The sequence below is a fragment of the Paenibacillus sp. FSL R5-0636 genome (assembly GCF_037974255.1).
Lineage (GTDB): Bacteria > Bacillota > Bacilli > Paenibacillales > Paenibacillaceae > Paenibacillus_AQ > Paenibacillus_AQ odorifer.
This window is the reverse complement of the sequence record NZ_CP150232.1, coordinates 980,413-1,903,158: the sequence shown is the minus strand read 5'-3', so window position 1 is coordinate 1,903,158 and position 922,746 is coordinate 980,413. Positions and strand designations below refer to the sequence as shown.

789 protein-coding genes, 6 tRNA genes, 8 pseudogenes, 5 riboswitches and 4 other annotated features (2 of these 812 cut by a window edge) are annotated in these 922,746 nt (G+C 44.8%); of the genes and pseudogenes, 211 read left to right on the top strand and 592 right to left on the bottom strand.

Translation table 11 applies throughout. The annotated features are described in order from the left end of the window. The 6 genes from thrS to metA all read right to left on the bottom strand — a co-directional run. Positions 1 to 149, bottom strand: the beginning of a protein-coding gene (gene thrS / locus MKX34_RS08255) for a threonine--tRNA ligase (RefSeq protein WP_036684469.1). Its footprint begins 1,792 nt before the window's first position; 149 of the gene's 1,941 nt are visible here — the first part of the coding sequence; the start codon lies at positions 147 to 149; the stop codon falls past the left edge of the window. Between the two features lie 506 nt (positions 150 to 655). Continuing rightward, on the bottom strand, positions 656 to 826 hold the full coding sequence (locus MKX34_RS08250) for a toxin-antitoxin system HicB family antitoxin (protein WP_036684471.1): 171 nt from the start codon (positions 824 to 826) through the stop codon (positions 656 to 658). An 11-nt stretch (positions 827 to 837) separates the two neighbouring features. After that, entirely contained in the window at positions 838 to 1,680 is an 843-nt protein-coding gene (locus MKX34_RS08245) for an SPFH domain-containing protein (RefSeq protein WP_036684473.1), read from the bottom strand. A 402-nt stretch (positions 1,681 to 2,082) separates the two neighbouring features. After that, complete coding sequence (gene mqnC / locus MKX34_RS08240; protein ID WP_036684474.1) at positions 2,083 to 3,219, bottom strand: cyclic dehypoxanthinyl futalosine synthase; 1,137 nt, start codon at positions 3,217 to 3,219, stop codon at positions 2,083 to 2,085. A 628-nt stretch (positions 3,220 to 3,847) separates the two neighbouring features. Continuing rightward, positions 3,848 to 5,020 (bottom strand): PLP-dependent transferase, encoded by a 1,173-nt coding sequence (locus tag MKX34_RS08235; RefSeq protein ID WP_076101579.1) that lies wholly within the window; start codon positions 5,018 to 5,020, stop codon positions 3,848 to 3,850. A gap of 36 nt (positions 5,021 to 5,056) precedes the next feature. After that, positions 5,057 to 5,977 (bottom strand): homoserine O-succinyltransferase, encoded by a 921-nt coding sequence (metA, locus tag MKX34_RS08230; protein ID WP_036684477.1) that lies wholly within the window; start codon positions 5,975 to 5,977, stop codon positions 5,057 to 5,059. A 115-nt stretch (positions 5,978 to 6,092) separates the two neighbouring features. After that, a riboswitch (SAM riboswitch) is annotated at positions 6,093 to 6,222 on the bottom strand. Between the two features lie 396 nt (positions 6,223 to 6,618). On the opposite strand from metA, the gene corA reads away from it, so the two are divergent. Then, positions 6,619 to 7,554: a magnesium/cobalt transporter CorA gene (corA, locus tag MKX34_RS08225; protein WP_076297588.1), complete on the top strand. Its 936-nt coding sequence runs from the start codon at positions 6,619 to 6,621 to the stop codon at positions 7,552 to 7,554. 86 nt (positions 7,555 to 7,640) lie between these two features. On the opposite strand, the gene MKX34_RS08220 is transcribed toward corA, so the two are convergent. The 30 genes from MKX34_RS08220 to MKX34_RS08075 form a co-directional block, all read right to left on the bottom strand. Continuing rightward, positions 7,641 to 8,657, bottom strand: coding sequence for an HRDC domain-containing protein (locus tag MKX34_RS08220; protein WP_076297589.1), 1,017 nt, complete (start codon positions 8,655 to 8,657; stop codon positions 7,641 to 7,643). 210 nt (positions 8,658 to 8,867) lie between these two features. Further along, positions 8,868 to 9,749 carry an ROK family protein gene (locus MKX34_RS08215; protein WP_051491338.1) on the bottom strand — a complete coding sequence of 294 codons (882 nt, stop codon included), beginning with the start codon at positions 9,747 to 9,749 and terminating at the stop codon, positions 8,868 to 8,870. A gap of 169 nt (positions 9,750 to 9,918) precedes the next feature. Beyond that, positions 9,919 to 12,645: a hypothetical protein gene (locus MKX34_RS08210; RefSeq protein WP_076297590.1), complete on the bottom strand. Its 2,727-nt coding sequence runs from the start codon at positions 12,643 to 12,645 to the stop codon at positions 9,919 to 9,921. A 13-nt stretch (positions 12,646 to 12,658) separates the two neighbouring features. Next, positions 12,659 to 13,522 (bottom strand): copper amine oxidase N-terminal domain-containing protein, encoded by an 864-nt coding sequence (locus MKX34_RS08205; RefSeq protein ID WP_076101575.1) that lies wholly within the window; start codon positions 13,520 to 13,522, stop codon positions 12,659 to 12,661. Positions 13,523 to 13,564: 42 nt separating this feature from the next. Then, the gene (locus tag MKX34_RS08200) at positions 13,565 to 15,481 is read right to left on the bottom strand and encodes an Mbeg1-like protein (protein WP_076297591.1); all 1,917 of its coding nucleotides are present in this window, start codon (positions 15,479 to 15,481) and stop codon (positions 13,565 to 13,567) included. Continuing rightward, a complete protein-coding gene (locus MKX34_RS08195) occupies positions 15,481 to 16,311 on the bottom strand; it encodes a hypothetical protein (RefSeq protein ID WP_076103994.1) in 831 nt (276 codons plus the stop codon). Before MKX34_RS08195 ends, MKX34_RS08200 begins: the two co-directional genes overlap by 1 nt. Before the next feature lie 40 nt (positions 16,312 to 16,351). Beyond that, positions 16,352 to 17,491, bottom strand: a complete 1,140-nt coding sequence (locus MKX34_RS08190; RefSeq protein ID WP_076297592.1) for an Mbeg1-like protein — start codon at positions 17,489 to 17,491, stop codon at positions 16,352 to 16,354. A gap of 95 nt (positions 17,492 to 17,586) precedes the next feature. Further along, a complete protein-coding gene (locus tag MKX34_RS08185) occupies positions 17,587 to 17,886 on the bottom strand; it encodes a WXG100 family type VII secretion target (RefSeq protein WP_036684485.1) in 300 nt (99 codons plus the stop codon). A gap of 46 nt (positions 17,887 to 17,932) precedes the next feature. Next, positions 17,933 to 18,280 carry a WXG100 family type VII secretion target gene (locus tag MKX34_RS08180; RefSeq protein ID WP_162164277.1) on the bottom strand — a complete coding sequence of 116 codons (348 nt, stop codon included), beginning with the start codon at positions 18,278 to 18,280 and terminating at the stop codon, positions 17,933 to 17,935. A gap of 16 nt (positions 18,281 to 18,296) precedes the next feature. After that, positions 18,297 to 22,181 (bottom strand): type VII secretion protein EssC, encoded by a 3,885-nt coding sequence (essC, locus tag MKX34_RS08175; protein ID WP_076297593.1) that lies wholly within the window; start codon positions 22,179 to 22,181, stop codon positions 18,297 to 18,299. Positions 22,182 to 22,186: 5 nt separating this feature from the next. After that, complete coding sequence (locus MKX34_RS08170; protein WP_036684488.1) at positions 22,187 to 23,014, bottom strand: DUF5050 domain-containing protein; 828 nt, start codon at positions 23,012 to 23,014, stop codon at positions 22,187 to 22,189. Positions 23,015 to 23,028: 14 nt separating this feature from the next. After that, complete coding sequence (locus MKX34_RS08165; protein ID WP_036684490.1) at positions 23,029 to 23,277, bottom strand: EsaB/YukD family protein; 249 nt, start codon at positions 23,275 to 23,277, stop codon at positions 23,029 to 23,031. Beyond that, positions 23,277 to 23,774 (bottom strand): hypothetical protein, encoded by a 498-nt coding sequence (locus tag MKX34_RS08160; RefSeq protein ID WP_036684491.1) that lies wholly within the window; start codon positions 23,772 to 23,774, stop codon positions 23,277 to 23,279. Before MKX34_RS08160 ends, MKX34_RS08165 begins: the two co-directional genes overlap by 1 nt. 14 nt (positions 23,775 to 23,788) lie before the next feature. After that, positions 23,789 to 24,271: a hypothetical protein gene (locus MKX34_RS08155; protein WP_036684493.1), complete on the bottom strand. Its 483-nt coding sequence runs from the start codon at positions 24,269 to 24,271 to the stop codon at positions 23,789 to 23,791. Between the two features lie 17 nt (positions 24,272 to 24,288). Then, positions 24,289 to 24,483 carry a hypothetical protein gene (locus MKX34_RS08150; RefSeq protein ID WP_036684494.1) on the bottom strand — a complete coding sequence of 65 codons (195 nt, stop codon included), beginning with the start codon at positions 24,481 to 24,483 and terminating at the stop codon, positions 24,289 to 24,291. A gap of 29 nt (positions 24,484 to 24,512) precedes the next feature. Further along, positions 24,513 to 25,394, bottom strand: a complete 882-nt coding sequence (locus MKX34_RS08145) for a hypothetical protein (RefSeq protein ID WP_036684496.1) — start codon at positions 25,392 to 25,394, stop codon at positions 24,513 to 24,515. Continuing rightward, positions 25,391 to 26,374, bottom strand: coding sequence for a hypothetical protein (locus MKX34_RS08140; protein WP_036684498.1), 984 nt, complete (start codon positions 26,372 to 26,374; stop codon positions 25,391 to 25,393). Before MKX34_RS08140 ends, MKX34_RS08145 begins: the two co-directional genes overlap by 4 nt. After that, positions 26,352 to 27,824: an ATPase, T2SS/T4P/T4SS family gene (locus MKX34_RS08135; RefSeq protein WP_036684499.1), complete on the bottom strand. Its 1,473-nt coding sequence runs from the start codon at positions 27,822 to 27,824 to the stop codon at positions 26,352 to 26,354. Before MKX34_RS08135 ends, MKX34_RS08140 begins: the two co-directional genes overlap by 23 nt. Before the next feature lie 13 nt (positions 27,825 to 27,837). After that, entirely contained in the window at positions 27,838 to 28,665 is an 828-nt protein-coding gene (locus MKX34_RS08130) for a hypothetical protein (protein WP_076271933.1), read from the bottom strand. Continuing rightward, positions 28,644 to 29,525 carry a hypothetical protein gene (locus MKX34_RS08125; RefSeq protein ID WP_036684504.1) on the bottom strand — a complete coding sequence of 294 codons (882 nt, stop codon included), beginning with the start codon at positions 29,523 to 29,525 and terminating at the stop codon, positions 28,644 to 28,646. The genes MKX34_RS08130 and MKX34_RS08125 overlap by 22 nt, the downstream gene beginning before the upstream one ends. After that, on the bottom strand, positions 29,525 to 30,889 hold the full coding sequence (locus tag MKX34_RS08120) for an AAA family ATPase (protein WP_076297594.1): 1,365 nt from the start codon (positions 30,887 to 30,889) through the stop codon (positions 29,525 to 29,527). The genes MKX34_RS08125 and MKX34_RS08120 overlap by 1 nt, the downstream gene beginning before the upstream one ends. Before the next feature lie 222 nt (positions 30,890 to 31,111). Beyond that, on the bottom strand, positions 31,112 to 32,023 hold the full coding sequence (locus tag MKX34_RS08115) for a 5'-3' exonuclease H3TH domain-containing protein (protein ID WP_076297616.1): 912 nt from the start codon (positions 32,021 to 32,023) through the stop codon (positions 31,112 to 31,114). Positions 32,024 to 32,071: 48 nt separating this feature from the next. Next, positions 32,072 to 32,437 (bottom strand): arsenate reductase family protein, encoded by a 366-nt coding sequence (locus MKX34_RS08110; RefSeq protein WP_076297595.1) that lies wholly within the window; start codon positions 32,435 to 32,437, stop codon positions 32,072 to 32,074. A 193-nt stretch (positions 32,438 to 32,630) separates the two neighbouring features. Beyond that, the gene (locus MKX34_RS08105; RefSeq protein ID WP_076297596.1) at positions 32,631 to 33,617 is read right to left on the bottom strand and encodes an RluA family pseudouridine synthase; all 987 of its coding nucleotides are present in this window, start codon (positions 33,615 to 33,617) and stop codon (positions 32,631 to 32,633) included. A 1-nt stretch (position 33,618) separates the two neighbouring features. Beyond that, positions 33,619 to 34,185: a cob(I)yrinic acid a,c-diamide adenosyltransferase gene (locus MKX34_RS08100; protein WP_036684514.1), complete on the bottom strand. Its 567-nt coding sequence runs from the start codon at positions 34,183 to 34,185 to the stop codon at positions 33,619 to 33,621. Positions 34,186 to 34,355: 170 nt separating this feature from the next. After that, positions 34,356 to 34,544: an aspartyl-phosphate phosphatase Spo0E family protein gene (locus tag MKX34_RS08095; protein WP_232061510.1), complete on the bottom strand. Its 189-nt coding sequence runs from the start codon at positions 34,542 to 34,544 to the stop codon at positions 34,356 to 34,358. 250 nt (positions 34,545 to 34,794) lie between these two features. Next, complete coding sequence (locus tag MKX34_RS08090; RefSeq protein WP_076297597.1) at positions 34,795 to 36,015, bottom strand: aminotransferase class I/II-fold pyridoxal phosphate-dependent enzyme; 1,221 nt, start codon at positions 36,013 to 36,015, stop codon at positions 34,795 to 34,797. A 13-nt stretch (positions 36,016 to 36,028) separates the two neighbouring features. Next, complete coding sequence (locus tag MKX34_RS08085; RefSeq protein ID WP_036683529.1) at positions 36,029 to 36,529, bottom strand: Lrp/AsnC family transcriptional regulator; 501 nt, start codon at positions 36,527 to 36,529, stop codon at positions 36,029 to 36,031. Between the two features lie 259 nt (positions 36,530 to 36,788). Beyond that, on the bottom strand, positions 36,789 to 37,172 hold the full coding sequence (locus tag MKX34_RS08080; protein WP_036683532.1) for a spore coat protein: 384 nt from the start codon (positions 37,170 to 37,172) through the stop codon (positions 36,789 to 36,791). A gap of 30 nt (positions 37,173 to 37,202) precedes the next feature. Then, positions 37,203 to 37,436, bottom strand: coding sequence for a spore coat protein (locus tag MKX34_RS08075; protein WP_036683535.1), 234 nt, complete (start codon positions 37,434 to 37,436; stop codon positions 37,203 to 37,205). Positions 37,437 to 37,611: 175 nt separating this feature from the next. Here MKX34_RS08075 and MKX34_RS08070 point away from each other — a divergent pair, with 175 nt between their 5' ends. Then, positions 37,612 to 38,862 carry an FAD-dependent oxidoreductase gene (locus MKX34_RS08070; RefSeq protein WP_076297598.1) on the top strand — a complete coding sequence of 417 codons (1,251 nt, stop codon included), beginning with the start codon at positions 37,612 to 37,614 and terminating at the stop codon, positions 38,860 to 38,862. Positions 38,863 to 39,291: 429 nt separating this feature from the next. On the opposite strand, the gene MKX34_RS08065 is transcribed toward MKX34_RS08070, so the two are convergent. The 3 genes from MKX34_RS08065 to MKX34_RS08055 form a co-directional block, all read right to left on the bottom strand. Next, a complete protein-coding gene (locus MKX34_RS08065; RefSeq protein ID WP_051491295.1) occupies positions 39,292 to 39,837 on the bottom strand; it encodes a hypothetical protein in 546 nt (181 codons plus the stop codon). Positions 39,838 to 40,048: 211 nt separating this feature from the next. Beyond that, the gene (locus tag MKX34_RS08060) at positions 40,049 to 40,468 is read right to left on the bottom strand and encodes a DUF350 domain-containing protein (RefSeq protein ID WP_036683543.1); all 420 of its coding nucleotides are present in this window, start codon (positions 40,466 to 40,468) and stop codon (positions 40,049 to 40,051) included. A 31-nt stretch (positions 40,469 to 40,499) separates the two neighbouring features. Then, positions 40,500 to 42,866, bottom strand: a complete 2,367-nt coding sequence (locus MKX34_RS08055) for an endonuclease MutS2 (RefSeq protein ID WP_076297599.1) — start codon at positions 42,864 to 42,866, stop codon at positions 40,500 to 40,502. 152 nt (positions 42,867 to 43,018) lie between these two features. Between MKX34_RS08055 and MKX34_RS08050 the strand changes: the two genes are divergently transcribed. Further along, on the top strand, positions 43,019 to 43,366 hold the full coding sequence (locus MKX34_RS08050) for a phage holin family protein (RefSeq protein WP_036683548.1): 348 nt from the start codon (positions 43,019 to 43,021) through the stop codon (positions 43,364 to 43,366). 71 nt (positions 43,367 to 43,437) lie between these two features. On the opposite strand, the gene MKX34_RS08045 is transcribed toward MKX34_RS08050, so the two are convergent. Continuing rightward, positions 43,438 to 44,505 (bottom strand): GGDEF domain-containing protein, encoded by a 1,068-nt coding sequence (locus tag MKX34_RS08045; protein ID WP_076297600.1) that lies wholly within the window; start codon positions 44,503 to 44,505, stop codon positions 43,438 to 43,440. Between the two features lie 315 nt (positions 44,506 to 44,820). Between MKX34_RS08045 and MKX34_RS08040 the strand changes: the two genes are divergently transcribed. After that, positions 44,821 to 45,174 carry a cupredoxin domain-containing protein gene (locus MKX34_RS08040; RefSeq protein WP_235219496.1) on the top strand — a complete coding sequence of 118 codons (354 nt, stop codon included), beginning with the start codon at positions 44,821 to 44,823 and terminating at the stop codon, positions 45,172 to 45,174. A gap of 138 nt (positions 45,175 to 45,312) precedes the next feature. Here the strand turns inward: MKX34_RS08040 and MKX34_RS08035 are convergent, their stop codons facing one another. From MKX34_RS08035 to pheS, 3 genes are all read right to left on the bottom strand, one after another. After that, positions 45,313 to 47,397, bottom strand: coding sequence for a hypothetical protein (locus MKX34_RS08035; protein ID WP_326047078.1), 2,085 nt, complete (start codon positions 47,395 to 47,397; stop codon positions 45,313 to 45,315). A gap of 205 nt (positions 47,398 to 47,602) precedes the next feature. Continuing rightward, a complete protein-coding gene (gene pheT / locus MKX34_RS08030; protein WP_076297601.1) occupies positions 47,603 to 50,047 on the bottom strand; it encodes a phenylalanine--tRNA ligase subunit beta in 2,445 nt (814 codons plus the stop codon). 182 nt (positions 50,048 to 50,229) lie between these two features. Continuing rightward, complete coding sequence (gene pheS / locus MKX34_RS08025) at positions 50,230 to 51,264, bottom strand: phenylalanine--tRNA ligase subunit alpha (protein WP_038569531.1); 1,035 nt, start codon at positions 51,262 to 51,264, stop codon at positions 50,230 to 50,232. A gap of 60 nt (positions 51,265 to 51,324) precedes the next feature. Continuing rightward, positions 51,325 to 51,610: a binding site (T-box leader), on the bottom strand. Between the two features lie 582 nt (positions 51,611 to 52,192). On the opposite strand from pheS, the gene MKX34_RS08020 reads away from it, so the two are divergent. Continuing rightward, entirely contained in the window at positions 52,193 to 53,812 is a 1,620-nt protein-coding gene (locus tag MKX34_RS08020) for a sensor domain-containing diguanylate cyclase (protein WP_081384069.1), read from the top strand. A 62-nt stretch (positions 53,813 to 53,874) separates the two neighbouring features. Here MKX34_RS08020 and pulA read toward each other — a convergent pair whose 3' ends face one another. The 7 genes from pulA to MKX34_RS07985 all read right to left on the bottom strand — a co-directional run bounded on the left by pulA (position 53,875) and on the right by MKX34_RS07985 (position 64,455). Continuing rightward, the gene (pulA, locus tag MKX34_RS08015; protein WP_076297603.1) at positions 53,875 to 56,262 is read right to left on the bottom strand and encodes a type I pullulanase; all 2,388 of its coding nucleotides are present in this window, start codon (positions 56,260 to 56,262) and stop codon (positions 53,875 to 53,877) included. Between the two features lie 379 nt (positions 56,263 to 56,641). Beyond that, entirely contained in the window at positions 56,642 to 58,354 is a 1,713-nt protein-coding gene (ptsP, locus tag MKX34_RS08010; RefSeq protein ID WP_076297604.1) for a phosphoenolpyruvate--protein phosphotransferase, read from the bottom strand. Next, positions 58,347 to 58,622 carry an HPr family phosphocarrier protein gene (locus MKX34_RS08005; protein ID WP_036683569.1) on the bottom strand — a complete coding sequence of 92 codons (276 nt, stop codon included), beginning with the start codon at positions 58,620 to 58,622 and terminating at the stop codon, positions 58,347 to 58,349. The genes ptsP and MKX34_RS08005 overlap by 8 nt, the downstream gene beginning before the upstream one ends. 98 nt (positions 58,623 to 58,720) lie before the next feature. Beyond that, complete coding sequence (gene ptsG / locus MKX34_RS08000; protein WP_076297605.1) at positions 58,721 to 60,790, bottom strand: glucose-specific PTS transporter subunit IIBC; 2,070 nt, start codon at positions 60,788 to 60,790, stop codon at positions 58,721 to 58,723. 265 nt (positions 60,791 to 61,055) lie between these two features. Further along, positions 61,056 to 61,934 carry a PRD domain-containing protein gene (locus MKX34_RS07995; protein WP_036683575.1) on the bottom strand — a complete coding sequence of 293 codons (879 nt, stop codon included), beginning with the start codon at positions 61,932 to 61,934 and terminating at the stop codon, positions 61,056 to 61,058. A gap of 401 nt (positions 61,935 to 62,335) precedes the next feature. Next, positions 62,336 to 63,919 carry a flotillin family protein gene (locus tag MKX34_RS07990; protein WP_081383764.1) on the bottom strand — a complete coding sequence of 528 codons (1,584 nt, stop codon included), beginning with the start codon at positions 63,917 to 63,919 and terminating at the stop codon, positions 62,336 to 62,338. Next, entirely contained in the window at positions 63,919 to 64,455 is a 537-nt protein-coding gene (locus MKX34_RS07985; RefSeq protein ID WP_036683577.1) for a hypothetical protein, read from the bottom strand. The genes MKX34_RS07990 and MKX34_RS07985 overlap by 1 nt, the downstream gene beginning before the upstream one ends. Before the next feature lie 1,234 nt (positions 64,456 to 65,689). Between MKX34_RS07985 and MKX34_RS07980 the strand changes: the two genes are divergently transcribed. After that, the gene (locus MKX34_RS07980) at positions 65,690 to 65,947 is read left to right on the top strand and encodes a hypothetical protein (protein WP_143763794.1); all 258 of its coding nucleotides are present in this window, start codon (positions 65,690 to 65,692) and stop codon (positions 65,945 to 65,947) included. 139 nt (positions 65,948 to 66,086) lie between these two features. On the opposite strand, the gene MKX34_RS07975 is transcribed toward MKX34_RS07980, so the two are convergent. From MKX34_RS07975 to MKX34_RS07960, 4 genes are all read right to left on the bottom strand, one after another. Next, a complete protein-coding gene (locus MKX34_RS07975; protein ID WP_036680996.1) occupies positions 66,087 to 67,250 on the bottom strand; it encodes an iron-containing alcohol dehydrogenase in 1,164 nt (387 codons plus the stop codon). Between the two features lie 163 nt (positions 67,251 to 67,413). After that, positions 67,414 to 68,994, bottom strand: coding sequence for a UDP-glucose--hexose-1-phosphate uridylyltransferase (locus tag MKX34_RS07970; RefSeq protein ID WP_076272351.1), 1,581 nt, complete (start codon positions 68,992 to 68,994; stop codon positions 67,414 to 67,416). A 54-nt stretch (positions 68,995 to 69,048) separates the two neighbouring features. Further along, positions 69,049 to 70,035 (bottom strand): UDP-glucose 4-epimerase GalE, encoded by a 987-nt coding sequence (gene galE, locus MKX34_RS07965; RefSeq protein ID WP_036680993.1) that lies wholly within the window; start codon positions 70,033 to 70,035, stop codon positions 69,049 to 69,051. Between the two features lie 4 nt (positions 70,036 to 70,039). Beyond that, positions 70,040 to 71,215, bottom strand: a complete 1,176-nt coding sequence (locus MKX34_RS07960) for a galactokinase (RefSeq protein ID WP_076297607.1) — start codon at positions 71,213 to 71,215, stop codon at positions 70,040 to 70,042. Positions 71,216 to 71,433: 218 nt separating this feature from the next. Here MKX34_RS07960 and MKX34_RS07955 point away from each other — a divergent pair, with 218 nt between their 5' ends. Next, positions 71,434 to 72,300 carry an AraC family transcriptional regulator gene (locus MKX34_RS07955; protein ID WP_036680991.1) on the top strand — a complete coding sequence of 289 codons (867 nt, stop codon included), beginning with the start codon at positions 71,434 to 71,436 and terminating at the stop codon, positions 72,298 to 72,300. A gap of 86 nt (positions 72,301 to 72,386) precedes the next feature. On the opposite strand, the gene mgrA is transcribed toward MKX34_RS07955, so the two are convergent. The 4 genes from mgrA to MKX34_RS07935 all read right to left on the bottom strand — a co-directional run bounded on the left by mgrA (position 72,387) and on the right by MKX34_RS07935 (position 75,810). Next, on the bottom strand, positions 72,387 to 73,385 hold the full coding sequence (mgrA, locus tag MKX34_RS07950) for an L-glyceraldehyde 3-phosphate reductase (protein ID WP_036680989.1): 999 nt from the start codon (positions 73,383 to 73,385) through the stop codon (positions 72,387 to 72,389). A 107-nt stretch (positions 73,386 to 73,492) separates the two neighbouring features. After that, entirely contained in the window at positions 73,493 to 74,233 is a 741-nt protein-coding gene (locus MKX34_RS07945) for an NAD-dependent protein deacylase (protein WP_076104932.1), read from the bottom strand. Positions 74,234 to 74,267: 34 nt separating this feature from the next. Beyond that, positions 74,268 to 75,032: an HAD-IA family hydrolase gene (locus tag MKX34_RS07940; RefSeq protein WP_036680986.1), complete on the bottom strand. Its 765-nt coding sequence runs from the start codon at positions 75,030 to 75,032 to the stop codon at positions 74,268 to 74,270. 34 nt (positions 75,033 to 75,066) lie between these two features. Further along, positions 75,067 to 75,810: an alpha/beta hydrolase gene (locus MKX34_RS07935; RefSeq protein WP_076272353.1), complete on the bottom strand. Its 744-nt coding sequence runs from the start codon at positions 75,808 to 75,810 to the stop codon at positions 75,067 to 75,069. Between the two features lie 193 nt (positions 75,811 to 76,003). Here MKX34_RS07935 and MKX34_RS07930 point away from each other — a divergent pair, with 193 nt between their 5' ends. After that, positions 76,004 to 77,044 (top strand): fucose 4-O-acetylase, encoded by a 1,041-nt coding sequence (locus MKX34_RS07930; RefSeq protein WP_036680982.1) that lies wholly within the window; start codon positions 76,004 to 76,006, stop codon positions 77,042 to 77,044. A gap of 89 nt (positions 77,045 to 77,133) precedes the next feature. Here the strand turns inward: MKX34_RS07930 and MKX34_RS07925 are convergent, their stop codons facing one another. The 8 genes from MKX34_RS07925 to MKX34_RS07890 all read right to left on the bottom strand — a co-directional run bounded on the left by MKX34_RS07925 (position 77,134) and on the right by MKX34_RS07890 (position 88,318). Further along, a complete protein-coding gene (locus tag MKX34_RS07925) occupies positions 77,134 to 78,081 on the bottom strand; it encodes an ArsR family transcriptional regulator (RefSeq protein WP_036680981.1) in 948 nt (315 codons plus the stop codon). Between the two features lie 145 nt (positions 78,082 to 78,226). Then, positions 78,227 to 79,621, bottom strand: coding sequence for a family 43 glycosylhydrolase (locus MKX34_RS07920; RefSeq protein WP_076104929.1), 1,395 nt, complete (start codon positions 79,619 to 79,621; stop codon positions 78,227 to 78,229). A gap of 42 nt (positions 79,622 to 79,663) precedes the next feature. Next, the gene (locus tag MKX34_RS07915) at positions 79,664 to 81,412 is read right to left on the bottom strand and encodes a sugar-binding domain-containing protein (protein WP_076104928.1); all 1,749 of its coding nucleotides are present in this window, start codon (positions 81,410 to 81,412) and stop codon (positions 79,664 to 79,666) included. 27 nt (positions 81,413 to 81,439) lie between these two features. After that, on the bottom strand, positions 81,440 to 83,221 hold the full coding sequence (locus tag MKX34_RS07910) for a glycoside hydrolase family 2 (protein ID WP_076104927.1): 1,782 nt from the start codon (positions 83,219 to 83,221) through the stop codon (positions 81,440 to 81,442). Positions 83,222 to 83,279: 58 nt separating this feature from the next. Further along, positions 83,280 to 84,215, bottom strand: coding sequence for a carbohydrate ABC transporter permease (locus MKX34_RS07905; RefSeq protein WP_036680976.1), 936 nt, complete (start codon positions 84,213 to 84,215; stop codon positions 83,280 to 83,282). A gap of 15 nt (positions 84,216 to 84,230) precedes the next feature. Then, a complete protein-coding gene (locus MKX34_RS07900; RefSeq protein WP_038569527.1) occupies positions 84,231 to 85,202 on the bottom strand; it encodes an ABC transporter permease subunit in 972 nt (323 codons plus the stop codon). A gap of 11 nt (positions 85,203 to 85,213) precedes the next feature. Beyond that, positions 85,214 to 86,959, bottom strand: coding sequence for an extracellular solute-binding protein (locus MKX34_RS07895; RefSeq protein WP_036680971.1), 1,746 nt, complete (start codon positions 86,957 to 86,959; stop codon positions 85,214 to 85,216). Between the two features lie 405 nt (positions 86,960 to 87,364). Next, on the bottom strand, positions 87,365 to 88,318 hold the full coding sequence (locus tag MKX34_RS07890) for a glycoside hydrolase family 43 protein (protein ID WP_036680969.1): 954 nt from the start codon (positions 88,316 to 88,318) through the stop codon (positions 87,365 to 87,367). 494 nt (positions 88,319 to 88,812) lie between these two features. Between MKX34_RS07890 and ilvD the strand changes: the two genes are divergently transcribed. Next, complete coding sequence (gene ilvD / locus MKX34_RS07885) at positions 88,813 to 90,498, top strand: dihydroxy-acid dehydratase (RefSeq protein WP_036680967.1); 1,686 nt, start codon at positions 88,813 to 88,815, stop codon at positions 90,496 to 90,498. A gap of 177 nt (positions 90,499 to 90,675) precedes the next feature. Here ilvD and MKX34_RS07880 read toward each other — a convergent pair whose 3' ends face one another. Next, a complete protein-coding gene (locus MKX34_RS07880) occupies positions 90,676 to 92,076 on the bottom strand; it encodes a polysaccharide deacetylase family protein (protein ID WP_038569525.1) in 1,401 nt (466 codons plus the stop codon). A gap of 209 nt (positions 92,077 to 92,285) precedes the next feature. On the opposite strand from MKX34_RS07880, the gene MKX34_RS07875 reads away from it, so the two are divergent. Continuing rightward, complete coding sequence (locus MKX34_RS07875) at positions 92,286 to 93,494, top strand: AI-2E family transporter (RefSeq protein WP_081384070.1); 1,209 nt, start codon at positions 92,286 to 92,288, stop codon at positions 93,492 to 93,494. On the opposite strand, the gene MKX34_RS07870 is transcribed toward MKX34_RS07875, so the two are convergent. From MKX34_RS07870 to MKX34_RS07835, 8 genes and pseudogenes are all read right to left on the bottom strand, one after another. Continuing rightward, the gene (locus tag MKX34_RS07870; RefSeq protein ID WP_036680960.1) at positions 93,439 to 95,256 is read right to left on the bottom strand and encodes a penicillin-binding protein 2; all 1,818 of its coding nucleotides are present in this window, start codon (positions 95,254 to 95,256) and stop codon (positions 93,439 to 93,441) included. The genes MKX34_RS07875 and MKX34_RS07870 overlap by 56 nt on opposite strands. A 164-nt stretch (positions 95,257 to 95,420) precedes the next feature. After that, on the bottom strand, positions 95,421 to 97,493 hold the full coding sequence (locus MKX34_RS07865) for a methyl-accepting chemotaxis protein (RefSeq protein WP_081384071.1): 2,073 nt from the start codon (positions 97,491 to 97,493) through the stop codon (positions 95,421 to 95,423). A gap of 47 nt (positions 97,494 to 97,540) precedes the next feature. Then, positions 97,541 to 98,503 (bottom strand): alpha/beta fold hydrolase, encoded by a 963-nt coding sequence (locus MKX34_RS07860; RefSeq protein WP_143759047.1) that lies wholly within the window; start codon positions 98,501 to 98,503, stop codon positions 97,541 to 97,543. 1,530 nt (positions 98,504 to 100,033) lie between these two features. Continuing rightward, positions 100,034 to 101,066: pseudogene (locus MKX34_RS07855) on the bottom strand (glycoside hydrolase family 130 protein). A 76-nt stretch (positions 101,067 to 101,142) separates the two neighbouring features. Then, a complete protein-coding gene (locus tag MKX34_RS07850) occupies positions 101,143 to 101,976 on the bottom strand; it encodes a carbohydrate ABC transporter permease (RefSeq protein WP_036675551.1) in 834 nt (277 codons plus the stop codon). 3 nt (positions 101,977 to 101,979) lie between these two features. Further along, positions 101,980 to 102,861, bottom strand: a complete 882-nt coding sequence (locus MKX34_RS07845; protein ID WP_036675555.1) for a sugar ABC transporter permease — start codon at positions 102,859 to 102,861, stop codon at positions 101,980 to 101,982. Between the two features lie 128 nt (positions 102,862 to 102,989). Next, positions 102,990 to 104,357, bottom strand: coding sequence for an extracellular solute-binding protein (locus tag MKX34_RS07840; protein WP_076104924.1), 1,368 nt, complete (start codon positions 104,355 to 104,357; stop codon positions 102,990 to 102,992). Between the two features lie 319 nt (positions 104,358 to 104,676). Then, complete coding sequence (locus tag MKX34_RS07835) at positions 104,677 to 105,456, bottom strand: response regulator (RefSeq protein ID WP_076104923.1); 780 nt, start codon at positions 105,454 to 105,456, stop codon at positions 104,677 to 104,679. Positions 105,457 to 105,752: 296 nt separating this feature from the next. On the opposite strand from MKX34_RS07835, the gene MKX34_RS07830 reads away from it, so the two are divergent. The 4 genes from MKX34_RS07830 to MKX34_RS07815 all read left to right on the top strand — a co-directional run bounded on the left by MKX34_RS07830 (position 105,753) and on the right by MKX34_RS07815 (position 110,496). Then, positions 105,753 to 106,703: a 1,4-beta-xylanase gene (locus tag MKX34_RS07830; protein ID WP_036675563.1), complete on the top strand. Its 951-nt coding sequence runs from the start codon at positions 105,753 to 105,755 to the stop codon at positions 106,701 to 106,703. A 21-nt stretch (positions 106,704 to 106,724) separates the two neighbouring features. After that, entirely contained in the window at positions 106,725 to 107,939 is a 1,215-nt protein-coding gene (locus MKX34_RS07825) for an AGE family epimerase/isomerase (protein ID WP_076104922.1), read from the top strand. After that, on the top strand, positions 107,939 to 109,111 hold the full coding sequence (locus MKX34_RS07820) for a glycosidase (protein ID WP_076104921.1): 1,173 nt from the start codon (positions 107,939 to 107,941) through the stop codon (positions 109,109 to 109,111). Before MKX34_RS07825 ends, MKX34_RS07820 begins: the two co-directional genes overlap by 1 nt. Positions 109,112 to 109,593: 482 nt before the next feature. Further along, positions 109,594 to 110,496 (top strand): manganese catalase family protein, encoded by a 903-nt coding sequence (locus tag MKX34_RS07815; RefSeq protein ID WP_036675571.1) that lies wholly within the window; start codon positions 109,594 to 109,596, stop codon positions 110,494 to 110,496. Between the two features lie 62 nt (positions 110,497 to 110,558). Here the strand turns inward: MKX34_RS07815 and MKX34_RS07810 are convergent, their stop codons facing one another. The 13 genes from MKX34_RS07810 to alaS all read right to left on the bottom strand — a co-directional run bounded on the left by MKX34_RS07810 (position 110,559) and on the right by alaS (position 126,066). Further along, positions 110,559 to 111,119, bottom strand: coding sequence for a GNAT family protein (locus MKX34_RS07810; RefSeq protein WP_036675574.1), 561 nt, complete (start codon positions 111,117 to 111,119; stop codon positions 110,559 to 110,561). A gap of 40 nt (positions 111,120 to 111,159) precedes the next feature. Further along, positions 111,160 to 112,224, bottom strand: coding sequence for a LacI family DNA-binding transcriptional regulator (locus tag MKX34_RS07805; protein WP_076104920.1), 1,065 nt, complete (start codon positions 112,222 to 112,224; stop codon positions 111,160 to 111,162). A 45-nt stretch (positions 112,225 to 112,269) separates the two neighbouring features. After that, positions 112,270 to 113,580 (bottom strand): ABC transporter substrate-binding protein, encoded by a 1,311-nt coding sequence (locus tag MKX34_RS07800; RefSeq protein WP_081384072.1) that lies wholly within the window; start codon positions 113,578 to 113,580, stop codon positions 112,270 to 112,272. Between the two features lie 22 nt (positions 113,581 to 113,602). Continuing rightward, a complete protein-coding gene (locus tag MKX34_RS07795; protein ID WP_036675579.1) occupies positions 113,603 to 115,483 on the bottom strand; it encodes a sensor histidine kinase in 1,881 nt (626 codons plus the stop codon). Positions 115,484 to 115,652: 169 nt separating this feature from the next. Then, on the bottom strand, positions 115,653 to 117,839 hold the full coding sequence (locus tag MKX34_RS07790; protein WP_235219364.1) for a methyl-accepting chemotaxis protein: 2,187 nt from the start codon (positions 117,837 to 117,839) through the stop codon (positions 115,653 to 115,655). A gap of 319 nt (positions 117,840 to 118,158) precedes the next feature. Continuing rightward, positions 118,159 to 119,490, bottom strand: coding sequence for a U32 family peptidase (locus tag MKX34_RS07785; protein ID WP_036675585.1), 1,332 nt, complete (start codon positions 119,488 to 119,490; stop codon positions 118,159 to 118,161). Between the two features lie 99 nt (positions 119,491 to 119,589). Next, positions 119,590 to 120,522 carry a peptidase U32 family protein gene (locus MKX34_RS07780; RefSeq protein WP_076104919.1) on the bottom strand — a complete coding sequence of 311 codons (933 nt, stop codon included), beginning with the start codon at positions 120,520 to 120,522 and terminating at the stop codon, positions 119,590 to 119,592. Positions 120,523 to 120,578: 56 nt separating this feature from the next. Continuing rightward, positions 120,579 to 121,628 carry an endolytic transglycosylase MltG gene (gene mltG, locus MKX34_RS07775; RefSeq protein WP_235219365.1) on the bottom strand — a complete coding sequence of 350 codons (1,050 nt, stop codon included), beginning with the start codon at positions 121,626 to 121,628 and terminating at the stop codon, positions 120,579 to 120,581. 174 nt (positions 121,629 to 121,802) lie between these two features. Continuing rightward, complete coding sequence (locus MKX34_RS07770; protein ID WP_076104918.1) at positions 121,803 to 122,111, bottom strand: DUF1292 domain-containing protein; 309 nt, start codon at positions 122,109 to 122,111, stop codon at positions 121,803 to 121,805. After that, the gene (locus tag MKX34_RS07765) at positions 122,104 to 122,412 is read right to left on the bottom strand and encodes a DUF1292 domain-containing protein (RefSeq protein WP_038569507.1); all 309 of its coding nucleotides are present in this window, start codon (positions 122,410 to 122,412) and stop codon (positions 122,104 to 122,106) included. The genes MKX34_RS07770 and MKX34_RS07765 overlap by 8 nt, the downstream gene beginning before the upstream one ends. A 13-nt stretch (positions 122,413 to 122,425) precedes the next feature. Then, on the bottom strand, positions 122,426 to 122,845 hold the full coding sequence (gene ruvX, locus MKX34_RS07760; protein ID WP_036675598.1) for a Holliday junction resolvase RuvX: 420 nt from the start codon (positions 122,843 to 122,845) through the stop codon (positions 122,426 to 122,428). Beyond that, entirely contained in the window at positions 122,842 to 123,117 is a 276-nt protein-coding gene (locus tag MKX34_RS07755) for an IreB family regulatory phosphoprotein (protein WP_036675601.1), read from the bottom strand. Before MKX34_RS07755 ends, ruvX begins: the two co-directional genes overlap by 4 nt. A 315-nt stretch (positions 123,118 to 123,432) precedes the next feature. Next, positions 123,433 to 126,066 (bottom strand): alanine--tRNA ligase, encoded by a 2,634-nt coding sequence (alaS, locus tag MKX34_RS07750; protein ID WP_076104917.1) that lies wholly within the window; start codon positions 126,064 to 126,066, stop codon positions 123,433 to 123,435. Positions 126,067 to 126,587: 521 nt separating this feature from the next. Here alaS and MKX34_RS07745 point away from each other — a divergent pair. Continuing rightward, on the top strand, positions 126,588 to 127,451 hold the full coding sequence (locus tag MKX34_RS07745) for a type II CAAX endopeptidase family protein (RefSeq protein WP_076104916.1): 864 nt from the start codon (positions 126,588 to 126,590) through the stop codon (positions 127,449 to 127,451). An 81-nt stretch (positions 127,452 to 127,532) separates the two neighbouring features. Here the strand turns inward: MKX34_RS07745 and MKX34_RS07740 are convergent, their stop codons facing one another. The 5 genes from MKX34_RS07740 to MKX34_RS07720 all read right to left on the bottom strand — a co-directional run bounded on the left by MKX34_RS07740 (position 127,533) and on the right by MKX34_RS07720 (position 132,467). Then, entirely contained in the window at positions 127,533 to 128,450 is a 918-nt protein-coding gene (locus MKX34_RS07740; RefSeq protein WP_036675614.1) for a DUF5692 family protein, read from the bottom strand. Between the two features lie 295 nt (positions 128,451 to 128,745). Beyond that, a complete protein-coding gene (locus tag MKX34_RS07735) occupies positions 128,746 to 130,008 on the bottom strand; it encodes an FAD-dependent oxidoreductase (RefSeq protein WP_081384073.1) in 1,263 nt (420 codons plus the stop codon). Positions 130,009 to 130,011: 3 nt separating this feature from the next. Further along, entirely contained in the window at positions 130,012 to 131,049 is a 1,038-nt protein-coding gene (locus MKX34_RS07730) for a helix-turn-helix domain-containing protein (RefSeq protein ID WP_076104914.1), read from the bottom strand. A gap of 80 nt (positions 131,050 to 131,129) precedes the next feature. Beyond that, a complete protein-coding gene (locus tag MKX34_RS07725; protein WP_305953734.1) occupies positions 131,130 to 131,861 on the bottom strand; it encodes a metallophosphoesterase family protein in 732 nt (243 codons plus the stop codon). 84 nt (positions 131,862 to 131,945) lie between these two features. After that, entirely contained in the window at positions 131,946 to 132,467 is a 522-nt protein-coding gene (locus tag MKX34_RS07720) for a MarR family transcriptional regulator (protein WP_076104912.1), read from the bottom strand. A gap of 253 nt (positions 132,468 to 132,720) precedes the next feature. On the opposite strand from MKX34_RS07720, the gene MKX34_RS07715 reads away from it, so the two are divergent. Further along, positions 132,721 to 134,316, top strand: a complete 1,596-nt coding sequence (locus MKX34_RS07715; RefSeq protein ID WP_063829770.1) for an MDR family MFS transporter — start codon at positions 132,721 to 132,723, stop codon at positions 134,314 to 134,316. 73 nt (positions 134,317 to 134,389) lie between these two features. On the opposite strand, the gene MKX34_RS07710 is transcribed toward MKX34_RS07715, so the two are convergent. Beyond that, positions 134,390 to 134,857 carry a MarR family transcriptional regulator gene (locus tag MKX34_RS07710; RefSeq protein ID WP_036675630.1) on the bottom strand — a complete coding sequence of 156 codons (468 nt, stop codon included), beginning with the start codon at positions 134,855 to 134,857 and terminating at the stop codon, positions 134,390 to 134,392. Between the two features lie 141 nt (positions 134,858 to 134,998). On the opposite strand from MKX34_RS07710, the gene MKX34_RS07705 reads away from it, so the two are divergent. Continuing rightward, the gene (locus MKX34_RS07705; RefSeq protein WP_076104938.1) at positions 134,999 to 136,501 is read left to right on the top strand and encodes an amidase; all 1,503 of its coding nucleotides are present in this window, start codon (positions 134,999 to 135,001) and stop codon (positions 136,499 to 136,501) included. 37 nt (positions 136,502 to 136,538) lie between these two features. Here MKX34_RS07705 and MKX34_RS07700 read toward each other — a convergent pair whose 3' ends face one another. Further along, positions 136,539 to 137,132 (bottom strand): TetR/AcrR family transcriptional regulator, encoded by a 594-nt coding sequence (locus MKX34_RS07700; RefSeq protein WP_036675633.1) that lies wholly within the window; start codon positions 137,130 to 137,132, stop codon positions 136,539 to 136,541. A gap of 165 nt (positions 137,133 to 137,297) precedes the next feature. Between MKX34_RS07700 and MKX34_RS07695 the strand changes: the two genes are divergently transcribed. Then, positions 137,298 to 138,185: an ABC transporter ATP-binding protein gene (locus MKX34_RS07695; RefSeq protein WP_036675634.1), complete on the top strand. Its 888-nt coding sequence runs from the start codon at positions 137,298 to 137,300 to the stop codon at positions 138,183 to 138,185. Beyond that, positions 138,182 to 138,994: an ABC transporter permease subunit gene (locus MKX34_RS07690; RefSeq protein ID WP_036675636.1), complete on the top strand. Its 813-nt coding sequence runs from the start codon at positions 138,182 to 138,184 to the stop codon at positions 138,992 to 138,994. Before MKX34_RS07695 ends, MKX34_RS07690 begins: the two co-directional genes overlap by 4 nt. A 334-nt stretch (positions 138,995 to 139,328) precedes the next feature. Here the strand turns inward: MKX34_RS07690 and MKX34_RS07685 are convergent, their stop codons facing one another. The 4 genes from MKX34_RS07685 to MKX34_RS07670 form a co-directional block, all read right to left on the bottom strand. Then, the gene (locus MKX34_RS07685; protein WP_038569499.1) at positions 139,329 to 140,288 is read right to left on the bottom strand and encodes a family 43 glycosylhydrolase; all 960 of its coding nucleotides are present in this window, start codon (positions 140,286 to 140,288) and stop codon (positions 139,329 to 139,331) included. A 104-nt stretch (positions 140,289 to 140,392) separates the two neighbouring features. After that, positions 140,393 to 141,289 (bottom strand): carbohydrate ABC transporter permease, encoded by an 897-nt coding sequence (locus MKX34_RS07680; protein WP_036675639.1) that lies wholly within the window; start codon positions 141,287 to 141,289, stop codon positions 140,393 to 140,395. A gap of 54 nt (positions 141,290 to 141,343) precedes the next feature. Then, positions 141,344 to 142,222, bottom strand: a complete 879-nt coding sequence (locus tag MKX34_RS07675; RefSeq protein ID WP_036675641.1) for a sugar ABC transporter permease — start codon at positions 142,220 to 142,222, stop codon at positions 141,344 to 141,346. Between the two features lie 79 nt (positions 142,223 to 142,301). Further along, on the bottom strand, positions 142,302 to 143,546 hold the full coding sequence (locus tag MKX34_RS07670; protein WP_076101554.1) for an extracellular solute-binding protein: 1,245 nt from the start codon (positions 143,544 to 143,546) through the stop codon (positions 142,302 to 142,304). Between the two features lie 276 nt (positions 143,547 to 143,822). Here MKX34_RS07670 and MKX34_RS07665 point away from each other — a divergent pair, with 276 nt between their 5' ends. From MKX34_RS07665 to MKX34_RS07655, 3 genes are all read left to right on the top strand, one after another. Next, positions 143,823 to 144,728 (top strand): ArsR family transcriptional regulator, encoded by a 906-nt coding sequence (locus tag MKX34_RS07665; protein ID WP_036675644.1) that lies wholly within the window; start codon positions 143,823 to 143,825, stop codon positions 144,726 to 144,728. 482 nt (positions 144,729 to 145,210) lie between these two features. Further along, a complete protein-coding gene (locus MKX34_RS07660) occupies positions 145,211 to 150,046 on the top strand; it encodes a LamG-like jellyroll fold domain-containing protein (protein ID WP_076297608.1) in 4,836 nt (1,611 codons plus the stop codon). Positions 150,047 to 150,240: 194 nt separating this feature from the next. After that, complete coding sequence (locus MKX34_RS07655; protein ID WP_076100540.1) at positions 150,241 to 151,155, top strand: ArsR family transcriptional regulator; 915 nt, start codon at positions 150,241 to 150,243, stop codon at positions 151,153 to 151,155. A 49-nt stretch (positions 151,156 to 151,204) separates the two neighbouring features. Here the strand turns inward: MKX34_RS07655 and MKX34_RS07650 are convergent, their stop codons facing one another. The 12 genes from MKX34_RS07650 to MKX34_RS07595 form a co-directional block, all read right to left on the bottom strand. Further along, on the bottom strand, positions 151,205 to 151,486 hold the full coding sequence (locus MKX34_RS07650; protein WP_076297609.1) for a DUF6171 family protein: 282 nt from the start codon (positions 151,484 to 151,486) through the stop codon (positions 151,205 to 151,207). A gap of 12 nt (positions 151,487 to 151,498) precedes the next feature. Next, positions 151,499 to 152,995, bottom strand: a complete 1,497-nt coding sequence (locus MKX34_RS07645; RefSeq protein WP_076297610.1) for an alpha-N-arabinofuranosidase — start codon at positions 152,993 to 152,995, stop codon at positions 151,499 to 151,501. A gap of 108 nt (positions 152,996 to 153,103) precedes the next feature. Then, positions 153,104 to 153,799 (bottom strand): DUF421 domain-containing protein, encoded by a 696-nt coding sequence (locus MKX34_RS07640; protein ID WP_339205399.1) that lies wholly within the window; start codon positions 153,797 to 153,799, stop codon positions 153,104 to 153,106. A 150-nt stretch (positions 153,800 to 153,949) separates the two neighbouring features. Beyond that, complete coding sequence (locus tag MKX34_RS07635; protein WP_076147058.1) at positions 153,950 to 155,782, bottom strand: beta-galactosidase family protein; 1,833 nt, start codon at positions 155,780 to 155,782, stop codon at positions 153,950 to 153,952. Between the two features lie 25 nt (positions 155,783 to 155,807). Next, complete coding sequence (locus MKX34_RS07630) at positions 155,808 to 157,082, bottom strand: alpha-L-fucosidase (protein WP_256717688.1); 1,275 nt, start codon at positions 157,080 to 157,082, stop codon at positions 155,808 to 155,810. A gap of 115 nt (positions 157,083 to 157,197) precedes the next feature. Continuing rightward, positions 157,198 to 158,595: an extracellular solute-binding protein gene (locus tag MKX34_RS07625; protein WP_076100552.1), complete on the bottom strand. Its 1,398-nt coding sequence runs from the start codon at positions 158,593 to 158,595 to the stop codon at positions 157,198 to 157,200. A gap of 141 nt (positions 158,596 to 158,736) precedes the next feature. Then, positions 158,737 to 159,573, bottom strand: a complete 837-nt coding sequence (locus MKX34_RS07620; RefSeq protein WP_036675652.1) for a carbohydrate ABC transporter permease — start codon at positions 159,571 to 159,573, stop codon at positions 158,737 to 158,739. A gap of 15 nt (positions 159,574 to 159,588) precedes the next feature. Further along, positions 159,589 to 160,518, bottom strand: a complete 930-nt coding sequence (locus MKX34_RS07615; protein ID WP_051490863.1) for a sugar ABC transporter permease — start codon at positions 160,516 to 160,518, stop codon at positions 159,589 to 159,591. Between the two features lie 169 nt (positions 160,519 to 160,687). Further along, positions 160,688 to 162,271 (bottom strand): response regulator, encoded by a 1,584-nt coding sequence (locus tag MKX34_RS07610; RefSeq protein WP_036675653.1) that lies wholly within the window; start codon positions 162,269 to 162,271, stop codon positions 160,688 to 160,690. Continuing rightward, positions 162,271 to 163,992, bottom strand: a complete 1,722-nt coding sequence (locus tag MKX34_RS07605; protein WP_076141357.1) for a histidine kinase — start codon at positions 163,990 to 163,992, stop codon at positions 162,271 to 162,273. The genes MKX34_RS07610 and MKX34_RS07605 overlap by 1 nt, the downstream gene beginning before the upstream one ends. Before the next feature lie 67 nt (positions 163,993 to 164,059). Beyond that, the gene (locus MKX34_RS07600; protein WP_339204724.1) at positions 164,060 to 166,243 is read right to left on the bottom strand and encodes an alginate lyase family protein; all 2,184 of its coding nucleotides are present in this window, start codon (positions 166,241 to 166,243) and stop codon (positions 164,060 to 164,062) included. Further along, positions 166,212 to 167,333 (bottom strand): glycoside hydrolase family 88 protein, encoded by a 1,122-nt coding sequence (locus MKX34_RS07595; protein ID WP_076297613.1) that lies wholly within the window; start codon positions 167,331 to 167,333, stop codon positions 166,212 to 166,214. The genes MKX34_RS07600 and MKX34_RS07595 overlap by 32 nt, the downstream gene beginning before the upstream one ends. A 259-nt stretch (positions 167,334 to 167,592) precedes the next feature. On the opposite strand from MKX34_RS07595, the gene MKX34_RS07590 reads away from it, so the two are divergent. Further along, positions 167,593 to 168,855 carry a TraB/GumN family protein gene (locus MKX34_RS07590; protein ID WP_076104902.1) on the top strand — a complete coding sequence of 421 codons (1,263 nt, stop codon included), beginning with the start codon at positions 167,593 to 167,595 and terminating at the stop codon, positions 168,853 to 168,855. A gap of 189 nt (positions 168,856 to 169,044) precedes the next feature. Here MKX34_RS07590 and MKX34_RS07585 read toward each other — a convergent pair whose 3' ends face one another. Further along, complete coding sequence (locus MKX34_RS07585; protein ID WP_076297614.1) at positions 169,045 to 170,334, bottom strand: Gfo/Idh/MocA family oxidoreductase; 1,290 nt, start codon at positions 170,332 to 170,334, stop codon at positions 169,045 to 169,047. Between the two features lie 147 nt (positions 170,335 to 170,481). Here MKX34_RS07585 and MKX34_RS07580 point away from each other — a divergent pair, with 147 nt between their 5' ends. Next, positions 170,482 to 171,309 carry a helix-turn-helix domain-containing protein gene (locus tag MKX34_RS07580; RefSeq protein ID WP_076297615.1) on the top strand — a complete coding sequence of 276 codons (828 nt, stop codon included), beginning with the start codon at positions 170,482 to 170,484 and terminating at the stop codon, positions 171,307 to 171,309. A 536-nt stretch (positions 171,310 to 171,845) separates the two neighbouring features. On the opposite strand, the gene MKX34_RS07575 is transcribed toward MKX34_RS07580, so the two are convergent. The 9 genes from MKX34_RS07575 to MKX34_RS07535 are packed head-to-tail and all read right to left on the bottom strand — an operon-like array spanning position 171,846 to position 185,571. Further along, positions 171,846 to 174,065 carry a glycoside hydrolase family 88 protein gene (locus tag MKX34_RS07575; RefSeq protein WP_179089352.1) on the bottom strand — a complete coding sequence of 740 codons (2,220 nt, stop codon included), beginning with the start codon at positions 174,063 to 174,065 and terminating at the stop codon, positions 171,846 to 171,848. Between the two features lie 15 nt (positions 174,066 to 174,080). Further along, entirely contained in the window at positions 174,081 to 175,352 is a 1,272-nt protein-coding gene (locus MKX34_RS07570) for an FG-GAP repeat protein (RefSeq protein WP_076297827.1), read from the bottom strand. 27 nt (positions 175,353 to 175,379) lie between these two features. Then, positions 175,380 to 176,189, bottom strand: a complete 810-nt coding sequence (locus MKX34_RS07565; RefSeq protein ID WP_076297826.1) for a polysaccharide deacetylase family protein — start codon at positions 176,187 to 176,189, stop codon at positions 175,380 to 175,382. Positions 176,190 to 176,210: 21 nt separating this feature from the next. Further along, positions 176,211 to 176,918: a DUF1961 family protein gene (locus MKX34_RS07560; protein WP_244886440.1), complete on the bottom strand. Its 708-nt coding sequence runs from the start codon at positions 176,916 to 176,918 to the stop codon at positions 176,211 to 176,213. A 27-nt stretch (positions 176,919 to 176,945) separates the two neighbouring features. Next, positions 176,946 to 179,573, bottom strand: coding sequence for a hypothetical protein (locus MKX34_RS07555; protein WP_076297840.1), 2,628 nt, complete (start codon positions 179,571 to 179,573; stop codon positions 176,946 to 176,948). Between the two features lie 37 nt (positions 179,574 to 179,610). Continuing rightward, a complete protein-coding gene (locus MKX34_RS07550; RefSeq protein ID WP_081384108.1) occupies positions 179,611 to 182,025 on the bottom strand; it encodes a helix-turn-helix domain-containing protein in 2,415 nt (804 codons plus the stop codon). 51 nt (positions 182,026 to 182,076) lie between these two features. Continuing rightward, positions 182,077 to 183,663 (bottom strand): extracellular solute-binding protein, encoded by a 1,587-nt coding sequence (locus MKX34_RS07545; RefSeq protein WP_036675669.1) that lies wholly within the window; start codon positions 183,661 to 183,663, stop codon positions 182,077 to 182,079. A 34-nt stretch (positions 183,664 to 183,697) separates the two neighbouring features. Next, positions 183,698 to 184,582, bottom strand: a complete 885-nt coding sequence (locus MKX34_RS07540) for a carbohydrate ABC transporter permease (protein ID WP_036675671.1) — start codon at positions 184,580 to 184,582, stop codon at positions 183,698 to 183,700. 17 nt (positions 184,583 to 184,599) lie between these two features. Beyond that, a complete protein-coding gene (locus MKX34_RS07535; protein ID WP_076297825.1) occupies positions 184,600 to 185,571 on the bottom strand; it encodes a sugar ABC transporter permease in 972 nt (323 codons plus the stop codon). A gap of 264 nt (positions 185,572 to 185,835) precedes the next feature. Here MKX34_RS07535 and MKX34_RS07530 point away from each other — a divergent pair, with 264 nt between their 5' ends. After that, positions 185,836 to 187,827, top strand: a complete 1,992-nt coding sequence (locus MKX34_RS07530) for a beta-galactosidase (RefSeq protein ID WP_076297824.1) — start codon at positions 185,836 to 185,838, stop codon at positions 187,825 to 187,827. Positions 187,828 to 187,902: 75 nt separating this feature from the next. Here MKX34_RS07530 and fucU read toward each other — a convergent pair whose 3' ends face one another. Genes fucU through MKX34_RS07510 form a run of 4 tightly spaced genes read right to left on the bottom strand, consistent with a single transcriptional unit; the run spans position 187,903 to position 192,255 of the window. Continuing rightward, the gene (gene fucU / locus MKX34_RS07525; protein ID WP_036675675.1) at positions 187,903 to 188,331 is read right to left on the bottom strand and encodes an L-fucose mutarotase; all 429 of its coding nucleotides are present in this window, start codon (positions 188,329 to 188,331) and stop codon (positions 187,903 to 187,905) included. An 11-nt stretch (positions 188,332 to 188,342) separates the two neighbouring features. Then, positions 188,343 to 188,993 (bottom strand): class II aldolase/adducin family protein, encoded by a 651-nt coding sequence (locus MKX34_RS07520; RefSeq protein WP_038569477.1) that lies wholly within the window; start codon positions 188,991 to 188,993, stop codon positions 188,343 to 188,345. Positions 188,994 to 189,013: 20 nt separating this feature from the next. Then, positions 189,014 to 190,459 carry a rhamnulokinase family protein gene (locus MKX34_RS07515; RefSeq protein WP_038569476.1) on the bottom strand — a complete coding sequence of 482 codons (1,446 nt, stop codon included), beginning with the start codon at positions 190,457 to 190,459 and terminating at the stop codon, positions 189,014 to 189,016. A gap of 29 nt (positions 190,460 to 190,488) precedes the next feature. Next, on the bottom strand, positions 190,489 to 192,255 hold the full coding sequence (locus MKX34_RS07510) for an L-fucose isomerase (protein ID WP_143763810.1): 1,767 nt from the start codon (positions 192,253 to 192,255) through the stop codon (positions 190,489 to 190,491). A 241-nt stretch (positions 192,256 to 192,496) separates the two neighbouring features. Here MKX34_RS07510 and MKX34_RS07505 point away from each other — a divergent pair, with 241 nt between their 5' ends. After that, on the top strand, positions 192,497 to 193,267 hold the full coding sequence (locus MKX34_RS07505) for a DeoR/GlpR family DNA-binding transcription regulator (RefSeq protein WP_036675683.1): 771 nt from the start codon (positions 192,497 to 192,499) through the stop codon (positions 193,265 to 193,267). Between the two features lie 41 nt (positions 193,268 to 193,308). Here the strand turns inward: MKX34_RS07505 and MKX34_RS07500 are convergent, their stop codons facing one another. Beyond that, positions 193,309 to 194,016, bottom strand: coding sequence for an SGNH/GDSL hydrolase family protein (locus MKX34_RS07500; protein ID WP_076138308.1), 708 nt, complete (start codon positions 194,014 to 194,016; stop codon positions 193,309 to 193,311). Between the two features lie 66 nt (positions 194,017 to 194,082). On the opposite strand from MKX34_RS07500, the gene MKX34_RS07495 reads away from it, so the two are divergent. Next, positions 194,083 to 195,057 (top strand): aldo/keto reductase family protein, encoded by a 975-nt coding sequence (locus MKX34_RS07495; protein ID WP_076100623.1) that lies wholly within the window; start codon positions 194,083 to 194,085, stop codon positions 195,055 to 195,057. 82 nt (positions 195,058 to 195,139) lie between these two features. Here MKX34_RS07495 and MKX34_RS07490 read toward each other — a convergent pair whose 3' ends face one another. Beyond that, a complete protein-coding gene (locus tag MKX34_RS07490) occupies positions 195,140 to 197,815 on the bottom strand; it encodes a YhgE/Pip domain-containing protein (protein ID WP_076297823.1) in 2,676 nt (891 codons plus the stop codon). 260 nt (positions 197,816 to 198,075) lie between these two features. Between MKX34_RS07490 and MKX34_RS07485 the strand changes: the two genes are divergently transcribed. After that, a complete protein-coding gene (locus MKX34_RS07485) occupies positions 198,076 to 198,579 on the top strand; it encodes a hypothetical protein (protein ID WP_339204715.1) in 504 nt (167 codons plus the stop codon). Positions 198,580 to 198,659: 80 nt separating this feature from the next. Here MKX34_RS07485 and MKX34_RS07480 read toward each other — a convergent pair whose 3' ends face one another. Genes MKX34_RS07480 through MKX34_RS07460 form a run of 5 tightly spaced genes read right to left on the bottom strand, consistent with a single transcriptional unit; the run spans position 198,660 to position 204,066 of the window. After that, complete coding sequence (locus MKX34_RS07480) at positions 198,660 to 199,625, bottom strand: family 43 glycosylhydrolase (protein WP_036675689.1); 966 nt, start codon at positions 199,623 to 199,625, stop codon at positions 198,660 to 198,662. A 12-nt stretch (positions 199,626 to 199,637) separates the two neighbouring features. Next, positions 199,638 to 200,915 (bottom strand): glycoside hydrolase family 27 protein, encoded by a 1,278-nt coding sequence (locus tag MKX34_RS07475; RefSeq protein ID WP_076297837.1) that lies wholly within the window; start codon positions 200,913 to 200,915, stop codon positions 199,638 to 199,640. A gap of 31 nt (positions 200,916 to 200,946) precedes the next feature. After that, positions 200,947 to 201,219, bottom strand: coding sequence for a DUF6171 family protein (locus tag MKX34_RS07470; RefSeq protein WP_076106144.1), 273 nt, complete (start codon positions 201,217 to 201,219; stop codon positions 200,947 to 200,949). 4 nt (positions 201,220 to 201,223) lie between these two features. Beyond that, positions 201,224 to 202,699, bottom strand: a complete 1,476-nt coding sequence (locus MKX34_RS07465; protein WP_076297821.1) for an alpha-N-arabinofuranosidase — start codon at positions 202,697 to 202,699, stop codon at positions 201,224 to 201,226. Beyond that, positions 202,696 to 204,066, bottom strand: a complete 1,371-nt coding sequence (locus MKX34_RS07460) for an arabinan endo-1,5-alpha-L-arabinosidase (RefSeq protein ID WP_076106139.1) — start codon at positions 204,064 to 204,066, stop codon at positions 202,696 to 202,698. The genes MKX34_RS07465 and MKX34_RS07460 overlap by 4 nt, the downstream gene beginning before the upstream one ends. 376 nt (positions 204,067 to 204,442) lie before the next feature. On the opposite strand from MKX34_RS07460, the gene MKX34_RS07455 reads away from it, so the two are divergent. Together MKX34_RS07455 and MKX34_RS07450 are read left to right on the top strand one after the other, a co-directional pair. Further along, positions 204,443 to 205,399, top strand: coding sequence for a winged helix-turn-helix transcriptional regulator (locus MKX34_RS07455; RefSeq protein WP_036675692.1), 957 nt, complete (start codon positions 204,443 to 204,445; stop codon positions 205,397 to 205,399). A 133-nt stretch (positions 205,400 to 205,532) separates the two neighbouring features. After that, a complete protein-coding gene (locus MKX34_RS07450) occupies positions 205,533 to 205,691 on the top strand; it encodes a hypothetical protein (protein WP_036675694.1) in 159 nt (52 codons plus the stop codon). Between the two features lie 737 nt (positions 205,692 to 206,428). On the opposite strand, the gene MKX34_RS07445 is transcribed toward MKX34_RS07450, so the two are convergent. The 16 genes from MKX34_RS07445 to MKX34_RS07370 all read right to left on the bottom strand — a co-directional run bounded on the left by MKX34_RS07445 (position 206,429) and on the right by MKX34_RS07370 (position 219,499). After that, positions 206,429 to 207,199 (bottom strand): class I SAM-dependent methyltransferase, encoded by a 771-nt coding sequence (locus MKX34_RS07445; RefSeq protein ID WP_038569469.1) that lies wholly within the window; start codon positions 207,197 to 207,199, stop codon positions 206,429 to 206,431. A 56-nt stretch (positions 207,200 to 207,255) separates the two neighbouring features. Beyond that, positions 207,256 to 208,179 (bottom strand): S1-like domain-containing RNA-binding protein, encoded by a 924-nt coding sequence (locus tag MKX34_RS07440; RefSeq protein WP_036675697.1) that lies wholly within the window; start codon positions 208,177 to 208,179, stop codon positions 207,256 to 207,258. Next, entirely contained in the window at positions 208,176 to 208,523 is a 348-nt protein-coding gene (gene rsfS / locus MKX34_RS07435; protein WP_036675699.1) for a ribosome silencing factor, read from the bottom strand. The genes MKX34_RS07440 and rsfS overlap by 4 nt, the downstream gene beginning before the upstream one ends. Further along, positions 208,520 to 209,098 carry a bis(5'-nucleosyl)-tetraphosphatase (symmetrical) YqeK gene (gene yqeK / locus MKX34_RS07430; RefSeq protein ID WP_036675700.1) on the bottom strand — a complete coding sequence of 193 codons (579 nt, stop codon included), beginning with the start codon at positions 209,096 to 209,098 and terminating at the stop codon, positions 208,520 to 208,522. The genes rsfS and yqeK overlap by 4 nt, the downstream gene beginning before the upstream one ends. After that, positions 209,070 to 209,672, bottom strand: a complete 603-nt coding sequence (locus MKX34_RS07425) for a nicotinate-nucleotide adenylyltransferase (RefSeq protein WP_076297820.1) — start codon at positions 209,670 to 209,672, stop codon at positions 209,070 to 209,072. Before MKX34_RS07425 ends, yqeK begins: the two co-directional genes overlap by 29 nt. 36 nt (positions 209,673 to 209,708) lie before the next feature. After that, complete coding sequence (yhbY, locus tag MKX34_RS07420; protein WP_036675703.1) at positions 209,709 to 210,002, bottom strand: ribosome assembly RNA-binding protein YhbY; 294 nt, start codon at positions 210,000 to 210,002, stop codon at positions 209,709 to 209,711. Positions 210,003 to 210,069: 67 nt separating this feature from the next. Beyond that, the gene (aroE, locus tag MKX34_RS07415; protein ID WP_076297819.1) at positions 210,070 to 210,942 is read right to left on the bottom strand and encodes a shikimate dehydrogenase; all 873 of its coding nucleotides are present in this window, start codon (positions 210,940 to 210,942) and stop codon (positions 210,070 to 210,072) included. A gap of 17 nt (positions 210,943 to 210,959) precedes the next feature. Beyond that, positions 210,960 to 212,087 carry a ribosome biogenesis GTPase YqeH gene (yqeH, locus tag MKX34_RS07410; RefSeq protein WP_076104718.1) on the bottom strand — a complete coding sequence of 376 codons (1,128 nt, stop codon included), beginning with the start codon at positions 212,085 to 212,087 and terminating at the stop codon, positions 210,960 to 210,962. 2 nt (positions 212,088 to 212,089) lie between these two features. Then, the gene (locus MKX34_RS07405; protein WP_076104762.1) at positions 212,090 to 212,611 is read right to left on the bottom strand and encodes a YqeG family HAD IIIA-type phosphatase; all 522 of its coding nucleotides are present in this window, start codon (positions 212,609 to 212,611) and stop codon (positions 212,090 to 212,092) included. A gap of 87 nt (positions 212,612 to 212,698) precedes the next feature. After that, complete coding sequence (locus MKX34_RS07400) at positions 212,699 to 214,939, bottom strand: transglutaminase domain-containing protein (RefSeq protein WP_076297818.1); 2,241 nt, start codon at positions 214,937 to 214,939, stop codon at positions 212,699 to 212,701. Position 214,940: 1 nt separating this feature from the next. Continuing rightward, the gene (locus tag MKX34_RS07395; protein ID WP_076104720.1) at positions 214,941 to 216,185 is read right to left on the bottom strand and encodes a DUF58 domain-containing protein; all 1,245 of its coding nucleotides are present in this window, start codon (positions 216,183 to 216,185) and stop codon (positions 214,941 to 214,943) included. Between the two features lies 1 nt (position 216,186). Then, positions 216,187 to 217,143: a MoxR family ATPase gene (locus MKX34_RS07390; protein ID WP_038569465.1), complete on the bottom strand. Its 957-nt coding sequence runs from the start codon at positions 217,141 to 217,143 to the stop codon at positions 216,187 to 216,189. Between the two features lie 155 nt (positions 217,144 to 217,298). After that, positions 217,299 to 217,649, bottom strand: a complete 351-nt coding sequence (gene spoVAE / locus MKX34_RS07385) for a stage V sporulation protein AE (RefSeq protein WP_036675923.1) — start codon at positions 217,647 to 217,649, stop codon at positions 217,299 to 217,301. A gap of 2 nt (positions 217,650 to 217,651) precedes the next feature. Then, positions 217,652 to 218,683, bottom strand: coding sequence for a stage V sporulation protein AD (spoVAD, locus tag MKX34_RS07380; RefSeq protein WP_038569463.1), 1,032 nt, complete (start codon positions 218,681 to 218,683; stop codon positions 217,652 to 217,654). Continuing rightward, complete coding sequence (gene spoVAC, locus MKX34_RS07375; protein WP_036675716.1) at positions 218,680 to 219,183, bottom strand: stage V sporulation protein AC; 504 nt, start codon at positions 219,181 to 219,183, stop codon at positions 218,680 to 218,682. Before spoVAC ends, spoVAD begins: the two co-directional genes overlap by 4 nt. A gap of 139 nt (positions 219,184 to 219,322) precedes the next feature. Continuing rightward, a complete protein-coding gene (locus MKX34_RS07370) occupies positions 219,323 to 219,499 on the bottom strand; it encodes a hypothetical protein (RefSeq protein ID WP_155288103.1) in 177 nt (58 codons plus the stop codon). Between the two features lie 247 nt (positions 219,500 to 219,746). On the opposite strand from MKX34_RS07370, the gene MKX34_RS07365 reads away from it, so the two are divergent. Further along, positions 219,747 to 220,820, top strand: a complete 1,074-nt coding sequence (locus MKX34_RS07365) for a M42 family metallopeptidase (protein ID WP_076104721.1) — start codon at positions 219,747 to 219,749, stop codon at positions 220,818 to 220,820. Between the two features lie 499 nt (positions 220,821 to 221,319). Here MKX34_RS07365 and MKX34_RS07360 read toward each other — a convergent pair whose 3' ends face one another. The 3 genes from MKX34_RS07360 to MKX34_RS07350 all read right to left on the bottom strand — a co-directional run bounded on the left by MKX34_RS07360 (position 221,320) and on the right by MKX34_RS07350 (position 223,032). After that, complete coding sequence (locus tag MKX34_RS07360; RefSeq protein WP_076104722.1) at positions 221,320 to 222,219, bottom strand: aldo/keto reductase; 900 nt, start codon at positions 222,217 to 222,219, stop codon at positions 221,320 to 221,322. A gap of 135 nt (positions 222,220 to 222,354) precedes the next feature. Further along, positions 222,355 to 222,669: a multidrug efflux SMR transporter gene (locus MKX34_RS07355; RefSeq protein ID WP_036675721.1), complete on the bottom strand. Its 315-nt coding sequence runs from the start codon at positions 222,667 to 222,669 to the stop codon at positions 222,355 to 222,357. Continuing rightward, complete coding sequence (locus MKX34_RS07350) at positions 222,670 to 223,032, bottom strand: multidrug efflux SMR transporter (RefSeq protein ID WP_036675723.1); 363 nt, start codon at positions 223,030 to 223,032, stop codon at positions 222,670 to 222,672. Between the two features lie 84 nt (positions 223,033 to 223,116). After that, positions 223,117 to 223,224, bottom strand: a riboswitch (guanidine-I (ykkC/yxkD leader). 148 nt (positions 223,225 to 223,372) lie between these two features. On the opposite strand from MKX34_RS07350, the gene MKX34_RS07345 reads away from it, so the two are divergent. Continuing rightward, a complete protein-coding gene (locus MKX34_RS07345) occupies positions 223,373 to 224,311 on the top strand; it encodes an MBL fold metallo-hydrolase (protein WP_076098853.1) in 939 nt (312 codons plus the stop codon). A 28-nt stretch (positions 224,312 to 224,339) separates the two neighbouring features. Next, on the top strand, positions 224,340 to 224,675 hold the full coding sequence (locus tag MKX34_RS07340; protein WP_076104723.1) for a hypothetical protein: 336 nt from the start codon (positions 224,340 to 224,342) through the stop codon (positions 224,673 to 224,675). A gap of 50 nt (positions 224,676 to 224,725) precedes the next feature. Here the strand turns inward: MKX34_RS07340 and MKX34_RS07335 are convergent, their stop codons facing one another. Together MKX34_RS07335 and MKX34_RS07330 are read right to left on the bottom strand one after the other, a co-directional pair. After that, positions 224,726 to 225,142 (bottom strand): HIT family protein, encoded by a 417-nt coding sequence (locus MKX34_RS07335; protein WP_076297817.1) that lies wholly within the window; start codon positions 225,140 to 225,142, stop codon positions 224,726 to 224,728. A gap of 46 nt (positions 225,143 to 225,188) precedes the next feature. Then, the gene (locus MKX34_RS07330) at positions 225,189 to 228,020 is read right to left on the bottom strand and encodes a glycoside hydrolase family 3 protein (protein ID WP_076297816.1); all 2,832 of its coding nucleotides are present in this window, start codon (positions 228,018 to 228,020) and stop codon (positions 225,189 to 225,191) included. 182 nt (positions 228,021 to 228,202) lie between these two features. Between MKX34_RS07330 and MKX34_RS07325 the strand changes: the two genes are divergently transcribed. Continuing rightward, positions 228,203 to 228,904, top strand: a complete 702-nt coding sequence (locus tag MKX34_RS07325; RefSeq protein ID WP_339204701.1) for a hypothetical protein — start codon at positions 228,203 to 228,205, stop codon at positions 228,902 to 228,904. A gap of 18 nt (positions 228,905 to 228,922) precedes the next feature. Here MKX34_RS07325 and MKX34_RS07320 read toward each other — a convergent pair whose 3' ends face one another. The 3 genes from MKX34_RS07320 to MKX34_RS07310 form a co-directional block, all read right to left on the bottom strand. Further along, positions 228,923 to 229,600, bottom strand: coding sequence for a winged helix-turn-helix domain-containing protein (locus tag MKX34_RS07320; RefSeq protein ID WP_036675732.1), 678 nt, complete (start codon positions 229,598 to 229,600; stop codon positions 228,923 to 228,925). 1,007 nt (positions 229,601 to 230,607) lie between these two features. Next, complete coding sequence (locus MKX34_RS07315) at positions 230,608 to 231,027, bottom strand: rhodanese-like domain-containing protein (RefSeq protein ID WP_076098864.1); 420 nt, start codon at positions 231,025 to 231,027, stop codon at positions 230,608 to 230,610. Positions 231,028 to 231,031: 4 nt separating this feature from the next. After that, on the bottom strand, positions 231,032 to 231,352 hold the full coding sequence (locus MKX34_RS07310; RefSeq protein ID WP_076141194.1) for a rhodanese-like domain-containing protein: 321 nt from the start codon (positions 231,350 to 231,352) through the stop codon (positions 231,032 to 231,034). 101 nt (positions 231,353 to 231,453) lie between these two features. Here MKX34_RS07310 and MKX34_RS07305 point away from each other — a divergent pair, with 101 nt between their 5' ends. The 6 genes from MKX34_RS07305 to MKX34_RS07280 all read left to right on the top strand — a co-directional run bounded on the left by MKX34_RS07305 (position 231,454) and on the right by MKX34_RS07280 (position 237,981). Beyond that, positions 231,454 to 231,738, top strand: a complete 285-nt coding sequence (locus tag MKX34_RS07305; protein WP_036675735.1) for a metalloregulator ArsR/SmtB family transcription factor — start codon at positions 231,454 to 231,456, stop codon at positions 231,736 to 231,738. Between the two features lie 6 nt (positions 231,739 to 231,744). Continuing rightward, positions 231,745 to 234,348 carry an FAD-dependent oxidoreductase gene (locus MKX34_RS07300; RefSeq protein ID WP_076297814.1) on the top strand — a complete coding sequence of 868 codons (2,604 nt, stop codon included), beginning with the start codon at positions 231,745 to 231,747 and terminating at the stop codon, positions 234,346 to 234,348. A gap of 209 nt (positions 234,349 to 234,557) precedes the next feature. Then, positions 234,558 to 235,250 carry a response regulator transcription factor gene (locus MKX34_RS07295; protein WP_038569427.1) on the top strand — a complete coding sequence of 231 codons (693 nt, stop codon included), beginning with the start codon at positions 234,558 to 234,560 and terminating at the stop codon, positions 235,248 to 235,250. 82 nt (positions 235,251 to 235,332) lie between these two features. After that, positions 235,333 to 236,256: an ABC transporter ATP-binding protein gene (locus tag MKX34_RS07290; protein ID WP_036675740.1), complete on the top strand. Its 924-nt coding sequence runs from the start codon at positions 235,333 to 235,335 to the stop codon at positions 236,254 to 236,256. Next, positions 236,249 to 237,010 (top strand): ABC transporter permease, encoded by a 762-nt coding sequence (locus MKX34_RS07285; RefSeq protein ID WP_038569425.1) that lies wholly within the window; start codon positions 236,249 to 236,251, stop codon positions 237,008 to 237,010. The genes MKX34_RS07290 and MKX34_RS07285 overlap by 8 nt, the downstream gene beginning before the upstream one ends. 20 nt (positions 237,011 to 237,030) lie before the next feature. Further along, entirely contained in the window at positions 237,031 to 237,981 is a 951-nt protein-coding gene (locus MKX34_RS07280) for a HAMP domain-containing sensor histidine kinase (protein ID WP_256717713.1), read from the top strand. On the opposite strand, the gene MKX34_RS07275 is transcribed toward MKX34_RS07280, so the two are convergent. The 4 genes from MKX34_RS07275 to MKX34_RS07260 form a co-directional block, all read right to left on the bottom strand. Then, positions 237,962 to 238,762: a histidinol-phosphatase HisJ family protein gene (locus MKX34_RS07275; protein WP_036675745.1), complete on the bottom strand. Its 801-nt coding sequence runs from the start codon at positions 238,760 to 238,762 to the stop codon at positions 237,962 to 237,964. The genes MKX34_RS07280 and MKX34_RS07275 overlap by 20 nt on opposite strands. 38 nt (positions 238,763 to 238,800) lie before the next feature. Further along, complete coding sequence (locus tag MKX34_RS07270; protein WP_036675746.1) at positions 238,801 to 239,655, bottom strand: carbohydrate ABC transporter permease; 855 nt, start codon at positions 239,653 to 239,655, stop codon at positions 238,801 to 238,803. Positions 239,656 to 239,669: 14 nt separating this feature from the next. After that, the gene (locus MKX34_RS07265; protein ID WP_036675748.1) at positions 239,670 to 240,572 is read right to left on the bottom strand and encodes a sugar ABC transporter permease; all 903 of its coding nucleotides are present in this window, start codon (positions 240,570 to 240,572) and stop codon (positions 239,670 to 239,672) included. Positions 240,573 to 240,636: 64 nt separating this feature from the next. Continuing rightward, positions 240,637 to 242,016, bottom strand: a complete 1,380-nt coding sequence (locus MKX34_RS07260; protein ID WP_076098872.1) for a sugar ABC transporter substrate-binding protein — start codon at positions 242,014 to 242,016, stop codon at positions 240,637 to 240,639. 271 nt (positions 242,017 to 242,287) lie between these two features. Between MKX34_RS07260 and MKX34_RS07255 the strand changes: the two genes are divergently transcribed. Then, the gene (locus MKX34_RS07255; RefSeq protein WP_036675751.1) at positions 242,288 to 243,136 is read left to right on the top strand and encodes an AraC family transcriptional regulator; all 849 of its coding nucleotides are present in this window, start codon (positions 242,288 to 242,290) and stop codon (positions 243,134 to 243,136) included. Between the two features lie 123 nt (positions 243,137 to 243,259). Here the strand turns inward: MKX34_RS07255 and MKX34_RS07250 are convergent, their stop codons facing one another. Then, the gene (locus tag MKX34_RS07250) at positions 243,260 to 243,718 is read right to left on the bottom strand and encodes an Lrp/AsnC family transcriptional regulator (protein WP_036675753.1); all 459 of its coding nucleotides are present in this window, start codon (positions 243,716 to 243,718) and stop codon (positions 243,260 to 243,262) included. Between the two features lie 178 nt (positions 243,719 to 243,896). Here MKX34_RS07250 and MKX34_RS07245 point away from each other — a divergent pair, with 178 nt between their 5' ends. Both MKX34_RS07245 and MKX34_RS07240 read left to right on the top strand, forming a co-directional pair. Further along, positions 243,897 to 245,066: a serine hydrolase domain-containing protein gene (locus MKX34_RS07245; protein ID WP_143763811.1), complete on the top strand. Its 1,170-nt coding sequence runs from the start codon at positions 243,897 to 243,899 to the stop codon at positions 245,064 to 245,066. 118 nt (positions 245,067 to 245,184) lie between these two features. Then, positions 245,185 to 246,393 (top strand): MFS transporter, encoded by a 1,209-nt coding sequence (locus tag MKX34_RS07240; protein ID WP_076297813.1) that lies wholly within the window; start codon positions 245,185 to 245,187, stop codon positions 246,391 to 246,393. Between the two features lie 182 nt (positions 246,394 to 246,575). On the opposite strand, the gene MKX34_RS07235 is transcribed toward MKX34_RS07240, so the two are convergent. The 4 genes from MKX34_RS07235 to MKX34_RS07220 form a co-directional block, all read right to left on the bottom strand. Beyond that, positions 246,576 to 247,736 (bottom strand): serine hydrolase domain-containing protein, encoded by a 1,161-nt coding sequence (locus tag MKX34_RS07235; RefSeq protein WP_051490870.1) that lies wholly within the window; start codon positions 247,734 to 247,736, stop codon positions 246,576 to 246,578. Between the two features lie 150 nt (positions 247,737 to 247,886). Next, positions 247,887 to 248,720, bottom strand: coding sequence for a metallophosphoesterase (locus MKX34_RS07230; protein ID WP_076297812.1), 834 nt, complete (start codon positions 248,718 to 248,720; stop codon positions 247,887 to 247,889). Between the two features lie 304 nt (positions 248,721 to 249,024). Next, positions 249,025 to 249,723, bottom strand: a complete 699-nt coding sequence (locus tag MKX34_RS07225) for an SDR family oxidoreductase (RefSeq protein ID WP_076297811.1) — start codon at positions 249,721 to 249,723, stop codon at positions 249,025 to 249,027. Beyond that, positions 249,723 to 250,193 (bottom strand): VOC family protein, encoded by a 471-nt coding sequence (locus MKX34_RS07220; protein WP_076144491.1) that lies wholly within the window; start codon positions 250,191 to 250,193, stop codon positions 249,723 to 249,725. The genes MKX34_RS07225 and MKX34_RS07220 overlap by 1 nt, the downstream gene beginning before the upstream one ends. A 263-nt stretch (positions 250,194 to 250,456) precedes the next feature. Between MKX34_RS07220 and MKX34_RS07215 the strand changes: the two genes are divergently transcribed. From MKX34_RS07215 to MKX34_RS07205, 3 genes are read left to right on the top strand one after another with little or no spacing between them, the layout of a single operon-like run. Then, positions 250,457 to 251,338 (top strand): sugar ABC transporter permease, encoded by an 882-nt coding sequence (locus MKX34_RS07215; protein WP_036675760.1) that lies wholly within the window; start codon positions 250,457 to 250,459, stop codon positions 251,336 to 251,338. After that, a complete protein-coding gene (locus tag MKX34_RS07210) occupies positions 251,338 to 252,177 on the top strand; it encodes a carbohydrate ABC transporter permease (RefSeq protein ID WP_076297810.1) in 840 nt (279 codons plus the stop codon). The genes MKX34_RS07215 and MKX34_RS07210 overlap by 1 nt, the downstream gene beginning before the upstream one ends. A gap of 38 nt (positions 252,178 to 252,215) precedes the next feature. Continuing rightward, a complete protein-coding gene (locus tag MKX34_RS07205; RefSeq protein WP_076297809.1) occupies positions 252,216 to 253,481 on the top strand; it encodes an ABC transporter substrate-binding protein in 1,266 nt (421 codons plus the stop codon). A gap of 98 nt (positions 253,482 to 253,579) precedes the next feature. Here the strand turns inward: MKX34_RS07205 and MKX34_RS07200 are convergent, their stop codons facing one another. Further along, on the bottom strand, positions 253,580 to 254,161 hold the full coding sequence (locus tag MKX34_RS07200) for a TetR/AcrR family transcriptional regulator (RefSeq protein WP_036675766.1): 582 nt from the start codon (positions 254,159 to 254,161) through the stop codon (positions 253,580 to 253,582). A 294-nt stretch (positions 254,162 to 254,455) separates the two neighbouring features. On the opposite strand from MKX34_RS07200, the gene MKX34_RS07195 reads away from it, so the two are divergent. Then, positions 254,456 to 255,898: a DHA2 family efflux MFS transporter permease subunit gene (locus MKX34_RS07195; protein ID WP_256717717.1), complete on the top strand. Its 1,443-nt coding sequence runs from the start codon at positions 254,456 to 254,458 to the stop codon at positions 255,896 to 255,898. Between the two features lie 130 nt (positions 255,899 to 256,028). On the opposite strand, the gene MKX34_RS07190 is transcribed toward MKX34_RS07195, so the two are convergent. The 6 genes from MKX34_RS07190 to MKX34_RS07165 all read right to left on the bottom strand — a co-directional run bounded on the left by MKX34_RS07190 (position 256,029) and on the right by MKX34_RS07165 (position 266,042). Next, positions 256,029 to 257,015, bottom strand: coding sequence for a stalk domain-containing protein (locus MKX34_RS07190; RefSeq protein ID WP_339204681.1), 987 nt, complete (start codon positions 257,013 to 257,015; stop codon positions 256,029 to 256,031). Between the two features lie 286 nt (positions 257,016 to 257,301). Next, positions 257,302 to 258,174 carry a hypothetical protein gene (locus MKX34_RS07185; protein WP_038569409.1) on the bottom strand — a complete coding sequence of 291 codons (873 nt, stop codon included), beginning with the start codon at positions 258,172 to 258,174 and terminating at the stop codon, positions 257,302 to 257,304. Positions 258,175 to 258,255: 81 nt separating this feature from the next. Then, positions 258,256 to 259,389 (bottom strand): DUF4367 domain-containing protein, encoded by a 1,134-nt coding sequence (locus MKX34_RS07180; protein WP_076297807.1) that lies wholly within the window; start codon positions 259,387 to 259,389, stop codon positions 258,256 to 258,258. Next, entirely contained in the window at positions 259,371 to 259,988 is a 618-nt protein-coding gene (locus MKX34_RS07175; protein ID WP_081384106.1) for an RNA polymerase sigma factor, read from the bottom strand. The genes MKX34_RS07180 and MKX34_RS07175 overlap by 19 nt, the downstream gene beginning before the upstream one ends. Before the next feature lie 183 nt (positions 259,989 to 260,171). After that, entirely contained in the window at positions 260,172 to 264,749 is a 4,578-nt protein-coding gene (locus MKX34_RS07170; protein WP_076297805.1) for an endo-1,4-beta-xylanase, read from the bottom strand. A 405-nt stretch (positions 264,750 to 265,154) separates the two neighbouring features. Further along, positions 265,155 to 266,042: a LysR family transcriptional regulator gene (locus MKX34_RS07165; protein WP_038569403.1), complete on the bottom strand. Its 888-nt coding sequence runs from the start codon at positions 266,040 to 266,042 to the stop codon at positions 265,155 to 265,157. A gap of 111 nt (positions 266,043 to 266,153) precedes the next feature. On the opposite strand from MKX34_RS07165, the gene MKX34_RS07160 reads away from it, so the two are divergent. Then, positions 266,154 to 267,560, top strand: a complete 1,407-nt coding sequence (locus MKX34_RS07160) for an MFS transporter (RefSeq protein WP_076098885.1) — start codon at positions 266,154 to 266,156, stop codon at positions 267,558 to 267,560. Between the two features lie 344 nt (positions 267,561 to 267,904). Continuing rightward, positions 267,905 to 270,577: a cation-translocating P-type ATPase gene (locus MKX34_RS07155; RefSeq protein WP_076104740.1), complete on the top strand. Its 2,673-nt coding sequence runs from the start codon at positions 267,905 to 267,907 to the stop codon at positions 270,575 to 270,577. A 102-nt stretch (positions 270,578 to 270,679) separates the two neighbouring features. Here the strand turns inward: MKX34_RS07155 and MKX34_RS07150 are convergent, their stop codons facing one another. From MKX34_RS07150 to MKX34_RS07115, 8 genes are all read right to left on the bottom strand, one after another. Then, entirely contained in the window at positions 270,680 to 270,889 is a 210-nt protein-coding gene (locus MKX34_RS07150; RefSeq protein ID WP_036675786.1) for a helix-turn-helix transcriptional regulator, read from the bottom strand. A 1-nt stretch (position 270,890) separates the two neighbouring features. After that, positions 270,891 to 271,217, bottom strand: coding sequence for a DUF6442 family protein (locus tag MKX34_RS07145; RefSeq protein ID WP_036675787.1), 327 nt, complete (start codon positions 271,215 to 271,217; stop codon positions 270,891 to 270,893). A 129-nt stretch (positions 271,218 to 271,346) separates the two neighbouring features. Further along, positions 271,347 to 272,435 carry a nucleotidyltransferase domain-containing protein gene (locus MKX34_RS07140; protein ID WP_256717711.1) on the bottom strand — a complete coding sequence of 363 codons (1,089 nt, stop codon included), beginning with the start codon at positions 272,433 to 272,435 and terminating at the stop codon, positions 271,347 to 271,349. Between the two features lie 167 nt (positions 272,436 to 272,602). After that, positions 272,603 to 273,475, bottom strand: coding sequence for a YitT family protein (locus MKX34_RS07135; protein WP_036675789.1), 873 nt, complete (start codon positions 273,473 to 273,475; stop codon positions 272,603 to 272,605). A gap of 28 nt (positions 273,476 to 273,503) precedes the next feature. After that, positions 273,504 to 274,808, bottom strand: coding sequence for an ectonucleotide pyrophosphatase/phosphodiesterase (locus MKX34_RS07130; RefSeq protein ID WP_076104741.1), 1,305 nt, complete (start codon positions 274,806 to 274,808; stop codon positions 273,504 to 273,506). After that, positions 274,805 to 276,064, bottom strand: a complete 1,260-nt coding sequence (locus MKX34_RS07125; RefSeq protein WP_076297804.1) for an MFS transporter — start codon at positions 276,062 to 276,064, stop codon at positions 274,805 to 274,807. The genes MKX34_RS07130 and MKX34_RS07125 overlap by 4 nt, the downstream gene beginning before the upstream one ends. Positions 276,065 to 276,212: 148 nt before the next feature. Beyond that, a complete protein-coding gene (locus MKX34_RS07120) occupies positions 276,213 to 276,659 on the bottom strand; it encodes a V4R domain-containing protein (protein ID WP_076104743.1) in 447 nt (148 codons plus the stop codon). A 182-nt stretch (positions 276,660 to 276,841) separates the two neighbouring features. Beyond that, entirely contained in the window at positions 276,842 to 278,023 is a 1,182-nt protein-coding gene (locus MKX34_RS07115) for an ATP-binding protein (RefSeq protein ID WP_038569398.1), read from the bottom strand. 284 nt (positions 278,024 to 278,307) lie between these two features. Between MKX34_RS07115 and MKX34_RS07110 the strand changes: the two genes are divergently transcribed. Then, entirely contained in the window at positions 278,308 to 280,239 is a 1,932-nt protein-coding gene (locus MKX34_RS07110) for an ATP-dependent DNA helicase (RefSeq protein WP_256717710.1), read from the top strand. Positions 280,240 to 280,305: 66 nt separating this feature from the next. Here the strand turns inward: MKX34_RS07110 and MKX34_RS07105 are convergent, their stop codons facing one another. From MKX34_RS07105 to MKX34_RS07020, 18 genes are all read right to left on the bottom strand, one after another. Next, entirely contained in the window at positions 280,306 to 281,076 is a 771-nt protein-coding gene (locus MKX34_RS07105) for an ABC transporter permease (RefSeq protein ID WP_038569396.1), read from the bottom strand. Continuing rightward, complete coding sequence (locus MKX34_RS07100; RefSeq protein WP_036675796.1) at positions 281,077 to 281,835, bottom strand: ATP-binding cassette domain-containing protein; 759 nt, start codon at positions 281,833 to 281,835, stop codon at positions 281,077 to 281,079. Between the two features lie 76 nt (positions 281,836 to 281,911). Next, the gene (locus tag MKX34_RS07095; protein WP_038569394.1) at positions 281,912 to 282,778 is read right to left on the bottom strand and encodes a pentapeptide repeat-containing protein; all 867 of its coding nucleotides are present in this window, start codon (positions 282,776 to 282,778) and stop codon (positions 281,912 to 281,914) included. Positions 282,779 to 282,792: 14 nt separating this feature from the next. After that, the gene (locus MKX34_RS07090) at positions 282,793 to 283,122 is read right to left on the bottom strand and encodes a PadR family transcriptional regulator (RefSeq protein ID WP_076297802.1); all 330 of its coding nucleotides are present in this window, start codon (positions 283,120 to 283,122) and stop codon (positions 282,793 to 282,795) included. A 166-nt stretch (positions 283,123 to 283,288) separates the two neighbouring features. Then, positions 283,289 to 284,572, bottom strand: a complete 1,284-nt coding sequence (locus tag MKX34_RS07085) for a DUF1963 domain-containing protein (protein WP_076297801.1) — start codon at positions 284,570 to 284,572, stop codon at positions 283,289 to 283,291. Between the two features lie 265 nt (positions 284,573 to 284,837). Next, positions 284,838 to 286,568, bottom strand: a complete 1,731-nt coding sequence (locus MKX34_RS07080; RefSeq protein WP_076297800.1) for a family 10 glycosylhydrolase — start codon at positions 286,566 to 286,568, stop codon at positions 284,838 to 284,840. 38 nt (positions 286,569 to 286,606) lie between these two features. Next, positions 286,607 to 288,253 (bottom strand): extracellular solute-binding protein, encoded by a 1,647-nt coding sequence (locus MKX34_RS07075; protein ID WP_076297799.1) that lies wholly within the window; start codon positions 288,251 to 288,253, stop codon positions 286,607 to 286,609. A 33-nt stretch (positions 288,254 to 288,286) separates the two neighbouring features. Further along, positions 288,287 to 289,177, bottom strand: coding sequence for a carbohydrate ABC transporter permease (locus MKX34_RS07070; protein ID WP_076098900.1), 891 nt, complete (start codon positions 289,175 to 289,177; stop codon positions 288,287 to 288,289). A gap of 59 nt (positions 289,178 to 289,236) precedes the next feature. Beyond that, a complete protein-coding gene (locus MKX34_RS07065) occupies positions 289,237 to 290,163 on the bottom strand; it encodes an ABC transporter permease subunit (protein WP_036675807.1) in 927 nt (308 codons plus the stop codon). A 24-nt stretch (positions 290,164 to 290,187) separates the two neighbouring features. Next, complete coding sequence (locus MKX34_RS07060; RefSeq protein ID WP_038569389.1) at positions 290,188 to 291,486, bottom strand: 6-phospho-beta-glucosidase; 1,299 nt, start codon at positions 291,484 to 291,486, stop codon at positions 290,188 to 290,190. A gap of 43 nt (positions 291,487 to 291,529) precedes the next feature. Next, positions 291,530 to 292,510: a BadF/BadG/BcrA/BcrD ATPase family protein gene (locus tag MKX34_RS07055; protein WP_076104750.1), complete on the bottom strand. Its 981-nt coding sequence runs from the start codon at positions 292,508 to 292,510 to the stop codon at positions 291,530 to 291,532. A 21-nt stretch (positions 292,511 to 292,531) separates the two neighbouring features. Beyond that, positions 292,532 to 293,521 carry a LacI family DNA-binding transcriptional regulator gene (locus tag MKX34_RS07050; protein WP_244886434.1) on the bottom strand — a complete coding sequence of 330 codons (990 nt, stop codon included), beginning with the start codon at positions 293,519 to 293,521 and terminating at the stop codon, positions 292,532 to 292,534. A gap of 310 nt (positions 293,522 to 293,831) precedes the next feature. Further along, positions 293,832 to 297,635, bottom strand: a complete 3,804-nt coding sequence (locus tag MKX34_RS07045; protein WP_076297798.1) for a GH32 C-terminal domain-containing protein — start codon at positions 297,633 to 297,635, stop codon at positions 293,832 to 293,834. Between the two features lie 86 nt (positions 297,636 to 297,721). After that, on the bottom strand, positions 297,722 to 298,615 hold the full coding sequence (locus tag MKX34_RS07040; protein WP_076141173.1) for an ROK family protein: 894 nt from the start codon (positions 298,613 to 298,615) through the stop codon (positions 297,722 to 297,724). 21 nt (positions 298,616 to 298,636) lie between these two features. Next, positions 298,637 to 300,118, bottom strand: coding sequence for a glycoside hydrolase family 32 protein (locus MKX34_RS07035; protein WP_076297797.1), 1,482 nt, complete (start codon positions 300,116 to 300,118; stop codon positions 298,637 to 298,639). A gap of 57 nt (positions 300,119 to 300,175) precedes the next feature. Beyond that, a complete protein-coding gene (locus MKX34_RS07030; protein WP_051490876.1) occupies positions 300,176 to 301,789 on the bottom strand; it encodes an ABC transporter substrate-binding protein in 1,614 nt (537 codons plus the stop codon). A gap of 61 nt (positions 301,790 to 301,850) precedes the next feature. After that, entirely contained in the window at positions 301,851 to 302,732 is an 882-nt protein-coding gene (locus MKX34_RS07025) for a carbohydrate ABC transporter permease (RefSeq protein WP_036675818.1), read from the bottom strand. 17 nt (positions 302,733 to 302,749) lie between these two features. Further along, entirely contained in the window at positions 302,750 to 303,670 is a 921-nt protein-coding gene (locus MKX34_RS07020; protein ID WP_076297833.1) for an ABC transporter permease subunit, read from the bottom strand. Positions 303,671 to 304,135: 465 nt separating this feature from the next. On the opposite strand from MKX34_RS07020, the gene MKX34_RS07015 reads away from it, so the two are divergent. Beyond that, entirely contained in the window at positions 304,136 to 305,173 is a 1,038-nt protein-coding gene (locus tag MKX34_RS07015; RefSeq protein WP_076098905.1) for a LacI family DNA-binding transcriptional regulator, read from the top strand. A gap of 104 nt (positions 305,174 to 305,277) precedes the next feature. Here the strand turns inward: MKX34_RS07015 and MKX34_RS07010 are convergent, their stop codons facing one another. The 6 genes from MKX34_RS07010 to MKX34_RS06985 form a co-directional block, all read right to left on the bottom strand. Then, complete coding sequence (locus MKX34_RS07010; RefSeq protein ID WP_179089351.1) at positions 305,278 to 306,084, bottom strand: ATP-binding protein; 807 nt, start codon at positions 306,082 to 306,084, stop codon at positions 305,278 to 305,280. Positions 306,085 to 306,406: 322 nt separating this feature from the next. Then, positions 306,407 to 307,804, bottom strand: a complete 1,398-nt coding sequence (locus tag MKX34_RS07005) for an MATE family efflux transporter (protein ID WP_076297795.1) — start codon at positions 307,802 to 307,804, stop codon at positions 306,407 to 306,409. 280 nt (positions 307,805 to 308,084) lie between these two features. Continuing rightward, entirely contained in the window at positions 308,085 to 308,954 is an 870-nt protein-coding gene (locus MKX34_RS07000) for a carbohydrate ABC transporter permease (protein ID WP_036675824.1), read from the bottom strand. Next, a complete protein-coding gene (locus tag MKX34_RS06995; protein WP_038569373.1) occupies positions 308,951 to 309,874 on the bottom strand; it encodes a sugar ABC transporter permease in 924 nt (307 codons plus the stop codon). Before MKX34_RS06995 ends, MKX34_RS07000 begins: the two co-directional genes overlap by 4 nt. Before the next feature lie 78 nt (positions 309,875 to 309,952). Continuing rightward, positions 309,953 to 311,353, bottom strand: a complete 1,401-nt coding sequence (locus tag MKX34_RS06990) for a sugar ABC transporter substrate-binding protein (protein ID WP_076098906.1) — start codon at positions 311,351 to 311,353, stop codon at positions 309,953 to 309,955. Between the two features lie 567 nt (positions 311,354 to 311,920). Further along, positions 311,921 to 312,970, bottom strand: a complete 1,050-nt coding sequence (locus tag MKX34_RS06985; RefSeq protein ID WP_036675829.1) for an NAD(P)-dependent alcohol dehydrogenase — start codon at positions 312,968 to 312,970, stop codon at positions 311,921 to 311,923. A 120-nt stretch (positions 312,971 to 313,090) separates the two neighbouring features. Between MKX34_RS06985 and MKX34_RS06980 the strand changes: the two genes are divergently transcribed. Then, positions 313,091 to 313,507 carry a MerR family transcriptional regulator gene (locus MKX34_RS06980; protein ID WP_036675831.1) on the top strand — a complete coding sequence of 139 codons (417 nt, stop codon included), beginning with the start codon at positions 313,091 to 313,093 and terminating at the stop codon, positions 313,505 to 313,507. A 55-nt stretch (positions 313,508 to 313,562) separates the two neighbouring features. On the opposite strand, the gene MKX34_RS06975 is transcribed toward MKX34_RS06980, so the two are convergent. The 8 genes and pseudogenes from MKX34_RS06975 to MKX34_RS06940 form a co-directional block, all read right to left on the bottom strand. Further along, positions 313,563 to 314,201 (bottom strand): membrane protein, encoded by a 639-nt coding sequence (locus MKX34_RS06975; RefSeq protein WP_036675832.1) that lies wholly within the window; start codon positions 314,199 to 314,201, stop codon positions 313,563 to 313,565. Positions 314,202 to 314,358: 157 nt separating this feature from the next. Beyond that, a pseudogene (locus MKX34_RS06970) lies at positions 314,359 to 314,619 on the bottom strand (sigma factor); the annotation flags it as partial. A gap of 171 nt (positions 314,620 to 314,790) precedes the next feature. Beyond that, positions 314,791 to 316,218, bottom strand: coding sequence for a Sapep family Mn(2+)-dependent dipeptidase (locus MKX34_RS06965; RefSeq protein ID WP_076297794.1), 1,428 nt, complete (start codon positions 316,216 to 316,218; stop codon positions 314,791 to 314,793). 21 nt (positions 316,219 to 316,239) lie between these two features. Next, on the bottom strand, positions 316,240 to 317,235 hold the full coding sequence (locus MKX34_RS06960) for an aldo/keto reductase (protein ID WP_076178995.1): 996 nt from the start codon (positions 317,233 to 317,235) through the stop codon (positions 316,240 to 316,242). Between the two features lie 20 nt (positions 317,236 to 317,255). Continuing rightward, complete coding sequence (locus tag MKX34_RS06955) at positions 317,256 to 317,633, bottom strand: tautomerase family protein (protein ID WP_076297793.1); 378 nt, start codon at positions 317,631 to 317,633, stop codon at positions 317,256 to 317,258. Between the two features lie 83 nt (positions 317,634 to 317,716). Continuing rightward, on the bottom strand, positions 317,717 to 318,571 hold the full coding sequence (locus MKX34_RS06950; RefSeq protein WP_036675837.1) for a MetQ/NlpA family ABC transporter substrate-binding protein: 855 nt from the start codon (positions 318,569 to 318,571) through the stop codon (positions 317,717 to 317,719). 24 nt (positions 318,572 to 318,595) lie between these two features. Further along, positions 318,596 to 319,258, bottom strand: coding sequence for a methionine ABC transporter permease (locus MKX34_RS06945; protein ID WP_036675839.1), 663 nt, complete (start codon positions 319,256 to 319,258; stop codon positions 318,596 to 318,598). Beyond that, a complete protein-coding gene (locus MKX34_RS06940; RefSeq protein WP_076104756.1) occupies positions 319,258 to 320,256 on the bottom strand; it encodes an ATP-binding cassette domain-containing protein in 999 nt (332 codons plus the stop codon). Before MKX34_RS06940 ends, MKX34_RS06945 begins: the two co-directional genes overlap by 1 nt. 200 nt (positions 320,257 to 320,456) lie before the next feature. Between MKX34_RS06940 and MKX34_RS06935 the strand changes: the two genes are divergently transcribed. Beyond that, entirely contained in the window at positions 320,457 to 321,506 is a 1,050-nt protein-coding gene (locus tag MKX34_RS06935; RefSeq protein WP_036675840.1) for a LacI family DNA-binding transcriptional regulator, read from the top strand. Positions 321,507 to 321,975: 469 nt separating this feature from the next. Here the strand turns inward: MKX34_RS06935 and MKX34_RS06930 are convergent. The 7 genes and pseudogenes from MKX34_RS06930 to MKX34_RS06900 form a co-directional block, all read right to left on the bottom strand. Continuing rightward, a pseudogene (locus MKX34_RS06930) lies at positions 321,976 to 322,131 on the bottom strand (sigma factor-like helix-turn-helix DNA-binding protein); the annotation flags it as partial. A 101-nt stretch (positions 322,132 to 322,232) separates the two neighbouring features. Beyond that, complete coding sequence (locus MKX34_RS06925) at positions 322,233 to 323,051, bottom strand: DUF5071 domain-containing protein (protein WP_081384105.1); 819 nt, start codon at positions 323,049 to 323,051, stop codon at positions 322,233 to 322,235. Positions 323,052 to 323,152: 101 nt separating this feature from the next. After that, positions 323,153 to 323,332 carry a hypothetical protein gene (locus MKX34_RS06920; RefSeq protein WP_326058296.1) on the bottom strand — a complete coding sequence of 60 codons (180 nt, stop codon included), beginning with the start codon at positions 323,330 to 323,332 and terminating at the stop codon, positions 323,153 to 323,155. A gap of 667 nt (positions 323,333 to 323,999) precedes the next feature. Then, positions 324,000 to 324,539: a hypothetical protein gene (locus MKX34_RS06915; RefSeq protein ID WP_339204655.1), complete on the bottom strand. Its 540-nt coding sequence runs from the start codon at positions 324,537 to 324,539 to the stop codon at positions 324,000 to 324,002. Beyond that, positions 324,529 to 324,936, bottom strand: a complete 408-nt coding sequence (locus MKX34_RS06910; RefSeq protein ID WP_076297792.1) for a toxin C-terminal domain-containing protein — start codon at positions 324,934 to 324,936, stop codon at positions 324,529 to 324,531. Before MKX34_RS06910 ends, MKX34_RS06915 begins: the two co-directional genes overlap by 11 nt. A gap of 339 nt (positions 324,937 to 325,275) precedes the next feature. Further along, positions 325,276 to 325,428, bottom strand: a complete 153-nt coding sequence (locus MKX34_RS06905) for a hypothetical protein (RefSeq protein WP_179087385.1) — start codon at positions 325,426 to 325,428, stop codon at positions 325,276 to 325,278. Positions 325,429 to 325,632: 204 nt separating this feature from the next. Further along, positions 325,633 to 325,821, bottom strand: a pseudogene (locus MKX34_RS06900) (sigma factor); the annotation flags it as partial. Positions 325,822 to 326,130: 309 nt separating this feature from the next. On the opposite strand from MKX34_RS06900, the gene MKX34_RS06895 reads away from it, so the two are divergent. Continuing rightward, on the top strand, positions 326,131 to 327,096 hold the full coding sequence (locus MKX34_RS06895; protein ID WP_076098918.1) for a nitronate monooxygenase: 966 nt from the start codon (positions 326,131 to 326,133) through the stop codon (positions 327,094 to 327,096). Between the two features lie 393 nt (positions 327,097 to 327,489). Here the strand turns inward: MKX34_RS06895 and sigK (MKX34_RS06890) are convergent. After that, positions 327,490 to 328,002, bottom strand: a pseudogene (sigK, locus tag MKX34_RS06890) (RNA polymerase sporulation sigma factor SigK); the annotation flags it as partial. Positions 328,003 to 328,911: 909 nt separating this feature from the next. On the opposite strand from sigK (MKX34_RS06890), the gene MKX34_RS06885 reads away from it, so the two are divergent. After that, positions 328,912 to 332,070 (top strand): amidase family protein, encoded by a 3,159-nt coding sequence (locus MKX34_RS06885; protein ID WP_081384104.1) that lies wholly within the window; start codon positions 328,912 to 328,914, stop codon positions 332,068 to 332,070. A 219-nt stretch (positions 332,071 to 332,289) separates the two neighbouring features. Here MKX34_RS06885 and sigK (MKX34_RS06880) read toward each other — a convergent pair whose 3' ends face one another. The 5 genes from sigK (MKX34_RS06880) to MKX34_RS06860 form a co-directional block, all read right to left on the bottom strand. Further along, positions 332,290 to 332,991, bottom strand: a complete 702-nt coding sequence (gene sigK / locus MKX34_RS06880; protein WP_036675850.1) for an RNA polymerase sporulation sigma factor SigK — start codon at positions 332,989 to 332,991, stop codon at positions 332,290 to 332,292. A 206-nt stretch (positions 332,992 to 333,197) separates the two neighbouring features. Beyond that, positions 333,198 to 335,057, bottom strand: coding sequence for a DUF2264 domain-containing protein (locus MKX34_RS06875; protein ID WP_076297791.1), 1,860 nt, complete (start codon positions 335,055 to 335,057; stop codon positions 333,198 to 333,200). Positions 335,058 to 335,067: 10 nt separating this feature from the next. Further along, the gene (locus MKX34_RS06870; RefSeq protein WP_076297790.1) at positions 335,068 to 336,204 is read right to left on the bottom strand and encodes a glycoside hydrolase family 88 protein; all 1,137 of its coding nucleotides are present in this window, start codon (positions 336,202 to 336,204) and stop codon (positions 335,068 to 335,070) included. Between the two features lie 72 nt (positions 336,205 to 336,276). Then, the gene (locus MKX34_RS06865) at positions 336,277 to 338,088 is read right to left on the bottom strand and encodes a heparinase II/III family protein (RefSeq protein ID WP_076297789.1); all 1,812 of its coding nucleotides are present in this window, start codon (positions 338,086 to 338,088) and stop codon (positions 336,277 to 336,279) included. Positions 338,089 to 338,161: 73 nt separating this feature from the next. Then, positions 338,162 to 339,304 carry a DUF2264 domain-containing protein gene (locus tag MKX34_RS06860; protein ID WP_076224213.1) on the bottom strand — a complete coding sequence of 381 codons (1,143 nt, stop codon included), beginning with the start codon at positions 339,302 to 339,304 and terminating at the stop codon, positions 338,162 to 338,164. A gap of 180 nt (positions 339,305 to 339,484) precedes the next feature. Here MKX34_RS06860 and MKX34_RS06855 point away from each other — a divergent pair, with 180 nt between their 5' ends. Further along, the gene (locus tag MKX34_RS06855) at positions 339,485 to 340,327 is read left to right on the top strand and encodes an AraC family transcriptional regulator (RefSeq protein WP_076107207.1); all 843 of its coding nucleotides are present in this window, start codon (positions 339,485 to 339,487) and stop codon (positions 340,325 to 340,327) included. Positions 340,328 to 340,487: 160 nt separating this feature from the next. Here MKX34_RS06855 and MKX34_RS06850 read toward each other — a convergent pair whose 3' ends face one another. The 4 genes from MKX34_RS06850 to MKX34_RS06835 all read right to left on the bottom strand — a co-directional run bounded on the left by MKX34_RS06850 (position 340,488) and on the right by MKX34_RS06835 (position 350,553). Next, on the bottom strand, positions 340,488 to 347,168 hold the full coding sequence (locus tag MKX34_RS06850) for an S-layer homology domain-containing protein (RefSeq protein WP_143763808.1): 6,681 nt from the start codon (positions 347,166 to 347,168) through the stop codon (positions 340,488 to 340,490). 149 nt (positions 347,169 to 347,317) lie between these two features. After that, positions 347,318 to 348,157: a carbohydrate ABC transporter permease gene (locus tag MKX34_RS06845; RefSeq protein ID WP_080742424.1), complete on the bottom strand. Its 840-nt coding sequence runs from the start codon at positions 348,155 to 348,157 to the stop codon at positions 347,318 to 347,320. A 15-nt stretch (positions 348,158 to 348,172) separates the two neighbouring features. Continuing rightward, entirely contained in the window at positions 348,173 to 349,111 is a 939-nt protein-coding gene (locus MKX34_RS06840) for a sugar ABC transporter permease (RefSeq protein ID WP_036675858.1), read from the bottom strand. Positions 349,112 to 349,209: 98 nt separating this feature from the next. Next, complete coding sequence (locus MKX34_RS06835) at positions 349,210 to 350,553, bottom strand: sugar ABC transporter substrate-binding protein (RefSeq protein WP_038569278.1); 1,344 nt, start codon at positions 350,551 to 350,553, stop codon at positions 349,210 to 349,212. Positions 350,554 to 350,876: 323 nt separating this feature from the next. On the opposite strand from MKX34_RS06835, the gene MKX34_RS06830 reads away from it, so the two are divergent. The 5 genes from MKX34_RS06830 (at position 350,877) to nrdF (ending at position 358,118) form a co-directional block, all read left to right on the top strand. Beyond that, positions 350,877 to 352,604, top strand: a complete 1,728-nt coding sequence (locus tag MKX34_RS06830) for a sensor histidine kinase (RefSeq protein WP_339204646.1) — start codon at positions 350,877 to 350,879, stop codon at positions 352,602 to 352,604. Positions 352,605 to 352,634: 30 nt separating this feature from the next. Further along, a complete protein-coding gene (locus MKX34_RS06825) occupies positions 352,635 to 354,284 on the top strand; it encodes a helix-turn-helix domain-containing protein (RefSeq protein WP_076297788.1) in 1,650 nt (549 codons plus the stop codon). A gap of 404 nt (positions 354,285 to 354,688) precedes the next feature. Continuing rightward, positions 354,689 to 355,048, top strand: a complete 360-nt coding sequence (gene nrdI, locus MKX34_RS06820; RefSeq protein ID WP_036675861.1) for a class Ib ribonucleoside-diphosphate reductase assembly flavoprotein NrdI — start codon at positions 354,689 to 354,691, stop codon at positions 355,046 to 355,048. Continuing rightward, positions 355,035 to 357,119, top strand: coding sequence for a class 1b ribonucleoside-diphosphate reductase subunit alpha (nrdE, locus tag MKX34_RS06815; RefSeq protein ID WP_036675863.1), 2,085 nt, complete (start codon positions 355,035 to 355,037; stop codon positions 357,117 to 357,119). The genes nrdI and nrdE overlap by 14 nt, the downstream gene beginning before the upstream one ends. A gap of 39 nt (positions 357,120 to 357,158) precedes the next feature. Then, positions 357,159 to 358,118: a class 1b ribonucleoside-diphosphate reductase subunit beta gene (nrdF, locus tag MKX34_RS06810; RefSeq protein WP_076099522.1), complete on the top strand. Its 960-nt coding sequence runs from the start codon at positions 357,159 to 357,161 to the stop codon at positions 358,116 to 358,118. A 64-nt stretch (positions 358,119 to 358,182) separates the two neighbouring features. Here the strand turns inward: nrdF and MKX34_RS06805 are convergent, their stop codons facing one another. The 16 genes from MKX34_RS06805 to MKX34_RS06730 all read right to left on the bottom strand — a co-directional run bounded on the left by MKX34_RS06805 (position 358,183) and on the right by MKX34_RS06730 (position 377,610). Continuing rightward, on the bottom strand, positions 358,183 to 358,542 hold the full coding sequence (locus MKX34_RS06805) for a hypothetical protein (RefSeq protein WP_036675871.1): 360 nt from the start codon (positions 358,540 to 358,542) through the stop codon (positions 358,183 to 358,185). Positions 358,543 to 359,041: 499 nt separating this feature from the next. After that, positions 359,042 to 359,815, bottom strand: a complete 774-nt coding sequence (locus MKX34_RS06800; RefSeq protein ID WP_036675873.1) for an SDR family NAD(P)-dependent oxidoreductase — start codon at positions 359,813 to 359,815, stop codon at positions 359,042 to 359,044. A gap of 289 nt (positions 359,816 to 360,104) precedes the next feature. After that, complete coding sequence (locus MKX34_RS06795) at positions 360,105 to 361,355, bottom strand: HAMP domain-containing sensor histidine kinase (protein WP_339204643.1); 1,251 nt, start codon at positions 361,353 to 361,355, stop codon at positions 360,105 to 360,107. 113 nt (positions 361,356 to 361,468) lie between these two features. Then, a complete protein-coding gene (locus MKX34_RS06790) occupies positions 361,469 to 362,128 on the bottom strand; it encodes a response regulator transcription factor (protein ID WP_076297830.1) in 660 nt (219 codons plus the stop codon). 15 nt (positions 362,129 to 362,143) lie between these two features. After that, positions 362,144 to 362,902 (bottom strand): lantibiotic immunity ABC transporter MutG family permease subunit, encoded by a 759-nt coding sequence (locus tag MKX34_RS06785; protein ID WP_256717716.1) that lies wholly within the window; start codon positions 362,900 to 362,902, stop codon positions 362,144 to 362,146. A 5-nt stretch (positions 362,903 to 362,907) separates the two neighbouring features. Further along, positions 362,908 to 363,654: a lantibiotic immunity ABC transporter MutE/EpiE family permease subunit gene (locus tag MKX34_RS06780; protein ID WP_036675878.1), complete on the bottom strand. Its 747-nt coding sequence runs from the start codon at positions 363,652 to 363,654 to the stop codon at positions 362,908 to 362,910. Beyond that, positions 363,651 to 364,361, bottom strand: coding sequence for a lantibiotic protection ABC transporter ATP-binding protein (locus MKX34_RS06775; protein WP_076297786.1), 711 nt, complete (start codon positions 364,359 to 364,361; stop codon positions 363,651 to 363,653). Before MKX34_RS06775 ends, MKX34_RS06780 begins: the two co-directional genes overlap by 4 nt. A gap of 187 nt (positions 364,362 to 364,548) precedes the next feature. Beyond that, on the bottom strand, positions 364,549 to 367,620 hold the full coding sequence (locus tag MKX34_RS06770; protein WP_076297785.1) for a glycoside hydrolase family 2 TIM barrel-domain containing protein: 3,072 nt from the start codon (positions 367,618 to 367,620) through the stop codon (positions 364,549 to 364,551). Between the two features lie 37 nt (positions 367,621 to 367,657). Then, positions 367,658 to 368,479 carry a carbohydrate ABC transporter permease gene (locus tag MKX34_RS06765; RefSeq protein ID WP_076141119.1) on the bottom strand — a complete coding sequence of 274 codons (822 nt, stop codon included), beginning with the start codon at positions 368,477 to 368,479 and terminating at the stop codon, positions 367,658 to 367,660. Next, positions 368,479 to 369,291 carry a sugar ABC transporter permease gene (locus MKX34_RS06760; RefSeq protein ID WP_256717715.1) on the bottom strand — a complete coding sequence of 271 codons (813 nt, stop codon included), beginning with the start codon at positions 369,289 to 369,291 and terminating at the stop codon, positions 368,479 to 368,481. Before MKX34_RS06760 ends, MKX34_RS06765 begins: the two co-directional genes overlap by 1 nt. Positions 369,292 to 369,519: 228 nt before the next feature. Beyond that, positions 369,520 to 370,821 (bottom strand): extracellular solute-binding protein, encoded by a 1,302-nt coding sequence (locus MKX34_RS06755; protein WP_036675885.1) that lies wholly within the window; start codon positions 370,819 to 370,821, stop codon positions 369,520 to 369,522. A gap of 184 nt (positions 370,822 to 371,005) precedes the next feature. Then, positions 371,006 to 372,796 carry a sensor histidine kinase gene (locus MKX34_RS06750; RefSeq protein ID WP_076297784.1) on the bottom strand — a complete coding sequence of 597 codons (1,791 nt, stop codon included), beginning with the start codon at positions 372,794 to 372,796 and terminating at the stop codon, positions 371,006 to 371,008. Further along, entirely contained in the window at positions 372,793 to 374,352 is a 1,560-nt protein-coding gene (locus MKX34_RS06745; RefSeq protein WP_076297828.1) for a response regulator, read from the bottom strand. Before MKX34_RS06745 ends, MKX34_RS06750 begins: the two co-directional genes overlap by 4 nt. Before the next feature lie 286 nt (positions 374,353 to 374,638). Beyond that, positions 374,639 to 374,869 carry a hypothetical protein gene (locus MKX34_RS06740; RefSeq protein WP_036675888.1) on the bottom strand — a complete coding sequence of 77 codons (231 nt, stop codon included), beginning with the start codon at positions 374,867 to 374,869 and terminating at the stop codon, positions 374,639 to 374,641. A 6-nt stretch (positions 374,870 to 374,875) separates the two neighbouring features. Then, a complete protein-coding gene (locus MKX34_RS06735; protein WP_036675890.1) occupies positions 374,876 to 376,099 on the bottom strand; it encodes a Ger(x)C family spore germination protein in 1,224 nt (407 codons plus the stop codon). Beyond that, complete coding sequence (locus MKX34_RS06730) at positions 376,096 to 377,610, bottom strand: spore germination protein (RefSeq protein WP_076273978.1); 1,515 nt, start codon at positions 377,608 to 377,610, stop codon at positions 376,096 to 376,098. The genes MKX34_RS06735 and MKX34_RS06730 overlap by 4 nt, the downstream gene beginning before the upstream one ends. 145 nt (positions 377,611 to 377,755) lie before the next feature. Between MKX34_RS06730 and MKX34_RS06725 the strand changes: the two genes are divergently transcribed. Beyond that, the gene (locus MKX34_RS06725; protein ID WP_076297783.1) at positions 377,756 to 378,859 is read left to right on the top strand and encodes an endospore germination permease; all 1,104 of its coding nucleotides are present in this window, start codon (positions 377,756 to 377,758) and stop codon (positions 378,857 to 378,859) included. 556 nt (positions 378,860 to 379,415) lie between these two features. On the opposite strand, the gene MKX34_RS06720 is transcribed toward MKX34_RS06725, so the two are convergent. Next, a complete protein-coding gene (locus MKX34_RS06720) occupies positions 379,416 to 379,829 on the bottom strand; it encodes a zinc ribbon domain-containing protein (protein WP_076273979.1) in 414 nt (137 codons plus the stop codon). Positions 379,830 to 380,115: 286 nt separating this feature from the next. Here MKX34_RS06720 and MKX34_RS06715 point away from each other — a divergent pair, with 286 nt between their 5' ends. Beyond that, entirely contained in the window at positions 380,116 to 380,334 is a 219-nt protein-coding gene (locus tag MKX34_RS06715; RefSeq protein ID WP_038569266.1) for a PspC domain-containing protein, read from the top strand. Positions 380,335 to 380,393: 59 nt separating this feature from the next. Then, a complete protein-coding gene (locus MKX34_RS06710) occupies positions 380,394 to 381,086 on the top strand; it encodes a PspA/IM30 family protein (RefSeq protein WP_076099515.1) in 693 nt (230 codons plus the stop codon). A 28-nt stretch (positions 381,087 to 381,114) separates the two neighbouring features. Here the strand turns inward: MKX34_RS06710 and MKX34_RS06705 are convergent, their stop codons facing one another. The 4 genes and pseudogenes from MKX34_RS06705 to MKX34_RS06690 form a co-directional block, all read right to left on the bottom strand. Continuing rightward, positions 381,115 to 381,825 (bottom strand): DNA alkylation repair protein, encoded by a 711-nt coding sequence (locus MKX34_RS06705; RefSeq protein ID WP_036679998.1) that lies wholly within the window; start codon positions 381,823 to 381,825, stop codon positions 381,115 to 381,117. Between the two features lie 22 nt (positions 381,826 to 381,847). Beyond that, positions 381,848 to 382,465: a DNA-3-methyladenine glycosylase gene (locus MKX34_RS06700; protein ID WP_076224224.1), complete on the bottom strand. Its 618-nt coding sequence runs from the start codon at positions 382,463 to 382,465 to the stop codon at positions 381,848 to 381,850. A 183-nt stretch (positions 382,466 to 382,648) separates the two neighbouring features. Beyond that, a complete protein-coding gene (locus tag MKX34_RS06695; RefSeq protein ID WP_254924562.1) occupies positions 382,649 to 383,320 on the bottom strand; it encodes a VWA domain-containing protein in 672 nt (223 codons plus the stop codon). 111 nt (positions 383,321 to 383,431) lie between these two features. After that, positions 383,432 to 383,947: pseudogene (locus tag MKX34_RS06690) on the bottom strand (TerD family protein); the annotation flags it as partial. Positions 383,948 to 384,058: 111 nt separating this feature from the next. Between MKX34_RS06690 and MKX34_RS06685 the strand changes: the two are divergent. After that, entirely contained in the window at positions 384,059 to 384,715 is a 657-nt protein-coding gene (locus MKX34_RS06685; RefSeq protein ID WP_036680002.1) for a 3'-5' exonuclease, read from the top strand. A gap of 69 nt (positions 384,716 to 384,784) precedes the next feature. On the opposite strand, the gene MKX34_RS06680 is transcribed toward MKX34_RS06685, so the two are convergent. Together MKX34_RS06680 and MKX34_RS06675 are read right to left on the bottom strand one after the other, a co-directional pair. Beyond that, on the bottom strand, positions 384,785 to 385,741 hold the full coding sequence (locus MKX34_RS06680) for an HD domain-containing protein (RefSeq protein WP_076297781.1): 957 nt from the start codon (positions 385,739 to 385,741) through the stop codon (positions 384,785 to 384,787). A 197-nt stretch (positions 385,742 to 385,938) separates the two neighbouring features. Continuing rightward, complete coding sequence (locus tag MKX34_RS06675; RefSeq protein WP_076297780.1) at positions 385,939 to 388,236, bottom strand: FMN-binding protein; 2,298 nt, start codon at positions 388,234 to 388,236, stop codon at positions 385,939 to 385,941. Positions 388,237 to 388,689: 453 nt separating this feature from the next. On the opposite strand from MKX34_RS06675, the gene hemH reads away from it, so the two are divergent. After that, positions 388,690 to 389,703, top strand: coding sequence for a ferrochelatase (gene hemH / locus MKX34_RS06670; protein WP_179088415.1), 1,014 nt, complete (start codon positions 388,690 to 388,692; stop codon positions 389,701 to 389,703). A 91-nt stretch (positions 389,704 to 389,794) separates the two neighbouring features. On the opposite strand, the gene MKX34_RS06665 is transcribed toward hemH, so the two are convergent. The 24 genes from MKX34_RS06665 to MKX34_RS06550 form a co-directional block, all read right to left on the bottom strand. Then, positions 389,795 to 390,247: an IDEAL domain-containing protein gene (locus MKX34_RS06665; RefSeq protein WP_036680123.1), complete on the bottom strand. Its 453-nt coding sequence runs from the start codon at positions 390,245 to 390,247 to the stop codon at positions 389,795 to 389,797. Positions 390,248 to 390,605: 358 nt separating this feature from the next. Beyond that, positions 390,606 to 392,423 (bottom strand): adenine deaminase C-terminal domain-containing protein, encoded by a 1,818-nt coding sequence (locus tag MKX34_RS06660; protein ID WP_038574201.1) that lies wholly within the window; start codon positions 392,421 to 392,423, stop codon positions 390,606 to 390,608. 234 nt (positions 392,424 to 392,657) lie between these two features. After that, on the bottom strand, positions 392,658 to 393,890 hold the full coding sequence (locus tag MKX34_RS06655) for an alanine--glyoxylate aminotransferase family protein (RefSeq protein ID WP_076297778.1): 1,233 nt from the start codon (positions 393,888 to 393,890) through the stop codon (positions 392,658 to 392,660). A gap of 34 nt (positions 393,891 to 393,924) precedes the next feature. Further along, on the bottom strand, positions 393,925 to 395,181 hold the full coding sequence (locus MKX34_RS06650; protein WP_076297777.1) for a Zn-dependent hydrolase: 1,257 nt from the start codon (positions 395,179 to 395,181) through the stop codon (positions 393,925 to 393,927). Continuing rightward, positions 395,178 to 396,572 (bottom strand): allantoinase, encoded by a 1,395-nt coding sequence (locus MKX34_RS06645; protein WP_076297776.1) that lies wholly within the window; start codon positions 396,570 to 396,572, stop codon positions 395,178 to 395,180. Before MKX34_RS06645 ends, MKX34_RS06650 begins: the two co-directional genes overlap by 4 nt. A gap of 33 nt (positions 396,573 to 396,605) precedes the next feature. Continuing rightward, positions 396,606 to 397,010, bottom strand: coding sequence for a hydroxyisourate hydrolase (gene uraH, locus MKX34_RS06640; protein WP_038569253.1), 405 nt, complete (start codon positions 397,008 to 397,010; stop codon positions 396,606 to 396,608). Beyond that, complete coding sequence (gene pucL / locus MKX34_RS06635; RefSeq protein WP_076297775.1) at positions 397,010 to 397,960, bottom strand: factor-independent urate hydroxylase; 951 nt, start codon at positions 397,958 to 397,960, stop codon at positions 397,010 to 397,012. Before pucL ends, uraH begins: the two co-directional genes overlap by 1 nt. 63 nt (positions 397,961 to 398,023) lie before the next feature. Continuing rightward, positions 398,024 to 398,536, bottom strand: coding sequence for a 2-oxo-4-hydroxy-4-carboxy-5-ureidoimidazoline decarboxylase (uraD, locus tag MKX34_RS06630; RefSeq protein WP_076099506.1), 513 nt, complete (start codon positions 398,534 to 398,536; stop codon positions 398,024 to 398,026). A gap of 4 nt (positions 398,537 to 398,540) precedes the next feature. Continuing rightward, positions 398,541 to 399,077, bottom strand: a complete 537-nt coding sequence (locus MKX34_RS06625; protein ID WP_081382493.1) for a (2Fe-2S)-binding protein — start codon at positions 399,075 to 399,077, stop codon at positions 398,541 to 398,543. Beyond that, positions 399,064 to 401,358: a xanthine dehydrogenase subunit D gene (gene pucD, locus MKX34_RS06620; protein WP_076297774.1), complete on the bottom strand. Its 2,295-nt coding sequence runs from the start codon at positions 401,356 to 401,358 to the stop codon at positions 399,064 to 399,066. Before pucD ends, MKX34_RS06625 begins: the two co-directional genes overlap by 14 nt. Next, positions 401,345 to 402,292, bottom strand: a complete 948-nt coding sequence (locus MKX34_RS06615) for an FAD binding domain-containing protein (protein ID WP_076297773.1) — start codon at positions 402,290 to 402,292, stop codon at positions 401,345 to 401,347. Before MKX34_RS06615 ends, pucD begins: the two co-directional genes overlap by 14 nt. A gap of 57 nt (positions 402,293 to 402,349) precedes the next feature. Then, complete coding sequence (locus MKX34_RS06610) at positions 402,350 to 403,279, bottom strand: ABC transporter permease (RefSeq protein ID WP_076144442.1); 930 nt, start codon at positions 403,277 to 403,279, stop codon at positions 402,350 to 402,352. Between the two features lie 3 nt (positions 403,280 to 403,282). Then, positions 403,283 to 404,425, bottom strand: a complete 1,143-nt coding sequence (locus MKX34_RS06605; protein ID WP_076297772.1) for an ABC transporter permease — start codon at positions 404,423 to 404,425, stop codon at positions 403,283 to 403,285. After that, on the bottom strand, positions 404,422 to 405,954 hold the full coding sequence (locus MKX34_RS06600) for an ABC transporter ATP-binding protein (protein ID WP_076297771.1): 1,533 nt from the start codon (positions 405,952 to 405,954) through the stop codon (positions 404,422 to 404,424). Before MKX34_RS06600 ends, MKX34_RS06605 begins: the two co-directional genes overlap by 4 nt. A gap of 109 nt (positions 405,955 to 406,063) precedes the next feature. Next, entirely contained in the window at positions 406,064 to 407,224 is a 1,161-nt protein-coding gene (locus MKX34_RS06595; RefSeq protein WP_036680038.1) for a BMP family ABC transporter substrate-binding protein, read from the bottom strand. 254 nt (positions 407,225 to 407,478) lie between these two features. Further along, a complete protein-coding gene (locus MKX34_RS06590; protein ID WP_063829796.1) occupies positions 407,479 to 408,057 on the bottom strand; it encodes an NTP transferase domain-containing protein in 579 nt (192 codons plus the stop codon). Further along, entirely contained in the window at positions 407,993 to 409,117 is a 1,125-nt protein-coding gene (locus tag MKX34_RS06585; RefSeq protein ID WP_076275380.1) for an XdhC family protein, read from the bottom strand. Before MKX34_RS06585 ends, MKX34_RS06590 begins: the two co-directional genes overlap by 65 nt. A 67-nt stretch (positions 409,118 to 409,184) precedes the next feature. After that, entirely contained in the window at positions 409,185 to 410,759 is a 1,575-nt protein-coding gene (locus tag MKX34_RS06580; protein WP_076297770.1) for a PucR family transcriptional regulator, read from the bottom strand. Positions 410,760 to 411,124: 365 nt separating this feature from the next. Then, complete coding sequence (locus MKX34_RS06575; RefSeq protein WP_339204623.1) at positions 411,125 to 411,478, bottom strand: hypothetical protein; 354 nt, start codon at positions 411,476 to 411,478, stop codon at positions 411,125 to 411,127. Between the two features lie 401 nt (positions 411,479 to 411,879). Then, the gene (locus MKX34_RS06570; protein WP_339204621.1) at positions 411,880 to 412,092 is read right to left on the bottom strand and encodes a hypothetical protein; all 213 of its coding nucleotides are present in this window, start codon (positions 412,090 to 412,092) and stop codon (positions 411,880 to 411,882) included. A 701-nt stretch (positions 412,093 to 412,793) separates the two neighbouring features. Next, positions 412,794 to 414,230, bottom strand: a complete 1,437-nt coding sequence (locus tag MKX34_RS06565) for an amidase family protein (protein ID WP_256717708.1) — start codon at positions 414,228 to 414,230, stop codon at positions 412,794 to 412,796. Between the two features lie 318 nt (positions 414,231 to 414,548). Then, positions 414,549 to 416,126, bottom strand: a complete 1,578-nt coding sequence (gene ggt, locus MKX34_RS06560; protein WP_076297769.1) for a gamma-glutamyltransferase — start codon at positions 416,124 to 416,126, stop codon at positions 414,549 to 414,551. 26 nt (positions 416,127 to 416,152) lie between these two features. After that, positions 416,153 to 416,314 carry a hypothetical protein gene (locus MKX34_RS06555; RefSeq protein WP_179089349.1) on the bottom strand — a complete coding sequence of 54 codons (162 nt, stop codon included), beginning with the start codon at positions 416,312 to 416,314 and terminating at the stop codon, positions 416,153 to 416,155. Between the two features lie 456 nt (positions 416,315 to 416,770). Continuing rightward, positions 416,771 to 417,148, bottom strand: coding sequence for a PH domain-containing protein (locus MKX34_RS06550; RefSeq protein ID WP_036680049.1), 378 nt, complete (start codon positions 417,146 to 417,148; stop codon positions 416,771 to 416,773). A gap of 178 nt (positions 417,149 to 417,326) precedes the next feature. Here MKX34_RS06550 and MKX34_RS06545 point away from each other — a divergent pair, with 178 nt between their 5' ends. The 3 genes from MKX34_RS06545 (at position 417,327) to MKX34_RS06535 (ending at position 420,068) form a co-directional block, all read left to right on the top strand. Beyond that, positions 417,327 to 417,494: a hypothetical protein gene (locus tag MKX34_RS06545; RefSeq protein WP_162636617.1), complete on the top strand. Its 168-nt coding sequence runs from the start codon at positions 417,327 to 417,329 to the stop codon at positions 417,492 to 417,494. Positions 417,495 to 417,614: 120 nt separating this feature from the next. After that, positions 417,615 to 419,576: an ABC-F family ATP-binding cassette domain-containing protein gene (locus tag MKX34_RS06540; RefSeq protein WP_076297768.1), complete on the top strand. Its 1,962-nt coding sequence runs from the start codon at positions 417,615 to 417,617 to the stop codon at positions 419,574 to 419,576. 24 nt (positions 419,577 to 419,600) lie between these two features. Further along, complete coding sequence (locus MKX34_RS06535) at positions 419,601 to 420,068, top strand: ASCH domain-containing protein (protein ID WP_076297767.1); 468 nt, start codon at positions 419,601 to 419,603, stop codon at positions 420,066 to 420,068. A gap of 101 nt (positions 420,069 to 420,169) precedes the next feature. On the opposite strand, the gene MKX34_RS06530 is transcribed toward MKX34_RS06535, so the two are convergent. From MKX34_RS06530 to MKX34_RS06515, 4 genes are all read right to left on the bottom strand, one after another. Beyond that, on the bottom strand, positions 420,170 to 420,322 hold the full coding sequence (locus tag MKX34_RS06530) for a hypothetical protein (protein WP_155288093.1): 153 nt from the start codon (positions 420,320 to 420,322) through the stop codon (positions 420,170 to 420,172). Between the two features lie 202 nt (positions 420,323 to 420,524). Beyond that, positions 420,525 to 421,142 carry an NUDIX hydrolase gene (locus tag MKX34_RS06525; protein WP_076136226.1) on the bottom strand — a complete coding sequence of 206 codons (618 nt, stop codon included), beginning with the start codon at positions 421,140 to 421,142 and terminating at the stop codon, positions 420,525 to 420,527. A 32-nt stretch (positions 421,143 to 421,174) separates the two neighbouring features. Continuing rightward, on the bottom strand, positions 421,175 to 422,128 hold the full coding sequence (locus MKX34_RS06520) for an RNA methyltransferase (RefSeq protein ID WP_076297766.1): 954 nt from the start codon (positions 422,126 to 422,128) through the stop codon (positions 421,175 to 421,177). 42 nt (positions 422,129 to 422,170) lie between these two features. After that, positions 422,171 to 422,566 (bottom strand): helix-turn-helix domain-containing protein, encoded by a 396-nt coding sequence (locus tag MKX34_RS06515; RefSeq protein WP_256717707.1) that lies wholly within the window; start codon positions 422,564 to 422,566, stop codon positions 422,171 to 422,173. A 115-nt stretch (positions 422,567 to 422,681) separates the two neighbouring features. Between MKX34_RS06515 and MKX34_RS06510 the strand changes: the two genes are divergently transcribed. Together MKX34_RS06510 and MKX34_RS06505 are read left to right on the top strand one after the other, a co-directional pair. Beyond that, on the top strand, positions 422,682 to 423,365 hold the full coding sequence (locus tag MKX34_RS06510) for an SDR family NAD(P)-dependent oxidoreductase (RefSeq protein WP_076297765.1): 684 nt from the start codon (positions 422,682 to 422,684) through the stop codon (positions 423,363 to 423,365). Between the two features lie 158 nt (positions 423,366 to 423,523). Next, positions 423,524 to 424,879, top strand: a complete 1,356-nt coding sequence (locus tag MKX34_RS06505; RefSeq protein WP_076136221.1) for a dipeptidase — start codon at positions 423,524 to 423,526, stop codon at positions 424,877 to 424,879. A gap of 297 nt (positions 424,880 to 425,176) precedes the next feature. Here MKX34_RS06505 and MKX34_RS06500 read toward each other — a convergent pair whose 3' ends face one another. From MKX34_RS06500 to MKX34_RS06485, 4 genes are all read right to left on the bottom strand, one after another. Beyond that, on the bottom strand, positions 425,177 to 426,067 hold the full coding sequence (locus MKX34_RS06500; RefSeq protein WP_076136219.1) for a cation diffusion facilitator family transporter: 891 nt from the start codon (positions 426,065 to 426,067) through the stop codon (positions 425,177 to 425,179). 147 nt (positions 426,068 to 426,214) lie between these two features. Then, a tRNA-Gly gene (locus MKX34_RS06495) sits at positions 426,215 to 426,288 on the bottom strand. Between the two features lie 64 nt (positions 426,289 to 426,352). Then, positions 426,353 to 428,479 (bottom strand): EAL domain-containing protein, encoded by a 2,127-nt coding sequence (locus MKX34_RS06490; RefSeq protein ID WP_076206263.1) that lies wholly within the window; start codon positions 428,477 to 428,479, stop codon positions 426,353 to 426,355. A 244-nt stretch (positions 428,480 to 428,723) separates the two neighbouring features. Next, positions 428,724 to 429,683: an aldolase catalytic domain-containing protein gene (locus tag MKX34_RS06485; protein ID WP_170914180.1), complete on the bottom strand. Its 960-nt coding sequence runs from the start codon at positions 429,681 to 429,683 to the stop codon at positions 428,724 to 428,726. Positions 429,684 to 429,921: 238 nt separating this feature from the next. Here MKX34_RS06485 and MKX34_RS06480 point away from each other — a divergent pair, with 238 nt between their 5' ends. The 4 genes from MKX34_RS06480 to MKX34_RS06465 all read left to right on the top strand — a co-directional run bounded on the left by MKX34_RS06480 (position 429,922) and on the right by MKX34_RS06465 (position 432,647). Next, positions 429,922 to 430,164 (top strand): FeoA family protein, encoded by a 243-nt coding sequence (locus tag MKX34_RS06480; RefSeq protein ID WP_036680093.1) that lies wholly within the window; start codon positions 429,922 to 429,924, stop codon positions 430,162 to 430,164. Then, on the top strand, positions 430,161 to 432,173 hold the full coding sequence (gene feoB, locus MKX34_RS06475) for a ferrous iron transport protein B (protein ID WP_076297764.1): 2,013 nt from the start codon (positions 430,161 to 430,163) through the stop codon (positions 432,171 to 432,173). The genes MKX34_RS06480 and feoB overlap by 4 nt, the downstream gene beginning before the upstream one ends. A gap of 44 nt (positions 432,174 to 432,217) precedes the next feature. Then, positions 432,218 to 432,397: a FeoB-associated Cys-rich membrane protein gene (locus MKX34_RS06470; RefSeq protein ID WP_076297763.1), complete on the top strand. Its 180-nt coding sequence runs from the start codon at positions 432,218 to 432,220 to the stop codon at positions 432,395 to 432,397. 103 nt (positions 432,398 to 432,500) lie between these two features. Next, positions 432,501 to 432,647: a hypothetical protein gene (locus tag MKX34_RS06465; protein WP_176462669.1), complete on the top strand. Its 147-nt coding sequence runs from the start codon at positions 432,501 to 432,503 to the stop codon at positions 432,645 to 432,647. Positions 432,648 to 432,745: 98 nt separating this feature from the next. Here the strand turns inward: MKX34_RS06465 and MKX34_RS06460 are convergent, their stop codons facing one another. The 5 genes from MKX34_RS06460 to leuB all read right to left on the bottom strand — a co-directional run bounded on the left by MKX34_RS06460 (position 432,746) and on the right by leuB (position 438,279). Further along, positions 432,746 to 434,251, bottom strand: coding sequence for a leucyl aminopeptidase (locus MKX34_RS06460; RefSeq protein ID WP_094903480.1), 1,506 nt, complete (start codon positions 434,249 to 434,251; stop codon positions 432,746 to 432,748). 106 nt (positions 434,252 to 434,357) lie between these two features. Then, positions 434,358 to 435,461 (bottom strand): ATP-binding protein, encoded by a 1,104-nt coding sequence (locus MKX34_RS06455; RefSeq protein ID WP_076297761.1) that lies wholly within the window; start codon positions 435,459 to 435,461, stop codon positions 434,358 to 434,360. Positions 435,462 to 435,852: 391 nt separating this feature from the next. Next, positions 435,853 to 436,260 (bottom strand): hypothetical protein, encoded by a 408-nt coding sequence (locus MKX34_RS06450; protein ID WP_036680100.1) that lies wholly within the window; start codon positions 436,258 to 436,260, stop codon positions 435,853 to 435,855. Positions 436,261 to 436,485: 225 nt separating this feature from the next. Continuing rightward, positions 436,486 to 437,025, bottom strand: a complete 540-nt coding sequence (locus MKX34_RS06445; RefSeq protein WP_036680102.1) for a peroxiredoxin — start codon at positions 437,023 to 437,025, stop codon at positions 436,486 to 436,488. A 171-nt stretch (positions 437,026 to 437,196) separates the two neighbouring features. Further along, entirely contained in the window at positions 437,197 to 438,279 is a 1,083-nt protein-coding gene (gene leuB, locus MKX34_RS06440) for a 3-isopropylmalate dehydrogenase (RefSeq protein WP_036680106.1), read from the bottom strand. A gap of 226 nt (positions 438,280 to 438,505) precedes the next feature. Between leuB and MKX34_RS06435 the strand changes: the two genes are divergently transcribed. Further along, positions 438,506 to 439,486 carry an aldo/keto reductase gene (locus MKX34_RS06435; RefSeq protein WP_076274977.1) on the top strand — a complete coding sequence of 327 codons (981 nt, stop codon included), beginning with the start codon at positions 438,506 to 438,508 and terminating at the stop codon, positions 439,484 to 439,486. 75 nt (positions 439,487 to 439,561) lie between these two features. On the opposite strand, the gene MKX34_RS06430 is transcribed toward MKX34_RS06435, so the two are convergent. The 4 genes from MKX34_RS06430 to MKX34_RS06415 form a co-directional block, all read right to left on the bottom strand. Then, a complete protein-coding gene (locus tag MKX34_RS06430) occupies positions 439,562 to 440,653 on the bottom strand; it encodes a DUF5668 domain-containing protein (protein WP_038569223.1) in 1,092 nt (363 codons plus the stop codon). A 17-nt stretch (positions 440,654 to 440,670) separates the two neighbouring features. After that, positions 440,671 to 441,168, bottom strand: coding sequence for a hypothetical protein (locus MKX34_RS06425; protein WP_036680114.1), 498 nt, complete (start codon positions 441,166 to 441,168; stop codon positions 440,671 to 440,673). 75 nt (positions 441,169 to 441,243) lie between these two features. Next, positions 441,244 to 441,696, bottom strand: a complete 453-nt coding sequence (locus tag MKX34_RS06420; RefSeq protein ID WP_038569222.1) for a zf-HC2 domain-containing protein — start codon at positions 441,694 to 441,696, stop codon at positions 441,244 to 441,246. Continuing rightward, positions 441,693 to 442,259 carry an RNA polymerase sigma factor gene (locus MKX34_RS06415; protein WP_076297760.1) on the bottom strand — a complete coding sequence of 189 codons (567 nt, stop codon included), beginning with the start codon at positions 442,257 to 442,259 and terminating at the stop codon, positions 441,693 to 441,695. Before MKX34_RS06415 ends, MKX34_RS06420 begins: the two co-directional genes overlap by 4 nt. A gap of 118 nt (positions 442,260 to 442,377) precedes the next feature. On the opposite strand from MKX34_RS06415, the gene MKX34_RS06410 reads away from it, so the two are divergent. After that, positions 442,378 to 445,482 carry an ATP-binding protein gene (locus tag MKX34_RS06410; protein WP_076297759.1) on the top strand — a complete coding sequence of 1,035 codons (3,105 nt, stop codon included), beginning with the start codon at positions 442,378 to 442,380 and terminating at the stop codon, positions 445,480 to 445,482. A gap of 84 nt (positions 445,483 to 445,566) precedes the next feature. Further along, positions 445,567 to 446,712, top strand: coding sequence for a response regulator (locus MKX34_RS06405; protein WP_051491105.1), 1,146 nt, complete (start codon positions 445,567 to 445,569; stop codon positions 446,710 to 446,712). A 67-nt stretch (positions 446,713 to 446,779) separates the two neighbouring features. Here the strand turns inward: MKX34_RS06405 and MKX34_RS06400 are convergent, their stop codons facing one another. The 5 genes from MKX34_RS06400 to ilvB all read right to left on the bottom strand — a co-directional run bounded on the left by MKX34_RS06400 (position 446,780) and on the right by ilvB (position 456,066). After that, positions 446,780 to 450,736 (bottom strand): collagen binding domain-containing protein, encoded by a 3,957-nt coding sequence (locus tag MKX34_RS06400; RefSeq protein ID WP_339204611.1) that lies wholly within the window; start codon positions 450,734 to 450,736, stop codon positions 446,780 to 446,782. 288 nt (positions 450,737 to 451,024) lie between these two features. Beyond that, positions 451,025 to 452,566 (bottom strand): 2-isopropylmalate synthase, encoded by a 1,542-nt coding sequence (locus MKX34_RS06395; RefSeq protein WP_036679482.1) that lies wholly within the window; start codon positions 452,564 to 452,566, stop codon positions 451,025 to 451,027. 102 nt (positions 452,567 to 452,668) lie between these two features. Continuing rightward, positions 452,669 to 453,661, bottom strand: coding sequence for a ketol-acid reductoisomerase (gene ilvC / locus MKX34_RS06390; protein ID WP_036679485.1), 993 nt, complete (start codon positions 453,659 to 453,661; stop codon positions 452,669 to 452,671). 177 nt (positions 453,662 to 453,838) lie between these two features. Beyond that, on the bottom strand, positions 453,839 to 454,327 hold the full coding sequence (ilvN, locus tag MKX34_RS06385) for an acetolactate synthase small subunit (protein WP_170914191.1): 489 nt from the start codon (positions 454,325 to 454,327) through the stop codon (positions 453,839 to 453,841). Further along, a complete protein-coding gene (gene ilvB, locus MKX34_RS06380; RefSeq protein WP_036679490.1) occupies positions 454,324 to 456,066 on the bottom strand; it encodes a biosynthetic-type acetolactate synthase large subunit in 1,743 nt (580 codons plus the stop codon). Before ilvB ends, ilvN begins: the two co-directional genes overlap by 4 nt. Before the next feature lie 591 nt (positions 456,067 to 456,657). Here ilvB and MKX34_RS06375 point away from each other — a divergent pair. Next, positions 456,658 to 457,104, top strand: coding sequence for a GNAT family N-acetyltransferase (locus MKX34_RS06375; protein WP_036679492.1), 447 nt, complete (start codon positions 456,658 to 456,660; stop codon positions 457,102 to 457,104). Positions 457,105 to 457,126: 22 nt separating this feature from the next. Here MKX34_RS06375 and MKX34_RS06370 read toward each other — a convergent pair whose 3' ends face one another. From MKX34_RS06370 to MKX34_RS06350, 5 genes are all read right to left on the bottom strand, one after another. Beyond that, complete coding sequence (locus MKX34_RS06370) at positions 457,127 to 457,456, bottom strand: hypothetical protein (protein WP_036679494.1); 330 nt, start codon at positions 457,454 to 457,456, stop codon at positions 457,127 to 457,129. A 184-nt stretch (positions 457,457 to 457,640) separates the two neighbouring features. Beyond that, the gene (locus MKX34_RS06365) at positions 457,641 to 458,597 is read right to left on the bottom strand and encodes an ABC transporter permease (protein ID WP_036679496.1); all 957 of its coding nucleotides are present in this window, start codon (positions 458,595 to 458,597) and stop codon (positions 457,641 to 457,643) included. Continuing rightward, the gene (locus MKX34_RS06360; protein ID WP_036679498.1) at positions 458,598 to 459,671 is read right to left on the bottom strand and encodes an ABC transporter permease; all 1,074 of its coding nucleotides are present in this window, start codon (positions 459,669 to 459,671) and stop codon (positions 458,598 to 458,600) included. Further along, positions 459,664 to 461,202, bottom strand: a complete 1,539-nt coding sequence (locus tag MKX34_RS06355; RefSeq protein ID WP_036679500.1) for an ABC transporter ATP-binding protein — start codon at positions 461,200 to 461,202, stop codon at positions 459,664 to 459,666. The genes MKX34_RS06360 and MKX34_RS06355 overlap by 8 nt, the downstream gene beginning before the upstream one ends. 179 nt (positions 461,203 to 461,381) lie before the next feature. Then, positions 461,382 to 462,431: a BMP family ABC transporter substrate-binding protein gene (locus MKX34_RS06350; protein WP_036679503.1), complete on the bottom strand. Its 1,050-nt coding sequence runs from the start codon at positions 462,429 to 462,431 to the stop codon at positions 461,382 to 461,384. Positions 462,432 to 462,740: 309 nt separating this feature from the next. Between MKX34_RS06350 and MKX34_RS06345 the strand changes: the two genes are divergently transcribed. Beyond that, positions 462,741 to 463,283 carry an acyl-CoA thioesterase gene (locus MKX34_RS06345; RefSeq protein ID WP_051491073.1) on the top strand — a complete coding sequence of 181 codons (543 nt, stop codon included), beginning with the start codon at positions 462,741 to 462,743 and terminating at the stop codon, positions 463,281 to 463,283. Positions 463,284 to 463,412: 129 nt separating this feature from the next. Here MKX34_RS06345 and rplT read toward each other — a convergent pair whose 3' ends face one another. From rplT to MKX34_RS06325, 4 genes are all read right to left on the bottom strand, one after another. Beyond that, entirely contained in the window at positions 463,413 to 463,772 is a 360-nt protein-coding gene (rplT, locus tag MKX34_RS06340; protein WP_036679505.1) for a 50S ribosomal protein L20, read from the bottom strand. Positions 463,773 to 463,803: 31 nt separating this feature from the next. After that, positions 463,804 to 464,004, bottom strand: a complete 201-nt coding sequence (gene rpmI, locus MKX34_RS06335) for a 50S ribosomal protein L35 (protein ID WP_036679507.1) — start codon at positions 464,002 to 464,004, stop codon at positions 463,804 to 463,806. A 60-nt stretch (positions 464,005 to 464,064) separates the two neighbouring features. Then, positions 464,065 to 464,562 (bottom strand): translation initiation factor IF-3, encoded by a 498-nt coding sequence (gene infC, locus MKX34_RS06330; RefSeq protein ID WP_036679510.1) that lies wholly within the window; start codon positions 464,560 to 464,562, stop codon positions 464,065 to 464,067. 57 nt (positions 464,563 to 464,619) lie between these two features. Beyond that, positions 464,620 to 464,764 (bottom strand) — a sequence feature (ribosomal protein L20 leader region). 78 nt (positions 464,765 to 464,842) lie between these two features. After that, on the bottom strand, positions 464,843 to 466,081 hold the full coding sequence (locus tag MKX34_RS06325; RefSeq protein ID WP_036679513.1) for a glycosyltransferase family 2 protein: 1,239 nt from the start codon (positions 466,079 to 466,081) through the stop codon (positions 464,843 to 464,845). Between the two features lie 405 nt (positions 466,082 to 466,486). Here MKX34_RS06325 and MKX34_RS06320 point away from each other — a divergent pair, with 405 nt between their 5' ends. Both MKX34_RS06320 and MKX34_RS06315 read left to right on the top strand, forming a co-directional pair. Next, positions 466,487 to 467,014 (top strand): phosphatase PAP2 family protein, encoded by a 528-nt coding sequence (locus tag MKX34_RS06320; protein WP_036679516.1) that lies wholly within the window; start codon positions 466,487 to 466,489, stop codon positions 467,012 to 467,014. 51 nt (positions 467,015 to 467,065) lie between these two features. Next, positions 467,066 to 468,181 carry a UDP-N-acetylglucosamine--LPS N-acetylglucosamine transferase gene (locus MKX34_RS06315; protein WP_036679519.1) on the top strand — a complete coding sequence of 372 codons (1,116 nt, stop codon included), beginning with the start codon at positions 467,066 to 467,068 and terminating at the stop codon, positions 468,179 to 468,181. 86 nt (positions 468,182 to 468,267) lie between these two features. Here the strand turns inward: MKX34_RS06315 and trmB are convergent, their stop codons facing one another. Both trmB and MKX34_RS06305 read right to left on the bottom strand, forming a co-directional pair. Next, on the bottom strand, positions 468,268 to 468,984 hold the full coding sequence (gene trmB / locus MKX34_RS06310; RefSeq protein ID WP_076297757.1) for a tRNA (guanosine(46)-N7)-methyltransferase TrmB: 717 nt from the start codon (positions 468,982 to 468,984) through the stop codon (positions 468,268 to 468,270). Between the two features lie 196 nt (positions 468,985 to 469,180). After that, positions 469,181 to 469,360: a hypothetical protein gene (locus MKX34_RS06305; RefSeq protein WP_036679526.1), complete on the bottom strand. Its 180-nt coding sequence runs from the start codon at positions 469,358 to 469,360 to the stop codon at positions 469,181 to 469,183. 324 nt (positions 469,361 to 469,684) lie between these two features. On the opposite strand from MKX34_RS06305, the gene MKX34_RS06300 reads away from it, so the two are divergent. The 4 genes from MKX34_RS06300 to MKX34_RS06285 are packed head-to-tail and all read left to right on the top strand — an operon-like array spanning position 469,685 to position 473,238. Further along, positions 469,685 to 470,641 carry a TIGR01212 family radical SAM protein gene (locus tag MKX34_RS06300; protein ID WP_076107276.1) on the top strand — a complete coding sequence of 319 codons (957 nt, stop codon included), beginning with the start codon at positions 469,685 to 469,687 and terminating at the stop codon, positions 470,639 to 470,641. Beyond that, positions 470,641 to 471,243: a class I SAM-dependent methyltransferase gene (locus tag MKX34_RS06295; RefSeq protein WP_036679532.1), complete on the top strand. Its 603-nt coding sequence runs from the start codon at positions 470,641 to 470,643 to the stop codon at positions 471,241 to 471,243. The genes MKX34_RS06300 and MKX34_RS06295 overlap by 1 nt, the downstream gene beginning before the upstream one ends. Before the next feature lie 48 nt (positions 471,244 to 471,291). Next, positions 471,292 to 472,260 carry a type I phosphomannose isomerase catalytic subunit gene (locus MKX34_RS06290; protein ID WP_076297756.1) on the top strand — a complete coding sequence of 323 codons (969 nt, stop codon included), beginning with the start codon at positions 471,292 to 471,294 and terminating at the stop codon, positions 472,258 to 472,260. A gap of 27 nt (positions 472,261 to 472,287) precedes the next feature. Next, positions 472,288 to 473,238: an alpha/beta hydrolase gene (locus tag MKX34_RS06285; RefSeq protein WP_038569205.1), complete on the top strand. Its 951-nt coding sequence runs from the start codon at positions 472,288 to 472,290 to the stop codon at positions 473,236 to 473,238. Between the two features lie 1,230 nt (positions 473,239 to 474,468). Here MKX34_RS06285 and MKX34_RS06280 read toward each other — a convergent pair. Together MKX34_RS06280 and recQ are read right to left on the bottom strand one after the other, a co-directional pair. After that, complete coding sequence (locus MKX34_RS06280) at positions 474,469 to 476,376, bottom strand: B12-binding domain-containing radical SAM protein (protein ID WP_076104802.1); 1,908 nt, start codon at positions 476,374 to 476,376, stop codon at positions 474,469 to 474,471. A gap of 15 nt (positions 476,377 to 476,391) precedes the next feature. Then, positions 476,392 to 478,227 (bottom strand): DNA helicase RecQ, encoded by a 1,836-nt coding sequence (gene recQ / locus MKX34_RS06275; RefSeq protein WP_036681455.1) that lies wholly within the window; start codon positions 478,225 to 478,227, stop codon positions 476,392 to 476,394. Between the two features lie 169 nt (positions 478,228 to 478,396). On the opposite strand from recQ, the gene MKX34_RS06270 reads away from it, so the two are divergent. The 9 genes from MKX34_RS06270 (at position 478,397) to MKX34_RS06230 (ending at position 487,055) form a co-directional block, all read left to right on the top strand. Next, positions 478,397 to 480,055 carry a spore germination protein gene (locus tag MKX34_RS06270; RefSeq protein ID WP_076179827.1) on the top strand — a complete coding sequence of 553 codons (1,659 nt, stop codon included), beginning with the start codon at positions 478,397 to 478,399 and terminating at the stop codon, positions 480,053 to 480,055. Further along, the gene (locus tag MKX34_RS06265) at positions 480,003 to 481,106 is read left to right on the top strand and encodes an endospore germination permease (protein WP_036681452.1); all 1,104 of its coding nucleotides are present in this window, start codon (positions 480,003 to 480,005) and stop codon (positions 481,104 to 481,106) included. The genes MKX34_RS06270 and MKX34_RS06265 overlap by 53 nt, the downstream gene beginning before the upstream one ends. Continuing rightward, a complete protein-coding gene (locus tag MKX34_RS06260; protein WP_076297149.1) occupies positions 481,099 to 482,322 on the top strand; it encodes a Ger(x)C family spore germination protein in 1,224 nt (407 codons plus the stop codon). Before MKX34_RS06265 ends, MKX34_RS06260 begins: the two co-directional genes overlap by 8 nt. 18 nt (positions 482,323 to 482,340) lie before the next feature. Further along, on the top strand, positions 482,341 to 482,529 hold the full coding sequence (locus MKX34_RS06255) for a CLC_0170 family protein (protein WP_038569199.1): 189 nt from the start codon (positions 482,341 to 482,343) through the stop codon (positions 482,527 to 482,529). Between the two features lie 100 nt (positions 482,530 to 482,629). Continuing rightward, positions 482,630 to 483,610 carry an RluA family pseudouridine synthase gene (locus tag MKX34_RS06250; protein WP_076099010.1) on the top strand — a complete coding sequence of 327 codons (981 nt, stop codon included), beginning with the start codon at positions 482,630 to 482,632 and terminating at the stop codon, positions 483,608 to 483,610. A gap of 153 nt (positions 483,611 to 483,763) precedes the next feature. Then, on the top strand, positions 483,764 to 484,285 hold the full coding sequence (locus MKX34_RS06245; RefSeq protein WP_036681441.1) for a hypothetical protein: 522 nt from the start codon (positions 483,764 to 483,766) through the stop codon (positions 484,283 to 484,285). A gap of 47 nt (positions 484,286 to 484,332) precedes the next feature. Continuing rightward, a complete protein-coding gene (locus MKX34_RS06240) occupies positions 484,333 to 484,728 on the top strand; it encodes a hypothetical protein (protein ID WP_076099011.1) in 396 nt (131 codons plus the stop codon). 19 nt (positions 484,729 to 484,747) lie between these two features. After that, positions 484,748 to 485,317 (top strand): TetR/AcrR family transcriptional regulator, encoded by a 570-nt coding sequence (locus MKX34_RS06235; protein ID WP_036681438.1) that lies wholly within the window; start codon positions 484,748 to 484,750, stop codon positions 485,315 to 485,317. Between the two features lie 157 nt (positions 485,318 to 485,474). Beyond that, positions 485,475 to 487,055, top strand: coding sequence for an oleate hydratase (locus tag MKX34_RS06230; protein WP_076128088.1), 1,581 nt, complete (start codon positions 485,475 to 485,477; stop codon positions 487,053 to 487,055). 138 nt (positions 487,056 to 487,193) lie between these two features. On the opposite strand, the gene MKX34_RS06225 is transcribed toward MKX34_RS06230, so the two are convergent. Then, entirely contained in the window at positions 487,194 to 487,916 is a 723-nt protein-coding gene (locus MKX34_RS06225; RefSeq protein ID WP_036681863.1) for a DsbA family oxidoreductase, read from the bottom strand. A gap of 235 nt (positions 487,917 to 488,151) precedes the next feature. Between MKX34_RS06225 and MKX34_RS06220 the strand changes: the two genes are divergently transcribed. Together MKX34_RS06220 and MKX34_RS06215 are read left to right on the top strand one after the other, a co-directional pair. Continuing rightward, a complete protein-coding gene (locus tag MKX34_RS06220; protein WP_076297148.1) occupies positions 488,152 to 489,084 on the top strand; it encodes a glycosyltransferase family 2 protein in 933 nt (310 codons plus the stop codon). A 173-nt stretch (positions 489,085 to 489,257) separates the two neighbouring features. Continuing rightward, positions 489,258 to 490,364 (top strand): FAD:protein FMN transferase, encoded by a 1,107-nt coding sequence (locus MKX34_RS06215; RefSeq protein WP_036681858.1) that lies wholly within the window; start codon positions 489,258 to 489,260, stop codon positions 490,362 to 490,364. A gap of 321 nt (positions 490,365 to 490,685) precedes the next feature. On the opposite strand, the gene MKX34_RS06210 is transcribed toward MKX34_RS06215, so the two are convergent. The 10 genes from MKX34_RS06210 to MKX34_RS06165 all read right to left on the bottom strand — a co-directional run bounded on the left by MKX34_RS06210 (position 490,686) and on the right by MKX34_RS06165 (position 498,829). Continuing rightward, positions 490,686 to 491,408: an HAD family hydrolase gene (locus tag MKX34_RS06210; RefSeq protein WP_076297147.1), complete on the bottom strand. Its 723-nt coding sequence runs from the start codon at positions 491,406 to 491,408 to the stop codon at positions 490,686 to 490,688. 33 nt (positions 491,409 to 491,441) lie between these two features. Further along, positions 491,442 to 491,903 (bottom strand): GNAT family N-acetyltransferase, encoded by a 462-nt coding sequence (locus tag MKX34_RS06205; RefSeq protein WP_076297146.1) that lies wholly within the window; start codon positions 491,901 to 491,903, stop codon positions 491,442 to 491,444. Positions 491,904 to 492,005: 102 nt separating this feature from the next. Further along, entirely contained in the window at positions 492,006 to 492,512 is a 507-nt protein-coding gene (locus tag MKX34_RS06200; RefSeq protein WP_036681852.1) for a metallophosphoesterase, read from the bottom strand. Between the two features lie 202 nt (positions 492,513 to 492,714). Then, the gene (locus MKX34_RS06195) at positions 492,715 to 493,908 is read right to left on the bottom strand and encodes an anti-sigma factor (RefSeq protein ID WP_076297145.1); all 1,194 of its coding nucleotides are present in this window, start codon (positions 493,906 to 493,908) and stop codon (positions 492,715 to 492,717) included. After that, positions 493,901 to 494,404, bottom strand: coding sequence for a sigma-70 family RNA polymerase sigma factor (locus MKX34_RS06190; protein WP_038569189.1), 504 nt, complete (start codon positions 494,402 to 494,404; stop codon positions 493,901 to 493,903). The genes MKX34_RS06195 and MKX34_RS06190 overlap by 8 nt, the downstream gene beginning before the upstream one ends. A 166-nt stretch (positions 494,405 to 494,570) precedes the next feature. Continuing rightward, positions 494,571 to 495,575, bottom strand: a complete 1,005-nt coding sequence (locus MKX34_RS06185; protein ID WP_303396593.1) for a siderophore ABC transporter substrate-binding protein — start codon at positions 495,573 to 495,575, stop codon at positions 494,571 to 494,573. Between the two features lie 121 nt (positions 495,576 to 495,696). Next, on the bottom strand, positions 495,697 to 496,452 hold the full coding sequence (locus MKX34_RS06180) for an ABC transporter ATP-binding protein (protein ID WP_036681845.1): 756 nt from the start codon (positions 496,450 to 496,452) through the stop codon (positions 495,697 to 495,699). After that, positions 496,446 to 497,390, bottom strand: coding sequence for an iron chelate uptake ABC transporter family permease subunit (locus MKX34_RS06175; RefSeq protein ID WP_036681842.1), 945 nt, complete (start codon positions 497,388 to 497,390; stop codon positions 496,446 to 496,448). Before MKX34_RS06175 ends, MKX34_RS06180 begins: the two co-directional genes overlap by 7 nt. Before the next feature lie 2 nt (positions 497,391 to 497,392). Next, the gene (locus tag MKX34_RS06170; protein WP_036681839.1) at positions 497,393 to 498,340 is read right to left on the bottom strand and encodes an ABC transporter permease; all 948 of its coding nucleotides are present in this window, start codon (positions 498,338 to 498,340) and stop codon (positions 497,393 to 497,395) included. A 228-nt stretch (positions 498,341 to 498,568) separates the two neighbouring features. Beyond that, positions 498,569 to 498,829: a YqkE family protein gene (locus MKX34_RS06165; protein ID WP_076297144.1), complete on the bottom strand. Its 261-nt coding sequence runs from the start codon at positions 498,827 to 498,829 to the stop codon at positions 498,569 to 498,571. A 91-nt stretch (positions 498,830 to 498,920) separates the two neighbouring features. Here MKX34_RS06165 and MKX34_RS06160 point away from each other — a divergent pair, with 91 nt between their 5' ends. Further along, positions 498,921 to 499,265 carry a helix-turn-helix domain-containing protein gene (locus tag MKX34_RS06160; RefSeq protein ID WP_076297143.1) on the top strand — a complete coding sequence of 115 codons (345 nt, stop codon included), beginning with the start codon at positions 498,921 to 498,923 and terminating at the stop codon, positions 499,263 to 499,265. A gap of 17 nt (positions 499,266 to 499,282) precedes the next feature. Here the strand turns inward: MKX34_RS06160 and MKX34_RS06155 are convergent, their stop codons facing one another. Both MKX34_RS06155 and MKX34_RS06150 read right to left on the bottom strand, forming a co-directional pair. Then, positions 499,283 to 499,786 (bottom strand): GNAT family N-acetyltransferase, encoded by a 504-nt coding sequence (locus tag MKX34_RS06155; RefSeq protein ID WP_076297142.1) that lies wholly within the window; start codon positions 499,784 to 499,786, stop codon positions 499,283 to 499,285. Positions 499,787 to 499,811: 25 nt separating this feature from the next. Continuing rightward, complete coding sequence (locus MKX34_RS06150; protein WP_076297141.1) at positions 499,812 to 500,654, bottom strand: SDR family oxidoreductase; 843 nt, start codon at positions 500,652 to 500,654, stop codon at positions 499,812 to 499,814. Positions 500,655 to 500,879: 225 nt separating this feature from the next. On the opposite strand from MKX34_RS06150, the gene MKX34_RS06145 reads away from it, so the two are divergent. Beyond that, positions 500,880 to 501,974, top strand: a complete 1,095-nt coding sequence (locus MKX34_RS06145; protein WP_036681827.1) for a Xaa-Pro peptidase family protein — start codon at positions 500,880 to 500,882, stop codon at positions 501,972 to 501,974. Between the two features lie 84 nt (positions 501,975 to 502,058). Here MKX34_RS06145 and MKX34_RS06140 read toward each other — a convergent pair whose 3' ends face one another. From MKX34_RS06140 to MKX34_RS06095, 10 genes are all read right to left on the bottom strand, one after another. Further along, positions 502,059 to 503,024 carry a nitronate monooxygenase family protein gene (locus MKX34_RS06140; protein WP_076297150.1) on the bottom strand — a complete coding sequence of 322 codons (966 nt, stop codon included), beginning with the start codon at positions 503,022 to 503,024 and terminating at the stop codon, positions 502,059 to 502,061. Positions 503,025 to 503,030: 6 nt separating this feature from the next. After that, on the bottom strand, positions 503,031 to 503,834 hold the full coding sequence (locus MKX34_RS06135) for an energy-coupling factor transporter transmembrane component T (protein WP_076099020.1): 804 nt from the start codon (positions 503,832 to 503,834) through the stop codon (positions 503,031 to 503,033). After that, on the bottom strand, positions 503,827 to 504,684 hold the full coding sequence (locus MKX34_RS06130) for an ATP-binding cassette domain-containing protein (RefSeq protein ID WP_076099021.1): 858 nt from the start codon (positions 504,682 to 504,684) through the stop codon (positions 503,827 to 503,829). The genes MKX34_RS06135 and MKX34_RS06130 overlap by 8 nt, the downstream gene beginning before the upstream one ends. Further along, positions 504,669 to 505,469 (bottom strand): energy-coupling factor transporter ATPase, encoded by an 801-nt coding sequence (locus MKX34_RS06125; protein WP_036681818.1) that lies wholly within the window; start codon positions 505,467 to 505,469, stop codon positions 504,669 to 504,671. The genes MKX34_RS06130 and MKX34_RS06125 overlap by 16 nt, the downstream gene beginning before the upstream one ends. Beyond that, a complete protein-coding gene (locus MKX34_RS06120; RefSeq protein WP_081384006.1) occupies positions 505,470 to 506,291 on the bottom strand; it encodes an SDR family NAD(P)-dependent oxidoreductase in 822 nt (273 codons plus the stop codon). It lies immediately after the preceding gene. Positions 506,292 to 506,293: 2 nt separating this feature from the next. Then, positions 506,294 to 506,635 carry a MaoC family dehydratase gene (locus tag MKX34_RS06115; RefSeq protein ID WP_076297139.1) on the bottom strand — a complete coding sequence of 114 codons (342 nt, stop codon included), beginning with the start codon at positions 506,633 to 506,635 and terminating at the stop codon, positions 506,294 to 506,296. After that, positions 506,610 to 507,011: a MaoC family dehydratase N-terminal domain-containing protein gene (locus MKX34_RS06110; RefSeq protein WP_076297138.1), complete on the bottom strand. Its 402-nt coding sequence runs from the start codon at positions 507,009 to 507,011 to the stop codon at positions 506,610 to 506,612. The genes MKX34_RS06115 and MKX34_RS06110 overlap by 26 nt, the downstream gene beginning before the upstream one ends. Then, on the bottom strand, positions 507,008 to 508,159 hold the full coding sequence (locus MKX34_RS06105; RefSeq protein WP_076297137.1) for a thiolase family protein: 1,152 nt from the start codon (positions 508,157 to 508,159) through the stop codon (positions 507,008 to 507,010). The genes MKX34_RS06110 and MKX34_RS06105 overlap by 4 nt, the downstream gene beginning before the upstream one ends. Continuing rightward, the gene (locus MKX34_RS06100; RefSeq protein WP_076297136.1) at positions 508,156 to 509,637 is read right to left on the bottom strand and encodes an AMP-binding protein; all 1,482 of its coding nucleotides are present in this window, start codon (positions 509,635 to 509,637) and stop codon (positions 508,156 to 508,158) included. Before MKX34_RS06100 ends, MKX34_RS06105 begins: the two co-directional genes overlap by 4 nt. A 277-nt stretch (positions 509,638 to 509,914) precedes the next feature. Continuing rightward, the gene (locus MKX34_RS06095) at positions 509,915 to 510,628 is read right to left on the bottom strand and encodes a queuosine precursor transporter (protein ID WP_076272031.1); all 714 of its coding nucleotides are present in this window, start codon (positions 510,626 to 510,628) and stop codon (positions 509,915 to 509,917) included. Positions 510,629 to 510,638: 10 nt separating this feature from the next. After that, positions 510,639 to 510,684: riboswitch (PreQ1 riboswitch) on the bottom strand. Between the two features lie 367 nt (positions 510,685 to 511,051). On the opposite strand from MKX34_RS06095, the gene MKX34_RS06090 reads away from it, so the two are divergent. Then, on the top strand, positions 511,052 to 512,740 hold the full coding sequence (locus MKX34_RS06090) for a methyl-accepting chemotaxis protein (protein WP_076099024.1): 1,689 nt from the start codon (positions 511,052 to 511,054) through the stop codon (positions 512,738 to 512,740). A gap of 890 nt (positions 512,741 to 513,630) precedes the next feature. Here MKX34_RS06090 and MKX34_RS06085 read toward each other — a convergent pair. From MKX34_RS06085 to MKX34_RS06050, 8 genes are all read right to left on the bottom strand, one after another. Beyond that, on the bottom strand, positions 513,631 to 513,957 hold the full coding sequence (locus MKX34_RS06085) for a YnfA family protein (RefSeq protein ID WP_036681801.1): 327 nt from the start codon (positions 513,955 to 513,957) through the stop codon (positions 513,631 to 513,633). A 294-nt stretch (positions 513,958 to 514,251) separates the two neighbouring features. Beyond that, positions 514,252 to 515,067, bottom strand: coding sequence for an adenosylcobinamide-GDP ribazoletransferase (gene cobS / locus MKX34_RS06080; protein WP_076128130.1), 816 nt, complete (start codon positions 515,065 to 515,067; stop codon positions 514,252 to 514,254). Further along, entirely contained in the window at positions 515,064 to 515,612 is a 549-nt protein-coding gene (gene cobU / locus MKX34_RS06075) for a bifunctional adenosylcobinamide kinase/adenosylcobinamide-phosphate guanylyltransferase (RefSeq protein ID WP_076137512.1), read from the bottom strand. Before cobU ends, cobS begins: the two co-directional genes overlap by 4 nt. Next, on the bottom strand, positions 515,609 to 516,670 hold the full coding sequence (cobT, locus tag MKX34_RS06070) for a nicotinate-nucleotide--dimethylbenzimidazole phosphoribosyltransferase (protein ID WP_076296860.1): 1,062 nt from the start codon (positions 516,668 to 516,670) through the stop codon (positions 515,609 to 515,611). The genes cobU and cobT overlap by 4 nt, the downstream gene beginning before the upstream one ends. A 95-nt stretch (positions 516,671 to 516,765) precedes the next feature. Further along, positions 516,766 to 517,929, bottom strand: coding sequence for an aminotransferase class I/II-fold pyridoxal phosphate-dependent enzyme (locus MKX34_RS06065; RefSeq protein ID WP_036681793.1), 1,164 nt, complete (start codon positions 517,927 to 517,929; stop codon positions 516,766 to 516,768). Continuing rightward, positions 517,922 to 518,854 carry a D-alanine--D-alanine ligase gene (locus tag MKX34_RS06060; RefSeq protein WP_036681791.1) on the bottom strand — a complete coding sequence of 311 codons (933 nt, stop codon included), beginning with the start codon at positions 518,852 to 518,854 and terminating at the stop codon, positions 517,922 to 517,924. The genes MKX34_RS06065 and MKX34_RS06060 overlap by 8 nt, the downstream gene beginning before the upstream one ends. A gap of 13 nt (positions 518,855 to 518,867) precedes the next feature. Then, a complete protein-coding gene (locus MKX34_RS06055; protein WP_076104824.1) occupies positions 518,868 to 520,319 on the bottom strand; it encodes a PLP-dependent aminotransferase family protein in 1,452 nt (483 codons plus the stop codon). 124 nt (positions 520,320 to 520,443) lie between these two features. Continuing rightward, a complete protein-coding gene (locus MKX34_RS06050; protein WP_036681786.1) occupies positions 520,444 to 520,980 on the bottom strand; it encodes an ATP-binding protein in 537 nt (178 codons plus the stop codon). Between the two features lie 142 nt (positions 520,981 to 521,122). Here MKX34_RS06050 and catA point away from each other — a divergent pair, with 142 nt between their 5' ends. Further along, entirely contained in the window at positions 521,123 to 521,782 is a 660-nt protein-coding gene (gene catA, locus MKX34_RS06045) for a type A chloramphenicol O-acetyltransferase (RefSeq protein WP_038569162.1), read from the top strand. A gap of 98 nt (positions 521,783 to 521,880) precedes the next feature. Here catA and MKX34_RS06040 read toward each other — a convergent pair whose 3' ends face one another. The 5 genes from MKX34_RS06040 to MKX34_RS06020 are packed head-to-tail and all read right to left on the bottom strand — an operon-like array spanning position 521,881 to position 525,529. Further along, positions 521,881 to 522,561: a histidine phosphatase family protein gene (locus tag MKX34_RS06040; RefSeq protein WP_076104825.1), complete on the bottom strand. Its 681-nt coding sequence runs from the start codon at positions 522,559 to 522,561 to the stop codon at positions 521,881 to 521,883. A gap of 8 nt (positions 522,562 to 522,569) precedes the next feature. Next, the gene (gene cbiB, locus MKX34_RS06035; RefSeq protein WP_076104826.1) at positions 522,570 to 523,529 is read right to left on the bottom strand and encodes an adenosylcobinamide-phosphate synthase CbiB; all 960 of its coding nucleotides are present in this window, start codon (positions 523,527 to 523,529) and stop codon (positions 522,570 to 522,572) included. A 49-nt stretch (positions 523,530 to 523,578) separates the two neighbouring features. Then, positions 523,579 to 524,316, bottom strand: a complete 738-nt coding sequence (locus tag MKX34_RS06030; protein ID WP_076104827.1) for an adenosylcobinamide amidohydrolase — start codon at positions 524,314 to 524,316, stop codon at positions 523,579 to 523,581. Beyond that, the gene (locus tag MKX34_RS06025; protein WP_170914296.1) at positions 524,291 to 524,437 is read right to left on the bottom strand and encodes a hypothetical protein; all 147 of its coding nucleotides are present in this window, start codon (positions 524,435 to 524,437) and stop codon (positions 524,291 to 524,293) included. Before MKX34_RS06025 ends, MKX34_RS06030 begins: the two co-directional genes overlap by 26 nt. A 3-nt stretch (positions 524,438 to 524,440) precedes the next feature. Further along, positions 524,441 to 525,529 (bottom strand): threonine-phosphate decarboxylase, encoded by a 1,089-nt coding sequence (locus MKX34_RS06020; RefSeq protein WP_076104828.1) that lies wholly within the window; start codon positions 525,527 to 525,529, stop codon positions 524,441 to 524,443. A 227-nt stretch (positions 525,530 to 525,756) separates the two neighbouring features. On the opposite strand from MKX34_RS06020, the gene MKX34_RS06015 reads away from it, so the two are divergent. Next, entirely contained in the window at positions 525,757 to 526,758 is a 1,002-nt protein-coding gene (locus MKX34_RS06015; RefSeq protein ID WP_076104829.1) for a lipoate--protein ligase, read from the top strand. Between the two features lie 90 nt (positions 526,759 to 526,848). On the opposite strand, the gene MKX34_RS06010 is transcribed toward MKX34_RS06015, so the two are convergent. The 6 genes from MKX34_RS06010 to MKX34_RS05985 form a co-directional block, all read right to left on the bottom strand. Then, entirely contained in the window at positions 526,849 to 527,676 is an 828-nt protein-coding gene (locus MKX34_RS06010; protein ID WP_036681776.1) for a carbohydrate ABC transporter permease, read from the bottom strand. A 30-nt stretch (positions 527,677 to 527,706) separates the two neighbouring features. Next, positions 527,707 to 528,582, bottom strand: coding sequence for a sugar ABC transporter permease (locus MKX34_RS06005; protein WP_038569153.1), 876 nt, complete (start codon positions 528,580 to 528,582; stop codon positions 527,707 to 527,709). 107 nt (positions 528,583 to 528,689) lie between these two features. Beyond that, positions 528,690 to 530,021, bottom strand: coding sequence for an extracellular solute-binding protein (locus tag MKX34_RS06000; protein WP_076104830.1), 1,332 nt, complete (start codon positions 530,019 to 530,021; stop codon positions 528,690 to 528,692). Between the two features lie 189 nt (positions 530,022 to 530,210). Next, positions 530,211 to 531,410 (bottom strand): response regulator, encoded by a 1,200-nt coding sequence (locus MKX34_RS05995; RefSeq protein ID WP_076104831.1) that lies wholly within the window; start codon positions 531,408 to 531,410, stop codon positions 530,211 to 530,213. Next, positions 531,403 to 533,214 (bottom strand): sensor histidine kinase, encoded by a 1,812-nt coding sequence (locus tag MKX34_RS05990; RefSeq protein WP_076104832.1) that lies wholly within the window; start codon positions 533,212 to 533,214, stop codon positions 531,403 to 531,405. The genes MKX34_RS05995 and MKX34_RS05990 overlap by 8 nt, the downstream gene beginning before the upstream one ends. A gap of 59 nt (positions 533,215 to 533,273) precedes the next feature. Beyond that, entirely contained in the window at positions 533,274 to 533,987 is a 714-nt protein-coding gene (locus MKX34_RS05985; protein ID WP_038569151.1) for a metal-dependent hydrolase, read from the bottom strand. 228 nt (positions 533,988 to 534,215) lie between these two features. On the opposite strand from MKX34_RS05985, the gene MKX34_RS05980 reads away from it, so the two are divergent. Together MKX34_RS05980 and MKX34_RS05975 are read left to right on the top strand one after the other, a co-directional pair. Next, on the top strand, positions 534,216 to 535,163 hold the full coding sequence (locus tag MKX34_RS05980) for a DMT family transporter (protein ID WP_076104833.1): 948 nt from the start codon (positions 534,216 to 534,218) through the stop codon (positions 535,161 to 535,163). Positions 535,164 to 535,175: 12 nt separating this feature from the next. Continuing rightward, positions 535,176 to 535,979, top strand: coding sequence for a Cof-type HAD-IIB family hydrolase (locus MKX34_RS05975; protein ID WP_036681768.1), 804 nt, complete (start codon positions 535,176 to 535,178; stop codon positions 535,977 to 535,979). Between the two features lie 71 nt (positions 535,980 to 536,050). Here MKX34_RS05975 and MKX34_RS05970 read toward each other — a convergent pair whose 3' ends face one another. The 7 genes from MKX34_RS05970 to cysT form a co-directional block, all read right to left on the bottom strand. After that, positions 536,051 to 537,796, bottom strand: a complete 1,746-nt coding sequence (locus MKX34_RS05970; protein ID WP_141240331.1) for an ABC transporter ATP-binding protein — start codon at positions 537,794 to 537,796, stop codon at positions 536,051 to 536,053. Positions 537,797 to 537,852: 56 nt separating this feature from the next. After that, positions 537,853 to 538,434 carry a GNAT family N-acetyltransferase gene (locus tag MKX34_RS05965; RefSeq protein WP_076104835.1) on the bottom strand — a complete coding sequence of 194 codons (582 nt, stop codon included), beginning with the start codon at positions 538,432 to 538,434 and terminating at the stop codon, positions 537,853 to 537,855. Positions 538,435 to 538,750: 316 nt separating this feature from the next. Continuing rightward, positions 538,751 to 539,536 (bottom strand): MBL fold metallo-hydrolase, encoded by a 786-nt coding sequence (locus tag MKX34_RS05960; RefSeq protein ID WP_076104836.1) that lies wholly within the window; start codon positions 539,534 to 539,536, stop codon positions 538,751 to 538,753. Between the two features lie 139 nt (positions 539,537 to 539,675). Continuing rightward, the gene (locus MKX34_RS05955) at positions 539,676 to 540,743 is read right to left on the bottom strand and encodes a sulfate ABC transporter substrate-binding protein (protein WP_076104837.1); all 1,068 of its coding nucleotides are present in this window, start codon (positions 540,741 to 540,743) and stop codon (positions 539,676 to 539,678) included. Between the two features lie 317 nt (positions 540,744 to 541,060). Continuing rightward, positions 541,061 to 542,125, bottom strand: coding sequence for a sulfate ABC transporter ATP-binding protein (gene cysA, locus MKX34_RS05950; protein WP_076104838.1), 1,065 nt, complete (start codon positions 542,123 to 542,125; stop codon positions 541,061 to 541,063). A 1-nt stretch (position 542,126) separates the two neighbouring features. Beyond that, positions 542,127 to 542,924, bottom strand: coding sequence for a sulfate ABC transporter permease subunit (locus MKX34_RS05945; protein ID WP_076296859.1), 798 nt, complete (start codon positions 542,922 to 542,924; stop codon positions 542,127 to 542,129). Further along, positions 542,921 to 543,736: a sulfate ABC transporter permease subunit CysT gene (gene cysT, locus MKX34_RS05940; protein ID WP_076224698.1), complete on the bottom strand. Its 816-nt coding sequence runs from the start codon at positions 543,734 to 543,736 to the stop codon at positions 542,921 to 542,923. Before cysT ends, MKX34_RS05945 begins: the two co-directional genes overlap by 4 nt. Before the next feature lie 208 nt (positions 543,737 to 543,944). Here cysT and MKX34_RS05935 point away from each other — a divergent pair, with 208 nt between their 5' ends. Then, a complete protein-coding gene (locus MKX34_RS05935; protein WP_076099035.1) occupies positions 543,945 to 544,346 on the top strand; it encodes a secondary thiamine-phosphate synthase enzyme YjbQ in 402 nt (133 codons plus the stop codon). Between the two features lie 146 nt (positions 544,347 to 544,492). Here the strand turns inward: MKX34_RS05935 and MKX34_RS05930 are convergent, their stop codons facing one another. From MKX34_RS05930 to MKX34_RS05920, 3 genes are all read right to left on the bottom strand, one after another. After that, positions 544,493 to 545,074 carry a TetR/AcrR family transcriptional regulator gene (locus MKX34_RS05930; RefSeq protein WP_036681739.1) on the bottom strand — a complete coding sequence of 194 codons (582 nt, stop codon included), beginning with the start codon at positions 545,072 to 545,074 and terminating at the stop codon, positions 544,493 to 544,495. A gap of 3 nt (positions 545,075 to 545,077) precedes the next feature. Continuing rightward, positions 545,078 to 545,710: a YigZ family protein gene (locus MKX34_RS05925; protein WP_076104841.1), complete on the bottom strand. Its 633-nt coding sequence runs from the start codon at positions 545,708 to 545,710 to the stop codon at positions 545,078 to 545,080. Positions 545,711 to 545,856: 146 nt separating this feature from the next. Then, positions 545,857 to 547,212, bottom strand: a complete 1,356-nt coding sequence (locus MKX34_RS05920) for a glucose-6-phosphate isomerase (RefSeq protein ID WP_036681734.1) — start codon at positions 547,210 to 547,212, stop codon at positions 545,857 to 545,859. A gap of 235 nt (positions 547,213 to 547,447) precedes the next feature. On the opposite strand from MKX34_RS05920, the gene MKX34_RS05915 reads away from it, so the two are divergent. Then, positions 547,448 to 548,350: an NAD(P)-dependent oxidoreductase gene (locus tag MKX34_RS05915; RefSeq protein ID WP_076099037.1), complete on the top strand. Its 903-nt coding sequence runs from the start codon at positions 547,448 to 547,450 to the stop codon at positions 548,348 to 548,350. Between the two features lie 489 nt (positions 548,351 to 548,839). Beyond that, positions 548,840 to 549,028, top strand: a complete 189-nt coding sequence (locus MKX34_RS05910; RefSeq protein WP_339204583.1) for a hypothetical protein — start codon at positions 548,840 to 548,842, stop codon at positions 549,026 to 549,028. A gap of 41 nt (positions 549,029 to 549,069) precedes the next feature. Here the strand turns inward: MKX34_RS05910 and MKX34_RS05905 are convergent, their stop codons facing one another. Then, a complete protein-coding gene (locus MKX34_RS05905) occupies positions 549,070 to 549,387 on the bottom strand; it encodes a pyrimidine/purine nucleoside phosphorylase (protein ID WP_036681729.1) in 318 nt (105 codons plus the stop codon). Between the two features lie 33 nt (positions 549,388 to 549,420). Then, complete coding sequence (gene tkt / locus MKX34_RS05900) at positions 549,421 to 551,463, bottom strand: transketolase (RefSeq protein WP_036681727.1); 2,043 nt, start codon at positions 551,461 to 551,463, stop codon at positions 549,421 to 549,423. 303 nt (positions 551,464 to 551,766) lie between these two features. Here tkt and MKX34_RS05895 point away from each other — a divergent pair, with 303 nt between their 5' ends. Then, on the top strand, positions 551,767 to 552,399 hold the full coding sequence (locus tag MKX34_RS05895) for a hypothetical protein (RefSeq protein WP_036681725.1): 633 nt from the start codon (positions 551,767 to 551,769) through the stop codon (positions 552,397 to 552,399). Between the two features lie 88 nt (positions 552,400 to 552,487). On the opposite strand, the gene MKX34_RS05890 is transcribed toward MKX34_RS05895, so the two are convergent. The 14 genes from MKX34_RS05890 to MKX34_RS05825 all read right to left on the bottom strand — a co-directional run bounded on the left by MKX34_RS05890 (position 552,488) and on the right by MKX34_RS05825 (position 568,038). Continuing rightward, positions 552,488 to 556,282 (bottom strand): hypothetical protein, encoded by a 3,795-nt coding sequence (locus MKX34_RS05890; protein WP_076296858.1) that lies wholly within the window; start codon positions 556,280 to 556,282, stop codon positions 552,488 to 552,490. Positions 556,283 to 556,294: 12 nt separating this feature from the next. Further along, positions 556,295 to 558,553: a PKD domain-containing protein gene (locus tag MKX34_RS05885; RefSeq protein ID WP_076296857.1), complete on the bottom strand. Its 2,259-nt coding sequence runs from the start codon at positions 558,551 to 558,553 to the stop codon at positions 556,295 to 556,297. Between the two features lie 6 nt (positions 558,554 to 558,559). After that, entirely contained in the window at positions 558,560 to 559,210 is a 651-nt protein-coding gene (locus MKX34_RS05880; protein ID WP_076296856.1) for a hypothetical protein, read from the bottom strand. Between the two features lie 36 nt (positions 559,211 to 559,246). Then, positions 559,247 to 559,744, bottom strand: coding sequence for a hypothetical protein (locus tag MKX34_RS05875; protein WP_076272051.1), 498 nt, complete (start codon positions 559,742 to 559,744; stop codon positions 559,247 to 559,249). Between the two features lie 20 nt (positions 559,745 to 559,764). Then, complete coding sequence (locus MKX34_RS05870; protein WP_036681716.1) at positions 559,765 to 560,145, bottom strand: hypothetical protein; 381 nt, start codon at positions 560,143 to 560,145, stop codon at positions 559,765 to 559,767. Between the two features lie 15 nt (positions 560,146 to 560,160). Next, positions 560,161 to 560,304, bottom strand: a complete 144-nt coding sequence (locus MKX34_RS05865) for a hypothetical protein (RefSeq protein ID WP_155288092.1) — start codon at positions 560,302 to 560,304, stop codon at positions 560,161 to 560,163. Between the two features lie 5 nt (positions 560,305 to 560,309). Further along, positions 560,310 to 560,519, bottom strand: coding sequence for a hypothetical protein (locus MKX34_RS05860; protein ID WP_036681712.1), 210 nt, complete (start codon positions 560,517 to 560,519; stop codon positions 560,310 to 560,312). Positions 560,520 to 560,576: 57 nt separating this feature from the next. Then, a complete protein-coding gene (locus tag MKX34_RS05855) occupies positions 560,577 to 561,446 on the bottom strand; it encodes a hypothetical protein (protein ID WP_076296855.1) in 870 nt (289 codons plus the stop codon). An 11-nt stretch (positions 561,447 to 561,457) separates the two neighbouring features. Beyond that, positions 561,458 to 562,507 (bottom strand): hypothetical protein, encoded by a 1,050-nt coding sequence (locus MKX34_RS05850; RefSeq protein ID WP_076272053.1) that lies wholly within the window; start codon positions 562,505 to 562,507, stop codon positions 561,458 to 561,460. A 12-nt stretch (positions 562,508 to 562,519) separates the two neighbouring features. Continuing rightward, positions 562,520 to 563,863 (bottom strand): ATPase, T2SS/T4P/T4SS family, encoded by a 1,344-nt coding sequence (locus MKX34_RS05845; RefSeq protein ID WP_169744740.1) that lies wholly within the window; start codon positions 563,861 to 563,863, stop codon positions 562,520 to 562,522. A gap of 98 nt (positions 563,864 to 563,961) precedes the next feature. Beyond that, positions 563,962 to 565,026, bottom strand: coding sequence for a hypothetical protein (locus MKX34_RS05840; protein ID WP_038569124.1), 1,065 nt, complete (start codon positions 565,024 to 565,026; stop codon positions 563,962 to 563,964). A gap of 12 nt (positions 565,027 to 565,038) precedes the next feature. Then, positions 565,039 to 565,788 (bottom strand): SAF domain-containing protein, encoded by a 750-nt coding sequence (locus MKX34_RS05835; RefSeq protein WP_076296854.1) that lies wholly within the window; start codon positions 565,786 to 565,788, stop codon positions 565,039 to 565,041. A 175-nt stretch (positions 565,789 to 565,963) separates the two neighbouring features. Further along, positions 565,964 to 566,863 (bottom strand): formyltetrahydrofolate deformylase, encoded by a 900-nt coding sequence (gene purU / locus MKX34_RS05830; RefSeq protein ID WP_036681703.1) that lies wholly within the window; start codon positions 566,861 to 566,863, stop codon positions 565,964 to 565,966. A gap of 65 nt (positions 566,864 to 566,928) precedes the next feature. Next, entirely contained in the window at positions 566,929 to 568,038 is a 1,110-nt protein-coding gene (locus MKX34_RS05825) for a deoxyribonuclease IV (protein WP_038569120.1), read from the bottom strand. Positions 568,039 to 568,210: 172 nt separating this feature from the next. On the opposite strand from MKX34_RS05825, the gene MKX34_RS05820 reads away from it, so the two are divergent. Together MKX34_RS05820 and MKX34_RS05815 are read left to right on the top strand one after the other, a co-directional pair. After that, on the top strand, positions 568,211 to 568,672 hold the full coding sequence (locus tag MKX34_RS05820) for a DUF2621 domain-containing protein (protein ID WP_036681700.1): 462 nt from the start codon (positions 568,211 to 568,213) through the stop codon (positions 568,670 to 568,672). 48 nt (positions 568,673 to 568,720) lie between these two features. Next, positions 568,721 to 569,623, top strand: a complete 903-nt coding sequence (locus MKX34_RS05815; protein WP_305953659.1) for a TIGR01777 family oxidoreductase — start codon at positions 568,721 to 568,723, stop codon at positions 569,621 to 569,623. Positions 569,624 to 569,650: 27 nt separating this feature from the next. On the opposite strand, the gene MKX34_RS05810 is transcribed toward MKX34_RS05815, so the two are convergent. The 15 genes from MKX34_RS05810 to MKX34_RS05740 all read right to left on the bottom strand — a co-directional run bounded on the left by MKX34_RS05810 (position 569,651) and on the right by MKX34_RS05740 (position 583,062). Then, complete coding sequence (locus tag MKX34_RS05810) at positions 569,651 to 571,228, bottom strand: DUF6382 domain-containing protein (RefSeq protein WP_076296852.1); 1,578 nt, start codon at positions 571,226 to 571,228, stop codon at positions 569,651 to 569,653. A gap of 18 nt (positions 571,229 to 571,246) precedes the next feature. Beyond that, on the bottom strand, positions 571,247 to 571,756 hold the full coding sequence (locus tag MKX34_RS05805; protein ID WP_076099045.1) for an A24 family peptidase: 510 nt from the start codon (positions 571,754 to 571,756) through the stop codon (positions 571,247 to 571,249). A 25-nt stretch (positions 571,757 to 571,781) separates the two neighbouring features. Further along, a complete protein-coding gene (locus tag MKX34_RS05800; RefSeq protein ID WP_076296851.1) occupies positions 571,782 to 572,762 on the bottom strand; it encodes a TadE/TadG family type IV pilus assembly protein in 981 nt (326 codons plus the stop codon). 18 nt (positions 572,763 to 572,780) lie between these two features. Further along, complete coding sequence (locus MKX34_RS05795) at positions 572,781 to 575,009, bottom strand: hypothetical protein (protein WP_076296850.1); 2,229 nt, start codon at positions 575,007 to 575,009, stop codon at positions 572,781 to 572,783. Between the two features lie 27 nt (positions 575,010 to 575,036). After that, positions 575,037 to 575,708 carry a TadE family protein gene (locus tag MKX34_RS05790; protein WP_256717629.1) on the bottom strand — a complete coding sequence of 224 codons (672 nt, stop codon included), beginning with the start codon at positions 575,706 to 575,708 and terminating at the stop codon, positions 575,037 to 575,039. Next, the gene (locus MKX34_RS05785) at positions 575,705 to 575,893 is read right to left on the bottom strand and encodes a Flp1 family type IVb pilin (protein WP_036681690.1); all 189 of its coding nucleotides are present in this window, start codon (positions 575,891 to 575,893) and stop codon (positions 575,705 to 575,707) included. The genes MKX34_RS05790 and MKX34_RS05785 overlap by 4 nt, the downstream gene beginning before the upstream one ends. A gap of 13 nt (positions 575,894 to 575,906) precedes the next feature. After that, on the bottom strand, positions 575,907 to 576,779 hold the full coding sequence (locus tag MKX34_RS05780; protein ID WP_076296848.1) for a type II secretion system F family protein: 873 nt from the start codon (positions 576,777 to 576,779) through the stop codon (positions 575,907 to 575,909). Between the two features lie 13 nt (positions 576,780 to 576,792). After that, positions 576,793 to 577,596, bottom strand: a complete 804-nt coding sequence (locus tag MKX34_RS05775) for a type II secretion system F family protein (protein ID WP_076296847.1) — start codon at positions 577,594 to 577,596, stop codon at positions 576,793 to 576,795. Positions 577,597 to 577,625: 29 nt separating this feature from the next. Then, the gene (locus MKX34_RS05770; RefSeq protein ID WP_076104851.1) at positions 577,626 to 578,858 is read right to left on the bottom strand and encodes a CpaF family protein; all 1,233 of its coding nucleotides are present in this window, start codon (positions 578,856 to 578,858) and stop codon (positions 577,626 to 577,628) included. Next, entirely contained in the window at positions 578,851 to 580,014 is a 1,164-nt protein-coding gene (locus tag MKX34_RS05765; protein ID WP_051491201.1) for a hypothetical protein, read from the bottom strand. Before MKX34_RS05765 ends, MKX34_RS05770 begins: the two co-directional genes overlap by 8 nt. A 185-nt stretch (positions 580,015 to 580,199) precedes the next feature. After that, entirely contained in the window at positions 580,200 to 580,634 is a 435-nt protein-coding gene (locus MKX34_RS05760; protein ID WP_076296846.1) for a DUF6526 family protein, read from the bottom strand. 31 nt (positions 580,635 to 580,665) lie between these two features. Then, on the bottom strand, positions 580,666 to 581,577 hold the full coding sequence (locus tag MKX34_RS05755) for a copper amine oxidase N-terminal domain-containing protein (RefSeq protein ID WP_076224657.1): 912 nt from the start codon (positions 581,575 to 581,577) through the stop codon (positions 580,666 to 580,668). Between the two features lie 79 nt (positions 581,578 to 581,656). Beyond that, the gene (locus tag MKX34_RS05750) at positions 581,657 to 582,076 is read right to left on the bottom strand and encodes a thiol-disulfide oxidoreductase DCC family protein (protein ID WP_076185832.1); all 420 of its coding nucleotides are present in this window, start codon (positions 582,074 to 582,076) and stop codon (positions 581,657 to 581,659) included. Between the two features lie 94 nt (positions 582,077 to 582,170). Continuing rightward, complete coding sequence (locus MKX34_RS05745) at positions 582,171 to 582,449, bottom strand: hypothetical protein (RefSeq protein WP_036681678.1); 279 nt, start codon at positions 582,447 to 582,449, stop codon at positions 582,171 to 582,173. A gap of 190 nt (positions 582,450 to 582,639) precedes the next feature. Further along, on the bottom strand, positions 582,640 to 583,062 hold the full coding sequence (locus MKX34_RS05740) for an organic hydroperoxide resistance protein (RefSeq protein WP_036681676.1): 423 nt from the start codon (positions 583,060 to 583,062) through the stop codon (positions 582,640 to 582,642). Positions 583,063 to 583,242: 180 nt separating this feature from the next. Here MKX34_RS05740 and MKX34_RS05735 point away from each other — a divergent pair, with 180 nt between their 5' ends. Both MKX34_RS05735 and MKX34_RS05730 read left to right on the top strand, forming a co-directional pair. After that, positions 583,243 to 583,722: a glutathione peroxidase gene (locus MKX34_RS05735; protein WP_076296845.1), complete on the top strand. Its 480-nt coding sequence runs from the start codon at positions 583,243 to 583,245 to the stop codon at positions 583,720 to 583,722. A gap of 170 nt (positions 583,723 to 583,892) precedes the next feature. After that, on the top strand, positions 583,893 to 584,402 hold the full coding sequence (locus MKX34_RS05730) for a GyrI-like domain-containing protein (protein WP_076296844.1): 510 nt from the start codon (positions 583,893 to 583,895) through the stop codon (positions 584,400 to 584,402). 68 nt (positions 584,403 to 584,470) lie between these two features. On the opposite strand, the gene MKX34_RS05725 is transcribed toward MKX34_RS05730, so the two are convergent. After that, positions 584,471 to 584,553: transfer RNA gene (locus MKX34_RS05725), tRNA-Leu, on the bottom strand. 88 nt (positions 584,554 to 584,641) lie between these two features. After that, positions 584,642 to 585,007: a helix-turn-helix domain-containing protein gene (locus tag MKX34_RS05720; RefSeq protein ID WP_076137610.1), complete on the bottom strand. Its 366-nt coding sequence runs from the start codon at positions 585,005 to 585,007 to the stop codon at positions 584,642 to 584,644. Positions 585,008 to 585,234: 227 nt separating this feature from the next. On the opposite strand from MKX34_RS05720, the gene MKX34_RS05715 reads away from it, so the two are divergent. After that, positions 585,235 to 585,858: a hypothetical protein gene (locus MKX34_RS05715; RefSeq protein ID WP_051491199.1), complete on the top strand. Its 624-nt coding sequence runs from the start codon at positions 585,235 to 585,237 to the stop codon at positions 585,856 to 585,858. Between the two features lie 87 nt (positions 585,859 to 585,945). On the opposite strand, the gene MKX34_RS05710 is transcribed toward MKX34_RS05715, so the two are convergent. The 14 genes from MKX34_RS05710 to MKX34_RS05645 form a co-directional block, all read right to left on the bottom strand. Further along, positions 585,946 to 586,028 (bottom strand) — tRNA-Leu (locus tag MKX34_RS05710). A gap of 6 nt (positions 586,029 to 586,034) precedes the next feature. Further along, positions 586,035 to 586,106: transfer RNA gene (locus MKX34_RS05705), tRNA-Glu, on the bottom strand. Positions 586,107 to 586,244: 138 nt separating this feature from the next. Then, positions 586,245 to 587,435 carry an ABC transporter substrate-binding protein gene (locus MKX34_RS05700; protein WP_076272107.1) on the bottom strand — a complete coding sequence of 397 codons (1,191 nt, stop codon included), beginning with the start codon at positions 587,433 to 587,435 and terminating at the stop codon, positions 586,245 to 586,247. Between the two features lie 71 nt (positions 587,436 to 587,506). Next, positions 587,507 to 588,208, bottom strand: coding sequence for an ABC transporter ATP-binding protein (locus MKX34_RS05695; protein WP_076296843.1), 702 nt, complete (start codon positions 588,206 to 588,208; stop codon positions 587,507 to 587,509). 6 nt (positions 588,209 to 588,214) lie between these two features. Beyond that, entirely contained in the window at positions 588,215 to 588,997 is a 783-nt protein-coding gene (locus MKX34_RS05690; protein WP_036681664.1) for an ABC transporter ATP-binding protein, read from the bottom strand. Further along, the gene (locus MKX34_RS05685; protein ID WP_076137616.1) at positions 588,966 to 589,934 is read right to left on the bottom strand and encodes a branched-chain amino acid ABC transporter permease; all 969 of its coding nucleotides are present in this window, start codon (positions 589,932 to 589,934) and stop codon (positions 588,966 to 588,968) included. Before MKX34_RS05685 ends, MKX34_RS05690 begins: the two co-directional genes overlap by 32 nt. Before the next feature lie 11 nt (positions 589,935 to 589,945). Further along, complete coding sequence (locus MKX34_RS05680; RefSeq protein ID WP_036681658.1) at positions 589,946 to 590,851, bottom strand: branched-chain amino acid ABC transporter permease; 906 nt, start codon at positions 590,849 to 590,851, stop codon at positions 589,946 to 589,948. A gap of 470 nt (positions 590,852 to 591,321) precedes the next feature. Further along, positions 591,322 to 591,783: a DinB family protein gene (locus tag MKX34_RS05675; protein WP_076137618.1), complete on the bottom strand. Its 462-nt coding sequence runs from the start codon at positions 591,781 to 591,783 to the stop codon at positions 591,322 to 591,324. 34 nt (positions 591,784 to 591,817) lie between these two features. Next, complete coding sequence (locus tag MKX34_RS05670) at positions 591,818 to 592,363, bottom strand: O-acetyl-ADP-ribose deacetylase (RefSeq protein WP_076296842.1); 546 nt, start codon at positions 592,361 to 592,363, stop codon at positions 591,818 to 591,820. 243 nt (positions 592,364 to 592,606) lie between these two features. Continuing rightward, on the bottom strand, positions 592,607 to 593,212 hold the full coding sequence (locus MKX34_RS05665; protein WP_076206489.1) for a class I SAM-dependent methyltransferase: 606 nt from the start codon (positions 593,210 to 593,212) through the stop codon (positions 592,607 to 592,609). A 102-nt stretch (positions 593,213 to 593,314) separates the two neighbouring features. Next, positions 593,315 to 593,761 carry an oxidoreductase gene (locus MKX34_RS05660; RefSeq protein ID WP_076296841.1) on the bottom strand — a complete coding sequence of 149 codons (447 nt, stop codon included), beginning with the start codon at positions 593,759 to 593,761 and terminating at the stop codon, positions 593,315 to 593,317. A 174-nt stretch (positions 593,762 to 593,935) separates the two neighbouring features. Next, positions 593,936 to 594,024 (bottom strand) — tRNA-Ser (locus MKX34_RS05655). A 7-nt stretch (positions 594,025 to 594,031) separates the two neighbouring features. Then, positions 594,032 to 594,107, bottom strand: a tRNA-Asn gene (locus tag MKX34_RS05650). A 141-nt stretch (positions 594,108 to 594,248) separates the two neighbouring features. Continuing rightward, complete coding sequence (locus tag MKX34_RS05645) at positions 594,249 to 595,001, bottom strand: MBL fold metallo-hydrolase (protein WP_076273575.1); 753 nt, start codon at positions 594,999 to 595,001, stop codon at positions 594,249 to 594,251. Positions 595,002 to 595,130: 129 nt separating this feature from the next. Here MKX34_RS05645 and MKX34_RS05640 point away from each other — a divergent pair, with 129 nt between their 5' ends. Then, the gene (locus MKX34_RS05640; RefSeq protein WP_076296837.1) at positions 595,131 to 595,559 is read left to right on the top strand and encodes an Lrp/AsnC family transcriptional regulator; all 429 of its coding nucleotides are present in this window, start codon (positions 595,131 to 595,133) and stop codon (positions 595,557 to 595,559) included. A 422-nt stretch (positions 595,560 to 595,981) separates the two neighbouring features. On the opposite strand, the gene MKX34_RS05635 is transcribed toward MKX34_RS05640, so the two are convergent. Beyond that, entirely contained in the window at positions 595,982 to 602,845 is a 6,864-nt protein-coding gene (locus MKX34_RS05635; protein WP_076296836.1) for an S-layer homology domain-containing protein, read from the bottom strand. 204 nt (positions 602,846 to 603,049) lie between these two features. Here MKX34_RS05635 and MKX34_RS05630 point away from each other — a divergent pair, with 204 nt between their 5' ends. Next, the gene (locus MKX34_RS05630) at positions 603,050 to 603,688 is read left to right on the top strand and encodes a pentapeptide repeat-containing protein (protein ID WP_036686811.1); all 639 of its coding nucleotides are present in this window, start codon (positions 603,050 to 603,052) and stop codon (positions 603,686 to 603,688) included. Here the strand turns inward: MKX34_RS05630 and MKX34_RS05625 are convergent. Continuing rightward, on the bottom strand, positions 603,678 to 604,139 hold the full coding sequence (locus MKX34_RS05625) for a SprT family protein (protein WP_081383940.1): 462 nt from the start codon (positions 604,137 to 604,139) through the stop codon (positions 603,678 to 603,680). The genes MKX34_RS05630 and MKX34_RS05625 overlap by 11 nt on opposite strands. Before the next feature lie 120 nt (positions 604,140 to 604,259). On the opposite strand from MKX34_RS05625, the gene MKX34_RS05620 reads away from it, so the two are divergent. From MKX34_RS05620 to MKX34_RS05610, 3 genes are all read left to right on the top strand, one after another. Then, a complete protein-coding gene (locus MKX34_RS05620; RefSeq protein ID WP_036686808.1) occupies positions 604,260 to 604,622 on the top strand; it encodes a hypothetical protein in 363 nt (120 codons plus the stop codon). A gap of 64 nt (positions 604,623 to 604,686) precedes the next feature. Further along, positions 604,687 to 604,818, top strand: a complete 132-nt coding sequence (gene cmpA, locus MKX34_RS05615; RefSeq protein WP_094903512.1) for a cortex morphogenetic protein CmpA — start codon at positions 604,687 to 604,689, stop codon at positions 604,816 to 604,818. A 96-nt stretch (positions 604,819 to 604,914) separates the two neighbouring features. Beyond that, positions 604,915 to 605,400: a hypothetical protein gene (locus tag MKX34_RS05610; RefSeq protein WP_076104663.1), complete on the top strand. Its 486-nt coding sequence runs from the start codon at positions 604,915 to 604,917 to the stop codon at positions 605,398 to 605,400. Positions 605,401 to 605,426: 26 nt separating this feature from the next. Here MKX34_RS05610 and MKX34_RS05605 read toward each other — a convergent pair whose 3' ends face one another. The 7 genes from MKX34_RS05605 to MKX34_RS05575 form a co-directional block, all read right to left on the bottom strand. Further along, the gene (locus MKX34_RS05605; protein ID WP_036686806.1) at positions 605,427 to 605,621 is read right to left on the bottom strand and encodes a hypothetical protein; all 195 of its coding nucleotides are present in this window, start codon (positions 605,619 to 605,621) and stop codon (positions 605,427 to 605,429) included. Between the two features lie 121 nt (positions 605,622 to 605,742). Next, a complete protein-coding gene (locus tag MKX34_RS05600) occupies positions 605,743 to 606,633 on the bottom strand; it encodes a carbohydrate ABC transporter permease (RefSeq protein WP_036686804.1) in 891 nt (296 codons plus the stop codon). Positions 606,634 to 606,646: 13 nt separating this feature from the next. Continuing rightward, positions 606,647 to 607,528 carry a sugar ABC transporter permease gene (locus tag MKX34_RS05595; RefSeq protein ID WP_036686803.1) on the bottom strand — a complete coding sequence of 294 codons (882 nt, stop codon included), beginning with the start codon at positions 607,526 to 607,528 and terminating at the stop codon, positions 606,647 to 606,649. Positions 607,529 to 607,629: 101 nt separating this feature from the next. Then, the gene (locus tag MKX34_RS05590) at positions 607,630 to 608,952 is read right to left on the bottom strand and encodes an extracellular solute-binding protein (protein WP_076100035.1); all 1,323 of its coding nucleotides are present in this window, start codon (positions 608,950 to 608,952) and stop codon (positions 607,630 to 607,632) included. A 111-nt stretch (positions 608,953 to 609,063) separates the two neighbouring features. Next, positions 609,064 to 609,852: a response regulator gene (locus MKX34_RS05585; RefSeq protein WP_036686801.1), complete on the bottom strand. Its 789-nt coding sequence runs from the start codon at positions 609,850 to 609,852 to the stop codon at positions 609,064 to 609,066. Then, entirely contained in the window at positions 609,849 to 611,609 is a 1,761-nt protein-coding gene (locus MKX34_RS05580) for a sensor histidine kinase (protein ID WP_038569068.1), read from the bottom strand. The genes MKX34_RS05585 and MKX34_RS05580 overlap by 4 nt, the downstream gene beginning before the upstream one ends. Positions 611,610 to 611,908: 299 nt before the next feature. After that, positions 611,909 to 612,403, bottom strand: coding sequence for a DinB family protein (locus MKX34_RS05575; protein WP_036686798.1), 495 nt, complete (start codon positions 612,401 to 612,403; stop codon positions 611,909 to 611,911). Positions 612,404 to 612,623: 220 nt separating this feature from the next. Here MKX34_RS05575 and MKX34_RS05570 point away from each other — a divergent pair, with 220 nt between their 5' ends. After that, positions 612,624 to 613,187 carry a CGNR zinc finger domain-containing protein gene (locus tag MKX34_RS05570; RefSeq protein ID WP_038569066.1) on the top strand — a complete coding sequence of 188 codons (564 nt, stop codon included), beginning with the start codon at positions 612,624 to 612,626 and terminating at the stop codon, positions 613,185 to 613,187. Between the two features lie 141 nt (positions 613,188 to 613,328). Here the strand turns inward: MKX34_RS05570 and MKX34_RS05565 are convergent, their stop codons facing one another. From MKX34_RS05565 to MKX34_RS05555, 3 genes are all read right to left on the bottom strand, one after another. Beyond that, complete coding sequence (locus MKX34_RS05565) at positions 613,329 to 613,808, bottom strand: hypothetical protein (protein WP_076296835.1); 480 nt, start codon at positions 613,806 to 613,808, stop codon at positions 613,329 to 613,331. Between the two features lie 308 nt (positions 613,809 to 614,116). Beyond that, positions 614,117 to 614,641: a GNAT family N-acetyltransferase gene (locus MKX34_RS05560; protein WP_076296834.1), complete on the bottom strand. Its 525-nt coding sequence runs from the start codon at positions 614,639 to 614,641 to the stop codon at positions 614,117 to 614,119. A gap of 332 nt (positions 614,642 to 614,973) precedes the next feature. Continuing rightward, positions 614,974 to 616,953 (bottom strand): TetM/TetW/TetO/TetS family tetracycline resistance ribosomal protection protein, encoded by a 1,980-nt coding sequence (locus tag MKX34_RS05555; protein ID WP_038569059.1) that lies wholly within the window; start codon positions 616,951 to 616,953, stop codon positions 614,974 to 614,976. Between the two features lie 175 nt (positions 616,954 to 617,128). On the opposite strand from MKX34_RS05555, the gene MKX34_RS05550 reads away from it, so the two are divergent. The 5 genes from MKX34_RS05550 (at position 617,129) to MKX34_RS05530 (ending at position 622,584) form a co-directional block, all read left to right on the top strand. Then, positions 617,129 to 617,920, top strand: coding sequence for an SDR family NAD(P)-dependent oxidoreductase (locus MKX34_RS05550; RefSeq protein WP_036686790.1), 792 nt, complete (start codon positions 617,129 to 617,131; stop codon positions 617,918 to 617,920). A gap of 85 nt (positions 617,921 to 618,005) precedes the next feature. Further along, positions 618,006 to 618,980: an S-layer homology domain-containing protein gene (locus MKX34_RS05545; RefSeq protein ID WP_051491481.1), complete on the top strand. Its 975-nt coding sequence runs from the start codon at positions 618,006 to 618,008 to the stop codon at positions 618,978 to 618,980. Between the two features lie 675 nt (positions 618,981 to 619,655). Further along, positions 619,656 to 619,970 carry a thioredoxin gene (trxA, locus tag MKX34_RS05540; protein ID WP_038569055.1) on the top strand — a complete coding sequence of 105 codons (315 nt, stop codon included), beginning with the start codon at positions 619,656 to 619,658 and terminating at the stop codon, positions 619,968 to 619,970. After that, complete coding sequence (locus MKX34_RS05535) at positions 619,939 to 621,387, top strand: MDR family MFS transporter (RefSeq protein ID WP_081383937.1); 1,449 nt, start codon at positions 619,939 to 619,941, stop codon at positions 621,385 to 621,387. Before trxA ends, MKX34_RS05535 begins: the two co-directional genes overlap by 32 nt. A gap of 969 nt (positions 621,388 to 622,356) precedes the next feature. After that, a complete protein-coding gene (locus tag MKX34_RS05530) occupies positions 622,357 to 622,584 on the top strand; it encodes a hypothetical protein (protein WP_305953657.1) in 228 nt (75 codons plus the stop codon). A 249-nt stretch (positions 622,585 to 622,833) separates the two neighbouring features. Here the strand turns inward: MKX34_RS05530 and MKX34_RS05525 are convergent, their stop codons facing one another. Then, positions 622,834 to 623,610, bottom strand: a complete 777-nt coding sequence (locus MKX34_RS05525) for a hypothetical protein (RefSeq protein ID WP_076296833.1) — start codon at positions 623,608 to 623,610, stop codon at positions 622,834 to 622,836. Positions 623,611 to 623,779: 169 nt separating this feature from the next. Here MKX34_RS05525 and MKX34_RS05520 point away from each other — a divergent pair, with 169 nt between their 5' ends. Beyond that, on the top strand, positions 623,780 to 624,835 hold the full coding sequence (locus MKX34_RS05520; RefSeq protein WP_051491480.1) for a GIY-YIG nuclease family protein: 1,056 nt from the start codon (positions 623,780 to 623,782) through the stop codon (positions 624,833 to 624,835). A 45-nt stretch (positions 624,836 to 624,880) separates the two neighbouring features. Here MKX34_RS05520 and MKX34_RS05515 read toward each other — a convergent pair whose 3' ends face one another. From MKX34_RS05515 to MKX34_RS05450, 14 genes are all read right to left on the bottom strand, one after another. Next, the gene (locus tag MKX34_RS05515) at positions 624,881 to 625,219 is read right to left on the bottom strand and encodes a hypothetical protein (RefSeq protein ID WP_076104672.1); all 339 of its coding nucleotides are present in this window, start codon (positions 625,217 to 625,219) and stop codon (positions 624,881 to 624,883) included. A 185-nt stretch (positions 625,220 to 625,404) separates the two neighbouring features. Continuing rightward, complete coding sequence (locus tag MKX34_RS05510; protein ID WP_076100050.1) at positions 625,405 to 627,633, bottom strand: Tex family protein; 2,229 nt, start codon at positions 627,631 to 627,633, stop codon at positions 625,405 to 625,407. 173 nt (positions 627,634 to 627,806) lie between these two features. After that, complete coding sequence (locus tag MKX34_RS05505; protein WP_076100052.1) at positions 627,807 to 629,006, bottom strand: MFS transporter; 1,200 nt, start codon at positions 629,004 to 629,006, stop codon at positions 627,807 to 627,809. Between the two features lie 172 nt (positions 629,007 to 629,178). Beyond that, on the bottom strand, positions 629,179 to 629,736 hold the full coding sequence (locus tag MKX34_RS05500; RefSeq protein WP_051491479.1) for a TetR/AcrR family transcriptional regulator: 558 nt from the start codon (positions 629,734 to 629,736) through the stop codon (positions 629,179 to 629,181). 207 nt (positions 629,737 to 629,943) lie between these two features. Next, positions 629,944 to 630,294, bottom strand: coding sequence for a type II toxin-antitoxin system PemK/MazF family toxin (locus MKX34_RS05495; RefSeq protein WP_036686777.1), 351 nt, complete (start codon positions 630,292 to 630,294; stop codon positions 629,944 to 629,946). Positions 630,295 to 630,297: 3 nt separating this feature from the next. Then, on the bottom strand, positions 630,298 to 630,579 hold the full coding sequence (locus tag MKX34_RS05490; RefSeq protein WP_025698676.1) for a CopG family ribbon-helix-helix protein: 282 nt from the start codon (positions 630,577 to 630,579) through the stop codon (positions 630,298 to 630,300). A gap of 215 nt (positions 630,580 to 630,794) precedes the next feature. Next, positions 630,795 to 631,976 (bottom strand): alanine racemase, encoded by a 1,182-nt coding sequence (alr, locus tag MKX34_RS05485; RefSeq protein WP_036686775.1) that lies wholly within the window; start codon positions 631,974 to 631,976, stop codon positions 630,795 to 630,797. A 188-nt stretch (positions 631,977 to 632,164) separates the two neighbouring features. Further along, positions 632,165 to 633,250, bottom strand: a complete 1,086-nt coding sequence (locus MKX34_RS05480; RefSeq protein WP_036686774.1) for an outer membrane lipoprotein carrier protein LolA — start codon at positions 633,248 to 633,250, stop codon at positions 632,165 to 632,167. Between the two features lie 205 nt (positions 633,251 to 633,455). Further along, entirely contained in the window at positions 633,456 to 633,629 is a 174-nt protein-coding gene (locus MKX34_RS05475; protein ID WP_094903681.1) for an aspartyl-phosphate phosphatase Spo0E family protein, read from the bottom strand. Between the two features lie 145 nt (positions 633,630 to 633,774). Then, the gene (locus MKX34_RS05470; RefSeq protein ID WP_076296832.1) at positions 633,775 to 635,160 is read right to left on the bottom strand and encodes a helix-turn-helix transcriptional regulator; all 1,386 of its coding nucleotides are present in this window, start codon (positions 635,158 to 635,160) and stop codon (positions 633,775 to 633,777) included. Positions 635,161 to 635,416: 256 nt separating this feature from the next. Then, positions 635,417 to 636,175 carry a DUF3600 domain-containing protein gene (locus MKX34_RS05465; protein ID WP_076104674.1) on the bottom strand — a complete coding sequence of 253 codons (759 nt, stop codon included), beginning with the start codon at positions 636,173 to 636,175 and terminating at the stop codon, positions 635,417 to 635,419. Beyond that, the gene (locus MKX34_RS05460; RefSeq protein ID WP_036686766.1) at positions 636,162 to 636,749 is read right to left on the bottom strand and encodes a sigma-70 family RNA polymerase sigma factor; all 588 of its coding nucleotides are present in this window, start codon (positions 636,747 to 636,749) and stop codon (positions 636,162 to 636,164) included. The genes MKX34_RS05465 and MKX34_RS05460 overlap by 14 nt, the downstream gene beginning before the upstream one ends. A 766-nt stretch (positions 636,750 to 637,515) precedes the next feature. Next, positions 637,516 to 638,478, bottom strand: a complete 963-nt coding sequence (locus MKX34_RS05455) for a DUF4367 domain-containing protein (RefSeq protein ID WP_076296831.1) — start codon at positions 638,476 to 638,478, stop codon at positions 637,516 to 637,518. Next, positions 638,475 to 639,041 (bottom strand): sigma-70 family RNA polymerase sigma factor, encoded by a 567-nt coding sequence (locus MKX34_RS05450; protein WP_076296830.1) that lies wholly within the window; start codon positions 639,039 to 639,041, stop codon positions 638,475 to 638,477. Before MKX34_RS05450 ends, MKX34_RS05455 begins: the two co-directional genes overlap by 4 nt. Positions 639,042 to 639,259: 218 nt before the next feature. Between MKX34_RS05450 and MKX34_RS05445 the strand changes: the two genes are divergently transcribed. The 5 genes from MKX34_RS05445 to MKX34_RS05425 all read left to right on the top strand — a co-directional run bounded on the left by MKX34_RS05445 (position 639,260) and on the right by MKX34_RS05425 (position 642,837). Then, positions 639,260 to 639,679 (top strand): MarR family transcriptional regulator, encoded by a 420-nt coding sequence (locus MKX34_RS05445; protein WP_076296829.1) that lies wholly within the window; start codon positions 639,260 to 639,262, stop codon positions 639,677 to 639,679. Positions 639,680 to 639,849: 170 nt separating this feature from the next. Then, positions 639,850 to 640,497, top strand: coding sequence for a hypothetical protein (locus tag MKX34_RS05440; protein ID WP_036686760.1), 648 nt, complete (start codon positions 639,850 to 639,852; stop codon positions 640,495 to 640,497). A gap of 12 nt (positions 640,498 to 640,509) precedes the next feature. Continuing rightward, entirely contained in the window at positions 640,510 to 640,821 is a 312-nt protein-coding gene (locus MKX34_RS05435; RefSeq protein ID WP_036686758.1) for a hypothetical protein, read from the top strand. 103 nt (positions 640,822 to 640,924) lie between these two features. Continuing rightward, on the top strand, positions 640,925 to 642,058 hold the full coding sequence (locus MKX34_RS05430) for a copper amine oxidase N-terminal domain-containing protein (RefSeq protein WP_051491477.1): 1,134 nt from the start codon (positions 640,925 to 640,927) through the stop codon (positions 642,056 to 642,058). Beyond that, the gene (locus MKX34_RS05425) at positions 642,055 to 642,837 is read left to right on the top strand and encodes a TatD family hydrolase (RefSeq protein WP_076296828.1); all 783 of its coding nucleotides are present in this window, start codon (positions 642,055 to 642,057) and stop codon (positions 642,835 to 642,837) included. Before MKX34_RS05430 ends, MKX34_RS05425 begins: the two co-directional genes overlap by 4 nt. 841 nt (positions 642,838 to 643,678) lie before the next feature. Here the strand turns inward: MKX34_RS05425 and MKX34_RS05420 are convergent. From MKX34_RS05420 to MKX34_RS05405, 4 genes are all read right to left on the bottom strand, one after another. Next, positions 643,679 to 644,245, bottom strand: coding sequence for a histidine phosphatase family protein (locus MKX34_RS05420; protein ID WP_076296839.1), 567 nt, complete (start codon positions 644,243 to 644,245; stop codon positions 643,679 to 643,681). Between the two features lie 901 nt (positions 644,246 to 645,146). Further along, positions 645,147 to 646,448: an MFS transporter gene (locus MKX34_RS05415; protein ID WP_036680431.1), complete on the bottom strand. Its 1,302-nt coding sequence runs from the start codon at positions 646,446 to 646,448 to the stop codon at positions 645,147 to 645,149. Between the two features lie 74 nt (positions 646,449 to 646,522). Then, positions 646,523 to 647,674, bottom strand: coding sequence for a winged helix-turn-helix domain-containing protein (locus tag MKX34_RS05410; protein ID WP_081383934.1), 1,152 nt, complete (start codon positions 647,672 to 647,674; stop codon positions 646,523 to 646,525). Positions 647,675 to 647,822: 148 nt separating this feature from the next. Then, on the bottom strand, positions 647,823 to 648,503 hold the full coding sequence (locus MKX34_RS05405) for a YjgB family protein (RefSeq protein ID WP_076296826.1): 681 nt from the start codon (positions 648,501 to 648,503) through the stop codon (positions 647,823 to 647,825). Positions 648,504 to 648,849: 346 nt separating this feature from the next. Between MKX34_RS05405 and MKX34_RS05400 the strand changes: the two genes are divergently transcribed. The 3 genes from MKX34_RS05400 to MKX34_RS05390 are packed head-to-tail and all read left to right on the top strand — an operon-like array spanning position 648,850 to position 652,173. After that, positions 648,850 to 649,554 carry a sigma-70 family RNA polymerase sigma factor gene (locus tag MKX34_RS05400; protein WP_305953530.1) on the top strand — a complete coding sequence of 235 codons (705 nt, stop codon included), beginning with the start codon at positions 648,850 to 648,852 and terminating at the stop codon, positions 649,552 to 649,554. Continuing rightward, positions 649,551 to 649,889 (top strand): hypothetical protein, encoded by a 339-nt coding sequence (locus tag MKX34_RS05395; protein ID WP_076274213.1) that lies wholly within the window; start codon positions 649,551 to 649,553, stop codon positions 649,887 to 649,889. The genes MKX34_RS05400 and MKX34_RS05395 overlap by 4 nt, the downstream gene beginning before the upstream one ends. Next, the gene (locus tag MKX34_RS05390; protein WP_076296825.1) at positions 649,879 to 652,173 is read left to right on the top strand and encodes a carboxypeptidase-like regulatory domain-containing protein; all 2,295 of its coding nucleotides are present in this window, start codon (positions 649,879 to 649,881) and stop codon (positions 652,171 to 652,173) included. Before MKX34_RS05395 ends, MKX34_RS05390 begins: the two co-directional genes overlap by 11 nt. Positions 652,174 to 652,250: 77 nt before the next feature. Here MKX34_RS05390 and MKX34_RS05385 read toward each other — a convergent pair whose 3' ends face one another. From MKX34_RS05385 to MKX34_RS05330, 12 genes are all read right to left on the bottom strand, one after another. Beyond that, entirely contained in the window at positions 652,251 to 653,060 is an 810-nt protein-coding gene (locus MKX34_RS05385) for an SDR family oxidoreductase (protein WP_036680420.1), read from the bottom strand. 46 nt (positions 653,061 to 653,106) lie between these two features. Beyond that, on the bottom strand, positions 653,107 to 653,541 hold the full coding sequence (locus MKX34_RS05380; protein WP_036680418.1) for a MarR family transcriptional regulator: 435 nt from the start codon (positions 653,539 to 653,541) through the stop codon (positions 653,107 to 653,109). 117 nt (positions 653,542 to 653,658) lie between these two features. Further along, positions 653,659 to 654,198 carry an RDD family protein gene (locus MKX34_RS05375; protein ID WP_038569014.1) on the bottom strand — a complete coding sequence of 180 codons (540 nt, stop codon included), beginning with the start codon at positions 654,196 to 654,198 and terminating at the stop codon, positions 653,659 to 653,661. Positions 654,199 to 654,233: 35 nt separating this feature from the next. Continuing rightward, complete coding sequence (locus tag MKX34_RS05370; protein WP_036680415.1) at positions 654,234 to 654,761, bottom strand: hypothetical protein; 528 nt, start codon at positions 654,759 to 654,761, stop codon at positions 654,234 to 654,236. 4 nt (positions 654,762 to 654,765) lie between these two features. Continuing rightward, positions 654,766 to 655,065 carry a hypothetical protein gene (locus tag MKX34_RS05365; protein WP_143759033.1) on the bottom strand — a complete coding sequence of 100 codons (300 nt, stop codon included), beginning with the start codon at positions 655,063 to 655,065 and terminating at the stop codon, positions 654,766 to 654,768. A 146-nt stretch (positions 655,066 to 655,211) separates the two neighbouring features. Then, positions 655,212 to 657,062 carry an ABC-F family ATP-binding cassette domain-containing protein gene (locus tag MKX34_RS05360; protein WP_076296824.1) on the bottom strand — a complete coding sequence of 617 codons (1,851 nt, stop codon included), beginning with the start codon at positions 657,060 to 657,062 and terminating at the stop codon, positions 655,212 to 655,214. A gap of 379 nt (positions 657,063 to 657,441) precedes the next feature. Further along, positions 657,442 to 658,353 carry a L,D-transpeptidase family protein gene (locus tag MKX34_RS05355; protein WP_052096810.1) on the bottom strand — a complete coding sequence of 304 codons (912 nt, stop codon included), beginning with the start codon at positions 658,351 to 658,353 and terminating at the stop codon, positions 657,442 to 657,444. Between the two features lie 558 nt (positions 658,354 to 658,911). Continuing rightward, entirely contained in the window at positions 658,912 to 659,067 is a 156-nt protein-coding gene (locus MKX34_RS05350; protein WP_179089298.1) for a hypothetical protein, read from the bottom strand. A 646-nt stretch (positions 659,068 to 659,713) separates the two neighbouring features. Further along, positions 659,714 to 660,682, bottom strand: coding sequence for a sugar phosphate isomerase/epimerase (locus MKX34_RS05345; RefSeq protein ID WP_036680409.1), 969 nt, complete (start codon positions 660,680 to 660,682; stop codon positions 659,714 to 659,716). Next, a complete protein-coding gene (locus MKX34_RS05340; protein WP_038569006.1) occupies positions 660,683 to 661,414 on the bottom strand; it encodes a ThuA domain-containing protein in 732 nt (243 codons plus the stop codon). 51 nt (positions 661,415 to 661,465) lie between these two features. Beyond that, positions 661,466 to 662,542 (bottom strand): Gfo/Idh/MocA family oxidoreductase, encoded by a 1,077-nt coding sequence (locus MKX34_RS05335; RefSeq protein WP_038569004.1) that lies wholly within the window; start codon positions 662,540 to 662,542, stop codon positions 661,466 to 661,468. 6 nt (positions 662,543 to 662,548) lie between these two features. Further along, positions 662,549 to 663,502, bottom strand: coding sequence for an AraC family transcriptional regulator (locus MKX34_RS05330; RefSeq protein ID WP_052096809.1), 954 nt, complete (start codon positions 663,500 to 663,502; stop codon positions 662,549 to 662,551). A gap of 346 nt (positions 663,503 to 663,848) precedes the next feature. Here MKX34_RS05330 and MKX34_RS05325 point away from each other — a divergent pair, with 346 nt between their 5' ends. The 5 genes from MKX34_RS05325 (at position 663,849) to MKX34_RS05305 (ending at position 669,760) form a co-directional block, all read left to right on the top strand. Continuing rightward, positions 663,849 to 664,853 (top strand): substrate-binding domain-containing protein, encoded by a 1,005-nt coding sequence (locus MKX34_RS05325; protein WP_076296823.1) that lies wholly within the window; start codon positions 663,849 to 663,851, stop codon positions 664,851 to 664,853. 156 nt (positions 664,854 to 665,009) lie between these two features. Beyond that, entirely contained in the window at positions 665,010 to 666,275 is a 1,266-nt protein-coding gene (locus tag MKX34_RS05320) for an extracellular solute-binding protein (RefSeq protein ID WP_081383933.1), read from the top strand. 77 nt (positions 666,276 to 666,352) lie between these two features. Beyond that, complete coding sequence (locus MKX34_RS05315; protein WP_038568998.1) at positions 666,353 to 667,219, top strand: sugar ABC transporter permease; 867 nt, start codon at positions 666,353 to 666,355, stop codon at positions 667,217 to 667,219. Then, positions 667,219 to 668,037, top strand: coding sequence for a carbohydrate ABC transporter permease (locus MKX34_RS05310; RefSeq protein WP_038574152.1), 819 nt, complete (start codon positions 667,219 to 667,221; stop codon positions 668,035 to 668,037). The genes MKX34_RS05315 and MKX34_RS05310 overlap by 1 nt, the downstream gene beginning before the upstream one ends. Positions 668,038 to 668,071: 34 nt before the next feature. Beyond that, positions 668,072 to 669,760 (top strand): alpha-glucosidase, encoded by a 1,689-nt coding sequence (locus MKX34_RS05305; RefSeq protein WP_076296821.1) that lies wholly within the window; start codon positions 668,072 to 668,074, stop codon positions 669,758 to 669,760. Between the two features lie 47 nt (positions 669,761 to 669,807). Here the strand turns inward: MKX34_RS05305 and MKX34_RS05300 are convergent, their stop codons facing one another. Together MKX34_RS05300 and MKX34_RS05295 are read right to left on the bottom strand one after the other, a co-directional pair. Beyond that, positions 669,808 to 670,338, bottom strand: a complete 531-nt coding sequence (locus tag MKX34_RS05300; protein ID WP_076104689.1) for an NUDIX domain-containing protein — start codon at positions 670,336 to 670,338, stop codon at positions 669,808 to 669,810. Positions 670,339 to 670,374: 36 nt separating this feature from the next. Then, on the bottom strand, positions 670,375 to 671,850 hold the full coding sequence (locus tag MKX34_RS05295; RefSeq protein WP_076296820.1) for an amidase family protein: 1,476 nt from the start codon (positions 671,848 to 671,850) through the stop codon (positions 670,375 to 670,377). Positions 671,851 to 672,020: 170 nt separating this feature from the next. On the opposite strand from MKX34_RS05295, the gene MKX34_RS05290 reads away from it, so the two are divergent. The 7 genes from MKX34_RS05290 (at position 672,021) to MKX34_RS05260 (ending at position 679,268) form a co-directional block, all read left to right on the top strand. Beyond that, the gene (locus MKX34_RS05290) at positions 672,021 to 672,866 is read left to right on the top strand and encodes an STM4015 family protein (protein WP_076296819.1); all 846 of its coding nucleotides are present in this window, start codon (positions 672,021 to 672,023) and stop codon (positions 672,864 to 672,866) included. Beyond that, on the top strand, positions 672,826 to 674,163 hold the full coding sequence (locus tag MKX34_RS05285; protein WP_339204547.1) for an STM4014 family protein: 1,338 nt from the start codon (positions 672,826 to 672,828) through the stop codon (positions 674,161 to 674,163). The genes MKX34_RS05290 and MKX34_RS05285 overlap by 41 nt, the downstream gene beginning before the upstream one ends. Continuing rightward, positions 674,163 to 674,945, top strand: coding sequence for an STM4013/SEN3800 family hydrolase (locus MKX34_RS05280; protein WP_076129567.1), 783 nt, complete (start codon positions 674,163 to 674,165; stop codon positions 674,943 to 674,945). The genes MKX34_RS05285 and MKX34_RS05280 overlap by 1 nt, the downstream gene beginning before the upstream one ends. A gap of 32 nt (positions 674,946 to 674,977) precedes the next feature. Next, positions 674,978 to 676,327, top strand: a complete 1,350-nt coding sequence (locus MKX34_RS05275; protein WP_076296818.1) for an STM4012 family radical SAM protein — start codon at positions 674,978 to 674,980, stop codon at positions 676,325 to 676,327. Beyond that, positions 676,324 to 677,190 carry an STM4011 family radical SAM protein gene (locus MKX34_RS05270; RefSeq protein ID WP_076296817.1) on the top strand — a complete coding sequence of 289 codons (867 nt, stop codon included), beginning with the start codon at positions 676,324 to 676,326 and terminating at the stop codon, positions 677,188 to 677,190. Before MKX34_RS05275 ends, MKX34_RS05270 begins: the two co-directional genes overlap by 4 nt. Positions 677,191 to 677,293: 103 nt before the next feature. Further along, positions 677,294 to 678,031, top strand: coding sequence for a glycerophosphodiester phosphodiesterase (locus MKX34_RS05265; protein ID WP_076296816.1), 738 nt, complete (start codon positions 677,294 to 677,296; stop codon positions 678,029 to 678,031). 4 nt (positions 678,032 to 678,035) lie between these two features. Continuing rightward, complete coding sequence (locus MKX34_RS05260; protein ID WP_036680370.1) at positions 678,036 to 679,268, top strand: SLC45 family MFS transporter; 1,233 nt, start codon at positions 678,036 to 678,038, stop codon at positions 679,266 to 679,268. Positions 679,269 to 679,333: 65 nt separating this feature from the next. On the opposite strand, the gene MKX34_RS05255 is transcribed toward MKX34_RS05260, so the two are convergent. Together MKX34_RS05255 and MKX34_RS05250 are read right to left on the bottom strand one after the other, a co-directional pair. Continuing rightward, positions 679,334 to 680,152: a GGDEF domain-containing protein gene (locus MKX34_RS05255; RefSeq protein ID WP_081383651.1), complete on the bottom strand. Its 819-nt coding sequence runs from the start codon at positions 680,150 to 680,152 to the stop codon at positions 679,334 to 679,336. Between the two features lie 77 nt (positions 680,153 to 680,229). After that, complete coding sequence (locus MKX34_RS05250; protein WP_076296815.1) at positions 680,230 to 680,817, bottom strand: histidine phosphatase family protein; 588 nt, start codon at positions 680,815 to 680,817, stop codon at positions 680,230 to 680,232. Between the two features lie 257 nt (positions 680,818 to 681,074). Between MKX34_RS05250 and MKX34_RS05245 the strand changes: the two genes are divergently transcribed. After that, on the top strand, positions 681,075 to 682,229 hold the full coding sequence (locus MKX34_RS05245) for a phosphodiester glycosidase family protein (RefSeq protein WP_076296838.1): 1,155 nt from the start codon (positions 681,075 to 681,077) through the stop codon (positions 682,227 to 682,229). A gap of 252 nt (positions 682,230 to 682,481) precedes the next feature. Here the strand turns inward: MKX34_RS05245 and MKX34_RS05240 are convergent, their stop codons facing one another. Continuing rightward, on the bottom strand, positions 682,482 to 683,387 hold the full coding sequence (locus tag MKX34_RS05240) for a GNAT family N-acetyltransferase (RefSeq protein ID WP_076296814.1): 906 nt from the start codon (positions 683,385 to 683,387) through the stop codon (positions 682,482 to 682,484). Positions 683,388 to 684,810: 1,423 nt separating this feature from the next. On the opposite strand from MKX34_RS05240, the gene MKX34_RS05235 reads away from it, so the two are divergent. The 11 genes and pseudogenes from MKX34_RS05235 to MKX34_RS05185 all read left to right on the top strand — a co-directional run bounded on the left by MKX34_RS05235 (position 684,811) and on the right by MKX34_RS05185 (position 694,160). Further along, positions 684,811 to 685,053 (top strand): hypothetical protein, encoded by a 243-nt coding sequence (locus MKX34_RS05235; RefSeq protein ID WP_143759034.1) that lies wholly within the window; start codon positions 684,811 to 684,813, stop codon positions 685,051 to 685,053. 222 nt (positions 685,054 to 685,275) lie between these two features. Then, positions 685,276 to 685,974, top strand: coding sequence for a response regulator transcription factor (locus MKX34_RS05230; RefSeq protein ID WP_036679829.1), 699 nt, complete (start codon positions 685,276 to 685,278; stop codon positions 685,972 to 685,974). Between the two features lie 50 nt (positions 685,975 to 686,024). Beyond that, a complete protein-coding gene (locus tag MKX34_RS05225) occupies positions 686,025 to 686,540 on the top strand; it encodes a hypothetical protein (protein WP_339204542.1) in 516 nt (171 codons plus the stop codon). Next, on the top strand, positions 686,450 to 686,968 hold the full coding sequence (locus tag MKX34_RS05220) for an ATP-binding protein (protein WP_339204540.1): 519 nt from the start codon (positions 686,450 to 686,452) through the stop codon (positions 686,966 to 686,968). Before MKX34_RS05225 ends, MKX34_RS05220 begins: the two co-directional genes overlap by 91 nt. A gap of 239 nt (positions 686,969 to 687,207) precedes the next feature. Beyond that, positions 687,208 to 687,979: pseudogene (locus MKX34_RS05215) on the top strand (ABC transporter ATP-binding protein). Then, entirely contained in the window at positions 687,954 to 689,753 is a 1,800-nt protein-coding gene (locus MKX34_RS05210; RefSeq protein ID WP_339204538.1) for an ABC transporter permease, read from the top strand. Before MKX34_RS05215 ends, MKX34_RS05210 begins: the two are co-directional and overlap by 26 nt. Positions 689,754 to 690,043: 290 nt before the next feature. Next, positions 690,044 to 691,000 carry a YafY family protein gene (locus MKX34_RS05205; protein WP_339204536.1) on the top strand — a complete coding sequence of 319 codons (957 nt, stop codon included), beginning with the start codon at positions 690,044 to 690,046 and terminating at the stop codon, positions 690,998 to 691,000. Positions 691,001 to 691,105: 105 nt separating this feature from the next. Then, a complete protein-coding gene (locus tag MKX34_RS05200) occupies positions 691,106 to 691,564 on the top strand; it encodes an SRPBCC domain-containing protein (protein WP_339204533.1) in 459 nt (152 codons plus the stop codon). Between the two features lie 226 nt (positions 691,565 to 691,790). Then, on the top strand, positions 691,791 to 692,045 hold the full coding sequence (locus tag MKX34_RS05195; protein ID WP_036679839.1) for a FeoA family protein: 255 nt from the start codon (positions 691,791 to 691,793) through the stop codon (positions 692,043 to 692,045). Then, positions 692,042 to 692,773 carry a FeoB small GTPase domain-containing protein gene (locus MKX34_RS05190; RefSeq protein ID WP_038568974.1) on the top strand — a complete coding sequence of 244 codons (732 nt, stop codon included), beginning with the start codon at positions 692,042 to 692,044 and terminating at the stop codon, positions 692,771 to 692,773. The genes MKX34_RS05195 and MKX34_RS05190 overlap by 4 nt, the downstream gene beginning before the upstream one ends. Further along, positions 692,751 to 694,160, top strand: a complete 1,410-nt coding sequence (locus MKX34_RS05185) for a nucleoside recognition domain-containing protein (protein ID WP_076296172.1) — start codon at positions 692,751 to 692,753, stop codon at positions 694,158 to 694,160. The genes MKX34_RS05190 and MKX34_RS05185 overlap by 23 nt, the downstream gene beginning before the upstream one ends. Positions 694,161 to 694,746: 586 nt before the next feature. On the opposite strand, the gene MKX34_RS05180 is transcribed toward MKX34_RS05185, so the two are convergent. The 3 genes from MKX34_RS05180 to MKX34_RS05170 all read right to left on the bottom strand — a co-directional run bounded on the left by MKX34_RS05180 (position 694,747) and on the right by MKX34_RS05170 (position 697,386). Continuing rightward, entirely contained in the window at positions 694,747 to 694,902 is a 156-nt protein-coding gene (locus tag MKX34_RS05180) for a hypothetical protein (protein ID WP_339204530.1), read from the bottom strand. 141 nt (positions 694,903 to 695,043) lie between these two features. Continuing rightward, entirely contained in the window at positions 695,044 to 695,754 is a 711-nt protein-coding gene (locus MKX34_RS05175; protein WP_076145526.1) for a hypothetical protein, read from the bottom strand. A gap of 222 nt (positions 695,755 to 695,976) precedes the next feature. Beyond that, positions 695,977 to 697,386: a PLP-dependent aminotransferase family protein gene (locus MKX34_RS05170; RefSeq protein ID WP_076130628.1), complete on the bottom strand. Its 1,410-nt coding sequence runs from the start codon at positions 697,384 to 697,386 to the stop codon at positions 695,977 to 695,979. Between the two features lie 168 nt (positions 697,387 to 697,554). Here MKX34_RS05170 and MKX34_RS05165 point away from each other — a divergent pair, with 168 nt between their 5' ends. From MKX34_RS05165 to glpX, 4 genes are all read left to right on the top strand, one after another. Beyond that, complete coding sequence (locus MKX34_RS05165; RefSeq protein ID WP_076130627.1) at positions 697,555 to 698,487, top strand: EamA family transporter; 933 nt, start codon at positions 697,555 to 697,557, stop codon at positions 698,485 to 698,487. 154 nt (positions 698,488 to 698,641) lie between these two features. After that, complete coding sequence (locus MKX34_RS05160; protein ID WP_081383827.1) at positions 698,642 to 699,286, top strand: helix-turn-helix transcriptional regulator; 645 nt, start codon at positions 698,642 to 698,644, stop codon at positions 699,284 to 699,286. Positions 699,287 to 699,304: 18 nt separating this feature from the next. Further along, entirely contained in the window at positions 699,305 to 700,105 is an 801-nt protein-coding gene (locus MKX34_RS05155; protein ID WP_081383794.1) for a pyruvate, water dikinase regulatory protein, read from the top strand. Between the two features lie 44 nt (positions 700,106 to 700,149). Next, positions 700,150 to 701,145, top strand: coding sequence for a class II fructose-bisphosphatase (gene glpX / locus MKX34_RS05150; RefSeq protein WP_076104704.1), 996 nt, complete (start codon positions 700,150 to 700,152; stop codon positions 701,143 to 701,145). 87 nt (positions 701,146 to 701,232) lie between these two features. On the opposite strand, the gene MKX34_RS05145 is transcribed toward glpX, so the two are convergent. Then, positions 701,233 to 701,784 carry a general stress protein gene (locus tag MKX34_RS05145; RefSeq protein ID WP_076100480.1) on the bottom strand — a complete coding sequence of 184 codons (552 nt, stop codon included), beginning with the start codon at positions 701,782 to 701,784 and terminating at the stop codon, positions 701,233 to 701,235. Positions 701,785 to 701,985: 201 nt separating this feature from the next. Between MKX34_RS05145 and MKX34_RS05140 the strand changes: the two genes are divergently transcribed. Beyond that, positions 701,986 to 702,834 carry an AraC family transcriptional regulator gene (locus tag MKX34_RS05140; RefSeq protein ID WP_036676452.1) on the top strand — a complete coding sequence of 283 codons (849 nt, stop codon included), beginning with the start codon at positions 701,986 to 701,988 and terminating at the stop codon, positions 702,832 to 702,834. Between the two features lie 91 nt (positions 702,835 to 702,925). Continuing rightward, positions 702,926 to 703,918, top strand: coding sequence for an aldo/keto reductase (locus MKX34_RS05135; RefSeq protein WP_076296171.1), 993 nt, complete (start codon positions 702,926 to 702,928; stop codon positions 703,916 to 703,918). Positions 703,919 to 704,018: 100 nt separating this feature from the next. On the opposite strand, the gene MKX34_RS05130 is transcribed toward MKX34_RS05135, so the two are convergent. The 5 genes from MKX34_RS05130 to MKX34_RS05110 form a co-directional block, all read right to left on the bottom strand. After that, positions 704,019 to 704,750 (bottom strand): ZIP family metal transporter, encoded by a 732-nt coding sequence (locus MKX34_RS05130; protein ID WP_036676473.1) that lies wholly within the window; start codon positions 704,748 to 704,750, stop codon positions 704,019 to 704,021. A 181-nt stretch (positions 704,751 to 704,931) separates the two neighbouring features. Then, positions 704,932 to 705,735, bottom strand: coding sequence for a phosphonate ABC transporter, permease protein PhnE (phnE, locus tag MKX34_RS05125; protein WP_036676480.1), 804 nt, complete (start codon positions 705,733 to 705,735; stop codon positions 704,932 to 704,934). After that, positions 705,732 to 706,523, bottom strand: a complete 792-nt coding sequence (phnE, locus tag MKX34_RS05120; protein ID WP_036676482.1) for a phosphonate ABC transporter, permease protein PhnE — start codon at positions 706,521 to 706,523, stop codon at positions 705,732 to 705,734. Before phnE (MKX34_RS05120) ends, phnE (MKX34_RS05125) begins: the two co-directional genes overlap by 4 nt. Position 706,524: 1 nt before the next feature. Continuing rightward, positions 706,525 to 707,307 (bottom strand): phosphonate ABC transporter ATP-binding protein, encoded by a 783-nt coding sequence (gene phnC, locus MKX34_RS05115; protein WP_076274194.1) that lies wholly within the window; start codon positions 707,305 to 707,307, stop codon positions 706,525 to 706,527. A 129-nt stretch (positions 707,308 to 707,436) separates the two neighbouring features. Next, complete coding sequence (locus tag MKX34_RS05110; RefSeq protein ID WP_038568963.1) at positions 707,437 to 708,414, bottom strand: phosphate/phosphite/phosphonate ABC transporter substrate-binding protein; 978 nt, start codon at positions 708,412 to 708,414, stop codon at positions 707,437 to 707,439. A 177-nt stretch (positions 708,415 to 708,591) separates the two neighbouring features. On the opposite strand from MKX34_RS05110, the gene MKX34_RS05105 reads away from it, so the two are divergent. Beyond that, a complete protein-coding gene (locus tag MKX34_RS05105) occupies positions 708,592 to 710,169 on the top strand; it encodes a bifunctional metallophosphatase/5'-nucleotidase (RefSeq protein ID WP_076296170.1) in 1,578 nt (525 codons plus the stop codon). Here the strand turns inward: MKX34_RS05105 and MKX34_RS05100 are convergent. The 3 genes from MKX34_RS05100 to MKX34_RS05090 form a co-directional block, all read right to left on the bottom strand. Continuing rightward, positions 710,166 to 711,935, bottom strand: a complete 1,770-nt coding sequence (locus MKX34_RS05100) for a M3 family oligoendopeptidase (RefSeq protein WP_076296169.1) — start codon at positions 711,933 to 711,935, stop codon at positions 710,166 to 710,168. The genes MKX34_RS05105 and MKX34_RS05100 overlap by 4 nt on opposite strands. Before the next feature lie 224 nt (positions 711,936 to 712,159). Further along, the gene (locus tag MKX34_RS05095; protein ID WP_038568957.1) at positions 712,160 to 713,371 is read right to left on the bottom strand and encodes an MFS transporter; all 1,212 of its coding nucleotides are present in this window, start codon (positions 713,369 to 713,371) and stop codon (positions 712,160 to 712,162) included. A gap of 11 nt (positions 713,372 to 713,382) precedes the next feature. Continuing rightward, entirely contained in the window at positions 713,383 to 713,835 is a 453-nt protein-coding gene (locus MKX34_RS05090) for a MarR family transcriptional regulator (RefSeq protein WP_036676493.1), read from the bottom strand. 280 nt (positions 713,836 to 714,115) lie between these two features. On the opposite strand from MKX34_RS05090, the gene MKX34_RS05085 reads away from it, so the two are divergent. Continuing rightward, positions 714,116 to 714,655: an NADPH-dependent FMN reductase gene (locus tag MKX34_RS05085; RefSeq protein ID WP_036676495.1), complete on the top strand. Its 540-nt coding sequence runs from the start codon at positions 714,116 to 714,118 to the stop codon at positions 714,653 to 714,655. A gap of 188 nt (positions 714,656 to 714,843) precedes the next feature. Next, positions 714,844 to 715,752 carry a DMT family transporter gene (locus MKX34_RS05080; protein WP_076296168.1) on the top strand — a complete coding sequence of 303 codons (909 nt, stop codon included), beginning with the start codon at positions 714,844 to 714,846 and terminating at the stop codon, positions 715,750 to 715,752. A 67-nt stretch (positions 715,753 to 715,819) separates the two neighbouring features. Here the strand turns inward: MKX34_RS05080 and MKX34_RS05075 are convergent, their stop codons facing one another. The 4 genes from MKX34_RS05075 to MKX34_RS05060 all read right to left on the bottom strand — a co-directional run bounded on the left by MKX34_RS05075 (position 715,820) and on the right by MKX34_RS05060 (position 721,653). Next, positions 715,820 to 716,425 carry a flavin reductase family protein gene (locus MKX34_RS05075; RefSeq protein ID WP_076100460.1) on the bottom strand — a complete coding sequence of 202 codons (606 nt, stop codon included), beginning with the start codon at positions 716,423 to 716,425 and terminating at the stop codon, positions 715,820 to 715,822. Between the two features lie 17 nt (positions 716,426 to 716,442). After that, complete coding sequence (locus MKX34_RS05070; protein WP_076100459.1) at positions 716,443 to 717,420, bottom strand: ring-cleaving dioxygenase; 978 nt, start codon at positions 717,418 to 717,420, stop codon at positions 716,443 to 716,445. 299 nt (positions 717,421 to 717,719) lie between these two features. Further along, positions 717,720 to 718,928 (bottom strand): MFS transporter, encoded by a 1,209-nt coding sequence (locus MKX34_RS05065; RefSeq protein WP_076273489.1) that lies wholly within the window; start codon positions 718,926 to 718,928, stop codon positions 717,720 to 717,722. A 142-nt stretch (positions 718,929 to 719,070) separates the two neighbouring features. After that, positions 719,071 to 721,653 (bottom strand): S-layer homology domain-containing protein, encoded by a 2,583-nt coding sequence (locus MKX34_RS05060; protein ID WP_076296167.1) that lies wholly within the window; start codon positions 721,651 to 721,653, stop codon positions 719,071 to 719,073. A 264-nt stretch (positions 721,654 to 721,917) separates the two neighbouring features. Here MKX34_RS05060 and MKX34_RS05055 point away from each other — a divergent pair, with 264 nt between their 5' ends. Next, positions 721,918 to 722,895, top strand: a complete 978-nt coding sequence (locus MKX34_RS05055; RefSeq protein ID WP_036676503.1) for a tRNA-dihydrouridine synthase — start codon at positions 721,918 to 721,920, stop codon at positions 722,893 to 722,895. 137 nt (positions 722,896 to 723,032) lie between these two features. Here the strand turns inward: MKX34_RS05055 and groL are convergent, their stop codons facing one another. From groL to MKX34_RS05020, 7 genes are all read right to left on the bottom strand, one after another. Continuing rightward, entirely contained in the window at positions 723,033 to 724,664 is a 1,632-nt protein-coding gene (gene groL, locus MKX34_RS05050) for a chaperonin GroEL (protein WP_076296166.1), read from the bottom strand. A 78-nt stretch (positions 724,665 to 724,742) separates the two neighbouring features. Continuing rightward, a complete protein-coding gene (gene groES, locus MKX34_RS05045) occupies positions 724,743 to 725,024 on the bottom strand; it encodes a co-chaperone GroES (protein WP_036676506.1) in 282 nt (93 codons plus the stop codon). 512 nt (positions 725,025 to 725,536) lie between these two features. After that, entirely contained in the window at positions 725,537 to 726,304 is a 768-nt protein-coding gene (gene tatC / locus MKX34_RS05040; RefSeq protein WP_036676508.1) for a twin-arginine translocase subunit TatC, read from the bottom strand. 143 nt (positions 726,305 to 726,447) lie between these two features. Next, positions 726,448 to 726,690 carry a twin-arginine translocase TatA/TatE family subunit gene (locus MKX34_RS05035; protein WP_036676510.1) on the bottom strand — a complete coding sequence of 81 codons (243 nt, stop codon included), beginning with the start codon at positions 726,688 to 726,690 and terminating at the stop codon, positions 726,448 to 726,450. A 139-nt stretch (positions 726,691 to 726,829) separates the two neighbouring features. Next, positions 726,830 to 727,315: a MogA/MoaB family molybdenum cofactor biosynthesis protein gene (locus MKX34_RS05030; protein ID WP_036676512.1), complete on the bottom strand. Its 486-nt coding sequence runs from the start codon at positions 727,313 to 727,315 to the stop codon at positions 726,830 to 726,832. Positions 727,316 to 727,400: 85 nt separating this feature from the next. Then, positions 727,401 to 727,871 (bottom strand): cyclic pyranopterin monophosphate synthase MoaC, encoded by a 471-nt coding sequence (moaC, locus tag MKX34_RS05025; protein ID WP_036676513.1) that lies wholly within the window; start codon positions 727,869 to 727,871, stop codon positions 727,401 to 727,403. Between the two features lie 3 nt (positions 727,872 to 727,874). After that, on the bottom strand, positions 727,875 to 728,510 hold the full coding sequence (locus tag MKX34_RS05020; RefSeq protein ID WP_076296165.1) for a 5-formyltetrahydrofolate cyclo-ligase: 636 nt from the start codon (positions 728,508 to 728,510) through the stop codon (positions 727,875 to 727,877). 244 nt (positions 728,511 to 728,754) lie between these two features. On the opposite strand from MKX34_RS05020, the gene MKX34_RS05015 reads away from it, so the two are divergent. After that, complete coding sequence (locus MKX34_RS05015; RefSeq protein ID WP_036676516.1) at positions 728,755 to 730,695, top strand: ABC-F family ATP-binding cassette domain-containing protein; 1,941 nt, start codon at positions 728,755 to 728,757, stop codon at positions 730,693 to 730,695. A gap of 406 nt (positions 730,696 to 731,101) precedes the next feature. On the opposite strand, the gene MKX34_RS05010 is transcribed toward MKX34_RS05015, so the two are convergent. From MKX34_RS05010 to MKX34_RS04975, 8 genes and pseudogenes are all read right to left on the bottom strand, one after another. Next, positions 731,102 to 732,637, bottom strand: coding sequence for a 2-isopropylmalate synthase (locus MKX34_RS05010; RefSeq protein WP_036676518.1), 1,536 nt, complete (start codon positions 732,635 to 732,637; stop codon positions 731,102 to 731,104). 235 nt (positions 732,638 to 732,872) lie between these two features. Then, positions 732,873 to 733,153 (bottom strand) — a binding site (T-box leader). A gap of 52 nt (positions 733,154 to 733,205) precedes the next feature. Beyond that, positions 733,206 to 733,500, bottom strand: a binding site (T-box leader). A gap of 42 nt (positions 733,501 to 733,542) precedes the next feature. Then, positions 733,543 to 734,592 (bottom strand): tRNA (adenosine(37)-N6)-threonylcarbamoyltransferase complex transferase subunit TsaD, encoded by a 1,050-nt coding sequence (gene tsaD / locus MKX34_RS05005; protein WP_076296163.1) that lies wholly within the window; start codon positions 734,590 to 734,592, stop codon positions 733,543 to 733,545. Continuing rightward, positions 734,589 to 735,113, bottom strand: a complete 525-nt coding sequence (gene rimI, locus MKX34_RS05000) for a ribosomal protein S18-alanine N-acetyltransferase (RefSeq protein WP_036676521.1) — start codon at positions 735,111 to 735,113, stop codon at positions 734,589 to 734,591. The genes tsaD and rimI overlap by 4 nt, the downstream gene beginning before the upstream one ends. Then, positions 735,110 to 735,940 (bottom strand): tRNA (adenosine(37)-N6)-threonylcarbamoyltransferase complex dimerization subunit type 1 TsaB, encoded by an 831-nt coding sequence (gene tsaB / locus MKX34_RS04995; RefSeq protein WP_076296162.1) that lies wholly within the window; start codon positions 735,938 to 735,940, stop codon positions 735,110 to 735,112. Before tsaB ends, rimI begins: the two co-directional genes overlap by 4 nt. Before the next feature lie 5 nt (positions 735,941 to 735,945). After that, positions 735,946 to 736,407, bottom strand: coding sequence for a tRNA (adenosine(37)-N6)-threonylcarbamoyltransferase complex ATPase subunit type 1 TsaE (gene tsaE, locus MKX34_RS04990; protein ID WP_235219385.1), 462 nt, complete (start codon positions 736,405 to 736,407; stop codon positions 735,946 to 735,948). Between the two features lie 175 nt (positions 736,408 to 736,582). Beyond that, a pseudogene (locus tag MKX34_RS04985) lies at positions 736,583 to 736,729 on the bottom strand (multidrug resistance efflux transporter family protein); the annotation flags it as partial. A 115-nt stretch (positions 736,730 to 736,844) separates the two neighbouring features. Further along, the gene (locus MKX34_RS04980) at positions 736,845 to 737,030 is read right to left on the bottom strand and encodes an H-type small acid-soluble spore protein (RefSeq protein ID WP_036676525.1); all 186 of its coding nucleotides are present in this window, start codon (positions 737,028 to 737,030) and stop codon (positions 736,845 to 736,847) included. A gap of 31 nt (positions 737,031 to 737,061) precedes the next feature. Further along, the gene (locus tag MKX34_RS04975; RefSeq protein WP_162636663.1) at positions 737,062 to 737,232 is read right to left on the bottom strand and encodes a hypothetical protein; all 171 of its coding nucleotides are present in this window, start codon (positions 737,230 to 737,232) and stop codon (positions 737,062 to 737,064) included. A 139-nt stretch (positions 737,233 to 737,371) separates the two neighbouring features. Between MKX34_RS04975 and MKX34_RS04970 the strand changes: the two genes are divergently transcribed. Continuing rightward, complete coding sequence (locus tag MKX34_RS04970) at positions 737,372 to 738,343, top strand: Ku protein (protein ID WP_038568938.1); 972 nt, start codon at positions 737,372 to 737,374, stop codon at positions 738,341 to 738,343. A 12-nt stretch (positions 738,344 to 738,355) separates the two neighbouring features. Next, the gene (locus MKX34_RS04965) at positions 738,356 to 739,303 is read left to right on the top strand and encodes an RNA ligase family protein (RefSeq protein WP_076296161.1); all 948 of its coding nucleotides are present in this window, start codon (positions 738,356 to 738,358) and stop codon (positions 739,301 to 739,303) included. Between the two features lie 45 nt (positions 739,304 to 739,348). Here the strand turns inward: MKX34_RS04965 and MKX34_RS04960 are convergent, their stop codons facing one another. The 4 genes from MKX34_RS04960 to MKX34_RS04945 form a co-directional block, all read right to left on the bottom strand. Beyond that, complete coding sequence (locus MKX34_RS04960; RefSeq protein WP_036676530.1) at positions 739,349 to 740,155, bottom strand: hypothetical protein; 807 nt, start codon at positions 740,153 to 740,155, stop codon at positions 739,349 to 739,351. Positions 740,156 to 740,181: 26 nt separating this feature from the next. Further along, complete coding sequence (locus MKX34_RS04955) at positions 740,182 to 740,997, bottom strand: hypothetical protein (RefSeq protein ID WP_076296160.1); 816 nt, start codon at positions 740,995 to 740,997, stop codon at positions 740,182 to 740,184. A 697-nt stretch (positions 740,998 to 741,694) separates the two neighbouring features. Then, entirely contained in the window at positions 741,695 to 742,879 is a 1,185-nt protein-coding gene (locus MKX34_RS04950; protein ID WP_076296159.1) for a hypothetical protein, read from the bottom strand. After that, positions 742,843 to 743,445, bottom strand: coding sequence for a sigma-70 family RNA polymerase sigma factor (locus MKX34_RS04945; protein WP_256717594.1), 603 nt, complete (start codon positions 743,443 to 743,445; stop codon positions 742,843 to 742,845). Before MKX34_RS04945 ends, MKX34_RS04950 begins: the two co-directional genes overlap by 37 nt. Positions 743,446 to 743,568: 123 nt before the next feature. Here MKX34_RS04945 and ligD point away from each other — a divergent pair, with 123 nt between their 5' ends. Further along, complete coding sequence (gene ligD / locus MKX34_RS04940; RefSeq protein WP_076137202.1) at positions 743,569 to 744,453, top strand: non-homologous end-joining DNA ligase; 885 nt, start codon at positions 743,569 to 743,571, stop codon at positions 744,451 to 744,453. 203 nt (positions 744,454 to 744,656) lie between these two features. On the opposite strand, the gene MKX34_RS04935 is transcribed toward ligD, so the two are convergent. After that, positions 744,657 to 745,496 (bottom strand): YitT family protein, encoded by an 840-nt coding sequence (locus MKX34_RS04935; protein ID WP_235219386.1) that lies wholly within the window; start codon positions 745,494 to 745,496, stop codon positions 744,657 to 744,659. A 240-nt stretch (positions 745,497 to 745,736) separates the two neighbouring features. After that, a complete protein-coding gene (cls, locus tag MKX34_RS04930; protein WP_076104236.1) occupies positions 745,737 to 747,167 on the bottom strand; it encodes a cardiolipin synthase in 1,431 nt (476 codons plus the stop codon). Between the two features lie 152 nt (positions 747,168 to 747,319). On the opposite strand from cls, the gene MKX34_RS04925 reads away from it, so the two are divergent. Both MKX34_RS04925 and MKX34_RS04920 read left to right on the top strand, forming a co-directional pair. Continuing rightward, positions 747,320 to 748,609, top strand: a complete 1,290-nt coding sequence (locus MKX34_RS04925; RefSeq protein WP_081383824.1) for a peptidoglycan DD-metalloendopeptidase family protein — start codon at positions 747,320 to 747,322, stop codon at positions 748,607 to 748,609. A gap of 38 nt (positions 748,610 to 748,647) precedes the next feature. Then, positions 748,648 to 749,097, top strand: coding sequence for a polymer-forming cytoskeletal protein (locus tag MKX34_RS04920; protein WP_038568928.1), 450 nt, complete (start codon positions 748,648 to 748,650; stop codon positions 749,095 to 749,097). Between the two features lie 8 nt (positions 749,098 to 749,105). Here the strand turns inward: MKX34_RS04920 and MKX34_RS04915 are convergent, their stop codons facing one another. From MKX34_RS04915 to MKX34_RS04895, 5 genes are all read right to left on the bottom strand, one after another. Continuing rightward, positions 749,106 to 749,894, bottom strand: coding sequence for an ABC transporter permease (locus MKX34_RS04915; protein ID WP_038568926.1), 789 nt, complete (start codon positions 749,892 to 749,894; stop codon positions 749,106 to 749,108). After that, complete coding sequence (locus tag MKX34_RS04910) at positions 749,887 to 750,813, bottom strand: ABC transporter ATP-binding protein (protein WP_235219382.1); 927 nt, start codon at positions 750,811 to 750,813, stop codon at positions 749,887 to 749,889. Before MKX34_RS04910 ends, MKX34_RS04915 begins: the two co-directional genes overlap by 8 nt. A 170-nt stretch (positions 750,814 to 750,983) precedes the next feature. Then, a complete protein-coding gene (gene gltB, locus MKX34_RS04905) occupies positions 750,984 to 755,579 on the bottom strand; it encodes a glutamate synthase large subunit (protein ID WP_076274050.1) in 4,596 nt (1,531 codons plus the stop codon). 376 nt (positions 755,580 to 755,955) lie between these two features. Further along, a complete protein-coding gene (locus MKX34_RS04900) occupies positions 755,956 to 758,310 on the bottom strand; it encodes a YhgE/Pip domain-containing protein (protein WP_038568922.1) in 2,355 nt (784 codons plus the stop codon). Between the two features lie 213 nt (positions 758,311 to 758,523). Further along, complete coding sequence (locus MKX34_RS04895; RefSeq protein WP_036676550.1) at positions 758,524 to 759,099, bottom strand: TetR/AcrR family transcriptional regulator; 576 nt, start codon at positions 759,097 to 759,099, stop codon at positions 758,524 to 758,526. Positions 759,100 to 759,365: 266 nt separating this feature from the next. Between MKX34_RS04895 and MKX34_RS04890 the strand changes: the two genes are divergently transcribed. Beyond that, the gene (locus MKX34_RS04890; protein WP_038568920.1) at positions 759,366 to 760,553 is read left to right on the top strand and encodes a UDP-N-acetylglucosamine--LPS N-acetylglucosamine transferase; all 1,188 of its coding nucleotides are present in this window, start codon (positions 759,366 to 759,368) and stop codon (positions 760,551 to 760,553) included. Between the two features lie 69 nt (positions 760,554 to 760,622). Here the strand turns inward: MKX34_RS04890 and MKX34_RS04885 are convergent, their stop codons facing one another. The 3 genes from MKX34_RS04885 to thpR all read right to left on the bottom strand — a co-directional run bounded on the left by MKX34_RS04885 (position 760,623) and on the right by thpR (position 762,986). Further along, the gene (locus MKX34_RS04885; RefSeq protein ID WP_076296157.1) at positions 760,623 to 761,306 is read right to left on the bottom strand and encodes a metal-dependent hydrolase; all 684 of its coding nucleotides are present in this window, start codon (positions 761,304 to 761,306) and stop codon (positions 760,623 to 760,625) included. Between the two features lie 73 nt (positions 761,307 to 761,379). Further along, positions 761,380 to 762,306, bottom strand: coding sequence for a cell wall hydrolase (locus MKX34_RS04880; protein WP_076141781.1), 927 nt, complete (start codon positions 762,304 to 762,306; stop codon positions 761,380 to 761,382). A gap of 77 nt (positions 762,307 to 762,383) precedes the next feature. Then, positions 762,384 to 762,986 (bottom strand): RNA 2',3'-cyclic phosphodiesterase, encoded by a 603-nt coding sequence (gene thpR, locus MKX34_RS04875; protein ID WP_076274049.1) that lies wholly within the window; start codon positions 762,984 to 762,986, stop codon positions 762,384 to 762,386. Between the two features lie 89 nt (positions 762,987 to 763,075). Here thpR and MKX34_RS04870 point away from each other — a divergent pair, with 89 nt between their 5' ends. Both MKX34_RS04870 and MKX34_RS04865 read left to right on the top strand, forming a co-directional pair. Then, on the top strand, positions 763,076 to 764,032 hold the full coding sequence (locus MKX34_RS04870; protein WP_076274048.1) for a D-2-hydroxyacid dehydrogenase: 957 nt from the start codon (positions 763,076 to 763,078) through the stop codon (positions 764,030 to 764,032). Positions 764,033 to 764,110: 78 nt separating this feature from the next. Next, positions 764,111 to 764,626, top strand: coding sequence for a GrpB family protein (locus MKX34_RS04865; RefSeq protein ID WP_076274047.1), 516 nt, complete (start codon positions 764,111 to 764,113; stop codon positions 764,624 to 764,626). 75 nt (positions 764,627 to 764,701) lie between these two features. Here the strand turns inward: MKX34_RS04865 and dgt are convergent, their stop codons facing one another. Beyond that, positions 764,702 to 766,111, bottom strand: a complete 1,410-nt coding sequence (gene dgt, locus MKX34_RS04860; protein ID WP_036676565.1) for a dGTP triphosphohydrolase — start codon at positions 766,109 to 766,111, stop codon at positions 764,702 to 764,704. A 277-nt stretch (positions 766,112 to 766,388) separates the two neighbouring features. On the opposite strand from dgt, the gene MKX34_RS04855 reads away from it, so the two are divergent. Both MKX34_RS04855 and MKX34_RS04850 read left to right on the top strand, forming a co-directional pair. Then, positions 766,389 to 767,141: a polysaccharide deacetylase family protein gene (locus MKX34_RS04855; protein ID WP_339204511.1), complete on the top strand. Its 753-nt coding sequence runs from the start codon at positions 766,389 to 766,391 to the stop codon at positions 767,139 to 767,141. 66 nt (positions 767,142 to 767,207) lie between these two features. Next, positions 767,208 to 768,203 (top strand): helix-turn-helix transcriptional regulator, encoded by a 996-nt coding sequence (locus tag MKX34_RS04850; RefSeq protein WP_076296156.1) that lies wholly within the window; start codon positions 767,208 to 767,210, stop codon positions 768,201 to 768,203. Positions 768,204 to 768,581: 378 nt separating this feature from the next. Here MKX34_RS04850 and modB read toward each other — a convergent pair whose 3' ends face one another. The 5 genes from modB to MKX34_RS04825 form a co-directional block, all read right to left on the bottom strand. Beyond that, positions 768,582 to 769,238, bottom strand: coding sequence for a molybdate ABC transporter permease subunit (modB, locus tag MKX34_RS04845; RefSeq protein ID WP_172628881.1), 657 nt, complete (start codon positions 769,236 to 769,238; stop codon positions 768,582 to 768,584). Between the two features lie 40 nt (positions 769,239 to 769,278). Continuing rightward, positions 769,279 to 770,073: a molybdate ABC transporter substrate-binding protein gene (gene modA / locus MKX34_RS04840; RefSeq protein WP_256717593.1), complete on the bottom strand. Its 795-nt coding sequence runs from the start codon at positions 770,071 to 770,073 to the stop codon at positions 769,279 to 769,281. 548 nt (positions 770,074 to 770,621) lie between these two features. Beyond that, positions 770,622 to 771,587 (bottom strand): WYL domain-containing protein, encoded by a 966-nt coding sequence (locus MKX34_RS04835; protein ID WP_036676573.1) that lies wholly within the window; start codon positions 771,585 to 771,587, stop codon positions 770,622 to 770,624. Between the two features lie 199 nt (positions 771,588 to 771,786). Then, positions 771,787 to 772,473, bottom strand: a complete 687-nt coding sequence (locus MKX34_RS04830) for a hypothetical protein (protein WP_036676574.1) — start codon at positions 772,471 to 772,473, stop codon at positions 771,787 to 771,789. Positions 772,474 to 772,663: 190 nt separating this feature from the next. After that, positions 772,664 to 773,350 carry a M50 family metallopeptidase gene (locus tag MKX34_RS04825; RefSeq protein ID WP_076296154.1) on the bottom strand — a complete coding sequence of 229 codons (687 nt, stop codon included), beginning with the start codon at positions 773,348 to 773,350 and terminating at the stop codon, positions 772,664 to 772,666. A 225-nt stretch (positions 773,351 to 773,575) separates the two neighbouring features. Between MKX34_RS04825 and MKX34_RS04820 the strand changes: the two genes are divergently transcribed. After that, the gene (locus MKX34_RS04820; RefSeq protein ID WP_076104226.1) at positions 773,576 to 774,043 is read left to right on the top strand and encodes a hypothetical protein; all 468 of its coding nucleotides are present in this window, start codon (positions 773,576 to 773,578) and stop codon (positions 774,041 to 774,043) included. 49 nt (positions 774,044 to 774,092) lie between these two features. Further along, complete coding sequence (locus MKX34_RS04815; protein ID WP_076179877.1) at positions 774,093 to 774,797, top strand: AIM24 family protein; 705 nt, start codon at positions 774,093 to 774,095, stop codon at positions 774,795 to 774,797. A gap of 94 nt (positions 774,798 to 774,891) precedes the next feature. On the opposite strand, the gene MKX34_RS04810 is transcribed toward MKX34_RS04815, so the two are convergent. Together MKX34_RS04810 and MKX34_RS04805 are read right to left on the bottom strand one after the other, a co-directional pair. Then, complete coding sequence (locus MKX34_RS04810) at positions 774,892 to 775,347, bottom strand: Dps family protein (protein WP_036676579.1); 456 nt, start codon at positions 775,345 to 775,347, stop codon at positions 774,892 to 774,894. A 187-nt stretch (positions 775,348 to 775,534) separates the two neighbouring features. Next, positions 775,535 to 777,013 carry a potassium/proton antiporter gene (locus MKX34_RS04805; protein ID WP_036676580.1) on the bottom strand — a complete coding sequence of 493 codons (1,479 nt, stop codon included), beginning with the start codon at positions 777,011 to 777,013 and terminating at the stop codon, positions 775,535 to 775,537. A gap of 194 nt (positions 777,014 to 777,207) precedes the next feature. Here MKX34_RS04805 and MKX34_RS04800 point away from each other — a divergent pair, with 194 nt between their 5' ends. Then, a complete protein-coding gene (locus MKX34_RS04800) occupies positions 777,208 to 778,272 on the top strand; it encodes a GNAT family N-acetyltransferase (RefSeq protein ID WP_076104224.1) in 1,065 nt (354 codons plus the stop codon). 87 nt (positions 778,273 to 778,359) lie between these two features. Here the strand turns inward: MKX34_RS04800 and MKX34_RS04795 are convergent, their stop codons facing one another. The 21 genes from MKX34_RS04795 to MKX34_RS04695 form a co-directional block, all read right to left on the bottom strand. Beyond that, positions 778,360 to 781,065 carry a discoidin domain-containing protein gene (locus MKX34_RS04795; RefSeq protein ID WP_081383823.1) on the bottom strand — a complete coding sequence of 902 codons (2,706 nt, stop codon included), beginning with the start codon at positions 781,063 to 781,065 and terminating at the stop codon, positions 778,360 to 778,362. 51 nt (positions 781,066 to 781,116) lie between these two features. Next, entirely contained in the window at positions 781,117 to 782,637 is a 1,521-nt protein-coding gene (locus MKX34_RS04790; RefSeq protein ID WP_036676584.1) for a glycosyl hydrolase, read from the bottom strand. A gap of 153 nt (positions 782,638 to 782,790) precedes the next feature. Next, on the bottom strand, positions 782,791 to 784,341 hold the full coding sequence (locus MKX34_RS04785; RefSeq protein ID WP_081382474.1) for a glycosyl hydrolase: 1,551 nt from the start codon (positions 784,339 to 784,341) through the stop codon (positions 782,791 to 782,793). Between the two features lie 12 nt (positions 784,342 to 784,353). Then, a riboswitch (cyclic di-GMP riboswitch) is annotated at positions 784,354 to 784,433 on the bottom strand. Between the two features lie 136 nt (positions 784,434 to 784,569). Further along, positions 784,570 to 785,943, bottom strand: a complete 1,374-nt coding sequence (locus tag MKX34_RS04780) for a sugar phosphate nucleotidyltransferase (RefSeq protein ID WP_036676586.1) — start codon at positions 785,941 to 785,943, stop codon at positions 784,570 to 784,572. Between the two features lie 697 nt (positions 785,944 to 786,640). After that, on the bottom strand, positions 786,641 to 787,981 hold the full coding sequence (locus MKX34_RS04775) for a UDP-glucose/GDP-mannose dehydrogenase family protein (protein ID WP_076296153.1): 1,341 nt from the start codon (positions 787,979 to 787,981) through the stop codon (positions 786,641 to 786,643). 4 nt (positions 787,982 to 787,985) lie between these two features. Next, positions 787,986 to 789,086, bottom strand: a complete 1,101-nt coding sequence (locus tag MKX34_RS04770; RefSeq protein WP_036676592.1) for a glycosyltransferase — start codon at positions 789,084 to 789,086, stop codon at positions 787,986 to 787,988. Between the two features lie 61 nt (positions 789,087 to 789,147). After that, positions 789,148 to 790,287: a glycosyltransferase family 4 protein gene (locus tag MKX34_RS04765; RefSeq protein ID WP_076296152.1), complete on the bottom strand. Its 1,140-nt coding sequence runs from the start codon at positions 790,285 to 790,287 to the stop codon at positions 789,148 to 789,150. Continuing rightward, positions 790,287 to 791,474 (bottom strand): glycosyltransferase family 4 protein, encoded by a 1,188-nt coding sequence (locus MKX34_RS04760; protein ID WP_036676596.1) that lies wholly within the window; start codon positions 791,472 to 791,474, stop codon positions 790,287 to 790,289. The genes MKX34_RS04765 and MKX34_RS04760 overlap by 1 nt, the downstream gene beginning before the upstream one ends. Further along, positions 791,461 to 792,318, bottom strand: coding sequence for a glycosyltransferase family 2 protein (locus tag MKX34_RS04755; protein WP_038568901.1), 858 nt, complete (start codon positions 792,316 to 792,318; stop codon positions 791,461 to 791,463). Before MKX34_RS04755 ends, MKX34_RS04760 begins: the two co-directional genes overlap by 14 nt. A gap of 26 nt (positions 792,319 to 792,344) precedes the next feature. Further along, complete coding sequence (locus MKX34_RS04750) at positions 792,345 to 793,730, bottom strand: oligosaccharide flippase family protein (RefSeq protein WP_036676601.1); 1,386 nt, start codon at positions 793,728 to 793,730, stop codon at positions 792,345 to 792,347. Beyond that, positions 793,696 to 795,174, bottom strand: coding sequence for an O-antigen ligase family protein (locus MKX34_RS04745; protein WP_036676604.1), 1,479 nt, complete (start codon positions 795,172 to 795,174; stop codon positions 793,696 to 793,698). The genes MKX34_RS04750 and MKX34_RS04745 overlap by 35 nt, the downstream gene beginning before the upstream one ends. Continuing rightward, the gene (locus MKX34_RS04740) at positions 795,171 to 795,944 is read right to left on the bottom strand and encodes a WecB/TagA/CpsF family glycosyltransferase (RefSeq protein WP_036676606.1); all 774 of its coding nucleotides are present in this window, start codon (positions 795,942 to 795,944) and stop codon (positions 795,171 to 795,173) included. The genes MKX34_RS04745 and MKX34_RS04740 overlap by 4 nt, the downstream gene beginning before the upstream one ends. After that, a complete protein-coding gene (locus tag MKX34_RS04735) occupies positions 795,941 to 797,287 on the bottom strand; it encodes an O-antigen ligase family protein (RefSeq protein ID WP_036676609.1) in 1,347 nt (448 codons plus the stop codon). Before MKX34_RS04735 ends, MKX34_RS04740 begins: the two co-directional genes overlap by 4 nt. Before the next feature lie 9 nt (positions 797,288 to 797,296). Further along, positions 797,297 to 798,232 (bottom strand): glycosyltransferase, encoded by a 936-nt coding sequence (locus MKX34_RS04730; protein ID WP_036676610.1) that lies wholly within the window; start codon positions 798,230 to 798,232, stop codon positions 797,297 to 797,299. A 25-nt stretch (positions 798,233 to 798,257) separates the two neighbouring features. Beyond that, on the bottom strand, positions 798,258 to 798,950 hold the full coding sequence (locus MKX34_RS04725; protein WP_036676612.1) for a sugar transferase: 693 nt from the start codon (positions 798,948 to 798,950) through the stop codon (positions 798,258 to 798,260). 30 nt (positions 798,951 to 798,980) lie between these two features. Further along, the gene (gene galU, locus MKX34_RS04720) at positions 798,981 to 799,871 is read right to left on the bottom strand and encodes a UTP--glucose-1-phosphate uridylyltransferase GalU (protein WP_036676615.1); all 891 of its coding nucleotides are present in this window, start codon (positions 799,869 to 799,871) and stop codon (positions 798,981 to 798,983) included. 83 nt (positions 799,872 to 799,954) lie between these two features. After that, positions 799,955 to 800,596: a CpsD/CapB family tyrosine-protein kinase gene (locus tag MKX34_RS04715; protein WP_036676617.1), complete on the bottom strand. Its 642-nt coding sequence runs from the start codon at positions 800,594 to 800,596 to the stop codon at positions 799,955 to 799,957. Further along, complete coding sequence (locus MKX34_RS04710; protein WP_076179881.1) at positions 800,580 to 801,317, bottom strand: Wzz/FepE/Etk N-terminal domain-containing protein; 738 nt, start codon at positions 801,315 to 801,317, stop codon at positions 800,580 to 800,582. Before MKX34_RS04710 ends, MKX34_RS04715 begins: the two co-directional genes overlap by 17 nt. 265 nt (positions 801,318 to 801,582) lie before the next feature. Then, a complete protein-coding gene (locus MKX34_RS04705; protein WP_036676623.1) occupies positions 801,583 to 802,218 on the bottom strand; it encodes a response regulator transcription factor in 636 nt (211 codons plus the stop codon). Positions 802,219 to 802,241: 23 nt separating this feature from the next. Next, positions 802,242 to 803,888, bottom strand: coding sequence for an ATP-binding protein (locus MKX34_RS04700; RefSeq protein WP_036676625.1), 1,647 nt, complete (start codon positions 803,886 to 803,888; stop codon positions 802,242 to 802,244). 317 nt (positions 803,889 to 804,205) lie between these two features. Further along, positions 804,206 to 805,060, bottom strand: coding sequence for a helix-turn-helix domain-containing protein (locus MKX34_RS04695; protein ID WP_038568894.1), 855 nt, complete (start codon positions 805,058 to 805,060; stop codon positions 804,206 to 804,208). 84 nt (positions 805,061 to 805,144) lie between these two features. On the opposite strand from MKX34_RS04695, the gene MKX34_RS04690 reads away from it, so the two are divergent. Then, positions 805,145 to 807,076, top strand: coding sequence for a glycoside hydrolase family 20 zincin-like fold domain-containing protein (locus tag MKX34_RS04690; protein ID WP_036676630.1), 1,932 nt, complete (start codon positions 805,145 to 805,147; stop codon positions 807,074 to 807,076). A gap of 53 nt (positions 807,077 to 807,129) precedes the next feature. On the opposite strand, the gene MKX34_RS04685 is transcribed toward MKX34_RS04690, so the two are convergent. Next, entirely contained in the window at positions 807,130 to 807,423 is a 294-nt protein-coding gene (locus tag MKX34_RS04685) for a hypothetical protein (RefSeq protein ID WP_036676631.1), read from the bottom strand. 101 nt (positions 807,424 to 807,524) lie between these two features. Here MKX34_RS04685 and MKX34_RS04680 point away from each other — a divergent pair, with 101 nt between their 5' ends. Together MKX34_RS04680 and MKX34_RS04675 are read left to right on the top strand one after the other, a co-directional pair. Then, positions 807,525 to 808,460 (top strand): hypothetical protein, encoded by a 936-nt coding sequence (locus MKX34_RS04680; protein ID WP_036676632.1) that lies wholly within the window; start codon positions 807,525 to 807,527, stop codon positions 808,458 to 808,460. 94 nt (positions 808,461 to 808,554) lie between these two features. Continuing rightward, positions 808,555 to 808,794 (top strand): NHLP leader peptide family RiPP precursor, encoded by a 240-nt coding sequence (locus MKX34_RS04675; RefSeq protein ID WP_170914256.1) that lies wholly within the window; start codon positions 808,555 to 808,557, stop codon positions 808,792 to 808,794. A 10-nt stretch (positions 808,795 to 808,804) separates the two neighbouring features. On the opposite strand, the gene MKX34_RS04670 is transcribed toward MKX34_RS04675, so the two are convergent. Both MKX34_RS04670 and MKX34_RS04665 read right to left on the bottom strand, forming a co-directional pair. Then, on the bottom strand, positions 808,805 to 810,721 hold the full coding sequence (locus tag MKX34_RS04670; RefSeq protein ID WP_244886494.1) for a sensor histidine kinase: 1,917 nt from the start codon (positions 810,719 to 810,721) through the stop codon (positions 808,805 to 808,807). Between the two features lie 113 nt (positions 810,722 to 810,834). Continuing rightward, positions 810,835 to 812,733 carry a sensor histidine kinase gene (locus MKX34_RS04665; protein WP_036676638.1) on the bottom strand — a complete coding sequence of 633 codons (1,899 nt, stop codon included), beginning with the start codon at positions 812,731 to 812,733 and terminating at the stop codon, positions 810,835 to 810,837. Between the two features lie 257 nt (positions 812,734 to 812,990). Between MKX34_RS04665 and MKX34_RS04660 the strand changes: the two genes are divergently transcribed. Further along, entirely contained in the window at positions 812,991 to 813,395 is a 405-nt protein-coding gene (locus MKX34_RS04660) for a hypothetical protein (RefSeq protein WP_051490926.1), read from the top strand. 86 nt (positions 813,396 to 813,481) lie between these two features. Here the strand turns inward: MKX34_RS04660 and MKX34_RS04655 are convergent, their stop codons facing one another. After that, entirely contained in the window at positions 813,482 to 814,708 is a 1,227-nt protein-coding gene (locus MKX34_RS04655) for an MFS transporter (protein ID WP_036680852.1), read from the bottom strand. 210 nt (positions 814,709 to 814,918) lie between these two features. On the opposite strand from MKX34_RS04655, the gene MKX34_RS04650 reads away from it, so the two are divergent. After that, complete coding sequence (locus tag MKX34_RS04650; RefSeq protein ID WP_051491160.1) at positions 814,919 to 815,578, top strand: peptidylprolyl isomerase; 660 nt, start codon at positions 814,919 to 814,921, stop codon at positions 815,576 to 815,578. 134 nt (positions 815,579 to 815,712) lie between these two features. On the opposite strand, the gene MKX34_RS04645 is transcribed toward MKX34_RS04650, so the two are convergent. From MKX34_RS04645 to MKX34_RS04635, 3 genes are all read right to left on the bottom strand, one after another. Beyond that, positions 815,713 to 816,819: a Glu/Leu/Phe/Val dehydrogenase gene (locus MKX34_RS04645; protein WP_076129277.1), complete on the bottom strand. Its 1,107-nt coding sequence runs from the start codon at positions 816,817 to 816,819 to the stop codon at positions 815,713 to 815,715. Positions 816,820 to 817,021: 202 nt separating this feature from the next. Then, positions 817,022 to 817,954, bottom strand: a complete 933-nt coding sequence (locus tag MKX34_RS04640; protein ID WP_036680844.1) for a manganese-dependent inorganic pyrophosphatase — start codon at positions 817,952 to 817,954, stop codon at positions 817,022 to 817,024. A 99-nt stretch (positions 817,955 to 818,053) separates the two neighbouring features. Beyond that, the gene (locus MKX34_RS04635) at positions 818,054 to 818,860 is read right to left on the bottom strand and encodes an AAC(3) family N-acetyltransferase (RefSeq protein WP_052096796.1); all 807 of its coding nucleotides are present in this window, start codon (positions 818,858 to 818,860) and stop codon (positions 818,054 to 818,056) included. A 168-nt stretch (positions 818,861 to 819,028) separates the two neighbouring features. Here MKX34_RS04635 and MKX34_RS04630 point away from each other — a divergent pair, with 168 nt between their 5' ends. After that, positions 819,029 to 820,006: a ring-cleaving dioxygenase gene (locus MKX34_RS04630; protein WP_076296151.1), complete on the top strand. Its 978-nt coding sequence runs from the start codon at positions 819,029 to 819,031 to the stop codon at positions 820,004 to 820,006. A gap of 60 nt (positions 820,007 to 820,066) precedes the next feature. On the opposite strand, the gene MKX34_RS04625 is transcribed toward MKX34_RS04630, so the two are convergent. Next, positions 820,067 to 820,768 carry a YjjG family noncanonical pyrimidine nucleotidase gene (locus MKX34_RS04625; protein WP_036680840.1) on the bottom strand — a complete coding sequence of 234 codons (702 nt, stop codon included), beginning with the start codon at positions 820,766 to 820,768 and terminating at the stop codon, positions 820,067 to 820,069. Between the two features lie 169 nt (positions 820,769 to 820,937). On the opposite strand from MKX34_RS04625, the gene MKX34_RS04620 reads away from it, so the two are divergent. Continuing rightward, positions 820,938 to 821,873 (top strand): MraY family glycosyltransferase, encoded by a 936-nt coding sequence (locus MKX34_RS04620; protein ID WP_076296150.1) that lies wholly within the window; start codon positions 820,938 to 820,940, stop codon positions 821,871 to 821,873. Positions 821,874 to 822,328: 455 nt separating this feature from the next. On the opposite strand, the gene MKX34_RS04615 is transcribed toward MKX34_RS04620, so the two are convergent. The 9 genes from MKX34_RS04615 to qoxA form a co-directional block, all read right to left on the bottom strand. After that, entirely contained in the window at positions 822,329 to 822,850 is a 522-nt protein-coding gene (locus MKX34_RS04615) for a mismatch-specific DNA-glycosylase (protein WP_036680837.1), read from the bottom strand. 39 nt (positions 822,851 to 822,889) lie between these two features. Continuing rightward, positions 822,890 to 823,444 carry an RNA 2'-phosphotransferase gene (locus tag MKX34_RS04610; protein WP_038568875.1) on the bottom strand — a complete coding sequence of 185 codons (555 nt, stop codon included), beginning with the start codon at positions 823,442 to 823,444 and terminating at the stop codon, positions 822,890 to 822,892. A 347-nt stretch (positions 823,445 to 823,791) separates the two neighbouring features. Then, positions 823,792 to 825,834, bottom strand: coding sequence for a hypothetical protein (locus MKX34_RS04605; RefSeq protein ID WP_143763709.1), 2,043 nt, complete (start codon positions 825,832 to 825,834; stop codon positions 823,792 to 823,794). Then, on the bottom strand, positions 825,788 to 826,690 hold the full coding sequence (locus tag MKX34_RS04600) for an ABC transporter ATP-binding protein (RefSeq protein ID WP_076296148.1): 903 nt from the start codon (positions 826,688 to 826,690) through the stop codon (positions 825,788 to 825,790). The genes MKX34_RS04605 and MKX34_RS04600 overlap by 47 nt, the downstream gene beginning before the upstream one ends. Beyond that, a complete protein-coding gene (locus tag MKX34_RS04595; protein ID WP_076296147.1) occupies positions 826,683 to 827,072 on the bottom strand; it encodes a GntR family transcriptional regulator in 390 nt (129 codons plus the stop codon). Before MKX34_RS04595 ends, MKX34_RS04600 begins: the two co-directional genes overlap by 8 nt. A 965-nt stretch (positions 827,073 to 828,037) precedes the next feature. Further along, positions 828,038 to 828,328: a cytochrome aa3 quinol oxidase subunit IV gene (qoxD, locus tag MKX34_RS04590; RefSeq protein ID WP_036680878.1), complete on the bottom strand. Its 291-nt coding sequence runs from the start codon at positions 828,326 to 828,328 to the stop codon at positions 828,038 to 828,040. Between the two features lie 4 nt (positions 828,329 to 828,332). Then, entirely contained in the window at positions 828,333 to 828,929 is a 597-nt protein-coding gene (gene qoxC / locus MKX34_RS04585) for a cytochrome aa3 quinol oxidase subunit III (RefSeq protein ID WP_036680826.1), read from the bottom strand. Beyond that, entirely contained in the window at positions 828,926 to 830,869 is a 1,944-nt protein-coding gene (gene qoxB, locus MKX34_RS04580) for a cytochrome aa3 quinol oxidase subunit I (RefSeq protein ID WP_036680823.1), read from the bottom strand. The genes qoxC and qoxB overlap by 4 nt, the downstream gene beginning before the upstream one ends. Before the next feature lie 38 nt (positions 830,870 to 830,907). Further along, entirely contained in the window at positions 830,908 to 831,927 is a 1,020-nt protein-coding gene (qoxA, locus tag MKX34_RS04575; protein WP_036680822.1) for a cytochrome aa3 quinol oxidase subunit II, read from the bottom strand. Positions 831,928 to 832,413: 486 nt separating this feature from the next. On the opposite strand from qoxA, the gene MKX34_RS04570 reads away from it, so the two are divergent. Continuing rightward, complete coding sequence (locus MKX34_RS04570) at positions 832,414 to 833,550, top strand: polysaccharide deacetylase (RefSeq protein WP_076104213.1); 1,137 nt, start codon at positions 832,414 to 832,416, stop codon at positions 833,548 to 833,550. A 981-nt stretch (positions 833,551 to 834,531) separates the two neighbouring features. Here MKX34_RS04570 and MKX34_RS04565 read toward each other — a convergent pair. The 9 genes from MKX34_RS04565 to MKX34_RS04525 form a co-directional block, all read right to left on the bottom strand. Further along, entirely contained in the window at positions 834,532 to 836,238 is a 1,707-nt protein-coding gene (locus tag MKX34_RS04565) for a methyl-accepting chemotaxis protein (protein ID WP_076296146.1), read from the bottom strand. 200 nt (positions 836,239 to 836,438) lie between these two features. Continuing rightward, positions 836,439 to 839,003 carry a DUF4430 domain-containing protein gene (locus MKX34_RS04560; protein WP_076296145.1) on the bottom strand — a complete coding sequence of 855 codons (2,565 nt, stop codon included), beginning with the start codon at positions 839,001 to 839,003 and terminating at the stop codon, positions 836,439 to 836,441. 169 nt (positions 839,004 to 839,172) lie between these two features. After that, a riboswitch (cobalamin riboswitch) is annotated at positions 839,173 to 839,376 on the bottom strand. A gap of 127 nt (positions 839,377 to 839,503) precedes the next feature. Further along, positions 839,504 to 842,500 carry a hypothetical protein gene (locus tag MKX34_RS04555; RefSeq protein ID WP_076296144.1) on the bottom strand — a complete coding sequence of 999 codons (2,997 nt, stop codon included), beginning with the start codon at positions 842,498 to 842,500 and terminating at the stop codon, positions 839,504 to 839,506. After that, the gene (locus tag MKX34_RS04550; protein WP_038568871.1) at positions 842,497 to 843,759 is read right to left on the bottom strand and encodes a hypothetical protein; all 1,263 of its coding nucleotides are present in this window, start codon (positions 843,757 to 843,759) and stop codon (positions 842,497 to 842,499) included. The genes MKX34_RS04555 and MKX34_RS04550 overlap by 4 nt, the downstream gene beginning before the upstream one ends. Positions 843,760 to 843,841: 82 nt before the next feature. Next, entirely contained in the window at positions 843,842 to 844,483 is a 642-nt protein-coding gene (locus tag MKX34_RS04545; RefSeq protein WP_076224970.1) for a beta-mannanase, read from the bottom strand. A 24-nt stretch (positions 844,484 to 844,507) separates the two neighbouring features. After that, entirely contained in the window at positions 844,508 to 845,782 is a 1,275-nt protein-coding gene (locus MKX34_RS04540; protein WP_036680812.1) for a VWA domain-containing protein, read from the bottom strand. Between the two features lie 287 nt (positions 845,783 to 846,069). Further along, complete coding sequence (locus MKX34_RS04535) at positions 846,070 to 848,472, bottom strand: transcription initiation factor TFIID (RefSeq protein ID WP_081383822.1); 2,403 nt, start codon at positions 848,470 to 848,472, stop codon at positions 846,070 to 846,072. 4 nt (positions 848,473 to 848,476) lie between these two features. Then, positions 848,477 to 851,866: a tubulin-like doman-containing protein gene (locus tag MKX34_RS04530; RefSeq protein WP_076104209.1), complete on the bottom strand. Its 3,390-nt coding sequence runs from the start codon at positions 851,864 to 851,866 to the stop codon at positions 848,477 to 848,479. Between the two features lie 88 nt (positions 851,867 to 851,954). Beyond that, complete coding sequence (locus MKX34_RS04525; RefSeq protein ID WP_076296143.1) at positions 851,955 to 853,772, bottom strand: vWA domain-containing protein; 1,818 nt, start codon at positions 853,770 to 853,772, stop codon at positions 851,955 to 851,957. 205 nt (positions 853,773 to 853,977) lie between these two features. Between MKX34_RS04525 and MKX34_RS04520 the strand changes: the two genes are divergently transcribed. From MKX34_RS04520 to MKX34_RS04510, 3 genes are all read left to right on the top strand, one after another. After that, positions 853,978 to 854,130, top strand: coding sequence for a hypothetical protein (locus MKX34_RS04520; protein ID WP_155986556.1), 153 nt, complete (start codon positions 853,978 to 853,980; stop codon positions 854,128 to 854,130). Next, on the top strand, positions 854,123 to 855,049 hold the full coding sequence (locus MKX34_RS04515; RefSeq protein ID WP_076296142.1) for a hypothetical protein: 927 nt from the start codon (positions 854,123 to 854,125) through the stop codon (positions 855,047 to 855,049). Before MKX34_RS04520 ends, MKX34_RS04515 begins: the two co-directional genes overlap by 8 nt. 150 nt (positions 855,050 to 855,199) lie before the next feature. Then, positions 855,200 to 856,972, top strand: a complete 1,773-nt coding sequence (locus MKX34_RS04510) for a hypothetical protein (RefSeq protein WP_076296141.1) — start codon at positions 855,200 to 855,202, stop codon at positions 856,970 to 856,972. Positions 856,973 to 857,490: 518 nt separating this feature from the next. On the opposite strand, the gene MKX34_RS04505 is transcribed toward MKX34_RS04510, so the two are convergent. Beyond that, entirely contained in the window at positions 857,491 to 858,069 is a 579-nt protein-coding gene (locus MKX34_RS04505) for a pyridoxamine 5'-phosphate oxidase family protein (RefSeq protein WP_038568865.1), read from the bottom strand. A gap of 1,290 nt (positions 858,070 to 859,359) precedes the next feature. Next, positions 859,360 to 860,010 carry an effector binding domain-containing protein gene (locus MKX34_RS04500; RefSeq protein WP_076296139.1) on the bottom strand — a complete coding sequence of 217 codons (651 nt, stop codon included), beginning with the start codon at positions 860,008 to 860,010 and terminating at the stop codon, positions 859,360 to 859,362. A 152-nt stretch (positions 860,011 to 860,162) separates the two neighbouring features. On the opposite strand from MKX34_RS04500, the gene wrbA reads away from it, so the two are divergent. Beyond that, positions 860,163 to 860,798 carry an NAD(P)H:quinone oxidoreductase type IV gene (gene wrbA, locus MKX34_RS04495; protein ID WP_076296138.1) on the top strand — a complete coding sequence of 212 codons (636 nt, stop codon included), beginning with the start codon at positions 860,163 to 860,165 and terminating at the stop codon, positions 860,796 to 860,798. 80 nt (positions 860,799 to 860,878) lie between these two features. Here wrbA and MKX34_RS04490 read toward each other — a convergent pair whose 3' ends face one another. The 5 genes from MKX34_RS04490 to MKX34_RS04470 form a co-directional block, all read right to left on the bottom strand. Then, positions 860,879 to 861,871, bottom strand: coding sequence for a Gfo/Idh/MocA family oxidoreductase (locus MKX34_RS04490; protein WP_076296175.1), 993 nt, complete (start codon positions 861,869 to 861,871; stop codon positions 860,879 to 860,881). 50 nt (positions 861,872 to 861,921) lie between these two features. Then, positions 861,922 to 862,272, bottom strand: a complete 351-nt coding sequence (locus MKX34_RS04485; RefSeq protein ID WP_143763708.1) for a DUF1648 domain-containing protein — start codon at positions 862,270 to 862,272, stop codon at positions 861,922 to 861,924. Between the two features lie 37 nt (positions 862,273 to 862,309). After that, positions 862,310 to 862,636, bottom strand: coding sequence for a nucleoside triphosphate pyrophosphohydrolase (locus MKX34_RS04480; RefSeq protein ID WP_076274911.1), 327 nt, complete (start codon positions 862,634 to 862,636; stop codon positions 862,310 to 862,312). 40 nt (positions 862,637 to 862,676) lie between these two features. Continuing rightward, positions 862,677 to 863,072, bottom strand: a complete 396-nt coding sequence (locus tag MKX34_RS04475; protein WP_036680800.1) for a (deoxy)nucleoside triphosphate pyrophosphohydrolase — start codon at positions 863,070 to 863,072, stop codon at positions 862,677 to 862,679. A 167-nt stretch (positions 863,073 to 863,239) separates the two neighbouring features. Next, positions 863,240 to 863,953 (bottom strand): YceI family protein, encoded by a 714-nt coding sequence (locus tag MKX34_RS04470; protein WP_076296137.1) that lies wholly within the window; start codon positions 863,951 to 863,953, stop codon positions 863,240 to 863,242. 147 nt (positions 863,954 to 864,100) lie between these two features. On the opposite strand from MKX34_RS04470, the gene MKX34_RS04465 reads away from it, so the two are divergent. From MKX34_RS04465 to MKX34_RS04455, 3 genes are all read left to right on the top strand, one after another. Then, positions 864,101 to 864,784 (top strand): response regulator transcription factor, encoded by a 684-nt coding sequence (locus MKX34_RS04465; protein ID WP_232061150.1) that lies wholly within the window; start codon positions 864,101 to 864,103, stop codon positions 864,782 to 864,784. Then, positions 864,772 to 866,187, top strand: a complete 1,416-nt coding sequence (locus tag MKX34_RS04460) for a HAMP domain-containing sensor histidine kinase (protein WP_076105403.1) — start codon at positions 864,772 to 864,774, stop codon at positions 866,185 to 866,187. The genes MKX34_RS04465 and MKX34_RS04460 overlap by 13 nt, the downstream gene beginning before the upstream one ends. 70 nt (positions 866,188 to 866,257) lie before the next feature. Beyond that, positions 866,258 to 866,752 (top strand): hypothetical protein, encoded by a 495-nt coding sequence (locus tag MKX34_RS04455; RefSeq protein WP_038568853.1) that lies wholly within the window; start codon positions 866,258 to 866,260, stop codon positions 866,750 to 866,752. Between the two features lie 96 nt (positions 866,753 to 866,848). Here MKX34_RS04455 and MKX34_RS04450 read toward each other — a convergent pair whose 3' ends face one another. After that, positions 866,849 to 867,976, bottom strand: a complete 1,128-nt coding sequence (locus MKX34_RS04450; protein ID WP_076296136.1) for a copper amine oxidase N-terminal domain-containing protein — start codon at positions 867,974 to 867,976, stop codon at positions 866,849 to 866,851. Between the two features lie 170 nt (positions 867,977 to 868,146). Between MKX34_RS04450 and MKX34_RS04445 the strand changes: the two genes are divergently transcribed. Beyond that, positions 868,147 to 869,604, top strand: a complete 1,458-nt coding sequence (locus MKX34_RS04445; RefSeq protein WP_076296135.1) for an amidase family protein — start codon at positions 868,147 to 868,149, stop codon at positions 869,602 to 869,604. A 6-nt stretch (positions 869,605 to 869,610) separates the two neighbouring features. Here the strand turns inward: MKX34_RS04445 and MKX34_RS04440 are convergent, their stop codons facing one another. Next, complete coding sequence (locus MKX34_RS04440) at positions 869,611 to 869,934, bottom strand: YciI family protein (RefSeq protein ID WP_081383819.1); 324 nt, start codon at positions 869,932 to 869,934, stop codon at positions 869,611 to 869,613. 102 nt (positions 869,935 to 870,036) lie between these two features. Then, positions 870,037 to 870,594, bottom strand: coding sequence for a DUF1273 domain-containing protein (locus MKX34_RS04435; protein ID WP_038568847.1), 558 nt, complete (start codon positions 870,592 to 870,594; stop codon positions 870,037 to 870,039). A gap of 199 nt (positions 870,595 to 870,793) precedes the next feature. Between MKX34_RS04435 and MKX34_RS04430 the strand changes: the two genes are divergently transcribed. Then, positions 870,794 to 871,477 (top strand): hypothetical protein, encoded by a 684-nt coding sequence (locus tag MKX34_RS04430; RefSeq protein WP_076296134.1) that lies wholly within the window; start codon positions 870,794 to 870,796, stop codon positions 871,475 to 871,477. A gap of 100 nt (positions 871,478 to 871,577) precedes the next feature. Here MKX34_RS04430 and MKX34_RS04425 read toward each other — a convergent pair whose 3' ends face one another. Then, positions 871,578 to 873,608: a beta-galactosidase gene (locus MKX34_RS04425; protein WP_076274025.1), complete on the bottom strand. Its 2,031-nt coding sequence runs from the start codon at positions 873,606 to 873,608 to the stop codon at positions 871,578 to 871,580. Positions 873,609 to 873,727: 119 nt separating this feature from the next. Here MKX34_RS04425 and MKX34_RS04420 point away from each other — a divergent pair, with 119 nt between their 5' ends. Beyond that, on the top strand, positions 873,728 to 874,561 hold the full coding sequence (locus MKX34_RS04420) for an AraC family transcriptional regulator (protein ID WP_235219448.1): 834 nt from the start codon (positions 873,728 to 873,730) through the stop codon (positions 874,559 to 874,561). 897 nt (positions 874,562 to 875,458) lie between these two features. Here MKX34_RS04420 and MKX34_RS04415 read toward each other — a convergent pair. From MKX34_RS04415 to MKX34_RS04400, 4 genes are all read right to left on the bottom strand, one after another. Continuing rightward, positions 875,459 to 877,450 (bottom strand): beta-galactosidase, encoded by a 1,992-nt coding sequence (locus MKX34_RS04415; RefSeq protein WP_076296133.1) that lies wholly within the window; start codon positions 877,448 to 877,450, stop codon positions 875,459 to 875,461. A 138-nt stretch (positions 877,451 to 877,588) separates the two neighbouring features. Further along, positions 877,589 to 878,890 (bottom strand): extracellular solute-binding protein, encoded by a 1,302-nt coding sequence (locus MKX34_RS04410; protein WP_094902687.1) that lies wholly within the window; start codon positions 878,888 to 878,890, stop codon positions 877,589 to 877,591. A gap of 61 nt (positions 878,891 to 878,951) precedes the next feature. After that, on the bottom strand, positions 878,952 to 879,785 hold the full coding sequence (locus tag MKX34_RS04405; protein WP_036680774.1) for a carbohydrate ABC transporter permease: 834 nt from the start codon (positions 879,783 to 879,785) through the stop codon (positions 878,952 to 878,954). Beyond that, on the bottom strand, positions 879,785 to 880,666 hold the full coding sequence (locus tag MKX34_RS04400) for a sugar ABC transporter permease (protein WP_036680772.1): 882 nt from the start codon (positions 880,664 to 880,666) through the stop codon (positions 879,785 to 879,787). Before MKX34_RS04400 ends, MKX34_RS04405 begins: the two co-directional genes overlap by 1 nt. Positions 880,667 to 880,802: 136 nt before the next feature. Between MKX34_RS04400 and MKX34_RS04395 the strand changes: the two genes are divergently transcribed. Then, a complete protein-coding gene (locus tag MKX34_RS04395; protein WP_038568837.1) occupies positions 880,803 to 882,623 on the top strand; it encodes a sensor histidine kinase in 1,821 nt (606 codons plus the stop codon). Continuing rightward, positions 882,620 to 884,281: a helix-turn-helix domain-containing protein gene (locus MKX34_RS04390; RefSeq protein WP_038568835.1), complete on the top strand. Its 1,662-nt coding sequence runs from the start codon at positions 882,620 to 882,622 to the stop codon at positions 884,279 to 884,281. The genes MKX34_RS04395 and MKX34_RS04390 overlap by 4 nt, the downstream gene beginning before the upstream one ends. On the opposite strand, the gene MKX34_RS04385 is transcribed toward MKX34_RS04390, so the two are convergent. After that, entirely contained in the window at positions 884,282 to 885,451 is a 1,170-nt protein-coding gene (locus tag MKX34_RS04385; protein WP_038568833.1) for a GDSL-type esterase/lipase family protein, read from the bottom strand. It lies immediately after the preceding gene. Positions 885,452 to 885,575: 124 nt separating this feature from the next. Further along, positions 885,576 to 887,897, bottom strand: coding sequence for an alpha-xylosidase (gene yicI, locus MKX34_RS04380; protein WP_076296132.1), 2,322 nt, complete (start codon positions 887,895 to 887,897; stop codon positions 885,576 to 885,578). Positions 887,898 to 888,024: 127 nt separating this feature from the next. On the opposite strand from yicI, the gene MKX34_RS04375 reads away from it, so the two are divergent. The 3 genes from MKX34_RS04375 to MKX34_RS04365 all read left to right on the top strand — a co-directional run bounded on the left by MKX34_RS04375 (position 888,025) and on the right by MKX34_RS04365 (position 890,919). Continuing rightward, the gene (locus MKX34_RS04375; protein ID WP_036680763.1) at positions 888,025 to 888,915 is read left to right on the top strand and encodes an AraC family transcriptional regulator; all 891 of its coding nucleotides are present in this window, start codon (positions 888,025 to 888,027) and stop codon (positions 888,913 to 888,915) included. A gap of 73 nt (positions 888,916 to 888,988) precedes the next feature. Then, entirely contained in the window at positions 888,989 to 889,876 is an 888-nt protein-coding gene (locus tag MKX34_RS04370; protein WP_076296131.1) for a helix-turn-helix transcriptional regulator, read from the top strand. A gap of 233 nt (positions 889,877 to 890,109) precedes the next feature. Beyond that, positions 890,110 to 890,919 carry a hypothetical protein gene (locus tag MKX34_RS04365; protein ID WP_076296130.1) on the top strand — a complete coding sequence of 270 codons (810 nt, stop codon included), beginning with the start codon at positions 890,110 to 890,112 and terminating at the stop codon, positions 890,917 to 890,919. A 98-nt stretch (positions 890,920 to 891,017) separates the two neighbouring features. Here the strand turns inward: MKX34_RS04365 and MKX34_RS04360 are convergent, their stop codons facing one another. From MKX34_RS04360 to MKX34_RS04335, 6 genes are all read right to left on the bottom strand, one after another. Continuing rightward, positions 891,018 to 893,087 (bottom strand): class I SAM-dependent methyltransferase, encoded by a 2,070-nt coding sequence (locus tag MKX34_RS04360; protein WP_076296129.1) that lies wholly within the window; start codon positions 893,085 to 893,087, stop codon positions 891,018 to 891,020. A gap of 129 nt (positions 893,088 to 893,216) precedes the next feature. Next, positions 893,217 to 894,092 carry a radical SAM/SPASM domain-containing protein gene (locus MKX34_RS04355; protein WP_036680750.1) on the bottom strand — a complete coding sequence of 292 codons (876 nt, stop codon included), beginning with the start codon at positions 894,090 to 894,092 and terminating at the stop codon, positions 893,217 to 893,219. 22 nt (positions 894,093 to 894,114) lie between these two features. Then, positions 894,115 to 895,101 carry a Gfo/Idh/MocA family oxidoreductase gene (locus tag MKX34_RS04350; RefSeq protein WP_036680747.1) on the bottom strand — a complete coding sequence of 329 codons (987 nt, stop codon included), beginning with the start codon at positions 895,099 to 895,101 and terminating at the stop codon, positions 894,115 to 894,117. Between the two features lie 251 nt (positions 895,102 to 895,352). Next, positions 895,353 to 896,126 carry a glucose 1-dehydrogenase gene (locus tag MKX34_RS04345; RefSeq protein ID WP_076296128.1) on the bottom strand — a complete coding sequence of 258 codons (774 nt, stop codon included), beginning with the start codon at positions 896,124 to 896,126 and terminating at the stop codon, positions 895,353 to 895,355. Positions 896,127 to 896,203: 77 nt separating this feature from the next. Continuing rightward, complete coding sequence (locus tag MKX34_RS04340) at positions 896,204 to 897,016, bottom strand: acetoacetate decarboxylase family protein (protein ID WP_081383818.1); 813 nt, start codon at positions 897,014 to 897,016, stop codon at positions 896,204 to 896,206. A gap of 29 nt (positions 897,017 to 897,045) precedes the next feature. Next, positions 897,046 to 898,986, bottom strand: a complete 1,941-nt coding sequence (locus MKX34_RS04335) for an NAD(P)/FAD-dependent oxidoreductase (RefSeq protein WP_076296127.1) — start codon at positions 898,984 to 898,986, stop codon at positions 897,046 to 897,048. Between the two features lie 121 nt (positions 898,987 to 899,107). On the opposite strand from MKX34_RS04335, the gene MKX34_RS04330 reads away from it, so the two are divergent. Continuing rightward, positions 899,108 to 900,382, top strand: coding sequence for a helix-turn-helix domain-containing protein (locus tag MKX34_RS04330; RefSeq protein WP_036680738.1), 1,275 nt, complete (start codon positions 899,108 to 899,110; stop codon positions 900,380 to 900,382). Positions 900,383 to 900,469: 87 nt separating this feature from the next. Here the strand turns inward: MKX34_RS04330 and thrC are convergent, their stop codons facing one another. The 6 genes from thrC to MKX34_RS04300 form a co-directional block, all read right to left on the bottom strand. After that, a complete protein-coding gene (thrC, locus tag MKX34_RS04325; RefSeq protein WP_076296126.1) occupies positions 900,470 to 901,861 on the bottom strand; it encodes a threonine synthase in 1,392 nt (463 codons plus the stop codon). A gap of 248 nt (positions 901,862 to 902,109) precedes the next feature. Continuing rightward, positions 902,110 to 902,613 carry a CYTH domain-containing protein gene (locus tag MKX34_RS04320; RefSeq protein WP_036680734.1) on the bottom strand — a complete coding sequence of 168 codons (504 nt, stop codon included), beginning with the start codon at positions 902,611 to 902,613 and terminating at the stop codon, positions 902,110 to 902,112. A gap of 780 nt (positions 902,614 to 903,393) precedes the next feature. Continuing rightward, positions 903,394 to 904,359, bottom strand: coding sequence for an alpha/beta hydrolase (locus tag MKX34_RS04315; RefSeq protein WP_038574125.1), 966 nt, complete (start codon positions 904,357 to 904,359; stop codon positions 903,394 to 903,396). A 215-nt stretch (positions 904,360 to 904,574) separates the two neighbouring features. Continuing rightward, entirely contained in the window at positions 904,575 to 904,712 is a 138-nt protein-coding gene (locus tag MKX34_RS04310) for a hypothetical protein (RefSeq protein ID WP_339204475.1), read from the bottom strand. A gap of 137 nt (positions 904,713 to 904,849) precedes the next feature. Then, positions 904,850 to 907,003 (bottom strand): alpha-galactosidase, encoded by a 2,154-nt coding sequence (locus MKX34_RS04305; protein ID WP_076296125.1) that lies wholly within the window; start codon positions 907,001 to 907,003, stop codon positions 904,850 to 904,852. 25 nt (positions 907,004 to 907,028) lie between these two features. Next, positions 907,029 to 909,581: a glycoside hydrolase family 2 protein gene (locus MKX34_RS04300; protein ID WP_076296124.1), complete on the bottom strand. Its 2,553-nt coding sequence runs from the start codon at positions 909,579 to 909,581 to the stop codon at positions 907,029 to 907,031. A 311-nt stretch (positions 909,582 to 909,892) separates the two neighbouring features. On the opposite strand from MKX34_RS04300, the gene MKX34_RS04295 reads away from it, so the two are divergent. From MKX34_RS04295 to MKX34_RS04270, 6 genes are all read left to right on the top strand, one after another. After that, the gene (locus MKX34_RS04295) at positions 909,893 to 911,239 is read left to right on the top strand and encodes an extracellular solute-binding protein (RefSeq protein ID WP_076296123.1); all 1,347 of its coding nucleotides are present in this window, start codon (positions 909,893 to 909,895) and stop codon (positions 911,237 to 911,239) included. Positions 911,240 to 911,346: 107 nt separating this feature from the next. Continuing rightward, a complete protein-coding gene (locus MKX34_RS04290; protein ID WP_036686923.1) occupies positions 911,347 to 912,240 on the top strand; it encodes a sugar ABC transporter permease in 894 nt (297 codons plus the stop codon). Between the two features lie 2 nt (positions 912,241 to 912,242). Continuing rightward, on the top strand, positions 912,243 to 913,076 hold the full coding sequence (locus MKX34_RS04285) for a carbohydrate ABC transporter permease (RefSeq protein WP_051491485.1): 834 nt from the start codon (positions 912,243 to 912,245) through the stop codon (positions 913,074 to 913,076). Between the two features lie 31 nt (positions 913,077 to 913,107). Beyond that, complete coding sequence (locus tag MKX34_RS04280; RefSeq protein ID WP_076214905.1) at positions 913,108 to 914,940, top strand: sensor histidine kinase; 1,833 nt, start codon at positions 913,108 to 913,110, stop codon at positions 914,938 to 914,940. A 17-nt stretch (positions 914,941 to 914,957) separates the two neighbouring features. Then, positions 914,958 to 916,457: a response regulator gene (locus MKX34_RS04275; protein WP_076296122.1), complete on the top strand. Its 1,500-nt coding sequence runs from the start codon at positions 914,958 to 914,960 to the stop codon at positions 916,455 to 916,457. Next, complete coding sequence (locus MKX34_RS04270) at positions 916,429 to 917,208, top strand: fused MFS/spermidine synthase (protein ID WP_076296121.1); 780 nt, start codon at positions 916,429 to 916,431, stop codon at positions 917,206 to 917,208. The genes MKX34_RS04275 and MKX34_RS04270 overlap by 29 nt, the downstream gene beginning before the upstream one ends. A gap of 87 nt (positions 917,209 to 917,295) precedes the next feature. On the opposite strand, the gene MKX34_RS04265 is transcribed toward MKX34_RS04270, so the two are convergent. The 5 genes from MKX34_RS04265 to MKX34_RS04245 all read right to left on the bottom strand — a co-directional run. After that, positions 917,296 to 918,183, bottom strand: coding sequence for a sugar phosphate isomerase/epimerase family protein (locus MKX34_RS04265; RefSeq protein ID WP_076194375.1), 888 nt, complete (start codon positions 918,181 to 918,183; stop codon positions 917,296 to 917,298). A gap of 36 nt (positions 918,184 to 918,219) precedes the next feature. After that, entirely contained in the window at positions 918,220 to 919,242 is a 1,023-nt protein-coding gene (locus MKX34_RS04260) for a LacI family DNA-binding transcriptional regulator (protein WP_036686912.1), read from the bottom strand. A 68-nt stretch (positions 919,243 to 919,310) separates the two neighbouring features. Continuing rightward, on the bottom strand, positions 919,311 to 920,888 hold the full coding sequence (locus MKX34_RS04255; protein WP_076105428.1) for a DUF3502 domain-containing protein: 1,578 nt from the start codon (positions 920,886 to 920,888) through the stop codon (positions 919,311 to 919,313). A gap of 80 nt (positions 920,889 to 920,968) precedes the next feature. Continuing rightward, positions 920,969 to 921,865, bottom strand: coding sequence for a carbohydrate ABC transporter permease (locus MKX34_RS04250; protein WP_036686906.1), 897 nt, complete (start codon positions 921,863 to 921,865; stop codon positions 920,969 to 920,971). 28 nt (positions 921,866 to 921,893) lie between these two features. Further along, positions 921,894 to 922,746, bottom strand: partial view of an ABC transporter permease subunit gene (locus tag MKX34_RS04245; protein WP_305953532.1) — the 3' portion only. 92 nt of this gene lie beyond the right edge of the window; only the last 853 of its 945 coding nucleotides appear in the window; its start codon lies off the right edge, out of view; its stop codon occupies positions 921,894 to 921,896.

Sequence of the window (922,746 nt, the reverse complement as noted above, 5' to 3'; positions counted from 1 at the left end):
GTAGATAAATCTACAACGATACCGTTCATTTTCCCCGCTGCTGCATTTTTGCGCAGGCCACTGCTAATAGAAGCTGCTACATCATCAATACTGCTACCCTCTGCGTATTCACGGACAGAACCGTCCGGAAGCTTAATACTTACTGACATTGCTAATTCCTCCTTCATATAATTAAGCCTAACGGCCCTTTAACCTTTGCGGAACAATAATATCCACGCACACAAAAAAACGCCCGTCCCGCAAAGGGACGAGCGATTACACCCGTGGTTCCACCCAAATTCGATTCTCTCTAGCCTCCCTTGAAACCTCAAGCGGAGTGAAGATAGAATCCTTCGTAAGCATGGAGTAACGACCATGAACCGGCAGTTCTTACTATCCCATTGCAGGGAGTTCAAAACGGCAGCTACAAAGGGGTAAATCGAAAGCAGGATGCCGGAGGAAATTTCAGCCTAAGTTTCCTCTCTCTGAACGGTCCAGAACAATCAACTCATATCTTCGTCAATGCTGTTAACGTGAATTATGGAGTAATTATAAATCTGTCCTCTCTGACAGTCAAGTCAGAAAAGGGTCCAAAATGATAGAAACTCAGGCAGAAGACACACATAAGGACTGTTCTGGCAGCCAATACATGGATGCCGAAACAGTCCTTTTGTGGTTATTCCTCTCGCCGTTTTTTTTCAGGTAAGCGGCCTGCACGTTTCAAAGACTCACGCAACAAGTATTCGATATGTCCGTTTACGCTGCGAAATTCCTCTCCCGCCCATCGTTCCAGCGCCTCATGCAGATCCGGATCGATCCGCAGTGGAAAGCTTTTCTTGGCCGCCATGATGCACCGCCTTAGTACAACGAGCCGGCGTTAATGACCGGACTCGCTCCGCGCTCCGAAACGATCGCAACCATCAGATTATTGATCATCGCCGCTTTGCGTTCCTCATCAAGCTCAACTACGCCGCTTTCTTTAAGCTGTTTAATCGCCATATCGACCATGCCTACGGCGCCTTCAACAATGATTTGACGAGCGGACAGAATTGCAGATGCTTGCTGACGTTGCAACATTGTACTGGCAATTTCTGTGGAATAAGCCAAGTGTGTAAGCCGCGCTTCAATGACCTCTACACCAGATATCGACAAACGTTCTTGCAGCTCGGTTGCCAATTCTTTAGCAATCTCATCTGCATTAGCCCGCAGGGACATGCCCGATTCATTGAAGTTATCATACGGGTATTTACTGGCTACATGACGCAGCGCTGTTTCACTTTGGATTTCCACAAACGCCATATATTTATCTACATCAAAAAGCGCTTTTGCAGAGTTAATTACCTTAAATACGATAACTGCAGCAATTTCAATCGGATTACCTTCCACATCATTAACCTTCAGCTTGACACTGTTAAAGTTACGCACGCGGAGGGAAACCGTCTTGCGCAAACTGAACGGAATGACTGCAAACAAGCCACTTGTCACGATAGTCCCTACATATTGCCCGAAAAAGGTAACTACGACTGATTTATTGGGCTGCACAACCGTAACACTTGTACATAATACCCCAGCTACAACGAACAGAATGACTGGCACTGCGACATACTCTTGAACTGCACCATAAATTCCCCCAGCTAAACAAACTGCAATTAAGGCGAGAACCCAAAATCCACTGACAGGACGAAGCGTTTTCTCTTTCATAAAAGCACCCCCAATAGATATTCTTTTGATATGATTATGATATCACTTTTGGATAATAATGTGAATAGGTAAAAAGAAATTAAAAATGCTTTTCTGTTCATATTTCATATACTGCAGCTCTATCGGACCCCACAGTCGCTATTGCGCTAAAAATCAGCCTATATGAGGCTCTTTTCAAGGATACCGTCGCTGGGGTCGAACACCTGCTCAAAAGACGCTGAATTTACGAATAAGGTCCACTGGGTCCATACGCCTAACGGATGATATAACAAGCGAAGATTCAGATGTGTTCTGCAATGAGGCTTGCTAATGATCGTAATCCTAACCTTACAAAAAAACGCTTGATGCTCATTAGTCCACTGAAGGATTAACAAGCATCAAGCGTTGATTAATTAATATATATTAGTTCTGCATTACAAAATCATTATCAATCTTCGCATTAGGATCATCGAACACCCGCAGAATATCATAACGTGTATTCCGCTGCGCTGGAACTTTGCCTGCTTCGCGAATCAGCTGAGTAATCGACTCGATGTTTACCTTGTAAGTCGCACCCGCCGAAGATACTACGTTCTCTTCAATCATTGTGCTGCCGAAATCGTTGCAGCCATATTGCAAGGAGAGCTTGCCGACCTCTGGTCCCATAGTGACCCATGAAGATTGGAAGTTCTTAATATTATCCAGCACAAGGCGACTGATCGCCACCGTCTTCAGATACTCCTCAGGCGTTTGTCTGTCCAGCTTCAGGTTGGTATTGTCCGGCTGGAATGTCCATGAGATAAAGGCCAAGAAACCTTCAGAATCATATTTGTTGGCAATACACTCATCCTGAGCCTCACGCACACGTAGTAAGTGCAAAGCACGTTCCTCCATACTTTCCCCAAGCCCAATCACCATTGTCGCTGTGGTATTCATACCCACTTTATGTGCCGTCTGCATTACATCCATCCACTCGCGCCACGAGCCTTTTAGTCGGCTGATTTTGCGGCGTGTACGGTCATCAAGAATTTCTGCGCCTCCGCCTGGCAATGAATCCAGACCCGCAGCATGAATTTCACGAACCACTTGTTCCAGTGGTAATCCTGATACTTCTTTCATCTTCATAATCTCCGCAGGAGAGAAGGAGTGCATTGTAATCTCAGGGAACCGTTGCTTAATTCCGCGCAGTATATCTGTATAGTAGCTAAATGGAAGGTTAGGATTAGTTCCACCTTGCATAAGAATTTCTGTACCATTAACAGCAATTGTTTCAGCAATTTTTTGATAAATCGCCTCATCTGGCAGCACATAGCCTTCATCCGAGCCTGGTCTGCGGTAAAAAGCGCAAAAACGGCAGTACACATCACATACATTCGTATAGTTAATATTACGGCCAATTACAAAAGTGGCTAACGGGTCCGGGTGCCAGCGTTCCATAATAGTGTTTGCAGCAGCACCCATTTTCTCAATTTCGTTGCTCTCGAATAGTCGGATGGTATCTTCCAATTGGAGACGGTCGCCCCGCAGGGCTTTATCCAAAATAAGATCTATCGCACTCATCGTTCGCATCCTCCTTTTAAACCCTTAGGGATATGGTAGATTCACAAAATCACAAGAAAAAATAACGTTGTCGTCCTTTAGAGATAACAACCGTTTCTCGTAGTAACATAAGGATAAAGTATAGTATGTAACTTATACCTTATATTTTAATAAATGAACAGTTCATTTCCTCATCGTATCACAATCTGAACAGCTTGAAAAACTTTTTACTTTCTCAGCAAGATACCATCCAGCAGAAAGAGTCCTTACATTGCTGCCTGCACCCGTTGAATCAAAATTCCCTGAGGCTGTCGGACACAGATGACGTTATTTGCAAGTTTTTAGCCTTTAGAGCATAGTTATGGACTCCAGTGATGCTATTCCATGAAAAGAGCCTCATGAAAGCTGTTTTTTAGCGCTATAGCTGCTGTGGAGGCCGTTAACATTCCAAATGTGTAATAATGCTGTATCTAAGGTCAGCTGTGTCCAATAGCAAAAAGTCCAAAAAGAAGAGCTATCCCAGCAGCCAATTCCCGGCTTATGAGACAGCTCTATTTCATCCTCAGTCTAACACCAGCTCTAAATCAACGGTGAGTTAGATCCTCGATATTTTCCAGCAATTCGGTGCCGATCTGGGTTGCCGTTACTTTTACTTCGTTTCGATTTCCGCCCGCGCAGCCTCCAAAGCATGACCCAGATCAGCAATTAGATCCTCCGCATGTTCAATGCCCACCGAGAAGCGCAGCAACCGATCATCTACACCCACCGCATTCCGAATTTCCACAGGAATGTCCGCATGCGTCTGTACTGCAGGATAGGTCATTAACGATTCAACCCCGCCGAGGCTCTCCGCGAAGGCTATAAGCCGAATATGACGAAGCAGAGGTTCTACGTATCTGGCATCTTTTAATTTGAAAGAAAAAATTCCGGTATTGCCCGAGGACTGGCGATTCTGAATTTCATATCCCGGATGATCCGGCAGGCCTGGATGGAACACTTCCGCAATCGCCGGGTGCTCTTGTAGATAGCGGGCAATTGCTAGTGCATTACTCTCGTGCCGTTCCATACGCAGAGCCAGTGTCTTCATGCCTCTCATCAGCTGATAACTGTCTGTTGGCCCAAGCACAGCGCCAATAGAGTTATGTAGAATCGCTATTTCAGCGGATAATTCAGCCCCTTTAGATACAATAAGACCAGCAAGTACATCATTGTGTCCGCCCAAATATTTGGTAGCACTATGGACTACAATATCCGCACCTAATTCCAGAGGACGCTGGAAAAATGGAGTCAGCAGTGTATTGTCTACAATTGTGAGCAGCCCATGATGACGAGCCCAAGTAGCAACCGCTGCAATATCCGTAACCATCATCAAAGGATTCGTTGGCGTTTCAATAAATATCGCCTTTGTATTTGGAAGACGGGAAGCCCCAAGCGCATCCAAATCATTCGTATCTACATAGGAAGCAGTGATTCCAAACTTGGACATAATTCGTTCCAACAAACGATAGGTCCCGCCGTAAAGATCCAGCGAAACGATCAAGTGATCGCCTTGCCCAAACAGGGTAAATATGGTTTGAATAGCCGCCATCCCAGAGCTACAGGCAAAACCTGCATCACCAGACTCCAATTCCGCAGCCGCATTCTCCAGTACGGAACGGGTCGGACTTTTGGTACGGCTATAATCGAAACCTGTGCTCTGCCCAAGCTTCGGGTGACGGAATGCCGTAGCATTATAGATAGGAAAATTAATGGCTCCGGTAGCCGGATCTTCTTGTGAACCTATTTGTGCCAGTCTGCTTTCAATCCTAAGTTTGTCGTCCATGATAAATGCCTCCTAAATTATAATGTAGCGCTGATCTTAATAAACAATCGGGTCGATATCGTAAGGTGTCTCTTGATATACATAGTAATTGAGCCAATTAGAGAATAATAAGTTGGCATGTGCACGCCACACTGCAGGAGGTGTCCGTTCTGGATCATCTTTAGGGAAATAGTGTTTCGGCAAGGCCATCTCCATGCCCCTCTCCAAATCACGATCATATTCCCATTTCAGGGATAGAGGATCGTACTCGGAATGTCCGGTCACAAATATTTGTTTGCCGTCGGTCGTAGCTACTAGATACATACCAGCTTCTTCGGATTCTGCCAGAATCTGCAGATCTGGATTGCTCTCAATATCTTCGCGGGAGACATCGGTATGACGGGAATGCGGTACATGGAATACCTCGTCAAAACCGCGCAGCAATTTAATGTTATTTTGATTAATCGTATGGGAGAATACACCAAAACATTTTTCAGGCAATGCCACTTTACGAACACCAAAATGATGATACAACCCTGCCTGTGCCGCCCAACAGATATGCATGGTCGAGGTCACATTATCCTTGCTCCATTCAAAAATCTCTTTTAGCTCTTCCCAATAGGATACTTCCTCAAACTCCATTTGCTCTACGGGTGCTCCTGTAACAATAAGGCCATCCAAACGGCGGTGGCTGATCTCGTCAAAAGTTTTGTAAAAGCTTCTCAAATGCTCAGCAGAAGTATTCTTAGAAGTATGTGAGCGTGGATGCAGCAAGGTAACATCAACTTGCAGCGGTGAATTTCCTATTAAACGCAGCAATTGAGTCTCCGTCGTTTCTTTAGTCGGCATGAGATTCAGAATAGCAATCCTTAGTGGACGGATATCCTGATGGAAAGCCAAACTTTCATCCATCACAAAAATATTTTCTCCGGATAGTACTTCTTTTGCTGGTAAACTGTCGGGAATTTTAATTGGCATTGTCTTTCCACTCCTTAACTGTATTTAGGTTATGTTGTCACATCGCGGCTTTCTGAACAATAAAAAGACCTTTCTCGGAAAACGAGAAAGGTCATATCTACAGTCATATGCGCCTCTCTCATCTGCCAGAAACTTTTGGACGGGGTTTAGTCGTCAGCAAAGTTCCGCAAGAATTAGCACCGTGCGTTCACACGCCGGTTGCCGGGTTTCATAGGGCTAGTCCCTCCACCTGCTCTTGATAAGATTTAGCTGTATTCAATTAAATTTCTTTAAAATTTACTTTAAATCATGAACCTCCTTTTCGTCAAGTCCATACAATGCTGAAGTAGCCTTAAAGTAACAATAAATTTGCTTGAAAGAGGCATACTCCGTTGTTATACTAGACAAGTATTTCATACCTGAACGAAAAGAAGAGGTGAGAAGAAGAATGGAAGGCGACCCGAGCTCGCAATTAAGTGTACAAAATGAGCAACCACACAGGATAATCATCAGCTTGCCGGCGGCGGGAGCAGTTCTTCTTCATGCCCTCGAATCGTCATTCGGCCTCTTGTATTGATTGTAACGCCGGCCAAGCTGATTTTTTCTCTGTGCTTAATTAGCAGTCCCTGGTGAAGACCCGGGGATAGAAGGAGTGGAATCAGATGAAAATCCGGCTGGTGAATGCAGGGGTTTTTACACCTATTGATGAAATTGATGAAACATTGACACCCCCAACAGAAGGGTTCTATTGGATTGATGCAGATGTGGAGGATTTGGAGCTGCTTCAGCCCCTGTTCAACCTGCATGATCTCGCTGTTGAGGATTGCCTTAGTGAAGAGGATCAACGTCCAAAGATCGAAATATACGAAAGTCATTACTTTATTGTTGTAAACAGCATCCGCTTTGATGATGAGGAAATTTTCCTGCGGGCACTCAATATATTCTTGGGCAGACATTATATTATTACTGTAACGAAACAAAAGATCCACGAGCTGCGCATCCTGAAGCCCATGTTATGGGAACAAGAGGTTAGCGAACCTGACCAATTCCTTTACCTGCTTATTGACCTTGTCGTAGATAATTATTTCTCCGTAGGTGACCGAATTGAAGCCCGGATTGAGAAGCTTGAAGAGGATATTCTAATGCATACCAAGAAATCTCATCTGAGTGAGATTATCGGTCTTCGAAGTGAAATCTTATGGTTAAAGAAGATGCTGGGACCACAGAAAGAGGTTATCAATACCCTGAACAAAAAAGACCTCCGTCTGATTGATGATCAGCTGCAGAAGTATTTTAGCGACATTTATGAAAATGCAGTTAAAATATCCGAAACCTTTGAGACGTACCGCGATCTCATGGGCAACTTACGTGAGGCCTACCAATCCAGTATCGCCAACCGCGCCAATGAAATTATGAGAGTATTTACCGCGATTACAACGATATTCATGCCTTTGACCGTAATCACCGGAATCTATGGGATGAACTTTGATCATATGCCTGAATTGCATACGAAATACGGTTATTTTGCCGTGATAAGTCTAATGTTGACGTTAGGCTGTGGGATGCTGTATGTATTCCGCAAGAAAGAATGGCTATGAAAATAAACGGACGAATAGGTAAGACGAAGGCCCTTTAACCCTATGGTGTAAGGAAGCCTTCGTCTTTTTGATATGAGAAAAAGCTACTAGAAACTGGTCGCCATGTCCACTTTAGGAGCTTGCTCCCGCCGGAAACGAATGCGCATCAGCCGTAGACGTTCATAATAGCTATCCAGCCCTTCTGCTGCTGAAAAATCCTCCCCATACACCTTATGCAGCACTGGCTTTAGAAAAAGATCTCCTACCTCTACATAGGCATTCCATATCGCCTCCTGCTCATTCTGCGGCACATTTTTCAGTTCTACCTCGATCAGTTTCTCCACGCAATAACCTTCTCTTTCCAGCTCCTCTACCGCTTCAATCAGTTCGCGACGGTTCACTCCACTGTTCACCTTAAGCTGTTCTAACCCTAACCCATTCTCGATCCCTTGCAGCAGAATTCGCCGTAATCGCAGTCTTTCTAGCTGTTTCTTATATTTGACCTCTTTCTGTTTATAGAGCCAGGATACAAAAGAGTCCTCCTCAATTTCTTGGTGTACCCAATTCAAAGGAAAGGAATGTTCCCTTGCAGCCGTAGAGGTTATAGCCAACCAATCCGTACCATATTGGGCTACCTTTCCTTCCCCTACACCAGGGATCTGCAGCAGCTCCTCTGGTGTATGCGGCAAGAAAGTGCTTATCAAACGTAACAAACGATTGCTGGCAAGAATGTAAGGGGCTTTCCGTTCACTAGAAGCTCGGCTGCGGCGCCAAGCACATAACTCCTCATAAATAGCTTCGTTCCCATTATATTCACTGTAATATTGCAGCCTTAGCTGCTCCTGATTGCGCCCAGTAAGGCCGTCTTCTTCATGAAATACGCCATCAATCAACGGCCGATAGCCATCCCCCATCTTCACCGCCAGCTCATGCCTGTAAACACAGAGCATTTCATTCCAAGAACCACCCGCATACCACAAATGCTCCTGCGTCTCCTCACCGTCTGAAAAATCACGCCAGCCCAGGCTCCACACTCCTTCTTCCTCTCCAATCCATAGCTGAGCGAACACCTCTTGATCCACCCCAGATATTCTGGATAAGCGATTCATAAATACAATTTGCATATTCATCCCTGCCTTTCTAGTCTTCAGCAAGCACTATACCTACCGGGTCTGAACTACTCTTCGCTGGTGTGAATCCCACACTGTCAGACTCGGAAAACGCAAAAAAGCACCCCTCTCACGATAAACGTGAAAGAGGTGCTCCCTCATTAAATGCTATACTGTTAGATCCTACAATACCATATATTTCCTAACAGTCAATATCTTTTTATACTAGTTTCTTGCCAAAGCTAAGGTTGCCAGTCCAATCGCACCTGCAAGTCCTGCATTATCTCCAAGCTGCGGTGGCACAACGTAATTATCAATATCGGTATTGAGCGCTGGATGCTGAACATAACCTTTAAGCAGCTCCTGCAGCTTGGTACGGATTAGCGGGAACAAGTGGCTTTGCTTCATGACCCCACCGCCCATTACGATTTTTTCGGGAGACAGAATCAGCACGTAATTCATAAGTGCATGTGCAAGATAATGAGCTTCCATATCCCAAGCTGGATGGTCAACAGGCAGCTCGCCTGCTGGTTGTCCCCAGCGTTTGCCAATCCCCGGACCTGCGGCTAACCCTTCAAGGCAATCGCCATGATAAGGGCAGTAGCCCTCAAACGTGTCCTCTGGATGTCTGCGAACTAGAATATGTCCCATCTCAGGATGAGACAATCCATGCACCATCTGACCTCCAACAACTGCTCCCGCTCCAATACCTGTCCCAACCGTAATATAAAGGCAGCTGTCCAGACCTTTAGCCGCTCCCCATTTACTTTCCGCAAGCGCTGCACCATTCACATCCGTATCAAAACCGATCGGCACGTTAAATTGCTCAGCCATTGTACCTACCAGATTATATTGTCCCCAGTGAGGTTTTGGTGTCGTTGTTATGTAACCATAAGTAGGGCTGTCCAGCACGGGATCAATCGGTCCAAACGATCCAATACCAAAAGCTTCTACATTCTTCCCATTAAAATAGTCGATTACGAGTCCCATCGTTTCTTCCGGTGTTGTTGTCGGAAAGCTAACTCGGTCCAGAATGGTACCGTCCTCATAACCAATCCCGCATACAAACTTCGTTCCGCCTGCTTCAATCGCTCCCAATAACTTCATAGCAACTATCTCCCTTCTCCAATAAGCAATAATCCGCCATCCAGTGTGAAAATAAAAAAACAATATAAAATAAAACAATCAACAGCCCTTATTATACGTTGGATGAAGCGCTATCACAATAATAAAACTCCCTTCATGCAATTTTGCATGAAGGGAGTTTTATTATTGTTTAATTATTTAAGTCATCAAACATAGAGCCTTTTACCGTAACCTCAATTTGATCCAGCGGCTTAATGCCGACAAGCTTGCCCAGTGATTTGTATGCGTTGGTACTCTTGGAGAGCTCCACATCTGCCAACCAAGCCTTAACATAGTACTTCCCATCTGGCATTTCAGCTGTAGTATAGACAGGAATATGGTCCTTATTAATCGTAATCGTCACCGTAGACTTTTCCGTGATCTTGTACATATTCTGATTCAAGCCCACATATTCACGGTATTTGAAATTGTCGAAGCTTCCCAGTGTACTAGACTGTGAGTAACCCTCTAATATATTCTTCCAGAATTCATGGGTGCCATTATCACTTTCTCTTTCTTGTGAATATGGGATCTCTTCCACATCTTTAGTAAAGCTGTTCTCCACCGTCAACAATTTCGCATCATTCACTCCGGTGTTATCCTCTACGGATAAAGCTGCTGGCTTTCTTGCAAAGTTATTCCCGTTTTTGCTCAGTGGTTCATTCCGCAGATTGACCGCAACTTTATCATTATTGATATACATAAGATCAGTTTCATATCGGAAAGAATTCGTAAGTTCCTCAACAAGATCCTTATGGTCCTTCGTGTCTTTATCCGTATCTTTAAACGTAACTGTCTCCAGTGTAAAGGTATACGTTCCAACAGGATTAAAATAATATCCGGATTTAATCGGATAATCATACCCTTGAAGTTGCTTATCCGTCGCAAACACGGCGGTATCATAATTAGATTTGTCGTTAAGCATTTTTTTAGCGGTAGCTCTGGCTTTCTTATAAGCTTGAGCCATGCTATTCTCTACCTTCCAACCGATGTCTCCGCTTGCCTGTTGTGTGAAGATTCGTTCGAATTGCCCCTTTACTTTCGTCCAATCCTGTAAGTTCTTATTCTCATCTTCATGAGCCATCCAGCGGATTACATTATAATTGTAAGGCTCACTTGTCCAGAGGAGCTTTCGAATCAAAGAATCCGCTTTATTCTTGTCTATTGAATTCTTGTACAGCTTAGGTGCTATTTGTTTGGCCCCGTTATAAATATAGGTCCGAATGGTTTTGACATCCTCACCTGGTGTAAACGGAGCTGAAGTGCTGCCGCTCTCCGTATACGTTTGACAAGATTCAACATCTTTACCTTGCCCGTTCTTAGTTGTGCTGCACACCTGATAATTACGAGTGAAATTTCTGCTCACAGTACCCTGGAAACTGATATTACCTGACTTTTGATTAGGTGTATACGGAGCCGGATTAATGTACCACTTACCGTTAACAGGATCATCACCAAAATCAGGACGCTGTAGACTAGCTATGATGTCAGGTTGCCTAACTATAGTACTGGCGGCATCGTTAACCAGCGGATTATTCTCCACACGGAAATAACGATAGATAGTATCCGAATTATTGATTACTTCCAAAGCGCCTGTAGCATTCCCACTCCAAGTAAAATCAGAATATTGCGGTTGTAGAACAGCCTTTATAGCAGCACCATCGGCTAACCCGAATTTCACTTTTTTCGATAACACATTATAATCCAGATCGAAGGAGCCTTTAGTTGTTGGCATCGAGTTGACCTTCTTAATCCATCCGTAAATCTCATTATTTCCGTAAAAGACTTCATTAGGTGACTTCAACCTGTTCAGATTAAACTGGATGTATACGTCCTCATCAGGCATTGTAAATGTCGCGAAAAGAATATTGTCAGCCGTATTAGCCGCAAGCATAATTTCACCTGCTAACGTTGACGCATGACCATGGTATCTTACAGGGATTTCCTTTCCGTTACTCGTGATCTTCCAAGCGTAATCTGTTGTTTTCTGCGTGGCGAAGCTGGATCTGAGTCTGATTCCAACGGTTACCTCTTGTCCAGCTACCGCGCCGGTTGGCAAAGTTTCGAAATGAGGGGATAAATCATTTACCTGCAAAATAAACGGTGCGATAGGAATGCCTAAGTAAGTAATATTTCCGTTGGAACCTTGGATGTAAATCCTGCCTGATCCCCAAGACAGATAGGTAGGCGGTTGCAAGACGTGAACATAATCTATCCATCGCCCTCCCTTAGACGGTGTAGTATTCTGAGTGTATACAACCCTGTCTTTATACTCCTTGTCTTGATTGTTATAGATGAACCGTTCATATTTCTTACCGGCATAGCTCAGGTTTAGTCCAGTAAGAATCGCCTGCTCAAAAGTCCCGCCGGAATTTGCTAGATACTCAATATCCCGACCTACAAATGCATCAAAATCATTTTTTCTAATTTTGTAGCTTGATTTTACGCCAGAGTCCTTCCAAGGTTCCTTAATCATATTAAAATTCTGAATTTGAATCCCGCTCCATCCAGCATACCATGGAGCTCCCTCAGTTGAGACCGAGTCCCCATCAATCGAATACCCGGAAAAAGCAAACATATTGCTATGCTCCAGCCATTCATGATTTCCACCATAAACAATCTCAAAATTACTATTGTTAGATTTTATCTGGTTTTGCAACAAATCCTCTCTTAACTTTCCTTTATTAGTCTCCATTGTGTAATAATTAGATTTTTTATAGAGCTCCGCCATATCTTTATTGATCTTCTCGATAACAGCTGTCGCTGTTTTTGGAAGATTGTTAGATGTATCATTCACTGACTCTTCAGAGAAAACTGAAGAAGCTATAGATTGGAATAAGAATATTGTCACTATACTAAGCCATATCGATTTTTTCATACCTTCACCTCTCCTACTTCGGCCATACTGCGATTCCTATATCCCCCATACCAGGAGAGTCTACATCAATTTTATAATCTTTGCTTTGGAAGACTTTATAATCTAGCTCATCCATTCTTTTTGTTTTTGTTCTAACATACTTCATAATCGAATCTACGACATCGCCCTCAATGTTTTGTCTAAGAATATTCTCCGCTTCCTTCGCTTCCAGTGCAGGGTCAGAGCCTATATTAGTAAATGTAATTGTGATTTGAAAAAGATACTGACCTGCTTTCCGATCATCATTGTTGTATACTGTCAGCTGTGAATCGGTAATATAAGTCGACTCTAGATTGGCCCCCAATTGAGTATACGGGATTTCAAACCCATGAATCGTTACCGTCTTCGCTCCATTCGTTGATTCTCCCGTAGCAGGCTTATCAGAGGTAGCTATTTCACCTGAAGGAGTAGTGATGTAGACCGTCTTCACAGCATCATCCCATTTCACGTTTACACCGAGTCCTTCATATACAAATCGAAGTGGGACAAAGGTTCTTGACTGTTTGAACAATGCTGCCGTGTCCATTTGTTTTGTTTTTCCATTGAGCTCATAACTCTTTTTCCCGATATAGACACCCATTGTTTTGCCTTCAAGCGAGATTGTTGCCTTTTTGGCCTTACTGTCCCATAACACCTTAGCTCCAAGCGCTTCACTTATAAAACGCACGGGTAGCTGTACTCTTTGCTGCGCATCGATAAAAGGCTGGGCGTCTGGAAAAATAACTTTTTCTCCATTTACTACTACCCTCAATGGAAGACTTGCTGCAAAACCTGAAAATGCAGAAGTCATCAGGGATACCATTAGTAATAAAAGTAGAGAACTGATTAATTTTTTCATATAATTACTCCTCTCAATTTATCTTTCTATTTCCTGATATAATTAGTTAAGATGTATTGAGGTAGTACTTGCACGGGCAGCTGCAACAATTTTGGATTCAATCTCTCGATATTTTGTAACTGTGTATCTTAAACCTGCAGTTTTTCCGTTAATCGCTGTTGTTACACGATTTTTCTGTGTCCGGACTTCATTGCTTAAACGTTGAACTTCTCTTAATTGAGCTTGAACATAAGATTCACTGTAAGTCCTGCCCACGTTAGAACTGACTCCTGAAGCTATAGATAATATCCTCTCGACGGCTTCAGCAATGCTCTCTTCCTTACGCACCAGACTTTTCTGCAGACTCTCCAGTTTATCCATATTCGCCAAAATCTTGGCTCCTTGAATGACACTAGCAGATGCAACTGCAATCTTCGTTATGGTTTTCGTTACGGTCGATTTGACTTTGCTGATCGCTGAATCTTTAATCGTGCGTACGCCAGCGATAAATTCTTCCTTAGTTTTCTTAATTTTAGATTTTACACTTTGGAATATATCCCCCATTTTCTTCATTGCTTTGTCTTTTACACTAATCCAATATTCCTTCTGAGCTTCAATATACTGAATGGCATTCTCTACAAAACGATTAAAGCCCTCTTTTAATTTCGTCATAAAATCAGAGACTGCGTGCTTTACCTTTTGTGAAAACTCCTCAATTTTATCACCGATCAAATTAGTCACTCGGACAGCTTCTGTCACCATATTCGTTACAAATTCAACACTTTGATTATAAAAGGAGACCACTCTCTCCTTGATATCCTCCACCTTTTGCTCAATCCAGGGAATCACACTGTCAATTACAAAACCAATCACATAAAGCGCAACCAGAGCTTTTATAGTGACAACGAGCGCAGCTAACGCTGCAGTAATCGCCGCAGTAACAACTGCAACGGGCCCAACAGTCACCATTAAAAGCCCAACTACGGCTATTCCCGCAAACGCTAATGGCCGCAGATCTACTTCCCCATCCAATACTTTAAAAATCCCTTCAACCAATGCTTCCTTTAGTGGCCCCGGCACAATTTCTAAACCAACTGTAATATTATGCACAAGGTTAGGAACCAAAGCCCGAGTCTGTGACTCTGAACGTTGAAAGGACTCATTGTTCCCGTCGATCTTCAGTGAGAATAAGGAATGATGTGGCAGCACGGTATTCCTTTCAGATTCAGTGTCAATGTAAATACCTGCTGATGGATTTTGAAATAAGGCCGGAACGATGTCATTTTTATTTCTGAACTCTTTAATTTTGTCATTCTCATTCAATTCATCTATAGTGGCCCTGTGTTTATCAAGCAAGGTTCCATTAAATCCCGGTGCATTAAACGTTGATGCGGAAGTTAGTTGATTCCGTAAATTCTCAGGTAATATAAAAGAGGAATATAGGGCTAGATTACCTCCTAGCGAGTGCCCAGTCAGAAACAATTCATAACCCGCATCTATTTTGAAATTATCCATATATTCTTTAGCTTCCGCCTGTTGTAAAGATTCAAGGGCATATGCAGTTGTTCCGTTGTTTTTCCAGTCATTATGGTAAAGCGGGTTATCCATTGGTTCACTACCCCGGAACGCCGCTACCTTTGCCCCGTTCTTGGTATCTACTGTAAATGCAACAAAACCTGATTCCTCTTTTTTATTATGAGAGACGATATTGGAGATTTCCCAATTCTGATAATCAGATATATTCATCTGCTCTATGAGATCATTCCACTGCTTGTATTCTTTGACTCCGTTAAGATCGTCAGGAAAGCGTTCTTTTAATTGTTGCTGACCTGCGGGAGAAGCGTAGAAGTTGAGAACTTCGCCGAGAGTGATTTTTTTATATAATGCATATGTTTTTTCCAAATCCTTAATGTTGAGTATATCTAAATAAACAAGTTGTGAGATCTGCTTTAACTCTACCTCTGTAAGCGTATCGTCCATTACAATCCCCCTCTTTGTTCCATTCTTTTTATTCTGTCCTCTTTCCATATATCAAAGAATTCTCTAATCTTGTCTTGAGATTCTACAATCTTTCCATCAACTCCTAATTTGAATCCAGCCATTGTAACTATATTAATAATTCCTGTTTTTTTAGTTTCGTCACTAAAATATATGTCAACACTTTCCTCTGCCTTTTTGACCTCTTCTAATCGACCATAGGCCTCTGGAGTGAGGTATCCTATCCCTATCAGACTACTCACATATTTATTTTCTGCTAGTATTTTTGCAAAATCCATATATTTTCTCATTTCTGCCTCTTGGTCCATATCTCCATTACCATCAACATAGTTATCACTATTTAAATAGACTGAAATCACCAGCGTATTCGTTGGATATAACTTCAGAAATTGCTCGTAGGAAATCTTTGTATCGTTATGCTTGGGGTAAACCAACCCCGTTTCGTTGGCAACGATAATTTTACTGTCAGGCCAAATGCTAGCAGCGATTGCTTGAATCATTGGTTCGTCTTTTTTTGCTACCACCTGGTTTAAATAGTTGTCATACACCTTTTCCAAATCCTTCGTGATTTCCACCCGTACATTAATCGTGTCATCCTTCTTAGGATGCACAGTCGCCTTCAAAGTATTGTTGTTCATCGTTCCCCAACCGCCGCCTATGCCATCAAGGATGAATTCCTCGCCATACTTTTCCTGCAAGGAGCTCAAAATTTTCTTTTCACTTTTCTCCTCTCTAGAGCCACATCCCATAAAGCTGAACATTGATAATATCAACATCAGAGTCAACACCTTCCTTGTATAAATCTTTTTCATGCTGGCTTCACTCCTTTTTGATCGCGATTCCAGTTAGTAATCAGAACTCAAAATCCAGCTTCAATTCTGGAAATTTGAGCATTTGATTCATGGTTGTTTCAACCACTTTATCGAGATGTAATGTCATTTGGTTCGTTAGTTTCTCCATACGTTCCATGAGGGCATTTGTCAGTTTATTCAACCATTCCTCTACATGGTCCATCAGCTTATCCCCTACCGGACTGCAAATCAGCAAGATGGATAAGACAGCTTGCGTGATTTCATTAAGCTCTTCTGCTATTCCCGCTGCCTCTAGCATGGCTGCTTCAGATAGTTGTTCAAATTTCGCACGGATGTCATCGAATAAGAAGGATTCCTGAATATTATTCATTTCGGTTCTCCACTCGCTGAACTTCGCATCCAACATTCGTTCATATTTGTGGGCAATTTCAATCAGTGCACCTCGCACTTTTCCTACATCTAACTGATCTATTAAGGTAAATATCACGTAACCCAAATGATCCGATGCAGATTCTGTTAGTCCGACGGTATCCCCAAATCCACTCATAACAGCATCAAAAACAGGCGTATGCTCTTCCGTTAGGATATTAATCTTGGATAGCAAAGCATAGGCATTCCCTTTTTCACCTATAATCACATTCCCCTCAGAGTCAAAGGTATAGCGCTGCCAAAGCGAATCAGGAATTAGAAATTCCGTTTCTTCTATACCCGATTTAGCAAATACAATCTCTTCGTTGTGTTTGCCTAACGCGGATACAAGACTGTTATAAGCCACAATATTTTTAACCTGAAGCTTCCCCCTTTGCTCCGCAGTCAGAATGTTTACTATACCTGGTGCGTCGAATACCACACCACCAATCCCCTCATTAACCGCTGCTGCATAAAGAGCTAAGGCACCGCCCATGGAATAACCAGTAACCTGGCAATCCTTCTCCCCTTTGTTTTTTAATAAAAATCTTGATGCTTCCTCCGGCATGCTGCTCTGACCGCTTAACAGAGACTGCAGATCCGCAAGCCAATCTTTTCCTTTATATGTAAAGATAATTAATCTATCATCATGCTCATCTCTATAGGCATAGGCTGCTGCACCAGCAAAAGTCAGACTATCCGTCAGTTCGAGACCGTCTGCTGCTTCTACAACTGATGCCAGTGTTATGTATTGTTGTTCGGTCAGCTTCACTTACAGATCCCCCCAAATAAATTCACTTCATACTTACTTAAAATCATACTAACAAGGCAGATAGCTCAAAATCTGCCTTGTTATGTATGCCAGCATTATTTTCCACGCAGTTTACTTGCCATTTCTTGCTCGGCTTGTTGCTTGATGTTAGCAATTTGCGTTAGGTTCTTACTGATGTTCTCTACACAGAGAACCATTTCCTTAAAACTAGGCATAAGTCCATCGAATTGTTGTATAAAAGCAGTTTGTGATTCTCCTTGCCACCAACCGCTAACAGCATGAATTTCAGATTGCAATTGTTTGATAAGAGTATCTGCATTGTTTGCTTTGGTTTTAATAGACTTAGCTACACCTAGTGCCTGATCCGGATTAAATGTAAGATTGTTTCCCGCCACATTATTCACCTCCTTTCAAAGCATTTCTATCTCAACACCCCTGTCATTACTTCTGGCTTTGCTTTTGCTTTTCTAATTGCTTTTGTTTCAGTGCCTCTTGCGCCGCCTTCTCTGCTAGTCTTCGCTTTTCTTCTCTTTCCTGTTCAGCACGGATCACTTCTGAAGCCACTCTTTGGACCCCACTTTCGAGCCTATCCAGCATTGTAAGCAGGGTCTTCATTTCGCTATCCAGCTCGTTGTATTCACTTTGAAATGCTTTAGAAGCCGTACCGGTCCAATAGCTGGCCGATTGTGTATAATCACTTTGCAGTTTTTTTGAAGTACTGTTCACTTCATTGATTAGACTATGGATTTGTGAAGCGTTTCCCCTGATTTCTGATGGACTAACTGACACTAGCTGCACCTCCATCCTAAACTCCTACTCCCGCATTAACTCGATTCTCCTTACTCCATACGGCACATCTTAATCCGGTATATTTATTCTTTACAATGAGATAGCCATCACCTTGCTCCCCATCTTTCTCCTGGATTCCGTAAGGTAAGGACACATTGTAAAGATTTTGTTCTTTCATTCTACCTAGCAGGATCCCGGTCTGTTCTTCTCGGATAGTCTTGCCCAAGGAATCCCAATTAGAGGTAAGATCATTTGTGTTATCTGCCGCTAGAACAGCTACCTTCATGCCGCGTTCTTGCTTCACAATTCGTTCAATCAGCTCATGCAGCATATACTTGTCTCCGCTCGTAAATTCACTTAGACGATCAATAACGAAGATTATCTGCTTCCACTGTTTCATCAGAGCGCCAACGTCACCACCGGACATTCTGCATGAGAGAAGCTCACTGCGTCTAGTTTCCAATTGTTCTTTGATCCCATCAATGAAATTGTCCAAATCATCCACGTTCGATAAATCCGTTACGTAAGACTGTTGTATCAGTTCATAAATGCCCATAGCAGATGAATCCAGCGCATATACCTCTAGATCCTCCTTTTCGCTCAGCAGCTTCATCCACGATACAAGTAAAGTGCTCTTTCCTGACATAGCCTCTCCAGCTATCATCAGCACTGGTGTTGCAACAAGGTCTATAAACACAGGCTGTAAATCATTGTTGCCCAAGCCTATTGCCAGTTGCTCTGTATTATTATTGAGCTGCCGCAGATCAATCGTAGAAGGCATCACCGGAATTGGTGCGGCTCCAGTTAGATTCAAAGCCTCCATTCTCTTCAAGATGAGCTCGGTAGCGGTATGTTGATATTCAGGAAGCGAAGTCTGAAATTCCAAAGGCGGCTTGCCTCTTACCAATCCTCTGCCTGCAACCTTAGCGGGTTCCAAGCCTTCCGTTCGTCCTACAATACCATCATATTCACTCTTCTCAGTCATCTGGAAGCTGATCGCCATTTTGAAGTTAACCGAAAATTTATATCTGACCAAAGCACTATTGGTTGCTGTAGCGACCATATAAATACCGTATTTAAAACCTTCACGAGCCAGCAGCACCATTTGAGCGTCAAAATCTTCGTAGGTCTCCGATAAAGCAAAGTAGTTGTCGACTATGACTATAAATGCGGGCAGTTTTCGTCCACTTCTACGGTAATCATTGAACCCTTCACTTCCATTATTTTGAAACAGCGTTCTTCGATCCTCCATAACCCTGAACATAAAGCGCATAAATTGGTCAATTTTATCTTCTTGCTCCAGTGTCATTACCCCACCGACATGAGGGAGTTTCTCCATAGCTTTGAGTGAGCTTCCGCCAAAATCCATAATATAGATATTGACGTCATCCGGCGGATACATTAGAGCCAGCGATAAACATAACGTTTTGAGGAACACGGTTTTACCTGTACCCGGCGTTCCATAGACAAACAGATTCCCCTCAGATGCAAAATCTATCTCCAGCGCTTCCTGTCTCTGTCCTCTTGGATCATCCATGATCCCCACTGGCACACTGAGCAGTTTCTGCTGCTGCGGCCATCTACCATCTGCTAAGCTATTCGGCAGCAATAAATCGAGGTAGACTACTTCAGGCAGTGGCGGTAGCCAAGGCCCTTTCATTGGAGAAATCCCATATTGCTTGGCAGTTTCTGTAATGTATTCAACCATGGCATGCAGTTGGGAAGCAGACTCATTTTGGGAGAATTTCTCTTCCTCAAGCGGAAAGATCTGCTCGCTTCTACCATTCAGAGCTACCTTATAGATTCGTTTGGTCTTGTTCTCCTGTTTCTGCAGTTCGCCTTTCGGATCATAATCAGCACCAGAATACGCAGATTGGAACAACTCAAAGATCTCATCATTTCCGACCTGTATATACGCCCTTCCCGGTTCCTTAATCATGGCCGCATCAGGACGTTTAATAACATCCCGACTGTCAGCCTCATCCTGCACTTTAAGACATATTTTAAATTTCGAGTTACTCCATATCTGGTCATCCACTACGCCGGCAGGCTTCTGGGTGGCAAGGATCAAATGGACGCCAAGGCTTCGACCTACCCGGGCCGTACTTACAAGCTCTTTCATGAAATCCGGTTGATCCTGCTTAAGCTCCGCGAACTCATCCGCAATCATAATCAGATGGGGAATGGCTGGCATGTCACCTTTTACATTTTTGCTATAAAATAATTTCTGGTATTTATCAATATTGTTCACGCCATATTCCGAGAAGACACGTTGCCGCCGCATGAGCTCACTTTTGATAGATAGCAGTGCTCTCGTCGTTTGATTCCCATCCAAATTCGTAATGGTACCGACCAGATGAGGCATTCCCTTGAATACATCTGCCATGCCGCCCCCTTTATAATCAATAAGGACAAAAGCAATATCATGCGGATGGTAATGAATGGCTTGGGATACGATGATACTTTGTAATAATTCACTTTTGCCAGAACCTGTTGTCCCGGCTACAAGACCATGGGGCCCGAACCCCGTCTCATGCATATCTAAATATAAAGCTTCTCCACCAGCCCTCACCCCTATAGGTACACTCATGCCCATATAGGTTTTGTTGCGGGTCCAGTTCAACATTACATTTACTTCAGATACCTTTTCGTTCTGTAGCATTTCCATCAGTGTGATGGAGGATGGAAGTGAGAAATTAGCACTTGAATTTTTGATTCGTAGCGGTGCGAGCTTTCTGGCGACTAGATCTAAATCTTTTATATCTGCCTGATCCGGAGTAAATACGATCTTCTCCCCGGTTAATCGATTGGCCATTTCACCGCTTTTTCCGTTTAAATGAATAACCGTTTTACAGTTCATGGGCAAATAAGCGGAATTCTTGGCGATAAAAAGGGTTGATACTCCAAGCTTTACACTGCCGTTGTACAAATATTTACTGATTAGCTCATTCTCAAGCAAGGAAGCGTCCTCTACAATAAAGAGATAATGGGGCAATACACCACCGCTCAAAGACCTCATCTCCCGCTCCTTCAAAGAGCCATAAATCTCGGACAAGGTCTGATGGGCAATGACTTTACCACATAAAAGAAATCTGATATTAAAACCGTCATCCCATAGGTGGGGTACAAATTTCAGCCAATCCCATTTCTCCAATTCATCCTCTGCGGCAAGAACAATAACCCTGACATCGTCATAACCATGATGAGTCACAAGCTGTAGCAGCATCAGCTTTATTAGCACAGCTGTTTTATCGCTTTCACCGGCAATCCCGCATATTTCGGTAGTCAACAGATTAACCGTTATAGGAACGTTCGGGACCTTCTCAAATTCCATGGCCAATCTCTGCGGCTCCATCAGCAGCGGGTCCGTTTCAAGGATGATCGCCTGTTTGGTGTATTTGATGTGCAGTTCCAGGGGTACACTTCCCACCCCGATCCGCAGAGCCAGAAAATCATTATGTGAAGGCGTTTTTTCCCATAGCTTGTTATCCCTGCGCGAGATTCGTTGCACACATTCCGCAGGATCCGGGCTCATTTCATTCATGGCTTTCACCTGTTGTTCGCGAGCTATCGACAATTCGCTGCGGACATCGGTTATAAATTGAAGATATTTTTCTTCCCGTTCCTTCTTCTTTAGCTTATATTTCCGAATCTGAGAAGTTGCTCCTGTCAATGAGCCAATCAGTGTCATTACTGTGGTCGCAACTGAGATCAGTAAATAGATGGACTGTGAAGTCATTGCGATTAATACGGTAATAATCAACATTACGATAGGTGGAAGCAATATTCCGAACCAAGAGATCTCTGGTTTCTCGTTAATCATAGGTGGATTAGGAACATCAATTTCTCCCCGGGGCATATCCGGTAGAAAACGGGGCTGACGACTGAATTCATAGCTCATTAGATCTACCTTCCTATAAAGGTTATTGTCTCCGCCTCTCCACCAAATAGAGAGATTCGATGCCATTCACGACCACTGCAAAAATAAAGATCATTGTCCAGAACATGTAAATAGTCCGCGCTTTCCCCAGATATTCGAATACTCCCTCCATGCAATGGATCTACGCGATATATACTGTTGTCATTTAATCGGTTAGCACAATAAATATATTTGTCATCCGTGCTTATACTAAGGGCAACTATATTGTCTACCATAGTTACCGTATGACGCTCCACATCAAGTAGCGTCAAGCGATGTCCATTCTCGGCATCTGAAAAACACAGCTTATTTCCTATCCGAATCAGTAAACTTGTAACCAATTCACTAATCTTTTCACTTGCCTCACCGGATTCTGTGCTCCTCTTAATCCCATTTGGTGTAGCATAGTAGATTTGTCCTTCGTACAAGAGAAAACTCTCCACATGCTCATCAATCAGCCTCATATCACGTTTACCACTAGTAGAACAGCGATATAATCGATGGTCCTCCTCGTGAATATAGTAGATCCAATCTTCATGTCGCTGAAGCTGATAACAAGGTTTGTCTAACAATACTTCTGAATGTTGCTTTACAATATCAAGCTTACAGAGCACATTTCCCTTTAACTGATCACTGTAATAAAGGAAATTGCCAGCCTCATTCATGAACCAGAACAAACCCTCATAATGAATAGGCACAGCTTGATCATTCGCTCTGTCCAAAGAATAGGTTCCTGAATAGTTTTTAATATCCGTAATAAAAAGAGATTCATCAGCCTTTAGGATTAATCCGCCACTTTGCAGGTTGCCATTCATTTCATTGCCCCTTCTCAGATAAGTGTGAGCAGTGCGCCTTGGGCTACACCTTCTTGATCCAAGGTTTTACTATTACTTAATATTCTGCCTAATGGCTCAGCCTGAAGCTTAGCCCCGCTTCTCTCCTTTAAGCTCAAGGACTCCGTTAACATGTCTAACAGTTCTTCTATAGTCACAAACACCGGGACTTTTAGGTCCATTCTTAGACCTGTATCCGTTTGAAAAGTAACCATGATATAGTCCATTCTGATTATTCCTTTCATCAATTCTTAACGGAGAGAATATATTTCCTCTCGCTAATTAACTGATAATCTACTTCTTTGTCTGCTTCTTCAGCGAGCTTTAAGTATCTGGTTTTAAATTTGTATGTTGCCTGTGCTTTCACATTAACTTCTGATACCCATTGGCTGGTTTGGGTGTTCTCTATGTTAGAAAAATCTAAATTTACCGTAAAATCATTGTATCTATCATCATTGGAGGTAAATGTAAGCACGTTGCCATTATCGGTCTGTTCCGATACATTTAGAGCACTTTCGAACGCATCTGAAAAGTATTCTTTGAACCTCTCCTCGTTAATCACCGCATCCAGTCCACGTAGCAGTTCATACTCTAAACTCCGATCCTTGGCTGCCCGGCAAGCATTAGAGATCGCAGTGCTCAGCACTACCTTCTCTCTAAATACAATGCCCATCTCCACCAAAGGCTCCACAACAATTGACACTAGAATAATCAACAATACTCCTACTGCAATATTTTTCACACAAAGTCATCCTATCAATCTATATAGTAGTCCAGATCCTTATAATGTTTCAGGCCTGTCGTTGACATGGAGAAGTGGACCGGAATTTCACGCTCCAGCTTCTTTCCCCATAAAGTGATAGAGAAAGGATATACAGCTTTAATCTCAACCGTAAGCGGTTCGCCTCTTTGCCGATAAGGTTTATTCCATTCGTTCCCTTCATCGTAATATGAGGTTTCATCATCATTTCCAATCGCATTATCATGATCTGCATTAGTGACCGTAATGACAATATCATCGGCTTTATCTCGGTAAATAGGGCGCTCCTGTAATCTCTCCATAACATCCTCATAATACGATTCCTTCAAGTAGTTATCACCAGCTACAATCTGCGAAACACTATACGTCTCTGTGACCAGCGTTAAATACCATGGGAAAAAGAAAGCCAAATTTACAAACAGCAAAATCGTAACCGAGGTCAGAATGGTAAGTAATACTGCCTTTGCTATCCCTTGCATTGTGTTTTCACCCCAAATTAGCTAACCATCTTTCCAATCAAATCATCGAATAAGAATTCCCAAACATCATCAACCCATCCTGTCAGTACTCCACCCTTTAGATAGGTCACTACCACTCCAATTAAAATAATAACGCCAACCGTGATGGCAATTTGCTTGATCCCTACTTCTCCTTTTTCCTCCACTAGCAATTCCTTAAGATCTGTCTTCATTCGTTTATCCCCCTATAAATAAATTTGGCTTATTGAAACATCTTCATTGAACTCAGAATGGTAAACAAATAGTACATAACGATATAAATAGCCAACACTATAATAAGTAGAAACTGGATCCTTGCGCTGCTGCGCTGCCTACTCTCCAGCTCTTCTTCCAAAGCCCTGATTCTGAAGCCATCTAATTCATTCTTGAGATATGCCATCTGAGACACATTATCGTATCCTTTAAGCCTCGTCTCCATAATGTCGCAGAACTTGATCACGTAATGCATCGGAATCCGTTTCTTCAGCTGCTTAAAAGCGAATTCTTCTCCGTAATCAATATTGTCCAGCATCACACCGAGCTCCTCGGCTATATCAGGATTTGCACTAGGAATGTAGTCCTTAAGCACATCTGAGAAATGAATGTTAACCGACTTTATATACTGGTAATAGACCATACTATAAAAGGCTGGGAAATCCAGGGATATATTTTTGTTCTTCTTATCGATAATCTTCTCCAACTCGACCACCGGATAGAGCCAGCCCAGCATGATGAAGATGGCAGAGATACAGCCAAGCAGGATGTTCACCTTCCATAGCAACAACATAATCACAATAGCACTTAGCGTGTACATGAATTGCTCGGTCCGTATTTCCTCTGGAGTCTTTTGTAGATCAAGTCGGTCAATGATTTTCTTGAATCTTAATCTTTCAGCACTTCCCAATAACCCTTTAACATATTTCATTGCAATTCTTCGTTTATATTGGTTGAACTTCTCTTTTAGCGCCGCATTTTTACGCTGCTTGATATATTGACGTGCACGTTTTTTCTGTTTTCTGCTCACAGGCTTGAAGAAGGGGTATAACAATATCTTGATCAAATAAAGGATGGAGAGCATGGCTATCAGCTTAACTAGGAATATCATTTGCGCTCACCACCCATGCCGACGTTCCCTTGGAGTACCTGACTGCGTGCAAAGCTTAAACAAATGACACTAATCAATATCGTGTTGATCAATTTCCCAACATTGCTTTCAAGCATAAATTCTCTAAAATCCTTTACAGTTAATGCGTACAAGAAAAAAAGCACAATGATTCCGGTTTTAAACATAAAATCTCGATTCATCTTTCTAAAAATCCGTTCCTTTTTAGAGTTAATCTCGCGCAGCACGGCATTTTCATCTACAATATCGAGGAAAATGTCTGCCATACCTTTTCTTTCGTTATATTCGAAGACCACTGCTTTTTTTGTGAAATTATCAAATTTGGGACCAAGCTGTCTATTTAATAGCGTAATAGCTTGCTTAAAGGAATAGCCGTTGTTGTCGCAATTATCTATAAATTGCTGAAAATATGGCCTAAGATTAGGACTGATATATTCATCGCTCTCCATCACCTTTTTAATGGCTACTAGTACACCTTCACGGGCTAACGGACAAATCACATCTTCGGCATCCATTATATTTTCAAGCCGTTCTGCTTGGATGGCTCTAGACTGCATCACGAAAAAAGTAAACAATCCTACAAAAATTGAAATCGTAATCACAAGCGAAAGCGTAACGCTTTTCATAAGCAGAACCACTAGCAGAGCTATAATCGCAAAGCAAATGCACAGCATTGAGGTAAAGCTCTCCAGCGTAAACGGCATATTAAAGTCTAAAATCAAACCCTCTACCATTCGATTGTATTTCGCATAAATATTTTCCTTCTGCCTGACGATTCGCTCCTTCTTGATCCGGTCAACATAACGCTTCGTGTTATACTTGCCTAGGTACTCTGCGAGGGTATCCATAACGTCGAGAACATATCTTACAGAACCCTGAAAAAACTTGACCTCAAAGATGGCGTTAAATAGTACAAATGCAGCCATACCAAGAAGTAGACTAATGATTAAAGTTGTATTCATCGAATTCGTACACCTCTGTTTCGCCCTCCAACGGATCCTTGGTAAAGAACTCAAACCTGCTTTTCTTAATTCCGGCCTTGAGCATTAGCTGCTGTACATTCTCCGAGATCTTTCCTACACGTAAATGTCTGCCAACAATTTTGATCATCTTCTTGCCTTCAATCATCTCTTCAATCACATCATCACAATCAAATCTATAGATTTGATTAATCAGTGGATTCAAGCCATCTGAGCCCAAAATCTCTGAAATTGAAGTCACTTTACGAGTACCATCTGCCAGTTTCTCTTGAAAGATTACAAATTTCACAGCACTGCAGATATTTCGTAGAGCAAGTTCCGCTGGCTCATTAGAGGCCATTAGATAGGCCGTTAGAAATCTGAAGATCGCTTCCTTATCCCCCTCTGCATGAAGTGTGGAAAAGAAATAGTGTCCCGTCTGTGCTGCTCGAAGCGCTGTGGCGAATTCACCGGGTGTTCGAAGCTCCCCTGGTCCAATCCAGTGAGGTGATTGTCTCATCGCATTAATAAGCAAATTTTCCATAGTCGCTGGGCTTGAGTCATCATCATCAGGGACCGACTCGTATTGCAACACATCATTCAGCACTCTACCGTGTTCGCTGTTATCTTCTCTTTGAATCAATCTCATCTCTGAAGGATTTTCAATGGTAATGATCCTTGATAGAGGATTGATCTCCTTCACAAGAATTTCATTTAGCGTAGTCTTTCCGCTTCCTGTCGGTCCCACTGTAATCCAGGATAAGTCTGATTTCGGGATCAAAGACAATAATTTATACATGTTTGAGGAGAAGGATTTATTCTCAATGAGCATTTTCGGAACAATACTCTTCTTGCTGAACTTTCGGATCACAAACGCCGGTTGGTCATACGGTGAGATCTCAGCATGAGTGGCATTCACACGATACCCCTCAATCGTTCTGGCATTTACCATGGGTATCTTTGGAATCAGCCGAACCTTGGAGATACCTATAAGCTTGGCGATAATCCGTTCCATATGATCACGATCTGTAAAATTTTGATCCCACTGCAGGCTTCTTCCGCCGCTTTCCACAAAGATTTGATCAGGCCCGTTGGCTCTGATTTCATCTATACTAGGGTCCTCCATAGCCTTGGTAATGGGACCATAGTGAGTGATTTCATTGGTGAGTGCGTTTTTCAACTCTGCTAGATCATAAAATCCCTCGACAGAAGGTTTCTGCGCGTCTACAAATTCATTTATGTATGCCTTAGTCATTTCGCGTTTTCGAGCAGGGTCGTTTTCTCGCCTATAGGCATGTGTCGTTATTTTCGTAATATATTTTTGGCATAACTCCAAAGCCTCATCAAAGCTTATGGTCGTATATTTACTAGCCAGATCCTCCATGTTCTCCTTCGGCCCTACCTGATGCAGTACTTTTTGCTGCATATCGCTAATTTTCGCACGTGTCAGCAAGTCGCTCTCCCCTTTACTGATCCGCCAACCGATCGGCCAGCTTTTGAATCTCTTTTTTAAAATATTTATTAATTAGGGGGTTATCTTTTATGTACAGCCTGCCCTCATGTGCACGAACTACGGCATCCTTCACAAGTGGCAGTACAGAAACTATGTTAAAACCCATGTCCTTCATAACCTTATAATCAAATTCAATATGCTGAATATTCATCATCACCACACTGGTGAACTTAGCCGTACTTATCCCCACCGATTTAGCATAATCCAGCAGCTTCACCATATTTATTGTAGCTTCCATCCTCTCTGTTGCCGTAAAGAATCCTATGTGACAATACTTCATGGCACCCAGACAAAATTCCAATGGAGGGTTGTTGGGAATGTCGATCAGCACGATATCAAACATCTGCTTAAGTGTAGTAATTACACGCTCTAAATTTCCAAACTCAAAATCAAAATACTCCTCCATTAGATCCTGTGGACTAGCTGATAACAGGAACAGCTTCTCGTATTTGGTCCGCTGCAATTCATCTCGGAAATCTACCTTGTCGCTTTTTAAGACCTTAATTAATCCTTGCCCCTTCTTATGTGCAGAGACATCTAGAAATTGATATAAGTTCGGATAAAACACCTTAAGGTCAACCACACAAGTATTTAGACCCTTTTGAGATAATAAATATCCTAAGTTGCTTATGAGCATGGCATTATCTACACCATCACAAGCAGGTATAAAACCTACTACACTATAAATCAGATTATTCTCTTGAAGTTCGGCACCGACGAGATCCTTAGATGATATTTTCTGAAAAATGCTGTCGATTCCTAATCCTCTTTTCCGATCCACGATTCCACCTCTTTCTCCAAAGTGGGCAGTTGGTCAATGATGACATCACTACTTTTTCTGCTCAGTATGGTAATCAGAAATGAATTTCCATTAAGTCCTTTGTATTTGGCATAATTGTTAATTTGTGCACTCGTCCCCTCGAGGAGTAATGCTTTAGGTTGAATGTTCTTTAAGAAATCTTTACTCTTCATAACATTTTGTTTCTTATCCTCATCCAGTTTCTGCACCTCTTTATATACTTCGTAGATGGAATGACTACTTGCGTTGAGCATATCCTTCACAACAATGCTTTCAAACAATACTTCAGTTTTTTTGATCGTATTCGTGGACTCGGAATAAATAGCGTTTGGATTGCCACCCGGGGCATCCTTCTCCTCTACCTCATAGGACACACGGATACGAACACGGTCTCCTGGCATTAGAATATCTCCACCAACCTCCAGAAAATTATAAGGAAGCGTCAAGACCTCATTTTCCTCATTCACTTGATACAGCCATTCATTTTTTTGCGGTTTTTCATCCAGCAACTGATCTTTGTAGAGCACGCTGTTTTCTCGAAGATAATATGCGGACAGTTTATCCTTCACCGAATCTATATCTTCAGACAACACCATGTCCTCCGTGTATTCTTTTTTGATAATATTGTATTTCTCAATCATAGGCTCCGTAATGACTACGTAAGCCGGAATACCATCACTCTGCTTGACCCGCAACACCTCTACCACATCGCTGGCATCTTTGCTGGCTTTCGTAATGAACATATAAGAAACCACGATGATCAATAGACTAAAGAGCAATGCTGCAACCCGCTTGAACATTTGCTTATTGGGTGTCGCGTTTTTAAGCCCACTTAAATCCATTAACTACTCCCCTCCAGTAATCTAAGAAGTATATTTCCATATGCCCGCTCATGGTCTTTGTTTGAATATACAAGCGGCACATCGGTTTCAATCTGAGTATCAAAGTCCGTGTCATAAGAGATATGACCTGCCACTTTCATTCCGTATGTAAAGCTTTCTAAAAGACCGGATGTAGCAACTGCACTTACCTTGTCTGGTACGAAAATTTCACCTTGAAATCTGGAACGGTCATTATATTTGGTGACAATTACTTTTGATTTAGCATTCAAATAGGCCGTATTTTCCTTATTCAGTGTCTCTTCCACATTCCTCAGAGTGCTTAAAACAGCATATAGATTATTGGGAATACAGAGGCCAAAGCTGTCGATATGGATTAATGCTTCTCGAAATCTGTCTAATAAGTTCAGTGGTAGATCCAATAGGATCAAATTAAATTTGTTTCGGAGTAAGGACAACAGACCGACAAGTTTAGAGCTGGTGTAAAATTGCTGGATTAACTTGGAATCGGAAAAGCTGTAACCCAGTCCAGCCAGCCATAGGTTTTCTTTCAAATGAAAAGCCGTAGTCAAATAATCCTGAGGTCTTGCTAACGTTCGGATGAGAGATGCATTTATATCTTCATCCCGCTTGGTTCGTTCATGAAAGCTGCTAAAATACATATTCGTACTTCGATATTCGATATCCATATCCACGATTATTACATTTAGCCCCCGTTTACTCGCTTCACTTGCAACATTGATAGTTGTGCTGGTAATTCCGCATCCACTATGCCCGGTTATCGCTACAATACGACTAATCCCTCGGCTAATCTTATCAAGCTCCCTAGTAAGGGTATCCGTAGCCTGTAATTCAGTTGGGGCTTTCGGTTTCGGTTTAAAGCGATCCAGAAACGACCCTTTTCTGTCTGTACTCTTTTGGTGATTACTCTTATCGTCGTGAGGTCTGGAATGTTGTTTCAATTGAGGTTTGGTATCGGATAAATGCTCAAGAGCTTCCTGAAATAGTACTGGTGTAATGCGTATGTATTCGTAATTCTTAATTTGGAGATTCGGATATCTATAGCTGAGATTCTCCCATTCTGTATCTTTCCTTATGTACCTGGTGAGGATTAAAATCTTTACATTTGACTTTTGATTAGCTACGAGCCAATTGATTAGGTTATTTAGATCACTCCTGTTCTGTTCCATCCTCAGAGATAATGCATCATCTGTTATTAATATGCTATCTATAGAAGGATTGATGTTTTGCAAAAACTCCAAAACACCTCCAAGGACTAATTCAGACTCGTTCACTACGTCCATGGTCCGACTGCAATAATTACCTACTATCTTCTGGAACTTGTGCGTGACCAAAAGTATCTTCATCTCATCATCACCTACTATGGAAAATAATCCCTATCTATTTCCTTTGAAATTTCATTAAACCAATATCCATGATTAGAAACCTTAATTTGTAATTCAGTCAAAAAAAGACATATATTGATAAATTTCCACATGAATTCGACAACAAAAAAAGCAGGTCAAGGATAGTAACCTTGACCTGCCATTATGTTTATTCACATTTTCATCAGAAGAGAACCTCTCTCCTTAACCCAGATCACCTAACTCAATCTGTACAATTCCCCGTTCGTCCTGCACCTCAGCGATCAAATGCATCAGGCTGCCGAATTCCAGTTCTTGAAATTTACGCGCGGCTGTTTCCCGCTGTAATTGCCATAAAGCTTCTGCCAGCTCACAGACCACAGGCACATCACAACGGATTTCAGCCAGCTCCCTTGATAGATGCAGCATATCTAGGTCGGCTTCAATTTTGGACCGTACACCTTTAGGGAGCAAGTGAAGATTCTCAATTACACCTTCAACTGTACCGTACTCTGTTAACAGCTTCAGCGCGGTTTTCTCACCAACCCCTTTTACACCAGGGTAATTATCACTTGCATCGCCCATAAAGCCCTTCAGGTCAATAACCTGTCTAGGGGTTAGACCTTTATCCTCAAGCAATTCTGCAAGGTCATAAACTTTATAGTTGGAGCGTCCTTTTTTCATAATGACGACTTTAACATTCTCATCAATAAGCTGCAGCATATCATGGTCACCCGTCAGAATGTAAACCTCAGAATTATCGCTGTAACAGGATGCCAGCGTACCTATGCAATCATCTGCTTCATAGCCGGCAAGACCAATGTTTGGCACACCTAGCTCAGCCACCACTTCTTTTACTAGGTCAAACTGCGGAATTAATTCCAGCGGAGCTTCGATCCGGTTGGATTTGTATCCATCATATTTCTCGGTGCGGAACGTTCCTTTGCCCATATCCCAGCAGCATACGACGTGAGAAGGCTCAAACGTACTTACTGCATCAAAAAAATACTGCAAAAATCCATATACCGCATTCGTTGGCAATCCATCTTTTGTCTTGCGAATATATCCTCCATAAGAGGTCGCATAAAAGGCCCGGAACAGCAGAGCCATTCCATCTACAAGCATTACCCGGCCCATTGTTTCTGTTCTCACTTATAAACCTCTCCCTTGATCGTTGTATTGATATTAAACATTAGTCCAAGTATCGGCATATTGGTCTTCTTTGAATCCCACCGTAACTTTAACTCCATCGGTGACAATCGGACGTTTGATCAGCATCCCGTGGCTTGAGAGCAGCTCTAACTTCTCCTGTTCCGAAAGCTGGGGCAGCTTGTCCTTCAGACCTAATGATTTATATACTTCACCGCTTGTATTAAAAAACTTCTTCAGCTCAAGGTCGCTGTTCGCGAGCAGCTCACGCAGCTCGTCCACCGTAGGTGGCTGCTCTGCGATGTGCTGAAGCTCCAGCTCATGACCTTGTCCCTGCAACCATTTCACTGCGCTGCGGCAGGTGCTGCATTTGGGATATTGATATACTTTTAATTTGCTCATGATGTGCTCCTTTAATAATCGGCTAATAATACCGTAACCACAGGGAATGTTTGGACTTCCGGCCGCTGTTGTCTACAGATTTCTTCAATTTTACCGTTAAACACGGTTGAAATCCTCAGACAAAGGCGGTCGCTATCGCTCCTACAGTTCCAAACTTCCCCTTCGCCACTCTATCGCCTGAATCATAATTTTATCACAAATTCGCTGTCAGACCTTGCTCCAATATTTTCTCCAAGACTGCCATGTCAGGTGGCAACGGGGCTTCGAATATCATTTCTTGCAGAAGCACCGGGTGCTTGAACGTCAGACGCACTGCGTGCAGTGCCTGACGCGGTATGGAAGCATCGAGTGCTGCAACGGACTCCAACTGCTCGCTTTGCGTTGAAGTAAATTCTGGTAGATTGTACAGCTCATGACGATACATGCTGTCTCCAATCAGTGGACAGCCGATAGAGGTCATATGGACCCGAATCTGATGCGTACGTCCACTCTCCAGCTTTAGTTCAACTCTGGAGCCGGCCGAATACACCTGCTTAACCTCATAGCGGGTTAGGGAAGGATATCCATCCGGTGTCACGATACGCCGATGTGGCTCCTCAGGATCACGGTCGATAGGGCCGTCGATAATACCGGATAGCTCCGCAGGAACCCCATGAACAAATGCAGCGTAACGCTTATCCACAGTACCAGCGATCATCTGCTCGGAAATATGCTGATGGCTGTATGGATTTTTGGCGATCACTAACACACCGGAGGTTTCCTGATCCAGGCGGTGAACAGGCCGGAAACGGAAGCGTTCATTCTTCTGCGCCCAATAATAAACCACGCCATTGGCAAGCGTGTCAGTGTAATGTCCATGTGTTGGATGAACTATAATTCCCGCTGCCTTGTTAACCACTAGCAGATGTTCATCTTCAAATAGAATCTCGAATGGAATCGGCTGCGGTAAAATATCATCCGAAGTCTCCGTTTCCATGCGGATCTGCACGGTATCTCCTGCCTTAACATGCACACTAATGTATACACGTTCACCGTTTAATGTAATGCCTTGTTCCGTCTGCTTCAGCCGGGAGAGTAGCTTGCGTGAGACATCCATCCGTTTGTGCAGGATTGTCTTCAGCAGGAAGTCATCCTCTTCTGGCGGTATGATATAAGTAATGGGTGAATAATAGCTTGTCATATTAGTCTCGAAACACCTTTTTACTACGGATGTATTCTACATCAGTAATCCCTGACCGTGTATTAGCCGTTCTAGCCAACGCGAAAAAATAATCCGACAATCGATTGAGATAAATCACCGCTTCTGGGTTTATGTCCGCATTTCGCCCTAAGGTAACTGCCCGGCGTTCCGCACGACGGCAAACCGTGCGGCATACATGTAGAACCGAAGCCAGCTGACTACCTCCTGGCAGGATAAATTTCTCTAGTGGTGGATTCTCCTCTTGTAGAGAATCTATCCAGCCTTCCAGCCGCTGAGCCATCTCACTTGTCACCATATATTGACCACCGTCAGCAAGTTTAACAAATGCTAAATCCGTGCCGCAATCAAACAGCTCATGCTGTATTTCGAGCAATTGCTCGCGGACATCGTCGAAATTATCACTTTCCATCAGGCTTCGTGCTTGCCCTACAAAACAATTCAACTCATCGATCGTTCCGTAGGCCTCGACGCGGACATCATCCTTGCCGACCCGGCCGCCAATCACTGAAGTCTGACCTGCATCACCCGTACGTGTATAAATCGCCATGGTTTAAGCCTCCTATCCATTCTTGAAATCACATACTGATAGTTTAAGCTTTCTGCTATAAGGAAGGCAATAAAGATAGCAAATTAAGAGTATACACAATAACACCGTCATTAGTAAGAGTGAACAACAAAAAGAGGACCCTAGGGTCCTCTCAAGAGCATTCAGCAGCACTATTTTCCAGCCGGACGCCCCTTCATGTACTCATTTATTTTGAGGTCCAATAAACTGCTAATTTCAATCACATTATCCGAAGTGAATGATTTTTCCTGCAGGAAAAGCTGCTCCATCTTGCTGCGGAGTATTCTAATTTCATCTTCCAGAGAGAGTATGCGAGCAGAAGCATCACCCTTGGGGGGTATTTTCCCATTTCCAGAGAAACATTTCCCACCATAGGAAGGTAAGTAATAATCGGCGCTAAGCACAATCATCCCTCCCAAAAGTATTATTGAGCGCGTGCTGCAAAATAGCATAAAAGTTAAATAAAGCAACTTCAAAGCAACGCTTAGTTCCAGAGTAAATGGATCCTTGTAAGTTCTATTATAGGGGCTAATTACTCTCAAAGTAAAATAATACCATAGGATTGTATGATCGGCTATAGTTCAATTTTCACTAATCCGTTCTCTCACGTGTAAGCTTTGTGACAAAAGCACCAATGCGTTCTACTGCTTCGTTCAGTTGGGATACTGATGTGGCGTAGGAACAGCGCAAGTAACCTTCTCCACCTAATCCAAAGACACTTCCAGGCACAGCTGCAACCTTGTATTCAAGCAAAAGCCGCTGAGCAAATTGATCAGAAGTCAGCCCTGTCTTGCGCACGCTTGGGAAAGCGTAGAAGGCGCCCTGCGGCTCATGGCACTCCAGCCCCGCATCGCGTAGGCCTTTGACGACCAACCTCCGCCGTTGATTATAGGAATCTACCATCCGGTCCTTCTCTTCCATACCATTGGTCAGCGCTTCAAGTGCAGCCACCTGTCCCATAGAAGGAGCACACATCACAGTGTACTGGTGAATCTTAAGCATTGCAGCGATAAGATCCGGGTGACCACAAGCATAACCCATCCGCCATCCGGTCATTGCAAAAGCTTTGGAGAAGCCGCTAACCAGAATCGTACGGTCTATCATGCCTGGTAAAGAGGCAAAGCTGACGTGATTAATGCCATAAGACAACTCTGCATAAATCTCATCTGAAATCACTATAAGATCATGTTTCTCTACTACCTTAGCAATCGGCTCCCAATCTTCTCGGGTCATTACACTTCCCGTAGGGTTACTTGGGTAACACAAAATCAGAACCTTGGAGCGCGGAGTGATTTTGGCTTCCAGGCTTTCCGCAGTAAGTTTAAAGTTATTCTCACCAACCGTTTCAATACCTACAGGTATCCCTCCACCAATCGCGGTAATCGGCGAGTAAGAGATATAACAAGGCTCCGGAATCAGAATTTCATCCCCCGGTGAAATCAGCGCACGTAGCGCCAAGTCGATGGCCTCACTTCCGCCAACGGTTGCAATAATTTGATTGGCAGGATCATATTCCACAGCAAAACGGCTGTGTAAGTAATTTGCGATCCCTTCCCGCAGTTCAGGCATCCCTGCATTGGATGTATACCCTGTAAACCCTCTTTCCAGCGAATAGACACAAGCCTCTCTGACATGCCAGGGGGTCTTAAAATCAGGCTCTCCGACTCCCAGAGAGATGATATCCTTGCTACCTGCAGCCAGATCAAAAAACTTGCGGATACCCGAAGGTTGAATTTGCTGTACCAACGGGGCCAAATAAGAATCCATTGATTTGCTGTCTTCTCCAGTTAGCTGCGATTTATTCGTGATCATATGATTACTTCCTTTATGGAGAGATCATCAGACGGTTGTCTTCTTCATGCTCTTCGAAGATGATCCCGTCCTGTTTGTATTTTTTAAGGGTAAAATTCGTTTTGGTTGAAAGTACTGAATCGATTGGAGACAGCTTCTCAGATACGAAATTGGCCACTTCACGTAAATTCCGGCCTTCCACTTCCACCAGAAGATCATAAGCACCAGACATCAGATAAACTGATTTGACCTGTGGATACAGGTAGATTCGCTCGGCAATTCCTTCAAAACCACGCCCTCGTTCAGGCGTAATCTGCACCTCAATCAGTGCGGTTACCTTCTCATCGTCCACTTTATCCCAGTTTACAACGGCAGCATATTTTACAATGACATGATCTTTCTCCAACTGCTCAATCGCAGTCTTCACATCTTCTTCCTCCGCGCCAAGCAGCGTTGCCAAGAGTGCAGTAGATCTTCTCGCGTCTTCCTTAAGCAGTTCCAGCACTTTCCTCTTAAGCTCGTTCATTTCCTTCATGCCTTCCCTCCGGATAGTTCGCTAATGACGGTACGCTATTAATGCGTCGCCCCGCGAAAAGAGTTTAATACTAATATGACATGAAATGTGCATCTCTGCAAACAAAATAACCCTATAGGAGCTCCCATGAAAGGCTGAGTTTATATAGAGCATACTCAAAAATATAGAAAAAACGCCCGTTCTACCGGATTTAACCAGTAAAAACGGGCGTTAGCTCCACACACATGAAGCGATTTGCTTCATTCGCCAACCATCATGGTTACATTAAATGAGAAGGCTGATGTTGTCCGTTAGCCGGAATATGAGCATTCTGAGCGGATGCGCCAAATTGCCCTGTTTTTTGTTGAACGAATTGCCCTGTTTGCTGTTGCATTTGCTGTGCGGTTTGAAGCTGCTTGTCCACATCTTGGCGCAATGCTTTTGCAGGTGCAGGATACATATTCAATTGAGACATATGCGTGTATAAATCACCTTGGAGTTGCAGTGTGTCCATGGTCATAGTATTAAAAACCCTACGAACCGCTGGACATGCTGATTCTGTAGCAGCTGTAGCATATTCGCGTACGGTCCGCTTCAAATCACACAAAATGGTGTTTAGTAAATCCTCATCCGGCATAAATGCTCCAGTATTTTGCGCGTTCATTAAATAACCTCCTTAGAATTAATATTGCAATTATTGTGGGCTTGTTGGCGCGTATTGTTGATGTTGTTGGATTAACTGAGTGAGCTCAGTCATGTGCTTGGTGTGATTTTGCATATGCTGCATACAAATTTGACGAACCTGTTGATTCTGTGTTGTCGCAGCCGTTGCTGCACATTGCTTAAGAAGCAAGTCCTCATTGGAGATGGAGTCAGCGATATATTCCAATTCTTTACCACTTAGCGCTTGCATTTGCGTTGATTGCATTTGTTGTAGTCCCTCCTTGTAGTTGATTCAAACAGGCATTAGTATGCCGCTTAAGCGCGCTATTTATTTGCCGAAAAGCACTAGAGAGTTATGACAGAAATAAGAACACGCTGCGAATGAGTCGATAAATTGCCGCCAATACTAATCACGGCACGAATGAAGGAGCGAACAATTCATGAATTTAAATAGTGGAAACACACCTTGGTCTAGCACTTTACAGAACCCTCCGACTTACCCCACTCTAGAAGGTACTATTCATTGTGATTGTCTGGTTGTAGGCGCGGGAATGGGTGGAGCAATGGCTTCCTATCGTTTGTCCTTAAGTGGAGCGGATGCTGTTCTGATTGAAAAAAAACGGGTCGGTAGCGGCAGCTCGCATGCTAACACAGGGCTCCTGCAAATTTCCAACGATAAATCTTTAACCTCATGTATGAACACTTTTGGGCAAAAGAACGGTTTGCTCTTTTATCAGTTATGCCAAGCTGGGGTTAGGAACATTCTGGACCTGCCGGACAAGCTCGATATCGATCCACAGATCATTCCACGCAGCAGTCTTTTATATGCCAGCACATCAGAGGATGTGCCTGCATTGCGGGAAGAATATGAGAATCTCGCAGCTAACGGTTTCGATTCTGAATTCTGGGAAGAGGAAAAGATTGCAGCTCTATACTCTTTTTCAAAACCAGCAGGACTTTATTCACGTGGGGATGCCGAAGCGAATCCTTATCGAACGGTGCACAGCTTAATCGCCAAGGCAGCGTCGAATGGTGTACGCGTCTTTGAACAGAGCGAAGCGAAACATTATGAGTTTACTAAGGATGGCGTGATTTGCCACACAGAAAATGGCCGGATTATTGCCAAGGATGTTATTTTTGCAATGGGTTATGAAACACAAGAGTTCAAAAAAGACCGGGGCGCTGAGCTGATCAACACGTATGCAGTGATGACCAAACCTTTAAAGGATCTTCCAAAATGGCATGAGCGTAGCCTGCTGTGGGAGACAGCCCGCCCTTATTTATATTTTCGGACAACTCCTGAAGGCAGGATTATTGCGGGAGGCAAGGATGAGCAGCTGACAGACCCTGAACGTCGTGAGGTCCGGGTAATCTCTCAAGGTCAAAAATTACTTGAGGAGCTTGAGGCCTTATTTCCAGAAATCAAAGGCATTGAGCTGGAGTACTCCTGGGGTGCTGTGTTCGGTTCTACTCGTGATGGACTTCCATATATCGGCCCCCATCCAAAATTCCCTCACTGTTATTTCATCGAGGGCTACGGAGGCAATGGGACTGTGTACAGTATGATCGCTGCGGAGTTGTTAACGGATACGATTGCCGGCAAACATCGGCCTGAGTTAGATTTATTCTCACTCACCCGGTCAGCCAAACCCTCTCCTTCTAAGAATTTGGACGTGATGAAACAAAGCTGATTAACATAGAAAATAAAAAAGGGACTCTCCCACGTAGCCTCTCACGGCTTTTGGGACAATCCTGCTTTTAATTTTGCCTGCTTTAATCGTAAATCCATCATTCCATGGAGCTTGCGGACTCAATTGACGTTATTTACATGTTTTTAGCCTTTAAAACAAGGTTTCGGACTCCAGTGATACTATCCTTGGAAAGAGGCCCATATTTAGGCGTTTTTCAGACCAATAGCTGCACTGGAGTCCGATAGCATTCCAAATATCGAATAATGTGGCGCTTAAGGTCGGCTGTGTCCGTTTGCGGGTTACTATGCGCATCCGTCAGTGATTACATATACGCACGATTTCGACAACGGTCAAGTAAGGTCCAAAAAAAGGAGCACGCCCCAGCAGCTATAAGCTTATGGGACAGCCCCTTTTTTTATATGCTTAACCTTACGCCTGAGCGTTGCTCAAATTGCGTACGAGCTGAATACGATCTTCCTGTGCCAGACTGTGCTGAACATGGAAGCATGAAGGACACACGTAAACATTGAGTGAGAATGGAGCGGTTAATACCGATTTACCTAATGTTGCTGGAGCAGACGGCTCAAAGCTGCTCACAGGCTGCTTACCCGCAAGGATCGTAAGCTCATGGCATTGAGTACATTCCGGAGCCTCCTCCTGAATGGCTAGAATAGCTGAAACACTCTCTTCGTACTTGTTCAAATCATAATCATCGCCGAATTGATTAAGCGTATTATAAATTGGAACTACGCTGTCTTTATCAGGCTCTCCCCAAAGATCATCGTCATTAACAACCTCTTGTTTGGGTTCTTCTACGACTTCCTCTACTTCTTCTTCTTCGATGCCGTCAATCCCAACAGTGACCGTGCGGTATCCGCTAAGCTCATTGTTACAGTGAGGACAATTCTCCTCAGGTCCAAATTCCTCATCCCATACAATTTCAGTATGACACCAAGGGCATACAGTTGTTTCCATCTTTTTAATCTCCTTCATACTTTCACTTTTAAATTTAATTCATCATTAAATAAATAATACCGGCTGCTATAAAAGCAATCGCTGACAGAAACAGAACTCGGGTGAGAATCTTCATGATTTCCTCCTAAGATACCCCACAAAGAGTGGGACTGCTCATTTCAAAGCTTGTCCAGATCATAATCCTTTGCAGGGTGTCCTTATAAGGACGGATTTAAAAAATAGCCGCACCAATTACATAAGACAACGATACCGAGATCAGCATGGCAATAAGTCCAACAGCACGGTTATCCGCAGCGATCTCCTCGTCAATAGAGAATACAGGGGTCAGAAATTCAAATAAAAAATAGGCAAGCAGCAGCAGCAAAAAACCGACGACGGACCACTTCATGGTCTCATAAATTGAAACACCAGCTTCAATGCTGAAACGCAGTACGTTGCAAATCCCGAAGATTTTACCACCTGTGGCCATTGCCACTGCCAGGTTTCCCTTACGTATTTCTTCCCAGCAATTATATTTCGTTACCATTTCAAAAAAAGACAGAAATACAACTAGCCCAAGAATCGCCACTGCGAAGTAGCCAAGCAAGGCACCTAGCGGATGACCCAGCAAAAGATCAATATCTTCTTGCACGCTTTCCCCTTCTTTCTGCCGGGAAATCCCGCTATTGCAGCTCAGCCACAGTTACGCCCGCGCCGCCTTCGTTATAATTCCCGAGCCGATAACTCTTCACATGCTTGTGCTTACGCAAATATTCCTGAATTCCTGTGCGCAGCACACCCGTTCCTTTACCATGAATGATGGCGATTTGGCCCAGATTACCTAAAAAGGCTTCATCGATAAAACGATCTGTCTCCATGATAGCTTCCTCCAGGTTAGTGCCGCGCAAATCCAGTTCACTGCGAATGTTCTCATCACGGGAACGTTTGACGGTTGTCGCATGGCGAAGGGCCGTTGGCGCAGCTGTTGCCTTCGAGGAGAGCAATTCCAAATCATCCAGCCTTACCTTCATCTTCATAATGCCAAACTGCACCAGCGCCTCTTTAGTACCGCTTAGCTCCACCACAAAGCCCTTTTGGTTCAAGCTGTCGACTCTCACTTCATCTCCAGGACCAATTGTCCGTGGGGCCTTGGCAGTCTTGCGGGTAGCAGCCTTCTTGCGCGGTGATGGCTCAGCTTCATCCAGACGTCGCCGCGCTTCAATCAGCTTATGCTCTTTAACTGAAGCTCCTTCTTCCATAGCCAAGCGGCGCAAATCACTGATAATTTCCTCAGCTTCCTTACGCGCTTTGTCCAGGATCGCGCTGGCGTCCTTCTCTGCCTTCTCGAGGCGTTTCTCGCGCTGGCTTTCCAGCTTCTCAAGCTCTTGCTGTTGTCTGCTGCGCAGCTCCTCCACTTCACGGCGGATGCCCTCTGCACGTTCATGCTCCTGTTCCGCTCCCAGCCGATTCTCTTCGAGAGAAGCAATCATATGCTCCACGCGCAGATCTTCTTCCTTCACTTCACCGCGGGCATGCTCCAGAATCGCATGAGGCAGGCCTAGACGCTCAGCAATCGCAAAGGCGTTGCTTCGTCCCGGTACGCCGATCAACAAGCGATAGGTTGGGCTAAGGGTCTGGACATCAAATTCCATACTGGCATTGATGACTCCCTTACGCTCATAAGCGTAAGCTTTCAATTCGCTATAATGTGTTGTTGCGACCATCCGGCATTCGATCCGGTGAATATGCTCCAGAATGGCAATTGCCAGCGCAGAGCCTTCTGCCGGGTCGGTTCCAGCACCCACTTCATCAAGCAGAATAAGGCTCTTAGGAGTCATTCTACGCAGAATGGAGATAATATTAGTCATATGACTAGAGAAGGTACTCAGACTTTGCTCAATGCTCTGTTCATCGCCAATATCAGCATAAATGGCATCAAATACACACATCTGGCTGCCTTCCTCTGCTGGAATAAACAAGCCGGACATCGACATTAAGCTTAACAAGCCGATGGTTTTGAGGGTAACGGTCTTACCACCGGTATTCGGTCCGGTTACGATAATTGAGCTGTATTGATTGCCCAGCTCCACGTCCAAAGGAACCACATGCTCCGCTGGAATAAGCGGATGCCGCCCTTTGCGCAGCTTAAGATAACCGCGGTCATTCATGCGCGGCTGAGTAGCCTTCATATCACGAGCAAGACGCGCCTTGGAGAAGATGAAGTCCAGTTCTCCCAGAATATCAATATCGTAGGTCATTTCTTCCGCAATGTCGGCTACAAGTGCCGTCAGCCTGTGTAAAATGATCTCAATTTCCCGTTCCTCGCGCAGCCGTGTTTCACGAAGTTTATTATTCATCGCCACAATAGACTCTGGCTCGATAAATAAAGTCGCTCCTGATCCAGACTGATCATGTACGATACCGCCGAAATGGGCACGGTACTCCGCTTTTACAGGAATAACAAACCGATCACCACGAATGGTTACCAGCTGATCCTGCAGCATTTTCGCTACTGAAGACGAACGAATCATCGAATCCAGCTTCTCACGAATTCTGGTCTCTCCTCCGCGCAATTCACGGCGAATGTTAGCCAGCTCAGAACTAGCTGTATCAAGTACATCAGCATTCTCGTCTATACATAAGCGGATGGCATCTTCCACATGTTTTTGCTCCGATAAAACGTCGCTCAGTGAGAACAGGAGCTCAATCTTTTCTTCCTCATGCATAGCTGCCAGGAAACGTTTGACTCTGCGTGCGCCGCCAATGGTATTTCCAACGGCCAGCAGCTCAGTTGTTCCCAGCATTCCGCCTATAGACGCACGTTTTAGTGCAGCTCGAATATCGCTTACCCCGCCGAACGAAGGAATACCCTTCAGGCGATCCACATTAGCCGCTTCATCCGTGGCTTGAAGCAGCTTCTTCACGCCTTCGAAATCGCCGGAGGGTCTTAGCTGCTCAGCAGCCAATCTCCCCATGGGGGTTTGCGTATATTGCATTAATTTATTTAAAATCTTGCGATATTCAAGCGTATGCAAAATTTTGTCGTCCAATTACAGTCACAGCTCCCTTCATAGATGTTTCCATTATACAGAATTCAGGTCAATTTCGCTATTTGGGTCTTATTATTAAGCATAGAATCACGTAATAAGGTCACAATAAGAACTGCACATATCCTTAGCATGGGCCAAAGGAGGTTAGTACAGTGAATTTCTTAAGTCATGTTGGTCGTTTTGTGGTCGCAGCGCTTGTTCTGATGGTTGTTGGCTGGATTGTTCCACAGTTCACGGTTGGTGGGTTCTGGAGCGCTCTAATCCTTGCACTGGTGATTGCGCTACTCGGCTGGGTAGTCGAAGGAATCTTCGGCAAAAAAGCAACGCCTTTCGGTCGCGGTATCGTCGGCTTTATTGTCAGTGCGGTAGTTATCTGGGTCGCTCAATTCGTAGTCAGCGGAGTCAGCGTATCCATTCTGGGTGCCATTTTAGCAGCTCTGGTCATTGGGATTATCGACTTGTTCCTGCCGGTATCCACTCCATTTGAGGCCGCTAAGTAACAAAAGCTCTTCACTACACAGAACCCCTTATTCCCGGTTCTTCTCCGGCAATAAGGGGTTCTGTGTTGTTTTTATGCAAAAGACACAATCTCCTCTTTATGACTTTCAGCACAGTTGACCACTCTGTTCTTGCCTTGCTTTTTAGCGGTATAAAGCGCCTTGTCTGTTTTACGGAAGAGAAGCTCTTTCCCATCCCCAAGCTGATAATCACAAATTCCAATGCTAACGGTGATCGGCTTGTTCCCAGCCTGCAAATGTTCAATTTGAGCAATATTTTTCCGTAATTTTTCTACTGCTTCATAGGACTCCGAGAAACTTTTATCTGTAAAAATCACAGCGAACTCTTCCCCGCCATACCTAGCCGCAAAATCATTTAATTCAATCATACCGCCTACCTTGTCCGCTATCACCTTAAGCACAAGGTCTCCAACCCTGTGTCCGTAGGTATCATTCACTTGCTTGAAGTTATCAATATCGAAAAGAGCCAGCTGCAGTTGAAGGTTGTTGCTTTCACATTGCTCCAATAATGAATCCAAATATTCATGAAAGGTTTTATGATTATAGAGTCCAGTAAGTGCGTCAATCTTCAGCAGCTTATCCGAAATAGCCCTCTCCACCATTAGATCTTGGCCCGCCTTCGTTAATCTCTCTAAATTTATACGCGCTTCACGAGCACGAATAATTACTGCAATAGCCATCAGCACAAATACCAAAAATACACACTCTACCATCAAGAATTCAAGCAGCGGTTTATGTAGGAATGGCCGTTCCAACCCAAAATATACCCCAGCATAAAACACAATACTAAATAACCCCATTATGTACAGGAGCTTACGATCAAAATAAATAAGAGCAACCATAATCGGCATCATAAGTGTCATCTGAGCACCGTCAACAAAAGGCTCTAATACAAAATACATAAGGTAGGACACTAAAAAACCACAGCTAACCACCCCATATTTAGGGGACTGTTTACTATAACGCAGCCACAGCTCCGCAGTAATCATAAGGACCACAATTAGTAAATTACAGGCTATAAATAAATGCCACAGGTTCGTGTCCATTGTTGTTTTTATTTGGAGTCGGTCAATATTCGACAAAAACAGCAACCGTGAGATTAATAAAAGAATGACTACCATCCAATAGCCTTTTAAGATTCTACGGTGCCAAACCTCCGTACTTAGCGCATCGTTAATACTTGTAATATGTATCCCCTACTTTTAGACGTTAATGTAATAGCTTTCATTATAATAAATTTTAGTTATATTTTCATCATTTTTTTGCAATTTACGACAAAGTTTGAACAGTCTGCCTGTTCACAGATTTTTCACATTTAATCAAAGCGCTTTCTTAAATTTTAAGTTATGATGTCTACATAATTGTCACATTTTCACTATGCTTGGACTTCTTGGGAGGGGATTTAGATCATTAAAAAATTTGCAATTCTACTTTCAATGGTGTTCGTTATAGCACTTACAGCCTGTGGGAACAGCAATGATAGTGCTGCTGGCAATGCTAACACATCGGAGCCGGAGATCGAGGCAGAAACAGAACTCATAATTACAGCTACGAATTACAGCTTTGATCAGGAAGAATATCATCTAAAAAAGGGTGTGCCCGTCAAAATCATTTTTAAAAATGATGACGGCAATCACGGTATCCTTATTCCTGAGTTCGAGCTGCAGCTTAATGAAAAAAAATCCTCAAAGGTGATCGTACCAGAGGAAGCTGGAACTTTCGAAATGACCTGTTCCATTATGTGTGGCTCCGGACATAGCGGAATGAGAGCTACTATCATCGTGGAATAGATTACACATAAACAGCCGATTATTAGGGATTCTCCCTGATATCGGCTGTTTTTTTAATCTGAGCTCATTAATAAAGAGTGCTGACCCGAAATAGATCTCTCTACTCATCAGGTCAGCCCTCTTACTTGCATCCGGCATTCAACTGTCCTGCTCGATCAGTTGAATCCATTCATTATATTCATTTTGCAGCTTGGCATATTCCTCTTTAAGGTTACGATGCTCGTCCGTAAGCTTGTCAAGCTCTTCCTGACGCATTTCAAACTGGACCTGCAACAAACGAAGCTGTCCTTGAACCATTTCATAGCTTTCACCAACTTCACCTAACTGCTGAAGCACCTCGCTACGTTCACGATCAATAGCTTCCTGCTTCATCTCAGCCTCGCCGGCTTCCTGCTGCCAAATGTCGATCTCCTCGCGCAGCTTCGCTTCGAGATCCGTCCACTGCAGCTGCCGATCGGATAGCTCCTCGTACTTGTGCTTCCAAGAAGCTCCGTACGCCTCTGCTTCCTTCAGCACTTCCTGTTGCTCAGCAACAGTAGCAGCGGCTTCACGACTAGCTTCAGACAGCTCTTCTAAGCGTCGTGTTGCCTCTTCGCCTTCTTCCTGCAGCAGTTGATATCTTTCCTGCAGGCGTTCTCCTTCTTGCAGTACATCATCGTATTGAGCAATCAATTCCTCATAACGCACACGAAGCGCAGACAGCTCCTTCTGAACCTGCACACCTTGCTCCCGAAGTGCCGCTGTTTCGCGTTCTGCATCTGTACGAAGCCGAACCTCCTGATCCAGCTGCTGTACTAATCCATCGGCTTGCCCACGTAGCGTGTCGATCTCTTTCTGAAGCAACACGGATTTCTCCTCAGACTCCAGCAGATTCATTTCCAGTTCACCAATATCTTCCATACGTTTATCCGAAAGCTCCTGCCAGTTAGCCGCCTCTGCTGCTGATCCCGCAAGTTCTTCCTGAACACGGTGCAGATTCTCACTCGTCTCCTGTAGAGACGCTCTTAGCTCTGTCGCTTCATTCTGTGACTGTTGATAACGCTGGCGTAACTCTTCCAGCTCCTCATTCAACAGTGTGCCCAGCTCAGTAGCCGTGCGCAGCTCTTCACTGAGCTGTTCTTCACGTTTAACAATCGCTTCATATTGTCCAAGCAGCGTCTGTCTTGCATCTCGCTCACTCTTAAGACTGGCTTCAGCCGCCCGTAATCTGGACTGAAGTTGCCCGGTCCCACCACGAAGCTCCGCCAGCTGTTTCTCCAGCTCTTGAATGCTTTGCTTATGTCTATGCTCTTGAGTGCCTTGTGACTGCCGCAGTTCCTTATTCTTGGTTTGCTCCCGCTGCAGTGCTTCACGTTCTTCCGCCAGCTCTTTGCCCAACTTCGCTTTGGTACTCTCAAGCTCTTTACCTAAGGTCAACTTGGTATCCTCAAGCTCCTTACCCAGCGTCAATCTGGTATCTTCGAGTTCTTTACCTAATGTAGACTTGGTAACCTCAAGCTCTTCCTCCAGTGTTGACTTGGTCTCGGTCAGCTCAAGCTGCAGAGCAGACAGCGTGTCTGTCTTCTCCTTGGTCAGCGTCTCTCGGATGTTCTCCAGCTCTTGCAGATGAGCAGCCTTCTGCTCCTCCAGCTGCTGCAAGCGGATGGCTTCCGCCTTCGCCAGTTCCTGCCGCTGTTGTTCACGACTAGCTGCCCGCTCTTCTTCGTAGCTTGTCCGCAGTTCTTGCAGCTCTATCTCGCGCTCAAGCAATTCTTCTTCCAGCTTCTTGCGTGCAACTTCCACAGCTTGCACTGCCTCCTGAAGCTGCTCCGCATGTACCTTGCGTTCATTCTCCTGAATCTCCAAATGCCGCTTACGTTCTTCCTCAGCAGCAGCAATCAGTCGCCCAGCCTCTTCTTTGGCCGCAGCTTCAAGTCGCTCAATTTCTTCTTGCCGCTCCCGCTGTACCTCCAGCAGGCGAGATACTTCCAATCGCAGTTCACTGCGTTCACCTGTCATCATGTTTAGTTCATTTTTGAAGTCCTGAACCTGAATAGCCTGCTCCGCCATATGTACAGCTGCAAGCACCGCTATACGCGGTGTGTCCAGTCTGGTGTGAGATTTAGAAATCGTGCGCATATGTTCATCAACATAACGGGCCACTTGTTTCATATATTCAGTACTGCTTCCGACGAGTTTATAGGAAGTTCCGTATATCTCCACGGCGACACGTGTCCGGTCCATAGCCACAGTTGTGCCCTCCTTTGTATGTGTGCGGATTCTAAGCTAGTTTCACTTCTTCTATTGTAGCTTTTTTGGTAAGCATTTGGCAAAATCCCTAATATTCAATAGATTATGGCTGATATTCTCCGCTTTGCACTCTACCTAGAAAAAACCGCAGCGAATCTCAGTTTCTAAATGGATTCGCTGCGGCTTTACACAATTCCTGCTACTTTCTTAATTCTGCACCAAAAGTTTGTTGAAGAGATGCTAATACCCTCTCATGCACCTCTCCTACTTCTTCATCAGTCAGTGTATGTTCACTATGACGATACAGCAGTGAGATCGCGATGCTCTTCTTTCCACTCTCCAGCTTACCGCCAGTGTACACGTCAAATACCTGTACGGACTGGAGCAAAGTACCTCCGTTATCACGGATGGAAGCCAGCAGATCGCCCGCTGGTACAGCGGAATCCACGACCACAGCAATATCCCGTTCCATTCCCGGGAAACGCGGAAGCTCATTATATTGCAAACGGCTTTGCGCACTTTCATATAACGGCTGCAATAAAATTTCTGCCGCATAAGTATCCACCAGATCCAGCTGTCTTTGCAGATCCGGATGAATCTGCCCCATCGTTCCGATCTTCACACGGCCCTCGTTCCCGAGTAAATATACCGATGCGGAACGCCCAGGATGAAATCCTTCTGGACTGTCTCCCACATAGACGATTTTATCAGTCAGCCCTAAATGAGCAAATACCGTTTCCAGCGCACCCTTCAAATCAAAGAAGTCCACAGGCTGTGCCGAAACATTCCATTGCTTCACTGTTAAGCTTCCGCTAAGCAACAGCCCCAGCACTGGCAGTTCGCGTGGTTGGCGAGTCAGCTGTTCTTCATCCGTGAAGAAGACGTTGCCGATTTCAAACAATGCCAAGTCGCTTTGACGACGATTGGTATTGTAGCTGGCAATATCCAATAGTTGCGGAAGAAGGCTGGTACGCAGTACGCTGCGTTCTTCACTCATCGGCATAGCCAGCTTCACCGCTACTGCTCCTTCTGATAACGCAGGGAACATTGTGCTTTGTTGCGGCTGGATGAAGGAGTAACCCATCACCTCTTGGTAACCGCCATGTGACAATAAGCGGCGCAGTTCACGACGGAGCGCTTGCTTGTGAGTTAGTGCTCCTGGCGTTGTAATTCCTTCAATTAGAGTCGTTGGAATATTGTCATATCCGTACAGGCGGGCAATTTCTTCAATAAGATCAACATCATAGCTGATATCGCCACGTCTGGTTGGGACTTGAACTTCAATCAGCCCTTGTGCGGTATCTCCGCATTTGAAGTGTAGACGGCCAAACAATGTCTTCACTTCCAGCAAGGACAAATCCGTTCCCAGATAACGATTCAGTTTCTCTAAGGACAAGGTGAGAACCTTCTCTTGAACAGCGTCAGTTCCTGCTTGCACGATGCCTTCATGGACCGATCCGCCAGCATAACGTGCAATCAGCACTGCTGCACGGTTCAATGCAGGAATAACTGCACTTGGATCCACTTCCTTCTCGAAACGAAGGGAGGCTTCAGAGCGAAGTCCCAATTGACGCGAGGTTTTACGAATCGTACCACCATCAAACTTAGCAGATTCCAGAACAAGGTTTACCGTCTCAGCAGTAACCTCTGTATCCCGTCCACCCATTACTCCGGCCAGACCTACAGCTTTAACTCCATCAGCGATAACGAGCATTTGCGGCTCTAGCTTACGCTCTTGACCGTCAAGTGTAACCAAAACTTCACCTTCATGGGCAAGACGAACGCCGAGTTCTCCACCTTGCACTTTATCTGCATCAAAAGCATGCAGCGGCTGTCCATATTCCAGCATCACGTAATTGGTAATGTCCACGATATTATTAATTGGACGAACCCCAGCAGCCATCAGACGATTCTGAATCCACAGCGGTGATGGTGCAGGTTTAACACCTGCAATATAACGAACTGCATAATGGCTGCAGTATTCTTCATCTTCAATCTTGACGGAAATGGAATCCGCAGCAGGACCACTGATCTCAATAATTTCGCTTTTTGGATCAGGCAATTTAACTTCACGCCCAAGAATCGCACTTACTTCATAAGCAGCACCAATCATACTGAGGCAATCCGAACGGTTCGGAGTCAGATCGAATTCCAGAATCTCGTCATCTAAGCCGAGGACCTTGGAAATATCCTGACCAATCTCTGTCCCTTCAGGCAGCACAAGAATACCTTCTTGTTGCTCTTTTGGAAGCAATTTATCATTCAGTCCCAATTCTTTGGCCGAGCAGATCATCCCTTGCGATAGGACGCCGCGCAGCTTGGCTTTTTTGATATCCAGTCCTGGCAGCTTAGCACCGACCAGTGCTACAGGTACAGTTTGACCTGCAGCTACATTTTTTGCGCCGCAGACGATTTGTAGATCCTCATCTTGGCCCGCATCCACGATACATACGTTCAGCTTGTCGGCATCAGGATGTTTTTCCTTTGATTTCACATAGCCGGTTACGATGCCGGAAATGCCTTTATTGCGGCGCTCTACGCCGTCAATCTCAATGCCGGCAGCGGTAATCTTCTCCGCTAGCTGTTCGGCGGTTACTCCTTCAATCGATGTATAATCAGCCAACCATCCGGTTGATACTTTCATATCCGCTCACTTCCTTTATGTTTCAGATGTATTTATTTCACTGTCGTTCGTGCTGCTTCCTGTGGGAGAACGGATGAAGTGCACTCAATTTCAGCTACACACTATTAAGGACGGTCCTTACAAGGAAATCAGATGCTCCAAAACCCATTCTCCAGCCACTAACAGCCAGCGCACCACAATAACTAAACGCCCTTGAACTGCTTCACAAAACTCATATCATTACTATAGAAATGACGGATGTCATCGATGCCGTATTTAAGCATTGCAATCCGCTCTACACCCATTCCGAAGGCGAAGCCGCTGTATTCAGCAGGATCATAGCCACCCATTTTCAGTACATTCGGGTGTACCATACCTGCGCCAAGGATTTCTAACCATCCACTTTGCTTGCATAGTCTGCAGCCATCGCCACCACATTTGAAGCAGCTTACGTCTACTTCAACACTTGGCTCCGTGAATGGGAAAAAGCTCGGACGAAGACGAATGCCTGTATTCGGTCCAAACATCTCCTGCACAAATTGTTGCAGGGTGCCCTTCAGATCACTCATTCGAATGTTACTTCCAATGACCAAACCTTCGATTTGGTGGAACTGGAAGGAATGCGTTGCATCATCATCATCACGGCGGAATACTTTACCCGGACAGATGATTTTAACAGGAGCTTCACCGTTCATAGCCTGCATAGTACGAATCTGTACTGGCGAGGTTTGAGTGCGCATTAGCAGGTCATCTGTTAAATAGAAAGAATCCTGCATATCACGTGCCGGGTGATTCTTAGGCAGATTTAGAGCTTCAAAGTTATAATAATCGGTCTCCACTTCCGGACCTTCAGCTACACGGTAGCCCATGCCGATAAAAATATCCTCAATCTCCTGTACGACTCTGCTAAGCGGGTGAATGCCCCCTTGCTGTAAACGGCGACCCGGTAAGGTTACGTCTACTTTTTCAGCCTGCAAACGTTGCTGGGTTTCCTGCTCTTGAAAAGCCTCCTGCTTCGCGCCGATAATCTCCTCAATAGCACTGCGAACCTGATTCGCCACTTGCCCGATTACCGGACGCTCCTCAGCACTAAGTCCTCCCATACCGCGCAGAACCTCTGTAAGCTCACCTTTTTTACCGAGATACTTCACTCTTAAATCATTTAGTACCTGCGGATCCATAACCTCCTGCAGCTTAGCCAGCGCTTCAACCTTCAATGCTTCCAACTTCTCTTTCATGGCCGTGTACAGCCCCCTTCAATCATTGTCTAGTTCAACAAAAAAAGGCCTTTCCTCCCGGTAAGGGACGAAAAGACCGTGGTACCACCCTTGTTAGACAAGCTGATCTGTTCCCCTTAAGAGCTTCATTCCCTCTTTTGGCTGGACAGATACCTATCTCACTTTATACAGAAATAACGGTCTGTGACCGGTATCCCCTACCCTTCCCTATTAGACAGCTTAAGGAATTCAGGGAACTGCTCCGGAGTGAACTTCGACAGCTCTGCTTCTTAGAAACGCTCTCAATCCGCGGCGTCTCCTCCCTGTAAGTCAGGCACTGTGTACTCTTCTCCATCACTGCATTTCACAATTCATGCTAATTGTCAGGTATCTCTTTACTACAAGAGATATGTCTCTTTATTATATGCAAAATCTGTCGTTTTGACAAGCTGGATTGGCATCGGGGCGGGCAGGCGTGATTTTTGGAATGATGCCTGCGAACAAAGCCGCACGACTTCACCCCATTCACGCACTGCGTAACGAATAATGAATGATTAGCTTTCCTGTAGTCATTATGACTAAGGGCAGTTTTTTTCAGCAGCTGTAAGCCGTATCATTTATGATCGAGTGGGGTAATAGGATCCATCGGTTTGAATATAGATAATTCAATAGGCCCATATATTAAACTTTAAATTTTGTCTTTTGGATTATTATGAGTAAAGATTGCTCTATAAGCAGCACGTCCTATATACTTGATATACTAGAAACTACCATTTACTCACACGTACATTTTCCTATGTTTTTCCACTATGTATACAATACCTCTTTTATTCCAAAAGCACCTTCAAACATCAGTGACTGATTTAAATTACGCCTGACCATAGATTGACTTCTGCAGGTTCTACTTAAGCAGCAATAGATTTACTTAATCATCTTATACAGGGAGAAGATGACTGTGGCAGGGTTCTTCGAATTCAAGGTAACACGCAAACTATTCTATGTCTTCGCTGCAATCTCCGTCCTTCTGGTCGGGATCAGCGTGTCCTCGCTACTCTATTTAAATCACACTATTAATAGATTGTCAGATTCTCTTTATGATGATATATATCAGAACTCTAAGCTCATACTGAGCGCCGATCGTGATCTGCATCAAGCTGCTGTAGCCTTGCAAATCGCAATGGATCCAAACCTAACAGCCGCAGAAGGTGAACAGTTCACTACGGAGTTTATAGATAATAATCTTCAAGCGCAGGAACGAATAAGTCTAGCAAGAGCAAATATCAACGCTATAAAAAAACCTTACAGTGATATGAAACAAAGTGGAATTATCCTTTCCGAATTAAAAAACGAGCTGCGCTCCTTCGAAACTACCATTGTCATGTGGAAAAATTCAGGGCATACGCTAATAACGGAACGGACGAAGAGTAGCTGGAATCCGGATTCATATTCTGCGCTCACCCTAAACTCGCAATTCAATGAAGCTAGAGCATATCTCGATCAAGCAGAGGACTTGATTGGCAACTACGCCTTGCAAGTAACGGACGGTTTTAAGGATAAAAAAAGCGCTTTGTTCTCCCTGTATTCGCTCCTCTTACTTGTGTTTCTCCTGGTCATTATTTACCTTGGACGCAAAATCATCTGGCTCCAGAATGAAATGCTGGAAGAACAAACACTTTATCAGCTAATCGGTGAAACCATGTCTGATTTCATTATTTTGACGGATCCTAACGGGTTGATTCTATACGCTTCCCCCTCACACTCCAGTATTCTAGGCTATGTGCCTAAAAAAGGAGATCCGTTATCCAACTACATACGTGAACCGGAGATTGCCTGGGCTAAATTAAAGAGCGTGGTTCAGGGAACCCCGCGCATTTCAGAACTGCGCATGCGCGGAGCAGAAGGCCAATGGGTATGGCTTGAAACTAAGGTGTCACCTGTTCTCGGCAGCCGTAAATTCCCAGCACAATTCATGCTGTTATCTCGAGAAATTACCCAGCGAAAACAATACGAAGAACGACTACATAAGCTAGCCTTCTATGATCATTTAACAGCGATTCCCAACAGGGCTCATTTCAAAATGTATATGGAGAACCTTATCACACAACCCGAAGAACGGAAGCAAAAAATTGCACTGGCCCTGCTGGATTGTGACAGATTCAAGCAGCTAAATGATACCTTAGGCCATCTGGCTGGAGACGAATTTCTTCAGCTGCTCTCCCGTGAACTTCAGCATACAGTCAAAGGAATAGGTCAGGCCTTCCGGATCGGCGGAGATGAATTCGCAGTTGTACTGCATCGATTCACTTCTCCAGAGATGCTTGATGAAACGCTGCAGCGGTTACTTAAACTGTTCAATAAGTCTTGGTCTGTTGATAACGGGTCCAGCTTCCACACCTCCGCGAGTATCGGAGTAGCTTTATTTCCTGAACATGGAAGCAGTATCAATGAACTGCTGCGTGCCGCCGATTTGGCGATGTACCGCTCCAAAGACCATGGTGGCAATAAAGCCAATCTTTACTATGAGCTTGTGGACGAAGAGTTTGCTGACCAGACCATTGTAAAACCATAAAACCAAATAAAAAGCTGTCTCAGGATACAATCAACCCTGAAACAGCTTTTTTTGTATTGCCACTAACTGCTTAACCGAAGATGATCCTCTGAAATTCCATCAATCTCCTGATCACGATCCCGAACTAAGACCTTGGTTAACTCTCCATTCGTAGAACAATCAATGAAGCGGTCTCCGTCTCCATCTTTTTCTTCCCAATCATTAAGCCGCAAAATATATCCGATGGATTGGGTATCTGGCAGCACTTCGATGCGGGCTACTGCACGCCCGTTCTCCATATATCGGAAATCGCATTGTCCATCCTGGATTCCTGTATCCCAAACCCAAAGATTCCAGCCTTGGTAATTCTGATCAGGGCGTTCATAGTGTATTTCGATGATTTTAGAGCGTGGGGCTGGCTCACCACATTCATCATAAAGGACCATCATCGACAACCCTTCCACTTCTACCTCATTGCCTTCGATTCTGCGGATGGCTTCTATCCCGGCACGGGTATGGTCTACTACTATACTCCACCCGTTAGAAATCTCAGGAAGAGCCACCGTCATTCGATCATTATTAGCATTGAAGATAACGGTTATATTGTTCCAAAGATCGCCTCCTGCATGGCCTCTAAGAAGATACGATACTATTCCGCCATCACATCGCAGAAATTCCAACGAACGTTCAATTTCCTGGCGGCCATGCAGACGAAATGCCGGATGTGTGCGCCGCAGCTCGATCAGGCCTTTATAATATTGAAATACGGGCTTAAATACGCTTTTCATATTCCAGCGGATCGAGTTGATCGCGTCACCGCTGCGGTAGCTGTTATGATCCCCAAATTTACTGCGCAGGAGCTCATCTCCAGCATGCAGGAAAGGTATCCCTTGCGATGTCAGAATAATTCCGTTAGCAAGCAAGGAACGACGTACAGTTTCATTACCGAGAATGTTCTCCGGATCTACATTCACGTATGGATTGGCAAGGGCCACTGCATCTTCCAGATCCTCGTTATCCATGTTGGCGATTACCGGAAAATCAGCTTTCTGGCTCCCCCCTTGAACGATAAGCAACTTATCCCATAAATTCAAATTATCATGGGCAGTTACATAGTTCACAGATTCCACAGGCGAGTCCGTAAACTCATGAATTGCTCCTTTAATTCCGGCTGCAATAGCACCTTCTTTGCCGTATTCGCCTGTCACGAACCCTCTTCCGAAGCCATCACTATCCCCTTTGATCGCTGAACGAAAGTTATCGTTGAAGACAGCATAACCCTTGCCCCGTTGTACACCTTTTAGCGTTTTAGTGGCCAGCGGAGAATCTCCACCCGTCCAAGGTTCACCGTAAAGCAACAGATTCGGATTCACTTCTAGACGGAGCTCTTCCGTAATCTCCCGCATGGTAACACTGTCCATCAGACCCATCAGATCAAACCGGAAACCATCGATATGATATTCCGCAGCCCAATAAGATAGGGAGTCTTTAATAAATTTTCGGACCATCGGACGTTCTGTAGCCAGCTCATTGCCAACCCCGGAGCCATTCGACAAACGTCCCATAAAATCGCGGCGATAGAAATAATCTGGTACAAGCGGCTCAAAAGGTCCATTCTCCACAGCATAAGTGTGGTTGTAAACGACATCCATAATTACCGCGATCCCGCGGCTGTGCAAGGCCTGCACCATCTCTTTAAATTCACGGATCCGCAAGCCAGGATTGGCAGGATCGGTGCTGTAAGATCCTTCAGGTACATTATAATGCTGGGGATCATACCCCCAATTGTAGTCCACATTAGCTATGGAGGAACCCCGATTAACCACCTTCAGCTCATCCACGGTCTGAAAATCAAATACCGGCATCAGATGAACATGGGTAATCCCTAATTCAGCCAGATGATCAATCCCCACTGTATTTCCTGCCGGATCCTTTAATCCAAATTCGGTAAATGCTTTGAATTTACCCTTATAATACATACCAGAGCTCTCATGTGAGGAAAAGTCACGAACATGCAGTTCATAAATCACTGCGTCGGCAGGATGCTGTAACGGAGGCGCTACATCCTGATCCCAATGTTCTGGATTCGTATCCTGCAAATTAACGATTGCCGATCTTAAACCATTAGCTGATACGGCTGTTGCATAAGGATCTACTGCTTCTGTCACATTACCATCTGCAAAAACAGCACGGTACATATAATATTTCCCTTTTAGATCACCTGATAACTTGGTCTGCCAGACTCCGCCATTACTACGCTGCATATATACAATCCGACCACTGTCCACAGCGCTCTTATGTGACTCACTATTCAGTTGATAACCACCTGTTTCGTACAGGACAAGGGACACAGCAAGAGCCGTAGGTGCCCAGACTTTAAAGACACTGTACTCCGTTGAATACGTCAAGCCTAAGTCCTTACCCTCATAGACTTCCATCATCAATTCTGCATTTATATAATTTTTACTCATGAATTAACACCATCCTATGGCTCCCCACCTAACCTGTAGGGTTGCTTATAAGTCCATATATTACCAATTTATTACATATTAATACTTGCACAGCGCTGCAAGTCGGCAAATGGAGTATAAACTTTCTATGGATCCTTACTATTATATGTACGACATATTTATAGGTTTGGGTTCCTTATCGACTTTATGCTCATTACTAATACTATCGGTATAGACATCTGCGCAATAAAGAAAATAAACAGTGAACAGTAAATGAGGTCGAATTAAAGTAAATTATAGATTAAAAAACATAAAAAAGCCGACCTCCAGCCATCGGAAGTCGGCAATAGTAGTTGGAAAACAGTAGAACGCTAAAACGGATTAATGCATGCGTAAAAAGTTACTTAGCGATACTTTGAACAAGTGCAGCTACTTCTTCAGCCGTGCCAAGCTGCAAAGCTTTTGCAGCCAAATCCTTCATGTCGGCAGCCGACAATTTGGAAATTTGACTGCGCGCTGGCAGAATGGAAGTTGCACTCATGCTGAATTCGTCAAGACCAAGACCCAGTAGCAGCGGAATAGCTGTTGCGTCACCAGCCATTTCACCACACATCCCTGTCCATTTACCTTCTGCATGGGCTGCATCAATTACATTTTTGACCAAACGCAGGATGGCTGGATTGTAAGGCTGATACAGGTAAGATACCTGTTCATTCATACGGTCAGCAGCCATTGTATATTGAATAAGATCATTCGTACCGATACTGAAGAAATCAACTTCCTTAGCAAACTGGTCAGCCAGTACAGCAGTTGATGGAATCTCAACCATTATGCCGAGCTGAATGTTGTCTGATACTTCCTTACCTTCTTCCCGAAGCTTAGCTTTCTCTTCGAGCAAAAGATCACGCGCAGCACGGAATTCACCAAGCGTAGCTATCATAGGGAACATAATGCGAAGATCCCCGTGAACACTTGCTCTTAGTAATGCGCGTAGTTGAGTACGGAAAATATCCTGACGATCCAAGCACAGACGGATCGCACGGAAACCAAGGAAAGGATTCATTTCCTTCGGAAGGTCCAGATAAGGCAGCTCTTTATCGCCACCGATATCCAGGGTACGTACGACTACCGGCTTACCCTTCATGTTCTCAAGTACAGTACGGTAGGCGTTATATTGGATTTCCTCAGAAGGCAGCTTATCGCGACCCATGTAAAGGAACTCAGTGCGGTACAGACCTACACCTTCGCCACCATTCTCGATTACACCATTCACATCATTTGGTGTACCAATATTGGCAGCTAGCTCAACATGTTTACCGTCTGCTGATATTGTTGGTTCGTCGCGAAGTTTCTTCCATTCTGCGATTTGCAAGTCGTAAGCTTCCTGCTTGCGAGTGTACTCTGCCACTTCAGCTTCGCTAGGGTTGATCAGAACGTCTCCATTCAGACCATCGACAATCACCAAATCGCCAGAATTCACTTCGGACAGAACCGTTTTAGTTCCAACAACCGCTGGAATTTCCAAAGAACGTGCCATAATCGCAGAGTGGGAAGTCCGTCCACCAATATTCGTTGTGAAGCCTTTAACGAACTTACGATTAAGCTGTGCTGTATCCGATGGTGTTAGATCTTGAGCAATCACGATTACTTCTTCACTGATTTCTGCAGGACTTACATAATGAATGCCCAGCAGGTGGTTCAGCAAGCGCTTGGTAACATCACGCATGTCAGCTGCACGTTCCTGCAGATAGGCACTCTTCATATTTTCGAACATTTCAATAAATTGCGTAGCCACTTCGTTTAGCGCATAGTCCGCGTTAACCGATTCCTCACGGATTTTATCAATTACAGGATTGATCAGCTCTGGGTCATCAAGAATAAGCAGATGTGATTCGAAAATCTCAGCCTTTTTCTCCCCCAGCTCTGCCAAAGTACGCTCTTTAATCGTTTGCAGCTCCACTCTTGATTTGGCGAGTGCATCATTCAACTTAGCGACTTCTGCTTCAGTATCACTGATACTTGTCTTCGTAATCGTATAATCCGGATGTTTCAGGATAAAAGCACGGGCTACTGCAATCCCTGCTGAAGCCGCGATTCCTGAAATCTTATTCATGGATTTCCCCTAGCCCTTCTTTAATCATTACTTCTTGAAGAGCGTTCAAAGCTTCTGCTTCTTCGCTTCCTTCAGTAATCAAAGACAAAGTATCTCCAGCTTCAAGACCCAATGACAATACGCCAAGAATGGATTTCAAAGTTACTTTTTTACCTTTAGCTTCTGCAAATGCTTCTGTACCTTTGAATTTTGTTGCTGTATTTACCAAGGCAGTTGCTGGACGTGCGTGAATTCCATCTTCATCGACAATTCTGAATGTTTTTTGCATAATATTATCCAACTCGCTTTCTGTTATTAGAGTATTTTAAATTTATAGTGAAAGCTTCGCTTCCTTGTATGAACAAGGAAGCATCGGCCCTTGCACTTTTACTGAATCGTAATGATGTCTTGGTCTCCTATAGAAACCTTACCCGGCTTCTTCAATGTTACAGAAGAGCCTTCTGGTAAATTCGAGAAAATAACAGGTGAGATTACAGAAGGTGCATGTGCTTTTACATACTCTAAATCCACTTCCATAATCGGTTGCCCAGCCGCTACAAGATCGCCTTCTTCAACTAATACCGTGAAGCCTTGACCTTTAAGCTTAACCGTATTAACCCCAATATGAACGAGCACTTCCTTGCCTCCGTCAGACATAATACCGATGGCATGTTTGCTCGGGAACACGTTAAATACCTTACCGTAAACCGGTGAAGCAATCTTCCCATCTTCGGATAGGAACGCGAAGCCATCGCCCGTCATTTTTTGGGAGAATACTGGATCTGGCACCTCTGTGATATCCAACAATTCACCGTTTACTGGAGATACGATATCTTCCTTGATAATCGCTTCACCAGCTTCACCTGCCTGTTGTTCTTCTTCTGGCTCTGGAGTAACCACTACTGGAGCTGCTGAAGCCGCAGGTGTCTTTCCGTTAATCACATCTTGAATCTGCGATTTAATCGTGTCTGAACGTGTGCCAAAAATCGCTTGAACGTTATTACCCACTTCCAGCACACCTGATGCACCAAGTTTCTTAAGACGGTTCTTGTCTACGCCTGCCTTATCTTTAACTTCAACACGAAGGCGGGTAATACAAGCGTCTAGATGAGTGATGTTTTCTTTACCACCTAGAGCGGACAAAATGTTCCGCGGTAGATCATCACCGGCTCTGGAGACAGACTCCGTATTCACTTCTTCTTCTTCATTCGTATCTTCTTCACGACCCGGTGTCATAAGATTGAATTTCCGAATTACAAACCGGAAGCCGAAGTAATAAATTAAGGCAAGGGCCAGACCTACCGGAATGACCAGCCACCAAGCTGTACGGTTCGGGATAATACCGAATAGCACAAAATCTATAAAGCCACCCGAGAATGTCATTCCGATTTTAACATCCAGAATATGCATAGTCATAAAGGACAGACCTGCAATCACAGCATGTACAGCGAACAGCAATGGAGCCACGAATAGGAACGAGAATTCGAGCGGCTCAGTAATCCCTGTCAAGAACGATGTCAATGCCGCGGAAATCATCAAACTTCCGACGATCTTTTTATTCTGAGGTTTAGCTTCATGATAGATAGCCAAAGCCGCTGCTGGAAGACCAAACATCATGAATGGATATTTACCCGTAGTAAATGTCCCTGCTGTGAAGTCTACTCCATCGCGAAGCTGCTGCATGAAGATCCGTTGGTCACCACGTACCAATTCTCCTGCTTTATCAACGTAGGTACCAAATTCATACCAGAATGGAGAGTAGAAAATGTGATGCAGTCCAAAAGGAATGAGCGAACGTTCGATCGTTCCGAAGATAAACGCTGCAAGCGTTTTGTTCGTATCAATCATACTTTGTGACACATAGTTCAGACCATGTTGAATAGGTGGCCATACTATTGTCAGTAACAAGCCCAAGATTAGAGCTGTTACCGCCGTCATAATCGGTACGAAACGTTTACCTGCGAAGAAACCTAGGTAAGAAGGAAGCTCGATTTTGAAGAATCGCTTGTACATGGCCGAAGCCAATATACCGACGAGTATACCTCCAAACACCCCTGTTTGCAGTGTTGGAATCCCTAATACGCTGGCATACGAGAAGTCGCCTTGGCTTAGAACGTAATCATTAACACCAATAACTGTACCCATCGTAATGTTCATTACGAGGAAACCGATAATGGCAGCTAGACCCGCAACACCTTCACCCCCGGCTAAACCTATCGCAACCCCCACCGCGAAGAGTAAGGCTAGATTATCAAATACAATTTGTCCTGAATTCATCAATACGTTGGCAACAGCCTGAACAACATGGTTCTCCAGTGCTGGAACATATTGCAGGAAGTCTGGGTTTACCAGCATGTTTCCTATTCCAAGAAGCAAACCTGCCGCAGGCAGAATAGCTACTGGAAGCATCAGAGCTTTACCAACTCTTTGTAAAACACCAAACAACTTTTTAAACATTTAGGTTACTCCTTTCATTAATTTCACTAAAACAGATGCCAAAAAAGGCATGAGCAACACAGTATAGAAGTTGTAATCTAACGCTATCGTTAGATTGCCCCAAGAAGGGGGTTAACAACCAAAATACTGTAATTCACTCATGCCTGATCGAATCAGTTACACGCTCGATATTCTGTTTTGTTGATGACAGTGAACATTGTAGCATCGTTTTTTTTAAGTAGCAAGCGTTTTTTTTGAAACCATGATTTGTTACAACTTTTGCACTTTAAGGAGCTTCACCATTCTTGTCCATATCTTGTTCGTCCACTTTTTTCTGGGCAATACGCTGCAGGTGAATCGTCAAATAACTTACCTCAGCTTGATACACGGGAATTCGCACACGCTGTTCGATAATTTTTGTTAATTTCCAAGCCAACGAATACATCTCAGGATACTCCCGTTTCATGAGTCCATCCAGGGTTGAGGTCTCTTGTACCGCCTCTCCACGGCGTAATCTTTCTAGAACAAATCGCAGATGGGTTACCAGTCTTGAGTAATCAAGTGAATCCCGTGGGATTCGATAGTCCAGATAATTCTCGACTAACCCAACCAGCTCTCCAATCAAGAGAGAATGTTGTCTAACCTCGGAAATTTGCCTATTACTAAGTGCGCTGACAATATGAAGAGCCACAAAACCTATCTCATCCACCGGCAATTCCACGCCCATAGCCTCATTGATCCGTCCAATCGCATATTCTGCCATCTTATATTCCTCAGGATAAATCTCCTTAGTTTCATACAAAAATGGATTATGAATTGGGATATCTTGTTCAAAACGACGGATAGCAAAAGAAATATGGTCGGTAAGTGCAATGTGAATATGCTCATTAAGCGGCTGACGGTTACAATGCATAATATGTAATACTATTTCTTGAACGACCTCAATCAACTTCTCATCCACTTGGGGAAGAAGCTGTTTATATTGTTCCTGCTCCTCCTGGCTACGAAGAATAAACATCTTCTCCACGGAGGATAGATTAATCTGATCACGCAGCTTGCGGTTAAACCCTATCCCTTTACCGATAACTACAACCTCAGAATATTGAGGATGCTGGGCAATGATAACGTTGTTATTTAACACCTTCGCCACTGTTATGCTACTCATTTTTGACACCTCTTTTATTTCTAAACACCTAACTTCCAGCAGCATTCGCAATAAGAAATCGTACGATAAATACAAGCTTTGCTACCATCATAACACCAAGAATTGCATATTAGAAGAACACTCTGTGTCCTTACTAAGCTAGTAGATCAGAGTGAACAGCCTTAAAGGCTTTTATTTTACCTGAAAAAATCTTTAAACACCAGTGAAAGCGACGATGTCCATTTATACAATAATTCCCATGGTATTTCGATAAGCTATAAGCCTTCACCAAAAATCACCTGTATACGCACGAGCTGTTTATCATGTTGTCTGTTTTAGATCAACACATAAAGATTAAGGTATGACCAGCAGCTTTGCCAGTCATACCTTAAGTAAATTAAATCAATATAATTTGCATTAAACTATTTTTCCTTTTGTTCAGGCAGAGAAGTTAAAGTCTCGCTGGCTGCACTGGATGTTACTGATGGCTGAATATAAGTTGCAGGGGCAACTGCTGCGGTTGGTGTAACTGATGCTCCTTTGCTTCCGGAAGCTTTAGTGGTCAGCCCCTTGATCAGTGCCTCTACATCAATCCCTGAGACGCTCTTCAGCATCTCTGGAGCGGTGGACATTAGCTGAGTCACATAATTGCTGACCCGGGCTGCACCTTCCCCATTACCGGTATCTACAACGGTAAGTTTATCAATAGATGCCAGCGGCTTCGCAATTTGGCCAGCCAAATCAGGCAGCATTTTGACGATGATGTCGAGCACCGCTGCTTCGCCGAATTTCTGGAAAGCTTCCGCCAGTTTCTCTTTGGCTTCTGCTTCCGCTAGACCGCGCAACCGGATAACCTCAGCATCCGCTGTACCTTTAGCCAGCTCTGCATCCGCCATCGCTTGACCTTCAAGACGCTTCTGCTCAGATGTCGCTTTTGCTTGCGTTTCAATACTATATTGCAAGGCATCTGCCTCACGCATTCTCTTCGCCTTATCGGCTTCCGCCGCTTGCTCTACTGCATAACGATCCGCTTCTGCTTTTTTCTTCACTTCAGCATCATACTGCTTCTCGCGAACTTGAATTTCTTTGGCTTGCAAATCGATTTCACGTTCCTTACGTACCAGCTCAACCTTCATCTGTTCTTCAACAACGGTCTGCTTTGCACGTGCCTCTTGAATATGATAAGCCTGGTCGGCTTCCGCTTTCGCTGTATCCTGATCCCGTTTAAACGCAGCCACCTTAAGCTGGTTTTCCTTAGAGGCTTCGGCAATATTCGTATCCCGCAGCAGCTCAGCTTTTTGCCCTTGCTCTTCTGCGTTTGCCTTTTGAATTCTCGCATCCCGCACTGCTTCTGCTTCAGCGATCTCTGCATCCCGCTTCACAGCAGCTATCCGCGGTTTACCCAGTGCCTCTAGATATCCATGTTTGTCTCGCACATCCTTGATGGTAAAGGAAACAATTTGCAGACCCATTTTCTTAAGATCACGTGCCGCCACGCCTTGAACCTCTTGCGCAAAGCGGTCACGGTTACGATATACTTCCTCAACGGTCATCGAACCGAGAATGGCCCGCAGATGACCTTCAAGAACTTCTTGTGCTTCGCTCTTCAGTGCTTCAATCGGTTTGCCCATAAATTGCTCAGCAGCTGTCGCCACATCTTCCGTTGAGCTACCCACTTTAATGATCGCTACGCCGTCGGCAATAACCGGAACCCCTTGTTCGGTGTATACTTCCGGGGTCGTCACATCGAGTTTATGAGAAAGAAGCGACATAAATTCAGCCTTCTGAAAGACTGGGAGTATAAAGGCCCCGCCCCCGCGTACAATCTTTATTTTACGACCAGAACCATCGTCTGAAATATGATTTTTCCCTAAGAACGACCCCGTTACGATCATCCCTTCATCGGGTCCAACCGTTTTGTAACGTGCCCAGAATGCGATACCTAGCACAAACAAAACAGCAACGACAACAGCAGGGACTAACAAATACTCAGGAATACCGAACATTAAAGATCCACTCCTCTTCTCTTTTCGAATTCTGACACCAATGCAACGCCTTCTCTAACCTCCACTACAACAACTTTAATCCCTGCCGGAAGCAGCTCATGATCAAAGCTTGCTGCCGTATGCAGGCTATTGCCGGCGCCAAACTTTACCATAATCTCACCATAACCAGTGGCGGGAACAGGAATTGTGATTTCCCCGATCTTACCAGGCAGATCACTCATTGAGAAACCATTGGACATTTCGCTTTTTTCCATGGGCTTAACCACCCCTAGATACATAAGTACTCCCAAAAAAGCGGCGGCTAACAAAGACAAAGCAATGATCGCCCCAGCTTCCAGAGCGCTGTACCGGGTTAGAAGAATGCCCGCTCCGCCGAACACGGTTATTCCTCCTGCCAGCACGGTGGGATTCAGAAAATCTACAGATACGAAATCAAAGGCCCCATGCAAGGCATCTCCGATCACATCGCCCACCAGGACGCTGACTATGGCAAATATGACGCCTAGCGCCAAGCAGCCTAAATACAGCGTTTGCATTTTTGTTTCCTCCTGTCTTCAATCAGGACTGTCATATTACATTAAACGTACAAAGTAGGTCCTTGGTTTCACAATCTTTGGATATTCACCCAAATAAGTTCCATTCAGAGGATAAGCATGCGCACATTGACACTGTTTTATTACATACGATGGGGTTGTCCCAAAGCCGTCCAATAGTTGCTGAGGCGCTGATTTTTGTTGGAAAGTTACTTAATCTAAACAGCAAAATTTGTAGTGTCTCTGGTGTCCGAAAACTTGCTCAAAAGGCTGAAAATTCGCATATAACATCAGCTGGGTCCTAAGGTAGGCCGTATATTGGAAGAGGAATCAGTCGTGAGGGGATCTTACAAACCCTAGTTTGTTAGGTAACACTCTCGCGCGTATGAAGAGGCTATGCTGCTTACGCGCCTCGGCCCATCGGACTCAACAGACCCTATTCGCCGATTTTTCCGACATTTGTTATGCTATCGGACCGCATAGTCTCTATTGGCATGAAAAACAACAAATATAAGACCATTTCGAAGCAATAGTGTCTCTGGTGTCCGAAAACTTGCTCAAAACGCTGGAAATTCGCAGATAACGTCAGCTGGGTCCGTAGGGTAGGCGTGTATTGGTAGAGGAATCAGTTGTGTGGGGATCATACAAACCCTAGTTGGTTAGGTAATACTCTCACGCGTATGAAGAGGCTATGCTGCTTACGCGCCTCGGCCCATCGGACTCAACAGACCCTATTCGCCGATTTATCCGACATTTGGTATGCTATCGGACCGCATAGTCTCTATTGGCATTGAAACCAGCAAATATGAGGTCATTTCGAAGTAATAGTGTCTCTGGTGTCCGAAAGCTTGCTCAAAAGGCTGAAAATTCGCATATAACGTCAGCTGGGTCCGTAGGGTAGGCGTGCATTGGAAGAGGAATCCGTCGTGTGGGGATCTTACAAATACTAGTTTGTTGGTAACACTCTCGCGCGTACGAAGAGGCTATGCTGCTTACGCTCCTCGGCCCATCGGACTCAACAGACCCTATTCGACGATTTATCCGACATTTGGTATGCTATCGGACCGCATAGCCCCTATTCGCATGAAAACCAGCAAATATAAGGCCATTTCGAAGCAATAGTGTCTCTGGTGTCCGAAAACTTGCTCAAAAGGCTGAAAATTCGCAAATAACGTCAGCTGGGTCCGTAAGACTCCCGAGGACGGTCGACGGATTAGATTACGGGTGCGAACAGTGATTGATGAGGTGCGATCAGCGGCAATGGGTATCAGTCAGCGGCAGCGGAGGCGCGGTCAGCGGCAGCGGAGGCGCGGTCAGCGGCAGCGGAGGCGCGGTCAGCGGCAGTGAGGTTCGGTCAGCGGCAGCGGAGATTCGGTCAGCGGCAGCGGAGGCGCGGCCAGCGACAGCGGAGGTACGGTCAGCGGCAGCGGAGTTTACGGTCAGAAGCATAGGAGGTGCAGTCGGCGGTAGCGGAACTTGGGACGTGGGCGAGTGAAGTTGTGCAAGAGGAGCAAGTCACACTAGACCATAAACACAAAAAAGCGGATCCTCCATTAACGGAGGATCCGCTTCTTTGACATTCTATTGCGGCTTCTTGAATAAAGACAAATGGTCTCTTTCCGTAGAAGAGTTACTTACAAAGCCATTTTATAAATTTCAACTACATCTTCACGCTCAAGCTTGCGGAAATTACCAAACGCTCCGAAACGAACAGCCTTGTCAGCCATACTGCCGATCTCGCTGTCATCAATATCATAATCACCAAGTGTCTTCGGCGCACCGATGGAATCCCAGAAATTACGCAGAGCCTCGATACCCTCCAACCCGATTTCTTCATCAGTCTTGCCAGCAGGATCAACTCCGAACACATTTACCGCAAGCTTGCGGAAACGTGCAGGGTTTGTGCTGAGGTTATATTTCATCCATTGCGGGAACAGAATCGCCAAACCTCCGCCATGCGGAATATCGTATACAGCCGATACTGCATGCTCGATATTATGAGTCGCCCAATCTCCGGCAAAACCCATGCTGACCATTCCGTTAAGCGCCATCGTACCGCAGTACATGATGGTCTCACGCAGCTCGTAGTTATTCAGATCTTCGATAAGCTTCGGCGCGGTTTCAATTACAGTGCGCAGCAAAGTTTCACAGAAACCGTCTTGTACCGGTGTATTGCCGTCTGTATGGAAATAGTGCTCCAGAACATGTGACATGATATCCACCATGCCATAAACGGTCTGATCACGTGGCAGAGAAAAAGTGTTCTCTGGATCAAGAATCGAAAATGCCGGGTAGGCATGGACACTGCCCCAGCCCATTTTTTCCTTAGTAACCTCGTTTGTGATTACGGAGCCGTTATTCATTTCAGATCCCGTAGCAGCCATTGTCAGCACTGTGCCCAGTGGAAGCGCGTCTTGGGCCGCTGCTTTACGCTCTACAAAGTCCCACATATCACCATCATATTTCGCTCCAACAGCAACAGCTTTTGCGCAGTCCAATACGCTTCCGCCCCCTACTGCGAGAACAAGGTCAATATTATGCTCCCGGCACAGCTCTACGCCTTTATGTACTGTGGAAAGACGTGGATTGGGTTCTACTCCAGAGAGTTCAGTCACTGTAGCGCCTATTGAACTCAGCTCAGCAACTACTTTATCGTACAAACCGCTACGCTTGATACTGCCGCCACCGTACATCAAAAGCACATTTTTACCGTACTTAGGAACCTCCGTCTTCAAGGCTTCAAGGGTACCCTGTCCAAAAATCAGCTTGGTAGGATTATAAAATTCAAATTTACGCATATGTGTAAACCTCCAGTAGTTAATTCATAATGTCTTACTCCTTCGTATTATAAACCTCTGGTTACCCGCATTCAAATTAGGTGGCTGGATTTCGTCATTCCGAATAAAAAAAGATGCCCCAAGCCCATAGGCTTGAGGACATCCTTAAATCTAAATTCACTTACTACAAAGCACCGAAGCTAGTTACAAAACGGCGGAAAGCCGCTTGACCTTCTGGAGTCCGTTTGTAAACGCCAGCGTGTTCAAGAATATGCGTAAACTTGATGCCAACTTCGTTCTGCACAATCTTGAGCGCTTCCTCGTGTTGCAGTGCAGTTCCGAATCGCTCCACCAGCTCCTGAATCCAAGCCGCATGCTGCGCAAGAGAATGACTAGGGTCATTCTTCACCGCTTCTAACAGCGCTTGATCTCCTGCAAGAATACCTGCGATGGAATCAAGTTCTTCCTTCAAACGGCCCGGCAGAATCGCCAGTCCCATAACTTCAATCAAGCCGATGTTTTCTTTTTTGATATGATGCATTTCCCGGTGCGGATGAAAAATCCCTTCAGGATATTGCTCATTAGTCCGGTTATTCCGCAGCACAAGATCCATCTCGAAGCTGCCGTCCTCGGCCCGGCGGACGATAGGAGTAACGGTATTATGAGGTTGTACTTCACCGTCAACCTCACTAAAGGCTAGCACTTCCGCCTCTGGATCGCTGTAGGCTTTCCAAGCTTCATAAAGCGCATTTCCGCATTCCAGTAGAACCGCAGGATCTTCACCATTTAAGCGCAATACGGACATCGGCCATTTTACGATATTAATGCTGACACCCGGATAAGAAGCATGTGTAAATGTATCTTCCTTAGGCGCTTTTTGAATCGGGAACGTGTGGCGTCCGCCCTGAAAATGGTCATGCGTCAGAATAGAGCCGCCAACAATCGGCAAGTCTGCATTTGAGCCAATAAAATAATGCGGAAATGATTCCACGAAGCTAAGCAGCCGCTTCAAGGTATCCTTGGTAAGCTTCATTGGCACATGATCATGATGGAATACAATGCAGTGCTCATTGTAATAAACATATGGCGAGTATTGGAAGAACCATTTTTCATTATTCAGGTTAAGCGGAATGATACGCAGGTTCTGGCGCGGCGGATGATTGATCCGTCCGGCATAACCTACATTCTCACGGCACAGCAGACATTTCGGATAGACTGGCGGCGGGAGCAGCCGAGCCATCGCAATTTCCTTCGGATTTTTCTCAGGCTTGGACAAATTGATCGTCATTTCAATGTCTCCGTACGGCGAATCCTGCAGCCAGTAGACATTCTTGGAGATCCGATCCATCCGAATATAGTTCGAATCAATGCTCAATTTATAAAAACGGTCTGTAGCCGCGGAGATGCCTTTTTCAGCAGTCAGACTATAGAATTCAGCATTTACATCCGAAGGACGGGCCATGAGAAGTCCCATAATCTTGGCGTCCAGCAAGTCACGGTAAGTGTCACTATTCTCTGGGATCAATCCGATTTCAAAACCATAATCAATCAGTGCATCGAGTGGAGCCTGCGGCCCTTCCAATGCACTTTGATCGATGTCACCTACAAGCGGCTCACTGAAACCAAACTGTTCGAGCAGCACATTACGGCTATAATCTTCATCGGATGGAGCTATAAGCTGCTGGCGCAGTGCGAACAGAACAAGCTGCTCAATCGCATGTAATGCTATCTGGCCAGCAGGCATAATCTTATTCTCGTTGTGCATTTTAATTCTCCTTAAGTAGGGTCTCAAGTTCAAGATAAGCTAACCTAAAGTCCCTTATTCTCCGTATCCTTGCGGATTGGCAGAGTGCCAGTTCCATGCACTTTGAATGATATCTTCCAAATCTGCATGCTGCGGGTTCCATCCAAGGACGCTACGCGCTTTGTCGGAGGAAGCTACCAGCACAGCAGGATCGCCGGCACGGCGTTCTTGAATGACTACAGGAATTTCAAGTCCAGTAACCTTCTTCGCCGTTTCAATCACCTGTTTTACCGAGAATCCAAGTCCATTGCCCAGGTTGAAAATATTGCTGCTGCTTCCGCTGCGCAGGTAAGTTACCGCACGGACATGGGCGTCAGCCAGATCGCTGACATGGATGTAGTCGCGCACACAAGTACCGTCTTCTGTAGGATAGTCATCTCCGAAAACAGCGATACTGTCACGTTGCTTCAAAGCCGTTTGCAATACCAGCGGCACCAAATGACTTTCTGGACGATGGTCTTCACCGATTTTGCCACTGGCATGTGCGCCAGCTGCATTGAAGTAACGCAATGCTACATATTTGATGCCCAGTACTTTATCAAACCAAGCCATCATCCGTTCCATGGTCAGCTTAGTTTCTCCATACACATTGGCCGGTTCAGTGCGGTCTGTTTCTTCAATCGGCACCTTTTCCGGTTCGCCGTAGGTTGCAGCTGTGGACGAGAATACGATCTTGTTTACGCCAGCTTTTTGCATAGCTTCCAAAAGACACTGTGTACCATATACATTGTTGTCGTAATATTTTACAGGGTCCTTCATGCTTTCTCCGACCAGCGAGCTTGCGGCAAAATGGATAACCGCTTCAATCTCATTTTCAGCGAACAGCTTACCCAGCAGTTCTTTATCACGCAGATCACCTTCGTACAGCTTGCCACCCAGCAACGCCTCACGATGCCCTGTTAGCAGATTGTCGATGACCACCACTTCTTCGCCACGATCCAGCAGCTCCGCTACAGTATGAGACCCAATATACCCTGCTCCACCTGTTACTAAAATCGCCATCTGATTACACTCCCTTCAATTCTTGGACACCATTACCGATGCCGCAAACGTAGAACTCGCCAACCAAACCAGATCTTGTGGTATAGGCTTCACCAACTTCACGAATAAAACGTTCTATATCATCTTCATGTACCAAAGATACTGTACAACCTCCGAAACCCGCGCCAGTCATACGGGAACCGAGTGTACCTGGGATACGTCCAGCTTCTTCAACCATAATATCAAGCTCTGCACAGCTAACTTCATACAAATCGCGCAAGGACGCATGCGAATCATTCATGAACTGTCCAAACTGCTTCAGATCATTGTTTTTTAATACCTCAACGGAATCCAGCACGCGTTGATTCTCTTCCACGACATGGCGAGCGCGGCGTCTTACAATTTCGTCTGTGATTTTATCTTGATGTGCTTCGAACTGTTCACGATTGAGCTGTGCCAGATAAGCTAGCGAAGGCACTTCTTTTTGCAAAATAGCCAATGCCTCATCACACTGCTGACGACGTTCATTGTACTTGGAATCTACAAGCCCTCTGCGTTTGTTCGTGTTGCCGATAACCAATTTGTATGAACCTGTGATGAATGGTACCAAATTGTACTCAAGTGTGTCGCACATCAGCAGGATTGCATGATCGCGTTTGCCGTTAGCAACTGCGAACTGATCCATAATTCCGGAGTTTACACCTACGTACTGATTCTCCGCACGCTGGGACAAAAGTGCAATCTCAACAGTGTCTGTATCGCCGCCTTCGAGAGTCAGGAACGCATAAGCAGTAACGACTTCAAGAGATGCCGAGGAGGACAAGCCTGCTCCATTCGGAATATCGCCATGGAACAGCAGATCGTACCCTTTGGATACCGGGGTGCTTTTCTTATCCAGCTCAACCATTACCCCAATCGGATAGTCAATCCATTCACCAGTTTTGGACTTGCCAATTTCGCTATAATCAATAGAAGCTTCGTAAGGAAAATTAGTCGATGCAAAATTCACTTTGCTGTCACTACGTGGACGCACAATCAGCGTTGTACCGAATTCCAAAGCTGCGGGAAGTACATACCCCCCGTTATAATCCAAGTGCTCCCCGATGAGATTGACACGACCTGGTGCATAAAACACCTTAGCCTCTTCCCCGCTCACCCCATATTTTTCAATAAATTTGTTATTAAGTTCCTGTATGCTCATTAATGCCACTCCATCCTTTCGCTGCTTCAGCCAGTGGGAATTAGTAAAGCGTTCTTTATGTACTCATTATAATAGATTCATTCATCCTCTGATAATGCAATCATGTGTGTAATGTATGGATAAATGTGACTTCCCATAATATAATAATTACATATATTACTGTTACTCTCTAAACTATAAGCCATTAAATGACATTAACACAAGAAAGGCTATCCCAAATGGAGCATACTTATTCCGTAGGATCCAATCCAGTGTATTACGATAAACAGAACCTTCATGTACTGTTTGCCGGCCAGAGTCAGACCCTGCCCATGCATCAAGCTGGACCTAAGATCTATGATTATTATTTGCTGCATTTCATAGAATCTGGCTCGGGCGTTTTCCGTACAGAACATCATAAATATGAGTTGGGTAAAGGAGACTGCTTCTTGATCCATCCGGGACAATTAGTCAGTTACGTCTCTGATAAAGATCAGCCCTGGTGCTATCGCTGGGCAGCATTTACTGGCAGCGAAGCTGACGATCTGGTGCTGCAGACGGGGTTCACACCACAACAACCCGTGGTGACCACAACAGGTGAAAGCCTCATTCCAGGTGCCCTGTCCAGCATCATGCAAGCCTTCAACGCCAACAAAGAAAGTGCCCATCTTACTTCGCTTGGGTATCTCTATCTCATTGTCGGCGAGGCAGCTGATTTGCTCTCTTCCTTCTCCCGTCTTCCCGGAACAGAATCACAGGTTAAGCGTACTGTGAAGCAAATGATCCACTATATGGCTTCTCAATATGCGCACCCGGTCTCTATTGAACAAATGTGTGATACGCTGGGTTATAATCGAGCCTACCTGTCCCGTGTATTTAAGCAAGAGACCGGATTATCTCCGGTGACCTACTTGCTGAAGCTGCGTATTGAAAAGTCCAGACAGCTGCTGCGTGAACGACCGGAGCTGTCCGTGGAACAGGTAGCAGCATCCGTGGGGCTCACCGATGCTTTATACTTCTCTCGCCAATTCAAACGGTTTTGTGCCCAGTCACCGACGGCTTACCGGATGACTACAACGAGACAAGCAGAGAAACCTGAACGTTAGTTTGACCTTTAATTTATAAATCCACCTTACAACAACAGCCCGTCTTCCTTAACTTAAGGAACCGGGCTGTTAATGTGTTCAATACGCTATAGTTCTGTCTTTAGAATCGTTTCAATCCGCTCTAACTCCTCTGGACTGAAATCAGGCTTAGCTAAAGCAGCTATATTCTCTTCAATCTGATCCACTCTGCTTGCTCCAATTAGGGCAGAAGTAACCTTGCCCCCCCGGAGTGTCCAAGCCAGTGCAAACTGAGCCAGACTCTGTCCTCGCGAAACTGCAAGCTGATTAAGTGCGCGAATCCTCCGCTGCACCTCCGGTGTAATCCGGCTCTCATTCAAGGCGGCAGACGGCTTGGCAGCCCTTGATCCCTCTGGAATACCATTCAAGTATTTGTTGGTTAACAAACCTTCAGCCAGGGGTGTAAAAGCGATGCTTCCTACACCACTTTGTTCCAGTACATCCTGTAAGCCGCCCTCAATCCAACGATCGAGCATAGAATAACTAGGCTGATGGATTAAGAGCGGTGTGCCCAGGCTTTTTAGAATGCTGAGGGCTTCAGCCGTCTGCTCCGCATTATAGTTGGATAGTCCTATATATAAAGCTTTGCCAGAACGTACCGCATAATCCAGCGCCTGCATGGTTTCTTCAAGCGGTGTTTCCGGGTCTGGACGATGAGAGTAATAAATATCAACATAATCTAGGCCTAGCCGTTTCAGGCTCTGATCCAGACTAGCCAGCATATATTTACGCGAACCCCATTCACCATAAGGGCCGGGCCACATGTTATACCCTGCTTTTGTAGAGATCACTATTTCATCACGATAAGGAAACATATCATTGGCAAGAACTTTACCGAACAGCTCTTCTGCTGAACCAGCTGGTGGACCATAGTTATTGGCCAGATCAAAATGGGTAATTCCAAGATCAAAAGCACGAGTGATCATTTCTCTGCCGTTCTCGTAATTATCGATCCCACCAAAATTCTGCCATAATCCTAATGAGATTGCTGGGAGCTTGAGACCTGAGTTCCCGCAACGATTATAACGCATGTTGTCATACCGTTTATCGTCTGCTACATATACCATTGCTTATCCCTGCCTCTCATTACACGCTGTTGTGAGCCTACCTTATCTTTAAACTTCTGAGCGTAATAATAATCTGGCAAGAGAAACCAAAGGACAGCTTTTTCCATCTAGCTTAATAGATCCTTGACACTGCCCATTACTTTTCCAATTCGATCTGTAATCAGCAGATCCGCCCGGTCATCATAAGGTGTGGGATCTCCGTTTAGCAGCACCGTACGTTTGCCACGGAAATAAGTCACCAAACTGGCCGCAGGCTGAACCGTTAGCGAGGTTCCACCAATAATAAGCATATCTGCAGAGGCAATCGCTGCGACAGAGCCCATAAGCACGGAATGATCCAATTCTTCTTCATATAAAACCACATCCGGCTTGATAATTCCGCCACATTCCGGGCAGCGAGGAACGATCTCAGTCATTTCCAGCAGTTGATCCAGCCCGTAATACCGTGAGCAGTCCATACAATAGTTGCGATGGATCGAACCATGCAGCTCAAGTACACTACGGCTACCCGCCTGCTGGTGCAGGCCGTCAATATTTTGCGTAATCACCGCCTTCAGCTTCCCCTGCTGTTCCAATTCCGCTAGTAGCTGGTGCGCACCATTCGGACGGGCCTCTGGATGAATCATTTTACTGCGGTAAAAATCAAAAAAAATGTCCGGTGAGGACATGAAAAAAGTGCGGCTCAGCATCACTTCAGGTGGATAAGGTGAATTGTGCTGAGTTTGATATAATCCAGCTGCGGAGCGGAAATCGGGAATTCCACTCTCTGTCGACGTACCCGCCCCTCCGAAAAAAACGATGTTGTCACTTTCTTTGATCCAAGAAGCAAGTGTCTGCAATTGATCCATGCTAAGTAGCACATCCTTTCCTTTTATTAGCTGATCAGTAAGTGATCCGAAGCTCATTAAAACCGGAAATGATTACATCTGCGTCTATAAGGTGCTCCCCATCACCACTGGCGGAAATCCCAATTGCGAGGCGAAGCCCTGCACCTTTACCTAATTGCATATCGGCATTACTGTCCCCAATAATAATCGTCTCTTCAGGCGAAAGCCCTAGCTCCCGGCAGGCCAATTCAGCCATTTCAGGAGCGGGTTTTCCGTTTTTTACCCTGTCCCTAGTAACTACCGAATCAAAATAGCCTGCCACATTAAGCCATTCCAAATGCTCACCGGTGGTCTTTGCCCCGTCGGAGGTAACCACGCCAAGCTTAAGGGATGCCGCAGAGCATTGCTCCAAAAAAGAATGAAGTCCCGCTAAAGGCTGTGCCATACGGCGTCGGCGTAATTCATACATCGCGTTTTTAGTTATGCTTTTCACACGGGTCAGCGCTTCATTCCAAGGAACTCCTGCTGCATATAGCTGCCACGCGAGTACACCGTAACTTTCTTCCTCTGTAGCCATAGTAAGCGGCCCCGCCGGGTCGTACCCTATTAACTTCCCTTGCGGATCATGTTGCGTACCCAGCACCTTGCTGCGCTCTACAATAAATCCCGCTCCCATGATCGCTAGTTGATCTTCCAGTCCGCGCAGCACAAGCTCCGCCCAATTCCCCCAGGTGGCTAATAGATCGAGTAATGTCCCGTCTTTATCAAACAATATTCCAGAGCAGGGAACGCATTCATCGTTAATGTGTAATACTGGCATGAATTGTTTCCTCCCTCTGTTGAATGACCCGTAACTACCTCAAATTTCCCAGCCAATCCAACAGGGCACTTACTGTGCGACCCTGCTGCTCTTGCTCGGATATTGTGGCTTCGCCGTCCCCCTTCTGAGGCCCGTAGCTGCCAAATTGCGCATGATTCCCACCTACAATTGAACTATAAACTGTATTATCTGGCAGATAGGAGCGCCCTTTGTTGTAGCTGTCTCTGTCAATCACTTGATCCTCAGTACCCACAACCGATAACACTGACAAAGTAGTCTCTCGTAGACTGCCCTTTTCATCTGGATAAGAGGCTAAGAAAAATACACCTTCCAGCTGGTCCGTATGCTCAATTGCGTAACGTGAGGCCATGACACCCCCAAGTGAATGTCCACCCAGCACAAAAGATTGCTTCGGATGTACACGAATAATCTCTTCTGCGGCATCCCCCTTCGTTACGGCTAAATTAAACGGCATTTTGGCGATGTAGAAGGGATGCCCTGCAGCAGCGACGCTCTTCGCAAGAGGGGAGTAAGCTTCCGGTTTAACCAAAGCCCCAGGATAAAATATAATCGAGGCGCCTTTAGTAATGGAAGGTTCGAACGAAATCCAATTATCATTCTGTTCGACGGTAACTCCACCACTTGAAATCAGTGCGGTTTCGGCTTCTTGAGCCGGTGCATATGGCGTTAAATACTTCCATATCAGCAACCCAGCTACAACTAAAATAATCAATACAAAAATAGCGACGCGACGCTTAGTTATTCTTCTCTTCAACATGTTCCACTCCCAGATGTTAATGCATATAAAAATTATAGTGGAATCCCTCTATTCTAACAACCTTCAACACATCGCCACATTTCGCACACATGATAACGCTTTCTATTGTGACTTAATTCACAATTAAATCAAAGAAAATCTAGTATTTTAAAATTAAATTAATTTGCATACAGCATAATTTGGAGGCTAAATCATGGTAGGGGAAAACTCGCTGGAAACGCGCGGAGAAACCTTTTTTCTCAACCTGCGTTTTATGCTTATTATCACTGTTTTTGCCGGTAATGCAATTGAACCTCTGATTAACAAAATGAGCGGAATACACGGATTATATATGTGGATTTTCAGCTTTCACATGCCGCTGTTCGTACTGGTGACCGGCTATTTCGCCAGAAAAAGCCTTGCCGGAACTACCGGCCGCAAAATGCTGCTGCAAATTGGATTGCAATACCTCATTTTTCAAAGCTTATATTCCGCACTCGACGTTTCCCTCTTTCATGTAAGCAACATCCAGCATTCCATTTTCGCACCCTATCTGCTCCTATGGTTTCTGGCCAGTCATGCCTGCTGGCGCCTCCTGATGCTCGGAATGAGCAGATGGTCAATAACCGCTAAGCTCCTCTTCGCTGTAACAGCGGGGGTGGCTGTGGGATATCTCCAGCTGGACGGTGTATGGTTTAGCATCAGCCGTACCTTTGTATATTTGCCTTTCTTCATTATCGGCTATCATTTCTCCTTCGAAACCTTCGTCAAGCTCTATCAGAAATATATCAAAATCTTTGCAGCAGCAGCCTCCGTTCTACTCCTTGCCATCATGGCTACATGGGGAGCAGGATTTCCCTTTGGCTGGTTATATGGCAACATGACCTATATGCAGCTTGATGCCAATGTATGGTATGCAGGCGTATACCGCCTGGGACTGTACGGACTACAAATTGTCGCTTCACTCGCTTTCCTCGGTCTTGTACCTTACGGAGCGAGCCGCATGACCGACTGGGGACGCCGCACGTTGTATGTCTTCCTGCTTCATGGTTTTATCGTTCGTCTGGCTGCCGTTTCTGGGATTTACACCTATATTGGCAATGCTGCTGGGGCAGTAGTCCTGCTGCTCACCGCCGTATTATTCACCGTATTGCTGGCTCAGCCGTCAGTTAAACGGCTCTTTCACCCGCTGGTTGAGCCGTCCGTTGACTGGATGATCACCCTTCAGCGTGCCGCCCTACGCCGCACACTCTGATTTTACATCCAGAACAAACAAAGCAAGGCGGTTCCCTGGATACGAAGATTCGTTTCCGAGGAACCGCCTTGCTTTGTTCATCTCCTAAGCTAAAGTTCTACTTCATCCTGGTCCATGGTATATTTCACCTTCATCATAATATGTTGTTCATAATCGCCAAACTGACGCCCGAACAGGTTAAGTCCGCCTTGATGAACTGCATCAGGGTTGATTCCAATGCGCAGCCGCAATTTGGGGCTCCGGTTAATCAGAAGATCATTTAAGGAAACATTCGACACCTTCTCCATATCAAGTGTCGTCTTTTCATGGTCAACACGCCAGGTCTTGAGAAACCCGTATTGTGTGGATCCATCCCACCACCAGTTCGGATTCAGCTTGCCCCGCCGGTCACCGAAATCACCGGGACTGGTCCACATGCCGATCTCCGATCCATTCACCCACACGGAAATGTTCGAAGGCCAGTTCTGGTCATAATTCGGAGCTTCCGAACAGATCTCCATGGATAATTCCAGCGATTCAATTTGTGCTCCGGAGGGGATATCCATAGGCAGCAAATATTCCAGGAATCCTTTGCGGAGCCAGATCAGCTGAGCGTTGACATGTTTAGGGTGATAAAAGCTCGACGGTTCATCTTCTTTGATAATAAGACCCTCGCTATTAGCCATTCCGCAAGTAGGAGATACCTCACAGTCGCTATAATGACCGATCGGCATCTCTACTTCATAGACATGAGTTAATCCCTTTGGCATCGGCTCTTTTAAATTCAAGGCAATATGAAGATCATCATAATTCCGGCTGCAAACTTTCATCGCCCCGCGTGAAGCCGGAAGCAATTCTGTATGAATTAACTCTGCTGCTTCTAATACTTTAATATTGCTTGCTACCGTCGACACTGGAAGCTTCAGCCTCTCAGCGATTTCAATAATATTTAAGTTTTTGGAGTTTAAGAGCCGAAGTATATCAACCCTAGAACGGGTTGATAAAGCATGCGTTACTGTGACTAATTTTTCCGGGTCGTTTAAGCTAAGTTCCAGCACAAATCAGCTCTCCTTGTATCCTAATAATTATCCTAATCTTACTTCTTAATGAGATGAAAAACAATTACAACTACAGGCCCTTTCACCTAGAAATGACCTCCGGAAAACCGGAAGCCATCTCGTAGGTCTCTTAGGTTTGTTCGATTCACAATGGCTTAATATCAATGAAATCAATTTCTCCGTAACCTTCGCCTTTGGTAAAACGAAGCTTGTTTATGCCTGCCTTCAGTTGAATCCGGGCTGTGGACAGCCCCCAATTCTCCCACCCTTTATTGGTGATATAGAATGGTCCGGAAGGTCCTGCATTGACACTAAGCTGAAAATTCGACCAATTCCCGCCAGCCGTTCCATTCGCCGTTCGAGCCAAAAGAATATACTCGCCTGCGGCTGCCGCATCAACCGAAAATTCTACGTAACTGTCCGGCGTATCAATATGACCCGCCTTAAGCCCACCCGAGCCCTTGGGACTCGAAGAGGCATAGGCATCGCCGCCAAATGTCCCTTTTTCCGCTTCGTAGCGGGTATGCATGTTTTCACCTGAAGGCAAAGTTATAGGAAGATTAGGGTCAACGGGAATGCCCAGATTAGGTGTATGATCAGCATTCCAGCTGAATTTCTGCATCCGTACCTCGCGGTTCCAGCCAGCGTTGTTGTATTTGGCGACATGGTACATGATCCAATCCTCTTGGCCGTCAGGAGACTTAGTAAACGAATGGTGTCCAGGTCCGTAAAGTCCATTGCCTGAGGAAAAGATAGGCTGATTGCGTTTATTCCATGATGCCGGATTCAACAGATCACTGGAGATGTCTGCGGTGATCAGTCCCAGACAATAATCATTAGTCCAGCTTCCACTTGCCGAGTAGACCAAACTAATGACTTCTCCATTTATAATCACCTGCGGTCCTTCATTCACATTTGGGGAATGATTCGTTTCCCAGCTATACGTTGGTCTTGAAATTTCTACGCGTTCGGAATCAATGGTCCAGGGATTACTCATATGCGCGATATAGAGATTCTGCCGCACATTAACATTCCCCTCCCAGCCGGACCAGATAAAATACAGCTCGCCGTTCACTTGCAGCACAGTACCGTCTATAGCCCACTTATTGCTTGAATCTGTGATCTGGCCTTTGTACTGCCAAGTTCCCTGCATCGGGTCTGCCGCTGTGTTCTCCATTACATACATGCGGTGGTTTACGTTATCTCCGTCGTCCATCGCATAGTAGATATACCAAGCTCCGTTTATATAATGTAGCTCAGGCGCCCAGATGCCGCTACCGCCCGTGTTGATAACTTTAGTAGGCGCTGCATCAATAGTGGTCAACTGGGCTGACTTCCAGAGAGTAACATTGCCACCTGTTGTTTTGGTGAAATAATAGAAGCCATCTGTATGTTTATACACCCATGGGTCCGCCCCGTCCTGCATAACCACGTTGTAAAAGTCATTATGATCAGAGACTGCAAGGGTCACCTTCCCCATTGGAAGAATAAGAAGAACACTTAAGGCGACCAGACATTTTTGCCGGAAATTCACTTTCATAATCTATCACATTCCTTTCGAATGAATAGTTACGTAGCGCCTCTAATCTTCAATTGCAGCCTTCCGTGCATTGATGCGGCGGATACGGTCAGGATCGAACTTCGGCTGTCTGTCATAAGTATACAGTCCATTAACTTCCTGCTCCACATCGTACAGCTGGGTATAGCAGAATCCAAACATCAGCGGATGATCTAATAGAACATTCGTCAACCCCTCGTAGCGTTCGATAAACATTTGCTCTGAGGTCGGTCTGTCCCCATACCCCCATGATTTTTCATCTTTCTGCTGTGGGTTCCACCAAATTCCGCCATATTCGCTGATGAAGTAAGGTTGACCTTCATACGTTTGGCGATCCGGGAAGGTATTGAATACTTCGCCGCCATGCTTCATCGGTTCATATCTGTCCCGGAACGTCTGCGGATTCTGGTCATAGTCATGAAGATCGAAGATATCTGTAGCCACATGGAAGTTACCGCTTGTATCAATTACGGGACGTGTTGGATCCATACGTTTTGTTACGTCGTAAACAATCTGTAGCACGGCGTTATGCTGCTTCACACCGTCCCGATCCCAGGTCTCATTAAAAGGGCACCAGCCGATCAGCGCGGGATGATTGAAATCACGCTGCATACCTTCGAGCCATTCCGGCAGGAAGTGAGACAGGCTATCCGCTCCAGTAATATTCAGCCCCCAATTGGCATGTTCTCCCCAGACAAGATAACCTAATTGGTCAGCCCAATAAAGATAACGCGGCTCAAAGATCTTCTCGTGAAGTCTCGCGCCATTGAAGCCAAGCCCCATTGAGATTTCGATGTCTCTGCGCAGATCTTCATCAGTAGGAGCGGTATAGATTCCCTCCGGATAAAAACCTTGATCCAGTACTAACCGCTGAAATAAGGATTTCCCATTGATCCGGAATGCCATCCCATCCAGTCGTACCGTGCGGAGTCCAAAATAAGAATGGACCACATCACTCTCCCGTCCCTGACAATGCAAGGATAACTTCAGGTCATACAATCTGGCGTTTCCAACTTCCCATAAGTGAATCTCTGACAGTGGAATCGTAAGTTTTATAGAGGGCCCGGAAACAATCACACTGCTGTCCCCGACGGGTTTGCCGCCATAAAGAGCAGTAGCGCTAAGCGTGTCCCCCGCAACGTTCCCTTGTACCTTCATTTCGAGGTGCACACAGCCATTGTCGGGATCAGCGACAACTTTCAGATTAGACAGATAGGTCTCAGGCACTTGCTCAAGCCATACCGTCTGCCAGATTCCTGTAGTGCGTGTATAGTCGCAGCCGTGCGAATGGAACTGTTCACTCTGCTTGCCCCGCGGCTGTCGCCCCGATCGAACGTCGTCTTCAGCATATACAGTAATCACATTACCGCCCGCTAAAAGATTAGAAGTAATATCAAAGCTAAACGGAGTATATCCTCCGCGATGCGTACCTACGGATACGCCGTTCACCCAGACCTCCGCCATATAATCAACGGCGCCAAAATGAAGGATAACTCTGCCATTTGTCCAGTTCTCCGGCACGGTAAACTCCCTTTTATACCATACAGCAGCCATAAAATCTTTGTATTCTACGCCGGACAGCCTGCTTTCCGGACAGAAGGGCACAGTAATTGTCCCTGAGAAATTATGTTCGTTAACAGGGTATCCGCGTTCCTTCCCACTTTTGCCATGATCAATTTCGAATTGCCACTGGCCGTTCAGATTGATCCACTCTGGTCGAACAAAGTCAGGGCGGGGATATTCAGGACGCGGAAGCGTTGCTTGTTGTGTCATGGTGTAACTCCTTTTAATAAATGTTATTTATTTGATATGCATCATGATGTTGCGGATCGCTTCAAGCGGAGCTTTGGGCTGTCTATCATAGGTGAGCAGTCCGTTGATTTCCTGCTCGACATCCGTCAGCTGGGTATAGCAATAACCTTGGATCACCGGGGAAGTGAACATCGGGTCAACCACAGCCTTGAGCTTCATCAGGAAATCCTCTTCGTTCTCTGCCCCAGAATAACCCCAGCCCTCCCACTCACTTTTCTTGAAGGCAATTCCACCAAACTCGGATACGAGAATCGGCTGGCCTTGATACGAAGCTCCACCGACAAATATTTTGCGGTTGGCCGGCATCGCATTTACAGAAGATTCAGCCGTGGCGTATCTATCCTCCAGCACTTCCTGATGGCTCTCATAGTCATGAATAGTCACCAAATCTGTAGTCATATGCTCCCACCCATCGTTATACACAACAGGTCTCATCTCATCCAAGGATTTCGTTAAATGATACATTGCCAATCCGTGCTGCTGCTGGCGTGTATCAATCTGGACATTGGGAACCCCCCAACTCTCATTAAGCGGAACCCAGGTCACGATACAAGGATGGTTATAGTCGCGCTCGATGATCTCCTGCCATTCCTTCGTGAAGCGGCGGACATACTCCTCGGAATATTCGTAAGCATTGGCTGCCTCACTCCATACCAGCAGGCCGAGCTTATCACACCAATACAGGAACCGGGGATCTTCTGTCTTCTGATGTTTCCTCACCCCGTTAAAGCCCATTTCCTTCGTCAGCTGGGCATCACGTTTCAGCTCTTCGTCTGTAGGTGCGGTTAGTATCCCGTCAGGGAAGTACCCCTGATCCAGCACCAGTCTCTGGAAATATGGGCGGTTATTCAAGCATAGCTTGCCATTTTCAATCGACACCTTGCGCATGCCGAAATAACTCGCCGCTTCATCAATTACTTCCTCATTCCGAAGCAATTGGAATTGAATATCATACAAATTCGGATGCTCAGGGCTCCATAAACGTCCAAGACCATGATCCGCAAAATCCCCCAAGCCGATAGCCCGCAGCTGCTCTGCATTCTTGAGCATATATTGATCCTCTGCGATCACTTCACCGTCATACGATACCGTTATGCGCAGCTTGAGCGGATCAGCAGACTTAAATCCTTGCAGAAAGGTCCGAAGCCGGATTTCATTGCGGTCAATATCTGGTGTCATCATAGTTTTACTCAGATGCACTGCAGACAGCGGTTCAAGCCAGACACTCTGCCAGATTCCGGTTGTGCGGGTATAAAAGATGGCAGCAGACTGTTCCAGCCAATATTGCTTGCCCCGCGGCAAGGTGACATCGCGGCTGAAATCCTCTGCGCGCAGTATAATGGTATTATTTCCTTTGATCAGCGAAGGAGTGATATCGGCCTGAAATGGCGTATGTCCGCCTTCATGCACGGCCACCAGCTGACCATTCACCCAGACTTTTGCCAAATAATCAACGGCGCCGAAATGGAGGACAATCCGCTTCCCGTTCCAACCCTCAGGAACTTCGAAAGTTCTTCTATACCACACAACATCATGAAATGAAGGATCTTCAATTCCGCTCAGCTTGCTCTGAAACGCAAAGGGCACTTGAATAACCCGTGAAAATAAACCCTTTGCGTCCGCCCGATACCATTGTTCTTCCTCACCGACATCTTCATCATCAAACGTAAAATCCCATTCTCCATTTAGGCTAAGCCAATCCTTACGGGCAAATTGGGGTCTTGGATATTCTGGACGTGGAACGGATGTGCTGCTTGCTTCTGTCAACATGGTGTACTTCACTCCTATTAAATAATTTCTATATAAGATGAACTTGTTTTTTTGCCCGCTATCCTTTAATCGAACCTACGTAAACACCTTTAACAAAATATTTTTGCAAGAAAGGATATACCATTAATATAGGAAGCGTAGAAACGACAATCGCGCAATACTTAACCAGCTCGCGGAATGCCGTCTGGCTCTGGGCGCTATCGATGACTACCCCGCCTGCACTGCCGATCGAGGTTGCGGTTGCATCATTAGCTACTAATATTTCTTTCATTAATAGCTGCAGCGGGAACAGCTGTCTGTCCTTCAACAACACCATCGCATTAAACCATGAGTTCCAGTTCCCCACTAAATAGTATAAAAAGATTACGGCCAGCGTAGCTTTGGACAGCGGTAGAATCACATTCGTTAAAATATGGGCCTGACTTGCCCCGTCAATAGTAGCCGCCTCTTCCAATTCCTGCGGAATGGCTTGAAAGCTAGTTCGTAAAATAATAATGTTCCATGTGCTTAAAGCACTTGGCAAAATCATGGCCCACAAATTATTGTACAAACCAATATCCTTCATTAATAAGAACCAAGGAATCAACCCGCCACCAAAGAACATGGTGATTGTAATCAGGATCATGATGAAGTTTTTAAAATACAAACCTCGTCTGGACAATACATAAGCTCCCAGAATGGTCATGATCATGTTGACTAATGTGCCTAACCCTACATATATAATCGTGTTTTTATAGCCGTTGATCAGACTGTTATCTTTAAACACCAGCTTATAGCCATCCAAAGTGAACCCCAGCGGTTTCAGCAAAATCCCTTTATGAGCAATCAACATGCCGGGGTCGCTGACGGAAGCAAACAGGATATGCAGGATCGGATAAAAACACACCAAGGTTAATGCGGTCAGCAGAGTATAAAGCGTGCCGTCAAACACTCTGTCGCCGATGGATTTATGTTTTCGTCTTTTTTTCGTTTTACGCTGCAAATTATCTTTCATAGCTGTCCCTCTTTCTTACCATAAGCTGACCTCGGACCTGCGTTTGGCTATTGTATTTGTCATCCAGAGCAGCCCGAAGTTAACGATTGAGCTGACCAAGCCCACAGCCGTAGAATAACTAAGACTGGCTTCTCTTAAACCGCGACGATAAACATAAGAGGCAATAACATCCGCCGTATCATAGATCAGAGGATTGTACAGCAGGATAATCTTCTCGTACCCGGATGACATCAACCCGCCGATGGCAAAAATAAACAGAATGATGATAACTGGGCTGATCTGCGGCAGCGTAATATGCCACATTTTTTTAATCCGTCCCACTCCGTCAATTTCAGCAGCTTCATATAATGAAGTATCGATGGAACTCATCGCCGCAAGGTAGATGATGCTATCCCAGCCGATGCTCTGCCAAATGCCGGAGAAGGTATAAATCGGCCGGAAGAACGAAGAGTAGCCGAGCAGTGAAGAGTACTCTTTTCCGGTAATAAATTGCAGGATTTGCGTGATAATCCCTTCATCTGCGGCAAAGATATGAATGATCCCGCATACCACCACCAGGGAAATAAAGTGCGGCATATAGGTGATCGTTTGGACCACTTTTTTAAACTTAACCCCACGGATTTCGTTCAGCATCAAGGACAGAATAATCGGGGCTGTAAATCCAAAGGCAATCCCCCAAACATTGAGGAGAAGGGTGTTTTTAACGACCCGCCAGAAATAAGGCCCTTGGAAAAAATCAATAAAGTGCTTAAACCCTACCCACTCGCTCTGGCCAAACCCCAGCAGGGGTTTAAAATCCTTGAAGGCGATCATAACCCCCCACATCGGCCCGTAGCAGAAAATCAGGAACCATGCTACAACAGGGACGGCCAACAGATAGACAAACCAGTTCTTTTTCAAATCCTTCTTAATCACTAGCTTGGTATTTTTAGGTTTGGCGTCCTGAGGAGTGGGCTTTATCGCTCTGTTTTTTCGTAACATTTCCATAAAACAACCACCTATCGTTTGTTATATCGATCTAAGGCTGCCTGATGGATACTCAAAAACTCTTCCAGTCCCATGCTCTGAGCTTCTTTCAAAAATTTATCATAGGCATCTACCGGCAGGTCTCCCATTATGATTTTTGCAAAATACTCTCCGCGCAGTGTCGACAGCTGGTTTCCAAGCTCGGCTTCCCGCGAAGCTTCATCCTTGGTAAAGGAAATAGGTGGCATAGCCATACTGGTGTCCATATTTTCTGTCCAATTCTTGCGAATGTCTCCCGAATAACTTCCTTTGGCAGCGATCAGCGGGTTGGAATGATGCTCATCCCGGATATCCGGCCAGTTGTGCATCCGGTATTTCCATAAGGTTGTCGATACGGGCTGACCTTCAGGGTCTTTAAAGATATAACTGTTCTCTGGATAATAAGGCATTCCCGTGTCATCAATCAGGTGGACCGTGCCGTATTCACCAAAGTTAATCAATTCCCAGCCCTTTTTACTGTAATTAAAATCAAGCCAAGCCATTGCCGCTTCTACATTTTTGCTTTGCGTTGTGATCGCAGCTTCGATCCCCGCTCTTTTGAAATTTTTGTACGTGGTTGCGGACTTATCTCCTTTGTTTAGAACCGGGTTCAGTGCCCCCACAAAGTCGATACCGCTTTGCTCTTTCCAATAACTCCACATCGTATCCGGAGAGTCCATCATCATCGCGGTATCTCCCGAAATGGCACTCGCCATTCTCTGGTTAAAGTCTGCCGTTGCCCAGTCCGGGTTCAGTAATCCTTCTTTGTTCCATTGCTGCATGGTGGTCAAATATTCCTTAGCTTTCGGCTGTGCTGGCCCCCAGGCCACTTTGCCATTCTCATCAAGGAACGTCCAATCCCATACTCCATATGCGCCATTTATGATGCCGGTAAAAATCTGGCCGTAAGTAGAGCCGTAATTAAGTGGTGCTTTGTATCCGACTTCCTTTGCTTTTGTCAGGAAGGTATGCCATTCATCAATCGTATTTGGAACTTCAAGCCCTGTTTTATCCAGCGCCTCTTGCTTAATCAACGTTCCAAACCAAGTCCACTCTGAATATGGGGCGATGCCATAAAAGCCAAGCAGCTTGCCGTCATCCGTGACCGTGGTTTTTCTTCTTGATTCATCCGAATTGCGCCACTTCGTATAGTTCGGAGCATTTTTCTCCATCAGATCTGTCAGATCGATATAAGCGCCGTCATTTACGCCCGCTTCAAAACCTCCCGGATAACGTCCCGGCTCAATGATAATGTCAGGCAGTTCACCGGAGGAGATCATCAGCGTGAAGGCATCCGCTTCCTGGCCGATTGGCGGCGTGATGAAGTTTACTTTGATTCCCGTTAATTGCTCCACCTGCTTCTGGACAGCATGATTGTTCATATCCGGAATATTGGAATTCGCAGGCATCCATACATCCAGAACCACATCACCTTTAACAGGATAAGCTGAGTAATCATTTGGAATGACTTCATCGAAAACGTCGCCGAGGTATGTATCATTCAAGGAATGATTAACTTCGTCGATTTGCTCTTGCGTTGGGGCTGTATTGCCGCGTATGTCTGCGCTGATATCTGTAAACTCAACCGGGTCTTTGGCTGTGCTCTCGTTCTCTTTGTTGTTGGAGCCACCGTTATCAGCCCCATTGTTTGCACTGTTGCCACTACATGCTGTTACAGTCGAAATGATCAGTATTAACACAAATAAAAGACTAAAAAAACGCTTTGCATTGTTCTTCATACTTAACCTCCCACTATAAAATATTTGCCACAACGCCTTAAGCAAATCCAAAGCTTGGAACCACGCTCCTTTTTGCCCTGTAGATAACTCCCCTTGATTAATACAGTTTTTCTGTATCTCAGATCGAATTATAAGCATCCAAAATCCATATGTCAACGCTTTCATACAATAATTTTGTAATCTTACGAACTTTTCTCAAACAAATATATGGCTACACCAACTACAAACCTATTAAAAAAACGTACTAAACACCCTGTATTTTGGCGAAAAAACCCTTATAACACAGGCGTTTTTCGTCAATTATTATCGACAGCGAATAAAAATATCTGCATTACATGAAAAGGCCATTCATTACAGTTTTTCTGTAATAAATGGCCTTTTCAATCTTGTTTTTCTGTTTTATTCTTATTCTCCCGACGGTACGGTCTGAGCAAGCGTATCCCTACAAGGAACCCCAAAATCCGGTGTCCCATCCACCTTCCACCCAAATTTCTGGATACGGGTTGCTCGCAAAGACACATCCGCTCCAGCGGAAGGAAGCGCATGATAGACTATCCAATCTTCCTTGCCATCAGGAGATCGTGTGAAGCTATTGTGCCCCGTGGCAAAAATCCCGTTCTCTACACTTTTGCAAAATACAGGCGACATTGATTTTTCCCATGACAGCGGTTGCAAAGGATCTGCCGCTTCGCTCATGGTGAGCATCCCTAGTGCATAATCCTCAGACCAAGTCGTACTTGCCGAATAAACCATGAAAATACGATTGTTGCGCCGCAAAATTACCGGACCTTCGTTAATCGCCATGCCACCTTGCTTCTCCCATGACAGAGTTGGAGCGGTAAGCAGGTGATGTTCCCCTTCCAAGGTCCAAGGATTACTCATTCGCATAATGTAAATAGCCGACCCATAATCAGGGAAATGACCATATCCCGCATACAGAAAGTACAGCTGATCCCGCAATGACATTACTGTTCCATCCAACCCTGGGACAGGTGTCTGCAAAGCACCTCTCCATACCCACTGCCCTTCCAGCGGGTTTGCCTCTTCATTCTCCAGCACGCAAATCCGTCGTGAATCGTCGCCTCCTCCGTCATTCGCAGTGTAGTAAATGTACCATTTGTTGTCCAAATGATGAATTTCCGGCGCCCACAGATTGTAACTGTAGCTGCCCCCCGGTTCGGGAGACCAGATCACTTTCTTGTCGCCCTCCGCAAGGCCGGTCAAGGTTCTAGATCTCGTCAGCTCCAGACATTTAGCTTTTGTGGCCATAAAGTAATAATATCCATCGGTATGTTTGAATACCCATGGGTCTCCTGAGCTTGCTACAATTGGATTTAAATAAGTTGTACGCTGTGACATTCCCTTTCCCTCCTTAGCTTTTCATCCCCGTAAAAACGATCCACCGCGGCGATAATAATACACAAATCCCGATTTTCCAGCACCTCCCATAAAATAATAACTCCCATCATACTCAGCTCTCCTAAAGTTGTCTAGAGTGGTAAATAGATACATCCGAACCCTGATCCATTTTCCAAATAAAGCACTTTCCTTTCGAAAATGAGCTTTTCCTCCACTTCCCACGCTTTGCGTCAATCGACAAACTTCACATTGTCCGGTAGAAAAAACGTGCTCTTTGTGATAGACTCACTAATAACAATGACTTCTCCGTTCATTTTAGGCGGTAACTGTTTATACCAAAACAGCGGCTTTTTTTATAGAAACGGCATCGCTTTTCTTATTGAGGAAGCAGGTCCCCGTTCTTTCTATAAACCGTATATACGCAGGTCTTTGGAGTTCATTGCGTTAATGCGACACTATATTTGATTGAAATTCATTTAGGGGGGAATGTCATTATGGCAGCCAAGAAAATGCGTTCAGACATGATTAAAAAAGGCTTTGACCGTGCTCCACACCGTAGTCTCCTGAGAGCAGCCGGAGTAAAAGAAGAAGATTTCGGAAAGCCGTTTATTGCGGTCTGCAATTCCTATATTGATATTGTTCCAGGGCATGTGCATTTGCAAGAGTTCGGTAAAATCGTTAAGGAAGCGATTCGCGAAGCTGGTGGCGTTCCTTTTGAATTCAATACGATCGGCGTAGATGACGGAATTGCTATGGGACATATCGGCATGCGTTATTCACTGCCAAGCCGCGAGATCATCGCTGACGCCTTGGAAACCGTAGTTTCCGCGCATTGGTTCGATGGCATGGTCTGCATCCCTAACTGTGATAAAATTACACCGGGCATGATGATGGGCGCACTGCGTGTTAACATCCCAACCATGTTCGTAAGCGGCGGCCCAATGAAAGCCGGCGTAGATAGTAAAGGTAACAAGCTCTCTCTGACCTCGGTATTTGAAGGCGTTGGTGCTCACCAAGTCGGCAAAATCAACGATGCAGAGTTGCTTGAATTAGAACAATTCGGTTGTCCAACCTGTGGATCTTGTTCCGGAATGTTCACTGCCAACTCCATGAACTGCCTTGCAGAAGCACTTGGACTGGCATTGCCAGGTAACGGTACAATTTTGGCTGTTGCTGATGAGCGTAGAGAATTTGTTCGCAGATCCGCAACACAACTGATGGAATTGATTAAGCTGGATCTTAAACCAAGAGATATCGTAACTAAAGAATCACTTGATAACGCATTTGCACTGGATATGGCAATGGGTGGTTCTACTAACACAGTGCTGCACACCCTTGCATTAGCTCAAGAAGCAGGTATCGATTATCCGCTTGAACGCATTAACGAAGTTGCAAACCGTGTTCCATATCTGGCTAAGCTGGCTCCAGCTTCTGATATCTTTATCGAAGATGTGGACCGTGCGGGCGGCGTTAGTGCTGTATTGAATGAACTGCTGAAGAAACCAGGTGCTCTGTTCGGGGAATGTATGACCGTTACCGGCAAAACATTAGCCGAGAACGTAATCGGACACGAGATCCAAGATACTTCCGTAATTCATACTATCGACAACCCTTACTCCGAAAGAGGCGGTCTGGCCGTACTTTACGGAAACCTGGCTCCTGAGGGTTCTATCATCAAGGTTGGTGCAGTTGATGCTTCAGTAGGCGGATATCATAAAGGTCCTGCGATCTGCTTTGATTCCCAAGAAGCTGCACTGGAAGGTATCGCCAACGGTAAAGTTAAAGAAGGCCATGTAGTCGTTATCCGCTATGAAGGTCCTAAGGGCGGACCTGGAATGCCGGAAATGCTGGCGCCTACTTCACAAATCGTGGGTATGGGGCTGGGTGCTAAGGTCGGTCTGATTACAGACGGTCGTTTCTCGGGGGCTTCCCGCGGAATCAGTATCGGTCATATCTCTCCAGAAGCAGCTGAAGGCGGTCCGATCGCTTTTGTTGAGGATGGAGATATCATTGAACTGGATCTCAACAACCGGAAGATTGAATTGCTGGTTGAAGAAGAAGTATTAGCAGTTCGTCGTACAGGTTGGAAAGAATTCGAACCTAAAGTTAAAACTGGTTACCTGGCTCGTTACTCCAAAATGGTTACCAACGCAAGTAACGGCGCTGTGCTGAAGATCTAATCCCTTTAGCAGAAAAGAATATTAAAACAAGCAAGAGCAGTCCCACCTTAGTATTTTACTGGCGGGCTGCTCTTTTTTTAAATTATCCCAACAAAAAAATGTTCCACAACCCATCGCTGGATTGTAGAACATCTCTTTACACGTCCACTGTATAATATTTATCAATAAGATCATGAATCAATTTGTTACTGTCGCACCTGGCATTTCTACTTCCGCAACCGAATCATTAAGTGACAACGATTCTTCCTGTTGCGATTTGCGTTTTTTTGCAGTTTTCGGATGATGAGGCAGCTGTTGATTCATCTTTTTGAGCAGCTCTGAGACAGGCATCAGGATAAGCTTCGGCACAAGGACCTCGCTCCGTTCTTTAAGCCTTGCCCCACCTGCTGGATGAATCACACTTAACAGGATCCTTAAGTAAAATTTGGAGGAACGTGCGAATAAGCCATCCGGCAAATCACGTACGGTAAAGCCGAATTTCTCCGGTCCCCGGTTAATCATGCTGACTCCGTAAAGCGCTTTGGCTTCTGCAAGATCCACATCTTTGGCAATGATCTCAGCAAGAATGGGCAGATCCTTTTCCATTCTGCGGATCATTCGAATCGCAAGTTGAGCGGAAGAACGTGAATGAATTCCTAATTCGAACAACTGTTTATTATCGATGTGCAGCTCAATGACTTTGTCACCTTTACGGAGCAGTGCTCCACCCTCGAGTTCAACCGGTTCGCCCTGATATTTCCGCATCCGATAATGCAGGAAAGGATCTGACGGAGTAATCGTTTGGAGATGAAAAAGAGCTTGAAATACCTGTTCCCAAGCTAACCAAAGTCCTACAAGCACCCGTTTACCAAAAGATAAGCGCCGGATAGGTGACGTCTCAGCCATCTTAATCATTTCGTCAATCCGAATGCTGCGGAGTCCCCGTTTACGGGCTTCCTCCAGTGTCTGCTCAAGAGCCACAAGCATATTCCCTGGAGCATCCGCATCTGCACCCAGCGTTGTGCCGCTATCATGCAACAACATCACTTCCCCGGGATTTAGACGGGCCAGCATCTTCTCAGTAAGTTTTTCGGCGCCGAGCTTCTCACGCCAATCGCCAAACATTGCCGACCAAAGCACAATTTCAACTTGGCGTCGTTTGGAAATATCAAATAAATTGACAATGCCCCAAGGTGGACGGTAATACGTACTGCGTTCGCCAATAATATTATAAATAATATCATTCGTACGTTGAATCTGCCGGCGGACGGTTGCTGGCCGCATGAGCCAGTTCGTCTTGTGAACATAATTATGAATCCCGATGAGATGTCCCTCATCATGGATACGCTGAATAAGATCAGGATAACGTTCAGCATTAGAGCCTACTACAAAAAAGGTCGCTTTTGCATCATACCTCTTCAGTAATTCCAGCAGTAATGGTGTAAATCGAGGATCAGGTCCATCATCGAAGGTCAGAGCGAATTCATTTCGCCCAGTTCCTTTACGAAAGACACGGTAACCAAAAATCCGGCTGATCATACCAGGGATAAAAGCATAAAATGATGAGATGTAAAATAACCAGAGCAGCAAAGTCTGCATATTAATTCCCCGCTTTTCCAGAGTTGACTTTGGCTCGCCTAATGTCTGCAAGCAGAACCTGTGAAACGGCCAAGTGAAGTAGAATAAAAAAAACGTTACCCCCTATTTTAACACATGTATCAAAGAAATAGACGCTTTTAAAGTAAAATCATGTACAATGTAATCAACCTGGCATATCCACTTATAAAAAAAGGGAGTTGTTTATATCTATGCTGCCGTTATACAAAAAATATTGGCGCACATTTTTTGACATCGGATTAATTGTCCTCACGGTTTATTTAATTATGTTCTCCTTTAGTAAACTGTACCAGTTAGCTGCACCTGTATTCCTGTCTTTTTTTGTATTTTTGCTTATCGAACCCTTGGCCCGCTTCTTGAACCGCCGTGGTCTTGGTAAACCTTTTGCCTCCGCCATCTCAGTATTGCTCTTTCTGATTGTGCTGTTAGGTACATTATTTGGTGCCGGTCTACTGATTACGATCCAGGCCCTTCACTTCCAAGAGAACCTCCCTAAATATACATACGTGGTGCAGCAGCATTTTGTGGAGACCACGACCTACCTGCAGCAAAAAATAGATAACTTGCCACCCGATATTACGAACAAGGTCAACGGCTACTTTAAAGATGCCACGGATGTCCTAACAGGATGGCTGATTACTTTTCTAAAATATATGGCCGGTATTCTTGGCTCCTTCTCCACCTTCATGGCCAATTTCGGGATAGCCATCATTTTGGCATTTTTCCTTAGCATGGAGATCAAAGATTGGCGTAAAATCGCGCATGACAAAATGCCAAAAACTTTTAAGAACGCCTTTGCCTTTTTACAAGGCAATGTTTTTAAAGCCATCGGGTCCTATTTAAAAGCACAACTTATTCTGATCAGCATTACTTTTGTCATAGTTCTGGTCGGCTTATTTATTCTGCGAACCGGCAACGAAATCACAATGGCGTTAGTTTGCGCTGTATTTGATGTTTTGCCGCTTCTTGGCGTGACGACAATTTTAGTCCCTTGGATCATCTATTTGTTCATCGTGGGCAATACTTCACTGGCTATTGGATTAATTATCCTCCTTGCCATTGTACTAATTGTTAGGCAATTGCTTGAGCCGAAGATTACCGGGAATTCGATTGGCGTATCCTCAGCTTTCCTTATGCTGTCGTTCGTCATTCTGTCCACGTCTGCTTTCGGTATGGCTGGTCTGATCCTTTCGCCGATTCTGCTTATTCTGATAAAAGAACTGATTCAACAAGGGTATCTTCAGAGCTGGATCTATCTTCCGCAAGAGGAATTTATCGTTTCGCCCCCTTTGCTGCTAACGGTCCAGCTTCCAATCATACCAGTTCTGCGCCACCACCTGAACCTCAAGCTCCAGAGGGAACCGATGATAATAAATCCAATACCTGACCGAACAGCTTAACGGCTAGATGAGAGCTGTCCGGAGCAACGTTCTCAACTGCTACCGACACAGCATATCTGGGATGATCCACCGGCCCATAGCCGATAAACCATTGATTGTTACGCGGCACACCCTTAACAAGGGTTTGTGCCGTACCTGATTTCCCGGCAACCGGCCATTTCGTACTCTGCAGACTTGTGCCGGTTCCATCCGTAACAACTTTACGCATCCAGGACAGCAGCTGGCGGGCTGTAGATTCTGAGATCCTCCCTGCAGTTGAAGGGGAAAGATGACCCGGCAGATCCTCTAGCTTTTGACCATTTGCAAAGGTCACACGCTGGAGAATTCTTGGCGCTCTCACTTCCCCTCCATGCAGTAACGTCACTACCAGGTTGGCTGCCTGAAGTGGTGTCACTTGCACATCTCGCTGCCCAATGGCCGTCTGCACTCTGGCGCCTGGATCATCCGGCAGCAAAGAAGTGAAGATCGTCCCCTTCTGCTCACCGGATAGTGGCTTAAGAACTGGAAAACCAAGCGTATTCTCCGCTTGCCAGCTAATATCTCTTCCGAGCCCCAGCGCGAGTGCTGTCGCTTGAAGCTGCGCCCCACTTAAGCGCTCTGCCAGCGCAGCAAATACTGTATTACAGGACACGGCGAACCCTTGCGCCAGCGTGAGGGCGCCGTGTCCTTTTCCTTTTAGACAAGATAATCCATATTTCTCATATTGCCCTGAACAATAGAAGAGCTCATCCGCTGAGGTGACCCCGGCTTCTAGTGCCGCTGCTGCTGTGACGATTTTGAAGATTGATCCAGGTACAGCAGCCTGCAGCGCCCGGTTATTCCACTCTCCCCCTTCAGGGGATATCTTCTCTGGGTCGTAAAAAGGTAAAGATACCATGGCTTCAATATCTCCCGTTCCGGTGTCTAACACCACCACGGCTCCTTCCTCCATTCCAGCTTTGACAGCTAACTCCTCTATTTGTTCCTGAAGCTTTTTATCAATCGTTGTATATAAAGACAGCGGATAATACGGATTGCCCGGGGCTCGTACTTGAATGGGACTGCCCGGGACACGTTGCCCGTGCGCATCAACCTGAGCGTATGCCTCAGTATGCCCGACGCCTCGAAGCAACGGCTCCAGGGTCTTTTCTAACCCGTCCGTTCCTGTCATCGGAATTCTCAGCCCCGATGGCGATGCCTTCCCATCAGTGTTTGGGACCGCTTCCGATAAATATCCAAGCCACTGCCGTCCAGTTGAATTTCCATCATATCTGCGAGCAAAGGGAAGCACGCCTACTCCGTCGATCCCCAGCGCACTCACTTCTTTTGCTTGTGCGGATGTAAGTGCGAGCGGTCCCTTTCCCACTGAGGATGGCCAAAGCAGAGGTTCTTTAAGGGAAGAGCGCTTGTTTAGCAATTGCTCATAACTCACTCCAAGGATAGCTGCCAATCGGTGCATGGACTCAGCTTCTTCGTATACAACCTTCGTCACGGTATTCCTAGCCTTCGCCTCTTGAGGAAAAAAAGCAGCCGTCCAAATGGTTTCCCCGGCAAGGGGTTCACTCTTTCGGTCATACAGGCGCCCCCGCCCAGTATCCAATACAGTCTCCCGTTCGCTTTGAATTTCCGCCATCTTTGCAAGTGTATATTTCGTTCCAGGGACCGTCTGTTCCTTCATAAACAGTTGAATCCACGCCAGCCTAAGGACCAACACGGCTACCACTGAACATAAAATAATCAGTCCGCCGAGTATGCGTCTGTGGACATTATTGTGCAATCCCATTCCTCCTGACTGACGTTCATAGCCTTTATTATGTCCCACCCGCTGGATTATTTACACTCATGCTTAGTTAGCTATTTTATAACCTTTTGAATAGCACAAAGACCAGTCCCAAATAATTGGAGACTGGTCTTTGTATTGAAAATAATTACTGAGGTTATGCAAGGTTACAAATTAAACTTGGACAGTTTTTCTTGCAACTGCCGGGACGCATGCTCAAGCTGCTCAGACAGCTCCACTAAATGATCACTCACACTTTGTTGCTCCCCGCTAAGCGAAGCCACTTCTTGCGAAGCTGCTGATGATTCCTCTGCAATGGAGCTGATATTGCCCATGGAATTTGACAGCACCTTTTGGGATTGGCTCAAGCTATCCATCGATAAAGCAACAGATTCCAAACGTGTAATAAAATGACGCATCTGATCCTGTACAGATACGAAGATATCGCTAGTGCTCTCCACTGAAGTCACCTGCTGATTAAAAAGAGGGGCTACTTCCGAGAGAACACCTACGGTCTCGTTCATATCCTTCATAATGGTGTCTGTTATATTAGCCACCACAGCAATGGAATCTTTGGACTGATCTGCAAGCTGGCGTATTTCATCGGCCACTACCATAAATCCCCGGCCGGACTCCCCTGCCCTTGCCGCTTCTATCGTTGCATTTAGAGACAAAATATTCGTCTGCTGTGTAATATTCTGCATAACATCAAGCACCTTCATCACTGATGATGTGGTGTCTTGCAGCTCATTCACTTTCAACACGAGCTTATTCGTCATATCGCCCGTCTTATTGGTTTTGCCAAGCAGCTCTTTTAACTCATTAAAACCTTCTTCACTAAGCACGCCGATACTATGTGCGGTATGATCCATCTCATGCGTAGCTGAGTTCACTTTGTTCATTTGCACCGAAATTTGCCCCGTAAGCTCGTTGCCCTGGTCCGCCTCCAAAGCCAGGCTGCCTGAACCTCCGGCAATTTCTTCTGTTGCAGCGGCAATCTCTTTGGCGGCCATCGCTGTCTTACGCGATACCCCACTAAGTTCATTGGCCGTTTCCATTACCTTTCGAGCCGTTTCATTAGTATGGATAACCAGTTCTGTGATCCGTTCCATCATCCTATTAAAGGAACCCGATAACTGACCTATTTCATCTCGTGAGGTAATCTCCGTGCGTACTCCAAGATTCCCATCTGCCCCCTTAGACATTAAATCTTTAAGCCGGGTCAAGGGCTTGGATACCATTCTGTACATCCAGTAACCAATTAGAATGGCGACAATAGCAGCCACCGCAACAATAATATATGTAGTTTTTAGAATACGAAGTGCGTCTTTCGTAAGATTCTCAGCCGGAACAACACCAAGCAATCTCCAGCTGGAGCTTTCCATCGTCCCATACACAGCTAGTATGGATTTCCCTTTCTCATCCTTCGTTGGCAATGACCCCGCCTCATGCTCCAAACCATGAAGAAGGGTCCCTCCCAGACTGAGATAAGTATCTGTTCCTACTTGCTGGGACGATGCGATCAATTCATCCTTATCCGTCAGCAATTGCATGTAAGAGCTGGGTCCGAGATCAACTTTACGAAGCTGATTTTCTAATTCACTAATTCTAATATCACAGATAATTATGTATCCCGGGCTTTGTGTATCCCCAGCTATCGATTGTGCCAAATGAAACATACCCGAAGTATTTCCGGCTTGCCCCTGTTCTGTTCGGGGAATCCACAATGTTTGCGGTTGCTCCTCAAGCTGCTTGAACCATGAGGACTCTCTGAATCCCTTGATAAAAGTGCTGTCTTTTGATCCCGCTGACGAAGTGGGGACTTCCTGATTCATCGGGATGAGGTATACAGCTTCTACCCCCTTTGATGCGGTCAGCCAGGCATTCAGCTCGGCGCTAATCTGGTTAGACTGCAAATTACGTTCCTCATTACTTGTAGTGGAATTATTCCCTTGTTTGAGTGCATCCTGAATCTCATTGTTGTAAAGAATTCTTCCTAGGCCGTCCTCATAACGCAATAATTCAACATCAAACTTCTCTGCAGCTTGGACGACTGTCTGTTGATTGGCTGACAGCGCGTTATTCTCGATCGTTTGCTCAGCTACGGAATAGGAAATGTAGCCAAGTGAGAGAACGAGCACCATTGTTGAGATGAAGAAGATGAGAAAAAGCCGCACCCCAATCGATTTGGCAGGGTGCAGCTGGAAATGCGCCTTTTCTTTTTTTGCTTGCGACTTCATCAATTGTTCACCACCGTTGTCTTCAGTTATGCCTGCTGGCTTATCTCTTACAAGGTCATGAACAATTCCAACGCCCGATCGGCAAGATATGGTAAATACTCATGACCGTACTCATAATAAACCATAAGCTCTTTGGACGCTAGTATTTTATTGTATGCGGCAAATTGAGTTGAAGGTGGACAAATCGTATCGGATAACCCGGTAACCCACAGTACTTTAGCCTGAATTCTTTCCGCAAGATTCTGAATATCGATATAGCCAAGCCTATTAAAAATCTCATCCTCACGCAAATGATGGGGATCAAAAAACCGGAAATAATAGTTGATCTCCTCATAAGCTGAGGTGGTAATATCCAGTTCCCAAGCACGTTTATAATCTGAAAGGAAGGGATACACAGGCAAGGCTATTTTTAAGCGAGGCTCTAATGCTGCACAAGCGACAGTAAGTGCTCCACCTTGAGATAGTCCAAAGGCACCTACACGCTCAGGATCAACTTCATCCATAGACATCAGAACTCGGGCAGTCTGTGCCGTATCCAAAAACACATTGCGATAATAAAGGTTATCTGGATTAGGATCATCAATCCCTCGAATGATATGTCCACGTATCGTGGTGCCCTTTACGGTAAGATTATCTTCGGAGAGGCCGCCCTGTCCGCGACAATCCATCGCCAGGACGCTAATCCCGTGGGCAGCATAAGCCACCTTCTCCATCCAATCCCCGCTGTCACAGGAGTACCCATGGAACATCACTACACCGGGGCCTCTTTTATGTACGTTTTTCTTCGGTCTTACATATTTGCAATGGATTCTTGCACCGCCAACACCGGTAAAATACAAATGAAAACATTCCGCAAGTTCACTGACAAACTCCGCCGGCTCCAGCTCATAATCCAGCGGCTGTGCATCCAGGTCACGTAATGCCCGCTTCCAAAACTGCTCGAAATCACCCGGCTTTGGACTACTTCCGTTATATTCCCTTAACTGTGACAAATTCATGTCGCTTCCCAAAATAATGATCCTCCTTAAGTTATGTAACGATATTGTTCACTTGCTGTTCGTAACCGCGAAGCATCATTGGAGTTACTATGCTAGATAGAAACGGAAAACCCAATATGGGTTTTCCGTTGATGTATTGATATCTACGAGGGGGTAGTTGCGATGGAATAGTGGGACGGGATAGTGGGATGGGTTAGTTGCGTTTTCTGCGACTGAATAGTTTAATTGCAGCTCCGAGGCTGGATAGTTGCACTTTGTGCAGCTATATTTCAGCTGAATATGTGTGTTTTCCTCTTAGTTGCACTTTGTACAACTAAAAAACAGTAAAAGGAGCTTTTGGAGGTTACTTGGCTGATATAGTTGCACGAAGTGCAATTATATCGCCTAGTAACCAAAGAAATGTTAGTTTAAGTGCACAGAGTGCAACTATTTACGTCGAAGTCCTAGAGTAACTAAGCAACAGAGTAGCAGAATCACCAACAGATCCACATTCACCACTCACTCGCTGCTTGCCTATTACCTTCACAACTAATCATATTCTACGTGCCTATAACCTTCTTTTTACCTCTACAACCCCTCACATTCCACTTATCCGCTATCTTCTTATTACTTCTACAACTAATCATATTCCACGTACCAACTACCTTCTTATTACCTCTACAACTACTCACATTCCACTTATCCGCTATCTTCTTATTACCTCCACAACTAATCACACTCCACGTACCTACTACCTTCTTATTACCTCTACAACCACTCACATTCCACTTATCCGCTATCTTCCTCTTACCTCCACAACACCCACATTTCCACCTTGGCTATTAACTTCTTTATAATCGGCACAGTAACAGCTTCTGGCTGGATAGTTGCACTTTGTGCAGCTATTACAGCTGAATATGTGTGTTTTCTCTCTTAGTTGCACTTTGTACAGCTAAAAAACGGCAAAAGGAGCTTTTGGAGGTTACTTGGCTGATATAGTTGCACGAAGTGCAATTATATCGCCTAGTAACCAAAGAAATGTTAGTTTAAGTGCACAAAGTGCAACTATTTACGTCAGAGCCATAGAGTTGCACTTTGTGCAGCTATTACAGCGGAATATGTCTTTTTCCCCTTTTAGTTGCACTTTGTACAACTAAAAAACATTAAAAGGAGCTTTTGAAGGTTACTTGGCTGATACAGTTGCACAAAGTGCAACTATATCACCTAGTAACCAAAGAAATGTTAGTTTAAGTGCACAGAGTGCAACTATTTACGTTAGAGCCATTGAGTAGCAAAGCCATGGAGTAACCAAGCCACAGAGTAACTAAGCAACAGACTGACAAAGCCGCCAACAGAGACGAATTCCCCCTCACCTGCTACTTATCTATTACAAGCAATATTGAGTTGTTCTGTTGCACATTCTGCAACAGAACGGAGGCCGCACATGGCAACCTCCGCACTGAGCACACTTAACAACACCAATCCCAACACTTCTTTCGAACTCTACGCTACGCAATTCTCCGGACAAGCAAGCTCTCTGCAAATATAGGTTATTAAGTCCAACTAGATTTTGCCTAAACCTGCATCATCGCCAACCTCTTCATGAGTTTCGATGACATAGTTGACGATTTCATTAACCGTTGTATAAGCAACGCCTACATAAGTATCAGCAGCGCCATAATAAATGGCGATACGGCCGGTTTCTGCATCATGCAGTGTGGCACATGGGAACAGGACGTTATTCACAAAACCTCTTTCCTCATACCATTCTTCTGGCGTTAATACAAAGTTTTTCGAGCGATATTTTACTTTTGAGGGCTCATTGATATCCAAAATAACCGCCCCCATGCTATACACAAGACCGTTGCAGGTTCCAGTTACGCCATGGTAGAACATCAACCAGCCTTCAGTAGTTTCAATCGGCGCTGGTCCGCCACCAATTTTGACACTTTGCCACCAGCCTTGACCACCCTTGGTCATTACATGGCGGTGTTTTCCCCAATATACGAAGTCAGGGCTCTCACTAAGGAACACATCACCAAATGGCGTATGGCCACTGTCACTTGGACGGGACAACATCACGAAGTTATTGTTGATTTTTCTAGGGAACAGTACGCCGTTCCGGTTGAATGGCAGGAATGGGTTTTCCAAGCTGATAAATGTTTTTGAAATCTTGTGTTTTAGCTACACCAATAGCTGCGCCGTAGAAATCTGTACACCAGATAATATAAAATGTATCTTCAACCTTCACCAGACGTGGATCGTAAGCATAACGCGGCTGATAAGGATTACCTTCTTCATCTATAAATCGGATCGGCTCATCATCGATTTTCCAATCCAAACCATCCACACTATGTCCCATACGCAGATGCGGACGAGTCGTGTTATCTTCTACACGAAATACACCAATAAAACTGCCTTCATACGCAGCAACCGCACTATTGAAAATACGGGCTACACCTTTTGCAGGATTTCTTTTGATAACCGGGTTATCATTATGTCTCCAAATCGGATTCTCGTAGCCAGCAGGCTTTTCTTGCCAAGGCATGTTCGGGATGTTAATTGCACTTGCTCCAACCAATTTTACTTCACTCATTAGTTTTCCCTCCAAATGTATGCAACTTTTCAGTATGCTATTTTATCTAGTACTGTTATTAAATTTACTGTTGAGCTCACTTTACAGAACCTTGCGAAAAACCATTGTAGATATATTTTTGCAAGGCGGTAAACACAACCAATGTAGGTATAATTGCGATCATAATCGCCGCACATATTACTTCCCACTGCGATCCATATGGACCTTTAAACTTAAAGAGTGCTGTGGAGATCGTTTGCAGATCTGTTTTCGGCATATAAAGGAAAGGGGTGTAAAAATCGTTATAAATATTAACACCCTTCACGATCACTACAGTTACAATCGCCGGCTTCAACAATGGCAAAATAATTCTCCAATAAATCGTCCAATACGAAGCTCCGTCCAGCATCGCGGATTCATCCAGTGACTCGGAGATCGAATCCAAAAACTGCATGAAGATATAAACAGCGATAATATCCGTGCCCAAGTACATAACGATTGGCGCCCATCTGGTATTAAATAATCCCAAGTGATTGATGATTTGGAAAGTAGCCACTTGTGTAGTTACGCCTGGAATCAGGGTAGCAATCAGGAACATACTAATTAGGATCTTACTGCCTTTAAATTTGAAGCGCGATAAAATATAAGCCATCATCGAACCCGTCAACGTGGCACCCGCAATAGAAATCACAACGATAATGACAGTATTTTTAAAACCGAGCAGCATTTTCCCGTCTACAAAAGCCTTTGTGTAGTTGGAGAAATTCAACCAATTCTCTGGCAGCGTTAACGGTCCGGTAGAAGCATATTCCGTTCCGGTCTTTAATGAAGCGAAAAACACGACCACGATAGGTATCAAAGCTACAAGTGCTCCCAAAATCAAGGTGAGATATTTGAATATACTAGCAGTGGTATATTTTACAGAATGCATAGTTTATTTCTCCTCCTTGATCAGAACGCGCTGCAAAATAGTAACTATGATAACAATACCCAGCAATACCACGGCCATCGCCGATGCCAAACCAACCTTGCTGTATTTGAAAGCTACATCGACCGTCTGAATAACGAATGTACTACTTCCGTTTGATCCGCCTGTCATGACGTATGGAATTTCGAATACCCCAATGGCGCCACTAACCGCAAGAATCAAGTTCAATTGCAGAATACGTTTAATGCTTGGCAAAATAATATGCATAAACTGATGCCATCTGTTTGCACCGTCAATTTCAGCGGCCTCATAGATATCCTTACCGATAGAAGAAATAGCTCCAAGGAAAATCAGGAAGTTCATTCCCATGTATCTCCACAGTGATGCACCTGCGAGCGAGAAGTTAATCAAATTAGGATTCAGTAGCCACTTCTGCTGCAGACTGCCAAGCCCAATCAGATTAAGAATCGTATCTAGCGTTCCATCTGGTTTGAAGAAGAAGAGAAAGATAAAACCGATCGCTACACCGTTTAGCAAGGTCGGGAAGAACAAAATCCCTTTAAACAAGTTTTTCATGCGAACACTAAAGCTTAAGATGGTTGCAAAATACAAAGCAAGTGCCATCTGAATAAAAGTGGTAAAGAAATAATACAAGCTGACCTTAAACACAGAAAAATACTCAGGTTTTGTAAAAATGGTCTTGTAGTTTTCTAAACCGACATATTCCATATTTTTGCTCAATCCATTCCAACTGGTGAAGCTGTACCGAAACATACTGATGACTGGATAATAAGCGAATGTGAGCAGCAATAATATCGGCACTAATGAGAATAAGATGATGATAGCGATTCTTTGATTTTTATAGCTCAAATTTGAAAACTTAAACACCCGATACACCTCCAGAAAAAGCATCCTTAATTATTTAAGACTCGTTTAAATGTGAAGGGGGAAATGCTTGTTAGCATATCCCCTCCCACATTCACTACCGCCTATAGCATCTAAGAAGCTTATAGTTGTTACTGTGCTGTGACTTTAGCGCGAGCGGCTTTCCACTTGTCGTTCAGGTCTTTCATGATGTCATCATAGGATTCTTTTCTGTTGCCAATCGCTGCTTCAATAATCCGTTTCTTGAAGTCTGGCTGCCAAGCACCGATCTCAGCTTGTTTGTCGATTTCATCAGACCAGCCTTCTTCACCAGCTTTAGCAGGAGCAAGAGTATCAAAGGTTACATCTGTACCTTCATATTGTTTCAGGATTTCCGGAAGCTCTGCACCGATAGCCGGGCTCATACCGCCGCCTTCAGTTGTAGGGTAATTAGATTCGTTGATGAACCAATCCACCCAAGCTCTAGCAGCTTCTTTGTTCTTACTGTGAATGCTGACACCCAGATTGTAGTCACCAGCAAGCGGCACAAGGATTTTATCCGCATTGGTTGGGAAAGGCATAAATCCAACATCGTCTGGATTTGTAGCCAGGCCTTTGATTTGGCCAATCGCCCAAGATCCAAGCACCATAGTCCCAATTTTTCCGTTGGCTAGATCAGCTTTGGAAGATTCCCAGTCTGTTGTAGTTGGATCTTCTTCAATCAAACCTTTTTGTGCTGCATCGTACAGAATTTTGTACAATTCATAGTGTGGTTGACCCGCTACATAGTTGTCGTCGCTAGCCACTTGAGCAATGTTCACATAATCACGGTCACCAGCTACTGTAGCCAGATCCGCTTCCCATTGTGTCAGTGTCCAGCCTGCTGCGTAATTTGTGTAAAGAGGAACAGCTTGTGTTTTGTCTTTAATAGTCTGCAGAGCAGTCAAGAATTGTTCAGGGGTTTTGGGAACCTCTGTAATTCCGGCATCTTTGAAGACTTGTTTGTTATAGATAATGCCATTAAAGTTGATGGTCATCGGAATACCATAGGCAACTCCGTCAACTGCACGTTCTTCCAGCCCTGTGTATTGTTTGCTCATTTCTTCAAGCTTGCCAAGGGGTTCGAAGAAATCAGGAATATCTTTTACAGCTATGCTAGTAGGTAACAAAAGAACGTCGCCATAATCACTAGTGCTCATACGAATTTTAATTTGGTCTTCGTAAGTAGCGAGCGCTTCAAAGTTCACCTTTACATCAGGATATTTCTCATTGAATTTAGCCGCATACTCTTTGAATACGGTATCAACAATATCTGTTCTTTGCGTTATGACTGTGATATCCCCTTTGATATCCTTGGCTGTTGTACCATCGGCTGGAGCAGTTGCCTCTGCTGAAGAACCATTGTTTCCTGTGTTTTTAGCAGCTTCATTGTTAGTGTTGTTGTTTGAGGAACAACCGCTAAACAATCCCGCCACAAGTGTTAGTGCCATCAAGCCCATCATTGTTTTGCCTTTTTTCATGCTGTTACGACCCCTCTCTTCAATTCAACTCTAGTTTTAGGTAAATAACAAATATAATAACTTTTATCATCACTCATAACTTGAAAGAGTAGTCATTAATACCGGATTATCTGAATTACTCTTGAAAACAAGTGATGATATCGCTTACAAACCCATTATAAATCTATTTTCGACGCAAAACGATGGTTTCAATTGCTTTTTCTGGTCTTATATTTGTTATTTTTGTTTTACTTATAATAATTCTGTTATCTAATTTATAAAAATATCTACAAAAAAAGAGAGCTTTTCGCCCTCCTAATAAATAGCTTCCTATATATGCCTAAAACTCTCGTTCAATTTTCGGGAATTTACAGCCGCTTTTATAATCCTTAGGTGTCATACCACACATTTTCTTAAACAATTTATTAAAATATACCGGATCGCTATAACCCACCTTCTCGGCAATTTCATAATTCTTCAGGTCAGGATGCTCCATTAGCAGTTCCTTAGCTTTAGAAATTCTAATCCGAATCAGATAGTCTGTGATCGTCTGCTCCGTCTTTAATTTGAACAAACGGCTAAGATAACTCGCATTCATGCCCACCATCTCCGCTAGGCGTTCTAGCTCGAAGTTCTGATCATACTCTCTCTCCAGAATGCTTTTTGTCTGCTCAACTACATAATGTTCCCCACCATCCGCAGCTTGTGAGAAAATCTCCTCATGCTCCGTCACGTTCTTTTTCTTTACATCCTCTACTCTCTTAAGCAGCTCATATAGCTGAGTCTTATCAATCGGTTTAAGCAAATAATCCATCACCCCATGGCGGATCGCTCGACGGGCATATTCAAATTCACTAAAACCGCTAAGGACAGCAATAGGTATATCCTCCATATGGTCTCTAACCTGTTCAATCAGCTTAAAACCATCCATTCTAGGCATTTTGATATCTGTAATAAGCAGATCTATATCCTCTCGGGATAACTTTTCTAAATGTTCCCAGGCTTCCAACCCGTTTCCGTAAGATCCAATTACATGTACGTCTATTTCCATTCTGGATGTGATTTTTTCGAGCCCCCTGCGAATGACTTCCTCGTCGTCCGCAATCATAACATTTATCATTTAAGTAATTCCCTCCAGTTGTATCCGCCAGTTATTATGATTGCGCTATCATCACGAATAGTATCTCCCCATGCATTACGTCAATGTACGATTGCGCCCTTTTATAGTCTTATATTTACTATAACTAAAGTTATTCAAATTTCCCAGCTCCAACTACAAATTGTCCTTGAAATCATCTACGAAAAAGTATATAACTAAATTAAGTTGTTATTATAAACTAACAAAACAATAATAACTATCTAACAAAATTAAGTTTGCTAATTTATCTATTTCCATTTGTAAAGTGAGGATCCTCGATGATGTTAAACAACGAATATATTGCAGGCGTAACCTGGGGTTTCTCAGGTAGACGTGGTTCATGGACAACAAAAGAAGCTGAGTGTTCGCTGGAATTAATGTCCTCTGTCACCGGAGCGAACTGGACGGCCATTGCGCTCAGTGCGCTTCAAGCTACCGCTCATTCTACGGAAATTCCCTACTGGGAGGCTCCAACCGTTAGCGACGAAGAAGTGAAATGGGCTATCAGCAAAGCGAAGTCACTGCAGCTAAAAGTATGTCTGAAGCCGATTGTTAATTGTGCTGACGGAACTTGGCGTGCCCATATTAACTTTTTCGATAAGGATGTCCCTTGCGAGCCTAAATGGTCTGAGTGGTTCAGCTCTTATACTAAATTTATTCTGCACTATGCCGCTATCGCTGAGGAAACAGGCTGTGAAATGTTCTGTATTGGCTGTGAGCTTGTACAGACGGATAGACGCGAAGCCGAATGGCGTTCGCTTATTGCCGAGGTGCGGAAGGTCTACTCAGGTATTCTTACTTATAATTGCGATAAGTATCAGGAGGATAACGTAACCTGGTGGGATGCGCTCGATGTGATTTCTTCAAGTGGGTATTATCCAGCTAGTGATTGGGAGGCTCAGCTCGACCGGATTGAGCAAGTGGTGAGCTCACAGAATAAGCCGTTCTTTTTCATGGAAGCGGGTTGCCCAAGCCGGAGCGGGAGCGCTGCGATTCCCAATGATTGGACCTTAAAGGGCGAACCAAGTCAAGAAGAACAAAGTAAATTCTATCAGGCTATGTTTCAAGGCTGTGAGCACAGAGATTGGGTTCAGGGCTTTATGCTCTGGGATTGGCCTACTCATCTTTATCCAATTGAAGAAGCAGCACAGAATGATGATTACTGTATGTACGGTAAGCAAGCCGCTGGGATCATCAACAAATATTTCACCTCAAAAATCACCAAATAATGTGAGGAGTGACTGATTACAATGATTAATTCACCAGAATTATGGTTGACCCAACTTGAGGATGAGCTGCAGGATAATATTCTTAGTTTTTGGATGAAACAGACGAAGGACGAAGTAAACGGCGGTTTTGTAGGTGAAATCGACAATCAGCTGAACATTACTCCTAACGCAGAGAAAAGCCTTGTGCTTAATGCCCGGATCCTTTGGTCCTTTGCGAGCGCTTACCGGATCTACGGTAAACCGGAATATCTGGCGATGGCAGAACGTGCTTATACCTATCTGATGGAACACTTCATTGATAAAGAGTATGGCGGATTATACTGGATGGTGGATGCTGAGGGCAGACCTTCTCAAGAGAAAAAGCAGATCTATGGCCAATCCTTTGCTATCTACTCACTGGCTGAATTCTACCATGCGACCGGACGTCCAGAAGTCTTAGAGGATGCGATTCAATTATTCCAGCTAGTTGAGAAATACGGCTATGATTCTATTTATAAAGGTTATGTCGAAGCTTTATCACGGGAATGGCAAATCACTGATAACCTCAGTCTCAGCAGCAAGGATATGAATGAAAAAAAATCTATGAATACCCATCTGCATGTTCTGGAAGCGTATACCGGTCTCTATCGAGTATGGAAGTCGGAGGAGCTAAAGAGCACGCTAACCGAGCTAATCGAAACGATGCTGGATCATATCATTGATCAGAAAGGCCAGCATTTTCATCTTTTCTTAGATGAGGCATGGAATGTGAAATCAGATATTATCTCCTACGGACATGACATCGAAGGAAGCTGGCTGCTGGTGGAAGCTGCTGAAACCCTTGGAGAAGAGCTGCTGCTGCAGCGTGTGCGAACAGTCGCTGTCTCCATGGCAGAAGCCGTTCTTGCGGAAGGTATAGATAGCGATGGTGGGATATGGAATGAAGCTGACCCAAGCGGGCTCCTGAGCAAAGATAAAGATTGGTGGCCGCAAGCTGAGGCGGTTGTTGGATTCTATAATGCTTATCAGCTGACTGGTGACAGCAAATTTAATGAGGCTGCCCAAGCCTCCTGGACTTTTATCGATAAATACATGGTGGATCACAAGCTCGGTGAATGGTACTGGGGCGTGGACGAGAACCTTCAGCCCCTGCCTCACGGATCAAAGGTTAGCGCCTGGAAATGTCCTTATCATAACAGCAGAGCCTGCTTCGAAATGATCGCACGACTGAAATCAACTATAAAGGAGACTGTCTAATGTCATCATTATTCCAAGAACGCAAACAACAATTAACAGAACGTTATGAAGCCCTGATCGCCCGCAAGAACGAAAAGCTTCCTTATGGAAACGGCATTTATGACCGTTATGCTCATCCACTGCTAACTGCTGAGCATGCGCCCTTAATCTGGCGTTATGATTTTAACCCAGACACCAACCCTTATTTTGCCGAAAGAATTGGCGTCAACGGCGTCTTCAACCCGGGTGCTATAGCACTGAACGGCAAATTCTATCTTGTTGCTCGCGTTGAAGGCAATGACCGCAAATCTTTTTTCGCTGTAGCAGAAAGCGACAATGGCGTAGACGGCTTCCGCTTCTGGGATCATCCAGTTGTGCTGCCTGAGACAGAAGTTCCTGATATCAACGTCTACGACATGCGCCTCGTAAGCCATGAAGATGGCTGGATCTACGGCCTCTTCTGTACAGAACGCAAAGATCCAGAAGCTCCACATGGTGACCTTTCTAGCGCAGTAGCACAGTGTGGTATTGTTCGCACCAAAGATCTGAAAACCTGGGAACGTCTGGCGGATCTCAAAACAGGCTCTGCTCAGCAGCGTAATGTCGTGCTCCACCCTGAATTTGTAGATGGAAAATACGCTTTCTACACTCGCCCACAAGATGGCTTTATCGATGCAGGTTCCGGTGGCGGTATTGGCTGGGGACTCTCGGATACAATTGAAGATGCCGTAATTACTAGTGAGACCATCATGGATGAACGCCACTACCATACCATCAAGGAAGTTAAAAACGGCCAAGGTCCGGCTCCAATCAAAACTGCAAAAGGCTGGCTGCATATTGCTCATGGTGTACGCAACACAGCTGCTGGACTCCGATACGTACTATATGCTTTCTTGTCTGATCTGGATGAGCCAAACAAAGTCACTCATTCACCTGGCGGTCATTTCATCGCACCAGATGGTGAAGAACGTGTCGGCGATGTCTCCAATGTCGTGTTCTGTAATGGCGTGATTGCACGTGATAAAGGTGAAATCTATATTTACTACGCTTCCTCCGACACTCGTATCCACGTGGCTACAACTACCGTTGACCAAATGTTAGATTATGTGCTGAACACTCCAGAGGATCCACTTCGCTCTTATGCTTGTGTACAGCAACGTATTGCTCTTATTGACCGTAATTTAGCATTGTAAACAAGGTTTCATAAACCCTAGAAATCAACAGAGCAGCGATTCTCCTATTATTGGAGGATCGCTGCTCTGCGTTTTAATCATTCACTGTTTGCTTCAAGCGAATATCAATCATCTAAAGTATCTTAAGGACTCAGATGACGCTATTCACATATATTTAGCCTTTAAAGTATGTTTTCGGACTCCAACGACGCTATTCCCTGAAAAGAGGTCCATTTGGGGCGTTTTCTAGGACGATAGTTGCTCTGGAGTCCGTTAGTATTGCAAATATCGGATAATACTGCATATAGGGTCAGCTGTATCCGTTAGCGGGTTACTATGCGTATTTGATTGCGTATTTGATAGTATTTGCAGTTTGCCTTTTCGACACAAAAAGCCATTTACATGACGCACATCCATACTTTTCAACCCATTCATGAGTAATTCCTATAGATTAAGCTCAAAATAGCTCAGTAACCCCTAACCTCAAGGAGGCTGAGATATTAATGTTCAAACGTATGGATGAAATCATGATCGAGATTCCTGAAGTTGAGAAGCCCGATCCCAATGCTGCTGCCGCTGTTCAGGAATTGCTTGGCGGAAAGTTCGGAGAAATGTCGACCCTTAACAATTACCTCTTTCAATCCTTTAATTTCCGTTCAAAAGACAAACTGAAGCCCTTTTATGATTTGGTGATGAGCATAACAGCGGAAGAGCTTGGCCACGTCGAGCTGGTTTCGCATGCCATCAACAAATGTCTTCGAGGGTCAACAAGTTATAAAGAGCCCGATTCCACCCCTCTAGGGTCCGCAAAAGATGCGCGTCTATCCTATCACTTTCTGGCTGGTGCACAAGGGGCTATGCCTTTTGATTCAACGGGGAACCCGTGGACCGGAGCAAACGTATTTAATAGCGGCAACCTAGTGGAAGATCTGCTACATAACTTCTTCCTCGAATGCGGAGCCAGAACACATAAAATGAAGGTCTACGAAATGACAGACCATCCAGCTGCACGCGCTGTAGTCGGATTCCTTTTAGTCCGTGGTGGTGTCCACGTGGTCGCTTATGCCAAAGCAATCGAAGTGGCAACAGGTGTTAATGTAACTAAGCTCGTGCCGATTCCTTCGTTAAATAATAAATCATTCAGTGAAGCAAAAAAATATGAAGAAAAAGGCGTGCACACCAAGCTATACACCTGGAGTGAAAGTGACTTCGGCGCCATCGATCAGATTTGGAAGGGAACCCACCCGGAGGATAATCTTCCGCTTGAAGTCATTCAGGGAGCCCCTAAAGGTTTTCCGATCCCCGTTGCTCCGGCAGTCGAAGAGGAATTCGCTCCAGGAATCTCCCCCGAAGACTTTAAAGAAATTGCCAAACGCCTCAAAATGGCTGGAAATATTACAGACTAATATTCATAGTGAATCTGGTGAGGAAGTTACTTACAATCTTCCTTACCATAGATTCACTTTTTTTAATTGTACAAACTGCGGAACTCCTCCTCAAGCATGGACATCAGAATCATGTTATGAAACTCTCCGTCTACATAAAGAGCATCCCGCTCCACACCATCGCGTTGAAAACCAAGCTTCTCATAGACATGAACGGCTCTGGGGTTAAAAGTATATACGCCGAGATGGATGCGGTGCAGCTTCAAAGTTTCAAAGCCATATCGTAGCATTTGAGTCATAGCTTCAGTACCGTAACCCTTACCCCGATGTTCATGTCCACAAATGCCGATTCGGATATTTGCACTACGATTGTCCGGATCTATTTCATTTAGTACCACTTCTCCAATGAGCTCACCCGTGTCCTTTACTATAATCATAAGATCTACACGATCCTCGGCTGGAACACTAATCTTACGAATCCAAGCTGCTGTTTGCTCACGGGAGAAATCTCCTTGTGATCCTGTTAATTGCCCCATCTCAACATCAAGCAAAAAATTATAATAAGCCTCCAAATCGGATACTTGTACACCTCGTAGTTGAATCTGTTCGCCTTCAATCCTTGGCATGACAACTGGTTCTGTCATAGCTAAACTCCCCCTTACTCAAGCAAATCACAACATAGTTCTAGTCTCGCGGCTTATCCACAGAATCACGATGAACAATGTCCGCTGCGATAAGAATTTTCTCAAGCGGCGCAGAAGGATTATGAATACGGCTCAGAAGTTTCTCCACTGCGGCTCGGCCCATCGCTTCTTTAGGAACATGAACAGTTGTAAGCGGTGGAACTCCTCTTAAGGCATCCTCAATATTATCAAAGCCTGTAACTGAGATATCCTCCGGAATACTAAACCCTTCTTCCTTAAGAATGTCACTGACCGAAAGGGCTGTGGAGTCGTTAGCGCAGACCAAGGCTGTCGGGAGTGTTTTGGCTTTTTTACGCTTATTCACCCAGCTTTTAAAATCCTCCTGAAATAAGTCTTCCTCCACCCCTTCCAGAAAAAGATTCGCATCATCTTCCAAAGGCAGTCTTATTCCGCTCTCCTCCAGCGCACTCCGGAAGCCAATCCACCGGTCGCGGAAACTGCGTGAGAATCCAATATTGCCGATAAAATGCATTTGGGTATGGCCTGTTCCCATCAAATGATTCGTAAGTCGAGCCATGGAATCCACATTATTCGCAAACACGGTATCACTTGGAATTAGCGGATCTTCATGGTCAATCAACACCATCGGCAGACCAATACGATGCACCTCAAGCAGTAAGGAAGTAGAGATTTGTCCCACACCTACTAAGCCAAGGATTCCATTTGGATTCAAAATATTGACGAAATTATCCGCACGATTCTCAGAGATAATGACCATCCCAAGCCCTTCCTGATCCAGCGCAATAGCAATACCATCCACAATTTTGCCCCAATACAAGGAATCCTGCGTCTGAGAACGAATATTCGGCATTAACACCAGCACGGATTGCTTATTCCGATCACCGCCACCTACCGGAGGGGTGCGTTTTATGCCTTGGACAAAAGCATTTTTTTGCGTAAAATAACCCAGCTGCGATGCCGCTTGAATCACTCGTTCTCTTGTCGTCTCATTAACGCCGCCTTTACCCGAAAGTGACTTGGAAACAACGAATTTGGATACGCCGAGATGATCAGCGATTTTTTGCATAGTGACCTTTTTAGCCATATATAACCCTCCAGAGAATGTCATCAAATTTATGTAGTACTAACTTTAAGGCTGAGAAGTTTCTGATGTTCCTGCCCGCGCTTCCTTCCATTTTGCATTCAATTCGTCAAAAGCCTTTTGTAAATCAGGCGCAGCCAGTAACTCCTGAATGTAATCCCCGGACCAAAAGGACAGCTTGGCTCTATTCGCCAGATCGATGAACGCATCACTTTGTACGGTAGCATCAAGTAGCTTAGGCTTATAAGATAAAAACTCACGGTACTGCGACATAGAGGAATTCAAGCTTCCATCAGCCGGAAGGAATCCCCAGTCATCCCGATAGGAAGTCTCCTTTACAAAAAAATTCAACCACGCCATAGCAAGCTCTTTGTTCTTGGTGTATTTACTAACCCCCATGAACCAATCTGGATTGATCGGTGCATAATGAGTGCTGCCATTATCATAAGGAAACGGGAAGAATCCTATATCATCCGGGTCAGCCCCCACATCAAGGACTTGTCCAATCGTCCAATTCCCCAGTAAATACATTCCTGCTTGACCTTTAGCTAGCCTAGTCTTTGATATCTCCCAATTGTTCGAGAATAGTTCATCTTCTACGTAGCCTTTACCAATTAAGGTTCGAGCAATGGAAATTGATTTCCCCCACTCATTATCAAGCTGCCATGGGCTATCCTCATTTACCATATTATTTAGATACTCTGGATTGCCTGTCATATAGTTAACCAGACTGTTCCCCCATTCACGTAAAGGCCAGACGGCCCCATAATTCATATATAGGGGGATAATACCCGCTTGTTTTAATTTCGCACTCGCTTCGTAGAATTCATCCAGTGTCTTCGGAACAGTAGTTATCCCTGCTTTTTCGAATGCCCTTTTATTATAGACAATCCCAACCGTAGTAGTCCCAGTGGACAGCCCATAACGTTTCCCGTTATACGTAGCAAAAGAAGTGAAACGCTCACTAGCAGCGGTTTCTTCATCCAGCGGTTCGAAAAAATAATCCAGCTCCTTTGCCGGAAGATTCACCGGAAGCAGCAGTACATCACCGGCATCTTTCGTGGACAGCCGTACCAGAATATCCGTTGCATAATTGGACAAACCTTCAAATTCCACATTGGCTTCGGGGTATCTCTGTTTAAACTGGTCCGCGTATCCTTGAAAAGTTCCGTTCTCAATCAGATCTATTCGATTGGTCATCATGACTATGGTGCCGGACAAGTCAGACATCACCTCGTCTCCAACTGGAGGCGGAGTGGATTGCGCCTGCTTATTGTTATTGGCACAGCTACTACTCAATAACACCAAGAGAAGTAACAGTATGGTTCGCATAGTCCATTCTAATTTCAACCCCTTCAACGGACAGCCCCCTCTTATTTCGTTACTCAGGTAAGCCAATCATTTCCGGCTCCAGTAATGGCAGCGACAAAATAACATCGGTCCCTCGTCCAAGCTCACTATATACCTGGATCCCAAATGCCGCTCCATAATGAAGACGCACTCGCTGCTGTACATTTTTCATGCCTATGCCCCCGTTAATGCTTTTCTTAGGAGGACTTTCGTTCTGCAGCCCATCATTCAATTTCTCCAAAGTCTTCTCATCCATTCCGATACCGTCGTCTTTGATATGAAACAACAGCATTTGCTCTGTAATCTCACAGTGGATGCTTAAATGCATTTGCGGCTTATTATCATCTAAGCCATGATAAGCAGCATTCTCAATGATGGGCTGGAAGACCAGCTTGATAATAGAGTAATTATCTAACGCCTTCGGCACATCAATATCCAGCAAAAACCGGTTAGGATAACGATAGTTAAGCAGCTCAACATAATTACGCACATATCCAAGCTCTTGCTTCAATGTCGTATTACCGCTCAGATCACTTGTACTATACCGTAGCAGTTTGCCCAGAATAGAGATCATATCCGCAGCTTCGACATCATCATTCAGCTCAGCGGTCATTCGGATCGACTCCAGTGTGTTATAGATAAAATGAGGATTGATTTGACTCTGCAGCGCATGAAGCTCTGCTTCCTTTTTCTGTTCTTCTATGCGGTAGATATCCTGAATTAGCTGCCTGATTCGGGCTAACATACGATTGAATTGATGCCCCAGCAGACCAATTTCGTCACGCCGTTTAACTCTGAACATCACATCCAGATCGCCGCCCTGAACTTTTTTCATCAATTGAATCATTTGAGTCAGCGATTTAGTAAGGGCAACGGAAAGAATAATCGAAATAATTAACGCCAGTACAATGATACTTAATGTAGCAGCAAGTGTTGTATTACGGGTCACCTTCACATCACGCATCAGTACATCAACAGGTATAGAGATAATTACCTTCCAATTGGTTTTGGCAGAACCAGAGTATATATTTAAGCGCTCTTTTCCGTTGACTGTATCATAGAAGCTTCCAGATATTCCCCCAACTCTTTTGAACAAGTCTGAATCAGAAATATCTGTGGCCAGCAGCTTCTTGTCGCTGTCGTAGATGACCATTCCCTTCTCATCCACAATCAACGACTTCCCATGGGTGACTTTATCCAGCTCCGTAACTTGATTCTCCAAATTGCTGATATTCGCTTCAACCGCAATCAGCCCGATTGGATTTAACAAGCCATCCACGATTTTGCGAACAACGGTAAAAGCATATCGGGTGCTCTGCAGATTACTTGTATACGCCTGAGTACCGAACAATAATGCTTCTCCGCTGGAATCCTTAGTCTGCTGGCTCCAGTATTTATAGCTTTGCTCGAGATCGAGCCGTACGCCACCATCCTTCGCAGAATAATAACCATTTCCGTAAGCGTCAAAAATATAAACCGAGTTCGCGCCTCGCTTAATATTGTTAATAAACGAAATGTTGCCCTCTATCCCCCGTTGAATGGACAACAGTAGATCAAAATCACCGGGTGATAAAGTAGCACTCCCAGTTGCGCCTCCCATAATCTTTTTCTGCTCATGGTAGCGGTTTGAACGTATTAAATTAAGTTTGATATCATTCACATAGGCGGGCATAGATGAAATACGCTTCATATCTTCGATATAATCGTCTACTCCATCCATCATTTGATCGATTAACTTCTCAGAATAAGCAATAGTGTTCCCCTGAATAGATTCTGAGTAGCTCTTGAAGGTAAATACACTGATGAAGGATAACGGGAGGGTAATGATAATTAAAAAGACGAGGAGCAGCTTGCGTTCCATGCTCATGTCCCCGATAACGGACCACCAGCCAGAGATGCGTCTACCTTTCATTTGGTCCTTCTCCTTAATACTTTTTACCTAACTTGTTATTAAATTATAACAAATACCTAACAAAGTTATTATACGGTGTAGTTCTTCATTACACAACAACAAACCGCCTCTTCATGTTGAAGAAGCGGTTTTGTTAGGTAAACAATTTAGAGATTAGTGATGAATCCACTCATTTTATAGTGAATAATGACAGCTTGTCCTTCAATTGACCTGAAGCACTTTCCAGCTTGCCAGATAATGAAACGAGTTGATCACTTACATTTTGCTGTTCATTACTGAGTGAAGCTACTTCTTCGGAAGTTGCTGAAGACTGTTCTGCTACGGCGCTAACATTCCCCATAGCCTCTGACAACACACCTTGTGAATGATTCAGACTGCTAATCGCTGTTGTTACCGATTCTAAGCTTGTTATGAATTCATCCATCTGTCCTTTTACGGACAAGAAGATATCACTTGTACTCTTCACAGAGCTTACTTGTTCTTTAAACAGTGGTGCTACTTCGGATAATACAGCTTCCGTTTCGTTCATTTCCGCCATGATCTTATCCGTAATTCCAGCAACAAGGGCAATAGATTGCTTCGATTGGTCAGCAAGCTGCCGCACTTCACCCGCAACTACCATAAAGCCCTTACCAGCTTCTCCTGCACGAGCGGCTTCTATTGTCGCATTTAATGATAAAATATTCGTCTGCTGCGTGATACTCTTCATCACATCCAACACCTTAATTACGGAGAATACGGTCTCCTTCAGGTGGTTGACACGTTCGACAAGCGCACTTGTTTTTTCTCCAGTGCGGCTGGTCTGATCCAGCAGGTCCGTTAATTGCTTAGCACCTTGAGCACTAGCTTCACCAACCCCACGTGCTGCTTCATCCATCTCAGTGTTGGCATAAATCACAGTCTGCATTTGCGTAGCTATCACATCTGTAAGCTCATTACCACGTTCAGCTTCGAGCGCCAGGCTGCCTGCCCCACCGGCAATTTCTTCCGTAGCGGCTGCGATTTCCTTCGCAGAAATAGCTGTCTTACGTGAGGCTTCACCAAGCTCACCAGCGGTCTCCAGCACATCCCGAGCGGTTTCTGTCGTTTGCGATACAAGCTCAGTAATACGCTCCATCATCACGTTAAAGGAAGCTGACAGCTGGCCAATTTCATCCTTAGATACATATTCTGTACGTACACTAAGATCACCACCTGCACCTTGTACCATAAGATCCTTCAAGCGAGCTAGAGGACGAGCAATCATACGCACCATCCAAATCCCGATTACTATGGCTAGAAGAGCCGCGCCAGCAGCCGCAATAAAAGTAGTCAACAGAATCGGACGTGCTTCTTTCACTAGCTCATCTGTTGGGACTACCCCTGCCAACTTCCAATCCGCCCGGATCATTGGATTAAAGACAGCAAGGATTTCTTCCCCGTTTGTATCTTTTTCATCCAAACTCTTGTTATCTTTTTTACTTGCCTGAATAAAAGCAAACTCTGAAGGTTTACCATCGTCTTTTGAATCCGAAGAAGCTACTACGGTTCCATCAGGAGTGACAAGTTGAATTCGAGAGCCATCTCCCAGTTGGACACTTGCGAATGATTCCTCCAGCAATGTATTCTTCAACACAAGGATGACTATGTATCCTGTACCTGAGCCCAGGGTTTTGAGAGATCTTGCCATAGCAATATTTTTGTCTCCATCACCTTGAACAGCTGTAGAGAACCATATGTTCTTGGCCGCATCACCATCACCTTTAGAATAGTAGGATTCATAAGATGCAGTGTTGTCGACAATCTTCTTATACCATTCTTGTTCTCTAATGTTATCTAACTTAATGCCGCCACTGCCACTTGTAACAATGTCTTGATCAGGTGACTCCGGGATCAAAGAAACACTAAGAATATTAGAATCCGTTGTAATCTGACTGGACAACTTTTTACTTACTGCGCTTGTAGCTTCAAATTTCTCATAGGAAGATTGTGCAGTCACTAAAGACTTCAAATCTTCTTGCATCTGCGCATCAAAATAAAGCTGTAAAGCCAAGTTCTCGTACTGCTTCAAAGTAATATCTAACTTCTCTGAGGTCTGAATAATAGTCTGACGGTAGGCTTCCGATACGTTGTTCTTAATTGTCTTCTTGGCTTTTGAATAAGATAGCAGTCCAAGTGCCATTACCACAATTACAATTGCACACAAAAATATCAGGAATATCTTCACGCCAACAGATTCCATAGGATTAACTCTTTTGATCTGTCCCCGTAAATCTATTCCATTCTTCAAATTAAACTTAGGTGTCTTGCCTGCCCCTTCAATCTTGCTTGTTTCCTTGTTTCCTGTAATCGCCGATTTCTTATTCTTTTTATTCATGCTAAACCTTCTCTCATTATGCTTTTCACTAATACTATCTTGATCAGGATCCCCCATCTTGATCACCTACCCGCTAATATTAGAATACGCATGAAAGCGTTAACCAATATATATATCGGCGTATTAGGTCTTTTTCCTTAGCTTTACGAGACTTTTTTTACAACTTTTAACCTATGTATGTTTAATCATAATAAATAGCTTGTTGGACCTCCTCCCTTGGATATATTTGTTAATCCCTGATATATATAACTTATTGTTCGCTTTGTCAAAAAGAAAAACAGGGAGGCTCTTGGATGACCAAAAGCTTCCCTGTTTTTTATTAAAACTTCTTCTTACGCATCATATCAAAGTATGCAACTGGTTGATCTACCTTCATGCGAATAGGTTGCAGTGGATGACGGGCGGCATCAAGCGAATTGCCTTTCTCATCCCATATTTCGCCAACCGTTTGCTTGAAGAACGTATCGTTAGGTCCAAAGAATTCTACTTCCTGACCTGGCTTAAAGTGATTGCGCTGTTGAACTAGTGCCGTACCACTTTCAGCATCGTATTCAATTACAAGTCCGGCAAAATCATACGGAGCTGCTTTTTCTTCAGGCTCATAGATATGATCTTCATGATCCGGAGTATCATAGAAGAATCCTGTGTTTAGCGGACGGTTAGCCGCTTTGTTAAGCTCATCCAGCCATTCCTGCTTCAATTCATACCCTTCCGGATCTGCCATATAAGCATCAATGGCTTTACGATATGCATTTACGACAGTAGCCACATAGTGGATTGACTTCATTCGCCCTTCGATCTTGAAGCTGTCGATGCCCACTTCAATCAGTTCAGGTATACTTTCCAGCATACACAGATCCTTAGAGCCCATGGAGAAGGGATTATCTCCTTGCTGATGCAGTGGAATCTGAGTTACACCTGGAAGCAGAGGAGCTGGAGATTTCGCTTCAGCCTGCTCTTCCTCAGACACCCAAGTCCCTTCCGGACGTGCATCCTCAAACAAATCATATTTCCAGCGGCAAGACTGGCAACAGCCCCCGCGATTGGAATCACGGTCGGTGAAATGGTTGGACAATACACAACGACCCGAATATGAGGAGCACATGGCACCATGGATGAAGCTTTCGATTTCAATGTCGACATGTTTTTTAATCTCAGCAATCTCTTCCAGGCTTGTCTCACGGCCCAAAACAACACGCGGAAGCCCCTCTTCTTTCCAGAAGGACACCGCTTGCCAGTTCAATGTAGACTGCTGTGTACTCAAATGCACTTCAAGTCCAGGCACTAACCGGCGTGCTGTATCTACAATGATTGGATCAGCTACGATAATAGCAGCAATGCCAGCTTCATATAAGTTACGCAGGTATTCTTCAATTCCCGCGACATCTTCATTGTGAGCATAAATGTTTGTTGCAACAAATACCTTAGCGCCATATTTCTTGGCGAATTCAACACCTTCGCGCATTTCCTCGAAGCTGAAATTATCTGCGCCGGAACGCAAGCCGTATTGTTGTCCTCCGATATAAACAGCATCCGCACCATAGTGTACTGCGAACTTCAATTTTTCCAAATTACCAGCCGGAGCGAGGAGCTCCGGTTTGTCCAGACGGTAACGTTTGCCCTTATATTGCGGCTTTGTCATGGTTCCCATTCCTGTTCTCCCCTCCATCGCCCCACAAAGCTAAGTCACATGCTATAAATGCTGTCCTAATCTTCGTGGGGACCTATAACCTCTTTATTTTTGTCAAACTTAATATACTTGCTCTTTATAGAAAAATCCGAAGCTTAACTCCCGTTCAGGGTCCTGCACCGTTCTGATTACATCCATCCATTCCTCATCGAAGGCATAACCTTCCGGATCAGCCGCATAAAGATCTATAGCTTTACGATATGTCTTCACAACCGTCACATTATACGCTATCGATTTCAAGAGTCCCTCAATCTTAAGGCTGTGTATACCTGCAGCCATCAGAATATGCAGATCCTCCAAAATACAAATATCATCCGAGCTCATAATATGAGTGCCGTTCTCGTCTTCATAAATCGGGAATTTCTGGTCATCTCGTTCTTCCTCAATCAGAAATAGTCCGCGTTCCTTCCCGAGACTTCCTCCATCACTAGGACGGCCTTGATGTGACATATAGCTTTCAACAAGCTTCCGCTTGGAATGGTATATATTGGTCATTCCATGAACCTGCACCTGTGCCTCAATCTCCAAAAGCGGAACCATTTCCGTCATTTCATCCATATTCAGCTCACGGGCCAGCACGACACGAGAAGCCCCCTTGCGTCCCCAATAATTCGCGGTCGCATAGTTGGTGGAAGTCATTTCCGCATTCCAGTGCAGCTTCATTGCTGGCGCTTCTTTCTTCACTGTGGTTAACACAGCTGGATCCCCGAATTCAACACCATCAATGCCAAGCTCACCTAAAGCCTTCACATAGGCAGGAAGCTCATCCAGCAGACGGTTAGACATCAGCCCACCCAAGCTTGCATACACTTTGCAGCCTCGCGAATGTGCCATTTCTACGACAGTCGCTGTATCCTCCAGTGAGAAATGTCCAGCAAGCCGCATTCCAAAACGGTCATCCCCAATGAGCAGCGCATCTGCTCCGGCATCCAGCAGAGCAGCAGCTTCCTCCAAGGACGCTGCCGTCACCAGCAATTCCGGTTTGTTAGTCATGTTGTACCTCCTACTTGTACAGTTATTTCAACCGCACCACTCTTCATTTTAATAGTTTACTTCGATTCTTGCTTGCTTTTTTCGATATTGGCTAAATGTTCCTTGTAGGTCTTAGCAAACAAATGGCCCTGTGTACCATCTTTTTTGGTCACATAGAAATAATATTCAGAAGCTTCTGGTTCGAGTGCCGCCTGAATGGACTCCAGCCCCGGATTACTAATAGGTCCCGGAGGAAGTCCAATATTCTTATACGTATTATATGGATTATCAACTTCTAAATCTTTATACAAAAGTCTTTCCTTCTGCTTATTGAGTAAATATTGAACGGTAGCGTCAATCTCCAGCTTCTGTTCTTTCTTTAGGCGGTTATAAATAACCCCAGCCACAAGCGGACGTTCACTATCCACCACAACTTCCCGCTCTACCAGCGAGGCTACGGTTAACAGTTCATGCAGAGACAATCCACGCGTTTCTAGCTTTTGCTGCCAGTCGGGAATCGTATCCAGCTTCTTCTGGAACTGATCCAAAAGTGCTTCTACAACTTCCTGGGGCGTGCTATCCTTGGCCAGTTCATAGGTTTCGGGAAATAAATATCCTTCAAGACGGTGGCGAAGATTCTTATCCTGCGGGATACCCAGAATATCAATCCCCTTCAAACCTGCACCAGTATCCATAATTTCAAGAAAAGTAGCCGCATCCTGATTCCAAGCTTCAGCGAGCTTCTTAGCGATCTGCTCAGCAGTATATCCTTCGGGGATGGTAAAGACCACAGTTTCTTCCTTAACTACATCACCTGCATTTAATCTCGCAATGAGTTCATCATAGCTGTCACCCGGCTTAGCGATATAAGTACCTGCTTTGAAGCTAGAACCTTCTTTAGTCCATTTCAAATATCCCTTAAAAAAAAGACTCTTACGGATAATGCCATTCTGCTCAAGCAGATCAGCAATCTCCGCACTTCCCATGCCCTTCTCTATCGTAAATGTTACAGCAGGACCTGCAGGCTCTACCGGCTGCATCCCGTTCCAAATGTACCATGCTCCCCCACCTCCTGCTGCTGCCAGCAAAAGAATAATGATTAACACAGTACGGATTGCGGATTTCAAGTCTGGTTCCTCACTTTCCGACTATAAAGTATAAAAGTGTATTGCCTAAAATTCAATATATATTTCCTTAAATTGATGTTTATACAGGATATTGCTCGCATTTCAAGCAAAAAGAGCGCGGAATTCTCCGCCCTCTTCCGTGCCCATCATAAATGTAACGTACATGTTTAAGATTTATTCAGCGCCATCTGCTGGAAAAGTCATCTCATCGTATAGCTCAGAGATGTCTTCCCACTCTTCATCGTCCATAATGCTCTCCAATTCCGGAAGTCCGTCAGAAGAGACAACGATACGCAGGATTTCATACTCCACGTCTTTGCCAGAGCCTTTCAGCACCGCATATCCGCGATCACCGACTTCAAATTCGGCGATAATATCGTAAATGGAAGATTTGCCTTGCTCATCTTCCAGTTCTACAGTTTCTCCGTATGCTTCTTTAAGCCGTGAAGTCCACACCGCTTGATCAGCGGATATCTCAGTCATTCTCCGATCCTCCGTCCAACTCGTCGACCAGTGTGTTGAAAGTCTCTTCGACAATCGCCCACTCCTCATCATTATCGATCATGAACAATTGAAGATCGTCGCCTTCTTCCACATAACGGAACGCGTATACCTCATCGGTTTCCTCGTCCTCGGAGTCTAGCGGAACCACCATCATATACTTAGCGTCCGAGCCATCAACCTCAAACTTCATAATGACCTCGAATTCCTCTTCATTACCTTCCTCATCGGGAATATAGATAATTTCCGGTTCTTCCTCTTGGCCAATCTGTTCGTTTGTCATATCCTCGCACCCCTCACCTTTTACTGTTAGCATCCAAAAAATTTTGCAAAATCAGGGCTGCAGCCATTTTATCCACAATCCCCTTGCGTTTCTTCCGGCTGACGTCCCCTTCAATCAGCACCCGCTCTGCGGATACCGTCGTCAGACGCTCATCCCAAAGGTGTACGGGCATTTCTAACTCTTCCCGTAGCTTATCAGCGAACTCAATACAGATTTCGCCCCGGGGTCCTACTGAGCCGTTCATATTCTTCGGCAGACCAACTACAATCTCTCCAATTTCGTGCTCTGCAACAAGTTCACGAATGCGTTCGAACTCATTACCCGTACCTCGGCGCTCAATCGTTTCAAGAGCTTGTGCCGTCCAGCCAAAAACATCGCTTGTGGCTACACCGATTCTACGGTCGCCGTAATCTAAACCTAACTTTTTCTTCATTTCGGATTGTCCACCCTGTGATTGACGAGATAGAATCTAACCAGCTCTTCAATCAGCTCATCACGTTCTTTTCTCCGGACCAAACTTCTCGCATTGTTATGGCGCGGAATGTAAGCCGGATCTCCGGAAAGAAGATACCCTACGATCTGATTGATCGGATGATACTCTTTCTCCACCAGTGCATCGTATACTGCTAGCAATATTTCCTGGGGAGAAGCTTCCTTTTCGTCGCCCTTCACATTGAATTTGACCGTTTTGTCCATGGAGTCCATTTGTGACACCTTCCTTCTGCAAAATCGCCTTTTGGGACGGCTTCGCAAAGTTGCTACTGTGCAGCTCGCTTGCTTCCTTTATCATAACATATTCATGCCCCAACGAGGAAATCCTGCCCGTTATTAACGCTTTTTTTGGCATTTTCTCTACAAAAATTATGATATTTTTGGCTTTTAAGCTATTGTCAAGCACAATTCTTCATGAATAATCTAACATCCTGCTAATAAAGAGTAGCGGTACTGATATCAAACTCTCAGTACCGCTATGTTTTCTCGTAATACGTTTAGTTAGAGAAATGGTTTCGTAATTTTAACTTAGGCTAAGGAAGCTACCAATTCTTCAGCCTTTGCCAATGCTTCGTTTAGCTTAGAAGCATCTTTACCGCCGGCTTGCGCCATATCTGGACGCCCGCCACCGCCGCCGCCGCAAACCGCTGCGATTTCTTTAACGAGTTTACCAGCGTGGAAACCTTTCTTCACAAGGTCTTGCGGTACAGATACTACAAAGTTCACCTTATCATCCATCGCCGCACCTAATACAAGCACTGCATCCGGAAGCTTGGATTTCAATTCATCCGCTGTAGAACGCAAAGCATCCATATTACCTGCTTGAACAGCAACAGCCAGGAGCTGCGTACCTGCACCAACTGTCTTCACACTGCTTGTAAGTTCAGCAGCAAAAGTAGCGCTCAGCTTGGATTGCAGAGATTCATTCTCACGTGAAAGCTCACGCACCTGGTTATGCAGCGCTTCGATCCGTTTCGGAACGTCATTCAGAGAAGACTTGAGAAGGCCTGCTGATTGTTTGAGCAAATCTAGCTGGCTTTCAGTGAACTGGTAAGCGTAACGTCCGGTAACTGCCTCGATGCGGCGCACTCCGGATCCAATGCCACTTTCGCTAAGCAGCTTGAAAATTCCGATTTGCGACGTGTTGGATACATGACAACCACCGCAAAGCTCAAGACTGTAATCGCCCACTTGAACGACACGGACGATATTACCGTATTTTTCACCAAAGAGCGCCATTGCTCCCATTGCTTTAGCTTCATCAATCGGCTTGTTCTCAATCACTACATCTAGACCGCGCCAGATTTGTGCATTTACGCGATGTTCGATATCGCTCAGTTCTTCTGGAGTAATCGCTCCAAAATGGGAGAAGTCAAACCGCAAACGAGCACCTTCCACTAAAGATCCCGCTTGATTAACATGCCCGCCAAGAACTTCTTTAAGCGCTTTGTGCAATAAATGGGTAGCTGTGTGGTTCTTCACGATATCTTCACGCTCTGCACGATCCACTTCCGCGCGAACGGATTCGCCCACTTTCAATTCTCCCGCTTCCACAGTTACCAAATGTACGTGTTGGCCGTGCGGCGCTTTAAAGAGTCCTTTTACCTTAGCCGTAACTGAACTCCCAGTAAGCACACCGGTGTCACTTACTTGTCCGCCGCTCTCAGCATAGAACGGTGTTGCTTCAAGAATAACTTGGCATTCTGCGCCTTCGCCGGCGACATCTACCAATTCATCACCCACAACAATAGCCAGGATTTTCGACTCTGTTACCGAGTCATTATATCCAACAAATTCACTTTTAACCGTCAGGTCTGCTAGTGCGCCTCCCTGAATCTTCATGCTGCCGCCATCATGACGTGCAGCTCTTGCACGGTCACGTTGCTCCTGCATAGCCGCATCAAAACCTTCACGGTCTACAGTTAATCCTTGCTCCGCTGCGAAATCTTCGGTCAAGTCAAATGGGAATCCATAAGTATCATATAACTTAAATGCATCGGCTCCAGCAATATTGCTGAGACCCTCTGCTTTTGCTTTAGCACTGATCTCACCCAAAATAGCCAATCCGTCAGACAATGTTTCGTGGAAACGTTCTTCTTCAGTACGAATAATCTTTGCGATATATTCGCGGTTGTCCACAACGGATGGATAGTAGACACCCATAATTTCGCCAACGGTTTCAGTCAGCTCATACAGGAATGGACGATCCAGACCCAAGGTCTTTCCGTACCGAACAGCACGGCGAAGCAAACGGCGGATAATATAACCGCGTCCTTCATTAGAAGGAAGTACTCCATCCCCTACTGCAAAAGTAACGGTACGCACATGGTCAGCGATTACTTTAAGCGCGATATCCTGCTCAACGTTATCTTTATAAGTTACACCCGCGAGTTGTGCTGTCTTTTGAATAATAGGTTGGAACAAATCAGTGTCGAAGTTGGAATCTACATCCTGTAGAATGGATGCAAAACGCTCCAAACCAGCACCTGTATCAATGTTTTTATTCGGAAGCGGCGTATAGCTGCCATCCTTGTTATGGTTGAATTGTGAGAACACCAGGTTCCATACTTCTAACCAGCGTTCATTTTCTCCACCTGGATACATTTCCGGATCGCTCATATCACTGCCGTAAGCTTCACCGCGGTCATAAAAGATTTCCGAGCAAGGACCGCACGGGCCTTCGCCAATATCCCAGAAATTATCGTCGCCTAGCTTAATGATGCGTTCAGCAGGCAGGCCAACCTTTTCATTCCACAGCTTAAATGCCTCTTCATCCTCTGCGTACACCGTTACAGAAATACGTTCCGGGTCAAAGCCGATCCACTCTTTGCCGGTTAGGAACTCCCAAGCCCATGTGATAGCTTCTTCTTTGAAATAATCGCCGATGGAGAAGTTACCCAGCATCTCGAAAAATGTATGGTGACGGCGTGTCTTACCCACATTCTCGATATCATTGGTACGAATACATTTTTGTGAGTTAGTCAGGCGCGGATTTTCTGGAACCTCCCGGCCATCGAAGTATACTTTCAAAGGTGCCATACCCGCATTGATCCACAGAAGCGAAGGATCGTTGTGAGGAACGAGGGACGCACTTGGTTCAATCTTGTGACCTTTACTTTCAAAAAACTTAAGCCATTTGGAACGAATTTCACTTGCTTTCATAATTTACAGCTCCCGTCTCATCTTTTTACTTCGGCATTTACACCGGAAATTACAAAATACCTAAAAAATAAAAACAAAAAAACGCCCCTGAATAATTCAGGGACGATTAATATCGCGGTACCACCCTGGTTATCGCCTTGACCCCACTAATGGGACAATTGCAGACGATCGCCTTGTCGCGGCTGATAACGGGCGCCCCCGGTGAGCATTGATCTCACACTCCGAAATTAGCTTTCCACCGGCCTGTCTTCAAGGTTCTCACAGCCATTACGAAACGTTTCGTAAAGGAACCTTTTCTCTGATCAAGCCATCCTCCGGTGTACTTCATTTTCATCAACGATTTGTCCGATTTGCATTTTAACATTTCAAGTATAGCCAGTGCCCTTGCTTCTGTCAATCTGGGGATGGGCGAATGTGAAGAATAACACATGATTTTTGTAACAGTAAACTTGGCCTCAAAAAGGATATAGTGAAATCTAAGGTTAATTTGGAATATTTTGTATTCAGGAGGACTGCCGTTGATGCTTCACTCCAAGGAGTTCAATCCATCATCGATTTTTGAAGCAAAGCCTACACACTACCTTTTTATAGCGAGCCTGATTTTTATTCATATTATCTTTACTCTTGCGGTTAATCTTATCCTTTTTGAGCATGGATATTTAAGTTTTATCGCCAAAAACACAAACCACTGGATCAATGAAACGTTAGCCGCCAATCTAGTTGGGCTTCTCTTAGAAGTAATTATTTTTTTGATTCTGATAGCTAAAGTTTCGCCCCGGGATTTTGGGTTAAAAATAGAAAAATTACGAGCCGGACTGCTGGGTACCTTTCTGTTTTGGCTCGCTATAAATATAGTAGATTTGTGTATGGTACACCTGAATCACTCAGAGCTAACACTTAACAATGCTATCTTCAGCCATTCAAATTTAGTTTTCGGTGAAATTCTAGGTCAAATCTTCGGAAATGCTTTATTGGAAGAAATCTTATTTCGCGGCTTCCTGCTCGTTCAAATCTATTTATGCTTAAAAAAAATCAACAACAAGACTACACGGATGATCTCGGCAATGCTGATTTCACAATCGATCTTTGCTGCCATACATATCCCAAACCGGATTTACTCAGGATTAGTTGGAATGGAGTTTGTTTATGATTTTATCATGCTTCTAATTCTAGGAGTTATATTCGCTCTACTCTATATCTTAACCAAAAATCTATTTTTCGTGATCGGCGTTCACTCATTAATGAATATTCAGATAGTGTTTTGGAATAGCAATTTCACGTATACGGCAACTTTATTATGTGTGTTATTACTGACCTGTCTTTTGCTTTGTATAAAAAGGAAAGAGTTTCGCGCGCAGCAACATCAGGCGGAGATGGAGCTCTGATAATTAGAACTTTAATTACTCACAAAAAGAAGTTCCACCCTTTAAGCTGGAGGAACCTCTTTCATTATTATATTATTTCTATTAATTCGCACCCTCTGCAATAGCCTTATAAGCAGCTAAATCCGTATAAACTTCCTCTTTAAGCGGATTGCGTTTATGCTTGATAATTTTATAGAAATGATAACCAAACACTGCAATATTAGCAGCTAAAGATAATGCACTTACTACCCACAGAGCGGTTTCACTATGAGAGGATTGTACAGAGAACTTTGACTCGCCAACAAACGCCGGGAATGACATCGTAAACATCATCCAAATCGCCAAAGTCTGTGCACGATGCTGCAGCCATGCCCCTTTTTTGAAGAAGAACGCCGGGATGGTACAAGAAATCAACAATGCTGCACCTGCATAGAAGGAATGGTCAGAAACTGCATTATATACATAGGCAAAGTTCCAAATGTCATAAGCAATGATCCAGAACCAAAGCTGGTCAGGCCACAACATATCTTTACTCTTATCTTTACTGATCACAATTCCCATCCAACCAGAAATCGTAATAATGTTCAGAATACCTGCGATCCCGTTCATAATGTTCCAAGGACCACCTACCATCATTACGCCATCCACCATACCTTGCAAGCTGTACACTTGGAAATCACGAATAACTGCTTCAAGAATGTTAACTGCAAGGATAATAGCCGGGAACATTAATATATATTTATTTTTGTCCCATCCTTTAACATAACGGATAGCCATAAACCCTATACATCCTGCCAAAGCAGAATATACTTTTACCCAGTGAAACCATGTTCCGGTACTAGAGCCTTCGCCTGCCGTATTCGGCCAGACCGCTATGGTAAGAACAATAGGGACAACTATAAACAGAATGATTGAGAACCACTTGCTCTTCCGTGCGATTTCATTTACAAACATTAATCCTGCTAGTACTACTAACCACATTAGCGCAGAGTACCAGGGAATCGATTCGAATAAAAACATGTTTTACTCCTCCTTGTAGTTTGGTGTATATAATCTGTGTCTCAGGTCCAATATAGTACATCCCTCTTTGAACGATCAAATCGCTTAAAACGTTGATTTATCAGTGTTTTTTTAGTTTCATTTCAAGTTGAGTTTACACAACCATAGCACTAGGATTCGCCAAAGTTTCTACCTTTCTTCTGAGCAATCTATTAGAATGCATGTCTACAGAACTATATACTGCAAACCTAACTTGAATGTAAAAAAAACCTTGTCGACAAATTTCTTTGTGGACAAGGTTCCTCTTTACTATTATTTAAAAGAATCGTTCAACCAAGTGTTTCGCATATACAATACAATTCTCAAGTGTAGGGAAGTTCATGATTTCTCCAGCTAAATAGATATTGTTGTTCCCCTGCATCTGATCAACCCGTTCATAAAACCCCTCATGTAGCGCATTAGAATCCACATGAGGGAAATGCTTCCAACGCTTCATCATATACAGTCGAATGCTCTCTCCGCCCAGCTCGCGAAGTTTATTTTCTACCGTCTCTCGCATTTCCAGATCAGTCATAGCTTCATTCTCTGCTACATAAACCGTAACTAGATCCGTAGTTCCCATATCTGCCCACCGATAGTACCATGCCATCATATGCCCTTTACGTTCAGGGTACATATTCCGGGGGATATAGCCAGAAAGCTCCGGCAGCCCTTTCACTCTGTAGGCATATACCCTAAACCATTCATACGTTATACTCGCTAATAAGGTTTTGTCCTCACTGGACAGGCTAACTGTATCGCCCATTTGCTCTAAAGCTGCTGTATAAATGACCTTGTCAAAATAAAAGATGTCCTGACTCGTCTCTACTCGAACCTGTCCATCTTGTTCTTGCTCCATAAAAAGCACTTCACAAGTCAGGCGGAGATCGTTCACTTGGTCGGCCATTCGTCTTATCAGTTCAGTAACACCCTTAGGCCAGGTTATCATATGAGTAATTTCAATAAACGACAACAGATTATCATAGCTTAGAAATTTCAACACATATGCAGCGGGCACATTATGGATACTACCAAATCCAAAAGTATTAAAATAATGCATGTAGACCTGTTCAAGGACAGACAGCTTATTCTCTGCACACCACTGTGAAAATGGCTGACATAAATCTGGTGGTAAGTGAAGAAATCCCGGTTCTTGGAGAGACTCATAGCGTTTTAGAATATCCGGCAGTCGTTTGAATTCTTGTGTAAACGCCTCTATCTGCTCCATGGGAATCTGTGAAGTTTTTCTCCCATTATTATCAAAAAATCCACGTTCTAACAAGGGTCCCCTATCCATAAGATCAAAATCTCTCATTAAATCCATCGTATGTTTATAGGTAGGCAGGCCGATTAGCGTCCCCATTTCATAACTTTTTCCTTTGTACTCAATAGAATGACACTTTCCTCCTACTCTGTCCGACTTCTCCATGAGGGTAATGTGGGTATATCCTTTTTTCGCTAATTCGTAAGCAGCTGTAACCCCAGAAATCCCTGCACCGATGATCCCAATTCGGTCTTTATTCTTCGTGTTTGTCATCATCCGTTATCTCCTTGTAAATAACCATAATGGCAAAGTTTCTCGTTGTCCCGTATAGGCAAGTGCGACATCCGATGGTATTTTACCTTGATTAGGCCCATCTGTAATTTGCCTGCTGAAGTTGTAGGTTCTCAAGTATTCATGTAAGCGCTTTTCTAAAATTTCAAAAGAATCTATCGTATCATCTACCCAAGCCTGCTGGTAGAATTCTTTGGTCAACACCGCCGCAAATTGCTGCAAGGGCTGAAATATCTCTGTTTGGTCTACCGTTATAGCTACTTGATTAATATTGTTCTTATGTAAAAATTCACTATATTTATGTTTTCCTCTGTCCCAGTTCGTAATGAATTCACGGCTTTTGTTCGTAACCAGATTATCGATATGAAAATCTAATGTCTTCATCAATGGGAGAACTTTCAGATGCATAAAATCTATAAAATGAATGGTAGACTTACGATTGTATAGCTTAACTAGACCTAGTCTGGAGTAGGCATCATAAATTACATATTGATATACCTTTCCGACCCTCGGGAAAACTCCCAAATAGCTGATACTCTGCTGACACATATACCCGGGATGAGCATTTATCGGATTCTTCATCTTATAATCTAGTGTTCTCCGTTTCTCTTTAAATCCTTTAGTGAGAGTGGATTGTGCGCCATCCCTCTTCTTTGCTTTGATTTGATTGGCGTAAGCTTCACGCTCTATTCGTTTATTTAGTCCGTTTCGACGTAGTACATTATAAATACCCGATTCCCCTATTTGCATACCTTCATCTTGCAGTTCATAAAAGATGCGTCTAGGCCCATCCTCAGGAAATCTGGCGACGTACTGCAAAATCAATCTTTCCGTTTTCTTATCTACTTTATTAGGCATTACCGGCTTTTTTTTCTTCTCCCCAAGTCCATCCATTCCATGTTGTTGATAAGCTTTAGACCACTTATAATAGATCGTCCGGGAAATGCCAAACTCCTTACAGGTTTCGCTCACATTCTTGCTGATGGCCCCTTGCATGAGGATATGATATTTGCTGTTTGCATTCACCTATTTGCACCCCTCCTATCTTTATTTTATACATAGTTAACGTTTAATTCATTACTATTCTAAAAAAAATGGGAGAACGCTCAAAGCGTCTCACCATTCCGAACAAAATGCGTTATGTATTTCCCTGCGGAAATCTCCAAGCAATTTAGTCGTTGGCCATATGCGCAGCCACCATCTATGCCAATTTTATCTCCAAGTGGACTAAACCAAATTTCTTCTGAATCATGCAGATCCATCGTCGAAGTATGACCGAAAACAACCGTTTTGTTAGTGCTAACTACCGGATTCTTATAAAAGGGTTCTCTAATCCAGATAAAATCATAAGGGTCCTGGTGCTTCCAATCCTCTATTAATGGATTAATGCCCGCATGAACAAAAATATGTTCTTCCGTCTCATGATAAAGCGGCAATGTGCTTAGAAAGTCTATATGATGTCTATAGTCCCGCCTAATTTTTTCTTTTAGCTGCATATAATCCTTCCAGCCAAAATCCTCCTGCAAACCTTCGGAGCCCGCCTCACAATAACTCATCAGCGTATGAAATCCGCCATTAGTAAGCCAATGGGTATCCAATTTATCATCTTCGCCGGTGAGCGCATCGCAAGCCATTTTATCGTGATTTCCTTTGAGAACTATAGCTCCACATTCTTGCTGCAGAGTCATCACTTGCTCCACAATTCCTTTACTGTCCAGCCCTCTATCCACATAATCTCCCATCAAGATAAGCTTATCCTCCGCTGGGCGATAATTCACTTTTGATAACAGTGCATTGAATTCTACATAACTTCCGTGAATGTCACTAATTGCTAATATTCTGATGATAATCGCTCCTTGCTCTAAGATGCAAAAAAAGATGTTCCCGCGGGTGTGCAGGAATATCTTTTGATGTTGGGCTTTTTATACTGATTCTATAACTAATGACTCTTCATCCGACTGTGGAAAAAAATGACGGCTTCTGACCTCATGCACCGCTTCTTGAAAACGATCGCACAAAAAGATCAGCTGGTCGATCTCTTCCTTACCGACCTTTTGCGTGATTTCACTCAAAATACCGGAATAGGATGCCATCTGCCTGCTATAAATCTGCTCTCCAAGCTCACTCAGACAGATATATACGACCCGACGATCTGTATCGGATGTTGTACGTACTACGTAACCTTTTTCCTCCAAAGTATTTGCCATTTGCGTGGCAGTAGGTCTACTTATCTGGAGCAGGTCACTTAATTTAGAAATCATAACTCCCCGGTGCTGTTTGTCGCCTTCAGTGGCTTTCTTTTGCTTCATTACAGTGTGAATGACGTACATCATAACAAACTCTCTATACGATACTACATCAATCGAGTAGGGGCGAGCAGTCAGACGCTTTATATTTTCAAGGGCTATGATAAGCTTCTGCTCTTGATTGTCATGGGTATCCATAGGGCACCTCCAATATACCTCAATCTAATTAGATTACTTACCTATTCCAAAAAAATCAAGTCAAATTGGAATTCTCTTTAAATTAAAATTTAATAATTAACCTGTTGTGCTAATTGATGAATTTGTGTATTATACATAAATGATAGTTTGGCTACCTAATTATTACGACATGAATTCCCAAACTACAATATATAGAAGTTAAAGGAGAGGAACTGCTCTGGAGCATCTCACTCAGAAAAAGAAAGTTACAATTATGATTGCTTTAATGGCGGCTATGTTTTTCGCAGCAATCAACCAGACGATTGTGGGTACAGCAATGCCCCGAATTATTGCGATGCTTGGAGGCATTGAACATTATACCTGGGTAATTACCATCTATATGCTCACCTCAACCATTGCTACCGTACTTGTCGGTAAGTTATCCGATATTTACGGAAGAAAGCCCTTCCTGTTATCAGGGATTGTCATTTTTATTATAGGTGCTTTCCTATCCGGATTGTCGACCAACATTTTTCAAATGATCACTTATCGCGGGATACAAGGTCTAGGCGGCGGGATTCTAATGTCGGCTACCGTAACCGCTGTAGGTGATTTGTTCGCTCCAAGAGAGAGAGCCAAGTGGACTGGAATTATGATGGCGATATTTGGTTTCTCCAGCGTAATTGGTCCTACCCTTGGCGGATTCATGGTAGATCACATGGCTTGGAAATGGATCTTCTGGATCTTCTTACCTTTCGGTATCGTGGCCTTCTTTATGATTTTGAAAATGTTCCCTAAAACAACGCGTTCTACATCTGAGTCCATTGACTATTTAGGCTCCATTTTCCTTTCCCTGACCATCGTTGCGCTCTTGCTCGGCTTTTCATGGGCAGGAACAAAATATGACTGGGGTTCTCCGGAGATTCTCGGCTTGTTTGGTGCTTCCATTCTGGGTCTGATTATCCTGATTCTGATTGAGCGTAAAGCTAAGAGCCCCGTATTGCCATTATCCTTATTTAAAAACTCCATCGTATCCATCTCAATGATTGTCGGTTTCCTGATGAATGCCGGTATGATGGGCGCAATGATCTACCTGCCCTTCTTTGTGCAAGGGGTAGAGGGCGTCTCCCCAACTAAATCTGGTTTTATCAATATGCCAATGTCACTTACTATGATTGTACTAAGTACTTTAGTGGGAAGATGGATCTCCAAAACAGGAAAATATAAACGTTATGCTCTAATGGGGATGCCATTCATGGTTGTAGCCATGATATTAATGGCCTTTATGAGTAACATTGCTACGGCTGTAGTCAGCATGATTATCTTCGGGGTTGGGTTAGGACTATCGATGCCCGTATTTACACTAACCGTACAAAATGCTGTTGCTCCTTCAATGCTAGGTGTTGCTACTGCTACAAATACTTTATTCCGTAATTTAGGTGGAACCATAGGTATTGCCATCATGGGTACCATTATGAACTCCTCATTAACGAAAAAATTAGAGGCAGCGGTATCTTCAGGCAAAGGTCCGGATTTATCCAAACTCGATCCTGAATCCGCTAAACAGCTTTCTGCCTTTATGAATCCTCAAATGTTGCTAGATCAACCTAAACTAAAGGAATTGCATGCAACATTGCCAGAGCAAATCCAGCCGCTCTTCAATCAATTGATTGAGATGCTGCGGAACGCACTGAGCGATTCCCTGACAGTTGTGTTCTTAAGTGGTACGGCGCTGTTAGTTATCGCAGCACTGCTCGTTCTGTTCCTTAAAGAGATTCCATTACGTAGTGGAGAGAAAAAAATGGAGGCACACGCAGAGGATAAAACCGGGAGTAAAAAACTCGAAAAATCTGTGCCTGCTGCACATTAATCACAAATAACCTTACATTAGAGATGTCCGTAAACAGCTTAGGCTGTGCGGCATCTCTTTTTGATAAGAAGGGCTAGGATTCGTTTGATTGATCATTCAATTCTTCGAAGTAAACGTAAACTCCGTTTAACAGCTCCATTAACGTATCCGTCTGTTCTTTGCCCATGTAATCAATCATACCTTTAAAGGTATTCCGGGATTTCGTTACGGCCATCTCAGCCAGATGCTCCCCTTTTTCCGTAAGCGTGATCTCACTAACTCGGCGATCCTGTGCATCGGAAGTACGCACCACATATCCTTGTGCAATCAGACTATTGAGCATTTGGGTAACCGTAGGAGAGGTGACTTTCAAAAACTTGCTAATCTCCGAAACCGTCTGTCCCTTCTTCCCTTCCCGTTCTTTACCAAGCTTTAAAGAAACCAACATCCGGACCTCACTTGGCTTCAAGCCCCAAATCGTAGTTTTACGCCAGTTCATTCTAGCAAATTGTTGGAAAGCCTCCATTAATCCATCCACATTCTGATATTTCTCTTCGTTCATCAGTACACCCCATAAAATCATTTAACACTAAGTATAGCCTAATATGACTTAAAAAAGAATTGATAGATGTCAGATTACCCATTTTCAAAAAATAACTAATGGGATGTATAATATAATAATCATCCTAAATTGAAAGTGGGTATTAATTTGACCTTTTCTTACTCTACCTATGACGCTCTAGGACTTGCTTCACTTGTCAAAGCACGTGAAATTTCACCTCGTGAGCTGGTCGAAGCCGCCTTTGCTCGGTTAGATGAGGTCAATCCAGTCATAAATGCGGTGGTGCGCACCCGCCGGGAAGCTGCTCTTAGAGAAGCCGACGAGATGCCTGTTCAGGATAACACTCGGCCGTTTGCTGGCGTTCCGTTTCTATTAAAGGATATTTCCCAATCTATCGCTGGCGAGCCCATCACTTGTGGGGCTATGCTGATGAAGAACAATGTCGCGCGGTGGGATTCAAATTATGTTGCACGGATTAGGAAAGCCGGCTTCATTCCACTTGGCCATACGAACACACCAGAGTTCGGCTTAAAAAACATTACAGAGAATGTCCTCCATGGACCTGCTCGTAATCCTTGGAATCTCGAATATTCTCCTGGAGGTTCGAGTGGCGGAGCCGCGGCAGCTGTTGCTTCTGGTATCGTTCCAGTAGCAGGAGCCAGTGATGGTGGTGGGTCCATCCGTATTCCCGCCTCATTCACAGGCTTATTCGGACTTAAACCCACGCGCGGGCGCACACCAGTAGGACCCGGAGTCGGCCGTCAATGGCAAGGGGCTTCTATTGATTTTGCCTTAACCCGGTCCGTTCGCGATAGCGCTGCTATGTTAGATCTGCTGCAGGTTGTGCAGCCAGAAGCCGCCTTCCAGACTCCGTTATATCCGGGCGTATATCTGGATGATCTGTTTAAGCCTACGCAACGTAAACTACGAATTGGATTTACGACTGCTTCCCCAGTAGGTACGCCTGTCTCTGAAGAGGCCGTAAATGCTGTTCTCAAAACCGTGAAATGGCTCGAAGCTGAAGGACATGCGGTTGAAGAAACAGAAAGTCCTGTGAATGGCACAAGACTGATGGAGAACTACTATACGATGAATGCCGGAGAGGTAGCAGCCATGTTCGTCTCCCTGGAGAGAAATATGGGACGTTCCATAACTGCTGACGATGTCGATATCATTACGTGGGTTCTTGGTGAGACCGGAAAAAATGTTTCAGCGGCCGAATTCGTACATAGTCTGGATGAATGGGACGTTGCAGCCGCCCAAATGGCGGAACTGTTTAATCATTACGACTTATATATAACACCTACGAATGCAAACTCCGCTCCCAAAATTGGTGAATTAACGCATAAACCTGCAGAGATAGCAAAGCTGCTGCACGTAAACGAATTGCCAAAAGAAGAACAGAGCCGCTTAATTTACGAGATGTTTGAGCCAAGCCTAACCTATACACCGTTCACCCAGCTCGCAAATCTGACAGGCCAGCCAGCAATGAGTGTGCCCGTCCATAAGTCAGCAACTGGCCTGCCGCTAGGCGTTCAAGTCATGGCGAACAAAGGCCGTGAAGATTTGCTGCTTCAGCTTGCTGCCCAGCTTGAACAATCCGCTCTTTGGGTCGGCATGAATGGGAATCCGCTGTTGACCTGATCAATTAAGGGTGATGTTCACGTAGCTCAAGCTCCCCTTACTCTTTCCCGCAAATGCCATAGAAGAAAATATGGATGGCTTCCTCGATGAAGGCATCCATATCTTCCTGTTTGCTAGCTTCGTCTAGAAGTTCACCCGCATTACGCATATACATCCCCATTAGTGAAAGTATCCCTTTGGTGGATACTTTATTTGAGATTTCTCCCCGGGCTTTCCCATCCTCAACCATCTTCACCAGCACCGGCAAAATGTCATTCGCATATCGTTCCTCAATATAACGGAACATTTCTTGATCCTCAACCATAAGCTCCTTCACAGTCGCGGGAGATAAACCGCTGTAAGTTTGCCTTTCCATGGTTAGAATGTAACCAATAATCTCCTTTAGAGAATGCTCTTGATAAATGTAATCTTCAAACTCCTGAATTTCCTTCTGAACAAAGTCCTTAAAAGACTCACTAAGCAGCGCTTCCTTACTGCCAAAATAATTATAAATCGTCACCTGAGAGACTCCTGCTTCTTTCGCAATATCTGCGATCCGTAGACGTTTGGGTTCCCAGCTCTTGAGCATCTCCATAGTAGTTTTCATAATTTTGAATTTAATCTGTGCTGCTCTCTTCTCAAATCCATTCATAGCTTCCACCCTAACTTCGTTATTAAGTATGCGTATTTAAATTTAATGAAATATTCCATTTCAATTATTTCATAATTATATTGACTTCATTAACCACTAGGAATAATATAACATATGAAATATTCAATTCATATTAGTTCATTATTTTGCGGCGGGGGTGGCGGCATGCTGGTTGTAGAAGGCTTAACTAAACGATTTTCGAATGGCAAAGGAATCGAAGATGTAACATTTACCGTAAACAAAGGCGAGGTTTTTGGATTTCTGGGTCCTAACGGCGCGGGTAAATCGACAACTATACGGCATATCATGGGTTTTATGAAACCAGATCAAGGGCATGCGAGTATCCATGGGCTTGATGTATGGAAGGCACAAGGGACAGTCCAGAAGCATATTGGCTACTTACCCGGTGAAATTAACTTTTTTGATGGGATGACGGGCCTTTCTTTCCTTAAATTCATGTCAGCCATGCAGGGAATCAAAAATACTACCAAACGCGAGCAGCTGATTGAACGCTTGCAATTTGATGCCACAACTCCGATCCGAAAAATGTCAAAGGGAATGAAGCAAAAGGTCGGAATCGTCGCTGCTTTTATGCACAGTCCTGAAGTTATTATTCTGGATGAACCTACCTCGGGTCTCGACCCGCTCATGCAAAAGGTATTTATTGATCTGGTACTGGAGGAAAAATCAGCCGGAACTACCTTTCTCATGTCCTCACACAGCTTTCAGGAAATTGAACGCACCTGTGACCGCGCCGCAATTATTAAAGACGGACGGATTATCACCGTAAAAAATATTCATGAACTACAATCGATGCAACGGAAGCTGTTTGAGGTCATTTTTGCGAATAGTGAAGATGCAGTGGATTTTGCCGCCTCCGGCCTACAAGTGGAAGCTCATGAGGGAAATAGGGTCCGCATAGCTGTGCAAGGCAATTATGATCGATTCATCCGGGAAACTGGAAAATACAATATCCGCAGCATCGACGTATTCACGCAGAATCTAGAGGACATCTTCATGGACTATTATGACCGTGAGGGGGCAGTGCAATGAATCTTCCGCTCTATAAGGAAATGATGCGAGTGAACCTGAAAGGAATATTGAATTACGCCTTTGGTTCTGCCTTCTATATTCTGTTTATGATCTGGCTTTATCCAGGGATTGCGGGGAGTACACAAGCAATTGATGACCTTATTAAGGCGATGCCAGAGGGTGTGGGTAAAGCCTTTGGGTTAAATAGCGGATTTACCAGTGCTGAAGCTTTTATCTCCGGAGAATATTATGGACTTATACTAGTTCTGATTCTTTCCATAGTTTGTGTGCAAATGTCAACGCAGCTTATGGCTCGACTCGTGGATCGCGGTTCCATGGCTTATCTGCTCATAGCCCCAACTACACGGAGAAAAGTCGCCACCACGCAGGCACTTGTACTCACTACAGCATTGCTCTTAATTATGGGTGTAACCACCCTCGCCGGATTATTAGGTAAAGCATGGTTTCTTGGCAGTGAATATGACTTTAACAGCGGTCGCTTCGCTCAGCTGAATACCGTGGCCTTTTTATTATTTTTTGCGGTAGGCGGCCTTACCTTTCTCGTGTCCTCTGTATGTAATGACGAGAAAAAAGCCCTCGGAATTTCCGGCGCCATCGCCTTCGGATTTTTCACTCTGGATCTACTCGGTAAAATAAGCGACAAACTGGAAGGGCTGCGTTTCCTAACCTTATTCTCCTTTTATCAACCCGGGGAAATCGTTCAGGGCAACGTGGAGATTATTCAGGTCTCCAGTTGGCTGCTGTTGATCGGAGTGCTCACCTTTTCCTTGGGAGTAGAGCTGTTCAGAAGACGGGATCTTCCATTATAAGAGTACCTCACTTGATCAACTCGCTTTTACGCGTTCCCGAAGCAACTATCGGACACAGTTGACCTTAAATGCAACTTTATCACAAATTTGCGTACCTAACGGACCCTAAAGTCGTTATTGGCTTGAAGATCAGCAAAAATGAACCTTTTCTAAAGGAATAGCTGCACTGGGGTCCGCAACCTTGCTCAAATGACTAAAAAATTGCAAATAGCGTCAGCTGAGTCCTTAAGCCTCAGGAGGGTTACAACTATGACTCTTATAAAAAACAACAGAGCAGTGTTTCTCCACCTCTGGGAGAATCATTGCTCTGTTGTTTTATGCGACAAATCCCTTTTTATTTCGTATCCGGTCTAGGTACACCAAAGTTTGGCGTTCCATCTTCATTCCACTGGATTACTTGCACACGTGCGTGACGATTCGGATCGTAAAGCGGATCTCCGACAATTTCCTTATAGCTTCTAGCATGGAAAACAAGGATATCCTGTGTGCCATCCTCAGAGACAGTGAAGCTATTATGTCCCGGACCATATTGGCCGTTTTCCTCAGAAGTCGTAAACACAGGTTCAGGTGTCTTGACCCATGATTTTGGATCCATTAAATCACTATTCTCATCAGCAGTCAATAATCCCATACAATAGTTGTGATCTGTTGCACTAGCTGAGAATGTCATGAAAATACGTCCATTACGCTTAAGGATTGCCGCGCCTTCGTTCACTAAAAATCCGATTTTTTCCCAATCGTATTCAGGAGTAGTGATGCACACCTGCTCACCTTTTAGTGTCCAAGGGTTCTCCATTTCGGAAATATAAATATTTGAATTGCCAGGGATAGCAGGATCTTTTTGTGCCCAAACGTAATATCTAACTCCTTTATGCTCAAAAGTTGTTGCATCCAAGGCAAAAGATTCCCATTTTGTTTTTATTTGACCCTTTTCCACCCATTCACCTTCTAAAGGATTTGCGGATGGGTTTTCTAACGCAAACATGCGATGATCAAATAAACCGTCTTTCGTATCAGAGGTATGTGCAGCTGCATAATATACGTACCATTTTCCATCAATATAATGAATCTCTGGCGCCCAAATATTAGCACTCATCAAACCCGTTTCATGCTTAACCCAAATGGTCTTTCCTTCAGCCTCAGCCAATCCTTGAATGGATTCAGAACGGCGAAGCTCAATTCTATCGAACTCTGGAACTGAAGCTATGAAATAGTAGTAACCATCAGTATGTTTATAGATCCAAGGATCTGCTCGTTGCTCAACTAGTGGATTTTTTACATTAAATTCTCTCACAATGACAACTCCTATATTTATCTCTTTTTTTATATTTGTAGGTCACCAAAACACACCCTTCCTTATAAGAAGTCAAGGTGTATTTAAGTTTAAGTTCATTCGATCTAACCTTTGATACCCGAATTCAGGTTGATGGATTGAACGAAGTATTTTTGTGCAAAAACGAATAGCAGCAATGTTGGAATAATCGCCATGATTGCCGAGCCCATTAATTGTCCGATCATACGATAGTTTCCGTAGATGTCTTGCAATAAGAGCAAACCAGCGGTAATTGGCATTTTGTCTACGTCTGTGTACACGATAACCGGCCAGAGGAAGTCATTCCAAGATCCAGTAAAGGAGAACAATCCGCAAACAATTAGTATTGGTTTAACTAACGGCAATATAATTTGCGCGAAAATTCTAAAGTCACTTGCACCATCAACTTTAGCCGATTCATCTAATTCTTTTGGGATACCGTTCATAAACTGTCTGACCAAGAAGATATTACCCATACCCGCAAGACCAGGGATAATCATAGCCCAGGAAGTGTTCACCCAACCAAAGGAGTCAATGATTTTATACGAAGGAATCAAGTTAACAACACCCGGGAAGAAGGAGATCCCCAGCAAAGTAAAGAACAATGTGTCTCTTCCTTTAAACTTAATACGGGTGTAACCAAAACCTGTAATCGAAATAACAATAACAACCAGAATGGTGTGAGATGTAGCAATAAACAATGAGTTACCTAACCAACGTAGAATTGGAGCTGTAGAAGTATTGTTTAGGATCGTAACGTAGTTCTCAAAGACCCACTCTTTAGGAAATAGTCTAAAGCCCGAGGATACTACTTCCGTTTGTGATCTAAATGAGGTGGAAATCCCGAATATAACAGGAATGATCCAAATCACACATAGGATACCTAGAAATATATAGGATATATATTTTGAAATACTTACACTGGAGGAGCCTTTTATTTTGCCTGTTGTATTTACAACTGGATTTACTGCCTGGTTTGACATTTTAGTACACCTACCTTTTCCATTTCCTTGTTAGTCAATTAGTTTCTGCGAACCCTATGAAGCATTTCGGTTCATTACATAATATTGCAGTGCTGAGATCACCAAAATAACTAATCCCAGTAAAACTGCCATAGCTGATGCCATCCCGGCGATGGATTCACCGTTACCGAAAGCTAATTGACGAATATACATCATTAGAACGTGTGTACTTTGTCGAGGTCCACCATCGGTCATCATTAACGGTTGGCCGAATACATTAAAGGCACCCGCAGTTGTCATAACAAAGGTATAAATTAATGGAAAACGAATAGATGGCAAGGTAATACTGGTGAATCTTTTAATTGAACCCGCACCATCGAGCTCCGCTGATTCATATAACTCTTGAGCCACGCCACTTAAGGAAGCACGATAGATAATCATGTTGCCCCCAATACCACCCCATAAAGTAATTACAATGATAATAATCCACGCATAGGGTTGATTTGCAGGCCAAGCAATTTGTGATCCAAACAGATTACCAGTGATCCCTAGTTGCTTATTAAAGATCAACAGCCAAATCAGTGCTGCCGCAGAAATTGAAATCAAGCCAGGAATATAAAGAATAGATTGAATTAAGCTCTTCATTTTAACTTTTTTATGCTCCAACGCCACCGCGACCATTAATGGAATAATAATCAGCAACGGAACAGACAGAGCAACGAAAATCAATGTGTTTTTTAGGCCTCTGAAAAATTGAGTATGAAAGGTTGATCCGCCGTCAAAAAGAATAGCTTTATAGTTATCAAAGCCTACCCATACCGGATCACTCATTAAATTCCATTTTGTAAATGAAGCATAAATCCCATAAATCGTTGGCAATAAAATGAAGACAGCAAACAAAATGACATGCGGACCTACAAAGAAAGCAGGTGCCCAATTGATTTTCTTTTTCATAGGAATTCATTTCTCCTTTTGCACAAAGTAATGCACCATAACATGGCACATTACTTCGTACAATCTATTCTATTTTGCTTTATTTTGCTGCACTGCTGCTTTCCGCAATTTTATCTTCAACAAATTTTTGCATCGTTGCCAAAGTCTCATCAATATCAACGTTGCCACGCACGATATCCGCACAGTAAGTATCTACAGCTTCCGCAATGTATGGGTAGTATTCATATGTGTAAATGTAAAGGGATTCGATTTCTTTTTCATCAGATGTAAAGAAGGATTGCATAAAGTCTTTGTACTCAGGGCTTTGGTTAACTACGTTACTTGCTACGTTTTGTCCAGCTTTTGCCCATTCCATCGAATTCGTACGAACATATTCCAAGAAGTTAGCAATACCTACTTCTTTTTCGTCTGTTCTCTTATCATTTTTCAACATAGCGAACAAGTGAGAAGAAGATCTGTTGGTGAATTTGTCAGGAGTAGGAGAATAAACATTGGTCACGCCAAAGTTCAAACCTTCAACCCCAGCATGTGCTGTAGAACTCCAAGTTCCGTCTGTCGAGAAAAGTACATTTTGAGATTGGAACATCAAGTAACCGTCTTCACCAAATGGAGTCATAAGGCCAGCATCGGCGATTTTCTTAACATTTTCAAACGCTTGTTTAAAGACAGGGGTGTTAACAGCCGGTTTTCCATCAACTTGGATATCGCCGCCCAAATCTTGAATTTGAGCCAAGATAACCCAGCCCAGCAAAGCATCATTAACTACGTAATCGCCTTCATCCAATTTACCTTGTAAGGAAAGCATTTCATCAATAGTAACAACGTTATCATCCAAGAAAGATTCAGCATTATACTTTTTCAGCAAATCTTTATTGTAATACATTACGTTACTATGAATATCAAGAGGAACTGTGTATTGAGTTCCATCGATATTACCAGTGTTCCAAGCTTGTGGTAAGTAATTTTCAGCTTTCAGTTCAGGTTGTGCTGGCAATACGGTATCTTGCATGGATTCCAGTACACCTTGTTTAACAAATCCAGGAACACGGTCAGCATGGATAATTGCTAAATCAGGAACACCTTTGCTAGATGCCAAAACTGTAGAAATCTTTGTGTACATATCAGCCGTAATAACATGTTTTACTTTAATTTCGGGATTCGTTGCATTGTAGTTTTTAACAATTTGATCCATATAAGCACCGTCATCACCGGTCAGCGGTGTCCAGAACGTAATCGTCTTACTATCATCTTTACCACCGCATCCTGCCAAAACTGTCGATAATGTTAGAACCGTTGCTAATAAAACTCCAAATTTCTTTTTCATTACTCTCTCCCCCTGCAGCTGTAATGTTAAGATAACCATTCATGTTCACTTTCTTTGAAAACGATTAACTTGAGATTAGTATACATTCATTGTGAAAGCGTAGTCAATAACATTTAAATAAACTTAACAGAATTTTTTTTCGTTTAATTAACCTTTTGATTCATCTCTCGGAGATGAAAGCGATATTATATTTACTTCGGTTACCTTTCATGTTACTTTATATATAGATTAATAAACTTTACAGTATATGAAATAACTTTGAAAGAAGTGGGTAAAATGCAGTTGGAAATCGACAAATCCTCTCTTGTTGTTTACGAAGCTTTAGCGAGTGAAGTACGCATCAAAATTATTCAGTTGCTCTCCAAAAATAAGATGAACATCAAAGATTTGGCAGAAGAACTTAAAATAAGCAGTCCTATCGTTACCAAACACATTAAAAAACTAGAAGATGCAGGGCTCATAAAAACGGAAAAGGTGCCTGGTAAATCAGGAATGCAAAAAATTTCAATTCTTAGGGTGGATCATATTGAGATTAACTTCCCGAAGAAAATCTTTCACTCTTTTGCCTCCTACGAGACATCAGTGCCGATTGGTCATTATACCGATTATGATCTGAAACCTACTTGCGGACTTGCTACGGATAAGGAGTTTATCGGCAGAGTAGACGAACCTAAGTATTTCATGGATTCTAAAAGAGTGGACGCAGAGATTCTCTGGTTCACTCAAGGTTATGTGCAATATAATATCGCTAATTTCCTAAAAAAAGAGGAAACCCTACAGCAATTTGAGATTAGCTTAGAGCTTTCTTCCGAATTCCCCTTTGCTAATGACGTATGGCCTTCAGACATCACCTTTTCTTTGAATGGCTTGGAATTAGGGACTTGGACGAGCCCCGGGGATTTCGCTGATGCTAGAGGTAAATTCACACCGGAATGGTGGCCACACAATATCAATCAATACGGATTGCTAAAAACGATTAGAATTACAAACCACAATGGAACTTACATTGACGGTGACCCGCTGTCTCAGGTTTCGATTGAGGATTTAGATACGACTTGTGACCGTTGGACCTTTCGGATCGAAGTGAAGGAAGATGCAAAGCATGTAGGAGGAGCAACGATTTTCGGGAAAAAATTCGGAAACCATGATCAAGATATCATTTTCAAATTGTACTATCTGTAAATTTTTCTTTTATGTTCTAAGCAAAACTGGTTCTTTTTGCGGGGGTGAACAACTAATTAGCTATTCTTCCTTAGCTCCCCCCCACCCGTTATGCCCTACCCCCTCTCTTTATCCATGCTGATATATCCCGCCTAGTCATCCATTCACCAAATTTCACTCTTATCCACTTCAGCATTAATCACCAGTAGTTAAATCATTTTCCTCTATTTTGAATTTATAATTTATAAAAATATAAAAAGATTCACGGATTTATAAATTTCTATTTGACTATTTGCTGATATCATGCTTAAAATGAGAGCATTATAAAACGTTTTCCTTGTTATGGTTTAGTAATACATAAATTAAAACCATTTTCATATACGAAAGCGTTTTTTTAGTAGCTATTTATGTAAGCGTTTTACATTTTTTTCAGTAAAAAAGGGAGGAATTGGAAAAATACGCGTGTACAAGCTCTACATCACTAGAATCGGAGGATCATACATTTGAGAAAAACTACTGGTAAACTAACCGCTTCCCTGCTTGCACTCACTCTATTAGTGCCTGCTCCATTAATTTCTGCAGCTTCTGCAAGCGATTCCAAATCAGTCGCATTATCCACTCAGCAACAAATCGCCGATTATTCCGGCCACTGGGCACAGAAGGATTTTCAATCTTGGGTAGATAAGGGCTTGATTCTGGGTTACGGAAACGGAATATATAAGCCAAATCAAGAAATCAACCGTGCAGAGTGGGTTACTCTGGTTAATCGGGTCTTTAATTTGCAGGAAAAAGCCGAAATTGGCTTCACGGATGTTTCCACGACAGGTGCTTACTACAGCGATATCCAAAAAGCAACCGCTGCAGGATATGTGACAGGATACAGCGATGGCACCTTCCGACCCGCACAGCAAGTAAGTCGTCAAGAAGCTGCAGTAATGTTATACAGACTGTTCCAACTCAACTCATCTGTTGGCACTTCTGCACCAAAAGATGCTGCTGATTTGCCAGAATGGAGCCAAGAAGCAGTATTGTCTTTACTTGGTGAAGGTTATCTGCAAGGCTACACTGACGGCAGCTTTAAAGGAACTCAGGCTGTAACAAGAGCGGAAGCACTGCGCATGATTGAGAAGCTGGGCGGAGAAATCACACCTAAGAGCGGAAGCTATTCGGGGATTAACACTCGGAATATGGTTATCAGCAGCCCAGGCGTAGAGTTGAAAAACTCCACAATCTCAGGGAATCTCTACCTTACCGAAGGTATTGCTGAGGGCGATATCACACTGAATAATGTCACTGTTAAGGGAAAAGTATTCGTTGCCGGTGGCGGTGAGAACAGTGTCGTACTAAGCGACTCCAATGCTGCTGAAATGGTAGTAGATAAGCATAACGGCAAGCTGCGCGTCGTTACTAGAGGCACAAGTGCTGTACCAAACGTACGCGTACATTCCGGTGCAATACTAGAGGAAGATGCATTAACGGGGGCAGGTTTCAGCCGGGTTATTGTTGAGAATACGCTGCCTAAGGATTCCATCCTCAAGCTGAAAGGAAGCTTTGATTCCGTTGAGCTTCAAGCGTTGGGAGAGCCTACACTACATCTGACAGCAGGCAGTATTGCTGAAGTTACACTGAAGCAAAAAGCCAAGCTGCGTGTAGAGGCAGGTACGGAAATCAAGAATCTAATCCTTGGTTTCAACGATATCCTAACCATCCAAGGCACGGGTAAGGTTATCTTTGATAGCAAGTACAGTCAGCTAATCCATTTTGAAACACCAACTCCAACGGCTACGGCAACCACTGGTACTGGTGGATCTAACGGCGGTTCTGTTGCTACATCAGCTCCGGAAGTTACAGCTACTCCGGCTCCAACTGCTACACCAGATCCAACGGCTACACCAAATCCAACAGCTACACCAAATCCAACAGCTACACCAAATCCAACAGCTACACCAAATCCGACGGCTACGCCTAGTCCGACGGCTACACCTAGTCCGGGAGCAACTGCACCAGCACTCACCAATGTCTCGGTACATGATCCATCGGTGGTTGTGGATAATGGAACTTATTATGTATTTGGCTCCCATATCGATGCGGCCAAATCAGATGATCTGATGAACTGGACACAGTTCACTAATGGTTATACAACACCGGGCAACGTGATTTTTGGTGATCTGTCCAAGAATCTGGCAGAATCCTTTAAATGGGCTGGCGAGAACGATTCGGACAGTAAAGGCGGATTCTCCATCTGGGCACCGGACGTATTCTGGAATAACGATTATAAGAACGCTGATGGAACAACTGGCGCTTATATGATGTATTACAGCGCTTCTTCTACTTATATCCGTTCGGCGATTGGCTACGCCACTTCGCAAAATATCGAAGGGCCTTATACTTGTGGAAATACCGTAATTTATTCCGGTTTCACCAAGGAAGAGGCTTATGACAGTGACAGTAAAGTAAATAAGAAATGGGACAATACAAATATCAAGGACCTTATCGGCAATGGAACGCTGGAAGGTGTCAATCCAGATTGGTTTAATGCAGGTGGTTTGTACCAAAACAAAACCTATACAAATGCAATTGACCCAACTATTTTCTACGACAAAGACAACAAGCTTTGGATGACTTATGGTTCATGGTCAGGTGGTATATTCATTCTGGAGATTGATCCAGCTACCGGAGAACCTAAATATCCAGGCAAAGATGGAAAGACCGCTGATGGACGTCTTATCGACCGCTATTTCGGAACCCATATTTCTGGCGGAATGACCAAATCGGGTGAAGGTCCGTATATCGTTTACGACAAGGATACTGGTTACTACTTCTTGTATGTAACTTACGGTGGACTTGACTCCAAAGGCGGTTACAGCATGCGGCAGTTCCGTTCAACAAATCCGGACGGCCCTTATACGGATGCAGCAGGACAGAATGCTGTTCTAACTACCGATGGTGACAACACACCATATGGTAATAAGCTATTAGGAAACTTCATGTTTACAAATCAAAATGCAGACCCGAATTTCCAAACGTATGGTTATGTGTCCTCAGGACATAACTCGGTACAATATGATGATGAAACGGGTAAAATATTTAACTTCTTCCACACTCGTTTCCCACTCCGTGGTGAAACACATGAACTTCGTGTGCATCAAATGTTCACTAACGAAGATGGCTGGCCAGTAACTGCCGTACATCGTTACACGGGTGAAACTATTGGGGCTGTAGCACGGGATAATGTTGTCGGCTCTTATCAGTTCGTTAACCACGGCAAAGATGTTTCAGGCATCATCAAACCCACAGTAGATATCGAGCTGAAAAGTGACGGAACGATCGCTGGATCGTTAACCGGAACTTGGGAATTGAAGGATGAGTACTTCGCTCATTTGCTTATTAACGAAACGGAAAATGGAAACACCGTACAACATCTCTACAAAGGTGTATTTGTGAAGCAATGGGATTCCTCACGCCAACAGCATGTTATGACGTTCACCGCAATGTCAGATCAAGGAATCACTATCTGGGGCAGCCAGATGGAATCGATGAGCGTTGAGCAGATTTTGAACAATATTGCTGCAGGCTTGAGTATTGGTGACACAAGAAAAATATACGATGACATCACCCTCCCTACGGAAGGCTTGCGCGGAGCAGAAATTTCATGGTCCTCTTCCAATGAGGCTGTAATTGGTAACAATGGTAAGGTTACTCGTCCTGAACTTGGACTTGGAAACGCTACAGTTGAACTGACTGCTACAATTAAGCTGGGCGAAGTCGCAGTAACTAAAACCTTCACCGCCGTTGTTATGGAAAAAAAGAGCACGCAACTGGAAGACGGCTTAGTAGCTGCCTTTGACTTTGATGGCGACCTTGCAGAAAATGGTGATCGTACAGCTGACGGCATAGTCACCGGAAATCTGATCAACAACACTGAGGATGGAGACATCACTTTTGAGGCTGGTAAAGACGGTCAGGCAGCCAAGTTTGATGGCAAATCCGGTGTTCGTCTACCTGACGGATTAATTCAAAGTAGCGCATACTCAGTAGGGATGTGGCTGAATCCATCCGAATTAAAAGCTTTTACTCCTGTATTCTTCGGTGCTAAAACCGAAACGAACTGGTTCAGTCTCCTGCCTTATGGAAACGGTGGAGCAACCACTAGACTCTGGTTCGGTAGCGATACTTGGCTGGATGCTGATACAGGCTTACAAATTCCAGTTAACCAGTGGACGCATGTAGCCTTCACTTACAATGCTGGAACAGTCAATATGTATGTAAATGGTGTATTGAAATCCTCCGGAAAAGGATTCACAGATATTTTTGATACAGAAGACGGCGTATTTGCTCTTGGTGTGAACTATTGGGATGCACCCTACAAAGGTTTGGTTGATAAATTCCGCGTGTATGATAGAGCATTGTCTGCGGAAGCTGTAGGCTGGCTTGTAAACGGTGAGCCTGATACGAACATCAAAGTAAGTAATATTTCATTCAGTGAAGCTGTTAAATCAGTAGCTGTAGGAAATACTTTCACCCCTCAAGTAAGTGTGCTTCCGACCAATGCCGGAAATAAGGCGCTAACTTGGAGCTCTAGCGATTCCAGCGTAGTGGCTGTTGACGCAGCGAGCGGAATAGTAACAGCACTAACTGTCGGTGGCCAAGCTGTAATTACTGCAACAGCGACTGATGGAAGCGAAGTTTCAGCCAGCTACACAGTAAATGTAACTGATGGAAAAGTAGCTCATTATGCTTTTGATGGCGACCTAGATGACTCCTTCCAATTGAACGGAAAAGGCGAAGTTACAGGAGCAAAAGTAGATAGCCCAACAGTAGGTAATATCACATACGGTAACGGTGTCCTCGGTCAAGCTGCAATATTCAACGGTACCTCCGGTATCCGTTTGCCTGATGGATTAATTGACAGCAATACCTACACCGTATCTATGTGGCTAAACCCTGAACAACTTACAGATGCAACAACTACTTTCTTCGGCGCTGCCACTAAAAATAGCTGGATTAGCTTCGTTCCTCAGAACGGTGGCGGTAAAACGTTGTTATGGTCCGGAGAAGCTTGGTATGATGCTATTTCTGCCATGAAGATTCCAGTAAATACATGGACACATGTTGCGTTTACGGTCAGCAATGGAACCGTAAAAGTTTACCTCAACGGAGTAGAGCAGTTCTCTGGTGAGGGCTTCCCGAATGTCTTTAAGAATAAGAATGGCGTTTTCGCTCTAGGCGTCAACTATTGGGATGCACCATTTCAGGGTATGATTGATGAACTGAAGATTTACAGCAGAGCGCTCAAATCAGATGAAGTACAGGCAGAGTATAGCTCGAACGTAGATTAAGCAAGACTTGATTTGAAAAGAGAGAGCGGAGCCACAGGCTCCGTTCTTTTTTTAAAGTCCCATATTGTAAAAAAAGCATTTAACTAATATAATCATTAACTATACGTCCGAGATAAACGTCGATTTTTATATTATTATTAATAAATTTCTTAATCATCGGCGATTAGCCCATAAATTTTAATTGGAGGCCATTTATGAAACTTGACCTGTCGGAAGAATCCCTTCCCGTCTATGAAGCTTTAGCCAGCTCAGTACGCCTACACATGTTGCGTTTGCTTGCCGAAAATCCTATGAATGTTAAGGAATTGGCCGCAGCAGTAAATTTGAGCAGCGCCATTATGACTATGCATGTGCGTAAGCTGGAAGCTGCCGGCCTGATCCAGACGCATATGGCACCTGGTCGAAGTGGTCTGCAAAAGATCTGCACTCTAGCTGCTGAAGGAGCAGAAATCACCTTTCCAGGCAGACAAATCAATGAGCGCAAAAGTTATCGTAAGGAAATTCCGGTTGGACATTATTCCGACTTCCTGATCGAGCCAACCTGTGGTCTTGCAACTACTGAGAAAGTGATCGGCAGTTTTGATGATCCCCGATATTTCTGGGATCTTGAGCGTATGAATGCGGGGATTCTTTGGTTCGGCAAAGGATTTATTGAATATAAAATCCCTAATTTCCTACTCTCCAGCCAGCATCCTGAGGAATTGATTATAACCATGGAAATTGCTTCCGAAGCACCTTCCATTAATAATAATTGGCCTTCGGATATCACATTCACTCTGAACGGAGTGAAGCTTGGATTCTGGACAAGTCCCGGTGACTACGGGGATAGCCGTGGTAAATATACACCAGCCTGGTGGCCAGCACTCACGAACCAATACGGCTTGCTCAAGCAGCTGCGCATTACAGCAAAAGGTACATTTATGGATGGTTTGAAGCTTTCAGAAGTTACCCTTGATCAAGTGAACATCCGTGACAAACAGTGGTCTTTCAAACTTTCCGTAGATGAAGATGCCGAGCATATTGGCGGGATCACTCTTTTTGGCAAAGGTTTTGGAAATTATAATGAAGATCTAATCGTTGAGTTGTTCTATACGGATAACCAAGAATAAAGCCGCATTCACCTCCCATTGGAGAGTCGAATGCGGCTCTTATTTTAGCTTAATTCTTTTCGATAAAGGGGCCCCACAAGCCCCCCCCGGGCAATGGACAACTACGTTCCTTAAGCTTGGCTACTACGGGGATGACACAACCACAAGCGACGCAAGTTACCCCTTCGTGCAGCTTAGGGCAAGTCCCACAAAGGGCAACCCGTTCAGCATAAACCTCATCTGGAACACAAAACTCTGGCTTAAACATGGAAGAAGACAAGATACGATTAATCTGCGTTGGCGTAACTTTATAATCCTCTCTGCATCCCTTGCATGTTGATGTTGTTGACATGGTAACACCACCTTAAGCCTTCGGCGTAATCTCCAGCACAGTTACTGACATTGGAGGCAGTTCAACATTAAGAAGATCGCCCTCCAGAGTAAAGGCAGTGAAGGCTTGCGGCACTACTGCCTCCGGTTGGCTGAAGGTATTGTGAGCATCAATTTTGTCACCGGCAAGTGTTGTGCCTGTCACTTCAACCTTCTTCCCGGAAAGACCACGAAGCTCGAGTGGTACAGTAGCAGAAGCTGCATGGTTCAAGTTGCAAAGGCTGACATGAATGATTCCAGAAGCAGTTACGGAAGCCGAAGCAGATACTTCAGGAATCTCACGGCCTTCAAAGCTGTAAGTGCCACTTTCCAGTGCCAAATCCAGCAACTCCGCATCCTGATGGACTTTAAACATATTGAACACATGATACGTAGGAGTCAGCACAATCTTTTCCCCTTCGGTCAATATAACTGCCTGAAGTACGTTAATCGTCTGCGCAATATTTGCCATCCGTACCCGGTCACTATGTTTATGGAAAATATTCAAGGTCACGCCTGCCACAAGAGCATCCCGAATTGAATTTTGTTGATACAGGAATCCTGGATTCGTTCCCGGCTCTACATCATACCAAGTTCCCCACTCATCTACGATAAGACCTACTCTTTTATCCGGATCATATTTATCCATAATAACGCCATGTCTGGTGATCAGCTCATCCATGCGAAGGGCTTTCTCTAATGTACTAAACCATTCACTCGTTTCAAAGCCTGTAGCTGCACCTTTATTCTCCCATGCTGGACCAGGAATTGTATAATAATGCAGAGTAATCGAGTCCATAAAGCGTGTTGCCTCACGCATCAGAACCTCCATCCAGTGATAATCATCCACGTTAGGACCACAAGCAATCCGGTGAATACGATTGTCCCCGTAATTACGTACATACGTCTGATATTGGCGATAAAGATCTGCATAATATTCTGGACGCATATTCCCGCCGCAGCCCCAGTTCTCATTCCCCACGCCAAAATAAGTCACAGCCCAAGGCTCTTGATGGCCATTCTGCTGGCGAAGCTCGGACATTGGAGATACGCCTCCAAAGGTTAAATACTCCACCCATTCGGACATCTCTTGAACGGTACCACTGCCCACATTACCGTTAATGTAAGGCTCACATTCCAGCATCTCACATAATTCCATGAATTCATGTGTACCAAAATGGTTGTTCTCAACCGTTCCGCCCCAGTGAGTGTTGATCATACGTTTACGACCTTCACGGGCTCCGATACCATCTTTCCAGTGATATTCATCCGCGAAACAGCCGCCTGGCCAGCGAAGTACAGGAATTTTAATTTCCTTAAGCGCTTTCACGACATCATTACGAATGCCGTTGGTGTTAGGAATAGTTGAATCTTCTCCAACCCAAATCCCTTCATAAATACAACGGCCTAGATGCTCAGAAAAATGTCCGTAAATATTTCTGTTAATCGTCCCTTTGCGAATGTCAGTATTAAGGATCGCACGTTCTGCCATGGTTAAATACCGCCTCTCAACGTTTATATTTTTATTAACTAATTAATAATTATATAAACATTATAAGATGCTGCTTAGGTATCCGTCAATCTCCAATATGAACAAAAGCTATTCTTTATCAATAGGTTTCTTTATCCCGTCTTCATAATAGTCAAAAATGAGCTGCTGCTGCGTTCCTCTTACCCCGTAAAACACATCAGAAATTTGTTTTCCCTTACGTCTTAACTCGTTCTCCAGCCACTCGTGGGTCAGGCTATTATCCTTAAGATTATCTGCAAGCACTATTCCATCCATAATCAATTCAACGGGAAAGCTCTGAGGAACGGACAACAGCTTTAGATCTTTTCGGGTAACATATTGGTACTCTTGTTTCTTTAATACAGACACCATTCCGTTATCTTCCAGCACAGCGTATTCTACTACCTCTAGATTAAAGATTTCCTTTTCTCTCAATGCCTGATCCAAAGAGTCCAACGAATACCTTACCTTTTTCATATTTTGCTCAAGAATTTTCCCATCCTCAATAAGTACAGTGGGTGAACCTGAAATCCAGCTTCTCATTTTACGACTTTTTAAAGCGATGACAGATAGTATAAAAGATGTAACGGTAACGACTATAAGCGCCAGGATCATGTAGGAAGAATGCAGCTGTTTATTAAACGCCAGGTTCGCGGCTATTGAGCCCAATATAATACCCGTCACGAAATCGTGGAAGGTCAAGTTAGATAACGTTTGTTTTCCCAATATTTTGGCGATCAGCAAAAGTATGATCATAGCAACAAACGCCCTAAGCACAATGTCCATATACACCTGCATCTCTAATGCTCCCTTCCTATTCAATCCTCCATTATTCACATACCAAGGTGAAATGAAACGTACCCCGGAGATTTTTATAGACGTCAAAAAGGCTCTGGAAGGGTTCTAACGAACCGCCCCAAAGCCCTAGCTGCGAATCTACAAGTTATCATCCTGCACAAAATTCAACACGGCGTCATCGACGGCCGAAGTTCTTCCCAGATCAGGAAGGTTCACAAGCTCAATCTCGCAAGTCTCCGCACGGCCATGCAGCTCCAAAAGAACAAGTTCATTGCGCCCCTTGCGCAGCAATGGGCCCGGGATATATAGGGCGCGTTGCGGCCCTGCGTTCCAGTAGCGGCCCAGATTAAAACCATTGATCCAGGCGACCCCTTTATTCCATCCATCGAATCGTAGAAAGGTATCGCCAATCTCCTCCGCCTCGAAGCTCCCCCGGTAGAATCCGGGCAGACCCGAAAGGGTCGCAGTTTGCTGCTTCTCCACCGGGTGCTTCTTGTACGCTAGTGAATCCAGCTGTTCCTGTTCCAACGGCAAAGTACGAATCGTCCAGTTATATTGCAGCTGGTTATCAATCCGAACCCCGTCCAGAATCCCTTTCGGATCGCGAATGAGCGGCCCGTAATTGATTCGTCCCATGTTCTCGACGAGGATATCCAGCTGCGCTCCCCCAGCGGGGATGGAAAGTTCCAGTGGCAGCGGATTCCAGCGCTCAATCACCCCAAGCACCTGTCCATCCAGGAAGACCTGCGCCCGATCGCGCACGCCCTCGATGTAGAGTTTCTGTCTAGAGCGCGGCCCTTTCACATAAGTGCTGTACAATATAAAACCATAGGATTGTCCGAGCTTCTCCATCGGCTGTACACACACGCTGTTCACCGTCTCTGATAACTTCTCCAGATTGGAAGCCGTGAATAGTTCCGCTCTTTCCGTCAAAGCGACTTTCCCGTAAGAAATCTTCGGAATCGGCTCAGGGAGTGGACAAGTCGGGGCAAATCCATGGTTGCTGAGTACCGACCGGACAGCTTCAAATTTCGCCGTCGTATCTCCCCATTCCGTGAGCGGGGCATCATAGTCATAGCTTGTAGTCGTTGGCTCGTAGGTGACGATATGATTCGCACCATTATAGAAACCAAAATTGGTTCCACCATGGAACATGTACATATTAAATGAGGAGCCCTGTGTCAGAATCTCATCCAGAACACCTGCTACATCCCCGGCATCGCGTACATGATGATCCTCCATCCAGTGATCAAACCAGCCGTTCCAGTATTCCATCACCATAAGCGGCTCTTCAGAGCGGTATTCCCGATATTTGCGGAAGGATTCCTCTGTACTGGAGCCGAAATTGACTGTCGCATGCACATCCTCCAGTGTTCCGCCGAGCAACATCTCATCGGTTGGCCCGTCGGAAGTAAATAGCAGCACATCGATCCCTCTGCTGACCAGTCCATCACGCATATAGCCCAGGTAGCCACTGTCATTACCATAGCTGCCATATTCATTTTCTACCTGAACGGCCAGAATTGGTCCGCCGTGTGTGGAGAGCAGCGGAACCAGCAGAGGAATTAGCTCATCGTAATAACGGTCTACCTTGCTTAAATAAAGAGGGTCACAGCAGCGAAGCTGGAGTTCCCCGTAAGCTAGCAACCAGCCCGGCAGGCCTCCGAACTCCCACTCCGCACAGATGAATGGACTCGGTCTGACAATAACATGAAGCCCAAGTTCACCAGCCAGTTCGATAAAAGATACCACATCGGCCATGCCATCAAATACGAACTCCCCTTCTTTAGGTTCATGTATATTCCAGGCGATGTAGGTCTCCACGGTATTGAATCCGCAGGCTTTCAATTTCAGCAGCCGGTCTTTCCAATATTCAGGCACAACCCGAAAATAATGAATGGCTCCTGATACGATACGATAAGGCTGTCCGTCCAGCAAATAGTGTCCGTCGTTCCAGGTGAGCAGGCTCATTATCGACAACCTCCTTTATTAATATTTATTCTAACGATTCCCCGCAGTGGTAGACGGCAAGCCGTCTGATCTTGGGGCTTGCAGCAGCTTCTGACACCCGTAAGCGGATTTTCTCTGCGACAACCGGAGGGAAGGCGTCGATTTTCTTATGGCCAATCGAACTGCCACGCTTCAACTCCAGCCACGCCCCGTTGCTGTACGCTTCCAGCATATATCCTTCTACTCTTTCGCCGTAAGCGATATCCTCCATAATCTCGGCATGATCAATCACAGTAGCTGCTGGCAATTCCAGTTCAACAATATCTCCAGTACCTGCTGTTACCGCCAGAACCTTGTCAAATCTGCGTCTTATCTCCTTGCCGAATTCCAGCAGCCGCTGCACATCAGCCTCCGGAAACAGCCCGCGGTTGTCAGGGGCTACATTGAGCAGCAAAGTTGCCCCATGTCCAACCGAACGATAATAAATATCCATTAGCTGCTCCAGAGACAGCAGCAGATGCTCCTCCTCAGGATGCCAGAACCAGCGGTCTTTACGGATGGGCACATCGCATTCCGCAGGCACCCAGCTCGGCGTTCCGGGGAGCCAGTTCAATGAAGCTTCACTGAACATGCTACCCCGCGCAGAATTTGCAGTGTTCCAGCATGGATAAGGAGCAACGCCATCCTCATTGCCAACCCAGCGGATCGTTGGTGCCCCCATATTAAACACCATGGCGCCTGGCTGGTGGCGCTTGATCAGATCCATAATCCGCTGCCAATCGTAATTGCGGCCCTCCGACCCTGCGCCGTCGAACCAAATTTCCGTAAGCGGACCATAGCCCGTAAGCAACTCTTGTAATTGCAGGGCATAGAAATCATCGTACGCTTGCGGATCTGCATAACAGGGCTCATGTCTGTCCCACGGAGACAAATAAATGCCGAAGCCAACTCCAAGTTCACGGCAAGCCTCCGCGCATTCCTTGACGACATCGCCGCGCCCTTCTTTCCATGGGCTAGAAGCCACAGAATAAGTACTTGTCGCAGTCGGCCACAAGCAGAAGCCATCATGATGTTTAGCTGTCAGTATAAAATAACGGAATCCAGCTTCTTTGGCTGTACTAACCCATTGGTGGGCATCCAAATGAAGCGGATTGAAGACCGCAGGTGAATCATTGCCTTCTCCCCACTCCTGATCGCAAAACGTATTGATGCCAAAATGGCAAAACATCCCCAGCTCCAGGTCCTGCCACTCCAGCTGTTCCCTAGAAGGCAGCGCCAGTTGCTCTTCCGGCTTGTTCTGTGAAAATCTGCTTTCCATCATTTCTACATTCTCCCATATGTTTGTGTAGGCCCAATATATAAATAAGGCTTTGGAAAGCCAGTTGATGACCTTCCAAAGCCCCGTCCACAACTTGTGATACTTGCTTATTCCCTATTTATTTGATAACACCTTTTTCGTTGATGATTTTTGTCGCTTCATCAACCATCCATTGCTGCACCTTATCAATCGATTCATTTCCAAGCATAAATCTGCTGAAGCCGTCATCGATTATTTTGGTCAATTCGGATGTTGCCGTCGTCATCACCTGCGCACCATCAAGGAACTGAATTGCACTATCAAAGAGTGTATATTTGAGTGAATCCATATCATACATATCCTCTTTGCCAGCTACCAGTTTGGTCAGCAAGGCTTCATTATCCGCTTTTTTATAACCGGAGAATTCCAGTCTGTTATCACTAACAGCCGTTGACATAAATCTCATCAGTTGGAAAGACGCCTCTTTGTTCTTCGAAGTAGCGCCCATCGCCAGCATATTGCCACTGGTGAAGTATTTGCCCTCGTATTCTTTTGGTTCCGATCCTGCCGGAGGCACCGGTACCGGAGCAAAAGCTGTCTTGAAATCATGCGGATACTGCTCAGTATTGCCCGGATCAGCAATCGTCCAGTTACCAGCCAGAATCATAGCGGCTTCTTCATTAAAGAATTCCGTGCGGTAATTGAGCTTAGCCGCTAAAGCGTCTGCATAAGTTTTCGCAGATTTATCAGCAGACTCCATATCTTTGCGCAGCTGGAAGAAGTATTTATAGGTTGGATCCGCGAAAATGGTCGTCCCGTCATCATACACGAATGGATCTTTCATCATCGTTTGGGCCGGAGCGTTCATATACAACTCCCAGGTGTGGAAGTATGTGCCGTAACGTTTGTCTACGCCTTCACCTTTGGTCAGTTTTTTAGCATAATCGCGGTAGTCATCCCATGTCCAGCCAAAAGTAGGTACAGGCAGCCCAGCTTCATCCAGTGCATCTTTGTTCAGCATTACATAGTTGCTGCTCTTGGTATATTGCATCCCATAATAGTTGTTGTCTACCTTAGCATTCACATAATATTCATCCTCAGGAACGAGGTTATCCTTCTCATAGAATTCATTCAGCGGGGCAAGTGCTCCCCGGGTCGCCCGTTCAAGTACGCCTCCAAGGCTTGGTACCTGAACAACGTCAATCGCTTCGCCGGATGAAATCAGGAAGTCGAGTTTCTTCAGCATCTCCACAGAATCACCGGGAACGAGTGTCACATGCTCTACCTTGATATTTGGGTTCTGATCCATAAATTCCTGCAGCATGGCATCCGTGCCTGCTGATTGGGCTTCATTGTCCCAGTTGTAATATTTGATGGCGACTTGCTTGTCCACCTTGGTGTTCCCGGCATTCGTACTGGCTTCAGCACCGCCATTCTTCTCTGAATTTCCGGAATTTCCACAGGCGCTTAACGTTAAGGAAACCGCCAGCATGGAGCCTAGTACAACGGATAATCTTTTTTTGCCCTTTGTTTTCATTTTACTTCCCCCCGCACTGAAATTTAAGTATAGTGCCTTGTTCATTTCTTATTATAGGCACCCGCTGTACAAGCCAAGTGCACAATTTTGCTGTAGTAGGATCACATTTTTGACTTTTACCCTCTTTTGCATACCCGCAAGTCAGCCCTTTACGCCCCCCAAGGAGATTCCGTTAATGACTTGCTTTTGCAGGGCAATGAATACGATGACCAATGGGATGATCGCCGAAACGGCTGCCGTCATCATAATCGCATAGTTGTTCGAATAATCGTCCCGGAACAGTGTCATACCGAGTGGGATAGTGTACAGATTCTTGTTTAGCAAGAAGATCAGCGGATTCTGGTAGTCATTCCAGGTCCAGATAAATTTGATGATCGCCACGGTAGCGAGCACCGGCTTGCAGAGCGGAACAATGATAGACCAGAATATCCGCAAATGGCCTGCACCATCAATTCGTGCCGCTTCAATATATTCGTCGCTGATACCAATCATAAATTGCCGCAGCAAGAACGTGAAGTAGATGGAGAACATACTCATTAATACGATAGCAGCATGAGTATCATAGAGGCCGAACCAACGAATCAGCAGAAAACGCGGAATCAGCGTGGCCTGGTCAGGAATAATCATGAACGACAGCAGCGCCAGAAAGACCATATTCCGTCCTTTAAACTTGATTTTGGTCAAGGCGTACGCCGACATAGATGAAATGATCAGTGTGATGCAGGTTGTAATAATCGCAACTTTAAAGGAGTTTAAATAGAAATGGGAGAAAGGTACCCGTCCCATCCAAACCATCTTGAAATTATACGCTACATTGATCTTCTCGGGAATCCATTGGATCGGGAAGCGCATTACATCTTTTTCATACTTGAAGGCTGCGGAAATCATCCAGATCAGCGGAATAAGAAACACAATGGACAAAGCCCCCATGATGCAGGTAGTGATCACTCTGGACATATTTTTTCTAATCAGTTGCATGTTAATCTCCCCCCTTTATTCTTCATTTCTCATTTTCCAAGTGGCTGCGGTAATCAAGCCGATAACAGCGAATAGCAGCCAGGAAATTGCAGAAGCGTAGCCCATGTTGTAGTATTTGAACCCTTCCTCATAGATCCTGAACACAAGCACGGTAGAAGAATTATTCGGACCGCCTTCGGTCAAAAAGGCGATGATGTCGAACACCTTAAACGAGCCAATCAGCATGGTAATAAGCAGGAAAAATGTAGTCGGACGCAGCATCGGAACTGTGATGGCAAAGAATTTTTTCAGCGCGCTGGCGCCATCTATTTCGGCGGCTTCGTAGATTTCATCGGAAATATTCGTCAAGCCAGCCATATAGATAATAATGGTGTAGCCAAGACTCGCCCAAGAACTGATAATAGCAATGGATAACAGTGAGGTCTTTGGATCAACTAGCCATTTCGGAGGGCTGGAAATTCCAAACTCCATCAGCAACTGATTGATCGGTCCAAGAGACGGATGGAACAATGCACTCCATACGGCAGCTATCGCAATAATCGAAGAAATATAAGGAATAAAGAAAGCCACTTTAAAATAATTTTTGAGGAACACACTGTTTTGAATCAATGCCGCGAGCACCAGCGCAATCGCAATCGGTATCGGCACGGTCATAATCATATAAAAAGCATTGTTCTTCAAAGCTTGAATGATACTCGGATCATGGAACATTTTGATATAGTTATCCAATCCGATGAACTCGATTCCTTTGACTCCCGACAATAGATCCCATTTCGAGAAGCTCAAATAAAGTGAGAATCCAAGCGCAAATACATTAAGAAAAAGCATCCCGACAATTTCCGGTGCCAAAAACAGCCACCCGGTTAAAGCCTCTTTCCGTTGCGGAGTCCAGAATTTCCGCTTCTCTTGCAGAATTTTTGGCACAGGTTGTTTTGCAGCCTCCACGTTGTATCACCTCGACAATTTGATTTGTCATTATAGTAATACATCCGCCTTCCGCAAGAAGGAGTGATTATGACCCGGAATGTGCAAGATTTTGACCTTTGTCCGCCGACAACAAAAAACCGCCCTAGAGGGGCGGCGGGTCTGTTCATATCGTTAACAATTGTGCTTCTCAGCGTACCGAATGTTTGGATTTATATTCGCTTGGCGTAGTTCCTACATATTTTTTGAACACTTTTGAAAAATAGGTTCTGTCCGAATATCCCAGGCCGACGGCCAGCGACTCCAGGTTCTGGCTGGAGATTTTCAGCATTTTGGTAGCGACCTTCATCTTGTGCTGATGTACATAGTCCGTAAAGGTCAGGCCAGTCATGCGCTTGAAATAACGCGAAAAATAGCTTGGATCCAGAAACAGATAACGTGCCATATCAATTGAGGTGATATTATCGCCAAGATGCTGGTCGATATACTGCTGGATAAGCTGCAGCTTGGGCTCCTGCGGAGAAGCTCCTGTCACCTGCTGTTTGCTGCCTGTAATCTGTACAAGCTTTCTTTCCACCAGTTCCATCGTATCTTCAAGTGTGCGGGTCTGCACGAGATAGACGAACAGATCCTCATCGAACATCAGGCTCGTAAACATTAACTCGATGCCGCGGAGCATAAAGGATAAATCCCGGGCGAAATCGCCAGGATGAATAGACATAACTTTTGCAGTCCTAGCGATTTCCTGTAGAGTGCCACGGATGGCTTCAAGGTCTTTTTTAATCACGGCCCGTTCCATCTGCGGGATATAGCTGTCCAGAAATCCTTGGGGTGCAGGCTGGAAACGTGGAGAAGCGATTTGCAGAGTATCCAGAACCGTGTAATCCGCACTTGCATAGAACTCGCATTTGTCCTGAACAATCTGCCGATGGATCTGGCCAATCGCCTGTAGCTCCATTTTCTCTGTGACGGCAATAATGCCCGGTTGAATCTTTAAGAGATGGGAGCATTCGGAACACAGCCGCTGTAAATAATCGTGAAAATGAAGACTGGCATTCTGCGCGAGATTCACACGGTAATTATATAGAATCACAATATTCTTTTGCTCCAAGAAAGGCGTAATCCCTTCACATGTTTCGGACAGTTCCAAGGCTATATTGTAAATAGCATATAAAATAAGTGGATACTCACTCTGCTTGTATCGCTTGTCGAAACTGGAAAAATGAATACTAACCGTGCCCAGCATAAACCACGGATACGTCCAGGATATGCCGATTTGCGCCGCATAAGCCAGTGTGGTTTCGGGCGGAGCACCGCCAATCACCCTTTGCAGCAGGTTCTGCCGGAAGAGCTGGCTGTTGTAGCCTGTCTCCCCATGGCTGATCAACCCGATCTTCGACTTAAGCAAGTGTACGGACTTGGCAAGGCTTTTCTCCAGTTGCTCTTCTGTAAGCTGGTCCTTGATTAAATAATCATCTACTTTCAGCTTTACCGCCTGCTGAGCATAATGGAAATCCTCATGACAGGTCAGGAAAATAATTCTGACCTCCGGCTTCATGCGGGTGAAACAATCGGCTAGCTCAATCCCGTTCTTTTGCGGCAAACCAATATCCGTGATCACAATGTCAGGCTGCACTTCCTCAAACATTAATAAAGCCTTGGCACTGGAATAGGTGCTGCCGACAATCTGCAAGCTATGTGCCTCCCAGTCAATCATCTGCTGAAGCACTTTGAGCATAGGAACATCATCGTCTATGAGCATCACTTTATACATCAATATCCCTCTCTCTCTGACAGATTAACCTGATGATTGCCTTGCGGCAAATACAGAGAAACGGACACCCCACCCTGCGGCAGATTATGCAGCGACAAGCGGGTATCCTGCCCATAGGTCAGCCGCAGCCTTTGAACTACGTTCATTAACCCGACTCTTTGATAAGCTTCATCCTGTTCATTGTCCTTATACAGTAACCTGCGGTTCAGGCCCGCCAGAACTTCAGCCCCTGCACCGCAGCCATTATCTTCAACTTCAATCATGATCCCATCAGGGACCGTTCGAGAGCGAACGACAATACGCGGTGCCGGGTGGTCAACCAATCCGTGGACGATTGCATTTTCTACAAGGGGCTGCAAAATCAGCTTAGGGACGATGAGCTTCTCTGTATCCTTTTCCAGATCGACCTCCAGTTCAAGAGGGATTTCATTACGGATCTTCATAATATCGATATAATGGCCAAGCAGTTTGCATTCTTCCCGCAAGGTGGCCGGTTCATTGACCTTCAAATAGGCCCGGAGCAGACTCATTAATGAATCGATGATCCCGCTATGCAGCTTATCTTTGGCCAAAATAAGGCTACATTTAATCGAATTCAACGTGTTGATCAAAAAGTGGGGGCGAATCTGCATAAACAGCGCCTCCAGCTCCATCACCCTCTTCTGTTCCTGCTCCAGCTCGATGTCGTGAATCAGACCTTGCAGCTGGTCCAGCATAGTATTCAACGTCTGCCCCAGCTCAGCGATTTCATCCTTGCCCTTGACCTCCAGCCTGACATCAAGATTCCCCATCCCGAACTGGCGCACAACGCGCTGCAGCTTCATGATCGGACTATGCAATCTTTTGGCAATCAGCATGGAGGTAGCCGAAAAGACAATAAATAAGAGGAGTACCAAGCCAATGCCACTATAAAACGTCCGCGAGATCTGGCCCGACCATTCTTTCTCCGAAGCTTCATAGATCAGCTGCCAATTAGATTTGTCGATAGCTCTGGCCGTACGAACGCTTCCTCTTGCTTCCTTGCCTTCTGGAGCCAATTCTGAGTTCCCAGCGATCAAGCCTCCTCCAGAATCAAATAACGCAACCTTGCCAAATTCGACGGGTCCGAGCAATTTATTGAAATAGGATTCAGGAATTGAGATAAGCAGCACGGACACCTGCCGTTTCTCCCGGCTGTCATAGATAACTCTGGCAATATAATAGCTGCTGCTTTTACCAGAACCGCTGTCAGCCATCCCAAGCCATTGCAAGGTCTCCGGTTCGTGAATATTGACACGGCTCATCAGCTTGTCCAGGTTGGCATTGATCACGGATAAATTCTCAGTCCCAGAGGAGATCACAAAGTGTTTCCGGTTGACCAAATACATGCGGATATTATTATTCAACGGCTTAGAGTTGATGAGCGAAAACACATCTTGAATTTGCGTAAAATGTACGTAATCCTGATAGCTATTCAGCCGCTCTGTATCCGCAAAAGACTTCAGATTAGCGCGGAAATTGGTATCGTTTACAATAAAATGGGAAGCGAACGTCACATCATCAATAGTTTTGTTTAATTCGTCAATCATAACGTTCAGGAAGTTATCGTTGCTGAGCTGCAGCTTCTCTACCATCGTATCCCGGATGAGCACGAAGGAAATGATCGATACTGCAATCAGAGGGATAAAAATCAGCAAAAGAAATGAAACCTGGATACGTCTATAGTAAGTGAATTTGAACATGTTTTCTCCGCGCCTCTCTCATGCTCTTTTCTTTTATTCTATCAGCCCGTTGTCCAGTATTCATACATTATCTGATTACCGTGACCTTCTTTTGACCGTCTGCAGAAACAATAAGCACTACTTCTCCAAAAATTTGTACGCCTTCCACTACATAGGAATCTAAATGACTGGATGGAATCTCGTGGCTGATCACGATAATATGCTCCTCATTCCTTTCGGGGAGGATGATGCGGCAGGCCTCCGCGTGTGCAGCAGCCACCGGTTCACCTGTATGGCGGTAAATCGGCACCTGTTCGACCAGCGGACAGAACAACTCACCCGAAGACTGCGGGTACAGCACCTGCATGATCGAGACCGTCCCTTTCCCCTTTCGGGAGTACACAGCATACTGATTGGGTTCCAGCAGATTATATTCGCGGGAGATTACCCCAGCAGCAACCCTGCCCTGAAGACCCTCAACATGAACAGGAAGGATACAAAGATTGGCTTCCCGCTCATTTTTTGTACGGCATATTAGCGTTCCATCTTCCATCTGAACCGCTCCGGGTGCAAAATGAAAATGCTGAGAAAATGTATGCTCCTGCCGGGAACTGAAGCTGTCCACCAGAAACCAGTAAAAAGGCTTAATAAATAGGATCCGCCTTAACGGGTAGACCGGATCATCCCAATGACGGTAGCCGTCATGGCTGCCCTCTACATAATCAAAGTCCGGATGGCTGATCCATTGGCAGCCCGTTGGCTTCGCAATCTGAGAGAAGGACCATGTATCCGTGACTTCGGTAAATCCAATTCCGTCGACAGTGGTCGTATTATGGGCAGCGCTTTCTTTTAACGCTTTTCTAAGTGGTGTATGATCACTATAGTTGTATCTGCCAAGATCGGTAAGCAAATCCCGCCCATAAGCATACAGATCGAAATGTAGCAGATCCGCGTGCCCATGTCCACCCCCAAGCGGTCCGCAGTGAAAATATAGGTACAAATCCTGCTCGTCCCAGCCCGTTCGCATCACATAATGGCCTGAATGTGCATAGGAGCGTGACAAGTTTGGCGGTAGCTCCGCAGTCAGCCGCTCGTAGCCCTCAACTCCATTTATCCCAAACAACCAGGCATTGTCATAATCCATTTGATCGTATCCGCCAAAGCGGAGTACAGCATCCTGAAATAACCAGCCCGCATAAGTCAAAAGCGAACGGATATCGCTGTCATCACTATCGCCAAGCATCGGCTGCCGGTGATTCGGCTTGGCCCAATATAATGAAGCGGCAGCCATTTGCTGAACCTTTTGCTGAAACTCATCCTGAAGCTCCACTCCATTCAATCGGGCTAAACGGATGCAGTCGAGAAAACATACCAAAACCTCATGGTGATAGGTGGGCGATTGCTCCCAGTGGATGCCGTCCGCCATAATCTGAATTCGAGCTGTCTCTCCCAGTCTCTCCTTACTGAGCTGTCGCCAGTTATTGGCGCTAGTGAACTCAGGGAAGTAGAGCACAGTTTGGAACAAACCACAAGTCTCCAGCACCCCCCAGTTGCTGATCTTCTTCCAGCCCGTAAACGATAAAGCTAAATATTGGCCGTGTTCATGCAGAGATATCATCACTTTGGCCAGCAGCGCCGGTGTGAGCAGTGGACTATCCTGTATATAGGACAACGCTTTGATCCAGTTAGCACAGCGAAGGCCCGTTTCAATTGTGCGCCATGTCAGCGTATCATTCGTAGGCTTGTCTGGAACGGGGTTACGGTCTATCCAATCTTCAAGCTGGCAGCAAACTGCTCTCGCATAATCCTCTTTACCTGTTATCGTATACGCTTGTCCTAATGCCACCCAGTAGCGGTGGCGATTCAGCATATAAGCCCATTCTACATCCTTGTCTGGAACATGACGCCAGTCAATTTCTTCCTCAAAGGTAACCGGAATGCGGCTGCGCTCCATATCCCAGGGAAAACGAAAGAGAAACGTCTGCTCCACAACTTCATCCGCTGTCTTCATTACAGCTTCCAGCTCGTCTGCACAATAGCGCTGCACATAGTCAATAAGCTGCTGCTTCCGGTTATCCTCTATCCGCCAGCCCGGCGTGCTCCGGCGGGTCAAATACCGATGCAATTCAGTCAGCGCATCGTCCTGCCGCGCTTGGCTAAGTGCATTCTTCACCAGAGCTAAAGCGGGCAACTCAAGGTCGAGCAGCGCAAAGACGGCATAGGGGGAGATTTGTCGGCCATCAGCGTTCATACCAGTACCCCTTGTTGCCATTTTGCAGCCGCATCAATGCTTCGAGATAGAAATAATCTCCCCAGATCATGAAGTCATCTGGAGACAGATCGCCGCGCACATGGTAAGAACCATGCTTCAGCAGCCCCTCCGCCTCTTCACCGAACGTGGAATAGTTCTGTACAAGCGAAGTCATAGACTGCACTAATCCCTGCTGAAAATAAGCCCGTTCGGGATCCTCCCCATCCATTAGCTCCAGCAGTTCCTGTAGTCCAGCTGCTACTATTGCTGAGGCCGAGCTATCCCGGTAAGTATCCGGAGACACCGGAGCATTAAAATCCCAGTAAGCGACATGATCCTGTGGCAAATGCTCCAGAAAATAGCGGCCCATCCGCTTGGACGTTTCCAAAAACAACGGATCTTTGGTATAGCGGTATGATAACGCAAAACCGTAAACGCCCCAAGCCTGCCCGCGCGTCCAGGTCGATCCGTTAGTAAAACCCTGGTGTGTAGCGCCGCCAATCGGCTCTCCGGTCTTCGGGTCGAAGAAAAACGTATGGTAAGAGCTGTCATCTCCCCGTACCAGATACCGTCTCGTTTTCTCCGCCTGCATGACCGCGACCTCCCGGTATACGGAATCACCGGTCTGTTGTTCGGCCCAATACAAAAGGGGAAGATTTAACAGACAATCAATAATGATGCGCCCGCCTTCCTGAGCATCCCCCTCCGGTCCCCATGCCTGAATATAACCGCCAGCTGTACGCCAGCGCTTCAGCAGCAGGTCTGCCGCCTGCAATGTCAGTTGACGCGCTGATTCGTCTTTATCTATAATCCACTGGGCTTTAGAGGATAACGAATACAGGAAGCCAATGTCGTGATGATCAAGCACGGTCTTTGCCGCGAAACGGCGGCGGAAATCTTCTACGGTATGGGATGCCGCAATACGGAAGCTGTCATCCCGCGTATATTCATAACACAACCACAACATGCCGCTCCAAAATCCGTTAGTCCAGTCGTCGTTGTTATTGAGCTGATAAGTTCCATTCCTGCTGACATGAGGGAAACTGCCCCCGAACCGGTCTATGTTCTTACGTACCTTCTCTATCGCATCTTCAATCGCACTGCTCCACATAAGTTCCTTGCTCCCTTCAGGCTCTTCGTTTCTTACGTTTCATGATAAGGAGAGTGAACAGGATCTAATAGGGGCGATTTTTGCTTTGATGTGCATTATTTTGACTTTTGAATGACGTGAAGTACTGTAAGTTTACTTTCCAATCATAGGCATCAAATCAATATAGTAACAAAAGGTATAACTGTTTATGGGAAAATACGTTAAAATCAGAGAGTGACTTACATCTTTCATTCTTTTTTAGAAACGGAGTGTCCTATTAATGAAAAAGCTAGGTGCATTATTTTTATCCATTTTCATGGTTATGTCTGTCTTTACCACTGCGCATGCTGCTGAAAAGCCTGTCGGTGTATGGATTGATGGAACCGAAATAAAGTTAGGCGATTCTAACCCTGTTGTAGAAAAAGGAACGACCCTAGTTCCTATGCGTCCTCTGCTAGAGAAGCTTAATGTAAATATTAATTGGAATAAAAAAACCCAAACCGTAACAGGGACCAAAAATGGACTGGCCCTCTCACTGACCATTGGCAGCACAACTGCAACGGTAAATGGGGAGAAGAAAAAACTAGAGGTGGCTCCTAAGACCATCAACAATGTCACCTATGTTCCTGTCCGCTTTATAGGAGAAACGATCGGCTATAAAGTGGAGTGGAGTCCAGCGCTGCGCACCATCACTTTTGTGGCCAATACTCAAGCTGCAGGAAGCACCGGATTCTTATGGAAAGTGGAGAACAAAGGCAACACCGTTTATCTGCTTGGTTCTATCCATGTGGCTAACGACAAAATGTACCCGCTGCGTCCGGAGATTGAAGCTGCTTTTGAAGCCTCGCAATATTTAGGTGTCGAAGTAGATATCTCTAAGATTGATCAAGCTGAGATCCAAAAGTTTATTTTGGAAAAAGGCTCCTATACAGATGGAACCAAGCTCAAGGATCATGTATCCGCAGATACCTATAACAAAGTGACTCAACTGCTAAAAGCAAATGGTCTGGCGGAAAATGCATTCGATTCCTTCAAACCGTGGGTCGTTACCCAAGGTGTCTCAAGTCTACAGATGCAAGTTACAAGTTATACGGCGGATACCGGCATTGATTTATATTTTTTACAAAAAGCAGGCAAGCTGAACAAACCTATTATTGAGCTGGAAAACACACAATTGCAGCTGAATATGTTCGACCAGTTCTCAGATGGATTGCAAGAAAAGCTTCTTGTCGACACACTCGGCAGCCTCAATCAAACGGACAATACTTCCGCAGCAGCTTCACTGGATGCACTATCCCAAATGTGGATGCAAGGTGATGAGCAGTCGCTCGTAGCGATGACAAAAGCGGTCGCGCAAGAGCCAGAGTATTATAAGGGCCTGGTTTCGGATCGTAACGTCAACATGGTGAAGCATGTAAAAGAATATTTGAATAGTGATAAAAAAGCGACTTACCTTGTCGTCGTTGGCGCGCTGCATATGCTCGGTGACGATGGTATCGTGACCCAATTGCAAAAAGATGGCTTTAACGTCGTCAAACAATAATTGCTTTAGCTAAAATAAACAAGGCTGTCTCTTAGTCATCGTAGATGACTAAGAGATAGCCTTGTATTTTACTTTTTTTAGCTTAATTTAAAAGTAGAAGTTGACTTAACGTGCGGACAGCGCGGAGGGCCCTCCTGGATTCTGGAGAAACGCACCCTCCGAACCCATAGCCGCTTGTTCATAAACGGGCTACTTCAATTTTATTAACTGATCTACCTTAACTGGAAGTCCAGTAGCTATTGAACGATTTGCCGCAATCCCGGTCATAATAGACAACGCCCCGTCCACATGGGAAGCCGCACGATTAAAGCGATCCTCTAGCGGACATTCAAAAATATCACGCAGCATCACAGGATCTCCGCCCCCGTGCCCCCCAACTCCTTCTTCAATCTCCACTTCATAAGGTGCTGCGAAATGAGGGAAGACCGTGATCCGCTTGTCTTTTAACGCCCCTTCATCTTCCTTGTTTCCTCCGGCATTTACATAAGACTGTTCGACGACCTTTACTTCCATCCGCCCCTTCGTTCCATTAAATACTACAATGAAGCCCTCCCAAGGCAAATAAGCATTAAGTGAATAATTCATAATCGTCTTATTTTTGTATTTGACCATAACCGCCATCGTATCCTCAATGCTGATATTATCACCGAACACACTTTGATCACGCAGGTAACCATCCTCATGCTCCGTATCCAGATACATCTGCTTTAACTGCTCGTTGTCTTTAAGATGCAGGGCAAACGGATCATTTTCTGCCGCGCTACTTCCATGAGCACGCTGATAAAACTCAGTCACCCCGCGCTTCTCCGCGTTTTCTCTGCCATAAAATCTTAGATCGCCCATCGCATAAATCGTATCCGGGCGCGAACCCAGCCAGAAATTCATCAAATCGAAATGATGTGTGGATTTATGAACCAAGAGACCTCCGCTGTTCCGTTTATCACGGTGCCATCTGCGGAAGTAATCCGCCCCATGCTGCGTATTCAGCAGCCACTCGAAGTTGACGGAAAGCACTTCTCCAATCGCGCCGTCCATAATGAGTTCACGGATTTTGGTGTTGTGTGGTGCATAGCGGTAATTGAAGGTCACACGCAGCTTTTTCCCAGTCCGCTCAATCGCTTCAAGAATTTCCTGACATTTCTCTTCATCCACTGTCATCGGTTTCTCCGAAATAACATCGCAGCCAAGCTCCATCGCCCGGATAATGTAACGATGATGCGTGCGGTCAATACTCGTGACAATTACCGTGTCAGGTTGGGTTTCCTCAATCATACGGTCAAACTCATGAGCTTTATAGGTAGGAACCGCTTGATATTTATATTTTTCCTCCAGCAAACGGTTCGCATAATCCATTCTTGCTCCATTCACATCACAAAAGGCTACAATTTCAGAGGTTTCACGATAATTCGTAGTGATTTCACCATAAAAAAACTCCGCTCGGCCGCCGGTTCCTACGAAAGCATATTTCTTGTTGGACATCAGGATCACTCCATCACTTATTGATTTAAAAGCGTTTTCTTCTTATAGTGTATAGTATAAAATACATCTGAATCTAAGCGATTCTTAGCAGAAACAATAAAAACTTTGCATATATTATCTACATTATCTGAAAGGAGCAGATTTAGCATGGAACAGGAGCCTCAGCCTCCTTTTATGATTGAGCAAATAAAAAGAGCCGGTCCATTCAGCATGGATTCCGACCATTATCACGATACTTACGAAATTTATTATTTACTCGCCGGGGAACGCAGTTATTACATTAACAATCTGATCTACACCTTGCGTAAAGGTGATCTGATTTTTATTAACAAGAACGAGCTCCATCGTACCACCTCTAAAGGCTCTGCAAGCCATGAACGGATCTTAATTAACTTTGAGGAAAGCTTTCTGCAAAAGACATTGGCGCACTTCGAGCTGCATTTTCCATTTATGGCTACACAAAGCTTGCTTTTGCGGCCCGGAGTACATGAACAGGGGGCCATTGAATATCTTCTTTTCAGCATGCTAAAAGAACAAACAGAACCACGGACACAGCAAATCTCCTATCTTCAGACGCTGCTCATCCAATTATTTATTGAAATGAACAGAATACAGGAAATAAGCCGTGAGCCCATTGCCCCTGAGAGCAGTGAGAAGCAGCTAAAAGTCTACGAAATTATCGATTTTTTACAAGTACATTATGCTGAAAAGCTTACATTAGAGCGGCTATCTGAGACTTTTTTCATCAGCAGCACCTATCTCTGCCGTGTGTTCAAGCAAACGACTGGCTTCACTATCGTAGAATATCTAAACTACATTCGGATCAAGGAAGCCCAACGTCTCTTGCAGAGCACCAACGCTAAAGTTACGAACATCGCCGAGGATACCGGCTTTGACAGCATCGCCCACTTCGGGCGTGTGTTTAAGCAAATCGTTAAATGTTCGCCTTTGCAATATCGCAAGCAAAACCGCTGATCCACAGCTAGAAATCACAACCGATTCTCTATGTAGCCGCTCCGTCGCCCGGAAGTATACATGTGAAATGTTGTCGGCATATGGGGGCATCAGGGGCATCAGGAGCATCGGGGGCATCTGAGCAACAACAATACCCCGTCACTAGATTACCTTTTCGCGCGAACAAAGTTCATGAGGCTATCGGACCCAGTGGACCTTATTCGCAGCATAATCGCTATTTTGGGATTTTATCGGACCTCATAGTCGCTATTTGCATAAAAAGCTACCTATATTAATCGTTTTCGAAGCAATAATGTCACTGGAGTCCGAACCCCTGCCGAATAAGCAATAAATCTGCAAATAACGTCATCTGGGTCCGCATAACTTTGTCTCGCAGGAGTAATCGGCGGTTTCGGGGGGGCCGGGGGGTTTCGGGGTTTCGGGGGTTTAGGTAGCACTGTAACGCATAACAAGAGCAGCGATCCCCACTAATGGAGTATCGCTGCTCCGCTGTCATTTTGTGATTAATACGGTCGTCTCATTCCTCATCATGCCATTCATTTTGCTTCGTTATGTGATTTCATTTCCAAATCTCGTACAAGCCTGTGAACCTCAATTCCGGCCAGCAGCACGATGCCAATCCCATGTGTATCGTTTAATTGCCAGGTCAATTCATCTTTATAATACAGTTTGTTAAACGAATAACCCGAACCGCGGCAGACACCGTAAACATTGCCTTGTTTGTCAATACAATGACGGGTTAAGCCGCTCCAGCCGTGGAGTGCAGAGGTTACGTATGACTCCGGTTCCAGCAGCCAACCGCAACGGACGCCTCTAGCAAAAGCATAAATAAACATAGAGGTACAAGAAGCCTCCGCGTAAGACTCAGGATCCGTCAACACTTGATGCCATAAGCCATGCTCATCTTGCAGCTTAAGATAGCCTTTACTAAGCTCACGGAAATAATCAAGTAAATCAGCCCGCAACGGATGTTGCTCAGGCATAACTTCAAGTAGCTCAGTCAGCGAGAAAATCACCCAACCATTACCTCTGCCCCAAGGCACGCCATTGGGTTTATTAAACTTATAATCATATACATGATGCATAATGCCAAGCTCCGGCTGGAACAGCCGCTCCTTGTAATGTAAAAACTGCGCCGCCGCATCATCAAGATAAGCCGCATTTCCGGTCAATTTATAATATTTGCTTAGAAAAGGCGTGCTCATATACAGATCATCACACCACATCGTCTGCTGCATGAAATCAACTGTGCCACTGGTCCGATACAGAGCTCCGTCAGGCAGCCTGCTCTGCACTTTAGTAATGTAATTGGCAATTTCAGCAGCAGCTTCCGGTGCGCCCTCTAGTGGACGAAGCTTATTTGCTTCCAGCATCGTTGCCCCGAAGGATCCGCAGTCGTCCAGCGAATCCATCAGCGCCAGCTGATGATTGATGCCCGGAGCGCCATAACGTTCAAGGTCCCATAAGGCATATTCGTGCAGCCCTGTACATTGCTCAATATGGTGTTGTGCATATTCGGCATAATGGGGGGCCTTAAGCTCTACTCCTGTTCTCAGCAATCCGTACAGGGTTACGCCTAGAGGGTAATTCCAGCGCCCAAACATAACACTCTCCAAATAAGGCCTAACCCAGCTATTCGGTTGGTCCACCCGCCAAAAGGTTACTTCATCCGCTTCCCCAAATAAAGTATCCATAGAGGTCAGTTCTAAGACTTTCGGCGCTGTCCCCGAGGTGAATAGTCCAAGGTACAGCCAAGGATCAGTTAATCCTTCAACTGAATAAGGTTGCACGAGACTACTCTGAACACCACCAGACCGTACGTCCAGTTCAAATCCCCAATTCCCCTCTCCGCAGACGGACTCCACGACGAGATCATGTAGTCCATAACCAAGCTCCAGTTGGATATCCAGCGTGCCGTTCACGTTCTGGTGCTCAGCTACAAGTTTCCCATTCACATAGATAGAGATTTCAGCCATTCCACGATAGCTACCTTGCAGGCGTATGTCATCTTTCTGTAGGCTCTTAACTTCCAGCTTACACCAAGCAAACGCCTTGGCTCCTAGTAATTCCCCAAATATACGTGAACAGTTGCCAGTTGCCTGTTCCTGTGGCGACCATTGCGGCGTCGGAAACCAAGCGCAGCGAGCTGTCATCTGCTCTTCAGTGAAATCAGCTTCCAGCCAAGCTGCCCAAGACGTCTGTTGGGGTCCACTATAAATCCAACCTTCACAACCGCTTAACTGCGCCGTTGGAGTAAGAAAGTGTACCGGTGCACCTTTGACGCTGCCCGTTCCAAAAACCCCTCCGCAACCTGTACCTGTTGCTACATACTCCAGCACAAGATGGTTCCAGCCTTTATCCATGCCCGCCCGAAAAAACGTCCTCCGGTCCGGAAACACATCATCATTTAGATTGGAGCTAAACACCAGCCGTCCATTTATGTAAACCTTAACTGGACTGTAGCAACTAACTGAGAAAGGGGCTTCTACCTCATTGTCGCTCCACAGCTTTCCCCACACATATACGAATTGTCCTGCCTCTAGCTCCGGCAGTCGTTCTTCCAGATTCATATCATAACGGCAGTCGCGGAGCCGTTTGAAACCACTCTGCGAATGTACCCGGTAAACCGGAGGCTGCGGGGGATAGGCACCGATAAAACGGCTGGCCACAGCGGCCAGTACATTTTCGATTTCGCCCCCATTAGATTTGGCAATACAATCAGGATCAGGAAAGTATTCTGGAATATAAGTACTCACTAAACGTATCCTCCTTCACACAGTTATTTCTCCACCCGGATACAGCGTCGAGCTGTACAATCTTTTAGGCTGAGGTAACGATTTCTCAGAGGCACATGTACTAATATCTATCCACTCGCTTGAATATACCGATGCTGACTCATCATTATAAATTACAACCTGTTCCCTGCCACATCCCAGAAGATCGCCATGAACGGCATAACCTTCCTCCTTGAATTCAGCTACAACCCGCATATGTCCATCGTACAAAGCAGGATATACCCCGCCTCCCCGGCGGTACGCGAGAATATAATCCGGAGAACCCACTTGCCAGTTGCTAACGGCTTCAACGATAGTCAGCCAACCATCGGTTGTGCGCTCTTCTTTCCACAGTTCCTTGCCATTACAGTCTAAAAGGAACAACGCATCCTTACCTTTTAGCCCTTTGCCGTCATCTTCGCGGATCATTCGGTCCAGCCCGGCAACCTGAAGACCAGGCAGTTCGGGCCGGAATCGGCCTAACGCCAGATGCTGTGACTCTATAGAACCGTCATAACGCCAAAGCTCTTGCCCGTCCCGGTCATACATCACCGTTACGCTTCCGCCGACAACCAGTTCAGGATAACCATCTCCATTCACATCGCCAACCCAAATACAGTCCGCGTGGTCATCCAGATCGTGGCAGCTCCATAATAAATTACCTTTAGAATCAAGCAGATCATAACCTGCCATCACTTGATCCTGTCCATTTCCATGAAGATCGTGAACCCACGGATAATGTCCTACATTGCCTGTATGCGTCCATAATAAATTGAAATCCTTATCCAAGGCCCACAGTTGATGATAACGGTCCTTCAGAATGATGTCGGAAGCATGTTCTTGCCCTGTTAGATTGGCAATGATAATACAATCATGTGCATGTTCAGCAGGTAAGTCGTATATGGACTTAACCGTTCCTGTTGAACCTTCAAAAATATGAAAACGTCCATCCATTACACATAATACTTCCAGCGACCCATCACCATCTATATCATAAACTTGCGCTGGATAGTCCGAGCCTTGGCTGCCAGCGTCAGGATCGGGTGTGCCCACCTGCCACAGCAGCTTGCCATCCATATCAAAAGCAGTCAGACATTGCACCTGATGGGGAATATAACGAACATCCTGGCGATTATCCGGCTGGACCAGCAGCATTTCTGCACGTCCATCCCCATTCAGATCGCCAATAAGCATTTTACAGCGTGGACCAGCAGCGGAAATATCTACTTTTGCCAGCTGATAGACTGATTGTGTGTCCTTCGTTCTCATTAGAATCCTCCTGTCTTCTCTCTTCGATTAAATCTCAGGGAAACGGACGGTTTGTCCGCCTGCTACTTCTATAATCACACCGTCGATTTCCAGCCAGACAGATACCGCTCCCGGATTATATACAAAATCCCGAGCAGCGGAGAAAATAAGGACTTCACAAGCCTTCATATAATGAACGAGTTCAATATTTGTCGCGTACCAGATTTCCTCTAGTCCTCCCACTGCTTCACAGAAGCTTTCCATCAGCTCCCAGTTATTATCGTTATCAAATTCATAACTATGGCCCCACACATACATCAGATATAAATACTGCCGTTTATGCAGCTTCACGAACTGCTCCGCATGCTCCAGCAAATGATCATTATGATGGCAAGTCCCCCGCCATTCCAGCCAATCCTCCGGCAGCCCAAAGCCGCCGCCAGTGGTCTGCACCACACGGGCATATTCCATGCCTAGATGAGGCAAAAGCTTCTTTATCTCCTTGTTAAAGGAACCGTTAGGATAAGACATTCCCCGTATCGGCACCTGGAGCAGCGTCTCAAAATACTTTCGATCCTCCATAATCTCATGGATGATTTGCTCCTGCGGACAACGGGCCAGCGTCGGATGGTGTTGCGTATGGACAGATACTTCATGTCCCTGGTACAGCTCAGTTATTTCATCTGCCGTAATACGATCACCTTCACCCAGCAGGCCAGAATTGAGATGAAATGTTCCTCTAATCCCATGGCGGTTAAATAGTCCAACCAATCTTTCGTCAGCCCGTCTGCCGTCATCATAGCTCATTGTAAGCGCCTTATGTCTGCCCTCAGGGTAACAATAATAAATAATAGACATCAATCTGAAGCCTCCTTCGCATTACTGTCCAAAAACCGTCAGATTCGAGTATTCAGCAATCAGGGGTGCCATCTGTCGGAACCCAATTTTCCCGCCTGTCAGTAGCGGCCCATAGGTTTCACCATCATCTATCCATGTAAAAATCGGCAGTTCATTGATTGCAAAAGACAGCATAGGGCCACGTTTCACCACTAACATCCGGTAGGGCTCAGTCATGTCGCTGACGTCCGGAAGCGGATCGGCTGCCTGCGCAACCAGATGAAAACCATAGCTTTTGCGCAAATTACAGGTGTGAAATTCACGTTCTTCCACCCAACGCCTGCGAAAATACGAGATATGATACGTGTCTATCTGCCCGTGATGGTATTGATCATATTCACCCGTACGGCGAGCAAGCGTGGAATCAAATAAATCCTTCCCACCCTCTCCTTTGGCCGCTATAAACAAAATCGCCAACCCCGGCTCACACAATGGGCGGAAATTCCACGATACGGCGAGGTCTGCCGGGAACTCCTCTGGACACCAGAGAACGACATTTGCTTGTTGTCCGGCCTCGGCATGGATAGTGCTCTCTAATCTCATTCGTTGCAAAGGGAAGGAAACCGTTCCCTCTCCCTCCATCTGGAATCCAGCGATATCACTAGTTGAAGCGAGGGGATTATGGTAGATTGGTTTCCATGCTTCAGGGATCAAACCACCTATACCCGTGTCCTGCATCGGCCTAGCCATAAATCATTCCTCCCCACAATGAAGCCTTCAATTCGCGAGTTCCGGTATAGCACTACCGATTAATTCCAAGGCAATGATCGTATTTAAAGACCACTGCGAGGCTTCATTTGTATTCATCCAATCGATCTCATTTAACTCAGTCATATAAGTGACCCGATCAGCTTCCTCCTGTAGATTCACACAACCAAATGGATTCTCCAGCAAAATCGTCCAACACCGCTCTGCCGTCGCCGGATCCTTGCGGTAATATGCTCCATATGCAGCAATGGCTACGCTGAGTACAGGATGCTCAAAACGGAGTTTTCCTGAAATCAACCCTCCTGTAAATGCGTCCTTCTCTTCTTGTGGCAAATTATAAAATACGCCGAACTCAGCCAGCATATCTTCCCAGTCCGGGTCCTCCAGCATTGCCGCCAGCTCGAACCACACCTGTGGACCTCCCATGCTAATCGCTAGATGACGCCCCCAGTTATCGTCGCCCATTCCCGACAATAGGCCAGTTGCCGGATCATACCCATATGTGGGACCAGATAATAGCCGTAAATTTGCCCTTTTGATGCAATCCATGCCTGTTATAATCTTGTCACGATAAGCGGTATCCTCGAACCGCTCCCAGCGGGTCATCCAATTAGAGCTAAAGGCTGCCCAGTCCGGACCCACCCTAACATGAGTCGGGAATTCATCCTTCGGAAAATACGCCCGCATCGGGTCCAGAGTAACTGTTGAATAATCAGCATCCTTTACACTGTCCATAATATCGCCGACCCGCTCGTCTCCGGTCAGATAATAATAGTAGCGATGCAGACCCGCCATGGCGATACGAGCCTCTTTGCAGCCGCAGCCCCAGTGGATGACATTATGCCGCGAGCCTAGTCCGGCGTATTCGCCAAAATGATATACATCTACCTCACTCGTATGCCTGGTCATAGCTTCGGCCATTCGGAACACATCCGCTCTCCCGGACCGGAGAAACGTTACCCACAACCACATATTTGGCACCAGCTCAGAATTCTGCCAGGCACAGCCACCGAGATCATAGTTCCATACATGTCTGACCAGATCGTAGCTGTGCATGAAATCTCCGTAGTCCCAAAAACCGTACCATTTGCGCTGCTCGATCTCCTCCTTGTAAAAGGAGATGATCCCGTCCAGCCGCTCTTCCAGATACACCTTGGCTGGCGTGCTCCGATCAGGCAAACTCCAGAAACCAAAAGCACCCGCTTCATGATAATAAGTTGGTTCGCAAACCAGCAATGAAGGTTCTTCAGCTTCTGCCTGCATCCGCTGCAACAATTCAGGCCCGGGAGTCTGCGCCGTACACCAGAATGTTAGCTCGCTAGTATTAGCGATACCAAATGGAGTGGCCCGTAATTCTTCTGCACCTTCATACGAGGATTCCACATGTGTTTTTGTATCATAATGCCGCAAGTCCATAGCTGCCGCATCAGGTGACCAGAACCAGACAGTAAGAGCTGCTGCATCTGTGGCAGTGGAACCAATCTCCATTCCTGCCGGATGCTTACGCCAGAAATTCTTCATCCCGACGGCTAGCCCTCCACCCTCTGCTCCAACATAACCAAGCCCACCTGCCCGGCGGCCTTCTGCTGCCTTGATCCAAGCGCACCCATCCTCTGTCCGCTTCCAGATCCCATAATGCTCGGAAGAATCTTGGACCAGCCGAAAGCTGCCCCAAGTCGCGGAGTCATCCAATAAACTAAGGAAATAGGCATCCTCTTCTGGATCAAATTTCACAGCACATCCTGCTACCTGATCGACGAATAAATCACGGTACTTACCTTTGGTTCGCCGTGTATGCAACGTCTTAGGAGACTCGCTAAACAAGCCGCTATCTCCGGCAAAACGAACATGGCGGTTGTAAAGCGGTCCATGCAGCGGCACTGTGAATTCTATTCCTAATCCTTTAATAAAATCCTGCTGTGGATTACCGTCATAATGAAACGTATGAACTAATCGAATAGACTCCAGCCCAGCATAAAAATATAAACGTAACGTATAGGGAAGCCACTCACGAGCATTGTGTGAAGCTTGGTGAAGTCCCTCTAGCTTCACCACTGCGCGAACAGGTCCGTCCTGTTCAAGGATGGCACTTAACGTTCGTCCTGTGAATCGCTCCTCACGTATGCTCAGGGTGCCAGCACCCTCATCTCTCTGTTCACGTATACATACAAGCTCTCCATTACTGCATACTTCGGTTCCTTCCGTGTCCGCCGGATTTCTGCGCACAATACTGCGGATAAGACCCTTCCCCTGCTTGTTAACCGTGCAAATAATAACACCTGTATCTATAATGAAAGCTTCCTCTGTTTCCTGCACAGTTAGTCGCTCAGTCATTTCCGTAGCTGGAGCCGCTTGATTTATTGTCATTGTCGCTAAGGAATCCTGCTGAATATCCGAATTTTTGTTTACTGCCGAGTGCGTGGACCATTTGATGCTCCCGTCAGGCCAAAAAGCTGCCGGCCAGCTTTGCAGCGGCACAAGCTTTTCGTTCTTCGGCATACTTAAGCAGAGATTCTTTAACGATTCCCTGTCGAGCGCTCCTTTTTTCCAAGGAACCCCCCAGGTAACACCCACATCAATAGCGGGCTTTTTTAGCCAATGCAGGCTAATCGGCAGAGCCGTAGGCACAACAACCATCTCCTTTATACGTTCTTCGCCGCACGTCCACTTACTTTTAAAGAGCTTCATTATTATGGCTTAGCTCTCTATAGCGGCTTGGGGTTATTCCCTCTTGTTTCTTAAAAATCCGGTTAAAATAGCTATGCTGATAACCCACCTGTTCAGCTACATCGTTAATTCGCAGCGAGGTATCACGCAGCAGCTCCTTGGCTTTATCAAGCCGTAATTCGGTCAGATAATCGATGAAATTTTTCCCGGTGACCCGTTTGAATGATTTACTCAGTAAAAATGGGCTGATCCCTGTATAATCCGCACATCCATCCAGCGAAATATTATCCATATAATGCTCATTGATATACATCATGGCATGCTCAATCGTCCGTTTGATTCCGGCATCCGAACGCTCACTCAGCTCCGTCAGATACGGTGCGACTACTTTTTCCTGAAACCAGGCAAGGATAAGCTTCGGCTCATGAATTTGCGACAGTGCCGCGTACAGATTAGCCCCTTTGAACAGTTGGTTTGGATGAATGCCTGAGACCATAATGGCGTGCTGAATACTGCCTAACAAATGAAGCATGCCCTGCTGCACATCAATCACTTTTGCCCCATTGGCACACAGTGCCTCCAGAAATTCCTCCAACAGCCGGTAAGCCTCTTCCGCTTCTCCTGTGCGCAGGGCCTGAATCATTCCGCGCTCCAAAGTGAACGAATATTGCGGTTCAGGCGTACTTTGCCCCTCACGATCCAGTAGCTCCATATTAATAATCTGGTTCTCACCACCAAACTGGCGATAACTAGCGGCTTGCTTCGCAGCCTCGAACGCTAGCGGAATACCGGATATCCTTCCAACCGGTGCACTAAACGCCACTGTTACCCTCATTTTTAACATGCGATTAATCGTTCCTGTCAGTTCTTCGCTAAAGGCTTGCACCGCTTCCAGCGATGGATTCGCAACGGGTTCGATAAGAAGTAATCCTGCCGTGAGATCATGGAAATTGATAATATCAGCCTGCTTAAAGTGCTCGGCAGACAATTCTCCGATAATATTGACGGCGGCGAATGATACAAGACTTTCATCACCGTTGCGGAACTTCCCCTCCTGGCTGGAGATGCCTGTAAGCTGAATATAAAGAATAATATAATGACAATCCTCTACTTCCCACTTAAAACGCCGCATCCGGCTTTGCAGATCCTGCTCAGAATAAGAATATAAATACCCCTGAAACAGCTGATGCAGGAAGCTTTCCTTCACATGTGGAAGCTGCTCGGAAAGAGTGTACTTCAGGGCATGGCTCTCCCCGTGCAAGTTCTGCCAATGCCGTTCAATCAGAATGAACTCATCCTCCCTACTCGCAGCCGCCGCTTGGTCAGGCAACAAAGTCTGTAGCAAACGTCCTATCGGTGAATAGATTTTACGGGAAGCAAACCAAGACAGAATCGCCGCCAGCAGCAAAGCACTAAAGCTAACTAAAAATATCAGTCTTGAAATGAAGACGACAGGTGAAGTTATGCTGGTTATCGGTGAAGCGGACACATAGAGCCAATCTGCGGAGAGTCGGGAAAACTCACCATAAGTCACTGCATATGTAGCCTTACCCCAGTCGAAGAGAAAAGAGGACTCAAGACTTGACTCTTGGTTCGCGCCCCGTTTCACAATCTCATTATGCAATGCGGTAAGTAAGGGAGAATCCTCGGCACTGTCTCCACCAGATACGTACAAATCCCCCGTCGTCTGCAGCAAAAATGTCTCGCCGCTATTATAAGGTGTCATAGTTCGTAGCATCGCAGCTACTTTCTCCGTATCCATGCGGAGCAAAAGAGCCCCGAAGGGCTTCAAGCTTCCGCCCGGAATATGATGGACAAGCGTTAATTCTTTGACATTTGGTTTATTGGGATCGAATGCCCACTGCGTCCAATAGGTGCTTTGTTCAGTATCAATCAATTTGTCATATTGACCCGATACCGCGCTGGAGTCAATCGTGCCATATTCGGGATTAAATAGTAATGGATGATCTCCTGATAGATAGAGTTCAACGTTACTCGTCATCGTGTTCGAGCCCTGCATCACTACGAGTGTCTTCGTAATATCCCAAGCCCGCTCATGATCCTGAATAAAATCAAGGCCATTCAAGCTGTAATCAAACTTGGGATCAAAGGCCCAATGTGCCAGCATCAGCTCCAGATTGGACAGTTGATCATCAATATTAGCCGCCCGCTGTTCAATCTGCCTGTTATGCATCTGCAGCAGCTCGCTCTCCAGGCGTCCCCCTGCCATCCAGTAGACAAGCGCACCAATAATAAACCCCGGAATGGATGACACCACCAGCATAATGATCAGATTTTTACGATAATATCGGCCCTTACAGCCTGACCAGCCTTTTGTATAACGCTTCCATTTCGCCACATTTCTCATCACTATGCTCTCACCAGCCGAATCAGATAAATTTGAAGTGCAATCGAACCACATTCGTTTTGCTCCTCAGATCCTTTCCAGCCGGATAAAAGCACTAGGAAGGATCTAGCGGTCAGCCTTAGCGTATAACTCGTTCATTTCCTTAACTAAATCATCTCCACCTGTTTTTCTCCATACATCAAATGCTGATTTCAATTCAGCTTCATCAATTTGTCCTACAATATATTTTATGCGTGCATCATTAATTACATTGTCGAGTTGAGCACCCTTTTGGGAATATACTGTGGAAATAAAGGCCTCTGCCGGATTAACCACGATCGAAGCTTCATTTGCTTTCTGAACTTCGATTTGTTTAAGCCGCAGCGGTGTCTGAGCTACAGTCTTGGATTTGTCCTCAGGTATAAAGGCCAGAATTTGGTTTAACCCTTCCACTTCTGACTCCAGAAGGACAGTGTCTTTGGAGCGTTCAATAAAACCATCCACCATAGTGTAGTGAGTACCTTCCAAACCAAAACCTAACATCGTTTGTAATTCCGGATTATTGATTTGATCTAGAAAAGCCAGTACCCGTTTCAATTCTTCTTCGCTCTTCACAGATGATTTTGGAATAGCCAGCATGCCCGAGAAACCAGAGGTCGGCAATGTGTGTAGCTTGCCATCCGTACCTGTTACGCCCCCGCTTACATCTACATAATGTTTATCCGGTTCGTCTTTGCCTTCTTTTTCTAGCGCAGCGTGAATTTTATCATCCACCCGGGCGCCTGTATCGACCACATCGACGATTACTCCTGCCTTATTGTTCACGATCGGATCTGTCCATTTGGCACTGTCCATCACAGCGAAGTCAGAGTTGATCAATTTCTCATCATACAGCTTCTTCATGAACTTAAGCGCTTCCAAATATTCTGGATATTCATGCTCAGGCACCAGCTTGCCATCTTGTACGCCCCATTTATTCGGTGTTCCAAACCATAACTTAATGGTATCAAAACCGCTGGCCCACTGGCCGCTCCATTTGACCAGCACCATGCCATAAGTATCCTCTTTACCATTGCCGTCTGGATCTTTTTCCTTGAACGCTTTCAGCATATTGTAGAAATCATCTACCGTCTGCGGTGTTTGCAGCCCCACCTTCTCCAGCCAATCCTTGCGGAAAACCATACCGTTACGGCCGAGTACACGCCCCCGATAGATTCCGTAATTCTTCCCATCAATAGCCGAGTTTTTCAGAATAACCGGGTTCGCTTGGCTCAAATTCGGATAATCCTTAAGATAAGGCCCTACTTCCCAGAATGCGCCCGATTTGGCAGCGTTCACAAAACTAGAAGCCTTAACATCCCCCACGTAGATAATAGTCGGCAGCTTCCCAGAAGCTAGCGTAATATTAAATTTATCTGCATAAGATGCGTTCGGGACCCACTCAAAGTGGATTTTTGTGTGGGTCTGCTTCTCCAGTTCAGCAGCAACCGGACTGCCATCCTTCGGATAATTTGTTTTGAATATCGGCAGCATGAGGGTCAGATCCAGCGGGGACTCGCTTTTCTCTTCTCCAGTATTACTACTCCCCTCACTTTTGCTGTTAGAACCTGCAGATTCATTACCTGAGCAACCTGCAACAACAGTGGTAACCATCATAGCCACAAGTAAAAGTAACAACCAGCGCTTCTTTTTTACCGAACGATTAGCTTCCATTATTATACCTCCAAATTGGAATAAGTTAAGTTTGCTATCCTTTAACAGAACCCAGCATCACCCCTTTAGCGAAATGTTTTTGCAGAAATGGGTACACACATAAAATTGGTAGAGTACCTACTACAATAACCGCCATTTTAATCGACTGCTCCGGTGGCTGTACAAAGCTCGGATCCATAGAACTCATATCACCAGCCGCAGATTGGGACAACATTACGATCTGTCGCAGCATCACCTGCAAAGGCCATTTTGTCGGATCCGTAATATAGAGCAGTGCCGAGAAGAAATTGTTCCAATGTCCCACAGCATAGAACAACGTAAATGTAGCGAGAACCGGTTTGGATAAAGGAAGGACAATCTTCCACAACAAGCCCAGCTCAGAACAACCATCAATACGCGCCGCTTCTTCCATTTCTATAGGCAGCTCCTGAAAAAAGTTTTTGACAATAATCAGGTTAAAGGCGCTAATTGCTCCCGGTAAAATAAGAGAATTGAGCGTATCCAGCAGATGCAGTTCCCGAATGACGAGATAGGTTGGAATCATTCCTCCACCGAACAGCATCGTAAAAATAACAAGGTTGAGTACCAAATTACGGCCCATCAGATATCGTTTTGCCATCGGATAAGCCATTGTTACCGTGAAGAATAAATTAACGACAGTTCCGATTACCGTAACATAAATAGAAACCCCTATACTGCGCATAATCGTATCTGTTGAAAAGATAAATCGGTAGGCGTCAAATGAAATCGTGGTCGGGATCAGGAATACGGCACGTTTAGTAATTTCCGCATCTGTAGCGAAGGAGCCCGAAACCACAAAGAGGAAAGGGAGAATCGCTACGATTCCGATAATCCCTAAAAATATATAATTGAATACATCAAATGCAGTTCCACCCGTACTCTTGTATTGTTTGGCCACAGCAAGCTACTCCCTTCTCAATAAAGTCCGGATTCACCAAATTTTTTGGCGATCCAATTCGTCCCGAGCACAAGCGTCACACCGATTATTGATTTGAATAATCCAACAGCTGTACTGTAGCTAAAAGCTCCCTGGGTGATTCCCAGTGCGTATACATAGGTATCGAACACCTCACCTACTTCACGATTAAGAGCATTCATCATTAAATAAATTTGTTCAAAACCGTTATCCAAAATCGTTCCCATCCGAAGAATAAGTAAAATAACGATTGTACTGCGAATAGCAGGCAACGTAATATGCCAAATCTGCCGCCACCTGTTCGCACCGTCTACTACCGCAGCCTCATATTGCTCCACATCTACACCGGCCAGCGCTGCCAGGAATATAATTGTCCCCCAACCGCACTCCTTCCAGATCGTCTGGAGAATAATCAATGGACGGAACCAGTCGAGATTAGCTAGAAAGTCTATTTTCCTGCCTGTAAACGTATACAAAAACTCATTTACAGTCCCGCCTTCCGTAGTTAGAAATACATAGCTCATACTGGCCACAATGACCATGGATATAAAGTGCGGAACATAAATCATCGTTTGTATCGTCTTTTTATAGAAGGAAAGCCGTATTTCGTTTAGAAGTAGTGCCAGAATAATCGGCGCCGGAAAAAAGAAAATCAAATTATAAAAAGATAACAATAACGTATTGCGCAGCAGCATAAAGAAATCGGGATTCTGGAAAAAAACACGAAAATGCTCAAAACCTACCCATTCACTTTTCTGAAAACCAAGAAACGGCTGGTAATTCTTAAAAGCCAACAGCACGCCCCACATCGGAACATATTTGAAAACAAGAAAATAAAGGACTCCAGGGAGCAGCAGAATATATAACCATTTATCACGTTTAAAACGTTTCCATCTTCTTACCCGGATATTTCGATAGGTCTGCGGTTTTAGCTGTTGTTCTGCAGTTCCCGGAACTGTTACGTGCTTCATCCTGTTCACCTCCATTTGTCATGTACATCTCGCGATTACTGTAGCCATGGATTACTGCAATCACCCTTACTGCGACTCCTATTATGCTGCTAGTGATTTTTTCCAGCAATCGGACTTTTTTGAACGCTCTATATAAGCTAAAAATCCCATTTTATCTAAAAAGTCCAAACCGCGCAAAAGTTTACTATTGCCCGCAAGACCCTAACAACCTATGATTCCAAGTGATGATTTCCAGCAAATGTTTGCCTTAAAGGGGGAGCTGAATTGAAGAACAAGTTATACTATGGTGCTGCTTGGTATCCCGAGCTATGGAGTGAAGAGGTGCTTGAGCAGGACATCCTTCTAATGAAAGAAACGGGGATTAATATCGTACGAATCGGAGAATTCATTTGGTCTGCCTTGGAGCCAGAAGAAGATAAGATTGATATCCGTCCCGTCGTGAAATATATCGAAAGGTTACATAGAAACGGAATTGACACAGTAATGTGTACGCCGACACCTACACCCCCCATTTGGCTTACCCATGGACATCCTGAGCGCTGTTATGTGGATGAGAGCGGAACGGTAATGGGACATGGAGCACGGCAGCATATCTGTACGAACAATCCGTATTTTCGTGAGCGGGCTGCCATCATTACGGAGCATATTGCCAAGGAGACCGGAGCACTTCCGGGGTTAACCGCCTGGCAGCTCGATAACGAATTCAAAGCGCATGTGGCGGAGTGCATGTGTGAGACCTGTAAAGGCTTATGGCATATCTGGTTGCAGCAGCGCTACAGCTCCATTGAAAAGTTGAATGAGGCATGGGGAACAGCCGTCTGGAGCCAAACTTATCAACGTTTTGATCAGGTGCCACAGCCAGGACCCGCACCTTTCCTCCACAATTCATCTCTGCGGACGATGTACCGCTTATTTTCAATGGAAAAAATCGCTGAATTCGCCGATGAGCAGGCTGATATTATCCGCCGCCACTCCTCTGCACCAATTACCCACAACAGCAGTGTCGCTTTTCATCTAGATAATGAGCGGCTATTTCAGAATCTCGACTTTGCCGCCTACGACACTTATGCCTCACAGGAAAATATGCATGCTTATCTGCTTAACTGTGATCTATGGCGAAATTTCAAGCCGGGAAAAGATTTCTGGATAATGGAGACAGGACCCTCGTTTGCCGCATCTCTAGTAAGTTTTGGTGTGCCACATCCGAACGGATATCTGAAGGCAGAAGCGGTTGCCGCCTATGCGCTGGGTGCAGGTGCATTTTGCTATTGGCTCTGGCGCCAGCATACTTCCGGAAGTGAACAAACACATAGCTCGATCCTTAGTGCCTGGGGAGAACCCGCTCTAGGGTACGATAATGTGCTGGAGGCCAATCAAGCACGGCAAGAAATTGAACAAATTATGCTCTCCACCCGGCCCCTTCGGGCAGATGTTGCGATTACCTATTCGGACAGAACCAAAGCTTATCTCGCAACTGAACCTCATCGGAAGCTAAATTATCGTAGTCTGCTGGGCGATTTCTACAAAAGAATTCTACATATGGGTATTCACCGGGATCTGCTGCCCGAAGGCGGTGACTTAACCGGATACAAGCTGTTATTCACTCCATTCGTACATTATTTGTCCCCCGAGTATGTGGAAAGTGCGCTGGCCTTCACAGCAGCTGGCGGGATTTGGATTGTCGGTCCTCTTACCGGAGGACGAACGAAGGAGCATACCCTTCATACGAATGCCGGACTTGGGGAATTGGAGCGATTAGCAGGAGTCAGAACTAAGTTTATCTATCCGCTGGAATCAACAGGCACGATTGGACACGCTTTTGGGGTATCTGCTCCCTTGTCCATGTGGAGTTCTGTTTTTGAACCCGTTTCAGAGTCCGCTTCCAGTCTCGGAATGATTACGGAGGGGGTGACACCGGGTTTGTCCTTCCTGACGGAGCAGCCTTACGGACAAGGTACTATTGTTATGCTGGGTTCAATGCCTGCCGGTGAAGAAGGTGACCTAATGTTATGTAAACTTATTGATCATTATGCAGAACGTACTGGTGTTACCGTACGCAGTGATGTCACTAAGGGAACCCTTGTCTGCCCTAGAAGCAATGACCAAGGTACCGAAGTGTGGACCATTGTAAATATGGATGGACACGGGGGAAGTCTCACACTCCCGCGGGATGGACATGATGTTCTCTCAGGCAAATCCGTGGCCTGCGGCCCCCTCTCCCTTGGTGCATATGAGTACAGAGTAATCCGGTTATAAATACTTATCCTTACAGCATAAAAAGCCGCTAACTCCTTGGTCACCCAAGCGGTTAACGGCTTCATTTCCGTTATTTTAACTTTTAATAACGCCTTTTTTAAGAATAACATTCCCATACAATGCTTCTTCACCAGTAACTATAACCGCATAACTTTGCTTAGAACGGTTATAGAAATCAAAACGTTCCTCATGTTTAATCGTCGCTTCAGCATCATGTTTGGCAATGATAGTCTCGTATGTGGACCAGATGACCGGTACAGTTGGATCTCCAGCCACCACTGCCATAAAAGCCACCTGTTGCTCTGCATAATGATCCAGAGGTAACAACTCTAAGATGGCATCCAGCAGGTCAGGAATACCGATGCCATCATATCTCAGTACCCTCGGATTCAACGAATGTCCGGGATAATTCGCATCAGCCAATACAAGCTCATCCCCATGACCCATTTCCATCAGAATGCGCACCAGCTCCGGAGAGAGCAGCTTAGGAATTCCTTTTAACATAAGGCACCTCTTTACTTCCCATAAAATGATCGCAACGCTACCAGCTCATCAATCCGATGCTGCGGCAATTCTCTCTCCCCGCCAATCATCCGGGTAATGAAGGTGAGCTTGGCGGTATACTCAAGCCGCTCCATGTTCAGATATGCTTCCATAACATCTTCTCCCCAAGTAAGGGCTCCGTGATTCTCGAGCAGGACCGCAGTTTTTTTGCCCAGGAAAGGCATCAGTGAATCTGGAATTTCTTCCGTCGATGGTGTTCCATATTCCGCCAATGGAATATCTCCGATCATGATCACCGACTCTGGCATCATCATCTTGTCGAGCGCCTCACCTTTTATGGCAAATGCAGTAGCATACGGGGGATGTGCATGGACCACACCCTTCATCTCTGGCAGCTCATTATAAATTCTTAGATGCATTTTCGCTTCCGTTGAGGGTCTGTAGCCTTCAGCTGCTTCAAGGACTTCACCTTGCAAATTCACTTTCACAAGCATATGAGGCTCTAAATATCCCTTACTCACCGCTCTGGGGGTAGTCAGAATTACATTCTCTGATAAGCGAGCAGAAATATTCCCATCATTAGCCGCGATAAAATCTTTATTAAACAGGTTTCTCCCGATATCACAAATCTGCAAACGTAATTTTTGTTCCAATGTATCCATAGGGTTTCTCTCCTCGTATCCTATTTTTCACAAACCTTCACCAAAGAAGGCTGATATGTCTTAAAGGCAAAAGATCTTTCCACTACCTGCTTGCCCTCGGAGATTTCCAATTCCCCTAGGGCAGCCAGTTGAATAATTATATTGCCAATTGCACTAGCTTCCACAGGCCCTGCTACAACTTTTCTCCCCGTAATATTAGCGGTAAGCTGACAGAGCAGTTCATTCTGAATCCCACCACCGACCATATGAATGATATTGATTTTTTTGCCGGTGATCTCTTCCATTTCGTTAATCGTATGGCGATAGGACTCTGCTAAGCTCTCAAGTATGACGCGAATAATCTCAGCTTTCGTGTAGGGGGCTTGCTGGCCTGTTCGTTCGCAATATTCTCTAATCCGTTGGGTCATCACACCGGGTGTACTAAACAGTTCATCATTCGGATCAATAATTGCTGGGGCATGATTTATGGTTTCAGCTAGCTCAACCATTTGGCCTTGGCTGACGTATTTTCCCGCTTCTGCCCAATTCCTTTGCAGCTCCTGCAAAATCCATAGTCCCGTTATATTTTTGAGCAAACGATTAGATTGGCCGTAACACTGCTCATTTGTGAATCCGTATTCATAGCTTTTCTCTGTAATGACAGCTTCAGGCGTCTCCATGCCCACTATCGACCATGTTCCACAGCTTATAAATGCTGCATTATCCTTAAGAGAATACGGAATGGAAGCTACTGCTGAAGCCGTATCATGAGAAGCACCCGCAATTACCTCCATTGGACCAACGCTAAGCTCCTCTTGAATTACCGGAAGGATAGGACCAATGACCGTCCCCGATTGAACCTGTTGTGGCACTAGGCTAACCGGGATACTAAGCCTGCTAAATACTTCAGTAGAGACTTCACCAGATACAGCGTCCATTAAGCCACTTGTACTCCAAATCGTGCTTTCTGCTGCCGCGATACCAGAGAACAAATAGTGGAACAGGTCTGGCATCATTAAAATAGTATCTGCGACCTCTAGCAGAGAATCATTATCCTGAAAATCAGCAAACAGCTGATAAACCGTATTAATCAAGCTCGGTTGAATACCAGTAACGCTAAATTGCTCCCTTGGCGGAAGCAGTACTTCCAACCCTTGACGATGACTTCCCATTCTCTTATCCCTATAATGATGGGGGGAATAGAGCAACATCCCTCTTTTATCAATAAAACCGTAATCGACTCCCCACGTATCCACGCTTAGAGACCTCAATTTTCCACGCGCCCTATAAGCTCTCTGGATTCCTTTTTTCATTTCGTGAAAGAGCTTCAAAACATCCCAATACAAATGCCCGCCAATATACACCGGGGTATTAGCAAACCGATGAATTTCTTCCATGCGAAGGGTGTTACCGTCATACAATCCCAACATCACTCTTCCGGAGCTGGCGCCAAGATCCATAGCCAGAAGCTTAATCGTATCACCCATTTCACGCACACCTGCTTCACAAGAAGATTTTAATATAGCGGTCCGAAATTCTGACAGGCTCTGTAATCTGCTCCTTCCAGATTCTCCGTCCCAAATAACGACCACACCCGTGGTCTGAAAATACGTGATTCCTCAACGTTATGCATACTTACTGGAATACGCAAAATCGACGCCAGCGTAATCAGATCCGCCCCGATATGGTCATAACTGATCGCCCCATGATTCGCGCCCCAATTATTCATGACATCATATACCGATTGGAATGAACCACTGTTAGTTAGCTTAGGAGCGAACCAGGTCGTCGGCCAGGTCGGATCTGTTCTTTGATCCAAAATATGATGAACCTCTTCAGGCAGCTCTACAGTGTAACCTTCAACAAGCTGAAGAACAGGTCCAAGCCCCTTCACCAGGTTCAAGCGAGCCATAGTAACCGGCATTCCGCCTTTGGTTAAATAATCGGTAGAGAAGCCGCCTCCACGGAAATATTCTTGAGAAGCTGGCCGGAATTGTGTATTGCTTAGACAAGCCTCAGCCTCTTCGTCTGAAATCTCCCAAAACGGTTTGATTGCAGGCTTACCCTCTATCCTCTGCTCACCTGTGCCATCAAGCGCTGCCGAACCAGAGTTGATCAGATGCAGTATTCCGTGAGCTGCTTCTCCCTCCAATTGATGACCCGTCACTCGCTTAACGGCATCGGGACTCCAGAAGGTTCGGACATCAGCAAAGATTTGTGCTGTATTCGTAAGCAAATAATTGAACAACATCGTTACCCCATTCAGGCTGTCATTCTCTGTCGCTACGAGATAAGGTGTCCGTTTGCCGTTCCAGTCAAAAGAAGAATTCAGCATCGTCTCCATGAAATCGCCGTTAGGGAAATGGTCCGTCCATTGTCTCTGGCCTTGGAAACCGCCAACAATTGCATTGTGGCCGTTAGCTTCCTCCTCAAAACCAAGCTCAGCGAGAACCGGATTGCCGATCATCAGGTCGCGGGCGATCAATGTCATTTTCACACAAGTCTCCCACTGCTTCTCTTTCTCTTCTGCACTGATTTGCAGATGCTGCGGATTATTATCAGCGCCAACTTGGCAGTTTTCTTTAGTCCAGGCAAGCGCCCGCTTAAATTCCTCTTTATCATAAATCTCTTCTTCAAAGCGCCGGACATATTCAGACATATCTATATATTCATTGCGCATGCCCAGATACTCTTGGAAAAATTGTTCATTCACAATGGAACCCGCAATCCCCATCGAAACAGAACCCATAGATAAATATGATTTCCCCTTCATTTGAGCAACTGCTAAGCCTGCTCTAGCAAACTGTAGCAATTTAGACTGCACATCCGCTGGAATCTCTTCACTGCTAGACTCTTGAACATCTTCACCATAGATACCAAACGCAGGAATTCCCTTTTGAGCATACGCAGAGAGAACAGCAGCTAGATACACAGCACCCGGCCGTTCCGTTCCGTTAAATCCCCACACGGCATGCGGAATGGATGAATCCATATCCATTGTCTCTGAGCCATAACACCAGCAAGGCGTCACGGTGATCGACACCCCTACGTTAGCCCCGGAGAATTTCTGAGCCGCCGCAGCAGCTTCTTTAACACCACCGATCGTAGAATCGGCGATGATGCACTCTACAGGACTCCCATTTGGATACCTTAAATTCGCTTCAATAAACTTAGCCACCCGCTGAGCCATGCCCATCGTTTGCTCTTCCAGTGATTCACGAACGCCTCTTCTTCTGCCATCAATGGTTGGGCGGATACCAATTTTCGGATAGTTTTCTATCAATGCCGTTCCTCCTCAAGATCATCTTAGAGTCATCGTTAATAGATCTATTTCTCCTTCATCATAAAATCTGCAAGCGCTTTAGTCAACACAAAACAACATATTACCTAAACAAAAGTGTGGTTTTATGTGATATAATTATTATATATTGTGGTTTTATGTGAATGTGTAATTATTTTTAGATTTAAACAACAATGTAGTACACTAGAAAGCAGACGATTTATATATAAAGGTGAGTGAACGAATGAAAGCATTTGAACGACGGGATCTAATTATTAAAGAGCTTTACAGACAGAAGAAGGTCCATGTCGCAGAGCTAGCACAAAAATTCAACGTCTCGGAAGAGACCATTCGGCGGGATCTAGATAAACTGGACAAAGAAGGTCTTGCCAAAAAAAATTATGGTGGAGCCATTCTCAACGCCCATACCAATGAAGATCCTTCCTATACCAGCAGGCATCAGGTCAATATTGAAGCGAAGCGAATCATAGCCGATAATGTACTGCAATTAATCAATGATGGAGACAGCTTGGTGACGGATACGAGCTCAACGGTGTTTGAAGCCTTGCGTAGAATTATTGAGGAGAAAAACAATCTGACAATTATTACAAACTCTCTGGTGGTATTATCTGAATTTCAACACTCCGGTCAAAAGCTGATTTCCACAGGTGGAATTTTAGGCCCCGAGACCAGCTCCTTTGTTGGAAATACCGCTTCACAGACAATTCGAAAATATAATGTGGATGTAGCCATATTCAGCTGTAAAGCATTGTCCATGACAGGCGGGCTAAGTGATTCAAATGAAGAAGAAAGCGAACTGAAGGTGCTTATGCAGCAGCAGGCGAATAAAGTGGTTCTGCTCGTAGATCACTCCAAATTTGACCGGACTGCGTTCATTAAGTTGTTCAGCTTTGATAGAGTGGATTATATCGTTACAGATCAGAAGCCTTCTGAGGAATGGATCGATTTCTTAAATAATTACCATGTATCTCTTATCTATGCGCCCGCTGAGTGATCAGTAGGTGCATAGATAAAGAGAGATAATAACTTTATAACTTAGTTGTTTAAAAGACCACTTTCCAAGACGACCTTCAGCCATTCCCCAGCAATCAGATCATGCCCGGCAGTCGTCGGATGAACGCCATCCCACAGCCAGTAGGCTGCTTCTGCTCTCTCCGCAGCTGCATTGAAAGCATCCTGTAAAGGTACATAGACCGTATCAAATTGCTCAGAAAGTTGTTTAACCACTCCCTGATAATGTCTAATCTTCGCTTCCCATTCTGCCCACTGTTCAGCTGGAGCTCCGGTATTTAAAATAAAAGGCTCACATAAAACCAGCTTCGTATGTGGCAGAACTTCACGTGTTTCTTCAAGTACGTGACGGTAAGCGCGTTCAAAACGGTCCGTAACTCCACTTGGTTCCCCTTTCATCATTCTCCAAATATCGTTTACCCCAATCAATATACTAATGATGTCAGGCTGCAAGCTAATTGCATCTTCATTCCAGCGTGCATATAAATCGGAGATTCGATCTCCACTCACTCCGCGGTTATAGAATACCAGATTTTCTTCTGCCCGCTCATTCCCTAGCTTGCCTCCGATGATATACGCATAGCTATGTCCAAGAATATGATTCGGGTCTTCATCACGACCTCGATTCCCATCCGTAATGGAGTCACCCTGAAATAAGATCACTTTTGATTTTTTAGTAGCTGGATTAGTCATTGAATCTTTCATCTCCTTGATTACTAGTATATTAATCATTCAACTTGAATGTCTCCTATAATACAAGTAAAGTTATCATATAGAATACAAGGAGGAAAGAGAAAAATGAAATATAGAAGACTAGGCAATTCAGGGCTCAAAATCAGTGAGATCGGACTAGGCAGTTGGCTTACATATGGAACCGCAGCAGAGCAAAAGGCAGCCGATGCTTGTATAAGCAAAGCTTTTGAATGCGGTATCAATTTCTTTGATACAGCTAATGCATATAACCGTGGCGAAGGCGAAAAAGCGATGGGTGCTGCTCTACGTTCCTATGAAAGATCATCTTATGTGCTAAGTACAAAGGTCTTTTTCCCCATGGGAGACGATGTTAATAACCGTGGCTTGTCCCGCAAGCATATTATGGAGCAATGTGAGGCCAGCCTCCGCCGCTTAGGCACTGATTATATTGATGTATATTATTGTCATCGCTTCGATACAGAGACCCCTGTAGAGGAGACTCTACGCGCACTGGATGATCTCACAGTTCAAGGCAAGATTCTCTACTCCGCTGTTAGCGAATGGAGCGCAGCCCAAATCTCTAATGCTGCTGGTATCAGCCGCAGACTGAATCTGCGTCCACTGATCTCCAATCAACCCATCTATAATATGTTCGAACGTTATATTGAAGACGAGGTCCTTGAAGTATCCCAGCGTGAGGGGCTGGGCCAAGTGGTCTTCTCTCCACTGGCGCAAGGAATTCTGACTGGCAAATATAAACCGGGGCAACAACCTCCAGCAGGAACCCGTGCTGCGGATAATTCAGTTAATGGTGTAATCTCCAGCTACCTCCGTGATGATGTGTTGTCTGTGGTTGGACAGCTGGATGAACTCGCTCACAGTTTAGACCTGAAGCTTTCGCAATTGGCATTGGCTTGGATCCTGCGCCAGCCTGGTGTAAGTTCAGCATTAATTGGTGCCAGTAAGCCAGAACAAGTTGCAGAAAACGCCAAAGCTGTAGATGCGGTACTCTCCGCTGATACTTTACAGCAGATCGAGGAGATTCTTAAGCCAGTAGCTGATTTTGCTCCTGCAAGATAACCTATTGCACACTTGCCATATAGTACACAAAAGAGGATGTGCCAAAAGCCATCACCATGGCTTAGGCACATCCTCTTTTTCTTTAAGAAATCAATTTAGACTCTTCGGCTTGTTCAGAAGCCTTATGGATAAAAGGCTCCAGTGGTTTCTTGAGGAGTAATGCCAGCAAGAGTGCCAGCACACCGAAGATAATCAGATAGATCACATCACGAATCGCCACTTCTGGCAGAATTCCCCCAACCGCCTCCCGCATCAGACTAATTGCATAGGTAAACGGCATATACGGATTTAATATTTGAAAAAAACGCCCTGTCGTACTAATCGGAAATGTACCGCCGGAGCTAGAGAATTGAAGCACCATGAACACGATCGCTATTCCTTTTCCCAGGTTGCCAAATACAGCGACAAGCGTAAATACAATGGTTACGAACACGATGCTGATTAAGACTCCAAAAAGTACAAACCACACCTTATTCACCACATAACAGTGCAGAATAAAAATGTTGCCAAGGACAGCCACCAGCCCCTGAAGAATTCCCACCGTAAGGAAGGTCAGCAGGCGGCCAAAATACAATTGATATCTTTTGTACGTTAGCCCACCCGTATCCACACCTGTGCGGAGAAGGGAGACAAGCAGTGTGCCTCCGACCCATAAGGAAAGTACCACATAAAAAGGAGTCATTGCCGAGCCATAATTCGGAATGGGATATAACTTATTCTCTTTTAACACTACCGGATTGGCCAAAAAATCACTTTTGCTCTTAATATCTCCTCCGAGCAGTTGTGCAATCTCCCCCAGATCAATCTCCTCTTTAATTTGGCGGATCGTGGAAGCGGCTTTTCGAATCGAGTCTTCCAGTACTGGAAGATCATTTCTCACCAAATCTGCGGCAAGCGCCACTCCTTTATCCGCACGGGGGAGTCCTGTACGAATCAACTCCGAGACCTGATGAACCCGCTCTTCTACAGTAGGCAGATCCTGACGCACGAAGTTCGCAGCTTGCTGTATCTTTTCCCCTGCAGTAGGCAAGCTACTCTCCAATAGCGGAAGTGTATCTCGGATGAAGGCACCAAAGCCCTGGGTCTGATCGGCAACCCCACTGGCTGCTGTGTGGACCGCTTCGCGTATAGCTGGCAAATCCTGCTGCAGACTAGCTAAGCTTGTCTGCCCAAACTCAATCGCCGACACTGTCTCTTCCAGCAGGGTACCCAGCGCGGGTAAGCGATCTGGCACCTGCTGCAATGCGGTGGCTGTGACATCTGCCGCCGAAGTTATTTGCTCCAGTGTATTTTTTATGGCAGGGATTGTCGACGAATCATACCCTGAGATAAGCTTCGCAATCGCCAGCTTCCCAAGACCAGACTTTAGGAACAATTGGTTAATTGCACTGGAATCAGCGTTATCCTTATTCTGAACGTCAGCCGCCATAGCATTTACCAAGGACTTCTGACTGTTCAAAACACTGTCTACACCTTTCAATGCTGCAAGATCAGCAATAGACACTGTTTCAGGTGAAAATGTGTTCAATGCATTTAACATAGAAAGTGTGTGTTCAATCACGCTGCTTCCTGCAGCCAACTGTGCTGAGAGTACCTCCAGCTGCTCACGTACAGCTTGCGGCTCGTTATCCTCTCCCTTTAACTGTTCAGCAAGCTTGACCACTGAGTTCTCCGTTTGCTGTAGGAGATTAAGATTCTGTTTGATAGCTGCTGGAACAGCTTCAAATGCAGCACTGCTCTTCTCCAAAAATTGTTGAAGCTCCAGAACAAAATCATTTCCGGCAGTGGCAATCTTTTCTGCCTCAGGCAGCGCTGTTAAGGCAGCATTAACGATCTTATGCGCTTCCGTAAGACCTTGCGAGGCCTGAGCCATGATCTGTTCAACTTCACCATAATGGTTATCAAGTTGAACGATTAGCTGTGCCGCTTCTTCAATCTTGGGCAGCTTGTCCTGTAGCCCTCCTAAATGATCTAAGGCACTCGCGATTTGCGGCCAATGCTCAGCAATTTTCTCTAAAGCCTCACCCGCTTTTTCCACCTCTGGCAGCTTATTCTCCAATGTGGAAATACGCTCTGCTGAAGCATGAATCTGCGGCCAATTTTCCTGAATTTTCAATACACGTTTACCTGCGGTTTCAATTTCTGGCAGGCTCGCCTCTAATTTAAACAATCCTTTTTCTACCTTGCGTATAATGGGCAATTCAGATTGAAATTCCTTATCGATTTGACTTAAAACAGTAAATACCGTCTCACTAATCGTTTCCGTGAAATTCTCACTGATCTGTGTGGTGATTGAAGTGGCGCCCTTATCCGTGATTTTAGGAGCAATCGCATTTATTTTCTCATTGACGGTATATTCGATCTCTGGTTTCACAATCGTTCCTTCAAGAATTCCAGTCATTCGTTTGGAGAAATTAGCAGGGATAACAATACTGGCATAGTAGTCTCCGCGTTTGACACCATTATGTGCAGTCTCTGCATCTACAAAGGTCCAGCCCAGGTTTTTATTGCTCCGAAGACTTTCCATGACCTCATTCCCGATATTAAAATCCTTCTCCTGCACCTTAGTACCTTCATCTAAGCTGGTAACAGCAATTTTAATGCCAGAAGTATTGCTATAAGGATCCCATACTGACGCAACGTTCACCCAATCATACACGGAGGGCAATACCACCAAAGCGGCAACCAGCAATACGGCCACAGGAACTCTGAATAAGTTACGCCAATCGTTCCTATAAATCCGTAGTATTCCGCCCATTCGCTGCTCCCCCTAATCTGCATGTTTTGATATTTTAATATGCCCGAGGAGATAAGCTTTTACTATTCATTTTAGGGAACTCGTGACTTCTCATTGCTTTTTAAAAAAACTTTTAAAAAAATGCAACAAAAACTGCTCATTTCACGTAAAGAGTAATATATAACCCGTTTAAGAAAAAACGGAGCGGGTAATAAGTTTTATACAACGTCTTACATATCTCAAGGGGGAGATTAATAATGTTTAAGAAAAAGTCAGCGTATGTGTTACCGGTTGTTGTTCTGTTGTTTCTTTCCCTCATTACTTCTGCAAGTACCGTTGGAACACGGGTAGATGCGCAAGATAGTGACAAGACCCAGCATCAAACAGTTTACTTTCATACTATTGAATCCGACCATGGCAAGATCTCCGGTACGACCGATGAAATAAACTGGTATCAGGGTGCTGATGCCGATCGAATCTTTGCTGAAAGAGATCCAGAAGCTGCAGCAGAAATCGGCGGAGCTCCAGACAGTTATTATATTGTAAATGATGTTGATACTCTAACAACTTATCCGATAGCGGATAACGCCACAGTGACGATGCAAATTTTTGATCACACTGGCAACATGGAAGACTTGGATATCAACTGGAATGAGTCCATCACCTTACAGCAATTTATGGATCAATTTAATAATACGGATGTCATCGACTTGAGCCAGTTCCCGTATCACATCACCATTCAGGACGGCGTAATTACTTCGATCGTTCAACAATATATACCTTAAGGTGCAACATAAGAAAGAGGGTTACTCAGCAGCCATCTACATGGCTTATGAGTAACCCTCTTTTTTATATACTCAACGAATTATTGTTTAGCAGCATCCTTAACGGGAACCCCAAAATTCGGCGTACCATCTTCATTCCAATGGAAGACTTGAGCACGAGTATGACGGTTCGGATCATACAGCGGATCGCCAGTAATTTCTTTATAATTGCGGCAGTGGTAGATGAGTACATCTTCCCCATTTTCATTTACAGTAAAACTGTTATGACCTGGACCATATTGTCCATTCTCTTCGTGGGTCTGGAATACCGGTTCCGGCAGTTTGGTCCATGAAGCGGCGTCCAGCAGATCGCTGTCTTCATCCGCAACCAAAAGTCCCATGCAGTAATTGAAATCCGTAGCGCTAGCCGAGAAGCTGATAAAGATACGGCCGTTACGTTTAAGCACTGCAGCTCCTTCGTTTACCTTGTACCCAATAATTTCCCAGTCATATTCAGGAGTAGCAATCATCGTCTGAGGACCCGTTAGCGTCCATGGATTACTCATTTCAGAAATATACAGATTAGAATTCCCCTCAATATTCAGGTCCTTCTGTGCCCATACATAATACAATTTTCCTTTGTGCTGGAAGGTGGTTGCATCCAAAGCGAAGGATTCCCAAGCGGTTTTCACCTGGCCTTTTTCTACCCATGTTCCTTCTAAAGGATTGGCAGATTCATTCTCAAGAGCAAACATACGGTGATCAAATAATCCATCCTTCGTCTCCGTAGTACGCGCCGCTGCGAAATAAATGTACCATTTCCCGTCAATATAATGGAGCTCTGGTGCCCAAATGTTTGCACTAAGCGGACCCGTCTCATATTTACGCCAAGCTACAGCCGGTTCTGCAGCAGCCAATCCCTCGATTGTTGTTGCTCTCCGCACTTCGATCCGGTCGTATTCTGGGACAGAAGCAATAAAGTAGTAATAACCATCTGTATGTTTATATACCCATGGATCAGCACGCTGCTCCACCAATGGATTTTTATATTCTACACTCGTATTCATAATCTCTCTCCTCTATTTAAACTTTAACAATACAGAACCATGCTGTGGAAGAGTTTGAGAAATACCTTCGTTAACTACTTCCAAATCGCGGCTCTGCCATAGATCACGTATAGTACTAGGAATTGAAACATTAAGCTGCTCGAATGATACCTGAAGCGTTAATGTTTCATCGCTAAGATTAAACAAAGCTACATAATGGTTACCTTGTTCATCCTCAGATGTCCAGATCGCATGCTCCTCATTTAGCGCTACCTGTCTGCCGCCTTTACCATAACGATGCAGATGAAGCACTTCCTTATTGGTCAATAAAGATAATGTCCAATCATCATTGTCCCGAAGTTCTCCTCCAAACATTAACGGGGAGCGGAAAATACTCCACAGTGTCATCATGGTGACCTGCTCGTCATGAGTAAACCGCGTGAACCGGTCTCCCCCGCCATCTACAGAACGAATGCCCAGATGACCTAACGGCAGCATGTCACAATCCGGCCAATGGCCCGGCTGAACATAAGGAGCCCATTTCTCACAGCGCTCAAACATCCCGCGCAGCAGATGCCAATGATCCCAGTAATCATCGGTCATTCTCCAAAGGTTAGCGTGTCCGGCTAAGTGTTCAGCCTCTTCCACTGGAGCAGGTCCAGGCGAAAGACTGAGCACCATCTCGCGACCACTGCGGTCAATAGCCTTACGGATCATAGCAACTTCTTCTTTGTGGTATCCATAAATGCGAGAAGCGGCAATATCATCCACTTTCACATAATCCACACCCCAACTGGCATACAACTGGAACAGCGAGTCATAATACGCCTGACTGCCTTGTTTTGAAGCATCTACTCCATACATGTCCGTATTCCATGGACAAATAGAATTTGGGTGAGCCACATCGCGTGCGGTTTGCTCAGATCCTAGAATAGCACTGGCCGCATGAGCAGCCTGACGCGGGATTCCGCGCATAATGTGTATGCCGAATTTCAAACCCAATCCATGTACATATTCAGCGAGTGGCGCAAACCCTTTGCCTCCCGCTGCGGAAGGAAACCGGTTCTCAGCAGGTTGAAGTCTGGAGTACTCATCCATAACCAGCGGTACAAAGTTGCGATACTGCGAAGAATTCGCTCCAGGCTCATACCACTGAATATCCACAACTACATATTCCCAACCAAAGTCCTTCAAATGGGTAGCCATATATTCTGCGTTGCCTCTTACTTCTTCTTCATTTACACTGGCTCCGTAACAGTCCCAACTATTCCAGCCCATCGGGGGCGTAGCAGCTAACAAATTTTGTTTGATGATTTTCACGTCCTTTTCAAAAACTTAGTATTCACTCCCAGCGAGGTGCCGAGGGATAAGGGCAAGTAGAGTCCTGTAGTCTTGTTCTCACCTCTACGAGGCAGCCACAATAACGGCAAGTGCTACCAAATTGCAGGCCAGAGCAATCTCGGCAATGTTCAATACGCTGCAAATATTGCTCCTCCGGCGCTAAGGGTCTTTCTCTAGTGGCTATTTCTATTAAACGCTCCAGTTTTTCTGGGCTTATTCTCATGTTCTCATCACAGCTTTTGCAGCGACGGTTTTTTTCTTGATTCTCTGACATGATATTATTCCAGAGTCAAGACTACTACAGAAGCAGGTGGAAGCTCGCAGCTCAGCTTTTCACCCGATAAAGATGCACCCTCAAAAGCTACTGGAGTAACTGTATCCGGTGCCTCAAACGTATTGTGCGCACCCAGCACGGAATGCGTTAAGATCTGACCTGTCACTTTGCTAAAGGTAACCTCTTCAATACCAATACTTAGCGATGCGCTGTCATTATGGCTCAAGTTACAGAGAGAAACATATACTTTGCCATTCGTATCGCGAGAAGCAGAAACGCTAATCTGTGGAATTGTTAGCTCCCCAAACGTATAATCAGGGCTCTCAACAGTTACTTCAAGCAGTTCATTATCCTGATGCTCTTTGTACATTTCAAATACATGATAGGTAGGTGTTAGAATCATCTTGTCGCCCTCCGTCAGGATAAGAGCCTGCAGTACATTGACCACTTGAGCCAAATTCGCCATTTGCACACGACTGCTATGCTTTTGGAAAATATTCAGCGTTACCCCTGCTACCAATGCATCTCTGAGTGTATTCTGCTGATACAGGAAACCCGGATTCGTACCAGGTTCATTTAAGAACCAGGTTCCCCACTCATCTATAATCATTCCAACCCGCTTATCCGGATCATATTTATCCATTACCGCTGAATGTTTGGTAATCAGTTCATCCATATGCAAGGTTTTTTGCATAGTCTCAAACCATTCGGCTTCGTCAAAACCTAAAGCGTAACGTTTCTCTTCCCAGCTTCCAGGAATCGTATACGAATGAAGACTGAGACCATCCATAAACCGTCCAGCTTCGCGCATTAGCACTTCTGTCCAATTATAATCATCAACGTTGGCGCCACCAGCGATTCTATAGATCTGATTTTCACCATAATTACGCACATATGTCTGGTAACGTCTGTACAAATCTGCATAATATTCTGGACGCATATTGCCGCCACAGCCCCAGTTCTCATTACCTACACCAAAATACTTCAACTTCCACGGCTCTTCACGCCCATTTTCACGACGCCAGTCCGCCATCGGTGATTCGCCTTCAAAGGTCATATATTCAACCCACTCTGACATCTCCTGAACAGTGCCACTGCCAACATTCCCGCAGATATATGGTTCACAATCCAGCAACTCACATAATTCAAAAAATTCATGCGTCCCAAAATGATTATTCTCGACGACACCGCCCCAGTGCGTATTCACCATCCGCTTACGGGTTTCTTTTGGACCGACGCCATCCTTCCAATGATACTCATCGGCAAAACAGCCCCCCGGCCAACGAAGGACAGGAATATTAACTTTTTTGAGTGCTGCTAGGATGTCGTTGCGAAAGCCCTTGGTGTTCGGAATCGGCGAATCTTCCCCCACATAGATCCCATCATAGATACATCTGCCCAAATGCTCGGCAAAATGACCATATAGATACTTGCTAATCATATTAATTCCTTTACCTGCATGTAGCTTGATAGTAGTCATCTATTCTCTTCTCCATTCTTTTGCTTACCCCAGATGGAAATTCCATTTTCATTTAATCCAGTAAATACAAGGGTCTGAGTTTCTTTCTCCCAATCCCATGACGGAAGCAATTGCACCTTCTCTATCCGGCCTTTACCCTCGACAACATCATTCCATACCAAGGTCAGAACTCTGCGTCCATCAAAAGACCAGCTTCCCTTTCCATTCGCACCTTCCAGCTTAAAGTCAGAGGATAGACTTATGAGGGCAGACTGAATCTGGCCATCCACTGAGGGGTCCATTACAATCCATTCCCACTGTCCTGCGATTAGCTGTTCTGGAATATCCTGTTCCACTTCACCCGCATACCGTTCTGGAGATACAACAGGCCAACCATACTCTGTCCACAGAATTCGACGAACCTGTAAATAGGACCAATGTTTATCGATTTCACCACGTGCATGATGAACTATATAATAGCTGCCATCCTCATGAAGAACTGAGTTATGGCCGGGAGCAATCCAACCTGGATCTTGTCCAAAGCGATAGCCACCCAGTATTTTATTGCCGACCTCATATCGGGGTTGATGCGCACTATCAGTCATATCTCGTCCGTTATAATCCACATATGGGCCGGTAATAGTATCTGCACGAGCGACACGAACGTTATAATCCTCAAACAGGGAGTCATAGGAGACGAACAAATAGTATTTTTTGAATTGCTCGTTATACACTATGTACGGTCCTTCAACTGCTCCATCTTTAATGGTGTTATCCCGTTTAGCGATCAGCGTACCAAAACCTTCTTGCTTCGGTTTGCCCGTTTCCGCATTCAGCTCAATGATATGAATTCCACCAAAAAAAGAACCATACACCATCCACATCCGTCCATCTGCATCCGTAAGCACATTTGCATCAATCGCATTCAGTGAATCTTCAGCACGCGTCTGAATCACCACACCTTCATCGGTCCAAGGTCCCTCAATAGAAGATGAAGTTTGAAGTCCGATTAGCGATTGTCTACTTCCAAAAGATGAGGCCGAGTAATACATTCGATACTGATCACCGTATTTCACCACATCGGGTGCCCATAAATTAGTAGCCCCTGCCCATTCCTTCGCAACTCGGGGAATTCCCGGCAGCGCATAATGAACCCATTCCCAATGGATAAGATCCTGTGATTTTCGAACCATTACGCCTGGACGTAATTCTCCTCCGACTCTTATGTCGGTAGAAAAAACATAGTAACCCTCATCTGTTTTAATAATGCCTGGATCATGTGTGTTGTGAAGCGTCCATAAAGACTCAATATCAATCACTGATAGATCATACATTGGCATGTTCCCTGGGGAACTTGGAAAGACAAGATCTGTTGTTTTTTTTACCATTAAATTATCACCTCAGAAATAGCAACAGATTGAGCAGCAATAAATATTAAATTTAAAATGAAAAAATATGTATTCGCTTACAATATAAAATAACATATATAAAAAGCCTTGTAAATATATTTCTATAAACCTTTTCATATTTATATGAAATTAAACTCGAAAAAAATGAATTATGGCGAAATAATCGTCTTTTTCTTTAGTTTAATCCTTTGTTTGTTTAAATTTTACTAAATTAAAAGAAAATCATGCCAAAAATCCCTCTTATATTTGACCATTCTACAAAATAAGGAAGTATACTTTATTTATATGCCTTATTAGTTTATAATTTTATAAAATAGTATAATTTATGACGTAATCGGAAGAAGGTATTGATAAAATGATCTATATTAAAGATTTAATGAGTGGATTAGAAATTTTCAAGGCACTAAGCTCAGAAATCAGAATCCTCATTTTAGAGCTCCTTGCCACCAATCAAGCCTTGAACCTGAATGAAATTGCCAAAAAACTGAACCTCAGCAACGGCGCCATTACCATGCATATTAAAAAGTTAGAAGAAAGCGGTCTCATTGAGATAAACACATCAGTGGGCAAACACGGTATTCAAAAGGTCTGCTATTTAAATAAGGACAAGCTTATTGTTGACCTTCGCAGCAAGGATGTTGATAATCTTTACGAAGTAGAAATTCAAGTAGGTCATTACAGCAACTATCAGGCTGTTCCAACTTGTGGACTGGCTACCAAAGATAGCATCATCGGGGATTTCGACGAGCCGCGTTATTTTGCAGATCCGCAGCGAATTGAATCCGAAATTATTTGGATGGCTGAAGGGTTCCTCGAATATAGAATTCCAAACTACCTTAAAGCCAACCAAACGTTCCGCGAAATTCAGTTCTCGATGGAGATCGGCTCTGAAGCTCCTGGGTCTAACGATAACTATCCGTCCGACCTTTATTTCTATTTAAATGGAATTGAAATCGGATTCTGGACTAGCCCTGGCGATTTCGGAGATACCCGGGGAACGTTTAACCCCGATTGGTGGCCTCCGCACCTAAACCAATACGGCATGCTGAAGCTGATCCGTATCAATAATGAAGGCAGCTTCATTGATGGCTGTCGGATTTCTGATGTGACCCTTGATGATATCCAATTGGATTACAAAAGTGAACTCACATTCCGTATCGCAGTAACCGACAAGCCTACAAACAAACGTGGACTCACGATTTACGGAAAACATTTCGGCAATTATAGCCAGGACCTACTGGCACGTGTGTTGTATGATGTACATGAAGTTGGAGAGGGCCTCCCTCGTAACGCTGTTATAATAGCAGAGTAACCAACCCTGATTTAAATAAAAAGACCCTAAATTCAGCTAACGCTGATTTAGGGTCTTTTTGAGCTTCGTATATTTTTTCGATATTGAACCATAATAACTTTGTCTCCCAAACCACCGAGAAGGAGTGTTTCGAATGCGTGAAGGTCTAATTCCCGCTGTTCTTGGAACCGTCGTAACCGCTTCTAGCGCCGCTTTTCTTGGAAGCAAGTATAAGATGGCAGCAACAGGCGTACTTGGATTTGGTCTGGCTCATGTCGTATTGGGTGCCATTGATCTGTTTGAGCATCGGTAAGGATTGGAAGATGCCGGGTGGTATGAACACTGCCCGGTTTATTTTGTATTTATTATGTTGGCGCAATTACAAGCTGCTCCAACGAATGAAGTCATAAAAACAGCGATTCTCCTGATATCGGAGAATCGCTGTTTATGTTTGGGTCGCTGGCTGGTTACTCCAACCTTGTCCCCATCATCTCACATGTATCTCACGTGGCTCACGGACCCAAATGACGTTATTTGCATATTTTTAGCCCTTGGAGCATGTTTTCGGACTCCAGTGACGCTATCCCTTGGAAAATGACCAATATTGGACGTTTTTCAAGCCAATAGCTGCAATGGAGTCCGATAGCACCCAAAATATTAGCAAATGCTGCGTATAAGGTCCGCTGGGTCCGATAGCTAGTACTAATACGGATATCTGATGGTAGTTGTGCATGTATGTGTGTTGGATAGTGAAAACCTACACGCATCCGTAAAGGGCGATGCATGAGCATTCGAGAGCGAGAACCTACACGCTTCCGCAAAGCGGCAGTATATGAGCTTTCGAGAGCGAGAACCCACACGCTCACGCCAGCGGTAATGCATGAGCATTCGATAGCGGAAACACACTTGTTTCCGGCAGCGTCAACCTAGGTGCTTCCAACAGCAGTATTCCACTCGCTTCCGCCAGCAATCAGCTAAGGTCAAAAAAGGGGCTGTCCCAGCAGCTATTTTCATAGCTTATGGGACAGCCCCTCTTAGCATTTTGAATATTTATTTTATAGCTACATAAAATAATCGTTCAGCATCATCTTCTGCCTCTACCCACTCGAAATCGGCATAGATCTTCACATCACTAAACCCAGCCTTAAGCAGCTCTTCCTTCATCCAGTTAGGATCGTAGGCACGCTGAATATGGGTCTCTTCGAATCGGCGATAGCGATCGCTGTGTCCGTCTTCACGGGCAAAAATGGACAGATGATGTTCAATTTCGCGGCGTGGAACATCCATCTCACAAGTCCAAATATAAGACACAGATGGCTCGTCCAGAATAAAGGGCTGTTCTTCTTCATAACGAATTAGTGTGTTTGGATGATGCACATCGAACAGAAAGGTTCCGCCTTGCTTTAACCCTGCATAGGTACTGGCAAAAACAGCGCTGATGTCATCCTCTTCCAACACATAATTCAGACAATCACAAAAGGAAATCACAGAATCCACCAGCTCCGGAAGCTCCCATTCCTTCATGTTTTGTCTAATCCAACGAACACTGCCTTCACGCAAAAAGCGCCGTCCCTGGGGATGCTCCTCCATTTTGCGCTGTGCCACTGAGAGCATGTCAGAAGATAAATCGATTCCGGTCATATGATATCCTGAACCCGCCAAAGGAATTGTAATACTCCCTGTACCACAGCCAAGCTCGGCTACAGTTAACGGCTTGCCGTATTTACTCCATGCGGCTTCAGCAAAGGATATCCAATCTGGATACGGCATATCTGCCATAAGCTCATCGTATACATAAGCAAATTTCCCATAGGAAGACACAATTACACCGCTTTCTATAACAACATTTTATAAATTACGTCTATTGAATCGTAAGCTTAATCCGTCGTTTCTTCTTGCCCTTCGGTTGTTCCTTCTTCATTATCCTTAGCAACAAGATAAGTCCAATTCTCTTTTTGAGTAATATGGCCTTCCTTCATCAGCTTCCCAAGTGCACGCTTGAAGGCGGATTTACTGATTCCGAACCGTTGTTTGATAATATCTGGCGGCGTAGCATCCGAATAAGGCATCGCTCCACCTGGACGAGCATTTAAGAACTCCAAAAGTGCGGCAGAATCTACATCCATCCCCACTTCTTTACGGAGACCCATAGAAAGGTTAACACGTCCATCCTCACGGATATGAGAGACACGTGCTTCAAACTGCTCACCAAGACGCAGCAGACGGCTCCGCTCAGATGAATGGACCATACCGATAATCCCAAAGCCTAGAACACCCGCATCCACAAGTACAAAAGTACCCATTTGCAGCGGCTTATACACTCGGGCTGTTACAGTCTGTCCCATCCAAGATTCAGGTGCAGGCAGAGCTAGTGGAGCAAGCTCCTGTTCTCCGGCCAGCTTGGCACGCAGACGCCCCTGTTTATCATGCTCCATGATCGCAAACACATAGTCTCCAACCTGCGGACGCAGCTCTGGAAGTTCTGGAAGCTCACGAATAGGCAGCAGCAGCTGGCGTCCAAGGCCCATTTCCAAAAAGCAGCCCAGACGCGGATGAATATCAGCCACTTCTAATAACGCCATCTCGCCCAGCGTCAGAAATGGTTTTTTCATCGTTGCCGCAAGACGGTCCTCGGTATCAAAGAAAATGAAAACTTCAACTTTATCACCGGCTTTTACCTTCTCTGTCAGCTCCGTATAATGCAGCATAACATCTTGGTCTCCAGCATTTAAAAAGAATCCGTATGGGGAAACTTCCCGCTCTACATGAAGTGTAACCGTAGTTCCTGCAATCAGGCTCATACAGTCTCCACAACCTTGGCATCGGACCACAGACGCTCGATATTGTAATATTCACGCTCATCGCGGTGGAATATATGAACGATAACATCGCCAAGATCCATCAGCACCCAGCGTGCTGAATCCATGCCTTCAATCCCTTTGATGACTCCGCCTGCTTCATGAACTACTTTACGGACTTCGGTAGCGATCGCCTGTACCTGAATATCCGAGTTACCGTGACATACGATAAAGTAATCACTGATTGGTGAAACATTACGTAGATCTAGTGCCACGACGTTCATTGCTTTTTTATCTTCAACAGCCTTAAGGGCCAGTTCTAACAGCTTGCTTGGTTGTACACTCATATTTTATCCTCCAATATTCTAACTAAATCATTACGCGCCAGTACCGTTAAGGGGAAAATCACCCGGCGTTTCTCCAGTAACAAACTAATCGTAGAATCGAACCCAGCGACTAATCCTTCTTCCAAACTTACTTGTGCCTTCTCGCGTATCTTATCAACCCCGGGAAAATCACGCCCAGGCTCGATGTAGTCAGCTAGGCAGACGATTTTTTCAAGTAAACTCATGTCTTCACGGCCTGAGGTATGGAAACGAATCGCATTGATAATATCAGGATCCGTAATCCCATAGTCTTTCTCAGCTACAAAGGCGCCTACTTCCGAATGCCACATCTGCTTGTCATACACCAGAAGATCCAAATTCAATTGATTTTGTTCAATGATCTCCTTCATTCGCTCAACCGGCCAATACTTGGCCACATCATGCAGAATCGCTGCTGTCTCTGCACGTTCAGGGTCAGCACCATATTGCTTCGCCAGTTGAATAGATGTCTCCATCACGCCGAGTGTATGCTTCCAGCGCTTATCAGGCATCTGTGTGGAGACCGCCTCAATCAGCGCTTCGCGGCCGTATGCCATACAATCCACTCCTTTGAACATAATCGAACACTGCCTCTGGAACCATATAACGAATAGATTTACCTGCTGCCGCCCGTTCTCTTAACATCGTTGACGAAATATCAACCAGTGGCATATCTGCAAGCAATACCTTTTTTGCTATAAAGTCTGGCAATGCATCTAGATCAAGAGGTGTTCCCGGACGACCCACACCAATAAATGTAAGCTGCTGCACCAGTTCTTCAATCTCGTTCCATTTCGGCAAATACTGGACCATATCCGCTCCAATGATGAAATAAAGATCGAAATGCGGATACTCCTCTTGCAGACGTCTTATGGTCTCATAGGTATAGGAGACGCCACCTCTGACAACTTCCCAATCTAATGTGCAAAAAGCTTCGTGATTCTTCACCGCTTCCTGCACCATTGCTAGCCGGTCTTCTCCAGATACACCTGCCTCATGTTTATGAGGCGGGATATGTGAAGGCATAAACCATACCTCTTGCAGACCATAAGTATCTCTTGCGGCTTCCGCTGCCATCATATGACCGATATGAAGAGGATCAAAGGTACCTCCCATAATTCCAACTTTCAAGAGGACGACCTCCTCGGTAAGGTATACTTACAGCTATTAACGCGGCAGCTCAATGGTTTTATTATCACGTGATTCTTTGTATAGAACGACAGTCTTACCGATCACTTGCACAAGCTCAGAACCCGATTGTTCAGCCAGAGCAGCACCGATTTCCTTGGGATTCTCAATATTATTGCTCAGTATACTAATCTTCATAAGCTCGCGCTTCTCAATAGCTTCTTCAATATGGCGTACGAGGTGATCGTTTACTCCACCTTTGCCCACTTGAAAAATAGGATCGAGATGGTGCGCCAATGAACGAAGATACCGTGTTTGTTTACCAGTTAACATAAATGAATAACTCCTTAATTAACATATATTATTACCTATTATTACCCTAACTTAATGAATCCATTTCTTACTCATTTCCACCCAAACAATCCAGAATGGTCTGCCGCATGATTTCCGTAGGAGCAGGCTGCCCTGTCCAATACTCCAGAGCATAAGCTCCCTGATAGACAAACATACCAAGACCTCCATGAATCATGCAGCCCCGTTCGAGTCCTTCCAACAATAGCCGCGTGCGCAGCGGATTATAAATCAGATCGCTTACGACCATTCCTTCACGAAGCAGTCCAGGATCTATCGGTGTCTCATCCATATGAGGATACATACCTACGGAGGTAGTATTGATCAGCACGTCTACACCACTTAGCATTTCTGCTACTTCGTTCATGCTAATCCCGATGACATTCCCTTTGCTCCGGCACTGTGTCGCCAAGTCCTCTGCCTTCTCAGCGCTGCGATTAGCAATAATGATTGAAGAAGGTTTCTCTTGAAGTAGTGCGGCAACAATTCCTCTTGCTGCTCCACCGGCCCCGATAACCATAATCTTCGCACCAGACAAATCAGAAATAGCTTCCGCTTTGAGCGAACGCACATAACCGATTCCATCCGTATTATATCCGGTGAGCACTCCGTTATCATTAACAATCGTATTGACTGCACCAACGGCTACTGCACTCTCATCTAATACATCCAAATACTCCATCACCGCAACCTTATGCGGAATCGTCACATTCACTCCACGGAAACCAAGCGTACGGATCGCTTGCACCGCATCGCCCAGCTTCTCCGGGTGGATATGAAGCGGTACATAAGCACCCGGAATTCCCAGCGCTCGCAGCGCTGCTTCATGCATAATTGGAGATTTGGATTGTATAATAGGATCTCCCATTACACCGAGTAGAATATTACCGCTATTGTAGCCTTCGACTGCTGTTGTAGACAATAGATTATCCTCCCTCGTTAAATCATCGAAGGGCGGGTAAGCACCTTCACCCCACGCGGAACGTGAATGGCCACAACTGCACCTTCAGTTCCATTAACCTTAATCCAGCCCAGACCCGAAATGTACAGATCGGTTCGGCTGCCCCGATTAATCCGGAACTCATGCCGCTGCCAAGGTGGCAGCTTGTCCATCCGGTCACTTCCCGGTGGAGACAGCATTTCACCGCGATGATCCTGATAGAGGGAATCTGCGCGTTCCAGCTTCGTGCGATGGATTTTTAAAGTACCACTAATAAAGCAAGTGAAGGATTGATGCGGGCCTTGTACGAAATCAAAACGTCCCAATCCACCGAAGAAAAGAGTCTGTCCTTCGTTCAACTGATAGACTGTTGGCTTCAAAGGATTGGCAGGCATAACTGCATCCAGATCCTGACGCTCTACTAATTCACTATAACGCCAAGGATACACAATCCCTGGAGTATCTATAATGTAGTGGCCATCATCCAATGGAATTTTGACCGTATCGAGTGTTGTGCCAGGGTAACGTGAAGTCGTTAACTCCTGCTCCAAATCGCTATAGTCCGAAATCAGACGATTAATAAGTGTGGATTTGCCCACATTGGTAGCACCCACGACATATACGTCACGTTGGCCGCGCAACTCCGTTACGGCTTCCAGCAAACGGTCAAAACCTTGATTGCGTTTCGCACTGCAAAGTACGATTTCAGCCGTCCGCAAGCCTTCCTCTTTACAGCGCTGCTGCATCCAGTTACGCAACTTGTTCCAGTTTGTAACTTTCGGCAGCAAGTCACATTTATTCACTGCAAGAATAACAGGGTTATTGCCAACAAAGCGCTGCAGGCCGGAAATCAGACTGCCTTCAAAATCGAAGATATCGACAATATGAATAACAAGCGCATTCTTCTCTCCTACTCCACTCAGCAGGCGAAGAAATTCATCCTGATTCACCGAAACAGATGAAGCCTCATTATAATTTTTAATCCGGAAACAGCGTTGGCAAATCACCGGGTCCCGTTCAAGTGCAACCTCCGGAAGGTATCCTGGTTGATCCTTATGCTCCGTCTGAAGCTTGATGCCGCAACCGCTGCACTTCTCAGGACGCTGTGTTTCGCTTTGTTCGTTCATTACTATTTTTCCTCCTCGTGCCACAATCCTTTTTTGCGAAGCCGTGTCAGAGCAACCCGCTCTACCCGGCGATTAAACCTTGTGCCGAACCCCTCATCCTTGACGGAGATTGGCAGTACCAAAACAGTATACAGGCCAAGGCGATTGCCGCCGTATACATCTGTAAGCATTTGATCTCCCACCACAATCGTTTGTTCAGGTGGCAGCTCCATCTGCTTCATCGCTTTGAGAAAAGGAGCATTACTCGGTTTACGAGCCTGGTGCACAAATTCAATATTAAGCGGTGTTGCAAAGCGTGACACCCGTTCCATGTTATTGTTAGATACGATGATGAGCTTAAAGCCCAGTTCCTTCACATTTTCGAACCATAACAACAGCTCCGGAGTAGCCACAGGCGCTTTGGCACCGACCAGTGTGTTATCCAGATCCGTGATGATTCCGCGATATCCCTGTCTATACAGCTCGTCCAGAGCAATATCGAATACCGTATTCACCCGGAGTTTGGGAACTAACATTTCAAACAATACGTTCACCTCGATTTCATACAAAAAACTATAACATACTCCTTGCGCATCGCAAATAAATCTGTATCTATGCTTTCACGCAAAGTGTTATTTCTTGGATCTCATTTTTCTCCGCACCCACAAAGCTTCAGTATACACGCTCTGCCAGTCTTTGTCTTCAATAACCTCAGGGCTATATTTCGCCTTTTCGAACATTGCTAGTAGTGAGGATAGATGATCAGCCACTGCCGGACGTTCTCCACTCCAGCGATCTACGGCTTCACGCAAAGTTTCGTGCTCTTCTTTTAGCATTCCCTTGCGGTGCAAATACCTTACCCAACGCTCAGTTTCCGCCACTACTTTCTGATCTGGCGTTAAAGGCCGGCCATTGCGCAGCTGCTGCATGAAGAAGCGAAGCTTAAAGCGTCTATGCCAAACTATAAAAATCGTCCAGGACAGCAACACCGCTACAGCTGCCACAACAACCCAAAGACCTACATGAAACCCTTGATCTTCTTGTGCGTTATTCACAGGCGCTGGTGTAGGTTCTGCCTGTTCTTCTTGATCTTCTGACTCGACCTCAGGGGTTTGCTCATTCTGAGTTAAAAGCGGAATATTAAATCCAGGTGTAGCTTCAACTGGAATCCAACCATAATCACCAAAGTAAACCTCAGCCCAAGAGTGGGAATCCGCATTGGTAATTGTATAATTATTATTCACTGTGCCTGATTGCTGTTGTGCCGGATTCATTGGGATTTCTGGCTGTTCCCCAGGTGCGTACCCCTTAACCCATCGTGCAGGGATGTTCAGAGAGCGCGCCATAGTAACCAGTGCCGTAGAATAATAATCACAGTAACCTTCCTTTAACTCAAACAAAAACCCTTCTACAAAATCGTTGCTTGTGACACGTGATATATCTGGATTATTGGTATATGGAAAGGTTTGTTGTAAGTATTGTTGCAAAAGCGCTGTTTTTTCATACGGCGTTTTTCCTTCAGCCGTGATTTCCTCAGCCAGCTCCCTGACTCTTTTAGGAAAATCGTTAGGCAGTTGAAGAAACATTTTCTCCAAATCGTTCCCTTTATATAGCTCCTCATACGTCTTTGTTGTCAATTCTTGAACAGGAATTACAGGAACCTCAGACGTCACCTCAAAGGTAGACGGATAAGCGAGTTTCTTCCCATCCACATCCCAGATCAGCTCGCTGTCCCGGCTTCTCCAGGAGAGTCCATTTCCAGCTTTTTCCCCATTTAAAGAATCCACCGAAGATACTGAATAAGTGCCAAACAGCACAGGAAATTCATTATTATTAAGCACGGTTACTGTTTGTTTCAGTGTTCGTGTATTCACTTTAGAACCCACACTGCTCTCTAAAGATTCACCTACATCCACCGCTTCTAGAGGTCCCCGATTTAACCGATCTCTATCGACCCAGCCTCTTCCGGAATATAATCTGCGCGTTTCTCCCCGCATATAAATACGCAAATCAGAAACCACTGTCATCACCGGTGTATAATCGAAGGTAAAGCCGCCGCCTAGTTGATCATCATTCAGACTGTAACCTGACGAAGTATTGTTAGTAGGGGAGACAGAACCCATCTCAGATTTCGTGGTCCCAACTGTGCCCTTCCCAGAAGACTTCCCAATCCCATTCCATTCTTGCCAAGCGGTATAAGGATCGGTTAGGGTAGGCCTTACCCCAGGCATATTCACTCCAATTAGGATGACCAAAGAGAAGACGATGGCAATATTAATGACAATTTTCGTGGGATATTTCAGCAGATGCACCCAACCACGCGGATAATGTAGCTGGAAGCTTCTCAGATGATGGCTGACCAGCCAGCCCATCCCCGCAAATACCGTCCAGGCTACTTCCTGCCACAAAACGATAGATGTAAAGGAATCCAAGGCTTCAAAAGCCACTATGTTCATTCCTATAAACCATAAAATACGTCTTTTTGAGGATGCCCACCAAGACGACAACAGCAGCAGGGCTGAGGCCCCGAGAGCAAACCAGATATAGGGCACCATATGAACTGCAATATCCTGCAGTCTGTCCGGGAGGGTTGTTGCCCAAGGATCAGCGACGTATATACCATAATTGATAAGTATACGATAAACGATATAAATAATAGCTGCCGCTTCAATAAAGAGCCTTATCTGAACTTTTACAGGAATTATGATTTCAATCACGGTGATCGTTATTAATGCAGCCCACACAACAGCAGTTGTCTGTCTTAACCAGATAGGCTCCGTATAAGAGACCCACTGGTGGGCTATAATCAAAAGCCACAATAGACCTAAAGAACGGTGCCAGGAGAATTTCATCTGATTCCACCAGTTTCTCATATCAGACTTCCCCTCCTAATACTATGGGAAGCTCTTGCAGTGAGCTAATGCTGTAGCCTGTAATCCCCCGTGATCTTAGAACGTCTGTCCAATCTGTGCTGCTATTCGTTTCTGATAAATTCCCTATATGAATGTGCGACGGAGTCATCCCTCTGCTGTCAGCCCAACGTAGTGCATCCAGTACAGGCTGCCCACGTTGAGGACTAATTAGCACGAAGTATGAGCCTTTAGGGAACATACGGTAACCTTTTTCCAAACGGGAAATGAGTGGACCGTGCCCTTCGGCGTTAAGATCGATCAAATATTGAATCATTTTCTGACGCTCAGCAGCACCTTCAACAGGTGCAAATACCTTCGTGGTTTTATCCAAGCAGCAAAGACCGATCCCAATTCGCTCTCGAATGCCGAATCCAAGTAGTGAGGCTGCGACGGAGACTGCGAGTTCAAATTGATTCGAATTCATATAAGCAGAAGCAGAGCCGTCCAGAACTAGAATGGTTTTGGGAATCGACTCATGCTCGAACTCTTTGGACTTCCACGAGCCTGTCTTTGCCGTTGCATTCCAATGAATACGTGTTAAGCGGTCGCCATATACATAATCACGTACACCGTTAATTTGGGTAGTCTCACGACGGGATTGAACTACAGAGGTCTGTGGTCCAGAAAGACGGGATTTTCTTTCATATAACTGCCAGCGCGGAACATAGATTGCACGAGGCAACACCTGAAACTGTCCTTCAGCCAAAAAAGTACCTTTATGCTCGACAAGGCCGAAAATATCTTGGCTGATGATATCCGTATCTGAAAATGTATAAGTGCCCCGTTCCAGAACTGGTGTCTGAAACCGCAGTTCCCCAAGTCCTCTGAGGCTGGGAATCAGACTTTCCTCAAATACCCATGATTCGCCATTATGCCGTTTCAGAACTTCCCTTACAACTACATAAGGTAAAGGCAAAATCCCCGGGATTGTGACCTTCAGACCTACACGAAGATACCCACCGGCAGAGAGCAAATCTCCCTTATCCTGTTCGGCATAAAAACTGCGAACACCCTTAGCCCGCCGAACGCCTCCCAAACCTCCAGCAATCAGATATGCAATAAGTACAGAGACCATAATAAACAACATAAATGCAGTTTTACCGCCCTGAAATAGTACATATAAGAGAGTAATACTCCAAATTACAAGGATGCTGGCGAATTTAGTAGGCTGAATGCGAGCTGCCACCGTAGACAAATAACGTCTCATATTATTGCCTCATCGTAACAGGCACATGAATGCTCTGCAGAAGCTTTTGAAGCAGTGAATCTACGCTAACATTATCTAGGCGCGACTCTGGACGCAGCAATATACGATGACCCAAGGCAAATGGAGTAAGCACCTTTACGTCATCTGGAAGCACATAATCTCTTCCCTGTAAGAAAGCATAAGCTTTACAAGCCAGCATAAACGATAACGAAGCTCGTGGACTTGCACCGAGCAATACAAGCGGATGCTCTCTTGTCTGGCGCACAATATCTAACAAATAATTCAGTACAGGATCACTCATATAAATCTCACGAATCTCCTCCTGAATACTAGCGATCTGCTCCATACTAGTGACGGCTGTAAGCCTGTCCACTGGTTGACCTTCTTGGTGGCTCAGCAATAGATTTTTTTCGGTTGCTGCATCAGGATAACCAAGACTAATTCTTAGCATAAACCGATCCAACTGAGCTTCCGGCAACGTGTAGGTTCCCTCAAAATCTATCGGATTCTGGGTGGCGCACAACATAAATGGATGCGGCAGCGGATAGGTCTCCCCATCTACGGTTACATTTCGTTCCTCCATCACTTCCAGAAGGGCGGATTGTGTCTTTGTGGTGGCTCGGTTAATTTCATCGGCCAGCAGGATATTCGTCATCACTGGACCTGGGCGGAAATGAAACATCTCGTCCCTCGGATGATACACAGATACACCGGTAATATCACTCGGAAGAATATCAGGATTACATTGTATCCGGCGATACTCTCCGGACATTGATCTGGAAAGTGCGCGAATAAGCTGGGTCTTTCCTGTTCCCGGTACATCCTCGATCAGAACATGACCACCGGCAAGCAGCGCTGTTAGCAGCAATTGTATTTCAAATGATTTTCCAAGTATGCAGGATTCTAGATTATTACGGACAGCATTCATGATGTGCATTGATTCTTGACGAACGGGCATATATGATCCTCCTAGGTCAGAATAAGCAGTAATATTTATATTTTACATGATTAGGGGACCCAAAGTACATTGTTGAAGCTTACGAAGTGTAAACAAACCAAAAACCCGCAGGACACAATGTCCCGCAGGTTCTAATCTAAAGCGCTAGAATCCCATTATCCTTTAGGCCGGACAACCAATGCAGCCAGGAAAGAGAACACAATCGCTGACGAAATCCCTGCGCTCGTGATATCAAAAATCCCTGTAACTACACCGATCCAGCCATCCCGTTCCAGCTCTGTCAATGCCCCATGGACCAAAGAGTTACCGAAGCTTGTGATTGGAATGGTTGCGCCTGCACCCGCAAATTTCACAAGTGGATCGTAGATGCCAAAAGCATCAGCAATCGCTCCGGCTACAACTAATGTACTCATCGTATGTGCAGGTGTCAGCTTCAATACATCAAACATCAGCTGGCCTATAACGCAAATGGCTCCTCCGATCAGAAAAGCCCATAAGTAAATCATCATTAAACTTCACCTCCACTTTCTATAGCAACAGCATGAGCCACACACGGAATGCTCTCTCCCTGCTGGTATGACAATGGGGATAATAAGGCTCCAGTTGCCACAATCAGCACCCGTTTAAGCTCACCTTTTTTAATACGCTTGAGTATATGACCATAAGTCACTACCGCGGAACATCCGCAACCACTTCCTCCGGCGATCACATACTTCTGTTTCTCCAAATCGTAGATAAGCAAACCGCAATCATCAAAGGTTGTTTGCTCCATTGGAATCCCTTCTTTAGCTAATAAGGTTTTCGCAATGGGCAAGCCTACAGATGCAAGATCGCCTGTTACAATTAAGTCATAATGCCCGGGGGATAGTCCGGTATCCCGAAAATGCGCAGTGATCGTATCCGCCGCCGCCGGTGCCATCGCTGTTCCCATATTAAAAGGATCTGTCAAACCGAGATCCATTATTCGTCCAAGGGTAGCCGAGACCACTACCGGATTGTTGCCAGTCCCATCATTCTGACCTACTACAGCACAGCCCGAGCCTGTGACCGTATATTGCGCTGTTGGCGGCTTCTGTGAACCGTATTCGGTAGGATAACGGAATTGCTTTTCCACCGTACAGTTATGGCTAGATGTTCCCGCGAGCACGTATTTGCTCCCTCCGGAATCAACGATCATAGAGGCAATCGCCAGGCTCTCCATGGAAGTGGAGCAAGCACCAAAGACTCCAAGATAAGGCACACCTAATTTTCTTGCCGCGAAGGAGCTGCTGATAATCTGGTTCATCAAATCTCCGCCAACAAAAAACTCCAGCTTCTCCTTATCGAGGTTTGCATTAATCAGTGCCAGTAGGGAAGCTTTTTCGAAAAGAGCCCGCTCGGCCTTTTCCCATGTTTTTTCTCCCATTTCCAGGGAGTCAAATATAAAATCAAAATCTGACGTTAATGGACCCTCTCCCTCTTCAGGCCCCACTACAGCGGAAGAGCCTAAAATAACGGGACGGCTCGTGAACTCCCAAGTCTGACTGCCAAGCTGTTTCATGTATGTGCACCTCCACCTACGCCTAAAAAGAGATAGACGATACCAATTATGAAAGCAGCGACAGCACCAAATACGATGACTGAACCCGCCAGCTTGAACATATTGCCACCCACACCGAGCACAAGTCCTTCCGCACGGTGTTCCAGAGCTGCTGAACACATACTGTTCGCAAAACCAGTAACCGGAACCGCAGTTCCTGCACCGGCCCATTGGGCCATTTTGTCATAAACGCCAAAGCTGGTCAGAATTACAGAGAGTAGAATCATCGTCGCTACAGTTGGACTTGCGGCTTCTTTGGAGGTCATATCGAATATGGCCATATAAGCCTCCTGAATCCCTTGTCCAATTACACAGATTAGGCCGCCAGCAAGAAATGCTCGCACACAGTTTTTGAATACGGGCCTAGCGGGTACAAAGGGCTTGGACAATTTCTCGTAATCTTGCGGGGTCAGGGTATCAAGCTTCAGCTTGACACCCGATTTTTTCGTTTTCGCCGGCATTGAGAGCACCTCCTGAAAGTTAGGCGAAGGGGGCTGACAAGCATCATAGTAGTACTCACTTTGAGCCCCTCAAGTTGTTTCTTCGCTTAGAAGTTTTCCTTATTGTTTGCCATACCCCGCTTCGTTATGTCCCTCCAATTCAGGAAAAATACAGTAACACAACTATCAGCAGCAGGAACAGCACAAGAATAAGCACCGCTTCCTTTTCCAGAGAGTTGTGGCGCCAGTAACGTCTGCGCGCTCCGCTAACCTTTAGGTTTCTTTTGGAGTATCCTCCCTGCACCCTTCTTTTGGGTACACTACCTGCTACCCTCATTTCCTTCGCATCCTTTCTAAAGCTCCTGCCACCAGAGCCCCTATTGCATTGTATTCGCGGAGCGTTCACCGGGTGTTCATTTGTCTCTTTAGCATGGACAAGTGAGCTCACAATGTTCATACTAAGTGGCAGGAAGAAATAACGTTGTCGTCCATTTTGGATGGCAACCGTTTCTCGTAGAACTATAAGGATGATGTATAACGCAAAGCTTATACGTCCTTATATTTTAATAAAGGAGTGATTTCAAATGAATCAAGAAACATTGGATCTATTCAAAACACTTACCGAATTCCCTGCAGCCCCGGGCTTTGAGCACGAACTCCGCGCTTACGTCAAGGATGCTATGACACCTTATACCGAAGAGTTCGTGCAGGATCGTCTCGGAAGTCTGTTCGGCGTATTGCGCGGTGAGGAAAACGGGCCAAAAATTATGGTCGCTGGACATTTTGACGAAGTGGGCTTTATGGTCACCGGAATTACTAACACCGGGATGATTCGTTTTCAACCGCTAGGCGGCTGGCTTGCTTCTGCTGTTGCTTCCCAGCGTCTCCAAATCATTACACCAAAAGGCACATTGACTGGTGTTGTTGGCAGCACCCCTATCCATCTACTAAGCGCTGAAGAACGCGGCAAGACGGGCGAAATCAGCAAAATGTATATTGATATCGGTGCAGACAGCCGTGAAGAGGCAGAAAGCTTTGGCGTCAGACCAGGTCAACAAGTACTGCCAATCTGTCCGTTCACCCCGCTTGCCAACCCTAAAAAAATCATGGCTAAAGCGTGGGATAACCGTTACGGCGTAGGTCTCGCCATTGAGCTGGTTAAATCATTACACGGCAAAAAGCTGCCTAATACTGTTTATGCTGGAGCTACCGTACAAGAGGAAGTCGGACTTCGTGGAGCACGTACAGCCGCTAATCTTCTGTCCCCAGACATCTTCTTTGGCTTGGATGCGAGCGCTGCTGCTGATATGACCGGTGATAGCCAAGCCTTTGGCCATTTGGGTAAAGGCGCTCTCCTGCGCATTTTTGATCCAACGATGGTTACACATCGCGGCCTGATCGAATATGTACAAGACACAGCGGATACTCACAAGATCAAATACCAGTATTTTGTCTCCCAAGGTGGAACAGATGCAGGTCAGGTTCATGTAAGTGGAATCGGCGTTCCTTCCGCAGTCATCGGAATATGCTCCCGCTACATTCATACCGCTTCATCAGTTATTCATAGCGATGACTACGAAGCTGCTAAAGAGCTGCTAGTTAAACTGGTAGAAGGCCTCGACCGCACTACACTGCAAACGATTATTGAGAACAGCTAGGTTCTTATTTTTAAAAGAGCAGCAATCCTTTTTGAAGGATTGCTGCTCTTTTTTTGGGGTCGTGGCTTACGGACCTGTGTCACTTGCGCCCCTGTGGTGTTTACAAACCCCGATATTACTTCTAAAAAACAATTGTGCTTATGCTTATGAACCCCATTGCCCGCTGATCCCGCTATAGGTACTACGACGGACCCATGATGCTTACGAACCCACGTTGTTTATTGTTTATGTCCCCCATGTTGCTTGCTAACGAACCCATGTTGTTTACTATTTACGCCCCCAATGTTGCTTCCGAACCCAGTGACACTATTCCATAGAAATGGGCTCATAATTGGTGTCATTCATGCTAATAGCGACTATGGTGTCCGATACTCCTCCAAAAGTGGCATATTTCTGCGTTTAAGATCATCTGTGTCCTATAGATACTCCACTATCCCCCGTCCCATATAAAAAAAGCCCGCCTCACGGCGAGCTCTTTGACCATTCTCAGACAGCTATATCAACTCATATCCAGTGGCACTTTCCACGAAGGTATCGGGAAAGCCTCATCCAGCTTCCATCTTTCTTCTTCACTCAGCGTAATTAAACCTGCAGCAGCATTCTCAATTACATGCTCACGTGAAGAAGCTTTCGGAATCGTAATAATGTCCTCCTCGCGGATCGTCCAAGCTAACATTATTTGCAGTGGTGTTGCGTTATGAACACGGGCAATTTCCTGAACCGCCTCACTCTCAATAACCCCTTTGCGGAGCGCGCCTGCTTGTGCAAGCGGAGAGTACGCCATTACGGGCATGCGGTGACTTTTCTGCCATGGCAGCAATTCAGCTTCAATGCCTCTCGACCCTAAATGATACAGCACCTGATTCATAGCACAGTGAGTTCCCCCAGCTATACTAAGCAGCTCTTTCATATCGTCAACATCAAGGTTCGATACACCCCATCTTGCTATTTTACCTTGAGAGACCAGTTTCTCCATGCCTTCCACAGTCACTTCAAGCGGAATATCTCCCCGCCAGTGCAGTAAATAGAGATCCAGATGATCCGTATTCAGTCGTTGCAAGCTTTCTTCACAGCTACGAATAAGATTCTCGTTGCCGGCATTATGTGGGTATACTTTGGACACCAGGAAAACGTCATCCCGAATTCCTTTAATAGCGTCACCTACTAAAAGCTCTGAGTTTCCTTCCCCATACATCTCAGCCGTATCTATCAAATCCATGCCTAGTTCCACGCCTAATCTAAGAGCAGCAATTTCTTCCTCTCTACGGGAAACATCATCACCCATATTCCAAGTTCCCTGTCCTATTCTAGGCAGAGAGGTACCATCTGGAAGAAGCATGCGGTTAGCTCGGTTCACTTTCACAATTTCAGCCAAATGCTCGATTGAATCCTTAGTCATTGTAAAAATCTCCTTACCGATAAATTGTATACTTACTTTATACGACCTTTATGACCCTTTCGAAACATCTGAATCGTGTCTAATTTATAACTTTTCTTTCCTTTAGGAGAGAAAAAGCAACAAATTGATTGCTAACTACGCTATCAACTTCAGCCCCACTGCGGCTCCCAGTATCATAAAAATACAGATAACCCGCCGCCAATCTTTGGCCTCTCCATATAAAAGCATCCCCAAAATCGCCCCACCAGATGCACCGATCCCCGTCCATACCGCATAAGCTGTACCCATAGGCAAACTTTTCATTGCAAATGATAGAAAAAGAAAACTCCCCCCAAAACCAAGGAAGAGCAGCAAAAACGACTGCAGATTCCGGTGTTTATTCAACCTGTTGATCATAGCCACTCCGAACATTTCAAACAATCCAGCAACAACCAAAAATGCCCATGCCATTTAAGACTCCCCCTTTATTTCAGTTTCTTTGATATCTTTGGTTTCGTTAGTTACCATTTTCAGACCTATTACTCCTGCCAGCAAAATAACCACCAGTACCAGCTTCATTAGCTTGAAGGGTTCACCGAATAAAACCATGTCCGCAATGACTGTACCTGCTGTCCCCAGCCCAACAAATACAGAATATACGGTACCCACCGGTAATTTACTGCTTGCTGAAATAATGACATAGAAACTTATTATTATGGCTACAACTGTGATCAGCCACTCCCACACGCTTGAAGCATGCTTTAGACCTATGACCCACATGACTTCGAAAATCGCAGCGCCAACTACCTTCAGCCACTCTGAATTCTTTTTCATTTCAAGCCCTCCTTCAATTCACCATATCTTATGATTGCCCACGGACAAACAAATAAGCCCGGAAGGTCATCGCCAAATGGCGATACCTCCCGGGCTTTTATCCCTCCGTGTAGACACAAACTTAATGTTCGTGCGTTTTCCCTCGGACCAGACCAGCTGTGCACTCGCTGCGGAACCCTAGAAAACAAATAAATGATTAAGTTACATCGTATGGTAGCAAATCGGGCGTATAAAAGCAACCTTTTCTATTCCGAGAGTAATTAAATCATAGTATAAACTTCCATAAAATTATAAAATAGATATAAATTTCATTCGATTATCTAGGAAAAGAGGTTAATTTATGTTTCATTCCAGACATTTTAACTGCGTCCCTCTAGTGGAAGGCATTTATTGCCTTGAAGCGAAGGAGCAAGGCGGAGCCATGAGCAATGCCGGTTTGATAGATATGGGTGATTACACATTAATCTTTGATACATTCAACACTCCACAAGCTGGCAAAGATCTTAGGGATGCCGCTCTGTATTATTTTAATAAACCTATCAAATACGTCATCAACAGCCATTGGCATGGAGACCACGTTAGAGGGAACCAATTCTTCTCGGAAGAAGTAATCATATCCTCCAGTAGAACTAGAGAGCTCATGATAAAAACTCAACCCGACTGGCTAGCCCGAATGAAGAAACTGCTTCCTAATCTTGATGAGGATCTTAATAAGCTTAATACCTCTCTCGAGCTCGAACTGAACGATTCCAAACAACGAGAGCACCTTTCGCAAATAGGTTATTTACAAGAAATCAAAGAGTCTATACTAACGCTTGAAGTAACGCTTCCCCAACTAACTTATGACCGCAAAATGACCATACATGGCTCGGCTAGATCCGTTGAGCTCTTATCGGTGGGTGCTGCCCATACGGAATGCGATTCTATTCTATTTTCTCCTTCCGATTCTTTAGCTTTTGTTGGAGATATTGTCGCTGTTGATAATCATCCATTATTAGTAGACGGTAATCCCTTATCCTGGTTGGAGGCACTTACTTATGTCGAGCGCTTAGATGTGAACATAATTGTTCCCGGTCACGGGCCCGTTACTCAAAAACATTATCTACAGCAAATAAAACGGTATATAAATGATATAATCCATATTAGCGAATCATTGATACACGAAGACATGAATGTGAATGTGAACCATATAGAAATTCCTGAGCCTTATCTGGGCTGGAATTATGGGAGTATTTTTTACAGAAATCTTGAGTTTTTGACGAAAGCAGCTAATAACTAATTTTTGGAGTTGAAGGGAGAGGTTCGTTATGGTTTTTGGGATACTATTTGTAGGTGTCGCTGTATTTATTATTATACAAGCCGTTATACGGAATGGCTCGAGCTCGAACAGAAGTACCTTTGATAGAAATAGGCAAAATGATGCCGCCAACATGTCTTTTATGGCTGCCAGTCATCCGGATCTGCTGGATCCAAACCACTCTAACCACTCTAATCATTCGAACCACCATAATCACCACGGAGATCACTCACATCACCATTCTGGACCTGACAGCGGGGGGCATAGCTGGGGTGGAGACGGCGGACATAGTGGCGGTGGAGACTTCGGTGGTGGTGGAGATGCTGGCGGGGGCGGTTGTGATTAGATGAAAAGAAACGAAAAGGACATCCCTGATCTTTCAGGAATGTCCTTTTTTTAATACTCATTTATGATACTGAGAATTTCAGCTTGAGTTTGGCTTAATAACTTTTCGGCACTGTGCGGATGGATTGGTTCGCTCCAAGCGAAGCCATCTCCTTCGTATCTAGGAATAAGATGCATATGATAGTGAGTCAGGTCGTTAAACTTCCCACCATTTTGGCAAATGCTGATGCCATCAGGTGCAAACAAAACCTTCAGGACAACTGATAGCTTCTTTGAAGCGTCCATAATCGCATACGATGTTTCTGAATCGATATCTTCGAGATCCCAATAATGCTTTTTAGGGAGAATTATGAGATGTCCTTCGTTAAATGGAGCAATGTCGAGCACACAAGTTACAATTTCATTCTCGTATACTACGTTTACGTTAGGCTCAATCCCGTTAGCGATCCGACATCCCAAACAATCCATACAGGCACCTCTCCATCCAAAGAAATTAAGAGCGCTCTAGCTTATCTTATTGATTAAATTGAAAACGGCTAAGCAGTACCTCACCATTAAAGATGAGATAAACATCGGTAGTTCCAGATTCCACGGATACTTCACCAGTAAGTGTGTTCCACTGCTGCAACACGCCACCCGATGGTACAGTCACAGATCCAACCATTGTCCCTGCTGAGCTGCCCGTTCTAATCTCGAGGGTGCCACCTTTTGCAGAGGATACCAAGGCTTCAAAAGCTCCTGCCCCTTGCTCGAACAATACATCTTTAAAAGCGATCCAAGCGCCATCTTTTACCGGATGTATGGAAGCACCGCCTGCTTTGCACTCGTCCAGATATACGCCTTCGTAGTCATCGTAATTCTCTGCTTTGGTATTGATATACAGATTACGCGACGGAATAACGTCCCCTTGAACCGATAGTTGAGCGGATAATTGGATATCAGCAGATGAACGGCCGATCAGAACCATGTACTCTCCATTTTCCACGCAATATTGCTCACGGGTAACATCCCAGAATGCCAGCTCGGCAACCGGCAACGTAAACTCTATGGTTTGCGATTGACCTGCGGTTAGGTTTACTTTTTCAAAACCCTTCAACTGTTTAATCGGACGTTTCACCCGGGAATTCAGAGCTTGCACATATAGCTGCACCACTTCGTCCCCATCAACAACGCCTGTATTCTCTACTTGAACGGAAATTTTAAACGTGTCATCCGCTTGCAGCTCCTTAGCACTTAGGCTTAGGTTGCTGTAGGAAACTTGGGCATAACTTAAGCCGTGTCCAAACGCATACAGTGGCTCTCCGTCAAAGTACATATATGTTCTTTTGCCTTTGATAATATCATAATCCATCAGCTCAGGCAGCTGTTCTACAGAACGGAACCAAGTCATGTTCAGCTTGCCGGAAGGACTGTAATCGCCGAAAAGAACTTCTGCCACCGCATTGCCCAGCTCTTGTCCACTGTGGGAGGTATACAATACAGCCGGGATGTTCTCGTCAATCCAAGTGGAAGTTATCGGGTAACTGCCGACAATGACTACAACTGTATTCGGATTCGCTTCATAGACAGCTTTGACCAGTCGCTCTTGCTCCTCTGGAAGCACAATATCCGGTCTGTCGATTTCTTCTTTTCCGTTAAGGAGTGGATGGTTGCCCACAAAAACCACAGCGATTTCCGCAGCCTTGGCAGCTTCTACTGCAGCCTCTATGCCGTTAGTTACAATGTTCTTTTTAAAAAGACGTGCTTCCGCATTAGCATCCTGATCTGCCACTTGCAGCGTTCCATTTTCCGGATTCACCGAGATCATTTTATCATTCCAGGTCCGCAAAGATACCGTATCTTCGCTTTCCGGAACGATGTTAATCGATTCTTTTACAAACCAGCCGTAAATTTCATCAGCAGATGCTGTGAGAGTCTCTGCTTCGCTTAAAGTTACATACTGACCGCGACTTGTCGCCTTCAGAGTATTGCTAGTCCAGCCCCAAGCTGTATGTTGGAACAATTCTCCGTGCTCTGCTATGTCATGTTGTACAGCCAGTCTTCCGTCCTCACCTGTGATTCCGATAGCTTGGCCGTTTGCAGCTGAAGTAAGAATGATCTGATCTGCGCCACTCTCAAAAGTAATGTGTTTACCAGGCAGCTTTTTGCTAACACCCTGCAAAGGAGTCACTCCATAAGGTAATGTGCCAGAATACCAATCTCTAAAGGCTTCATCACCAAGCGGACCAATAATCGCCAATTTGCTCAGACTGCTTTTGTTCAATGGCAATGTGCCTTGTTCATTCTTCAACAATACTATAGATTGTTTCGCAGCTTCCAAGGAGAGTGCGGTATGTTTTTTGCTAAGAATAACGGAATCGTCGATTGCATCGTATGGGTTCCCCTCAGCCGGATCGAACTCTCCCAGACGGAAACGAACTCTGAAAGTGTTGGCAAGCGCACGATCCAAATCTTCCTCTGCTAAGAGGCCTTGGTCTAGCGCTTCGTGAAGAACCTTGATTGTCTCTGCGGTTTCTTCTGTTACGCTGTCAATTCCATTTTTGATAGATTCAGCCATCGATTGTGCAAAAGATTCATAATACTTGTGGTCCTTCACGATCCCAAAAAGATCGCCGGCATCGCTTACAATAAAGCCATCCATTTCCCATTCGCCTTTAACCACATCCATTACTGCCGGATGAAGAATAACAGGCACGCCATTCACCGAGTTATAAGCGGTCATCATGGACTGTGCGCCACCTTCTTGAAAAGCAGGCTTAAACGCTTCCAGATAATACTCCCGCATATTTCTCGGATCGATGCTCGCGGAGCAGTTCCCGCGTTCAATCTCATTATTGTTGCCGAGGAAATGCTTCAGCGTTGCTACCGCTTTCAAATAGACCGGGTGATCACCTTGGATTCCCTGCACTAGTGATGTGCTGAGTCGGCCGGTCAACTCTGGATCTTCACCGTAAGCTTCCTCAGTTCTTCCCCAACGTGGATCACGTTCCATATCCACCGTTGGCGCCCATAACGTCAGACCGTTCACCGTTGGATTCTTTTTATAAAAGGCTCTAGCTTCATCTCCGATGGCCGAACCAATTTCCTTCAGCAGCTCTGGATTCCAAGTACAAGCCAGTCCGCTTGGCTGAGGAAAAGAAGTCGCTTTTCCAAGCCAAGAAATCCCGTGCGCCGCTTCCGTACCATGCTTGTAGGCCCCAACACCCAAACGCTCTATGGCAGCTTGATACTGAGGCATCAGGCTTACTTTTTCATCAAGTGTTAGTCTGGAGATCAGATCCTGCACTCGCTCATTTAAAGGTAAATCAATCTGTTGAAATGGATATTTAGCTATATCTGTTCCCATCAAAATCGCTCCTTCGTCTCTTGTTGATAGCGGTTTCATTCATTCCCGAGGACAATCCTTCAAAAAAACTCCTATACGTCCTATCCATCTAATCATAGAAGATTCCCCTCCTCCGCAACACCTTAACAATCTAAATAGAAATCAGGTCATAATTAGAGATTTAGGGAGGATGATGTGAGTGCATGGGTTTGCTCGTTATCCGCTCCATCTCCACAATCTACGGGATTTATACCGTACATTTGCCCAATTCCCGCGGCACGCCTCCAATCTACGGGATTTATACCGTTCATTTGCCCTATTCTCGCTCCACGCCTCCAATCTACGGGATTTATACCGTTTATTTGCTCACTTCTCGCTCCACGCCCACAATCTACGGGATTTATACCGTTCATTTGCCCAATTCCCGCTGCACGCCCACAATCTACGGGATTTATACCGTTCATTTGCCCACTTCTCGCTGTACGCCCACAATCTACGGGATTTATACCGTTTATTTGCTCACTTCTCGCTCCACGCCCACAATCTACGGGATTTATACCGTTCATTTGCCCAATTCCCGCTGTACGCCCACAATCTACGGGATTTATACCGTTTATTTGATCACTTCTCGCTCCACGCCCACAATCTACGGGATTTATACCGTTCATTTGCCCAATTCCCGCTGCACGCCCACAATCTACGGGATTTATACCGTTCATTTGCCCACTTCTCGCTGTACGCCCACAATCTACGGGATTTATACCGTTTATTTGCTCACTTCTCGCTCCACGCCCACAATCTACGGGATTTATACCGTTCATTTGCCCAATTCCCGCTGTACGCCCACAATCTACGGGATTTATACCGTTTATTTGATCACTTCTCGCTCCACGCCCACAATCTAAGGGATTTATACCGTTTATTCACCACAGCTGAATATCGTTAAGTGAATGTACATATTCATAGCGACAAACCCTCCCACTCACCTGGGAAACTATCGGCTTAAACTTACCTTTCTCACAAAGTGACCTCATACATTTCCTAACTGTACGCAGATCAATACCAAGCTCCCTCACCAAATCAACAGGCCGAATGTCCCCGTTCGAACGCACCGCAATTTGCAAAATATCACGCTCCAGTCGACTAAACGCCTCCTTCTCTTCTGTCCTCAAAGCGAGGTACGGCATCAGCAATGATCTCAACAAAAAAATAGTATTCTCAGGATTGGCTTCCAGATCATCATATGGTATCGCCACTACCCGATAACCCGCGATTTGTAGATAAGTCTCTCGATTCAATTCCTGCCGATAACGCGTCCGATCTGTGTTTTGCACATGTGGGCCGTAACCTTTTACCTCAAAAGCAAACTTAACCTGCCCAGGCTTCCACGCAAAATCAACAAAATAAGGCCATCCCCGCCAATCCAACACTTCATATTCAGGATGGAGATCATCAAAATGACCCATCATCGGCCACCAAACCTTCTCCGCAAACATTCGCTCACCATGCCCATGTCCCCGCTCCAATCTCCCCCGTCTTTCTCCCGTTCTTCGACTAATATGATCTTCCACCCACTTACGATGTTCTTCCGTAAATCCCATAACGTTCCCCTCCTCCTTGGCATAAAAAAATCCCGCACCCAATTATGGATGCGGGACGTGCTTCGTCCTATTACTCAAAAGTATAGTATTCGCCTTCTTATGCTGTCAATGACACTCTACATTCAACGTTAGCATCGAGCTAAATATACTTGCCTATTAAAAAATCACATTGGTTAGAGTATGTTGCATTAAAGTAATTTCAGCTACAGTTAGATCACTACAGTGAGTTCAGCTAGAATTGGATCACTACAGTGAGTTCAGCTAAATTTAGCTACAGTTAGATCACTACAGTTCAGTTAGTATTAGCTCAGCAAGAACAATCTCGGTTAAGTAAACTACTTTTGAGTTAGACGACTAGACTTAGCTCAATATAGTATGTTTTGTATAGTAGGTTCAGTTAAAGTAATCTCGGTTTGACTAAGTTCCCCTAGAATAATATTATTCGACCTACCTTTTTGAAATTGTCTAAAATCGTCTCCCATTCTCCACTATTCACTGGCTATCGACCTGTGATTTTTCTATTTAATTGTATTTCATGCAACTATTTAACCCTTATCCCCCTAAAAGTCCATTTAGTTGTACTTTCTACAACTAAAAAAGGAGATATTAGGTAGTTAAGCGTAAATGATCAAATTTAGATGTACAAAGTGCAGTTAATTGTTACTTTTCCTAAAACTACTGAAGTTTAGCTGCACAAAATGCAATTAAAACTGAGTTCGAGTGAGGCTGGCTGGATTGCGTCTTAGTTACATCACTTAGCGCCCTAGCTACAACATCGACTTGGCTACATTGATTTAGCGACCTAGCCACAACATCACAACTTAGCACCATTAATATAGCGGCTCAACTAGAGTGACATATTGCTCCTCTTCACTGCTCTCCCTCACCTAGCAAATGTGCATGCCGAGCGCCTCGCCCATAGGCATCATAAGAGATCATTCCATCGACACCCTGACTTCGACACCCTAGCTTCAATCCGAGACGGGAAATCAATGATCATAAATCCATTATCCTTCACAACAACCTTTCACAGAAATGTCGGAGAGCGTTCTTTTGTTCCCTAACAAATCACCGTTTACCGCATATAACTTACGAAATCCCTGCTTATAAAGAATTCGCGCAGCTTTATTTCTATTGTAGTAGCTTCCTGCAAGAATTAAGACCGAATCGCCTGGAGATAGACAGTGCTGCCAGACATAAGGTAACCGCCCAAGCGATATATTTATCGAACCACGGATACTGTCCTTCTGGTAATCAACGGCATCCCTGACATCGAGCATTTTCATAGCCAGTGATTGATCTGCTAATTCGCGAACCTCACGGACTTCTATATAAGAAAGTGAACGAACAGGCCATGCATAACGTAAAAACCTCAAAATACTAAAGACAATTAAGATACTCAGTAGGATCCGTACCATCATGCTCATGCCATTACTCCCGTACCAAAAAATCATCCGTCCAAGCGCCTAATCCACCCGTCATGTTCACAACGTTATACCCCTTTTCACTCAGCAGCTCACAAGCCAGTCCACTACGGCCACCACTTAAGCACATCACAATTATCTCTCCATGAGGATCCAGTTCATCTATGCGCATCAATAGCTGTCCAAGCGGAATATGCTTAGCACCCATTACATGTCCCTCCACCCATTCGGCTGGTTCGCGTATATCCAACATGGTAGGAGTCTCGCCATTCTTCAAGCGTTCCGCAACTTGCTGTGGGGTAATTTCCTTTGAAATTTTAAAAGACATCGAGCATCTCTCCTTCACCTTTATAAAAATAACTTGATTTCCATATCACTATATCATAATATTACGATATAAGGATATTGTAAAGCGAGGTGTTCGTTACCATGGACAAAAATTTTAAAGCTTATAACCAAACCGCCGAAACCTTAAAGGCTATAGCTCATCCCGTGCGCTTATGCATCATCAAAGGACTTCTGGAAAAGGGCAGCTGCAACGTGAGCTTCATGCAGGACTGTCTCGACCTTCCCCAATCTACGGTGTCCCAGCATTTACAGAAGCTTAGATCACTAGGCATCGTTGAAACCGAACGTAATGGGCTGGAAATTAACTATTCTGTTAAAGACGAAAAAATCAAACATCTGATTCAGTTATTTTTAGGGGAGGAATAAGTCATCATGAGTAAAAAAGTATTGATTGTTGGTGGAGTTGCAGGAGGCGCATCAGCAGCAGCCCGACTTCGGAGATTAGATGAAGATGTGCATATTGTAATGTTTGAGCGTGATCCGTACATTTCTTTTGCCAATTGCGGACTTCCTTATTATATCGGGGGTTCCATTCAGGACCGCTCCAAGCTGCTAGTGCAGACACCGGAGGCGATGCATAAACGTTTTAACATCGATGTTCGAATTCAAAGTGAAGTAGTGTCTATCGACCCCGTGAACAAAAAAGTGCGAGTAGAAAGTATAGAAAAAGGCTCCTATGAAGAGAGTTATGATGCGCTTATTTTATCGCCAGGTGCTAAACCGATTCGTCCGAATTTGCCTGGTATCGAGAGTTCCAAAATACACATGTTGCGTAACATTCCCGACACTGACAAAGTCAAAGCTAAAGTCGCTGCGGAAGGCACACGTTCGGCCGTGGTGATCGGTGGTGGATTTATCGGTGTGGAAATGGCTGAGAACCTTAGAGAAGCTGGTCTGGAAGTTTCCTTAATTGAAGCAGGACCACAAATATTAGCTCCATTCGATACTGAAATGTCTTCTATTTTGGCAAAAGAACTTGACGAGCATGGTGTTAATCTTATTTTTTCCGATATGGTCCAAGGGTTTGCTGAGGTGGGAGAACAAATACAGGTGCAATTAGCAAGTGGCACTGTACTGCAAAGTGATATGGTTCTGCTGGCTATCGGCGTTTCTCCGGATACCTCTTTCCTGAAGGACAGTGGCTTAGAATTCGGTCCCCGTGGCCATATTGTAGTCAATGAGCGGATGGAGACAAATCTGGATCAAGTGTACGCTGTAGGTGACGCGGTTGAGGTGGTTGATTTCGTAAACGGAACAAAAACTGCCATTCCACTAGCTGGTCCTGCCAATAAGCAAGGGCGCATTGCTGCGGACAACGTCAGTGGTCTCGGCACAACTTACAAAGGATCACAAGGGACTTCTATTATTAAGGTTTTTGGAGTCACAGGTGCTTCTACTGGAAATAACGAAAAAACACTACAACGTTTGGGTCTGCCGTATCACGTGATTTATATACATCCAAGCTCACACGCAACCTATTATCCGGGGGCAACTCCGATATCTATGAAGCTGATTTTTGATCCAAAAGGTACGGTGCTAGGAGCACAAGCTGTGGGTTACAGCGGTGTAGATAAACGTATCGACGATATCGCTACAGTTATTCGTTTTAGAGGTACGGTCACTGATTTGACGGAGTTGGAGCTATCTTATGCCCCTCCTTATTCTTCCGCAAAAGATCCGGTGAACATGGCCGGCTTTGCCGCTGAAAATATTTTGCAAGGTTTGACTACGGTATTCGTCCCTAAGGATTTAGAGGGTCGTGACAAAAACAACACCATTTTAGTTGACGTACGTTCGGAAATCGAACATGCCAACGGTCATATTGAAGGGTCCATTAATATCCCTGTGGATGATCTGCGTGGTCGGCTAAACGAGCTTGACCCTAGTAAAGAAATTTGGGTGTATTGCCAAGTTGGACTCAGAGGCTACACCGCTTCCCGGATTTTGCAGCAAAAAGGTTACCGTGTGAAAAATCTGACTGGGGGGTATAAAACCTATCAGATGAGCCAATTTACGCCTAAAAAAAAAGATAACTTGACGCCAAACGTTGATACAGCCGTAGCCAGTAAAGAAATCGCAGCAACGGGAGCAATGACGGAGCCTGGGACTGGGACTGGGACAGAGACTGGGACTGGCACAGTTACACCAACCGTCAATGCTACAGCTTTCACAGCTAACTCCAGCACAATAGGTGCCCCTTCATCCAAAATAGAAACGGAACTAGCACCTGATTCCGTGCTTGATGCCTGCGGACTGTGCTGCCCAGGGCCGCTGATCCAAGTTAAAATGAGTATGGACCCGCTCTTGGACGGCCAAGTCCTGAAGGTAACTGCTTCCGATCCCGGATTTTATGAGGATATCAAGGCTTGGGCTCGTATGTCCAACCATACGCTTTTGCAGCTAACAAAGCTGCCTACTGGTATGATCGAAGCTTATCTGCGCAAAGGAGTTATCGAGGCTTCAGCATCAGCACCAACCGGAGCAGGCGAACAAGTAATTCAAACTAGCAACGCAAGCACAATGGTTGTTTTTAGCGGGGATTTGGATAAAGCGATCGCTTCCTTCATCATTGCCAACGGAGCAGCATCCAGCGGCAAAAAAGTCACGATGTTCTTTACCTTCTGGGGCCTCAATATTATCCGCAAGGATGAGAAGGTGCATGTGAACAAGAACTTCATCGGTAAAATGTTCGGTGCCATGATGCCACGCGGCAGCCGGAAGCTGACGCTTTCAAATATGAACATGATGGGCATGGGTTCGAAGATGATCCGCTCTCTAATGAAGAGCAAAAATATCTCTTCCTTGGAAGAATTGATTCAGATGGCTATCGACCAAGGTGTGGAAATCGTCGCCTGCCAAATGTCCATGGATCTTATGGGCATCACTCGTGAAGAACTGATTGACGGTGTCGGAATCGGCGGCGTTGGTTATTACCTCGGCCAAGCCGATCAGTCGGGTCATAATCTATTTATCTAAATACCTTAACATAGCAAAGAGACTCCTCTATTTAAATAGAAGAGTCTCTTTTTTATATAAAAATGAACTCACGAGAATCGGTGATATAGATTTGAATAACCAAAATGCAGAAATTGGCTGGATCTGGATACAGAATCTAAAACCTGCTATCCTATTTAATAGGCATTCATCCGAATAACGACCTATTTTAGGTGGAAAAAGGAGATTAAATGAATAACCCGATACATATTCTTGTTGCTGAGGACGACAGCGACATCAACCGATTGCTGTGCAACATTATTAAGAAAAGCGGCTACATTCCCCAACCCGCTTACTCGGGAACGGAGGCACTTCTCTATCTGGAGCAACGTCAATGGAGCATGCTGCTACTGGATCTGATGCTGCCTGGCATGTCGGGAGAGGAACTACTTGAGAGGATTGCCGGGCGGGACGATATGTCGGTAATTATCATTTCCGCCAAGGGTGAGCCCCAGACCAAGGTGTCTGCCCTACGGGCGGGGGCGGATGATTTCATTACAAAACCCTTCGATGTTGAAGAAGTCTCTGCACGGATCGATTCTCATCTACGTTTGTATTCGCGGATTGCGCAATCGGCTTTGCCTAACGTGCTCCAGCATCAGGGCCTTGTACTTCATCGAGATGCGATGTCGGTTACGGCAAATGGTGCGGAACTGACGCTCACAGCTCTAGAGTTTGAGATTCTCTCGTTACTTTTGTCGGCCCCAAAAAAGGTGTTTACGAAAGCGAATTTGTATGAAAGAGTCTGGCACGAGCCATATTTTGGGGACGACAATACGGTCAATGTCCACATGAGCAATTTGCGCAGCAAGCTAACCAAGGCCGCACCAGGAAGCGAATTTATCGAGACGGTATGGGGCATAGGTTATCGGCTCAAGCCTTAAGACATTCTTAAGATTTGGCTTTAGCTCTTCTTATGTTTTCAATTCTATACTTGGTCTATCACGAAAAGGAGGCCAAGACGAGATGTACGAGTATGTATTAAAAACAAATCAACTATCCAAAAAATTCAAGGGCCATACGGCGCTGGACAAAGTCAATTTGTCAATCCGTAAAGGCTCTATTTATGGTTTTATTGGGCAAAACGGAGCTGGAAAATCAACATTAATCCGGATTGTGACCGGACTTGCTTTTCCGACTCAGGGGACGATCGAGCTGTTCGGAGCCAGTGAAGAGCAGGCCTTGATCCAGGCTCGTAAGCGAATCGGCTCGATTATCGAGAGCCCCGCTTTGTTCCCCCATATGACTGCAAGCGAAAATTTAGAAGCAAACCGGATTCTACGCGGTATTCCCGGCAAAGATTGCGTTCCTAGAATGCTAGAACAAGTTGGACTGCAGGGCGCCGGCAAGAAGAAAGCCAAAAATTTCTCACTTGGAATGAAGCAGCGGTTAGGTCTTGCCATCGCCTTGCTGGGAGATCCAGAATTTCTGATTCTGGACGAGCCGACCAATGGGTTGGATCCGATGGGTGTCGTCGAAATGCGCGAACTGCTCAAGCGACTAAACCGTGAGCTTGGCATTACGATAATGATCTCAAGTCATATTCTAAGTGAGCTGCATTTAATGGCAAGTCATTATGGCATTATTCATCGCGGTCAGTTGCTTGAACAACTCACTGCGGAGGAATTAAACGAGAAATGTCAGCAGTATTTGTTTATCAAAGTGGATGATCCCGGCAAGGCAACAGCCGTCATTCAGAACGAGCTGGGTACGGCCGATTTCGAAGTGATGCAGGATGGAACCATCAAGTTGTATAGCCGCATTGAGCAGCCAGGCAAAGTATCAACAGCGTTATTCTCTGCCGGCCTCGAGATCGAGAAGTTTATGCCTATGGGTGAAGACTTGGAAAGTTATTTTACGAAGCGAATTGGGGGGAATCCAAATGTATAATCTGATCAGAGTTGAGTTTTTCAAGCTCCGTAAGAATAGATCATTTTGGACTTTTCTATTGGCACTTTCCGTCCTCTCACTTGCTTACCCATTGCTATATTATTTTGATCATCGGTCCAATGGGGAACCTCAGATCACCGGTGCTGAATTTCTGACTACCTTTATTTCAAGCAATGCCTACATTATTAAATTCGGCGTAGCCATTCTGGCTGGATTCTTTATCTCTAACGAATATTCCACAGGGGTCATGAAGACGATCGCATCTTCGGGCAACACCAGAGGCCGGCTGTTCGCGGCAAAACTAATCGTATTCGCAGTTGGGGCCATGGCGATTTCGCTCGTCTTTCCTATTGTCAGCACAGTCGAAGTCACGCTGCTTTCGGGCTTCGGTCATCTGCCGGAAGGAAGCACTACACTTTTTATACCGCGAGCCCTCGGGCTAACCCTGTTGTACACAGCTGGTTACGCAGCCATCGGGGCGCTGTTCACCGTAATCCTAACCGACAGCGGCAAAACTATCGGCTTCTCAATGATTTTCTTCCTTATGATTGATACGGTTTTGGCTAGTATAGGTTCAAAGATCTCTTTCTTTAGTAATTTGTATGATTATTCCATCTTCAAACTGGTGAGCGATATCGGTAAGCCCAGTATCGACAGTGGAGATTGGCCAGCGCTTTTACTTGTACCGTTGTTGACAATAGCCGTTTCCGGGGTACTCGGTATTCTCGTATTCCACCGAAAAGAAATCAAATAACAAATAGGAGGTGCAGGAGAGTGTTGCTTATTCTGACAATCATATTGTTTGCGGCAGGAGCTCTCCTGCTTTTCCGTTTGTTGATGCTAAGGCGAGAGCTAGGGCGGATAACAGGGCAGTTGCATACCTACAATGAGCGAGCAACCGGTAAAAAAATTGATGTGGCTCTATTCGACCAGAAGCTTGAGGCGCTTGCGGGACAAATCAATCGTCAATCTGATTTAATCGTCGAAGCGGATGCCCAGCGAAAACGTGTCGAACAAGAATTCCGTCAGGCTGTTGCGAATATTTCACATGATATCCGTACACCCCTCACCTCCATCTTCGGTTATATTCAACTGTTGGAGGATGAGTCTATTACCCCTGATGAAAAGCTTGAATATGTTGCCATCGTTAAAAATCGGACGAAACGGCTGCAGGCGCTGCTGAATGATTTTTTTGAGCTTTCCTTGATCGAATCGCTAGATTATCCTCTACATACCGAAAAGCTTGGGATGACGGCCCTGCTCTCGGAAATTCTGGTCGGATTTTACGATTCCTTCAACGAACGCAATATTACACCGGATATACGGCTACCTGAGGAAAATGTACCCGTATACGCCGATGAATCCGCTGTGCGGAGAGTTGTCGAGAATTTACTTGTCAATACGGTCAAACACGCGACCGGGTATGTGGAAATCCGTTTCGAACGACGGCAGGAAACAGCTGATTTAACGATAGTAAACGATGCGAAGGAACTAGCCGGAAGCGACGTTAACCTCTTATTTGACCGATTCTATACCGCAGACCGTACCCGATCTTCTCAAGCCTCCGGGCTGGGTCTCTCCATCGCCAAAAGTCTGATGAATAAAATGGGTGGCACGCTGACAGCCGAACTGGAGGATGATCAGCTGATAATGACCTGCCGTTGGAAACTAGGTGATGCCGGCATTAGCTTGGCTACAATTCATTTTATATTTGGTCTAGACTAACCATTGTTCTAACCCGTTTATGGAATGTAGCCCATTCCCGATAGCCAATGGCCTGCAGGTTTTTCCGGACTTCTTCGAACTGATCTCCCACCCGTTCGGGTTCATGTGCATCTGATCCAATCGTGACCTTCACACCATGAAACAGAGCTCTTTCTAGAAAAGCCGTATCTGGGACACAGTTATCGTCAGAAGTATTAATTTCGAGAACTACGTCACTTGCTGCAACGGTTTGCAGGGTGAAATCCAGCGCTTCTGTCCACAAGCCGGAATAACCGGGAAAATACCGCTTTAAAGCATCCACATGGCCTAGTATGTCGTATAAGCCACTTTTAGCCGATTGAGAGACATAATCATAATACAGATTTTTGGTCGCAAGTTTCCCCGCCTGATCCAATCCGTCCCAGTATTCTCCATCGTAAATGCTGATTCCGCCGAAATTATGAATCGAACCAATCACATAATCAAAGGGATAACTGGCGATGACACTACGATATATATCCAGGGAATCAGGCAAAAAGTCCGCTTCAATCCCCAGCATTACATCAATCTGTCCCGCAAATTCTTTTTTTAAAGCTAGAACCTCATCCACGTATGCAGGAAATTCACTCTTCGCCATAGCTCCTCCGGGCCAGGGCAGGTCTTCCTCCAGCGCAAATGCAGGAGTATGATCTGAGATTCCAATAACCTGTAATCCCTTTTCAATGGCTGCAATTACATAATCTCTTACTGTTCCTGTTGCGTGCCCGCAACGATTATGATGTGTATGATAATCAAACTTCATAAGTTCCCTCCAGGTAATAAACTTTTTTATGATTCGCGTTAACCTTTCGATCCAGAAATAACAATTCCTTGAATAAATACTTTTTGAGCAAAAAAGAACAATAACAGCAACGGAAAGACGGTTACCACAGATGCTGCCATCAACAGATTCCATGGTGTTTGTCCATATGCGGCTGTGAAATTTGCTAATCCTAGTGAAAGAGGATATTGACTGCTTTCACTTAAATAAATAAGTGGACCAAATAAATCATTCCAACGGGACATGATTTCTAGAACAGCCGATGTAGCGAGTGCCGGTGCCGACAAGGGCAGGAGAATTCTCCAATACATGACCAGATGTCCTCCACCATCTATCTTAACTGCCTCATCCATTTCCCTAGAGATCCCAAGATAGAATTGGCGTAGCAAAAAGATAACAAATGCACTGCCTGTAAATGCCGGAACGATAAGCGGCAAATAAGAATTTGTCCAATGAATTTGATTAAATAACAAATATTGAGGAATCAAAGTCACTTGTGACGGGATCATCATTGTGCTGAGTACAAGCACAAACAGAAGCATATTTCCACGGGCACGCAGACGAGCGAACGCAAACGCAGCCATAGAGGAGGCAAGCACAGTCCCAAATACTGAGATACATGTGTAGCCTACCGAATTCAATAAATATCGCCCCATTGGAGCATCTATGAAAATTTGCTTATAATTACTCCATTGAATAGAGGATGGCAGCCATATCATCGGGACTTTATGAATGTCGCCCATGGTTTTTAGCGAGGTGACCAACATCCAGAATAACGGGAATGCGAAAAGAATAACGCCGCCATAAAGGATTAGATATAACAGTATCTTCTGAATGGGCTTCAGCTTGCCGTGTAAAAAACTTCGCTGTCTCATGATGTGAATCCCTCCTATCTTTTAGAGTCATATTCATAGTGGACAAACCGCTTCGAACTCCACATGAATACAAGAGTCAGTGTAAAAAGGATGATAAATAGAATCCAGGCCTGAGCAGAGGCATAACCCATCCGAAATTGTTTAAAGGCTGTATCAAACAAGTAGTATACATAGAAATATGAACTCCAGTCCGGTCCGCCTTTCGTAATGACGTAGGATTCAGTAAATACTTGCAGGGAAGCGATCATTGCAATAATCGTATTGAACAAAACCACCGGCGAAATGAGCGGAAGTGTAATTTTGTAGAACTTTTTCCACACACCTGCTCCTTCGATTGACGCCGCTTCATATAGATCACTCGGAAGAGATTGCAAGGAAGCTAGGAATATCACCATGGTTGAACCTGACGCCGTTAACTGCATCAGAACCATAGATGGGACGACCGTCCCCGGGCTCGTGAACCAGCCTGGACCTTCCACACCAAACCAGTCATAGAGTAAGGAATTGACTACCCCGAAGGTCGGGTTAAGCAGCCAAGACCACAGGAAAGACACAGCCACCCCGGAAATAACACTTGGCGCATAATACAGCGTACGAAGTAATGACTGTCCTCGAACCTTCTGATTCAGCAGCAGGGCAATCACCAACGAAGATACAATGGTAAAGGGTACGGACAATAAGGAATAATAGATGGTGACAGATAACGATTTGTAGAACAGCCTATCCTGAAATAACAGCCTGAAATTATCAAACCCTATAAATTCAGGAGACGAAATTACATTGTATTCGGAGAAACTTAACATTAGCGACACGATGATCGGTCCGCCAGTAAACAATATGAAACCGATAAACCACGGCATAATAAACATCCAGAAGGCGCGTTCCTCCCGCTTACTCTCAGTTGCCATTCGCTTCATGAATCATCCTCCTTACGCGGCCGGCTAGTCTGCGATTAGCGGCCGCTTATCCTTCCAGTTCTAATTAATCCAGTTTGAGTGAACGGAGGTTCTGATCCACTTCCTTCAGTCCATCTTTCAAATCTTTACTTCCATTCCATACAGAAGACATGGTCTGGTTCATGGTTTCTAGAATCGTATTGAACTTTACGATCAGATGATTTTCAGCTTCACGTCCATACTTAATAGCACCCTCATGGACTTGTTTGAATTCCGCTTTATCCATCCCAATCTGCGAGGATATTTTTTCGTACCACAGTTCAAACAAGCTGCTGTCCGCTGGCGTTCTACCGACATCATTCATATAGCGATAGGCGCCCCCATCGGTTTTGGGATCGGCCAGATATCTGACAAATTCCCAGGCTTCATCCGGATGTTTACTTGAGTTTGAGATGCTCCATGGGTCCACAAAAAGTGTCACTTTGCGGCCATCATGGTAGGGAACAGCTGCGACACCCCAGCGAAAGTCCGCTTTTTCATAAGAACCCAATCCCCAACCTCCATTAATGTACATGGCAACTTTCCCCGTCATGAACACATCTCCAAGCTGAGCCGCGGCAGACACAGTCTGTTGGTCCGGTGCAACCTTATGCTTGTTAATTAAATCGAGGTTAAATTGTAACGCTTCAATATTTTTGTCATTAAGTAGATCCGGCTCCCCCATAACCCCTGAGGTATACGCTTCTGGCTTAAAAAAATCACCGCCAAATGACCAAGCCATAGCATTCGGACTAAGGCCGCTTGCAAATCCGAATACCTGCTTGCGCACATTACCTACATCATGAGAAAGCTTTTGAGCAATTTCTAACATTTTATCGTAGTTCCATGAAGTGTCATCCCAGTCCGTTGTTGGATAAGGAATACCCTGCTGATCGAATAAATCCTTATTGTAAAACAGATACGTCGCATTGCTGACAAGCGGAATTCCGAAAAATTTATCATCAATTTTATATACATCCAGCAAATCCTTATCCATCGTATCCAGCTCTGGAGCCCCTTTTTCAATGTAAGGCGTTAAGTCCTTCAGGGCACCCATCTTCATATAAGTAGCAAAGCCGCTGTCCGCCTGGTTCGGATTCCACACATCAGGAGCGTTGCCGCTTGAGATCATAGTGGTCAATTTCTGATCGAACTGATCATACGGAATATTCTCAAGATGAACTTTAATATTAGGATGAGTGGCTTCGAACGAAGCAATCGTCTCGTCTTGCCAAGCTTTTTTATCCGGATCTGCAGCCATCACCCAATTAATCTCTACTGTCTCTCCCTTATTACTCTGCACACCTGAAGGGTCGATAGTAGATTCCTTATCACCAGATCCGGCACATGCCGACAATGACATTCCGAGAACTGCAACGGGTAGAAATGTAGAAAGAAGGTTCTTTTTTAAGAATTGAGATTTCATTTTTATGTCCCACCTTTTTTCATTTTTCGTTTAAAATCGTTCAAAGTGTCTCTAATTTCAGCATAAGTTTACATATAGATTACACAATTCGATAATTTAGATAACATTCTAATTTTCTCTTCACCCCCCTCTTTGCTAAACCATTCGGAACAACTTCATCATAGCGTCTAAAAATATGATTTTCAGCACATATATTCACTAAATATATTGTTTTTCTGCATATATTCTTGTTAATATAGTTGACATACAACTGAATTGGGAGGGATAGCAAATGGAAACCAATTTTTATGAAGTACAAAAATTCGACATCAGTCGAGAGAAAAAAAGTCAATCCAGCATGCCTACACGACATTACCATAACGGTTATGAGGTTTTTTACATGGTTTCGGGGGATATTTGCTATTTCATAGAGGATAAGGCTTATCAGGTTGTCGGGGGTTCTCTATTGCTGATTGACATCAATAAAATTCATAAGCTTGTCAATTCGAGTGGGGAGACCTTTGAACGAATAACACTTGTATTTAAACGCGAGTTCCTCGAAGATCTGTTTCCGAACAATAAGACGCTTGATTTGCTGTCCACTTTTACACGAGATTGTCATCTGCTGCGATTTAATGGTTCTGAACAAAACTTTATCGAGAAATTATTCAATAAAATGGTCTCTGAATTTACTAAGCAACCTCCCGGCTATGAATTCTATCTAAAAACACTAATGTTTGAGCTGCTTATTTATATTTATCGCCACCAGGAAGCGATGCCTCCTGCAATCACTGAAGAAATCAGTGTAGTGAACAAAAAAATATTTGAAATTGTTGACTATCTCAATCGTTATTACGACCAACGTCATTCCATACGCGATATTGCCAACAGATTCTATATCAGTCCTTCCTACTTCTGCAAAACTTTTCGTGATAGTACAGGCTTCACCTTTACAGAATATTTGAATAATGTGCGGATAAAGGAAGCTCGTGCCTTGTTAATTAATACTGCCTTTAAAGTAGCCAAGATAGCTGAAAATGTTGGATTTGATAATATGACTCACTTTGGTCGGGTATTTAAGGAAATCACCGGGCTTTCTCCATTAAAATACCGCCAGACTTATAAGATAGAGAGTCCATGATGTATCTACGAAAAAGGAGCAGCTGCAATCATTTTTATTACAATATCCACACCAAAAAGACTCCTCTATTTATATAGAAGAGTCTTTTTTTGTTGCGACAGGCTAACGGATTATGTTTAAAATCTAACTCAGTAAGTTTAGGCTTGCTTCTTCAAGCGATGGTATAAGAAATTTATGATCGATTGGCGATGACATCACGATTAGAATGGTGTAGGTACCGTATTTATCACATTGATTTCCGAACTCCTCGAGGGCTCGTGTAGAGTCGGTTACTACTTTCAATAAGTAGTTGTGTTCCCCACTTATACGGTAACATTCGACGACATCAGGACTTGAGCGGCAGAAATCAAGGAATGCATTACAATCCCTAGAATGAAATAACATGTAGGCAGCAGCATGTTTCCCAATCTTTTCAGGAGAAATTATGGTGCGATATTCGCTGATGATGCCTTTTTCCTCCATACGCCTAACTCTCTCCGTAACCGCAGGTTGCGATAAACCGACACATTTCCCCAGCTCTGTCATAGAAATTCTTGCTTGATTTTGAAGATGGAAAAGAATTTGCTTATCAACATGGTCCATCAAAATCGCCTCCTTTAAATTTAAGGTGTTCTATATTAACTAGCTTGTAATTAACCGTTATAAGGCTAATTTAACTTAGTTGCCTTATGTAATCAAGATAACTCGTTATATATAATAACCCTACAATAGTAAAGTGTTCCTGGCTTTAACTATTCCGAAGGGATGAAGACAGTTGAGTATATTGGATTCAAACAAAATAAATACAGAATGTTTATCAGGTCGCATCGATAGAGTAATCGATCGAACCCTCGCTGACAAGCGTTTGGTCGGTGCTGTCATTAAAGTGATGATAGATGGGGAACTGGTTTATAGCCGTGCTGCCGGTTTTGCCGACCGCGAGATAGGCCGACTTATACGAGAAGATGCCTTATTCCGGCTAGCTTCAGTTACTAAACCTATCGTTTCAACGGCAGCCCTAGTATTAGTTGCGCAAGGTCGTCTACAGCTGGACGACCGCGTTGATCGTTGGCTTCCAGAGTTTCAGCCGCGTTTGCAGAATGGCGAGTTCGCGACCTTGACGATTCGTCATTTGATGACGCACACCGCAGGCCTGTCTTACCGATTTTTTCAAGAAGAGAAGGGTTCCTATCAGTCAGCAGGGGTATCAGATGGTATGGATCAGCCCGGCATCACGTTGGAAGAGAACCTGCGTCGTCTTGCCTCTGTCCCCCTCCTTTATACGCCAGGTACCGAGTGGAAATATTCCATCGCGACAGATGTGCTGGGAGCAGTAATTGCAAAGGTCACAGAAACACCGCTCAGTGAAGCTGTACATTCACTCGTGACAAAGCCGCTTGGCATGAGCGACACGGGTTTTATTGCAGTTGACCGAGAACGGCTGGCCACTTCCTATGCCAATGATACTCCAGAGCCACGGCCCTTACTTGAGCCCGACAGTATTGCCTTTGTGGAGGGAACGGCTGGGTTCCTGCTTGCCCCTAGCCGAGCATTTGACACTACTGCCTATCCTTCTGGAGGATCTGGCATGGTCGGCAGCGCCGGAGACTTTTTGCAACTGCTGGAAACATTACGTAAGGGCGGAGCGCCGCTGCTACCGGAGTCACTGGTTCACGATATGACGACCAACCAGATCGGTGATCTGCCAATGGCCTTCTGGCCAGGACGAGGCTTTGGCCTAGGCATTACGGTACTAAAGGATCCTGTCGCCGCAGACACTCCGGAATCCCCGGGTACTTGGCGCATGGGTGGCACTTATGGTCATTCGTGGTTCGTCGATCCGAAGCAACGCCTCAGTGTCGTGGCTTTCACTAATACTGCACTGGAAGGCATGTCGGGTCAGTTTACTGTTGACCTTTGTGATGCCATTTATGACAGACGTAATAAATAGAGCAAGAACACAAGGTGCCTGGGTCCGGAATGAACCGGCCTAGGCGCTCTGTCTAGTAGACCTATTCGTCGTGTGTATCATTGAGTTTGCTAAAATTATATAAGAGAGGGGCTTCTCTATGAGCCAAAACACATCTTCTGCCACACAAAGTGCCTCCAGCACTCCCTCTTCTGAACGTCTGCCATGGGCTGGATTACTCGCCCTAGCTATGACGGGGTTTATCTGTATTCTTACCGAAACGATTCCGGCCGGCTTGTTGCTCCAAATAGGTGACGGGCTTGGAGTCTCCGAGGCCCTTGCAGGTCAACTTGTCACTTTGTACGCCCTGGGTTCACTGTTGGCGGCGATCCCCTTAACTACCGTGACGCGTGGATGGCGGCGGCGACCACTGCTACTAATGTGCATCCTTGGTTTTCTCATATTCAACACCGTCACCACTTTTTCTTCCAATTATATACTTACGCTGACAGCTCGGTTCTTCGCAGGCGTATCCGCTGGAGTCTTATGGGGGATGATAGCAGGTTACGCCCGGCGCATGGTGCCGGAGTCACTCAAGGGACGAGCAATGGCGGTAGCCATGGTTGGCACGCCTCTCGCTCTGGCACTCGGTGTCCCTGCGGGAACACTTCTTGGCACCCTTGTAGGCTGGCGCTCTATCTTCGGGATCATGTCGCTATTGGCTCTGATGCTAATCGCTTGGGTGTTTTGGAAGCTACCGGACTATCCAGGAGAGGCCCCTGATAAGCGACTCCCTCTCTACAAGGTTTTTGTTATTCCGGGGGTACGGCCGGTACTGTTTGTTGTTCTTGCATGGGTACTGGCACACAACATCTTGTATACCTACATTGCCCCCTATCTTACTCAGGCCGGGCTAACCCAGCGCGTTGACTTGGTACTGCTTATTTTCGGCATTACAGCGCTTGTTGGCATCTGGGTCATCGGTATTTTGATCGACCGCAAGCTGCGTCCATTGGTTCTGATCAGCCTCGCTGCTTTCGCCTTGTCATCCATTGTACTAGGCATTATTAGCAGCCAGCCCGTAGTGATCTATTTAGTGGTTGGTGTATGGGGGTTGACGTTTGGAGGAGCGGCTACTTTGCTACAGACAGCCGTTGCCGAAACCGCTGGCGAAAGTGCAGATGTGGCCCAATCGATGTTGGTGACGGCATGGAACCTAGCTATTGGCGGTGGCGGCGTGATGGGCGGGATTCTTATTGAAACACTTGGTGTCCGCTCCTTCCCGTGGGTAATGTTTATACTATTGATTCTTGCGCTGCTAGTAGCGTGGCGTGCTAAAGATTACGGATTTCCTTCAAGGAAGCGTTAAGCACACACATAAGAAATCCTGCCACAATCATCGAGTTTACAGATAACAGTAGCTGAACAAGAGATTTTTTAAAAAATAAGCCAGTGGTGCATATTAGATAGGACTAATATATGCCACTGGCTTTCTTATATTAGATTTTATAAAATCAACCCTTGATAAATTCTTGCAGATCCTTGGCCGAATTACAGATCTGTGATCGCTGCCAGAACGGTATTATTGAAATAATCAACATACATATTTTTAAATGGCTTCTGGTGATCCAGCTCTACGGATAAATGAACCGTCACCGTCTGATAAATCGGATCCACACAGAGGAATGGACCTGCCGCCCCCCAGTGTGAATAGGCATCAGGAGAGAGCAGATCTCCGCCGTCACGCTTCGTGCCATTAATCGCCCATCCGTATCCCCAGTACGCTTCAGGAAAAACTTCATCTCTATATTGTGAGGATACGCCCGGAATTTGATTGCGGGTCATTTCTTTTACTGTTACCGGACTAAGGAATCGTACTCCGTTATAAATTCCACCGTTAAGGAACATCTGGCCAAAAACAGCCAAATCCATAGCCGTTGAGTAAGCGCCGCCCCCCGCAGATACAGAATTCAAATTGTATTCGCTGTCTACCCATTCCGCGCATGCTGCCTCAGGAGCACGTCTAACTACTCTGTTCCGCACTTCCATTGGCACACGATAATATGTATTTTCCATTCCCAGCGGTTTAAAAATGGTTTCCTTTACGAATACATCATAAGCTTGTCCACTAACACGCCGTATGATTTCACCCAACAGCTCATAACCATATCCACAGTAAGACATCACAGTACCTGGCTCATGGCTAAGTGGTGCATCATAACCGCCATATAAGTAACTATGCAGTTCTGGATCTTGATTAGGTTCGTGTGGAGGATATTCCTCTTGCGCCTGTTTGGCAATTCCATTAGAACGAATCACATCAACCTCAATTCCAGAGGTATGTGTCAACAAATGGTGTACGCATACCTTTGTTTTGTTTTCCCCTGTAAATTCGGGGATGTAATCAGAAACCGGCCTATTTAGACCCACTTTCCCTTGTTCCACTAACATCATAATAGCGGTTGCAGTAAATAGTTTTGTTATGGAACAGAGTGGAAATATAGCATCCGCGGTTAATTCCGCTGCGTCTGCTTCAGGGCCTGTTTTTCCATTCGCTTGATGGACCAGCAGCGTCCCCTTTCTCGCAGCAACAATAACTTGCGCAGGTGTGATATTGTCTTCAACCATTTGCGCGGCGGCTGTACGAATGCGCTCCACACCAAAGGCCGAGACACCCGCCTGTTCTAAAGAATTAAATACTAACCCTCTCATCGGTAGCCCTCCAATATAATTCATTTAATACATATATAAACTATTATACAAATATATTAAATAATCCTGCTAGCTTACTATTATCCTGTGCCTGAATTGTTGCTAAAGCTGACCCCGGCTTCTCCCGAAAATCAGCTTAGCTTTGTTTTACTAATTGACCGCTACCTTAAAAGCATCCACATTAAATGTTGTCCCGTTGATGGATAATGTGGCATTGTAATAACCCCGATCGCCACTTGTTTTGCATTTATATTCCCCGGAACATCCGCATACAAAAAATTTAGTTTTGTTGTAACCGGGATATATATTACTAAGTTTTCGGTAAAACAGATGTCCATGATGCGTAAAAATAGCTAGCACCTTATCTCTCACTTTTGTAGGAATGGATGAAAAAAACTTATTCGTCTCCGATGCGCTTAATACATGGGTTGGGTCCACCGTAATCCCGCTCACTTTGAGGGGCCAATGAAAATCTATAATATAATAAAAACTATCATCTAAATTTTTCAACAAATTTATACTACCTGGAGTGAACCGTCCAAGCGCACAATTAAGCCATACATACTTGACCTTCCCCTGAGTACCCGGGAAATTCATTTGCCCTTCATCAGCACCTAAATATTGTCTGAATAAGGACTGTGTACTTGCCTCCCAATTTCCTATAGATGCTTTATAAGGAATACTCCCGAGCGTGCTTATTACCGTATCCTTGAAGTCCTTGTAGTAAGCATTCGCATTATTTCCATGATTAGCTCCCGCTTGCGTATTATCTCCTCCAAAAATAACAAATCTCTTATTCCCGCTATTCACAGCTTTAGGCAAAAGATTCCTAAAAATGCTTGCGCTGTTTCCATACCCCACATGACTATCACCAATAACCGCAAAGTTAATGATTTGTGCTTTTGCCTTAAGAATTAAACTACGTTTAGGCTGCAGTCTGGAGGCAGGTCTTCTTCTCCTACTAGGTTTCACCTGTCTTTTCATCTTAGATTCACCTCTTTTAAAATGGATGAAGGATCATAGTAGTATTTATATTCGCTTTACCTTAGGGACTCTTGGACCAATGGATTCATCTAGGAGATTAGTTCCTCTTATACTTTGTGGTCATTTATGCGGCTTGTCCCAAACGGGAGATTATAATTAGTCCCATAGAAATGAATAATATAATACCATTCATAGACTTATTTATTGATTAAGAAATAAATAAGCATATAGAAAAATCAAAAAGAGGTAACTCAGAAGCCACGAATGGCTATTGAGTTACCTCTTTTAGTTAGAACACTCTTACTTAAATCTTCATGTCCTTACCCGTATAATCTACAAACATGAAATGACCTTCCGGTGTTGTCCGCTTCTCGATCAAGTCCATGATGCCCTCAGCACTTTGGGTCGGATTCGTTGGCGCCTCTGCCCCGCCCATCTCCGTATGCATCCAGCCAGGATGTACGCCGAGTACTTGTACCCCGCGTTCTTTTAAATACACATGCAGCTGCTGTGAGAACATATTAAGTGCCGTTTTGGAGATGGAATATGGATAGTCTCCCGAATAAGCATTAGTAATGCTACCTGCTTCCGACGATATATTGATAATCGAAAGTTTAGGTTCAGTGAGCAGCGGCAAGAAATGCTTAACCACCCGCATCGGTCCGTAAAGATTAATATCCATCGTGGTAAGCATATCTTGGAAATCCAGATCTTCAATCTGTGTGTCCCTGGCGGTCAGCACCGCCGCATTATTAATAATGGCACCAAGCGTCCGGCCTTGTCCTTGCAGATTCGCAGCAAGCGCCGCGATTCCTTCTTCATCCGTCACGTCCAGCGCGGCCACAGTCAGCTTCTCGCCATAGGTCGCAGCAAGCTGGGATAGTGCTGTTTGTTCCTGATCAGGACGGCGAACCCCGGCAATGACTCCATGCCCCCGCTTCAATGCCTCAGCCGCCAGCTCATAACCCAATCCACGTCCGGCACCAGTAATTAGTATATTCACTATAAATCCTCTCCTTTATCCTTATCGTTCTCCAGCAGTTCCACAATCATCTTTAACTCCTTGAACGTGTCCAGATAAGCATAACGCCCCCCGGTATACTCACCCTTTTGCTGGAGTGGGAACCCTTTGCCTTCGAGCAGCGTAATCTTCTCCTTCATTCCTTCAACCACAAAAGCAATATGATGAGGTCCCTCACCATGCTCATTCAAATAATCACGCCACGTACTGGGCTGCTGATCTGGCTCAATCAGCTCAAGCTGCAGGGAGCCCATATCAAAAAAAGCCAGCTTAGCCCGCGCCACCGTCGCCTCGCCATTATACCGAGTCTGCGCCTTATCTTCTGTATCTGTAACGATAATTTCCGGCTTCTCCATTCCAAAAAATTCCGCATAAGCCGTGCTTACCTTTTCAACATCATTCACCAAAATTCCAATCTGCGTAACAAAATGATTCCCAAGCCATCCTGACATGTACTCTACCTCCCATTTGTCTGACAAGTCCACCATACCGATTCTTTGAAAAGGCTGTCAAGCCTGAAAATAAATCGCTCCGGGCCAGTGAAAATTATCCAGAGAAAGTCCAGCCGACTTCGGCGCTATCATAGGCATTTATACCTCTCCAGATGCCGCAACTGGTTAAGAATATTTGGTGCGTGATGTTACTTTTTGTTTCGGTTAATGACCAATTCGGTTATAGAATGAAAAGTTTAAATTAACAAAAGGGGTGAGGAACGATGGACCATAGAAAAAGATCACGCCTGATGCAGCAGTTTATTTTTGTCGGGCCAACTTCCTTGTTTTTCTTTATTATTGTGCTGATTCCTTTCTTTTTGGGACTCTATTATTCATTTACCAGCTGGAACGGAATCTCGCGGCATGTCGAGTGGACCGGACTGCGGAACTATCTACATATTTTCACCAAGGATCCTTCCTTTCTTAATTCATTCTGGTTCACGGCGAAGTTCACTTTCTTCGGTCTAGTGCTGACCAATCTGCTTGGCTTCGCACTCGCTTATGTGCTGACGCGTAAACTGTTCACACGTAATGTCCTGAGAACGGTATTTTTTGTACCGCATGTCATTGGCGGACTTTTGCTCGGGTTTATTTGGCAGTTTATTTTTGTCAGAGGATTCTCCTCTATTGGGCAGGCCACCGGCTGGTCCTTCTTTAATCTTCCATGGTTAGGCACCGGAGGGACAGCATTCTGGGCGATTGTTATCGTATTTGTCTGGCAAAATGCGGGATATCTGATGGTGATCTACATCTCTGCTATCAACAATGTTCCCCAAAGCCTAATTGAAGCGTCCAAAGTGGATGGAGCCGGACGTTTTCAGGCCTTGCGCCATGTCACTCTTCCACTGGTCATGCCCGCTGTAACTGTTTGTCTATTTCTATCTATCTCCTGGTCCTTTAAGCTGTTTGACCTCAACCTGTCGCTGACCAAGGGTGGACCCTTTAAAGCTACCGAATCTGTAGCCTTGAATATTTACAATGAAGCCTATACCATCAGTCGGTTCGGAATGGGCTCGGCCAAAGCGATGGTTTTCTTCGTCATCGTGGCTTTGATTTCCCTATTACAGGTTAGAGCAACCAAGAAAAGAGAGGTGGAGCTGTAATGGAGACTACCGCCAAGAAATTTAATGTTCCCCTGCTTCTCATCGAAGTGATTGTAATCCTGCTGGGACTTCTATTTTTAGTGCCATTTTACTTTTTGCTGGCTAACTCAGTGAAAAGCTATAGTGAAATACTATCAGACTCTGCTGCGCTGCCTTCAGCACTCCAGTGGAGCAACTACGCGGAAGCTTGGAAAGCTACCAATTTCCCTCGCGCTTTCCTGAACTCTTTTATCATCACGGTGATTAGTAATATTCTGCTAGCATTCCTTTGCTCCATGTGCGCTTACAAAATGGTCCGCAACAACAGCTTGTATAACCGTGTGCTCTATATTGCATTAGTAGCCGCCATGGTTATCCCATTTCAATCAATTATGATCCCGCTAGTGCAGGTCGTCAGCAGCTTGGGCGTTATGGATTCAACCGCCGGTTTGATTTTAGCGTATCTTGGGTTTGGCGCCCCGATGACTGTTTTTCTATTCCACGGCTTCGTCAAATCGGTACCTCTCGATATCGAGGAAGCTTCAAGAGTAGATGGAAGCAGTCCTTATGGTACCTTTTTCCGGATTGTTCTTCCGCTTATGCAACCGATTATCGTCACCGTCATCATACTGAACACCCTGTGGATCTGGAACGATTACTTGATGCCATCGCTTATTCTGCAGGATCCGGTGCTCCGCACCATTCCCATCGCCACTTATAGCTTTTTCGGACAATATACGAAGCAGTGGGATTTGGCGCTTCCAGGACTTGTGCTCGGGATTACGCCGGTGGTCATCTTTTTCCTAGTAATGCAAAAATATATTATTGAAGGCATTGCCCAAGGCTCCGTAAAGGGCTAACGATACATGTTGCTTTCAGCCAGAGAGGATGAATGAATATGAGAACAAAACGTGGAATTCTCCTCGCATGCTCCCTGCTGCTGGCTGCTCTGACAGCCGGTTGCGGACGAAGCAGCGACAATGCAGACGGAGTAAAAACCGTGCATATCTACCAATTCAAGGTTGAAATATCCGAAGCGCTGGCTTCGCTCAAGACCGAATTCGAGAAAGAACATCCCGATATTAAGCTTGAGGTGCAAAGCGTGGGAGGCGGGACCGATTATGGCGCCTCGCTGCGTGCCAAATTCTCTTCCGGAGATGAGCCGGATATCTTCACCATCGGCGGCAACAATGAACGTGATATGTGGCTGGAATATCTGGAGGACCTGAGCGGCGAAGCTTGGGCCAAGGATATAAAGCCACTCGCAGCAGAACAAATGACCATCGATGGCAAACTCTATGGGATGCCGATGAATCTGGAAGGATACGGCTTCATCTATAATAAGGATCTATTTAAGAAAGCCGGAATCACCGAGAAGCCATTAACGCTAACCGCTCTGCGCGAAGCCTCCGAGAAGTTAAAAGCGGCAGGCATCACACCTTTTGCGAATGGTTACCAAGAATGGTTCGTGCTTGGCAATCATAATGTAAACGTACCTTTCGCCCAGCAGCCTGATCCGGAGGCATTCATCGCCGGACTTACAAACGGTTCCAAAACCTTCGCCGGAGACCCTATTTTCTCCAAGTGGATCGATCTACTTGACCTTACTGTAGAGTACGGCAATAAGAACCCGCTCTCGACCGACTATAATACTCAAGTCACTATGCTAGCGAGCGGCGAAGCTGCGATGATGCAGCAGGGTAACTGGACACAAGGACAGATCGACGGCATCGATCCCAATCTTAATCTGGGCCTCCTGCCCATGCCCATTGACGACACTCCCGAAGACAACGACAAGCTTTATGTAGGCGTACCCAGCAATTGGGTTATCAATAAAAACTCTCCCGTTAAGGAGGAGGCCAAGGTCTTCCTGAATTGGCTCGTCACCTCCGAGACCGGAAAAAAATATATCACCAAGGAATTCCAATTCATCCCTGCGCTCGACAACATTAAGGGAACCGAAGAAGATCTTGGAGCACTAGGTGCTGAGGTGCTGGCCTATACCGATAAAGATCAAGCGCTGACCTGGAACTGGACCCGTCTGCCGAACGGGATGCCACAGGAATTATCCAGCAGCATTCAAGGGTATCTCGGCGGCAAGCTGACCAAAGAAGGGATGTTGAAGGAATTCCAAATCAACTGGGATAATCTCAGTGTGCAGTGATTTACCTACTCTAAATACGACAAACAGCCGCGCAACGATGCGTGGCTGTTTGTTCGTGTTCATTCAATTCCTCTCCGTTCATTAGTCGGAACCCGTTGCTAGTTCGCACGCAGCATACTAATTTGTCTGGCAAGATACACAGGCGTATAGGGCATGTCATCTCGGAGCCAAGAAATAACCGTGCCGATTAGAGCTGCTGAACCGTACCAAACGGCAATGTCCTTCTGTATCGGCGTCTTTGAATGATCAGCAGTCCCCTCCTTTTTCTCCTGGTGCGCAGAAATGATTTCCGCCATCAAATTAAACAGGCGATCTGTAAAAATCGGGCTTCGTTTGGATGTGAGTATGACCTTGTAGAATTTTGCATTTTCCGCAATATGCTTAAGCAGACTTTCTAATATCCTCAAATTCTCTTCATCAACCGACTGGTGATGGTTGTCATCGTTGTTCACCACTTGTAGAATGTCCTCCACCATCTCATCCGCCATCTTTTCCAGCATATCCGGGAGATCCCGATAGTGCAGATAAAAAGTAACCCGATTGATTTTAGCCCGCTCTGCAATACGATTTACTGATATTTTCTCAATATCCATTTCCTCAAGCAATTCAATCACAGCATCTCTAAGCAATTGACGTGTTCGAAGTACCCGGGGATCTGTACGTTGCGTTGTGTTATTCATCTTGTACTCTCCAATCTTTTACTTTCATATTGTAAGCTACATATTTTAGATAATTGTTGTTTTTTAAAAAGAAAAAACTACATTTTTAGAACGAATGTAAACTACTTTACATTTTTTCGCAAATTGTTGCTTGATTACATGAAAATTTCATTTATAATCTAATTCATGCATTGTAAACTATACAACACACTGTAAATTTAGTCCATGATCGACGAGTTGAAAGGATGGAGTGGAGTGAGTACAAAGACAGAAGTAACAAGCAGTTCCGTGAAAAAGGGCCCCATCTTATTCATTATGATTTTGGGCGCCTTTCTTGCGACACTGAATCAAACGGTAATGAGCGTTGCCGTTCCGGAGTTAATGCATGATTTTAATATCTCGGCGGCTACAGCTCAGTGGCTGACAACGGGGTATATGCTGGTTAATGGTGTTCTAATTCCAATTACAGCTTATCTAATGCAACGATTTACGACGCGAGAGCTTTTTCAAGCTTCTATGTTTATATTTTTGGCTGGAACGATCGTATCGGCCCTCGCGACAAACTTCCCTGTTCTGTTGACCGGGCGTATGATTCAGGCAGCTGGTGCCGGGATTATCATGCCACTGCTCACGAATGTCATCTTGACCCTGTTCCCTCCTGAAAAGAGAGGGGCTGCCATGGGGATGGTAGGGCTAGCCATTATTTTCGCGCCTGCGATTGGACCTACTCTGGCTGGATATATTTTGGAACATTATTCTTGGGAGACTATGTTTTATGGCATGATTCCTTTGACCGTCATTGTAATCATATGCGGATTTATTTATTTAAAAAATGTATCAGAACGCATCTTTCCCAAGTTGGACATTGTTAGCGTAACTCTTTCTACCATTGGTTTTGGAACCTTGCTGTATGGCTTCAGCCGCGCTGCCAGTGCAGGCTGGTCGAGCGCAGAAGTGTTATTGTCTTTAACAGCAGGTGTGCTTTCCCTTGGCTTATTTACTTGGAGACAGCTGGCTTCCCAAAATCCACTGCTTGATCTCCGGGCCTTTAAATACAATATGTTTTCCTTAACGACTGTCATCAGTATCGCAGTTACAATCGTGATGTATGCGGATATGATGCTGCTGCCTCTGTACCTGCAGAATGCCCGCGGTTTTACAGCGATGGAGTCCGGTTTGCTGCTGCTTCCCGGTGCACTCGTAATGGGATTGTTGATGCCGGTAACCGGAAAGCTGTTCGACCGGTTCGGAGCGAAATGGCTCGCCATCATCGGATTGTTAATTACAATTGCAACGACTCTAAGCTTTGTGAACTTAACCGACTCAACCAGCTACATGTATCTGGTATACATGTCAACAGGCCGCCGGATCGGGATGGCTCTCCTTCTCATGCCTATACAAACCTTGGGTCTAAATCAACTACCCGCCAAGCTTAGTGCGCATGGTACAGCGATTTCAAATACCATTCGACAAGTAGCTGGCGCCGTCGGGACTTCCCTGCTCGTCACCGTAATGACGAGCCGTACTACAACGCATATGAAGGATATGCTGGCCTCTGGCAGCACACAGAACGGAACACAGGAACATATGATTATGGAAGCATCCATTCAAGGGATCAATGATTCCTATCTAGTGATTGTGGGAATTGGCATCCTCGGTCTGCTGCTATCTTTCTTTATTAAACGTGTTGGGCAAGCGCCTGATCCTGAGCAAGAACCCAAAGTGAAGCTAAAAAAAGTCATTGCCAAAGAAGCTTGATATATAGAAGTTATCAGCACTGTTTAAGAATCATAAAAAAGAGATCAACGATGAATGACATCGTTGATCTCTTTTTAGTTTGATCTTTATTACAACAATTAGCGACCAAACCATCTGCTAACTTGCATAACTATTTCAGTTTAAAATAGATGGACCTTTTGTCGGACTCAAGCTTGCTATCGTTTCTATAAAGAACAAGGTTGTTCTCCTTGCCTTTGATCATTGGCAGAATAACTTTACCCGAAGCTTCAAAAGAACCCGGTTTACTTGGGGTGACTTCAGGAAAATCAGCTAACAACTTTTCGATATTTTCTCCGAGAGATCCCTCAAAATAATCACTAGAGCCACCAATATAGTATTGTCCACTGGATGTTTCTACCCCCCAAATGGTAGGTGTAAAACTTGAAAGGAACTTCCGCCCTTGGTCCTGACTACCTTTTACAAGAGTGGCGTTCTTCACCTTAAGCGTTACATCAAGCAGGACATAATCTACAGCTACATCGGGATCAGTGACATGTTCCTCAAACCCAAGAGCATGTAATTGTCCGAGAGTAGTCGACGTAACCTTATTGATAGTGAAAGTATATTGAACAGATGTTGAATCACCTTTAGGGCTATAATTGTTATCAAGGTCCGTATAAGTAAAAGAAGTACCTAACTTCACTGCATCTGCAAACGAAACGCCGCTGTTACTGGAAGTCGTAGCGGAAGATGAGGCAGCAGGCTTTGGTGTTGCCTGCGGTGTGGACTCGGTTGCAGGCGGAGTAGATACGGTTGCTGGCTTCGCAGTAGCTTGTGCAACGGTATTGTCCTTATCCGGGACAACGGATGTAGATGTTCCGCCGTTCGCCGATGTGATCACAACAGCTTGACGACTGTTATCCCATTTCACGGTTGCCCCCAGTGCTTCAGATACAGCCTTGGCGGATACATAGCTATGTCCCTCATAGATAATTGGGTACATTGTTCCTTCACTACTTGACAGGTTCACTTTCTGATTATCCACTTCAATGCTGATGGCCGCATTCTGATATGCAGAAATCTTCTTCAATGTCGTGTCTGCGTAAGCGACTGCACCCACAGCCAACAGCATTGAGCTAACTGTAATAATTGACATGACTTTTTTACTTGTTACCTTTAGCATCTTACACTCTTCTTTCATGTTTATGTATATGAATCTCGAAAATTATATCACTTTATATCGAATATTGTAAATATTGGAATGATAGGATATTCGTTCTTTATTTGTGAATACTTAAAAAAGACACATTTCCATTGCCAACGCCACATTTCGCTTTTAATCTCCTAAATAGCGTGAATACTATAGATCTTTATACTCAAACCAAAAAGCAGCCCTGGGGGCTGCCTTAATCAAATTAATTAGTAAGTGTCTTAGAATCATTCTACGCCGAAGCTTCAATGATCTGTCCTGCCAAAGCAATCAAATCCTCCTTGGTCAGGTGTCCACCGGTTTCCCGAATAATATAATTGACACGGGTCTTTGGATTCATCCATGCAACTGACTTGTACTCCATCTTATCAATAGGTGTGTATACCACCTCTTGGCCACTCACTTTTAGCTTCTGCGACTGTGCATTTGCTGGTTCGGATTCAACAGTCGTATCCTTAGGTCCTGCAGGTTCGGCAGCGATGGCAAGAACTCCTCTTTTACCATTTTTCTCTGTGGTCATATTATAGATGATGTTGATAGCTGTACGCTTCTCCTGCAATTTCTTTACATATATTTTCTTATCGGACGCCTTACCCTCGGCGATCACTTGATAGTATATCTTATCCTGTTCTTTTTTCGTCATATATGGAGAAACAATTGCCCTGAAAAAATTGTAGCCTTCCGGAGGCTCTTGCAATTGCAGTGGCATGGAGGTATTGCCGGCAGCATACTTTTCCACATATTCATTATACGTATTAAACGAAAGGGAATAATATGCACCCGCAGTGGGTGATCCCTTAGCATAGGCTTGATATTCCTTGTCATTAATATACACATATCTGATTTCTCCAGGTTTAAGCTCTTCACTTAATGCTTTCTGCTGCAGATCTTTGAGATTCTTGAATTTTTTTTGTTCCTGATCTGTTTTCGCTTTGGCAGCTTCATCGATGCCCTGAGCTATATATTTGACTTCCGCCTTAATGGCGGTTTCTTCCACAGACTGAGCAACAGACTTCTCGGCGTAAGCTTCTCCTTTGAAGCCATAACCTAAACCGAACATTAGGGTCATACTGGTCATGGCAATGAGTGTTTTTCTATTATTCATTAAAATACCTCACCTTCCTGTATATGTAGTACTCTTACATAACACTTACGTTACCGGATTTGTGACATCAAATTTCTATACTTATTTCATCATGTCGGCAGCAATTCGGATAACCTCCTCTTTGGTTAAAGAAGAAGACTCCGGTGCAGCAGTCATATCGTATACTACATTTTGTTCTGGATCCGTCCAGACAAGTCTGTATCTATACCCCAACTTTATTTCATTGTTTGTAGTTTCCGTATAGATCAGTTGGGTTCCGTTAACAAGAATATTCTGTACGATTGTGGTGTTCGTCCTTAGTAAGCTTTCCACCGTTCCGGACTTTGCCTTGATGTGTTTGGCATTAATTCTTACCATACTCTCCCCTTTTTTGTATCTCATCGACGAATAGTCATAATTAATACTGGCCGTAGCTTCTTTTTTCCACATAACCCGGTAACCGCCTTCCAGCTTTATACCATCAGTAAGGGCAAGCAGTTCCTTCTCGTTGACCTCAAAATCAGGTTGTATCCATGCTTGATCAAAAACATACCCTTCTGGCAGATACTCCGGACGTGGCAAATATGGCACCTTATACTCTTCTGCTTTGGCTAAATAACTGGAATAATCATTAAATAGCATCGCAGGAATAACTCTGCCAAGCTGAGGACGTTCATCTCCAGCACCTTCCTTTTTTAACACGTAAGAAGCGCCCTCTCCCGGTAGTAATAATTTCTCTACAACTCTATATGCCTCTAAATTTTTTTCACTCAGCAGCTCTTCTTCTTTGGTCGCCACTCTCTGAGGAATTTTTACCTTTGAAGGAACTAACGGATTCTTAGATACTTCAATCGTCCCCCCTTCCTTCGTTGCAAGAAGCGGCTCGTATGGCAGCACCTCATATTGAAATTTGGCAGCTTGCCAGGGACTCTCCTTAAACAAGGAATAGCTGCCTCCTACCAAGACAACCAGGATCAGCACCGCTGCCCATCTCCTTACAGGCCTGCTCCACATGCGCTTACGGTATCGTTTGGCATAGGTTTCTGGCTCCACTCTATGCATAATATCTGGGATGTCCCCCTCCTGCTGGTGAGGTACAGGCTTAACAGCAAGGCGACCATTACCTAGCCCGATGGCTTGCATTACAGAATCATGAACATCAACCAGCGGAAGTTTGGCAGAATTATCCCCCTCCTTCAGAAACAACTCTTCGGAAGTCAATTCGTCCTTGCGCATAGTTGTTTCTCCTTTCTTTCAATGACTTCTCTGAGCTTGCACCTTGTCCGCTCGTACCGTTTCCTAACTGTGACCGTACTTTTACCCAGAATTTCACTAATTTCTGCAAATGATTTATCTTCAAAAATGCGCAAAATCAACAGATTGCGTTCCTCCACGCTAAGCTTTTCCAGGGCAGAGGCCACGGATTCACTGAACAACTGATTTTCTACCATTTGTTCAGCGCTTTTAGTGGTTACATCCTGTCTGAGTAACTTTCGCAGCTGATTTTGAAATTTCTTCCGGCGCAGTTGATTCAGGCAATGATTATAGGAAACCCTGTAGAGCCATGAGTTAAAACTCACCTGAGACTCAAAATGGCCGATGTTCTGATAAGCCTTAATAAATATGTCCTGAACCGCATCCTCGGCTTCTTCCTTATTGTTCAACAAGCGAAAGCAGTAGAGGTATATCCGTTGTTGGTAGAGTCTGATAATATCTGAAAAAAGGTAGACTTCCCCCGCTTGTATCCGCTTTATCTTTTCTTCAATAGAGTCCACGACTGTCTCCTTTCTACTATCAGTACAGTTATAACACTTGAGCGGTCTGTTTCGTGACATTTTTTTCCGTTTTAGCTCCGATTTAACGGAACATACACAAAAAAATCGCTGCTCCTCTCCGCAGGGAGGTGAGCAGCGATGCTTAAAACAGAAGAACGCAAGGGATGGTTATACACGTATTTCCGCTCTTCAGATTAAAAATGAACATGAGCTAATTCAGAGTTTTTTTCTCTGCTGCCGGGACTACAGCTTCCAGATACGGTACAGGATGACTGCCGCTTCAGCACGGGTAAGCGTATCGTTCGGCGCAATTCTATTATTCTTTCCGTTTACGACTCCGGATTTGATCAACAATGATGCGCTGTCTTTTGCGTAGCTGGATATACTTGCTTCATCTAGATAAGCAGCTACAGTACCGCTCGCCTTAACTTGCTTGCCGGCTGCCGCCAGCGCGCGTGCTGTCAGCACCATCATATCTTGTCTGGAGATATTGCTATTGGGTCTGAACGTATCATCTTTAAAACCTGTAGCAATTCCCAGTTCCTTCGCGATGACCAGTTCATCATAATAATAGTCCGTCTTTTGGACATCGTTGAACATTATTGCACTTTTGCCCGTTCCCTTCAGTTCAAGCGCTCTTACGAGGAGAGCAATGAAATCCGCTCGTTTGATTGAATCTGCAGGTGAAAAGTTGTTCACCGACGTTCCTTTGATGATATCGCGAGCCGCCATAACGCCTATAGCTTGTTTAGCCCATGACAGATTCTGCAGATCTCCGAAGTCTTTCTTTACGAAGGTTACTGCATAAGTGCTGAAGTGGGTTGTTTGAAAGACAACCGTTTGGGTTGCAGCATCATATCGACCGTTCGGAACCGGCATTACGTTGCCTTTGCCATCGATGTACCAAACGACGATAAGCTCTGGATGGTTAAGCTCCTCCGCTGTCGGCACGTAAGGAATGGCTATCGTTACAGGTGCGTTAGGGTTATTCCAAGGAATAACTTTGTCACCTGCTACTAAGCTTAGACCGATAATTGGATGGTTGCCAATCATATTGCGGGTAGCTGCTTCCAAGCTGTCCTTGGTGACTTTATTTATTCGTATGGATACTTGTTCAGCACTGTCTGTTACATTGGACAACATATTGCTTGGAATTTGAATTGTGGTTTTTTCCGTCTTAAGCAATAGTTCATAGTTTTCTTTCCCCATTAGACTTTGGGTCGGTAATTGTATATCATACCCTTTCGTGTCCGTTTGCTTTGGCACTTCAATGATAATTTGTTTCTTGCCGTTTGCCGCTACACTAGCCAGTTCAAGCGCTTTTTTCATGTTGTCGCTGGAGATCGTACCTATGACATACCCATTATCGGACTTTACCTCCAGTTTAATCGTAACAATACCATCTTTGTTTGTAATGGCTCCAGGTTGTGGAGTTGATACAACATTACCGGTGCTGCTACCCGTTGGTGCATTTGTTGGCGCTGGCGTCGCTGTTTGAACAGGTGTCGGGGTTGCCGATGGTTCCGTTGGGTTTGTTGGATCCGTTGGATCTGTTGGGTCAGTTGGGTCTGTTGGATCGGTTGGGCTCGTTGGTGTCGGTGTCGGTGCTGTTGTCGGCGTTGGGGTTGGTTCCGGACCGGCAGATTTCCCCTTTAAAGTAAGCACACCATAAACGGATGTGTCCATATACCCAGTTCCACTCGTATCGTTCCAAGCCGCGACACTTTGACGTGAGCCCTCTTTAGCATCGTTGATCTGTACATCGAAACCAAGCTTTTTATCGTTGTCCGGAGTGATCCCTTGAAGTGGAATCTTCACTTCAACCGTATAGTTTGTTCCGGAAATCTGGGTTGCCGATTCGAAGCCGGCTGCGATACTTGAAGGATTAAATGAAGTCTCGTTGTCAAAATTGACTCTGTACTGGCCATCATCATCTTGATAAAACGTCGTTTTCCCATTATTTTGGTCCACGAAGATTTCGACCGAATCCTGTTCATGTGCATTCACGCTGCTCTTATCAAGCTGCGTATCACTCACCTGGACTAGGACATATAAATATTGATCATCCCAGAGTGCTTTTGCTACTCCGCTCGCTCCTTGCCAAGCGGTTTGATACCGATTGACCGGAATCTCAGCGGTCTGGCTCCAGATCTCGTCAACTGTTCCGTCTATAACAGGTGCAGCGAATTTGGCAGTAGATTGATTGGCTTCTACTGATTCAGGCTCATGCTCTTCAATGAAGGTATCAGGATCGATAACGCCATAGTAAGCCGGCTTAGCTTGCAGATTTTTATCGAATAACAACGGATTGGATGAAGCTCTCCAGCTTGTATTATCATCCATTCCCCAGAAGGTAACACGTTTGATAGAATCAGCGTGATCCCTGAAGATATTTAACAACTGTGCATACAGATAACCCTGCGCATTAGCAAGCTTTTCAGAAAGCTGATAGTTGCTTCCGGCCTGAATGTCCAGCTCAGTTATGCTTACTTCGACACCCAAGGAAATGAACTTTTCCAAGGATAGCTTCACATTCTCTGGGTTCGTATTGATGCTGTAGTGCCCCTGCATGCCAACCCCGTCGATAAGCAATTTGCCAGGGTGAGTCAGCGCGTACCTTTCATTGATTTCTTTGACCATACTGTAGATGGCCTGCGCTTTATTCTGATTGTCTTCGTTATAATCGTTGTAATAGAGCTTAATATCCCAATCTGGATGCGTGTCCAGCACTTCTCTTGCCGCCAGGAAGGCTTGCTCTACGTAATCTGCTCCAATAGCACTTTTCCATGGGGCGGAACGCAGCGCAGTTTTCCAATCTGTTGGGTTGGATGGGTTATCGCTCATCGCCTCATTTACAACATCCCAGGAGATCACCTTGTCACCAAAATGCTCCATAACGGTTTGGATATGGGTCTGCAAATTCATAAGAGCTTCATCCCGTCCCAAGGGGATCGTGTTGTTAGCTGCGTCTGTTGTTGTATTCAGCCATGCAGGCGATTGTTGATGCCATACCAACACATGTCCATGCATCTGCATGCCCTCAGCCAGTACTTTATCTACAATTGTATCTGCCGCGGTAAACGTGAAGTTGCCCTTCGTAGGCTGCAACGCGTCCGGCTTCATGGCATTACCTGCCGTAGCAACATTGTGATGCATTTTCAGAAGCTCAAGTCTGACACCTTCCAGATCCTCAGCGGTTATCGCATTTCCGATCAGAAAATCACTCTGGTAAGCATCCTTAATCGGCACAAGATCTTTTTCGATATCAACCGGGCCAGAGCCTACCTTTTCAAAATTAATATCATCGATATAAAATGAGGCCGCGCTATTACTGGAGCTTTCCACATAAATGGTCAAATACTCACTGCTTACATTGTTATAACGGTAAGTTCCCTCGAACTGAATCCAGCCATCGCTTGCGCTGATGGTTTTAGGTGCGAGCTGCACATAATTGGCGCTGCTTCCATCGCCAACCTGCGTGGACAGCTGAAGCTGCGAGCTTGCTGGCTGGATCAGCTTGACCCATAACGAAATTTTATATTCGTAGCCTTTGTCCACAAACTTCTCCACACGTAATGTCGGCCCATGCCATGTACTGGTTCTGCCCTCAACCTTCAAAGCGTATGAACCACCATCTGTATGATTCGCTTCATTAGTAACCGTAAGCGTTTCAGTACCTGCTCTGCCTTCAAAACCACCTGCCGTTTGATCCTCAAAAGTAACAGTGGTAAAAGGTAAAGCTGGGTCTCTAGGTGTTTCTGGTGTTGGAGTTGGCTCTACTGTAGCCACCTTTTCTGTGACCAATACATCCCCAATGTAGAACGGAACCGTTTTCCCTTCATCGTTGGATTGAACACGCAGTGTTGTATCTTTGTCCGTATCCACGGTAAATTCTTTCGTCAAGGTGACCGCTTGGCCTGCTTCATAACTCACATTTGCCAAAAGAGCGTAGCTGCCTATCGCTTGAAGATAAGCTTGGGCACCGCTAGGTACAGTCACATCAGCGTCTACATACACGGATGCAGTTACCGTGTAGGTTTTGCCGTTTTCTAGGCCCATATCCCTGAATTTAAAATCAACCGCGTCCCAGTTATTCGCTCGGTTGCTTACATATAAAGCTGCCCCGTCAGCATTGCCCGCAAAAACTTTTCCGGTGACAGGGGTTAGGTTAGCGCTACCTGATTGTGAGGCTAAACCTTTGCCACTCGCAAAAGTTTCGTGATAGATTTCTTTATCCGTTTCCGTCACCGCTTTTTTTGCTGTAATGAGGAGCTCCCCAATGTAGAACGGAACCGTTTTCCCGTCATCGTTGGATTGAACACGCAGCGTTGTATCTTTGTCCGTATCCACGGTAAATTCTTTCGTCAAGGTGACCGCTTGGCCTGCTTCATAATTCACATTTGCCAAAAGAGCGTAGCTGCCTATCGCTTGAAGATAAGCTTGGGCACCGCTAGGTACAATCACATCAGCGTCTACATACACGGATGCAGTTACCGTGTAGGTTTTGCCGTTTTCTAGGCCCATATCGCTGAATTTAAAATCAGCCGCGTCCCAGTTATTCGCTCGGTTGCTTACATATAAAGCTGCCCCGTCAGCATTGCCCGCAAAAACTTTATCGGTCACAGGTGTAAGGCTAGCACTGCCTGCTTGAGCTGCAATACCCTTGCCACTCGCAAAAGTTTCGTGATATACCGTTACCGTATCTGATGATACTGTCGTATCCTGCGCCGCAGCTTCAGTAACCGGAGCGATCCAGCTTGTCGGAATAAGCAAGGCAGCTGCGAGTAAAATCGAGATTACTTGTTTAAGCATTCTACTCATTTAATGCATTCCTCCTCTAGTGATTTTCATACAAATCAGTTAATGACCTACCTTATTAGCACCAGCCCTATATTCCCACGCTAATTTCTTTACCTGCTAAATCCTCAATTTCAACAGTGGCACAATCATTCCGAAGAGCAGTAGAACATCATCACAAATGAATCTTTTTACTTACAGACCCCCTCCTTTTATGTAAACGCTTTCATGTGTACTCACACTATTTTACAGCCTCGCTGCTACGCACTACTACGCTAATATTAAAGGTGTTACCCCCCATAATTATAGGAAAACGTATGTATGATTAAAGATTCTACGTATTTAACCCAAAAGAAAACCCCACTTACGGACCGTTGAACGTAACGGAAGGTAACGGGGACTTGGTTTGTTATTTGTTCTGCGGCGTAATTAAATTGTCTGTTTGGATAACGCTCCAAAATATTCTACAACTACCTCCCGAAATTCCAAAGCAGCCTGAGAAATGTACCGGCTCCTGTGCCACAATAGAGCTATCTCCCTTTCCAATTCGTGATTCTCTACTTGGAGGTATTGGATATCTTCCCGTGAATTCCGTGCCGTGCTTGGTATGAAAGCTAAGCCAATTTCAGCTTCCACAAGAGTGCTAAGCCTTGCAGGTTCATCCCCCTCATACACATATTTAGGCACAAATCCTACCGATTTGCATACAGAGTCTATTAAATCGCGAGTACCATAACCACTCTTTACACCAACAAACCATTCATCCCTTAGCTCTGTCAAAGATACGCTGCTTCGATTAGCCAGCCGATGCCCCTTTGGAACAGCCACAAGAATCGGATCGATAAAGACGATTTGACATTCGATGTCATCCCCTTTTATTGGAGGTGAGGATAAGCAATAATCAACCTCTCCTCTATTAAGAAGTGTAACCATTTCCTGCGTGGTCAACATTTGCACATGGTATTGAATATCAGGCCGCTTTTTCCGAAACTCTCGCAGGATATTGGGTAATGTGCTTGCGGTCGTCACCGCTAATTCGAGTGTGCCATGTTCAGGACTGGATAAATCGCTAAGCTCCTGTTTTCCCTGCTCCAATTCAAATAATGCCCTTTCAGCTCGGCGAAGGAACCGGCTTCCGGACTCATTCAGTCGCAGCTTTCTTCCTACCCGATCGAATAAAGGTACCCCCAGATCCTCCTCCAAACGCTGAATCGTTTTGCTTAGTGAAGATTGAGTAACGTGTAGATTTCGTGCAGCTTCAGTCATATGTTCCAACCGAGCTACCGCGAGAAAATATTGCAGTTGCAGAAGTTCCATTTCGCACCTCCATTCATTCCCTCAAGTCAATGAGATCATAACATAAAATGCGTTGGAATGAATAATCGATTTCAAGTACGATGACATTAATAAGCTTTAGGGGGATTTAAAATGAGTGTTCGCAACAGGTGGTTAATGATTTCAGTAGGTCTGGGGATTTTATTGAACCCTTTAAATTCTTCGATGGTGTCTGTGGCTATTCCAAGGCTGCAAAATGTATTCCAGCTTGACTATACAGGTGTTTCCTGGATTATTTTTTCTTTTTACATTGCAAGCAGCATCGCTCAACCTGTCATGGGAAAGGCCAGCGATTTATTCGGCCGGAGGAAAATATTTCTTACCGGGCTTGTCGTATCCTTCATTGCAGGTTTATTAGCTCCTCTCTCCCCAAACTTTGGCTGTCTCATCGTGTTCCGTATTGTGCAAGCCATTGGAACTAGCATGATGGTTGCCGTTGGAATGGCCATTGTGCGGATTCATATTACGGAGAAACAAGCGACCGCACTGTCTGTTTTATCCATCTTCCTATCCGGCGCGGCAGCAATTGGACCCTTTATTGGCGGGGTTATTATTCACTGGTGGGACTGGCCAGCTATCTTTTTCGTCAATATTCCATTCGTGGTGGCGAGCTTTCTATTATCTTGGAGGCATATCCCCAAGGACGAACCGTCAACAACCATTACCCGGGGAATGTCCCTGCGCAAATGGTTTGATTTGATTGATGCGTCAGGAATCCTGCTCTTCACTGTGGGGCTGGTTGGCGTGCTCCTTGGATTGCTTTCAGCAAAATCATCCGGACATATCTCATTAATACATGTCATTACCTTGCTAACAGGACTCATTCTGCTGGGGGCATTCGTCCGGCATGAGCTAAAAGCGGCGTCACCCTTTATTCCTTTACGTACATTCGCCAAATATCCGGCAATGACTTGGGTTAATGTTGAATTCATGCTCGTTAATGTACTTTTTTACTCACTCTTTTTCGGGATTCCATCCTACTTGCAAATGGTACGTCATGTCAGTGAATTCCAAACTGGGATTCTCATGCTAACGCTGGGATTATGCTCGCTGGTTACTGCTCCAATAGCAGGACGCTGGATCGATAGATCAGGACCCCGGCCAGCATTGCTGGTGTCCGGGGTCCTGATGACATTGGGATCAGTGTGGCTTGTGACCTTAAATCAGACTTCACCGGTGATCAGTGTATGTGTGGCTTTAGCTGCATTTGGTATTAGCAACGGATTGAACAATGTCGGCCTGCAAGCAGCCTTGTTCCAAAGTTCTCCAAAAGAAATCATCGGTGTTGCCTCCGGATTATTTAATACATCGAGATACCTGGGAACCATTCTCTCTTCATTGTTAATAGGTATCATAATGGGAGGTAAGTTTAGCTTCGCGGGATTTCAAGTCCTTGGGGTTATCCTCACGGTAATTGCATTGTCTTTGGTATTCATGAGTCGGAGGCACCGTGAGTCAGGGCAATTGCATGAGCCGGCTAATTCGGGCGCTAACAAATAGGAAAGTATAGACAAATAAGACCTGTCATCAGACAGGTCTTGTTTTGTTCTTTTAATGCGTAGCCTCAACCCTTTATGAGTTTTATTTAACTCTTCAAGGTGGGGATAAACTCGATTCATAAATAGGATAATAAATAAAGCGCCCATAGTAAACTTGTGCTCGGTGAGCCAAAAACATAATGAAGAAACCAGATTTACATATATTTTTCCGTCCAATTTCAAGCTCAAAAGACACATTTATAATGTAAAAACAGTTTATGCAGCTCGATATTTTGAAACTTGTCCCGGCTTGAACCGTAATTTTTAAGAACAAAGACACAGCACAGCAGAGAGGAGCTATCATTAGTGGAATATTACCGCAACAATGTAGCCGACAGTTTACAGGATGTTCAGAGTTCAGCTAACGGGCTTACTTCGGCAGAAGTCGACAATCGTCTAAAAGATTATGGTTTTAACGAATTAAAAGGAAAGAAAAAAGATCCTGTTTGGAAGCTTTTTCTTGAAAACTTCAAAGACCCTATGGTAGTCGTACTGCTTATAGCCGCCATTGTCCAGATTGTTATGGGACAAGTTATGGAGTCGCTTATTATTTTCCTCGTGTTGATTCTCAATGCAGTTATAAGTGTCATCCAGACCCGTAAAGCGGAGAGTTCACTGGACGCCTTGCAGCAGATGTCAGCACCCGAGGCCAAAGTGCTGCGTGATGGAGAATTAAAAACCGTCCCGGCAAGGGAACTTGTACGCGGTGATATCGTCTGGCTGGAAGCCGGCGATTTCGTACCCGCCGATGGCCGGATTATAGAATCGGAAAGCTTAAAAATAAATGAGGGTATGCTAACCGGAGAATCCGAAGCTGTGGAAAAGCATACAAATATCATCGCGAAAGAATCTCCGCTTGGAGACCGGCGTAATATGGCGTTCAGCGGTTCACTAGTTGTATATGGCCGCGGAACGCTAGTAGTAACGGGAACTGCACTCACTACCGAAATCGGAAAAATTGCTGAACTCATTGAAAGCGCCGAAGCCAAGCAAACGCCGCTGCAGCGCAAGCTCGAAACATTCAGCAAGCAGCTGGGGGTAGCAATTATACTCCTGTCCATTGTAATCTTTGCCATCCAGGCCGGACGTGTTTGGTTATCGAATGAGACTGTGGATACAACAGAAGCTATCCTGAATGCGTTAATGTTTGCAGTCGCTGTGGCGGTTGCTGCGATTCCCGAAGCTCTTTCCTCAATAGTAACTATTGTCCTATCCGTAGGTACTAATAAGATGGCTAAGCAACATGCGATTATTCGTAAGCTACCCGCTGTCGAAGCCCTTGGGTCAACCAGTGTCATCTGTACAGATAAAACCGGTACCCTCACCCAGAATAAAATGACTGTTGTAGATTACTTTCTTCCAGAAGGTGACCGTGATCAATTCAATCAAGCGCCTGAAGAATGGTCTGAAGAAGCCCGGCGGCTCCTGCATATTGCCGTGCTCTGCAACGACTCTAACATTAATGAGGATGGTAAAGAGCTGGGTGATCCTACAGAGGTAGCACTTATTGCCTTCAGCAACAGCAAGAATAAAGATTATAAGGAAATACGCGATAATTTCCCTCGCGAAGCCGAACTACCTTTTGACTCGGATCGCAAGCTGATGACGACCTTGCATACTTTTAACGGACAAAAAGCAATGATTACTAAAGGTGGACCCGATGTGCTCTTTGGTCTATGCTCGCATGTACTGTTAAGTGGAAAAGAAGTGCCGATGACACCAGAAGTTCTTGAACGCTTCTTCGAAGCCAATGAGGAGTTCTCCAGCAGAGCACTCCGTGTACTTGCCTATGCCTACAAAACCGTACCAAATACAGTTACTGAAGTCGGATTGGAGGATGAACAAAATCTAGTGCTCGTAGGTTTGACAGCTATGATTGATCCACCTCGGGAAGCTGTCTACGGCGCGATCGCAGAATCTCAGAAGGCTGGAATCCGAACCATCATGATTACCGGTGATCATAAGACAACCGCACAAGCGATCGGCCGCGATATCGGTCTGATGACTGAGAATGAAATTGCCGTAACCGGCCAAGAACTCGATGCCATGTCCGACGAGGAACTTGATCACAAACTCGAGCAGATTGGTGTGTACGCCCGTGTCTCTCCGGAGAACAAGATCAGGATTGTCCGCGCGTGGCAGCGGAAAGGCAAAATAACAGCCATGACCGGTGATGGTGTAAATGACGCACCTGCTTTGAAGCAAGCAGATATCGGAGTTGCCATGGGCAGTGGAACCGATGTTGCCAAAGATGCGGCTGCCATGATTTTGACCGATGATAATTTTGTATCCATTGTCAATGCTGTATCTGTGGGCAGAACGGTATTTGACAATATCAAAAAAGCGATCGCCTATTTGTTTTCCGGTAACCTGGGTGCAATTATCGCCATCCTCTTTGCCCTTATTTTCAACTGGATTAATCCTTTCACAGCGATTCAGCTTCTATTCATCAATCTGGCGAATGATTCTCTGCCCGCCATAGCTCTTGGGATGGAAAAACCTGAACCTAATGTGATGAACAGAAAACCAAGAGAGCTCAAAGAAGGAATATTCGCAGGAGGAATGATGCAGGCCATTGTCACTCGTGGTCTACTCATAGGTATAGCTGTTATCATATCCCTGTATATCGGACTTCAGGATTCGCCTGATATGGGCGTAGCTATGGCATTCACAACCCTGATCTTGTCTCGTACATTGCAGACCTTTGCCGCCCGTTCGAACAGTCAAACTGCTATTGAAGCTGGCCTTTTCAGCAACAAATACGTCATCGGAGCCGTTCTGGTCTGCTTTGCCTTTTACGGCATTGCGGTTCTGCCAGGAGTTAGAGAAATCTTCTCGATTCCGGCTTCATTTGGAATGTCAGAGTGGCTGATTGCAGCAGGCTTAGCCCTCGGCTCCCTCATCCTAATGGAATTAACGAAGGTTGTTCGAAGAGCTTTTACACCCAAATCTGTTGAACAGAACCCTGTAAATTCCTGAGTAAGCTATAATCGACTGAAAAAAAAAACAGCGATCTCCAATGATGGAGTATCGCTGTTTTTCTGACATCTAGAGTTAAACCCAGAAAAGCTTCTGTTGATTTTAATCAAAATAAAATAATTCTTCGAATTTTTTATCCAACGCAATACATAAAATCAAAGCTAATTTTGCAGTAGGGTTAAACTGTCCGGTTTCAATCGAGCTTATAGTATTTCTTGAGACACCCACCATTTCTGCCAATTGTGCTTGCGATAATTTTTGTTCCGTTCTTGCTTCGCGCAGTTTATTTTTTAAAACCAAAGGTTCACTCATACTAATCACTCATCCCATAAAAGTAAATAAACAAAAACGAAACACTTATAATTAATCCTAAAATGAAATTGAGTAAATGCATCTTTTTCTTAGTTACAGAATACATCCCAAGACCTTCACAGCTCAAATATCCAAAAAACATGGCTATCAAGGCTTTTAATGCAAGATTTGTTTCCTGACTATGATTATATAAACTGAAGACACTCAGAATGCAAAATACAATCAACATTCCAATGAATCCGCTTTTTCTGCCTTTAGCAAATACAAATTCTTTTCCTTCGTCTCCTTTTTCATTTCTGCTTTTTTCTAATATTTCTTCCTTTTTCATAAAAATTTCTCCTTTCAAATTGAAAAGATGATGACAAGTTTTCTTGTCATCATTATTATAATACGCCAAGTTTTCTTGTCAAATAAAAAATAGCCCACTTCAATCCAAAGATTGGTAGTGGGCTATTTTCTATACCTTCATATATTCGTTATATAATTGCTCGAAAGTATTGTATCGTTCGACTTTCCTGCCTACCTTGTTGTATTCCTCCAGATATTCATCCATGACCTTCAGAAACTCATTTTTAAAGACTTGAAGATGGTCAGAATCAAAATACTGCATGATATCAAACTTTTTAGTTCCCTTCCATTCTGTCATTTCATCAAGAAAACCTTGTATACCCATTGCTGCAAGATACGCATACGATCTATCACCCGATTCTACACTTGCTATAATCTTATTGCGGTAGTTGCACCATAATTCCTCATAAGTTCCGCCAAGATTATCATAACTTGGGACAGGCTGCACTACAAAATCCTTATACATTTTATTATACAAATCATTGATGTTTTTAAGGGCCTTATATGCTGCACTTCTGATTTCATCGGTAGTCTTCGCATCTATCACAGCCATATATATCTTTTCAAAATCATCAGGAACATAACGGTACGTAGCTATTTCCTCTAAATATCTCTTAATTCCCCGTTTGAAATAAGTATTGTTCAAATGAGTTAGCGCATTTAACAAATTGTATAAAACTTCGCTTGAAGCATACCTTACTGCTCCTATATCTGCAGAAAGTAATGTATTCGCATATTCCTGTTTTGCTATGTCTATACACTTTTTCGCTCTACTGATACATTCTCTCCCTATAGGCATTGCCAGAGCATCGAGTGCTCTCTGTTTATATAAATTTAGCTTTTCCAAATATTCGGGTTTTGCACAGTATAACACCTGTAAATCCACCAGACATGAAATCATTGGACTCTCGAGATTGGCTTGATCTTCTATCCTTGTTTCCCATGGCGTACAATATAGATCGTATCCAATATCATCCAAAATAAAACACGAAGATATCCCCCAGCCTTGCTCTGTGTTATTAATTATGATTAGATCAAGATCGCTTTTTTCATGAAAATCCCCAGTACTAAAAGAACCTGTAAGCCCAATAATTGCAATATCATCAGAAAAATCTCTCTTAGCCCGTTCAATGACCATGCTAATAAGCTTTTCATTTTTGATTAAGATCTTTTCTTTATGAACAGCATCCATATCCATGTCCCCTCTCCAACCTTATTAATTCTATTGTATAAGCATGTTGTTAGAGTAGGTATTCCAACTTTAATTATATTAAATCTATACCAAGCCTTTCCTCTCCTTCAAAGAAAACAAAAAACGCGCTGGCAAGAGCATAATTAGCTTCTCTCCAACGCGATTTATAGTCATTAGTGAATATTTTTCTTTTTGAAACTGCCGCCCTTAACTTCTGCAACATCGTAGACTACTACAAAGGCATTAGGGTCAATTTCACGAATAATGTCTTTTATTTTACTTTCTTCCAGACGGTTAATGACACAAGTGATTTCTTTGAATTGTTCATTTGAGTAGCCGCCATAAGCATCTGTATAAGTTGCTCCACGACCCAATCGGTCACGAATAGTCTCGACCATGATTTCCGGTTGAATAGTGATGATTTTAAACGTTTTAGAGCCACTCAAACCTTCTTCAATAATATGAATGACCTTAGAAGCAATAAAATAAGCAAGTGCTGATAGAATAGCCCCTTGTAGGCCAAATACTGTTGAAACAACAATAAATACAAACATGTTTAGAAATAAGATTAAATCACTGGTCCCAAAAGGTAATTTTCGTGAAAGTAAGACAGCTAACATATCTATCCCATCTAATGCTCCACCATTACGTAAGGCTAACCCCATACCAAAACCGATAATAATCCCGCCAACAACGGTAATTAATAAAGTATCACCTTCTATAATCGTCGGTACATGATGCATAAGACTAGTGCCAATAGCCAGTGAAGCAATACCGATAACGGAATAAAGAGCAAAGCTTTTACCAATTTGCTTATATCCTAGCCACACAAAAGGGATATTAATTATGCCAATTAGCAGCCCTAGCGGTAAGCCAAACAGTTCAGAGCCAACGATGCTTAGACCTGTGACACCTCCATCTGAGACATTGTTGGGTATCAATACCGATTCTAGACCATAGGCAGCTATTAGCGCCCCAATAATAATCATGAATACTTTTGAGAATATCTTGAGTTTATTTGATTTCTGTTTACGCGTTTCAATCATTGAATTTCTCCGTTTCACATTGCTTAATTTAGTCCATAAAAATTTCCTCTAAAGGTCTTCCGTCACCTGGATTAAAATCAATCCCTAAAATCTTTGCCATCGTGGGGGCTATATCTACCATTTCGATGTCCCCTATAGGATACCCATTTCTAATCTTTTCCCCGGAGACAACCAAGTTGCATCTATAGCCGTCTTTATCAGGAGAATAGCCATGCGTGGCAAATTTAACGCCTTGTTTGTCCAAATCAACAATCGTTGGTTCATCCATACTTTCGTCGAAACAATAACCTCTCTTAGCCTCAAGCATATACTTTGTGGTTTGGCCCACATGAAAAAAATCCAGTTCATCTCTAGCATACAATTTCTCTATACCTGAGGATTCATCTCTCATATGATCTCCAATAACAGCTAATGCTATTTGCTCAGCTTCTTCATCGCCCTGCCGGATATGCAAGTAAGCCGCTCCACCCCCACACTGAAAGTAAGCTCTCCACTTCATTTCGCCGTTCTCTTCATAGATCAGGCCCTTTTCCTGCAAAAGGTTGTTCAAATGCACTCTGTACCTAACATTAAACTGGCCATGGTCCCCCAAAATTAAAAAAATCGTATCATCCTTCATCCCCGCTTCATCCACTGCCTGCATAATATCGCCTAACCTTTTATCCATACGTGTGATTACCTGCTTCACTTCGTCACTGTCAGTTCCATAAGCATGTTTGGCATCATCCAGATCGATCAGATGCATCATTAGAAGATTAGGTTTTTTGCGCTTAATCGTGTCTATAGCACATTTGGTCGTGAAGTCATCCAGATAGGGCTGCTCAATCCCTTTGCGGATCCGGCCATATTTCAGCTCCATATCCACGCAGTATAAGGGGCTTCCGCTTTTTAATATCTTCAGTGCCTGATTTTCGTTTTTGATGGCTCTGATTTCAGGTATATTGTATTGGATGGAGGATTTACCCGATACTGGCCATAGGATTCCGGCTGTGCTCATCTTATGCTCGCGCGCAACATCGTAAATCGTTGGCACCTTGATCGCATTTCTAAACCAGAACCAATTCTGCTCCTCTTCCTTAATAAAAGGCTGAAACGGATTGTTGTGATGGATGCCATGCTTATCCGGATATACACCGGTTGCTATGGTGGTATGCACTACATATGTGAGCGTGGGATACACACTTTTCAATTTATCGCTATGGGCTCCGTTTTTAATTAATTCCGCTAAGTTTGGAAGCCGGCTGGCCAATGCCCAGTGGTCTTCTGAAAAGGCATCGTAAGAGATGACGATCAAATGCTTGGCCATAGCCGTTTGTGCTTTAATTGACTTCATAGAATAAGCCCCTTAGGTTCGTCATGTTCAGGCTGCTCTTTAGGTAAAGTTATAAATACGAATAATCCAATAATAAAAAGTGGGATAATCGCTAAAATACTAAATTTAGCATTACCTGTTAAGGTTGTTGTTAAAGACATTACAGCAGGACCAACAATGGCCGCGAACTTGCCAAAAATATTGTAAAAACCAAAGAATTCATTGGAATTCTCCTTTGGAATGATCTTCGCATAATAAGACCTGCTGAGCGCCTGAATGCCTCCCTGAGCGGAACCAATTAGCGCACCTAAAATAAATATATGCCACACTGAAGTGATAAAAAAAGCCGCGATGCAGGAAATGATATATGTAACAATTCCCACGATTATCAAAGTCCTGGCGGAGTATTTTTTGGCGAGATTACCATACAGGATTGCAGAAGGAAAAGCGATGATCTGGATAACTAATAATATCCCCAGTAAGGTAAAGGTGTCAAAAGCATCCGCACCCAGAACCGATGTGGCATAGGGCACTACCATTTTAATAATCGTATCTACCCCATCAATATAAAGAAAGTACGCAATTAAGAAAACAAATACAACTTTATGCTGTCTAACATTCCTAAAGGTGTCTCCCAGTCTTTTAAAACTGTTGATTACAGGTCTTGGTTCAGGCTCAATATAATATCTCTGCTTCACATCTCTGATCATGGGTATGGTCAACAGCCCCCACCAAAGGGCAGTAATGATAAACCCAATCTGATAACCGATCGACTTCTCCATCCCCATAAACAGAATCAATAGTAGGCTGATGCCAAATGGAATGACGCTGGCGATATATCCATAAGCAAAACCTTTTGTGGATACCTTATCCATCCTTTCATCAGTGGTTATATCCACAAGAAAAGAGTCATAAAAAATATTGGCTCCAGCAAAACCTATGACAGACAGGATGTAAAACACAATCAATAACTGCCACTGCCCGCTCGCAGGTGCAACGAATGCCAACGAAGCCGTAGCCAGCACACCGATCAAAGAGAAAAATAAGAAAAAGCGCTTTTTCTTATCCTTGCAATCTGCGATCGTGCCTAAAATCGGACTAAGGATAGCCACAAGAATACTAGCAATGGAGTTAAAGTACCCTAAATCCATGCTGCTGTTAACATTTGAAAACATGCCAAATACAATAGGCAATAATGCAGTTGTAACCGCCATCGAATAGGCTGAATTACCACAGTCATATAAAATCCATGATTTTTCCTCTTTGCTAAGTTTCATCTAACAGCCACCTTTTCACCTATTTGTAACTGTTATATCATTTCAGCATAAGAACCATGTTAAATGAATGTTAATTCCATCACAACTTCTTCATAAAAAAACGACCTTTTAAAAATCGAAAGGTCGCTTACTCGCTTTTATATATGATTTAATATTTGACGATATATTCGCAATATTCATCCCCATTAACATTACATTTTATTTCCCGGACGGAAACCCGCTTTCCACGAATTTTAGTAAGTGCTCCTTCGATAATGGCCCCCTCCAGGTCACAAACCATTTTCCCTTCCATAATAGGTAACCCTTCGCAGAAACAATCGTGTACTGCAATCGTCATCCCCTTGTCATCTTCATGGGTTATTATAGGAATCCCTATCTTCAATTCTTCGAATAACTCGAATAGTTCATTAACCGAGGTAACACCAAATTCTTCCCCAATTTTTCTTCCTATAGTCAACGTTGTACCCTTACCATTCATGGGTAACGCTTGATATAAACCAATCAGTCTGATCGTTCTGAAAAGCTCTAAAGGTACGACATTACCTAAATTTTTTCTCTTTATTTTTTTCATATCTGTAAAAGTAAATTGATCCATGCCAGTAGCCTCCAATTGCTTATGTAATTTATATTTCAAATTTAATTGATATATTGAGTATAAACGTATCCAATAATTGCTTTGTGATCTTACGCACATCCTATTTTTTTGTAGAACTATAACAAAAAAAGCAACTTCCCTGTTGGCAAGTCGCTCCTTCATTCATTAGATGCAGCAGCATCTCAAATATGATAATCATAAACCCAAGGCAAAATAACCTTCACGCTAGTTCCAACCTGAACCTCTGAATCTACCTTAATATGCCCCCCATACATTTCAATTAATTGTTTACAAATCGATAATCCAATCCCTGTCCCTTTTTGCTTGGTAGTAAAGAAAGGGTCAAATATCCGTTTTAATTTATCCTGTGGAATTCCTTCTCCATTGTCTTTAAAGAGTAGAATAATTTCGTTTGTCTCAGCAGCTGTGGTAACAGAAATATCTATTCTGCCTCTAAAAGCTGTGAAGGAATCGATACTATTTTTCAAAATATTAAGAATTACCTGCTCTAGCTGAGAGGCGCTCCCAAACGTCAGTACTTTTTCTAAAGAGCACTCTACTGAAAGTATAATATCATCACTAAGTATGAGTTGATTCACAATGTTATTAACTCTATGTATAACCTCCATAACGTTAAATACTACGCCGTTATTTTTTGTACTGTCACCTTTTCGAGCCAGTATTAGAAAGTCCGTTACTAATCCATTCAGAGCATCAATCTCTTTGATGGTTATATCCAGATATGCACGCAATTCATCCGCTTTGATCTCCGGCTCATTTAGCCTGATATTTACAAGCTGAGCAAAACCTTTAATCGAAGCTAGCGGATTTCTTATTTCATGCGCCATTCCTGCTGCCATTTGTCCCATAACAGCAATTTTTTGTTCATGTAAATTGTCAATCTGTTGATTTTTATTAGACAAATAACCTTGTGCAAAGCCAGTAAAACGGGTCCAGTTGCATTCCATTAAACGATTATAAAAAAACAATCGGATCGCGGAATCATCTACAAACTCTTCAATGATCTTAAACATAATATTCTGAGCGGTTAAATTTAAATCCTTGCTCATATCAAGTAAAATATCAAAATGATCACCGAATATTTCTGCAGTATAAACCCCTTGCTCAGCCCCCTCTTTTTCTAGCAGGTTTAAGTATTGATCGTAACCAAAAGAATCAAAAAACAAGGCTTCTACCATACTCATTAATATCGTACTGAATGATGAATCTAACAATTCCTTATGCGCCTCTACAAACCAGGAGAATTCGATGTTTTTCATAGTCATAGAATGATAATGCCTGTTTAAAATGATTGGAACTGCTAAGGTTAATGACGAACGCAATTCATTTTCTTTGTATGACATTTTCATCCTCCTTCTTTGTAGTTTGTATTCAAGATATGTGTATATTTTCCTGCTTCAAAAACACAGTAATTCACTTTGTTTTAATCACTATATTATATTCTGACACTTGACTGTTAGAGTAGCATCGAAGATAATTACAACCTCACCAAAAAAACTATAATTAGGAAGATCATTGATTTTGAAAAGGGGCGGTCGTCATTAGCTGGTTAAGTGATCTCTATAAATTACAGAAGCAGGAGCTAAAGAAGGACATCGAGCCCTCTTTAGTCAATGCTATCTTTCGAATGTATGATAAATTCCCCAGGATTGGACTTAAAGAGCGGATCGGCCAGCAGGATATGTCTCTAGATATCGCTGATGCCTATATAAATGGACGTAACGCGATGATTGAAGCTGGAGTCGGTATCGGCAAGTCCTTTGCCTACCTCATTCCCAGCCTGCTTATTAACCAAATCTCAAGGCAACCGGTTATTATTGCGACATCCTCCATACAACTTTCAGAACAAATACATAAAGATCTGAGATTCATCGGAAGTCGTCTCGGATTTACAAGGGTACGTTCGGTAGTTGGAAAAGGCATGGGGCAGTATGCTTGCCGGTATAGGGCAGCAGATCTGTTCCAAGCGGATGATTCAAACACTCCTCTGTCTGCGCTTGCTCAACAGATTGTGAATTATGAAATTGATGAGCGGGCAGATATTAAGGGCGGGGTTAGTGATGCTGTATGGTCTAACGTTTGTGTGAATGATTGCAAATTTGAACGTTGCCATTATAAAAGTACATGTACGTTTTATGAGATGAGAGCTAAAATTAATGCCAACGCGAGCGACATGGATTTTATTATCGTAAACCAGGATCTGCTCATCCGTGATTTAATCAAGAAAAAGGAAGGAACGAAGGGGTTAATCACCGAACGGCCGGCTCTGATCGTAATTGATGAAGCGCATAATCTGGAAGCAAAGGTTAGAGATGCAAGAACGCTCGAATTTACTTACCGGGGAACCTGCCGTATTCTGGATGACGCCTTACAGATTCTCTTCAAGCAATCTGCCGATACGGAGCTTATGCCGCAATTTAAATTTATAAAAAGATGCGTTGGCCATATTTTTAAACAAGTAGAGGCAGACTTACTGCAAACAGCCAAGCAGGACAATGACCGTATAAAAATATCGCAGATCACAGGAATCCCCTTAAGACGAGCGGCACAGGTTTTAAAAGATTTTAATCTCAGCCTTTCCGTCTTAACTTCACGGCATGAACGGGAGATTGACAATATTTTTGAAGCCATGAACGGACTTATCGACCTCTTTGATGTACTCGCCGGAGTAGAGGATAACTATCTGATCTGGGCAAGTAATACCCAGCGGGAGAGTACCCTTAGTATCTGCCCTAAAGGGATAAGCCAGTTTCTGAAATATACCTTATTTAACGGGAAAACCTCAGTTATTTTAACGTCAGCAACCATGTGTCAAAGCGGAGAAACGCTGGAGGAACAATACGCTTATCTCACTGAGTCCCTCGGTTACAGGGGAGATTATATGGAGCGCCAAGCTTCACCGTTTGATTATGACAACCACACTATGCTGTATATTGCTAAGGATATCCCCTACTATAACCATCAGCGGCGGGAAGATTATCTTGAAGCGGCATACAAGGAAATGATGAGGCTCTGTAATTTAACAGACGGGCGGACATTAGTTCTTTTTTCAGCTAAAGAGGATATGAAGTATATTCATAAGAAGTTAAACTCTGAGAAGCTTGCATGGGCATTACATGTTCAAAGGGAAGGCTCGTCCCAGGACGGGGTGATCGCTGACTTTCGGGGCAGTAAAGGCGTTCTACTTAGTACCGGTGTATTCTGGGAAGGTGTGAATATCGAGGGTTCCGATTTGTCGCAGTTAATCATTTTCCGTCTGCCTTTCCCTGTTCCTGCCGATCCTGTCTATGAATATAAGACTTCGATGGCAAAGAATCCCTTGAAAGAGGTTTTTGTACCGGACATGCTGCTTCGGTTAAGACAAGGAACCGGGCGCCTGATCCGCAGTGAAACTGATCTGGGTGTACTCAGCATACTCGATTCCCGCCTGTCCATTGCCGCCAAAAAGGATTACCGGGATCAGGTACTGGAAGCTTTACCTTTTAAAAAGGTTACTGAGGATTTCAAGGTTCTGGAGAAGTTTGTGAAAGAAAAAGGGATACAGCTTAGTGATACGTAGAGAAATGAAAAAAAGCAACCCATCCGCAGACAAGTCGCTTCTAAATCCTGTAACGTTATCTGGCAATTAAACAACTTTATGTTTGTATACCCGCATCGCTAATAAATACGCAACTACTAGAATGGCTATGCACCATATGATGGCTCCCCAAATATCATTGCCGACAGGCTGCCCCATCAGGAGGGAGCGAACCGCCTCTACTATAGATGTAACGGGCTGGTTTTCAGCAAAGGCGCGAACGACTGGCGGCATCGATTCGGTAGGCACAAAGGCCGAGCTGATGAAAGGAAGGAAAATAATCGGATAGGAAAAAGCAGTCGCGCCGTCCACCGATTTTGCGGATAGTCCAGCAATTGCCGCGACCCAAGTTAGAGCCAGCGTAAACAATATGAGGATGCCGGCAACCGCCAGCCATGAGAGCACTCCTGCCGATGAACGAAACCCCATAATCAATGCAACAAGAATGATGACGCTAACTGAAATCGCATTGGATATCAGGGAGGTCAGCACATGTCCCCACAGCATGGTAGAACGTGCAATCGGCATAGAATGGAATCTCTGAAAAATCCCTTTTTGCACATCGTTAAACAGGCGGTAAGCCGTATAAGTTACACCACTTGCAATAGCGATCAGTATGATCCCGGGCAACAAATAATTCACATAGTTATCCGTACCCGCCTGGATGGCCCCACCGAACACGTAAACAAACAACAGCATAAATGCAATTGGCATGATAGTTACCGTGATGATGGTATCCATACTGCGGAGAATATGGCGCATAGAGCGTCCAAGCATTACACTCATGTCACTGAAAAAGTGCTTCTTAATCATTTCCATTTACTTCCCCTCCTTTTTGCCGATGATTGCGAGGAATATTTCCTCCAGCGTCGGCTGCTTTTCAATGTACTCAACTTTTGCGGGCGGGAAACGCTTTTTTAGTTCTTCGAGTGTACCGCTCGCAATAATTTTACCTTCATGTAGAATGGCAATTTGATCAGCAAGCTGCTCTGCTTCTTCCAAATACTGCGTCGTCAAAAAGACAGTCGTACCGCCGTCGGCAAGCTCCTTAACCATCTTCCATACATCAATCCTTGCCTCAGGATCAAGTCCAGTGGTTGGTTCGTCGAGGAAAATAATCTGCGGTTTTCCAACAAGGCTCATCGCGAGATCTAATCTCCGGCGCATCCCGCCTGAATAAGTGGATACCTTGCGATCCGCGGCATCGGTCAAAGTGAAGCGTTCCAGCAGATCGTCCGCAACTTGACGCGGATGCTTCTCATGGCGGAGCCTCGCAATCATGATCAGATTTTCCCGGCCGGTCAGAATCTCATCCACGGCGGCAAATTGACCCGTCAGGCTGATGGACTGGCGTACATAATCAGGCTTTGTGGCGACATCGAATCCGTTCACTGCAGCAGTCCCACCATCTTGATTTAGCAAAGTGGTGAGGATTTTGACAATGGTGGTCTTGCCTGCGCCATTGGAGCCAAGCAGGGCAAAAACGCTGCCCTGCTCCACTTCAAAATCCACCCCCTTTAAAACTTGAAGCTGTCTGTAGGACTTTTCCAACCCAACCACTTTAATGGACTTGTTCATTGCATTCCCTCCCTAAGGTTTTGTTAGCATATCTTCATGGAATTTTCCCCGCAAAACTCACTTCGGAAGCTCAGGCTTATAGGACTGTAACCTTTGTCAAATCAGCTTCCATGCCTTTGAGCGCAGCGAAGGTCAACTTATCCATCATTGCACCGTCAAAGTTGATCGTTTTAATTGCACGATAAAACTTCTTGGATAACGAAAACCCGGAGAGGAATGACACATTTTTTAACGTCGCACCTCTAAACGAAATATCGTTCAGCGCCGACTTTTCAAACTTGACCCCGATAAAGGTCTGGCCGTCAAAACATAATCCCCGCAGATCTGAGGTTTTAAATTCCACACCGTCAAAGATACAGCTCTCAAAGATTGTTTTCGTAAGATCAGTCGTACACAGCTTGACGTCGGTCAGTCTTGCACTGATAAATTTCGCCCCTGTAAGTCCTGATGAGCTAAAGTTGGTGCGAACAAGAATAGATTTGTGAAAGCTCGCATTTGCCAGTTCAATGCCGGACAGATTGCAGTCGGTCAGATTAGCGCTGTCGAACTTGGCCTCGCCTACGTCACTGCCCGCGAAAGAACTGCCAGTCAAGTCAGCGCCTGTAAAATCGGAACCCCGCAACGCGCTCACTTTAAAATCCCCTTTATGGGCGGTAACGCCTGCAAAATCGCTCTTCGATAAGTTGCTCGCCCTAAAGCTCGTCACCACCTGCCGCTCAAGTGAACGGGAGAGATTGGCAACCTCCTGCACCGTCTGTTCAATGTCGCCAATGCTGTCTATCGTCATCTTAAACGCCGTTTCATCATCCTTGCCTTCAGCCTTGAGTTCACTGAACCGCTCCTGCAAATCGGAAAGGAGGTCACTCTTTAATTCAGCAACGCTTTTTATCCCGTCATAGGGTGCGAATACGCCATTTAAATACATGTTTAATTTCTCATTCATATTATCAAGTCTCCTTATAATAAGTTTTCAAGCACACGCTTTGCGTACTCCCAATTAGTCTTGTTATTGGCGTAAACAGCTTTCCCCTTCTCGGTAATCCGAAAATACTTCCGTCGTCCCCCCTGAGACTCATCCCCCCAATACCATTCAATGTCACCGTCTGCCTCAAGCCGCCGGACGCTGGAGTACATCGTAGCTTCTTTTAATTCATATTCGCCTCCGGAACGCTCAGCAATTAATTTGACGATTTCATATCCATAACGATCGGCTTCGGACAAGAGCCGTAATACCATCGTATCGGTATGTCCTCGCAGCAGATCGGATCTGATTTTGTTCTCACTCATTTCATCACCTCATAATCGCATTGTATATCATACTACTGTGACAGTCAAGGTACTTTGATCATCATGTTTATACAAAATAAAAAAATGCCATCCTTAGTTGTCTAAGGCAGCATTTTTCTCTTTTAAGTCTGAAGTTCCAATCTACGCTAACCAGAAATAAGTTGATTTACGTCTGCTGGTAATTCACAGCTACCTGCAGGCAACCCTCACACAAAAATGCATAATAAATCCCCTCGCTGTCCTCGGCCTGTTCCATGTCCATTTGGGCAATAAACTTCATCGTCGTCGAACAGCAAGGGCACACAGGATATTCCGCATCCTGAATCCAAGCCGGATGTCCTCCAATCTGCGACGCAGGCGCCTCAAGCATCCAATATGAATTTTCATAGGTTCCCATCTGCCGTTCCGATAGCTGCATGGCATGCCATGCTATTTCTTCCCTGTCTTCATTTGCAGGCAAAAAATCAGGAACGGTATTATATTCACTCCACGAATATTGGCCATCCAGCTCCGCTTTCATAAACACGGTGCCATAACAATTACAATGCATGCAAGCTGCAATCCTTAACCGCTGGCCGGAAAGCTTCATAAATTGAACCAGTGGATTCTGCAAATCGTAATCAAACAGCACTGTCAACTTACCGCCACACCAAGGGCAGGAATGCTCACCCGCCTGTAGCGCCGCTACCGCCGTATGATCCCGATCCATCCCATTTTTTCCGTCCCTGTTTACTTCAAAATGATAACTCTCAGTGTAAAAAAGCAGCCTTTTCCCACCGTCGGGATCTAATTCCCATCCTGCTTCGTGAGCATAGCTTTCCGGAGACACATTTAACTCCGATGTCCATCGAGGCGGATGCTGCCGCCATGTCTCGAACTGCCGAACAACCTCTTCATCACCAATCCAGGCCATTGCAAGCAGCAAATGATTACGGTTTTCCGAGTCATGCTCTAACTGATGAATGATCTTATCACGGATCTCCTGACCCGCTTCTTTATAGAGAATGCCGGGATAATACTTCCCGTTAAGAAAAAAAGCCTCCAGCCCCCGTTCAATGGATGCACTTGAAAAACATATAAGCGACAGTAAAATGGTTTCAGCCTGGTCAAAATCATCTTCTTCCATCAATTCAATGGCGTAGGATTCCAATCGCTCCCTTTCCCTTTCAGTCAGTTGACGATATAACTCTTGCGCGGTTTTGTGATAGGGAATTACGTGTTCAAGCGGGCTCAATCTCCGCGGTTTGTGCATGATTTTAAGAATTTCAACCGGATCATTCACACCTGCGTACAAATCAATGTCTTTTCGATTTTGTTCAATATAAGCCTTTTCCTCCAGCGCAAGCTTCCTCTGATGACAGGGCATGCAGATTCCACCTGTCTTTAAAGCAGTTGCAGGAAGTATGCTTCCCTTGCAGCCTGAGGTTTGGCAGGGTATACGCTCGCTCATCGTATCTCTCCTATTCTGTATAAGTTATTCTCAAAGACTATTATTAATAAGCTAAACTGCATTATAGAATTAGCTATATTATAGAATTAGCTGCATTAAATATACCACCGGATTTAGCAGCTTTAAATTCATTTCAGATTTCAATTGGATATATCCCCCACCATCACCTTATACCGAAATAAAAAAGGTTAACCAGATATTTCTGGTTAACCTGATAAACGAAAACTCCCCCGGATAAAGAAGAACCGGTGCCCTTGTATTAAGCTTAATCCGTAATCTTCACATTTCCAAACACAGCCTTATTCCTCGAGTCATCCCCGGGATTGCTAAGTGCTATGCCAATATACACCTTGCGGTTCATCGGAATCTGAACAGTTCCGACCGTTTGCCAGTTATTCCCGTTACTCGAAATAGCCCCTTTGAAGGTATTTCCACTTCGGGTCAGCTTTAGCCATCTTGGAGCCGAGGCAGCCGCAGTCTGATCAACCATATTGCCGGCAGTCTCTGCACGATACTGGAAGGTTGCCCCATTTTCGGGGGTAAGCATCATATCTGCATGCTTCGAATTATGACCCAGCGACTCCCGAATCATAATGCCGGCCTTGGCCCAGCCGTCCAATCGGCTAGTGGACTGCACTTTAACAATAATCTCCGCATTGCCTCGCACGGATTGGTATATATAATTCAGTTGATCTCCATTTCCCCAAATATCCGTAGAGCTGCTGCTGAGTGTAAATTGCTTATTGGAAGAATTGTAGGTAACGTTCCCCGGCATGGAACCGATATTCCGCGCCTTCCATCCTGTTGGTAATTGAGCCGGATAGTCTTGTTCTACCGGAGGCGTCCAGCCTGGCGTAGGCCAGGTTTCACGTTCTTTGATATTGGCCAGCTCATCTTCTGGCCAGGCCCCGTAAGCAAAGAACGACAGACGCTTCACACCTGGATAATTCTCGCGGATTCCCTTGTAAATCTCCTGATATTGATCATCTGTCCAGTCATTATCCAGCGTCGCAACAATTTCCACGTCACTGCCGTTAATCCGGTCGCTCGTATCCTTCAGGATGCCGTAGGAAGTGCTGTATACCCAATCACTGTTGAACTCCCAGTCATCAAAGTACGCCATTGGTGCAACAAAGTCGATATCATCCTTGAATTTCGCTACATTCTGCCCAACTTCAATGAATTCTGGCGGCAAAATATACACACCGAGCTGCACATCCGGCTTCGAGGACTGGGTGATATCCTGACGGATATCGCCCACATACTGTCCGATTTGATCGGTCCTCCATTCATTCCACTGCTCACGCTGAGGCGAATCTGTCTCGAAGTCAATGCTGAGCGGTGAATACCCGAACTGCGCCTGATACTTCGCAACCGTATAATCACTGACGTCCATGTTGTAATTGTCGAAGCGGATCCAATCCAGCACAACGCCATCCACATCATAATTCTCGATCACTTCCTGAATAATGGAACGCTCATACTGCTGCACTTCATGGTGAATCGGATTGACGAAGTATTCGTTGCCGTTAGAACCTGTAAACGGAGTCTGAACCCCGTCAACCAGCGCCTGCATCTGCCATTCATCGTGCTCCAGGAAGGCCTGCTGATCATGGAACTGCGGAATCCAGGCATGAACCTTGATTCCTGCAGCATGGGCTGCCGTAATGACAGCCTGCAGGGCGTCGAAATTCTGGTAGCCTTGGGCAATTGGTGCGATATCACTCTGATAAAATACACTTCCAGACGGAACCTCATCATCTTCATCCTGCTTCACGTTCATGCTAATAACATCGACGCCATAGCTTGTAGACAGCGCGATGAAATTCTGGACATCCGTCATGTTCTTAAACTGGTTTACGGTCCGTACAATAACTTCCGTTTCGAAAGGGGGGTTACTCTCCTCGGCCATAACAGGAACGGAACCACCGGCTATCGAAGAAACCAACACGATGCTTAACAGTGCTATGAACCTCGAACTCAACGCAAATGCCATAATCTCGCCTCCACTAGTATAAGATTTTATAAATAGTCTTATTTCGTCGCGTTGATTTTCTTAACATTTTCCTGCCATTTTTCGGTTCTGAATTCAAGCAGCTTAGCCAGCCCCGCTTTTTCGGTGTTCTTTTTAGCTGTCTCCAGCGCCGACAGCACCGCTTCATCCGACTTCGCCTGAACCATCTGGGCGTAAGCAAGGGTATAAATATCCCCGATATTCTGTGCGATGATGCCGATTTCCGTATCCGGAATCGGATCGGTATTTACAAACTCCGTGATATCCAACGCGGTTTTCCAGGTCACCGTGGACTGCGCCACGGTCTCCCAGGATTTCTGGTTCGCGGAAAGCAGCGCCTCGAGGCTCATTTTCGCCGTATCAATAAAGGTTGTATTTCCCGCCCAGTTAAAGTCCTCGAATTTCCGCATCGTTTCCGTGCGCTCGTTAGCAGGAGTCGTCTTGTATTTCTCGTTCGGGATTGGCGCTCCGTCCGCATCCTCTTCATCCCAGTACAAGCCTTTAGGACCGAAGAAAAGCACCTTCTGTCCCTCCGGACCCGTAATCCAGTCAAAATAAGCGAAGATGGCCTCTGGATCCTTGGCCTTTTTCGTAATGACATTAACGTTCCAACCCAGCGTCTCAAAGCCGCTTACAAACACTTGTGTTTTGTCTAGACCGGCTTTATGAATCGGCCATATAATCTCATAACCGCTGTCCGGATTATTCGCTGTCAGTGCCCGGTGTCCCTCGGCTCCATACGTAGTGATATTGGATTCGACCATGACTGCTACCCGGTTGGTATTGACCTTTTCTTTGACCGCATCCTGGGTTTGCTGCAGAGCATCCTGCGTAATCAGCCGTTCACGATACAGCTTATTAATATACAGCACCATCTCCTCGTAAGCGGGATCGTCCAAGATAGATGACAGCTTGTCGCCATCCGGATATCCCATGAGTGAAATGAACTTACTGGTGGAGTTCTCCTTAAAACCACCATACATAATTTCCAGACCTGCCCCCTTCTCCCCAACCTCCAGAGGTACTACATCCGGATACTTTTCTTGCACCTTAAGCAAATATTGATACAAATCATCGAAGGTCTCAAGCGCCGGTCTGCCGAGTTCGTTATAAATATCTTTATTCACCATCCATCCGCCGTTGCCGAATTGCCCGGATGTATACCAGTTCGGGATTTGATAGATTTTCCCGTCTTCTGAACGGAGCAAATTCAGGGTGGATTCCTTCACATATTTCTTGAAGTTCGGATACTTCTCATAGTAATCATCCAGCGCAACGAGTTGTCCTGCCTGCACCAGCCGTTCCACTGAGGATCCCCGGTCAGTAAAAATGACATCCGGTAAATCACCGCCGACGATCATCGTGTTGAGCTTTTCTCCGGCCGCTCCTCCGGATTGTATGGGTTCAACAGTAACCTTACGGTTCTCCTGAATCCATTTTGTCGCCTCATTATCCCCCCATGGTGATGTCGTAAGCCAGTCATAGTTTCCATAGAAGCTGAAGGTGACGGGCTTGATCCCGCTGCCGTCATCTGTGGCGGCCTCAGTATTCAGATTTTTCTCGCTTGTGTTTGGTGAAGTGTTAGAATTTCCTCCTCCGCTACAGGCAGCGAGAAGAAGCACCAGTGAAGTCAGCAAAAGAGATACCCATTTCATACGATTGCGCATCTTTTCCCTTCTTTCTACATAATATGGAGACTGCTATTCTTTCATCGAACCGATCATTACGCCCTTAACAAAGTACTTTTGGAGAAAAGGATACGTCAGGATAATTGGAATGGTAGCGATCATCATCGTAGCCATAGTCAGTGACTTCGTGGTAATCGTCCGATTCCGGTTCATATGATCCAGCGCGATAGCATTCGATGAGCCTATTTGGGTCATGATGTTGGAGTTCATAATCTGGCGCAGAAGGGTCTGTATAGGAAGCAAATGATCCTTTGTAATATAGATCGCTCCCGTAAACCAGTCGTTCCAGTAACCTACTGCGGTGAATAAGGCAATCGTGGCCAGCACCGGACCGGAGACGGGAATGACGATTCGGAAAAAAATGCCGTAGTTGCTGCTGCCGTCGATTTTGGCCGATTCCTCCAACCCCTCCGGCAGAGCGTGGAAGAAGGTGCGGATGACAATCATGTTCCAGACACTGATGATGCCGGGGATAATCAGCACCCAAAAGGTGTCCAGCATACCCAAAGAGCGAACTAGTAAATAACTAGGGATGAGCCCTCCACTGAAGAACATCGTAATCATGAAGAACACCATATATTGTTTTCGAAATAGCAATGTCTTCTTGGACATTCCGTAGGCTAACAGTGCCGTGAAAAAGACAGACAATGCCGTGCCGCATAACGTTCTAAGAATGGTGATCAGAAAAGAATTCAGCAGGCGTTGATCCTGAAACACAATATAATAATTTTCCAGAGTAAAAGCTCTCGGTAACAAGGTTACACCACCGAGCGCCGTATCGCTCCCTAGATTAAAGGAAATGACCAGCGCATTCCAAAACGGGTATAGCATGAGTAACGCCAGCAGCGTCAAAAGGATATAAATACTCCGCTGCATGATTTTGTCGCCTAGGCTTAGTCTCATTGTTCACCCCTCCTAAAAGGTTTATGGAGCATCGGAAGCATTCGCTATGAGTAGTAGTACTACCAGAGACTAACATCTGCCCGGCGAGCGATTTTGTTGGCCGTCACTAGCAGAATGACACTGATCACCGCCTTGAATAGCCCTACCGCTGTCGCATAAGAGAATCTGGCATTTAAAATCCCAACACGGTACACATAGGTGTCGATAACATCGGAGTAGGGTCGCAGAATTGGATTGGTTGCCAGCAGCAAAATGTCCTCGAAGCCCGCACTGAGCAGACTGCCGATGGCAAGAATCATAAAGATGATGATAATGGGGGTAATGCTGGGGAGTGTAATCAAGTGAATTTGCTTAAACCGGCTTGCTCCATCTATAGAAGCGGCCTCATATAGGGTTGGATCAATGCCTGCAATCGCGGCCAGGTAGACAATGCTGCCGAATCCGACCTCTTTCCACACATTTACGCTTACTAGAATCGACCAGAAGTATTTGGGTAACGCCAGGAAGTTAACTGGTTCCCCTACCAGATTGAATCGCTCCAGCACATAGTTCACCGTCCCGTTGTCAACGGATAACAGCGAAAATACAAAACCGGATACTATAACCCAGGACAGGAAATAAGGTAAATAACTGACGGTCTGGATAATGCGTTTAAAGCCCATATTTCCTATTTCATTCAGCATCAGCGCAAGAAGAATCGGGGCAGGAAAAGAGATAATCAATTTAAGCAAGCTAATCACAAGGGTATTTCGCATCACATTCCAGAACTCCGGCGCCTCGAAGAACATTCTGAAATGCATAAATCCAACCCAGGGGCTCTTCATAATGCCGCCAAAAATATCGTATTGCTGGAATGCCATAACCACGCCATACATCGGAATGTAGCTAAAAATGAATACAAAGATAATTCCCGGCCAAACCATGGACTGCAAATCCAATTGACTGATAAATTTCTTCCATCTACGCGGTTTCTCGGCCGTGTTCATCCGCTTTTCCTCCTCTGGACGATTCTAGTGAAACAACGGCAACAACGATTTGTTCTTCTCCAGCATTTCATCCAGCAGTTGTTCAGCTACGGTGACCGAAGGCACGAGCGGATGATGAACCATAGCCTGCAGGGCTATATCCCGGTCTCCGTGCACAGCCGCTTCGATGGTGAGGCTCTCGTATTGTTTGACTGCAGCCAGCAAGCCTTTTACGGGCTGAGGAATTATGCGCAGCGGAATCGGCAGCGGACCTTGCTTGGTGACCATACAATTCACCTCAATGGAGGCATCGTCCGGCAAGAAGTCAATAATTCCGTTATTCCTTACATTCAACGTCTGGATATCGCGGGAATCATTATAAATGGAGCGCATCAGCAGCACTGCCGCCTCCGAGTAGTAGGCTCCGCCGCGCTGTTCCAGCTGCTTGGGCTTTTCCTTCAGCTCTACGTTCCGGTACAGTTCAAACAGCTCTTCCTCCACCTTCTTCACTACCTCAGCGCGCGATCCAGTCGTTGCTGCTGCTTCCTTCTGTTCCGCAAGCATCGCGTCCGTCATATAGTAATAGCTCAGGTAATAAGAGGGAATCGCTTTCAAAGCATTCAGAAACCGGTAGTCCCAGGAATCAAACGGCACATTGCTCGCCTTGTAGCTCTGCGGGTAATCAATGAGCTCCTGCAGCTTGCTTTTACCGTCAATCACGATATCGGATACCCAGTGCAGATGGTTGATGCCGACAAACTCCGCGTAGATCTTCTCCATAGGAAGTCCGAAGAACTCGGAGAGCCACTTTTGAAAACCGATCGGTGAGTTGCACAATCCTACGCTTTTTACCGATGAGTATTTGTGAACAGCTTCAGTCACCATACCGGCCGGATTCGTAAAATTCAGCAACCAGGCATCCGGAGCCAGCTCCTCAATGTCTTTGCAAATATCCAGAATGACCGGGATGGTCCGTAGGCCTTTCATCATCCCTCCGGGACCTGTCGTCTCCTGGCCGATGACATTGTATTGAAGCGGAATTAATTCGTCCCATTTGCGCGCTTCCAGCATGCCTACCCGGATTTGCGTGCATACAAAGTCCGCTCCGGCAATGGCTTCCCTGCGTTCCAACGTCTGGACCACGGTAATCGGCAGTCCGGACTCAGCGATCATGCGTTTGCTCAGTTCTGCAATCGTATGCAGCTTCTCCCTTCCCTCCTCAATATCCACCAGCCATACTTCGCGGATGGGAAGCTCTTGGTGATGCAGGATGATGCCTTCAATAAGCTCAGGCGTATACGATGATCCCGCTCCGATGACAACCAGCTTCAATGTTTCCTCCATGATAGACCCTTCCTTCATCTTTTTCATTTTGGTCTTATAAAAACTAGCCTATTGTGTTCGGTACTTTCCCCTGTGATAGATTATCTAGAACCTTCTGATCTACACGCATACCGCTGCTTTCCATAGCCAGAACGACCGATCCTACAACCGGCTCCCGGGTCAAAATCCTTAAAGTGCCATTCGGAGCCGACAACTTCACTCTTCTCTCAATGGCCCGCCGGATGATGCCTGAGCGGTCTCCCTTTGTCAGCAGGCTGCCTGCAAGTACGATGTCGAAGAAGTCCTCCTCCATGCCCAAGCGACGGATGGCCGATACCGCGGCCAAACCCAGCTCATCCCCTTGCTTGACCAGCAGCTCGGTGGCAACCTGGTCCCCTTCCTCTGCCGCTTGAAATAATAGTTCAGCAATATGGGGAGGCAGGTCTCTGAAATGATCCAGGTAATCCTCTCTTAATTCCGACACATTGGAATAGCCCAACAATTGCGTTAAGCGTTCGGTTAGGACCGTCTCCTTCTCTCTTCCCTCATCCGCCCGAAGGACGCTACGGAATACCTCAATACTTAAATCATAGCCACCGCCATAATCCCCGAACCGGTAGCCGAATCCACCACATTGGTATGTAGCACCCAACGGATTTTTACCACTACAGTTCACGCCCGATCCGCAAATCAGCACGATCCCGTAGTTCTTCTCTGTACCTGACCGCAAGGCTATCCATGTATCGCAGGAAATCTCAGTTTGGGGAAGATCAAAGCTGCTGATGACCGGTCGCAAAATCCGGAAATCAGCCTCTCTGTCCGCTCCCGCTAAGCCGAACCAGGAGTAATCCAGCTGATCCTTGGTCAGCCCTGACGCCATAATTGCTTCCGATAGGGCCTGCTGCAAACTGTTCACCGCCTGCTCACGGTTTATTTGATGATTTCCGATCCCACCCTTGCCTACTCCGATGACCTTCCCTTGTTCATCTGCAATCATTGCATGGGTTTTACTGCCTCCTGCATCAACTCCCAAAAAATACTTCACGGATGATTTCACTCCTAAAATTCAAGGTAATCTAACAGATGCGGTGGATTCACGAATGAGTAGCTGCGGAGCGAGCTTCGTTACAGCGGGCGGCATCACCTCCCCATTGATCATTTTTAGTAGTAAATCAACGCCTATATTGCCCATTTGTGCCTCAGGTTGTCTGACCGTCGTTAACCGCGGGTAAAATTCACCTACGAACTGCTGATCATCAAATCCAACAATTGAGATATCGTGGGGTACTCGAATTCCCTCTTCCCGGAGAGCCTGAACCATTCCAAGAGCAATAAAGTCATCCCCGGAAAAAAAAGCTGTCGGCAGCTTATCTTCGCGGATCCATCTCTTGGCCACCTCATAGCCGCCGCTTACTGTAAAGCTGCAGTATTCCGTTCCGAATGGCGTTAACCCGGCATCCTCGAGCGCTTGGACATAACCTCGCTTACGCTCCGCTACACTTAGAAATACCGAAGGGCCGCCAATATAGGCAATTTGAGTGTGCCCAAGATCGATCAAGTGCTTTGTAGCCTCATACCCGCCTTGATAGTTATCGACCACGACGCTAGGCACATCCTCATGCTGAAACTGGTTATCCAGCAATACAAACGGAATATTTTTTCTTTTCAGTTCCTCTACATATGCCTTTTCTTCAAGTGGGGACAACAGGATAATTCCGTCAACGCGATCCTTCTGAAACAGGAAATTGTCGCCCTCATCCTCATTCTCGGCGATCGATAGGGCTAAAAAATACCCTTGCGCTGCCAGCTTCCGGTTCACCACGCGAATAACCCGGTCATAGAAAGAGTCGTTAAAGTTGGTAATCGACATCCCGATGACTCCCGTTTTGCCCCTCACAAGACTCCGCGCTGCTGAATTGGGCTGATAATTCAATTCCTCCATAGCTTTCAGCACTTTCTGTCTATTAGCTTCCCGTACAGAGGGTAAATTGTTAAGCACCCTGGATACGGTCACTACAGAGAGTCCCGACTTTTTGGCTACATCATGTATATTCATCTTAGCTTCCATACCTCCGTCACCCGAAAGTTTAAACGATTAAACTTTTTAGGTAAATAAAAAAACCTTACCTTTCGTGATATTTCTATGTTCTGATTGAAAATTGCACACTGAATGTCAGCTTTGCCTCTATCAAGAACACCAAAATTCTTTACAAAAGTTTTAAGGTTTTAACTAATTTACATTCTACTTACATTTCCAATATCCGTCAATACATAAAATGCAGCCAAAACAAAAAGCAACTCATCCGCAGACAAGTTGCTTTTTAGACACGCTATTCCCCTCTTCCATTGCTTCTATCATCCTCAGGTTAATTGGTAATTACCCATTTTTGTCGATCAAGAGTAGGATCAAGCTCGCTTAGGGACAGTGTCGACCCATCCGCTGATACTTCCAGCGCTTTCTTATGATGAGCAGAAATAATACTTACGGTACCATCATCATTTTTGTGAAAAATCCAACGCTGATTGTTATATCCGAGATAAGGGTATAACTGAATTTTATTTTGCCCTGTGTCTAGATCAAGCGCCTGACCGGCTGTTGTACGAATAGAATAAGTACCTGCATCGTCCCCCGTCGGCACGAATACCCACTTCTGATCCGTAGAATCATTTGCATCCTTCAGTGTAACAGCTTCACCATTTGCGAGATTTGCTGTATAAAGGGATTTCTGTAGTTCTGCATTTACTAGACTGGAAGTGGTTAAATTGGCAGGTGTTTCTCCGCTCACGTTAACGTTTTGATATGAAGCATTTCCGCCAAATACATGTAGTCCAAAGCGGCCTTCGGCAAATGTGCCGTCCTGGAGGTCGATGACTTTCTGCCCATCCACATAAACCACGATATGCGGGCCCTTCGCTTCGATTTTCACTTTGTAGGTTTGACCCGGCTGAATGAACGTCGGAACTTTTGCTAGAATCTGACGCTCTTCAATACGACCGTCGATTTTATAAAACAGACGGATGGACTTCATATTCGGATCCAAATTTAAGTAGTATCCGCTGCGTCCATCTTCGCTGGCACGGAACAACATAGAGCCTGCTCCTCCGGATTTCCCTAACATCATATCTGCTTCATAAGTAAAATCTCCTGCCTGCTTCTCTGCGATATAATTCGCGTCACTCAAGTAATTTCCACGAATCCCATTTTCACCAATGACCCAGGAGGCTGCAGATAGATCTTTAGTCCACCCACTTAAGTTCGTATGAAATTCACCCCCAGATACCTTAACTAATAAGCTAGCTGATGTCTTCCCATTTGGAGTAGAGACGGTAATGATAGACTCGCCTTCTTTTTTAGCTACAAGGGTTGCCTGGGATTTATCCACCACGTTTAGTTCAACTACATCCTTGTTACTGGAATTCCATTTAAGCGGCTGTGCCCCATTACCGGTACCATTCTCTACTATCGCCAAAAGTATTTCGCTTTGCCCCTTGCTCAGTTCGCGATCACTTGTATCCATCATTATCTTGGTAGCTGAGCCCGTCTCCTGATTCCATACAGAGCCTAACTGATTCACCTTCAGAGATACGACTTTTACGTTGCCTCCTTTGGTGTAAAAACTCAAAGCTCTGCTGGCTGGATCCGGAAAAATGACGTCAGAGAAAACAACTTTACCGTTGTTGCCAAAAACCTCAACAGAAGACTCATCTACAAGGATACGCAGCTTAACTCGCTTGTTCTCCGTTTGCATTGCCGCTTCATGTCTTTTACTAAATAGATTCGAAAAATCCGTCAAACCAGATGCAGACCGATCCACGAAAATCCGACCCTCACTAGGTTTATATCCAACAACCGTTTGCTGACTTCCCCCTACACGAACGTTAAAGCCAAATTCACTAACCTGACTACCTGCTGGAATTTCTACTTCAGCTTCAATTTCGTATGCACCAGAGGTAACCCCTTTCAATAGATTCTGAGAAGAAGGACTCACCTCTTTGTTAGCAGTAGAATACAGCTGATTACGCAGCGATTCCAACTCCTTGATCGGACTTTGAGCGAGCTGAATCCCATCTTTTGTCGTTACTAATGAGACTTCTCTTGGGATTGACAGTACGCCTTTCCAATGGGTTGTTGGAAAAGCAAACGGATAGTCCCAGTTTGTCATCCACGCCATCATTACGCTGCGATGATCTGGCATGTTCGAAAAAGACATTGAAGCGTAGAATTCTTTTCCAAAATCTGTTCGCAAAACTTTCCCTGCCGGATTAACATTAACGAATTTACCTTCCGCTGTTAAATGACCCACAAAATATTCAGCATCTGATCCGCCTGTTTTTGAATTCGCTCCTGTACTAATCATCAAAACCCATTTTTTCTGTGATGTTCCGTCTACCGAAAGCTGAAGCAAATCCGGACATTCCCATACACCGCCGCGAACATATTCCCCGTATCCCCAGCTATCTGTTAGGGTCCAATCAAGTAGATTTGTTGAAGTAAAGAAACGAATATGATCTCCACCGGATACAACCATTACCCATCTGTTATTGTCGTTATCACGAATCACTTTCGGATCACGGAAATCCCAACCTCCGGGCTCCCCTCCATTATCGCCTGGATTTCCGATAACCATAGGACGCGTCTTGGAATATTCCCAAGTACGACCTTGGTCCTTGCTGTATGCAAGACCGATACGCTGATTCCCATTCGGGCCATCGGGATTATAGGAAGTGTAGTAGGCAATCAGCCCCTTGCCTCCTGAATCCCCGAACAAACCTGATGCATTCGTCAAATCTGCCACAGCTGATCCAGACCAGACATGCCCATGATCATTCCACGGCAGCGCAATCGGAAGGCGCTTCCAGTTCAGCATATCTTTACTGACAGAATGTGCCCATGTGCCTCCGTCCTGATGGAATAGATGATATTCTCCATCGAAGTAGACAAGTCCGTTAGGATCACTGGCAGAACCACGAATTGGCGTATAGTGGTATTGAGGACGATATTTTTCATTATAATAACTGCTGGCATCCGTCACATAGGTATCCTGGAAGTAAGCCGTTCCCTGTTTAACGACGATTCCTGCATATCCATCGGTATAGGTTTTATCTGTTAGATCGATCGCAGCCGGGGTGTATCCGTCTAGGAAGACCTGAATTCTGTTTCCCTTCGCCTTTATCTCTACATGATGTTTTGCTCCGGTCTGACTTGGATAGGTTTGCTGTGAACTTGCAATTGTTGCTCCGTTAGCTTTCGTCAAACTTACACGAACCTGATTTCCTTCCTTTGTCAGGGATGCTTCATATCCCTTTGTTCCATCAGCCGATGAACGAAATGCGAGCGCTGCAACAGAATCAGGACGAAGAGATATATTTCCTTCATATACAAAATCAGCAGCTTGTTTATTATAAATTTGCTGTGACTTCATCTGGTTTACTGCCATTCCTTTTTTGCCGTTGATATTAGGCTGCCATTGTCCTTTATTTGTAACCACAGCACCCAGATTTCCTTTCAGGTCGCTTACGATAATATTTTGGAACAAAACAGAACCATTCCATACATTGAGCCCTAGCTTACCAGTACGATACGCATGATCCTGAACCTCAATCACAGATTTATATTCGTTGTCCCAATATACTTTCAGTGATGAACCCTCTGCTTTTACCTTGAGATGATAGATCTCTCCTGCCTTAACAGTAACCTTCCGCTCCTCTTTTAATTTCCCTTCACCATCACTTGCGTCTCGTAAGCGGATCATACCTGCATTCGGAACAATTTGGAGCATGTAGGAACCCCAGCCATCTTCATTAGAACGGAACAATAAGGTCGCGTCAGCTTGCATATCCTTGATCATGACATCAGCTTCATAGATAAAATCCTCTGATACCGTTTCGGAGATTGCCATTACATTTTCTTGTGGATCAGAAGTCAGTAAAATCCCTTCAACAGTATCCGCCAACTTACCTTTTCCTTTTATTTGCCAACCTGTCAAGTTTGTGTTTGTTTTGGTTACGCTTTCAAAAATAGAAAGCCCCTCCTTAGCTTGTTTACTTACCTCCTGATCAGCGGGCGCAGCCCACCCAGTACCGGGATTTGCTACATAAATGCCTGCTGAAGTCATAACAAATCCTGTTGCCATGAGAAAGGACAAAACTAATTTTCCTTTATTTCTCATCTTCTTCAGCCTCTTTTCTATCATTAATATTGAAAAACAAGAAGGAGGCCAATCCATTACTGCACTGACCTCCTCTCTATATTCTTTTACAATTGAGCAGAAATCTGACTTTCCAGTGCTGTGAGTCCAAGAGCCAGAGCACCACATAATCCCGCCTGTTGGCCTAGACCTGGTGGAACGATATACTCATCTATATGTTCTAAAATAGTACTTGAGCTAACATAACCGTTCAGGTTCTGAAGCACGGCCTGCCGAATAAGTGGAAACAATTGTGATTGCTGCATAACACCACCACCCAGAATGATTTTCTGAGGAGAGTTAAGCAATATAGCACCCGTAATCGACTGCGCAATATAAAATGCTTCCATTTCCCATGCAAGGTGATCTATAGGAAGTTCATGTCCCTTCTTCCCCCACCTTGCTTCAATAGCAGGACCTGCCGCCATCCCTTCTAGGCAGTCCCCATGATAGGGACATCCCCCTGGGAATTCATCTTCAGGATGGCGTCTTGTAAGAACATGCCCCCCTTCAGGATGCACAAGACCATGAATAAGTTTGCCTTCTGAATACACTCCCACACCAACACCCGTGCCAACTGTATAGTATAAACAGCTGGATAACCCTTGGGCAGCGCCCCATTTGGCTTCACCAAATGCCGCTGCATTGACGTCCGTGTCCCAGCCAAAGGGAACCGAAAAGTATCTTTTCAAAGTGCCCAGCATATCGTAATTTCCCCAACCTGGTTTTGGTGTTGTTGTAACGTAACCATACGTCGGGCTATCTGGGCGTATATCGATTGGACCAAACGATCCAATTCCGATAGCTTCTACTGGTTTGTCTTGAAAATATTGAATAACTTTGGGCAACGTCAACTCAGGATGTTCTGTAGGGAAACTGATCTGATCTTCAATGGTCCCATTTTCATTCCCGATGCCACATATAAACTTCGTCCCGCCAGCTTCAATCGCTCCTATACGCATATACAAGACTCCTCTCGGTGACTAATTCTTGTCTTGCTCAGCAGAGAGAGTAAGCTCATAGATATCCAGGGAAATCAGCAAGTCATTCTCATTTTCTGCAAACACAGCAATACCTTTAGATTCTAGTCCAGGGAATATAAGATCCGTAATTACTGCCTGACCTCCATTACTAAACACCTCAACGGAAGAGCAATCCACATAAATACGGAGATCATTTGACTCATCAAGCGCTGCGAGTTTGGCTGAATGATGTCCTACGAAATGTTCATGGAAATCATGCTGGCCCGAAGCCTTCCGGTCTACATAAAGTTCCTCTGTCTCACCGTTAATACCGATCACTGTTTGTTCATCCGCACCAATTCTTACTTTGAAACCTACAGATTTACCCCGAGTGAATTCAGCCATAATCTCATAAGATTCCAAGTGAATCTCTTTAAGAAGAGTATTGATTTCTTGCACCGTTGCATTTTTTATAGAAAGGACTTGTACACGAGCTGATTCCAACTCTTGTACCGGCTTCTGCACAAGAAAAGTTCCCCCTTGTCTTGATTCAAGCTGAAGTTCTCTTGCAATTGTCATCGCACCACGGAATTCTTCTGCTGGCGTCTTGTTAGCATACATCCAGTTGCTCATCCAGCCGATAAATAGTCTTCTTCCATCCTCAGCCGGTATATCGGACCAGCTTACACCTGCATAGTTATCTCTTCCATAATCAAGCCAGCGAACTTTTATCGAATCTTCATCTGGCGTGAACACTTCTCCATCAAAATCCCCTGTAAAATACTGTGTTCTTGATCCTTCCACAAAAGCGGGATCCGCACCGATGCTCACTAGCATCACCCATTTCGTGTTCGAAGGATCGCCATCAATGGCCAGCGGGAACAAGTCCGGGCATTCCCATACCCCGTCATGAGAACCGATTCCTTCTCCGAATTCACTGGCAAATGTCCAGTTCATCAGATCAGGAGAATGATATAGACACACCGTTTGACCACAAGCTACAATCATCACCCATTTATTTGTATCTTTATTCCAAAATACTTTCGGGTCACGGAAATCAATGAATGTATCATGTTCAAGTACCGGATTCCCATCATATTTCGTCCAGGTTCTTCCGTTATCTTTACTATAGGCCAAGCTTTGACGCTGAATGGCTGGCTTGCCTTCCGGCATATCCAAATGGTGTGTAAAAATTGCTACTAGACCTGGTTTATCTTCAAAAAATCCAGTCGTATTGTTCCAGTCGACTACGGCACTGCCGGAAAAAATCATACCTAATTCATCTGGAGCAAGAGCGATAGGCAGCTCCTCCCATGTAACAAGATCCTTGCTGACCGCATGGCCCCAGTGCATAGCGCCCATAGTCATTCCACCTGGATGGTGCTGAAAAAACAAATGATATTCATCCTCAAAATAAACCATTCCGTTTGGATCATTCATCCACTTTTCCTTAGGGGAAAAATGATACACTCCGCGGTAATTTTGTTTCGCAATCGTAGACATTATTGTTTTCTCCTTTACTCCCGAACACGGTCTTTACCGTATATTATTTATAGTTTATTATTTGCTTGCTCTGTCATAGCCGCCTTGTTTAATTTCAAGCCATTCTTGCAAGCCCAGACGGTCCAATTCTTTCAGGTATTCATCCCACTGCGCTTCAACTTTACCGTTTTGGTACCATTCAGTACGCATTCTAAGCACGTAGGCAAAAAGATCCGTCTCAATTGTCGTAAGGCGATCAAGCTCTTGAATGGAGTGGAATACACTCGGCATTACGTTTTCTGCTTTCATTTTTGGCGCCATGATGTTCTTGATAATATCCATTCTGCCTTTGGCATCATCCGGCATGGTTGTGAATTTTCCATAATAGGAATCAAGGATAGCTAATGGTCCACCGACACTTGTTTTCTCACGTAGTTCTACAGGAGCTGCACCCTCCAGCGGCAAATGCTTCAGCATTTCTTTTTCTTTATCAAATTCGAAGATATTTTGCTGTTTATCGTCTCCATACGTTCCCCAGTTGTTCTGTACAGATTGAATCGGATCGTAGAGTTGATCAACCCATTTCGCTGTCGTTTCTAAGTTCTTATTGGCGCTAGTAACAACCATCTTACCTCTGCCCAAACCAAGCGCGTTCGTTCTTGTTACGTTAACTTCACCATCTGGTCCAGCAAGCGGAGGCATAACCTCGTAAGTGTCATTTGCTCCAGTGATGTTGGCTTTATCCCATGAGAAGTAAAGTCCGTATCTCTGATCCTTCCCTTTTGCAAGGTAAGTACTCCAGTCCTGTGTATAGGCTTCAATATCAATGAGTCCTTCTTTATACAGCTCGTTAATAAAAGAAACGGCTTCTTTGTAGTCATCTTGTGACGCCGTAAATATTACCTTTCCATCATTGCTCACAACCGCATGGTCAGGGTTCTCACCCAATCCGAACGAAGCAAATAGGAAAACCAGATCTTCTGCTCCAGGCTTGTTAATAAAGGACAGAGGAATTTCGTCAGCCTTACCGTTGCCATTTGGATCTTTTGTCTTGAATGCAATTAATACTTCTTTTAATTCTTCTGTTGTCGTAGGCATATCAAGGCCCAGCTTCTCAAGCCATTCCACATTGATCCAAGGCATACTGTCTACCGCCTGGATTCTTTCTTTGCCATTGCCCAGCTCTTCGATCCACGGAAAGGCATAAATATTACCGTCTGGTGCCGTAATCATACTCTTGTATTCCGGTGCTTCTTCCAGCACCTTTTTGAAGTTGGGCATATTGTTCTCGATGAGATCATTCAGCGGAATAATGGCACCGTCTTTAGCAAGCTTGAGCAGCTCATAGTCGCTATAGTCCGCATTAAAAATCGCATCAGGAAGATCACCGCTTGCCACAGCCAAGTTTCTTTTTTCAACAAATACGTCTTTCGTGAAATTCTTCCAATTAATATGAACATTCGTCTTTTCTTCAAGACGCTTATTAATCAGTTTTTCATTTGGATCAACTGGTGCAAGTGGAGAGCTTTGCGTAATAAAGTTCAAAGTTACTTTACCGCTGGCGTCCTGTTCTTTACTAGCCGCACTTCCCCCTCCTCCTCCGCCACCGCATGCAGTAAGGAACATAAACGAAGCAAGTACAGATGCAGAAGCTACTTTCGTTGATACTCTTGATTTCTTAATTCTTTTCATAGGGTATGACCTCCAAATTAGATATGAATGAATTAATCTTTATCTATGTGCAGCCTGTTTCCTACTTAAGGGAACCGACCATAACACCTTTTTCAAAGTACTTCTGGAAGAACGGATACATAACAATAAGTGGCAAACTGGAAACAACGATGGCAGCGTACTTGATGATTTCAGACAATCGTTTCATTTCCGCCATGGCGAGTTGATCGCTGATCATGCCCGGATCTACCTGATTCTGGATCAAGATGGAACGCAACACGAGCTGCAGTGGATGAAGATTAGGATTATCTAAATAGATCATCGCGTCAAAATAGGAATTCCATTGGCCCACAAAGGCATAAAGAGCGAGCACGAAAACAATCGGTTTGGAGAGCGGTAATACGACACTGAAGAAAATCCGCATCTCCGAAGCTCCGTCTACATTAGCGGCTTCCTTCATTTCATTCGGTACTCCTTTGAAGAAAGTTCTAGAGAGAATGATGTTCCATACATTAACTGCCCCTGGAATAATCACCGCCCAGACTGTATCAAGCAGACCAAGATTCTTAACGAGCAGATAGGTTGGTATAAGCCCACCCCCAAAGAACATGGTGATAATAAACAAGGTCATGAAGAATCCTTTTCCTTTGAGCCTGTCATCAGACAGTGCGTATCCTGCACAGATAGAGACGAGAACGGTAAGCATAGCAAATGAAACAGAGTATAAAACAGAGTTTCCAAAACCTCGGATCATGGCCGGATTAGAAAGAATTTTTATATACCCTTCTAATGACCAATCCGAAAGGTTGAATGATAATCCTTTACTGAGCAGAACTGATGGATCCATAAAAGATGCAATCACTACATAAATCAAAGGAAGTACAATGATAAGTACGGCCAGTGTCAGGAAGATCGCGTTAAGCACGACGATAAAGCGATCTAATCCGGAATGTTTAATGGGCATAGCTTGTTGCTCCTTTCTTAGTAAAGACCTTCGCCCTCATTCAGTTTCTTCACGGTAAAGTTAACGGTGATGAGCAGGACGATGTTGATGATAGAGTTAAACAATCCTACTGCGGCTGAATAGGCATAATCGCCCGACTGCAAACCAATTTTATAAACGTAAGTCGGAATGATTTCTGAGGTTGGCAAGTTCATCGCCGTTTGCATGAGATAGGCTTTTTCGAAGCCAATGGACATAATCCCACCAGCTGCAAGGATAAATACAATAGCCATAATTGGACGAATGGTTGGCAAATCGATATGGCGTATTCTTTGTAGAAGATTAGCGCCGTCAAGATTGGCTGCATTATGTAACTCAGGATCGACATTAGCAAGTGCTGCTACATAAATAATGGATGCCCAACCGGCTCCGGTCCAAATATCGGACAAAATGTAGATCGAACGGAAGTACTCCGGACGAGACATGAACATGATTGGTTCACCTGTAAGCCAGGTAAAAAACTGGTTAATCGGTCCCGTTGGGGACAAGAAGATAAACAACATCCCGACCACAACGACAACAGAAATAAAGTTAGGTGCATACAAGAACAACTGAATGTTCTTTTTGACGCCTGCACGGCGAATTTGATTTAACATCAACGCAAGCAGGATAGGAATTGGAAAACTCAGAATTAATCCGAAGAAACTTAATTTAAGCGTATTCATAAAGATAACTTCGAAGTTGGGGGATGACAGGAATTTCTCGAAGTTGTACAAGCCTACCCATTCACTCCCCATAATCCCTTTGATTGGGCTGAAATCTTTAAAGGCGATAATCGCACCATACATAGGACCGTATTTAAAAATCAGGGTCAGGATCACAGCTGGTGCGAGCAAAATATAAAGAAAGTAGTACTTCTTTAGATAGTCTAGTAAGGAGCTCTTATGTTTGTTCACCATTGTTCTGTGTTCAGCTTCTATTAGGTTTTGCAATGCCTTTACCTCCGTTCTTATCAATGTTTATATCTTGATGCAGTAAGGGCTTTCAATTGGCTTATGTCCTGCTGCTTTTACAATTTACCAAACACTTAATCGTTCGTCAATACATTTTGTAAAAATATTTATGTGCATATGACAAAGTATTATGTTCATAAATGATGCATATAATTTTACATAATTACAAATACAGCCAATTTAAATAGGATTATATACTTTAAAGTCAACATATTCTCATGAAGATGAAAAGAATAATACCTTTTTTGCACACTTATCCGCCGATAAAATGTAAACTAAATTGTGCATTTGTAAATATCATATTGCTATTTTGAGTAAACTAATATACATTAAAGAGAGTTGGAATAATGGCAAATAGTACACTATTTGTGGCGAAGGTTAAGAACAAGAATATAGAGGTGAATTACATAGATGGCCAGGGAAAAAGTAACCATACAAGACATCGCGGATGCTTTAGGAATCTCCAGAAATACAGCTTCCAAAGCCTTAAATGGAACGAATGGTATACCTGATGAAACTAGAAACAAGGTTATAAAGAAAGCGATAGAGTTAAAATATAAACAATTTGCTTTTATGGACACCGAGAGTGTTCAACCAAGAAACTCTGGAAATATCGCTTTATTAACAGAAAACTTACCTAACACTTCCCACTTTGGATCGAAACTGATCAGTGGCATGGAGAAACGAATCAGTGCAGAAGGATATAATTTATCCATGCACATTATAAGAGACATTGATCAGGAGTCCCTGTCTCTTCCAAATAATTTTGATGTCGCCAATGTAGACGGAATTATTTGTATTGAGTTGTTCAATTCGGAATATAGTAAGCTAATTACAAGTCTAGGCATTCCAACTATTTTCATCGACTGTTCTGCAGATATCTGCTACCCTGAATTCCAAGCAGATGTACTTCTCATGGAAAACGAACATAGCACATATCAACTTACAAAAAAGTTAATTGATGGCGGTTACACATCACTGGGGTTCATCGGGGACTATAATCACTGTAGGAGCTTTAATGAAAGATGGGTGGGCTTTAATCGCGCATTGATAGAATCTGGCATCCAGCTTGATCTCTCACAATGTATTCTCGATGACGATCGACTATTTTTTTCGAATCCGGAGTGGGCAGATACTAGGCTGAGTCAAATCAATGAGCTTCCTTCTGCTTTCGTGTGTGCTAACGATTATATTGCGGTTACCTTTATGAAGTCACTCAAAAACATGCTTTCCATTCCTAATGACATCGTCATTTGTGGTTTTGATAATGGTCCTGAATCAAACATTGTTGAACCCCATCTCACTACTGTTCATATTTATAGTAATCAGATGGGTGTCAAAGCAGCCGAAATGCTACTTTCCCGAATTCATGATCCGAAGCAACCCTATCAGGTTTCTCATATTTATACCAAACTCATCATAAGAGACTCTACACCTAATATCAGTTGATGAATTTAAAAAGAACCCAAGCGATTAATAATTCCGTCGCTGGGGTTCTTTTTTTTCGTTGAATTGTTCCAATTACAATATCCTGTATATATAATCGCCCACAATTAGTTTATGGAAGGATTGTATTCTTCATAGGATAGAACAATATGCTCTCGTTTTAGCAGACAATGCTCTATGATCGCCTTACGTTTCGCTTTCAGGACAATTTGTTCAATATCAGCAAAACTGCAACCGGAAAGACGTTCGCATGCCTCCTCCATCAACCCAGCTTCACTTTCAAAGTCATTAATTAACAGTTCGACATATTGAAGCCTACTTGATTCATCCGGGTTAGCATAAATCATTTTTGTATCAAACCTTCTCCAAATAGCTCTATCCAGTTCATTTTCTAGGTTCGTCGCTGCTACAAAAATGCTATTGTCACCAAAATCATCGAGACATTGCAGCAGTGTATTCACCGCACGGGCCATTTCTTTAACCTCGTCATTACTCTCCCGTGTTCTTGCAATGGCATCAAACTCATCCAGGAAAAGAACACAAGGAGATGCTTTGGCATACTCAAATATTTTCCGGATATTACTTCCAGTCTCACCCAAATGGCTGTGAATAATTGCATCAAGTCTAACTAGGATAAGTGGAAGCTCCAGCATTTGCGCCATATAAAATGCCGTAAGTGTTTTCCCTGTGCCCGGTGGACCATACATTACCACTTTATTGGGAATGGGAACTCGATGTTCTTCAAATTTTCCCCTCATACCTAAGATCGTAATGAATTCTTCGACAATCTTTCGATTCATATCGGGTAGGACGAGATGTCTAACCTTTTTGGCACATTCTTTGGGTGTATAATAGGTACCCATATCAATCCCTTTTGCTCTGGGTAGACGTTGATTGTTGCTGCTTTTGTTCATTATTTATTAAAGCTCCTTTAAAATGGTTATTTTCAAGAAATCCAAAAGATCCTTTCTGAATCCAGTTCAACCTGCGCTAATTGCCGTTCGAAGTCCTCGTGAGGAACGATAGAGCCGGCTTGTGACCATTCATTATCCACAAATCAATTCATCTTCCACAGTGTATTTATTCGTAATTATTACGATTTAAAATATCATACTTTCTTTTTGTTTATAATGTCAACCAGTAGCACAAAAAAGAGCCTTATAGTTCCAAGGCTCTTTCGGGGTATATCTATTAAATCGTCCATCCAGGCAAAGCAGGGGTTCCAGCATCCTGCCTTCACATATTGTAAGTCCTGGATAGCTTGGACTTAGCTCTGAGCCGGGTGAATTCCTTAGTTACCAGGATTACCGTCCACACTACAACCACAGAATCAATCACAAGCGAACCCCAATATACTCCGGAGACCCCTAACCATCTTGGCAAAACAAGCATCACTGGCACATAAAAAACAAGTTGTCTGGTGATGCCGATAACGGCCGCCGGCTTCCCTTTATTAATCGCAGGGAAAAAGGTCATGGCCATAAAAATGAGCGACAATAACGGCAGAACCGCCATGTTTAACCGGAAATATAACATTTCGCTGCTCTTAAAGATTTGATCCGGCAGCATTAGTCCCAGAATGGAAGCCGGCGAGATCATGGAAATTATCCAGAAAGGCAAAGTCAGCAGCATGGAGACGAGTGTGAATATTTTATAGGCTTTGATGGCGCGCTCATACTGTTCTGCTCCAAAATTAATGCCGATGACTGGCTGCAAGGCGCGCATTAATCCGAATATCGGCGTCAACAGGAAGGTGAATACACGGAAAACCACACCATAAAATGCAATATCTGCTGTAGTCCCGTATCTCGACAGTGCATTAAATACTACAACAGCCTGTACCAGATTCATAAAGTTCATAATGAAGGAGGACATTCCCAGTCCAACTATGGATTTGATTGTGGCAGCATCCCGATAGATTGCAAAGACATTCGTTCGGAATGAGGCAAATCCTTTGCCAAAATAAATCCATCCCAGCAAGGTGTAGACCAGCATCCCGATATTTGTAGCCCAGGCAGCACCCTCTACTCCAAAATCCAGCCAGGCTACCAGAATATAATTGGACAATACATCAACTGCCAGTCCAATGCCCATTACCACGGCTGCCGATTTCATTTTCCCTTCGGCACGCACAATCATGTTGGCAGCCAGTCCATAAATCCAGAAAAATGAACCGATCACCGTAATTCTAAAATAGCTGTCTCCAAGAGCCAGAGTTTCCCCTTCTCCTCCCATAATTCGCACCAGCTGTGTGGAGAAAAGTAAACCTAACACCATATAGACAAGCGTTACAAGGATGGACAGATAATTAACATTCCCCATCAAACGCTTCTGCATTTCTTTGTCCTGCCTGCCGAGGGCTAAACTTAAAGCAGAACCGGCACCCACCCCGATCAAGGAGCCCAGTCCCAAGCTGATCTGGGTTAAAGGATAAGCTACCGAAACCCCAGCCAGTGCTTCCTCTCCGACAAACCTTCCCACAAATACAGCGGCAATAACCGCATTTAAGCCATAGAGAACCATTGCGATGATAGCGGGCCATGATAACTGGACCATAATATTCCATAGATTACCGTTGAGAATAAAATGCGTCTGCTTGTCTTTGCTGTTGTTTATCTGTGTTACAGTGTTCATAATGTGGATTTTCTCTCCTTCTTTTGACTGAATATGCGAAGTCCTCGTTCAAAGATTTACGGGACTCCTTACATTAACAAGTCTATAAGACAGGATGGCTAGCAACTACCGCAAAAGGGATTGTTTCTATCTCATAAAGGATTTTATCTTTAAATTTATATTTTCACAGCACAAAAAAAGAGCACCTTATACCGCCCGGCTCGGAACTTAAGCCTTAGCAGAAAGGTGCCCCCTTAATACTTCACAGCAGATTACAGTGCGCTATCTTTAGCCATTGGAGCTAATTTTTCAGTCCCGTCAACGTGATTCCTTCTACGAAATATTTTTGACCAATCAGATAAAAAATGACACCCGGCGCAAAGGACATACACGTAGCCGCCATCGTCAGCGACCAGTCCTGCTTTAGTTGGCCTCTAAAGGCGGTTAGTCCCAAGGCTATCGTATACTTATCGCTTGAGTTTATGTAAATCATCTGTTGAAGTAGATCATTCCATAAACCGATAAAGATAAATAATGCGACGACGATCATAGCAGATTTAATGGCCGGCATAATAATGCTGAACAAAATGCGGTAATATCCAGCGCCATCGATCGTTGCTGCTTGATCAAGCTCTCTCGGAATAGACATGATAAACTGCCTAATCAAAAAGATATTAAAAGCGCCACCACCACAGAAATAAGGCAAAATCAACGGCAGATAGCTGTCATGAATTCCTAAGCCTCTCGTCCATCCAATATATAGCGGAATGAGTGTAACCATGGCAGGTAGAAGCATCGAACCGACACAAAGAGCCCAAATCAATTTTTTGCCCCGAAAACGCAGTCTTGCAAAGGCATAACCGCATAAGGTCGCTGTAAAGGTTCCTGCCAAACAAGCGGGTACAATAATAATCATGGTGTTCCATAAATATTTCCAAAACTTAAATATCTCTAGTGTTTCTGCATAGTTTGAAAACAACCAATTTCCTGGAAGCAGTGAAGGCGGATATTTGTATATCTCGGCATTCGACATGAGCGACGTGCGAAATATCCACCAGATTGGAAAGAGCACGAGTATAGTAAAAAAAATGACAACGACAAACGAGATCAGGTTCATCCATTGATTATTACGTTTTTTACTCTTTAATCTTCCGTATGTGGCTACACTCATTTGTCATCGCCTCCTTCATTAAAGATCCATAGGTTGGAGGTTTTGAATAATACACCAGTAAAGCCTGCAAGAATAACAAAAATAACTGCCGTTGTCGCACAAGCATACCCCAATTTATAATTTACAAAAGCTTGATCATACATCAGATAAGTTAAAAATCGTGAAGAATTACCCGGACCGCCATTCGTTAATGAAAGAGCCGGCGTAACAATTTGGAGATTGGCAATCAAGCTCATTAGCAAATTATAAAAGATAATGGGCGACATGCACGGTAAAGTGATATGCAAGAATCGTTTCCATCCATTCGCACCATCCATTTCAGCCGCTTCATGGTAGACGACCGGAACATTCTGCAGCCCAGCTAAGAAAATAACAATTAAGTTACCTGACAGCCAAACCGAGATCAAGGATAGAGATGGAATGACATAGCTGGAATCCGCGATAAAAGAAACTTTGTTCAAACCAATCTCAGAGAGAATAAAGTTAAAAAATCCAAAATTAGCTTCGTATAACCAAGACCATCCTACATATATTGCGGCTGCCGGCAAAACGTACGGTACATAGAAAACAGCTCGGAAAAACCCTCTTGCCGGAATTTTTCGATTCAGTAGCATCGCAATAAAAAGTGAATAAATCATACCTCCAACTACCGATAAGACGGCAAAGTAGACCGTAGCTATAATAGAATCTTTAATATAAGGATCAGTGGTAAATAGATTAATATAATTCTCGAAGCCAACAAATTTGGGGTCTGAAAGTCCCGTCCAATTCGTTAAGCTGATCCCGAGCACCCCAATAAGAGGTAGATACGTTAGAAAGATCAGGCCAATGAAGGCAGGGATCAATAATATATACGCGGCTCGTGCCTCACCTGCATGGATACGTGAACGACGTTTCGGAGATTTATTAATCATTTCCATCTCTATCTCCCCACCTGAAGATCATAATATGGCCGCCGCGGGTGTGAGCTTGGCAACGGCCATTCTTTGCGGATTTTACTAATTGCCTAAATGGGCTGCTTTCAACGCATCCAGATTTTTAGAAATAGCATCCTTAGCGGTCGTCTTTCCCGTCCATACATCCCCTAGAACCGACCCGAGTAAGGTGTTAAACTCCGTCGTATGATTCGTATAGAACCACGCTGCGGGCTTCACAGCAGGTGATTGCGCATAATCGACTACTGCAGATTTATATTCGTCATAAACAGGGAAGTTAGGATTTTCGACCCATTTACGGGTAAGGGTCTCATCCGTGTACCACTTCTCCAGTGTCGGCATCCAGATTCCCGAGCTAATGAGGCCCCAGTTATTTTCTTCTGAGTTGTACCATTTCAGCCATTCCATCGCTTCTTTTGGATGCTTAGTCTGGGAGAACACGACATTGGCGCCACCCGTGTTGAGGGTAACCTTATCCTTCATGTAAGGCAATACTGCAACGCCATAGTTCAGGCCTTCATTCTTAGCCGTATTGAGACTAGTTCCCACGTTCCACGCACCGTTAGTAGCCATGGCAACAGTTCCCGCGATAATGGTTCGTTGAATGCCATCATCAGTCTGTCCGACAGACAACGGAGCAACATGATCCTTCAAGTAAAGATCTGCAACCTTCTGAATTCCCTCTATACTGGCGTCTTCTCCAATTCTCACCTCAGTCCCATCACCCGAATAGAACCCCCCACCATTACCAAGCGCCCAGGTCTCAAGCTGCCATGGTAAGTTTTCAACGGATGCGCCAAACTGAACGATACTCTGCTCATTAAAGCCACTCTCATCAGGATGTTTACCATTTTTATCAAGGGTCAGCTTCTTTGCTGTTGTTACAAATTCCTCCCATGTCCACGCTTTATCCAGAGCGGCTGGGGGATAGGGTACATTGGCTTTGTCGAACATATCTTTGTTGTAATAGAGGAGTAAGATTTCATTGGCAGCCGCGTAGGCTACGGTTTTCCCTTGATATTTGTAGGCTAGGCTATCCAGTGGTTTGCTGTCGCTTCCTTCGTACATTGTATTTACATCATTCAGCATGCCTTGGGTAGACCACTGAACGACCCCATCTTCTCTGAGCATCCCTGTATCAGGTAATTGCTCTGCCGTAGCCATTGTATTCAGCTTGGTCATGTAGTTTTCCCAAGGAATTGCTTGTACTTCTACTTCAATTCTGTCTTGAGAAGCATTAAACTTATCCGCCACTCCCTGGGTTACATTTCCCTCTTCCGCACTTCCCCACATCGAATAGATAATTTTGACCTTCTCCTCAGGCTTGGAGGTGGCGTTCTCAGATGCTTTGGGTCCATCAGTTGCCTTGGTTGCTGTGTTTGTCTCATCTTTCGCGCAGCCAATGACACTTAATGCTAGTGCAGTTGAAAGAATACCTACCCCGAATGCTTTACCTACCTTCATTTCCCTCTCCCCCTTCATAATCACATAGATATGTCCAACCGTTTGACCCCCTAAGTTATTGAGTTAAACGTTTAGTACCAACTTTTTTTAATAATTCCAACCTTTGCTTGGAATCCGAAATTTCGGCCAGCCGATACGACTTTTAATATCGTAAATATTTTCAAAAAGTGGTATAGAGTCTTCATGAACTTGGGATGTTTTAATGAAGTAAGCGCTTTATTGTTATTGTGTCATGATTTTCTATTAGGGAAAATAGCATTTTTCAACCTGATTTTTAAAAATTCCAACCTTTAAAGAATCATCTTTTTCATAAAACAGCAGAATCAGCTGATCCAAAATATTCACTTGCAGTAACGACAATAAGCAGAGCCGCCCTCCTACCCCAATGGTAGAAGCACTGCTCTGCCTATTTAGCATTTATACACTACGCTGCTGTATGAAGCAACGCCGTTTTTCTATTCTCGAAACACAACTGCGTGAGTTTTCCAGCTCCTTGCGATTTCCCGCTATGTTATCGAATTTCTTGAGGTTGTGGACACGAACCGACGTCAAGAAAGAAGGCGTCTCTTATTCATTCCCCATCGTGCTGATGTCGATGACAAACCGGTAACGGACATCTGAAGCAAGCACACGCTCCCAGGCTTCATCAATCCGGTCAGCAGAAATGACCTCGATTTCAGATGCAATATTATGTTCAGCGCAGAAATTAAGCATTTCCTGCGTTTCACGGATTCCGCCAATCATCGATCCGGCAAACGAACGGCGGTGGCCGATCAGCGAAAATACGTTAACTGCCAATGGATCAGCGGGCGCACCGACATTGACTAATGTACCATCCAATGCCAGAAGTGAAAGATAGGCATCGATATCAATCTGTGCGCTTACTGTATTCACAATAAGATCGAATGAACCGGCAAGCTGCTTAAATGTCTCCGGATCGCTTGTGGCATAATAATGATCCGCTCCTAATTGCAATCCGTCTTCCTTCTTCTTCAGTGACTGTGATAACACAGTAACCTCAGCTCCCATAGCATGAGCAATCTTCACAGCCATGTGTCCAAGCCCGCCAAGACCCACTACAGCTACTTTTTTGCCGGGAGCGGCTCCCCAATGGCGCAGCGGTGAATAGGTGGTGATTCCTGCACACAAAAGCGGTGCAGCCGCGTCAAGCGGAATAGCGTCAGGAATCCGGACCACGAAGTCTTCTGTTACAACGATGTGCGTGGAATATCCGCCCTGTGTATAGTGACCGTGCCGGTCGATAGCTCCATAGGTGCCCGTATTTCCACTCAGGCAATACTGCTCCTCACCTTTCTGGCAATTACTGCACTCTCCACAGGAGTCAACCATACAACCTACCCCTACACGATCGCCAACTGTGTACTTTGTAACTTCGGAACCGACCTGGCTGACAATACCGGCGATCTCATGCCCTGGAACAAGTGGATACTTAACCGGTCCCCACTCCCCGCGGGCTGTATGAATATCCGAGTGGCAAATGCCCGCGTATTTAATCTCTATAAGAACATCGTGCGGCTGCAGATTCCGGCGTTCGATTGTAGTTAGCTTGAACGGGCCTTCCTGACTGAATGTAGCGCGTGCATTAACTTTTATCATAGTGAAACCTCTCTTCTAGTTAATATAAAAAACTGTAATGCCGACTTTACAAAACCTATGTTATTACTTAAAGTTAACTCTAAGTCAAGCACAAAATATAATTAAGACTGGAGATAGATGATGAAGACATACTCCATAAGTGAAGTTGCAGAATACTTTAATATGACATCACATACCCTGCGTTACTATGACAAGGAGGGGCTTTTGCCTTTTATAGAAAGAACCCCCAGCGGGAAACGCGTTTTCAAAGAAACGGATATGGACGCTTTAAAAGTAATTGAATGCCTGAAGTCATCCGGGATGCCGATTAAGGAAATAAAACATTTCATTGAGTGGTGCTCTGAGGGGGACTCCACCTTGCAGCAGAGATATGACATGTTCCTGGAGCGAAAAGCTTCCGTAGAAGCACAGATGGAAGAATTAAGAAAAACGATGGAAGTCATAGAACATAAATGCTTCTACTACAAGACCGCCTTGGATAGCGGCACGGAAGATGTTCATAAAAAAAATAACATTAAGAGTGCATTTACTCATTAGAAATGAACCTTCAAATTACAGTAAAGGCGGGGCAGATTGATCTGCCCCGCCTTTCTTAATTTGGACGCTTTTTTGCCAGCAGCTTCTCCGTAAAATTCACATCAAAAAAATGAATAATGGGTCCCAGACCAAGTGCGGACACTAGAGTTCCTAAGCCTATAACGCCTCCTGCCAGGAAGCAAATCAAAGCACAAAGCGCATCCGTAAACATCCGGTGCCAAAAATAAGATATTTTCGGGAAGTTATCCCTCATAATCAGGGACAGGCTGTCGTAAGGAGCTACTCCCACAGCCGATGTCTGATACAAGGATACCCCAAAACTGCATACCACCACGCCAATCGCTACGACGACCACCCTCTGCCATAACAGCTGAGGTTCGCCCAACAGAGATAGCCAAGTACTATGAAAGAACGTAGCGATATATCCCAAAAAGATTGCGTTTACAAAAGTCCCGGCTCCAATAAACCTTCGTCCGGTTATGAATTCGATTACAAACAATACCAGGTTCAGCAAGATCAGAAAATTTGCATATGTTATACCGACGCACTCTGCAAGTGCCATTACCATGCCGCTAAAGGGATCATTCCCCATGCCGGACAGCTTAAAAATACTGATTCCCATGCCCAGAAATACATTGCCGATAACCATAATAATCAATCGTTTTTTATCAACGTTATAAAGATAACCCTTCATATTGCCCATCCTATTTTTCATATTAAAATTGCACCATACAACAACCACGTCATTATATCATATATTCTATTGTTTGACGGTTATCTTTATTGATAGTATTCAATGATTTGGATAAGCAGATCGGTCAGCACTGAGCATTATTTTGAAGGGAACACTGCTTTTTCGATTTCAGATCTACTTCTTTAATGACATCATCAGCCTCGGAGCCAAGAATATCTATAAGTGTAATTTCATTACCTTCTTTGTCCGTCCCAATTGGATCATGTAGGGATACGTCTTTACGTGTTTTCTTGAGCGAACGCAGGTGCATCAGGATTTCGTTTTCAATACAACGAGCAGCAAATGTGGCTAACCTTGTTCCTTTGTTTGGACGATAGCACTCAATAGATTTAATCAGGCCGATTGTGCCAATGGAGATCCACGCCCCAACAGAAAGAGTTGTCCAGTTCGAAGCCAAGTCTTTTTATTATCACAGAAAATGAAAATAAGCCCAGCTTCTAATGTCTGCTAAAAACCTTGGCAGCCAAGTTGCGTGGGCATAAAAAGTGTATATTTATTTTCTTATCTGAAACCCGCCGCGCTGCTCACCTCACCCAGTCTCTTCTTGGTCACTCAGCAGCTGGTCAATTTCCACAATTGCCTTAATATAAATCTTGAATGCGTCCCAGATCTGGCTGATGCGCATGGCCTCGTCCGGCTGATGGCTGCTCCCTTTTCCTTCGGGAAAAGGAGTCTGTACATCGGTGCGAAGCGGGCCGAAGGCTACTGTGCGCGGCAGCCATCTGGCATACGTTGCCCCACCCATTGCATAGGGCGCTTGCGACAAGCCCAGCTCACTGTTGGCAAGCCTGCATAAGGCCGCTATGATCAGGTCATCCTTGTCCATGTAGTGTGGCGGACTGTCCGTCCACTCAGTCAGTGACAGTCCATGCTGCCGCGAGTAGGCTGCCAACTGCTCCCGCAGCGCATCCGCGGATTGCGACAGACCGTAACGGACATCGATTCCGATCCGAACGGTTCCCTCATTCCACGCTACGATGCCGGCATTGCTGGTGGTAGGACCCGTTTCATCCCTGTGAGTGATACCAAGCCCCTCCCCGTAAGGGTCACCCAGCGCTTGTGACAAAAAAGTGAGCACAGCACGCGCCGCAGCATCCTCAACCAGCTCATGCGCAAGGAGCGCCCCCGCCAGCTTTCTTGCCGCGTTTTGCGTCCCGGCAGGAAACGCCGCATGCCCGGCCTTACCCTGCGCGCGAACAACCGCTATCCCCTCTAGCTCCGCGACTTCAAACCCCTCCGACCGCAGCTTTTGCACTTCGTATGAGGTTAATCCGCGCAACCGGGCCTCCGCAACAGCGGGCACCATATTGTAATCCTCGCCAGCTTGAAAGGACAGCAACCTGTCGTCGGACGCGCTTCCAGTCACATCGGCTCGCACAATCCCTTTTTCCGCATAGCATACCGGATAATAAGCGTCAGCAACAATCCCGAAGGACGGCGACTGATGCTGGGACAGGAAATAGCGGATATCCCGCATGCCGCTCTCTTCGTTGACGCCCAGAAATACATAAGCATTATGATCCAGCCGCACGCTGGTCTCTTTGAAAAACTTCAGTACATAAAGCGCAAGCACAGCAGCCGATTTATTATCCATCGCACCTCGGCCAAATAGAAACCCATCTTTCTCGAACGGGGAGAAGGGCGGAAAGCTCCAGCCCCGCCCTGCGGGCACCACGTCCAGATGGGCGAACAAGCCGATGCCTTCCTCACTGTCTCCCAGCTGCACCTTAATGCCATAGCCAGCAAAAGCCCTTACCGACAAGTCTTCCCGCGCGGCCAACTGCTCCGCCTCACGCAATACAGCAGCGCATTCGGCACCAAAAGGCTCCGGGCTATCCGGATGAAAGGTGGTGCCCACGCTCGGCACACGAATCAGACGTTTGATATCTTCGAGAATCGCCGCTTGATGATCGGCTAGAAACTGTTCAACCTGCTTGTCCAGCTCCATACTGGTCATAATCGCTCACCCCTTTCAGGTTTACAGCTCGGCTGCAAGTTCCAGCTTTTGTAGACGGAAATCCAGCTCAGCTATGACATTTGGCGGCAGTACTACCTCGGCACCGGCAATATTCTCATGAAGGTGCTTTTCCTTGCGAATGCCGCAAATCACATTGACATTGGCATGCTTGTTCAACAAATAGGCTACGGCAATAGAACTGGCGCTAACCCCATATTCACTTCCGATCTCAACCAGACCGCCGGCAAACTCAGTGGCCAGCTTCAGGTTGCGTCCATGCCACCAGGCATCGTTCTGGCGGGGATCGTTCGGCTCCAGCACATGATCAGGCCGAATATGTCCTGTCAGTAACCCTTGCGCCAGCGGCGAATACGCATGGAAGCTAATCTGGTGCTCGTTGCACAGAGGCAGGATCGCCTGCTCGGGTTCTCTGGACAGCATATTGAATTTTTTTTGCACGATTGAGATTTCACCATAATCGATGTAGCTCTGCACGTGATGCGGCTCGCAATTGGACGCGCCTATGGCGCGAATCTTGCCTTCCTGCTTCAGTTGCATCAGCACCTCGATCGTTTCTTCAATTGGTGTTAGAAAAGGCTCCATCGCCGGATTATGTGTATAGTAAATATCGATATAATCCGTCCCTAACCGCTTCAGGCTTTGCTCCACCTCCATGCGAATCGTTCGCGGGCTCAAATTCCGCTTCACGCGATGCCCGTCCCAGGTAAAACGATAACTGCCTTCCTCGTCACCCCACCACAAGCCGCATTTTGTCGAAACAATGACCTTATCCCGCCGGCCTTTGATCGCTTGCCCAACGATTTCCTCACTGTGCCCAAAGCCGTAAACCGGGGCAGTATCAATTATATTGATGCCCAGATCCAGCGCGGCATGAATGGCGCGAATCGATTGCGTATCATTGGTATCTGGGAACTGGAATCCTCCACCAATACCGAAAGCGCCGAAAGTAACGACAGAGGCTTGTATGCCGCTCTGTCCAATCTCCTTATATCTCATCGTGACTGTATCCTCCCACTTTATTGATTCGCCTGTGCAGCAACAATATCCAGCCGGAGCTGCCCACCTACACCCACATTTTCATCGGCGTGTTCTTTAATGATGACAATCGTTTTTACCTGCAAGCCGGAAAGCACCCGATCCGTAGTCTCCTGCAGATTACGAACCAAGTCCCGCTTCGCCTCAACTGGTTTTCCTGGTGCGGTGTATACAAAAAATGTAATTTCATAAAAGTCCTTAGGTGTTGTCGATGCCTGTGGAAGTTCGATCCAGGAGATAGTTCTTAGCTCCGGAGGCAGGCGAAGACCCGTTGTTACTGCCGTGCCCAACTCACATACCAATTTTGTCTTTTGTTCTTCCTTCAGAGATGTCGTTGCGTATGCCAATACAGTTGCCATGGTTCAGCACTCCTTTATCATTATAGTTAGTTTTTTCAGACAAACGCTTTGCTTATTTCCGCATTCCCATTACTCAGGATGCATTATTCGTTATACGGTTTCTTGACTCCCTTGTACGTATCCAGCAGCCATTGCGAATATTCTTTCGAAGTCATCACCGATACGATAGCATCCAGCCATTCCTTATTCTTCTCTTCAGTTCCTTTCTTAATAGCCAGCAAAATACCGCCATATTGTTTGTACACCTCAGGTGTTTCCTGTAGCAGCGCCGTATCAATCGTCACCTGGGGATCATTCATTTGAGCTACCGTAATAGCCGGCGCAGTCATGGCGTCCAGATCAGCAAAAGCCCCTACGCGGCTGCGCGGATCAATTTCAACGAATTCGAGCTTCTTGCTGTTCTCGACAACATCGAGTACTGTTGGCAGGTCAATACCCTCGCGCAATTGGATTAGCCCATTGTCCGCCAATAGTTGCAGTTCTCGCGCCCTGTTGGCAGAATCGTTGGCAATGCCGATCTTCGCTCCTTGCGGCAGCTCATCCACAGTTTTGTATTTCTTGGATACGAACAGCACCGGTGTTGTATAAATATTCGGGCCATAAGCGACCAACTCTGTACCGTTGCTTTCATTGAAGCTGTTCATATATTTTTCATTCTGAAAATAATTGGCATCGATACTGCCGTCTGCAGTCGCATTGTTCAAAGCAATATTGTCATTGAAGACTTGCGTCTCAATTTGATAGCCTTCCGGCTTCAGCTTTTCGGCCACATAATCAATATCCGGCTGCTCCCTGGCAATCACGCCAATCACAATTTTTTGGGACTTTGCATCCGATTGTGCGTCGGAGGATGAGCTGGATGACTGAGAGCATCCGACCAGCAGCACAATGACAGTGGTCATGATCAGAATCAGCTTGGCAGTTGCCTGTTTTTTCATGTAAAACTCCTCATTTCTGATGTTTTATTTCAACTTGCGGTACAACATATTCCCGCCCAGTTGTATAAATTGAACAATAACAATTAAAATAACAACGGTTGTGTACATAATCGTGTCATTGAAATTCTGGTAGCCATAGGAAAGCGCAACTGCCCCCAGCCCGCCGGCTCCAACGGTCCCTGCCATAGCTGTAAAGCCCAGCAACGAAATAAAACCAATCGTTAAGTTTGAAATGATGGATGGAATCGCCTCACTGACAATAACGTTAAATGTTATTTGCCAATCGGATGCGCCAAATGACCTAGCAGCCTCGATCAGACTCGGATTCACCTCCTTAAAGCAGCCCTCCAGCAATCTCGCCAGTAACGGAGAGCCTACAATGGTAATGGAGAAAATGGCAGCTGTTGTACCAATGGTCGTCCCCACAACAAAGCGAGTTAACGGAATTATTGTAATAATGAGAATAATAAAGGGTACAGAACGCAGCACATTAATGATGGCGCTGAAGGTCTCGTAGACTGCTCGGTTGGGCCTGAGTCCTTTGGCATCTGTAGTAATGAGAATGAGTGCCAAGATGAAACCGAACAGGGTACAGGTCACAACGGTGCCGCCCAACATAATCAGCGTATCGCGCAGCCCCGGAAAAATGATTTTATCGAGCAGAGTCTGGTAATCGTACTGATACATTACAAATTCCTCCATTCCATGCCGCTCTGCTCCAGATAGGCCCTGACCTTGTCAAAATCTTGCCTGCTGACCGATAAGGTGAACGCCCCCGCGATACTGTCCACATAACGGTCCAGTCCGCCCCATACAACTTCAAACGGCACCCCTGTTGACAAGGCGAAGCGGGAAAGCATGTCTTCCTGACCTGGTCGCTGAATAAGCTCAAACAGAATGTTATCCTCGCCAGTTTTCACTTCATGTGCGCCCAGGAAATCATTCAGATGACCGGAGTTTTCCAGGAAGATATCTTGCACCGCTCCGGCAGCCTGCAACTGACCCTTGCTGAGCACCGCGATGTTGTTGCAAGTTTCTTTTACCACTTCCATTTGATGCGTCACAATGACAATGGTGATGCCAAGCTCTTTGTTAATTTTTTTGAGCAGACCCAGAATGGATTTGGTGATGTTGGGATCAAGTGCGCTTGTCGCTTCATCACAAAGCAGAATGCGTGGGTTCATAGCAAGCGCCCGGGCGATGGCAACCCGCTGCTTCTGTCCGCCGGAAAGCTCGCGCGGCAGTGCCTTTTCCTTGTCTGTCAATTCCACGAGCTGCAGCAGCTCTTTCACGCGCGCATCAGCCACCGCTTTATTGTAGCCAAAGCATTTCATTGGAAACATAATGTTGTCATACACATTTTTTCGCTCCAGCAGAGAGAAATGCTGAAAGATCATGCCGATATTGCTGCGAAACTTGCGTAGTGTTGCTCCCCGCATGCTGCGGATTTCAACTCCGTTGACATGCAAGCTGCCGCGGTCAAAGGTCTCCAGACCGTTGATACAGCGCAAAAGCGTTGACTTGCCTGCGCCGCTCACCCCAACAAGTCCGAAAATATCCCCGTCCGTAATGTTGACATTAATACCAGACAAAACCTCCCTACCTCCAAATGATTTAAATAAATCACGAATTTCTATGCCTGAACCGACAAGCTCCGTAGGTTTGCCCTCCAGTTGTCCGACCATCCTATCCACTCCTTTCATGCACCCAGAAAATGCTTTTTCTAAATAAATTAGATCGATCTAATTTTAACCTAAAACAATTCCTATCAGTTTACTTTGATTTATGTTATCAGCTCTACAGTAGCCTGTCAACACTATTTTTTAAACCTTTCTGTCAAATGAATTATGATATACTGGAAGGTAGTTGAGAGGAGGAAAAGTTTGTGGTTTCTAGAGAAAAAAGAGTTACACTACAAGATGTTGCCGATGATGCCGGCGTTTCGAGAGCAACCGCCTCTCTTGTCGTTCGCGGCAGCAAATCCATTAAACCTAGTACACACAAAAAGGTGCTGGACTCCATGGAAAAGCTCGGCTATGTATATGATCGCGTAGCCGCCAGCTTTAGATTACAGCGTTCCTCAACGATAGGCGTTATTGTCACTGATATCGAAAATCCGTTTTATCCACATATATTGACGCATATTGAGCATGTTCTATACGAACAGCGGTTCAATGTGCTGCTGGGCATGAGCTTTGAATCAACCGAAAAGCAGGAGCGTGTGCTGGAAACAATGCTTGAGCACCGTGTGTGCGGCATTATTATGACTCCTGTCGCCTCTACATCGCCCGCCCTGTTCACCAAATTGCAAAATCTAAACATCCCCACGCTGCTGATTGGACGTGAGGTTGATACCGTGAATACCGACTATGTCGGGACAGATTATCGGCTGGGAGCCGAAATGGCCGTGCGCCATCTCATCGAGCAAGGGCACCGGCGCATCGCTTATCTGGGCGGCAGCCCTCAGGGAAACACATCCTACAAGGAGCGTTTTGCCGGTTACTGCCAAGCCCTGCAGCAATTTGGATTGGAGATCGATCCCGCTCTAATCATTACAAGCCCGATCAACCGTGACGGCGGCACCCGCGCTGTGCAAGAGGCGATGCAGTTAAACAATCCGCCAACCGCCTGCTTTTGCAACAATGATGTCATTGCCCTGGGCGCCATGATCGGCCTGCAGTTGCAAGGACGTACGCCTGGGAAACATATGGCCATCGTTGGCTTTGACAATGTACAGGAAACGGAGACTGCCAAGCCTGGTCTAAGCAGCGTTTCCGTATTCCAGGATAAATGGGGAAGCGAGGCTGCCAAGCTGCTGCTCAAACGAATCAACGGCGATCAGTCAGAACCTACCAGAATTATTATTCCGCCTCAGCTGATTATACGTGAGTCTTCCACCAGCTATAGCGGCTTCCATTCATCCAGCCCTTTATAATCGACACAATCCGGATTCATTCTCCGGACTTGTGTTGTTTTTCCGGGAACTCCAATACTAATAAATTCTTTATTAATACTTTTGGTCTTTGTTCTTACCGGTCTTCTGAATTTCTTCTCAAGCGAACCTCTTACCTCAAATGAACATTATAAAAGAAATTAATTATTTTTACATATATATCTAGTTAATTCCACATTATTGATAAAGCAAGTACATGCTGTCCATTTTTATGTTAACCAATCCTCTTAGAGATCTCATCAACAAGTTGCCTAATCCCCATTCTTTTTGAGTTTAATATCTCCTTCGGTTCGACTGTTAAACTTTGATTATTAAACCCATTAGTCCGTCTCTACATTGAAATATCATCACTTTCACTGCTCTTTACTTTTCTTAACAAAAAAGCAACTCCCTTATTGGCAAGTCGCTTCTAAAACACTCAATAGTGATTATTTAGTTATTATCTAAGACCCTACCGCTTAGCCTTATAAAACTCATGATACAGCTTCATCAGCGCCCTTTTTTCTATCCTCGAAACATAACTCCGCGAGATCCCCAACTCCTTAGCAATCTCCCGCTGCGTCCGCTCTTCCCCACCTGTATCCAATCCAAATTGGCCAAAGACAATATTATCTAAAATATTTTCAAAATACAAGAGTATCATTTATTGATAAAACAATAAACGTGCCCTTGCATATTGAAATATAGGAAAACACTCCTCAGTACTCTTCATATTTGATATAGAAGTGATAAAATATCGGCTGCTTCTTCGTCGACTAATTCTTGTTTTTCACGTTCAGTTGGGTTAAAGGCTAATCTTTTAAGGTCAGCTTCCATCTCCGATAATACAGTTTTCGGTAGATTTATAACCAACTTTACAAGTATTGAATATTTCCAACAGTCGTCATCAGAAGCGAGAATTTTCCTGAGATGAGGAATTAATTCCCTGCCTAACGGAAGCAGCAACTTCCCAATTTCTTTTGAAGTAGGCCAATTTGCATCTGCGGTCCACTCTAATAAATCAGGAATAATCGGTTTAATTAAATTTATATCCAATGCTTTTAATTTATTTACTGACTCGATATCCATTTTATCTTTCGGGATTAATCTTTTGATCTCCATCTTTATCCTCCTACCTAAAATCATATTGATAGGGTCGGCTCCATCCTTAAGCCTGAGTTTTTTTAACACTTCCTTAGCAGCCATATCAACTTCTAATTCCCTATCTAATGTAGTTGGGGTTTCAACAAGCTTGATTAAACTGACTTCTAGTTCAATAAGAACTCCAATAGGAAACTGAGGCAATAAATATTCTAAAACATTTAATTTCCAATCACTTTCCTCCCCTTCGAATATTCTATTGATGAGTGGAATAAGTTCCTTATTAAAATTAAGTAATAAATCCACAACATCTTCAAATATAGGAAAATTCCTATCCTTTAAATATATCGATAACCCTTCAATCAGATCTAAAAGATCATTTTTATTTAATTGCTTTAATTTTTTAATACTCTCATAATCCATTTTACTTAGAGGTAAATTCCCCATAATTGATTCCCTCCCTTTTTGGTAAAAAATTCATTTTTTCAATCAAATTTAAAACTATTTTTGAACTTGGACTGGAACTGATATTTTCATAAGTATTTCTGTTAAATAGTATGGACTTTATTAGCATTTGTTTTTATATGGATATTTTGCGGAAATAAGGTATTTCCCGTAATTAAATCATTTATTTTATTTTGAATAGACTCATGATTATTAAGGGCATAGTGGTATGCATTCTTCGCTGCTTCAATAGATCTTAGAAGCGCTTCTTTTCCCGAGGCCAAGTACCTTTTCCACATAAGAGGCTTCCATAGCAACTCCTGCAAAGAAGCCTTCTCTCACTGGTAAGGGATTAGCCGGAAGTGGCTTAACGTAAGGTTCAACAAACTCGGGATAATCATCCTTCTTGTACAGTGATTCGAAAGAAATTTTGTCATCAAGGCTGAGCGTTTCACTAATAATGGATTTAAATTCATTTAATCGGTAATGAACTTCTTCATTATTATCTTTAGTTTCTTCTTTACGTCCTTCTATGTATAGCGCTTTTTCTTCTTTTTCATATGCCTTTTATTCACGTATCGACTGTTTAATGGCATGCTCTCATTCTCACATTCATATTGACGTTGCAGCCTTAAATTCCTTTATTGATCACGAATTGCTACATTCCTTGATCTTTCAGCTGCACGCTGCGCTTTTGCTGTCTCTCTAATAATTTTATTAACTGTATTTCCAAAACTCCGTTCCACCTTTATCTTGCACTGTGACTTTCGCAAGTTGACCATTCCCATCGTACGTAAAGCGTGTGTGCTTTAATGCATCGTAGACGGAGGTTAGACGATTTAGAGCATCATAACTATAATCTCAACAACCGCCATACTCAGAATGTCAAATGCTAAATTACAAAAAATAAGCCACATAGAGTTATTACACTCGTATGTGGCTAAAGCACTACTATTCTTCCAAATAAGGTGATTCAAAACTCTCAACAAATAAACCTGAACTACTGATCTTTATTAAAGAATCTTTACATTCCTTCACACTCCCAATATACATGTAATAATCAAAACCAAAGTGAACAAACATCTCCCTACTTTGAAATTTACACCAAATCTTTTCTCTTAAAATTAATTGAGAAAGTAATTTCAATTCATACATAGAGATATAGTCGCCGTTTTTCACACTGTTATAAACACTTTTCATCTCGTCAGTGTAGATGTCACGGAATTCAGCTTTCTCCACGTCAAAATAATATTTTTCTAGATCTACTACTTGAATTGTGTTTAAGTTATTCTCATTCATTATTAAATTTATAGCCGTTATATATAATGATTCAGTTTCCAAATAATGTTCTAACAGGAATTTCTCAGCTGAAAATACTCTTCCCACTTCACTTATTGAAGTCCATTCTTCATTTTTATACACTCCTTTTATACGATTAGTTGGGTCAAATTTAGTAATCCTCCAAAAGAATTTGTACATTTCAATCTCCAATCCTATTTAATAACGCATCATAAGTACCCAAACGAGTATCTTTACTAGCTAAATATTCTGGTTTTGTAGCCATTTTCCATATACCTTCGATATGCGAATCAAGATCTTGGACAATATAGAGTTTACCATTTTTATACACTGGTTTATCCTTAATTTTTAATTTCGTCTTTGTAAAACCCAAATATTCCGCTAACATATCTGTTTCTTTATTTATTAATCTTAAGGCTTTACCGCTTACTTGAGTTTTTAGAACTTTATCTTTACTTCCACCGGCAAATAGACTTAAAGCAGCGCCAAGCATAGCATCGTCCATAGCTTGGACTCTTCCATAATCTCTCATTAATTGATTCTTTGCCGATGTAACCTGTTCCTTGCTACTTTCAGCTGATGTAGCCATATTAAAGAGATTCAGCCATTGCTTTCTGCCCTTTTCATCTAAATATTGAATAGGTTTTGATGAACCAAGATCGCTACGAATATCCCAATAGAGTTGTGATTTACTCCCAGAAATTCAAGCTGTTGTAAGCATCAAATCCACTTGGTTCTCAGTATAGTGTCCTGTTGGATCGACATGAGTTAACGGATTGTTCTCCACATACGTATACAAATTCAGTGTCAGCGGATTATCAATCTGCCCTTCATACGTATCCTCATTTAAAAACCGCCCTATACATTATTTTGCAAATAATAAGGGTAGAAAAGTCTCCATTGCCCGCCAGTTAGAGGCCGAGGCCAGCTATCGCTTTGAGCAATGCTGTTCTCCGCTGCCATTGGCTCCCTCCAGACCATACCAGCCTGGCGGCAAAGCCAGATTCACATTCCCTAGCAGCAGGTGACCATTATCTGCAAGAAGTTCAACCGCGGTAAGTTTTAACTCAGCTCCTCGCACCACTCTTCCCTCCTATCCATATTGCTTGTAATAATGCCGATGGCACAGCAAAATACTTGTAATAACACCAAGCACTATTGCCAGACTAACAGCAACAAGCTTGCTTGCAAGCCAGTGTTCTGACCCGTATTCGCTGAACAGTGAAATACGCCAAGCCTCTCGCCAGCGGAAAACTGGATGGCGCCCACTGCGAGGACAGCCGCGGGATACGTCTTTCCGCGTTTTCTTTAAGGATCTAAGGTGCATTAGGATTTCGTTTTCAATACAACGTGCTGCAAATGTGGCCAGTTTGGTTCCTTTGTTCGGACGATAGCTCTCGATGGCTTTAATCAAGCCAATGGTTCCGATGGAGATTAAGTCCTCCATGTCTTCTCCGGCATTATCGAATTTTTGAGGTTGTGGACACGATACGATGTCAAAATCCACTTTCTTGATAGAAAAGCGTTGATAGAAGTATGAAGGTTTTACCGGATGGATGGCTCTTTTTTTGTTATTCATTGTCCTTTTTTTAATAGTCACTTCGTTTTCTTAAATTTTCACTTGATATCAACAACTTAAAGAAAACAGTTGAAAGACATGATATTTAACATAGTTTGAGCATGTTTACAGTCACATCCGGGAAAGAATTAGCTGTGTTACGATATATCTTATTACTCTAGAGGAGTATTAATAATGTCAACAACTTGCAAAAGAGGTGTGTAATTGAAACTTCCAACAATCCAATTCGGACATATTAAATCGAGAGTTCCTGTTATTCAAGGTGGAATGGGTGTAGGCATATCCTTAAGTGGACTAGCCGCTGCTGTAGCCAATGCAGGCGGGATCGGCACCATCTCTGGTACAGGGATCACTCCTGATGAGCTGAGAATGCATATTCGCAAAACAAGAGAACTCTCTAAAGGGAATGGCTACATCGGTGTGAATGTACTATTCGCAGTGAAGGACTTTGCCGAAAAAATGAAGATTGCTTTGGAGGAAAAGGTTGACTTTATTATTTCCGGAGCCGGAATTTCTAGAGATATTTATGCTTGGGGTAAAGAATATGGTACTCCTGTCGTAACTATTGTTTCATCCGCCAAATTAGCCCGAATTTCCGAAAGACTTGGTGCCTCCGCAGTCGTTGTGGAAGGGTTCGAAGCTGGAGGCCATTTAGGTACAGACAGATCCATGTTTGATATCCTTCCTGAAGTCTTAGAGGCCGTTTCGATTCCTGTTATTGCTGCGGGTGGAATTCTAACAGGGGATGATATCGCAAAAGCCCTTCGGATCGGCGCATCTGGTGTTCAAATGGGTACCCGTTTTGTGGCTAGCCTTGAGTGTGATGCTCCCTTAGCCTTCAAGCAAAAGTATGTAGATGCTCAGCAAGGAGATACTGTCCTAATCAAGTCTACTGTGGGTCTAGAAGGTAGAGCGATTCGGAATGAATTTACGGACCGGATCAGTAATGATGCCAAATTAAAGATAGTCAAATGCTATAATTGTCTAAAGGTTTGTTCACATCGCTTCTGTACAATGGAATCCCTGCTCACTTCCCTTAGAGGAGATGTTAAGAACGGATTGGTTTTTGCTGGGTCCAGAGTTCATGAGATTAAAGAGATTTTGTCCGTACAGCAGATTATCGACAATTTAATGGATGAGTATCAAGGGGCATTGAACCCGACAACTTAAGGTTGTTATAAGATTCAAAAGCACGATTAACCACTTAAGCAAGCTTGGGATTTCCGAGCATAAGTGGTTTTTCATTTCGCTTGATACTCAAATTTAGTTATATTTAATAAGCTTTTGTGTTGTATTTAACTAAAGATTTCCGTACCTTTCTTTTTAATTGCAACAACAGCTAAATATCTTCACAGCCAAAATGCAATATGCCCAATACCCAGGATAATCGCAAAAGATGACTGGATATATGTACTCTTCAGAGCACCACTTAACAATTTGCCCTCTCCCTTTCTCATGTATTTTTATGAGTTGGTTTAATACAAAAAATTCGCTGAACTATATCTTCTCTAAAAAATTCTAATATGGTCCTTGAAGCTTTCTATGTATGCCGGTTAACGGATACTACCTTGTGATTATGAGTTTACCGCTTAGCCTATAAAACTCATGATAAAGCTTCATGAGCGCCCTCTTCTCTATCCTCGAAACATAACTCCGCGAGATCCCCAGCTCTTTGGCAATCTCCCGCTGCGCCCGCTCTTCCCCACCTGTATCCAATCCAAACCGCCCAACCACAACTTCTTTTTCCCGGTCATCCAGAATATCAAGGTTACGATATATCTTACTCTTTTCGATCTTCAGATCGACTTCTTTAATGACATCATCAGCTTCGGAGCCAAGGATATCGATAAGTGTAATTTCATTACCTTCTTTGTCCGTCCCAATTGGATCATGCAGGGATACGTCTTTACGTGTTTTCTTGAGCGAACGCAGGTGCATCAGAATTTCGTTTTCAATACAACGTGCTGCAAATGTGGCTAGTTTGCTTCCTTTGTTTGGACGATAGCTCTCAATAGCTTTAATTTGACAGATAGTGCCGATGGAGATCAAATCCTCCATGTCTTCCACAGTATTATCGATTTCTTAAGGTTATGGACAACGATGTGAGGTCAAAAAAATGAACCAATTACGATCGATTCTGATTCGAATTGGTTTCCTTTTGCATATTATATTTAATTTGTAGTTTCCGATTGATTTCTTGTGTACATCCTGGTAATCCATTTAAATAACGCTTTACTTGATCAATCAACTCTAAGTGAGATATCAGAATATTCATACTTGTTAAATTGCGTCTAACAATATCCTCGGTTTCAATATGATAGCCACCGTTTTTCACACGTAGTGCAATACATTCAATATTTAGCCGAACATCTGCTAGTCCCATATAAAACACAATAATTTCAAAGCCTTGTTCCTTTGCATCCTCATCTGCCTTATAACGTTACCACCCGCTAAAGGGTTTCCACAATGAAATCTCACTTATTCCAGATACACTATCTGGCTATTCTTATGGCTTCTTTCCCAGCAGATACTTTACTCTTTTCAGGATGCCCATTAGTGATCTTGCGGCTATGCATCTGGAATCATCAGTGATTCTGCCTTATGCCATGCTCCGATATAGAATCTTCAATCTTCCACTTTCATGAAATGAAAAACATAATATTCTCCGTTAATTTTTAGCTATTCCTTTTCTTTTTCATTTCGTCAAATTCACATAAAGTTAAGTAAAATTCAAGGTTTTTGGTGATGCAGCTGGATGATGATACTCAATATCCTATGGATTCTCCAAAAACTATCATAAAATGTAATATATTTAACGCAATAGTTTACATATACATTACATTATATAATTAAAAGAGCTATTTTTTTCTTTTTACAAACTTAAAATATATTAAATTCATAATATTCATTGACTGAAACAAATACTAGTGTTATATTTCCTAACATTAAATAATAAAATACATACAGGAAAAGGAGATTACGCACATGAATAAGTTCAAACGTCTACGTGAAACTAAAAGAGAGCATTCTGGTTCCACCCGATCTGAATATTCACCAGCAAAAAAAAATTGGAGTAAAAAGCAATTTATAGCTACTTCAATTGCGTTATCTGTTATTGCTACGAGTGTAATTCCGTTCCAAACAGCTGACGCTTTAACTAGAGTTACTTCAGAAAGTGGCACAGTATGGGAGATTCACGATGTCTTTGCTCCTAGCTTAGACACAGGAAGTTTACGTACAGTTGGTGCTACACAAGTACAAGGTTTCGGCAATATCTTCGTTAAAGTGTCCTCGCCTTCAGCTCCACTGATGAATGGTCAAATGATGCGTGGGTTTGACTTGAAATATGACGGCGTTAATAAGTTTACTTCGGCTCAATCTGTAAATCTAGGAAATGTAACTGTAACACGTGAGGTGTATGTGGATACTATTCATAATCGAACGAGATTCTTTGATACTTTCACTAATAAAAATGATGTGGCAATAAAAGTTGATGTATCATTCGGTGGCTCTTTAGGATATGGTACAACAACAAATGCTTCAGTAGTTAAGGCAACCTATTCAGGCGATCTAAAGGTAACTACAGATGATTCATGGATTGTTGTAGATAGTAGCGCCAAAAACAATAAGCCGCTAGGCGTTGCAGTGGGATCTCCAAAGCCGTTTGATAATGGATTAACCGGTCTAGGTAATCAGCAACAGGATCCATTCACAATACCCTTAGCTGAGCATGGAAATGAAGCGAATTTCTATGGGTTCATTAACACATTAAATATTAGGCCGGGTGAGTCGAAGTCCCTAGTAAATTATGTACAAGTTGGAGAAGCTGGTGAAGAAGGATTAAAAAATCTGGTTGCTAGTCTAGATGGACTTAATAGTCTGCTAGACGTAACCGGATTAACAAACGCACAAATTCGTTCAATTAGCAACTGGGATATATCTGCTATAGAGGGACTTGATACTGGAGATCATCTGGTTATTCCAAATGCTCCTGCACCTAAAGAATTAGTAACTTCATCGCCGTATGATGTTAAGAATAAATCCATTGCAGAAATGCAGCAGGATATGATTAATGACAAAACTACTTCTGTACAAATTACTCAAGCCTATTTAGATAGAATCAAGGTATACGATGAGGGACAATTGGGATTCCATGCATTCCTGCATGTATCTGAAACTGCGCTTAACCAAGCAAAAGCTGCTGACGATGCCCGTGCACAAGGTGTAAAAGGTGATTTATTGGGTATTCCAATTGCGATAAAAGATATTTATGATACAAAGGATATGCCTACTACCGGTGGCAGTAAAGCTCTTGAAGGCTGGCAGCCTGATTCTGATGCATTCCAAGTGAAAAAACTGCGGGAAGCTGGAGCTGTAATTATTGGTAAAGTAAACACTTCTGAGTTTGCTAACAGCGGAAGCTTTAGTGAAAGCGGCTGGCAGCAAACATGGAATGCACTCTATCCATCGAAAACATCTTTTGGCTCAAGCGGCGGGTCTGCAGTATCTGTTGCAGCTGATTTCGCAGCAGCAGCAATGGGATCGCAAACAGGGGTATCTCTCTATGCACCAACTACAGGCGCTAGCTTAAAAAGCTTCCGGGGTACAGACGGTATGGCAAGTACTACAGGTGTACTGCCACTCACTTGGGGACAAGATTATGCAGGTCCCATTGCTAAAACAGTAACTGACCTAGCTATTATATTGAATGCTACAACGGGTACGGACCCACAGGATATTTTCACAGTCACTGCTGATGCAGATCATAAGCGTCCAGTGGATTGGAAGGAATCTCTGGATGCTAATGCATTGAAAGGAAAGAAAATTGGATATATTCCTGCATCCTTTGTATCTGCATATGCTGATGATGATACTGGACAGGCAGTGATGGATAAGTTCTCAGAGCTTCAAGCAGCGGGGGCGACAATGGTTGAAATGTCAGCTGTACCATCAGGCCCTAGTCGTCCTTCAGGTATTAATGGATCTACTGAAGGTTGGGCACGTTATATTGAGCTTCATAAGGACTTCCCTTATATTGATGGAGCAAGTGTACTAGCTTCAGATAAAGTGCTTATCTATAATCAAAGAGGATATAGTACCCCAACTCGTATGACTGAACAGGCTGTACAAGATTACATTAAGTATAGAACTGACTATAAGGAAGTTATCAAAGGCTGGATGGACACGAATGGTGTTGATGCTGTTGTTTATGCAGGTTTTATTAGCGACGTATATAACAATGACGCAGCAGCTTCTCAATTAAGTTCAGACCGTAACACAGGCGTATTAACCTCTACTATGGGTCTACCTACGGTAGTTGTTCCTGTAGGAACGAATGACAGCGGATATTCTATCTCTATGCAACTGGTTGGTAGAGCATGGGACGATGCAAAAGTTTTAGGCATGAGCTACGCCCTTGAGCAACAAAGTCAAGCTAGACTACTTACAACATTTGCTCCAGCACTTCAATACGTTTCAAACTCTACTAATCCTGATCCAAACACAGATAATGGACCAACCCATCCAAATACTGGAGGAGGTACAGTGACACCTCCAGCAATAACAACGCCTATAGAAACACCGTCACCTGCAGAAACAATAACACCAGCAGATAAGCCGAAAGTTGTTAGTTTTGTAGATACAATGAATCATTGGGCAAAAACAAGCATTGACGCACTAATTGCTAAGGGATTATTGACGGGATATTCCGATGGAACATTCCGCCCAAATTCAGGTTTGACTCGTGCGGAAGCCATCAAGGTAATTGCAACGCACATGGGACTTGAAGGACATGAAAGTAACTTTACAGATGTAGCTTCAACTCATTGGGCGAATAAGTTTATCGGTGCAGCAGCCGGATCAGGCTTGATGAACGGATATAGCGACGGAAGCTTCCGTCCAGATGAGAAGATTAGCCGTAGTGAATTAGCGGCACTAATCACTCGAGCCTTTAAGCTAACTGGTACTGGAAACACATCATTCAAAGATGTTACAAGAAATGCATGGTATTATGATTCCATCGACGCACTCGCATCCAATAATATTATTACAGGGTACGCAGACAGTACATTTAAGCCTGAAAAAGATATTACTAGAGCTGAGTTTGCAACTATTGTATCCAGATTACTAGAAACTAATAATTAAAATAAGTTCAATTATAAATGACAGAGTACTTGAGTAACCATGTTTACAGGAAGGGCCATCCCGAAAGGGATGGCCTTATAACTTGCCGTTACAGATGGTGCGATGAACCGTATCATAAGTAGGGCGAACCCTATCCACACAAAAAACGACTCATCCGTAGACAAGTCGCTTTTCAAGTTTTATTATTAATGGATTATTACTGTGTAATTGTCATCAGTCTCACCGCTTCGCCTTATAAAACTCATGATAAAGCTTCATTAACGCCCTTTTCTCAATCCTCGATACATAACTCCGCGAGATCCCTAACTCCTTAGCAATCTCCCGCTGTGTTCGTTCCTCCCCACCCGTGTCCAATCCAAAACGACCCACCACAACTTCTTTCTCCCGATCATCCAAAATATCGAGATTGCGATAAATCTTGCTCTTCTCAATCTTCAGATCTACTTCTTTAATGACATCATCCGCTTCCGAACCGAGGATATCAATGAGTGTAATTTCATTACCTTCCTTGTCTGTCCCAATCGGATCGTGGAGAGATACGTCTTTACGAGTCTTCTTCAAGGATCTTAGGTGCATCAGAATTTCGTTTTCAATACAACGGGCAGCAAAAGTGGCCAGCTTTGTGCCTTTGTTCGGGCGGTAGCTCTCGATGGCTTTAATCAAGCCGATGGTGCCGATGGAGATTAGATCCTCCATGTCTTCCCCAGTATTATCGAATTTTTTCACTATATGGGCAACGAGCCGCAAATTATGCTCAATCAACAAATTGCGGGCCTTGGCATCTCCCTCAGCCATCATCCCTAAGTATCGGCTTTCCTCCTGCTCCGAGAGCGGTTGTGGAAATGCATTATTCCTTACGTATGATACCAGCAGCGTCAGTTCTTTGATCAGCAACGCAATCGTGCTTAAGAATCCAGGCAACTTGGCGACACCTCCCGCACTTGTACAATGAAACCGATCTGTTTGCCTTACGGGTTCATGGTCATCCTTATTGTATGTGGGCGTGCGCCTAGAAGTGCCTGTACGGGGGAAATTGTACAACCACAGAAATTTATTTTTTATACGAGAAATCAGTCATACTCTACTCATTCACTTGTCTTTTAACACGATGTTGTTAGCGGTAATTCTCACTCTCTTTTGATAATAACTTCCGCTTCACTAGACGTAAAAACCTTTATGATGTCCTTATCAAAAGTAACCTTCAAAATAGACTCAGGTGATTGTTCTATAATACCGCCGCAAGAATCTCCGGACGGATCACCGTATACAGCCGAAGCCAGCCAGTGGATTCCAGACTCAAGGAAAGTCGTCAGTGTAGGCAAAACAGTCCGGGGATGAAGCAGGTTTGTGTTGGCATTAGGCCAAATTAGCTCAGCCTTTTCGTAGCCGATCAACCCCTTGACTCCGCTTATTCCCCATGCTGTAGATACTGCCGCGGTTGTAAGACCGATCTGCTGTTCCACCCCCGCTTCCTGACCAAGCGCGAAGCCGCCCTCTGCGGCGTCCAACGGTCGTCCGGTCTCGATCCGGTGTATCCGAATATGCCAGGGCAGCCCAGCAACGATCCAGGTCCGAACCTCAACATTAGTCCATGGCTTCCAGACGGAGTGCAGCACATTATCCACAATTCTTGACTCCATATTCCGCCGTCTGACCCGATACAAGTTGTCCCCGCTCTCACTCAGAGCGAGCATGGAATCAAATGCCCCTTGAGACAATCCCCATTCGGAGCGGGGCACACTGAATCCGAAGCCTGTTGAGTATACAAATTTCTCATACTTGGCAGACGTGTGGGTATGTTCATTCGTATATAGATGACCGCTGTTGAAGGCAGCCACATGGCCGGAAGCAGGTTCGCGGACAATGACAAGATGCGCAGGCTTCTGGACTATAACTGCAGGAATATCCGGCAGCGGCAGTTCTTCTTCCTTCCAGAATGGATGCTCCGCGCTGAGAGCCAATGGCAGGAATGTCTTTAACGCCCAATAGGAGGAACCGGGAGCATTATAATTCTCCGCCATGACCAAGTTGGGGTAGGTATAACCAATCGTCAGAACGCCTCCGGCATCAAAGATCGGCTGGCTGAACCACCAGCGCAAATTGCGCAGTACTAATCCTTTGACCACACCTACAGGGAATACTTCAACGCCTGCATAGACGAGGGCACCCCAGAAAGCAGACTGGGCAAAACGGTAGCTTAAGCTCCTTCCATAAGGAAGGGCAGATCCGTCCGGAGCGAACCAGCCCAAGAATTCGGTGGCAAAAAGCCGGGCCCGTTCTTTGAACACCTGTGAACGTTCCGGGTCCTCCTGTTCCATCAGCTTCGCGTACAGTAGCGCATAATAATGGATGGCAAAAGGAACATAATAATCGCTATGCCCGTTAATTCCATCACTGTACCAGCCATCACCCAGATAAAAATCATCCATTCGCTTCAGATTGTTCTCCAGCTGCTCCGCGTCGTAGGGACAGCCGACTCTGCGGAATCCGACATTAACCAGCACGTTGAAGAACAGCCAGTTGCAGTCATAGCAAGGATGGGAATTAATCTGATTCAGCCAACTGTACAATTGCTCCTGTTCCTTCTGGGTAAGTGGTGACCAGATCTGTTCAGGAATGGCGGCTAAGGCGAAACCGAAGACCGCCATCTCTACCAGACGCTGGTCATAATCTTGAACTACACCCCAGTATTCTTCATGGGCAGGATCCGTGCCGTGGCGTATGCCATCCAGCACAGTATCCCAAAGCCCGCTTTCACCGCCTCCCATGAGCAGGGGCACTAAGCCCCACAATACCCGGGAGAAACCTTCCATTTCTGCAGTTGCAGCCGGATAGCTCGCTCCTGTTCCGCCGATTGCCAGCCGTGCACCGCCTCTGCTGTAGAGCGGCCGAAGCGGATCTGTAAGCTGTTCAAGAGCAGAGATCAGATCCTCCCGGGTCTTTAGCGGATTTTTAGCAATAGTCGTAAATGTCTTCTCAGTCTGCATTATGTGCCCCCTATTCCCAGTAGAACGGTCCGGCTTCTTTTAGCCGGGCTAGCGCTTCGACATAGAAGAAATCACCATAGATTAGCGGAACATCTATATTCCGATTCTCAGGATAGTTACTCGTACCATGAAGCAGCAACCCTTCTTCTTCTGCATTGTCCCAAGTTCCATAATTCCTATAAAGGGATTCTGTAATTCTTATAGCCCCGTTCTGATACACATGTGCCTCCGAGTCATCTACTTGGCTAGCTAACAACAGCAAGCCACTCGCTGCACAGGCACCAGCAGAGCTATCCCGAATCTCCCCAACTTCACCGGGAGCACGAAAATCCCAATGTGGAACATGATCTTCGGGCAGACGGGTCAAGAAAAAATGCGCGACCTGCTTGGCTGCATTGAGATAACTCTGCTTGCCCGTATGATGATAGGCCAATGACAGTCCGTAGAGTGCCCAGGCCGCCCCGCGCGACCAAGCCGACTCAGGCGCATAACCTTGCCCGCCAAGCTTCTCAACCACTTCGCCCGATACCGGGTTGAAGTTGACGATGTGATAAACCGAACCATCCGGCCGGATGAAGTGCTCCAGCACCGTATCCATATGCGCCTCAGCGATATGTCGATAACGTGGATCCCCTGTTACTTCGGAGGCCCAAAAAAGCAGGCTGGTATTCATGCAGCAATCGATAATGGCTACCCCGCTGTTATCCTCGCCTTCACTCCATGGATTCCAGGCCCGGATGTAGCTTCCTTTCAGATTGAAGCGGGCAGCCAGATAGTTAGCTGCCTTCAACGCCCGGACTCGTGATGCCTCTCTGCCCGTGAGCTTGTAGTTCGCAACACTGGTCAACAGCCACATAAAGCCTAGGTCATGGTCCAGCTTCACATAACCATCCAGCACCTCGTCAAGCCGTTCCTCACACCGCTCAGCAACCGCTTTCAAATCCTCATCACCACTCTCAGCATAGAGCTGCCAGAGCATTCCCGGCCAAAAGCCGGCCGTCCACCAGTTTGGTGCTTCAAGCACGTATTTACCGCCTTGACTGGCATGGGGGAATTCTGCACCGATTCTCCGGCTGTTCGTTCTAGTCTTCTCCAAGGCTTTGCCCCAAGCCTCGTCTACCCAAGCTTGCTTTACTAATCTACTCATCTAAATCCCGCCTTTATTCGAATTAGCCTCTACCCTCTGATAGAGGACTTTTTATAAGCTCATGCCCATCTTTTATAGAAATTGAAAAGTGAATAGCAGTTTGCCCTCCGCGCCAAGCTGAAGCACATGGAAGTCCAGACTATACCAGAGCTTCTCCATGCCAAAATGATCCCGGTACACATGCACAGTAATCTCCGGCTCAACTTTCAGCGAATCGTATGTCACTTCAACGCCGCGAGCCGTAGTCCCCGGCAGCAGCAAGGTACCCGGATGAAGGCGCTTAGGCTCACGCCAGGTGACAAACCGCTCCGTCCAGCTCGCCGGAATTCCCGCATACCGGTAAGTATCTGTCAGCTCCAGCCGAGGACGTTCCTCTTTATGCCAGACGAACGAACGGATTAAGGACTGTAGTCCTGTTACCTGATAAGCCTGTGTCAGATCCAGTGTCAGCTCATCACTCTCCTCCGCCGCCGATGCATGCAGCACTGTGGAGCTGAACTCCCGACCGGCCAGCTGATACTGGCCATCAATGATCGGCAGCGAATGACCCTGCGATCCATTGCAGTCATACTGGTAACGGCCAGCCCCAAAATAATCAGCAGTATACTCTCCGCTCCCAAGATCGGATGCATAGATTTCTCCCCGGCCGCTCAGAATGAAATGTCCCAGATCATTATGGTTATGCGGTTCAGCATTGTGCCCGCCCTTAGTGGCGAATCCGAATGAACCCGCCTCCGACACATGACGCGAGACAAGCCAAGCGGCATCAGGGAGAAAATAGCTGGCGGCTCGCCAAGCTTCGTCCTCCTTGCCAGCCCTGGTCCAGATCAGATTGCGGAAAGCCGGTGCAAAGCGGCTGCAATGATCTTCAGTGTAAGGAGCACGCAAAGCGGATGGGGGGCGTTCGACATCCGTACAGACTTCCGCCAGATAATGGGACAATCCCATATGTACTAGCACCTGAGGCACTGAATCAGAGAAATTGGCTACATGACTTCCGTCAATGAAACATTTTTGTTGGAAGCGCGCGATTTGCGCTACCTTCTCTTGCTTGAACCAGTCCAGTCTGCCTGCGCTTCTGGAACAGAGCAGATCGCTATAATAAGTGAAATAACCAAACCCATAATTCCAGTACCCAAGGCCTTCCAGACAGGCACCATCCTCACCGAACCCTTCCAGGTAATACAACATGGCGCGCTCTGTCCTCAGCAGAATATCCGCAAGCATGGCCGGGTCCTCCACAGACAGCAAGGCAGCAGCCCCGATTGATCCCGCACAGACCGCTGCCCAATTATGCCGCGCTGTCTCCCAATCATAAGGGCCATTTTCAAGAAATGGACGAAACAGTCTCCGCTCTACTTCATGGTGGATTCGGGATCTCAGAAGCTGCGAAAGTCGTTCCCCGAGCAAAAGTAAAACTTCACTTAAAGTAAATCCGGTCTCGGAAGAAAACAGATCAATATACCGGTTGATATCAGCTGCATTATGATCCGCTGGGAGGTGGGCCGGAAGACACCAGGTGTACTCATCGCATATAGCCCAGAGGATGTCCTCCAGCTTCTCCAGTACTTCCGGATGATCCGGCTCCAGCAAAGCCAGAAATACATAAGTATTCAGCCTTCTTCTCCGTTCAAAATAGACCCGTTCATATTCCAGCCTCGAACCCGTACGCGAATAAATGGAAAATAACGTATACGACAGTTCAGGTATAGACTGCCCGTCCAGTCTTACCGCCTCCGCGCGGATCTCGCTGATATCTGCCTGTAGTACTCCCGATGATAACGCCTGTTTCCAAAAAGCAGCCGCCTCTCCCTTTGGATAATACAAGCTCAGATCGACTGGCTTCATTTTATGCACTATTTCCAAAAGCATCTGTTTATTCATGCCTTTTTTCCTCCTTATAGATCAGTCAGATCCGCGAAGCATCTTATTCTTCACTAATATGGCTGAATACTTTTTATTCCAAGGCATGATCTCTCATAACATCCTCACCGGCTGTAATTTTTAATGAAGTCCATTTCATCTCTTCCCCTGACCAGAAAGGATCAGAAGGGAGCAGCCCCAGCGGGAGGAATACGGAGGCGCATAAATAAAGACTGCCTGTATTGATATAGCTCTCCGCAAGCTCCGGCTGATAACCGTATACCCCCGGACGTAGCCATCCGGACTCATCCAGCGTATCCGGATATTCCATAATTCGCGTAATCACAGCTGTCAAAGCGCAGCGTACCTGTGCAGGGGGCAATGCTTCCTCCAAAAAATGCTGCAGCGCCGCCTGCGACAGCAGTTGAAACGCCCCAAAACGGTAAACGATCGAACGCCCGATAAAGGGATAGGTTCCATCCGGTGCAATGATCCGTTCGAGAACAGTAGCGTATCGCTGTGCCCGTTCCAGAATCAGCGGTTTCAATGCGGAATATTGCTCCGACTCCTGTTCAAAAAGTGCTACCACATCCACCAGCATCGGCTGAATAACAAAGCTGTTGTAATAATCCCAGTGAAAGTCCTTGCCATCCCCGTAAACTCCGTCGCCCTTATACCAATCCATGAACATATGGACCGCATAACCAACGCGCATCCGGTCATATTCAGGATCGCCGAGTATATACAAAGCGGCTTCCACCATTGCACTGAACAGCAGCCAGTTGCTTCCGCTTGGCGCTGTCCGGCGTGTCTGCTTCAACGCTGTTATTAAGTTCCCTTTGACCCGCGCACTCAGCTTGGCGGCAAGTTGCTTTGGTGCACGAACCAGCGCGTGTGCCAGGAATGCCGCATCAACCAGCGGTTGGCCTTCGGTCTTGAATTCCATATAATCAGGTGAATTCGGATCAACAGCGGCATCAATGGCTTCCAGCATTAGCCCTGCATAACGTGCTCTAAGCTGTTCTTCCGCACCCTCAAGTCCCTCTAGTTCAAGCCAAGGGGCCATTCCGCAAGCCAATCTCGCAAAAGCCTCCAAATGGGCAAACTGGCTCCGATCCCTATGAAACTCTGTAGGCAGCTGTTCCTTTAATTTCCGCTCAGCCAAAGCATTCAGCACAGGCCCCCCGATCAGCAGCATTGTATCCAGCCAGTATTTACGCTGTTCCTTCCCATTCATGCACAATTCCACCCTTTCAATTGCGTCTAATCAGCTACAGCTATTTCTCTTGCCTACCGCCTGAATCTTGTTATATTGCGTAATCTTCTACTATAGTTTAGTGTTGTATTATTGCAATGTCTTTGCGAATAATGATGTTTTATTGCGTATATTGTGATCAATCTGAAAGGGGCAATTCCAATGAAGCATGCCCAGTATTATGAGCCGTTCGATGGAGATATTCTGGCAGGTATCGGAAACTCGCCCATCTCACCTACCAGGGATTTTCACATCCATGATCACTATGAGATTTTCCTGTTCTTGGGCGGCAAGGTGAACGGTTTTGTAGATCAGTTCAGCTATCCCCTGCAGCGGGGCAATGTTCTGTTGTTCAACAATCACGAGATTCATAAAATCATCAATTTATCTCCCGAGCCTTATGAACGGTTGACAATCCATTTCAAAGCTCCACTTGTCTATCCCTTCTGTACCGCATCTACAAATCTGCTCGCTTGTTTCCAGAACCGCCAGCCCGGAGAGCATAATCTCGCGCAAATGGATGAACCGCTGATTGCAGAGTATACAGCCCTTGCTTCCCGCCTGATTGAGACATTAGAGAATAAGCAGTACGGGAGCGAAGTTCTGGCTCTGACCTACCTGGTTCAAATCCTCGTCCTCATCAATGAGCTGTACAGCCGTACCCGATCCACCGTGCCCAGCATTATTTCCTCACATATTCAATCAGCCATGAGCTATATCGACAACCACTTGCATCTAAATCTGTCACTGGAGCAAATCGCTGGAGAACTGAACGTCGATAAATATTATCTCAGCCATCTGTTCAAACAGCAGACAGGCGGAACCATCTACCGTTACGTCTTGCTCAAAAAAATAGCGTTATCCAAGCAGCTCTTGTCCGCCGGGAACTCCGTATCCGATACCTGCTATCTGTCCGGCTTTAACGATTATGCCAATTTCATCCGTACCTTCAAGAACATCACGGGCATTCCACCCGGAAAATATGGTAAAAGAGCTGAGCTATAAAACTCAAATTCAAGGATTTTTCAAAAAAAGATGCACTCGCAACTGCGGTGAATAGTTGGACTTCCGGCCGCTGTTTTCCTAAGCACTCCCTGCCTCTCCAAATCTATAAAGAACCTGGCAGCCCGCTTAATGCAGCCTGCCAGGTTCTTTGAAATGCTACTTACAAATATCCCAGCAGATTGGAGATAACTTGCGCACCTTCGGCACGGGTCATCGTCTCTTGTGGCGCGAATTGCTTATTGCCGCGTCCCTTGATCAGTCCCGCCTGCTCGGCGATATTTGCTGCGCTCTTCGCCCAGTCATGAATCCGGGAATAATCACTGAACGATCCTACAGCAGGTTCATTGGTCCCGCTTCCCTGCAAATATTCATAAGCACGAACGATCATCACAGCCATTTCCTCGCGGGTAATGCTCTGATCCGGTGCGAACGAATCTGCACTTCGTCCGAGCACGATGCCAGCTCCGCTAACAGCTGCAACGGCTTCGGCATACCAGGCCTTGGAATCCACATCACCAAATGTTGCATGGCTTCCTGCCTTAAGCCCAAGCGCGCGTGCAATCATAGCAGCGAATTGTGCCCTAGTTACATCCCCTTGCGGATTAAATTCCGTACTGGAAATGCCTTCGATAATATGCTTCGCGGCCATGGTCTTAATCACATTAGTAGCCCAGCTGTCACTGCTGACATCCGTGAACAGCTTATCGTATTCCAGGACCGCATACTGGCTGAAATGCCGTATTTCAGCAGTCCACTTACCATTAGTCAACGTTCCGCGCATGAAATCAAGCGCACCATTTGCAGAAATATAGTAGCTGCCTAGCAAGCTTATATTGGCATCCGGATCTACGTTGAACGTAAGTGTCAACGGTTTATCAAAAGCAGTTACCGTTACAGCAGTGCCGTTCGCAGCAACAACCTCCAAGCTGAAGTTGATCACATCACTTGCCGCAGATAAATGTACGGAACCATTAACAGCCCGATTATTGATTAACTGTTCCACAGCATCTCTGGATACCTTCACTGCTGAGAGCTTAATTCGCGCCCCCTCCGTTTGACCTCCAATAGCTTTTTCTTGAATGCTCTTCAGCACTTCTGGGGTCAGATCGATAGCAACCTTACTCCAAGCCAGACGTAGAGTGTTCTCTCCGATGATTCCTGATAGTCCTGCTGGAAGCAGTATGGATTCTGTAGCTTCAGTAAGCTGAACCGTTATTACTCCTCCAACCGGTGCCGTGAAATCCTTTCGATCAAGAACCTTTTCGGCCTGCGGCAGCGGTGTTGGCGCCGGGGACGGGGTGACTGCTGGCGTTGGTGCTGCCGTCCACACTGGTGCTTCCGTTGGCGCCGGCGTAGATGTTGGTGCTGTTGTTGGCTCCGGTTCCGGCGTTGGTGTTGGTGTTGGTGTTGGTGTTGGTGTCACTACCGGAGGTTGCTCTGCTTCGCCCACTGTCACGGTTCTAGTCACTTCGATAGCCGCGTTGCCCGCCGCATCACTCACATTATAATGATAGGTGTAGATGCCTGCCGCCTTAGTGTCCAGTGCCAGCACATTCTCCTCATTCTTCGTAATCGTTGCTACAATGTGCTCCGTAATGTCGCCGTCACGGTCATCTACCGCTGTGGCTCCGGCATCCGTATATCTTGCGCCATTTTCCAGTTGAATGGATGGTTCACCAAGCAGTGTAATCACCGGCTTCATTACATCCGGATCAAGTGCAACGACTACTTTTCTTGTCACTTCCGCAGCCGCATTGCCTGCAGTATCGCTGACATTATAATGGAAGGTATAAATATCAGCTTTCGCCGTATCGAGAGCAGTCAAGCCGTATACTTCACTGCTAACTGTTGTAGTTATACGGTCTGTAATATCACCATCCTTGTCATCATAAGCAGTCGCTCCTGCATCTGTATATTCAGAACCGATGTGCAAATTCACTGTCGCATCACCTAACAGAGTAATCAAAGGCTGAACAGTATCCGGCTCCGGCAGCTTGATTGTTCCGCTCGCTGAACTGTCCGCTGTAGCCTCTCCCTTACTCAGTGATACCGTAAAGCTGAAGCTGCCGTTAGTCTCATCGGTTGCTTCTTGGAAGGAAGACAAGGTAATCTCACCGATCGCAACTCCAGTATCATTGAGACCGGGCAGAGCGCGTATCGTCTGCAGCAGCCAAGTCTGGACAGCTTCTTCGCTGTTTGCCGCTTCCTTCTGCACGCTGTATACCGCACCTTCTATGATACTCTTAGCCTCATTTACAGCCTGCTCATTAGCAACACTGGCTTTATCTCTAGCTACAGCCACATAGCTGATCAATGCAGCCTGATTGCCTGAATACGTATTGTTTATTGAGTATTTCACAGTACCGCTCAACGGAAGCGTGAAGTCATAGTTAATCATAGCGCCATTAGGACCTGCGACGAGGCCGGTTCGGACCGGTTTGGTCACTTCTTTCCCTTCAGCGTCAATATAGCTGAGCGTAATATCCATCGTGCGGTTGGTGTTGTTCCACCAGTCCCGATGGAATGACGTAATCGTATATTTGCCTGCGTTCAAAGGGAGTAGGTATACAAGTGGATTATTTTTTGTATCCGAACCATAAACACCTGTCTGACTTTTATCAGAAGGAACTACAGCGCCACCAAGCCCCTTGAGGAGGTACTTAGTACTGGTATGCCCCCATACGCTATTGCCTGTCGAAGGCTGATCCGCCTTGTTATTAAGCAAGCTGTCACCTACAAAATCCTTGATTAATGTATACGGCGGCGTGATACCGTCCACCGATACACCAGCATCGAGGAAGTATAAGAGCCCCTCCGGCACCACTTCCACATAACAAGTTGTTTTCAGATTTCCATAAGTGCCGGTTACAGCTACCCGTTCATACGGATTATTGAAGCTGGCCGCATTTACATTCCACTTTACTGATACCAGCAATTTGGATCCGTCTGCCCGAGTGGCTTCCACCTTGTCTGGAAGATTCGGCAGTTTTCCGGCATAAGTAGCCAAATCCTGAGGAGCGACAAGCTCCCGTATATCTCCCGTAGTCAACTGGTTCTGGGCGGAGATCAGGCGTGCTTCAAGCTGAGTAACTCCTTCCTGATCCAATTTGTATAAAATAGGATTATCCAGCGCTTCCTGTGCAGCGCTCTGTGCATCTACGAAGAGCTGCCAGTCTCTGTCCGAATATTCATCCTGTTTGTTCATTTCTTTCACGGCTGTTACCGCCGCCTGAAGAGCAGCAGTATCTACAGTACCGGTTACTTCCCCGGAAACAACCGCCACCGCATCGACAACCAAGGTGCCGCTTACCACCTTTATTTGCACATGGTGCTGGCCATATTTAAGCCCGCGGAGTGTGTACGTCTGGTACAGCTCCTTGGAAGCTAATGTATCAGCCGATAGAGTAATAACTTTTCCGTCCACCGTTACCTCAAGCTTCGCCGATCCGTTATTCGCTCCTAGAATATCCAGTCCGGTACCTTCAAACGTGTATTCCATTGCAGCGTCTACAGCCTGGCTGGTAGAAAGAGAACGCTGGTAAATGTACATGCCCGCTCCGTTTATATGGCTCCACGACCCGGTATATATCAATTTAGGGTTCGGAGCAGCAGCCAGGTCATACATTTCAAGATTGTCTAGAAGCTCTGAATAATACGGCGTGTAGCCCTCAACCTTCTCCACCTTCAAATTATCGAAGCGGACGTGATAGTAGCCGCTGGCCAGATCTACCCGGCCGGACAATTCAGGAGTAGGATCGGTATAGGAAGCCAGCTTCACCCCATCCAGATAGGCGGTCACTTTATCGCCCGCAACCTGAACGGCAATATTATGCCATGCGTCATATGCGGTATCGAATCCGTCGATCTTCACGCCGCCGGAACCGTTCGCGGCATTTCCGCTCGCAACTGCGCTATTGTTGACCAGCAGCTGCCAGCCGCCGTCGAACCAGAATTTCAGCACATACGGTGTACCGGTTATGGAGTGGGAACTGCCACCTCCCTGATAACGGGCACCTATCGCAGCATAATTGGCTCCGCCCTGAGTATTGTTTGTTTCGAACGAAACATCAACACTGGCCTTGTAGTTCATCCACCGGTTGTCGCCGATGGCCGTTACTGGATCTCCGCTGTTCCATGTGCCGCCAAGCCCCATGGTTCCCGTGTCCAGCTGCTGCCGCAGGACATAATTATCAGACCCGTCCGGAAGATAGGCCTCAAATGCCCCATTGCGGTCATGGGTATAACGCGGGGTAACGCTTTGGGAACCGCCGCGGGATTCAATATAGCTCTGGGTACCCTCATATTGGCCGCCTGCACCAATCTTCACGACAGTTTGCTTAGAATAGTCAAAATCATCAGCGTACAGAATGTTGTCCCCAGTACTGTGTCCCGCTCCTGTAGTATCGGTATCCAGTACGGTACGCTCGCCTTCTACAGGCAGCGGTGTATTATATTCTTCTTTGTCCTTGTTCTTCAAAGTAGACACGGTCACGGTCGAATACGGTTTAACTTTAACGGTATACACCCCGCTGCCATCAGCAGTGATATCACCGAGATACTGCATATAATTGCTGTTGAACGCTTCTCCTGCATCAGCAGCACGGGTTTCCCATACTTCCATGGATGGATTACCCGTATAAGCCATATTGACTGTCTGCAGCTTGTAGATTTTGGAATACTCGCTGTCGTTCACGATAACCGTCGAGAAATCTTTTTTATCAGGTGCTGCAAGGGTTATATAGCTAGGGGAACCGTTGCGGCCGCTGACCGGATTGGTGCCTGTCGCACCTGTGGAGCTGGCTTGAGGAACCGCTCGCCAGATCCCAGCAGTATTATCCTCGTTCTCCCAGCCTACATTCGCAAACCAGCTGTAATGCTGCAGAGTAACAAGACCCGCATCATAATGAATCCAGCCTGACCACGGATCGCGCATGCTGACCAATTCCTTGAAGGAATATTGTCCGCCTTCATAGAAGGAGCCAATGGCTGGCTGGTAAATAAAGTGCGTCCGGCGGGAGTTAACGAATCCTTTAATAATCGTGTTACTCATCTCCAGCGGACTGCCGACACCACCAATGCCGGTTCCTGCCACTGTAGGATCTTTCATATTGTTGTTAGGACGGAAAGAGGAATTACTGAAGGTAGACTGCGCCTCACTGTTCCAGACCTCAATATCATATTGTTCTGCGAGTTTTTTGAAATTGCCTGCGCTGTCGTCGTCCGTGTTGTAGTGGTATCCAGCGATCGGCACAGCTTCCCGCAGAGAAGGATCACTCACCATACTGGCACCGAAGCTACCAATCCCGACTTCATCGGAAATCACAGACTTGATCCGGTTGTACAGTTCCCGCTCTTCGGTGCTGTTGAAGCCTTCGCTGTCAGTCTTGACTCTCTCAGCGTACTGTTTGGTCCACGCCAAATCTGGAGCGTGCTCGTTGATATAAGGATTAACGTAATCGGCCATATAACCGTATTCACGATAAGCGGCCAGAATGGTTTTTTTGTACCAGGTATAGATTTTGTCGTTGTTATTCGCCCAGGCCGGAGCACTCCATCGCAGGATGCTCACTTTAAGATCAGGGTTCACTGCCTTGGCATCTGCGGCAAGCTGGAAGCCGGGATGCCGGGTAACATTTGCCTCTTCATCGGCCGTACGCATAGTCGCCGGGTCAGGTCCGGTGGAGTTATTGCGGTCATTGCCCATCTCGATTTTCACATGCGTCATGAGCGGATGTTCTCCACCAAATAAGATCTGAAGCGTTTCTGCATAAGCCTCTGGATGCTCTGACTTATAATCCAGCAAAAGCGCACTGGTGCTGTTAGCGCTTAGTACACCAAATCCCTTGAATGTGAGGCCGTTGACATTGTCAGCTTGGATATCGTTGCCGTCAAGCAGAACCTTGACCATAGAAGCTGCGCTCTGTGTAGCTTCTTCGATCTGTTTCTTGATTCCGCCCTTGGCAACGGCGAACCAGCTCAAAATAGGTTTTTCGTCAGCAACATAGGCGTAAGTCAACGTCATTGGACTACTAACGTCAATGTCTCCAGGAATGGTGAATTCGCCTGAAATTAGCTTAGTCACATTAGTGTTGAACTGGTCAAACAAGATCGTCTTGGTTGCCCCGCTAGCATCCTTATACTCGATCTGAGGACGTATTACACGGGAGCGGCTGCCATACCAATCATGGAAACCGCTGCTGAGCGTATAGGTTCCAGCTTCAAGCGCTTTTAATTTATACACGATATGATTGCTGGCAGGGTCGGCACGAAGTCCGACAGTCCATAGGGACGGATCAGTAGCTGGATCGGTAAGTCCCCCGTCTTTGGAATTCTTGACCTTGTTTACGGAATCATCAAATCCCCAGTCCGCCGTACCGCTGATATACTTCTGGTCGGGGGACTGGTTGAGCAAATCGCTGCCGCTCAGCGTGCGAATCGCTTCGTACAGCGGCGAGGAAGTAGGCCCGTTGCCTACGGAATCGCCCCCTCTGCCGCTATCCACAAAGTAAACCAACGGATTACTTGCGGGCGGAATAACTTCCACACTGGCAACGACCGGCCCCCCGTTCGCTGTACCGCTGACGGTCACGGCATCGTATGGCACGGCAAAGGTATCTGCACCAATATTCCAGTTCACTGCTGTGCTCTGGCCTCCGATATCAATGCTGGATGGCAGAGTAGTATCTGCAATTGTTGTCGCCCCCATATGGGCGGCAGCGTAGATAGAATTTACGGTAGCAGCAGAGGCTGCAGACAGAGTGAATGCCGGAAACATCCCAACTACGAGCGCAGTAGTCATCGTTATTGAGAAAAACCTTTTACGAAAGTGACTTCTGTTCATTCTCTTCTCCTCCTTTGATTGTAAATCAATAAAAGAAAGCGTATTCATTTCGTTGTTAAACGAATAATCACTAGATTTATACAGACCCCTTTGACTTATAAAAAACCTGGCAGCCTATAAAAAATGCAACTGCCAGGTGAAATACGGTTCTAGCCCTTAATGCCCGATGCTGCAACACCTTGTACAAAGTACTTTTGCAGAGCCAGAAAAACAATTACAACCGGAATAATGGAAACCACACTTGCGGCCATAATCAGGCCATATTCGGCGGAATATTGCGAGATGAACATTCTTAGTCCAATTTGGATGGTCTTGAGTTTCGTATCCGTCAGATAAATCATTGGCCCCAGGAAGTCATTCCAGGTGGCGACAAAGGTGAAGATCGTCAATGTAGACAATGCTGGCTTGGACAACGGCAGCATGATTCGCGCCCAAATTCCATATTCGCTCAAGCCGTCAATACGGGCAGCCTCGCATAATTCATCCGGAACACCTTGATAGAACTGGCGCATCAGAAATACTCCAAATGCCGAGAATGCCTGCAGCAGTATGATTGCCAAATGCGTGTTGTTAAGCCCCATGTAACGCATCAGGATAAATTGCGGCACCATGTAAGCCTGCCAAGGGATCGCAATTGTTGCAATATATCCAAGGAATAGAATGTTTTTTCCCCGGAAATGCAGTTTGGAAAACGCATACGCAGCAAAGCTGGAAGTCAGTAGTTGTAGAATCGTTACGATAATCGATAATTTCGCCGTATTGTAAATAAAACGGCCCAGCGGAATGCGTGTCCAGATATCCGCGAAATTCTCCCAGCGCGGATTCTGTGGAATCCACTGCATTGGGAAGGAAAACACATCTTTGTTCATCTTGAGTGAAGAAGACAACATCCATATATACGGAACCAGCATCGCCAGTACTGTCGCAAACAACAAAATATACACAAGAACCATAAGGCTGATTCTAAGTCCTTTACTTTTACCAACCATATCTTTTGAATCCTCCTATTGTCCGTATTTCTTCTCGCCGCGGAACTGGACGATGGTGATGCCAAGTACCAGCAGAAACAATACAATGGCCATGGCGCTGGCATATCCGTAATCAAGCGAGCGGAACGCCGTATTGTAGATTTGATACACCATAACCCTTGTAGAATCATTCAACTGGTTATCGGCGCCGGCAAATAGGTTGATAAAGATATCGTAGACTTTGAACGAATTGATGACTAGAATCATCAGAACAAAGAAAGAGGTAGGCGCCAGTTGAGGGACCGTCACATTGCGGAATCTTCTCCACGCGCCCGCACCATCAAGTTCAGCAGCCTCATACAATTCAGGGTTGATGCCCTGCAGACCTGCCAAGTAAATAACCATGTAATAACCCATGTTTTTCCACACTGTGAACAGTATTACTGTGAACATCGCCCAGTGTTTATCCGCCGCCCAGCGGGGAAGATCCTCCAGCGGGATACCGGTAAGGGTATGCAGGATATTGTTGATCGGACCCATCGTAGGACTGAAGATAAAGTTCCATACGGCAGCAACGGCTACCAGGGATGCTACATAAGGGAAAAAGAATACGGTTCTCATGAAATTGCGGGCCATTATCTTCTGATTAAGCAGGATCGCCAGCGCCAGCGCGACAATCATGGTAAACGGTACTACGCCAATAGTGTAAACAATGGTATTCCATAATGCTTTGTGAAATGTTGTATCTCTGATCAACCGGGTGAAATTGTCCAGCCCGATAAACTTCATTGGATTGGCCCCGTCCCATTTCACAAAAGCAAGGATAAAGGCAAAGAACATAGGTACCAGTGTAAACAGGGCAAATCCGATAAAGTTCGGCGCAATGAAGCTGTAAGCTACCAGGTTTTCCCGGACACCTTTTGACAAATGACGTTTAGGGATCTTTTTTGTACCCAATATGGTTTCGTTCTGCATTCTTTCTCCTCCAAACCTTCTAAAACTTCCCCACAAATCTATACGCTTTAATATAAAAGGCGGGCTTTCACCCGCCCTTAGAACCGGCTCTCTTAAGGTTAATTATTCAAGAGCTGCTGTACGCGAGCATTCATATCATCCAAACCTTCGTCAATCGAAGCATTTTTAGTCATAATATTGTCATGCGCTTCATTCAAAATAACTTCGATGTCCGCGCTCTTTTCATGCATAGGCATTTCCAGATAAGTCTTAACAGTAGTCAGTGCCGCTTTGCTGTTCTCATCCGCAGGGAAGCCCTCGATGGAAGTAATGGAATTGATAACTTCATCATTCTTAATCGCTGGAATGGTTCCGGTGGAAGCAATAACTTTAGCGCCTTCTTCACCAGTCACGAATTTCATGAAATCAAGTGCTGCTTCTTTATGTTTGGATTTCTGATTTACAGCCAGAGAAGTAATTGTACCCAGGGTTGTACCGGCTTCCACACCATCCGGATGAGGGTATTTCGCAATGCCCCAGTTAGCCGATTGGGACTCGCCGCTCTTCACTTTCTCAATCTGTGTAGCGATAAACCAGCTGCCCATGTTCATAGTAGCAACGGAATTATTGTAGAATACGCCAGAATAGTGCGTGCTTGAAGTCTTCAGTGTGGCGTAATCCATTACGATGCCGTCTTCCTGTTCTTTCAGGATCCGCTCATAGGTTGGCTTCAAGAAATCGTAGTTTCCGTCAACAACAGTGTTCTTGCCGTCCAGAATACCGAACAGTTGAACCGCACTACGCCAAGTATGGTAGTGAGCTCCGTACACTTTTTCAGAACCGCTGCCAGAAGTCATTTTTCTGGCCAACTCATCATATTGCTCGAATGTCATATCATTGCTTGGATATTCCACTCCTGCTTTGTCGAACAAATCTTTATTGTAGTAGAGAATCCAGAAATCGCTGCGAAAAGGAAGCGCATACACCTCATCGTTCACTTCGATTTGTTCTACAGTACCTCCATATACCGAAGGATCAATAGCGTTGCCACTCATAAAGCTTTTAAGCGGCTCCAGGTGATTCTGTTTCACAAGGTTCGAGTAGCCCGGAATATCTTTAATTGTAAGTACGTCCAGATCTGCGCCACCGGACAGTTGTGTGCTTAACATGGTCATATAGTCCGTCGACCCCAGATCGACATATTCGATCGTTACATTCGGATGCTCAGCTTTGTAGGCATCGATCAGTGGCTTGTAGTAAGCGGTAGCTTCCCAATCCCACAAGGCCCATTTCAAAGTCACAGGCTCCTGGCTCGGTTCAGCGGAAGCGTTTGCAGAATTCCCCGTTGCTGGAGCTGTCGTTGCAGCAGCACCTTCGTTGTTGTTATTACCAGAACATCCAGCCAGCAGACTCATGGAGAATACTGTGGCGAGGGTTATGCCATAGAATCTTTTCAGTTTCATTTAAATATCCCCTTTTCTTCTGATTGTGTAACTACGATCGGCTCTTCTGAGCTTAGTTCAAAGTTTATAGCTTTTTCCGCAAGAATGGCATGCATTATCAAACAAAGTTCATTCACTTTTCTGTGCTCTTCTTCCCTGCTCGGGTTCAAACCTGTAATTTTCTATCTAAAACATGTAAAATATTCAGCTTATGTACCTCCCCCTGTATCGGAACGCAGGAATATGCTATGGTATATGAAAACGCTTTATATGTTTTCACATTTTGTAGAGGAGTGTTAAATACGGTAAGAAAATCCACCATTAAAAGTCGCATTATTCTGCTCATGGCCGTATTCGCACTGCTGATAGCGTCGCTGCTTTCTTTTTTCAGCTATGAATTAATTACTTATTATCAGCGTAAAACAACCATCCAGGCGACCGAGTTCAATCTGCAGCTGGTATCTCATATTATTGAACAGGATTTGATTGATCTGTCATCCCTGGCGATGACCTGCAGCACTAACTCTTCTACTAATACCCTGATCACAGACTACTTCAGCTCACCTAAGGCTAGCTCTAAGGAAGCAGTTAATGTATTCAACTCGATGCAGCAGGACTTCCTGAACAACCGCTCCAACAGCTATGCCCGCCGTCTGATTGTTACGGATAGCAACGGCAAGTTTCTGCAGGTGGATAAAACCGGCACCTCTGTTCCGCTTACCATACACAATATCGGTCAAATTACCGGCCTTAGCAATGATGCCGAGGAGAAATGGGACCGGGTGATCAAGGACCCGCTCTCCAACACGAACGGAATTCCTTTTGTTTTTCCTATTTACGGCAAAGGAGCTTCCCGGGTTGGAACGGTGTACCTGTTAGCGAATACAACTGTTATTACCGACAAGCTGAAAGGGTACTCCCTGCCGAAGAATTCCCGGCTGCTGCTGACGCTCGGCAATCATCATTATCAGCTCATCGGCGATCAGGTCATCGCCATTGCAGAGCCGTATGAACCGGTGGCCTATACCAATGATAAACCTGTCGGTCCGCAAACCGAGCTGTCCATGGTCAAGCTGGCGGACGAGAAAGAGAGCCATATCGTGGTATCTTATCCCGTACGCAGCGGAGTCATTCTGTCACAGACTTTATCCAATGACCTGTTCGCTCCCAAGACAAATATATGGATTCTGGTTATGCTCGGCGTCTGTCTCCTGGTTATTGTCTTAAGCGCTATCATTACGCTGTATCTGACCCGTACCATCAGTCTTCCGGTGGAAAAACTGAAGAAGCGGATTGATAAGATCGCCCAGGGCAATTTCCTGCTGGACCGCAATATCGAATGGAACAGCGAGCTTGGCGATGTCGGACGGGGTATTAACCGCCTGTCCCAAGATATCGTAGCGCTTATGGACAGCCGGCTCGCTGACGAGAAACAGAAACAGGAGCTGGAATACCGGATGCTGCAGAGTCAGATCAATCCCCATTTCCTGTACAACACACTGAATTCGATCAAATGGATGGCTACAATTCAGAATGCTACCGGCATCGCAGAAATGACCACTTCACTATCTAGACTGCTGCGCAGCATCGCCAAAGACAACCGTAGACTGATGCCGCTGAAGGATGAGCTGTGCCTGCTGGATGATTATTTTCTGATTCAGAAATATCGCTATGGCAGTACGGTCTCTATGGTGAAGGAGATTGACAACGAGGAACTGCTAACCGGCCTAATTCCACGATTCACGCTCCAGCCCCTGGTCGAGAACGCCATCTTCCATGGCATTGAGCCCAAAGGCAGAGGAGAAATTCTCATTAAGGTGGCCAAAAGTGGATTCGCCGATATTCTAGTTACGATTGAAGACAACGGTGTAGGGATGAAGGAAGAAGAAATCTCCACGATTCTGTCGAATCCAGGTGATGGAAGCAAAGAAATGCCCGAGAATATTGGACTCCGCAGCGTAAATGAACGTTTGCGCCTGGCATTTGGAGATAATTACGGTCTTTCGATTGAGAGTGAGTCGGGCCAATATACCCGGATGAAGATTCTTCTGCCGTTCCTGCAAAAGGAATAGAGTAGCATACCAAGCAAGGATGTGATGGAATTGATCAAGTTGTTAATCGCTGATGACGAGGCGCTGGTCTGTATCGGCTTGCAGTCCATGCTGAAGTGGGAGCAATATAATATAGAAATTGTCGGCATTGCACACAACGGGGCTCAAGAGGAAGAAATGATTGACACCCTCCGTCCTGACATCGTAATCAGCGATATAAAAATGCCAATTAAAAGCGGCTTAGAAGTTGCCAATGCGGTACGCAAAAAACACGGCCGGCTTCCGCTGTTTATCATCTTAACAAGCTACGAGGAATTCGAATACGCACGTGGAGCGATTGAAGTGCAAGCCACAGATTATCTAGTGAAGCTGGAACTGACACCAGAGGCACTTGATGCCTCCATTCGGAAAGCAATTTCCCAATTGGAGGCTTTTCAAACCCTAGACAGCTATCCCATGCTTGCTCATAGAGGCAATCTACAAGCCCAACGCGATAAATTTTTCATCCGCCTGTTCAATAACTTATTCGCAAATAAAAACCAGTACCTTCTGCAGAGAGATGATTTAAACCTTGAGCTCAAGGAACCTGCTTATCTAGTCTGCACTTGCCGTATTTTGGGACCAGACAGTGTCCCGCCCCGCGGCGATAAAATGGTTGCTCTGTGCTCAAGTACCGTCCAAATGGCCAAAGATACGCTTACTTCCATAAGACCTTGTTATGTGACCAGTCTGGACTTGCGCAATTTTGCTGTAACCCTGCCCGTCAACGGGACGGATTCACGGCAATGGATGCCTGAGATTGAAATGCTATTGACCCATATTGCCTCCATACTCCATAACTACTTCAATGTAAGGATCATCGGCGCGATCGGCTTTGCGGTCGAGGATCCTTATTTGCTGCGGGAAAGCTACCTCGCTGCGCGAAAAGCGCTTCCTGCTGCGGTTAAAGCACAGTCGTTTGTGTTTTTTGCCGAAGGAGAGTCGCTGGAGCAGGATCATCTGTTGTTTGATTTCTCCGAATTGCGTACAGAGATCCGCCGTGCTTTTGAAGAAATGGATACCCAAGCTTTATACGCCATTATCTCCAAAATGATCGAAATCTTCGACGGCCGGGCCGACCTGCTGGTTCCCGCCACTGATGCCGCCTGCAACATTCTGTATATGGCCACTTCACTACTTGCAGACGGTGAGAATATTGTGGAGCAAATTTTCGAAAATGAACCGGAGGGCTACCGGGCTATCTACCAGATGCATACGATTGAAGAGATCGCCGGCTGGCTGATCCAGTTCCGGGACGGTTGCTCGGACATCCTCTCTACCCGCAGACAAAGCTACAAGGAGCAGCTCGTCAAAAATGTCCAAGAGTATATTAAACGAAATCTCGGAACTAAGCTCTCACTCAATCAAGTGGCAGATGTCTTCAATTTCAGTCCCAACTATCTGAGCCACCTTTTCTCCAAGGTTGCCAAGGTCAACTATGTGGAATATATCACGGAGATCAAAATCACGACAGCCAAAGAAATGATGGCACGCGGGGAAGGTCGCATCTACGAAATCTCACAGAAGCTGGGATATGAGAGTGCCTTCTATTTCAGCAAGGTCTTCAAAAAGGTAACCGGAATTTCCCCCAGAGAATACATGCAGCAACTTAAAGCAGATTCACCGCCTGACCGAAGCCTCGGAGTAAACAACCGTTCTTGAGATCAAGAGATTATTAAGAATAACCCCACTTCGCAAAAATAAAGCCAATAAATCTGCAAGGAGCAGGCTCTGTTCCTTGCAGATTTATTGGCTTGCCATCACCCTCAGCAGCATCCCTAAGTATCACCCTTACTCCTGCAAATTTTTTTATTTTTATTTTTAAACTAGCAAAATACTAATACTCCGGTCTTTCTGCCCTAAAAGCCTGCCAAAAAACCGCTTACGAGACACTTTCCCAGCTATTAAGACGGCTGTTCCCATATTGACTTTTCAACATATAGTAATTAAAATAAACAACGCACACTAAATATAGTATAGATACAATTTTTCAGTATTTAAAGCTTATCCATTCAGTTTTCATACTATTTTCAATAGTTTTTAATATTTACAGGGGGACAGACACCATGCTAGTCGCGTATGATTCAAAAACAGGAAATGTCAGACGCTTCATCAGCAAACTTAAGTTGCCGGCTGTGCAGATTGAGGAGCATATGACGATTGACGAGCCCTATGTGCTTATTACATATACCACCGGCTTTGGACAGATTCCAGAAAAGGTGTCTACTTTCTTGAAGAACAATAATGCCAATCTGAAAGGCATAGCCGCCAGCGGCAATAAGAACTGGGGCGAGCTGTTCGCGCACAGCGCGGACTTGATTGCAGATCGGTATAACGTGCCCGTTATCGGTAAATTTGAGTTATCGGGTACATTTGGCGATGTAGAACGGATTAAACAGGAGGTGAGCCGGGTTGCGGCATATTGAATTAAACAACATGTTGATGAAGAGAGACGAAAGTGGCTTCTTTCAGTTAGACAAAGATCTTGAGGCAGTAGCCGAATTTATGCGGGATGTAGAGCGCCGGAGTCTGGTTTTTGCGAATACAAAAGCCAAGGTTGATTATATGATTGAACAGGATTTCTACGAGAATTTTTACGAACAGTACAGCACGGCGGAGATTGAAGAAGTCTACCAGATTACCCACGCCTACAACTTCAGTTTTCCATCTTATATGGCAGCTTCGAAGTTCTACACGGATTACGCTGTAAAAACCAATGACCGCAAACAATATCTGGAGCATTACCCGGACCGTGTGGCGGCAGTCGCCCTTCACCTGGGACGCGGCAACGCCGATACTGCCGGGGTACTTGCCCGTTCGATGATGGAACAGCGCCTACAACCTGCGACCCCAACCTTCTTAAATGCCGGTAAGAGCCGGCGTGGTGAGCTCGTCTCCTGCTTCCTAATCGAAATGGACGACTCGCTCAATTCCATCAACTATGTGCTGAATACCTGCATGCAGTTGTCGAAGATCGGTGGCGGTGTGGCCGTCAACCTATCCAAGCTACGCTCCCGTGGTGAAACTATCAAGGGTGTTGAGGATGCTGCGAAGGGAATTATACCTGTACTCAAGCTGATGGAAGACGGCTTCTCCTATGCAGATCAGATGGGTCAGCGTAAAGGATCAGGAGCAGCCTATTACAACATTTTTGGCTGGGACGTTCTGGAATTCCTCGACAGCAAGAAGATCAACGCCGACGAAAAAACAAGACTCAAAACCCTGTCCATCGGCCTGATTATTCCAAACCGCTTTTATAAGCTGGCGAAGGACAATGAAGCGCTGCATGTATTTGCTCCTTACAGTGTGTACAAAGCCTACGGAACGCATCTCGACGATATGGATCTGGATGACATGTATGATAAGCTGCTGGCCGATCCACGTGTCAAAAAGAAGAAAGCTATGAGCGCACGGGATATGCTGACCAAAATTGCCATGATCCAGCTGGAATCTGGCTATCCATATATCATGAACAAGAGCAATGCCAATGCGGCCCATGCCCTGAAAAACGTCGGACAGATCAAAATGTCCAACCTTTGTACTGAAATCTTCCAGCTGCAGGAGACCTCAGAGATTGCCGACTACGGACAGGAGAGTACAATCCGCCGCGATGTAAGCTGCAATCTGGCTTCCTTGAACATTGTTAACGTGATGGAACATGGCAAAATCCGTGAATCCGTACATGAGGGCATGATCGCCCTGACCGCTGTTAGCGATATGACCAGTATTTCCAATGCCCCAGGCGTAGCCAAAGCAAACAAGGAAATGCACTCTGTCGGTCTTGGCGTCATGAATCTGCACGGCTATCTGGCTAAGAACAACATTGCTTATGAAAGCGAGCAGGCCCGCGATTTTGCCCGGACCTTCTTTATGACCATGAATTTCCACTCGCTGGAGAAAAGCATGGAAATCGCTGCCGCGACGGGCCGATCTTTCCATGGATTTGAGGCTTCTGATTATGCTACGGGAGCTTATTTTGAGCGTTACCTGACTACCGATTACCGTCCGGTTACCCCAAGGGTACAAGAGTTATTCGGAGATATTTATATCCCATCCCCAGCTGACTGGGAACAATTGCGGGATGCGGTAAAAGCAAATGGCCTATACCATGCTTACCGTTTGGCGATTGCGCCAACGGCCAGCATTTCCTATATCCAAAACGCCACTTCAAGCGTTATGCCGATTGTTGAGCAGATTGAGACTCGGACTTATGCTAATTCAACTACTTATTATCCGATGCCGTACCTGCGGCCGGACAATGTGTTTTTCTATAAATCGGCTTACCAGATGGACCAGTTCAAGGTAATCGATCTGATCGCGGAAATTCAGCCCCATATCGACCAAGGTATCTCGACCGTTCTGCATGTTAACAGTGATGTTTCCACCAGAGAACTGGCCCGCTCCTACCTGTATGCGGCGCATAAAGGCTTGAAGTCGCTGTATTACACCCGGACCAAAAAGCTGTCTGTCGAGGAATGCCTCACCTGCTCGATCTAAAAGGAAGGCTATAGCCGCAGAAAAGGAGATTGCAATATTATGACCGCTATCCAAGCCGTTAACTGGAACCGTCCCGACGACGATTTCTCATTGATGTTCTGGAATCAGAACATTATGCAATTCTGGACGGACGATGAAATTCCATTATCCGATGATAAAATGTCCTGGCTCACGCTCAGTGAGCAAGAAAAGGACTCCTATATGAAGGTGCTGGGCGGTCTGACACTGCTGGATACGATTCAAGGCGGAGTCGGTATGCCGCAGATTATGGAGCATGTCGAAGGCCTTCAACGTAAAGCCGTACTGGGCTTCATGGGTATGATGGAACAAATTCATGCCAAATCGTACAGCAGTATTTTCACCACTTTGTCCTCTACAGAGGAGATCGACAGTGTATTCCGCTGGGTAGAAGAGAACCCCTTCCTCCAGTTCAAAGCGGAGACCATATCACAATATTACAAAAATATAGACTCACCTAAAGACCTGTACCTCGCCATGGCAGCCTCCGTGCTGCTCGAGAGCTACTTGTTCTACAGTGGTTTCTTCTATCCCCTATATCTGGCTGGGCAGGGCAAAATGACTTGCAGCGGTGAGATCATCGACCTTATTCTACGGGATGAGAGCATCCATGGGGTATATGTCGGCGTGCTGGCACAAGAGATCTTTGACGGGCTCCCAGAAGACGAGCAACGCGAACTTCACCATACGCTGGTAGAATTGCTTCGACTGCTGCATGAGAATGAAGAGCGTTATACCGAGCAGATCTATGCCCCTATCGGATTGGTGGACGAGGTTAAGACTTTCCTAAGATACAATGCCAATAAAGCGATGATGAATCTGGGCCATGATCCGCTATTTGACGAGGAAGAGATCAACCCGATTGTTCAGAACGGGATCAGCACCCACACCAAGCAACATGACTTCTTCTCGAAGAAAGGCAACGGATATGTCCGGGCGCTTAATGTGGAGCCACTGAAGGATGAAGATTTTCAATTTTAAATATAGATAAAACAAAAAGTGCGGAGAAAGCTCTCCGCACTTTTTGTTTTATCTATTTATTAGATTATTGCAATTTTTTCAGTACTGTTCTAGCTTCTTCATAGGTATCGTAAGCATCAGCAAAATCTCTTCCAAAAATACGTTTCAATTGCATTTTCCAAATTGGGTTTTTAGTTACATAAGCCCATCCTGCTTGACCAGCTGCTTTCGCCATCTCACCTGTTGGAGCCAACATTGCTGCAACTTCAGGAGAAAGTACACTTGCAGATTCAGTTACATCAGTTGTACCCGTAAATTTAGGACTAACAAGCTTCATGATATTCTCAAAATCTTTCAAGTATCCTGGAACATCCTCAGCAGAAAAATCGATAGATACTACATCGATGTGGTTTTCACTTTTGTTGTATTTAATTGTGTATGACATAATTGTATTCCTCCAAGTTTTAATAGTTATTTTTTAATAATAGAAAGTAATGTATGTAACTCCAACAGACAAAAAAATTTCTGCCCAGGCTTTTCAGTAACTTCTACTTTTGGCAACTGGGTTTGGAACAAACTGCCTTGTTTAAATGATGCCATATCGTTACAATCAATAGTAAATGACATCTATTTCCTGTATCGTTTTATTGCAACATCCTTTCTAATATATTTTAACTCATACCTATTACCTATATTATTATCGACAAATTTCTTTTTTTATTTATATTAAAATACAAATTTCTACAAATTCCAACATATCCATGGTTATATTTGCCTTAATTTCATTCACACTTGTGTAATTCCGTTATCATTTAGAAACAACTAAAAAAGGCTCTGCGTGCGCCTTCCAACTCCAGTCCATTCATCCTACAGGATTTTCGAACAGGAATACGCCGCAAAGCCTTCGATACTAGATGCTTATATAGGTAAATTAATCCGACTAATTACTTAGTTGCGGAGTAGCCCCCGTCAATCACATGTGCTGTACCTGTAATAAATGAAGCCTCATCACTTAGAAGGAAACATGCAAAAGCAGCTACTTCCTCAGGCGTACCATATCTGCCCAAAGCCGTTCCAGAAGCGATAAGAGATTGAAGCATCTCTACATCATCAGACAACAGCTTTTCGTATCTGTTCATGGTTGGTGTAGGGATAGGACCAGGGCAAATAGCATTTACTCTGATATTACGGTGACCCACTTCTTTAGCAACCGATTTAGTCATGCCCACAATGGCGTGTTTACTTGCTGAATAAGCTGCATCATTTGCCATCCCAATAAAAATACCATGCAAGGAGGAACAGTTTAGAACGGAAGCACCGGATTTCATATGTGGTAATGCATAATGCAACATGTAGAATTGGCCATTAAGATTTGTCTGAATCACCTTTTGAAACAATATCGGATCATATTCTGTAACATCCGCATTATCTCCTGTAATTGCTGAGTTATTATAAAGGCAATCAATCTTTCCATAAGCTGCTAAGGTTTGATCTACGATATTTTTGCAGTCTGCTTCAACTGAAACGTCTGACCGCACAAACAGTGCTTCTCCACCTAAAGCTTTGATTTCTTCGACTGTGTTAGCGCCAGCATCTGATCGATTGGCAACTACTACAGTACCACCCTCTCTTGCTACTCTCAATGCTGTAGCTTTTCCGATTCCGGTACCAGCACCCGTAATAATAACTACTTTGTTTTCAAATCTGTTGCTACTCATTATGCGCACCACTTTCTTATGTCTTTTTCAGGAAGAGGATTTGAACCTCATAGACCCTAATGTCACCTGATACAGTGTAGATTGGAACATTTTTGCAGAAAAATCGACAAAATTATCCTCTATATGACAACTTTATTGTATTTAATTGTATATAGCAATCAATATTTTAAACTACTTTTCCAACAAATGAGAATTTGGTTTTGATCGTCATAAAAAATACACCCCTTAGAATTTCATCAGATAAACCAGAAGTTTTATCCAATGTTATTCTAAGAGGTGTAATAAACCTCTACCTAACTCCACGAACTGGGACGTCGATTCGAACTTGACCTCCACCCGTCAGGGGAGAATTGCTAATATGCAGACTGCCCTGATGCTGCCTGACAATGGTGTCAGCAATATAAAGTCCCAATCCATAGTGACTTTTGGAGGTACGGCTACTGTCCCCTCGATAAAACTGCTTAACTGCAGATTGGAGTCCTTCACTCGTAAATCCTGATCCACTGTCTGCTACCGTTATACTCCACCAATCTTGTTTTGCCTCAACCTGCAAATAAATCACACTCTCATACGGGGAATACTCTACCGCATTAGCGAGTACATTCATCACAGCCCGATGAAGTAGTTCATTGTCTATCAACACCTCAGGGGGCAGATTATTGTCCTGGTGGAATTCTATCTGAAGATGCTTAGGGACAACCAACGCATCTAACTGCGTACGAATTTGCTGGATAAAAGCTTCCGTTCTAACCCATTTAGAGCGGGGAGAAATTTGTTTCCTCGTATTAGAAATCTCAATAAGTGTTGCCATGTATTGTTCGATTTGATCCGCATTTTTGGAAATATACCCTATATATTCTTGCTGATTCTCCGCTAAATCTGAGTCTATCAGCAAATCTGCATTTCCTTGAATAATCGTAAGAGGAGTCTTAATGTCGTGGGCAAGCGCAGAAATCTGCTCTTTTTTCATTTGTTCCAAATTCCATTGCTGTTCTAGCGACTTTTTCAATTCCTCTCTCAGCTGTTCCAGGGATGATAGCACCTCATCAATTTCACTGACCCCAGAATACACGACAGTAAAATCCAAATTCTTAGCTTCAATGTGATGTGCAGCTTCTTGCAAGGAAGCCATTTTTTGACTCAGTCTTCGAGCGAAAAATCCAGAAATCAGAATAACTTCCAGTAACATCAGAACTACAAAAAACAGCAATAACGTTAATTGCGGATTAGGCAGCGTGTTATGCAGAAAATTCGAGGTGAACTGCGGTACGATTGCATATTGCAGTACGATAACCTCATGCTCCCGCTCAATCACATCGGTGCAGTTTGTACCCATGAGATTACAACTGCTTTGATTCTTCTGCAATATATCTAGAGCGCGTTCTTTAGGAATATTTCCTGAAATATAGTTCTTTTGCTGATCCAATACCGCATGTTCCGCTCCCCAAGGGATCATTTCTTGCGTAATTTCTGGCGCACGCTGCAAAACATCCCAAGACTTTGCAATGGATTGCTCAGTATGGTTTGCTGGAACAATCATTCCATACTGCATTAAGAGAGTAAATACCCCTAAACACAGAAATGCCAATAATAGAGTACACGCACCTAATGATAATAAATATTGAATGAAGACTGTACGGAGCCGTATTCGTTTCACACCCATTTGTAACCTATCCCCCAAACGGTTTCAATCGGTGAAACCTCCCTCGCACTCAGCTTACTGCGGATATTTTTTACATGTTCTGTAATAGTTGAGCTATCGCTTTCTCTGTCATAGCCATAAACCGATTCATAAATTTGTTCTTTGGAAAAAACCTGACCTTTATTTCTAGCAAGAAATTCACATATCTGATATTCACTTTTAGTGAGATTTATTTTCTCTTTATCAATAGAAATCTCCTTTGCCGAGAGATTGAATTTCACTCCAGATGCGCTTAAAATATGATTTTTCCCTCGATTCTCACGCCGCAAATGAGCGTTAACCCGAGCCTTCAACTCACCTGCGCGAAAAGGCTTCACGATATAGTCATCTGCCCCTACACTAAGTCCAAACATAATATCTGTCTCCATTGATTTAGCTGTTAGAAACAGAATCGGACAGTCTACGATATCCCTGATTTGAGTACAGAGCTCAAAACCATCGATATCTGGCATCATCACGTCCAACAGGATTAAATCAAATGTCGAGTACTCGTTCAAAGGCATATGTCGTGCACTTGTTTTTACCGTAACCCTATGGTGATCTTTGCTAAGAATATTATTTACTAGCGCCAAAATATCAGGTTCATCATCTATTATTAAAATATTAGCCAGTGACCTCACTCCTATTTATTCATATGATTTCCTACCCTGAAAGTAATGAAACCATGTCAAGCCTAACATTGCCATTATCATTGTACTAATAAGTATAGCAGGTACGGAATGAAGAAGTTGCAGCTTCAATACTTCCGTTTCAATGAACCCGTTGGGTTGTGCATAAAACAAGGGAAGTTGAATCATCCGCATCGACCAGGCCCACGGTATGTATAACCACACTTTATCTCCTACAATGGTTCCACCTACGATGGCTGCAATTAGCGTACCTGCACTACCCACCGTTAGAGAAAGTCCCAAACCTCCAGCATAACTTAAGATGAGATGAAAGATCATTAAGATTAGAGCAGTGCCTACTACCCAACAAGCTCCTTGCCAGAATATTAGATATTGTATCTGCTCTATATGCAAAATTTGTTTCATGCCCAGTATTAGAATTGATGTTGAACCGAATACGATCCATATCATCGCCAAGATTATGAACCCGAGTTTTCTTATATAACACTTCGGACGTGAAAGAGCACTTAATAGATTATAGAATCCCCCTGCCCCCTCCTCTAAACCACTCATTAAAGCAGAGAATAATCCTATCCCAACAGGCAACCCAAAGGCTATTAATGAAAAATAACCATCATAGATGTGAAACTGATCCGCACGCTGTGAAAAATACCAAAGTACCATCATCGGATATAGAACAGGAACAAGGAATATCAACCAACGAATTGCAGTGTGCTTAGTCATCAACCATTCAGCTTGTAATAGCCGGAGTATCACCACCTCTATCGCACCTCTCTTCTACTAAACCAGCAGCTAGTTAAGGTGAGGGTTACCAAAAAGAATACAAGCGACACCACAATTCCAGGTAAAATAACCGAAGAGTCTCTTAAAGCATCCTGTGCTGAAAGAGCCACACCATTTGGACGTACACCAACAATGGGACACATTAACCTTAAAGCCCAACTCCACGGAACATAAATCCATGAAGGTTGATCCGCTGCTAGTACACTCACAATCATCCCAAACAGACCTGCAAGAATAGATACTACAGACCCAAATTGTTCAGCTAAGAATAGATAGATTGGAATCATCCCCAAAGAGGTCAACCAAACAACCATAGCGGCTGTTGTAATTTCAGATAAGGGTGCTGCACCCAAAGGAAACAAAAGACCAGATAGGTACATTACTGCAATAAGGAGCAGCGAAGACAACAGCAAATAATATGACACCACAATAATTTTACTGAGCCAAAGTTTAACGATGCTAATTCCGTGACTGCTTAAGCTGCGGTATCCTCCAGCCTTACGATCCTTGTTATTCGATAGTGTAGACAACAAAGCAGATCCTATGGTCATGAATAACAGCGGCCACCAATTAAAGACCATTTCCATAAAATAGTGGTCTTCAGTTTGCAGGTTCTGTTGTGTGAAAAATGAAAATAGAAGAAAAAACAGTGGCACCACGACAATCAGTTTTCGCGAAAATGTTCGTTTGAATTTAATATTTTCGGATAAAAGATAGTGGATCATCTGGTTACCTCCTGTCTGTTCCGACTCACGACTTCCATGAACAATTTCTCCAAATCATCACCAGGAAATATTGCATTCTGATACCCTAGAACACCATTACTAATGATTCCAATATGATCGGCAATTTGCTCCACCTCATGAAGAATATGACTCGATAAAATAACTGTAATCCCTTGTGCAGGAAATGAGCGTATAAGCTTACGTAATTCCTGAATTCCAATCGGGTCAAGCCCATTTGTCGGTTCATCCAGAATCAAGAGTCTAGGTTGATTTAACAAGGCGATCGCAATCCCGAGACGTTGCTTCATGCCCATAGAGAATTGTCCCGCTCTTTTTTTGCCTGTTGTTGTTAAATCAACAATTTCAAGAACTTCCCGAATCCGAGAATCCGGTAAGTTTAATATTGTCGTGTGTACCCTCAAATTTTGGACAGCAGTCAGATTCCCATAAAGTGGCGGGGACTCAATCAGCGCTCCAATGTGTAGTAAATCCTTACGTGTCCATGGATGACCGTCAAATAAAATTTGTCCTGACGTCGCTCGAAGTATTCCTGTTATCATTTTTAGAGTCGTCGATTTACCTGCGCCGTTTGGGCCTAACAGTCCATAAATCGAATTAGTTTTTACGGTTATGCTGATATCGTTAACCGCACGCTGCCCCCTGAAATTCTTGCATAAATTATTAGTTTGTAAAATATACTCTCCCATCCTTTATCATCCTCTCATTTGCTATACGTTGATCATATATAGCAAATCTAAGGACTTTATAAGGTTTTACTGAGCTCAAATTATACGGGATTATAACGAGCATAAAAAAGCTCGGTTCAAATTTAACGTTGAACCGAGCCTGGAATATTTATCATCTAATACATGAACTTCAAATATTGCAAAAAAATCATGCTCTGCGAATTGTAAATTCAAAATCCATATCTAAGGATGGATTGATTTGATATTCATCAAGAACTGGAGCTCCCCAGCTGTCATCCCCGCCTACGCCCATTTGACGTCCAGCAATGGTAACAACGGTATAGTGAACGTTCGGCAGCTCATAATGATGTGTCGCATTCTCCAGCTCCATTGCCGAGTAAGGCGAGATATTGGCTTCAACAGGGGCTGCAGCTGGTGCAGATATTATAATGCCTTGGCCATAATCATTCATTATGGATACTTCGCGCACACCTGTGCGGTTACCCGATTCCTGCGGCACCAAATAGGACGACACATTATCCATCGCATGATTCTGGAAGCGACACAATCTCGCCCCACACGCACGGTCGATATAATTTTCTTCCGGCCCATTTGCATACCAATTCAGCTGATGATAATCCGCTGGCACCTTAAAGCTTAAAGCGAAGAGCGGAAGCTTTGGTAAACCCGCTGCTCCATGGTAGCTTGATTTCACCTGTATGCTTCCATCGGAGAACACTGTGTAAGTTACACTTACCCGTACTCCCTCTGATACCCTAAGCTTGTACACGTAAGTCACCGTCGCACGGTCCTTCTCCTCCACGAGCTCGAAGCTTAACGTTCTACGGGTCAAGCTTGCTGCATACCAAGGGGAAGAGTCAAAATGCATTCCTGCCCCCTTGTCATTGTCTGTCATTGCTCTCCAGAAGAGCGGTGCCGGCGGTGAAGAGATCATTTCCTGCCCTGAATATTTAACAGAAATTAATGTACCCGCCTGCTTTGAGAACATTACGGAGAAGTCACGACCATGTACGCCAATATTCACATCTCCTTCAACCACGCGAAAATCATTCACGACAGATGTTATCTTAGCATCTGTTAAAGACTCCTCGGCTGACGTATTTGCCACTTGAAAAACATGCTGGCCAAAAGCGATTTCATAACCGCTATTCGCCCATAAAGAATCTTCCTTCAGGACAAGTGAAACATCCAAGCTATACTCGCCAGGCTGATTCTTAATATCGGGTAGATCAACTTCTACATATTTTTCCTCGCCCGGATTAACCTGAGCGAAGACAGTTCCACGCTGGATGACCCTACCCTCATAGTTCAGAGCGTATTGTAATTCATAAGCATCCAAGCCCACAAATAAGTTTTCATTTCTGATTGTAAAACCCTGACTGTCCGGGAGCAGCTTGACGTTCTGATACAGAAATTTCACTTCCTGCATTTTTGGCGACCATCTCCGATCCGCATACACAATTCCGTTACCGGAGAAGTTGTAGTCGGTTGAACGGTCATCGAAGTCTCCTCCATAAGCCATGAAGGGCTTACCGTATCGATCATTTTTCACAATCACCTGATCCATATAATCCCAGATGAATCCACCCTGATACATTGGATACTTCTGCTCTAGCTCTGTGTATTTATGCAACCCCCCGACGGAATTGCCCATCGCATGCATGTATTCACAACTAATATATGGTTTTAACGGATCTTCTGTTAAATACCTTTCGATATCTGCTGCTTTCGCATACATCCGGCTCTCCATATCGCTCGAATCATCATATTCACGGTTATGGAACACCCCTTCATAATGAACCAAACGAGTAGGATCCTTCTCTCGAAAATAATTGGCTACGTTCAGAATTACTTCTCCTGCAAAAGATTCGTTCCCACAGGACCAAATTAGAATGGAGGGATGATTTTTGTCTCTCTCCACCATGGAAATCGCACGATCCATCACGATATCCTGCCATTCAGGCTTATTGCCGGGGATGTTCCAAGACGGCTCAACTGCCCCCATTTTCTGCCATGATCCATGCGACTCTAAATTCATCTCGTCAATGACATAGACTCCGTATTCATCACACAACTCATACCACAGTGTCATATTCGGATAGTGCGAGGTCCGCACAGCGTTGATGTTCGCCTGCTTTAAGGTTTTTATGTCCCACAGCATATCTTCTTTTGTAATACTGCGTCCAAAGCGCGGATTAAACTCATGCCGGTTAACGCCTTTAAATACAATACGCTTGCCGTTTAAGTGCATAATTTTATCTATCATTTCGAATTTCCGAAAACCAATTTTTTGCGGCACAACTTCTACAAGATCCCCGGATGCGTTGTAAACAGAGACGTAAAGGGTATACAGATTAGGAGCTTCTGCGCTCCACAGCTGCACCTTTGTTGCCGCAAGCGTAAGCGAAAGGGAATCTCCTGAAACTTCACTTTCACCACTAGCCACAAGATTTCCTGCTCTATCCTTAAGCTCAAGGAGCACTTTTGAGGCAGGTTTACCCAGCAACTGCAATTCAGCCGTCAGCGTTCCTTGCTCAAACTTTTCATCCAAATCGGTTTGAACGTGGAGATCCCGCACATGAACATCCGGCACGGTGTATAGATACACCTCACGAAAGATTCCCGAAAAACGCCAGAAGTCCTGATCTTCCAACCAACTCCCCGTGCTGCGCTGATAGACTTCAACCGCCAGCTTATTTTCGCCTTCCGTCAAGTACGATGTTAAATCAAATTCACTCGGTGTAAAGCTATCTTCGCTATAGCCAACAAACTCCCCGTTTAGCCATATATAAAAAGCCGATTCAACTCCTTGAAAAGATATATACACCGGACGTTGCTCCCAGCCCGCAGGAACTTCAAAATATTTGACATAGCTGCCTACAGGATTGTGGTCCTCAGAGATCATCGGAGGTCTAAGATGCTCATGACCGTCCCATGGATACATCGTATTCACGTACTGTGGCTGCCCATAACCCTGAAGTTGGATATGACCGGGAACTTTAATATCCTTCCAGCCTCTGCAAGACACGTTCTCCTTATAAAAATGAACCTGTCGTTCCATGGCATTTTGGGCATAACTAAATTTCCAGCTGCCGTTCAGGCTATGGCGCCAGGGCATTTCTCCAAGCGCTTCGGCTTCATTTTTCGTTTGGTAATATCTATGGTCAGAATGCGCGTGCACCCTGCCTATTGCATAAATGGAAGGGTTTGATAACCATTCCAGACTTGGAGTGAGGTTTCGTTCAACCTGCTGCTTCATCTATATTTCCTCCTCTATTCATAACATGATCGCTAACTTATTTAACCGAACCCGTCATCCCAGCTACAAATTGCTTTTGCATCATGAAAAACACTAGTGCTGTCGGCAAGGTCGTAATGACAATCGCAGACATGATCAGACCATAGTCAGGGGCATAACCTGAGCCTAGATTCGAGATAAGAAGGGGCACAGTCATATTTTCTGGTGATTGCAATACGATCAAAGGCCACAGATAATTGTTCCAGCTGTTTAAAAATGTGATAATCGCAGCGGCGGCGTAAGTTGATTTCATCGTTGGCATATAAATGCGGAAGAACAAACCAAATTCCGAAAGACCATCGATGCGCCCAGCCTCCATCATATCCTTAGGAAACATTTTTGTACTTTGACGAAAGAAGAAAATTAGGAATGCTGTTGTAAATGTCGGAAGAATGACTGCCGATGCTGTATCGATACCGAGAAACGGCACTACACTAGATACTTTGGCGAACATTTGAAATAGAGGTACCATAATCGCCGCAAATGGAATCATCATTGAAGCCAGCAAAATATTGAATACGATATCTTTACTCCGGCTGCGGTACATTTCAAAACCATATCCAGCCGCCGATGCTACTAGCAGTGAAAGCACAGTAGTCACCACAGAGATTTTTGCAGAGTTCCAGAGAGCCTGCCACATATCCACTGAACTAAATAGATTGTTTATATTTTCCACTAGATGTGTACCCGGCAACAATGTCCCTTTGGTTACATCAACCGACTGGTTCGTGGCGCTTATAACCATCCAGATAAATGGAAAGATAGAGATCAGCGCAGCGATGATTAGAAACACGTAAGTAAACATGCGTTTGGTTTTCATTATCTCTTATCCCCTCCTAGTTTGTTCTGAATAAGCGTCAGAATGAGCACCATTACAACAATCGAATAGGAGACGGTTGCAGCGTATCCAAAGTTAGGTGTGTATTCAAAGGAAAGGTTATAAATATATTGGGAAATCGACATGGTTGCATTGCCGGGTCCACCTTTCGTGATGTTAACCACCTCGTCAAACAACTGAAGTGTTCCAATGGTCGATGTTATCGTCGTGAACAAGATAATCGGCTTCAATAGGGGAATTGTAATTTTGAAAAATTGTGTAAATGCACTCGCTCCATCTATATGAGCAGCCTCATATATTGATTTGTCGACATTTTGCAGTGAGGACAAATAGAAAATCATATTATAGCCAGTAAAGCGCCAAGTGATAGCGATAATGATAGTAACTTTGGCCCAGAAGGGATCGGTAATCCATTGAATCGGTTCGCTGATTAGATGCAGATTCACCAGAAATTTATTGACGATACCTTCGGCTCCAAACATGTACTTGAAAACAACGGAGTACGCTACAAGTGAAGTTACCGTTGGCAGAAATATGGCCGTTCTGAAAAATCCTTTGAATTTCAATCTTTCATCATTCAGCAGCACAGCGATAAAAAGTGCCAGTACCAGCATAACTGGGACCTGAATAATCAAGTAAATAAAGGTGTTTTTGACGGCTGTAAGAAAAGTGATGTCGCTAAACAGTCGAATATAGTTATCAAGGCCGGTAAACTGAAGATTGTTGCCTCTGCCTGTCTTGAAGGATAGAATTAAGGCTTGAATCATTGGATAAAAATAGAAAATACTGATCATAATGACCGGCACAAGAACGAATAACCAGCCTGTCAGATGGATTTGCCGTTGACCTTTAGTGCTCTTATGTCTTTGAGGGCTTAGCCCTGGCTTTACAGTTTCCACTCCACTCCACACCCTTCTGTCTGATAAATTAGAGATGAAAGCCCCTGCTACCCATCCTTCTGTAGAAATCCAATTTACAGGAGAAGAAGAAGCAAGGGCCTAGATTGTACAGCCTAAGTGTGATTAGCGAACTTGGGTATCTGCTTGCTTCTGGGCATCTTTCAGAACAGTATCTACATCTTTTCCACCAAGATAAGATTGCACTGCTACAACCATAATGTCCTCTATTGCGTAAGTGTTCATGCCATAGTTGACGTTAGGAATTTGTTCGGTCCAAGCCGCAAAATCGGATACGACCTTTTGACCTTTGAAAAATTCATCCGCAGCTGAATAAGCTTCTCCGCTTGCCGCAGCTTTTAAAGTGCCGATAACACCAACTTTTGTATTTAACGTCTGATACAATTCCGCATCAGAAGCAAATGTTTTTGCAAGGAACTCCGCAGCAGCTTCTTTACCATCTACATTCATTACATACCAGGAGCTGCCCCCAAGGTTGGATGCATGGACGGAGCCTGCTGTGGCTGCCAGCTTAGGAAGTGGAGCTACTGCCCACTTACCGGATTGGGAAGCTTCGGCTTTAATTGAAGGTGTAATCCAGTTACCCGTTGGCACAGTAGCTACTTCACCACTATTGAATGCGCCTACAAATTGACTCCAGTCTGAGTTAACTTTCACGATGCCGGAATCCATCATTTCTTTGTACAATACAAGCGCCTCTTTCAAAGCAGCGTTGTCTGCAATGGTCGGAGTTTGACCGTCTTCACCCGTATACCATGCACCCGCCGATTGAATCATGACCCGGATAAGTCCAAGATCATTGGGATCCAGTGTGATCATGCTTTTGCCGGTTTTTTCTTTTACAGCTTTACCGATCTCGATATATTGCTTCCAGTCGATATCCTGTAGTGCATCCAGGCTATAGCCTGCTTGCTCAAGATAGTCTGTACGTACATACATTCCAGTTACACCAGAATCAAACGGAACACCATATTGCTTGCCGTCAACACTGGTCGGGCCAATTTTGTAATCCGCAAAATCAGCAGCTTTTACAACATCCGTCAATTCATAAAAGGAATCCGGATACGCTTGCAAAAAGCTTTGCGCACGGTAATCCTCAATCAATACAATGTTAGGAAGACCCTTCGTAGATCCAGAGTTCAGTCCTGTGTTCAGCTTTTGCACGATATCAGCCTGCGCGTTCTCAACGACGTTTACCGTTACGTCTGGATTGACTTTCGCATAAGCTTCTTTAGCAACATTCATGGCTGCAATGTTAAACGCTGGGTCCCAAGCCCAAACTGTGATCTCTTGTGGCTTGCTGCTACCTTCGCTTCCGGAGTTGCTCGTTTCGTTTTTCGTTCCACCTGAGGAACATGCCGAAAGTAGAACCACACTAGCCAGCATTACGGATAATAATTTTTTCACTTCGTAACCCCCTTGATAATCTGTAAAATAATAAAGATGGAAGCGTTTTCTCTGCTACGCTTCCATCTTATCATTTTGTATTCGCTTTCTTTGGCAGTATCTTTGTTAGCTTTGGTGTTATTATTGGATTCTATTTTTACTCTAAGATCGACTCTGGTACTATTTTTAGGTTTTTGTAAAAATTTTAGCTTTTTAACAATGGAAGCGTAATTATGATCTTCGTACCTTCATTTCGTTTGCTTGTAATGTTAATACCATAGCGCTCTCCGTACAACAATTTGATTCTGTCATCAACATTCCGTATACCGATCCCGGAGAATAATTGTCGTTTGTGCTTCGAGGCTGGCAGCTGTTCTTCTTTCATCAAATTCGGATCAAGGTCCATCCCATCACCATTATCTACAACTTCGCATACAAGCTGATCTTCCTGAACGGCGATCATGATCAGAATTCTTCCCTCATCTTTAAGATTGAATGCATGAAAGAACGCGTTTTCAATAAAAGGCTGCAGAATTAGCTTTGGCATATGATAATCCAAGCTTTCAGGCTCCACAAAATAATTCACGCGGATCTTCTCGCCATACCTTACATGATTGATATATACATAATGCTTCAGCGATTCTAATTCCTGACTAACAGGTATAGTGGATTGAACATCACTGACAGTATTTTGCAGGAGTGAGATTAGCGAATTTATCGTGCCAGCTGCTTTTTCCTTGTTGCCCTGTTGCACCAGAAATTTGATAGAAGCCAGTGTATTGTATAAAAAATGGGGATTGATCTGCATTTGAAGGGCGGCCAGCTCCGCATTACGCTGCTGCTTCTGGGTCTCCATCAACCGATCAACATAATCATGTAGGGAATCAAGCATAAAATTAAAGGCATTTCCTAGCTCCTTAACTTCATAACTACTAGTGGCGACATCCACATGATTATCAAATCCCCCCTTAGGAATACTCGACATCTGTTCAACGAGTACACGCAGGGACTTCGTCATTTTCCTGGTAATTAAAAATACAATAATAAGCGAAATGGCTACGATAGCCATGATCGTCAACGACACTGCTTTAGCATTTACCATCTGACCCGTTACAGCTTTCTTATCGATCAGATTCACCAAATAAACATCAAATTCAGGCAAGTATTCCGAGAATACTACCCGTTCATTCCCCATCACATAGACAGATTCTCCATTGTCTCCTGTGCTCTGTTCATCAACTACTTCTTGAAGCAGCTGTTGATCGGTCAGCCCAATCAGCTCTGTCCTGTTGCTGGATACAATTTGCCCTTTTGCATTCAGCAAAACAACATCATTACCTTCACTCGTAAAATTGGCATAGAAGGCCTTAAAATCGCTATCACGAATTGCAATGTACATAGTGCCATAGATACGGCCGGTCGAATGATCAAATAGAGCTTTAGAAGCCACTAACAGGATCTCTTTCTTTTTGGTTTGACCATCCTCTTTTTGATAAAGTTGGTACAGAATTTGCTGTGGATGGGCCACTGTCGCTTTCGTAATCGGGTGGTTCTTCAGTTCATCAGCAGTAGCAGACCAATACCAAGGATCGGTTGAATAACTTCTGCCATTCGCACCTACAATCATAATACCCACATCAAAGGCACTCAGGTTGGAGCGGACTGCACGCATGCTTTCTGTCATCTGGTAGGTTTTGATAGCAAGCGTCAATGAATCCGTCTCTCCCCCGGACAAATAGCTGCGGATGGCACCATTCTGAGCTGTCATTGTAGCACCCGTAGCTACAACGTTGTTGTAGGACTCCAAGTTTGTCTTCATCTGGTTCAGTAGTTTGCCATTCGTTATGCTGAAGGTCTTTAAGAATAAATTTTCTGACATACGGATGGTAATAGACAAAGTCAGAAGGGATACGGCAACAATGCTTATGAGGGTCACAAGAAAAAGCTTGAGAAATAAGCCCTGTTTTCTAATCTTGTTGATGATTGTTCCAATCATGGTCGCTCTACGTCCCGTCTTCGGTACTGGCTCGGAGAAATGCCCGCCTGCTTCTTAAACACTTTAGTGAAATAACTCTGATCCGAATAGCCCACACTAGCGCTAATATCAGAAATTGTTTTTTCCGTTGTCACGAGTAACTCCATGGCTTTCTCCAAACGGACTTTGTTCAGATATTCATTAAATCCTTCACCATTCTGAGCTGTGAAATGGCTCGATAAATAAGAAGCGTTGAAATGAAACTGCCGCGCAACCCCAGTCAACGTGATGGGATCAGCGTAATGATCCTGAATGTATTCAAGCAAGCGGGTCATATTTGGATTGATCGTTAGGTTCGTCTCACCAATCGCACGTTCAGCTTCGCGAATAAAAGCTTCAGCAACAGCGATTGCATCTCCGGCATACATCGCTTCATCTATTTTTCGAAAGAAGTCGTATTTGGATTCCTCCAAGCCTCCGGTCTCGTACTTCATTTTTCCAAGTGTGGTCGCTACGTTAAATATAAAATTCCCCAATAACGATTTGAATTCGAAAATATCGGTCCGATAATCCATCGAACGGAGATGAACATATTCCAGAAATCCAGTGAATGCCTTCTGGTATTGCTTACGTTTCAGTTGTTCCATTAATTCGCCCATATCATATTCCTGATATGCACTCGGAAGGCTGGGCAAATGATCATTTTCAATTAAGCTTCGATCCGGCAAGTAGAAACTGTATCGTGTAAGCTTTAAATAATTGTCTCGATAAATCTCCCCCAGCTTATTAAAATCCGTAAAGCTTTGACTGATAACGAAATGTGTTTCTCTCGCCCAATGGTCCATCTCCGAGACTAGATATCGGAGCTCTATAACAAGCTCGTCCCACTGTTCCGGCTTTGCATTAAGCAAATATATAACCGAATCATTGACAAACTTCAGCCGAATAAACACTGTATCGCCCAAAGGGAGGTTACTAAGCCCTTTTTCTATTTTTTGTGTGAAAGTTAACCTATCCCCAGAATCTTTAATATGTTTCATATCCGCTCCGAAAAACGCGAATAGTGTGTGTGGAAACTTTGCATGAAGCAAAGCAGACTCAAGCCCAGACTCATATCCGGTCATAAGCTTCTCGATAACTAGCAAAACTTGCTTTTCCCCAGGATCCTTTCCTTGATCGGTCATCTCCATCCCTACCAATTTAGCAGTGGTTTTATTTAGGATGGTTAACAGATAATCAGCTTCCAACTTTGGCTTCAGAATGTAGTCCGCTACACCACTTTGAAATGTGGATCGGACATAATCATATTCACTGAAACTACTTAAGACGATTACTTCAATATGAGGGTATTTCTCCTTAACGATCTTGACCAGTTTCTCCCCGCCCATTATTGGCATAACAATATCTGTAATGATCACATGAGGATTAGCCTCATCCATCATATTTAGTGCTTCAAGACCGTTAGCAGCCTCACCAACAATTCGATACCCTTCATTTTCCCAATCCAAAAGATGTTTGATTCCTTGTCTTACAAGCATCTCATCATCAACAATCATAATTTTGAATATTGGTTTCATTTCTTCCCCCTTGCAGCCCTGAGAATGATTATGCCTTTTTCCTTGAATTGAAAATCTCTTTGTAACCGTTTTCTTTTTATTCGTTAGTATACAATACATCCAACAAGGAGCAAGCTCCTGTACAAGTAAAGCCGTAAGCTTACTTAAAAATTGTTCATTCCAAATAATATGCCCCACCGACAAATATGGTCAACCTCTCATTTTCATTCTATGAAATATTCTTAAGTTAAGGACAAGAACTTCTACATGATAAAACAAAAAAGCCGCGATAATTGCAGCTTCATTGTTAATGAAACAATAAGCCAAATAAATTATTTATTGGCTTATAGATAAAGATAATAAGAAACAGCGGACTGGGGATGTTCAATTTTAACAACGAGCAGAAGGTCGCGCCAAGACCCAAAATCCAAAAAATAAAATATACGCTAAGATCACGCACTCGGCGCTTTCGCATTAATTTAGGCAAATCAAGTGCCATACAACCTACAGCAATCACCAAGAATAACAGTACTAGCATTTGACTTCACTCCTTGATTTTTTCAAGAAAAGAATTATCTGTGAGACCCACGCGGTTAATAACTGCTGAGGCTTTGTAATGGATGGGCAATGATTTAAGGTAATCGTCACCCTTTTGTTGCTGCAGCTTTGCCCAAGCTTTAGGGCTGGCATGGTAGATCGATTGTCCGAATCCCATAATATCAACATTGAAACGATCATTTACATGCTCCACAGTTTTTTGCATCCGCTCTATAATCCGCTCCTCTGTTTCCTTTTCCAAACGTTTTATAGTGCTTTCCGATTCCAAATTTTCTACACTTTGCACTTCTTCAATATTGCAAAGCGTCTTAACACTAAGGTAAATATGCGGCTCCCCATTAATGATTTTCACTTTACGTTTAGTTGTAGCCTGGATCGCTTCGATTACAATGGGCTTTCCGTCTTCCCCTGCGATCGAGCCAGAATGTGCGGTTACCTTATCGTTGATATAATTGTAACCAATCGTTTCTCCCTCGTTTAGCCAACCGATCAACTTGTCTTTTTTGAACACAGCTACAGTATGGTATTCCAATCTTGCCTTAGGCATTGTTCGCTCTACATTGCTTTTGTCCTCTCCATCTTTGGGATCTCCTATAATTTTCACTCCGGTTAGCACAGGATTCTCACCTTCAGACAATAAATTCTCAATAAAATCATCCAGCGTGACAGCGACTGTTTTTGCTGAATCTTTATAAGAATTATCCAAGGAGCTAAATAATTTGTTCGCTGGTAATTTATCCATAGGTGTAAGGACATTCAAGACATTGCTGGCGGTTGTATCTCTGGCAACCATAACGTAGAAATCCATCCGGGGTTCCCGACTTCTTTTAAATACATCGAGTATCTCACCCACTCCGGTGCGGGCAAGCTCCTCCCCAATCACCAACACCCGGATATGACCGAGATAACTTGACCTAGAGCTATCCAGATTCAGCTTACGCAGCGCATCATAAAACGTAGGTACAGTAAATTTATATACAACCACTGGGACTCCACTGCCTCCCCCTCCTCCATTCGTTTGGGAGGAAATCGCAGATGGAATAACGACCTGCATCGAAACGGTATAACCTTTTTCTGCCTTGTCAATCCCTATCCCCAAGACAAAAGCTATCTCATTCAGCTCATTTCTTTCCCAACAGCCGCTTAACACTAACGTAAATTGGAGAGCTATCATTAATCGAAGAACGCCTCTAACTAATTTTTTATTCATCTGGTTGGTTCCTTATCACTGGATGTGCTTTGACGAAACAGGTTCTGCGTCTTATTCTCAGCAGGCCTTGTCTTTAAAAACGGCCACGGAAAGCGAAAAATAGAGTCTTTTAAATCTTTGGAATTATACGGTCCGAGCGGACTCATATAAGGCATTCCGAAAGAACGCAGACTCGACAAATGCAATACGATGATAAAAATACCGAAGAGAATTCCATATAATCCGATAAATCCGGCCAAAGCTATAAGCACAAAACGGATCATCCGCGCAGCTATAGACATTCCTGTCTCCGGAATAACAAAACTAGAAATGGCTGTTAGCGATACAATAATGACCATTGCGGATGAAATAAAACCCGCTGCTACCGCGGCTTGTCCAATCACCAACGTTCCGACAATGGAAATCGCCTGACCAATATTTTTGGGTATCCGCACCCCGGCTTCCCGCAAAATCTCATAAGTCATTTCCATGATCAGCGCCTCAACAAAAGCAGGAAAAGGAACACTCTCCCTCTGGGCAGCTAAACTGATTACAAGATTGGTCGGTATCATCTCCTGGTGATAGGTAGTAATCGCAACATACAATGAAGGGGCAAGCAAAGTAATAAAAAATGAAATAAAACGAACTAATCTCAGCAATGTTCCAATATCAGCCCTTTGGTAATAATCCTCAGCTGACTGGAAAAATGCCACAAAAAATGTGGGCACCAGCAGTACAAAAGGAGTTCCATCAACAAGAATGGCCACTTTTCCTTCCAAAATACCCGCTGCAATCGTATCCGGACGATCACTGTTGTATACGGTAGGAAAAGGTGTAACTGCCGTCTCTTGAATAAACTCCTCAATATATCCACTCTCGAGAATACTGTCCGTATCTATTTTATTCAGACGGCGCTTTACCTCTTGCACCAGTTCCTTATTCGCGATGTTACTTAGATACATAATGGATACGCTGGTTTGAGTCACCCTTCCGATCTGAACGGTTTCCAGCCATAAATGGCTATCTTTGATTTTTCGCCGAACCAGTGCCGTATTCGTCCGTAAATTCTCAGTGAATCCTTCCATTGGACCCCGAACAACCGACTGTGAGCTAGGCTCCCCTACATTACGATCTTCCCAGCCTGGTAAGCCGATCCGCAGAGCGCTGGATAACCCGTCAAGCAGCAGCATTATATTACCGGACAATAAATGATGAATAAATTGGCTGTAATCGTCAATGACGGCTATATCGCCGGCTATTAATATCTGTTTCTTAATGATCTCAAACTTCTGCTCGGGAGAAAGCCCCCTCAGCTGTTCGTAAGGAATGTGTTCCTGCAAGGAATACAAAATTGAATTATGCAGCACCTGAGTATCCACAAGACCATCTATGTAAATCAAAGAAATATGAGTGTTCTCTTCTATCTGCAACTCTTTTATCACTACATCAGAGCTTTCACCCATCAATTGGTACAAATTAGCAATATTAACTTCCAACCGGCTTGATAATGTACCAATCTCCGTATCTTTCATGATGCAGCCTCCACTTCTCCATAGATAGATGAGTATAGTTTGATGTTAATTATGATAATTATTCCTTCGGATTAAAAAATCGGGATGGCATAATTCTGGTAACTACAACCATACTAAAACTAGTCCAATAAATTTGAGGGGGTATATGAGTTTGGAGAAAGATCGAATTAGTACCAATCAAATGATTATACTCGGGCTATTCACATTTATTGGGGATATGGCGCTTGTGTATCCGGCGTTAATGATATCAGGAGCGAAACAAGATGCATGGATTGCTGCTTTGATTAGTATTCCCTTGGGTCTAGTGACCATAAAATTGTTACTCTGCTTAGCAGACCTTGAACCCAACAAGAATATTATCGAGCTTAGCCTACAAATTTTAGGAAAATGGGTCGGAACTGCTGTGGCCTTATTCTATTTAGGGTTCTTCCTGATTGCTGCCTCCACCTACATAAGAGAAATTGAAGATTTCATGTGTACACAGATTTACGAGAAAACACCCGGTGGGGTTATTCGTTTCATGGCCATTTTCCTGCTGGTATATGGGGTACGACTTGGCCTAGAAATATTGGCCCGGGCAGCTCAGCTTTTTTTTCCTTTATTTGCAGTTTTTTTGATCGGTCTGCTGCTCCTGCTGACCCCCGATGTCAAAATGGAACGTTTATACCCCATCTTAAACACACCAGTACCGGACATGCTTCATACTTTGATGTATGGTGTTTTTTATCCTTTTGGCGAATTGTGCGTGTTTCTAATGATATATCCTTATGCTCAGAAAAATAGCAAAACAAGCCGGGATATTTTCATAGCCTTGATCATCGGAGCTCTGGGCCTTAACCTCATCTTATTGTTTTCCCTTACCGTTCTAGGTGTTTACGCTTCTGAACATCAATTTTATGCCGCTTATATTCTTGCTCAAAAAATTAATATTGCTAATTCTCTGCAACGTATTGAAGCGCTTATGGCTACAGCATGGATTATCAGCACGTACTTCAAAACAGCAGTTTATTACTATGCTTTAACCTTAGGTACAGCCCAATTATTTAAACTCAAAAGCCACCGTCCTCTGATCATACCTACTGGATTTTTGTTATTCGGTATGTCACAACTGATTGCCAAAGACATCATTTTCTACGTAAAGGAGATCCCCGCCTACTGGGTAGATTGGGATTTCACCTGTGCATTTGTTCTGCCGCTTATGTTGCTAATTGTGTATCAATTTAAGAAACGCCGTGCTTCTAAGGTTTAAACGACACTAGATTATAGACAAGTGAAATTAAGATTGTAGATACGAATCCCGCTTAAAGATCTAATTAAGCTCCGCTAAAATAATTGGGGAATTTCTCCCTGAAATTCTGGGATTTTCGTTCATTAGACTAATAATCAGGGAAAACCTCCCTAAATTTCAGCTGATTCGTTAGCAATTAAAGAAATTCCCCTTATTATTAGGGAGATATTCCCTAAATTCGTTCATTTAGAGCGAATATTGGTTATTTCCAGGGAGTTTTTCCCTAATTAGTTTTAGGCCGGCTTCGCACATTCATAAACGCAGACAACACAAACGGCCCCCGCATACTGCTTATCGCACCGTCCAATAGATATCGTCCCCAACAGGTATCACACAAAATGAATATTCCGCCGCCCAACCTAATGGCATAGAATACTTTGTGTGCGTAGCCCAGAGTCTATTGGCTACAGCAAGAATCCGCTTATAGCCTTTTTACTAAAAAGAAGCTGCCTCATAAGTAGTATTCACTACTTTTGAGACAGCCTCTTTATTCATAAGTTTCTTGTATGAAGTAAATCTATTCCTTCTTATCCAAAGACATCGACGATGGAGTTACATCAATGACAGGTTCTTTTGCCACTTCAAAAGTGGATCCGCAGGCCGGACAAAAGCGTGCCTCGATCGCCACATTCCCACCGCATGCTTTGCAATGCTTTACATCGGACAACTCAGCAATTTGCTGAAGGTTCGTCTCAATCTCAGCCTTCAATTCGAGAATACGATTGATATTAGTCTCGATTTGCTCACTTGGCAGTGGCCCTGCACCTTGAGTTACGGCTTCAAATAACAGTTTGCCCATAACCTGATACTGCTGGTCAATATCATTTTGCTTACCGTTATTTTGCAGCTTCAACCGGTTAATCTCCACCACTGTTTTTGCTTTATTCCCAGCCTCGCTTACCCCTGCTTTTACTTTGTTAAAAAAACTCATATTCAGCCCCCAATTCCGTAGTAGTCATATATAAGCATATTTCGACACCGCCAGAAGTATTCCTTTCTTTATTGTACCTAACTTCGTCCATGGTTTGTAGCCTATAACCGATTTACTAACCCTTTCCCCGCCTTCCTGCGGGAACGAACCTCGACTCAGGTCTGGTATACAAAACCGCCTCCAGGCCGTTTTTTCGCATGCAAAAAGACATTAGAATGAGTACATAAGCAAACGGGTTGCAGGATTCAATAACAATCACACCCATACGAGAGGAAGAAAACAATAAATGAAAAAATTATATCGTTCCCAAAGTGATCAGAAGATAAGTGGCTTGTGCGGAGGTCTTGCTCGTTGGTCTGGTATTGATGCTACAGTAATCCGTCTCGTTGCTGTTGCCGCAGCATTGTTCAGCTTCGGAACAGTACTTATCTTCTACGTCATCGCTAGTATCATCGTTCCTAAAGAACCTTTTAACAGCTTTTCAGATGGACATGATTTCTATTAATAAATCGTCGTTTAATACAAACTAACCCTAATCCAACCATAAAAAAGGAGAGATAGAACATGAGTCTATTAAAAAGAATTTCCACAATTACTAAAGCAGCACTACACGAAGGTTTAAACAAATTAGAAAACCCGGTGTTGCTGACAGGTCAGTATTTACGTGATCTTGAAAATGATATCGCTAAGGCGGAACGCAATGAGCGTGATCTGCAAGTTACAGCAAGTGTGTTGGAACGCCGCAAGCAAGAATATACTCAGTTAGTAGAGCAAAGTGAAGCCGAAGCCGTTCAAGCAGTTGAACAAGGAAATGAAGAAAGAGCTCGTCTGGCACTCATAGCCAAGTTACGGTACGTAGAACAGTTGGAAGAGTCCATAAATAGCCAAGTACAAACTAAGCAATCCCTTGCAGAGCTTGAGATCAATATCGCTAGAGCAAAAGAAGAGCGTGAACATCTCAAAGCGAAAAGAACTGAACTTATCGCTCGCGCTCAACAAGCGACAGAAACACTCAACTCTGCTCCTCGTTCTTCTACGAAAGGTCTAAATGTAGGATCAGCTTCACAAGGTTTCGAACGAATGGAAGAAAAGATTTTCGAGTGGGAAGCATTGGCGGAAAACTCCAAAAATAAATTCAATACAGGCACAGGAATAAGTCCTTCCATCGATCCTAACCTGCGTAGCGCCGTTGACATCGAAATCGAGCGAATCCGCAACCGTAAAACCAACACTGAAGTAAACACTGAGAAAAAATAAATAGGAAAACAAGCCTCTTACTACTCAGCTATTGTGCTGAATAAGGGGCTTGTTTTTTACTTCTTTTCATCCCGCGAATCCATTTTTTCGTTTCTGGATCCACACGATAAGACTCAGTGATTTTCTGCAAAGCTTTGTTGTAAGTGAAATCATCTAAGCTGTTGTTTCTCAAATAACTCATCGTAGGCTCTGGCAATTTCACATAACAAATCGAAAGCGCCCAAGAAACCGCCATTTTTACATAATAGCCTTCATGACTGACCTTATCGAGCAATTGTAAAATCCGGCTGATATACGCCTCTTCAATAAAGAAATTAAGCATCATTACCACAGCAAAACGGATTTCATATTCTTGATCTGACAATAGGTAAGGCATTATAAACTCCCACACCCGTTCTTTATTCTTTACGGTAAACTTCAGGCCTGTGCAAAAGCTATCGCATACGGACCAGTTATCAATTCTGGGAATAAAGTCTGCGATATAACGTAGGATTTCTTCAAGATCTGTCTTCACGTAGCCAAGCACCATACCTTGCAGCATCACTTCTTCAAAATAATCTGTCTCGGCATGCTCCAAATAGGCTCTCCAATCACCCTTTGCAATGATTTTGGCAAGCTTGCGCAGTTCCGGTAGCCTGACGCCTATAACATTATCTATCGTCGGAATTAAGGCCGCAGAAAACTTCTGGTAGTCCACCTCTGCCAAATTCAATAGCTGTTCTCTTATTGTTTTTTCCATAGTAGTACTCCTTACCCGTCCATTATTCAAATGAAATTTCCCATAAATATATAGAAGCTACAGAACCCAAAGGAGAATAGTTCAGCCGGTAATGTTCAAATTGATCTTTGGTAAGCTTATCAAGTCCATATAGCTTCATCATCCCCCGACGAATCGCAATATCTCCCCAGCTGACCACATCCCGTCGTTCCATAGAATGGATTAACATCATTTCTGCCGTCCACTTGCCAATGCCCTTTAACGTCATAAGTTTTTGTATAACCTCTTGATCTGATAACCCAGGCAATTCCTCCAGCTTAAAATCACCCTGAGCGACCAAATTGGAAATCTCATGGATACATAGTGCCTTTTTCATCGTCATCCCACAGCTTTGAATCTCATCCGCCGTATGTAACGCTAACTGCTGCGGAGTGATGTCTCCGAACTGAGCCAACATTCTGTTCCAAATGGTCCGAACCGCTTTTACTGAAATAAGCTGTCCTACTATAGCATAGATAAGCGCAGTAAAAAGATCCGGTATAATTACACGTTCCACTCTGCCCATCCGTGCCATAGCTGCGCCAAGTACTGGATCCACACTTCGGAGATAATCTATGTCTTCTTGCCCATAATCAAAAAACTTAGTAATTACGCTGCTCAAAGTGTTTCCTCCCGTATCTGATAGTGATGACCCTAATCCTAATATACAATACCTATTTGGCAGTGTACGGATTGTTGAATAGAATAGCAAGATAGCGAAACTGGAAAAAGCCATAACATCCCTAAGATAGGTGGTTATGGCTTATTGTAGCGCATAGGCTTATTCATTCTGAATAATGTATTTTTATGCTCGCAGGATTCTTTTTTCTTTCGCTGCCCTTAGCCACATGGGGAATTCATTCAGTAGCTGATCATACAGATCTTCATCAGTCACCTTTTCAATTTGGTCCAGATGAATAAAATTGGCGTTATCCACCAAACGTCCCTTCATCGTATCAAGTTGCTTCAATACTTCAAAATCCGAGTTACCAATTCCGACAAACTGCCAGAAAATCGGTTGGACCGAAGCAGCCATAATCACATTTTTAGTGGATTTTACTACACCACCATCGTTAATAAATATGATAAATACCGATGTAGAATCGGGTTCTTCCTCCGTATATTTTTTAATGATATCCTCCATTACTGGCGGTTCATTATTGCGGCCAAACTTATGAATGGTACGATTATTTAAAATATGTGTAAACACATATCTTCCTAAATCCTGCTCTGTCACAGGTGGCAGCCGGCTAAACTCCGTATCGTACACCCACACATCTAACGATTGGTTATCATCAAATTTGCAGGCAACGGCTAATATACGCTCAACTACTTCTTGAACGGTTCCATTATTATAAAGATTTCTCATAGATCCTGTAATATCCAGGACAACGCCTACCCTTGCGATGACTCCTGTCAGATTCTTTTTTTCTAAGGTGATCTGAACAATTTTTTTACGTAAATCAATAGAGGACAGTACATTCTTCTCTTCATAACGGATCGTCTCTAAAGGCAGGGTTAACTCAGCTGTGGCCGCTACCTCAAGGTTTCCTTCGTCTTCTTCAATAACGAGCCCATAGTTTGTACATAAAGCAGCCAATCCTCCCTCAAAGCCACTACCAATCGCACTGAATTTCCACTCTGAACCATAGCGATATAGCTCTCCAACCACAATAGCTGTCTCCGTCGACAGGTCAGAGCCATACTCGAAAACGAATAATTCCTCACCGCTAGCAGCATCCACTAAGCGCAGATAAGGAGAGGTTACTTGCTTCATAGAGTGTCCTAATTTTTCTCCTTCATAGATCGTTAAAGTTAAAGCTATTCTAGTAATATCCTTAGGAAGTCGAGAAAGCGTAATGGCGATAGCTTCTTTATCCCCTTGTTGTAAGACAGAATGAGTTACAGCTTCGTCTATAGACAACGGATTGCCATAAAAGATAAAGTTCTCATCGCGTTCGCAACGGTTCTGTTCTGACAGTAAAAAAGCAGCAGAGTCTATGCCAATCCTAATATCAGCAGTCATCCACCCAAATTTCAGCAAAAGCTTGTTCACGTTTCTCCCTTTCGTAATATCCACCTTTTGCCCCTTTATAAGCCGCACTCTACCATCTCCTTATTTTTACTGAACAGCTCATTGTGATTCACTAGATTGTATTTATCATTTTACTACTTTAATATGAAACGTATATATGATAGATAAGGAGCTTTACGAATGGACTTTATAGCAATTGACTTTGAGACCGCGAACTCCAGTCGATCCAGCGCATGTGCCTTGGGACTTGTGGAAGTTAAAGCTGGAAATATAACCGCAGAGCATTCTTGGCTAATTGACCCGCAGCAGCGGTTTGATGGCATGAACATTTCGATACACGGCATCACACCATCAATGGTAATCGGCCAACCTACTTTTCAAGAGCTATGGCCCACCGTTGAACCTTTACTACACGGACAAATCGTCGTGGCGCATAATGCTGCTTTTGATATGAGCGTCCTGCGTTATTGTCTCGATGGAATGTCCCTGAGCTACCCAAGCTTTCAATACTTATGTACCTATTTATTAGGCAAAAAAATGCTGCCCGACCTGCCCTCCCATAAACTTAATGTAGTCTCCGATTTTTTCGGCATTACGCTAAAGCACCATGATGCCTTGGATGACGCACGCGCAGCCGCTGCAATTCTAGTAAAACTTATGGAGCAGGAGGAGCACTATGATCCTCTATTGCTCTCTGCCAGTCAAGGATATACTAGCGGAACGATGTTTGCCGGTGGGTATACCCCATTTTCGACTCGCGCGAAAAAGCCTGCTAAGAAACAAGGCACTAAACATAAACCCTCCATTTATAGCAGCCGCGCCACTTTGTCGAAATAATCAAGAACATTAAAAACCCCCAACCAGCTCTTTTCTGCTGATTGGGGGTTTGGTTTTACAGAACATCACTTAAATCTTCAAACGATACACAGCCTTATTCTCTAGACCTCTGATGAACGGTGTCCATTCCTCGGTCTCCGGTGTGGTATCCAAAGCATCCTCCACCATTTGCAGCTTCGCATCCATCGCATCGATATGATGCAGAGCGACTGCCTCAGCTGTCTGTGGCTGAACAGGACTCCCCCATTCGCCCAGATTATGATGTGACAATACGAGATGCTGTAACGCCATAACCTTTTCCGAATTCAAATCAATATCTAAGCGGATAGCCGCTTCCGTGATCCAATTAGACGCCATCGAGATATGGCCAATTAATTTGCCCTGAACGCTGTATTCCGAGACAATCCCAAGCTGGGAGACCATCTCCTCCGGCTTCGCGATATCATGCAGAATGATCCCGGCCTTCATTAGATCTGGATTCAAGAACGGACGCTGCTTGCACAGAAAATCACCGATTTCCAGCATACGCACCATATGATAAGCAAGTCCGGCAAAATAAGCATGATGATGTGTTTTGGCTGCCGGATAATGCATCAATTTCTCTTCCACTTTACCCACACAAAAAGAGACAATCGAAGCAATTTCCGGATCTGAAATACTTGCCATACCCCCTTTAATCGTATGAATAAGGTCTACTGGACGAATTGGGGCAGAACGGATGAAATCCGTAAGTGCAACACCATCCTCATCGTTAACCAACCTGATTTTAGTAATTTTTATTTGTAATTTCTCACGATAAGTATGAGCAATCCCGCGTACCTTCACAAGCGCCATAGGAAAAAAAGTTTCTTTATCGGTTGTGCTGGCATCCCAATATTTCGCGGATAATTGTCCAGTGGAATCCCCCAGAACGATGTCAAAATAATCTTTTGGAGGAGTGCCGTTCGTTTGTTTAATTGCCAGCTCTCTTAAAAGATAAAAGCCAACAAATTCATCTTGTGGAGCGAGCTGTTTAATTTGTGTCATGTTGGAGCCTCCTATTAATAACAGGCTTTCGGCCTGCTCTCTATATTAAACTTTAGACACTCACCTCCAAAATCCCTTTAAATCACTATACGATCTATTTTCATATTTATGTACAAGCCAAGAATATTTGAAAAAGGAGGCTACTCCCCGGCCATATTCTGGCACTGGAATATCCTCCTTTTATTATAAAACGATAATTATTTACCAGCCGATTCAAGTGCTGATTTAATAGCTTCTACCGCTTTAGCGGATATTTCTTTCTCTGCATCATTTTTTCCGAAGACTGCTGGACGGTAACCATATTTGTGCAGGCTATATCCGGTCGATGTCGACTCGATTTCACCTTTCACTGCCAGCTCCGCGTCCGTTAACTGATTGATTGTTCTTACACTTCCGTTTTTATCCAAATAATAAACAAGCATTTTGACAGGAACACCGTACTCTACATTCACCATAACATTTACAAGCTTATCGGCACTTACACCAATGAAGATTCCATCGAAATAAGCCGCTTTATTAGCTTCTACAACCTCAGCTTTTCCGTATGCTCTATCCACCGCAGTCTTTAAAGCCACGCTGCTGCTAGTTGCACCGGACACAGCATCTACTTCCTGCACACCTTCTCTAGTACCTGCTGCGAGGAAGCTAGCCGTCAACTGAGGAATTGCTTTTACCACCTCAGGGTAAGCAGCGTTCCCTCTATCTACAAGGTTCATTCCTACACGATACAATGCTACATTTACGATTTTGCCGTTACGCAGGGTAACGTCCGCTCTGTTCGTTCCTTTATCATAAGCATCACCAAATGCAGTAAAGGTTCCGTCTTTATAGGTTCCTTGGACTTTGGATGCATTGGTCAAAGCATCTGTCAGTGCTGCTTTAGCTGCTGCCGACAATGCTTCTTGGCCTGTAATATCGGCCATTTGCACACCTTTTTCTAACAGCCCGGATGTGAGTGTAGCTACCCATCCTTTTTGTTCTGCACTCAGTTTATCGTCAGCAATCAGCTTGCCGTCAGCTCCAAACAGACTTACTTTAATGCCTGTTACCGCATCTGCATCAACATCAACTAGCAGCAGCACTTTAGATTGGTTATCTACTCCGGCAAATTTGCCGTCAAAATATTGACCTTCAGCAGGAACCTTCAGCGCCTTCTCAAATGCTCTTTCTACAGCTTGGTTCCAGCTGTGACTACTTTCCGTAGCTCCGGAAATTCCGTCAACCTTTTCATCATAGTTAGCGATATATGAACCATTCGCTAGCAGCTTAGCTGTCATAGGAGCATTTGCTTTTACTACTTCCGCATAAGCTGTTGCCCCTCTGTCAATCAGGTTGTTGCCAAGTCTAAACAGCTTCACATCAACCAACTTACCGTTGCGAATCACGATGTCAGCTCTTTCAACGCCAACACTTCTTGCCGTACCATAAGAGGAATAGAATCCGTCTACATAAGCAGATGTATTGTTGATTATTGCATTCTGCTCAGCATCCCAGAAAGCGTTAATCGCTGCTTTAAAGTCGGCTTCAAGACCTGCAACAGGTTGTGCCTCTGTTCCTTTGGCCAGCAAGGCTGGAGCTATAGCTGCAACCGCTGCCGCTTGCTCAGCTGTGTAAGCTTTCTCCTCAATGAAATCACCAGCGCTGTTCATAGGATACACTTTAACATCTGTGAGCTTGTTGGATTCGTAGGTCGCAAATACAGAATATTTACCTGTAGGATCTACGCCCATATGAACTCCATCAAAGTAAACGGCATTTGTATCTTTCACTGTTAGAGCTCTTTCAAACGCTCTATCTACAGACAATTTCCAGCCATTACTGGAGCGGGTAGCTCCCGAAACAGCATCAACTGCCGCTGCTCCATCTCTTGTTTTGCCAAGCAATCTATCCTTCATCAATCCATAAGCTTGCCATAAAGCACTATAATTGTTACGGGCATCTCTATCAATCAGCTTAGGACTGGTTCTCAAAAGCTCAATGCTAGTAATTTTGCCATCTTTAATTTCGATCTTGGCACCTTCCGTGCCTTTGGAGTATGCATCGCCATAAGCTACGTAAACTCCATCTTGGTATACGTTTTCATTAACTGTAACAGGCTTTGCTGTAGCCACAGGCTTAACAGTTTCCGCTGGTACTACTGTCGCTGCTGGTGCAGCGGTTGCTTTTGGGGTTGCTACTGGTGCTGCTGTAGCTTTTGGGGTTGCTGCTGGTTTGGCTGTTGCCTTTGGCGTTGCTGTTGGTTTTGCCGTTGGCTTTGGCGTTGCTGTTGGTTTTGCTGTTGGCTTTGGTGTTGCTACTGGTTTTGCCGTTGCTTTTGGTGTTGCTGCTGGTTTTGCCGTTGGTTTTGCTGTTGGTTTTGCTGCCGGTACATCCGCTTCTTCGGAGGCTGCCGATACTGCATCCACCTTCAAGTTTACAGCAGGCACATTAAGTGTGTAAGCAAACGGCGCTAACAATATAGCCGCGCTAACCGTTAAAGAAATTAGTTTTTTCAATGAAAATTCTCCTTTACCAAACCCCAGTGATATGTAGCTTTTTGTTAACCAAACCTTTTTCGTACGATGCGCCCCTTCTCTTCTTATGAAGCATAACTTCTCTCTTCATAAGAACTCATCCCCCCTCTCATGCTTTTGCACGCTCGATTTTCAATAAAAAAATATCTTGAATCTATTTCATTTCTTCCTTTTAACACAAAGCTGCATAAAAGGTGAAATAATTCACATAAGTTATTATAAAAACACTTACACCCGTTTTCCATCAATTTCTGGTTTGATACTACCAGACCTTTCTGCGGTTCTTCTGTATCGAAAATCACACACCCTATAAGAAACATCACTATTTGCGATTAAAATTAATTTATACACGCAAAGTGATCTCAATAACTGTGCATTCAAGGTTAGCTATGCTATTTTAGAACGATCTCTTATATGGGAAAGGAGTTCTGTGCTTTGAGCAAACAGCCACCTATTGGAGTTATACTCGCCCAAATCGGCACCCCTACTGCACCAACTGCAAAAGCTGTACGGCCTTATCTGAAACGTTTTTTATCAGATCGCCGAATCATAGATTATTCTCCTCTGCTGTGGCAGCCTTTGCTGCGAGGCGTGATTCTGCGTTCACGTCCACGCCGGTCCGCTGAGCTGTACAGTCAAATATGGACAACCGAAGGATCACCACTGCTCCTTCATTCTTCAGCTCAGCAATCTGGATTGCAAGAACTGCTGGGTCCAAGGTATCAGGTAGAGCTTGGATTGGCTTATAGCGAACCCAGCATGGAGCAAGCGATGGCGAAATTCGACACGGCCGGAGTTACCCGAATTATCATTGTGCCGCTGTTTCCGCAATATTCGTCCACGACTACCGCATCCGTATTCGATCAGGCCAGCTTTGCAGCCTTAGGTCGCCAAAGCTCCACTGGTCCTGTAACTAAACGTCTGATTCCGGCTCTAAGATTTATTGATGCCTACTATAATGAGCCCGGTTATATTTCAGCCTTGAAGTCACACCTGCTGCGTCAAATGGAGATTCTGAGCAAAGAACCTGATTATTTTGTACTGACCTTCCATGGGATTCCCAAACGGTATGCGGATACCGGTGATCCTTATCCGCAGCAATGTATGGAAACCGCGCGTCTTCTTGCTTCTGCTATGAATTGGGAGCCCGAACGCTGGCAGCTTAGTTTTCAATCACGTTTCGGGCGAGAAGAATGGGTAGGACCGTCTACAGCGGATGTTCTGGGAGAGCTTGCCGGACGAGGAATACGTAGACCTCTGATTTTTTCACCGGGTCTTGTGACCGATTGTCTGGAAACGCTGCATGAGCTAGCCATAGAAGGACGAGAACAATTCGAGGCTGGTGGAGGACAAGCAGAGGAATTTATGGCAATTCCCTGTTTGAATAACCATGAGGATTGGCTTGATTTTTTGGCTGAACATGTAGAAAAAAATGCCCAAGGGTGGTAAAACAAAAAACCGTCTTGTCCACAGATCATCTCTGTTGCAGACAAGACGGTTAGCTATATCAATTGTTAAGCATGAAGAATCGAAAGGATACTTATGCTGTAAGCTGCTTATATTTCGTAGTCAGTTCATGGAACCACTGCTTGTCCTGTAAGGTCAACGCAAAATCAATCAGCTCGGCAATCTCACTCGGCTGTAAATCTGCTGAGTCATTAAAGGATACTTCAGCCATAGCTGTAGCTGCGCCATTCCCATCCTCTGCGTAATCATAAGAAAAACATAACTTAATGTCACTTTCCAGAAATTCATTACGAAGGAAATATAATACCTCACACATTAACACAGGTCTAACATGATCATCAAAGACACATTCCATAACCTTTGCCCAATATTGCTGGTTGTTGAGGTGTAACTTATCATTAGTTAAGAGATATTTCTCACCCTGAAAATCGGTGACAAATCTCAGTTCAAGCGGCTTCATCTTAAAAATAGTAGCAATTTGCTTCATGCTAATATTCAAAATATCTTGCGTTTCTAGTCTGATCATCTCTCCATGCACCTCGTCCCTCTTAGTTGGGTTATTCGAAACCTGCCATTATCTATAATTCTTTATATGCCATTATTGTAAAATTAACTCCATTAATTCACTTTAATTTTATCTAATTTAACATTATTATCGTCACCTGACTATGCTTTATTTATATTTTTTTAGGATTTCGCTCAGAAAAATGTTTCATTCTCTAAAAATCTGTTTAATATTATTGTTCATTACAATAAGATGTATAAAGATTACGCATCATGTGAAGCTTTTACTTTCTTATATTTAAACAAAAAAAACTGTTCTGAATGGTCATTACGACCTCAGAACAGTTTTTCGCATTAGGATTATGCTTCAGTTAATTTACTTAAACAAACAGTGGCACTAACTGTATTCCCTCAGGTGAAATCCGCACGAGTCCTTTATCGGTGATACGTAACGTTGGGATAACCGCCAGAGCAAGCAGCGATAAAGTCATAAACGCGTAATTCAAAGTACAGCCGGCATCATACAACGCTTTGCTGATCGCAGCTGATTTCTCAGCAGCAATTTCAAATGGCTCTGTAGACATTAGGCCTGCAATGGCCAACGGGAATAACGTTTCTCCACTAGAAGTAATTACGGCAACCCCACCTTGAGCGTCCGCCACCGCATTCGCAGCTTTGGCCATTAACTCATTATCATTGCCGATGACGAGTACATTATGACTATCATGAGCAACAGTCATTGCGATAGCAGCCGGCTCTTTAAAACCGATGCCTTCCACAACAGCCACTGATTTATTTCCTGTTCCTTTATGCCGTTCGAGCACAGCGATTTTACACAGACCCTCCACAGCATTTACATCCAACTGCCCTGCCACTACAGGTACCGAAACTATACGTTCAATGGTCTCTACATGATTTTCTCTTACTTTAATAACTCTTGCAGTAAGTTCACCTGTTTCAATTGGAGCCGCGATAATGAAATCTTCGGCGGTAGGACGCTGTGGCAAATGAACCGAAGCCAAAACTTCCTCTGGATAAGTGAATTTAGCAAGCTCTGCCGTCATCACACCATTTTCGGCAACTACTACACCCGCGGCAATCGTAAGTACCACGTGAACATCGGCCAAATTCCCGTCCAGCAGAATAATATCCGCAAAAGAACCTGGAGTAATAGAACCGATATCCTGAGACAACCCAAAACGCTCTGCTGTATTAATAGTTGCCATTTGGAAGGCTGTTACTGGTTTCACGCCTTGAGCAATCGCATGGCGAACAACGAAATCCATATGACCTTCGTCGCGTAACGATTCCGAGCTGCGGTCGTCAGTTACCAGCATCATGCGGCGCGGATCAAGTCCACGCTCTGTATGAGCGGTGATGGTCTTGGCAACATCATGCCAAGCCGAGCCCCGGCGCATTTTGGCATACATCCCCAGTCGAACGCGCTCAATCACATCGTCTGCTGTAACACACTCATGATCACCAGTTACCCCTGCCGCAGCATACACTGGCAGTCTCCAGTCGCTGGAAGGCCATGTGAAATGACCGTCAACAAATCTGCCTGCCCGCAGCGTAGCTTGAATCTCTCCAAGCATTTTCTCATCGCCGTAAACAACGCCAGGGAAATTCATCACTTCGCCCAGAGCAATCACATCTTTGCCCCAAGTAAAAGCTTCGGCAACTTCTTCAGGACCCATTGAGGCACCCGTTGTCTCGAATTCCGCACCTGCCGCAGGCACACAAGAAGCCACCTGCATGTAAGCAGCTAACGGCGTACCCCGCATCTCATCCAGCATCAATTGAATACCCTTCAGCCCGAATACATTAGCAATCTCATGCGCATCAAAGAAACCACCTGTTGTGCCAAGCGGCAAAACAGCGCGGGAAAATTCAGTAACGGTTAGCTGGGTGCTCTCAATATGGCAGTGGCCATCGAGCAATCCCGGAGCTATATACTTGCCGTTCGCATCAATAACTTGCGTTCCTTCGCCAATCATATGTGTCACATCTTTACCAACATAAGCAATTCGTCCACCTTGAACACCAACAGACATTCCTTCTAGAATTTCACCAGAGCATACGTTGACCAGCTTTCCACCTGTAATTACCAGTGTTGCCGGTTTATCGCCTCTTGCCGTAGCCACAAGCTCAGGTACACAATCCGCTAAAGGCTTTCTTGTAAAAGTTGTCATCTTCATCTCTCCCCCGTTAGTATCCAAGTGTTGTCTTGATGTAGTGAATAGATCCGTAATCATAGAGGATTGCCTAACTATTAAGCCTAGGATAATATAGTTGCGCAGGTCTGTATTTGTAAGAAAAAACGGCTCAATCATCCCTGTAGATGATAGCCGTTTACTTATTCCCAAAGATTGTCCAAACCATCCGGACATGCCCCTGTTTTTACTCTCCCGCCATCCGCTCTATTCCAACGATTATCTTACTTTTGCCTCATATACGTCAAGTGCTGCCTGAACCCCAAACCCGCAAGGCCCCTTAAATCCATGACGCTGTAATGCGGCTTCCAGCGCTCCAAGCAGCCGCAACACGTTATTCTCACGACAGCTAAAACCCATCGTACCGATGCGCCAGATCCTTCCCTTTAACGGTCCAAAAGAACTGGCAATTTCAATTCCGAACAGCCCCAGCAGCAGCGAACGGACAGCTTCCCCATCTATCCCCTCAGGGATCAGCACACAGGTAACAACAGTAAGCTTGCAGGAAGGATCCCCGTATAGTTCTAAACCCATAGCTGTTAATCCAGCTACAAGTGCTTTTTCATGGAGGATATGTCTGGCGAATCTGGCATCCAGCCCTTCTTCAAGGGTAAGCCGCAAGCCCTCCCGCAGTGCATAAAGCATTGAGGTCATCTCTGTATGATGATTGAGACGTTGTGGACTCCAGTAATCCTGAAGCATGCCGAGATCGAAATAATTGCTGCGGACAAAAGATAAGTCACCTGGCTGGACATCACTTGTTCTAATCCCGCGTTCTACTCGTTTTCGGGTCATGAGCTTAGCTTCAGCACGATCATTATACGTTATCGGTGCCATTCCGGAAGGGACGGCCAGGCATTTCTGTGTACCGCCAACGACGGCATCCAACATCCAAGCATCTGTCTCGACAGGAAGGCCCCCAATGGTTGCAACTGCATCAACTATGAATAAAGCATCCATCCGGCGGCAAGCTCTACCGATTTCCGCGAGTGGCTGCACACGTCCTGTAGAGGTCTCCCCATGAACCATTGCCACCACATGTGGCTTAAAAGTCTCCATAGCTGCTATCACTTCATCCGGCTCAAACACACTCCCCCATGGCTTTTCCAGCACGAACACCTCAGCGCCACATCTTTCAGCAATCTCATGCAATAGATGTCCGAAGCGGCCAAAGATCGGAATCAGCACACGCTCACCCGGCAGGATCAAACTAACCATCACGGCTTCAATTCCAGAACGGGAGGTACCATCGATAGGGTAAGCCCATGAATTACGAGTAGCGAACAGCTCCCGCAGCATTTCCATCGTTTCATTCATAATAGAGGTGAACTCTGGATCAAACTGACCCAGCACCGGAAAAGACATCGCCCGCAGTACACGCGGATCTACCTCGACCGGACCCGGAGTCATAATACAGCGTTGGGACGGCGACAAATCTTCGTAACGCTTCATGATGATCCTCCCTTAAAAGTTCGGCGAACTCTTTTTAATAAGCTAACTCATATAACATCGCAGTCAGAACCTCAAGCCCAGCCGCGAGCTGCTCAGGGGAGGTATACTCTTCCGGAGAATGGCTGATGCCAGCTCGGCTTGGCACAAATATCATCGCAGTAGGGCAACGCGGCGCCAATAGCTGGGCATCATGTCCCGCTCCACTTACCATCGTGCGGTACGTCTTCCCCTGTTGGCGGCAGATATTTTCCAGCATTGCAGATAGCTTCATATCCATAGGCGCAGGGACTGTGTGGAGCACGGATGTAGCCTCCAGAGTTACCCCACGTTTAACGGCAATTTCATTACATTCCGCAAGAAGCTTCTCACAGAAACGTTCCAATTCGTCCTCTTCACTATGGCGGATATCTAATGTAAAAAGAACCTCACCCGGGATTACATTTGGCGTATTCGGATTCACCTCAAGCTTACCCGAGGTTGCTACAAGAGGTTCACCAGCCGTTTTAGCAGAACTTTCAAGCACGTACAGCATTTCAACCGCACTAGCCAGTGCATCCTGCCGCATAAACATCGGTGTCGTGCCCGCATGATTAGCAATACCCCTGACCTTGACCACATATCGTCTCTGGCCAACAATCCCCTGAACAACGCCTATCTGAGTGTCTGTTTTCTCCAGAATAATCCCCTGCTCGATGTGCAGTTCTACAAAAGCACCAATATCATTTCTGACACCATTCCGCTTAGAAGCTTTCTCCTCCGTTATGTCCTGTAAGAAGCTGGATTGTGCCATTGCTGCTTTTAACGTCACGCCCTCTGCATCCGTACAGGTCTCGGCCTCGCTTCCGTCATACCTTTCCGTGACATGGCCCGAGCCCCAATAAGCAAGCGGAAACCGGCTCCCCTCTTCTTCACAAAAAGATACGACCTCAAGCGTCCGCTGCGGCTGGCCAAAGTTCCTCTGCAAATCTTGAAGCGCAGTCATAGCCGCAGCGATCCCATAGGCACCATCATATTTTCCGCCATTGACTACAGTATCGATATGCGATCCGGTTAAAATAACCTTTTGCTGCGGATCGCGTCCACTCAATCGTCCATATACATTGCCAACCTTGTCTACGGAAACTTCTAAGCCGAGCCCAGCCATTTTTTTCTGCAAAAAAATCTGCGCCCGGCTCCATTCCTCCGTATATAGCAGTCTAGTAACTCCCGGCCCAGCTGTGCTGAATGCCGCCAGCTCCTCCAGCAGGTCCAGCAGTTTCTGAGTCGATGCTTGAACTCTGGAATCATTCATAGGCTGTACTGCTCCTTCCTAATTCGCAGCCACTGTCCACCTCCCTCACTGATCACTCCTTCTTCAGAGGTATAGACCACATTCCCGCGGCAGATCGTAGCAACTACCTTGCAGGATAAAGTTCTTCCGATGTAGGGGCTGTGCTTGTGGCGATACAATAAATTCTCCGCAGTCAGCGTATAGGTTGTGCTTGGATTAAGCAGAACTAGATCGGCATCTAGACCTAGAGCTATAGCGCCTTTGCGATGCTCTATTCCAAACCGTTTTGCGGGTTGCCCTGCGAGCAGACGAGAAATTAACGTCACAGGCAATCCCCGCACATTCACGCCTTCATGGAACATAAGCTCCAGACTGCTCTGCGCACCCGAGATCCCACCCCAAGCTGCAAAAAAAGACAAGTCCGGCTTCACCTTCAATTCCGTTGGACAGGGGGAATGATCCGAAGCGATCAGATCGATTTTGCCGTGGGCTAGCATCTCCCATAACTTCTCCTGCTCCACCGCACTTCGCAGCGGAGGCGCACACTTCGCCACAGGTCCTAACGCCTTCATATCATTTTCAGTGAGGACCAGATAATGTGGACAGGTTTCGGCCGAAACGTCCAGACCTCGAAGCTTAGCTTCATAGATTTTCTCAATGGCAGCAGCCGTACTAATATGAACAAAATGCAACCGGCAGCCAGTACGTTCACTGTACAGCAGCGCCCTGGACACTGCCTCCAGCTCTGCTTCAGCAGGGCGGCAAGCCGCAAAATCACTTGCGCTGGTTCTGCCATTTCGCACTGCATCTGCGGTCAACACCGCCGTGATAGCCTCACTTTCTGCATGCAGCGCCAAAATCCCGCCCAGAGAAGCGATTCGCAGCATCCCTTGATAGAGTGTATCCTCATCCACTTCACGGAATCTGCCTTCGCCCTCCCCTCCAGGATTGGAGAGAAAGGCTTTAAACCCAGTGACACCAGAGGCTGCCAAAACTTCTAAATCATCCAGATTGCCGGGAACGAGCCCACCCCACAGCACATAATCAACGGCAGAGTTTCCAGCCGCAGCATCTACCTTTTGACGAAGTGCAGCCTCGTTCACAGTCGGTGGATTGCCGTTAAGCGGCATATCTGCATAGGTTGTGCAGCCGCCAGCTGCCAACGCCGCAGAACCGCTGCGAAAACCTTCCCAATGTCCAAACGTTGGTTCATTAAAGTGGACATGCATATCAATCATACCGGGGAGGACATAGAACCCATCTGCGTCGATGACTTTGGTTAGCGGCGCAAGCGAAAGTTCCTCTCCAAGTGCGACAATCTTACCCTCTGATACTGCAATATCCAGCTTGAGTACCTGATCGGGCAGCACTACATTCCCGTTCTTAATCACAAGTTCATAGGATTCCTTCATGAGCTGCCACCTCCTCCGGTCGTCAACTTTCTCCTAACTTCCCCGATACGTACTATATCCACCAGGAGCTACTAGCAAAGGTACATGGTAGTGTTGCATGGAGCTCTCTATATGAAAGCGAATAGGTATCTGTTCTAGAAAAAAAGACATCTCACGTTGAGTGTCTACTGAGCTTTCTGTTACTTCTATGCCAGCTGCTGACGCTTTGGCATCAGCTCTACGGTAGTAATCGCCAACCATAAACAGCAGCTCGTAACATCCAGCCTCCATTTCGTTTCCCTCCAGCAGCGGAGCATCCAGCCTCCCGTCACTATTCGTGACTTCTTCACACAGAAGCTTGCTCATCCCATCCGTAAGCTTCCAGAGCTGAAGCGTCAGACCTGTAGCAGGAATCCCCCGCGACAGATCCAGCACATGGGTGGTAAGACGCCCGCTCATTACGCTGTCTCTCCGGCCAGATCTGCACGGCTGACAGAAAAGCCCTGAAAACCATAGGGTGGACGAGGTTCGGTGAAGACTCCACCTTTAGTTTCTTCAGGCTCAACAATGGTTTCCCAAGTCCGGTTATTGGACTCAAATGAAACGGTAGCCAGCTGTGGAAAACGGGACAATACGCGCAGCCCAATTTGATAAATCAACGATTGGATTGATGGACTGTTCAGCTCATGAAAAGCGCTATGGGCGATATCGCGAACCTGCTCCGATGCCACATATTGCCCTAGATTCCCATCCAGAGCATGCTGAACATCACTGTAGGTCCAGTTAATATTCAGAAAAATATAAAGCGGACGATCAAAGCTCTCCGGCAATGTTGTATACTCATCACGGACGAATCCATAAAACGAGCTTCCACTCACTTTTATCAGCTGTAAATCCTTCAATCGGCATTCATGAGCGATAACCTCAGTCCCATTCTCTCCACGTTTTATAGTTAACGAAGCCGAATAAGATTCATTATTGGAGTGACGCAGTACTAAATGACTCTGTTTAAGCCCGTCAACCCCGGGCACCATCACCTGTTCAAAAGGTAACCGGTCTGCGGAAACTGAAACTGCGGTGACATGATCGTATTTATCGAGAAAACGGCTGCTTAGAAGCTGCAATAACCCCTCCGTTGTGCTTCCTGTGTAGTCCGCGGTATTGCGCAGGATAAAATTTTTCATAGAATCGGTAGCAACGACCATGGAATTATCCCCCTCTGAAAAAGAAGGAAGAAACGCTTCGCCCGTGACTGCGAATGTAATATTATGTGCGAATATAATGTTGTCGCAGCCCGTGAAGGAAGATTCGGGAACGGGGGTAACGGCCAGCGGTTTAGCATAGGTACGATAAGTTAGCACATCACTTTTTCCATAAAACATTGTACGTCCGTTAATTGGTTCCAGCATGGCTGACACCCTCCCCGTTTATGATGAATGAATGAATGAATGAGTGAATGAGTGAATGAATAATTAAATAATTAAATCACTTAGGCGAAATCTCGTAATTGTACCGACTTCAGAAAAGGCTTGAACCCATTCCTCCTGAGGGGAACGCTCTACTCGCACTCCAATGGCGCTGATGATGTCATCTTTGTTTTTGCCACGAACAGCTAGAATAAAAGGAAAATGAAATTTGTCCGTATACTTTCGATTCAGATCATTTAATAGATTGAACTCTTCCGTTGTTAGCCGATCCAGTCCAGCTCCCTGCTGCTCCGAGGCAGACAAAGCCGTAACTTGAAGCCTAGTCGCCAAATCTGGGTGAGCTTTTAATAGTCCCTCCATTCGGCTCCGGTCAGCACTCAGTACGGTCTGCATCATTGTGCTATGCAAATGCTCTAAAGAATGGAACGGAATCTGCTTATAAATCTCCTCTGCTACCCACGGTGAATGTTCAAAAATGCCGCCTAGATGCTTCACAAAATCCGTTATACTCATGGCATTTATCTCTTCCAACGTAAACCTGCCTTCAGAAACGACCATCCACTCAACCTCCAATAGCTTTGTTAACAGCTCGTAAAATGCCACCGTACCCCGTACAGCGACAAATATTACCCGATAAAGCTTCTTCCACTTCAGCCGGAGTAGGATGCGGGTTCTCTTCCAGCAGAGCAACTACCGAGATAACCATCCCTGGTGTACAATAACCGCATTGGAACCCCCCCTCTTCTAAAAAAGCCCGCTGAACGGGATGTAAGCCTACTTCACTAAGACCCTCAATTGTTGTAATTTCCGCACCTGAGCATTGATAGGCCATAACCAGACATGAATTCACTGGACGTCCATCCACCAGCACCATACATGCCCCGCAGCGGCCAATCTCACAAGAACGTTTTGTGCCGGTCAGCTCCAAATCTTCACGTATGACATTTAAAAGCCGACGGGAGGGTGGAATCTCCATGGATATCGCTTTCCCATTAAGATTGCAATTAAAGGTGAACCTCTCTTCTGTGAAGGCTTCCTCAGACGAAGCTGGGATTGGGTTCTCTTCATCTAGATTGTGATCTGAATTATGACTCGGCATGGATGTTCACCACCTTTTGTGGAATAAACGGTGTAGACTGCAGCCATTCGGGATCAATGGGCAGCTTGGTTACCCGCTTCCCTACAGCCTGAAATATGGCGGACACGACTGCCGGAGCTAAATTGACGGAACCCACCTCTCCAATGCCGCGAGGACCGTACGTGTCATGATCCGGCAAATCCTCTATCGGCTGCACCTGAATGCTGCCATTCATGTCGGCAATGGTCGGCACCAAATAGGTGTCTAAATTTTTGGTGACATAGCTGCCGCCTGACATCACAGCATCCTCTGACAAAGTGAAGCCTACCGCCATACTGCTGCCACCTTCGATCTGCCCGAGATAACCTTGCGGATTAGCCACCGGTCCCGCCGCTACCGCATGATATTGGTCCAGTACACGGACACGTCCAGTAAGCAGATTAACTTCCACGCGGACTGCGATTGCAGAATAGGTGTATAGGAAATGTGCCCCCACTCTTTTAAAGGGTGTGGTTGGATAAGTAAACTTTGTATTACAGACAATGGGTTCTGAAATACGCTGTGCCAAGTCCTTGTAAGTCAGAAGCAGACCGCCGTCTTTTAGCCAAATGCCGCCAGGGCCGAGCTTCATTTCATAGTTATCCAGCTCCGGCTTTAACATCGCAGCTGCCTGCAGTACTTGAGTGGTGAAGTCTGGACGGAGCCGTTTCAAGGCCATCCACATCATGCTGGTTGATCGGGAAGCCGTACTAGATCCGCTATCAGGCACAACATCCGTATCGCCAATGACGATGCTTAGATCCTCTGCCGCCAAGCCAAACTGTTCAATCAGCATTTGTTCCATTGTTGCGATTAACCCCTGACCAAACTCCTCGTAACCAAACACCGCCTCAATCTTGCCCTCTAGCGTCAAAGAGAGCCTGCCACCCGCCGGATCGGGAATACCATAACCAAGTCCTGCACCATGCATAGCTATAGCAGCACCCGTTCCAGTTACGATCCAAGGTTCCACAACACCTGAATCACTGTCTGTAGATGCGGCCTCAGTCATAAGAGGCGAACCCGCCAGCGCTTCCCACACCTGAAAGGCACCATCGGTCTGAGCAATTTCCTGACCCAGTGGCCCCAGATCTCCATATTTACGCAAATTGCGGCGGCGCATTTCCCACGGATCGATCTGCAATCGCTCAGCCAACCGATCGATTTGTCCCTCCAAAGCGAAAATCGCCTGATTGCCGCCAAAACCGCGAAACTCACCAGATACACCGTTATTGGTATATACAGCAAAACCCTTCACATCCACATGATCGATGATATAGGGGCCCATCACATGTTCTGTCGCAAAGTTGAGCACCTCCGCCCCCAGTGTTGCGTAAGCTCCCGTATCCGAAATAATTCTGACCTGATGTGCCCTGATGATTCCTTCGGGGTCGCAGCCAGTCTTCATGGTGATTTTCATGGGATGGCGTTTTAGTCCTGCACGTACCGATTCAGCTCTCGAATTATGCAGTCTTACCGGACGGAGTGTCCGCAAGGCAAGCAGCGCTCCATACGGCTGTACATTCAGCTCGTCTTTTCCTCCAAAGGACCCGCCGATAGGACTCGAGATGACGCGAATATCTTCTTGAGGAATAGCCAGAATTCTGGATAGCTGCAGGCGATCCATCAACCCATGTTGTGTAGCTGAATATACGATAAGCCGTCCGTTATCCTCTGGGATAAACAGTCCACCTTCAGTCTCCATATAGGTGTGCATTTGGCGTGGTGTATAGTAAGTCTCCTCTACCACATGACAGCAATCCGTAAATACCGTTTCCGGCTCCCCTTTCCGATATTCCGTATGATGAAGCACGTTTCCCTCGGCATGCAGCAAAATTGCGTCCTTTTTCATCGCCTCTTCCGGATTCTCCAGCAAGGGTAGAAGCTCATAATCCACTTCGATAAGAGATAAGGCGTATTCCGCAATTTCGTCCGTCTCAGCCGCAACTGCCGCAATCGCATCGCCAGTGTAACGCACACGGTCACTGCAAAATACCGGTTGATGCGGCAAAGCTATGCCAAAGCCGTTAAGTCCGGGCACATCCTCATGAGTGATTACAGCGTGTATACCAGGGACTTCAATGGCCTTCTCAATGCGTATGGACAAAATACGAGCATGTGCCTGCTCACTGCGGAGCACGCGGCCGATCAACATTCCTTCTGCCCTCATGTCGGTCAAATACTGCAGCTTACCGGATACCTTGCCCTCTCCATCAGGTCGTGTACGCCAGCGGCTACCGCTGGATTCCTTATTCAGCAGCATTTTCCCTCTCTCCTTTCGTCGGGTTATTCACCTCTAAACTCCGTATATTCATAGCCTTCCACAGCTCAGATACAACCAAATTCCCAGCAGTCTTTTTCTTGTAAAGTTCTGTTGCAAAGGGATCACTATACGTCTCAAAGCTGTTCTCAACCCCTTCATATAAAGAAGCCAACAGCTCATCTGTATACCTCACACCTTCAAGCATAACTTCAGCCCTACTTAGTCGCTGTGGCCGACCAGAGCCCCCACCTGCGGCGATACGCACCTCACGGAAACGGTGTTCCTCATCGATTGATGCTGAGATTGCTACCGTTACAAGTGAAGGGGTGAACGCTTCCCTGCGGCCAACCTTACGAAAAATTTCTAGCCTATCCGTTAACGGACTCTCTAAGCGAGTAGGTGAGATGCGAATCTCAGCCACAAGATCCGCCGCAGGTTTTATCCCGCTCCAGTGATTGTTTAGCCACTCTATCAAAGGTAGTGCCGTCATAAATTTGCCGTCAAAGGAGATTAACTCCGCGTCATAGACCAGTAACGCAGGTAGAATATCTCCGAAGCCAGAAGCGATATTGCCCCCGAGCGTGGCAAGATTACGCACCGACGGAGCCGATATGCAACGTGCAGCCTCTTGCAGCGCAGGAGCTACGGCCTGCAAATGCTCATTACTGCGGCACTGGGAGAGTGGAACAAGAGCGCCCAGAGATAAGTGAAATTCCGTTAAGGTAATGTCGCCGAGATTTGTAATTTGCCGAAGATCAATCAGCTGTTTGGGCATATGAGTCGTTCCATTTTCCCACCCTGTTCTCAGCAGTGTTCCCCCTGCAACATATCGAGCACTGTCTCCAAACGCCGTTTTTCTCTCCCAAGCTTCGTGCAGGCTGCGGGGTTGAATTACATCAGGTAGCCTTCCATCCTCTTCCCGTAAAACTCCCATACACTCCGCCTCCTTTTTGAGTACCAGATTGCTGCTTCCCTTCTCGTATAGCCTGTCTTAAAACCTTTGTTCCCGAATATAAGGAACTCCAAGCGCCTCCGGTGTGCCGGATGGTTTGTTGCGATTGCGGTACCCCAGGTACATCAGGACCAGAATGGTCACAAGGTACGGAATCATTTTGAGAAAATAGGGCGGAACTGCACTGCCCAGCAATTGAATACGGAAGCCAAGTGAATCCAATGCCCCAAAAAAGTAAGCGCAGAACAAGGCACGCAGCGGATTCCATCTGGCGAAAATCACCAGCCCTACCGCAATCCAGCCCCGGCCGGCTGTCAGCCCTTCATTCCAGGTTGGCGCGTAGGCCAATACCATATCCGCTCCGGCCAGGCCGATGAGAGCAGCACCGGTGATCACATAGCTGTAGCGGATAAGCTGTACACGGATCCCCATCACATCTGCGGTAGCCGGACTGTCTCCGACTGCCCGCAAATGCAGGCCCCATGAAGTGCGGTGAATTAGCAGATGCAGAGCAAGCACTAGCAGCAGGCTAAACCAGGTTAGGTAGTCCATGTTGCCGAATATTTTTCCGATGAACGGTACATTTTCCAGCCAAGCCAGATGCAGCTTAGGGGAGGTTCCCGGCAAAGGAATGCCGCTGATCGGTTTACCAAGATAAGCGCTCAACCCACTACCAAACAGGGTCATCGCAAGACCGGACATCGTATGATTCGCCCGCAAGGTCACACAGAGAAAAGAATGCAGCAAACCAAGTACAGCCGTTATAGCTACGGTAGCCAACAGAGCCAGCAGCAGGTTTCCGGAGCGAATATACACGATACAAGTGATGACCGCTCCCATCAGCATCAGACCTTCAGCCCCAAGCTGTATAATGCCGGCTCGTTCATTTAGAATGCCTCCCAGCGTAGCCAGCAGCAGCGGGGTCCCTGCGGAAATAGCGGCAATAAGTAGCTGTGTTGTAAAATCCATTGCCTATCTCCCCCCTTTCAGCTGAACCCGGCTACGGCGAATGCGGAAACGATAGATCATATCGCCAGCAATCAAGAAAAACAGGATGGAGCCCTGCAGCATTTCTGATATCGATGAGGGCAGCCCGATGGTTTGAACACTATATCCGCCAACAATTAAGCCACCGAATAAAATAGAAGTAACGATTAGACCGAGTGGATTCAATTTGGCCAACCAAGCTACAATAATGGCGGTGTATCCATAACCCGGTGAAATACCCTGCATCAGCTTGTGTGTAACACCGGAGACCTCCGCCATGCCAGCGATCCCGGCGAGCCCCCCACTGATCAGCATGACGATAATAATATGGCGCTTGATAGGAATCCCCGCGTATCTGGCTGCAACAGGATTGGCCCCAATCAGACGGAGCTCGTAACCCCACTTGGTAAAACGAATCATTAAGTAATAAATCACAACGGCGATAAGTCCAAATAACAATCCAATATGCAATCTTGTACTTCCGAGAACAGGCAGCGATTGAGCCGCAGTAAACATAGGTGATCCCGGGAAATTAAATCCTTTAGGATCTTTCCAGGGTCCGAATACCACGTAATCGAGCGCCAATAGGGCAACATAATTCAGCATTAATGAAGTGATTAGCTCATTCACTCCAAAATGCGTCCGCGGAATAGCTGTCAGCAGTCCCCAAAACGCACCCGCGGCAATACCGAACAGCAGCATTAAGCTCAGGGACCAGAATGAAGGTAAGTCAGGAAAATAAATCGTGACCGCTGTGGCCGCCATAGCCCCAACAGTTAACTGGCCTTCTGCTCCAATATTCCATACCGAAATGCGGTAAGCCACAGCAATCCCAAGCCCACATAGGAGTAGCGGGATCGCTTTAACCATCGTTTCCGTGAGCCCATACGCAGTGCCAAATGCGCCACGGAACATTTTTTCATAGACCAGCACCGGATTCATACCATTCGCCGCAATAAATAGGGCACACAACAATAGCGCTAAAACTATAGATACAATAGGTGTCCACCAAGGAGAACGGATGCGGCTGGCATCGTATTCGAAACGTAGAGAGAATCGTTTTCCGGAGTGGGAGGGGAGGGGTTCCAGTACTGCTGCTGCGGTATTTCTTCCATTCTCCAGACTCATACGGCGCTCTCCTCTCTATTATGAATACCAGCCATTAGTAGTCCGATGCTCTCTCGATTCGCTTCCTCATGTGTACTCTCACCAATAATTGAGCCGTTATAGATCACTAGAATCCGGTCGGACAACTGAAGCAATTCATCTAAATCCTCCGAAATTAACAACACGCCACTACCTGAACCACGCAGCTCCATAAGAAGGTCGTGAACACCTGCCGTGGCACCTACATCCAGCCCTTGTGTCGGATGAACGGCGACCATCAGCTTCGGCCGATGACTGATCTCACGTGCAAAGAGCAGCTTCTGCTGATTACCACCTGACAACTGTTGTACTGGCGTCTCCAGCTCAGGTGTTTTGACATTAAAGCGCTGGACCAGCTCCTGTGACCACAAACGGTTCTTCGCGGACTTCAAGAAACCAAATTTGGAGTGCTCCTCTGAGCGGTAAGACTTAAACAAAAGATTATCCACCGATCCGAGGCGTCCAGCTAAACCGCTCTTCATCCGGTTCTCCGGCACGTGGGAGATTCCTGAATCAATTGCCCCTCTAACCGAAGCGGATTTCACCGTCTTTCCATCAAACGTGATTTCACCACTTTTCCAGCCTCTAAGACCAGTTAACACTTCAGCCAGTTCCTTTTGCCCATTGCCAGCTACCCCAGCTACGCCTACAATCTCTCCTTTACATACGTTCAGAGAGAAGTGATCCAGTGCTTTTCGCCCGTGATCGGCATATACGTCCACATCTTTCACTTCTAATAAAGAATCCCCTTCAGTGGCTTCCCGTTCTTGACGGGTGATGGTTACTTCCTTGCCCACCATCAGACGAGCCAGCTCCAGTTCATCTGTATCTGCCGTGATCAGTGTGGCGATCATTTTCCCTTTACGCATGACGGAAATCCGATCGGAGGACGCCATAACCTCTTTCATTTTATGAGTAGTCATAATGACCGTTTTTCCTGCCTGCTTCATGACCCGCAGCGTTTCAAATAGCTGTTCCACCTCTCCCGGAGTCAGTACAGAGGTTGGTTCATCCAGAATAATAATGTCAGCCCCGCGATACAGCGTCTTAACGATTTCAACACGCTGCTGTTCACCCACGGATAACTGCCAGATCGGGCGATCCACCGGGAAATTCAGTCCAAACCGTTCTGCTAATGCCTTTATCTCCTTGCGTTTGTTCTTCATCCATTTACGGCCGCGCCAGAAAGACGACTTTTCGCCAAGCACGATATTTTCCGCTGCTGTAAGGCTTTGCACCAGCCTAAAGTTCTGAAACACCATACCTACACCCAGCTGTGCAGCATCTTTAGGAGAACGGATCAGAGCACCTTTCCCATGAATGGAGATTTCTCCTTCATCTGCTCTATACACCCCTGACAGCATGCTCATCACCGTGCTCTTCCCGGCCCCATTCTCCCCAAGCAACGCATGAATCTCACCCGCATTTGCCGAAAAGTCGACTTGATCACTGGCGGTTACCGAGCCGAATTTTTTCACAATCCCCCGCATTTCAACTGAAGTTCCCCGCATGGCCTGAACCCCTCCTTCCTTCAAGTTGTAGTACGGGTGGGGAAGTTTCCGCTTAACGGAACCCGCCCCACCCATAGATTGTGCACATCTTATTCCCTATTTTTAAACATTATTGCGGGATAGTTCCTTCCACACCCTTTACGAGCCAGTTCATGCCCAGCACTTCCTCCAAGGTCAGCTTCTGACCCTCCTGAACCTTCACATTCCCTTGATTATCTGAGATCGGACCTGTGAAAACCTCCAGCTCACCACTGATAATTTTGGCTTTGGCGTCTTCGACAAGCTTTTTCACATCATCTGGGATCTTGTTCCCGAAAGGAGCCAGCTCCACCATACCGTCAGCCATATCACCGGAATACTGCTCGCTCTTCCAGGTTCCATCCATAACTGCCTGCACAGCTTTTACGTAATACGGCCCCCAATTCCATACCGGGTTCGTCAAATAATTGTCCGGAGCGTATTTGCTCATATCCGAGTCATTTCCCCCGGCAAATGCCCCTCGTTCAGCAGCAGCCTGCAGTGTTGCAGGTGAATCCTGATAGGCCAAAAGCACATCCGCACCCTTATCCAGCAAGCTGATTGCCGCTTGACGTTCAGTCGTCGGGTCATACCATGTATTCGTCCATACCACATTCACCTTTACATCAGGATTGACACTTTGTGCTCCAAGGGTAAAAGCATTCAAGTTATAAATCACTTCGCTGATCGGAAAAGCGCCCACATAACCAAGCTGATTGTTTTTGGTCATTTTTCCTGCCGCTATGCCGCTCAGATAGCTGGCCTGATAGTTTTTCCCGAAGTAGGTTCCCATGTTCTCTGCGGTTTTGTAACCCGAAGCATGCAGGAACTTCACGTTGGGGAATTTGCCCGCTACATTTAATGTAAAATCCATATATCCGAAGCTCGTTGTAAACACGATGTCGTGTGATTGTGCAAGCTCGGTGATGATTCGTTCGGCGTCAGCACTTTCAGGGACATTTTCTACAAAGTCAGCTTTAATCCCCAGCTCCTTCTCCATATACAGCCGTCCTTGATCATGTTGGTACGTGTAGCCGCCATCCCCTGGAGGTCCGATATAAACAAAAGCAACCGTCGGTTTCTTTGCAGCCGGTTCTGTTGTTGCAGTTGCTTCTGTTGCCGCTGTAGTTGTCGCTGGTGCCTCCGTTGCATTTGTAGAAGTATTATTATTGCTGCCACACCCCACCAAAGCCACCGTCATTAGAACCATTAATGCAAGACAAGATGTTATGAACTGACCCCTTTTTTTCATAATTCTCCTCCTCCAAATCATCTCTCATCATGGCTGCAACCATTAATGTACTTCTACTATACTTAGAGGTGGCCTTGGCGTAAATTTATATAACATACGTTTGTATATGAATATAAGAATCAGAACTTTTTTTGTGTGTAATGCACTAATTGGTTTTTGTATGGTGAGTTTCGTGTCACATTATATGACCAGAAGTGGAAAAGGAACACTGTTTCAGATTACTTTTCAGATTACCTTCCAGACTATTCTTTACTTCACTTTCCATTTCTCAGAATCCATTGCTCCTGAATCTCACCAAAATCCTCTTTTGTATCTGCGTCCATGAAATAATGGGCAGACTCAGATTCCAGAACAATCCCCTTATAATCAGGTGAACGCAATATCCCCGCCGCTCCTCGATCTCCATCTAATCCCTGTAGTGCTGGAAACAACGTCTTCGAGAACAAAGCCGGGGGCATAGCCGACCCATTGCTGACGCTAGCGACATAGTCCATCTCCGGAGATTGTTCAAACGTTTGTATTAGACGGTTCACTAATGCTGTAGTAATAAATGGCTGATCCGCAAGCGCCACAACTACTGCATCGGGCTGCAAAGGTAATACCGCATTAAGGCCGCAGCGCAGTGAAAAAGACAATCCTAGATGTGCGGTTAAGCAAGTTTCGGTACGTCTGGATGCTTGCGGTTCAATCGCGGGTGGCAGCCATTCCAAGTTGTCATCCGCACGCACTACCACGATTAGCGGTTCTAGATTGCAACGATCCAATTCACTAAGCGCGACGCTCCCGAGTGAGACCTCCTGCGACAATTTCAGTGAAACCTTGGACACGCCCATCCGCCTGCTCTGCCCCGCTGCCAAATATATTCCTGCTACTTTCAATACTATCCGCTCCTTTGGGCAGCTCTCGTGAGCCCACCCTTCTAATTTGAATAATTTCCGCTATAATACTGACCGCAATCTCCTCCGGACCTTCTCCTCCAATCGGCAACCCTACAGGTGCATGCAAAGATGCAGGAGCCTCAAGCCCTTCCAGTAAAAGAGATATCCGCGCCTTCGAACCGATAATCCCTATATATAGAGGAGCAAGCGGAATCACACTCTCCAGGAACTGTCTATCCCGCCCAAGTTGATGACTGCATATCAATACATAATCCTCCCGGGCTACACCCAATCGCTGAACAACCTCCACGGGGGAACAAATTACTTGTTCAGCTCGAGGAAACTTATTGTGCAAGCTTCCTTCACGCCAATCCGCAACCGCAACCCGAAAGCCAACTCTGTCAGCAAGTTCCGCAATTGGAACCACATCAAGCCCACCACCAAAAATCACAAGCCGCGGTTTAGGCACGAAAGACGTATGGAATGCTGTCAATTCTGCTGGAGCGGCCATAAAGCGACCTGCCGCCAGGCTTTCTTTTGCCGAGTGGGATAATTTCGGATGTTTCTTGCTCTGCGGCAGTACAATGTCTGGATCCAGCTCCAGCTTATAGATAAAACCTTTCTCCACTGCTTCGCGGAACAAAATTAGCTTCTCTCCCCTAGCCAATCTGTCACTCGCCTGCACTAAAAGCTTGTAGAGCTGACCCCGCACGGGTTCTAGCACTACTTTGATTTTGCCTCCACAGCCGACAACCTCACCCCAGGACAGATCATCCGGAGACAGCATGTTGTATTCCACAATTTCGGGCAGCCCTCGTTCCCAGATCTCAGAAGTTCGCAGCTGCAGATCGTTTTCCAGACAACCTGGACTCAGGCTCCCAATCGTACCTTCTTCAAAAAACAACATCACCGCTCCGGCTTTACGATACGAGTGTCCCTCCACCTCTATCAGCGTTGCCAGCACCGCAGGCGCCTGATGGGTTTGAATATGCATTGCGATTTCATGTGTATTCACGAGGTTCCCCTCCTCCGTGTTTGCATTTCAACCCAGATCTTAGAACTTAGAACTTAGAACTTAGAACTTAGTCCCTTCCGAGCATCCTCCGAAACATGAATACTAACTTCAACCTCATTAGATCATTTATTTTTTTAAAATCGACGTCCAGCAGCTCACTAAGCTTCTCGATCCGGTAGGTAGCCGTGTTTCGATGAATAAACAGTTTCTTAGCCGTCTCATTAACATGACCATCGTTCTCTAGATAAACTTCCAGCGTTCGCAGCATTTCCCTGACATACTCCGGTTCTCGGTTAAGCAACCCTCTAAGACTTCCATTACAATATTTCTCCATAACCTCTGCCGGAATTTGCCCGAGTAGCAGGTTAAGCTCAAGCTGCCGGTAATGCACAACATTCCCTTTTACTCCCCCGCCCTGAAGCATTCCCATACAATCCTTTACCTCCGCAAAAGCCTCCTTCAGCCCCTCCGGCTTCGTTTTACAACTGCTTATCGCAGCTCGCGGATAATATCCCTTATCAAACTTCATGTTGTTAAAACAAGCCTGGATTAGATCCCGGAATTGTTCAGGACGCTGACGATCTCCCGGATATATAGACAAAAGTCCTTGATCTATGATCACATGAATTCCCTTTACTTCCCGCAGCCCGGGATGTTCAAGATATTCTTCTTTTAGTCTGAGCAGCTCACCTTGGCGTTCTTCCCCAGTCGCAGCTGTATCGGTCAATAGGAGACAAAATGGTGATTGAAGCAGCTCAATCTCCAAGTCGAGAGCAGCCTTCGCCAAATCTGTGTAAGATAAATTACCGCTCAAACAACGTCTCAGCAATCCGCTAAACTCCCTGTGTTCTGCCTGTTCAAAATAATCTTCGTATCCTGAATGAATATGATATGAAATAAGTTCAGCTCCCTGAACGAACAAACTTTCTTCCATTGGGAGCAATAAAGGGTCGATGGCACAAAACAATAGATATCCAGAGCACTTCTCTCCTTGCAAAAGTGGTGTACGGTAGCCCACATGATCTCCAACACGAAAGCGCTGATTCCGTTTCTGCCACGGCCACCCCTCCAGCAGCTGTGAAGGATGGTATTCAGAGTTGTTGTAGATCACATCCCCCCTTGCGCTAACCACCACAAGTGAATGGCCAATCACTTCAGACACCGAATCAAACAACGGACGGCTGCGGACAGATCTTAGGGCAAATTGCATCAGCTTTTTCTGCTTTTCCATAATGCTCTGCAGAACGTGAGTGCTGCGGCTAAGCTCGGCGCGAAACAGACCATTCATCTGATCCGAAAAAGTAAACTCGAAAGGCAGCTGGATAAGCGGGAAGTTAAGACTCTCCGCTTCTGCAACCAGTTGCTCTGGTACTTCATCCCAAAATCGCCCCAGCTTAATGCCCAAGGCCGAAGATCCCCGGCGATTCAAAGTCTGCAGCAAGGCAGAGGCTTCCTCCATATTGTCCTTTATCAAATAGGCTGTCGTTAGCAGCATCTCGCCTTCTTTGATCCAATCCGAGATATCGGGAGCATCCATCACATTAATTGACTTCACAATTCGATGTTTCCCTTTAGACCCAGCGATAAGCTTCGCCTCGGACAAAGGATAAATGGACAACGCTTCTTCAACCGTAAGATGCATGCCACCCCTCCTTATTAGGATCAATAGAACCATTTCTGATTTATAATGTTATTTTATGTAACATTATAATTAAAATGAACCGTGTTGAATAGAGGGAAGTTAAATTTTCATGATTTATATGTTAATAAACTTAACACAAAATGAACATGGAACATGAATGATGAATTATGAATTATGAATTATGAATTATGAATTATGAATTATGAATTATTGAACTTTAGCTCATATCGTTCATGTGAACTGTATAAGGGGATTGGAAAATAGTAGGTGGAGTTGAGGGAGGGCTTTCGAGTAAAAACAAGTTTTTACGGGTTCACGCGGGAATCTGAATAGGGAGTCGGAATAGGTGGCAGGGTATTCTCAGGCTATTCGAATTGGCCATCAAGATCGAAGTCGCAGGCACACCAGCGCTGCAAGACGGGGAATTGAGCAGTGTAGAAGATCCGTACGAGCAGAGATAATACCACCCCACTATAGCTGTGGCGGAGGTACAAGCTCTTATAGATCCACTGCTGCCGGTAGAGGTGAAAGGCACTTTTGCCCTTCTTTTTGGCTATTCGGCCGGAATTGCCGAGATGAAGGGCACTTTTGCCCTTCTTTTTGACTACATAGGCGTCTTTGCCAGATTCTGCGGGATTTATACCGTTCTTTTTAGCTACTTGGGCCACTTTCCCAGATTCTGCGGGATTTATACCGTTCTTTTTAGCTACTTGTGCCACTTTCCTGGATTCTACGGGATTTATACTGTACTTTTTAGTTACATGAGCCATTTCCCCGGATTCTGCGGGAGTTATAACGTTCTTTTTAGCTACTTGGGCCACTTTCCCAGATTTCTACGGGATTTATACTGTACTTTTTAGCTGCTTGAGCCATTTCCCCGGATTCTGCGGGATTTATACTGTACTTTTTAGTTACTTGAGCCATTTCCCCGGATTCTGCGGGATTTATACCGTTCTTTTTAGTTACTTATGCCACTTTCCCAGATTCTGCGGGATTTATACCGTTCTTTTTAGCTACTTGGGCCACTTTCCCAGATTTCTACGGGATTTATACTGTACTTTTTAGCTGCTTGAGCCATTTCCCCGGATTCTACGGGATTAATACTGTTCTTTTTAGTTACTTATGCCACTTTCCCAGATTCTGCGGGATTTATACCGTTCTTTTTAGCTACTTGGGCCACTTTCCCAGATTCTGCGGGATTTATACCGTTCTTTTTAGCTACTTGGGCCACTTTCCCAGATTCTGCGGGATTTATACCGTTCTTTTTAGCTACTTGTTCCACTTTCCTGGATTCTGCGGGATTTATACCGTTCTTTTTAGCTACTTGTGCCACTTTTCTGGATTTTGCGGGAGTTATACCGTTCTTTTTAGTTACTTAAGCACTTCCCACGATTTCTGCGGGATTTATACCGTTCTTTTTAGCTACTTGTGCCATTTCCCGGTTTCTGCGGGATTTATACCGTTCTTTTTAGTTACTTAAGCCATTTCCCTGATTTCTGCGGGATTTATACCGTTCTTTTTAGTTACTTAAGCACTTCCCCCGATTTCTGCGGGATTTATACCGTTCTTTTCTCTCCAGCGACGTATTCACTTAAATCTACTGGTCTTATACCACATAATCGAGCGCTGAATTTATCTTTTTCACTCTACCACTCCACTATTGAGCCAACTTAAGCTACCTTAGTTTTTAAATCAACTCCACTGGGCTCCCCGGTGTAAATAAAACTAAGAGTAGGCGGGAATGACATGTGTATTTCGTTAATTTGTGAATCAATAAGTGAGTGTGGCGTTAGAGTGTATTTCTAGAGTGTAATCCTATAGTGTATTCCCAGAGTGTATTTCTAGAGTGTAATCCTAAAGCGTCTTCCTAGAATGTATTTCTAGAGTGTATTCCAAGAGAGTAATGGAGGAGTATCGGTTAACAGTAACTAGAAAAGTAACTAGAAATGTAACTAGAAAAGTGTCAAGATATGTTGTTCGTAGCTACGGTCTGTTTAGTATCGCTGCTTTTTCAAGACCACTGCACTCAGCCTCTCAAGACTGCTGCCACACTTCATTCACCCAAGAGAGTAACCGGAGATCCTGACCATGTCCGGCAATAACGGATAATCCCAGTGGCAATCCACTTGTGGAGAGCATAGGTAATGTTACCTGAGGCAAACCCGCCAACCCAGCTATGCAACTCAACATCATCGCACCACTACGATTCACCTCCAATTGGCGCAAATCCCCTCCACGCAGCGGCGCTGGTCCCGGAACTGTCGGAATCACAAGACAATTGTCCTCTCCTAGCAGCAGGCGCAAATGATTAGAAATCTCTTTTTGCTTACATTGTGCAACGCTATGATCCTCTTCCGCCAAACTGGCAGCCCACGAGAATCGCGCTGCAATATCAGGCCCAAAGACTGGTTTCTCGTTCTCAATCCAAACGCCATGAGTTTCCCAAATTTCATTCCCCTGCAATTCTCTAAAAACATCCATCCAGACCCTTAACCCCTCCAAAGCAATTTCTATCTCCATGAGATGATCTGCCCCGGATCGCAAACAACTCAATCCCTCCGATAAAATAGCTGCATTCTCCAGATTAACCAAAGCCCAGCAGTCAGTAGCAACAAATAAAGTACCCATTTTATTTTTGTCTTCCATATTCTTTTTTACCTTGTTTTCCGGGCCAATCTCTAAAATTTTCTCCGTACTCTTCTCAGCACTCTTCTCAATACGTTTCTCCAAAATCGTTTCTAAACTTTCCTTCTGGCTCTTTTCTAAATTATTTTTATCAGTCTTCACCATGTCTCCCTCTAAGTTGTTCTTCAAATTTTCCAATACATTCTTCTCTATGCTCTTCCCTACAGTTTCTTCTAGACTACTTCCTATTTTCTTCGACGTCTTTACAGATGTACTCCCAGCCACAAGTAACACTTCCCCTACCTTCTGGAGCACATCCAAGCGATCCGACACCCAGCCAACTGTATCAAAAGCCGGAGATAATGGAATAACACCTTGAAAATCCACAGCTCCATGCGTTGGCCGGAAGCCATATACTCCGCAATAAGAGGAAGGTACTCGAATTGAGCCACCGGTATCTGTTCCGAGCGCAAAATCAACACTACCAGAAGCTACCGCTACTGCCGAACCACTTGAAGATCCGCCTGGGATACGACCTACAGCACGCGGATTAATCGGCGTTCCATAATGATGGTTCTCGCCGCCCAGACTATACATCAGCTCATCCGTATAGGCAGCACCACGAAGTGTAGCACCCGACAACAGTAAACGATGTACAGCCACCGCATGCTCCGTGGATGGATGGTGGCTACGCAGCCAATCAGGATTACCTGCAGAAGAGCTGTGTCCAGTTACAGCAAATACATCTTTTACTGCAAAGGTCAGTCCATCCAATATCCCGCTTCCTAAACTCTCAACCGTAAGCTCAGGATCTATAAACGCACCATACCGATTATCCAAAACCATAATTCCCCCTCCTCCCTAGACCATTACTTTTACCCTTCCATCAGCCTTTCGGATCCCACGCTTCTCCTACGATTCCTCCAGCGTTCCTTCCAATTCCTCATCTTTCCTCCTACGACCCATCAGCAGCTTTTCCATCCATCATTCCACCTACGATTCTTCCATCAGCCTTTCGGATCCCACACCATCCCGCCTTCGATTCCTCCAGCAGTCCTTCCAATTCTCCATCTTTCCTCCTACGACCCCATCAGCAGCTTTTCCATCCATCATTCCACCTACGATTCCTTCAGAGTTCTTCCAATCCTTCCATCACACCTATACCTACCACCCAATCGCCGCACCATCGCAGCGCGGGTCCGTTCCCCCACTGCGGTATCCATTGTCATCTATCGAAACCACATGAGCGTGCCCCATAACCCCATCGTAGTCATCTACTTTCCGGACAATATGACCGGCTGCGGCCAAATCTGCCAGCACCTCATCAGCTACCCTGCTCTCCACCTTCAGTTCTTGCGTAGGCTCTCCCCACGTTCTCCCCCACACAAAACGCGGCGCATTCACAGCCATTTGTGGATTCATACCATAATGCAGCATCCGTGTGAGCAGCAGAGTTTGAGTCTGTGGTTGACCTTCGCCACCTTGCGTCCCATAAAGAATTGCAGGTTTTCCCTCGCGGCAGGCCATCGCTGGCATCAGTGTGTGGAAGCTGCGCTTATGCGGCTCAAGCGTATTGATGTGCCCGGGGTTCAGCGAAAAAAACGAACCTCGATTCTGCAGCAGAATCCCAGTATCCCCAGCGACCACGCCCGAGCCAAATTCAAAATACAGACTCTGAATAAAAGAGACCGCATTCCCATCTTCATCCACAACCGCAGCATAAGCTGTATCACTGCCGATAGGCTGACTTGTCAGTTGCGCAGCTTTTTGCATCGAGATCGCAGACGCTAATTGTCCTGCATAACGTTTATCCAGCAGCTGCTCCAAAGGTATAGCACTAAAATCCGGATCCGTAAGCACCCTATCCCGGTCGCGGAAGCTTAGCTTCAACACTTCAACAAGCAGGTGGTAGTATTCATACGATCCATGTTCGATTACTTCGAAGTTGAAATTTTCCAACATATTAAGACTCATTAGTCCTGTGAAACCTTGAGAGTTAGGCGGCACTTGGTACACCGTATGCCCGTGATAATCCGTATGAAGCGGCTCGCCCCACTCGCCCTGATGATCCGCAAAGTCATCCCGAGTCAGATACCCGCCAGCTGCCAGCATAAAGTCACAGATGTCCTCCGCAATCTTCCCCTTATAAAAAGCGTCCCGCCCACCCGCCGCCAATGTCCGCAGGGTGGCTGCCAGCTGTTTTTGCTGGAATCGCGATCCAGCACAAGGAATCACGCCGCCTGGCGTGTAAATCGCTGCCGCCTCCGGCGACAGCGCAGAGCCCGCAACAGCCGTGTTATTCCGCTGATCCGGCGACAGCGGAAACCCCTCCAAAGCATAACCAACAGCAGGCTCCAGTACTTCCGCCAGCGTAAAGCGGCCATACTTACTCAGTATGGCATCCCAACTGTCTGCCATCCCCGGCACCGTAATGGCGCTGCTAATCCCCCGCCGCGGAATAAAAGCATCCCCGGCATAGCTGCTTCTGCGGACTCCGTACCCGGAGCGCCCGCTTCCGTTATAGGCCTGAACACGTGCCTCTTGCGTGTTATAGGTCAACCAAAAGGAATCTCCGCCTAGCCCCGTCATATGCGGATATACTACAGCTAATGTCGCACTGATCGCCACCGCTGCATCAAAGGCATTCCCCCCTTTTTCCAACATACGTGCACCAGCAGCCGAGGCTAAATAATGGGGGCTAACTACCATAGTTTTTGTGCCTATTACGGGTTTCTCCGCCATGTCCCATCCCCCTATGTTTTTACGGATTACTCCGCCATGCCCATCCCCCTAAATTTTACGGGTTTCTTCCTCATGCCCATCCCCCTAAGTTTTATGAGTTCACCATCATGTCCCAACTCCTTGTTTTTGCGGCGGGATTCTTCAACATATTCAATCTTCCTATCTTCTGCGGCGGGATTCTTCAACATATTCAATCTTCCTATCTTCTGCACCAGGTTCCTCTGCGAGCCCCTATAACTTCAGGTTTAATTAGTGTCATTTAACATTACACGAAAATCCTTTGTCAATCGGTTACGCTGAAACGCAAAATAAACCTCTTCTTTTTGTGAGCTATGCACAAATAAGAGGTCATCTTTGTTTAACCTTGTAGATTCACGTCTACGAATATTATAAAATCATTTTAATTACAGGGAGCCGCATACTACCATGGCGTACTACCGTGACCTTTTACCGTCAAATGGCTACCTATCCCAGATATGTCTAGTCACCTTTTGCCACCAAATGCCTACCTATCTCGGATATGTCTCTAACCTATTTCTTCCACTGGCTGCCTATCTCAGATATATCTAGCTGAATCCAACCTTAGTAATCTTAGCCACTTTTGCTTAGGGGGGGCTTGTGCTTTGGAACACCGAATAAACAATTTATTTTAAAATATATTGCGACAACACGGCCTGCACCTCGTAAATATTTACGGATTTATTGAAGGTCTTCTTCACCGGAAGCGTGCTGCTGGAAATGTAGATACATAGCTCCGCATCCAGATCAAAATGCCCTGCCGTCTCCACGGAATAATGCGAGATGCTTTTGTAAGGGATCGAATGATATTCTGTTTTCTTGCCCGTCAGACCTTGTTTATCCACCAGAATAAGCCGCTTGTCCGTAAAAATGAACATATCTCTAATCAGCTTATAGGCACGTTCGATTTTCTCCTGAGGAGCAAGAATTTGTGCGTATTCCCGCTGGACCTCCGTAAGATTCACTTGCGATGCATTGCCCATTAATCCGTCAAAAAGTGCCATATCTCTTCCTCTTTTCATCCGTTAAATTTAGGCACTTGCCCCCCACTACAGAACCATATTATTCTATTTTCCATATTCTATGCTGTGTAAAAATACTCTCTGACATCTTTTTACTTGCTTATTTTCTGATTTTTGATTACACTGTCATTAAATTTACTAAGAGAGGGGTGTGGAAGGAATGGATCACAATTGGACCAACAGTGTTATGAGTCGGCTACCTAAAGCGATAGCTGGCATTGCTCATGTAAATGGCGATAACGGGAGAAGTCTGTCCATTTGTATGAATTTAATAACACTACACAATTGTGAAATGCCTTTCCTGCCATCACCCGGACGGATCAGTTAACCGGAGAATGATAAGGCCGTGGGGAAATTTCCCTACGGTCTTTTTTTATGGTTTTTTACAGGATTTCGGAGCCATTTAGGGTACTGGCGGTGCGAAGGGCATTCTTAAAGGAGAATATATATGATCATCCAATGCCAAAATGTTCAAAAATACCACGGGGCACAACTCGTGCTGAATAGCATCACCTTCGATATCCGCCAAGGGGAAAAAATCGGCCTGATCGGCCGCAACGGCTGTGGCAAAACGACACTATTCCACCTGCTGAACGGGGAGGAACGCCCCGATGAAGGGCAAATCTCAATACGCAAAGGCAGCGTAGTAGGTCTGTTAGCTCAAATTCAAGAAGTTAACGAAAAAGAAACCGTATATGATGTTCTGCAGCGCAGCTTTGCCGAACCTTTGCAATGGCAGCATCGCCTGCGGGAGCTTGAGCTGGAAATGTCCAGCTTTAACAGCGGAACGGATGAAATCCTCTGGAATCGGCTGCTTAAAGAATATGGCAGCTTGCAGGATAAGTTCGAGGCCGCCGGAGGGTACGAGATCGAATCCTCTATTCAGAGAGTAGTCTCGGGTCTCGGGATCGGAACCGGACAATACAGCCGACTGTTCGCCTCTCTTTCAGGAGGAGAAAAAACAAAAGTTGGACTCGCAGAGCTACTGCTGCGCCGTCCAGACATCCTTCTACTGGATGAACCAACCAATCATCTCGATATGAATGCCATCGAATGGTTGGAGCAATTTTTACAGAGTTATGATGGAACAGTGCTGGCGATTTCCCATGACCGCTACTTTCTGGACGCTGTAGTCAAGAAAGTCATCGAGATTGAAGATGGCGAAGCTTTTACCTTCCACACCGACTACAGCGGCTATCAAGTGGAGAAGGAAACACGGCTTCTTCAACAATTTGCTGATTATCAAGAGCAGCAGAAAAAAATAAAACAAATGCAGGAAAGCATCAAACGTCTCATTGAATTTGGCAATCGCGGGACCCCTCCTAACCCTTCCTTTTACCGGAGAGCAGCATCCATGCAAAAAGCACTGGATCGTATGGTGAAGGTTAAACGTCCTATTCTGGAGCGCAAATCGATGGATTTGCAGCTACAGCAAAATGACCGTTCCGGTAATCAGGTTGTCATTTTGGAGGATCTCGGAAAAGCCTATGGTCAGCGAAGCCTTTTCGCAGAGGCAAATGAAGTGCTTCGCTACGGAGAGACTACGGCACTCATCGGCGGTAACGGGGCAGGTAAAAGTACACTTTTAAGAATTATTTTAGGGCAGGAAACCCCGGACAGCGGAAGCTGTACACTTGGCTCAAGAACTGTGGTCGGCTACCTCGCACAAGAGGCTGTTCCGGAAAATAACAAACAGTCTGTACTCCGCTACTTCCGCGAAGAAGCTGGACTTGAAGAAGGTGAAGCTCGCGGGCAGCTTGCACGTTTTCTATTCTATGGTCCCGATGTATTCAAAGACATTACGAATCTGTCCGGTGGTGAATGGACCCGCCTGCGTTTCGCTGTACTAATGCATCGCAAGCCAAATCTGCTGATTCTCGATGAGCCGACCAATCATCTGGACATAGATTCTCGTGAAGCACTCGAAGAAGCACTAGAGGAATTTCCAGGCACAGTTCTGGCGGTATCTCATGACCGTTATTTCATCAATCGTCTATTTCACAAACTATGGTCCATTGAAGACGGGCGGTTTGGAGTGTTCAACGGAAACTATGAATATTACAAGGAAAAACAAGCTGAAAAGGCATTACTGGCTCCCTCTTTTGCGGATCAAACTAAACCTTTCTCTGCAGAACGAACAAGTTCAGGCTCTGGTAAGCCTCAATCTAACGATTCAGGGAAAGAAACCAACACTAAATCCTCCAGTTCCCGTAGGAAAAACAACACCTTCGACTGGGAAACGGCCATTGCAGAGGTAGAGAAACGCCTTGGCGTGATCGATGCCAAGATGTTAGAGCCCCTGATCAGCAGCGATGCAGTTGAACTTGCTGAACTGCAACAAGAACGTGATGCGATACAGGAACAGTTGGATGAGCTCTATACAGGATGGATGGAGACAACTGATCTATAAATTGATCTATAAGGAGATGAGCATATGAACAACAAAGAAAAAATTAAGTTGTTATGGAAAGAATATACCCAGCTTCATCCACAAACAGCGGATAACTATGACGCGTGGGCCTTTGGTGACAGTCCCCAGATGGCCGATGAACTGCTCGATCTGGTGATTCGTGGGATTAAGACAGGAACTGCTTCAAATTATGATATATTTGAAACTTGTGACGAGACGTTTCCGCAAGTCGGCGGTCACAGTATCGTGCTGGATGGTTCTGGTGATCCGCAGGCAATAATTGTTACTACAGATGTACAAATTATACCTTTTGATGAGGTTAGCGCTGAGTTTGCCTATACTGAAGGAGAAGGTGACCGGACGCTTAAGTCATGGCGGCATGATCATGAGCAGTTCTTCACCCGAGAATCCTTAAAATTCTTAAACAAACCCTTTGATCCAAAGATGAAAGTTGTTTGTGAGAATTTCAAAGTGGTATTTACAAAAGGCTAAGATCTTCAAAAAACGCAAAAGGCTGTCTCTTCCACAAGGAAGGGACAGCCTTTTGTGTATACTATAAATTCAACAGAATTAGATCCTCATTAATTTATGGTTTAGTGCCAAAATCCCAAAATCCAGCCAATAACAGAGATCCATAACGGAATGCTGATTAAGATACCCCAAACCAGCCCAGTGGCAATATTGCCTTCTGCAGGACGCACCACATTTTCCTGTTTCAATGGAATGCTCAATTCTTCTTGTTCCATGCGATCCCCTCCTAAAATATCTTATCGTCACAGTAGAGGAAAAAATGTAGACCGCTCGACCCAAAAAATTAAAATTTTGAATTTTGGTAGATATAAAGGCTCAGCGGCCAAACCGTTGTAAGTGCTTACATATTAGATATTAACCAAATTTTGAATAATTAAAAACTTAAATTTACGGAAGTCATACAGTATATGCAGATTCTTAGTCCAATATTACTACTTTTTCCGGATTTCGTAAATATTCAAACATCGTCCGAATCTGTGCCTCTGTATTCCGCTCTGCTGAAAGCTCAGGCAGCATATCTTCTGCAAAAAACGAAACTTCGCTAGTCTCTACCCCTTCCATTGCCTCTCCGCCCACGATGCGGCATAAAATAAAGAACTTGTACACGTGATAAGGCTCCGGAGGATGGTTATGAAATTTCTTATCTAATACAGCCAGTAAGCGAATTGCTTCTGCCTCAAAACCCGATTCCTCTTTGATTTCTTTCACAACAACCTCACTCGGGGACAGTCCAATGTCTCCCCAGCCACCAGGAAGCGCCCAATTCCCGTCCAACTTCTCGCGAACAAGTAGAATTTTATCCTCCCGGAATACAACACCACGGACATCAACTTTTGGGGTAGCATAACCCCCTTCACCCGCAAAGGAGAGTCTAATTCTCTCCTTGCTTTCAAAGGTATAATTAGCGAGGATATCTACACTGAGCTCCCGCAAAGCTTGATACCGTTCTATATCATAAACATCCTTAGCATAAGTTAATCCAGTCTGTGCGATGGCCTGAATTTCTTTGGCCCACGTTAACCATTTCTGCTCCATTGCTGCACCCCTTTTTCGGTACCTGATTAGGATTACTGGCAAAGCATTAAATGACGCGAGAAGGCTCCTTTTTTAGCTTCACAACGGTCTATGATTGTAAATCCAGCTTCAGTGATCATCTCATCCATCGGTTCAATCGCAACGATAACCACCCGATCTGCAATCCGGCGCGCATTCACTAGAATCGCGAACTGCTCCTCAGGTGTAATACTAGAATATAGATTATATGGCATATCTACAATGGCTACATCGTAATGATCAGTGATATCCGCAATATCCCCAAGCGTTACCTCACTGGTGAATCCAAAATGGGCAATATTTGTTCTCGCACCGGTAGCAATCATAGGGTTAATATCACGTCCAACCATATCGATTCCCATTGACAAGGCTTCTACCATTACAGTTCCAATACCGCAGCAAGGATCTATAGCACGTATACCTTCAGGATTCGGAATAGCCATATTAACCGCGGCACGGGCTACACGTGTACTAAGCGCGATAGAATAGCTGCGTGGCTTCTTCATTTGGCGGAACCAAGTTGCCTTGTTTTTATGATAAGATCCGAAGTACCAGCGTCCCCCCAGCGTAACAATGCCGTATACCAGCTCCGGATGGTTAACATCCGCTTCTCCTTCAATCCGCAACCCAATTTCCCGCTCGATCACTCTGCGCTCATCATACTCTATTTTGTCTGCAGGGCCCAGATCGTTGGTCTTCACAAAAATAACCTTAAACGTCTTGCCGCCAAGCTCCACCTGCTCCGTTTGATCATAAATCTCAGGCAGACTATCCCCTTCATACATTACATCAATCCGCTCTTTAATGAAGGGACTGCGGCTGACATCCACCTCAACCTCACTCTTAAAAAGAGCAGTCGGCACCTGCTCGCCAAAAAGACATCGCAGCTCCATCTGACACAGCGATAACTCGTCCTCTGAACAGGTGTAAGTATAAATAAATGTGTTTGTTCCACTTTCCTTATGCAATATAATCCATCCTCTATCCCAGTGAATTGTTCTGCTGTCTTGTTACTCCTGTGTGTCGTGCTGGTGGTCATAATCTATACGCGCTTTGGCGATCTTCCCATTGTTTTTGTTGACCCAGTCCACAAGCGAGGTTAAAGGTCCTAACAATGATTCTCCTATGCTCGTCAGACCGTATTTCACAGTCAATGGGACTGTAGGCGTCGCTTTACGCCAAACTAATCCATCCCGTTCCAAATGGCGCAGGGTCTGGGTCAGCATCCGTTGTGATATCCCTCCAGAGCGCCTTTGCAACTCTTTGAACCGCAAAGCTTCAGCACCTAAATTGACTATGATCAGTACACTCCATTTGTCTCCGACCCTGTCCAGAATCTGGCGGGTAATGGAGCAATCCTCCAGCATTGGCATGAACCGGGTGGGTTCTTCCTTTGAATGTTCCAACTGTGGTTACCTCCATGTAACTTACGCATGTAATAGTGCCTTCTTGTCCCTCAAGCCTATTCAGCTTATCATGGTTACTGTTAGTAATCAACAACCGGAAAGGAACTAATAAATCATGAAAAAGACCATTGCCATCATGGGTGCTGGACCCGGCCTAGGACTCTCAATCGCCAAAAAATTCGGAGCCAACGGATTTCAAGTGGCATTAATCTCTCGAAATGAAGAGAAGCTGAACACCCTTGTTCAGGAACTGCAAGCACTGAATATCGAGGCTGCTGCTTTTCCTGCCGACGTATACAATAAAGAACAAGTAGCCACAGCCTTCGATAATATCAAGAAAAAATACGGCTTTATCGATGTGCTCGAATTCAGCCCGACAAGTGGAAATCACCCTCCTACTCCCGCTTCACAAGTAACAGAAGAAAATGCACAGGATGCCTTTCAGGCACTGGTTGTAGCCGCTATCCGCAGCGTAGCACAGGTATTGCCTGAGATGCTGGAGAAACGCAGCGGCGCACTGCTGTTCACAACCGGATTGTCCTCCATCTATCCCATGCAGATGATGGGTAATGTAGGCATTGCGCTTAGCGGATTAAGAAACTACGCACTTAACCTGCATGCAGATTTGGCTCCACAAGGAATCTATGTAGGTCATTTAGCACTTGGTGTATTCATTAAACCCGGCACAGCTACAGATCCAGGAATCATCGCTGATGTTTGGTATGAAATGTATATGGACAAAAGCAAAGCTGAGGATACTTTTCCCCAAGGTGTGACGCCGGCTACAATCATCTGGTGAGAGGTTTGCCCCATCGCTTTTGATCCATAGTGAGTTCTCCAGTATAATGGTTCCTATAGAATGCTAAACAAGACGGTCACGCATGGCCAACAAGCTTATGCCCAGGCGCTTACAAAGCCGGTTTTGCGCAGCAAAACTTAAGGAGGTACATACTCACTATGTCATACGAAACGTATTTTTCAACCCACCGGGATGAACATCTCGAAGAACTAAAACAATGGCTCAGAATTCCAAGTATTTCTGCCTTATCTGAACATAAGGACGATGTACTGAAGGCAGCCCATTGGCTGACAGACACCCTGAAAAAAGCCGGACTTGAGAACATTGAGTTGCATCCGACAGCGGGACATCCCGTTATATATGCCGATTATCTTCATGCTCCAGGCAAACCAACCATTCTCGTGTATGGTCACTACGATGTACAACCAGTAGATCCATTAAACCTATGGACCACACCTCCATTTGAACCAGAGATTCGTGATGGCAAGCTTTATGCACGCGGAGCAACAGATGACAAAGGACAAGTATTCGTTCACCTCAAAGCCATTGAGGCGATCCTGAAACAAGAAGGTACTCTTCCTGTGAATCTCAAGCTTTGCATCGAAGGTGAAGAAGAAATCGGCAGTGTGAATCTGCCTCCGTTCCTTGAAGCCAATAAAGAAAAGCTCGCTGCGGATGCAGTGCTAGTCTCCGATACATCCCTATTGGAACGCGGTCGTCCTGCCATCTGCACTGGGCTACGTGGTCTAGCTTCCCTTGAAGTTGACGTAACTACTGCCTTGACAGACCTGCACTCTGGTTCTTACGGCGGTGGCGTTCCGAATGCACTGCATGCCCTAGTATCTTTGCTAAGCTCACTTCATGACGACAAAGGACGTGTATCTGTAGACGGATTCTATGAGGGCGTTCCTGAGCTTTCCCCAATGCTGCGGGAAGAATTCGTGAAGCAAGGTGTGAATGAAGATAAAATACGCGAAGGTCTTGGATTGGAATCGTTATACGGCGAAGAAGGTTATTCCTTTGTAGAACGGATTGGCGCTCGTCCTACGCTAGAGCTTAACGGCGTATACGGCGGTTTCCAAGGGGAAGGCAGTAAGACGGTTATCCCTAAAGAAGCCCATGCGAAGATTACCTGCCGCTTAGTTGGCGATCAGGATCCACAGCATATCCTCGATGCCGTTGAAGCACATCTGAAAGCTAATATTCAGACCGGAGCGAAAGTGCATGTTAAGCAAATGGAAAAGGCACGTGCCTTTAACATCGATCCGTCGAATCCTATTCTGCAAACTGCAGCAGACGCATATGGCAAAGTATATGGAACCCGTGCCCTCTTCACCAAAGACGGCGGCTCCATTCCGATCATGGAGAGCTTCTCCCGTGTGCTGGAAGCACCCGTCGTTCTGATGGGCTTTGGTCTCGATGATGAGAACCTGCATGCACCGGATGAGCATTTCAACCTGGAGAACTTCGACAAGGGATTACTCACCATCGTTGAGTTCCTAAAGACTGTATAAGATACCTACAAACAATTAAAGCCAGGATCCCTAAATTGGGAGCCTGGCTTTTTAGTATGCGGCCAAACAAAAAAACATCATTACTTAGTCCATTTATAAAACCACCATACCATTGCTATCACCAATATTATTAAAAGAAAAATCAAGCTTTTAACTGAGCTACTTATTATTAAAGGTCTTAAATAAGCGATCATTATCTGTCCCCCATATAGAATGAATATAAAAGAGATATAATCACCATATCACTTAAAACAAAATATTGAAATAGCAGAGAAAATCTGTGAGTAATCACCATTATTAGCCTTCATGTAATATAGGTTTGTTAGCCAACTGTTCATGTTCGGGTTCAATGTGAATTAACACCTGAGCACGTTCAAATATGCCTTGAATGGCTTGTTCAATTTCGTCGCATAATTGATGCGCAGTAGCAACACTCATTTTAGAAGGAATCACAAGGTGAAAGTCGACATATTCTTCTGGACCAGATCGTCGGGTACGAAAATCATGAAATTCAATATATCGCCCTTGAAATAACTTTATGACACGTAATATTTCATTTTCTTCTGCCTCAGTTAATCGTGCATCCAACAGCGGAGGAAATGACTCCTTTAGAAGTTTATAGGCTTCACCCATAATGTACAGAGCCAACACAATCCCAATGACAGGGTCGAGGATCGTCCATCCAGTGAGGGTGACCAATAATAAACTGAATGCAACCCCCAAAGAGGTGAAAACATCCGTAAGCAAATGCAGAGCATTCGATTTCATAGCCACAGAGTGAAGTTCGTCTGCCTTCTTTTTAACCTTGCGTGAAACCATATAATTAATCCCCGCTCCGACCACCATCACAATAATGCCCAAAAAGGGAAGTTCGATCGCGGTTGGATTCATTATTTTATGAACACACTCATTTATAATCCAGAATCCAGCTACAAAAATAAGCAACGTTTCAATCGTCCCTGAGATATTCTCCACTTTGCCATGACCATAAGGATGAGCTTTATCCGCAGAGCGACTCGACCATCGGACCGAGAAAAAAGCAATCAACGAAGCAACTAAATCTAAGGAGGAGTGGATCGCTTCCGAGATAATTGCTACTGAACCTGTAAGTACTCCGACCATAAGCTTTAAAGAAACGATAAATGTATTGCTAAGTACAGATAGGAACGCAATCTTTGCACCATTCAAAAGTTTCACAACCTTTTCTTAAAAGTACGCTATATTAAAGTTTTTCCATTAGGCAAATAGTATAAACAACAAAATCCCACCAACCATTAATAGGCTGATGGGATATAAAAAAATCCTTGCATCGCAAGGATTTGGAAGTTTGAATTATGGAGCGGGTGATGGGAATCGAACCCACGCTATCAGCTTGGAAGGCTGAAGTTCTACCATTGAACTACACCCGCACTAGAAAGTGAATACAAGAGATATTGTATCATCCCTACAAGTAAAAATCAACATTTTTTTAGTTTACAGGGAAGCGCCGAGGGGTGCCTTTTTTAAAAATATCGCCTCAAACTCTGCTGGCTGAATAGGTTTGCTGAACAGAAATCCTTGAGCTTCATGACAATGCTGCTCACGCAGAAACTGCAGCTGCTCCTTGTTCTCAACACCCTCAGCTGTAACCTTCAGCTTCAAATGATGCGCCATAGAAGTGATTGTAGAGACTATAGCAGCATTGTTGCTGTCCTCCATAACCTCTGATACGAACGACCTGTCGATTTTCAATCTGTCGATCGGCATGTTCTTTAGATAATGCAGGGAGCTGTAGCCTGTACCAAAATCATCAATACTGATGAAGACACCAAGCTCTTTCAGACGTTTCAGCTGATCAAAGGCTGTTTCTTTATCCAAGGTCATACTCTCAGTAATCTCAAGGTCGACATAACACGGATCTAATCCAATGTCGGTTAAGATGGTATGAATCCTCCCTGCTAGATTAGGCTGAAGGAATTGCCGCATAGATAGGTTGATGGAGACGCAAATCGGCACATAGCCGGCCAGCTGCCATTTTTTATTCTGCAGACAAGCTGTTTTGAGTACCCATTCCCCAATCGGAACAATGAGGCCACTCTCCTCAGCTAACGGGATAAATTCCGCAGGAGAGACCAGACCACGCTTCGGATGATTCCAGCGGAGCAGGGCTTCCATTCCTACGATCTCTTCCGTCTCCAGCAAAACCTTTGGCTGATACACCAGAAAGAATTCATTGCGTTCAAGCGCTCTGCGGAGGTCATTTTCCAGCTTTAGACGTTCCTTCGCTTTCATCTGCATAGCTGGGATATACCGGCGAATCTCCACTCCCTGTTCCTTGGCATTATGTACAGCCGTATCAGCATTCTGAATTAGATGTTCCGCAGTTTCACCGTCACCGGGATAAATACTTAAACCCATACTAAGCGATATATGGTACTCCCCCGACTCTAAAGCAATAGGTATCTCAAATAATCGATGCAGCTCCGTAGCTCGAACTAAACATTCTCCAAGACTTGCTCTCTCCATCATAAGAAAAGCGAACTCATCCGCCCCCATACTATAAAGCTCTTCAGTAGATTTGGCCTCATTCACAAGCCGCTCAGACACCAGCTTCAATAAATGGTCTCCGGCAAAATGGCCCAGGGAGTCATTTATATTCTTGAAATGATTAATATTCATAATAGCTAACGCTGAGAATTTATCGCTCGTATTCTTTTCCCCAGCAATAATCATTTCTTCTACACGCTGCGTCAGTCGACGTCTATTGGGAAGTCCCGTTAAATCATCATGATAGGCTAAATAATTGATCCGCTCCTCAGCCAACTGCTTTTCGTAAAAGGGTTCTTCAATCGTCAGACGATATACTCCGGTAAGCAGCAAGTAGTAAGCAACTCCGCTACACACCATTCCAAAAAGATCATCTATATTGCCACTACTGAATGGACTCATAAAAAAGGCTTGGCCCAAAGAGAAAAAGATAAGTGCTCGAATAATAATAAGAAGTGAGGCTGACTTTTCACTTTTTTCAGGAAATACAATAACTGCAACACCTGCCAAGTAAACAAAAAGAACTGCTAAATCAGCAATCTGCTTCAAAGGATTCATCCAAGGCTTAGTTAAAAACTGTGGCAACGCCGAGTGGCTGATTATAAACAAAACAATGGAAAGCACAATCAGCATGAAGGCTATTCTAAACAATTTTCTTTTTTCAGAGACAGACACGGGCTTATCTTCCCTGCTAAAAATAAACAACATTCCTAAACCGCTGATTAGTCGTGAGAGGGTTCGCAGCCACAACGATTCTTCAAAAGTTATGAATGATGAAATCAACGGGACGCCGACAAAACCCAGTGTATGCAAGAAATCAATAATACATATTCCACCAAAAAGAGCAGCGGCATATAATCTTCCTTTAGATAATCTGCTAGAGAAGAATAACCAGCCCTGTGCAAATATTGCAAATCCAAAAGCAACATTACAGCAGCCGACAATGAGATAGAGAGAAGAAATAATATCCCAATCGTCCAATCGGTTAAGCGATGTATGGAAAATTTGAATTAAAAGGAACAGCAAGGCGCCTACAGCAGCTGCTTGAATTGTCTTTTTCTCTTCTTGTCTCATAAGTCCCTCGCGTCTGAAAATAATATCTATTAATTAACATTCAAGTATAGTTATGTCCTACGTATAAATATCGGCGGGATAGGACTTTTAAGTTACATTTCTTTTATCGGCATTCAAATGGAAGGCGCGTTTATAAGTTATATATTCATAAATCTTGCATAAATATAAACCATTTTCTGCTAGCAGGCAACCAAAAAAGCACTTCCCCCTACGAAAGGGTTCAGTGCTTCTAAGAAACTCAGGTTTATTTGTCACCAAAGGTTACTTCTGGTGTTGTAAGCTTATCAAAAAAATCAACGGATTTATCCTTGTCTGCAGATGCACGAAGTGCCATTGCTGAACGTGGATGCTCATCAAGTGTACCTGTGATCATATAAGGAATGATATAGCCCCACTCCTCTTTCTCACGCAAAGGAATCATCAGGCGTTCAATAATATCAAGCACAGGGCGCAAGGAGTAACGTGTATTCTTCAAATGAGTTACTAACAGCTCTGTAGGGCAATTTCCTGCAGCTCGTCCCATCCCATAACAAGAAGCATCCAGTAACTCTACACCATTCTCAGCAGCAATCAACGTGTTGGAGAACGCCAACTGAAGATTATTGTGAGTATGTACGCCTAGACGTTTGTTTGGCAGATGTGTCTTGAACTTCTCAACCAGATAATTCATGTCATTGTGATCCAAGCTGCCGTATGAATCTACAATATATACCACATCAACAACGCTCTCACGGATCATTTCAAAAGCTTCCAACAATTCATTCTCCATAACATTAGACAAAGCCATAATGTTGATCGTTGTCTCATAGCCTAGATCATGGAAAGTTTGTACCAATTGGAGGGCTTTTTCTACATCTTTGCTGTAGCATGCCACACGAATCAAATCCAGCATACTTTCGCTGCGGGGCAAAATATCATTCTCATCCACGCGGCCGATATCAACCAAAGCAGATAGCTTGGTGTGACCTTTTTGCGGAATCACTTTACGCAGGAAATCATCGTCCAGAAAACGCCATGGTCCGGCACCCTCTGCTCCTTTGAGCAATTTTGGTGAATTTTTATAACCGATTTCCATATAATCAACACCAGCTTCATTCAAGCCGGCATATAAGTTTTGTACAAATTCCACACTAAAATCCCAGTTGTTCACTAGGCCCCCATCTCGGATGGTGCAGTCAACAATCTTACATTGATTAGTCTTCATAATTATCTCCCTTCAACTATTGCAATCATTATAACCGCGAATATAGCTTTACTATGCAATTTATATCGTATAATCATACTTTAATGAAGAATAAAATGTAAAGGAATTTCATCTTCTTCTCCTTAATGCCATTACCACATCGTGTCAGCGACAATGATCACAGTAAATAAGCCCTAAAAATGCTACATTACAAGAAAATCATTGAGATTGATTATCAGTCTCTTTTGGAGGGATAAAAATGGCTTCTACCTCTTGCTCATTGCTGCGACTACAACCGGGTTCGACCGGATATATTCATAAAATAGAAGGAATCAATCCTATCCTACGCCGTCGTCTGGCTGATCTTGGAGTGTCCGAGGGTGTGAGCATTCGCCTGAAAGGAAAAGGACCTTTTTTAGGACCTATTACCTTAGAGTGCAATGGACAACTGTTCGCCATCCGCCGGAAGGAAGCTTCATTGATTGAGGTGAACGTGTCTTGAGTTCAATAGCTCTTGTAGGTAACCCCAATACAGGTAAAACCTCTCTTTTCAATACGTTAACCTCCTCATACGAATATGTTGGTAACTGGTCAGGGGTAACTGTAGAAAAGAAGATCGGCAGCCTGAAGAACGGCGCTGGCAAGCTCATTGATTTGCCGGGCATCTATTCCTTGCACCCACTCTCACGCGATGAGGGGGTTGCTGCCCAGTATCTAATAGAAGAATCTCCAGAAGCCTTAATTAATATCGTGGATGCTTCACAGCTGGAACGAAATCTGCTGCTCACGCTTCAATTACTTGAGTATGGCAAACCTACCTTACTCGGACTGAATATGATTGACGTCGCTAATGCACGTGGAATTCGCATCAATCATGAAGTCTTACAATCACGACTGGGTATAACTGTCCTCCCGCTTGTTGCAAGAACGGGAAAAGGCTGCGCACAAGTCCTCAGTATTTTAGAGAAATCCTCTGCGATTCCCGCTGTAAAGTTCAAATTGAACTACGGTGAGATTGTAGAGCATGCGATATCTTCTATAGAAAAGGAATTACTTCCTATCAAGGACTTACCCAATCACCGCTGGATTGCTTTACAGCTTATGGAGCAGAATCCGGTTATTCTTCATTTTCTGAAGACACGTATGGACACCACTCGCCTGCTAAACATCTGTGAATCCTGTCAGAGTGAGCTACAGATCAAAAAGCTGGCCCTGACGCTCCCCCAATGGATTCGCTCACAGCGGATGGATTATATCCACTCCATTTGTGAGGTTGTACTTGATACAACAACGCAGAAACCTCATAACTTAACAGAAAGATTAGATTCCATATTGACGCATCGTTTTCTAGGACTGCCCTTATTTATCTTCTTTATGTATGCTCTCTTTAAGACCACATTTGACTGGGTCGGCGGACCTCTATCAGATCTCCTCGATGGCCTGATCTCCGGACCGATTAGTGATGGAGCCAATTCCCTGCTTCAGACGCTTGGAGCATCCAGCTTCACGCATGCCCTGATTGTCGATGGATTAATTAGCGGTGTAGGGGGCGTCCTCGTCTTTGTCCCGCAAATCTTCATTCTCTTCCTGATCATTTCCTTCTTGGAGGATTCAGGATACATGGCTCGGGTTTGCTTATTAATGGACAGCACCATGGAACGTATGGGACTAAACGGAAAAGCATTTATTCCATTCATCATTGGCTTCGGCTGCAATGTACCTGCCATAATGGCGGCGCGCAGCATCGAACAGCCCAAAGACCGCATGCTGACCACCTTGCTAATGCCGCTGATGTCCTGTTCTGCGAGACTGCCTGTTTACGCTTTATTCGCAGCTGTGTTTTTTCCGGCGCAAGAGGCCGTAGCAGTTCTGTCCATGTATGTGATGGGTATTGTGTTTGCTCTGATTCTTTGTAAGGTATTCTCTAAATATTTATTCAAAAATGAATCCTCAGTTTTCATGATCGAGCTTCCACCTTATCGTATGCCGCAGATCAAGACCTTATCGCGCAGCACTTGGGAAAAGGGCAAGGGTTTCCTGCGAAAAGCTGGAACTATTATTCTTGCAGGCTCAGCAATTATTTGGTTTATGTCTTATGCCGGTCCTGGCGGGTTTAATGTGGACATGGATCACAGCTTCCTGGCTAAGTTTGGGGGTATGATCGCACCGCTACTGGCACCGCTTGGTTTCGGAACATGGCAGGCTGGCTCTACGTTGGTTCCGGGATTTTTGGCAAAAGAGGTCGTAGTCTCTACCATGAATATCATCTATCATGCACCAGATGCTGCTGGTTTAGAAAATCAAATCTCTCAAGTCTTCACACCGCTAAGTTCGATCAGCTTCATGGCCTTTATCCTGCTTTATATTCCTTGTTTGGCTACTGTAGGGGTTATCAAAAAAGAAACAGCGTCTTGGAAATGGACCTTCTTCTCCATGGGGTATTCTCTCGTTCTGGCGTATATCGTATCTTTAATTATTTTTCAAGGCGGACGGTTATTAGGATGGTCGTAGACTTGTAAATTATAAGATTCTCATGATGAAAGTGGGGTACCATTATGATAAATGTTGTGATTGTCGCCTTAATTTTCGGTTATTCTGGCTGGACCATCTATCGACATGTGCAAAAGGGAAAGCAGGGCGCTTGTGCAGGCTGTGATAAAGGAAAAAGCTGCGCGGCAGCATCGATGGATTCCCCGCTTTCTTGTTGTTCAACACCGGTTAACAACAAGAAGTAGGTTTGTAAAATGGGCAATAAATAGTGATTTATCGTTTAGCCTCCTTAACTAACGGGTATGTTTGTTATAAGCAACTACAGACAATACCAAGGAGGTAATTCCTATGAATACCAAAAAGACATTATTTACAACGGTCGCATTGGGAGCAGCATATTTACTGAAGAATAAGGGAACTCGCGATAAAATTATGAACGGCATTCAATCTTACACTTCCCAATCGAAGGCCAAAAAATCCAGTGGTACTGTTTAAGCTTCTGCTCTTGGATTTCAATAAAGGGGTGTTCCCTAAACCAGAGTCTGGTTTAGGGAACACCCCTTGTTGTTTAGAACGGACAGCTCCCCGGATGTTTAGATCTCGCTTTCGCTCAGCAGCCACTGAATGATAGAACGAACCATGACACCTGTTGCTCCCTTAGGATTAACTCCACGTTCTTTAGATACATATGCAGTGCCAGCAATATCTAGATGAATCCATGGCAAGCCCTCAGCAAACTCACCTACAAATAATCCGCCTGTAGTGGCTCCACCATATCTTCCAGCAGTGTTACGGATATCGGCAACCTCGCTCTTTAGCATCTCACGAAATTCCGGGTATGCCGGAAGCTGCCATACCTTTTCCCCTGAATAGCTTGAAGCGGCCAGAAATCGCTCCAGAAACGCTTCATCATTAGTTACAGCACCTGTTGCTATATCTCCCAAAGTGGACAACACAGCGCCTGTCAGTGTAGCTACATCGATAATACGTTTCGCTCCCCATTCCCGAGCATAAGTCAGCGCATCTCCCAGTACAATTCTGCCTTCAGCGTCGGTATTCAACACTTCTATCGTTCGTCCGCTCATGGAGGTAATAACATCTCCAGGCTTAAAAGCATTGGCCGATGGCATATTCTCCGCAGATGGAATAACCATAACGACATTAATTCGTGGACGTAAGCGGCCAAGCGCCTCCATTACTCCGAGTACAGCCGCTGCCCCGCCCATATCACTAATCAGCTCTTCCATACCTGGTGCTCTTTTTAAGGAGATCCCGCCGGTGTCAAAGGTAACTCCCTTCCCTACAAGCCCCACTACGTTATCCCAATTCCCTGTCCCCTGATAACGGATGACGATCATTCGTGGAGGGTTTACACTTCCTTTTCCGACTGCGAGCAATCCGCCCATTCCTTTTTGCTCAATTTCCCGTTCATCCAGCACCTCAGAAGGAAAGCCATATCGCTCAGCAACCTCTATAGCGGCCACAGCAAGGTCTGAGGGGGTCAATAGATTACCAGGCATGTTGGTCAAGCTCCGCGCCAAATTCGTGGCCTCACCGAAAGCTAGCCCCATCTGAATGCCTTGAGTCCAATCCCGTCCGGCATTACCCTCTAATTTCTCTTTTATAGTGAAAACAACTGATGTTGGGCCTGTATAAAAAGACTGCACCTGCTTATAGGTAGTCCGACGATAAGAACCAAGCAATAACCCTTCCGTCAGCGCATAAGCAGTAGAAGTCACATCCTTCTCTACGGTAAGCTCCTGCAAGGTGTCCGGTACTTCAAATACCAGCTTGAGCGCCTTCAAACGAAGCGCTGCATGAGCTGTCTGAGCCCCCATTTGCCTTAGATCCTCAGTCGTGAGAAGTTGGTCCCCCCTGCCAACCAAAATAACAACAGGACAACCAGATGAATTCTCAGCAGGTAGTACATAAGTCTGATTAAGCTTGCCTTTAAATAAACCCGTCTTTCCCAATAGGCGAATTCTGTCATCCCATCCTTCGGAAAAGCCTCCATTCTCGACCTCAGACTCAGAAATAATAAGGATAAGGGCATCACCCTGCACATTGTTGGCAACACCACTGTTGTATTCTATATTCATTGTGATTACCTCCATTTGTTTCCCAAAACCAACACCCATTGTAACATAACAAAGGCTGATCTCCGCATCTGTATTATCCGCAGGGATCAGCCTCTTATTACTTATTCTAATGGATTAATGGCAAAGAGATCACAAAATGAGTACCCTCGTTAACTCTGCTGCTAACAGAAATGCATCCGCCATGATTTTTGATGATGCGGTCACTTACGGAAAGACCCAATCCTGTACCATTCTCTTTGGTAGTAAAGAAAGGATTAAATAACCTGTCCAGTGTACGAATATCCATTCCTTTACCGTTGTCAGATATGAAAATACGGACCTCAGAGCCTTCTCTGCGGGCACCAACCTCGATTTTCCCCATGGAATCATCTTCTCGATCCGCTACAGCCTCCATTGCATTTCTAATCATATTAAGCACGACTTGCTTCATCTGTTTGACATCGCCAGAAATCACCATGTCCTCTTGAAGAGGATGAAGATTGATCTGGCAGCCTTTCATTAAAGCTTCGCTCTCTGTAAGGAGAACAACCTCCTTGAGCAATGCGGACACGGGTATCATCCCCACCTGCGGAACTGACGGCTTAGAGGAGGACAGAAATTCATGGATTATATCGTTCGCACGATCGATCTCGGCCAATATAATCTTGGCATATTCCTCTTTCCCCAGTTGGTGCAAGTATGGATGAAGCAGTTGAATAAATCCCCGGATCGCGGTCAAAGGATTCCGGATTTCATGGGCAATAGATGCGGATAATTTGCCTAGCATAGCCAAGCTATCGTTCTGGTAAGCCGTTTGTTCGATTAACTTATAATCCGAGATTTCCTTGACAGTGAACAAATAACATCCTTTCATTTGCTCTCCGCAGCATAAAGTAACCTTCCAGTAACGGCCATACTCGTCTAGAAACTCATAATTTGATTTTCCTTTGTATACCATCTCTCTGTAGCTCTGCATTACTTGTTTTTTCTTGGAACGGCTCAGTCGAACATTAGACAGTAGATGGGAAAATGTGCAGCCCACAAGAGAGTGACGGGTAAGTTCAAGCATCCCGTACATTTGCTTATTTACAAAACTTATAACTCCCTCTTCATCAAAAAGCATGATTCCGCTGTCAATATTCTCTAGAACATCCTCGTATGTAGTATCCACAGGTCCAGTTTGATAGGTTCTTCCCGGTAATAGAAGACTTTCTTGATATTGGCTAATCACGATACGAAGTTCCCCCTTTTACTGCATTTGACGAAGACGCTTAAGCGACATCAAATTACTATGTATTTGAGTGTATGACGAAGCCGCCAGAACATTCGGTAATCGTTGCACTTTTTCCAACCGGTTCAATTATATTCCAATCATATCCAAGAGAACTAGACAACGCAATCGGAGAAACTGTCGAATGGTAAAAAAATTCATAAAATGATTCCAAAGACATATGAAACATCACATCAAATTATATTTATCGCTATTTATTCGCCTAAATGATTTAAAAAAATCTAAAAAGGATCACGAAAAACTAAAAAGGATTATAAAAAGCTAAAAAGCCCCCGCGATTGCGGAGGCTTACATGGAAAAATGGGGCATGCCCAAAAAATTAGTAATAAACTTATGCCTTTTGTTGCAGGCGTAGACGGCGCTGACTCATCACAGCTAACCTTTTTTTCAATTCCCGTTCCCACTTGGTATCCTCAATCTGTTTGGCTACAGCTAGCAGATCAAGCGCCATATCGATTTGATTGCGTACAACGGCTAGAGGATCTTCACTCTCGACGTTAATGACGTTCTCGAAAATTGCAGTTTCGTCTTCCATGACATAGTCCTGAAAGTCCACGTCGGTAACACCATCTCCATGTGCATATTCCGCTAAGATCTCATATTCATTCTCGACCTTGTAGTGAACCTCCACACGATGACATACCGGACAAAAAAGCAGGGGAACATTATGGACTTGCGTGCGATAATGTTTTAGGGTCCCCTTTGTTCCTACCATACTCGCTCCACAGCAAAAGCTCATATTTGTTCGCCCTCCTTAGAGATAACCCTTTGATTGTTTATTATTGTATTACATTACCCCAATGGAGATTCCTCCACTCGAGGACATAATATAACTTTTCGCGCCTATTTTCAAATCTATTTAGATATACAAGATCTTTTGGTGCAAAAAACCCCCTTACAGAAAATTTTCTGCAAGGAGGTAGAAATCAGAATATCAAAGATCACTATGATAACGGTCTAAAATTTACAGATTCTTATCGCCCGGCTTCCAGTTCATTGGGCATAAACCACCAGATTGCAAGGCTTGCAGAACACGAAGAGTTTCTTCCACACTGCGGCCTACATCATTGTGGTTAACGACTTGATATTTCAATTCGCCTTCAGGATCGATAATGAACAAGCCACGCAATGCGATACCTTCTTCTTCAATCAGAATGCCATAGTCTTTAGAGACTTGTTTCGTAATATCAGCTGCAAGCGGGAAATTCAAACGACCCAGGCCGTTGGAATCCTTAGGGGTATTAATCCAAGCTTTGTGGCTGTGGATCGAATCGATGCTTGCGCCGAGAATCGCTGTATCAAGTGCTTCAAACTGCGCTGCTGCGTCACTGAGAGCTGTGATTTCAGTTGGACATACAAATGTGAAATCAAGCGGATAGAAGAAGAATACAAGCCATTTGCCACGATAATCAGACAAGCTTACTTTACCAAAATCCTTACCATCACCTGATACGGTTTCCATAGTAAAATCGGGAGCCGGTCTACCTACTAAACGTTCCGCCATTGCTAGAATCCTCCCTCTGATTATGTAAGAAAAAATACCATTTGTATCTCTCAATATACTGAAAAATGCTGAAATAGATAATATCTTGTCTACTTAACAAATGGTATCATCGCACAAAATCAAAGTCAAGATTAGATCAATTATTTATTTATAATTATTATAAATAGAAGATTAGGCTTTGCGGATTGCTGCAACAATCAGGTCGCCCATTTCAGTTGTACTGATCGCTTTGCTCTTATCCACGGCGATATCACTTGTACGGTGTCCTGCATCCAATACTGCAGCAACTGCCGCTTCGATTGCAGCAGCAGCATCCTCATAACCAAAGGTTAAGCGGAACATCAGGGCCAGCGACAAGATTGTTGCGATCGGGTTCGCAAGCCCTTGTCCGGCAATATCAGGAGCAGAGCCGTGAACGGGCTCGTAGAGACCATAGTTGCCGTCACCCATCGAAGCTGAAGCAAGCATACCGATAGAACCTGTCAGCATAGCAGCCTCGTCGCTCAAGATATCACCAAACATGTTCTCAGTAACGATAACGTCAAAGCTAGATGGACGGCGCAGCAGCTGCATTGCGCAGTTATCAACCAGTACATGCTCTACCTCTACCTCCGGATATTCTGGAGCAATCTTATTCACAACCTCACGCCACAAACGTGAAGTTTCAAGTACATTCGCTTTATCAACACTCGCCAGTTTATTACGGCGCTTGCCGGCAATCTCAAAAGCTTGGCGGACAATTCGTTCTACTTCCATTACGTTATACACACAGGTGTCCACAGCTTCTTCACCATGTTCTCCTTGACGGCGCAATTTATCTCCGAAGTAAATCCCGCCAGTCAGTTCGCGAACTACCATAAGATCTGTGCCTTCCAGGACTTCAGGCTTCAAAGTCGAAGCATCCTTAAGACAGTCAAATACGACAGCTGGACGCAGGTTGGAGAACAACCCCAGTGCTTTGCGAATTCCGAGCAGTCCGGTTTCGGGACGAAGCTCCTTTGGATTATTATCCCATTTCGGTCCACCAACAGCACCCAATAACACAGCATCTGCGCTACGACAGATTTCAAGTGTATCTTCCGGCAGCGGAGTCCCCTTCTCGTCTATAGCGATACCGCCAAATAATGCATGCTCTGTTTCAAAGGCATAACCGAATACTTCTTCTGTTACTTTTAATACTTTTTCCGCTTCTGCTACAACTTCTGGTCCAATACCGTCCCCTGCGATAACGGCGATTTTTTTAACTTCACTCATCTCAGTCACTCCTCAAGTTTTCTGCTCTAACAGACATAGTTCTTCTTTATATTGTTGTATCATACCCAGTCGTAAAGGACAAAGATATAGATTCTATTGAGCTGATAGGTATAGCCTATAAACAATCAGGATCAGACCACCACCCTCAATGCTGAGCACATTTGCTCTTAGTTCTGAAGATGTTTACAATTAATATGAAGTCATCTATCTAAGGAGTGAATGCGAAGTGCAATATGCAAAGCTTGGCAAATCCGGCATGAAGGTCAGTCGCCTATGTCTAGGAACGATGAATTTTGGCCCGCAGACGGATGAAAAAGAAGCCTTCCGCATCATGGACGCTGCACTGGATGCAGGTGTTAATTTTTTTGATACCGCTAACATTTACGGCTGGGGCGAAAATTCTGGCCTGACTGAAACCATTATCGGACGCTGGTTTAAACAAGGCGGCGGGCGGCGGGAAAAGGTTGTACTAGCCACCAAAGTTTATGGAGCCATGAATGATAACCTTGATGGTCCTAATGATGAAGAAGGATTATCCTCATATATCATTCGCCGCCATCTTGAAGGGTCCCTGCAGCGTCTTCAGACCGATCATATTGAATTGTACCAGATGCATCATATAGACCGCAGTACGTCCTGGGAAGAGCTCTGGGGGGCTTTCGAGCTGGCTGTGAATCAAGGCAAGATTGGTTATGTCGGTTCCAGTAACTTTGCAGGCTGGGATATCGCCGTAGCTCAACAAGAAGCTAAGGCTCGTGGTTTTCTTGGACTAGTCTCAGAGCAGCATAAATACAGTCTGACCTGTCGGCTTCCTGAACTTGAAGTTTTGCCAGCCGCTCGCCATCTGGGACTAGGTATTATTCCTTGGAGCCCACTCGATGGAGGTCTTCTCGGAAGAAATGCACTCAAAAAAATAGAGGGCAGCCGAAGTGGCGGAAATGCAGATCGTGTAGAGCAGCACAAGAGCCAGCTTGAGGCTTTTGCCAGCTTATGTATGGAGCTGGGAGAACCACAGGATAATGTCGCTCTTGCTTGGCTACTGGCTAATCCTGCTGTAACTGCTCCAATTATCGGCCCCCGCACCCTGGAGCAATTTGAGAGTGCGCTGCGCAGTCTTGAGATTGTGCTAGATGAAGCTGTGCTTAAACGACTAGATGAAATATTCCCTGGACCCGGCGGTGAAGCCCCTAAAGCGTATGCTTGGTAGGTAAGTTCTATCACAAAGGAGCTGAGGCCTCAGCAGAATCAATACGCTGAAGCCCCAGCTCCCTTTTATTCATACTTATTCAGCTGTGTCCACGGTCACACTTCCATTACTCGTGCTTAAGTCCACAGTATATGTGGCTTTACCAAGCACAGCGGTACCATAGCTATCGCCGTCCCGATCCCAGGGTACATTCCCCTTCAGCGAGCCATTGCTTGTATCTGCAATAATCTTCGCATCCGACACGGCCGGCAAGCCCACTATAATCTTTCCGTTACTGGATGTACACTTCCAGTTTCCGGTCACTGCTGAGTTTATAGTAATTTTGCCGTTGCTGCTCTTGGCTGACAACGCCCCATCAATGTTATCCAATACTATGGCTCCATTAGAGCTCACGAGTTCAACTTCACCTTGGATATTCTGTACGGATAGTGACCCATTGCTGGTATGCGCATCCACTTCGCCGACAATATCATGAATATTTAATGCACCATTACTTGTCTCAACCTCTATACCTGACTTTAGATTCCAGGCTTCTATAGAGCCATCACTTGTCTCAACCTCAACAGCAAGGTTATTGGGTGCACTTACATTTAGATAAGGACTTTTGGTATTGAATCCAAACTGAATGTTAGAGAACCAATTATGATCGGAATCAAGCTCCATAATCAGTGTATCTCCTTCAGTACTAACCTTCCATTTCTTTTCCAGTGCACTTTCAGCATCACTTTGCGATTTTCCAGGCAGCAGTAAACTTCCCTCATAATCCAAAGAGCTTCCAGCTACACCCTCAACCTTTACTTTTCCACTCGGAAGTACGATTTTGAGCGTCGTAATATTCTCTTTCACTTCCACATTCCCACTAAGCGGAGTTAGATGTGTATTACCGATCAGATTGCTAAGTGAACCTCCCGCCATTACTGTCTGAGCACCACTTGCTCCGATCAGTACAATAATTAACAGGATGGCCCAGCCGCTTACACGGCTTTTGACATCGGATTTGATAAAAAGTCTTATCAACATCTCAAGTCCGAATAAGACCAACAACGCTGGCCATAAAAAACCAAGCACCTCATAGCTGATCATATCATACTGAGCCATCACGATAATGACACCAAGGGCAATGCAGCCCAAGGCTGCTGTGAAACTTCCTATTTTCCATCTCCCCATAGTTAAATCCCCGTTTCTTATGCTCTCGTATTGTTCCTTAACATCTTCAGTCCGTACGCAATCAGACCCACTGATAATAGGATCGTGCCGATGTTGATCTCAGTCAGCATATCCCAAAGGGTAGGGAAAGCTGTGATTACCAACATGAGGAATCCAGCAACAACACAGCCGATTCCCACCCAAGCTGGATTGATCTCTTCATGCGGATATCCAGGCATAGAGGACATCCCCATGGTCCAAGGGGCTCCGAAGCTGTCTGGATGAAACATCATTCGTTCGTGTTCAGCAGCAGTTATTTTCATCCAAGCCGCCTTCTGCAGGGCATCAAACAATTGATAAAACCACAGCGCCGCCAGGGCAAACGGGAAGATCAAGGGCTCGGACGGAATAAACATTATACATAAGGACGCCCCGATCATAAACTGTAAACCCTGCTTTTTAAAGCCTAAGTACAAATGACCTACTCCAGGTACCATAGCCAGCATAAAAGTGAGCCAACGTCTCTTCTTAATCATAATACATCCTCCTAAAATTTGGGTAGCAAAACTTTAGCCAATTTAAACATCTATTAATGATCAATTATTTTTTTTCTATCTCCCAAAGCCACCAAACCACTGGGTTACTGAATTCGACATATGGCCGTTTATTTCGGTAATGCCATAGGCCAAATTCTCAAATACCCCAAACTGCAACAATAACAAACTGAGGCAAGCAGCCACTCCATAATGAATCCATGAGGTTTTTGGGGCAGAACGACGTCTTACATTTGTCGCCTTAGTCGCTCGTGATCTGCGCCCTGTTTCGAGCTGCTCAATATGTGTCATAACATCTGCTGCGAGATCCGGGAAGTCCATCTGCGCCTGCAGCTGTTCTCTGTCAGCATCCATTTCCGACCACAGCTCCGACATTGCTTTGGCTTCCTCCAGCCACTCTGCGCAATCAGGACATGACTCTATGTGCAATCGGATACTCAGCTCCATCTCTGGAGACAGTAGGCCGTCTATATAATGTGGCATCCATTCCTTCACTATTGCACAATTCATCGCCATTCCTCCCTTTGTTTACGCATCATCTGTCTGGCTCGATAAAGCTGCGATTCGATTGTTTTCACGGAAACTCCCTTTAGCTCTGCAATCTCTTGGTAGGAATTCCGCTGAAAATAGTACAGCTGGACGACCGACCGGTACGGTTCCGCCAGACTGTTCACATTCTCTCCTAATTCAGCTGATGTTTCCTGCTCAAGTACCTCATGCTCCGGAGTTTGAGACGTTACCCAATCATTTTCTGTGTAATCAGCTGCACTTCGGTACTTCCACTCCCTATCGTTGGCCCGTTTCCAGTCCAGACAGGTGCGGTAGGCAATCCGATACAGCCATGTCGAGAAGGAGGACTGTCCTCTGAAAGAGGGGAGCGCTTTATATGCTTTTATAAAAACCTCCTGGGCCATATCTTTGGCCGATTCGGCTTCCCCTGTGATTTTGACGCATACTCTGTATACCATGCCTTGGTAACGTGTCACCAAATGCCCAAAGGCTTGATGTTGACCGTTCAGCACAGCAGCAATCCATTCTGCCTCTTCCAGCTTTCTCCCCTCCTTCACCTTCATAACGTTAGACGCCAGACAATCCTTCCCCCCTGCAACCTATGCATAAATTTTTTTGAATTTTTTGAAATAGGCCGAAGAGAGGAATATATAGTTTGTTGTCGAATAATGTTTAACTACTATGACTAAAAGAAAACTCTTCTTAATTATCGCATTGTTTCTTATTATACTCACTGGATTTCGTATCCTATGGGTAATGATTTCTCCACACACCACACAACCACCATTGATCAATGGGGTGTTGGATTTACGGGATCAAAATTTGAATCCGGACAAACTTCTTATTTTAGATGGGCAGTGGGAGTTCTACCCGGGTATGCTGCTTCCTTCATTCAACGAACAATCTCTAACTTCTGCTCCTACAAAATATATACAAGTCCCTGGGAACTGGAAAGATGCACTTAGCGATAGCGATAGTGATAAATCTGCTTTTGGCTACGGCTCCTATCGACTACGTGTGCTTACAGATAATAATAAGAAGCAATCTTATAGTCTTCTCATTTCCGGAGCTCGCTCTTCTTCAGAAGTGTATATCAATGGTGAACGGCTGGGCAGCTCTGGCACTCCTGCTGAGAGTAAAGAGCACTATATCCCATACATACTGCCTTATTCAGTATCCTTTACAACCGATAAAAGTGAACTTGAAATTGTGATCCATGTAGCCAACTATTCCTTTTCCCAAACGGGAGGCATTTCTAAAACGATTGTATTTGGCAGCGAAAAAGCTTTAACACAGGAAAGACTGCTCTCTATTAGCCTACAGTTGCTATTATGTGTTGTACTGCTGCTGCACGCTGTATATGCTGTTATTTTATATATAATTGGACTGCGGCAAAAGATGTTGATCTATTTTTTTCTGCTGGTAATATCCGCTATAACTACCGTACTCATAGATGATGACAGGCTTTTATTGCACGTATTTCCCTTGAACTATCAATGGAATTTCAAACTATTTTTTATCTCTTATATTGCTGTATTTATTTTTATCCTGCAGACAAGCAAACATCTTTTGTTCGCGGATTTAAAAATAAAAAGTATTCGTATCCTAACCATCCTGTCCATAGTAGACATCCTGTTCATATTATTTGGACCCGTTGTTCACTATTATGAATTTCACACACTGATTTTCGGCATAAATTTATTAGTTTTAGCATTAGGTGTCGTAATTCTTTTTCTGAGATCTATTGTTAAAAATTACGAAGGCTCTATTTTCCTGTTGTTATCCATGCTTGCCATCGTTAACAGCACACTTTGGGGAATGTTCAAGAATTATAACTGGGTCAACGTTACCTATTATCCTTTTGATCTAATTATCGCCTTTTTGTGCTTTGCGACTTTTGGATTTAAGCGATATCACTGGAACACTAAGGAGACAGAAAAACTGGCGCACAGCCTGCAGAGAAGTGTTACGCAAAAGGATGTTTTTTTGGCTAACACCTCACATGAATTAAAAAATCCGCTGTACAGTATCATTAACATTGCCGAAACTGTTCTGGACAGCGAGCGTGACACTGTAACGCATCAAAATGCTGAGAATTTAAAACTGCTCATTACCGTTGGAAGACGTATGTCCCTTCTGGTAGACGATCTGCTGGATCAATCCCAGCTCCGTGAAAGCAATATACAATTGCAGCTCAGAGAACTTAAGATTCAATCCTTCGCAGTGGGTGTGCTTGATATGTTCAAATTCTTAACAGAAGGGAAATCTTTAACCTTAATCTCAGAAATACCAGATTCATTCCCTTCTATTGTGGCTGATGAAAAAAGACTCATTCAGATCTTGTTCAATCTGCTTCAAAATGCTGTTAAATATACGACTGTAGGCACTATAAGAATCCATGCAGATATTCATAAAAAATCGGCGCAGATTCATATTACGGATACTGGTCTTGGCATGAACGAGGAGACGTTGCTCAGAGCTTTCCAGCCCTATGAACAGGGCGACTCCAGCATGAACGAAGTTAGCGGTGGCATCGGGCTTGGATTAAGCACCAGCAAGCAGTTGGTTGAACTTCACGGCGGGAAAATAAGTGTAGTCTCTACACTTGGAGAAGGTACTACCTTCACATTCACAATGCCGTTATACGATTCAACCAGCCGGGTATTGAATTCAGAACTGCCCTCTATGACAGAATTCTCGGACACGCCACCTATGATCACTTTATCCAAATTAACCGCGCCGGGTATCGTTTCATCAGCCCATGGAAGGAGACCCAAGCTTCTGGCTGTAGATGATGATCCGGTTAATCTAAAAATACTTACCAACGTACTTTCCATCAAGGACTATGAAATCGTTACGGTGACCAGCGGAAACGATGCTTTACTATTGCTGGATACCGCTCAGTGGGATTTAATTATTACAGATGTAATGATGCCACAAATGTCCGGGTATGAACTGGCGCATAGAATTCGTGAACGTTACACCATTGCTGAGCTTCCCATTTTGCTTCTGACGGCACGAAACCAACCAGAAGATATTTATACCGGATTCATTTCAGGTGCAAATGACTATGTAATGAAGCCTATGAATGCAATAGAGCTGAAGGCCCGTGTACGCTCCTTAACAGATCTAAAACAGTCCGTAAACGAACGGCTTCGTGTGGAAGCTGCCTATCTTCAAGCGCAAATACAACCACATTTCTTGTTCAACACATTAAATTCAATATCCGCGCTGGCCTCTTTTGATATTAATAGAATGAGTCACCTTGTGGATGCCTTCAGCTCTTATTTGCGTTTAAGCTTCAATTTCCTGAATGCTGAGCCTATGATACCGATTGAACGAGAGCTTGATCTTGTTCATGCCTACCTCTACATAGAGAAGGAGCGCTTTGAAGATAGGATGACCATTCATTGGGATTATGAGGAAAGCTTGCATTTTCAGCTGCCGCCTCTGACTATACAGCCACTGGTTGAAAATGCTGTCCGGCACGGTATTTTGAGTCGCTCCCAAGGAGGAACGGTGTCCATAACCATTAAGGAACAAGCTGGCGATATTGAAATCACGATATCAGACAATGGCCAAGGCATGAAAAACGAACAACTCCAGCAGTTGCTCAGCAATCCGTCTAATGATGTACGAGGAATCGGATTTTTAAATACACATAAACGGCTGTTGCGGGTCTACGGAAAAGGGCTGCAGATTAAAAGCTCCGAAGGGAAAGGAACTTCTGTGAGTTTTATTATTCCTTTTGACAAAAAAAATCCGATTCGAAAACTTTCTGATTAACAGACAAACTATTGTGAACCCAAATATCAAGTAAGGATTCGACGTATTTTTGGCTAAAATACTATATCTGAGTGGTGATTAATAATGATTCAGGCAATATTAGTTGACGATGAACGGCTTGCCCTTGTGAAATTAGAGTTTATGTTAAAAAAAATACCATCCATACATATAGCCGCTTCCTATACGGACCCCTCGCAGGCCATTCAAGAGGCTCCGTCTTATCATCCTGACGTTATTTTTATTGATATTGAAATGCCTGAAATTAATGGTCTTCAAGCTGCGGAGATGCTCCAAGAGACCTGTCCAAACGCAAATATTATCTTTGTTACCGCGTATAACCATTATGCTGTGGAAGCCTTTGAGATCAATGCGCTCGATTATATTTTGAAGCCTGTGCGAAATGACCGACTACTGAAGGCCGTCCAACGGTTAGAAGAAAGATTGTCACTTGCCCCAAAACTCATCATTGCAACAGAAGAGGTAACCATTCGTTGTCTTCAATCGCTTCGTTTTGAACGAGGCGGACAATCTCTGAATAATCTGCGTTGGAGAACCTCTAAGGCCCAAGAGTTATTTGCTTTTTTGCTCCATAATCGCAACCGCTTTGTAAGTAAAGACATGCTGATTGAACTGCTGTGGCCTGACTTTAATCTGAAAAAGGCTTCTACCCATCTCTATACAACAATTTATCAAGTCCGGCAATGCTTAAAGCAGAATGAAGTCGACCTGCATATCAGCAACCTTAGCGGGGGGGAAGGCTATACCCTTGAAACCGGATCAATGTTGATCGATGTAGATAAGTGGGAACAGGGGATTCTGGCTCTGGAAACCATTAGTGAAGTTAATTGTGCGGAGCATCAAGTTTTATTCGAGCTTTATTCTGGAGATTACTTTGACGATTATGATTATTTATGGGCCGAAAGTGAGCGGCAACGCCTTCGTACCATTTGGCTGCACCATGCAATGGGCATTGCCCAATTTTATATAGAAAGCAACAGAATTGCCGAGGCCGTTACTGTCTATCAACGAGTAGTGCAGCTGCAGCCTTATTTTGAACAAGGGCATTTAGGATTAATGAAGGTCTACGACAGTATTGGAGAACGTTCCGCTGTGGAAGAGCAGTACAAGCTGCTCAAGGATTTGTTCCAAAAGGAACTTAACCTTGGCCTTCCAGCCAGCGTTGAGCACTGGTACGAGCAATGGGAACAGTTTAACCATAGAGTGCGATGAGCTAAATACCCTATCAAGACATAATAAAGACACCCGGATAAAACCGGGTGTCTTTATTATTACCTTCCTAGTTATTACGTTTGAATCGTCTTGTTAATACAAACCCTAGTAGTACCAGACTTCCACCTACCAAGTAGATCGGAAATGCGCTGTCTTCTCCTGTTTTCGGAAGCTGAGTCGGTTTATTGCTGTTATTTCCTGGCTTAGTGACTGTACCCTTTGGTACTTCCTCCACATCAATCTCTATGAGGATTTCTTCTTCATTTCCATTCTCATCTGTAACAATAATGGTGAACTTATCTTTACCAATATAGCCCGGATCAGGTGTGTAGACCCATTTGCCATCCTTAGTAATAATTACTTTACCATGTCCCGGCTCATCTCCCAGGCTTGGCACTCCCCCAAGTGGAATTTCACCTTCAATAGGAACATCTTCATTGGTAATCTCTTTCTGCACAGGTGGAGTTACCTGCGGAACAACAGGCGTACTAGTTGCCACAGGCTGGCTTGGAGTAGCTGTGGGCGTAACCGTTGGCGTTGCTGTCGACACTGGCGTTACCATCGGTGTTGGTGAAGGTGTTGCCACCACAACTGGTGTTGCTGTTGGCGTAGAAGTAACGACTACTTCCGGAGTCGGTGATGGTGTCCAGATAGGACCTGTCGGTTCCTCTGGCGTCGACGTTGGTGTTGCTGTCGGCGTCGACGTTGGTGTTGCTGTCGGCGTCGACGTTGGTGTTGCTGTTGGCGTCGACGTTGGTGTTGCTGTTGGCGTCGACGTTGGTGTTGCTGTTGGCGTCGACGTTGGTGTTGCTGTTGGCGTCGACGTTGGTGTTACTATCGGCGTCGACGTTGGTGTTGCTGTTGGCGTCGACGTTGGTGTTACTGTTGGCGTCGACGTTGGTGTTACTGTCGGCGTCGACGTTGGCGTTGCTGTCGGCGTCGACGTTGGTGTTGGTGTTGCTGTTGGCGCTGGCGTTGGTGTTACCGTTGGTGCTGGCGTTACGGTCGGTATAGGCGTTGCTGTTGGTGTCGGAACTTTGTTTTTTACCTCAAGGCTTATCCCTGTCGTCGAAGAAATAGTCACTTCATGTGGTGTTTGATCAAGAACATAACCAGCAGGCGCTGTTTTCTCAATTAATACATATTTCCCACCTGTCAGTTTAGTAAATTCAAGTATCCCGTTGGTATCCGTAGTGCCTTCCTTAATCCAGATCTTATCGGCATCAACTACGCGATACAGATCAAAAACGGCCCCACTTAACACCTTACTCGTATTCCCGTCTTCTACTTTGGTAATCGTCAACGGTCCTCTTACGCCGCTTCCTGTACCGGAGCCGCTAGAGAGCTTAACGATAATTTCTTCGGTACTTACACCTGGAACTACCTTGATGTTTTTACCATCGAAACTAACCTGATTGGTTACTTTATCATTGTTTTGTGCTGTGATCAGGGAATCATATTTTAAAATATAAGCTTCGGAAATATCCTTGAGGAAACTAAGCTTAAAGCTTTCTTTTCCGTCATTATCCGTAGTGATTTCCAGCTTATAATCTGTACCACTCACCAATTCTTGGTTGGTGGATGTTACATCCCCATTGCTCGCAACTTTCGTTTTGTAGACATGGAATGTATTGGACAGCAGGATTTGATTGTCGCTTGGAATATCCGTAATTACCGCTTCTTTTACAAAAGATTGGTTACGGTTGATGTAAATTGTCCAATGAATTTTATTGCCATCCTGCGCACCTTCTTTGTTAACGTATTCCCCGCCCTGAGGGATATTAACAGAAGCTTGCAGTTTAGCGGACTCTACTTTCGTACCGTCATATAACGTAGCTGTATTTTTAATTTCATTTGAATCAATCGCTTGATCCGCGAACGTTGTTTTGAAAGTGACGTAGAACGCATAATTAATCGTTTTATTAAATGTCACCTTCAGCTCACTGCCATCCAGCTCCACTTTATAATCAGCAGAATTCACACTAGCTTGCGGAGAAGGATTTCCATCCTTTCCATACTCCCATTTATTCACTTTCACAGAATCCATATTTACAACTTGGCCAGCTGAAATGGTATCAACCAGTTGAGCTTGGCTTAACGTTTTCTGATTATAATTAGCCCCAATGTTCCAAGTGATCTCCTTAGTTACAGCATTGTAGGAACCACTCTTCTTCCCATTGTTTTTAACCTCATCTCTTGGATTAAAGGTTGCGGTCGCTTCTTTATGCTTAGACTCCTTCACCCCATTAACCGTTTCTTTCCAATCGAGTGCACCTGTATTAGTGAATTGAGTTTTGCCCGGAGCCAGCCAATCATAGTTAAAGCTTGTTGTATAAGTAATTGTGTAAGGCTCATTTATCGGCGCATTAAAAGTAATCAAAAATCCATCGTTTACTGCAACCGGATCATGCGCATTGTAAACAACACTATGGACGGTAGCAGTTCCACCTTTAGTTGGTTGAACCTTTAATGTACCCGGGACAAGCTTTAATCCGGCATTGCCAAAAGTATCTGTCACCACTAAATTTTCCATAGTCTTGCTGTCATCGTTAATTTGGATAGTCCAATCGAGGGTCTTAGTCGCATAATTAACGTTGCTATAATTTTTATGGAGAATTTGCTGCTTGATATCACTGTAACCCGTTTCTGTTTTTCCATCATAAGTAATCTTGTTCGTAATCTTGCCATCATCAAATACTCTGCCATTTGCCTTTGTCTGATATTCAATACGGTAGGCAGAATTAATATCATTGTTAAATTTCAGATCAAAACCATTTAATCCCGTTGCAGTTGTTGGAGTTATTGTATATTCGCTTGAAGCGATTTCCGCGCTTTTAACCCCGTTGCCATTACTGTCGATCGTTACAGGATAAACTTTAACCGAGCTGAGAATCAGATCTTGGGTGTTATTGAATGTATCCTTCAAAATAGCATTTGCCGCTAAAATTGTTTTTTCATTGTAATTGAAATTAACAGCCCAGGAAATCACCTGATTCGCTGCATCGTATTTAGTGGACTCTTTCGATAGTGGTTTGCCACGTCCTACTGTAACTGTAGTGCTAGCCTTTTTAGAAAATCCGTTATCTCCTGTTAAGACTGCCTCATTCAAAAAGGTTTTCGCATCTACACCAGTACCAGTAATATCCGTAGAAAAGCCAATCCGGTAGGCCTTAGTAAGCGGGTTATCCGCAAATTTCAGCTTTAACTCTCCCAAAGTGGATCCTGTCACATCATACTTGCTGCTGTCCACTATATTGCCAAGACTCACAGTCCCATCGACCTTCACATCAAGCTCATAAACAGCAATAGATACCGTATTCAGTGATAATCCCGCAGGGAGTGTGTCTGTGACAACTGCATTTTTTACGCTTTCCAGTGCCTTATTCACATCAACCGTCCAAGCGATGCTTGTTGGGTTATAATACTGCGGCTTAGGCGAACCGTCTTTTTCTATAGTAGAGCTAACCTTCGGCTTAAAATTAAGCTCAATGGTCTGAGTACCGCCTTGTATCGGGAAAATCAGGGTTTGCTTCGTGGAGCCAGTAATCTTCTTGGAGCTCAAAAGCGACCTTACGGAGAAAGTCCCTCCCACTTTATCGTGGGTTTCGATATAAGCATTAAATGTAAATACAACGCGGTTAGTATTTTTGTCGACGGTATAAGTCCCTACAGGTTCATCGTCAAAAATAAGATCACCATTCAGATCGTTATAAAGTTCAAACTGTGTTGGAAGATCAAAGGTATAGGTGGACCCATCCTTATATCCATGCCCATCTGGAAGTGACCATGTATAGTTCAATTCCGAATAGGAATCAAGTTCATATACGCTTTCTGTAACCGTATTTGTGTATTTATCATCGGTGTATACAGCAAGCGTAACACTAGTAATGAGGTCATCTCCAATTACAGTACCGTTGCCACTCGCATATGCCTGCGAATTGACTCCAAAGCCAAAGCTGTAAGCCCATTGCGTCACAAGCAAGAATACTACGAGCAATGCGCTAATTTTCTTTTTTGATAACATTATTAAAAATGCCTCCTTTGTCACTCCGTTTATCGTGCTTTCCTAAGCTTTATCCTTTGAATCCCGTACTCTACTCCCCCGCATTAACCTCCTTGACTCTTTTTCATGATATAAATTTGCAACCTAACAACTATTGTAAATAGTCCATCTATACATAATCTGAACAGCATCCTATTACAGTCTTGGAGATCTTTTTATTGCAAAAAAAACAGGGATATGCGCAATAACTCGCATATCCCTGTCGTATTTACTACTTAGTGGAAAATAAAAATAACAACATTGTACATCTTATAGACTAGCGTGATCACGTTTGGTGTAAGTCTTACGCTTCTCCAGAAGCTTGTTCAGCGCATCAATATAAGCGCGGGCACTTGCTTCCAGAATATCGGTGCTAAGTCCACGGCCTTGTGCAGCTACTTCTCCCTGCGACAGTACTACATGAACCTCACCTTGCGCATCTTTACCACGGGAGACCGATTTAATCGAATAATCTCCAAGGGTAACTTCCTCATTCGTGGCTTTATCAATAGCATTGTAGATGGCATCTACTGAACCATTACCTTCTGCCTCAGCTACAATCGGCTGGTCTTCCGGACCCGCAATAATAACCTTGGCGGTTGGAACAGCTTCATTACCATAAGTAACGAACATCGTTTGCAGCTTAAAGACTTCTGGCGTATCAATTAATTTCTCTTCAATCAAAGCCAAAATGTCTTCATCTGATACTTCTTTTTTCTTATCTGCCAAATCCTTAAATCTAGAAAAAGCGGTGTTCAGCTCTTCTTCGGACACATCATACCCTAGATCACTCAACTTATCGCGGAAAGCGTGACGTCCAGAGTGTTTGCCGAGTACCAGCTTGCTCTCTTTAAGTCCAATAGTCTCCGGTGTCATGATCTCGTAGGTAGTTTTCTCTTTCAGCATCCCGTCCTGGTGAATACCCGATTCATGAGCAAATGCGTTAGCTCCTACAATCGCTTTATTCCCTGGAACCACCATACCTGTCAGCTTGCTGACCAGACGGCTTGTGCGAGAGATCTCGGATAACGTAAGCGATGTTTTTGCGCCAAAAAATTCAGCCCGTGTCTCAAGCGCTAGCGCAACTTCTTCAATCGCTGTGTTCCCGGCACGTTCACCGATACCGTTGATCGTTCCTTCGATCTGATCTGCACCATTCTGAATCGCAGCCAGCGTATTTGCTGTAGCCATACCAAGATCGTTATGACAATGGGCACTAAGCTGTACGCGTTCAATATCAGGCACATTCTCTTTTAGATATTTAAAGATAGCTCCGTACTCCGAAGGATTCAAATAACCTACAGTATCCGGGATATTAACAACATTAGCGCCTTCCCGGATAGCCATGCCGACCATTTCAGCCATGAAATCATACTCCGTACGGCCCGCGTCTTCTAATGAAAACTCGAGCTTAGGGAAATATTTTTTAGCGTATCGGATAGCAGACTGTGCAGTTTCCAACACCTGAGCCTTATCCATCCGTAGCTTATGCTGGCGGTGAATAGGAGATGTAGCTAGAAAAATATGAATACAAGGGTCCTGCGCTCCCTGTAGTGCTTCTTTTACAGCATCAATATCTGTCTCTCTAGAACGAGAAAGGCCGATTACCGTGACGTTCTTCACAGCTCTTGCCACCGCATTAACAGAAGCTAGATCACCTGGAGAAGCTGCAGGAAAACCCGCTTCCATGCGATCAATTCCCAGCTTCTCTAACTGGTAAGCGATCTCCACTTTCTCACGCGTGTTGAGGTTCACACCTGGTGACTGCTCTCCATCTCGCAGTGTCGTATCGAACACATAAATTTTCCGCATGCTAAGCACCTCCCAAAAATTGTGCTGAAACTCTCAAATGCGGCTCGCAAAGTCACGGCCGCATTTGAAGGTAATACTATTTAATCATAAGTATGATTATGATTATTTCTTAATCCAGTGCATCATTTCACGCAATTGGCTACCTACAACTTCTACTGGGTGAGCAGCTTCGTTGCGGCGAGTAGCGGTAAGGAAAGCACGTCCGGATTGGTTTTCAAGGATAAAGTCACGAGCGAATTTACCTTCTTGAATATCTGTCAGAACAGCTTTCATAGCTTTTTTAGTATCTTCAGTTACAATGCGTGGTCCAGTTACATAGTCACCGTACTCAGCAGTGTTACTGATGGAATCGCGCATGCTGGACAATCCGCCTTCGTATACCATGTCAACGATCAGCTTCAATTCGTGCAGACATTCGAAGTAAGCCATTTCAGGAGCATATCCTGCTTCAGTCAATGTTTCGAAGCCAGCTTTGATCAGTGCGGATACACCACCGCAAAGTACAGCTTGTTCACCGAACAAGTCAGTTTCGGTTTCTTCACGGAAAGAAGTTTCGATAACCCCTGCACGTGTACAGCCGATACCTTTTGCATAAGCAAGACCGATTTCTTTAGCTTTTCCAGTTGCATCTTGTTCGATAGCAATCAAGCCAGGAACGCCAAAGCCTTCAACATAAGTACGACGAACCATGTGACCTGGAGATTTTGGTGCTACAAGCAGCACGTCTGCATCTTTAGGAGCAACGATTTGTCCAAAGTGTACGTTAAATCCGTGGGAGAACATCAAAGCTGCGCCTTTTTTGAGGTTTGGTTCTACTTCATTTTTATATACCGAAGCCTGTGTTTCATCTGGCATTAGGATTTGCACAACATCTGCACGGGATACTGCTTCAGCAACTGGCAATACTTCAAAACCGTCATTTTTCGCAGTTTCAAAAGATTTACCTTCACGAAGACCGATGACAACTTGAAGACCACTGTCACGCAGGTTTTGTGCTTGGGCATGTCCTTGGCTACCGTACCCGATTACCGCAATTGTCTTTCCTTTTAATACACTAAGTTCTGCATCCTGTTCATAGTACGTTGTAACTGCCATTGTCAATATCCTCCTTTAATTTGAGACCCATCATAAAGAGCGGGTGCTTCAAGAGAACTGGATTCATAGAAGATCTAGCTGCTCCTCAAGCTCCCGCTCTTTAGCGGGAAGTTCATTCATATCATATCAGATTAATGCAATCAAGCAGTAATCCGTTAAAGTCGCAAAATAAAATATTTAAGAGTTACCGCGTACCATAGCCGTAATACCCGTGCGAGACAGCTCTCTGATTCCATAAGGTTTCAAAAGCTCGATCATCGCATCAATCTTCACTGTATCTCCAACTACCTGTACTAACAATGTAGTGCTGCCAATATCAACAACTGAAGCCCGGAAGGTTTCTACAACGCCCATAATTTCCGGACGCTCACTTGGATCAGCATTCACTTTAATCAGAGCCAGCTCACGAGCAACCATTGGCTTAGATCCAAGATCAACGACTTTAATTACATCAATTAACTTGTAGAGCTGCTTCTCGATTTGTTCAAGCGTATGCTGGTCTCCAAGAGTAACGATAACCATCCGGGACAATCCAACCTCTTCAGACTGGCCAACCGTAATACTCTCAATATTAAATCCGCGGCGACCGAACAAACCCGACACCCGTTGAAGCACACCCGGCTGGTCATTTACGAGTACAGAAATCGTATGTCTTGTCACTGTTATTCATCCCCCATCAGCATATGATCGATGGTTGAACCTTGAGTTACCATCGGGTAGACATTCTCGTCTTTTGGAACAACGAATTCTACCAATACTGGACCCGGTGTTTCCAGTGCCTTCTGCCATGCATCACGTGCTTCTTCCTTATTCGTCGCCCGTAGACCTTTTACGCCATAGGCCTCAGCCAGCTTAACGAAGTCAGGACTGCCTGCGAGATCTGTAAAGCTGTAACGTTTATCATAGATAAGATTCTGCCATTGGCGAACCATGCCAAGCACCTGATTGTTAATTACTACAATTTTGACTGGTATATTGTTAATCGCACATATTGCTAGCTCTTGGGAACACATTTGCATGCCGCCATCACCATTAATCGATACTACCAACCGTTCAGGATGTGCCATCTGTGCACCGATAGCTGACGGGAATCCGAAGCCCATCGTTCCAAGACCGCCTGAAGTAATCCATGAACGCGGATGATTGAACTTATAGTATTGTGCAGCCCACATTTGATGCTGACCAACATCCGTTGTGACAATCGCTTCACCTTTAGTGGTGTCATTGATCATTTCAATCACCCATTGTGGTTTAAGCTCTGTTTCTGAATCCTTATACCGAAGCGGCTGATCTAGCTTCCACTGAGCAATCTGTGTTCTCCAAGCATCAGCATTAGATGCGCGGCCAACCTCAGGATTCAGCATTTCCAATACAGTTTTCACATCGCCTACAATCGGAATATCAGGCGATACATTTTTCCCGATTTCTGCAGGGTCTATATCGATATGCACGATTTTGGCTTTTGGCGCGAAGCCGTCCAGTCTGCCAGTAACACGATCATCAAAACGTGCACCGATATTAATGAGCAAATCGCACTGTTGAATCGCATTATTCGCGGTATACGTACCATGCATACCCGGCATTCCCATCCAAAGTTCTTCTGCACTAGGGAAAGCTCCGAGACCCAGCAAGGTTGTAGTAATTGGAATCTCTGTCCGTTTCACGAATTCGAACATAGCTTCATGTGCTCCGGAGTAAATAACTCCACCACCTGCAATGATAATCGGACGTTCAGCAACCGCAATCGCACGAACCAATTTATCAAGCTGCAGTTTGTTTGGAACTGTACAAGGATTGTAGCCCCTAAGATTCACTGTTTTCACTGGTGTGAACAACGTCTTCGCTGCTGACACGTCTTTCGGAATATCGATCAACACTGGACCTTTACGACCGGTATTCGCCACATGGAAAGCTTCATGTATAACACGCGGGAGATCCTCAACATCTCTTACAAAGTAGCTATGCTTAGTAATTGGCATCGTTATCCCGGTAATGTCTGCTTCCTGGAAAGCATCTGTACCGATCAGGCTGGAGAATACGTTACCTGTGATTACAACCAATGGAGTGGAGTCCATATATGCTGTAGCAATACCTGTTACAAGATTCGTTGCTCCGGGACCCGAGGTAGCAATACATACCCCTGGTTTGCCACTTGCTCTAGCGTAACCGTCAGCTGCATGAATAGCACCTTGCTCATGACGTGTTAACACGTGATTGAAATCCGTAAAACCGTACAATGCATCATAGATGTACAATACAGCTCCACCCGGATATCCGAATACAGTGTCTACACCTTCTAATACAAGGCTGCGGAGTAATATCTCGGAACCGGAAATGACCTCCGGCTCCATCCATTTTTCTTTTAACTGCTCAGTAGACCGTAATTCCGGTATTTGCGCGCTCATCAGTATTCCTCCTCCGATATTTAACATTCATTATGCAAATGACGGACCGTCCTTTATACATCAGCAAATGGTTCCTTATAAAACAAAAAAACCTTTCGCCTCCCACGCACAGTATTAGCGCGTGAGGGACGAAAGGTTGATCTTCCGTGGTACCACCCATGTTTGCATTACATCTCGCGATGCAACGCCTTATCAGGTATACAAAAATCCATCGATGTAGGCAAGGGCCCTAATCTCTGTAACCTGAAGTCCCTAACGCGGACTAAACGATTTCCCCTAATAATTCCACCACTCTAGCCAGTGGACCTTTCAGGAAAACAGCTCCGAGGTGAGCTCGTATATAAGGGATTTCGGTGGAGGTTGCAGCAGATCCTCACACTCTCTGAGCAAAAGAGCCCTTAAAACTTCGTCCTCATCATTGCCGATACATGTATGTTCGATAAAATGTTTAGACACATTATATGATTCCTAACATGGATAAGTCAATACCCTTATTTTTAATATTGTCACAACTCCTACTTCTACGTGCTGGGAACCCCCACCCCGCTCCCGACATATGATGTACGACAATGCGTAGAAAGGGGGCGCTCTATGATCCGTTATCGTCGACCCAAGCAGGATGACGTCATTATCCTTGATTTAATCGAGCGACAGCTTGTACCATTATCTCATTTGCCAAAGACTGAAATTGCCAAAATCAAAAAAGATATCCCCCGTCGTCTGGGACACGGTATCACCTTAGTCGCCTGTCCCGACTATGAGAGTGATCCAATGGGGTTTGTCCATTTCCTGCTGCATGGTGATTTACTTTATATCGATATGTTAGCCATAGCACCCGCAGCACGGCGCAAACACTTGGGGAATATGCTCATGGATCGAGCAGAACGATTTGCACTATCACGCGGATGTCATCGGGCTAAGGTATCCGTCGATTTAGGAAATACAGCAGCTCTTGCCTTTTATCAAAAATTGGGCTACAGCGTAGCCCGTTATCAATCCCTAAGCTTCTGTTACGAACTGGAAAAAAGGTTCATCTAATTAAATCAAAACTCAACTGAACTTAAAAGAATCCGAAAGGTGGATAGGGTGTGCCTCCGTACCCATAGCCTCCATAAGGATTGCCATAGCCAGGACCTCCACCATAAGGCACTCCACCGCCATAGCCACCACCAAAAGCATAAGGTGCTGTACCAATGGCAAGCAAATCAAACAACACTAAAGGAATGATTGCTTTGGTTTGTACTTTTTTACCACTTACGCGTTGTAATATCAGACGATTTCCGGATACACGCAACAGTTTACCTGTCACCTGAGTACCGTCTTTTTTTACTGCAATGATCTGCTTACCTACGAGTCTCATAACTTGCTTCTTCGTAACTGGCTTAGTCATATGATCCCCTCCTAAATGTTTTGTACGCCTCTCATTCGCATCATCTACAAAACAGTCTATTCGTTGGAAAGGACCTTCGCCTGTACACTTGCCCTCCTACCTCAATGTTTATCCTTGCTGATCCTAATAAAAAAGCCGTATTTCCGGGAAAAGACCGGAAATACGGCTTTGAATAGTTACATGTCTATCGCTTACCAGGATCGTATGGCTGACCTAATGCCTTAGGAGCAGAGGAACGGCCTACAGCCCCTACCAGTACGATGATAGTCAGTACATAAGGGATCATAAAGATAAACTCTTGAGGAATATTTTGTGACCACTCATACAATTGAACATAGTTGCGAATCGCTTGGGAGAATCCGAAGAATACCGCTGCACCAAAGGCGCCAAGTGGATTCCATTTCCCAAAAATCATCGCTGCAATGGCGATAAAACCTTGACCAGAGATTGTATTATGTCCAAAGGTTCCGGTTGTTGTTAAAGTGATTGTAGCCCCACCAATACCCGCCATCAATCCACTCAACATTACACCGATATATCTCATCCGATTAACTTTTACACCCAGTGTATCTGCAGCACTTGGATGCTCACCTACTGCACGCAAACGCAATCCAAATGGCGTCTTAAACAGAACCAAATAAATAACGATGACCAGTATTATGGCCAGATAAGTTGTAGGATAGGAATTAAAAATCCCTTCACCAATCACTGGGATTTTGGAGAGCCCAGGAATTGCAACCTTGCTGAATCCGTCAATGATCGGAGTTTCAGCAGATCCATCAAACAGGAGCTTTACCATATAGAGCGTGCTTCCTGCAGCTAAAAAGTTAATAACCGTACCACTAATCGTCTGATCAGATTTAAAGGTTATAGATGCAACCGCATGAATTAGTGAGCCTAGCACACCAACAGCTATAGCACAGAGTACACCAACCCAAGGAGCCCATTCGCCCATTCCAGCGTCCTGAGCATAATAACCGCCTACTGCTGCCGCAAAGGCACCAAACATCATCAAACCTTCAAGTCCAATGTTTACGACACCGGAACGTTCAGAGAAGATGCCACCAAGTGAGGCAAAAATGAGCGCTGTGGAAAAAACAAGCGTTGTATTAAGCAGTTGACCTAACGTCTGCAGATCCATCTATAACACCTTCTCTTTCTTGCGCTTGAAGTAAAAGGGCTTAAGCACCCAGCGCACAATCCCTTGTGCCGCAATAAAGAATATGATTGAACCAATAACGATACGAATAAGCTCCGGTGGAACATCTGCAGCAAAACTCATACCCGCAGAACCATAAGTCAGCGTACCGTAGAGAATCGCAGCCAGAATAACACCAAGTGGATGTGTTAAACCAAGAAGAGCAACGGCGATACCATCAAATCCATATCCTGGCGATGCCGCGAAAATAGCTTGATAATGGAATACACCAAGCACCTCTCCTGCTCCGGCCAGACCGGCGAATACACCACTTATGAACATTGCCTTCATAACGTTACGTCCAACATTCATCCCTGCATATTCGGCAGCATGTGGATTGTAACCAACTGCACGCATTTCGTAGCCCTGCTTGGTCTTCCATAAGTACACATAGAAGAATACCGCTGCAGCAAGAGCAATAGCTGTACCCCAGTGTAGACGTGCATTATCAAATATCGAATTCAAAAAGGTCATGGAAAGTGAGGCCGGAATATCCTCGGAACGATTTTGTCCTGGAAGCAACAAAAAGTTTCTAACGATATAATTCGACAGGTAAAGAGCGATCCAGTTTAACATGATTGTGGTAATAACTTCGTTAATCCCACGTTTTGCTTTCAAATAACCGGCAATCCCTGCCCATAAACCACCGCAGAGACCCGCAATAATTACAGCAAGCGGGACAAGCAGGAAGGACGGCAGACCTGCCATCTTAATACCCACCACTGTTGCCGCTGTCATACCAATCATTACTTGGCCATCTGCCCCGATATTAAACATCCCTGAACGGAATGCGAAAGCTACGGCTAGCCCTGTAAGCATTAATGGTGTCATTTCGCGCACAGCTTCACCAAAGTTATACAAATTACCAAACACCCGTTTGAACAGTGCGGAGTAAGCAGTTATCGGATCATAACCGCCCAGAAGCATAACTATTGCTCCCACAAGAAAACCAAGCACGATGGCAACCAGAGGAACGATGTAGCTGTCAGTTGTGAAGATTTTTTTGAACTTATTCAACTGCCTTACCTCCCCGCTGCAAGCTGCCTGCCATCATAAGACCCAGTTCCTGATCATTCGTATCTTGCGGGAACACTTCACCGACAATTTTCCCTTCATAGATAACAGCGATTCTGTCAGAAACGTTCATAATCTCGTCCAATTCAAAGGAAATAAGTAGAACAGCCTTTCCTTGATCACGCTGAGCTATGAGTTGCTTCTGAACAAATTCGATAGCCCCAACATCTAGACCGCGTGTAGGTTGTGCGGCAATTAACAATGTCGGATTTTTATCTATTTCCCGCGCAATAATCGCTTTCTGTTGATTTCCGCCGGATAAAGAACGGGCTTTGGTCTCTATTGAAGGTGTACGTACATCAAATTGCTCTATAAGCTTCGCTGCGTACTTATCAATGACATCATTTTGCAAAAAGCCATTTTTGTTGTAAGGACTCTTATAATAGGTTTCCAAAACCATATTCTCACTCATGGTGAAATCAAGCACTAACCCATGCTTGTGGCGGTCCTCAGGAATATGAGAGACATTCATCTCTGAAACCTTCCGCGGTGATAAATTAGCAATTTCATTGCCAGACACGGTAATCGAACCCGAATCAATTTTGCGCAGACCTGTAATGGCCTGGATCAACTCACTTTGTCCATTGCCATCTACGCCAGCAATCCCGAGAATTTCCCCTGCTTTAACTTCAAAGCTAAGACCATCCAGTACGGAAACCCCGTCTTTACTCTTACTGCTGACATCCTTCAGTTTGAGTACAGATTGGCCAACCTCAGGAGCTTTCTTGTCCACTTTGAAAGTTACGCCACGCCCAACCATTTTTTCAGCTAGCTCATTAGGGTTAGTCTCTGCGGTATTCACAGTATCAATTACTTTCCCACGTCTAATAATGGTGACCCGATCAGATATTTGCATGATTTCTTTAAGCTTATGCGTGATCAAAATAATGGATTTTCCCTCTGCAACAAGCCGCTTCATAATCGCCATGAGTTCCGTAATTTCTTGAGGCGTAAGTACTGCGGTCGGCTCATCAAATATGAGAATATCCGCTCCACGGTACAGGGTCTTCATAATCTCTACCCTTTGCTGCATACCTACCGAAATGTCATGAATAACGGCATTTGGATTCACTTGCAGGCCATATTGCTCCGATAGCTTCCGAACCTGTTCCGCAGCGGATTTATAGTCAATTTTAAGACCTTTTTTCGGCTCCATCCCAAGAACAATATTCTCGGTCACCGTAAAAGGCTCCACAAGCTTGAAATGCTGATGAACCATACCAATACCAAGCTCAATAGCTTTATTGGGGTTATCAATAATAACCGGTTTCCCGTCGATTTCAATACTGCCTTCATCCGGTTGATACAATCCAAATACAATATTCATTAAAGTGGACTTGCCTGCACCATTCTCACCAAGCAATGCAAGAATTTCACCCTTTTTAAGCGTCAAGCTAATGGAATCGTTAGCAACAATACCGGGAAAGCGTTTTGTGATTTGCTTCAACTCTACGACAGGAGCCGCAGCACTCATGGAATCACCCTCATCACAGAATATATAACTACCTTATAGACACGGATGTACCGCCCTTTGTAAGGCGGTATATCTATGTTCCTCATATCATAACCAGTGCTTTAACAAGGAATAAGGCCAGCACAACACCGGCCTTATTCTTTGATCCTTATTGTAATGCAATAAATGGAGACTAACTATTACTCGGAAGGAACAGTGATTGTTCCATCAATGATTTGTTTTTTGTATTCTTCAACTTTAGCCAGGATCTCTTCAGAAACGTTGTCCTTAGTATCAGAAATACCTACACCATTATCTTTCAGACCAAGAACGGTTGTAGTACCACCCTTGAACGTACCGTCAATTACTTCTTTAGAAACTTTAAGAACAGCTTCGTCTACACGTTTGATCATGGAAGTCAAAGTAACGTCAGTACCAAACTCGATGGATTGGTCTTTATCTACACCAATAACCCATACTTTAGAACCGCCTGCTTTGTTACGAGCTTTAGCTTCGTTGAATACGCCATTTCCTGTTTGTCCAGCAGCAGGGAAGATAATGTCGTTTCCGTCGTTATACAATGTAGCTGCAAGAGATTTACCAACGTCTGGTTTGTCATAACCACCAGCATAAGTAGGTGTTACTTTAGCTGAAGGGTTAACTGCTGCTACACCAGCTTTAAAGCCAGCTTCAAAACGTTTGATTACAGGGCTTTCCAGACCACCGATGAATGCAACTTTGTTAGTTTTTGTAGTCAGACCAGCAACCACCCCAACCAAGAAAGAACCTTCATTTTCGGAGAAAGTAACGGAAGCTACGTTAGGAGCTTCAACTACGCTATCAATGATAGCCAAGTTAGCATTTGGGTTCTCAGTAGCTACTTTTTTAATTGCGTCGCCAAGATCAAAACCAATACCCCAAGTCAAGTTGTATCCATCTTTAACGAAGGAGTTAAGGTTTGGCTCATAGTCAGCATTTGATTTACTTTGCAAGTACTTAACGCCACTACCTGTTTCTTTTTCAAGAGCTTGCAATGCTTCCCATGCGGATTGGTTAAACGATTTATCGTTTACGCCACCAATGTCAGTAACCATACCAAATTTGAAATCGGATTTAGGTGCGTTTGTTCCTGCATTGGTTCCTGCATTAGTTTCACCTTTAGCGGCGTTGTTATTGTTGTTTCCACAGCCTGTCAAAACGACTGTAAGAGACAGCAACATTGCAAGAGATAGCTTTAAACCTTTTTTCATTGAATGTAATCCCCCTTAAAATATTGGATGTCTTCTGTGTTCTGCTTGGACATTCCATTAGTTCAAATTATAACTGCAATAAAATCTAAAATCCAGTGCATAAATGACCTCAGGTCAATAATAATTTGCACTTTTTAGCAAGTAACCGCTTTCCATGACATAGCATGTTATAGTTATGTCTGGTTAATGTCAGAAACCCTGATTTTACTCTGTATAGTATTCCAACACATTACAAATATTATTGCACACTTAAGTGTTTTCTATTATTATGATTCCTTAGTAATTGCACTGAAAGGAAGTTATCAGATCATGACCGAAGAAATAAATCCACAAACAACACCGGCCTTCAAATATTGCCGTGAATCCCGTGTCTTCAAAACCGGACGCGTTTTCCCTAATGATGTCAATAATCACAAAACATTATTCGGCGGCAAGCTTATGAGCGGCATCGATGAAGTAGCCTCCATTTCAGCTATGCGCCATTGTCGGACTAACGTCGTCACAGCCTCTACAGACTCTGTAGACTTCTTGAGACCCATTCGGCCTACTGACTCCGTATGTTTTGAATCCTTCGTCTCCTGGACTGGACGGACAAGCATAGAGGTGTTTGTAAAGATCATTTCAGAAAATCTATATACTGGAGAGCGCGCTGTCGCTGCCACTTCATTTCTAACCTTTGTCGCAGTCGAAGAGGATGGCACACCTACTCCGGTTCCAGCTATTATCCCAGAGACAGACGAAGAGAAGCTGATCAATGAATCCGCTAATGAACGTTCCGAGCTGCGAAAAGTACGCCGCAACATCAGCAAAAAGCTCGCTGCTCAATTAAATACCATAAAGTATTGGGAATAGTTCTGCATCCGCAGAGCTTTTTCTTTTATGTAGGGAAACCCAATGCTGCTTCCTACCTATCTTACCGCACAAAAAAGCACCGCTGCATGGGCAACCCGCAGGCGGTGCTTTTCGGTTATATTACAACACTTACGCGTTGATTTTCTCTTTAGCAATACCAGCCAAGGAGTTGAATGCGTTAAGATCATTCACAGCCAGATCAGCCAGCATCTTACGGTTAACTTCTACACCAGCCAATTTCAGGCCGTATACAAGCTTGCTGTAAGAAAGACCGTTCAAACGAGCTGCTGCATTAATACGAACGATCCACAGTCTGCGGAAGTTACGTTTAGTTTGACGACGGTCGCGGTAAGCGTAAACCATCGATTTCATTACTTGTTCTTTAGCTGTTTTAAAAATACGGTGTTTAGAACCGAAATAACCTTTTGCCAATTTCAACACTTTTTTATGTTTACGACGAACTACAAATCCGCCCTTAACTCTTGCCATATTAATAAACCTCCCAAAAATGTGTAATAAACTATTTCAAGTTAGCCAATCCTTGTTTCAAACGTCTTACATCCCCAGGGGCCATTACTGGATTTCCGTTCAGAACGCGCTTAGCGCGTTTAGATTTGTGGGACAGCAAGTGGTTTTTGTGAGCTTTGTAACGTGTTACTTTACCAGTTCCGGTAATTTTGAAGCGGCCTTTCAGGCTGCTGTGTGTTTTCATCTTAGGCATGGTGTTTCCTCCTTGAATATTATGCGGCGCCAAATTGCAGATAAGCAAGTGACTCCAGATTTATTGAGCTTTAGGAGCCAAAATCATAATCATGCTGCGGCCTTCCAGCTTTGGCTGGCGCTCAACAACAGATATATCAGCCACTTCGTTCTTCACTCGTTCGAGGATTTTTTGGCCGATATTCGCGTGTGTAATCTCACGTCCGCGGAAACGTACGGAGCACTTCACTTTATCGCCCTCACCCAAGAACTTGATCACATTGCGGAACTTAGTTTGATAATCATGTTCCTCAATGTTAGCACGGAACCAGACTTCCTTGATATCAACGACCTTCTGGTTTTTACGCGCTTCCTTCTCTTTCTTCTGCGTTTCATAACGGAACTTGCCGTAATCCATGATGCGGCATACCGGCGGCTTAGCCTGTGGTGCTACATTGACTAGATCCAGATTAAGATCGATCGCCATTTGCAGCGCTTCGCGGATCGGTTTAATTCCGATTTGCTCACCTTCCGCACCAACCAACCGTACCTCTTTGGCCCGAATTTCATCATTGATCATATGTTCCTTACTGATAACTCTCCACCTCCGGATCTTTTTAACAACTATTCTCACGTAACTCCATAAAAAAGGGGTGCCGGTAACACCCGACACCCCGTGTTTGATCAACGTTCATGAACATTAACATTCATAAAGCATTGAGATCAAAACCAGCCGGCGAATATGCCAGTCAGGTGAGAAGCAGGTGCTTCTTCTTGCAATCCCTATGATTTGCGTACTTGAATACTATACACCACACTATTTGGGGTGTCAATCCTTTTATGCAGAAATTTCGTGAACTTTATACCTGCTTACTTTGTACCTCTTCAAGTCGTACTACGCGAGTATGCTTGGTATGGCTCCATTGCTTATTGTTCTGCGTGAAGAACGCATAGAACGTAATCGGATACCACGAGATCAAGTAGATCGGGAAGAATACAAGATAAGCATACACTTTCTTAAACGTAACCTTCTCTAATGCCATCGCAATACCAAAAGTCACCAGATTGGCGCCAATTGCTAGGAAGCTGAGCCAGATCGGCAAGCTGCCGTAAATGTTAGCGATATTCGGTCCGTTAAAGAACGCCATATCCACCCACATTACCGCCGTCATTAAAAAAGTGAGCAATACAATATATACATTCGCTCCATAAAGCGCGAGGTCAAACTTCGTTAAGCTGCGTTCTTTAATACTTTGCCAAAGCAATGGAAAAAAATAACGGCGAGCAACAGTGAAGTGCCCCTGCATCCAACGCAGACGCTGTCTTGAGGAGGCCTTGAAGGTTAACGGCTTCTCATCAAATACCTTTGCATCATAATTGAACTTAGGATATACACCATGTGCTGCACTACGCATCGTAAACTCCAAGTCCTCGACCAAACTTGTAGCTCCCCAGCCCATTTCTTTAAGAAGTGTGGTCTCAAAACACATTCCGGTTCCGCCAAGGAAGTTAGCCATATTTAAATTATGGCGTGAAAGTTGCCACAAACGGTTAATATACCAGTACGAAATACCATAAGCAGCTGTAATCCAGGAATCCTCTGGATTCTTGGTATCGATATAACCTTGGATTACCCGTGCACCTGAACAAAGATCATTATTCATCTCCATCAGGAACTCAGTATGCGCCAAGTTATCGGCATCGAACATGACAACAGCATCATATTGCCGCGGCATAGCCCACAGCTCTTTAAGCATCCATTCTATTGCGTAGCCTTTACCTCTCAGATTTGCATTGGTGCGGACACAAGCGTTCATGCCGTGTTCTCTAACGATGCGAGCTGTACCATCTGTACAATTGTCACAAATTACAAATACATCGTACAGTTCTGATGGATAATTAAGCTGCTTCAGATTCTCCATTAATGCGCCGACAACTTCTTCCTCGTTATGTGCGGCAACAAGTACGGCAAAAGATTTTTCCGGCTTATACTGCGTCTTTTTCTTTTTCCTGTGCAGCCCGAATAATGAAAACGTAAACTGATAGACTGCGATTGCTGCCAAGATCACTTGGAGCGTAACAAACAGTGCGTCTGTCATGACCTTTTGATGCCCCCTTTTTTCACTCTTGGTGTTCTTTTTTTTCTCTCTAGCTTGCTTGACGTTCTTTCTGACCCTTTTGTTGCATCCCTTAACAATAGACCAAGAGTATTCTTATTCTCGGCAGACTTCACAATTTTTATATATGCTGTTTAAAAGAATTCTATGGATTCCTTTTTTTGAATCCTTATTTATCTCTTACCCTTTTAAACAGGTTTAGTCTGCTTGAATCATTGTAAAGCGTAATAGTGCTCTAAGTCAAAACTGGCAAATTTCGAGTAAACCTGAGCTTTTCCTTGAAATGAACTACCTTTAAAAAGTATGATTAAGACAGATCTAAGCTATAGAACGGATTACTGCATTAACATCTGTTAACGGTAACCGGACTAGCGGAGGGAATTAGATATGAGACATTTATTCATGAAACTACATCTCTGGGAGCGGCATCTTTTTAAGTGGATCAACGGACGAATGCATAATCGTTTTTTGAACTTTTGGCTCTTTTACCTTACTCATTTGGGTGGAGCTACAAGCACGATTGTTATCAATATACTGATATGGGTATTAGCTCCTGAGCCTTGGAGAACTACAGGTTTACAAGCCTTGACAGCACTAGCTGTCAGCCATATACCCGTAGCTATCGCCAAAAAGCTGTACCCGCGAATGCGTCCATATCTGGCGTTACCGGAAACCAATACTTTTCGTAATCCATTAAAGGATCATTCTTTTCCATCTGGTCATACTACAGCTATCTTTGCTTCTACGGTCCCTTATATGCTGGCGTTTCCTGCTATGACCGTTATTCTGCTGCCGCTAGCTTGTATTGTCGGATTTTCTCGTATTTATCTTGGATTGCATTATCCATCAGATGTTATAGCTGGCGCAGTGATCGGTTCCTGCGTAGCAGCTGGTACTATAGCCTTATGGATGTGAAGCATTTATTGTTAATAACCGGGAAAACCCTTGAGAATAGGTGAATCAACATTGCGTAAAAAAAGAATCTTAATACTCTCGGAAGGTTTTGGCGCCGGACATACACAAGCAGCTTATGCGTTGTCGAGCAGTCTGCGCCAATTATCGCCTAATTTACAAACGAAGGTGCTAGAACTTGGGAATTTTCTAAACCCCAAGATGGCACCTATTATTCTGTCTGCTTACCGAAAGACGGTAACGACACAGCCAAAATTAATGGGTTATGTCTACCGTCACCAGAAATCATTTAATCGTCTTACCACGCTTGCCTTGCATCGTATATTTTATACGCATGCCAAAAATATTGTGAGACAACTGAAACCTGACGTAATTGTCTGCACTCATTTTATTCCAGGTGCTGTAGTATCCCGCCTAAAGAGACTAGATCCTACCTTAAAAGTGCCGCTCGTCACCGTTATAACAGATTATGATGCGCATGCTACCTGGATTAGCCCAGAGGTAGACCTTTATCTGGTTTCAACACCTGAGGTTAAATCCAAATTGCGCAGCCGAAATATTCCTGCCACGAAAATTCAGGTAACAGGCATACCGATACACCCTAATTTTTGGAAGCATCCCGGAAAGCAGGAGATTCGAGAGCAATTCAATCTGCGGGAGATGCCAACCGTTCTAGTCATGGGCGGCGGCTGGGGAATCATGAACGACCAAGTCGTAAATGCTTGTCTGGCGGAATGGCGTGACAAGATTCAAATTGTTTTCTGTCTCGGCAAAAATGAGCAGCTGCTAAAGGAAATGAAAGAAGACCCGCATTATAATCATCCTAATATTTCCTTAATCGGCTTTACGCGTGAAATCCACAAGCTGATGGAGGTCTCCGATCTGCTGGTTACAAAACCGGGTGGAATGACTTGCAGTGAAGGGCTGGCAAAGGGTATTCCCATGCTCTTCCATCACCCTCTTCCCGGTCAGGAGGAGGAGAATTGCCGCTACTTTACTGCAGCCGGCTTCGGAGAACCCATCGAATCTTTAGAGGTTGTCGAAATGTGGATGGAGCGCCTATTGAACAACTATGAGGATGTGCAAAACAAGCGCAAACTCCACCTTGAAGAAATCGCTCGCTATCACCCGTTACAATGTGCTCAGAGTATCATCGAATTATTGGAATAGTTAATAAAAAAAGCGGCAGCCTCCAAACCACATGGAGACTTGCCGCTTTTTTATTGAAGCATGCCTTATGGAGCAGTGCTTTGTAACTACAACCGATATTTATCCAATCGGGTAGCCTGATACTGTTTGAGTGCTTCTACGCCTACAATTGCCTCGCAACGATGGATATTCACGCCACGTCCGACAAATTTCGTCTCATATTCTGTCATGATATGATCCTCGTTGATGATGCCATCTGCATGTAGGTCCAAAGAAATATTTTTCATCTGCAAGCCAAAGTCCGCAAAGGCATTTAATGAGAACTCAAAAAGACTGCGGGAATCTGTTTTCAGATGAATTTCACCTAGATCGCTAAGCAAACCGCGATATTTGTCAAGAAAACGCGGATGTGTCAAACGACGCCGGGCATGCTTGCTTTTAGGCCATGGATCGCTGAAATTAAGATAAATCCGTTCAAGCTCTCCCGGAGCAAATACTTCCTCAGCATAATCGATATTTGCAAGTGCCAATTTCAGGTTAGGCGGTGTTTCATGTCCTGCAGGCTCCCATACTGCTCTAGCCTTATCTCCAGCACGGCGGATCAGCTCATCATACATATCCACTCCGATAAAGTTAATATCAGGATATTTAAAGCTCATTTGGCTAATAAACTGTCCTTTGCCCATTCCGAACTCCACATGGATCGGATGATCGTTACCGAACAGCTTGGACCACTCACCTTTATAACTCCGAGGATCTAGAATGACTAAATCCGTCTGTTCTTCCAAACTTTCACGTATTCCTTTTCTTCCGCGTAAACGCATAGGTATTCCTCCGATTATCTCTTATACGATAACTGTCACTTGCAATATTGTGCCGAAATTGTCCCAAAAAGTAAAGGGATTGCGGTAAAAAAGAAAAAGGAATTCTCTGGTTCAGCTCTTAAATGAGCTGTTCAGAGGAATTCCTTCGTTGTTGTATATTGGAAATAAATTTCGTTCTTGTCTGGCAGATCAGGATTTACTTTGTGTTTGTGGCAAATGTCTTTTTTTCGAATGCGCTACGAATTTTACGCTGCGCATCTGTCTTGATCTTAGGGTTGCCGTTAAATTCCACGCCCGTTAGTGCAAGGGCTTCATCTGGCGTTAAATGGACTTCAATCGAATCTTTACCCTCAGCATATACCGTTTGAGAATTCATTGCTATCACCTCACGGTTATTATTATGGATCGGACGACACGAAATTATGAACTCCTGGATGAATTTCTTTATGCCACAGTAGCTTTTCACACTCTGAATATAACATACTATGTAAGCATTTTCAAGCCGAAAGCGCCTTATTTCCTGCCTATTTTTCATGCCGTTATGGGGAGTCAATGTTACGCCGAGCTCGGTTTTTTGATACAATGTATTGGATTATAAGAAACGGCTGTGCGTTCTCTGGGATAAGGACGCCATCTGTCTCAGAAAAATATAAGGATAAGGGAACTTATCCATAATTATATTTTCAGAAAGGGGCTTCTCGTGTCTAATCTTCAATACACTTCTCCTCCGCAACTTTGGGGAGATAAACGTTTTCATACTTGGAATTACGAAATGCGTGAACACATGAACACCAAGGTATTCAAAGTTATGCTTGATGCAGGCTTTACCTGTCCCAATCGTGACGGCTCCATTGCTAAGGGAGGCTGCACATTTTGCAGTGCCAGAGGTTCTGGTGATTTTGCCGGAAGCCGCCGAGATGACCTAGTCACACAATTCAATAACGTCCGTGACAGACAGCATTTGAAATGGCCAAATGCTAAATATATCGGTTACTTCCAAGCCTATACTAATACGTACGCTCCGGTCGAAGAGCTGAGAGAATATTTCGAAGTTATTTTGCAGCAGCCTGGTGTCGTTGGATTGTCTATTGCTACCCGCCCTGACTGTCTGCCCGATGATGTAGTCGAATATTTAGCAGAGCTCAACAAGCGTACGTATCTTTGGGTAGAGATGGGTCTTCAGACTATACATGACTCCACTTCTGAGCTTATTAATCGGGCGCATGATACGCAGTGTTATGTGGAGGCTGTGGAGAAGCTGCGCCGTCACAATATTCGAATCTGTACCCATATCATTCACGGTCTCCCACAGGAGACGCACGAAATGATGCTTGAAACGGTATCTGCTGTAGCTCGCATGGATGTGCAGGGAATTAAGATTCACCTTCTGCACCTCATGCGCAAAACACCAATGGTGAAGCAGTATGAAGCAGGATTGCTCCGATTCATGGAACAGGACGAGTATGTAAAGCTGATTGCTGATTCACTTGAAATTCTGCCCCCTGAGATGATTGTTCATCGCTTGACTGGAGATGCCCCACGGGATCTCTTAGTTGGACCGATGTGGAGTCTCAAGAAATGGGAAGTGCTAAATGCCATTGACGATGAGCTTGTTGCTCGTGATACTTGGCAGGGTAAGTATTGGAGGAAGGGCTAATGGGCTTTATGTCCGTTCTAAGCTTTGCTCATAAATTAATCTCTGAGCGGCTGACTTTAGGTGACCGTGCGATTGATGCAACTGTAGGTACTGGTGCTGACACGCTTTTTCTAGCCAAAACAACCGGAGCTCGTGGCGAAGTCTACGGCTTTGACATTCAAGCTGCGGCGCTGAAGCTGGCAGAAGAACGTCTCCGGCTTGCGCGGGAGGAAACTTCTTCACTCTCTGGCGTTACCTTACTGGAACGCAGCCATGCCGAAATGGCAGAAGCCGTCCCGGCTAACTGGCCAGGCACCGTTGGTGCTGTAATGTTCAATCTTGGCTATCTGCCTTCAGGCGATGCCGACAAGAATATCATTACTGAGCCGGATAGCTCTATTGCAGCCCTGGAAGCTTCACTCCAGCTGCTGCGTCCGGGGGGAATTATTACGGCTGTACTGTATCCTGGCCATGCAGGCGGAGATCTCGAAGCCGCCGCTGTTGAAGCTTGGGCAACGACTGTTTCCCCTAAGGTAGCGCAGAGCATTGTATACCGTCAGCTGCAGCGCACGGACGCACCTTATGTAATTGCCCTCGAGAAGAAAAAAGGTTCCCCATCTTAAGCTTTTTAAACAATCAAACAATCTTGTAATTGGGAAGGAAGATTACGAATGACACAACCATATCCTTTAAAATTTCAACCGGAGTTTAAAGAACGTGTCTGGGGTGGCCGCGCGCTGGAGAAATTCGGCCTGAATCTACCAGAAGGTCATATTGGTGAAGGCTGGATGATTGCCGATCATGCGAATGGAACATCTTCGGTGGTTAATGGAGAATTAGCTGGACAAGGTCTGGATCAAATTCGTGAGCAATTTGGTCATGAGTGGTTCGGAAGCAAGGGAATATCAGAAGCTGGCGGAAGATTTCCACTCTTGATCAAATTGTTGGATTGCAACGACAACCTTTCCGTTCAAGTCCACCCTACGGATGATTATGTAGGATTGCCTAAAGGTGAACTGGGTAAAACAGAGATGTGGTACGTACTAGACGCTAAGCCAGATGCAAAAATCATCTACGGCCTTAAAGAAGGCGTAGACCGTGAAACATTACGCGAAGCACTGGAAAACGGCACGGTTATGGATAGCCTTCAAGAGGTATCTGTCTCCACTGGCGATTCCTTCTACATCCCTGCCGGAACGGTACATGCTCTATGCGCTGGTGTCGTTGTAGCGGAAATTCAACAGAATTCCGACACTACATACCGTATTTATGACTACGACCGTCCAGGTCTAGATGGAAAACCACGCGAGCTTCATATCGAGGATTCTCTGAATGTTACAGCTTATGAAGGCGCCGGCGCTACTTCGATGAAGACCGATCATGCAGTGCCTGGAGAGTGGCTGCAGCTTGCCGCTTCACCTTATTTTATTGTCGAAAAAGGGATCGTAAATGGTTCATGGGATCTCACCACTTCAGAAGACAGCTTCACTATTCTGGTTATCTGCGAAGGCAGCGGACATCTGACTTGGGAAGGCGGCTCCCAGCCTTATGCCGCAGGGGAATGTTATCTGATTCCTTCCAACCTAGGCCGTTATACTATCGAGGGTCATTCTACTGTGCTTCGCTCTTATTTACCATAAGTCGAGAACCTTTAGGAGGAATGGACCATGAAGGAAAACAGCTTTACTCTAACGGATCCCATAGGTGTAACCATCCATGTCTATGAATGGTTACCTGAGTCCGATGTGCCAGTTAGAGGAATTGTGCAAATTTCACACGGGATGTGTGAAACTGCTGCCCGCTACGCTCGTTTTGCGGAAGCTTTAACCGGGGTTGGTTATGCAGTATATGCCAATGACCACCGGGGACATGGTAGAACCGCTGGTCAAGTCAATCTGCTTGGTGATGTTGGGGAGGACGGATTTTATTGGATGCGGCGCAATCTTCTGCAGGTAGGTGCCGCAGCACTCTCCAAGCATGAAGGAATGCCCATCATTTTATTCGCACACAGTATGGGTTCCTTTCTGGGTCAAAAACTCATGTGCGAAGAAGGCAACGAAATCTATTCAGGGTTTATCCTAAGCGGGACAAACGGTCCACGCAGTATGCTGCGTATTGGAGAATCTTTGGCTAGCGCGCAGCTTAAGCTAAAGGGTGAGCATCATCGTAGTGTACTGCTGAACAGTCTGGTATTCGGCAGCTATAACCGTGCTTTTTCCCCGGTCAGAACAACATTTGACTGGCTGAGCAGCGATACTGCGGAAGTAGATAAGTACATTTCCGATCCATTCTGCGGAGCTATTTGTACGACACGCTTTTTCCGTGGTTTCTTCCACCTCCTAAGAGAGATTCATACTGAGGAATCACTTAGCACATTATGTACAGGTAAGCCCATTTATATATTTGGTGGGGATAAGGACCCTGTCGGGATGAACGGTCAAGGCATTCCCCGTCTTGCGGAGTTGTATAAGAAACGAGGAGTATCAGACGTTGAGTACCGACTCTATCCAGAAGGCAGACACGAAATGCTAAATGAAGTAAATCGAGATCAAGTCACAGCCGATGTACTCAACTGGTTAGAGAGCCACCTTCCTTCAGAGGTTTCTACGATAAGTTAAGAAAAAAACGCGGTTGTTAGTGAATTTATGAGACGAGAAACGAGATTACAAATGTGGCAACATAGAAGCGATGCTCCCGGTATTTGGGAGATCGCTTCTTTGCGGTTTGCGGTTTGTGGTTTGCGGTTTGCGGTTTGCGGTTTGCGGTTTGCGGTTTGCGGTTTGCGGTTTGCGGTTTGCGGTTTGCGGTTTGCGGTTTGCGGTTTGGGTAGCTTATCTCAGCAGACTTCTCAATCTAACAATCTCCAGTTCCTCCGCGCATCTGAACTTTAGTAGATAAACTTACCCCACCGCTTTCGAGCTCGCTGAGGCTAACTACACATCGTCACTCACCCACACCACTTTCGGACTCAGTTAACACTAACTACACATCGTCACTCTCCCCCGCCACTTCCGGACTCATTTGACACTAGCTACACATCTTTACTCTCCCCCGTCACTTCCGGACTCGGTTGACACTAACTACACATCATCACCATTTCCTCTCCACATTCGGACTCGGTTGACACTAATTACACATCATTACTCTCCCCGCTACTTCCGGACTCAGGTGACGCTAACTACACATCATTACTCTCCCCTGCTACTTCCGGACTCAGTTGACGCTATTTGCTAATTTATAGCCTTTCGAGCTAGGTTTCGGACTCCAGTGCAGCTATTCATGCGAAACAGGTCCATATTGGGTGTTTTTCATGCCAATAGCGACTATGCGGTCCGTTAGCATCCAAAAAACAGGATAATTCCACGTATAAGGTCCGCTGGGTCCGCCTGCGCCGAGTCATTACACTAATTACATTCTCCGCTACTTTCAGACTCAACTAACGCTAACTACACATCACTTTCTCCCGCTACTTTCAGACTCAGCTAACGCTAACTACACATCACTTTCTCCCGCTACTTCCGGACCCAGATGACGCTATTTGCTAATTTATAGCCTTTCGAGTTGGGTTTCGGACTCCAGTGCAGCTATTCAAGCGAAACAGGTCCATATTGGGTGTTTTTCATGCCAATAGCGACTATGCGGTCCGTTAGCATCCAAAAAACAGGATAATTCCACGTATAAGGTCCCCTGGGTCCGCCTGCGACGGGTTACTCACCGCTTTCGGACCCAGATGACGCTAACTACACATCATCACTTCCCACGCCGCTTCCGGACTCAGATGCGCTAGCGCACAAGGCAAAAGAAATAGACCGTCCCATTAAGGAACGGTCTATCCTTCCACCCGCCTATCACAAAGGCAGTGTGTAGTACTGAGCGCGTTGGCTCTCGTTCTGCTGATACATTACGATTAGTAGCGTGCGTCCTTCCCTAATGGAAGCGGGATCCGCTACTGCTACAGCCGAGCTTGCTGCTTTCGCAGTCTCTTCTAAACTACTATCTGCTGCTCCCTGTAATGGCGAGTCTACCGAAGGCAAAGCCTCCAGATTAGCCATATCAGCTTCACCATCCTCAAGGCCCTCATCAGCACGCATGCCGCTGATGGAATCCAGCACCGCTTCCAGCGAGAATGGCAACACTTCCAGCACAGTATACTTTTGCAGTTCTCTTTCGTTAAGTCCTGCTTCTGCTAACTGGGCAGAAATTTGACCCGGATTAGCCGCGATATCTTTCAAATAACTCGACCAATCCGACTTATCCAGCACGAAATCCCACCAGATTTTGCGCGGCTTGTACTTGTGTCCAAGAAAATAATCCAGCTTCATCAAGCCAGTTATAACATCCATAGACGGCGTCCCGCGATCTATCAGGAAGGACTGCAAGCGGGTGAAGAGATCTTCCAGCTGATGGCCGATCTTTTGCCAGCCTCGCTCCTCCCAGTAGTCACCGAACTCCTGAAAGAAATCGAATGGCGAATCAAATACATGACGGATCAAGTACTTAGCCGTATGGTCCATCCGGTGGCTGTTCCAGTATTTCTCCAGCACATCCTCAAGCCGCTTCAAACGAATAATGTCTGAGAAAGGCATCATATGACTGCTAAGGATTTCATAAGGTGCGTGTTCCATATACGTGTACTCATATTTAGACGCCTGCGCCCGCAGCCCCGTTCCCCGCAGCATTTTGAGGAATCCAAGCTGTAGCTCTTCCGGCTCCATAACGAATACATCATTAAACGTTTTACGGAAGGTGCTGTAATCCTCCATAGGTAGTCCGGCAATCAAATCCAGATGCTGATCGATATTGCCGCTTGCCTTAATCTTCATTACGGTACGGGACAGCTTTTTGAAATTCTGGCGGCGTTTAACAAGCTCATTTGTCTCATCGTTGGTAGATTGCACCCCAATTTCAAATCTAAAAATACCCGGAGGTGCATTCTTAGATAGGAAATCCAGAACTTCCGGCCGCATGATATCTGCGGTAATTTCGAACTGAAACACGCAGCCTTGATGATTATCGATCAGGAATTGAAACATTTCCATCGCATAGTTGCGGTTGATATTGAAGGTACGGTCCAGAAATTTAATGATTTTGGCGCCATTCTGTATTAAATAAAGCAGATCAGATTTCACTCGTTCAATATCATAATAACGTACACCTACTTCAATACTGGATAAACAGAACTGGCAGTTAAATGGACACCCGCGGCTCGTCTCAAAATAAACAATACGTTTACTCAAATCTGGAATATCCTCAGGAAAACGATGCGGCGTAGGCAGCGTATTCAGATCGCTTTTGGGACGTGGAGGATTGACGATGATCTCTTCTCCCTTGCGATAAGCGGCTCCATACACAAAGTGAAACTTACGATCATCCCTTAGCTCCTGCAGCAAATGGTGGAACGTCTCTTCCCCATCTCCATTGACTATAAAATCAATGCCAGCTTCTCTTTTCATCCAATGAAGCGGCTCATACGAAACTTCCGGTCCTCCGAGAACAATCGTAACTTCAGGCATCACTTGCTTAAGAATACCAATCAGCTTCAGCGTCTCTTCGATGTTCCAGATATAACAGGAGAAGCCAATCACATCTGGCCGTTTCTGAAACAAGTCGGACACGATATTCATCACGGGATCTTTGATGGTGTACTCTGCCAAATGAATATCCTTAAATTCATGCTCACTGTACGCTTTTAGCAAGCGGATTGCGAGTGAGGTATGAATATATTTGGCGTTTAACGTGGTCAGGACGATTTTCATGTTACACGACCTTTTCTACATTTCATTTTGAAAAAACTCTAAGAATGCCTTACCGTACTTCCGGTATTTCACTTCCCCAACACCCTTTACCCTCAGCATTTCCGCTTCGGTCTGCGGGCAAACCACACTCATCTCACGCAGCGTGGCATCATTAAAAATAATGTACGATGGCACATGCTCGCGTCCTGCCAATTCACGCCGGATAAGACGCAGCTGCTCAAAGACAGTCTCATTGACGGCTGATGGCGACAGGTCATGCCCCCGACTACGAACTCTCGTACCGGATGTTGTGCCTGCCCGCGAAGGCCGCGCCACACGCTGCATCACCTCACGCTGTCCGCGCAGGACCTCGGCAGCCAGAGGCTGGAGCCGTACTACAGGGTACTGGCCTTCCGACAAGGCAAGATACCCTTCTGAGATAAGCACATTGATACTCTCTGAGATTTCCTTCTCCGTCCGGCTCGACATCGCCCCATGTGTGGGCAGCTTATCGAAGCCGTACTGCATCACCTTTTGATTGCGAGAGCCTTTCAGCACAGATGCTACCAACGCTACACCATAACGCTCCCGCATGCGGTGAATGCAGGAGAAGATCTTTTGCGCATCGACGGTCATATCCACTAGCTCTCGTTCATCCGTACATGAGCTGCAGATACCACATGGCTTGTCCCCATGTTCTTCCCCGAAATAATCCAGCTGGGCACTGCGCAAGCAGCGAGTAGTATAGCAATAATCAATCATTTGCTGAAGCTTGCGATATTCGTTAGCTTTACGGTCAGTATCCTGTGGATTCTGCTCGATCAGGAACTTTTGCGTCATAATATCCTGCGCACTAAACAGCAAAATACATTCACTCGGCTCCCCGTCACGTCCAGCACGACCCGCTTCCTGAACATAAGCTTCCATATTTTTGGGCATATTGTAGTGAATTACGTATCGGACATTGGATTTATCAATCCCCATCCCAAAGGCATTCGTAGCCACCATAACCCGGATATCGTCATAGAGGAACCCTTCCTGGCTATCTGCCCGCTCCTGATCATTCATACCCGCATGATAGCGACCTGCTGCTATGCCAGAGGCCTGCAGCCTCTGATACAGATCATCTACTTCTTTGCGGGTTGCCGCATATACAATCCCCGGCTGGTGGGAATGCGTAGCCGCATAATCCATAACGAACTCCCGCTTGTTCTCTCCCCGCAGCACGGACATTGCCAGATTGTCTCTTCCTAGTCCCGTCATGAAAATACCCGGCTCGCGCAAACGCAGCAGCCGGACCATATCCTCCATAACCTCCGGCGTCGCCGTGGCGGTAAATGCTGCCAGGATCGGACGTTCAGGCAGCTCATCTACAAATGGAGATACCGACAGATAACTTGTCCGAAAATCATGTCCCCACTGGGATACACAGTGCGCTTCATCAACAGCCACGCAGGAAATAGACAGCTCAGCCATTTCCAGACGGAACCAGTCCAGCTCAAGTCTTTCGGGCGCAACATAGAGCAGCTTCAAATCGCCCCGCCGGGCAGCCCGAATCCGCTCATTCACTTCTTTTCCGCTTAACGTGCTATTAATAAAGGCTGCCGGAATACCCGCAGTAGTTAACGCATCCACCTGGTCTTTCATCAACGAGATCAGTGGTGATATCACCAAAGTCAGCCCTGGCAGGAGCAGTGCAGGAACCTGATAACAGATCGATTTCCCGCCACCCGTAGGGAGGATTCCCAGTGTGTCGCGTCCTTCCAGCAAGTTCTGAACAATCTTTTTCTGGCCATCCCGAAAGTCTGGATAACCGTAATATTTTTGCAGCTCAGCCTGCGCCTGTTCAATAGTAGGTGCTTGCATCTTCATATCTCTCATAACTCCTTAGGCGTTTCTATCTTTAGTTTAGCGGTCAATGGTGTAATGAGCAACACTCTAGAAGTCCTTCTTTCGTTTCTCCTTTTGGAAAAATTACATAAAAGGAGCGCTTTTGAGCCAAGCTTTAAAAATCATCATTCTTTAGGAAAGGGGAATAGCCGTGCAAAACTGGAAGCAAAACTATAGTTCTTTTAAGCAAAAAAAAACGCACGAAGATCCCACCATTCCTGATCAGCGTTCGGAAAAGCCACTAGATCCCGACCTAAAAAATAATATTAAAGCCATTAGCCAAATTTTTGGAGAAGATGCAGATCTCGTTGTGCGTAATTTTCGGGTATACGGTTTATATGATGCGGTAATTATCTTTTTTTCATCTTTGGTGGACCAAAATCAAATTCATGAGCATGTGCTTAAACCGTTAATGAGCCCTCCCGCTGATCTCTCGACAATTCCTGAAGAGCGCAAGGATCTGCCTGATTTCATCTGGAATACGACCATACAAATAGCGGCTGGGAACCGAACGAAGGACTTAAATTCTCTGCCACTCGCTCTATTAGAAGGGAGCGTTGTACTCCTTATAGATGGTATGGATCAAGCACTTCACTTCAATTTGCGTAAAATCGAACATCGCAGCATTGAACAGCCACAGACCGAGCAGGTAATTCGTGGCTCACGCGAAGGTTTTATAGAAAACTTGGAGGCAAACCTTTCCTTACTCCGTTATCGGCTGCAAACGCCAGATTTCCGGGTTATTACTGCTCCGCTTGGTGTGCGGACACGCTCACAGGTTGCTGTGTGCTATATAGAAGGGATAGTAGATCCTGAATTGGTTGAAAAAGTGATGAAGAGATTATCCATGATAAACACAGATAGCATCCTTGATGCAGGGTACATCGAGCAATTCATTGAGGATAACCCATTATCTCCTTTTCCTCAGGTTCAACCAACAGAACGTCCGGATAAATCAGCGGCAGCCTTATTGGAAGGAAGAGTCATCATTCTGGTAGATGGCTCCCCATTCTCGCTCATCGTCCCTGCATTGTTCAATCAATTTTTTCAGACCATAGACGACTATTCGGAACGTTTTATTGTAGGCAGCCTAATCCGGGGGATTCGACTAATTGCCCTGTTGTTCTCTCTTTTTTTCCCTGCTCTATATGTATCCGTCATCTCCTTCAACCCGGAGCTTATGCCTACCGAATTTGCCGTAGCGATTTCAGGGGGTAGAGCAGGCGTTCCTTTTCCAGCGGTCTTGGAAGTTCTGATTATGGAGGTCTTCATGGAGGTGCTCCGCGAAGCAACTATTCGTCTACCACAAATGATTGGGGGCGCCCTTTCTATTGTAGGTGTTCTTGTTATTGGTCAGGCTGCTGTTTCAGCAGGCCTAGCAAGTCCGACAACCGTTGTTATTGTCGCTATAACCACTATCGGTTCTTTTGCCACCCCTGCCTATAATGCCGCTATCTCATCCAGAATGCTAAGATTTCCACTGATTATTCTAGCCGGTTGTTTTGGTCTTTACGGAGTCATGTTAGGTACCATCGTTATCGTGAATCACTTATTATTCTTGGAATCCTTTGGCGTTCCTTACATGACACCATATGTGCCCACGAAATGGAGAGATCTGAAGGACAGTCTGATTCGTGTCCCCTTATGGTGGATGAGAAGACGTCCGAGCTTCTTGAACACTCAAGACCCTACTCGTCTCGCTCATGAGTTACCAACGACGTATTCAGATCAGATTTTTAAGGAGAAGGGTGAACTCGATGAACAACAACCGCCCCATAACAACGATCCAAGTCGTCGCAGTAGTCGTTAGTACGATTATTGGAATAGGTATCTTGAGTATTCCCCGTTATATGGCTGAAGCCGGAGACAGTGGGGCGCCGCTGGTTTCGGCTTCAGGCATCCCTGTTGCATTTCTAGGCTGCTGGTTTACAGCCGCTGTATGTCGGAAATTCCCCAATGAAACTCTGTTTGTATTCAGCCGCCGGTTAGTCGGGAGAAGCATCGCGGATATTTTCAATGTACTTATCTCTTTGTTTTTTGCTTTCTCTGCCGGGATTACCATGCGTCAATTCGGAGAGGTATGTGTTGCGGTCGTGTTTAAAAAAACACCTATCGAAGCGGTCATTCTATTAATGCTTATTTTGGCTGCTTTATCTATCCGCAGAAACATTGTGAAATTCACCTATGTACATATTTTTTATTTGCCTTTCATCTTGTTAACCGTTCTCAGCATTATATTAGTAGCCATGAAAAATGTAGATGCTTTAAACTTACTTCCACTCACTGGAAATTACATCACCTTTTCAAGCTTTTCCAAAGGGACTGTCACTTCAGCTGCCCTTTATCAGGGTACATTTGTCATCACACTGCTGGTTCCTTTAATGAAAAAACCTCAGCAAGTGCTTAAAGCAGGAGCTGCTGCCCTTTTTATTATTGGCTTCATCTATGTAATGATTGTTGCGGCCACTTTAGGAATGTTCGGAGCGCAAGAAACCAAATTACTCGCTTATCCAACCTTAGAAACCGCCCGCTCCATTTCTATTGGTGCAGGACTACTAGAACGATTCGATGCGCTGTTTATTACTGTTTGGGTAATATCTATATTTACTACCATTTTTACGAACTACTACTTAGCAGCATATTCACTTCAGCAAGTATTTCGGTACAAAGATCACCGCCTTGTATCAAGCTTCTCACTTCCACTTATCTTCGTCTTTTCACTTTTGCCAAGAAATATTTATCAGGTTTATACCTTTTCTTCCGTCACAGCGATTATCGGGTTAATTTTTTTGACTCTCTACCCTCTTCTTTTATGGTTAATAGCTCTGATTCGGCAAAAAGGAGGGCTATCGAATGAATAAAGTAATTACCAAGCGTATTAGTCTTCTCCTCCTTCTCTCTCTGGTATTTGTATTCCTTACGGGCTGCTGGGACCAGCTCGAAATTGAAGATCGTGCATTAGTGCTGGGATTGTCTATAGATTCAGTGCCGGCAAATAGTAAAACCGAAGATGATCAAACGACACATCTAAAAAGCGCAAATATTAATTTGCCCAAAATCCGTGTGACCGCCCAAATTGCAGTTCCAGGGAGAGTTCCGTTAGGTCCTAGCAGCGGGGGAGAAGGTAGCGGGGGGAATCAAAATCCGGTTTGGGTTGTACAAGTTTACGGTTACTCACTAGATGATGCCTTAAACAATTTGCAACAACAGATCTCTGACCCACGTTACCTCATCCATCTTCGGGTGATTATCATCAGCGAGGATTTTGCACGCAAAAACCTGTCGGATTTAAATGATTATTTACGCCGCAACCCTGAAGTCCGTCGCCGTACCTGGTTATTAGTGTCCGAAGGCGAGGCTTCTAAATTTATGAATATTAATCCACCACTTCAGCGAGTTCCAACCCTCTATATCCTATCCACCATGGAAAAAGCCGTGAGATCCGGAAAGTTCCCAGCTAACTATATAGGCGTATTCTGGTCAGCTGAATCTAAATGGGGAGAGAGCGGTTATCTACCTTATGTGTCTTTACATCAAAAAGACAATATGTTGATAAAAGGTCTTGCTTACTTTAGCGGAGGCGTTATGGTTGGTTCGACTACTCCCATTGAGATTGGCGCATATATGTCCATGAAAGGTCTTGATCCTGGGGGCTATTCCGTCATGTTCAATTCAGAGGACTTTGGCCCACTGACTCTTAAAGTTAACGACCGATTTACAAGGTCTAAAGTTAAAATCAAAGACGGCAAACCCCATATCACTATAAATATTTTTTTAGAAGCAGCGCTAGATGAGCACCTAGGTAATAATATTCGTATTGATTCCAGCCAGGATTTAAAAAAACTTGAGGCCAACTTTCAAAAAGGAGTCCTCACCATCTTCGACCATCTGATTAAACAGACGCAACAGGCTCACTCGGATATCTTTGGTATGGGTGAATATGTTCGTGCATATGCTCCTTCCTACTGGAAAGCTAATGTTCGTGACAAACATGACTGGGAGCAACAGTATTCTGATCTCTCTATAGAACTTAATGTGAAGACGAATATTGAAAGAGTCGGTCTTAAAGAAGACTAGATATGGGGATGTGTTCAAATGATCTATCATCAACTAACTTATTTAACTCTCGTGCTCCTGCTCTCCGGACTATTCCTGCTTACTGTGGATACCAAGATCTATGCTGTAAGCGCCATGCCCCGGGAAAAGAAATATGCCCGCAGGTTAGGCTGGGTATATCTCGGTTTATTCCTGCTTCTTGGATTAGCCCAGCTGTTCTATCTATGAGCATTTACAAAACAAACCAGTACGCCTGCCTCTCCATAGTATTTCTTAACAGCCCATGGTATATTGAGGAGTACAATATTAAAGGACGGAGAATGCATCCATGAACTCAAGAAGAAATCCTAAGGAAACAGCCAAAAGAGGTACTCGTTCTCACAGCAAGCCTACTGGCAAGCTTAATCATAAAACTAAAGCACCCGCAGCACCCAAAACATTTACTGTAAACGAACCTTCTGAACTATTGCCCTTCTTACTCACCCACGTCACGGGTCGCGGACGAAATGCGATTAAATCCATCCTATCGCGTGGACAAGTGTCGGTGAATAATAAGGTAGTTACACAGCATAATTTCCAACTGCATCCGGGTCAAAACGTTACTATTGATCAAGAGAAGCCTGTACAAACAGCAGAGATGATCGGACTTAAAATCGTTCATGAGGATGAAGACCTGATTATTGTTCAAAAGGATGCTGGACTGCTATCTATCGCCACTGCGGAAGAAAATGAATTGACGGCTTACCGCCAGCTCATGGAGCATGTCCGTGTTAGCAATCCACAAAATCGGATTTTTGTCGTACATCGTTTGGACAGAGATACATCAGGCGTAATGATGTTTGCCAAAAGCGAACGGATTCAGCAAGCGCTACAAACTACTTGGAAAGATACCGTGAAGGAACGTTCTTACGTAGCGCTCGTGGAAGGCGCGGTTAAAAGACCTGAAGGCAAGATAAGCTCGTGGCTCAAAGAAACCTCAACCCTTAAAATGTATTCCAGTCCTCATGAAGGTGATGGACTACATGCAATTACACATTATAAACTCATTCAGGCTAACCGCCATTTTTCCTTGCTAGAGGTTAAGCTCGAAACCGGACGAAAAAATCAGATTCGGGTGCACATGGCAGATATCGGCCACCCTATCGCAGGTGACAAGAAATATGGTGCAGAGACCAAAACGGTAGGAAGACTTGGCCTACATGCTCGAGTGCTCTCTTTTATTCATCCAACCACTGGAGAACTGATGACCTTTGAGAGCCCGATTCCGAAGACGTTCCTGAAATATACTGCGCCTGCGCCTACAAACTAAGAAGTGAACGTATACCCACAACCGAGGAGTATTCCCTCTTATGGGAAGCCGTAACTTCTACACAAGATGCCCGGTCCATTTGGTCCTGGGCGTCTTTTTTTAACTTCCTATCACATCATGTTACAATATAAATAAACAAAGAAGGTGCTCTTATTGTTCCACCCTACAGTTTTCGATAATATTAAGATCGCCTTTGAGAACCAGATTTATGACTACGATAATTTAGACGGAATATTGGTGGTTACGGATCGCTCCGACCTTCTGAATATGGCGCTGATGTCCAGAGAGTTCAGTCTCTCCTTCCAATTAACTGCAGGCAGGAAAGTAACCGCCGAAATCCTGCTCACTTCGTCCACGAAAGATCTCAGCGATGAAATCTTGGAGGTTCCTAATACGGATCCCGGCTGTAATCTTTCACTTCGTTTTTATATGGAAGTCGAAGATATTCCTAGCGAATGTCAGGCGATAGACAGTATTCTAAAAGCGATCTGGGGACCTGATTTCCAGCCTGTGCAATCTTTAAGCTTCATATATGGCCAGGAAAGTGAAACTTACAATAACTGCATCGAGCTGCAATTCAAAAGACAACTCACAGAAGAGCAAATGGAGGACATTCCAAACCTGCTAAGCCACCTGCTGCAAAGTGCGGAAGAACTAGAATCCTTCACGGTATAATCCCTACTTTTTAACGTTCGTACTATGGGAAAAGAGGTGTGCATGAAATGAAATTCCTGCCTGCTGCCAAAAGTAAAAGTTGGTTTCTCTGGATGACCGTTTATGCCATTCTTCTATGGCTTCTCTTCCCTCTACACCGATTCGTGATGCTGGCCCAGGAAATGGATGCCACACTCTTACTGCGCTTTGCTCTTTTTTCCGTTGTAGTGGCTGGGATCGTCAACACATTAGGCTGGCTCGGAGCGCGTCTGCTCTGGGTGTTTAGCACGGCGGGAATAATCATAGGTGCGGCATTTATGCTGGGCTACACCTACCAAGAGATGTCCGGTTGGGAGGATCTCGCAGGCTTCCTCGCGTTTTCCTTATTTTCATGCGCCGGATTTGCACTGGGTTTATTAGCCGAAGGTATTCGTCTGCTGTATAAGCGAGCATCGAAGTCTTGAATGGAAGAGGTGAACGCTGTTGTCCAATTCTTTTCTAACCAAAAATGCATTGTCGCATTCTTTAAAAGAGCTAATGGAGCATACACCGCTCAATAAAATTACTGTTAAACAACTAGTGGACCATTGCGGACTAAACAGACAAACGTTCTATTATCATTTCCAGGATATATTTGATTTGCTAGGTTGGATCTATAAGACTGAGGCTGTCGAAAGCCTCGCCCAGTATCGCAGCTACAGCACTTGGACGGACGGGTTTTATAGAATCTTCTGCTACATTGAGCGGAATAAATCCTTTTGCTGTAACACGCTAAATTCATTAGGCAGAAATCATCTGGATGCATATCTGTACGAGGTGACAAACGATCTCATCATGGGGGTTATAAACGAGCTGTCCTCCGGGATGGAGGTTTGCGAAGAAGACAAGCACTTTATAGCCAATTTTTATACGCTAGCCTTCACAGGCCTAATCATTCAGTGGATGAGAGAAGGCATGAAGGAACAGCCGCACCATATGATTGAGAAGCTAAGTGATCTAATTGAAGGAAATTTTCTGAAAGCTTTACACAAATATGAGAACCATCCGTTGTAACCTTTGGTTGCAGCGGTTTTTTTTGTCTAAAAACTAGACAGATCACCCATAATGACAAAAATCCAGACACTCTAAAGAGTTTGATTATACCTTCAAAATAGGAGTTGGTTTACATTAAGAGTGTGATTATTTAAACAACTACTTGGAGGCGACCATTGTGAAAAAAGAGTACGGTAATAGACAGGTTTATTTTGTCGGTGGCGGAATTGCATCCTTAGCGGGCGCTGCTTACCTGGTCAGAGACTGTGATTTTCCGGGACAAAACATTCACATTATTGAAGAGATGAAGATTCTTGGTGGTAGCAATGACGGCGCAGGTGACGCTGAACATGGTTACGTTGTCCGCGGCGGCCGTATGCTCAACGATGAAGCTTATGAGAATCTCTGGGAACTATTAACAACGATTCCTTCTGTCGACCGTCCGGGGTTGTCTGTGCGGGATGAAATTATTGCTTTTGATACCGCAAATCCAACACACTCAAACGCCAGACTTGTAAACAAAGACGGCAAAGTAGAAGATGTATTGTCCATGGGTTTTGATATGGCTGATCGTCTCGCTATGGGCAAGCTGATTATTACACCAGAAGATAAAATGGGTAAAGCGCGTATCAACGACTGGTTCGCCCCTCACTTTTTCACAACAAACTTCTGGTATATGTGGGCTACTACTTTTGCATTCCAACCTTGGCACAGCGCTGTAGAGTTTAAAAGATATATGCTTCGTTTCTTCCATGAATTCCCAAGAATTCAAACACTGGAAGGTGTAACTCGCACTCCTTATAACCAATATGATTCCATCATTCTGCCTTTGCACAAATATCTTGAACCATTCGGTGTCGATTTCACACTGAAATGTACAGTTACTGATCTGCAGTTCAAAAAAGGTGACGGAATTACCGTAACCCAAATGAATGTAGTGCGCGAAGGTGTCAAAGATGTGATTGATGTAAAAGAAGATGATCTCGTAATTATCACAAACGGTTCTATGACCGAAGGCTCCAGCCTTGGTTCTATGACTTCTGCTCCACGCCTTAACGGCAAGGGAAGCTCGTGGAAATTATGGGAAAACATCGCTTCCAAGAAACCAAGTCTTGGCAATCCTTCTTCGTTCGATGATCATGTAGACGGTTCGAAATGGGAGTCCTTTACTGTAACTTTCCATGACTCCAAATTCTTCGATCTAATGGAAAATTTCACACGTAACCGTGCCGGCACAGGCGCTTTGGTCACATTTAAGGATTCGAGCTGGTTTATGTCCGTTGTACTAGCTTACCAACCGCATTTCCGCAATCAGCCTGAGCATGTTAAAGTGTTCTGGGGTTACGGACTGTATCCAGACAAAGTTGGGGATTTCGTGAAAAAGAGAATGTGTGATTGTACCGGCGAAGAAATTATGCAAGAATTGATCGGTCATCTTCACTTTGAAGAACATAAGGACGAGATCATGGCTACCGCCAACTGTATTCCTTGCATGATGCCTTATATCACTTCTCAGTTTATGCCTAGACTCAATAGTGACCGACCAAAAGTTGTCCCTGAGGGTTCCACGAACCTGGCCTTTATTGGACAATTCTGTGAAATTCCAGATGACGTTGTATTCACTGAAGAATACTCCGTGAGAGCAGCGAGAATTGCGGTATATACTCTACTTGGTATTGAACGGCCTATTGAGCCAATCAACCAATATCAATACGATGTACGCACACTATTCTCAAGCTTTGTTACATCTTTCAGATAAAACCACAATCAGCGGCGAGCGCTTCCGGATATCGGGAGCGCTTGTTTTTGAGTGTGGGAAGCAACAAAAGAACAGTTTTATCAAAACAAAAAGAGCTGAGGGCTCCCTCAGCTCTTTTGTTTTACTCGAATCCAAACTTTAAATATTGCAAGATCCATCTGCGCAGCCATCATCGGTAGATACTTCAGAATTCCCCTTACCAACCACTTGCAACGTTGGTCCTGCTTGTTCCTCCGCCCACACAGTATCCAGTACCTCTGTAAATACAGGACCTGGTTGTGCACCAGATAAAGCATATTTATTGTTGAATACAAAGAAAGGTACACCGGTAATATTAAGACGGCTTCCTTCTTCAATATCGCCATTAACCTCATTCGCAAAAGCATCCGTTTCCAGCATTGCCGCAGCTTCTGCTTGATCCAGACCTACTTCAGCAGCGAGTGAAGCCAGTACACTGCGATCTCCAAGATTTAATGAATCCGTAAAGTAGGCGCGCAGCAGACGTTCGGACATTTCTGCACCTTTTCCCTTTGTGCTTGCAAAATGACTCAGTCGGTGACTGTCGAAAGTGTTGGTATGCTTTACTGTATCAAAATTAAATTCCAAACCCACATCTTTAGCTTGCTCCGCTAGTTGTGCGTTCATTGCTTTTGCTTTTTCGACGGTCATCCCGTATTTGGCAGCCAGCAGCTCATGAATACTCTTGTCTGTACTTACCTCTGCATGTGGATCCAGTTGAAAGCTACGGAATACTACCTCCACTTGATCACGGTTCGGGAATTGGCTTAGCGCATTCTCCAAACGTCTTTTGCCAATATAACAAAAAGGACATGCATAATCGGACCAGATATCTATTCTCACGAAAAAACCTCCTAATATTATTGATAATTTGTAGCTGTTATATAAGAGTAATAACTATATATACGTCGCTTACTATTATATAGTTAAAAACTCAAAATTACAAACTTAACTTTTATTAAAATAACATTTATAGATGTGAATGCTAAAGCAAAAAGTAAACGAAAGTGGTATATACGCTCCCCTTCAGGGCAGATAAAATGAAGTTACACCAGAAATTCCGAAGGGAGATCCCCATATGCATGATGTATCTATAGTGATACCTACCCGTAACCGTATAAACGACCTTACAGTGTGCATAGAGTCTATAAGCAAGCAGACACAGCTAAACAATGTCTCCATCGAGCTCTGGATTGTGGATGACGGTGAGATTCCTGAAGAAAGATTAACCTATTATCGTAACATAATGAACAAATTGCCACAGGCTGAGTTTCGATATCATCGTAAGACTAATCCGGGACTCTGGCTTTCCCGTTATGAGTCACTTGGACTAGTAAATGCTGAAATTGTGCTTCATTTAGACGATGATGCAGAATTAGATGATTCCTTATATATTCGACGATTACTTGATACTTATGCAGCGGACGATTCAATTGTCGGTGTAGGCGGTGTGGCAAAAGGAATGCGCAGCAGCAAACCGGGCCGGCTGTTTGGCATGCTGACCGGACAAATGTCTGGATCCCCGGGCAGATTATCCCCAAGCATGTTTGCAGGCTCCCTATTCCTCTGGGGAGAGAAGGAGCAGGTTTTTGAGACGGATTTTTTTCACGGCTGTAATATGTCATTCCGGCGCTCAGCATTACAAGATATGAAACCCTATCCCTGGATGACAAGTTACTCCATTGCCGAGGATATTTACTTGTCCCATTTGGCTAGCCGTTATGGCAAGCTTGTCATTAACCCAGCTATGAAAATCATTCATCATGAGTCGCCGGGTTCTCGGGATAAGGCGGGCGTTGTTGCAAGAGCCACTGCCATCAATCATTATTATCTGCTCAACTTACGTAAAGCACCTCCTATGAATTATGCCGCATTGATCTGGACGTTAACCTGTCTTACAGGTAAAGAAACTCTCAAACGAAATTTTAAAGCCGTTAGCGGTTATGCCAAAGGAATCCTTTTCGTAATGAATCCTCGTAAAAACAAATACCGTGAATACATGCTAGATTAGCTTAATAGCTACCTCTATATCCACAGCGTTGCTCCGAATCAGATTGCGGGGCTTTTTTTTCGTGCAGACGGAGTTGTACGTAAATACGCCATGAAATTAATTTCCATCAACTTCTGATCTAGGGTATGATAGTAATAATGTGTTTTAGAAACTAACTTTATGGATGGTGGAATATGTTCAAGAACAAAAAAACGACGTTGATCCTCGTTGTTATCGTCATCGTCGTCATAGCTGTCGGCGCTTGGCTAATTACTAAAAATAAGGATGACAAAGCGACGGAAACACCGGGTGGCGCAACAGCTTCAGGAAAAGGCGAAGCCAAGTCACTCTCACAGACCTTTTATATCTATGACACGGTCGTGAATATCAAAGTGTTCGGAGAAAATGTAGCCCAAAAAAATATGGATGATATCCAGCAAATGCTGGAGCGAATGGATATGGAGCTTAGCCGTACAAAAGAAGGCGGCGAGGTTTACGCAGTCAATCAAGCAGCAGGAAAAGAAGCGGTTGTCGTTTCGGACGAGACCTTAGATGTTGTAAAACAATCCGTGCAATATGCAAAAGAAATGGACGGGCTATTCGATCCCACGATTGGTCCGCTGATCGACCTCTGGAACATCGGTAGTGGCGGAGATAAAGTCCCTGATCCAGCAGCTATCGATGCAGCCAAGAGCCTAACCAATTACAGGGACGTTGAAATTGACGAAGCTGCTAAGACCGTGAAGCTACTGAAGGAAAATATGGTACTGGATCTTGGAGGTATCGGCAAAGGGTATGCTGCTGACCGTATCGCTGATTATTTAAAAGAGCAAGGCCTTAACAGTGCAATGATCAACCTCGGCGGCAGCAGTATTATTGCGTTAGGTACGAAACCAAACGGAACGGATTGGAATATTGGTCTGCAAGACCCTGACCAAAGCCGCGGCACACAACTAGGAACGATTAAAATCGCGGATGAGGTCATCGATGCTTCTGGTGTTTACGAACGTTATTTTATGCAAGACAATGTTCGTTATCACCATATTCTTGATCCACGCACAGGTTACCCTTCTCAGAACGGTCTCAAAAGCTTGACCATTATGAGCCCTAATGCAACAGATGCGGATGCTTTGTCCACTGGGGTGTTCTTGATGGGGATCGAAGAAGGTATGAAATATCTGGAGTCGTTACCTGAAGATGTAGAAGCTTTCTTTATTACCGATGACAACAAAATCTACGCCACACCAGGCATTAAAGAAAGAATGAATCTGACTGATCCTACGTACAGCTTCGCTGATTAAACGAAAAGAGCTTGCCCCCATAAGGCCGTTGTTGGCTTTGGGAGGCAAGCTCTTTTATTGTGGATAAAGGGGCTTTGGCGTGGCTGAGGGATATTCATTGCCCATTCATCGCCCAGCAGCCTGATAATTAGGGAATTCCTCCCTAAAATCAATAGATTTTTTCAATGTAAACCTTCGATTAGGGAAAACCTCCCTAAAAATCACCCGAATATGGCTATAACCATGTTTATTTAGGTTTTATTAGGGAGGAATTCCCCAATAACCTCAATTTCGCGCTCTAATCGGTTAATTTCAGGGAGTTTTTCCCTAATTAATTCCCGATCAAGATTTTTGCAGCACCAAAGGCAACTCGCTAAATTCCTTATAATTCGTGAAAATATAACTAGGCTTATGTTCCGTAGCCGGCTGTCTGCCTCTCGGATTATACCAGCAGACCTTCCAGCCAGCCGCAAGCGCTCCTACTACATCATTAGCCCAGGTATCGCCTATATAAAGTGAATGGTCTGGTGAAGTGCCAGACTGCTGATTTACATGCAAAAAGAGTTGCGGATCTGGTTTGGCCAGACCTACAGCGTCAGAAATAAAAATCATCTCCTCGGGGATCATCTGATCCAGACCTAATCCGCGAATCTTTTTCATTTGATGATCTTTGGGTCCATTCGTAATGATACCTACTTTATGACCAGCAGCAATGAACCTTTCCAATTGCTCCCGGACTCCATCTATCAATTGAATGGTGTACTGACGGCCAATGTATGCCGCTTGTACCGCCGTGGCTTGGTCACGATCAAGCTGTAAACCATACTCTGCAAAAGCAAGCTCCAATCGGCGTACCCTAGTCTCCTCCAGCGGAATTTCTCCACGTAAATACATAGGCCATAATACATCACTATGATGTCTTACTTTATAAAATAATTCTGCAAAGTCCAGACTGTTCTCATCCGGTCTAAGCACTTGACGCACCGCTTCTTTAAAAGGAACCAAATGATCATATAAAGTATCATCAAGGTCAAAAAAGATTGCCAGCTTATTACTTGTATCCACTTTAACGCCCCTTACTCATCTTTCTCTCTAGCTTTAGAAAAAAAGGTTATAGGTATAAAAATCATCATCCCGAATGTAGCCATGCGCTTCATATAAACGCTGTGCCCCCACATTCGCCGTCATTGTTGTCAGGGACAAGCCCTTCGTATTCGTAGCGAGCGCATGAGCTCTGGCACTTTCCAGCAGCTTGGAGCCGAGCCCATGTCCCCGCAGTTCTGTAGTTACATATAGATCATTCAATATCCAGAGACGTTCCATAGATACCGATGAAAAAGAGGGATAGAGCTGAGTGAAGCCCCACGCTCTTTTCTCCTCGCCTTCTCCCTCCACCGCAATAAAGATTACCGATTCGTTCAGCTTCAATCGATCTGATAAAAAAGCACGTGCACCATCCAGATCAGAGACTGCCCCATAAAATACCCGATACTCATCAAACAATGGGATAAGCCGTTCCAAATCATCATAGATCGCACGTTCAATACGATAGTTGTTCATCCTCAGCGCTCACTTTCCGGCTTGGGCCGTTTTAACGTTATTGTATATTTCAGCCGTACCGTGCACCATGGAGCGAACGCCAGATCATTTGGACAATTATTCTTATTCTTTGGAATCGTAGAACACATGCCGGGCACTGACTTTACCCTCTTCGATATCCAAAATTCCGAAGGAATACAGTTTCTCACGTCGTTTATCTGTTGGCGATCCTGGATTAAAGAGCAGAATCCCATTCTCTTCCCGCAATAAAGGCTGATGCGAATGACCAAAAAGAATACAATCCACCTTATCGTTCGCAAAAGCAAGCAGCGCATTCCCGTCCGTTCCTTTGCGGGAGTGTGGCGTATGCCCATGGACCATTCCGATCCGGACTCCCTCAAGCGTTAGCAGCTTGCGCTCCCCGAAACGCTCAATGATCTCTATTCCATCGTTATTTCCAGCAATCCCTTCCACTGGAGCTAATTCAGCCAACAAATCGTAGATTCCCATACTCACCCAATCTCCAAGATGCAGAATCAAGTCTACATTCCGGAATTCAGCAACAAGCGCTTTGGGCAGAGACTTAGCCATTCTTGTCATATGTGTATCTGATACCACGCCTACTTTCATATAACTCAGCTCCTAATCTATCATACTCATCTCATATTCAAATAATTGTACGATTTGCTTAAACGAGAAGCAAGTTCTGTGACTTCTCCCACACAGAAAAGCCGGGTACACCCCACTAACACAGGGCATATCCGACTGCCATTAAGTAATTACGAAGAAATCATTTACGCTTACTACCTTCTACAGTATTTAGCATCCCAACTCAGTTCTCTCTATCCTGCCAATTCCATAATCTTACTTCTTCAACATGAATATTACTGACCCATTTTTCTTCCTTTAACTTGAGCAACTCTTTAACCGGACCGGTTACGACAGCTCCATACAGCCTAACTCCGTTCTTCTCCAGATAGCTAATGGAGTCATCCAGATCAATAAACGGAATTACCTTGTTGGCGATCGATTTATGCTCCTGCATTAAGTGCAGTGTCTTAAGGAAGTTCGCATTACGCAGTTCACCATCCCCATATGAGTCAACAGATGGAGAAACACTCATGCGGCTAGTCACCCCTCCAAACCAACCCCACTTTTTCTTTGATTCTTGTGTCACCTTCATATCATCAGCATGCCAGATAGGCATACTTGGAAATCCTAAGGGATCATTTATTACTGGCTCTTGTGTCCTTGGACCTGTATCTGCTGCGAACCATAAAAGTTCAAGATTTTTATGCTGAAACTTCTTCAATAGCTCATCTGTCGTAAAAAATTGTTCAAAAGACAAATAGGCTTCTCCTACCGTACCTTCAGGGAGCTTCTCTAGTTTTTCCCACTCACTGCTGTCATCCATCCTATTTTCTGCAGACTGGTTCTCAATGGGATAGATAAAGTAATTACCTGTCCCACTGCGTTCATATGTCCATGAATAACTATAGATTCTAGGCCAGCCTAATAGAAACTTCATCGAATAATCTCCAACATTAATCCGCGCATCACCAATTTGTTTTATTATTTCACCCTGCAGATTCATACTAAAAAACGGTCCGGAATCACTACTCAAATGGACGATCGTATTCGGCTGTGAAACAGCAATTGCGGAAGAAACGACATCACGGTAAGTCTCTCCTCTTTCTCCAGTGCTATAAAATACCGCTGTGATGATACTGCTGACAATCAAAAAAATCAAAAACGCAGAAATCACCGTTAAAGTATTCGATATACGTGCTTTCCACTTGCCACGGCGGATGATCTTTTTTTCTTTGCCGGGTCTGTTTCTTTTACCCTTTCCGAATTTTATGCTCTTCTCCTCATCTGGAGCCGGCTTTTCTTCGCCCATGAGTTCATCCAGATAAGCCTGGTAAGCTTCCATCTTCTCTAACTCACGCTCAACCTCATCCCTATCCTCATCAGCAAGAGTGCCTTCGCCATACCTTCTTAACTTCTCCTTAAACTCTTCACTCATGTTCATTTCTCCTCCGCTCTGCCTCACGCAGCTTCTGTCTGGCCCGAAAGATCAATATCTTATATTGGGACAAGCCCACATCCATAATGTCCGATGCTTCCCGATAACTCAGCCCATGAAAATCATGCAGCAGCAGTGCATTTCTCTGATTGTCCGGTAGCTCACTTACCGCTATCCTCATCTCTTCCCAACGTTCCTGATGAAGCAGTGTGCTTTCTGTGGTATCTGGATGAGCAAGCTTTTTGAAATAATCCTCACTCTGAACTGTACTGCGGCCTTCCTTTCGCTTGTAATCTACGAAGGCGTTATAAGCGACACGGAACAGCCATGGTTTAATCTTCTCTTCTTTACAATTCTCCAAATGTAGATAAGCGCGATAAAAGGTTTCTTGCATCAAATCTTCAGCCGCATAATGATCACCACAAAGGGAGCGCAAATAGCGGTAAATATCCATCACATACATCTGATATATTTCATCCAATGAATTTCGCTTCATGCACTCCCCCCTTAACCTAACCACGTATCCCAGCCTGAAAAGTTACAGATAAATTTAGCAACTAGTATGAATATACCAGTAAATCTATGGAAAAAAGCGAAAAAAGCCTGCTGGCAAGGAGTATTACTCCCGCCAACAGGCTTTTTAATTCACCAAGTTACTCTGCTTACAGAACAACTTCAACTTCTTTGAGCATTTCGCTAACGGATATTAAACCGCCACCGGACAAATACCAGTAGTTAGGATCCAAGTAGATGATCTTACCGTTTTTAAAGGCATTTGTATTCTTCACTAGATCGTTTTCAACTGCTTTTTTAGCTGAACCGGATTCACCGCCATCACTCTTCACAACCGCATCTCTGTCTACTACAAACAGATAATCCGGGTTCTTATCCGCTACATATTCGTAAGATACGCTTTGTCCGTGAGTGGATACTTCAATTTTATCATCTGCCTGTGCAAATCCGAACACATCATGGATAATCCCAAAACGGGAACCTGCACCGTAAGCACTGATTTTTCCTTCATTCGCGAGAATAACAAGTGCTTTTTTGCCATCAGCTGTTGCCTTCGTATTCAAAGCTTTGATGGAATCATTGATAGTCGCAAGCTCAGTTTCTACTTCTGCTTCTTTTCCAAAAATTTGACCCAGCATTTTCACGTTATTCGTAAAAGATTCCATATAGTTTGCATTATCTACAGCCACATACAGAGTAGGTGCAATTTTGCTGAATTCTTCATAAGAATCCTGTTGTCTGCCGGAAATGATGATCAGGTCCGGAGAAAGACTGTTTATTTTTTCGAAGTCAGGCTCTTTCAAACCACCAACATTCTCATATTTAGCATCGTTATATTTAGAGAGATAAGCCGGTACATTACTTTGAGGCACTCCAGTCACCTCTACGCCCAGTTTATCCAGCGTATCCAGTGTACCGAAGTCAAAAACAACCACTTTTTGCGGATTGCTTTTGATAGTTGTTTCGCCAAGCGCATGCTTGAAAGTAAGCTCTGTCGGTGCTGTAGTTGCTTCCGTTGTTGGTGCAGTAGTAGCCTCCGAATTGCCTGCCGCTGCTGTGTTGTTATTTGAAGTTGCTGCATTATTGGAGCCGCAAGCCGCCAAGATTACCGCAAGAAATACTGTCATAATCAGTAAAGATAAGTTCTTCTTCAATGTATTCACCCCTAATTTTTATAGTGAAGCTATTTGAATTATTCGCGTATGCGTTAAGAAGCTGGCGCCTTTCACTTCTTACGTTACGTCATAATAATATCCGCATAGTAATAGTTACCTTTTAGAAATAGACACCGATTTTTCGGCCTCCTATAGTTTCAATAGGAATGTCCATGTCATATACCTCTTTAAGAACTGCAGAATCTATAATTTCATCCGCTGTACCCGAGGAAGCTACTCTTCCATTTTTAAGCGCAACAATGTAGTCAGAGTAACAAGAAGCAAAGTTAATATCGTGGATAACGAGCACAATCGTCTTCCCCTTCTCGTCCACCAAGCGGCGAAGCACCTTCATAATTTGGACGGAATGCTTCATATCAAGGTTGTTGAGCGGTTCGTCGAGCAGAATGTACTCTGTATCCTGAGCCATGACCATGGCAATATATGCCCGCTGGCGTTGCCCTCCACTGAGCTGATCAATATATTTATCCTGCATCTCTTGGAGATCCATGTAAGCAATCGCTTCGTCAACGAACGCCCGATCCTCCGGACTCAGCTTCCCCTGTGAATACGGGAATCTCCCAAAAGAAACGAGCTCCTTCACAGTGAGGCGTACGCTAATATGATTGGACTGCTTTAACACCGATATTTTACGAGCAAGCTCATTACTTTTGCAGGTACCGATTTCCTTACCTTCGATCAGCACCTCTCCCGCGTCTTTGGAGATAAGTCTGCTGATCATGGAGAGCAGTGTACTTTTACCCGCACCATTTGGTCCGATAAACGAGGTGATTGCGCCCTTTTTAATGGACAAGGACACATCATCAACGACGGTTACTCCGCCATAACGTTTGGTTAAATTTTTAACTTCTACCACGACTTATTCTCCTTTAACAGCAGATAGACGAAGTAGACGCCGCCTGCAAAATTGATAATCACACTAACCGTAGTATTGAATCCAAAAACACGTTCGACCAGGAACTGCCCGCCGACAAGCGCAACAATGCTCAGCAGAATCGTTCCAGGAATCAGATAGGCATGCTTATAGGTACGGAACAACTGGTGTCCTACATTAGCTACCAACAAACCTAAGAAAGTGATTGGCCCCACTAAAGCCGTCGAGATCGAAACGTAGATAGATACAATAACTAGCAGCCTTTTGACTACATAGTCATAATTGATCCCCAGATTAATGGCTTCGTCTTTTCCAAGCGAAATAACATCCAAATACTTAACAAATCGCAGGAAGTACAACGTAGTTAGCGTCAGAACAATGGTGGAAAGAATCAATAGGTCACTGCTGACATTGTTGAAGCTGGCGAACATTTTCCCCTGTAGAATCAGGAATTCGTTCGGATCAATAAGCACTTCCATAAAAGAAGACGCGCTCTGGAACATCGTCCCCATGATCAGCCCTACCAGCAGCAGGAAATAAATATTTTGTCCTTCCCTACGGAACATTAGCTTATACAATACGCCTGAAAACAGGACCATGAGGCACGCAGAGAACAAGAAGTTGATGTTTTTATTCATAAAGGTCATATTCGATGAACCTAAGGCATAAACACCGAACGTCTGGATTAACATGTACAGGGAATCGAGCCCGAGAATACTTGGTGTCAAAATACGATTGTTCGTGATGCTCTGAAAAACTACGGTAGAGACAGCTATCACAGCTCCGGTAATCAGAATGGCCGCCAGCTTTCTTCCCCGGCTGGGCAGAACGTAGTCCCAATTTCCCAAAGCATGATACGTCATAAACAAGACGATGAGAGCGACAGCACTTATTGATAATATAGTTAGTTTTGTCTTCATCTCTAGTTCGCCTTTCTTCTCATCAGCAAGTAGATAAACAGACCACTACCGATGACGCCTACCGTGAGACTGATTGATATTTCATATGGATAGATAATGAGCCTGCCCAGAATATCGCAGAACAGGAGGAACACCGCTCCGAGAATGGCTGTATGCGCCAGACTTTTTTTGAGGTTATCCCCTATGTACAACGTTACAATGTTAGGTACTACTAGACCCAGAAATGGAATCGTACCTACGGTTAAAATGACAACAGAAGAGATTAACGCTACAATTACCAATCCCACGTTGACCACCGCTTTGTAGTTCATGCCAAGATTAACGGAGAAATCCTCGCCCATACCGGCTACCGTAAATTTATTAGCGAAGAGGTACGCCAGAATGACAAGTGGAATGCTGATATAAATTAATTCGTATTGGCCTTTGATAATCGTCGAGAAATCCCCAAGCATCCAAGATGAAATATTCTGAATCAAATCATTTTTATACGCAAAAAATGTTGTAATCGAGCCTACAATGTTGCCGAACATGAGTCCGACCAGCGGGATAAAAATACTATCCTTGAACTTGATCCGATCCAGGATTCTCATAAAAATAAAGGTGCCCAATAGCGCAAAAACAAAAGCAACAAGCAATTTCTGCATTGGCGTTGCGCCTGTGAATAACATGAGGGATACGAGAATACCAAATTTTGCGGAATCCATCGTCCCTGCCGTAGTCGGTGAGACGAATTTATTGCGTGACAGCTGTTGCATAATTAATCCGGCAATACTCATGCTGACTCCAGCGATAATCAATGCGGCTAACCGGGGAATCCGGCTTACCAGCAAGGTCTGTGCTTGAGATTCCGTAAGATGAAAGAGATCTAATGGGGATATATCTTTAACGCCTATAAACAAAGATATAAATGAAAATACTATTAGAAGTAGGGACAAATATTTTAGTTTCATGAGTTGTTCCTTATCTGTTTAATAGTTTACAAATGCGATTTTATGATAATGATTTTCATTCGCAATGTTTTAAATTATACCTAAGCCCACTTTGAGGGTCAACCCTTTCATATACTTAAATTTAAAATAATTAAGACTTAGGCTTATCTGCTTAAGTTACATAAAAAAAGACACCCTAACGGGTGCCTCTTTAATCTCTGCCATATTTTTAGCGAGAAGCCATAGGATTTATTTAAATTTCTTCCAATCCTGATTACTGTTCTCCAGCAGATGTGCAAAATCATTATCCAACCGCTTCTGCTCAGCCTTGCGCTGATCTTCCACTGCCTTACGGGCAGCTTCTTTACGGTCATTTTCCTCCGCTTTCAACGCATCAGATTGCGCCTTCAGCTTTCCTAGAACATCACTGCTTAGCAGGTCTTTTAACGTAGCAGGGCCATCATTCGTAGCGGCTCTTGGTGTGGTAGGCATTTTCTTTTTTTTAGCCACTGTCCATCATCCTTTCTAGTACTGAATTAAATTGGAATTTGTTTAAGTTATTGGTCTTTTCGTTTATAATGTTTACTAAGAGGTGAGCCCTATGAAGTCCAATGATTTATGTCCCCGGCTACAAAAAAGTATGGATATTATCGGCAGGCGTTGGACTGGTTTAATTATCTACCAGCTCCTTCAAGGACCCCAACGTTTCAATGTAATTGAAGCGGCATTGCCCATCAGTGGAAGACTGCTTTCCGAACGGCTCAAAGAGCTGGAACAGGAAGGGATCGTTCTTCGAAAAGTGTTCCCAGAGACCCCCGTGCGAATCCAATATTCTTTGACGGATAAAGGTCTTGCCCTGGAATCAGTCATCCGAGACTTACAGAGTTGGTCCAAAGAATGGGTCGATTGCGACACCGATAACCTAAATCCAACTCTCAAAATGTAAGCGTTTTATCTGGTGTTTTAGACTTTAAGGCCTACAATGACTAAATCGCGCTCTATACCGTCAAGTTCAGCCACACCCGGCAGCATTCCCCACTCTTTAAAACCAAATTTTTTCAGCAAACCAAGGCTTGGAACATTATGTCCAAACACAAAGCCGACTAGATTCTTAATTCCGAGACTAGGAGCTTTCTCAATGGCCTCTGTCAGAAGAATTCTGCCAGCACCACCACCACGGAACTTTTCATTCACGTATACGCTGATTTCTGCTGTTACATTATACGCTGGACGACCATAGAAGGATTGAAAACTGAACCATGCTGCAATTTCATCTCCTTGCTTCAGTACCCATAAGGGACGGTGATGGCTGTTATGCTCAAGAAACCATTTCTCCCGGTCTGCAACAGTAATGGGTTCCAGATCTGCAGTTACCATCCTCCCAGCAATCGTTGAGTTATAAATATCTACAATAGCTGCTAAGTCTGCAGATGTCGCATCTTCAATTCTGCTGTTCTCCCAATTCATCCCTTAATTCCTCCAAATGTGTTAATTAACTCAGGCCGACCTGCTCCTGGCTCCATTGCCACAGCCGTTCGGCCTCTATTGTATTCTGCGCTCTGGGAGACAGTTGTTTAATCTTTCTTCGATAATAATATTGACCGGTTACCTCTCCAAGATCAGGATCTGTAGCCAAATAAATCGCTGTATCGGCGCCTTGTTCAGGTGTTAAGAAAAAGTATGAGAGTAACTTAAGTACCGACTTGCCGAAGCCTGTCTGCCGGTTTACACCTATATTCGTCCCCACTGCACCTGGATGCAAGCAATTCACCGTCACCCTTGTTCCGTGAAGACGCGAAGCCAGCTCCCGCGTGAACAGAATATTGGCTAGCTTGGATCGGGCATAGGCTTTTGCAGGATTAAAACGGCGAGCCAGGGTTGGATCTTCATAATGGAGCGCACCTATTTTGTAAGCACCGGAGGCAACCACAATGATACGGCCTTGCTCTGCTGCCTGCAACGACTTAAGTAACAGATTTGTAAGTAGAAAATGCCCCAAATGATTTACGCCAAGATCCATCTCAAAGCCGTCCTTCGTAAGCTGACGCTTAATCGTGACTACCCCGGCGTTATTGATAAGTATGTCTAGCATCGGATATTTCATAGTAAATTCCTCAGCAAAGCTGCGAATGCTCTCAAGTGAAGCCAGATCACACAACATGAGCTCGATATCCTCGGAGTGGCTCTTTTGTTTGGCGGCAGCAAGTGCTTCTTCTCCCCGCTGGCGATTACGGCAAACCATAATGACTTTGGCTCCCTTGCGAGCCAGTTCAACTGTTGTAGCCAGCCCCATACCGGAATTCGCTCCGGTAACAAGTGCGATTGTTCCTCTCATTCCAAGAATCACTCCTCTCTCAACAACCGTACCCGAATAAGCTTTAGCCTAACCTTAGGAGAAGTATATTTAAAGATATGTTACACCAACTAGTAGGGTTAAGAAAAGCTTCATGTCATGATTAGCCAACGATAGTTATAGTTCGTCAGGTGCGTCTGGTCTATTTTTGATCTATAATAGGAATATTGCAGTTCTAATCGTGAAGTTGAAAGGGGAACACCAACTATGAATAATGCTCTGACAAGCCTAGAGCAGCAAATGGCGGGCGAAGGCCTGGATGCCCTGCTCGTAACAGATCCCAAGCATGTCTACTACTTAACCGGCTTCGCCAGCGATCCGCATGAACGTTTTCTGGGTCTGCTGCTGATACGCGGAGAAGAGCCTATGCTCATTCTGCCTGCATTGGATGCAGAAGCGGCTCAAGCGGCTTCTTCGGTCACCAAAATCCTAACTCACAGTGACACTGATAATCCCTATAACCTGCTAAAAGATTGTTTCGGCAGCAGCAAGCTTGGAACTCTTGGCATAGAGAAGGAACATTTCTCAGTAGCCCGTTTTGAACACCTAACCGCTGCTGTTCCAGCTGAACGGTTTAGTGATATTGGTCCATTGCTGCGCAGCATGCGCTCCAAAAAGACCCCGGATGAAGTTAAGCGCATGAAACATGCCGCTGAGCTAGTTGAGGAAGCCTTGCGCCGCGTTCTTACCCACGTAAAAACAGGTGTTACAGAAAACGATCTAGTAGCGGAGCTAGAATATCTAATGAAAAAGGTTGGCGCTTCCGGTCCTTCCTTCGACACTATGGTGCTTTCTGGTCCGAAAACTGCCCTACCTCACGGTGTTCCTGGCAACCGGGTCATTCAGCCAGGCGATTTCCTGATGTTTGATATCGGGGTGTATGCCGATGGTTATGCTTCTGATATTACACGTACCTTTGCAATTGAATCCGTGGACGACAAGCTAATCACTATTTATAACACTGTGCTGGCTGCCAACGAAGCTGGGATCGCTGCCTCCAATCCTGGAGCACCTTTCGGCTCAGTCGACAAAGCTGCACGTGATGTAATTGAGGAAGCTGGATTCGGGGAATATTTCTTGCACCGTGTCGGACACGGACTGGGTATGGATGTTCATGAATATCCATCACTTCACGGACAGAACGATGACATTATCGAGATCGGCAATGTGTTCACCGTTGAGCCAGGAATTTATGTGCCTGGACTAGCGGGTGTGCGTATCGAAGATGATCTGATTATTACAGCTGAAGGCGCAGAGACCTTAACAAGCTTCCCTAAGGAACTGACTATTCTTCATTTGTAGAAAAGAATTACAAGCCACGGTCAAAAACACAGAGCAGCGATTCCTCCAATAATGAGAGAATCGCCGCTCTGTGTTTTTTTAAATTCAAACCTGTGTTCCCCACATCCCGCGAACCAACTTAGCCTCTTTCACCATCCTGCCGATCAGCTCCGCGACTGTAGGAATATCTTGGATCATTCCTGTCACTTGACCTGCCCAGCCGATGCCCTCTTCTTTGATATCATCATAGATCCAGCGCTTGTTGGCTGCACCACTGATATATTCTTTTAATGCTTCATAGGTCGGTGTCACGCGCTCGATTTCAAGAATTTGATCAATGTAGTCACTACGCAACACTCGTGCGGGTGCTCCAATAGAACGTTTGATTACAACCGTATCCGACTCTGAGCTTTCTACTAAAGCTTTTTTATAAGAAACAGCCGCGTGCACACATTCCACTGTAGCAACGAAACGAGTGCCCATTTCGATTCCCTCAGCCCCAAGCGCATGAGCAGCCATCCATCCACGGCCATCTCCGATCCCTCCTGAAGCAATCACAGGGATATTAACCGCATCGACCACTTGAGGAACGAGCACCATGGTTCCAACATCGTCACGCCCTAAGTGACCCCCGCCCTCTTGCCCAACAACAATAACCGCAGAAGCGCCTAATTGTTCGGCCTTTTGGGCTTGTCTGCGTGAGGAGACGAGCACGAGCGTTTTAATATCGGTGGGCAGTAACATTTCCAGTATAGGGGCTGGATTCCCTCCAGTGAGGCTCACCACGGGAACCTGCTCGTCGATGGCGACCTGCACCCGGTCTTCATAACCAATCCCATGCATGCCGATAGCAAAATTAACACCAAATGGCTTGTCTGTTAGTGTTCGTACCCGCCGTATTTCTGCACGTAAGGCCTCAGCATCCGGAAGACTCATTGCTGTGACCTGACCCAGTCCACCGCTATTTGAAACCGCAGCCGCGAGGTCTGCATAACCTAAATAAGCAAGTCCTCCTTGAATAATAGGATATTCTATGTACAATAACTCCGTAATACGGGTGTTCCATTTCATCTTCATCTACACCTTTCCTATCTTTAAGCAAAGCAGAATCACGGCAAATAAAAGGGCAACTCCCCCTGCCAGATAATCTATCTGCTGAAATTGCAGTCTTTTAAAAGAAGTCCTTCCTTTACCATTACCATAAGCACGCGCATCAATTGCATAGCTCAGCTGTTCAGCACGTTGAATCGTTGTGAAGAGCAGAGGAATAATGATCGGAATGTACGCGTATATCCGTTTAGGCAGTGACAATACTGTAAGATCATAACCTCTAGCCTTTTGTGCGAGAAGGATACGATCAAGCTCCTCCTTGAGGGTAGGGATAAAACGGATCGCAATCACTATCATTAAAGAGAACTGTTCTACGGGTACCCCCAATTTGGATAGAGGGGCAAGCAGCTTTTCCAGACCATAAGCTAAGTCCAGCGGCTTAGTAGTTAAGGTTAGAACTGAGGCTAACAAGATGAGCAATATAATACGCCATACAAAACGTAATCCTGTTCGCAGTCCCTCTTCAGTCACCTCGATAAAAAACCATGACCAGAGAACCGTCCCTTTGGTGAACACGGCATTGTAAACAAAAGTAAACAATAAAATAAATAATACCGGCCGCAGCCCTCGCCAAAAAAAATGCACAGGAACTTTCGACAGTAACAACATTCCCAGTACAAAAAAGGTTGCAACAACATAACTAATCCCCGTTCCAAGCATCATAAAGCTAAGCATGAGTATCACGATACTTACAAGCTTTGTACGAGGATCTAAACGATGAAAAATCGAATGTGTCTCCACATATTGACCGACTAATACGGAATCAGCCATGCCCTTGCCCCCTCGAATGCCAAATCGGCAAAATCGCTTCGAGGATATCCTGCTCTTTACAGCTGGCAACTTCAATCTTCTGGTCAGATAATTCCTCCATTAGCTTCAAGAGCTGTACGGGTTCAGGCAAGGATAGTCCAAGTTCCAGCAGTAATTCTTCCTTTTCCAGAAACAATGTTCTGATATCATGATGCCCTTTTAACTGACCTTCATGAAAAACAATGACCTCATCCGAGTATTCGGCAACATCATCCATCTGATGCGAAACGAAGAGGATCGTGTGATTGTCTTGTTGCTGCCATTCCTTTAGTAGCTTCAGCAAAGACACTTGGCTAGCAGGATCGAGACCCGCTGTCGGTTCATCCAAAATCAGCAGCTTCGGATTTGTCATCAGTACAGAGGCAATAGCTACACGGCGCTTTTCACCACCGCTTAACTGGAATGGATTTAAGGGGAGAATTCCCTCAGGCAAACCCACTTGTGGCAAAATCGTTTCAATCGCCTCTGTAATTTGCTGACGTGAAGCGCCCTGTTGATTCAGAGCAAAAGCAAGCTCCTTATACACCGTTGTTTCGAATAGCTGATGCTCAGGATATTGAAAAACGAAACCCAACTCAGGGACAACCTTTAAGCGCCCTTTGGCATCTCTGCTGGCAGGCTGCTGATTAATCCAATAGTCTCCTTTTACGGTGGGAATCAAGCCCTTCAGCACTTTGACAAAGGTAGACTTTCCTGCGCCTGTTGGACCGATAATAGAAATCCATTTGCCCTCAGGAATAGTGCAGTTTATATTGTGCAAAGCCACATGATCGGCATAGTTCACACTTAGATTTTTTAATTGGTAGACCATTGTGATCGAATTATCCCCTTCCAATCGGCTGTTAGCGGTGCTGCTGAATGGAGCAATGTATGTACACGCACTGCGAAGGGCAGATGTAATTGATAGTCCGCAACAGGCATGGTTTCAAAAAAAGTCAGTGGATCGCCGTCAAACTCAAGTCGTCCTTGGTGCAGGAGCAATACGCGTTCTGCTGCAAGCACTTCCTCCATATGGTGGGTGATATGAATAAGGGTCAGGCCTTGACGATGCAGCTCTTGCATGATGGAAAGAACCTGCTGTCTTCCCTGAGGATCAAGCATTGAGGTAGCCTCGTCAAAAATAATGACTTGCGGGCGCATCGCCAATATAGCTGCGATAGCGACACGTTGCTTTTGACCTCCAGATAGCTGATGTGGCATAGCCTCCAGATAATCCTCCATTTGAACGGCCTGCAAGGCATGATCCAATCGGCTGCGCATTTCCTCCCTCGGCACACGGATATTCTCCAAACCAAAAAGCACCTCATCCATAACGGTTGTGGTGATAAACTGATCCTCTGGATTCTGAAAAACAAAACCGATTTGCTGATGGATCTCCGCAAGATCCGTTGGTTTTGCCGTGTCCAAGCTCTTAAATTGTACAGCCCCTTTTCGTGGCAGCAGCAGTCCGTCCATGAGCTTTGCAATAGTGGATTTGCCAGAACCATTCGCGCCAACTATCGCCACAAACTCCCCTGCTTCTATCGTAAAGCTAATATCCTCCAGGAGAGGTTGTCCCTTTTTATAATAAAAACAAACTTGATCGAAGGTAAGCATTTATTCACTCCCCTTTTGAAGGTGCCAAGCAGCAAAAAATGCCTCAATGCTGTTCTCGGAAAATGCAGGTGCAGGCTTCTCCCATTTTGTCACTTTTGATCCATTCACAGCAAAGATTTCACCGGTTAAATCCGCGTCGGACTCATTCAATAATGCAGTCACGAAGGAAGCAATAGCCTCCGGGTCACCTATTCTCCAAAAGTCAGGCAAAGGTTCATTCCGACTGGCATGTTTTTCCTTCAAATGGTCAATTATAGGTCTGGTCATATCCGTTAATGCCGCTGGAGAAATCGCATTGACCCTAATCTGGTCACGTTTCAGCTCTGCTGCAAGCGTCCACATTATGCCCAGTATTCCAGCCTTGGCTGCACTGTAATTCACCTGACCCACGGAACCTGCTAGTCCAGCAGCAGAGGTCATCAACAGGATATCCCCACCTGTTTCACGCATATGTGGTAATACTCGTTGAATGCAGTAATAAGTGCCATTTAAATGCACATCCAGAACAGTCTTCCACTGTTCATCCGTCATACGTTGACATTTCTGATCCTGCACAATTCCCGCGTTAGCTATCAACACCTCGATACGACCGTATCGGGCAATGACCTCATCTACCATGGCAGTGACTGCGACTGGATCGGCTACATTAGCAGCGTACCCTAGCGCCTCTCCGCCTGCCTGGCGGATCACGCGCACAACCTCATCGATTAAGACTTGTTTCGTACCATTTACAACCACTATATAACCTGACTTACCAAGCTGCATGGCGATACTACGTCCGATCCCTCTTGTTGCTCCAGTAATTAAGGCTACTCTATTCATCACTACACCTCTTTCACTGCAAAAGCTCCCGCAGCAATAACATCGCCAGCTTCTGTTGTAAGGATCACTTTCACAAAGCAGTCGTCAGCTGCAAAATCAAAAATCACGACACTATCGACCTCTATAGGCTTATGAAATTTCATATCATATTGAGTGATCCACTGTGTAGGGTGCTCAGCAATGTACAAGGATTGGGCTAATCCCATAAGATACATCCCATGTGCGATGGGTCGCTTCAAGCCAGCCTTAGCTGCGGCCTCTGCATCTAGATGTATAGGCGCCAAATCTTGGGAAGCAGCTGCATATTGCCGGATAGCCTCAGCAGTTATGCACTTTTTTATCATGATCATCACCTACCCGAATTAACACTGTTTCTGCGGTGACTATAAGCTCACCCTCACACCTACAAACCAGCGTATGTGTGTAAAAAGTCAGTTTACCCTGTCTTCCTTCTTTTTGCACCTCGCCCGTTAACGCTAATTCACAATCCAAAATCATCCCCGCCGTAATCGGCGCCCGATATGAAAATTTCTGAGTGCCGTGAAGCAAGGGTTCACCGATGATTAACCAAGGAATATCGAAGTCTTGCCAGAAAATAATAGGCATCGTCGCAGGAGCGATCAGCTTTCCATTTATCGTCTGCAAGGGTGCTTCAATACTCTGTGCGTAGTCCGAAATCCATTCAGCAGTCATATGGATCTGATGTCGGACACTGTTCATTCTATAACCTCCACGAGTGTTGCCAGACCTATCCCACCGCCGATTCCCAGAGTAGCAAGCCCTCGTTGGTAAGGGGCATTTTGCATTTCAGCACATAAGCGAGTCATTAAAATAGCCCCGGAAGCTCCGTATGGATGGCCTATTGCTAATGCCCCCCCGCCAAGATTGACCTTTTCCTGTGGAATTTGAAGCTCGTTCAGTGATGCCAATACTTGTGAAGCAAAAGCTTCGTTAAACTCTACAATATCTAAATCGGCAACGGTAAGCTTTTGGCGTTTTAACACCTTTTGCACAGCTGGTACAGGCCCCATACCTAAATAGTTCGGATCTACACCCGCAGCTTGCGCATCCACGACCCGCAAAATAGGGGTAAGCTTAAGCTGCTGGCATTTCTCACGAGACATCATCAATAGAAGCGCTGCGCCATCATTAATAGGACAGGCATTTCCAGCAGTGACGGTACCCTTTTCTTCTAAAATTGGCGGCAGCTTTTGCAGCTTGTCCAGACTCGTATTTGCCCGAGGACATTCGTCGGTGTTCACCCACTGCCCCTCTACCTGAAGAGGTACTATCTCCTGCTGAAACCGGTCACTTTGCTGAGCATGAACCGCCTTTTGATGGCTTTTCAAGGCATATTGATCCTGCTCTTCTCGAGAAATCCCGTATTTCCGAGCTACATTCTCTGCAGCAATTCCCATATCCGGATCACCGTAAGAGCTAGGCGTAAAATGTGCACGGGTATATAGCTGCGGAACCCCCATTAAGGTCTGTGGTTTAGCCATTTTCCATGGAGCACGGCTCGTACTTTCGACACCACCCGCTAAATAAATCTCACCAGCGCCGCTTTGAATCAGTCTTGCTGCTATATTAATTGCCTCTAGCCCAGATCCGCACTGACGATCCACGGTGACGCCCGGAACCGAAACAGGCAGCCCCGCTTCAAGCGCAGCTACCCGGGCAATATTACCTCCTGGGCCCACAACATTCCCAATAATGACATCATCGATCAGTTCTTTAGGCAAGTTCGTTTCGGCTACAATATGCTGAATAAGCGGCGCCAGTAATGCTTCCGGCTCAAGTGTACTTAATAAGCCACCCATTCTGCCAATCGGTGTACGTTTTGCCATGACAATTACTGCTTCTATCATACCATCGCTCTTTTCACATAGTCTTTCATCGCTTGCCGGGCAATTTTGCCGCTGCTTGTATAGATAAATTCATCCAGGGTTAACAGCTGCTTCGGCGCTTTGTAGCTTGCTAAATACTGGCGGCAATAATTCTTAATTTCGTCGACAGATAAGTGCTGTTCTCCGCTCCACTTCACGAGGGCTATCAGCTGTTCTCCCCAGTAATCGTCAGGCACGCCAAGCACCATCACTTCATCTATTTCCGGAAGAAACTCCAGCACCCTCTCTATTTCTTCTGGATAAACGTTCAGGCCTCCGGATATGATTTTATTCTTCAAACGTCCCGCCATATATAAATAACCAGCTTCATCCTGATAAACATAGTCTTCTAAAATAAGCCATCCCTCTCTAAAAGCTGCTGCTGTCTCATTCGGCAATTGATGGTAGCCTAAAAATATCATATCACTACGCACATATAGCTGCCCAATCTCCCCAGTAGGGACTTCCCGGAACTGTTCATCACGAATGGAAATTTGCACCCCGGGATAAGGTTTGCCTATAGAGGTCGGATTATGCTCGGTCAGAACATTCAAATAACTAATATAACTCGCTTCTGAAGAACCGTAGGATTCATAAAGGCGCGCTCCACCAAACACTTCCATGCCCCTTTTCTTGGACAACTCCGACCACTTTGCACCTGAGCTAATAATCGCATCAATCTGTATCTGCCCAGGTACAGCCTGCAACATCATGGATTCGATCATTGTTGGTACGACGAACAGCACCACACCCGGAATTTGCTGGCACAGCTCTAACAACTTCGTGGCACTAAATTTTTGTGTGATATGAAAGGTTGCTCCACAATATAGACTCTGCATTACGGCGAATAAGGATAGGGAATGCACAAATGGACCTGGTGCCAAAACATCCTTCATAGCGTCCAATTCAAAAGCAATATTCGAGACCTCAAAGCTTTTTAACCATGATAAATGGGTACGCATATAACCTTTGGGCAACCCGGTTGTGCCTGAAGTAAAGCCAATAAATAATAATTCATTCGTCTCATCCAACTCAGCCTCCGGCTTCAGGGCAGCCAGCCACTGATCATAGGAACTTGTTCGTTCATTTGAGAAGGTCAGTGTTGGGATCGCTTGATCCTTGAGGACCAGATTCTTTGCGGCTTCCGGCTCGGCAAAAATCATTGTCGGCTGGCACTGTTCTATAATAACCTGCAGTTCATTAGCACTCCATTTGGGATCTAAGGGAATGGGAACACAGCCCGCATAAATCGCCCCCAAGAAAACCTCAACAAATTCAATACAATTCGTAGATAAAATCGCGATTTTGTCATGCCTCAGACCCTTTTGCTGTAGGCCATTCGCGATTCTCCGCATCGTTTCTACTAATGTTGTATAGGTATGACTTGCTAGGTCATGGGTTAAGGCAATGTTGTCAGGCTGCTGTGCTGCATGACGCAGTATAGGAACTACTAGATTCATCCTTGATCACACCTGTTCGTAATTTCTGTGACTACCAATTATATACATTTTCTTCAATCGGACTGCCCCGCAAGTCCAGCCCAGACTAAAGTATATGTGTTAAGCGCCATCGCAGGCGCTCCTGTTAGACTAACCCGCTAGAATTGCTATGATAGCTTATTTTAGCTTTATATTATTTTTATGTACACATTTTCATGTAACTATTAAGTCCATCTTACAACTAAAAAATAGCCAGCACGCATCGATTATGATCGGTACGCGCTGGCTGTATTGTTGTTTAGTCCTTCTTTTGAACGGTTGATGGTGTACCCTCTTCAGCAAAAGTAAAGGTTCGGGCGATATATAAGATAGGTGTGCTTACTGCGGTTAGTAAGAACTTCGCTAGATAAGTTGTAAGCAAAATTTCAAGCCATACATTCCAGTCATACAAGCCCGCAAACGCAATGGTGCAGAAGATAAGTGTATCCACAAAGGAGCTAATCATCGTACTGCCGTTGGAACGAATCCACAGCTGACTTGAGGTGCTGTAATATTTACGAATCCAAGAGTACAACCGAACATCTAGGAACTGACTAATGAAGTAAGCAGTAAGACTACCCAAAGCTAGTCGAGGCATCAGCCCAAAAATCGTCTCCAAAGAAGACTGAGCGATATCGGTCTCCTGTGGCTTAAATACTAGTACCATCTGCATAATGACTGTAGTCATAAGCAAGGTGAAGAAACCAAACCAGACCGCTTTACGTGCTTCCGCTCTTCCATACTTCTCATTAAGCAAATCGCTGGTCATATACAAAGTGACATACATCGTATTTCCGAGTGTCATCACAATATCAAATGGCATAGCAATCGTCTTAGCTACCTGAATGTTAGCAATTACAGTAGCAATACCTACCCAGGCATACATTCCACTTTTCCCGAACAGGCGGTAACAGAGTAGAAAAAAGGCAAAATTGACAATAACAAATAAAACTCCCCACAACAAATTAAACATATTACTGAAACTCCTCCTAGTTTTGTTTACGCGGGATGGTTACGAACCGCGGCTTACATTATTAAATTTTTGGAACAAAACATTAATACTCTATCACAATAGCGCTTAACAATCCATAAAAATAATATTTTTATATGAAATTGGTAGTTCCAGTTCTTTTTTTTCGACAATTATCTAAAATAGTCAGCAATAATTCATTTTTTTCAGAAAAAAATGCTCTATAGGACAAAACTTTCACTATTCATCCAGAGGTTAATTCTATAGAATAGTATCAAACACCTTATTCCCGATCCATTTAGTAGAAATATGACATAACTATGGAATATATCTCGGGTCGCCAATTTCCAGCAGTTGGCATGGAGTATCTAGTGAAGACCAAAAAAAGAAATGACCTCACCGTCCATAAAAAAAGGAGAGAACGATATGTTTCGTATCAAGCATTCGATCAGTCGCAAATTCACGCGTTTATTATTTGTTGTTCTGTTGCTCACGTCTCTTTTGTTAAGCACCAGCTTCTACTTTATCTCCATCAATATCTTCAACAGCTATGTTATGCCACAGATTAACAAAATCCTTACTGCCGCTGCTCAGGACGTATATAAGAATCTCAACGTAATGCACGCCCAGCAAACCCTAAATAAGAACGATCAGTCTGCCACCAATCTCGAGTTCTATTTTCAGGAAAAGAGGAAACAACATGGAGTGGAAACCATTTTTCTGGTCAATCTGAAAGGGAAAGAAGCTGAGATTCTATCCGCAGATCACGATGCAAAATTGCAACGGGCAGAAAGTGTCACCGTATCCTCTGCAATGCAACAAGCCTCTAAAGGAAAAACTGGACTAAGCGATACATATAGCGACGCACATGGTATACATAAAACAGCTTATATCGGTATTCCCGGAAGTACGATGGTTATCGGTGTAAGCAGTGACGTAAGCTTCATTCAAGAAAAAACAGACAGTATTCTATGGACAAGTGCCGGAATCACACTTCTGACGTTGATCATCGGTCTAACCGGTGCATGGTTTATGAGTGTGCGTATAACACGTCCAATCTCAAAACTGGCAGCTTATAGTGCCCGGCTCGCAGAGGGAGATTTCACCGAAGAATTATCAGTTAAAGGAAATGACGAAGTTGCACAGTTGTCCGTAAGCTTCCAAGCGATGACCCAACGCCTGAAAGAAATGATCGGACATGTACTGGTAACCTCTAATACTGTCGTTGCGGATTCCAACTCTTTAAAAGAACGTGTTGAGGTTCTCAACGATATGGCGGATCACTCCAGCTCATCGGTAGTAGAAATCGGCAAAGGTAGTACGACTATCGCTAGCAGTGCATCAGATAACTCGAGAGCAATGGAAGAAATCAATTTAGGCATTCAAAGTATTGCCTCAGCAGCGAATGAAGTCACGGAGCAAATCAGTGAGGCTTCCGCTGAAGCAAGTGGCGGTAATGAAATTGCTCAAAGTGCCGTGCTGCAAATGCGCCAGGTTGAACGTGCTTCCCTACAGTCGCTGGATCAGTTACAAATCATGAATGAGCGTTCAGTAATGATCGGAGAAGTCGTTCACAGCATTACTGAAATTACGAAACAGATCCAAATGCTGTCGCTGAATGCTTCAATCGAAGCTGCACGCGCAGGAGAGCATGGACGCGGTTTTGCTGTTGTTGCGGGAGAAGTACGCAAGCTGTCTGAACAATCACGCAACGCAAACGAACAGATCCGTGACTTCCTACTTGGGCTTCAAGAAGATATGAGCCGCTCCGTTACCGAGATGAACCACGTGAATTCTGAGGTTGCCTCTGGAGTCGGCAAAGTAGCAGAAGCAGGTGATGCCTTTAATCACCTCCTGATTCTTATCCAAAGCATCAATCACAGCATCCAATCCGTATCTGCGGCTACACAGCAAATCTCGGCAAGTACAGAAGAAGTCAGTGCTTCCGTCGAAGAAACTGCACAAATTACATCAAGATCGCAAGAAAGTGCGGACACACTCGCTGCTAACTCAGAGCGGCAGCGCGTCGAACTGGAAGGCCATGCAGAAACCGTTAAACATCTGTATGAGCAAGCCAAGAAACTCCAAGAAGCTGTGCAGCAATTTAAGATCTAACGCTTGTAAACTAAAAACCCCCGTTCACACGAAAGTGTTGAACGGGGGTTTTTAGTTTATGGCTCGCTAGCGCTTGCTGAGGTCTCGCTTAGGCTTGGGGGCATACGCTAGGCTTGCGCGGAGCTCTCGCTTAGACTCAGGGTGCATGCGCTAGGCTTGCGCGAAGCTCTCGCTTAGACTCGGCTACATGTACTAGTTTGCGCGAAGCTCTCGCTTAGACTCGGCTGCATGCGCTAGGCTTGCGCAAAGCTCTCGCTTAGACTCATCACGCCATTTGCTGCTGGCTTGCGGACTCAGATGCCGCTATTACTCGAAAAACTGCCATTTGGAGGCTTTTTCGGACTCGAGAGACGCTATGGCCTCATAATCAACCCAGACTCAGCCTATTTTGTTCAAATAGCGCCTCTGGTGTCCAAAAACGCTCCAAAATAACCCTTTTTTCGCAAATAAGGTCTCCTGAGTCCGGAGCCAAGTTACTCACAGCGAATTACTTAAAGTTCATCCGTGGTGCTACCTACAGCAAGTTACTCAAAGTTCCTCCGTGGATGCTACCTACAGCAATAGAATCAGCTACATGCACTAGCTTGCGCGAAGCTCTCACTTAGACCTCAGCACGCTATTTGCTGCTGGCTTGCGGACTCAGATGCCGCTATTACTCGAAAAACTGCCATTTGGAGGCTTTTTCGGACTCGAGAGACGCTATGGCCTCATAATCAACCCAGACTCAGCCTTTTTTGTTCAAATAGCGCCTCTGGTGTCCGAAAACGCTCCAAAATAACCCTTTTTTCGCAAATAAGGTCCCCTGAGTCCGAAGCCAAGTTACTCACTCAGTAAAAACTAGGTTACTCAGCTTTCATTCAGCTTTTATGGCTAAGCAAACATCACTCAACTTAGTGTCGCGGTGCCCAGAGGATGACCGATACACCGATCACACAAATACCTGCTCCGACCCAGTCATATACGTCTGGTGTCTTCTTGTCTACAAGCCATCCCCATAAGACCGCGAGCACGATAAACACCCCGCCGTAAGCCGCATACACTCTGCCGAAGGAAGGGAATTTCTGCAACGTAGGGATAATCCCATACGCTATCAGAATCAAGGACCCCACTAAGCCGTACCAAAGTGGCCTTGATTCTCTCAACCATAACCACACTAAATATCCGCCACCGATCTCAGCAAGGCCAGCAATTATAAATAGCAGAATGGCAAATAACATGTCATCCCTCTTCCCTGTCAATCTCCTAAAAACGCAAAGGTTACTCATAACAAATTGTACTCAAGGTTCATCCGTGGGGCTACCTACAGCAAACTACTCAAGGTTCACCCGTAGAGCTACCTACAGCAAACTACTCAAGGTTCACCCGTGGAGCTGCTTACAGTAAATTACTCAAGGTTCATCCGTAGACAGCAAACTACTCAAGGCTCACCCGTAGTGCTACCTTCAGCAAACTACTCAAGGTTCATCCGTAGAGCTACCTAAAGCAAACTACTCAAGATACATCCGTGGAGCTTACATTAAATTGTGCTGAAGCAGCAATAACACTAGCAGCAGCACAACCTCCAGCAGCTCGTTCAGCGCGCCGTACACGTCGCCGGTGAGCCCGCCGAGCCGGCTGCTGATCCGCCGCGCAGCTGCGGTGCCGCAGGCCAAGGCCGCGACCGGCAGCAGCAGAGCTGCCGCCAGATGCAGCGGCCACGCGGCTAAGCCAGCGCCGAGCGCCAGTGGCGCAGCGGCGGCGGCCAGCGAGAGCAGCGCGGCGACTGCCAGCGCGCGCCGCTCATGCGAGGAAGCTAGGCCGGCGAAGTTCGCGGCCAGCCCCTCGTCTCCACGGGCAATGGGATAACGCACCATTGCCCGTACCATATACCAGCGGCTCCAGACCGCTGGTACCAAGAGCAGCGGCAGCTCGTAGTAGGCGAAGCCTTCGATTAGAGCTGCCAGCAAAGATGCTTTAAACAGCAGGAGCAGCACGCAGGCGAGTACGCCCATCGCACCTACACGGCTGTCCTTCATAATCTCCAGGGCACGCTCCCGTGGCCGATAGCTGAGCAGACCATCTGCGCTGTCCATCCAGCCATCAAGATGCAACCCGCCAGTGAGGCCTACCCACAGAATCAGAGTGAGCACAGCTGCTGGCCAAGCAGGTAAAAGCAATCCCGTCAGGGCTGCTCCAGCAGCTACACACAGCCCAATTGCTGCGCCTACCATGGGATAGAAGATTACACTCCGGCGCAGCAGTTCAGGAGAGAATCCCGGATCACCTTTTACAGGAAATCGGGATAAGAACTGAAAGGCAGCTACGGCCGCATCCCTACGCTCCCTCATAAACGATACTCCCTGCTCTTCAGCTCAATCGGAATTCCAACAGTTACTAGAAAGACCTGTTCGCATTGCCGAGCGATCAGGGCGTTCATTCGTCCCGCCAGATCACGATACAATCGGCCTAGCGCATACTCCGGAACAATCCCGTCGCCAACCTCATTAGTGACCAGAATAAGCGTCCCTTGAAAAGAACGCACACTGTCTTCAAGTCTTGTTATTTCACTCTCAACAAGCTCTTGTCTATTTTCAAAACCTTCCACGGCCAATAATGCATTGGATAACCATAAGGTCAAACAATCTACGAGCACCGCTTTTTCACCCGATAATCGCTTTAGCAGATCTGGTAAATCATACGGTTCCTCAAGCGTCTCCCAAGCGTAACCACTTTCCATTCGTTGATGCTGATGCAGAGCAATCCGTTCCTTCATTTCGTCGTCAAAAGCCTGTCCGGTTGCTACATAGAAGGCCTGATCTGCCAGTGACTGTATCAGTTTTTCTGCAAAACCACTTTTCCCGCTACGTGCGCCTCCCGTTACAAGAATGCTCATCGTTGACCAGCTCCAGAGATGCCTGCACTTTCAAAGGTTGCCATTTCGCTCAAAATGCGGCAGATCGCCTCGATTAAATGAAGGCATAATACTCCCCCTGTTCCCTCACCCAATCGCAGACCGAGGTTAAGCAGCGGTTCAAGCCCAAGCTGCTCCAGCATTAACTTGTGTCCCCGTTCTCCTGATACATGAGACGCTATCATATAAGCGATGGATTCAGGTGCAAGGGCTTTTGCCACAAGCGCTGCCGCCCCCGAAATAAAACCATCCAAAATGACAGGTGTCCGAGTAGCAGCGGCACCAAGAATCAGTCCCGCCAAGCCAGCGATTTCCAGTCCGCCAACTTTAGATAATACATCCAACGGATCTGCTGAATTCGGCTGATTTACCTTTAAGGCGCGTTCCACTACTGCAATTTTATGTAGTAAACGTTCATCATCAATTCCCGTTCCTCGTCCCACAGCTACTTCAGGGGCTATTCCTTTGAGAGCACATAGAATGGCAGCACTAGCCGTAGTATTCCCAATGCCCATTTCGCCTGTTATAAAAATCTCCGTTCCGTTCTTAACCGCTTCCTGCGCAACTCTTATCCCAACAAGAAGAGCATTCATGGCATCCTCACGACTCATCGCAGGTCCCACAGCCATGTTATCCGTTCCCCGGCGCACTTTACGATCAATCAGATCAACATGACCGAGATCGCCGTTTATGCCGATATCAACAAACTGTACCTCTGCCCCAGCTTGACGTGCCAATACATTTACAGCCGCTCCACCGCTGAGAAAGTTATGGGCCATCTGCAGCGTGACTTCCTGTGGAAATGCGCTAACCCCTTCGCAGCATACCCCGTGGTCAGCAGCCATCACAACAACTGTTCGTTTGGTGAAACTAGGCTGCTCCGTACCCGAAATTCCAGCGAGCTTAACAGCTAGAGGTTCCAATTGTCCCAAACTGCCCGGAGGTTTGGTCAGAATGTTCAGCCGATGCTCCGCCTTGAGGATGGACTGATCATCAGCCGGAATGATTTGTTTAATTACGTCTTGAATATCTGAAAGCATATAATTACGACCTCCTATTAAATGTATCCGTATAACCTATTCTATCTCATATTCGCAGAAAAGCCCCCATCTATGATAGAGGGGGACTTCTAGAATTACAACTTCACTTTCATAAAATCTTCGATTCTCTCCAGCGCCTCTGTCAATTTTTGTAAGGAAGCGGCATAAGAGCAGCGAATATAACCCTCTCCGCCTGCTCCAAACACATGACCCGGAACCGCAGCGACACCGACCTCCCTGAGCAGCTGCAAAGCGAAGTCTTCTGATTTCATTCCGGTATGAGCGATGGAAGGAAAGGCATAAAACGCACCCGCAGGTTCATGGCAAGGTAGTCCTATGGATCGAAATCCACTAACCAGCAGCTTTCTCCGCTCATCGAAGCATTGCTTCATATGTTCCTTATGCTGCATTCCATTGCGCAATGATTCAATCGCAGCAATTTGACCGAGCACCGGGGCACACATCGCAGTGTATTGATGGATTTTTAGCATCGCAGCAATTAATTCTCGATCGCCACAAGCATAACCCACTCTCCAGCCAGTCATTGCAAAAGCTTTGGAGAAGCCGCTGATCACAATCGTCCTTTCCAGCATCCCGGGAAGAGAGGCGATGCTGACATGCTGACTGTCATACGTAAGCTCGGCATAAATTTCATCTGAAATGACCAGTAGGTTATTCTCTTTTACAATCTGTGCAATAGGCAGCCAGTCTTCATAAGTCATTACTGCACCTGTAGGATTAGTCGGAAAATTCACCATAAGAAGCTTCGAACGCGGGGTAATCACCTTCCGTAACGCTTCAGCAGTAAGCTTAAACCCCTGCTCGGCCGATGATTCTACCTCCACCGTAACCCCCCCGTTCAAATGGGTAATCGGCGAATATGCGATATAGCTCGGAGAAGGGACGATAATCTCATCCCCAGGTGTAATGAAAGCTCGTAATGCCAAGTCCACAGCCTCGCTGCTTCCCACCGTAACCATAATCTCATCGTTTGGCTCATAGCGAAGCTTGAAACTTGTGTGCAGATAAGAAGCGATCTCCTCTCTAAGCTCCAGTAAACCGGAATTTGGCGTATACATCGTTTCCCCATTGTTCAAGGCACGAATACAGGCAGCTCTTACATGCTCCGGTGTAACGAAATCTGGTTCCCCTACACCCAGCGATATAATATCCTGATTCCCCGTACTTAGGTCAAAAAAAGCCCGAATCCCCGATGGCGCAATCTCCCGCACTCGTGGAGCAATCCATTCATTATGCATGGCTGTACACCTCTTCTTTTGCACTCTTTTCCGTTAGGGAAAGGGAGATGATTTCGTCCAGTAGTCCGCTGAAGGTGTAGCCTGCCGCTTGCGCGCTTTTGGGTAAAAGACTGGCCTTCGTCATGCCTGGTAATGTATTCACCTCCAGCACATAAGGAATACCCTCTTTAAGCAGCATATCAACCCGTGCATACACGCTACATTTTAGTGCTTTATAACAGCTCAAGGCAGCCTCGCGTACCCGCTCATGCACTTCAGTAGGCAATTCAATGACCCGTTCATCTGCTCCGCCTTCTTCATACTTAGCACTGTAATCGAACCACTCGGCATTTGCTGAGGTAATTCCCAGAATAGGCAGCAGCTCTCCGTTTAGAATAGAACAGGTAATTTCTTGGCCTTGAATGTAGCTTTCAATCAAAATCGACTGATCACAGGCAAAAGCCTTCTGCACTGCGCACAACAGCTCCTCGCTGCTGCTCACTTTTTCCATTCCGATACTCGAGCCGCCTGAACATGGCTTCACCATAACCGGATATCCGAGCCGTTCCACCACTTCAGCCGAATAATCCTTCATACTGTCCCAGCATAGCCAATCTGCTGTATTGACGCCTGCGCAGCGCATAAGCTTTTTGGAGAGATCTTTATCCATGCAAATGCTGCTAGACAAAACCCCGCTGCCCGTATACGGAATCCCCATCGTCTCCAGCGTCCCCTGAACCGTACCATCCTCGCCGTAAGCTCCATGAAGTGCAAGCAGTGCGATATCGATCCCTTTTGCCTGCTCAATAAGCTCCTCACGCTTGGTGATCACAATTGGAATAATTTCATATTTATTGGGGTCTAGATTCTTCAATATTTCTCTACCGCTATTCATGGATACCTCATACTCTGAGGATACCCCGCCCATAATTACGCCTACTTTCATCTCAAGCACCTCTTTATCCCATTAGTTGTCGAGCTGTTCTGCCAATAACCTCGATCCCCTTGCGGATATCCTCATCCGTCACTCTGGAGAAACCGATCCGTATCGTATTTTGCCCTTTACCGTCTGTGAAGAATATATCTCCTGCTGTAAAAATAACCCCTTGCTCATGACAGGCCGCCAACAGCGTCCTTGTATTAAAGCCCTCCGCGAAGGTTACAAAAAGATGCAGGCCACCGTCCCCTGACAGCGCCGTATAAGGAATAAAATCCTTGCAGCATTGCAGGGTTAATTCATACTTTCGTTTGTATTCCGCTCTGGCTTTTTTCAAATATTTCTCTAAATGGCCACCCAATAAATACTGATATAAAATGGATTGATCCAGCGTCGAGGTATGAATGGTACGGGCGCGCTTGACGCTTTCGAGGGAATTAATCAACTCCTGATCCGCCAGCACCCAACCTACACGTAGTCCCGGAAATAATACCTTGGAGAAGCTGCCGAGATAAATCACGCTGTTGCCGCTGCCTGCTGCTGCGATAAGTGGAGCCACATGTGAGCCCGAATATCGTAATTCCTCGTTAAAACCATCCTCAATCACCGGGACTTGGTAGCGATTCATCAGCTTCATTAGCCGCTGTCTTTTCTCTGGAGACATTACAATTCCGGTCGGATTATGGTAAGAAGGGACGAAGTATGCACAGTCAAAAGCTTGCTGTTGCAATGCTTTCTCCAGCTCCGCCAAATCAATCCCATCACGCTCCATCGAAATCCCGGTGATCTCAAAACCGTTCAGCTTCAAATTTTTGATCGCTGTATGATGCGTCGGATTCTCACAAATGACCGAACCATTTTTTTTACTCAGAGCAGACAATACAATATCGAACCCCTCTGTAAAACCATTGGTGATCAATATATCCTTGCCCCTCATTTCAACGCCCTTGTGCTCCATATACTGCTTCAAATAGTCTATTAAAGGCTTATACCCTTTGGCATAGCCGTAATTTAGCAGAACGTTGCCTTCTACCGACATCCGATCCATAAAGGACCGCTTCACATTATCCAGATCAAAAAGACTCTCATCAGGCGCTATGCTGGTGAAGGAGATCGTCCCCTTCTCCGCTCGAATCCCGCGCTTCATGATATCCAGTTCCTCCGCCAGCACCGCGCGATCATTGAGACGTGACTTCCAGTCCATCGTCCAGGAAGAGATCGTTTCACTGCCGGGCGGCGTAGCTGCAACATAACTTCCTTGCCCTTGCACGGCATAAGCAAAGCCATCATCCTCAAGCCCTGCATAAGCAGAGATTACGGAGTTGCGGCTAACCTTAAGCAATGTGCTGAGCTCTCGTGTGGAGGGCAGCTTTTGATTGCCTTGCAGACCGCCTTTTATGATTAAGTGCTTCATATAGTCTTTAATTTGTATATACACCGGCCGTCCGGCTATGAGCTTAAAATCCTTAAACATCTCTCAATCGCCCCCATGACTATCATGGCACAATCACTCGCTTAAAAAAAGAACCACAGCCATGGGATTTTAATCCGGCTGTGGTTCTATGAGGGGACAAATGCCCAAAAATCAAGTTACAGATCTATGCTTCGATCACAAGCTCCCCTTCTCCAGCAGGGATCTCAAAACCATTTAAAAACCGGGTTAATATGTCCTCAGTAATCGGAAATGCGGCATTGGCGTCAAAACGTTCACTCCGGATAAGCAGTCTCTGACGTAATTCATCCGGCTGAACCTTTAAGTGAATCAGTTCCCACACGCCAGCATAATCCTCAATAAGTTGCTTGTAATCGTTCCGTCTCTGACGTTGCCAGAAGCTGAAATCGATGACAACATGATGTTTTGCCTGAAGCAGATTCACCAGCTCCCCCCGCAGTTTTATCTCCGACTCTTCTTTATAGAACTCATAATTCTGCTCTGGATAATCCACCCCGAAACGGCCGTGCGTGGCCCAAATATCTTCATCTATCGAAAGTCTGGCGAATCCCTCTTTCTCCAGCTTTTTAGCAAAAGTTGTTTTACCCGACCCCGCTACACCGCACATCATCACTACGATGGAAGCAACACTCGTACGCTTTTGCTGAAGCAATTTTTCAATAACTAACTTTTCGCTCAGCATTATAAATGCATCTCCCTTCCAATTGATGGTATACTCATCGTTACAAAATACTTTCTCAAGGGATAGTGATAAGGATATGGTGAAATCAGTCCAGCAGACCTCCTAAAATGAAAAACGAAATAATTTTAGGAGGTCATAATAAATGATTTTTAACCCGATTGTCATTGATAACTGGAGTAGAAAACCCTATTTTGAACATTATTTAAACAATGTCAGATGCACCTATAGCATGACCGTAAATATTGATATCACCCTTCTACTGTCAGAGCTTAAGCATAAGGGAATTAAGCTGTACCCAGCACTAATCCACATGATAACTACGGTGGTGAACCGTCATAGTGAATTCCGCACATGTTTTGATTCTGAAGGTAGATTAGGTTATTGGGATAGCTTGTCACCTAGTTTTACAATTTTCCATGATGATGATAAAACTTTCTCAAGCATCTGGACTTCGTACGGTGAACAGTTTAATGATTTCTATAACCGTTATCTCGATGATATGAAAATGTACGGAAGTGTGAAACAATTTATCGCTAAAGCAAACGAACCATCGAACACCTTCCCTATTTCCAGCATTCCGTGGGTCAGCTTCACGAGCTTTAACCTGAACGTGTATAACGAAGGAACCTACCTACTTCCCATCTTTACGATAGGGAAATATTTTCAGCAAGACAAAAAAATACTATTACCCATCTCGGGGCAATTCCACCATGCTGTGTGCGACGGTTACCATGCCAGCATGCTGTATAATGAATTACAATCACGTGCAGATACCTATACGGAATGGTTACCTAACCTCTAATTAACCACGTTATTCTGCTGACAGCAAACGATAGTTCAAACATAAAGGGTTCCACCTATTAGGTTTTCCTAATGATGTGGAACCCTTTTTTCATGTACTCATCCTTTTTCCACAATATCAGCTTTATCAGCTGACCATTGTCCATGCTGCCAGAGTATTTTTAGTACCATTACATTCCCTGGAGAAGGAGCCACTGCACTGTAGAATGTGAGGTCAGGAACTAACTGTGCAAGTAAATTCCTGATTACACCCCCATGCGTCACTACCATTACTCTATTCGATGTAACCTCACTTTTTTTCTCCTTGATAGCACAGCATCCAAATGCAGCCATAGCAGCTTGACCTAGATCTAACAGGAAACTACGCAACCGTGCATCGAATTCTGTCCACGATTCTCCTTCTGGCGGTGTAACCTTTGAAGGATCATCAATCCAACTTCTATATAGAGAGTTATCTTTCAACTGCTCATAGGTGCAGCCTTCCCAAGCTCCGAAGTTCATTTCACGAAGCCGCTGATCGTAAACAGCGTCCTGCTCTAGTGAAGGTGCTACGAAAGCCAAGGTCTCCCGACATCTTAGCAAATCGCTACAGAACACACGCCAAAAACCACCTGATAACTCAGTCTGCATGCAGCTCTGCTGCTGAAGTTGGGATAGCCGCTCACTTGCGTCAGTAAGCAATGGAAGATCCGTATGTCCCAGGTAACGATGCTCAACATTCCATTTCGTCTGCCCGTGTCGGATAAGCACTAGCTCAAGCTCTATAGAGGGAATTGCCATACCGACGCTCAGCCTCCAATCCATATCCATGCCGCAACCGCGCAGAGACCTACAAATATTGAAGAGCAGAGCATCATCATCCGCGAGGTCTGGATAATATCATTTGGTTCCATCGTACGTACCGGATCACCCATATAAGCCCGAAAAGAAGCGACGCCATGATACACATTTTCGCCTCCGAGTCGGATGCCAAGTGCGCCAGCCACAGCTGATTCTGGATAACCGCTGTTAGGGCTTGGATGTAGATGTGCATCCCGCTTCACCATTTGCAGGCAACTACGCCAATCCAGACGAAGCATCCCTGCACATAGAGCCAAAAGTAATGCCGTAATCCGTGCCGGGATGAAGTTAGCAACATCATCGAGCCGGGCAGATGCCCAGCCGAGATCACGGTATTTATCGTTCTTATAACCAACCATTGAATCGAGTGTATTGACCGCCCGATAAGCCATAGCAAGCGGCGCACCGCCAATCAGCGCGTAGAAAAGCGGAGAAATAATCGCATCGACAATATTCTCTGCGACGGTCTCCACCGTTCCACGGACAATTTCAGGGGCGTCTAGCGAAGTCGTATCACGTCCCACGATCATCCCCAAAGCCTTGCGGGCAGCAGGGAGATCGCCCTTCTGCAATTCCACGTACACCGCCATTCCTGCATCTTTTAGTCCCTTGGAGGCAATCGTGGTTGAAATCAACCAAACCTCGGCTATCCAGACGAGCCAAGGTGAGATATATGACAGCATCCATAGCAGGATGGCTGTCAGTGCCCAAGCACCGCCCGCCACACATAGCGGAAGTAACACCCCAGCTCTGCGCAGGCTTTGCGGGCGGGACCATAAACGACGGATCGCCCGCTCCAGAGCCGTAATTGCTTTGCCCATACCAATTACGGGATGAGGCAGGTTACGCGGATCACCTACGATCCGGTCAATCACATAAGCCGCAAGCAACACCAAAGCGATTGTCACAGGCAATCACCTCTGAACAATCTTCTACTTCTCCAGCTATCCATTGTCATTAGCTGTCCTTCCTTGCCTGCACCGACAGCAGGCTGCCCGTCACAGCGCTATATACAAGCCGGCCGATAGCGCCTCCAAGATCGGTTGCTGTTCCGGCGTAGACATGCTCGGCGCTGTATCTCCCGCTTTGGCTCACAGCGAGCACAATAGCATCCGTAGTTGTGCCGGTTGCGATTAGGCCATTCTCCGGATCGGTAATCCCGAGATCTGCCAGCGCAGCAGCTTTGGCTTCGACAGCTGTCTGCACAGCATTGACCATGGCCGCCGGTGTCAGGCGGCCATCAATGCAGAGCATGATGTTAATCGTACCCGGCCGATACACAGCCAATACATTGCGTTCCACGCCTGAGCGCGCAGCATTTCCTGCGGCGGCTGTAACGCAAACAAAAATCCCCGCTGAACCCGTGTCCTCTTCAGCTACCGCTGCATGCTCTAGCGGCACAGCCGTCATCAGACCGGCACAGCCGGATAAAGGATAACCCCAATCGCGCAGCTTATTCTCCATATCCTGGACAGGATCACTACATTCGTAATTGCGATCTACATATAAATTGACCGCCCGCTGCAGCCGGTTCATTCCTCCGCCGTAGAACGCGCTCGATAAACCATCCGCTGCTGCTGGCAGCTCCAGCAGCAGATGCTTATCCTTCCACTGCAGAGCAAGCCCTGGCCAGACGGCCGGACGATACTCCCTGATTCCCCCTGCAAGATTAAATGGAATCTTCACTTCCACCATAGCCGATCCCGCTCCTTTCACCGCTCATTTCTTTCATTGAATACTTACAACCATCCTCGAAAGGATGCCCCGCCAATAGCGCTGTCAGCTCCCTCCGCACATCATTAAGGAATACGTGCACCTGTCACTTAGTCGCTAGAATCTCCGCCATCTGCAGCAAAAGGCGGGCATTATCCTCATGTCCCTTAACAGCAACTCGAATATGCCCTGAACCTAACCCTGCATACATAGCGCAGCTGCGCACAAGTATACCTACGCGGCCAAGCCTAGTCTGCAGCTCAGCCGCACTCCACGGTGACGGCAAGCCACAAAGCAGAAAATTGGCTTCTCCCGGTGGGACATCGCAACCCAGCTGCACTAGACCCTGCCGCAGCGTTTCGCGTTCTGCTGCAATAAGCTCACGCGTGCGCTGTTCATAGTCACGTCCGCTTGTAAGGCAGGCTTCCCCTGCCAGCAGCGCCAAGCCGTTCACACTCCAGGTGACCTGCTTTCCGCTCATCGCCTTCGCCAGCTTCGGATGCGAAATCGCAAACCCGAGACGCAGTCCGGGAATCGCATAAAACTTCGTCATCGACCGCACCAGAACCGTATGCGGAAACTGCTCCAGCTCCGGCAGGAGTGTATTTCGCTCTGACTCCGGGATAAAGTCAATAAAAGCTTCATCCACAGCCAAATAAGTCCCGCAGCTTTCAGCCTTCTGCGCTAACAAGCGCAGTTCATCCACAGCATACTGAACTCCATTGGGATTATTCGGCTGTCCGAGAAATAACAGCTCCACCTGTTCCAGCAGCCCGGCAATCTCCTCCACTCCAGCGCGAAAATGCTGTTCCCTAGTCCCCTGGACCGACAATACTTCAGCACCAAATTGCCCGGAAAGCTGCCTATACTCAGAGAAACAAGGTTCCACGATGCCAACCTTTTGCGGAGCTATCGCCAACAGCAGCAAAGCCATAGATTCCGCTGCTCCGTTACCCACGGTTAACCAGCCACTATCTACGCCAAGATTTACCGCCAGTAGTTGTTTAAAGCGTCGGTGTCCAGGGTCCGGATATGTAACCACCGTTGACAGTGCTGTTCTGAGCAGCTCCAAAACTTCCGGTGGAGGACCGAGTGGATTGATGTTGGCACTATAGTCGAGAAATGTGCCCCCAGCTTCTCCATAGAGCTCCGCTGCCGTCAGCAAATCACCGCCATGTCCATATTTTTCAAGCATAATTACACTCCCTCTATCTACTTTCTCTAGCACGATATGTATGTCATTGCCACCATTATTGACTCTTTGCCGGAAGAACGTCAATGCTTTCGCAGAAGGAACCAGCTAAATCCCCTGCTTCCCCCAAACCGACATGAATCTCAAAGATGTGATCTCTTTTGTTAAAAAACCGCTTTTGGTTTAAAATGAAGGTTGTAATCAATTTTGCTGCGACGGAGGAATTCACTATGCTTTTTATTGATAACACAGGGATTACTGACGCATCCATCAATTTGGCGATTGAGGAATATGCGCTGAAGCACTTGCCGATGGACGAGAGTTACCTGCTTTTTTATATCAACAGCCCATCCATCATCATCGGGAAACATCAGAATACTATCGAAGAAATTAACCAAGAGTATGTAAAAGATAATAATATTCAGGTCGTACGTCGTCTATCCGGCGGTGGAGCTGTTTATCACGATCTTGGAAATTTGAACTTCAGCTTTATTACCAAGGATGACGGCCAATCCTTTCATAACTTTTTGAAATTCACCCAACCGGTCATCGATTACCTGCAAAGCATGGGCGTTAACGCCGAGCTAAGCGGAAGGAATGATCTGCAAGTTGGTGAGCAAAAGATTTCCGGTAACGCTCAGTTCTCCACACGCGGACGTATGTTCAGCCATGGTACCTTGATGTTCAATCTTAATTTAGATGATGTACAAGCCTCTCTAAAAGTGAATCCAGAGAAGTTTAAATCAAAGAGCACCAAATCCGTACGCAGTCGTGTAGCGAATATCAAAGAGCTGCTGGGTACAGATATGACGATCGAGGAGTTCCGCGCCGGCCTGCTGCGTTCGATCTTTGGCATGGATTCTTCTGAGGTTCCTCAGTACAAGCTGCAACAAGCCGACTGGGACAAAATTAGCGAGATCTCCAAGGAGCACTACCAGAACTGGGACTGGAACTACGGTCTGTCACCAAAAAGCAACGTTAAGCACACGCGCAAATTCCCTGCCGGAATTATTGATATTCGGATGGATATTGAAGATTCCCTCATTAAAGACATCAAAATCTATGGTGACTTCTTCGGAGTCGGTGACGTAGTAGATGTTGAAAATGCACTTCGTGGCAAACGTTATGACGAGGCTGAGGTTAGAGAAGCATTAGCTGATCTCGATTTGAAGCATTATTTCGGTCGTATTGAGCCGGAGGATTTTATCGGATTGGTCTTCCTAGAGGAATAGGATGAATTCACTGGTCATGATTTGAATCAAAAAGAGGACTCCTGCGCATTCGCCAGAAGTCCTCTTTTGCATGAATTAATACTCTTCGCTTTATCCTTTTACAGCAGATCCAACTGTCATTGCCCGTTCCACCTGCTCACTAAAGAACAAATAGACAATAACCATTGGCAGACTCGCCATCGTCATAACCGCCCCCATGCCACCCCAGTCTGTGCTGTATTGGCCTTGGAAGAACAATAGACCCAGCGGCAGTGTTTTCATCCCCTCATCAGAGATCAGAATATAAGCCAGCAAAAATTCATTCCAGTTGTTCAGAAATTGAAAAATGGCTACTGTTGCGACAGCTGGCGTTACAACCGGCACAATAATCTGCAGAAACATCCGGTATACATTCGCGCCGTCCATACAAGCGGATTCCTCCAGCTCCCCAGGGATACCCTTCATAAAGCCGTAGAATACCAGACAAGAGAACGGCAATCCAATGGCGACATAAGGAACAATCAGCCCACCGTAGGTATTAGTCAGATGTAAATCCCGTACGAGTATGGCAAGTGGAATCATAATTACCTGCAGCGGCATGAACATTCCGATCGTCATATACAATCTGACCCCTTCACGGAATCTCCACCGCAGCCGGGAAATTGCGAATGAGAACATCAGCGATAATATGATAATAAGTAGCGTTGAAATCGTAGAGACTACCAAGCTATTCGTAAAATATCGCGGTATATTGAACTGTGACCAAGCGGCCACATAGTTTTCAATCCGGAAATTAGTCGGAAATCCGAAAGGGTTGGTGACAAAAATCTCATCGTTATTTTTCAGAGAATAAGAAATCATCCATAATAGCGGATAGATGGAAATGATAAAATAAATCCATAAGGGAAGCTGTATGAGCAATGCTCTCACTTTTTTCATAACGTTCCTTTTCCTTTCCGGCGTACTGCCTTATGCTTCATTTCGGTCAAATGTCTTGTTGATAATAATGGTGGCCAGAAGCGACAGAAGGACAAGCACAACCGATACCGCACAGGCATAGCCGTAGTTGCTTTCCAAGAATGCATAACGATAAATCATAAAGGTAAGCGTATAGTTACTCGTTCCCGGTCCGCCGTTAGTCATAATCAACATTTGTACAAAAGCACCGATTCCTGAAGTAATGGCAATGATCAGACAGAATTTGAACGTCTCCTTCATCATTGGAATTGTCACCTTACGATGCGCCATCCATTTGGAGCAACCGTCAATCGTGGCAGCTTCCATGTACTGCTCAGGGACAGATTTAACCCCCGCATATAAAAGACTGAACTGGTAACCCATGAACTGCCAGGCATTAACAAAGGCAATCGCAATTATGGATGTGGTTGGAGAAGTAAGCCAGTTTTGTTGATAAGGAATATGCAAAATTTCAAAAAGCCTATTGATCAATCCGTTATTCGGATCGTAGATGGCAATCCATAGCTGACAAACAACCGTAACCGACAGAACTACGGGAATAAAATAAGCTGTTTTCAACAATTTACGCCCTTTGATTCGAGGATCGGCACAGGCAAGCGCAAGAATGGTTCCCAATCCGATCTGAAATACAGCGAGTACCAGTGCAAAAATAAGGCCGTTACGAAGGGAAGTCAAAAGCAATGGATCATCAAACATCTCTACATAGTTGGACAATCCGTTAAAAGTAGCCGTACTGAGCCCGTCCCACTCGAAAAAGCTACGATAAAAGGATTGAAGCACCGGATAGATAATCACTACGCTATAAATCAGCAGAGCGGGAAGCAGAAACAGCATTATGGCTTTCTTATTACCTAAGTATTTATGCATGCGGTAAGATTCCACTCCTTCCTTGCCAAGCCGCTCACCCGATATAAGGGCTCGATCCGGGTGAGCGGCAGGGCATGGACCAATTTTTATTTATTTTATTTCTCTAATTATTTATTTTCTTTGTTCAGCACTCGGTTCATGTTATCCGTGAACTGCTTAGCCGAGAATCCTTCAATCAACATATTTTGTGTATTGTCGTCCAGTGCATTTTTAATTTGAACACTGCTTACCGCATTGGCGTAACCCTTCACGTTTGGCAGCACTTCTTCAGCGATTCTTTTCATCATGGCAGGCACTTCACCGGTCATTTCTTTATCCACTTTAGTCGCTACGATCGGGCTACCCAGCTGTGTATATTTGTATTCGCTATATTTTTGTGCGATGAAACTAGCTACTTTCACTGCAGTCTCTACATTCTTGCTGCTTGGAGAAACGGCAAAGCCACCAGGACCTCCTGCACCGTTAATGTACATTTTGTTGTTCTCATAAGTCGCTTCGTCCTTAGCTGGCCAGTACATCCAATCCACTTTATCCCCAAGCTTCTCAGCACTGCTGTAGATTTCCCACTGACCGTTGACGAACATGCCAGCTTTTCCTTGGTAGAACAAAGATGAAGCTTGATCATAATTGGTATTCGTAGCATTGACGTCGAACAAGCCTGCTTCTTCCAGCTTCTTCATTTGTTCTGCTGCTGTTACATAAGGCGAAGGCAATGTTGTCGTTCCCTTCGTTTCGAGTGGGCCAAACCCTTTCGTCTCCTCACGAGTCACAAGTCCGCTATAAAAAGAAGTAGTGATCCATTTCTCTTTCGCGAAAATTGAGAGCGGTGTATAACCTGCTGAAGAAAGCTTCTTAGCCGCTTCAGCCAGCTGATCGATCGTCTTGATCGGCATCTCGATGCCTACCTCTTTAAAGATATCCTTGTTGTAAAACAACATTTGGAATTCAATTCCCGTATATGGGAATGCATATACATGACCGTCTGGGGCAATCAGACGGGATTCATTCCCTGTGTTTAGATTCGCTTTGAAATCTTTGGTGGCTTGGTATTCATCTAGCAGCTCGACATTTTTAGATTTGGCGAAGGTTTGCAGCGTAGGCCAGTCTGTTTCATAAATATCCGGCATATTCCCAGTCGCGGCATATGTTTTCAGCTTCTGGTAGCCATCTTGAACAGCCTCATCCAGTACAATCTCCACCTCCGGCATTTCCTTTTTTAATTCCTCTACGGCATAATCAAATGGCTTTGAAGTATCTTCGTCAAAATGCTGTGCATAAATTTTTATTTGAATTTTCTTATCGGTATTCCCAGCGGTCGTATTGGAACCTTCAGAGGTTGAACCACCGTTTCCGGCATTGTTACCACCACAGGCTGTAAGTGAGAAAGCTAAGGATAAAACGGTTGCAACCCCCAGTGTTCTGAATAACTTGTTGCTCATAATGAATCCCCTTTCTGATGCTCTATTTAGTGGAGCTAGTTGAATCCGCTATTTGTTAGCGTTTTCATCGTCCTGTTTCTATTATATTTGAGCCTTGAAGACCCAAAAAGAGCCATATCGGGCACAATCGGTAATAAACAGGACAAAATGAAAGCGGCCTCACCAGAGAGCCGCCACCAAATATGTTTATTAAATTTCATTATTAACGCCAATATGGCGGGAACGGGCAGCCAGCTGCTCAAATTCAGACGGCGGCATGCCATAGTGTTTTTTAAAGCATTTACTGAAATAATTCGGGTCATTATAGCCCACTTTACCGGCGATTTCAGACAGTCTCACATTTCCTCCAGCAAGCAGTTCCTTGGCCTGCTTCATACGAGTATAGGTAATGAAATCAAGTACAGAGATTCCACCTTCTTTTCGAAAAACCTTCCGTAAATAGCTGGTATCTACATAAACGCCATTCGCCACCTGGTCAACTGTCAGCTCACAATCGGAATAATGCTCCCGGATGTACTCTTTGGCGGCAATGAATAAATTGTACGACTTAGAGGGGCGGTGCTCACGACCTTGATCAATGACTTTACTGTACAAGCCTTTTATCCAGCTTTCAGTCTCATCCCAGTTATCCATCTCCCGTAGCCGCTGCTCCGGTGAACCTGCTGGTTTCCAGAGACTTTCCGGATTGATCCCTCTTTCTCCAGCATAGGCAAGGCAAAGGGATACTATACTCATTAATAGAGTAAAGGAATAGCTGCCTCCCCCTCTCTGGCGTCGTAGAATCTCAATTAATTTGCTTATGTCCTTCGCCGCTGCATCGCCATCCCCCATCTTTAACGCCATCAGCATGGCATCCTGAATTCCAAGATGAGTGATTTCTTTGGATGGAAAGGAGAACTCCTCTATCCCTTCAGAGGAATTCTCCTCGTCCATTTGGAGTGGAAAGAGCTTATTGGAAGCCGTTCCTTCTGCAATTATTTCCGGCTTCCCAGCTTTGCGTGCACCTATTTTATGTGACTGAAGGCGCTGCTTCACCTTGATCATCATCTCGTTAAACTCTTGCTGGTTAAACGGTTTCAATAAATAATCTTGTACACCTAAGCGAATCGCTTTTTGTGCATAATCAAATTCATTGTGCCCTGTTACAAAAACAATAAGCATATCAGGAGCATTGGCCTGTAACCGGGTAACCAGCTCCATACCGTCCATATAGGGCATACTAATGTCCACTAAAGCCAAATCTGGTTTCGTCCGTTCCGCTTCTTCCAGCGCTTCTCTGCCATTTGACGCTTCACCACAGACACTGAAATCATATTTACTCCAATCCAGCTTGGTCCGCATATAATAACGAAACAGCGGCTCGTCATCTACAACCATCACTTTATACATCTACGCTGCCCCCCTGCGCTTCCGTACCGGGAATCGTCATTTTCATAACAGTACCTTTTCCCAGTTTACTTTCTACCGATAGGCCATATGGTTCTCCAAAATACAGCTTAATCCGTTCATGAACGCTGTAAATGCCAATGGATGCCGGTTTTCCTTCTCGTGAGCGGTATTCTACAATCCGCGACACCTGCTCCCCGGACATGCCAACACCGTTATCCTCCACGGTAATGATAACTTCTCTTCCGTGTGTATAAGCCTCTATTGAGATTAGCCCCTGACTGCCCTTTGTTTTTAATCCATGGTAGATTGCATTCTCGATGAGCGGCTGCAGGGACAATTTGGGTACCTTGACTCCTTCGAGAAATTTCGGGATATTAATCTCGTAACGTAATACGTCGGGGTTGCGAACCTGCATAATAGCCAAATAATCAGCTGCATTTGATACTTCCTCGGACAGTGGAATAACCTCGTTCCCTTTGCTAAGAACAACCCGATAGAAATCTGCCAGTGCCTTGGTCGTATCCCGAGCTGCTTCATTAAGCTCCAAATCGTTGAGTACATAAATCGTATCCAGTGTGTTGTACAGAAAATGGGGTTTAATCTGGGCATGGATCAGAGCTAGTTCATATTCACGTTTCCGGACTTGTTCGTTTGTAATCGTCCGCATCAGCTCCTGAATACGACCAACCATGGAATTGAATACGGTGGAGATTAGCCCAGTCTCATCCTCTGTAGTCACTGGTGAGGTGACATTCAGATCGCCTTCCCTTACTTTACGCATCGCCTTCGTCACTTGAAGAAGCGGATTTACGATAATCTGTGACAGCTTTCCTGCAAGCAGCAGAGACAGTAACAGGCATCCTATTCCCACGAATATAGTTAACGTTATATTACGGTGAATATCCGCAGTTAACTTCTGCAGCGAAATCGTATTCACAAGCTTCCAATTCAGCTTATCATAATACGTCACAGTGACCAGCTCTCGCCCGCTCCCCTTGCCGATAATTTCCGAGACAGAGCTTCCCGTCTTCCTAAGACTGCCGTTCAGTCTGTCCTCAGGCTTCAGTAGAAGCTTTGATTTATCAGGGGTAGACACGGTCCTTTGCGTTCCGTCTACTATAAAATATTTCTTGTCCGAAGAGGTTTCTCTAGCGGTTTCCAGAAAAGCAGAGAGAGCATCTTCTTTTACGTTCACAAATAATGTACCTATTAGGTTGCCCGTTTTAAGATTGTACACGACTTTACTCAGTGTGAGCACCGGAACTGCCGGATCACTAACCAGATAATCTCTCTGTTCCATGGGAAGCCAACGGTTGACACCGTAGCTGCCTTTTTCTTTAGCCTTCTCCAGCATATCGCTGGTAAATACCTTCTGCTCGTTAGGATTACCGTAGGCGTAAGAGGAATAAATCTGGCCTTCCGTATCCACAAATACAGCAGAATCGACATCCGGAAAAATAATCAGATCGATAGAAAGCTGGCTCTGCATTAAATTGCGAAACCGCGTCTGCTCCACTGTCGAGGATAACAACGGACGTTCAGCATACATCCGATGGATGTCGGTAGTTATAATGTTGGCACTGCTCTCCGTATTTTTTACAATCGTATCTATTTGCTGCATGATGAGCTTGGATTCATCTTTAAAATTGTACTTAGCCTTTTCGATCATCGAACGGCTGAACATCTGCCCTGAGAGCAAGCCTAAAGCAAGCAATGGAAAAATGATCAACGGTATAAAAATAAGGATTATTTTATTACGAATCTGCAATCTTCCAAACCACTTCACTAAGGAATCCCCCCGCATAACAGCCGCCTCCTGTGTGTTCTAGCGGTAATTCATTATGTGCTTCATATCCGTAAATCTCAAGGAGAAAGTATAAATACATATACAACTAGGGCGAGTGTGAGCAGGATAAAAACATTCTCTACAGCTCCACCTTTTTTCGTGCCTGTACTCATTAGCTTTAGACGCAGCTTAAATGGAATGGGCGGCAGGGGCGTAATTCCCCTTTGGGTGAGAGAGTCGGCCAATAGATGAAGCGCATAAGACATGCCGCCTGCTATCCATAGACTACCACCATCCTGTATACCCGATGAAGCAAAATACAATAAAGTGCTCCAGCCTGCAACAGCATATAAGGTATGAGTCAATCCACGATGCGGGACAAGTGATGTAACTACGAGTATACAAGCTACTATGTAGTTCCAAGGATCATACGCCCCTCCGTATGCAAATACCGCAGTAGCGATTAGTACCATCACCAGATGCCGCAGCTTTCTTCCCGGCAGGAAAGTTACACTCCCCACAAGTAGGGCCAGTACAATATTCCAAGGGCTTTCAACGATTCCTGCAAAATAAAGATAAATCGCTGCTCCTATCAAAGCAACCTGTAGTATCCTGAGCAGAAAGTCAGGAATCGCCTTGCGTACCAGTAACGAATTCGGTTCATCAATGTCTGGCAGGAGCGAGCTTAATGCGGCGACGGCAATAACCGGGATTGTAATCTCATGGGCCATCAAACTCATAACAGATAGGGTAACCCCGGTGCTGATAATTAAATGGGATCTGCCCATCATAGTGAAACCGCTCCTTTCTAAGATGCAAAAACAAGAACAAATGTGCGGTTATCGAAGTATATCAAGACCCGGTTTTTTTGTCTACATAAAACGCTGAAATCGCTTAGTATATAAGCCTTTGCGCGATTTCTATCTTGTCCTCCCCATGAATATACGATACAATTTGGACAACTTGACCTTGTCGTCTACATAGAGACGGCAGCTGCTGAAGAAAGGATGACCTAAGTAGTGAAGCGTTCCCGTATAGCCGATTTTAGCCTGCTATTGGTGGCGATGATGTGGGGATGTACCTTTCTGATTGTACAAAATGCTGTCAAGGTGCTGCCACCACTCGCGTTTAATAGCATCCGCTTTATGGGCGCTGCCCTGTTGCTGGCTCTAATCACAGTTATTTTTTACCGCAAGGATTGGAAACAGCTAAGTTTCCGCATGGTACGCGATTCTCTGCTGCTTGGCCTTTTTTTGTTTTTGGGCTATGGCTTTCAGACTATGGGACTTCTATATACAACAACCTCTAATACCGGCTTTATTACCGGGCTATCAGTTGTCCTAGTTCCCTTTCTGTCTCTAGCCCTATTGAAGCATGCGATTTCACGATACACTTGGTTCAGTGCAGCACTCGCCGCAATCGGGCTTTATCTGTTGACGTTCACGGGCTCTGCATTATCCTTGAATAAAGGCGATGCCTTGATTCTTCTATGTGCCATAGCTTTTGCGTTACAGGTAGCCTATACTGGCGTTTATGCACCTCATTATCCGGCGTTGCCGCTAGCTACTCTGCAGCTTGCTTTCGTTGGGCTGTTCAGTATTGCTGCCTCGCTTATTTTTGAAGGGGCAACACCGCTCGCCCACAGCGGGGAGCTGATTAAGGACCCAGATGTGCTTTGGGCTCTGCTGATCTCCATTGGGCCAACCAGCGCTTTTGCCTTCTGGATTCAAACCGCCTGTCAGAAATATACTACCCCATCGCGGGTAGCCATTATTTATGCCACAGAACCGGTATTTGCCGTTCTGACGGGTTTAGCCTTTGGCGGGGAAACACTCGGGTTGTCCGCTCTGCTCGGTTGTGGTTGTATTCTGGGGGCTATGCTTATGGCAGAGCTGAGCCCGGAACCGGGTCAGAATCAACATAAGAAGAGTTATTTTTCCAAATTACATTTATTTAGAAAGAGATAAGGAGAGAGACAAATGTACAAATTGATCGCGATTGATATTGATGACACTCTGATTAATGATGACAAGGAAGTAACACCCGCTACCCAAACTGCGCTTGAAGAGGCAGTTGCCGCAGGTGTTGTTGTAACCCTTGCTACAGGCCGTGCTTACGCTTCCGCTCAAGCCATTGCCCGTCAAACTGGACTAAACGTACCTATCATTACTTACCAGGGTGCACTCGTTAAGAACTTGCTCGATGAAAAAGTACTGTATGAGCGTTACGTCCCGCAAGATGCAGTCCGCAAGCTGTTCACTTACTGCGTGGAGCATAATCTGCATCTGCAAACTTACATTGACGACAAGCTATATGCCCGTGAAGACAACCAAAAGATCAAAGACTATACGGACTTGAATAAAACGCAATATTTTATTGAGCCTGACTGGGAAAAGCTTGTCCCGCAAAAAACACCAAAAATGCTAATTATCGATGATCCTGATTTCTTGGATGAACTGGCTCCAATCCTGCATGAATTGCTTGGTGATTCCGTGCATATTACCAAATCCAAACCACACTTTCTGGAAATCATGCATCATGAAGGAACCAAGGGCATTGCACTTGAATTCCTAGCCAAACATTACGGCTGTGATCTTTCCGAGACCATCGCTGTAGGCGATTCTTGGAACGACCATGAGATGCTTGAAGCTGCCGGACTTGGCGTCGCTATGGAGAATGCTATTCCTGCTCTGAAAGAAATTGCTGATTTCGTGACCTTAAGCAACAATGACGATGGCGTGAAATATGCGATTGATAAATTCATTCTTAATAAAGTAAACTAAATTTCCTTAAGCAAAAGGGTGCAGCAACGCCATATTTCATGACGTTGCTACACCCTTTTTTATTCCAAAACTCAAACTCCTGTAGAAGCTAATTCCACTTTCTCGGGTCCCATTCCACTCTCTTCTTCCTGCTCTAGCTGAGAATAGTACAGATCATTATATCTTCCTCCGGCAGCAAGCAGTACATCATGCATTCCACTCTCCACAATTTCACCATTCTCCATCACGAGAATGATATCAGCGTTCTGAATCGTAGATAAACGGTGCGCGATAACGAGTGTAGTTTTGTCTCCCATTAGTTTACGAATGGCCTGCTGCACCAGTTTTTCTGATTCATTGTCAAGTGCAGCAGTAGCTTCATCCAACAGCAGAATAGGAGCGTTTCTCAGAATTGCTCTTGCAATGGAAAGCCGCTGACGTTGTCCCCCGGACAGTCGTGAACCTTCCTCACCAATATCAGTATCCAGTCCCTCAGGCAATTCCATTACAAAATCATAGGCATTCGCTTTTCGCAAAGCTTCCAGAATTTCTTGCTCATCCGCCTCTGGATTTCCATTCCGGATATTATCACGAATGCTTCCCGTATAAAGACCTGCCTCTTGCGGCACATAGGAAAAATAACTTCTAAGCTTAGCCAGACTCATCTCGTTGATCCGCTGCCCATTGATTGTTACTTCGCCTTCATCGGGTTCATACAATCCCAGCAATAGTTTAAAAAGCGTAGATTTACCTCCACCACTCGGTCCCACAACCGCCATCTGTGTTCCCTTTTGAAGCTCTAAGCTAATCTTGTTTATACTTTGTCTCTCTGCTCCCGGATACGAGAAAGAGATCGACGACATAACCATACTCTCAAATTCTGTTTGCTTAGTCTCCACTTCTGGAAGGGTCTCAACCTCCACCGGGCTATCCAACACCTCAAAGATCCGTCCCGCCGCCCCAAGTGATTGCTGCATCGAATTGATCAGTCCCGGCAATGACGAGAACGGCATTACTAAATAATTCATGAGCTGGATGAAAGCAATCATCGCACCAACCTCAAGTGATCCTTTTGCCACAAAATAACCAGCCACGACCAGCGCCAGAAGAAACGTAAAGTTTCCCAAAAAAGAGGAGAACGAGCCAGTAGCTCCCTCAATTCTTCCCCGTTTTAATTCTTCGGAAGTGATATTCTCACTATGTTCCTGATACTGCTTCATTAGTCTGCGTTCAATGCTAAAGGATTTAAACACCATACTACTGCCTAGAACGTCATGTAAAAAGGAAGTAATCTTGCTCATATTAGTCTGAATCTTCACACTGTTCTCACGCATCGCTGAACCGAAGATTTTTCCCGTAAGGAACATCAAAGGCCCCATTGCAAAACAGATCAACGCCAGCAGCCAGTTAATATAGAGCAAATAACCAAAAGCCGCGAGGGCTAGTAAAGGGTTACGGATTAGATCAATCATTACCTCGCCTGCAGCATTACCAACAGATTGATTATCATTAGTAAAGCGGGACAATAAATCCCCGGAATGATTACGGTCAAAATAAGACTGAGGAAGAGCTAAGGCATGCCGCATCATATCCAACCGCAGCTCATTTCTGATCTTGGCAGAGATTTTATTTTTGAAATATCGATCGATGAAACCGTTAATTGCACTCACTAATAAGTAGATTAATCCAAAAATAACCAGCCCTTTAAAAGCTTTCACATCGAGTCTAACCGCAGCATCCGTAATTACTGAGAGCAGCCAAGCAATCGTTAAATCCAGAACAATCCCAAATAAAGTCGTAAATAATAAAATCGTATATAAGAGCTTGTGCCTTAACATGTATGTACTTAATCTTGAGAAAACGCCTTTCTGCTTCAAAGAACCAGCCCTCTCACTTAAAATTCTATACCTCTAACCTTAGCGAACACCTTATTATCATGCCGTTCCCCGTCATACCCAAGACTCGCACTGCGCAGGATCCCTTCCAGTGTAAAACCCGCACGTTCGGCTACCGCGGCACTTTTGGTGTTTCGTTCACTACAAAAGATTTCGAGACGATTCACCCCTAGTTCCCGTATGGCAAAATTGGTGATTCCATTTACGGCTTCTGTCATATATCCTTTGCCTGCACAGGCGCTCCGGATCCAATAACCAATCTCAAAATTGCGGAGTTCCCAGTTTAGATGATGCAGGCTAATGCAGCCGATAAAACCCTCCGTATCCCTTCTAAAAATACGCATATGTAGCTTATACCTTTTTAGAAACTCCAGTCTGCCTTCTCTAGTAACTTTCTCTGATTCTTCTAATGTGGGTATTACTTGAGCAAAAGCCATCCAAGGTCTCAATTCATCTATACTTTCACGGATAGCCTCATTCATGCTAACTCCATCTCCCCATAAAGGGGCACGAATGAGCAGCCTCTCTGTTTCAAAACTCTCGGGAAAATCAAGCAGGATTGGATCCTTGGAGTCAGCCACTTCGTACTCCTCCTCTGGCGATGATTATTATTCTAAATATGTAAAAATAATACGATATGCTTTTTGATTATATAGTATATATCGGGATCTGAATACTGAATGCAATAGAAATCACAAAAGGAACATCAACAGGCTGAAGTTGCCCGAATGATGTCCCTTTTTGATTTAGTGAATATTTCAACTAAAGCAGAGCACTCCGTTTATTGGCTTGAAGAGTTAATTAAACGGATTCAACAAGGCGGAATATAACAGGTTTAAATGGGATCACGAAAACTCCCTTCCAGCAAATGAGGGGAGTTTTCTTTTTATCTAAATTTCATCTAATTTCCGAAGATCCTAAGGGTATTCTCATCCCCGTTTCGGCCAGCGTAACATTTTCCGGTAAAATATATGATTTTCTCATATCCACATCATGCGACATATGGGTATAGATTGCCTTTTGAGGCTTCACAGTTTGCAGCAGCTCCGCTGCTTCCGTCATATCGTATACAGAACGAGTCGATAACTCCGCTGCTTCGTAATAGAAGCTTGTACCTAATACCAGCAAGTCAGCTCCATGCATCAGGCGTGTCTCTTCAGCTCCAAGAGAAATGGAATCTGGACAATACACCCATACATAGCCCTCCTTCTCCAGACGAAAAGCATACGAGTATCCATTCTTGCCATGGTTCACTTTCCAGATATCTATTGTCCAGCCGTCTAGCTCTATGCCTTCATCACAAGGAATCATCTCGATCTGATTGCGCAGCCATGGATATTGCCGCTCAATAATCGGAATCACTTCTGCTGGGGCATAGAGCTGGCCTTTATATCCCATCCAGCGGCAGGCATCCGCCCATTCCGGCAGCCCACCAATATGGTCAAAATGAGCGTGCGTCACCAGCAGTCTGCGCATATTTCGTACTCCCTGCGCTTCCATCTGACGCCGCCAGTCAGGCCCACAATCGATCACTAAAAAGTCACTGCCATTATCTATAAGTACAGAAGAGCGCAGGCGAATATTTTCCCCCTGTTCCCTTGCCTCTGTACAGGTCTCACAGCTGCAATATACCCGAGGAACCCCCATGGCATCCCCTGTACCCAAAAACACCAACGTATCCATCTGTTATCTCTCCTTCAGGTTCTCTTCAACGAAGTAATAAATCTAAATTACCCTCTCTCTATCTTAAAGAGACCCACCAAAAAAAGCCATCCCCACCACAGAAGAACTGCTGGGATGACTCTTTTGTTATACCTCTACCTTATATTCCGGCAAGTACCTGATACCAAATTCCACGCTTGGAATAAAGTGAGCTTCGCACCTCATCCCAGCCTCCTAAATAGTTAATATCAAAGAGGCCCGCCGGATCAGGGTAATCGCTTTTGTGCTCAGCATAGACTTGTTTATCCACGGGACGAAAGCCATAGTTTGCAAAGATCTCTTGTGCCTGTGGGGTTATCAAAAAATCAACCAGTGCTTCTGATGCTACACGAGTCCCATGCTCATCCGCATATTTCTCTACGACAGCCGCCGGATTCTCAATCAGAATTGTATTTTTAGGAATAATAACTTCGTATTTGACTCCCTGGGCAATCCGCGCCAGCAGTTCGTTCTCATAGGTGACAATTACATCCCCCACTCCATACTCGAAGGCTGCCATAGAAGCGCGGCCACTTTTATCCAGAGACTCTACATTGGCATGGATACTTTCCAAAAAAGCTTTGGCTGCTGCTGGATCCTTTGCGCCCTCCTGCTCCTCTGACAGCTTCAGACCAGCCCCATAGATCGCGTTGATATCCCATTGCGCACCACCAGAGGTCTTGGGGTTGGGATATAACACTTTAATTCCCGGCTTGGCTAAGTCCGCAAAATCGCGAATGCCTTTGGGATTTCCCTCGCGGGTACCAAGAGCAACTACTGAACGTGTCACCATACCTTGTTCACCCTGCTCTTTCCATGTTGACGCTACGAGTCCAGCCTTAACTAGCTTCTCGACATCACCTTCCATGGCTAGCAGCGTCACATCCGCTTCAAATCCACCTACAATCGCTCGTGCCTGTGTCCCTGAAGCCTCATAAGACTCCTGAAAACTAATATCCTGACCCGTATCCGCTTTCCACTTGGCAGCAAATAACGGCAAAATATCCTGCATTGCATCCTTAGCCACACTGTATGCGCCAATTACCAGCGTAACATCCCCTTGCTTCGAAGGCTCTGCCATCGTCGTAACTGCCTTCACATTCCCGCAACCGACTGCTGTCAGCGTGAGTATGGCCAGCATTAGGGCAGCAAAACATCCGTGCAGTTGTCTGCTCCTTTTGACATTCATTGCGGCCCACATCCTTCGAGGTAATGATTTTTAATATTTCCTTGAAAGTAGCTCTATGGCTGAAACTTAAAATTCAAGTAACCAACGTTTGGTCTTTGCCGTAATTACGTGGAATGTTTGGACTTTCGGCCGCTGTTGTTCCCAGATTTATTGATTTTATAATCTCAGCGGATTAAATCCGGAAACAAAGGCGGTCACTCCGCTCCTACAGTTCCAAACTTCCACTTCATTACTTCTTACCTTCACATCAGTTCCTCTAATCCTAGCTCATCACATTCGCTACTATCAAAAAAAATTGAAAATCATTTTATTTATTTTTAAATAAAAATCGGCATTGGATCTTCTTTCAGGTTGTTCTCCTGGATCCAGCTGCGCTCATCATTAAATAAATAAGCCCGATGTACCAGTACTGAAATTTCCTGACCCGGCTGCAAGGTTTCTTTCTCCAACGAACGGTAGGTGACCAGCTTGTGGCCATTTACTTCAACCTCAACGAGCCATTCGCTTCCGCGGAAATGCAGATGTTTCACAACACCTTTTTCCGTGGCAGAAGCCATCTTGAACTCATGCAGGTTACCCACTTCAATATATTCAGGACGAATCAGTGCTTTGGTAGGCTTGCCGTCCCCCGCACCTGTAAAGCCTTTAACCTCAGAAGCGTTCTCAATCAGCGTAGATTCACCGATAAATGTTGCCACGAACGGTGTTTTAGGCTCCTTGTAAATATCCCACGGGGTACCCTTTTGTTCCAAGCGTCCTTGATTAATAATCATGATTTCATCCGCTACTTCAATCGCTTCATCTTGGTCATGGGTTACGAAAATAGAGGTGATACCTACACGTTCAATCAGTTCACGCAGCCAAGCGCGCAGCTCCTGGCGGATCTTCGCATCAATAGCGGCAAAAGGTTCATCTAAAAGCAGCAGCTGTGGTTCAGGCGCAAGCGCACGTGCAAAAGCCACACGCTGACGTTGTCCCCCTGATAGCTGATGCGGATAACGTTTCTCGAACCCTTTTAACCCTGTAAGCTCCACAAGTTCCATAACACGATCGCGGATGGCTGTTTTGTTAGCCTTTTTAACCTTTAGACCAAAAGCGATATTATCAAATACAGTCATATGTTTGAAGAGTGCATAGTTCTGGAAGACGAAGCCGATCCCACGTTCTTGAGGAGGAAGATTGTTCACCGTTTGACCATGAAAAATAATCTCTCCGGTATCCGGTGACTCCAGTCCCGCCAGCATACGTAGAATTGAGGTTTTCCCGCCTCCACTTGGGCCGAGCAATCCAATCAGGTGACCTTTTGTAATGGTGAAATTGACGTCCTTGACCGCATGAAAATCTCCAAAATGCTTGTTTAACCCCCGCACTTCTACATGCATATTACTGCACTTCCTTTCTTCTCTTGGTCCATTCCATCAACAGCAGCAGACCTGCGGAAAATGCAGCCAGAACTAGCGCTATTCCTCCAGCAGCCGTTACATTAAAATTCTCAACATCCTGATAGACTAAAGTTGTCGCCGTCTGGGTTTTATTCATAATGTTCCCCGAGACCACGAGCACCGCACCAAACTCTCCAAGTGAACGTGCCACCGTAAGAATGACACCATACACAACCGCCCAACGAATCGAAGGCCAAGTTACCTTCCAAAAAATAGTCCAACTACGAGCGCCCAATGTCGAAGCCGCTTCCTCCTGCTGTGAACCAATCTCCTGAAGCACCGGCATCACCTCGCGCACCATTAAAGGAAAGGTAACAAATAAAGTGGCAATGATCATTCCGGGAATCGCATAAACGATCTTTAGTCCAATCCCCTCAAAAATCGCCCCCAAGGTACTATCGGGACCCAGCATCAGGACAATCATCAATCCTCCGATTACAGGGGATACCGCGTAAGGCAAATCTACAATACTGTTCAATAATCCTTTTAGACGCTTGCCGATCCAGTTCGCCCGAACAAGATACAGTGCCATCATAATACCGAACAATGTATTTAATAACGTAACTACTATCACAACAAGCCCAGTCATCATAAGCGCATGCAGCGCTTCGGGCCTAGTCAGTGCATTCCAGAATCCACCAAATCCTTCACTAAAAGCACCCATAGCCATTTTTCCTAATGGAGCAGCAATCAGCAAAAAAAACACTAAATAAGTAAGAGCAATCCATAGTTTTCTCATGAGCGTCTCCCCCGCATCTGCAGCATATTAATCAGCCAAAGAATGAGAAAGGATAAGGTCAAGAGAATAACAGAAACCGCAGCGGCGGAGACCGGATTATCACTTTCAACTTCACCAAAAATAAAAACAGAAGATACAAGCGTACGGCCCGGAATATTACCTGCGACGAGTACCACTGCACCAAATTCCGCAAGTGCCCTTGAAAATGCGAGCATCCCACCACTGATCATCCCAGGCGCCATAGATGGAAGAATAACTTGCCAGAATACCCTTGCTCCCTTGGCACCCATTGTATATGCTGCTTCCTCTTCGGATGGATCCAACTCCTCCAGCAAGGGCTGAACCGCTCGAATCACGAATGGAAACGTCACGAACACCATAGCAATTACGATAGCCGGTTGATGAAAAACAATTTCAAATCCAAGTGCCTCAACTGCTTTGCCGATAAGACTACCTGGTCCAAGCAGCAGTAGAATCATCAAACCTCCGACAGCTGTTGGAAGTGCAAAAGGTAAATCGACCAGACTGTTTAGCAGCGCTTTACCAGCAAATTGATAACGAATAAGGACCCAAGCAATCATAGTTCCTAAGAAGACATTAATTAAAGTAGCGATAATCGCCAGCTTTAAGGTTAACAGCACCGACTTCCAAGCAATTGGGTCGCTGACGCTTTCCACAAAATTGCCAAAACCAAGAGAAAAAGAGTTGTAATAGACCCCGAGTATGGGCAACACGATCAATACTACAAAATAGAGCAAAATTGTAGTTCGGAAACCCCAAGTCCAGCCTTTGTGTCTAAGCAGCGAATTCAATGATTTTTGCCCTCCCACCTCCGGATAACCGGTCGGTATACTAACCAAAATCCTCATTAATTATTCCTATTTATATACTTGGTTTTATATTATTACTACTTTACCAAATCCTTCTCACCGCCGTCAATTACTTTCAAGTGAATTTGGGTTAAAATATATGTATCAAAGGTACACTAAAAAATGGCACCTCACAGGAAGGGGAATGATTATGTTGCATACTCTGGAGATCACTACTACAAAGCGGGATGAATTGCGTGATATTACTCGGGAAGTAATTTCTTATGTAAAAAAAAGTGGAGTTCAAGACGGATTGATTGTAGTTTATTGTCCTCATACCACTGCTGGTATTGCTATTAATGAAAATGCGGATCCTGATGTGAAGCATGATGTTCTGATGCGTCTGGATGAGGTCTACCCTTGGGAGCATCCGAAGTATCGGCATGCGGAAGGCAATACTGCCTCTCATCTTAAATCTATTACTACCGGGCCTTCCCAGACCCTGATCATCCACGAAGGTGAATTAATTCTCGGTCGTTGGCAAGGTATTTATTTCTGTGAGTTCGATGGACCTAGACGCCGGCAATGTTTCTTAAAAATAGTAGAGGGATAATAAACATACAAATGGCCGCTTCCGTTATCGCTACGGAGCGGCCATTTAGACTATAACTAGAGTCTAGTAATACTTTCATCAAGCAGAGAAGCAGTGTTATACCAATGCACAGCTTTAAAGTGAAGATCTATAAAAAAAACAGCATGTTAAAGGCTGCGACATAAAACCTTTATATGAGCTAACGCTGCCTCTTTCACATCGTCAAACGATACTTTATCCTGGATATAATAAGAAATAAATCCGTGTGCAGACAAGAACATTGTTAACGGCACATTCTGCCAGTCCTCAGACACATATCCCTCTTCCTTCATATGACGGCGTACAATACTTGAGAATAAATCAAAACATCGTCCCTGTTCTGCTCTACAATAAGCTAGCAATTCCTCATCGCGAATCATGAACATAATTTCATATTGATAGGGATGATCTATTCCAAATCTAATAAATTCCATAATCAGCTGTTCTACCCTTGTCATTCCTTCTTCAGGTGGTTTATTCATTACTTGGCTGAGTAAAGCAGCCACATGATTAAAATCCTCTACAACAATAGCGTAGAACAACTCCGCCTTTTCCTTGAAATGATAATAGAGAGAGCCGTGGCTATATCCCAAATGCTGACCAATACTTCGCATTGAAATTGCCCGATACCCTTTGGTTATAAATAGATGCCTAGCGGCCTCTAGAATCCTTTCCCTCGACAACTCCTGCTCCACTGCTCTCCTTGCCATATACTAATCCCCTTCGCTGTAGTAAATCCGCCGCCCTTCTGTTATCAGGGCTTGCCCTTGGGTTAGATCTGTTATCCATGCCATAAAAGTCTCACCCTCATCATTTCGCGGCAAACATAACAACGTTACTTTGTCGGTGAACAAAGTCTCGCCAGTCTGAATCCCTCTTCCTCGAAGTTCGTTCTCAACCTTGCCCAGCCAAGTGTACTCGATCTCTACGAATACCTCTCGTCTCAGTACACGGGTGATTACTTCTCCTGCTTCAAGCGCAAGCACTGCTCCATCCGTATAAGCTCTAATCAGCCCACCGGCACCCAGCATAATGCCTCCGAAATAACGGGTAACTACGATTGCGACATTTTTAACTCCCTGATTGCGGATTACTTCCAAAATCGGTTTGCCGGCTGTACCACTCGGCTCCCCGTCGTCCGATTGCCTCTGGATTTCGTCTCTCTCCCCAATCACATAAGCAGAACAGTTATGCGTTGCGTTCCAATGTTTCTTCTTGATGTCCTCGATAAACAACAAAGCTTCTTCTTCATTCTCCACTGGCATAACATGACCAATGAAGCGAGATTTGCGGATCACAACTTCCTTTGAGCCGGAAGAGCGGACCGTTCGATAGTGTTCTAACATAATTATTCCAGTCCTTATTTACATATGATGTCTTCATATAATGTCAGGAGCAGTCCCGGTATTGGATTACCTATGGACTGCTCCTGGTGACTTACATTAGTATGAATGTTCTGTGATAACTAGCTATTGTAAAACCTACTGCAATACTATTCAGTAAGTCTTGCTTCTAGCTCTGCTTTTTCTTTTTCGTAACCTGGTTTGCCAAGCAATGCGAACATGTTTTTCTTGTATGCTTCTACGCCTGGTTGGTCAAATGGGTTAACACCGAGCAAGTATCCGCTGATACCGCAGGCTTTTTCAAAGAAGTACACCAAATATCCAAAGGTGTATGGTGTTTGATCAGGAATAGTAACGATAAGGTTAGGTACTTGACCATCTGTATGTGCAAGCATTGTACCTTGGAAAGCTTTCTTATTCACAAAATCCATAGTCTTTCCTGTTAAGAAGTTCAAGCCGTCCAGATCATCCGGATCATTCTCAATCGTAACATGATGAGCTACTTGATCTACTTGGATAACCGTTTCAAAAATGTTGCGGTTACCTTCTTGGATAAATTGACCCATGGAGTGTAGATCTGTGGAGAAATCAACGGAAGAAGGATAAATTCCTTTGAAGTCCTTACCTTCACTTTCGCCAAACAATTGTTTCCACCACTCAGATACAAAGTGTAAGGAAGGCTCATAGTTGACGAGGATTTCAGTTGTTTTACCTTTACGGTATAGAGCGTTACGAACTGCAGCATATTGATAAGCTTGGTTAGTAGCTACATCTGGATTGTTGAACTCATCCGCAGCGGCAGCAGCACCTTGCATCATTTCTTCAATGTTAATGCCAGCTACAGCAATCGGCAGCAAGCCTACAGGTGTCAATACGGAGTAACGTCCGCCTACATCGTCTGGAATGATGAAGGATTCATAACCTTCTTCAGTTGCCAATTTCTTAAGGGCACCTTTTTCCTTGTCTGTAGTAGCGTAAATGCGTTTACGAGCTTCTTCCTTGCCGTATTTCTTCTCCAGCGCAGCGCGGAAAATGCGGAAAGCAATTGCTGGCTCAGTAGTAGTTCCTGATTTGGAGATTACGTTCACGGAGAAGTCTTTGCCTTCTACTAGATCAAGCAGATGCGTGATGTATGTAGAGCTAATGTTATTACCAGCGAAATAAACTTCTGGAGTTTTGCGTTTATCTTTAGAAAGGTTATTGTAGAAAGAATGCGATAACGCCTCAATAGCTGCGCGTGCTCCCAGATAAGAACCTCCGATACCAATTACAATCAGTACCTCGGAATCGCTTTGGATCTTCTTAGCAGCTTGTTGAATGCGAGCAAATTCTTCCTTATCATATGCTGTCGGCAGATCGATCCATCCAAGGTAGTCAGAACCTACACCAGTTTTGTTATGCAACTGTTCGTGTGCTAGCTTAACTGGGGCGGCAAGGTTGTCGATTTCTTGTTGGTTAAAAAACGAAAGAGCTTTTGTGTAGTCAAAATTAATCTTCTTAGACATCGGTAATGGTAACCTCCTGTTTTATCTCTTTAAATTTAAAACCGTTTGTTACAACTTTATAATTAGGATACTTTAATTTGCCTTGACTGGCAAGGTCTTAGGGCACATAGAGGGCATTAGAACCAAGTTTTTCAAAGTTCCTTGGAAGCGTTTCCTGTATCAAAAGACATAGGTGTGCTGTGGTGCTGGACAAAGTGCCGTGATAGAATAAAGAAAACGGAAGGTGGCTATATAAATGAAACAAATCGGTTTTATCGGACTCGGAACAATGGGTGCGCCTATGGCCTCCAATTTACTACGTGGCGGCTTTCAGGTTACGGTATACAACCGTACGGCAGCCAAATGTAAACCTCTTGAAGCAGAAGGTGCCCAGACTGCTCTCACGCCCCGCGAAGCGGCTGAGGGTAAGGATGTTATTATTACCATGATCAGCAATGATGATTCGGTTCGTGAAGTGTTTTATGGTCAAGATGGTATTCTTGATGCTGTGAAGCCTGGTGGACTAATTATTGATTCCAGCACAATTTCACCAGGACTAGTTCGTGAAATTGCCGCTGCTGTAGAAGCTCGCGGTGGACATTTCCTAGACGCGCCAGTAACTGGAAGCAAACCAGCAGCGATTGAAGGAACCTTAGTGTTCATGGTCGGCGGTAGTGCTGAGGTCATAGAACAACATCGTGATATCTTTGATACTTTGGGTAAGAAGCTGCTACATATGGGTGAGAACGGCAGCGGCGCTGTGGCCAAGCTGGCTCACAATGCTATGGTCGGCATTCATAATGTTGCCCTAGCCGAAGGGTTCGCCATTGCCGTTAAATCAGGCGTACCAGCAGACAAGTTCTTGGAACTGGTACAACTTGGTTCAGCGGGCAGCAAACAAGCTGAGCTTAAAGGACGTAAAATCATAGAAGATGATTTCAGCAATCAATTCTCCCTCGCTCTAATGCTTAAGGATTTGAAGCTTGCCTCTGCCCACAGCGATTCAACAGGCGTTCCTTCTCCTATGCTGGGCTTGGCTAAAAGCATGTTCCAAGCTGGATTCACCCAAGGTTATGGTGAAGAAGATCTCTCTGCTGTAGTGAAATGTTACGAAGAGTGGATCGGCCAAAAGATGGGTGCAAATGTATCCGATAAATAAATTCAAGAACTCAATACCTACTTCATAAGAACATTTACGACCGCCCCGCACATGATATTGCGATACGGTCTTTTCTTTATGGAGAATTCCATTGTTAAATCAAATATACGAACGTTCGTTTGTATATTTATAATACCAAATTAACAGTTGTAGTGCAAGAAAATATTGGTTGCTGTAGAGTTACTCGGGACGTTGTGGCGGTGTTGGTGAGATAGTTACTAAGAAGGTCGCGAAGTACTGGTTAGTCGCTGGCTATCGGACTCCATAGTCGTTATTGGCATAAAAAATGCCAATTATGAGGCTGTTTCTATGGAATAGCTGCACTGGAGTCCGAAAGCTTGCTCTAAAGGCTATAAATTTGCTAATAGCGTCATCTGGGTCCTTAGCGGTAGGATTGGTGTCGACCCGGTGCTACATTGGTGTTGATCTAGTGTTAACGTCATCTGGGTCCGTACGCGGTGGGGATGGTTATGACTCAGTGCTAATTTAGTGATTATCCGACCCAGCCCTAATGTCATCTACTTCCTTAAGCTGCAAAAGGAGCATAATGAATACATAATTGAACATCAAGCAATCACCAGCCACAACAAAAAGCAGCGATCCTCCAATAACGGGAGAACCGCTGCTTTGCTGACTTCTACGATTTTTAAAGTGTATCCGGGTCGTCTCACTCAATGAAAAAAGCTACTTATAGGACAACCCTTAGAAAAGTCTGTTTTCTATAGAACCGGGTAAGAACAGCAATAATCAGTTACTTCAAATACTTCCAACGCAAATTTAGAGTTGCCAGGAACATTGAACGTTGACGCTCCCTTAATCTCCTGCCATACCTCAGTGCCGGGAAGCAGCACTTTAAGATCGCCGGACAGAATCTCCATAATTTCAGGACCATCTGTACCAAATTCATACACACCCGGCAACATGATGCCCAGTGTCACCTTAGATCCATCTTGCAAAATTACCGTACGGCTGGTTACTTGTCCGCCATAATATACATTGGCTGCTTTTTCGATCGTTGCGTTGTTAAACTGACTCATTACTTGTTCTCCCCCTAATGATTATTCAGTTAATTACAGAAGTGCTTTCACACGGCTAACTACGTTCTCTACAGTAAAGCCGTATTCTTTCATAACTCTATCGCCAGGGGCGGAAGCTCCGAAAGTAGTGATGCCTAGGATATCGCCTTGGTCACCAGTGTAACGTTCCCAGCCGAAGGTTTGTGCCATTTCGATAGCAAGACGAGCTTTGACTCCTGGAAGAATTACGGAATCGCGATATTCTTTGTCTTGTTTTTCGAACAGATCCCAGCTTGGCAAGCTGATTACACGAACATCGATGCCTTCTTCTGCCAAAGCAGCTTGCGCTTTAACTGCCAACTGTACTTCAGAACCAGTTGCGATAAGTTGTGCTTGTGGAGTGCCATTTTTGGAATCAGAGACAACATAACCACCACGTTTGATGTTTTCACGAACGCCATCTACGGTTCCAGCAAGAATTGGCAAGTTTTGACGGGTCAGAACCAAAGCAACCGGATTCTCTTTGTTTTCCATAGCATAAGCCCATGCTGCAGAAGTTTCGTTAGCATCAGCCGGACGAATAACAGTTAGACCTGGGATGATACGCAGGGAAGCCAATTGTTCGATTGGTTCATGCGTAGGACCATCTTCACCAACTGCAATACTGTCATGTGTCAGTACATAGGTTACTGGCAATTTCATGATCGAAGCCAAACGAATTGCTGGACGCAGGTAGTCAGTGAATACGAAGAATGTTCCTCCGAATACTTTAAGACCAGTGTGCAGAGCAATACCGTTCATTGCAGCAGCCATACCAAACTCACGTACGCCGAAATAAATGTTGCGGCCATCATAAGATTCTGGTGTGAAAGATGTCAAACCATTCAAATGCGTCATAGTGGAGCTTTCCAAGTCAGCGGAACCACCCACTAGCTGAGGAACGCCAGCAGTCAGACCGTTAAGCGCACTACCGGAAGCGACACGAGTCGATACTGCTTTATCTTCAGTAGTGTAAGTTGGAAGGTTAGCATCCCAGCCTTCTGGAAGATCGCCATTGATTACTGTTTCGAATTGTGCAGCAAGCTCTGGATATGCTTTTTTGTAAGCTGCAAATTTATCGTCCCAAGCTTTGTTAGCTGCGATTCCGTTTTTCTTCACTTCTGCAAAATGTGCACGAACTTCGTCAGGCACATAGAAATCTTCTTCGTATACCCATTTGTAGAAATCTTTGGTCAGCTTAGCTTCTTCTGCTCCAAGTGGAGAACCGTGAGTACCGCCATGGCCGCCTTTACCTTGTTTGTTAGGGCTACCATAACCAATAACTGTTTTCACTTCGATCAAAGTCGGTTTGCTAGTCTCAGCTTGCGCCTCAGCAATAGCTTTTTCAATAGCCGGAAGGTCATTTCCGTCTTCTACACGCAGAACTTGCCAACCATAAGCATCAAAACGTTGAGCTACATTTTCGGAGAAAGAAAGATTCAATTTACCATCAAGGGAAATATCATTTGAATCATACAATACAACCAATTTTCCGAGTTTCAAATGACCCGCAAGAGAAGCGGACTCAGAAGAGATCCCTTCCATAAGGTCACCATCACCACAAATAGCATAAGTATAGTGGTCAACTACGTTATGTCCTTCTTTGTTGTAGGTTGCGCCCAATTGAGCTTCGGCCATAGCCATACCAACGGCCATACCAATACCTTGTCCAAGCGGACCTGTAGTTGCATCAACACCAGCTGTGTGACCAACTTCCGGGTGACCAGGAGTCAAGCTACCCCATTGACGGAATTGTTTCAATTCTTCCATAGGAAGATCATAGCCACTAAGGTGCAGCAAGCTGTACAGAAGCATGGAACCATGTCCAGCGGACAATACAAAACGATCGCGGTTTACCCATGTTGGATGATCAGGGTTATGATTCATTGTTTTTGCAAACAGTTGGTAGCCCATTGGTGCAGAACCCATTGGCATACCTGGATGGCCGGAATTCGCTTTTTCGATAGCATCAATAGCCAACGTACGAATAGTTGTGATAGACAAGTTATCTACTGTTGAGTTTTCTTCCTTCTGGATCGCTTGTTCTTGTTCACTCATTTAATAGTTCCTCCTCTGAAATCTCAAGAATGTCATTTTGACTCTTATTGTATCACTAGTGTGGAAGCAATTCCAATTGTTTTTAAAAACTCTTTGTTTGACAGCTTATGTTTTGCAATATCTACGCATTTATATACGCAAAAGTAACTATGTCATGAGACGGGTTTTTACTTAGCCTATGGTCTAGTTTTCTATTGCGACTAAAGTTTGTTTTACAATGCTCGAATATAAAGTAAGATGGAGTTACTCAAGTAAAATTTTCATTCATTATCCAATATCTCCAAGTGGAAAGGAATTCTGAACATGACTTCGAAAAAGGATGTTTATATTGTGCTTACCGGTACAGGTACAGCCTTCAGTGGTTTCATTAAGTGGTTTACAAAAGCTGATCTGAACCATGCTTCGATCGCCTTTGATAGTGAACTACGTGAGGTGTACAGCTTCGGAAGAAAAAAAATGCACAATCCATTCGTCGCGGGTCTGATTCAAGAAAATTTCATTCACCCTTTTTATAGCAGCGCAAATTGCTCTATTTATCAGTTACGTGTTAGTGCCACGGAATACGATGCCATGTACAATCATGTCCAAGGGATGATGAAAAATCAGGAACGTTATAAATACCATCTTTTAGGCCTGATCGGCGTACTTCTAAATGTTAAAATAGATCGAGAGAACGCTTATTTCTGCTCTCATTTTGTTGCTTCCTTATTTGAAAATACCGCAGTTCAGCCTGTGAATAAGCCTTCCTGCTTTGTTACCCCGGAGGATTTCGCTCTTTCACTCTGTTCCCATAAAATATTCAGCGGCAAGTTATCCTATTATGTGCGTAGAGCTCAAAGAGCCTCTGCGCGTTCGACGAATATACCTTTACATACACCTTCCGTTGCGACAAGAATGATGAGAATGAATGAAGAACGGACTGAAGGAGTTATATAAGTTGTTGCTCGTAAAAAAAGGGCTATGCGGATCGTATTTCCGCGTAGCCCTTTTTAGATGAAAAAAGGATAAAGTCGTAGATATATCATTACTTCACACGATGGTTCCGAAAATATTCGGACCAATCGCCAGCGATCACAACAGTAACTGTATCTATTTTGGTATTGTACTCATTCTTAGCTGTGAAGGTAAATTTCACTGGACCATCGGGAAGTTTCACAAATGCTGGATCATATAATTCGCCTGTCCACAAGGTTTTGTCACTGTTCGTGGGATTTAGTTGCGTAGAATAACCTCCCGTCATCGTTACCTCAACAGTATCAGGTAGACCGGTTGCTATCCCTTGCAATATAAATCGCTCACCTGCCCAAAACACATTGTAGCCTCTTGGACTCTCCTCATTACCGCTCTTGTTCAAATTGTAGCCTTTACGGTTGTTATTCCATTCCTCTGTGTGCTGGACCCCACCTTTAATACTCAGCAGATTAACCATGAAATATTTACGCGCTGAGATATTACTCCAGTTATAACCATCAAAAGCTTCCACTTCCACGGCATATTTTTCGTTCTCAACCAATATTCCCGCGGGCACTTGCCACTGTTTGGCACTTGAATTTTGTTCGCCAGATTGAACCTTAACCATCCCTGTCGCCAAGTTGATAATTTGTACCTTATACCGCTGTTGTTCATCTCCATCCTCATCTTGATAATCCCACTTGATGATTGGTGTAAGCGTACTTGCGATCATAGGCTTACTTGAGTCAGTACTTGTTGGGTACGTTATCGTTACGGTCGGTTTACGGTTGGCTACGGTGATAATCAGAGATAGCTCTCGATACAGTCCTAGAGAATCCGTAACGGTCTGTTTCAAGGTGAAGACGCCATTTGAGGTGAATTTCTTCGTAAATTCAGCTTGAGTACTAGCCAATCCGTACGTCCCGTTGGATGATTTCAAATCATACTTATAGCTGATCGTATCTCCTTTTGGAATGTCTGGATCCGTCGCTTTGCTCTTGATATTAAGAAGATCCGTCCGATAAATCGGCTCTTTGGCAGCATCTCTACCTGTATCCGTGATTAATGTGAATCCAGGCTGCGGCGGATTGTCGATGATAAACGTTTTTTCGTTAGATATTTCTGACCAGGATAACTTGGAATAAGCCCGCCCATATACAGTGAAGTATTCAAATCGATTGAATGTATGGTTAGGGAGTTGATATTGCCGCAGCTGACCTGTGGTGTCAAGGTTCTCAACTGTCTTAACTAAGAGTCCGTCTTTTGAAAAAAATTCTAAACGGTACTTCTCCTGCCGATCACTCTCTGGGTCTGTATAATTCCATTTAATTAATGGATCTCCTTGTATTTCGGCATCTATTACGGATGGATTGGTTACGGTTCCCGACGGGGTTATCAATGTCATCGAGGGCGCTAGATTCTTAGTAACATTCACCTTCAACGTAGCTATATTAGACTTATCACCGATCTGATCGATAACCCAGTGTTCCAATGTATAGATACCGGACTCAGGAAAATTAACATCAATATTAGGAGTTCGAAACCATTGCGTAATGCCATCACTATCTGTTACTTTCCAGAAGTATTGCAGACTAGCGAGATCTGAGGGATCTCCATCCTCATCAAAAGATGTATATTGTCGGGTATCATATTGGAATACTGCCGATGGACCATTAATAGCAGCTGTTGGAACATGATTTTTAACAGTAAATACACGTGTTGCATTGGAACTTAAAGCTCCAATACTTGAGGGATTAGGTACGTCTGTTGCTTTAAGGCGCATTTCCCATCCTTCTGATATAGCCTGTTGCGGTGAAATTCCGTTTCCAGCAATAAGATCTCGTATCGTCAAAGATTGGTTGCGGTTGCTGCCAGCATAATAATAAGGACTATTGTTGAGTTTGGCGTACCATAAATAAGCAAGCGAATCTCCATCTTCATCAGGATCTGGTGTTAGATTATCCATTGTAATTACAGTATCTCGATATACTTCAGCTGGCATGTTAAATGCTGCTGCGGGTGGGTGATTAATCACCTGGACATTTTGGCGATACCAATCTGACCATAAACCTCGGTTGTCATGCACTTGTAAACTAATTTGATAATTACCGATTCCAAAAGCTGCGATATTAGGTGGCGTTGTAGCTCCACCCCAATGCTCCCAAACTTTGTTCCAACCATCTTTGATAACCGTCCAGTAATACATATCTAATGGATCATTATCCGGATCAAACGATTTGTCTGTTATGGTAGTAGCTTTGCGATAGGAAACAATATTAGGATCAACAGTAAATAGCGCTACGGGAGGTAGATTACCTGCAGCCCCCACCGTCCTTACACACCAGTCGCTCCAGACCCCTAACCCATTTTCGCCATCGACATCACGTACTCTAAGGCGTATGTCATATTGTCCAGAACTCGGTAATTGAGCTGGCGGTTGACCGTCTGTCCATATTTCAGAATCAGTTTTTTTATACTGCCATTGCCAAGCTATAAGTCCCTTATTAACAGCCATGATGTGGTCCAAATCGTAGGAACTATCTGTTAGCTGAAGAGATCCCCACGCCAGTTTGGCAGCAAACAATGCAATGGGCTTCCGATGAACATGATAGGTCATTGAGGATAAATTATCTCGACTCCATAAACGATAGTCATCGAATCGGTCATCGTTTTTAGGATTATCTCGTGCTTGAAAGGTTGCTTTATAGAGTCCGCTATATGGAAAGGAGGTATACCTTTCTGAACGCCATAACCCACTATCCGAAATGATACCCATCGAATTATCGAAGAAATACGGGTTATGATCGTATCTATAGCGTTCTTGATATTTAAAATCTCCTTCATAGTCCTTGTATGTGGTTGATATGTCTATAGGAGTGTTAATCAATATAAAGGATTTATTCCTAAGCCTATAGGATACATTAACGACCAACGATTTCTCATCCTTATAATTATAAGGATCCACAACCTTGATAATGATATTGTGCCGTCCAGGAGGAATTCCGTCTGCCAAAACATCTATTGGGATGGAAAACCATTTATTATTTAATGCCTGTTGGATATTGACTTGTTTATAGAACACATTAGGGATTTCAGCACTAACGACTAGATCATTATTGTCCACATCTCGAACATATCCCTCGATGTTCATACCACTGAATCCTGGCTCATTCAGTAGCTGCTGCTCGCTTGGTGTAGTCACTGTGAGCGTAGGTGCTGAATTTATTATTAGAGGTATGTTATCCCAATCATAATATACGTTGTTATGCCAACCATTCATCCATTCGTTAGGTTGGTGTTGCGCATCACTTGCTCTTAGTGCGACTTTAAGAGCTTTTGGAATTCCATACTTCGTTGGATAAGCATAACTTTCATAAAAAGCGGTCGTATTTCTGTCAAGGTTAAACTGAAGACTATCCGAACTTTTCACAGGTGGCATTTCTTCAATTCTCCATGAGGCATCAGTAGCATAATCAGTATTACCACTTCCATCTGTCCTGTACATATAACTGTAAATATTAAGAAATCTAGTACGTTGCGTATCATAGTACCAATTAATATCCCCTGATGTTAAAACTACAGGCGCATCAGGTACATAATCGTAGCGCAGTATTCTTGTTGTTAGATTAAAAGTAATATTGGTTAGGGTCATAGCAGGCATATTCAAATTCAAAGATCCTATATTCCCCATAGCAGGCTCCCAAGGAGTTGTTTTATTAAATCCTTCAAGACGAATATCCATAAAATTGACGATATTTGGGTCACCTGCCGCCTCTACCTTAACACTCCCCGAATAAAATTCAGGGAATGAAAGAAGTAGTAATACAAGGGCCATAAACGTTGAAATTGTTTTTTTTAATTTCCGCATCTCTAATCCTCTCTACCATGACCAATCGACATCAGGTGCTTGATTTTTAACCGTAAAGATTCGTTCGATTACATTTTGTGTAGCTTCCGAATCTATGGATTGCCGATCAGCCTGCGTCACAAACTCAGCAATAGTCGGCTGACCAAACTCTTCAAATACAGTTAGTCTTACTTCGTATTTTCCGACTTCCTTTACCTTGAGATTCAAACGATCTAAATTCTCATTGCTAAAAATAGCCCATGGCTCACCTGTAAAACTACCGTTGTTATCTGAATCGTAGCGATATTCCCAAAGCCTACTAACCACAATATCTTGATCTGGAGAGTAAGACATATCATCTATTGATATGGTCGCTTGATTACCATCTGAAGGATTACGATACGCAGTTCCAGCCATCGTAAAGTACGCAAAAGGTTTCTGGTCTGGTGCTATATCAAAAGTTGTTTCGTTTCTCGCAGTTAGCCCTAATGTATTCTCCACAAAAATGGTTGCTTTATATTTCCCTGGCTTCTTGAATAGCACATCTTTGCTATATACTCCGTTCAGGGATCCGCTATATTTAATATCAGAATTCGTTCCACCTGATACGGCTGTGATGGTGATTTTAGTCTTAGCATCTACTAACGGATAGTGAGTCGGGCTACTAACGTAACTTTGTATGATAACCTTTCGATTTTGCTTTAATGTACCATCTACCCTGATAGATGCATCTGGTTTTGGCTCGATGACATTAATCTCAGTGCTAGTACTTCCAGTCATTTTGTCATCGTCCATTACAGTCAAAGCAAGTGTTTGTTCCCCCAAATGGTCTTTATCATACCAAAGCGTTCCCCTTGGCAAAGTGCTCAATTCTCCCTTAGCATTAGGCGTATCCCAAAAGTAATCCGTAATATAACCATCAGGGTCATACGACCCTGCTGCACTGGCTACAAACTCTTGTCCTGCTTTTACAGTTTTGGGTGCATTTATAAGAGCTACTGGAGGTTTTAACTCTCTCGGTAGTTCTGGCGGTGATGTAGGACCTGGAAACCCTCCTCCCGGAGGATCTGAGGTTGTATACACTCCTGCTTTGACTGTAAAAGATTCTTTTAACGAGTCGAACTTACTTCTTTTGGTCACGACTTCATTCTTAAATCTCACTACTATACTTAGTTCGTACTCTTGACTGTAGTTACTTTTACCTGCCACTTTCTCCTTTGGAATTTCAAATTTGAAAGTTTCGTTTGCTGTTAGAGTTTTGGTATACACCTTTTTTGTCTGGAGCGAGCCTTCATTACCTTTCTCTTTGGCATAAAAAATCCACTCTGAAATGTTCGAAGTATCTTTATAGGATAGCAATTCGCCCTTCAAAGCGATTTTAACTGGCACGTTCTTATTATCAAACTTAATTGGGTTTGGATTAGGTTGTTCTATAATTGCGGAGCCTGTGAGTGTAGCTTCATCTGGGAGACCGTATTCAAAGCGGACTGTTCCCCCGTAGCTGTAGGTGGTTACTTTGGCGTCTGCGGTGTAATAGTACTCCGTAAATGCCTTATATCTTCGTCCTTCTGCTTTTCCAGTTAAACCTGTGTTATCTTCAGGATCCCAAGGAACTCCCGCAGGAATCGTATAGTTCAAAATAATTCTTCCATTTTTAAATTTTGGGTCTTGAGCATATGAAGATTTTTCAGTTACTTTAGGTTTAATAGTAGACTCAATGATATTTTGAGAATCGATGACCTCAGTTTTCGATCCGTTGTACCATTTTAGGTATTCGTTATCTTGATAAGGTCCTGCAGTTACTAATGTTGTTGGTGGATTTTTTGAAGGATAGCCATCCGTTGCAGCTTTATCATCTGTCACCATATTATCTTTTTTTTCATCATACTGATTTATTTGCCATCTTCTTCCGTCAGAGTATAACCATATTGAATTATAAATTTCAGTCTTATAACGTTCTTGAAAAGAGGCTCTATAACCCTGTACTTCTTTAATATGTTTTTGATTAGAGACTCCTTTTAATGTAATCTTAATTTTCCCATTCTCAAGAGAGAGGTTGGTTTTTTCGTTAGATCCACTATATTTTAAAGTATTAGTCTTTACTGATGAACTAGATACTCCACTAGGAAGCTCCAAATAAAAATCTTTAGCGGCATTATTCGATCCTAGTAAACCTGTAGTAATAGGTATAGCAACCGAGGTTAATTTCGTGTCGGCTGCTTGTACTGAAATAGGTGCCATAAGCTGAATGAGCAATAAAAAACATAGACATGAGATGATTATTTTTTTCATTTTTACTTACTCAGGAGAATTGACTACAAATTTTTCATCAAATCCACCGTCATGAAACAAACGAACCACAAAATAATTAAAGTCTTTATCATATAAATAAGCTTGGTAAGTAGTTAGTTGTTCTCCTGGCTTAAGGGTATAATAATAAAACGCTTCTTTATTATTCAACTTTTTCACGTTAATCTTTGGCCAAATTTGATCTATTCTCCCACCATCTTGTAAACTTAAACTCCACTTTTCTTTTTGATCATTTAAAGATCTTTTCACTATTTTTTTGCTGTTATTCGTAATTGTAATTTTAGTCCAAATGAAATGTTTGGGTTTACTAACCAGTCCTCCAAATGTATCGTAATTGTAAAGTTTTATTAAACTTTGTGCTTCAATGGAATTAATATCATAAATCATAAACTTCTCAAGCGTATAGCTAAGTCCACCTGCCGTAACCGTAACCGGCAACTCCAAATCCTTTTTCAAACCATATTTACTTAAGTTATCCCTCATAATAGGTACTGGTGTAGCAGTAGGTTTTGCTGTAGCTGTTGGTGTAGCCGTGGCTACTGGTGTAACCGCTGCTGCGTTAGTAATCACGTTCTGCCCCAATACCATGCTAAATAACATTGTCGTAGTCAAAGCTGCCCTTACAATGGTCTTCTTCATCACTGAATCTCTCCCTTTTCTTTAATTGGATTTTTATTACTTATTGAACTTATACTCCTGAACTGCTGGTACCCTGATGGGCTGTTGTGTTTTGGATCTGGAGATCAGAACCGGGTGCTCCGTCTCAATGACGGCAATAACCGAAGGACCTGCGATGTATTTGGTTATGCCATATTCGCTATCCTCGTATAAAAGTGGAAAAGTCACCCCATCGGAATCGTCAATAATATCGAATTTCACAATCTTTACTTGTGTCTTAAAGCGACTGCCCCCTTGGGGGGAAAGGCCGCTATCAAGGCCTAGATTGTTCTGTAGGGTTTGCTGAAAAGTATCGTACGCTTCTGTAGGATCTATAATCAGACGACCACGAGTCAATTCGGTCTCATCTAATTCCTGTGCGGCATCGTGAACAGCGATATTATTTGCGTCTTTTAACATGCTGCGCAGCTGGTCCCACTCCTGATTCTGGATCTGAAAGAACCAGGAGTAGATAAAGATCAGTAGGACAAATGCCAGCTTAATAATGTAATCCATAAATTACGCTCATCCCTTAGTCAATCGAGATACTCACTCATAATTGATCCATGCCCATAATATCGAGTCGGCTGCGAAACCGTAGAAAAATTATAAGGAAACAGATTTATCCGCGGCGCGGTTACATACACATCAATTCGTTGCTTTCGCTCTTGAACGGTGTCTGTACTGCTCGTAATTTCTATCGAAGCTTCAGAAAATCCAATCGCCTTCAGATTTGAAATTACTTCATTCCGCATAGAAGCTGTAACCATCCCCTCTGTTGCTGCTTTTTGTGTGATATAGGACGTATTAGCTTTGACCTGTAAATCTAGCAGATAATCTATGTAGGTGAAGATAGGCTGCAGGATAATAAACAGGACTAGCCACATGAACAATGCCCGGAGGACAGTCTCCTTCATTAGATACGCCTCCTTCTAATACTGTTCCACTTGCTTAGTATGTGAGATGATGTCGTCCTGACTGCTGCCGATCATATGCGTAGCTACCGTGACAAACATCCCCGCAATTATAAATCCAATGGCCAAAAACATAGCGACGGAAATAGAGTCTTTTTTCATCTGATTTATACCGAAACGTGAGTCATGGACATAGTTACAGCAGTTTGGCTAGGAACCAGCGGTTGAGTTAGAGATACCCCCGGGATCGTCGGTCTATTATCATCGGCAGCATTAATCACGTCACGCACCAGAGGAATCAAAATGGCAATTACGATGGCCACACACAAAAAACCGATAGCGATAAACAAACCTGTAGAAATAGCGTCTTTTTTCATTGTTAATTTCTCCCTTTTTATTTTAGGTTTTAAAAATAAGGTTGAATATACAATTTTTCACTGGAACATGCCGACTCCATTAAAATTTCCTTTGATTAGCAAAATGTACTGCATCGCCATCGCAACGATCATCAAAAAAGTAGCAATCGATGGAATAACATTAATAATCGTCGATAGATCACCGATGAATGACCATTTTTTTAAATACTGATCGCTGGAGATTTTGGAGATAATCTTGCCTTGTTCACGCAAATAGTTTGCAGCTTCCGTGTCATCATCCATACCTTCTGTAGCCAGTAAAATGGACCGGATGTCATTAATAAAGTGATGGTTATCCGGAAATTTGGCACAAAACCATTCAATCGCCCCCTCCACACCCTCATCTACTGCCCGTTCTGACAGCTCATACAAGTCCTGACGTATATATTGAAAATATCCCGCTGTACTCCCACAAAAAGCACCAAACTGCACATATCCGCGCTTACGTAGGCGATTATTCTCATAGAGGCGAATGAAGGAGATCAACTCGCCATCTTTTTGAATATTCGTCTTTTGGTGAAGCCACGCCAACACCCAACCAAGCGGAAGATAACGCATCGGACTGCTGATTACGAGAATAAGTAGAGCAATTAGAGGGTCATAGAATGAAAAAGGAACAGATCGGATGAAATTGCTGACGACTTGGCTAAATAAATAGATGATTGCCGCTGAATAACGAAATAGCGTAACTTTTCGAGCTGAAATTGATAAACCACATTCATTCAATAATTGCTGAAATCTATCACTCTGCACGCGTTCACCCAGCGCATTCCACCGTATGCCCAGTCGGACAAGATATCGTTCCTGCTTACTGCTGCTGCTCACAAACACAAGTAATGCGATATACACGATCCCGATCACTGTAATTAGTAGTAATAATCTATCCATAGTTCATCACCTTAGTGGTAGTCCAGTTTGGGTCTGGCAAGAATAGTACTGATCACAAAAGAGATAAAAAGGCCGGAGACGATCACCATCAAAAAGGAAAGACCTGCCGTAGTTTCGAACTGCAGTTGAAAATAGACATCGGGCTTCAGCATATACATAAAGGTTCCAACCGTAGATACCAGCACCAGAAGATTCCCATATAAGCCAAGGCTGATCGCATCTCTACTTCCTGCTTTTACAGTCAAAATCGTCTCTCTCTGCTGCTCCATAGAACGATTCAACAGCATTAGCGAGCTTTTTAAATAACGGGTTCCCTCCTTCTCGGCATAGAGCAAATCTGATATAAACTCTAAAGCGAAGGTGGTGCCAATCGCGCTGGAGAATCTCCCTGCCTCCTCAACAAGCTCCTTCTCATTACTGTAATTAGAAAATGCGGCACCTAGCAGCTTCAGAGGGCTCTTTAGTACATTTTTATCCGTTAGAAAATCCGCTGTCCGATCAAGGATCGAATCTACCGACAAATGTGTGAATTTGGTGGAGATTTTGACTACATCGAGGAGATCGTAGCTTCCATGTACCTTCCGCTGTGCATAGATATATCTCATACGAAAATAAGGAATCGTCGCAGATATTACAGCTATAAAAAGCGGAAATCTCCACGCCCCCTGAATCGGCTGTCCCTCATTAAAAGTAATCCCCTCCAAAAAAGGATTGTTAAAACGCAACCTTCCAGGGAGCTCACTAAGTGTCAGTAGTCCTGATAAGAAAACCGCAATAAACAAAATGGCTGTACGCATAACAAAACGCATAACGCTAATGCCCGGTTCATACTTCCGGTGTACGAAATAGAGAAGCTTGTCCAGATGGCGGTAGAGCCACAGCCTTTTTTTAACCGAGCTGACTCTTTTGCCAAAAATACTCATCTTATGTTTAATTCGAAAATCCACTTTCTGGACTACCTGCCGTAAATGCCTTTCGATGAGCAGTTTGGTGAGTAACCACAGTCCCCACGCAATCCATAAATGAAGGACAAAACGAAAAATATACAATAGTAAATCCATAGCTGCACCTCCTCACTCATTAAGTACTATCTTAGATTTCAAGCTTTCTTTAAGCGGCTGATCCATCGGCTTTGTTGAAGCAAGTCGTCCCAGCTCTTTTTGGACAATCTGCGTAGCCTGCGCATTTTTCTTAGTCATTTTCAGCATCAGATTTTTCGTCAGCTTGTCATTGTAAGACCAACACATTTCCTGCGGCTCCCAGCGCATAAGATCATTAGCAAACACTGAATTTCTATCCTCTTCGTAAAAGATTTCTGATATTCGCGCCAGCCGCTTCTTCCCGTTCGGAACACTCTCCAAAATAAACACCAGCTCGCATGATTTCAGCGCAGAGATCAAATGCCCCTTAAGACTCCCGCCAATTCTTGTGGATACAGCAAATGCACCTTGATAAGGAATGTCCTCCGAATCCACAGTGTGGAAGGTTCCGGTAATCCCGTCGTATCCTTTTTCCCCACTCCACAAATAAAATTCCCACTCGTTATAACGCATCTCTGTCATATACAAAATATTCGGGTCATGCCGCAGCGACTCTACTCCCACCTCCATCAGTTCCTCATTCGCAGCTTGAATTGGAATAATCCGATGGCCTTTAATCTGATACGGTAAAATGGATTCCGGATGTTTCTCTATCATCACCACTCCCATGCAGGATGAAGAGCCAAGCAGCTGCTCACCAACAATCGTATTGGCAAAGGTTGTTTTTCCTGACCCTACAGCACCTGCAATAATGGTATTACGAAACGTGGACGATAACGCCCGAATGAACTCAACCGCCTCCGCAGGAATACATTCCGTACCCGCTTGATCCTCCAAATCCAGAAATTCTACAACTTGTCGCCGCAGTGATATCGTAGTAAAACCCTCCCAGACCCTAGGTGATACCCAAATCGCAAGCCGAATAAATCGACCTGGCCAGAGCGGATCATCCATTTTGAACTCCACCGAAGGATTATCCTTGTTCAGCTTTTTATTGGGATCACTTTTTAGTAAGGAACGCTTCAGCTGCTCCACCCGATCCAGTGAAGGCATCTCATACGGATAAGCTATAAATTCACCTTTATAGTTATAAAAAATTTGCTTCCCAATCATTTGTAATCCGGTTGACTCGCTGTATGCACGATCAGTAAACCAACGATACGCTGGCCCAAAGCCCTTCCACTCGTGATACAGCGCCTCTGCCGCCGTTCGGTACGCTTCTGGAACCTTTCCAGTAAAAGGTGTTTTTCGTAAGTACTTCTCAATCTCATTCATAAAAAAACTAACTGCCTGCGGATCGCCAATCAAAGCCTTTGCATTTAGCTCGAAGTAAGCGTCATCCTCACGTTCTAATCCTTCGTTCATCTCGGTCTTCATTTTTTGTAAAAAAGCATAAAAATCTTCCTTGCCCGGTTTGCTAGTGCGTAACACGCTTTGTTTTAGAGAAAAGAGTGGACGACTCGCGAGAGTTTCAATCATAGAAATATCCCTTTCTTTTTGGCCTCTGGCGCTAATCCCATCGACACCAATAGAGAATGTACCTTATCATCCACATGCTGCAGCTCTTTTTTGCCTAGAGGCAAGCTTTCCTGCAAGGGCTGGTAATACGGTAACTCCAGCAAGATTTCAGTGCCAAATCTAAGGGCCATATTTTTGGACGAAGATATTTCCTCCACATTACTGCGGTTAATGATCAGCTGGAAATCATGCGGACGCAGATCTATATGCCCCGTAAGCTCGAAAAGAGGTTCTAATCTGTATTCATGTTTAGGATGAGTGACAATCATGCGTAACGACGACTTTTGCATACCGACATACCACGCAGCACTCTCGGGAATTGAACCGAAATCAGCAATAACCACATCTGCATTTGCTCCAGCTCTAGCCAAGAAATATTCGATCTCCTCCTCCAGATAATCCTGAACACTTAAATAGTCGTAATTTCCCGGTAGATACAAATAGCCATCCTGTCTAATCAATTGCTGGAAATCTTCATCATGAATCATCTTCCCTGTAAGCTTGGGGCGCAGTTTGTCTAGACTGATCGTAGCTTTGCGCTCATACCCGGGATCATATAGATCCAAACCAAGTACAAGAACACGTAGACCTGCCGCAGCAATTCGTCTTGCAAACAGCTTCGCCACACTTGTGCAACCAATGCCTGGACCTGAGCCAAAAAAACCAACCAAATTGCTCCGTTCCTCCCCATCCTCTTCCAGGATAAAACGAATCTTCTCTATCACTGCTGACGAGGTAGAACGAGGAGGAATAAAATATAGACCTAAGCTTTCACATAACATATGCACAGCTTGATAGCCCCGAATTCCCTTTTGCAGATATAAATACAGGATCATAGAGCTTGGATATTTGTATCGCAGCTCGCTAAGCGCTTGAACAGGTACCTGGTCACTAGTAACCATTAACATATGACCTTCGGTATGCGCCGGATCGGGATACACGTTTTGTGTAACTACATTAAATCCCGCGTTTTTGATATCATTAATCGTTAACTGATCTATGCCCAGACTAAATATTTTCAAGGCAATCTCCCCCTACTCTACCCGTACGATCCACAGCTTTTTGCCCTGCTCCAAAAATTTCCCTAGCCTTTGACCCTCATTTTTCTTCAGCTTCAATTCTGGTGTCGCCACCTTGCCAGTAGAAGTGAATCGGTTATTGTTGTTACCTTTCTCAGAATCCTGCACATCATTATTGTCTTCTGTTCGCACATAGTTCACGGTAACTCCAGATAAGAAGATCTCTTTAGTAGGATCGCAAAGCCAGCTTTGTTCTTTCACCTGCTCCTCGTTTTCTTTTTCCCCTGTATTTGAAACGAGCGCCTCTCGCTGCTTCTCTCGATCACCTTCTACAAGATAAATGTCTACCTTATCCCGGCTTCGCAACGAACCATTAATGGCATAGATGGCCTCCTTCGGAATAGGAAATATACCTTCATCCCGCAAAGGCTCTAAATCACTAACATCCACCAGTGATGCTGTCAAAATACTACCGTTAGTCAGATTCACATTCGTAATTTTGTGCTCCACTTGTGCGATTTCCGTAATTACACCAGAGGGTATATCCTTGGTCTGAACAGAATCCAGATACAAATCACTTGCTTTCAGCTCATAATTTTTAGGTAGAGATTCCCCAGCTCCCACCTTAACTTTGACCACGGTTTGGGAAAGCACGTAGGGCTTGAAATAGAGATCATAACCTAGCAATCCCCCGAATCCAGTAATCAAAATGAGACTTGCGAAGAAATAATTACGTTTTAACAAACGTCCCCGCTGTAACGACAAACCTTCCACCTCCTTAACTACATGATTTTTGAGAACGACAAAAAGCACCTTGGCATAAATAGCCAAGCTGCTGGTAAAATGCTTTTTTACCTCATAGAGATTTAGAGAACTATTAAATTAAAGGGTTCCGGTGAAAGCCCTCGGGCATAATCGTTGCTTTCACCGGAGAATACCTTTATTTAAATACTACAGTTTTATTCTGATGGACGAGAATCCGGTCCTCGATATGCCATTTCACCGCACGAGCCAGAACAACACGTTCAATGGTACGTCCAATCCGTTTCAGCTCAATAACATCATCACTGTGGCTTACCCGCTGTACATCCTGTTCAATAATCGGTCCACCGTCTAGTTCTTCAGTAACATAGTGAGCAGTTGCCCCGATAATTTTCACCCCGCGTTGATACGCTTGGGCGTATGGATTGCCACCAATAAAGGCAGGCAGGAAAGAGTGATGAATATTAATAATCTGATGGCGATAATGCTCAATAAAGGACGGCGAAATAATCTGCATATACCGTGCCAATATAATAACATCGATATCGTCTCCGATGACCTCTAACTGGCGTTTTTCTGCTTCAGCCTTAGTATCCGCTGTGACTGGAATATGATGAAATGGAATGCCAAACGACTCGACATAAGATTTCATATCCAAATGGTTACTAACGACGAGGGCAATATCGGCATCGAGATCGCCCGCTTGCCACTGCCAGAGCAGTTCAACAAGACAATGGTCTTCTTTAGAGACGAATATGGCAAGTTTCTTCTTATGACGAACATTAAAGATCTTCCAGTCCATCTTAAAACGCTCCGCCACTCCGCCAAATTGAGAGCGAATCTCTTCCAGACGATCGCCTAATTCAGGTAGGTCAAACTCGACTCTCATAAAGAACATTCCACCATCTGGATCCATCGTATACTGATCCGACTGCACAATATTTGCGCCATGCTGATACAGAAAGTGTGATACAGCCGCCACAATTCCCGGTCCGTCAGGACAGGAAATGAGCATACGTGCCCGGTTGGAATAATGCTCGACACCTGACGAATTGTTTCTTTTTACGTGTAATTCCATGACCCTCTTCCCATCCTCTCATCTACATACGCAATCTGAAGTATAGCTTAAGCGTTCACGAGCACTTATTTGCCTGCTAACCAAGCAATTAAGCGATGATTAATAGCTTCCTCGCTTAGCTGCGGGAACAGCTGGGCAGCGACAACTTCATCGTATAGACGCTCCAGTGGTTCACGTGGATCAGCTTTTTTAGCTTTGGCATCGTTCTTCAGCAGCTCCCAGACATTAAGTACATATTGACGGGAATCGATCTCCTGCTTGGCAAAAAATTCACGTAATGTTTCAACATCCTGCACGAATTCCGCTCCAAATCGTTCAGCTACATTACCACGCAGCAAAGCGATCTCCACCTCATACATCGGACGTTGTGTCTTAGCATCTTTACCAATCCATGGGGTCTCCAGAATGAAAGGAAGACCTTCCAGCTTTTCATGGTGTACGATTTTGTTAATCGTATCAAAGCCAATCCAACCCGAGCCAATTGGAGTGTGACGGTCTTTGCGAGCGCCACATGGATTTTTACTGTCATTAATGTGGATTACACCAAGACGGTTCAATCCGATAGTCTCATCAAATTTGTTGAGAACACCGTCCAAATCATTAACGATATCATAGCCAGCATCATGAATGTGGCAAGTATCAAGACAGACCGACAGACGTTCGTTATGTTCGACCTTAGCAATAATAGAAGCGATTTCTTCAAAACTGCGGCCGATCTCTGTTCCCTTACCAGCCATAGTTTCTAAAGCGATATGCACTTCCGTTTCGTTCGTGCCTCCAAGCACCTCATTCAGACCATCTGCAATCCGCTGAATACCATATTCAGCATCTTTATCAGTGAACGCACCTGGATGTAATACAATATGCTTGACCTCAAGTGCATGCGTACGGCGAATTTCCTCTTGCAGGAAATCAACAGCCAGTTGATACGTATTCTCTTTATAGGAAGCGAGATTAATAATGTAAGGTGCATGGACAACAATCTCCTCTACACCATTCTCTTTCATAACCTGCTTCCCTTCGTTGGGATACATGGCATCAATCGGCTTGCGGCGCGTATTCTGCGGCGCTCCTGTATATATCATAAACGAGCTGGAACCATACTCATTTGCTTCATTTGCTGCGGTCAAAAGACCCTTGTCCGAGCAAGACACGTGTGAACCTATTTTCAGCATACTTCTTCCCTCTTTCCTTCACGAATTAACCCCTATTCTACCGTGATCGGAAAAATAAATCTAGACGAGGCCAATATGCCGGGTTCTGCTTCGCAAAACTTTGGAAATAAGCTATACTTTAATATGAGAATAATTCGTGTGAGAATCCTCATTGCCAAAAGGTGGTGTATGCATGTTTATCCAATCAGGACTTGGTTTATTATCCACACCGAGCAATTGGTTTATGAACTCTATCGCTTTCTGGACATTTATGCTGCTTGGTTCCATGTGTATCGGCGGTTTTTTTATGTTCCGCAAATTCCTAAAGGTCCTGCCCAAAGCTGATGGAAAGTCAAAGCTAGACTGGCAAAATTACTGGGTGGAACGTAGCCGCCCGCTCTGGAGTGACGAAACAAAGGCCTTTTTGGACCAGCTTGTTCAACCTGTACCTGGGCCATTTCGTGATATTGCGAAGCATTCTATTGCTGCCGAGATCGGAAAAATCGCAGTCGAGAGCAATGCAAAAGAAGTTACTCGCGATCACTGTATTAAAGGTTACATAGTTGCCACACCGCGGCGCGATAACCGTTTTCTTGTCAATTTTCTCGAAAAGAATAAAATCGATTACTCTGCTTACCAGCATTTGTTTAAGTAATTTTTAATGAATTGTACGATTTAGAACGGAGGCCCTCCTTTGAAATATGTGATATGTGGCGGCACCGGTTTTATAGGTAGCGAACTAGCAAAATACTGGCTGCAAGCAGGTAATGAAGTTGCTATTGTAGGTCGGAATTTACCAAAAGACGCAACAACAATTCATCCTAAGCTGAGTTACCACACCTGGGACAGTCTAGGTTCTAATCCCGCTCCAGTGGAAAATGCAGCTGCCCTAATTAATCTCGCCGGAGCTTCCCTTAGCCAGCGCTGGAGTCCAAGTCGCAAAAAAGCGATTATGCAGTCCCGACTTGCAACCGTTTCCGCAGCAGCTAAGTTAGTAGATCAAATGAAGCAAAAGCCTTCCGTAATCATTCAGGCTTCCGCCGTGGCGATTTACGGTACCTCTTTAGAGGATACTTTTAATGAGTCCTCACCAGCCCAGGTCATGGATTTCCCTTCAGAAGTAGTTAAGACATGGGAAGAAGCTTCAGATGAAACCTACCATGATATCCGCGTGGTCAAGCTGCGTACCGGAGTTGTGCTCGGCAATGAGAGCGGAGCATTCCCCAAAATGAAGCTGCCTTATTTATTAGGTTTTGGCGGAAACATTGGCTCTGGAAAGCAGTGGCTCTCTTGGATCCATCTGACGGATATCGTCCGTCTAATTGATTTCTGTACGCAAAATCCAACGATTAACGGACCTGTTAATGCGACTGCTCCACATCCGGTAACGAACGAAGAGTTCGGCAGAACGATTGGCACAGTCTACAAACGGCCACATTGGTTCCCTTTACCAGCCTTCCTGTTAAAAACAGCAGCCGGAGAATTATCCGAAATCTTACTTAAAGGTCAGCGCGTCCTGCCCGCAGCGGCATTAAATCATGGCTTTGACTTTACCTTCCCTACACTTCAAGTCGCTTTAGAAGATTTGAAAAAACAAAAATTGTAGAGCCACATTCATCGTTAGAACTCACCTTCATACTGTATGAAATGTGTAGCTTCCTTTTATAATTTTAAATGTGGTCCCCTCTGTTAGTGGATACTCTTTATACGGGACCATGGCTTCACCTTGAAAAAGCGTTCCATTTCTGGAGTCAAGATCCTTCAGAATATATCCGCTGGTGCTTCTAGATATCTCAGCGTGTACTCTAGAGGCGCCTTCTGATCTTTCCACATATTGAGCCACCTCTGCCGATCGGCCGATAATGAAGCTAGTTCGATTTAACTCGATCATCTCTGCCTCTTCGCCCTCCTCACCGCTTCTTTGGAGATAAGGAATACTCCGATCCAGCTTTTCGATTTGTCGTCCTTGCTCAGGCGGTTTCTCCTGTGATAATAAGGTTGTTGGAGCTATTGCTTCTGGTGCTTTAACAGAACTTTGTTCCTCTGCTAGTGATTCATAACGTGTCGCCGGAACGCTAGCTGCTGAATCAGAGGATTGCGGAGTTATCTTTGGAATTGTTGCTGGAGAACGCGTAGAAGTCACAGGGTTCCTGCCAAAATTCCACTCCAATTCTTTTCGACTCGGATTACAGTTAGTATCTTCAGAATCCTCACCCAGGCCATCAACATCTTCTTTACCAACCTTTAGCCTTCCGCTCCAAACCATCCAGCTTAAAACAGCCAACACAATCGTCACAACTCCACAGACGGCAAGCCATAACGGCTTGGGACTATCCAAATATAGAAACTTCCACAGTAGTGCATCGCCTAATAGAAACCCTAGCACTATATAGGTTCTTGAGCTTGAGGCTTGTGGATTCGTTACCTGCTCATCCTCCAAGCTTAGAGACAGGCTCTCCTCCTCTTTTATCTTAAGATTAGGATAGCTGCTGATCCAAGGAGTAGCAGTCGGCTGCAGCTCCAATTCCTTATCTTCGCGATGCTCATATATTTTTCTTAATGGTGGAGCTGCTGCCTCTTTCACTAGATATTCTTTTACGCCTTCATGAAGCTGTCTTTCAGGTGTAACGGGCTCTCTTTCTGTCAGCAACTCTGATAAAAGAATCTTTAAGCCAGCTGGAGTAAATCCCTCTTCACTGCAATATTGCAATAGTCTTTGCACACCACTGCCAGTAAGCTCTGTGATAGATGCCATTAACACCATAATCAGTGTCTTGAGTGACTCTCCAAGCTTTGAACCAGACTTATTTTCCTGAATGGGTATGTAGGTTAGGTATACTTTACCGCTCTGTAACGACCCTTCAATAAAAATGTAATCTGCATGCAAAGCATACTGTTCCGCCCGCAGCATATATAACCTGCCATCTTCCATGCCTTGGGCAATTTGCAGCAATAACCCGAAAAACGAGTTCATACTTAGCTTCTCTCCTTTGAGTAGATGACTAAGCATTTTTTTGCGTAAAACAGCGTATTCCATAGTAACCTTCATATCTATTTCTCTAAGTAACAGCCTCAAATGATGAGGAATGTCGGTGTTCATCAGCATGCGTGCCTGAATCAAATTAAGCTTCTCCGCAGGTATTCCTTCGGGTTCACCAAGGATCATATATATACCATCCTGTTGTATAAAATCACGGGTTAATCCGAACAACAAACATCAGCTCCCGAACTAAAAGTATAGATAAGCGCATATGGAACCAGGGATAACAGCCAGCATGAAAGGGAATTTCAACAGTTCACTATCGTTATTTTTTAATAGTAACGGGCTCTTCCATAAAATGAATCCAGAAATTCTGCTGATGATCTTACGCGAACGACTGATCGCCTCCCGTCTCTTTAAAACAATTAGCCAGCCTATTAAAGCTCCAAATAGTACGGAGTACATCACGACTTGCAGCGTAAAAAACATCCCTGTCCACGCGCCGATTCCAGCAAAAAGCTTAACATCCCCCGCGCCAACCGCCCCTATTAAATGCATGATCAGAAGGACTGTAAATCCTACAGCAGCTCCCCCGAAAGCCCTCAGCAGTCCATGCCAGCTATTTATCACCCCTTGTGCAAGCAGACCAGTGAAAAAGCCTGACAAGGTGATCCAGTTTGGTATTCTCATCGACTTTAAATCTGTAATAAGTGCCGCTGCTAAAAACGGTAGACATCCCCAAAATGCCCACTCTGCCATTTATTACACTCCTTTTTCCACCCTTTCACTTCACTACTGTGAACATAACCTCAACAGATCTACCGTCATCCAGTTGTATAACAAACGGCCACGAGCCCGGTGTGGTATTTACGCCAATTTTCCATTCCCACTCGATATATCCATCTGCATCCGCTTGTTTCCAGCCTAAATATTTGGCAGTACTGCCCCCGCTCTTATAAAAGACTGACAAGCTGGCAGAAGCATCCGGCGGTATTCTGGCACGAACCTTGCCTTGCTTATTCGCTACAGCCGGGTTCGGCTTTTCTAAGATTTCAATGAATTCTTCTGGTTGGCCAGTACCGTTCCCCTCCTTGGTTGTGCCTTCTCCTGTATCCCCGATCCAGAGACGTTCAACAGCACTTGCTTCTAATACAATACTTTGGTTTAGAAAAGGGACTTTCATCGGCAGCTTATAACTAACCACTAGCCCAAGGTATGGACGAGTACCCTCTTTTAGCTCCGGCACCATAACATTGGATACATGAATTCGCTCATAATCCAGTAAATCTGATGTCAGGTATGGTTTCAATAAAGGTTTGATCGCAAGATCAAGTACACTTTCACTGGTCTGTGCCTGAAGCTTCTGCAACGGTCCCTCACCACTTTCTAAAGCGGACATAACCCACTCATTTAACGGATTGGGTAAAGACTCAGCATAACTATTGCCCCAATCAGTAAGTGACAAGCGAGGAATAGTCCAATTCAGGCCAGCAGAATGATCACTGTCATCCCACCCTGAATCATCACTTACTTCGCTGGATGTTCCCCATTTCTGCACCGCCAAAGCCGCAGGATACATATGAGTTGAAATAGACTTTACAGTGTCTGATGCTGTACTTTGCAAAGCTGTCGAATACAAGGTCATCTGTACGATAGATATCAGGAACAGGACGAATAGCAGGAAGAACGGAAGAATCATCGCCGCTTCTACTACCATGCTACCTTCTTCCTTGTCCTCCCCTCTGATTCCATACCCATCCCCCATCTCCTTACCAACCTCCCGCTAATAAGAATAATCAGCTTTTACTGCCCTCAGATACTTATTCCCTTGTACATCTCCCGGAAAATGAGCAGTATAATTCAACATTTTAACTACACCTGGCAGAAACCATAACTGCATTTGGAGCTTAATGTCCGATGATACATAGGTGTTTCTTTCCTCTGGATTTATTCCTGTGTTCAGTTGAATCAGAGCCAGCATCCGCGATAGCTGCAATTCCCCGCCTCCATGCATTATCATGAACAGTCGCAGATGATCACGGTAAGTCAGCTGCGCCGGCATATATTTAGATAAAGGAATCGCATCCTTCTCACAAAGCTGCAACATATCCTGAATGGCATGCTGGATTCCATACAACAGTGCCGCCGCTAGAACAGCCAGTGGATTTCCCAAGGTTGCCTTCTCTATAAAACCTTCCATCGTGCGAATGGACAACCTCATCGCGAATATTTCGGCATAGGCTGCGGCCACATTCCCCGCGGGATTATGAAATCCGTATAAAATGTATTCCAGCTCCTGAGCGCGAGGATCAAGCTGATCTGTGAGCTCACTAGTGTCTTCCAGAGAATTCAGTGCCAGACTAGCTAACTTTGAAACATCAAAATGCTGAAAATAAAGCGCGGAATACTCCGTTTGAAAAAGCCTGTCTCTAGCGCCCCCCATAATGCCACTCATTGCTGCATAAATCCCGTCAATATCCTTCATCGCCGAACTTCCAGCAGCATAGGGATCTGAGGATACTTCAGATTTATCAGAGGATTGAGACTCCAATCCGTTGTTAAATGAAACATTGTCCTCATAAAATTGATGAAGGATTTGATAACGTTCCATCGAAGCTGCCGCTCCGCTACCTAGCATTCTAATCTTGTTCAGTAGTGCTCTAACCTCGCCCAGCTTGGATTTAGCTTCCCACTCTACTTGCTTACGTGCTTTATCCGAGCTGCGATGCTGTTCAAGAAAAGCCAAATCACTAGCGATAACACTTCCCTTCTTACCGTATTTTTTATAATAGTTGTCCACTACATGCGAAGCCCCTAGAACAGAGGAAATCATTTGGTAGGAATCGCCGTTGACTCCCAAAGCTTCCTGCAGCTCTGCTGACAATCCTGTTACCGTCGGTTCAATGGATTCGTACACACTTTGCTGCATAAATAAACTATTCTCCATACTACTAATGTCAGCCGAAGAGAGGATCAAGGCATCTTCCTGTTCATGCAGCTTTTTAAGTGGCTCAGCACTTATTTCCCCTGAACTTCCCGGAATATCCCAGTCTTTAGCAGGATCGTCCGCCAGATTTACGCCACTTATTCGGGAAGCTGCCAAAACATCTCTCATCTCGTCATTCAATTGCTGCGCCTTGTTTAACGCATCCTTCGCTTCCTCCATTGATTGTCCATGTTCTTCACGAAAGGTTGTTAATAAGGCTGGGAGCCGCGATAACATTTCTGAAGTTCGGCTCTGATAAAGTGCCAACTGATAAGTGTACTTTGCAGGCTTTTTACTATCACGATACAGATCGTCGTAATATTTCCCGAGATAGTCACTATACTGTGCTGGTATATCCGCGGCTGCTTGCATGCTTCCGAGCGAATGGGCCGAGATAGAATCCCCGGGCGGATTCATAATCCATAGCAGTATTCTTCTTCCACTCTCCGCCGCTTGGCTTCTCCTCTCTAACATTAGATCCAAATTCTCTTCACGTTCATCATATAAAGGTTGCAGCTTACTAAGTAATTCGGTAGCTCTTGAGGCCTCTGCCATTACGCCTGACAGCGGTTTGAATTTACCTGCCAGCTCCAAGGCGAAATCTACCGGAGCCTTATACTTCATCTCTTCCAGTATTTGATGACGAAAAACATCATAACTTCCCAGCGGCCGGCTCCATTCCAAGGAGGAGGATTCCAGTGCAAAGGGTAAGAGATTGAACGTATCCCCCCGCCCACTTTTATGCAAATTTTCGTTGAGCACTTTGGACAGCAGCATATCTCCATTGCTATCACCAAATGCAAACAAACCGTACTTCTCTCGTAATTCAACATGATATGAAGACATAACAGAGCGGACACTGGCTCTCGCTAATCGTTCCTCCTGAACGTTGAACGCAGCAATTCGCGCATAATCAATCAGCACAGCAGTAAAAAGAAAGACGAAAGCCAGCACCATGATTAGAAAAATTGTAACTGAGCCTTCTGTTTTGCCCTTAGCAGGACAACCGGTAAATTTACTTTTCATTAAAACCCCCTCCCTTGAGCAGAGATTTTACTTATCCTGAAGCTTGGTCAGCATAGCAGAAGCATCCTTCTTATCCATGTAAACTGCTGATCCACTGCCCTCAGGGCCCCCTTTAAATTTAGCTCCGAAATAACGCATCAGGTCGACCGTACGAATAAACTCAACAGGCTCAACAATGATAGACTGGGCTTCAACAGTTGGTTTAGCCTCATCCGATAGAACCTTATCAAGCACAGGTAAGCTCAGTAGACGGTTTAACTCAGCACTTACTCTCCGTCCTGTAAGGCTGTAAGCATAACGCATAGTTCCTGGCATATTGTCCGGAATCATGGCAGACGAATGGCCCAGTTTAAGCACTGGCAAATCACCCTTATCTGATACTTCACCGGGCAACTCTATTGTCACGCCAGCACTGCCAGCTTCTGCACCGAATAATGAGGCTAGCAAGGCATCATCCCCAATTCTCCAATAAAGGGAGTCATACTCACCAGCCATGTAAGAACCAGAGGCCTCCTTGTGACTGTTGTCCCAGTTGTAAGCCGCCCGCTCAGTAGCTCCTGAGGCCACTTGCAACAGCATGGACTTCTGATAGCTATACAAGCAAAAAAACAAAAGAAGCATCGTAATAAACATGACGATCGGCAACAGAAGTGAAGCTTCAATGGTAAAGCTGCCTTGATCACCCTTAAGCTTGTTCAATCGAATACTTCCTGGCTCTTTTCACCCGCCGTTTTAATTAAGGCTTCTACTACCTCTTGAATTTTGTCCTTAAACAAAAGAACAACCGCAATCAAGACAGCAATAATCAAAATCATCTCCAAAGTTCCTAAACCTTCCTCGTCTTCCCAAAAGTTCTTCATACTGTCCAACATTGTTGATACCATCAGCTTCAGCCTCCTACATTTTTAACATCAAAAATGCTGGCGTTCCCACCAGTACAATTACTATTAAAAAGATAACTACCATCGGGAAAACTAATTTGGAGGATGCCTGCTCTCCGCGCGTCCGGCTAAGTGCCTTTCGTTTATCCCACAGCATCCGCGACAGATCACGTAGCGATAGCACAAAATCCGCTCCACCTCTGCGATAATTCAGCAGAACTGTCGTTGTGAATACCGATATCTCCTGCACAGCGCATCTCTTGCTGAAATTTTCAAACGCCTGCTGGAAGGAATATCCGCCCTCCCATTCACTAGTCATAATCATTAGCTCCTTATACAGAGGATGATTCGTATCCCCTCGGTGGCTTTCCACACAGCGAATAATAGCTCGTTGCACGGTCTCTCCTGCGCCAACCAACAACACAATACTGTTCAGCAGCTCTGGCAATTCGAGCATAATATTCTGCTCCCTTACCCTCACCTTTTTGTGCAGATCACTGACCATAGCGGTTGGTAGAGCAATTGCCAAAAATAGACCCAATATCATACCTGCCTGTTCGCCACTAAATGCTGTAATCAAACTTCCACCTACAAGCAACAGCCAGCTGTAACTTATCATCTCACCCATGAACAGCAGGGTCCGCTCTGCGCTATAACGCATCCCATAACTGCGCTGTAGAGAACGCTGAATTCTGAACAGCAGTGAGGGATACCGACTGGCGATACCACTCTTCTCAATAAGCAGTAATAACGGTTCGCCTAACTTCCGAAGCCGTAATCCTTCCATAGGAAGACTGCGTAACGCGACATATCTGTTGCCGCATTGAATTCGCAGTAAAACCCAGACTATCAGCAAAATAACAGTAACCACCGCACATAGCCAGCGCATGTTTTCACCCCCTTCACAGTGGAATGTCCATTATTTTAGTAGTCCAGAGATAACATAGGAATAAAGCAACAAGAGCTAATGTCGATATGGCTATACCCGCTCCTGTATACATTGGCTCCATATAATCTCCAGCCGTCAAACTCATAAACATCACCATGATCAGCGGAGATATCAGCAGTGCCTTAGCCTCAAATTTCTTCTGAGCAATACTTACAGCAATATCCTGCTGAATATCCAGCTTCTCACCGATAATCGTTGATGTACGGCGCACCACTTCTACAAGATCACCACCAGTACGTTTACAGACCGAGAACACATCCGCGAATCGCTCGATGTCCTCCATTCCCGCTCTTACACTAAAGTTCCGCAGCGCTTCTTCCACAGGCTGTCCATATTCCATGCGTGCACAGATAATGTTTAACTCGGAGATCATATCACTGCTTCCCTCCGGGTCGAGCATACGTAAATCCTGAACCGCCTCTCGGAATGCATTCTCCACCGAACGCCCAGCTGAAAGGGAGGAAGACAGCGAAAATAACGTCTGCTTAAATTGTAAATTCAGTGCATTTCGACGTCTTTTCAGTAGATAGTTACGCAGTATATGCGGGGCATAAGCTCCGCCCGGCATAAGCAGCAACGACAGCAGCCAATGATGATAAAAAAGATATCCAATTCCATACATCAGCAGTCCACCTGCAATAAGGGTCAGAATCCTCTGCAGCAAGGTCAATTCGTATACCTTATAATCTGGTAATAACGAAGGACCGTCAGGATCCGCTTCTACAGGCTTTGCAGCAACAAATTTAAACTTAAGCATGACCTCCCCCCTTCTGGAATTTTGAATCTCTATTGAGCCAATGGATAGGAGGTTACACCAGCCATCCTAAGCTTCGTTGTATGCAACAATGGGTTACCACAGGGAAGCAGCCCCCCTTGCACCCTTCCCTCTCGTTCACCAGCTTCTTGAAATTCATATAAGGGATTCAAGATCACTTCCCCGTCTTTCAACCCCGCAACCTCACTGATCTCCATCACCCGCCTGGAACGATCACGGAGACGGGATAAGTGTACAAAGATATCAATTGCCGATGAAATTTGCTGGCGAACAACAGCTACCGGAAGCTCCGCAGCACTCAGCACCATCGTCTCCAGTCGACTGACCATATCGTGTGCGCTGTTACTATGGCCCGAAGACAAGCTTCCATCGTGTCCGGTGTTCATCGCCTGCAGCATATCGAGACATTCCGCTCCCCGTACCTCCCCCACAACAATCCGGTTTGGGCGCATTCGCAGGGAAGTACGAATCAAATCTCGGATGGAAATCTCCCCTCTACCTTCCGTGTTGGCATTTCTGGTCTCCAGTGAAACAAGGTTCGGCACCGTAACAATCTGGAGTTCAGCGGAATCCTCTATCGTAATGACCCTCTCCTGTGGGGGGATATACTGAGATAACGCATTAAGAAATGTGGTCTTCCCAGAGCCGGTCCCGCCACTAATAAAAATATTGTATTTAGCAGCCACTAAGATTTGCAGCAGCTCTGCGGCTTCCAAGCTTAAGGCTTCACGACGGACTAAATCCTGCATCGTCATCGGTGTTTCAGGGAATTTACGAATGGTCATCGCCGGGCCCTTCAGAGCTACTGGCGGAAGCACGATATTTACACGCGATCCGTCTTTTAGCCGAGCGTCAACGATAGGAGAAGAGTCATTTACAACCCTGTTCACACCGGATACAACCGTCTGGATAATATCCTCTAACCTGCTGCTGGACTCAAATTCCAAATGAAGGCGACGAATCTGACCCTCCTCTTCTACAAAAATCTCAGTATGGCTGTTAATCATAATCTCAGTGATCGCCGGATTATCCACTAAGGGCTGAAGCACATCCAACCCTCGAAAAGAATCGAACAATCTCTTCACGAGCTCATGTTTCTCCTGTGCTGTTAAATAACGCAGATTTTCGCTGTCCAAAATTGTCCTTTCAATATATTGGGTGAGTTCACGATTTCCAACTGCAGAAGTAACATCTAATCCTGCCCGGATGTCACTACGAAGTGCCTTAAACATTTCCTCATTCATGTAAACCCTTACCAGTGAATACTTGCGGAAGCGACGGTTCTATAATCTGCTTGCACAGCTGTAAGATCTCCCTTTGGAATTGTGGTGAGTTCAGAAAAAGCTCCTCACGATGCTGCAGTGTCCAAGATGGGATATATGGAAGTACACCTTCAACGGTTATCCCTTCGGGAGGTGCCCACACCTCCAAACCATCTGCAGCAAAATTCACTGCAAATCTACTTTTATCCATCACTTGGGAGGGCATACCAGAATTAGGAGCATTACAATGGGATAGCCATCTCATGGTCTTATGAATGCTTACCTCATCATTTCTAACTACCCACAATAGAATTCCGCATTTATGTAACACAGCTTTGGCACGTTCTTCTTCAATACTGCCGGTATCTACAATCACTACGTCAAAATTCCTTTCGGCAACCAACAGCCCCAATAAATCTAGCGTATCCTGCGTAGTCATCTGCAGCATTTCTTTTACATTAATAATTGGCCTAAATGCAGCGCTTCGAAGGTGATCATACCTGATGACGTATTGTCCCAAATCAATCGTATCGGCTCCGCCCTTATCTCGGCTAGCTTTGATTTCATAAAGGAGCCGCTCTAGTCCAGGCGTATCCCCTGCAGGGGGGCGCAAAAATAATCCACTGCTGTCCACACTTTCAAGATTCAAATAAAAGACTGAAAGCCCCATTTCACCTAGCTGCTTAGCCATATTCATAGCTACTGTGGTTTTGCCCGTGTTCCCGCTTGAGGAGACGATACCGAGCAGCAGCGTTTCATCTAATACAGAGGAACCTCTAGCTCGTTTCACTTCACATAGCTGAAGAAATGCTCCTAGCAGAGAAGGCAGCGCCTGATACTTCGCAATCATAATGCCTCCAGCCAAGCTCTTAGAACTCCTGCTAAGATAAGCACCCTCCTCACTCAAAACTGCCCAAGGCACCTTATTTCTTCCCTCCACAAGCCAAGCCTCGATAAAAGTAACGTCACCTACAACAGCATCCGGCATATCCTCTCCCCTCATAAATTCGATAAAAGCATCCAGCCGGCTAAAAGCCGTAATTCGCAGCATTTCTCCATACTCACTATGATGAAGATAGTGTAGCAATGGTTCGATATATTGGCTTTCACGCACTGCGAGTACAATCCTTGCCGCCATAAAACCTCTCTCCTTTCGTAAGAAATTTATAAATATTATCAAAAAAAAGACAGCAAAAAAGCACCGACAATAACCGTGGATACGGTACATTGAACGGTGCTTCCGTTACTATCCCTTTAATTTACAGCTATAGTAGCATATATATAAGAAGGCAGCAATAAGTTTTTTCGCACATCAAGTGGTTTTTAGACTCTCATCGTATCTTCGCGCCAATTCTTGATGGCAGACCGGATATCGGCAGGACTAAGCTTTTCCTTCACCGCCCGCTGACATAGTGCCGGAAACTCTTCATCTCCTGCATACCGAAGCGCAATAATCTGAGCTAATTCAAGCTCTGGATTTAATGCTTCACCTGTCAATCGGAAATACCGGAATTGCTCCTCCACCCTCACTACTCGATCCTGATTTTTTGTGGCATAAATTCGAATTCGAGTAATCGCAAATAACAGGCATAGAGATAAACCAAATAATAGCAAGGGCACTGTTAAAGCACCATCATCACGTAACACCTGAACGACATAAATTCCCGACCATACAAATATAATCAGCGCAAGCGGCATAGTTACAAAATGATAAGACCAATCAAAACGCATAAAACCTTTAGGTTTCCCCTTATTCATAATTCATCTCCATATTTATTTGACTTATATATTACTGAAGCTTGGTCTCTCCAGGTATAGCCACGACAAATGGTTTTCTAGTATCGTCCCAAGTCAGAGACTGTCCTGAAACTTTAGTAGTTCCATCCGCATGAACCATTCCATAAATAATCTGACTTCCCCAAACACTCGTATAAAAAGAGGCATAAGATGGAGCTAGAACAGGTGCTTTACCATATTCCTTCGCAACTGGGTAACCGAATATCGCGGTAAAATCTTTATTTGTAGCCTCTTTAGACATATCCAGATCAGCTTCCCAAACTACTTTTACAATATTATCCTTGATCTCATAATACTTTACGAAATGTCCATACATTATAAAATAACCATCAGATCTGCCTTCAGGAAAATAATACGTCATGGACAATGCTTCATTATCACCCGTCAATTTGGAGGGTTCTCTTTCTTCAACCGGGAATTGCAAAGCAGCTATGCGGGAAACAACTAAGTCATTACTATTATAATTCTGCACAAGTTTAGCATTGGCCCGTTCCTGAACCCAGACTGTATTCGTAGCAGCATCTACTGTTACTCTCGCTCCAAGAGCCTCCGCAATAAATCGCAGGGGTACCGCTACTCTTCCATCCACTATTTTGGCCGATACATCCAATTGTACAGCTTCCGAGTTCTTCCAAGCCGTCCGTGAACCAACCGTAAGCTTAATCTTCATAGAATCTCTAGCAATCGTAGCTTGCTTGGTATTGGCATCCCATTGAATAGAAGTATTCTTGAATCTTTCAAAAGCTTTCAGCGGAACCAGCGTCTTCCCCGACACGATTTGCACACCAACATCCACACTTGAATTGTTCACCATAATACGAAGCTTGGGGGCAGCTGAGGCCGTACCGATCATACTTAAAGATAACAACATGACTATAAAAAGCAGAAGCCCTTTCCGTTTCACTATTCGTTCACCCCTAGTGATAATATGAAAAAACTATACCAATTTATAGTTTCATTATAACATTCTCCCAGATTATGGTTTACAAAAATCTCCGTTTGATCTCTGGGGTAGGGAGCATACACTGCTCATCACGTCCGAACCAACGATAGCGGTTCTTAGCTACATACCGATAAAGGGCATTGCGCAATGGGCGTGGTACTAAGATGAACACGTATGCGGCAGGCCAAGGAAATCTCAATTTACGGGCAATTCTTAGCACAGCGGCCGACTCTGTATAATACACTCCGTTCTCCAGTAAAATCACCGTGTTTAATTGTCCAGGCTGAAGTCCGGACTCTTTCATTAGCTTAGCCGCAATCTCATTCTGTAAAGGTGCGAATAGAAATTTAGCCTCGGGGTCACGCGGGATAATGAAACGAACTACCCCCTGGCAAAGATGACACACTCCGTCTATCAACACGATGGACTTATCTTTCATAAGGTTTAGTTCCTCGTTCATGGCTCCCCCTCCGTCTTAAAGGCGTAAATTTCTGCTTTTTTGGGTAAACAAAAACGCGGGATATCCTCCCGCGCCATCAAGTGCCGTTCTTTAATTATTCTGCGATTGCTTTCTCAATCCATTGATCCCCGATCATTTGCCCTTCGAAATCAGCAGTGAATGCCTCCATGCATTTGCAGATGAAATCTTTGCGGCAAATTGGACATGGAGTTTTAAGCAGGCGGCTGATGTTCGTCATTTTCCATTCCGGAAACCGATGATAAAACGCGCGGCACTCCGTTCCATCAGCAAGCTTGATAATGAACTCGTACAATCCTTCCTTATCGTTGCTGCTGGCTTTGGTCACATTCGTAATATTCGGTCTGTAAGACATCTTCATCACCCATTATTTAAATTTTTGGTTGTAAATTGCACACGCAGGCACATTCTCAGATACTTAGACATATTAAAGAATTTTAAGGGTGATGTCAACCAAAGACGCCTAACACGGCAGCTATTTATTACTCTTTTATGATTTACGTCTCTATTTAGCCATTATTTCCATAAAATATATACAGATACATTTAATCAACAATCTTTAATTCAACCTCGATATTACCTCTGGTTGCTTTGGAGTAAGGACAGAATTCGTGAGCCTTCTTCGCCAGTTCCTCTGCTTTGTCATGCTCAATCCCTGGCAGCTTCACATCCATTCTCACAGCTAGTCTAAAGCCTCCATCACTGTCATCCTTCCCAATGGACACATTACAAGTTACCTCCACGTCATGGAGTTTCACGCCCTCTTTACGAGCGATATTCGCTAGTGCACTCTCGTAACACGCTCCATAACCAGCCGAGAATAATTGCTCTGGATTGGTACCAGAACCTCCCGGTCCTCCAAGCTCTTTAGGCATGCTTAGATTATGCTTTAACACGCCATCCGAGGATTCAATGGAGCCTTCACGACCGCCATGGACTGTTGTAGTTGCTGTGTATAATGCTTTCATGAGTCATCTTCTCCTTCATCAAGCTGTATTGGTCATGCTCATACTTTATACTTTAAACAACAGGTATGATTTGAAACGAAGATGAGGAATGATTCATAATACTTTCTTATTTGGCTCCAGACCATAAATAGTGTACAATTAAATTGTTAAAAACTTAAATTAGCTATGGAGGTGTCATCCATGAGTATTTATGATTTTGAGGTCAACACTCTTAAGGGTGAAGAGGAATCATTGTCAAAGTACCAGGGTAAAGTACTCCTGGTTGTGAATACTGCCAGCAAATGTGGATTTACTCCCCAGTATAAAGGTCTTCAGGAAGTGTACGAGAAGTTTAAGGACCGCGGGTTCGAAGTTTTAGGATTTCCAAGCAATCAATTTGCTGGACAAGAGCCTGGCGAAAGTAATGAAATTGCAGAATACTGCGAGATTAATTATGGGGTAACTTTTCCTATGTTCGAGAAGATTGACGTAAAAGGCGATGAAGCACATCCATTATTCAAATACTTATCCAAGGAAGCCCCTGGTGTCTTAGGCTCAAAAAGTGTGAAATGGAACTTTACGAAGTTTCTGGTTGACCAAGATGGCCGTGTTCTAAAACGGTTTGCTCCTAAAACCACTCCACAGCAGATCGAATCCGATATCTCCAAGCTTTTAAAATAATTCATTAGAAAAAGGATACTCACCACATCACACAGCCCCCCTGTTGTTATGCGGTAAAGTATCCTTTTTAACTAGAAAGAACGTCATAATATCGCTATATATCAGCACCCTTTAATCTCTTGGAATATTTTATAATATGGTTGAAATATTTTTGCTGGGAGGGAAAATCGGTGACTGTTCAACTGCTTGATATACCCGAACTAAATGTTATTGGCTGGGCAAATGTAAACTCATCCGGGGAGCCTTACGCGAATCTTTGGGAATATGTTTTTGGCGAGCTGGATATTGATGCAAAATTTGATGCTATACCCACAAAAGTTCAAAGCAGCGGTTGCTATCTCGGTCTATTTCAGAACCGTACATCCGTGCCTAAACTGTGGGAGCATACCGCATGGGATATTGATTTTTTCCTTGGTGTTGAAGTCGAGCAGTTAGATTGTATCCCTGAAGGCCTTGTTCATAAGAAAATTTCTGCGTCTACCTATGCTATATTTACTGCAAACGGTTTCCCTCAGTTGGCTTTTCAACACACCTGGAATTATATACATAATGAATGGCTGCCGGATTCCGGTTATAAGTTCAACCCTGATGGAGTCTTTTACATCCAATACACGGAAAAGTCCGGTCCGGATGATGAAGGATTCGAAGCCAATCTATGCGTGCCGCTTGTAAAGAAGTAGGTTATGTGATTGAGGATTGTACAAAAAAAAGAAGCCTTGCATCGCAAGGCCTCTTTCTTCATTCTGTATGCGGTAGAGAGGACTCGAACCTCCACGGGTATACACCCACTACCCCCTCAAGATAGCGTGTCTGCCATTCCACCACTACCGCGCGGTGTGTTAAACATAGAACATAGATTTGTTTGAGGTCAACATTCATTATTATAAATGTACTTTTCTCAAAAGTAAAGATGCAGATTTTAAGATTCTTCGTCGACCATTTTCTGTTTACGATATTCAGCAAAAGCTATATATTCCTTGATAAAATTCTTTTCTGCTGGAAGTAATTCATCTACTCGGCTTTCCGATAGCTGAACATCACTCAAATCATAGTCTACGCCGCTCTCTCGTACAGTATCCGGTATATCTTTGCCGAGAATGAGCCAGTCCAGACTAACATGAAAAAAATCACCGATCTCAATCAGCTTATGCGTCCCTGGAGTAGTCTTCCCCCGCTTCCAATCTCCCATATTACCTGTGCTGATATTTAACTGCTCACAGAATGATTTTTTGGTCAAACCTTTCTGCTTAATCAGGTATTCTATACGTTCGTATATGGTCTGCATCGGTGAATCGCCCTCCATCTAAAAATAAATTACTCATTTACGTAATTCCCTATTGCAAAATAACGTAAAAAAGTATATAATTAGTATTGTTATGTATTATCCGATTATATCATATGGCTGGAGTGACGATAAGAGGCGACTCAGGTGACAAGTATCTGTTAGAATACCGTCTGGCCCCCTTTGTTAACTTATCATCCTGAATGATCTCTAGGAGGGAGCGGTGACTTTTGTCAAAATGCTTATCATCTTCCATTATCCATTCACTTGAAGCTTTACCGCACAATGCGGTGGTAATCAACAGTCATGGGATTATCCAGTTCACCAACAGTAGGTGGAAGGCCTTTAGTCATGAATATGGTCTTTCTACTAATAAGAAATGGATTGGTGCGTATTACTCAGAGCTCATGCAAGATGTGATTATCGATCCCGATCAATGGGCCAAGCTTTATGAATCAGTGAAATATATACTCCGCAGAGAGCATCAGGTTTATACTTCCGAATTCTCCATACAAACCGCTAATAAAGGGAAACGAATCTTCCGTTTGGAGATCTATCCATTTCTCTCAGATCCGCACCCAGAAGCCACTTTTATAATTTCACTATATGATGTGGGCCCCTATAAAGAAGAACCTCTTCATCCGGAGATCATAAACCTCCGTTCAACCTTACCATCATCTTTTGAGCTAATCCCAATCTGTGCTTCCTGTAAATGTATTCGTAATCCCAAGGATGAATGGATCACCATTGAACATTTCTTAAAGCATCAGCTTTCTTTGCAATTCACCCATGATATCTGCCCAGACTGCATAAGACAGCTCTATCCCCAGTATGCTGGGGCTTTTAAGAGATGACCTGAGGCCACTGAATTTCACTTCTGATCTTATAAAAAAAAGTAAGAAATCCTCTGCGAACAAAGGGTTTCTTACTTTTTATTTGTATGCGGTAGAGAGGACTCGAACCTCCACGGGTATACACCCACTACCCCCTCAAGATAGCGTGTCTGCCATTCCACCACTACCGCATAATATGACCCGTATGGGATTCGAACCCATGTTACCTCCGTGAAAGGGAGGTGTCTTAACCCCTTGACCAACGGGCCATGCTTTACAAGTTATTTTCTTGTCACAACAAAAATGAGTATATCAAACCATAAGAATTTTGACAAGCCTTTTTTTAAAAAAAGTTTAAACTAAAAGAAACGCGCACCAATAAAGGTACGCGCCTCTAATCACAACGCTTATGGATTTACTTTTGCCTCAAAGGTTTGTACCCCATCTACAAATTTTAGCACCACAGCTGCTTTTACCGGGTCATGCGTTTCATTCATTGTGATTTTACCCGTGGCCAGTTGTAAATCCTTCGTCCCCGCCAGTGCATCCTTCAGCTTCTCAGGTTCTGTGGAATCCGCACGTGTAATGGCGTCTGCCACTAGTTTCACGGCGTCATATCCAAGCGCAGCCATCCCATCTGGAACAAGATCACCGTTAGCAGCTTTGAAGGCATCTACGAACGATTTCACTTCTGGCGAGCTATCTTCAGGTGAATAGTGATTGGACATAAACGTATTGTTTAGGGCATCCGCTCCGGCAATCTCAGCCAGTTGAGGTGAATCCCAGCCATCCCCGCCCATAAACGGAACGGTGATCCCCATTTCGCGAGCTTGCTTTACGATTTTGCCGACCTCCTCATAGTAGCCTGGAAGATAAATAACATCGGGATTAGCTTCTTTAATACGTGTTAATACAGCTTTAAAATCAGAATCTTTTTGTTGATAGGATTCTTCGCTTAAGATAGAGCCACCGTTCTTAGTAAACGTTGCTTTAAAGAAGGTCTGCAGCCCTTTGGAATAATCGCTTGAAGCATCCGTATAAATAACAGCCGTCTTCGCTTTAAGTGTATCCTTAGCAAAGTTAGCCATTACTTCACCTTGGAAAGGATCAATAAAAGAGGCCCGGAATACCCATTCGTTCAAATCTCCAGTACGTTCATCAACTGTCACTTTGGGATTGGTGGCTGAGGAGCTAACCAGCGGGATGCCTTTTTCTTGAGCAACGGGAACAATCCCGAGTGTATTCGTAGATGTAGTTGCACCGATAATAGCTACAACTTTATGGGTAGTAATCAGCTTTTGCGCTGCGCGTGTCGCCTCTTCCGACTTGGAGGCATTATCCGCTTCAATCAGTTCAAGTTTTTTGCCTAGTATTCCACCTGCGTCATTAATTTCTTTTACCGCCAGCTTTGCCCCTTTGAGTGCAGAATCACCGAAGGAAGCCTGGCCGCCTGTAAGCTCAAGGTCTGCTCCAATCTTGATGGTCCCTCCACCAGCATTCCCACCTTCAGCAGTAGTGTTGTCTGTCTTGTTCCCACAGCCTGTCAGCAATCCACCAGCCAGTAACGCAGTCAGCAATATGGCCCCGATTTTCTTCATCCTCTTCCAGCCTCCCAAAATAAATAATTTATAGGTTCTTTCTGTGATGCTGTTATGAACTAGCCGATGAATTAATGTCCCAGATAAGCCATTCTGATCTCTTCCGAATCTGCCAATTCCTTGGCATCTCCCTCAAGCACGACTCTGCCCGTCTCAAGAACGTAAGCCCGATGAGCAATTTTAAGCGCCTGATGGGCATTTTGTTCTACAAGAAGCACTGTTGTTCCAGAGGCATTTACTTCCTGGATGATCCGAAAAATATCCTGAACGAGTAATGGAGCAAGCCCCATCGAGGGTTCATCTAATAATAAAAGCTTGGGATGCCCCATCATCGCACGCCCCATAGCAAGCATCTGCTGCTCCCCGCCGGATAATGTGCCGGCAAGCTGTTTTTTTCTTTCTAAAAGACGCGGGAAGGTGGAGTAGACCTTGGCAAAATCAGCAGCTAAGCTGCCAAAATCTTGTAAAAAAGCTCCTAGCTCCAGATTTTCTTCCACAGACATATTAGCAAATACACGCCTGCCTTCCGGACAATGAATAAGCCCCTGTTTTACGATGGCTTGAACACTCTGATTCGTAATAGATTTATCCATGAAATCTATACTGCCTGTTTTGGGTTTCAGCAGTCCCGAAAGCGTCTTAAGCAATGTGGACTTGCCTGCTCCATTTGCGCCGATTAGAGTTACAATCTCGCCTTCTTTTACATCCATACTTAAATCCTTCAAGGCATGAATAGCCCCATAATATACATTGATCCCCTGTACGCTAAGCATGGTCCACTACGCCTCCTGTCCCAAATAGGCTTCTATGACTTTGGGATGATTCCGTATTTCAACGGGCGTACCTTCAGCAATCAACATTCCGCGATCCAGCACATAAATCCGGTCACACACCCCCATAACCAGGGACATATCGTGCTCGATAAGCAGGATCGTCAGCTCAAACTCTTCACGGATCCAGGCAATAAGATTCATTAGATCCCGAGTTTCATTCGGGTTCATCCCTGCGGCTGGTTCATCCAATAGCAAAAGCTTAGGTCCTGCTGCAAGCGCGCGTGCAATTTCCAAACGCCTTTGATTTCCGTAGCTAAGATTCCCGGCACATTCATCACATTGATCGGCAAGATTAAATATTTTGAGAATATCCATAGCCTTTTGCGTAATTCCGTTTTCTTCTGCAAAATGCTTAGGCAGGCGGAGCATGGAAGTGAACATCGAATGTCTGGCATGCTGATGAAATGCGATCTTAACGTTATCCAGCACCGTCATAGAGGTAAACAGACGAATATTCTGAAATGTCCTCGCTGCCCCTTTTCGGTTAATCCGATAAGGCTTCATCCCGCCTACTGCCTGATTGCCGAGGATAATATCGCCACTGGAAGGCGGGTATACACCTGTCAGCAAATTAAAAAGGGTTGTTTTTCCCGCGCCATTAGGTCCGATGAGCCCAATCAACTCACCTTTATTAATATGGAGGGATACCTCGTTAAGCGCCTTAAGCCCGCCAAATGCACGACTCGCTTGTTGAACATCAAGAAGCACTTCCACTGTTGATGCTGTCACTTGGTTTGACCTCCTTTTTAGACCATTTTAAGAAAGAAAAACCCGTGCTGCCAAGCAGCCCCTTAGGCCGAAAAATCATCATCAGAATTAGAATCGCCGAGTAAATAATCATCCGCAGCTCCGGATATTCCTGAAGCACCGTGAAGAGCACCGTCAGTACAATCGCACCCACGATGGCCCCGCTTGTACTTCCTAGTCCACCTAACACAACCATGACTAGAATTTCGAATGATTTTAGAAAATTAAAGCTTCCAGGATTGATGACGTAGAACTTATGAGCAGAGAGACCACCCGCTATTCCCGCAAATAATGCTCCAAGTGAAAAAGCAATGACTTTGTACAAAGTTGTATTAATCCCCATCGCTTCAGCAGCAATTTCATTCTCACGAATCGCTATACAAGCCCGGCCGTGAGTGGAACGTATAAAGTTATTGATCACAACAATCGTGACCAATGTGAACAGAAACATAATCGTCCAAGTCGTTTGATTGGGGATGCCGCTTAGACCTGAAGCTCCGCCCACATATTCTGTATTGAGCAGGACAATCCGGATAATCTCACCAAATCCCAGCGTAGCAATCGCCAGATAGTCTCCATTCAGCCGCAAGGTCGGAATCCCGATTAGCACACCGAAAAATGCAGCAACCAGTCCAGAGATCACTAGCGCCAGCACGAATGGCATATCAAAGTTCAAAGTTAAAATGGAAGAAACATAAGCACCAATGGACATAAATCCAGCATGCCCGATTGAGAATTGCCCCGTTATCCCATTAATCAGATTCAAAGACACCGCCAGCATGACATTTATACAAATTAGAATTAGCGTAGACTCCATGACATCATCAAATATTCCCGTTGTTAGAAGAACTTGAATAATGATATAAAGCATGATAGAAAAGACAATGCCTATCCAAAATGACTTATTTATCTTCTTCATACGGCATCTCCCTACACTTTCTCGCGGACATTTTTACCAAATAGCCCGGATGGTTTAAAGATAAGGATTAGGATGAGTACAGCAAATGCCACACCATCACGCCACGAAGAATATCCCAGAGAAGAAACCTCTGTCTCGACTGTGCCCAGCAGAAGTCCCCCTACCAGAGCACCAGGAATACTGCCAATGCCACCTAAAACCGCAGCCACAAAAGCTTTAAGCCCCGGAAGTACCCCCATCATCGGATCCACTGAATTGTAAGTCATTCCGAAAATAACGCCTGCTGCTGCCGCAAGTGCAGATCCTATAGCGAAGGTGGCTGAAATGGTCCGATCTACATTAATCCCCATCAACCGTGCTGCTTCCATATCAAAAGACACGGCCCGCATCGCTTTACCAATCTTTGTTCGGTGCACAATATACTGAAGGATAATCATCAAAATAACCGTCGTCCCCAAGATCATGATTTGATTGGAGTCCACCTGAATCGAGGAACCAAACAAGTTGTATTGCTGCTTATTAAGAATCTCCGGAAATCCTTTAGCCTGAGGACCAAGCACAAACACACCGCTGTATTCCAGCAAAAAAGAAACGCCAATTGCAGTAATCAACACAGCGATTCGCGAAGCTTTTCGTAGAGGTTTGTATGCTAGCCGTTCGATTGACATCCCCAGCAACGCACTGATTGTCATAGAGATCACCAATGAGATAAGTAAGACCAGTATCGGAGAAAGCCCTGCTGAAGCCAAGTACCTGGCACTGAACAATCCAATAAACGACCCAACCATAAACACATCCCCATGGGCGAAATTGATCAATTTAATAATCCCGTAAACCATGGTGTACCCAAGTGCGATCAGAGCATAGATGCTCCCTACAGAAATCCCGTTAATTAACTGTTGAATGAAATACTCCATCGCCGTCCCCCAATCCCCATATTTATTTTTAAAAACACCTTTCTTTAGCTTACATTCATTTTCATTGTTTTATGTCACTTATATTAACACAGTACTATACATGCGTCAGTAAAATTTGTGCTTTTTACTATAATATTCAATATTTTATGTTATATTACATAACATATCGAGTTAATTCTTTGGGATGTATAAAGATAGAAATTGGGTAAAGAGAAGAAAACAGGAGAATTACGGAGATTTTTAAAGTTTGATTTTCAGGGGGGAGTCTTTGATTTTACCTACAGATTGCATTTAAAGATAAATAATATAACATTTGTCTCTTTCGACGTGTGTTTTTCGAGTTTATTATGAGTTACCGGTCAAGTTGTTTCTCTATTTTTGCACAAAAAAAAGCTCTGTCCCACACAATAATGGAGTGAGAGAAAGCTAATTATGGTGGTCAGCTCCATTCTTTGTACTTCCGTCACGGGTCAATTACTCATCATTTTCTTTTTTAGTTCTTTAATCTGCATCATATGATGTAGGTCATGCGATATAAAATCCTTTAAATAGGACTCAAAGGAAAACCTTCCGTCCACATATTTGTCTGAGTATTTTCCCTCTTCAAGACTACCTATACAATCTAATATTAAGTTACGGTACTTCATAGTCAATTCTATTAATTCGTCTTTGGTTTTTGTCTTACCATATGTAACAGCATCATTATTGAATTGATCGAAATCAATAAGTTGAAGTGTTATTGCTTTATCGCATGCTATCGGTTCGATCGTCGATTCATAGAAGTATTTATCCCATAACAAAATATGACTAACAACATCATGAATGGTCCATTTTCCTTCAGCGATGGGTGTTTTCCAATCTAAATCAATAATTTCTAAAACAAATCCATTCCATTCCTTAAACTGATTTAGCAAATCTGATCTGTTATTCATTGGCACATCTCCTTTTTTGGTAATCATCAAAATTCTAACAAAATCTCTTTAATTCATTCCTATATAGTTCATAGTTCGCTTCATCAAAACATATAAAAACAATCTTATTTATTTCCGACTCATTATTTATAATATATTTTGAAACTTCATCTATAGCTATGCTACAAGCAAGATCTTTTGGAAAATTATATATTCCTGTACTTATATTAGGTATCGCAATACTTGTTACTTCATTAGATTCAGCTAATATTAATAAATTTTTATAGCAATTCCTTAACTTCTCTTCTTCGTTATTCTTTCCACTATTCCAAACAGGACCAACGGTATGAATAACAAATTTACATTTCAGATTTCCTCCTGTTGTTATTACCGCTTCTCCAACCTCACAACCTCCCCTTTGACTACGAATTTTCATGCAATCCTCTAATATCGCTTTTCCACCAGCTCTATGGATAGCTCCATCAACTCCGCCTCCACCCATCAAGCTTGTGTTTGCTGCATTGACGATAGCATCAACATCTAATTTAGTTATATCTCCTTGAATCAACTGAATCATTGAGTTATTTATAATTACATCCATCTGAAATCCCCCCCGAAGTATATTAGTTGCGAACAAGTATCAAGTGCTGATTGACATTCAAGCGGCTTAAATCACCCTAGGAAACAGTCGTTAGCATTAGACTCGTGGGGTTGTCCACCTGGCTAACTCTTCTTCAAACCTTTTACCTTCTATCGAACCAACACCTCGTGGTCCACAGCGTGAACGTATTGTTCGCAGATATCTAGCTTTTTCGGAGCTACTAATATGTTCTTCAGCATCCAGCTATTTTTTATATATGTAATCGATAAATCCTTGTCGTATCCATTCGCCTTCAAACTTTCTTTCCAGCACTCGATCTTCTTTGTATATTAACTGCAAATCATCAAACATAGAATCTGCTTCATGATAATCATAATAAGAGTGTATTACGAATTCATCATCTTCCATCTGTTCAAACTGATTATCCCCCAAATCAACTCCATCGCCGACTCTAAAATCCTTTAGGGTTAAAAAATTTACAAATAATAATCCATTAGGTTTTAGAACGCGTTTCATTTCATTTATCGCTTTTTTCACATCTTGTTTTCTCATATGAAAAATAGAGTTATATGAATACACAAAACTCATCGACTCATCACTTAGCGCCAACTGTCTCATGTCGCCTTGTTGTATATTTAGATTCTGTCCCCTTTCAGTTGCGAACTGATTAGCTCTTTTAATTTGTTCGTCATTCATCTCAATTCCGTTTGTACTGTATCCATAGTTCGCAAACAAACTTAGTGGAGGTGAATCCCCTCCCGCTCCGCAGTCTAATATGTTTTTTTCCATACCACTTTCATTGCATAATGCCAAAAATCTGTACAAGGGGATCTGCTTAAACAGTTCCATGTTGGTTCCACTCCTTTGATCATGTAGTAATTGAATTTACTCATAGATCTTTCCCATATAAATTATTTGAGCACATCTCTTCCGTGGGTTTTCAGGTTTACTTTATTGAATCCCCGCAGTTCCAAATGTCTCTCTAATAACTTTTTCGTATTCATCCCATTTAAAGCAAAAAGGGCCTATATCAATAGCCTTATTACCGGATTCTAATTTGAAATCTCTCCATATAATAAGATCCCCTTCTCTCTCAATAAACACTGATATAAAGCCACATTCTTCATCGCCACACCAGGGACAGACTAATATTGGGTACCTGTAGTACAAATATTCATGCATTACGTTTAACAAAAAATAGTTAATCATTTTCCTTTGATGCTCTTCACTACCCCACCCGAGGGAAGGAACCCTATCATATTTTTTTAACATTTGGTAAAGAGATCTACCATCAATTATTACGTCGGCAAAAATAGTATTTTTATTTCCCCCTTGATCCGGATCAAAACTATCATATCGGCTTGACGGTTTTGTTTGTATTTGATTTATAGTTTTCATGCTCCTCCTTTAAACTCTTCACACTTATCAAATAAACATTCGATCCCTCCACACCATTCCCCTTCCAAAATATTGAATTCACCGTTTCTCAGAATCGCATATAGCAACCGAAAAATAAATTCACACAACAAAAAAGAGCTCCCAGAATGGAAGCTCTTCTTATGTAATTCAGAACGGAGAGAGTGGGATTCGAACCCACGCACCGCTTACGCAGTCTAACCCCTTAGCAGAGGGTCCCCTTATAGCCACTTGGGTATCTCTCCATGAAAATGGCTCCCCGAACAGGACTCGAACCTGTGACAACTCGATTAACAGTCGAGTGCTCTACCAACTGAGCTATCAGGGAACATTACAAGTGAACATGAATTAATTTATCATGATTTCAAGGTCTAGTCAAGCGGGCAAAATAATTTTTGTGATCGTTTTCAAATTTATGCTATGATTCGGCCGCTTGCTAGATTTTTTAAAGAGATTTCCATCCCTCCCCCTATAGATTACACCATTCTCCATCCTGCGGAAGCTGTACCCGATCCCCCAACGATTCCTTCTCTAAATGAGCTTTTAGCTTATCTCGGGTAACCAAACAATGGTTAATGGCGTCCATGTGCACAGCAATCACTTTAGTAGAAGGAGCATATTCACATAGGTCTACGACATCGTGCTCATTCATTGTAATATGGCATCCGCTTAAAAACTGCGCACCACCAGCATTCACAACTGTCACCTCAGGTTTAAAAACGTCCAATGCCATTTTCACCTTATCACACCAAATCGTATCCCCAGCCACATATAAAACAGGTTCGCCTTCCGCCTGAAACACAAACCCGGATACCTTACCCATAAGTTTACCAGTCACTCCAGTGCCATGCCGTCCATCCGTACGTGTTATAGTTATTCCATTAAACGTCAGTGAATCGCTAATTTCCGTGGTATGCTCAAACCCCTGCTTCGCTAATTTATCTCCATCTCCTTCCTGACATAATAGTGGTAGATCATGCGGCAACAAAGAAATGGCAGCGGCATCCCAATGATCCTGATGAAGATGTGTGACAAGAATTGCATTAGGACTCAGCCATTGTTCTACGGCTCCCGGCAAAGGAACGAGCGGATTGCGGCGATCATTTTCAGTATTAAAAATAGGTGGATTAGCACCCTGTTCACTCAACATAGGATCAATTAAAAATGTACTGCCACCATACTTTAGCCATAGGGTCGCGTTGCGGATATGCTGTATTTTCATCGGAAGCCCTTCTTTCTTTCAGATATCTTCTGCTACAATTAATTATAGTTGGACCTTGAAACAGAATACATTGAGATTGGAAAGAGATTGGTCCGTTCTACTTTCACGCAGAAAGGATTTTAGATAATAATGAGCTCCTATTTTATAGATGATGTGGATTTTCGCATCCTGCAGCTTCTAATTGAAGATTCCACGATCAGTCACAGAGATATTGGGCAGCAAGTGCATATGACCGGTCAGGCTGTGGGCGCACGTATTCGCAAAATGCAGGACACCGGAGTGATTGAAGGCTACACGGTCCGCTGGAATCCGGATAAGGTTGGGGAGACTATTCATGCCTTTATTACTGTTTTTTTGGGTTCGAATACGGTTCACCCAGCCTTTCAGACATTCGCAAAGCAGCATGATAGTGTAAAAGAAATACATAGGGTCAGCGGAGAAGGCTGCTACTGGATACGTGTTCGTACCGGAAGCCAAGAGGAGTTGAATAGCTTTCTCGACGAACTGCTGAAGTTCGGAAATTACAGAGTCAATCTATCGATGGGAAAACTGAAGTAAGGCTGCATCGGAATCGGATATGAAGCTACTATCGGACCCAGTTGACCTTATACTCAGCATAATCGCATATTTGGCATACTATCGGACCCCATTGCCTCTATTGGCACGAAAAACACCAAATATGAGCCTCTTTCGAACTAATAGCGTCACTTGAGTCCGAAACCCTGCCCAAAAGGCTAAAAACTTGCCAATAGCGTCATTGGGGTCCGTAAGCCTCAGCCAATGATAGCTCGGCGATGTTGGTGTTGGTGTTGGTTCAAGTGAATGGGTTACGCAAAGTCAATGAGCTTTTGCTTGCCCATAAGCTTTTATAGCAGGCCAGCCAACGTTAAAAACGCAGAGCAGCGATTCTCCAATAACCGGAGGAGATCGCTGCTCTGCTGTTTTTTACTTATGCTATATTGTAGCTTCTACTACGGTAGCTAATTCAATAATTCAGCTGCTCTAAGCAACCGGACAAGAATTACGGCGGCCTCTGCACGGCTAGTATCACCGCTAGGTGCAAAACTGCCTAATGGTTGACCTTTCATAATGCCTTTTGCAGCCAGGTCAGACACTGCTTCTTTAGCCCATGAGGAAATAGTTGAAGCGTCTGTGAAAACATCTGTAGCAACGTTTGCTCCATATCCTTCAGCTTCTAGGTTCAGCAGCTTCATTGCTCTGGCTGCCATAACAGCCATTTGCTCCCGTGTAATAAGGGCGTTCGGACGGAAGGTTCCATCCTCATAGCCTTGAACCAATCCTAAGGCTGCAGCAGCTCTGGCATCCACTGCATACCACGACAAATCGGACACATCACTGAAGGTCTTCGTCGTGTTCGCAGCTACAAGACCCAACGATCGAATCAACATAGCTGCGAACTCGGCACGACTGACAGATTTCTGAGGTGCAAAGGTATCTGTGGATTGTCCGGTCAAGATCAGTCGGCTGGCAAGTCTCTCAATCTCATTTTTCGCCCAATGTGTAGCAATATCCCCGAAAGTCACAGGGTGCAGCGCAGCGACAAATACACCGCTCGCAATACTGCTCTTAACAGTAACCTTGGTCATCCCATTAACGGGCTCAAACAATGCAGGTACATAACGGAAGGAACCCGTCTGTTCATCGTAAATAAAGACTACACCTGTCTTCGCATCCAGCGCCTCCTTAAGCATAAATGTACGATCTACATAAGTGGTGCCGAACCCACTTGCTGCTACAGAGGTTTTGCCATCCGTTACCTTTAGAGTGACAATAGCCGGTGTTCCTTGCACAGTAAAGCCTTGCTGCTTAGCCTTGGCAAGCAGTTGATCTAATCCTTTTCCGCTTAGCGAATTTAAATTAAACTCCAGTGTGCCTGCTGGCATTTGTGCGGCTTTGAGCACACTCTCCACAAGCTCTAACGGGAAGCGGTAGCTCATACCTCCACTTTCAATAACAAGCACAGCTTTGGGGCTAAGTGCCGCCGCCTTACGTAAAGCATCTGCACTAAAGCGGGCTGTGCCGTCTCCATTAGCTGAAATCTCGATAACAGCCTGCCCTGCAGTCGCCTTAGCTTTTAGCTGCGCATCATGATTAGCTGCTGGTGTAGGTGCTGGTGTAGCGGTCGGTGTGCCGGTTTGAACAGGGTTCACTGACCCTGTAGGGTCTGTTGGACCAGGAGTACTTGTTGGTTCTGGAGTATTCGTTGGACTAGGAGTACTCGTCGGGCTAGGAGTACTTGTTGGATCCACAGGATCGATCGGGTCTACAGGATCTGTCCCGCCAGGTGATAGCACCTCAATTGTATATACCCTCTTCTCGTTGCCCACAGTTACCGTGAAGTCTGTGATTCCCGCTTTAATTCCATTAAGACTGTCGTTGGTAAATGTAGCAACCTCACTGCTCATAATATTTAGAGTAGCTTGTGCGGTAATATCTCTGCCTTCTTTATCTAGTACCTTAAGCGTAGCTGACTTACCCTGCTCTAATACCACAGGCCCGCTCTGTCCATCTGCTAGTTTGATAGAGAACGGTTTAATGGCTGTGGCTATTCCTTGATTTTGTTCTTTAATGCTTAGGTCAGGAGAGGCATTGGTCAGAAGGTTCATCCGTTCGCCACGAATAATCATGTTGTCGACCAGCAGACTCCCTTTCAGATTTTTCGTAACTTCTATACCGCTTGTACCTGCGCCATCAAATACATTATTCGTCAGCACAACTCCATCAATGGAAGTGAGAGTATCTCCCTCTAGATCACCTTGAGCAATCAACCCCGAATAAGTGCTGTCCAGTGCCGTATTGTTGCGAATGAGTACTTTTCCTTTCAGATCACTCTCACCAGCATAAAGCCATAACGCACCCAGATTCACGCCGTAACCGGAATCATAACTGCCTGTTCTAAGCAAGGTATTTCGCTCCACAATCGTTGTTCCTTGGAAGGGCTCGGCGGTGAAACGGGTAGACACTGCAATCCCGGCTCCATTAGTCACAGTGTCTTTTACCACGTTGTCCTGGACTTTGTTATCTTTCCCCCCAAAGACTACAATGTTATCCGCTAACCAAGGCAAGGATACCGTATTAAAACGTGCCGTGTTGTTATAGCTCGGTGTACGTTCCGTACCATTCACATCCGTCAACTTGCCGTCTGTAAACGACCACATTGCAATTCCATCATCCCCTGGATAGCGGATGTCACTTTGTTCCATCATGCTGTTGCCAGTCCCTACGGCAAAGTTAATCCCGTCTGCCATAAGATTGCGGATCCGCAGACCTGCCATGTACAGACCATTCGTACGCGCCTTTTCACCCATCGGCTGAGTTAACCACAAGCCTGCTTTGGTATGTTCTATCCAAACGTTCTGTATAATCGAACCTTGGCCAAAAGCACCATGGAAAGCGTTGGTGATCGCTTCATCATCCCGTTCGTTAATGCCGCCTTCAATCATCAGATCGTAAACACCAACCTTACCGCCGTGACCATAAAACTTAGCTCCATTCAGAACCGTATACCACATGCCGGCACCACGTATTTCAGCGGTATCCAGATCCAGCAGACCCTCACCGACATTAAAGGTACCCGCCGGGAACCACACACCTTTACCTGTCGCATTCGCTTCGGCAAGAGCTGCCTTGAAGGCTGCGGTATCATCTCCCTCATCATTTGCTGCCGCTCCAAAATCCGTTACGGAAATAAATTCGTCCGGGCGAGCCAACTCAGGGGCAACCTGCTCCATATCCACCAGGTCAATGACGTAAGAAGCTGCGTTATCTCCTGTTCCCTTCTCTAAGCGAATAGTTGCTCCGGCAGGAGTATCGCCGATCAGAGCATGGATTTCGTCAAAGAAGCGGTGTCCACTGCCTTGGCGAGGATCATTTGACCATGGGTAGCTGCCATATTCCCAAGCATATTTGGATGTCAGCTTAAGCTGCTTCTTAACTCCATCCACATATAGAGTCAAGGTTTCTTCCGCACCAGCCCCATCTGGACTATCAGGAATGGAATATCGAAGAACAATGGAGTTAGCCGACTTCGCAAGCTTGAACTCTAGATAATCTCCCGTATTCTTCAAGGCCACCGCTTGTCGTCCAGAAGCCTCGGAAGCCATGCTGAGATATTTCCGCGACGAGCCAATCAGCGTTCCGTTTGTTGCCGCATCCTCAGCTTCATAGCTGATATATGGAACCGTTGCTCCACGGTATGTTTTGTTAACGCTGTTTTTTACGGTCAGGCTATCAAGGGTTACTTTACTCCAATCCACGTTGTCACTACTTAGAGAAACCGTGTTGATGCCTGCACGAAGCTGCAGTATTACCTGTGCATTCTTCCAAGAGGCAGACTTGCCAAGACTAACCTTGCCCCCTTCGTTTAAACCATTCACCTCTAGCGCCAGATCCGTTGCAGCAGCAGCGGTATTTTTGTATCGAATAACAGCGTCATATTCCCCGGCCTGCTGGGCGTTGACTGCAAACCGTATAACACGATCCCCTTTGAATGCTTCTCCTCCTGCATAAATTGCATCAGTAGGGATAGGTAAGAAGCTCCAGAGCTCACTATCAGTTCCATTTGCAGCAGAACCAAGCTGAACAGCCGATGCGCTGTGAGTAAGAAGACCTGTTCCATTCGCATTTAGCAGAAGAGTATAACCTAACTTCTCTTCCAGCTTCCATTGGGATCTTTCTGTATCTCCAGCAGCTAACAAGACCACTTGGCCCGATTCATTGAGCGAAAGATAATGTTGTGTCTGAACATTCATAATCCGTTTGCGTCCGTTTATCTCCTGAACCAGCCATTGGGATTGAGCCGCCATATCGGAAGCATCTGCATATAGGACAGCCCCCTCTTTTTCGGCCAATACTTTACCAGCCATGCCTTTCGGAACAATGGTTATGATGTTGGTATCATTTTGAACTGGAGTTGTTGTATTGTTATTGCGCAGTTCTCCAGATGGAGTAGTAAACTCCTGTGGAGCCGCGTCAAGTGTCCATAGTGCCGTACCCTCACTCTCTAGCAAAAGCGCACGTTCAGCATATCCTGTCTTATTGGCAATGTTTATTAATTCATCGTCGTATTCTCCAAAGAGACTACGAATGGTGTAATGTGTATAATCGGAAGCCAAGCTTACTTCCCAGGCAGAGGCTCCGTCTACAGCAGGTTCTGTACTACTGCTCTCCAAATATGAATAATCACCATTCAGCGTTAAAAAATGACCTGTTGCCCGGTTGGTGATCGTCTGTTTACCCTCCTGCACAGTTACATTCCAGTGCGAAAATCCATTGTCTGCTGACGGCTGTCCGTACAGAACAACCCCATGCTCATTTTCGTATAAATACTCCCCACTGCTTGCATTCTTGAATCTTACAGGGTAATCAGGCAGTGGCGGAGCAATCGCATCAACCGCTTCAGCAGTAAAATGCGCACTGCTTTTTTCCGCTGTATCTGCAGCTTTACTGATTCGGAGAATTGGGTTGCCGTTATCATCCGACGCACCATAGATATAGTGACCAGCCCATGAGCTCATAATGGTAGTCACACCGGACGCCTGCATATCAACCTTCCACTTAATGCTGGCCCATACATCGTACACTGTTTGCAAAGTTTGAACACTAACATTAGGATCAATCTCATCTACAGCCCCACCTATATGCTCAAGGGAGAGATAACGTCCAGTGCCTTTATTTTTTATCTTCACCGATCCATTGCTGCCGGCTATTTCTTGCAACTGCCAGACAAAGGAATCGTCATTCAAATCAAGTGGACCATAAGTAGCCTGGCCTACTGTTACATCCTCGTTGGCAGCTGCTAGAGGTGCAAGATTTTGGTTAGAGTGAGCAGAGTCCTGGTCAGCATAGACAGCTTCAGTAACCGTCTTGGATTCTGGCAATTCCTCTATTGCAGCTGGAGAAGTCAGCAAAGGACCGTCCTTAAGATATTGATCCTCTCCATTTACAGCATCTAGCTGAAAACGGAACAAATCTTGTTTTTTCTCGGTGACCGAAACAAATCTCCACTGCGGACTGCCCCAACCTGGATTGATCACTCCGTACTCAGCATATTTAGTGAGGTTTTGAAGTGAAATATACTTCTCTGGGATTTTATTAGGTTCCTTGTCGAGAACGCTACTGATTACGTAGGTGTTGTTCCCAACATTTTTGCCTGTCCAGATGTATTCTCGTTCCACATGATTTCTGTCTGGAAGCTCTGTGACCTGAAGGTGGCCATTTGGCATGTTCATCGTGTTCATGTAATGGCCCGTTTTCTTGTTTTTGAACAGCTTGCGGCCGTTATATTTCTCCACGAGCCACTGATCGGAGCCATCCTTTTGCATATTTCCATATTTTAAAAGACCATCAACGCTCTCATACCAATAAAATGACTTCCAGCCATTCTGAATCCGGTAATATGGCATTGTGCCGTCAGTTGGTGTGTTAGGATCTAAAAGCTGCCACTGAGCGCTCAAAGAAGTCGCATCGTCAATCGCTCCAGCCTGTTCTCCACCCAATGTAGACAAATAAATGCCTGTGCTTTCGAGATTCTGAAGCGTCTGGTAATCATCATAATCATCGGAATCATTAAAAATCCATTGATCCGACGGCTGACTTCCGCTAATCTGCAAGGCCTTGGCGGTACCTTCACTATAAGAAACATAATGATCGGTTGCCGCATTACGGATACGCTTATTGCCGTCATAATCCTCTATATACCATAGATAGTCAGAGGTGTTGGCGGCATCTGGCGCAATAATTCCATGCTTAAGCTCGCCGTTTACGGATTCATATAAAAAATCTGTAGCCACTTGTGCATCCGTATAAGTTGCCAGTCGTACAGGCTGTAATTCGGAAATAGGCACGATTCTCCACTGTGCACTTGGATTAGAGGCTGAACCCGGCCAGCTGTTAGATCGCACATTATTGTCATCGCTGAATTGCGGATTTAGCCATAATGGACTCCCCTCTTCAGTTAAACCACTGTTACGAAGGGTAATGAAGCCCGTTCCATCAGGGCCTGGTGCATTCTCTTGGGTCCACTCACTTAGCTTCACGTGATCCATATCGACTTCCTGCGAAAAAACCCCAGCCCAGGTCACTTCATTTTGCTTAATATAATGGCCTGTCGCACGGTTGCGAATCATTACTGTTCCGTCATCCGTCCCTGATTCAAGATACCACTGTGCTGCTTCATTGCTGACAGGCTGTTTACCGTAAAGAACGTTCCCTTCACTTTCATACATTACCTGACCGGGGCGGAGACGGCTCTCTAGCCGTACAGGTGCTGCATTTGGATCTATAAAAGCCCACTGCGGACTCTCAAACGTAACATTGATATCCGAGCTTACTTGCGCATAACCAAGCTGATTCTCCTCGTGGATAACCAACTTCCCCTCTGGCACAGTCGCACTTCGGATGATCATGTATCCATTGCGATTGGAAGTATCGATCAGCCACTGATCCGCAACACTTCCTGAACCTTGGCGTTCTGCCGCCTTAAGTGAATCCTCTTTGCCGTTGTTACCATCCATTGTAATGTAATGGCCTGTCTTCACATTCTTGATTCGTGACAGCCCATTCACCGTCTCAACCGTCCAATGCGCTGAAGTATCGGCTGGATTGGTCATGCCATAACGCACGATTCCTGCGGATGTCTCATATAAAAAGTTGTTTTTCCACTTATTCTTGATGAGTACCGTACCTGATGGAATTTGCTCAGCGCCTGTTCCTCCAACCCCTTCTGCTCCTACGGAACCTTTACCGGTTCCCATTACAGGCAAGCTTGAAAAAATCAGCAGCAGCGCGAGCAGACCCGCCATTGCGGACCTGATTCGTTTCATACATGTGCCCCCTCTAATTAATATGGACTTCCTTTTCATATTAGTTTGGTAACGCTTACAAAACGATGTGCGATTTTATCCATAAAAAGGTGTATTTGTACGGATATCCAATGCCCCGCAACATTCATGATGATTGACAAATCGGTTTAACGCGATGATAGTTAGTTTTAGCTACCCGCAAAGAGTAAACAAACGGAGGTACATATGAATTTCAAAATTGATTCGCCAAAAATAGCAGATCCAGACTCTCTTCTTCCTGAGCAAATATATTCGCTGCAAACCAAGGACGAATTCAGCTGTTGCAGCATCAGCGATACGGTTATTGATAATCAAGAGGCTAATAAGGTCAGCTTTGATCGCGTGATCTTTAAAAATGTAACGATTACGGAGTGCTCCCTAACTGGGATCGAGCTTATGGACGTGATTTTTGATCGCTGTGATCTATCCAATGTGGATTTTACGAATGGCATTATTCATCGAACTGAATTTAGAAACTGCAAGCTTATTGGCACAGACTTTACAAGAGGCAGATTCCAAAATGTTCGTGTAGTAGATTGTATCGGGGATTTTGCTACGTTTCGATTCGCTAATCTAAAGCAAGTGGCTTTTGAGAGCAGTTCATTAATGAGTTCCGACTACTATCAGTCAAATTTCCAAAAAATCAGCTTCAGCGAGTGTAATATGGATCAAGCCACATTGTCAGGATCAAAGCTTAATGGGATCGATCTTAGTGACTGCGAGTTCAGTGGCTTGATCGTGGATATCAAAGATTTAGAAGGATGCATCATTTCGCCTCAGCAAGCTGTTTCTTTTGTCGGATTATTAGGTTTGGTTATAAAATAAATAACTTCAACTTGCCCGAACATTTACCGCAGCGATAACGCTTAGGGTCTACTTTTCGCTTACGCGGATACTCCATGGCACAGGCACTGCATACAAGCTTATATCGATAGGGCAGCGACTTCCGAGCTTTTGCACCCGGCAGTGTCTGACAGTAGCGGCTTCCGCCGACTTGCGCCAGCAGGCTTTTGAAATCAGCGTCACGATGCATATACCCTCGCTTAGCCAAATGCAAATGATAATGGCAGAGCTCATGCTTGATAATCCGCTCCGTCTCTTCTCTGCCAAACATGGCAAGCTGATGGGGATTAATCTCTATATTATGGCTTTTGGTAAAATATCGGCCGCCCGTTGAGGACAACCGGCTGTTAAAGCTCGCCGTGTGTCTAAACGGCACGCCAAAGCTGTCCCGTGATACCTGCTCAATCCACAGCTGCAGCTCTTCGTTGCTCATAGTTTCCATAGCGTTCTATCACAAGTCCTTTCCACGGGAAATAAGATCTCTACTTGAATTGTAACTTGTGCATAGGCTAAACTGTCAAGAAGGAAGACAAGTACGGAGGGAGAATGAACAATGCCGAAAATGCGGTATGTAATTTTGCAGCAAAATCAAGAATTACAATTCGTGGAAATGCCTGAGGAATATGCGTACCAACTAAGTGCGCTCAATTTACGCCTGAACAAAGAAATCGACAAGCTGACAGCCGATAATGTTCCGGATCTGCCCTTAGCCATCGCCGAATGTGACTCGCTGGATCTGTTACGTGAGGATTACTCCCTGGAGTCCGGTCTGGATTATATCAATAGATTGGAGCAGGCCTTCGCCTCTGTTCAAGAGCAGAAGAACTACCCACTGATCTCCCTGCTTACTGAGATCCGAGCGCTACAGGCTCAATTGGAGCAGTGGTACGAAGAGGAAGCAGAAAGCCTACTGTAATCCGCACCTTTAGGCTTATTTCTCCATATTCTAACTTACGTAAGTTGTTAGAGGAGGGATTCGCTTGCCACAGTGGCTCTGCCATCAGCTAATGAAAGCCTATTACAAAAAAGACCGCCGTCAGATCAAGCTGCTGAATGAGTGCTGGTTCTTTTATCGTAATTCTGCGGAATCGAGTAATGAGATGAAGTTATAGCCTCGGATGATTAAGATCTAGGACATCTTTAAAGCAGCGGATATCGTCTTTTAAAAAGACGGTATCCGTTTTTGTTAAGAAAGGGGACTTATAATCATGATCAGTAGAACAAGACATATACAGCTGTCTCCGGAAAGTGGGACTGAGGAAGAGGACAATTATAATCTCTATGTCATAGTCACATTCCCTGACCGCTCCCGCTGGGCATCGGATTTCTACACCTTCAAGAACATCGAAGCGATCCGACAAGAATACATCCAAAGTGGTGCTTGTCTAAATGGGGCCTACTGGAGTGCACCTAATTATCTAACTGTCGTGGATCATATTGATCGCAAGCGAATTGAAGAAGTCGTCGATTTATATATTTCAGAAGGTACATTCGAATACGCCTTTGAATACATAGGACAGGTCACGGAGCGGGATCTGGAGATTATCGATTATCCGAAAGGCTTTTTCAACCCTTTAGAGAAGCTTGAGCACAGGTACGTTATGCGGCAGTTCGCTGCAATTGAGTTTATGCTGGAGAATGCTGCACCAGAAACTATAGCAGTAATAAAAAAGATCATCGCAGAGAAACAATAAAACTCCGCCTTAAGAATCAATTCTTATTAAAACTTAGGAAATACATATTTAACCAAAAAGAACAGAAAACCAAAAAATATTATAATGTAAGCAGCATATTTAATAAAGGTAGATGCGACAACGCTGGAATCCGATTTCCGTTGTACCTCCCTATGCTCCACTTCAACACTTCTATCCTTATAGCCCGGTTCCATCAGCAATCTCTCCTTTCGAATGTTCATCTTTGATAGCCTCCATTAACCCGAGGCTTTCAGGATTGAATCAAAATTCCAGATTGGATTAAAAAAAAGACCGGAATTCTCTTCAGCTTTTCGAGCTGAGAAATTCAGGTCTTCTTTCTACTTACCCTTTAACCGAACCCGCCGCAATTCCCTCAACGATACGGTTACTGAGGAACAGGAATGTAATCAGGATAGGCAAAATACTGATCATAAGCGTTGCCCCGATCGCACCCCAATCCGTTGTATATTGACCAATGAAGTTTTGCACCCCCACGGTCAGCGTCTTGTAAGAATCAGAACTAATAAATGTGTTTACAAAAATAAATTCGTTCCAGTTATAGATCATATTAATAATGGCTGTAGTCGCGATCACCGAGCTTGTCATAGGAAGTATAATTCTAAAAAACATTCTGTTCACGGAACAACCATCAATAACCGCGGCCTCTTCCACTTCGCGTGGCAGTGCGTAATAGAAACCCAGCAAAATCATAATCGTTATCGGCATGTTAAAAGCGACATAAGACAAAATAAGTGACAAAGGGTGATCCGTTAAGCCAATCTTATTGAATATACTAAATAACGGAATAAGCGTGGAGTGAACAGGAATCATCATCGCTACCATAAACAAACCCAGTACGAACGAGCTTCCCTTCCATTTCATCCTGGTAACTGCATACGTAACCAAGCTCCCGAAGATAACCGTTAACACCGTAGCCACGATGGTAATCCATACGCTGTTGAAGAAATACACGTTGATGTTCCCTACATTCCAGACCTTCGCGTAATTCTCCCAGTGAGGATTCATCGGCAACGATAGAGCAGGAAGGTTGAACACTTCCTGATTATTTTTTAATGAGAAAAACAGCAGCCATACAAGCGGAAACAATTGCAGAGCAGCAACGGCAATCAACACGATATATAGCAATGAGTAGCCGAATTTACGTGTGATCTCCGCACCTGCGCCGCCTGTCTTTGGCCCGATTTCTAGCCTTCCTGCAGTTCCAGACATCATGAAGCGCCCCTCCTTATGAGTATTGGATCGAATCTTTCGTAGCAGTTAATTTGCGAATGACCCAAGTAATGACGAGACAGATGACGAGCAGGAAGAATCCAATTGCACTCCCGTAGCCAAAATCATAAGCCCGAAAAGCCTGATGATACATATAAGACGCCATCACTTCACTAGAGCCATTAGGACCTCCATCCGTCATAACAAAGATTAAGTCAAAATACTTCAGAGAACCTACAACGGCTAGAACAATCGTAACTTTGATGACTTCCATTGCGAGTGGAAGCTTAATTTTCCAAGCGATTTGTAAGGCAGAGGCTCCGTCAATCTTTGCTGCCTCTTCCAGAGAGGTCGGGATATTCTTGAGTGCTGCGTAATAGATCAGAATATAGAAACCAGCATATTGCCACAGAATGGGAATAAATAAAGCAAACAAAACTAATGTAGGCTCTGCAAGCCATGCAGGAGGATTAGCAAAACCAATGGAAACTAATAAGCTGTTCACAATTCCGTTCGTCGGATGATAAATTCTTAGCCAAAGCTGCGCAATCGCAACGGACGATAACAGCATCGGAATCAGATATATTTTGCGAAACAAGTTAGCTCCCTTGATCCGGGCGGCTAATACCATAGCAATTGCCAAATAAATAATGAGACTTAGGGTAGAAAACAACGCTAACTGCAGAGAGTGCCAAGCACTATTCCAGAAGGTTTGGTCTGTTAGCAAAGCTTTATAGTTATCAAATCCGATAAAAGTCAGAGCGCCTATACCATTCCATTTATTCAGTCCGTAATAACCCGTTAGAACAATCGGAATATATACAATAGCCAGAATGAGAAGCAAGGCGGGAAATACGTATAACGCGATTATTTTTTTGTTAGACATCACTTTATCCAAAGTGTCCGACTCCTTTCCTTCATAAACCGTTTGAGGAAAGGCTTATCCGGCATCACGCTGCCGGATAAGCTAATTGTCCCCTTCACCTAGTTGTCGAAGCTTTAGTTGCCTTTGGAGATGGCTGCGTCATGCTCCTCAGAATACTTCTCCGGCGTCACCGCTTTGCCAAAAAGAGCCTGGATCATATTCAGATGCGTTTCTGCTGCATTGGCACGCATTTGAACATCTGCGAATAAAGTGATGCTGCTAGCCTTGTTCATTTCGTTAAACAAATCGATGTACAGCTGTGGTAGATCCAGTGTGGCGGTGTCCACCTTCGTAGCTGGAATAACGCCTGCTCCAGTTACGGATTGCTCTCCCCATTTGGATACGAAATACTCGACGAATAATTTTGCTTCTTCTTTTACCTCAGAGTTCTCAGCAACAAATAATCCTACGCCTGGTCCACCTACCCAGCTATTAATGTCGCCCTTCCCGCCTTCAACTGTCGGGAATTTGAAGAAACCAACACTATTACGGAATTCCAGTGGAATTTCTTCATTGGTTGTGAAATTTGGCAGATCCCATGATCCCATCATGTACATTGCTGCCTTGCCATTTACGAACTCTGATTTTGCCTCTTCATTTGATAAACCGTTGAAACCCTTAACAAATGCATTGCTGTCAACAAGTGATTGAACCTCAGAAGCCGCCTTTACTAATCCTTCATCCATAAATGAGCCTGATCCACTGATCGCACCTGCAAGTGCCTGTTGGCCTGCGATCCGATCAGCCAGATACATATACCAAAGCGATCCTGTCCAGCGATCCTTATTGCCGAGAGCAATCGGTGCAATGCCCCCTTCAGATAGTGTTTTTACAACTTGCTTAAACTGATCGTAGGTTTGTGGGACCTCAAGATTATATTTTTCAAAAATAGCTTTATTGTAGTAGATAGGTGCGATGTTAAACTCAAGTGGAAGCGCATACGTTTTATCGTTAATAGCATAAGCTTCTGTAGTTCCTGCGACGAACTTGTCTTTTAATTCACCATTCAACAAGTCATCTACAGGAGCGAAGAGATTTCCTTCAACGTAAGGCTGCAAAAAGCCAGCGGCCCAAGTTACCCCAACGTCTGGCAATTCGTTAGAAGCAGACAATACCTTCAGCTTATTTTTGTATTGCTCGTTGTCCAGAACCTCTTGCTTGATCACAACATTGGGATGCTCTGTTTGATATTCTTTAATAATTTGATTAACAATTTTATTTTGTCCGGCAGAAACACCTTCTGGCCATAAATGCATGAAGTTAACGGTGACTTTGTCGCTTCCCCCATTTGCACTACCTTTAGATTCACCTGCATTGTTATCTTTTTGACCACAACCAGCTGTGACAAGAACGAGGCACATCGTTAAGAACAATATTGTCCATTTTTTATTGCGCACGCTTACAACCCCTTTTCTATTGTTGTCTAGCGGCCTTGTAACCGCTTAACTAAATTGTAGCTTGGATCCCATGATGTCGTAAGGTCATAAGGATTGGGACTAATACCACTATTATTGGATTCTTTCCTCCGTGGTCATGACGTTCTGGCGGTATTGCCCTGGACTAACATTTTCGAGTGCACGAAATACCTTCACAAAATATTTGGCCGTTTGATAGCCTACTTGTTCCGCGATTTCAGCAATGGACAGCCGTGTGCTCACCAGTAGTTCTTTGGCTCGTTGTATTCTCCTTCTCGTTACATATTCACTGTAAGTCAATCCCGTCTGCTCTTTGAAAAGGACGCTGAAATAGCTGGCATTCATGTGTAATTGATCCGCTATATCACGCATGGATATCGATTCGTGAAGATGTTCGTCTAAGTATTGGAGTGCCTCACGCACTTGAGTGCTATACACTTTCTCCTGCTGTACCGTTTCCATAAGCTTGGGATCGATCAGCTTCTCCATTCGTTCGATTCGATATATATCCTCCTTGCGTTTCAATGCCAGTTCCACTGCTCGGACCAGCTTCGTTTTGTCGAGTGGCTTCAGTAAATATTCAACCACACCAAACTGCAAGGCTTTCTGTGCATAGTCAAATTCAGGATGGCCGGAGATCACAATAACCACTGGAGGATGAGGCATTTCGTTCAGCTTTTCAACTAATTCTAGCCCTCCAATCTCAGGCATGCGCACATCGGTAATAAGCAGATTAACTTCGTTATTTTGCAGCCATGCCAGTGCTTCAACACCGCTTGCTGCGGTTTCGATGCGATATTGACCGGATGACCAGGCTTCTAATGTTTTACGAACCCCTTCTCTTGTTCTAGGTTCATCATCTACGATAAGTATAGTTTTCACGTGTTTTTCCCCTCTCCAGGTTCATTCGGTATTTCAAAAGAAATGCTAGTTCCATAACCTTCTTCACTTCGTATTTCAAGCCCGTCCGTATTGTCTACGTAACTGAGTTTCAGTCTCCGCTCTATATTAGCAATACCAATCCCAGTCCCTTTGGAAGACCTCATGCTCCCCTTTTCCATAGTGTGATAGATAGACGATATCTTTGCTGCATCCATCCCTGGACCATCGTCAGTTACCGTAACCAATGTATATCCCGGACGACTTGAGGGCCTTACAATTAGCATGACTGTCCCCGGTCCAACCCTTTGCTCTACGCCATGAAGAATCGCATTTTCGACAAGAGGCTGGATTAACAGCTTCGGTAGCGGAACACTTCGGCAAGCTTCATCTGACTCAATCCGCCAGGATAACCTGTCGAGCATACGCATCTCCATAATCTTCAAATATCTTTCGGCATGGTCGAGCTCATCGCCGATAGTCACCCATTCATCATCATCAGTTCGATTGATGACATAACGAAAAAGCCCCGACATATCAACCACAATTTGAGCTAATTCCTCCTCACCTTTTTCATCGAGGGCCCAGTAGAATGCTTCTAATGTGTTAAATAGAAAGTGCGGATTGATTTGAGCCTGAAGTGCCTTTAATTCTGTGCGACTCTGGACGATCTCCTTCTGATAGACGACTTCAATTAGTTCATTCAGAGAGTGAACCATCTGGTTGTAAGTATTATTGAGCTCATTGATCTCCATGGTGGTAGAAGTGACTGAAATCGGTTTCAAGGTTCCAAATCGCGAACCGCGCATCACTTTTATCAAATTCAGTATAGGACGTGTAATCATCGTGGATAAAATAAAAGTAAAAATGAGAAACAATAAACTGCCAACAACACCGGATACGATGATCGCTGTACGAAGGACAGATATCCCCTCTGTCGTATAGTCAACTGGAGTGAGGATTACTAGCCTCCAACCTGTTGCCTTGGACTGCTTCTGAATCACAATGTAGTCTTCTCCGCCAACCTCAACCTTTTCTCCTCCATGATCCAGTATCTTATTTGCATTAACATTTACGGAAAAATCGGAAGAAATTTGCCGTCCCGCTTCATCAAATAATCTCATTAATTCACGTGTTTCCGCCTGTGAGCTGTCCACCTCATCCGTAAGCTGGAAGTAACTTTTCTCAATTTGAACCATAATATAGCCAGCTTTCGTGAATGAATGATCAATCAGTCTAATATTACGAATCGCGATGACGATATCCGAATTCCGCGGGTCAAGTCCAAACCATACAAGGCGTCCTTTGCCCTCATCCACCCGGCTGATCCATTCTTCAGATACTCGATTGTTCAGGCTGGCGTCATCAACAGAAAGTAATTTCTGATAATCACCTGCATACAGCTCAATGGAACGAATCCCTGTCGCATACGCCTCATATTTACGTACTTCCTGCTGGATGGTTTGACGTTCGGCGAAGCTGATCGGCTTTCCTTCGGCCTCTTGAGCGAGCAATCGCTGAATGGAGGCGTTGGTTGCCACTTGCGCCGTCAACGTGTTAATCTGCCGGATCAGTACATCCAATTTGCCCGTTGCCTGAACTGCAGTCTGTTCAATATGCTTCTCCGCACTATTGCGTAATAGAACCGAAACTTGCCCGTACATAAAAAAACCAACCGTCGCGAGTACGATCACCATAACAAACATGAAACCCAGGAAAATTTGATTACGCAATGTGTTTAACTGTCCAAACCTCGTCAATCTTTACACTCCCTTCCGCCTGATAGACTTGATTCCTCATCAAAAAAGATGACCCTTGAATCTTCAGGAATCATCTACAGCTCTAGTTATTTGTTAATTCAGCCTTTGGATTATATGATATCAGTGATTAGTTACTGAGCCCATATCCATATCGCGTTTTAATTTATCCAAATCAACCAAAAAAAACAATATAGAATATATACTCATGCCTACCAGAGTTGCACAAAAAAACCGTACCTCCGCTGACCCGGGTATACCGGAATAGCAGTGTACGGCTTGTATTTTTAAATGTGGAGGTTCTAATTAAAACTACGGTTGGACACCCAAGAACCCTGCAATTTACGCAGCATAATAATTTGTCCAGTATGGTAAGAATCGTGTAGGATAAGGCTCATTACCTCTTCCCCTGGTGCATGACCCGAACCGCCCCAATCATACGCGCCTTCTTCCAGCGCTTCAATGATTTCTCTAAGAGCAGCATGCACGTCCTTCAGGTCTGCAACGGCTTTCGCCCATGCTTCTTCTCCTTCAGCTGTTACAGTAAAGGTATCATCGTTGCTTTCAGCATCGGGTTGTTTGGGCAACCCTTTTAGCTTTCGCAGCAAACGCACCTTATAATAAGTTAGATGGTTAACCGTTTCCCAGATAGAATTGGCCGCCCCACCCTCTGGCTTCCAGAGAGCCTGTTTGCTATCCACACCTTCCAGCGCATCGCTAAGCGGCGGAGCCCAATCCTCGATATCCATGCAATAATCCCAATTTTGGAGCAAGACCTCACTGATTTTATTTTGCATGTTCAACCTCCTAAAAATTTGTGTAAACATAAACTTCATGGTGTAGCTTCAAAAAGAACTACTTCAAAGCGAACTAATATGTAACGACTTAAACCATAATATAGTGGTTACAAAAGAAATGTAGCATATTTCCAGATTGTATTCAAGTAACTAGCTAAACTTATTTTTAACTGTTACAATGATTTGTAATGAGCGTTGAATCGGAAAGGATGAACAGACCGTGTTGTGGGAGGATTTCATTAACAGTTACTGGCGGGATTGGCGAACAGGAGATAAGAATAAAGACCGGGACAGACTCGATGAAGAAGAGTGGGTTTTTAAATGGCTGAAGGAGTATGCTCTATTAGAAACACAGATGCCGAACACGATAGAAATGGCGCAGCTTAAAAAGCTTCGCTCACTACTATGGAACTGGGTACAGGCCATTGTGCAAGGAAACTCGGTGTATGGAGAAATACTGGAACAGCTCAATGTCTATATGGACAAGGGTCCTGTTATACGGCGAATTGTGTGGAAAAGCGACGAGCAAGCGGAAATAAAGCTATTGCCACTCCATAGTGGCTGGGAGCAGGTAATGGCGGAGATTGCAGCGTCTTTTGCCGAGGCATTACTTGAAAAAGAACCCACAAGATTCCGTATCTGCGAGAATCCCGATTGCCTCTGGGTCTATTACGATGATACACGCAACCGCTCCAAGCGGTACTGCGATGACAAAGCCTGTGGCAACCTTATGAAGGTGCGGCGTTTCCGGGCGCGGAAGAAGGCTGAGTCTGAGGGGGAATAAAGTCTATAGGCTAATAGATCATATTAAAACTCTTATACTTAATATAAGCTTGTTATGTGTATGAAGGATAAACTTGAGGTTATTAGCGCAGTGTGAATTACGTACATTTTTTACTCTCTATGCATCCATTAGAGCCTACGGTTAAGCTGGTAATGGAGTAGGCGAGATCCAACCCACTGTTAAATCCCCCTCGTGATGACTTTCAATAATAATTCCTTTATCCAAATTTACAATCCATGTATCAAATCCAACAGCAATAACATCATTGAAATTGTTTATAATATTTTTTAAATTAGTCTCCACTACCGGAAGATTGAACTCATTCCACACAATAAAATAGTTATCACGCAATAAAATAGACTCTATGTCTTTCAGTTCTTCCGGTGTCTTAAAGGATTTCTTTTGATCAATAGATTCCCATTCAATCCGCGCCCACTGTGTGAAATTAACTATACTCTCCATCATAGCTACAATCTCGGACGACTTTTCTAAACTATATATTCTTGTGTTGGGACCTAAAGCTTCGATACACTCACTGTACAGAGAACCTGATGGGTTCTCTATTTTCACTCTTTTTTTCAGTTGCTCCATACGAAATAGCCGTGCTTGTTTATCACTCACTTTCTCACAACCTTTAACTCATCCTATTTTTTAGTGAAAAAAACCTGGCCTTCTCTAGATAGTTTTGTGCACGGAGCTTTATGAACTCATGAAATAGCTGCATTTCATACACTTATTCCGCATCCAAATGGGATCATCAAGACTTTAATTGTATTCTGTACACTTAAAAACTAGAAAATGTGCCCAATGAGTAATAAATCACGAAAATAGGTGTACGAAATACAGTTATATCCTTTGACGGGTTATTTGCAGGATTATAGTTGTACAAAATACAGTTAAAAGCTTCTGTACATCGCTCCCCTTGGCTCTTAACCCCCAACAACTCCAATATCCCTCCATCCAATCATGATCTCTTCGACGACCTCATTCCCAATCTTCACTTCTTTTGTCGCAACAGATTGCCCACCCACTTTGTGATAGAAATGAATCGCGGGATTTCCTGTTACCACCCAAGTCATGAACGAGCTATAATTTTCCTCCAATAAATTCTGTGCTACGCTTCTTATGAGTTGCCTTCCAAGACCCTTTCCTTGCTGTTCCTTAAGCAAATAGAGTGCATATAGCTCCGCATCATAGAGATCTGAGAGATCTGGCCCTCTTCGCGCTCCTCCATTTGCAAAACCAATAATCGTCCCAGCCTCATCTTCAGCCACATACATAACCTCGTCTTTATTGGGCGTTTCAAAATTCCGAATCCAGAGCTTCCTTCTAGCTTCCACTGTAATTTTATCGAGAAACTCATCTGATATTAGCCCTCTGTATGTGGTTTTCCAACTCGTAGCGTGGACAAAAGCGATCCCGTCTATATCACTAGCTGTTGCTTCTCTAATCATCAATTTAATTCCCCCTTAGATTTCCGATAAAAGCTTCAGCTAGTCCAACATTGACTAGTGTTCAACCACTTATTCCTCTCAAATAAACTATTGAAATCACTTTTGGCTACCGAATTGATATGTTTTTCTGAGCTGTATAATATTCACATGCCAACTAAAAAACGAGGAGATGTCTTCTACTTCTACTTCTACTTCTACTTCTACTTCTACTTCTTCTACTGGAGCTACTTTCATATCTTCTAATAGTTTTCTGAGTATATCTTAGTACCAACATCCTCGCACACTCTCTAGTTTTTTATTCCCCGTCAGCCTATTTAACACTCAAGCTCAATTTAACCTTGCAGTGCCTTTCGCACACTTAATATATATTTCGCCTGATCAAGTGGGTTCACGCCCCGGCGGGTGCGCTCAGCAGATACGTCTGGTGGACATTCTTCATAGCCGGCAAAAAAAGAAGTAAACGTGCTGCGCCCCTTCGTGTAGGAGCTTAAGCTGACGGGATAATCGAGCGATGTTGCCAGCGGCAGACGTCCTTCGATGATCATCCGCTCGCCTTGCAGCACGGGAGGCTCGAACGTGCCGCGCATCTGAACGAGGTCGTTCATCACCCGTCCGCCATTCTCCTCAGGAACCACGATGCGAACCTGCAGAATCGGCTCTAGGAGTTTAGTGCCTACCCGAGCGAGTCCGTCCATAATTCCCATCGGAGTCGCCACCGCAAAATCCAGCGGATGGGTATGCCACACATGATGTTGTCCCTCGATCAAGGTCACTTTAAGATCGGTAACCTCCCAGCCATACAAACCCTGTTGTAAGGCTTCTGGTACTCGGCGTGCGGTTTCGCTCTGGTATTGCGGCAGCAGGTCGGAACTCCGCACTACCGAATCGTAGACTAAACCACTGCCCGGAGATCCCGGCTCAATCTGAAAGCGTAGAATCGCCCAGCACGGTTTCGGCATCGTGTAAGCGATAAAACCTTCCCCGGCACGGGCTGGCGTTTCTTTATATATGACAGAAGGCTGACCGAAAGTAACCTTCAGCGCATATCGCTCCTCCAGAACACTGTTCAGAATCTCCAGCTGAATCGGTCCCATTACTTTGATATGCAGCTCCCGCTCATCCTGCAGCCACTGCGCATCCAAAAGCGGATCTTCATCCGCCAGTTCCTGCAGCGCTCCGATAACCTTATGGTCATCCACATCTGGTTCCCAGAATACACGCACCGTTAGCAGCGGCACAGCCAGCTTCGCCTCCTCCGGAATGGCCCCCGGATGGCCGAGCACATCTCCGATGCGCACCCCTGAAAGGCCATAGATAACAGCAATATCTCCGGCTTCAAGCGCTCCGACATCCTCGGTCCGACCACCTTCGACCTTGCGGATCTGGGTCACTTTCCCCTGAATATCCTGCGTATAATTCATCAGCGTATCGCGGTTACGGATCGTCCCTTCATAAAGGCGGACAAACGCCATCCGTCCCATACTTTTATCACGCTGAATATTGTATACGATGCCTGACACCGCCCCCTCCACATTCCCACCAGCGCGCGGAAAATACTCAACCATCGCATCCAGCAAGGCAGTAATCCCAAGCCCCTTGGCGGCGACGCCATAAACCATCGGAAAAAAGCGGCCTGATGAGGAGGCTGTTTTCATATATTTTTTCCATTCAGCCAAATCAATAGTGCTACCTGACATATACTTCTCCAACAGCTCTTCGTCCCGTTCCGCTAACGCCTCTAATAATTCTGTTCGTGCGCTAGCATCAGCTTCGTTCTCCCATAAATCTCTTGCTCCTATGTACCCCTTCTCTTTGCCGATGGGTTGCTGAACTGGAATGATATCACTAGACAAATAATTTCGCGCTTCTGCCAGCACAGCTTCAGGGTTAGCGCCTACGCGATCCATTTTGTTCACAAAAATAAGCGTGGGGATTCCCAGCTTCCGCAGCGCGTTCCAGATCATCTCACTTTGGGCCTGCACCCCCTCCACGGCTGAAAGAATAAGCACCGCACAATCCATCACCCGCAAAGACCGCTCAACTTCGGACAGAAAATCGACGTGCCCCGGGGTATCGACCAGATTAATCTGCACACCTTTCCAAGCAAAAGAAGCCAATGCCGCCCGTACGGATATCCCCCGCTGCCGCTCCACATCCATTGAATCCGTCAATGCCGTCCCAGTGTCTACGCTGCCAAGCGCGCGAATGCGACCGCTTTCATACAAAATATGCTCCGTTGTTGTCGTCTTCCCGGCGTCCACATGGGCAAATATCCCCACATTAATCCGTTCTGCTCCCTGCTGCTGAATCATCTATAGTTCCCCTATCATGAGCTAGATTTATCTGAATTTATATTATTTACATCCTTATATTCCATAGTAATATATCCACCCACGTTGTTCCACCCTCCAGTTCAATTGGTTAGATTCAGCTATGCCGGGTATGTAATTACTAATAAGAAATCTAACGCAGAGGAGGAAATTCATCATGACAGATAAACGTTTGCAGGATAAAGTTGCAGTGGTTACAGGTGCTGGTTCCGGTATTGGAAAAGCTACAGCCATAAGGTTTGCCCAACACGGAGCTAAGGTATATATGCTTGACCGCACTCCCGAGGATTCCTATGAAACTAAACGTGAGATTGAATCTATTGGCGGTACAGCAACAGTAATTGAATGCGATGTCTCCAATCCAGGTCTGGTCGAAGAAAGTATTCGTAAGGTTGGGGAGGCGGCCGAGAAGATTGATATTGTTTTTGCCAATGCTGGCATTAATGGTACATGGTCTCCAATCGAAACACTAGAAATCGAAGATTGGGACCAGACACTGGATACCAACCTACGCAGCACCTTTGCCACAGTAAAATATGCCATCCCCCATATGAAAGAAAATGGCGGCAGCATCATTATCACCAGCTCCATTAACGGCAACCGAGTATTCTCGAACATTGGCGCTTCCGCTTACTCATCTTCCAAGGCAGGACAAGTTGCTTTTATGAAAATGGCTGCACTAGAGCTGGCGCAATACGGCATCCGTGTAAATGCAATCTGTCCTGGATCAATCGATACACAAATTGGAGATAATACGTATAAAAGCGATGATCTTCAAAAAGTGAAGATTCCTGTGGAATTTCCGGAAGGTAATCATCCGCTGGAAAATGCACCGGGTAAGCCTGAGCAGGTTGCCAATCTGGTATTATTTCTCGCATCGGATGAATCTTTTCATGTTACGGGAACTGAGATTTATGTAGATGGTGCCGAGTCACTCCTGCGCGGATAAGTTTTTACTCGAATCGTTATAATATTTTAAAATCTATGCAACATTTTGGTCTAATCTACCATCTAAGAGTATGGAGGTGACGCAAATGAAAAAACCATTATTCATAAATAACGCTAAAAAAATGACTATAGCCTGCGGCATTTTGGCAGCGAGTGTGTCTTTTGGGGCATCCGCTTTTGCTTTTTCAGATTTGAAAGGTGATCCTGCGGAAGCAAAAATCAACTCTTTGCATAAAGAGGGGATTATAAACGGAGTAGACAAAGATAAGTTTGCCCCTAAATCTAAGGTAAGCTTTGCGCAAGGGATACAATTCATCGTTGGGGGTCTGAATCTGACTCCGCAACCAGCGGTAGGTAGTAATTCTTCCAAAGCCAGTGATTATTTCGATAAAGTAAACGACAAAGCCTGGTATGCTTCGGCTTTCCTGACTGCCAAGCAAAATGGTCTTTCACTCGACCGGACAGTGGATCCTAACGGAACCATCACCCGTGCTCAGTTCGCTCACTTATTGACGCAAGCGCTGCAAAGTAAAGGTAACTTCCCTGTTACGCTGATGTATGTAGACATTAAGGATGGCGATAAACTCTCTACGGAGGTTATAAATAGTCTCCAGATCCTGCTGAATACACATATTGCCACACTCGATAAGAACGGTAATTTCCGGCCAAATGATGCTATTACCCGCTCTGAAGCAGCCGCTCTCATCTATGATGCAGCCGCTTTTGCTAAACGTGTAATTGTATCTAATGGCAGTCCCACTACTCCCACCTACGAAACAGAGGTTACGTTGACCAAAGCGGGTGAAGGCGTAAATAAAGCCACACTTACCGTTAATAATCTGCCTAACCCCGGGTATGGGCTGGTGATTGAGCGAATCGAATTTGGTAAAGACAATACGGCTGTGATTTACTTTAACGTGACTGCTCCTGAACCAGGGAAAATGTACGCGCAGGTGATCACAAAGGCATCTGTTGCCACTTATCTGCCAGATGGATACAAAGCTGTCGCTCAACCTGTAACTGGCTCTGCTTCTTATTCGTCTTCTAGCGCGGCACAATAATATAAATTCAACTTGAAGGTTTTAGAGTTAAGAGTCCAACGCAACTGCGGTGTATATTTGGACTTCCAGCTGCCGTTTATGACGGCTGAGATACGGAGAAGGGATGCCTCAAAAGCCATCATATGGCTGCTGAAGCATCCCTTATTTGTTGTTTGTTGTTCCTTCCCCCTTTATCCCAACTCCGAACTCTGATTGATTAAGTAACGCCGCTATCGGACTCAGATGACCTTAACACAGCTGTTTCTTGTCTAGTTCTCTCTGAGTTCTCTCTGAGTTCTTTCAAACTTACAAAATTGACTGCGTTTTGGGTGAACCCGGCATCCCCTTGTTGTGCTTGAGAAAAACAGAAAAACCGCAAAAACCCTTGATTATACAAGGATTTTACAACCCGCTAGTGACCGAATTACATGCCCGATTCAGGTTCGTGTGGCAGCAATATCGTGGAGGTTCGAGTCCTCTCGACCGCATCATTTACAATCATAGATCTATCAACTGCTTCAAGCGCAATTAACGGATCTTTTTGTTTTATATGTACAAGCACAGGAGTAAGTGAAAATCGGTTTGACAAAATACTGATTTAGATATATTGTGGATACACTAAGTCTATTATTTATCCTAATTATAGATATAATGGATCTATAATATATTTTATTAATCTTGAAAGGATGATTCATAATGGCAGTTCTCCATGCGGAAGATGCTACTTTTGCACAACTCATTCAACCGAAAGGAATAACTGTAGTCAACTTCTGGGCGCCCTGGTGCGGACCGTGCCGGATGTTTGCACCTGTGCTGGAAGAGTTTGAGCGGGAGTCGGATGCTACAATAACTGTAGTGAAGGTCAATGTGGATGACAACCCGGAGACGACTGGAAAATACCACGTGATGAGTATACCGGCCACACTCATATTCAAGGATGGACAACCACGGCAACAAGAGGTGGGGATATTATCCATACATGCCTTGCAGCAGCTCACTGCATCCGAATAATACCTCTGAAAGCGGTGAAGACAGCTTGACTAATAAACCCAGCATTATTGTAGCCTCTCTGGTGGTTGCCAATTTTCTAGCCCAATTAATGCAAACGATGTTAAATACGGCGTTGCCGCGTGTCATGCAGGATCTTGCCATTCATGAGAATCAAGCGCAGTGGCTGATTACGGTGTACTACCTGATGATAGGTATAACTGTTCCTGTTGCTGGATTTTTGATCGGAAAGTTTACTACGAGGGCCTTGTTCATGGCCTCTGTCGGAGCGTTCACAGCAGGAACACTGATTGCCGGGATCGCCTGGAATTTCCCCCTAGTCCTGACGGGGCGTTTGGTTCAAGGCATCGGTGCGGGTCTTCTGTTCCCTCTGTTTCAGACGACGATACTCAGAGTCTTCCCGAAGGAGAAAATCGGTGCAGCGATGGGAGTAGTCGGTTTGGTTCTGGGGTTGGCTCCTGCACTTGGGCCTACTCTGTCTGGGTTCGTGGTTCAGAATCATTCATGGAGACTATTGTTTTATGCTGTGGCTCCGCTCGCAGCCGCCAATTTATTCTTAGCGCATTTCACGCTGCGGAACGTGGGAGAGACTCATCAGACCAAGCTCGACACCAGGTCCATTATCTACTCTTCACTCGGATTCGCTGGTATATTATATGGTTTTAGCATTGTCGGGGAAGAAAAGGGAAATCCTGTTGTCGCAGGGATCATCCTTCTGGCCGGATTCCTGATCGTGGCGCTGTTTATTAAAAGACAGCTCAAGCTCACGGCACCTTTGCTCGATTTCAAGCTGTTTCGGCACCGCTCCTTTACCCGTTCTTCTATTGTGGGGGTGATCTTATTTGCGGTGATGGTGGGAGTGGAACTCCTTCTTCCTCTGTATGCACAGACGATAAGAGGCTTAACCCCAAGGGAGTCAGGGCTTATGTTGTTGCCAGGTGCACTGCTGATTGGTGTCTCCGGTCTGATCTCAGGCAGACTATATGACCGGTTTGGGGTTAGCCGCGTAACCCAGGGAGGATTTCTGCTCATTCTGATCATGGCAGTGGCTCTTGCCCTCACGTTATCAACAGAGACGTCCTTTAATCTACTGGTTATAATGTATGCCCTGCTTATGTTTGGAGTAGGGGCAGTTATGGCTCCAATTACGGCCTATGCCATGGCAAGTATCCCCAACACCATGGTTGCACATGCTTCTCCAATGACAATCACGCTGCGCTCGCTCAGCGGTTCAATAGGAGGCGCCTTGCTTGTAACGATAATGACTTCTACTGCGAGTGCCAGTTCCTTATCCTTTCCATTGGATATGCTCAAAGGGGTCCACATTGCATTCTGGACGTTGACGGCTTTTGCCGGATTAGGATTATACTTGTCTTTTCATCTGCAAGAAGCGAGAAAGCTTAAACCTGCTAATATTTAATTTCTTAATCTATCCTGTATTACCCGGCAGAATCCTCTGCCGGTTTTTTTGGTGTGGCTTCCGGTGCAGGGGGAAATTCCTGAAGCGCACTTGAGACTCCATGCTTAAAGCATATTTCCCGAAAAAAAGCTGTACTGATTATAATTTTTGCCCCCACTTTTACAGAGGAGGCCCCACCAGGGTCTGACACATATTTAAACAGGGGTGGGACGTCTTTGGTAATTCCCCATAGATCGTCTCATAATCCAACTTGTTGTTAGCTATCGGACTCCATCGTCGCTATTGTCTCAAAAAGCACCCAATATGAACCTATTTCTAACGAATAGCTGCACTGGGGTCCGAACTGTGCTCCAATCGCTAAAAACATATGAATAGCGTCATCTGGGTCCTCAGCTAACTCAGGCTCAGAAATGCTGATTACTTGGCAGTGAGGATTATCAAACTACGAGCGATTAGATCATATTTGTGTGCATGTAGCTATTAGACGGTAATGAACATCAAACTTCGAGCGATTAGATCATATTTGAGTGCATGAGGCTATTTGATGGTGATGAACATCAAACTTCGAGCGATTAGATCATATTTACACAGACGCAGCAGCTATCGGACTCAGATGACCTTATACGCAAAAATATGCCACTTTTACGATGCTATCGGACTCCATAGTCGCTATTGGCTCAAAAAGCACCATAAATATGCCTTTTTCTAATGAATAGCTGCACTGGAGTCCGAAATTATGCTCTAATCGCTAAAAACACGCGAATAGCGTCATCTGGGTCCGTAAGGATCAGCGTGTATCAACGGATATGAAAATCCGCTGAAGCAGGTAGCCAAAAACAAAATACAGGTCAGCGATGCTCCAATGTTTGCGTTATGCGAACGCAGCAGATGGGTGTGCAGAAGATAGGTGTGTAGTAGATAGGTGCACAGCAGTTAGGTGCACAGCAGTTAGGTGCACAGCAGTTAGGTGTGCACCAGTTAGGTGCACAGCAGTTAGGTGTGCACCAGTTAGGTATGCAGCAGTTAGGTATGCAGCAGTTAGGTGTGCAGCAGTTAGGTGTGCACCAGTTAGGTGTGCACCAGTTAGGTATGCAGCAGTTAGGTGTGCAACAGATGGGTCTACAGCGGATAGGAATGCAGCTACTATCGGACCCAGTTGACCTTATTCGTTGCATAATCGCACATTTGGACTACTAAAGGACTCCATCGTCGCTATTGGCTCAAAAAGCACCATAGATATGCCTTTTTCTGATGAATAGCTGCACTGGAGTCCGAAACTGTGCTCTAATCGCTAAAAAAACGCGAATAGCGTCATCTAGGTCCGTAAGGATCAGCGTATGCCAACGGATGTGAATAATCAGTTGAAGCAGGCAAACAGCGTCCATAATAGCGCCATCTGAGTCCGTAAGCTAAGGCGTCCATATTAGCGCCATCTGAGTCCGTAAGCTAAGGCGTCCATTGATCATGAATAATGCCGACTAATGCATGGTCTTCTCCGATCTTCTCAAAAACTAGACGCAGGCTGCGCCAATCCATTCCCTCGACAGAAGGATCGATACCAGCAATATGATATTCAACGAAATCATATTGCTCCTTTGGATACACTTCGTTTAAGTTGTTGATCGTCGTCCCTTGTCCAAGCCCCTTGTTCACAGCAATTTCGGCCTTCTGAATGAAGTCCGCATCGTAGACAAACCGCTTGTAGTAATCTGCGAATGTAAGCTCGATTAAATCACCGGAGCCAGCAAATGTTCGCCAGACTCTTTTGGTAGAGTCATTCATTAATCCTTCTACTTCCTCCTGGGTGAATACAAGATCATTTTTTGTATCCACGTATGCATATGGAGAGAAGCGTAGCCCTTTATCCCGATGTACCCACGCCGCTAATTGCTTCATATCCTTATTCTTAATGGAGTTCATTACCGTAGACGCCGCTTCCTCAACTAATGGCGGCAATCCCTCTAGATCCTGCGGCTGCCCCGTACTTGATGTCTTCGTCTCCTGTGGTAGTTCCGTCTCCTGTGGTGGTTGTGTAGTAGCCGCTGGCTGTGCAGTTTGTGTCTGCTCTGGTGTCTGCTTTGGCGTCTGCACTGGTGCCTGCTCTTGTGACTGCTCAGGCGTCTGCTTCGGCTCCGTTCCCGCTTCTGGCGTTCCACTGCAGGCTGTAAGCCATAACATAGCTGCTATAAGCGCCAGCCCACCGATTTTTTTTGCGAAGTACATAAGATCCCTCCTTAGCTTTGATTCTTCACTCTTTAGACTGATTTGAACAAATGAAGGTTGCAAGCTTATACTAAAACTATCAATCATACAACTCTTATGAGAGGGCGGGGTTACTATTCATTTAACAGAAAAACTTAAAAGCCTTCCCCTAACTCCCGGCGTTTATCTCATGAAGGATAATCTCGGTCATATTATATATGTTGGCAAGGCAAAACAGTTAAAACGGAGAGTCCAATCCTATTTTCAAAACTCAAAATCTCATTCCCCAAAGGTTAAACAGCTTGTAAGAAATATTAAAGATCTGGAAATCATCCTTACGGATACCGAATTTGAAGCCTTTATGCTGGAATGCAAATTAATTAAAGAGATCAAACCCATGTACAATAAAAAAATGAAAAATCCGCAGGCTTATACCTATATCGTAATAGGAGCGGATGAAAAAATACGTTCGTTAGAGATTACCTATGATCCTGCGGTCAAAGAAGGCACTCAGGTTTTTGGTCCCTATACAAGCAGAAGCACCGTGGAACGGGCCGTGCAAGGCATTAAAGAAAGTTCAAGAATCCTTTGCAGTAACCCTAGCTTTAAAAATTCCCTATGCCTAAACCATTCGCTTGGCCTATGCATAGGGATGTGTGCAGGCGGAGATGCCGCTGTTCAATATAATAAAATTATTGATCGAGTCATTGGCTTACTAAACGGCTCAGATTCCAGTATCCTTGAGGAAATGGAGCAACGGATGGCAGTGGCCGCGGAGCACTATGACTTCGAAACCGCCGCCAAATACAGGGACTATATTGGAGCTGTCAGCTTCCTGATTCACAAAGAGAAGGTCATCGAATTCGCACAGGAGAATCAGAATATCGCAGTTCTTGAGGCCATGAATGAACAGACGCTTAAACTTATTCTGCTCAAGGGCAACCGTATCCTGTCCCATACCAAGCTACAATATGATCAACCGGATATCACCCACCTGCAAGCGGCAATAAAGTCAGCGATTATGAACACCTTTCAGAGTGAAACCAATCAGACCTCGGCAGCGATCGGGCGCCATGAGATTGACGAAGCACAAATAATATACAGCTATTTAAAAAGCAGCTCCTGCAGCTACATCATCATTCAAGAGGATTGGCTTGCAGCTGAGCAACGTTCCAATATGGATGCTTCGGTAAATGAGCTGTTGCAGATTTTTTTAAATGCGCTTCCCTCTCATTCCTATAATTAAAAGGTACGGGTTGTAACTGCGGTGAATGTTTGGACTTCCGGCGGATTATAGTAAACGGCGGCCTGCCTTTGCAGGCTGCATTTTTCGGTTTCGCTTCAACAATTTTTTATAGCGTTTCTGAGTGTATAACACCTCGCCCGCCTCCATTACCGTTTCCTTCGCCTCATTAACAACCAGCTTAGTTTCCTCCACACATTCCTTCATACGATTGATCTCCGATTTAAATCCCTCAGATCTGTCCTTCGCTTGCTCCAACGTGACCTGAATATTTCCCTTCATCTCATCTATAGGTTCTTTCAATCCCTCTACCGATTGCTTAACTCCATCAAGGGATTGCTTTAGGCCATTCACACTATTTTTTAATTCTTTCAATGGATTTCCCACATCTATCTCCTCCTAGTAATAAGCCATTAGTTCAACTGTTACTCTAAACTTACCCAAAGAGTGCACGTCCTTCACTCCTATAATGACAAAAAGGGTTGCAGCTGAAAATAATCAACAAGAAGCCAGTCCCCAATAATAGGAGACTGGCTTCTTGTTGTCGTTCTTTGAGGATCACTGCTATCTGTCTACTTCACGCTTCCCGCCTCAACACGCGGCGGACGCATGGTCAGGCTGACCCGGCCCTTCTTCAGGTCAACACCCATCACCCAGACGGTGACATTGTCTCCTACGGAGACGACGTCCATCGGGTGCTTCACAAAGCTGCCGCTGAGCTGGGAAATATGCACCAGCCCATCATTTTTGATGCCGATATCGACGAATGCGCCGAAATCGATAACGTTGCGGACGGTTCCCTGCATTTCCATGCCAGGAACCAGATCCTCGATCTTCAGCACATCGGTGCGGAAGATCGGCAGCGGCAGCTCCTCGCGCGGATCGCGGCCCGGACGCTGCAAGCTCTCCAGGATGTCGCGCAGCGTAGGCACGCCGACATCCAGCTTCACAGCCAGCTCCTCGGCATTTTGTACCTCAAGCTGTGAGGCTACTTCTTTGCTGCCAAGCTTATTCACATCGAGGCTTAGCTCACGGAACAAACGATCCACCACCGGATAGGACTCGGGGTGAATAGGCGTGCGGTCCAAGGTGTTGTCTCCACCCGGAATCCGCAGGAAGCCGATACATTGCTCATAGGACTTGGCACCTAGACGAGGAACCTTTTGCAGCTGCTTCCGGGTCGTGAACTTGCCGTTCTCTTCGCGGAATTTAACGATATTCTTAGCAATCGTTCCATTAACCCCTGCTACATAAGAGAGCAAGGCAGGAGATGCCGTATTGACATCTACGCCAACATGGTTAACCGCCGATTCCACGACGGCTTTAAGACTCTCCTCCAGATGCTTTTGGGAGACGTCATGCTGGTACTGTCCCACACCTATAGCTTTCGGATCGATCTTCACCAGCTCCGCCAGCGGGTCTTGCACACGGCGGGCGATAGAAGCCGCGCTGCGCTCCGCTACATCCAGATCCGGGAATTCCTCCTGCGCCAGCTTGGAAGCAGAATAGACACTCGCTCCCGCTTCATTAACGATCAGGTACGCCAGCTCTGGATTGCCAATCTCGGCAATCACTTCTGCCGTAAACTGCTCCGTTTCACGCGAGCCTGTGCCATTGCCGATTACGATGAGCTGAATGCCGTACTTAGCAATCAACTCTTTGAACTTAGCAGCAGCTTCGCGCTTCTTGTTATTCGGCGGCGTCGGATAGGTCACGGCTACCTCTAGCAGCTTACCAGTATCGTCTACAACGGCTAGCTTACATCCAGTACGGTATGCAGGGTCAACCCCCAGAACACAACGCCCCTTGACTGGCGGTTGCAGCAGCAGGCTACGTAGATTGCCAGAGAAGATCGAAATCGCCTGGTTCTCCCCACGTTCGGTCATCTCTCCACGAACTTCGCGCTCTACTGAAGGAGCAATCAAACGTTTGTAGGCATCCTCAGTCACTGCTTCCAGCAGTTCCTTCACCGGGGATGGCCCTTTAATAATTTTCCGTGCAATATAGGCATGAATTTTATCAGTGACGACCTCAATGCCTACCTTTAATATATTTTCACGCTCACCACGGTTAATTGCTAGGATGCGGTGAGGTGGCATTTTGTGTACAGGTTCACGGTAACTATAATAATTTTCGTATACGGATTCTTGTTCTGCATCCTTTGCTTCAGACACAAGAATACCTTGACTTGCTGTATACTGGCGAACCCAAGAGCGGATCGCAGGATCATCTGCTATGTTCTCGGCAATGATGTCCAGTGCGCCTTGCAGCGCTTGGTCTGCGCTCTCTACTCCCTTTTCCACATCAATATATTTCGATGCTTCAGTCTGCGGGTCCCCTTGTCTTTGCTGCTCCAAGATCCAGTTAGCCAGCGGCTCAAGTCCTTTTTCCTTCGCAACACTAGCCCGCGTCTTACGCTTTTGCTTGAAGGGACGATACAAGTCCTCTACTTCCTGAAGTTTGACCGCATTGATAATTTGCTCATGAAGCTCCTTGGTCAGCTTGCCCTGCTCTTCAATATTGCGTATAACGTCTTTTTTACGTTCGCCTAGATTGCGAAGATAACCCAGCCGTTCTTCAATATCACGAAGCGCATTCTCGTCCAGCTCACCCGTCATTTCCTTCCGATATCTGGCGATGAACGGAATGGTATTTCCCTCATCCAGCAGTCCTACCGTAGTGCGTACCTGTTTCAGACTAATGTTCAATTCCTTGGCAATCGCTACGGTTATCAATTCCTGCTCCCGCTGTGCGTTTGCCTCATCCGTAATGACTTCCGTATTGCTGTTATCTACCGCCATTAGTATCCCTCTTCCCGTACACAATCTGCTTATACATATCTTGATCTCATAATTAAAATAGTATCACAGATTCGGCTCTGCACCAAAGACCAGCCCGAATAGCGCGCGTTGTACTGAACCGCTGTGCGCATATAGCGAGGCATCGTAGACGGGTCAGAGCCCGGATTTAGCGATTACGCCCGCTGCCCCATTCCCCGTTTGCCGGAACTCAGTGACAATACAAAACACAAAGCCAGAACGAGCGCGGCTGCCCCATATGGGAAGTTAATACTAAGATCAAACAAATACCCTGCGACGATAGGCCCAGCAATATTTCCGAGACTTGTATAAGCTGAGTTCATTCCCGCTACGAAACCTTGCTGTGATTCTCCGGCCATTTTGGAAAGCTGTGTACCTACTGCTGGACGCAGAATATCCATTGCAAAGAACACAATAAAGGTAACCGTAATAATCGCCCAAAAGCCGCTTACAAACAAGGTCAGCAGAATAAACAATGATGAGACTATAAGACAAGTGGAGATCACCTTGTTCTCCCCGAATTTATTCAAGATCCAGCCAAATGCGGACACCTGCACCACCGCACCTGCAATAGAACCAAAGGTAATTACAAAAGCGATATCCTTAGGCGTAAAGCCAAATTTATGGTCCACGAACAATCCGAACACTGTTTCATAATTAGCCAGTCCAAAAGCCATGACAAATACAATAATTAAGCCGAAAAAATACGGTTCGCGATAAGAGCGCATCAGCTGCGTCAAGAAGCTTTCCTGATTATTTTTTGATAACGTCGCTTCCTTACGTTTCTCTTCAGACAGAGACTCAGGCAAGATTAAAACTGTAATTAGAGCTGCAACTCCAGCTGCACCAGCCGCACAGAAAAAGGGTACCCGCATTCCAAGCTCAGCAAGATAACCGCCAATCCCAGGACCAATAATAAAGCCGGTAGTAATGGCTGCATTAATTAGCCCCATTCCTTTAGCTCTCTCTTCAAAAGAAGTCGTGTCCGCTACATAAGCCATAACTGCCGGCATAATTAGAGCGGCTCCTGCACCACCAAGCAATCTCGAAACGAACAAGAGCCAGGGTACATTGGCCAGACCAAAAATCAGCTCAGATATCGCAAACACGATCAAACCTGCTACAATCACCTTTTTTCTACCGATTCTGTCGGATAATCTACCGGCAAATGGCGATATTAATAATTGGGCAAGCGAGAAGGAGGCGACCAAGAGCCCGACAGTACTTCCGCTGATCCCAAGCTCATTCATGTAGGTTGGCATTATTGGGACTACTAGCCCAATTCCAGTGAAAGCTAGAAAAATATTAAGCATAACAAGCAGCATAGCGCCTCTGTTTCTAAGTAACAATGACATTGTATTAACCCTCCGTGTGTTTAAAGCCAAATCTTCGAATATTATGCATGTTAAGACCGACCATCCGGTCTAAATAATAGTAAAAAAATAACCCTTCCTATCCCGGTGCCTTTGAGAAGCTTCAGCCTTCATGATCCTGAATGTAAAGCTTCTTTTCATGCCCCTCGTTATCTTACCCCGTACGAATCCCTTGTAATAATAAATTTACTGCTTCCCGGTAATATTTTTTTATATCCTCCCGGGTCTTCTCATGAATCGAGAATTCAGAAACTCTTCCAATCCCTTCAAGCATGCCACTCACGATAATTACATAGTTCTCCAAGTCGCCTTTTACCAAATATCCTGTTTCAATCCCTTCCTTCAAAAGATCACGACAAGCATGTGAGGCTGCTTCATAAAGAAGTGAAAGCCGCTTGCTAATCTCTTCCGGGTGGCATCTGCTTCTGGAGAATTCCTCGAGCGCATGAATCAGTGGATTTTGAAAATCATTTGCGTAATGCTCGGCTAACGCATAAAATCGTTCTTCGATCCCTGCAATTTCCTGTTTCTTATCATTCCACGCTTGCAGCCACTCTAACGTATCCACTTCCACTACAAATAGAAAAAGCTCATCCTTGCTCGGAAAATGGTGATACAGACTGCCCTTACTGACATTCGAGGCTACACAAACTTCATTCATAGTTACGGCAGCATAACCCTTCTGTACAAACAGCTGCGTGGCCTTGCGCACAATTCTTTTTTTAGTTTCTTCTCCGTCTGAGCGTCCTTTGATTCTAAGCACCTCCTAAACCGACCGTACGGTCTAATAATATCAGATCATTTTCAAAAAGTGAAGACCTAACGATTCTTTATTTACTATACGCAAAAACGCACATTAAAAGACGCCCGGATTCGTACCCGAGCGCCAATCTCATGAGTTATCTATAACCTAGGGTGATTAAAAATCAATCAGACCAAGGCTGATTTGCAGCGATTCATCCACCTTTTTCATCGTTTCATCATCAAGGTGGGTGATCTTGTCAGTTAAGCGTTGTTTGTCAATCGTCCTAACCTGTTCCAGCAAAATAACAGAATCTCTGTCAAAGCCATGAGCAGCTGCGTCAATTTCCACATGTGTAGGTAACTTAGCCTTCTGGATTTGGGCTGTGATTGCAGCCACAATTACCGTCGGGCTAAAGCGATTGCCAATATCGTTCTGGATGACCAGAACTGGCCTTACTCCGCCTTGTTCAGAACCTACAACCGGCGAAAGATCAGCAAAAAAAACATCGCCACGTTTAACGATCAATGTCTACACCCCGCTTACTAAGCGGCCAAGAGTGCTGTCTGCATCTTCCTCCGCGAGGAAAGCCTCGCATGCCATGGTCAAGTTGATCTTAGCCATTTCCATGTAGCCGCGCTGCATGGACTCCCGGATGGAACGTTTCCTCCGTTCGCTCAAGTACAGCTTCATGGCCTGCCTAATCAATTCACTCCGGTTGGAATTCTCCAATTGAACAATTCCGTCCACTTCCTGCAAGAGATGATCGGGCAAGCTGATCATGATTCTTTTGGTGTTCTGCAAATTAGCCACCTTCTCTTCCACCCCCACAAACCTTCTGCCCTTGTGTTCCAGTGTTACAATATACAAGGAATTTTATACAAGGAATATATGCCGCCAGTATATCAAGTATGCTGCATCCCATTATAAACTAGAAATGGTGGTTCGTATAGGCTTTTAGTCACATCTCCTAATACGATACAATTCCTTCTATTTTCTCCCTTGTATAACATCACTGTCAAGAACTTTCAGTTTGTGAGTAGAGCATTTACTAATTTAGGAAGTGTGCCTTCACTTATATAAACGCGTGGCACCCGATGAGCCAACATGCAGATAACCTCGTAGTGAATTGTTCCAAGCTGGAGAGCCAACTCGTCTGCCGTGATCATCACGTCAGCTTGACGGCCGATGAGAACAACTTCTTCGCCTGCTTTAATTTGTTCCGCTTCTGCAGCGAAAGATTTGAGTGATACCATACACTGATCCATGCAGATTGTTCCGACGACAGGAACGCGGCGTCCACGTATTAGCACCTCCGCTTTGCCAGTTAGCATGCGGGAATATCCATCTGCGTACCCCACAGGTAGCGTTGCAATAATCTCCTCGCTCTCTGTGATGTACCTAGTGCCGTAACTGACGCCCCAATCGGCAGGCAGGCTTTTGACATATACAACCTGCGTCTTCAGCGTCAATACCGGACGTAGTTCTACCAGTTGACGGTTCACCTCTGTGGAGGGATAAAATCCGTACAAGCTGATGCCTACACGCACCATGTTGCTGGATAAATAAGGTGAATCAATGGCCGTAGCGCTATTGCCCGTATGTATGATCGGGATCTGAATGTTCTGCTCCCGCAGCGTTTCCGCCACGCTCATGAACCGTCGATGCTGTTCCAGTGTATAGCTTTTGTCTTGTTCGTCTGCCTTGGCAAAATGGGTAAACATACCCTCCAGCTCCGCCTGCGCAACAGACTGCACTTCAGAGATAAATGCAGGTGCGTCAGCTGGTAAAAGACCCAGTCGTCCCATCCCGCTATCAATCTTGATATGCACCTTTAGCCGATGTTCCGGATCTATAGGAAGCTGTCTTATAGCCTCCAGTACCTCCGGTGTGAACAGTGTTACAGTTACATGGTTCTCCCAGGCAACGGCTATTCCTTCTGGGGAAGTGTAGCCAAGCACCAGTATAGGAATCAGTATTCCCGCCTGACGCAGCTCCAATGCTTCATCCAAAAAAGCCACACTAACATAATCTGCTCCGAGTCTTTCCAGCTCCCGTGTCACTTCCACTGCTCCATGGCCGTACGCATTTCCTTTGACGCATCCCATAAACTTTGTCTCTGCCGGCAAGTAGCGGCGAAAGGCTTCGTAATTGGCACGCAAATCATCCAGATTAATTTCGGCTACTGTCGGTCGATAGCTTGCTTGCACTTCAAGTCACCTTCTTACGTTGTAGTAAAACGTCATTGCTGCATTGCATTAATCATTGTCTTAGTACCAATGGTAATGCTACAGAAGGTGGCTGTCAATGTGTGCTGGAGCCCCGGCAAATAAAGAAAAGCGGATACTACGTTGTAGAGGAAAGAATCCCACAAAACGCAGTATCCGCCTACTTTTTATTATTTACCCGATTGTGCCTCCATAGAAGCGGCAATTTGCATCATTTCATTAGCAGGAAGATTGGCACTTGTAATTCGGTACTCTACACCCTCAGACATCCAAGTCAATGTCTGCTGCTCATCCCCACTCAGAACTCCCCACGTAAAACCAAGGTCTTTCAGGGTTCCAGGCGCCAGTGCTACCGCACGGTCCAGTGGACGGGATTCCATAATAGTGTACTGATAAATCCCATCATATCGGATGAGAACAGCATGGTCTTTGTTGCCCTCCAATTTATGCGAGTCCTTGAACTCTACACCAGCTGGAATATAATCAGGTTCAATGATCCCAAAGTCTCCAAGCTCTGCTGCCACTGGTTGTTCAGCCTGTTCTTGGCCCTCAGGAGCTGTAACCGGATTACCATTCTCATCAACCTCAGCTACTGTGCTCTCTGCGGACTTACCCGAGGCCATGTTCTTTTCCATATCAAAGGAATCCTTGGTGAAATCCGTATCGAATTTGAAGGTGTCAAACTTCACGTTTACAACTACCTTCGCCTCAGAATCAGAGACTTGAACCTGTTTAGGCTCATAAGTCTTTTTATCAAGCCAAATCTTTTGCCGCACAAGGGCATTGCTTTGATAATTCGCGGCTACCTCGAACACATAGTTATCTCCATCTTCCACAAATTGGCGGTTATTATCCGAAACTATGCCACGAACCAACGTCTGATACAGATAGACCTGACCTTGATCATCCGGCCAATCGCTTTGGAAACGGAAGCTCTTATTCATACTTGGTGTGAGTACGAACACTCCCTCATCATTACGAAGTACGATCTGCGTAATATCCTTCTGAACATTTGCCAAGCTGATCCGGTAGTAGGAAGGATTCTTGTACCATACTTCTACCTTATACTCCTGCGGCTGTTCCCCGGTATACAGGGTCATTGTGCCAGAACCTTGGTACGTTCCCTGCTTACTTTCCAACTTGTCAGCCACATTGTTCAAATCCTTGACTACGGAAGCGGCATCCTTCTTCCCGCACCCCGTCATCACCAGGGCCACGCTCATAATGATCGCGAGTACCCATGTTATCCGGCGCATGACATCATCCCCTTAACCTGTTTTGAATGCATTGATTAGTACATGTCTATGAGGGACTTGGCCGCAATATGCAGACGGGCATGACAAGCGTGCAGCATTGATTTATTTTATGAGATCCAACAAGCCAAAAAGCCCGCGCACAGCGCTGGCTCTATACTTCATCAGAAGTTGCAATATCATTATGTAGGGTGTTTAACCATTCTCTTCAATCCTCATTATCGCTATGTACTGCTTTATTGTACTGATTAATTAATTCATCTAATCTCATGGACTGTCTGATCACATTCGGATGCAAAAGCCCTCCGTGTTGCCTCTCCATTAAATAAAGTTTTTTTCTAGCACCCTCTATTCTCTTTTGGATAATTTCCTGATCATTCATTAACACTACCTCCCTAATTTAATATATTAGAGGTATATGTCAAATTCTATATTTTACATTAAAGTGCATTACTACAATTCAATAGATAGCGATCTCAGATTTAATCTGAAAACTCTTTTTTGTTTCTTCTATAAAACTATCAATACTAGGCACTTCCAATAACAAAACCATTTTTCTTTTCATTGATTCTAATCAGATTTTGGTATTGCTTCTGCGTTTCTAACGATGCAGTATGCCGAAGCTGCTCAAACATTCTGACACACTTTATTATACAGGATTCGTTATTAATCCTTACAGAAGTCTCCAAACTATCCATTATATACTTTATACTAAGCTCATATTTTCCTCTTCTTATATAATACAATGCTATTTCAGCCATAAAAAAAGTGTATCTGTCTTCGATAATTTGTCGATTATAACATTTAAGATTTCTCTGCTGATCTCTATAATCTGATATTTCTTGCTCAAACCGCTGAAGAATATCATCCACATTAAAATCATAGTGATTGGCTGCCTGAAGGATTTTGAACAGACCTGGAAGAATGTCTTCCTCTCTTTTTTCAATATAGGTCACATATTCCGGAAGCGCTGTCACATCACCTTTTAAAATTCTCAGTAAATATATATTGGCCTGTGCCCAACCCATACATCGATTCATAAGTTGCAAAGCTTCCTCCGTATCCTCACGGATCCAGCTCATATCCATGTAAAGGTTAACATACTGCAATGCTCTATCATAATCTCCCAGCTCTCTGTAAACTACTGAACGTAACACATAAGAAAATAGAATATATGAAAATAAGGGCATTGCAGGTTCCTTCTGTAACCCGTTTTTTCTGGCTCGCTCATTATTATACTTATATTGAATGGATGCTTTTTTTTCAATTTCAATAGCTATGAGCATTACCTTATCCCAATACCTCAATGCGCTATATGTATTCGCCAGAGCCTTCAGCGCGTCAAGTTGATCGACTTCATCAAGCCGATTTACAAAACCCTCAAACTGCACAGCTGCTCGCAAATTCAGATCCTGATCACCCCCTAGAGCAATCGTGAACAGTCTGTATTGGCAAAAAGCCAGCCGCTCTGAATGCTGATACTTCTCACTCTCCGCGACACTCCGGTATAACAACGCTGCAGCATCATATTTTCCTTGTACAAAAAAATCTTCTGCTGTATCAAACAACGAGGGTGTATAAGATAGGCTGTCCATCATGATTCCAATCACCCGACTTATACATTCCAGCTTATCTAGTTCAGCACAGCGATATAGAAAAGGTCGAAGTCGTCTCCAATTGGGATTGGAATGTATGAAACACTCCTCCACATACATATCATAAAAGCCGCCTTCTTCTAATCCCATACCTTTTGTAATACGGTCTAATTGCTGCATGGCTATAGGCCGATTCCCATTGATAATGTTGCTAATTGTGCCCGAATTCACTTTAGATACCTCTGCGAATTGATTAATTGTTATTCCATTCTTCTTGAGGTAGTCCGCCAGTTCTGCACGAATGGTCATCTGCTTCATGATCAAAGCCACCTTTCGCCATCATGATTCATATATAGATCAATAGTATTTAAATAATAATATGTCTAATTATTCCAGTGGTCAAATACTTTTTTTTGGCTTAATTGATTATACATTTATTCAATTAGTGATGTATAAAATACAAATTAGCCGAATGTAAAAAACCACCAGAACACAAGGTGTATTAGACCTTTTCTGGTGGCTTTTCTAATGCTACTTCTATCCATAGTTATTCAATACATGCATTTAAATTCAACTAAGAACTAGGTTTAATCATCATGTCCAGCTTATTTATATAAGGACCGAGCGCTTCAATTAACTTCTCTTGGTTTTGTATCTCCTCTTTCGAAAGCCGATCCATATGAACACTTCCATCTGCATCAAATACCTTGGCATCATAGCTTTGCAACTCATTTATTAATTGTTCGATCTCCTCAAACTCTTCTTTAGTAAACCTCTGTTCAGCTTTTTCCAGCACGCCATTCCAGAAAGTATCACGATCAACGACAGCCGCCTTTGCCTGAGGGATTTCATTTTCATTCATTTTCTCGAAATAAGGTTTAAGCTCAACCTGTAAATCATTATATGCCTTTTGATCTTTCGCACTTAATTGTTCTAGGTGAAAGACTCCGTCAGCATCGGCCATTTGCAGATTGTAAGCTCCCAATTCCTCTAGTAAAGACATCAATCTTGTAAATTCCTCTTCGTTAAAGCTTTGTTTCGCGTTCTGCAGCTTGGCTTCAAGCCTGTCATATTGTTGCTGGGTTACTCCAATCGTAGCAGCAGTTGCTTGTGAGCCATACAGGGTATCTGCCAAATAATTATATCCGGCATATGCTCCAGTAGGAATTAATAATGCAGCCGCCAAAATGCTTGCTACAAGCCATTTTTTCATTCGTCTTCCCCCTGATCTCTTCTCGGTCTGATTTAGTATTTGCTCCTTCAGTTCCGGTGGGGCACTTAGATTTCTCGCCTCTTCCTGCAGAACTGTCCGTAACTCTTCATTGAAATTCATGCAGGTCCTCCACCTTTCCCTTAAAAAGAGTATGATTCTCCGGCTTCTGACGAAGCTTGTGCAGTGCAGCATGAATACGGGATTTCACCGTACCCAGAGGGATACCCAGTATCGCGGCACTTTCTTCCTGTGAATATTCATTTAAATAGTGCAGAATAATCACCTGCTTCAGCTTAAATGGAAGACGATCTACACTTGCTAGTAGACGGCGGTTAGCTAACCTGTCCACAACATCACTAGTGAAATCAGGTTCCATCCTTAAATCAGTCTGCTCTACTTTTTTAACCATTCGGAGATGCGTCCATCTCTTTCTTCGATAGGCATGAATTTGCCGCATAACCAGCCCCATAAGCCAAGGCCTAAAAGGACGATTGACGTCAAATTGCTCAAGCGACCGGTGCACCTGAATATAAATCTCCTGAACAACATCATCCACATCGGAGGTTTCGCGAACGAGAAAATGAACGGTCTGATACACATCCCGAATCGTTGCTTCATATAGTTCACTGTACGCTTCACGGCTGCCGGCTAGCGTAAGCGCAATGAGCTGAGAATATTCATTTGGATGTTTCATCCCTCTCAATCCCTCCTTCGGTCTTACACTATGTATTGGTACATAGAGAATAAATCGTTCGATTTATTTTTTACTCTGCAGCGGCTTAATGGAGTAGATGAAGTAAGCCGAGGCTGACCGCCAGCTGAACAGATTATGGACAGGTGGAAGCTGATCTTTGGCTTTGCTTGAACAGATTATGGGCAGGTGGAAGCTAGTCTTCAGCTTTGCCTGAGCAGATTACGGACGGTGGAAGCTGATCTTCAGCTTTGCTTGAGCAGATTATGCGCAAGTGGAAGCTAGTCTTCAGCTTTGCCTGAACAGATTATGGGCAGGTGGAAGCTGATCTTTGGCTTTGCTTGAGCAGATTATGGGCGGTGGAAGCTAGTCTTCAGCTTTGCTTGAACAGATTATGGGCAGGTGGAAGCTGATGTTCGGCTTTACACGCCAGCTTTGGCCGGATCCCGCAGAAATCTATGAGATAACTGCATTCTGTACACTTATTCCATATGCAAAAAGGTTTACTCTGATTTTAAGTGTATTCTATACAATTAAAAAGCGGAGAAACTTCCTATAGTGGGATAAATCGTGAAAATAAGTGTACGAAATACAATTATATCCATCCAAGCGTTATTTCGCAGAAATATAGTTGTACGAAGTACAGCTATATTCTCCCACTCATTGTTTGCATGTGCCCTCAATAAAGCGAAAAAGGGGAGATCCATATGGATCATCCCCTTGCCTATATATACTCGAACAGTAACCGCCTATCTCTCTAAAAAATCAGTCAGCGGATAGACTCAGCAACTTTGATCAAATCATTCTTGTCCAAGCTAGCTGATGTTACACCGTATAAGACTCCATTGGCTTCCCAGTCCAACCCTTTTCCATTAACCAATACAGCATCAGCTCCGTTAATCTTCACTTTTTCGATTGTGCCATCCGTCGACATCTCATAAGCCGTTTCGGAATCAGCGTGCCGCTGCTGCATCGAGATGATCTCATCGGTAGCTTCATTAACAAAATATAAATTAATATATTTGCTGTTGATTACTTCACCATTGCTATCCTTATAAAACTCTGCACGATCAAAGGTATAACCGTCTGGCAAATACTCCGGCAATCCCACATTAAAAATCGTATATTCATTTAGCTTGCTAGAATCCCTCTCGATCAGCAATTCCGCTTTCTCTTGATCCCTCTCAGATTGCGTAACCAGTCTGCCGTCTTCAACTCCGACGATTTTTTCCCCATCAGCATTGTAGATATCACCTGCCTTTTGAGCAGCGTCGAGGGTCACAAGCGCATTTCCTTTGCTATCAAAAATCTTCCCCTTAAAGTCATCCGGAATCACGTTGGAATCCGCAGAAAATTCTACTTCATGGGCTACAATATGGCCTAAGTTTATCGTTTGCAATACTTTCATTAACAGCTCCTGTGCAAATGACGGCTGCACAAAAGTTACACTTAATACGCTAACCACTAGCAAAGTTGCCAGCATAACAGCAGGACGTCTTAATCTATGTTTTGTATGCAATCCTTTCTCCTCCTTTTGGCCGGCATACTTTCTCCGAGCCTTATTCAGAATGGCTGTTTTGTCAGAGCCCTCGCTGAAATCTTTATGGGCCAGAACCCTGCCTAGCTCCAGCAGCTCCTTGTACTCCCCAGCACCCTTTAAATCATTTGCCGCTCCATATATACTTTCATCTAAATCTGCTGAGAACTTCTGCTGTATGTCTTTACTGTTCATAGCTGCTCCACGCTCCCTATTTCAGTCTTCAGCTTTTTCATAATCCGGTAGAGTATCACACCGATATTGCTCTCCGAAATTCCCGTAACCTGGGCAATCTCTCTGTTTCTCAGATTAGCACCAAATTTAAGAGCCACAATATTCCGCTCCTTTGAGCTCAATGTATTCAAGGCTTCGTTAAGCCTTCCACTACGTTCTCCCTGGAGGATCAAACATTCTGGATCTTTCCTGCTAGAAACTAGTTCCTTGACGGTATCCAGCGAAAAGAAACTTTTCCTTTTAAAACTCCGGTAATGATCATTGACCACATTTCTGGCAATGGCGAATAACCATACCTCTAAAGGAGCTTTTTCCTGAGAATAGGTCGATAGTTTCGCCAACGTTTTCTCAAAAACAAGGCTTGTCAGATCCTCAGCCGTATGGAGAGAACTAACCCGGTAAGCGATGTAGTTGAATATTCTTTTATAGTAGGTTTCAAAAATCGTTGTGAACAAAACATCTATGTCAGTATTTTCCTGTATATTCTCTTTTACAAAAGGATGAAGCAATGCGCGCTCATGCATCAATCTAACTCTCCTTTCCCACCAAATTTTCACTTAGCTAAGTAAAATCATCAGTTAATACGATATATTTCCAATTTCATTACAAGATATAAAAAAAGAAGGGTTCCAGCGCTAAATTCAGTCTTTCTAACCAAGCTATAGTAACCCGTCAACTTGACAAGCTTATTATAGCTTCTATATATTTTAGTAACTAAAGTAAATTGGAGCGAGGCAATGTTATGAGCACAAAGGAAAAGAAACAAAATGCTATCCATAAGGTCATGGAATCTATGGCAAATGTGCAGCAGAAATCCCAGTTTTTCATTGATATGATCACTAAAAAGGAAACCCTGACTCACAATCAGATCATGCTGCTGTTTCAACTCCGGCTTACCGGAAGCTTGAACATTACTGACATCTCTGAACGCTTCGTGGTCACACCCGGAGCCGCTTCTTCCATGTGCGATAAACTTGAGGAAGCCGGACTTATTGAACGGGTGCGGACTAAAGAAGACCGCAGAGTTGTCAATATTGTCCTTACAGAACAAGGCGATCAGCGTATCCATACAATATTTGAAGCATTTCCTACCTCAGATCTGAATAAAATCTCCGGAACTTTAGAACAAATAAATAAATTGATGGAACAAATGATGCACTAACAGCCTTCATTTTGCTCCTTATCAGCTATACTCTTTTCTATAAACACTGTCTGTCAGGAAACTGACGGCAGTGTTTTTTATGTTAAACTCCCAAATTATTATATTGACTATATATTATAATGAATATATATTTTAATCATTAAAATATATTTTGAAGGACGGTACTGTAAATGTCCAATAATAACAATACTTATGAACGTACTGACATGATCGATCCACCGTTGAAGGTAAGAGGTTCGCTGTTTGTCCGAGAGAATATTCGTGCGGTCACTGTTGATGTGTTTGGCCACTTAAGTACTAAAAGTAGTGTCTCGACATCAAAACTCAAAGTATCTGGCGACTGTACAATTGGGGGGAATTGTAAGGCCAATCAGGTAAACAATCTAGGGAGTCTGCGCGTTCAAAATATCCAAGCAGATAATCTCCGATCTTCTGGATACATGTCCGTAGCAGAAAATGCTGCAGCCGGGACTTTTTATGCTGAAGGTGCTGTGAACATAAAGAGACTAAATGCAGATTCATCGATTGAGATCCGTTTAGGCAATAGAAGCACAGTCGAGGTTATGAGAGCTGGCGGTGACATTATCGTTAAACCCTCCTCCAAGTTGATTAATGCGCTGATGCACCCTTTTCGAAAACTTACCTGCACAACGATTGAAGGAACTAGCATAACGTTATACCGGACGACAGCTGACCTTGTGTGCGGTGAAGAAATCATCGTCGGACCGGGTTGTACCATTGGGGAAATCCGCTATAGCAAAAGTCTAACGGTGGATCTTAAGTCGCAAGTTGACCGAACTGTATTTTTAAACCAATAAAGGAGAGTCTACATGGAAAAAATCACTCATTTGTCAGGAGCCACTGTACTCAAAAATATCGCCAAAGGTGCCACCATCTTGTTCTGTGTACCGATCCTTAGTGTCTGGGCCGTGGGGAGTGTTGTCTGTGCAATCATTGCACCTATCGGTGGTGTGCTAGGTATTGTTGGCATCAAAGGGATAGGACTAAATGCCTTCCCAGATTATGATTTCCCGAACATTCTCAGCCTTCCAATTGGTCTGTGCCTCTCCTTACTTTTGTTCATTTCTTTCTATTACACTCGTCGTTTATTGCGTGGATGCCTGCATTTTATAAAAAACTAGCGAACTGTAACAAGCTTGTATTCTCTTTGTTAATAGAAAGTGACCTACAACGCGCTGTTTTATTCTATACTTAAGGGGACTGGACTTTATCCTGGAGGTAATTATGAATAAAATCATCGCTATAGGAGCTATCACGCTCTTTTTGGCCGGATGCGGAGCATCGGCAACCATAGATATGGATACAACAATGGCTATTAATCAAACACAAGCTACTTCAGCACCACTGAAACTAATCGTGGACGGCGAAGCCGTTCTTCCTACTCTCTCCCCTTTTTTCCTAGATGATAAGGTCTATGTACCTGCAAAAGTACTAATGGAATACTACACCTCAGAACAAAAATGGGATAATAACTTAAAGACCTTGACCATCTCTGATGGAAGCAGTAGTTATGTTCTGACGCCGGACAATGAGTATATGCAAGCTGATGGATATCAAACCTCGCTTGAAGGACCAGCTATTCTACGAAATGGTATTTTATATATTCCTGCCGATTCCTTAAACTCTCTGTCTGGTGCCACTGCGCAGCTGAATGCAGCTGGAACTGAAGTATTAATAACATCAGGGGATGTTAGTACTACCGTCAGAACACCCAGCGAACCTCTCGCTATTGCTACAGAAAATGACCAAGTGAAGCTGTATACTGCCCTTAAAGATGGCGGTACCTACGAAGGATTTGTTGTAGAGGTGAACGGTAACAAGCATACATTTGATTGGGAAACACCCAGACTCCTAAGTTACCCTCCTGAGATTCATTATGCCGACATCGATCAGGATGGACAGGAAGAAGTCGTTGTCATTCTGTGGCTCGGAACAGGTACGGGCATGTCCATGCAGGAACTTCACGTGATTAAGCCTAACCCGTGGGAAGAAGTCACTGTCCCTTCTGCAGATAAAGCCGCCTCCGCATTGGTTACGTCAAAAATTTCTAATGAAAAAGGGGACGCCCTGATTCAAATTCAAGTTAAAGGCTCAACTCCATCCATGGTGACTTTGCGATATCCAGATCGTGCTGAGGATGGCAATCTAGGCGAACAAGCCGGCATTGGTGCTGTTACTCACTACATAGTGGAAGAGGGCAAGCTAAAGGCGGAAACAAATGTTTATATTGGATTTCTGGAGAGTATTGGCACACTAACCTTTGCCTACAAACCGGGAAAAGATGGAATGGAACCCGACTCTATTCGCTTTGAGGTTCATGAGGAATTAGCTTCTTACGTGGAGGGTAAACAGTTATGATTGATGCCCATATACATTTAGAGCAATATGAACCTGAAGTTGCCGAACAGATACTGAGTGAAGTACCTGACATGGGAATTAAAGCCCTTATCGCTGTCTCTATGAATTTGGACTCTTGTATACGCACCCAAAGACTTGCAGCCATAAATCCCGGCGTGGTCCGTCCAGCTTATGGCTTTCATCCAGAGCAACCCCTGCCGCAGGATGCTGAGCTGGCTGCTCTGCTGAAATGGATCGAGAGTCAATCTAGTGAGGATTATATTGCTGTGGGGGAAATCGGGCTGCCTTACTATACGCGTGCTGAAGCTTTAGAACGTGGCGAAACCTTTGATATGGACCCCTATATTGAGCTGCTGGATCAGTTGCTTGGGTTAGCTGCCCGTCTCAATAAACCTGTGGTGCTGCATGCTGTCTATGAAGATGCGCTTATTGCTTGTGATCTCCTGGAAAAACATAACATACAGCATGCCCACTTTCACTGGTTCAAAGGTCCAGAAGAAGCCATTGCCCGCATGATTAAGAACGGCTACTATATCTCCTTCACCCCGGATATCCTGTATGAGCCGGAGATACAGGCGCTTGCCCGCCGTTATCCCCCAGAGCTAGTCATGGCTGAAACCGATGGTCCTTGGCCGTTCGAAGGACCTTTTGCTGGGAATATAACCCATCCGTCTATGATTCGCGAAGTCGCCGCTGCTTGGGGAGTGCTCCATGGTTACACCCCCGGCGAAGCGGAAGAGTTAGTGACTGCGAATGCTAAGCGATTTTATAGCTTGTAGATAGTTTTATAGCTTGTAGATAGCTCTATAGACTATAGATAGATCTATTGCTTGTAGATAGTTCTATTGTTAGAGTAGAAGAAAGTCAGTGCCTTAGCTAGAATAGCCTAAAGTCAGACTAACGTTATGATTAAACACAGCTTGGCTTGTGAAGCCGTATTTTTCATAGTGGAAGTACTGTTCACAAGCCAACCTTACTTAATCCAAATCCCCTTACCCATTTTCATTTGATTCGGTAATATTTTCGCGTACATATTTTTGCGTATGTATTTACGTGGACGTATTTATGCGTACGTATTTACTCGTACGTATTTATGCGTACGTATTTACTCGTGCGTATTTATGCGTACGTATTTACTCGTACGTATTTATGCGTACGTAATTTACGCGTATGTATTTACGTGGACGTAGTTTACGCGTACTTATACCTGTACGCATTTATGCGTACGTGTTTATGTGTACTTATTTATGCGTATGTATTTTACGCGTACCCATTTACGTGTATCTAATTACGTGTACGTATTACCTGTACGTAATTACGCGTACGTATTTACTCGTGCGTATTCACTCGTGCGTATTCACTCGTACGTATTTACGTGTGTGAAGCCGCTATCGGACACAGCTGACCTTATATGCAGCAATTCCCCACTTTTGGGATGAGAAAGGACCCCAGAGTCGCTATTGGCATAAAAAACACCCAATAAGGTGCTCTTTTTAAGGAATAACGACGCTGGAGTCCGAAACCATGCTCCAAAGGCTAATAATCTGCGAATAATGTCATCTGGGTCCGTAAGCCTCAGGTTGATGATGACTCGGGACGCTTGTAAGCAGTCCCCAATAATCATAACCTCTCCACATCCACTAACGTTCCGCCTGCGAACTTCATTTTATAAATATCCGGCTTTGTGGTTTGAAGAAGAAAGCTCAGATCATATTTGGCATCAAAATAGTTCATCATAAGCGTCATGACTGCCCCGTGAGTTCCAATAGCAACCTTTTGACCGCTGTGATTGCTCAGTATTTCTGCCAGCACACTAACTGAACGCTTCTGACACGCATGAATGGATTCCCCACCAACTGGGACAAAATTCGGATCTTCAAACATTTTTGTCAGTAATGGATACAGCTCCTGATCAGTCGTAATCTTATTTCCGTCCGAGAAATGGATTTCCCGGAGGTCTTCAACACTCTGAATCTCTGCTCCTAACTCCTGCGCCAATCCAGAAATCGTATGTATAGCCCGAAGGTATGGACTTGAATAGAAGACTTGAATTCCTTCCAGACGTAGTTTTTCCGTTATCTTGCGGGCATCCGTCTCCCCCTTCGCGGTTAGTACGCGAGTCCTTTCAGTTTCTCCGGGCAGTTTGGGCGACTCACCGTGCCTCACCATGTAAATAAAAGTAGCCATCCTTTCCATCCTTTCCATCCTTTCCATCCTTTACCTCTACAAATTCTAATGTTCTAGCCAATCTCCTCTACACACTAAAAAAGCCCTTACGGACGAGAAACTGTCCTATCGGGCTAGGTAATATTGTAACTTATAACGTTTCGTGCAGCAGTTGCTTTAGATCACAAAGTAATAACTTATTGAGAGGTCACTTATTAAGGAGATACTTATTGAGAAGTCACTTACTGAGAAGTCACATATTAAGGCGACTATGACTAAAGAGACTCTTAATTGCACTATATACAACTATTAAGCGTAAAAAGAGACATCCTGAGCAAATAAGTGTACTTTGTGCAACTAAAAATCATCATTCCTAGACTAAAAGGGAGAATATCAAATAATAGCTGCACAAAATACAACTAAATCCCAGTTTGATCGATGGAGGGGAATTTAACTGCACATTCTGCAACTAAATGCTAGGAAGTCACGCTAGATTATCTTTGCCACTCAACCTTTCCAGTCTAGCTAAGTATCTGCTAGTTTGTCACGCTAGATTATCTTTGCCACTCAACCTTTCCAGTCTAGCTAAGTATCTGCTAGTTTGTCACGCTAGATTATCTTTGCTACTCAACCTGTCTAGTCTAGCTAAGTATCGGCTAGGTTGTCAGGCTAGGTTCTCTTTGGCACTCAAGTTTTCTAGTCACGCTAGAAAACGGCTAGTTTGTCACGCTAGGTTCTCTCTGCCACTCAAGCTTTCTAGTCCCGCTAAGTATTAGCTAGTTTGCCACGCTAGATTTTCTTTGCCACTCAACCTGCCTAGTCTAGCTAAGTATCTGCTAGGGAGTCACGCTAGATTCTCTCTCCCACTCAAGTTTTCTAGTTCAGCTAGGAAGTCCCGCTAGCTAGACTAGCGTGCTACCTGCTAGCTCCCCTCCATCACCTCAACTGTCCTAGATTGCTCCGCAGAGCTATCGTTCATCTCTTTCTGCGCGGGCCACAGCACACGCCCAAATGCGATGCCCAGCACACCAATCAGAGCGATTACGATGCCGAAATTCAAAAAGATACGGCTAGGCCCAGCAATCTGAACCATCATTCCGCCGAGAAGTGGTGCGCCAATCATAACTCCGCTAAGAATGGTACTCTGAATACCGAACACACGCCCTGTCATATGCGGGGGTGTTTCTTTTTGCAGACAATAATTGAACGTGATAATAAAAATTCCATTCCCAATACCTAGTAAGAACCCTAATAGCAATACAGAAATACTGGAAGCTCCTGGCTGAAGCAGTCCAAGTCCCCCAACCGATAAACCCATCAGCACATAACCCGTTCCAAGCTTCCAGCCATAACCTGTTCCGCGATTCATTTTGTTCATGACCATAATGATGAATACAGCACCGCCTCCGGATGCCGCCACGAGCCATCCCAGTAAAGATTCATTAGAGGGTGCAAGTACCCTAAATAGACTGGTGAATTGAAAATCAATCATCTGAATAGCCATTGAACAGACTATGCCAAACAGCATGGTATTTAGCAGCAACCTACTATGCAGCATAAAATTCCAGCCTTCTTTCCACATCGTGCGGAGAGCAACACGTTCCTCTTGATCGCCCTTGCCTTCTGTGCCAACTTGTTCTACTTCACTTTTCTTAACTGTAAGTAGGAGCAAATAGGAACAGCCTCTAAGGCAAGCATTGATCAATATACACCACTGTGGCGTAAGAACAGACAACGCGAAGCCGCCCAGTAAAGGTCCCGCGATTTTCGAGCCTTGATTTACAAGCCCATTAAGCGAGGTAGCTTGAAGCAGTTGGTCTTCTCTAACCATACTACGGGTCATCGACTGCTGAGCAGGCACGTTTAACGTAGAAATGGCAGCACGCAACATCAATAACGGGAGCAACCACACCATACTGGGAGCAAATAATACGAATACGGTTAACAATGCCGTAAGCAGATCACACATCCGCATTAGCTTCAGCTTGTTCAGTCGGTCAGCCACTACCCCTGCGAACGAGCCCAGCAAAATCCCCGGCAAAGCTATGGAGACCGGAATCAAAGCCAGCATTAGCGGGCTGGCCTGCCAGCGGTACCCTACGAGTACCTGAATTGCTAAGGCATCGAACCAATCCCCAAAGGTAGCCGTCGCATATGCGCTGTACACACGCATATACACCTTGTTCTTAAGCAGGCTCGTGCCTGCTTGTGTTGAAGCATTCATTAAACATTCCTCCAAATTACAATTAAGAACTTATTAGCATGACCTTAATGTAATGGAGAATTGTCAGAGAATTATCAGGGGGCAGTCACAAGGTTCGTAAGCACGGTATCCAAGGATTGTTCTAACCGATGGAATCCCCGCTCTTCCTTCTCCCGTTCAAATATATCCACATATTTGCGATACAAAGCTGGCTTAGGTGGAAACTGTTTACAAAAATGAACTATTCGGTACAATGCATATATCCGTATCGGCACGAACCCTGACATCTCAAGCACCTGAAGTGCCTCATCCAACAGTTGCTCGGCTTCACGCCAAGACTTGCGCCGTAGAAACCACAAGCCCCTTGTAACTTTATAACTACCAATCTCACGCAAATAAGGTTTCTCCAGCAAAAGTGCTTCAATGTCTGTTGCCATCCGTTCTATTACGTGATCTTCTGTTCCCATCCACAAGTGTGTAAGCATTTCAGAGGTCGCCGTTATAGGAATGAAACTCTCATACCCCGGCTCTTTAATCACTTCATATGTTAGCTTTAGTCGTTCCAGTGCTTTTTCCGGTTGCCCTGCCAGCGTGTACAAATCCAGAATATTTAGAATCTCCACTTCGCGATGCTGAGGCGGCAAAAGAATTTTTTTCTCAAGGACCAACTCACAGAACTCTAATTTTTTCTTAGGATCACCCAATAGAACATAACAGATTAATAAGGAATAAAACCGTTCCTCTATCCCCACCTCGGTTGTGTTCAGCAGCCAATCCAAATCTCCCTGTACAAAATGAATATAGATCGAATAAAACGGATCCATCGCATACCCCAAAACATCCTGTTGGCGTGCGAGGATTAACATCGAGCGACCTTGGCCATATAGGTGATATTTCTTGAATACCTCCCGCATCGTCTTTTGCATCTCTAAGTCATATGTAGTCGGATTGGCCATAGCAGCTGATGGCTCCTGCATAGTCAGACTATAACCAAATCCCCGAACAGTCTTAATATCTAAGTCTTGAAGCTTGCCTAGCTTTTTACGAAGCCGATAAATATGATCATCTACCGTTCGCTCTACCGGATATTCAAGCGGCCATACTTTATCCAACAGCTGTTCTCGACTGAATGTACGCCCTCTATTTTTATACAAGAACTGAAAAAGCGTAAATTCTTTTGGGAATAATTCTATCGTTATCCCTTCTGCGGTCACTTTATATTCACTTTCGTTTAATTCCAGCTGCATGATAGAACCTCACTTTCCCCGAACCCGCTCATTGGTTACATTATAACAGTCCGTCCAAGGCCTACTCCACCTCAAAAAAGAACATACAAAAAGAGCAACCCACAGATTCCTCTGCAAAATTGCTCTCTCCTCTTCTAACCCATGCCACTTACCCAGCCATATTGTTAAAAGAGTCCTGTTCACTAAACACGGAAATATGATCTACTGTACCGGTCGAGCTTGGAATAATAAATTTCAGCTGGTATTGGTCATTGGCTTGATAGGTGTAAATCTTATCGTCTCCGTTCACTTTGGTATCGTCAGGCTTGCCGAATGTTGCCTCAATTTGCTTCAGCGTCAGCTTTTGCAGCGCGGAATCACTTGAACGAACATCGAAGATTAAACTTCCTTTATTAAATCCAAACACGACATGTTTGTCAGTGTAGGTAGCATAAATTCCTTTTCCCGCTGACTCTTGTTGATCAGGTTTGCCCCAATCCGCTTCGACCTCATCAATGAGTCCGGTATGAGCGGCATATTTTACGCCAGGCACCTTCCCATATTTAGCAAGCTCGAGCAACTCTTTAAGCTGTTTGTCGCTATTTTGTGAATTTGAGCCGGTTGAATCTTTATCAGTCTCCGTAGGGGAGGAAGTCGCTGCTGGTACAGTTTCTGCTGGGGTGCTTGATGGACTAACTTCCGGCTCAGAGGTTGCTGTTACAGCCGTTTCTGTTGGCGCCGTTGCCTGGGATTCTGAATTCCCCGCCTCATTGTTCGAACTGCATCCAGCAAGCCCAATCATTCCTGCGAGTAGGATAGAGCCTGCTATTAATTTTATCTGTACTGGCATGATGTCATCTCCTTAATAGATTACCTTAAAGTCGTCTTACAAAAAATGAAACTGAACATACAGACGAGCTGAAAATCAAATAGTTGCAGGATAGCGGCAATTTTTCTGGATAACCCTCTTTTACCCATATCTACAAATATAAATTCATACACACTCTATTTTTCTACATAAAACCCTTTTTTCCGACACCTAACTCAAGTAAGTTTCTCTTTTAAAATCTCCACATAACTCCATCTAACTATAAACTCGTAAACTCATAAACCTATGAACTATATGACCTTACCCGTCATTCCCAGCCTCGAAGGGTTTCATTGCAGAACGTACAATAGAAAGGAGCTAATCCTGCTTGAAAAAGCGACCCATTGCAATCTGTACAATAGATTCCAACAGTAACCTCTTATCCGGCGAACTGCAATCGCGACATTTGTTGAATAATTTTCCATCCAAACGCAACCTTAATCCTCCAATCCGCATCTTATTAGTAAAGGGAGGGGAGCTACATCTGAATATTATAGAGAGAATTGTGGCAAAAGATGAGTCAGCTCTCCGCCTGTTAATGGACGAATATGGAGATATGCTGCTGCGAACCGCTTCTTTACTGCTCAAAGATAGACAAAGTGCCGAAGAAGCGGTACAAGATACTTTTATTCAAGCTTATGCCAAAATGAGTCAGTTACAGGAGCCGGATCGGCTGAAGGCATGGCTGATACGGATAGTAGTCAATCGCTGCCGCATGAGGCAAAGGACGTGGAGCTGGCGTAATATTTTCCCGGCGGGAGGGTCAGAGCTGCAAACTAACGAGGATGCTGACTTCACAGCCGGAGCGGAAGAGCTTTTTATGGTGGAATGGCATAATGTCAGGCTCGCCGAGTCCATGAGAAATCTCGACTATCTATACCGTGAATGTCTGACGTTATATTACTTTCATGAGATGAGCATCCGGGAAATTTCCGAGCAATTAAATACATCTGAAAATACGATCAAATCCAGACTCGCCAGAGGCCGGACGCTCTTAAAAAAGATTTTGGTGAAGGAGGGACATTTCTTATGAATACAGAACGCGATGCGGTCAAAAAGCAGCTGGATGAAGATTTAAAGAACCTCCAGTTCACTGGACACGACCGGGTCATTAAGCAGACTCACCCTCCAACCTTTGGAGCCCGTTTATTGGCGCTGTGGAATAAAGAAATTGAGATCCCTGTCAAACCTATAGGTGCGATCGGTGCTATTATTTTAGTAGTTTCGCTTACCCTACATCAACCAGAGGTTAAACAACAGCCACAACAAAATACCCCGCAGCGTGCGAACCGAGAACTAATCGAAGCTGGAGGCAATACGTATTGGAAGGATATCTACGAGCAGGCGGTGAAAAAACATGAGAATTAAGATAAAAATCAAACATCTGGTGTTATTCGTGTTACTCCCTGCCTCCCTGCTTATTCTTCTGTTTAACTTCTTACCTTCACAAAGGCAGATAGATCAGAGCACAGCTATTCAATCTAACATAGCTAGAACTGATCTTCTGCAAAAGCTGGCTTCCACAACCGGGAGTAAACGTATCGAGCTAATCCGTACAAACATCCTTGATAAGGATCACAGCTATGATCCCTACAGATATGACGTTAATGTCAGCCCTTCGATGAGCCAGTGGAGTAATGATGAAACCCAGCGTTCCGGTCTGTTACCGGAGGACATAGTACCTTTGCTTGAGGAATATATCCTTGAGGGGCCTTCGGATAATACACGTATATTTGCGGCTAAGCAGTTAGCTTATGAATATGATGCTCTTGGCCGAAAGGAAGATGGAGATCAAGCGCTAATCACCGCAACGAAACAGTCAAACAGCAACTCCGATATAGCTAAACAACTGGAGCTCCTTCGAGCGGAGCGAGCCCTAAATAGTGGCGATATAACAACCGCTGAAACAATTCTTGAACAAACCCCCTTTCCATCCGAGTATCAGGAAGAGCTAAACGCACAAAAAGCATGGCTTACCGGGCGTTTACTCTTTACAAAAGGCGAAGCGCAGGAAGCACTTGCCGTAGTAAAAGATGGCTTGGAGAGCTACAAAAAATTCTGGCAGGATATTCATAAACAAATGAACGCTGCCACCAGCAGTTCGAACGAAGGCTCCACAGACAATACAGGATCAGCAGCAGCAGCACCAGAAGCTGGGACTTCAGATACTGAAAGACAGCTGGAATCGCTTCGAACCGCAATTCAGTCTGCTATAGATATGGGAAATACTTCAACTGCTGTCGTCTCCGGTACCCTTACACGAAGCGATGGCACCCCAGTTCCACGGGCTGGTATTTTTCTCCGCGCTGAAAGCGAAGTTAACCATAGCATCACTTCTGCTGAACCCTACCGAATCGTCACAGATACTGAAGGACGTTTCGAATTTCACGGTGTGATTCCGGGCTTTTATCAGTTACAGCTTGGACTTGGCTATGATCAGATCGACGGCTGGACCTGGCCTGTACAATATGACGATTGGATTGAAGTTAAACCGGATGGCAGGTTGAATGAGAGCATAGTTCTACAACCTCTGCTTGAGCTGCAGTCTCCCATTAATCAGGAAACCCTAACGGGCAAGACCATAGATTTCCGCTGGAAAGCTGTTGAAGGTGCAGCTTACTATCGTTTAAGCGGTGGCGGGGAGGGGGCCGTGTTGGGTGTACAAATTCGGGATCGTATTGTAGATAATCATATCTCCATTCCAGTAGAAGAACTTTACGATGGCGGCGGTTTTTCCTATGGCAGCAGTGGAGATGGCTGGGAATCTATTGACCCCCTCTCCCTTCTCGGATTTATGAATCCCGAAGTGCGCTTTTCTTGGAATATTGAAGCCTTAGATGCAGATGGACGCCTGATTACCCGCAGTAATGGCTACAGGCTGAACGAAGACACTGTCGGCAATCTGCCGTTCTTTTATCTCAAGGAAAGAGAGCTTACTGCGGCTGACCAACTACTACTGGATAAGAAAACGGATCAGGCACTAGAAATGTACCAACAAAATATTGCCGATGACCCACAGGATGTTCATGCCCTGCACATGCTAGTAAAGATGATGCTTGCAAAATCGTCCCTCACAAAGGATACAACATTAGAAGATAAGGCGATTCCTTTACTCGAAAAGCTAATACAACTACAGCCTTCTACTAATTATGCCTTCACATTATCGCAGTACTATTTTGACCATGCCGACTGGAAGTCGTATAACGAATATTATTCCTACTACAACGAACTAAACCGACCCAATACTAACGGTTATGTACTTTCTATTAACGCCACAGCCCTCATGCAACAAGGGAAGCTTGAAGAAGCTCGTAAACAATTCGCGATCGCCCTAAAGTATGATGATAGCCATCGTTTTATTGGCAGCTTTTTGGCGGCAGAATTATACGCTGGTGAATCACTCTCTTCGGTAATGACACTTGCTGAGCGTTATCCTGAACTCAGCTTTGGTCATAGTGGGTATCGCTGGCCACAAATGATTAAACAACTGTTAGCGGAACGAAAAAATCAACCTAAAGTCTTTGACCAAGAGTTAAAAGAGAAGCTTGGATGGTATATGAATGGTCAAACTGATGAGTTAAAGCAATGGATCGCAAGTGCCAAACCCTCCGCTCTGAAGACCTTTATGCAGGAGGTTTTAGAGGTACGCTAATTCATTAAAATAAACCAAAATCCGGTCCCGCTCGATAAATTCGAGCATGGACCGGATTTTTAATTACACATAATCTTTTATTTAGATTTAGCTTCCATCATGTAATTCTGGAAATCCGTGATACTTGGGTTAGACATATAATGACCACCCTCTACTTCAATCGTTTGGCCTGTGATGAATTTGGATTCATCCGATGCCAGGAACAAAACCGTATTGCCGATATCATCGGCTTCACCGTGATAAGGTAGGGCGTTGAATTTTTGAAATATATCCAATACAGCTGGCGGCATATTTCTTGCTGCCGCAGGTGTCAGGATCAGCCCTGGTGCCACGCCGTTACAACGGATTTTGTCTTTACCATATTGTGTAGCGATGTAACGAGTAAGGTTCACAACCGCTGCCTTAGAGGAGCCATAAGCAGTACGCAATGAATCCCCAGCGAATGCTGACATCGAAGCCGTGTTAATGATCGAGCCTCCGCCCGCTTTAATCATATGAGGAATAGCAAAACGGCTGCCTAACAGAACACTTTTAGTATTCACGTTCATCAGGCGATCCCATTCTTCCAAATCTATATTGACCACATCAAGGTCTTTTTGCAGATTAGTTAGACCTACATTATTGAACAATACTGTGATGGTGCCATACTGAGCAACAGTGAAATCAACAGCTTCCTTGATCGAATCCGCTTGGGAGGCATCTAAGAAAAAACCTTCAGCTTCTCCGCCTTCATTTTTAATCTTAGATGCTGCTTCTTTGGCTGCTTCCACATTAAAATCGGCAATGACAACCTTTGCTCCTTCTCTAGCTAATAGAGTGGCAGCTGATAAGCCAATACCTGAAGCGCCTCCAGTTACTAATGCAACTTTACCTTGAACTCTTCCCATGTTCATACCCCTTTATAATGTTATTGTGCTTCTAAGATGACTTGGTTTATGTTTCAGAGCTATCAAAGCTCGTTAACAACTTCTCATAGATTTTCAAGAATTGCTGCAGTTCCTCCTCATTGAGCTTTTGGAACATTTCAGCTCTTAGCTCCTGTCCCTTAAGCTGTGCTTCCTTCAGAACGTCTTTTCCTTTGTCCGTGATAGATAGAAGTACATTCCGTCGATCATCTTCGTTATATTTTCGCTCGGCCATCCCCTGCTTAATTAGTCGATTAGCAATGTTTGTCATTGCTCCTGGCGTATATCCTAGTCTCTTAGCCAAAATAGTCTGCTTCAAGGGGCCTTTTTTATTCAATTCACCCAAGACTAGAACTGGAGATATCCCAATATTGTGATCAAATGCGTTCATCCATCGAACAATAACTTCATTCGTAAATAATTCAACTGCATGTATTAGCTTAAAAATATCTGGATTTTCCAAGAGGTTCTCCTTTGACATTCATGATGATCGGCTGCTTATAAAAGTATTTTAACACTAAAATATTTAATAGTAAAATACCTAATATTTAAAAAAAGAATGCTTGGTGAAAAGCATTCTTCAAATTGCGGATTTATCAACAACATAAGTGCCAGCCAGCAAATCGTGAATCGCACGTTTACGGGGATGGAATCCAACCAACAGGTAATCCACCAGCATGATTGGACCCAGGATTTGAGTGAGGTCAAAAGCCAAATCCGACCATAAGGATAATTTGGCGGAAATAACGGTAAAGTCATAGCTGCTGACCGCAATTACCATTGAAAGAATCATACTAATCATTCGGAAAACATTTCGAATCAGAGCTTCCTTCACTGTTGGGTAATTCCCGTGTTCATTGACAATTTTTATTTTTAAAATCAGCTTCCCAGGGGTTCCGCCAAATCTAACGATCATAAAGATATCAAATGCGATAAACAAAATGTACTCCAGGATAATAGGTATCTCCGAGTGTAATGAAACAGCTAATGAATTGAGTATCCAGTATACGATAACCCCAGGTATTCCAATGACCAAGAAATCAAGAATGGAAGCCAGCACTCTTTTCCAAAACCCTATGAAATTCTCCTGATCCAAATGCTCGGGTAGAATGTTATCCATGCAAGCACTCCTCTCTCTATCGTTTACTTTGTCGCTCAATCCCTATTTAACAATCCCTTCCTCAGATGCTCTTGGATAATGGGCTCCAGCTCTTTGTTATTTTTAACAATTACCCGTTTATCAGACAGAGTATCCGTTAACTCTATAATCCTATGTGCGGCCTCCTGATCATATCCACGGTTCCATTCAAAAATCATCACATACAGATTCTTAAATGACTGCTTGTAATTCGCTTGCTCTAAACCCAGTCTTGTTTTTATAAACCTTGTAAACACTCTCAAATCCCTGATCACTTTATTAGGGTTCAAAATAACGATTAAGTCAGCAGCTTTAAAACTCTCTTGTCCCCATTTGTAATGTGCACCTTCCAGAATCCATGAGGGTTTATCAAGGATTTCTTCCAACTGAGCATCCCTTGCTTCAACTGAAAAACGCAAATTCTCGGCACTTCTGTCCCATACCAAGTTGTCTGTCTCGTAATACTCTACACCATATTTTCTAGATAACTCCCGGGCGATATAGGATTTGCCGCTGCCGCAAGCTCCAATGATTCTAATCTTCATAAGATCAGCCCAGCCCTAGCGGCAGGATTATTAGTCCTATGGAAATTACGGTGATTACTCTTGTGGTGAGGAGCGTTAGCTTTTGGTTCTTCTCTGATTTATACCAGCCTTTAAACTGAAAATGATTCCGGTACAGCATAAAAAATAACAATAAATTCCCGAATCCCATACTCCAGTTATACACGGGCTGACCAAATATCAATTGATAGATCAATCTTTCTGCCCAACCCAAAACTAATAAAGTCAGCACAAGCAATATACATAATCGAAGTAATTCCAATATAAAAGAGCCCAATTTCAGCAATTCTGCAACCATCCTCTCAAGGTTTCTTTATCGCCAAAAAATCCACATTCCTCCAAATTATACACCTTACACCTTACGTCTCCTATCTAAAAACACAACCTGTTCAAGATAAATACATCCTGAGCAAGGTTGTGTTTTTTATCAGCTTAGGAGGATGCGGGTTTCCCCTCGCCCCTTAGTTCCTGTATTTGTCGCTGCAAATTAACGATTTCTGCCACTAGCGCTGCATTTTCCGCCTCAGAATCCACACTGCTACCCTGAATCAACTGATTCAGACGCAGCTGCAGAAGGGCAAGGTCATCCTCCCGAGCCTGTTCTATACCAGTAAGCAGACGGGTTCTGTCTTTTGCGAAGTATTCAGCATACGTTCCTTGAAAAAACTTTGGTGCCTGAGACGGCTCTAATATCACCAAGCGATTAGCCACTTTAGAGTGAAGATAACGGTCATGAGAGACCATCACTAGTCCACCGGGATACACCATCAGTGCCTCTTCTACACGTTCCCTAGTGTCAATGTCCAGATAATTAGTGGGTTCATCTAAGACCAATAAATTCGCTTTTCCAAAATACAACTTGAGGAAAGCCACACGGCATTTCTCCCCCAGACTCAAATCCCCAATCCGTTTAAATACATCGTCCCGCGTAAATAAAAAGCAACCCAAAATTGTCCGCGCCTCCGTCTGGGTCATTCCCGGCAGTTCAAGCAAGCTATCCAGAATCGTAGAGTTCATCTCTAAGTTATCTAGCTCTTGTGCAAAATAACCGATTGTCGTCCGTGGATGCAGCCGCACTTCACCTTTTGTAGGCTTATTGATCCCTGCAATTAATTTCAACAGCGTAGACTTTCCAACACCATTAGGACCCAGAATAGACAATCGGTCTCCCCGATTTAGCGACAAGCTGAAATTCCTAAGAAAAGGCGCACTCCCCTTATAGGCAAACTCTATCTCACGGAGTGTCAGTAAAGAATCTGCCAGAAACTCTTCGCTTTCCAGCTTCATCTTCAGCTTGCCAGTCTCGCGGGGCAATTCTACACGGTTCTTATTTAACCGTTCCAGCGCAGCTTCCTTGGCATGAAAACGAGACACATTTTTCTTGGATTTCGAACGCAGAAAATCATTTTGTCCGGCAGCACGATGCGCTTGCTGGAACCATTCTGCATACCGCCTAATGCTCTCCAACAGCTTCTCCTTTTCTTGCTCCTGCTTTTTATATTGTCCCTCCAATGTTCTCAGCTCTATAGTCTTCTGCTCCCGGTACTGTGTATATCCACCCGAATAACGCCGGCATCCCTCCGGACTAAGCTCCAGCACAGACGTCGCAGTTCGATCAATAAATGTACGATCATGTGATACATAAAACACCGTTCCAGGGTAGTTGCACACCCAATGCTCCAACCACTCCATCGTTTCTCCATCTATGTGATTGGTCGGTTCATCCAGAATCAATAGCTTGGGCTGCCGGGCTAATAATGCTGCTAATTGCACCCGTGTCTTTTGCCCTCCACTAAGTGAGGCGTATGGCAAATCCCAGACTGCATGTTCAAGCTTGAGCTGCTTTAGACTTTTTTCCGCTTTGACCTCCCAGCCATATCCATCAAGCTGCAAGTAACCATCGTACACCTCTGCATATTCAGCCAACTCAGCTTCGTTATCAGCTTTCTGCTCCTGCAATCTCTGACTGAGGGCTTCCAGCTGGCGTTTTAATTCAGGCAGCTGCGCTGACCCTGAAAGAACGTATTCCAATGCGGTTACTTCCCCTGGTACCTCAAGCTGTTGATCGAGCACACCCCATTCTTCAGATGACAGGCCATGATAGATACTTCCCTCTTCAAAAGTAAGCCGACCGATCAGCCCCTTAAGCAGTGTGGTTTTGCCAATCCCATTTCGTCCAAATAAAAGCACGCGCTCTCCTTCTGCTATCTCAAAGGATACCTCCTTAAATAAAGGGATCCCGTTCCATTCCTTACGTAAATTCTTCGCTTTAATTACAGTCATCTTTCATTCCTCCGATTTCATTGCAAATAAAAAACCGCAGCCAGCGGTCTGCGGTCGAATAGCGTATGAAGGGGGAATGTGCCCAGACATGGATAGACTACGGCCGTGATCACCTGCTGGATGCAGAGTAAACCAACACAATAGATAGAACTATCCATATAAAAGCATCGTAAGGCCCCCGACCGACACACGTATCCCTGACCGTTATCACCCTGCGCGGGTGCTCCGTGACTTGTGCATATGCACTTCACAAACTTTATGGTCTGTTTCAGGAAACGTGTTAGTTATTCATCAGTCGGTGGCCCTCCGTAATTGTCCGTATTTTTAGAATAAGTACAGTATATAACAATTTAAATCAGAAATAAAAGGTCAAGAACAATTATAACTTAATCTTTACCACCTGAGTCTGCGCATTCCACTGCACCTGAACAGCAAATAAATCAGGCAAGATACTCAGCGGAATTAGTAATCGGTTATTTTCATTGCGTGACGGTAAAATCGTAATGGATTTTCCATTCACAATAGCCTTATTGGATAATGGCTTATGTGTCACCGTACGATTGCCGATCGTAATTAGCAGTGCACCTGTCCCCGCTTCACTCTGCAAAGTTCCACCCAGTAAGGCCACGGATTCTCTCAGCGGAACAAACACACGGGAATTTTCCAATATAAAAGGATCCTTCAGCTTTGTTGTCGTCCCATTGATCTCAAAAGTCCCCGCAAACTTATTGCTTCCTACAGAATACCCGTTTTTAGTTGCAATATTCTCCATAGCCAGTGTGCTCGTTGTAATGATAACTCGAGTATTCTTGGCTACTTTTGGATACAGCCAATGAATATCATCATTATGCATTCGAATACAACCAGCGCTAACATACTTCCCTATCGATGACTCATTATTATTGCCGTGAATCGCATACGTCGTGCCATAGGTCCCGTTCACTTCCAGCCCCAGCCAGCGGTCGCCAAGCGGATTGGCCGGATCCCCACCGGGAATTTTCTCTTTGTAGTAGGGTCTGTTTTTTACTTTAACCACCATTTTGAAGCTACCTTCTGGCGTCAGTTCCTTCGACTTCCCTGTGGCAACCGGAAAAGTCTTCACCAGCTTGCCGTCACTGAAATACGCGAGTTTGTTTGTTTTTTTGTTCACGATGATCAGATCTGAGCCAGCAGCTTCCACCCTTCCAACTCCTGTAAAGCAAGCAGCGAACAAAAGCCCAAATACAAGCATCAGTTTAATGTTCCGCTGTAAAAAAGTTTGAAACCGGCCTCCCGAAAAGCATAAATTCATCTTGCTCCACCTCCGTTATATAAAGACGAAATCATTTCAAATATGTTGCGTACCAGCCTGTACCTATTCTTTTCAACTCGTCCCCTCCCGCTTGACGCAGAGATTGCAATACTGTAACCAGTGAATGCACGACAAAAAGCCGACCTTTGGATACGCAAAGATCAGCTAACGCATACACACATAAGTTGCGGACCCTAGAGCCCCTATTTGCAACTTTTTCGCTGTTTTGGGATGCTATCGGACTCCAGAGACCCTATTTGCATCTATTTCGCTGTTTTGAGATCCTATCGGACTCCAGCGCAGTTATTTGCTCAAATCACCTCGAATCCCTTGCTTTTCACGACCAATAGTGTCTCTCGGGTCCGAAACTCGCTCAAAAAACCCTAAAACACGCGAATAGCTGCATCTGAGTCCTTTAGCACAGTTCTACCTTGTTCTTTCCTATGTCTCTATCATTTCTGCCCTATGTCTCATACATTACTGCCCTACGTCTCATACATTACTGCCCTACATCTCATACACTTCTGCCCTATGTCTCATACATTTCCGCCCTACGTCTCATACATTACTGCGTCCGCTCATTTGCCCGTTACCGTTAGCACAGTTACCTACCACATCTGCACCAAAACTCCACCATTTTTCCACCACATCTCCACCACTTCTCCACCACATCTCCACCACTTCTCCACCACATCTCCACCACTTCTCTACCACATCTCCACCACATCTCCACCACGCTCCGCTCCAGTCCCAGACTAACTGCGCTGCACATTTACCCGTATCCCATTCTACCGAAGCTCAACGCACCAGCCCCCAAACTAACTACGGTTTTACCATCGAAGATCAGCTAGCGCATAAGCACATTAGTTGCGGACTCCAGAGACCCTATTTGCAACAAATCCGCTGTTTTGAGATGCTATCGGACTCCAGCGCAGTTATTTGCTCTAAACACCTCGAATCCCTTGCTTTTCACGACCAATAAGGTCTCTCGGGTCCAAAACTCGCTCCAAAAACCCTAAAACTCGCGAATAGCTGCAACTGAGTCCGTTAGCAAACTAGTTCATTTTTGATTGGTAGTTAGTTCGTGTTTAGTTAGCTTTTCGTTCGCTTCTTGTTTCATTTCTGGGTTAGTTTCTAGTTCGTTTCTTATTAGCTCCTACTCGTCTCTATCTCCTCCCTATCTCTTTGCCAGCTCATTTCTACTCCCTTCCGCTCTTCCGTTCTTTCATTCCGATCTTCCGTTTTCCCCTCCCATTCTGCCGTTCTCCCCTTCCGCTCTTCCGTTTTCCCCTCCACCCCCACTACACACAGAAAAAGCCATGATTCTCTTAATAGAGAATCATGGCTTTCTAAATTGACCTTACACCCACCACATACCCTGAGGTTGGTCATGAATAAGAATGGATTGCAAATTGGTTACTGCACGTTGGAAGCCTTCGTCAACCGTCATAAGAGGGTCTTCATGCTCGATGCTCACCACGTAATCATAACCGTAAGTGCGCAGCGCGCTCATGATATCTGACCACTCAGATATGCTGTGCCCGCAACCAACGGAGCGGAAGGTCCATGCGCGGGTCTGCACATCGCCATAAGGTTGCATATCGGTCAAACCATACATATTGATGTTGTCCTGATCCAAGTAAGTATCCTTGGCATGGAAATGGTGAATCGCGCCAGCTTTACCGAGAATCTTAATAGCACCTACAGGATCAATACCTTGCCACCACAGATGGCTCGGATCCAGATTGGCTCCAATAGCATCGCAAGTTGCTTCTCTAAGCTTCAAAATCGTATAAGGGGTATGGCACAGGAAGCCGCCATGCAGCTCGATGCCGATCTTAACGCCATGCTCCTCGGCCAGCTTGCCGATTTCCTTCCAGTAAGGGATCAGCTTATGTTCCCACTGCCAGGTTTTGATGTCGCTGTACACGGTAGGCCAAGGCGTGACTGGCCAGTTCGGTGCTTTTGCCTCATCGCTGTCCCCAGCCGTTCCCGAAAAGGTGTTCACGACCTTAACACCCATGAGTGAAGCCAGCTTGATCGATTTACGGAGAATTTCATCTCCAGCGCGGGCTTCTTCTTTATCTGGTGAAATCGGGTTATTATGGCAACTGAAGGCACTGATCATAATGCCACGTTTCGTGAACTTTTCCAAATATTCTTGACGTGCTGACTCGCTGGCAAGCAGCTCATCTGTCGGACAGTGAGCATTACCGGGATTACCACCCGAGCCGATTTCTACCGCATTCAAACCTGCGGCGGCGATTTTATCTAACATCTCGTCAAGACTCAAGCTTCCAAATACAGGATCAAATACGCCTAATTTCATTTATACGACCACCTTTTCTTTGATAGGCTCTAAGGCTTCAGAATGTCCGTAAACCGGATAGTCACGTTTCGTTGGGGCACACCAGTTCACGCCATTGATGATAACTTTTTGAATATCCTTGTTGTAATAGGTTGGGTAAGATTCATGACCAGGCTGGAAATAAAAGATCTTCCCGCTGCCTCTACGGTAGGTCGATCCGCTTGGGAAGACGTTGCCGCCTTCGAACCAGCCGACAAATACAAGACTCTCTGGTGCTGGCACATCAAAATGCGCACCGTACATTTCCTCTTGCTCCAAGTCGATGTATTCACCAATACCCTCAGCAATCGGGTGACTTGGGTCCATGACCCACAGGCGCTCCTTCTCCTCAGCTTCACGCCATTTCAGATCGCAGCTGGTGCCCATTAATTTCATAAAGATTTTGGACATATGGCCCGAATGAAGCACTACAAGTCCCATACCTTGCAGCACTCGCGCATGTACACGGTTTACAATCTCATCACTTACTTCATGATGGGCGATATGTCCCCACCAGATCAGTACATCCGTGTTATCCAATACCTCTTGCGTCAGTCCGTGCTCTGGTTCATCCAGCGTAGCTGTCTGAGTGTCCAGTCCTGCTTCTTGAAGGAAGCTGGCCAGTTGTCCATGAATACCTTGCGGATAGACCTTAAGAATTCTTTCTTCCTGCCGTTCATGACGGAATTCATTCCATACGGTTACTCTTGTCACTTGGGACACACTCCTAGTTCATATTTATCTATGACCATCGAATTTGCTTAATTATTCAAAAAACACAGGCATTCCAGTTTCAGAGGATTTATAAATAGCCTCCAAGATGCGAGTCACAACCAACGCCTGCTCCGGCTTCACTACAGGCTCGGTGTCATTTACAATGCTGTCAATCCACTGAGCTGCCTCTATCATCGCAGGATCATCTCCCGCACCATCATAAAAGTCGACGCCACCGGCATCCAGACCGATATGCTTTTCAAAGGTTTTACCGTAGGCTTCTCCGTTAATGCGCAGACCGTTCTCCATATCTGCTCCGCCTTCAGTCCCACAAAGTACCGTTTTGGCCTCACCGACATCGAGTGTATTCAGTGCCCAGCTTGCTTCTAAGACGATGGTAGCCCCATTCTCCATAGTGATGAATCCAATGGCGGAATCCTCAACTGTAAACTTCTCAGGATCCCACGGGCCCCAAGCATTTGCAGCATTTTTACGACCGGACAGCTTATGATAAGCGTTGCCCACGACATATTTAGGTTTGTAATTATCCATCATCCACAGGGTCAAATCGAGCGCATGGGTGCCGATATCAATCAACGGACCGCCGCCTTGCGCTTCTTCATCCAAAAACACACCCCAAGTTGGGACAGCGCGACGACGGATAGCCTTAGCTCTGGCGTAATAGATCTCACCAAGCTCATTATTCTCACATACCGCATGCAGATAAGCTGAATCTGGTCTGAAACGGTTCTGATAACCGATGGTCAGCTTTTTCCCAGTTCGCTCTGAGGCCTCGATCATCGCTTGTGCTTCTGCCGTGGTTTTAGCCATCGGCTTCTCACACATTACGTGTTTGCCTGCTTCCATAGCCGCAATGGAAATCTCCGCATGGGAAATGTTCGGCGTACATACATGAATCACATCTATACTTGCATCGTTAAGAAGCTCTTTATAATCTGTGTAAACTACGGACTGCTCATCTCCAAACTCCGCTTTTGCCTTCTCGGCACGTTCAGCGACGATATCACAAAAAGCAACCATTCGCGCACCTTCTACTTTTTTTAACGCGGGCATGTGCTTGCCGTTCGCAATACCTCCGCAGCCGATAATTCCTACTGTTAAAGTCATTCTGGTCTAACCTCCACTTATTCCTGTTTTGATATCTCTATCATACAAAGCTGAGGAAGGGCTTTCTTCCTGCAATCTTGCTGTATTATTCCCGAATATTGTCTTGTGGTATTTCAGCGGGGATATCCCCGTTGCTTCCTTGAAAAAATGATGGAAGGTCTTCACGCTGCCAAACCCGGCTGCTTCCGCCACGGCAGACATCGGCAGATCTTCATTGATCAAGATCCATTTGGCTTTGTTAAGCCGGTATTCATTTAAGAACGCGATAAAGGTCATGCCCGTGTTTTTCTTGAACAATTTGGTAAAATAATAAGGACTAAAACCCATATAATTAGCTACCTCATTCAGCGAAATAGCCTCCTGATAATGCTGCTCCACATAAATAAAAATCCGCTCTAGTCTCTCCAGTGTTTCTCTGGATTGATTCAGTGTATCTTCCGAGAACTTAGGCTGTTTCTTGATCGGACTCTTTGGCACCTCCCGTAAAATAACGGTCAGCAGTTCAAACAATCTAGCCTTGATTAGAAAAACATACCCTTCTCTTCGCTGTACATCTTCCTCGTAAATACTCTCAATCAGACCTTTGACCTTCGCGGCAGTTGCCACGGGCCATCTTGAACTGGAATACTCCATAAGCGTAAAGACCTCACGAAGTGAGTAGTCATTACCGTTCAAAGCGGCTACTTCTTGGAACAAATTCAGGTCAAATTGAATCACTACCCGTTCACTCTCAGGTGAAGAGAGAAAATAATGCACATCCCCACCATTGATAAACTGAACCTCGCCCTGCTCCATGTGAATAGGGGTATCGTTAATTCCCAGATTCAGGCTTCCTTTAGTAACATAGATAATTTCAATTTCTTTATGCCAATGCGGATAACACAACGTATCACCATTGCAGAGTAAACTGCGGTAAGGAAAGTGCTTATCTACATCCGGAATCTCGAGATAAATATTCATAAATGCAACTCCTTATCCGAGTAAATCATTAAAACCAGGGCTTGCATGCCATATTTTAAAATTTTACGTAAGCGTTTACTCTCTAAATGTTAGACCTCCAATATTCTTTTGTCAATTCCGATATTTCTAAGTAAATTTTTGGTATATACATCGGTATCATTCCTATTAAAAGATTACTGCTCTTGCGTATTTTTGATCATTTTTTTATTTTTTAAGTACAGTTGACAAAAGCGCCTACCAGCATTTATATTCGGGGTAAGCGTTTACGTTCTCTTCCTTCATAACTTACTCTCATCAGCGTAAGCGTTTAATTCAAGGATAACCGTAGTTTAAGGAGCTCATAGGAATGAACCCAACGATTAAAGATGTTGCACAGAAAGCGAACGTTTCCATTGCCACAGTCTCTCGCGTGCTAAACAATTTAAGTGGGTATTCGGACAAAACGAAACAAAAGGTAAATGAGGCGATCAAAGAAATTGGTTATCAACCCAATGCGATTGCCCGGGGTCTAATCAATAAGCGTACACAGACCATTGGTGTAATGTTCCCTAGTGTTTCTGGTGCCTTCTCTTCCGATCTGCTCAAAGGTATTGAAGAATTGGCCAATGAACGGAACTACAGTGTGATGGTATGCAATACCGATCAGGACGGTAAAAGAACGTTGAAGTATTTGCAGCTCCTGAGAGAGAAACAGGTTGATGGCATTATTTTTTCGAGTGAAGTCCTTAAGAAAGAATATTACGATGTGCTAGAAACCATGAGGATCCCCGTTGTACTGGTCTCTTCCCAAACAGAATTCGCCAAGGTCCCTTATGTGAAAGTAGATGATTATCGAGCAGCTTTTGACGCTATCCTCTACTTAATTTCAAAAGGTCACCGCAAAATAGCCATGATTAGTGGAAACCCTAGCGATCTTATCGCTGGTGCGCCAAGAGCAGAAGGTTATAAGCATGCGCTTGAAGCAAATGGCATTCCTTTTGACAGCCGCTATCTTGCTTATGGAGATTTTTTGTATGAGAGCGGAAGTATAGCTATGGAGACTCTTTTGGAGCAAGCGCCTGATGTGACTGCCGTTTTTTGTGCTAGTGATGAAATGGCGATTGGTGCCCTCTCCACCGTTATCAAAAATGGTCTAAGTGTGCCCGAGGATATCTCCATTATGGGATATGACGATCTTGGATTAGCCAAAATGGTTATTCCGCCTTTAACAACAGTACGCCAACCGCTGTACGATATTGGAAAGATCGCCGTGGAGAAGCTCATTCAGATGATTGAAACAGGCGAGTCTGTCAACAGCCAGATTGTCGATCACACAATTGTGGAAAGACAAACGGTAAGATCGCTTACCTAAGTCTTTTTATCAATATTACGTAAACGTTTACCGTCCACTTTATTGCATACCCGTCGCTTAGAAGAACACGAACATCATTTAAGTTTGCAGTCAACGTAAACGTTTACTCTTATCAAATTCACCATAATACCCAACACATTATTAGGAGGATTTATCATGAAAAAAACAATTAAACCCGTAATGGTTAGTCTACTGGCTATGTCCGTGCTTAGCGCCTGCGGTAGCAATAGTGGTAACAATGCGGCTGACAACACATCTAGCGGCGGGAACTCCTCCGGTGACAAAGTGAAAATCGAGTTTTTCCAAAATAAGACCGAAGCCAAAGCTACCTTCGATAAGCTGGTTGCGAAATTTAATGAAGCCAATCCGAACATCGTAGTCACTCAAGTGAACCCACCGGATGCCGAAACCGTGCTGAAGACTCGTGCAGCTAAAAAAGACATCCCTGACGTAGTGGGTATCGGAGCCACTGACACCTACAAAACATTATCCGGAAGTGGTCTGTTTGAAGACTTCTCCAGTGATCCACTTGCTGAAAATATCCAGCCTGCTTATGTTCAAATGCTGAAAGACCTGACGGGTTCTAGCGAGCTGAATGGTCTTCCATTCTCTTCGAACGCAAGTGGTGTCATTTACAATAAAGCGATGTTCACTGAAGCCGGCGTTACTGTGCCAACCACTTGGGACGAGTTCATTGCCGTTGCTCAAAAGTTCAAGGACAGCGGTAAAAATGCTTTTTACCTGACACTTAAGGATTCCTGGACAACCCTTACGCCGTTCAACTCCCTCTCTACAATCATAAAAGGCAATGATTTCTTCAAGCAGCGTACTGAAGGTACTGTGACTTTCGCAGACAGCTTCAACGAAATTGCTGAAAAGCTGCTTAAGCTGACGGAGTTCGGTCAGAAAGATATTTTTGGAAAAGGCTACAATGACGGCAACACAGCTTTCGCAAAAGGTGAATCTGCAATGTATCTGCAAGGGGTATGGGCGATCCCAGAAATCGTGAAGGCTAATCCATCCATTGAGCTTGGTGTATTCCCTTTCCCAGCGACAAATGATGCTGCTAACAATAAGGTCATTTCTGGCGTAGACACATTGTTGACTATCTCTAAGAGCACTAAACATAAAGAAGAAGCTAAAAAATTCGTTGAATTCCTGCTCCAGCCTGAGAATGTCAGCCTCTACATTAACGAGCAAAAAGCATTCCCAGCTGTGCAAGGTGTAACACAAGATGATCCGACAATGGACGGCTTCAAAGCAGCATTTACCTCAGGTAACTTGGCCGACTTTGCGGACCACTACATCCCAAGTGCAATGAAAGTGGATACCATCAATCAAGCCTTCCTGCAAAAGAAAGATGTTGATGCGTACCTGAAACAGCTTGATAAAGAATGGGATAAGGTAGCTGACCGGAAATAACAAGACCTGACAAATAAGAGCCGAGAAAGAGAACGGGACTCCCCCTTCTCTTTCTCTTTTCCAAGGAGGATTACATGATGGCCAAACGCCGAGTCGCCTTTTATCTAATGACTATACCGGCATTGCTTCTTTTCTTTGCCTTTCACACCTTTCCTGCACTGCAGGGTATTTATTATTCGTTCACTAACTGGGACGGCTTCAGTGACAGCTTTGATTACGTAGGATTTAAGAACTTCATTAACATTTTTCAAGACGAAAATGTGCTGAATTCATATGTGTTCACTTTTAAATATGCCATCTTAACAACTATTCTCATCAACATCATCAGTTTGTTGATTGCGCTTGGGCTTAACGCCAAGATTAAAGCCAAAAACTTTTTCCGCGGTGTATATTTCCTGCCTAATATCCTCAGCGTGCTGATTGTCGGCTTTATTTTCAACTATTTGTTCGCAAATGTATTCCCTATCTGGGGCGAGAAGCTTGGCAGCGAATTCCTTTCGCAGAACATTCTCGGCAACTCCGATTGGGCCTGGATCGGTATCGTCATTGTAGCCGTCTGGCAGGGAATTGCTTATAACACGATTCTCTATCTGGCAGGTCTACAGACGATTCCGCAAGATCTTTACGAAGCCTCCAATCTGGACGGCGCTAGCCGCTGGAGAGAATTCTGGAGCATTACTTTTCCAATGCTTGCTTCCTTCTTCACGATCAACATGGTGCTGGCGATGAAGGGCGGCTTAATGGTATTCGACCAAATCGTAGCCTTGACAGGTGGGGGACCCGGACGTTCAACACAATCCATTGCCCACTTAATCTATACAGGCGGCTTCCAAGGCGGAGAATTTGCCTATCAATCGGCGAACGCCGTGATTTATTTTATCGTGATCGTTGTGATCTCCGCCCTTCAGCTTAAATTTCTGCAGAAACGGGAGATGGACTTATGATCAAAAAATCAAGCAACTGGCCTGCAACGATTCTTATCGCGCTAGGCTCACTACTGATCCTTTTTCCGCTGTACATGACTATTGCTATCGCGCTAAAAAATCCCGAGGAAATGGCTCAATCCATCTTTTCACTGCCGACTGGCCTGCATTTTGAGAACTTCGCCAATGCCATTAAGGCAACTAATTTCTTCAACGCCTTGGGAAATAGCGCCACGATCACAATAACATCAGTAGTGTTCATCTTGCTTACCAACTCCATGGTAGCCTACGCGATTGCCCGCAATATGAACCGAAAATTCTTCAAAGCGCTCTACTTTTACTTTATCAGCGCAATGTTTATTCCTTTCCAGATTATTATGCTGCCTGTGGTCAAAGTGACAACGGATCTGCATATGAACAACATTTTGGGTCTTATTATTCTATACATTGTTTATGGCTTGGCTTTTAACGTGTTTGTATACACTGGCTATATCCGCTCTATTCCTTATGAGCTAGAGGAAGCTGCCACAGTAGATGGTGCAACGACATTCGGAACGTTCTGGAAGATTATCTTCCCACTTCTTGCTCCGGTCAGTGCAACAATTGGTATTCTCTCTTGTCTGTCGACTTGGAACGACTTTATGCTGCCGCTGATTCTGCTCGGTGATCAGGATTCATACACACTTCCGCTTGTACAGTATGTCTTCCAAGGTCAATTCAGCACAGATTTCAACTTAGCCTTTGCTTCGTATCTGCTCGCTTTATCCCCGATGCTCGTGGTCTATTTGTTCGCGCAAAAATGGATTATAAGTGGACTAACATCAGGGTCCATTAAATAACTAAGATTTATATAGAGAGATAGGAGAGTTATACATGGATAAGAAATGGTGGAAAGAAAGCGTAGTTTATCAAATCTACCCCCGCAGCTTCAAAGACAGTAACGGGGACGGCATCGGTGATCTGCAGGGCATTATCTCGAAACTCGATTATTTAAATCAGCTTGGCGTCGACGTAGTCTGGTTATGCCCGGTATACGAGTCGCCAAACGACGATAACGGCTATGATATCAGTAACTATCAAAGTATTATGGATGATTTCGGAACACTCTCTGATTGGGAGGTACTGCTAGCTGGACTTCATAGCCGCGGCATGAAGCTGATTATGGATCTCGTGGTCAACCACTCCTCTGATGAGCACGCTTGGTTCGTGGAGTCCCGCAAATCGCAGGATAATCCTTATCGTGATTATTATATCTGGCGGCCGGGCCAGGACGGACAGACGCCTAACGACTGGGGCTCCTTCTTCAGCGGTTCGGCTTGGGAATTCGATGAGAAGTCGGAGGAATATTACCTCCATCTCTTCTCGAGAAAGCAACCCGACCTGAATTGGGATAATCCTAAGCTGCGCCAGGAAGTCTACGATATGATGACCTGGTGGCTGGACAAGGGTATTGACGGATTCCGCATGGATGTAATCAACTTGATTTCCAAAGTACCGGAATTACCTAGCGTTGCCCCAGAAAATAACGGAGAACAGCCTGCCTACCACTTTGGAGGCGAGTATTTCGTTAACGGACCACGTGTACATGAGTATATGCAGGAAATGAACCGTGAGGTCCTGTCCAAGTACGATATCATGACAGTGGGCGAAGCCGTTAATGTCACTCCAGAAGAAGCTTCACTGTATGTTTCCGAGGATCGTAACGAGCTTAACATGGTATTCCATTTCGAGCTCATGGACGTCGATTCCGGACCTGGAGGTAAATGGAATGTGCAGCCTTGGAAGCTGGCGGACATCAAGTCCATCATTTCCAAATGGCAAGTCGCGCTGGACGGTAAAGGTTGGAACAGTCTGTATATGAACAACCACGATCAGCCGCGTATGTTATCCCGCTTCGGAGATGATAAGTTATATCCGAAAGAATCTGCCAAGATGCTGGCAACACTGCTGCACACGCTCCAAGGCACACCTTACATCTATCAAGGTGAAGAAATCGGCATGACGAATGTACAGTTTAATTCCATCAACGATTACAAAGATATTGAAATCTTGAATATGTATAAAGAATACTTGGCTGCCGGACATTCGGAAGAAGCTATCATGAACTCCATTTACATTAAAGGCCGGGACAATGGCCGTACGCCAATGCAATGGAACGCCGAGCCGCAGGCAGGCTTCACGACGGGCTCTCCTTGGATAGCCGTAAATCCTAATTACAAGGAAATTAATGTGGAACAGGCGTTGGCTGATCCTGATTCTATTTTTTACTATTATAAGAGACTTATTGAGCTACGCAAGCAGCATGAAATTATCGTATATGGTAGCTATACGATATTGGCTGAAGAGAACGAGCAAATCTATGCTTATCTGCGTACTCTTGGAGAAGAACAGCTACTGGTTGTATTGAATTTCTTCGGAGAGCCTGCGACCTTCGAGCTTCCTCCCACTGTGAAATTTCAAACGAAGGAACTGCTTATTGCCAACTACGAGGTAAATCCAGAAGAAGAACTAAATACAATTCAGCTTCGCCCTTATGAAGCTCGTGTGTATAAGCTTAAATAATTACCCCCTTGCATGGAAACAACAAAAAGGAGCCTCATGGCTCCTTTTTACTTTCCTCCAACAGCTACCGGATTGACCTGTACCTGTCCCGCGTTCAATTTCTCAATAATCGCCAGTAAGAAGGTTTCGGCTAGGCTGTTCTTTTTAATCGCTCTGGCGGCTTCTTCCAAGGTAAACCATTCAGCATGATCAACCTCAGTACTCACCTGGCTCAAGTCCTCCGAATCTGCAACACCTATAAAATTCAGCATTAGCGTATTGGATGGCGCGAAGTACAAGCTGCGCATATATTCATAAGCGACGATATCAAGTCCTACCTCTTCTTTTACCTCACGTACGAGAGTCGTTTCCGCATCTTCACCTTTGTTCACGTATCCTGCGAGTAATATGTAGTCTGGCCGATTATATTGTTGAATTAATAAAATCTTGTTTTTCTCCCTGTTTAATACTGCTGTACTAATCGCCGTGCTGAAAATAGGGAATCGGAACATTTCACATGCATTACAATAAGGTACCTGCCCTTCCCCATCGGCTTCTTTCATTACTAACGCAGTCCCACATTCCAGGCAATACTTCAAACTGATCGCTTCCTTCTATTCTAAGTTAGCCTAATTCTACTCCAATTGAGGAGGAATCCGGTGATACGTAGCTTGTTCAAACCCGTATGCTAAGGCTATGAGCGTAGGCTCGCTATAAGCTTTTCCGGAAAAAACAACACCAAAAGGCCCCCTGGTCGAATCCCCATCCGCATCAATAATGCCTTGAGATACATATCCCGCCGGAACGGTAACTAATGGATAACCTAAGCGTGCGGCAATATACATGCCATCTACATCACCAGGCAGCAATAACGCGTCTAAACTATATTGTTCCAACACATAATCTATTCCTTGCTCAAGCGCTAATTCCTTGTATTCTTGTCTCTTCTCTTCATAGGCCTCTTCAGTTAATGTTACTTCTTGTGATCTTGTCAGGGTGTCTTGCCCATATTGCAAGGCAATCTCAGCATGTCTTTCATTATAGGCTATCAATTCCTGCAAAGAGTGAATCGGAACGGAATCATCTACTTGTGCTAAATACTGGTTGAGCCCATTTTTAAATTCATAACAAATCACATCATTATTCCAATTCTGTTGTTCAACATGTACTGTGACAGGATCTACAATGGTAGCCCCTTCATTCTTCAAGGTCAAGATAGCTGCTTCCATAATTGCAAGCCTCTCAGCGTCTAAATGCTTATAATAATGCCGTGGAATACCTATTCTTGCTTGTCGTATAAAGCTTTTATCTAAACTTGAAGTATAGTCTGTATTAGCGTATTTTTCGCTTGAAAATGTTGCTGAATCGTTGGCGTCCACTCCGGTTAATGCCCCTAAAATAATTGCCGCATCTGTAACCGTTCTAGCAATAGGCCCAGGGGTATCCTGACTTACTGAAATGGGAATGACTCCAGTACGGCTGACTAATCCCACCGTAGGTTTGATTCCGGCAAGAGCATGTTGGCTGGCTGGACCGACAATAGATCCTGCGGTTTCCGTTCCGATCGCTGCTGCTGCCAGATTCGCTGCTACGGCTGCCGCAGGCCCAGAGCTGGAACCACTGACAAATACCGTCCCAGGTCCATACGGATTCAGTACAAGCCCTCCCCGCGAGCTATATCCCGCAGGCATTGTACTAGACATAAAATTAGACCATTCCGACATATTCGCCTTTCCAAGTAAAATAGCCCCCGCCAATCGAAGCTTGGCCGCTACAAATGAATCTTTTGCCGCAATTGATCCAGCTAAAGCTACAGAACCGGCACTTGTATGCATCTTATCCGCGGTGTCTATATTATCCTTCAATACAATAGGAATACCGTGCAGGCTCCCCCGGCTCCCTTTTTCTGCTCGTTCTTTATCGAGTGCTCGCGCGATTTGTATAGTCTCTGGATTTATTTCTAAAATAGAGTTTATGTCTGTATCGTATTTATGGATCCGCTCCAAATATACTTGAACTATATCCTCTGAGGTAATTAAACCTGCTTCCAGAGCCTCTTGCATTTTAATTATATCCGCCTCAATAATCCATTCCTGAAGTTTATTCTTCATACGAATAACTCCTTCCAAAAAAAATAAAATTGCCTCTAGTATAAACCTACCACAAAATTTCACCTCAATAATATGGAGAGTTTAACTATAGTTATATTCAGCTATTTGACTCCCTCGGCTACAGATGATAGGGTATTTTCGAAGTTAAATTTTTCCGGGAGGGAACACCCATGACGGAAGTAAAGCTTAGCATCGGATACGACGAATTCGAAGAAGGTCAAAGAATTGGCAAAGCAATTGAGAAGTTAAGCAGCAGCGCTGAAAGTGCGTCACTAACCAGCCTAATTATTGGTGATTGGGGGCAAGCCTACGAGAATAGCTCCGATGAGGTTGTGGATGCGCTGGTTACGCATAGTGCAAGCTTCCCTGCTTTACGCAAGCTTTTTATTGGTGAGATGGGTTATGAGGAGTGCGAGATTTCTTGGATTACCCAAAGCGATCTATCACCGCTGTTGCCTGCTTTTCCAGAATTACAATCACTCACCATTCAAGGTGGAAATGAGCTAAGCCTCTCAGAGCTAAAGCATGACAAGTTAGAAAAGCTAATTATTATTACTGGTGGCTTGAGTAAAACCGTGCTTGAAAATATTGCAGCCAGCCAATTGCCGAATTTGCGTAAGCTGGAACTATATCTTGGCGTAGATAACTACGGCTTTGACGGAAGCCTCGCAGATATTCTACCTCTTTTAGAAGTAGGAAAGTTCCCTAAACTTACCTATCTGGGATTAAAAAATAGCGAAATACAAGATGAAATCGCCGGTGCAGTAGCAAATGCTCCAATTCTGGATCAGTTGGATACGCTAGATCTATCTCTGGGTACCCTCAGCGACGAAGGTGCTGAATTGCTTCTTGCCAGCGAGAGAATTAAAGGACTAAAAGCATTGAATCTAAGCCACCATTTTATGTCGGATGAGATGATCAGCCGCTGGCAGCAGAGTGGATTGCCTGTCGATGTCAGCGACAAACAGGAAAGCGATGATGAGGAAGACTGGCGTTATCCTTCCATCACAGAGTGACCCCCCTATGCGGCCGATGATCGTTATCGGTATTCCTGGGGATAAACGGACTAGCGGCATTCAGCAAGCGCGTTCCGATCTCGGAATGCCACCCGCCATCATTTTATCGTACGCTGAATTTCTGCAAGGTCAATCGTTAGGTGATCTGCTGGAAGTGCAGAAGCAGCAGTTATCCAGCCAGCCGGCTGTTTATAACGGAATAGATCTCAGTGCGGCTCCCCCGCTGCTGAGATTGGAATCGCCTGGAAGCAGCTTTGAAGTAGAACGTGCCTTAATCGCTCTTGGCGCACCTGATGCCGTTGATGTTGACGATTCGCTGCATCCCTACGCTGAAAGACCTGATCCGCGCCCACTCCGTGTGAAGGTAGCTCATCAATTGAAGGAGATGCAGGGTGTCCTGCATCATCCTTCGCAATGGTTCCGCGGTTATTGCCGCATGCTGGCTAGACTACAGCGCGAAGCCAAAGAGGTTTGTCCAGGTTCGCTATGGTTAAATGACCCCGCAGACATTGCGGCCATGACCGATAAACGGCGGACACAACAGATTCTAAGTGAGGCAGGCATCACTATTCCTCGTCCATTAGGCGTGGAACAGCAGCCTACGGACTATGCCTCTCTCCGTGAGATGATGATATCCCGGCGAATGCACCGGGTATTCATCAAGCTAGCCTTCGGCTCTGCCGCTTCCGGGGTGATCGCCTATCAGCTCCATCCCGTTACAGGTGCCGAAGTTGCCTTAACTACAGTAGGGGTCGAGAATTACATCACCCGACCGCCCATTTACTATAATTCCGGTAAACTGCGGCGGTACACAGATGCCGCCACGATCTCCGGCATTATTAACTGGATTTATCGGCATGGTGGTTATGCCGAGCAATGGATTCCTAAGATCGGCCATAACGGCAAAGCCTTCGATATCCGCCAGCTCGTGGTTCTTCGCGAAGCCTGTCATGCAATTGCTCGTGTAAGTTCCACCCCAATTACGAATCTGCATTTACGCAGCCAGCGGATGTCTCCTTCGGAAGCCGGTCTATCAGAATTCATACAGGAGCAGGTACGAAATACCGCGTTGCAAGCGCTGGCGGCATTTCCCCGTTCTGGAGTTGCCGGGATAGACGTGCTGATATCTGGAGGATCGCAGCAGTGTTTTGTCGCCGATGTTAATCCTTTTGGCGATTTGCTATACGATGTGAAATACCGTGGCTGCAGCACCTACGAATGGGAAATGAAGGTATTGACCGCCAGAGACTATATTACTCATCCCTCAACACCGCTTATAAAGGAAGGATCCTCTTAATGGATATGAACACTATCGTTGGCACCCATGACATTCTAATGATCACACTCGATACCCTTCGATACGATGCAGCTACTATGGAGGAAGCGAACTGCCCGAACCTGTGCGGAACGGGATCCTGGGAGAAAAGACATACTCCCGGCAGCTTTACTTATGCGGCCCATCACGCTTTTTTCGGCGGCTTCTTGCCTACTCCAGCTACAACGGATAAAACCGAGCATATCCGCATGTTCCATTCCCGAAATACCGGAATGAAGACGCATCCTCATACATGGCTGTTCGATACGCCGGATATCGTGTCAGGACTTGCTGCTGAGGGCTATCGTACGGTTTGTATTGGAGGCGTTATTTTTTTCACCAAAAAAAATCCACTCGCTCGTGTGTTGCCAAGCTATTTCCAGCAAAGCTACTGGCGGATGACCTTCGGTGTGACCAATCCGCGTTCCACAGAGCATCAGGTGAACCATGCCTTGAAGCTGCTAAAGGATACTCCTAGCGAGCAAAGATTGTTTATGTTCCTCAACGTCTCTGCCATTCACGGACCAAATCATTATTTTGTACCTGGTGCTAAAAAAGACTCTGTAGACAGCCAGCGCGCCGCTCTTCGTTATGTGGACGGTGAACTGGGCCGGTTGTTCGATGCGTTCCGGGAACGCGGCAATCCGGTCTTCTGCCTGGCTTTTTCAGATCATGGAACCGCTTATGGGGAAGATGGCTATCAGGGGCATCGCCTTGCCCACGAGACGGTATGGAACGTCCCTTATCGGGAGTTTATTTTATAATATTTATAACAAGGAAAGGATGGAGAACTGATATGACGTTATCGTCCTTCTCTTTAGAAGAGCTTCACAAGTGGAAAGACAGCATTACTGCTCACCCTTACCGTTCTTATCTGTATTCCTATCCACACAAAACGGCTTACAGGGATTTGCAGCCTCCGATGCCGCTAGAAACACTCTGGCGTGATGAGCCTGCGGAATCTTTCTTTCTATATATGCATATTCCGTTTTGTGGCGCACGCTGCGGATTCTGCAACCTATTTACCCTGCCTGATAAACGTGCAAATGTTCATGCCACATACGTGGATGCACTGGAACGCCAAGCAAAGCAATGGGCGGAATTCACCAGACACAGGCCTTATGCCCGTTTTGCGATCGGCGGTGGAACTCCCACCCTGCTGGCAGCAGATCAGCTCCGCCGCTTGTTCCATATTGCCGTTGATACGATGGGACTGGATACAAATACAGCCTCCATCTCAGTGGAAACTTCACCGGAGACGATTACCGAAGAGAAGCTGAATATTCTTAAAGAGTATACGGTGGATCGGGTCAGCATGGGCATCCAAAGTTTTGTTGCAGCTGAATCGGCAGCCATCTATCGCCCACAAAATCCGGATGAGGTGTATCGGGCACTAGAGCTGCTGGGGAAATATGATTTTCCCATACTAAATTTAGATCTGATCTACGGGCTTCCGGGGCAGACGGTCGACTCTTGGCTATATTCGCTCAATCAAGCGATCAGCTTTGAGCCAGAGGAAATTTTCATCTATCCGCTCTACACTCGAGAGCATACGATTGTGAAGCCTGGTGATATCCAGCGTCAGGACGATATTCGCCTAGACTGCTACAAAGCCGCTGGTCAGCTGCTTAGAGCGAGAGGATATCGCCAATACTCCATGCGTCGTTTCGCCAAGGAAGACGCCGGAACAGCTAAACCCATTCTCGATTATAGTTGCCAAGAAGAAGGAATGGTCGGCTTGGGCTGCGGAGCCAGATCCTACACCCGCCATGTGCATTACGCTTCCCGTTATGGGGTAAGCCGTAAAGCAACCGAGAGCATTATTGCTGATTACATTGCGACGGATCGTTACGATACTGCGGATTACGGAATTGTGCTGAGTCTTGAAGAACAGAAACGCCGCTTTATTCTGAAGGCGATTCTACATAGCGAAGGGCTGAAGCTTGAAGATTACAGCCAGCGTTTCGGTCAATCACTCTGGAGTGATTATCCTGAGCTGTCCAACCTGCTTCATTCCGGTCTTGGGCAGGAGGGAGATGGCATCCTGCGTCTTACCACCGAAGGGATGGGTTACTCTGATTCGATTGGGGATTGGTTTATTTCTGGGGAGATCCGAGAGCAGATGGAAAGGTTCGTATTGCCATGAATGCGGTCCTCTACTACCGCGGCTCCCTCACGTCCTGCAACTATGATTGCCCCTATTGTCCTTTTGGCAAAACAAGAGACAGCGCAGCTACGCTCGCCAAGGACCGCCAGGGGCTGGAAGCCTTTGTAGCATGGGCCTCTGAGCAAGGTGCGGCAGGTCATCGGCTTTCTATATTTTTTAATCCCTATGGCGAAGGGCTAATTCATCGCTGGTACAAAGAAGCAATGATTGCTCTCTCCAATATGGACCATGTAGAGAAGGTAGCGATTCAGACCAACCTTTCTGCCAACCTGGATTTCATCTCCCAGCTGAATCGTAAAAAAGTGGCCTTTTGGGCCACCTACCACCCCGGGCAAGTGCGGGAGGATAAATTTCTGTCGCAGTGTTTGACTTTATACGAGAACGACGTTCCGTTTAGTGTGGGAAGCGTTGGAATACGCAGCGCTTTTTCAGCGATAGCTTCACTTCGCTCTGCATTACCAGAGAACGTGTACTTATGGGTCAATGCTTACAAAGATAAACCGGATTATTATACAGCAGAGGATTTTGCCTTCCTTAGCGAGATTGATCCACATTTTTCTGTGAATGCTATGGATTATGAAAGCCTTGGCCAAGCCTGCAATGCAGGAAAAGATGTTTTTTATGTACAGGGCGCTGGGCTTGTGAAACGCTGCTATAAGGACAGAGGGGTCATAGGCAATCTTTACCGTGATGGGCTCGAAGGTCTCTCTGCGGTTAGAAGCTGCCGAATGAAGGTATGCGATTGTTATATCGGTTATATTCATATGCCCGAGCTGAAGCTGCGGAGCATCTATGGGGATGGACTTTTGGAACGAATCCCTTATGGCGCTATGAACAACTGATTTTAAAATTCCAGACAGGGTTTCTTTACTCTCTGTGGAATATGACAAGTAGCCCCCATCTATAGGGGCATAGCAAACACTAAAGTTGGAGGGACAATAACTTATGAACAACATCATTAATTTTGCGCATCGTGGAGCGTCGGCAGTGTGTCCAGAAAATACTATGGCGGCATTTCGCAAAGGTCTTGAGCTGGGTGCAACCGGAATAGAAACTGATGTACAAATGACCAAGGATGGCGGCCTAGTCCTCATTCATGATGAAACTCTAAACCGCACGACAAGCGGAACCGGCTATGTGAAGGATCATACACTCGCAGAACTGCTGGAGGTGGACGCAGGCTCATGGTTCGGACCTGAATTCAAAGATGAGCGCCTTCCATTGCTGGAAGATTTATTAGATCTGCTGCAAGGTAGAGATACCATACTAAATATCGAGCTTAAAAATGGCACTTTTTTATATCCGGGCATGGAGGAAAAAGTGATCGCGGCCGTACGGGATTTCAAGATGAGCGATCGCGTCATTTTTTCGAGCTTCAACCATTATTCACTAGCTTACTGTCAGTCGCTGGCACCGGAGATCAGAACAGGAATTCTGTACGGGGAAGGCTTGTATCGTCCTTGGGATTATGCAGCTACACTTGGAGCGACTGCGTTGCATGCGTATCATTTTGCGGTACTGCCTGAATTCGTCGAAGAAGCTGCAAAGCATGGCGTCGCCTACCATCCTTGGACCGTTAACGATCCCGAGCGGATGAAATATTTAATTGAAGCGGGTGTATCAGGCATTATTACCGATCATCCAGACATACTCGCTGGACTTCTGGCTGACAAGGGAGTGTGATGGTGTGAAAAAAGTCTGGCTGCTCGGATTCGGCTTTTTCAGCATCAGCATTACATGGAGTCTGTATAACGCATTTGTACCTTTTTTCCTCGAAAAATATGTACATAGTGTAGCCCTAATCAGCTTCATGATGACGATTGATAATTACTTCGCCTTATTCTTGCAGCCTTGGATCGGCAATCGGAGTGACCGCACGACCTCGCGTTTTGGACGCAGAATGCCTTATCTTATGATCGGTATGCCCTTCGCTGCCGTGCTGACTATGCTGATTCCGTTTCATACCGGACTATTTACACTGCTTTTATTTATGATGCTGATGAATTTAGCCATGAGTTTATACCGTTCCCCTACCGTCGCTCTCATGCCCGACATAACACCTGAAGAGCAGCGTACAAAGGCTAACGGACTAATTAATTTCATGGGTGGATTCGGATCAATTCTGGCTTTCGGCGTGGGTTCGATCCTCTATAAATCAAATCCTGCGCTGCCGTTTCTCGTTGCTGGACTGATTACCCTGTTATGTCTGTTTATCGTATCGCGCTTCATCAAAGAAAAACGGGATGGTGTGAATATAAGCCCTACGCTTCTATCCGATACAGCGGGGAGCCCTTCTGCGACGATAGTTAAGCCTTCCAGAGTCTCCTTTCGCGGCCAGCTGGATCGTACTACAGTATTTCTACTGGCAGCGATTTTCTTCTGGTTTGTAGCTTATCAAGGGGTCGAAACCTTATTCACGTTGTATGGTAAAAACCATCTGGGCCTCAGTGAACAAGCAGCCTCCTTCTCCCTTACCTTTTTCTCCCTTGCCTTTGTGCTGTTCGCTATTCCGAGCGGTTGGCTGGGTGGGCGATTCGGGAAAAAGAAGATCATTATCGTCGGCGTATGTGGCCTGATGACGGTCTTTGCGCTTGTTGGGTTTGCACAGGACCTGCTGGTGCTTCGAGCGTTGCTCCTGACAGGAGGAATCTTCTGGGCTTGTATCAACATCAACTCTTATCCTTATGTTGTTGCTACGGGGACTGAGGAAAGTATTGGTACTCGAACAGGGATGTATTATTTGGTCTCTTCACTGGCAGCGATCAGCTCGCCTCCTTTGCTGGGGCTAATGATTGATATTTTTGATTACTCCATCCTGTTCTATGTAGCAGCGATTAGTATGGCAGTTGCCCTGCTCTGCCTTTTCTTGATGAAGGGACGCAAGCAAGTGCCCCACAAGTTTCACACACCGGGAGCCTAAAAAAGCGTCAGCCTTAGACATCTATTTATGTCCAAGGCTGACGCTTATATTTTACATTTAACAAACTAATTTTTAAAAACTGAATAACGACCTGTCCCGAGCTGTTTGGCGGTGTACATCGCTGTATCTGCCTCATGCAGCAGCCTGAAATGATCCACCTTGCCATGACTAATGCTGATGCCTATGCTCGCAGATACAAAGAGGTTGTGCTCTCCCAGCTGATAATGTCTGGTCGTCTTCTCCAGAATCTGCACCGCTAACTGCTCCGCTTCCTTCTGATTGCAGCCTTTAGCTACGATCACAAATTCATCACCGCCTATGCGGAAAATATGGCGTTTTCTTTTGCTGGAGAATTGACTTAACCTTCCTCCCACCTCTTGCAGCAGTAAATCGCCCACATGATGTCCTAAGCTGTCATTGATTGATTTGAAACGGTTCAAATCCATAAACAATACGGCTAGTTGCTCATTTACTTTGCAGCGATCCCAAAAGTGATCCATTCCATTCTTGTTTAACAGCCCCGTTAAGCCATCCTTATAGGCAAGTTCCTTAAGCTGCTCTCTTTCCGCCAAAACAAGGTTCAGCCGTGTAAGCAAAAACATTAAAACAGCTATCGTAAGCGCGTATATCAATAACGGAGTGAAAATCCCCCCATTGACCTCTAGAGTTTCTTCTAAGGATTTTTTGCCTAGCTGATGCATTGCCCACAATCCAACGACGATAGTTATAATGGAAAGGCCCGTGTAAACCGCTCTTTGTTTTGGTTCCTTACTAGCAACATCCCGGTAAAATCTCAATACTAAATAACCTACAACTCCTGCGATGATAATGGACATTAACGTTTGTAAATAAATCTGAACCTCTACCACCTTTAATTCGCACATCCTTCTGAACTACAAATAATTAGCTTACTGTACTGCGATACCAATATATAAAAAAGCTCTGAACATTATCTGAACACTTACTCTTTCTCCAAATGCCGCGCACAATTATATAACTCGCAGTTCCATGAGCCATCCGATTCGGATTTTGTTATTCGCGTAATTGACGTATTGTTCAATAATACTGTGCCGTCCAGTTCTGGAAGTAGTCTTCTAAGGCTACTGCGTAAAATTGCACCATGGCTAACGATCAGAATATGACTGCCTGGATGTCTCGCCGCAATTTCTTCAATCACTTCGCTGCCTCTGAGCTCGCTGGCTTCTGGAGTTTCCAAACCCAAATCTAACGTCTTCCAATCGGTTCCCCATCGTTCAATCCGCTCTTGCTGCGTAGTTCCTTCAATAAGTCCCGCATACATCTCTCGAATGCCCGGCGCTAAACCCGTGATCTCAAGGCCTAATCTTTCTGCAATAACCTCTGCCGTTTGCCGCGCTCTGAGTAAATCACTTGAATATATGTGATCCCATTGTTCTGTGCTAAGACGTTCAGCCAGTAGTTGTGCCTGTTGCAGGCCTTCAGCATCCAATGAATTATCCGTATGCCCTTGCACTCTGCCTTCTTTATTCCACGCGGTACTTCCATGGCGAATTAAACCTATTGTAGTCATAAAATCTCCTTTTAGCTAATGAGTCTAGTGGCAGTTGTGATACTGGTTGTAGTGCTAGTTATAGTGCTAGTTATAGTGCTAGTTATAATGCTAATTTCAGTGCTACTTCAGTGCTAATATAAATAATATAATCTATATTCTATCAGATTCACCCTATGAACATTTAAAAATAAAGGTTATCCAAGTTTTTGAACATGAGGTATAATAAACCTTGTCGTTTTTTACAACAGCTACAAGATAAGGAGTAATTGTTTATGATGAAAAAGCTAGGGTCCACTTTGTTTCTTACCTTCTTACTGCTCATTCCACTTGTCGCCACTTGCCCTTCCACTGTTGGTGCAACACCGCTTCCTAAAAACACCGTCTATGTGGACAAGAATAACCATTCATACATACCACTGCGTCTATTAAATAGCTTCACTGGTATACAATCTGTATGGAATCCTAACGAAAAACGTATAAGCATTACGAATGCAGACACAACCATAACGCTTACATTAGGTCAAACCGCTGCGCTCGTCAATGAAAAGTCGGTTACACTAACTGATCTTGCTTTCAGTGATAACGGCACGGTATATATTCCGTTGTCTTTTATCAGCACAACACTTGGCATTCAATTAACTTGGGATAAGGAAGCCTCTTCGTTAACCCTTAAGAGTAATGATATTGCAACCACTGTTCCTGTACAGTCCGGCGCACTAATCAAAGCGGATTCTTCACCAGTTGTCAGCGCTAGTAAAACCTTCAAGGTTGGCGGCAGATCCTTCAAAGCCCAGACGGTTACAGTGTCCCTGCTGCATCCTAAGGTGAAACTTGATGTCGTACTGGCTGGAAATACGGTCGGAAAAGTGGAGGACCTAAGCAGTCTGGCTAAACGTAATAATGCCGTAGTTGCGATTAACGGAACGTTTTTTGATGCCTATACAAAAGGGGCATACAAAGCTCCATACGGTTACATTGTCAGCGGTGGAAAAATGCTTAAAAATAGCTCCGGGGATCGCCGGACGATTTTTACCTATGACAGCAACCATCTAGCGTCACTGATTCCTGGGTTGGATTTCACAAGCCGCTTCGCTTCCGGCTCCATGGAAGGAGCTCTTCAAGCCGGCCCGCGTCTTCTTGTGAACGGCAAGATATCCCTTAATGTTGCGGCAGAAGGCTTCAAGGATCCGAAAATCTTGACCGGCGGCGGAGCACGCAGCGCGCTCGGATTAACACGCGACCATAAGCTCATTCTGCTGACCACTGGTGGAGCCACCATCCCACAGCTGGCAGAAATGATGAAGCAAGCTGGAGCGTATCAAGCCATGAATCTGGATGGTGGTGCATCCAGCGGGCTCTACTACAACGGCAAATATCTAACGTCCCCTGGGCGTCAGATCAGCAATGCGATTGTAGTCAAATATCAATAAAATCTCTTGGCCAGACGGCTACTAAGAATATATGATTCTATTGTACAAAGTGCAATCAGAGGCAGTTTGCAGCGCATAATTGCTATGGCGGTATGATTGCTGTACGACGTATGAAACTACTGTGCAGCATATGATTGCCGAGCTCAAACCCAAAAATCCCCTTGATGACTTACCCATCAAGGGGATTTTTCATAGTACGTTGCCAGTTTAGGTACTGCTGACAGATCCAGTGTTGGGGGCAGCCGGTGCAACTTAATCTGTGTGACCTGAATATTCCCACACCTGCAACCAAACTTCAGTAGTAAAGCCCAATTTCTCGTAGAAAGGCTGCATAGAACCTACGTAAACTTTACTAGCTCCGAGTTGTTTTAAACGGTTAAATCCTTCGTGTAAGACCGCCCGTCCCAGTCCCAGCTTTCGATAATTAATGGATGTGCCTACAGGCTCCAGAACGCCAATTCTATTGCTGCTGTCCCAAAAAATATTACAAAAGGAAACCACTTCGCCCGCGTCATTCACAACGCTAAGATCGAGCTGCGGATTATAACTTGGAGCGTTACTAATATTCCCATAATGCAGCAGTGTGAGTTCTGCCTCCGCCGTTTCTGCATAGTCAAAGGCCATAATATGTCCGAGCGCTTTTGCAGTAACCTCGATCTCATCTCCGCTGCAAATTCTGAAGCCAGAGGGGAGCTCCACAGGAAATTCCTTATCCAATCGCAAGGAGTTTACGCTTTCCTTACCACCCGTTTGATGATACTCCCTCTTACGAGCAACCTCTGCCGCAGAAGTCATATTCTCCGGTATTGGCACATACAGCTCTACGTAACCACCGTTCTCTTCCTCAGCTTTTTGTTCAGCAAAAGCGAACATTTCTTCAAGTAATTTTTCCGGAGGATTCATCTCAGCACACTGAAAATAGAACCCATCGTCCATGCACACTACAGCTGCAAGCTCTCCATTCTCATACTCCCATAAGCCTACTTTTTGTTCCCACTGCTCCAGCGTTCCACTTCTCGTCTCCTGAAAAAAAACAACGAATTCCCAGCGGTCTATAAGCCAGGTATTTGGAGTCTTTAGCTTACTATAACTTTGTATAAGAAAATGACGTACCTTTAGCAGATCTTCTGAACGGTAGCTTCTAAAATTAATGTTCATTTTCCGCGCCCCTCTCTTTAATTTCATATTAAGGGGGATGCAAAATGAAGCATATATCATAATTAGTTATTATTATTTTATACTACCGAATATGATCCGTACGTTCACAAAACAAACATTTCTTGAGTGAAAATTATGAGCTCCACACATCCGTTAACTGCATTTAGTGCAACTATTCCTCAGAATGGTCCTTTAAAAGATAGTTAGTTGTATTTCGTGCAGTTAAATTTCTGGTTTTTCTTTAAATGTACCGAATTCACCCTGTTTAGTTGCACAGAGTGCAATTAAATGGCTTCTAATGAGTATCTACGCAGAAATAAGTGTACAAAGTGCAATTAGAGAAAGTTTTGGAGTTCGCGATCTTCTTCCGGAGGAAATAGTCACTGATCAAGTATTTTCAAGCGATAATTATGAGCTCCACACATCCGTTAACTGCATTTAGTGCAACTATTCCTCAGAATGCTCCTTCAAAAGTTAGTTTAGTTGTATTTCGTGCAGTTAAATTTCTGGTTTTCCTTTAATTGCACTGTATTCACCCTTTTTAGCTGCACTAAGTGCAACTAAACGGCTTCTAATGACCAACAACGCAGAAATAAGTGTACAAAGTGCAATTAGAGAAAGTTTTGGAGTTCGCGATCTTCTTCCGGAGGAAATAGTCACTGATCAAGTATTTTCAAGCGATAATTATGAGCTCCACACATCCGTTAACTGCATTTAGTGCAACTATTTCCTCAGAATGGTCCTTTAAAAGATAGTTAGTTGTATTTCGTGCAGTTAAATTTCTGGTTTTTCTTTAAATGTACCGAATTCACCCTGTTTAGTTGCACGAAGTGCAATTAAATGGCTTCTAATGAGTATCTACGCAGAAATAAGTGTACAAAGTGCAATTAGAGAAAGTTTTGGAGTTCGCGATCTTCTTCCGGAGGAAATAGTCACTGATCAAGTATTTTCAAGCGATAATTATGAGCTCCACACATCCGTTAACTGCATTTAGTGCAACTATTTCCTCAGAATGCTCCTTTAAAAGATAGTTAGTTGTATTTCGTGCAGTTAAATTTCTGGTTTTCCTTTAAATGTACCGAATTCACCCTGTTTAGTTGCACAGAGTGCAATTAAATGGCTTCTAGGGACTATCTACTCAGAAATAAGTGTACAAAGTGCAATTAGAGTAAGTTTGTTGAGTGGGCGATCTTCTTCTGGAGGAAATAGTCACTGATCAAGCATTTTCAAGCGATATATGAGCTCCACGCATCCGTTAACTGCATTTAGTGCAACTATTCCTCAGAATGCTCATTCAAAAGTTAGTTTAGTTGTATTTCGTGCAGTTAAATTTCCGGTTTTCCTTTAATTGCACCGAATTCACCCTTTTTAGTTGCACGAAGTGCAATTAAATGGCTTCTATGGACTATCTACGCAGAAATAAGTGTACAAAGTGCAATTAAGTCTGGATAAGCCGCTTGAGCTAAATTTGGATTGCATAGATCTAGCTGAGTTAGATTTTAGATCAGTTAGTTTTGGATCGATTAGCGGTAGATCGGTTAAAGTTGGATCAGCTAGAGCTATTCAGCTAGAGCTAGGTCAGCTAGAGCTAGGCCAGCTACAGCTAGGTCAGCTAGAGCTAGGTCAGCTAGAACTAGGTCAGCTACAGCTAGGTCAGCTAGGCTAGGTTAGCTAGAGCTAGATCAGCTAGAGCTAGGCCAGCTAGGCCAGCTAGGCCAGCTAGGCCAGCTAGGCTAGGTCAGCTAGGCTAGGTCAGCTAGACTTAGATCAGCTAAATTCCCCTTCGGTAAATCTAGCTAGATTCTTACGTTGACCACGAATAAGAGTACTCTTTTTGCATAATTTTCCTTGTCCATGTTACTGTATTACTGAACAAAGGAGTGACAATATGGAGACAATTCTAATCATAGAGGACGATGCCAAGCTGGCAAGCTTGCTGAGCACGTATCTATCAAAATATGGGTTCCTTACAATTATTGTAGAAGATTTCAACAGGGTGCTGGAGACTTTTAATGAAAGCTCGGCTGACCTTATCTTACTGGACGTCAATCTGCCTAAATATGATGGGTTCTACTGGTGCCGCCAGATCCGTTCCCTCTCACTCTGCCCGATTCTGTTCATTTCTGCACGGGATAGTGGAATGGATCAGGTGATGGCGCTTGAGAATGGCGGGGACGATTATATCACTAAGCCTTTTCACTATGAGGTTGTGCTTGCCAAAATCCGCAGCCACATACGTAGAGCATACGGTTCATACTCACAGACTCAAGAAGAGCATAAACTCCAGTCTGGAGGTTTAATCCTCTATCCTGAACGATATGTGATCCAATACGACGGGCACACGAGTGAGCTAACCCAGAAGGAAGCGGTTCTACTGGAAGCTTTACTGCTTAAGGAAGGACGAGTGGTTAACCGGGAGCGTCTGCTCGATCTCATGTGGAAGGATCAGCATTTCATAGATGACAATACATTAAATGTCTACATAACCCGTGTCCGCAAAAAGCTCAAGGATCTCGGTCTTGGTGACATTGTAGAAACCGTAAGAGGCGCTGGCTATCGGCTTAATGTCTCTAAGGATACGCCATGAGGCTGTTTTGGAGAGACCAGATCTCACTGATCCTATTCTATCTGCTTCAGATGCTGCTTATCCCTTTGCTGTATTGGCTGTCTGGTGAGAACAGACCTATCTCTATCATGCTTTATGGTATCGCCTTGAGTACCGTAGTTCTACTGCTATATCTAGGCTACCGATACGTTCAGCACCGGAGATTGTATGCGGCATTAAGCGAACCTATGGACATGCTCCAAAAACATCTGGTTTCCTTAGGAGACACTCCTCTTTCAGAAGCTATCCATGAGTTATTGCAGCTGATTGACCGCCAGTATCAGGAGCAAGTGAATGCGCATGCGCGCCAGATGGATCAGCATATCGTATTCATGAATCGCTGGGTTCATCAAATGAAGACCCCGCTCTCTGTAATTCAGCTTACGCTAAAGGATCTTGAAGAGGAGGCGCCGCAAGTATTCAGGAGGAACTGGAACGTCTGCGCGGAGGGCTGGAGATGGTCATCTACACTTCAAGACTTGACCGATTTGAAAATGATTTTCAAGTTGAGCCGTTACTTCTGCGCAAAACCGTTAGTGAGGCGGTAGCCGAAAATCGCAGACTATTCATACGCCGGGGCATAAAAGTAGATGTACAGGTGGATGCCAATCTAGCGGTATATAGCGATGCCAAATGGTTAATGTTTATGCTGGCCCAAATCTTAACTAATGCCGTAAACTATACCTCCGGTTCTGGCAAAACCGTTACCCTCTCAGCTCAGCGTGTGGGCACCGACACTATTCTGGATATTACCGATCAAGGGATCGGCATTTCTCCTGAGGATCTGAAGCGGGTCTTTAATCCCTACTTTACGGGTGACCGCGGACGACATTATCATGAATCGACAGGGATGGGGCTGTATCTCGTCCGGGAGATTTGCAACAGGCTCGAACACAAGGTGGATATTCAGTCCCGGCTCGGGGAAGGAACCCGCGTGCGGCTTATTTTTAGCAACAGTGATCATCTACAGAAATAATATTGAGGGGACTTCGTCGTCATTATTCATGGCTTTGAAGCCTCCTTCTTCTTTATAGGTTACTTATCTCTCAACCCATTCTTCACAAGGAGAAAGGCGAACATAACCTTAACTTCTCTGTAAGGAAACCTTAAGGTAAATCCATAGCAACTAATCTCTCGATCTTATAAATTATATACATAACCCGTTCCCCGAATAAGGCGGATGAAATCATTTTTGTATTGGAAGGAATGAATGATATGAACGTATTGGAAGTCAAAGGACTTCATAAGGTATACCCCGGCAAAATAGTGACCCAAGCCCTCACTGATATTCATCTAAATATTGAAAAAGGTGAATTTGTCGGAATTATGGGACCGTCTGGTAGCGGTAAAACAACACTGCTCAATATGGTATCCACAATCGACCAGCCGTCCTCTGGCGAAGTGAATATCAACGGCAGCAAACCCTTATCTTTTGAATAAAAAAGAGCTCGCCCACTTTCGCCGAAAACAACTAGGCTTTGTGTTTCAGGACTTCAACCTGCTTGAGACATTAACCGTCGCCGAGAATATTGTGCTGCCCCTGACTTTGGATAACCGTAAGCTCTCCCAGATGGAGATCTTGCTTCAAAGAGTCGCAGAACGCTTAAACATTACCGATATTCTGAGCAAACGCACCTATGAAATTTCAGGGGGACAACGTCAGCGGACCGCAATTGCCCGGGCGATCATCACCTCTCCTTCGATTATTTTGGCCGATGAACCTACGGGTGCGCTTGACTCCAATTCTTCGCGGATGGTGATGGAATCGCTGGAGGATATTAATCACAAAGAAGGCACCACGCTAATGCTCGTAACACATGATCCACTGGCAGCGAGCTACTGCAACCGAATTGTTTTTATAAAAGACGGCAAACTAGCAGCGGAAATTCATCGGGGCGATAACCGTCAGGCCTTCTTCCAAAAGATTATCGACACACTTTCGTTCTGGGGAGGGAATAGTCATGAACTTTCCTCAATTCGCGTTTAATAATGTACGCCGTAATTCACGCGCTTATTTTGCTTTTTTCTTAAGCAGTGCTTTTATGGTCATGATCTTTTTCTCTTATTCAGTCTTTATTTACCACCCTAGTATTACCAACATCGAGCTGGGTGCGAATTCAGCCTCCGGCATGCAAATTGCTTCTTACATCGTGTTTATCTTTGCGTTCTTTTTCGTTCTATATTCGATTAGCGCATTTCTGAAAATGCGTAATCTGGAGTTCGGCATACTGATGATTTTAGGCGCACGCCCTGGCCAGATCAACAAGCTGATTCTTATAGAAAATATGCTGATCGGACTGCTCTCTATAGTAACAGGTGTGTCTTTCGGCATGCTTTTATCCAAGTTATTTTTGCTGCTAAGCACGACAATTATGGGCATGGAGCCACTGCCCTTTTATTGGCCAATGAAGGCGTTAATGATTACCTCTATCTCTTTCATTTCATTATTTCTGGTCATTTCGATCTTCACATTATTGTTCATTCGTAAGCATCAAGTTCTTGAACTGCTTAAGGGAAATGTTAAACCTAAAAAAGAACCCCGTGTCTCCTTATTGTTCTCATTCTTTGGGCTTCTACTGTTGACCGTCGGCGCTCTCGCGATTCGGAAGCAATTGTCCCCGACCTCACTGTTAGTCGCCGCTGTCACAGGTATCGCTGGAACCTACTTTTTCTACTCTCAGTTATCTGTATTGGGCATTCGCTTACTAAAACTAAGACGCAAGCGGCTGTGGCGCGGAACCAATCTGCTGTGGATTTCCGAGATGAGTTATAAGATTAAAGACAATGCAAGAATGCTGTTCCTTGTAACTGTGGTTACCTCGCTTGCCTGCATGGCTTCGGGAATTCTTTTATCGATTAATCAAGCGAACTCAGACCTCTATAAAAAATCCCCATTCGCTGTGAGTTATACGATTTATGATCCGAAGGATGAAGCACCAGATTTAGAGCCCATTCACACTAAATTAAAGAATGCTAAAGTCGAGTACACAGAGAATAAAGTAGAACTAATCTCTGCTTCCATTCAAGGAATCGATAAGGAAAAAATACTTGGAATTGATCTGATATCCCGCTCACAGTTCAATCAACTGGGCTTACAAATGGATGTGTCCGAGGTTGGGCCCTTGTCTGAAAAAGAAGCTGTATTACTGCTGAACCCACATATGGATTCACAGAATTTTGCTGCTGATCGAGCGATTCATTTGAAGGTTCAGAAAGATGAGGAGCTGATGCTAAAAGAATTACGAACACCAAAGGTGCATCCAGTAGATCCAATGGCCACCTCACTTCTAATCGTAGATGACAACTTATATCATAAGATTTCTACTTCAACAGAGAAGTACACGAGACCTTATGTGAAATATCTATACAAAATCCCTGCATGGGACGGTCCTACACCTAATGACAGCTCAGCTGAAGCTGTTGTCACCAGAGACCTCATCCAATGGAATAAAGCCGCTAACAAGGCTAACCATCAATACAGCTCTATACTGGGATCGCGAGCAGACAGCTATCTATCGACCAAGCAGGGAGCCGCCATGCTTAGCTTTATAGGGATTTTTATCGCTCTGATCTTCTCGCTTTCATCGGCCAGCTTTCTCTTTTTTAAGCTTCATACTGAGCTCAATACAGATAAGCAAATGTATAATGCTTTATCCAAAATCGGTTTAAGCACTAAAGAAATGTCAGCTTCTGCTACCAAACAGATTTCGGTATTTTCTATATTCCGATTATTATTGCCACCATCCAGACTCTTGTCGTGATTCGTCCGATACTGAAACAGATTAATATCACAAATGTAACTGTGCCCGTGCTTACTACATCAGCTGTATTTCTGGTTGTGCAAACTATCTATTTCCTTATTGCGAGATCACGTTACATTCATAGTCTCAAGAAAATAATGGTGTAACGACATGTCGAAAAGAATCATAACCCTGGATGTACTTCGCGGCTTGGAACTTATGTCAGCACCAAAAGGTTCTCTAGCTGATCATTAGACAATTTGCTATAGTTAGTGAGCTATTAATTAATGAAGCAAGGAGGTTCTTGATTTATGTCCAAGGCTGATCACATGTTATCCATTCTCTGGATGCTCAAGCAACGGGGAAGAACCGCCGGGGAACTAGCAGAAGCGCTAGAGATCAGTGTCCGCTCTGTCTATCGTTACATCGACGCGTTATGCATCAGTGGCGTACCCATTATCGCGGATAGTGGACCTGGTGGTGGCTATAGCCTTCCGGAACATTTTTCCGAGGCCCCGTTATTCTTTGACTCCGACGAACAGCGTTCCCTCCTGCAAGCCGCCTCCTTTGCGCGGGGAACTGGATATCCTTATGTAGAAGCTCTAGATCAAGCAATCGCCAAACTGAAACGATACAGCAATGCGCAGCAATTAGAACAGATGGAGCGTCATGAGGGCGGGATAGAAACCATCCACTCCCCTGCTGTGCCGCTTCCCCACCTGCTGCAAGAGCTTGAATTAGCGACGGCGAACGGACATACCCTCCAGATGGAATATCGGAAGGGAAACGGGGAGACAATTTCTTCCCGCGCTATTGATCCTTATGGACTTGTACTGTGGAAAGGGCAGTGGTACACCGTTGCTTATTGCCATCAGAGGCAAGGAATTCGGTCTTTCCGAGTCGATAGAATGACTGAACTGAAACGTACAGAAGCTGTGTTTGCCCGTCCTGCTGACTTCTCTGCACGTGATTTTTTGTTAAAAAGCTTGCTGCCAACACCAAATACTCCAGAGAAACTCATAGCAGTAGTCATCGCCGCTGATGAAGGAATCCTTAACGATCTATGTAGTCATTGGCTGTTTGGACATACGCTGGTCCAGCGCATTGACGGACAAGCCCGCTTTCAAGTCGATGAGACCTCCTTACTGACTTATGCGCCTTACTTCTTGTTGCCTTATGGATCAACACTACGAATCCTAGAGCCTTTAGCTCTGAAGCAAAAGCTGTCCGCTATAGCTACCGATCTGGCGACTTATTATAAAACTTAAAATGATTATTTTAGGATCACTGACCGTAGTTGTCAGTGATCCTTTTGTATAGTGTAAATAAGTCTAAGGGAATAAATGATTGTACAAACCAAGGAGGAATAACAAATGAAAGAACTTCACTATGAATTTTATATTGGCGGAACACCTGAGCAGGTATGGGAGACTTTGATCTCTCCGGAAGGTACTAAACAGATTTACTACGGGAGCGTAATCCAATCCACCTTTAAAGAAGGCGAATTGCTGGAATATGTTGGTCCCGGTGAAGATGGCGATGAAACGATACATGTATATGGGACTCTGCTGGAGTTCACTCCACAAAAAGCGTTTCGTTTCACGCATAAGGTCGGCCCCTCCTATCATAAGGGTACAGAAAGATATGAATCGCGTATATCTTGGTCGCTTGAACCGGTGGGTGGAACTACTAAGCTTACGCTTATCCACGATGAATGGCATCCTGATGATCCTTCATATGCTGGCAGTATCAACGCCTGGTGGCAGGTTCTGAGTAATATTAAAACCTTGGTCGAGACCGGACGTACACTTGATTTTGGCAGCTGGTCGTAATTTTACTGCTAATTAGGAATTAAGCTCAACCCTGCGGAAAAGAGCGTACAAGCCCTTTTTCGTCAGGGGCTTTTTTTGCTTAATTTTATTTTGCCTAAGGGAAACATTCTTGTTGCAGGGACAAAGTTGTTGCCATATACTAATGTTGTGCCAGACTACAAGAAATGTTCTAATACACAAATTAAAAACCATAGGCGGTAAAAATATAAATGAAAGAAGGGATCTCATGACTGGAACAACTATTCCTTTATCAGAAGCTGCAAAGGGTAGCACGCTGCGCATCAGCGACATTGAAGTCCAAGGTGTGCTTAGAAGAAGATTACTGGACCTCGGGTTCGTAGTCGGGAATATCGTAGAGGTGTTGCGGCGTAGTCCATTAGGAGATCCTATAGCTTTTCGGGTAAGCAATACGACCATTGCACTGCGTAGAGAAGAAAGTTCTTTAATATTCGGAGAATTAATTGGAGGTGTAGAAGCATGAGTCAGTTCACCGTCGCTTTTGCAGGCAATCCTAACACTGGAAAAAGCACACTATTCAACCTGCTAACCGGCATGCGACAGCATACTGGAAACTGGGCAGGTAAGACCGTCATTACTGCCGAAGGGGAATTCAAACACAATAACCATTCATACCTCGCGGTAGATTTACCAGGAACGTACTCCCTATACTCAAATTCCGCGGATGAAGAAGCGGCTAGAGATTATATTATTTTTGAACAGCCAGATGTGACACTTGTAGTGCTTGACGCTACTTCGCTGGAACGTAATCTCAATCTTGCCTTGCAAGTGCTGGAGATTACCGGACGGGCGGTTGTCTGCATCAACCTCATTGATGAAGCACGTAAGCTGGGCATCGACATCAACCTGAAGAGTATCTCCAAACGTCTCGGCGTACCCGTCGTTGCGATATCGGCACGCAATAAAATCGGGATCGATGCCTTATTGGATCAAGTGGAGCGAGTGGCTACAGGCGCATTCACAGCGCAGCCGTTGCGCATTAGTTACAACGAAGAGATCGAACGGGGAATTGCCGAGCTTACACCATTGGTAGAGCAAACCATCGGCACCAAATATCCCGCTCGCTGGATTGCACTGCGCTTATTGGACGGTGATGACAGCCTGCTTACTTCACTCAAAGAGCATATGAAAAGCAAGGATTTACCCGAAGCAAAGGAGGTCATCGGCCATGGAGTCACTGCCTATCACTAAGGGATCTGACGCTCTAGATTCCCTATTGTCTACCGCAAAAAAGCTCGCTGACGGCGGAGCCATTCGGGATGAGATTGTCAGTGGTATATACGGGGTATCTGCAGGCATCTGCGGGGATGCAGTTACTTATCGGGATAAGAAGAAACTGAACAGCACTTATAAGCTGGATAATATCGTGACCTCAAAAATTTGGGGTTTTCCCATCATGCTCGCCATTCTCGGTGTCGTATTCTGGATTACGATTGCCGGGGCTAACTACCCTTCTAGCTGGCTCGCTTCCTTCTTTGGCTTCATTGAAGGATATCTGACAGCGGGATTTGAGGCTCTCCATGCCCCGGCTTGGCTGCACGGCGTGCTTGTGCTTGGCTTGTATCGAGGCACCTCATGGGTAATCAGTGTCATGCTGCCACCAATGATGATCTTTTTCCCCGTATTCGCTCTGCTTGAGAATTTCGGGTATCTGCCACGCGTTGCTTTTAACATGGACCGACTATTCAAAAAATCAGGTGGTCATGGCAAGCAAGCTTTAACCATGTCCATGGGCTTCGGCTGTAACGCGGCCGCTATCCTCTCCACACGAATCATCGAATCGCCGCGTGAACGAATGCTGGCTATACTGACCAACAATTTTGTCCCTTGCAACGGCCGCTGGCCCACGCTGATTTTATTGTCTTCCTTATTTATGGCAGGAGCCGCTACGACAGGTGCGCTTCGTACATTCACCACTGCCTCCGTCCTAATGGGGATGGTACTAATCGGCATCATTGTTACCTTGACTGTTTCCTGGGTCATGTCCAAAACTGCGCTGCGTGGGGTTCCCACACATTACACATTGGAGCTTCCTCCCTACCGCCGTCCACAAATCTGGAAGACCATACTTATTTCCTCCAAAGATAAGTCCCTTAACGTACTTACTCGGGCTATCGTCGTTGCTGCCCCTGCCGGGATTATCACTTGGATTCTAGGCAATCTGTTTATTGGCGGCGATTCTGTACTGAATCATATGGCTGCATTCTTTGATCCGTTTGCACATATGCTCGGCATGGACGGCTTTATCATCATGGCCTTTATTCTTGGACTTCCTGCGAATGAAATCGTATTGCCTATCTTGCTTATGGGCTATATGTCCTCAGGCGCTATGGTTGATATCGACAGCTTAGGCAGTATCAAAGATGTCTTTCTCTCACATGGCTGGACCTGGCTGACCGCACTCAACATGATGCTGTTCTCCCTGCTTCACTATCCTTGTGGTACGACACTCGTGAACATTTACAAGGAAACAAAAAGCATGAAGTGGGCCGTTCTCTCAGCAGTTATTCCGCTGGGTATCGCCATCGGAGTAACCTTTGCTGTCGCTCAGCTTGCCCGGTTATTTGGGTGGGTGTGACGAGGGCGAGGTAGGCTTGCGATCTAAACTCAATTGACATCTTCTAACTTTAACTAACTTTATCTGACTTCAACTAGCTTCAAGTAACTTCACAACTAACTTCAACTGATTTCACAACTAACTTCAACTGATTTCAACTTACATCGCAAAATTTATCATTAACTCACTAAATTCACCTTAATCACATCACCCAAATTAACCTTGCTACACGGAATTCACCTTACTTTACCTTACAACATCTAAAGTTCAACTTGCTTCACTTTGCAACACCCTACAATATCTAGAGTTCATCTTGCTTCACAGAATTCTGCCCTCCTTGAACTCATATTTAGGGAATTTCTCCCTCAAATTCGAACTTTATAGGCGCGCGTTAATCTTATTGCGGAATTTCTCCCTAATAATCGAACTTTATAAGAACACATTGAACTTTTTGCGGAATTTCTCCCTAATAATTAGCCGATTATAGGCAAAAAGGGCAATTTCCGCAGAATTTTAGGGAGGAATTCCCCAATTATCGCTAATATTGAGTAAAACACGATAAAATCAGGGAGGATTTCCCTAATTATTGATTCTAGATGGTTCCGAGCTACAATTGAGCACTAGCACTAGCACTAGCACTAGCACTAGCACCAGCACCAGCACCAGCACCAGCACCAGCACCAGCACCAGCACCAGCATCAGCATCAGCACAACCACCAGCACCAGCACAACCACCAGCACCAGCAGCCACCAACAAGCCCACCAGTTACTCAAGGTCATCTCAAACAAATAAGCGGTCGCTCGGATGTTATCCCGAGCGACCGCTTATTTCAGCACAACACCTTATATACTCTTACTGCCTACTTTGATCTCACCATTACATGACGTGACTCTACAGGTAGAGTCATTTTTTGCGCGTTCCATCATTTCTACGACGGTATAGAACAGCCCCAGCGATAGCTACTAGAACGATAATTATTCCACTAATCCCCACATTAACAAGAGGAAAGGAATCACTGTCCCCAGAAGAATTCCCCGTTAAATCAGACTCATTACTCCCAGCTCCTGACTCCGGTGAATTATTCGGGGTTACCTCCGGAGAAGAGGTAGGCGTCGTTGCCGAAATACCCGGTCCCAGCTCTTTCAGATCCACTGAGTCAGCGGTTAGCCGCTTAGTTCGACTGCATAAACTAGCCTCCAGATTACCAGAGTCTCCACCGTCTCTAGCATAAGCATAGACAATGTAACTTTCCCCTTCCACAAATTCAAAACCGCAGCTTGCAGAAGATAAAGCCGTAGTCAATGTAACTTGGTTTCCCTCGACCCCTTTCCAGCTGGAATCCACCTCAAAGGTTACCTTTACTGGATCAGCAGAAGAAATTATGTCCCCCTGAGACGGCTCCTTCATGTCCACTACTTTCCCGACAAAGACAGCTGTACTTTTCTCAAGAGCTTCCAGTGGCTCCGCAGGCATAACACAGGAACAAGCGTAAGTGACTGAGGGCCGCACCGTCAGCAAAGCCGTAAATATTAATAGGACACCTAGAAATATCATCATTGGACTTCGGAAATTGAACTTTCGGAAATTGATCTTTCGGAAATTGATCTTTCGCACTTTGATAACCCCCTTCTTTACCTTACAGACGGAGCAAACGTGGAAAGTGTTACAAGAATTCCCAAACAAGTGATACAAGTTTATCCGGGAGCAATTCCTCTAATCCTCTTTTTAATTCCCCTAATCCTCTTTTTAATTCCTCTAATCCTCTTCTTTAATTCCTCTAATCTTCTTTAACTCCTCATATCCTCTTCATTAATCCCCAATACCTGCTGTACCCACTCACAAACTGTGCGCGATCCCAATCAAACGCTGTATTCCTTCGCGCAGCACCCCTTCGCTCGCAAAGGAATAACTTAGGCGAAGCCTTGACTTCATTTCCCCCAGTGGATCAAATAACTCCCCAGGAACAAAAGCGATCGACTGCGCCATACTTGAAGCAAACAGGCGATCCATCGTAAGATGCTCCGGTAGTTTCACCCATAGATTTAATCCGCCTTGCGGAGTCGTCCATTCCCAGCCAGTACCCGCCAGCTCCTCTTCTACGATTTCCTTATGCACTTGAAGCGCAATGCGCAGCTTACCGAGATGCTGTTGCAAGCGTGGGGAGGTGTAGTAATGTAGAAATATTTTTTGATTCAGCAGCGGAGTACCATTGTCCGCGAGTGATTTGGCCGTGATCAGACGCTCCATAAATGGATATCGGCAGGCCACCGCACAGATTCGTAAGCCAGGGGCTACATATTTACTGAAGCTGCTGATATAAATCACCCAGCCCTCCGTATCATAAGCAAAAAAGGGCGGCGGCGGCTCCTCATCAAAATACATATCGCGGAACGGGTCATCCTCCACCAGTAAACAGCGATAACGCTCGGCCAGTTCTACCAACAGCTTGCGCTGTTGCACAGGCACCGTGTATCCAGTTGGATTGTGATGCGTTGGATTAATGTAGAACATACGCGGCTTATGCTTTTTCATCAAAGCTTCTACTTCCTCCAGATCATATCCCTCCGGAGTGATCTCTACCGGAACCAACCGTGCCCCCTCCCGGCGAAAAATATCCATAGCAACACTATAAGTAGGCCGCTCCACAAGCACCGTATCCAGAGGACCAAGCACAATCCGGGCAATCAGATTGATCGCCTGCTGCGCACCCGAGGTAATAAGCAGTTCTTCCGAAGTTAACTGCAGCCGATGTTGCTTCCGAAAATGGTGGCTTAACGTCTCACGCAGCTCGTTATCCCCCTGGACCGAGGCATACGTTCCCATTACCTTGGGATATAGATCGAACACTTTTTTGACATAGTCAGATAGAAAAAGATTCGGCAGCAGCCCCGGATCAATCAGCGCCTGCGAGAACTGATACTTAACTGGCACTCTCTGAATATCAGACAGCGGGTTAGTGAGCGCATAAGCCGATACTGCGGCTCCTACTTCAATAGCAGGAAGCGAGATTATGGGTGCCACGTAATATCCTGATTTATCTTTTACATAAACCTTTCCATCCTCCGTCAACCGTCTGTACGCTTTGAATACGGTCAGTCGATGTACCTTAAGCTCCTCCGCCAGCAGCCGTATAGAAGGAAGCTTATCATGTGCGACCCACTCCCCTCGCTCCATGCGATTTAATAGAAATTCATAGACCTGCCGAAACAAAGGATGATTATGCTCCGCTCCCACAACCTTTTTCATCTGGCTACAACTCCTCTCCGAACAACCTTGTAATCATATTGTACACGATTTCTGAATTAATCTGTTCTACTCAAGGCAATCTGTTCTGTCCCCTCCCCTATATGATTAACAAAATGCCAGCTTATAAATTTTTATATTTTATAAAGCACAAAAAAGGGGACTTTTAAAATGATCTTATTTGCTTATGCACTTGTATGTCTGATCTTCGGCACGACCTTTCTAGCTATCAAAATCGGCGTAGATGCCGGTGCGCCTCCTTTTTTTTCAGCGGGCTTAAGATTTTTTGTCGCGGGCGCTGTTCTATTCCTATGGATGGTCTGGAAACGTAAAGCCAGCTTCTCCTTACTGTTGCGCAAAGAAATGTTGTTCACCGGGTCTGCTCTAACCTTCGGCACCTTCGCGGGTCTCTACTGGGCTGAACAATATGTTTCTTCAGGGCTTGCAGCTGTACTCTCTGCCACTGGACCGATCATGATCCTGCTGCTCCAAACCTCTATTCTTCGGCAAAAAGCACCCGCCATCTCCCTATATGGCTGCATCATCGGCTTCACTGGCGTACTGCTGCTGGTTCTCCCCAATCTCGCCGTTGATATTTCACCACTGTGGCTCATCGGTTGCGCCGTAGTCCTAATTGGAGAGTGTTGCTATGCTGTAGGTGCGATTTACTCCAAAAAAGTAATTAACAGTATGCCCGAGGTCTCACCGATTGCGCTAAATGCGGCTCAAATGATGTATGGCGGTGCGCTGTTATTCATTCTTTCTTTTGCCACGGAAAAAGTACATCCTGCATTTCTCTTCTCATTCGAGACAGCAGGTTCACTGCTCTATCTCACAGTTATCGGCTCCATGGTCGGCCATACCTTATTCTACTGGCTCGTAGCTAAGACCAACCCAGTGTTTCCTTCTACCTGGCTTTATATTTCTCCACCGATTGCGGTGGGTGTAGGCTTTTTCTTTTACAAGGAGTCCGTATCTTGGATTACAATTCTCGGAGTGTTCACCATCATTGCCGGAACAATCCTAGTGAATGCTGATGCTTTAAAGCAATTACTGCAAAAAAAGAAGATAAACACTGTTGCGTTAAAAAAATCAAATATATGACGTACTATATATTGCATTTATGACCACTATTGCGTATTATATAAACAAGTTAAATTAAACACAGCTAAATATGACTCATATATGAAAGGGGGATTCGCTTAACGGCGCTTCTTTTCTAAAGAGGAATGCCTTTTTATCGGAAGTGGAGGGAATTGTGATCGAACTGACATCACGTCAAATAGAGATTATCGATATCGTTAACAAAAGAGCTCCGATTACCGGCGAACAGATTGCCGAAAGTTTGAATCTTACCCGGCCTACAATTCGCTCGGATCTGTCTGTTTTGGTTATGCTCAAATATATCGACGCCAAGCCGAAGGTCGGGTACTTCCCAGGATTGAAATCATCCAGTCGTCAGGGAAGCGGTTATCTGCTGCAGGAAACGATGGTCAAAGAAATTCAAAGTGTACCTATAGTTATCCGTGAGACCACAACTATTCAAGATGCCGTAGTTACGCTTTTTCTACAAGATGTAGGCACTCTTATTATCTGTGACGAAGAGGGTAAACTCACGGGCGTTGCTTCACGTAAGGATTTCCTAAAGGTAACCTTGGGCAACCCCGGTGCAGTCTCCATGCCCGTAAGCATGGTTATGACGCGCCAGCCCAAAGTGGTCACAACTTCACCGGATGAGCCGGTGCTTGAAGCTGCACATAAGATGATTTTTCACGAGGTAGACAGTTTGCCGGTGGTTGTTCCCAGCGCCGCTGAAGACGGCGGTACAAAACTGGATGTGGTAGGACGTTTAACAAAAACCTCCATCATCAAACTTCTCCTCGAACTTGAAGCCAAAGGATAACAGGAGGAACCCATGAGCATCGAGCAATCTTCCAACTTAATAACGATATGCTCGGATTCTATAGGAGATACGGCAGAGGCTGTCGTGCAGGCCGTTATTCACCAATTTCAGAATCAGCAGGTCACCATTAAAAGATACGGCAATATTAGGCATGAAGACGAGCTACGCAAGCTTATGGAAGAAGCAGCTCAGCATCAAGGTTTTGTCGCCTATACATTAGTGCAGCCAGAATTAAGAGAAATGATCCGCGAGGAAGCGGTACGTCTTGATTTGCGGATCGTTGATATCATGGGCCCAATGATGCAGGCCTTCATTGATACCTTCGACGATGCTCCTCAGCAGCGGCCGGGTCTTCTCCACCAGCTCGACGAGAATTATTTCCGCCGCATAGAAGCTATAGAATTCACCGTCGCCTGTGATGACGGCCGTGATCTGGGTGCCATGCTCAAAGCCGATATCGTTCTGCTGGGCATGTCCCGTACTTCAAAGACACCGCTTAGCATCTTTTTAGCCCATAGAGGAAAAAAAGTCGTTAACTATCCGATTATCCCGGAGATTGGTCCTCCACAAGAACTATTAAGCTTGCCGCCGAACCGGCTTATCGGATTAACCATGAAACCCGAGTACATGCTGAAGGTCCGCTCTGAGCGGCTTAAGGTTCTCGGATTACCGACAGGCTCCCAATATGCAAGTCTGGAGCGGATCACCGAAGAGATGGAATACGCCACTTCATTGTTCAACAAGCTGGGCTGTCCTGTAATTGATATTACTGACAAGGCTATAGAAGAAACCGCTGGTATTATTATGGGTTATATCTAAATTTCAGTTTACAAAATATATAGAATGCACTGGAGGGAATTAGAATGGAGCGCGAACTGGCCCTTGAGATTGTACGGGTAACTGAACTAGGTGCTTTATCCTCGGCTCGTTGGATTGGGCGGGGCGATAAAAATGCGGCAGATGATGCAGCCACGACTGCGATCCGTTCCATGTTCGATTCTGTGTCCATCGACGGAACTGTTGTGATTGGTGAAGGAGAGATGGATGATGCTCCAATGCTCTATATTGGTGAGAAAGTCGGGAACCAAAAAGGTCCCTCTGTCGATGTAGCCGTCGATCCACTCGAAGGAACTGAGGTTGTTGCCTGCGGCCTGCATAATGCGCAATCTGTTATTGCTATAGCAGATAAAGGCAGCCTGCTGCATGCCCCGGACATTTATATGGAGAAGTTAGCCTGCGGACCCGAGCTTGCCGGTAAGCTTAGACTCGAGGACCCTGTAGAGATCACTCTGCAAAAAGCCTGCCATTACACTGGCAAATCCCTCTCCGAGTTAACCGTAATGGTGCTGGATCGCAAACGGCATGAGCAGCTGATTAATAGCCTGCGTGAAGCCGGGGTACGAATTAAGCTGCTTGGTCACGGAGATGTTGCTGGCGCTATTGCGGCTGCACTGCCAGACAGCGATGTCGATTTGTATATGGGTTCCGGTGGAGCACCCGAAGGTGTTCTTGCTGCCGCTGCACTGAAATGCCTTGGTGGTGAAATGCAGGGCAGATTGCTCCCGGATGGACCCATAGAGCTGCAGCGCTGTGTACGCATGGGAATTGCCAATCCTACGCGAGTGCTATACATGGAAGATATGGTTGGCACGGGCGACGTCCTCTTTGCCGCCACGGGTGTAACGTCAGGTGAATTCCTGAACGGTGTCCGTTTCATCGGCAAAGAACGCGCGGAGACACATTCGGTAATCATGCGCGCACAGAGCCGCACGATCCGCTATATCCGCAGCATTCATTTCCTACCAGGAAAAGAAATACCAGAAGCGCTGACCGTTAGACAAAATGCTGTCTCTCTATAAAACCACAAAAAACAGGCTATCTCACTAACAGTATCCATTGCTAGTGAGATAGCCTGTTTTTTTTTTACACTGAATGCTAATTGCTTCTTATTTATTTCCAATACGCTCACTCGCTAATGGATCTATATTAGCAACTTTCTCAAAGCGTTCTGCGTTCAGGCTGTTATACTTTGTGAAGATTTGTTTCACTTCTTGCTCCTTCTGCTCGCCTTCCACATCCACCATTACTAGAATATGACCTTCATCCACGTAGTTATCGTAGCTTTCTGCTTCCTCTTCAGGGATACCAAGGCCAATAAGTCCGCCGACTAAACCGCCACTGCCTGCGCCTATCGCCGCTCCGGCTAGTGTTGCCGCAAGAGGTCCGGCTGCAATAATAGGTCCAATACCAGGAATAGCCAAAGCGCCAATTCCCATCAGCAGCCCCGTTACTCCACCCAGCAGACCACCAGTAGCTGCACCTGTAGCCATACCTTCCGGGGCCACGGTTCCCGACTCGTCTCTAAGCGTTTCCTCATCCGCTTTATTTCTCGCGATAATCGAAATATCCTCTGTCCTACAGCCCTGACGCTTCAACTCCTCAATAGCTCGCGAAGCTTCGTATTCGGCAGCAAAGACACCCACTATTCTCTTATTCATCTCCATTACCTCCTATTGATGTAGTTAGCTCATACGTTCAGCTTCATAGCTTACTTAACCAAACTGGACAAGGATAAACTACGATATTTAAATTCGCAACAATTCCGAGTTCATATTCCTTCTAAAATATGCTGTATAATAAAAGTAAGCGGGTACAACTACCCTAGATCAACTCTATAAAAGAAAGAGAAGGAATCATCCATGGCGATATTTAACTATAATTCTGAGCGTCCCTTCCGAGGCAATCCCGACTTGCATCTCCATTACTGGGGGCGGGAGCAGTGTCTTCCCGGGCATTTTTTTGGGCCTGGGGTTCGTGACGTATATAAGATACATTTTATCCATGCAGGAACAGGTGAAGTTACTGTGGGTGAACAGACCCATTATCTTAAACCAGGACAAGCTTTTCTCACCTATCCGCATATCGTAACTGCCTACACAGCAGACATAGCAAATCCATGGACCTATTCTTGGGTAGCTTTTACCGGGGAGCAGGTTGATTATATTTTGGCCAAAACCGCCTTGTCACCTGAGCACCCGATCTTTCCAATGGATGAACAGCTTATGCCGAAACTATACGAGCTCCTGACACAAGCAGCTGAAGCTTCGGACAGCCTGGATCTACCTCTAAAAGCAATTATGTATGAGTTCTTTTCTCTGTTACTTCGAGCGGTGCCAGCAGTTCCAGATGTACTTCCTTTACCACGTCAAAAAAGTATTTACGTCGAGCAATGCCTGCACTTTTTGCATACACATTATTGTGAAAATATTTCGGTTGAGATGATGTCCTCTTCGCTCAAGCTGGATCGCAAATATTTATCCTCCTTGTTCAAACGGACAATAGGTATGCCACCACAGCAGTATCTATTAAATTTCCGCATCGCTAAGGCGTGCGAGCTGCTGACAGAGACCCTATGCACGATTGGTGAAATCTCACGTTCTGTAGGCTATCAGGACCCCTTACTCTTTTCGCGGATGTTCAAGAAGGTGAAAGGTTGTTCGCCAAAAGAATACCGTAGCCGTCATCTCGAAAATGACATTGTACTATAAACTCCTTCCTTGCTGACATACGTTTGTCCGCGATCTTTCGCTACAATAAGGACGTAACTTACTAAGTAATAAGTGTTTATAGGAGGAATAAATCATGTATAACGCAAGCGCTACCAGATATGACAATATGAAATATAATCGCACCGGAAAGAGCGGTCTACTCCTGCCAGCGATCTCGCTTGGTCTATGGCATAACTTTGGCGGCAACGACTTATTTGAGAATGGCCGCGCCATGGTAAGAAGAGCTTTTGATCTTGGAATCACTCATTTTGACCTTGCCAATAATTACGGTCCACCCGCAGGCTCCGCCGAAGAAAGCTTTGGCCAAATTCTTAAAAAGGATCTGACCCCTTATCGTGATGAGATGGTTATCTCGACTAAAGCTGGATATTATATGTGGGCTGGTCCTTATGGTGAATGGGGCTCCAAAAAATATCTCGTCTCCAGCCTAGATCAAAGCTTAAAACGTATGGGACTGGATTATGTTGATATTTTTTATCACCACCGCCCAGATCCAAATACACCACTGGAAGAAACCATGGCTGCGCTGGACCTCGTGGTACGCCAAGGTAAAGCGCTGTATGTCGGGATTTCGAATTACGGACCTGAACAAACACGCGAAGCGGCACAAATTCTGCGTCGACTTGGCACGCCATGCCTGATTCATCAGCCAAACTATTCCATGATGTCCCGCTGGATTGAAGATGGCTTGCAGGATGTATTGTCTGAAGAAGGCATCGGCTCCATTGTGTTCTCCCCGCTACAAGGTGGCATACTAACCGATCGCTATCTAAACGGAATCGCTCCTGATTCCCGTGCCGCTGGCCCAAGTGTATTCCTGTCTGAGAATGCCATTACCGAAGAGGCGATCGGCAAGGTTCGCAAACTGAACGAGATTGCTGCCGCACGTGGACAAAAAATGTCTCAGCTAGCTTTATCTTGGGTACTCCGTGGAGGCAAAGTAACTTCTGCATTGATCGGCGCAAGTAAGGTAAGCCAGATTGAAGATGCCATCGCTTCCTTAAATGCCCCAGAGCTTAGCGCTGAAGAGCTAGAGCAAATTGAGGCGATTCTGCGGGGATAAAGCTTAGTTATAACAAGACAAAGACCAATGAGGTCAGGCAGCTTAAAGCTGCTCTGGCATTTCATTGGTCTTCTTTTTTATAGATTAGAGTTCTATTTGCTCACCCAAATATCTGCGTGATGTACACCATGATCAATAATCCAAAAATAAACGAATACGTCGAAGGCCGCTCATAACCATGGCCATGACTCTCCGGAATCAGCTCCTTGTAGACGATAAAGAGCATAGCTCCGGCTGCAAAAGCGAGACCATAACCCACAACATTATGCAGGTAACTGGCAGTAAAATACCCGATCACCGCAGATACCATCTCCATCAAACCGGTAAGCGTAACGATTCCTAAGGCTTTTAGCTTGCTTGTTCGCGAATTCATTAGAAAGACTGCAAGAATCAAACCTTCCGGCATATTCTGTGCGCCAATGGCAATCGCCACGGTAGGACCTAAACTGGCCTGTTCGCTGGCATAACTGAAACCTGTACTGAGGCCTTCTGGTATGTTGTGGATGAACAGCGCAATCATAACAAGCAGCGCTTTTGAATCCATATTGGTATAACCGGGCTTATTCTCCACATCGATATGCGGGATGTTATTTTCAATTAAATCAAGCAGCAGCACTCCGGTAATCAAGCCCAAGGTTAAAGCGATAATCCCCGATTCTTTGATCGATTGCGGCATGAGTCCAAACGTGGAGGCGGACACCATAATCCCCGCAGTGAAGGCTACGAGGATATCTTTCCACTTCTCGGATAACCTCTTCACGAACAGGATCGGAAATGCTCCAAGAACGGTAGCCATTGCCGATACAAAGCTGCCAATAAGCGCAGATTCCAAACCTTCAACTCCTTTGGTACAAGTCGGATAGACCAACATATGTTTCAGAAAAAATAATTATTACTTTTTCATACATTTTCGAATGGTCCAATATAGTATGGATCATATCATAAAAGACCTCCCCTAGGTTCGGTTCATACCCTAAGGAGGTCTTTGTCTCACATATCATTATCCAACTCGGTTACACCAGCTTCTTCCGGATCTTGCCGGAAATCAAATCAATAATTGTGATCATCGCAATGATACCTAGCAGTATAATCCCCACGCGGTCCCAATTCCGTGAACTGAGCGCGAAGATTAACGGTGTGCCGATCCCCCCTGCTCCAATCACACCTAAAATCGTAGCCGAACGAACGTTAATTTCGAATCTATATAAGGTATAGGATAAGAATCCCGGCAGCACCTGCGGTAACACCGCAAACCACAATACCTGCATGCGGCTGGCACCAGAAGAAATTAAAGCTTCGAGTGGACCGTTGTCGATATTCTCAATCTCATCCGCGAACAATTTGCCGAGCATGCCCACCGAATGTAGTCCCAGAGCTAGCACACCTGCAAAAGAACCCGGTCCAACAGCCTTGATGAATAACAAAGCCATAATAATCTCAGGGAAGGTTCGTATAAAGCTCAACATCAGCTTGCCGGAACCTGAAATTACCTTTCCCTTGCTCATGTTAACTGCAGCCCAAAATGCAAAAGGAATACATAAAAAGGTCGAGATAAAAGTGCCTAGGATTGAAATAGCTAACGTCTCGAGCAATCCCCGCAGGAGATCCTCCCCATCTGGTAAATAAACGAAGGCCCAGTCAGGTGAGAATATCCCGGCAAAAATTGCTTTAGTAATGATCCCGGCGGTTTCTTTGAATCCATTAAACGGCACTCCCGAAAAAGCCCAAATATATAACGCGGCTAGGGCTACATAAATCAGCCAACGAAAACGATTTTTACGGGGTTTAGGGACAAGGGTATTCCATGATTTACTCATATTAATTTCTCCCGCAGCTTAGTGCTCACATAATCAATAATCAGTACTACTGCTAATGTGAACAAGATGATGGTGCAAGTCTTATCGTATTCCAAAAAGCCTAGGGTGACTTCATAATAGTGGCCGATCCCACCCGCTCCTACCAGACCTAAAACCGCCGCAGCACGAACATTAATCTCGAAGGCATATAGGACATAAGACATAAAATGAGCCTGTACCTGTGGAATGACTCCGAACATAATGCGTTGAATCTTATTAGCCCCCACTGAAGTCATTGCTTCCAAAGGTCCTTGATCAATCGTCTCCATCGTTTCATAGGTAAGCTTGGCGATCAGCCCCAACGAAAATATCGTCAAAGCAAATATCCCAGGAAGCGCACCGAGGCCGAAAATAGCCACAAAGATAGAAGCCAACAGCAGATCGGGAATCGTGCGGATCAGGTTCAGCAGCATACGGACCGGATAATGAAGCCAACGGCTTTGCGTAATATTGCTTGCACACAACAGCGCAACCGGAACCGCAAGAATGGCACCAAACGTTGTGCCAACCAGCGCCATCCGGATCGTCTCCAGCATCGCATCTATAATGTTGTCAAAATACCCCCAGTTCGGGGGAAACATTTCCTTAAGCAAATCAAGCATATTCGGCAGACCGGAAATCAGCTCTCCGAAGGATGAATCGGTTAAGACAGCACTTCTCCACAGTAATACTACTAATATAATGGCTGTAAAATAATGTTTTATCTTTCTTGGCGGTTTGGGATGTAGCTTCTCTGCATTCACACTCATCTCACACGCCTCCGAGTACAGGCTCACCCAACAACTCATCCTGATGAATCGGTCTGCCGTAAATCTCCGCAAACCTCTCATCGGTTGCCTCTGATACAGGACCATCGAAGACAACCTCTCCTGCCCGGAGCCCAATAATCCGGGTAGCGTATTCTCTAGCCAGATCAATAAAATGCAAATTCACAATGGTCGTAATCCCGAGTTCCATATTAATCTTCTTTAGATCATCCATAACCTGCTTGGTTGTGAGCGGATCTAGTGAAGCTACAGGTTCATCTGCGAGGATAATCTGTGCCTCCTGCGCAAGAACACGGGCAATAGCTACACGTTGCTGCTGACCTCCAGATAGCTGATCTGCACGTGTATAGGCCTTCTCCGCGATATTTACCCGATCAAGGGATTCGAAGGCTAAACCGATATCCTTTTGTGGGAATCTGCCAAGTATCGTCCGCAGTGTGGAATGATAGCCCACCCGTCCTGCCAAAACATTACGAAGCACCGTCGTACGTTTCACTAAGTTGAAGCTTTGGAAGATCATTCCGATATTCCTACGGATCATTCGTAGCCGGCTTCCTTTTGCATTCGTAATGGACTGTCCGTTAATAAGAATATTACCTTCGGAAATATCATGAAGCCGGTTAATGGAACGCAGCAAGGTCGACTTCCCTGCTCCCGAAAGACCAACAATAGCTACAAATTCTCCGGCTGGAATGGTCAGGTTAATGTTGTTTAATCCTTTGGTTCCGTTTAGATACGTTTTGGATACATTACGAAGCTCTATCATGAAATCATCCCTTTATGTGTTTTCGTATATTCGTATAAAAGAGATAGCCAGATCCGGGGGGGAATCCGGAGCTGGCTATCCTTAATGCCTGTTATACACCAACATCGTTGTATCCTTGAACGGCCTGTTCTACTCTGTTTTTACTTTACTGTTGTATTCGCGAACAATGTCAAAGTTGCTGTCTTGTGATTTCACATAACCTTCATGAGAGTAAATGTCTTTGATAATCTCATGGCCTTCTGTGTCAGCTGCGATATCAATGAATGCCTGCTGGATTTTTTCAATCCATTCTTTATTCATATCTGAACGGACCGAAATCGTATCGTTAGGAATTTTATCAGTAAAGGCGAGAACTTGAGTATCTTCAAATACTTTTGGATAATCCTTAACGACCGTGTTCCGGGCATCTTGGAAAATAGCTGCTGCATCTACGTCACCATTCAGCACAGCAAGCACGCCTTGATCATGACCTTTAACCGTAATGGCTTGTACATCCTTCAGCGGATCAAGTCCCGCATCCATAAGCGTTGCAGCCGGCCATACAAATCCTGCAGAGGATGTAACGTTTTGATAGGCAATTTTTTTACCTTTCAAATCGGCAACCGATTTGATCGCAGAATCTTTCTTGACGATAATCATAGATTTATAGAAATCCGCTAATTCATCTGTTGGACCACCGGTTTCATCATTTACACCAAAACGTTGAGCCTGAAGAATAACCTCAGCTGCTCCTTTTTCTTTAGCTAACACGTAAGCAGTTGGAGGAAGGAAACCTACATCCACTTTTTTAGAGGCCATAGCTTCGATAACGGTGTTGTAATCAGTAGAGACACTTACTTCTACAGGAATACCGAGCTTGTCACCCAGTAATTTTTCAAGAGGTTTCGCTTTAGCTTCGAGCGTATCTGCATTTTGAGAAGGAACAAATTGTACAGTAAGCTTCTCTGGAACATAACCCTCTGCTACAGGAGCTGCCGTTTCCTTCGGTGCATTTGCCCCGTCCGTCGATCCTTGGTTTGCATTATTTGTAGTGTTGTTAGCGCCACAACCACTAAGCAATGTAATAGACATCATTAGCGGCAATACGAATTTACTGATTTTTCTCAAACGAAAGACCTCCACTGTTTTCTATTTTTATTTTTGAGTACTTCTAAACTATAGATGTGTTTTATTAAATCAATAGCAACCAAGCATCAAATATATGTAAAATTTATTCCAATCTCTTAAAGTTAGCAATTTATCTGCTAGAATGAGGTCTGAACTTATTATCAGGAGGGGCTACCTATGAATAAAGAGAATTCAATAACCTGTGAAATCCTCGTAACAAGTGATCTACATGGACATTTTGGGCCCGTCGATTACCGCACGGGGGAGAAACGACCAGCAGGCTTAGCAACAATTGCTACCCTCATTAAACAAGAAAGATCCCATACTCCTGAGCTGATCCTTATAGATAACGGCGATCTTATTCAAGGCACACCGTTAACTTATTATGCAGCTACACATTATAGTAATGAGCTGAATCCGGGCATAGCTGCACTAAATGAATTGAAATATGACGCTGCAATTATTGGCAACCATGAATTCAATTTTGGCAAAACTCTGCTGAATAAAGCCGTTCAGGATTCCCGCTTTCCTTGGTTATCAGCTGGAATTATAGATAACACGACAAATCAACCCGCCTTTGGTAAACCCTATATCATCAAATGGGTAGATAAAATCAAAGTAGCCGTTCTAGGGGTTACGACGCATTACATCCCCCACTGGGAGAACCCTAGCCATATTGAAGGGCTTCAATTTGAGGATTCGCTAGAGACTGTAAAGCATTGGTGTGCCATTATACGGGCAGAAGAGCAGCCTGATCTGCTCGTTGTAGCTTACCACGGCGGATTCGAACGCGATCTAAGCAGTGGAGAACCTGTAGAGAGACTAACGGGGGAGAATCAAGCCTACGCCATGTGTACAGAGGTAGAGGGCATAGATGTGTTAATTACCGGACATCAGCACCGCTCCATAGCTGGGGAGTTGAACGGTGTTACAATCATACAACCTGGTTGTAATGGACTTTCCCTCGGTAAAATTTCAGTTATCTTCCAAAAAGAAAATACACACTGGAAGATTCAGCGTAAACATGCCGAGCTCCTTACCGTTAATGAGACAACAGCTGCAGATGAAATAATCCTAGAGCTGAGCAGTACTCTTGAATCAGAAACACAAACCTGGCTGGATGAGAGAATAGGAACGGTTATCGGGGACCTGTCTATTTCCAGTGCTGATGAATGCCGCTTGGCTGACCATCCTTTTATAGAATTTATGAATAAGGTACAAATGGAGGCTGCTGGCGTAGACATTTCTACAGCAGCCTTACTCAGTAACGATTGCAAGGGTTTCAGCGAAACCATCACACGCAGAGACATTTTATCGAACTTCATTTATCCCAACACCTTAACCGTCCTAAGACTGACAGGACAAGATATTAGAGAGGCCTTAGAACAAACCTCTAACTATTTCCAACAAGACGAGAACGGAATAATAGCCGTTAACCCCGCCTACATCGAGCCTAAACCGCAGCATTACAATTATGATATGTGGGAAGGAATACAATACGAGCTTGATACCGCTAGACCTGCAGGCGAAAGAGTCCTCCATCTGCTGTACCGAGGACAGCCTATAGAGGACTCTAAGGAATATGAGGTTGTTATGAACAATTATAGGGCTAGCGGTGGCGGAGATTATGAGATGTATAAGGGTAAGCCGATTGTTCAAGAAATTATGATCGACATATCTGAAATTGTCACGGACTACATTGAAAAGCATGGCCAAATTGAAGCTACCTGTGACCATAATTGGAGAGTTGTTTAGGCTTTAGCGATGAACACCCCAATGTCGCTCTCTATTAGCTTCAATGCACTTCTCCAGAAGTCGACGGAGTGAACATCTATATCCATTGTTTGTGCTACATCAACAATATTATGTTTGCTGGTATCCCTAAGGAACTGGCGATACTTAGGGGCGAACTCTTCGCCCCTCTTTAAATATTCCGCGTACAGCCCTTTAGAGAATAACAAACCAAAGGAATACGGGAAATTCAAAAATTCATTACTAGCCATAAAATATCCAGCTTTGTTCATCCACATGTACGGATGGATTGTACCCGGGTCAATGCCCTCACCATAGGCTTCCACCATACAGGCAATCATCAATTCATTTAGCGCTTGAACAGACAGCGGGCCTAATGCTCTTCTCTCATATAATTTGATCTCAAATAAATAACGGGCATAAAAGTCTACAAGATAATAACCGGCATCAGAAATACTTCTCTCCAGAATAAGCAGAGCTTCCTTCTCCGTTGAATTTGTAATTATGGCATGGTTCACTATCGTCTCACAAAAAATCGAAGCCGTTTCAGCAATCGGAATCGGGTAATCCGTATTCAGCATCGTTTCATTAGCCAGACAGGAGCTATGATAGGCATGGCCGAGCTCATGGGCAAGGATACTAATATCTATGGCATTTCCGGTGAACTGGGTCATAATTCTGCTCTCGCCAATCGGGAAAATATCGATGCAAAGTCCATAACCCCCTTTGCCTGATCTAGGTTCTGCATCAATCCATTGCTGATCAAAAGCCTTCTGAGCAAAACAAGCCAGTTCCTCACTAAAGGTTGCGAAGCTCGAGATGATTGTATCTTTGGCGTTAGCGTATGTAATTTTCCCGTTTTCTACACCGACTGGTGCAAAAATATCGTAAAAAGGCAGCTTTGCCGGATGTCCCAGCAGCTCGGCTTTCTTTTGATAATAGGTATGAAAGGCTGGCAGGCTCTCCCGAAGAGCAGTGAGCATAGCGGCTAAAGTCTCACTGTCCATTCTCGAAGCGATTAACACTTTTTCCAGCGAAGATTGATAACCCCGCATGCCATAAATCGTCAGCGCCTCACCACTAATGCCATTTAAGCTGGCTGCGCAGACCTCAGCAATAAGACTACAGGCTTCTGCCTCTGCTTCATAAGCAGCTTTTCTTAAGCTGGCATTATTCTCATAAGCCATACTTCTTAGCTCCGCAAGCGTCACTTGTCTAGTTTCCCCATCCACCGCTAAATCTGCAAGTGTACTTGAAGTCCTCTCCATATACAGTCTGCTCCATGCTTTGGATCCTGTACTCTGCATTTTGGCTATAGCCATTTCAAGTTCTTCGCTTAACTCATAGCGGGATTGTAACAGGAGTTCTCGCAAATAAAATTGATGCTCCATTAGATAAGGGGAGCTAACGATAAGCTCATCCATATGATCACAAGTGCTAAACCAGCGCTTAAAAGCCACAACTACCCCAATGATTTCTGAATTGGCCTCCTCAATATCATCAGCAAGATTCATGGCTTCCTCGCAGCCACGATCTGCGCTGAGTGTTAACTCTGCATAAGCTAACAAGCATACATATATGCTTTTATAATCATTATAAATTCTTAAAAAGCCCTCCACAGGCATGGCTGTAACGTCTTTTACATTCAAATGGTGCTTAGCCCACCGCTTTAAATCTTGTACATGCTGGCCCAGTAGCTTGCGATCCCTTTTTAACTGCTCCGATTCAAAGGAAGGATATAAACTATCTAAGTTCCATGTCATATTCATCCGCAAATCTCTCCCCCTTCGATTCCTATTCTTTTAAGCATAATCCATCCTGCCAGAAAAGTGCATCGACATAATGTACTTCTTCTCTTCATACACAAAAAAAGGACCCTGCCAACGTCTGGCAGGGTCAAAGTCTATATTATAAGGGGGTTATGTGATTACTATAACCCTCTTAGCTTAAAATAATATGAATAGTAGATAAAGATTGGCTTAATCTCCGAACCCTATTGACTTAAGGTTGAAGGATTCACTCTAGCCTTGTTAATCTGAATTCCCACATACACGATAAGGAACAACACCATAAACCCAGCCGAATAACGATACATTATCCCATAATCGGTTGCTGCCGAGATTGCCCCCAGAATAATGGCTCCGCTGGCTACACCCAAATCCGTTGAGTTATAAAACATACTGTTGGCCATACCATATTGTGCTGGAGTTGAGGTGCGAAGCATCCAAGCCTGGATCGTTGGCTGAATAGCGCCGAAGCCAAGTCCATATAGCAGTGCAGAAACGATGAGCATTGGCATAGAGGTCGTATAAGAAAGCACAGTTAAGCTTGCAACGACGCAAACCGCCGCCGGAATTAGGACAGAAGCTGGTCCTCTTTTATCAAATAATCTGCCGGAGATAGGTCTTATAATGATGATCGTAACCGCATTAAATAAAAAGAACAAACCCACTTGCTCCAGATGAACCGATTCGCCGAATAAAGCGATAAAGCTTAGCAATCCCCCGTAGGTAATGGCCAACATGACATTTAGAATGGCAGGCAATACTAACTTTGTATTAAACGGAACCTTGAGAGGTTTGGTGGATTCGCTTTGAGTTGGGGTAGGCTGTTTTTTCGGTTGCGCAGGAAGTGAACGAGAAAATAAAAGTACTGGAAAAGCAAGAAGTAAAGTTACCATACCGATCATAGCCAGTGTTCCAAAACCCGATTGTTTCATCACATTCAAGCCAATCATTGGACCAATCGACATCGCCAGACTGGTAGATAAACCGAAATAACCTATCCCTTCACCCATTCTTTTGCTCGGAATAATCTGCGAAACAATCGTTGGGATAATCGTGCTGGCAATCCCGAATCCAATCCCATAGCCCACACGCATCAGCAGCAGCGAGCCAATGGAATCTGCTACAACATAAAGGCCGGTTATAGCGGCGGCAATTGCTAAGCCAATATATAATAATACATTGCGGCTAACCTTCCGCATCAGAAAAGCGGTCATAAAACGTGAAGCGATCGCAGTTAATGCAAAGACGCTGGTAACGAGGCTGACCATAATATCTCCGGCCTGAAATTCGCTTTTTACGTAAGACGGAAATGAAGATAACAACATCTGTAAATTCATAAATAAAAATAAAGCACTAATCGTTAAAGCAATAAAAGATTTGGTCCATAATTTCGTACGTAGTTCTTGTTGTTCTAACATAACTTGCCTTCCTACTCTCCATCTGTTATTTGATCTACATGATTGTTTATTCTTAGCAGCAATTCCATGAGCAACTCATATTCCTTACTAGAAATACAGTTCATAATCTCTTCTGTCACCTTATCTTCAATAGGAACGGTTTCCTTCACCAGAGACCTTCCTTTTTCTGTGATATAGACTTTAAAAGAACGCCGATCGTTTTCACCGGTTCTTTTGTAGATCAGTCCCTTTCCTTCCAAATGATCCAGAATTCGCGTTGTAGTTGGCTTATCCTTACCAGAGCGCTTAGCGATGTCCTTCTGAATCAGACCTTCCGTTCTGTCAATATGAAAAAGGACTGACCATTGCTCCGGTGTTATATCATGTTCTTTCAGCCCACTTTGAAATAACATGCTTAATTTACGATAAGTCGTGCCCATCATAAATCCTAACGTAAGCTCGGATTGGTTATGCTTTGTCGTCATGATCGTATCCCTTCTCAATTAATACTATTTTAATAGTTGCTTAAACAATTATATTCCTAACAACTAATTTTGTAAAGGTGAAGCAAAGCTATAAACTAACTATTATAAAGTTGCTTGACAAAGCACACTATGTGCGGTATTATTATCTCATCTTAAAGATACTTAACTTAAAGACAACCAGAGTTTACTACTCTTGAGATAATAATTTTAAAAGGTTGTGTACTTCATGGGATTCCTAGACAAACTATTTGGTAGAACAAAAAATGAGGAGGAACAAACAATGTCAAAATTAAACATCGGTATTATTCTCGGAAGTACTCGTCAAGGTCGTTTAAGCCCGCAAGTAGGAGAATGGGTTAAAAAGATTGCGGATGCACGCGGGGATGCTAATTATGAGATCATAGATATTGCAGACTTCAAGCTTCCACTATTGGGTGAGGCTGATGCAACTGAACAAGCAACAGCTTGGAACACTAAACTTGCTACACTAGACGGTTTCGTATTTATCGTACAAGAATATAACCACAGTATTTCTGCATCACTGAAAAATGCGCTCGATTATGCCCGTGAAGCTTGGAATAATAAAGCAGCAGGTATCGTAAGTTATGGTTCCGTAGGGGGCGCTCGTGCAGCTGAACATCTACGCGGAATCTTGGGAGAACTATCGGTAGCAGACGTTCGTGTACACCCTGCGTTGTCACTGTTCACTGATTTCGAGAACGGAACTGTGTTCAAACCAGCGGATCTTCATCTTACCAATCTTAATGGGATGCTGGATCAAGTCTTGGCTTGGAGTGGCGCATTGAAAACTCTACGTTAAGATAGAACGCCTTCCCCCTCTGTTATGTTATGAAGTACACCCTTTAGAATAGACTTTCGATAAACCTATGGTTTGTCCGGTCGCTTCTAGAGGGTGTATTTTTTATGTGTGACGAAATGAGCACCCTGTGTAGAATCTAATCTGGTATAATCGGCGGGGATTTTAAATTACATCAAGGAGCAATGATCATGTGGTTTATGTTTGCATTATTAACGGCCTTCGCTTGGGGAGGGGCTGACTTATTTTATAAAAAGGGGACCGATAGTCAGGATCGGTATAGCCATATTAAGATTGTCATTATCGTGGGGATAGTCATGGGTATTCACTCAACAGCTTATATGCTCATTCAAGGATTAACCTTTGATCCTATAGACTTAATCCGATATTTCCCTGTGTCTGCACTCTATATCCTGTCGATGGCAGTTGGTTATATTGGACTTAGATATATTGAGTTATCCATTGCCTCCCCCGTACAAAATTCATCAGGCGCTGTAACGACGATATTATTATTTATCTTTTTCACCCATGAGCTAGGGGCGCTTGAAATCGTTGGTGTTGCCGTTATCACCTTAGGCATTATCGGGATCGCCATCTTGGAAAAGAGAGCAGAACACCAAGTGCTTCAAAACAGCACCACACAGATTGATAAAAAATATCAGATTGGCGTGATCGCCATCATTTTTCCAATCCTATACTGCCTAATCGATGGACTTGGCACCTTTGCCGATGCTATTTATTTGGATGAACTCAGCCTGATTAGCGAAAAAGCAGCTCTGCTCGCGTATGAATACACCTTCTTTATATGTGCCATCTTGTCTTTTACATACCTGAAATTTTTTAAAAAGGTAAAGTTCAACCTATTTAAAGAACGGGATAAGGGCTTCGCAGCCATTCTGGAAACGACCGGACAATTCTTCTACGTATTTGCTATGTCCAGCAACGCGATTATCGCGGCACCACTTATTGCTTCATACAGCATTTTTTCCGTAATATTATCGCGCATCTTCCTCAAAGAAAAACTAAGCAAGGCACAATATGCCGTTATTATCGTTGTGATTCTAGGGATTGCTTTGTTGGGGATTGCGGACGAGCTGTAGCTGCGGTACACAAAAAGACCTGCTAAGTAGGCTTCATTGCTTACTAGCAGGTCTATTCTAAAGTTGCCTATTCCGGCCTATCTATGGTAAAAATCTCTCCAAGGGTTGCGTAATTATTTCCCGCCAAGCGGCTCACAGCGTTTAGAACTCTCGGGTCAATGCGCCCCTCCTGATAGATCGATTCATCGATATGGAATTGAACAATTTCGCCAATAAACAAATCACTCCCGGGTTCTTCGCCCCCTAGCGGAATTGCTTGAACAAGCTTGCACTCCATCCGCACCTTCGCTTCCAAAACGCCAGGCACAGCTACACTTGTACTTTCAATCGGTGTAAGATTCGCCAATTCAATTTCACTTTCAGAAGCAGGTAATGTGGCTGCAGTCTGATTGATCTTCGCTACATTCTCCTCATCTACAATATGCACAACAAACTGTTGATTATCGTAAATATTACGGGCCGTATCTTTTAAACGCCCTGCTGGTCTTTGAATAGCCAATGAAACCATCGGAGGATTAGACGAAACGATATTAAAATAGCTAAACGGTGCACCATTTAAGAGACCCTCTTCTGATTGTGTTGTGACAAAGGCTATAGGTCTAGGAATAATAGTGCCAATCAATAATTTATAATTTTCCCGCTCACTGTTGTGCTTTGGATCAATTGAAATCAATCTCCTCAGCCCCTTCTTCACTCTTTCACGAAGTCGATCGTACTTCTAACGGTATCAATAGGACGGACTAACTTCTCAATTTGCTCACGTTTAGGTTCCAAGAAAGGTGGTAATGAAAGCTTCTCGCCAACGGTTTCATATTCCTCATCTCCCATGAATCCAGGCCCATCAGTCGCAAGCTCAAACAATATTTGTGGTGCAACACGTGTATACAACGACTCGAAGAAATGACGATCCACATATCCTGAAGTTTGGAATCCAAAGCCCTCAAAACGCTCTGTCCACTCGTCCAGCATCGCACGATCCTCTACACGGAAAGCAGCATGGTGAACAGTCCCAAAACCTTGGCGTGAATTCGGTAAGAACTCGTTATGCTCTACAATAATTTGTGCACCGTTTCCGCCTTCGCCAACTTCAAATAAATGATACGTCTCTTCCTGAGCAATTTCTTTAAACAACATCACTTTCTCCAATACTTCTTTGAAGTAGCTGAAGTCAGCAATTCGTACAAAGATCGGTCCCAAGCCAGTTATTGCATACTCCAAAGGGATAGGCCCTTTTTGCCACGGTGTACCTGATACGACACCTTTATTCAATTCATCTGAAATAAGTTGATACTGTTGATCATCGAAATCTACGAAGGATAATGTCTTTTTGCCGAATTGCTCTTTAATGCCGGTATGCTTCACTGCAAGCCGATCAAAACGCTTAACCCAGTAGTCTAATGCAGCATCCGTTGGTACCCGGAAGGATGTCTTCGCAATCTCGTTAGTTCCATGAACCCCTTTAGGGATGTTAGGAAAATCAAAGAAGGTCATGTCTGTTCCGGCGCTGCCCTTATCATCTGCAAAAAACAAATGATACGTCTGAATATCATCTTGATTAACTGTTTTCTTCACTAGACGCATACCTAACACGTAAGTAAAAAACTCGTAATTTTTCTCTGCGCTGCTTGTGATGGCTGTAACGTGGTGAATCCCTTTTAAGTTTCTCATTGTTATACACTCCTAATGTTTAGTTGATTTTGACTCGTAATATAATTCCCAAGAACAAGAAGGTTTAGTTTAATTATCTTAATGTTAAGATATCACTTTAAAAAAAGATCTTTTTCTACTGTACAAGCTCTTTGGTGGATAGTATCGAGATTTTTTATCTTCACTTTAAATATCTTTAACTTAAGATAAGTTTAGCACTGAATCTGTAGGAAGTCAACGCTTTGAAGCTTATCATATAAAAAAAGCTCCACACAAGTTCAATGAACTCGTATGAAGCCGGGATATTTTATATCATCTCATTAGGTTAAGTTATGATGCTGAGTGATGACCGCTACTTGGCTTTGATGATCCATCTTATAACATATCAACGTAATCACACAGGCCAATATCGCCAGGATGGCAGCAGCTACAGGAAGAGAGATTAATCCTCCATGCCCGGCAACCACTCCACCGATCGCGGACCCGCCTGCAATTCCCAGGTTTGAGGCTACTGGATTCAATGAGGCAGCAAGATCCTTCGTTTTTGGTGAGAACTGCTTAGCTAAGTCAATCAAATAGAGCTGTGCAGGGGCGCTCACAATACTCGACATCATGGCTAGAGCCATTAGCACAATCATTCCAAGAATGGAAACAGATGCGGTCATACTAAAGATAACATAGACCACAGCTTGGATAAGGAACACGAATCTCAGCTTACTAACCGCATTCCCGGTCGCAACCTTGCCACCAATCCAGTTGCTGACAATCGTGGCAATTCCGTATACAAACAGCACACCGCTAACCGAGCTTTTAGGAACATTCATGACTTGCTCCAGAATAGGTGTAATGTAAGTGTACATCACAAATACGGCTCCCACTGCTGTAACCGGAATGAGAAATGCAAGAATAATGCGGCCGTTTGTGAGCAATCCAATCTGATCTTTGAGTGAGCTAGGCACAGGTTTCGGTAATTGGCGTGGAATATAAATATAATTTAGAACTATGGCAACTCCAGCTAATATCCCATTCAGAACAAACGCTGCTGGCCAATTAAAAAACTGCCCTACAAAAGTACCGATCGGCACACCAAAAACATTCGCAATAGCAAAACCACTCAAAATTGTAGCAATCGCTTTGCCTCTCTTCTCCTGATCAACCGCTTCATTCGCTACCGTAATGGCTACAGAAAGAACAAAGCCACATAGTATGGCAGTAACTATTCTAGTCACCAGCAGCATACTGTAAGTTCCAGTTACAGCACTCCACAAATTCAGCAGCAGAATCAATACAAGTGATACAAGAATCGTAATCCGTTTCGGAACACGGCTGCACAAGGACATCATAATTGGTGTGCCAATGGCATAAGAAATCGCGAAGCCAGATACCAAGCCCCCGGCTGTCGCAAGCGTAACTCCGAGGCTTGAGGATATTTCAGAGAGTAAACCAACAATAATATACTCCGTCGTACCCAGAATAAAAGCCATAAAAGTAAACGAGAAAATCAATGCGTTCTGACGTGTTGTTTTCATGGTGCTCTCCATCCTGTTTATCTCTATTTTTATATGAACATACCTTACTCATAATAATCATTTAGACTATATTGAGCAATCCTATTTTTCATAAAAAAAGAAGCTTCCCACAAGTTCAAAGAACTCATGAGAAACTTCTAGTTTAAGCCGGTGGCAAAATAATTAAGGTAATGACTTGTTCCTCGGAATAAGATCTGGCTGTTCCAGGTCCATCCGCATCTGCTTTGAACTTAATGAGATAGGTCCCGGGTGCCGGCATCACTTTATTATGAAGTTCAAAAGCGATATCCGAAACACCTATGTTACTTCCTGTGAAAGTTAACGTATGCCCATTATTGCTAATTTGATCACTCGTCGGATGTGTCCATCCACTAATGGTATAATAGTCGTTTGTGGTAAAGATCATGCCTTCCAACGTTACCTGAATTTCAGCATTCGTAAAGCTTTCTCCGGAGAAAAAGTCGAAGCGAATGCGCGATTGTGTAGAACCCGTTATCAGTTGTTTTGTTTTTGAACCGCCGCCTCCGTCAAAACCATATATAGAGCTAGTAACCGTAGGTGTGGTCAGAACACCATTAACAAGCTCAATTGTGACCGCATGCGCAGCGTTCTTCGTTGATTCATTATTGGATGAATCCTTAGCGGTAATCACGAAAGTATACGTTCCTGCGTTCAGATCCCCAATATTGGCTGCACTCACAGATCCATCTGCTGCACTAGTGCCTAATGCGATGGCTGTTCCCAATTCGCCGGCATCTACTTCATTGTTCTCATTCGCATCCGTCCACAGGTAGGCTTGTACTGCTGCTCCTTGCTCGCCAATGGCTCCCGCTAACCCGCGAAGCTGATCTTGTGTCCCGTTGTAGTTGTCGATCGCCTCGAACTTAGTTGCGTCCACTACCGGTGCAGTCGTATCCGGAACATCGTTTTTGCTTAAGGTCACCGTAACCGCATGTGCAGCTTTCTTCGCTGATTCATTATTGGATGAATCCTTAGCGGTAATCACGAAAGTATACGTTCCTGCGTTCAGATCTCCAATATTGGCCGCACTCACAGATCCGTCTGCTTCACTGGTGCCTAAAGCGATGGCTGTTCCTAATTCGTCGGCATCTACTTCACCATTCTCATTCGCATCCGTCCACAGGTAGGCTTGTACCTCTGCTCCTTGCTCCCCGATGGCTCCCGCTAACCCGCGAAGCTGATCTTGTGTCCCGTTGTAGTTGTCGATCGCCTCGAACTTGGCTGCGTCCACTACTGGTGCAGTCGTATCCGGAACTTCGTTTTTGCTTAAGGTCACCGTAACCGCATGTACAGCTTTCGTCGCCGATTCATTATTGGATGAATCCTTAGCGGTAATCACGAAACGATACGTTCCTGCGTTCAGATCACCAATATTGGCCGCACTTACAGATCCGTCTGATGCACTAGTTCCTAATGCGATGGCTGTTCCTAACTCATCGGCATCTACTTCACCATTCTCATTCGCATCCGTCCACAGGTAGGCTTGTACTGCTGCTCCTTGCTCGCCAATAGCTCCCGCTAACCCGCGAAGCTGATCTTGTGTCCCGTTATAGTTGTCGATCGCCTCGAACTTGGCTGCGTCCACTACTGGTGCACTCGTATCCGGAACTTCGTTTTTGCTCAAGGTCACCGTAACCGCATGTGCAGCTTTCTTCGCTGATTCATTATTGGATGAATCCTTAGCGGTAATCACGAAACGATACGTTCCTGCGTTCAGATCACCAATATTAGCCGCACTCACAGATCCGTCTGCTGCACTGGTGCCTAATGTGATGGCTGTTCCTAATTCATCGGCATCTACTTCACCGTTCTCATTCGCATCCGTCCACAGGTAGGCTTGTACCGCTGCTCCTTGCTCCCCGATGGCTCCCGCTAACCCGCGAAGCTGATCTTGTGTCCCGTTGTAGTTGTCGATCGCCTCGAACTTGGTACTTTCAACCACAGGTGCATTTGTATCTGAATTACTGCTATGCTCACTTTGCGAAGACGAAGACCCTCTAACAACAGGAGTAGGCACTGTTACCGGTTCTTTGCTCGGTTGAGCAGTTGGGGTGGAAGCGGGCTGCTCAGTGTTTCCGTTCTCCTTAAACTTCAGAAACTTAGAAGCTACTAGAGCTACGGCCTGACGATCTACTTTGGTATCAGGATTAAAAAAATTATTATATCCTGTAATCAATCCATATTCCACAGCGGCAGCTATAAAATCCTTAGAATAATCAGCAATTTGGCTACTATCAGCAAATTGCAAAGTTCCAGCTTTACCCGTAGGATTGAATCCCAATGCTCTCACGAACATGACGACCATATCCTGACGTGATAAATTTTGCCCCGTACCGAAAAGATTACTGCCTGTACCCTTAATCAATCCGGCTTTGACAGCTGCCTCCACATAGCTGTATGCGTAGTTGCTTGTGGGAACGTCCAGAAAGGTTGGCAGTGCAGGAGGGTTCGAAACATCCAGCTTTAATGTCTTTGCTAAAATAATTGCAAAATCCTGCCTTGTAATATTCGACGTAGGATAGAACTTACTCTCTCCAACACCGGTCACTATCCCCTGATCGAATAGCTCAACAATCGCTTTCTTTGCATATGAGCCATCAATATCAATAAAGGAAGCAGCTGCCGATCCTTTGGTCGGCATAATGATAGGGCTTGATAATACAGCAGCAGCCAATATAGAGCTTATCCATTGCTTTTTGTTCACTTGCTTATCCCCCTGTTCTTTGGATGCGTTATGTCGTTTGTCTATAATCGATTCGTTAACACGATTCGACTTTATATTACAAACTTTTCATCTACAGGATTATAACAAGTATCAATAAACAGATTATAAACAAATAGCCATGGACGAACATTCACACATCATGGATTCTGTGCATCAAACGAAAAAAAATGATACTATGTATGATGGGTATAGGACTTTGCTATCCTTATATCGTTTTTATATATTACAACAAGAGGAGATAATATGAGTAACGAACAAAACTTTTGGCTTGATTTACCGAAGCCGTTTTTTATATTAGCACCCATGGAAGATGTCACAGATGTTGTATTTCGTCACGTCGTTAGTGAAGCTGCAAAACCCGACGTATTTTTCACAGAATTCACAAATACAGAAAGCTATTGTCACCCTGTAGGAAAAGACAGTGTACGTGGTCGATTAACATTCACAGAAGATGAGCAACCGATTGTCGCTCATATTTGGGGTGATAAACCCGTATTTTTTGAACAGATGAGCATTGATATGAAAAAACTTGGTTTTCGTGGTATCGATTTAAACATGGGATGCCCGGCACAAAACGTCGCTTCGAATGGAAAAGGTGCTGGATTAATAAAACATCCTGAAGTAGCAGCAGAAATTATTCAAGCAGCAAAAGCAGGTGGATTGCCGGTTAGTGTTAAAACAAGATTGGGTTACTCTGATGTTGACGAGTGGCGCGATTGGCTAGGACATATATTGAAACAAGATATTGCGAACCTTTCCATTCACCTTCGTACAAAAAAAGAGATGAGTAAAGTAGAGGCACACTGGGAACTAATCCCTGAAATAAAAAAATTGCGCGATGAAATTGCTCCAAATACGTTGTTAACTATTAATGGAGATATTCCTGACCGCGCAACAGGATTAAAATTAGTAGAACAATACGGCGTTGATGGAGTCATGATTGGCCGCGGTATTTTCACCAATCCATTTGCCTTTGAAAAAGAACCTAAAGAACACAGCGCGAAGGATTTTCTCAATTTACTTCTTTTACAGTTGGATCTTCACGATAAATATTCAAATGAACTTGAGCCACGTTTATTTAAACCACTTCTTCGCTTTTTCAAAATCTATGTTCGTGGATTTAGAGGCGCAGGTGAACTAAGAAACCAATTAATGGATACAAGATCAACTGATGAAGTACGTCGGTTAGTAAAAACTGTTTTAGAGCAAGAATTAGATTAAATTATACCCACAAAAAAATGAGAGACCTCTCAAAAGTTCAATGAACTTATGAAAGGTCTCTCATTTTTGTACTATGTGGTCAAATGGTGTTTCCTCTCAAGGAAACTCATCATCGAATTGCTTCGATAATGATTTCCTTACATCATGCCACCCATTCCACCCATGCCGCCCATATCTGGCATGCCGCCGCCTTTTTCAGGCTCAGGCTTGTCAGCGATAACAGCTTCAGTAGTCAAGAACATAGCAGCTACGGATGCAGCATTTTGCAGCGCGGAACGAGTTACTTTAGCAGGGTCAACGATACCCGCTTCGAACATGTTCACCCATTCACCAGTAGCAGCGTTGTAGCCGATACCTACTGCTTCTTTTTTCAAGCGGTCCACGATTACGGAACCTTCTTGACCAGCGTTAGCTGCGATGGTGCGAATTGGCTCTTCCAACGCGCGAAGCACGATGTTAACGCCAGTTTTCTCGTCGCCAGTTACGTCTACAGCAGCAACAGCGTTATATACGTTCACAAGAGCTGTACCCCCACCGGATACGATACCTTCTTCAACCGCTGCGCGAGTTGCGTTCAGGGCATCTTCGATGCGAAGTTTGCGCTCTTTAAGTTCAGTTTCAGTTGCAGCGCCCACTTTGACAACGGCTACGCCGCCAGCCAATTTAGCCAGACGCTCTTGCAATTTCTCTTTGTCGAACTCGGAAGTTGTTTCTTCGAGTTGAGCACGGATTTGGCTTACGCGTGCATTGATGTCCGCTTTGTCGCCGCTTCCGTCTACGATTGTTGTGTTTTCTTTAGTTACGCGTACTTGACGTGCGTTACCCAGTTGTTCAATGGAAGTGCTCTTCAGATCAAGACCGAGCTTCTCAGTGATCACTTGGCCGCCAGTCAGGGCAGCGATATCTTGCAGCATAGCTTCGCGGCGGTCGCCAAAGCCAGGAGCTTTAACAGCAACAGCGTTGAATGTTCCACGCAGTTTGTTCACGATCAGCATAGCTTGTGCTTCGCCTTCGATATCTTCAGCGATAATAACAAGCGGTCTAGCTTGTTGAACGATTTTTTCAAGCAATGGAAGAATTTCTTGAGTGCTGCTGATTTTTTTATCAGTGATCAAGATGTATGGATTCTCCAAAACAGCTTCCATTTTGTCTGTATCAGTAATCATGTACGGGGAAATGTAACCACGGTCGAATTGCATACCTTCTACTACTTCAAGCTCAGTAGCGAATCCACGGGATTCTTCAACAGTGATAACACCGTCTTTACCTACTTTTCCCATAGCTTCAGCGATCAATTGACCTACTTCATCGTCAGCAGCAGAGATAGCAGCTACTTGAGCGATAGCTTGGGAATCTTCGATAGGCTTAGCGATTTTTTGCAATTCTTCAACAGCTGCACGAACCGCTTTGTCGATACCTTTACGGATAACCATTGGGTTAGCACCAGCAGTTACGTTCTTCAGACCTTCGCGGATCATAGCTTGAGCCAGAACCGTTGCAGTTGTAGTACCGTCACCGGCTACATCATTAGTCTTAGTAGCAACTTCTTTAACCAATTGAGCACCCATGTTCTCGAATGCATCTTCAAGTTCGATTTCTTTAGCGATCGTTACACCATCGTTAGTGATGAGTGGGCTACCAAATTTCTTCTCAAGCACCACGTTGCGGCCTTTTGGTCCAAGTGTAACTTTTACCGCGTTTGCCAGAGCATCTACACCACGAAGCATAGAGCGGCGAGCTTCTTCACTGAATTTAATTTCTTTAGCCATTGTGTAATTACCTCCTAGAATTTTTTGTATATCCTATTACTTTAAGTAGTTTAGATTTAGCTTATGATCGACTCCTGCTTAGTCAAGAATCGCGTGAATGTCGCTTTCTTTCATAATCAAATATTCTTTACCTTCATATTTGATTTCTGTTCCTGCATATTTAGAGAAAAGAACACGGTCGCCTTCTTTAACTTCAAGCGCTACACGTACTCCATCTTTCAAAGCTCCGCTACCTACTGCGATAATCGTTCCTTCTTGTGGCTTTTCTTTCGAGGAGTCCGGAAGCACAATCCCGAATGAAGTTGTTTCCTCCTGCTCGCTCGGTAGCACCAATACGCGTTCACCTAATGGTTTGATCATGAAAAAATAGCCTCCTTTAAAATTATGTTATTTTGCTTCAAAACATAGTTTAGAACTTACGGGCCAAACTTAGAATTCTGTGATGTTCTTGAAAAATATCAATGGAAGCCTGCTAATCTCCAGCCCATCTCCTATTTTTCAAGAGCGTTAGCACTCAACAGCGTGCAGTGCTAACAACAATTTTTATGATACTCAACTTGAGCCCGGATTTCAAGTCTTTTTACACAAATTCGTATTAGTTTTCGCAAAAAATACGTTTCAATGCTTGTCCAAGCACACACTCTATTACATTGTATCCACGGGTTTTGAAAATATGCGTAGGATTCCAGCGCTTTCCTCTCACCCCTTATCGATATGAACGTTGCTAGAATGGTTAGACCTTTGCATCTAATGATCCTGATCGGCCGATAACAATTACTTATTAAGTGTATTCAATCCAACTAATGAAATCAACTTATAGCAAAAAAGCTGCCACATTCGTAGAAAATCTACTTAGCGGCAGCCTTTTTTCCTCACTCCTTCTTCTGAACATACCGTTCATCCCGTGCCGCGTCCGCAGCAAGTTGCTTGCGATAGACAAATGCAGATAAAAATACACTGAACTCATACAGGATGAGCAGTGGAATCGTCACCAGAAAGTCTGAGATAAAATCCGGGGGTGTGATAACCACGGCGATAAATACAAGCGTGAAATAGGCATACCGACGCATTTTACGCAAGCGTAGCGGGTTGAGAACTCTTAGTTTGGTCAGAAACATCACCAGCAATGGAAGTTCAAACAGCAATGCCAGCGGCAATACTAGGCTGAACATGAAGTTAAAATACTGTGCAATCCCGTAGGTCTCTTCCAGTCCCATACTCCGGGTAATTGAGATTGTGAACGAAAGTGCCATTGGAAAAACAATATAATAAGCAAAAGAAAGACCGATAAGGAAAAGAACAAACACATAAGGAACATAACGCAGTGTCGCACTTCGCTCCTCCGGCCGCAGGCCTGGACTGATAAATGCCCACAATTGGTAGGCAATAAACGGGACAGAAATCACTAGCGAAACGGCCATCGCGATCTTCATGTACATCCCAATGCCATCCCAGAATGAGAATGCATGCAGAACAAAACCTTGCGCCAAGTCCGTGCTAATCAAATAATCGTAAATGGGCTTTGCACAAAATAAACCGCCTATTAATCCAAGGACAAATACGATTAACACATAAATAATCCGTTTGCGCAGCTCGGTGAGATGATCTACCACCGACATTTCTTCCGATTTCAGAGACATCCAGACACCATCCCATGACAAGAGTAAAAAAGATAACACTAACTTTCTTCAAAGCAGTGTCCTTTGCTGCGGAAAGCAAAGAAAAAGGGGCGTCTCCTCAAGTCTAGTAGACTCCTGAGATTGCCCCATTGAAAGATCTTCTATTATTCCGGCAGGCGTTTGTCCTGAGGAATATCTGCAGCGACCGTTTGCGGGGCCGTCGGCACAGGAGCTTCGCTCTTCTTCACCGGTTCATTATCCCCGATGATTTCACGCGCGCCTTCCTTAAATTCACGGAAGGTTCGTCCAACTGCACGGCCTAGCTCTGGCAGTTTATTTGGGCCAAAGAGCAGAAGTGCCAGTATGACCAACAAAATAATACCAGGAGTTCCAATTCCACTAAACATTATTATTCCTCCTTGTCCACCTGTCCGTTCATGGTATCGTTTACTTTAATTTAATAATACCATAACTTATGTCACAGTTACATCCACTTTCTTCTATAAATAGATTATCGTTGTGACGTGACAAGAAGATGACAAAGGGTTATTGGCGGTATTGGCCAGTTACCATGAGCAGCGCTTCCGGCAATTGATCCATAATAGCTGCCAAATTCTCATGAACACCCTTCGGCGTTCCAGGTAAATTGACAATCAACGTGCGTCCACGAATGCCGCATATCCCACGGAAAAGCATAGCTGCACGGTTTTTTTGCATCACTGTGCTGCGCATAGCTTCTGAGAGCCCAGGCACTTCCCGTTCTACCACTCGCCGAGTAGCGTCCGGGGTCACATCACGAATTGCCAGATCTGTGCCTCCGGTGGTCAGTACCAAATCTGCCTGAAAATAGTCCGTCAGTTCAATCAATGCTGCGATAATCTCATCTTGTTCATCGGGAACGATTCGATATTCAATGATCTCGCCACCTAGTTCCTCTTCCACCAGCTCCCGAATAACCTGGGCGCTCGTGTCTTCCCGTTCGCCCCTGGCCCCTTTATCACTGGCCGTTAGGATTGCTGTCTTCCACGCCATAGGTTTGTCCTTCCTCTCTATATGTATAGTTGGCTGTACAGTTCAGCCTGCTCGCATCAGCGCTTCGAACATAAGCAACTGATACTTATTCGAGCGTATAATCTCCGTTCTTGCCCCCGCTCTTAGATACCAGTAGCGTCGGTCCGATAATCATATCCTTCTGAATAGCCTTACACATGTCGTACACCGTTAGTGCTGAGGCAGAAACAGCGGTTAAAGCCTCCATCTCTACTCCGGTTTTTCCTGTAGTATGGACTGTTGCTTCTATATAAAGTTCATCTTCGCTGTTATCGGAGAAGCTGATATCAATACCGGTAAGTGGCAGCGGATGGCACATCGGAATCCAGTCTGACGTCTTCTTAGCCGCCATAATTCCGGCAATCTGTGCAACAGCAAGGACATCACCTTTGCTGATCTTGCCACTCTTAATGGCGCTCAGCGTTCCAGCGGCCATCTTGATCATACTCCGCGCGACAGCTGTCCGCTTCGTGATCTCCTTCTCACTCACATCCACCATACGAGCTCTTCCCTGCTCGTTGAAATGGGTCAATTCCATGGCTCACTCTCCTTTTCGGCAGTGCACTATACCATTTTCAGTAATCAGCATGTCCATTAAAGCGTCATGCTCATCCATCGGCACTCTTGGAACCAACTGCATGCTGTAAGCTAACCCGATCCATATCGGAGGCTGTGCGCTAACGTACCCGGCGTTCTCCCAAGACGCACGTAGCCGGTCATAGTATCCTCGACCGTAGCCAAGCCTGCCGCCTTGAAGATCAAATGCTAGCCCTGGTACGAAAACAACAGCAGGTAGCTTAATCTCTTCAACCTCTAATAAATCTCTGCTGGAGACGATAGGTTCATGGATACCATAATTTCCCGGCTCTAAATCGCTCCATGCATTCACCACGTGGACACTCATTTCACCGCTTGCTGGAATTACACGCGGCAACAGCACCTTACGCTGATCCTTCCACGCCTGTGTGATAAGTGGGCGGGTTTCAAGCTCTGAACGAAAAGACACATAGGCCATTAGTGAAGTTATATCCTTCGTGTCCAGCCACTCCAATGCATAGTGGCAGACTTGAAATGATAGTTTACTTCTCTGGTCCGAAGACAGCTCGTTTCGGGCGATGGTCTTCTCCGCTCGTAGTTGTTGCTTTACTCTGGAGATCTCCGACTCCTTGCTGGACATTGTCGGCTTCCCCCTCTTATTCATCCCTAGCTTATCCTTGTTTGTAAATCCAGTTTACCACTCTTCTCCCCGGTTCGCCAAGGTGGATAGAACTGTGTTATCGGACTAGGTCGTTATTCCCTCCTTACATTAGATCGAACCCTCGCTTGGGAAACGCTTTTCATGTAAACTATAGAATAAGTTGTTCATACGGCTGAGGGATAAATACCAAGGCGAAATATGCAAGGGTGGAGGTTTCATCGTTATGCTTCTTCAAGCGACAGGAATTACTAAATCATATGGTATACAGAACGTACTGGATGGCATAAGCCTACAGGTAAATGAAAAGGAACGTGTCGGGCTAGTGGGTGTGAATGGTGCCGGCAAATCAACTTTTCTACAAATTCTGGCCGGTGAGATGTCTTATGACAGCGGTCAAATTCATAAATCAAAAGAAACAACAATCGGATATTTAGCTCAGAATAGCGGACTGCAATCTGACAAAACCATTCATGAAGAAATGATGGCGGTCTTCGCTCCGCTGATCGAAGCCGAAACTGAGCTGAGAGAGTTAGAAGTAAGTATTGCTGATCCTAAGCTCGCGGAAGATCCCAAGCGGTACGAAGAACTGCTTGAACGATATGCGCGGCGTTCGGATTGGTTCAAGGACCACGGCGGCTATGAAATGAATACACGGATTCGCAGTGTCCTACACGGCATGGGCTTCAGTGATTTTCCACCGGATACACCCATTTCTACCCTTAGTGGAGGCCAAAAGACCCGGCTCGCGCTGGCCCGTATTTTGCTTCAGGCTCCGGATCTTCTGATGCTGGATGAGCCTACTAACCATCTGGATATCGAAACGTTAACGTGGCTGGAGGATTACCTCCGCAGCTATGCTGGCGGGATTCTGGTTGTATCCCATGACCGTTATTTCCTAGACCGGCTCGTGACTACTATTGTAGAGATCGAGCGGCACCAGTCCCGGCGTTATACAGGTAACTACAGTCGGTATGTAGATTTGAAGGCTGCCGAATATGAAGCACGGATGAAGCAATATGAGAAGCAACAGGATGAAATTTCGCGGATGGAGGATTTCGTTCAGAAAAATATTGTCCGGGCATCCACCACAAAACGTGCACAGAGCAGACGCAAAGCGCTTGAAAAGATGGATCGTCTAGATCGCCCAATGGGCGATCTGAAGAAAGCTAGCTTCTCCTTTGAGCCAGACTTCATGTCTGGAAAAGAGGTGCTTCAAGTGCGCAATGTTGCGGTTGCCTTTAATGAAGGTTCACCTTTATTCAAGGACGCCTCTTTTGAGCTTCGTCGCGGGGAGACTGCTGCCCTGATTGGTCCCAATGGTATCGGTAAATCCACGCTGCTGCAGTGTATGACCGGAACCCGTGAGCCTTCTGCCGGAACGGTGAATTGGGGCACTAAAGTAAAAATTGCTTATTATGATCAGGAACAAACCCGACTTAATCCACAAAATACGGTTATGGAAGAACTGTGGAGTGAATATCCAATGATCGAGGAAGCCAGAATTCGTACGATCCTTGGCAATTTTCTTTTTAGCGGAGAGGATGTTCTTAAGAAAATTTCCGCACTCAGCGGCGGCGAAAAAGCTCGGGTTTCGTTATCTAAACTAATGCTCCGCGGTGCAAATATGCTAATTCTCGATGAACCTACCAACCATTTGGATCTGGTCAGCCGTGAGGTTCTGGAATCTGCTTTAATTGATTTCGAAGGCACCCTGCTGTTCATCTCCCATGACCGTTATTTTTTGAACAAAATGGCTGAACGCGTACTGGAGCTGCATCCCGAAGGGATCGACCAATACCTCGGCAACTACGATGACTATGTCGAGAAGAAACGAGAATTAGAAGAGATTGCAAAAGATGCCGCTGAACTAGCTACTAAAAACGTCAATAAGGACACTGCTGTACCTGAAAAAAGCGCTGTAACCTCTTTTGAAGCAGACAAGCAGGCTAAGCGTGAAGAGCGTAACCGCAAACGGCGTATCGCAGAGCTTGAGGAGAACATCGCCACACTCGAAGAATCGATCGTATTTATAGAGCATGAAATGACTAAACCTGAAGTTTATCAGGATTATTTAGCACTTCAAGGTTATGAAGAGGACCTAAAGAACAAAAAATCTCAGCTGGCAGATTTCTTTAGCGAATGGGAAATCCTTGCTGACGAATAATGTAAATCCTCCTTATAAATATTTTTTCATCGTTCTAGATTTGTTCATAAATAGTTATCCACAGCTCTATACACAGGTTTCGTGTATAACTCCCTACTTCAAAAGACCCTTCGGGGTCTTTTTTATGCGTTAAATCGGTGTTTTCAAAGAAAAGGAATTATTATCCACGGATTTATCCACATTATCCACAATTCTCACAGTGTTTCATTGCCAACAAAATTGTTTATTAGAGCATTTTGAAAAAAGCCGTTATTGCTGATTTTACGCACTTTTTACACAACTCAGGCAGAATATGTGGATAACGTTGTCCACAACTTGACAAAAGACGTAACCCCATTTTACAAGACTGATTTTCTGCTAAAAAAGAACCCGCTATCTCCTAAACTGACAGCGGGCACGTCGTATTTTAGACAATCTGTGTAGAGAGCAGGGCAGCATTACAGGCTGCGATATAAGCGATGCCTGCCGCCATAATTATATCTTGGTGAGTGGCCGTGCCTCTGAATTTTAGGCCCTCCCACTCCACCATCACCGCTGCTTCTGCTTGCGCATTCTCTCCGCTTCCAAGCGAATGAAGCTCGAGTCCTGCAAAGTCTATCTCCTCAGCAATCCCTTGCCCAATAGCGGCGATAATCGCTTCAAGCGGGCCTTCGCCAGTGCTGGTATGTGACGTTTCCCGGCCAGTCTGCAGATGGCGTACCGTAACTGCGGCTACACGGCGCTGGGCACTGCCCGCCAATACCTGAACCTCACCCAGCTCATAGACCTGAGCTTGTTGTCCAGTTGTACTGCTTACCATTTGCAGCAGTTGGTCATCACTGACCACCTTTTGACGGTCAGCGGTCTCTTTAAAGGACTCATAAAGTGCATCCAGCTCCGCAGGCTCCAGCGTTATTCCATACTTCGCAGCCCGATCCTTCAGCGCATGTCTGCCAGAATGTTTGCCCAGAATGATCATGCTGCGGGGGATGCCCAGCCGTTCGGGATCCATAATCTCATAGGTACTACGATCCTTGAGCAGGCCATCCTGATGAATCCCGGATTCATGCTGGAAGGCATTTCTTCCGACGACCGGCTTGTTATAGGCGATTGGGAAATGCATCGCTCCACTAATCAGCCGTGAAGTATCATACAGTTTATCGAGCACGATGCCTGTTTCTGCACCAATTGCATCGCCGCGGGTTTCGAGCGCCATAACAAGCTCTTCCAGCGCGCAGTTCCCTGTGCGCTCGCCTACACCATTCACGGTGACTTCTATCTGAGTCGCCCCTCCATCAATCGCTGCCAGACTGTTAGCTACAGCCAGCCCCAAGTCATTATGACAGTGGGCACTATAGCTGACCTTGCCGCCACCTCTTGCTCCCTGCCGCACTCTCCGGAACATCTCGCCATATTCATGTGGCAATGCGTATCCTACTGTATCCGGCAGGTTAATAATGGAGGCCCCTTCCTCTATAACTGCCTCAACCATTTCAATCAGATCATCAATCCCTGTCCGTGCAGCGTCCATGGCCGTGAATTCAACTACATCACAGAATTGTCGCGCATAAGCCGTCATCTCGCGCGCTTTAGCTACGACTTCAGCTCTGCTCATACGCAGTTGATGCTGCAAATGAATATCAGAAGAAGAAATAAACAAGTGAATCCGCCGACGTTCAGCGTCTTGAGTGGCCCGGACTGCAGCATCGATGTCTCCTTTTACGGCCCGCGCGAAACCACAAATCTCCACGTTGCGCACCTTGCGCGAAATCGTCTGCACCGCTGCAAAATCTCCAGGACTCGATACCGGGAACCCCGGCTCCATTACATCAACACCCAGATCAGCAAGCTTATAGGCCAGCAATATTTTTTGCTCAGGAGTCAGACTCGCCCCAGGGGCTTGCTCACCATCGCGCAGAGTCGTATCGAAAATTTGTATACGTTTCTTAACTGGAATAATCATCTGAATTCCTCCTAGTTTGTTTTCATGTAATTGGATGCTTTATCTCTATCCTATGCTTCAGCGCAGAACCACACGTCGACTTGCGGTTCTGCTCATTTCCCACCCACTGCTGCCGGCAGCTGATACAAATGAATCTCTGCACAATGTGCAGAGCGTTCAATTTTGGCGTCTTATGTAGCGATGAGTCCATTCCCCGGACTTCTTCTACAAGAACGCAAAAACCCGCCGTCTCTAATAAAGAGACGGCGGGTTACCCCTCCGCGGTACCACTCTTTTTGACGCATGGGCTGTCTTAATAACAAGCCTTAAAGCTGCGTCCAGCTCTTCTCCCCGGTTCAATCTGGCGTGCCAGCTTAAATCCGGAAAGGTCCGATAACGAGGACAGCCGTAGGCAGCGTACTCTTGTTCCGCCGCTCCGCTCCCGGGCGAGCTTCAAGAAATCCGGTGACTGCGTCGCACCAACCCGCAGCTCTCTGTTCACCGTCAAACTCTACTACTCCCGTTCTTAGCGTGTGTAATATAAATTATTCACCACTCTAAATCCATACAAAAAAGCCTGCCATCTCATTCAAGAGACGACAGGCTGTTAACCTTCGCGGTACCACTCTTGTTGATGCTCTGTATCGGCTAAGTTACTGCCGATTCCAATTGAACATCCACTCTACGGTCCAGTATGTTAAGTACTAGACCACCCTATCACGGAGGTTACCCGTAAACGGTGTACAAACGTTCCGGCGACAATTGCCAGTAATGCTTCCACCGCTCCGCTCCCAGACGAGTTCAGGACTCCTTCGACTGCGTTGCACCCACCCGCAGTTCTCTTATCCCAGAGTATCCTTACTACTTCCGCTCATCGCGTTTGCTTGTTTAATTGAACTGATTATACTCGTTAGCTCCAAATGATGTCAATAGGCAGATACAGACCATTGTTCCAGTGAGAATCCAGGGTCAGCAACCATATCCAGCGATATTCCACCGTCATGCTGCCACTTCACGTATGCAGCTGCTCCAATCATCGCCGCATTATCCGTGCAATATACCGGGGGCGGAATAATAAGTTCAATGCCCTCCGTTTCACAGCGCGAGATTAATGCCGAGCGGAGTCCACCATTAGCAGCGACACCCCCACAGAGCAATAACTGTTTGGAGTTAGTGGCTTTAACGGCGCGTACCGCCTTTTCCACCAGCACTTCTACTACCGATTCTTGAAACCCCCGGGCGATGCCTGCGACATTGGGTTCAAGACCTTTCATTTTGCTCTGATTCACCACATTCAGCACCGCCGATTTTAGACCGCTGAAGCTGAAATCATAAGAGTTCGGCTCCAGCCATACCCGCGGCAATGCAACAACTTCCGTCGCTTCGCGTGCCAGGCGGTCTACATGGGGGCCACCGGGATAAGGGAACCCAAGCGCCCGAGCCACTTTATCATATGCTTCACCTACAGCATCATCACGCGTGCGGCCGATAATTCGAAACTCACCCTCACGCTCCATATGAACCAGTTCAGTATGTCCACCTGACACCACTAGTGTCATGCAAGGATACTGCAACTCTGCAACCAGGCGGTTAGCATAGATGTGGCCTGCAATATGATGCGTGCCAATTAACGGCTTGCCCCATGCAAGGGCAAGGCTTTTAGCTGCTACTACACCGACCAGTAAAGCGCCCACCAACCCCGGGCCTTGAGTCACCGCTACCGCAGTCAATTGTTCGGGTGTAACGCCTGCCTTGGCGAGCGCTTCCTCGATTACGAGCGTAATTACCTCCACATGTTTACGGGAAGCCACTTCTGGCACCACGCCCCCAAAAGCGCGATGTGTCTCTATTTGACTCGAGATAATGTTGGATAACACTTCTGATCCGTTTTTGACCACGGCCACCGAGGTTTCATCACAACTGGTCTCTATAGCAAGTATTAGTACAGGTTGAGCTGTGCCTGTTTCTGTCTTCATTTCAAGTCCACGCTTCCTTCCAAATAGCCGTGCTCCTTATACTCCGGTAGATCCGCCCACATAATGAGTGCATCCTCGCGATTATCGGAATAATATCCTTTGCGCGTGCCGGCAGAACGAAAGCCTTTTTTACGATATAAATTCTGAGCTACCTCGTTGGATACCCGCACCTCAAGTGTAATGGACTTCATGCCTACGTAAGAGGCAGTATTCATTAACTCTTCCAACAGGCGCTCACCCCATTTACGTCCACGATAAGCTTCGAGTAAGGCAATATTCGTCACATGCGCCTCATCCACGATAGCCCACATTCCAGCATAGCCAATTATATGACCCGCCAGCTCCATGACCATGTATTTAGCAAAATGATTATGCGTCAGCTCATTCCGGAAAGCTTCCTCTGTCCACGGCATGGTAAAGGCTTCGCGCTCAATAATAAGAATGTCCGGAATATCCTCCAGCTTCATCAGGCGAAAAACAAGATCAGCCTCTTGTGCTCTCAATGATTCCACTTCCGTCATCGTTTTAAGCCTCCTTTACTACTTAACCGCAGATTGGCCTCCGCTTCCGAAATCTGAGTATAGTTAGGGATTAAGCTATGAATATCATCATTCTCTACTTGCAGCCGGGCTTCACCAAGGAAGCCTGTCCAACGCCCCTCCAGCTCATAAGGAACTTCTACAGAAGTGCCGAGTTCCGCCAGCGGATGTAGTGATTCTTCGCTGCTATGTACAGCGGTTTCTCCAACAAACCATAGAATAGCTGGTTTAGTTCCTTCGGCTGAAGCCTGTTGTAAACGTTCTGCCAAGTACTCCACCCAGTCGGCCATCAACCGGATGGCATCTGGTTCAAGGCGGCTGAGAGCACTATTCCCATCCGCTGCGAATAACCCTGTGTAGACCTGTCCTCTGCGCGCATCCATCAGTGGAATGATCCAGTCTGGACCGTAGCCACTGTTCGCACTGGCTTGTCCTGACTCTGCTGTCGTCTTATTCTTAAGGGCTGTTTCATACCCACCCCATGCCACAGCATGCAGGCTCGAAACACCAACTACTGGGACATTCCATGCCCAAGCCAGCGTTTTGGCAGCCGTAACCGCGATCCGTGTTCCCGTATAAGATCCCGGACCCACACCAACTGCAATCCCGCCCAGATTAGCAACGGTTGTTCCCGAAGCTTGCAGCGCCTGCTCTATAATCGGCAGCAAATGCACCGAATGATTCCGTTCACCGGAAGCATTAATTTCATGCAATAATTCTCCATTTTCGGTCACTGCAACCCCCAATACAGCAGTTGATGTATCCAGCGCTAAAAGCCGCTTGCGCGGCTCTGTATTCTCGTTCGTCATTTTTATTAACCCCACTTCTGGATCAGCTCCCGGCAAAGCTCACCATAAGGTGCCCCGATTCCGGTCACCGTAATGATTCGTTCCTCCGGTCCAACTGTTTCCATGTATATATGCATATGCCGCGGCGGCATTAACTCCGTAATAATACTGCTCCATTCTACCAAACAAACACCCTGACCATAGAAATACTCATCCAATCCAAGCTCATCTGCTTCCTGAAGTGAAATTCGATATACATCCATGTGATATAACGGCAGACGACCTTCGTACTCTTTAATAATAGTAAAAGTAGGACTGTTTACGATCCCTTTCACTCCAAGATGGCGAGCGTAACCTTGCGAGAAGGCCGTTTTTCCTGCGCCTAGATCACCGTCCAAACCGATAACCATGCCTGCCGTTGAAGCAGCAGCTATTGCACTTGCCAGTTGCTCCGTATCCTGCAGATTGTAAGAACGGTAAGTGAACACCGTTTCGACTGTTTTGTCCAACTACAACTACCACCTTTTAAAATATCCCTGTCGAAAACCATTACATTCAATTATATCGGTATGGTCCATCCACCGCAACAACTGTCCCTGCCCATTGTTTAAGCCGAAGGAGGTACAGCCCTCTTCTTCGCTTGCGTGGTTAAGCTGGATTTCGATACAGAACGCTGCGAGATTGAGTGGCTTCGACTACCGCTAATCCGCTCATACTGCTCCTTACCATATCCGTAGCTTGAAAAAATAATACTGTCGCAATAACTCCTGAACTCAGCGCAACAATAATGGACTGTCCTGCCTGACCCAATATATTGCTTTAATTCTTACGCAAAAAAGAGACCTTTACGCAAACTTAAGCATAAAAAGTCTCTTTTTTTAAAAACTATAATTCAGCTTTAACGTAGGCTCTAAGTAGACCTTTGTTAGTGCTCTTGCTCTTCGAGTCGTTCAACACCCACAGTGTGCGTATTGGTTGGTCGAGAACCAACTTGTACCGTAGCCATTCCGTTCTCTTCATCCACATGTTCAATCCATACAGGCTCCCCATCCAAATGTACACTTACCGTTTCTTTAGAAGCATAAATATCCTGTGCCCGTTTGACGTCCACAACTGTTCTCCTCCTTTATCTTTCCTAAAGTTTACGATTCTAAGGGTGATGTATCTTCGAGGGTTCGTTCCGCATCCAGCTTTTCCGAATCGGATACCTGACTGGCCTCCGCGGGTGCAATAATGCTCTCCCAATCCACAACTGTGGCCGGAATATCCTGCTCGCTCAGCGCATCGCTCCATTCGTTATCTCTTGGTTCCATACCTTAGATTCTCCTCCTCAACTTCACAGGTCCGAGTTTATTTTTTCCCAAGCTTCTCAAAAAATGCACCCGGCTAGAAAAGCCTTTCCTGCCTCATACTAACCCAAAGCAAATCAACTTAGATCAGGAGGTGTTTCTCATGCATACCGTTTGGAAAGGAGCCATAAGCTTCGGGCTTGTGCATGTTCCGGTTAAAATGTTCTCCGCTACGGAAGACAAGGACATTTCTCTGCGTTATATCCATAAGGAATGTGGCAGCCCGCTGTCGTATGTACGCAAATGCCCGGTGTGTGACAAAGAGGTCGCTTGGGAAGAGATCGGTAAAGGATATGAGTATGAAAAAGGGAAGTTTGTTCTCTTCGACAAAGAGGAATTGGATCAACTATCCGACGAGACCAGTAAAAGCATCTCCATTCTCGACTTTGTTGACCTGACAGAAATCGATCCGATTTATTTTCAAAAAACCTATTATTTATCCCCGGATCAGGCAGGCTCAAATGCTTATCGACTTCTTATGGAAGCCATGAAGCAGACAGGTAAAATTGGCATCGCCAAAATTTCAATCCGCTCAAAAAGCAGTCTGGCAGCGATCCGTGTGCTTGAGGATTGCCTTGCGATTGAGACCATTTTTTATCCCGATGAGGTGCGGCCGATCTCACAAGTGCCTGGTCTGCCCGAAGCAGGAACAGTGAACGATAAAGAGCTGGAAATGGCTAAGCTGCTGATCTCACAGTTATCCACTCCTTTTGATCCGGCAAAATATACCGATGATTATCGCCAGCGTATGCTTGATCTGATTTCACATAAAATTGCAGGCGAGGAATTTCATATCGCTCCTGCTAAACAGGAAAGCAATGTGATTGATCTAATGGCTGCCTTGCAGGCCAGTATTCAAGCTGTGCAGCATATTCCTTCAGACCCTGGTCCTTCATTAACAGGCACCACAAAAACCAAAACTAAAGCGGCTCCTGCTGCCAAAAGAAAAACTACCAAGACCAAAACAACCGCCGCGGAACCTGCGGAGCAGCAAAACGAGGTCTCCGGGCCGACTCCTGTTATTACGCCGAAACCGAAACGCCGCAGCACAAAAAGCAAAACAACCGTATCTTAGGAGGCTCTGCGGATGAAGCTTCAGCCCATTATTCCTTTTGAACCTATACTGGCTGGGCAGCTTCCAGCAGGTGACCAGTGGATCGCACAAATTAAATGGGACGGTGTGCGGATGTTGTCCTATTACGATGGAAGCACTACTCAGCTTATTAACAGACGTGGCAATTACCGTACCATGCAATACCCGGAGCTTACTGATGTATCTACTTACTGCAAGGCTGGCTCCGTTATTCTTGATGGTGAGATTATCGCACTCAAGGACGGCAAACCCTCATTTCACGAGGTGATGCGGAGGGACAGTTTAAAAAATGGTTCCACGATTTCCGTCGTTAGGCATCAGGTTCCTGTCATTTATATGATTTTTGATATTCTGTTTTATAATGGCCAATCGACGATGGATCAACCATTATTCTTGCGGCAGCAGCTGTTAAGTGACATTCTGCTGCCCCATCCCCATGTTCAAGCTGTGCCAAGTTATACCGATCCTACAGAACTGTTCGCCGCCACTCAGAACCAGCGTTTGGAAGGAATCGTCTGCAAGGACATCAACAGTACTTATGCTCCGGGCGGAAAAGATAAACGTTGGCAGAAACGCAAAATCAGTTCTGATATTACAGCTGTAGCCGGGGGTGTGACGTTCCGTGACGGTATCGTCAACGCACTACTTCTTGGTCTTTATGATGATAAAGGAAATTTGCATTATATCGGACATGCCGGTCCGGGCAAATTGACTGTACAGGATAAACGCGACTTAACTGCGGAGGCACACCGCCTTAAGCTGGATCGGATGCCCTTTGCCGATGTTCCACAGCGAGGCAAGGGTGCTTTTTGGATAAAGCCGGAGCTCGTCTTCAAAGTTCATTTTCTGGAATGGAACACCTCAGGCACTCTGCGTCAGCCTGTTACTCAAGCTAAAGTGGATCTTCCCCCGGAGTCATGCACAATGGAGCAAAAAGGATAAATTAATAAAGAAACGTCCTCCCAATCTGAAGTGGGAGGACGTTTCTTATTGCACTGTAAGTCTTGTTACAAGGGCCTCCAGCTCTGCCTTTGTCTGCGCAGTATTTTTTGTACTCGTAAGCGTATAATCGACACTTCCATCAGCACTGGACCATACCAGCTGGACTTTAAGATCTCCGTGATGAGGCCCAAAAACTGTGTAAACCGCCTCAACTCCGTTGATGTTCAAATTCTCATCTTGGTCGCCAGGCAGCTGGGCCAAAGTCACCCCTTCCGGTAGCGTGTATGCAGGTGCAGATCTTAAATTCACCCTCTCTCCATTTCGTAGATAGGTGATAGAAGTTTCTGTATTGCTCCACTTCAAGCTTTGCGAAATCACCTTTTTGCCAGCAGCTTGGGCTTTAGCTTTTAACTGATCCCTGAGAGTCTTATACTCTGAGCTAAAAAACATTGGAATCACTGGATTTAAAACGACATCCTGCAACTTATAATCCTCTGGTAGAGAAGTGGGTATCAGGAGTGACTTCCCGCTTAAAGAAAAAAACTTCTGCGCCGCTTCGTTTACAGAACTGAATCTATATGGCATATAGCTTATACTCAAGGTTTCATATGGATTAGATTTCTTATCATTTACATACAGAACCTTAAGTTCGCCTGCTTGTAAGGGAACCGTATTTTCTTTGGCAATCAAAGCTTCAATCGTTGAAGATACCGGCGTATTCTGCTCAACGGGTGCGGTAGCTTTACTTTTATTATTACTTCCCGCAGGCACTGCACCTGCTGTTCCACTCACCGCACTCATCAATACTAATAAGCTTAAGGCTGTAATCGCCGCACTTTTCTTAATCATCATTATAATATCCTCCTTTAACCCCTTGGTTATTTGATTATGGTTTTAGCTACCGCCAACATTTCATTTGTCGTCAGCGTACTAGCCCGATTGTCTGAAAGGGTATATTGTATCGTGCCTGAATTATCCAGCCACACTAGCTTTGTGTTAAAGCTTGCGTCTTTAGCGGAATCAGTTGTAAGTACTACTTTCCTGCCGTTGACCGTTAATTCTTTCTTAGTTTCCGAAGCTCGTACAAAAGGTACCGCTCCTTCTGGAAGTTTGGCGGGCGGCGACCCAGTTACAATGCTAAAATTAGCTTTTCCTTTGGCATACAGCTGCATAGACAAATTCGTCTGGTTCCAGCTGATGATTTTACTAAACAACTGTTTATTAGAATTACCAGCAGCTGCTGCTGCTTTCAATTCCTGCTCTAGTTGCAAGTACAGCTCTGAATCATTAGCTACAGCCGGTGGATAGATGATGGCTGTCGCCAGAGTGAAGCCTTTGGGAAGATTTCCGGGCTGCGGAGAAGACGGACCCTTTAGCGCTTTAAACTTAGCTGCAAAGGATTTATAGTCTTTAAAAACAAACCCTTTACCAGAGAAGCTGATCGTATCCTGTGGATTGGAGACTTTATCCCGTACGTAGTAGGCCAAAAGCGAACCTTCCTTCACTCCAGCTACGAGTGCCTGCAATTCCTTTTGAGTCTTCTGATCAGTTTGTGATGCAGCCTGCTGTCCTGATGCCACCGCAATTGTAAGGGACAAGCCAGGTACATCCTCACCCCCGGCCACTCCTGTTCCCAGCAAGATTGCTGCAGAGAGTGCGATCAGTGTTTTTTTGAAATCATAATGAAGCTTCAATTTCTAACATCCTCTCCTTCAAAATGGTAATGTATTTTCACCACTTTTTTTAACTACACTTCTATAACAATCCAACATTAGAAAAAGGGACATTTGCACACAAAAAAGAGGCTGTCCCAAAAGCCATGAAATAGTTGCTTGGGACAGCCTCTTTTTTGTTCTTAACATTACAAGTGATGCATCAAGTGACGCTCCTAATGATGCAATAAGTGAAGTACTTATAGAATAATTGGGGAATTTCTCCCTAAAATTCAGAGATTTCTGTTCATCGGACTTATAATTAGGGAAAACTTCCCTGAAATTCAGCCAATTCGGCAACGAATAAAGAAATTCCCATGATTATTAGGGAGGAATTCCCTGATTTCGTTCATTTAGAGCAAATAGCGGCTATTTTCAGGGAGTTTTTCCCTAATTAGTTTAAAGCACTCTATACATTGCACAAACACAGAACGTAACGCCCATAGTCCACCGTCACATATACCACTAATTCCACAAAATCATCTACTGCAAGCCGCACGAAAATCACACATAGCACATCGCCCACCGCCCCAATCAGTAGCATAGAACACTACGCGTGGCATATCGTCACATGGCACAGTAAATCCATTACTTTTCCTATTCCCTAAAAAAAGCTGCCTCCCAAGTAGAATTCACTACTTTTGAGACAGCTTCTCATAATGTACAGTAGGAACAGTAGCTAGTGAATAAAACTGGTGACAATCTTTTGCCATTGCTCACGAGTCAGTTTACTCTCCTGCTTGTCGCTTAGAGAAAGAACCATCTGGGTGGCTTCATCATACCAATACAATCGATTCTGAGAAGACCAAGCTTTCTTCCCTTTTCCAGTACCCGCCGCGATAAAAACTGCCTCTTTCCTCGTGCCTGTCACAGACCATTTTTCAGCAGTCTGGCCTTCCAAGATAGACACTTGCATGGTATAACCCCTAAAGGCACTCTGCCTTAAGGATAGTGTTATTCTTTCATGTCCCTTGTGGTAGGTAACTTCAGCATTATCTATGGAATTTGCAGCTATCTTCTCCATAAATAAGTTCTGCCCAGTTTTATCGGTTGTAGCCTTTTTTTGAAATTGTTCAAGGATTTCTTCATATTCTGGGTCTAGCGACCTGTATAGGGGAGCTGCATTAAAAGTTCCTTGCTCGAATTCATAACCATCAGCTAACGAGGAAGGCAACCCTGGCCAGAAATCGCCAACAGTTTTTAATTCTTTTACGAAGTCTTGATATTTCGAATACACCGGCGAAATAAAAGCAAACTGCAATTGATTTCCATAGCCTAACCCTAACTCCAGCTTATTTAATTCGGCATCCTTCACATAATAAGCAGCCATTTCTCCAGTGTTTAAACGAGCAAGCACTTGCTCTTTATAAGTCATAGATAAGCTCTGATACTTCTCTATCGCAGGCGAGGTTGTCGGATCAGGCGTATTATTATGCATCGTCTTCACAACAGCCTTCCCTCCGCTGTTCACTAGTGTAATAATACCACCTTGGGGTTTTGTGATATCAATTGTAAACTGGCTACCTTGTTCCGATAACTTTCCGTGTTCAGACAGCTGCAGAGCACCCAACCCGAAAATCCCCAGCAATACAGCCGCGGAGACTCCAGTGAGCACTCTTTTTCTAAACTTAGACGGGTGTTGGGGCATCTCCCTTTGCTTTTGCATAATAGGATCTTCCGGTTCTGGGAACGGCTTCAGCTCGCTAACCATGCTCGTCCTTTCACCGTCAATCCTATTCTGTTGTTCATGAATTGCTCTTACCTGCTTCATAACAGCTGCTTTTACATCCAGCTCTTCGCAGCTCCCTACCGCATCCATTTTCTTGATCATTTTCTCTTCAACAAAGCCTCGTTGCCGCACCATTCCGTTCCCCCTTTCTGAGCATTCAGCATTTTGCCAAGCTTCGTAATCGTTCGCCTGTATTTCTTCTTCACAGCATCAGTATTCTTATCCAGAATCTCCGCAATCTCCGGGAAGCTCTGTTCCTCAAAGATTCTAAGTACTAACAGGTTTCGCTCCTCTGTCTTTAGCTTCGCGAGGGCAAAAGTCAGATGTTCGTTAAATATGTAACGGTCCATCAACTGTTCCGGGCTTTCCGCAGGCGGATCTGGTTGAAAAAGCGTCATAAACTTTATTTGGCTTTGACGTTTGCGGATCATACTGAGGCAATGATGGTAGGCGATTTTATATAGCCATGAAGAGAAGCTCGCGATAGGGCGGTATGTGCCTATATGCTGATATGCCTTTACCAGAATTTCCTGTACTGCATCCTCCGCTTCAGTACGGCTCCCAAGCAGCCGACAGCAATAGCGGTAAATCGGCTTTTGAAAAGCCTCGACGATTAAGGCATAGGAATCTACCTCGCCTGCCTGTACCCGAACAACGGTGTGCTCGATCCCGTCCAAAATCAGCAAACTCCCCTTTCTCATTAACGTATATCCTTATAAGTCTTATGATCATCCAAAAGGGACACTTTGGGAATATTTTTTTCATGAAAAGGAGCAGACTGACACATAATACCTTCATTCCTATCACAGAAAGGAGTTTCCCCGATGCCGGCAGCGATCAAAGGTACAATTACCATAGACGGAGAAGAAATCATCATCACTAATCCAGAGAAGCTGCTGTGGCCCGAATGTGGCATTACAAAACGGATTTATCTGCAAAAGCTCGCTGCACTCTCTCCCTATCTGCTGCGTTATTGCCGGGACCGGCTGCTTACCGTCATTCGTTATCCGCACGGCATCTCTGGAATGTCCTTTTATCAGAAAAATGCACCTGATCCGCTTCCGGCCTTTGTCCAAACCGCTGTGCACGAGAATATTAACTATATCAAGCTGCAAGGTTTACCTGAGCTGCTTTGGCTGGGAAATCTCGCTGCTTTGGAATTCCACCCTTCCCTGCATTATGTAGGCAGCGAGCTGCCCTGTGAGTGGATGATTGATCTTGATCCGTCACTTGAGATCGAACCCCGCATCATGGAAGCAACTGCGATCGTTGGGGGGGTCTTAACCTCCCTCGGCCTCTCCTCTGTACCCAAAACCTCCGGTGCTACCGGAGTGCAAATTATCGTCCCTATCGAGACTGGCGTTACTTTTGATGGATTGCGGAAAATCGGGCATTTTGTGGGTCGTTATGTCACCGAAAAGCATCCCAACCTGTTCACCCTGGAACGTCTAAAAAAGAATCGCGGAGATAAAATCTATTTTGACTACCTCCAGCATTATAGCGGAAAAACATTAGCTGCACCTTACACGCCACGTGCAAGACCACTCGCTACAGTTTCTACACCCTTGCTCTGGGAGGAGGTTCAGCAAAATGTATCTCCCTCTGATTTTCATCTGCTCAATATCGAGGAACGCCTTCAGCGTATGGGAGATCTTTTAGAGAAAGTGCCACCACAGCCCGTTGAACAGCTCATTGCTAAGCTCCCATAAAGGAGCAATCCCATTGAAAAAAGCCCCAAAAACAGCAATAAGCCCGCAGCATCAACTACATGCTACGAGCTTATTTGGCGTCCCACTCAAGGACAGAAGGTATACTATATAAGAATACGGCATGCCTAGCTTTGTTCACCGTATTTATTGCTTTTTTATCCGTAAAAATACCTTCTTTCAGTTAATGATACTTAAGAGCTACGCTAGTGGATGGATTTCTTCTTGAAGCGGCCACCTTTAACATCATGGATGTTACCTATTGCGATGAATGCATCAGAATCCCAATCTTCAACAATGGTTTTAAGCTTAGCTTCTTCCAGACGGGTGATAACTACAAAGATCACTTTCTTGTTCTCACCGGAAAATCCGCCTTCTCCATCTAAATAAGTAACACCACGTCCGAGACGCTCTGTCAGAGCTTCCCCAATATCGCGGAATTTATCGCTGATAATCCATACTGATTTCGATTGATCCAGACCCTCAAGGGTAATGTCAATAACCTTAAATGCAATATAATAAGCAATCAGGGAGAACATCGCGTTATTCCAACCGAACACAAATCCAGCTCCGGACAAGATGAACAGGTTGAAGAACATAACTACTTCACCTACAGAGAAGGGAAGCTTCTTAGCCACTAAAATCGCAACAATTTCTGTACCGTCTAGAGATCCCCCGAAACGTACAACCAACCCAACACCTACACCTAGTATGATACCGCCAAACACGGCAGCAAGCATCGGTTCAACTGTAAAGGCCTCTACATGATGCAGCATTGAAGTGCCGATAGACATAAGTAAAATCGCATATAAGGTAGATAAGGCAAATGTCTTACCGATTTGCTTATAACCGATTAACAGGAACGGAAGATTGAGCAGTGTCAATAAAATACCCAGAGGAATGTCGAATAAATGTGATAAAATAATGGAGATACCGGTAATCCCGCCATCAATCATTTGATTAGGTACTAGGAATATCTCAAGTGCAACAGCCATCATGGCGGCCCCAATGGATAACATAACCATACGCTGCGCGAACTTAGCCATTTTATGGGCACCGGTCTTCTGCAGTTTGTTCTGCTCCTCTTTGGTAAACATTTGTGGACTCACATTCATAGAACTCCCCCTACAATTTAACAATATAGTTTTGAAACATTCGGAAGTATAATTACAATCTATACTTTCTTACATTTCTTCTTATACAATTATTATATCACAAAATATGCTCTAATAATGAATGGAACACGTACTATCCTTCGAAAAATTCAGATTTAGTCCTCTTTCCGGTCATAACAGAGGTGATAACAACTGACATAGCCCTTCACCGAGTTTGACAATTCTGCCTCTCTCCTTAAATTTTACAGGATCAATGAATTCACTATGCTTTTGATCCTTTTCAAACCCCGCGACTAGCACTGCTATCGTCTCAGGATGCAGCAAAACCGCTGTCATTTCGAAATTAGAATAGAAGCTGCGCATATCCAGATTCGCACTTCCCACCGTACCCAGCAGATCATCCACAATCATGACTTTGGCATGCATAAATCCTTTGGTGTAGCGATAGAACTTCACGCCTGCATCTTGTAAATTCTCCAGATAAGACAAAGAAGCATGATAAACGAGCTTATTATCAGGCTTCGCCGGAATGATGATTCTAACATCCACTCCACGAAGGACTGCACTCTTCAAAGCACGACAAATCGCAGGGTCCGGAATAAAATACGGTGAAGTAATCCAGATCCGTTCCCTAGCAGAGCAAAAAGCGGCAAAATACATCTCCTGAGAAGCATCGATCGCAGCATCCGGTCCACTTCCTACAATCTGCACGGCTTCTTGCTCCTTACAAAAATGCTCAGGGAACAAACGAGGATGACTCATACCTTCACCAGAGGCCAGTCTCCAATCCTTCAGGAAGACATACTGAATATAATAAACAGAATCTCCTTCTAGACGCAGATGAGTATCGCGCCAGTAACCCATCTTGGCGTCCTTTCCTAAATAATCATCCCCGATATTCATTCCACCCGTAAAACCAATCAATCCATCCACCACTAGGATCTTCCGATGATTGCGGAAATTAAAACGACGATCCAGTAAAGAACTAACCGGAGGTAAAAAAAAGTGGAACTCCACCCCGGCATTTCTCATGGTTTGAATAAACCTACGGCTTAATCGATGACTGCCCAGTCCATCACAAAGCAAACGCACCTTAACTCCCTGCCGCGCCTTTCGAATCATAACGTCCTGAAATTGCTCTCCGATCTCATCATCACGATAAATATAAAATTGCATGTGGATATGTTCTTTTGCCTCTTCCATGGCTTTCAGCATTGCGTCGTACGCTTCTCTCGCAGTTGACAGTACTCTGCTTTTGTTATGGCCTGTAATAGGCCCTTCCGAGAGCTTTGCAAGCAAAACCAATAAACCTTCGTTATTCTCAAACTGAGCGTTTCCAGTATCCGACGCTTGTTTTACTACCTTAATCTTGCCAGTGACATACGAACGAATTTCCCGGAAGAGCGAAGTACATCTTTTGTTCAATTTTCTATTCTGTCTGTAGTCACGACCTAGAAAATAATAGAATGCCAGACCAAGCGGTGGACAACAGAAGGAAATAAACAACCATGCTATAGCCCTTTGCGGGCGGCGGTACTCCAGAAATACAATCAATGCAATCTGTATGATAAAAAGAATTAGAATTATCGCAAAAATCTTCAATTCTCTACCCCCTCAATTAATAAAAACAGATGCAATAGACTCTCTGCGATGACTCTAGTACAGGTTTTGCCGTAACTCTCCTTCTTTATTCAAACAAACCGTTGTCATGTTCCTGAAAGATATGGAATACATAGAGTAGTAGGACAATTCGGATGAGCCTAATGGAAGAAAAGTCGTTAGCCTCAGGTATCGCAAGCGGCTGCCATAAGCCGCAGAAAGGAGAAGCCATGAAGAGTCAGCCAGATCATAAACGGATTACGCTGCTTGTCGTAAGGGATGCCGGACGTCCAGTCAAACAGCTCCACATCTCCAAACCGCTAGCGTTCGCTTTGCCGGCAGCAGCAGCCCTCTCTATCTCCAGTCTGGTCACCTCTATGCATTTCCATGCCTCTCAGTCCATCTCACAGCTAGAAGCCGAGGCAGCCGCACTATCGCTAACCAATCTCCGCATGGAAATGAAGGTCGCCGACAAGGATAAAGATTTAACCCAGCTTCGTAGCCAGGTCAGCGAACTTTCGGAAGAGGCAGATAACATTAAAGACAAGCTGAAGAGTGTAAATGCACTGGAACAGGAGCTGCAAGCATTGATTAACAAAAGCAAAGGTGCTGCTGCCGCTACAGACACGAATGAATCCCAACCGGAGAAATCCGCAACAGAAAAATCAAAAGCTGGATCGGCCACTTCAAATTCAACATTAGGTTTATCGAGCCGTCTTTCTTCTCCTGTTCCTAAAGAGACCTCCTTTAAGCAGAGTACTGAAGAGAACTCACCTTCCACTTCTCTATCCGCCATAAGTTTCCGCTTTGGAGCCATTACTGCAGCCCTTCCAAAAACACTCACCCCACAGGTTGGTGGAGAATACATCGCGGTGTATCAGAACGACGCTACAAGCTTGGTGGAAGAAACTAAGGATGACTTTGAGGAGATTCACGGAATGCTTGATGAAATGGTGGAAAGTATTACACAGACAATCACACAGGCAGAGCATGAGAATAACGTACAAGCAAATCTGCAAGCTCAAAAGGCCCGTGCAGAAAAGGCTAGACTTAACGCAGTACCGCTTTGGCCTACCGAGTCCAAAGTTATTTCTTCAAGCTTCGGCTACCGCTCAGATCCATTCAAAGGTTTGTCTGCTTTCCATTCCGGTGTCGATATTGCCGGGAACATCGGTGATCCTGTATATGCTGCCTTAGATGGCGAGGTTATTACTGCGGAACAAATGGGCGCACGCGGAAAATACATCGTGCTTAAGCATTCAAACGGGTTGGAAACCTGGTACATGCATTTGAACGGAATGAACGTATCTGCCGGAGACAAGGTTAGCAAGGGGCAAAAAATCGGCTTGCTTGGAAGCACTGGCCGAAGCACAGGTCCTCACCTTCATTTTCAGGTTGTGAAGCAGAATAAAACTGTCAACCCTTTGGCGTATGTCAAACCCTAAGGGATGCATTCAATTTATATAATAGGAGGAATTTATAAATGTGGAACAAACGGCAGCAGCGTGTCCCCTTTAAATCTACCGATTCCCTAATAGGGCATGGAGGAACACTGGAGGGCAAGGTGCAATGCGATACAAACCTGCGGATTGAGGGTACCTTTAGCGGTGAGATTATTTGCAGTGGTGTCGTGACTGTAGGAGAAGAAGGAACAGTGCGCTCCAGTATTAAAGCGGAGGAAATCGTGATTGCCGGCAAAGTATACGGGGATGTTACCGCAGACCGCAGACTCATTATGACCGGAACCGGGGAGTTACATGGCAATATTTCAGCAGGAGCACTTAGCATTATGGAAGGCAGCCTCCTGAATGGCTCCATTGCCATGCAAGAACAGCCCACCTCTGAAAAAGCAGGTGAGCCCAAAAGTAATATGAAAAAGGACAAGGCAGCCAAGCGCTCCTCCAAAGCACAAGGAACACTCGAAGCCGGCTAGACTTATTTCTATGAGGCAACGTCCCTTTTACGGAAGACAATCCAGGAAATGGCCAGGAATAGGATATAGTACACCGCTAGTACAGCTATGGAGAAGCCAAGTGTAGAGCCCCCCGGACCCGTATCCGACAATAGGTAGCCTCTTAGATCCATATGTGTGAAGATCAAGTATTGGGCCCATTCAAACCGTTCTGGACTAAAAATAACCGTAAAAATACTCTTGGCAAACATAATAAATAAGGATAATCCAATAGCCAGTCCACTTGCGCGGAATACGCTAGATACCATGAAAGCCAGAGCAGCGGTCAGGAAAAGCTCAATGTAACGACATAGGAGATCTAGGAAGGAATATTCCGCTGGGCTCCAAGCCGTAATGGATGACATCGTATCTCCCGAAGATGAGGAGAAGATTAACGAAGCAGCAAAGCCAAAAGCAATCAATACTGCGGTGCTAAGCAAACTGAATAACACCATGGAAATATATTTCGAGAGCAGGATCTTGGAGCGACTCCACGGGCGAATCAGCAGCAGCTTGATGGTTCCCCAGGTAAATTCGCCCGCTACGGAGTCAGAAGCCACTACAACGGTAAATATTGTATTCAAGAAGAACGCAATACTCACCGTCATCTGAAAGTTGTCCCAAAGCCCCATAAGCGATGAATCGCCTTCGCTTGTGAAATAAATAAGCGCAGGAAGCAGCACGCTCATCACTGCAAGAATAAGCAGCATAATCCATGTGCGGACACGGCTGTATATTTTGATATTCTCATTATGTATGAGAGCTGTAAATTCACCCAATTCCTTCACCTCCTGTAACCTCTAAGAATTGATCCTCCAGCGTACGGGCAAGGGCTCTGATGCTATACACCTTAATCCCACCTGCCACTAGCTTGGCATTTAATTCTGCGATCTCCTCACGCTCTGCCTCAAGCACAAGTCCCCCACTCTTAAATACTCCACGTCCAATGAGGGCTAGCGCAGCTTCAGCATTATCAACCTCGAACAAGGTTTCTCCCAGAGGCATTGCAGTATTGCCTACCCCTTTCAGCTGCTTCACATCCACCAGTCGTCCATTTTGGATAATCGCCACGCTGTCACACATGAGCTCCATCTCGGAAAGTAAATGACTGGAGACGAATACAGTTGTTCCTTCTTCCTGACATAAACGGCGTAAATAGTCTCTAAGCTCGCGTATCCCTTGTGGATCCAGGCCGTTGGTTGGCTCATCTAGAATCAGCAGCTTGGGTCTGTGCAGCAGTGCCTGAGCCACTCCCAGCCTCTGACGCATTCCCAGTGAATAGGTCTTAACTTTGTCATGAATTCTTTGACCTAGTCCAACTAGCTCGACGACTTCGTCTATCCGTTGCTTCGTTACCCCTGGCACCATCCGTGCATATTGGCGCAGATTCTGATAACCGGATAGGAACTTGTACATCTCAGGATTTTCTACAATGGCCCCTATATTTGCGATAGCCTCTTCAAAATGGTTTTTAATACTACGGCCACAGATCAAGATGTCTCCACGACTAATGGAAATCAACCCCACCATCATCCGTATTGTAGTAGTCTTACCTGCTCCGTTGGGCCCCAAAAAACCGAAGATTTGTCCAGGCGGGATGTCCAGCGTTAAATCGCTCACCAGCGTTTTCGAGCCGATTTTTTTGGTGACTCCCTGCAGACGGGCAACAGGCTCCATCAATATTTCTGTATTCGACATAGTCTCACTTCCTTTCATCTATAACCTAGTTTACCACATATACCCTTTTTTCCGAAAATCACTAGAGGATACGAGTCTGCCATCTAAAAAAAGGAACCTGACTTCTCCGGCATTAGGAAGAGTCAGGTTCCCTTATTCATTTAGTTCCTATTTCATTCAGGTACAGCAGTTTAGCCGCCAACACGGGCAAGCTCGCGCATATTCGCTTCAAATGCAGCCATCAACGCAGCTTCTCCGGTCAACCCGGTTTGTTCTACCTTACGAATTTGCTCCATCATCCGTTTGTAATCCTTCGGAATGACACGAACGAAGTTCGGCAAGCTATCTGCCCACTGATCCAGTACCCGTGCGCCAGCCGCACTACCTGTAAGCTCGGTATGGCGGATAATCAGCTCACGCAGCTCTTCGATCTCCTCAGACTCTTCCACTCTCTCGAGCAGTACCATTTCGAGATTGCAGCGGCCGATGAAGGTTCTATCCGGATCGTAGACATAAGCGATACCGCCTGACATCCCTGCCGCAAAGTTACGGCCAGTTTCACCAAGGACAACCACTCGGCCTCCAGTCATGTATTCACAGCCGTGGTCACCCACGCCTTCTACAACAACCTTCGCTCCGGAATTACGGACGGCAAATCGTTCACCAGCGATACCGTTGATATAAGCTTCTCCACCTGTTGCACCGTAGAATGCAGTATTTCCGATAATGATATTGTCCTCAGCAGCAAAGGTAGCTTTCGGAGATGGCTTGATAATAATCTTACCACCCGACAATCCTTTACCTACATAGTCATTGGAATCTCCTTCCACCGTAAGCGTGATTCCCTTAGGCACGAATGCACCCAAGCTTTGACCAGCAGAACCGGTGAAATGAAGCCGAATCGTATCATCTGGCAAACCTGCGGCCCCATACTTGCGGGTCAGCTCGCTGCCAAGGATAGTTCCGACGGCACGATTAACGTTCGTGATTGGCAGCGATGCCTCAACAGCCGTACCCGATTCCAATGCAGGTGCTGCCAGGTCGAGCAGCTGCGAGACATCCAGTGTCTCTTCCAGACCATGATTCTGGTATTTACTGCGGAAGCGTGTGCTTCCTTCCGGTAATTCCGGTGTATGCAGCAGGCTGCTCAAATCTATGCCTTTCTTCTTCCAATGCTTCGACGCCTGAGTTGCGTCTAGGCAATCGGTACGGCCTACCATCTCTTCAATTGTACGGAAGCCGAGACTTGCCATAATTTCACGTAGATCCTGTGCCACGAAGGTCATAAAGTTAACTACATGCTGCGGATCGCCAGTAAAGTTCTTACGAAGATCCGGATTCTGGGTAGCTACACCAACCGGACAAGTATCCATTTGGCAGACACGCATCATAATACAGCCAACAGATACTAGCGGAGCAGTAGCAAATCCATACTCTTCGGCCCCAAGCAATACAGCTACAGCCAGATCGCGGCCGCTTAACATTTTACCATCTGTTTCTAGAACAACACGGTCACGCAGATTGTTGAGCATCAATGTCTGATGGGTTTCAGCCAAGCCAAGCTCCCACGGAAGACCCGCATGACGAATGGAGTTCATCGGCGATGCCCCTGTACCTCCATCATAGCCACTAACCAAGATAATATCAGCGCGCCCTTTGGCTACACCAGCAGCAATCGTACCCACTCCAACTTCCGATACGAGCTTAACATTAATGTTTGCACGTGGATTTGCATTCTTCAGATCATAGATCAGCTCTGCCAAATCCTCGATTGAGTAAATATCATGATGCGGTGGAGGTGAGATCAGACCGACACCTGCTGTTGAGCCACGTACTTCAGCGACCCAAGGATAAACTTTACGTCCTGGAAGCTGTCCACCTTCCCCTGGTTTAGCGCCCTGAGCCATTTTAATCTGGATCTCATCAGCGTTAACTAGGTAGTTCGAGGTAACACCAAAACGTCCGGAAGCTACTTGTTTAATCGCACTGCGGCGTGAATCACCATTGCTATCCGGAATATAGCGAGCTGGATCTTCGCCGCCTTCCCCCGTATTACTCTTGCCACCGATACGGTTCATCGCAATGGCCAGTGTCTCATGTGCTTCCTTACTAATGGAACCAAAGGACATTGCACCCGTCTTAAACCGTTTCATAATAGACGATGCCGGTTCTACTTCTTCCAGTGGAATCGGTTCATAGGCTGACTTGAATTGCAACAAGGAACGAAGCGTCAATTGCTTCTCGCTTTCTCCTTGAACAAGGGCAGCATATTTCTTGTACATATCATAATTCCCACTACGCACAGAGTGCTGAAGCAGATGAATGGTCTGTGGATTGAAAAGATGCTCTTCCCCATCATTACGCCATTGATAATCGCCACCGGAATCAAGCACCTTATCATTTCCGTCTTTTTCTGTAAAAGCACGGTTATGATGGATAAGTGCCTCAGTTGCCACTTCCTCCAGGCCAATACCGCCAATCCGGGAAGGTGTCCAAGTAAAGTAGCGATCCACGAACTCAGAGTTCAGACCCACAGCTTCAAAAATCTGCGCACCGCGGTAAGATTGAATCGTCGAAATTCCCATTTTGGAAAGAATCTTAACTACGCTCTTAGTCGCAGCTTTAATATAGTTCTTCACTGCTTTTTCATGCGAGATTCCCCGCAATAAGCCTTGGCCGATCATATCATCCAAGCTTTCAAAAGCCAGATAAGGATTTACTGCGCTCACCCCATAACCGAGCAGCAGCGCATAATGATGGACTTCACGTGGTTCACCGGATTCCAGCAAAATACTTACTTTCGTCCGTGTTCCTTGGCGGATCAAATGATGATGCAGACTCGATACCGCAAGCAGAGCTGGAATCGCAGCATTCTCACTGTCCACACCGCGGTCAGTCAGAATCAGAATGTTATGCCCTTTAGCCATAACACGGTCAGCAGCCTCGTTCATGCGCTCAAGCGCGATGCGTAATCCTTCTGCCCCAAGCTCAGCCGGGAAAAGAATTGGAATAGACATCGATTTGAAGCCTGCACGGCGAACATGGCGAATCTTAGCAAAATCTTCGTTCGAAAGAATTGGCGTTTGCAGCGAGATCTGGCGGCAGCTTTCCGGTTCCGGTTTAAGCAAATTACGCTCTGGTCCAATCGTAGTCGTTGTGGATGTAACCAGCTCTTCACGAATGGCATCGATGGGTGGATTCGTTACCTGAGCAAACATTTGTTTGAAATAGTTATAGAGACGTTGCGGGCGGTCCGAAAATACAGCGAGTGGAGCATCATAACCCATGGAACCGACAGCTTCAGCACCAGTAGATGCCATTGGCTCAAGCACCTTGCGCAAGTCTTCAAAAGTATAGCCAAAAGCCTGCTGTAGCTGTTGTACATTGTCATGCTTAGGATTTGGCAGTTCAGGCGCATCCGGAAGCTCATCAAGACTGATCAAATGCTCATCCAGCCACTGGCGATAAGGCTTCTCAGAGGCGATAGCCGATTTAACTTCCTCATCCGAGATAATGCGGCCTTCCTTCGTATCCACAAGCAGCATGCGTCCAGGTTTCAGGCGGTCTTTATATAAGATGTCCTCTGCTGGAATGTCCAGTACACCGGCTTCTGAGGATAAAATAATCATATCGTCTTTCGTTACATAATAACGAGCAGGACGCAGACCGTTACGGTCCAGAATAGCGCCGATTTGTATCCCATCGGTAAAGCCCATTGCAGCAGGCCCGTCCCATGGCTCCATTAGAGTACTGTGATATTCATAAAATGCTTTTTTATCAGCATCCATACTATCATGATTGCTCCATGGTTCAGGAACCATCATCATGGCTACCTGTGGCAGGGAGCGTCCGCTCAAATAGAGAAACTCAAAGGTGTTATCGAACATTGCAGTGTCCGATCCATCCGGGTTAATAACAGGCTTGATCTTGTTCAGATCTTCACCAAACACTTCGCTCTTGAACAATGACTGGCGTGCATGCATCCAGTTCACATTACCACGCAAGGTGTTGATCTCACCGTTGTGGATCATAAAACGGTAGGGATGCGCACGTTCCCAGCTTGGGAAGGTGTTCGTGCTGAAACGGGAGTGAACTAACGCGATCGCTGATTCCAGCTCTTCGTTCTGCAAATCCAGGTAGAATTGTCCGACTTGTTCTGTAGTCAGCATGCCCTTGTATACAATCTTACGGCACGACAAGCTTGGTATATAGAAGGATTCAGCCTCTTCTACACCACCGTAACGAATGGCAAGCTCCGCACGTTTGCGGATAACATAAAGCTTACGTTCAAAAGACAATTCATTCGTGACCGAAGCCGAGCGGCCGATAAACACTTGACGCACAAAAGGCTTAGCAGCTTTCGCTGTCTTGCCAAGCATTTCATCATAGGTAGGTACATCACGATAGCCGAGTACTATTTGACCTTCTTCAGCAATAATATTGCTTAAGAGGGCTTCATGCTGTGCCCGAACTTCTTCGTTATGAGATAAAAAGATCATGCCCACGCCATAATGGCCTTGTTCCGGCAAAGTAAAGCCTAGCTTCTGAGCTTCACTTGCAAAGAAACGGTGCGGAATTTGAAGCATGATACCTGCTCCGTCACCAGAGTTGGGTTCGCTACCTTGGCCTCCCCGATGCTCCATATTAAAGAGCATTGTCAAAGCATTACTTACGATATTGTGAGACGGTGTGCCTTTAATATGAGCTACAAATCCCATGCCGCAAGCATCTTTTTCGAACTGGGGATCATACAGGCCCTGTTTTACGGGCAGTTCAGTGTGTTTCATCGAACGCAACCTTTCTATTATAAAGTATGCAATGTCTTAGGAAAATTTTTCACATGAAAATCTTAATAATTATTCAATCCAGATTAGTGCTATTATTTTATCACCGAGGTAACATCAGCGCAATTTAAACTTTTTTATGATGCTGATTAACATTTGTTTTTGCATCACAGCTTTAGCGAGTAAAAGTTTAAAAAAACTTCACGATGCATAATTATACATAAATAACGCATAAGTGCATATGCAATGAAAGCGTTACAAGATTTTTCATCCCTTCTAATATGTTTGCAAGAAAAAGGGTTTTTATGATTTTAAATCAAAAAAAGCGTCTCCCGGAGGAGACGCTTTTTTATACTTTTTTTTCAAAAAATCTATCAGTTTATACAGTCAAAACTTGTTCACTTTTCACTCCAACTTCATTCTCACGGCTACGAGTCATGAAGTAAGCGAAGGTAAGAGCAAGGAATCCAAGACCAAAGATTGCCAGGATACCTACATCTCCCCACATTGCACTGAAGTCACCTGTAGAAATTACTGCTTTAAGACCACTAACTGTGTAAGTCATTGGAAGCAGTGGATTAAAGAATTTCATCCAGTCAGGGATCAATTCAAGTGGGAATGTTCCGGCACTAGTTGTTAATTGGAAAATAAGAATAACGATAACAACGAAACGTCCCGGTTGATCCATCCAAGTAACAATCGCTTGAACTACCCATGTGTAAACTAAACTTGTTAAGAATGTAAATACGAAGAATAGCGGTTTACTTTGTACTTCCAATCCAAGTCCATACAATACAACCACAGCAGCCAGCATAGACTGGATAAAGCTCATGATTGTGAAAGTAAGCGTACGGCTAATGAAACGGTTCATACGGCTAGCACCAAGGACAGCCGAATCACGCATTGGAATAACAATTGTTGAAATCAAAGCACCTACAAACAATCCAAGGGATAGGAAGTAAGGAGCAAAACCTGTACCATAGTTCGGAACATGATTCACAACTTGATCCTCAACCACCACTGGTTGTGCGAACATTTCCATCATTGCATCTGTTTTGTTCACACTGCCTGTTTTTTCAGCAGCATCGCCAAGCTTAGTTGCCAGTTCTGTTGATCCAGATTTCAGATCATCCATACCATCTTTCAGCTCGCCTGCGCCATCAGCCAGTTTTTTCGAACCATCTGCTACAGCACTGATACCGGAACCTAGTTCGCCTACACCGCTTAACAGTTTTGTAGTACCATCGCCAAGCGCTTTACCGCCTTCAGCCAGCTTGCTGCCTCCAGCTGCAGCTTCTTTAAGCTTCGCACCAAATTGTTGCATCCCTGCATTCAGCTTATCTCCACCGGTTACAAGTGCAGATGCGCCTTGTGCCAGTTTTTGTTGTCCTGTCAAAAGCTGTGTGCTACCAGCATTTAATTGCTGTGCTCCATCATGCAACTGAGTTACACCAGCAGCTAACTGCTGTGAACCTGAGTGCAATTGAGTTGCACCTTGTGCCAGCTGCTCTTGCCCACTGTGGAGTGCAGTAGCACCCTGTGCCAGCTGCTCTTGACTTTGTTGCAGTTGCTCACTGCCTTGTGCCACAGCTGCACTGGCTGCCAGCAGCTTCTGTACCGCTGGATTTTGTGCCAGCTCAGGACTAGCCTGTGCCAATTGCTCCAATCCTTGAGCTACCGCTTTAGCACCCTCAGTTACCTTCGTGCTGCCTGCGGCGGAAGCTTGCAAACCTGCTTCCAGTTTCGCGCTGCCATCTACGGAAGAAGTTAAGCCTGCTTCCAGCTTCGCGCTGCCATCAACTAAAGATTGTGTTCCTGCTTGTAGTTTAGAAGTACCATCCACAGCAGACTGCGTTCCCGCCTGAAGCTGTGTTGCACCTGTTACAGCTTGTTTCAAGCCGTCACTAAGTTGTTTACTGCCGGCAGCACTCTGTGCAACACCGTCTTGAAGCTGCGTATGTGCAGTAGACAGTTGTTGCAATCCGCTTGCCAACGTGGTTGATCCTGTTTTAAGCGCCGTAGCACCTGCATTCAAATCAGTCACGCCTTGTGTAAGGGGTTCTACACCATTTTGAAGTTTACCTGTACCATCTGTCAGTACAAGTAGATTATCTTTCAGCTTCAAGGCTCCGTCATCTAGCTTACCAGCGCCATCAGCGATCTTGGAGGCTCCATCTCCTGCTTCGCCCAATCCATCAGATACTTCTGTAATCTGATTGAATACAGACTCTACATAAGCTTCAGTTACTTTAGCAGATACTTTATTTTTAATTTCTGCTACAGCCGTACCACCGATTTGACCAGCCAAGAAGTTATAACCTTCATTTGGCTCATAAATAATTTTTGCCGGCTGTGGTTCATCATCCATAAGAGTAGTAGCTTTAGCAGAAAAGTCTTCCGGAACAATGATCGACATATAATAAGTATTGTCCTTCATTCCTGCTTCCGCTTCTTCAAGGGAAACGAAGTTCCACTGGAAGCCGTCGGTTACCTTCAACTCTTCTATAAGATCATTACCGGCTTGTAGTTGCTTGCCTTCATAATTAGCGCCGACATCCTGGTTGACCACAGCAACCGGAAGCTCATTCATCTTGCCATACGGATCCCAGAATGCCTTCAGGAAGAATCCGCTGTACATCACCGGAATAAATAGGATAGCAATCATTGGAATTAGCACCTTCGGATTTCTAAGGGCTGCGCCAAGATCCTTGGTAAATACGGATAATGATTTCATTCTGGTTCTCTCCTTATGAGCTTATGCTCTCTTTAAAATGCTTTGTTTGCGAAATATTACGTAACACTAAGTGACTGTTTTCCCCATTCGGTCAATTCAGGGTATAAAAAAATGCCTCGCGGCTCTTTTTCAATGCCTAATCCATCTTGAGAATTGTTAAGGGAAAGCGAATCGAGTGAAGCTGAGAACGCCATCCCTGTCCTGAATCAACCCTTACTGTGCCAATCCTTCGGCGAGAAACAAATGAAAATACATCTTGATCTGTTCCTTGTCCAAGGGAGTATGTGTTTTATTCAGTTCAGCAGTCAATACAATATATAATCTGAACATGACTACCGAGACGATTTTGGGATCGCAAGGTTTGATTTCTCCCTGTTGGAGCGCTTGTTGCACCTCCCGTTCTAAATATTCTAAAACTACGTTCTCGATCTTCTCGAGTCCTTCTCCAGCCTGCGGCGTACCGAATTCGCGATTCTCCTGGGAAAGTTTTATGAATAGCTCCTGCTCACTTCGAAACTCAAGCAGAGCATCCAGCACACGATGCAAGTTGTCAAAGAAGGGTCTGTCTCGCCTGATCTCCCGCTCAGCAATCGTCTTCATTTCCATCATCATATCGTGCAGGATCTCGTCAAACAATTGCTCTTTGTTTGTAAAAAAGGTGTAGATGGTCCCCTTACCGACATTTGCAATCTTAGCAACCTGATCCATTGTAGTTGCCTTATAGCCAAATAATGAAAAAGATTTTGCTGCGGCCTGAAGCACCTGCTGTCTTCGATCCACCACTGCCACCTGTGCACACTTCCTTTCTCCAGAAAATATCGTCCCCGCTGACTTCTGACCATTTTACTAATCCGGTCAATTGGTCATTCACTACTTTATCATGTTGTTTTCTAGTTTGCAATACTTTGGGCGAACCTTTTATTTTTTTTATTTATTGCAGGGTTTTAACTTTCTATTTACGTCTTACTTGTATAATGTGAGTATAGTATAGATTTCCTAGTATAATTAGAAGAAGAAACGCATTTCTATAGAAAAGGAAAGTAGCAGGTGAACTTATGCGAAAGAAAAGAGTACTGCTGTTTTCGGAAGGCTTCGGTACGGGCCACACAGGAGCAGCCTATGCTCTGGCCGAAGGAATAAAGCTGCTGAATCCGGATGTCCAATGCCGAGTCATCGAGCTGGGGAAATTTCTTAACCCGACGGTCGCCCCTTGGATTCTTTCCGCTTACCGCAAAACAGTTAGCAGCCAGCCTAAGCTGGTCGGCATGATGTATAAGACACAATATCATAAATCATTGAACCCGTTGACTAAAATGGCGCTTCACCGGATTTTTTATACACATGCTTCACAGGTCATTGAGCAGCTAAAGCCTGATTTAATTATCTGCACTCATCCCATTCCGGCTGCGGTCATTTCCAGACTGAAACGTCGTGGACTACATGTGCCTCTGTATACATTAATTACTGATTATGATGCACATGGGAGTTGGGTAAATTCCGAGGTCAATCGTTATCTCGTATCTACCCCACGCGTCAAGTCCATTCTGACAGGCCGTGGGATCGCTCCAGAGCTAGTAACCGTCACTGGCATCCCAGTGCATCCAAAGTTCTGGGAACGCTCCAACAAGACGCTGCTACGCAAGGAGCTGGGATTGGCTGATATTCCAACCGTACTCATTATGGGCGGAGGATGGGGGCTGATGTTCGGCAAAGAGATTATGCATTCCCTCACCGCCAGAATGGATGATATTCAGCTCGTCTTCTGTATGGGCAGCAATGAGAAGCTAATCGCCAAAATGAAGTCCAATCCACTGCTCAATCATCCCAATGTTAAAATTCTGGGATATAGCAGTGAAATCAATAAATTGATGGATGCCTCAGACCTGCTGATTACGAAGCCTGGAGGCATGACCTGTACGGAAGGTCAGGCCAAAGGAATTCCAATGCTTTTCTATAAAGCTATTCCAGGTCAGGAAGAGAAAAACTGCCAATATTTCGTAGAGCTTGGGCTGGCAGAGGTGCTCGACTCGGAAGTAGTGAACAAATGGTTCACTATGATGCTTCGTGAATATTCAGTTCTGGAAGAGCAACGCAGACGACGTCTCGCTCCAGATAAACATCAACCGCAAAGCTGTGCGACTACTGTTCTGAAGATGTTAGGTAACCCCGTAAGCGAGGCAACTGAAATCAGAGGCACAAGAGCGCAAGCACGTAATGAAGAACCTGTATGTATTACACCTTAAAGAATAAGCAGGCAGTCAGGGAATTTCCCCCGGCTACCTGCTTTTTTTTTATAATATAAATCGGATTGGTTAAATTTCTACGCTCTCACCAGCTTTAAGCGGAAAACCTTCTACTCCCTCTTGATGCAGGCGATCGCAGAAATCAGCACCATCCTGAGCAATATCCGGAAATGTATTGTAATGTAGCGGGATCACTTTATCCGCCCGCAGCCAGCGTGCGGCCAGCAAGGCGTCATCCGGTCCCATGGTTAGCATATCGCCTATAGGAAGAGCTGCCAGGGCAATCGCATTCCTTTCTCCAATGAGGTGCAGATCGCTGAATAGTGCGGTATCCCCCGCATGGAAAATCGTCTTACCCTCAATCGTCAACAAAATCCCCGCGGGTTGTCCAGCATAAATCCAAGAATCGCCCTCCTGAATGGATGAGGAATGAAACGCCTGCGTAAATTTCACAGTCATCCCTGCATAGGTATGACTACCACCTATATTCATGTGCTTAACCTGTGCACCCTTCATCCGGCAATATTCGGCAAGCTCAAACACCGCAAAGATCGGACAATCATTCTGCTTGGCAATTTCGACAGCATCTCCTAAATGATCAGAGTGGCCGTGAGTAAGCAGAACGGCATCAACGGAAATATCGGCAGGTGAAATACCGGAGTTCGGATTACCTGACAAAAAAGGGTCAATAATAACCTTCACGTTCCCCGTCTCTACCAGCAGAGCTGAATGTCCATAATAAGTGATTTTCATGGTTATCTTCCACCTCCAGATTCATATAGTTTAGTTTACCCTATATAGCGCTGAGGTTCACAGATCCACCAAATTATTTATAAAAAGTATGATTGCCAATAGTTTTAACATAAGTCTGTGAATGATGTACGGTCAGATCCTGTGCAAGTTTTAGCGACAAGAAAAAATAAGTATTATCGGGAACTTCCTTTACTCCGGAGAGTGCAGCATTCACCGCTTTAATACTATCATCGTTAGGCTTCACACGGTTAAGACGCCCGTTAGCTACAGGGCTGAACTGGCTCTTCTGATAAATAACTTTATATATCGTGTCGGGGAAATTGGCTGACCGCAGCCTATTCAGAACAACGTTGGCAACTGCCACCTTGCCCTTGTACGGTTCACCTTCCGCCTCTGCCATTACAATTTTTTGTAGCAGAAGCAGTTCTTCTTCGGATACAGCGTAGCGCCGGGTTGCTTTACTTTGCTGCTCCTGGCTTAATAGCTCTGTCCGAGAGAAGTACAATGTTGTGAGGGGATGTTTCTGAGAAGCCGAGGCTATCTTCGCTGTCGCCTGACTACTCTTTGTTGCTGTTTCCGCCAATTGCGACGCTTTTTGCGCAGCTGGCTTGGATTGTACTACATCAGCCTTCACCCGAATAATGGAAACGTTCGATGTGTTTTTTGTGTTTTTTTGTTTTATTTTTTTTACACTAAGCCATTCCACACCCTTCGCCGGTTTCCAAGCGGAACTTAAAAGACTGAATGTGTTATTAAGCTTATTGGCTTGTGTAACTTCAGTAATGCCCCTCGTAATGCTACTCGTTATACTAGACTTCGATTCATCTTGCAAAAGAGAAAGTACGGATGCACGGCTGGTGGATTGCAACTTATCCATCTGCACCCTGTCCATCTTCCCTTCCGCAACTTGTTCGGGTTGCAATAAGCTTATGGCAGAGAAACACACTAGTATAACGCCAACGAGCAACGCAATATAGCGGTTTTGTTTAAAAATTAACATGATATTCCTCCTATTTCACGGCACATTCCTATTGTATGTAACCGAAAACGGAAGCTTTGAAAACTTTATTATCGATTTTAAACTGTAAACTTTTCAATAATTTCATACATAGGAATGGCATACATTCTGGTAGCATACAACACAAAACTATCAATCGTCCAGTCTCTCTGATAGTTTTTTAGGTTCCAATCATCATCCAATTTCAGTAAGTTTTCCAGCAATTTATCATCATATGAATTTTTTCCCCGGTACTTTCGAGCCACGGTAAGATGCGGTTTATAGGCCCTGGATTCGCCTGAAAAACCTAATGGAAACGTCGCGGAATGCACTCTCGCAGCTAATTGATTTAATGCCTCTATTTCGCCAGAAACCCCTATCCACAGGACTCTTGGGGAAGCTGGAAGACCAAATGTGTCCCATTTGTCCAAAGAGAGATTGAAGGGGCTGCCTTGACCCGCGATCTGCCTTAATGATTTTACTAAATCTGGAATTACGGTCTTTGGGGTATCTCCTAAAAATTGCAGGGTAATATGATAATCTTGCGGATTTGTCCATTTAGCAAATTCAAAGTTTCCAGATAGCTTTGAACATGCCTGCGCCACTATTTCTTGCAGCTCAGAAGGTAATTTCACAGCTAGAAAAAGCCGTTCTGATTCGTTCTCTGATACTTTAGTATTCATGGTCAATTTCACCTTCTCCAATAGATTTGGTATTCTTAACCTATAACATGATCCATATCCATTAAACCACAAAGTAGGAGGAACACATCATGACTAAGTCTATAGTATGTCTACAACCACTTACATCTCAGCAGCAGGAAAGGATCAAAGCGGCTGCCCCAGGCTATACATTCACACAAGGAGACGCCAAAAATCCAGATTTGCAGCTGCTTGCAGACGCAGAAATCGTAATCGGCTGGGCTAAAGGTATTTCGGATACACTCCTTCGGCCCGAGTCCTCCCTTCGCTGGGTTCAGTCCTGGTCTGCTGGTATTGAGAAACTTCCTCTCGATCGTCTTAAGGAACAAGGAGTCATGCTCACCAGTGGGAGCGGAGTTCATGCCGAGCCTATTTCTGCGGTAATCTTCGGGTTCATCCTTCTCTTCACACGTAATTTGCATACGGCTGTACGCAATCAGCAGAACCGGATTTGGAAATCTGATGGCAGTGAAAGCGAGCTGTCCGGCAAAACAGCCGTTATAGCTGGAACTGGAGCGATCGGCAGTGAAACCGCCAGAATTGCTAAAGCCTTCCGGATGAAGACTATCGGTGTCAGCCGTTCCGGTAAGCCAGTCGCAGACTTTGATCAAATCTATACAACAGATCGTTTATCCGAAGCTGTAAGCCAAGGCGATTTCATCATCAATACCCTTCCTATTACCGATGAGACCAAGCATTTATTTAATGCCACCAGCTTCTCCGCGTTTAAAGAAGGCTCCTATTACATTAACATTGGCCGTGGCGCAACTACCGATACTGAGGCTCTGATCGATGCATTGAATCGCGGACAACTCCGTGGCGCTGGGTTGGATGTTTTTGAGACCGAGCCCCTTCCGCAGGATCATCCACTTTGGTCTATGGAGCAAGTAATCATCACTCCACACTCCGCTGGAATTACAGATCAATACGCTGACCGGATCGTTAATATTTTTACCGAAAATGTGAAGTCTTACTTATCATCAGGCACACCTTCTCTAAATCTTGTTGATTACGACCGGCAATATTAATAATATGCTTTACAAAACAGGAACATCTGTTCTATAATAAGAAAATCCAAAGTTATCCATAAAGAGAGGGTTAGTGAAATGAAGGTCACGGTCACAGAATTTAACGAGCAATGGAGTCTAACGTTCATTGAAGAAGCTCAGAAGATTAAAGCCATCTTTGCTGATGCCCTCGTTGATATTCACCATATTGGCAGCACTTCTGTTTCCGGACTAAAAGCTAAACCAATCATAGATATAATGCCTGTAGTACGAAATATCGAAGCTGTAGATGAGTTCAACCAGCAAATGACAGCACTTGGTTATGAATGTATGGGTGAGTTCGGTATCAGTGGCAGAAGATATTTCAGAAAAGGCGGAAATAGCAGAACCCATCATGTTCATGTCTTCCAGATGGATAATAAGATAGATATCGACCGTCATCTGGCTGTAAGAGACTACCTTCGATCACATCCGGAGACGGTTAAACAGTACGGAGATTTGAAGGATACTCTTGCCAAACAATTCCCAGAGGACATGGCAGCTTATATAGACGGGAAAGAAGAATTTGTGGTTAATCTTGAAAGAACTGCATATGAGTGGTATTTAAATCAATAATCCTTATAAAAATAGCCCCTGCTGTTCATTTAGATTATCCTAAATGAACAGCAGGGACTACTTGTCTAAGCGTCTCTAATCCAAATCATAAATCGAGCCGACTTTCAGTCCGTACAGCTCATTATATATTTTCTCTGCAAAAGCATCAGTCATCCCTGCGATATAATCAATCACCATATGCTCCCAAGTCCAAATCGGTTTTGCCTGCTTCTGATCTTTCTCAAATCGCTGCAGCCAATCCGATGGAATAATGGCTTTAGAGGTTTGTGGATCCAGAAATGCTCCCCACAGACGGCGCAAAATCCACTCACTACGTTTCTGCAGCCGCTGCACACGCAAATCACGGATCATAGTAACCCACGCGAAGCTTTTCAGCACACTTACGGTCCGCAGCATATCTTCGTCTTCTTTTCCTTCCTTTATAAAGGTGACCTTCTTCCAGTCTCCATCTTGGATCACTCCCAAGCTGGCGACAAAGGTACTTACCCAATAAGCCTTAACTTCACGTCGAGTGCGGGAATAGTCATTTTCGCAGGTTGGCATTTTTTCCTTCCAAACCCGAAGAAATGAACTGAGCACTTCCTCGACCTTCGCGCGAATGCCTTCCTCTTCCCAGCCCTTCCAGAAGAAATCCTCGAGCGTGGTGATTTTCTCTACGATTAACCGCTGGATATAAGAATCATGCATAAAGTGTTCATGCACTTCAATCTTTCCGGCTTTAATCCCATCCTCCAGATCATGTGCAGAATAAGCGATATCGTCACAAAGGTCCATAAGCTGAGCCTCTAACGTTTTCTTACCTGCCGGTATTCCCCACTCTTTGCGGATCTCCGAAATATATCCCCATTCGTGAAGGTACATCCCCTTCTTCAGCGAGGTGCCGGGAAAAGGATACTTATTTATGCCTAGCAGCACAGCATCTGACAGATTTAGCCCATCAATATTCTCACGCTTCTCCAGAAACATAATCAGCCTATAATTGTGGGCATTGCCTTCGAAATGCTCATAACGTTGCTTCATCTGCTCATGGATCAGCAGGCGATCCACACCCGTTGCAACTGATTGCAGCGCAGCTTCGTTAGTTTTCTTTTCAATAAGCTGTTCCAAAATATTATCCAGCACTTCTTCCCCTTTATGTCCAAAGGGAGGATGACCAAAATCATGAGCGATAGCTGCGCATTCCACTACCTCTGGATCTATAACAAGACCCGGATTCTCCGCCTTGGTGGTTTCCACTTCTGGATACGATCGCAGCAGACTTTTCGCCGCCTCACGAGCAATCTGTGCAACTTCAAGTGAATGAGTCAGACGCGTGCGGTAATAATCACCCGTCCCAGCCCCGAATACTTGTGATTTACCTTGCAGCCTCCGAAAAGTAGGCGAATGAATCAGGCGTGAATAATCACGCTCATAAGCAGCTCTCGACGTTTCTAGGCGGGTAATCTCCGGATACTGCCGGTGTTCTCTTTTTTCAATAAGTGTCATGTTCCCACCACCCTAACCAAATGTCTGTATATAGTACTTCATTATAAGGCATTTTCATAACAATTTTCACATCAAAATACAAAGGCTAATTTAATTATAGACGGTCACGTGGATAACTATGTAATCGTCAGAAGCCAAAATGAATCTCATAACCTGTACATGAAGATATAGTAGAAAGAAGAATGAGCACGAAAAAAGACTGGTTGCCTATACAAAACTGAAACTATGAATATACCGACCCCCAAAAGGAGCACTCTAAAATAAAAAAACAGGTGAAATGATGAAAACTTGCAGCAAAATTATGTTGATCACCCTTGCATTCTTTTTATGCTTCACGAACTCTGCTCTAGGTAGTCCAAGCAAAAACCGCGACTACTACGAAAAAAGAGGAGACATGATTTGGGAAGTACATACTAACCAAAAAGTGATTGCATTGACGTTCGACGACGGTCCTGACCCTTCTGAAACCGATCAAATCTTAAAGGTATTGAATCAATATCATGCGAAATGCACCTTTTTTGCGATAGGAAAAAGAATTGCAGCCTATCCAGAGGTAGCGAAACGAGTTATTGCTGAGGGGCATGAATTAGCTAACCATACCTACAATCACGTTTATTTTAAAAAACCTATTAATGAAGCCCAATTTGAGCAGGAGCTAAGATTGACCGAAGAAGAGATTATAAAAGTCTCCGGTAAACATAGTTCACTGTTCAGACCACCAGGCGGCATGTATGACGAGACCTTAGTTGATCTGTCTAACAATATGGGCTTGAAGCCAATATTATGGTCCTGGCATCAAGATACTCGTGACTGGAATCGCCCAGGCGTATACAGTATTTCGAACAAGGTCATTCGAAATGCACGTAATGGGGACATCGTTCTGTTTCATGATCATGTGCACGGGCAGTCACAAACTAGAGAAGCTCTTAAAATTATTTTGCCGGAATTAGAAAAGAAAGGCTTTCGATTTGTCACTGTCTCTGAGTTGATCAAATTATCCAGTACACAGCAGGCGGGTAAACAACAATAGGCTAATTGCACAGGACTTCAAAATAGGGTAGTCTTGTCCTAATATGAAGTTCTGGAGGCTTTTGTGATGTCCGATAATACATCCTATACGACAGAGGAAATTGCCCGCTTATTAAAAATATCAAAATTAAAAGTATATGATCTAATTAAAAAAGGGGAGCTCCCCTCCTACCGTGTAGGAAAACAAATGCGCGTGGATCAATCCGATTTGGAAACCTACAAACAAAATACACGGAGTGGGGCGTCCACCGCTAATCCTACTACTATAATGGCCCAGACTCCACCAGCAATACCCTTGGCCTTTTCCGGTACAAATCCAGCTCAAATGCCAGCACAATCTCCCCACCTTAAAGCTGTAGGACACAGCTTGGTGATTACAGGTCAGGATATGTCACTGGATATTCTAGCTACCTATTTGGAACGGGCTCTGCCTGAACGCCCTCTTCGTTCTTATGCCGGGAGTCTTGATAGCCTGATAGCCATGTATAAAGGGGAGTCGGACATTGTCAGCACACATCTGCTCGACGGGGATACTGGAGAATACAACCTACCCTATATCCGAAAAATACTCGTAGGATGCTCTTATGTTGTAGTTCGCCTACTTACCCGAAGTGCAGGTTTTTATGTACAAAAAGGGAATCCCAGGGGTATTCATGAATGGTCTCACTTAGAGCAGAACGGACTCACGCTGATCAATAGAGAACGAGGTTCAGGTGCACGCGTATTATTGGATGAACAGCTTCGATTGCATAGCATTCCAGCAGCCAGCCTATCAGGCTATGAGAACGAGGAGAACAGCCATTTGGCAGTTGCCGGTAAAGTGGCCCGGGGAGAAGCAGATGTAGCCATCGGCACCGAGAAAGCCGCTAAGATTGTCGACGGTGTTGATTTCGTTCCTATGATTCAGGAGTGCTATGATCTGGTGATGATTAAAAAAACGGAGCATGAGCAATGGATTGCTGCCGTGATTGATATTTTGCGTTCACCAGCCTTCCAGAGTGAGCTTGGGTCCATTCACGGATATGATCTCACGGAAACAGGGACGATAATTTATGAGACTTAATGGGTCACAGCAGAAGACGGGAGCATTATGCAGAAGCGTTTAACTGTATTTCGTACAACTATATTACTTCGAATAACTCGCAAATTAGATATAACTGTATTTGGTACACCTATTTCTCTTGATTTACTACCCCATAGGCGACTTTTCTAGTTTTAGTTGTATAGAATACAATTAAAGTTAGAACGATTCCTTATGCAGACGGAATAACTGTATAGAATGCAGTTAACTCACAGACTCCATCAAAATCTGACGGCGCTAGAAGCTGACATCAAAGTTGCCGGGTTCACTTGCCCAGCATCTGCTCAAACCACCCGCTTCAAACCAAAAACACCAGGCAGCAACTCTCCAATAACCGGAGAATCGCTGTCTGGTGTTTTTTTAAGAACGCCGATTCACAAACATCAGCATAGCGGCTGAAATAACAATAATTGAACATACCCACATCCACGCGAGCGTCATATTGCCTCCATCTACCGCAACATAGATCGCTGTGGGTAAGGTTTGCGTGCGGCCCGGAATATTGCCAGCTACCATGATGGTAGCGCCAAACTCCCCAAGACCGCGGGCAAAACCAAGAACATAACCGGCTGCCAGCGACCGGCCCGCAAGCGGCAGCGTGACATAACGCAGTACCTGCAGTTCACTTGCCCCTTGTGCCCGCGCCGCATCTTCAAGATCTGCTTCTATCCCTTCGAAACCCGCCTTCACTGTGCGGTATACGAGTGGAAAAGCTACGACTACAGCGGCGATAACAGCTGCCCCCCATGTGAACAGGATCGTCTGCTCCGTCATCTGTTCATACCATCTGCCGATCCAGCTTCGTCGGCCTAAAATAACTAAAAGCACAAATCCTACAACCGTCGGCGGCAATACGAGCGGAAGCAGCATTATAGTCTCTACCAAGCTGTGACCGGGAAACTTCCGGCCCGCCATAGCCTTCGCAGCAGCTGTTGCCAAAATGAATACAATAATGCTTGTAATCACAGATATTTTTACGGAAAGCCATACCGGGGCGAAGAAATCAGTCCAATTTATTTCCAACCTTATTCCACCCGCTTCTACTCGTAATTTCTATTTAAGGAAGCAGGAAGCCATAACTTACAAAGATATCATTAGCTTCCTTGCTTTGAAGGTAACTATACAACTCCTTAGCTGCCTTTTGATTCTTCGAGCTCTTCACGATGCCTGCCGGATAATTAATAGCTTTGTGTACATGTGGACCGACCGTCAAAGCGATTTTAGTTTTCTTTGAAGTAAGCGCATCTGTCTTATAGACAAAACCGGCATCGGCATTTCCTGTTTCTACATAAGAGAGAACCTGACGCACATCCTTGGCAAATACGAGTTTGCTTTGCAGCGGATCCCAGACCTTTTTCGCTGTCAATGATTGCTGAGCATACTGACCCGCTGGTACAGATTCAGGCTGTCCCACTGCCACCTTCTTAAAAGCTTTATCCGTAAGCTGAGTAATCGTTGTTAATTTAACCTTTGAATCTGAGGGTACGACTACAACCAATTGATTCTTAAGCAGAACCTTATGATCGGAGATAAGTCCACCTTCCACCAGTGCATTCATCTGTTTATCACCTGCAGAGAAGAACAGGTCCGCCGGAGCCCCTTGCTCAATCTGCTTTTGCAGAGTACCGGATGCTGCATAATTAAAAACCAAATCAATATCGGGATGTTTCTTTTCATAAAGGAGGGCAATCTTATCCAGGCTATCCTGCAAACTAGCCGCAGCGGAAACAATAATTTCAGTCTTCTTGGTGGCTGCTTGCACCTTTCCCCCTGGACCTGCAGATAAATTCACAACCAGAACGATTGCCAATATCCCCATCACGGAGAGTGTCCATTTCTTAAACATTTCCATTCCTCCCAATTTCGTATGTATATATTTAGATGCTATTCTAGCATACACTTTTTCGTTTTTCTATAACTACAGATATGTTTAGATATGTTTAGTTATATATTGTTATAATTAGAGAATATATAATGATGATTTTGGCTTTTTGCACACAAAAAAGATGCCTCTGACTCCCCTAAATAGGGCTGCAAAGACACCTATTTCACGAATGATATTAATTCTTCATCTGTGGGCCAAGCACATCATGTTGACCGTCACCCACCAGGTTAAAGCCAAGTACATTCAACATAATGGATAATCCACTCCCCCAAGAAGCTCACCCGGATTAATATATTCATTTTTAAGAATCAAATGGATCTAGAGAATAGCCCTCTTCTGTATAAAATTGAACAAAGGTCAAATTCGAGGATAAAAGTAAACCTCTAAATTGCAATTATGTTATTAAATGTATGCGCTATTATAAAAAGACTCACCAAACAAGAGAAATATTCTATAATTTTCGATTTGTAATAATATATGTAAACGAATATTTCATTTGAAGGTGAGAATCCATCTTATTTATATTGCGATATCCATTTCTCCAACTGCTGCCTGAGCACTTCACGATAATAAAACGGCTCTATGATTTCCGCATCCTCTTCAAATCGCTTAATCCAGCGGACAAATGCAATATCTTGTTCCAATGCGACTTTAAAATAACAACACCGAGCTTGACGGTCTACTTTATTCGGCTTATAGGGCAAATCCTCTTTCTTTAGCCCTTCCATGATTCGCTCCGAAAATTTCACTTTAAACTCTACCTGCAAACTATCGCGGTCAAGTGACCATTTTTGCTTCATAAAAGCTTGCAAATCAAATGATTCCTTTGAGAAGCAGCGGTTTAATGGCTTTACGTTTGAAAAATCGTTGATATGATATGTACGAATAACACCCTGATGATGGCAAAATCCAATGAGATGAAAACGATTTTCCAGTGGGACTAAACAATAAGGATCGATGGTTATTTCCTTCTCCTCCACCGCATTCTCGCAATAATTCGCTTGAATACTCCTCTGCTTTAATAAAGACTCCAAAATAGGTGTTAAAAAAGATTGATGCTCCATCTGTGCACCGCTTCTTTCCAACCAGCTTGTACCTGCTTCTCTTCTTGCACGTTCTATCGTTTCTTCCCGCTCTGCCTTTCGCTTGTATTCAGCTGCGACTACTTTTTCATAAGCGCCTTCAAAATCGATAGGCAGAACGGGTTTAATATCTTCCATAATATAGCGTAATTGCGAAAACGCAGCCGCCTCTTCTTCCGACCAATCCAAAGGATAAAGTGCAAAATTGCCAATAAAAGCATAGCCTTTTCCATGTCCAAGGTGGGTTATAGGAATATGCATGGCGCTAAGCGCGTCCATATCCCGGTATATCGTTCTCTCGCTGTTGCCGCAGCGTTCCGCCAATTCACGGGCTAATATCCCTGGCTTGGCTTGAACAAGTGTAATAATGCGCATCAGTCGGATTAATCGGTCTGTCATATTCAGTTCCCCTTGATTTATGGTTAAATAGACCCATTATTTTATGAAAAAAAGTAATAGTGTGATAGAACTTTTTTACTATGTTACCACATTTTATATTACAATTCTTCTGATTATTTTCCGCCGAACCCGCTGACAAAACAAATTTATGTATAGGTCTTTTTTCGTCAATATGCATCTTCTAGTTGTATGTCCTATATCAATTTCCAGTAGCAGTTTTACCCCGCTTCTGATACTCGAATCCAATCTGTTTATACAACATTTCGGCCTCTTTAAGTAGTAAAGGATCTCCAGAACGTACGGCTAGTAATAGTAATTTATCTGCGTGACGGCAGAGCATTTCATGAGCTTGACTATGTTGTCCTTCATTTTGCAACGTGGTTGCCTCCTCAATCGTTTCAGCTGTTTTTAACAATTCCAGATGTTTCTCTACATGAAAGCAGCAGGTTTCACTCAGAACCTGAGTATGATGAGTGTATTCTAGCTCAAGAACCTTTACTGGAAGCTCTTGAACACGCTCTACGGTTGGCTTTTTATATTTCCACTGTAAGGAAAGAGCTTCATATCTACCTGCAATAGTAGTAGAGATATTGAATTCCAGTGCAATAAACTTTCGTTGCCCCGTTTTTATTTTGCCAAGCTTAAGAAGTAGCGAACTGCCTTCACCGACTTCAAACTCACACCCATACGAGCGCTTAAAAGTTACATGGGGTTCAAGCCAAACCCGCAGTTCGATTTCACGTGCAACCACTTTATAACTGCTGGGTCGGCTGTGCTCTGAAGGCATATTCCCTTTCCATTCGACAAGCAAGATAACATTACGATTGCCGCCTGCAAAAATACGATTTTGACTCCATGTGAATACGGGATGAATACTTTCTATCATTATTTCCACCTCTTTCTTTTTTTGGGTCTTCTATTAATGTACCAATAATGGCGGACAACTCCATGTCATGGAATGTATGTTCGGTTCTATATTATCGACAAAAAAAGAGTCATTCTACATGCTTAGTAGACTGACTCTTGTAAAAACAACCCCTTTTGTCTTTTTATGACGAAAATTTTATGTTTTTTTCTCATCGACTCCCTAATTTAGTCTGCACTCGCTCTCGCTTGAAAAATAGTCCCAGTGCCCATTTGGCACACAACAGAGAAAATATAAAAAACAGTGTGGCCCAAAATATAGCCGGTACGGGAGTCATTCTTGCCAGATTGCTGGCATCTCCTGCACGGGACGGTGATACAGCAGCCGCGTGTACCAGAAATAAACTTCCCATTACAGACTCCTCCAAGGTTAAAAAGGCCAATAACAAATAATAATATTTGCTGGCCTTCTTCCAAACCACCAGCATTAGAATATTTAACGCAATAAATCCGCCCAACCACATCATGCCAAAGCTTCCTCGTACGTATAGCAGGAGCATAATCAACGCCACACCCGTAGCTAAGATAAGGCCCCAATCATGGCGTCCCTTACTATATAAATAGAAGAGCAGAAGTGCAAATAAGGAGGCTAGCAAATAACCCGAGAGGGAAACTAATATTGCCTTGCCCCCTTCTTGAATGGCTGAATAGGTTACACCGCTATGATCTGCGTATAATTCAATCCTCAGCACACTACCCGACAGTAGTAAGGTCATCAGAGCATGACCAAATTCATGAATCATCGTGTCTAAATTCCGAAACAAAGATGAAAATGGGATCAATCTAGTCAAAAAAGCAGATCCGATCAGAAGCAATATTGTTTTAAGCCATTTGTTCAATCGACAGCAGCCCCTTTCGTCCAAAGTATACGATAAATAGTACCTCTTCTCAATCGAGATAATCACGGACTGATCGTGTTTAATAATGAGTAAACGAAAACCTTAAGGAGGTAAAAATTACTTTCATTATAAGCATTGCCAGTCCCATGGCGTACGCTGTCAGAAGCTGTCAAGCTGTGTTAAAATAAAAGAACTACAAGCCTAAATTGGGTGGTGATTATATAGATGAAGCAACATAAATCCCGAGCATATCTACAGCTGTTATATTCGCTCCTGTTCTTGCTGACGCTTACTGTATGCCTGCCAGCTCCTGTAGCAAAAGCTAATATATTCAGTGATATCTATAATGGAGTTAAAAATTTCTCCGAGCTGCCAAACGAAGTGAATGAATTAAAGGAAGGTTTTCAGCAAACTGCTGAAGAGCTTCAGCAGGCAAAGGATAAGCTCGCGAATACCACGCAGGAGATGGAAGCTTACCGGATACAGAACGAAAGCCTACAAGAGCAAAATCGCCAACTGACGCAGATGGTTGATGAATTAAAAAATGACCGGACGGCACGCGAAGAATATTATCATAAAATCAAAGTGACTATTTTTACAGGGATTGGACTAATCCTAGGTTATTTTATACTGATCCGTTTTATTCGTTTCAGCATGCTTTACCGTTCTCGAAAAGGCGATCGTCTGCGTTAGTCTTACGTATTCATTGAAGATCACAGTCACAGCATGAGGGAGATGAACTATGAACATCGATATCCAAGATGAAAGCGACAGTGGAAGCGGACAAGCCGTAGCCTTCTCCCTTCAGGAGAAGGAAGAGGTTCATGTACTCCATCCACAACAAATTATCGCTTATCAAGGTCCTTCCTCAGGACGAGCGGACAGATTTATGGATGTAAAGGGCATATACCGCAAGCGAAAGTTGATTCGTTCCGATATGGCAGGTCCTTGCCATTTCGTTGCCGCCCTTCCGCCAGGCTATCGCATAAAAATCCTACAGCTCGATGGTAAAAGCGATCTGCTGTACGACTTTAAGCATCTCTTCTTCTACAGTATAGGTATTTCGCTGGAGACCCGGGTGCTAAGCATGAAAAATGTGCTCGTTACACGGGATATTGTAAAGGTGAAATTTTCGGGCAATGGCATGATTGGCATACTGACGGAGGGTACGGTCTGTGAAGCTGTACTGCATCCGACCAACCCCCTTTATGTCGATGCAGGCAGCATTATTGCCTACCCTGAGAATGCCAAGCTGGAGCTCACCGTTTACGGCAACCATTTGGCTAGCCAGCATATGAGCTATCACTGGAAGATGACAGGTCACGGGCCTGTGCTGTTTCAGGCAGGACGTCAGAACCGCCGATTCGAAAGAGATAATAACGATGATGGAATTGTTAAACGATTTATACGCGAGGTAGTCCCCTTCGGGGGTGTGTTTATTAAATAGTTGTGTTCAGCAGTAAAACAACAAAACAAAGAGCGCCATGCGTATCCTATACGCAGGCGCTCTTTGTGGTTCTATCCTTTATAAGACTGTTGTCTTAGGCGATAAAAGCATTCAACATCCATGCATGTTTCTCAATGCTGCTTCTAATACCAATCAGCAGATCCGCAGTAGGTTGATCAGCCAGTTCTTCTGCAGTAGCAATCGCAGCTTGCAGTTCTTTAGAGACAGTCGTAAAGTCTCTAACCAGCTCCATTACCATACCCTTGGCATCTTCGCCACCACGAGCTTCCTGTAAATCGGAAAGCTCCAAATATTGTTTCATAGAGGAGGCAGGCTGTCCACCAATAGCAAGCAGGCGCTCAGCCAAATCATCTGCATAACCAGCAGCTTCATTGTAGAGTTCTTCAAACTTCTCATGCAGCGTGAAGAATTGGGATCCGCTAACATACCAGTGATAATGATGAAGCTTTACCCCAAGCAGGAACCAGTTCGCGGTCTGGCGGTTCAAAGCAGCGTGCAGTTCAGTTTGGCTCTTTAGTTGTGTACTCATTAATAAAACCTCCTATGGTTAATTTATTATATTGTATTTAGACTCATTCTAAATCTATATACAATTTAACACATCCTTTTGCTTTTTGCAACCACTTTGAAGATTTACATGTTGCCGATTCTAGCATAACTTTTGTTATACCGCCTATTATCTCTGTCACACTCTGGATAACAGCCTCTTTCTAAACTTAAATCAAAGATATATTTTCCTCCGCCGTCTTCCCTTTCTGACTCCGGAAAAAAGCCCTCATCTCATCGCGTTTGCTCTTTGGACTTAAGACATATACAGTATCCCCTGGCTCAATGACGGTACTGCCATGGGGGGTGACAATGCTTTTATTCCGGATAATAGCAGTAAATAAGATATCATCTGGCAGTCCAATATCGGAGATTTTCTGCCCGGCAATGGGCATGTAAGGTTCAATTCCTATGTGGTTGAACTCGGAATCTGTCTTGCCAAGGGCGACCAGCTCCATCAGTGATGGCTGTGCTGAATCCTCTTGCCCCACCAGCTTCAACCGGGAAGCCAGCGGTGAAATGCTTGTTCCTTGAATCACTGCTGAGGTCAGCACGACGAAGAACACCACATTGAAGAACAGTCGTCCGTGGGGAAGATTGGCTAGCAGCGGATAGGTTGCCAGTACAATTGGAACGGCTCCGCGCAGGCCTGCCCAGGAAATCAGTGTTTTTTCACGAATAGAGAATTTGGAAAAGAGCAAGCTTATAAACACACCAATGGGCCTTGCCACAACCATCAGAATGACGGACAGCAATATACCTTGCCAAGCCACCTCTGCCAGCTCCTGTGGAAATACCAGTAGACCCAGCAATATAAACATAAATATTTGCATCATCCAAGCGAAGCCATGACTAAAATTCATAATTGTTCGATGATACATTAGCTCAGAATTGCCAAGGGTAAGACCCATTACATAGACAGCCAGCAAGCCGCTGCTATGAACGAGTGCAGATAACCCGTAGGTTAGGACAGCAAATCCAATCGCCAATACCGGGTAAAGCCCCGTGGAATCCAGGTTAATTCGATTGATAAGATATACTGCGATTTTGCCAAGTACAATCCCTATCACCAAACCAACTGCCATCTCCCATATAAAGGACAGCACAAGTCCCCATATCGCCATATCCGGATGCTGAATCCATTCGATCAGCGATACTGTCAAAAACACCGCCATAGGATCGTTGCTACCTGATTCCGCTTCGAGTGTCGAGGTCAGTCGTTTGTCAATATTCTTACCGCCTAATACCGAAAAGACCGCAGCCGCATCAGTCGAACCCACGATAGCTCCGAACAGAAAACTTTCCGCCCATGACACCTCAAGAATCAGCTTAGCGAACACCCCAACGATAGCTGTCGTTAACAATACGCCTACCGTAGATAAGGATAATGCCGGCCGAATAATAGGCTTGATATCCTTAATACTGGTCTGCATCCCACCTTCGAATAGGATAACAACCAGCGCAAAAATCCCGGCCATTTGTGTTAAGGAAGCATTGTTAAAAAAGATAAATTGACTCAGTACCATCCCCGCAGCAAGGAAAAGCACTAGCGCTGGCATTCCAAATTTAGTGGAGAATTTGGTGGAAAACACACCTACAAGTAAGAGAGCTGCCAGCAATAATATGATATTATCTGCAAGTTGGGTCACCGTTTATTCACTTCCCTTTCTCTTCTAGCTTAAAATATAAGCTTCCTTATTTATGTACGTTATTACCCTTATCCACATCCTTTTGAGACATTGAATAATATAAGCAGGATTGAAGATTTCATCCGCTGGGGCTTATACTTAAAATAATTCCTTCCTACCCTGCTCGTATTTACATATAAGGAGGCTGACTGTAAATGCAATTGAGATTAATTAAACCTGCGGAGCTGGATCAAGCCGCTCTTCTAGCCCATTCCATCTTTCGCAAAGCCGGCGACACTTCTATGAAAGAGCTGTTTCCGCTGATTTTCAGCCCTGGTTACACTCACTCTTATGCAGCCGTTGCCGAGGACGGTAGCATCGCTGCTTTTATGGGATTAGTGCCCTCCACGATCCGCACTGGAGAAGCTCTCCTGAACGTATTCTCCATCGGTGCAGTTTGCACAGATCCTGCTTATCGCGGCCAGGGACTAGCCGGTCAGCTTCTACAGCTATGCCAGACCCATGCTGCGAATGCTGGCGCATCACTTATCTTTGTCTCGGGTGACCGCTCGCTGTATACCCGAGCGGGATGCGTACCGTTCGGCGGTACGCAATTTGCCGAGCTGAACGCAAGCTCGGCTCACGCACTTGCTGCCGCAGCAGGGGAAGAATGGACGCTGCGGCCAATGCAGCCGGGCGACTTCTTCGCCGTCAACCGGCTGCTGAATGAACGCGAAGCCGGACAGATGTACAGTCCGGGTGAGCTGGCGCTGCTGCTGGGTGCCGAGGCTTACGCGGGTGTGCTGGGCTTGTCCCAGCGCACACTCGTAGCCGTGCGGGACGGCAGCATCGAGGGGTTCGCCGCGATGGCTGTGCCCGCGGCGGATGTGCCGGCGCCGAGCCCAGCGACGGCGGTGGATTGGGCCGGCCAGCCGCAAGCGGTAGCGGCGTTGCTGGCCAAGGCGGCTCTGTGCAACGGCGTTGGCACGCTGCAAGTGCCTGTGCCGTGGCAGGAGCGCAGCCTGCTCGCGCTTCTGCGGGACGCCGGCGCCTCCTTAAGCGCCGGCGCGAACAGCGGGACGGTCTGCATCGCAGACCGGGAAGCGCTTTTGCGGCAGACGGAAGTATGCCGCAAGCGTAGCCTCGACTTGTCGTCCGTGGACGACAAGGAGCTGATCTCGCTGCTGTTTGATCCAGCGAGCCCGCTTCGCACCTCAGATTCCTCAGGGGAATCTGAGGCAATTCCATTACCTTATATGTCTGGTCTCCATTTTATTTAAAGCACAAAAATAACCTCAGCGGGAGAATGATCCCGCTGAGGTTATTTAGTATGCTCTATTAACAGTTATATAAATTCAAATAATTGCTTATTCTCTGGAGTACACCTGTAGCTCTTGAATAGACCAATAATTCCCGCCCGCTCCGGTCTGTACAATTTTGATATACCGTGTCTTTACCTTAGAAAAGGTTATCTTCGTAAGCTCTTTCGTGCCTTTTCCAGAGGTGAGTTTGTTCCAGTTTTGAGCATCGTCAGAAATATAAACTACATAGTCTCTTGGATAATCAAATGGTGATAACGTGCTGTCCAAATCTATTCTTTCAATTTCATGTGCTTCACCCAGATCAATCTGAAAATACTCTCCAGAAACCTGATGTTTCCCCGTATCCCAGCGCGTGCGCCGATCCCCATCGATGGCCAGACTTGGAGCTGATGCCACCGTATTCACATTTGAGGTTACCTTCCACTTTGTCCGATCCAGAGGAACCAGGCCGGTGGCTGTAATCTGAATTTTGTCGGAAAGTAGATTTGAACCTGATACCCTTACCGCGTAGGTATATAACGTCCCTTCACGTAAATTATGATCCGTGTATTCTGTAAGCTTCACATCGGTGGCTACCACCTTCATTTCCCCCCCGCTACCTTCAGCACGAAGCAGCTCGTAGCTTGCTCCCGGTGCCTCCAACCAATTTAATTTTACAGCTAAACCTTTTGTTGCTGCGGCTTTGAATCCTTTAGGGGCAGACGGCTTTACTTCAGAGGAAGGCTGCAAAATATACTGCACAGCCTCTCCTGGAGCAAGTGTCTCCGTAAAAGTTAACGTGGGAGTAGCCTTTTTACCTGTTACATAACTTCTTGCTTTTTCATACGTATCCCCGTTTCCAAAACGTTCCCCTTCATACACCCCGTTTTTCGGCATAGTCACATTTACACTCACAGTTTGTGGAGTAGACTCAAAGTTAACGAAATTAACCAGCACCTTATTTGAGGTCGCTCCGCTTCCCGCAAGAGGCTTCAATGTAGAAGTATCCACGGCCCGAACATATACCAGCTTGTCGGCTAACACATCTTTGTTGGCAACTTGATAAGTTAATGGAGCTCCATGCGTAGCATAGGCAAGACTGAGCCTTCTCATGATGCTGACACGTGAATCCTCATTTTCTTTTGTATAATAAATCTCTGTGGTCGCCGGATCATGCTCTTCTAAATTAAACCCGTATTTGAATAAACTGAAATCCTTAAAAAAAGCAGCATGCTGCACAAACATATCCGCATAACCAATATGCGCACGCATGATCCGGTCGAATACAGCCGCTGTCCGCTCCGTTGCCCCGTATTGATAGGCATCCACATGACTGTCCGAAGTACCAAATTCAGTGGTCAGCATTTTTTTGCCGAGTCCATTGTCTGCGCCAGTGAAGGTCTTCAAATTCTCAGTAAAGCTTCCTCCATTACTAAAAATATAAGAGTCCCCGTAGGAATGTCCATTGGTCAAATCCGTAACCTTCTCCAGCTCCATACGTTGCTCTGGATCACGTTCCCAGCCATCCGGATCTCCACATTCCTTCCCAGTTCCCTTCTGATTACCGCAGGAATCCTCACTGTAACTCGGCCAATACGCCCAGCCCGGAGCAACAGTTTGTAAATGGGGCGCGATTTGCTTGCCCTTTTTATTTAGCCAGTCCGCAATCGCCAAGTTAACTGCCTTAGAACGATTGAATAATCCTGGCTCATTATCTACCTCATAATATTGAAAATAGGGGCTATATTGCTCAAAATAATCCGTCAGCTTTTTCTCTGCATCAGCGGGCAACGATCCGTCTGCCTTAAGCTTAATATCACCAGTATGCAAATACAGAGCAACCGCCTGCATGTTGTAATCCTGCAACACCTTGTAATATTCCATCATATCCGAGCAGGACCGCCCAACATCGCTGGCACAGCTGGTTCGCATCACATTGCCGCTATAAGCCATACCTAGCCATTTGATAACATAAGGCAAGTGCGTAACTGCACCTTCATCGAAATAAAATTGCTTATTATTCACTACTGTTCCGGTCAATGTGTAGCTGCCATGGATAGGCTCAGAAATTGGAGCGTTAAGAGACTCTAAACGGAGATTATCCCAAGTCCACCAGGAATATTCGTCTTCTTTGTCACTGCAATATAAACAGCGAACCGTTTGCAGCTTCAATTCGTTCGTTCCTATCTTCAATTGCTCCTTGGGAATATATAATTCATAGGTCTTTTGAAAGCTATATTCACTTTCTGTGCCAGCAACGCCTGCAATTTGAATGATCCCCGACAATTGATGATTGGAGAACACACTCATTTGCGGCACGGATTTATACGCATCCAGAATACCTACGCTAAATAAGACCCCATTCTCCGGGATCTTATTTAGCTGATATGTGATCGTTAATTCCGGCTGGGTCTTTCCATTCAAGCCTGCAGGCAAGCTCTGCAGAGCCGATGATTTGAGCACCGAAGAAGGAACATTAAAGTCCTTCTTGCTGCCAGAAGTGCCACTCGCAGCGAATTCAGCTGCTGAGCCATCATGTTGTCCCAGATTCCAGATCACAGTACCATCCGGTATTTCTGCTGCAGCATCAGTTCCTGCAGATAGTCTCGGTATATTGGCACCTACCTTATAATCGTTTGTCCTATTCGTTCCGAAGACAGAGACAGACAACAGAAACAAGACGGTTAATGCGGCGAATTTTAGTAATAACAGTAATGGTTTGTTTGCAGATATCTTATTTTTTCTATTAGATATTCTCCTCGTTATTCCCATCCATAGGTCCTCTCTTTCTTCCGGAATGTCTTACCCTATCATTTCATTAGATTAAGGAAGGAACAATGCCCCTTGTGGAATTACCTGCTGCTTCTGGCTGGAACTCTCCCATAGCAAACGAAGATTGGCATCTCCTTCATTCTCATAATATTCAATTTGGATATCATAAAGCGTTCCAGCTGTGAGCGGGATACTTCCTTTATGAAGGGTTGCACTTTGATTTTTCCAATTGTCGATGATCAGCTTTCCGTCAATCCAGACACGGACTCCATCATCAGAGGATGCTGAAATTGTATATTTCTCACTGAATTTGGGTTTGAGCTTCCCTTTCCAGCGTACAGAAAAGTGATCTTCATTTATCCCTGAGGCAGGTGACGCACCATGCCAATTAAAATCAATCTTACGGTCATCGCGGATAAGTACCGCTTCTCCCTCTAAATCAGTATTGTTATAGTATTCTCCAGTTAAACCCGTTAGGGTTACCGGAGTTACGGGTGCTATCGAAGGACCTCCTGTTGTGAGAACATAGTCCTCTCTCGATACTATAAACGAGTCTTTCATAAAGCTTTTAATTGACTGTAGCGTATTATTTTCTGTCAGTAATTTTCCCCAGGTCATCATATAGACCCATTTATTTTGTTTCTCAGTTAATACATCCGGGTTCGGCAGCTGTCCGCTCTCCCCGATTCCGATAGGTTTACCCTCGGCCAATGCGAGCAGATCCTCATAGTAGGACTGCTTATAATCGTTATTGTAGATATCCGCAGCCAGAACATCGAGTTTATCCCCACCGGGATAATATGCAGCATAAGGATCTGACCATTCATTCGGCGCATTCGGATTCCATACCCACAGTAGATTATTTAGCTTGTGTGTGTTTACAAAACGATCATAGACAATACTCCAAAGCTCTGAAAAATTGTCCTTTTTCCCCCACCAAAACCAACCGCCATTCATTTCATGGTAAGGTCGCCATAAGACCGGAACTCCGGCATCACGCAATTGTCCCAAATATCCAGCAACCTCGTCTAGATCTGAGATTAGCCTCTTATACTGAGCTGTCCCAGGTGTAACATAAGCATTAAATTTCTCTTGACTGAGACTTCTGTTTACATTGGACCATTCTGGAGATGTTCCCGGCAAACTCTGATGGAATGTCATGGCTACAATGCCACCCTCGTGATGCCATTCAATTGCACTGTCTATCACTGCTTGCCGCTGTTCTGCGATCGTCCCTTCGGATTGATTATTAATCGCCCCTAATTCATAACCATGTAGAACGGCATTTTGTCCCGAAGTATTCTTCAGCTTATGAACCAGTTCATCTGGGCTTTCTAGATAATCATGCTGGCCGGACAAAATCCCTTTGCCACGTAGATTCACCAAATTACTCAGCAGTTGCTTAGCCTCTTCAGAAGCCGATGGATTACTGGGTATAACCGGAGGTAAAGAGGAAGAAACACTCATAGCCTTCGGAAGACTCTTAACCTCTCCCCAAGGCAGCAAGGAAAAAATAATAAACACCGGTAACATAGTAAACAACAATCTGTTTTTCTTATAATATTTACGCAAATAAATCCTCCTTTCGGTAGCTGTACTGCCTCTACAGGTGCTAAATAAACATACCTGTTATCGGACAATCGTCTTCTGACCTAATGAGGACTATAGCTTAGTAGCTCTGCAATAACGCAGAGCCACTAAGGATCGACCTTTAATTTTCATCAATCAGGAGACATCCGGAAGAAAAAGTGCACTTGCTGGAACTGTCTCTTTAGCTTGACTAGCACTTTCCCACATCAAGCGGACTCTCGCATCGCCTTCATTCTCGTAATACTCCACCTTGATATCGTATAGCCGACCAGCCTTCAGCGTTATAGTGCCCTTACGCTCAGTACCACTTTGCTTAGTCCAACTATCAATCACGGATTCCCCATTCACCCAGACACGGATACCATCATCTGAGGTAGTGTAAAATGTATATTGCTCATTATATAACGGCTTAATTTTACCGCTCCAACGTATGGAGAAACGATCAATCCCGAGGGCGGCATCCGGCGAGCCTTGCCGCCAATTGAAATCGATTATTGCATCAGTTCTGTTAAGAGTTGCCGCTCCCGACAATAACATGTTGTTGTAATACTCTCCTGCAAGCCCCTTCGCGAGAGGAATTGCTGCCTCCCCCTCTTCTTCGGAAGGTGCCGGCGCTGGTGCGGCGCTAGGTGTCGGTGCCAGACCAGTATTTAATTTATCTCTGGTCAGGGTGTAGTTGCTATTCATAAATGTTTTGATTGTGTCTGCACTGTTATTTTCGTAAAGCATTTTTCCCCAGCTCATCATATACGTCCATTTACTTTGCGATTGCTGAAGCTTCTCCAGATTAGGCATTTCACCATTCTCCCCGATCGCAATCGGTTTGCCTGCGGCTAGACTCAACAAGCTGTCATAGTATTTTTGCTGGTAATCATTTTCGTATATATCTGCTGCCAGAATATCTACTTTATCAGCACCTGGATAAGTTAGCGCATAAGGATCTGACCAAACATTGGGAGCATTCGGACTCCATACCCATAACAGATTATTTAATTTATGAACGTTAACAAAACGGTCATACATTATATTCCATAGTTTAGAAAAGTTATTTTTCTTCCCCCACCAGAACCAGTTCCCGTTCATTTCATGATAGGGTCTCCAAAGCACCGGAACATTGGCATCACGCAAGCTTTTTAAAGAGACTGCCACCTTATCAAGCTCAGCGATCAGATTATTATATTGCTTAGTACCCGGTGTAACGTAACTATCGAACTCACTCTGGCTAAGTGTTTTTTTCACATTATCCCAGTCATAAGAGGTGCCCGGCAGGTTAGCATGAAAAGTCATAGCTACGATCCCGCCCGCTTTATTCCAGTTGATGGCGCTGTTCACCACATTTTGACGTTGCCAAGCCATCGTTGCTTCGGACTGACCACTGATCGCACCCATTTCATAACCGTGAAGAGCCGCATATTGTCCGCTGGTTCCCTTCAGCATATTGTTAATTTCATCTGGACTTTCTAAATAGTCATGTTGACCAGCAATAATGCCTTTTCCTGAGATCGAGTAAAAATAGTTAAGCAGCTTTACGGCTTCAGGTGAGGCACCTGGGGTAACTGGCGTTCCAGAATTTGAAGCAGCTATGACAATAGACGGCGAAATTCCAACAGCAAGCGGAAGTGCAGTCAGAAACAGGACGAGTGACAGAAATGCACCAAACAATCGATACGTACGGTAAGCTTTCAAAATAATCTCCCTTTCGGTAGCCAGGCTGCCACTCTTTCGAAGGCCCTATAGCTTTGCGTCCCTACCTTTCGATAGGTTTGCCTTTTCAATTTAAGAGAAATAATCTCTCTTACCGTAAGTATCGACGACAATTAATGATATATTTAGTGTTTTTATGACTTTTTTTGATAATTGAGTCAATTTACCTGTTTCAAGAAATTTTGAATTGGTTAAATAGATAGGTTAGACCTATGAAATGAATTGTTGTAGTTCTATATCATTCCAGTCTAAAGTAATACGAATGTTATCTTCTTCTACTAATTCAGACCCCGTCTGTACCTCTATAAACTCAACATCCGTCAAAGCAAGGATCGCGTGTTTCGTTCCTTCCGGTATACGTACCACGTCCCCAGCCTTCACATTATGTTTTTTCTCATTCAGCACAATACTTGCTTCGCCGCTGACGATTGTCCAAATTTCACTACGCTTGCGATGTAATTGATAGCTGATATTATTCCCCTCGGATATAAAAATCCGTTTGGTCAGCACTTCATTGCCTTCATCATATTTCACATAATCAATAACTTTGTAATGGCCCCAGCGGCGTTCCTCGTACATCGGTCTCTGTTCAAAGGTCTTCAGCACTTCTTTAATCCGTGGGCTCTCAGCTTTATGGGTAACTAGAATTCCATCCGGGCTAGCTGCAATGATCAGATCCTTCGCACCAATTACCGTAATCGGAATGTCCAGCTCATTAATCAAGCAAGTCCCCTCAGAATCCGCCGTCACAAAACCTTTTCCTACATGCTTGCTGCTCATTTCCTCTGTCAGCGTATTCCACGTTCCAAGATCCTTCCAGAATCCATCATACGGCTGCACCACAATATGTTCTTCTTTCTCCACCACTTCATAATCAAAGCTGATGGAAGACAATAGCTTATACTGCTTCTGCAATTCTTCATATCCTAAAGGCAACCCTTTACGCTGCAAAATATCTAACAAGTACCCTAAACGGAAGGCAAACACTCCGCAATTCCACAATGCATTTTGCTCGATGAGCTGTTCTGCTTGTATGCGGTCTGGTTTCTCTTGAAAGTGACTCACCTTCATAAAACCATTCCCCCCCGCCTCTTCAGTGGTAGGAATAATATATCCGTATTTCTCTGAGGCATGTTCAGGAACAACACCCATTAGTGCCAGATTTGCTCCACTTTCCAGCATGGTCCCCTCAAGCATAGCTATGGTATCGAAAAAGGATGCTTCTACATAAGGGTCAACAGGCAATATTGCTACCGTCTCCGCTGGAGAAACACCTGCCACTGAATAAAGATAGGTAGCTGTTAAGGCGATAGCCGGAAAAGTATCCCGACGCTCCGGTTCAACGATAATCGGCACATGACTTCCCAGTTGGCTTTGTATCATTTCTACTTGGCCGCGGCCGGTGGCCAGATAAGATGATTCTGCCATCCCTGCTTCCTCCAACTGTCTCCAGACACGTTGTACCATGGATTCTGGTTCACCTTGAGGGCTTTCAAGTACCTTTAGAAATTGCTTTGAACGTGAGTCGTTGGACAACGGCCATAACCGTTTACCTGAACCGCCTGATAGAAGTACCATTTTCATAGAATGAACCCTCCTTGAATTATGGAAATCGAGCATAATGGAATTGTTATCAAAACGTATAGCTTCCGCTTAGCACTAGTTCGAGCGGATGCATTTTTTAAAAAATTTATTAGGTATGAACCACTCCAAGGGATTTTGGACTTCCGATCGCTGTTATCCTCAGATTTCCTGATTGGACCGCTTCTCGCGGTAGAAATCCGAGGATAAAGGCGAACACTCCGTTTCTACAGTTCCAAATTCCCTTTCCGTTCTTAACCTAACCAACTACTTTTTAACAATGATCCATGCGCACCGGGCTATACCAGCCGGAAGCGAGCACGTTTTTCTAAAGATTTGCTTCTGCTCCGGGGGAGGCAGCTGCAACTGCAAGAACAACTGCAACTACAAGAGCAAGACTAGTTGCCACCACAGAGACAGAGACAATGACAACTACAAATGCTACTGCTACTGCGGTATATAATCAGAGTACCTAACTTTATAAATTGCTTAGAACCTTAAAATAAGGGAACGAAGTGGCGGAAGAGAATTTTGGAACTGGAGGAGCAATAGCATCCGCCTTTGTCTGCGGATTTCTACCGCTATCAGCGGTTAAAATCAGGAAATCTGCAGACAACAGCGGCTGGAAGTCCAAACATTCTCTGGAGTCACGGCTCATCCCTAAATAGAAAAATCACAAGTTCAATCAATATAACTTAGATTAAACCGCTCCAGCCACACTAGCAGAATAACCGCTCAATCCGCCCAACTGCGGGCGGCCGACAGAATGATAAACGAGGCCGGTACCCTCGATTTGCTCCTTGGAATACACGTTGCGTCCATCGATCAATACCCCATTACGCATGCTTTTCGCCAGCTGATGCAGATCAATCTCCTTGAGTAGGCTCCAATCGGTCAAGAGGCATACGGCATCGCTGCCCTCAGCCGCTTCCTCAGGCAGATTGCACCAGCGAAGCTGCGGATGATCATATTGCTGCCTGAAATTTGTAGCTGCGATTGGATCATATAGTTTGACTGTTGCCCCTTCAGCCACCAGTGCCTCAACAATCTCTCTGGCGGGAGCTTCGCGGACATCATCAGTATTAGGCTTAAAGGCAAGCCCCCATATCCCAATCGTCGAACCGCGCAGGCTGCCAAGTGATTCATGCAGCTTGGAGATGATCATAAACCGTTGTCCCTTATTCACTTCGACTACAGATTTCAATAATTTGAATTCGTAATCGACGTTGCCCGCAATTTGAATGAGCGCATTAGTGTCTTTCGGGAAACAGGAGCCTCCATAACCGATGCCAGCCTGCAGGAAGGATGACCCGATTCTTTGGTCCATACCCATTCCTTGTGCTACCTCGGTTACATCAGCTCCCACTTTTTCACAAATATTGGCGATCTCATTAATAAAGGAAATCTTCGTGGCCAAAAATGCATTCGAAGCATATTTGATCATTTCAGCACTGCGTATATCTGTTACAAATACATTTTCTGTGAAACCCTTATGAAGCTCGCGCATAGTTGGTTCCAGCTCTGGATTATCAAGACCAATGACAATTCTGTCGGGATGGAGGGTATCGCGAATCGCTGAGCCTTCACGTAAAAACTCAGGTGCAGACACGATATCAAAAGGATGATGGGTATGGCTAGAGATCATTTTGGAGATTTTCTCATTTGTCCCTACTGGAACTGTAGATTTAGTCATTATAATTTTGTGCCCTTCCATCGCTTTAGCGATTTCAGCGGCTGCACCCTCAATATAGGTTAAGTCTGCTTCACCATTAGGCAGTGATGGCGTACCTACAGCAAGGATGATAATATCTGAACGGCGCACCGACTCTTGAAGATCTGCAGAAAAAGATAACCGTTCCTCACGAAGATTCAGTTCAATCAGTTCCTCGATTCCCGGCTCATAGATGGGCGATTCCATCTGTTTCAGCTTCTTAATCTTTTCCTCGTCCTTATCCACACAGATGACATGATGTCCGCCCAGTGCAAAGCACACGCCAGATACAAGACCCACATACCCAGTACCGATTACTGTCAGCTTCATATAATCATCCTCCTTTTAGAAAATTGACGTACGCCTGCTCAACATACTGCTTGAACTTAACCATAAACGCCTGCTCATCGAATTTACGTGCATGCTCCATAATTTGATCGATATCCCAAGCGTAAGACTCTACCTCATAAATAGCCTTAAGTAGATCCTCCACTTCTTGATGCTGAAAGAACACACCATTTACATAAGGAATAATAGTATCTAGTGCGCCACCTGCTTGATAAGCAATTACCGGTCTTCCTGCAGCGTTCGCTTCCAGCGGTGTAATTCCAAAGTCCTCTTCTCCTGGAAAAATAAATGCTCGACACTGTGCCATCATTCCAGTCACTTGCTCATCTTCTAGCCGGCCCAGAAACGATACATTATCCTTAGCCATGCCTTCGAGGCGCTTGCGATCCGGTCCATCCCCTACGATATAAAGCTTAAGACCGTTACGATTGAAAGCCTCTACCGCCAGATCAATCCGCTTGTAGGAAACAAGCCGGGAGACAATTAAATAATAGTCGCCAATGGTAGAAGAGCTTGTAAACCGGGCTGTATTAATCGGTGGAAATATGACATCTGCATCCCGGTGATAATAATTCTGAATCCTCGTCTTCACTACTGAAGAATTGGCTACGAACTGATTCACATTTTTGGAAGTCCGTTGGTCCCACGTTTTAAGCTGCTGCATGTATACCTTAAGCATTTTCTTGAACAGCCCGGAATTCGACTGACGTTCCATATAGGTGTCATAGTCCCATGCGAAGCGCATAGGCGTATGGCAGTAACAAAGATGAAACGTATGTTTAGGAACCTGAATACTTTTCATAAAAGCACTGCTGGAACTCAGGACGATATCGAAACCGCGAAAGTCCAAATCACGGATGGCCATTGGATAAAGTGGCAGCACCCCTTTAAAATTGGTCTTTACTCCCGGAATCTTTTGCAGCCAGGAGGCACGGATATCCGCATCTTTGAGATTGTCAGTAAGGCGGCTTCCGTTAAAAACCGTTGTGTAGATTGGAGCCTCGGGATACATGTGATGAAAGACTTCCACCACTCTTTCCGCGCCGCCCATTTGGATTAAGTAATCGTGCGCTATCGCAATTTTCATGTGAATCATCCTCAAAGTTTTATGGAGCATCATCTTCAGAATTACCGCGTCATATCATCTGTCAGGTGCCCGCCAACAAACCTTTATAGTAGTCAACGATGTCCTTGACCGTATTCTCGATAACAAAATGCTCTTTCACTCGTTTCATCCCATTGTCCGCCATCCGCCGTCTTTCCTCTGGGTGATCCAGCATCCATTTAATGGAGTCTGCCAGTATAGCCGCGTCACCAGGCTCTATCAGTAATCCTGTCTCACCTTGAACTACAATTTCTACCGGCCCGCCTTCATTGGAGGCGATCACCGGTAATCCCGCTGCCATTCCTTCAACGATAACTTGGCCAAAAGGCTCAGGAGTTACCGAAGTGTGAATCAGTAAATCAGCAGTATTCATAAGGCCTTGAATATCATCCACATGCCCTAGCATGCTTACATTAGTAAGCTCGTCGTTTTTTATCTTTTGCAGCAATTCCTGCTTATAAGCCTCTTCTCCAAACAGAGCGTCTCCGGCCAGCCAGAACTTCACACGAGGTTCGTTCTTAAAGCTTTTTGCGGCTTCCAGCACAATATGCTGACCTTTCCAATGCGCCAATCGACCAACTAGCAGTACGTTAAAATTCTTCTGGTCCCGCATGCCGATCCCATTACCAATCGCTTTAGCGAAAGCGGAGTATACGACCAGCGTTTTTTTGGAACGCGGCAGCTCCAAAGCATTCAGCGTAGAATGTGAATTCGCGATGACTCCATTTGGGAGCAGTCGCGACAGCAAACGAATTCCTTTGGCAACGATAGGCTTTAAATAAGGGGCTCCAATATGATCCCGGATATGCCAGATCAATGGAACGCCTGCTATTTTTGCAGCGATGGCTCCGTATAATGCAGATTTCAGGGAATTGGTGTGCACGCAATCTACCTTCTCCGCTTTTAAGAGCGGCGCAAGCTTGCGGCCATAAGCCAACAGCTTGAAGGCTGCAGCAGGTGCTCCCAAGTTGACTGCATTTCTACCACGACTTCTGATGCTCTCATCCAGCGGAATAATACGGACATCCATCCCATTTTCACGTAGCCGTTCAGCCAGCGCACCATCCTCAGCCAGAATTACCAGTGGATCGATCTGTTCTCCAATATGGGTAAGGATGTTAAACAGGGCAACTTCTCCACCACTCCATTTAGCAGTGTGATCTATATAGGCCACTCTAAGCATTACGTGGTCACCTCCTCTCCTAAGGCTTGTAGGAACACGGATTCTACTTGATCCGTAACATGCTCCCAAGTATATCTCTCTAGTACATGCTCTCTACATTCATCACGGCTCGGAAGCAGCTTTCGATTGCTAAGCATATGGATCATGCCTTCGGCCATGTGGTCGCTACTTGAACTCTTAAATAGCAATTCCGGCCGGAAGCCTTGCAAAATCTCCTTATTGCCGCCAATCGGTGTAGCCATCACTGGCAATCCTGAAGATAAGGCTTCAACGGTAATCAATCCAAAGCCCTCCAATGCCTGTGAGGGAACCACGAACATGTCCGCTGCCTGATAATAAGAGGCTAGTTCATGATCAGGAATGTAGCCTAGCAGCCTTACCTTGTTGCTTAAGCCATAGTCGGCGATCTTTTCTTCCAGTTCCCCCCGCAACGGCCCTTTACCACCAATCAGCAGAATTGCATTTGGGAATCGCTCCGCAACTTGCTTCCAGGCTTCAAGCAGCTGGAGTAGTCCCATCCGATTGACCAAACGCCGGACAGTCAGCACGGTTGTTGCTCCCTCAGGTAAATTCAAGGTCCGGCGAATCGCCAATCGATTCGTAGCGGGGATAAAACGTTCCACATTAGCTGCGCCTGGAATCACAATAATTTTGTGTAGTGGCACTCCGTGCAGCTTATGGAGAATATCGCGGAACGTCTCACTAAGCACGATGAACTTATCCGCTAGCTTATAGGCTCTATGTTCAATGGATTTGGCGATGGTTGTTTTGACCCGGTGCTTAATGCCTTGACCTTCGATTTTCATTTCTTCATTCCATGGGCCATGAAAAGTCATCACTACAGGAATCCCACGTTTCTTTGCTTCCAAGGCTGGACCAATACCATAAGGAGCAAAGTGAGTGTATAAAATATCTATACGGCCACTGCCCTCTCCCATCAGATCGGCCGCCTTACGCTGGAAAGCATCCTTACGTTTCCAGATCCCATCTTTTGGATCTCCGGCATTGTGAATAATCAATTCCTCAGGGGTAGCAGGCGTCTCTTGACTGCAAATCAGCGCATGCACCCGATTACGTGAGGAGAGTTGCTCGCAAACGGATTTGAAATACGTGTTAAGCCCACCCGGCTGTAGCGACGGCCAGCTAAGGCCTGTCGTCATAATGTTCAATCCGTCACTGTACGGCATAGCTTCTCTCTCCTTTATTCTCCTTCTCGGTCTGACTCGTCTTCGCATTGTGCTGAGTCAGCTTTCCCGATCTAATTAATTCGTAATGCTTGAAGCCGACCATGAATTCATACATGACCCAGAATACGGATACACCGAAGCCTGACATTCCCTTCTTGAACAACCCATGTAAGAAATACTTTTGCAGGAAACGGGCTGGTGGTCTTAACAGCAGATGACTGACCCGAAATCGTTTGCCCTTGGCATACGCACTTTCAGCTTCCAAGTCAGTATACTTATTGAAACGTGCCACATGATCGTTAATACTGCGGTAACCATAATGCCAGAGGGTTCCTGTCAAACGTATGGTTCGCTCTTCTGAGACCTCGGGCATCTCGTGCACCAAGCTATTTCGAATTCCATATGCTTTGCGGTTGTATAGGCGCACTAGATATTCGCCACGATCCAGCCATCTGCCCATAAAATCACCGATCCGGTAGATAGAATAGGCAACCGATTGATCCATAAGCCCCGGTTTCAGTTCAAGAATACTTGCGGCCAACTCGTCGCTGACCACTTCGTCAGTATCAATAAGGAAGACCCAATCATGAACCGCGCGTTCTACTCCGAACTCCCTCTGTTTCGCATATCCGGGCCAAGGGTTGACGTATACTCGACAATTCAAGCTTTCAGAAAGCTGTACTGTACCGTCTTTGCTGCCTCCGTCAATCACAACCACCTCGTCGGCGAATAACCTGCAGGATTGTATGGCCTTAGATATTCGAACTTCGTCATCCTGAGCGATGATGACAGCCGATATTGGATAATTGCCTTGGCCGCCTACCACGCTTTTTACTGAATCCATGAAGGTTTCCTCCTTTATCTTTCGCATTATCCATTCATATCCATAGGTTTCTTGCGAATGTAAGAATTCATCGTCGTCTTCATCCACTGAATGTCCTCGCGGGTAATAAGCAGCCGCGGAAGTTTAACTTTTAAGGTGTACTTTATATTGAGAACAATGAAGAAAAATCGCAGGATTGCTGATGACAACATCGCTATCCCTGCTCCGAGTAAGCCAAATTTAGGGATGAGCAGGAACAACATTGGGATAACCAAGAGTAAGCCAAAACCTTGAAGCATCGAAACAATTTTCGGCTTGCCTAGCGCCATAAAGGCCTGCGCCAGAATGATCGTCCCCCCGCTAATAGTCACTTCAAGGAGCAACAAACGAAACACGGTTAATGCCGCATTGAAGTCTTTGCCGTACATCAACGGAATTACTAAAGGGGCTAAGAGCATCAGAACTACTCCGCCAAGCATGGTGAAGGTCGTACTTATTCGAAAGGCTTTGAATGTTAACTCAACTGCCTGTTCTTTTGACAGCTCAGAAGCCTTAGGAAACAAGACGATCGTAATCGAACTTGAGAAAAAATTAACCATCCGCGATAGACTCACAGCCACTACATACAGTCCCAAATCAGCAGGTCTTAACAAACCGGCAATTACGATCTGATCGATATAGGTAGAGAAATTGCCAAGCAAGTCATTGCCGTAGGAACCCAGCCCGTAAGTGAACAATCTTTTTAAATTCTGATAGGCCCCTCTCATCTTCACCTTATAGGTGCGAAGCAAGGAAATCGTCATTCCGATAAACAGCGGCGCCCCCGGAAGGAGATAGGCAACTGCAGTTGTAAAAGGATTCATCTGATCCAGCGCGATCAATATCCCGATCATAGTCAGTGTAAGCAATGGCACTAGATAGCGAATCCAATTAAATCTCTTGTATTCTCCTCTGAATTGAAAAGCTGCATTGTTAATTTGAGAGATCGCTATAATCGGACACAGAATCATAGACCACTGAGCAAAGGTCACGACCTCCGGACTGAATGACTTCAGCCAATAAGGTAAGACCACGATACCTATAATCATCGCTATGACCCCAAAAATGGTACCGAGCAGCAACGCCATACGATAAAGCACTCCGGCATCCTCCGGGTTTTTCTTAGCGTTATAGATGAGAGCTGAAGGAATGCCAAAGCTCATGCTAAACGCCAGAAACTGTGACCAGTTAATCATCGCCGTCTGTTCCCCACGACCTGTCGGTCCAAGATAACGGGCGGTCAGTACACCAGTTAACATGTTAATCAATAGGATCATGACACTGACAAACATAGTTTTTACGGCTGCCGAGCTGTTGTCCTTGCTCTTGGCGAACAGTCTAAAAGATGACCAGATTGTTCTAGCGGGGAGAGATTTTGCATTCAACTGCTGCATACGGTGTTCCCTTCCTTCTACTTTGAGTAATCTCCCTTGCGCTGAGGCCAAGACCGATCAGCATCCAGATTAAGTATCCCTTGAGTCCGGGAAACCCATTATCTGAAACTAGACTGACAATCGCACCGGTCCAAGTAGCTAACGCAAGTCGGGCGTAGGGCTGCAATTGGTCCCTGCTGATTACTCTAGCGAATATCTGTTTGACAACTGCGCCTAAAGCTCCGAAGAAGAAAACAGCACCCAGAACACCAAAGGTAAGCAGTAAAGCGATAACTCCGTTATCCATAATTCCGTACTCTCCAAGCTCGCCGTCATTACCAAGCTTAGTCCCTTGGCCTACACTACCAATTCCCTGACCTACTGGATTGGCAGCGACCATCGGCAGCATGTTTTGCCATAAGCTTAGCCGTTCATTATAAGAGTGATCTTCCTGAACAGAAGATAGTGTCTCTACCCGAGCAACCAGTCCTTCGGCGCCAGGCAATTTCGGCACAACCCAGAACAACGCAGCAGCCACAAAAACTAATTGGATCAAGGTTTTCCACTTTCCCTTAGAAGGAGAGGTTCCAATGTACATGAGCAGCATCACCAGAAGTATCAGCCATGCCGCACGTACTAAAGTAGTCAGCAGGCAAATTACAACTAGCAGAACGCCGATCCAGCGCAATGTTCCCCGCCATTTTTTCTCCAGTATCATCGGAACTAAAGCAAACGCTAAGAATGTTGCTGCCGGTCCGGGCGAATTCAGCGTAGAGAACACTCGGATTTCCAATGGATATGGATTTCCGATGGACATCATGTCCGCATGTTTCATCCAGAACACATCCCAAGGTGGCACTGTCAAATACTGAACAATCCCATAAATGGCAACTAGGACTGCAATATTGGCAAAAGCAGTAAGCAATCGATCGATATCCTTCGGCTTGAACTTCGTGACGGCAAAGTACGGCAATAACAGCAGTGGCACAATATAATTCGCTAAGTCATAAACTGAGCCCATGCCATTCTTAGCCAAACCGATTAAAGCACCATAACCCAGCGCAACTGCGAACATTAACATGATCCGCGTGGAGGCTTTTTGAATATTATGAATCTCCTTCAGCAGCGGAATGATCAAGGTTACACCGGTTAACAAGGGAGCTAAGCTCAGCAAGGATACAGAGTGATAAACTCCTTCTGACCAGTCAGCAATGCGGCGCAGCTCTGGAGCTACGGCCCAGATTAGCAAGGTATAAGCAACCAGCATTTTCGGTCTAAGTATGGCTAACAAGAAAGCCGGGAATAGGATGGCTGAGAGAATGGCTCCCTGCAGACTGTTCGATGAACTCAGCATCGCACTGGAGAAGCCAATGATCAGCGGAAGAGAGACACCTACAGCAGCAGTCCCCCCTATTAATCCAGCTGTCTTGATGAACCTAAGTGATGGGGGCGTAAATACACTCATTCCAAGCCTCCTTCCTTCACCTTATCCCGCTTACGCAGTTCCTTAAGTAATAAAAGTAGAAATTGTGCATCGTCCACAAGATATCTTTTCCAGAGCCGGCCCGGCTCCTGGCTAAGCCGCCAGAACCATTCGAACCCTGTTTTTTGCATGAAGCTAGGTGCTCGTTTCACTGAGCCTGACAGAAAATCAAAGGTCGCTCCCACTCCGATCGATATCGGAGCTTGATAAGAGGTATAGTGGCGATAAATCCACTTTTCCTGCTTAGGCGCTCCTACACCAACAAACACGATATCTGGCTGGCACTCTGTCAGCATTTCTATAATGCGTTCATTCTCCTCCTCATTGTGCTCGAATCCATAGGATGGAGAATAACAGCCAACCACATTTATTCCGGGATGCGCTGTTTTCAAATTCATTGCTGCCCGTTCCGCCACGCCTTCAGCTGAGCCTAAGAAGAACAGCCGGTACTTCCTTTGCTCAAAGGCGTTGCCCAATCGATTAAATAGATCCGCGCCGGATACCTTCTGCTTAAGCGGTTTACCTAGCATTTTGGATGCCCAGATCAGTGGCATTCCGTCAGCAACAACTGCGCCTGCCTTCGAATATACCGTTTGAAATTCTTTATCCTTACGAAGCTTGATCACATGATCTACATTACAAGTGAGAATATAAGACTGATTCCTCTCCTGAATGGTTTTATCAATGTAATCAAGCAAATCCATGAAATCATAGTTATCAAAATTGACATCGAACATATTCACTTGACTCATCGTATCACTTCTTTTTGTGGGGAATCGGTTGGCTGTGAAGATCGATACAGGCAGTTCAGGTACCAACAGAACGGAATAATAAATTGGACCGTCGACAGCGTGTTATCGGAGAATGAGTAGATTAAAAACGCTGCAATAAATAACAGATAATAAGGTTTGATCGGCGGAGCCAATGCTCTGTACACCAGAATAAATACAGCCAATAAAGAGAACATCAACAGAATAGCGCCAATATATCCCCCATCGAAGTAAAAGCGGATATACTCGTTGTGCGGAACTACAAAACCCTTATACAACGTTCCATCATTTGCTACCGTCACTGCTCCAAGCCCTCTACCAGACCAAGGAGAGTCCGCAGCCTTATTTAAGAAATACTCCCATGCCTCCGACCTTCCTGATAAATCAACAGCCGTATCTGTCTGTCTCTCAAAGGAACGTTTCTCAAAATTATCAAGCTGCCAGAAAACAGCGACCATAATCAGGAAAAATGCACCCATCAACGGAATTAGCAGATAGGTTCTGCCCTTCAAATATTGGCGAAGAATATCATAGAAGTAGTAGAGAACGGTAAGTCCAAGTGCCAAGATAGGCCCTCTTGTTCCTGTTCCAATCAAGATAAAGAAATTCAGAACTAACATAATATAGAAAAAGCGTGCTTGCTGCGGATTCCGCTTCACCTCAATAAATGGAATCGCTACTCCCATAAAGGCCAGCATCGCTAGATGCGCAGGAATATTAGCCCCCTGAATCCGTACAGCGCCTGTATACTCGATGTTGAGAAAATTATGAACATGCGCAAGCTGCAGCAACAAACCAACCACTACACTAACAAGAGGAAGCATACAGATAATTTTGATTTGCAGCTCGGCTACATTCTTTTTCCAGTTGATTAATAAAAATACGAATGGAATGGATAGACCGATAAAAGCTTTAACTGCAATGGATGAGGTCATTTCCGGCAGCCAGATCGAAGATCCAAAGGTAATCACCAGCAGCGCCACCATTGCCCACAAGGGGTGACTCAGACGAAACCGCAAGCCATTGACCAGAATACAAGGAACAAGCAGCATCACGATAACCAATTTATAAAGGGACAGTATCTCCATTCCGAACATGCTGCCATCATATAAAAAGTTAATCGATATTGCCGTTGTGATTAGAACGAAATAACTGATCAGTTCAGGCCGTGAAATCGAGATTCCCAGCAAAATAATCAGAAGCACGGCAGCTATCGCAATCATCGGCTGGTAGATGACCGCCGTTCCAAAGAACAGGGCCGACATGAGATAGAGCATCCCGTATGGCAAAACATTTAATTTGGAGCCCCACTCAAAATTTGTCATGTTAATCCCTCACCCCGCTGCGGAATGCCTCTCCCGATTGAGAATCATATGAAGCGTTCCACGAATACTCTCCAGCCTGCATTTGTTCAAAAGCCTTCTTCCTTTGCTTCTTGAGAGGATAGAATCAGCCAGGATATACACGAGCTTAGCGGCTGTCTTTCCCACTAGAAGCAGCTTGCCTTTTAGTCCTTCGCTTTTCATAGCGTTAGAGATACCTTGGCTATAATAGCGCCTCATAATCCAGTCTTCCGTCAAGCGGGCCGCCGGAACGAAATGGTCAACCGCCATTTCCGGATGGTAGAGGATGGAATGCCCTTCTTTTTGAATCTGTCCGAATAACCAGGTCTCTTCACCGGAGAGCAGAGAATCACCCTTTCTTCCGAGATCCAGGGGAAAAAGACTGATGTCGAATACGAGCTTCCGCATCGCCATATTGGCCCCACAAGGATGAAGTTGCTTGGGATATTCCTTAATCCGGCTACCTAAATCAACAATCGTGTACGGAAGCTCAAAGGGTTTAATCAACCAGTCCGGACGTTTACTTTCAAATATCGGAGCGATTTTGCCTCCCATAGCCATGACCTCCGGTTTACTCTCGAAAGTACTGACAATCGTTGTTATCCAACGCTGGCAAGGTATCGCATCATCATCGAGAAAGGCAATCAGCGGCGATTTGGAAGCCAGAATTCCTGTATTTCTAGCCGCTGAAAGCCCCTGCATCGGCTCCATCATGTAGCGGATATCCACATCAGCTCCATGCTTTCCTATAAACTTTTTGACGCAAGCTTCAGTATCATCCTTGGAACAGTTATCCACAACAATGATCTCCGCCTGCTCTAAGTGATCCAGCTTTAAAAGTGACTGAAGCGTCTTGATCAATAAAGGTGCTCTGTTGTAGGTACAGATGATAATGGAAAGCTTAGGAACGTCTCCGTATTCACGCATCGGCATTCACCTAATTTCCACATTATTAATAAGCATCTTTTGAACCGAGTAACATCAGTCCGGTTTTAGCAATGATTTTTAGATCCAGCATGGTGCTCCGAATATGGATGTAGGTTAAGTCCAGCTGTACCATTTCGTCGAAGCCGACACTGTTTCGGGCATTCACTTGCCAATATCCGGTACAGCCTGGTGTAACCGTCAAACGCTGTTTGTCATATTCCGTATACTGAGCCACCTCTTCTGGCAGCGGAGGACGAGGACCAACCAAACTCATTTGACCTATCAGCACATTCCACAGCTGAGGTAGCTCATCGATGCTCGTCTTGCGCAGGAATCTCCCTATCTGTGTGATCCGCGGATCGTTCTTAATCTTGAACATGGCACCGCTCACTTCGTTATAGGCCATCAGGTTTTCTTTTAACTCCTCAGCGTTACTAACCATGGATCTGAACTTATACATCGGGAATTGCTTTTCATTCTTCCCAACCCGGTTTTGCCGAAAGAACACCTTTCCTTTCGGATCCTCCAGCTTGATCAGAATCGCCACGACAACAAATAATGGCATTAACACGAGAAGACCAAGAGCGGAAAAAAAGATATCGATCATCCGTTTCATTATCAAATAGGACTCTGCTTCTTTTCTTCTCTCATCGGTATGCAGCATGTAAATTTTCGGCAGGACCGCCTCGTAGTCTTCCGGCAGTTTTTGCATGCTCATCCTCCTCATCTAAAATTTTGCGAACTCAACTTAACTACTCAAGCTGGTTTGTCCCATTTTATTCAGCCATTCCGACATTGCATCCATCACCGGATAGCGCAAATCTTCGCTTTGCAGTGCAAATTCAAGTGTTGTCAAAATATATCCAAGCCGCTCGCCGACATCATATCTTGTTCCGTCAAAATTATAGGCATATACCCGTTCACTCTGATTCAGCTTCTGAATGGCATCTGTCAACTGGATCTCTCCGCCGGCGCCTTCTTCCATCAAATCGAGATACTTAAAGATCTTCGGAGTAAACACATAACGACCCATGATCGCCAGATTGGAAGGTGCCGTACCTAGTGGCGGCTTCTCTACAAAATTGTTAACCCGATACAATTTACCGTCCTGCAAATCCGGTTCAATAATACCGTAGCGATTCGTGAATTCATCAGGAATTTCTTGAACTCCGATAACCGAGTTTTGTGTTTCTTCATATTGATCAATCAGCTGCTTAAGGCAAGGTACGGCTCCTGTGACGATATCATCGCCTAACATGACACCGAATGGCTCGTCTCCGATAAACCGTCTTGCACACCATACCGCATGCCCTAGACCCTTTGGTTCCTTCTGGCGGATATAGTGAATTTCTACCTTGGCTGAACGCTGAACCTCTTTAAGCAGATCCAGCTTTCCATCTTCCAGAAGCCTAGACTCCAGCTCAAACGCATTGTCAAAATGATCTTCAATGGCTCTTTTACCTTTACCAGTAACAATGATGATATCTTCAATACCGGAAGCAATAGCTTCCTCAACAATGTATTGAATGGTTGGTTTATTGATAATCGGAAGCATTTCTTTAGGCATGGCTTTCGTTGCAGGAAGAAAGCGCGTACCTAGTCCTGCCGCGGGTATGATTACTTTTTTCACCTTTTTCATCGCACTTTACCTCCTAAAAGTTTTGTGAGCATTAGCTTCAATGATTTCACTTCGAGCAAAAAACACTTCGAAAGCATAAACATTTACTTCGCCTGGTTCATGGCAATTCCGATTAGATTAGAGCCGGTCTGTTCAAGCAGCGTCTTCGCTTTGCGAATCGATTCCCGTTTAGACTTTCCATATCTGGCCACCAGAATCACGCCGTCCGCTTGAGGTGCCAATATACGAGCATCACTGAAATCGACTGCCGAAGGAGAATCCAGCAGGATCAGATCGTAGTTTTCTTTTAGTTCCTCAAGCAAAGCGGTCATTTTGGGGTTGCCTAGCAAATCCGGCGGACTAACATGAGTTTTTCCCGCCGGGATGACTGAAAGATTGGCTAAGTTTCCGAGGACAGCGATGTTATCTGCTTCCTCTTGCCCACTTAAATAAGCCGCAAGCCCGTCACTCCCCTCTACTTCAAACACGGTATGAAGACCGGGATGTCTCAGATTGCAGTCAACCACCGCTACCTTCTTGCCATCCTGGACGAAAGAGACCGCGAGATTCGACAATATTGTCGTCTTGCCTGCTCCAGCTTCTGCTGACGTAAAGAGCAGCACTTTTCCTCCGCCGCCCTGTGCTAGTCCAAGCTGACGTATATATGTGCGCAGTGATCGGAACGATTCGGAGATATGCGAGGATGGATTAACGTCTGTAACCAGACTCTTATTTAGCCGCAACATAAGCACCCTCCTTCACTCTGGTGTTGCCTGCCGCCTTACCTAAATCACGTTTACGAATGGTTGCTATCGAAGCAATTACCGGAAGACCAAGGTCATATTCCGCTTCCTTTTCAGACCTTAATGTGCCGTTAAGTGTTTCCATCAGCAAAATAATTCCTAGGGCAGCCATAAGTGATACAACAAAGCTGATGATGAGATTCATCGCAAACCCGCCGTTCGAGGGCCCTGGAACATCAGTCGGATCGGCCGGTGTCAGCAAGGTAACATTGTCTACCCTCATCAGCGATGGCAATTCACGAATGAATGTCTGCGATACCGCATTTACGATCCCGGCAGCTTTGCTGTAGCTTTCATCCTGAACATTGAGGTTGATCACCTGACTCTTCTCTGAAGTTTTAATCTCAAGCTTCTGGCTTAGTTCATCGGCCGTGAGACCAAACTCCGGGTGATTTTCTATTACGCTTTTCATGATGGTCGGTGATTTCATAATTTCCTTGTAACTCTCAATTAAATTCAGGCTAAAGCTCAAATCGTTAAGATTGTTGCTCTCGGGAGCTTTGGCAATGTTGTTGACAAGCAGCTGTCCGGAAGCGGAATAGACGGGTTCAACGAAGTTTTTGCTAACATAGTAAGTCGTAGCACAGGAGATCAAAACGAACACCATGATGAGCCAAAACCTTTTTTTAATCAGGTTAATGTAATCCAGAATCGTCTTTTCCACAGTAACCCTCCTTCCGCTAAAATTACATTCTGAAAGCATTCATGAAAGTTTCAGTTGTTGCTTTAATTCTATCAATCCACACCATTCGCCACATGGCTCATACCATCACTTTCCTCTTCACTTTGGAGTAAGACGTTATACCTCTTAAGAGGGGGATTAGGTATACTTTAGTGCCATATCGAGGGCAAATTCAGGTTTTAATGCACAAAAAAACACGGACAACCTGTCCGTGTTCATGTACTATGCTTACGAATTATTTCAATTTTCACTCGTAAGACATTTCATATTTGGTTAATCCGACAGCATTTGCATAAAGCGCTGCCTGAGTACGATCAGCCACCTGTAATTTAGCTAAAATCTGACTGACATGCTTCTTCACCGTAAATTCACTAATGAAAAGACGTGAAGCAATTTCTCTATTGCAGGCGCCCTGTCCCAGCTCGATCAGGACTTCCTTTTCTTTGGGTGTTAATTCATCCGTTGGGCTGCTTCCACTCATGCGCATTTTATCTTCCATCAGACCAGGATCATAATACTTTCTTCCCTTGTGCACCAATTGGATAGCAAACAGTAACTCCTCGGGCAACGCCTCTTTCAGTACATATCCATCTACCAGTACTTCTTCAGCCTTCAGGAAATCCTCTCTGCTTGCAGATGACGTCAACAGAATGAACTTACTAACGATACCACGAGCACGCGCTGTCTTGATGACATCCAATCCCGATTCATCTGCTAGCTTAAGATCAATCAATACGAGATCAGGCTGCGTCTCCTCAATCACAAGAAGCGCTTCTTGGCCATTCGTCGCCTCACCCGCAAACTGCACATTCGGTTGCATCGAAATGACAGATGCCAGTCCTCTTCTAACTAAAGGATGATCATCAACAATGACGATTTTCACAGAAACGACCTCCCGCCTAAAGTTTATGCATTCTTTAATTCAGCTACACCGACAGGAATCGAAATCATAATTCTTGTTCCTGTGCTCTCATTACTGGACAACTGAAAGTCGCCACCGAGCGACTGGGTCAAATATTGCATATTCTTCATGCCAAGTCCGCTTACACTATCTTCAGATTCAATCCATAACAAATCAGTATCAAAACCAACACCATTATCACAAATCAATAATCGAATCCAAGTCGGCTTCAGAGACAGTTCTACATCCACTCGACTGGCAGCACCATGCCTGATGGCATTACCCGTAGCTTCGGAGATAATCCGAAAAAGCGCCTTGTGGTAAGGATAAGGGAGACTGAAATCATCGCCCGTTATTTTTAAATCAATATCAACATCATTTAATCTGGATAAGCTCTTCAAATGTGATCTTACCATGCCCAACCAAGTAGGACCGCCACTCTTCTTGGAGCTAAGACTGTAGATCGTGATCCGCAGTTCTTTGGCAACCTTTGTTGCAGAGTCATGAATAAGCTCAATTTGTTCTTCTAGCTCATGATCAGACATTCTCTTCCACGATTCCTTCAGCGAATGCGTCGCATACACAATACCAAAAAGGCTCTGCGACACACTGTCGTGCATTTCATCCGCAATCCGGTTCTGTTCGTTCGTGATGATCAACCGGTTCTCGATCACACCAAGCTCATGTCTTTCAAGAATATTCGCACTTAGCTCAGATAAGAATATCAATTGTTGAATATACCATCTGCGGCCTTCCAGCCCCTCTGTAGACTCCAGCTTGAGTCCAATCATCCCTACAAAACGGGTGCTCATCCGTACAGGCATCAGCAGGAAATCGCCTAATCCCGGCAGATTTCTAAAAATAGGCTCTCGCTGCAATCTCCATTCATGCTCATGTTTTCCCAGTTCTGAGAATAGGAACTGTTCCTCTTCCTGCTGCCAGCCGGTCTGCCTGCTCTGCGGAGCTGGTTCTCCGCTTTTCTTGGCGAACCAAAACAAAGCCTTATCTAGCTTCGTTAGCTTAACAACATAATCGGTGATCACTTGACCGATATTCATGAAATCATGTTGGCTTGAGGTTTCCACGATATGGTACAGGGATTTGATATGCTCCATCGTCTCTTTCGTGCGAGCATTCGATTCTTCACGTTGCCGCTTCATCCGATTAACGATCTGCATTATTATAACCGTAAGTACCAGTGTTAGAAACAGATTCCCATTTATAAATACAATTTCCAAAAAATTTCTGTTCGCAGAATTGATAAAAAAATAACAGAGCACCGCAAAAATACTGATATAGCTTAAGAGCAACGACCATCCAAAATAAATGGACAATGAGCCTGCAGCAATCAATACAGGATTAAGCACATAGAGCCTAAAAGAGCTTTCGTACCCACCCGTAAACAAGGTCAATGCGATAATTCCCACCATCTCTATACTAACAGCCAGGACGAGAGTCTTTGGTCTGCTGCGTAGCCTTCGATAACAAAATGAGAACGTTTGTGCAAACACAACAAGTATAGCAATAATAAGTGATTTATAAATTATGGAAGGTCCCGTCTTATCTAGAAGATACATGAGTGATGTGAGGGACAATGAAAAATACCTGTAATACGCAATCAGTTTGTCTTCTGCAGTTGGTTTGATTTTCATCCCACCACCCTATTCTCCAGTTTTTTGGAAAATGCGAGATTGTACTGTGCTCGATAAAAGCATCATACATGAGAAAAATCACAATAACAAGTTGACATTTCCCATGTTTGCGCTTCCATTTGAAAAATAGTTACAAAAAATTTATTATTTTTTTAGTAGGTTTTATCACTAAAATTTGGAATTTTATCCACTATAGTTAATAAGAACTAACACATTTATGTAATATTAATCCATATTTTTCAACATATCTTATAAAACGACAACAATTATACAAATTATAACAATTACTGTTGGGACTCTAGTAGGAGGATGTCGATTTAAATGTTATTCCGGCAAAGCTGGGGTGCGATCCCCATATATTTTTTAAATAAACGAGAAAAATAGAACGGATCATTATAATGAAGCATACTAGAAATTTCCTTAATTTGTAATGAGGTGTTAAAAAGCAACTTTTTGGCTTCCGCCATTTTTAGACGGTGAATATATTCATGAAGCGGGTATCCACTGCTGCGTCGAACAAGACGACGAAGTGTAGACATCGAAACATGATGTTTTGCCGCTATTTGTTCTAGGTCCATTTCACCATAAATGCATAAGTTCAGGTCTTCCCGAATCTGACGCATATAATCAGCCTGAGAATTCCAACTTTTTTCTTCTATTATAAAAGAACACTCCAGCAGCATTCTTTCGAGCAATAATGCTGCCCGATCCGCATCAACAGGTTCTCCGCTCTCCATCCGTTCCAGCACTTCTTCAAATAAGGTAGTAAGACCTACTATAGATTGGGCTTGAAAAACATTTCCCCCGGCTATGAGGCCCGATTCCAGCCATTCGGATACACGCGTGCCATTAAAGTTAATATAATACTCATCCCAGCTGCCTCCCGGTGGTGGACCAAAGTTATAACTGTAACCTGGGCGAAAAAAGTATAAGCTGCCTTCACGCACCTGCTGCTCTTTTCCCCCAATCTCCATGTAGGAGCCACTACCTGACACTATGTAAACAATGGCCCAGTGCTCAAAAACTACACCTGAACGGAATAACGTTCTTCCTGGCAGATGACCTGCCTGTCCCACCCTTATATTCTTGAGCTTCAGCTTGGAGGATTCAACCTTCGGATCAATAATTCTTATTGGATATGGACTGATCATATAATCCATGTGCTTGGACATTATAGGCATTCCTCCCCTTGTTTAGTAGTGATAAGGTTATTGTGAAGATGATCATATTCTACATGAATAAGAGGTGTCCACGCTATGCTTAATCATTCTACACTACTGCTTTTCCCTAATCCGCGTGAAATCACATTGTCACAAGGCTCCTTCCATTTCCCAACAAGCGGAAGCATCGTGCTTCCTAATATGGAAGAACAATCTGCCATGCCAGCTGCACGAAAACTACAGGAAGTGATTGCACAAGCATTGAATCTGCAGCTGACTTTATCCATTGGCTTACGTCCAACCGTTGTATCTGTCTGTAACTTTAACTATGTGCCATTATTGTCTGCACAGGCATATGAGATTGTTGTCGATCAGAAGGGTATCGTTGTCTCCTATAGCTCTCCTGTAGGCGCCTTCTACGCAGCAGCAACCCTGAAACAAATCATAGAACAAAGTGGCAAATCTATACCTCAGCTGCATATTCGCGATGAACCTGATTTTGGAGCCAGAGGCCTGCTCATAGATATCAGCCGCAATAAAATCCCGAAGCAAGAAACCTTGTACCGGATCATTGACCTTATGGCTGATTTGAAGATGAATGAACTTCAGCTATATATAGAAGGTGCTCCGTTCGCTTATGAATCCTTCCCTCAAGTCTGGGAGCTTGAAACCCCAATTACCGGAGAGGAAATCCTGCTTCTGGATGCCTATTGCAAAGCACGTTATATAGAGCTTGTTCCCAATCAGAACAGCTTTGGGCATATGGAGGGCTGGCTCTCTCGTCCAGAATTCAACGCTTTAGCTGAAATTCCCGAAGGCTTTATGCTTCCGAAGAATTTGTATGCGCAGGACGTTTATCCAGAAGGCTTATTTATGCACCCTGGTACTTTTGATACCGAAGATCCTGCTGTACTACCTCTGCTAGACAAAATGTTTGACGATCTGCTACCTTACTTTAGCTCCAATCAGTTTAATGTAGGCTGCGATGAGACCTATGAACTCGGTCTTGGTAAAAATAAAGCTCTGGCAGAAACTCAAGGCAAAGGTCAACTCTATTTATCATTCCTACAAAAGATTTATGAGTTGGTTACAAAACGTGGCAAAACGATGCAATTCTGGGGCGATATCATTATCCAGCATCCCGAACTGATTCCTCAGCTTCCTAAGGATATTATTGCTATGGAATGGGGTTATAGCGCTGAGCATCCCTTCGAGTCCGATACGCTCAAATTCCGTGAAGCAGGTATTCCTTTTTATGTCTGCCCAGGCACCAGCTCATGGAACTCCATTACAGGACGCACAGACAATATGTTAGCCAATCTGCGCAGTGCAGCTATTCATGGCAAAAACAACGGCGCTATTGGTTATCTCATTACGGATTGGGGAGATTTTGGACACTGGCAGCATCTGCCGGTCAGCTATGCCGGCTTCGCCTACGGCGCAGCCCTATCCTGGAGTGTAGATCATAATCTGGAAGCAGATACTGCACAGTATTTAAATAGATTTATTTTTGCAGATCGTTCTGAGGGAATTGGCCAGCTGCTCCTGGATCTCGGCAATTACTATCAGCTTGAATCCAGTATCAACCGTTCAAATGATGCAGAAATGTCCCTGCTGCTGCGTACCCATCTGGACAATTTCCTAATCATAGAGAAGCTTACTGAGGAACACTTCAATCATCTCGAAGAATATCTGCTCTCCATTGAGGCGCGGCTATCGGGGTTAGATCTTCAATGTGAAGATGCTGCTCTTGTGCTGAAAGAACTGAGTAATGGCATCCATTTTGTGAAGCATGCTGTGCAGCTGGGCAGAATCAAGCTACAGTTGACATCAGCACCAGATTCGCTTGATCCTGCGCTGATTACGAAGCAAATCAATGACCTTGATGTACTCCTTCACCAATATCGTCTCTTGTGGACGGAACGCAACCGGCTCGGCGGCTTGGAGCAAAGTATCTCGAAACTTCAACGCCTGCGTAGTCAATATGAAGCATTGAAATCAGAACTCTCCGCATCCGTAAGTTCCTAATCCCTCTTATTAATATTCACTATATAGCTGCTGTTGGGTAATCGAACGTTGAACTAACGCTTTCGGTTCGCCCAACGCAGCTCTTCATATTGATTCTCAAGCATCTCCCGCTCACGTTGCTCGTGTTGTTCCCTGCCAATTCCCTCCTGCTGGCTTTCCTCATCCTCATAGATTCGCCATAGGTCAGAGAACAGATAGTCTTTGATTTCTACCACTTTTCCCTTCAAGATTCCGTTTATCCAAAAAAGTCCCGTGGAAGTACGCATAACCATGCGGCCATCCGGTGTTTCCGCCTTTTGACCCATTCGAATAGCCATAAGCATCTGGCCGAAAGTATACCATTCCATATCTGCTAATACCTCCTAAATTTTAGTTGTAATGGAATAAAGAGAAAGCTATAATCAGGGCAAAAGAACCATTTTCGTAAAAATTTTATAGGAGGGTTGTTATGGATTGGCTAAATGACTACGAAGATGAACTGCGCTTGGTATTCCAAGAAAGCAGACGGATTATTTCTGAATTTCCAGAACCTCTAAATCAACAAGGCATGTCCTATCTTGAGCATTTTAACGTATTTAACGCTGAAAGCCACAAAAACTACATATGTTATCTTTTACCCTTTTGGCTGCAGAAGGGATGCGGAATCTCTGCAGAGGTTACTCGCCAGATGTCGATGGGCAACGTCTTTTTTATGTTGTATTTCTTCATACAGGATGACCTGATGGACAGCCAAGAATCCTCCGCATACGAAAAATTACCCTTGGCGAATTTGCTTTATGTCGAATTTTTAAATATCTACCGGATACTATTTCCGGAGCCATCTGCTTTCTGGATCTTATTTAATCGTTATATCATGGAGTGGGCAGATAGTGTTAGCAACGAAAATACCAGTGACTATTTTCTTAATGATCGGGTCAAAATTTCCTATAAAGCCAGTCCGCTCAAGCTATCCAGCACCGCTGCCCTTCTGATGTCTGGAAAGAGTGATTTAGTGCCGCAAGCTGAAGAACTTATCCATTCGGTTTTGCTTACACTGCAAATGCTGGATGACTATGAGGACTGGAAAGAAGATTTATCCGCGGGCAACTATAATTGTCTTCTCTCCCTAACTCGCAAACATCTGCCAAACAGCAGTGCAGCTAAACTCACTTCGCAAGAGGTCGAATTTTATCTATTCACTGCAAATGGTCTACATACCTATACGGAATTAGCACACGACACACATAACAAAGTTACAGCTTCCGACCTTAATGCCCCTCATCTTATCGCGTTCCATTCCATGCTAGTAAGTAACTTACAGCAGATCTCTGATTCCATCGAGGCGGACAAGCAGCTCTTGCTAAACGGAGGATTATATCATTGGTTGTCAAAAAATGTCCATTAATTCTATTATTTTGTAATAAAAAGAATAGTATTAGTAGTTTTGCTATGTTATATTATTAAAGGTAAATATATACAATTTGGGAAGGGTGATTATTATGTCAGAAGCAATTCTTAGAAATCAAGTCATTCAAAAGGCATGGGAAGATCCAAGTTTCAAGAAAAGACTACTCTCAGACCCAAAAGCGGCTCTCCAAGAAGCACTAGGCGTAATCATTCCCGACAGCGTTACCTTGAAAGCCGTTGAAGAAGGCTCCAACGAATTCTATCTTGTAATTCCACCAAGTCCTACATCCGATGTATTGAAGGCAACCGCAGCACCACGCGGTTCGTGGTAAGACAACAAGATTAACCCCCTAAGGAGTGAGAATCATCCGGAGCTTCTGCCAATGGCAGTATGGTGATGGATTCGGTTCCCACTCCTTTTTTGCTTGTGAATTTCACTTTACCTTGCATAGCTTCGATGATACGGAAAGTGACCATTAATCCAAGACCTGTGCCTTTATTCTTTTTAGTGAAATAAGGCTCTCCCAATCGGTGCAGGACATCCGCGTCCATCCCTTCCCCGTTGTCTTTGATATGAATAATTACGTTCTCCTCTTCCGCATACACCGACATATAGATAAATCCTTCGTCACGGAAAGATTCAATGCTATTTTTGATAATGTTGATGAAGGCTTGCTTAAACTTCGAGGAATTCCCCTTCACCCATAATTCGCCCGATACATCGAGAATCATTTTTCCTCCATTTAAATGACAAAGCGGCTGCATAATACTCTCAATATGCTTAAATTCATTATACAAATTCAGACTGGAAATCGTCTCAAATTCCGGTTTTGCGAAGGTTAAGAAATCCGTAATGATCCCGGAAGCACGATCCAGCTCACTAAGGGCCATCGACATAAATATTTCCTCTTCACCAACGGATTTCTCGCTAAGCAGCTGAAGGAAACCCCTAGTTACCTGGAGTGGATTCCGCACTTCATGAGCAACAGATGCAGCAAGCTCGCTAATAATTTCCATTTTTTCTGAACGCTGCAATTCGTTGTTAAAACGCTCTAATTCTTTAGAATAGTTAACAACCTGTTGATGGCTATAGGCTAGTCTTCGCTCCAGAATTACGATCAAGGAGATTATGAAGGCAACAATGCCCCACTTCCACAAGAATAAATCATAGTTCCCCTTATGAATGTAATACCACAGTAACTCTGACACTACAGTAAATGCAGCCGTTCCAAAGCCAATGGCAAAAATGATAGCGTCCCTATTCCCTTTAAGCGAAAATATAATCACACATACGATAAGCAAGATGAACTGAAGGATGAGGATGAACCCGATAATAGTGGTGGATACAAAATAATAAAACTCAATATAGCTATTATTCGATAGAAAATTGATCAAAAGACATAGCAAACAAAATGAGGAGTAAATGACTTGAAATTGACGAAAACGACGGACGATCGCATATTTTCCACTGCCAAATATTTTTTCAAATAAAAGAGTAAGCGCCGGTAAAAGTGAGAATAAAGCCAAATCAAGAAATACATTACTAATCGCGCCCAAATTGCTGTAAAAGGTATAAATAAAAGGAGAATAGGTTATCGAGAGAATTCCGGTTGAACCTATTACAACGGCTAGTGAAGCCACACTGGAAAAATAGTCCCTATTAATGTAGAGAGAACTTATAAATAGAACGATAGCCACAAGAAAAAAAGCACAGCCCAAAATCACATCGCTGAGTCCATTTTTAATATAATCATTGATTAACAGGTTGTGTTCACCGATCACTACTTCATTTTTAATTCCGATTCTATCCTGCAGCGTTTCAGTCCAAATGTATAATGTTTTCCCACTATCGCTTTGACTCAAAGGCAACAACAAAGAATAGTTATCCTTAATATAATTACGATCTTCCTCGAAGATTAAACGGTCGTTCACATACACCTTCACATGAAGAGCATATAAAGTATCAATGTAGATTGAAGGGGAGATATAACTAAAGTTAGGTATGGAAATACGAGTCCAAGAAGTGGATACGCCTGATGGCAGATGTGGGATTTCCTTCGTAGCATTCACATTTATCCAATACTGCTGGTCATTATTCTGAGGAACCACTACGCCGCTGTTTTCGCTTCCATCGCCCCATCTCATCTGCCAACTGGTAATTTCTTGGGATGGATATGGGGTCGCTGCTGATACAACAATTGAACTATATCCTATCAGAAGGAGAGTAAGGGCTATTGCTATATGTAGGACTTTAATCATCAAGCGCATATATGCACCTCAGAAGTAAGTATCAGAAACAATATTCTGTCTGTACTACTTCGCTCAGCCCCTCACTCTTTCCTTCTAAAAAACGGAATTATCATAAATTACTTCTAAATTCTTCTAAGTTCTGGTATTTTTACTATAATTTCAGTCCCTTCCCCTTTCTCACTGCGAAACTCAGTGCATCCCTCCATCGCCTCAATAATCCGAAAGGTTACCATCAGTCCAAGCCCCGTTCCTTTGGTCTTATTGGAGTAATAAGGTTCCCCTAACCGAGCCAGCTCATTCCGGTTCATCCCTTCCCCATTATCATGAACACTGATTATTATATGTTTTCCAGACTTCCAGGCTGTGACTTTAATCAGCCCATTGTCCTTTAAAGCTTCAATACTATTTTTGAGAATGTTGATAAACGCTTGCTTGAACTTGGCAGATGATCCAGTAACGTAAAGTCCTGGCTGCAGGTTAAGTTCAATGACGCCCCCTTGCAGATTCGCTAACGGAGAAAGAATACCCGTCACATGCCTCAACTCTTCGGACACATCAAGCTGCTCTACGGTTTCAAGTCCTGGTTTAGCGAAGGTTAGGAAGTCTGTAATAATGAGCGTAGCTCGATCCAGTTCTGTAACCGCCATTTGCAGATATTCCCGCTCCTTTTGATCTGAACGCTCCCCAAGAATCTGCAGAAACCCTCGGGTAACCTGCAATGGATTCCGTACTTCATGCGCAACCGAAGCTGCCAGCTCACTAATAATCTCCATCTTCTCCGAGCGCTGCAAATCATTATTGAACTTCTCAAGCTGATGGGAATATTCAATAAGCTGTTCATGGTTTCTAGTAAACCTTCTTCCCAGAATGACGATTAAGGCAATTACGAAAATCACCACTCCCCATTTCCACCAATATAATTGATAGGATTGGCCCGATACATAGAACATGACCAGTTCGCTAAGAGACATGAAAGCAAATATTGAGAACCCTGTAGTAAAAACAACAGCATCTACATTCCCACGATTCGCATGAATAAACGCTAAGCTGATCAACAATATAAATTGCACAATCATAAGGATACCCAGCACACTCGTAGTCATCAATCTATAAAAGTCATCCAACTGATATGACAAAAGGATATTAACAACCATTAGAGAAAAACAGAATATAGAATAGACAATTTGAAACTTGCGGAATCGGGTAACGATTTTCTTTTTTCCTGGACCAAATATTTTTTCAAAATAAAATGTAAAGGAGGGCAGAAGCGTATATAATGCTACATCAAAGAAAACAAGTACAATCTCTCCATAATCGCCTAGGATTGTCGGCAGGAACGATGAATACGTTACCACTAACACGCCAATGGATAAAATAATCAGCACCAATAGAAATCCGCCGGAAAAATAACCTTTTCTCATGAATAGCGAGCAAATCAGCAGTACAATCGCAATAAAAATAAGCGTCGTTCCAATGATCAGATCCATTAAGCCCTGCTTTACATAAACAGATAACAGCTCATCGTATTGGCCTACTCTTATTTCGCCGTGGATCCCTAAGTCTTTGCTGCCACCATGGGTCCATAAATATAGCTGTTGTCCTCCAACACTTTTGGACAGAGGAATGAAAACCTTACTGCCATTGAAATTAAAATCTTTTCCGGAATCATATATTAATTCGTTATTTAAATAAGCCTTAACATTATTTCCATATACTTTATCTATGAATAACGCAGATTTATCACCAATTTGTGGTAAAGTAAACCGCAGCCAGGCTGAGGTTGCCCCACTTGGAGTCTCTGGGCTTTTCCCATGAGGCATAACACGAGTCCATTCTTCATCAAGAGCTGCCACAGCTTCTTCAATATGATCTACTTCTATACGTTCAAATTTAATCTCCCAATTGGGCAGCGTAGAGTCTGATGATTCAGCACTCACTATCGCCGTACCAAAAGGGACCATAGCGGTCAGCAGTAGAATTAATAAAAAAGCAGCCGCTATATTGGGCTTTGGCAACTTCATCGTAGCACCTCAGTAATTCATTAGTTGTTTAAACGTTCATATACGCTTCTTAATTTCGACAAGCTTCGCACTATCCCTGCCTATTCTTGTAAATTTTCTCGAAAAAGGACGTTTTTCATCGGCTTTTGCTTTCACCCATTTTTTACTAATCCAATATAGACATACCCATTTATTGGATCAGCGATTCGATCATGGTCAAACGGGTAAAGATAAACATAGGAAGTTCAAATTTTATCATAAAAAAGGAGTGAACGGCTATGGATAGTTCACCAAATAAAACTGAAGCTGACTTTGAATATGAACGTTATATACAAGCTGATATGGATGAAGAGGATATTGTTGATGATGACGCAGATCCTGTCTTGGTTGGCGATAAATACTTGGCAGCAGATATTGGTTTAAACTCACCTAAGGATGTAATCGAAAGAGATGAGTTGGTGGAATCCGATGCATATCTAGCCGCTGAAACCGCAGGATTAACCCTAGATGATACGGATTATACTAAGGATGAGGAACTCTTGGAGATGGAAGAAGAAGATCAGCCGCTAGAGGATGTTCCAGATGCAGACGATGTATATCCAAATTCCATTATTGACCCTGCCTCCCCGCCAGTGGATGTTATGCCGGGAACAGACGTTTTGAACGGTTCGCAGGGAGAATAGCAGCTTAATATGAATAAAGCCGCCGGGCTCATAGCCCGGCGGCTTTATGTTGTTTCTAAATAACGACATGCTCATTGAGTTAGCAGTTAGCCCTGCATTGTTGTTGGCTGTTCTGCGGGACGAGCAGCGGCGATTTGCGCTTCCAGCTTGCGGGTCTTAACCAATATCGCTGCTACCAGCAGCATCACTCCATTGATTACAAACACCCAGCGAATTGGAATAACCGCGCCCAATAAGCCGCCGATAATCGGTCCAGCCATCGTCGCAAGCTGAGATGCCGCCTGATTCAGGCCAAAGGCCCGTCCACGGAATCCCGGTTCAATTACTTGTACAATCATGGCATTCACTGACGGCAGCACACCTGCATAGAACAAGCCGTAAGCAAAGCGAAGGATAGCGAACTCTACATAGCCCGAAACAAAAAACTGTAGTATATTACCGATGCCGCCCCCGATCAGTCCAATAAATAAGATCATCCCAAAGCCCTTTCGGCTGCCGATTCTGCCCCACTGCGGAGCCATCAGCACCGTAGCAATCCCCACAGCAGAGAACACTATTCCCGAGCTTAGCGAGGCACTATTTTTGGAGATCCCCATGTCCAGTAGATAAATTGGGATTAACGGTTCCAGAATCATAACGGAGAAGGTACTGATTCCCGCCAGCGAGAGCAAAGTAATAAAGGCTCGGTTACTTCTCGCTTCCCTGATATCATCACTTACATGTGACCTTGGAGCCGAACGGTCGAAGTTCTCCTCTTTTGCAAAAAAAGTAGCAATGAGCGCTGAGATAAGTACAATACCCGCCGAGAATAAAAAAGCAATCCGGTTGCTGGTATAATAGCTCACTACACCGCCGATTAATGGCCCAATAATACTACCTGTAGCTCCGGCTGTAGACATAATACTTAAAGCGTACCCCGTCTTATGCTCAGGGGTATTGGTGGCTACCATTGCAATAGCTGCTGGAACAAAACCGGCAAGCAGTCCTTGCAGCACACGCACAATCAAAAAAACATAAGGATCATGTACAAAATAATTAATAAGGTATAAAGCTGCCAGACTAAAACCCGAGCGAATAAGCATCGGTTTCCGACCATACTTGTCGGCTAGCGAACCCCAATAGGGAGAGATTAAAGCGCTGGCAAGAAAGGTTATTCCAAAACTAACCCCTGACCAAATCTCCAAATGATTTGAAACCCCAAGTTCGTCGCTCAAAAAAATGGAAAGGAAGGGAATCGAGATCGAATAAGCTGTACTACAAAAGAAAACCCCTATCCAAAGCACGATCAAATTCCGCTTCCACGAAAAGAGCATCCTATGCACATCCTTTCTCGATGTTCTCTTTGGAAACATCCTACCATTGTAAACTTCTTTTTAAGATGTGCCAATCCCAGAAGTCATAACTGACCTTTGCATGTAATAGGACAAAGGAGGTATTATGGGAAGTACCTACGAGATTATTCAATAAAAAGGAGAGATTATTTAGTGAAGTCTACACGAACAAAATCCGCTATTCTTCTGATCATGTTATGCCTGGTCATGGTTATTGCGGCAGGTTGCGGTAACAAGCCAAACAATAACAATGCAAGCAGTAATAATGGAAGCAGCGGATCAGCACCTGGGGAAGGTGCAGCCCCAACTGAAGGCGTTCCTTCAGCTACGGCAAGTCATCCCTTAGTAACCATTGAAATGGAAGACGGGGATATCATCCAAGCTGAGCTATATCCTGAGGTTGCCCCTAACACCGTAAACAATTTCATCTCACTTATTCAAAAAGGATTTTATGATAACACTATATTCCATAGAGTAATTCCTGACTTCATGATTCAAGGCGGCGACCCTGATGGCACAGGTATGGGAGGCCCGGGTTACAGTATCGCCGGAGAATTCTCTGGCAACGGGTTCACCAATAACCTTCTGCATACAGAAGGTGTTCTATCGATGGCAAGATCACAGGCTCCTGACTCTGCCGGTTCCCAGTTCTTTATTATGGATGCAGCTTACCCTAGTCTAGATGGAAGCTACGCCGCTTTTGGTAAAGTAACCGAAGGTATCGAAGCTGTAAAAAGAATTGTGAGCCTGCCTCGCGACGGTTCCGATCGTCCAGATGAGCCACCAGTAATGAAAAAGGTGACGGTCGACACCTTCGGCGTCACTTACCCAGAACCGCAAAAGGTTCAGTAATTAGGAATAAACAGAAACGACGTTACCGTCCTCGAAAGAGGATAAACGTTTCTTGTAGAAATAAAAGAACATAAAAAACTCGGCAGTCCCTCCGAAGTTGTAATCGGATGGAGCTTGCCGAGTTTTTTTACAGCTTATCCCCGCAGCGATCTTCTGCTAAGTGCATGTTGACCATTACGCAGGAAGGTGCTGCGGCTATTTCTTAATAGCGCTATCCGGTCCTCTGCAAGCTGGTTCGCAGCGGCATAAGTAGGTATTCCGTTCAAACGGGAAATTTCCATTACGCGGGTAATATTATCGTAAATCTTCGCCACCTGCTTAAAGGCACGTTCCTTATTATAGCCGTTCAGCTCGTCCGCAATATTAATGACGCCACCTGCATTAATCACGTAATCTGGAGCATATACAATCCCCATCTCATGAAGTGCATCACCATGCGAGGAATCCTTCAGCTGATTATTAGCAGCTCCTGCAATCACTTTCGCCTTGATTACCCGTAAGGATTCGTCGTTAATTGTCGCTCCAAGAGCGCAAGGAGCATAAATATCACAATCTACACTGATGATATCGCCTGGATCTACAGCCTTGGCGCCATAGGCCTCTACTGCACGTTGAACGGCTGGTTTATGGATGTCCGTTACGATAAGCTGTGCTCCTTCTTCATGAAGATGTTTGCACAGTGTAAAGGCCACGTTCCCCACGCCTTGAACAGCTACTGTCTTCCCTTCAAGCGAATCACTGCCAAAGGCGGCTTTAGCGGCTGCCTTCATTCCTTGGTAAACACCGTAAGCCGTTGCTGGTGACGGATTGCCCGAAGAACCGTACGTAGGTGAGGTGCCAGTAACATAATCTGTCTCTTGATAAATAATGTTCATGTCCTCTTCCGTAGTCCCTACATCTTCAGCAGTTATGTACCGTCCATTTAAACCTTGTATGTATCTTCCGAAAGCACGGAACATGGCTTCATTTTTATCCTTCTTGGGATCTCCAATGATTACTGTTTTCCCACCACCCAAATTCAGGCCGGATACTGCATTTTTATAGGTCATCCCTTTTGCTAATCGAAGCGCATCAACAATAGCTTCCTCTTCCGTAGCATAGGTCCACATCCGTGTTCCACCCAGTGCTGGTCCCAGTGTCGTGTCATGAATCGCGATGATCGCCTTTAATCCCGATGCCTTATCCTGACAAAATAATAATTCCTCGTAGTCGTCCCGTTCCAATGCTGCAAACAATTCCATCTCCAATATCCCCTATCCCTTTGTCATATTCCTCATGCTGATTCAAAGTTCATGCAATTAGAAGGATCAGTTGGATCCCCTCCCAAAATATTGTAGCAGAATACGCCGTAAAACAAAAAGAACTCATGTCACCATCTTAACTACTGATGGGGCATGAGCTCTTTTTATCCAATCTACTCTCATAGACAACTGTCAAAATGCTTTACAGTTTAGCAATCGTCTCTGTAAGTACCGGTACGATTTGTGATTTACGGGATACTACACCTTTAAGAAGCGCTTTATTGTCATCAAGCTTCACGTTGTACGCCTGTTCTACTGCACCTGCAACACGGCCCAGAGCCAGACCCACCGAATCGTTGTTGAGGATATCTGTAACTACGAACAGGAACAGATCCAATTCTTTTTCAGCAATAATGGAAGTCAGTGCAGTTTCCAGTTCAGCCTGCTTGGAGAGTACATCATTAACGTCGACCGCGTTCACCTGGGCGATTTCTACTTTGTATTCACCCATTTTGAATTCCTTAGCATCCAAGGAGATCAGTTGAGCGATACTCTTGTCGCTAAGATCAGCACCAGCCTTCAGCATATCAAGGCCGTAGCTTTCTGCATTTACACCAGCGATTTCAGCCAATTCGCGTGCTGCCGCTACATCTTCAGCGGTGCAGGTTGGAGATTTAAACAGCAAGGAATCAGAAATGATTGCAGACAACATCAATCCGGCGATGTCTTTAGGGATAGCTACACCGTTTTCTTTATACATTTTGTTAAGTATAGTAGCAGTACAGCCTACTGGCTCAGCACGATAGTATAACGGATGTGCAGTCTCAAAATTAGCGATCCGGTGATGGTCGATAACTTCAACTACACGCACTCGATCAATGTCATTCGCACTTTGTTGGCGTTCATTATGGTCAACAAGAATAACCTGATTAGCTTCTCCAGCTACGTTCTCTACCAGACGAGGAGCCTCTACTCCGAAATGATCAAGCGCAAATTGCGTTTCACCACTAACGTCTCCCAGACGAACTGGCTCAGCATCCCAGCCTAATTCTTTTTTGAGTGCTGCATAAGCAATTGCCGAACAAATAGTATCCGTATCCGGATTTTTGTGTCCAAAGACCAATGTTTTTTCCATTTCCAATCTCCTTACTATGTTTTAGTGAGATTAATATACCATACATTGATAGCGGCTTCCAGATTGTGCGGGCTGAAAAATTGGTTTAGCCTCTCCCACCTATGGTTGTTCACGTCTGGTCTTTGGAAGCGGATCTGGTTTGGACTCACCATGCAGCGGTTCATTATCGGAGAAAAGATCAGGATTCTCTTTTAGCATCAGGCTTAAAATATCCGTCGTTTCTACTGTTCCACACACTCTAACTAGCGCATCCCCGAAATTCCCCTTACGCATGGCACCGCCTTCCTCAAGCTCGCGTTCCACTTTCCAAAAGTGCTCCGACCAAGAGAGACCACAATGTCTGCGAGAAGGCACCATGATTTCATCGCCACCCGGCGTCACAGTATATAATTCCTCATGACTATCCGTCATTCTGCCCGGAATATCCACCCACTCTTCAATACCGTGAATGAACGTATTCCGCCGCAGATCGACGCCCAGCAGTACTATTTCCGCCTTACGATCAAGCAGCTTGCCCCATACTGAACCACGGGCGCATGGCGTATCCCAACGTTCATCCCCTGCAGTAAACGCCTCAGCATCAACACCCAAAGCCGCTACAGAATGAGTCGGATGCCAAGAGCGGACAACGCCCGGACGTTTTCTGAACAGCTCCGGTAATATCCCAACACAAGATGGGGAATCTTGAACAGAGAAGCGTGGATTATCCGCATTAATATAAGCCCATGTATGCGTTGGCAAAACAAGCAGCCCGTCCTTCATATATTCGCTGAGTGCATCCAGCACCGTGTTCGCACCTCCTTCTACTTCGCCAACACTTTTTAACGAGGAATGAACTAGAATGGTCCCCCGTGGATCAATCTCCAACTCCTGTAATTGTTTCATCAAGCTTGTTGTTGTGTGCACTTATACTCTCTCCTTATGTATGAATTAAATTTCATGAAACATTAATATCCACTTGCAAAAGTTTGTTATTACTATTAAAATTATAGTAACTTAATAATATTCACCAATAATTCTATCGATATTAAAAATAATCCACAAACCCTAAGCATTTAAACGGAGGTAACTACCATGAGTTTAACGTTAAAAGGACTTCACCATGTCTCAGCTATTACAGGCAAAGCACAGGAGAACTTTAAGTTCTATACAGAGGTACTCGGACTTCGTCTCATTAAAAAAACAGTAAATCAGGATGATTTTTCAGTGTACCATTTATTCTATGGAGATGAGAAGGGCAATCCCGGAACTGAATTAACCTTTTTTGAGCTTCCGATAGCGGGCCGCAACCGCGAGGGCAATAACAGTATCTCCGCCCTCTCCCTTCGAGTCCCAAGCGATGCCGCACTTACCTACTGGGAGCAACGCTTCACCGAGCTAAACGTGGAGCATGGGACGATACAGGTACTTGGTGGACGCCAGACTTTATCCTTCCGCGATCACGAGAGCCAACGTTTCATTCTCGTATCCGACGAAAATGATAACGGTGTTGCCGGCGGTACTCCTTGGGCTAAAAGCCCAGTGCCTGCCCAATATGGCATTGTAGGCTTAGGACCCGCACATCTCACAGTCGAAAGTGCAGAACATACAGCGGTGGTGCTGGAGCAGTTGCTTGGCTTCCGCCGTATAGGAACCTACCCTTCAACAGTTGCCGGTCAGCCAGATGTGATCGTATTCGAGACCGGTGAAGGCGGGTCAGGCACTGAGGTACATCTGGAGGAACGCAATGATCTGGATCAAGAGCATTTGGGACGTGGCGGGGTGCATCACGTCGCCTTCCGCGTCGATAATGAAGACGAATTGAAGCAATGGATCGAACACATCCGCCAGGCACAGCTTCCTAATTCCGGTTTCGTCGACCGCTTCTACTTCCGTTCCCTCTATTTCCGTGAGCCTAACGGCATCCTTTTCGAGCTAGCTACAGACGGACCAGGTTTTGCTACAGATGAGCCTATGGAAAGTTTAGGTGAATCGCTTGCGCTGCCGCCATTTCTGGAATCGAAACGCCAGCAAATCGAGGCGTATCTGAAGCCGCTGGATACTCGGCAATAAACCTCTTTCAGGTTACTAAATAAAAGGTGTGAGACGCTTATGCGCTCACACCTTATTTTTTTATTGAAGGTTAGTAGCTTTCCCTACAATATCTAGTAGCTCCGAGAGGTTTCGAATTTCGTATTTTGGCTGAACGCCGGACTCATTAATCTTACCGAGCGGGTTAAACCAGCAGGTATCAATCCCATAATTAATTCCGCCTTGAATATCAGAGGTTAAGGAGTCACCCACAATCAATACTTTTTCTTTATCCTCGATCCCCAATTTGGCAAAAGCGTAATCAAAAATCCCGGTCTCTGGCTTCTGACATCCTGCCTCCTCTGAGATAATGATCTGCTCAAATGTATCACTCAGCAGCGAGCCTTGGATTCTGGAAGTTTGCACATCCTTGATTCCATTCGTGATAATCGCCAGGCGGCACTCTGCAAGCTCTCCGCATAGCTCGATCGCTCCCTGCATCAGAAAGGTTCCTTCGCCTAAGAAACGTAGATACGCCTCACTAAATGATTCAGGATCAAGCTCAAGCGCATGTGCAGCAAACAACCGATTGAACCGCTCTACCCGCAGCGCCGCAGATGAAATCCTTCCTTGTTCTAAATCCCTCCACAATGCGTGGTTAATCTCTTGATAACTGGCAGCATAATCTGCTGCACCTGTGGGCATCCCAAAGTGTAGAAAGGCATTAGACAACGCGTGACTTTCTGCCATTCCATAATCAAACAACGTATCGTCGGCATCAAATAAAATAACATCGTATTTCATAAATATCCCCCAAAGAGCTTTTCTCAACAAGGTACTACAGCGATGCTGGCAAGTCAACTTAACACCCCTCGCGACAAAATTTTACTTTTTTAAGGTAGATTTAATCGATCTGTGGTATTTTAAAAAGAAAACGGTGGTGAGCGTCATTTTATACGTTTTATCATTTCTAATGTCATTTCTTATCGTCTACTTTCTAATTCCGCCGCTCGGCAAGCTTGCTTTTCGGCTTGATTTTGTGGACAAGCCTCGGCAGGACGTTGAGCGTAAAATTCATAGAGAGCCCATTCCGCTAACGGCCAGCTACGCAATATTTCTCGCATTTTTTGTTACTTATCTGGTGTTCGCGCGTGATTTCTCCATGGAGACTGTCGCATTATTTGTTGGTGGAGTACTGTTGCTGACCATAGGCACGGTGGATGATTGGTACAAAACGAAGGGCAAAGATTTCCCAGCCCTGCCCAAGTTAATTGTACAAGTTAGCGCAGCGATCCTGGTTTATGCTTCTGGCAACGCCTTTACCGGATTTTACAATCCATTTTCAGGTGATTATATCATTTTGCCAGTCATTCTATCGTTTCTGCTGACGATTATCTGGATCTTCGGCGTAACCACTGTTATTAATTTCTCGGATGGCATGGACGGTCTAGCTGGTGCCTTGACGGCCATTTCGGCGGTTACGTTATTCGTAGTCGCACTGGCGAAGGGTCAATCCTCATCTGCCATTATGGCAATTTCGCTGATTGGCGTTACGCTTGCTTATCTGCGCTACAATAAGCCGCCCGCCAAAATCTTTATGGGCGACGCCGGGGCAACCTTTCTCGGCTTCATCCTTGCGGTAATTGCACTCGACGGCGCGTTCAAGCAAGCCACCGTCCTGTCGCTGTTCATCCCTATTCTGGCGCTGGGCGTACCGATCTTCGACAACATTTTTGTCGTAGTCAAACGTTTCATCCAAGGCAAGTCCATTTATCAAGCCGATGCCACCCAGGCTCATTACCGCCTGCTTCGGGCGGGCCTGAACCAGAAGCAGGTCGTTGCCGTGCTATGCCTGATTAGTGTTTGTCTATCCTTATCCTCTATCATTCTGCTGCTGATCGAGACTTAATGTATTTTAGGGACTAAGGGCATGTCTCATATACTGAGACTGCCTTTTGAAGTTATAAAACGAGCAAGATTCCGATATGGAATCTTGCTCGTTTTGTGTTGGAGGGTAGCGAGAGATAGCTAAGATGCGAGAGTTTGCCAGAGCTTGCGAAATCTACGGAGATCTGCGGTGATCTACGGTGATCTACGGTGATCTGCGGGATCTACGGAATCTACGTAGATCCATGGCCAACTCTCCAGCCTTTATCCTTACGGACTCAGGCGCCGTTATTCGTGGATTTGCGGCCATTTAGTGGTGATTTCGGACTCCAGAGACGCTATCTACCCAAAATGGACTCATATTCAGTCTATTTCTACCCAATAGCTGCATTGGAGTCCGATAGCACGCAAATTAGAGTGATTTGTTACTTTTAGCGACTCCTGTGTCCTTTAGCTACCTAACTCCAAATAAATCAATCACCCATCGTTCTCTTGCGTAAACTCGGCTAATCTGCGATAAATTCCAATGATCTCTCCCATCGGCATTCTAACTAATCCACTAGAAGAGGGTGCAACGAATTCACGGACACCATCTACCTTTGGAGGCTCGCCCCCTTGAAATCCCCAGTTAGCTTTTGTTCTGCGACTAAACTCTGTATACACACCCTTACCTACAAAACAGGCGACTTGAGGCCGATATTTCTCCAGCTTGGAGCGAAGCAATTCACGACCCTCCTGGTATTCTTCACGAGTAATATCGTCGATTCCCCGTGTGGGACGGGCAACAATATTTGTAAACCCATAGCCCAGCTTTAGCAAGTCCCCGTCCTCAGACGCATCATACAACCGGGGAGTAAGTCCAGACTGATGTAATATTCTCCAAAAATTATTCCGCGGATTCGCGTAATGATGTCCTACCTCACCAGAACGGATACTAGGGTTGAACCCAATAAATACAATCTGTAATCCGTGATCTAAGTGATCTGGAATTTCATCCATGTTATTATGCCTCCTAACCAAACGTCGATCTAGTTCAACTTACGGGGTATACACTTTAAGACATGAAGGCGGTATATGACCTGCCAACCAAACCTTATTACCCGCATTATAAAAGGTTGCACCCATTTGACCCGCTCTAATCGTATCAACGGTTAACAATATCAATTTCCCTCTGCGACTTCCGGCTAAACTGGCAAAATGAGTCCCTTCAGACAAATGAACATACTGCCGTCCCATCGATTGGAGTCCCTCCTCCAAAATCACAGAAAGCACACCAGAATGAGTTCCGTGAAAAAGTACAGCAGGCGGAGTCCCCGGCTCATAAGTGATTTTTGTATGGCTATGCCCGTACCGGGCTTTGATCCGGTCATCAACGATTTCCAATCGTTGCTTGTCGCAGCCTGCGACCACTTGCCGAATATCTCCCACAGTCACCTCTGACCATCTAGGAGTGCTGACAATAACAGACAGCAAATCATCCAACCTACAGGAACCATCCTCTGGATCCAAAATAAGACCATATTGCTCTGGGGTATGCCGCAGCAGCTTAGTCATAAATTTACTTAACGATACTTCCGCTGTATTGCTTAACATTATATTTCCACCTCAATGTTCCCTATTTATATTATTCTACAGTAAAAGATCTGCCGAAGCAGACTCCAGAGGCATTACAGCAATCGCACATCCATGTATTACCTCTTAATATGCAAAAAAAGACCATGGACTCTTTCGTCCATGGTCGGGCTTCACCTAAATACAGAACTCCTTACCAGTTAATACAGCGATGTTATTTTAACGGAAACGAATATACTGGCTCTGAGGCTGACCTGAAAGTCCCATTTCATCCTTAACCTATCTCCAAAAGCATATTTCAACTATCCAGTTTATGTCAACCAGTAGTCTTTTATCTTCTGTAATCTTTTACTTACCTTATTCTTAGCTTATTTCAGCAATGCTTTCAATTCAGATGTCATATCTGATTCTTTTAACATTACGAAATCGCTATAACCCTCTTTGTACATCAACTTCACAATGTAGTTGCCATTCTCAACACCATAATTGAAATGATGGGCCAAAACATCTGTTAATAGAACCTTATCCTTCGTAACAGCCGTACGATTCTTTTCACGCGCAAGCGCTACTCTTTGTTCAGGACTAGTAGGGTTCTTAGGTGTTTTCTCGTCCATATAATCATCTTTTATAATCTCTGCCGATTGGATATCTTCAGCTGTTATTCGTATTTTATCGGCATAACCTTTTTCGTTCATCCATTTCTCTAACTCATGAAAAGTTGACTTCCACGGATAATAATAACCATAATCTGTAGAAACTTGATTACTGTTCTCTTTTACCTTTACCTCTACTTGGATATTAGCCACATCAGGTTTTCCGTCCTTATCTATCTGTACTTCGTAGGACATATTCGAAATTTCGCGTTTGATAATCTGCTTTAGCTCTGAAATTTCCCCGGGATCCGAGATGGCTACTTTTTTATTCCTGTTAGTAACCCACATAAAATCCAGGTCTTTGTCTAAGAGAGCTAAATTATACTTTTCATACTTGTAAGCTTCAGTATCCTTAACCGCCTTGAGTTCTGATTCAAACCCCTTATTAGGGATCCAGTATTCCCTCACCAACTTGTGACCATTCTCCAATTGATAAGCCAGAGTAAAATATTCATAAACATATTGTTGTGAGGTATGTTCTGGACGTACTGCAACTACCGTTTGATGAAGTTTACGGACAGTTTCTATATAATCTTTATCATCGGAAAAAGGGTTCTGCCCCATGTAGGGTGTAGTGTGCAAACCATCCGTTGGGGTATACAACCGGTAGTTAGCTCCCATATATACACCGCTAATCTTATCACCGGAAGGCACTCTGGCTTCATACCCCGTAACACTTGATACTGGGATATACAGAAGTAACCCTATCATTACCGCATAAACTGCAAACTCAGCTACCATTTTACGCGTCATAATCTGCCATGTTTTCCGAACAATCATTTCTGCGGCAACATAACCAATAATGGCTCCGATGGCATATCCACTAATCACCCAGCCCATTTGCTGTTGCTTCATTTGTGCAAAATAATTTCCGGAAATAAGCATAGTACATAACATAACCCCTGCTTTAAACAGTGGGTTGAAATATCCAAAAGCAATAGCCTGACCCGCTTTTTCCGTATTACGTTTACGGTATAACAGATAGGACAACCCAATAAACAGAAGTGCCAATACCCCATAAATCCATAATTCTGTATTAGTGAAGGGTTTGCCGGTAAAATAATACACGATATGAACAAACGGAGACCACATCTGCAAACTAGAATCACGGAAGTTTACATTTGCATTTGCATAACCATAAAGATACATGACGAAATGGCTATTGATTAATGAGATCAGTACAGCAGGAAGAATAAGCAAAATATAAATGATAATTCCCTGAAGAATAGATTGGCCCGTACATATTCCCACAAAAACACTAAAGCAGAAGAGGAACAAAGTCAGAATACTAACTGTGATACACCATTGCCAAATATCTGCGCCTTGAAAAATATAAAAATTCCCACTCCATGGCTTAATAACGGCAACCACCCCAGCAGTTAACCAAACAGGCAGTAACAGTAAGGTAAGTCCACTCGTCAGATGAGCTGTAAATAAATGCTCTCTGCGTAAAGGCAGGCTATGCCAAAGATCTGCGGGTGATTTTGCCTGAAGGTATCGGAATAAGAATAGTCCTGCGGTAACTGGGATCGTAATGATAAATAAGGCTTGCACACTACCAGCTATGCGAAATAAATGATCAATTTCCTGCGGTTTTGCATCCGGATTGTTGCTCATGAAGAGCTGCAATGGAAGAGCGAATAATAAGCCGAGTGCATATATAATCCCTATCCAGCCATGCTGGCGGAAGTTCTGGCGAAAAATACTGCTATTAAAGTAGTAATGGCTGCGCGTCATATCCGACATCCCCCATTTCATAAATAAAAATCTCTTCTAACGTCAATGGAAGCAAATCGAATACGTATGGCTCGTACACCTGAAAAGCCGCTTTGATCCGTTCACGATCCCCTTTTACAATATATAGGTTCACACTTCCCCGGCGCTCTTGATGCAGAACTTGTAACTTGGCAGCTAACGGAATCTCATGCCGTTCATCCCGAAACGCCACTTGAATCTTATGTGTATCCGCCTTAAGATCATCCAGATCCTTCTCAATCAACATCTTCCCACCATGCAAAATCCCGACATGATCGCACAGATCTTCAATCTCACGAAGGTTATGCGAAGATATGATTACCGTCAGCTCGCGTTCAGCAACCTCCTGAAATAGCAGGTTTTTGATCTGACGCCGCATCACCGGATCTAATCCGTCAATCGGTTCATCCATAATCAGCACATCCGGCATACAGCTTAAACACAACCAGAATGACGCTTGCCGCTGCATCCCTTTGGAGAAACGACTGAGTTTGCGCTTTTTATCGAGCTGAAATACGGTTCCCAAATCTTCAAAACGCTTCTGATTCCAGCTCGGATAAATCGAGCGATAGAAGGCCGCCATTTGCAGCATGGTGGATTGTGGGAAAAAATAAGGAGCATCCGGCATAAAAATAACCCGTTGCTTAGTCGTCGGGTGTTCGAATACTGCTTCACCATCCACCCGCACGGTCCCCTTATCTGGAGAGTAGATGCCCGCCAATGTTTTGAGCAGCGTAGTTTTGCCCGCGCCATTAGAGCCGAGCAGCCCATAAATTGTTCCTTTATGTACCGTTAAAGAGATATCGTCGACTGCCTTCTCGCCTTGAAATAACTTGCTGACTCCTCGAATCTCAATCATCACTCTTCCCTCCTTCTCTTTGCTTCTCCACTTGTTGGTACAAAGAACTAATCTCAGCTGCGGTGAACCCAAGGTATACCGCCTCCGCCATCAGCCTCAGCAACTCATTCCGGACTTCCGCTTTTTTGATCGCATTTTGTTCTTTTTTCATCGGGGCTACAAAACTTCCTTTCCCCTGTAATGAATAGATATACCCCTCACGTTCCAATTCACGGTAAGCCTTCTGAATCGTATTGGGATTCACGGTTAGCTGCTGGGATAAAGCCCTTACAGAAGGTAGCTGTTCATCCGTCTGCAAAATACCATGCAGAATCATCTCCTTGACCTTATCGGTCAGCTGCTCATAAATCGGCTTCCGACTACGAACGTCCAGTTCGAACATAACCCTCCTCCTTCCACTATCTTGCATTAAATCCATTTTGGTGTGTATTAACTGTACTACTATTATTAATACAGTTTGATTTATATGTCAACAAAAAATCCCCAAGATTATCCTTTGGGGATCTATCTATCCCTTGTTATTAATCAAAATTACGTCCGATAGCACCGAGCCAACCTCATCCCCGTGGCTTTCGGACACAAATGACGCTGATTCCTGCTTTTAAGTTCACCTGAGGTTGACAGCGCCAAGCCCCCCTATCTCCCGTGGCTTTCGGACCCAGATGACGCTATTCGCACATTTTTCGTCTTTTGAGCAAAGTTTCGGACTCATGTGCAGCTATTGCCTAGAAAAGCGCTCATTTTGCGCGTTTTTCTAGGCAATAGCGACTTTGGGGTCCGTTACAACTCCAAAAGCCGCTGATTCCCACTTTTAAGGTCATCTGAGTCCGATCGCGCCGAGCCTCCTTATCCCCGCTAGCTTTCGGACCCAGATGACCCTATTCGCACATTTTTCGTCTTTTGAGCGAAGTTTCGGACTCCTGTGCAGCTATTGCCTAAAAAGGCGCTCATTTTGCGCGTTTTTCACACCAATAGCGGCTTTGGGGTCTGTTACAACTCCAAAAGCCGCTGATTCCTGCTTTTAAGCTCATCTGAGTCCGATCGCGCCGAGCCACCCTTGTCTCACGGGGCTCTCGGACTCAAAAGCCGCTGATTCCTGCTTTTAAGGTCATCTGAATCCGATAGCACCGAGCCACCCTCATCCCCCGTGGATTTCGGACCCAGATGACCCTATTCGCACATTTTCCGCCTATTGAGCAAAGTTGCAGACTCCTGTGCAGCTATTGCCTGGGAAGATGCCCATTTCCGGGCATCCGCTACAACAAACCTCCTAAGTAAACAAAAAAAAGAGACGTGCCTAAGCCATTTAGGCTTAGGAGACGTCCCTTTGAGTATTAGTTACTGTAATTAAGCATACCAGCCCCATACGAAGATGAAGAGCGTACCGAATATCGTAACTAAACCAACGAATAAGGCATAGGCGATATTGATGTAAAGTTCTTTCTTGGTATCTGCTGATTCACCAATATGCATGAACAGGAAGAGCTGCAAGGAAGCCTGAATGAGGGCTGTAACAAGCAGGATTGCCATGTTCGCAGTGTTGGATAGATCAAGGTAGATTACAGCAAGTGCAGCCACAGAAAGGACAAGAGAGGCTAAGAAACCCATCACATGGCGAATTGGAAACAATTGCTTCATCATGCTACATCAGTCCTTTCAGATAGACGAAGCTGAAAATAAAGATCCAGACAACGTCCAAGAAATGCCAGTACAGCGAGAAGATAAAGGATTTATTGGCCGTAGCCGGATTAATACCTTGACGCTTCAACTGGATTAGAATAGCCGCACCCCACAGGAACCCGAACGATACGTGAGCTCCGTGTGTTCCCAGCAGTACAAAGAGACTGGATAGGAAACCACTGGTTTGAAGTGTAGCCCCTTCGTGAACATAAGTGACAAACTCCATGATTTCGATACCAAGGAAGCCGAGACCCATTAGAAGGGTTAGTCCGAAAAAGACCATCATGGCTTTTTGGTAACCATGCCGCATGGCATGAACCGCAAGACCAATCGTAAACGAACTTGTCAGCAGCAGCAATGTTTCGATCATCACCGGACCAATTTCGAAAAGCTCCGGCCCGCTAGGGCCGCTGGCAAAACGGTCTACCATTACAAAGTAAACAGTGAACAACGTAGCGAACAGTGCAATCTCCGCTCCTAGAAAAACCCAGAAGCCAAAGATTTTATTACTATTCTCTTCTGTTGAGTATTCAAGCGGCTTAGACGCATCTATTTTCATACTGTCTCACCCCGCAATTTCTTTTCAGTAGCAATAACTTCTTCTGCTGGGATGTAGAATCCGTGATCCCGATCAAAGGACATAGCAGCTAGAACAATGAGGATACCTACTCCAGAGAGGATCGCTGGAATCCAAAGACTGAAGACCAGAGAGAACCCTGCGATGAAGAAGATAACACCCAGAATAAATGGTTTTCCTGTGTTGCTAGGCATATGAATCTTAGTAATCTTATCTTCAAAAAGTGGTACTTTATCTTGTTTAGCAGACCAGTATGCATCGCGTGTTTTTACATTTGGAACCACTGCGAAGTTGTAAGCTGGAATCGGGCTTTTCGTTGCCCACTCCAAAGTACGTGCATCCCATGGGTCGCCATCAGTATCTCTTGGTTCGTAACGAGTACTCCAGTAAATGTTATAAACCAGGATTACAAATCCAATCGCGAGACCGATCGCACCTACAAATGAAACCATACTCAGCGGGCCAAATCCAGTGTCCGCAGAATATGTGTATTGTCGACGGGTCATACCCTTAAGTCCGAGAATAAACAGCGGGAAGAACGATACGTTAAAGGAAATAATAATCCACCAGAAGGCATGCTTGCCAAGACGTTCATTCAGACGGAAACCGAATACTTTAGGGAACCAGTAATGGAACCCTGCGATAACGGCGAAGACCGCACCTGGAATAAGAACGTAGTGGAAATGGGCAACCAGGAACATCGTATTATGGTACTGGTAATCGGCACTGGCCATAGCCAGCATGACACCTGTTACCCCACCAATCGTAAAGATCGGAATAAAGGCCAGGGTGTATAGCATAGGTGTCGTAAAGGTTATTCGCCCTTTTCGTAAGGTGAATAGCCAGTTAAATATTTTCACACCTGTTGGTACGGCAATGGCCATGGTTGTAATCGAGAAGAAGCTGTTAACCATAGCACCTTGACCCATTGTATAGAAATGGTGAGCCCATACTAAGAAGGACAAGAGAGAAATGATCAACATACTGAATACCATGGATGTATATCCATACAGGTTCTTTTTAGAGAAGGTGGCGATAATTTCACTATAAATACCGAATGCCGGTAAGACAACGATATATACTTCAGGGTGACCCCACACCCAGAAAAGGTTGGCCCATAACATATCCATACCGCCATTGGCCATCGTAAAGAATTGAGAGCCGAACAGCCGGTCGAACATCATCAACGCAAGTGCTACCGTAAGCACAGGGAATGCGAATACGATAATTACGTTGGTGATCAATACGGACCAAGTAAACATCGGCATTTTCATCAACTTCATGCCTGGTGCACGCATTTTCAGAATCGTTACAATAAAGTTAACGCCTGTGATGAGCGTACCAATACCTGAAATTTGTAGTGCGAGCGAGTAATAGTTATTACCCACCGTTGGACTGAACTCTAGACTTGCTAGCGGGAAATATGCGGACCAACCAGCATCTGGCGATCCCCCGATAACAAACGAAATGTTAAGCAGCATAGCTCCAAAGAAGAAGAGCCAGAAGCTGACAGCGTTCAGACGCGGGAAGGCAACGTCTCTAGCGCCGATTTGCAGCGGAACGATAACATTCATCAGACCGATAATAAACGGCATGGCCATAAAAAGGATCATAATCAAGCCGTGTGTTGTAAATACCTCGTTATAATGCTGTGCGTCAAGAAATTTCATGTCCGGGGCTGCTGTTTGCAACTTCATCATAATAGCGTCAACGCCGCCGCGGAAAAGCATAAGCAATGCTGCGAGGATATACATAATCCCAATACGTTTGTGGTCAACAGTAGTCAACCATTCGCGCCATAAATATCCCCATTTTTTAAAATAGGTCAGGCCGACAATAATCCCGATCGTAGCCAGAACAATACTTGCCATAGCTCCGTATATCAAGGGTTCGCCGTGGACCTTAAATTTATCCCAATCCATTAGGAATCGCTCCTTTCAAGTTGTTCAATTAACATTGACTAGTGTCCGTCATGTGTTGTGCTCTCTTCTAATGGAGAACTAGGTGTCGGCTCATCCAGTTCTGGATTAGGCTCGGTGTTGAATTCCGTCTCACTGGATGGTGCTGGAGTCGGGTGAATTTCTTTATTATCCTGATGCTCCATGCTTCCGTTATCCGTATCCATTTCAGTGCCACCATTACTCATATGGTCACCATGGCTTCCCGGAGGCGGGCTAAAGGATAAGTGAGTATTCGTATACGTTTTACGTCCGACATGTTCCATTTCCAAAAGACCTTTAAATTCATCTTCCGTCAGTGGACCCGCCGTTTCTTTAACGTCTTTCACCCATTCCTGATAATCCTTATCTGTCATCGCAAGTGTTTCAAACTCCATGTGGGCAAAGCCCTTACCATTAAAGTTCGCATTTCTTCCGACATAAGAACCTACAGTATCAGCTGAAAGATGCAAGGTTGTGATCATGTCGCTCATCGCGTATTTTTGTCCTCCCAATTGTGGGATCCAAAGACTTGAGATTGTACCGAAAGAATACAATCTGAACTCTACAGCGCGGTGAACTGGAATATTAACGTAGTTTACTGTTTCGATCCCTTCCTCTGGATAGCTGAAATGCCATTTCCAGTTAGAGGAGGAAGCATAGATTACAAGCGGTTTCTGATCTTTATAATCCGCTGCAACATTTTCTACATCTACTGTTGTTTTGACGGTGACTACGGAGAGGAATGCCACGATAATAATCGGAATGGTAATCCAGATAGCCTCCAGCCATTTGTTTCCTTCCTCGTGAGGAGGAATATAATCTTCGTTGCTTTTTTTAGCACGGTATTTCAAAAGAACGAAGACATATAAGATGTAGACAACTGCCAGAACACCGAGCATCATAACAATGGAGAGAATGATCGTGTCAGATAAAGTTCTTGCAGCCGGCCCCTTCGGATTCAGAACAGCGATTGAACTGCATCCTGGCAAGAGTAAAATTAGGCTGAGAAATAAAGCGTATAACGGTCCCTTTTTGTTCATGCTTAAGCTCCTTCCTTCAATACTTCTTTTATTAACCCTCAACATTAACCTTTATATATAGTAAGAATTTATGGGGAAGAAAGCAAAAGACTTATTTTCCCATTTAGCCTAAAAAAGACCTTAATAATGGCGAACAAGTTAAATATGTGTGATCAATTTGTTACAAGTTTCTAATAGTATGATAAAGATCACTGTAACGGCGCTGTTTATGGGTTGAAAAATTCCGTTCAAACTTTGTTCAATAGTTTACTAAAGTTGCTAATTTGGACACATCTATTTTGCGCAAAACGGGGTTATTTTAACCATTTTTGTTGATGCGTCAGTATTTAGCCGGAGTTACGTGCTTTTTATGATTGTGGTTGAAATCACAGTTAACTACTAAAAGGTAACAAATTATTCTGCTGGGGGTTACAATCTCTCAAATTTCATTCTATCAATGTATGATAAGGTAATAGACAAATATACATAGATAGGAGATTTTTGACGATGTCTTTAAAGAAAGTATGGCTATTATTAATCGTATTATTCATAGGTTCTGGATCAATACGAGCGATAGATTCAGTGAATGCAGCAGGTGCAGGCTCCCTTAGGTTAGGTGTGAACGATAAGTTAACAACTATTGAAGCAGTTTCGGTAAAAGATACCTATTACGTTCCTCTACGTGATCTGTCACAGGAACTTAAGTTAACGCTAACTGGAGTGAGTGATGGGATAAAAGTTACAGGTCAGAACAGATCAATCAAACTGCTGAATGATCATGCAACAGCTACTCTAAGCGATGGAAAGACCATATCCATGAATACATTTTTGAAAAACGGAAAAACCATGGTTCCACTGAAATTGACTTCTTATCTTGGTTTCGGAATTTCCTTTAAAGCAGATCAAAATTTATTGCGTGTAAAAGATGGCTCAGCTACATTAGATGATGCAACATTTGTGAGTAAATTTAAAAAGGAAATGAAGCCAACCGCAACTCCTGGAACTTCTACGCCAACTGTTGGGAAGCAAGGTAAGACCGTATACCTCACCTTTGATGATGGACCAACGGCCACTACTTCTACATTGCTTGATATTTTGGCAAAATATGATGCGAAGGCAACTTTTTTCATGATCGGACCGAATATGAACCAGCATACTACGCAAGTGAAACGGATTGCGAATGAAGGGCATGGTCTCGCATTGCATGGAATGACGCACCGGAAAGAGAAGTTTTATGCTTCACCTGCCGCTGCACTGGGTGAGATGGATAACGATAACGCCATTTTGAAAAAGATTACAGGTCAAAGCACCACACTAATTCGTCCTCCTTATGGAAGCAAACCTTATTTCACAAAGACCTTTAGAGATAAAGTGTTGGCTCAAGGTTATCATCTGTGGGATTGGAACGTGGACTCTGAGGATTGGAAATACAAGGATGCTAGTACGACGATCTATAATTCGGTTATGAATCAGGTTCATAAGCTGCAGAAATCGCAGACCAATCCAGTTATTCTGATGCATGATCAAAAGGCTACACTTAAAGTGCTTCCTCGTATTTTAGAGTCATTGAAAAAAGAAGGATATACCTTCCACGTCATTAGCTCAGATCTGAAACCTCTGAATTTCTGGAAGGATACACGCTGAGTTTTTATTAAAAATCAAGAGGGCATCCCCACAGCTGTGAACTAGCTGTGGGGATGCCCTCTTTTTTTCAGGTCTTGATCTAAAAACTAATTTTTATTTAATCCGATCACATTCGCGCTCCCGAGTTTTTCTATCGGACCCAGATGACCTTAATTGCTGGATTTGCCACTGTTTCGGGTGCTATCGGACCCCATAGCCGCTATTGGTGCAAAAAACACTAGTTTCCAGCGTTTTCCACACCAATAGCTGCGCTGGTGTCCGAAACTTCGCTCCAAGGGCGATAAATGGGCAAATAGCGGCTGCTGTGTCCGATACTCCGCTTCCAAGCCGCAAACCAGTGGGGATGAGTATGAGCCCACGCTATCGGACCCACATGACCTTAATTGCTGGATTTAGCTATATTTCGGACGCTATCGGACCTCATAGCCGCTATTGATGCGAAATAAACCAGTTTTCAGCGTTTTCCACACCAATAGCTGCGCTGGTGTCCGAAACTTCGCCCCAATGGCGATAAATGTGCAAATAGCGGCTGCTGTGTCCGATAGCCTGTGCGGATGAGTATAAGCCCACACATCGGACACAAATGACCTTAGACTAGGGAATATCAAGTAGATAGTGTGTTTAAAAAACTAGAGATCAGCCGGTGAAACTAGAGGTACGGGGTACGGGGTACGGGGTACGGGGTACGGGGTACGGGGTACGGGGTACGGTTTACAGGTTACGGGGTACGAGCATACCGATCATCGCCGAAGTTTTTATTGTTTCCATCCCTCTGTCTTGCCTGCCAATAGTGTCGCTGGAGGTCACATAGCATATGTTTGCCCGCAACCTACTGAAACCAACTTACATCTCTCCCACCTTGACCAACTGAGACCAACTGGCTCGCGCTTGCTCCCAATCTGCTATAACCACAAACAGCAGAGCAGCGATCTCCGTTACTGGAGAACCGCTGCTCTGCTGGTTTTAACAATATTATGAAGCCTATAGTTTGAAGCTGGACAATGTCTTTTGCAGATCTTCTGCGAGCACCGCTAAATACTGAGCTGAAGCCGACATTTCCTCCATTGCGGATAGTTGCTCCTGACTCGCTGCACTTGTGTCCTGAACACCTTCTGCGCCTTTACTAGATATAACGTTGACCTGTTCCATAGCTGCTGCCACACCTTGTGATTCCATGGCTACATGAGCAACCGCTTCTCTAATTTCGGCTGTCTGTAAGGTAGCTTCTTTAATGGAAGTCTGAATCTCATGAAACGCTTGAGATACCAGATGACTTTGAACTACGCCATTGGTGACTAGCTCAGTACCCAAAGCCATGGATTCTACTGCGCTTTCGGTTTGCTTTTGGATATGTGTAATAATATCTGTAACCCGCAAAGAACTATTTCTAGTTGCTTCCGCCAGATTACGAATTTCTCCAGCAACTACAGCAAATCCCCGTCCATGCTCACCGGCCCGTGCTGCTTCTATAGAAGCGTTGAGCGCAAGCAGATTCGTCTGTGTAGCAATACCGTTAATCGTTGTAATAATTGTATTAATCTCTTGTGACAATGTCCCCAGATTAGAAACAATCTCCTGACTCTGAGTTACACTGAGGTCAATTTCCTTCATCTGCACAATGATTTGGTCTACAGCCTCTACTCCACGATCCGATGAACCGGAAACTACGCCCATTAGATCCGACATTTCATAGCTGCTGCCCTCTACGGCTGCAATATCATTGGTCATTGCTTTTATGGAACGTGTTGTATTGTTAATGCTCTCTGTCTGTTCATCAAAACCCGCGGCAATCTCTCCAGAAGATACAGCGATCATTTGTGAAGCCAATGAGGTCTGCTCAGCACTAGCGCTCATCTCTTCCGATGAAGCTGACAGCAGTTCTGCACTCTCTGCAATCCCTTGCATCATCTTCCGCAAGCCCTGCAGCATATTGTTAAATGAACTGTTAATTTGGCCGATCTCATCCTTGGCAGTGTACGTTGCCATTACGGTCAAATCTCCATTTTCTGCCCGCTTCATTAGTCCTTGCAGTTCTTTAAGAGGTTTTGTTATCAGTCGAATGATTGCAATACTAATCACGATACAAATCACCCAGGCGAACGTAATCATTATTGTATTGTTTACCCGCATGCTTTTAGCGGTTGCCATGGAATCTGAATTGTGTTCATCAGCATCTTTAAGCAACGAATCACTAATTCCTTTAAGTAGGTTGATCATTTTTTCACGGGAATCGTTAAACTCGCCTGAAAATACTCGATAGGCCTCTTGATTATGATTACTATCAGCAATCTTTATAATGTTGTCCCGCTGTGCGCGATAATCTGGCAAAAAGGACTCATACTCTTTGATTTTACTTACAATAGCAGGATCATTATACTGAATCGCTTTCACCTTGTTCATAAGTTCATTATTATCCTGAACCTTCACTTGAATACTCTCAGAAAGTTCTTTGTTTTTGCTGGCATTTACGCTAATCAAACGCTCCAAAAGATAGGATTCAATAGCCCGATTATTCGTACGCATCTGCCCCACGTAAGAAACAGGCAATAAATTTTCATTATATGTCTCATTTGTCTTTTCGGCCATTCGGGTCATCGTGATGATGCCTATGCCCCCTACAACATTCACCATGATTACAGCGAATACCAAAAGCAGCCCTATTTTGTATTTCACTTTCAAATTTTTCATCTACACTCCGCCTTCGCATTATCTTATGATCTATCTATTTTTATCGGTCGGAAGGGCTAAGAGTTTGATGATTTTTTGAATATTGTGTCGAATAAAAGTATATATTGTCATAAAACGACTTTCCTTCAAATATAAAAAGGGCGGGCACCCGATCCGTTAGTTACTCCGAATCCATGTACCCGCCTAATCAATCCTCTTCCTTATTCTCCAGAGGTATAGTACCAATATAAAGTATCACCGTTCTGCAAAATATAACTGTCTGCACTTATGCTTGGATCAGCATCCCGGTTCGTTTTATACTTCCATCCGCTGCTTGGGCCTCCATCAAATTCAGCCAACCCGTCAATAGATTTCACGTAGATGCTTCCAGCATTGCCGGATGATACTACCTTACTGCCTAATTGACTGACTAGTAAGCTATAAGCCGTTTCGCCCTCTTTTAGAGCTACTGTTGTACTGGCTAGGATGGTTCCTTTCCGGCTATCTCCAATTACTGAAAGGGTAGCGGTAGCTTTAGCTGGAGCAATAACAGACGATCCAACAGTCAGAGACTGAGTATAACGCGCTACGCTCGGTACGCTGTCTTTAGCATAGCCGGTAACAGTCATTGTATAGCTATTTGCCGGGAGACCCCCATCAACAACAGCTACACCTTGTTCATTCGTGATTACCTTCTTATCACCAATCGAAACCTGCACACCTGCAGCTGGTGAGGTAACCGGATCAGAAGTGAAGCTGTCCTGATTCCACACCCACTTTTTCTGGGAAACCTTTACGGTAAAAGCTTCATTAGCTTTTGGCTGCGTTGGGGAAAGCGCCACAGAATCTATAACCTGTGTATTTTCACCTGCATAATAGACAAGCACACGATCGGATTCCTGTAGTTCGAACGCATCCATACCCACACTTGGATATATCCACTCCCCGCCGCGTGATACTACGAAGCTCCACCATCCGTCGTAAGTACCTTGCGAAACTCCATGGATACCTGATACAAAGTTGCCATAAGACGATTTGGTGATATCTACTTTAAAATCATCGGTAGATCCTAGTTGCTGCAACGCTTCAAGAGCATTGGAGGCTTTTAAAGTCCCTTCACTAATCAATCCTTCCGGGCCTTCAACGGTAAGAGAAGCTGTTACATTCTTAGAAGTTACCTTTATAGCTTTTGTATATTTAGCAACCGTTGGCGCTTTACCTTCGCGGTAGCCAGTTACAGACAGTGTATAGTCACCTGCGGGCACATTTCCTGAGAATACGGCCTCACCTTTAGCATTCGTCGTTACCGTGTGAGCTCCAATTTGGACCTGAACACCCGCAGCTTTTGCCGTTACAGGAGAGGAAGTATTCGTAGCAGCGTCCCATTTCCACGTCTTACTAGTTACAGTGACAGTAAAAGAATCGCCCTCTTTAAGATTTTGTTTGGAAAGGGTAACGGAATCCACAAGTTTAGTGTCATCTCCGGCATAATAAACCAGTACCTGATCTGAATCTTTAAGTACAAAATCACTCATGCCTACATCGGGATTAATCCATTTTCCGTCACGTGATACAACATACATCCATCCGTCATAACCACCAAAGCTTCCAGCAGCAATACTTCCGATGCCAGTCACATAACTGCCCGAAGGATTCGTGATCGGCAAGTTCGTTTGAAGCGCCAGCTTCTCTAACGCTCCAAGTGCGTTGCCAGCATAGGCGTACCCTTGTGCCAACGTGGCCCGTGGTCCCTCAATCGTTACAGGAGCGTAGATGAGTGAGCTCTGAACGGAGGATTTGGAAAAATCGTATAGCTTACTGTTGCTTCCTTTATACAGCAAATTATACGCAACCAGCGCCTGAAGTCCTTGCTCTGTCGCCAGAACATTACTGCTTCCACCACGGCTATGGGTGAAGCTACCATCAGCTAGACGATAGCTAAGCAGGTTCTCCATTAGATCCACTTTGTTTTTGGTGTATTCTAATCCACTAGGATCAACTCCGAAGGATGTGAGTCCAAGGATTGCTTGTGCGCTACTTTCAGCACTGTCACCGTAACCCCCATGGCTATCTTGAGCTGCAGATAACCAAGCTACGGCTTGTAGCCCTGCTAAGTAGGCTTCGGGATTATTTTTATGTGCCGCCAGAGCCGTCAAGGTTATCGCTGTCATATCAGGCTCACTTGCGCCTGAGGTTAATGCAAAGCCCCCATCCGGATTTTGTTTGGAGAGAATCTCCGTAAGGAGCTTATCCGCCGTCCATTTCGCGTCACTTGGGATATTATATTTACCAGAATCCAGCGCAAGTAAAGCATATACCGGATTATTTAGCGTCTGTTCACTGAGCTTGCTGTTATTATAAATTTTCTCAATCAGATTATAGCCAGGAGTCGTTCCGTTACCAGCAAAGCTAGTAGGATCTGCACCAATCGCTCTCACTGCGAGCACGATTCGAGCATAATCGGTTACATTGGCGAAATTGCCAGCTGCATCCTTTACTTTTTTCTCAAGCTCTGAATGGTAACTGGCTGGCAGCTTATATCCTGCTTGCGCTAATCCAATAGCTTGCCAATCCGATTGCACGCCACCTTTCAAGAGATATTCTGCAGCCGCATAAGTCGCATCCGCAACATTAATCCGCTCCGCAGCAGTTGCTTCCAGACCGGAGCCAGCGCTCGCTTCTGCAAATATTTGTCCTGCCGGAGCAAGAGATGTTCCTAGAATTGAAATGACCATGAATAAGGCCAGCCCAAGTGCTACAAACTTGGAAGACATGATTTTCTTCATTGTTTAACCTCTTTCTGTATAAGAATGGGTACTGCTGGGAATAAGACGCATAACATAAAGACCGCCCCTTTGGAGGGCGGTCAGGGAAGATTACAAATCGAGGCTGAGGCGCTTGCTTCCTGCCAACAGTCCATCTGTATATGTTCCACATTCTTACCCCACGAAGAATAGAAACGCTCACGAAAAAGGCAGGTCTCCTGGCTGATGCTTCATCGCTGTTCTCCACCTTCCCACCCTACCTTCGGGGCAGTGGCTTATAGAAGAAAAACTCCGCACATACAGTGGCGGGACCGCGCCGGACTCTTGCACCGGACTTCCCTTTTAAGCAGACGACTAGATTGATAGAGTCTGCACCTTTTCCAGTATGTAGTATCTTATTTTGACATCCATAATCATATCTATTAATACATAGCATGTCTATAGAAAAGCTTAGTATGGGCAGCAAAAAAATGAACAGCAATACACCACCTGCCGGTAGGTATTGCTGTTCAGAAAGCTTGTTATTCGGCTGTTCCTTCCGGACTTGCAGTTGGGGAGGGTTCAGCACTTGAATCAGAAGCTGGTGGAATATTAGGGTCGGGATCTACGATCAATGTAAATCTTCCGGCCTTGATCATACTTTTCTCTAGAATTGTCGCTCCAGGCTCCAATGTAACCTCAACCTGATAGGATGGTTGTTCACCTTCAGTCACAGCTGTTGCGGAAGGCAACCCAGTGCTGTCCTCAGTATCAGAGGAAGGCGTAGGAGACGGAGAAGCATCAGCTACTTCGTTAGTAGCATCTGCACCTTCTGCTGTTCCTCCAGTAGTGCCAGCGGCATCTGAATCGTCAGCGGCGTTTCCCTCATCCGTCCCATCCGTTGACGGCACTGGACAAGTGCCATTCGTAGCAGCGACCTTAAAGCTTTTATCTATCTCTGTAGACGAAGACATTGAACTAATCTCAGTCGGTTGAAACTGCACACAGTCATCTGCACTTGCGAAGGTGAACACCAATATGCTGCTCCCCTTATCTCCTTCGTCGCTCTGATCCTTCAAGTATACTGAAGCCGGAGGCAGCTCATTACCTGCACTCTGAACAGGGGTCGGCTCAGGGCTTGTCCCCGGCAGAGCCGTCTTCGTATCATCCGGGCGCAGCATACTGAATACGATAATTGCAATAATCACCAGAATACCCGTAATGGAGCCGGAGATTAAGAGTCGAAATCGGCTGCGGCTGATCCAGCGCGCCAGCGGGGAAGCCAGTTGGGAGCGGGCTTCATTGTACACATTTTGCAGAGCAGGCCGAGCTGCCGCGACATAGTTCTTTCGGAATTCCCGATTCTTGAACGCTTCACGATCACTGCTCAGGAAATACTTCAGAATCGCTTTGCGGTAACCCGGTTGCAGCTTTTTATTCGAAACCGTAAATAAAGGATTGCCTTGCGACCAAGCAAAAAACCGATAGATGATTTCTTTGTCGGAACCGGCTTTACGCTTTAACAGCTCCAGAAGCGCATCGTAATCCAGCGGACCTCCTTCACGCTGAGTTGTATAGTAAAAGGCTAGCGGAAGCCGTTCAAAGGGTTCCAGAACACGCGCCTCTTTTAGCAAACGACGACCCAGTAGCTGCACATCGTCTAGTTCCTGCGGAGACAATCCTGCAAAAATCTCCTCATTCGGCTTCTCTTCACCAAACCAGCGGTAAGCGGCGCGCAGCGCATTCTCTTTCTGCTTGCTAATCCTATCCAGTGGCGGCTGCCAATCGACAACATTACCATAACGTAAAAAAACTACCTCCAGAAGCTCCTCCTGCGTCATATCGGAAAGCGATAAGCGGTTCAGTAAGAATCTATCTGCTGAAGCAGCAAGATCCTGCATTAGGGAGAGTGCCTTAGGAGCAACTCCGGTTCCTTTGCGGCGATCTTTTTCTGCCTTATCTACAATTTCATGAATTTCCGCTACAGAAGCCACCGGATCATGTTCCAGCTGGAGCTTTTCAAGCAAATAATCCTTCACAGCATTTTGAGCAAAAGACTGCTCTAACGCCACTGGCAGGAACCGCCCCCAATGGAGTACAAAGCTCAGTATATCCGCAGATCTGGACGCCGCAGCTAGTCTTGATTCCATATAAGGCTCAAGTAGCTGCTTACGGAAATATGTTTCAGACATCACGCGCTGGAAGTAGGCTGCACTTAACTCATCATTACTCTCAATGATCCCGTAAGCGGCACTCAAGATATCCTTGCGGCCCGCTTCCACACTATGAAGCATCCCATTGATGAAATAATCCACGATTCTGACCCTGTAATTGTGATCCTTAAGTACAAAATACTCCTTAAAGCATTCCATAATCGCCGGATCTGGCACATTCCTTTGCCGAATCAGATCAAATTCCCGGTCGAACCGTTCTAAGAAAATATCGTTCAAGCGGATTCTAGAATGAATTGCACCGTCTGGTTTAAGGTAAGAGAGCAAACCACTTAGCACCGCACTCTTATTCTCCGTATATAAATGCTCGTTCCCTTGCTCAATCTCATAAAATATAGCCAGCTCATTATAGAAAGCAAGGGATAGCTTATGCTCAGGACTCTCTCCACGCAGAATCTGATCAGCGAAGCTTACAAAGTCGTTAATATCTCCTGGATTCAGCAGTAACAGCTTCCACACCAAATCAGCATAAGGCTGGCGGGACTCACCAAAATCGACATTCCCCATCCGTCCGGAAGCCAAATCGAAGGTATAATCCTTCTCAATACTACGATCACCGGGACGCAGCGAACCTTTTTCCACAAAGCTAAGATGTATATATTTACGGCTTTGCGGTTCATTCGCATACGTAATCACGCCTAATCTACGGCGGAATTCATACGGCAGCACGCTATACAGAATTTCTGTAAGCTCCACCGCCCGCGCGGACAACTCGGTGATAGGTACGTTTAGAGCCACGTAGATTTTTTTCTTACCTGCTACAGAGAGCATCACAGCTTGCAATAACGCCTTGAATATCCCTTCATCAATCCCTAACAAGCGTAAGCCTGCGATTGGGTCAGGGCTGCGGTCTGTGCGAACAACTGGAATAGAGGGCAGCTCCGGCAAAGTTCCACCAAGCTCTCCAGTATAACGCTCTGCAAAATCAGCATGCAGCCAGTCCCCATAGCTCTGGACTATTTCTTCGGAACGTGAAGCAGGAACTACATAGTTATGTGCAAAAAAGGCGCTTCGTTGGCCTGTGAAATCGGCCGCTTGATAACGACTAAGCCCAATAACTGTATCCCCGTTCTCAGCATGAAATAGGTGCAGCGCTCCAGGATATGCAGCCTCATCCTTCTCCCCACGCGCGGTCAACTCCGCAGGAGCATCGTAGAGGCAGAAGGGATGAAGGATTTTTTTCACAAAATTATTGTCTAGACTATCTGATTTCGCTACCGTATCGAAGCCTTCTGTGGAACGAAACACTCCGCGACGTTCGCGGGTATACATCTGTTGGGCGATTGTTGACCCTGAGAAACCATTCACGGGCCGTCGCTCCCCTCAATATACTTCAGCTTATGCAGCAGCCAAATAAAAGGCTCGTCTACACGAATCGGGCTTACTACACCCTCAATCTTTTGATTCACAGGATTGCTGCCCAACGCAGATACTGCAAAATAACCCGTATTCGCGAAATAAACATCCATCGTATCTTTAAAGGGTCTGTCCACCTTACCAATAAATCTGCGAATTTCCCCGTCGATGTTATGGAACTCGTCCATGTTTAATGTTTTGCGATGAACATAGTTATTGAACACATTGCTGTTGGACTTGATATAATCGCCATCCTCATCCTTCAGCGAATGCAGCATATCACTTTTTGCAAGCACAACCGCTGTTGGAATGTCTGTTTTGCTCTTTTCCTGATAGGCAATAAAATCACCAAACATCGTCAGCACCACATCGCGCGGCTCGTCATATTGTGAGACCCATTCTCCGGGACGGTCACCGATGTTAATATGAATCTTTTCACGGATAGAACGGATTTGCAGCGGATCGACCATAAACAGAATACCCGCAGAGTTCTTGATATGCTGACCATGAAGTCCAAGATAATCCTGATCCACCATACCCTCACCTGCTACATCAAAGAATACAAGTGTCAGTGGCGGTTTATTTTCATCCTTAAAGACAAATTGAAAGATAAAAGGCTCCTGCATTTTTTCCTTCTGTGTAGAAGCCAGCAGATCCCCGCGCTCAAAAAGCGGTTCTTCATACAATGTACGGAACTTACGGCTAATCTCTGCATTAAGCGGCATACAAGCGGCATCAAAATGACCTGCTGTAGTATGCTGCAATGTGTGGATCAACGAGGTCATATACACCGATTTCCCGACTTGGGATGCCCCGATAATCGAGATGATGTTACTTGGCACCTTCCCGGCAGTCACCGGCAGCTCATTATGGCAGGCCGGGCAAAGCCGTCTGCGCGTAAGCACACCGTAACGATCCGTAAGCCCAGTTAACACATGATCCGTGTAATGATGATATTCTTCCGGAATATCCGCCGGGTTGATAATCGCTTCTATGTCATCTACCGTATCGAGCCCGAAGCGCTCACGGTATTTGTTCAAGGCGTCATCCTCACCCAATGCGTAATTTTCATCGTCCTCCCGGCTGTGCATAGCCCGAAAGACGACATCCTCCGGAGAGAATTTGGTGAAGCAATACGGACACACTATATCGTAAAAAAGCGGCCGCGGCTCCGGCTGATTCTTTTTCATAAAACGGCTAAAAAAAGACATCTACTCATCCTCCCAAAAGTTGTATCTACGTACTTGCTATGAACGCACTGCTCATTACCCGCTTGTACACGTAGACCGAGTCTCACTCCGGTACCAATTCGTAATAAAGCCCATATTTCTTGCCATCGGTGAAAAAGATGCGTACAAAATCATCCTTACCGATTTCAATCGGCGGAAGTACATTGCGTCCAGGAGCGAAATCCTGTACGAAGGGAAAGAGAATACCATCCTCTTTCCCTGCCGGATGCCCTCCACGTTTCTTGACATAACAGAGGACATCCCGTGCCACGGGCACTTCTGCCGTAATCGCCATATGTACGGTCTTTTGTTTTCCGAATAAGGCTTTTTTTTGTTGAATGGAATAATAGATCCGGGCTTTGCCTGCACTGACCATCACCCGGTTCACACCATCACTTTGCCTCACCAGTACAGTCTCACCGTTCTCAGCAAGACGAGCAAATATGGTATAGGATATCAGGCCGATCTCATCCAATCGATCACGATAACCATTGTTAGATTTGTATTCCTCACGAGTGTAGAGCTTCATCCCTACTGGCGGATCATCTCCGGTTCCCATGTCAGCCGCTTCTGCGGAGGTTTTGTGGATGTACACCGCCTGCACGCCGTCCGGCCAGCGCCATCTCAGCGTACAGAATCGGTCATCCACTTGGGATGTCACATCCGTTATTCCCGGAGCGGAAGCATTAACCTCGGCGTACCTCATTAATGTAAACCCCTTTCCGCTACACTAGAATCCTTTGCTGTTCCGGTTTCTGCGCCGACCCGGAAAGTTATCCGATGCTGGTGCAGGCGCTGCGTTATTGTTTCTTCTATTTCGATAAATACGTCCTTCACCTACCGGAATGACGCCTGTAAATAATGCAATAATAGCAGCTAATATAAGAACAGCCAGAAGACGAATAAGACTATCTGTAAAGGAGTCACCGCTAAGTCCAAATTCCAGAATCAGTCCTGCGAACAAGCCAGATATTACGCCGCCAATCCCAAAGCTTTTAGCCAAATGACGGTTATCAAACATAATTCCCAGACCTAATCCAAGCGCAGCCCCCATCAACATCAATGATAATATACGAACCGCAGCATAATAAGGACTGTCTGCCGTTGAATCACTGCGCTCAGTTAGCAGCGTCCGATCTCCCAGACGGTCATAGATCTGCTGGAACACATCGCCCAGAAGGGCTGAATCCTTGACATCATAATAGTGTCCGCCTGTCACTCTCGCAATATCCTGCAACAGCTGATTGCCTGCTGGATCATTCAAGCCCAGACCAATGGTATTCACGGCAATACCGCGCTCTACATAAGCCTGCAACTCTCTTGTGGTATCGAAATTACTCACTCCGTCAGACAACAAGATGACCATAGCTCCTTGGTCTTTTTTGCCGTCACTATCAATTTCCTTGAGTGCCTCCGAGACCGCACCGCTAATATTCGTGCCGCCTTCGGTTGGCTGCAGATTATCGATTGCAGTCAGCACCTTCTCACGATTCTCCGAATTTGAAAGTGGCGTTAAAGGCTGGACAACTACAGCTTCGTTGTTAAAGGTCACCACGGCCACCTTATTGTCAGTGTCCATTTTTGTAATTAACGCTTTTGCTGCTGAATACCGGCTATTATCGGGATCACTCTGCGTCATACTGCCTGAGTCATCGATAGCCATCACCACATTCTTAACCGGTCTGGCACCGCCAAAATTCAGTTCATAAACGAACTCCGTTAAGGCTCCAACTCCAAGTGCAAGGACAATCATCAGAGGCAGCAGTTTCCACGATAACCCCAGGTAGCGTTGTTTCCATGAAGCTCCGTTCAGTCGTGGCGAGATCATCTCTGCAAGCAGGCAGCCTACACCGACACCCAGCGCCACAATGGCAAAATAAATACCCACAAGCAGGATGGAAGGCAGATCGTTATACCAGCTTAGCAGCCATTCGCCAAAAAGAAAGGCGACCCCGCCGCCGATCAGACTGAAGAAGAGCAGCAGCAGATTGATTTTTCTCTGCATCGTTATACTTCCTTTCCGGGAAAACCTGAATTGTACTATTATCCTTTAAACATTCCGGGGGTTATGCTGCCTGATAAACGGGCTACCCGGATGTGTTATCATCCCCCAGATTGCACTTTGTGCAATAGAATGGAGTAGGAGGAACAACTATTTCTATTCTATTGCACAGTGTGCATTGGAAATAAGGAGAAATGTCCCTATCCCAGAAATCTACTTAAATCTACTGTATCAATATTGCACAAAGGCAATAAAGGGACTCAAAGTGAGGGTACCCATCTATTACGCCATCAGCGCATCTCAGGAAGCTGATCTTCACTCAGCCCATGGAGCTGATAGCCATTCTGAGCATAAGTCTCATAATAGACCTTACCGTTGCGATAATAGAGCAGGTCTTCTAAATGAAAGCCGCCCATCAGGTTGAGCTTCTCCACTCCGCTCCTCCGCTGCTCATGCACGAATCCTAACCGGTAAATCCGAGTTGTCTCATCCACTCCAAATGCGTAGCGTAGGAATTCTGATGAACTGTCTCCGAAGAAATATTTCTCCTCATGACGATGCTCTTGCGTATATTCGAATAGCCGAACATTAATGGCCGCGCCCTCTTCCAAATTATGATACAAGCGCTTGAACAGCTCTTCCCTCGATAGAACCTGACGATTCTCATAGGCTGCCGCAACATTTGCACGCCGCAGAAGCTCTTCCTCAAAAGATAAATTGAAAGGTTCTGCTGTCAGCAGCTCCCGGCGGCAAATATCAATCAAACGCTCAATCACAGCTTCTTTCCCTTGTTCTAAGAGCTTGGAGATACTGCCCATGTACTTCTCACTGAAGAATATTCCAGGTCCACGCCGGGTTTCGATATCCTTCATCACTTCTTCTGTGACTACGCGGTAGTATTCCATTACGTTCTGGCCCGTTGTTTCGTTTGTTCGCCCAATGCTGTCCATAACAGTAATACGCAATTCTTCCTCCAAAGTCTCCATAGCTTTCACACGAGCCATACTTTCCATATGAAGCTGCTCAAGTGCAGATTCCAAACGACTGCATAGGGCAAGCTCACTTTCTAGGCCCAATAGTTCATATTTTTTGCCATATACGGCTGAGAATAAGTAATGAATGAAGTTACGTACTGTTCTTTTGTCAAAAAGCGGCACACGCTGGAACGGCTGGCGCTCCACGCTTTCTGCATAAAGATCCTCAAGCTCCTCCTGCATGGAGAGAATCGCGGAACGCAAGCCTGCCATATGCTGACGTAAAAGATGGAGCACACTTCCGGCTTCATCACGATCTGCCGTCCACTCCGCAAGCTGATAAAAGCTTACCGCAGGCGTAGATGTTTCCTGTGCCGCCAGCATAGTGCGCCATTGGCGTAATGGATTCATTCCCTCTACTCTCCGGTTTGACTCTGCCACAAAGTTATTGCGGAAATAAGCTTCGCCCCCTTCACCGAACAACTGCCGTTCAGCTTCACGAAGTGACAGCTGCTTCAGTTCATTATAGGAAGGGCGTCCGTGACTCATTAAACCCGTCATTTCATTCAGGCCGTCTTTCTCCGGAAGTAGCTGTACCGCGTGTTCCCGCAAGCTCTCAGGGTCCAGCCCTAACAACGCCTGCCGTTCACGTATAGTCCACGAACTGCCCTCACGCATATCGGAGACAAGCCGCCGGAACGCATGATACAGCACTGCCAAAGCAATTTGAACATTAGGTCTTCTTACCCCGGAAAAGCCAGCAGAGGCGTAGCCTTGTCTTCCAGTGCTGCCTCTGATGCCGCTTTTGAAGGTCATATTGTTATATCCGCCATGACCAGTAGCCTGATCAGAAGCCGGGCGGACCCGATTTTTGAGCAGACTAATATGAGAAATAATCTCGTAGTTGTCATCCATACCGTGTGCAGACATCATACCGCGCTCATTCTTATCGGAGAGCAGATACACAAGGTCAAATAATGCGGAAGGACCATGGCCAACTGGAATCGACAGACCGTCTTCCGTCACAAGTAACGGCGCATTAAACTTATAGTCCGTAGCCTGCATTCTGTCCAATTCACGCAGAAAAGCCAGCCCTACTGAGCTGGAATATCCAAAATTATCCCCTTGCTCCCGCTCATTGATCAGAGCGTAGAGATCTGTCTGTACGGACTTGAAGGACTGGCCGAGTACAGCACGAGCCAGCAGTGTAATTTCCGGCAGCAATACATTAAGCGGATCATCAACCCGCGTAATGATAGAGAGATGGATGACGTCAAAAGATGAATATAGACGTCCATAATCCGCTATACTGTTGCTCAGCCGCCGGATAACTTTATTCATTTCAGCAAGATAACGTGTATCCTCATGAAACTTGCGGTAAAGTTCATGACGCACAGTGCGTGGATCTGACCCTGCCGTTTCTGGCAAAGCCATGGCCAGCACCCGGTCTTTTCCTCCCGCATCAGATCTACTTTTGCTTCCGTCTGTTCCCTCTTTTTCCGCACCTGACACAGCATGTAATGCCATAACCCCGCCGGCGTTATCCCATTTTCGTTCGCAGCTATCCAGCACCGGACCGATGGCCGGAGCAACCTTGTCGCCTACGAACAGAAACAGGGCAGGGTAATGGATGCTGCTGCGTCCATCCCCTTTGCTGCGCTGTGCCTCTTCCTGTACCGCATATTGTTCACCATAAGATAATGCCTGTGTTTTGATCATAGGCCTATTTCAACTTTCTGCGGATACTGCCGAGCTTGCTAGTCATGCTCTTGTAGAATCCGTACATCTCATCGCCGCTCTCATACTCTACCCGTTCGTACTCCAAGCTGTCGCGTGCTTCCAGGAATGATACATACAGTCCTTCCAGCTTATAGAGCAGCGGGGTAACGTCTTCAGCGGCAGTCATTTCACCTGCACGACGTGCTGCCTTACGCAGCAGTACGCTGCGGCTCTTCTCATCCAGCTCCCGGAAGTGCCGATACACGGCATACTCTACGTAGCTGCGCTCTTTCATCAAATTAGCAAACGGCTCCCAAGCGTCCTCTTCTTCATCACGGTCATAAACGTAGAGTGCGCCTTTTTTGATAATGCTGTCCGTATACAAAGCTTCAATGAACTGATCCATCCACTTATCTTCGTCCAGATATTGATGAAGCACACCTTCAAGCTCAGCGGCTTTGGCAGTCAGTTCAGCATATTTGGCCAACTCCACACGAACACGTGAAATCAGCTGCGGTGAACGAATGAGATTCTCCTGCGCCATGTCCTTGTTGATGCTGCCAAAGATATCTTTAATGCCTTCGCGCTCCAAGCCCTTCTCACGCAGACTCTTCAGCTCATCAACCGCCTTCTTCACTTCACCGAGATTCGGGCGTGTGGATTGCAGTTGCATATCGAAACCACTCAAAATTGCGTCCAGATCAAAAGGTTTGGTGAACACAACAGAATATCTGTTACTTGTGTTCTCATCTACACCTTTTTCAATAATGACTCCACTTGCCAGCGCTTTTGCAAAGTCTGCACGCACTCTAGCGTTATAATCACGTACACGAGAATTGACGTAAGTGTCGCCCCATGATTTTTCCGGAATCGGAGAAGGCAGATACGTCCAGTTGTTCTTATCCGTCATCACGAGATGGCGGCCAATCCCTTCCTTGTCGAGAATGGTCCGCTCATAGTTCTCTTCAAACACCCGCAGCGGCGTGTATACGAAAAGTGGCACACCGTTACGTGTGTTAAGCCAGAAAATACGGTTTTTCACTTGGCTTTCCTTGATCGTAAATTGCGATTTGCCAAGCGCATTATTCTGATAATTACGAATCCCTTTTAGGATACCCGGCGCTTTAACAGGCACGGAAACGAAACCCCATGATGGGAAATGTAAGCTGCCCGAGCTATTGCTAAGGTGGAAGGTAGGCACAGCCTCTTCGTCCAATTTACCGGCAATAATCCGCTCAACGAATTTATCCAGCGGCTCTTCATGGCCGAATTTCATCACAAGGAAATCCTCCATCGAACGGGTAATCAGATCCCCAAACTTATCGCTAAGGAACTCCGAAATCGAGCGGACGATATCAATCTCCTGCTCTTTGACCCAACGTCCGGAATGTTTCAGCATTTCACGGGTGAAGTCGCGAATCAGGTCGTCGCCGTCCTTCTGATCCATGATCTTGGAGATGGTTGCCGAAATATCCGGCACGTTAACAATGTTCCAATAATAAGTTTTGTTTCCTTTATAGTCTGCCTGCTCTTCGCCATTGATAAGGATGTCCCCGTTTTTGGCAAAAATCGAGCTAAGCGCACTAAGAATCTCTGTAAACACACCGTAAATCCGGCTGTTCTCATCGTTTAAGAGCTCATATAAGTCCTCGTAAAATTGAATCATTTGCTCAGTGCGTTCTACATCGGCGTGCAGCCAATATTCATTGATTTTAGCCTCAATATAGGCATTTTTCTTCTTCTCTTTGGAGACAAAAGCACTGCGGGCATCGCTCAGCTTCTCATCCGCACTGTCCTGAGCCGTCTCAATATCACGTGGCAAACGCAACAAGCTTTCACGTAAAGCCTCAATATAAGACTGAATCAGCTTCAAAATACAGAAGCCCTTCTCGGTATACAGCAGGCGGGAAACGTAGAATGGCCCTTGCTCTGGGTGCAGGAAGATGCGCTCCAGCTCTTCACTGAAACGTCCCACAATTTCGCCAGGCAACTGCTTTTTCGATTTGATATATTCTTCACGGGCACGAGCCAGGAAGTTCTGCTCCAGCTCTGTATCCATGCTTACCACTTGATTCTTAACAACATTGGCATGGCTCAAGCGTTCGCTGTTCTCGTAGCCTGGCAACGGCTCAGGCACACGGGATTCAAACGTCTTGATCATACTGTCGAGATCAATCCCCAGCTTACGTGCGAATTTCTCTACATCCTCTTGACCAGGGGCCTGCTGGAACATTTTTTCCATTTTATCAAACAAGCGGAAAGCCAGGTAAGTCGTCATTTCCTCAATCGGAAGCACAGCAGACGAGGCACCGATAATGTTGTATTCATAGTTAGCTGGGTAGGTCTTGTTCATCTGCGCAATGTTGGTGCGGATATTACTGATATAGTCATGGATGGCGAATTCTTCACCAGACTGTTTTTCTTCACTCGCCATAAAGTTCGTGATGTTCTCCGCCGTTACGTTCATACAGTAATCGTACGCATTCTCCAGCAGCTTACCCTCGGTATTCGTTGCAGAGATCAAATGACATAGATTAAATGGAGGCAGCGGTGAATTTACCGTCAAAATATTACCGTATTGCTGCTGGAATCGCTCACCACGACTGTCCACATTCATCCAGTAATCCAGCTCTTTTAGCGCTGCATAACCGTTCTTGCGAATATATTCACGCGTGTGCTCACTTAGACTTTTATTAGACAGGTTCACGTCAGGTGTAAAGAGATAACCCAGTGTGTTCACACGGTCAATACCGGCTGATCCGTAGTCACGTTCAATAATACCGCGTACGATATAGGCAATATCCAAGAAAGCCCCACTGCCTGTACCGCCCGACAGACCTGTCAGCAGAAAGACCATCAGCTTTTTGTTAGTGCCTACGGATAACGTCTTGATCTTCTTATCAATCGCGCCTACAACCTGATTAATCTTGGTGAACAAAAGCAGACGTCCAGCCTGCCGCACGCCAGCGGCACCATTCATACCATCTGTAATACTTAACTCAGGTGACAGCCAATCTGTAATATAAGAATCGAGAATACTACGGTTCTGTAGCAGTCCGCCGATTTCAGCATTCGCCAGGAGTACAAATTCATTTTGCGGGTCCAGCCCAATGCCTTTGTATTTTTTTCCGCGATCCTGTTCATTCGTCTCAAAAGCTAGAAATTCCACATTATCCGGCTTGTCCCGTTTCTTCTTGGATATTGGATCCTCCGGCAGCTTAAAGCGGCGGTTAATCTGATATTTAAGACGCAGCAGGGCATCAATGCCCGTGCCGCCTAGTCCAATGATCAGGATCGGATTATCAATCGTATCCACCCTGATTTTATCGCTGACAATCCCGCCGCCTAGTGATACATCCAACTGCTGTATATGCTCTCTTACTACTGGTTTCATATGCTTATCCTCCTAAAAGTTTTGCGGAAGCTGTACTTCAGATATCTTGCAGCAAAACTATTTCTGCGGCATACATTGCCATTGCCTACTATACTAAATATTCCAGATAAATCGTCTTATCTACCGTCTGTAGAGATACTGAAACGCGGTCCCCACTCTTCAGTTCAAGACCACGCGAAGCATCCGCAGCACGTCCGGATCTCTCCACAGTAACACCTTCTCCGCTGCGTAACAGCAATCGGTCATTCTTAGCCGGTGTGAAAATAACACTTTCGCTCTCCTTCAGTTCAGGCGCCAATTGCAGCAGCTGATGAAGGGTGAACTTGCCCTTGAAGCCTGCAAGCTTCTTATATTGTGGGTAGGTCTTCTCACCCGTATTGCTGTCTTTAACCTCTACTACCAGCTGTCCTACAAAACCACGTGCCGATTTCTTATTCAGCACATACCATGCTGCACCAGCTGCCAGCACTAAAAGAATGCCCCCTATAATGTAATACAGGGTTTTGGATGAAGCTTCCTTCAGGGGTTCTTCATTGCCAGTCCCTGTAGAAGGTGCTGTTGTTGCTGCTCCGCCTGTCTTCGCGCTGATTTGGACAGGTGCACTTTCCCGATAAAAGCTGCTTTCCTCTGCCCGTACCTTCAACTCGTAGTTATGGCTTTCTTTTACCTCAAATGTACCCTTGAAGACAGCTCCGGAGTTATCCAGTTCGATTTCTTGCACATCACCTGTATCGATATCTGTAGCAAGCAGTACCGCCTTCATATCTTGATACAAATTACTGAGTGTTACCTGAGTACCGTTGCTGAACAGATGCGAGGTGATGTCGATTTTATCACCCTTTTTATAGGTTGCTGATGGCAGCGCATCGATCTTAAGCTCCAAGTCATAGTTAAAGACTAGATTAATATCAATCTTATCCTTTGGCACACCTTTAACCTGAAGTTTCCAATCTCCTTCCTGCGGTGACAGTAGCTTAATCAAGCTATAAGTAGAAGACTTGGACAGCAGGACATTGTTTGAGGGGATCGCAACTTCTTTCCCTGACGGGTCCGTTAATTTCGCTGTCACAGGCTGTGAAGACATAATTGAGATATTGGCTTCCAAAACACTGCCGTTAGGCACGTTGACGGTCACATCCTGATAATCGCCATTTGCAGTAATCGACTGCACAGGCACTACCTTCAGCTTCAAATGGCTGGCAAAAATCTCACTCAGGATTTGCGGCAGATCATCTGCTGAGTCCGTCGAAAATGCTTTACCACCTGTCTCATTGGACAGGTCGGCGAGGCTTTGTTTATTCAGCTTGCCATCTGCATTAAGTCCAATGGTATAGATGGGATAGCCATTCTTTTTGGCAACCTCTACGGCCGCCTTCAGCTCTTTATCTGATTCACTTTGCGTCCGGCCTGTCGCTTTGTTGAAATCATTATTGCCGTCAGCGAGCATTACAATGATAGGCTCATGGGAAGGGTCACTTCCATTCTGCAGAACCTTCACAGCTTCCTCTACGCCAATAGCGATATCGGTGTAAGCTCCTCGGTCCAAACCATCAATAAAATCCTTCAAATCCTGCTTATCGCTCTCCGAGCTAATTTGCAGCAGGGCCTTTTCCCGTTGCACCTTGTCGGTATAGGCAACAATACCTACTTTATCACCTTGGGTGGATAACATATCTATGAACATTTTCATCGCTTCGTTGGCGATTTTGTTCTTGTCACTAGTCTTCATGGAGTTGCTGACATCAATAAGAAGCACAGCGTCAATGTGAGATTGCGCCGACGTTGCCGCATAAGCCTTAACAGCTGCAAAAGGCGAGGCAGCTAGACAAAGAGCCAGGAGCAATGCCGGAAAGATACGTAGAAAGAGAGTCTTGGTTGTTCTAATACTTTGATATTTACGAAGCATAAATAGGGCTCCTCTTGTGTTATATTAGGCACATATGACAGGTTCAGCACTATCGCTAAAATCTGTAAATAGCATGCCATTATGATATAATTAAACCTTGTAAACTTCAACTTTAGGACCGCTGGACCCAGTGCATTGATGCATAGAAGATTATCATTCTAAAAGCCATCTGGACTGCAGAGCGTCCATGAGAAAGGATTGTTCCATGATTTCATACGTCATTCTTGGGATTACGTTCCTAATTGCCGTAATTCAGATTTCCATTTATGCCGCACATCAGCGCAAACCACTGACACGTGATGATATTAACGATCGACTGCTAGCCGCTTTGAACGGAGGCGATAAAGGCCGTGAATAAGAAAAGACCCGTTACCTTCCGGCCTTTCAAGGCCCCGCGTTACGCTTATGACAAGCTGCGCATCTGTCGCCACTGCGGGCGGTATACCGCTCTTGGCGAAGACCGCTGTAGCAAATGTGGCAGAGCCTCACTTATTGCTGTAGAACAGTACGCAGCATCACTAGCCAGACGGAAGATGCATACCCGCCTACTATTCATCTTACTGCTCACACTAGCCTCTGTCTATTTTGGAAATAGCATCCAACAAATGATATTGTTTGGTGCCGGTGGTCTTGTGCTTGCTGGACTATTGTACTATACGCAGCGAAAAGTAAGGCAGAACGAGAATCTTCGTTCTCTCAATGAGCTGCTTGGTCGTGGGATCGGCATCATCAAGGAAGGGCTGGAGGTCAACCGTCAGGAAGCTGTCTCCGTACTCCGTGAGGATGATGTTCTTGCCTATGAGAAGCTGCGCGAGCTCTCCATCCTGCTTCGCGGCGACCGGATCGCGCGGCAGCGAGTGGCTTTGCTGCATGGATTTTTACTCCGCAAGGATATGGATCTAGAACTGGAGCAGCTTCTTCTAAAAGACTTCGAACCACTGCTAGCCGAATATATCGGCGAGATCGCTAAAGTCCGTCCCGATCTCATTAAGGATCGCACACTACGCTACGTGAAGAACTATGAAGTGGAGATCCGCCAGATGGCTAACGGCTTAACCATCCTTACGAGCGTTGCGGGAGCGGCGGTAAGAATGAAGCGTTATGCCCTGCTCTACTCCAATATGATTGGCCGATACGTGCAAGATCTGCCCAAAGACCGTTTTATGCGGTTGTCCAAACTCATTGCTGCGAATCCCCATGAACCTTGGAACGGCTTAGACCTCAGGGTAGCTGACATTCGTGAAGCCAAATATCGCTGGGACCCGGAGGTCCAATAGACCTGAAAGCTAAGATGAGCCAATATAAAGCAAACATCACCCTTATTGATGATAACCAACCGTTTCTCACAGAAATATAAGGATGATGTATACTGTAAAACTTATACTTTCTTAGGCTTTCTTATATTTTGAAAAAAGAGGCTACTCTATATGACGTTCAAACAATTAATAACCCTGCGAAACTTTATGATCATTTTGTGTATATGCATGCTTGTGCTGCTTGGACAGAAGATTTTTCTCATCGCAGATAAAATACAAATCACCAAAGAAGCCGACCGTCTCTACGCTGCTGGGGATCTGATTAATGCAGAGAATCAGTACCGCCAAGCAGCGGCCAACCATTCTATTCATTACCTGGAAGAAAGAGTCGCAAAGCGTCTGGATGAATTAGCTCCAATCACAGATATCCGCAAAGTTCTGAATGTTTTGGTAGCCTCTACTAAGGAGGAAGCAGCGACTAAGGATTTTGCCGGATTTATGAAGAGCTACCAAGCTCTGCTCAGTTTAAAAGCTACATATATGAAGCCAGACGGCCCCTATGAATCCTATTATCGCCAGTTATCGTCGGCCTCAGGCATTTCAGACCAGTTCACCTCTTATTTCCGTCAGTTTAAGGAGCAGTTCCTTGCCGAGCTTGCCCAGAACCAGAGCGGAGGGGTGAGTAATGAAGAGAACTTCAAATGGAATCTTTTGCAGATTCCTGATGCTTATTATGGAAGTGCAGCTTCCAAAGAGGATTTACTAGCCTCAAAATTTAAAAGCCATGATACAGCTATATTAAAATCCTTAGCTGGAGCAGGAAACTTTACCGGTATGCTGGAAAGCACCCTGTCCCTGATGAGTGCTTATAGCCAGCATAATTACGAAGCTCCTTGGGTACTTCAACAAGCAGAAAGCAGCGGAAAGATCATCCTGAACAAAGATCTCGAAGGTGACAATATCACAGCTTTTGCTGGGCATGCTGTAGCTTATCGTAATTTTGCAGGATCGGCAGGTGTCACTTCATCCAAGGTGCTGACTTTGATCGATACTAGTAAGACTAAGCTACTAAAAAATGCCAAACGTCTGACTACTAAAGGTCAATATGCTGAGGCGATACAATTATACGGAGAGCTTGCTCCGCTAGAGGATACTTCGACAAACATTGCCGCTGCTAGGCTGGCCTGGAATATCGCTGAGCCTGTTCGCCTCCTTCCTGGCGGTGAAGAGCAAGACAAATACGACAACGTCATCTCCCGCAAAGGACTATTAGGTACAAAGGTGCTCGTCGCCGGGACGGATAACAGTGGCGTGCTCTATTATGCCGCGATGAATAACGACGACAATGTGGTCACATTAACCGGAAACAGCTTGCCACGCTTCGAGAGTCTGCGCAGTCTTACTTTTAATGAACAGTTGGCAACCTCTTCAGGTGTACCTGTGGTTTTAGCCCAATCTGAGGTTGAAGGTGGACGCACCCTTTTCACAGCATATGAGATGAAATCGAATGGTATTTCGCAGTTATTTTCAATAGCTGGCGATGGTTATGAACTGCAGTCCGATGACTCTATTTTCGTGCCTAATGCGGATCTTGGAGACGGTGTTGACGGGCAAACGGCACTTTACCGTAAAGTAGACGGCATCTATCAATTCGCGGAGATTGTTCAGGAGTATGCTGTAATCTCAGCTGCGGATCTGACCACTCATCCTTTTGAAAAGGTCTCTTTTCATGGTGAAATCGTCGTAGATAACTTCGGTAATAGTCTTGCTTACTCGGATGGGATTTATATTTTGCTCCAAGGAGAAGTGGGTTCCGTTACAGGTAACGCGTTAGTTAGTGGCCAATATCAGAATGGATATGAGCTTGTTGGAACAGACATAGGCGAGCAATATGTTCCTGTGTTTATAGTGGAATCCGTGGGTAGCATGAGCTTTGGGCGGTAGAGATTATGGGATGCAGGAGACGGGATTACGGGATTACGGGATTACTTATTATGAATATGTGAAGTTAGTAGTGTGGTGGGTGAGATTCAATATAGTGACGGTGGCATAACCTATGTCGACAAGTGAACGACCATGATGAGTAGTGAGATAAGTTTAGCGGGTTGTGTGAATAACTCTGAGTGTAGGGTGTCACCTTCTGACGACTTAGGTGAACGACCCTGGGAGTAGTGAGAACCTTTTAGCGACTTGGATGAAGGACCTTGAGAGTTGCGGGAAACTACCTTGAGAGTCGCGGGAAGCTTCTAGCAACTTGGGTGAACGACCTTGAGAGTTGCGGGAAACTTTAGCAACTTGGGTGAACGACCTTGAAAGTCGCGGAAAGCTTCTAGTGACTTGGGTGAACGACCTTGAGAGTCGCGATAAACTTCTAGCGTCTTGGGTGAACGACCTTGAAAGTCGCGGAAAGCTTCTAGCGTCTTGGGTGAATAATCCTATGGGTTGTATGTTCCTTCTATTGGTCATGAGTATGGGAGATCCTGTCTAGTCAGTTTTTGTCCAAGAGGTGTGGGGAGCCCGTCTATACTCTTAGTGTTCTTCTCTCCTCTATATTCTCTCAGACCTGCCTCGCCCTTTTGGATAGACCAACGCTGCAACGTATCTCGCTCACCCGCATAATTCATGAATGGAACCGAAAATCCGCAGGAAGTCTGTACTTTATGAACATCTATCAAAATGATCTGTCTGGCTCCAGGCAGAGATGTAAACATAGGGGACAGTGCTTCCCATTCTGCTGATTCAGGCAAAATCACAGCCCCTGTTCCATACAGTCTTAAAATGTTAGGCGTCCCCTCAAACGCACAAAACATAACCGTCACTCTTCCGTTTTCCAGCAGATGCGCGCTCGTCTCATTACCGCTGCCAGTCATGTCTAGATAGGCCACCTGATTAGGAGACAAAATCCGAAAACAATCATGCCCCTTCGGCGAAAGGTTAACATGCCCATCTTCTGAAAGCGGCGCCGACCCTACGAAAAAAAGGTGCTGCCGAAGAATAAACTCTTCATGTATTGGTAGTATAGCGGTAAATTGTTTTCCCATTTGGCATTCTCCATTTCTGTATATTGGTGTGCTGGCTAATCGGGCATCTCTACTCAACTCCATCAGATCCGCCGACTCAACGAACTACATGCACTACATGCACTACATGCACTACATGCACTACATGCACTACATGCACTACATGCACTACATGCACTACATCAGCTTCACCAATCACTTCAGCTCCATCAACCACATTAGCTTAACTAACTAGCTTTGCCAACTACACCATTTACTTCAGCTCTAACAACTTCGTTAGTTTCTACCACTAGAGTAGCTCTATCAACCACATTAGTTTAACTAACTTCACCAACTCCAGCTGTTACAAAGTTACACAAGCTCTATCAACTCGTTAGTTTCACCAACTAGATCAGTTCCATAAGCGCATTAACTCCATTAACAATACCCCAGTACCACTAGCTCCCCTACCAAACTAACTTTGACTAGGTCCGAGCGGCGTTTGCGGCTAATGTAAGGCACTTTTGCCTCTCTTTCTTGCTACTTTGGCTCGATGCGGCTAATGTAGAGCATTTTTGCTCTTATTTCTAACTAATTCGACGCTATGCAGCTGATGTAGAGCATTTTTACCGTACATCTCTGCTACCTACGCCTAACCCTGCGATTCTACGGGATTTCTACCGTTCATTCCTGCCATTTTGGCTCAACCCAGCAAATCTACGGGATATTTCCCGTTCATTCCCTCTACTTCTGCCCAATCCAGCAAATCTACGGGATTTATACCGTTCATTCCTGCCACTTTATCTCAATCCAGCTATTCTGCGGGATATTTCCCGTTCATTCCCTCCACTTCTGCCCAATCCAGCAAATCTACGGGATTTTTACCGTACAATTTTCCGCAGACATATTAGTTAAGTATATATACTCTAGGGCTTCTCTTATGTCTCCCCCCGGCTGCCTAAATGCAAGCCTCATCAAGGATTAACAACACATCCCCAGATGAGATGAAAAGTCGTTATCCATTATTTTTACTGATGTATATATTCTTTTCAGGGGTATGTATTCTTTTAATTTGTTTATATTCTCTTCCACCGTCAAGTACCCCTTCATCGCGGTATCCGCTACGCCAACGGAAAAAGGGACTACCTCTCGGCAGCCCCCTTTCTCTCGCAAGTTGCTTGGTACTACTATCAGAAGCAACTCCCTTAAACCCCTTTTTCCCTCTAAAATACTTCCCTTTAAACAATTTCCTATAAAATAAAACTTTTCCCTATAAAACCTCCCGCTTAAGCACTTAACCCACTAAGCACACAAAAGCATCTTTCCCCTAATCTATTCAATCGCAATATAAATCTCAACCTGCGTGTCAGCAGGATCAAAATTTCGCGAATCATAAATCTCAAAATCCCCCGTGTAAGTTCTTGCCTCCCTACACTCCTTAAAGTACGCCCAAATCTCCCCCCACGCTTGCGCGACCACTTCAAATACCGGACCTTTTTTCGTCGTAAAAACCATGTATTTGCTCTCCGGTACAACCGCATAGGTGAACTGGCTTTCCTCTAGTTGGTTTTTCTCTAGCTCGTTTTCCTCTAGCTCGCTTTTCTCTAGCTCGTTTTCCTCTAGCTCGTTTTCCTCTAGCTCGCTTTTCTCTAGCTCGTTTTCCTCTAGTTCGCTTTCCTCTAGCTCGCTTTCCTCTAGCCCGTTTTCCTCTAGCTGGTTTCCCTCTAAATGTCTCTCCTCAGCTACTTCATGCCCGATCACAACGGTATATGCTCCGCTCGCATCACTCTCATAATCCGTATACAACGCATAGATATACTCAGGATTTACCGTAGCTACCTGCCCCGCAATATTACTCTGAAAATAAGTTTCCCACAGCTGCGGCAAACCTCCATCAGGTCCCATTTCCACTTCATTAGTTGTGCGTATGCTAACCCCCGCCAAGGTCATTTTTGCTTTCTCTACAAAATAAGTATTCATCATTCTCCCTCATTTCCTGTGATTGAACTTAGTATACACAGGCAAAGTGGACACCTGTCTGTCCAGTTCGAATAGATTGATTTCAGTCTGGGTTATAAAGACACCATTAGGGTAATTAATAGTATGGAACTACACTCGAAGGGAATGACTACAGCATGTCAAAAATCAAATTAGCTGTCATCTACTACAGTGCCACAGGAACTAACTACCAGCTAGCACAATGGGCCGCGGAAAGCGCAGAAAAAGCAGGAGCTGAGGTAAAACTGCTGAAGGTGCAGGAACTGGTCCCCGAGGATAAAATCGCCGCAAATCCAGCCATGAAGGCCCTAGCTGAAGAAACAAAAGATATCCCAGTCGCCACACCCGAAGATATAGTCGAAGCAGATGCGATTATTTTCAGTTCCCCAACCCGTTACGGTAACATTGCTTCCCAGATGAAGCAGTTCATTGATACAACCGGTGGCATTTGGGGCAAAGGACTAACAGTAAACAAAGTCGTCAGCGCCATGAGCTCAGCACAGAACCCGCATGGTGGACAAGAAGCTACGATTTTGGCACTCTACACCTCGATGTATCACTGGGGAGCAATTGTTGCAGCACCCGGTTATACTGATCCAGTCACATTCGGTGCGGGAGGCAACCCTTACGGAACAAGTGTCAGCGTAGATGGAGACGGTAAAATGATCGAAGATCAGGATCGGATCCGTGACGCTGTTTTTCATCAAGCGAAGCGTACCGTTGAAGTGGCCGGCTGGGTTCAGGCAGGCAAAAACGCCAATAATCAGACCTAGCGCAGCTTAGTTAATATAACAACACCCCTCGGAGCTACTTGTGCAGCACTACACCGAGGGGTGTTTAATTTATATTTTAATTACTCTCCAGGGTATTTAAGCCCCCACTGTGCACGCACTTGATCCAGCAGTTTCAGAATCGCTAACGATTCATCCAATGTCATCACCGGACTCTCTGTAAGCCCTGCCTGAAGACACCGTCCTACTTCCTCCGCTTCAAAACAATATCCAATAGAAGCACGGTCATCCACAAAGCTCTCTATCTTCTCATCTCCTATATAAAGCGCAGCCGATTTCGGGTTCACTAATGTACCCTCTACAATAATACGGCCTTCTGTGCCAAACACATGCGCTTCCTCCAACATGTTAAGACGAATACCACCGTTCAACGAAGCGGTTTTCCCGTTACCATATGACAGCAGCATCGAGAAATGCTCGTCCACTCCAGTCTCACCTATGTGCACTGTGCTGGAAATAGACTCAGGATGAGGTCCAAACACCATGGAGGCAAAAGAAACCGGATAAATTCCCACATCCAACAGCGCTCCCCCGCCCAGCTTCGGATTCAGCAATCTGCCTTCCGGATTCCAGTCGGTACGAAACCCTAGATCTGCCTTCACCAATCGAACATCACCTATCTTGCCCTCAGCAATCCATTCTCTAACCTTTACAATCGCCGGGATGTAGCGACTCCACATCGCCTCCATCAGGAATAGCTTATGCGCTCTAGCATAGGCCACAACTTCTTCCAATTCACCGCTGTTTACGGTAAAAGGTTTCTCACACAGGACAGCTTTGCCTGCACGCAGCGCCATTAAAGCATTTTCTTTGTGAAAAGGATGCGGCGTTCCAATATATACCGCGTCTACATTCGGGTCATTCAGCAATTCCTCATAGGTTGCATAGGCATGCGGAATCCCATGATTTTCAGCAAATTCATCGGCACTTTCCTGAGATCTTGACCCAACGGCATAAGCCACACCATTACTGGCATGCGCCAAATCAGTAACAAATTGATGAGCAATCCAGCCTGTGCTAATAATTCCCCATCTCACCTTGTAAGCGTTGTCCATTTTCATTTGCATGTTCCTCCTAATCCTTCTGCTAAGTCTCTTTAATTCTATCAGACCATTCTAATGAATGTATAGGAACTGATGCCAGCAAACACCACCGTCACCACCAAAATAGCAATATTCCAGATCTTGCTCAAAGCCGCTGAGTGCTCGTTAGAGCTTTGAATAAACGCTTTTTGCAAAAGGAACTGTAAAAGCTTCATGATTATGAATCCCAAACAACCCAGCCCGCTTTGCAAAATAACCTCCAGACTAGCTTTACTTACAAATCGATCAGCCATGTTCCCATCATAATGAATCGGGACGGTATCCGGCATATTGGAATAAAGGAATAAATAAATAGCTACAGGAATCAAGGCCACCACACTGCTTAAGATCATCGTCAGTTTGGTTTTGAACAACGTTTTACCCTCCTTGTGCGGAAAAATAATCTCCCCGTTATTCTCCTTCCACTTCAATCAGATATATCCCCTTCTTAAATCCACCGCGACGTTTAGCTTTCTCTGCACGTTGCTTCTCCAGCTCCACGCTATTGCTCCCATGTGTCTCCGCCAGAGCCTGAATCACTTCCAGCATATCGGCAAGCTCCTCCAAAGCTTCTTCATCACTTGCTGCCTGAAAATATTCCTCCGACTCTTCTTGCAATTTTTTACGTAGTTCAGTTATGTATTCTTTGGACTCTAATATCCTTGTGTTAAAATCTTTCCCTTGAGAAGCTATCAAATCGGGGATGCCGTCACGCACTAGCTTTTCATATACAGGCATTTAAGCTCTTCCTTTCTTCTATATTATATTCTATCTCCCTTCAATCCGGCTTTGATTCCATCAGTAGGCGTTCTACAAAAGGAAGATCTGCCGGAGCAAACATGAACTGACCCAGCTCAGCCGGAAGCACCCACCTATGTTCGTCGTGATCCACCAGATCAATTACACCTCCCTGATACCGCGCTTTCCAAGCAATCAATTGGATCTTTATCTCTCCATAGTTATGCTCGTTTATGCCAAAGCTCTCATAGGGAAGGATTGTGATGCCCATCTCTTCCTGAAGCTCTCTTTGCAGACACTCTGCGATGCTCTCATCCTGCTCTATTTTGCCACCAGGAAATTCCCACAGACCTGCCTGCGATTTACCTTGCCGCCGCCGGGCAATAAGAATCTGCCCTTCTACATTATGTATAATTGCTGCCGCCACCTTGATCACAAAGAACACCTCCACTATTGCTAGTTATTCGACAGATACTACTATTAAAACATACAATTCATTCCAAACCAAAGAGACTCTCCCAAAAGCCAACACGGCCTGGGAAAATCTCTTCAGTACAGTCTCTCTATACATTTCACAGCAGCGTTATCCTTACAGAAGAGCTACTATTTTGTCAGCACAAGCTCCAAGCGAACCTCAAGATTATTTTCTGTACCCAGCACAACGGTGTGGGGATTGCTTAGACCAAAGTCAGAAAAGGCTACTGTTGTCGTTCCCGACAACATCAACTGTCCCCCGCTATACGCCGCTTGCGACTGAAAGGTGACGTCCTTTGCTACTCCTTTTACGGTAAGCGTCCCCTGCATTTCAACAGGCACAGTTGCTCCTTCAGTCCATTCTGCCGGCAGCTCCGAAAATGACTTCACTACAAACGTGGATTGTGGAAATTCCGTAACGGATAGAAAATCCTCTCCTTTTACATGCTCGTCCCGTTGGCTATTGCCCGAGTCCAGAGCGCTCATATCCACTGTCCCTTCCCCGGCCATCGAAGTAGAATCCTCTATATTTACCTTCCAGGTTCCCTGAACTTTGTTGTCTACGAAGTTTACTGTTTCTTTAGAGGTCGTCACTGACCAATAGACTTTAGAGGTTTCCGCAAGGGTCCAATCCCCGTTTAATTGTTCGGCTGTGACCGCCAACCCTGCTGATGCTCCAGTGTTATTTGTTGTCTCTCCAGCACCTGCTGTTGTTGCTTGATTTGGAATCACGGACTCGATCTCTACATTATTGCCCAGCGATTTATCCAGTAATGTATAACCTGTGACTACTCCTACGATAATAACTCCTGCAGCGATCAAGGCTATTCTTTTTCTCTTCATCCTGTTCCCTCCAATATTCATAATTTCTGTATGCTTTCAAGCTCGTCCCTCATTCTAACAAAGCAATATGTCGGGAAGAAGTCAGAGCAGAACGGGCTATGATGTGTTAAACTTGTCGTAAATTTTATGGACTGGAGGTACTCCAATTTGACGAAATCCATTCTTGTTGTAGAAGATGAAGAAGCCATCTCTAGGGTCCTCAGTGCTTATCTGAAAAAAGCAGGCTTTCAAGTCACCCGTGTAGCCGATGGACGCGCTGCGCTGGAGTCTTTTGCTATATCCCCTCCTTCATTAGTATTACTAGACATCATGCTGCCAAACATGGACGGATTTGAACTGCTTAAGCTCATCCGTGAAAAAAGCAGCTGCCCTGTGATCATGCTGACGGCAAGAGATGGGATCAATGACCGGCTAGCCGGCCTCGACGGTGGTGCGGATGATTATATGTCTAAACCTTTTATTCCCGAGGAAGTGGTGGCACGTGTGAACGCTGTCTTACGCCGTCCCTCGCAGTGGTCAGATGGCAGCCGTAAACGGCATTATGGCAGTTTGTTTATCGACTTCACAGCACGTGCTGTCTTTTTGAATGGGGCTGAGCTGAGTCTTAGTCCTCGGGATATGTCAGTGCTGTTATTTCTCGCTGAAAGGCCTAATCAGATTTGTACGCGTGAGCAATTAATAGAATTTGTATGGGAAATGGATTATGAAGGAAGCGACCGGGCGGTAGATTTGTCGATCAAAAGACTACGCCAAGCGTTGTCGCACTGGCCTACTAGTGAGGGGGAAATCCGTACCCTAAGGGGGACGGGATATCAATTATGGACAACTTAAAGAGAAACAACGCCAAACGCACCTCTATCCTTTCTTACTGGACGATACGTTATCTGCTCATTATTAGTGTAGGCCTGCTCCTCACAGCTTTAGCTACATTATGGTGGATCCGTCAGGAGGCTATGAGCAATCGTCTGCAGACTGCGGGGCTTTTGGCACAGGAAATTGCAGATCGCAGCTTAAATATGGAAGGCTCCATTGAAATCAGCCAAAATCTCGAAAAGCTGATCGAAGACCGGAAACGGTTTTTCAAGTTAACCATAGAGATGTGCGTGATCATTACCGATCAACAAGGTCAAATGCTATTCTCCCTGCCACCTCTAACTGACAAGGAAATGAGATATAAGCTTAATGATAGCCTGAACGACTCCCGCAGTCCGGAGTTTAAAGCTGCTGTGGCTCCCATAAATTCGAATGACAAAACACTGGGACAGGTTATTGTCCTGCAATCCAAAAAATCACTGCGGCATATTCCACAGGAGGAGATCATATTTTTCTCCATACTGCTGCTGTTTCTAATCATCTTAAGTTGGCTAACCATTTACCTTTTATCTCGTAAACTGGCAAAACCCATTCAGAAGGTAGTCGAGGCAGCGGCTCAAATCAGCCATGGCCGTTATGATATCGTTCTAGATAAGGATGCTAAAGAGCGGGAAATTCATGAGCTGATGATATCTTTTGAAGAGATGGCAGGCAAGTTACAGCAATTTGAGCAGTCTCGAGCCGTAATGCTGGCAGGAGTCTCCCATGAGTTGAAAACACCCGTAACTTCTATTAAAGGCCTGGTGCATGCCGTCCGCGAAGGGGTCGTTGAAGGTGATGAAGCTGTGGAATTTCTGGATATTGCCCTGCTGGAGGCTGGGAGGTTGCAGCGAATGGTAGCCGACCTTCTGGATTACAATGCCCTGACTGCAGGAATAGTTTCCGTTCGTCACGACCGACTGGATGCCGTACCCCTGATATCCGAAATCGTATATCAATGGAAGCTGACACAGGCGGAAGAAGTTGCTGAACCCGTGCTCCATATGCCGATCAATCCCTTGTTTTTGCGTGGGGACTCCCTTCGTATCCAGCAGATTATCGTCAATCTACTTAATAACAGCGTACAAGCCAAAGCTCCTGATCGAAGGGTGCAGCTTACGATAGAACTGCTGGAGCAGCAAGGTCATGGCTTTGCCGAAATCCGTGTTCAAGATAATGGGCTTGGCATCTCATCCAATCATAGTGAGCATGTCTTCGAAGCCTTCTTCCGGGGCAGCGACAAGCAGAGCACACTGCGTGGTCTAGGACTCGGCCTAACCTTCAGCCGTCTGTTGGCCGAATCTATGAACGGAAGCCTCGTGCTTGAGGAGCACTCAGACAAAGGCTGCACCTTCGTGCTGTCTCTGCCGCTTGATGACTAAAAAAATAGTCTACGATCCATCGACATGGTATAATCATGTGCACAATCACACCGAAAACCGGAGGCTGTATATGCTTACTTTTGAACAAAAATTAGCGATTCTCGACTCTTACCCCCAGCTGGAACGCAAAAATGTATCCCTTGGGCGCGTGAACTATCACTACGAGGAAAGCCAGCATGATAAGAAAACCGTTGCTTTTCACCTGCATCCAAATGGTAATGGCTATGTGTTCGCAGGCTTACTGCGGGGCTACGAGACAGACGATAAGGGCTTCGTGAATATTCGCGACTACTCGGAATCCGAGCTGCGGAGTTTGCTGGATGCCTCCATCACCTCACTGTCTATTTACATTCCTGATGCTCCTGTAGCCAGCAAAAGAAAGAAAAAGGCTGCGGCAACTGCCGATACACTCTGGACTAATGATGAGGGCCATACCCTAACCCTAAAGCTTGAGGATGATTTATGGTATGTCTATGCCGACCTCAATCTGGAGATGGCGTTTGAAACGCTTGAGGAAGCTAAAGAATATTTAGCGGAAGAGGGGTTTACAGCAGCACAGGAGTAATTGTCAGACTTTAATCTACACACTAACAATAAAAGAGGTGTCTGAGCAGCCATTTATTTTGGCCGTTCGGACACCTCTTTTCTAATAAAACGATCCTTAATATACAGGTTCCGTATATATGTAACTATAAATACCCAAATCGAGCTCGGAAACCACTTCATAATCTAGTTGGAATTCTATAGTCTTATTTGATAGACCTCCTACAAAATAACTGCCCTCCACAACCAACCTATCCTTCCCTCCAACTGGGGCGACCAAGATCAGCTGTTCAGCTTTATTGGCTGGGATCACAAAGTTTTGCAGCCCACCCGTCTGATCTTGAATATATTTACGGACAGACACGAGGTTACTGCCTAATTCCGAGAGGCCGGAATTGTTGTTCCGCCATACATCAAGCGCATCTTGTTGGGATTGGTTGGAACTGACACATGCCTGATTAACTGAAAATTCCGGGATTTTATATATATTCCCGCCAATATTATCGATAACTACTTTATGGGTTACTTCCGTACAGTTTTCAATTTTCAGAGTCGGCATGGGGTCCTTTTCCTTTGAGAACGTCTTTATGATTTTTTGATCACCAGACTTAAAATTTATTGAGATGTATTTATTATCCATGTTAGAAAATTCGAGCAAGCTATACAACTGATTATTTTTAATTCCGTAGTGCTTTACGTTTATAACAAACCTGTTTCTCTCATCTGATAACGATTTTGATTGTTCTTGACTTCCTACTGAAATTGTTCTGTTAACCGGAGCAATAAGCTTCTCCTCGGCAACTGGTGAGGTTATGTAAATAGATTTTGCACCTTCATCCCAAGTGACACTACTACCCAACACTTCGCTAATAAATCTTAGAGGGACGAGTGTATTATTTTGAAAATTGATACCCTTTAAGACATGCTCATTCTCTTTGGCGTTTACAATTACTCTTCCTTCTTTGACCAGATAAAAAATGTTAATATCCCCTTTAACCGCTGAGACCGACTTCGCATGATTATCCCATTTTATAGTTGCGCCTAAAGCTTCAAATATCGACCGCATGGGTACATATGTAACTCCATCTTTCAGGATAGGACTTACATTAAAATGTAATTGCTTACCGTCCAAATAACATTTGAGATCACTGTCGTCCGCAAAGGCTTGACTTGAAAATAAAACAGCAAAACTTATCATCACCACAAAAAAAGTGATAATTTTTGAAGCAAAGTTGTGGTTTTTCATGTTCTTAATTTAGCTCCTAATCTAGAAAAATAAAAAAATTACAATGCACACCTGAATATATCAAATGGCCAATCAAAATGTAAGTCTAAAAAGAAAACTACCAACAACACCCAAATTATGGTTAGATGAAGGAGAAGCCATATCCTAGAGGGAAAGAAGCGTGAACGCATATGAGTTTTGAAATCGTAGAGGCCACCATACCGGACATCCAAGCTGCATTAGAAGCCGGAGAAATTACGTCAAAACAACTAGTTCTCATGTATTATGAACGTATTGCTGATCACGACAAAAACGGCCTGACGATTAACTCTGTACTGGAGATTAATCCTGATGCGTTGTTTATCGCAGAATCTCTGGATGTGGAACGGGCAATTAAAGGCCCTCGAGGACCCCTGCACGGGATACCTGTGTTATTGAAAGATAACATCAATACTGGGGACAAAATGCATACAAGTGCGGGTTCGCTGGCTTTGGCGAATTCTTTTGCCGGGGAAGATGCGTTTATAGTTACCAAACTGCGTGAAGCCGGAGCCATTATTATGGGTAAAGCCAATATGACCGAATTCGCCAATTTTATGACGAACGGCATGCCCTCCGGTTACAGCTCCCGCGGCGGGCAAGTCCTTAACCCCTACAATATTTCTACGCCAACCGGCGGCTCTAGTGCTGGTTCAGCAGTAGCTGTCGCTTGTAATTTCTGTACGGTCTCTGTTGGCACAGAAACTTCAGGATCGATTCTTAATCCCGGTAATTTGGGCTCCATCATCGGCATTAAGCCAACCGTGGGGCTGCTCAGCCGTTCAGGAATCCTGCCGCTCTCCAATACACAAGACACCGCAGGGCCTATGGCTAGAACCGTTCAGGATGCCGTGTTGCTACTAAACGCCATGCTGGGCAAGGATCAGCACGATGCAGCGATGGGAACAAATACAGGTAAAGTCCACGGGGATTATACTGTATTCCTTGATCCGAATGGTTTGCAGGGAGCTAGAATTGGGATACCACGTGATTATTATTTTGAGGAGCTAACAGATGAGCAGCTTGCCTTGTTCAACGCTTCCGTCAACAGGATGAGAGAGCTTGGAGCAACCATCATTGATCCCGCGGATATTAAAACCGCCCGCGAAATTAGTTACTCTTCGGTGGTATTAAACGAATTCAAAACAGCACTGAATGCTTATTTATCTCATTTGGGCCCCGGAGCACCTATGCGAACCTTGAAGGATATTATTGATTTTAATCATGCACACCCTGTGGAGACTTTGAGATTTGGTCAAGCTACGTTAATAGATGCGGAATATACCTCCTCCGGCACACAAAGCGAAGCTCAATATTTACGCCATCGTGCGACTGACCTGAAGCTGTGCAAGGAAGAAGGCATCGATGCCACTATGAAAGAATACAATCTGGATGCCCTGCTGTTCCCTGCCGATTTTGGCGCCAGAATTACTTCCAGAGCAGGATATCCGTCCCTCGTCGTTCCTTCTGGGTACACGTCGGCCGGTGCTCCCTTTGGTGTAACCTTCTCAGCAAAAGCTTATCAGGAGCCCACGCTTATCAAGCTAGCCTATGCCTATGAGCAGCATTACAAGGTGCGAAAAGCGCCTTCGCTAAAAAGCTTCATTTGATTAAGCCTATTCCTGGAGTGGAACAATACCTAAATGCCTGTTTCCCTCATGGGAAAGACTCCATGTACGCACTTCATAGCTACGAATGCCAGACAGCACGTAAGGATCTTTTTCGGCAAGGAGAACGGCTTCTTCGCGTGAGTTCGCTCTTACAATAACCAAGCCGCCAGGACAATCACTAAAGGGACCACACAGCACTAATTGTCCTTTGCGGTCCAGCTCTTGTAAATGCTTAACATGACCACGAATAATCTCCATGTCTCTACGGTCTTGATTCGTCGGGTTTAGCAAAATAACATAACAAATATCTGCTTGATTGACCTCACTCATCCTATTCTCCACCTCTCGTTCAAATAGAAACTAAAGCCCGTAACGGTGATTTCCCAATGCCGATTCGGGCTTTTTTATTTCGCGATGTCTTCGTTCGTAGCTTTATTCATAATCTCGCTGATTTTCTTCATCGGCAATATTTTGAATCTCATCAGAATGAATAAGAAACAGCTCGTAGTCCCCCTCTGCATGCAGCTTCAGCGCGCGTTCTTTAAAAAACTTCGGGCTGCCTTCCGCCGCATCCTCATCATAAAAGAGCAATATCCCGTCACTTTTGCGGAACAACAAGTCATCTCTGGCCCTGAACTGCCAGCTGCCGTCATAAGGGGCATTACTGACCGCCCTGCAAAAGTCCGCACCCGCAATAATACGTCGGTATTCCTCCTGCTTCTCTTCCTTCCACTTCTCTTCCTGTCCAGTATGCGCCGTAATGATCCCTAATTTCAATTCAGGATATTGAGTCTTGAGTTCACTTACCACCTCACAAGCCCAAAGATCGACACCATACTGGCCAGGGGTAATAATCCATTCGACGCCTTCTTCAATTAGCGGTTTTAATCTGTTAGACAGCGCCTTTTTGATATAAGGAATTCCCGGATGTTTATTGTCAAAAATACCGAGCTCATGCGCACGGTAGCCTGTTACGAGTAAATTCTTCATGTACTGCCTCTTTCCTGAACGTTGGTTATGTCTTACCATGACTTACCTTTGTAGAGTTTTATCCCACTTATATGATTATTATATAGCATTTCCTTGATCTATTTCTTTAGGCAAACTTTCAGCTGATCTTAAGCAACCTTTCAGAACCGTCTGATATATTTCTCCTAATCAATCTAAAACTATTAAGGAGAGAAAATAAATGAAGAAATTAATCCCGATTATGATCTCAGGAAGTCTACTCGCTTCTCTACTATTGGCTGGCTGCAGCACGAATTCGGAGGCCGAAGGAACAGCAGTTGCCAATAACCAAGCGGACACGGCACCCGCAGATAACACTGAGGCACAGCAATCTCAAGGAAACGACAATCAACAAAACGGCAGACCCGACATGTCCATGAATTTCGGCAAGATTAAGAGTATCAGCGACAACACAATTACAATCTATACGTCAGAAATGCCTTCCCCGCCCGTACAAGGCACGGGAGGTACGGCTAGAGCCGATATGCAAAATGGTCAGGCCGGTACTCCACCGGAAAGACCCGAAGGTGATCAAGGCTCAGAAAACGGTACACCTCCAGAGGGGGGAATGCCGGAAGGAGGTGGCCCTGACGGCGGTGGACAAGATGGTGGACCACAGGGTGGTGGGATGCAGCAAACCTTCTCCGAGGAAACCACAGATATTACAATTGATGCTGATACCAAAATTGTAACGGTGACCTCCGACAATGGCACGCGTCAGGAGAACACGATCAGCTTAGCTGACCTGAAAGCTGATGACATTATCCAATATACGTTGAAATCCGATTCCACTTTGGCGGAGAGCATTACTTTAAGCAGCGGAAACCCAATGGGTACGGCTGAAGGCAAAATGAGCAGCGACTGAAACACCAAAAGATAACAGAAAAAATCCCCACCTACGATCAGCTTCATAAAAGCGTTTTGTAGTGGGGATTTCAAATTTATATAGGTTAGACGAGACTCAACTATTTTTTATCCGACAAAATCAATACTCCGCGACCCGGCACAACAGCTGAACCGCTAATTACATTACCTGTCAGTAGATCAGTACGCTCAGCCGCCCCAATATCGGCGCTTAAATCACCAGCGGTGTGGTTCAGCAAGAACAGAAAAGATACGCCATCCTTCACACGTTGAACAGATTCGATACCTTCCGGTGCAGTTACCAGCGGCTGAATGTTCTTTTCGGCACACAGATTCGCTAGGAAACCTTGCAGGAATCCAGCTTCTGGGCTAGTCGCCACATAATAAGCTTTACCTTCGCCAAATTTATTCACAGTCAGTGCAGGCATTCCTTTATAGAAATCAGAACCGTACTCTGCCAAAACTTCTGCCCCTTCGGCATGGATCAGATCGCAGAGCAGATCACATTTATAAGAACCACTCAAGCTACCCCACGTTTTATCCAGCACGAGCTCATTGCTCATACCTGGCAGTAATGCATCGATTTCCTCTGCCCAAATTCCAAGCACCTTACGCAATTCGCCTGGATAACCTCCAACCGTTACAAGGTCGTTCTCATTAACAATACCGCTGAAATAAGTCGTAATGAATGTGCCGCCCGCTTTTACAAAGGCTTCAACCTTCTCTGCAAAACCTGGCTTGACCATGTACATTACAGGTGCGATAACAATTTCATACTTGGACAGGTTCTCTTCGACCCCGATCATGTCGGCTTCGATATTTTGCTGATACAGCGCATCATAATATTTGTGAACTTCATTCACGTAATCCAAGGCAACCGACGGACCGCTTGATAGATCAAGTGCCCAACGATTTTCCCAATCGTAGATGATCCCTACTTTAGCCGCACTGCGCGCATCCAGTAATTGATCTCCAAGCTGCTCCAGCTCTTTGCCCAGCTCAGCACATTCACGGAATACCCGTGTGTGTTCATGACCCACATGCTCAATTACCGCTCCATGATACTTTTCACAAGCCCCTATCGAACGACGCAGCTGGAAGAACAACACAGTATCTGCACCACGCGCTACAGCCTGGTAACTCCATAGGCGCATAACGCCTGGACGTTTCAAAGAGTTGTAAGGTTGCCAGTTCTGCTGGCTCGGTGTTTGCTCCATCAACATGAACGGTTGGCCATTTTTTAATCCACGCATAAGATCATGTGTCATTGCTGTAAAGCTGACCGGTGTATCCAGTGAAGGATAGTTGTCCCAAGAAATTACATCCATATGCTTGGCCCACTCAAAATAATCCAGCTCCGGATAAAAGCCCATCAGGTTCGTTGTAACTGGTACGTTGGTGCTGTGTTCTTTGATCGCTTCATATTCGATTTTGTAACATTCGAGCAAGCTATAAGACATAAAACGGCGATAGTCCAACGAGATCCCTTGGAAGTTAGTACGGTTACCGTTCCATTCTTCACTCAGCTCATTTGGCACCACAATTTCTTCCCAATCATAAAACGTATGTCCCCAAAAGCGTGTATTCCAAGCCTTGTTCAAAGCATCCAGCGAACCATAACGCTCCTTCAACCAGACACGGAAGGCAGCAGCGGACTGTTCGGAATAATCATAGCCACCATATTCATTAGAAATATGCCAAGCTACCAGTGCCGGATGATCTTTGTAGCGTTCTGCCAGCTTACCAGCCAGCTTCGCTGCATACTTGCGGTAAACTGAACTGTTCGGATTGGAGTTATGACGTCCACCGAACTTACGTTTTCTGCCCTGGACATCGACACGTGTCACTTCAGGATATCGGTGAGCCATCCAAGCTGGATGCGCTCCTGTTCCTGTAGCTAGACATACATAAGTTCCATTTTTATATAGTCTATCCATTAATTCATCCAATGAGGAGAAATCATAAGTATCTTCGGAAGGTTGAATTAAAGCCCAGGAAAACACATTAATTGTGGCAACATCAATTCCCGCCAGCTTGAACATCCGTTCATCCTCAGCCCATACAGGCGCATCCCATTGCTCCGGATTGTAATCTCCACCGTACCAAATTTTAGGTAATTTATCGTTAATCACACTTCGCACACCCTTTATAGTATAATTATATATCTATTGTAAATGGTTAAGGTTGCCCTTTAAATATAAAATAATATCTCATACATATAAGAATATAGAACTAACAGGAGAGGATAGCATTGTCCGAAATCATGCATCGCAGGATCGTATTCGTCCATGAAGGTGGACAGCACTTGCCAATCACTTTAGACAGTATGGGGCACAATCATGATCAGGAAAAAGTATCCCGCCCCGATGGCTATGACACGTATCATTGGCTTCAGACCTCAGAAGGTGAAGGGATTATCCATTTTGACAATAAAACCTTTTCCTTGCCCGTAGGCAGCGGCGTATTACTACTCCCCTATACACCCCATCGTTATGAGGCCTCCACTAAAAACTGGGGTACCTATTATCTAACGTTCGGTGGCGATTCGGCACAATCTATTTTGGAGACGCTTGGGATGAATAGTAATTCTTTTTACCGTTGGGAAAATGAAGCGCCTCTCCCCAATCTGCTGAAGGAAATGCTGGATCGTCATGATGCCTACCAGGATATGTTTGGTCTCGGCGCCTCCACAGATGCTTATCGTTTTTTGCTTACTTTGAGTAAATATGGCCAGCTTCATAACAATACGGCGATTTCCCGCAATGTAGATAAGCTGCAGCCACTGCTAAAATGGATGGACAGCCATTATGGCGATCCTGATCTCGGACTGAACGATCTAGCCGATGAACTAGGGGTATCTGGGCGCTATCTTAACAACCTATTCGTCCAAACTTTCGGACTCTCGCCTTATGCCTACTTCGTACGTTTACGCATCCGCAAAAGCAAAGAAATGCTCGTAAGCCAACCCGATCTTACGGTAAAAGCTATCTCCCAGCTAGTCGGCTTCCGCGATGTCAGCCATTATGTAGCCACATTTCGCAAGCAATCCGGGACTACGCCGGAGCAATTTAGACGCCTGCATTAAAAATGTCCCGCCCACTGTGGAAAAATTGCTCGCTGGGAATATGCGGCTAGAACGTAGTAAGAGTATGGTATGCGCTACTATTGTGTAGAAATGGGCGGTACGGTGAAGTGCGGTACGGTACGTTGGCTGGGTTCATTTGGCTGCGAGTGTGCGGCACCTCTGTGCTGGATCGTGTAGATCTGTACATGATAGGAGTCTATGTGGAAATCTGATCATGTTGGAGTCCATGCGGAAATCTGATCATGTTATGGACTTCATGTGGAAATCTGCTCATGTTGGAGCCCATTGTGCAGCTCTCTTCAGTTCAGTATGAGTAATTCAGACGAAATAATTGCACTTTGTACACTTAAAATAGCCTGCACGGCAGAAATTATCCATATAAGTGTATTCTGTGCAACTATATTCTCGGAATATGGCCTTGCAGCGGGATAAGCCGATTTTTAGCTGCACAAAGTGCAACTAAAACCAATTAAACACTCCAACACTTCAAATAAGTGTACGAAGTGCAACTATTTTCTGTTGTGCTTCTGTTAAAGTTTCTGCATACCCTATTCCACTCATTTTTTACTCCACACTTCCACTTACTTCACTATTCCTACTCCACACATTCCCCTACACCGCTCTTCCCTTACTCCACACATCCCTCACTTCATCTTTACCAACCTTCACTTCACCCTACTCCACACATCCCTCGCTCCATCTTCACCAACCTCACTTCACCCTACTCCACACATCCCTCACTCCATCTTCACCAACCTCACTTCACCCTACTCCACACATCCCTCACTCCATCTTCACCAACCTTCACTTCACCCTACTCCACACATCCCTCACTCCACTTTCCTCTCTCCTGCCACACTCCCAAACCCACTTCAATACCTCTTTACTCAAAACCACTCAAATCTCCAGCACCTCTACGCCATACGGCTCGAGCTGGAGCTTTCCCGATCGAATCTTATTATCCAGCAGGCTGCTGTATTCTCGTGGCAACGGAACGATCACCGACTCGCGGCTCAGGTTAAGCAGGAATAAGAAGCTTCCCTGATTTCCAGTCCGCACGGAGGCTTGTACTCCGTTTGGCAATCCTTCAAAGCGTAACAACCCTTTTTCCTTAGTCAGGTTCTCTAATAGAACTGACCAGTACTTCTCTTCCGCATGAGTTCCGAAGTAATAAACCTGACCTTTACCGAAGGAATTAACAGTTACAGCGGGTGTGCCGCGATAGAAATCATCACCATACCAAGCAATCGGCTGGGCCACTACCGGCCGGAGAATGTCGCACCACTGCGTACATTCGTATTGGTTACCCTCCGCGTCCATGATGGCATGTGTTTCAGCGCCAATCGGATCATACTCCAGCACTTCAACGCCGGTACAGTAGCTCAGCTGCCCGGGCAGCGGTTGCATGACTGCGATGTTGTTTATATTTTTGACACCACTACGGTTGGTGATCAGCAAGGTCCCGCCAGCGAGGGCAAAATCCTCCAGATTACGTACGATCTCCTCATCCAGCAAATATAAATTCGGAGCGATCACTACTTTATATCCATCAAGCGGTTGTCTGAGGTCGATAACATCGCAGCCGATGCCAAGCCTGGTTACCGCCCGGTGAATCTGCTTAATGTTCTCATAATAATCAAAGCCCTCTGCCTGCGGCTGAATATCCAGTGCGGCCTTCTCTTCATGGGAATGGAGGATAGCCACTTCGTTTTTCAGCATCGTTCCTTGGAGCTTGTCGCTCAGCCTATTAACCTCATGACATAGCTGCGTGAACTCCGCTAATCTGCGTCCCGGAACATTGCTGTGGTCAATCAGCCCGTGCCAGAATTGTTCTGCTCCTGAAATTGCACTTCTCCAGCAAAAATGAACAACCGTATCCGCACCTCTAGCAATCGCCTGCCATGCATAGGCACGAATCAGTCCTGGATAAGGGGTTCGCCACATCGGCATCCAACAACCCGGCGATCCACTCAGCTGCTCCATAATCCAGAAGTTTTGACGTTTAATGCCACGGGTTACGTCCAATGAAAGCGCTCCGCTATAAGGCGTCGTATCTTGTTTGGTTGGCGAAGTATTCGGATAATAATCAAACGCAGCCACATCCAGATCTGCACCCACTGCGTACATATCGAGACGCTGCGGATAGCTGTGAAAGTTATGGGTTATGAAATGCTCTGGACAAATCATACGCAAAATATTGATCTGCGCCGTCTGAAACGCTACCACCGAATCCCACTGAAACCGCTGAAAATCCAGCAGAAAAGATGGATTCTGATGAGGTGATCCGCCCAGCGGCACGGTAAGCTCATTCCAATCGCTGTACTCCCCGCTCCAAACTACGGTTCCCCATTCTGCATTGACCTCATCCAGTGTTCCGTATTTAGCTTGTACCCATGCTCGAAAAGCAGTATTACAAGCGTCACAATGACAATCCAACATGCCAAATTCATTATCAGTCTGCCAGCCTATGACAGCCGGGTGTTCACTGTAACGCTCGGCAAGACGCAGAATAATACGGCTGCCATACTCACGCAGTGATGTGCTGTTATAGCAGCGGTGTCCACGTACCCCCGGGTGAAAGGTCTCTCCATTAGCAAACACCGGAAGCACATCTGGAAATTTCGTCGTTAACCATCTTGGCGGTGTAGCTGTTGGCGTACCCATCACAACCTGCAGATCATATTGATGAAAAAGGTTCAGCGCGCGGTCCAGCCACTCGAACTGGTAATTCCCCTCAGTTGGCTCCAGTCGACTCCATGCGAACTCAGCAACCCGGACTGCTTTAACACCTGTTTCTTTCATCAACTTGATATCTGGTTCCCACATGGATTCATCCCAATGCTCCGGGTAATAGTCCACACCCATCTGAACATGATCATATCGTTTCATTGGCGCTTCTCCCCATCCCTTGATATTCAGCCCTGTTTCCCAAAAAAAGCGCTCCCCGTCTCAAATTGATGAGGTATACGGAGAGCGCTTCTGTTAACCACTAATATCCATTAAATCTTCTCTATAAATGTGCTTTACTTATTTTTTAAGCTTGTCCCATGCAGCTTGCATACCAGTCATCCAGCCGTTAACGTCAACCTTGTCAGCGATGAACTGTTGGATCACGCTGGCAAATTCTTGCGTTACACCATCAGGGAATTTGGAGGATTGCAGGCCATAAACTTTGTTTTCTTTTACATAGTTCCATACGTCTGCTCCAAGCATACCGATGTCTTCAGGTGTTGCTTCGATTGTGGACAAAGCAGGGATGAATTTCCATTTTTTAACGATATACTCTTTACCCATATCGGAAGTTACCAACCAGTTCAAGAAAGTTTTTGCTTCTTCTTTAGAACCGGATTCTTTGTTGACTACTAGGTTCGCAGGGATACCTACAGTCATTTTGTCATTCTTCTCAGCATCTTCATTGATTGGCATAGGGAACATACCAATGTTCATATCAGGAGTGATGTTATCAACAAGAGTTTGTGCCCAGTTACCTTCTTGCATCATTGCAGTTTCACCTTTTGCGAACATTGCCAGGTGAGTGTTAGCATCTGTGGTCAAAGGATTCTTTTGTCCGTATTGTAAAGTCAGTTTGAGATACTTGCTCCACTCTTCAAACGTTTTATTGCCTACAATTGTACCAGTTCCTTCATTCAAACCTTTGATGAATTCATCTACATTATCTTGTTGTGCAAAGGCTACGCTGATCCCTTGGTTACCTAGCAGCCACCATTCCTGATATGCATTACCAAAAGGAGTTACGTCGATAGCTTGCAGTTTTTTAGCTGCTTCTTCAAGCTGTGACAATGTTTTTGGAGTTTCAGTGATTCCCGCTTTAGCGAACAAGTCCTTGTTATACACAATACCGATACCCTCAAGGTTCATTGCCATACCGTATACTTTGCCATCTTTAGTCATAGGCTCTGCAGCCATAGGAATCAGATCTTTTACCCAAGGTTGGTCGGACAGATCTTCCATCTTGTCTCCCCAAAGTTCCATTTCTGCATATCCACCATTGGAGAAAATATCAGGCGCATCGCCGGAAGCGAATTTAGTTTTCAATGCTGCTGCGTAGTCCGCACCACCACCAACTGTTTGGATATCCAGCTTGATGTTAGGGTATTCTTTTTCGAATTCAACCTTAAGCTCATTGAGGCCTTCTACGATTTCAGTTTTGAATTGGAAGATCTTTACGGTCTTCACTTCACCTGAATTTGTGCCAGCGCTTCCATTTTGTGAGTTACTAGAAGCGTTATTATTACCACCACATGCCGTTAGAGCTAAACTCATTGCCATTACTGCTGATAGAGCAACTGCGGAGTGTTTCTTCTTCATTATATATTCCCCCTTAAAATAGTGGACTGCTTAAAAAATATTTGGAACGGAGGGCTCGGTGTTAACCTTTCACCGAGCCAGCCGCTATTCCCTCAACAATGTAACGTTGCATAAACAGGTAGAAAATGATAATTGGTGCGACCCCGATTACGAGAGCCGGAAGTGCCATATCCCATTGTTTGGTGTATTGACCAAAGAAGGAGAAAGTCGCCAGTGGAATGGTCCGAAGCTCTGGTGCCTGAAGAATCAAGGATGGCAACAGATAGTCATTCCATATTCCAAGTGCGTTTAGCACGATTGTTGTCATCACCATTGGCTTCAGCAAAGGAAGCACAATACGGAAGAACACGGTAATAGGATTACATCCATCTACTGTAGCCGCCTCTTCAATTTCAAGAGGAACGGACTTGATAAAGCCGTGGAACAGGAAGATCGCCATCGGAACACTGATCCCTAGATTCGTGATAATCAAACCAAGGAAAGAGTTGTTTACTCCAATAACATTTACGACCTTCAGAATTGGAATCATGATCGTTTGAAACGGAACTACCATTGCCGCTACAAATATAAGCAGCAAGAACTGATTGAATTTCGTATTCGCCCGAACCATACGATAGGATGCCATCGCACTGAACAGAGAGATTAGAATAACACTGATCACTGTGATAATAACCGAGTTTCGGAAAGCTTCACCGAAACGGGCTAATTTCCAAGCGGTTGAATAGTTCGACCACATAAATACTTTTGGCCAGCTTGCCGCATCACTCAGAATTTCACCGAAGGATTTCACCGAGTTTGCGAGCAAGAAATAGAATGGAGAGAGAAAGAGCAGGGCCAGGAGGATCATTATCACTTCCGTGCCAATATTCCATCTCTTTTTTTCTGTAGGTTTCATTACGCTTCAACCTCCTTGCTCTTCGTGATACGGACCTGAATCAGAGTAATGATGGCTACAATTACAAAGAACAGCAGCGCTTTTGCAGTACCCAGCCCGTAACGATTGTTCAGGAAGGCTTCATTGTAAATATTCATAGCAACGGATTCTGTCGATTTGAACGGTCCGCCCTTCGTCAAGGACAAGTTAAGGTCAAACATTTTGAATGACCAGGAAATGGCCAAGAATAATCCGATAGTTACAGCAGGCATAATTAGTGGAACTACGATATTGCGTAGCACCTGCCAACGGGAAGCCCCATCAATATCAGCCGCTTCTAGTACTTCTTTGGATACGTTACTCAACGAAGCAATGTAGATAACCATTAGATAACCGGAAGACTGCCAAACAAAGACCATTACAATCGCCCAAAATCCTGTTGTGGCATCACCGAGCCAAGGAAGATTAAAGAAGGACCATCCCGTCAGGTCGCCCATAGTGGCGAACCCTTTGATGAAGATAAATTGCCAGATGAAACCAAGCAACAACCCCCCGATAACGTTCGGCATAAAGAAAATGGTCCGAAGCATGTTACGTGTCTTTAAAGGTTTAGTTAACAGATAAGCCAAGAAGAAGCCTACCACGTTAGTCAAAATCACACCTAACACCGTAAATCTTACCGTAAACCAAAAGGAAGACCAGAAGTCAGGGTCATTTGAGAAAATAGTGGAAAAGTTTTGAAATCCGACCCAACTTACATTACCGGATACACCGTTCCAATCTGTGAAAGAGTAATACATCCCCATCAAAAATGGAATAATCGTTATTAAGGTAAAAAACAAAACTGCCGGACCAACGAAAAAAAGCTGTTGACCTAACTGGGACAACTTAGTGCCGCGCATTTATTGCCCCCCCCTTTCTTTTGCTCACTTACTTGTTTATGCTTTATACACATATTATCTGTTTTTTTCAGGGTACCTCACACCTACTAAAGTGATCTTTCAGGTGTAAAATATTGATCGGATGTGACAAATTTCGATGAAATGGAACACGATTCGCACAAAATTGATCGTTTTTATCCTACTGCCAACGTTAATTTGTATTATGGCCACCATGTTTATTAGCTATCACTATAGCACTCAATCCCTAAGAACAAGGGCAGTAGACGAGAATACGAACCTCCTCTTTCAAGGCAATAGAAACATCGAAAGTCTGATTCAGGAGATCAATCGTCTCTCCCTTATCGTTTATTCAGATTCAGATTTCTACAGACTGCTCGAAGCGGGATATGAGGATATGGCAGCAAATACACGAATTTATTCTTCTCTAAATTACATTTCTTCATCCATGCCAGATATATCCCAGGTGTATCTGTACGGTGCCAAGGATAGAAAAGCCACTTTGCTCACCCAGAATACACCCAAACGTTGGCAGGGTATTCCTCCCTATGCCGACTCAGATATCACTAGCAGTTCTCCTGTGGTTATACAAAGTACACATATAAGTCACAGCTACGGCCTAACTTCACCTATCCCGCAACTCATACCGGAGCCTGTGTTCACATTGCATAGACGAATTGAAAGGATTCCAACTACCACTCCAATCGGCTTCCTGTCGATCGATGTTAAGCTAACGGCTCTTACCGACATCGTCAGTCAGTTATATGATCAGAAACAGGAAAACATTTGGCTGCTGGATGGCGATGGCAAGATTGTATACGGAAGCAACAGTGAGGAATACGGCAAGCGTCTACATGCCTCCTGGTACAACAAGCAAATCGCTACCAATCAAAGCTCCCAAGGGTATTTTGAAGAGGAAGATGCTGTGTTTATTTACCAGAGAATCGAAACCCAAGGTTTAAATTGGACCCTCGTGAAGCAGATTCCTACGTCCTATCTCTTCCGGGAAGCCAACGAGGCGGCAGCGATCAATATAATCCTCCTTGTTCTACTATTAATTACAATTGCCACCTTAACGACTCTGATCTCTTTTCGAATCACAGCCCCGATCAAGCAGTTGACTCGTTACATGAATCAGGTGCAGACCGGTAATCTTGATGTTGATATTCAACCTATGGGCAAAGATGAGATTGGCGTGGTTACCGAGCGATTCCGCAGTATGATGGACACGATCAACAACCTGATCCTAAGGGAGTACAAGCTGGAATTGTCCAATAAGACCAATGAGCTGCGGGCTCTGCAGGCACAAATCAACCCGCATTTTCTGAATAACACATTGCAGATCATTGGCACGCTGGCCTTAGAACTTAAAGTGCCCCAAATTTACTCACTTCTTTCAGCTCTAGCCAAAATGATGCGCTACAGCATGTACAATGAGGAGAAGATCGTAACTGTTAAGGATGAGCTGGATCATGTCAAAGCCTACATTGAACTGCAAAAGGAACGTTTTGAAAATAAGTTCAGTTTCCGCTACGATATGGAGGAATCACTTTTAGAGACGTTTATGCCGAAAATGATTTTACAGCCTATTGTTGAAAATTATTTCAAACACGGCTTTAATCTTTCCCGCAGTGACGGATTCATTGAAATCACCGCAGCAAAAGTGGATGACAACCGGATGGAAATTTGTATCCAAAATAACGGAAATGCGATTCCTTCAGCGAAGTTAGATCTTTTAAAGCAGAAGCTACAGCATCCTACTAGAACAGATATAGATTTATTAAGAAACACAGAGCAAACCAAGGAGACTTCAGGATCAGGTATTGGTCTGCCGAACGTTCTGGCTCGACTCAAGTTTGTGTGCGGAGATAGCGCCACTTTAACTGTTGATAACCTTAGAGCAGGCGGAGTAGTAGTGAAATTGGAAATTGAAATTATAGCGGAGCGTGAAAAGATATGAAGGCGTTGATTGTTGATGACGAGGCAAGAGTTAGAAAGGCAGTCAGACTGCTTGTCGACTGGGAAGCCCATCAAATCGATGAAATTCTGGAAGCCGGAAATGGAAATGAAGCCATCGAGATCATCCGGCAGGCTAAACCAGCATTAGTCATTATGGATATGATGATGGAATCAGGTAACGGGATAGAGTTAATGACCTGGGTGAACGAATTCGCCGGCAACACTAAGTTTATTGTAGTCAGCGGACATAATGATTTTGAGTTCGTACGTCAGACTGTGCGGCATGGGGGGATTGATTATATCCTGAAGCCCATCGAAGCCGAGGCAATCAATGTAGCGGTAGCTAAGGCAGTTGCAGCCTGGCGCTCAGAAGAAGATGACCGAAGCGAGCGGCAGAAACAGAGTATTCAGCTTAATGAGTTCAAGCCCATTTATGGGGAAAAGCTATTATCCGCACTAATTGATGATCCGATCAATTCTGATTTATCTTTGCGGAGGTTATGCAGTGATAGGATCATTCCGGAAAACATCCATTCCGCTCGCTTAATATTGGTGCAGACAGATGCGGGTAACAATCCTTTGATTAAACGTTTTGGCGGAGACACCGAGCTAATGAACTACGCCATCGTCAATATTTGTAATGAATTTTTGCACAGTCCGCATAAGGGTGTTGCTTTTCGTTATTGGGGAGGTCCTCCGGAGATTGCGATTATTCTGTGGGATATTCAAACCTCTGTGGTCGAGCTAATAGGCAGAATCAATCATGGCATCTACTCTACCTTGCAGGTCCGAATGCATTTTGGAATCAGCAGCATCGGCAGCTTACCTAAGCAGTTACCTTATCAGCGTGCAGAGGTGGCAGAGGCATTACAACGCCGAAACTTATTAATTCATGAGGATTACTGCCATTTCTCCTCCTCCTCCGAAGAGTTCAGAGATCGTAAAGAGATCGCCAAAGCAGAGGTTCGCGGTAATATATCAGCAACGAACTTTGCTGACGTCAAGGAAGATTGGAAAATGGCAGTCATCAGCGGAAGTCCAGAAATATTATCAACAGCTGCGCAGCACTGGGTAGATGAGCTTAGCCGAGGCGGGATTGTTACACCAGAAATCCTAAACTCATGGAAAAATGATGCTCTATTATTTCGTTCCCAGCTGGTTCGGGAAATGTTAGGCCCTGAAGCTGAAGGTGCACTGGCCGAGCTTGAACAGGCCGACCAGCTTCACCCAGCTCCTTATACGAACGGTTACTCGTTCTCCTTATTCGCTTGGCGTGACTGGTCGTATACCCTAATGCAGGAGCTGGCCGAAGTAATCGCCCTGAAACAAGCTAAAGAACGTAATCCGATGCATGATATCGTCAAATATATCGAGCTTAATTATGCTTCCGACCTGTCCTTACAGGAAGTGGCCGGAAAGTTTTTTGTTAGCCGTGAATATATTTCCCGCCGATTCAAACAGGAATACGGTATTAACTTTTCCGACTTTATTGTTAATATCCGAATAGATAAAGCTAAGCTGCTATTGCAGAATCCTCGTCTGAAGCTGACCCAAATCTCCGAAATGGTCGGTTTTCATGATGTTAAATATTTCAGCAAAGTGTTTAAGAAGCAGGTCGGATCTTCACCTAAGGACTACCGGGACACATTTAAGAGTTGATCAATACCAGTTTAAAAAGGCGTCCGCAACCGTCTTACCGGCTATGCCGTTCGGATGCGGGTCGTCTTGTCCACTCATATATTCCGGTCTGATCCGGTGATCGTCTGGTGCAGGCAACGATAATAGGCTTGCTATATCAAACACACGGTCTACTCCAGCGGGTGGGTTAGTCAGGATTTCATGATTCACTCTACGCCAAGTTTCTTCTCTTGCCTCCTGAAAATTAAACGGCGGCACCGTACTTAGAATAATACTAGCATCAGCATTTGCTGTTTTGATCTTAGCAATAATAGTTGTCAGATCACCAAGTAACTCATCTGCAGAGCGGCAGCCAATATCAATATCATTTACGCCGAGGACAATCATCAGTTCATCACTCTGTTTAGCTTTGTGAAGCCAAGGGCCATCCGCAGCCACATCATACGCTCTAGCCCAGCCTGAGCCGAGATTCCATACGCCAATCTCTGCACCAAGACCATCCGCAATTCTCGCTGCCCAATATTCGTATCCGTCCTTTAATGTCCGCACACCTTGAGTAATCGAATCTCCCAAAAATACTAGCTTCTTATTCACAGCTTTCTTATACCCGATATAGCTTGGCAGTACCAGAAGCTTGTCGGATTCTGTAAATCCATCGGCTGATTCCTGTGCAGCCAGATTTCCGGGCGCATCATAAGCGGTTGCCAGCATGCCTTCTACATTGAAAGGAATGGATTTGCCCGCAGCGGTTGTCTTAATCGTCCATGTAAAAGCTAAGTAATGGCCATCGGGTAGATTAATGCTTGTCTCATCACTCCAGAAGCATTCACCGGCCGCTACTGGTTTGGAGACATTGCCTTCAAAGGTGACAGCATGTTGTGTATGCTCAAGAATACCTCCGTTTGGCTCAGTGCCTCCATCCGCGATAAAAGCCGATTCGATCACCCAACTGCCCCCAGGTTCACTGCCTGAAGCTTCAAGCCCTTGGTCCCAGGTGGAATCCACCGCATTGCTATGCCAAAATTTTAGCTGCAACGGGCCGTTTTCCCGTAAACGAATATAAGTCCGGAAGGTATGTGTAAAAGGTTCTTGCCTATTCATTATAAAATTAGCGGCGGTTGAAAGAACCGTAGCAGAGGTATAGTCCGTCTGATTCAAAACTCCACTTCCCTTAATTAAATTAGTATTCATAACGTTTCCCCCGTTATTAGTTAAGATTGTAACACTAAAACCTCTCCTATAAACCAGGGAACGGATCATTCACCCAGTCTACAAGAGAGGTTATGGCTATATCAATATGCTTTAAGAAATCATCTTATTTCAGTGTAATGGTAAACGATGCGGATTTTGCACCTGCGTTTACTTTCACTGTAGTCTCATCTACTTGCTCTGCACCTTCTACGGAAGCGATAGCTCCCAGATCTTTAAGGGAAAGCGAGAATTCTTTACCGCTGCCTTCTGCAGTAACTGTTACGCTGTTGCCTTTGCGGGCAGCCTTCACAGTCAATTCAGGAGCACCTTTAAGATCACGTACGGTTGCAGAAGTAGTAGTACCTTCTTCAAGTGAATACAGGCCAAATTTCACGCCATCCGCAAAGTCATAATCCGGTTTGTTGTCGATGCTGCCGATTGCCAGCAAGGAGTTCTGACGAACGAACAGTGGCAAGCTGAAGAAATCATATTTCTCTTTGCGCCATGATCCGCCTTGTACAGTTTGACCAGATAGCAGGTGTGTCCAGCGACCCGCTGGCAGATAGTATTTCACTTCGCCGTTTTCTTGGAAAATAGGCGCTACGAGCAAGGAATCACCCAGCATGTATTGGCGATCGAGCACTTCGCATGTTGGATCTTCCGGGAATTCCATAACCATCGCCCGCATAGAAGCCCAGCCATGCTCTGCAGCCTGGCCAGCCACATCATACAGGTAAGGCATCAAGCTGCATTTAAGCTTCGTGAAGAAGCGGGTAACATCACAAGCTTCATCATCGTACGCCCAAGGTACACGATACGAAGTGCTGCCGTGCAGACGGCTGTGGCTGGACAACAGTCCAAAAGCTAACCAGCGTTTGAATACATGTGCCGGAGCAGTGTTCTCGAAACCACCGATATCGTGACTCCAGAAACCGAAACCGGACAAACCTAGGGACAAACCGCCACGAAGGCTTTCTGCCATGGATTCATAATCTGCGTAGCAATCTCCGCCCCAGTGAACTGGGAACTGTTGGCCGCCAGCAGTTGCAGAACGTGCGAACAATGCTGCCTCATTCTTGCCAAGCTTCTCTTCCAATACTTCAAATACAACTTTGTTGTACAGTTGCGTGTAGTAGTTGTGCATTTTCATCGGATCAGATCCGTCGAAATAAACTACATCTGTAGGAATCCGCTCACCGAAGTCTGTCTTAAAGCTGTCTACGCCCATATCTACCAAATCACGCAGGTAGCCGGCATACCATTCACAAGCCGCAGGGTTAGTGAAATCCACCAGTCCCATACCCGCTTGCCACAGGTCACATTGATAAACGTCACCGTTAGGCTTTTTGATCAAGTATCCGTTTTTCTTGCCTTCTTCAAACAAGCGTGAACGTTGGCCAATATAAGAGTTGATCCATACGCAGATCTTCAGGCCTTTTTCCTTCAGGCGTTTCAGCATGCCCTCTGGATCTGGGAATACACGTTTATCCCATTCAAAATCAGTCCATTGATACTCACGCATCCAGAAGCAGTCAAAGTGGAATACATGCAGCGGCAGATCACGTTCTGCCATACCTTCTACGAAGGAATTTACAGTTTCTTCATCATAGTTGGTAGTAAACGAAGTTGTCAGCCACAATCCAAAAGTCCATGCTGGTGGAAGCGCTGGTTTACCTGTAAGAGCAGTATAGTTGCTAATAACGTCTTTAATGGTAGGTCCATCGATTACGAAGTATTCCAAGCTTTCTCCAGCTACGCTAAATTGGGCCTTTTTCACTTTTTCTGAAGCGATTTCATAGGAAACCAATTCCGGATGATTAACGAATACTCCATAACCTTTGCTTGATACATAGAAAGGAATGTTTTTGTAAGCTTGCTCGGAGCTAGTACCGCCGTCTTTGTTCCAGATATCTACGGTTTGTCCATTTTTCACGAAAGCTGTAAAACGTTCGCCCAGACCATATACGAATTCGCCTACGCCGAGATCCAGCTCATCACGCATGTACGTGTTGCCGTCTTGGTCGGTGATGTAAGCCATGGATTTAAAGCCACTGCCTGTAATACGTTCTTCGCCGCGATAGAAGTCAACCGCCCATTGTTCGCCTTTGCGAATCACTACACGAAGTCCGCCGCTGATCAGCACGGTTTCGAGATCCGTTTCTTCAATCTTCACATGATCGCCAGTTCCTTTAGTCAGTTCGAAAACCGGACCACGTTCCTGTACACCATCATGATGAATAATTTTAATGCCTACCACGCCTGGAAGCGGGGAATGGAATTTTACAGTAAGCAGGGTTGAATTCAGCGTTGCTGCGCGCCCTGTGATTGGAGTCGTTTGTGTAATTGCTGTTAATCCTTCGGGAGTCTTTTCTACAACATAATTTTGAACTGCGCCGTTAATCGTGATACCTTCACGAACCAGCCAGAGACCATCAGTAAATTTCATTGTGTACTTGCCACCTTTCAATTTGGTGTTTATAGTTGCATTATACCGATAAAAAATGAACAAAACTAATACTATATAGCTCATTTATAACACTATTTTGATGTTTTTTAAGAAAAGAGGCGTTTATATGGACCGTACAACTCAGAGTTTGCTAAAAGAAAACAGAGTTCATGGAGATAGTATGTTTCCACTCGCAGCTTATTGGATCGAGCTTCCATCCGGAACGCATGTACTTGATACACATTGGCATGAAGAAGCGGAGTTCTTTATGCTGCTAGAAGGAGAAATTCTGTTCCAAGTAGACACAGAATATTTTCCTCTCCGAGCTGGAGAAGCGGTATTTATCGAATCTGGCGATATACACGCCGCCTATGTGCTGAACGAAGACACCCCCTGCAAATTCTGTGCGCTTGTATTTCTGCCTGATCTTTTGGCTAGCGCCCAGTACGATACGATCCAGCAAAACGCGATTTTGCCACTGCAAGAGAAACGCCAAAGCTTTCCGAGACATATTACACCCGCTATCCCTTGGCAGCAGGAACTGCTTCATCATCTGAAGCAAATGATGGAGGCATACGCTAATAAAATGCCCGGATTTGAGACCTTTATGAAAGGAACTTTGCTAATCATGCTTTCCAAGATTACCGCAGAGGGCCGATTTGAGAACCGCAGCCAATCGGATGATGCAGATACTACCAAGATTAACCGCCTTAAAAAGGTGATCCTTTATATCCAAGATAACTATCAGGAACCGATCCGTACCCGTGATCTATCAGAGCTTATTCCCATGAGCGAGGGGCAATTCTGCCGCTTCTTCAAAATGATGACTCGTAAAACGCCAGTCGATTACATCAACTCTTACCGGATTCGCCAGGCTGCCGATCTGCTGCAGCAAAGTGAAAGAAAAATATCCGACATCGCATTCGAGGTCGGATTTGATAATGTAAGCTATTTTATAAAGGTTTTCCGCAAAGCGATGAAATGCTCGCCTTCGGAGTTTAGGAAAGGTGCGGGCTAGTCTCATCTACTTCATGCAAAAACGATGGATTCCAACCTGATTTTTAGGAATTACAACCTTTTGGAGGCTCGCGATGAACTCACCGATTCTTAGCTTTATCACACCGCCTATTCCTTATTTCATAGACTGTGGCCGTGCTCACTACAATGCTGGAGACTATCATATCAGTCGTAATTGCATCGGCGTATTTGATCTAATCATTGTTAAAAAGGGTACGTTGCCTATCGCCGAGAACGAGGTGCACTGGGAGCTAAAGGAAGGAGAATTCCTCATCCTTCGACCAGATGCCCATCACTATGGCTTTGCCCCCTGTCCTATCGAAACAGAAATCATCTGGATTCATTTTCAGACTTTCGGCAGCTGGATCGAGTGTCAGGATATGAACGAATGTCTGGAAAATCAGAGCGAGCTCATCGAGAGCCATAAACAAAAAGCTTATTTAAATCACTGCGATGTATGCTCGATTTTTATTCCGAAGTATATGAAAATTTCAGAGAAGGCAATGGAGGTATTAGAGTTCTTTTTCCATCTGGAGCAAGAACCCCAGTCGATGCGCAACTGGAAGCGCCAAGCCTCCTTTCAACAGTTTCTGCAATTCTTGGACCGCGATCTGGCCGAGGCATCCGATGCAACCGCCATTCATCTCGCCGAGAAGATTGAATTGTTCATACGGCAAAATTATACTCGTGATGTCTCTAACTCCTTACTTCAAAAAGAACTTAACTATCATCCCAACTATCTCGCCAAAAACATGCTAAAAATATACGGTGTGACCCCTATGGCCTATCTCCTGTCCTATCGTCTAGAACAATCCAAACGGCTGTTAATTCAAACTTCCTGGTCCATTGCCCGCATCGCTGAAGAGGTTGGCTTTCATCATATTACTTACTACTCTTCCTGCTTCTCCAAGAAAGAAGGCATTTCTCCCTCTAACTTCCGACAAAAATTCACCGGCAAATAGACATAACAAAGCCTGGCATCGAAAATATCTTCCTCTTCCGGGCTTTGTTCAGATAGGCTAATCAAATCTTTAGACACGCTGCAAACGAATAACATTCCAGGATAATTAGGACAAAGAAGCCGTTAAGTATCCATCAACCAGCGCTGCGGCTAACAGCTCTCCTTATTAAGTATTACTGCTGATTTGCCGATATATTATAGATAGATCTTATCGTCGTAGGAGGATAAAGAACCATGCACATAGCGAATATGACCTCATCTATGGGAACGAGGTTTAATGTCTCTGTTAGTCACCAAACTAACGATAAAACCATGAAATCAAACAGCAATACTAATGGTAATGGAGACAAATTATCAATAAGTAAATCTGCAAAGGCCGCTTTTCAAAATCAATCCAAAATGGACGGAATGGTTAACTCCCTGCTTAAACAAAAACAAAGTATCATCGACAGTAAGAACAGTCTGATTGAAAGAACTACCAAAAGTTCGCATAATCTCGAATCTATTCAAGATCAACTTAAGGAGTTCGACAAGCAGCTCCAAACGATTGACCAACAAATTGCAAAATACAGCTTCGAAGAGCAACAAAAAAACTTAGAAAATGCTCAAAAAGAAAATCAATCGGATGAACCTAAAACCGAGCAAGAGATACAAAACGAAAGATTAAATACGCTTGTTTCTGTAAGCCAAGATGTTAGCCAAATGGAGGTAGTTTCTTCTACCCACACTAAGATGCGTGGCGAGGCTAAAGTTCTGACCAAGGAAATAGAGCTGGATGAGGCTCGTTCTACTCATTCTGCAACAGCCAAACGGGAGCAGTTATCCAAAATCGAAACTAAACTATCGGAAATGAACGAAACGTTAGGCGATGCCATGAAAGACACGGGAGATAAAATTAAAGATCAGATCGATAAAGCAGGTTCAACAGAAATTAAACCTTCTGAAGAGAATACCAATGAGCGGACGGAACAATTAGCTACCTATCAAGAAATTCAACGTTTAGCCGAAGAATCTGATAAGTCGCAGCTAGAAATACTAATCTAACAAGGGCAAGATTCTCTATATAAAAAAGCAATCGGATCTCCTTCGCATCAGAGGGTCTGCCGATTGCTTTTTTAGATGCAGCTAATGTTATTTTTCGGCTATTCCTTCCGAATCACAATAAAGCAGGTGCTGTCCGGCAGCGCCACTTCCTGTCCGCTCTCATCCATGAACCTTACTCTATCACGCAAAGCTTCGGTATAACCTTCTTGCAGGTAATGCCGGAAGATCTCAAGCTTCGCCTGCTTTCCTAAAATCTGTTCAATAAATGAGGCAAACTCCGTAGGGGTGAAATAACCAAATTGTTCTTGGACTTCATGAATATAAGCCTCTTCCCCCCAGGTATACGTATATAAAAATTCCATGGCATCATTAACGGGCATGAGCACTTCTTGTTCCCCTAATCTTTGAAACTGAATCTGACGTCCAGCAAAATCCTTCGCATAACGCTCCAGCCACATCAGACCGTCCTCTTCCAAAAAGTGAACTCTCCGCAGCAATGATGCAGGTTCGGTCATGATCCCATCGCGGATAATGATAACCCCGCCAGCTGACAATACCGCAAAGGCACTTCGCAGAGCTGCGGAGACGGTGTCGTGATTGAACTTATTACCATTTAGCGGCACATAAGAATATAGCTCATGCAAAATCGAAGAGAAGATTACCGTGTCCACCGTTCCAGCCTCCACGAAATCTTTAAGGTTCAACGCATCTCCCTGCAGCACCTCCCACTGGCGACCTTCCCGCTGCTTGCGTTGCCGCAAGGCTTCTACTACATTGCTTGAGATATCAATGCCGATAGGGGTAACCTCGGGCATACGCTCTTCCAGCAAATCCAGCAGCACACCGCCGCCCGGGCCGATATCCAGCACTTTTTGACCAGTGACATGTTCCAGAATTACAGCTTTATAATCTGCTGTATTATTCATTTGGCTTAAGTAGGTATCTTCATTATGAAAACGGTCGAAAGCGTCCCTGCGCAGCTCGAATAGGTCGAACAACAGCAATACAGCACGTTCATACAAGGGTGATTTTTCAGCCTCCATACAGAATTCGATCAGCTTCTCAGCCGCTGCCGAGAATTGGAATTGAAAAAATACCGTGTCTGGCAGATGTTCCTTAGAATATTGCCGCAAGAGTAGGTGAGGGTTCTCAGCAGGCAAAGTCCCTTGCTCGATATCCTTCCATGTAAGCTCCGCTAAATATTTTTCGATAATCCGCTTCTTATAAATGTTGGTCTTCTTAACACCCTTGTAATCGTAGTAAATGCTGTTCATGACATGTTCGAAGCTGATATGGCTTAAGGATTCATTCTGCGCCTTCTGGGCAGCAAGCACCATCACCTTCAGAAATTGCTCCAGCGAAAAGGTCTGTAGTGCAGATTCCACATACCAGAAGGTAATCTTACTTAATGACTCCAACCGTTCAGCATGGAAACCTTCCTGCGTCAGCTTAGCCCATTCCGTAGTGAAATCCTCTCCTCTAGAGATCGGACCCAGCCGCATTCTGCGCAGTCGTTCCTTCATCGGCATAGGACTAGCAAGATTGCCTGAAGAAATCAGCTCAATAAGCTGCTTCACTTCATGCTGCACATTCTGCCATAACTCGGGAGACACAGCTCCGATGATGCAATGATTGAGCACGGTCAGCAGGCGTTCCAGTTCCTCCGTGGTCAGCAACTGATCTTCCACTATATCATGGAGTGGCTTATTGACTTCCGGCGGCACTTCTCCGCGAATTTGCTGTCCTATGAGTCCATGAGTTTCAATTAGCCGCTGAATCATCGCACCTTTCTCGGAGACAGCCCTCCCTAAATATCTCTCATATAACTGTGCGGAACCTAAATTATGTACAAAACAATTAATCCCTTCCTCCTGCCAAACCAGCCGCTCCTTTGCTGTACCTCCCTTAGCCGTTTCTGACCAAATTAACGTTTCTTCCACCAGCTCTTTTATCCAAATAGAACGGGGGAGTTGGTCCAGAATCTGCAAGCTACGTTCCACATAATCCAGTACGGGATTCCTGCGATCCAGCTCCTCCAGAGATTCCACACGTTCCAAATTTACTATCTGCTCCTCCGCTTGGACAATAAGCTTCAGCCAAAGGTTATCCTCCAAATGATCTTGCACACCTTCACGGTATAAGGCGATGGCTTCCAGTGATTTCAGCATATGCTCCTCCTTCGCTCCAAAGTGGAGACTATAAAGACCTATTATTATATATATACAATCCCGTTAATTAAAAAACAGAACCAGGATTCATGAAATAGCCATGTCCCGGTTCTGTTTGCATTCCAGTCATTAGGTTCCGAACCGCTGCCGATACCCACATTTGCGGCATAGCTCCTCCACCGCTTCTCTACGTGAGAAGCCATAGAATAAATTGTTCGCCCGCTCCCCCTCCACAATCTCTGAGAACGGAGTCTCATGGATGTTGCCTAGGTTAATTACTCCTTCACCATCCAGACAGCATGGTACAACAGTGCCATCCACAAGAATCGCCGCTTGGCTCCGCAGGGCATGACAGAACCCTTTTCCGTCATCTTCCGGCTCATTTAGCGCTGGCCAACGGAACTCATGATCCTGATTAAGGTAGACGCGCGGGGCAATCTTGACACCACTGCCAGGCACAACCTTTTCTTCGATCTTGAAATCCAAGTTGAAGGCTTCCTCCAGCAGGGCGAGGGTTTCACGGTTACGGTTTCTTTCCAGATTCGTCAGATTATCCTCCGTCAAATTCCACAAGCGGAAAGAAATAATGACCCCTTGCGCAGAGGCTTCCCGTACAAAAGAAATTATCTCTGAAAGATAGCCTTCACGGTTCTCTGACCCTTCATGCCCATCAAAGCTGTGCAGAGAAAAGTTCATCTGACGCAGTGCGGGCTTACCAAGAATTTTAGGTCCGGCTTTATGAATTAACGTGCCATTAGTTGTAATATTAACCTTGAACCCTTTGGCATGAGCAGCATCCAGCAGTTCACCTATCTTGGGATGCAGCAACGGCTCCCCTTTGACGTGAAGATAAATATGATTGCTGTGTGGTTTAATTTCATCCAATATCGTATTAAACGTATCCAACTTCATGAAATTTTTCGTCCGGGCGGTTTGTGGACAAAAGCTGCAGGCGAGGTTGCAGACGCTTGTTATCTCAATATAAACCTTTTTAAAAGTCTTCAAGTCCTGCTCCCCATTCTATTTATTATAAATCTGAGGCATAGCGGAGACCGATCTGTGCTCTGGCTTCCTCCATAATCTCTGCTGCGGCCATGGAGTTCTCATGAGTATTAATTCTGCTCTCCCGTTCACCATTCTTAATCAAGTTGATGAATTCCTCAACCTCATAATACATAGGTTCAAACACCTGAGGCAACGTAAGCTCCTCAACTGTACCATCACGATAGTAAATTTTCACCTGATAAGGCTCATTGATCTTGTCGATCACCATCGTACCGTTCTCTCCATGAATCTCAGCTGGCAGATAGGAGTCGGAAATTTTGGAGTGCATAACTACCGCATCCATATCGTCATATTTCATAATGAGACTTCCTTCACCATCCACACCTGAGGAGAGCATGACACCCACTGCCTGTACTGATTGAGGCTTGCCAAAGAGCACCACCATTGGATACAAACAGTACACACCAAGATCCATTAACGAGCCATTGGAAAAAGCGGGATTAAACGCATTTAGCACAGTCCCCTGCCGATAAGCATCATATCTAGAGGAGTACTTACAATAACTTGCAAAATAACGGCGAACTTGGCCGAGTTTATACAAATTATCCCGAATCACTCCAAAGTTCGGCATAAAGGTCGATTTCATCGCCTCTACCAGCAGCACATCATTTGTGCGCGCAGCTTCAATCATAGCTTTAAGCTCTATACTGTTGGATGCAGCCGGTTTCTCGCAGAGCACATGCTTGCCGTGATTTAAGCACATAATCGCTTGCTCTGCATGCATAGAATTTGGGCTGGCAATATATATAGCATCTACATCTTTGCTTTTCACCATATCTTCCAGATTCGTATAAATTGTAGCTCCCGCATATTTAGCAGCAAAGGCCTGACCTTTCTCCATTGTGCGAGAGTACACGGCTGTCAGGATAAACTCCTCATTCTCCAAGCCGGCTTGCACGAAGCGGTCTGTAATAAAGTTTGTTCCAATGACCCCGAAACGAATTGTCATGATGTTATCCCGTCCTTTTTAGTTATTACTAACTCTACATGCTATTTTCTCACTCATAGGTAGTCATGTCTACTTTTTAAGGCAAATTAACGACAATTTCTGATAAATTCAGCAATTCCCTTGTTACTGGCGGAGCATCTTTCATCGTACAATGCAAAAAAAGGCGTATCCCAGCCACCCTTTCATGGCTTTTGAGATACCCTTTTTTTGGAGTTACAACTATTGCCTCAACTTACGGACCCAGATGAACTCTATATAATCGTCCAGCCGCCATCTACAAACAAAGTCTGACCTGTAGTGTAGCTGGAAGCATCTGAAGCAAAGTAGAGTACAGCACCGTTTAATTCTCCCGGATTACCAGGGCGGCCCATCGGACACACTGCGTTGTACATTTTTAGCGCTTTTTCTGCAAATAACGTATTCTCAGTCATTTCAGTTTTGAACAAGCTTGGTCCAATCGCATTAACAGTAATCCCATGCTTAGCATAAGTTGCCGCCACCCCTCTTGTCAGATGGATCACTCCACCTTTAGCAGCATTGTAAGAATGCGTAGGAACCGAAGCAGAAGCTGTAAGGCCTAGCATTGAAGCTGTATTGACGATTTTACCGTAATTCCGTTCTTTCATATGCCGGATCACATGTTTCGACATCAGGAACACGCCCTTTAAATCAGTATCCAATACCCGATCCCAAGCTTCTTCTTCCAGCGCTTCAATCGGAACCGCATCCACCACACCAGCATTGTTCAGCAGAATATCAATTTTTCCAAAGGCTTCCATAATCTTTTGAACAGCCACAATAATCTGGTCCTCTTTTCTTACATCACACTCAATAGGAATTATTCTGCGTTCAGGGTATTTAGCCCGGATATCCTCGGCTACTGCTACAAGCTTGTCATATCTTCTGGCCAAAATAGCAATGTCTGCTCCTTGCTCAGCAAGCATCTCTGCGAATTGTACCCCGATCCCACTGGATGCTCCTGCGATAATAGCTGTCTTACCCGTCAAATCAAAAAGGTTAGTCATTCTAATTCCTCCTAATGTTTGGTTAGCCGATCCTTCTTCGGTTTCATTTCGTACAAACGGACTTCAAACGTGTAGGCTTATACTGAGGAAACAGGTTGCAAATTGTTTTCCCACCAGTCCCAGCGGAGATAGCAGTATGGAAGATACTCCATTGGATTCAGAGGCTCCAGAATTTTACCTTTTTCAAGCACATTTGTACTGACGGTGTAAACCGCGCCCAGCATATTCACAACTTCAAGCTCACTCCAAGGATCATGCGGGGAGTCTTGGAAGGTGATAGAGGCTTCTGCCGCTTTATAGACTTTAACCTCACTGACTAAACGCTGTGTGACCAAGATTGGCATCAGATCGAAGCCGTTTCCGTCAATTGCATTGGCATATTTGATGTTATACAAAGGGATATCTTTGCCGTAATATTCCTCCAGAATCTTCTCGGCTCCATTGTCATTGAAGTGTCCATCCATAGTGGCTTTTACGTTGAAAAAGTCAATGCCATGCCGGCCAATTGCCCCATCTATGCCAGCTTCTGAGGTGTTCATACGCACATCGGCCATTTTCTTAGGCAGACCACATACTTCCCGGCCCATAGCCATCCCGATATCACTTGTAATAGGCATCGACAGGCAGTAGTTGCCTAGTTGTCCGTTATAGTCTGCTAGAACGAACAATCCAGCTTCACGATAAGGTGGACAAAAGTTCGTAGCTGGGTAATTGGCGATAAAAGCATTTACCAGCGGCCGGCTTGTTGGCTTCAGTGGCTTCGGCAACAAACGCTCGATAATCTCTGGTTTGGTCTCCCAATACACCGTCAGCATCTCAGCATCATAAAAGGTTGTTGGCTTGCCTCCGTATTTCTGCATATCTGCGAAACTTTTCACAAAACTCACCATGAATGAACCCTCCTTAGATTAGTAACCCTTTAGTTCAGCACAAATGCCGTTTCGAATCCAGATTGAATGGCCTGTCCGATTCGTCCTGGCTTGCCTGCATCGCCGATTACCTTCACATTGGGCAGTACCTGCTTCAGCTCATCAACGAATGAGCGATCGGGTGTAACACCAATGGATAATACAACAGCATCCGTCTTTTTCAGCGAAGTTTCCCCAGTGGACGTATTCTCGAGCACGATCGCGCCGTCCTGCACTTCTACCAGCTTGGTTGATGCTAAGAGCTCCACGCCATTCTTTTTCAGCCTAGTCACAATGTCGATCAGATTTGGCAGATAGGCGTCTGGGCCAACCCGCGGCTGCATTTCCACCACCGTGACCTGATTTCCCATATCGGCTAAATATTCAGCCGTTTCCAGCCCTGTCATGCCGGAGCCGATGACCACAGCCTGCTTGTTCTTAATCACAACTGACCCACTAAGTACGTCAACAACCGTGCAGACCGCTGCCTTTTTCACTCCCGGAATAACAGGCACTATAGGCTGTGCCCCAGCGGCAACAAATACCGCATAAGGGTTCAGTTGCTTCAGTTGTTCCAGCGTAGGTTTCGTAGAGAGACGGACATCAACATCCAGGTCCTCTAACTGATGCTGCATATTATCAATAAACCAGTTCAGCTTCTCCTTCAATGGTGGCCGGCTTCCCAGCTCCACACTGCCGCCTAGCACATCTCTGGCTTCGAACAATACAGGTTTAAAATCTCTGAGCGCCAAAATCCGTGCTGCTTCCATACCTGCTGGACCCCCGCCGATCACAGCTACTACTTTGCCATCGCCATCTTTTGCTGGTTCTGCAAATTCAAGCTCCCGGCCCACTCTGGCATTGACAGCACACTTGATTACCTTGCACTCCATCACTTCCTGAATACAGTACAGGCAAGAGATACAGGTTCTGATCTCTGCTTCTTTGCCTGCTGCCGCTTTGTTACCCCACTCCGGATCGGCCAGTTGGGCTCTTCCAAGGGCTACAAAGTCCGTGTTTCCTTCCTGTAGCAGACTCTCAGCAAATTCAGGCTTACGGATCACATCACAAGCAATCACTGGAATTTGCACCGCTTGCTTAATGGCTGCGGAGAGATGTTTTTTCCAGCCTTGCGGGTAGGATATCGGCTCAATGATCGTATTGGATGATTCATAAGTGCCGGAGCTTACATTTATGCAATCCACTCCGATGCTTTCCAGATGTTTCGCAGTCTGGATAGCCTCATCCAGTGTAATCCCGCCTGAGACAAATTCATCGCCGTCGATTCGCACCGATACTGGGAATCCTGCGCCACAGGTCTTTTTGATGCCAAGCACAATTTCATTCAGGAATGACATTCTACCTTCCAGTGAACCGCCATATTTATCAGTTCTCAGATTGGTAAGCGGGCTCAGAAACTGTCCTACAAGATAGCCGTGGGCACCATGGATCTCCACGCCATCAATACCTGCTGTTTTAGCTATATAAGCTCCGAACACAAATTTACGAACTAACTCTTCTACCTCTCCAGTAGACAGCTCCCGGGGCATTTCCCCAATCGCTGAAGACATCACTGCGCTAGGAGCAACAATTTGTTTGCCTCCAATAAGCCGTCCGTGATTTTGCCGGCCCGGATGCTGGAGCTGAAGGAATATTTTGCTGTCATGACGGTGCACAGCTCTTGCCAGTTTCTCCAGACGCGGCACAAACAGCAAGTCACTTGCATTCAGCTGGTTCGGTGTACCTACTCCGGTCTCATTATCCACACGCGTAATTTCCGTAATGATTAGACCACAGCCACCCGCGGCACGTTCCTCATAAAAAGCAATCATTTCGTCCGATGCTTCACCACTGGCCGCGGCCAGTGACGTTCCCATAGCCGGCAATACAATTCTATTCTTAAGTTCAAGGCGTCCAATTTTACCTGCTGCAAACAGTTTTTCATATTTCATCTGCTTAGCACCTCCACCTTTAGTTTAAGGCGTCCAATACTTTGTGAATATATTTACAAGCACCAAAAATCACTTCTTTATAGTGCATATTGCACTATTATTGAACTAGGGGGCGATATGAATGGATGTTTCCTTAAATGAGCAAATATCAGGTAAAATCGAAATGGAGCATTATACCGCATCTTTGTTTACTGCATACATTTCAGGTGCAGGCCTTTCAGCTATCGTACAGACAGCTGCTGAGCTACTGCAGAATCCCGTCATTGTATTTGATTGCAGCTTCAAAATTGTAGCTCACTCTGACCTATCCGATATCGACGATTACATATGGAGTGATAATATCCGCAAAGGTTATTGCTCTTACGACTTCATTGCGGCTGTGAGTAAAATGAACAGTGTCCAGCGTGGGAAACAAAGCGATGAATCTTATGAAGTAACCTGCGAGGAAACGTCAAACTCCAAACTGATCTCCAAAATAAAAGTAGCCGGCAAACAAATCGGCAATGTATTGCTTCTTGGATGCAAAAATCCTTTTCGCGCCAGAGATAACGAGCTGCTGTCCATCACCGCTACCATACTTGCCGAAGAGATGGGCAAAAATAGCTACTATCGCAACGCCAAAAATATAAAAGTTGAAGATTTTATCTGCGCACTGCTAGAGGAACAGCTTCAGGACAACCGGATCATTCAGGACAGAATGCGGAGTGCAGGATTAAAGTTCGGAAATCAGCTGCTTGTGCTGCTGTTCGATCTTACCTGGTATGAGGGTTCAGGCCGTTATGATGATTATTTAAGAGAACGTTTGCAACAGCTTTTTCCGGGCAGTCCTTCCACCTATTATGATGGGCAGATTGTAATGATCCATGACGGAAATCTCTCCAAAGAGCTTGTAAATAAGCAACTGCAGGAATTTCTAACTCAAACCGGCATCTCGCTTGGCATCAGCAATATATTCACTAATCTTACGCAGTGTAGGAGACACTATCTTCACTCCCGAAACGCTATTCGGATCGGTTCCATTCTCAGCCCGCAGCAGCAGCTGACTTACTACTCAGATATCCAGCTCTATGAGATGCTCTCTGCTGATGTTGTGTTTAACGAGGATAATAACTACTACCATCCAGAGCTGCTCAAGCTTCAAGAATACGATACTGTGCACCAGTCCAATCTGTATCATACCTTTTACGTTTATCTCAAAAATAACCGGAACATGCAGATTACCTCAGACGAGCTGTACATTCACCGGAATACACTCAGATATAAGCTCGATCTTATTAGCAGACTGCTGGACACCGACTTTACCGATTCTGAAAAAATGCTGGCGTACTATGTCTCTTACAAGGTCGCTGCTTTTTGTGAAAAAGCTAGGGAGCAGACCCGTACGCCGCAACGTTAATGTTAGAAGCTACTATAAACGCACAAACAGCCCCCGTTCTTATCCCAAGAACGGGGGCTGTGCTGTGAAGTAGAACTGTATATGATATTACAATCCGTAAAAAGCTTGCAGCTGACGCACGATTTCATCCTTGTCATGATCCACTACGGTTTGATGTTGTGGCATCTCGAACAATGCTTTAATCTGTGCCGGGAATTCCTGCTTAATATCGATCAAAGTAATTGCCTCATCGAACTTAGCTGGATGTGCAGTCGCAAAGGTAATGCCAATCTCATCCGGGCCATTAAAGGCTTCGTAAGCCGCGATTCCACATGCTGTATGCGGATCAAGCAGGTAGCCGTATTCTTTTTGATACTTAGCGATCGTATTCAAGCATTGATCATTCTTCACACCCAGCGCTGCAAAATCCTTCTGCACCTGCTGAAGCGCCTCGCCTTCAACCGTAATCTTGCCTTCGGTTTGCAGCTTGGACATATACGCGGATAACTTCTCAGAATCCTCGCCTACCAGATAATACAGATACCGTTCGAAATTACTGGCCACTTGGATGTCCATCGAAGGGCTGTAAGTGCTTGTGAAATTACCTGGTTTGTATTCGCCAGTATTCACGAAACGCTCCAAAATATTATTTTCATTCGTAGCAATGATTAGCTTGTTAATAGGGAGCCCCATTTGCTTAGCCAAATAGCCCGAGAAAATATTACCGAAGTTACCGGAAGGCACGCTGATATTAATCTTTTTCTCGTTGCTGCCATCGACATGCAGATATGCATAGAAATAATAAACAGTCTGCGCCAGAATCCGCACAAAGTTAATGGAATTGATTGCACGCAGATGATACCGACCTTTAAAGTCCAGATCCGCGAACAGATCCTTAATTACCTTCTGGCAATCATCAAAGTTACCATGAACAGACAAATTCAGTACATTGCTGTCGTCCACCGTAGTCATCTGCAGCTCCTGCACTTTACTTACCCTGCCGTGTGGATGGAGAATACAGATCTTGATGCCTTCTTTGCCGCGTACACCTTGAATGGCCGCCGCTCCAGTGTCCCCAGAGGTTGCACCGAGGATGTGGATGATTTTGTTTTGTTTTTTGGAAATATATGAATACAGCTCACCCATAAACTGCAGCGCTACATCCTTGAAAGCAAAAGTAGGCCCATGGAACAATTCAAGTACATATAAAGAATCATTTACTTGGTGTATAGGCGTTACTTCAGGTGTGCGGAAATTGGCATAACTGGTGTTGACCATTTCCTGTAAATCCTCGTAAGGAATCTCATCATTGGTGTAATAGGCAACAATCTTCAGGAACAACTCCTGATAGCTAAGACTTCTCCACTCTTCCAATGTTGCTGCTGAAACCACTGGAATCTCGGATGGAACCATCAGCCCACCGTCGTCCGCAAGTCCCATCAACACCGTATCAATAAAACCTTTAGGTTCCACATTACCTCTTGTGCTTATAAACTTCATGCTCATCCTCCTGAACCCCTCGTTAATATATGACAAGAATATATGATAAGAAGAAACAACGTTGTCGTCCTATAGAGATGACAACTGTTTCTCGCAGAAATATAAGGCTATTATAGTTGCACCACTTATAAGTTCTTATAATTAACTATAAGTTTCACCCTAAACGTTATCCTTAAGCTAGTTAGGGATGATAAAGCTATTTCTGCTTGTTTTCCCTATATACTACCACGTTTACGCGCTAAAGTCCGTTAATTCTTTGTCTTATTTTGCAGCTCTCTCCAGACTGTTTTGTTGCTGTATTGCCGTTCTGTACTAACATCCTTACCGAACCATTCCGGCTCTTTAAAGCTTTCCGCTTCCTCCAGAGATTCAAATTCAACCTCGAGTACGGACAATTTCAGCTGGGAATATACGTCGATCTCAACCGTTGTGCCATTCCACACCGCTGTAATTCGCTCTTTGACCAAAGCTACCGCATTTACCGCTTCGATCATCTGATTATATAAACCCTCTGAGATAAAATATTCGATCTCTTCGCGTTTGATCCCTTTGCCATCCTTAAACGTATGCGTGTAGGTTACCTCACCTGAGTCCAGATCCGTAATTTTACGCACACGAAGCTCTTGACCACCATCTATCGCCAGATATGTCTGATCGATATTATGACGGGTAACAATCTTCAATTCTCCCTTTTGAATCAGCTGCTCCGGAAATTCCGGCAGCAGAAACTTGCGTTCGATCTCCAAAGCCATGATGTTTCGCTCCTCTTCGTGTCATATATTTTATATTAATAATCATCATAGGGGTGTGACAAACCCAAGTCAATGTGGATTATAGGGAAATAGGACATGCTCTAGCTTAAAAAGGCTACCGTGGTGCTCATTGTGAGATTTATGGAGGTTGTGGAAGATGGGGCTCACCATAGATTACTGGAAACTACGGATAATTAGCGAGTCAGCCCTCGATCATTGGGAAGCATCATTTGATTAGTTGGTCAGTGTGCCACTGGTCGGACTCACCTATTCGATTAGTTGGTCAGCGCGCACTGGTTGTACTCACCCATTCGATTAGTTGGTCACGCGCCACTGGTCGTACTCACCCATTCGATTAGTTGATCACGCGCTACTGGTCATACTCACCTATTTACTTACGGACCGTATAGCCACTATTTGCGAAAAAAGCACATATTTGAGATGGTATCGGACTCAGGTGCAGCTATTTACTCCAAAACACCCCATGCGGTTGCGATAATTAGCCAATAGCGTCGCTGGGGTCCGAAAGTAGCCTCAATTACCTCTTTTCTAGCAAATAAGGACTCCTGAGTCCGATTCGAAGCAGGGTACCTAGGAACCTAGCAGCAACCAAGGAAATTCTCCATTATATGCAGTCAGCACCTTCTCATTCTTATCCCAGACCAAACCCTATTGATGGAGCATCGTTAACTGGTGGCACTCCCCCATATCTTACGGACTAATAAAAAACCGAACGAAAATCAGAGGAAATCCTGAAATCCGCTCGGCTCGACGGCAAACTTATTTTATTTCTTTCATAAATGCCTGAAAGTCTTCTACGATTTCTTTTGCTTTAGTGCGATATAAATAATGTCCCTCTTCAAACTTCACTATTTTTCCATGTACAGAGTCCTTGATTTGCTTTTCATGCTCTGGTATCCATCTATCCGTTGCTGGTTGATTCGCTTGTATAAAGAAAATAAGAGGAAGATTTTTAGGAAATGTTAAACTTTCAGCTGATTTAAAATTAGAATACATCATTCCAGCTTCATTTAATTGGGTGGGATTAAATATGTTTTTGCGATTGATCAATCTCATTTGTTCTTTTGTTTTATCATCAAATGGTAGTTCAGCAATTGGGTCAGCACTGAATTTCATTTGCAATCTGATTAGACCTGATTTTTTGAGCAGATTTATAGTTTTTAATTCCGAAGCTTCGATTTTCCTCTCGCTTATCGATGGAACACTACTATCAAGCCCGACAAATGCACTCACTTCATTTTCATACTTGTTAACATAATCTAGTCCATAAATGCCTGAAATGGAGTGGCCCATTAGAATATAACGGTCAATATTAAGAGCCTGTAAAGCCTCATGAATTTCACTTACAATATTCTCTGTGCTGCGCTCCTTTTTGGTCAGATCACTTAATCCATACCCAAAAGGCTCAATCATGACGACTTTGTAAAACGGTGACAGCTCATCTATTAATGATTTAAAATCAAGAGCTGGCGCTGCTGTGCCATAACCCGGTAGTAGAACGACTGTTTCTTCACCTTTTCCTTGAATATAAACATTCATATTTTTCCCATCAACAGGTACTAACTGACCATAGGGCTCTATTTTACTCTGTTCCGATTTGTTGCTGATCAGATTAACTGTATAAACAATGGCGAGAAAAAGCAGGATTGCGATAATTATTGCTCCTATTACTTTAAGTAGTATGTTTAGTATTTTACTTGTTCTCGTGCCCGCCTTCATTTTCATTACTTCTTTTATTTTCAATCGTATCTTCTCCTGTCATCACCTGTGTATTGGACTGCCATAACTAACTGCTAATCTAAGATTAACCAATAAAGATGTACTCTCTATGACCTTAATATGAACGGAATATGAACAGGTAAAAAAGCTACAGCGTCTTACGCAAGGTAGCTGCACAGGATGTCATAACATAAGGAATATATGTGTATAGGCGGAGACGGTCAAGGCTGCCTTGCCATCCGCAGCTTCAGCTGGTTCAAATTCGTCATTGCCAACAAAAAAAGCAAACCACGAGCTAGGCTCATGGCTTGCTGGTGGCTTGCTCGTGTTTGCTCATGTCTTACTCGTAGCTTGCTCATGTCTTACTCGTAGCTTGCTCATGTCTTGCTCGTAGCTTGCTCATGTCTTGCTCGTAGTTTGCTCATGGCTTGCTCACGGCTTGCTGGTGGCTTGCTCGTGTTTGCTCGGGGTTTGCTTTCTGTTTATCTAATGAATTCTAATCCTGCACCTTCAATTTATAACATCCACTAACAAAATCCTGCTGGATATCCGGCAGAGCCAGTCCAGCCTGCATTAGCCGATCACCACCGTAAACCTCACCACTCACCTCCAGAATGTAATCCAGCTCCGGATTTAAACCATTCAGCTTCAGGCTACGGCGGGGCGGGTGCGGCACAGCCATTACCCGGAAGTAATAAACTAATGCCTCACGCTGATCATCGGACACGAACATCCAGGCTGTCTCATTGCCCTCAAACGGGCTTTGCAGCCGGTACAGATTCCCTTGCTGCACAAGACTGCGGATTTGCTTATAGTTCGCAACCTGTTCCTTCACAATTTCCTTCTCTTCGTCTGTAAACTTCGTAAGATCCAGCTCATAACCGAAATTACCGGACATAGCTACATCTCCACGGAAGGACAGCGGGGTGATCCGTCCTACCTGATGATTCGGCACGGCAGACACATGCGCGCCTATCGAACTAACCGGATACACCAGACTTGTTCCATACTGAATCTTCAGTCGTTCCACAGCATCGGTATCATCACTGGTCCAGGTCTGCGGCATGTAATGCAGCATGCCTGGGTCGAAGCGGCCACCACCACTACAGCAGCTCTCGAACAGGATATGTGGAAATTCTGAAGTTATTTGCTCCAATAGCTCATACAGACCAAGCACATAACGATGTGCGGTTTCCCCTTGGCGTTCAGAAGGTAACTCTGCAGAGCCAATCTCCGTTAAACAACGGTTCATATCCCATTTCACATAACTAATGGGCACGGTCGAGAAAATCCGGGACAGTGACTCATAAATGTACTGGCGCACATCCTCCCGAGTATAGTCCAGCACCAATTGCCAGCGAGCTTCGCTGCGGCGGCGTCCCGGCACATGCAGACACCAGTCGGGATGCTTACGATAGAGCTCGCTGTCCGGCGAGATCATCTCCGGCTCGAACCAAAGGCCGAACTGCAAGCCTAGATTGTTCACGCGCTGCGCCACATCAGACAGTCCGCCCGGAAGCTTGCGCAGATCCTCCACCCAGTCTCCGAGAGAGGAGTTGTCAGCGTCTCTTTTGCCAAACCAGCCATCGTCCAGCACGAATAGCTCTATCCCGAGCTTGGCTCCTTCCGCCGCAATCGACTCCAATTTATCCGCATCGAAGTTGAAATAGGTAGCTTCCCAATTGTTGACCAGAATGGGCCGTTCCTTATCTCTATATAATCCTCTGCATAAACGGGTCCGGTACAGGCGATGATAGGTTCTCGACATTTCCCCGATCCCCTCGGAAGAATACACCATCACTACCTCAGGGGACTGGAATTGTTCGCCCGGCTCCAGCAGCCAGGAGAAATCAAAAGAGTTCAGTCCCATCGTAAACCGGGTCATCCCGAAGGAATCGACCTCTGCCTCAGCTTCAAAGCCTCCACTATATACAAGACTGAAGCCGTAGGCCTCTCCATGATTTTCATCCGTTTCAGGTTTCACCAGCGCAGCAAATGGATTTAACTGGTGGCTGCTCATCCCTCTGCGGCTCCCAATGGTCGTACCACCTTGCACCAGACGTCTACGAGTCAGATTACCTTCCCTTGACCAAGCTCCTGCCAAATAGATCATATCCATATCGCCAGACGAGAAATCGACACTAGCACTCAGTGCACGCTGCAATTGCAGCTGCGTTTTGCCCGCATTGGTGAACTCCACAGAGCGGGTGATTACGTTAGTATGTTCAAAAACTGTATAGCGCAAAATAACATTCAGCTTGGTGTAATCATCTTTAAGTGTAAGCTCCAACGTCTGTGCTTCTTGCTCAGACTCAACATATACGGATGGTAGACCCGGCAGTGAAGGTTTACCCTCAACTACCCGATACCCGCTGTATTTCAGCTCTGTAATACGAGTGCCGTCTTCGAGCCGAACTTGATAAGCAGCTGTTCTGAAATCTCCCGTCCCGTATTGTGGGTATTCCTGCGGGAGCCGGTCGAGACCCGTATTTCCTCCCAGATTCAACAGCCCTTCCAAATTGCTGTCACTACGCAGCTTCTTGCCCCAATACGCATGTGCCGGATAATCATTTACAAGCTGAAGAATGTAACTCATCCCTGCACTCTGTAAATGGAATAATCCCTTATCTTCCTGAACTAAAATCCCCATGTGCCAGTCCTTCTCTCCTTAGGATTTACAGCAAATCTTCGCTCACAAAATCAACCATCGATTGAACCTTTAGCCCCTTAGGTGCGGCTGGAATCCAGTCTCTTCCATCGTTCCCGCGTTGTGAGAACTCTATCGTCTTGGTCTGACCTGGGAGAAGGTCAAAATAATTGTCAGAGAATATTCCTTCGTCTTCTGAAGTCAGGTATACGCCTCTAGCTAATATATCACTGGTCACGGTGAAGCTTAATCCGCCACTCTCTGGAGTTTCCAGCACGGTAATTACTGAGCGCTGTAACGCAATTTCTTTTTCCGGAATAAAATAATGCAGCTTGTGATCTATCACCCGGCCATCCGCCTGTAAGCAAATCCCAAGCAATACGTCACCCACCCGTTGACCTTCTAGCAGGTCTGCCACAGGAGAAGAGAATACGATAGCAGCAGAATCAGCTCCCAGCTCAACCGGATGTGTCCACTCTCGCAGCACCGAACCGTTAAACTGATACAAAGTAAGTACCAGCTCAGCGCTCACTGCTGTTCTTAAATCAGATACGACATGAACGTCTACCTTCTCACGGTCTGTACCGTCGATAGACAACAAAACATCTTGGAAGCTTGAACGCACGGTATATTGCAGAGCTTTCCAGCGCCCGTTATAATCCATCCCCGCCCAAGAAGCCACCGGCCAGCAATCATTCATCTGCCAATATAAAGTGCCCATACAATAAGGTTTATTTCTTCTGTGGCTTTCAATCGCGATTCGGATCGCTTCGGCCTGCAGGATTTGACTCATATATAAAAAGGCTTTGAAGTCCTTCGGCTGCGGCAGATACATATCCATATATTCTTTAATCAGCAGATTACCGCGACCATTCTTCTGATGTGCCAGCATCACCTCTGAGGTAAGCTCCATATCCTGCTCTTCTGCATAGCTCATTACGGTTTTCAGTTCCGGGAACGACTGGAAGCCGTATTCACTCATAAAGCGGCCAACCTTTGTATTATAGTTCTCAAATGGCTCGATCCCGTGCCACACACCCCAGTAATGCACATCCCCTTCGCCCACAATCCGCGTCGCATGCTGATTTATATCGCCAGTCAGCTCCCGCAGCGGCGAAGACGGCCAATAGTCCACACCTGGATGGAATGCGGCTACAGCCTCCGGCAGAATACGGTGGAAGATTTTAATATAATCGGCCCACATTGTCGCTCTTTGCTCAGCGCCGAGTTTTTCTTTCCAGCCCCAGCCCATATTTTCCTCGAACTGTGACCAGGCCGAATCAATCTCGTTATTGCCACACCATAAGGCGATGCAGGGATGATTGCGCAATCTTTTGACGTTGTATTCGGCTTCTTTTTTCACATTCTCAAGGAACGCCTCGTCCCCGGGATACATACTGCAAGCGAACATAAAGTCCTGCCAGACCAGCAGTCCGTATTCATCACAGAGCTGATAAAAAATATCTTCTTCATATATACCGCCGCCCCAAACGCGCAGCATGTTCATATTCGATTCTACTGCTGTGGCAATTTCATGCCGATACCGCTCCTCGGTTACTTCTGTGGTGAAGCTGTCATTTGGAATATGATTGGCACCTTTGGCGAAGACGGAAACTCCATTCAGCGCAAAAGAAAACGAAGCTCCTTTGGCATCACGCTCCCGAATCAATTCAATACTGCGGAGTCCGGTTTTTACACTTTTGCTAACCTCTACTTCCGTTCCCTGCAGCAATTCCGCTTGGAAGGTATATAAATGAGGCTCTCCAAGGCCCCTGCACCACCAGAGCTGTGGCTCAGGTATAACAATATTCATCTCTAATTGCTGCTTGCCTTCCTCTAAAGTAACCGCTTGCATCCACTCCAAACCATCGGCACTTATTCGCAGCATTCCCCGCCAAGCAGCAGGAGCATCCACTTCTACCATTGCGGTCAGGCGAGCTTCTTCCTTAGCAATCACATTTTGACGGATATAGAGGTCAGTAATTTGAACGGTGTCACGTCCCACCAGAGATGCTGCACGCCAGATTCCACTGGTCAAAAAACGCGGGCCCCAATCCCAGCCGTAATGATAAGGTGCTTTGCGCGCAAAAATACTAATCCGTTGTTCATCTAATCCCCCAAGCTCGGATTGATCATTCGAGGCAGGCAGCGCATAACCCAGCTTCGCTAATTTCGGTAAATCTTCCTTAACCACAGAGCGGAACTTCACCCGTATATTATTTTCTCCAGTCTTCAGCTGCTCTTTGACATCCACTTTCCATGCCAGAAACATATTATCAGCAGCGAGCACATGTACATTATTCACGTACACATCTGCATAAGTATCCAGTCCCTCAAAAACTAACTCCGTACAAGCAAGCTCCTGCCACTCTTCCCCCAACTGCAGCGAGGTTTGATATTCCCAGTCCTTCTTATCGATCCACTGTAGATCATGTTCATTTGTTCCATAAAAGGGGTCTGAAATTTTTCCGTTCTTTAGTAAATCCGTATGAACTGTACCTGGCACAGTCGCCGGAAGCCATTCCTCATCACCACAGCCTCTAAAATCCCACTTCGCAAGATTCATATGCAAATGTTTCATAATACCTCCTAAAAGTTTTGTAAGCATAGACTTCTCTGAATGACTTCGCGCAAAACTCGCTTCGGAAGCATATGCCTAAGTTTGGTAAGCATAGACTTCTCAAAAATAGCATAAGACTCAAATTAATTCATTGAACCCTTTTGATATTCTTTGTATTTTGTTATCTTATTGTTAGGTACATGCTAATTATAAACGCAGAAACAAAACAAATAAAGACAATAAATAATAATACAATACATTTATTAACGGCTTCGATAAAGCTATAATGTTCATGTAAACGCTAACAATAAAAACGAAAAGGGGATTAAGCTATGAGAAATAAGTTATTTTCGTTATCCTTTGTTATGATTATGGTCTTATCTTCAACGCTTGCTGGCTGTGGTTCGAATAATGACAACACCACGAATAACGGTGCTGCCGCAACTGATAAGCCCGCAGCAACTAACACAGAGAATACCGGCGGTAACACGAATGCAACTGCAGAACCTGCAGCAGGAGCTGATATCAGCGGCAAAATCACCTTCCTAACTAACAGAACAGACATGATCGGTAAAGAATATGACGAATATGTAAAGCGCTTTAATGAAAAATACCCGAACATTAAAGTCGAGTTCGAAGCTTCCCAAACCGACTATAACCAACAGGCTAAAGTCAGAATGGCCAGCGGCGAGCTTCCAGATGTTATGTTTATTCCTTCCATCCCTAACTCTGACTTGCCGAAATACTTTGCTTCACTGGATGATCTCGGTTTGAATGACCAAATCACCTTTAAAGACTTCAAATCCTTTGATGGTAAGCTGTACGGAATTACTACAGGGAACTCTACTTCCGGAATTGTTTATAACAAAAAAGCATTCACCGATGCCGGCATCACCGAAACGCCTAAGACTTGGGATGAATTCCTGGCTGCCTGCGAGAAGCTGAAAGCAAAAGGTGTCATTCCACTGTCCTCCAACTTCAAAGACAAATGGCCACTTGGTACTTGGGCTTATGATACACCACGCCTAATTGAAGGCAATCCCGACTTTCCTAATGCTAAGCTGAACTCTGAAACACCATTCACTATGGACAACGGTTACGGTAAAGCCTTTAGCCTGCTTAGTGAGCTCAACGAAAAAGGTTATCTGGAAAAAGACATCAACTCCACCAACTGGGAACAATCGAAAAAGGACATCGCTTCCGGCAAGTTCGCCATGTATTATCTTGGCAACTGGGTTATTAACCAAGTCATCGGAGCAGGCGCTGCTTCAGACAATGTCGGCTTCTTCCCATTCCCTTATGACAATTCGGGTAAACCATCTGCTACCCTAAGCCCTGACTTCTTCTATGCCGTTGCCAAAAACAGCGAAAATTTAGAGGCAGCTAAAGCCTTCGTAAAATGGATGATTGAGGATTCGGGCTATGAGGATTTCGCTGGCTTTATCTCTCCATTAAAAGGCAAGGAATCCAATCTGACTCAGCTGAAAGAATTCCAAGCTACCGGAGTAGAACTGGTAGAAGGAACTGTTGACGATGCGAAGGTTACAGAGATCGGTAACAAGGCACAACTGGATCTTCCTGCTGTAGTACAGGAATTCGTGCTTGCCAAGGATCCACAAACTGTATTAGACAAGTGGAATAAAGCTTGGGCTAAAGCCAAGAAGGACCTCGGCTATTAATTTGAGCTTGTGATTAGAAGTACAGAACGGCGCAAAATGGATTATTGCCTTTACGGATAATCCATTTTGCCTTTCCATACCACGCTTTTATGAAAGAAGGGCTAGCGATGTTCGGAACACTTTCCTATAACAAACAGAAGACTATAATCATTGTATCCTTCCTCACGATTCCATTGTTGCTGCTTGCAACATTCACGTATTATCCGGCACTTAAACTGATCTATTACAGCTTTACAAATTGGGATGGCTATAGTCCCGAAAAACCTTGGGTTGGCCTAGATAACTACCGCGAGGTCTTCTCCAATCCTGATATCTTCAAGGTTTTCACACATAACTTTGCTTATTTTGCAATGGGAATTCTCCAGAATATCGTTGCTATTTATTTTGCGGTTGTGCTGAATAGTAGACTAAAAGGGAAAAATGCATTCCGCATCTTACTTTTCCTTCCTTATATCATGAACGGAGTCGCTGTAGCCTTTATGTTCGGTTATGTCTTTGACACTACTAACGGTTCATTGAATATGCTCCTGAATAGCATTGGCCTGACCGGCCTCGGACAGACCAGTTGGCTTGGAACAGAAGGACTAGTCAACTACTCCCTTGCATCCACAGGATTTTGGCGTTTCATGGGCTACAACATGGTCATTTATATCGCATCCTTGCAGGCCATTCCACGTGACATTTATGAAGCTTCTAAGATCGATGGTGCCGGCTCCTTTCAAACGCTGTGGAGAATCACTTTGCCCAATATGAAGGCTGTTATTCAGCTTAATTTATTTCTTACCGTTACAGGGGCACTGGAAGTATTCGATCTCCCCTTCGTGTTGACCAAAGGTGGTCCTGCAGGGGCCAGCCAAACTTATGTACAACGGGTTGTCGATACCGCATTTGCATTTAACAACTACGGCCTTGCATCTGCAATGAGTATAATCCTACTCTTCTTTGTCGTCATCGTACTGCTCATACAACAACTTGTTCTTAGCCGGGGAGGAGATAAGTAGCTATGACACACTCTAAGTTTCGTTTTACAGATATCATTAAATACTTTTCGCTAATTATCGGCGTATTCGTCGTGCTCTTCCCTCCATATGTGGTCATCGTTAACGCCTTCAAATCGACCGAAGAATTCAACAGCAGTAGCTCCACCGCGTTGCCAAAAAGCTTTTTAAACTTCGATAACTTCATTGCCGTGTTTCAGCGTGGAGGTCTACTCAATGGCTTTGGCAACGTATTAATTATTATAGCTATCACTTTAATTCTGAACATTTTGTTCGGGACTATGGTAGCATTTGTATTAGGACGCTTTTCTTTCAAATTGAAACCCATTGTTTTCGGTGCTTATTTAGTAGCCACTATCATTCCTAGTATCACGACACAAGTAGCGACTTTTGGTATCATCAAAAATATGGGTCTTTACAATACGCTTGGCGCCCCGATCGTGCTCTATATTGGAGCAGATGTAATTCAAATCATTTTATATCTGCAATTTATCCGTAATATTCCTGTGGATCTCGATGAAAGTGCGATGGTAGAAGGTGCCTCTCTGTTCAGAATCTATCGGTCGATTATTTTCCCTTTACTTACGCCAGCAACGGCTACTTTGATTATTTTAAAAACCATTAGTATCTATAATGACATGTACATCCCTTATCTCTATATGCCTAAACAAAGCCTTGGTGTAGTTACGACGATCCTGATGCGTTTTCAAGGGGTCAATTCGGGGGAATGGAATTTAATCTGTGCAGCTATTCTGCTTATTCTGCTGCCAACAGTAATTTTATATTTCTTCCTGCAGCGTTACATCTTTGAAGGCGTAACCAGCGGAGCGGTCAAATAAGGTAGCTTATTACAGGAAAGGAACAACGCAAATGCTATCATACATCCGGTTAACTTTACGCAAAATGTGGTTGTTCCTTGCCAATCTACCGATGGAGCGCAAGCTGATCGTTATCTTTGTCTTTCTGATCTCTCTGCCGATCACTTATGTAAGTTATCTATCATCCCGCTCCATGTTCAACTCGGTTCTTGTGAATGCGACTGACGGTGCGGGTCAAATGACATCGAATGCTTCAGATACCATTGACCGGTATATTGCCGACCTCAAGAGATATACAGCCCTGCCGCTGTATAATACCGATGTGCAAGTCTACCTGACACAGCAAAATACCGACTGGGAAAAAAATACGGGCATGGCGATGTTCCTTAGCTATTTGAATCACACTAAGGAAGAGATCATTGCCGTGTATTTGGTGGACCAGTACGGTTCGGTCTTTTATGATAAGGACGCCGGAATTAATGAGCTGTATCCAGAGGAACGATTAGCCAAATGGAGAGCCATGAGTGAAGATGCCGGAGCGGCGCCTGTCATTCAGGGCAGACATACAATCCGTACCAACTCGAATGTCCATAAAGAGGTCTTTAGTGTTCTGCGTACGATTAACTCTGTAAGTACTTTGCAGAATATAGGAATTCTCGTTTTCGATGTAGACATCAATCTGTTTAAGGGTATTATCGATCCCGTAAATGCAGTTACGCAAGGAAATACGTTCATTGTAGATAACAATGGAGAACTGATCTATGCCAGTGAAGATTCAGCGGTTCCGAATCTGGCTGCCGATACACAAACTCTGAATACAAAGCTGTTGCTGCAGCAAGTAAATCAGCAGCAGGATCATTTTCAAATAGACTTGAATGGCCAGTCTTATCTTGCAGTGTATACCGTCTCGAAACAGACCGGTTGGACCACCATGGTTACGATTCCTTTAACACGTATCCTGTCCCCTGTACAAAAGAATCGGAATACGCTTATCTTGACCACACTGATCATCATTGCCTTTGCGCTTTTTGTTGCGACTATAATTTCCCATGCCCTGACCAAACCCCTTAAATCCTTGGTCCGCCTAATGAAACGGGTGCAGCATGGTAATCTGGATGTCTGGCAGCATTCCAAATATAATGATGAGATTGGGATGCTGGGCAGTCATTTTAATCGGATGATCGTAAGGGTCAAAGATCTGTTACAAGAAGTATCCATCACGGAGAAACGGAAGCAGAAGGCTGATATGCGGGCACTTCAGAACCAGATCAATCCCCATTTTATTTATAACACGCTGGAATCCATCCGCATGCTTGCAGAGAGCAATGATGATCCACGTGTGGCGAAGCTAACCTATTTACTGGGACTTCAAATGCGTTACAGCATTGTCCGAAACGAAGAGGCTGTTACAATTAGACAAGAGCTGGATCATGTACGGAATTATTATCAGCTTCTGGAAATCCGATTCCCAGACAAATTCAGACTTAACATTGACGTGCCGGACGAACTCCTTCATCTTCCTGTTATTAAGCTTGTCTTTCAACCGATCGTAGAAAATGCAGTCTTTCACGGCTTGGATCAAAAAGTAGGACTGGGCACCTTGAGCATCACCGCATGGAGTGAGCATGGAGATGCCGTATTCTGTGTAGAAGATGATGGGATCGGTATGGATGAAGCTACTCTTCGTTCCTTAAACAATAGTCTGCAAACTGGAACGGACAATGAAAGGTTCGGGATTGGACTACGTAATGTAAATGAGAGAATCCGCCTGCATTACGGCAGCTCGTTTGGACTGCTTGTAGAGAGTGAGCTTGGAGTCGGCACTCGTGTTACCCTGCGCATTGAGGATATTAACGCTAAATATAGCGAAGATGAATTTATTTAGGAGAGGGGCTGCTCTGATTGCTGCGTATTGCGATTGTTGACGATGAGATCTTAATCCGCGAAGGACTGGCTCGAATGATCAGTAAAGAAAGCGCCGAATTTCTGGTCATCGGCACCTACTCCGACGGAAAACATCTATTAGATGAGTTAACCACACTTCAACTTGATGTTGTGATTACAGATATTCGTATGCCGCAAATCAATGGTTTGGAGCTGATTAAGCAGTTAAAAGCCACCCACCCGCAGATCTACTCTATTCTAATGAGTGGATTTGTTGAATTTAATTATGCCCGAGAAGCCATCCGCAGCTCAGCTGTAGACTATTTATTAAAACCAATCAATAAAGAGCAGCTGTTCGAGCTGCTATATCGGCTAGACAAAGAACGGCAGCTCGCGCGCGACAAGGAAGAACGCCACCGTTCCGGGCTTTTATTGACATTCTTACATATCGAAGAGCCCTCTTCCCCTCTACTATTATCCAGCCTTACCTTGCCCCAGACTTATTTCTCGGTCTTTGTCCTCAAAGGGAGCACCAGAGAAACCGTCTGCTCCTGTGCAGACAGTCTGCGGCAAGAGAAGGCGTTGAGCTTTGACAGCTTAGAGCTTCAAAAGGGACTATACGTCTGGATTGTATATTCTGCTGAGCCGCTGTCAGACAACGATTTAAAAGATATCGGTGACATTATGCGGATATCTGCGCACGGAAAGATCCTACATGTAGGTACCAGCGGTTGTTATAATGAGGTTTCCAAGCTTAGACAGGCATACCTAGATGCTAAACAAGCGTGCAACCTGGGCATATATAATCCGGAGCCTGTGCATTACGCGAATATTCAGGATATTCAACAGCCGGAGATAAACATCCTGGATCACTTTAATACAATTAGAGAACCGCTGATCCATAACCTGCAGATTCTGAATGTGACAGGCATCTTAGAATGGGTTCATGACCTGTTCTCAGTGTTGAAAGCGCAACAAGCCGGCCCTGACCAAATTCTCCGTGTCTGTCGATGGATTGAAGAAACCGCACAAAAGGAACTGCAAGAATTCGAGGCCCGCAATAAAAGTGCTCCCGACCTCAGGTTGGATGACAGAATCGCGTCCAGCTTAAGCTTTAGCAACATTGAGGAGATATTTACCGCCCACTTTACAAATATTCTGACCGAAATTAGAACCCATCGTCTGGAAATGTCCGGTACAGCCATAGAAACCATCAAACGCTGGATATCCGCTAACTATAATCAGCATGCAGATCTGAACACTTTGGCGAATATGGTTTTTTTGACCCCAAGCTATTTAAGCAAGCTGTTCAAGCAAGAGACTGGACTTACACTGACGGACTACATCACCGAAATTCGGCTGCGCAAAGCCAAACATCTGCTCAAGAATGCTCCGGACCTAAAGGTTCACGAGATTGGGGCAGAGGTTGGATATGGCGACCCTGCCTATTTCAACAAGCTTTTTAAACGTGTTGTCGGGGTTACACCCAATGAATATAAACGAATTTCTATTGTATAAGGAGATTGATCACTTGCATTCAGAGCTTCAAAGAAATAGCGAAAATCATGAAATAACCGTCTACGACACAACAGAACTATATGGTGAAAAAGGCTCCTTCCGCGTTATGCAGTTCTCGAATCATGCCACTCAAGGTGCGATGGATCTTAATGACCCGCAACGAATTCTCTTTGAATATCCGCGGGCCATCATTCACTTCATGGAGTTCAACCTCCCCTCTTTTGAGGATGTTTTTCTTATTGGGCATGGAATTGGAACAATTGCCGGGCATTTTCCGGAGAAAAGATTTAAAGTAGCCGAGCTAGACAACGAAGTAGTCGAATTAAGCCGCCGCTGCTTTGGATACAGTCAAGATAACGTAGTGATCGGTGACGGACGTCAGATCCTTGAAGGTGAAGACCCGCAGGTATATGATTACATCATTTTGGATGCCTTTACTGCCGCTGGTACACCAAGGCATTTGATCTCCCGCGAATTTTTCAGTATTACCCGTTCCAAGCTGAACACAAGCGGATATATTCTCATGAATCTAATGGGAAAAGGTGAAAATGACCCGCTTATCAACGCGATTTATACGACGCTAGCCGAAGAGTACGCCTATATCAAAGCCTTTTCCCTGCCTTCAGAAGGGGCCGCCGATATCCAAAATATCATTATGGTTGGCGGCAGCACCCCTATCCGCTTTCAAGCCCGCCATTTGGCTGGCTTCAAAGAAATACAGCTGGGACAAGGATATCTGATTCAGGATTAATTCAGGATTAACTATAAAAAATGACCTCATCCTCCACTTCACTGTGGATTTCGAGGTCATTTTTGGGTTGTTTTCATACGGCACCATTTAAACCGGATTAGGCACAAAGCTGCCACCACGGCAATATTTCAAGTAATTCAATGCATGCACCTGGCCGGTCATTTCCAGCTCATCACGATACACTGGATCATGCCAGCCTTCGATATCAATCGTACCTTTATAACCCGCTTGGCGCAGGATGGTGATTACATCTACCCAATTGGTATCCCCGAAGCCAGGGGTCCGGTCCCATACATAAGGTTTGGGGCCATGAATACCGTATTCCTTGACGATGTCCCAAGCGATGGTCGCATCCTTGCCATGCACATGGAATACTTTATCCATCCATTTGCGCAGCTGCGGAAGCGGATCAATCAATGCGATCATCTGGTGGCAAGGCTCCCATTCCAATCCCAGATTATCTGCCGGAACAGCATTGAACATCTTCTCCCAGGCCGAAGGATTGTGAGCGATGTTCCACTCTCCGCTCTGCCAGTTTCCGCCCATAGCGCAATTCTCAAAAGCAATCCGCAGGCCGCGATCTGCCGCTCTCTTCGCCAGTTCTCCGAACACCTCTGTAAACTTCGGGATGGACTCATCAATGGACAAACCTGGCAATCGGCCAGTGAAGCCGCCTATAATATCTGTGCCAAATAAATGTGCATGATCAATCAGCCGCTCCCAGCTGGCCAACGTGTCGGCATTGTCGCCGCTGCCTGCGAGCGGATTGCCATAGATGCCCACAGAAGAGATGACAAAATCATGTTCAGCAGCTAACTCCCTCAGTCGTGCAGCCGTTTCTATCAAATCGGTTTCGCCGGTGGTCTGCCAAAAGTTCAGATTAAATGATTCAAATCCATGCCCCACAATTTGTGGAATGACCTTAACGGCTTCTCCACCACGTACAATCGTACCTATTCTCAGTGTATCTTGCATTTCGGTTCCACTCCAATAAAGGTTTATAGTGTGATCTTAACGAGGTTTAATCATCTTGCAGGAACCACGCTTGAGCAATACCGCATCATAGACAATATGCTGATGGTTTGAACGTCCGGAAATGAGGTCGAACAGAACACCTACACTGGATAAGGCCATTTCCGTACCCGGCTGGCTGATTGTATCAAGAGAAGGATGATAATATTCAGCCATCTCGATCCCGTCAAAGCCAATGATCGAAATGTCATCAGGGATAGATAACCCCGCGGTAAGCACCGCTTTGGCAGCACCAATGGCAATCGTGTCGGAAGCGGCAAATATAGCTGTAATTCCCTTGTTCTTGTTGAGCAGTCTTCGCGCAGCATTAAATCCCGAGCTGGGACTGTATTCACAATCCTCAACCAACCCTGAATCATAGGGCAGACCCTGCTCTTCGAGTGCTTTTTTGTAGCCCAAATACCGCCGGTTGCCCGTGGTTTCATCCAATAATGGAGACTTGGCTAAAAAGCCGATATTCGTATGACCTAATGAGATCAAATAATTGGTAGCCTTATAGGCTTCCTTCGTTTCATTGATAATAACGCTGGAAAAAATAAGCGGGTTCACCTCCTGCGTTGAGGTGATCGTTGTCAGCACAAACGGAACCGTCAGCTGTTTGAACTTCTCTTCAGAATGATCATAGGTTCCACCCATGAAGATAATCCCGCACAGATTCTTCTCCTTCACCAGTTGAATTGCAGCATTGATTTCATCGGTCCCATCCTCTACTTGCTGGATAAGAAACGGGTAGCCCCGCAGATTGACCTGCCGTTCAATTTCTCTGATCATATTAGAGAAAAAAGGATTGGTAATCCCCTTGACCATTAGTGCAATGTTCTTAGATTGTGTAGTTTTCAAATTCCGCGCGTTGGAATTGGGAATATAATTGTATTCCTTAACCACACTCATCACTTTCTCACGTGTAGACTTGCTCACCGGTCCCTTGTTATTGATTACCCTGGAGACCGTCGAGATGCCCACACCGGAAATCCGCGCGATATCCTTGATATTTACATCCACTTTACTCCCCCATTTATGGGTAAAGGAGCTATATCGAATTATAGCTCCCTTACACCCCTTAACTTTCTTTAGTTGACAGGAACAAACGCAGCCAATTGCTTCTCTACTTCGGCAATGACCTTGTCAACTCCTGCTTTTTTCAGCTGATCGCGGTACTCTGCAACTGCTGCTTTTGGATCTTTGCTTGTTTTACCAAGCATCAATTGAATACCGAGCTGTGAATTCACGTTGGAAATCGAAGCAATTTCAGTTGTAACATTGGTTGGATCAAAGCTGAAGCCATTGTAAGGATCATCGATAGCCACTTTATCCCATTCTGCGAATAAGGAGTTACGGATTGGGTTTTCTGTATCCGTAGGAACTACGAATTTGTCATTACGAAGTGACCAAGCAGCGAAACCTCCGCCGTCCGTTTTATCGTTGAAGCCTGCAGGCTGCTTTTTAACACCATTTTCCATAACATATTGTTTGCCTTCAATACCGTTTTGGATGAGGTTGTAGTAGCTTTCATCGGTCATGAACTTCTCGATCACCATCAGAGCGCGCTCTGGATTAGCTGAGTTCGTGCTGATTACAGTCGAGTTGTCAACGCCCATCTTACGTTTGATCTTCTTATTAGCTTCCGCAAAAGTAAAGAAGTAAGGATCAGATTCCGGTTGTGCCTTCAAATCCGCACCGTATTGGCCGATCCAGTCCTGAGCATGAGTCAAATAACCTGCGGAGTTAGCTGCTCTGAAGTTATCCTTACTGCCTAGGGTTGCAGACAGCACATCTTTACTCCAGTAACCCTTATCCGCCCATTCACGCATCTTCACAGCCCAATCTTCAAATTCCTGAGTGAAGGCTGGATGGAAGACGGTCTTGTAGTCCTCTGGACTTTTAGTCACAAGATTCAGCTCATTCAAAGATATACCAGGAGCGTTAAGCCACATCCCTGTAGTATCTACGAGCATTCTGAACATATTGGCTGCATCTTCTGCCTTGCCGTTAATTGGCGGGAAGGACTCATTAGCAACCACATTATCCATGTATTTAACCATATCATCAATGGAAGTGATTTTGTCCATTCCGTATTTCTTCAGCAAGTCAGAACGATAGGCATAACCGGCAGGTGTGTATTCGCTATAAAGACTTGGTACACCATAAATTTTGCCTTTGTATTTTGTATTTTCCCACACACTTTCCGGGATTTCCGCTTTCAGCTTAGGAGCAACTTTATCCAGCATATCTGTAAGGTCCACTAGAGCGCCTTCACTAGCCAATGTGAAATAAGACACAGGAGCTCCGGGAGATGCATGCGACATATCAAATTCTTCGCCTGAAGCAAAAAGCAGCGGGTACTTAGTAGCGATATCCGGCCAGTCAATATACTTCACTTCAATCGTAGCGTTTAGATCAGCTTTGAGCTTCTTGTTAATCTCAGCGAGGATTTCTTTATTTTTAACTCCTTCGCTGCCCCACAGGTAGTACACCAGCTTAGCTTCCTTGGAAGTATCCACTCCGCCTGCATTGGCTGAAGCCTCTGGAGCTTTCGTGGCTGCCGGATCATTACTCGGCTCATTGTTGTTCTTGGATGTGCAGGCTGTCAGTGCTCCAGTAAGCATGAGGACAGCAATTAAAGAAGACGCGATCTTTTTACCTTTCATTTAGGTAAGCCTCCCTTTTCTCTTCTATTTATGAAACTTTCATTTATAATAAACGCTCTTCGAAAAGAAGATTGCGTCCATTAACCCTTTACAGCCCCGATGGTGAGGCCTGTTACGAAATAACGCTGTACAAATGGATACAGGAGAATAATCGGTCCAGTGGCCAGCACAGCTGTAGCCATCTTGATGGATTGCGTCGGAAGATCAGCAGTATTGATAACCGCTCCCGAGTTGATTAGCGCTCCTAGGTTCGTCTGATTGACCATTCGCTGCAAAAAGTATTGGAGCGGATATTTCGTCGGACTGTCAATATACAACATCCCGTTATACCACTCATTCCAGAAGCCTAGTGCTGAGAAAAGCCCGATGGTAGCCAATGATGGAACCGCCAGCGGAATAAATATCCGCCAATAGATGCGAAAGTCGCCAGCACCGTCAATGGTAGCGGATTCATATAAGGAATCCGGAATCGCCTTCATGAAATTACGCATCAGGAAGATGGACCATGCGCCAACTACACCTGGCAGAATCATAGCGAATAAGCTGTCCTTCATATGCAGGTGCTTCACCATCAGGATGTATGTCGGAATCAAGCCGCCACTGAATAGTGTTGTAAAGTAAATCAAGAAGGAAAAGAAGTTGCGATACTTGAAATCCTTACGGTTGAGCACGAATCCGGCCATCGACATCATAAACAGTCCGAGTACCGTACCCACTACGGTAATGAAGATAGTTACCTGATAAGCATTCACCAGCTGAGTAGAGTTGTTGAATAGCATCTCGTAAGCTTTAAAGGAAAATGCCTTCGGCAGCAGCTTATAACCTTCACGAACAATTTCCTGCTCGTTCATGAACGATGAGGAGATCATCAACGCGAAGGGGAATAAACAGAATAGCGCAAAGATTGCGATACAGATATAACTGACTGCTTTTATGAGAATGCTTCCGGAATCCTGTTTGATGGTCGTATTTTCCATATTTATCACCCCTGTTTCGTGTCTAGTCTTAGAACAAAGCGCTGTCCGGTTCTACCTTACGTACAATAAAGTTAACCACAAGCACCAGAATCAGGCCGAATAAGGATTGGTAGAAGCCCACTGCGGCACCCATAGAGAAGTTGAATTGTCCCACCAGTGAACGGAAGACATAGGTATCGATGATATCTGTCTGCGGATACAGTACGGAGTTCGTACCGATCAGATTATAGAAAAGGTCAAAGGATCCCTTGAGAATTCCACCCATACCGAACAGTAGAAGCAGAATAAAGGTTGGCTTCAGAATCGGCAAGGTCATATAACGGATTCGCTGCCAGGTAGTCGCTCCATCCATATAAGCAGCCTCGTACAGATCATGATTAATTCCTGTGATCGTTGCCAGATAAACAATCATTCCATATCCGGTACCCGCCCAGATCTTGAAAGCCACAATAATATATTTCCAGATGCCCGGATCGGAATAGAACTCGTAACGGTCTAGCCCCATTCCAGTTAACATCGTATTGATAAACCCGGAATTGAAATTGAATATATTGTAGGCAAACACACCGACGATAACCATGGAGATGAAATTCGGTAACAGGATAACGGATTGTGATATTTTTTTGAACCACTTGCCTGAGATCTCAGACAACATAATGGCAAATACTATTTGAATGATATTACCTAGAGCTAGAAAGACGATATTATAGAGCAGCGTATTCTTGGTAATATTCCATAGATCCCCATTTTGAACCAGAAACTCAAAGTTCTTAAGGCCGATAAAGTTACTTCCAAAAATCCCCTTATTGAGCTTGTAATCTACAAATGCGACGTAAGCTCCAGGCATTACAGCATAGTGAAAGATAACGAAATATACGATT

Excerpts from the sequence above, each read along its gene's own strand:
- MKX34_RS08250 (WP_036684471.1), bottom strand. The coding sequence starts at position 826 with ATGGCGGCCAAGAAAAGCTTTCCACTGCGGATCGATCCGGATCTGCAT.
- MKX34_RS08245 (WP_036684473.1), bottom strand. The coding sequence starts at position 1,680 with ATGAAAGAGAAAACGCTTCGTCCTGTCAGTGGATTTTGGGTTCTCGCC.
- mqnC (WP_036684474.1), bottom strand. The coding sequence starts at position 3,219 with ATGAGTGCGATAGATCTTATTTTGGATAAAGCCCTGCGGGGCGACCGT.
- MKX34_RS08235 (WP_076101579.1), bottom strand. The coding sequence starts at position 5,020 with ATGGACGACAAACTTAGGATTGAAAGCAGACTGGCACAAATAGGTTCA.
- metA (WP_036684477.1), bottom strand. The coding sequence starts at position 5,977 with ATGCCAATTAAAATTCCCGACAGTTTACCAGCAAAAGAAGTACTATCC.
- corA (WP_076297588.1), top strand. The coding sequence starts at position 6,619 with ATGAAAATCCGGCTGGTGAATGCAGGGGTTTTTACACCTATTGATGAA.
- MKX34_RS08220 (WP_076297589.1), bottom strand. The coding sequence starts at position 8,657 with ATGCAAATTGTATTTATGAATCGCTTATCCAGAATATCTGGGGTGGAT.
- MKX34_RS08215 (WP_051491338.1), bottom strand. The coding sequence starts at position 9,749 with ATGAAGTTATTGGGAGCGATTGAAGCAGGCGGAACGAAGTTTGTATGC.
- MKX34_RS08210 (WP_076297590.1), bottom strand. The coding sequence starts at position 12,645 with ATGAAAAAATCGATATGGCTTAGTATAGTGACAATATTCTTATTCCAA.
- MKX34_RS08205 (WP_076101575.1), bottom strand. The coding sequence starts at position 13,522 with ATGAAAAAATTAATCAGTTCTCTACTTTTATTACTAATGGTATCCCTG.
- MKX34_RS08200 (WP_076297591.1), bottom strand. The coding sequence starts at position 15,481 with ATGGACGATACGCTTACAGAGGTAGAGTTAAAGCAGATCTCACAACTT.
- MKX34_RS08195 (WP_076103994.1), bottom strand. The coding sequence starts at position 16,311 with ATGAAAAAGATTTATACAAGGAAGGTGTTGACTCTGATGTTGATATTA.
- essC (WP_076297593.1), bottom strand. The coding sequence starts at position 22,181 with ATGAGCTATGAATTCAGTCGTCAGCCCCGTTTTCTACCGGATATGCCC.
- MKX34_RS08170 (WP_036684488.1), bottom strand. The coding sequence starts at position 23,014 with ATGAATGGCAACCTGCAAAGTGGCGGATTAATCCTAAAGGCTGATGAA.
- MKX34_RS08165 (WP_036684490.1), bottom strand. The coding sequence starts at position 23,277 with ATGAAAGGAATAATCAGAATGGACTATATCATGGTTACTTTTCAAACG.
- MKX34_RS08155 (WP_036684493.1), bottom strand. The coding sequence starts at position 24,271 with ATGCAAGGGATAGCAAAGGCAGTATTACTTACCATTCTGACCTCGGTT.
- MKX34_RS08150 (WP_036684494.1), bottom strand. The coding sequence starts at position 24,483 with ATGAAGACAGATCTTAAGGAATTGCTAGTGGAGGAAAAAGGAGAAGTA.
- MKX34_RS08145 (WP_036684496.1), bottom strand. The coding sequence starts at position 25,394 with ATGATATTCCTAGTTAAGCTGATAGCCATGCTCTCCATCCTTTATTTG.
- MKX34_RS08140 (WP_036684498.1), bottom strand. The coding sequence starts at position 26,374 with ATGAATACAACTTTAATCATTAGTCTACTTCTTGGTATGGCTGCATTT.
- MKX34_RS08125 (WP_036684504.1), bottom strand. The coding sequence starts at position 29,525 with ATGGATTTAAGTGGGCTTAAAAACGCGACACCCAATAAGCAAATGTTC.
- MKX34_RS08120 (WP_076297594.1), bottom strand. The coding sequence starts at position 30,889 with ATGAAGATACTTTTGGTCACGCACAAGTTCCAGAAGATAGTAGGTAAT.
- MKX34_RS08115 (WP_076297616.1), bottom strand. The coding sequence starts at position 32,023 with ATGGGCCGGGTAATGCTTGTAGATGGAATGGCTCTGCTGTTCCGGGCC.
- MKX34_RS08110 (WP_076297595.1), bottom strand. The coding sequence starts at position 32,437 with ATGAGCAAATTAAAAGTATATCAATATCCCAAATGCAGCACCTGCCGC.
- MKX34_RS08105 (WP_076297596.1), bottom strand. The coding sequence starts at position 33,617 with ATGACAAGCTATTATTCACCCATTACTTATATCATACCGCCAGAAGAG.
- MKX34_RS08100 (WP_036684514.1), bottom strand. The coding sequence starts at position 34,185 with ATGGCGATTTATACACGTACGGGTGATGCAGGTCAGACTTCAGTGATT.
- MKX34_RS08090 (WP_076297597.1), bottom strand. The coding sequence starts at position 36,015 with ATGATCACGAATAAATCGCAGCTAACTGGAGAAGACAGCAAATCAATG.
- MKX34_RS08085 (WP_036683529.1), bottom strand. The coding sequence starts at position 36,529 with ATGAAGGAAATGAACGAGCTTAAGAGGAAAGTGCTGGAACTGCTTAAG.
- MKX34_RS08080 (WP_036683532.1), bottom strand. The coding sequence starts at position 37,172 with ATGAACGCGCAAAATACTGGAGCATTTATGCCGGATGAGGATTTACTA.
- MKX34_RS08075 (WP_036683535.1), bottom strand. The coding sequence starts at position 37,436 with ATGCAATCAACGCAAATGCAAGCGCTAAGTGGTAAAGAATTGGAATAT.
- MKX34_RS08070 (WP_076297598.1), top strand. The coding sequence starts at position 37,612 with ATGAATTTAAATAGTGGAAACACACCTTGGTCTAGCACTTTACAGAAC.
- MKX34_RS08065 (WP_051491295.1), bottom strand. The coding sequence starts at position 39,837 with ATGGAAACAACTGTATGCCCTTGGTGTCATACTGAAATTGTATGGGAT.
- MKX34_RS08045 (WP_076297600.1), bottom strand. The coding sequence starts at position 44,505 with ATGGTAGTCATTCTTTTATTAATCTCACGGTTGCTGTTTTTGTCGAAT.
- MKX34_RS08040 (WP_235219496.1), top strand. The coding sequence starts at position 44,821 with ATGGTGTTCGTTATAGCACTTACAGCCTGTGGGAACAGCAATGATAGT.
- MKX34_RS08035 (WP_326047078.1), bottom strand. The coding sequence starts at position 47,397 with ATGGACCGGACACGTGTCGCCGTGGAGATATACGGAACTTCCTATAAA.
- pheT (WP_076297601.1), bottom strand. The coding sequence starts at position 50,047 with ATGAAAGTATCAACCGGATGGTTGGCTGATTATACATCGATTGAAGGA.
- pheS (WP_038569531.1), bottom strand. The coding sequence starts at position 51,264 with ATGAAAGAGAAGTTGGAAGCATTGAAGGTTGAAGCGCTGGCTAAGCTG.
- MKX34_RS08020 (WP_081384069.1), top strand. The coding sequence starts at position 52,193 with ATGACTGTGGCAGGGTTCTTCGAATTCAAGGTAACACGCAAACTATTC.
- pulA (WP_076297603.1), bottom strand. The coding sequence starts at position 56,262 with ATGAGTAAAAATTATATAAATGCAGAATTGATGATGGAAGTCTATGAG.
- ptsP (WP_076297604.1), bottom strand. The coding sequence starts at position 58,354 with ATGAATAAGATTTCAGGAATCGCGGCTTCAGCAGGGATTGCAGTAGCC.
- MKX34_RS08005 (WP_036683569.1), bottom strand. The coding sequence starts at position 58,622 with ATGCAAAAAACATTCAGAATTGTCGATGAAGATGGAATTCACGCACGT.
- ptsG (WP_076297605.1), bottom strand. The coding sequence starts at position 60,790 with ATGTTTAAAAAGTTGTTTGGTGTTTTACAAAGAGTTGGTAAAGCTCTG.
- MKX34_RS07995 (WP_036683575.1), bottom strand. The coding sequence starts at position 61,934 with ATGAGTAGCATAACAGTGGCGAAGGTGTTAAATAACAACGTTATCATT.
- MKX34_RS07990 (WP_081383764.1), bottom strand. The coding sequence starts at position 63,919 with ATGTTCGGTATTCCTGAGTATTTGTTAGTCCCTGCTGTTGTCGTTGCT.
- MKX34_RS07985 (WP_036683577.1), bottom strand. The coding sequence starts at position 64,455 with ATGCAAACGCTGTATTTAGGCTGCTTGGCGCTAGGCGTCATATTTGCC.
- MKX34_RS07975 (WP_036680996.1), bottom strand. The coding sequence starts at position 67,250 with ATGCGTAAATTTGAATTTTATAATCCTACCAAGCTGATTTTTGGACAG.
- MKX34_RS07970 (WP_076272351.1), bottom strand. The coding sequence starts at position 68,994 with ATGCACAACGAGAATAAGATTATGCCTGCTGGCCAGATAGCATTACAT.
- galE (WP_036680993.1), bottom strand. The coding sequence starts at position 70,035 with ATGGCGATTTTAGTAACAGGTGGAGCAGGGTATATTGGGTCTCATACT.
- MKX34_RS07960 (WP_076297607.1), bottom strand. The coding sequence starts at position 71,215 with ATGAGCATACAGGAACTTAATAACAAATTTATTGAAAAATATGGGGTG.
- MKX34_RS07955 (WP_036680991.1), top strand. The coding sequence starts at position 71,434 with ATGGAGCATACTTATTCCGTAGGATCCAATCCAGTGTATTACGATAAA.
- mgrA (WP_036680989.1), bottom strand. The coding sequence starts at position 73,385 with ATGGTATATGTAGCAGACGATAAACGGTATGACAACATGCGTTATAAT.
- MKX34_RS07945 (WP_076104932.1), bottom strand. The coding sequence starts at position 74,233 with ATGGATCAATTGCAGACACTTGCTTCTTGGATCAAAGAAAGTGACAAC.
- MKX34_RS07940 (WP_036680986.1), bottom strand. The coding sequence starts at position 75,032 with ATGCCAGTATTACACATTAACGATGAATGCGTTCCCTGCTCTGGAATA.
- MKX34_RS07935 (WP_076272353.1), bottom strand. The coding sequence starts at position 75,810 with ATGTTGAAGAGAAGAATAACTAAGCGTCGCGTCGCTATTTTTGTATTG.
- MKX34_RS07930 (WP_036680982.1), top strand. The coding sequence starts at position 76,004 with ATGGTAGGGGAAAACTCGCTGGAAACGCGCGGAGAAACCTTTTTTCTC.
- MKX34_RS07920 (WP_076104929.1), bottom strand. The coding sequence starts at position 79,621 with ATGAAAGTGAATTTCCGGCAAAAATGTCTGGTCGCCTTAAGTGTTCTT.
- MKX34_RS07915 (WP_076104928.1), bottom strand. The coding sequence starts at position 81,412 with ATGACACAACAAGCAACGCTTCCGCGTCCTGAATATCCCCGCCCTGAC.
- MKX34_RS07910 (WP_076104927.1), bottom strand. The coding sequence starts at position 83,221 with ATGTTGACAGAAGCAAGCAGCACATCCGTTCCACGTCCAGAATATCCA.
- MKX34_RS07905 (WP_036680976.1), bottom strand. The coding sequence starts at position 84,215 with ATGAAAGATAATTTGCAGCGTAAAACGAAAAAAAGACGAAAACATAAA.
- MKX34_RS07900 (WP_038569527.1), bottom strand. The coding sequence starts at position 85,202 with ATGGAAATGTTACGAAAAAACAGAGCGATAAAGCCCACTCCTCAGGAC.
- MKX34_RS07895 (WP_036680971.1), bottom strand. The coding sequence starts at position 86,959 with ATGAAGAACAATGCAAAGCGTTTTTTTAGTCTTTTATTTGTGTTAATA.
- MKX34_RS07890 (WP_036680969.1), bottom strand. The coding sequence starts at position 88,318 with ATGTCACAGCGTACAACTTATTTAAATCCAATTGTAGCAAGCTCAGGA.
- ilvD (WP_036680967.1), top strand. The coding sequence starts at position 88,813 with ATGGCAGCCAAGAAAATGCGTTCAGACATGATTAAAAAAGGCTTTGAC.
- MKX34_RS07880 (WP_038569525.1), bottom strand. The coding sequence starts at position 92,076 with ATGCAGACTTTGCTGCTCTGGTTATTTTACATCTCATCATTTTATGCT.
- MKX34_RS07875 (WP_081384070.1), top strand. The coding sequence starts at position 92,286 with ATGCTGCCGTTATACAAAAAATATTGGCGCACATTTTTTGACATCGGA.
- MKX34_RS07870 (WP_036680960.1), bottom strand. The coding sequence starts at position 95,256 with ATGGGATTGCACAATAATGTCCACAGACGCATACTCGGCGGACTGATT.
- MKX34_RS07865 (WP_081384071.1), bottom strand. The coding sequence starts at position 97,493 with ATGAAGTCGCAAGCAAAAAAAGAAAAGGCGCATTTCCAGCTGCACCCT.
- MKX34_RS07850 (WP_036675551.1), bottom strand. The coding sequence starts at position 101,976 with ATGCATTCTGTAAAATATACCACTGCTAGTATATTCAAATATCTCACC.
- MKX34_RS07840 (WP_076104924.1), bottom strand. The coding sequence starts at position 104,357 with ATGAAAAAAGGCAAAACAATGATGGGCTTGATGGCACTAACACTTGTG.
- MKX34_RS07835 (WP_076104923.1), bottom strand. The coding sequence starts at position 105,456 with ATGATAAATGTTATGATTGCGGACGACGAGGAAGTCATTCGCAGGGGG.
- MKX34_RS07830 (WP_036675563.1), top strand. The coding sequence starts at position 105,753 with ATGATGTTAAACAACGAATATATTGCAGGCGTAACCTGGGGTTTCTCA.
- MKX34_RS07825 (WP_076104922.1), top strand. The coding sequence starts at position 106,725 with ATGATTAATTCACCAGAATTATGGTTGACCCAACTTGAGGATGAGCTG.
- MKX34_RS07820 (WP_076104921.1), top strand. The coding sequence starts at position 107,939 with ATGTCATCATTATTCCAAGAACGCAAACAACAATTAACAGAACGTTAT.
- MKX34_RS07815 (WP_036675571.1), top strand. The coding sequence starts at position 109,594 with ATGTTCAAACGTATGGATGAAATCATGATCGAGATTCCTGAAGTTGAG.
- MKX34_RS07810 (WP_036675574.1), bottom strand. The coding sequence starts at position 111,119 with ATGACAGAACCAGTTGTCATGCCAAGGATTGAAGGCGAACAGATTCAA.
- MKX34_RS07805 (WP_076104920.1), bottom strand. The coding sequence starts at position 112,224 with ATGGCTAAAAAGGTCACTATGCAAAAAATCGCTGATCATCTCGGCGTA.
- MKX34_RS07795 (WP_036675579.1), bottom strand. The coding sequence starts at position 115,483 with ATGAAAGGTAGACGCATCTCTGGCTGGTGGTCCGTTATCGGGGACATG.
- MKX34_RS07790 (WP_235219364.1), bottom strand. The coding sequence starts at position 117,839 with ATGAATAAAAAGAATAAGAAATCGGCGATTACAGGAAACAAGGAAACA.
- MKX34_RS07785 (WP_036675585.1), bottom strand. The coding sequence starts at position 119,490 with ATGGGAACCATGACAAAGCCGCAATATAAGGGCAAACGTTACCGTCTG.
- MKX34_RS07780 (WP_076104919.1), bottom strand. The coding sequence starts at position 120,522 with ATGACTAACAAACCGGAATTGCTGGTGACGGCAGCGTCCTTGGAGGAA.
- MKX34_RS07770 (WP_076104918.1), bottom strand. The coding sequence starts at position 122,111 with ATGACTGAGATATCCGCTGATCAAGCGGTGTGGACTTCACGGCTTAAA.
- MKX34_RS07765 (WP_038569507.1), bottom strand. The coding sequence starts at position 122,412 with ATGACAAACGAACAGATTGGCCAAGAGGAAGAACCGGAAATTATCTAT.
- ruvX (WP_036675598.1), bottom strand. The coding sequence starts at position 122,845 with ATGAAGAAAAAGTTAGGTTTAGATTACGGCGACCGTAGAATCGGTGTA.
- MKX34_RS07755 (WP_036675601.1), bottom strand. The coding sequence starts at position 123,117 with ATGGACTCCATGGACAAAACGGTCAAATTCAATGTGAAGGGCGACGAA.
- alaS (WP_076104917.1), bottom strand. The coding sequence starts at position 126,066 with ATGAAAGCAAGTGAAATTCGTTCCAAATGGCTTAAGTTTTTTGAAAGT.
- MKX34_RS07745 (WP_076104916.1), top strand. The coding sequence starts at position 126,588 with ATGCTTCACTCCAAGGAGTTCAATCCATCATCGATTTTTGAAGCAAAG.
- MKX34_RS07740 (WP_036675614.1), bottom strand. The coding sequence starts at position 128,450 with ATGTTTTTATTCGAATCGATTCCCTGGTACTCTGCGCTAATGTGGTTA.
- MKX34_RS07735 (WP_081384073.1), bottom strand. The coding sequence starts at position 130,008 with ATGATGACAAACACGAAGAATAAAGACCGAATTGGGATCATCGGTGCA.
- MKX34_RS07720 (WP_076104912.1), bottom strand. The coding sequence starts at position 132,467 with ATGGATACCCATGACAATCAAGAGCAGAAGCTTATCATAGCCCTTGAA.
- MKX34_RS07715 (WP_063829770.1), top strand. The coding sequence starts at position 132,721 with ATGATTGCTTTAATGGCGGCTATGTTTTTCGCAGCAATCAACCAGACG.
- MKX34_RS07710 (WP_036675630.1), bottom strand. The coding sequence starts at position 134,857 with ATGAACGAAGAGAAATATCAGAATGTGGATGGATTAATGGAGGCTTTC.
- MKX34_RS07700 (WP_036675633.1), bottom strand. The coding sequence starts at position 137,132 with ATGAATGGATTTGAGAAGAGAGCAGCACAGATTAAATTCAAAATTATG.
- MKX34_RS07695 (WP_036675634.1), top strand. The coding sequence starts at position 137,298 with ATGCTGGTTGTAGAAGGCTTAACTAAACGATTTTCGAATGGCAAAGGA.
- MKX34_RS07690 (WP_036675636.1), top strand. The coding sequence starts at position 138,182 with ATGAATCTTCCGCTCTATAAGGAAATGATGCGAGTGAACCTGAAAGGA.
- MKX34_RS07680 (WP_036675639.1), bottom strand. The coding sequence starts at position 141,289 with ATGTCAAACCAGGCAGTAAATCCAGTTGTAAATACAACAGGCAAAATA.
- MKX34_RS07675 (WP_036675641.1), bottom strand. The coding sequence starts at position 142,222 with ATGAAAAAGAAAATCAATTGGGCACCTGCTTTCTTTGTAGGTCCGCAT.
- MKX34_RS07670 (WP_076101554.1), bottom strand. The coding sequence starts at position 143,546 with ATGAAAAAGAAATTTGGAGTTTTATTAGCAACGGTTCTAACATTATCG.
- MKX34_RS07665 (WP_036675644.1), top strand. The coding sequence starts at position 143,823 with ATGCAGTTGGAAATCGACAAATCCTCTCTTGTTGTTTACGAAGCTTTA.
- MKX34_RS07655 (WP_076100540.1), top strand. The coding sequence starts at position 150,241 with ATGAAACTTGACCTGTCGGAAGAATCCCTTCCCGTCTATGAAGCTTTA.
- MKX34_RS07650 (WP_076297609.1), bottom strand. The coding sequence starts at position 151,486 with ATGTCAACAACATCAACATGCAAGGGATGCAGAGAGGATTATAAAGTT.
- MKX34_RS07645 (WP_076297610.1), bottom strand. The coding sequence starts at position 152,995 with ATGGCAGAACGTGCGATCCTTAATACTGACATTCGCAAAGGGACGATT.
- MKX34_RS07640 (WP_339205399.1), bottom strand. The coding sequence starts at position 153,799 with ATGGACATTGTGCTTAGGGCGTTTGTTGCTATGATCATACTTTTGCTG.
- MKX34_RS07635 (WP_076147058.1), bottom strand. The coding sequence starts at position 155,782 with ATGAGCCTGCTCACCTGGAACGACGGACACTATTTGCTGGACGGACAG.
- MKX34_RS07630 (WP_256717688.1), bottom strand. The coding sequence starts at position 157,082 with ATGATGGAAAGCAGATTTTCACAGAACAAGCCGGAAGAGCAACTGGCG.
- MKX34_RS07625 (WP_076100552.1), bottom strand. The coding sequence starts at position 158,595 with ATGAAAACAAAGGGCAAAAAAAGATTATCCGTTGTACTAGGCTCCATG.
- MKX34_RS07620 (WP_036675652.1), bottom strand. The coding sequence starts at position 159,573 with ATGCAACTGATTAGAAAAAATATGTCCAGAGTGATCACTACCTGCATC.
- MKX34_RS07610 (WP_036675653.1), bottom strand. The coding sequence starts at position 162,271 with ATGTATAAAGTGATGCTCATAGACGATGATGTTCCTATGCTCAAAGTG.
- MKX34_RS07605 (WP_076141357.1), bottom strand. The coding sequence starts at position 163,992 with ATGTTCAAATTCACTTACTATAGACGTATCCAGGTTTCATTTCTTTTG.
- MKX34_RS07600 (WP_339204724.1), bottom strand. The coding sequence starts at position 166,243 with ATGGCAACAAGGGGTACTGGTATGAACGCTGATGGCCGACAAATCTCC.
- MKX34_RS07595 (WP_076297613.1), bottom strand. The coding sequence starts at position 167,333 with ATGTGGAGCAGTGCGATTGAAGATGCGATAGAGAAGGTACGTAAGAAC.
- MKX34_RS07590 (WP_076104902.1), top strand. The coding sequence starts at position 167,593 with ATGAAAAAGCTAGGTGCATTATTTTTATCCATTTTCATGGTTATGTCT.
- MKX34_RS07585 (WP_076297614.1), bottom strand. The coding sequence starts at position 170,334 with ATGTCCAACAAGAAATATGCTTTCGTAGGAACCGGCGGCCGAGCGGAG.
- MKX34_RS07580 (WP_076297615.1), top strand. The coding sequence starts at position 170,482 with ATGGAACAGGAGCCTCAGCCTCCTTTTATGATTGAGCAAATAAAAAGA.
- MKX34_RS07570 (WP_076297827.1), bottom strand. The coding sequence starts at position 175,352 with ATGAGAACGAAGGACACACAATCAGTCTATCAGCTGGCAAAAGTAGAT.
- MKX34_RS07565 (WP_076297826.1), bottom strand. The coding sequence starts at position 176,189 with ATGTCTATTATTTATTATTGTTACCCTGAGGGCAGACATAAGGCGCTT.
- MKX34_RS07560 (WP_244886440.1), bottom strand. The coding sequence starts at position 176,918 with ATGGCTAGGCCGATGCAGGACACGGGTATAGGTGGTTTGATCCCTGAA.
- MKX34_RS07555 (WP_076297840.1), bottom strand. The coding sequence starts at position 179,573 with ATGGTTGTTGTGCCTACGGCTCTGCCGATTAGCCTGCATTGGCTAAAA.
- MKX34_RS07550 (WP_081384108.1), bottom strand. The coding sequence starts at position 182,025 with ATGTGGTTCGATTGCACTTCAAATTTATCTGATTCGGCTGGTGAGAGC.
- MKX34_RS07545 (WP_036675669.1), bottom strand. The coding sequence starts at position 183,663 with ATGGAAGCTAATCGTTCGGTAAAAAAGAAGCGCTGGTTGTTACTTTTA.
- MKX34_RS07535 (WP_076297825.1), bottom strand. The coding sequence starts at position 185,571 with ATGAAGCACGTAACAGTTCCGGGAACTGCAGAACAACAGCTAAAACCG.
- fucU (WP_036675675.1), bottom strand. The coding sequence starts at position 188,331 with ATGTTAAAAGGAATTCCTAAGCTGCTCTCTCCGGAGCTGGTGCGCATT.
- MKX34_RS07520 (WP_038569477.1), bottom strand. The coding sequence starts at position 188,993 with ATGGATACATTGGAACAAAAATTACGTTTGCAGATTTGTGATATCGGG.
- MKX34_RS07515 (WP_038569476.1), bottom strand. The coding sequence starts at position 190,459 with ATGGGTGATACGATTAAGCTTCTGGCTATGGATCTTGGCGCCAGCTCC.
- MKX34_RS07505 (WP_036675683.1), top strand. The coding sequence starts at position 192,497 with ATGAAAGCATTTGAACGACGGGATCTAATTATTAAAGAGCTTTACAGA.
- MKX34_RS07500 (WP_076138308.1), bottom strand. The coding sequence starts at position 194,016 with ATGATTAATATACTAGTAATCAAGGAGATGAAAGATTCAATGACTAAT.
- MKX34_RS07495 (WP_076100623.1), top strand. The coding sequence starts at position 194,083 with ATGAAATATAGAAGACTAGGCAATTCAGGGCTCAAAATCAGTGAGATC.
- MKX34_RS07490 (WP_076297823.1), bottom strand. The coding sequence starts at position 197,815 with ATGGGCGGAATACTACGGATTTATAGGAACGATTGGCGTAACTTATTC.
- MKX34_RS07480 (WP_036675689.1), bottom strand. The coding sequence starts at position 199,625 with ATGAATACGAGTGTAGAATATAAAAATCCATTGGTGGAGCAGCGTGCT.
- MKX34_RS07470 (WP_076106144.1), bottom strand. The coding sequence starts at position 201,219 with ATGTCAGAGAATCAAGAAAAAAACCGTCGCTGCAAAAGCTGTGATGAG.
- MKX34_RS07465 (WP_076297821.1), bottom strand. The coding sequence starts at position 202,699 with ATGACTACTATCAAGCTACATGCAGGTAAAGGAATTAATATGATTAGC.
- MKX34_RS07460 (WP_076106139.1), bottom strand. The coding sequence starts at position 204,066 with ATGGTAAAAAAAACAACAGATCTTGTCTTTCCAAGTTCCCCAGGGAAC.
- MKX34_RS07455 (WP_036675692.1), top strand. The coding sequence starts at position 204,443 with ATGATCTATATTAAAGATTTAATGAGTGGATTAGAAATTTTCAAGGCA.
- MKX34_RS07450 (WP_036675694.1), top strand. The coding sequence starts at position 205,533 with ATGCGTGAAGGTCTAATTCCCGCTGTTCTTGGAACCGTCGTAACCGCT.
- MKX34_RS07440 (WP_036675697.1), bottom strand. The coding sequence starts at position 208,179 with ATGAGCCTGATTGCAGGAACTACGGTTACACTTCATGTAGAGCGGGAA.
- rsfS (WP_036675699.1), bottom strand. The coding sequence starts at position 208,523 with ATGAGTGTACAACCAAGCAAGCTGTTAGAACTGGCCCTTAAGGCTGTT.
- yqeK (WP_036675700.1), bottom strand. The coding sequence starts at position 209,098 with ATGGCATACGGCCGCGAAGCGCTGATTGAGGCGGTCTCCACACAGATG.
- yhbY (WP_036675703.1), bottom strand. The coding sequence starts at position 210,002 with ATGTTAACTGGTAAACAAACACGGTATCTTCGTTCATTGGCGCACCAT.
- yqeH (WP_076104718.1), bottom strand. The coding sequence starts at position 212,087 with ATGAACGAACAAAGCGAAACACAGCGTCCTGAGAAGTGCAGCGGTTGC.
- MKX34_RS07400 (WP_076297818.1), bottom strand. The coding sequence starts at position 214,939 with ATGAGAAACTGGTGGAATCAGATGAAATTCTCCTGGCACCGTTCTTTA.
- MKX34_RS07395 (WP_076104720.1), bottom strand. The coding sequence starts at position 216,185 with ATGAGACGTTATTTGTCTACGGTGGCAGCTCGCATTCAGCCTACTAAA.
- MKX34_RS07390 (WP_038569465.1), bottom strand. The coding sequence starts at position 217,143 with ATGCCCGTTCGTCAAGAATCAATGCACATCATGAATGCTGTCCGTAAT.
- spoVAE (WP_036675923.1), bottom strand. The coding sequence starts at position 217,649 with ATGATTTACTTATGGGCTTTTCTGATCGGAGGAGCCATTTGCGTTATA.
- spoVAD (WP_038569463.1), bottom strand. The coding sequence starts at position 218,683 with ATGAAACAGCTTGGCAGTCAGACTTGGGAGTTCACGAGCCGTCCCGTT.
- spoVAC (WP_036675716.1), bottom strand. The coding sequence starts at position 219,183 with ATGCCGGCGAAAACGAAAAAATCGGGTGTCAAGCTGAAGCTTGATACC.
- MKX34_RS07370 (WP_155288103.1), bottom strand. The coding sequence starts at position 219,499 with ATGAGGGTAGCAGGTAGTGTACCCAAAAGAAGGGTGCAGGGAGGATAC.
- MKX34_RS07365 (WP_076104721.1), top strand. The coding sequence starts at position 219,747 with ATGAATCAAGAAACATTGGATCTATTCAAAACACTTACCGAATTCCCT.
- MKX34_RS07360 (WP_076104722.1), bottom strand. The coding sequence starts at position 222,219 with ATGACTAAGGATTCAATCGAGCATTTGGCTGAAATTGTGAAAGTGAAC.
- MKX34_RS07355 (WP_036675721.1), bottom strand. The coding sequence starts at position 222,669 with ATGGCATGGGCATTTTTGGTTGTTGCTGGATTGTTTGAAATGTTCGGA.
- MKX34_RS07350 (WP_036675723.1), bottom strand. The coding sequence starts at position 223,032 with ATGAAAAAGAATTCAGAGTGGCTGAAGGTAGTTGGCGCTGCGATTTTC.
- MKX34_RS07345 (WP_076098853.1), top strand. The coding sequence starts at position 223,373 with ATGTTTCATTCCAGACATTTTAACTGCGTCCCTCTAGTGGAAGGCATT.
- MKX34_RS07340 (WP_076104723.1), top strand. The coding sequence starts at position 224,340 with ATGGTTTTTGGGATACTATTTGTAGGTGTCGCTGTATTTATTATTATA.
- MKX34_RS07335 (WP_076297817.1), bottom strand. The coding sequence starts at position 225,142 with ATGGATTGTTTGGGATGTCGGATCGCTAACGGGATTGAGCCTAACGTA.
- MKX34_RS07330 (WP_076297816.1), bottom strand. The coding sequence starts at position 228,020 with ATGGGAACAGATATAGCTAAATATCCATTTCAACAGATTGATTTACCT.
- MKX34_RS07325 (WP_339204701.1), top strand. The coding sequence starts at position 228,203 with ATGGGTTTGCTCGTTATCCGCTCCATCTCCACAATCTACGGGATTTAT.
- MKX34_RS07320 (WP_036675732.1), bottom strand. The coding sequence starts at position 229,600 with ATGGGATTTACGGAAGAACATCGTAAGTGGGTGGAAGATCATATTAGT.
- MKX34_RS07315 (WP_076098864.1), bottom strand. The coding sequence starts at position 231,027 with ATGAGCATGATGGTACGGATCCTACTGAGTATCTTAATTGTCTTTAGT.
- MKX34_RS07310 (WP_076141194.1), bottom strand. The coding sequence starts at position 231,352 with ATGTCTTTTAAAATTTCAAAGGAAATTACCCCACAGCAAGTTGCGGAA.
- MKX34_RS07305 (WP_036675735.1), top strand. The coding sequence starts at position 231,454 with ATGGACAAAAATTTTAAAGCTTATAACCAAACCGCCGAAACCTTAAAG.
- MKX34_RS07300 (WP_076297814.1), top strand. The coding sequence starts at position 231,745 with ATGAGTAAAAAAGTATTGATTGTTGGTGGAGTTGCAGGAGGCGCATCA.
- MKX34_RS07295 (WP_038569427.1), top strand. The coding sequence starts at position 234,558 with ATGAATAACCCGATACATATTCTTGTTGCTGAGGACGACAGCGACATC.
- MKX34_RS07290 (WP_036675740.1), top strand. The coding sequence starts at position 235,333 with ATGTACGAGTATGTATTAAAAACAAATCAACTATCCAAAAAATTCAAG.
- MKX34_RS07285 (WP_038569425.1), top strand. The coding sequence starts at position 236,249 with ATGTATAATCTGATCAGAGTTGAGTTTTTCAAGCTCCGTAAGAATAGA.
- MKX34_RS07275 (WP_036675745.1), bottom strand. The coding sequence starts at position 238,762 with ATGAAGTTTGATTATCATACACATCATAATCGTTGCGGGCACGCAACA.
- MKX34_RS07270 (WP_036675746.1), bottom strand. The coding sequence starts at position 239,655 with ATGAGACAGCGAAGTTTTTTACACGGCAAGCTGAAGCCCATTCAGAAG.
- MKX34_RS07265 (WP_036675748.1), bottom strand. The coding sequence starts at position 240,572 with ATGAAGCGAATGGCAACTGAGAGTAAGCGGGAGGAACGCGCCTTCTGG.
- MKX34_RS07260 (WP_076098872.1), bottom strand. The coding sequence starts at position 242,016 with ATGAAATCTCAATTCTTAAAAAAGAACCTTCTTTCTACATTTCTACCC.
- MKX34_RS07255 (WP_036675751.1), top strand. The coding sequence starts at position 242,288 with ATGGAAACCAATTTTTATGAAGTACAAAAATTCGACATCAGTCGAGAG.
- MKX34_RS07250 (WP_036675753.1), bottom strand. The coding sequence starts at position 243,718 with ATGGACCATGTTGATAAGCAAATTCTTTTCCATCTTCAAAATCAAGCA.
- MKX34_RS07240 (WP_076297813.1), top strand. The coding sequence starts at position 245,185 with ATGAGCCAAAACACATCTTCTGCCACACAAAGTGCCTCCAGCACTCCC.
- MKX34_RS07235 (WP_051490870.1), bottom strand. The coding sequence starts at position 247,736 with ATGAGAGGGTTAGTATTTAATTCTTTAGAACAGGCGGGTGTCTCGGCC.
- MKX34_RS07230 (WP_076297812.1), bottom strand. The coding sequence starts at position 248,720 with ATGAAAAGACAGGTGAAACCTAGTAGGAGAAGAAGACCTGCCTCCAGA.
- MKX34_RS07220 (WP_076144491.1), bottom strand. The coding sequence starts at position 250,193 with ATGTCAGGATGGCTTGGGAATCATTTTGTTACGCAGATTGGAATTTTG.
- MKX34_RS07215 (WP_036675760.1), top strand. The coding sequence starts at position 250,457 with ATGGACCATAGAAAAAGATCACGCCTGATGCAGCAGTTTATTTTTGTC.
- MKX34_RS07210 (WP_076297810.1), top strand. The coding sequence starts at position 251,338 with ATGGAGACTACCGCCAAGAAATTTAATGTTCCCCTGCTTCTCATCGAA.
- MKX34_RS07205 (WP_076297809.1), top strand. The coding sequence starts at position 252,216 with ATGAGAACAAAACGTGGAATTCTCCTCGCATGCTCCCTGCTGCTGGCT.
- MKX34_RS07200 (WP_036675766.1), bottom strand. The coding sequence starts at position 254,161 with ATGAATAACACAACGCAACGTACAGATCCCCGGGTACTTCGAACACGT.
- MKX34_RS07195 (WP_256717717.1), top strand. The coding sequence starts at position 254,456 with ATGATTTTGGGCGCCTTTCTTGCGACACTGAATCAAACGGTAATGAGC.
- MKX34_RS07190 (WP_339204681.1), bottom strand. The coding sequence starts at position 257,015 with ATGTCAATTATTACAGTTAGCTCAATGCTGTTGGCTGTGGGTGCAGTC.
- MKX34_RS07185 (WP_038569409.1), bottom strand. The coding sequence starts at position 258,174 with ATGAATAATAGAAAAACACTCATTGCCATGACCAGTATGACCCTAATG.
- MKX34_RS07180 (WP_076297807.1), bottom strand. The coding sequence starts at position 259,389 with ATGCGCAAGGACGAATTGACTTCCGAAGAGTTGTTTCTGAAGGAGGGG.
- MKX34_RS07175 (WP_081384106.1), bottom strand. The coding sequence starts at position 259,988 with ATGTCACGAAACAGACCGCTCAAGTGTTATAACTGTACTGATAGTAGA.
- MKX34_RS07170 (WP_076297805.1), bottom strand. The coding sequence starts at position 264,749 with ATGAGTAGAATGCTTAAACAAGTAATCTCGATTTTACTCGCAGCTGCC.
- MKX34_RS07165 (WP_038569403.1), bottom strand. The coding sequence starts at position 266,042 with ATGGAACTTCTGCAACTGCAATATTTTCTCGCGGTAGCTCGGTTGGAA.
- MKX34_RS07160 (WP_076098885.1), top strand. The coding sequence starts at position 266,154 with ATGAGTGTTCGCAACAGGTGGTTAATGATTTCAGTAGGTCTGGGGATT.
- MKX34_RS07150 (WP_036675786.1), bottom strand. The coding sequence starts at position 270,889 with ATGAGTGAACCTTTGGTTTTAAAAAATAAACTGCGCGAAGCAAGAACG.
- MKX34_RS07145 (WP_036675787.1), bottom strand. The coding sequence starts at position 271,217 with ATGAAAAAGGAAGAAATATTAGAAAAAAGCAGAAATGAAAAAGGAGAC.
- MKX34_RS07140 (WP_256717711.1), bottom strand. The coding sequence starts at position 272,435 with ATGGATATGGATGCTGTTCATAAAGAAAAGATCTTAATCAAAAATGAA.
- MKX34_RS07135 (WP_036675789.1), bottom strand. The coding sequence starts at position 273,475 with ATGATTGAAACGCGTAAACAGAAATCAAATAAACTCAAGATATTCTCA.
- MKX34_RS07130 (WP_076104741.1), bottom strand. The coding sequence starts at position 274,808 with ATGAAGTCAATTAAAGCACAAACGGCTATGGCCAAGCATTTGATCGTC.
- MKX34_RS07125 (WP_076297804.1), bottom strand. The coding sequence starts at position 276,064 with ATGAAACTTAGCAAAGAGGAAAAATCATGGATTTTATATGACTGTGGT.
- MKX34_RS07120 (WP_076104743.1), bottom strand. The coding sequence starts at position 276,659 with ATGGATCAATTTACTTTTACAGATATGAAAAAAATAAAGAGAAAAAAT.
- MKX34_RS07115 (WP_038569398.1), bottom strand. The coding sequence starts at position 278,023 with ATGTCATACAAAGAAAATGAATTGCGTTCGTCATTAACCTTAGCAGTT.
- MKX34_RS07110 (WP_256717710.1), top strand. The coding sequence starts at position 278,308 with ATGTATGATAAATTCCCCAGGATTGGACTTAAAGAGCGGATCGGCCAG.
- MKX34_RS07105 (WP_038569396.1), bottom strand. The coding sequence starts at position 281,076 with ATGGAAATGATTAAGAAGCACTTTTTCAGTGACATGAGTGTAATGCTT.
- MKX34_RS07100 (WP_036675796.1), bottom strand. The coding sequence starts at position 281,835 with ATGAACAAGTCCATTAAAGTGGTTGGGTTGGAAAAGTCCTACAGACAG.
- MKX34_RS07095 (WP_038569394.1), bottom strand. The coding sequence starts at position 282,778 with ATGAATGAGAAATTAAACATGTATTTAAATGGCGTATTCGCACCCTAT.
- MKX34_RS07090 (WP_076297802.1), bottom strand. The coding sequence starts at position 283,122 with ATGAGTGAGAACAAAATCAGATCCGATCTGCTGCGAGGACATACCGAT.
- MKX34_RS07085 (WP_076297801.1), bottom strand. The coding sequence starts at position 284,572 with ATGAGCGAGCGTATACCCTGCCAAACCTCAGGCTGCAAGGGAAGCATA.
- MKX34_RS07080 (WP_076297800.1), bottom strand. The coding sequence starts at position 286,568 with ATGGCATTTGCGTTGAGTTCGAGGTTCATAGCACTGTTAAGCATCGTG.
- MKX34_RS07075 (WP_076297799.1), bottom strand. The coding sequence starts at position 288,253 with ATGCGCAATCGTATGAAATGGGTATCTCTTTTGCTGACTTCACTGGTG.
- MKX34_RS07070 (WP_076098900.1), bottom strand. The coding sequence starts at position 289,177 with ATGAGACTAAGCCTAGGCGACAAAATCATGCAGCGGAGTATTTATATC.
- MKX34_RS07065 (WP_036675807.1), bottom strand. The coding sequence starts at position 290,163 with ATGAACACGGCCGAGAAACCGCGTAGATGGAAGAAATTTATCAGTCAA.
- MKX34_RS07060 (WP_038569389.1), bottom strand. The coding sequence starts at position 291,486 with ATGGAGGAAACATTGAAGCTGGTTGTCATCGGAGCGGGATCATCGTAT.
- MKX34_RS07050 (WP_244886434.1), bottom strand. The coding sequence starts at position 293,521 with ATGAATATACATGATGTAGCCAAAAAGTCGGGACTCTCTGTAGTGACC.
- MKX34_RS07045 (WP_076297798.1), bottom strand. The coding sequence starts at position 297,635 with ATGAGAAATAAAGGAAAATTAGTTTTGTCCTTTCTCATGGCAACAGGA.
- MKX34_RS07040 (WP_076141173.1), bottom strand. The coding sequence starts at position 298,615 with ATGCGTATAGGAGCGATTGAAGCTGGCGGGACGAAGTTTATATGTGGC.
- MKX34_RS07035 (WP_076297797.1), bottom strand. The coding sequence starts at position 300,118 with ATGTCTACGATTGCGAAACAAAATTACCGCGGAGTGTATCATTTTTCC.
- MKX34_RS07030 (WP_051490876.1), bottom strand. The coding sequence starts at position 301,789 with ATGAAAAGAATTAAGAAATCAAGAGTATCAACGAAAGTAGCTTCTGCA.
- MKX34_RS07025 (WP_036675818.1), bottom strand. The coding sequence starts at position 302,732 with ATGCCCATTAAACATTCCGGATTAGATCGCTTTATCGTCGTGCTTAAC.
- MKX34_RS07020 (WP_076297833.1), bottom strand. The coding sequence starts at position 303,670 with ATGGTGAACAAACATAAGAGCTCCTTACTAGACTATCTAAAGAAGTAC.
- MKX34_RS07015 (WP_076098905.1), top strand. The coding sequence starts at position 304,136 with ATGGCCAGGGAAAAAGTAACCATACAAGACATCGCGGATGCTTTAGGA.
- MKX34_RS07010 (WP_179089351.1), bottom strand. The coding sequence starts at position 306,084 with ATGAACAAAAGCAGCAACAATCAACGTCTACCCAGAGCAAAAGGGATT.
- MKX34_RS07005 (WP_076297795.1), bottom strand. The coding sequence starts at position 307,804 with ATGAACACTGTAACACAGATAAACAACAGCAAAGACAAGCAGACGCAT.
- MKX34_RS07000 (WP_036675824.1), bottom strand. The coding sequence starts at position 308,954 with ATGAGTGTAGCCACATACGGAAGATTAAAGAGTAAAAAACGTAATAAT.
- MKX34_RS06995 (WP_038569373.1), bottom strand. The coding sequence starts at position 309,874 with ATGGAAATGATTAATAAATCTCCGAAACGTCGTTCACGTATCCATGCA.
- MKX34_RS06990 (WP_076098906.1), bottom strand. The coding sequence starts at position 311,353 with ATGAAGGTAGGTAAAGCATTCGGGGTAGGTATTCTTTCAACTGCACTA.
- MKX34_RS06985 (WP_036675829.1), bottom strand. The coding sequence starts at position 312,970 with ATGATAAAAGTTAATGCACGCGCTACATTCAGTCAGGAAGGCCCGTTC.
- MKX34_RS06980 (WP_036675831.1), top strand. The coding sequence starts at position 313,091 with ATGAAGACATACTCCATAAGTGAAGTTGCAGAATACTTTAATATGACA.
- MKX34_RS06975 (WP_036675832.1), bottom strand. The coding sequence starts at position 314,201 with ATGAAGGGTTATCTTTATAACGTTGATAAAAAACGATTGATTATTATG.
- MKX34_RS06965 (WP_076297794.1), bottom strand. The coding sequence starts at position 316,218 with ATGACCAGTATGGAGCTGGACAAGCAGGTTGAACAGTTTCTAGCCGAT.
- MKX34_RS06960 (WP_076178995.1), bottom strand. The coding sequence starts at position 317,235 with ATGAGATATAAGGAGATTGGACAGAGCGGCATACAAGCCTCTGTCGTT.
- MKX34_RS06955 (WP_076297793.1), bottom strand. The coding sequence starts at position 317,633 with ATGGCAACTGTATTGGCATACGCAACGACATCTCTGAAGGAAGAACAA.
- MKX34_RS06950 (WP_036675837.1), bottom strand. The coding sequence starts at position 318,571 with ATGAAAAAACAGGCAACTGCCAAGCTGATTCTGATCATGACCACTGTC.
- MKX34_RS06945 (WP_036675839.1), bottom strand. The coding sequence starts at position 319,258 with ATGTATCAGTACGATTACCAGACTCTGCTCGATAAAATCATTTTTCCG.
- MKX34_RS06940 (WP_076104756.1), bottom strand. The coding sequence starts at position 320,256 with ATGGTCGGACAACTGGAGGGCAAACCTACGGAGCTTGTCGGTTCAGGC.
- MKX34_RS06925 (WP_081384105.1), bottom strand. The coding sequence starts at position 323,051 with ATGGGGAATTTACCTCTAAGTAAAATGGATTATGAGAGTATTAAAAAA.
- MKX34_RS06910 (WP_076297792.1), bottom strand. The coding sequence starts at position 324,936 with ATGGCTACATCAGCTGAAAGTAGCAAGGAACAGGTTACATCGGCAAAG.
- MKX34_RS06885 (WP_081384104.1), top strand. The coding sequence starts at position 328,912 with ATGAATAAGTTCAAACGTCTACGTGAAACTAAAAGAGAGCATTCTGGT.
- MKX34_RS06875 (WP_076297791.1), bottom strand. The coding sequence starts at position 335,057 with ATGCAGACTGAGAAGACATTTACGACTATTGCTAAAAATCCGCTAAAG.
- MKX34_RS06870 (WP_076297790.1), bottom strand. The coding sequence starts at position 336,204 with ATGAGTAGATTAGTAAAGCAAGCTTGGGTAGACGAGGCTTGGGGCAAA.
- MKX34_RS06865 (WP_076297789.1), bottom strand. The coding sequence starts at position 338,088 with ATGAATAAACAGATGCTTTTGGAAATAGTGCATAAAATGAAGCCAGTC.
- MKX34_RS06860 (WP_076224213.1), bottom strand. The coding sequence starts at position 339,304 with ATGAATGGGAAGGAACAGCGTAAATACTGGCTGGATACAATGCTGCTG.
- MKX34_RS06855 (WP_076107207.1), top strand. The coding sequence starts at position 339,485 with ATGAAGCATGCCCAGTATTATGAGCCGTTCGATGGAGATATTCTGGCA.
- MKX34_RS06850 (WP_143763808.1), bottom strand. The coding sequence starts at position 347,168 with ATGAACAGAAGTCACTTTCGTAAAAGGTTTTTCTCAATAACGATGACT.
- MKX34_RS06845 (WP_080742424.1), bottom strand. The coding sequence starts at position 348,157 with ATGGTTGGTAAAAGTAAAGGACTTAGAATCAGCCTTATGGTTCTTGTG.
- MKX34_RS06840 (WP_036675858.1), bottom strand. The coding sequence starts at position 349,111 with ATGCAGAACGAAACCATATTGGGTACAAAAAAGATCCCTAAACGTCAT.
- MKX34_RS06835 (WP_038569278.1), bottom strand. The coding sequence starts at position 350,553 with ATGAAACTGAAAAGATTCTATGGCATAACCCTCGCCACAGTATTCTCC.
- MKX34_RS06830 (WP_339204646.1), top strand. The coding sequence starts at position 350,877 with ATGGCCGTATTCGCACTGCTGATAGCGTCGCTGCTTTCTTTTTTCAGC.
- nrdI (WP_036675861.1), top strand. The coding sequence starts at position 354,689 with ATGCTAGTCGCGTATGATTCAAAAACAGGAAATGTCAGACGCTTCATC.
- nrdF (WP_076099522.1), top strand. The coding sequence starts at position 357,159 with ATGACCGCTATCCAAGCCGTTAACTGGAACCGTCCCGACGACGATTTC.
- MKX34_RS06805 (WP_036675871.1), bottom strand. The coding sequence starts at position 358,542 with ATGTCATACACAATTAAATACAACAAAAGTGAAAACCACATCGATGTA.
- MKX34_RS06800 (WP_036675873.1), bottom strand. The coding sequence starts at position 359,815 with ATGAGTAGCAACAGATTTGAAAACAAAGTAGTTATTATTACGGGTGCT.
- MKX34_RS06795 (WP_339204643.1), bottom strand. The coding sequence starts at position 361,355 with ATGATTGTTCCAGCAAACCATACTGAGCAATCCATTGCAAAGTCTTGG.
- MKX34_RS06780 (WP_036675878.1), bottom strand. The coding sequence starts at position 363,654 with ATGATCCACTATCTTTTATCCGAAAATATTAAATTCAAACGAACATTT.
- MKX34_RS06775 (WP_076297786.1), bottom strand. The coding sequence starts at position 364,361 with ATGGGAGAGTATATTTTACAAACTAATAATTTATGCAAGAATTTCAGG.
- MKX34_RS06770 (WP_076297785.1), bottom strand. The coding sequence starts at position 367,620 with ATGAAGCAGCAGGTTGAACGAAACCTCACTCCAAGTCTGGAATGGTTA.
- MKX34_RS06765 (WP_076141119.1), bottom strand. The coding sequence starts at position 368,479 with ATGAAAACCAAACGCATGTTTACTTACGTGTTTCTAATCATCGCTGCG.
- MKX34_RS06760 (WP_256717715.1), bottom strand. The coding sequence starts at position 369,291 with ATGATCAGTATTTTCTATTTTTATCCAATGATTCAAGCCTTAATTCTA.
- MKX34_RS06750 (WP_076297784.1), bottom strand. The coding sequence starts at position 372,796 with ATGATTGGAACAATCATCAACAAGATTAGAAAACAGGGCTTATTTCTC.
- MKX34_RS06745 (WP_076297828.1), bottom strand. The coding sequence starts at position 374,352 with ATGAAACCAATATTCAAAATTATGATTGTTGATGATGAGATGCTTGTA.
- MKX34_RS06740 (WP_036675888.1), bottom strand. The coding sequence starts at position 374,869 with ATGCTAGTACTGTTATTCTTGGTGATTGCTGTAGGTTGTATGGCACTT.
- MKX34_RS06735 (WP_036675890.1), bottom strand. The coding sequence starts at position 376,099 with ATGAATAAAAAATTAGTTAGAGGCGTTCTTCGATTAATGATAGCTCTC.
- MKX34_RS06730 (WP_076273978.1), bottom strand. The coding sequence starts at position 377,610 with ATGAAAGATACGGAGATTGGTACATTATCAAGCCGGTTGGAAGTTAAT.
- MKX34_RS06725 (WP_076297783.1), top strand. The coding sequence starts at position 377,756 with ATGAGTTTGGAGAAAGATCGAATTAGTACCAATCAAATGATTATACTC.
- MKX34_RS06720 (WP_076273979.1), bottom strand. The coding sequence starts at position 379,829 with ATGAGTTTTTTTAACAAAGTAAAAGCAGGGGTAAGCGAGGCTGGGAAT.
- MKX34_RS06715 (WP_038569266.1), top strand. The coding sequence starts at position 380,116 with ATGAAAAAATTATATCGTTCCCAAAGTGATCAGAAGATAAGTGGCTTG.
- MKX34_RS06710 (WP_076099515.1), top strand. The coding sequence starts at position 380,394 with ATGAGTCTATTAAAAAGAATTTCCACAATTACTAAAGCAGCACTACAC.
- MKX34_RS06705 (WP_036679998.1), bottom strand. The coding sequence starts at position 381,825 with ATGGAAAAAACAATAAGAGAACAGCTATTGAATTTGGCAGAGGTGGAC.
- MKX34_RS06685 (WP_036680002.1), top strand. The coding sequence starts at position 384,059 with ATGGACTTTATAGCAATTGACTTTGAGACCGCGAACTCCAGTCGATCC.
- MKX34_RS06680 (WP_076297781.1), bottom strand. The coding sequence starts at position 385,741 with ATGACACAAATTAAACAGCTCGCTCCACAAGATGAATTTGTTGGCTTT.
- MKX34_RS06665 (WP_036680123.1), bottom strand. The coding sequence starts at position 390,247 with ATGATCAGACTAGAAACGCAAGATATTTTGAATATTAGCATGAAGCAA.
- MKX34_RS06660 (WP_038574201.1), bottom strand. The coding sequence starts at position 392,423 with ATGAAGATGACAACTTTTACAAGAAAGCCTTTAGCGGATTGTGTACCT.
- MKX34_RS06655 (WP_076297778.1), bottom strand. The coding sequence starts at position 393,890 with ATGAAGCGTTACGAAGATTTGTCGCCGTCCCAACGCTGTATTATGACT.
- MKX34_RS06650 (WP_076297777.1), bottom strand. The coding sequence starts at position 395,181 with ATGAATGATTCCAGAGTTCAAGCATCGACTCAGAAACTGCTGGACCTG.
- MKX34_RS06645 (WP_076297776.1), bottom strand. The coding sequence starts at position 396,572 with ATGAAGGAATCCTATGAACTTGTGATTAAGAACGGGAATGTAGTGCTG.
- uraH (WP_038569253.1), bottom strand. The coding sequence starts at position 397,010 with ATGAGCGGGCGTCTTACCACCCATGTGCTGGATCTGTCGCGGGGGATT.
- pucL (WP_076297775.1), bottom strand. The coding sequence starts at position 397,960 with ATGCTGGAACCAATTAACGGACGTACAATGTTTTATGGAAAAAGTGAT.
- uraD (WP_076099506.1), bottom strand. The coding sequence starts at position 398,536 with ATGGTCGTTTCTGAAGGCAGGTTTACGTTGGAAGAGATAAATGCCATG.
- MKX34_RS06625 (WP_081382493.1), bottom strand. The coding sequence starts at position 399,077 with ATGCCGAGTCATAATTCAGATCACAATCTAGATGAAGAGAACCCAATC.
- pucD (WP_076297774.1), bottom strand. The coding sequence starts at position 401,358 with ATGCTGCTGAATAAGGAATCCAGCGGTAGCCGCTGGCGTACACGACCT.
- MKX34_RS06615 (WP_076297773.1), bottom strand. The coding sequence starts at position 402,292 with ATGGGAGTTTTACGGGAAGAGGATGGAAGGCTACCTGATGTAATTCAA.
- MKX34_RS06610 (WP_076144442.1), bottom strand. The coding sequence starts at position 403,279 with ATGGATTTTACAACACAGCTACTTATTGCCGCTATTTCCGCAGGGACC.
- MKX34_RS06605 (WP_076297772.1), bottom strand. The coding sequence starts at position 404,425 with ATGAGTCTGGAGAATGGAAGAAATACCGCAGCAGCAGTACTGGAACCC.
- MKX34_RS06600 (WP_076297771.1), bottom strand. The coding sequence starts at position 405,954 with ATGCGGGGAACTTCAGTTGAAATGCGGGGGATTGTGAAAAAATTCGGC.
- MKX34_RS06595 (WP_036680038.1), bottom strand. The coding sequence starts at position 407,224 with ATGAAAAAAAGGGGTCAGTTCATAACATCTTGTCTTGCATTAATGGTT.
- MKX34_RS06590 (WP_063829796.1), bottom strand. The coding sequence starts at position 408,057 with ATGGGCGTGTCCAAGGTTTCACTGAAATTGTCGCAGGAGGTCTCACTC.
- MKX34_RS06580 (WP_076297770.1), bottom strand. The coding sequence starts at position 410,759 with ATGCATCTTACGGTTGAAGAAGCGTTGTCCATTTATCCTTTGTCCGAG.
- MKX34_RS06565 (WP_256717708.1), bottom strand. The coding sequence starts at position 414,230 with ATGGTTTTGGATAATCGGTATGGTGCGTTTATAGATCCTGAGCTTACG.
- ggt (WP_076297769.1), bottom strand. The coding sequence starts at position 416,126 with ATGGCGGAGAAACCCGTAATAGGCACAAAAACTATGGTAGTTAGCCCC.
- MKX34_RS06555 (WP_179089349.1), bottom strand. The coding sequence starts at position 416,314 with ATGTTGAAGAATCCCGCCGCAGAAGATAGGAAGATTGAATATGTTGAA.
- MKX34_RS06550 (WP_036680049.1), bottom strand. The coding sequence starts at position 417,148 with ATGGCACTTTTTGACGGATTAATGGGCAATGCATCGCAAGTGAATCTT.
- MKX34_RS06545 (WP_162636617.1), top strand. The coding sequence starts at position 417,327 with ATGGATCACAATTGGACCAACAGTGTTATGAGTCGGCTACCTAAAGCG.
- MKX34_RS06540 (WP_076297768.1), top strand. The coding sequence starts at position 417,615 with ATGATCATCCAATGCCAAAATGTTCAAAAATACCACGGGGCACAACTC.
- MKX34_RS06535 (WP_076297767.1), top strand. The coding sequence starts at position 419,601 with ATGAACAACAAAGAAAAAATTAAGTTGTTATGGAAAGAATATACCCAG.
- MKX34_RS06530 (WP_155288093.1), bottom strand. The coding sequence starts at position 420,322 with ATGGAACAAGAAGAATTGAGCATTCCATTGAAACAGGAAAATGTGGTG.
- MKX34_RS06525 (WP_076136226.1), bottom strand. The coding sequence starts at position 421,142 with ATGGAGCAGAAATGGTTAACGTGGGCCAAAGAAATTCAGGCCATCGCA.
- MKX34_RS06510 (WP_076297765.1), top strand. The coding sequence starts at position 422,682 with ATGAAAAAGACCATTGCCATCATGGGTGCTGGACCCGGCCTAGGACTC.
- MKX34_RS06505 (WP_076136221.1), top strand. The coding sequence starts at position 423,524 with ATGTCATACGAAACGTATTTTTCAACCCACCGGGATGAACATCTCGAA.
- MKX34_RS06490 (WP_076206263.1), bottom strand. The coding sequence starts at position 428,479 with ATGAGACAAGAAGAGAAAAAGACAATTCAAGCAGCTGCTGTAGGCGCC.
- MKX34_RS06485 (WP_170914180.1), bottom strand. The coding sequence starts at position 429,683 with ATGAAGACTAATCAATGTAAGATTGTTGACTGCACCATCCGAGATGGG.
- MKX34_RS06480 (WP_036680093.1), top strand. The coding sequence starts at position 429,922 with ATGGCTTCTACCTCTTGCTCATTGCTGCGACTACAACCGGGTTCGACC.
- MKX34_RS06470 (WP_076297763.1), top strand. The coding sequence starts at position 432,218 with ATGATAAATGTTGTGATTGTCGCCTTAATTTTCGGTTATTCTGGCTGG.
- MKX34_RS06465 (WP_176462669.1), top strand. The coding sequence starts at position 432,501 with ATGAATACCAAAAAGACATTATTTACAACGGTCGCATTGGGAGCAGCA.
- MKX34_RS06460 (WP_094903480.1), bottom strand. The coding sequence starts at position 434,251 with ATGAATATAGAATACAACAGTGGTGTTGCCAACAATGTGCAGGGTGAT.
- MKX34_RS06450 (WP_036680100.1), bottom strand. The coding sequence starts at position 436,260 with ATGAGCTTTTGCTGTGGAGCGAGTATGGTAGGAACAAAGGGGACCCTA.
- MKX34_RS06445 (WP_036680102.1), bottom strand. The coding sequence starts at position 437,025 with ATGGCGGAACGTTTAGTAGGTAGACCGGCTCCCGATTTTACTATGGAA.
- leuB (WP_036680106.1), bottom strand. The coding sequence starts at position 438,279 with ATGAGTGAAGTTAAAAAAATCGCCGTTATCGCAGGGGACGGTATTGGA.
- MKX34_RS06430 (WP_038569223.1), bottom strand. The coding sequence starts at position 440,653 with ATGGGGAGATGGAAAATAGGAAGTTTCACAGCAGCCTTGGGCTGCATT.
- MKX34_RS06425 (WP_036680114.1), bottom strand. The coding sequence starts at position 441,168 with ATGATTAAGAAGAGACGTTGGCTCACTTTTATGCTGGCTATGGTACCT.
- MKX34_RS06420 (WP_038569222.1), bottom strand. The coding sequence starts at position 441,696 with ATGAATTGTGCAATAGTGAAGGAATGGATGCCACATTATATAGACGGC.
- MKX34_RS06415 (WP_076297760.1), bottom strand. The coding sequence starts at position 442,259 with ATGAAGGTGAAGGAGGGGAGAAAGCTGGAAGAGGCAGAATGGATTGCT.
- MKX34_RS06410 (WP_076297759.1), top strand. The coding sequence starts at position 442,378 with ATGACTAAAAGAAAACTCTTCTTAATTATCGCATTGTTTCTTATTATA.
- MKX34_RS06405 (WP_051491105.1), top strand. The coding sequence starts at position 445,567 with ATGATTCAGGCAATATTAGTTGACGATGAACGGCTTGCCCTTGTGAAA.
- MKX34_RS06400 (WP_339204611.1), bottom strand. The coding sequence starts at position 450,736 with ATGTTATCAAAAAAGAAAATTAGCGCATTGCTCGTAGTATTCTTGCTT.
- MKX34_RS06395 (WP_036679482.1), bottom strand. The coding sequence starts at position 452,566 with ATGCGGAAAATTTATGTGTTCGATACGACACTGCGAGATGGAGAGCAG.
- ilvC (WP_036679485.1), bottom strand. The coding sequence starts at position 453,661 with ATGGCAGTTACAACGTACTATGAACAGGATGCAGAACTTAGTGTATTA.
- ilvB (WP_036679490.1), bottom strand. The coding sequence starts at position 456,066 with ATGAGCGCGCAAATACCGGAATTACGGTCTACTGAGCAGTTAAAAGAA.
- MKX34_RS06375 (WP_036679492.1), top strand. The coding sequence starts at position 456,658 with ATGATCCGTTATCGTCGACCCAAGCAGGATGACGTCATTATCCTTGAT.
- MKX34_RS06370 (WP_036679494.1), bottom strand. The coding sequence starts at position 457,456 with ATGACTAAGCCAGTTACGAAGAAGCAAGTTATGAGACTCGTAGGTAAG.
- MKX34_RS06365 (WP_036679496.1), bottom strand. The coding sequence starts at position 458,597 with ATGGATCTGCAGACGTTAGGTCAACTGCTTAATACAACGCTTGTTTTT.
- MKX34_RS06355 (WP_036679500.1), bottom strand. The coding sequence starts at position 461,202 with ATGAGTGCTGCGGCTCCTGTCGTAGAGTTGAAGCAAATCACAAAACGC.
- MKX34_RS06350 (WP_036679503.1), bottom strand. The coding sequence starts at position 462,431 with ATGAAAAAAGGTTTAAAGCTATCTCTTGCAATGTTGCTGTCTCTTACA.
- MKX34_RS06345 (WP_051491073.1), top strand. The coding sequence starts at position 462,741 with ATGACCGAAGAAATAAATCCACAAACAACACCGGCCTTCAAATATTGC.
- rplT (WP_036679505.1), bottom strand. The coding sequence starts at position 463,772 with ATGGCAAGAGTTAAGGGCGGATTTGTAGTTCGTCGTAAACATAAAAAA.
- rpmI (WP_036679507.1), bottom strand. The coding sequence starts at position 464,004 with ATGCCTAAGATGAAAACACACAGCAGCCTGAAAGGCCGCTTCAAAATT.
- infC (WP_036679510.1), bottom strand. The coding sequence starts at position 464,562 with ATGATCAATGATGAAATTCGGGCCAAAGAGGTACGGTTGGTTGGTGCG.
- MKX34_RS06325 (WP_036679513.1), bottom strand. The coding sequence starts at position 466,081 with ATGACAGACGCACTGTTTGTTACGCTCCAAGTGATCTTGGCAGCAATC.
- MKX34_RS06320 (WP_036679516.1), top strand. The coding sequence starts at position 466,487 with ATGAGACATTTATTCATGAAACTACATCTCTGGGAGCGGCATCTTTTT.
- trmB (WP_076297757.1), bottom strand. The coding sequence starts at position 468,984 with ATGCGTTTACGCGGAAGAAAAGGAATACGTGAAAGTTTGGAAGAACAG.
- MKX34_RS06305 (WP_036679526.1), bottom strand. The coding sequence starts at position 469,360 with ATGAATTCTCAAACGGTATATGCTGAGGGTAAAGATTCGATTGAAGTC.
- MKX34_RS06295 (WP_036679532.1), top strand. The coding sequence starts at position 470,641 with ATGGGCTTTATGTCCGTTCTAAGCTTTGCTCATAAATTAATCTCTGAG.
- MKX34_RS06290 (WP_076297756.1), top strand. The coding sequence starts at position 471,292 with ATGACACAACCATATCCTTTAAAATTTCAACCGGAGTTTAAAGAACGT.
- MKX34_RS06285 (WP_038569205.1), top strand. The coding sequence starts at position 472,288 with ATGAAGGAAAACAGCTTTACTCTAACGGATCCCATAGGTGTAACCATC.
- MKX34_RS06280 (WP_076104802.1), bottom strand. The coding sequence starts at position 476,376 with ATGAAAATCGTCCTGACCACGTTAAACGCCAAATATATTCATACCTCA.
- recQ (WP_036681455.1), bottom strand. The coding sequence starts at position 478,227 with ATGAAGATGCAAGCACCTACTATTGAACAGGCGCAGGCTGAGCTGCAA.
- MKX34_RS06265 (WP_036681452.1), top strand. The coding sequence starts at position 480,003 with ATGAACAACAACCGCCCCATAACAACGATCCAAGTCGTCGCAGTAGTC.
- MKX34_RS06260 (WP_076297149.1), top strand. The coding sequence starts at position 481,099 with ATGAATAAAGTAATTACCAAGCGTATTAGTCTTCTCCTCCTTCTCTCT.
- MKX34_RS06255 (WP_038569199.1), top strand. The coding sequence starts at position 482,341 with ATGATCTATCATCAACTAACTTATTTAACTCTCGTGCTCCTGCTCTCC.
- MKX34_RS06250 (WP_076099010.1), top strand. The coding sequence starts at position 482,630 with ATGAACTCAAGAAGAAATCCTAAGGAAACAGCCAAAAGAGGTACTCGT.
- MKX34_RS06240 (WP_076099011.1), top strand. The coding sequence starts at position 484,333 with ATGAAATTCCTGCCTGCTGCCAAAAGTAAAAGTTGGTTTCTCTGGATG.
- MKX34_RS06220 (WP_076297148.1), top strand. The coding sequence starts at position 488,152 with ATGCATGATGTATCTATAGTGATACCTACCCGTAACCGTATAAACGAC.
- MKX34_RS06215 (WP_036681858.1), top strand. The coding sequence starts at position 489,258 with ATGTTCAAGAACAAAAAAACGACGTTGATCCTCGTTGTTATCGTCATC.
- MKX34_RS06205 (WP_076297146.1), bottom strand. The coding sequence starts at position 491,903 with ATGAACAACTATCGTATTGAACGTGCGATCTATGATGATTTGGAACGG.
- MKX34_RS06200 (WP_036681852.1), bottom strand. The coding sequence starts at position 492,512 with ATGAAAGTAGGCGTGGTATCAGATACACATATGACAAGAATGGCTAAG.
- MKX34_RS06195 (WP_076297145.1), bottom strand. The coding sequence starts at position 493,908 with ATGAGTGAAGAGTTTAAGGAGAAGTTAAGAAGGTATGGCGAAGGCACT.
- MKX34_RS06190 (WP_038569189.1), bottom strand. The coding sequence starts at position 494,404 with ATGAAGCGAAATTCATTGGATGAAATATATCAGATGTATGTGATGGAT.
- MKX34_RS06175 (WP_036681842.1), bottom strand. The coding sequence starts at position 497,390 with ATGAAGACAAAACTAACTATATTATCAATAAGTGCTGTCGCTCTCATC.
- MKX34_RS06170 (WP_036681839.1), bottom strand. The coding sequence starts at position 498,340 with ATGAAACTAAAATATTTGTCCCTACTTCTAATAGTATTTTCATTTATA.
- MKX34_RS06160 (WP_076297143.1), top strand. The coding sequence starts at position 498,921 with ATGAAGTCCAATGATTTATGTCCCCGGCTACAAAAAAGTATGGATATT.
- MKX34_RS06155 (WP_076297142.1), bottom strand. The coding sequence starts at position 499,786 with ATGAATTGGGAGAACAGCAGAATTGAAGATGCGACATCTGCAGACTTA.
- MKX34_RS06150 (WP_076297141.1), bottom strand. The coding sequence starts at position 500,654 with ATGAGAGGAACAATCGCACTTGTTACCGGAGCGAATTCCGGTATGGGG.
- MKX34_RS06145 (WP_036681827.1), top strand. The coding sequence starts at position 500,880 with ATGAATAATGCTCTGACAAGCCTAGAGCAGCAAATGGCGGGCGAAGGC.
- MKX34_RS06140 (WP_076297150.1), bottom strand. The coding sequence starts at position 503,024 with ATGAAATGGAACACCCGTATTACGGAGTTATTGTACATAGAATATCCT.
- MKX34_RS06135 (WP_076099020.1), bottom strand. The coding sequence starts at position 503,834 with ATGGCTGATTCCGTATTAGTCGGTCAATATGTGGAGACACATTCGATT.
- MKX34_RS06130 (WP_076099021.1), bottom strand. The coding sequence starts at position 504,684 with ATGGTCTACCAATTAAAAAATCTAAGTGTGAACTATGCCGATCATGTG.
- MKX34_RS06125 (WP_036681818.1), bottom strand. The coding sequence starts at position 505,469 with ATGCTTACCTTCGATCAAGTTTGTTTTTATTATAAAAAGGGACAACCT.
- MKX34_RS06120 (WP_081384006.1), bottom strand. The coding sequence starts at position 506,291 with ATGAATAGAGTAGCCTTAATTACTGGAGCAACAAGAGGGATCGGACGT.
- MKX34_RS06115 (WP_076297139.1), bottom strand. The coding sequence starts at position 506,635 with ATGATAAAAAAGTGCATAACTGCTGAGGCTATCCGGCAATATGCAGCT.
- MKX34_RS06110 (WP_076297138.1), bottom strand. The coding sequence starts at position 507,011 with ATGAACAGTGTCCGACATCAGATCCATATGACTGCTGAATGGATTTCG.
- MKX34_RS06105 (WP_076297137.1), bottom strand. The coding sequence starts at position 508,159 with ATGATAGAAGCAGTAATTGTCATGGCAAAACGTACACCGATTGGCAGA.
- MKX34_RS06100 (WP_076297136.1), bottom strand. The coding sequence starts at position 509,637 with ATGAATCTAGTAGTTCCTATACTGCGTCATGCAGCACAGCAGCCTGAC.
- MKX34_RS06095 (WP_076272031.1), bottom strand. The coding sequence starts at position 510,628 with ATGTTTAATTTGTTGTGGGGAGTTTTATTTGTTATTGTCAATTTTGCC.
- MKX34_RS06090 (WP_076099024.1), top strand. The coding sequence starts at position 511,052 with ATGTTTCGTATCAAGCATTCGATCAGTCGCAAATTCACGCGTTTATTA.
- MKX34_RS06085 (WP_036681801.1), bottom strand. The coding sequence starts at position 513,957 with ATGTTATTTGCCATTCTGCTATTTATAATTGCTGGCCTTGCTGAGATC.
- cobS (WP_076128130.1), bottom strand. The coding sequence starts at position 515,067 with ATGAGGGAGCGTAGGGATGCGGCCGTAGCTGCCTTTCAGTTCTTATCC.
- cobU (WP_076137512.1), bottom strand. The coding sequence starts at position 515,612 with ATGAGCATTCTTGTAACGGGAGGCGCACGTAGCGGGAAAAGTGGTTTT.
- cobT (WP_076296860.1), bottom strand. The coding sequence starts at position 516,670 with ATGCTTTCAGATATTCAAGACGTAATTAAACAAATCATTCCGGCTGAT.
- MKX34_RS06065 (WP_036681793.1), bottom strand. The coding sequence starts at position 517,929 with ATGCATAATGAATGGATTGCTCCACGAGTGCGGGAGATTGCGCCATCG.
- MKX34_RS06060 (WP_036681791.1), bottom strand. The coding sequence starts at position 518,854 with ATGAAAGTAGGCGTAATTATGGGCGGGGTATCCTCAGAGTATGAGGTA.
- MKX34_RS06055 (WP_076104824.1), bottom strand. The coding sequence starts at position 520,319 with ATGTTTAAGGATTTTAAGCTCATAGCCGGACGGCCGGTGTATATACAA.
- MKX34_RS06050 (WP_036681786.1), bottom strand. The coding sequence starts at position 520,980 with ATGCTGAGCGAAAAGTTAGTTATTGAAAAATTGCTTCAGCAAAAGCGT.
- catA (WP_038569162.1), top strand. The coding sequence starts at position 521,123 with ATGATTTTTAACCCGATTGTCATTGATAACTGGAGTAGAAAACCCTAT.
- MKX34_RS06040 (WP_076104825.1), bottom strand. The coding sequence starts at position 522,561 with ATGGCAATTCCCTCTATAGAGCTTGAGCTAGTGCTTATCCGACACGGG.
- MKX34_RS06030 (WP_076104827.1), bottom strand. The coding sequence starts at position 524,316 with ATGGTGGAAGTGAAGATTCCATTTAATCTTGCAGGGGGAATCAGGGAG.
- MKX34_RS06020 (WP_076104828.1), bottom strand. The coding sequence starts at position 525,529 with ATGCTTGAAAAATATGGACATGGCGGTGATTTGCTGACGGCAGCGGAG.
- MKX34_RS06015 (WP_076104829.1), top strand. The coding sequence starts at position 525,757 with ATGCTTTTTATTGATAACACAGGGATTACTGACGCATCCATCAATTTG.
- MKX34_RS06010 (WP_036681776.1), bottom strand. The coding sequence starts at position 527,676 with ATGAAAAAAGTGAGAGCATTGCTCATACAGCTTCCCTTATGGATTTAT.
- MKX34_RS06005 (WP_038569153.1), bottom strand. The coding sequence starts at position 528,582 with ATGCATAAATACTTAGGTAATAAGAAAGCCATAATGCTGTTTCTGCTT.
- MKX34_RS06000 (WP_076104830.1), bottom strand. The coding sequence starts at position 530,021 with ATGAGCAACAAGTTATTCAGAACACTGGGGGTTGCAACCGTTTTATCC.
- MKX34_RS05995 (WP_076104831.1), bottom strand. The coding sequence starts at position 531,410 with ATGTATAAAGTGATGGTTGTAGATGACGAGCCGCTGTTTCGTTATTAT.
- MKX34_RS05990 (WP_076104832.1), bottom strand. The coding sequence starts at position 533,214 with ATGCGGGGGGATTCCTTAGTGAAGTGGTTTGGAAGATTGCAGATTCGT.
- MKX34_RS05985 (WP_038569151.1), bottom strand. The coding sequence starts at position 533,987 with ATGATGGGCAGATCCCATTTAATTATCAGCACCGGGGTTACCCTATCT.
- MKX34_RS05975 (WP_036681768.1), top strand. The coding sequence starts at position 535,176 with ATGTACAAATTGATCGCGATTGATATTGATGACACTCTGATTAATGAT.
- MKX34_RS05970 (WP_141240331.1), bottom strand. The coding sequence starts at position 537,796 with ATGTTAAGGCACAAGCTCTTATATACGATTTTATTATTTACGACTTTA.
- MKX34_RS05960 (WP_076104836.1), bottom strand. The coding sequence starts at position 539,536 with ATGGATACGTTGGTGTTTTTGGGTACAGGGGATGCCATGGGGGTTCCT.
- MKX34_RS05955 (WP_076104837.1), bottom strand. The coding sequence starts at position 540,743 with ATGAATGTCAAAAGGAGCAGACAACTGCACGGATGTTTTGCTGCCCTA.
- cysA (WP_076104838.1), bottom strand. The coding sequence starts at position 542,125 with ATGCATGTAGAAGTGCGGGGGTTAAACAAGCATTTTGGAGATTTTCAT.
- MKX34_RS05945 (WP_076296859.1), bottom strand. The coding sequence starts at position 542,924 with ATGAGAAAACTATGGATTGCTCTTACTTATTTAGTGTTTTTTTTGCTG.
- MKX34_RS05935 (WP_076099035.1), top strand. The coding sequence starts at position 543,945 with ATGTTGCATACTCTGGAGATCACTACTACAAAGCGGGATGAATTGCGT.
- MKX34_RS05930 (WP_036681739.1), bottom strand. The coding sequence starts at position 545,074 with ATGGCAAGGAGAGCAGTGGAGCAGGAGTTGTCGAGGGAAAGGATTCTA.
- MKX34_RS05925 (WP_076104841.1), bottom strand. The coding sequence starts at position 545,710 with ATGTTAGAACACTATCGAACGGTCCGCTCTTCCGGCTCAAAGGAAGTT.
- MKX34_RS05920 (WP_036681734.1), bottom strand. The coding sequence starts at position 547,212 with ATGTCTAAGAAGATTAATTTTGACTACACAAAAGCTCTTTCGTTTTTT.
- MKX34_RS05915 (WP_076099037.1), top strand. The coding sequence starts at position 547,448 with ATGAAACAAATCGGTTTTATCGGACTCGGAACAATGGGTGCGCCTATG.
- MKX34_RS05905 (WP_036681729.1), bottom strand. The coding sequence starts at position 549,387 with ATGAGTCAGTTTAACAACGCAACGATCGAAAAAGCAGCCAATGTATAT.
- tkt (WP_036681727.1), bottom strand. The coding sequence starts at position 551,463 with ATGAGTGAACAAGAACAAGCGATCCAGAAGGAAGAAAACTCAACAGTA.
- MKX34_RS05895 (WP_036681725.1), top strand. The coding sequence starts at position 551,767 with ATGACTTCGAAAAAGGATGTTTATATTGTGCTTACCGGTACAGGTACA.
- MKX34_RS05890 (WP_076296858.1), bottom strand. The coding sequence starts at position 556,282 with ATGCGGAAATTAAAAAAAACAATTTCAACGTTTATGGCCCTTGTATTA.
- MKX34_RS05885 (WP_076296857.1), bottom strand. The coding sequence starts at position 558,553 with ATGAAAAAAATAATCATCTCATGTCTATGTTTTTTATTGCTCATTCAG.
- MKX34_RS05880 (WP_076296856.1), bottom strand. The coding sequence starts at position 559,210 with ATGAAGAAGACCATTGTAAGGGCAGCTTTGACTACGACAATGTTATTT.
- MKX34_RS05875 (WP_076272051.1), bottom strand. The coding sequence starts at position 559,744 with ATGGATTACATTATTAAGCTGGCATTTGTCCTACTGATCTTTATCTAC.
- MKX34_RS05870 (WP_036681716.1), bottom strand. The coding sequence starts at position 560,145 with ATGAAGGAGACTGTCCTCCGGGCATTGTTCATGTGGCTAGTCCTGTTT.
- MKX34_RS05865 (WP_155288092.1), bottom strand. The coding sequence starts at position 560,304 with ATGAAAAAAGACTCTATTTCCGTCGCTATGTTTTTGGCCATTGGATTT.
- MKX34_RS05860 (WP_036681712.1), bottom strand. The coding sequence starts at position 560,519 with ATGAAAAAAGACGCTATTTCTACAGGTTTGTTTATCGCTATCGGTTTT.
- MKX34_RS05855 (WP_076296855.1), bottom strand. The coding sequence starts at position 561,446 with ATGGATAGATTATTACTACTAATTACAGTGATCGGGATCGTGTATATC.
- MKX34_RS05850 (WP_076272053.1), bottom strand. The coding sequence starts at position 562,507 with ATGGATTTACTATTGTATATTTTTCGTTTTGTCCTTCATTTATGGATT.
- MKX34_RS05845 (WP_169744740.1), bottom strand. The coding sequence starts at position 563,863 with ATGAAGACCGAGATGAACGAAGGATTAGAACGTGAGGATGACGCTTAC.
- purU (WP_036681703.1), bottom strand. The coding sequence starts at position 566,863 with ATGGAATTACACGTAAAAAGAAACAATTCGTCAGGTGTCGAGCATTAT.
- MKX34_RS05825 (WP_038569120.1), bottom strand. The coding sequence starts at position 568,038 with ATGCTGAAAATAGGTTCACACGTGTCTTGCTCGGACAAGGGTCTTTTG.
- MKX34_RS05820 (WP_036681700.1), top strand. The coding sequence starts at position 568,211 with ATGTTTATCCAATCAGGACTTGGTTTATTATCCACACCGAGCAATTGG.
- MKX34_RS05805 (WP_076099045.1), bottom strand. The coding sequence starts at position 571,756 with ATGGCAGAGTGGGCATTTTGGGGATGTCTACCGTTTTTAGCAGCGGCA.
- MKX34_RS05800 (WP_076296851.1), bottom strand. The coding sequence starts at position 572,762 with ATGGGGGATGGGTATGGAATCAGAGGGGAGGACAAGGAAGAAGGTAGC.
- MKX34_RS05795 (WP_076296850.1), bottom strand. The coding sequence starts at position 575,009 with ATGAAAAGTAAATTTACCGGTTGTCCTGCTAAGGGCAAAACAGAAGGC.
- MKX34_RS05785 (WP_036681690.1), bottom strand. The coding sequence starts at position 575,893 with ATGGTATCAACAATGTTGGACAGTATGAAGAACTTTTGGGAAGACGAG.
- MKX34_RS05780 (WP_076296848.1), bottom strand. The coding sequence starts at position 576,779 with ATGCGCTGGCTATGTGCGGTGGTTACTGTTATTTTGCTGATAGTCTGG.
- MKX34_RS05775 (WP_076296847.1), bottom strand. The coding sequence starts at position 577,596 with ATGCTTAAGTTTAAATTTGTTGCTGCAAAGCCTGTAGAAGCGGATCCT.
- MKX34_RS05770 (WP_076104851.1), bottom strand. The coding sequence starts at position 578,858 with ATGAATGAGGAAATGTTTAAGGCACTTCGTAGTGACATCCGGGCAGGA.
- MKX34_RS05765 (WP_051491201.1), bottom strand. The coding sequence starts at position 580,014 with ATGGCGGCAAGGATTGTACTCGCAGTGCGTGAAAGCCAATATATCGAA.
- MKX34_RS05760 (WP_076296846.1), bottom strand. The coding sequence starts at position 580,634 with ATGAATAAGGGGAAACCTAAAGGTTTTATGCGTTTTGATTGGTCTTAT.
- MKX34_RS05750 (WP_076185832.1), bottom strand. The coding sequence starts at position 582,076 with ATGAACGAGGAACTAAACCTTATGAAAGATAAGTCCATCGTGTTGATA.
- MKX34_RS05745 (WP_036681678.1), bottom strand. The coding sequence starts at position 582,449 with ATGTCTTACAGACCGAATATTACGAATGTGACCAAAGCCAGCAGCAAC.
- MKX34_RS05740 (WP_036681676.1), bottom strand. The coding sequence starts at position 583,062 with ATGAAAGCATTATACACAGCAACTACAACAGTCCATGGCGGTCGTGAA.
- MKX34_RS05735 (WP_076296845.1), top strand. The coding sequence starts at position 583,243 with ATGAGTATTTATGATTTTGAGGTCAACACTCTTAAGGGTGAAGAGGAA.
- MKX34_RS05720 (WP_076137610.1), bottom strand. The coding sequence starts at position 585,007 with ATGCAGACCATATACGAACGTATAGAATACCTGATTAAGCAGAAAGGT.
- MKX34_RS05700 (WP_076272107.1), bottom strand. The coding sequence starts at position 587,435 with ATGAAGAAAATCGGGGCCATATTGCTGACTGCGTTACTGGCTGGTGGA.
- MKX34_RS05695 (WP_076296843.1), bottom strand. The coding sequence starts at position 588,208 with ATGCTTAGCGTACAGGGGATCAATGTATATTATGGGGCTATTCATGCC.
- MKX34_RS05685 (WP_076137616.1), bottom strand. The coding sequence starts at position 589,934 with ATGAAGAAGATAAATAAGTCATTTTGGATAGGCATTGTCTTTTCTATC.
- MKX34_RS05680 (WP_036681658.1), bottom strand. The coding sequence starts at position 590,851 with ATGGAGTATTTCATTCAACAGTTAATTAACGGGATTTCTGTAGGGAGC.
- MKX34_RS05675 (WP_076137618.1), bottom strand. The coding sequence starts at position 591,783 with ATGAATAACAGATCAGATTTGCTAAATCAGTTTAAGGAATGGAATGGA.
- MKX34_RS05670 (WP_076296842.1), bottom strand. The coding sequence starts at position 592,363 with ATGGATGTAATTATAAATAACTCAATGATTCAGTTGATTCAAGGAGAT.
- MKX34_RS05665 (WP_076206489.1), bottom strand. The coding sequence starts at position 593,212 with ATGGAACTGTTTAAGCAGATCCCCTTGTACAGATTTTTGGCATTATGC.
- MKX34_RS05660 (WP_076296841.1), bottom strand. The coding sequence starts at position 593,761 with ATGAAAACTATAAATCAAATACAAACAAAACCGTCAAGCCGATATGAT.
- MKX34_RS05645 (WP_076273575.1), bottom strand. The coding sequence starts at position 595,001 with ATGAAAATACAGCATATCCGCAACGCGACCCTATGGCTAAAGTATGGT.
- MKX34_RS05640 (WP_076296837.1), top strand. The coding sequence starts at position 595,131 with ATGAGCTCCTATTTTATAGATGATGTGGATTTTCGCATCCTGCAGCTT.
- MKX34_RS05635 (WP_076296836.1), bottom strand. The coding sequence starts at position 602,845 with ATGAAACGAATCAGGTCCGCAATGGCGGGTCTGCTCGCGCTGCTGCTG.
- MKX34_RS05630 (WP_036686811.1), top strand. The coding sequence starts at position 603,050 with ATGAATTTCAAAATTGATTCGCCAAAAATAGCAGATCCAGACTCTCTT.
- MKX34_RS05625 (WP_081383940.1), bottom strand. The coding sequence starts at position 604,139 with ATGAGCAACGAAGAGCTGCAGCTGTGGATTGAGCAGGTATCACGGGAC.
- MKX34_RS05620 (WP_036686808.1), top strand. The coding sequence starts at position 604,260 with ATGCCGAAAATGCGGTATGTAATTTTGCAGCAAAATCAAGAATTACAA.
- MKX34_RS05610 (WP_076104663.1), top strand. The coding sequence starts at position 604,915 with ATGATCAGTAGAACAAGACATATACAGCTGTCTCCGGAAAGTGGGACT.
- MKX34_RS05605 (WP_036686806.1), bottom strand. The coding sequence starts at position 605,621 with ATGAACATTCGAAAGGAGAGATTGCTGATGGAACCGGGCTATAAGGAT.
- MKX34_RS05600 (WP_036686804.1), bottom strand. The coding sequence starts at position 606,633 with ATGATGTCTGGAACTGCAGGAAGGCTAGAAATCGGGCCAAAGACAGGC.
- MKX34_RS05575 (WP_036686798.1), bottom strand. The coding sequence starts at position 612,403 with ATGCAAAATAAAATCAGTGAGGTCTTGCTCCAAAATTGGGATTATTGC.
- MKX34_RS05560 (WP_076296834.1), bottom strand. The coding sequence starts at position 614,641 with ATGATTAGAGAAGCAACAGCTAGTGATATAGACGGGATCGCTTTTGTC.
- MKX34_RS05555 (WP_038569059.1), bottom strand. The coding sequence starts at position 616,953 with ATGATTCAGCAGCAGGGAGCAGAACGGATTAATGTGGGGATATTTGCC.
- MKX34_RS05550 (WP_036686790.1), top strand. The coding sequence starts at position 617,129 with ATGACAGATAAACGTTTGCAGGATAAAGTTGCAGTGGTTACAGGTGCT.
- MKX34_RS05545 (WP_051491481.1), top strand. The coding sequence starts at position 618,006 with ATGAAAAAACCATTATTCATAAATAACGCTAAAAAAATGACTATAGCC.
- trxA (WP_038569055.1), top strand. The coding sequence starts at position 619,656 with ATGGCAGTTCTCCATGCGGAAGATGCTACTTTTGCACAACTCATTCAA.
- MKX34_RS05535 (WP_081383937.1), top strand. The coding sequence starts at position 619,939 with ATGCCTTGCAGCAGCTCACTGCATCCGAATAATACCTCTGAAAGCGGT.
- MKX34_RS05525 (WP_076296833.1), bottom strand. The coding sequence starts at position 623,610 with ATGTACTTCGCAAAAAAAATCGGTGGGCTGGCGCTTATAGCAGCTATG.
- MKX34_RS05520 (WP_051491480.1), top strand. The coding sequence starts at position 623,780 with ATGAAGGATAATCTCGGTCATATTATATATGTTGGCAAGGCAAAACAG.
- MKX34_RS05510 (WP_076100050.1), bottom strand. The coding sequence starts at position 627,633 with ATGGCGGTAGATAACAGCAATACGGAAGTCATTACGGATGAGGCAAAC.
- MKX34_RS05505 (WP_076100052.1), bottom strand. The coding sequence starts at position 629,006 with ATGTCATTGTTACTTAGAAACAGAGGCGCTATGCTGCTTGTTATGCTT.
- MKX34_RS05480 (WP_036686774.1), bottom strand. The coding sequence starts at position 633,250 with ATGCGCCGGATAACATGGGTACTCGCGATCATTATGAGCGTGGCCCTG.
- MKX34_RS05475 (WP_094903681.1), bottom strand. The coding sequence starts at position 633,629 with ATGAATGATCAGGAAATTATCCAAAAGAGAATAGAGGGTGCTAGAAAA.
- MKX34_RS05470 (WP_076296832.1), bottom strand. The coding sequence starts at position 635,160 with ATGAAGCAGATGACCATTCGTGCAGAACTGGCGGACTACCTCAAGAAG.
- MKX34_RS05465 (WP_076104674.1), bottom strand. The coding sequence starts at position 636,175 with ATGAATTTCAATGAAGAGTTACGGACAGTTCTGCAGGAAGAGGCGAGA.
- MKX34_RS05460 (WP_036686766.1), bottom strand. The coding sequence starts at position 636,749 with ATGAAACATCCAAATGAATATTCTCAGCTCATTGCGCTTACGCTAGCC.
- MKX34_RS05455 (WP_076296831.1), bottom strand. The coding sequence starts at position 638,478 with ATGAACAGTAAAGACATACAGCAGAAGTTCTCAGCAGATTTAGATGAA.
- MKX34_RS05450 (WP_076296830.1), bottom strand. The coding sequence starts at position 639,041 with ATGCATGAGCGCGCATTGCTTCATCCTTTTGTAAAAGAGAATATACAG.
- MKX34_RS05445 (WP_076296829.1), top strand. The coding sequence starts at position 639,260 with ATGAGCACAAAGGAAAAGAAACAAAATGCTATCCATAAGGTCATGGAA.
- MKX34_RS05440 (WP_036686760.1), top strand. The coding sequence starts at position 639,850 with ATGTCCAATAATAACAATACTTATGAACGTACTGACATGATCGATCCA.
- MKX34_RS05435 (WP_036686758.1), top strand. The coding sequence starts at position 640,510 with ATGGAAAAAATCACTCATTTGTCAGGAGCCACTGTACTCAAAAATATC.
- MKX34_RS05430 (WP_051491477.1), top strand. The coding sequence starts at position 640,925 with ATGAATAAAATCATCGCTATAGGAGCTATCACGCTCTTTTTGGCCGGA.
- MKX34_RS05425 (WP_076296828.1), top strand. The coding sequence starts at position 642,055 with ATGATTGATGCCCATATACATTTAGAGCAATATGAACCTGAAGTTGCC.
- MKX34_RS05420 (WP_076296839.1), bottom strand. The coding sequence starts at position 644,245 with ATGGCTACTTTTATTTACATGGTGAGGCACGGTGAGTCGCCCAAACTG.
- MKX34_RS05415 (WP_036680431.1), bottom strand. The coding sequence starts at position 646,448 with ATGAATGCTTCAACACAAGCAGGCACGAGCCTGCTTAAGAACAAGGTG.
- MKX34_RS05410 (WP_081383934.1), bottom strand. The coding sequence starts at position 647,674 with ATGCAGCTGGAATTAAACGAAAGTGAATATAAAGTGACCGCAGAAGGG.
- MKX34_RS05405 (WP_076296826.1), bottom strand. The coding sequence starts at position 648,503 with ATGCCAGTACAGATAAAATTAATAGCAGGCTCTATCCTACTCGCAGGA.
- MKX34_RS05395 (WP_076274213.1), top strand. The coding sequence starts at position 649,551 with ATGAATACAGAACGCGATGCGGTCAAAAAGCAGCTGGATGAAGATTTA.
- MKX34_RS05390 (WP_076296825.1), top strand. The coding sequence starts at position 649,879 with ATGAGAATTAAGATAAAAATCAAACATCTGGTGTTATTCGTGTTACTC.
- MKX34_RS05385 (WP_036680420.1), bottom strand. The coding sequence starts at position 653,060 with ATGGGAAGAGTTCAAGGTAAAGTTGCATTAGTAACTGGAGGCGCTTCA.
- MKX34_RS05375 (WP_038569014.1), bottom strand. The coding sequence starts at position 654,198 with ATGGATAACATTCTACCCGAGCATTTGGATCAGGAGAATTTCATAGGG.
- MKX34_RS05370 (WP_036680415.1), bottom strand. The coding sequence starts at position 654,761 with ATGAAGATTAGAATCATTGGAGCTTGCGGCAGCGGCAAATCCTATATC.
- MKX34_RS05360 (WP_076296824.1), bottom strand. The coding sequence starts at position 657,062 with ATGACTGTAATTAAAGCGAAGAATTTACGTAAGGAATGGAACGGGATC.
- MKX34_RS05355 (WP_052096810.1), bottom strand. The coding sequence starts at position 658,353 with ATGAATTTATGCTTTTCGGGAGGCCGGTTTCAAACTTTTTTACAGCGG.
- MKX34_RS05345 (WP_036680409.1), bottom strand. The coding sequence starts at position 660,682 with ATGAAATTAGGCGTATTTGATCCTGTATTTGGAAGCTTGAGTCTTGAC.
- MKX34_RS05335 (WP_038569004.1), bottom strand. The coding sequence starts at position 662,542 with ATGACTTTAACAGTAGGAATTATCGGCTGCGGAGGTATTGCGAACGGC.
- MKX34_RS05330 (WP_052096809.1), bottom strand. The coding sequence starts at position 663,502 with ATGAATATTTATCTCGAGATTCCGGATGTAGATAAGCACTTTCCTTAC.
- MKX34_RS05325 (WP_076296823.1), top strand. The coding sequence starts at position 663,849 with ATGAACCCAACGATTAAAGATGTTGCACAGAAAGCGAACGTTTCCATT.
- MKX34_RS05320 (WP_081383933.1), top strand. The coding sequence starts at position 665,010 with ATGAAAAAAACAATTAAACCCGTAATGGTTAGTCTACTGGCTATGTCC.
- MKX34_RS05315 (WP_038568998.1), top strand. The coding sequence starts at position 666,353 with ATGGCCAAACGCCGAGTCGCCTTTTATCTAATGACTATACCGGCATTG.
- MKX34_RS05305 (WP_076296821.1), top strand. The coding sequence starts at position 668,072 with ATGGATAAGAAATGGTGGAAAGAAAGCGTAGTTTATCAAATCTACCCC.
- MKX34_RS05295 (WP_076296820.1), bottom strand. The coding sequence starts at position 671,850 with ATGAAGAATAAACTTCAGGAATGGATTATTGAGGCGGATATAATTAAA.
- MKX34_RS05290 (WP_076296819.1), top strand. The coding sequence starts at position 672,021 with ATGACGGAAGTAAAGCTTAGCATCGGATACGACGAATTCGAAGAAGGT.
- MKX34_RS05285 (WP_339204547.1), top strand. The coding sequence starts at position 672,826 with ATGATGAGGAAGACTGGCGTTATCCTTCCATCACAGAGTGACCCCCCT.
- MKX34_RS05280 (WP_076129567.1), top strand. The coding sequence starts at position 674,163 with ATGGATATGAACACTATCGTTGGCACCCATGACATTCTAATGATCACA.
- MKX34_RS05275 (WP_076296818.1), top strand. The coding sequence starts at position 674,978 with ATGACGTTATCGTCCTTCTCTTTAGAAGAGCTTCACAAGTGGAAAGAC.
- MKX34_RS05270 (WP_076296817.1), top strand. The coding sequence starts at position 676,324 with ATGAATGCGGTCCTCTACTACCGCGGCTCCCTCACGTCCTGCAACTAT.
- MKX34_RS05265 (WP_076296816.1), top strand. The coding sequence starts at position 677,294 with ATGAACAACATCATTAATTTTGCGCATCGTGGAGCGTCGGCAGTGTGT.
- MKX34_RS05255 (WP_081383651.1), bottom strand. The coding sequence starts at position 680,152 with ATGTGCGAATTAAAGGTGGTAGAGGTTCAGATTTATTTACAAACGTTA.
- MKX34_RS05250 (WP_076296815.1), bottom strand. The coding sequence starts at position 680,817 with ATGACTACAATAGGTTTAATTCGCCATGGAAGTACCGCGTGGAATAAA.
- MKX34_RS05245 (WP_076296838.1), top strand. The coding sequence starts at position 681,075 with ATGAAAAAGCTAGGGTCCACTTTGTTTCTTACCTTCTTACTGCTCATT.
- MKX34_RS05240 (WP_076296814.1), bottom strand. The coding sequence starts at position 683,387 with ATGAACATTAATTTTAGAAGCTACCGTTCAGAAGATCTGCTAAAGGTA.
- MKX34_RS05230 (WP_036679829.1), top strand. The coding sequence starts at position 685,276 with ATGGAGACAATTCTAATCATAGAGGACGATGCCAAGCTGGCAAGCTTG.
- MKX34_RS05225 (WP_339204542.1), top strand. The coding sequence starts at position 686,025 with ATGCTGCTTATCCCTTTGCTGTATTGGCTGTCTGGTGAGAACAGACCT.
- MKX34_RS05220 (WP_339204540.1), top strand. The coding sequence starts at position 686,450 with ATGGTCATCTACACTTCAAGACTTGACCGATTTGAAAATGATTTTCAA.
- MKX34_RS05210 (WP_339204538.1), top strand. The coding sequence starts at position 687,954 with ATGAACTTTCCTCAATTCGCGTTTAATAATGTACGCCGTAATTCACGC.
- MKX34_RS05205 (WP_339204536.1), top strand. The coding sequence starts at position 690,044 with ATGTCCAAGGCTGATCACATGTTATCCATTCTCTGGATGCTCAAGCAA.
- MKX34_RS05200 (WP_339204533.1), top strand. The coding sequence starts at position 691,106 with ATGAAAGAACTTCACTATGAATTTTATATTGGCGGAACACCTGAGCAG.
- MKX34_RS05195 (WP_036679839.1), top strand. The coding sequence starts at position 691,791 with ATGACTGGAACAACTATTCCTTTATCAGAAGCTGCAAAGGGTAGCACG.
- MKX34_RS05190 (WP_038568974.1), top strand. The coding sequence starts at position 692,042 with ATGAGTCAGTTCACCGTCGCTTTTGCAGGCAATCCTAACACTGGAAAA.
- MKX34_RS05185 (WP_076296172.1), top strand. The coding sequence starts at position 692,751 with ATGGAGTCACTGCCTATCACTAAGGGATCTGACGCTCTAGATTCCCTA.
- MKX34_RS05170 (WP_076130628.1), bottom strand. The coding sequence starts at position 697,386 with ATGAAAAAGGTTGTGGGAGCGGAGCATAATCATCCTTTGTTTCGGCAG.
- MKX34_RS05165 (WP_076130627.1), top strand. The coding sequence starts at position 697,555 with ATGATCTTATTTGCTTATGCACTTGTATGTCTGATCTTCGGCACGACC.
- glpX (WP_076104704.1), top strand. The coding sequence starts at position 700,150 with ATGGAGCGCGAACTGGCCCTTGAGATTGTACGGGTAACTGAACTAGGT.
- MKX34_RS05145 (WP_076100480.1), bottom strand. The coding sequence starts at position 701,784 with ATGAATAAGAGAATAGTGGGTGTCTTTGCTGCCGAATACGAAGCTTCG.
- MKX34_RS05140 (WP_036676452.1), top strand. The coding sequence starts at position 701,986 with ATGGCGATATTTAACTATAATTCTGAGCGTCCCTTCCGAGGCAATCCC.
- phnE (WP_036676480.1), bottom strand. The coding sequence starts at position 705,735 with ATGAGTAAATCATGGAATACCCTTGTCCCTAAACCCCGTAAAAATCGT.
- phnE (WP_036676482.1), bottom strand. The coding sequence starts at position 706,523 with ATGAGTGTGAATGCAGAGAAGCTACATCCCAAACCGCCAAGAAAGATA.
- phnC (WP_076274194.1), bottom strand. The coding sequence starts at position 707,307 with ATGATAGAGCTTCGTAATGTATCCAAAACGTATCTAAACGGAACCAAA.
- MKX34_RS05105 (WP_076296170.1), top strand. The coding sequence starts at position 708,592 with ATGAATAAAGAGAATTCAATAACCTGTGAAATCCTCGTAACAAGTGAT.
- MKX34_RS05100 (WP_076296169.1), bottom strand. The coding sequence starts at position 711,935 with ATGAATATGACATGGAACTTAGATAGTTTATATCCTTCCTTTGAATCG.
- MKX34_RS05095 (WP_038568957.1), bottom strand. The coding sequence starts at position 713,371 with ATGTTAGAACAACAAGAACTACGTACGAAATTATGGACCAAATCTTTT.
- MKX34_RS05090 (WP_036676493.1), bottom strand. The coding sequence starts at position 713,835 with ATGACGACAAAGCATAACCAATCCGAGCTTACGTTAGGATTTATGATG.
- MKX34_RS05085 (WP_036676495.1), top strand. The coding sequence starts at position 714,116 with ATGTCAAAATTAAACATCGGTATTATTCTCGGAAGTACTCGTCAAGGT.
- MKX34_RS05080 (WP_076296168.1), top strand. The coding sequence starts at position 714,844 with ATGTGGTTTATGTTTGCATTATTAACGGCCTTCGCTTGGGGAGGGGCT.
- MKX34_RS05070 (WP_076100459.1), bottom strand. The coding sequence starts at position 717,420 with ATGAGAAACTTAAAAGGGATTCACCACGTTACAGCCATCACAAGCAGC.
- MKX34_RS05065 (WP_076273489.1), bottom strand. The coding sequence starts at position 718,928 with ATGAAAACAACACGTCAGAACGCATTGATTTTCTCGTTTACTTTTATG.
- MKX34_RS05055 (WP_036676503.1), top strand. The coding sequence starts at position 721,918 with ATGAGTAACGAACAAAACTTTTGGCTTGATTTACCGAAGCCGTTTTTT.
- groL (WP_076296166.1), bottom strand. The coding sequence starts at position 724,664 with ATGGCTAAAGAAATTAAATTCAGTGAAGAAGCTCGCCGCTCTATGCTT.
- groES (WP_036676506.1), bottom strand. The coding sequence starts at position 725,024 with ATGATCAAACCATTAGGTGAACGCGTATTGGTGCTACCGAGCGAGCAG.
- tatC (WP_036676508.1), bottom strand. The coding sequence starts at position 726,304 with ATGTCTCTGAAATCGGAAGAAATGTCGGTGGTAGATCATCTCACCGAG.
- MKX34_RS05035 (WP_036676510.1), bottom strand. The coding sequence starts at position 726,690 with ATGTTTAGTGGAATTGGAACTCCTGGTATTATTTTGTTGGTCATACTG.
- MKX34_RS05030 (WP_036676512.1), bottom strand. The coding sequence starts at position 727,315 with ATGGCGTGGAAGACAGCAATCCTAACGGCCAGTGATAAAGGGGCCAGG.
- moaC (WP_036676513.1), bottom strand. The coding sequence starts at position 727,871 with ATGGAATTGACCCATTTCAACGAGCAGGGAAGAGCTCGTATGGTGGAT.
- MKX34_RS05020 (WP_076296165.1), bottom strand. The coding sequence starts at position 728,510 with ATGTCCAGCAAGGAGTCGGAGATCTCCAGAGTAAAGCAACAACTACGA.
- MKX34_RS05015 (WP_036676516.1), top strand. The coding sequence starts at position 728,755 with ATGCTTCTTCAAGCGACAGGAATTACTAAATCATATGGTATACAGAAC.
- MKX34_RS05010 (WP_036676518.1), bottom strand. The coding sequence starts at position 732,637 with ATGATTATTCCAGTTAAGAAACGTATACAAATTTTCGATACGACTCTG.
- tsaD (WP_076296163.1), bottom strand. The coding sequence starts at position 734,592 with ATGAAGACAGAAACAGGCACAGCTCAACCTGTACTAATACTTGCTATA.
- rimI (WP_036676521.1), bottom strand. The coding sequence starts at position 735,113 with ATGACGGAAGTGGAATCATTGAGAGCACAAGAGGCTGATCTTGTTTTT.
- tsaB (WP_076296162.1), bottom strand. The coding sequence starts at position 735,940 with ATGACGAACGAGAATACAGAGCCGCGCAAGCGGCTTTTAGCGCTGGAT.
- MKX34_RS04975 (WP_162636663.1), bottom strand. The coding sequence starts at position 737,232 with ATGGAACCAAGAGATAACGAATGGAGCGATGCGCTGAGCGAGCAGGAT.
- MKX34_RS04970 (WP_038568938.1), top strand. The coding sequence starts at position 737,372 with ATGCATACCGTTTGGAAAGGAGCCATAAGCTTCGGGCTTGTGCATGTT.
- MKX34_RS04965 (WP_076296161.1), top strand. The coding sequence starts at position 738,356 with ATGAAGCTTCAGCCCATTATTCCTTTTGAACCTATACTGGCTGGGCAG.
- MKX34_RS04960 (WP_036676530.1), bottom strand. The coding sequence starts at position 740,155 with ATGATGATTAAGAAAAGTGCGGCGATTACAGCCTTAAGCTTATTAGTA.
- MKX34_RS04950 (WP_076296159.1), bottom strand. The coding sequence starts at position 742,879 with ATGGTGCGGCAACGAGGCTTTGTTGAAGAGAAAATGATCAAGAAAATG.
- MKX34_RS04945 (WP_256717594.1), bottom strand. The coding sequence starts at position 743,445 with ATGAGAAAGGGGAGTTTGCTGATTTTGGACGGGATCGAGCACACCGTT.
- ligD (WP_076137202.1), top strand. The coding sequence starts at position 743,569 with ATGCCGGCAGCGATCAAAGGTACAATTACCATAGACGGAGAAGAAATC.
- MKX34_RS04935 (WP_235219386.1), bottom strand. The coding sequence starts at position 745,496 with ATGGCTAAGTTCGCGCAGCGTATGGTTATGTTATCCATTGGGGCCGCC.
- MKX34_RS04925 (WP_081383824.1), top strand. The coding sequence starts at position 747,320 with ATGAGCCTAATGGAAGAAAAGTCGTTAGCCTCAGGTATCGCAAGCGGC.
- MKX34_RS04920 (WP_038568928.1), top strand. The coding sequence starts at position 748,648 with ATGTGGAACAAACGGCAGCAGCGTGTCCCCTTTAAATCTACCGATTCC.
- MKX34_RS04910 (WP_235219382.1), bottom strand. The coding sequence starts at position 750,813 with ATGTCGAATACAGAAATATTGATGGAGCCTGTTGCCCGTCTGCAGGGA.
- gltB (WP_076274050.1), bottom strand. The coding sequence starts at position 755,579 with ATGAAACACACTGAACTGCCCGTAAAACAGGGCCTGTATGATCCCCAG.
- MKX34_RS04900 (WP_038568922.1), bottom strand. The coding sequence starts at position 758,310 with ATGAAATCATTATCCGTATTTACCAAGGATCTTGGCGCAGCCCTTAGA.
- MKX34_RS04890 (WP_038568920.1), top strand. The coding sequence starts at position 759,366 with ATGCGAAAGAAAAGAGTACTGCTGTTTTCGGAAGGCTTCGGTACGGGC.
- MKX34_RS04885 (WP_076296157.1), bottom strand. The coding sequence starts at position 761,306 with ATGAAAATCACTTATTATGGACATTCAGCTCTGCTGGTAGAGACGGGG.
- MKX34_RS04880 (WP_076141781.1), bottom strand. The coding sequence starts at position 762,306 with ATGTTAATTTTTAAACAAAACCGCTATATTGCGTTGCTCGTTGGCGTT.
- thpR (WP_076274049.1), bottom strand. The coding sequence starts at position 762,986 with ATGAATACTAAAGTATCAGAGAACGAATCAGAACGGCTTTTTCTAGCT.
- MKX34_RS04870 (WP_076274048.1), top strand. The coding sequence starts at position 763,076 with ATGACTAAGTCTATAGTATGTCTACAACCACTTACATCTCAGCAGCAG.
- MKX34_RS04865 (WP_076274047.1), top strand. The coding sequence starts at position 764,111 with ATGAAGGTCACGGTCACAGAATTTAACGAGCAATGGAGTCTAACGTTC.
- dgt (WP_036676565.1), bottom strand. The coding sequence starts at position 766,111 with ATGACACTTATTGAAAAAAGAGAACACCGGCAGTATCCGGAGATTACC.
- MKX34_RS04855 (WP_339204511.1), top strand. The coding sequence starts at position 766,389 with ATGATGAAAACTTGCAGCAAAATTATGTTGATCACCCTTGCATTCTTT.
- MKX34_RS04850 (WP_076296156.1), top strand. The coding sequence starts at position 767,208 with ATGTCCGATAATACATCCTATACGACAGAGGAAATTGCCCGCTTATTA.
- modA (WP_256717593.1), bottom strand. The coding sequence starts at position 770,073 with ATGGAAATGTTTAAGAAATGGACACTCTCCGTGATGGGGATATTGGCA.
- MKX34_RS04835 (WP_036676573.1), bottom strand. The coding sequence starts at position 771,587 with ATGACAGACCGATTAATCCGACTGATGCGCATTATTACACTTGTTCAA.
- MKX34_RS04830 (WP_036676574.1), bottom strand. The coding sequence starts at position 772,473 with ATGATAGAAAGTATTCATCCCGTATTCACATGGAGTCAAAATCGTATT.
- MKX34_RS04820 (WP_076104226.1), top strand. The coding sequence starts at position 773,576 with ATGAAGCAACATAAATCCCGAGCATATCTACAGCTGTTATATTCGCTC.
- MKX34_RS04815 (WP_076179877.1), top strand. The coding sequence starts at position 774,093 with ATGAACATCGATATCCAAGATGAAAGCGACAGTGGAAGCGGACAAGCC.
- MKX34_RS04810 (WP_036676579.1), bottom strand. The coding sequence starts at position 775,347 with ATGAGTACACAACTAAAGAGCCAAACTGAACTGCACGCTGCTTTGAAC.
- MKX34_RS04800 (WP_076104224.1), top strand. The coding sequence starts at position 777,208 with ATGCAATTGAGATTAATTAAACCTGCGGAGCTGGATCAAGCCGCTCTT.
- MKX34_RS04795 (WP_081383823.1), bottom strand. The coding sequence starts at position 781,065 with ATGGGAATAACGAGGAGAATATCTAATAGAAAAAATAAGATATCTGCA.
- MKX34_RS04780 (WP_036676586.1), bottom strand. The coding sequence starts at position 785,943 with ATGAAAATGGTACTTCTATCAGGCGGTTCAGGTAAACGGTTATGGCCG.
- MKX34_RS04775 (WP_076296153.1), bottom strand. The coding sequence starts at position 787,981 with ATGAAGCTGACAGTAATCGGTACTGGGTATGTGGGTCTTGTATCTGGC.
- MKX34_RS04770 (WP_036676592.1), bottom strand. The coding sequence starts at position 789,086 with ATGAAAATTGCGATAGCGCACGATTACTTAATCCAAATGGGCGGCGCG.
- MKX34_RS04765 (WP_076296152.1), bottom strand. The coding sequence starts at position 790,287 with ATGCTTAGAGTGGCCTATATAGATCACACTGCTAAATGGAGTGGTGGA.
- MKX34_RS04760 (WP_036676596.1), bottom strand. The coding sequence starts at position 791,474 with ATGCCGTACAGTGACGGATTGAACATTATGACGACAGGCCTTAGCTGG.
- MKX34_RS04755 (WP_038568901.1), bottom strand. The coding sequence starts at position 792,318 with ATGGATTCAGTAAAAAGCGTGGTAGGCGGCCAAGGCAATTATCCAATA.
- MKX34_RS04750 (WP_036676601.1), bottom strand. The coding sequence starts at position 793,730 with ATGCAGCAGTTGAATGCAAAATCTCTCCCCGCTAGAACAATCTGGTCA.
- MKX34_RS04745 (WP_036676604.1), bottom strand. The coding sequence starts at position 795,174 with ATGAGTGTATTTACGCCCCCATCACTTAGGTTCATCAAGACAGCTGGA.
- MKX34_RS04740 (WP_036676606.1), bottom strand. The coding sequence starts at position 795,944 with ATGAGTCAAGTGAATATGTTCGATGTCAATTTTGATAACTATGATTTC.
- MKX34_RS04735 (WP_036676609.1), bottom strand. The coding sequence starts at position 797,287 with ATGACAAATTTTGAGTGGGGCTCCAAATTAAATGTTTTGCCATACGGG.
- MKX34_RS04730 (WP_036676610.1), bottom strand. The coding sequence starts at position 798,232 with ATGCGTGAATACGGAGACGTTCCTAAGCTTTCCATTATCATCTGTACC.
- MKX34_RS04725 (WP_036676612.1), bottom strand. The coding sequence starts at position 798,950 with ATGAGCATGCAAAAACTGCCGGAAGACTACGAGGCGGTCCTGCCGAAA.
- galU (WP_036676615.1), bottom strand. The coding sequence starts at position 799,871 with ATGAAAAAGGTGAAAAAAGTAATCATACCCGCGGCAGGACTAGGTACG.
- MKX34_RS04715 (WP_036676617.1), bottom strand. The coding sequence starts at position 800,596 with ATGTTGCGGCTAAATAAGAGTCTGGTTACAGACGTTAATCCATCCTCG.
- MKX34_RS04700 (WP_036676625.1), bottom strand. The coding sequence starts at position 803,888 with ATGAAAATCAAACCAACTGCAGAAGACAAACTGATTGCGTATTACAGG.
- MKX34_RS04695 (WP_038568894.1), bottom strand. The coding sequence starts at position 805,060 with ATGTCCAAGCACATGGATTATATGATCAGTCCATATCCAATAAGAATT.
- MKX34_RS04690 (WP_036676630.1), top strand. The coding sequence starts at position 805,145 with ATGCTTAATCATTCTACACTACTGCTTTTCCCTAATCCGCGTGAAATC.
- MKX34_RS04685 (WP_036676631.1), bottom strand. The coding sequence starts at position 807,423 with ATGGAATGGTATACTTTCGGCCAGATGCTTATGGCTATTCGAATGGGT.
- MKX34_RS04680 (WP_036676632.1), top strand. The coding sequence starts at position 807,525 with ATGGATTGGCTAAATGACTACGAAGATGAACTGCGCTTGGTATTCCAA.
- MKX34_RS04675 (WP_170914256.1), top strand. The coding sequence starts at position 808,555 with ATGTCAGAAGCAATTCTTAGAAATCAAGTCATTCAAAAGGCATGGGAA.
- MKX34_RS04670 (WP_244886494.1), bottom strand. The coding sequence starts at position 810,721 with ATGATTAAAGTCCTACATATAGCAATAGCCCTTACTCTCCTTCTGATA.
- MKX34_RS04665 (WP_036676638.1), bottom strand. The coding sequence starts at position 812,733 with ATGAAGTTGCCAAAGCCCAATATAGCGGCTGCTTTTTTATTAATTCTA.
- MKX34_RS04660 (WP_051490926.1), top strand. The coding sequence starts at position 812,991 with ATGGATAGTTCACCAAATAAAACTGAAGCTGACTTTGAATATGAACGT.
- MKX34_RS04655 (WP_036680852.1), bottom strand. The coding sequence starts at position 814,708 with ATGCTCTTTTCGTGGAAGCGGAATTTGATCGTGCTTTGGATAGGGGTT.
- MKX34_RS04650 (WP_051491160.1), top strand. The coding sequence starts at position 814,919 with ATGTTATGCCTGGTCATGGTTATTGCGGCAGGTTGCGGTAACAAGCCA.
- MKX34_RS04645 (WP_076129277.1), bottom strand. The coding sequence starts at position 816,819 with ATGGAATTGTTTGCAGCATTGGAACGGGACGACTACGAGGAATTATTA.
- MKX34_RS04640 (WP_036680844.1), bottom strand. The coding sequence starts at position 817,954 with ATGGAAAAAACATTGGTCTTTGGACACAAAAATCCGGATACGGATACT.
- MKX34_RS04630 (WP_076296151.1), top strand. The coding sequence starts at position 819,029 with ATGAGTTTAACGTTAAAAGGACTTCACCATGTCTCAGCTATTACAGGC.
- MKX34_RS04625 (WP_036680840.1), bottom strand. The coding sequence starts at position 820,768 with ATGAAATACGATGTTATTTTATTTGATGCCGACGATACGTTGTTTGAT.
- MKX34_RS04620 (WP_076296150.1), top strand. The coding sequence starts at position 820,938 with ATGTCATTTCTTATCGTCTACTTTCTAATTCCGCCGCTCGGCAAGCTT.
- MKX34_RS04615 (WP_036680837.1), bottom strand. The coding sequence starts at position 822,850 with ATGGATGAAATTCCAGATCACTTAGATCACGGATTACAGATTGTATTT.
- MKX34_RS04610 (WP_038568875.1), bottom strand. The coding sequence starts at position 823,444 with ATGTTAAGCAATACAGCGGAAGTATCGTTAAGTAAATTTATGACTAAG.
- MKX34_RS04605 (WP_143763709.1), bottom strand. The coding sequence starts at position 825,834 with ATGAAATGGGGGATGTCGGATATGACGCGCAGCCATTACTACTTTAAT.
- MKX34_RS04600 (WP_076296148.1), bottom strand. The coding sequence starts at position 826,690 with ATGATTGAGATTCGAGGAGTCAGCAAGTTATTTCAAGGCGAGAAGGCA.
- MKX34_RS04595 (WP_076296147.1), bottom strand. The coding sequence starts at position 827,072 with ATGTTCGAACTGGACGTTCGTAGTCGGAAGCCGATTTATGAGCAGCTG.
- qoxD (WP_036680878.1), bottom strand. The coding sequence starts at position 828,328 with ATGAAGCAATTGTTTCCAATTCGCCATGTGATGGGTTTCTTAGCCTCT.
- qoxC (WP_036680826.1), bottom strand. The coding sequence starts at position 828,929 with ATGAAAATAGATGCGTCTAAGCCGCTTGAATACTCAACAGAAGAGAAT.
- qoxB (WP_036680823.1), bottom strand. The coding sequence starts at position 830,869 with ATGGATTGGGATAAATTTAAGGTCCACGGCGAACCCTTGATATACGGA.
- qoxA (WP_036680822.1), bottom strand. The coding sequence starts at position 831,927 with ATGAACAAAAAGGGACCGTTATACGCTTTATTTCTCAGCCTAATTTTA.
- MKX34_RS04570 (WP_076104213.1), top strand. The coding sequence starts at position 832,414 with ATGTCTTTAAAGAAAGTATGGCTATTATTAATCGTATTATTCATAGGT.
- MKX34_RS04565 (WP_076296146.1), bottom strand. The coding sequence starts at position 836,238 with ATGAAAAATTTGAAAGTGAAATACAAAATAGGGCTGCTTTTGGTATTC.
- MKX34_RS04560 (WP_076296145.1), bottom strand. The coding sequence starts at position 839,003 with ATGAAGAAAATCATGTCTTCCAAGTTTGTAGCACTTGGGCTGGCCTTA.
- MKX34_RS04550 (WP_038568871.1), bottom strand. The coding sequence starts at position 843,759 with ATGTCTTTTTTTAGCCGTTTTATGAAAAAGAATCAGCCGGAGCCGCGG.
- MKX34_RS04545 (WP_076224970.1), bottom strand. The coding sequence starts at position 844,483 with ATGAGGTACGCCGAGGTTAATGCTTCCGCTCCGGGAATAACGGATGTG.
- MKX34_RS04540 (WP_036680812.1), bottom strand. The coding sequence starts at position 845,782 with ATGCAGAGAAAAATCAATCTGCTGCTGCTCTTCTTCAGTCTGATCGGC.
- MKX34_RS04535 (WP_081383822.1), bottom strand. The coding sequence starts at position 848,472 with ATGATCAAAACACAGGCATTATCTTATGGTGAACAATATGCGGTACAG.
- MKX34_RS04530 (WP_076104209.1), bottom strand. The coding sequence starts at position 851,866 with ATGAAACCAGTAGTAAGAGAGCATATACAGCAGTTGGATGTATCACTA.
- MKX34_RS04525 (WP_076296143.1), bottom strand. The coding sequence starts at position 853,772 with ATGCTTCGTAAATATCAAAGTATTAGAACAACCAAGACTCTCTTTCTA.
- MKX34_RS04520 (WP_155986556.1), top strand. The coding sequence starts at position 853,978 with ATGATTTCATACGTCATTCTTGGGATTACGTTCCTAATTGCCGTAATT.
- MKX34_RS04510 (WP_076296141.1), top strand. The coding sequence starts at position 855,200 with ATGACGTTCAAACAATTAATAACCCTGCGAAACTTTATGATCATTTTG.
- MKX34_RS04505 (WP_038568865.1), bottom strand. The coding sequence starts at position 858,069 with ATGGGAAAACAATTTACCGCTATACTACCAATACATGAAGAGTTTATT.
- MKX34_RS04500 (WP_076296139.1), bottom strand. The coding sequence starts at position 860,010 with ATGATGAATACTTATTTTGTAGAGAAAGCAAAAATGACCTTGGCGGGG.
- wrbA (WP_076296138.1), top strand. The coding sequence starts at position 860,163 with ATGTCAAAAATCAAATTAGCTGTCATCTACTACAGTGCCACAGGAACT.
- MKX34_RS04490 (WP_076296175.1), bottom strand. The coding sequence starts at position 861,871 with ATGGACAACGCTTACAAGGTGAGATGGGGAATTATTAGCACAGGCTGG.
- MKX34_RS04480 (WP_076274911.1), bottom strand. The coding sequence starts at position 862,636 with ATGCCTGTATATGAAAAGCTAGTGCGTGACGGCATCCCCGATTTGATA.
- MKX34_RS04470 (WP_076296137.1), bottom strand. The coding sequence starts at position 863,953 with ATGAAGAGAAAAAGAATAGCCTTGATCGCTGCAGGAGTTATTATCGTA.
- MKX34_RS04460 (WP_076105403.1), top strand. The coding sequence starts at position 864,772 with ATGGACAACTTAAAGAGAAACAACGCCAAACGCACCTCTATCCTTTCT.
- MKX34_RS04455 (WP_038568853.1), top strand. The coding sequence starts at position 866,258 with ATGCTTACTTTTGAACAAAAATTAGCGATTCTCGACTCTTACCCCCAG.
- MKX34_RS04450 (WP_076296136.1), bottom strand. The coding sequence starts at position 867,976 with ATGAAAAACCACAACTTTGCTTCAAAAATTATCACTTTTTTTGTGGTG.
- MKX34_RS04445 (WP_076296135.1), top strand. The coding sequence starts at position 868,147 with ATGAGTTTTGAAATCGTAGAGGCCACCATACCGGACATCCAAGCTGCA.
- MKX34_RS04440 (WP_081383819.1), bottom strand. The coding sequence starts at position 869,934 with ATGAGTGAGGTCAATCAAGCAGATATTTGTTATGTTATTTTGCTAAAC.
- MKX34_RS04435 (WP_038568847.1), bottom strand. The coding sequence starts at position 870,594 with ATGAAGAATTTACTCGTAACAGGCTACCGTGCGCATGAGCTCGGTATT.
- MKX34_RS04430 (WP_076296134.1), top strand. The coding sequence starts at position 870,794 with ATGAAGAAATTAATCCCGATTATGATCTCAGGAAGTCTACTCGCTTCT.
- MKX34_RS04415 (WP_076296133.1), bottom strand. The coding sequence starts at position 877,450 with ATGAAACGATATGATCATGTTCAGATGGGTGTGGACTATTACCCGGAG.
- MKX34_RS04410 (WP_094902687.1), bottom strand. The coding sequence starts at position 878,890 with ATGAAGAAGAAACACTCCGCAGTTGCTCTATCAGCAGTAATGGCAATG.
- MKX34_RS04405 (WP_036680774.1), bottom strand. The coding sequence starts at position 879,785 with ATGAAACCTACAGAAAAAAAGAGATGGAATATTGGCACGGAAGTGATA.
- MKX34_RS04400 (WP_036680772.1), bottom strand. The coding sequence starts at position 880,666 with ATGCGCGGCACTAAGTTGTCCCAGTTAGGTCAACAGCTTTTTTTCGTT.
- MKX34_RS04395 (WP_038568837.1), top strand. The coding sequence starts at position 880,803 with ATGAAATGGAACACGATTCGCACAAAATTGATCGTTTTTATCCTACTG.
- MKX34_RS04390 (WP_038568835.1), top strand. The coding sequence starts at position 882,620 with ATGAAGGCGTTGATTGTTGATGACGAGGCAAGAGTTAGAAAGGCAGTC.
- MKX34_RS04385 (WP_038568833.1), bottom strand. The coding sequence starts at position 885,451 with ATGAATACTAATTTAATTAAGGGAAGTGGAGTTTTGAATCAGACGGAC.
- yicI (WP_076296132.1), bottom strand. The coding sequence starts at position 887,897 with ATGAAATTTACTGATGGTCTCTGGCTGGTTCGTGAAGGTATCACGATT.
- MKX34_RS04375 (WP_036680763.1), top strand. The coding sequence starts at position 888,025 with ATGGACCGTACAACTCAGAGTTTGCTAAAAGAAAACAGAGTTCATGGA.
- MKX34_RS04370 (WP_076296131.1), top strand. The coding sequence starts at position 888,989 with ATGAACTCACCGATTCTTAGCTTTATCACACCGCCTATTCCTTATTTC.
- MKX34_RS04365 (WP_076296130.1), top strand. The coding sequence starts at position 890,110 with ATGCACATAGCGAATATGACCTCATCTATGGGAACGAGGTTTAATGTC.
- MKX34_RS04360 (WP_076296129.1), bottom strand. The coding sequence starts at position 893,087 with ATGCTGAAATCACTGGAAGCCATCGCCTTATACCGTGAAGGTGTGCAA.
- MKX34_RS04350 (WP_036680747.1), bottom strand. The coding sequence starts at position 895,101 with ATGACAATTCGTTTCGGGGTCATTGGAACAAACTTTATTACAGACCGC.
- MKX34_RS04345 (WP_076296128.1), bottom strand. The coding sequence starts at position 896,126 with ATGACTAACCTTTTTGATTTGACGGGTAAGACAGCTATTATCGCAGGA.
- MKX34_RS04340 (WP_081383818.1), bottom strand. The coding sequence starts at position 897,016 with ATGGTGAGTTTTGTGAAAAGTTTCGCAGATATGCAGAAATACGGAGGC.
- MKX34_RS04335 (WP_076296127.1), bottom strand. The coding sequence starts at position 898,986 with ATGAAATATGAAAAACTGTTTGCAGCAGGTAAAATTGGACGCCTTGAA.
- MKX34_RS04330 (WP_036680738.1), top strand. The coding sequence starts at position 899,108 with ATGGATGTTTCCTTAAATGAGCAAATATCAGGTAAAATCGAAATGGAG.
- thrC (WP_076296126.1), bottom strand. The coding sequence starts at position 901,861 with ATGAAGTTTATAAGCACAAGAGGTAATGTGGAACCTAAAGGTTTTATT.
- MKX34_RS04320 (WP_036680734.1), bottom strand. The coding sequence starts at position 902,613 with ATGGCTTTGGAGATCGAACGCAAGTTTCTGCTGCCGGAATTTCCGGAG.
- MKX34_RS04315 (WP_038574125.1), bottom strand. The coding sequence starts at position 904,359 with ATGAAAATGAAGGCGGGCACGAGAACAAGTAAAATACTAAACATACTA.
- MKX34_RS04310 (WP_339204475.1), bottom strand. The coding sequence starts at position 904,712 with ATGAGCAAGCTACGAGTAAGACATGAGCAAACACGAGCAAGCCACCAG.
- MKX34_RS04305 (WP_076296125.1), bottom strand. The coding sequence starts at position 907,003 with ATGGGGATTTTAGTTCAGGAAGATAAGGGATTATTCCATTTACAGAGT.
- MKX34_RS04300 (WP_076296124.1), bottom strand. The coding sequence starts at position 909,581 with ATGAAACATTTGCATATGAATCTTGCGAAGTGGGATTTTAGAGGCTGT.
- MKX34_RS04295 (WP_076296123.1), top strand. The coding sequence starts at position 909,893 with ATGAGAAATAAGTTATTTTCGTTATCCTTTGTTATGATTATGGTCTTA.
- MKX34_RS04290 (WP_036686923.1), top strand. The coding sequence starts at position 911,347 with ATGTTCGGAACACTTTCCTATAACAAACAGAAGACTATAATCATTGTA.
- MKX34_RS04285 (WP_051491485.1), top strand. The coding sequence starts at position 912,243 with ATGACACACTCTAAGTTTCGTTTTACAGATATCATTAAATACTTTTCG.
- MKX34_RS04280 (WP_076214905.1), top strand. The coding sequence starts at position 913,108 with ATGCTATCATACATCCGGTTAACTTTACGCAAAATGTGGTTGTTCCTT.
- MKX34_RS04270 (WP_076296121.1), top strand. The coding sequence starts at position 916,429 with ATGAATATAAACGAATTTCTATTGTATAAGGAGATTGATCACTTGCAT.
- MKX34_RS04265 (WP_076194375.1), bottom strand. The coding sequence starts at position 918,183 with ATGCAAGATACACTGAGAATAGGTACGATTGTACGTGGTGGAGAAGCC.
- MKX34_RS04255 (WP_076105428.1), bottom strand. The coding sequence starts at position 920,888 with ATGAAAGGTAAAAAGATCGCGTCTTCTTTAATTGCTGTCCTCATGCTT.
- MKX34_RS04250 (WP_036686906.1), bottom strand. The coding sequence starts at position 921,865 with ATGGAAAATACGACCATCAAACAGGATTCCGGAAGCATTCTCATAAAA.